Origin of the sequence: Mesorhizobium sp. B2-5-11 (assembly GCF_006440835.1) — a bacterium.
In the GTDB taxonomy this organism is placed as follows: Bacteria; Pseudomonadota; Alphaproteobacteria; order Rhizobiales; family Rhizobiaceae; genus Mesorhizobium.
Window position 1 is genome coordinate 447,489 of sequence record NZ_VFUK01000001.1, and the last position, 885,479, is coordinate 1,332,967.

Annotated in this window: 899 protein-coding genes, 16 tRNA genes, 3 pseudogenes and 1 riboswitch (2 of these 919 cut by a window edge); of the genes and pseudogenes, 544 read left to right on the plus strand and 374 right to left on the minus strand. The window is 62.8% G+C overall.

Features of this window, described 5'->3' with window-relative positions:
- From FJ490_RS02270 to FJ490_RS02320, 12 genes are all read left to right on the plus strand, one after another.
- Positions 1 to 209 carry the 3' end of a hypothetical protein gene (locus tag FJ490_RS02270; protein WP_140767637.1) on the plus strand. The gene continues 526 nt to the left of window position 1, outside the view, so the window shows 209 of its 735 coding nt (coding positions 527-735); its start codon lies beyond the left edge, outside the window; it ends in the stop codon at positions 207 to 209.
- A 12-nt stretch (positions 210 to 221) separates the two neighbouring features.
- Positions 222 to 410: a hypothetical protein gene (locus FJ490_RS02275; RefSeq protein WP_140767638.1), complete on the plus strand. Its 189-nt coding sequence runs from the start codon at positions 222 to 224 to the stop codon at positions 408 to 410.
- Positions 407 to 754 (plus strand): hypothetical protein, encoded by a 348-nt coding sequence (locus tag FJ490_RS02280; protein WP_140767639.1) that lies wholly within the window; start codon positions 407 to 409, stop codon positions 752 to 754. The genes FJ490_RS02275 and FJ490_RS02280 overlap by 4 nt, the downstream gene beginning before the upstream one ends.
- Before the next feature lie 83 nt (positions 755 to 837).
- Entirely contained in the window at positions 838 to 993 is a 156-nt protein-coding gene (locus FJ490_RS32535; RefSeq protein WP_181171852.1) for a hypothetical protein, read from the plus strand.
- A 4-nt stretch (positions 994 to 997) separates the two neighbouring features.
- Positions 998 to 4,087: a phage tail tip lysozyme gene (locus FJ490_RS02285; RefSeq protein ID WP_140767640.1), complete on the plus strand. Its 3,090-nt coding sequence runs from the start codon at positions 998 to 1,000 to the stop codon at positions 4,085 to 4,087.
- Between the two features lie 3 nt (positions 4,088 to 4,090).
- Positions 4,091 to 4,843 (plus strand): hypothetical protein, encoded by a 753-nt coding sequence (locus tag FJ490_RS02290; protein WP_140767641.1) that lies wholly within the window; start codon positions 4,091 to 4,093, stop codon positions 4,841 to 4,843.
- 2 nt (positions 4,844 to 4,845) lie between these two features.
- Positions 4,846 to 5,478, plus strand: a complete 633-nt coding sequence (locus FJ490_RS02295; protein ID WP_140767642.1) for a hypothetical protein — start codon at positions 4,846 to 4,848, stop codon at positions 5,476 to 5,478.
- 8 nt (positions 5,479 to 5,486) lie between these two features.
- Positions 5,487 to 5,894 (plus strand): hypothetical protein, encoded by a 408-nt coding sequence (locus FJ490_RS02300; RefSeq protein WP_140767643.1) that lies wholly within the window; start codon positions 5,487 to 5,489, stop codon positions 5,892 to 5,894.
- Positions 5,879 to 8,164: a hypothetical protein gene (locus tag FJ490_RS02305; protein WP_140767644.1), complete on the plus strand. Its 2,286-nt coding sequence runs from the start codon at positions 5,879 to 5,881 to the stop codon at positions 8,162 to 8,164. The genes FJ490_RS02300 and FJ490_RS02305 overlap by 16 nt, the downstream gene beginning before the upstream one ends.
- 77 nt (positions 8,165 to 8,241) lie before the next feature.
- Positions 8,242 to 10,239 carry a hypothetical protein gene (locus tag FJ490_RS02310; protein WP_140767645.1) on the plus strand — a complete coding sequence of 666 codons (1,998 nt, stop codon included), beginning with the start codon at positions 8,242 to 8,244 and terminating at the stop codon, positions 10,237 to 10,239.
- Between the two features lie 75 nt (positions 10,240 to 10,314).
- Positions 10,315 to 11,547, plus strand: coding sequence for a glycosyltransferase family 4 protein (locus tag FJ490_RS02315; protein WP_140767646.1), 1,233 nt, complete (start codon positions 10,315 to 10,317; stop codon positions 11,545 to 11,547).
- Entirely contained in the window at positions 11,544 to 13,118 is a 1,575-nt protein-coding gene (locus FJ490_RS02320; RefSeq protein WP_140767647.1) for a glycosyltransferase, read from the plus strand. The genes FJ490_RS02315 and FJ490_RS02320 overlap by 4 nt, the downstream gene beginning before the upstream one ends.
- 128 nt (positions 13,119 to 13,246) lie before the next feature.
- On the opposite strand, the gene FJ490_RS02325 is transcribed toward FJ490_RS02320, so the two are convergent.
- Complete coding sequence (locus tag FJ490_RS02325) at positions 13,247 to 13,624, minus strand: hypothetical protein (protein WP_140767648.1); 378 nt, start codon at positions 13,622 to 13,624, stop codon at positions 13,247 to 13,249.
- Between the two features lie 57 nt (positions 13,625 to 13,681).
- Between FJ490_RS02325 and FJ490_RS32540 the strand changes: the two genes are divergently transcribed.
- The 4 genes from FJ490_RS32540 (at position 13,682) to FJ490_RS02345 (ending at position 16,003) form a co-directional block, all read left to right on the plus strand.
- The gene (locus FJ490_RS32540; protein WP_181171853.1) at positions 13,682 to 14,866 is read left to right on the plus strand and encodes an N-acetylmuramidase domain-containing protein; all 1,185 of its coding nucleotides are present in this window, start codon (positions 13,682 to 13,684) and stop codon (positions 14,864 to 14,866) included.
- A complete protein-coding gene (locus FJ490_RS02335; protein WP_140583699.1) occupies positions 14,863 to 15,159 on the plus strand; it encodes a DUF6527 family protein in 297 nt (98 codons plus the stop codon). Before FJ490_RS32540 ends, FJ490_RS02335 begins: the two co-directional genes overlap by 4 nt.
- Positions 15,159 to 15,458: a hypothetical protein gene (locus tag FJ490_RS02340; RefSeq protein ID WP_140583700.1), complete on the plus strand. Its 300-nt coding sequence runs from the start codon at positions 15,159 to 15,161 to the stop codon at positions 15,456 to 15,458. Before FJ490_RS02335 ends, FJ490_RS02340 begins: the two co-directional genes overlap by 1 nt.
- 149 nt (positions 15,459 to 15,607) lie before the next feature.
- Positions 15,608 to 16,003, plus strand: a complete 396-nt coding sequence (locus tag FJ490_RS02345; protein WP_140583702.1) for a hypothetical protein — start codon at positions 15,608 to 15,610, stop codon at positions 16,001 to 16,003.
- A gap of 198 nt (positions 16,004 to 16,201) precedes the next feature.
- Here FJ490_RS02345 and FJ490_RS02350 read toward each other — a convergent pair whose 3' ends face one another.
- Genes FJ490_RS02350 through FJ490_RS02360 form a run of 3 tightly spaced genes read right to left on the minus strand, consistent with a single transcriptional unit; the run spans position 16,202 to position 17,904 of the window.
- Positions 16,202 to 16,927: an SOS response-associated peptidase gene (locus FJ490_RS02350; protein WP_140767649.1), complete on the minus strand. Its 726-nt coding sequence runs from the start codon at positions 16,925 to 16,927 to the stop codon at positions 16,202 to 16,204.
- A 9-nt stretch (positions 16,928 to 16,936) separates the two neighbouring features.
- On the minus strand, positions 16,937 to 17,317 hold the full coding sequence (locus FJ490_RS02355) for a hypothetical protein (RefSeq protein WP_140767650.1): 381 nt from the start codon (positions 17,315 to 17,317) through the stop codon (positions 16,937 to 16,939).
- Positions 17,317 to 17,904 (minus strand): hypothetical protein, encoded by a 588-nt coding sequence (locus FJ490_RS02360; protein WP_140767651.1) that lies wholly within the window; start codon positions 17,902 to 17,904, stop codon positions 17,317 to 17,319. Before FJ490_RS02360 ends, FJ490_RS02355 begins: the two co-directional genes overlap by 1 nt.
- A gap of 159 nt (positions 17,905 to 18,063) precedes the next feature.
- Between FJ490_RS02360 and FJ490_RS02365 the strand changes: the two genes are divergently transcribed.
- Positions 18,064 to 18,321 carry a hypothetical protein gene (locus FJ490_RS02365; protein ID WP_140767652.1) on the plus strand — a complete coding sequence of 86 codons (258 nt, stop codon included), beginning with the start codon at positions 18,064 to 18,066 and terminating at the stop codon, positions 18,319 to 18,321.
- Positions 18,322 to 18,532: 211 nt separating this feature from the next.
- Here the strand turns inward: FJ490_RS02365 and FJ490_RS02370 are convergent.
- Positions 18,533 to 18,609 (minus strand) — tRNA-Pro (locus FJ490_RS02370).
- Positions 18,610 to 18,806: 197 nt separating this feature from the next.
- Between FJ490_RS02370 and FJ490_RS32545 the strand changes: the two genes are divergently transcribed.
- Together FJ490_RS32545 and FJ490_RS02375 are read left to right on the plus strand one after the other, a co-directional pair.
- On the plus strand, positions 18,807 to 18,968 hold the full coding sequence (locus FJ490_RS32545) for a hypothetical protein (RefSeq protein WP_181165182.1): 162 nt from the start codon (positions 18,807 to 18,809) through the stop codon (positions 18,966 to 18,968).
- 10 nt (positions 18,969 to 18,978) lie between these two features.
- The gene (locus FJ490_RS02375; RefSeq protein WP_140494790.1) at positions 18,979 to 21,219 is read left to right on the plus strand and encodes an AGE family epimerase/isomerase; all 2,241 of its coding nucleotides are present in this window, start codon (positions 18,979 to 18,981) and stop codon (positions 21,217 to 21,219) included.
- Between the two features lie 30 nt (positions 21,220 to 21,249).
- Here the strand turns inward: FJ490_RS02375 and betB are convergent, their stop codons facing one another.
- The 5 genes from betB to betI are packed head-to-tail and all read right to left on the minus strand — an operon-like array spanning position 21,250 to position 27,546.
- Entirely contained in the window at positions 21,250 to 22,713 is a 1,464-nt protein-coding gene (betB, locus tag FJ490_RS02380) for a betaine-aldehyde dehydrogenase (protein WP_140494788.1), read from the minus strand.
- Between the two features lie 56 nt (positions 22,714 to 22,769).
- Complete coding sequence (gene betA, locus FJ490_RS02385; RefSeq protein WP_140494786.1) at positions 22,770 to 24,422, minus strand: choline dehydrogenase; 1,653 nt, start codon at positions 24,420 to 24,422, stop codon at positions 22,770 to 22,772.
- A 3-nt stretch (positions 24,423 to 24,425) separates the two neighbouring features.
- On the minus strand, positions 24,426 to 25,433 hold the full coding sequence (locus tag FJ490_RS02390) for a threonine/serine dehydratase (RefSeq protein ID WP_140494784.1): 1,008 nt from the start codon (positions 25,431 to 25,433) through the stop codon (positions 24,426 to 24,428).
- Entirely contained in the window at positions 25,430 to 26,959 is a 1,530-nt protein-coding gene (betC, locus tag FJ490_RS02395) for a choline-sulfatase (protein ID WP_140494782.1), read from the minus strand. Before betC ends, FJ490_RS02390 begins: the two co-directional genes overlap by 4 nt.
- Positions 26,956 to 27,546, minus strand: coding sequence for a transcriptional regulator BetI (betI, locus tag FJ490_RS02400; RefSeq protein ID WP_140494780.1), 591 nt, complete (start codon positions 27,544 to 27,546; stop codon positions 26,956 to 26,958). The genes betC and betI overlap by 4 nt, the downstream gene beginning before the upstream one ends.
- Before the next feature lie 188 nt (positions 27,547 to 27,734).
- On the opposite strand from betI, the gene FJ490_RS02405 reads away from it, so the two are divergent.
- Entirely contained in the window at positions 27,735 to 28,901 is a 1,167-nt protein-coding gene (locus FJ490_RS02405) for an acetyl-CoA acetyltransferase (protein ID WP_140494778.1), read from the plus strand.
- A gap of 26 nt (positions 28,902 to 28,927) precedes the next feature.
- On the plus strand, positions 28,928 to 29,932 hold the full coding sequence (locus tag FJ490_RS02410) for an asparaginase (protein ID WP_140728154.1): 1,005 nt from the start codon (positions 28,928 to 28,930) through the stop codon (positions 29,930 to 29,932).
- Between the two features lie 12 nt (positions 29,933 to 29,944).
- On the opposite strand, the gene FJ490_RS02415 is transcribed toward FJ490_RS02410, so the two are convergent.
- Entirely contained in the window at positions 29,945 to 31,321 is a 1,377-nt protein-coding gene (locus FJ490_RS02415; protein WP_140728155.1) for a TIGR03808 family TAT-translocated repetitive protein, read from the minus strand.
- A 117-nt stretch (positions 31,322 to 31,438) separates the two neighbouring features.
- Here FJ490_RS02415 and greA point away from each other — a divergent pair, with 117 nt between their 5' ends.
- Positions 31,439 to 31,915: a transcription elongation factor GreA gene (gene greA, locus FJ490_RS02420; protein WP_140559426.1), complete on the plus strand. Its 477-nt coding sequence runs from the start codon at positions 31,439 to 31,441 to the stop codon at positions 31,913 to 31,915.
- Positions 31,916 to 31,924: 9 nt separating this feature from the next.
- Here greA and FJ490_RS02425 read toward each other — a convergent pair whose 3' ends face one another.
- From FJ490_RS02425 to FJ490_RS02440, 4 genes are all read right to left on the minus strand, one after another.
- The gene (locus tag FJ490_RS02425) at positions 31,925 to 32,314 is read right to left on the minus strand and encodes a type II toxin-antitoxin system death-on-curing family toxin (RefSeq protein WP_140559427.1); all 390 of its coding nucleotides are present in this window, start codon (positions 32,312 to 32,314) and stop codon (positions 31,925 to 31,927) included.
- The gene (locus tag FJ490_RS02430; RefSeq protein ID WP_140494768.1) at positions 32,311 to 32,532 is read right to left on the minus strand and encodes an AbrB/MazE/SpoVT family DNA-binding domain-containing protein; all 222 of its coding nucleotides are present in this window, start codon (positions 32,530 to 32,532) and stop codon (positions 32,311 to 32,313) included. Before FJ490_RS02430 ends, FJ490_RS02425 begins: the two co-directional genes overlap by 4 nt.
- A gap of 111 nt (positions 32,533 to 32,643) precedes the next feature.
- Entirely contained in the window at positions 32,644 to 34,764 is a 2,121-nt protein-coding gene (gene scpA / locus FJ490_RS02435) for a methylmalonyl-CoA mutase (RefSeq protein ID WP_140559428.1), read from the minus strand.
- Entirely contained in the window at positions 34,761 to 36,203 is a 1,443-nt protein-coding gene (locus tag FJ490_RS02440; protein ID WP_140728156.1) for a methylmalonyl-CoA mutase subunit beta, read from the minus strand. The genes scpA and FJ490_RS02440 overlap by 4 nt, the downstream gene beginning before the upstream one ends.
- A gap of 282 nt (positions 36,204 to 36,485) precedes the next feature.
- Between FJ490_RS02440 and FJ490_RS02445 the strand changes: the two genes are divergently transcribed.
- Complete coding sequence (locus tag FJ490_RS02445; protein ID WP_140559430.1) at positions 36,486 to 38,024, plus strand: helicase HerA-like C-terminal domain-containing protein; 1,539 nt, start codon at positions 36,486 to 36,488, stop codon at positions 38,022 to 38,024.
- An 85-nt stretch (positions 38,025 to 38,109) separates the two neighbouring features.
- On the opposite strand, the gene FJ490_RS02450 is transcribed toward FJ490_RS02445, so the two are convergent.
- Together FJ490_RS02450 and FJ490_RS02455 are read right to left on the minus strand one after the other, a co-directional pair.
- Entirely contained in the window at positions 38,110 to 38,934 is an 825-nt protein-coding gene (locus FJ490_RS02450) for a L,D-transpeptidase (protein WP_140494760.1), read from the minus strand.
- 202 nt (positions 38,935 to 39,136) lie between these two features.
- Entirely contained in the window at positions 39,137 to 39,799 is a 663-nt protein-coding gene (locus tag FJ490_RS02455; protein ID WP_140517954.1) for a haloacid dehalogenase type II, read from the minus strand.
- Between the two features lie 154 nt (positions 39,800 to 39,953).
- Here FJ490_RS02455 and FJ490_RS02460 point away from each other — a divergent pair, with 154 nt between their 5' ends.
- The 4 genes from FJ490_RS02460 (at position 39,954) to FJ490_RS02475 (ending at position 43,163) form a co-directional block, all read left to right on the plus strand.
- Positions 39,954 to 40,832: a branched-chain amino acid aminotransferase gene (locus FJ490_RS02460; RefSeq protein WP_140517955.1), complete on the plus strand. Its 879-nt coding sequence runs from the start codon at positions 39,954 to 39,956 to the stop codon at positions 40,830 to 40,832.
- 173 nt (positions 40,833 to 41,005) lie between these two features.
- Positions 41,006 to 41,608 carry a superoxide dismutase gene (locus tag FJ490_RS02465; protein WP_140728157.1) on the plus strand — a complete coding sequence of 201 codons (603 nt, stop codon included), beginning with the start codon at positions 41,006 to 41,008 and terminating at the stop codon, positions 41,606 to 41,608.
- A 157-nt stretch (positions 41,609 to 41,765) separates the two neighbouring features.
- Complete coding sequence (locus FJ490_RS02470; protein ID WP_140728158.1) at positions 41,766 to 42,203, plus strand: cytochrome c; 438 nt, start codon at positions 41,766 to 41,768, stop codon at positions 42,201 to 42,203.
- A gap of 9 nt (positions 42,204 to 42,212) precedes the next feature.
- Positions 42,213 to 43,163 (plus strand): cytochrome c, encoded by a 951-nt coding sequence (locus FJ490_RS02475; protein ID WP_140520737.1) that lies wholly within the window; start codon positions 42,213 to 42,215, stop codon positions 43,161 to 43,163.
- Here the strand turns inward: FJ490_RS02475 and FJ490_RS02480 are convergent, their stop codons facing one another.
- The 3 genes from FJ490_RS02480 to FJ490_RS02490 all read right to left on the minus strand — a co-directional run bounded on the left by FJ490_RS02480 (position 43,164) and on the right by FJ490_RS02490 (position 46,521).
- On the minus strand, positions 43,164 to 43,553 hold the full coding sequence (locus tag FJ490_RS02480) for an SET domain-containing protein-lysine N-methyltransferase (RefSeq protein WP_140728159.1): 390 nt from the start codon (positions 43,551 to 43,553) through the stop codon (positions 43,164 to 43,166). It abuts the gene before it with no gap.
- 159 nt (positions 43,554 to 43,712) lie between these two features.
- The gene (locus FJ490_RS02485) at positions 43,713 to 44,339 is read right to left on the minus strand and encodes a LysE family translocator (RefSeq protein WP_140728160.1); all 627 of its coding nucleotides are present in this window, start codon (positions 44,337 to 44,339) and stop codon (positions 43,713 to 43,715) included.
- A gap of 67 nt (positions 44,340 to 44,406) precedes the next feature.
- A complete protein-coding gene (locus tag FJ490_RS02490; RefSeq protein WP_140728161.1) occupies positions 44,407 to 46,521 on the minus strand; it encodes a S9 family peptidase in 2,115 nt (704 codons plus the stop codon).
- Positions 46,522 to 46,637: 116 nt separating this feature from the next.
- On the opposite strand from FJ490_RS02490, the gene FJ490_RS02495 reads away from it, so the two are divergent.
- Both FJ490_RS02495 and FJ490_RS02500 read left to right on the plus strand, forming a co-directional pair.
- Positions 46,638 to 47,006, plus strand: coding sequence for an SH3 domain-containing protein (locus FJ490_RS02495; protein ID WP_140495049.1), 369 nt, complete (start codon positions 46,638 to 46,640; stop codon positions 47,004 to 47,006).
- A 429-nt stretch (positions 47,007 to 47,435) separates the two neighbouring features.
- Positions 47,436 to 47,861, plus strand: a complete 426-nt coding sequence (locus FJ490_RS02500) for a MucR family transcriptional regulator (RefSeq protein ID WP_095089970.1) — start codon at positions 47,436 to 47,438, stop codon at positions 47,859 to 47,861.
- A gap of 187 nt (positions 47,862 to 48,048) precedes the next feature.
- Here FJ490_RS02500 and FJ490_RS02505 read toward each other — a convergent pair whose 3' ends face one another.
- Together FJ490_RS02505 and FJ490_RS02510 are read right to left on the minus strand one after the other, a co-directional pair.
- Positions 48,049 to 48,477, minus strand: coding sequence for a SufE family protein (locus FJ490_RS02505; RefSeq protein WP_140495047.1), 429 nt, complete (start codon positions 48,475 to 48,477; stop codon positions 48,049 to 48,051).
- Positions 48,478 to 48,575: 98 nt separating this feature from the next.
- Positions 48,576 to 48,923, minus strand: coding sequence for a DUF5330 domain-containing protein (locus FJ490_RS02510; protein WP_140580848.1), 348 nt, complete (start codon positions 48,921 to 48,923; stop codon positions 48,576 to 48,578).
- A gap of 533 nt (positions 48,924 to 49,456) precedes the next feature.
- Between FJ490_RS02510 and FJ490_RS02515 the strand changes: the two genes are divergently transcribed.
- From FJ490_RS02515 to FJ490_RS02525, 3 genes are all read left to right on the plus strand, one after another.
- Entirely contained in the window at positions 49,457 to 51,202 is a 1,746-nt protein-coding gene (locus FJ490_RS02515; RefSeq protein ID WP_140520733.1) for a PAS domain-containing sensor histidine kinase, read from the plus strand.
- The gene (locus FJ490_RS02520) at positions 51,177 to 51,941 is read left to right on the plus strand and encodes a peptidoglycan-binding protein (protein ID WP_140520732.1); all 765 of its coding nucleotides are present in this window, start codon (positions 51,177 to 51,179) and stop codon (positions 51,939 to 51,941) included. The genes FJ490_RS02515 and FJ490_RS02520 overlap by 26 nt, the downstream gene beginning before the upstream one ends.
- A 71-nt stretch (positions 51,942 to 52,012) precedes the next feature.
- Positions 52,013 to 52,360 (plus strand): DUF1491 family protein, encoded by a 348-nt coding sequence (locus tag FJ490_RS02525; protein ID WP_140494737.1) that lies wholly within the window; start codon positions 52,013 to 52,015, stop codon positions 52,358 to 52,360.
- On the opposite strand, the gene FJ490_RS02530 is transcribed toward FJ490_RS02525, so the two are convergent.
- The 6 genes from FJ490_RS02530 to FJ490_RS02560 all read right to left on the minus strand — a co-directional run bounded on the left by FJ490_RS02530 (position 52,338) and on the right by FJ490_RS02560 (position 60,014).
- Positions 52,338 to 53,369, minus strand: a complete 1,032-nt coding sequence (locus FJ490_RS02530; protein WP_181165143.1) for a hypothetical protein — start codon at positions 53,367 to 53,369, stop codon at positions 52,338 to 52,340. The two genes, FJ490_RS02525 and FJ490_RS02530, sit on opposite strands and share 23 nt — an antisense overlap.
- A 454-nt stretch (positions 53,370 to 53,823) precedes the next feature.
- Positions 53,824 to 54,393 carry a DUF1254 domain-containing protein gene (locus FJ490_RS02540; RefSeq protein ID WP_140520729.1) on the minus strand — a complete coding sequence of 190 codons (570 nt, stop codon included), beginning with the start codon at positions 54,391 to 54,393 and terminating at the stop codon, positions 53,824 to 53,826.
- On the minus strand, positions 54,386 to 54,970 hold the full coding sequence (locus tag FJ490_RS02545; protein ID WP_140520728.1) for a DUF1214 domain-containing protein: 585 nt from the start codon (positions 54,968 to 54,970) through the stop codon (positions 54,386 to 54,388). The genes FJ490_RS02540 and FJ490_RS02545 overlap by 8 nt, the downstream gene beginning before the upstream one ends.
- Before the next feature lie 133 nt (positions 54,971 to 55,103).
- Positions 55,104 to 57,257 carry a penicillin-binding protein 1A gene (locus FJ490_RS02550; RefSeq protein WP_140517962.1) on the minus strand — a complete coding sequence of 718 codons (2,154 nt, stop codon included), beginning with the start codon at positions 57,255 to 57,257 and terminating at the stop codon, positions 55,104 to 55,106.
- Between the two features lie 206 nt (positions 57,258 to 57,463).
- The gene (locus FJ490_RS02555) at positions 57,464 to 58,396 is read right to left on the minus strand and encodes a dimethylarginine dimethylaminohydrolase family protein (RefSeq protein WP_140728164.1); all 933 of its coding nucleotides are present in this window, start codon (positions 58,394 to 58,396) and stop codon (positions 57,464 to 57,466) included.
- A gap of 28 nt (positions 58,397 to 58,424) precedes the next feature.
- A complete protein-coding gene (locus tag FJ490_RS02560) occupies positions 58,425 to 60,014 on the minus strand; it encodes an amidohydrolase (protein ID WP_181165142.1) in 1,590 nt (529 codons plus the stop codon).
- Positions 60,015 to 60,089: 75 nt separating this feature from the next.
- Between FJ490_RS02560 and FJ490_RS02565 the strand changes: the two genes are divergently transcribed.
- The 5 genes from FJ490_RS02565 to FJ490_RS02585 all read left to right on the plus strand — a co-directional run bounded on the left by FJ490_RS02565 (position 60,090) and on the right by FJ490_RS02585 (position 65,078).
- Positions 60,090 to 60,986: a LysR substrate-binding domain-containing protein gene (locus FJ490_RS02565; RefSeq protein WP_140553936.1), complete on the plus strand. Its 897-nt coding sequence runs from the start codon at positions 60,090 to 60,092 to the stop codon at positions 60,984 to 60,986.
- A gap of 156 nt (positions 60,987 to 61,142) precedes the next feature.
- The gene (locus FJ490_RS02570) at positions 61,143 to 62,237 is read left to right on the plus strand and encodes an ABC transporter ATP-binding protein (RefSeq protein ID WP_140494713.1); all 1,095 of its coding nucleotides are present in this window, start codon (positions 61,143 to 61,145) and stop codon (positions 62,235 to 62,237) included.
- Positions 62,238 to 62,305: 68 nt separating this feature from the next.
- Positions 62,306 to 63,418, plus strand: coding sequence for an ABC transporter substrate-binding protein (locus FJ490_RS02575; protein ID WP_140728166.1), 1,113 nt, complete (start codon positions 62,306 to 62,308; stop codon positions 63,416 to 63,418).
- A gap of 16 nt (positions 63,419 to 63,434) precedes the next feature.
- Positions 63,435 to 64,268 carry an ABC transporter permease gene (locus tag FJ490_RS02580; protein ID WP_140559435.1) on the plus strand — a complete coding sequence of 278 codons (834 nt, stop codon included), beginning with the start codon at positions 63,435 to 63,437 and terminating at the stop codon, positions 64,266 to 64,268.
- 3 nt (positions 64,269 to 64,271) lie between these two features.
- Positions 64,272 to 65,078 carry an ABC transporter permease gene (locus FJ490_RS02585; protein ID WP_140559436.1) on the plus strand — a complete coding sequence of 269 codons (807 nt, stop codon included), beginning with the start codon at positions 64,272 to 64,274 and terminating at the stop codon, positions 65,076 to 65,078.
- A gap of 45 nt (positions 65,079 to 65,123) precedes the next feature.
- Here the strand turns inward: FJ490_RS02585 and FJ490_RS02590 are convergent, their stop codons facing one another.
- Positions 65,124 to 65,912 (minus strand): fumarylacetoacetate hydrolase family protein, encoded by a 789-nt coding sequence (locus FJ490_RS02590; protein ID WP_140520722.1) that lies wholly within the window; start codon positions 65,910 to 65,912, stop codon positions 65,124 to 65,126.
- 256 nt (positions 65,913 to 66,168) lie between these two features.
- Between FJ490_RS02590 and FJ490_RS02595 the strand changes: the two genes are divergently transcribed.
- The 14 genes from FJ490_RS02595 (at position 66,169) to FJ490_RS02660 (ending at position 81,718) form a co-directional block, all read left to right on the plus strand.
- Positions 66,169 to 66,576 carry a DUF3168 domain-containing protein gene (locus tag FJ490_RS02595; protein WP_140494704.1) on the plus strand — a complete coding sequence of 136 codons (408 nt, stop codon included), beginning with the start codon at positions 66,169 to 66,171 and terminating at the stop codon, positions 66,574 to 66,576.
- A gap of 173 nt (positions 66,577 to 66,749) precedes the next feature.
- Positions 66,750 to 67,040 carry a hypothetical protein gene (locus FJ490_RS02600; protein WP_140494702.1) on the plus strand — a complete coding sequence of 97 codons (291 nt, stop codon included), beginning with the start codon at positions 66,750 to 66,752 and terminating at the stop codon, positions 67,038 to 67,040.
- Between the two features lie 73 nt (positions 67,041 to 67,113).
- Positions 67,114 to 67,779: a response regulator transcription factor gene (locus FJ490_RS02605; protein WP_140494700.1), complete on the plus strand. Its 666-nt coding sequence runs from the start codon at positions 67,114 to 67,116 to the stop codon at positions 67,777 to 67,779.
- Between the two features lie 28 nt (positions 67,780 to 67,807).
- Positions 67,808 to 69,196 (plus strand): ATP-binding protein, encoded by a 1,389-nt coding sequence (locus tag FJ490_RS02610; protein WP_281405698.1) that lies wholly within the window; start codon positions 67,808 to 67,810, stop codon positions 69,194 to 69,196.
- A 187-nt stretch (positions 69,197 to 69,383) separates the two neighbouring features.
- Positions 69,384 to 69,821 carry a hypothetical protein gene (locus FJ490_RS02615; RefSeq protein ID WP_140520719.1) on the plus strand — a complete coding sequence of 146 codons (438 nt, stop codon included), beginning with the start codon at positions 69,384 to 69,386 and terminating at the stop codon, positions 69,819 to 69,821.
- 126 nt (positions 69,822 to 69,947) lie between these two features.
- A complete protein-coding gene (gene ccmI / locus FJ490_RS02620) occupies positions 69,948 to 71,102 on the plus strand; it encodes a c-type cytochrome biogenesis protein CcmI (protein ID WP_140728167.1) in 1,155 nt (384 codons plus the stop codon).
- Between the two features lie 14 nt (positions 71,103 to 71,116).
- Complete coding sequence (gene ccmE / locus FJ490_RS02625) at positions 71,117 to 71,560, plus strand: cytochrome c maturation protein CcmE (RefSeq protein ID WP_140494692.1); 444 nt, start codon at positions 71,117 to 71,119, stop codon at positions 71,558 to 71,560.
- A 29-nt stretch (positions 71,561 to 71,589) separates the two neighbouring features.
- Positions 71,590 to 73,581: a heme lyase CcmF/NrfE family subunit gene (locus FJ490_RS02630; RefSeq protein WP_140494690.1), complete on the plus strand. Its 1,992-nt coding sequence runs from the start codon at positions 71,590 to 71,592 to the stop codon at positions 73,579 to 73,581.
- Complete coding sequence (locus FJ490_RS02635) at positions 73,578 to 74,045, plus strand: cytochrome c-type biogenesis protein (protein WP_140494688.1); 468 nt, start codon at positions 73,578 to 73,580, stop codon at positions 74,043 to 74,045. Before FJ490_RS02630 ends, FJ490_RS02635 begins: the two co-directional genes overlap by 4 nt.
- 136 nt (positions 74,046 to 74,181) lie before the next feature.
- Entirely contained in the window at positions 74,182 to 75,726 is a 1,545-nt protein-coding gene (locus FJ490_RS02640; RefSeq protein ID WP_140494686.1) for a Do family serine endopeptidase, read from the plus strand.
- A gap of 342 nt (positions 75,727 to 76,068) precedes the next feature.
- Positions 76,069 to 76,743, plus strand: coding sequence for a response regulator transcription factor (locus tag FJ490_RS02645; protein WP_181165141.1), 675 nt, complete (start codon positions 76,069 to 76,071; stop codon positions 76,741 to 76,743).
- Between the two features lie 8 nt (positions 76,744 to 76,751).
- On the plus strand, positions 76,752 to 78,227 hold the full coding sequence (locus FJ490_RS02650; protein WP_140728168.1) for a HAMP domain-containing sensor histidine kinase: 1,476 nt from the start codon (positions 76,752 to 76,754) through the stop codon (positions 78,225 to 78,227).
- Positions 78,227 to 81,187, plus strand: coding sequence for a bifunctional [glutamine synthetase] adenylyltransferase/[glutamine synthetase]-adenylyl-L-tyrosine phosphorylase (locus FJ490_RS02655; RefSeq protein ID WP_140728169.1), 2,961 nt, complete (start codon positions 78,227 to 78,229; stop codon positions 81,185 to 81,187). The genes FJ490_RS02650 and FJ490_RS02655 overlap by 1 nt, the downstream gene beginning before the upstream one ends.
- Before the next feature lie 51 nt (positions 81,188 to 81,238).
- The gene (locus tag FJ490_RS02660) at positions 81,239 to 81,718 is read left to right on the plus strand and encodes a DUF4179 domain-containing protein (RefSeq protein WP_140728170.1); all 480 of its coding nucleotides are present in this window, start codon (positions 81,239 to 81,241) and stop codon (positions 81,716 to 81,718) included.
- Between the two features lie 44 nt (positions 81,719 to 81,762).
- On the opposite strand, the gene FJ490_RS02665 is transcribed toward FJ490_RS02660, so the two are convergent.
- Positions 81,763 to 84,087 (minus strand): PAS domain-containing sensor histidine kinase, encoded by a 2,325-nt coding sequence (locus tag FJ490_RS02665; protein WP_140728171.1) that lies wholly within the window; start codon positions 84,085 to 84,087, stop codon positions 81,763 to 81,765.
- A 243-nt stretch (positions 84,088 to 84,330) separates the two neighbouring features.
- Between FJ490_RS02665 and FJ490_RS02670 the strand changes: the two genes are divergently transcribed.
- Positions 84,331 to 84,744, plus strand: a complete 414-nt coding sequence (locus tag FJ490_RS02670) for a hypothetical protein (RefSeq protein WP_140728172.1) — start codon at positions 84,331 to 84,333, stop codon at positions 84,742 to 84,744.
- Between the two features lie 101 nt (positions 84,745 to 84,845).
- Here FJ490_RS02670 and pepN read toward each other — a convergent pair whose 3' ends face one another.
- Positions 84,846 to 87,491: an aminopeptidase N gene (pepN, locus tag FJ490_RS02675; RefSeq protein ID WP_140728173.1), complete on the minus strand. Its 2,646-nt coding sequence runs from the start codon at positions 87,489 to 87,491 to the stop codon at positions 84,846 to 84,848.
- Between the two features lie 282 nt (positions 87,492 to 87,773).
- Here pepN and FJ490_RS02680 point away from each other — a divergent pair, with 282 nt between their 5' ends.
- Positions 87,774 to 88,676: a DMT family transporter gene (locus tag FJ490_RS02680; protein WP_224617863.1), complete on the plus strand. Its 903-nt coding sequence runs from the start codon at positions 87,774 to 87,776 to the stop codon at positions 88,674 to 88,676.
- A 9-nt stretch (positions 88,677 to 88,685) separates the two neighbouring features.
- Here the strand turns inward: FJ490_RS02680 and FJ490_RS02685 are convergent, their stop codons facing one another.
- The 3 genes from FJ490_RS02685 to FJ490_RS02695 form a co-directional block, all read right to left on the minus strand.
- Positions 88,686 to 89,489, minus strand: coding sequence for a helix-turn-helix transcriptional regulator (locus tag FJ490_RS02685; protein WP_140555832.1), 804 nt, complete (start codon positions 89,487 to 89,489; stop codon positions 88,686 to 88,688).
- A 48-nt stretch (positions 89,490 to 89,537) separates the two neighbouring features.
- Positions 89,538 to 90,410, minus strand: a complete 873-nt coding sequence (locus FJ490_RS02690; protein WP_140657993.1) for a uracil-DNA glycosylase — start codon at positions 90,408 to 90,410, stop codon at positions 89,538 to 89,540.
- A gap of 109 nt (positions 90,411 to 90,519) precedes the next feature.
- Positions 90,520 to 91,164 carry a hypothetical protein gene (locus tag FJ490_RS02695; protein WP_140657991.1) on the minus strand — a complete coding sequence of 215 codons (645 nt, stop codon included), beginning with the start codon at positions 91,162 to 91,164 and terminating at the stop codon, positions 90,520 to 90,522.
- A 220-nt stretch (positions 91,165 to 91,384) separates the two neighbouring features.
- Here FJ490_RS02695 and FJ490_RS02700 point away from each other — a divergent pair, with 220 nt between their 5' ends.
- Both FJ490_RS02700 and FJ490_RS02705 read left to right on the plus strand, forming a co-directional pair.
- Entirely contained in the window at positions 91,385 to 93,064 is a 1,680-nt protein-coding gene (locus FJ490_RS02700; protein WP_140657989.1) for an electron transfer flavoprotein-ubiquinone oxidoreductase, read from the plus strand.
- 138 nt (positions 93,065 to 93,202) lie between these two features.
- Entirely contained in the window at positions 93,203 to 93,796 is a 594-nt protein-coding gene (locus tag FJ490_RS02705; protein ID WP_140657987.1) for a DUF922 domain-containing protein, read from the plus strand.
- 13 nt (positions 93,797 to 93,809) lie between these two features.
- Here the strand turns inward: FJ490_RS02705 and FJ490_RS02710 are convergent, their stop codons facing one another.
- From FJ490_RS02710 to FJ490_RS02725, 5 genes are all read right to left on the minus strand, one after another.
- On the minus strand, positions 93,810 to 94,820 hold the full coding sequence (locus FJ490_RS02710; protein WP_224680932.1) for an endonuclease/exonuclease/phosphatase family protein: 1,011 nt from the start codon (positions 94,818 to 94,820) through the stop codon (positions 93,810 to 93,812).
- 159 nt (positions 94,821 to 94,979) lie between these two features.
- Positions 94,980 to 96,440: an AMP nucleosidase gene (locus FJ490_RS02715; RefSeq protein WP_224684496.1), complete on the minus strand. Its 1,461-nt coding sequence runs from the start codon at positions 96,438 to 96,440 to the stop codon at positions 94,980 to 94,982.
- Positions 96,441 to 96,541: 101 nt separating this feature from the next.
- Entirely contained in the window at positions 96,542 to 96,736 is a 195-nt protein-coding gene (locus FJ490_RS02720; protein WP_140494649.1) for a hypothetical protein, read from the minus strand.
- Positions 96,737 to 96,790: 54 nt separating this feature from the next.
- On the minus strand, positions 96,791 to 96,949 hold the full coding sequence (locus FJ490_RS32550) for a hypothetical protein (RefSeq protein WP_181165140.1): 159 nt from the start codon (positions 96,947 to 96,949) through the stop codon (positions 96,791 to 96,793).
- Between the two features lie 207 nt (positions 96,950 to 97,156).
- The gene (locus tag FJ490_RS02725) at positions 97,157 to 97,498 is read right to left on the minus strand and encodes a DUF2147 domain-containing protein (protein WP_140555823.1); all 342 of its coding nucleotides are present in this window, start codon (positions 97,496 to 97,498) and stop codon (positions 97,157 to 97,159) included.
- Positions 97,499 to 97,944: 446 nt separating this feature from the next.
- Here FJ490_RS02725 and FJ490_RS02730 point away from each other — a divergent pair, with 446 nt between their 5' ends.
- Together FJ490_RS02730 and FJ490_RS02735 are read left to right on the plus strand one after the other, a co-directional pair.
- Positions 97,945 to 98,211 (plus strand): sel1 repeat family protein, encoded by a 267-nt coding sequence (locus FJ490_RS02730; RefSeq protein ID WP_010915070.1) that lies wholly within the window; start codon positions 97,945 to 97,947, stop codon positions 98,209 to 98,211.
- A 398-nt stretch (positions 98,212 to 98,609) separates the two neighbouring features.
- Positions 98,610 to 99,731, plus strand: coding sequence for a branched-chain amino acid ABC transporter substrate-binding protein (locus tag FJ490_RS02735; protein WP_140494645.1), 1,122 nt, complete (start codon positions 98,610 to 98,612; stop codon positions 99,729 to 99,731).
- A 153-nt stretch (positions 99,732 to 99,884) separates the two neighbouring features.
- Here the strand turns inward: FJ490_RS02735 and FJ490_RS02740 are convergent, their stop codons facing one another.
- The 6 genes from FJ490_RS02740 to FJ490_RS02765 form a co-directional block, all read right to left on the minus strand.
- Positions 99,885 to 101,846 (minus strand): acetyl/propionyl/methylcrotonyl-CoA carboxylase subunit alpha, encoded by a 1,962-nt coding sequence (locus FJ490_RS02740; protein WP_140728174.1) that lies wholly within the window; start codon positions 101,844 to 101,846, stop codon positions 99,885 to 99,887.
- Positions 101,828 to 102,391, minus strand: coding sequence for an O-acetyl-ADP-ribose deacetylase (locus FJ490_RS02745; RefSeq protein WP_140517990.1), 564 nt, complete (start codon positions 102,389 to 102,391; stop codon positions 101,828 to 101,830). Before FJ490_RS02745 ends, FJ490_RS02740 begins: the two co-directional genes overlap by 19 nt.
- A gap of 1 nt (position 102,392) precedes the next feature.
- Positions 102,393 to 104,000, minus strand: coding sequence for a carboxyl transferase domain-containing protein (locus FJ490_RS02750; protein WP_140624518.1), 1,608 nt, complete (start codon positions 103,998 to 104,000; stop codon positions 102,393 to 102,395).
- A gap of 1 nt (position 104,001) precedes the next feature.
- Positions 104,002 to 105,165 (minus strand): isovaleryl-CoA dehydrogenase, encoded by a 1,164-nt coding sequence (locus tag FJ490_RS02755; protein ID WP_140555818.1) that lies wholly within the window; start codon positions 105,163 to 105,165, stop codon positions 104,002 to 104,004.
- 66 nt (positions 105,166 to 105,231) lie between these two features.
- Positions 105,232 to 105,882, minus strand: a complete 651-nt coding sequence (locus FJ490_RS02760) for a TetR/AcrR family transcriptional regulator (protein WP_140567723.1) — start codon at positions 105,880 to 105,882, stop codon at positions 105,232 to 105,234.
- A 69-nt stretch (positions 105,883 to 105,951) separates the two neighbouring features.
- On the minus strand, positions 105,952 to 106,236 hold the full coding sequence (locus tag FJ490_RS02765; RefSeq protein WP_140494632.1) for an acylphosphatase: 285 nt from the start codon (positions 106,234 to 106,236) through the stop codon (positions 105,952 to 105,954).
- A gap of 166 nt (positions 106,237 to 106,402) precedes the next feature.
- Here FJ490_RS02765 and FJ490_RS02770 point away from each other — a divergent pair, with 166 nt between their 5' ends.
- On the plus strand, positions 106,403 to 107,407 hold the full coding sequence (locus tag FJ490_RS02770) for a bifunctional helix-turn-helix transcriptional regulator/GNAT family N-acetyltransferase (protein ID WP_140728175.1): 1,005 nt from the start codon (positions 106,403 to 106,405) through the stop codon (positions 107,405 to 107,407).
- A gap of 36 nt (positions 107,408 to 107,443) precedes the next feature.
- Here the strand turns inward: FJ490_RS02770 and FJ490_RS02775 are convergent, their stop codons facing one another.
- The 4 genes from FJ490_RS02775 to FJ490_RS02790 form a co-directional block, all read right to left on the minus strand.
- Entirely contained in the window at positions 107,444 to 108,556 is a 1,113-nt protein-coding gene (locus FJ490_RS02775; RefSeq protein WP_140520697.1) for a pyridoxal phosphate-dependent aminotransferase, read from the minus strand.
- A 214-nt stretch (positions 108,557 to 108,770) separates the two neighbouring features.
- Positions 108,771 to 109,919, minus strand: coding sequence for a porin (locus FJ490_RS02780; protein WP_140520696.1), 1,149 nt, complete (start codon positions 109,917 to 109,919; stop codon positions 108,771 to 108,773).
- Positions 109,920 to 109,933: 14 nt separating this feature from the next.
- On the minus strand, positions 109,934 to 110,284 hold the full coding sequence (locus FJ490_RS02785; protein ID WP_348640071.1) for a GIY-YIG nuclease family protein: 351 nt from the start codon (positions 110,282 to 110,284) through the stop codon (positions 109,934 to 109,936).
- 174 nt (positions 110,285 to 110,458) lie between these two features.
- Positions 110,459 to 110,549 (minus strand) — tRNA-Ser (locus FJ490_RS02790).
- 470 nt (positions 110,550 to 111,019) lie between these two features.
- On the opposite strand from FJ490_RS02790, the gene FJ490_RS02795 reads away from it, so the two are divergent.
- Both FJ490_RS02795 and FJ490_RS02800 read left to right on the plus strand, forming a co-directional pair.
- Entirely contained in the window at positions 111,020 to 112,162 is a 1,143-nt protein-coding gene (locus FJ490_RS02795) for a porin (protein ID WP_140494624.1), read from the plus strand.
- Between the two features lie 241 nt (positions 112,163 to 112,403).
- Positions 112,404 to 113,471: a site-specific integrase gene (locus tag FJ490_RS02800; RefSeq protein ID WP_224680934.1), complete on the plus strand. Its 1,068-nt coding sequence runs from the start codon at positions 112,404 to 112,406 to the stop codon at positions 113,469 to 113,471.
- 134 nt (positions 113,472 to 113,605) lie between these two features.
- Here the strand turns inward: FJ490_RS02800 and FJ490_RS02805 are convergent, their stop codons facing one another.
- Both FJ490_RS02805 and FJ490_RS02810 read right to left on the minus strand, forming a co-directional pair.
- Positions 113,606 to 114,502, minus strand: coding sequence for an alpha/beta hydrolase (locus tag FJ490_RS02805; RefSeq protein WP_140494621.1), 897 nt, complete (start codon positions 114,500 to 114,502; stop codon positions 113,606 to 113,608).
- 175 nt (positions 114,503 to 114,677) lie between these two features.
- Entirely contained in the window at positions 114,678 to 116,723 is a 2,046-nt protein-coding gene (locus FJ490_RS02810) for a lytic transglycosylase domain-containing protein (RefSeq protein ID WP_140580881.1), read from the minus strand.
- A gap of 303 nt (positions 116,724 to 117,026) precedes the next feature.
- Here FJ490_RS02810 and dapA point away from each other — a divergent pair, with 303 nt between their 5' ends.
- From dapA to FJ490_RS02825, 3 genes are all read left to right on the plus strand, one after another.
- The gene (dapA, locus tag FJ490_RS02815) at positions 117,027 to 117,908 is read left to right on the plus strand and encodes a 4-hydroxy-tetrahydrodipicolinate synthase (RefSeq protein WP_140728336.1); all 882 of its coding nucleotides are present in this window, start codon (positions 117,027 to 117,029) and stop codon (positions 117,906 to 117,908) included.
- Positions 117,909 to 117,933: 25 nt separating this feature from the next.
- The gene (gene smpB / locus FJ490_RS02820; protein ID WP_140494616.1) at positions 117,934 to 118,413 is read left to right on the plus strand and encodes an SsrA-binding protein SmpB; all 480 of its coding nucleotides are present in this window, start codon (positions 117,934 to 117,936) and stop codon (positions 118,411 to 118,413) included.
- A gap of 83 nt (positions 118,414 to 118,496) precedes the next feature.
- A complete protein-coding gene (locus FJ490_RS02825) occupies positions 118,497 to 119,207 on the plus strand; it encodes a GH25 family lysozyme (RefSeq protein WP_140728176.1) in 711 nt (236 codons plus the stop codon).
- 14 nt (positions 119,208 to 119,221) lie between these two features.
- Here the strand turns inward: FJ490_RS02825 and FJ490_RS02830 are convergent, their stop codons facing one another.
- Positions 119,222 to 119,884: a uracil-DNA glycosylase gene (locus FJ490_RS02830; RefSeq protein WP_246672586.1), complete on the minus strand. Its 663-nt coding sequence runs from the start codon at positions 119,882 to 119,884 to the stop codon at positions 119,222 to 119,224.
- A gap of 11 nt (positions 119,885 to 119,895) precedes the next feature.
- Positions 119,896 to 120,477, minus strand: coding sequence for an NYN domain-containing protein (locus tag FJ490_RS02835; protein WP_140494612.1), 582 nt, complete (start codon positions 120,475 to 120,477; stop codon positions 119,896 to 119,898).
- Positions 120,478 to 120,809: 332 nt separating this feature from the next.
- On the opposite strand from FJ490_RS02835, the gene rpoZ reads away from it, so the two are divergent.
- From rpoZ to FJ490_RS02855, 4 genes are all read left to right on the plus strand, one after another.
- Positions 120,810 to 121,211 carry a DNA-directed RNA polymerase subunit omega gene (gene rpoZ / locus FJ490_RS02840; protein WP_140494610.1) on the plus strand — a complete coding sequence of 134 codons (402 nt, stop codon included), beginning with the start codon at positions 120,810 to 120,812 and terminating at the stop codon, positions 121,209 to 121,211.
- A gap of 128 nt (positions 121,212 to 121,339) precedes the next feature.
- Positions 121,340 to 123,568 (plus strand): bifunctional (p)ppGpp synthetase/guanosine-3',5'-bis(diphosphate) 3'-pyrophosphohydrolase, encoded by a 2,229-nt coding sequence (locus FJ490_RS02845; protein ID WP_140517800.1) that lies wholly within the window; start codon positions 121,340 to 121,342, stop codon positions 123,566 to 123,568.
- A 28-nt stretch (positions 123,569 to 123,596) separates the two neighbouring features.
- Positions 123,597 to 124,175, plus strand: a complete 579-nt coding sequence (gene pyrE, locus FJ490_RS02850; protein WP_140520690.1) for an orotate phosphoribosyltransferase — start codon at positions 123,597 to 123,599, stop codon at positions 124,173 to 124,175.
- A 10-nt stretch (positions 124,176 to 124,185) separates the two neighbouring features.
- Positions 124,186 to 124,566, plus strand: a complete 381-nt coding sequence (locus tag FJ490_RS02855) for a VOC family protein (protein WP_140559458.1) — start codon at positions 124,186 to 124,188, stop codon at positions 124,564 to 124,566.
- Positions 124,567 to 124,572: 6 nt separating this feature from the next.
- Here FJ490_RS02855 and FJ490_RS02860 read toward each other — a convergent pair whose 3' ends face one another.
- The gene (locus FJ490_RS02860; RefSeq protein ID WP_140559459.1) at positions 124,573 to 125,094 is read right to left on the minus strand and encodes a GNAT family N-acetyltransferase; all 522 of its coding nucleotides are present in this window, start codon (positions 125,092 to 125,094) and stop codon (positions 124,573 to 124,575) included.
- A 216-nt stretch (positions 125,095 to 125,310) separates the two neighbouring features.
- On the opposite strand from FJ490_RS02860, the gene FJ490_RS02865 reads away from it, so the two are divergent.
- From FJ490_RS02865 to FJ490_RS02905, 9 genes are all read left to right on the plus strand, one after another.
- Positions 125,311 to 125,910 (plus strand): DUF2062 domain-containing protein, encoded by a 600-nt coding sequence (locus tag FJ490_RS02865; protein ID WP_140494599.1) that lies wholly within the window; start codon positions 125,311 to 125,313, stop codon positions 125,908 to 125,910.
- Positions 125,907 to 126,320, plus strand: a complete 414-nt coding sequence (gene acpS, locus FJ490_RS02870; RefSeq protein WP_140494597.1) for a holo-ACP synthase — start codon at positions 125,907 to 125,909, stop codon at positions 126,318 to 126,320. Before FJ490_RS02865 ends, acpS begins: the two co-directional genes overlap by 4 nt.
- 77 nt (positions 126,321 to 126,397) lie before the next feature.
- A complete protein-coding gene (gene lepB, locus FJ490_RS02875; protein WP_140494595.1) occupies positions 126,398 to 127,147 on the plus strand; it encodes a signal peptidase I in 750 nt (249 codons plus the stop codon).
- Between the two features lie 4 nt (positions 127,148 to 127,151).
- Complete coding sequence (gene rnc / locus FJ490_RS02880; RefSeq protein WP_140494593.1) at positions 127,152 to 127,877, plus strand: ribonuclease III; 726 nt, start codon at positions 127,152 to 127,154, stop codon at positions 127,875 to 127,877.
- Complete coding sequence (gene era, locus FJ490_RS02885; protein WP_140494591.1) at positions 127,874 to 128,806, plus strand: GTPase Era; 933 nt, start codon at positions 127,874 to 127,876, stop codon at positions 128,804 to 128,806. Before rnc ends, era begins: the two co-directional genes overlap by 4 nt.
- Positions 128,807 to 128,811: 5 nt before the next feature.
- A complete protein-coding gene (locus tag FJ490_RS02890; RefSeq protein WP_140728177.1) occupies positions 128,812 to 129,702 on the plus strand; it encodes an aminoglycoside phosphotransferase family protein in 891 nt (296 codons plus the stop codon).
- A gap of 617 nt (positions 129,703 to 130,319) precedes the next feature.
- A complete protein-coding gene (locus FJ490_RS02895; protein WP_140517808.1) occupies positions 130,320 to 131,456 on the plus strand; it encodes a porin in 1,137 nt (378 codons plus the stop codon).
- 132 nt (positions 131,457 to 131,588) lie between these two features.
- The gene (gene recO / locus FJ490_RS02900) at positions 131,589 to 132,359 is read left to right on the plus strand and encodes a DNA repair protein RecO (RefSeq protein WP_140494585.1); all 771 of its coding nucleotides are present in this window, start codon (positions 131,589 to 131,591) and stop codon (positions 132,357 to 132,359) included.
- Entirely contained in the window at positions 132,356 to 132,874 is a 519-nt protein-coding gene (locus tag FJ490_RS02905; RefSeq protein ID WP_140517809.1) for a PaaI family thioesterase, read from the plus strand. Before recO ends, FJ490_RS02905 begins: the two co-directional genes overlap by 4 nt.
- A gap of 46 nt (positions 132,875 to 132,920) precedes the next feature.
- On the opposite strand, the gene FJ490_RS02910 is transcribed toward FJ490_RS02905, so the two are convergent.
- Positions 132,921 to 133,385, minus strand: coding sequence for an NUDIX domain-containing protein (locus FJ490_RS02910; RefSeq protein ID WP_140520686.1), 465 nt, complete (start codon positions 133,383 to 133,385; stop codon positions 132,921 to 132,923).
- Positions 133,386 to 133,635: 250 nt separating this feature from the next.
- Here FJ490_RS02910 and FJ490_RS02915 point away from each other — a divergent pair, with 250 nt between their 5' ends.
- The 8 genes from FJ490_RS02915 to FJ490_RS02950 all read left to right on the plus strand — a co-directional run bounded on the left by FJ490_RS02915 (position 133,636) and on the right by FJ490_RS02950 (position 141,617).
- Entirely contained in the window at positions 133,636 to 136,368 is a 2,733-nt protein-coding gene (locus FJ490_RS02915) for a DUF2339 domain-containing protein (protein ID WP_140565014.1), read from the plus strand.
- A 61-nt stretch (positions 136,369 to 136,429) separates the two neighbouring features.
- A complete protein-coding gene (locus FJ490_RS02920) occupies positions 136,430 to 136,672 on the plus strand; it encodes a type II toxin-antitoxin system VapB family antitoxin (protein WP_140494579.1) in 243 nt (80 codons plus the stop codon).
- Positions 136,672 to 137,088, plus strand: a complete 417-nt coding sequence (locus FJ490_RS02925; RefSeq protein ID WP_140494577.1) for a type II toxin-antitoxin system VapC family toxin — start codon at positions 136,672 to 136,674, stop codon at positions 137,086 to 137,088. Before FJ490_RS02920 ends, FJ490_RS02925 begins: the two co-directional genes overlap by 1 nt.
- A 157-nt stretch (positions 137,089 to 137,245) precedes the next feature.
- Positions 137,246 to 137,758 (plus strand): RNA polymerase sigma factor, encoded by a 513-nt coding sequence (locus FJ490_RS02930; protein ID WP_140728178.1) that lies wholly within the window; start codon positions 137,246 to 137,248, stop codon positions 137,756 to 137,758.
- A gap of 2 nt (positions 137,759 to 137,760) precedes the next feature.
- On the plus strand, positions 137,761 to 138,552 hold the full coding sequence (locus FJ490_RS02935; RefSeq protein WP_140517812.1) for an anti-sigma factor: 792 nt from the start codon (positions 137,761 to 137,763) through the stop codon (positions 138,550 to 138,552).
- A gap of 206 nt (positions 138,553 to 138,758) precedes the next feature.
- Positions 138,759 to 139,856, plus strand: a complete 1,098-nt coding sequence (locus FJ490_RS02940; protein WP_140657959.1) for a GNAT family N-acetyltransferase/peptidase C39 family protein — start codon at positions 138,759 to 138,761, stop codon at positions 139,854 to 139,856.
- Positions 139,857 to 139,861: 5 nt separating this feature from the next.
- Positions 139,862 to 141,325 (plus strand): RimK family protein, encoded by a 1,464-nt coding sequence (locus tag FJ490_RS02945; RefSeq protein ID WP_140494569.1) that lies wholly within the window; start codon positions 139,862 to 139,864, stop codon positions 141,323 to 141,325.
- 19 nt (positions 141,326 to 141,344) lie between these two features.
- A complete protein-coding gene (locus FJ490_RS02950; RefSeq protein WP_140728179.1) occupies positions 141,345 to 141,617 on the plus strand; it encodes a DUF3303 family protein in 273 nt (90 codons plus the stop codon).
- An 18-nt stretch (positions 141,618 to 141,635) separates the two neighbouring features.
- On the opposite strand, the gene FJ490_RS02955 is transcribed toward FJ490_RS02950, so the two are convergent.
- Positions 141,636 to 142,553: a LysR substrate-binding domain-containing protein gene (locus FJ490_RS02955; RefSeq protein WP_140520681.1), complete on the minus strand. Its 918-nt coding sequence runs from the start codon at positions 142,551 to 142,553 to the stop codon at positions 141,636 to 141,638.
- A 115-nt stretch (positions 142,554 to 142,668) separates the two neighbouring features.
- On the opposite strand from FJ490_RS02955, the gene FJ490_RS02960 reads away from it, so the two are divergent.
- Entirely contained in the window at positions 142,669 to 143,559 is an 891-nt protein-coding gene (locus FJ490_RS02960) for a fatty acid desaturase family protein (protein ID WP_140728180.1), read from the plus strand.
- A 9-nt stretch (positions 143,560 to 143,568) separates the two neighbouring features.
- Here the strand turns inward: FJ490_RS02960 and FJ490_RS02965 are convergent, their stop codons facing one another.
- From FJ490_RS02965 to FJ490_RS02975, 3 genes are all read right to left on the minus strand, one after another.
- On the minus strand, positions 143,569 to 145,707 hold the full coding sequence (locus FJ490_RS02965; protein ID WP_140728181.1) for an EAL domain-containing protein: 2,139 nt from the start codon (positions 145,705 to 145,707) through the stop codon (positions 143,569 to 143,571).
- Positions 145,708 to 145,772: 65 nt separating this feature from the next.
- Entirely contained in the window at positions 145,773 to 146,405 is a 633-nt protein-coding gene (locus FJ490_RS02970; protein WP_140624530.1) for an HD family hydrolase, read from the minus strand.
- Positions 146,405 to 147,265, minus strand: a complete 861-nt coding sequence (locus tag FJ490_RS02975; protein ID WP_140624531.1) for a folate-binding protein YgfZ — start codon at positions 147,263 to 147,265, stop codon at positions 146,405 to 146,407. The genes FJ490_RS02970 and FJ490_RS02975 overlap by 1 nt, the downstream gene beginning before the upstream one ends.
- Positions 147,266 to 147,347: 82 nt before the next feature.
- Between FJ490_RS02975 and FJ490_RS02980 the strand changes: the two genes are divergently transcribed.
- The 3 genes from FJ490_RS02980 (at position 147,348) to FJ490_RS02990 (ending at position 149,756) form a co-directional block, all read left to right on the plus strand.
- Complete coding sequence (locus FJ490_RS02980) at positions 147,348 to 148,679, plus strand: dihydroorotase (protein WP_140657955.1); 1,332 nt, start codon at positions 147,348 to 147,350, stop codon at positions 148,677 to 148,679.
- A 51-nt stretch (positions 148,680 to 148,730) separates the two neighbouring features.
- On the plus strand, positions 148,731 to 148,958 hold the full coding sequence (locus FJ490_RS02985) for a hypothetical protein (protein ID WP_140580909.1): 228 nt from the start codon (positions 148,731 to 148,733) through the stop codon (positions 148,956 to 148,958).
- 66 nt (positions 148,959 to 149,024) lie between these two features.
- Positions 149,025 to 149,756, plus strand: a complete 732-nt coding sequence (locus tag FJ490_RS02990; RefSeq protein WP_140633375.1) for a nucleotidyl transferase AbiEii/AbiGii toxin family protein — start codon at positions 149,025 to 149,027, stop codon at positions 149,754 to 149,756.
- Between the two features lie 19 nt (positions 149,757 to 149,775).
- Here FJ490_RS02990 and FJ490_RS02995 read toward each other — a convergent pair whose 3' ends face one another.
- The 4 genes from FJ490_RS02995 to FJ490_RS03010 form a co-directional block, all read right to left on the minus strand.
- Positions 149,776 to 150,570, minus strand: a complete 795-nt coding sequence (locus FJ490_RS02995) for a hypothetical protein (RefSeq protein WP_181165139.1) — start codon at positions 150,568 to 150,570, stop codon at positions 149,776 to 149,778.
- Positions 150,571 to 150,639: 69 nt separating this feature from the next.
- Positions 150,640 to 150,897 carry a hypothetical protein gene (locus FJ490_RS03000; protein ID WP_008874920.1) on the minus strand — a complete coding sequence of 86 codons (258 nt, stop codon included), beginning with the start codon at positions 150,895 to 150,897 and terminating at the stop codon, positions 150,640 to 150,642.
- Between the two features lie 387 nt (positions 150,898 to 151,284).
- Positions 151,285 to 151,659, minus strand: a complete 375-nt coding sequence (locus FJ490_RS03005) for a TIGR02301 family protein (RefSeq protein WP_140494550.1) — start codon at positions 151,657 to 151,659, stop codon at positions 151,285 to 151,287.
- A gap of 62 nt (positions 151,660 to 151,721) precedes the next feature.
- A complete protein-coding gene (locus FJ490_RS03010; RefSeq protein WP_140494548.1) occupies positions 151,722 to 152,156 on the minus strand; it encodes an NUDIX domain-containing protein in 435 nt (144 codons plus the stop codon).
- A gap of 123 nt (positions 152,157 to 152,279) precedes the next feature.
- Between FJ490_RS03010 and FJ490_RS03015 the strand changes: the two genes are divergently transcribed.
- Positions 152,280 to 153,056 carry an SOS response-associated peptidase gene (locus FJ490_RS03015; RefSeq protein ID WP_140565025.1) on the plus strand — a complete coding sequence of 259 codons (777 nt, stop codon included), beginning with the start codon at positions 152,280 to 152,282 and terminating at the stop codon, positions 153,054 to 153,056.
- Between the two features lie 65 nt (positions 153,057 to 153,121).
- On the opposite strand, the gene FJ490_RS03020 is transcribed toward FJ490_RS03015, so the two are convergent.
- Positions 153,122 to 153,277 (minus strand): hypothetical protein, encoded by a 156-nt coding sequence (locus FJ490_RS03020; RefSeq protein WP_140494544.1) that lies wholly within the window; start codon positions 153,275 to 153,277, stop codon positions 153,122 to 153,124.
- Between the two features lie 416 nt (positions 153,278 to 153,693).
- Here FJ490_RS03020 and cysS point away from each other — a divergent pair, with 416 nt between their 5' ends.
- The 8 genes from cysS (at position 153,694) to rarD (ending at position 160,762) form a co-directional block, all read left to right on the plus strand.
- Positions 153,694 to 155,142, plus strand: coding sequence for a cysteine--tRNA ligase (gene cysS / locus FJ490_RS03025; RefSeq protein WP_140728182.1), 1,449 nt, complete (start codon positions 153,694 to 153,696; stop codon positions 155,140 to 155,142).
- A gap of 91 nt (positions 155,143 to 155,233) precedes the next feature.
- Positions 155,234 to 155,638: an endonuclease domain-containing protein gene (locus tag FJ490_RS03030; protein WP_140624536.1), complete on the plus strand. Its 405-nt coding sequence runs from the start codon at positions 155,234 to 155,236 to the stop codon at positions 155,636 to 155,638.
- On the plus strand, positions 155,635 to 156,021 hold the full coding sequence (locus tag FJ490_RS03035) for a VOC family protein (RefSeq protein WP_140580914.1): 387 nt from the start codon (positions 155,635 to 155,637) through the stop codon (positions 156,019 to 156,021). Before FJ490_RS03030 ends, FJ490_RS03035 begins: the two co-directional genes overlap by 4 nt.
- 6 nt (positions 156,022 to 156,027) lie before the next feature.
- Positions 156,028 to 156,519 carry a GFA family protein gene (locus FJ490_RS03040; protein WP_140494536.1) on the plus strand — a complete coding sequence of 164 codons (492 nt, stop codon included), beginning with the start codon at positions 156,028 to 156,030 and terminating at the stop codon, positions 156,517 to 156,519.
- Entirely contained in the window at positions 156,516 to 156,992 is a 477-nt protein-coding gene (locus tag FJ490_RS03045; protein WP_140559467.1) for a GFA family protein, read from the plus strand. Before FJ490_RS03040 ends, FJ490_RS03045 begins: the two co-directional genes overlap by 4 nt.
- The gene (gene pip / locus FJ490_RS03050; RefSeq protein WP_140559468.1) at positions 156,989 to 157,948 is read left to right on the plus strand and encodes a prolyl aminopeptidase; all 960 of its coding nucleotides are present in this window, start codon (positions 156,989 to 156,991) and stop codon (positions 157,946 to 157,948) included. Before FJ490_RS03045 ends, pip begins: the two co-directional genes overlap by 4 nt.
- 187 nt (positions 157,949 to 158,135) lie before the next feature.
- Positions 158,136 to 159,752, plus strand: coding sequence for a citramalate synthase (gene cimA / locus FJ490_RS03060; protein WP_140559470.1), 1,617 nt, complete (start codon positions 158,136 to 158,138; stop codon positions 159,750 to 159,752).
- A gap of 83 nt (positions 159,753 to 159,835) precedes the next feature.
- A complete protein-coding gene (rarD, locus tag FJ490_RS03065) occupies positions 159,836 to 160,762 on the plus strand; it encodes an EamA family transporter RarD (protein WP_140494526.1) in 927 nt (308 codons plus the stop codon).
- On the opposite strand, the gene FJ490_RS03070 is transcribed toward rarD, so the two are convergent.
- Both FJ490_RS03070 and FJ490_RS03075 read right to left on the minus strand, forming a co-directional pair.
- Entirely contained in the window at positions 160,740 to 161,738 is a 999-nt protein-coding gene (locus tag FJ490_RS03070; RefSeq protein ID WP_140555777.1) for a transporter, read from the minus strand. The two genes, rarD and FJ490_RS03070, sit on opposite strands and share 23 nt — an antisense overlap.
- Positions 161,739 to 161,915: 177 nt before the next feature.
- Positions 161,916 to 162,206, minus strand: a complete 291-nt coding sequence (locus FJ490_RS03075; protein WP_140555775.1) for a muconolactone Delta-isomerase family protein — start codon at positions 162,204 to 162,206, stop codon at positions 161,916 to 161,918.
- A 121-nt stretch (positions 162,207 to 162,327) separates the two neighbouring features.
- On the opposite strand from FJ490_RS03075, the gene FJ490_RS03080 reads away from it, so the two are divergent.
- Positions 162,328 to 163,224, plus strand: coding sequence for a LysR substrate-binding domain-containing protein (locus tag FJ490_RS03080; RefSeq protein WP_140559471.1), 897 nt, complete (start codon positions 162,328 to 162,330; stop codon positions 163,222 to 163,224).
- Positions 163,225 to 163,293: 69 nt separating this feature from the next.
- Here the strand turns inward: FJ490_RS03080 and FJ490_RS03085 are convergent, their stop codons facing one another.
- A complete protein-coding gene (locus FJ490_RS03085; RefSeq protein WP_140517827.1) occupies positions 163,294 to 163,905 on the minus strand; it encodes a TIGR00730 family Rossman fold protein in 612 nt (203 codons plus the stop codon).
- Between the two features lie 128 nt (positions 163,906 to 164,033).
- On the opposite strand from FJ490_RS03085, the gene FJ490_RS03090 reads away from it, so the two are divergent.
- The 3 genes from FJ490_RS03090 to FJ490_RS03100 all read left to right on the plus strand — a co-directional run bounded on the left by FJ490_RS03090 (position 164,034) and on the right by FJ490_RS03100 (position 167,779).
- Positions 164,034 to 165,401 carry a LysM peptidoglycan-binding domain-containing protein gene (locus FJ490_RS03090; protein ID WP_140517828.1) on the plus strand — a complete coding sequence of 456 codons (1,368 nt, stop codon included), beginning with the start codon at positions 164,034 to 164,036 and terminating at the stop codon, positions 165,399 to 165,401.
- A 121-nt stretch (positions 165,402 to 165,522) separates the two neighbouring features.
- A complete protein-coding gene (locus FJ490_RS03095) occupies positions 165,523 to 165,870 on the plus strand; it encodes a metalloregulator ArsR/SmtB family transcription factor (protein ID WP_140494514.1) in 348 nt (115 codons plus the stop codon).
- A 25-nt stretch (positions 165,871 to 165,895) separates the two neighbouring features.
- Complete coding sequence (locus tag FJ490_RS03100; protein WP_140494512.1) at positions 165,896 to 167,779, plus strand: ABC transporter ATP-binding protein/permease; 1,884 nt, start codon at positions 165,896 to 165,898, stop codon at positions 167,777 to 167,779.
- Between the two features lie 31 nt (positions 167,780 to 167,810).
- Here FJ490_RS03100 and FJ490_RS03105 read toward each other — a convergent pair whose 3' ends face one another.
- A complete protein-coding gene (locus tag FJ490_RS03105) occupies positions 167,811 to 168,692 on the minus strand; it encodes an SMP-30/gluconolactonase/LRE family protein (RefSeq protein ID WP_140728183.1) in 882 nt (293 codons plus the stop codon).
- 210 nt (positions 168,693 to 168,902) lie between these two features.
- Here FJ490_RS03105 and FJ490_RS03110 point away from each other — a divergent pair, with 210 nt between their 5' ends.
- Both FJ490_RS03110 and FJ490_RS03115 read left to right on the plus strand, forming a co-directional pair.
- Entirely contained in the window at positions 168,903 to 169,601 is a 699-nt protein-coding gene (locus tag FJ490_RS03110; RefSeq protein WP_140494507.1) for a phosphatidylserine decarboxylase, read from the plus strand.
- A gap of 3 nt (positions 169,602 to 169,604) precedes the next feature.
- Positions 169,605 to 170,423, plus strand: a complete 819-nt coding sequence (locus FJ490_RS03115) for a phosphatidylcholine/phosphatidylserine synthase (RefSeq protein WP_140494505.1) — start codon at positions 169,605 to 169,607, stop codon at positions 170,421 to 170,423.
- A 119-nt stretch (positions 170,424 to 170,542) separates the two neighbouring features.
- On the opposite strand, the gene FJ490_RS03120 is transcribed toward FJ490_RS03115, so the two are convergent.
- Both FJ490_RS03120 and FJ490_RS03125 read right to left on the minus strand, forming a co-directional pair.
- Positions 170,543 to 172,765, minus strand: a complete 2,223-nt coding sequence (locus FJ490_RS03120) for an AMP-binding protein (RefSeq protein ID WP_140728184.1) — start codon at positions 172,763 to 172,765, stop codon at positions 170,543 to 170,545.
- A gap of 135 nt (positions 172,766 to 172,900) precedes the next feature.
- Positions 172,901 to 173,308: pseudogene (locus FJ490_RS03125) on the minus strand (4-oxalocrotonate tautomerase family protein).
- Positions 173,309 to 173,421: 113 nt separating this feature from the next.
- Between FJ490_RS03125 and FJ490_RS03130 the strand changes: the two are divergent.
- On the plus strand, positions 173,422 to 174,285 hold the full coding sequence (locus FJ490_RS03130) for a LysR substrate-binding domain-containing protein (protein WP_140728185.1): 864 nt from the start codon (positions 173,422 to 173,424) through the stop codon (positions 174,283 to 174,285).
- A 168-nt stretch (positions 174,286 to 174,453) separates the two neighbouring features.
- On the opposite strand, the gene FJ490_RS03135 is transcribed toward FJ490_RS03130, so the two are convergent.
- The gene (locus tag FJ490_RS03135; RefSeq protein ID WP_140728186.1) at positions 174,454 to 175,356 is read right to left on the minus strand and encodes a DMT family transporter; all 903 of its coding nucleotides are present in this window, start codon (positions 175,354 to 175,356) and stop codon (positions 174,454 to 174,456) included.
- A 55-nt stretch (positions 175,357 to 175,411) separates the two neighbouring features.
- Positions 175,412 to 176,299 carry a DMT family transporter gene (locus tag FJ490_RS03140; protein WP_140728187.1) on the minus strand — a complete coding sequence of 296 codons (888 nt, stop codon included), beginning with the start codon at positions 176,297 to 176,299 and terminating at the stop codon, positions 175,412 to 175,414.
- A 323-nt stretch (positions 176,300 to 176,622) separates the two neighbouring features.
- Here FJ490_RS03140 and FJ490_RS03145 point away from each other — a divergent pair, with 323 nt between their 5' ends.
- Entirely contained in the window at positions 176,623 to 177,204 is a 582-nt protein-coding gene (locus FJ490_RS03145) for a VOC family protein (protein WP_140494493.1), read from the plus strand.
- 27 nt (positions 177,205 to 177,231) lie between these two features.
- Positions 177,232 to 178,119: a glutathione S-transferase family protein gene (locus tag FJ490_RS03150; RefSeq protein WP_140728188.1), complete on the plus strand. Its 888-nt coding sequence runs from the start codon at positions 177,232 to 177,234 to the stop codon at positions 178,117 to 178,119.
- A 153-nt stretch (positions 178,120 to 178,272) separates the two neighbouring features.
- On the opposite strand, the gene FJ490_RS03155 is transcribed toward FJ490_RS03150, so the two are convergent.
- Positions 178,273 to 179,784, minus strand: coding sequence for a peptidase S10 (locus FJ490_RS03155; RefSeq protein ID WP_140728189.1), 1,512 nt, complete (start codon positions 179,782 to 179,784; stop codon positions 178,273 to 178,275).
- Between the two features lie 516 nt (positions 179,785 to 180,300).
- On the opposite strand from FJ490_RS03155, the gene FJ490_RS03160 reads away from it, so the two are divergent.
- Positions 180,301 to 180,807, plus strand: a complete 507-nt coding sequence (locus FJ490_RS03160) for an OsmC family protein (RefSeq protein WP_140494488.1) — start codon at positions 180,301 to 180,303, stop codon at positions 180,805 to 180,807.
- Between the two features lie 14 nt (positions 180,808 to 180,821).
- Here FJ490_RS03160 and FJ490_RS03165 read toward each other — a convergent pair whose 3' ends face one another.
- From FJ490_RS03165 to rpsF, 13 genes are all read right to left on the minus strand, one after another.
- Positions 180,822 to 181,040 (minus strand): hypothetical protein, encoded by a 219-nt coding sequence (locus FJ490_RS03165; RefSeq protein WP_140494486.1) that lies wholly within the window; start codon positions 181,038 to 181,040, stop codon positions 180,822 to 180,824.
- A gap of 147 nt (positions 181,041 to 181,187) precedes the next feature.
- A complete protein-coding gene (locus tag FJ490_RS03170; protein WP_140728190.1) occupies positions 181,188 to 181,823 on the minus strand; it encodes a hypothetical protein in 636 nt (211 codons plus the stop codon).
- Between the two features lie 82 nt (positions 181,824 to 181,905).
- Positions 181,906 to 182,661 (minus strand): SDR family NAD(P)-dependent oxidoreductase, encoded by a 756-nt coding sequence (locus tag FJ490_RS03175; RefSeq protein ID WP_140494482.1) that lies wholly within the window; start codon positions 182,659 to 182,661, stop codon positions 181,906 to 181,908.
- Between the two features lie 48 nt (positions 182,662 to 182,709).
- Complete coding sequence (purF, locus tag FJ490_RS03180; RefSeq protein ID WP_140555758.1) at positions 182,710 to 184,179, minus strand: amidophosphoribosyltransferase; 1,470 nt, start codon at positions 184,177 to 184,179, stop codon at positions 182,710 to 182,712.
- A gap of 121 nt (positions 184,180 to 184,300) precedes the next feature.
- Positions 184,301 to 184,972, minus strand: coding sequence for a CvpA family protein (locus FJ490_RS03185; RefSeq protein WP_140494478.1), 672 nt, complete (start codon positions 184,970 to 184,972; stop codon positions 184,301 to 184,303).
- 43 nt (positions 184,973 to 185,015) lie between these two features.
- Positions 185,016 to 186,419, minus strand: a complete 1,404-nt coding sequence (gene radA / locus FJ490_RS03190; protein WP_140494476.1) for a DNA repair protein RadA — start codon at positions 186,417 to 186,419, stop codon at positions 185,016 to 185,018.
- A gap of 86 nt (positions 186,420 to 186,505) precedes the next feature.
- A complete protein-coding gene (locus FJ490_RS03195) occupies positions 186,506 to 187,996 on the minus strand; it encodes a replicative DNA helicase (RefSeq protein ID WP_140494474.1) in 1,491 nt (496 codons plus the stop codon).
- 225 nt (positions 187,997 to 188,221) lie between these two features.
- A complete protein-coding gene (locus tag FJ490_RS03200; protein ID WP_140728191.1) occupies positions 188,222 to 189,193 on the minus strand; it encodes a small ribosomal subunit Rsm22 family protein in 972 nt (323 codons plus the stop codon).
- Between the two features lie 3 nt (positions 189,194 to 189,196).
- Positions 189,197 to 189,520 carry a YnfA family protein gene (locus FJ490_RS03205; RefSeq protein WP_140728192.1) on the minus strand — a complete coding sequence of 108 codons (324 nt, stop codon included), beginning with the start codon at positions 189,518 to 189,520 and terminating at the stop codon, positions 189,197 to 189,199.
- An 85-nt stretch (positions 189,521 to 189,605) separates the two neighbouring features.
- Positions 189,606 to 190,898, minus strand: coding sequence for a cyclopropane-fatty-acyl-phospholipid synthase family protein (locus FJ490_RS03210; RefSeq protein ID WP_140728193.1), 1,293 nt, complete (start codon positions 190,896 to 190,898; stop codon positions 189,606 to 189,608).
- A gap of 217 nt (positions 190,899 to 191,115) precedes the next feature.
- Entirely contained in the window at positions 191,116 to 191,700 is a 585-nt protein-coding gene (gene rplI / locus FJ490_RS03215) for a 50S ribosomal protein L9 (RefSeq protein WP_140494465.1), read from the minus strand.
- A gap of 214 nt (positions 191,701 to 191,914) precedes the next feature.
- Positions 191,915 to 192,163 (minus strand): 30S ribosomal protein S18, encoded by a 249-nt coding sequence (rpsR, locus tag FJ490_RS03220; RefSeq protein WP_006203718.1) that lies wholly within the window; start codon positions 192,161 to 192,163, stop codon positions 191,915 to 191,917.
- Entirely contained in the window at positions 192,163 to 192,657 is a 495-nt protein-coding gene (rpsF, locus tag FJ490_RS03225) for a 30S ribosomal protein S6 (RefSeq protein ID WP_140494463.1), read from the minus strand. Before rpsF ends, rpsR begins: the two co-directional genes overlap by 1 nt.
- Positions 192,658 to 193,106: 449 nt before the next feature.
- Between rpsF and FJ490_RS03230 the strand changes: the two genes are divergently transcribed.
- Positions 193,107 to 194,816 carry a pilus assembly protein gene (locus tag FJ490_RS03230; protein WP_140728194.1) on the plus strand — a complete coding sequence of 570 codons (1,710 nt, stop codon included), beginning with the start codon at positions 193,107 to 193,109 and terminating at the stop codon, positions 194,814 to 194,816.
- 45 nt (positions 194,817 to 194,861) lie between these two features.
- Here the strand turns inward: FJ490_RS03230 and FJ490_RS03235 are convergent, their stop codons facing one another.
- On the minus strand, positions 194,862 to 196,790 hold the full coding sequence (locus FJ490_RS03235) for an LTA synthase family protein (protein WP_224617543.1): 1,929 nt from the start codon (positions 196,788 to 196,790) through the stop codon (positions 194,862 to 194,864).
- Between the two features lie 276 nt (positions 196,791 to 197,066).
- Between FJ490_RS03235 and fabD the strand changes: the two genes are divergently transcribed.
- The 10 genes from fabD to FJ490_RS03285 all read left to right on the plus strand — a co-directional run bounded on the left by fabD (position 197,067) and on the right by FJ490_RS03285 (position 208,068).
- Positions 197,067 to 198,008, plus strand: coding sequence for an ACP S-malonyltransferase (fabD, locus tag FJ490_RS03240; protein ID WP_140728195.1), 942 nt, complete (start codon positions 197,067 to 197,069; stop codon positions 198,006 to 198,008).
- Positions 198,009 to 198,140: 132 nt separating this feature from the next.
- Complete coding sequence (fabG, locus tag FJ490_RS03245) at positions 198,141 to 198,878, plus strand: 3-oxoacyl-[acyl-carrier-protein] reductase (RefSeq protein WP_140494457.1); 738 nt, start codon at positions 198,141 to 198,143, stop codon at positions 198,876 to 198,878.
- Between the two features lie 269 nt (positions 198,879 to 199,147).
- Positions 199,148 to 199,384 carry an acyl carrier protein gene (locus tag FJ490_RS03250; protein ID WP_006203723.1) on the plus strand — a complete coding sequence of 79 codons (237 nt, stop codon included), beginning with the start codon at positions 199,148 to 199,150 and terminating at the stop codon, positions 199,382 to 199,384.
- Between the two features lie 34 nt (positions 199,385 to 199,418).
- The gene (gene fabF / locus FJ490_RS03255; RefSeq protein WP_140728196.1) at positions 199,419 to 200,681 is read left to right on the plus strand and encodes a beta-ketoacyl-ACP synthase II; all 1,263 of its coding nucleotides are present in this window, start codon (positions 199,419 to 199,421) and stop codon (positions 200,679 to 200,681) included.
- A gap of 102 nt (positions 200,682 to 200,783) precedes the next feature.
- Positions 200,784 to 201,992: an endolytic transglycosylase MltG gene (gene mltG, locus FJ490_RS03260; protein ID WP_140494453.1), complete on the plus strand. Its 1,209-nt coding sequence runs from the start codon at positions 200,784 to 200,786 to the stop codon at positions 201,990 to 201,992.
- 166 nt (positions 201,993 to 202,158) lie between these two features.
- Positions 202,159 to 203,049: a YicC/YloC family endoribonuclease gene (locus FJ490_RS03265; RefSeq protein WP_140584448.1), complete on the plus strand. Its 891-nt coding sequence runs from the start codon at positions 202,159 to 202,161 to the stop codon at positions 203,047 to 203,049.
- 3 nt (positions 203,050 to 203,052) lie between these two features.
- On the plus strand, positions 203,053 to 203,709 hold the full coding sequence (gene gmk, locus FJ490_RS03270) for a guanylate kinase (protein WP_140494448.1): 657 nt from the start codon (positions 203,053 to 203,055) through the stop codon (positions 203,707 to 203,709).
- Between the two features lie 233 nt (positions 203,710 to 203,942).
- The gene (locus tag FJ490_RS03275) at positions 203,943 to 205,319 is read left to right on the plus strand and encodes a c-type cytochrome (RefSeq protein ID WP_140728197.1); all 1,377 of its coding nucleotides are present in this window, start codon (positions 203,943 to 203,945) and stop codon (positions 205,317 to 205,319) included.
- Positions 205,316 to 205,819 (plus strand): (2Fe-2S)-binding protein, encoded by a 504-nt coding sequence (locus FJ490_RS03280; RefSeq protein ID WP_140494444.1) that lies wholly within the window; start codon positions 205,316 to 205,318, stop codon positions 205,817 to 205,819. The genes FJ490_RS03275 and FJ490_RS03280 overlap by 4 nt, the downstream gene beginning before the upstream one ends.
- On the plus strand, positions 205,819 to 208,068 hold the full coding sequence (locus FJ490_RS03285; protein ID WP_140728198.1) for a molybdopterin cofactor-binding domain-containing protein: 2,250 nt from the start codon (positions 205,819 to 205,821) through the stop codon (positions 208,066 to 208,068). Before FJ490_RS03280 ends, FJ490_RS03285 begins: the two co-directional genes overlap by 1 nt.
- A gap of 57 nt (positions 208,069 to 208,125) precedes the next feature.
- Here FJ490_RS03285 and rsmA read toward each other — a convergent pair whose 3' ends face one another.
- The 6 genes from rsmA to lptF all read right to left on the minus strand — a co-directional run bounded on the left by rsmA (position 208,126) and on the right by lptF (position 215,730).
- A complete protein-coding gene (gene rsmA / locus FJ490_RS03290; protein ID WP_140728199.1) occupies positions 208,126 to 208,962 on the minus strand; it encodes a 16S rRNA (adenine(1518)-N(6)/adenine(1519)-N(6))-dimethyltransferase RsmA in 837 nt (278 codons plus the stop codon).
- 10 nt (positions 208,963 to 208,972) lie between these two features.
- A complete protein-coding gene (pdxA, locus tag FJ490_RS03295; protein WP_181165137.1) occupies positions 208,973 to 209,989 on the minus strand; it encodes a 4-hydroxythreonine-4-phosphate dehydrogenase PdxA in 1,017 nt (338 codons plus the stop codon).
- 13 nt (positions 209,990 to 210,002) lie between these two features.
- Complete coding sequence (locus FJ490_RS03300) at positions 210,003 to 210,935, minus strand: peptidylprolyl isomerase (RefSeq protein ID WP_181165136.1); 933 nt, start codon at positions 210,933 to 210,935, stop codon at positions 210,003 to 210,005.
- Positions 210,936 to 211,025: 90 nt separating this feature from the next.
- Entirely contained in the window at positions 211,026 to 213,446 is a 2,421-nt protein-coding gene (locus tag FJ490_RS03305; RefSeq protein ID WP_181165135.1) for an LPS-assembly protein LptD, read from the minus strand.
- A complete protein-coding gene (gene lptG, locus FJ490_RS03310) occupies positions 213,446 to 214,531 on the minus strand; it encodes an LPS export ABC transporter permease LptG (protein ID WP_181165175.1) in 1,086 nt (361 codons plus the stop codon). Before lptG ends, FJ490_RS03305 begins: the two co-directional genes overlap by 1 nt.
- Positions 214,528 to 215,730 (minus strand): LPS export ABC transporter permease LptF, encoded by a 1,203-nt coding sequence (gene lptF, locus FJ490_RS03315; protein ID WP_140520640.1) that lies wholly within the window; start codon positions 215,728 to 215,730, stop codon positions 214,528 to 214,530. Before lptF ends, lptG begins: the two co-directional genes overlap by 4 nt.
- A 362-nt stretch (positions 215,731 to 216,092) precedes the next feature.
- On the opposite strand from lptF, the gene FJ490_RS03320 reads away from it, so the two are divergent.
- Positions 216,093 to 217,613, plus strand: a complete 1,521-nt coding sequence (locus FJ490_RS03320) for a leucyl aminopeptidase (RefSeq protein WP_140670139.1) — start codon at positions 216,093 to 216,095, stop codon at positions 217,611 to 217,613.
- Between the two features lie 9 nt (positions 217,614 to 217,622).
- Positions 217,623 to 218,072 carry a DNA polymerase III subunit chi gene (locus FJ490_RS03325; RefSeq protein ID WP_140494426.1) on the plus strand — a complete coding sequence of 150 codons (450 nt, stop codon included), beginning with the start codon at positions 217,623 to 217,625 and terminating at the stop codon, positions 218,070 to 218,072.
- Between the two features lie 93 nt (positions 218,073 to 218,165).
- On the opposite strand, the gene FJ490_RS03330 is transcribed toward FJ490_RS03325, so the two are convergent.
- Complete coding sequence (locus FJ490_RS03330) at positions 218,166 to 218,765, minus strand: YdeI/OmpD-associated family protein (RefSeq protein WP_140520638.1); 600 nt, start codon at positions 218,763 to 218,765, stop codon at positions 218,166 to 218,168.
- A 142-nt stretch (positions 218,766 to 218,907) separates the two neighbouring features.
- On the minus strand, positions 218,908 to 219,372 hold the full coding sequence (locus FJ490_RS03335; RefSeq protein ID WP_140494422.1) for a carboxymuconolactone decarboxylase family protein: 465 nt from the start codon (positions 219,370 to 219,372) through the stop codon (positions 218,908 to 218,910).
- Positions 219,373 to 219,457: 85 nt separating this feature from the next.
- Between FJ490_RS03335 and FJ490_RS03340 the strand changes: the two genes are divergently transcribed.
- The 5 genes from FJ490_RS03340 (at position 219,458) to FJ490_RS03360 (ending at position 222,460) form a co-directional block, all read left to right on the plus strand.
- Positions 219,458 to 220,117: a TetR/AcrR family transcriptional regulator gene (locus FJ490_RS03340; RefSeq protein WP_140633440.1), complete on the plus strand. Its 660-nt coding sequence runs from the start codon at positions 219,458 to 219,460 to the stop codon at positions 220,115 to 220,117.
- A gap of 37 nt (positions 220,118 to 220,154) precedes the next feature.
- A complete protein-coding gene (locus FJ490_RS03345; RefSeq protein WP_140555734.1) occupies positions 220,155 to 220,766 on the plus strand; it encodes a hypothetical protein in 612 nt (203 codons plus the stop codon).
- Complete coding sequence (locus FJ490_RS03350) at positions 220,763 to 221,611, plus strand: 23S rRNA (adenine(2030)-N(6))-methyltransferase RlmJ (RefSeq protein WP_140728201.1); 849 nt, start codon at positions 220,763 to 220,765, stop codon at positions 221,609 to 221,611. The genes FJ490_RS03345 and FJ490_RS03350 overlap by 4 nt, the downstream gene beginning before the upstream one ends.
- A gap of 35 nt (positions 221,612 to 221,646) precedes the next feature.
- A complete protein-coding gene (locus tag FJ490_RS03355; protein WP_181165134.1) occupies positions 221,647 to 221,907 on the plus strand; it encodes a DoxX family protein in 261 nt (86 codons plus the stop codon).
- A gap of 100 nt (positions 221,908 to 222,007) precedes the next feature.
- The gene (locus FJ490_RS03360; RefSeq protein WP_140494414.1) at positions 222,008 to 222,460 is read left to right on the plus strand and encodes a hypothetical protein; all 453 of its coding nucleotides are present in this window, start codon (positions 222,008 to 222,010) and stop codon (positions 222,458 to 222,460) included.
- A gap of 130 nt (positions 222,461 to 222,590) precedes the next feature.
- Here FJ490_RS03360 and FJ490_RS03365 read toward each other — a convergent pair whose 3' ends face one another.
- Complete coding sequence (locus tag FJ490_RS03365) at positions 222,591 to 222,902, minus strand: transcriptional regulator (RefSeq protein WP_140633446.1); 312 nt, start codon at positions 222,900 to 222,902, stop codon at positions 222,591 to 222,593.
- A 227-nt stretch (positions 222,903 to 223,129) separates the two neighbouring features.
- Here FJ490_RS03365 and FJ490_RS32555 point away from each other — a divergent pair, with 227 nt between their 5' ends.
- The 3 genes from FJ490_RS32555 (at position 223,130) to FJ490_RS03375 (ending at position 224,871) form a co-directional block, all read left to right on the plus strand.
- Entirely contained in the window at positions 223,130 to 223,300 is a 171-nt protein-coding gene (locus tag FJ490_RS32555) for a hypothetical protein (protein WP_181165133.1), read from the plus strand.
- Between the two features lie 142 nt (positions 223,301 to 223,442).
- The gene (locus tag FJ490_RS03370; protein ID WP_140728202.1) at positions 223,443 to 223,889 is read left to right on the plus strand and encodes a histone; all 447 of its coding nucleotides are present in this window, start codon (positions 223,443 to 223,445) and stop codon (positions 223,887 to 223,889) included.
- Between the two features lie 385 nt (positions 223,890 to 224,274).
- Positions 224,275 to 224,871: a glutathione S-transferase family protein gene (locus tag FJ490_RS03375; RefSeq protein WP_140494408.1), complete on the plus strand. Its 597-nt coding sequence runs from the start codon at positions 224,275 to 224,277 to the stop codon at positions 224,869 to 224,871.
- Between the two features lie 62 nt (positions 224,872 to 224,933).
- Here FJ490_RS03375 and FJ490_RS03380 read toward each other — a convergent pair whose 3' ends face one another.
- Positions 224,934 to 225,590: an outer membrane protein gene (locus tag FJ490_RS03380; protein ID WP_140494406.1), complete on the minus strand. Its 657-nt coding sequence runs from the start codon at positions 225,588 to 225,590 to the stop codon at positions 224,934 to 224,936.
- A 411-nt stretch (positions 225,591 to 226,001) separates the two neighbouring features.
- Here FJ490_RS03380 and FJ490_RS03385 point away from each other — a divergent pair, with 411 nt between their 5' ends.
- The 6 genes from FJ490_RS03385 (at position 226,002) to FJ490_RS03410 (ending at position 231,184) form a co-directional block, all read left to right on the plus strand.
- Positions 226,002 to 226,763, plus strand: coding sequence for an SDR family oxidoreductase (locus tag FJ490_RS03385; protein WP_140517862.1), 762 nt, complete (start codon positions 226,002 to 226,004; stop codon positions 226,761 to 226,763).
- Positions 226,760 to 228,823 carry an excinuclease ABC subunit UvrC gene (gene uvrC / locus FJ490_RS03390; RefSeq protein WP_140728203.1) on the plus strand — a complete coding sequence of 688 codons (2,064 nt, stop codon included), beginning with the start codon at positions 226,760 to 226,762 and terminating at the stop codon, positions 228,821 to 228,823. Before FJ490_RS03385 ends, uvrC begins: the two co-directional genes overlap by 4 nt.
- A gap of 171 nt (positions 228,824 to 228,994) precedes the next feature.
- A complete protein-coding gene (gene pgsA / locus FJ490_RS03395; protein WP_140494400.1) occupies positions 228,995 to 229,591 on the plus strand; it encodes a CDP-diacylglycerol--glycerol-3-phosphate 3-phosphatidyltransferase in 597 nt (198 codons plus the stop codon).
- A gap of 1 nt (position 229,592) precedes the next feature.
- Positions 229,593 to 229,847 carry a molybdopterin converting factor subunit 1 gene (moaD, locus tag FJ490_RS03400; RefSeq protein WP_140565071.1) on the plus strand — a complete coding sequence of 85 codons (255 nt, stop codon included), beginning with the start codon at positions 229,593 to 229,595 and terminating at the stop codon, positions 229,845 to 229,847.
- Position 229,848: 1 nt separating this feature from the next.
- Positions 229,849 to 230,331, plus strand: a complete 483-nt coding sequence (locus FJ490_RS03405; RefSeq protein WP_140517865.1) for a molybdenum cofactor biosynthesis protein MoaE — start codon at positions 229,849 to 229,851, stop codon at positions 230,329 to 230,331.
- 85 nt (positions 230,332 to 230,416) lie between these two features.
- The gene (locus FJ490_RS03410; protein WP_224519189.1) at positions 230,417 to 231,184 is read left to right on the plus strand and encodes a YbaY family lipoprotein; all 768 of its coding nucleotides are present in this window, start codon (positions 230,417 to 230,419) and stop codon (positions 231,182 to 231,184) included.
- Between the two features lie 26 nt (positions 231,185 to 231,210).
- Here the strand turns inward: FJ490_RS03410 and FJ490_RS03415 are convergent, their stop codons facing one another.
- Together FJ490_RS03415 and ndk are read right to left on the minus strand one after the other, a co-directional pair.
- Positions 231,211 to 231,819: a class I SAM-dependent methyltransferase gene (locus FJ490_RS03415; RefSeq protein WP_140728204.1), complete on the minus strand. Its 609-nt coding sequence runs from the start codon at positions 231,817 to 231,819 to the stop codon at positions 231,211 to 231,213.
- 131 nt (positions 231,820 to 231,950) lie between these two features.
- Complete coding sequence (ndk, locus tag FJ490_RS03420) at positions 231,951 to 232,373, minus strand: nucleoside-diphosphate kinase (RefSeq protein WP_010915217.1); 423 nt, start codon at positions 232,371 to 232,373, stop codon at positions 231,951 to 231,953.
- Between the two features lie 244 nt (positions 232,374 to 232,617).
- On the opposite strand from ndk, the gene FJ490_RS03425 reads away from it, so the two are divergent.
- Positions 232,618 to 232,866 (plus strand): DUF2934 domain-containing protein, encoded by a 249-nt coding sequence (locus tag FJ490_RS03425; protein ID WP_224519203.1) that lies wholly within the window; start codon positions 232,618 to 232,620, stop codon positions 232,864 to 232,866.
- 63 nt (positions 232,867 to 232,929) lie between these two features.
- Here the strand turns inward: FJ490_RS03425 and FJ490_RS03430 are convergent, their stop codons facing one another.
- On the minus strand, positions 232,930 to 233,622 hold the full coding sequence (locus tag FJ490_RS03430) for a glutathione S-transferase family protein (RefSeq protein WP_140494385.1): 693 nt from the start codon (positions 233,620 to 233,622) through the stop codon (positions 232,930 to 232,932).
- 65 nt (positions 233,623 to 233,687) lie between these two features.
- On the opposite strand from FJ490_RS03430, the gene FJ490_RS03435 reads away from it, so the two are divergent.
- The 4 genes from FJ490_RS03435 to FJ490_RS03450 all read left to right on the plus strand — a co-directional run bounded on the left by FJ490_RS03435 (position 233,688) and on the right by FJ490_RS03450 (position 239,306).
- Entirely contained in the window at positions 233,688 to 234,200 is a 513-nt protein-coding gene (locus FJ490_RS03435; protein WP_140494383.1) for a DinB family protein, read from the plus strand.
- A gap of 320 nt (positions 234,201 to 234,520) precedes the next feature.
- The gene (locus FJ490_RS03440) at positions 234,521 to 234,970 is read left to right on the plus strand and encodes a MucR family transcriptional regulator (protein WP_140494381.1); all 450 of its coding nucleotides are present in this window, start codon (positions 234,521 to 234,523) and stop codon (positions 234,968 to 234,970) included.
- A 136-nt stretch (positions 234,971 to 235,106) separates the two neighbouring features.
- Positions 235,107 to 236,984: an ABC-F family ATP-binding cassette domain-containing protein gene (locus tag FJ490_RS03445; RefSeq protein WP_140728205.1), complete on the plus strand. Its 1,878-nt coding sequence runs from the start codon at positions 235,107 to 235,109 to the stop codon at positions 236,982 to 236,984.
- A 213-nt stretch (positions 236,985 to 237,197) separates the two neighbouring features.
- Complete coding sequence (locus FJ490_RS03450) at positions 237,198 to 239,306, plus strand: molybdopterin oxidoreductase family protein (protein ID WP_140728206.1); 2,109 nt, start codon at positions 237,198 to 237,200, stop codon at positions 239,304 to 239,306.
- 11 nt (positions 239,307 to 239,317) lie between these two features.
- Here the strand turns inward: FJ490_RS03450 and FJ490_RS03455 are convergent, their stop codons facing one another.
- On the minus strand, positions 239,318 to 240,460 hold the full coding sequence (locus tag FJ490_RS03455) for an NAD(P)/FAD-dependent oxidoreductase (RefSeq protein ID WP_140558874.1): 1,143 nt from the start codon (positions 240,458 to 240,460) through the stop codon (positions 239,318 to 239,320).
- Between the two features lie 69 nt (positions 240,461 to 240,529).
- Positions 240,530 to 241,015 carry an Lrp/AsnC family transcriptional regulator gene (locus FJ490_RS03460; RefSeq protein WP_181165174.1) on the minus strand — a complete coding sequence of 162 codons (486 nt, stop codon included), beginning with the start codon at positions 241,013 to 241,015 and terminating at the stop codon, positions 240,530 to 240,532.
- A 96-nt stretch (positions 241,016 to 241,111) separates the two neighbouring features.
- Here FJ490_RS03460 and FJ490_RS03465 point away from each other — a divergent pair, with 96 nt between their 5' ends.
- From FJ490_RS03465 to FJ490_RS03475, 3 genes are read left to right on the plus strand one after another with little or no spacing between them, the layout of a single operon-like run.
- On the plus strand, positions 241,112 to 242,320 hold the full coding sequence (locus tag FJ490_RS03465) for a diaminopropionate ammonia-lyase (protein ID WP_140728207.1): 1,209 nt from the start codon (positions 241,112 to 241,114) through the stop codon (positions 242,318 to 242,320).
- The gene (locus FJ490_RS03470; protein WP_140728208.1) at positions 242,317 to 243,543 is read left to right on the plus strand and encodes a Zn-dependent hydrolase; all 1,227 of its coding nucleotides are present in this window, start codon (positions 242,317 to 242,319) and stop codon (positions 243,541 to 243,543) included. Before FJ490_RS03465 ends, FJ490_RS03470 begins: the two co-directional genes overlap by 4 nt.
- Positions 243,544 to 243,561: 18 nt before the next feature.
- Positions 243,562 to 244,719, plus strand: a complete 1,158-nt coding sequence (locus tag FJ490_RS03475; RefSeq protein ID WP_140728209.1) for a M20 aminoacylase family protein — start codon at positions 243,562 to 243,564, stop codon at positions 244,717 to 244,719.
- A gap of 214 nt (positions 244,720 to 244,933) precedes the next feature.
- Here the strand turns inward: FJ490_RS03475 and FJ490_RS32560 are convergent, their stop codons facing one another.
- Positions 244,934 to 245,074 (minus strand): hypothetical protein, encoded by a 141-nt coding sequence (locus FJ490_RS32560; protein ID WP_181165131.1) that lies wholly within the window; start codon positions 245,072 to 245,074, stop codon positions 244,934 to 244,936.
- 110 nt (positions 245,075 to 245,184) lie between these two features.
- On the opposite strand from FJ490_RS32560, the gene FJ490_RS32565 reads away from it, so the two are divergent.
- The 6 genes from FJ490_RS32565 to FJ490_RS03500 all read left to right on the plus strand — a co-directional run bounded on the left by FJ490_RS32565 (position 245,185) and on the right by FJ490_RS03500 (position 249,714).
- Complete coding sequence (locus FJ490_RS32565) at positions 245,185 to 245,358, plus strand: hypothetical protein (RefSeq protein WP_181165130.1); 174 nt, start codon at positions 245,185 to 245,187, stop codon at positions 245,356 to 245,358.
- Positions 245,359 to 245,427: 69 nt separating this feature from the next.
- On the plus strand, positions 245,428 to 247,521 hold the full coding sequence (locus FJ490_RS03480) for an ATP-dependent helicase (protein WP_140728210.1): 2,094 nt from the start codon (positions 245,428 to 245,430) through the stop codon (positions 247,519 to 247,521).
- An 8-nt stretch (positions 247,522 to 247,529) separates the two neighbouring features.
- Positions 247,530 to 248,303 (plus strand): 4-hydroxy-tetrahydrodipicolinate reductase, encoded by a 774-nt coding sequence (gene dapB / locus FJ490_RS03485; RefSeq protein WP_140728211.1) that lies wholly within the window; start codon positions 247,530 to 247,532, stop codon positions 248,301 to 248,303.
- A 505-nt stretch (positions 248,304 to 248,808) separates the two neighbouring features.
- Positions 248,809 to 249,012 (plus strand): DUF680 domain-containing protein, encoded by a 204-nt coding sequence (locus FJ490_RS03490; protein ID WP_140515477.1) that lies wholly within the window; start codon positions 248,809 to 248,811, stop codon positions 249,010 to 249,012.
- A gap of 44 nt (positions 249,013 to 249,056) precedes the next feature.
- Entirely contained in the window at positions 249,057 to 249,284 is a 228-nt protein-coding gene (locus FJ490_RS03495) for a DUF680 domain-containing protein (RefSeq protein ID WP_140670123.1), read from the plus strand.
- Positions 249,285 to 249,474: 190 nt separating this feature from the next.
- Complete coding sequence (locus FJ490_RS03500; protein WP_140584470.1) at positions 249,475 to 249,714, plus strand: DUF680 domain-containing protein; 240 nt, start codon at positions 249,475 to 249,477, stop codon at positions 249,712 to 249,714.
- A 47-nt stretch (positions 249,715 to 249,761) separates the two neighbouring features.
- On the opposite strand, the gene FJ490_RS03505 is transcribed toward FJ490_RS03500, so the two are convergent.
- From FJ490_RS03505 to purM, 5 genes are all read right to left on the minus strand, one after another.
- The gene (locus FJ490_RS03505) at positions 249,762 to 250,271 is read right to left on the minus strand and encodes a histidine phosphatase family protein (protein WP_140565086.1); all 510 of its coding nucleotides are present in this window, start codon (positions 250,269 to 250,271) and stop codon (positions 249,762 to 249,764) included.
- 51 nt (positions 250,272 to 250,322) lie between these two features.
- Entirely contained in the window at positions 250,323 to 250,664 is a 342-nt protein-coding gene (locus tag FJ490_RS03510; protein ID WP_140728212.1) for a type II toxin-antitoxin system HicB family antitoxin, read from the minus strand.
- On the minus strand, positions 250,661 to 250,894 hold the full coding sequence (locus FJ490_RS03515) for a type II toxin-antitoxin system HicA family toxin (RefSeq protein ID WP_246672584.1): 234 nt from the start codon (positions 250,892 to 250,894) through the stop codon (positions 250,661 to 250,663). Before FJ490_RS03515 ends, FJ490_RS03510 begins: the two co-directional genes overlap by 4 nt.
- Positions 250,895 to 250,975: 81 nt before the next feature.
- A complete protein-coding gene (gene purN, locus FJ490_RS03520; protein ID WP_140728214.1) occupies positions 250,976 to 251,689 on the minus strand; it encodes a phosphoribosylglycinamide formyltransferase in 714 nt (237 codons plus the stop codon).
- Complete coding sequence (gene purM / locus FJ490_RS03525; RefSeq protein WP_140494348.1) at positions 251,686 to 252,762, minus strand: phosphoribosylformylglycinamidine cyclo-ligase; 1,077 nt, start codon at positions 252,760 to 252,762, stop codon at positions 251,686 to 251,688. The genes purN and purM overlap by 4 nt, the downstream gene beginning before the upstream one ends.
- Before the next feature lie 172 nt (positions 252,763 to 252,934).
- Here purM and FJ490_RS03530 point away from each other — a divergent pair, with 172 nt between their 5' ends.
- Genes FJ490_RS03530 through hdaA form a run of 3 tightly spaced genes read left to right on the plus strand, consistent with a single transcriptional unit; the run spans position 252,935 to position 255,390 of the window.
- Positions 252,935 to 253,492: a CDP-alcohol phosphatidyltransferase family protein gene (locus tag FJ490_RS03530; RefSeq protein ID WP_140495033.1), complete on the plus strand. Its 558-nt coding sequence runs from the start codon at positions 252,935 to 252,937 to the stop codon at positions 253,490 to 253,492.
- On the plus strand, positions 253,464 to 254,651 hold the full coding sequence (locus tag FJ490_RS03535; protein ID WP_140494346.1) for an AI-2E family transporter: 1,188 nt from the start codon (positions 253,464 to 253,466) through the stop codon (positions 254,649 to 254,651). Before FJ490_RS03530 ends, FJ490_RS03535 begins: the two co-directional genes overlap by 29 nt.
- 34 nt (positions 254,652 to 254,685) lie before the next feature.
- Positions 254,686 to 255,390: a DnaA regulatory inactivator HdaA gene (hdaA, locus tag FJ490_RS03540; RefSeq protein WP_140728215.1), complete on the plus strand. Its 705-nt coding sequence runs from the start codon at positions 254,686 to 254,688 to the stop codon at positions 255,388 to 255,390.
- Between the two features lie 397 nt (positions 255,391 to 255,787).
- Here hdaA and FJ490_RS03545 read toward each other — a convergent pair whose 3' ends face one another.
- The 4 genes from FJ490_RS03545 to FJ490_RS03560 form a co-directional block, all read right to left on the minus strand.
- Positions 255,788 to 256,798 (minus strand): ABC transporter substrate-binding protein, encoded by a 1,011-nt coding sequence (locus FJ490_RS03545; RefSeq protein WP_140558883.1) that lies wholly within the window; start codon positions 256,796 to 256,798, stop codon positions 255,788 to 255,790.
- 27 nt (positions 256,799 to 256,825) lie between these two features.
- Complete coding sequence (locus FJ490_RS03550) at positions 256,826 to 257,614, minus strand: ABC transporter permease (RefSeq protein WP_140584473.1); 789 nt, start codon at positions 257,612 to 257,614, stop codon at positions 256,826 to 256,828.
- Positions 257,611 to 258,480, minus strand: coding sequence for an ABC transporter ATP-binding protein (locus FJ490_RS03555; protein ID WP_140494340.1), 870 nt, complete (start codon positions 258,478 to 258,480; stop codon positions 257,611 to 257,613). The genes FJ490_RS03550 and FJ490_RS03555 overlap by 4 nt, the downstream gene beginning before the upstream one ends.
- 307 nt (positions 258,481 to 258,787) lie before the next feature.
- A tRNA-Pro gene (locus tag FJ490_RS03560) sits at positions 258,788 to 258,864 on the minus strand.
- Positions 258,865 to 259,005: 141 nt separating this feature from the next.
- Between FJ490_RS03560 and FJ490_RS03565 the strand changes: the two genes are divergently transcribed.
- The 5 genes from FJ490_RS03565 (at position 259,006) to FJ490_RS03585 (ending at position 262,308) form a co-directional block, all read left to right on the plus strand.
- Entirely contained in the window at positions 259,006 to 259,311 is a 306-nt protein-coding gene (locus tag FJ490_RS03565; RefSeq protein WP_140494338.1) for an ETC complex I subunit, read from the plus strand.
- A gap of 58 nt (positions 259,312 to 259,369) precedes the next feature.
- Positions 259,370 to 259,446, plus strand: a tRNA-Arg gene (locus FJ490_RS03570).
- A 289-nt stretch (positions 259,447 to 259,735) separates the two neighbouring features.
- Positions 259,736 to 259,960: a hypothetical protein gene (locus tag FJ490_RS03575; RefSeq protein ID WP_140494336.1), complete on the plus strand. Its 225-nt coding sequence runs from the start codon at positions 259,736 to 259,738 to the stop codon at positions 259,958 to 259,960.
- Positions 259,961 to 260,145: 185 nt separating this feature from the next.
- Positions 260,146 to 260,934: a GGDEF domain-containing protein gene (locus tag FJ490_RS03580; protein WP_140494334.1), complete on the plus strand. Its 789-nt coding sequence runs from the start codon at positions 260,146 to 260,148 to the stop codon at positions 260,932 to 260,934.
- 153 nt (positions 260,935 to 261,087) lie between these two features.
- Positions 261,088 to 262,308 carry an anion transporter gene (locus FJ490_RS03585; RefSeq protein ID WP_140561862.1) on the plus strand — a complete coding sequence of 407 codons (1,221 nt, stop codon included), beginning with the start codon at positions 261,088 to 261,090 and terminating at the stop codon, positions 262,306 to 262,308.
- A gap of 103 nt (positions 262,309 to 262,411) precedes the next feature.
- Here FJ490_RS03585 and FJ490_RS03590 read toward each other — a convergent pair whose 3' ends face one another.
- The 5 genes from FJ490_RS03590 to FJ490_RS03610 form a co-directional block, all read right to left on the minus strand.
- Positions 262,412 to 262,732: a cupredoxin family copper-binding protein gene (locus FJ490_RS03590; protein ID WP_140494330.1), complete on the minus strand. Its 321-nt coding sequence runs from the start codon at positions 262,730 to 262,732 to the stop codon at positions 262,412 to 262,414.
- Complete coding sequence (locus FJ490_RS03595; RefSeq protein WP_140494328.1) at positions 262,729 to 263,253, minus strand: DUF4142 domain-containing protein; 525 nt, start codon at positions 263,251 to 263,253, stop codon at positions 262,729 to 262,731. Before FJ490_RS03595 ends, FJ490_RS03590 begins: the two co-directional genes overlap by 4 nt.
- A gap of 116 nt (positions 263,254 to 263,369) precedes the next feature.
- Positions 263,370 to 264,038, minus strand: coding sequence for an RNA polymerase sigma factor (locus FJ490_RS03600; protein ID WP_140515501.1), 669 nt, complete (start codon positions 264,036 to 264,038; stop codon positions 263,370 to 263,372).
- 90 nt (positions 264,039 to 264,128) lie between these two features.
- Entirely contained in the window at positions 264,129 to 265,217 is a 1,089-nt protein-coding gene (locus FJ490_RS03605) for an HPP family protein (protein ID WP_140515503.1), read from the minus strand.
- A 213-nt stretch (positions 265,218 to 265,430) separates the two neighbouring features.
- On the minus strand, positions 265,431 to 266,615 hold the full coding sequence (locus FJ490_RS03610) for a cystathionine beta-lyase (RefSeq protein WP_140728216.1): 1,185 nt from the start codon (positions 266,613 to 266,615) through the stop codon (positions 265,431 to 265,433).
- Positions 266,616 to 267,206: 591 nt separating this feature from the next.
- On the opposite strand from FJ490_RS03610, the gene FJ490_RS03615 reads away from it, so the two are divergent.
- The 5 genes from FJ490_RS03615 to FJ490_RS03635 all read left to right on the plus strand — a co-directional run bounded on the left by FJ490_RS03615 (position 267,207) and on the right by FJ490_RS03635 (position 272,250).
- Positions 267,207 to 268,235, plus strand: a complete 1,029-nt coding sequence (locus FJ490_RS03615; RefSeq protein ID WP_140494320.1) for an amino acid ABC transporter substrate-binding protein — start codon at positions 267,207 to 267,209, stop codon at positions 268,233 to 268,235.
- Positions 268,236 to 268,300: 65 nt separating this feature from the next.
- The gene (locus tag FJ490_RS03620) at positions 268,301 to 269,488 is read left to right on the plus strand and encodes an amino acid ABC transporter permease (protein ID WP_140494318.1); all 1,188 of its coding nucleotides are present in this window, start codon (positions 268,301 to 268,303) and stop codon (positions 269,486 to 269,488) included.
- 4 nt (positions 269,489 to 269,492) lie between these two features.
- Positions 269,493 to 270,650: an amino acid ABC transporter permease gene (locus FJ490_RS03625; protein WP_140515507.1), complete on the plus strand. Its 1,158-nt coding sequence runs from the start codon at positions 269,493 to 269,495 to the stop codon at positions 270,648 to 270,650.
- A gap of 15 nt (positions 270,651 to 270,665) precedes the next feature.
- A complete protein-coding gene (locus FJ490_RS03630; protein WP_140494315.1) occupies positions 270,666 to 271,469 on the plus strand; it encodes an amino acid ABC transporter ATP-binding protein in 804 nt (267 codons plus the stop codon).
- A 115-nt stretch (positions 271,470 to 271,584) separates the two neighbouring features.
- Entirely contained in the window at positions 271,585 to 272,250 is a 666-nt protein-coding gene (locus FJ490_RS03635) for a TIGR02117 family protein (RefSeq protein WP_140521613.1), read from the plus strand.
- Between the two features lie 30 nt (positions 272,251 to 272,280).
- Here the strand turns inward: FJ490_RS03635 and FJ490_RS03640 are convergent, their stop codons facing one another.
- Positions 272,281 to 273,504 carry an FAD-dependent monooxygenase gene (locus FJ490_RS03640; protein WP_140728217.1) on the minus strand — a complete coding sequence of 408 codons (1,224 nt, stop codon included), beginning with the start codon at positions 273,502 to 273,504 and terminating at the stop codon, positions 272,281 to 272,283.
- An 18-nt stretch (positions 273,505 to 273,522) separates the two neighbouring features.
- Positions 273,523 to 273,768: a zinc-finger domain-containing protein gene (locus tag FJ490_RS03645; RefSeq protein ID WP_140494310.1), complete on the minus strand. Its 246-nt coding sequence runs from the start codon at positions 273,766 to 273,768 to the stop codon at positions 273,523 to 273,525.
- A gap of 200 nt (positions 273,769 to 273,968) precedes the next feature.
- On the opposite strand from FJ490_RS03645, the gene FJ490_RS03650 reads away from it, so the two are divergent.
- Both FJ490_RS03650 and ppx read left to right on the plus strand, forming a co-directional pair.
- Positions 273,969 to 276,161, plus strand: a complete 2,193-nt coding sequence (locus tag FJ490_RS03650; RefSeq protein ID WP_140561874.1) for an RNA degradosome polyphosphate kinase — start codon at positions 273,969 to 273,971, stop codon at positions 276,159 to 276,161.
- Entirely contained in the window at positions 276,161 to 277,696 is a 1,536-nt protein-coding gene (ppx, locus tag FJ490_RS03655; RefSeq protein ID WP_140728218.1) for an exopolyphosphatase, read from the plus strand. Before FJ490_RS03650 ends, ppx begins: the two co-directional genes overlap by 1 nt.
- A 295-nt stretch (positions 277,697 to 277,991) precedes the next feature.
- On the opposite strand, the gene FJ490_RS03660 is transcribed toward ppx, so the two are convergent.
- From FJ490_RS03660 to FJ490_RS03675, 4 genes are all read right to left on the minus strand, one after another.
- Complete coding sequence (locus FJ490_RS03660) at positions 277,992 to 278,396, minus strand: DoxX family protein (protein WP_140728219.1); 405 nt, start codon at positions 278,394 to 278,396, stop codon at positions 277,992 to 277,994.
- A gap of 171 nt (positions 278,397 to 278,567) precedes the next feature.
- A complete protein-coding gene (locus FJ490_RS03665; protein WP_140494302.1) occupies positions 278,568 to 278,990 on the minus strand; it encodes a DoxX family protein in 423 nt (140 codons plus the stop codon).
- Positions 278,991 to 279,168: 178 nt separating this feature from the next.
- Positions 279,169 to 280,566 carry a class II fumarate hydratase gene (gene fumC, locus FJ490_RS03670; protein ID WP_140515515.1) on the minus strand — a complete coding sequence of 466 codons (1,398 nt, stop codon included), beginning with the start codon at positions 280,564 to 280,566 and terminating at the stop codon, positions 279,169 to 279,171.
- A 376-nt stretch (positions 280,567 to 280,942) separates the two neighbouring features.
- Positions 280,943 to 281,665: an NIPSNAP family protein gene (locus FJ490_RS03675; protein WP_246672597.1), complete on the minus strand. Its 723-nt coding sequence runs from the start codon at positions 281,663 to 281,665 to the stop codon at positions 280,943 to 280,945.
- Here FJ490_RS03675 and FJ490_RS33020 point away from each other — a divergent pair.
- The 9 genes from FJ490_RS33020 (at position 281,558) to FJ490_RS03710 (ending at position 286,669) form a co-directional block, all read left to right on the plus strand.
- The gene (locus tag FJ490_RS33020) at positions 281,558 to 281,848 is read left to right on the plus strand and encodes a hypothetical protein (RefSeq protein WP_224671835.1); all 291 of its coding nucleotides are present in this window, start codon (positions 281,558 to 281,560) and stop codon (positions 281,846 to 281,848) included. The two genes, FJ490_RS03675 and FJ490_RS33020, sit on opposite strands and share 108 nt — an antisense overlap.
- Complete coding sequence (locus FJ490_RS03680; RefSeq protein ID WP_140728221.1) at positions 281,845 to 282,510, plus strand: TetR/AcrR family transcriptional regulator; 666 nt, start codon at positions 281,845 to 281,847, stop codon at positions 282,508 to 282,510. The genes FJ490_RS33020 and FJ490_RS03680 overlap by 4 nt, the downstream gene beginning before the upstream one ends.
- A 113-nt stretch (positions 282,511 to 282,623) precedes the next feature.
- Positions 282,624 to 283,757: a metallophosphoesterase gene (locus FJ490_RS03685; RefSeq protein WP_140728222.1), complete on the plus strand. Its 1,134-nt coding sequence runs from the start codon at positions 282,624 to 282,626 to the stop codon at positions 283,755 to 283,757.
- 491 nt (positions 283,758 to 284,248) lie between these two features.
- On the plus strand, positions 284,249 to 284,458 hold the full coding sequence (locus FJ490_RS03690) for a cold-shock protein (protein WP_010915421.1): 210 nt from the start codon (positions 284,249 to 284,251) through the stop codon (positions 284,456 to 284,458).
- A gap of 334 nt (positions 284,459 to 284,792) precedes the next feature.
- Entirely contained in the window at positions 284,793 to 285,020 is a 228-nt protein-coding gene (locus FJ490_RS03695) for a hypothetical protein (RefSeq protein WP_140515521.1), read from the plus strand.
- A complete protein-coding gene (locus FJ490_RS03700; RefSeq protein ID WP_140728223.1) occupies positions 285,020 to 285,424 on the plus strand; it encodes a hypothetical protein in 405 nt (134 codons plus the stop codon). The genes FJ490_RS03695 and FJ490_RS03700 overlap by 1 nt, the downstream gene beginning before the upstream one ends.
- Position 285,425: 1 nt before the next feature.
- Entirely contained in the window at positions 285,426 to 285,593 is a 168-nt protein-coding gene (locus tag FJ490_RS32570; protein WP_181165129.1) for a hypothetical protein, read from the plus strand.
- Positions 285,594 to 285,647: 54 nt separating this feature from the next.
- The gene (locus tag FJ490_RS03705) at positions 285,648 to 285,980 is read left to right on the plus strand and encodes a YkgJ family cysteine cluster protein (RefSeq protein ID WP_246672582.1); all 333 of its coding nucleotides are present in this window, start codon (positions 285,648 to 285,650) and stop codon (positions 285,978 to 285,980) included.
- Between the two features lie 77 nt (positions 285,981 to 286,057).
- The gene (locus FJ490_RS03710; RefSeq protein WP_140494286.1) at positions 286,058 to 286,669 is read left to right on the plus strand and encodes a LysE family translocator; all 612 of its coding nucleotides are present in this window, start codon (positions 286,058 to 286,060) and stop codon (positions 286,667 to 286,669) included.
- A 100-nt stretch (positions 286,670 to 286,769) separates the two neighbouring features.
- Here FJ490_RS03710 and FJ490_RS03715 read toward each other — a convergent pair whose 3' ends face one another.
- From FJ490_RS03715 to FJ490_RS03730, 4 genes are all read right to left on the minus strand, one after another.
- Positions 286,770 to 287,048: a hypothetical protein gene (locus tag FJ490_RS03715; protein ID WP_140494284.1), complete on the minus strand. Its 279-nt coding sequence runs from the start codon at positions 287,046 to 287,048 to the stop codon at positions 286,770 to 286,772.
- 106 nt (positions 287,049 to 287,154) lie between these two features.
- Positions 287,155 to 287,529, minus strand: coding sequence for a nuclear transport factor 2 family protein (locus FJ490_RS03720; protein ID WP_140728224.1), 375 nt, complete (start codon positions 287,527 to 287,529; stop codon positions 287,155 to 287,157).
- A gap of 17 nt (positions 287,530 to 287,546) precedes the next feature.
- Positions 287,547 to 287,993 (minus strand): OsmC family protein, encoded by a 447-nt coding sequence (locus FJ490_RS03725; protein ID WP_140728225.1) that lies wholly within the window; start codon positions 287,991 to 287,993, stop codon positions 287,547 to 287,549.
- 36 nt (positions 287,994 to 288,029) lie between these two features.
- Positions 288,030 to 289,040, minus strand: coding sequence for an NAD(P)-dependent alcohol dehydrogenase (locus FJ490_RS03730; RefSeq protein WP_140728226.1), 1,011 nt, complete (start codon positions 289,038 to 289,040; stop codon positions 288,030 to 288,032).
- A 97-nt stretch (positions 289,041 to 289,137) separates the two neighbouring features.
- Here FJ490_RS03730 and FJ490_RS03735 point away from each other — a divergent pair, with 97 nt between their 5' ends.
- Positions 289,138 to 289,749 carry a TetR/AcrR family transcriptional regulator gene (locus FJ490_RS03735; protein WP_140494276.1) on the plus strand — a complete coding sequence of 204 codons (612 nt, stop codon included), beginning with the start codon at positions 289,138 to 289,140 and terminating at the stop codon, positions 289,747 to 289,749.
- A gap of 100 nt (positions 289,750 to 289,849) precedes the next feature.
- Here the strand turns inward: FJ490_RS03735 and groL are convergent, their stop codons facing one another.
- The 3 genes from groL to FJ490_RS03750 all read right to left on the minus strand — a co-directional run bounded on the left by groL (position 289,850) and on the right by FJ490_RS03750 (position 292,891).
- Positions 289,850 to 291,505 (minus strand): chaperonin GroEL, encoded by a 1,656-nt coding sequence (gene groL / locus FJ490_RS03740; protein WP_140494274.1) that lies wholly within the window; start codon positions 291,503 to 291,505, stop codon positions 289,850 to 289,852.
- A 69-nt stretch (positions 291,506 to 291,574) separates the two neighbouring features.
- Positions 291,575 to 291,871, minus strand: a complete 297-nt coding sequence (gene groES, locus FJ490_RS03745; protein ID WP_006203049.1) for a co-chaperone GroES — start codon at positions 291,869 to 291,871, stop codon at positions 291,575 to 291,577.
- A gap of 393 nt (positions 291,872 to 292,264) precedes the next feature.
- Positions 292,265 to 292,891: a TetR/AcrR family transcriptional regulator gene (locus tag FJ490_RS03750; protein WP_181165128.1), complete on the minus strand. Its 627-nt coding sequence runs from the start codon at positions 292,889 to 292,891 to the stop codon at positions 292,265 to 292,267.
- Positions 292,892 to 293,017: 126 nt separating this feature from the next.
- Between FJ490_RS03750 and FJ490_RS03755 the strand changes: the two genes are divergently transcribed.
- From FJ490_RS03755 to FJ490_RS03765, 3 genes are read left to right on the plus strand one after another with little or no spacing between them, the layout of a single operon-like run.
- Positions 293,018 to 294,199, plus strand: a complete 1,182-nt coding sequence (locus FJ490_RS03755) for an MFS transporter (RefSeq protein ID WP_140728227.1) — start codon at positions 293,018 to 293,020, stop codon at positions 294,197 to 294,199.
- Between the two features lie 12 nt (positions 294,200 to 294,211).
- Complete coding sequence (locus FJ490_RS03760) at positions 294,212 to 295,504, plus strand: D-arabinono-1,4-lactone oxidase (protein ID WP_140728228.1); 1,293 nt, start codon at positions 294,212 to 294,214, stop codon at positions 295,502 to 295,504.
- Positions 295,501 to 296,640 (plus strand): DSD1 family PLP-dependent enzyme, encoded by a 1,140-nt coding sequence (locus tag FJ490_RS03765; RefSeq protein WP_140560509.1) that lies wholly within the window; start codon positions 295,501 to 295,503, stop codon positions 296,638 to 296,640. Before FJ490_RS03760 ends, FJ490_RS03765 begins: the two co-directional genes overlap by 4 nt.
- Positions 296,641 to 296,780: 140 nt before the next feature.
- Here the strand turns inward: FJ490_RS03765 and FJ490_RS03770 are convergent, their stop codons facing one another.
- From FJ490_RS03770 to FJ490_RS03800, 7 genes are all read right to left on the minus strand, one after another.
- A complete protein-coding gene (locus FJ490_RS03770; RefSeq protein WP_181165127.1) occupies positions 296,781 to 297,236 on the minus strand; it encodes a DUF2442 domain-containing protein in 456 nt (151 codons plus the stop codon).
- Positions 297,229 to 297,456 (minus strand): DUF4160 domain-containing protein, encoded by a 228-nt coding sequence (locus FJ490_RS03775; RefSeq protein ID WP_140728229.1) that lies wholly within the window; start codon positions 297,454 to 297,456, stop codon positions 297,229 to 297,231. Before FJ490_RS03775 ends, FJ490_RS03770 begins: the two co-directional genes overlap by 8 nt.
- 218 nt (positions 297,457 to 297,674) lie before the next feature.
- Positions 297,675 to 298,718, minus strand: a complete 1,044-nt coding sequence (locus FJ490_RS03780) for an ABC transporter permease (protein ID WP_140494262.1) — start codon at positions 298,716 to 298,718, stop codon at positions 297,675 to 297,677.
- Complete coding sequence (locus FJ490_RS03785; RefSeq protein ID WP_140728337.1) at positions 298,715 to 299,512, minus strand: ATP-binding cassette domain-containing protein; 798 nt, start codon at positions 299,510 to 299,512, stop codon at positions 298,715 to 298,717. Before FJ490_RS03785 ends, FJ490_RS03780 begins: the two co-directional genes overlap by 4 nt.
- A gap of 85 nt (positions 299,513 to 299,597) precedes the next feature.
- Entirely contained in the window at positions 299,598 to 300,605 is a 1,008-nt protein-coding gene (locus FJ490_RS03790; protein ID WP_140565111.1) for a substrate-binding domain-containing protein, read from the minus strand.
- An 85-nt stretch (positions 300,606 to 300,690) separates the two neighbouring features.
- Positions 300,691 to 301,596: a sugar phosphate isomerase/epimerase gene (locus FJ490_RS03795; protein WP_181165126.1), complete on the minus strand. Its 906-nt coding sequence runs from the start codon at positions 301,594 to 301,596 to the stop codon at positions 300,691 to 300,693.
- A gap of 2 nt (positions 301,597 to 301,598) precedes the next feature.
- Entirely contained in the window at positions 301,599 to 302,630 is a 1,032-nt protein-coding gene (locus tag FJ490_RS03800; RefSeq protein ID WP_140631406.1) for a Gfo/Idh/MocA family oxidoreductase, read from the minus strand.
- Positions 302,631 to 302,811: 181 nt separating this feature from the next.
- Here FJ490_RS03800 and FJ490_RS03805 point away from each other — a divergent pair, with 181 nt between their 5' ends.
- The 7 genes from FJ490_RS03805 to FJ490_RS03835 all read left to right on the plus strand — a co-directional run bounded on the left by FJ490_RS03805 (position 302,812) and on the right by FJ490_RS03835 (position 310,800).
- Positions 302,812 to 303,837, plus strand: coding sequence for a LacI family DNA-binding transcriptional regulator (locus tag FJ490_RS03805; RefSeq protein WP_140494255.1), 1,026 nt, complete (start codon positions 302,812 to 302,814; stop codon positions 303,835 to 303,837).
- A gap of 62 nt (positions 303,838 to 303,899) precedes the next feature.
- A riboswitch (cobalamin riboswitch) is annotated at positions 303,900 to 304,109 on the plus strand.
- 255 nt (positions 304,110 to 304,364) lie between these two features.
- Entirely contained in the window at positions 304,365 to 305,153 is a 789-nt protein-coding gene (locus FJ490_RS03810) for an ABC transporter ATP-binding protein (RefSeq protein WP_140728230.1), read from the plus strand.
- A 45-nt stretch (positions 305,154 to 305,198) separates the two neighbouring features.
- Positions 305,199 to 306,146 (plus strand): ABC transporter substrate-binding protein, encoded by a 948-nt coding sequence (locus FJ490_RS03815; protein WP_140728231.1) that lies wholly within the window; start codon positions 305,199 to 305,201, stop codon positions 306,144 to 306,146.
- An 8-nt stretch (positions 306,147 to 306,154) separates the two neighbouring features.
- On the plus strand, positions 306,155 to 307,174 hold the full coding sequence (locus FJ490_RS03820) for an iron ABC transporter permease (protein ID WP_181165125.1): 1,020 nt from the start codon (positions 306,155 to 306,157) through the stop codon (positions 307,172 to 307,174).
- A gap of 128 nt (positions 307,175 to 307,302) precedes the next feature.
- Positions 307,303 to 307,782 carry a MarR family winged helix-turn-helix transcriptional regulator gene (locus FJ490_RS03825; protein WP_140495025.1) on the plus strand — a complete coding sequence of 160 codons (480 nt, stop codon included), beginning with the start codon at positions 307,303 to 307,305 and terminating at the stop codon, positions 307,780 to 307,782.
- Positions 307,779 to 308,957, plus strand: a complete 1,179-nt coding sequence (locus FJ490_RS03830) for an HlyD family secretion protein (protein WP_140565119.1) — start codon at positions 307,779 to 307,781, stop codon at positions 308,955 to 308,957. Before FJ490_RS03825 ends, FJ490_RS03830 begins: the two co-directional genes overlap by 4 nt.
- Before the next feature lie 310 nt (positions 308,958 to 309,267).
- Entirely contained in the window at positions 309,268 to 310,800 is a 1,533-nt protein-coding gene (locus FJ490_RS03835; protein ID WP_140728232.1) for a DHA2 family efflux MFS transporter permease subunit, read from the plus strand.
- 38 nt (positions 310,801 to 310,838) lie between these two features.
- Here FJ490_RS03835 and FJ490_RS03840 read toward each other — a convergent pair whose 3' ends face one another.
- Complete coding sequence (locus FJ490_RS03840) at positions 310,839 to 311,345, minus strand: CAP domain-containing protein (RefSeq protein ID WP_140494245.1); 507 nt, start codon at positions 311,343 to 311,345, stop codon at positions 310,839 to 310,841.
- Between the two features lie 329 nt (positions 311,346 to 311,674).
- Here FJ490_RS03840 and FJ490_RS03845 point away from each other — a divergent pair, with 329 nt between their 5' ends.
- Positions 311,675 to 312,499 carry a DUF2189 domain-containing protein gene (locus FJ490_RS03845; protein ID WP_140515546.1) on the plus strand — a complete coding sequence of 275 codons (825 nt, stop codon included), beginning with the start codon at positions 311,675 to 311,677 and terminating at the stop codon, positions 312,497 to 312,499.
- A 22-nt stretch (positions 312,500 to 312,521) separates the two neighbouring features.
- Here FJ490_RS03845 and FJ490_RS03850 read toward each other — a convergent pair whose 3' ends face one another.
- From FJ490_RS03850 to FJ490_RS03860, 3 genes are all read right to left on the minus strand, one after another.
- Positions 312,522 to 313,154, minus strand: a complete 633-nt coding sequence (locus FJ490_RS03850) for a LysE family translocator (protein ID WP_140494241.1) — start codon at positions 313,152 to 313,154, stop codon at positions 312,522 to 312,524.
- A 114-nt stretch (positions 313,155 to 313,268) separates the two neighbouring features.
- Positions 313,269 to 315,245: a TadE/TadG family type IV pilus assembly protein gene (locus FJ490_RS03855; protein WP_181165124.1), complete on the minus strand. Its 1,977-nt coding sequence runs from the start codon at positions 315,243 to 315,245 to the stop codon at positions 313,269 to 313,271.
- Positions 315,246 to 315,440: 195 nt separating this feature from the next.
- On the minus strand, positions 315,441 to 317,354 hold the full coding sequence (locus FJ490_RS03860) for a pilus assembly protein (protein WP_140521649.1): 1,914 nt from the start codon (positions 317,352 to 317,354) through the stop codon (positions 315,441 to 315,443).
- Between the two features lie 249 nt (positions 317,355 to 317,603).
- Here FJ490_RS03860 and FJ490_RS03865 point away from each other — a divergent pair, with 249 nt between their 5' ends.
- Entirely contained in the window at positions 317,604 to 318,464 is an 861-nt protein-coding gene (locus FJ490_RS03865; protein ID WP_140656312.1) for a TIGR01459 family HAD-type hydrolase, read from the plus strand.
- 6 nt (positions 318,465 to 318,470) lie between these two features.
- Entirely contained in the window at positions 318,471 to 319,451 is a 981-nt protein-coding gene (locus FJ490_RS03870) for a bifunctional riboflavin kinase/FAD synthetase (protein WP_140495019.1), read from the plus strand.
- Between the two features lie 174 nt (positions 319,452 to 319,625).
- On the opposite strand, the gene FJ490_RS03875 is transcribed toward FJ490_RS03870, so the two are convergent.
- Positions 319,626 to 320,180 carry an HdeD family acid-resistance protein gene (locus FJ490_RS03875; protein ID WP_140728233.1) on the minus strand — a complete coding sequence of 185 codons (555 nt, stop codon included), beginning with the start codon at positions 320,178 to 320,180 and terminating at the stop codon, positions 319,626 to 319,628.
- A 227-nt stretch (positions 320,181 to 320,407) separates the two neighbouring features.
- On the opposite strand from FJ490_RS03875, the gene FJ490_RS03880 reads away from it, so the two are divergent.
- The gene (locus tag FJ490_RS03880) at positions 320,408 to 321,178 is read left to right on the plus strand and encodes a MipA/OmpV family protein (protein ID WP_224519163.1); all 771 of its coding nucleotides are present in this window, start codon (positions 320,408 to 320,410) and stop codon (positions 321,176 to 321,178) included.
- Between the two features lie 12 nt (positions 321,179 to 321,190).
- Here the strand turns inward: FJ490_RS03880 and FJ490_RS03885 are convergent, their stop codons facing one another.
- Both FJ490_RS03885 and FJ490_RS03890 read right to left on the minus strand, forming a co-directional pair.
- Entirely contained in the window at positions 321,191 to 321,625 is a 435-nt protein-coding gene (locus FJ490_RS03885) for an RES family NAD+ phosphorylase (RefSeq protein ID WP_140494233.1), read from the minus strand.
- A gap of 2 nt (positions 321,626 to 321,627) precedes the next feature.
- On the minus strand, positions 321,628 to 322,071 hold the full coding sequence (locus FJ490_RS03890) for an antitoxin Xre/MbcA/ParS toxin-binding domain-containing protein (protein ID WP_140557104.1): 444 nt from the start codon (positions 322,069 to 322,071) through the stop codon (positions 321,628 to 321,630).
- Between the two features lie 296 nt (positions 322,072 to 322,367).
- On the opposite strand from FJ490_RS03890, the gene ileS reads away from it, so the two are divergent.
- Positions 322,368 to 325,331, plus strand: coding sequence for an isoleucine--tRNA ligase (gene ileS / locus FJ490_RS03895; RefSeq protein WP_140728234.1), 2,964 nt, complete (start codon positions 322,368 to 322,370; stop codon positions 325,329 to 325,331).
- A gap of 203 nt (positions 325,332 to 325,534) precedes the next feature.
- Positions 325,535 to 326,212, plus strand: a complete 678-nt coding sequence (locus FJ490_RS03900) for a hypothetical protein (protein ID WP_140728338.1) — start codon at positions 325,535 to 325,537, stop codon at positions 326,210 to 326,212.
- 42 nt (positions 326,213 to 326,254) lie between these two features.
- On the opposite strand, the gene FJ490_RS03905 is transcribed toward FJ490_RS03900, so the two are convergent.
- Complete coding sequence (locus tag FJ490_RS03905; RefSeq protein ID WP_140522168.1) at positions 326,255 to 326,704, minus strand: nucleoside deaminase; 450 nt, start codon at positions 326,702 to 326,704, stop codon at positions 326,255 to 326,257.
- A 182-nt stretch (positions 326,705 to 326,886) separates the two neighbouring features.
- On the opposite strand from FJ490_RS03905, the gene FJ490_RS03910 reads away from it, so the two are divergent.
- The 5 genes from FJ490_RS03910 to FJ490_RS03930 all read left to right on the plus strand — a co-directional run bounded on the left by FJ490_RS03910 (position 326,887) and on the right by FJ490_RS03930 (position 333,095).
- Positions 326,887 to 328,776 (plus strand): pseudouridine synthase, encoded by a 1,890-nt coding sequence (locus FJ490_RS03910; protein WP_140728235.1) that lies wholly within the window; start codon positions 326,887 to 326,889, stop codon positions 328,774 to 328,776.
- A complete protein-coding gene (gene rsmD / locus FJ490_RS03915; protein WP_140624605.1) occupies positions 328,773 to 329,327 on the plus strand; it encodes a 16S rRNA (guanine(966)-N(2))-methyltransferase RsmD in 555 nt (184 codons plus the stop codon). The genes FJ490_RS03910 and rsmD overlap by 4 nt, the downstream gene beginning before the upstream one ends.
- A gap of 140 nt (positions 329,328 to 329,467) precedes the next feature.
- Positions 329,468 to 330,850, plus strand: coding sequence for a pitrilysin family protein (locus tag FJ490_RS03920; RefSeq protein WP_140557097.1), 1,383 nt, complete (start codon positions 329,468 to 329,470; stop codon positions 330,848 to 330,850).
- Positions 330,851 to 330,852: 2 nt separating this feature from the next.
- A complete protein-coding gene (locus FJ490_RS03925; protein WP_181165171.1) occupies positions 330,853 to 332,229 on the plus strand; it encodes a pitrilysin family protein in 1,377 nt (458 codons plus the stop codon).
- Positions 332,226 to 333,095: a patatin-like phospholipase family protein gene (locus FJ490_RS03930; RefSeq protein ID WP_140494217.1), complete on the plus strand. Its 870-nt coding sequence runs from the start codon at positions 332,226 to 332,228 to the stop codon at positions 333,093 to 333,095. The genes FJ490_RS03925 and FJ490_RS03930 overlap by 4 nt, the downstream gene beginning before the upstream one ends.
- Before the next feature lie 97 nt (positions 333,096 to 333,192).
- Here the strand turns inward: FJ490_RS03930 and FJ490_RS03935 are convergent, their stop codons facing one another.
- The gene (locus tag FJ490_RS03935; RefSeq protein ID WP_140624607.1) at positions 333,193 to 333,735 is read right to left on the minus strand and encodes a dihydrofolate reductase family protein; all 543 of its coding nucleotides are present in this window, start codon (positions 333,733 to 333,735) and stop codon (positions 333,193 to 333,195) included.
- 171 nt (positions 333,736 to 333,906) lie between these two features.
- Here FJ490_RS03935 and FJ490_RS03940 point away from each other — a divergent pair, with 171 nt between their 5' ends.
- Positions 333,907 to 334,806 carry an HNH endonuclease gene (locus FJ490_RS03940; protein WP_140728236.1) on the plus strand — a complete coding sequence of 300 codons (900 nt, stop codon included), beginning with the start codon at positions 333,907 to 333,909 and terminating at the stop codon, positions 334,804 to 334,806.
- Positions 334,807 to 334,843: 37 nt separating this feature from the next.
- Here the strand turns inward: FJ490_RS03940 and efp are convergent, their stop codons facing one another.
- Positions 334,844 to 335,413 carry an elongation factor P gene (efp, locus tag FJ490_RS03945; RefSeq protein WP_140494213.1) on the minus strand — a complete coding sequence of 190 codons (570 nt, stop codon included), beginning with the start codon at positions 335,411 to 335,413 and terminating at the stop codon, positions 334,844 to 334,846.
- Positions 335,414 to 335,536: 123 nt separating this feature from the next.
- Between efp and epmA the strand changes: the two genes are divergently transcribed.
- A complete protein-coding gene (gene epmA / locus FJ490_RS03950) occupies positions 335,537 to 336,583 on the plus strand; it encodes an EF-P lysine aminoacylase EpmA (RefSeq protein WP_140624609.1) in 1,047 nt (348 codons plus the stop codon).
- Between the two features lie 26 nt (positions 336,584 to 336,609).
- Here epmA and FJ490_RS03955 read toward each other — a convergent pair whose 3' ends face one another.
- The gene (locus FJ490_RS03955) at positions 336,610 to 337,026 is read right to left on the minus strand and encodes a VOC family protein (protein ID WP_140494209.1); all 417 of its coding nucleotides are present in this window, start codon (positions 337,024 to 337,026) and stop codon (positions 336,610 to 336,612) included.
- Between the two features lie 157 nt (positions 337,027 to 337,183).
- Here FJ490_RS03955 and FJ490_RS03960 point away from each other — a divergent pair, with 157 nt between their 5' ends.
- The 6 genes from FJ490_RS03960 to lpxK all read left to right on the plus strand — a co-directional run bounded on the left by FJ490_RS03960 (position 337,184) and on the right by lpxK (position 342,788).
- On the plus strand, positions 337,184 to 338,527 hold the full coding sequence (locus tag FJ490_RS03960; protein WP_140557090.1) for a TldD/PmbA family protein: 1,344 nt from the start codon (positions 337,184 to 337,186) through the stop codon (positions 338,525 to 338,527).
- The gene (locus tag FJ490_RS03965; RefSeq protein ID WP_140728237.1) at positions 338,514 to 339,317 is read left to right on the plus strand and encodes a 3'(2'),5'-bisphosphate nucleotidase CysQ; all 804 of its coding nucleotides are present in this window, start codon (positions 338,514 to 338,516) and stop codon (positions 339,315 to 339,317) included. The genes FJ490_RS03960 and FJ490_RS03965 overlap by 14 nt, the downstream gene beginning before the upstream one ends.
- Before the next feature lie 76 nt (positions 339,318 to 339,393).
- On the plus strand, positions 339,394 to 339,639 hold the full coding sequence (locus tag FJ490_RS03970; protein WP_140494203.1) for a DUF4170 domain-containing protein: 246 nt from the start codon (positions 339,394 to 339,396) through the stop codon (positions 339,637 to 339,639).
- Between the two features lie 5 nt (positions 339,640 to 339,644).
- Positions 339,645 to 340,436, plus strand: a complete 792-nt coding sequence (locus tag FJ490_RS03975) for a lysophospholipid acyltransferase family protein (protein WP_140521674.1) — start codon at positions 339,645 to 339,647, stop codon at positions 340,434 to 340,436.
- A complete protein-coding gene (waaA, locus tag FJ490_RS03980; RefSeq protein WP_140494199.1) occupies positions 340,433 to 341,749 on the plus strand; it encodes a lipid IV(A) 3-deoxy-D-manno-octulosonic acid transferase in 1,317 nt (438 codons plus the stop codon). Before FJ490_RS03975 ends, waaA begins: the two co-directional genes overlap by 4 nt.
- Position 341,750: 1 nt before the next feature.
- A complete protein-coding gene (gene lpxK, locus FJ490_RS03985; protein WP_140685772.1) occupies positions 341,751 to 342,788 on the plus strand; it encodes a tetraacyldisaccharide 4'-kinase in 1,038 nt (345 codons plus the stop codon).
- A gap of 92 nt (positions 342,789 to 342,880) precedes the next feature.
- Here the strand turns inward: lpxK and FJ490_RS03990 are convergent, their stop codons facing one another.
- Entirely contained in the window at positions 342,881 to 343,114 is a 234-nt protein-coding gene (locus FJ490_RS03990) for a DUF2093 domain-containing protein (RefSeq protein WP_140494196.1), read from the minus strand.
- 172 nt (positions 343,115 to 343,286) lie between these two features.
- On the opposite strand from FJ490_RS03990, the gene FJ490_RS03995 reads away from it, so the two are divergent.
- Positions 343,287 to 343,829 (plus strand): hypothetical protein, encoded by a 543-nt coding sequence (locus tag FJ490_RS03995; RefSeq protein ID WP_140685771.1) that lies wholly within the window; start codon positions 343,287 to 343,289, stop codon positions 343,827 to 343,829.
- A gap of 116 nt (positions 343,830 to 343,945) precedes the next feature.
- Here FJ490_RS03995 and FJ490_RS04000 read toward each other — a convergent pair whose 3' ends face one another.
- Positions 343,946 to 344,872 carry a LysR substrate-binding domain-containing protein gene (locus FJ490_RS04000; RefSeq protein ID WP_140728239.1) on the minus strand — a complete coding sequence of 309 codons (927 nt, stop codon included), beginning with the start codon at positions 344,870 to 344,872 and terminating at the stop codon, positions 343,946 to 343,948.
- Between the two features lie 102 nt (positions 344,873 to 344,974).
- Here FJ490_RS04000 and FJ490_RS04005 point away from each other — a divergent pair, with 102 nt between their 5' ends.
- Positions 344,975 to 345,859, plus strand: coding sequence for an EamA family transporter (locus tag FJ490_RS04005; protein ID WP_140685770.1), 885 nt, complete (start codon positions 344,975 to 344,977; stop codon positions 345,857 to 345,859).
- 246 nt (positions 345,860 to 346,105) lie between these two features.
- Here the strand turns inward: FJ490_RS04005 and mutL are convergent, their stop codons facing one another.
- Positions 346,106 to 347,983: a DNA mismatch repair endonuclease MutL gene (gene mutL, locus FJ490_RS04010; RefSeq protein WP_140728240.1), complete on the minus strand. Its 1,878-nt coding sequence runs from the start codon at positions 347,981 to 347,983 to the stop codon at positions 346,106 to 346,108.
- A gap of 67 nt (positions 347,984 to 348,050) precedes the next feature.
- A complete protein-coding gene (locus tag FJ490_RS04015) occupies positions 348,051 to 348,953 on the minus strand; it encodes a LysR substrate-binding domain-containing protein (RefSeq protein ID WP_140515572.1) in 903 nt (300 codons plus the stop codon).
- Positions 348,954 to 349,045: 92 nt separating this feature from the next.
- Here FJ490_RS04015 and FJ490_RS04020 point away from each other — a divergent pair, with 92 nt between their 5' ends.
- The 5 genes from FJ490_RS04020 to FJ490_RS04040 all read left to right on the plus strand — a co-directional run bounded on the left by FJ490_RS04020 (position 349,046) and on the right by FJ490_RS04040 (position 355,612).
- Positions 349,046 to 350,593, plus strand: a complete 1,548-nt coding sequence (locus tag FJ490_RS04020) for a trimethylamine methyltransferase family protein (protein ID WP_140521684.1) — start codon at positions 349,046 to 349,048, stop codon at positions 350,591 to 350,593.
- A gap of 40 nt (positions 350,594 to 350,633) precedes the next feature.
- Complete coding sequence (locus FJ490_RS04025) at positions 350,634 to 352,283, plus strand: ABC transporter substrate-binding protein (RefSeq protein ID WP_140728241.1); 1,650 nt, start codon at positions 350,634 to 350,636, stop codon at positions 352,281 to 352,283.
- Positions 352,284 to 352,399: 116 nt separating this feature from the next.
- A complete protein-coding gene (locus FJ490_RS04030) occupies positions 352,400 to 354,382 on the plus strand; it encodes an FAD-dependent oxidoreductase (protein ID WP_140728242.1) in 1,983 nt (660 codons plus the stop codon).
- A gap of 140 nt (positions 354,383 to 354,522) precedes the next feature.
- Positions 354,523 to 355,002, plus strand: coding sequence for a DUF3828 domain-containing protein (locus FJ490_RS04035; RefSeq protein WP_140565146.1), 480 nt, complete (start codon positions 354,523 to 354,525; stop codon positions 355,000 to 355,002).
- 4 nt (positions 355,003 to 355,006) lie between these two features.
- On the plus strand, positions 355,007 to 355,612 hold the full coding sequence (locus FJ490_RS04040; RefSeq protein WP_140728243.1) for a hypothetical protein: 606 nt from the start codon (positions 355,007 to 355,009) through the stop codon (positions 355,610 to 355,612).
- Positions 355,613 to 355,621: 9 nt separating this feature from the next.
- Here FJ490_RS04040 and queF read toward each other — a convergent pair whose 3' ends face one another.
- Positions 355,622 to 356,083, minus strand: coding sequence for a preQ(1) synthase (gene queF, locus FJ490_RS04045; protein ID WP_140515582.1), 462 nt, complete (start codon positions 356,081 to 356,083; stop codon positions 355,622 to 355,624).
- 141 nt (positions 356,084 to 356,224) lie between these two features.
- Between queF and FJ490_RS04050 the strand changes: the two genes are divergently transcribed.
- A complete protein-coding gene (locus FJ490_RS04050; protein WP_140631477.1) occupies positions 356,225 to 358,270 on the plus strand; it encodes an NADH:flavin oxidoreductase in 2,046 nt (681 codons plus the stop codon).
- A gap of 126 nt (positions 358,271 to 358,396) precedes the next feature.
- On the opposite strand, the gene FJ490_RS04055 is transcribed toward FJ490_RS04050, so the two are convergent.
- Positions 358,397 to 358,804 carry a hypothetical protein gene (locus FJ490_RS04055; RefSeq protein ID WP_140521694.1) on the minus strand — a complete coding sequence of 136 codons (408 nt, stop codon included), beginning with the start codon at positions 358,802 to 358,804 and terminating at the stop codon, positions 358,397 to 358,399.
- Positions 358,805 to 358,950: 146 nt separating this feature from the next.
- On the opposite strand from FJ490_RS04055, the gene FJ490_RS04060 reads away from it, so the two are divergent.
- Positions 358,951 to 359,349, plus strand: coding sequence for a MarR family winged helix-turn-helix transcriptional regulator (locus FJ490_RS04060; protein ID WP_224655784.1), 399 nt, complete (start codon positions 358,951 to 358,953; stop codon positions 359,347 to 359,349).
- Positions 359,350 to 359,416: 67 nt separating this feature from the next.
- Here the strand turns inward: FJ490_RS04060 and FJ490_RS04065 are convergent, their stop codons facing one another.
- Both FJ490_RS04065 and FJ490_RS04070 read right to left on the minus strand, forming a co-directional pair.
- Positions 359,417 to 360,151 (minus strand): polysaccharide deacetylase family protein, encoded by a 735-nt coding sequence (locus FJ490_RS04065; protein ID WP_140557067.1) that lies wholly within the window; start codon positions 360,149 to 360,151, stop codon positions 359,417 to 359,419.
- A 72-nt stretch (positions 360,152 to 360,223) separates the two neighbouring features.
- Entirely contained in the window at positions 360,224 to 362,296 is a 2,073-nt protein-coding gene (locus FJ490_RS04070) for an EAL domain-containing protein (protein ID WP_140728244.1), read from the minus strand.
- Positions 362,297 to 362,603: 307 nt separating this feature from the next.
- On the opposite strand from FJ490_RS04070, the gene FJ490_RS04075 reads away from it, so the two are divergent.
- Positions 362,604 to 363,791: a glycine C-acetyltransferase gene (locus FJ490_RS04075; protein ID WP_140728245.1), complete on the plus strand. Its 1,188-nt coding sequence runs from the start codon at positions 362,604 to 362,606 to the stop codon at positions 363,789 to 363,791.
- Between the two features lie 52 nt (positions 363,792 to 363,843).
- Positions 363,844 to 364,878, plus strand: coding sequence for an L-threonine 3-dehydrogenase (gene tdh, locus FJ490_RS04080; protein ID WP_140728246.1), 1,035 nt, complete (start codon positions 363,844 to 363,846; stop codon positions 364,876 to 364,878).
- Between the two features lie 39 nt (positions 364,879 to 364,917).
- Here tdh and FJ490_RS04085 read toward each other — a convergent pair whose 3' ends face one another.
- The 4 genes from FJ490_RS04085 to FJ490_RS04100 all read right to left on the minus strand — a co-directional run bounded on the left by FJ490_RS04085 (position 364,918) and on the right by FJ490_RS04100 (position 367,757).
- The gene (locus FJ490_RS04085; RefSeq protein WP_181165122.1) at positions 364,918 to 365,565 is read right to left on the minus strand and encodes a CDP-alcohol phosphatidyltransferase family protein; all 648 of its coding nucleotides are present in this window, start codon (positions 365,563 to 365,565) and stop codon (positions 364,918 to 364,920) included.
- Between the two features lie 4 nt (positions 365,566 to 365,569).
- Positions 365,570 to 366,520 (minus strand): phosphatidate cytidylyltransferase, encoded by a 951-nt coding sequence (locus FJ490_RS04090; protein WP_140494172.1) that lies wholly within the window; start codon positions 366,518 to 366,520, stop codon positions 365,570 to 365,572.
- Entirely contained in the window at positions 366,517 to 367,155 is a 639-nt protein-coding gene (locus tag FJ490_RS04095; protein ID WP_140583778.1) for a lysophospholipid acyltransferase family protein, read from the minus strand. The genes FJ490_RS04090 and FJ490_RS04095 overlap by 4 nt, the downstream gene beginning before the upstream one ends.
- A gap of 158 nt (positions 367,156 to 367,313) precedes the next feature.
- The gene (locus FJ490_RS04100; protein WP_140494170.1) at positions 367,314 to 367,757 is read right to left on the minus strand and encodes a MarR family transcriptional regulator; all 444 of its coding nucleotides are present in this window, start codon (positions 367,755 to 367,757) and stop codon (positions 367,314 to 367,316) included.
- A gap of 99 nt (positions 367,758 to 367,856) precedes the next feature.
- Between FJ490_RS04100 and hmgA the strand changes: the two genes are divergently transcribed.
- From hmgA to FJ490_RS04115, 3 genes are all read left to right on the plus strand, one after another.
- On the plus strand, positions 367,857 to 369,170 hold the full coding sequence (gene hmgA, locus FJ490_RS04105; protein WP_140631486.1) for a homogentisate 1,2-dioxygenase: 1,314 nt from the start codon (positions 367,857 to 367,859) through the stop codon (positions 369,168 to 369,170).
- Between the two features lie 118 nt (positions 369,171 to 369,288).
- Positions 369,289 to 370,302 (plus strand): fumarylacetoacetate hydrolase family protein, encoded by a 1,014-nt coding sequence (locus tag FJ490_RS04110; protein WP_140670060.1) that lies wholly within the window; start codon positions 369,289 to 369,291, stop codon positions 370,300 to 370,302.
- 19 nt (positions 370,303 to 370,321) lie between these two features.
- On the plus strand, positions 370,322 to 370,858 hold the full coding sequence (locus FJ490_RS04115; protein ID WP_140494164.1) for a DinB family protein: 537 nt from the start codon (positions 370,322 to 370,324) through the stop codon (positions 370,856 to 370,858).
- Positions 370,859 to 370,867: 9 nt separating this feature from the next.
- Here FJ490_RS04115 and FJ490_RS04120 read toward each other — a convergent pair whose 3' ends face one another.
- The 3 genes from FJ490_RS04120 to hppD form a co-directional block, all read right to left on the minus strand.
- Positions 370,868 to 371,245: a type II toxin-antitoxin system VapC family toxin gene (locus FJ490_RS04120; RefSeq protein WP_140494162.1), complete on the minus strand. Its 378-nt coding sequence runs from the start codon at positions 371,243 to 371,245 to the stop codon at positions 370,868 to 370,870.
- Positions 371,242 to 371,466, minus strand: coding sequence for a type II toxin-antitoxin system prevent-host-death family antitoxin (locus tag FJ490_RS04125; RefSeq protein WP_023813589.1), 225 nt, complete (start codon positions 371,464 to 371,466; stop codon positions 371,242 to 371,244). The genes FJ490_RS04120 and FJ490_RS04125 overlap by 4 nt, the downstream gene beginning before the upstream one ends.
- A 70-nt stretch (positions 371,467 to 371,536) precedes the next feature.
- Positions 371,537 to 372,649, minus strand: a complete 1,113-nt coding sequence (gene hppD, locus FJ490_RS04130; protein ID WP_140515607.1) for a 4-hydroxyphenylpyruvate dioxygenase — start codon at positions 372,647 to 372,649, stop codon at positions 371,537 to 371,539.
- 138 nt (positions 372,650 to 372,787) lie between these two features.
- On the opposite strand from hppD, the gene FJ490_RS04135 reads away from it, so the two are divergent.
- Positions 372,788 to 373,255, plus strand: coding sequence for an Lrp/AsnC family transcriptional regulator (locus FJ490_RS04135; protein ID WP_140494158.1), 468 nt, complete (start codon positions 372,788 to 372,790; stop codon positions 373,253 to 373,255).
- Here the strand turns inward: FJ490_RS04135 and FJ490_RS04140 are convergent.
- The 4 genes from FJ490_RS04140 to aztA all read right to left on the minus strand — a co-directional run bounded on the left by FJ490_RS04140 (position 373,252) and on the right by aztA (position 376,413).
- Positions 373,252 to 373,590 (minus strand): TIGR01244 family sulfur transferase, encoded by a 339-nt coding sequence (locus FJ490_RS04140; protein WP_140494156.1) that lies wholly within the window; start codon positions 373,588 to 373,590, stop codon positions 373,252 to 373,254. The two genes, FJ490_RS04135 and FJ490_RS04140, sit on opposite strands and share 4 nt — an antisense overlap.
- Before the next feature lie 144 nt (positions 373,591 to 373,734).
- Positions 373,735 to 374,676 (minus strand): zinc ABC transporter substrate-binding protein AztC, encoded by a 942-nt coding sequence (gene aztC / locus FJ490_RS04145; RefSeq protein ID WP_140583772.1) that lies wholly within the window; start codon positions 374,674 to 374,676, stop codon positions 373,735 to 373,737.
- A gap of 28 nt (positions 374,677 to 374,704) precedes the next feature.
- Positions 374,705 to 375,580, minus strand: a complete 876-nt coding sequence (aztB, locus tag FJ490_RS04150; RefSeq protein ID WP_140656300.1) for a zinc ABC transporter permease AztB — start codon at positions 375,578 to 375,580, stop codon at positions 374,705 to 374,707.
- Entirely contained in the window at positions 375,580 to 376,413 is an 834-nt protein-coding gene (gene aztA, locus FJ490_RS04155; protein ID WP_140494152.1) for a zinc ABC transporter ATP-binding protein AztA, read from the minus strand. The genes aztB and aztA overlap by 1 nt, the downstream gene beginning before the upstream one ends.
- Positions 376,414 to 376,633: 220 nt before the next feature.
- Between aztA and FJ490_RS04160 the strand changes: the two genes are divergently transcribed.
- Positions 376,634 to 376,978, plus strand: a complete 345-nt coding sequence (locus FJ490_RS04160) for a RidA family protein (protein WP_056562755.1) — start codon at positions 376,634 to 376,636, stop codon at positions 376,976 to 376,978.
- Positions 376,979 to 377,039: 61 nt separating this feature from the next.
- Here the strand turns inward: FJ490_RS04160 and hutC are convergent, their stop codons facing one another.
- Positions 377,040 to 377,786 carry a histidine utilization repressor gene (gene hutC, locus FJ490_RS04165; protein ID WP_140557053.1) on the minus strand — a complete coding sequence of 249 codons (747 nt, stop codon included), beginning with the start codon at positions 377,784 to 377,786 and terminating at the stop codon, positions 377,040 to 377,042.
- Positions 377,787 to 377,799: 13 nt separating this feature from the next.
- Entirely contained in the window at positions 377,800 to 379,155 is a 1,356-nt protein-coding gene (locus tag FJ490_RS04170) for a formimidoylglutamate deiminase (protein ID WP_140656159.1), read from the minus strand.
- Positions 379,156 to 379,251: 96 nt separating this feature from the next.
- Here FJ490_RS04170 and hutI point away from each other — a divergent pair, with 96 nt between their 5' ends.
- The 8 genes from hutI to FJ490_RS04210 all read left to right on the plus strand — a co-directional run bounded on the left by hutI (position 379,252) and on the right by FJ490_RS04210 (position 397,109).
- Positions 379,252 to 380,484 (plus strand): imidazolonepropionase, encoded by a 1,233-nt coding sequence (gene hutI, locus FJ490_RS04175; RefSeq protein ID WP_140728247.1) that lies wholly within the window; start codon positions 379,252 to 379,254, stop codon positions 380,482 to 380,484.
- Positions 380,481 to 382,016: a histidine ammonia-lyase gene (gene hutH / locus FJ490_RS04180; protein ID WP_140728248.1), complete on the plus strand. Its 1,536-nt coding sequence runs from the start codon at positions 380,481 to 380,483 to the stop codon at positions 382,014 to 382,016. The genes hutI and hutH overlap by 4 nt, the downstream gene beginning before the upstream one ends.
- Positions 382,017 to 382,086: 70 nt before the next feature.
- Positions 382,087 to 382,902, plus strand: a complete 816-nt coding sequence (hutG, locus tag FJ490_RS04185; RefSeq protein WP_140728249.1) for an N-formylglutamate deformylase — start codon at positions 382,087 to 382,089, stop codon at positions 382,900 to 382,902.
- A 36-nt stretch (positions 382,903 to 382,938) separates the two neighbouring features.
- Complete coding sequence (gene hutU / locus FJ490_RS04190) at positions 382,939 to 384,609, plus strand: urocanate hydratase (RefSeq protein ID WP_140728250.1); 1,671 nt, start codon at positions 382,939 to 382,941, stop codon at positions 384,607 to 384,609.
- An 11-nt stretch (positions 384,610 to 384,620) separates the two neighbouring features.
- Entirely contained in the window at positions 384,621 to 385,208 is a 588-nt protein-coding gene (locus tag FJ490_RS04195) for a HutD family protein (RefSeq protein WP_140557047.1), read from the plus strand.
- 267 nt (positions 385,209 to 385,475) lie between these two features.
- Positions 385,476 to 394,052, plus strand: a complete 8,577-nt coding sequence (locus tag FJ490_RS04200) for a glucoamylase family protein (protein ID WP_140728251.1) — start codon at positions 385,476 to 385,478, stop codon at positions 394,050 to 394,052.
- 354 nt (positions 394,053 to 394,406) lie between these two features.
- A complete protein-coding gene (locus FJ490_RS04205; RefSeq protein ID WP_140494133.1) occupies positions 394,407 to 396,179 on the plus strand; it encodes a glucan ABC transporter ATP-binding protein/ permease in 1,773 nt (590 codons plus the stop codon).
- A gap of 165 nt (positions 396,180 to 396,344) precedes the next feature.
- Positions 396,345 to 397,109: a heme ABC transporter permease gene (locus tag FJ490_RS04210; protein ID WP_140521733.1), complete on the plus strand. Its 765-nt coding sequence runs from the start codon at positions 396,345 to 396,347 to the stop codon at positions 397,107 to 397,109.
- Positions 397,110 to 397,133: 24 nt separating this feature from the next.
- Here the strand turns inward: FJ490_RS04210 and FJ490_RS04215 are convergent, their stop codons facing one another.
- The gene (locus tag FJ490_RS04215; RefSeq protein WP_181165121.1) at positions 397,134 to 398,192 is read right to left on the minus strand and encodes a D-TA family PLP-dependent enzyme; all 1,059 of its coding nucleotides are present in this window, start codon (positions 398,190 to 398,192) and stop codon (positions 397,134 to 397,136) included.
- Between the two features lie 186 nt (positions 398,193 to 398,378).
- Between FJ490_RS04215 and FJ490_RS04220 the strand changes: the two genes are divergently transcribed.
- Positions 398,379 to 399,065, plus strand: a complete 687-nt coding sequence (locus tag FJ490_RS04220; protein ID WP_140560557.1) for a D-lyxose/D-mannose family sugar isomerase — start codon at positions 398,379 to 398,381, stop codon at positions 399,063 to 399,065.
- A 94-nt stretch (positions 399,066 to 399,159) separates the two neighbouring features.
- Here FJ490_RS04220 and FJ490_RS04225 read toward each other — a convergent pair whose 3' ends face one another.
- From FJ490_RS04225 to FJ490_RS04240, 4 genes are all read right to left on the minus strand, one after another.
- Positions 399,160 to 400,164, minus strand: a complete 1,005-nt coding sequence (locus tag FJ490_RS04225; RefSeq protein WP_140631515.1) for a L,D-transpeptidase — start codon at positions 400,162 to 400,164, stop codon at positions 399,160 to 399,162.
- 327 nt (positions 400,165 to 400,491) lie between these two features.
- On the minus strand, positions 400,492 to 400,959 hold the full coding sequence (locus tag FJ490_RS04230; RefSeq protein ID WP_246672577.1) for a hypothetical protein: 468 nt from the start codon (positions 400,957 to 400,959) through the stop codon (positions 400,492 to 400,494).
- Between the two features lie 148 nt (positions 400,960 to 401,107).
- Positions 401,108 to 401,181: transfer RNA gene (locus tag FJ490_RS04235), tRNA-Gln, on the minus strand.
- 123 nt (positions 401,182 to 401,304) lie between these two features.
- The gene (locus FJ490_RS04240) at positions 401,305 to 402,237 is read right to left on the minus strand and encodes a lysylphosphatidylglycerol synthase domain-containing protein (protein WP_140494126.1); all 933 of its coding nucleotides are present in this window, start codon (positions 402,235 to 402,237) and stop codon (positions 401,305 to 401,307) included.
- Positions 402,238 to 402,664: 427 nt separating this feature from the next.
- Here FJ490_RS04240 and FJ490_RS04245 point away from each other — a divergent pair, with 427 nt between their 5' ends.
- Together FJ490_RS04245 and FJ490_RS04255 are read left to right on the plus strand one after the other, a co-directional pair.
- Entirely contained in the window at positions 402,665 to 404,014 is a 1,350-nt protein-coding gene (locus FJ490_RS04245) for a Ppx/GppA phosphatase family protein (RefSeq protein ID WP_140557040.1), read from the plus strand.
- Between the two features lie 343 nt (positions 404,015 to 404,357).
- On the plus strand, positions 404,358 to 405,071 hold the full coding sequence (locus FJ490_RS04255; RefSeq protein WP_140557038.1) for an RlmE family RNA methyltransferase: 714 nt from the start codon (positions 404,358 to 404,360) through the stop codon (positions 405,069 to 405,071).
- A 56-nt stretch (positions 405,072 to 405,127) separates the two neighbouring features.
- Here FJ490_RS04255 and FJ490_RS04260 read toward each other — a convergent pair whose 3' ends face one another.
- Complete coding sequence (locus tag FJ490_RS04260; protein WP_140728253.1) at positions 405,128 to 406,549, minus strand: MFS transporter; 1,422 nt, start codon at positions 406,547 to 406,549, stop codon at positions 405,128 to 405,130.
- 209 nt (positions 406,550 to 406,758) lie between these two features.
- Between FJ490_RS04260 and FJ490_RS04265 the strand changes: the two genes are divergently transcribed.
- The 5 genes from FJ490_RS04265 (at position 406,759) to FJ490_RS04285 (ending at position 410,119) form a co-directional block, all read left to right on the plus strand.
- Positions 406,759 to 407,004, plus strand: coding sequence for a type II toxin-antitoxin system prevent-host-death family antitoxin (locus FJ490_RS04265; protein ID WP_140521745.1), 246 nt, complete (start codon positions 406,759 to 406,761; stop codon positions 407,002 to 407,004).
- Positions 407,001 to 407,450 (plus strand): PIN domain-containing protein, encoded by a 450-nt coding sequence (locus tag FJ490_RS04270; RefSeq protein ID WP_140515645.1) that lies wholly within the window; start codon positions 407,001 to 407,003, stop codon positions 407,448 to 407,450. The genes FJ490_RS04265 and FJ490_RS04270 overlap by 4 nt, the downstream gene beginning before the upstream one ends.
- 137 nt (positions 407,451 to 407,587) lie before the next feature.
- On the plus strand, positions 407,588 to 409,090 hold the full coding sequence (gene guaB, locus FJ490_RS04275) for an IMP dehydrogenase (protein ID WP_140494114.1): 1,503 nt from the start codon (positions 407,588 to 407,590) through the stop codon (positions 409,088 to 409,090).
- On the plus strand, positions 409,041 to 409,670 hold the full coding sequence (locus FJ490_RS04280) for a hypothetical protein (RefSeq protein WP_140494112.1): 630 nt from the start codon (positions 409,041 to 409,043) through the stop codon (positions 409,668 to 409,670). Before guaB ends, FJ490_RS04280 begins: the two co-directional genes overlap by 50 nt.
- Positions 409,671 to 409,699: 29 nt before the next feature.
- Positions 409,700 to 410,119 carry an MAPEG family protein gene (locus tag FJ490_RS04285; RefSeq protein ID WP_140557035.1) on the plus strand — a complete coding sequence of 140 codons (420 nt, stop codon included), beginning with the start codon at positions 409,700 to 409,702 and terminating at the stop codon, positions 410,117 to 410,119.
- A 30-nt stretch (positions 410,120 to 410,149) separates the two neighbouring features.
- On the opposite strand, the gene rnd is transcribed toward FJ490_RS04285, so the two are convergent.
- The 3 genes from rnd to FJ490_RS04300 form a co-directional block, all read right to left on the minus strand.
- Complete coding sequence (rnd, locus tag FJ490_RS04290; protein WP_140557034.1) at positions 410,150 to 411,301, minus strand: ribonuclease D; 1,152 nt, start codon at positions 411,299 to 411,301, stop codon at positions 410,150 to 410,152.
- Between the two features lie 75 nt (positions 411,302 to 411,376).
- Positions 411,377 to 412,621, minus strand: coding sequence for an MFS transporter (locus tag FJ490_RS04295; protein WP_140557032.1), 1,245 nt, complete (start codon positions 412,619 to 412,621; stop codon positions 411,377 to 411,379).
- Positions 412,622 to 412,720: 99 nt separating this feature from the next.
- Entirely contained in the window at positions 412,721 to 413,725 is a 1,005-nt protein-coding gene (locus tag FJ490_RS04300) for a DMT family transporter (RefSeq protein ID WP_318012625.1), read from the minus strand.
- Between FJ490_RS04300 and FJ490_RS04305 the strand changes: the two genes are divergently transcribed.
- Both FJ490_RS04305 and aspS read left to right on the plus strand, forming a co-directional pair.
- Entirely contained in the window at positions 413,725 to 414,591 is an 867-nt protein-coding gene (locus tag FJ490_RS04305; protein ID WP_140557030.1) for a LysR family transcriptional regulator, read from the plus strand. The two genes, FJ490_RS04300 and FJ490_RS04305, sit on opposite strands and share 1 nt — an antisense overlap.
- Before the next feature lie 179 nt (positions 414,592 to 414,770).
- Positions 414,771 to 416,561, plus strand: coding sequence for an aspartate--tRNA ligase (gene aspS / locus FJ490_RS04310; RefSeq protein ID WP_181165169.1), 1,791 nt, complete (start codon positions 414,771 to 414,773; stop codon positions 416,559 to 416,561).
- A 123-nt stretch (positions 416,562 to 416,684) separates the two neighbouring features.
- On the opposite strand, the gene FJ490_RS04315 is transcribed toward aspS, so the two are convergent.
- Positions 416,685 to 417,875: a hypothetical protein gene (locus tag FJ490_RS04315; RefSeq protein ID WP_140557026.1), complete on the minus strand. Its 1,191-nt coding sequence runs from the start codon at positions 417,873 to 417,875 to the stop codon at positions 416,685 to 416,687.
- 312 nt (positions 417,876 to 418,187) lie between these two features.
- Between FJ490_RS04315 and parC the strand changes: the two genes are divergently transcribed.
- Together parC and FJ490_RS04325 are read left to right on the plus strand one after the other, a co-directional pair.
- On the plus strand, positions 418,188 to 420,440 hold the full coding sequence (gene parC / locus FJ490_RS04320) for a DNA topoisomerase IV subunit A (protein WP_140557024.1): 2,253 nt from the start codon (positions 418,188 to 418,190) through the stop codon (positions 420,438 to 420,440).
- Positions 420,441 to 420,683: 243 nt separating this feature from the next.
- Positions 420,684 to 421,883, plus strand: coding sequence for an AI-2E family transporter (locus FJ490_RS04325; protein WP_140515657.1), 1,200 nt, complete (start codon positions 420,684 to 420,686; stop codon positions 421,881 to 421,883).
- Here the strand turns inward: FJ490_RS04325 and FJ490_RS04330 are convergent.
- The 3 genes from FJ490_RS04330 to FJ490_RS04340 form a co-directional block, all read right to left on the minus strand.
- Positions 421,871 to 422,767, minus strand: a complete 897-nt coding sequence (locus tag FJ490_RS04330) for a DMT family transporter (RefSeq protein ID WP_140521753.1) — start codon at positions 422,765 to 422,767, stop codon at positions 421,871 to 421,873. The genes FJ490_RS04325 and FJ490_RS04330 overlap by 13 nt on opposite strands.
- Positions 422,768 to 422,893: 126 nt before the next feature.
- Positions 422,894 to 423,658, minus strand: coding sequence for an arginyltransferase (locus tag FJ490_RS04335; RefSeq protein ID WP_140494092.1), 765 nt, complete (start codon positions 423,656 to 423,658; stop codon positions 422,894 to 422,896).
- Positions 423,659 to 423,796: 138 nt separating this feature from the next.
- The gene (locus FJ490_RS04340) at positions 423,797 to 424,267 is read right to left on the minus strand and encodes an RDD family protein (RefSeq protein ID WP_140521755.1); all 471 of its coding nucleotides are present in this window, start codon (positions 424,265 to 424,267) and stop codon (positions 423,797 to 423,799) included.
- A gap of 201 nt (positions 424,268 to 424,468) precedes the next feature.
- Between FJ490_RS04340 and sthA the strand changes: the two genes are divergently transcribed.
- Positions 424,469 to 425,857, plus strand: a complete 1,389-nt coding sequence (gene sthA / locus FJ490_RS04345; protein ID WP_140494088.1) for a Si-specific NAD(P)(+) transhydrogenase — start codon at positions 424,469 to 424,471, stop codon at positions 425,855 to 425,857.
- 24 nt (positions 425,858 to 425,881) lie between these two features.
- Here sthA and FJ490_RS04350 read toward each other — a convergent pair whose 3' ends face one another.
- Complete coding sequence (locus tag FJ490_RS04350; protein WP_140728254.1) at positions 425,882 to 427,072, minus strand: TCR/Tet family MFS transporter; 1,191 nt, start codon at positions 427,070 to 427,072, stop codon at positions 425,882 to 425,884.
- 80 nt (positions 427,073 to 427,152) lie between these two features.
- Between FJ490_RS04350 and FJ490_RS04355 the strand changes: the two genes are divergently transcribed.
- Positions 427,153 to 427,773: a TetR/AcrR family transcriptional regulator C-terminal domain-containing protein gene (locus FJ490_RS04355; protein ID WP_140494084.1), complete on the plus strand. Its 621-nt coding sequence runs from the start codon at positions 427,153 to 427,155 to the stop codon at positions 427,771 to 427,773.
- A 24-nt stretch (positions 427,774 to 427,797) separates the two neighbouring features.
- Here FJ490_RS04355 and FJ490_RS04360 read toward each other — a convergent pair whose 3' ends face one another.
- Positions 427,798 to 428,457, minus strand: coding sequence for an alpha/beta hydrolase (locus FJ490_RS04360; protein WP_140515667.1), 660 nt, complete (start codon positions 428,455 to 428,457; stop codon positions 427,798 to 427,800).
- A gap of 201 nt (positions 428,458 to 428,658) precedes the next feature.
- Here FJ490_RS04360 and FJ490_RS04365 point away from each other — a divergent pair, with 201 nt between their 5' ends.
- The gene (locus tag FJ490_RS04365) at positions 428,659 to 429,837 is read left to right on the plus strand and encodes an OpgC family protein (RefSeq protein ID WP_140728255.1); all 1,179 of its coding nucleotides are present in this window, start codon (positions 428,659 to 428,661) and stop codon (positions 429,835 to 429,837) included.
- Between the two features lie 15 nt (positions 429,838 to 429,852).
- Here the strand turns inward: FJ490_RS04365 and FJ490_RS04370 are convergent, their stop codons facing one another.
- Entirely contained in the window at positions 429,853 to 430,929 is a 1,077-nt protein-coding gene (locus FJ490_RS04370; protein WP_140650034.1) for a LacI family DNA-binding transcriptional regulator, read from the minus strand.
- 164 nt (positions 430,930 to 431,093) lie between these two features.
- On the opposite strand from FJ490_RS04370, the gene FJ490_RS04375 reads away from it, so the two are divergent.
- Together FJ490_RS04375 and FJ490_RS32575 are read left to right on the plus strand one after the other, a co-directional pair.
- A complete protein-coding gene (locus FJ490_RS04375) occupies positions 431,094 to 431,237 on the plus strand; it encodes a hypothetical protein (RefSeq protein WP_140494076.1) in 144 nt (47 codons plus the stop codon).
- A gap of 64 nt (positions 431,238 to 431,301) precedes the next feature.
- Entirely contained in the window at positions 431,302 to 431,451 is a 150-nt protein-coding gene (locus FJ490_RS32575) for a hypothetical protein (protein WP_181165119.1), read from the plus strand.
- A 15-nt stretch (positions 431,452 to 431,466) separates the two neighbouring features.
- Here the strand turns inward: FJ490_RS32575 and FJ490_RS04380 are convergent, their stop codons facing one another.
- A complete protein-coding gene (locus FJ490_RS04380; protein ID WP_140521759.1) occupies positions 431,467 to 431,832 on the minus strand; it encodes a DUF423 domain-containing protein in 366 nt (121 codons plus the stop codon).
- 36 nt (positions 431,833 to 431,868) lie between these two features.
- Positions 431,869 to 433,122 carry a multidrug efflux MFS transporter gene (locus tag FJ490_RS04385; RefSeq protein ID WP_140521761.1) on the minus strand — a complete coding sequence of 418 codons (1,254 nt, stop codon included), beginning with the start codon at positions 433,120 to 433,122 and terminating at the stop codon, positions 431,869 to 431,871.
- A 118-nt stretch (positions 433,123 to 433,240) separates the two neighbouring features.
- On the opposite strand from FJ490_RS04385, the gene FJ490_RS04390 reads away from it, so the two are divergent.
- Positions 433,241 to 433,906, plus strand: a complete 666-nt coding sequence (locus FJ490_RS04390) for a GntR family transcriptional regulator (protein WP_140494070.1) — start codon at positions 433,241 to 433,243, stop codon at positions 433,904 to 433,906.
- Between the two features lie 103 nt (positions 433,907 to 434,009).
- Positions 434,010 to 434,270, plus strand: a complete 261-nt coding sequence (locus FJ490_RS04395; RefSeq protein WP_140494068.1) for a DUF982 domain-containing protein — start codon at positions 434,010 to 434,012, stop codon at positions 434,268 to 434,270.
- Positions 434,271 to 434,299: 29 nt separating this feature from the next.
- Here the strand turns inward: FJ490_RS04395 and FJ490_RS04400 are convergent, their stop codons facing one another.
- Together FJ490_RS04400 and FJ490_RS04405 are read right to left on the minus strand one after the other, a co-directional pair.
- Entirely contained in the window at positions 434,300 to 434,446 is a 147-nt protein-coding gene (locus FJ490_RS04400) for a hypothetical protein (RefSeq protein WP_140494066.1), read from the minus strand.
- Between the two features lie 80 nt (positions 434,447 to 434,526).
- The gene (locus tag FJ490_RS04405; protein ID WP_140494064.1) at positions 434,527 to 435,570 is read right to left on the minus strand and encodes an aldo/keto reductase; all 1,044 of its coding nucleotides are present in this window, start codon (positions 435,568 to 435,570) and stop codon (positions 434,527 to 434,529) included.
- Between the two features lie 239 nt (positions 435,571 to 435,809).
- On the opposite strand from FJ490_RS04405, the gene ppk2 reads away from it, so the two are divergent.
- Positions 435,810 to 436,730, plus strand: a complete 921-nt coding sequence (gene ppk2, locus FJ490_RS04410) for a polyphosphate kinase 2 (protein WP_140494062.1) — start codon at positions 435,810 to 435,812, stop codon at positions 436,728 to 436,730.
- 90 nt (positions 436,731 to 436,820) lie between these two features.
- On the opposite strand, the gene FJ490_RS04415 is transcribed toward ppk2, so the two are convergent.
- The 3 genes from FJ490_RS04415 to FJ490_RS04425 form a co-directional block, all read right to left on the minus strand.
- Positions 436,821 to 437,468, minus strand: a complete 648-nt coding sequence (locus tag FJ490_RS04415) for a dihydrofolate reductase family protein (RefSeq protein ID WP_140521763.1) — start codon at positions 437,466 to 437,468, stop codon at positions 436,821 to 436,823.
- Between the two features lie 243 nt (positions 437,469 to 437,711).
- A complete protein-coding gene (hemB, locus tag FJ490_RS04420) occupies positions 437,712 to 438,743 on the minus strand; it encodes a porphobilinogen synthase (RefSeq protein ID WP_140728256.1) in 1,032 nt (343 codons plus the stop codon).
- Between the two features lie 88 nt (positions 438,744 to 438,831).
- Positions 438,832 to 439,662, minus strand: coding sequence for a DUF2066 domain-containing protein (locus FJ490_RS04425; protein WP_140728257.1), 831 nt, complete (start codon positions 439,660 to 439,662; stop codon positions 438,832 to 438,834).
- Positions 439,663 to 439,857: 195 nt separating this feature from the next.
- Between FJ490_RS04425 and FJ490_RS04430 the strand changes: the two genes are divergently transcribed.
- The 13 genes from FJ490_RS04430 to FJ490_RS04490 all read left to right on the plus strand — a co-directional run bounded on the left by FJ490_RS04430 (position 439,858) and on the right by FJ490_RS04490 (position 452,462).
- On the plus strand, positions 439,858 to 440,901 hold the full coding sequence (locus tag FJ490_RS04430) for an enoyl-CoA hydratase/isomerase family protein (RefSeq protein ID WP_140521769.1): 1,044 nt from the start codon (positions 439,858 to 439,860) through the stop codon (positions 440,899 to 440,901).
- Positions 440,898 to 441,320, plus strand: coding sequence for a DUF6163 family protein (locus tag FJ490_RS04435; protein WP_140665439.1), 423 nt, complete (start codon positions 440,898 to 440,900; stop codon positions 441,318 to 441,320). Before FJ490_RS04430 ends, FJ490_RS04435 begins: the two co-directional genes overlap by 4 nt.
- Before the next feature lie 237 nt (positions 441,321 to 441,557).
- Positions 441,558 to 442,073: a winged helix DNA-binding protein gene (locus tag FJ490_RS04440; RefSeq protein WP_013896002.1), complete on the plus strand. Its 516-nt coding sequence runs from the start codon at positions 441,558 to 441,560 to the stop codon at positions 442,071 to 442,073.
- A gap of 349 nt (positions 442,074 to 442,422) precedes the next feature.
- Entirely contained in the window at positions 442,423 to 443,676 is a 1,254-nt protein-coding gene (locus tag FJ490_RS04445; protein WP_140494050.1) for a murein L,D-transpeptidase, read from the plus strand.
- 163 nt (positions 443,677 to 443,839) lie between these two features.
- Positions 443,840 to 445,480, plus strand: coding sequence for a Na+/H+ antiporter (locus tag FJ490_RS04450; protein ID WP_140515693.1), 1,641 nt, complete (start codon positions 443,840 to 443,842; stop codon positions 445,478 to 445,480).
- A gap of 181 nt (positions 445,481 to 445,661) precedes the next feature.
- On the plus strand, positions 445,662 to 446,975 hold the full coding sequence (gene glyA / locus FJ490_RS04455; protein ID WP_140494046.1) for a serine hydroxymethyltransferase: 1,314 nt from the start codon (positions 445,662 to 445,664) through the stop codon (positions 446,973 to 446,975).
- 81 nt (positions 446,976 to 447,056) lie between these two features.
- Complete coding sequence (locus FJ490_RS04460) at positions 447,057 to 447,647, plus strand: hypothetical protein (protein ID WP_140728258.1); 591 nt, start codon at positions 447,057 to 447,059, stop codon at positions 447,645 to 447,647.
- 139 nt (positions 447,648 to 447,786) lie between these two features.
- The gene (nrdR, locus tag FJ490_RS04465; RefSeq protein WP_010915593.1) at positions 447,787 to 448,266 is read left to right on the plus strand and encodes a transcriptional regulator NrdR; all 480 of its coding nucleotides are present in this window, start codon (positions 447,787 to 447,789) and stop codon (positions 448,264 to 448,266) included.
- Entirely contained in the window at positions 448,263 to 449,393 is a 1,131-nt protein-coding gene (gene ribD / locus FJ490_RS04470; protein ID WP_181165168.1) for a bifunctional diaminohydroxyphosphoribosylaminopyrimidine deaminase/5-amino-6-(5-phosphoribosylamino)uracil reductase RibD, read from the plus strand. Before nrdR ends, ribD begins: the two co-directional genes overlap by 4 nt.
- Positions 449,394 to 449,404: 11 nt before the next feature.
- Positions 449,405 to 450,022 carry a riboflavin synthase gene (locus FJ490_RS04475; protein ID WP_140494039.1) on the plus strand — a complete coding sequence of 206 codons (618 nt, stop codon included), beginning with the start codon at positions 449,405 to 449,407 and terminating at the stop codon, positions 450,020 to 450,022.
- A gap of 237 nt (positions 450,023 to 450,259) precedes the next feature.
- Positions 450,260 to 450,754 (plus strand): 6,7-dimethyl-8-ribityllumazine synthase, encoded by a 495-nt coding sequence (gene ribH, locus FJ490_RS04480; RefSeq protein ID WP_140494037.1) that lies wholly within the window; start codon positions 450,260 to 450,262, stop codon positions 450,752 to 450,754.
- On the plus strand, positions 450,751 to 451,251 hold the full coding sequence (gene nusB, locus FJ490_RS04485) for a transcription antitermination factor NusB (protein WP_140494035.1): 501 nt from the start codon (positions 450,751 to 450,753) through the stop codon (positions 451,249 to 451,251). Before ribH ends, nusB begins: the two co-directional genes overlap by 4 nt.
- Positions 451,248 to 452,462 (plus strand): MFS transporter, encoded by a 1,215-nt coding sequence (locus tag FJ490_RS04490; protein WP_140494033.1) that lies wholly within the window; start codon positions 451,248 to 451,250, stop codon positions 452,460 to 452,462. Before nusB ends, FJ490_RS04490 begins: the two co-directional genes overlap by 4 nt.
- A gap of 14 nt (positions 452,463 to 452,476) precedes the next feature.
- Here FJ490_RS04490 and FJ490_RS04495 read toward each other — a convergent pair whose 3' ends face one another.
- Entirely contained in the window at positions 452,477 to 453,049 is a 573-nt protein-coding gene (locus FJ490_RS04495) for an NADPH-dependent FMN reductase (RefSeq protein WP_140494031.1), read from the minus strand.
- On the opposite strand from FJ490_RS04495, the gene FJ490_RS32580 reads away from it, so the two are divergent.
- The 5 genes from FJ490_RS32580 to FJ490_RS04520 all read left to right on the plus strand — a co-directional run bounded on the left by FJ490_RS32580 (position 452,966) and on the right by FJ490_RS04520 (position 457,327).
- Positions 452,966 to 453,175 (plus strand): hypothetical protein, encoded by a 210-nt coding sequence (locus FJ490_RS32580; protein ID WP_181165181.1) that lies wholly within the window; start codon positions 452,966 to 452,968, stop codon positions 453,173 to 453,175. The two genes, FJ490_RS04495 and FJ490_RS32580, sit on opposite strands and share 84 nt — an antisense overlap.
- A gap of 79 nt (positions 453,176 to 453,254) precedes the next feature.
- Positions 453,255 to 454,166, plus strand: a complete 912-nt coding sequence (locus FJ490_RS04500) for an ABC transporter substrate-binding protein (protein ID WP_140728259.1) — start codon at positions 453,255 to 453,257, stop codon at positions 454,164 to 454,166.
- 316 nt (positions 454,167 to 454,482) lie between these two features.
- Complete coding sequence (locus FJ490_RS04510) at positions 454,483 to 455,646, plus strand: ABC transporter permease (RefSeq protein ID WP_140670044.1); 1,164 nt, start codon at positions 454,483 to 454,485, stop codon at positions 455,644 to 455,646.
- Positions 455,643 to 456,581 carry an ABC transporter ATP-binding protein gene (locus FJ490_RS04515; RefSeq protein WP_140565206.1) on the plus strand — a complete coding sequence of 313 codons (939 nt, stop codon included), beginning with the start codon at positions 455,643 to 455,645 and terminating at the stop codon, positions 456,579 to 456,581. The genes FJ490_RS04510 and FJ490_RS04515 overlap by 4 nt, the downstream gene beginning before the upstream one ends.
- Entirely contained in the window at positions 456,578 to 457,327 is a 750-nt protein-coding gene (locus FJ490_RS04520) for an ABC transporter permease (protein WP_140728260.1), read from the plus strand. Before FJ490_RS04515 ends, FJ490_RS04520 begins: the two co-directional genes overlap by 4 nt.
- Positions 457,328 to 457,352: 25 nt before the next feature.
- On the opposite strand, the gene FJ490_RS04525 is transcribed toward FJ490_RS04520, so the two are convergent.
- Positions 457,353 to 457,694: a hypothetical protein gene (locus tag FJ490_RS04525; protein WP_224519177.1), complete on the minus strand. Its 342-nt coding sequence runs from the start codon at positions 457,692 to 457,694 to the stop codon at positions 457,353 to 457,355.
- Between FJ490_RS04525 and FJ490_RS04530 the strand changes: the two genes are divergently transcribed.
- The gene (locus FJ490_RS04530) at positions 457,666 to 458,166 is read left to right on the plus strand and encodes a DUF2165 domain-containing protein (protein WP_140515707.1); all 501 of its coding nucleotides are present in this window, start codon (positions 457,666 to 457,668) and stop codon (positions 458,164 to 458,166) included. The two genes, FJ490_RS04525 and FJ490_RS04530, sit on opposite strands and share 29 nt — an antisense overlap.
- Before the next feature lie 230 nt (positions 458,167 to 458,396).
- The gene (locus FJ490_RS04535) at positions 458,397 to 460,538 is read left to right on the plus strand and encodes a sodium-translocating pyrophosphatase (protein WP_140521791.1); all 2,142 of its coding nucleotides are present in this window, start codon (positions 458,397 to 458,399) and stop codon (positions 460,536 to 460,538) included.
- 243 nt (positions 460,539 to 460,781) lie between these two features.
- Here the strand turns inward: FJ490_RS04535 and FJ490_RS04540 are convergent, their stop codons facing one another.
- Complete coding sequence (locus FJ490_RS04540; RefSeq protein WP_140494015.1) at positions 460,782 to 461,297, minus strand: outer membrane protein assembly factor BamE; 516 nt, start codon at positions 461,295 to 461,297, stop codon at positions 460,782 to 460,784.
- A gap of 114 nt (positions 461,298 to 461,411) precedes the next feature.
- On the opposite strand from FJ490_RS04540, the gene FJ490_RS04545 reads away from it, so the two are divergent.
- The 7 genes from FJ490_RS04545 to FJ490_RS04575 all read left to right on the plus strand — a co-directional run bounded on the left by FJ490_RS04545 (position 461,412) and on the right by FJ490_RS04575 (position 466,267).
- Positions 461,412 to 461,960 carry a ubiquinol-cytochrome C chaperone family protein gene (locus FJ490_RS04545; RefSeq protein ID WP_140728261.1) on the plus strand — a complete coding sequence of 183 codons (549 nt, stop codon included), beginning with the start codon at positions 461,412 to 461,414 and terminating at the stop codon, positions 461,958 to 461,960.
- Positions 461,957 to 462,505, plus strand: coding sequence for a DUF177 domain-containing protein (locus tag FJ490_RS04550; protein ID WP_140515709.1), 549 nt, complete (start codon positions 461,957 to 461,959; stop codon positions 462,503 to 462,505). The genes FJ490_RS04545 and FJ490_RS04550 overlap by 4 nt, the downstream gene beginning before the upstream one ends.
- A 119-nt stretch (positions 462,506 to 462,624) precedes the next feature.
- Positions 462,625 to 463,695, plus strand: coding sequence for a phosphate acyltransferase PlsX (gene plsX, locus FJ490_RS04555; protein ID WP_140494009.1), 1,071 nt, complete (start codon positions 462,625 to 462,627; stop codon positions 463,693 to 463,695).
- 9 nt (positions 463,696 to 463,704) lie between these two features.
- The gene (locus FJ490_RS04560; protein WP_140728262.1) at positions 463,705 to 464,676 is read left to right on the plus strand and encodes a beta-ketoacyl-ACP synthase III; all 972 of its coding nucleotides are present in this window, start codon (positions 463,705 to 463,707) and stop codon (positions 464,674 to 464,676) included.
- Positions 464,677 to 464,776: 100 nt separating this feature from the next.
- On the plus strand, positions 464,777 to 465,100 hold the full coding sequence (locus FJ490_RS04565; RefSeq protein ID WP_140494007.1) for an integration host factor subunit alpha: 324 nt from the start codon (positions 464,777 to 464,779) through the stop codon (positions 465,098 to 465,100).
- Positions 465,101 to 465,324: 224 nt separating this feature from the next.
- The gene (locus FJ490_RS04570) at positions 465,325 to 465,864 is read left to right on the plus strand and encodes a MerR family transcriptional regulator (RefSeq protein ID WP_140494005.1); all 540 of its coding nucleotides are present in this window, start codon (positions 465,325 to 465,327) and stop codon (positions 465,862 to 465,864) included.
- Positions 465,865 to 465,964: 100 nt separating this feature from the next.
- On the plus strand, positions 465,965 to 466,267 hold the full coding sequence (locus FJ490_RS04575; RefSeq protein WP_140515713.1) for a hypothetical protein: 303 nt from the start codon (positions 465,965 to 465,967) through the stop codon (positions 466,265 to 466,267).
- A gap of 282 nt (positions 466,268 to 466,549) precedes the next feature.
- Here FJ490_RS04575 and FJ490_RS04580 read toward each other — a convergent pair whose 3' ends face one another.
- Both FJ490_RS04580 and FJ490_RS04585 read right to left on the minus strand, forming a co-directional pair.
- Complete coding sequence (locus FJ490_RS04580; protein WP_140521795.1) at positions 466,550 to 466,732, minus strand: hypothetical protein; 183 nt, start codon at positions 466,730 to 466,732, stop codon at positions 466,550 to 466,552.
- Between the two features lie 220 nt (positions 466,733 to 466,952).
- Positions 466,953 to 467,564: a hypothetical protein gene (locus tag FJ490_RS04585; RefSeq protein ID WP_140521797.1), complete on the minus strand. Its 612-nt coding sequence runs from the start codon at positions 467,562 to 467,564 to the stop codon at positions 466,953 to 466,955.
- Between the two features lie 285 nt (positions 467,565 to 467,849).
- Here FJ490_RS04585 and FJ490_RS04590 point away from each other — a divergent pair, with 285 nt between their 5' ends.
- Both FJ490_RS04590 and FJ490_RS04595 read left to right on the plus strand, forming a co-directional pair.
- On the plus strand, positions 467,850 to 468,134 hold the full coding sequence (locus FJ490_RS04590; protein WP_140521799.1) for a helix-turn-helix transcriptional regulator: 285 nt from the start codon (positions 467,850 to 467,852) through the stop codon (positions 468,132 to 468,134).
- A gap of 138 nt (positions 468,135 to 468,272) precedes the next feature.
- Positions 468,273 to 468,734 carry a YbaK/EbsC family protein gene (locus FJ490_RS04595; protein WP_140521801.1) on the plus strand — a complete coding sequence of 154 codons (462 nt, stop codon included), beginning with the start codon at positions 468,273 to 468,275 and terminating at the stop codon, positions 468,732 to 468,734.
- A 46-nt stretch (positions 468,735 to 468,780) separates the two neighbouring features.
- On the opposite strand, the gene FJ490_RS04600 is transcribed toward FJ490_RS04595, so the two are convergent.
- Positions 468,781 to 468,857, minus strand: a tRNA-Pro gene (locus FJ490_RS04600).
- A 389-nt stretch (positions 468,858 to 469,246) separates the two neighbouring features.
- On the opposite strand from FJ490_RS04600, the gene FJ490_RS04605 reads away from it, so the two are divergent.
- The 3 genes from FJ490_RS04605 (at position 469,247) to FJ490_RS04615 (ending at position 471,897) form a co-directional block, all read left to right on the plus strand.
- Entirely contained in the window at positions 469,247 to 470,644 is a 1,398-nt protein-coding gene (locus FJ490_RS04605; protein ID WP_140521803.1) for a cytochrome B6, read from the plus strand.
- Between the two features lie 23 nt (positions 470,645 to 470,667).
- A complete protein-coding gene (locus FJ490_RS04610) occupies positions 470,668 to 471,270 on the plus strand; it encodes a DUF4142 domain-containing protein (RefSeq protein ID WP_140521805.1) in 603 nt (200 codons plus the stop codon).
- Between the two features lie 117 nt (positions 471,271 to 471,387).
- Positions 471,388 to 471,897 carry a DUF892 family protein gene (locus FJ490_RS04615; RefSeq protein ID WP_140493990.1) on the plus strand — a complete coding sequence of 170 codons (510 nt, stop codon included), beginning with the start codon at positions 471,388 to 471,390 and terminating at the stop codon, positions 471,895 to 471,897.
- Between the two features lie 80 nt (positions 471,898 to 471,977).
- On the opposite strand, the gene FJ490_RS04620 is transcribed toward FJ490_RS04615, so the two are convergent.
- From FJ490_RS04620 to FJ490_RS04635, 4 genes are all read right to left on the minus strand, one after another.
- Positions 471,978 to 473,252 carry an O-antigen ligase family protein gene (locus FJ490_RS04620; RefSeq protein WP_140656111.1) on the minus strand — a complete coding sequence of 425 codons (1,275 nt, stop codon included), beginning with the start codon at positions 473,250 to 473,252 and terminating at the stop codon, positions 471,978 to 471,980.
- Positions 473,249 to 474,784: an undecaprenyl-phosphate glucose phosphotransferase gene (locus FJ490_RS04625; protein ID WP_140493986.1), complete on the minus strand. Its 1,536-nt coding sequence runs from the start codon at positions 474,782 to 474,784 to the stop codon at positions 473,249 to 473,251. Before FJ490_RS04625 ends, FJ490_RS04620 begins: the two co-directional genes overlap by 4 nt.
- A 93-nt stretch (positions 474,785 to 474,877) precedes the next feature.
- Positions 474,878 to 476,008: a glycosyltransferase family 4 protein gene (locus FJ490_RS04630; RefSeq protein WP_140560586.1), complete on the minus strand. Its 1,131-nt coding sequence runs from the start codon at positions 476,006 to 476,008 to the stop codon at positions 474,878 to 474,880.
- A gap of 9 nt (positions 476,009 to 476,017) precedes the next feature.
- Positions 476,018 to 476,581, minus strand: a complete 564-nt coding sequence (locus tag FJ490_RS04635) for a polysaccharide biosynthesis/export family protein (protein WP_140493982.1) — start codon at positions 476,579 to 476,581, stop codon at positions 476,018 to 476,020.
- Positions 476,582 to 476,834: 253 nt separating this feature from the next.
- Between FJ490_RS04635 and FJ490_RS04640 the strand changes: the two genes are divergently transcribed.
- Positions 476,835 to 479,084: an exopolysaccharide transport family protein gene (locus FJ490_RS04640; RefSeq protein WP_140560587.1), complete on the plus strand. Its 2,250-nt coding sequence runs from the start codon at positions 476,835 to 476,837 to the stop codon at positions 479,082 to 479,084.
- Between the two features lie 46 nt (positions 479,085 to 479,130).
- Here the strand turns inward: FJ490_RS04640 and FJ490_RS04645 are convergent, their stop codons facing one another.
- Positions 479,131 to 480,357, minus strand: a complete 1,227-nt coding sequence (locus FJ490_RS04645) for a GNAT family N-acetyltransferase (protein ID WP_140728263.1) — start codon at positions 480,355 to 480,357, stop codon at positions 479,131 to 479,133.
- 88 nt (positions 480,358 to 480,445) lie between these two features.
- Here FJ490_RS04645 and FJ490_RS04650 point away from each other — a divergent pair, with 88 nt between their 5' ends.
- Positions 480,446 to 481,504 carry a polysaccharide deacetylase family protein gene (locus FJ490_RS04650; RefSeq protein ID WP_140521815.1) on the plus strand — a complete coding sequence of 353 codons (1,059 nt, stop codon included), beginning with the start codon at positions 480,446 to 480,448 and terminating at the stop codon, positions 481,502 to 481,504.
- A gap of 17 nt (positions 481,505 to 481,521) precedes the next feature.
- On the opposite strand, the gene FJ490_RS04655 is transcribed toward FJ490_RS04650, so the two are convergent.
- On the minus strand, positions 481,522 to 481,737 hold the full coding sequence (locus FJ490_RS04655; protein ID WP_140522178.1) for a DUF2842 domain-containing protein: 216 nt from the start codon (positions 481,735 to 481,737) through the stop codon (positions 481,522 to 481,524).
- Between the two features lie 183 nt (positions 481,738 to 481,920).
- Between FJ490_RS04655 and FJ490_RS04660 the strand changes: the two genes are divergently transcribed.
- The gene (locus tag FJ490_RS04660; protein WP_140515730.1) at positions 481,921 to 483,009 is read left to right on the plus strand and encodes a COX15/CtaA family protein; all 1,089 of its coding nucleotides are present in this window, start codon (positions 481,921 to 481,923) and stop codon (positions 483,007 to 483,009) included.
- Positions 483,010 to 483,091: 82 nt separating this feature from the next.
- On the opposite strand, the gene FJ490_RS04665 is transcribed toward FJ490_RS04660, so the two are convergent.
- The 3 genes from FJ490_RS04665 to speB are packed head-to-tail and all read right to left on the minus strand — an operon-like array spanning position 483,092 to position 485,894.
- On the minus strand, positions 483,092 to 483,934 hold the full coding sequence (locus tag FJ490_RS04665; RefSeq protein ID WP_210239458.1) for an aminoglycoside phosphotransferase family protein: 843 nt from the start codon (positions 483,932 to 483,934) through the stop codon (positions 483,092 to 483,094).
- Positions 483,931 to 484,857, minus strand: coding sequence for an N-acetyl-gamma-glutamyl-phosphate reductase (gene argC, locus FJ490_RS04670; protein ID WP_140493968.1), 927 nt, complete (start codon positions 484,855 to 484,857; stop codon positions 483,931 to 483,933). The genes FJ490_RS04665 and argC overlap by 4 nt, the downstream gene beginning before the upstream one ends.
- A 29-nt stretch (positions 484,858 to 484,886) precedes the next feature.
- Positions 484,887 to 485,894 carry an agmatinase gene (speB, locus tag FJ490_RS04675; protein WP_140728264.1) on the minus strand — a complete coding sequence of 336 codons (1,008 nt, stop codon included), beginning with the start codon at positions 485,892 to 485,894 and terminating at the stop codon, positions 484,887 to 484,889.
- Between the two features lie 123 nt (positions 485,895 to 486,017).
- Between speB and FJ490_RS04680 the strand changes: the two genes are divergently transcribed.
- The 3 genes from FJ490_RS04680 (at position 486,018) to FJ490_RS04690 (ending at position 489,851) form a co-directional block, all read left to right on the plus strand.
- Positions 486,018 to 487,226, plus strand: coding sequence for an acyltransferase (locus tag FJ490_RS04680; protein WP_140493964.1), 1,209 nt, complete (start codon positions 486,018 to 486,020; stop codon positions 487,224 to 487,226).
- A 96-nt stretch (positions 487,227 to 487,322) separates the two neighbouring features.
- Entirely contained in the window at positions 487,323 to 488,381 is a 1,059-nt protein-coding gene (locus tag FJ490_RS04685; protein ID WP_140515740.1) for a glycerophosphodiester phosphodiesterase family protein, read from the plus strand.
- 81 nt (positions 488,382 to 488,462) lie between these two features.
- Complete coding sequence (locus FJ490_RS04690) at positions 488,463 to 489,851, plus strand: MFS transporter (protein ID WP_224619368.1); 1,389 nt, start codon at positions 488,463 to 488,465, stop codon at positions 489,849 to 489,851.
- 60 nt (positions 489,852 to 489,911) lie between these two features.
- On the opposite strand, the gene rpsI is transcribed toward FJ490_RS04690, so the two are convergent.
- The 4 genes from rpsI to FJ490_RS04710 all read right to left on the minus strand — a co-directional run bounded on the left by rpsI (position 489,912) and on the right by FJ490_RS04710 (position 492,291).
- A complete protein-coding gene (gene rpsI, locus FJ490_RS04695) occupies positions 489,912 to 490,394 on the minus strand; it encodes a 30S ribosomal protein S9 (RefSeq protein ID WP_140493960.1) in 483 nt (160 codons plus the stop codon).
- Between the two features lies 1 nt (position 490,395).
- Positions 490,396 to 490,860 (minus strand): 50S ribosomal protein L13, encoded by a 465-nt coding sequence (rplM, locus tag FJ490_RS04700; protein ID WP_010915638.1) that lies wholly within the window; start codon positions 490,858 to 490,860, stop codon positions 490,396 to 490,398.
- 274 nt (positions 490,861 to 491,134) lie between these two features.
- Positions 491,135 to 491,782 carry a LysE family translocator gene (locus FJ490_RS04705; RefSeq protein ID WP_140666791.1) on the minus strand — a complete coding sequence of 216 codons (648 nt, stop codon included), beginning with the start codon at positions 491,780 to 491,782 and terminating at the stop codon, positions 491,135 to 491,137.
- A 62-nt stretch (positions 491,783 to 491,844) separates the two neighbouring features.
- Positions 491,845 to 492,291 carry a PaaI family thioesterase gene (locus FJ490_RS04710; protein WP_140728265.1) on the minus strand — a complete coding sequence of 149 codons (447 nt, stop codon included), beginning with the start codon at positions 492,289 to 492,291 and terminating at the stop codon, positions 491,845 to 491,847.
- A gap of 152 nt (positions 492,292 to 492,443) precedes the next feature.
- On the opposite strand from FJ490_RS04710, the gene FJ490_RS04715 reads away from it, so the two are divergent.
- From FJ490_RS04715 to FJ490_RS04740, 6 genes are all read left to right on the plus strand, one after another.
- Positions 492,444 to 493,265 (plus strand): enoyl-CoA hydratase, encoded by an 822-nt coding sequence (locus tag FJ490_RS04715; protein ID WP_140728266.1) that lies wholly within the window; start codon positions 492,444 to 492,446, stop codon positions 493,263 to 493,265.
- Between the two features lie 11 nt (positions 493,266 to 493,276).
- Positions 493,277 to 493,699 carry a VOC family protein gene (locus FJ490_RS04720; RefSeq protein ID WP_140521831.1) on the plus strand — a complete coding sequence of 141 codons (423 nt, stop codon included), beginning with the start codon at positions 493,277 to 493,279 and terminating at the stop codon, positions 493,697 to 493,699.
- Positions 493,699 to 494,481, plus strand: a complete 783-nt coding sequence (locus FJ490_RS04725) for an AAA family ATPase (RefSeq protein ID WP_140521833.1) — start codon at positions 493,699 to 493,701, stop codon at positions 494,479 to 494,481. Before FJ490_RS04720 ends, FJ490_RS04725 begins: the two co-directional genes overlap by 1 nt.
- Positions 494,478 to 494,999 carry a CoA-binding protein gene (locus FJ490_RS04730; RefSeq protein WP_140521835.1) on the plus strand — a complete coding sequence of 174 codons (522 nt, stop codon included), beginning with the start codon at positions 494,478 to 494,480 and terminating at the stop codon, positions 494,997 to 494,999. The genes FJ490_RS04725 and FJ490_RS04730 overlap by 4 nt, the downstream gene beginning before the upstream one ends.
- Before the next feature lie 157 nt (positions 495,000 to 495,156).
- Positions 495,157 to 496,437 carry an O-acetylhomoserine aminocarboxypropyltransferase gene (locus FJ490_RS04735; protein ID WP_140728267.1) on the plus strand — a complete coding sequence of 427 codons (1,281 nt, stop codon included), beginning with the start codon at positions 495,157 to 495,159 and terminating at the stop codon, positions 496,435 to 496,437.
- An 83-nt stretch (positions 496,438 to 496,520) separates the two neighbouring features.
- Positions 496,521 to 496,871, plus strand: coding sequence for a cupin domain-containing protein (locus FJ490_RS04740; protein ID WP_181165167.1), 351 nt, complete (start codon positions 496,521 to 496,523; stop codon positions 496,869 to 496,871).
- A gap of 41 nt (positions 496,872 to 496,912) precedes the next feature.
- Here FJ490_RS04740 and FJ490_RS04745 read toward each other — a convergent pair whose 3' ends face one another.
- Entirely contained in the window at positions 496,913 to 498,163 is a 1,251-nt protein-coding gene (locus FJ490_RS04745) for a cytochrome P450 (protein ID WP_140728268.1), read from the minus strand.
- A 104-nt stretch (positions 498,164 to 498,267) separates the two neighbouring features.
- Here FJ490_RS04745 and FJ490_RS04750 point away from each other — a divergent pair, with 104 nt between their 5' ends.
- Positions 498,268 to 499,371, plus strand: coding sequence for an FAD-dependent oxidoreductase (locus FJ490_RS04750; protein ID WP_140728269.1), 1,104 nt, complete (start codon positions 498,268 to 498,270; stop codon positions 499,369 to 499,371).
- 2 nt (positions 499,372 to 499,373) lie between these two features.
- Here FJ490_RS04750 and FJ490_RS04755 read toward each other — a convergent pair whose 3' ends face one another.
- The gene (locus FJ490_RS04755; protein WP_140556961.1) at positions 499,374 to 499,964 is read right to left on the minus strand and encodes a hypothetical protein; all 591 of its coding nucleotides are present in this window, start codon (positions 499,962 to 499,964) and stop codon (positions 499,374 to 499,376) included.
- Between the two features lie 338 nt (positions 499,965 to 500,302).
- On the opposite strand from FJ490_RS04755, the gene clpP reads away from it, so the two are divergent.
- From clpP to FJ490_RS04775, 4 genes are all read left to right on the plus strand, one after another.
- Positions 500,303 to 500,932: an ATP-dependent Clp endopeptidase proteolytic subunit ClpP gene (clpP, locus tag FJ490_RS04760; RefSeq protein WP_027028064.1), complete on the plus strand. Its 630-nt coding sequence runs from the start codon at positions 500,303 to 500,305 to the stop codon at positions 500,930 to 500,932.
- 295 nt (positions 500,933 to 501,227) lie between these two features.
- Positions 501,228 to 502,502: an ATP-dependent Clp protease ATP-binding subunit ClpX gene (clpX, locus tag FJ490_RS04765; protein ID WP_140493939.1), complete on the plus strand. Its 1,275-nt coding sequence runs from the start codon at positions 501,228 to 501,230 to the stop codon at positions 502,500 to 502,502.
- A 272-nt stretch (positions 502,503 to 502,774) separates the two neighbouring features.
- Positions 502,775 to 505,186: an endopeptidase La gene (lon, locus tag FJ490_RS04770; protein ID WP_140493937.1), complete on the plus strand. Its 2,412-nt coding sequence runs from the start codon at positions 502,775 to 502,777 to the stop codon at positions 505,184 to 505,186.
- 196 nt (positions 505,187 to 505,382) lie between these two features.
- Positions 505,383 to 505,655, plus strand: a complete 273-nt coding sequence (locus FJ490_RS04775) for an HU family DNA-binding protein (protein WP_006201846.1) — start codon at positions 505,383 to 505,385, stop codon at positions 505,653 to 505,655.
- A 93-nt stretch (positions 505,656 to 505,748) separates the two neighbouring features.
- Here FJ490_RS04775 and FJ490_RS04780 read toward each other — a convergent pair whose 3' ends face one another.
- Positions 505,749 to 506,771: an aldo/keto reductase gene (locus FJ490_RS04780; protein ID WP_140515754.1), complete on the minus strand. Its 1,023-nt coding sequence runs from the start codon at positions 506,769 to 506,771 to the stop codon at positions 505,749 to 505,751.
- A 208-nt stretch (positions 506,772 to 506,979) separates the two neighbouring features.
- On the opposite strand from FJ490_RS04780, the pseudogene FJ490_RS04785 reads away from it, so the two are divergent.
- Both FJ490_RS04785 and FJ490_RS04790 read left to right on the plus strand, forming a co-directional pair.
- Positions 506,980 to 507,525: pseudogene (locus FJ490_RS04785) on the plus strand (SIS domain-containing protein).
- A gap of 4 nt (positions 507,526 to 507,529) precedes the next feature.
- Entirely contained in the window at positions 507,530 to 508,273 is a 744-nt protein-coding gene (locus tag FJ490_RS04790; protein WP_140515756.1) for a creatininase family protein, read from the plus strand.
- Positions 508,274 to 508,318: 45 nt separating this feature from the next.
- Here the strand turns inward: FJ490_RS04790 and FJ490_RS04795 are convergent, their stop codons facing one another.
- The 3 genes from FJ490_RS04795 to FJ490_RS04805 all read right to left on the minus strand — a co-directional run bounded on the left by FJ490_RS04795 (position 508,319) and on the right by FJ490_RS04805 (position 512,133).
- Positions 508,319 to 509,236: a carbohydrate ABC transporter permease gene (locus FJ490_RS04795; protein ID WP_140728270.1), complete on the minus strand. Its 918-nt coding sequence runs from the start codon at positions 509,234 to 509,236 to the stop codon at positions 508,319 to 508,321.
- 13 nt (positions 509,237 to 509,249) lie between these two features.
- Positions 509,250 to 510,371, minus strand: a complete 1,122-nt coding sequence (locus FJ490_RS04800) for a sugar ABC transporter permease (RefSeq protein WP_140521848.1) — start codon at positions 510,369 to 510,371, stop codon at positions 509,250 to 509,252.
- 97 nt (positions 510,372 to 510,468) lie between these two features.
- Positions 510,469 to 512,133 (minus strand): sugar ABC transporter substrate-binding protein, encoded by a 1,665-nt coding sequence (locus FJ490_RS04805; RefSeq protein ID WP_140728271.1) that lies wholly within the window; start codon positions 512,131 to 512,133, stop codon positions 510,469 to 510,471.
- Between the two features lie 289 nt (positions 512,134 to 512,422).
- Here FJ490_RS04805 and ugpC point away from each other — a divergent pair, with 289 nt between their 5' ends.
- Genes ugpC through rbsK form a run of 3 tightly spaced genes read left to right on the plus strand, consistent with a single transcriptional unit; the run spans position 512,423 to position 514,886 of the window.
- Positions 512,423 to 513,472 carry a sn-glycerol-3-phosphate ABC transporter ATP-binding protein UgpC gene (ugpC, locus tag FJ490_RS04810; RefSeq protein ID WP_140666775.1) on the plus strand — a complete coding sequence of 350 codons (1,050 nt, stop codon included), beginning with the start codon at positions 512,423 to 512,425 and terminating at the stop codon, positions 513,470 to 513,472.
- 27 nt (positions 513,473 to 513,499) lie between these two features.
- Positions 513,500 to 513,952, plus strand: coding sequence for an RbsD/FucU family protein (locus tag FJ490_RS04815; protein ID WP_140515764.1), 453 nt, complete (start codon positions 513,500 to 513,502; stop codon positions 513,950 to 513,952).
- A 4-nt stretch (positions 513,953 to 513,956) separates the two neighbouring features.
- A complete protein-coding gene (gene rbsK, locus FJ490_RS04820; protein ID WP_140493918.1) occupies positions 513,957 to 514,886 on the plus strand; it encodes a ribokinase in 930 nt (309 codons plus the stop codon).
- A 26-nt stretch (positions 514,887 to 514,912) separates the two neighbouring features.
- On the opposite strand, the gene FJ490_RS04825 is transcribed toward rbsK, so the two are convergent.
- Positions 514,913 to 514,988: transfer RNA gene (locus tag FJ490_RS04825), tRNA-Val, on the minus strand.
- Positions 514,989 to 515,204: 216 nt separating this feature from the next.
- Between FJ490_RS04825 and FJ490_RS04830 the strand changes: the two genes are divergently transcribed.
- A tRNA-Asp gene (locus tag FJ490_RS04830) sits at positions 515,205 to 515,281 on the plus strand.
- 46 nt (positions 515,282 to 515,327) lie between these two features.
- Here FJ490_RS04830 and FJ490_RS32585 read toward each other — a convergent pair.
- The 10 genes from FJ490_RS32585 to FJ490_RS04875 all read right to left on the minus strand — a co-directional run bounded on the left by FJ490_RS32585 (position 515,328) and on the right by FJ490_RS04875 (position 525,108).
- A complete protein-coding gene (locus FJ490_RS32585) occupies positions 515,328 to 515,477 on the minus strand; it encodes a hypothetical protein (RefSeq protein ID WP_181165118.1) in 150 nt (49 codons plus the stop codon).
- Positions 515,478 to 515,606: 129 nt separating this feature from the next.
- Positions 515,607 to 517,358, minus strand: coding sequence for a sulfatase-like hydrolase/transferase (locus FJ490_RS04835; protein ID WP_140522016.1), 1,752 nt, complete (start codon positions 517,356 to 517,358; stop codon positions 515,607 to 515,609).
- 36 nt (positions 517,359 to 517,394) lie between these two features.
- Positions 517,395 to 518,801: a class I SAM-dependent methyltransferase gene (locus FJ490_RS04840; RefSeq protein WP_140522018.1), complete on the minus strand. Its 1,407-nt coding sequence runs from the start codon at positions 518,799 to 518,801 to the stop codon at positions 517,395 to 517,397.
- On the minus strand, positions 518,798 to 518,920 hold the full coding sequence (locus FJ490_RS33495) for a hypothetical protein (protein ID WP_281406007.1): 123 nt from the start codon (positions 518,918 to 518,920) through the stop codon (positions 518,798 to 518,800). The genes FJ490_RS04840 and FJ490_RS33495 overlap by 4 nt, the downstream gene beginning before the upstream one ends.
- A gap of 936 nt (positions 518,921 to 519,856) precedes the next feature.
- Positions 519,857 to 520,060 carry a CsbD family protein gene (locus tag FJ490_RS04850; protein WP_140493912.1) on the minus strand — a complete coding sequence of 68 codons (204 nt, stop codon included), beginning with the start codon at positions 520,058 to 520,060 and terminating at the stop codon, positions 519,857 to 519,859.
- A 157-nt stretch (positions 520,061 to 520,217) separates the two neighbouring features.
- On the minus strand, positions 520,218 to 521,003 hold the full coding sequence (locus FJ490_RS04855; RefSeq protein WP_140522020.1) for an SDR family oxidoreductase: 786 nt from the start codon (positions 521,001 to 521,003) through the stop codon (positions 520,218 to 520,220).
- Positions 521,000 to 521,995: an ABC transporter permease gene (locus FJ490_RS04860; protein ID WP_140568190.1), complete on the minus strand. Its 996-nt coding sequence runs from the start codon at positions 521,993 to 521,995 to the stop codon at positions 521,000 to 521,002. The genes FJ490_RS04855 and FJ490_RS04860 overlap by 4 nt, the downstream gene beginning before the upstream one ends.
- 105 nt (positions 521,996 to 522,100) lie before the next feature.
- Entirely contained in the window at positions 522,101 to 523,141 is a 1,041-nt protein-coding gene (locus FJ490_RS04865; RefSeq protein WP_140556945.1) for a sugar ABC transporter substrate-binding protein, read from the minus strand.
- A gap of 39 nt (positions 523,142 to 523,180) precedes the next feature.
- Complete coding sequence (locus tag FJ490_RS04870; protein WP_140493903.1) at positions 523,181 to 523,945, minus strand: ATP-binding cassette domain-containing protein; 765 nt, start codon at positions 523,943 to 523,945, stop codon at positions 523,181 to 523,183.
- Positions 523,945 to 525,108 (minus strand): ROK family transcriptional regulator, encoded by a 1,164-nt coding sequence (locus tag FJ490_RS04875; protein ID WP_140728272.1) that lies wholly within the window; start codon positions 525,106 to 525,108, stop codon positions 523,945 to 523,947. Before FJ490_RS04875 ends, FJ490_RS04870 begins: the two co-directional genes overlap by 1 nt.
- A gap of 166 nt (positions 525,109 to 525,274) precedes the next feature.
- On the opposite strand from FJ490_RS04875, the gene FJ490_RS32590 reads away from it, so the two are divergent.
- Positions 525,275 to 525,424, plus strand: coding sequence for a hypothetical protein (locus FJ490_RS32590; RefSeq protein WP_181165117.1), 150 nt, complete (start codon positions 525,275 to 525,277; stop codon positions 525,422 to 525,424).
- Positions 525,425 to 525,460: 36 nt separating this feature from the next.
- On the opposite strand, the gene FJ490_RS04880 is transcribed toward FJ490_RS32590, so the two are convergent.
- Both FJ490_RS04880 and FJ490_RS04885 read right to left on the minus strand, forming a co-directional pair.
- Positions 525,461 to 526,765 (minus strand): M23 family metallopeptidase, encoded by a 1,305-nt coding sequence (locus FJ490_RS04880; protein ID WP_140728273.1) that lies wholly within the window; start codon positions 526,763 to 526,765, stop codon positions 525,461 to 525,463.
- Between the two features lie 158 nt (positions 526,766 to 526,923).
- Positions 526,924 to 527,391, minus strand: coding sequence for a peroxiredoxin (locus FJ490_RS04885; protein ID WP_140493897.1), 468 nt, complete (start codon positions 527,389 to 527,391; stop codon positions 526,924 to 526,926).
- A 95-nt stretch (positions 527,392 to 527,486) separates the two neighbouring features.
- Between FJ490_RS04885 and FJ490_RS04890 the strand changes: the two genes are divergently transcribed.
- Positions 527,487 to 530,876, plus strand: a complete 3,390-nt coding sequence (locus tag FJ490_RS04890) for a DUF3971 domain-containing protein (protein WP_140728274.1) — start codon at positions 527,487 to 527,489, stop codon at positions 530,874 to 530,876.
- Positions 530,877 to 530,883: 7 nt separating this feature from the next.
- On the opposite strand, the gene tyrS is transcribed toward FJ490_RS04890, so the two are convergent.
- Positions 530,884 to 532,137 carry a tyrosine--tRNA ligase gene (gene tyrS, locus FJ490_RS04895; protein WP_140728275.1) on the minus strand — a complete coding sequence of 418 codons (1,254 nt, stop codon included), beginning with the start codon at positions 532,135 to 532,137 and terminating at the stop codon, positions 530,884 to 530,886.
- Between the two features lie 299 nt (positions 532,138 to 532,436).
- Between tyrS and FJ490_RS04900 the strand changes: the two genes are divergently transcribed.
- The 4 genes from FJ490_RS04900 to FJ490_RS04915 are packed head-to-tail and all read left to right on the plus strand — an operon-like array spanning position 532,437 to position 536,048.
- Positions 532,437 to 533,171: a glycosyltransferase family 2 protein gene (locus FJ490_RS04900; protein WP_140515786.1), complete on the plus strand. Its 735-nt coding sequence runs from the start codon at positions 532,437 to 532,439 to the stop codon at positions 533,169 to 533,171.
- Positions 533,164 to 533,496 (plus strand): lipid-A-disaccharide synthase N-terminal domain-containing protein, encoded by a 333-nt coding sequence (locus FJ490_RS04905; RefSeq protein WP_140493889.1) that lies wholly within the window; start codon positions 533,164 to 533,166, stop codon positions 533,494 to 533,496. The genes FJ490_RS04900 and FJ490_RS04905 overlap by 8 nt, the downstream gene beginning before the upstream one ends.
- A 43-nt stretch (positions 533,497 to 533,539) precedes the next feature.
- On the plus strand, positions 533,540 to 535,189 hold the full coding sequence (locus tag FJ490_RS04910; protein WP_181165116.1) for a glycosyltransferase family 39 protein: 1,650 nt from the start codon (positions 533,540 to 533,542) through the stop codon (positions 535,187 to 535,189).
- A gap of 25 nt (positions 535,190 to 535,214) precedes the next feature.
- A complete protein-coding gene (locus tag FJ490_RS04915) occupies positions 535,215 to 536,048 on the plus strand; it encodes a phosphatase PAP2 family protein (RefSeq protein ID WP_140522030.1) in 834 nt (277 codons plus the stop codon).
- A gap of 17 nt (positions 536,049 to 536,065) precedes the next feature.
- On the opposite strand, the gene FJ490_RS04920 is transcribed toward FJ490_RS04915, so the two are convergent.
- Together FJ490_RS04920 and FJ490_RS04925 are read right to left on the minus strand one after the other, a co-directional pair.
- Positions 536,066 to 536,716, minus strand: coding sequence for an FMN-binding negative transcriptional regulator (locus tag FJ490_RS04920; protein WP_140728276.1), 651 nt, complete (start codon positions 536,714 to 536,716; stop codon positions 536,066 to 536,068).
- A gap of 16 nt (positions 536,717 to 536,732) precedes the next feature.
- Positions 536,733 to 537,407, minus strand: a complete 675-nt coding sequence (locus tag FJ490_RS04925) for an alpha/beta hydrolase (protein ID WP_140493883.1) — start codon at positions 537,405 to 537,407, stop codon at positions 536,733 to 536,735.
- Between the two features lie 241 nt (positions 537,408 to 537,648).
- Here FJ490_RS04925 and FJ490_RS04930 point away from each other — a divergent pair, with 241 nt between their 5' ends.
- The 7 genes from FJ490_RS04930 (at position 537,649) to sufA (ending at position 544,891) form a co-directional block, all read left to right on the plus strand.
- Complete coding sequence (locus tag FJ490_RS04930) at positions 537,649 to 538,812, plus strand: cysteine desulfurase family protein (RefSeq protein WP_140728277.1); 1,164 nt, start codon at positions 537,649 to 537,651, stop codon at positions 538,810 to 538,812.
- A gap of 185 nt (positions 538,813 to 538,997) precedes the next feature.
- On the plus strand, positions 538,998 to 540,515 hold the full coding sequence (gene sufB / locus FJ490_RS04935) for a Fe-S cluster assembly protein SufB (RefSeq protein WP_140728278.1): 1,518 nt from the start codon (positions 538,998 to 539,000) through the stop codon (positions 540,513 to 540,515).
- 27 nt (positions 540,516 to 540,542) lie between these two features.
- Positions 540,543 to 541,298, plus strand: a complete 756-nt coding sequence (sufC, locus tag FJ490_RS04940) for a Fe-S cluster assembly ATPase SufC (RefSeq protein WP_140556929.1) — start codon at positions 540,543 to 540,545, stop codon at positions 541,296 to 541,298.
- A 25-nt stretch (positions 541,299 to 541,323) separates the two neighbouring features.
- The gene (sufD, locus tag FJ490_RS04945; RefSeq protein WP_140728279.1) at positions 541,324 to 542,592 is read left to right on the plus strand and encodes a Fe-S cluster assembly protein SufD; all 1,269 of its coding nucleotides are present in this window, start codon (positions 541,324 to 541,326) and stop codon (positions 542,590 to 542,592) included.
- Between the two features lie 183 nt (positions 542,593 to 542,775).
- Positions 542,776 to 544,011, plus strand: coding sequence for a cysteine desulfurase (locus tag FJ490_RS04950; protein ID WP_140728280.1), 1,236 nt, complete (start codon positions 542,776 to 542,778; stop codon positions 544,009 to 544,011).
- Positions 544,012 to 544,016: 5 nt separating this feature from the next.
- Positions 544,017 to 544,409, plus strand: coding sequence for an SUF system Fe-S cluster assembly protein (locus tag FJ490_RS04955; protein WP_140547766.1), 393 nt, complete (start codon positions 544,017 to 544,019; stop codon positions 544,407 to 544,409).
- Between the two features lie 101 nt (positions 544,410 to 544,510).
- Positions 544,511 to 544,891 (plus strand): Fe-S cluster assembly scaffold SufA, encoded by a 381-nt coding sequence (gene sufA, locus FJ490_RS04960; protein WP_006206001.1) that lies wholly within the window; start codon positions 544,511 to 544,513, stop codon positions 544,889 to 544,891.
- Positions 544,892 to 545,052: 161 nt separating this feature from the next.
- Here the strand turns inward: sufA and FJ490_RS04965 are convergent, their stop codons facing one another.
- On the minus strand, positions 545,053 to 545,550 hold the full coding sequence (locus FJ490_RS04965) for a GFA family protein (protein WP_140728281.1): 498 nt from the start codon (positions 545,548 to 545,550) through the stop codon (positions 545,053 to 545,055).
- A 92-nt stretch (positions 545,551 to 545,642) separates the two neighbouring features.
- Here FJ490_RS04965 and FJ490_RS04970 point away from each other — a divergent pair, with 92 nt between their 5' ends.
- Positions 545,643 to 545,966, plus strand: coding sequence for a TfoX/Sxy family protein (locus FJ490_RS04970; RefSeq protein ID WP_140522038.1), 324 nt, complete (start codon positions 545,643 to 545,645; stop codon positions 545,964 to 545,966).
- A 199-nt stretch (positions 545,967 to 546,165) separates the two neighbouring features.
- On the opposite strand, the gene FJ490_RS04980 is transcribed toward FJ490_RS04970, so the two are convergent.
- Both FJ490_RS04980 and FJ490_RS04985 read right to left on the minus strand, forming a co-directional pair.
- Positions 546,166 to 547,083: a pseudouridine-5'-phosphate glycosidase gene (locus FJ490_RS04980; protein WP_140728282.1), complete on the minus strand. Its 918-nt coding sequence runs from the start codon at positions 547,081 to 547,083 to the stop codon at positions 546,166 to 546,168.
- A 46-nt stretch (positions 547,084 to 547,129) separates the two neighbouring features.
- On the minus strand, positions 547,130 to 548,074 hold the full coding sequence (locus FJ490_RS04985; protein WP_140560979.1) for a carbohydrate kinase family protein: 945 nt from the start codon (positions 548,072 to 548,074) through the stop codon (positions 547,130 to 547,132).
- 282 nt (positions 548,075 to 548,356) lie between these two features.
- Here FJ490_RS04985 and recA point away from each other — a divergent pair, with 282 nt between their 5' ends.
- Both recA and alaS read left to right on the plus strand, forming a co-directional pair.
- Positions 548,357 to 549,454 (plus strand): recombinase RecA, encoded by a 1,098-nt coding sequence (gene recA / locus FJ490_RS04990; protein WP_010909075.1) that lies wholly within the window; start codon positions 548,357 to 548,359, stop codon positions 549,452 to 549,454.
- A 304-nt stretch (positions 549,455 to 549,758) separates the two neighbouring features.
- The gene (gene alaS, locus FJ490_RS04995) at positions 549,759 to 552,425 is read left to right on the plus strand and encodes an alanine--tRNA ligase (RefSeq protein ID WP_140673334.1); all 2,667 of its coding nucleotides are present in this window, start codon (positions 549,759 to 549,761) and stop codon (positions 552,423 to 552,425) included.
- Between the two features lie 153 nt (positions 552,426 to 552,578).
- On the opposite strand, the gene FJ490_RS05000 is transcribed toward alaS, so the two are convergent.
- Both FJ490_RS05000 and FJ490_RS05005 read right to left on the minus strand, forming a co-directional pair.
- Positions 552,579 to 553,205, minus strand: coding sequence for a glutathione S-transferase N-terminal domain-containing protein (locus FJ490_RS05000; protein WP_140728283.1), 627 nt, complete (start codon positions 553,203 to 553,205; stop codon positions 552,579 to 552,581).
- An 87-nt stretch (positions 553,206 to 553,292) separates the two neighbouring features.
- Positions 553,293 to 554,504, minus strand: coding sequence for an NADP-dependent isocitrate dehydrogenase (locus tag FJ490_RS05005; RefSeq protein ID WP_140493857.1), 1,212 nt, complete (start codon positions 554,502 to 554,504; stop codon positions 553,293 to 553,295).
- 213 nt (positions 554,505 to 554,717) lie between these two features.
- Here FJ490_RS05005 and FJ490_RS05010 point away from each other — a divergent pair, with 213 nt between their 5' ends.
- Genes FJ490_RS05010 through FJ490_RS05020 form a run of 3 tightly spaced genes read left to right on the plus strand, consistent with a single transcriptional unit; the run spans position 554,718 to position 556,667 of the window.
- Positions 554,718 to 555,641 carry an RNA methyltransferase gene (locus FJ490_RS05010; protein ID WP_140493855.1) on the plus strand — a complete coding sequence of 308 codons (924 nt, stop codon included), beginning with the start codon at positions 554,718 to 554,720 and terminating at the stop codon, positions 555,639 to 555,641.
- Positions 555,634 to 556,422, plus strand: a complete 789-nt coding sequence (gene murI, locus FJ490_RS05015) for a glutamate racemase (RefSeq protein ID WP_140518327.1) — start codon at positions 555,634 to 555,636, stop codon at positions 556,420 to 556,422. Before FJ490_RS05010 ends, murI begins: the two co-directional genes overlap by 8 nt.
- A 59-nt stretch (positions 556,423 to 556,481) precedes the next feature.
- Complete coding sequence (locus tag FJ490_RS05020; protein WP_140493851.1) at positions 556,482 to 556,667, plus strand: DUF3008 family protein; 186 nt, start codon at positions 556,482 to 556,484, stop codon at positions 556,665 to 556,667.
- A 169-nt stretch (positions 556,668 to 556,836) separates the two neighbouring features.
- Here FJ490_RS05020 and FJ490_RS05025 read toward each other — a convergent pair whose 3' ends face one another.
- Positions 556,837 to 557,043 (minus strand): hypothetical protein, encoded by a 207-nt coding sequence (locus tag FJ490_RS05025; protein WP_140583357.1) that lies wholly within the window; start codon positions 557,041 to 557,043, stop codon positions 556,837 to 556,839.
- Positions 557,044 to 557,455: 412 nt separating this feature from the next.
- Here FJ490_RS05025 and rpsD point away from each other — a divergent pair, with 412 nt between their 5' ends.
- The 3 genes from rpsD (at position 557,456) to FJ490_RS05040 (ending at position 559,913) form a co-directional block, all read left to right on the plus strand.
- Positions 557,456 to 558,073 carry a 30S ribosomal protein S4 gene (rpsD, locus tag FJ490_RS05030; RefSeq protein ID WP_140493847.1) on the plus strand — a complete coding sequence of 206 codons (618 nt, stop codon included), beginning with the start codon at positions 557,456 to 557,458 and terminating at the stop codon, positions 558,071 to 558,073.
- A 129-nt stretch (positions 558,074 to 558,202) separates the two neighbouring features.
- Positions 558,203 to 559,096, plus strand: a complete 894-nt coding sequence (gene ttcA / locus FJ490_RS05035) for a tRNA 2-thiocytidine(32) synthetase TtcA (RefSeq protein ID WP_140728284.1) — start codon at positions 558,203 to 558,205, stop codon at positions 559,094 to 559,096.
- Complete coding sequence (locus tag FJ490_RS05040) at positions 559,086 to 559,913, plus strand: inositol monophosphatase family protein (protein WP_140522050.1); 828 nt, start codon at positions 559,086 to 559,088, stop codon at positions 559,911 to 559,913. Before ttcA ends, FJ490_RS05040 begins: the two co-directional genes overlap by 11 nt.
- Positions 559,914 to 559,960: 47 nt before the next feature.
- Here FJ490_RS05040 and FJ490_RS05045 read toward each other — a convergent pair whose 3' ends face one another.
- The 6 genes from FJ490_RS05045 to FJ490_RS05070 form a co-directional block, all read right to left on the minus strand.
- A complete protein-coding gene (locus FJ490_RS05045) occupies positions 559,961 to 561,229 on the minus strand; it encodes a multidrug effflux MFS transporter (RefSeq protein WP_140493841.1) in 1,269 nt (422 codons plus the stop codon).
- A gap of 141 nt (positions 561,230 to 561,370) precedes the next feature.
- Positions 561,371 to 561,706, minus strand: coding sequence for a Grx4 family monothiol glutaredoxin (gene grxD, locus FJ490_RS05050; protein WP_013532137.1), 336 nt, complete (start codon positions 561,704 to 561,706; stop codon positions 561,371 to 561,373).
- A 153-nt stretch (positions 561,707 to 561,859) separates the two neighbouring features.
- Positions 561,860 to 562,093 (minus strand): BolA family transcriptional regulator, encoded by a 234-nt coding sequence (locus FJ490_RS05055; RefSeq protein WP_140493839.1) that lies wholly within the window; start codon positions 562,091 to 562,093, stop codon positions 561,860 to 561,862.
- A 123-nt stretch (positions 562,094 to 562,216) separates the two neighbouring features.
- On the minus strand, positions 562,217 to 562,750 hold the full coding sequence (locus FJ490_RS05060; RefSeq protein WP_140728285.1) for a hypothetical protein: 534 nt from the start codon (positions 562,748 to 562,750) through the stop codon (positions 562,217 to 562,219).
- Between the two features lie 49 nt (positions 562,751 to 562,799).
- The gene (purL, locus tag FJ490_RS05065; protein WP_140583352.1) at positions 562,800 to 565,031 is read right to left on the minus strand and encodes a phosphoribosylformylglycinamidine synthase subunit PurL; all 2,232 of its coding nucleotides are present in this window, start codon (positions 565,029 to 565,031) and stop codon (positions 562,800 to 562,802) included.
- Between the two features lie 220 nt (positions 565,032 to 565,251).
- Entirely contained in the window at positions 565,252 to 566,658 is a 1,407-nt protein-coding gene (locus FJ490_RS05070) for a PLP-dependent aminotransferase family protein (RefSeq protein WP_140728286.1), read from the minus strand.
- Positions 566,659 to 566,752: 94 nt separating this feature from the next.
- On the opposite strand from FJ490_RS05070, the gene FJ490_RS05075 reads away from it, so the two are divergent.
- Positions 566,753 to 566,998, plus strand: coding sequence for a DUF1127 domain-containing protein (locus FJ490_RS05075; protein ID WP_140522056.1), 246 nt, complete (start codon positions 566,753 to 566,755; stop codon positions 566,996 to 566,998).
- A gap of 18 nt (positions 566,999 to 567,016) precedes the next feature.
- Here the strand turns inward: FJ490_RS05075 and FJ490_RS05080 are convergent, their stop codons facing one another.
- The 5 genes from FJ490_RS05080 to purC form a co-directional block, all read right to left on the minus strand.
- A complete protein-coding gene (locus tag FJ490_RS05080) occupies positions 567,017 to 567,673 on the minus strand; it encodes a Pr6Pr family membrane protein (RefSeq protein ID WP_140728287.1) in 657 nt (218 codons plus the stop codon).
- Between the two features lies 1 nt (position 567,674).
- Complete coding sequence (locus FJ490_RS05085) at positions 567,675 to 568,085, minus strand: hypothetical protein (protein WP_140564697.1); 411 nt, start codon at positions 568,083 to 568,085, stop codon at positions 567,675 to 567,677.
- Between the two features lie 41 nt (positions 568,086 to 568,126).
- Positions 568,127 to 568,795, minus strand: coding sequence for a phosphoribosylformylglycinamidine synthase subunit PurQ (purQ, locus tag FJ490_RS05090; protein ID WP_140564695.1), 669 nt, complete (start codon positions 568,793 to 568,795; stop codon positions 568,127 to 568,129).
- Positions 568,796 to 568,855: 60 nt separating this feature from the next.
- Entirely contained in the window at positions 568,856 to 569,095 is a 240-nt protein-coding gene (gene purS / locus FJ490_RS05095; protein WP_140517697.1) for a phosphoribosylformylglycinamidine synthase subunit PurS, read from the minus strand.
- 69 nt (positions 569,096 to 569,164) lie between these two features.
- On the minus strand, positions 569,165 to 569,959 hold the full coding sequence (gene purC, locus FJ490_RS05100) for a phosphoribosylaminoimidazolesuccinocarboxamide synthase (RefSeq protein ID WP_127282327.1): 795 nt from the start codon (positions 569,957 to 569,959) through the stop codon (positions 569,165 to 569,167).
- Positions 569,960 to 570,234: 275 nt separating this feature from the next.
- On the opposite strand from purC, the gene FJ490_RS05105 reads away from it, so the two are divergent.
- Positions 570,235 to 570,555 carry a DUF1476 domain-containing protein gene (locus FJ490_RS05105; protein ID WP_140493820.1) on the plus strand — a complete coding sequence of 107 codons (321 nt, stop codon included), beginning with the start codon at positions 570,235 to 570,237 and terminating at the stop codon, positions 570,553 to 570,555.
- A gap of 163 nt (positions 570,556 to 570,718) precedes the next feature.
- Positions 570,719 to 571,492 carry an HpcH/HpaI aldolase/citrate lyase family protein gene (locus FJ490_RS05110; RefSeq protein WP_140728288.1) on the plus strand — a complete coding sequence of 258 codons (774 nt, stop codon included), beginning with the start codon at positions 570,719 to 570,721 and terminating at the stop codon, positions 571,490 to 571,492.
- A gap of 23 nt (positions 571,493 to 571,515) precedes the next feature.
- Here FJ490_RS05110 and FJ490_RS05115 read toward each other — a convergent pair whose 3' ends face one another.
- Complete coding sequence (locus tag FJ490_RS05115) at positions 571,516 to 572,070, minus strand: alpha/beta hydrolase (protein WP_140728289.1); 555 nt, start codon at positions 572,068 to 572,070, stop codon at positions 571,516 to 571,518.
- Positions 572,071 to 572,314: 244 nt separating this feature from the next.
- On the opposite strand from FJ490_RS05115, the gene FJ490_RS05120 reads away from it, so the two are divergent.
- Entirely contained in the window at positions 572,315 to 573,127 is an 813-nt protein-coding gene (locus tag FJ490_RS05120; RefSeq protein WP_140493814.1) for a VOC family protein, read from the plus strand.
- Positions 573,128 to 573,185: 58 nt separating this feature from the next.
- Here FJ490_RS05120 and purB read toward each other — a convergent pair whose 3' ends face one another.
- Genes purB through FJ490_RS05135 form a run of 3 tightly spaced genes read right to left on the minus strand, consistent with a single transcriptional unit; the run spans position 573,186 to position 575,799 of the window.
- Complete coding sequence (gene purB, locus FJ490_RS05125) at positions 573,186 to 574,493, minus strand: adenylosuccinate lyase (RefSeq protein WP_140637909.1); 1,308 nt, start codon at positions 574,491 to 574,493, stop codon at positions 573,186 to 573,188.
- Between the two features lie 59 nt (positions 574,494 to 574,552).
- Complete coding sequence (locus tag FJ490_RS05130) at positions 574,553 to 575,077, minus strand: hypothetical protein (protein WP_246672573.1); 525 nt, start codon at positions 575,075 to 575,077, stop codon at positions 574,553 to 574,555.
- Positions 575,074 to 575,799, minus strand: a complete 726-nt coding sequence (locus FJ490_RS05135) for a DUF2259 domain-containing protein (protein ID WP_140493810.1) — start codon at positions 575,797 to 575,799, stop codon at positions 575,074 to 575,076. Before FJ490_RS05135 ends, FJ490_RS05130 begins: the two co-directional genes overlap by 4 nt.
- 138 nt (positions 575,800 to 575,937) lie before the next feature.
- Between FJ490_RS05135 and FJ490_RS05140 the strand changes: the two genes are divergently transcribed.
- Complete coding sequence (locus FJ490_RS05140) at positions 575,938 to 576,192, plus strand: DUF2171 domain-containing protein (protein WP_140493808.1); 255 nt, start codon at positions 575,938 to 575,940, stop codon at positions 576,190 to 576,192.
- A gap of 11 nt (positions 576,193 to 576,203) precedes the next feature.
- Here FJ490_RS05140 and FJ490_RS05145 read toward each other — a convergent pair whose 3' ends face one another.
- Both FJ490_RS05145 and FJ490_RS05150 read right to left on the minus strand, forming a co-directional pair.
- On the minus strand, positions 576,204 to 577,223 hold the full coding sequence (locus FJ490_RS05145) for a P1 family peptidase (RefSeq protein WP_140728290.1): 1,020 nt from the start codon (positions 577,221 to 577,223) through the stop codon (positions 576,204 to 576,206).
- Positions 577,223 to 578,296: a branched-chain amino acid ABC transporter substrate-binding protein gene (locus FJ490_RS05150; protein ID WP_140517691.1), complete on the minus strand. Its 1,074-nt coding sequence runs from the start codon at positions 578,294 to 578,296 to the stop codon at positions 577,223 to 577,225. Before FJ490_RS05150 ends, FJ490_RS05145 begins: the two co-directional genes overlap by 1 nt.
- Before the next feature lie 180 nt (positions 578,297 to 578,476).
- On the opposite strand from FJ490_RS05150, the gene FJ490_RS05155 reads away from it, so the two are divergent.
- The 7 genes from FJ490_RS05155 (at position 578,477) to FJ490_RS05185 (ending at position 584,997) form a co-directional block, all read left to right on the plus strand.
- Positions 578,477 to 579,004: a flavin reductase gene (locus FJ490_RS05155; RefSeq protein WP_140493802.1), complete on the plus strand. Its 528-nt coding sequence runs from the start codon at positions 578,477 to 578,479 to the stop codon at positions 579,002 to 579,004.
- Positions 579,001 to 579,930: a MoxR family ATPase gene (locus tag FJ490_RS05160; protein WP_140493800.1), complete on the plus strand. Its 930-nt coding sequence runs from the start codon at positions 579,001 to 579,003 to the stop codon at positions 579,928 to 579,930. Before FJ490_RS05155 ends, FJ490_RS05160 begins: the two co-directional genes overlap by 4 nt.
- 5 nt (positions 579,931 to 579,935) lie before the next feature.
- Positions 579,936 to 581,186 (plus strand): VWA domain-containing protein, encoded by a 1,251-nt coding sequence (locus tag FJ490_RS05165; RefSeq protein WP_181165115.1) that lies wholly within the window; start codon positions 579,936 to 579,938, stop codon positions 581,184 to 581,186.
- A gap of 57 nt (positions 581,187 to 581,243) precedes the next feature.
- The gene (locus tag FJ490_RS05170) at positions 581,244 to 581,582 is read left to right on the plus strand and encodes an XdhC family protein (RefSeq protein ID WP_140493798.1); all 339 of its coding nucleotides are present in this window, start codon (positions 581,244 to 581,246) and stop codon (positions 581,580 to 581,582) included.
- A 6-nt stretch (positions 581,583 to 581,588) separates the two neighbouring features.
- Positions 581,589 to 582,293, plus strand: a complete 705-nt coding sequence (locus FJ490_RS05175) for an XdhC family protein (RefSeq protein ID WP_140517689.1) — start codon at positions 581,589 to 581,591, stop codon at positions 582,291 to 582,293.
- A complete protein-coding gene (locus FJ490_RS05180; RefSeq protein ID WP_140564683.1) occupies positions 582,290 to 583,900 on the plus strand; it encodes a molybdopterin-binding/glycosyltransferase family 2 protein in 1,611 nt (536 codons plus the stop codon). The genes FJ490_RS05175 and FJ490_RS05180 overlap by 4 nt, the downstream gene beginning before the upstream one ends.
- Positions 583,901 to 584,154: 254 nt before the next feature.
- Complete coding sequence (locus FJ490_RS05185; protein ID WP_140564733.1) at positions 584,155 to 584,997, plus strand: alpha/beta fold hydrolase; 843 nt, start codon at positions 584,155 to 584,157, stop codon at positions 584,995 to 584,997.
- 16 nt (positions 584,998 to 585,013) lie between these two features.
- Here FJ490_RS05185 and FJ490_RS05190 read toward each other — a convergent pair whose 3' ends face one another.
- Entirely contained in the window at positions 585,014 to 586,051 is a 1,038-nt protein-coding gene (locus FJ490_RS05190) for a DUF1176 domain-containing protein (protein ID WP_140564682.1), read from the minus strand.
- Positions 586,052 to 586,193: 142 nt separating this feature from the next.
- On the opposite strand from FJ490_RS05190, the gene FJ490_RS05195 reads away from it, so the two are divergent.
- On the plus strand, positions 586,194 to 586,700 hold the full coding sequence (locus tag FJ490_RS05195; protein ID WP_140517685.1) for a DUF1993 family protein: 507 nt from the start codon (positions 586,194 to 586,196) through the stop codon (positions 586,698 to 586,700).
- A 58-nt stretch (positions 586,701 to 586,758) separates the two neighbouring features.
- Here the strand turns inward: FJ490_RS05195 and FJ490_RS05200 are convergent, their stop codons facing one another.
- Positions 586,759 to 586,923, minus strand: coding sequence for a hypothetical protein (locus tag FJ490_RS05200; protein ID WP_140493788.1), 165 nt, complete (start codon positions 586,921 to 586,923; stop codon positions 586,759 to 586,761).
- Positions 586,924 to 587,311: 388 nt separating this feature from the next.
- Here FJ490_RS05200 and FJ490_RS05205 point away from each other — a divergent pair, with 388 nt between their 5' ends.
- The gene (locus tag FJ490_RS05205) at positions 587,312 to 587,779 is read left to right on the plus strand and encodes a hypothetical protein (protein WP_140494990.1); all 468 of its coding nucleotides are present in this window, start codon (positions 587,312 to 587,314) and stop codon (positions 587,777 to 587,779) included.
- Between the two features lie 121 nt (positions 587,780 to 587,900).
- Positions 587,901 to 588,968: an aldo/keto reductase gene (locus FJ490_RS05210; RefSeq protein ID WP_140728291.1), complete on the plus strand. Its 1,068-nt coding sequence runs from the start codon at positions 587,901 to 587,903 to the stop codon at positions 588,966 to 588,968.
- Between the two features lie 133 nt (positions 588,969 to 589,101).
- Here the strand turns inward: FJ490_RS05210 and FJ490_RS05215 are convergent, their stop codons facing one another.
- The 9 genes from FJ490_RS05215 to FJ490_RS05255 all read right to left on the minus strand — a co-directional run bounded on the left by FJ490_RS05215 (position 589,102) and on the right by FJ490_RS05255 (position 597,582).
- Positions 589,102 to 590,130 carry a histone deacetylase family protein gene (locus FJ490_RS05215; protein ID WP_140564675.1) on the minus strand — a complete coding sequence of 343 codons (1,029 nt, stop codon included), beginning with the start codon at positions 590,128 to 590,130 and terminating at the stop codon, positions 589,102 to 589,104.
- On the minus strand, positions 590,127 to 590,633 hold the full coding sequence (locus tag FJ490_RS05220) for a GNAT family N-acetyltransferase (RefSeq protein ID WP_140517682.1): 507 nt from the start codon (positions 590,631 to 590,633) through the stop codon (positions 590,127 to 590,129). Before FJ490_RS05220 ends, FJ490_RS05215 begins: the two co-directional genes overlap by 4 nt.
- A gap of 52 nt (positions 590,634 to 590,685) precedes the next feature.
- Positions 590,686 to 591,615 carry a 3-keto-5-aminohexanoate cleavage protein gene (locus FJ490_RS05225; protein ID WP_140637925.1) on the minus strand — a complete coding sequence of 310 codons (930 nt, stop codon included), beginning with the start codon at positions 591,613 to 591,615 and terminating at the stop codon, positions 590,686 to 590,688.
- 4 nt (positions 591,616 to 591,619) lie between these two features.
- Positions 591,620 to 593,005 carry an aspartate aminotransferase family protein gene (locus FJ490_RS05230; protein ID WP_140728293.1) on the minus strand — a complete coding sequence of 462 codons (1,386 nt, stop codon included), beginning with the start codon at positions 593,003 to 593,005 and terminating at the stop codon, positions 591,620 to 591,622.
- Between the two features lies 1 nt (position 593,006).
- On the minus strand, positions 593,007 to 594,647 hold the full coding sequence (locus tag FJ490_RS05235) for a N,N-dimethylformamidase beta subunit family domain-containing protein (RefSeq protein ID WP_140728294.1): 1,641 nt from the start codon (positions 594,645 to 594,647) through the stop codon (positions 593,007 to 593,009).
- Positions 594,648 to 594,655: 8 nt separating this feature from the next.
- On the minus strand, positions 594,656 to 595,420 hold the full coding sequence (locus tag FJ490_RS05240) for an amino acid ABC transporter ATP-binding protein (RefSeq protein ID WP_140728295.1): 765 nt from the start codon (positions 595,418 to 595,420) through the stop codon (positions 594,656 to 594,658).
- A complete protein-coding gene (locus tag FJ490_RS05245) occupies positions 595,417 to 596,076 on the minus strand; it encodes an amino acid ABC transporter permease (protein ID WP_140728296.1) in 660 nt (219 codons plus the stop codon). The genes FJ490_RS05240 and FJ490_RS05245 overlap by 4 nt, the downstream gene beginning before the upstream one ends.
- Before the next feature lie 13 nt (positions 596,077 to 596,089).
- A complete protein-coding gene (locus tag FJ490_RS05250; protein WP_140728297.1) occupies positions 596,090 to 596,737 on the minus strand; it encodes an amino acid ABC transporter permease in 648 nt (215 codons plus the stop codon).
- A 62-nt stretch (positions 596,738 to 596,799) separates the two neighbouring features.
- Positions 596,800 to 597,582 carry an ABC transporter substrate-binding protein gene (locus tag FJ490_RS05255; protein ID WP_140493765.1) on the minus strand — a complete coding sequence of 261 codons (783 nt, stop codon included), beginning with the start codon at positions 597,580 to 597,582 and terminating at the stop codon, positions 596,800 to 596,802.
- 135 nt (positions 597,583 to 597,717) lie between these two features.
- On the opposite strand from FJ490_RS05255, the gene FJ490_RS05260 reads away from it, so the two are divergent.
- The 10 genes from FJ490_RS05260 to FJ490_RS05305 all read left to right on the plus strand — a co-directional run bounded on the left by FJ490_RS05260 (position 597,718) and on the right by FJ490_RS05305 (position 606,488).
- A complete protein-coding gene (locus FJ490_RS05260) occupies positions 597,718 to 598,677 on the plus strand; it encodes a LysR family transcriptional regulator (RefSeq protein ID WP_140493763.1) in 960 nt (319 codons plus the stop codon).
- 128 nt (positions 598,678 to 598,805) lie between these two features.
- The gene (locus FJ490_RS05265) at positions 598,806 to 599,054 is read left to right on the plus strand and encodes a ParB N-terminal domain-containing protein (RefSeq protein WP_006206067.1); all 249 of its coding nucleotides are present in this window, start codon (positions 598,806 to 598,808) and stop codon (positions 599,052 to 599,054) included.
- 206 nt (positions 599,055 to 599,260) lie between these two features.
- A complete protein-coding gene (locus FJ490_RS05270; RefSeq protein ID WP_140656024.1) occupies positions 599,261 to 600,217 on the plus strand; it encodes an alpha/beta hydrolase in 957 nt (318 codons plus the stop codon).
- Between the two features lie 148 nt (positions 600,218 to 600,365).
- Positions 600,366 to 600,761 carry a GFA family protein gene (locus tag FJ490_RS05275; protein WP_140564659.1) on the plus strand — a complete coding sequence of 132 codons (396 nt, stop codon included), beginning with the start codon at positions 600,366 to 600,368 and terminating at the stop codon, positions 600,759 to 600,761.
- A 244-nt stretch (positions 600,762 to 601,005) separates the two neighbouring features.
- Positions 601,006 to 601,203: a hypothetical protein gene (locus FJ490_RS05280; RefSeq protein ID WP_140686206.1), complete on the plus strand. Its 198-nt coding sequence runs from the start codon at positions 601,006 to 601,008 to the stop codon at positions 601,201 to 601,203.
- Between the two features lie 257 nt (positions 601,204 to 601,460).
- Entirely contained in the window at positions 601,461 to 602,333 is an 873-nt protein-coding gene (locus FJ490_RS05285; protein WP_140564657.1) for an undecaprenyl-diphosphate phosphatase, read from the plus strand.
- A 208-nt stretch (positions 602,334 to 602,541) separates the two neighbouring features.
- A complete protein-coding gene (locus FJ490_RS05290; protein WP_140547555.1) occupies positions 602,542 to 603,168 on the plus strand; it encodes a transglutaminase-like cysteine peptidase in 627 nt (208 codons plus the stop codon).
- A gap of 132 nt (positions 603,169 to 603,300) precedes the next feature.
- Entirely contained in the window at positions 603,301 to 604,086 is a 786-nt protein-coding gene (locus FJ490_RS05295; RefSeq protein WP_140728298.1) for a phosphodiester glycosidase family protein, read from the plus strand.
- A gap of 171 nt (positions 604,087 to 604,257) precedes the next feature.
- On the plus strand, positions 604,258 to 605,340 hold the full coding sequence (locus tag FJ490_RS05300) for a GH25 family lysozyme (protein WP_140517671.1): 1,083 nt from the start codon (positions 604,258 to 604,260) through the stop codon (positions 605,338 to 605,340).
- Between the two features lie 173 nt (positions 605,341 to 605,513).
- Positions 605,514 to 606,488: a DUF3592 domain-containing protein gene (locus FJ490_RS05305; protein ID WP_246672571.1), complete on the plus strand. Its 975-nt coding sequence runs from the start codon at positions 605,514 to 605,516 to the stop codon at positions 606,486 to 606,488.
- Between the two features lie 10 nt (positions 606,489 to 606,498).
- Here FJ490_RS05305 and FJ490_RS05310 read toward each other — a convergent pair whose 3' ends face one another.
- A complete protein-coding gene (locus FJ490_RS05310) occupies positions 606,499 to 606,837 on the minus strand; it encodes a hypothetical protein (protein WP_224519152.1) in 339 nt (112 codons plus the stop codon).
- 206 nt (positions 606,838 to 607,043) lie between these two features.
- Here FJ490_RS05310 and FJ490_RS05315 point away from each other — a divergent pair, with 206 nt between their 5' ends.
- Positions 607,044 to 607,565: a hypothetical protein gene (locus FJ490_RS05315; protein ID WP_140517670.1), complete on the plus strand. Its 522-nt coding sequence runs from the start codon at positions 607,044 to 607,046 to the stop codon at positions 607,563 to 607,565.
- Positions 607,558 to 608,184, plus strand: coding sequence for a hypothetical protein (locus tag FJ490_RS05320; RefSeq protein ID WP_140517669.1), 627 nt, complete (start codon positions 607,558 to 607,560; stop codon positions 608,182 to 608,184). The genes FJ490_RS05315 and FJ490_RS05320 overlap by 8 nt, the downstream gene beginning before the upstream one ends.
- Positions 608,185 to 608,234: 50 nt before the next feature.
- On the opposite strand, the gene FJ490_RS05325 is transcribed toward FJ490_RS05320, so the two are convergent.
- The 8 genes from FJ490_RS05325 to FJ490_RS05360 form a co-directional block, all read right to left on the minus strand.
- Complete coding sequence (locus tag FJ490_RS05325) at positions 608,235 to 608,441, minus strand: type II toxin-antitoxin system HicB family antitoxin (RefSeq protein ID WP_140517668.1); 207 nt, start codon at positions 608,439 to 608,441, stop codon at positions 608,235 to 608,237.
- 4 nt (positions 608,442 to 608,445) lie between these two features.
- The gene (locus FJ490_RS05330; protein WP_140517667.1) at positions 608,446 to 608,646 is read right to left on the minus strand and encodes a type II toxin-antitoxin system HicA family toxin; all 201 of its coding nucleotides are present in this window, start codon (positions 608,644 to 608,646) and stop codon (positions 608,446 to 608,448) included.
- A gap of 6 nt (positions 608,647 to 608,652) precedes the next feature.
- Positions 608,653 to 612,420, minus strand: coding sequence for a vitamin B12-dependent ribonucleotide reductase (locus FJ490_RS05335; protein ID WP_140728299.1), 3,768 nt, complete (start codon positions 612,418 to 612,420; stop codon positions 608,653 to 608,655).
- 665 nt (positions 612,421 to 613,085) lie between these two features.
- Complete coding sequence (locus tag FJ490_RS05340) at positions 613,086 to 613,397, minus strand: PilZ domain-containing protein (protein WP_140493741.1); 312 nt, start codon at positions 613,395 to 613,397, stop codon at positions 613,086 to 613,088.
- Between the two features lie 108 nt (positions 613,398 to 613,505).
- Positions 613,506 to 613,994, minus strand: a complete 489-nt coding sequence (locus FJ490_RS05345) for an NUDIX hydrolase (protein ID WP_140493739.1) — start codon at positions 613,992 to 613,994, stop codon at positions 613,506 to 613,508.
- A gap of 209 nt (positions 613,995 to 614,203) precedes the next feature.
- Entirely contained in the window at positions 614,204 to 614,704 is a 501-nt protein-coding gene (gene gpt, locus FJ490_RS05350; RefSeq protein ID WP_140493737.1) for a xanthine phosphoribosyltransferase, read from the minus strand.
- A gap of 113 nt (positions 614,705 to 614,817) precedes the next feature.
- Positions 614,818 to 615,651, minus strand: a complete 834-nt coding sequence (locus FJ490_RS05355) for a universal stress protein (protein WP_140493736.1) — start codon at positions 615,649 to 615,651, stop codon at positions 614,818 to 614,820.
- A gap of 81 nt (positions 615,652 to 615,732) precedes the next feature.
- The gene (locus FJ490_RS05360; protein ID WP_140517664.1) at positions 615,733 to 616,476 is read right to left on the minus strand and encodes a competence/damage-inducible protein A; all 744 of its coding nucleotides are present in this window, start codon (positions 616,474 to 616,476) and stop codon (positions 615,733 to 615,735) included.
- A 174-nt stretch (positions 616,477 to 616,650) separates the two neighbouring features.
- Between FJ490_RS05360 and wrbA the strand changes: the two genes are divergently transcribed.
- Complete coding sequence (wrbA, locus tag FJ490_RS05365) at positions 616,651 to 617,250, plus strand: NAD(P)H:quinone oxidoreductase type IV (protein ID WP_140517663.1); 600 nt, start codon at positions 616,651 to 616,653, stop codon at positions 617,248 to 617,250.
- Between the two features lie 171 nt (positions 617,251 to 617,421).
- On the plus strand, positions 617,422 to 617,718 hold the full coding sequence (locus tag FJ490_RS05370; protein ID WP_140494988.1) for a hypothetical protein: 297 nt from the start codon (positions 617,422 to 617,424) through the stop codon (positions 617,716 to 617,718).
- 108 nt (positions 617,719 to 617,826) lie between these two features.
- Here FJ490_RS05370 and FJ490_RS05375 read toward each other — a convergent pair whose 3' ends face one another.
- From FJ490_RS05375 to FJ490_RS05385, 3 genes are all read right to left on the minus strand, one after another.
- Positions 617,827 to 618,066 (minus strand): DUF2188 domain-containing protein, encoded by a 240-nt coding sequence (locus tag FJ490_RS05375; RefSeq protein ID WP_140493732.1) that lies wholly within the window; start codon positions 618,064 to 618,066, stop codon positions 617,827 to 617,829.
- Positions 618,067 to 618,096: 30 nt separating this feature from the next.
- Complete coding sequence (locus tag FJ490_RS05380; RefSeq protein ID WP_032920128.1) at positions 618,097 to 618,375, minus strand: DUF982 domain-containing protein; 279 nt, start codon at positions 618,373 to 618,375, stop codon at positions 618,097 to 618,099.
- 130 nt (positions 618,376 to 618,505) lie between these two features.
- On the minus strand, positions 618,506 to 619,609 hold the full coding sequence (locus FJ490_RS05385) for an NADH:flavin oxidoreductase/NADH oxidase (protein ID WP_140522087.1): 1,104 nt from the start codon (positions 619,607 to 619,609) through the stop codon (positions 618,506 to 618,508).
- A 153-nt stretch (positions 619,610 to 619,762) separates the two neighbouring features.
- Between FJ490_RS05385 and FJ490_RS05390 the strand changes: the two genes are divergently transcribed.
- Positions 619,763 to 620,341: an NUDIX domain-containing protein gene (locus FJ490_RS05390; protein WP_140522089.1), complete on the plus strand. Its 579-nt coding sequence runs from the start codon at positions 619,763 to 619,765 to the stop codon at positions 620,339 to 620,341.
- A 135-nt stretch (positions 620,342 to 620,476) separates the two neighbouring features.
- Positions 620,477 to 620,562, plus strand: a tRNA-Leu gene (locus FJ490_RS05395).
- A gap of 173 nt (positions 620,563 to 620,735) precedes the next feature.
- On the opposite strand, the gene FJ490_RS05400 is transcribed toward FJ490_RS05395, so the two are convergent.
- Positions 620,736 to 621,035, minus strand: coding sequence for a DUF1236 domain-containing protein (locus tag FJ490_RS05400; RefSeq protein ID WP_140493726.1), 300 nt, complete (start codon positions 621,033 to 621,035; stop codon positions 620,736 to 620,738).
- 480 nt (positions 621,036 to 621,515) lie between these two features.
- On the opposite strand from FJ490_RS05400, the gene FJ490_RS05405 reads away from it, so the two are divergent.
- Positions 621,516 to 621,752: a hypothetical protein gene (locus FJ490_RS05405; protein WP_140558506.1), complete on the plus strand. Its 237-nt coding sequence runs from the start codon at positions 621,516 to 621,518 to the stop codon at positions 621,750 to 621,752.
- 177 nt (positions 621,753 to 621,929) lie between these two features.
- Here the strand turns inward: FJ490_RS05405 and FJ490_RS05410 are convergent, their stop codons facing one another.
- Together FJ490_RS05410 and FJ490_RS05415 are read right to left on the minus strand one after the other, a co-directional pair.
- On the minus strand, positions 621,930 to 622,220 hold the full coding sequence (locus tag FJ490_RS05410; protein ID WP_140558505.1) for a hypothetical protein: 291 nt from the start codon (positions 622,218 to 622,220) through the stop codon (positions 621,930 to 621,932).
- A 659-nt stretch (positions 622,221 to 622,879) separates the two neighbouring features.
- Positions 622,880 to 623,545 carry an outer membrane protein gene (locus FJ490_RS05415; RefSeq protein WP_140631693.1) on the minus strand — a complete coding sequence of 222 codons (666 nt, stop codon included), beginning with the start codon at positions 623,543 to 623,545 and terminating at the stop codon, positions 622,880 to 622,882.
- Between the two features lie 185 nt (positions 623,546 to 623,730).
- On the opposite strand from FJ490_RS05415, the gene ade reads away from it, so the two are divergent.
- Positions 623,731 to 625,542, plus strand: a complete 1,812-nt coding sequence (gene ade / locus FJ490_RS05420; RefSeq protein WP_140728300.1) for an adenine deaminase — start codon at positions 623,731 to 623,733, stop codon at positions 625,540 to 625,542.
- 21 nt (positions 625,543 to 625,563) lie between these two features.
- On the opposite strand, the gene FJ490_RS05425 is transcribed toward ade, so the two are convergent.
- Positions 625,564 to 626,724, minus strand: coding sequence for an alpha/beta hydrolase (locus FJ490_RS05425; RefSeq protein ID WP_140631698.1), 1,161 nt, complete (start codon positions 626,722 to 626,724; stop codon positions 625,564 to 625,566).
- 142 nt (positions 626,725 to 626,866) lie between these two features.
- Complete coding sequence (locus tag FJ490_RS05430; protein WP_140493715.1) at positions 626,867 to 627,940, minus strand: alpha/beta hydrolase; 1,074 nt, start codon at positions 627,938 to 627,940, stop codon at positions 626,867 to 626,869.
- A 407-nt stretch (positions 627,941 to 628,347) separates the two neighbouring features.
- Here FJ490_RS05430 and ilvA point away from each other — a divergent pair, with 407 nt between their 5' ends.
- Positions 628,348 to 629,604: a threonine ammonia-lyase IlvA gene (gene ilvA / locus FJ490_RS05435; RefSeq protein WP_140493713.1), complete on the plus strand. Its 1,257-nt coding sequence runs from the start codon at positions 628,348 to 628,350 to the stop codon at positions 629,602 to 629,604.
- A complete protein-coding gene (locus FJ490_RS05440) occupies positions 629,601 to 630,155 on the plus strand; it encodes a DUF1697 domain-containing protein (RefSeq protein ID WP_140522097.1) in 555 nt (184 codons plus the stop codon). Before ilvA ends, FJ490_RS05440 begins: the two co-directional genes overlap by 4 nt.
- Positions 630,156 to 630,186: 31 nt before the next feature.
- Here FJ490_RS05440 and FJ490_RS05445 read toward each other — a convergent pair whose 3' ends face one another.
- Both FJ490_RS05445 and gloA read right to left on the minus strand, forming a co-directional pair.
- The gene (locus tag FJ490_RS05445) at positions 630,187 to 630,480 is read right to left on the minus strand and encodes a DUF2218 domain-containing protein (protein ID WP_140522099.1); all 294 of its coding nucleotides are present in this window, start codon (positions 630,478 to 630,480) and stop codon (positions 630,187 to 630,189) included.
- Positions 630,481 to 630,609: 129 nt separating this feature from the next.
- Positions 630,610 to 631,050, minus strand: coding sequence for a lactoylglutathione lyase (gene gloA / locus FJ490_RS05450; RefSeq protein ID WP_140558496.1), 441 nt, complete (start codon positions 631,048 to 631,050; stop codon positions 630,610 to 630,612).
- Between the two features lie 268 nt (positions 631,051 to 631,318).
- Between gloA and FJ490_RS05455 the strand changes: the two genes are divergently transcribed.
- Genes FJ490_RS05455 through FJ490_RS05465 form a run of 3 tightly spaced genes read left to right on the plus strand, consistent with a single transcriptional unit; the run spans position 631,319 to position 633,238 of the window.
- Positions 631,319 to 631,864, plus strand: a complete 546-nt coding sequence (locus FJ490_RS05455; RefSeq protein ID WP_181165163.1) for a cold-shock protein — start codon at positions 631,319 to 631,321, stop codon at positions 631,862 to 631,864.
- A gap of 22 nt (positions 631,865 to 631,886) precedes the next feature.
- Positions 631,887 to 632,450 (plus strand): DUF192 domain-containing protein, encoded by a 564-nt coding sequence (locus tag FJ490_RS05460; protein WP_140522103.1) that lies wholly within the window; start codon positions 631,887 to 631,889, stop codon positions 632,448 to 632,450.
- 20 nt (positions 632,451 to 632,470) lie between these two features.
- Complete coding sequence (locus FJ490_RS05465) at positions 632,471 to 633,238, plus strand: alpha/beta hydrolase (RefSeq protein WP_140558495.1); 768 nt, start codon at positions 632,471 to 632,473, stop codon at positions 633,236 to 633,238.
- Positions 633,239 to 633,281: 43 nt separating this feature from the next.
- Here the strand turns inward: FJ490_RS05465 and FJ490_RS05470 are convergent, their stop codons facing one another.
- Positions 633,282 to 633,887 carry a hypothetical protein gene (locus tag FJ490_RS05470; protein ID WP_140625535.1) on the minus strand — a complete coding sequence of 202 codons (606 nt, stop codon included), beginning with the start codon at positions 633,885 to 633,887 and terminating at the stop codon, positions 633,282 to 633,284.
- Positions 633,888 to 634,011: 124 nt separating this feature from the next.
- On the opposite strand from FJ490_RS05470, the gene cysE reads away from it, so the two are divergent.
- Positions 634,012 to 634,860, plus strand: a complete 849-nt coding sequence (gene cysE / locus FJ490_RS05475) for a serine O-acetyltransferase (RefSeq protein WP_140564637.1) — start codon at positions 634,012 to 634,014, stop codon at positions 634,858 to 634,860.
- Between the two features lie 148 nt (positions 634,861 to 635,008).
- The gene (locus tag FJ490_RS05480; RefSeq protein WP_019857879.1) at positions 635,009 to 635,212 is read left to right on the plus strand and encodes a DUF3126 family protein; all 204 of its coding nucleotides are present in this window, start codon (positions 635,009 to 635,011) and stop codon (positions 635,210 to 635,212) included.
- A 47-nt stretch (positions 635,213 to 635,259) separates the two neighbouring features.
- Here FJ490_RS05480 and FJ490_RS05485 read toward each other — a convergent pair whose 3' ends face one another.
- Positions 635,260 to 635,991, minus strand: coding sequence for a hypothetical protein (locus tag FJ490_RS05485; RefSeq protein ID WP_140558491.1), 732 nt, complete (start codon positions 635,989 to 635,991; stop codon positions 635,260 to 635,262).
- Between the two features lie 102 nt (positions 635,992 to 636,093).
- On the opposite strand from FJ490_RS05485, the gene FJ490_RS05490 reads away from it, so the two are divergent.
- A complete protein-coding gene (locus tag FJ490_RS05490; RefSeq protein WP_140522113.1) occupies positions 636,094 to 636,414 on the plus strand; it encodes a hypothetical protein in 321 nt (106 codons plus the stop codon).
- 42 nt (positions 636,415 to 636,456) lie between these two features.
- Positions 636,457 to 636,984, plus strand: a complete 528-nt coding sequence (locus tag FJ490_RS05495; RefSeq protein WP_140493693.1) for a gamma carbonic anhydrase family protein — start codon at positions 636,457 to 636,459, stop codon at positions 636,982 to 636,984.
- Between the two features lie 161 nt (positions 636,985 to 637,145).
- On the opposite strand, the gene FJ490_RS05500 is transcribed toward FJ490_RS05495, so the two are convergent.
- From FJ490_RS05500 to FJ490_RS05510, 3 genes are all read right to left on the minus strand, one after another.
- Positions 637,146 to 637,754 carry a transglutaminase-like cysteine peptidase gene (locus FJ490_RS05500; protein ID WP_140517647.1) on the minus strand — a complete coding sequence of 203 codons (609 nt, stop codon included), beginning with the start codon at positions 637,752 to 637,754 and terminating at the stop codon, positions 637,146 to 637,148.
- Positions 637,755 to 637,946: 192 nt separating this feature from the next.
- Positions 637,947 to 638,564, minus strand: coding sequence for a PilZ domain-containing protein (locus FJ490_RS05505; protein WP_140493689.1), 618 nt, complete (start codon positions 638,562 to 638,564; stop codon positions 637,947 to 637,949).
- A 119-nt stretch (positions 638,565 to 638,683) separates the two neighbouring features.
- Positions 638,684 to 639,316, minus strand: coding sequence for a PAS domain-containing protein (locus FJ490_RS05510; protein ID WP_140493687.1), 633 nt, complete (start codon positions 639,314 to 639,316; stop codon positions 638,684 to 638,686).
- 401 nt (positions 639,317 to 639,717) lie between these two features.
- On the opposite strand from FJ490_RS05510, the gene FJ490_RS05515 reads away from it, so the two are divergent.
- Together FJ490_RS05515 and FJ490_RS05520 are read left to right on the plus strand one after the other, a co-directional pair.
- The gene (locus FJ490_RS05515; RefSeq protein ID WP_140522115.1) at positions 639,718 to 640,476 is read left to right on the plus strand and encodes a rhomboid family intramembrane serine protease; all 759 of its coding nucleotides are present in this window, start codon (positions 639,718 to 639,720) and stop codon (positions 640,474 to 640,476) included.
- A gap of 87 nt (positions 640,477 to 640,563) precedes the next feature.
- Positions 640,564 to 640,995 carry a CBS domain-containing protein gene (locus FJ490_RS05520; RefSeq protein ID WP_140493682.1) on the plus strand — a complete coding sequence of 144 codons (432 nt, stop codon included), beginning with the start codon at positions 640,564 to 640,566 and terminating at the stop codon, positions 640,993 to 640,995.
- A 44-nt stretch (positions 640,996 to 641,039) separates the two neighbouring features.
- Here FJ490_RS05520 and FJ490_RS05525 read toward each other — a convergent pair whose 3' ends face one another.
- On the minus strand, positions 641,040 to 641,297 hold the full coding sequence (locus FJ490_RS05525) for a YjhX family toxin (protein ID WP_140561018.1): 258 nt from the start codon (positions 641,295 to 641,297) through the stop codon (positions 641,040 to 641,042).
- A 279-nt stretch (positions 641,298 to 641,576) separates the two neighbouring features.
- Between FJ490_RS05525 and gatB the strand changes: the two genes are divergently transcribed.
- Positions 641,577 to 643,076 (plus strand): Asp-tRNA(Asn)/Glu-tRNA(Gln) amidotransferase subunit GatB, encoded by a 1,500-nt coding sequence (gatB, locus tag FJ490_RS05535; RefSeq protein ID WP_140493678.1) that lies wholly within the window; start codon positions 641,577 to 641,579, stop codon positions 643,074 to 643,076.
- A gap of 4 nt (positions 643,077 to 643,080) precedes the next feature.
- A complete protein-coding gene (locus FJ490_RS05540; protein ID WP_140493676.1) occupies positions 643,081 to 643,575 on the plus strand; it encodes a GNAT family N-acetyltransferase in 495 nt (164 codons plus the stop codon).
- Positions 643,576 to 643,631: 56 nt separating this feature from the next.
- On the opposite strand, the gene panC is transcribed toward FJ490_RS05540, so the two are convergent.
- A complete protein-coding gene (gene panC, locus FJ490_RS05545; protein WP_140671711.1) occupies positions 643,632 to 644,483 on the minus strand; it encodes a pantoate--beta-alanine ligase in 852 nt (283 codons plus the stop codon).
- On the minus strand, positions 644,480 to 645,322 hold the full coding sequence (panB, locus tag FJ490_RS05550; RefSeq protein ID WP_140561022.1) for a 3-methyl-2-oxobutanoate hydroxymethyltransferase: 843 nt from the start codon (positions 645,320 to 645,322) through the stop codon (positions 644,480 to 644,482). Before panB ends, panC begins: the two co-directional genes overlap by 4 nt.
- A 230-nt stretch (positions 645,323 to 645,552) precedes the next feature.
- Between panB and FJ490_RS05555 the strand changes: the two genes are divergently transcribed.
- From FJ490_RS05555 to FJ490_RS05565, 3 genes are all read left to right on the plus strand, one after another.
- Complete coding sequence (locus FJ490_RS05555) at positions 645,553 to 645,951, plus strand: NADH:ubiquinone oxidoreductase subunit NDUFA12 (RefSeq protein WP_140493670.1); 399 nt, start codon at positions 645,553 to 645,555, stop codon at positions 645,949 to 645,951.
- Between the two features lie 114 nt (positions 645,952 to 646,065).
- Complete coding sequence (locus tag FJ490_RS05560; RefSeq protein WP_140728301.1) at positions 646,066 to 646,623, plus strand: DUF2155 domain-containing protein; 558 nt, start codon at positions 646,066 to 646,068, stop codon at positions 646,621 to 646,623.
- 74 nt (positions 646,624 to 646,697) lie between these two features.
- The gene (locus FJ490_RS05565) at positions 646,698 to 647,081 is read left to right on the plus strand and encodes a hypothetical protein (protein ID WP_140561024.1); all 384 of its coding nucleotides are present in this window, start codon (positions 646,698 to 646,700) and stop codon (positions 647,079 to 647,081) included.
- 12 nt (positions 647,082 to 647,093) lie between these two features.
- Here FJ490_RS05565 and aat read toward each other — a convergent pair whose 3' ends face one another.
- From aat to FJ490_RS05595, 6 genes are all read right to left on the minus strand, one after another.
- On the minus strand, positions 647,094 to 647,711 hold the full coding sequence (gene aat / locus FJ490_RS05570; RefSeq protein ID WP_140517639.1) for a leucyl/phenylalanyl-tRNA--protein transferase: 618 nt from the start codon (positions 647,709 to 647,711) through the stop codon (positions 647,094 to 647,096).
- A gap of 27 nt (positions 647,712 to 647,738) precedes the next feature.
- A complete protein-coding gene (gene accC, locus FJ490_RS05575) occupies positions 647,739 to 649,082 on the minus strand; it encodes an acetyl-CoA carboxylase biotin carboxylase subunit (RefSeq protein ID WP_140493663.1) in 1,344 nt (447 codons plus the stop codon).
- A gap of 10 nt (positions 649,083 to 649,092) precedes the next feature.
- A complete protein-coding gene (gene accB / locus FJ490_RS05580; RefSeq protein ID WP_140493661.1) occupies positions 649,093 to 649,554 on the minus strand; it encodes an acetyl-CoA carboxylase biotin carboxyl carrier protein in 462 nt (153 codons plus the stop codon).
- A 26-nt stretch (positions 649,555 to 649,580) separates the two neighbouring features.
- Positions 649,581 to 650,015, minus strand: a complete 435-nt coding sequence (aroQ, locus tag FJ490_RS05585) for a type II 3-dehydroquinate dehydratase (protein WP_140517638.1) — start codon at positions 650,013 to 650,015, stop codon at positions 649,581 to 649,583.
- Between the two features lie 145 nt (positions 650,016 to 650,160).
- Entirely contained in the window at positions 650,161 to 650,964 is an 804-nt protein-coding gene (locus tag FJ490_RS05590) for a DsbA family protein (RefSeq protein ID WP_140728302.1), read from the minus strand.
- Positions 650,965 to 651,026: 62 nt separating this feature from the next.
- Positions 651,027 to 652,418, minus strand: a complete 1,392-nt coding sequence (locus FJ490_RS05595; protein ID WP_140728303.1) for a M48 family metalloprotease — start codon at positions 652,416 to 652,418, stop codon at positions 651,027 to 651,029.
- Positions 652,419 to 652,564: 146 nt separating this feature from the next.
- Here FJ490_RS05595 and FJ490_RS05600 point away from each other — a divergent pair, with 146 nt between their 5' ends.
- Together FJ490_RS05600 and FJ490_RS05605 are read left to right on the plus strand one after the other, a co-directional pair.
- Positions 652,565 to 653,713: an aminotransferase class I/II-fold pyridoxal phosphate-dependent enzyme gene (locus FJ490_RS05600; RefSeq protein ID WP_140558692.1), complete on the plus strand. Its 1,149-nt coding sequence runs from the start codon at positions 652,565 to 652,567 to the stop codon at positions 653,711 to 653,713.
- A 4-nt stretch (positions 653,714 to 653,717) separates the two neighbouring features.
- The gene (locus tag FJ490_RS05605; RefSeq protein ID WP_140728304.1) at positions 653,718 to 654,647 is read left to right on the plus strand and encodes a glutaminase; all 930 of its coding nucleotides are present in this window, start codon (positions 653,718 to 653,720) and stop codon (positions 654,645 to 654,647) included.
- Between the two features lie 93 nt (positions 654,648 to 654,740).
- Here FJ490_RS05605 and FJ490_RS05610 read toward each other — a convergent pair whose 3' ends face one another.
- Positions 654,741 to 657,689: a ribonuclease E/G gene (locus tag FJ490_RS05610; protein ID WP_140584172.1), complete on the minus strand. Its 2,949-nt coding sequence runs from the start codon at positions 657,687 to 657,689 to the stop codon at positions 654,741 to 654,743.
- A gap of 650 nt (positions 657,690 to 658,339) precedes the next feature.
- Here FJ490_RS05610 and FJ490_RS05615 point away from each other — a divergent pair.
- From FJ490_RS05615 to FJ490_RS05645, 7 genes are all read left to right on the plus strand, one after another.
- Positions 658,340 to 659,590 (plus strand): N-acetylmuramoyl-L-alanine amidase, encoded by a 1,251-nt coding sequence (locus tag FJ490_RS05615; RefSeq protein ID WP_140728305.1) that lies wholly within the window; start codon positions 658,340 to 658,342, stop codon positions 659,588 to 659,590.
- Between the two features lie 213 nt (positions 659,591 to 659,803).
- Positions 659,804 to 662,260, plus strand: a complete 2,457-nt coding sequence (locus FJ490_RS05620; protein WP_140493638.1) for a penicillin-binding protein 1A — start codon at positions 659,804 to 659,806, stop codon at positions 662,258 to 662,260.
- Positions 662,261 to 662,384: 124 nt separating this feature from the next.
- A protein-coding gene (gene prfB / locus FJ490_RS05625; protein ID WP_140493636.1) for a peptide chain release factor 2 occupies positions 662,385 to 663,516 on the plus strand; the annotation gives its coding sequence in 2 pieces (ribosomal slippage) (positions 662,385 to 662,450 and positions 662,452 to 663,516; 1,131 coding nt in all).
- Positions 663,517 to 663,553: 37 nt separating this feature from the next.
- Entirely contained in the window at positions 663,554 to 663,973 is a 420-nt protein-coding gene (locus FJ490_RS05630) for a GFA family protein (RefSeq protein ID WP_140517633.1), read from the plus strand.
- 308 nt (positions 663,974 to 664,281) lie between these two features.
- Positions 664,282 to 664,653: a hypothetical protein gene (locus FJ490_RS05635; protein WP_140493631.1), complete on the plus strand. Its 372-nt coding sequence runs from the start codon at positions 664,282 to 664,284 to the stop codon at positions 664,651 to 664,653.
- 126 nt (positions 664,654 to 664,779) lie between these two features.
- Entirely contained in the window at positions 664,780 to 665,148 is a 369-nt protein-coding gene (locus FJ490_RS05640; RefSeq protein WP_140493629.1) for a GFA family protein, read from the plus strand.
- A 152-nt stretch (positions 665,149 to 665,300) separates the two neighbouring features.
- Entirely contained in the window at positions 665,301 to 665,951 is a 651-nt protein-coding gene (locus FJ490_RS05645; RefSeq protein ID WP_140493627.1) for an OmpA family protein, read from the plus strand.
- A gap of 102 nt (positions 665,952 to 666,053) precedes the next feature.
- Here FJ490_RS05645 and FJ490_RS05650 read toward each other — a convergent pair whose 3' ends face one another.
- On the minus strand, positions 666,054 to 666,638 hold the full coding sequence (locus tag FJ490_RS05650; protein WP_210239457.1) for an HXXEE domain-containing protein: 585 nt from the start codon (positions 666,636 to 666,638) through the stop codon (positions 666,054 to 666,056).
- A gap of 341 nt (positions 666,639 to 666,979) precedes the next feature.
- Between FJ490_RS05650 and FJ490_RS05655 the strand changes: the two genes are divergently transcribed.
- Complete coding sequence (locus tag FJ490_RS05655) at positions 666,980 to 667,585, plus strand: hypothetical protein (RefSeq protein WP_140522198.1); 606 nt, start codon at positions 666,980 to 666,982, stop codon at positions 667,583 to 667,585.
- A 71-nt stretch (positions 667,586 to 667,656) separates the two neighbouring features.
- On the opposite strand, the gene FJ490_RS05660 is transcribed toward FJ490_RS05655, so the two are convergent.
- Together FJ490_RS05660 and FJ490_RS05665 are read right to left on the minus strand one after the other, a co-directional pair.
- Positions 667,657 to 669,240 (minus strand): DEAD/DEAH box helicase, encoded by a 1,584-nt coding sequence (locus FJ490_RS05660; protein ID WP_181165113.1) that lies wholly within the window; start codon positions 669,238 to 669,240, stop codon positions 667,657 to 667,659.
- A gap of 203 nt (positions 669,241 to 669,443) precedes the next feature.
- Positions 669,444 to 670,217 carry an NAD kinase gene (locus FJ490_RS05665; protein ID WP_140522140.1) on the minus strand — a complete coding sequence of 258 codons (774 nt, stop codon included), beginning with the start codon at positions 670,215 to 670,217 and terminating at the stop codon, positions 669,444 to 669,446.
- Between the two features lie 318 nt (positions 670,218 to 670,535).
- On the opposite strand from FJ490_RS05665, the gene FJ490_RS05670 reads away from it, so the two are divergent.
- Positions 670,536 to 670,700: a hypothetical protein gene (locus FJ490_RS05670; RefSeq protein WP_181165112.1), complete on the plus strand. Its 165-nt coding sequence runs from the start codon at positions 670,536 to 670,538 to the stop codon at positions 670,698 to 670,700.
- Positions 670,701 to 670,718: 18 nt separating this feature from the next.
- Here FJ490_RS05670 and FJ490_RS05675 read toward each other — a convergent pair whose 3' ends face one another.
- Genes FJ490_RS05675 through FJ490_RS05695 form a run of 5 tightly spaced genes read right to left on the minus strand, consistent with a single transcriptional unit; the run spans position 670,719 to position 675,268 of the window.
- Positions 670,719 to 671,480 (minus strand): MBL fold metallo-hydrolase, encoded by a 762-nt coding sequence (locus FJ490_RS05675; protein ID WP_140522144.1) that lies wholly within the window; start codon positions 671,478 to 671,480, stop codon positions 670,719 to 670,721.
- A 2-nt stretch (positions 671,481 to 671,482) separates the two neighbouring features.
- Positions 671,483 to 672,547: an ABC transporter ATP-binding protein gene (locus tag FJ490_RS05680; RefSeq protein WP_140522146.1), complete on the minus strand. Its 1,065-nt coding sequence runs from the start codon at positions 672,545 to 672,547 to the stop codon at positions 671,483 to 671,485.
- Positions 672,544 to 673,326: an ABC transporter permease gene (locus FJ490_RS05685; protein WP_140517632.1), complete on the minus strand. Its 783-nt coding sequence runs from the start codon at positions 673,324 to 673,326 to the stop codon at positions 672,544 to 672,546. Before FJ490_RS05685 ends, FJ490_RS05680 begins: the two co-directional genes overlap by 4 nt.
- Before the next feature lies 1 nt (position 673,327).
- Entirely contained in the window at positions 673,328 to 674,167 is an 840-nt protein-coding gene (locus FJ490_RS05690; RefSeq protein WP_140728306.1) for an ABC transporter permease, read from the minus strand.
- Positions 674,168 to 674,176: 9 nt separating this feature from the next.
- Positions 674,177 to 675,268, minus strand: a complete 1,092-nt coding sequence (locus FJ490_RS05695; RefSeq protein WP_140728307.1) for a spermidine/putrescine ABC transporter substrate-binding protein — start codon at positions 675,266 to 675,268, stop codon at positions 674,177 to 674,179.
- A gap of 91 nt (positions 675,269 to 675,359) precedes the next feature.
- Between FJ490_RS05695 and FJ490_RS05700 the strand changes: the two genes are divergently transcribed.
- From FJ490_RS05700 to FJ490_RS05715, 4 genes are all read left to right on the plus strand, one after another.
- On the plus strand, positions 675,360 to 675,974 hold the full coding sequence (locus tag FJ490_RS05700; protein WP_140564614.1) for a TetR/AcrR family transcriptional regulator: 615 nt from the start codon (positions 675,360 to 675,362) through the stop codon (positions 675,972 to 675,974).
- Between the two features lie 206 nt (positions 675,975 to 676,180).
- Positions 676,181 to 676,546 (plus strand): hypothetical protein, encoded by a 366-nt coding sequence (locus FJ490_RS32595; protein WP_181166214.1) that lies wholly within the window; start codon positions 676,181 to 676,183, stop codon positions 676,544 to 676,546.
- Positions 676,547 to 676,597: 51 nt separating this feature from the next.
- Complete coding sequence (locus FJ490_RS05710) at positions 676,598 to 677,167, plus strand: DUF2569 family protein (protein WP_140728308.1); 570 nt, start codon at positions 676,598 to 676,600, stop codon at positions 677,165 to 677,167.
- Between the two features lie 209 nt (positions 677,168 to 677,376).
- A complete protein-coding gene (locus FJ490_RS05715) occupies positions 677,377 to 678,567 on the plus strand; it encodes a helix-turn-helix domain-containing protein (protein ID WP_140728309.1) in 1,191 nt (396 codons plus the stop codon).
- A gap of 44 nt (positions 678,568 to 678,611) precedes the next feature.
- Here the strand turns inward: FJ490_RS05715 and FJ490_RS32600 are convergent.
- Positions 678,612 to 678,670: transfer RNA gene (locus FJ490_RS32600), tRNA-OTHER, on the minus strand.
- A gap of 152 nt (positions 678,671 to 678,822) precedes the next feature.
- Here FJ490_RS32600 and FJ490_RS05720 point away from each other — a divergent pair.
- From FJ490_RS05720 to FJ490_RS05750, 7 genes are all read left to right on the plus strand, one after another.
- Positions 678,823 to 680,109 carry a site-specific integrase gene (locus FJ490_RS05720; RefSeq protein WP_140728310.1) on the plus strand — a complete coding sequence of 429 codons (1,287 nt, stop codon included), beginning with the start codon at positions 678,823 to 678,825 and terminating at the stop codon, positions 680,107 to 680,109.
- 172 nt (positions 680,110 to 680,281) lie between these two features.
- A complete protein-coding gene (locus tag FJ490_RS05725) occupies positions 680,282 to 680,521 on the plus strand; it encodes a hypothetical protein (RefSeq protein WP_140728311.1) in 240 nt (79 codons plus the stop codon).
- Positions 680,522 to 680,557: 36 nt separating this feature from the next.
- Positions 680,558 to 683,083: a DUF5906 domain-containing protein gene (locus FJ490_RS05730; protein ID WP_140728312.1), complete on the plus strand. Its 2,526-nt coding sequence runs from the start codon at positions 680,558 to 680,560 to the stop codon at positions 683,081 to 683,083.
- Positions 683,084 to 683,752: 669 nt separating this feature from the next.
- Positions 683,753 to 684,529 (plus strand): hypothetical protein, encoded by a 777-nt coding sequence (locus FJ490_RS05735; RefSeq protein WP_140728313.1) that lies wholly within the window; start codon positions 683,753 to 683,755, stop codon positions 684,527 to 684,529.
- A 260-nt stretch (positions 684,530 to 684,789) separates the two neighbouring features.
- A complete protein-coding gene (locus FJ490_RS05740; RefSeq protein ID WP_140728314.1) occupies positions 684,790 to 685,212 on the plus strand; it encodes a hypothetical protein in 423 nt (140 codons plus the stop codon).
- A 240-nt stretch (positions 685,213 to 685,452) separates the two neighbouring features.
- Positions 685,453 to 685,659, plus strand: a complete 207-nt coding sequence (locus FJ490_RS05745) for a hypothetical protein (RefSeq protein ID WP_140728315.1) — start codon at positions 685,453 to 685,455, stop codon at positions 685,657 to 685,659.
- Positions 685,656 to 686,147: a hypothetical protein gene (locus FJ490_RS05750; RefSeq protein WP_140728316.1), complete on the plus strand. Its 492-nt coding sequence runs from the start codon at positions 685,656 to 685,658 to the stop codon at positions 686,145 to 686,147. Before FJ490_RS05745 ends, FJ490_RS05750 begins: the two co-directional genes overlap by 4 nt.
- A gap of 120 nt (positions 686,148 to 686,267) precedes the next feature.
- On the opposite strand, the gene FJ490_RS05755 is transcribed toward FJ490_RS05750, so the two are convergent.
- Together FJ490_RS05755 and FJ490_RS32605 are read right to left on the minus strand one after the other, a co-directional pair.
- Positions 686,268 to 686,546: a hypothetical protein gene (locus tag FJ490_RS05755; protein WP_140728317.1), complete on the minus strand. Its 279-nt coding sequence runs from the start codon at positions 686,544 to 686,546 to the stop codon at positions 686,268 to 686,270.
- Between the two features lie 498 nt (positions 686,547 to 687,044).
- Complete coding sequence (locus FJ490_RS32605; protein WP_181165111.1) at positions 687,045 to 687,422, minus strand: hypothetical protein; 378 nt, start codon at positions 687,420 to 687,422, stop codon at positions 687,045 to 687,047.
- Between the two features lie 312 nt (positions 687,423 to 687,734).
- On the opposite strand from FJ490_RS32605, the gene FJ490_RS05765 reads away from it, so the two are divergent.
- A complete protein-coding gene (locus tag FJ490_RS05765) occupies positions 687,735 to 688,547 on the plus strand; it encodes a hypothetical protein (RefSeq protein ID WP_140728318.1) in 813 nt (270 codons plus the stop codon).
- Positions 688,548 to 688,622: 75 nt separating this feature from the next.
- Positions 688,623 to 689,546 carry a hypothetical protein gene (locus FJ490_RS05770; RefSeq protein ID WP_140728319.1) on the plus strand — a complete coding sequence of 308 codons (924 nt, stop codon included), beginning with the start codon at positions 688,623 to 688,625 and terminating at the stop codon, positions 689,544 to 689,546.
- 14 nt (positions 689,547 to 689,560) lie between these two features.
- Here the strand turns inward: FJ490_RS05770 and FJ490_RS05775 are convergent.
- Positions 689,561 to 689,636: transfer RNA gene (locus FJ490_RS05775), tRNA-Thr, on the minus strand.
- Between the two features lie 280 nt (positions 689,637 to 689,916).
- On the opposite strand from FJ490_RS05775, the gene FJ490_RS05780 reads away from it, so the two are divergent.
- The 4 genes from FJ490_RS05780 to FJ490_RS05795 all read left to right on the plus strand — a co-directional run bounded on the left by FJ490_RS05780 (position 689,917) and on the right by FJ490_RS05795 (position 691,621).
- Positions 689,917 to 690,087, plus strand: a complete 171-nt coding sequence (locus FJ490_RS05780; RefSeq protein ID WP_140493589.1) for a hypothetical protein — start codon at positions 689,917 to 689,919, stop codon at positions 690,085 to 690,087.
- Between the two features lie 232 nt (positions 690,088 to 690,319).
- Positions 690,320 to 690,526, plus strand: a complete 207-nt coding sequence (locus tag FJ490_RS05785) for a hypothetical protein (protein WP_140493585.1) — start codon at positions 690,320 to 690,322, stop codon at positions 690,524 to 690,526.
- A gap of 219 nt (positions 690,527 to 690,745) precedes the next feature.
- Entirely contained in the window at positions 690,746 to 691,051 is a 306-nt protein-coding gene (locus tag FJ490_RS05790) for a BA14K family protein (protein WP_140493582.1), read from the plus strand.
- Positions 691,052 to 691,261: 210 nt separating this feature from the next.
- Positions 691,262 to 691,621: a hypothetical protein gene (locus tag FJ490_RS05795; RefSeq protein ID WP_140493579.1), complete on the plus strand. Its 360-nt coding sequence runs from the start codon at positions 691,262 to 691,264 to the stop codon at positions 691,619 to 691,621.
- Here the strand turns inward: FJ490_RS05795 and bhcR are convergent, their stop codons facing one another.
- Positions 691,622 to 692,443, minus strand: a complete 822-nt coding sequence (gene bhcR, locus FJ490_RS05800) for an HTH-type transcriptional regulator BhcR (protein WP_140517623.1) — start codon at positions 692,441 to 692,443, stop codon at positions 691,622 to 691,624.
- A 214-nt stretch (positions 692,444 to 692,657) separates the two neighbouring features.
- Here bhcR and gcl point away from each other — a divergent pair, with 214 nt between their 5' ends.
- The 3 genes from gcl to FJ490_RS05820 all read left to right on the plus strand — a co-directional run bounded on the left by gcl (position 692,658) and on the right by FJ490_RS05820 (position 696,358).
- On the plus strand, positions 692,658 to 694,439 hold the full coding sequence (gcl, locus tag FJ490_RS05805; RefSeq protein ID WP_140728320.1) for a glyoxylate carboligase: 1,782 nt from the start codon (positions 692,658 to 692,660) through the stop codon (positions 694,437 to 694,439).
- A 10-nt stretch (positions 694,440 to 694,449) separates the two neighbouring features.
- Complete coding sequence (hyi, locus tag FJ490_RS05810; RefSeq protein WP_140728321.1) at positions 694,450 to 695,247, plus strand: hydroxypyruvate isomerase; 798 nt, start codon at positions 694,450 to 694,452, stop codon at positions 695,245 to 695,247.
- A 223-nt stretch (positions 695,248 to 695,470) separates the two neighbouring features.
- Entirely contained in the window at positions 695,471 to 696,358 is an 888-nt protein-coding gene (locus tag FJ490_RS05820; RefSeq protein WP_140728322.1) for a 2-hydroxy-3-oxopropionate reductase, read from the plus strand.
- A 54-nt stretch (positions 696,359 to 696,412) separates the two neighbouring features.
- Here FJ490_RS05820 and FJ490_RS05825 read toward each other — a convergent pair whose 3' ends face one another.
- Positions 696,413 to 697,258 carry an RNA methyltransferase gene (locus FJ490_RS05825; protein WP_140584196.1) on the minus strand — a complete coding sequence of 282 codons (846 nt, stop codon included), beginning with the start codon at positions 697,256 to 697,258 and terminating at the stop codon, positions 696,413 to 696,415.
- Positions 697,259 to 697,455: 197 nt separating this feature from the next.
- Between FJ490_RS05825 and FJ490_RS05830 the strand changes: the two genes are divergently transcribed.
- Both FJ490_RS05830 and FJ490_RS05835 read left to right on the plus strand, forming a co-directional pair.
- Positions 697,456 to 697,540, plus strand: a tRNA-Tyr gene (locus tag FJ490_RS05830).
- A 90-nt stretch (positions 697,541 to 697,630) separates the two neighbouring features.
- A tRNA-Gly gene (locus FJ490_RS05835) sits at positions 697,631 to 697,704 on the plus strand.
- An 83-nt stretch (positions 697,705 to 697,787) separates the two neighbouring features.
- Here FJ490_RS05835 and FJ490_RS05840 read toward each other — a convergent pair.
- Positions 697,788 to 698,246, minus strand: a complete 459-nt coding sequence (locus FJ490_RS05840; protein ID WP_140493557.1) for a YidB family protein — start codon at positions 698,244 to 698,246, stop codon at positions 697,788 to 697,790.
- 129 nt (positions 698,247 to 698,375) lie between these two features.
- Here FJ490_RS05840 and FJ490_RS05845 point away from each other — a divergent pair, with 129 nt between their 5' ends.
- Positions 698,376 to 698,633, plus strand: coding sequence for a GlsB/YeaQ/YmgE family stress response membrane protein (locus FJ490_RS05845; RefSeq protein ID WP_140493554.1), 258 nt, complete (start codon positions 698,376 to 698,378; stop codon positions 698,631 to 698,633).
- Between the two features lie 238 nt (positions 698,634 to 698,871).
- Here the strand turns inward: FJ490_RS05845 and FJ490_RS05850 are convergent, their stop codons facing one another.
- A complete protein-coding gene (locus FJ490_RS05850; protein ID WP_140493546.1) occupies positions 698,872 to 699,759 on the minus strand; it encodes a DMT family transporter in 888 nt (295 codons plus the stop codon).
- 293 nt (positions 699,760 to 700,052) lie between these two features.
- On the opposite strand from FJ490_RS05850, the gene tuf (FJ490_RS05855) reads away from it, so the two are divergent.
- From tuf (FJ490_RS05855) to FJ490_RS05910, 12 genes are all read left to right on the plus strand, one after another.
- The gene (tuf, locus tag FJ490_RS05855) at positions 700,053 to 701,228 is read left to right on the plus strand and encodes an elongation factor Tu (RefSeq protein ID WP_140515452.1); all 1,176 of its coding nucleotides are present in this window, start codon (positions 700,053 to 700,055) and stop codon (positions 701,226 to 701,228) included.
- Positions 701,229 to 701,433: 205 nt separating this feature from the next.
- Positions 701,434 to 701,916 (plus strand): group II truncated hemoglobin, encoded by a 483-nt coding sequence (locus tag FJ490_RS05860; RefSeq protein ID WP_140501616.1) that lies wholly within the window; start codon positions 701,434 to 701,436, stop codon positions 701,914 to 701,916.
- 211 nt (positions 701,917 to 702,127) lie between these two features.
- Positions 702,128 to 702,203 (plus strand) — tRNA-Trp (locus FJ490_RS05865).
- 400 nt (positions 702,204 to 702,603) lie between these two features.
- Positions 702,604 to 702,807 carry a preprotein translocase subunit SecE gene (gene secE, locus FJ490_RS05870; RefSeq protein ID WP_013531408.1) on the plus strand — a complete coding sequence of 68 codons (204 nt, stop codon included), beginning with the start codon at positions 702,604 to 702,606 and terminating at the stop codon, positions 702,805 to 702,807.
- Positions 702,808 to 702,834: 27 nt separating this feature from the next.
- Positions 702,835 to 703,362, plus strand: a complete 528-nt coding sequence (gene nusG, locus FJ490_RS05875; protein WP_140501620.1) for a transcription termination/antitermination protein NusG — start codon at positions 702,835 to 702,837, stop codon at positions 703,360 to 703,362.
- Positions 703,363 to 703,538: 176 nt separating this feature from the next.
- Positions 703,539 to 703,967: a 50S ribosomal protein L11 gene (gene rplK / locus FJ490_RS05880; protein WP_140728323.1), complete on the plus strand. Its 429-nt coding sequence runs from the start codon at positions 703,539 to 703,541 to the stop codon at positions 703,965 to 703,967.
- Between the two features lie 4 nt (positions 703,968 to 703,971).
- On the plus strand, positions 703,972 to 704,670 hold the full coding sequence (gene rplA / locus FJ490_RS05885) for a 50S ribosomal protein L1 (RefSeq protein WP_140501624.1): 699 nt from the start codon (positions 703,972 to 703,974) through the stop codon (positions 704,668 to 704,670).
- A gap of 407 nt (positions 704,671 to 705,077) precedes the next feature.
- Positions 705,078 to 705,596 (plus strand): 50S ribosomal protein L10, encoded by a 519-nt coding sequence (gene rplJ, locus FJ490_RS05890; RefSeq protein ID WP_140515456.1) that lies wholly within the window; start codon positions 705,078 to 705,080, stop codon positions 705,594 to 705,596.
- Positions 705,597 to 705,650: 54 nt separating this feature from the next.
- A complete protein-coding gene (rplL, locus tag FJ490_RS05895) occupies positions 705,651 to 706,028 on the plus strand; it encodes a 50S ribosomal protein L7/L12 (RefSeq protein WP_027146630.1) in 378 nt (125 codons plus the stop codon).
- Between the two features lie 266 nt (positions 706,029 to 706,294).
- The gene (rpoB, locus tag FJ490_RS05900; RefSeq protein WP_140501628.1) at positions 706,295 to 710,431 is read left to right on the plus strand and encodes a DNA-directed RNA polymerase subunit beta; all 4,137 of its coding nucleotides are present in this window, start codon (positions 706,295 to 706,297) and stop codon (positions 710,429 to 710,431) included.
- A 135-nt stretch (positions 710,432 to 710,566) separates the two neighbouring features.
- Positions 710,567 to 714,763, plus strand: a complete 4,197-nt coding sequence (rpoC, locus tag FJ490_RS05905; RefSeq protein ID WP_140561040.1) for a DNA-directed RNA polymerase subunit beta' — start codon at positions 710,567 to 710,569, stop codon at positions 714,761 to 714,763.
- An 85-nt stretch (positions 714,764 to 714,848) separates the two neighbouring features.
- A complete protein-coding gene (locus FJ490_RS05910) occupies positions 714,849 to 715,514 on the plus strand; it encodes an O-methyltransferase (protein ID WP_140564600.1) in 666 nt (221 codons plus the stop codon).
- A gap of 47 nt (positions 715,515 to 715,561) precedes the next feature.
- Here FJ490_RS05910 and FJ490_RS05915 read toward each other — a convergent pair whose 3' ends face one another.
- A complete protein-coding gene (locus tag FJ490_RS05915; RefSeq protein ID WP_140564598.1) occupies positions 715,562 to 716,488 on the minus strand; it encodes a Gfo/Idh/MocA family oxidoreductase in 927 nt (308 codons plus the stop codon).
- 164 nt (positions 716,489 to 716,652) lie between these two features.
- Positions 716,653 to 716,934 (minus strand): transcriptional regulator, encoded by a 282-nt coding sequence (locus FJ490_RS05920; protein ID WP_140501636.1) that lies wholly within the window; start codon positions 716,932 to 716,934, stop codon positions 716,653 to 716,655.
- A gap of 464 nt (positions 716,935 to 717,398) precedes the next feature.
- On the opposite strand from FJ490_RS05920, the gene rpsL reads away from it, so the two are divergent.
- From rpsL to FJ490_RS06120, 39 genes are all read left to right on the plus strand, one after another.
- Positions 717,399 to 717,770 carry a 30S ribosomal protein S12 gene (gene rpsL, locus FJ490_RS05925; protein WP_006333356.1) on the plus strand — a complete coding sequence of 124 codons (372 nt, stop codon included), beginning with the start codon at positions 717,399 to 717,401 and terminating at the stop codon, positions 717,768 to 717,770.
- A 63-nt stretch (positions 717,771 to 717,833) separates the two neighbouring features.
- Complete coding sequence (gene rpsG, locus FJ490_RS05930) at positions 717,834 to 718,304, plus strand: 30S ribosomal protein S7 (RefSeq protein ID WP_008875664.1); 471 nt, start codon at positions 717,834 to 717,836, stop codon at positions 718,302 to 718,304.
- Positions 718,305 to 718,333: 29 nt separating this feature from the next.
- Complete coding sequence (gene fusA, locus FJ490_RS05935) at positions 718,334 to 720,424, plus strand: elongation factor G (RefSeq protein WP_140501638.1); 2,091 nt, start codon at positions 718,334 to 718,336, stop codon at positions 720,422 to 720,424.
- Between the two features lie 65 nt (positions 720,425 to 720,489).
- Entirely contained in the window at positions 720,490 to 721,665 is a 1,176-nt protein-coding gene (gene tuf, locus FJ490_RS05940) for an elongation factor Tu (RefSeq protein ID WP_140515452.1), read from the plus strand.
- 66 nt (positions 721,666 to 721,731) lie between these two features.
- Positions 721,732 to 722,040 carry a 30S ribosomal protein S10 gene (rpsJ, locus tag FJ490_RS05945; protein ID WP_006205468.1) on the plus strand — a complete coding sequence of 103 codons (309 nt, stop codon included), beginning with the start codon at positions 721,732 to 721,734 and terminating at the stop codon, positions 722,038 to 722,040.
- 61 nt (positions 722,041 to 722,101) lie between these two features.
- Entirely contained in the window at positions 722,102 to 722,830 is a 729-nt protein-coding gene (rplC, locus tag FJ490_RS05950) for a 50S ribosomal protein L3 (protein ID WP_140501257.1), read from the plus strand.
- Positions 722,830 to 723,450, plus strand: a complete 621-nt coding sequence (gene rplD, locus FJ490_RS05955) for a 50S ribosomal protein L4 (protein ID WP_140501259.1) — start codon at positions 722,830 to 722,832, stop codon at positions 723,448 to 723,450. The genes rplC and rplD overlap by 1 nt, the downstream gene beginning before the upstream one ends.
- The gene (locus FJ490_RS05960) at positions 723,447 to 723,740 is read left to right on the plus strand and encodes a 50S ribosomal protein L23 (protein WP_006205465.1); all 294 of its coding nucleotides are present in this window, start codon (positions 723,447 to 723,449) and stop codon (positions 723,738 to 723,740) included. Before rplD ends, FJ490_RS05960 begins: the two co-directional genes overlap by 4 nt.
- 22 nt (positions 723,741 to 723,762) lie before the next feature.
- Positions 723,763 to 724,596, plus strand: coding sequence for a 50S ribosomal protein L2 (rplB, locus tag FJ490_RS05965; RefSeq protein WP_140501261.1), 834 nt, complete (start codon positions 723,763 to 723,765; stop codon positions 724,594 to 724,596).
- A gap of 16 nt (positions 724,597 to 724,612) precedes the next feature.
- Positions 724,613 to 724,891 carry a 30S ribosomal protein S19 gene (gene rpsS / locus FJ490_RS05970; RefSeq protein WP_006205463.1) on the plus strand — a complete coding sequence of 93 codons (279 nt, stop codon included), beginning with the start codon at positions 724,613 to 724,615 and terminating at the stop codon, positions 724,889 to 724,891.
- A gap of 2 nt (positions 724,892 to 724,893) precedes the next feature.
- On the plus strand, positions 724,894 to 725,283 hold the full coding sequence (gene rplV, locus FJ490_RS05975) for a 50S ribosomal protein L22 (RefSeq protein ID WP_006205462.1): 390 nt from the start codon (positions 724,894 to 724,896) through the stop codon (positions 725,281 to 725,283).
- The gene (gene rpsC, locus FJ490_RS05980; RefSeq protein WP_140501263.1) at positions 725,283 to 726,011 is read left to right on the plus strand and encodes a 30S ribosomal protein S3; all 729 of its coding nucleotides are present in this window, start codon (positions 725,283 to 725,285) and stop codon (positions 726,009 to 726,011) included. The genes rplV and rpsC overlap by 1 nt, the downstream gene beginning before the upstream one ends.
- A 27-nt stretch (positions 726,012 to 726,038) precedes the next feature.
- Entirely contained in the window at positions 726,039 to 726,452 is a 414-nt protein-coding gene (gene rplP / locus FJ490_RS05985) for a 50S ribosomal protein L16 (protein WP_027026963.1), read from the plus strand.
- Between the two features lie 13 nt (positions 726,453 to 726,465).
- Entirely contained in the window at positions 726,466 to 726,666 is a 201-nt protein-coding gene (rpmC, locus tag FJ490_RS05990; protein WP_006205459.1) for a 50S ribosomal protein L29, read from the plus strand.
- A gap of 11 nt (positions 726,667 to 726,677) precedes the next feature.
- Positions 726,678 to 726,917 carry a 30S ribosomal protein S17 gene (gene rpsQ / locus FJ490_RS05995; RefSeq protein ID WP_010909280.1) on the plus strand — a complete coding sequence of 80 codons (240 nt, stop codon included), beginning with the start codon at positions 726,678 to 726,680 and terminating at the stop codon, positions 726,915 to 726,917.
- An 85-nt stretch (positions 726,918 to 727,002) separates the two neighbouring features.
- Positions 727,003 to 727,371, plus strand: a complete 369-nt coding sequence (gene rplN / locus FJ490_RS06000) for a 50S ribosomal protein L14 (RefSeq protein ID WP_006205457.1) — start codon at positions 727,003 to 727,005, stop codon at positions 727,369 to 727,371.
- Positions 727,372 to 727,383: 12 nt separating this feature from the next.
- Entirely contained in the window at positions 727,384 to 727,698 is a 315-nt protein-coding gene (gene rplX / locus FJ490_RS06005; protein ID WP_006205456.1) for a 50S ribosomal protein L24, read from the plus strand.
- Complete coding sequence (gene rplE, locus FJ490_RS06010; protein ID WP_023717521.1) at positions 727,691 to 728,269, plus strand: 50S ribosomal protein L5; 579 nt, start codon at positions 727,691 to 727,693, stop codon at positions 728,267 to 728,269. Before rplX ends, rplE begins: the two co-directional genes overlap by 8 nt.
- Positions 728,270 to 728,296: 27 nt before the next feature.
- On the plus strand, positions 728,297 to 728,602 hold the full coding sequence (gene rpsN / locus FJ490_RS06015) for a 30S ribosomal protein S14 (protein WP_013895695.1): 306 nt from the start codon (positions 728,297 to 728,299) through the stop codon (positions 728,600 to 728,602).
- Between the two features lie 12 nt (positions 728,603 to 728,614).
- On the plus strand, positions 728,615 to 729,013 hold the full coding sequence (rpsH, locus tag FJ490_RS06020; protein WP_006205453.1) for a 30S ribosomal protein S8: 399 nt from the start codon (positions 728,615 to 728,617) through the stop codon (positions 729,011 to 729,013).
- A 91-nt stretch (positions 729,014 to 729,104) separates the two neighbouring features.
- The gene (rplF, locus tag FJ490_RS06025; RefSeq protein ID WP_140501269.1) at positions 729,105 to 729,638 is read left to right on the plus strand and encodes a 50S ribosomal protein L6; all 534 of its coding nucleotides are present in this window, start codon (positions 729,105 to 729,107) and stop codon (positions 729,636 to 729,638) included.
- A 139-nt stretch (positions 729,639 to 729,777) separates the two neighbouring features.
- Complete coding sequence (gene rplR / locus FJ490_RS06030) at positions 729,778 to 730,137, plus strand: 50S ribosomal protein L18 (RefSeq protein ID WP_140501271.1); 360 nt, start codon at positions 729,778 to 729,780, stop codon at positions 730,135 to 730,137.
- 147 nt (positions 730,138 to 730,284) lie between these two features.
- Positions 730,285 to 730,848: a 30S ribosomal protein S5 gene (gene rpsE, locus FJ490_RS06035; protein WP_006333394.1), complete on the plus strand. Its 564-nt coding sequence runs from the start codon at positions 730,285 to 730,287 to the stop codon at positions 730,846 to 730,848.
- Positions 730,849 to 730,872: 24 nt separating this feature from the next.
- Entirely contained in the window at positions 730,873 to 731,070 is a 198-nt protein-coding gene (gene rpmD / locus FJ490_RS06040) for a 50S ribosomal protein L30 (RefSeq protein ID WP_006205449.1), read from the plus strand.
- Positions 731,071 to 731,092: 22 nt separating this feature from the next.
- Positions 731,093 to 731,566, plus strand: a complete 474-nt coding sequence (rplO, locus tag FJ490_RS06045) for a 50S ribosomal protein L15 (RefSeq protein WP_140501273.1) — start codon at positions 731,093 to 731,095, stop codon at positions 731,564 to 731,566.
- Between the two features lie 190 nt (positions 731,567 to 731,756).
- Positions 731,757 to 733,097, plus strand: coding sequence for a preprotein translocase subunit SecY (gene secY / locus FJ490_RS06050; RefSeq protein WP_140501275.1), 1,341 nt, complete (start codon positions 731,757 to 731,759; stop codon positions 733,095 to 733,097).
- Positions 733,094 to 733,702 (plus strand): adenylate kinase, encoded by a 609-nt coding sequence (locus FJ490_RS06055; protein WP_140561135.1) that lies wholly within the window; start codon positions 733,094 to 733,096, stop codon positions 733,700 to 733,702. The genes secY and FJ490_RS06055 overlap by 4 nt, the downstream gene beginning before the upstream one ends.
- Positions 733,703 to 733,910: 208 nt before the next feature.
- Positions 733,911 to 734,279 (plus strand): 30S ribosomal protein S13, encoded by a 369-nt coding sequence (rpsM, locus tag FJ490_RS06060; RefSeq protein WP_006205445.1) that lies wholly within the window; start codon positions 733,911 to 733,913, stop codon positions 734,277 to 734,279.
- 156 nt (positions 734,280 to 734,435) lie between these two features.
- Positions 734,436 to 734,825 (plus strand): 30S ribosomal protein S11, encoded by a 390-nt coding sequence (rpsK, locus tag FJ490_RS06065; RefSeq protein ID WP_006205444.1) that lies wholly within the window; start codon positions 734,436 to 734,438, stop codon positions 734,823 to 734,825.
- Between the two features lie 101 nt (positions 734,826 to 734,926).
- Entirely contained in the window at positions 734,927 to 735,937 is a 1,011-nt protein-coding gene (locus FJ490_RS06070) for a DNA-directed RNA polymerase subunit alpha (protein WP_023682599.1), read from the plus strand.
- Between the two features lie 43 nt (positions 735,938 to 735,980).
- On the plus strand, positions 735,981 to 736,412 hold the full coding sequence (gene rplQ / locus FJ490_RS06075) for a 50S ribosomal protein L17 (protein ID WP_140501279.1): 432 nt from the start codon (positions 735,981 to 735,983) through the stop codon (positions 736,410 to 736,412).
- A gap of 162 nt (positions 736,413 to 736,574) precedes the next feature.
- Positions 736,575 to 738,065 carry a DegQ family serine endoprotease gene (locus FJ490_RS06080; protein WP_140729120.1) on the plus strand — a complete coding sequence of 497 codons (1,491 nt, stop codon included), beginning with the start codon at positions 736,575 to 736,577 and terminating at the stop codon, positions 738,063 to 738,065.
- Between the two features lie 45 nt (positions 738,066 to 738,110).
- The gene (locus tag FJ490_RS06085) at positions 738,111 to 739,418 is read left to right on the plus strand and encodes a replication-associated recombination protein A (protein ID WP_140501283.1); all 1,308 of its coding nucleotides are present in this window, start codon (positions 738,111 to 738,113) and stop codon (positions 739,416 to 739,418) included.
- Between the two features lie 325 nt (positions 739,419 to 739,743).
- On the plus strand, positions 739,744 to 740,574 hold the full coding sequence (locus FJ490_RS06095) for an aspartyl/asparaginyl beta-hydroxylase domain-containing protein (RefSeq protein WP_140515448.1): 831 nt from the start codon (positions 739,744 to 739,746) through the stop codon (positions 740,572 to 740,574).
- Between the two features lie 67 nt (positions 740,575 to 740,641).
- Positions 740,642 to 741,016 (plus strand): fluoride efflux transporter CrcB, encoded by a 375-nt coding sequence (gene crcB / locus FJ490_RS06100; protein WP_140729121.1) that lies wholly within the window; start codon positions 740,642 to 740,644, stop codon positions 741,014 to 741,016.
- Positions 741,017 to 741,076: 60 nt separating this feature from the next.
- Positions 741,077 to 742,057: an RluA family pseudouridine synthase gene (locus FJ490_RS06105; RefSeq protein ID WP_140515445.1), complete on the plus strand. Its 981-nt coding sequence runs from the start codon at positions 741,077 to 741,079 to the stop codon at positions 742,055 to 742,057.
- Between the two features lie 2 nt (positions 742,058 to 742,059).
- A complete protein-coding gene (locus FJ490_RS06110; RefSeq protein ID WP_140729122.1) occupies positions 742,060 to 742,983 on the plus strand; it encodes a DMT family transporter in 924 nt (307 codons plus the stop codon).
- Between the two features lies 1 nt (position 742,984).
- A complete protein-coding gene (locus FJ490_RS06115) occupies positions 742,985 to 743,776 on the plus strand; it encodes an ATP12 family chaperone protein (RefSeq protein ID WP_140564591.1) in 792 nt (263 codons plus the stop codon).
- Between the two features lie 172 nt (positions 743,777 to 743,948).
- A complete protein-coding gene (locus FJ490_RS06120) occupies positions 743,949 to 745,838 on the plus strand; it encodes an MFS transporter (RefSeq protein WP_140501296.1) in 1,890 nt (629 codons plus the stop codon).
- Positions 745,839 to 745,915: 77 nt separating this feature from the next.
- Here FJ490_RS06120 and FJ490_RS06125 read toward each other — a convergent pair whose 3' ends face one another.
- A complete protein-coding gene (locus FJ490_RS06125) occupies positions 745,916 to 746,110 on the minus strand; it encodes a DUF2735 domain-containing protein (protein WP_140501298.1) in 195 nt (64 codons plus the stop codon).
- Positions 746,111 to 746,421: 311 nt separating this feature from the next.
- On the opposite strand from FJ490_RS06125, the gene FJ490_RS06130 reads away from it, so the two are divergent.
- Positions 746,422 to 747,462 carry a glutamine synthetase beta-grasp domain-containing protein gene (locus FJ490_RS06130; RefSeq protein ID WP_140501300.1) on the plus strand — a complete coding sequence of 347 codons (1,041 nt, stop codon included), beginning with the start codon at positions 746,422 to 746,424 and terminating at the stop codon, positions 747,460 to 747,462.
- A gap of 849 nt (positions 747,463 to 748,311) precedes the next feature.
- On the opposite strand, the gene glnA is transcribed toward FJ490_RS06130, so the two are convergent.
- Positions 748,312 to 749,721, minus strand: coding sequence for a type I glutamate--ammonia ligase (gene glnA / locus FJ490_RS06135; RefSeq protein ID WP_140527990.1), 1,410 nt, complete (start codon positions 749,719 to 749,721; stop codon positions 748,312 to 748,314).
- A gap of 58 nt (positions 749,722 to 749,779) precedes the next feature.
- The gene (locus FJ490_RS06140) at positions 749,780 to 750,118 is read right to left on the minus strand and encodes a P-II family nitrogen regulator (protein ID WP_006205430.1); all 339 of its coding nucleotides are present in this window, start codon (positions 750,116 to 750,118) and stop codon (positions 749,780 to 749,782) included.
- Between the two features lie 334 nt (positions 750,119 to 750,452).
- On the opposite strand from FJ490_RS06140, the gene FJ490_RS06145 reads away from it, so the two are divergent.
- Positions 750,453 to 751,982, plus strand: coding sequence for an NAD(P)H-hydrate dehydratase (locus FJ490_RS06145; protein ID WP_140729123.1), 1,530 nt, complete (start codon positions 750,453 to 750,455; stop codon positions 751,980 to 751,982).
- Positions 751,983 to 751,999: 17 nt separating this feature from the next.
- On the opposite strand, the gene FJ490_RS06150 is transcribed toward FJ490_RS06145, so the two are convergent.
- Complete coding sequence (locus FJ490_RS06150; protein ID WP_140501306.1) at positions 752,000 to 753,532, minus strand: acyl-CoA carboxylase subunit beta; 1,533 nt, start codon at positions 753,530 to 753,532, stop codon at positions 752,000 to 752,002.
- Between the two features lie 398 nt (positions 753,533 to 753,930).
- On the opposite strand from FJ490_RS06150, the gene FJ490_RS06155 reads away from it, so the two are divergent.
- Positions 753,931 to 755,346: a DEAD/DEAH box helicase gene (locus FJ490_RS06155; RefSeq protein ID WP_140729124.1), complete on the plus strand. Its 1,416-nt coding sequence runs from the start codon at positions 753,931 to 753,933 to the stop codon at positions 755,344 to 755,346.
- A gap of 108 nt (positions 755,347 to 755,454) precedes the next feature.
- Here the strand turns inward: FJ490_RS06155 and FJ490_RS06160 are convergent, their stop codons facing one another.
- Together FJ490_RS06160 and FJ490_RS06165 are read right to left on the minus strand one after the other, a co-directional pair.
- Positions 755,455 to 756,429, minus strand: a complete 975-nt coding sequence (locus FJ490_RS06160; RefSeq protein WP_140729125.1) for an alpha/beta fold hydrolase — start codon at positions 756,427 to 756,429, stop codon at positions 755,455 to 755,457.
- A gap of 92 nt (positions 756,430 to 756,521) precedes the next feature.
- The gene (locus tag FJ490_RS06165) at positions 756,522 to 757,343 is read right to left on the minus strand and encodes an SDR family oxidoreductase (protein ID WP_140501312.1); all 822 of its coding nucleotides are present in this window, start codon (positions 757,341 to 757,343) and stop codon (positions 756,522 to 756,524) included.
- 229 nt (positions 757,344 to 757,572) lie between these two features.
- Between FJ490_RS06165 and FJ490_RS06170 the strand changes: the two genes are divergently transcribed.
- From FJ490_RS06170 to FJ490_RS06195, 6 genes are all read left to right on the plus strand, one after another.
- Positions 757,573 to 758,607 (plus strand): cysteine synthase A, encoded by a 1,035-nt coding sequence (locus tag FJ490_RS06170; RefSeq protein ID WP_140501314.1) that lies wholly within the window; start codon positions 757,573 to 757,575, stop codon positions 758,605 to 758,607.
- Complete coding sequence (locus tag FJ490_RS06175) at positions 758,607 to 759,350, plus strand: alanyl-tRNA editing protein (protein WP_140729126.1); 744 nt, start codon at positions 758,607 to 758,609, stop codon at positions 759,348 to 759,350. Before FJ490_RS06170 ends, FJ490_RS06175 begins: the two co-directional genes overlap by 1 nt.
- Positions 759,351 to 759,431: 81 nt before the next feature.
- Positions 759,432 to 760,283, plus strand: coding sequence for a 3-mercaptopyruvate sulfurtransferase (sseA, locus tag FJ490_RS06180; protein WP_140729127.1), 852 nt, complete (start codon positions 759,432 to 759,434; stop codon positions 760,281 to 760,283).
- Positions 760,284 to 760,285: 2 nt separating this feature from the next.
- The gene (locus FJ490_RS06185) at positions 760,286 to 760,849 is read left to right on the plus strand and encodes a GNAT family N-acetyltransferase (protein WP_140501320.1); all 564 of its coding nucleotides are present in this window, start codon (positions 760,286 to 760,288) and stop codon (positions 760,847 to 760,849) included.
- 96 nt (positions 760,850 to 760,945) lie between these two features.
- Entirely contained in the window at positions 760,946 to 761,503 is a 558-nt protein-coding gene (locus FJ490_RS06190) for an OmpA family protein (RefSeq protein ID WP_140729128.1), read from the plus strand.
- A 144-nt stretch (positions 761,504 to 761,647) separates the two neighbouring features.
- On the plus strand, positions 761,648 to 762,115 hold the full coding sequence (locus tag FJ490_RS06195; RefSeq protein WP_140557270.1) for a DUF1203 domain-containing protein: 468 nt from the start codon (positions 761,648 to 761,650) through the stop codon (positions 762,113 to 762,115).
- Between the two features lie 368 nt (positions 762,116 to 762,483).
- On the opposite strand, the gene ald is transcribed toward FJ490_RS06195, so the two are convergent.
- Entirely contained in the window at positions 762,484 to 763,599 is a 1,116-nt protein-coding gene (gene ald, locus FJ490_RS06200) for an alanine dehydrogenase (protein WP_140501325.1), read from the minus strand.
- Positions 763,600 to 763,757: 158 nt separating this feature from the next.
- Between ald and FJ490_RS06205 the strand changes: the two genes are divergently transcribed.
- Positions 763,758 to 764,231, plus strand: a complete 474-nt coding sequence (locus FJ490_RS06205) for an Lrp/AsnC family transcriptional regulator (RefSeq protein ID WP_140501327.1) — start codon at positions 763,758 to 763,760, stop codon at positions 764,229 to 764,231.
- A gap of 30 nt (positions 764,232 to 764,261) precedes the next feature.
- On the opposite strand, the gene FJ490_RS06210 is transcribed toward FJ490_RS06205, so the two are convergent.
- On the minus strand, positions 764,262 to 764,921 hold the full coding sequence (locus FJ490_RS06210; RefSeq protein WP_140515432.1) for a 5-formyltetrahydrofolate cyclo-ligase: 660 nt from the start codon (positions 764,919 to 764,921) through the stop codon (positions 764,262 to 764,264).
- Between the two features lie 165 nt (positions 764,922 to 765,086).
- Between FJ490_RS06210 and FJ490_RS06215 the strand changes: the two genes are divergently transcribed.
- From FJ490_RS06215 to FJ490_RS06240, 7 genes are all read left to right on the plus strand, one after another.
- A complete protein-coding gene (locus tag FJ490_RS06215; RefSeq protein ID WP_140729129.1) occupies positions 765,087 to 766,352 on the plus strand; it encodes an NAD(P)/FAD-dependent oxidoreductase in 1,266 nt (421 codons plus the stop codon).
- Positions 766,353 to 766,504: 152 nt separating this feature from the next.
- Positions 766,505 to 768,481 (plus strand): bifunctional 2',3'-cyclic-nucleotide 2'-phosphodiesterase/3'-nucleotidase, encoded by a 1,977-nt coding sequence (locus FJ490_RS06220; RefSeq protein WP_140729130.1) that lies wholly within the window; start codon positions 766,505 to 766,507, stop codon positions 768,479 to 768,481.
- 200 nt (positions 768,482 to 768,681) lie between these two features.
- Complete coding sequence (locus tag FJ490_RS33500; protein WP_263483007.1) at positions 768,682 to 768,816, plus strand: hypothetical protein; 135 nt, start codon at positions 768,682 to 768,684, stop codon at positions 768,814 to 768,816.
- 117 nt (positions 768,817 to 768,933) lie between these two features.
- Entirely contained in the window at positions 768,934 to 769,224 is a 291-nt protein-coding gene (locus FJ490_RS06225) for a Dabb family protein (protein ID WP_140501335.1), read from the plus strand.
- A gap of 48 nt (positions 769,225 to 769,272) precedes the next feature.
- Entirely contained in the window at positions 769,273 to 770,163 is an 891-nt protein-coding gene (locus tag FJ490_RS06230) for a VOC family protein (protein WP_140557263.1), read from the plus strand.
- Positions 770,160 to 771,005 (plus strand): 3-deoxy-8-phosphooctulonate synthase, encoded by an 846-nt coding sequence (gene kdsA, locus FJ490_RS06235; protein ID WP_140501337.1) that lies wholly within the window; start codon positions 770,160 to 770,162, stop codon positions 771,003 to 771,005. The genes FJ490_RS06230 and kdsA overlap by 4 nt, the downstream gene beginning before the upstream one ends.
- A gap of 173 nt (positions 771,006 to 771,178) precedes the next feature.
- Positions 771,179 to 771,544 carry a PRC-barrel domain-containing protein gene (locus FJ490_RS06240; RefSeq protein WP_140501340.1) on the plus strand — a complete coding sequence of 122 codons (366 nt, stop codon included), beginning with the start codon at positions 771,179 to 771,181 and terminating at the stop codon, positions 771,542 to 771,544.
- Between the two features lie 68 nt (positions 771,545 to 771,612).
- On the opposite strand, the gene FJ490_RS33505 is transcribed toward FJ490_RS06240, so the two are convergent.
- Entirely contained in the window at positions 771,613 to 771,735 is a 123-nt protein-coding gene (locus tag FJ490_RS33505) for a hypothetical protein (RefSeq protein WP_263483006.1), read from the minus strand.
- Between the two features lie 199 nt (positions 771,736 to 771,934).
- Between FJ490_RS33505 and eno the strand changes: the two genes are divergently transcribed.
- From eno to FJ490_RS06290, 10 genes are all read left to right on the plus strand, one after another.
- Entirely contained in the window at positions 771,935 to 773,209 is a 1,275-nt protein-coding gene (eno, locus tag FJ490_RS06245; protein ID WP_140501342.1) for a phosphopyruvate hydratase, read from the plus strand.
- A 157-nt stretch (positions 773,210 to 773,366) separates the two neighbouring features.
- Positions 773,367 to 773,690: a septum formation initiator family protein gene (locus tag FJ490_RS06250; RefSeq protein WP_140501344.1), complete on the plus strand. Its 324-nt coding sequence runs from the start codon at positions 773,367 to 773,369 to the stop codon at positions 773,688 to 773,690.
- Positions 773,691 to 773,904: 214 nt separating this feature from the next.
- Positions 773,905 to 774,942 carry a pyruvate dehydrogenase (acetyl-transferring) E1 component subunit alpha gene (pdhA, locus tag FJ490_RS06255; RefSeq protein ID WP_140501346.1) on the plus strand — a complete coding sequence of 346 codons (1,038 nt, stop codon included), beginning with the start codon at positions 773,905 to 773,907 and terminating at the stop codon, positions 774,940 to 774,942.
- Between the two features lie 15 nt (positions 774,943 to 774,957).
- Positions 774,958 to 776,349: a pyruvate dehydrogenase complex E1 component subunit beta gene (locus FJ490_RS06260; protein ID WP_140501348.1), complete on the plus strand. Its 1,392-nt coding sequence runs from the start codon at positions 774,958 to 774,960 to the stop codon at positions 776,347 to 776,349.
- 18 nt (positions 776,350 to 776,367) lie between these two features.
- A complete protein-coding gene (locus FJ490_RS06265) occupies positions 776,368 to 777,762 on the plus strand; it encodes a pyruvate dehydrogenase complex dihydrolipoamide acetyltransferase (RefSeq protein ID WP_140527989.1) in 1,395 nt (464 codons plus the stop codon).
- Positions 777,763 to 777,885: 123 nt separating this feature from the next.
- The gene (locus FJ490_RS06270) at positions 777,886 to 778,521 is read left to right on the plus strand and encodes an SGNH/GDSL hydrolase family protein (protein ID WP_140729131.1); all 636 of its coding nucleotides are present in this window, start codon (positions 777,886 to 777,888) and stop codon (positions 778,519 to 778,521) included.
- A gap of 15 nt (positions 778,522 to 778,536) precedes the next feature.
- A complete protein-coding gene (gene lpdA, locus FJ490_RS06275) occupies positions 778,537 to 779,982 on the plus strand; it encodes a dihydrolipoyl dehydrogenase (protein ID WP_140584651.1) in 1,446 nt (481 codons plus the stop codon).
- A 99-nt stretch (positions 779,983 to 780,081) separates the two neighbouring features.
- Complete coding sequence (locus FJ490_RS06280) at positions 780,082 to 780,339, plus strand: GlsB/YeaQ/YmgE family stress response membrane protein (protein WP_140498561.1); 258 nt, start codon at positions 780,082 to 780,084, stop codon at positions 780,337 to 780,339.
- Positions 780,340 to 780,474: 135 nt separating this feature from the next.
- Positions 780,475 to 781,440, plus strand: coding sequence for a lipoyl synthase (gene lipA, locus FJ490_RS06285; RefSeq protein WP_140729132.1), 966 nt, complete (start codon positions 780,475 to 780,477; stop codon positions 781,438 to 781,440).
- Between the two features lie 115 nt (positions 781,441 to 781,555).
- Positions 781,556 to 782,011, plus strand: a complete 456-nt coding sequence (locus FJ490_RS06290; protein WP_140515423.1) for a type II toxin-antitoxin system RatA family toxin — start codon at positions 781,556 to 781,558, stop codon at positions 782,009 to 782,011.
- On the opposite strand, the gene FJ490_RS06295 is transcribed toward FJ490_RS06290, so the two are convergent.
- Both FJ490_RS06295 and FJ490_RS06300 read right to left on the minus strand, forming a co-directional pair.
- Positions 781,990 to 782,496: a CinA family protein gene (locus tag FJ490_RS06295; RefSeq protein WP_140729133.1), complete on the minus strand. Its 507-nt coding sequence runs from the start codon at positions 782,494 to 782,496 to the stop codon at positions 781,990 to 781,992. The two genes, FJ490_RS06290 and FJ490_RS06295, sit on opposite strands and share 22 nt — an antisense overlap.
- Positions 782,493 to 783,722, minus strand: a complete 1,230-nt coding sequence (locus tag FJ490_RS06300) for a bifunctional 2-C-methyl-D-erythritol 4-phosphate cytidylyltransferase/2-C-methyl-D-erythritol 2,4-cyclodiphosphate synthase (protein WP_140664481.1) — start codon at positions 783,720 to 783,722, stop codon at positions 782,493 to 782,495. The genes FJ490_RS06295 and FJ490_RS06300 overlap by 4 nt, the downstream gene beginning before the upstream one ends.
- A gap of 239 nt (positions 783,723 to 783,961) precedes the next feature.
- Between FJ490_RS06300 and dusB the strand changes: the two genes are divergently transcribed.
- The 8 genes from dusB (at position 783,962) to hflX (ending at position 794,175) form a co-directional block, all read left to right on the plus strand.
- Positions 783,962 to 784,984, plus strand: a complete 1,023-nt coding sequence (dusB, locus tag FJ490_RS06305; RefSeq protein ID WP_140664479.1) for a tRNA dihydrouridine synthase DusB — start codon at positions 783,962 to 783,964, stop codon at positions 784,982 to 784,984.
- A complete protein-coding gene (locus tag FJ490_RS06310) occupies positions 784,981 to 786,123 on the plus strand; it encodes a nitrogen regulation protein NR(II) (RefSeq protein ID WP_140658221.1) in 1,143 nt (380 codons plus the stop codon). Before dusB ends, FJ490_RS06310 begins: the two co-directional genes overlap by 4 nt.
- Positions 786,120 to 787,580 carry a nitrogen regulation protein NR(I) gene (gene ntrC, locus FJ490_RS06315; RefSeq protein WP_140498568.1) on the plus strand — a complete coding sequence of 487 codons (1,461 nt, stop codon included), beginning with the start codon at positions 786,120 to 786,122 and terminating at the stop codon, positions 787,578 to 787,580. Before FJ490_RS06310 ends, ntrC begins: the two co-directional genes overlap by 4 nt.
- A 130-nt stretch (positions 787,581 to 787,710) precedes the next feature.
- Positions 787,711 to 789,996, plus strand: a complete 2,286-nt coding sequence (locus FJ490_RS06320) for a PAS domain-containing sensor histidine kinase (protein ID WP_181165348.1) — start codon at positions 787,711 to 787,713, stop codon at positions 789,994 to 789,996.
- Entirely contained in the window at positions 789,986 to 791,347 is a 1,362-nt protein-coding gene (locus FJ490_RS06325) for a sigma-54 dependent transcriptional regulator (protein ID WP_140498569.1), read from the plus strand. Before FJ490_RS06320 ends, FJ490_RS06325 begins: the two co-directional genes overlap by 11 nt.
- 184 nt (positions 791,348 to 791,531) lie before the next feature.
- The gene (locus FJ490_RS06330; RefSeq protein WP_140564573.1) at positions 791,532 to 792,395 is read left to right on the plus strand and encodes a D-amino-acid transaminase; all 864 of its coding nucleotides are present in this window, start codon (positions 791,532 to 791,534) and stop codon (positions 792,393 to 792,395) included.
- Positions 792,396 to 792,540: 145 nt separating this feature from the next.
- Positions 792,541 to 792,786 carry an RNA chaperone Hfq gene (gene hfq / locus FJ490_RS06335; RefSeq protein WP_006202172.1) on the plus strand — a complete coding sequence of 82 codons (246 nt, stop codon included), beginning with the start codon at positions 792,541 to 792,543 and terminating at the stop codon, positions 792,784 to 792,786.
- Complete coding sequence (hflX, locus tag FJ490_RS06340; protein WP_140729134.1) at positions 792,787 to 794,175, plus strand: GTPase HflX; 1,389 nt, start codon at positions 792,787 to 792,789, stop codon at positions 794,173 to 794,175.
- Between the two features lie 6 nt (positions 794,176 to 794,181).
- Here the strand turns inward: hflX and mazG are convergent, their stop codons facing one another.
- Both mazG and FJ490_RS06350 read right to left on the minus strand, forming a co-directional pair.
- Entirely contained in the window at positions 794,182 to 795,006 is an 825-nt protein-coding gene (gene mazG / locus FJ490_RS06345; RefSeq protein ID WP_140625147.1) for a nucleoside triphosphate pyrophosphohydrolase, read from the minus strand.
- Between the two features lie 89 nt (positions 795,007 to 795,095).
- Complete coding sequence (locus FJ490_RS06350) at positions 795,096 to 796,280, minus strand: amino acid aminotransferase (RefSeq protein WP_140498574.1); 1,185 nt, start codon at positions 796,278 to 796,280, stop codon at positions 795,096 to 795,098.
- Between the two features lie 205 nt (positions 796,281 to 796,485).
- On the opposite strand from FJ490_RS06350, the gene FJ490_RS06355 reads away from it, so the two are divergent.
- The 5 genes from FJ490_RS06355 to FJ490_RS06375 all read left to right on the plus strand — a co-directional run bounded on the left by FJ490_RS06355 (position 796,486) and on the right by FJ490_RS06375 (position 800,075).
- Positions 796,486 to 797,007 (plus strand): sigma-70 family RNA polymerase sigma factor, encoded by a 522-nt coding sequence (locus FJ490_RS06355; protein WP_246671044.1) that lies wholly within the window; start codon positions 796,486 to 796,488, stop codon positions 797,005 to 797,007.
- Positions 797,004 to 797,774 (plus strand): anti-sigma factor, encoded by a 771-nt coding sequence (locus FJ490_RS06360; protein WP_140664474.1) that lies wholly within the window; start codon positions 797,004 to 797,006, stop codon positions 797,772 to 797,774. Before FJ490_RS06355 ends, FJ490_RS06360 begins: the two co-directional genes overlap by 4 nt.
- A gap of 23 nt (positions 797,775 to 797,797) precedes the next feature.
- Positions 797,798 to 798,514, plus strand: coding sequence for a Bax inhibitor-1/YccA family protein (locus tag FJ490_RS06365; protein WP_140525179.1), 717 nt, complete (start codon positions 797,798 to 797,800; stop codon positions 798,512 to 798,514).
- Between the two features lie 205 nt (positions 798,515 to 798,719).
- The gene (locus tag FJ490_RS06370; RefSeq protein ID WP_140729135.1) at positions 798,720 to 799,604 is read left to right on the plus strand and encodes an aldose 1-epimerase family protein; all 885 of its coding nucleotides are present in this window, start codon (positions 798,720 to 798,722) and stop codon (positions 799,602 to 799,604) included.
- A 78-nt stretch (positions 799,605 to 799,682) separates the two neighbouring features.
- Complete coding sequence (locus FJ490_RS06375) at positions 799,683 to 800,075, plus strand: GFA family protein (RefSeq protein WP_140498579.1); 393 nt, start codon at positions 799,683 to 799,685, stop codon at positions 800,073 to 800,075.
- A gap of 48 nt (positions 800,076 to 800,123) precedes the next feature.
- On the opposite strand, the gene FJ490_RS06380 is transcribed toward FJ490_RS06375, so the two are convergent.
- Entirely contained in the window at positions 800,124 to 801,641 is a 1,518-nt protein-coding gene (locus FJ490_RS06380) for a winged helix-turn-helix domain-containing tetratricopeptide repeat protein (RefSeq protein WP_181165347.1), read from the minus strand.
- A gap of 135 nt (positions 801,642 to 801,776) precedes the next feature.
- Between FJ490_RS06380 and FJ490_RS06385 the strand changes: the two genes are divergently transcribed.
- Both FJ490_RS06385 and FJ490_RS06390 read left to right on the plus strand, forming a co-directional pair.
- Positions 801,777 to 802,037, plus strand: a complete 261-nt coding sequence (locus FJ490_RS06385) for a DUF1127 domain-containing protein (RefSeq protein WP_181165346.1) — start codon at positions 801,777 to 801,779, stop codon at positions 802,035 to 802,037.
- A gap of 358 nt (positions 802,038 to 802,395) precedes the next feature.
- Positions 802,396 to 803,163: a putative nucleotide-diphospho-sugar transferase gene (locus tag FJ490_RS06390; protein WP_210239466.1), complete on the plus strand. Its 768-nt coding sequence runs from the start codon at positions 802,396 to 802,398 to the stop codon at positions 803,161 to 803,163.
- A gap of 385 nt (positions 803,164 to 803,548) precedes the next feature.
- Here the strand turns inward: FJ490_RS06390 and FJ490_RS06395 are convergent, their stop codons facing one another.
- From FJ490_RS06395 to FJ490_RS06430, 8 genes are all read right to left on the minus strand, one after another.
- Positions 803,549 to 804,034, minus strand: a complete 486-nt coding sequence (locus FJ490_RS06395; protein ID WP_140561186.1) for a heme-binding protein — start codon at positions 804,032 to 804,034, stop codon at positions 803,549 to 803,551.
- A 280-nt stretch (positions 804,035 to 804,314) separates the two neighbouring features.
- Positions 804,315 to 805,136, minus strand: a complete 822-nt coding sequence (locus FJ490_RS06400) for an MBL fold metallo-hydrolase (protein ID WP_140632737.1) — start codon at positions 805,134 to 805,136, stop codon at positions 804,315 to 804,317.
- Positions 805,133 to 805,933 (minus strand): TatD family hydrolase, encoded by an 801-nt coding sequence (locus FJ490_RS06405; protein ID WP_140729136.1) that lies wholly within the window; start codon positions 805,931 to 805,933, stop codon positions 805,133 to 805,135. The genes FJ490_RS06400 and FJ490_RS06405 overlap by 4 nt, the downstream gene beginning before the upstream one ends.
- Positions 805,933 to 807,486: a methionine--tRNA ligase gene (metG, locus tag FJ490_RS06410; protein WP_140729137.1), complete on the minus strand. Its 1,554-nt coding sequence runs from the start codon at positions 807,484 to 807,486 to the stop codon at positions 805,933 to 805,935. The genes FJ490_RS06405 and metG overlap by 1 nt, the downstream gene beginning before the upstream one ends.
- Before the next feature lie 83 nt (positions 807,487 to 807,569).
- Positions 807,570 to 808,625, minus strand: coding sequence for a DNA polymerase III subunit delta' (locus tag FJ490_RS06415; RefSeq protein WP_140557229.1), 1,056 nt, complete (start codon positions 808,623 to 808,625; stop codon positions 807,570 to 807,572).
- Entirely contained in the window at positions 808,622 to 809,296 is a 675-nt protein-coding gene (gene tmk / locus FJ490_RS06420) for a dTMP kinase (RefSeq protein WP_140561191.1), read from the minus strand. The genes FJ490_RS06415 and tmk overlap by 4 nt, the downstream gene beginning before the upstream one ends.
- 183 nt (positions 809,297 to 809,479) lie before the next feature.
- Positions 809,480 to 810,646 (minus strand): D-alanyl-D-alanine carboxypeptidase family protein, encoded by a 1,167-nt coding sequence (locus tag FJ490_RS06425; RefSeq protein WP_140729138.1) that lies wholly within the window; start codon positions 810,644 to 810,646, stop codon positions 809,480 to 809,482.
- Between the two features lie 83 nt (positions 810,647 to 810,729).
- Positions 810,730 to 811,947 carry a septal ring lytic transglycosylase RlpA family protein gene (locus tag FJ490_RS06430; protein WP_140525188.1) on the minus strand — a complete coding sequence of 406 codons (1,218 nt, stop codon included), beginning with the start codon at positions 811,945 to 811,947 and terminating at the stop codon, positions 810,730 to 810,732.
- Positions 811,948 to 812,275: 328 nt separating this feature from the next.
- Between FJ490_RS06430 and FJ490_RS06435 the strand changes: the two genes are divergently transcribed.
- Positions 812,276 to 812,365 (plus strand) — tRNA-Ser (locus FJ490_RS06435).
- A gap of 421 nt (positions 812,366 to 812,786) precedes the next feature.
- Here FJ490_RS06435 and FJ490_RS33610 read toward each other — a convergent pair.
- Entirely contained in the window at positions 812,787 to 813,173 is a 387-nt protein-coding gene (locus tag FJ490_RS33610; RefSeq protein WP_319023018.1) for a glycosyl hydrolase 108 family protein, read from the minus strand.
- Between the two features lie 649 nt (positions 813,174 to 813,822).
- Positions 813,823 to 814,941 carry an acyltransferase gene (locus FJ490_RS06450; protein ID WP_140525191.1) on the minus strand — a complete coding sequence of 373 codons (1,119 nt, stop codon included), beginning with the start codon at positions 814,939 to 814,941 and terminating at the stop codon, positions 813,823 to 813,825.
- Between the two features lie 662 nt (positions 814,942 to 815,603).
- Here FJ490_RS06450 and FJ490_RS06455 point away from each other — a divergent pair.
- From FJ490_RS06455 to FJ490_RS06470, 4 genes are all read left to right on the plus strand, one after another.
- The gene (locus FJ490_RS06455; protein WP_140561198.1) at positions 815,604 to 817,151 is read left to right on the plus strand and encodes an FAD-dependent monooxygenase; all 1,548 of its coding nucleotides are present in this window, start codon (positions 815,604 to 815,606) and stop codon (positions 817,149 to 817,151) included.
- A 47-nt stretch (positions 817,152 to 817,198) separates the two neighbouring features.
- Positions 817,199 to 817,897, plus strand: a complete 699-nt coding sequence (locus FJ490_RS06460; RefSeq protein ID WP_140525192.1) for a DUF2161 family putative PD-(D/E)XK-type phosphodiesterase — start codon at positions 817,199 to 817,201, stop codon at positions 817,895 to 817,897.
- 45 nt (positions 817,898 to 817,942) lie between these two features.
- Positions 817,943 to 818,350: a DUF930 domain-containing protein gene (locus FJ490_RS06465; RefSeq protein ID WP_140498595.1), complete on the plus strand. Its 408-nt coding sequence runs from the start codon at positions 817,943 to 817,945 to the stop codon at positions 818,348 to 818,350.
- 197 nt (positions 818,351 to 818,547) lie between these two features.
- Positions 818,548 to 819,234 (plus strand): TerC family protein, encoded by a 687-nt coding sequence (locus FJ490_RS06470; protein WP_140498596.1) that lies wholly within the window; start codon positions 818,548 to 818,550, stop codon positions 819,232 to 819,234.
- 29 nt (positions 819,235 to 819,263) lie between these two features.
- On the opposite strand, the gene FJ490_RS06475 is transcribed toward FJ490_RS06470, so the two are convergent.
- Positions 819,264 to 819,689, minus strand: coding sequence for a hypothetical protein (locus FJ490_RS06475; protein WP_140561200.1), 426 nt, complete (start codon positions 819,687 to 819,689; stop codon positions 819,264 to 819,266).
- Positions 819,690 to 820,004: 315 nt separating this feature from the next.
- On the opposite strand from FJ490_RS06475, the gene rimO reads away from it, so the two are divergent.
- Positions 820,005 to 821,318, plus strand: coding sequence for a 30S ribosomal protein S12 methylthiotransferase RimO (gene rimO, locus FJ490_RS06480; RefSeq protein WP_140498598.1), 1,314 nt, complete (start codon positions 820,005 to 820,007; stop codon positions 821,316 to 821,318).
- Between the two features lie 99 nt (positions 821,319 to 821,417).
- Positions 821,418 to 822,524, plus strand: a complete 1,107-nt coding sequence (locus FJ490_RS06485) for an acyltransferase (RefSeq protein ID WP_140561202.1) — start codon at positions 821,418 to 821,420, stop codon at positions 822,522 to 822,524.
- 46 nt (positions 822,525 to 822,570) lie between these two features.
- Here the strand turns inward: FJ490_RS06485 and FJ490_RS06490 are convergent, their stop codons facing one another.
- The 8 genes from FJ490_RS06490 to FJ490_RS06525 form a co-directional block, all read right to left on the minus strand.
- Positions 822,571 to 823,638, minus strand: coding sequence for a BMP family ABC transporter substrate-binding protein (locus FJ490_RS06490; RefSeq protein WP_140498600.1), 1,068 nt, complete (start codon positions 823,636 to 823,638; stop codon positions 822,571 to 822,573).
- 51 nt (positions 823,639 to 823,689) lie between these two features.
- Positions 823,690 to 824,610 (minus strand): ABC transporter permease, encoded by a 921-nt coding sequence (locus FJ490_RS06495; protein ID WP_140561203.1) that lies wholly within the window; start codon positions 824,608 to 824,610, stop codon positions 823,690 to 823,692.
- A complete protein-coding gene (locus FJ490_RS06500; protein WP_140498602.1) occupies positions 824,610 to 825,740 on the minus strand; it encodes an ABC transporter permease in 1,131 nt (376 codons plus the stop codon). The genes FJ490_RS06495 and FJ490_RS06500 overlap by 1 nt, the downstream gene beginning before the upstream one ends.
- Positions 825,737 to 827,314, minus strand: a complete 1,578-nt coding sequence (locus FJ490_RS06505; protein ID WP_181165345.1) for an ABC transporter ATP-binding protein — start codon at positions 827,312 to 827,314, stop codon at positions 825,737 to 825,739. The genes FJ490_RS06500 and FJ490_RS06505 overlap by 4 nt, the downstream gene beginning before the upstream one ends.
- Positions 827,315 to 827,529: 215 nt before the next feature.
- The gene (locus FJ490_RS06510; protein ID WP_140498604.1) at positions 827,530 to 828,507 is read right to left on the minus strand and encodes a quinone oxidoreductase; all 978 of its coding nucleotides are present in this window, start codon (positions 828,505 to 828,507) and stop codon (positions 827,530 to 827,532) included.
- A gap of 27 nt (positions 828,508 to 828,534) precedes the next feature.
- Positions 828,535 to 829,353, minus strand: a complete 819-nt coding sequence (pcsA, locus tag FJ490_RS06515; RefSeq protein WP_140498605.1) for a phosphatidylcholine synthase — start codon at positions 829,351 to 829,353, stop codon at positions 828,535 to 828,537.
- Positions 829,350 to 829,964, minus strand: a complete 615-nt coding sequence (locus tag FJ490_RS06520; protein ID WP_140498606.1) for a DUF1326 domain-containing protein — start codon at positions 829,962 to 829,964, stop codon at positions 829,350 to 829,352. The genes pcsA and FJ490_RS06520 overlap by 4 nt, the downstream gene beginning before the upstream one ends.
- Positions 829,965 to 829,978: 14 nt before the next feature.
- Positions 829,979 to 830,875 carry a DUF2182 domain-containing protein gene (locus FJ490_RS06525; protein WP_181165344.1) on the minus strand — a complete coding sequence of 299 codons (897 nt, stop codon included), beginning with the start codon at positions 830,873 to 830,875 and terminating at the stop codon, positions 829,979 to 829,981.
- A gap of 112 nt (positions 830,876 to 830,987) precedes the next feature.
- Between FJ490_RS06525 and FJ490_RS06530 the strand changes: the two genes are divergently transcribed.
- A complete protein-coding gene (locus FJ490_RS06530) occupies positions 830,988 to 832,202 on the plus strand; it encodes a UbiH/UbiF family hydroxylase (protein ID WP_140498607.1) in 1,215 nt (404 codons plus the stop codon).
- Between the two features lie 159 nt (positions 832,203 to 832,361).
- Positions 832,362 to 832,685 (plus strand): heat shock protein HspQ, encoded by a 324-nt coding sequence (hspQ, locus tag FJ490_RS06535; protein WP_181165343.1) that lies wholly within the window; start codon positions 832,362 to 832,364, stop codon positions 832,683 to 832,685.
- Between the two features lie 93 nt (positions 832,686 to 832,778).
- On the opposite strand, the gene FJ490_RS06540 is transcribed toward hspQ, so the two are convergent.
- Entirely contained in the window at positions 832,779 to 833,408 is a 630-nt protein-coding gene (locus FJ490_RS06540) for an invasion associated locus B family protein (protein WP_140498608.1), read from the minus strand.
- Between the two features lie 225 nt (positions 833,409 to 833,633).
- Between FJ490_RS06540 and FJ490_RS06545 the strand changes: the two genes are divergently transcribed.
- From FJ490_RS06545 to mgtE, 5 genes are all read left to right on the plus strand, one after another.
- Positions 833,634 to 835,454 carry an extracellular solute-binding protein gene (locus FJ490_RS06545; RefSeq protein ID WP_140729139.1) on the plus strand — a complete coding sequence of 607 codons (1,821 nt, stop codon included), beginning with the start codon at positions 833,634 to 833,636 and terminating at the stop codon, positions 835,452 to 835,454.
- A gap of 61 nt (positions 835,455 to 835,515) precedes the next feature.
- Positions 835,516 to 836,196 carry a DsbA family protein gene (locus FJ490_RS06550; protein WP_140498610.1) on the plus strand — a complete coding sequence of 227 codons (681 nt, stop codon included), beginning with the start codon at positions 835,516 to 835,518 and terminating at the stop codon, positions 836,194 to 836,196.
- Positions 836,171 to 836,440, plus strand: coding sequence for a hypothetical protein (locus FJ490_RS06555; protein ID WP_140498611.1), 270 nt, complete (start codon positions 836,171 to 836,173; stop codon positions 836,438 to 836,440). The genes FJ490_RS06550 and FJ490_RS06555 overlap by 26 nt, the downstream gene beginning before the upstream one ends.
- A 372-nt stretch (positions 836,441 to 836,812) precedes the next feature.
- Complete coding sequence (locus tag FJ490_RS06560; protein ID WP_181165342.1) at positions 836,813 to 838,717, plus strand: ABC transporter ATP-binding protein/permease; 1,905 nt, start codon at positions 836,813 to 836,815, stop codon at positions 838,715 to 838,717.
- Positions 838,718 to 839,007: 290 nt separating this feature from the next.
- Positions 839,008 to 840,372: a magnesium transporter gene (mgtE, locus tag FJ490_RS06565; protein ID WP_140664443.1), complete on the plus strand. Its 1,365-nt coding sequence runs from the start codon at positions 839,008 to 839,010 to the stop codon at positions 840,370 to 840,372.
- Between the two features lie 52 nt (positions 840,373 to 840,424).
- Here the strand turns inward: mgtE and gor are convergent, their stop codons facing one another.
- The 3 genes from gor to rpiA all read right to left on the minus strand — a co-directional run bounded on the left by gor (position 840,425) and on the right by rpiA (position 843,249).
- Positions 840,425 to 841,816, minus strand: coding sequence for a glutathione-disulfide reductase (gene gor, locus FJ490_RS06570; protein WP_140729140.1), 1,392 nt, complete (start codon positions 841,814 to 841,816; stop codon positions 840,425 to 840,427).
- Positions 841,817 to 841,934: 118 nt separating this feature from the next.
- On the minus strand, positions 841,935 to 842,531 hold the full coding sequence (locus tag FJ490_RS06575; RefSeq protein ID WP_140515392.1) for a DUF2059 domain-containing protein: 597 nt from the start codon (positions 842,529 to 842,531) through the stop codon (positions 841,935 to 841,937).
- A 22-nt stretch (positions 842,532 to 842,553) separates the two neighbouring features.
- Positions 842,554 to 843,249 carry a ribose-5-phosphate isomerase RpiA gene (gene rpiA / locus FJ490_RS06580; protein ID WP_140625135.1) on the minus strand — a complete coding sequence of 232 codons (696 nt, stop codon included), beginning with the start codon at positions 843,247 to 843,249 and terminating at the stop codon, positions 842,554 to 842,556.
- 387 nt (positions 843,250 to 843,636) lie between these two features.
- On the opposite strand from rpiA, the gene FJ490_RS06585 reads away from it, so the two are divergent.
- From FJ490_RS06585 to FJ490_RS06605, 5 genes are all read left to right on the plus strand, one after another.
- Positions 843,637 to 844,320 (plus strand): phosphoglycolate phosphatase, encoded by a 684-nt coding sequence (locus FJ490_RS06585; protein WP_140729141.1) that lies wholly within the window; start codon positions 843,637 to 843,639, stop codon positions 844,318 to 844,320.
- Positions 844,321 to 844,694: 374 nt separating this feature from the next.
- A tRNA-Val gene (locus FJ490_RS06590) sits at positions 844,695 to 844,769 on the plus strand.
- A 196-nt stretch (positions 844,770 to 844,965) separates the two neighbouring features.
- A complete protein-coding gene (locus FJ490_RS32610) occupies positions 844,966 to 845,139 on the plus strand; it encodes a hypothetical protein (protein WP_181165341.1) in 174 nt (57 codons plus the stop codon).
- Between the two features lie 304 nt (positions 845,140 to 845,443).
- The gene (locus FJ490_RS06600; protein WP_140729142.1) at positions 845,444 to 845,701 is read left to right on the plus strand and encodes a PepSY domain-containing protein; all 258 of its coding nucleotides are present in this window, start codon (positions 845,444 to 845,446) and stop codon (positions 845,699 to 845,701) included.
- Positions 845,702 to 845,868: 167 nt separating this feature from the next.
- Positions 845,869 to 846,345, plus strand: coding sequence for a hypothetical protein (locus tag FJ490_RS06605; RefSeq protein ID WP_140632776.1), 477 nt, complete (start codon positions 845,869 to 845,871; stop codon positions 846,343 to 846,345).
- Positions 846,346 to 846,349: 4 nt separating this feature from the next.
- Here the strand turns inward: FJ490_RS06605 and FJ490_RS06610 are convergent, their stop codons facing one another.
- Positions 846,350 to 848,245: a murein L,D-transpeptidase gene (locus tag FJ490_RS06610; RefSeq protein WP_140729143.1), complete on the minus strand. Its 1,896-nt coding sequence runs from the start codon at positions 848,243 to 848,245 to the stop codon at positions 846,350 to 846,352.
- 209 nt (positions 848,246 to 848,454) lie between these two features.
- Positions 848,455 to 849,201, minus strand: a complete 747-nt coding sequence (locus FJ490_RS06615; protein ID WP_140729144.1) for an SDR family oxidoreductase — start codon at positions 849,199 to 849,201, stop codon at positions 848,455 to 848,457.
- Between the two features lie 98 nt (positions 849,202 to 849,299).
- On the opposite strand from FJ490_RS06615, the gene FJ490_RS06620 reads away from it, so the two are divergent.
- Entirely contained in the window at positions 849,300 to 849,914 is a 615-nt protein-coding gene (locus FJ490_RS06620; protein WP_140729171.1) for a TetR/AcrR family transcriptional regulator, read from the plus strand.
- Positions 849,915 to 849,979: 65 nt separating this feature from the next.
- The gene (locus FJ490_RS06625; protein ID WP_140729145.1) at positions 849,980 to 850,381 is read left to right on the plus strand and encodes a rhodanese-like domain-containing protein; all 402 of its coding nucleotides are present in this window, start codon (positions 849,980 to 849,982) and stop codon (positions 850,379 to 850,381) included.
- Positions 850,382 to 850,388: 7 nt separating this feature from the next.
- Here FJ490_RS06625 and FJ490_RS06630 read toward each other — a convergent pair whose 3' ends face one another.
- Complete coding sequence (locus FJ490_RS06630; RefSeq protein WP_140729146.1) at positions 850,389 to 851,300, minus strand: alpha/beta fold hydrolase; 912 nt, start codon at positions 851,298 to 851,300, stop codon at positions 850,389 to 850,391.
- A gap of 47 nt (positions 851,301 to 851,347) precedes the next feature.
- Here FJ490_RS06630 and FJ490_RS06635 point away from each other — a divergent pair, with 47 nt between their 5' ends.
- Positions 851,348 to 851,800 (plus strand): MarR family transcriptional regulator, encoded by a 453-nt coding sequence (locus tag FJ490_RS06635; protein WP_140548466.1) that lies wholly within the window; start codon positions 851,348 to 851,350, stop codon positions 851,798 to 851,800.
- A 21-nt stretch (positions 851,801 to 851,821) separates the two neighbouring features.
- Here FJ490_RS06635 and FJ490_RS06640 read toward each other — a convergent pair whose 3' ends face one another.
- Together FJ490_RS06640 and FJ490_RS06645 are read right to left on the minus strand one after the other, a co-directional pair.
- On the minus strand, positions 851,822 to 852,433 hold the full coding sequence (locus tag FJ490_RS06640; protein ID WP_140584423.1) for a pyridoxamine 5'-phosphate oxidase family protein: 612 nt from the start codon (positions 852,431 to 852,433) through the stop codon (positions 851,822 to 851,824).
- 63 nt (positions 852,434 to 852,496) lie between these two features.
- Positions 852,497 to 852,850: a DUF971 domain-containing protein gene (locus tag FJ490_RS06645; protein ID WP_140498625.1), complete on the minus strand. Its 354-nt coding sequence runs from the start codon at positions 852,848 to 852,850 to the stop codon at positions 852,497 to 852,499.
- A gap of 196 nt (positions 852,851 to 853,046) precedes the next feature.
- Here FJ490_RS06645 and moaA point away from each other — a divergent pair, with 196 nt between their 5' ends.
- The 13 genes and pseudogenes from moaA (at position 853,047) to FJ490_RS06710 (ending at position 862,189) form a co-directional block, all read left to right on the plus strand.
- Positions 853,047 to 854,042 carry a GTP 3',8-cyclase MoaA gene (gene moaA / locus FJ490_RS06650; protein ID WP_140584424.1) on the plus strand — a complete coding sequence of 332 codons (996 nt, stop codon included), beginning with the start codon at positions 853,047 to 853,049 and terminating at the stop codon, positions 854,040 to 854,042.
- A 54-nt stretch (positions 854,043 to 854,096) separates the two neighbouring features.
- Entirely contained in the window at positions 854,097 to 854,570 is a 474-nt protein-coding gene (locus tag FJ490_RS06655; RefSeq protein WP_140584425.1) for a hypothetical protein, read from the plus strand.
- A 116-nt stretch (positions 854,571 to 854,686) separates the two neighbouring features.
- Positions 854,687 to 855,046: a hypothetical protein gene (locus FJ490_RS06660; protein WP_140498628.1), complete on the plus strand. Its 360-nt coding sequence runs from the start codon at positions 854,687 to 854,689 to the stop codon at positions 855,044 to 855,046.
- Positions 855,047 to 855,165: 119 nt separating this feature from the next.
- Positions 855,166 to 856,086, plus strand: a complete 921-nt coding sequence (locus tag FJ490_RS06665; RefSeq protein ID WP_140584427.1) for a DMT family transporter — start codon at positions 855,166 to 855,168, stop codon at positions 856,084 to 856,086.
- A 50-nt stretch (positions 856,087 to 856,136) separates the two neighbouring features.
- Positions 856,137 to 856,226, plus strand: a pseudogene (locus FJ490_RS33615) (molybdenum cofactor guanylyltransferase MobA); the annotation flags it as partial.
- Between the two features lie 50 nt (positions 856,227 to 856,276).
- Positions 856,277 to 856,786: a molybdopterin-guanine dinucleotide biosynthesis protein B gene (gene mobB / locus FJ490_RS06675; protein ID WP_140498630.1), complete on the plus strand. Its 510-nt coding sequence runs from the start codon at positions 856,277 to 856,279 to the stop codon at positions 856,784 to 856,786.
- 159 nt (positions 856,787 to 856,945) lie between these two features.
- The gene (locus FJ490_RS06680) at positions 856,946 to 857,731 is read left to right on the plus strand and encodes an ABC transporter substrate-binding protein (RefSeq protein ID WP_140498631.1); all 786 of its coding nucleotides are present in this window, start codon (positions 856,946 to 856,948) and stop codon (positions 857,729 to 857,731) included.
- Between the two features lie 74 nt (positions 857,732 to 857,805).
- Positions 857,806 to 858,522, plus strand: a complete 717-nt coding sequence (locus FJ490_RS06685) for an ABC transporter permease (RefSeq protein ID WP_140498632.1) — start codon at positions 857,806 to 857,808, stop codon at positions 858,520 to 858,522.
- Positions 858,519 to 859,343: an ABC transporter permease gene (locus tag FJ490_RS06690; RefSeq protein WP_140498633.1), complete on the plus strand. Its 825-nt coding sequence runs from the start codon at positions 858,519 to 858,521 to the stop codon at positions 859,341 to 859,343. The genes FJ490_RS06685 and FJ490_RS06690 overlap by 4 nt, the downstream gene beginning before the upstream one ends.
- 110 nt (positions 859,344 to 859,453) lie before the next feature.
- Positions 859,454 to 860,323 (plus strand): NAD(P)-dependent oxidoreductase, encoded by an 870-nt coding sequence (locus tag FJ490_RS06695; RefSeq protein ID WP_140729147.1) that lies wholly within the window; start codon positions 859,454 to 859,456, stop codon positions 860,321 to 860,323.
- Between the two features lie 7 nt (positions 860,324 to 860,330).
- Complete coding sequence (locus tag FJ490_RS06700; protein ID WP_140729148.1) at positions 860,331 to 861,035, plus strand: DNA alkylation repair protein; 705 nt, start codon at positions 860,331 to 860,333, stop codon at positions 861,033 to 861,035.
- A 58-nt stretch (positions 861,036 to 861,093) separates the two neighbouring features.
- Entirely contained in the window at positions 861,094 to 861,573 is a 480-nt protein-coding gene (locus FJ490_RS06705; RefSeq protein WP_246676724.1) for a GNAT family N-acetyltransferase, read from the plus strand.
- 67 nt (positions 861,574 to 861,640) lie between these two features.
- Positions 861,641 to 862,189: a DUF3299 domain-containing protein gene (locus tag FJ490_RS06710; RefSeq protein WP_348640087.1), complete on the plus strand. Its 549-nt coding sequence runs from the start codon at positions 861,641 to 861,643 to the stop codon at positions 862,187 to 862,189.
- 46 nt (positions 862,190 to 862,235) lie between these two features.
- Here FJ490_RS06710 and FJ490_RS06715 read toward each other — a convergent pair whose 3' ends face one another.
- From FJ490_RS06715 to FJ490_RS06730, 4 genes are all read right to left on the minus strand, one after another.
- A complete protein-coding gene (locus FJ490_RS06715; protein ID WP_006205209.1) occupies positions 862,236 to 862,727 on the minus strand; it encodes an Lrp/AsnC family transcriptional regulator in 492 nt (163 codons plus the stop codon).
- Positions 862,728 to 862,835: 108 nt separating this feature from the next.
- Entirely contained in the window at positions 862,836 to 863,453 is a 618-nt protein-coding gene (locus FJ490_RS06720; protein ID WP_224518976.1) for a uracil-DNA glycosylase family protein, read from the minus strand.
- A 2-nt stretch (positions 863,454 to 863,455) separates the two neighbouring features.
- Complete coding sequence (locus FJ490_RS06725) at positions 863,456 to 864,067, minus strand: glutathione S-transferase (RefSeq protein WP_140515378.1); 612 nt, start codon at positions 864,065 to 864,067, stop codon at positions 863,456 to 863,458.
- Positions 864,068 to 864,116: 49 nt separating this feature from the next.
- Entirely contained in the window at positions 864,117 to 864,740 is a 624-nt protein-coding gene (locus FJ490_RS06730; protein ID WP_140515377.1) for a thermonuclease family protein, read from the minus strand.
- Between the two features lie 73 nt (positions 864,741 to 864,813).
- Here FJ490_RS06730 and FJ490_RS06735 point away from each other — a divergent pair, with 73 nt between their 5' ends.
- Positions 864,814 to 866,334, plus strand: a complete 1,521-nt coding sequence (locus FJ490_RS06735; RefSeq protein ID WP_140648938.1) for a HAMP domain-containing sensor histidine kinase — start codon at positions 864,814 to 864,816, stop codon at positions 866,332 to 866,334.
- 37 nt (positions 866,335 to 866,371) lie between these two features.
- On the opposite strand, the gene FJ490_RS06740 is transcribed toward FJ490_RS06735, so the two are convergent.
- Positions 866,372 to 867,370: a nicotinate-nucleotide--dimethylbenzimidazole phosphoribosyltransferase gene (locus FJ490_RS06740; RefSeq protein WP_140686442.1), complete on the minus strand. Its 999-nt coding sequence runs from the start codon at positions 867,368 to 867,370 to the stop codon at positions 866,372 to 866,374.
- Between the two features lie 160 nt (positions 867,371 to 867,530).
- On the opposite strand from FJ490_RS06740, the gene FJ490_RS06745 reads away from it, so the two are divergent.
- Positions 867,531 to 867,764, plus strand: coding sequence for a DUF1289 domain-containing protein (locus FJ490_RS06745; protein WP_140498642.1), 234 nt, complete (start codon positions 867,531 to 867,533; stop codon positions 867,762 to 867,764).
- A 13-nt stretch (positions 867,765 to 867,777) separates the two neighbouring features.
- Positions 867,778 to 868,482: a TIGR02281 family clan AA aspartic protease gene (locus FJ490_RS06750; RefSeq protein ID WP_140498643.1), complete on the plus strand. Its 705-nt coding sequence runs from the start codon at positions 867,778 to 867,780 to the stop codon at positions 868,480 to 868,482.
- Between the two features lie 17 nt (positions 868,483 to 868,499).
- On the opposite strand, the gene dusA is transcribed toward FJ490_RS06750, so the two are convergent.
- Together dusA and FJ490_RS06760 are read right to left on the minus strand one after the other, a co-directional pair.
- Complete coding sequence (gene dusA / locus FJ490_RS06755) at positions 868,500 to 869,498, minus strand: tRNA dihydrouridine(20/20a) synthase DusA (RefSeq protein WP_140729151.1); 999 nt, start codon at positions 869,496 to 869,498, stop codon at positions 868,500 to 868,502.
- A 455-nt stretch (positions 869,499 to 869,953) separates the two neighbouring features.
- Positions 869,954 to 870,256, minus strand: coding sequence for a DUF982 domain-containing protein (locus FJ490_RS06760; RefSeq protein ID WP_140729152.1), 303 nt, complete (start codon positions 870,254 to 870,256; stop codon positions 869,954 to 869,956).
- Between the two features lie 330 nt (positions 870,257 to 870,586).
- Between FJ490_RS06760 and FJ490_RS06765 the strand changes: the two genes are divergently transcribed.
- Positions 870,587 to 872,044, plus strand: coding sequence for an NCS1 family nucleobase:cation symporter-1 (locus tag FJ490_RS06765; protein ID WP_140498646.1), 1,458 nt, complete (start codon positions 870,587 to 870,589; stop codon positions 872,042 to 872,044).
- Positions 872,045 to 872,117: 73 nt separating this feature from the next.
- Here FJ490_RS06765 and FJ490_RS06770 read toward each other — a convergent pair whose 3' ends face one another.
- From FJ490_RS06770 to tpiA, 5 genes are all read right to left on the minus strand, one after another.
- Positions 872,118 to 872,669 carry a DUF1697 domain-containing protein gene (locus tag FJ490_RS06770; protein WP_140729153.1) on the minus strand — a complete coding sequence of 184 codons (552 nt, stop codon included), beginning with the start codon at positions 872,667 to 872,669 and terminating at the stop codon, positions 872,118 to 872,120.
- A 26-nt stretch (positions 872,670 to 872,695) separates the two neighbouring features.
- Entirely contained in the window at positions 872,696 to 874,333 is a 1,638-nt protein-coding gene (locus FJ490_RS06775; protein ID WP_140564533.1) for a CTP synthase, read from the minus strand.
- A gap of 212 nt (positions 874,334 to 874,545) precedes the next feature.
- Entirely contained in the window at positions 874,546 to 875,670 is a 1,125-nt protein-coding gene (locus FJ490_RS06780) for a L,D-transpeptidase (RefSeq protein WP_140560957.1), read from the minus strand.
- Positions 875,671 to 876,000: 330 nt separating this feature from the next.
- Complete coding sequence (secG, locus tag FJ490_RS06785; protein ID WP_140525224.1) at positions 876,001 to 876,477, minus strand: preprotein translocase subunit SecG; 477 nt, start codon at positions 876,475 to 876,477, stop codon at positions 876,001 to 876,003.
- A gap of 171 nt (positions 876,478 to 876,648) precedes the next feature.
- On the minus strand, positions 876,649 to 877,416 hold the full coding sequence (tpiA, locus tag FJ490_RS06790; RefSeq protein ID WP_140560956.1) for a triose-phosphate isomerase: 768 nt from the start codon (positions 877,414 to 877,416) through the stop codon (positions 876,649 to 876,651).
- A gap of 143 nt (positions 877,417 to 877,559) precedes the next feature.
- Between tpiA and FJ490_RS06795 the strand changes: the two genes are divergently transcribed.
- From FJ490_RS06795 to glp, 5 genes are read left to right on the plus strand one after another with little or no spacing between them, the layout of a single operon-like run.
- Complete coding sequence (locus FJ490_RS06795; protein WP_140498654.1) at positions 877,560 to 879,452, plus strand: SurA N-terminal domain-containing protein; 1,893 nt, start codon at positions 877,560 to 877,562, stop codon at positions 879,450 to 879,452.
- On the plus strand, positions 879,449 to 880,459 hold the full coding sequence (gene trpD, locus FJ490_RS06800; RefSeq protein ID WP_140515367.1) for an anthranilate phosphoribosyltransferase: 1,011 nt from the start codon (positions 879,449 to 879,451) through the stop codon (positions 880,457 to 880,459). The genes FJ490_RS06795 and trpD overlap by 4 nt, the downstream gene beginning before the upstream one ends.
- Before the next feature lie 4 nt (positions 880,460 to 880,463).
- Positions 880,464 to 881,276: an indole-3-glycerol phosphate synthase TrpC gene (gene trpC / locus FJ490_RS06805; protein WP_140515366.1), complete on the plus strand. Its 813-nt coding sequence runs from the start codon at positions 880,464 to 880,466 to the stop codon at positions 881,274 to 881,276.
- Between the two features lie 2 nt (positions 881,277 to 881,278).
- Positions 881,279 to 881,779 carry a cyclic pyranopterin monophosphate synthase MoaC gene (moaC, locus tag FJ490_RS06810; RefSeq protein ID WP_140729154.1) on the plus strand — a complete coding sequence of 167 codons (501 nt, stop codon included), beginning with the start codon at positions 881,279 to 881,281 and terminating at the stop codon, positions 881,777 to 881,779.
- The gene (gene glp / locus FJ490_RS06815; protein ID WP_140729155.1) at positions 881,779 to 882,984 is read left to right on the plus strand and encodes a gephyrin-like molybdotransferase Glp; all 1,206 of its coding nucleotides are present in this window, start codon (positions 881,779 to 881,781) and stop codon (positions 882,982 to 882,984) included. The genes moaC and glp overlap by 1 nt, the downstream gene beginning before the upstream one ends.
- 15 nt (positions 882,985 to 882,999) lie before the next feature.
- On the opposite strand, the gene FJ490_RS06820 is transcribed toward glp, so the two are convergent.
- A complete protein-coding gene (locus tag FJ490_RS06820; RefSeq protein ID WP_140557166.1) occupies positions 883,000 to 883,830 on the minus strand; it encodes an alpha/beta hydrolase in 831 nt (276 codons plus the stop codon).
- A 167-nt stretch (positions 883,831 to 883,997) separates the two neighbouring features.
- On the opposite strand from FJ490_RS06820, the gene FJ490_RS06825 reads away from it, so the two are divergent.
- On the plus strand, positions 883,998 to 885,479 hold the 5' portion of the coding sequence (locus FJ490_RS06825) for an AMP-binding protein (protein ID WP_140729156.1). It continues 144 nt past the right edge of the window; 1,482 of the gene's 1,626 nt are visible here — the first part of the coding sequence; it begins with the start codon at positions 883,998 to 884,000; the stop codon falls past the right edge of the window.

Here is an 885,479-nt window from a genome sequence, read left to right on the forward strand (position 1 = left end):
CCGCAACCAAGGGTGGCACCGAGATCACCACGACTGGGACGCAGTCTGGTGTCCACACCGCCACGACTGTTCCGACCGGTCCGGAACGGCTGTTCATGGGCATGGTGGCGGGCGCCGAGGAAGGCATGGGCGGCGCGAACAATGCCCAGATGCTCAACTGCACCGTGCTACCCAACACCAACTATGTCCGCGTCGCGGCGCTGGGCTGATAGGAGGTCACCATGAAAGTGTTCAATCGCGGCACCGAGGCTCAGAAGCTCTCCCATAAGGGCCAGGAATACCTTCTCGCCCCCGGCAATCACGTCGAGCTCGAACTTACCCATGCCGAGGCCAAGGCCATGCCGTCGCTCTTCGAGGCAACCGGGACGCCGATCAAGGCGCCCAAGGTCGAACCGGAGAAGAAGGCATGAGCAAGCCAGCATTGGGCGCCGGGAATGTCGATATCGAGCTCGACGGCGAGAAGGTGACGCTTCGCCCCTCATTGCAGGCGGCGCAGTCCATTTCGCGCCAGAGCGGCGGCATTTCCGGCGCCGTTCGTGCGGTCGGGCAATACGATTTCGACACCATCGTCGCCGTTGTCACGCTCGGCCTCGGTCTGACTGGCAACGAGGCCAAGGAAGTGCCGAACCGGGTTTATCGAACCGGCCTCACAGATCTGATCGGGCCGGTCTCCACCTATCTGACAATCATCGCCAATGGCGGGCGGCCGATGTCGGGAGGAGAGGGATCTGAGGACCCTCAGCAAAACGGATAAGCCTTGCCGAGTACTACGATGATCTGGCCGAGAAAGCCCTTGGCTGGCTCGGCTGGACTGAGGACCAGGCCCTCAAGTCGGACGTGAACGCCATCCTGATCGGTCTGAACGGGCGTGGCGACATGATCGATTCCATCCTGCGCGCCGTGTTCGGTGGCCGCGACGAGCCCGAGGTCGAGGATACCCAAGACGCTGAAATGACAGAAGCCAGGTTCGACGCAATGTTCGTGAGAGGGTGAGCCTGTGACCGTTGCAGAACTCGGCTATAAGATCGACAGCTCGCAAGCTGTCACGGCGAAGGCCAATCTTGAAAACATGTCGGCCGCCGCGACCAAGGCGGAGGCGGCGCAGAAGAGGCTATCGACCGCCTCCAGCGCGTCCAATGCTGCTTTGGCCAAGATCGCGTCCGGCGTCGATCAGGCGAACGCCACGCTGCTCAAGCTGGCGACACTGGCCGAAGGCGGCAATGCCTCTCTGGTTAAGCTCGTCGCGACGGCCGAGAAGACGAACACGACCCTCGCCAACATCGGTTCAGGCTCGGCCAAGGTCGTTACCGGCATTGGCCGAGTAGCCCCGGCTGCGGACAAGTCGACGAAGGCGTTGAACGACAATGCCAATGCGGCGCGACTCACCTCATCGCAGATGCTCAACCTCTCCCGCCAGGGCAACGACGTGATCACCATGTTCGCGCTCGGTGCGTCGCCAGTACAGATATTCGCCTCGCAGATCGGGCAGGTTTATGGCGCGCTGGAAGAAGGGCCGGGCGGGCTGCGAGGCTCATTAGCGGCTGTTGGGACCGCAGCCAAGTCGGCCGGACAGGCTTTGCTCGCCTTCATGGTGACGCCAGCCGGCCTTGCTGCTGGCGCCGGCGTGGCAGCCGTTGCCGGTCTCGCCACCTACATCATCTCGACGCGCAAGGAGGTGAAAGGCCTCGACGTCCTGCTGAAGGATCATGCGGCCGTTCTCAGGGGCATCGGCGACATCTATGGAACGATCGCGGACAAGGCCAAGGATGCGTTCTCGGTATCGAGCTTGAACGGGCTGCAACTGTCGTCATCGGCGACGCAGGCCGGTCTCGGCATCCAGGTTGCCAACCAGACCCAAAGCGCGATGTCGGATCTCGGGCGCTTCGTGAGCCCCGGCAAGAGCGCTGGCGGTTTCTTCAGTGTTGCCGGGGAGTTCCAGCCGTTCGCTGACGCGATTGAGCATCTGCGGAAAACCGCCAAAGATGGGACGCCCGACATCATCGGCTTCCGCAAGATGGTTGAGGACAAGTGGGCGCTTGACCCGAACAATGCCGCCTTGACGACCTCCGCCGGCAAGCTGATGGATTTGACAAAGGACGCGGATGCCGCGGCGCGCGCGCTCAAGCAGTTGCAGATTGCGCAGGAGGCTTTGGCGAAGGCTGTCGGCCCTGGTGGCCTACCTCTTCGGCGAGGCGCACTCAGCACCGAGAACATGGGCGCATATGAGCAGTACCAGGCCGCCGGCTCGGTGTCGGCCTCTCGTGCTCAGCAGGCATTCGATGCCCAGAGGCAGGGACTGTTTGCCCGATCCCCGGCGGAATTGGCGGCGGCGGCGCGAGCTCAGGCTGGCGCCCAGTACAACGACAACGAGAACCCAGCAGAGCGCGCGCGCCGGATCGACATGGCCGGCCAGCAAGCCGCCTTGGCCGCGCAGCACGCCTTGGACGAGGCACAGAAGGACCGGAAGCGCTCGCTCGACCAGACGCTTGCCTCCCAGCAACTCGATCTTGACCTGATCGGCAAGACCGCCGGCGCGGCCGAAGCGATGCGCATGCAGTTCCAGTTGACGCAGCAGCTTCGTGAAGAAGCGGCGCGCAACAATGTGCCCGTCGACCAGCAGGAACTCGACCTGATCAAGCAGAAGGCTGACGCCTATGGCGAGATGGCCGATCAGATCGCGCGCGCGCAACTTGGCAATGATCTGGCCTTTGAGCGGTCGCAGCAGTTTCTGAGCAAGGATGAGCAGACGATCGCCTCACGCCTTCGCGGCACCGGCATCGGTATGAATTCGCCGGAAGCCGGCCAGATGCGCGACATGACCAGGTTCGGCGAGGCGAAGGACATGGCGTCTGGGTTCCTCAACGGCTTCAAATCCGAGCTGCTGAACAGCGGCGGCAATATCGGCAAGGCGCTGGGGACCTCAATCCTGAACGCCCTCACGAACTCGATGGACAAGGCCTGGTCGAAGATATTCGATCAGCTTGCCACAGCCTTTGCGTCGGCGCTGACGGGACAGAAGCCGGGCGGGAGCGGTCTTGCCTCGGCCGGAACCAGCGTGGTCGGATCGATCCTTGGCGGGGCCAACGACAACTATGCCCCGGGCGCGGTTACACGCGCGCCGCTGGCCGCGGTCGGCTCTGGCGGCGTTGCCGCGCAGGCATGGAATTTCTTCAAGTCGAAGGGCCTTGCCGATCACCAGGTGGCCGGCATTCTCGGCAACATCAGCGCGGAATCGGCATTCAAGCCGACGGCGATCGGCGATGCAGGCAATGCGTTCGGGCTGTTCCAGCACAATGACCGCGCCCCGCAGCTTCTGAGCGCCATAGGCGGCAAGGGCAATCTCGGCGACGTGCAGGGTCAACTCGATTTCGCATGGAAGGAGTTGAACTCGTCCGAAAGCGGGGCGCTCACCCGTCTCAAAGCCGCCCCGGATGTCCGTTCGGCCACAGCGGCATTCGCCGGCTTCGAACGGCCTCGAGGCTTCTCGCTCGCCAACCCTGAAGGTGCAGACAACTTCTCCGCTCGCCTTTCCGGCGCTGAGCAGGCGCTCGACAAGTTCGGTGGCACCGCCGCTAAGGCGACCGGGAGTCTCGGTTCCTTGGGCGAGGGGATGGGGAAGATGGGCAGTGCACTCAGCCAGTTTCCCACGGCGCCCGCCGGCGGCGGTGGCGGCGGCTTGCTCGGATCACTGTTTGGCGGCTTGAGCTCCGTGTTCAGCGGGACCAAGGCGTTTAGCTTTCTCAGCGCCAATCCAGGCGGCTATGTCGGCCTCTATGCCGATGGCACCGAAAACGCGCCTGAGGGCTGGGCGTGGGTTGGCGAGCGCGGTCCCGAACTGAAGAAGCTCCGTTCTGGCGACGTGATCCGCAGCAACCCTGCCTCGATGCAGATGGCGGCAAACCAGAACCGCGGCCAGTCGCAGGGCAAGGTCGAGCTTCACGTCCACGTCACTGGCGCAAGCGGCGATGATCATGTCCGCACGCTGGCCAAGCAGGGCGCCCAAGAGGCGATTGGCGAGTATCACCAGGGCCAGGTGAATGGCGGTTTCGGTGACACACAGCGTCGCTACACTTCACAGAAAGGATAGGCGATGGGGTACATCAATCTCCCCACGCTCGACGTCAATTTCTTGAAGCCGGCTAGATTGTCCTTCGACACCAAGGGCGGCGGGTTGGAAGGTGGGCGCAACGGCCTCGGCGAATCGATCACGATCGAAACCAGCGGAGGGGGCGTTCTTGTCGGCTCCTACGAGAATTGTGTCGTACGGGCCCGCGAAGAGCATGAATACATCAATTGGATCGCGGCGCGCATGAACAGCTCGATCCGGTTTATGAATGTGCCGATCCTATCGGACTGGGTTGGGCCGTTCCCGGTCATGAACGGCGTCCCGCGGTCGGTCATCACTCGCATTCCACATTCGGACACGTCGCTTTTTTCCGATGGTGCTGGCTATAGCCAGGCGACGGTGTTCGGCACCATGGGTGCAACTGCGGCGCTCAATGCTGGCCAGATCACGCTGAACATCTACGGCGCCGAGCGCAATCTGCGCTGGTCCGACTGGTTTTCGATCTATCACCCGACCAAGGGATGGCGCGCTTATCGTTACTGGGAGAGTTCGGATCCTGTCCCGGTGACTGAAACCGTTGAGGGCGTGGCCTACACAGGTTCGCAATACGTGCTGTCGCTCGATCGGCCGCTGCGCGAAGCGGTGCCGGCAGGAACGCGAATCGAGTTCGCGCGGCCGCGCTGCGTCATGAAGTTCCCGTCCAGCTTCACGCTGGCTTGGGAGGCTGAGGGCTGGTGGCAGTCGACGCCCTCGATCCAGTTCGTGGAGGGCTTCTAGTCATGGCCTGGCAGGACCTGATTGGCTCCTACTCCGTCGACTATGTGCCTCAAGAGGTCGTCGATCGCATGGGATCGAGCCATATACTTGGCATCTTCTTCCGGCTCGACAGCGATCCCGGCCTGCATATCTGGGCAGGCGTCAACGACATCCCTGCCGGTTTCGACAGCCTCGACGAGGATGGCACCGTCTATCTCGGCGGTGGCAGGCTGCTCAACATCCCGACGCTCGAGGTGCTCGTCAACGGCCAGAGCTCCAGCGTGGAATTCGGGCTATCCGGCATCGATCCGGATACCGCCGCCAATGTTCTTGACACCATGCCAGACGTTCGCGGCAAGGATTTGAAGATCGGCTTCACCACGCTGGATGACTACTACCAGCCGACGACGCCGATCGTTGCGCTCTGGACCGGAACGGCGTCGCATCCAACCGAATCCATGCCGCCAGTCTCAGGGACGGACAACCCGACCACGACGCTGACGCTTGCCGTGGTTTCGGGATCAAACACCAGGTCGCGCGCCTCGCTGGTGCTTTGGTCAGGCCCGCACCAGAAGGCGATGTATCCGACCGACAAGTTCTGCGATGGCACCGCGCGTCTGGCGCGCGGCGTCGCGCCGGCATGGCCGAATTACTGAGGCACCCGATGACGCTGGAACAATATATCCGGTTGCCGCACCGCTGGCAGTGGGGGTTCACCGACTGCACGCTGTTCGCGGCGGATTGGGTCATCGAAGCGACTGGCAAAGATCCAGGCGCCGATCTGCGCTGCACCTACTTCGATGCCGACGGTGCGGAAGCCATCCTGCGGGCCGCCGGCGGCTGCGAAGCCCTCGTTGGGTCAAAGCTCGGTGCCCTGGGCTTCCAGCGCGTCCAGCAGCCACAGGACGGCGATATCGGCATCATCAGCGCCATGACCGGCTTCGACGCCGGCGGCATCGCCATCAAAGATATCCCGGCGATCAAGTTTGGCCCGCTCTGGGCGGTGATGTCGGCACGCGGGGCGATGGTGAAGCATCTAGACTGGACCGGCGTGGCATGGCGCATAGCGTGAACCCGTTCGACGATGCCTTGCGCCAGGCGCTGGCCAAGGTTTCGCGAGCGCGCACCTACAATCCCGGCATCGGCGCCTTCGAGACCGCGTCGACGCAGGAGATCATCGCTGACGGGTGGCATGGGGGATATCGTTGGCCCGTCCGCAAGGATCCGATCTTCACGCCGATCTTCACCGCCATTCTTGGCTCTGGCGGGTTCACGCTTTTCGGCACGACTGTCTCTTATGCGGCGATCGCCTCGGCTATTGCGACAACAGCCATCGTCGCCGGCGTGCAATACCTGCTGACGCCGAAGCCGCCGAAGCCAGAGGACGGCCGCGCGCCACTGACGCAGCCGATCCCTTACCGGTTCTGGGGCGTCGGGGAGGCCAGGCTTGCCGGCGCAATGATGCTTTGGGAAGCGGTCGACAACCGGATGTACTCGGTGCAGGCCATCGTCGGCCATCGCATCAATGCCTACACCGGCTACTACCTGAATGACGACAAGGTCGAGCTCGACGGCAACACCGTCATCAGTCCGGACGGCGACCGATACGCCAGTGCCGATCCTGTGCGCATCTACCGGCGACTGGGGCTGACGCCGGAAACCGCGATTGCCGAAATCGTAGATGATCTGGGCGCCGAAGGCGTCTGGACATCAGACCATCGAGGCGACGGCCAGGCGTCGGTCGGCATGACATGCCGCGCACCAGGTGCGGAAAACTTCCAGAAGCGGTATCCGTACGGCAAGCCTGCTCTGTCAGTCGTCGCCGAGCTCGCGCTGTGCTGGGATTTTCGCGATCCGGCACAGGACCCGGAAAACCCGGGGACATGGCTCTTCACCAAGAATTCTGCCCTGATTCTGGCGTGGCACGAATGCTTCAACCCGTTCGGCACCAAGCGTGATTTCCGCAAGGCGTTGCTGCCGGTTCTCGACATGTGGCAGGAAGAGGCCGACGTCTGTGATGAGGATGTGCCACGTGCCACCGGCGGCACGGAGAAGCGCTACGAGTGCGGCGGCTTCGACACCACTGACCACGACCCGAAAAGCGGCACAAATGCCATCCTCGCTTCCTGCGATGGCTGGATGTGCGAGCGCGGCGATGGCGCGCTGCTATTCGTCGCCGGCAAATTCAGGGAAAAGTATGTCGCCACGCTGACTGATGCCGATATCGTCGGCCACACCGTGCAGCACGATGTCCTGTTTGAGGAAGAGGTCAATCAGTTCATCCCGAAATTCACTTATCCGGCCACCGATTTCACGACGACCGACACGGACTTTTTCGAAGATACGCCGGCCCAGATCGAAGCCGGTCGCGTCTTGCCACAAGACGGCAACTATATCTGGGTGCAGCAATGGCGGCAGGCTCGCCGGCTCGGCAAGCGGGAGTTCGCGCGTCTGCGGGAGAAGAAGCGCGGCACGTTCGACGTCCGCTTCACCGGCATCAACGCCGTTTACGCGCCATGGGTCAGGCTGGCGACACCGCGGCGGCTGCCTTCGATGGATGGCAAGCTGATCGCCAACCGCCGGTCGGCCCTGTCGGTCTCGCGCGGCGGTTTTCAGATGACATGGATCAAGATGCCGGGTTCCGGACCGGAGATCGACGACTGGAACCCGGCGGTCGATGAAGGGGCTGCGCCACCCGTGCCGGCGAAGCCGGTTTCGGACGGCATCCCGAAGCCGATCATCGATACCGCGGCGGCAATATCCGGCAGCGGGACCGTCTACATCCGCCTCGCCTTGGTTGATCCGAACCGAAGTGATCTCACGCCGGCCCTGCGCTATCGCGTCGCCGATGTGGGCGGCGGTGTTCCTGGGGCCTGGATCGAGCAGAAATTCCCCGGGATCGCACCGGATGCCGGTCTCATCGTGCTGAACACCAATCCGGTTCCCGCCGACACATCGATCAACATCGAGGCCGTCTATATCGGGTCGAACGGCAGCTATGGCGATTACTCCGATAGCGAAACGGTGGTCTCCACCGTCGACAACACACCGCCGGCCGCCGTGTCGGGTGTGATTGCTACTGGCGGCGTCGGCCAGGTTGCCTTGACCTGGAATACCCCGAACTCCGGCAATTATGTCGCCACCAACATCCGTCGGAACACCGTCAACACTGAGGGCTCGGCAACCGTGGTCCGCACCGAATACGGGGCGCCGTCGTCGTCCGATGCCTGGACCGACACCGCGCTCGCCGCCGGCACCTATTACTACTGGCTGCGCTCGGTGAACGGCTCTGGCGTGGAAAGCACGTCCAGCGTCGCCACCGGCCCGAAAGTCGTCACCTAACCCCAGCCCGTCAAAGCCTCGTCCACGAATTTTCACCCTTGCCGTTCCGGTGGGGTCTCCAGCCCTGGAGCTTTCGCATGCCTGAACTGATGAATACGATCATGGCCGATGGGCCGTCCTCCAATCCGTCTCAGCCGGTCAAGGCGTTGTTGCGGGCATGGGGTACTTGGGTCGAGGGCATCATCACCGCCTTCCTGTCTAATGGCGGTCTCATCTATGACACCAAGGCGCACATGGACGCCGATCTCGCCCACGGCGCCAATTCGTCAGCATGGGTGGTGAGCGATGCGACGGTCGCCAATAATGGCATCTACCGCAAGCTCGGCGCCTCCGGGGCAGGATCCTGGACGCGCGTAGCTGACCTGCCATACAGCTTCATCGCGGCGACCGATGCCGGCGCCGGGACGGCCAACGCGATCGTGGCGACCACGAGCATTCCGTTGCCATCCGCGAATGGCGCGGCGCTCATCTCGTTGAACATCTTCGAGAACAATACCGGACCTGCGACCGTATCCTTCAACGGTGGCGCCGCGCTGACCATCAAGACCAATGCCGGCAATGACGTGCAGGCCAACTATCTTGTCGCCGGCATGATCGTGGCCGGCTACGTGTCCGGCTCGACATTCCGGCTCATCTCGGAAATCGGCACCGCGGCAGACCGGGCCGCCGCCGAGGCGGCTGCCGCCGCGGCCGCTGCCTCGGCAGCGAGCATCAACCTGCCAGCGATATCTGCGGCGGATGCGGACAAGGTTCTCATCATCAAGCCGGATGGCAGCGGCTATATCGCGGACAAGATCGCGGCGGCGAATGTTGTCGCAACCGCGACCGACCCACTCCGCATCACCATCGGCAATGTCACCAATCCGGCTCGATTCGGAACATGGGACAAGACTGGTGCTGTCGACGGAAGCGCCGCATTCACGGCGGCGGTGGCCTCCAATAAGTTTGTCGAACTCGGCGACGGTGACTTTAAGATTTCTACAAAGGCGGTGATTGCCAACAGTCAGCGTCGGGTCATTGGCGCGGGCAAGGCCATAACGCGACTGATAAGTTCCCACGCTTCAAACCATGTGATCGAAATTGCTGCCGGATTGAGCGACGTCATTGTCGAGGATTTGACGACGACCCGCATCGTTGCGCCTTCGGTCGGCGCGGCAGGCATCGGGGCGCTTGGGCAACTCAGCACATCATGCATTCGCAGGGTATCGAGCTTCGCAAGCTACTACGGCATGCTGTTGCTCAGCACTGGATATTCCCAGCTGCAAGATATCTTCCTGTCGAACAATACTGGCGATGGGCTGAGAATCCAGAACACTGCGGCATCGGGACCATGCCAGTGGTATATCGATGGTTTGCTCAGCCAGGCGAACGACGGTATAGGCATCAGAGTTCAATCGGTGGCCGGTCCAGCCGGTCTTCTGCTTGGCGACTGGCGCGGCGTCAGGACTTTCGCGAACAGCAGTTTCGGCATCGCCCTTCAAGGGCTCGTTGGCACGCCAGTCTATGGAATGCGCTTGCATGAGAGCTTCCTGGGGACAGACGGCAATACCGAATTGTACCTGGACACCTACGGATACGGGCACAAAATCCACGACGTCTTTATGGAGATAGCCGGGACTGGCCTTACAGGTTCAGCTCTTACAACGCCTGCATCCGGCGTCGGTTGGGGTATTTTGGGCACGGCGCATAACGATGATATCCGCGCTACGGACTGCACCATATCCGGGTGCTCGTCTGGCGGGTTCTACTCGGAAGCCACTCTAACCCGAGTTGCGACGACATTGTTCAAGTCGATGGGCACAGGCGTCAACATTGCTGATGGCGGCAAGTACCGCGAAAACGGCTGCGATTTCGTCTCCGTGACGACGCCACGAACGTTTGTCGCCAACCCCTACAACGCGCACATCGTTGGATCCGGGTCAAGCTTGGCCAGCACGACGGGAGCCAACCCGAATGCTACTCGCATCCCGGCAGGCGTCACTATCGGCGTGGCTACGGCAGGCGATCCGTTGGCCGGAGGCATGAATGTCGCAGCGGGTCTGTGGAAGAACAACACGGCATATGCGAACCCGTAAGAAACATTCAGGTTGTGTGTCCAATCTTCCCCGCGCTATAGAGCCACATCATCTTAGGGGGCGAGACGGCAGACATTGCTCAAGCACATCACGATCTTTCTGCCGATCCCGTATCGGGGCGGCTCTCTGCGTGTCACCAAAACCATTGCGCGCATGATCAGCAAAGGCAGCCAACATGCCGGAACACCGTGCCGCGTCAGAGTGGCGGTGCTGGCGGGAGAATACGATCTGGAGACCGTCTTTGCGGACCTCGTGAACGATGACATCGAGGTTCGAGAATTCTCTTGGCGAACGATATCTCGAAAAGAAGTGGCCGCCATCAAACGCAACCAAGGCGAAAGTGCTGAATTGGACTTCGATCAGTATCAAATTCCAGACGACGGAATTGATAACTGCATCGATTCTGATTGTTGGCTAATTGTTTCTGACCGTCTTGCAATGCCGCTGGCTCCTGTAAAACCGCACATCGTGTTCGCGACCGACTATATCCAGCGGTATATCCCAGGAATTTTTCCGAAGTCAGGGTGGGGAAAGATTGACCATTCGTTTCTTCAAGCCGCTCGCCTTGCCACCGCAGTGATCGCCACAACTCCCCAAACTATGCAGGATGCCATTACATATGCTGGCGTTCCGGCTTCGAAGGTACATCTAGCGCCGATGGATTTCGACCCGACTTGGATGTCAGTTGTGCACTCCGCCCAAGAACCAAAACGGCCGTACATTGTTTGGCCGACCAATCCAGCGCAGCACAAAAACCATGTCCGAGCAATTGATGCGCTGATCCGCTACTACGAGGAACTGGAAGGTGCTCTGGATGTCAAAATTCTAGGCCCAAACAGCCGATGGCTTGACCCCAAATTTGGTGTCAATGCCCAAGTGATGGCTATAGACTATGTCAGAGATCTGCGAACGAAAATCGCAGATTCGCAGGTCATCAGAAGACATGTGCAATTTCTCGGGGAGCTATCCGACGACCGCTATGCGGCTACGCTGTCCGGGGCCGCATTCCTGTGGCACCCCACGCTGATCGACAATGGAACTTTTGTCGTTGCCGAGGCCGCATGGTGCGGGTGCCCGTCTCTAGCAAGCGGCTATCCGCAGATGAGATACATCGGCGATAGGTTTGCTATCCCAATGGAGTTTTTCAATGCGTCTTCAGTACAAGGTATGGCGAACGCTTTGAAATATATGGAGAGCAAGGCCGATGAAATCAGGCTCAGGCTCCCGAGCCGAGAGTCGCTTGCAAGGCATTCCTGGCAAAACTACGCCTCCGAATATTGGGACATACTTCACAGGATATTCGCGTGAAAAGGCTTGGTGTTTTCCTTGGCTTCACTCCTAAGCAACTCGCTCCACATGAAGGGATATCAAGGCTCATCGCCTTCATTGTGAAGGGTGCGGTTCAGTCGAAAGGCATTTCAGTCACGATCGCGGGTCCGTCTTGGTTGAAGGGCGAGATCATCGCGTTGCTGGACGACGCAGGGATCGACCGCAAGAGCATTGACATCGTCACCACGGCGGGCGAGCCCTACATCGTTAAGATCTGGCGGCTATGGGCATACCTCCGAGCGTCACCTGACAAAGCACGGCCGCGGCGGTTTCGACTTAAGCGCCTGTTGAAGAAATCACTTTACCTGGTGGTATCGTGGCTCTCCACGACATCCACTGTCGTCTTCGTCCTCGGCGCCATTCTTCTGGCAGCTTTGGCTATTTCATTAGCCGTACCTGGCATTGTCGTCGCCTTTTCTTTGGCGGCGGTTTTTCTGGCAAAGCGAGGCAGTGGGCGCGTCATGCGCCATCCGCTCGCCTACCGACTATTGCGGAAGTACAGGGCCACAAAGAAGAGAGCGATAGTGGCGATGGGCATAGTCGACCGCGTCCGCGAGGCGGAGCTATCGCGATTGATACGCAAACTGAATCGGCGTAAAGACATCGATGTCTGGTATGTGCCGTCGATGTTTTGGCCGGAGGTTGCTGCGCTTAACAGCAGGGTGGTAATGGCGGCGCCCGATATTGTCTTCTACGAGCACCCAGCTCAGTACACCGGGGAGGACTTCGAGGGTTCCCTTGAGCGAATTACTGCGAGCCTGGCGGCGGCCGATCATCTGATCAGCTATAGCGACTACGTGAAGCAGCATCACATCGTAGAACAACAAGGCATCCCAGCCAGTAGGGTATCCGTGATACGCCATGGAATCATCGATACTCGCGACATCGAGGGGGACAAGGGGAGCAAAGAAGGAGCGCTCGATGTGCTTCACGGCTACCTAGATGAAAAAAAGAACATCCTGCCGGAATATTTGGACGGTTTTCGGTTCGACGATGTGCCCTTCCTGTTCTATTCCTCGCAGGTGAGGCCTCACAAAAACATCGAAGGTCTGATCGCCACGTATGAGAAGGTCCTTCGGGAGCACTATCGCCCGGTCAAGCTTGTACTCACTGCGAAGATTGCCGGGAATGAGCGCATCCGCGACTTCATTGCGGATCGTGGGTTGCAGCGAGACGTGATCTCTCTTCCTTCGGTGCCAAACAATGTGCTGGCAGCGCTGTATCGGCTAGCCGCATTGTCGGTGACGCCAACGATGTTTGAAGGTGGCTTCCCGTTCACGTTCTCTGAAGCCTACTCCGTGGGTACGCCATCCGTTATGAGCCGGATTCCTGCGGTGAGCGAAGTCATACAGGACAAGAAGCTGCTCGATCTAATGACTTTTGACCCGCGCGATCGGAAGGATATGCTGAGCAAGATATTGTGGGGGCTGGATAACAGAGACGAGTTGCTGGCTGCGCAGCGTCCGCTATTTGAAGCCCTCTCAGATCGAACCTGGTCGAAGGTGGCCGACGAGTATTTGGACCTGATGCTTTCCGTGGGTGCGAAATGAAGGGCAGCGACAAGGCCCCCGACTATGAGCAGGTCAAGGCGGCACTGGCCGCGCACCATGAGCTGATGGTTAGCATGCAAGCAGAGTCCACGGCCATGCAGATGGTTATGACCGGCTTGTTGATGGAACTAAATAAGCGGGAAGGTGGGAAGCAGGCGATCTCTGCCGCCTTCGATTTTGCCGCCGATGTCGCGGTTACGGTCGCAAGCGGCCCGCAAAAGCACATCACTCAGAAAAATGCGCTCGCTTTGAAGATGCTGGATCACTGGCGGAAGATGTTTCAGGCCTAATTCGGCCCGGCGCAGCACGTTCAGGATCAAGTCGGCGTCGTTGTGATCGCCGCTCTCCATCACCTGCCATAGGCCATCAACGCGCATGAGGCGCCCGCCGTCATAAGTGTGAATCTCGCCGGCAGACGCGGCGACCTCTTCGCGCATGCCGGCGCGTAGCTCCAGCCACGGCTTGGGCAGCGAAAACCAATCCCCTCGGGGTTCGTCGTATCTCATCCCTCTGGCCCTCCCCGGGGCCGACCATAGCCAATCATCATCCCGAAAGGAAACCCCATGGACACCTTGTTCAAGGGCGCGGCCGTGCGCCTGAAAGACATCGACATTCCGCGCATCGGCGCCGAGATCGGCGTGGGCGAGGACGAGCTGCACGCGTTCATGGATGTCGAGGCGGCCGGATCCGGCTTCGACGGCGCCGGCCGGCCCAAGATGCTGTTCGAGCCGCACGTCTTCTATCGGCTGCTTGGCAAGGGCGCGAAGCGCGACGCCGCGGTGAAGGCCGGCCTTGCTTACCCAAAATGGGGCATGAAGCCATATCCGAAGGACAGCTATCCGCGCCTGGTCAAGGCGATGGCGGTCGACGAGGCGACAGCGCTGATGGCGGCATCCTGGGGCCTGACCCAGATCCTCGGTGAAAACCACCGCGACGCCGGCTACACCTCGCCGCAGGCGCTGGTGACGGCCTTCATGGCGTCGGAAGCCAATCACCTCGAGGCGACGGTGCGGCTGCTCGTCGCCTGGAAGGTCGACGACGATCTGCGCGCGCACCGCTGGCCGGTTATCGCCCGCACCTGGAACGGGCCGGGCTACAAGCAGAACCTCTACGATACGAAGATGGCCGCCGCCTTCGCCAAATGGCAGAAGATCAGGGACACGCCGTTTGCGCCTTCGGCTGCGGCTGGTCCGGCAGTTGCAGCCCTTTCGGCGACGATCGACACGGCTGCCTCTGCCGACAAGGACACGATCGAGCGCGTGCAGCTGCAGCTAAAAGGTCTCGGCTATACCGAGGTCGGCAGCGTTGACGGCAAGGTCGGCACCATGACCGCCACCGCCATTCGCGCCTTCCGCGCCGAAAACGGCTTGCCGGCCGCCGACGTCATTGATGACGAGCTGCTGCTGGCCCTCCAGAAGGCGAAGCCGCGCCAGATCGCGCCGGAGCGCAGCAACGCTCCGGCTGACGTGGTGCGCGACAAGGTGCCGGAAGTGAAGGCCAACTGGCTGTCCAAGGTAGGAGGCTACATCTTCGGCATTCCGGCGGCGATCGGGGCGCTGGTCAAGCCGACGCTCGACAACATTCCGGCCGCCAAGGAATACATCGACCCGCTGACCTCGATCGCCAGCGACGTGCCTGGCTGGGTGTGGCTCGCCGGCGTTGCCGGCATTGCCGGCGCCCTGGTGCTGGTCGCGCGTCATGGCGAGCAGAAGGGCGTCGAGGCGTTCCAGACGGGGGCGCGGCGATGAGCGAGGTAAGGACGCAGCCGGTTGTCGCCCAACTGGTCGACACCATCATCGACGGCCCTGCCGGCAGCATCAAGTTCTATGACGCCGAGGGCCACTCGCCATCGGGCTTCCACTTCCAATGTCCTTGCGGATGCGGCGACATCGGCGCGGTGAAGTTGGCTGGCGCTGGCGCTTGGACGTTCTGGAACGGCTCCCGCGACAAACCGACCGTCAGGGAATCGGTGGCTCTCACGACGAATGGCGGGCCGCATTGGCATGGCTATCTCACCGATGGCGTCTGGGAGAGTTGCTGATGCTCGAGCTCCTCACCGTTGCACTGAAGAACTGGAAGCTGATCGCGCTCGGCGCGCTCATTGCCGCGGTGCCCGCAAGCTACCTGGTCGGGCACTGGAAGGGCGATTCCCAGGGTTATAGCCGCCGCGTCGCGGAAGTCGCGGCGGCGGATGTCAAAGCCGAACTCGAAAGGAAGGGCGACAATGCGAAGCTCGCTGGTATGTCTGACTATGATCTTTGCGTTTCTGGCCTGCGCGGGAGCGGCATGCCAGTCGACGCCTGCGACCAGCTGCGCGGGGTTCCTCAAAGCAAGCCTTAGCCCGGCCGGCACGGTGGCGCTGATCGGCGCCGACCGGCCTGGTTACGAGCGCGTGCTGGGCAACGACCGCAACGGCCAGCGCCGCGGCTGCTGGAAATAACGACAACAGTGCATCAAGGGGCTTGGGAACGTTGAGCGAGGATAACCAGATGCCGAACACTTCGGAGAAGATTGCAGACAACGTCCTTCTTCTTGCAATAGCGCGCGTATCGATGGCGCTCGCGATGCCGACGCTCGGTCTCATCGTCTTTTTCGGATCGCAATGGCTGGACGGGCGTATAGACGCCGTCACCAAGACGGCCAATCAGGCGAACGTTGCGGCCGACAAGGCCAACGATGTCGCCGCCAAAGTGAATGACCGGCTGATCGCGGTCGAGACAAAGCAGGTGCAGGACATGGCCGCCAACGAGCGTTTCCAGAACGGGACGCTGACCAGGCTGGACCGGGTGCAGGATAGCATTGTCGGCCTCTCAAACGCCGTTGCGGCGCTTACCGCCACGCTCCAGGCTGTGGCGGAGGAGCGCGCCAGGAGCAAGCCGCCGTAGCGCCCGACCATTTTCCCGACGCCAGCAATATGATCGCCCGTCTCGGCTCACGCCGGGCGGATTTATTGCGTTTTACGCGGAACAAACCGGCTGCTTGCCATGTTGCAGTCCCGGAAGCTTGGCGACGACAACTCCCCAGCTCCCGCAGCCCGTCTCGCTCCACGGCAATGGCTTCGAGACGGGCTGCTTGCGTTTTGGCTATGCCTTGATGTTCGGTGCCGGCGGCTTCACGGTCGCCTGCGGCGCCTGCTGCGGGAATTTGATCTGCGTCGCTGGCTTGTCGACCATCACGAGGGCATCGTCGGGCGCGGGGCGCTGCAACTTCTTCGCTTCCGACCAGGGCGCGGTAAGCCAGGTCTCGATCTCTTCCTGGCTCGTCAGGATCACCGGCATAGCCTTCTCGTGGATCGGCTTGACCAGCGCGTTGGGCGCGGTCGTCATGAAGCCGTAGAGCTCAAAGTCGCCCGGGCCATCCTTGACCTTGCGCACGCCATGCCAAGGCGTCCAGAGGCCTGCGAAGAAGAACAAGGGACGCTCCTCGTTCAGCGCGAACCAGTAATTCCGCTGGATACCGGTTTCGGGGTCTTTGTCGCCGGGCGTTGGGGACGGCTCGGCAAAGCTGGTTACAGGAACCACGCAGCGATGCTCGATCCCGACATATTGCTGCCAGTGGCCGTACTGGGGGTTTCGTATGTTCGTGGTGCCGTAGTCGGCAGCGCCTTTCACGCGCTCGGCAGGCGTCGGCATGCCCCAGAGAAGGTTGGCCACCTCGCGCTGCCCATCTTGAGCGTTCCGAACCACCGGGCCCGGCCTGTTCGGGTAGATGTCGAGCGACGGTTCCAGGTTGCCGAGGACGTCGCGCAGCGCGCTCGTCCACTGGCGTATGGCCTCCTGGCTGGTCGTGAGATTGTAGAGATTGCACATGTCTTGCCCCTAATTGCGCAGAATCTCGGGAACGCTCAAAGGCCCAAGGTCGAGGATGCGCTTGTATTCGCCCGTGCGGCGCCAGACACCCCGGATCTTCCCACCCTCTCGATCGCGTTTGGGATCGAACACGTCGCCGCCAAAATGGTCAAGGAAGGCCTTCGCCGCGGCGGGGTCGGCGAAGCAGTGGATGCGATAGTCCTCATATTTGCCGCTCGGCCATATCGCCTGCACCCGCCTTATCTGAGGCTTGACGCCGATGTCCTGGCAGAACTGCGTGATCATGGTCAGGTTCCGGTCCGTGCAGATGTCATCCGGCAAGGCAACCTGGTGCGGCCAATCCCGGTCGATGACCGATGGCGCCGGCGTGACGCGATTGCGTTTCGGCATCAGTGTATGGACGGCTTCTCGGTAGCTGCCTCTAGCGCATTGATTGCGTCGCGCACAGCTCGGCGCTTCGGTTCGATCGGCTCATCCGGGCGGAGATGGGAATGGGAGAGGGCGGCAAAGGCCATAGACAGGTCGCCAATAAGGTCGCGCATTGAAAGCTGGTCGACGACCTCGGCAGCAACCCGCCAAGCCAAAACCGCGTCCTCCCCGTTCAACGTGTCCTTGCCATCTTGCTCGAGATGTTCGCGAAGCATCGCCAGCGCTGTCGAACGATCGGCGAGTTGCGTCTCGGGATCGGTCAACAACTCGAGCCTTACCGATATGGGCTTGCGGCTCTCCGGCCAGCCGTCACAACAGGCCTCCAATGCTGCCCTATGAGCTTGCCCCCAAGCACTTGCGGCGCGGGACGCCGAATGGTCAGGACCATCTTCGGGCGGACCGTTGATGTCCCAACCTTCAACAACGAAGGCACCGTAAGCGGCTTCCTCGGCAGTGAAACCAGCGCGTTCTAGCGCTTCCTCTGCTGCCGCCAAGCCTCGCGAAATTTCCTCGGGCGATGCGCCCGGAACTGACAGAACGAGGTCCATGTCATCCTCCTGTGGCTATCCTGCCGATAGTGAACGAAAAGAGAACATTGGAGTCAAGCCCCTCTTGACGTGGCAGGAATATGTTCCTCATTTCAGGGTATGCCAGAGACCTACGCGCCCAAAAGACGAGACTATCCGCTGTCGAATTTGAACGACGGCATGCGCTTGGTGCGCATCCGCTGTCGCTACTGCAAGCGGACCCACTGCTACTATCCCTCGGACCTCATCCAGATATTCGGTGACGTCGATGTCGATTCCCTGATGGATAGAATGAAGTGCGAAAATGATCCAAGCCACGGTCGGCTCGATGTCGAGGCGTTCGCGCCGACGGGCAGGGAAGCCGTAGGACTGCGCATCCGTCGCCTGGTGGCTCTAAAGGTCCAGCGCGTGCCGATCTGGCGCGAAGACCCGGCGTGATGCGCTTAGAGCCAGCCCAACCATTGCAGCGCTCGGTATCCGATCTCCCCAAGGACAATGACCGGCACGAAGATCGCGGCGAGCCATAGGATCAGCTTGGTATCGCCAGGAAAGCGGGATGCCATTCCGCACCCTTTCAAAGGAAACATTGCGGAAACGTTGCAGCGCTCGGGATGCGCTTCGCCAAAAGCCACGTAAGCCTTTGTTTTTCTGGTCGGAGTGGCAGGATTTGAACCTGCGACCCCCTCGTCCCGAACGAGGTGCGCTACCAGGCTGCGCTACACTCCGTGACCAGACCGCGGGCTTATAGCCGCCGCATCTGGTTCCTGCAAGCGTCAATGGCAGCACTTCTGTCGCATTTCGCCAGCTTTCTTCGCGAGCCTGTTTCAGCGCCTCGAATAAACGCCGCTTAAAGGGCTTCCGTGGTAGGGCCCCGGCAAACGTTTGCGCGATTTGTGTTTCCAGCCGCCCGGAGATTTCCAGTCTTGACCCCCAGGATCGTTGGCGAAGCACGGCCCAACAGTTTCGGATTGCCGGAGCTTGTCGTGGTGGTGGAGAGCCCGGTATCGTCGCAGCGGCGCCGGCAGACGTTCGACGCGGTGCTGCGCCGTAGTCCGGAAGTCGGCGACTACAACCAGATCTTTTGACAAGGGCATCATGAGCCAGCGCATCGTCAGTTTCGTCATGAGCGGCGGCGTCGGCTCGCGGCTCTGGCCGCTGTCGCGCGAGGACAATCCCAAGCAGTTCCACGACCTTTCGGGCGACGGCTCGATGCTGGCAAAGACCTTGCGCCGGCTGGCGTCACGGCCCAGCGGCGATACGCCCATCTTCATGATCGCTTCCGAACGCCATGCCGAGCGCGTCCATGCCGATCTCGCCGGCATAAACCTTGCCGGCGGTGGGCCGCTGTTCGAACCTACCGGCCGCAACACCGCCGCGGCGGTGGCGCTGGCAAGCCTGCGCACGCTCGCCGAATTCGGTGACGAACTGGTGCTGGTGGTGCCGTCCGATCACGAGATTTCGACCGCGCGGCAATTCTGGCAGAGCGTCGAGGCGGGCACCGCCGCTGCCAGCGCCGGGCGGCTGGTGGTGTTCGGCCTCAAGCCGACACAGCCGGAGACCGGCTATGGCTACATCGAAGTCGCCGCCGAAAGAGCAGGCGTGTTCGATGTCTCGCGCTTCGTCGAAAAGCCGGACCTTGCCACCGCCCAGGCCTATCTCGAAGCCGGCAATTTCCACTGGAACACCGGCATCTTCCTGTTTCGCGCCGGCGCCATGCGTGATGCTTTCGCAGCTTTCGAGCCGAAGATCTGGCAGGCGACCGAAGCTGCCTACAAGGCTGCGACATCGGACCTTTCCGGCTTCTACATGCCGCTGGACCTCTACGGCGCCATTCCTTCGGTCTCGATCGACTATGCCATCATGGAGCGGGCAAAGGACATCGCCATGGTGCCGGCCAGCTTTCGCTGGAACGATCTCGGCTCCTGGCAGTCGCTGCTCGATGTCGGGCCTGCCGATAGCCAAGGCAATGTCATCGCCGGCGACGTCGTCGCCATCGATTGCGAGAATTCCTACATTCGCAGCGATGGCCGGCTGCTGTCGGCCATCGGCATGAGAGATGTCGCCATCGTCTCGACATCGGACGCTACCTTCGTCGCCCCGGTCAGCCATAGCCAGCACGTCAAGAAGATCGTCGAGCAGCTCGAAAAATCCGGCCGGTTGGAAACCCGCTTCACGCCTGCCCACGACCGGGTCATCGAAAGCGGCGCTTGGCGTCGCCGCGTCCATCACTGGCTGTTTCAGGAGACGCTTCCGCTGTGGTCGACATCAGGCGTCGACGAACGCTATGGCGGATTCCACGAGGCTCTTGGCTTCGACGCCACGCCGCTGATGAAGCCCAAGCGCATGCGCACGCAGGCCCGCCAGGTCTACGCCTTTGCGGTCGCCAAGCAACGCGGCTGGGACGGCCCGGCCGACCGGCTCATCGCCCACGGCATCGACTTCATGGCCGGAAGCGGCCGAACGGCAAGGGGCGGCTGGGTGCGTACCCTCGACATCGACGGTTCGGTCGCCGACCCGGTCGAGGACGCCTACGATCATTCCTGCGTGCTTCTGGCGCTGGCGCATGCCCACATGTCGGGCCATCCGGATGCGCTGCGGCTCGGCGAAGAGACCTTCGCCTTCCTCGATGCCCATCTCGAGGATAGCCGCATGACCGGCTTTCTCGAAACCTCGGACGGGCAGGGCGAGCGGCGCTCCAATCCGCACATGCATTTTTTGGAAGCCTTCCTCGCCTGGCACGAGGCGACAGGCGAGCGCGCTTATCTGCGCCGCGCGGCACGCATCATCGACCTGTTCCGCAACCACTTCTTCGATCCCGAAAGCTGGACGCTGGGTGAATATTTCGACGCCGGCTGGAGGCCCGTGGCGGGCGAGAAGGGTACCTGGACCGAGCCCGGCCATCATTTCGAATGGGCCGCGCTGCTTGTCGATTTCGCCGCTCTTAGCGGCCAGGCCGAACTGAGTGGCTTCGCCAGGAAACTCTATGCCTCGGCCATCGCCAATGGCCTCAACCGCGCCACAGGCCTTGCGTATGGCGCCGTCTCCCGGCAGGGTCTGCCGCTGGACCTGGTCTCGCGTAGTTGGCCACAGGCCGAAGCGGTCAAGGCGGCGATTGCGTTGGACGGTTCTGGCGGACCCGATCTCAAGCCGGAGATCGAGGAACGCGTAGGCCGGCTGTTCCGCTGGCACATCGACCCGGCGCCGCTGGGTCTGTGGATCGACCGCGTCGACGAGCGCGGCCGCTCGCGGGCATCAGATGTGCCGGCCAGCATTTTTTATCATCTCGTGTGCGCGCTCACGCAGTATCTGGATGGGACTGCCGAGAAGGGTGGCTGAGAAAGAGGCGCTGTCCCGACGACATTTTGCTCAATAAGGGCTGACCACATCCCCGGTCTCGACATAAACCGCCTTCATCTGCGAATAGAGCGCCAGCGCGGCCAGTGAATTTTCTCGCCCAATGCCGGATTGCTTGACACCGCCGAAGGGGATTTCGACCGGGGTCAGGTTGTAGGTGTTGATCCAGCACGTGCCGGCCCGCAGCTCGGCGATGACGCGGTGGGCGCGCGACAGGTCGCGCGTGAACACGCCGGCCGCGAGACCGAACTCAGTGTCGTTGGCGCGCTCGACCACCTCGTCCTCGCCGTCGAATTTCAGCACGCTCATGACAGGCCCAAAGATTTCTTCGCGCGCGATGCGCATGCTGTCGCTCACCCCGGTGAACACCGTCGGCTCGACGAAGAAGCCGCCTTCAAAACCTTGCAGCGAAGGCACGTTGCCGCCGCAGGCGAGCGTGGCGCCTTCTTGCTTGCCCGCCGCGATGTAGGAGACGACCTTCTCCTGCTGTGCCTTGCTGACCAGCGGGCCCATCTGGGTTTCGGCATCGAGTGGGTCGCCGATGCGGATCTTCTTGGTTCGCTCGACGAGCCGGTCGACGAAGCGGTCATGGATGCCCTTCTGGACGAAGACGCGCGTGCCGTTGGAGCAGATCTGCCCCGTCGAATAGAAATTGCCGAGCATGGCGCCGCCGACGGCATTCTCGAGATCGGCGTCGTCGAAGACGATCAGCGGCGACTTGCCGCCGAGTTCCATCGTCGCGTGCTTCATCTTCGAGCCGGCGAGCGACAGCACCTTGCGGCCGGTCGGCACCGAGCCGGTCACCGACACCTTGGCCACGACATCGTGGCTGACCAGGCTGGCGCCGACATCGCCATAGCCTTGCACGACGTTGAACAGCCCGTCGGGCAGGCCTGCCTCGCTGTAGATCTCGGCCAGGGCCAATGCCGACAATGGCGTGTTTTCCGATGGTTTGAACACCATGGCGTTGCCCATGGCGAGCGCGGGCGCGGATTTCCAGCCGGCGATCTGGATTGGATAGTTCCAGGCGCCTATGCCGACGCAAACGCCGAGCGCCTCGCGCCGCGTGTAGGCGAAGGCCCCGCCCAAATCGACAGCCTCGCCATTGTAAGCTGCAACCGCGCCGCCGAAATATTCCAGGCAATCCGCGGCCGATGGCGCATCCGCCACCAGCGTTTCCTGAATCGCCTTACCGGTGTCGAGCGTCTCGAGGCGGGCAAGATCGGCGTTGCGGGCGCGCAAGATGTCGGCGGCGCGGCGCAGGATGCGGCCGCGCTCCACCGGCTTCAGCCGCGCCCAAGCCGGTTGCGCGGCACGCGCAGCCTCGATGGCGAGTTCCAGCACGTTCGGCGTCGCCGAGCGCAGCAGGGCGATGGTCTCGCCGGTTGCCGGATAGATGACCGGCAGTGGCGCGCCTTGCTCGTCGTCTATGTAGCGTCCGTTGACATAGTGCGATGCCGTTGGCTGGGCGCGCATGGGCTTCTCCAAATCGTCTTAGCGGCATGCCGATCGTGCGGTTGCACGATCATGCTCTATCTGTCGGACGCCTGCCAGCGGGGATTGATCCATGGTTCCTGGTTGGAAGGCGCCAGCGGCGTGCGGCCGAGAATGTGGTCGGAAGCCTTCTCGCCAGTCATGATCGACGGCGCGTTGAGGTTGCCGTTGGTGACGCGCGGGAAGATAGAGGAATCGGCTACCCGCAGGCCCTCGACGCCGATCACGCGGCATTCCGGATCGACGACGCTCGTGACCTCGTCGGCGCGGCCCATCCGGCAGGTGCCGCAGGGATGATAGGCGCTTTCGGCGTGATCCCTGATGAAGATGTCGAGGTCGTCGTCCGATTGCACGTGGCTGCCGGGCGAAATTTCCTGGCCGCGGAAGCCGTCGAAGGCCTTCTGGCCGAAAATCTCGCGCGTCAGCCTGATGCAGTGGCGGAACTCGCTCCAGTCGTCTGGATGCGACATGTAGTTGAAGTGGATCACCGGTTTCGAATTCGGGTCCGGCGAGCGCAGTGTCACCGAGCCGCGCGATTTCGAGCGCATTGGCCCGACATGCGCCTGAAAACCATGCGACTTCGCCGCCGCCTTGCCGTCATAGCGCACCGCCGCCGGGATGAAGTGGTACTGGATATCAGGATAGTCGACCCCGGCGCGCGAGCGCACGAAGGCCGCCGCCTCGAAATGATTGGTGGCGCCAAGGCCGGTCTTGAAGAACAGCCACTGCGCCCCGATCATCGCCTTGGAAAACGGGTTGAGCACCGAATTCAGCGTGATCGGCTTTGTCGATTCCTGCTGGATATAAAGTTCCAGATGGTCCTGCAGGTTGCGGCCGACGCCGGGTCTATCGGCCACCACCGCGATGCCGTTTTCCCTGAGATGTTCCGCAGGCCCGATGCCCGACAGCATCAGGATTTTCGGCGAGTTGATCGACGATGCCGCGACGATCACCTCACGTCGCGCCTTAACGACTTGAATCTGTTTGCGAGCTTCGATTTCGACCCCGATGGCGCGTTGATTCTCGATGATCACCCGTCGCGCAAAGCCCTTGACCAGGCTTACGTTTTTGCGCCTGAGCGCCGGCCTCAGATAGGCTGATGCCGCCGACCAGCGGCGGCCGCCGAAAATGGTCTGCTCCATCGGGCCGAACCCCTCTTGCCTGGAGCCGTTATAGTCGTCGGTCAGTTCGAAGCCGGCCTGGCGGCCCGCTTCGACGAAGGCGCCATAGAGCGGATTTTTCCGCGTGCCGCGTCGCACGTGCAGCGGCCCGCCATGGCCCCGCCAGCCGTCCTCGCCGCCATCCGCATCTTCCATGCGCTTGAAATAAGGAAGCACGTCTGCAAAACCCCAGCCGGCGGCTCCCTGTTCGGCCCAGTGGTCGAAGTCGCGGGCGTGGCCGCGCACATAGACCATGCCGTTGATCGAGGACGAGCCTCCGATCACCTTGCCGCGCGGCGTCGCCAGCACGCGGCCGCCGAGATGCGGCTCGGGCTCGCTGGCAAAACCCCAGTCGTAGAGGCTCATATTGAGCGGGATCGACAGCGCCGATGGCATCTGGATCAGCGGCCCGATATCGGAGCCGCCGAATTCGATAACGATGACCGAGTGCTTGCCATCCTCTGACAGGCGATAGGCCATGGCCGAGCCGGCGGAGCCGGAGCCGATGATGACGAAATCCGCTTCAAGCATTGTTCATATGCGCCCATCGTTCATATGCGTGATGAAATCGGCGAGCGAGACATTGCCGCCGGTAGCCACCACAAGGACGGTCTTGCCGGCCACATCCACCTTGCCGCCGAGCAGTGCCGCCAGCGAGGCAGCTCCGGACGGCTCAAGCACCAGCTTCATCCGCTCGAAGGCGATTTTCATTGCCCGCCGCACCAAGGCGTCGTCGACAGTGATGCCGCGAACGCCGGCGGTTCTGACCGCCGCGAACGGCGCGTCGCCGGGCCGCCGCGACATCAGCCCGTCACAGATCGAATTCGGGGCGAGCGGCATGGTCTCGATGCTGCCATGCGCCAACGAGGCGCCCATGCCGTTGAAACCTTCGGGCTCGACGCCGATGATTTCTGTGGCCGGCGACAGATAGTGGAAAGCGAGCGAAACGCCGCCGATCAGGCCGCCGCCGCCGACCGAGCAGAACAGCACGTCCGCCTTCGCGCCCTTGGCAGAAAGCTGCTCCAGCGCCTCCAGCCCGGCACCTGCCTGGCCGGCCACGATTTCCGGATCGTCGAAGGGATGCAGCAATGTCAGCGCTTCGGTCTCGGCGATCTCGCGCGCCTTAGCGGCAGCGACTTCCTCACGCGCGCGCTCGCCGTGATCGGTAAGCACCACGCGCGCGCCGTAGCCTGCTGTGGCGTCGCGCTTGGCGGCCGGAGCGTCGATCGGCATGACGATGGTGACGGGAATGCCGAGCGCCTGGCCCGCAGCCGCCAGTCCTTGCGCGAAATTGCCGGAAGAATAAGCGACGACGCCCTTCTTGGCTTCGTCGGGCGACAGCCGCTTCAGCCGCCAATAGGCGCCCCGAACCTTGAACGATCCCGCCCATTGCAGCGATTCCGCCTTGACGAAGACGCGAGCGGCGCCGGTTTCCCTGGCGAGCGCCGCCGATTCCAGCAGCGGCGTGATCTGCGTCGCCTTGGCGGTGACCGCATAGGCTTGCTGCAGGTGGTCGAGTGAGGGGACAAGCGTAGTCATCATTCGCCTCGCGGATACCGCTTGCTCTCCTCGAGAGTGTCGAGGTTCATGTGGTTGCGCATGTAGCGCTCGGACGCTTTCTGCAGCGGCTGGAAATCCCAGGGGTAGTAGGCGCCGTTGCGCAGCGCCCGATAGACGACCCAGCGGCGCGCCTGGCTTTCGCGCACCGCAGCGTCGAAAGCGGCCATGTCCCAGCGCGCCCGCACCTTGTCCATGAACGCCGCGACCAGCGGTTCGTTGGCCGGATCGGCCGCGAGGTTTTCCCGCTCCAGCGGATCGGATTGGAGATCGAACAGTTGCGGCGCATCGAGCTCGCAATGGACGAACTTGTATCGGCCCTCGCGGATAGCCACCAGAGGCGCGTATGAACCCTCAGCCGCATATTCCATCAGCACAGGCGCGCTGCGCCGCTCACCGTCGATCAGAGGCAGCAGCGATTGGCCATCGGTCCATGGCGCGACGGCATCGATGTCGATGCCGGCGAGGTCGCAAAGCGTCGGCGTCACGTCGAGATTGGAAACCGGCGCTTCGATCAGCCCGGCCGCAACGCCCCTGCCGGCAATCATCAGCGGCACCCGCGCCGAGCCCTCGAAGAAGCTCATCTTGAACCATAGGCCGCGCTCGCCGAGCATGTCGCCATGGTCGGAGCAGAACAGGATGGTGGTGTCGTCAAGCATGCGCGTTCGCTTGAGGACGTCCAGGAGCTCGCCGAGCTTGTCGTCGACATAGGAAATATTGGCGAAATAGCCACGCCGCGAACGGCGCACCTGCTCAGGGGTGATCTGGAACGACGGATAATCGCTGGCGACATACAGCCGCTGCGAATGCGTATCCTGTTCGTCATACGCAATGAAATTGGTTTCCGGGTCGAGCGCCTGGCAATTTTCGTAGAGATCCCAGTACTGCTTGCGCGCGACATAGGGGTCGTGCGGATGTGACAGCGAAACGGTCAGGCACCAGGGCCGGCGCTCCTCATCATCCTGCTCCCGCGAAAGCTGGTAGAGCTTCTGCGTGGCGAGGAACACGACCTCGTCGTCATATTCCATCTGGTTGGTGGTTTCCGCAATGCCGGCCCCGGTCACCGAACCCAGATTGTGATACCACCAGTCGATGCGCTCGCCGGGCTTACGATAATCCGGCGTCCAACCGAAATCGGCGGGGTAGATGTCCGTGGTCAGCCGTTCCTCGAAGCCGTGCAACTGGTCCGGCCCGACGAAGTGCATCTTGCCCGACAGGCAAGTATGGTAGCCGGCGGCGCGCAGATGATGAGCGAAGGTCGGGATCGACGAGGCGAACTCGGCGGCGTTGTCATAGACTCCGGTGCGCGACGGCAACTGGCCGCTCATGAACGAGGCACGGCCCGGCGCACAGAGCGGCGAGCCGGTGTAATTGTTGCGGAAGCGCGCCGAGCGGGCGGCCAACGCCTTCAGATGCGGCGCGTGCAGGAAGTCAGCCGGCCCGTCCGGAAAGAAAGTTCCGTTGAGCTGATCGACCATGACGATCAGGAAGTTAGGGTGCTTGCGTGTCACTGCGTCTGCCGTCCGCTGAGTTTCGTTTCGAGATAGTCCTCGACCAATGCGATCGCGGTCGCGGCGTCGGGCACGCCGTCCTTGAGCGCGCGCCTGATATAGAGCCCGTCGATCATCGCCGCCGTCGCTTCGGCGACGCGGTCGGCCTCGGCTCGGGACAGGATGCCGGCCAGCCCGCTCATCAGGTTCGAATGCAGCCGCCGCGCATAAATTCTGAGCAGCCGGCGCAGCGCAGCCGATTTCTGCGCCTCGACATAGAAGGCGAGCCAGGCGGCGATCGTTTCGGCACGGAACTGGATCTCGGAGAAGTTGACGGCCACGACCGCCGAGACGCGTTCGCGTGGGGAACCGGTGGATTGAAGCGCGCGCCGCATGTCTGTGGTCAGTTCGGCCAGGATATGCCGCATCGTCGCGAACAGCAGCTCATCCTTGACGCCGAAATAGTGATGGGCCAGCGCCGACGACACGCCGGCGCGCCCGGCGATCTCCGACATCGTCACGTCAAGCGAGCCGCGCTCGCCGATCGCCGAGATCGTCGCGTCGATGAGCGCTTTGCGGCGCAGTGGCTCCATTCCGACTTTCGGCATGCTGTTCCCATTGTTTCGGTGAAGATTATTTTTTATTGACGGGTCAATCAACAAAAATTCAGCCCAAACAACAACCGATTGTCGGCTCTGGCTCATCCCGCGGACTGGAAAACGGTTCATTATTGAACAATATTGAGTGCTCAGGCCGCGATATGACGTGTTAGGATCCGCGGCAAATGGAGGTTGCCATGACCGCATGCATCGTTGGCTGGGCGCATTCGCGCTTCGGCAAGCTTGAAGGCGAAACATTGGAGAGCCTGATCGTCAAAGTGGCAACCGAGGCGCTCGACCATGCCGGCATTGGCCCGGACGACGTCGACGAGATTGTGCTCGGACATTTCAACGCCGGCTTTTCCGCACAGGATTTCACCGCCAGCCTTGTCCTCCAGGCCGACGACCGGCTGCGCTTCAAGCCGGCGACGCGCGTCGAGAACGCCTGCGCCACCGGTTCGGCCGCTGTCCGGCAAGGCGTCCGCGCCATCGATGCCAATGCCGCCCGCATCGTGCTGGTGGTCGGCGCCGAGCAGATGACGACGACGCCCGGCCCCGAGATCGGCAGGAACCTGCTGAAAGCCTCCTATTTGCCCGAGGATGGCGACACACCGGCCGGCTTTGCCGGCGTCTTCGGCAAGATCGCACAAGCCTATTTCCAGCGCTACGGCGACCAGTCGGATGCGCTTGCCATGATCGCCTCCAAGAATCACAAGAACGGCGTCGACAATCCCTATGCGCAGATGCGCAAGGATTTCGGCTACGAATTCTGCCGCCAGGAGAGCGAGAAGAACCCCTTCGTCGCTGGCCCACTGAAGCGCACCGACTGCTCGCTTGTCTCCGACGGTGCCGCCGCTCTCGTCCTCACCGACACAGCGACGGCACTGAAGATGCGCCGCGCCGTCACCTTCCGCGCCAATGAGCACGTGCAGGATTTCCTGCCGATGTCGAAGCGCGACATCCTGACCTTCGAAGGCTGCGAGCAGGCCTGGAGCCGGGCGCTCAGGAATGCCGGCGTGACGCTTGATGATCTCTCCTTCGTCGAGACGCATGACTGCTTCACCATCGCCGAATTGATCGAATATGAAGCCATGGGCCTGGCGAAGCCTGGGGAGGGCGCGAGGCTGGCGCTGGACGGCACGACCGCAAAGGACGGGCGGCTGCCGGTCAACCCGTCCGGCGGCCTGAAGGCGAAGGGTCATCCGATCGGCGCCACCGGCGTGTCGATGCATGTGCTGAGCGCCATGCAGCTCGTCGGTGAGGCCGGGGGCATCCAGGTGCCCAACGCCAAGCTTGGCGGCATCTTCAACATGGGCGGCGCGGCGGTCGCCAACTACGTTTCCATTCTCGATCGGATTCGGTAAAAGCGACCCGCATCCGCGGGGGCAACATGACAAATCCGGTTCTGATCGAAGTTCTGCGTGGCGCCATCGTCGAGAGCGCGCACCGAGGCGCGGTCGCGGTTTTCGACGCCGATGGCAAGCCGGTTCTCGAGATCGGCGACACATCGAGGCCGGTGTTTCCGCGCTCCGCGGTCAAGGCGATCCAGGCGCTGCCGCTGGTCGAAAGCGGTGCTGCCGATGTCTACGGCTTCGGTAACCGCGAACTGGCGCTGGCCTGCGCCTCTCATTCGGGCGAACCGGCCCACGTCGAACTGGCGCGGTCGATGCTCGCCAGGGCCGGGCTGGACGGGTCGGCGCTTGAATGCGGCGCGCATTGGCCGTCGAGCCACGACGCGACGATCGCACTCGCCCGCGCAGGCGGTTCCCCGAACGCCTTGCACAACAATTGCTCCGGCAAGCATTCCGGCTTTCTTTGCACCTGCGTCCATTCAGGCATCGAGCCTCAAGGCTATGTCAGGGCGGATCACGCCTTGCAGGAAATGGTGCGCGACGCCATGCAGGCGGTGACAGGAGCTCGCCACGGCGCCGACGAACGCGCAACCGATGGCTGTTCGATCCCGACCTACGCGGTGCCGCTCAGGAGTTTTGCGCTTGGCTTTGCCCGCATGGTGACCGGCAGGGGCTTCGCGCCCGGGCGCGCCAGGGCGGCAAAGCGATTGTTGTCGGCTTGCATGGCCGAGCCGTTCTTCGTCGCCGGCACAGGCCGCGCCGATCTCGCGCTGATGCAGGCGGCGCCTGGCCGAATATTTGCGAAGGGCGGCGCCGAAGGGGTCCATTGCGCGGCGCTTCCCGAGCTTGGCCTCGGCATCGCACTCAAATGCGATGATGGTGCCGGCCGGGCCGCCGAATCCATGGTGGCCGTAATCATCGCCCGACTGCTGCGCGCGGACGAGGTTTTGGCGGCGAAGCTGCTCGAAATGGCGAATGCACCCATCGAAAGCCGGATAGGCGCCACGGTCGGTGCGCTCAGGCCGACGGCGGCACTGGCCTGAGACAGACGTTTCTCAACTGACGTGATTGCGCTCGACGGTCAGATGCGGAAAGCCGGTATCGGCTGACGCGGCGAGATCGCCCGTGGCCGGATCGGCCCAGCGCTGCCCGACAATGGCGCCATTGCGTGCGCCGTCGATGACATTGTCGGAGATGATGGCGGTTCCGGCACCGTCGACCACGCTGACGACGATGCCGGTGCCCGCTTTGCGGATGATGTTGCCGGTGGCCACGACGTTGCGCAGATACGGTCCCCAGCCGATCGACATGCCGTAGAGCGGCACGTTCTCGATGACGTTGTTGGACACGGTGGTGTCGGCCTCGACGCCGATGCCAACGCCGAATCCCGGCGGGTCGGCGGGGTAGGGGCCTGATGTCGACAGGTTGCGCACGATGTTGCCCGAGCAAACACCCATGCGTCCGCCTTCGTTGAAATTGACGATCGAGATGCCGTTGGCGGCACCATCGACGATGTTGTTGCTGATAACGGCGCCCTCGAACGAGAATTCGGAATAGACCGCCGTTTCGCCGGAACGCATGCAAGTGTTGCTCGATACTTGCAGATTGCTGGCGCTGTTGGCGCGGATGGCGGAGAATGCGCAGTCCGAAACAATATTGCCGGAGACGATCACGTTGGCGGCGCGGAAGGCATTGATGCCATTGCCGTTCTGGCCAGTGCCGCCGCCGCGCGCCGCGATGCGTTCGATCCGGTTGCCGGTGACGATAGTGCCGTCCTCCGCCGCCTGCCAGCGGTGCACGAGGATGCCGCCATTGGCGCAGTCGGAGACGGTGTTGCCTGTGATCGCCAGCCCTGCGGCCTCGACCGAATAGATGCCGGCGTCCGCCGCTCCGGATATTTCCGTGCGCTCGACCCGGCCCGCCGCGTGCTCGAGCGCCAGCCCGTTCTTGCCGCTGCCGGTTATCTGGCAATTATCGACGATGAGATGCGCCACGCGGCGCAGATCGAGCAGTCCTTGCGCGTAGTCGCCCATCGAGCGGTTTGAGCCGTCGAGGACCAGGCCGCTGAGCTCGATGTGATCGGCTTGTTCGGCCATGAACAGGTGGCCGTCGCCACCATAGACGATGCGCGTTGCGCCAGGCACGCCGGTAAGGCGCACCCGGCCGGGCAGCGTCAGGTTGGACACGACATAGGTGCCGGGCTGCAGGAAAACCGGCATGTCGCGATCGCTGGCCTCGCGCAGCAGCTTGGCGAAAGCCTTGCTCTGATCGTCAAAGGTGCCGGGTTGCACGCCAAGCTCGGTGGCGTTGATCGATCCGCGCATCGAGGCTTTCTCGACGCCGGGCAAGCTCGCGGCGGCTGCCTTGCCCAGCGAAAGCCCGAACACGGCAAAACCGGCTGTCCGCACAAGCAGCTTGCGTCTGTTCAACATCGGCACAGGTCCTGGCTTTTGCCCGTCTAGTGGCAGGATTCGTGCCAGTCAGGCACCTGCGTCCCCGGCGAGGGGCAATGACTTGTGAAGTCGTGAGGGCGGGCATAAGTTCAAGCAATGAGCAGAGCCTTTACCCGCGAGGAAGACAGCGAAAACGCCATCGCAGGCGTCGGCGAACGGCCGATCAGTCAACACCGCAACCTGGTGACGGAGCGTGGCCTGGCAATGATCGACGAGAATCTGGCCGATCTGCGCGACATATTGGCCAAAGCCGAGCGGCGGGGAGACCGCGAGCGCATCGCACTGGTATCTCGCGACCTGCGCTATTGGACCGCGCGGCGCGAAAGTGCCGAGCTTTCGGTGCCCGAGCCCGGGAGCGACGTCATCCGCTTCGGCATGGGCGCCACGCTCGAAGCCCACGACGGCAAGAAGGTGCACTGGAAGATCGTCGGCGAGGACGAGGCTGACCCATCGAAAGGCAGCATTTCCCATGTATCGCCAATGGCGATTGCTTTGTTTGGCAAGAAGGTCGGCGATGTCGCCACCGTCAATGGCAAGGAATGGGAAATCGTCAAGCTGAGCGCGGGCGGCTGAACCCCAACATCAGTCCTCGGTCTTCACGAGGTGGTCGCGAAAAAATGCGGCGGCACCCGCTTCATCGATCTCGCCGGCGGCGATAGCCATCACGAATTCATAAAGCGTGCCGTTGTCCGCCGTCAGGACCTGACCGTTGACGATCAGGAAGGCGCCGGCGGCGACAATAGCCGTGCGTTTGTTGCCGTCGACAAAGGCATGATTTCTGGCAATGCCGAAGACATAGGCTGCTGCAAGATCTGCAATCGACGGAGTGCCGTAATTAGCCTTGTTCTCGGCCCGGGCCAGTGCCGATTCAAGTGCATTTTCATCCCGCAAACCTTGTGCGCCGCCATGCCGGCGCAATTGTTCGGCATGCATCGCCTCCACCGCGCGGCGCGACAGGAACTCCCAGTTCATTCGGCGAGCTTCTGAAGCGCGACCTTGTACTTGTCCATGACCTTGCGAGCAGCTTCCATCTGCCGCTCGAAACTATCGTCGACCGGTTTGAGGACGATGTCCTTGTCTGTTTCGAGAACCTGAAGCTGATCACCGGCTTTGAGATTCAGGCGGTCGAGTAGCTCCTTGGGCAGGATCACACCTTCGGAATTGCCGATCTTGCGAATGGTGGTGTTCATGCTGGATTGCTCCTGTTGCAACGTCAATTATAACTCGACCGCCGCACCGTTGCAACAGATATTATAACTTACGAATGGGAGGAAGGCCCGGACACACTCGTTGCCGATAACTCAGGACGCCAGCAGCCGGTCGATCAGCCGCTCCGCTGCTTGCGGGATCACGGTACCGGGCGGGAAGATTTCCGCCGCACCCGCTTGCAGCACGGCATCATAGTCCTGCGGAGGGATCACGCCGCCGGCAACGATCAGCATGTCGCTGTGGCCGAGCCTCTTCAGCGCATCCCTGAGTTCCGGGATCAGCGTCAGATGTCCCGCCGCCAGCGACGACGCGCCGACAATGTGCACATCCTGCTCGTGGGCGAGCTTCGCGATCTCCTCCGGCGTCTGGAACATGGCGCCGACGGTGACGTCGAAGCCGAGGTCGGCAAAGGCTGTGGCGATCACCTTCTGGCCGCGGTCATGTCCGTCCTGTCCCATTTTGGCGACCAGGATGCGCGGCTTGCCGCCGGTCTTCTTTTCGAACGCGCCGATCTTCTCCTGCAGCCGGTCGACGGCCGGATTGTCGCCGAGCGCCTGGCGGTAGACGCCGGAAATCGTCTGCACCGACGCGATGTGGCGGCCAAAGACCTTTTCCAGCGCCAGCGAAATCTCCCCGACCGTCGCATTGGCGCGCGCGGCGTGGATGGCGAATTCGAGCAGGTTCTCGCCGCTCTCGGCCGCGCGGGAGAGCGCTGCGAGCGCATTCTCGAGCACCGCGACGTCGCGCGTGCCCTTCAGCCGCTGCAGCTTCGATAACTGCCGGGCTCTTACCTCGGCATTGTCGATCTTCAAGACGTCGACTTCGATATCCGCACCGGGCCGGTGCGAGTTGACGCCGACCAGCACCTGCTCGCCTGAATCGATGCGCGCCTGGGTGCGGGCGGCGGCCTCTTCGATGCGCAGCTTGGGAATGCCCTTCTCGGTGGCCGCGGCCATGCCGCCGAGCGCCTCGACCTCCTCGATATGGGCAAGCGCACGCGCTGCCAGATCATGCGTCAGCCTCTCGAGATAAGCCGAACCGCCCCACGGATCGATGATGCGCGTGGTGCCGGATTCCTTTTGCAGGATCAGCTGCGTGTTGCGGGCGATACGGGCCGAATGATCCGTCGGCAGCGCCATGGCCTCGTCGAAGGAATTGGTGTGCAGCGATTGTGTATGGCCCTGTGTGGCGGCCATCGCCTCGATCATCGTGCGGATGATGTTGTTGTAGGGATCCTGCGCCGTCAGCGACCAGCCAGAAGTCTGGCAGTGGGTGCGCAAGGACAGCGAACGCTCGTCCTTCGGCGAAAAATTCTTCATCATCAGGCTTGACCACAGCAGCCGCGCCGCCCTGAGCTTGGCGACTTCCATGAAGAAGTTCATGCCAACAGCCCAGAAGAAGGACAGGCGCGGGGCGAAGCGGTCGATGTCGAGCCCGGCGGCGACGCCGGCGCGGGCATATTCGATTCCGTCGGCAATCGTATAGGCGAGCTCCAGGTCCGCCGTCGCGCCGGCCTCCTGCATATGGTAGCCGGAGATCGAGATCGAGTTGAATTTCGGCATGTGCCTGGATGTGTAGGAGAAGATGTCCGACACGATCCGCATCGAGGGCTTCGGCGGATAGATATAGGTGTTGCGGACCATGAACTCCTTCAGAATGTCGTTCTGAATGGTCCCTGCGAGATCCTTCTGCGCAACCCCTTGTTCCTCGGCCGCCACGATGTAGAGCGCCATGATCGGCAGCACCGCGCCGTTCATGGTCATCGACACCGTCATCTCGCCGAGCGGAATTCCGTCGAAGAGCTGGCGCATGTCGAGGATGGAATCGATGGCCACGCCCGCCATTCCGACATCGCCGGCCACCCGCGGATGATCGCTGTCATAGCCGCGGTGCGTGGCGAGATCGAAGGCGACCGACAAGCCTTTCTGGCCGGCGGCAAGATTGCGCCTGTAGAAGGCGTTGGATTCTTCCGCGGTCGAGAAACCGGCATATTGCCGGATCGTCCACGGCTGCTGGACATACATGGTCGGATAGGGTCCGCGCACGAAGGGCGGCATGCCCGGATAGGTGTCGAGATGCGGCAGCCCCTTGAGGTCGCCCTGATTGTACAGATGTTTGACGGCAAGGCCTTCCGGCGTCATCCGCTGGCCCTTGATCTCGACCGGCGCCCGCCGCGGCGGCGCCCAGCCGACCTGGCTGAAATCCGGAATCAAGAAGCGGCTCCGATCGCTTGATCGATGCGGACCGGAAACAGCGGCTCGCACATGACGATGCCTTCCGTGAAGGCAGGTCGCCGCTCCGCGGCCAGCGTCTCGACCGCGCGCTCGGTTTTCTGCGGATAGAGCGTGGCGCCGACGATGGCGCGCTCGCGGGATCGGAAGGCGGCAGCGCGCTGGGCGGCGGCGGTGCGAACGCGCTCCTGTATGCGTCCCTCCTGAAGGCTGGACAGCACGCCGCCCTCGGCCTCGATCGCCTGCAACTCGGCCCAAGCCGCTTCGCAGAGGCCAGCAGTGAGCGCTTCGACGCCACCGGAGCCGCAGGCGGGATCGGCGACCTGATCGATGTGGCTTTCATTGGCCATGATCAACTGCGCGTTACGGGCCACGCGGCGTGCGAAAGGCGCCGGCAGGCCATGCGCGACGGTGTGCGGCAGGATGGCGATCGAATCGGCTCCGCCCGCCGCCGCGGCGAAGCAGGCGATCGTCGTGCGCAGGATGTTGGTCTCCGGGTCTAATGCCGTCATCATCCGAAACGACGTCTCGGCGTGAATATTGGCCGTCGAAGTCGGGATCGAGCAGGCCTCCTGGACGCGAGCCCACAGCCTGCGCAAGGCCCTGACCTTGGCGATCGACAGGAACTGATCCTGGTCGGCGCTCAGCGCAAAACCGATATGGGGCGCTGCGTAGACGAGCGGTTGCCGCGCTTTCTCGAACATCCTGAGATAGGAGACGGCCGAAGCGAGCATGATGCCAAGCTCCTGCGCCTCTGTGGCGCCGGCATTGTGGAACACCCGCCCATCCGCCTCGAGCAGCACACCGGGCACGCCCATCGAAAAGAAATGTGCCAGCGATTGCGGCATGGATTCCTGCAGCGCCTCGATCGACATGCGCAACCGGCCGGTTCCGGCCAGGATCGCCGCCGGATCGATGCCGAAGGAGAGGTTGAGCTTTGCCGGGTCGGAGCGGCGCTTGCCAAGGAACGCCACCAGCCAGTCGGCCATGGGGCGGCTCCATGGGTGGGCGTCGATGCGGATCTGGACGCGGTTTAACGGGATGCCGTCCAGAACCGTCTCCAGCGCCTGCGCCGTTCTCGGCAGGCCGTAGCCGAAGGCGTTCGGGGCACCTTCGAAGACGAGCGACAATCCCGTCGCGCCCTGCGCGACGTCCTCCAGCGCCTGGGCTTTGGCGCGACCAATGCCGGGATCGTCGATGCGCTGGCTGACGATCCACGGCGATCCGGGGTTGGCGCGCACGATCGGCTCGGCCGCCGCCGCGCGCTCATAAAGCGGTTCCACGCGGATGCCGTCATCGGTGTGCGAGACCAGTTTTTCCTCGAAAGATGCGCCGGCGAGCGCCTTTTCAGCCAGGGCCAGCCATCGCTGCCGGTCGGCATTCGGAACTTCGTTATCCCTGGTCAAGGCTCCGGCGCTCATCCACTGTCCTCGTCACTATGCGGCCGCATCAGCCTGGAGCACTTCAGTCTACGGGTCCCGGTGCGATACCGCAATGCAATGCGCTTCCAAGACTCGAATTCGATCCCTCGAGCGTACACCAGCCTTCGAGCACGAAGCATGAACGATTGCCAAACATGGGCAAAATCCGCAAGCTCCAAAAAAGGCCATTTTCGCCGATCGCCATTGTCGCTGTGCAAGGCCCCCACTATACCTTCGGGCGAAGGGCTGGTTTTATACACAGCAGTTGCGGAGACCGGACATATGGCTGACGACACCATTTTCATCGGCGCCAGCCGCAAGCCCGACGACAGCTATCAGCGTCCCGAAAACCTGCTTTTGCACTATGGCAACCGTCACGGCCTGGTGACCGGTGCCACCGGCACCGGCAAGACGGTCACCTTGCAAATATTGGCCGAGGGATTCTCCAATGCCGGCGTGCCGGTGTTCTGCGCCGACATCAAGGGCGATCTCTCCGGCATAGCCATGATCGGCACGGCGCAGGATTTCCTGGTCAAGCGCGCCGAGCAGGTCAAGCTCGACCCCTATGACTTCCAGGAATTCCCCGTCATCTTCTGGGATCTGTTCGGCGAACAGGGCCACCCCATCCGCGCCACCATCTCCGAGATGGGCCCGCTGCTCTTGTCGCGGTTGATGAATTTGTCCGAAGCCCAGGAAGGCATCATGAACATCGCCTTCCGCATCGCCGATGAGGAAGGCCTGCTGCTGCTCGACCTCAAGGACCTGCAGGCGCTGCTCGCCAATATCGCCGGGCGCGCCGAAGAGATCAGCGCCCGCTACGGCAATGTGACGAAACCCTCGGTCGGCGCCATCCAGCGCACGCTGCTGGTGCTGGAACAGCAGGGGGCGGCGAATTTCTTCGGCGAGCCGGCATTGCGCATCGCCGACATCATGCGCACCACCCGCGACGGCCGCGGCGCCATCAGCGTGCTGGCCGCCGACAAGCTGATGATGAATCCGCGACTCTACGCGACGTTCCTGCTTTGGCTGATGTCGGAACTGTTCGAGGAGCTGCCCGAAGTGGGCGATCCCGACAAGCCGAAGCTGGTCTTCTTCTTCGACGAGGCACATCTGCTTTTCGACGACGCGCCGAAGGTGCTGATCGACCGCGTCGAGCAGGTGGTGCGTCTGATCCGCTCGAAGGGGGTCGGCGTCTATTTCGTCACGCAGAACCCTCTGGATATTCCTGAGAAGGTTCTGGCCCAGCTCGGCAACCGGGTCCAGCATGCGTTGCGCGCCTACACGCCGCGCGAGCAGCAGGCGGTAAGGACCGCGGCCGAGACGTTCCGGCCAAATCCGGATTTCGATTGCGCGACCGTGATCACGCAACTGGGCACCGGCGAAGCGCTGGTTTCAGTGCTGGAAGCCAAGGGCATCCCGTCCATGGTCCAGCGCACGCTGATCCGTCCGCCATCGTCACGACTTGGGCCCATAACCCCAGCCGAGCGGCGGAAGCTGATCCAGGAAAGCCCGGTGATCGGTCAGTACGATGAGGGTGTCGATCGCGAATCGGCTTTCGAGATGCTGCTGAAAAAGGCCAAGGACGCGGCGGATGCCGAGGCACAGCAGGCCGACGCCGGCCGTTCACGCTGGACCATTCCGGGCTTCGGCAATGATGCTCCGCCGCCGCAACCCGGCGGCAGACGCCCGCCTCAACCGCGCCCGTCCAACCGCCAGACGGTGGCGGAAGCCGCGATCAAGTCGGTGGTGCGCTCTGTCGGCTCGTCGGTCGGCCGCGCCATCGTGCGCGGGATACTCGGGAGTCTGTCGAGGGGCAGATAGGGAAGCGCGATCGCGCAACGGCCATGCAGGGATAGGCTGATGTGGAGGTGAAGGCGGCGAGTCGCCGCATTCACCCTCGCTCCCATCAGAAAATCGCGTCGCTCACCGCTTTCACCGGGCCAAGCAGCACCGATCCGTCCGGCACGCCGGCATCGATCGGGATGGCTTTGTGATTCGCGGTCGCCACCATGGGCTGGCTGGCGTCGCTGGTCACGATGACCGGGGTCTTCGAAGGCACGCGATCATATAGGTCTATAATGTCCTGGTTCATCAGGCGCACGCAGCCCGACGACACCGACTTGCCGATCGAACGCCATTCCGGCGAGCCGTGCAGCCGGTAGAGCGTGTCGACGTTGCCCTGGAAGAGATAGAGCGCACGTGCACCGAGCGGGTTTTTCAGCCCGCCCGGCATACCGCCATTGTCAGCGCTGTATTGCCTCAGTTCCGGCTGCCGGGCGATCATCTCGTCCGGCGGCGTCCATTTCGGCCACTTCTGTTTCCACTGGACGACGGCATCGCCCGACCATTCGAAGCCGGCGCGGCCGAGGCCGACGCCGTAGCGGATCGCCTGGCCGCCCGGACGAACCAGATAGAGGAAGTGGCCGGTCGTATCGACGACGATGGTTCCCGGCTTCTGGCCGGTCGGGTCGGGCACGATCTGGCGCAGGAATTGCGGATCGATCCTGTCGACGGGAATGGCCGGCACTTCGAAACCGCCATCGCTGACGGCGGCGTACATCGTCACGTAGTCGGCGAGCGGCGGCTCGACATAGGCCGGTGGCGGTGGCTCGACTGGCCCGGACCCGGTGGTGGCGCATGCGGAAACCGCGATCGAGGCGGCGCCCAGGGCTGCGGCATTGAGAAAGCCGCGACGGCTCAGGCGATAGGATTCGATTTCGGCTGGGAACATGGTTGCCTTCTTTAAGTCTGAAATCGCAACAAAGCATGAATATGCCGACCGTTGCGAGGGTGCCTGATCAACACTTGGGCGCGATAGGCGGTTCCGAATCTGGCCTCAAGGTGGACAAACAAAGGCGAAGCTGTGACCGCGTCGCCACTGTGGCGCTACGGTCACAGGAGCGAAAACCAGGATTACTTTTGGGCCGCATGCGTTAGCCACCTGTGACAAGGGCATCGAGCGACGGCAGGATCAGGGCCGGTGGAAAATCCCGATACTCCTCCGGCTGGTTGGAGCGGTTGATCCACACGGTGCGGAAGCCGAACTTGGTCGCGCCGGCAATGTCCCAGCGGTTGGACGACTGGAAGGAGACCGCACCCGGATAGAGGCGCCAGCCTGTCGTGACCATGTCGTAGACCGACGGATCGGTCTTGAAGCGCCGTACCGCATCGACGGAATAGATATCGTCCAGCACCTGATCGAGCGCCGCGGATTTAACGGCTGCCTCCAGCATTTCCGGTGAACCGTTGGACAGGATTGCCAGCTTGGCGCCGGACGCCTTCAGCGCCTTCAGCACGGCGGGCACTTCCGCATAGCAGTCCAGCCGCCAATAGGCATCCAGCAATACCGCCTTGAGGCCGGGATCGGCAGAGGGCACCTTGTGCAACGCGAAATCAAGTGCCTGCTCGGTGAGTTGCCAAAAATCGGCATAGGCGCCCATCAACGTACGCACCCAGGAATATTCGAGTTGCTTGGCGCGCCAGATCTCGGACAGCAACTGGCCGTCCGGTCCGATGGCGTCGGCGTGGCGGCGCACGGCGGCATGAACATCGAACAGTGTGCCGTAGGCGTCGAAAACATAAGCGGCGTATTGCATGGCAACAGTTTTGAGGCGAGGCGGGGCAAGGTGCAAGTCTTGATTGCAGCGCGCCGTCCGTGGCCTCAACAAAACTCCCCGATGCTGGTTGACGACGCCGGCCAAAGCGTCATCCAATGCTGCAACACGAGATTGGTCGGAACGGGACAAAGCAATGACACTGGCGGCTGCCGCACTTTCCGCGACATGGACTTTCGTCGACGGCGACTGGTACGAGGGCAATGTCGCCGTTTTGGGCCCGCGCAGCCACGCAATGTGGCTCGGCACCAGCGTGTTCGACGGCGCCCGCTGGTTCGAGGGCGTCGCTCCCGATCTTGAGCTTCATGCCGCGCGCGTGAATGCCTCGGCGATCGCGCTCGGTCTCAAGCCTTCGATGACGGCCGAGAAGATCGTCGGACTGACCTGGGACGGATTGAAGAAATTCGATGGCAAGACGGCTGTCTATATCAGGCCGATGTATTGGGCCGAGCACGGCGGCTATATGGGCGTGCCGGCCGATCCCGCCTCGACCCGTTTCTGCCTGTGCCTCTACGAATCGCCGATGATCTCGCCGACCGGCTTTTCCGTGACGGTTTCGCCGTTCCGGCGCCCGACTATCGAAACCATGCCGACCAACGCCAAGGCCGGCTGCCTCTATCCCAACAATGGCCGTGCCATCCTCGAAGCCAAGATGCGCGGCTTCGACAACGCCCTGGTGCTCGACATGCTGGGCAACGTCGCCGAGACCGGAACCTCGAACATCTTCCTGGTCAAGGACGGCCACGTCCTGACGCCGGCGCCGAACGGCACCTTCCTGTCCGGCATCACCCGCTCGCGCACGATGACGTTGCTTGGCGAGTACGGGTTCAAGACCACCGAGAAGGCGCTGTCGGTGCGTGAATTCCTCGAGGCGGATGAGATTTTTTCGACCGGCAACCATTCCAAGGTCATTCCGATCACGCGCATCGAGGACCGCAGCCTGCAGCCCGGGCCGGTGGCCAAGAAGGCGCGGGAGCTCTATTGGGATTGGGCGCATTCGACGTCGGCGGGCTGATCCGTCCAGACTTTTCGTCGCAATGCGCCCGGTTTCCGGAAACTGTGTGACAGTTCTCCGGAACCCGCTTAGAAAGAGCACCCGGCGCTTCACTTTTCGGAGTTGTCCGAACCCAATCCAGACCTATCTTAGTCCGGTATCGACACCGGATTTTCCTTGAGGGAGTATCTTCCATGGCTTTTGAATTGCCCGCTCTGCCTTACGACTATGAGGCCTTGCAGCCCTACATGTCGAAAGAGACGCTGGAATATCACCACGACAAGCACCACAAGGCCTATGTCGACAACGGCAACAAGCTTGCCGCCGAAGCCGGCCTTGGCGATCTGTCGGTAGAAGAGGTGGTCAAGCAGTCGTTCGGCAAGAATGCCGGCCTCTTCAACAATGCCGCCCAGCACTACAATCACATCCATTTCTGGAAGTGGATGAAAAAGGGCGGCGGCGGCAACAAGCTGCCGGGCGCGTTGCAGACGGCTTTCGACAGCGATCTGGGCGGCTACGACAAATTCAAGGCCGACTTCATCGCCGCCGGCACGACCCAGTTCGGTTCCGGCTGGGCCTGGGTTTCGGTCAAGGATGGCAAGCTGGCGATCTCGAAGACGCCGAACGGCGAGAATCCCCTCGTCCATGGCGCGGCGCCGATTCTCGGCGTCGATGTCTGGGAGCACTCCTATTACGTCGACTATCGCAACGCCCGGCCGAAATATCTCGAGGCCTTCGTCGACAGCCTGATCAACTGGGATCATGTTCTCGAACTCTACGAAAAAGCGAAGGCCTGATCGAGATTCAGAAAGCCCCGGCACCCCCGGGGCTTTTCTTTTTCTGTGCCGAGATCCCACAGCAAAGGTCTGCAAAATCGTCGGGGGAAGGGAATATTCCTCCCGCCACGTCCGTTAACGTCCTGTCCCGAAATGTCTTCATCACGGAGCCAATTGAATGAGAAAGCTTGTCGTCGCCATCTCTATGCTCGCGTTCGCCGGTTCGGCGGCCTTTGCCGACCCGATCCTCGACCGCCAGGCCCTGATGAAGGAGCGCGGGAAGATCGTCGGCGGCCTGTCGAAAGTGGTCAAGGGTGAGGAGCCCTTTGATGCCGCCGCCGTACTGACTGCGCTGCAGGCGCTCCAGGCGAACGCGGAAAAATTCGACGCCGACGTCCTGTTCCCGGCGGGCAGCGACACGGGCGACACCACGGCGGCGCCGAAGATCTGGCAAGACATGGCCGGCTTCAAGGCGACGGAAGACAAGTATCTTGCCGACGTCAAGGCCGCGGTCGCCGTGGCCCCAGCCGACGTGGAGTCCCTGAAGACGCAAATCGGCGTCATCGGCTCCGACTGCGGCACCTGCCACAAGGGCTACAGGGTCAAGAAAGGCTGATCGCCGGCCATGGCATGGCTGAGGAAGTTTGTCGGCGCCGCACTCGTGCTCGGCGGCGTCGGCGCGGTTGCCGCGTGGACGCTTTCTGCGCCGGTGAAGCTCGATGCGGAAACTATGGCCAAGCTCGCGCCTGGTGACGCGGCCAGAGGCAAGCGCATTTTTGATGCCGGCGGCTGCACCTCCTGCCATGCAAAACCCGGTTCGAAAGGCGATGAGCGGCTCGAACTTGTCGGCGGCCTTGAACTCAAGACCCCGTTTGGCACGTTTGTGCCGCCCAACATTTCGCAAGACCCGAAGGACGGCATCGGCGCGTGGTCGGCCGAGGATCTCGCCAATGCCATGCTGAAGGGTGTCTCGCCGTCGGGCGAGCATTTCTATCCGGCATTTCCCTATACGTCCTACGCGCGCATGAAGCCCGCCGACATTGCCGATCTCTATGCCTTCCTGAAGACGCTGCCGGCGGTTGCCGGCCGAGCGCCGGCCAATTCATTGAGTTTCCCGTTCAACATCCGTCGCGGCATCGGCTTGTGGAAACGGCTCTATCTCAGCGAGCAGCCTGTTGTGTCCCTGCCCGAAGGCGCGCCTGGTCCTGTGATTGCCGGTCGCTACCTGGTCGAGGGACCGGGTCATTGCGGCGAATGTCACACACCGCGTGACCTTGCGGGGGGGACAAAGAAGAGCGAGTGGCTGGCTGGAGCCACAGCCGCCGAAGGCAGCGGCATCGTCCCCAATATCACCTCCGGGGAGGGCGGCATCGGCGACTGGTCGCAGGCCGATATCGCCAACTATCTCGAAACCGGCTTCACGCCCGATTTCGATTCCGTTGGCGGGGCCATGGTCGACGTGCAGAGGAACATGGCCGAACTGGCGCCCGAGGACCGTGCGGCGATCGCGGCCTATCTCAAGGCGGTTCCGCCGCATCCGAACGGCTATCCGGCGCGCAAAAAACCGGCGAGCTGACTACGGGTGGCGATCGCCCAGGAAGTCGAAGCCCGCCGCGAAGAAATGATTGTAGTTGCAGGTCAGTTCCTCGCCGGCCGCGATGTCGCGCAACGCAAAGCTTTCCTCCGGCGAGGATACGTCGCAATTCGGCTCGTCGGCGTGGTTCATGTAGCGTGCATCGTCGGCCTCGAAGACGATGTAGTTCGGATCTCGCCTGTCCGGATAGGCATAGCGATCGAGATAGCTCTTCACCGGTCCTGTCTGGCTCTCATAGGTCCCGACCTCGATGAGCCGGTCGAATCTCGGATCCAGCTTCCAGATCATCGTGCCGCGGGAAATGGGATTCTTGGCAAAGACACCAATGCCCTGGATGGGGGATTTGTCGAGATAGACGTCGACGAGCAGCATGGCAGGCCCTTGTGCGATTGTGGGCTGTCATGGCCCGGGACAAAACGCGCCTTGGGTAGCGCGCGGGCATCGCAATTGCGAGCGAAAACCAGCAACACGGAATTCAAAAACCAATGATTGCCCGGCTCGCCGAGAAGGGGCGCCGGTCACCGTTTCGCGTCAGCGCTGCTGAAGCGCCAGCCGCACGCCCAGGCCGCAATAGATGCCGCCGAGAATCTTGCCCCGCCATTTCAACACCGTGGGATTTCGACGCAGGAAAGTGCCAAGCCCGCCTGCGCTCACCGCGAAAACCACTGTGCTGAAGAGGCCCAGCAGAACAAAGATGATCCCCAATACCGCCAGCTGGAGCATTACCGATCCGTTTTCGGGCCGGACGAACTGTGGCAGGAACGCGAGGAAGAAAAGCGCCGTCTTGGGGTTGAGCATCTCAGTCAGTATGGCTTGCCGAAACGCCTTGCCCGCTGAGATTGGGAACCTGCCGGCGGCGAGATCGGCCGGCGTCTTTTCCATGATCGCGCGAATGCCGAGATAAACGAGATATGCCGCACCGAGATACTTCACGGCGCTGAACAACACCGCCGATGCGGCGATGATCGCCGAGATGCCGACCATGGCCGTGAAGGTGTGAAACACGTCGCCGGCCGCGATCCCTGCGCCGGTTGCGATGCCGGCTTTGGTTCCCGAACTCGTTGCCCGCGCGACCGTCAGCAGCGTGGCGGGGCCGGGAATAAACACAAAACCGAGCACCACGGCGACATAGGTGGTCAATGTGGCCAGGTCGATCATTGCTCGCATCCTCCTCGGCGTTCGTCGCCGATCAAGTCACACCAGGGGCCGAAGGGCAATGACCGCTTCAGCCCTGCGGCCCTGTTGCCTTGCCTGTCACTTTCAAGGCGAATGAATATGTGTAGGCGATCTCCTCCAGCCGGGAAAACCGGCCGGACGCGCCGGCATGGCCCGATTCCATGTTGATCTTGAACAGGACCGGATTGTCGCCCGTCTTGCGCTCGCGCAGCCGCGCCACCCATTTGGCCGGTTCCCAATAGGTGACGCGCGGGTCGGTGAGACCGGCTAGCGCCAGGATCGGTGGATAGCCGAGCGCGGCGACATTGTCATAGGGCGAGTAGGCGGCGATCGTCCGGTAGTCGTCCGCCGACGCGATCGGATTGCCCCATTCAGGCCACTCCGGCGGGGTCAGCGGCAGGCTGGCGTCGAGCATGGTGGTGAGCACGTCGACGAAAGGCACCTCGGCAACGATGCCGCCGAAACAGTCCGGCGCCATGTTGGCGACCGCGCCCATCAGCATGCCGCCGGCGGATCCACCTTGCGCGACGATGCGGTCATGCACAGTGTAGCGTTCGGCGACCAGATGGCGTGCACAGGCGATGAAATCGGTGAAAGTGTTCATCTTGTGCGCCCGCTTGCCGTCATCGTACCAGCCATAGCCCTTGTCCTTGCCGCCGCGGACGTGGGCGATCGCAAAGACAAAGCCGCGGTCGACCAGCGAGAACCAGTTGGTGTTGAAGGCCGCCGGCACCGTGATGCCATAGGAACCGTAGCCGTAAAGCAGGCAAGGCGCGGAGCCGTCCAGCAGGGTATCGCGGCGGTACAAGAGCGAGACCGGCACCAATTCGCCATCAGCCGCGGGCGCCATCAGCCGACGCGTGACATAGCGCTCCTGGTCGTGGCCGGACGGCACCTCCTGGGTCTTGAGCAACACGCGCTCGCGGGTGCGCATGTTGTAGTCGAAGACCTGCGCCGGCGTCGTCATCGATGAATAGGTGAAGCGCATGATCTCGGTGTCGTATTCCAGGGATCCCGACAGGCCGAGCGAAAACGCCTCCTCGTCGAAGGAGATCAGGTGTTCCTCGCCGGTTGCACGGTCGCGCACGACGATGCGCGGCAGGCCCTCCTTGCGCTCCAGCCTGACCATATGGTTCTTGAAGCCGATCACCGACAGGATCAGCCGGCCGGCCTCGTGCGGAACCAGTTCCTGCCAGTTGGCGCGGATCGGATCGCTCGCCGGCGCCGTCATGATCTTGAAGTCCTTGGCCCCATCGGCGTTGGTCAGGATGAAGAAAATGTCGCCGCCTTCCTCCATCTCGTATTGAAGACCGGTCTCGCGCGCCGCCACCAGCTTCGGCTCGCCAAACGGCTCGCCCGCGCTCAGCAGCCGGTATTCCGATGTCTCGTGGTCGTTGATGGCAACCATGATCCATTCATTGGAACGCGTGCCGCCGACATTCATGAAGAAGCCGGGATCATTTTCCTCATAGATCAGCCGGTCGCTTGCCGGATCCTGCCCAAGCGCATGGAACAGCACCTTGGAGGGACGGTGGTTGGGGTCGAGCCGGGTGTAGAAAAACCCGTCATTGGCGGCGTTCCACACCCCCGAACCGCCGGTGTCTGGAACCGTGTCCGCGAGTTCCTTGCCGTCGGAGAGGTCGCGCACCCGAAGCGTATAGAATTCGGAGCCCTTGTCGTCGAACGCCCATAAAAGCTTGCCATGGTCGGCCGAATGATCGACGCCGCCAAGCCGGAAATAGGCCTTGCCTTCGGCCTCGGCATCGCCGTCGAGCAGGATATGCTGCGCGCCGCCGTCCCGCGGCATGCGGAAATAGCGCGGCTGCTCGCCGCCGAGTTTGAAGGAGGAGCCATACGCGTAGGGTCCGTCCTTCATCGGCACGGAAGAATCGTCCTCCTTGATGCGACCCTTCATCTCCTTGAACAGCCGCTTCCGCAAATCGGCCGTGTCGGCCATCAGTTTCGACTGGTAGGCGTTCTCGGCTTCGAGATGGGCGCGGATGCCCGCATCGAGCAATGCGGGGTCCCTGAACATCTCCTGCCAATTGTCGGCCCGCAGCCAGGAATAGTCGTCCGTTCGCGTGATACCGTGATGCGTGTCGAAAACCGGCCGCTTCTCGGGCGTTGGCGGGGTGACATCCGGGAATGCAGAAGTTTTGGTCATTGCGTCTCGCTTTGGAAATGTCCTGAATGGCCAATGAACACGCCGATCAGCGCGGGTTCAAGAGCCGGGTCTTATTGCTGCGCCGGGCTCCAGAAAGCGGGCCGGGAGGAGAAATAATGTATATCTATGCTCGCACCGTCGCGGCTCTCGCCGTCGTTTCCGCAACTATGGCCATCGCCGGCCAATCTCATGCGACCGTATTCGCCGCTTGGCAAGTGGCCAACGTGCCGTTCGGCGACACGCTCGACGTGCGCAAATATCCCTCGGGCACGTCCCAGAAACAGGCCGCATATCCGAACGGCACCGTTTTGCAGATGACCGGACGATGCACTGGCGGGACGAACCTGCTCGACATCGCCAATCAGCCGGCATGGAAGCAGCAGCAGGCGGTTCGCTATCGCTGGTGCGAAGTCTGGCATGATCCGGCGAAGAACGGCGGTTTTGTCACCGGGTGGGCCTATGGCAAATACATCGCCCCGTATTGAGTGATCCGAGCTGGTCGGCTGCACGACGCGTGAGGGCCGGCAATGGCCGAGGTGGGGCAACCTATGGTTTTGTGAAAGGGGGTGAGCAACCAAGATTGCCGGCGCGATCGCCAAGCAAAGCGAAGCACTCGGAGATGCTTTGTGAGTTAGCGCGAATGTAACGGTTAGCTAACGCTGCGTCACCGGTCGCTGGTTTCGCCTGCGAAATATCGAAAAATTACATCGTGCACGAAAGATTGAAGCTGATCCGAAAATATTTGATCAACATCGTTCAATATAGTGCAAGGATCGAATTGACTTACTTGCTAGGTAGGTTCATTGATGCCCCCGCGACACGAATCGCAGAAGCTCTGTCTGCACAAAATTCGTGCAATGCCTTGCCTGTAAAAAAGGGCGCACTAAACTAACTCTCGTTGGGGCCTGAAGACCATGGATATTGTCGAAACACCTTCCAGAAACAGCGACGCGCTGATCGAGCTGACCGCCGACGTGGTGGCCGCCTATGTCAGCAACAATCCCGTGCCGGTCGGCGAACTGCCGAACCTCATCTCCGATGTCCATGCTGCTCTCGGGCGTGTGGGCGGAACCGCCGAACAGCCGCCCGCCGACAAGCAGAAGCCGGCAGTGAACCCGAAGCGCTCGGTTCATGACGACTACATCGTTTGCCTTGAAGACGGCAAAAAGTTCAAGTCGCTCAAGCGTCACCTGATGACCCACTATGATCTGACGCCGGATCAGTATCGCGAAAAGTGGAACCTCGACCCGAGCTACCCGATGGTTGCCCCGAACTACGCGGCCGCCCGCTCCCAGCTCGCCAAGAAGATGGGCCTCGGCCGCAAGCGCAAGGCCCGCTAAGCATTTGCTGCCAGGTGAGTACACTTAGTATCGCGGAATGCGGCTCAAACGATAGATAGAGCCGGACGGACAGTTCAACCGGATCGATATCGGCGCCTTCGGGCGCCGTTTTACTTTGCCGGCCGGGCCGGGACAGAGCTGGTAACAGTGCGCGGTACGATGCGATCGGCTGATCGCGGAGGCGGTATCAGGCCGTCTGCTCGAGCGCGGCCTCTGCGTCGCGCCTGATGCGCTTGACCATCGAGCGAAGGCCGTTGGCGCGCTGCGGCGACAGGTGCTCGTCCAGGCCGAGCGCCTTCAGCGTCGCTTCCGCATCGATTTTCTGGATTTCGCTGGCGGTCTTGCCGGAGAACAGCGCCAGCATGATCGCCACCAGCCCGCGTACGATATGGGCGTCCGAATCGCCCCTGAAGGTGATGACCGGATCGCCGCCCGGTCCCCGTTCGGTGGTCAGCCAGACCTGGCTGACGCAGCCCGGCACCTTGTTGGCGGCGGTGCGTTCCTCATCCGGGAATGGCGGCAGCGCCTCGCCGAGTTCGATGACATAACGATAGCGGTCCTCCCATTCGTCAAGGAATGAGAAGTCGTCGCGGATCGTCTGGATCGTGGTCGTCATGACAGGGATATAGTCATCCACCGTCGCCGCGTCACGGAAAAACAAGGACACCGCGGGCGTCGAGAGGCAGACTGCCCGCGGTGCGCCGTCGAAACGGCTTAATTCTTTACCGGCAGGTTGACTGTCTCGGGCAAGACGACTTCTTCGGGAACGCTGCCGGTCATTGTGGAGATGTCGGGGCCGGCGGACTTGTCGTCCAGCATGGCGGCCGCGATCTTGGCGGTCTCCTTGGCCCTTGCGGTGATGGTGTGCATTGCCGACTTGCCGGTCTCACAGACATCGGGCTTGCGTTCGCAAATGCCGGCGATGTCGCCGACCGCGTCGCGGGCCGCGAACAAAGCCTGGATCGGGCCCACGCTTTCTTGACCCGGCTCGGAACCGACGCCCAGCGGCAGTGCCAGCAGCACCAGCGAAAACCAGAAAGCCATTCTCATCAGGAAGAACATGCTCGCCTCTTGTCGTGACCGGATCATGCATCCATGAGCATGACCTCTTTTGTGGGCGGGATATTGGCACACAGGCGCAAAGGACGGCTTGCGGGTTAGCCGAGAATTTTCTTCAAATTTGAGGCAAATTCGAAACGAAGCGTTTTGCTGTCGATTTGTCTCAGATTGGGACCATTTTTCTTATCATCCATTAGCCATACACCCCTTTGTTTCTATTGCGTTTTCCACAAAATCAGGCGGTCGGTGCACTGCCGCTGGCCACGCCGCGGGCGGTCCCTGCGGATAACCCTCCGTTTACTATGGTGGCATTTGCCCGCGTTTTTGGGCGCTCCCATCCCGATATTCGCCGTGGGCCGGGCCTTGGGTCGGCCCTGCCTTATCCATTCTTTAAAGGCTGGGTGCGAGTTTCAGAGTCAATCAAAACGATCTGCAAAAGCAGAGCTGTTCACGACGAGTGCGGGTGCGTTGAGTTGATGCCGATCAAGGCCAGATACGTTGAATTGCCTGGGGCAATGGCCGCCGGTTGTGAACGTATGGTCCATCCCTCCATTCTTGGGCTGGACGACCGCGAGCGTCAGCGTCGCTTTATCGGCGCCATGCTGGCCGCTCCGTTCTTTGCCGCCGGTGCCGCGGTCACGCTCGTCACGTCAGGCATGGGCGCAGCCGTCACCGTGGCCGCCATCTTCGCGGCCTTTGGTCTTTGCTGGTTCATCGCCTTGCTGGTGGCCGCGACCGGCAGGATGGATCTGGCCGGCCGGGCCGCGCTGGCGATCGCGGGACTTGCGCTCGCCGGTCTTGTTGCCGCTGCCGGCGGGCTGAGCTCTCCGGTCGCGATGCTTTTCGTGGCGCTGCCGTTCGAAGCCTGGTGGATCGGCGCCTCGCGCCGCGCAGCGCTGTGGGGAGCCGTCTGCGCCGTCGTCGCCATTCTGTTGCAGCCTGTGACGGCAACCGTCCTCCCGCACGCCGCGGTGCCGATCGCCGCGTGGCACTGGCTGCTGCCATTGGCCTGGGCGCTGACGCTGGTGCCGCGTATATCGGCGGTTCGCAACACGGCGGCTGCGGCCGACGTAGGGGACACCGGCGATCGTCTGGAAGACATGATCGACGCGGTGGTCCTGCGCGTCGCCCGCCATGGCGAGGTTATCGATGCCTCGGCAAAGGCGCGTACGCTGTTGAAGCTGCCCCCGCAACTGCTTTGCGGAACCGGGCTTTTCGATCGCGTGCATCTCTCGGATCGCGTCTCCTATCTCAGTGCCTTGGCCGACATGCGAGACGGGGCGCTGTCGCGCAGGCTGGAGTTGCGCGTCAGGCTGCCGCAGGACGGCAATGGACAGAATGGCAATGGCGCGGCAGACAACTATCGGCCGTTTTCGCTCGAACTGATGCGCGCTCAGGAGCAGGGCGACGTTTTCACGCTTGTGCTGCGCGAGAACGACGAGGTCGCCCGGTTGCGCGAAGACCTCGGCGCCGCCAATGACGCGGCCGCCGCCGCCGAAGTGGCGAAAGGGCGCTTCCTGGCGGTGGTGAGCCACGAACTGCGCACGCCGCTCAATGCCATCATCGGATTCTCCGACATGCTGCTGCACGAGATGTTCGGCGCCTTCAAGGATCCACGGCAGAAGGAATATGTCGGTCTGGTGCGCGATTCCGGCCAGCATCTGCTTGCCGTCGTAACCTCCATTCTCGACGTGTCGCGGATCGAATCGGGCGTCTATGCGACCGAACCGGAGCCATTCCGCTTCATGGAAGCCGTCGACATGTGTCAGCAGATGATGCGGCTCCAGGCGCAGGCCAAGAACATCGATCTCAAGGCGCAGATCGCGCCGGACGCCGGCGAAATCAACGCCGACCGGCGCGCCGTGCAGCAGATCCTCATCAATCTCGTCTCGAATGCGATCAAGTTCACGCCCGATGGCGGCGATGTCGTCGTCGGCGCCAAGCGGATCGGTTCGCGCCTGCATTTCTGGGTGCGGGACACCGGCATCGGTATCGCCGAGGAAGATTTCGCCAATCTCGGCAAGCCGTTCATGCAGATCCAGAACGACTATACCCGTCGTTTCGAGGGGACCGGCCTTGGCCTGTCGCTGGTCAAGGGACTGGTGGCGCTGCACGAAGGCACCATGTCGATCGAAAGCATGCCGGGCGAGGGCACCACGGTCACCATCAGCCTGCCGGTGAACGGGCCGAAAGGGCGGCCGGCGGACAAGGCCGGGGTGCTGACGATGCCGCTGGCCAGGGCGAAAGGGGACGGAAATGGCGCGCTCCGCAAAACAGCCTAAGGCGGCCAAGCGCCGCAGCAACGCCTTCCAGGACGGAGCCGTCGCCATCGGCGGCATGATTTCGCGCAATCCCGTCCTGGCGGGAGGGTCGACGGCATTCCTGGTGACGCTGTTCTACGTTTCGGCGAATGCGCTGTGGTACCAGCCTTTTCCGCATGCCGGCGCCTTCTTCGCGACCCGCAGCATGCAGGGCGTTCCGCACGCGGCCGCTGATGAGCCGGAGACCACCTTCAACATCGTGCGGCCAGGTACCGCGCCGGCGCCGGTCAAGGGCGATCCGGTGGTGGAGCAGGTGCAGGGCATATTGAAGGATCTCGATTTCTACGCCGGCACGGTCGACGGCATTTCCGGACCCAACACGCGCAAGGCGATCCAGGCCTATCAGCAGAAGGTTGGGCTCAACACGTCCGGCGAGATCGACGCGCTGCTGCTCGATCAGCTGGGCGCGACCCCGAAAACCGCCGCCGTGCCGAAACCGCAACCGCGTCCCGAAGTGTCGCAGGCGGTTCCAGTGTCGCTGCAGACCGATACGGCTTCCCAAGCGCCGGATCCTCGCATTGTCAAGATACAGGCCGGGCTCAAGGCCTTCGGCAATGACGACATGCAGCTCGACGGCGTCGTCGGCGCCCGTACCAAGGCGGCCATCAAGGAATTCCAGTCGCTGTTCGGCCTGCCGCAGACCGGCGAGCCCGACGAACTGGTCTATGTCAAGATGCGCGAGATCGGCCTGACCAACTGACGGCGCAAACAACGGCTCGCCCAGCGGTGTAAATACCGATAGATAGCCCGCATGCTGTCCGGACTTTTCTCATGCGCGTGACCACGGATCTGTGGGTATCGGCCCTGTTGCGTCGGGTTTTCGGCGCGGGCGGATTTGCCGCCGTGGTCAAGCGCGGCGCGACCGAAGCCGGCGCCGTGTTCGTCCTGACGCGGAGCCGGCTTGGTGAAATCGCTCTCTATGGGCCGGCGCCACAGACGAGCTACGATTCGGCCAAGCCCGACGACCGTTTCTTTAGCCTTCTCGCCACCGCCGCCGATGCTTCGGTGCTGGACGCCAGGCTGGAACGCGAGAAGAAATTCGATCCCGACATCTGGGTGGTTGAGATCGAGGCCGGCGCTGTTCCTGTCGAGGAGCTTATTTCCGTGAAGATGTCCTGAGGCCAGGGAAGGCCGCTGCATCGTCACTGTTCGACGCCTCGCGGCTGGCGCTGTTGGTGGGGGCGGCGTCGCGAACCACATCGGACAGGGTCACGGCCTTCCATTCCCGCACCTTGTCCAGCGCCGCGTCGCGGTGCAGGAGCCGGTAGCGATTGAGGAAGGTTCGGATCGCCTGCGGATGCGGAAACTCGCGGAAGTAGACGGCAACCGTGATCAGGAATGCCCGGTCCTCGCTGAGGTCGAGCGAGCGCAGCGCCGCCAGCAGCGGCATGTAATTCTGGTTCGCCGTCAGCAACCTGGCCGTCGAGAAATCGATATCGAGCGCGTCGGCGAGCGCGGTCTGGAAGAAGGCGGCGTTTCCGGTCAGCGCCGTCTCGCGCAATTTGGCATAGGTGTCGGCTCCGGTGAACGGATCGACCTGCGCCGCCTGCGCCTCCTCGCCGGTCCGCATCATGGAGCGCAGTCTGCGCCGCGCATTTTCGGCACCAACGCCCGGCGTCTGCTGCTTCGCCGCGCTGTCGGCGGCCGGCGCCTTCGAGGGAGCGGTTTGTGCCGGAGAGGCTTCCGCTTCCGGATCGCGCACCCGCACCAGCGTCGGCCTTTCCAGTGCCCTGATCAGATCGGCGATAGTCGGATTAAGGTTCTTGCGGCGCGCGATCGCGCGCGCATGCGGCAGCCCGTGCCGGCCGATCAGCGCAATGAGGTCGATGTCACTGACTGCGCGCGAGCGGATGAGCAAGGGGGCGGCGATGCCCACCGGCTCCTCGCACAGGCGCCGCACCAGCCCGGCCGGAGCATATTCGCATTCAGAGAGGGCCGCCGCCACGTAGCGGCGCGATTCGGCGGACACGTTGTCGAACAGCGGCAGCGTCAGATCTTCGAGCTGGCCAATTTCACGGCGGGATGGCCGGGTGAGCGAGCAGAACGCAGACACCGCTGCGCGGAACAGCCTTTCGGCCTTTCCTGATTCCGTCCCTGCCGCGATTTGCCTGAAGTCCGAAGATGACACGAGGGATACGCCCGATACTCTATACATGCTTGACCATGCTCGACCGGAACCGTGTCGGTTTCGCGATTGCCAAAAACAAAGATCAAGTTAGCTGGGATCCGTTAGCGCTCCGTTAACCCTCTGCCGGCCTTAATGATATTTGGAGGCGTTGCGTTGTGCTCCGGGGCAACCGAGAGGAATACGCGAACCATGGGCATGGTACTGTCTTTCGTGCCGAGAACGGCACCAACCAATCGAGCAAAGCAAACCACCGAAATACCGGCGGCGGTAATCATCTTTCCCGGCATCCGCTATGAGCGGTCCGCCGCGGGGGAAGCGCGGCCCGCCGGCCCTGACAAGCCGGGATCGCCACGCGCGCCAGTGCCGCGCCACTGAACGTTCTTGAGGCCGAGGCGCGAATCATCCCTGCGGCACCGCCCTTGATTGTTGTGATGCGGATTGTCCGGGCCGCGGTCTAAAAGTCCTGCAGCTCGCACGAACTCTGCTCCAGAAAGCGCGACACGATCGACTTCCAGCTGTCGTCCGGCACGAAGCTGCGGATGACGAATATGCCCTCGTCGATCGGCGCTTCGACGAAGATCGCTCCCTGAAGCTCCTCGGGAAGGTCCCTGCGTATGTCGATCATCTGCGCCGGCGTCAGCACCACGGCATCCAGCTTGCCCCCGGTCGCCGTGTGGTCGTTGAATGAATAGATGTTGTGGCCGTTGCGGTCATAGACAGACACCGACCAGAAGGGCACATTGCCCGGCGCCCTGATCCTCACCATTCCCTCATCGAGGTCGAACCGGCAAGCCGTCGCATAAAACAGCGGGTCGACCGATTTCACCACCGGCGCGCCGCCCGCCTCCGCATCGAGCCGGGTCATCCGGTAGAGATCCGACGTCATCGACAGCCGCGACCAGGCATCGCGTTCCGAGAATTCAGGCACCAGAAGCAGCACGACGATATGCACGATGCCGGCGCCGACGAGGCCGAGCAGGACGGCATGTAGAAGTCTGCGCGTCGCGGCATAGACACTACGCATCGCAGCCGACCTTGGTGATCTTGGGCAGCGAAACGTCCGACAGGCCGGTGCTGCTGGCGATCGGCGTGTCGTAGAATGTCAAAACGAAATACATCCTGCCGGAACCGTCGGTCAGCAGCCAATTGCCGGGCATCGGGTGATGGCCGACGGAAATGAGCACCGAATTGTCGGATTGGCGCAGCACGCCATAGGATTGAAGCGCGGCAAGCCGCGATTTGCCGGTCTCGACCACGCCGAGCGATTGGTCGGCGGCGTAGAGGGTCCAGAATCGGGCGGTCGGAAATCCGCCTTCGATCGTGTAGGTACATTCGCGCCTGAGTTCTCCGCCAGCTGCGTCCTCCTCGGCGACAAAGGACAGCCCTTCGGCGCGGCCGAGCGCGAGCACGCCCTCGCGCGCCACGCGGGCCTTGGAATAGGGGTCGGCTGCGGGTGTGCCGATATCGGGAAAGGCGGTCCACTGGCCGATCCTGATCGCCCCGACGCCGTCCTGCATTTTCAGCGCATACCAGACGCTGGCGCCGCCGCCGCCGATGGCTATGGCAAGCGAAAGCAGCGTCAGGAAGGCGTTCTTGAGCATGAAAGGCCGGGCGCATGAAGAATTGCCGCTCGGGGATATCGCGGCGCGGGGTCGTGTGGCAAGCCGCAGGACGCGGATTCGCAAGGTGTGGCTTTTCCATCTTCCCGAAGGCAGAAGGGAAGAGGCGCCGCGATCACAGCGCCGACAGCGTTTCGGGCGGAGCCGATGCACCGAGCCTGCGCGCCGTTTCGAACAGGTGGGTCATGTCCCTGAGCGTCTGTGTCGTCCGGCTGGACAGCACCGGCGGCCGTTCGGCGGCGGCATCGGCCGCTGCCTGTTCCTCGCTCTTCTTCTGCGCTTCCGCGGCCTTGGCCGCGATCTCCTCGTCGACGAAGGGCTTGTCGATGCCGGGGATAGGCTTGAGGTCGATGTTCTGATGCGCATAGACCATGAGCCGCTGCCACACCATCGCCGGCAGCGAGCCGCCTGTCATGTTCTTGGTCGGCGTGAAATCGTCGTTGCCCAGCCAGACGGCCGCCGTGTAGTTGCCGGTGAAGCCGACGAACCAGGCATCGCGGTAGGATTGCGTCGTGCCGGTCTTGCCGGCGACGACGATGTTGGGGATCTGCGCGCGCCTGGCGGTACCCATCGCCGGTACCGCGACAAGCATGGTGTTCATCGATTTCAGCGCCTGCTCGGACAGCACGCGATGCGGCGGCGGCGCATCCTTGGCGAAATCGTAGACCACCTCGCCGGTGCGGGTGACGAGCTGCGTGATGCCATGCCTGGAGCCGACGAAGCCGTTCTGCGCGAACACGCTGTAGCCCGTCGCCTGGTCCATCACGGTCATGCCCGAGGTGCCGAGCACCATGGTCTTGTGCGCTTCGAGCGGCGATTCCACGCCGAATGATTCCGCCATCGCCTTGATCGGCCCGATGCCGAGATAGTCCTTGGCAAGCCGCACGGGCACCGTGTTGATCGACTTGGCCATGGCCACGATCAGCGGGACCTTGCCCGCCGACTCGCCACCGTAATTGTGCGGCGACCAGTTGCCCCAGCTGATCGGCCCGCCTGATACGATCGAGTTCGGCGTAAAGCCGTGCTCCATAGCCGTTGCATAGACATAGGGCTTGAAGGAGGAACCGGTCTGGCGCAGCGCCTTGGTGGCGCGGTTGAACTGGCTGGCGCCATAGTCGCGGCCGCCGACGATCGCGCGCACCGCGCCATTGGTCTCGATGACCACCACGGCCCCTTCGGTGACGTTGTACTCCTTGCCGAACTGGCGCAGGTGGAACTCCACCGACTCTTCCGCCGCCTTCTGGATGTTGGCGTCGAAGGTGGTGTGCGCCACCAGCGAGTGCTGGCCGGGCTTGGCGATCTTCTTGACCTCGTCGAAGGCCCAGTCGAGGAAATAATCGGGGCTCTTCTGTTCGCCGCGGTCGACGACATCGGCCGGATGCAGTCTTGCCTGCAGCACCTGGCCCTCGGTCATGAAGCCGGAATCGACGAGATTGGACAGCACCACATTGGCGCGCGCGCGCGCCGCCGGCAGGTTGATATGCGGTGCGTATTTGGTCGGCGCCTTGAACAGGCCGGCAAGCATCGCCGCCTCGGCGAGGTTGAGGTCCTTGACGCTCTTGCCGAAATAGAAGTCCGCCGCCGCCTCGATGCCGAACGTGCCGCCGCCCATATAGGCGCGGTCGAGATAGAGCTGCAAGATTTCCTTCTTCGACAGATTGGCTTCGAGCCACAGCGACAGGAAGGCTTCCTTGATCTTGCGCTCGAAGGTGCGCTCATTGGTCAGGAACAGGTTCTTGGCGAGCTGCTGCGTGATGCTGGAGCCGCCCTGGACGACGGAGTTTGCCCGCACATTTTCGAAGATTGCGCGCGACAGGCCAAGAACGTCGATGCCGTAATGGTCGAAGAAACGCCGGTCCTCGGTGGCAAGCACCGCCTTGATGACATGATCGGGCATTTCGTCGACCGGCACGGAATCGCGCTGGATGATGCCGCGTTGGCCGATCTCGTTGCCATAACGGTCGAGGAAGGTAACGGCGAAGTCGCCCTGGGCGCGCCAGTCGCCGGCCGTGTCCTGGAAGGCGGGAATAGCCAACGCCAGCATGACGACGATGCCGCCGGCGCCAAGCGTGAAACCTTCGCTCAACAACTCGACGATGCCACGGCGCCAGCCGTTGACGCGAAAGCGCCGCGAGAAAATCGTCGCGCCCTCCCAGAACTGGCGCGCCTTGAACCCGATCTCGTAGAGAGAGGAATCGATCCATGCGTCGAGCGCCAGCAGCCGAGCGGCGATCGCACCTCTTCTCTTGCGTGGTTCAGGACTGACCATTCAAAAACCCGGACGGCTATGGCACGGCCTGAAAACCAAGCGGGCAGTTTCAGGGCGGCGCCGCCCTGACTATTCATCCATTTGCGGACGCCCACAAGGGTGGCGAGGACACACCTGCGGGGTTTGTTGATGGGGGCGGTTACAAACTGCCATTCACCCGCCTGACGCTGATCAGGCCGGCGAAGATGGGGGTTGCCGTTCCGGGCTCAGGCCGCCTCGCGCTTCAGCGCCTGCGCCATGCAGTGGATGCCGCCGCCGGTCTTGGAGATCTCGCTCATGTCGACGGCCGCCACTTCGAAGCCGCGCGCCTTGAGTTGACCGATCAGCGACTGGCTGGATGTCGGCGCGATCACCCTGTCCTTGCCCAGCGACATGAAGTTGCAACCGAGCGTCATCGTGTCCTGGAACGGCACGTCGATGATCTCGTGCCCTTTGCCCTTCAGCCAGTCGACGATCCCCGGCTCGGTGCAGGCGAGGCAGACGGCGGTGAGTTTTTCGGCGATCGGCACCACCATCAGGTCGATATGGACATAGTACTCGTCGATGAAGGCGATACGTGTTTCCCAGCCCTCCTTTTCGAACCAGGCCTGCACCTGCCGGGCGCCTTCTTCCTGCGTGCGGGCGCCGCCGCAGCCGATCAGCACCACGCCGTCCTCGATGACGTTGAAATCGCCGCCCTCGAAGGTGCCTGCGGTGACCATGTCGTAGATCGGGATGCCAAGTTTTTCATAGGTGCGAATGGCGGCATAATTCTCGCCGCGCCGCCACCAATTGGCCATGGCGGTGATGATGGCGCCGTAGGGCGTCATTACGCTGGAATCGCGGGAGTAGACCTGCATCGGCAGCTCCGGCGTCGGCTCGTGCCAGTGGATGTTGACGCCGAAATGCTCGTAGGCCGCGACCAGATCCTTGTGTTGCGCCTGCGCGATCTGCACGTTGCAGGGTGCCTCGCGCAGGTGTTTCCGCGACAGCGAACTGGTCGAGAGATGGCGCAGGAAATTGGGCGAGCCGAGCAGCACGTCGGTCAAGACGTCGGTCTCGTTGGCGAAACCCCACGATGTCAGCGGCTTGGTGCCGCCGGCCGGGTTGCGGCGCTGCAGCGAAAACGGCTCGGCGATGATGCGGTCATGAACGGTCATGCGGTTCTCCTCGTATGGGCGTTTGCGGTCATAGCTTGCTTGGTATCCACCAGTCGCGGCCGCGCGGCGTGGTGACATATTCCGGCCAGCGGAAGTTGATGGGCGGATCGTAGTCGCAGAGCGGGGCGATCCAGGTCGAACCGCCAATGCCGCCGCCGGTTCGGGTGACGAACTCGTCCATCGCCATGTCGCGCGCGGCCTTGTCTTCCAGCAGGCGAAGGGCGGATAGCGCGACGGTCTTCGCCGCGCAGATGACCATCGGGTCGATGGTCGCCGGGATGCCACTCAGCGCGTTCATCGCCCAGGCTGGAAAAACATGACCGTTTGCCGAACGCAGGGCAGGGCGGGCGACATAGAAACGCGCCGTCGGCGTGTGCCAGCTCATATCGGTGTAGTCGTCCGAGGTCGAGTTCACCTGCGACGGCGGCAGGTCGCGGCGCAGGATCGCCTCTGCCTCCTGTGGTGCAATCAGCCGCTCCAGCTCGTCGATGAAGGGGTTTTCGCTCGCCACCCCACCGACATTGACCTGGATCTCGCGGGCGATCTTCTTCGCCGCCTCGTCCCAGCGGGGCGGGCCGACGCTCGCCAACGCCTCATAGGCGATCCCGGCCATGGCATGATTGGCCAGCCCCGGCCGCGACTTCGAAACCCAGTGCCGTTCGTAGCGGCAGCCGCTGATCGCGGCGGCGGCCGAGGCGTTTCGGTCGAGCACGGCGGTGACCTGCTCGGCCATGGCGATGGTCGGAACACGGATCATGTACTGGATCTCGGCAAGGCCTGCCGGCAGATTGTCGGCGGTGGCCTGGCCCGCCGTCAGGATCGCCTCGCTGATCGACCAGCCGCCCTGGTGCGGCAGCATGGAATCGCGCAGCGCCTTGGAGGCCATGTACATCGTCATCAGCGCGTCGTTGGCGCCGGGCGCGCGAACCGCCGAATGTGCCTGCGGGATCGGGGCGCCGTCGCCGGCGGCGCGTGCCCAATTCTCGGGCTCATCGCAGATGAAGCGATAGATCATCGCGTAGGCAGCGCCGCAATGGGTGTCCCAGCGCGCAGTGTTGCAGAGCGGCAGCATGTAGAAGGGATGGAAGGAGATCATGCCGGCAAGGCCGTCATAATAGCCTTTGGCTGCATGGATCGGTTTCGAGCCGCGCACCTTCTCCGCCGGCTCGCCGGTGAAGCGCAGCGTGCCTGCAATGCCGTGGCGCTGCATGGCGGCCTTTGTGGCGAGCAGACCGCCCAGGCTGGCCATGCCCAGGCCCGAGTGCGGATCGGTATGGCCGCCGGCTTCGGAGCCGAGCCCTGGGCGGGGCCGCTTCACCGTGGCAGCGTCCTGGCAGTTGCCGGGCACGGCGTCATATTCGGCATACATGCCGATGGTCGGACCGTCCCCATTGGTCCAGTGGGCGCAGAAGGCCGTCGGCATGCCGGCGGAGCCTTCCTCGACCGAAAACCCCTCGCGCTTCAGCGAATCGACGTACCAGTCTGCCGACTGGTACTCGCGCCAGGCGGTCTCGCCGAAGTCGAAGATGGTGCGCGTCCAGGCCGACAGCAGCGGCTGGATGCCGTCGAGGCAGGCAAGAGCGGTTTCTTGCGCCGATGTCGTCACCGGTTTCTCCATGCGCCAAAGAAAGCAGTGAAGCGGCTCGCCAAAAAGTGATATGTTTTCCCGGTTCGTGCAAATTCGGTTCACCTCTTGAGAATTCCATCGACGCAGGCGCTGCGCGCCCTCGACAGTTTCGCCCGTCATGGCAGCGTCTGGCGCGCCGCTGACGAATTGCACCTCACCCGCAGCGCGGTCAGCCATCAATTGCGCTTGCTCGAACGCGACCTCGGCTTCGATCTGCTGGAGCGCATCGGCAAGGGCGTGGCGCTGACGCCGCGCGGCCAGCGCTATGCCGCGGACGTGCGCAAGGCGCTGACCGTGCTCGGCGACGCGGTGGCGCAAAACGCCGGCACCGGGGTCGGCGGCTCCTTCGCAGTCTCATGCACACCAGGCTTCGCCTCGCTGTTCTTGTGCACCCATATCGGCGAGTTCCGGCAGATGTATCCTGATGTGGCGCTGAGCATACTGACGCCCCGGCGGCTCGACGACGTCAGCAATCCGGACGCCGACGCCTTCATTGCCTTTGGCGTCGGCAACTGGCCGAACCGCGTGGTGGAACTGCTGTGCGAAATCTCGTTCACGCCGCTCTGCAGCCCGACGCTACTCAACAAAGTGGGCGGCTTTTCCAAGCCGGCCGACGTCCTGCGCGCCAACCTGCTGCATCTTGGCGATACGGAGGACTGGGCGCGCTGGCTGGCGCTGGCCAAGGTCGAGAACCCCGACACCGAGGGCGGCATCTTCTTTTCCGACATGAACCTCGTTTTCTCGGCGGCGATTGCCGGCCAGGGCATCGCCATGGGGGACGAGCTGACCAGCCGTCGGGCGCTGAGTGAAGGCCGGCTGGTCAAGCCGTTCGAGACCTCGATCCCGTCGCCGCGTTCCTATTTCCTGGTTTCCGAGCACGCCAAGGCGGGTCACCCTGTGCTGGAGGCGTTTGGGGGATGGTTGAGATCGAAGCTATCGGAAAACAGGCTGCGGACATATTGAGATCAGCCGATCTCCCTACGAGGGGTGAAATCGGCGGCTCCAGCGTCGCCGGTATTCACCATAGATGAATCAAATTTGCCGATCCGGCGAAAACTATTCGGTTGCGGTGAGCCTTCGCGCTGCCTACGATTTCCCAGCCACCAAGGAAGAGGCAGGATGCAGCAACCCGGCCGGGCCGCAGAGATCAAGGCGAACGGGATCGGCAAGAGCTTCGGCTCGTTCCGTGCGCTGGACAATCTGACGCTCAATATCGGCCGCGGCGAGTTTTTGACGCTGCTTGGCCCCTCCGGCTCCGGCAAAACCACCTTCCTGATGATCCTGGCCGGCTTCCTGCAGCCCAGCGAGGGCCGCCTGTTCAGCGACGGCGTCGATATTACCGACCGGCCGGCCGAGCAGCGCGCCGCCGGCATGGTGTTCCAGGGCTATGCGCTCTTCCCGCATATGAGCGTCGAGCAAAACATCGCCTTTCCCCTCAAGGTGCGCAAGAAATCTGCCGCCGAAATCAAGCGTAGCGTCGGCGAGATGATAGAGCGCGTCGGTCTGCTCGGCCACGAGAAGAAGCTGCCGGCGCAGCTTTCCGGCGGCCAGCAACAACGCGTGGCGCTGGCCCGCGCGCTGGTGTTCGAGCCGGGCGTGCTTTTGCTCGACGAGCCGTTCTCGGCGCTGGACAAGAGCCTGCGCGGCCAGATGCAGGCCGAGATGAAGCGCCTGCACCAGGAGACCGGCACCACCTTCGTCTTCGTCACCCACGACCAGAGCGAGGCGCTGGCGCTGTCCTCGCGTGTCGCCATCTTCAACCATGGCAAATTGTTGCAGGTCGGAGCGCCTGACGAGGTCTATGACCGGCCCGCCAACCGCTTCGTCGCCGAGTTCCTGGGCGAGATCAATATGCTGCCGCTGAAGGGCGTGCGCGTCGCCGACCATGGCGCGACCGCGCTCTGCGAAGACCGGGCAATCAAGCTGCGCGGCAACGCCGAAGCAGTGGATGGCAATGCCATCCTGGCGATCCGGCCAGAACATATGTCGATAGCGCGCGAGGCGGCGGCAGGCGAGAACGGCATAGCTGCCACCGCGATCGGATCGACCTATCTGGGCGCGGCGACCAAACTCGACCTTACGACACGCCAAGGTGCGAAGGTGACCGTCTCTGTGCCGAACGAGGTCGCGGCCGCGGCACTCAGCAAAGGCAATTCCGTCTGGCTGACCTGGCCGGCGGAAAAGGGTTTCCTCCTTCCGGACGGAGGGCAATGAGCACCGGCGCGGCCTGAATTCGCCGCACCGGATTCCGGGTTCGATCAACGAAAACAAGGGGAACTAACATGAACGATACCAAGAAACAGGCCATCGAAACGCTCTCCGAAAGGACAAGGCGCGGTGAGATCTCGCGCCGGCAATTCACGCAACTTGCAGGCCTCGTGCTTGCCGGCACGCCGCTGCTGCTGCGCTCGACCAAGTCCTTTGCCGCCGCGAAGGAACTGGTGCTGGTCAACTGGGGCGGCGACGCCATCACGGCTTACGACGCCGCCTATGGCCAGGCTTTCACCAAGAACACCGGCATCACCGTCAAGATGGATGGCTCCGGCCCGACCGAAGGGGCCATCGCGGCACAATTTAAAAGCGGTGCGCCGACCTGGGATCTTGTCGACGTCGACCCGTTCTCGGCCATCACGCTTGGCGCGCAAGGCATGCTCGAGCCGATCGACTACACAATAGTCGACAAGAAGAAGATGCGGCCGGGTTTCGGCTGGGATTACGCCGCCTCGACCTATTTCTTCTCTTATGTGATCGCCTACGATTCGCAGAAATACGGCAGCAATGCCCCGACCGGCATGGCCGATTTCTTCGACGTGAAGAAATTCCCCGGCAAGCGCTCCCTCTACAAATGGGGCGTGTCGAGCTGGGAGGCGGCTCTTCTCGCCGACGGCATCGCGCCGGCGTCGCTCTATCCGCTCGACCTCAAGCGCGCGCATGACAAGATCGCCGCGTTCAAGGAGAACGTCGTCGCCTATTGGGGCGGCGGCGCGGAAAGCCAGAGCGTGTTGCTCAACGGCGAAGCCTCGATGGCGATCGTCTGGTCGACGCGAGCCTCGCTGATCGAGCAGGATTCGGGCGGTCAGATCAAGTTCATCTGGGACCAGGGCCTGATTTCGCCCGGCGCACTGGCCGTGTTGAAGAACAACCCCGGCGGCAAGGACGCGGCGATGAAGTTCATCGCCAGCGCGCAGGACCCTGCAAAGCAGCTTGTCATGTTCGACAAGCTCGGTCAGGGCCCGGCCAACCCGGCTGCCGACGCTCTGGTTCCCGCCGACAAGAAGCGCATCAACCCGGTCGATCCCGAGAACATGAAGAAGCAGATCCCGCTCGACATGGACTGGTACGCCAAGAATTACGGGGCGGCGCTGGACGAATATACCAAGATCATCTCCGCCTGACCGGCGCTGGGCTGACATGAGAGGCGTTCTCTCGGATAGGATGGGCGCGGCGCTGTTGATGGCGCCGCTGCTCCTGTTCCTTGGCCTCGCCTATGCCTGGCCGTTCCTCGGCGTGGTGAAGTGGAGCTTCACGCTGCCGACGCCGGGGCTTGGCCAGTACGGCGCGCTGATAACCGACCCGCTGGTACAGTCGGTGTTCGTCCGCACGCTGCGCATCGCGGCGATCGTCACCGTTGTATCGGTTGCCGCTGCCTACGCCATCACCGTGGTCTGGGTGCGCGGCAGCCCGGCGCAGCGGGTGCTGGCCGAATTCTGCATCCTGGTGCCGTTCTGGATATCGGTGCTGACGCGCGCCTTCGGCTGGGTGGCGCTTCTCTCCAACCGCGGCCTGATCAACACCTGGCTGCAGTCGATCGGCTTCATTAGCGAACCGCTGACGCTGGTGCGCAACGAATTCGGCGTCATCGTCGGCATGACGCACTTCCTCATTCCTTTCGCCGTCTTTCCGCTGGCGTCTTCCATGCGCAGCCTCGACGAGCGTGTGCTGCTCGCCGCGCGCGGGCTGGGTTCCAGCCGCATGCGCACCTTCTGGACGGTGTTCGTGCCGATGACGCGCTCCGGCATCATCGGCTCCGCGCTGATCGTCTTCGTCTTCTCGCTCGGCTTCTTCGTCACGCCGGCGATCCTTGGCGGTGGCCGCAGCGTCATGATCGCCGAATTGATCTATCTCCGCATCTTCCAGAGCCCGGACTGGGGGCTGGGTGCTGCCATCAGCGTGGTGCTGGTGTTGTTCGTCGGCATCCTGATGGCGCTGCTCTTCCGCTACGTCAGACCGAAGCAATTGGTGTAGCCTATGCCGACCTATCGCCCCGGTCCCGTCTCGCTTGCCCTCGCCGTCATGGTGGCGCTGTTCCTGCTCCTGCCGCTGCTGGCCGTGATCCCGGTCTCGCTGACGCCCAGCCGGATGCTGGCGATGCCAACGGGCGAGTTGTCGCTGCGCCACTACCGCTCGCTGGTCGAGGATCCGCGCTGGCTTCAGTCCATCCTGCTCTCGATCAGGATCGGCATCGTCAGCAGTGTCATCTCGACGGTGCTGGCACTGTGCTTCAGCCTTGGCGTGTGGATGTTCCAGCCGCGCTTCACCGCGGCTCTGGTCGGCTTCGTGCTGTTGCCGATGGTGGTGCCGCCGGTGGTCTCGGCGGTGACGCTCTATTTCCTGCTCACCTCGATCTCCGGCGTCAGTTCCTTTTTCGGCTACGACACCTGGCTGGGTGTGGCCATGGCGCATTCGGTGATGACGGTGCCCTTCGCCACGGTGCTGATCCTGGTCTCCCTCAGCCAGCTTGACCGCCGTATCGACCTCGCAGCGCGTGGCCTTGGCGCCGCCGTCTGGGAGCGCGCCACGCGCATCATCATGCCCAACATCAAATTCGGCATCGTCACCGCGGCACTGCTGTCCTTCGTGCTCTCCTGGGAGGAAATCGGCGTCACGCTGTTCATCACCTCGGTCAACGCCATCACGCTGCCCAGGTTGATGTGGATGGGTCTGCGCGACAATATCGACCCGGCGATCGCGGCCCTTTCAGTGATCCTGATCGTCATCACCGTGCTGGTGCTTGCAGTGCGCAGCGTTGTGGTGCGGCTGCGTGGAGGACAATGACCGGGGGCCTGTCTGCCTCAGGGGATTGTCACAGGGGTAAAACTGCTAGCAGAAGCGCACCGAGACCCGGCCGAACCTGCCCAAATCGCCGATGACTTCGTCGCCGGCCTCGACATTTATCGGCGTCACGCAGGTGCCGGTTATCACCACTTGCCCCGGCTGGAGCGTTATGCCCAGCCCCGACAATTCGTTGACGATCCAGGTCAGCGCAACACGCGGATCGCCCAACACGGCTGCTCCTGATCCGATATGCTGCGACCTTCCAGAGACAGAAGCGGCCACCGGGTGCTTCGCGAAATCTACGTCACGCCAATCGTCTTCCGCCGCCTCGCCGATGACGAACAGATTGGCGCAGGCATTGTCGGCGATGAGCTGCGGCGCGCCGACAGCGCAGAAATCGTCATAGCGGGAGTCCGGTATTTCGATCGCCGGATGCAAACTCGCCACGGCGTCCACTACATCACCGATTTCATAAGGCGCCGGGCGAGGCGGCAACTGACGGCCGAACCGGAAGGCGAATTCGATCTCGGCGACACGCATCTTGCTTGTCGCCAGGGAAACGGAGCCACCGACCTCGACCGCCTTCTCGGCGAGGAGGCGCCCGGCCATCGGGCCGTCGACGTTGATATGCCGCTGGCCGGCCAGGCTGGTTGCCGCGATCTTCCAGCCGAAGAGCGGAGCCACTGAGCGATCCATGACGTGCGACTGGATGGCGTAGCCTTCGGCCCGCGTCTTCGGCCGCAATTCCTCGGGTATGGCGTCGAGGCGGGTGCCCTTGTCCCAATGGCCTACCAGGAGGCGCGACGCGGCCCTGGCCTTTTCTGGATCGAGCATGGTCAGCTCCTGAAATTAGGAAATGCTGCGCTGCCGGGTGTTGCTGATGCTTGCGGTGCGCAAAGGATACCCGCTATTCATCGTCGCTGACGAGATTGTCGGGAAGTCGTATTTTCGAGATCACCGACATTCATCATCGTGACAACGAATCGGCAATCGTGTTCGTTCGGTAAATGGCTATATATGGCAAAGCGTCTGGAGTGCGGAAGAGCTTCTGGCGAGCAGGGTCGATAGCGCACCGGGTGAGGGAGAAACGATGACGGCGCCCGGCGATTTGCAACAGGCACTGTTTCTGAGGCTAAAAAGCGATCCGTCCCTGTCGGCTCTGCTGGGCGGCGCCGGACTGCGCGAACAACCAACCGACAACGTCGCCTTTCCCTATGTGACATGCGGCCAGACCTGCGCCTTTGACTGGGACACCGGGGCCGAGAACCGCGACGATCAACTTATTACGCTGCATGTCTGGTCGAAGGCCCATGGCGAAGCCGAAACGCGGGCCATCATGGATGCCATCGAGGCGCGCCTTGCCGACGCGGTGCTGGAGGTCGGCGCTCGCGGCCAGACACGCCTGTCGCTCGAATTCAGCGAGGCGCGGTATGACGAGGAACTGCTTGTCCATCACGGCCTGCTGCGTTTTCGGGCGCTGACCCAGGAAAACGCCTGACGCGCGCTTTCAATATGAACGAAACGGAGTCTAGACTGGAACTTCATGGGTTTCATCGGGTTGGGCGGTGAAATCTCAATTTGTTTGTCTCGCATTGCAGGGGTGGCGAGCATGGTTTCAGCGGCGATCACCGTTCATTTCACGTTCAGCGCCGATGCGTTACAACGCTGGCCATGAGAACGCTTCGCTCCCATTTCCGAACCGCGACCCTGGCGCTCTGCGCGGGGCTGCTTGCGGTGCCGGCAAGCGTTGCGCCGGCAGCCGCGCAGGATGAATCGATTGTCGTGGCGGCGGCCGACTGCTACGCGATCGGCCAGCAGGTGGCCGAGCAGAATGGCGGGACGCTTGCCAAGGCCTCGCAGTCGACGCGAGGCGGGCAGCCGGTCTGCGTCATCGTCGTGCTCGTTCCGGGCAAGAACGGGCAGCGTCCGCGCCGCTCCGAGATCGTCGTCCCGCAGAACTGACCCCCCGTCGTTTCCCAGGCCGGCGGAATCGGCCTATAGCTGAAGCAATCGGTCAACAGGCAGTGGTCTTCGCATGCGCGTACTGGTCGTCGAGGATGACAAGGATCTCAACCGGCAGATATCGGATGCGCTGGTCGACGCCGGCTATGTCGTCGACCGGGCATATGACGGCGAGGAGGGCCATTTTCTCGGTGACACCGAGCCCTACGACGCGGTCGTGCTCGACATCGGCCTGCCGCAGATGGACGGCATCAGCGTGGTCGAGCGCTGGCGGCGCGGCGGCCGCAAGATGCCGGTGCTGATCCTGACCGCCCGCGACCGCTGGAGCGACAAGGTCTCCGGCATCGACGCCGGCGCGGACGACTATGTCACCAAGCCGTTCCACATCGAGGAGGTCCTGGCGCGGGTCAGGGCGCTGATCCGCCGCGCCGCCGGCCACGCCTCATCCGAACTGACCTGCGGGCCGCTACGCCTCGACACCAAGGCCTCGAAGGCCGATGTCGCCGGCGTGCCGTTGAAGCTGACATCGCATGAGTTCCGCCTGCTTGCCTACCTGATGCATCACATGGGCGAGGTCGTCTCGCGGACCGAACTGGTAGAGCATCTCTACGACCAGGATTTCGACCGCGATTCCAACACGATCGAGGTGTTTGTCGGACGGCTCCGCAAGAAAATGGGCATCGACATGATCGAAACCGTGCGCGGCATGGGTTATCGCATGCGTGAGCCGGAGGCGTAAGGCGGAACCGCTCCCTACCAACCCAACCGTGAGCAAGCGGCTCTCGCTGCGCTTGTGGCCGCGCTCGCTGACGTTCCGCGTCATCGCCTTTTCCACGGTCTGGGCGATCCTGACCCTCATCGTCATTTTCACCCTCATTACCACGCTGTACCGCCAGGCCAGCGAGCGCGGTTTCGACAGCCTACTTTCTGCGCATCTGTTCAACCTGATCGGCTCCATCGGCATTTCCGATACCGGCGCGCTCACCGGCGCTCCGGATCTCGGCGACCTCCGCTTCTCGGAACCGAATTCGGGCTGGTACTGGTCCGTCGAACCCGCTTCGGAAGGCGTGCACGGCAATCTCCACTCATCGTCGATGACCAGGACGATCCCGTCGCCCGATGTGGCGGACGTTCCCTTCAACGCCAATTTCCAGCGCAGCTACGCGGCGCAAGGCATCGATGGCGAGGAGTTGGTCGTGTTCGAGAGCGAATTCGTTCTCGATGCCAAGAACCGCGCCGCCCGCTTTCGCGTCATGGGCAACAAGACCGAACTGGAACAGGAGATCGCCACCTTCCAGCGCCGCCTCCTGACCTACCTTTCCCTGTTCGGCGTCGGCATGATCGCCATCAACGCCATCGCCATCCTGCTCGGCCTGCAACCGCTGCGAAGGGTCAGGGACGCGCTCGCCATGGTGCGCGAAGGCACCGCGCAAAGACTTGACGGCCAGTTTCCAGCCGAGATTGAACCGCTTGCCAACGAAACCAATGCCTTGATCGAGAACAACCGGCGTATCGTCGAGCGCTCGCGGACTCAGGTCGGCAATCTCGCCCATTCCCTGAAGACGCCGCTGGCGGTGCTGCTCAACGAGGGGCGGGCGCTTGGTGGCGCCAAGGGGCAACTGATCGCCGAACAGGCCGCTTCCATGCAGAAGCAGGTCGATCACTATCTCCAGCGCGCCCGCGTCGCGGCGCAGCGCGACAGCGTCGTCTACCGCACGCCGATAGCGCCGTTGGTGCAGCGCATGGTCAGGGTCTTGCAGAAGCTCAATCCGCAGACCAACCTGTCGTTGTCGCTGCCGCCGATCGAGATCGTCTTTGCCGGCGAGCGCGAGGACCTCGAGGAGTTGCTCGGCAATCTGCTCGAAAACGCGATGAAATGGGCGAAGAGCGCGGTTTCGGTTTCCGTCGTTCCCGTGGGCGACAAGGACGACAACATGTTCGAGATCGCCATCGAAGACGACGGACCGGGCATACCCGAGGAAAAAGCGCGCGAAGCGTTGAAACGCGGACGACGCCTGGACGAGACCAAGCCGGGCACGGGTCTCGGCTTGGCCATTGTCGCCGACCTCGTCAACGAGTATGGAGGCATACTGCTGCTCGAACGGTCCGGCATGGGCGGATTGAAGGCGGTAGTGCGATTGCGGAGCCTTCAGTGATGCCTTTCCCCGGCCGATCGACATTGACGGACTGGGCATGTTATGGCGGCGCACCGATTGGCTCCGTAGCCGGCCCAACGGCCAAATTTCCGACAAATATCAACATTATAGGCTCGCCGACTTCTCCGATGACGCGGCCCCCGGCTCATCCATGACAGGCTCCAGCTCAAGAAAACCGGTTGTTGGCATGAAGATTCGCGTCGCGCTTGTTTCCGCATTGATGGCCGTTTCCGGCTGCACCACCTTGGGCGGCAAGGCTCCCACCATCGCTGCGACGCCGGCCTCCACGCCACCCAGCAGCGGCAAAGTCGCCACGACGATCATTTCGGCGATGGGCGGCGGCCTCATCGGCGGGTCGGTCGGCAGCGGCCTTAGCGAAGCCGAGAAGCGCAGCGCGCTGGAGGCTGAATACAAGGCGCTCGAATACACCACGAGCGGCCAGAAGGTGACGTGGAAGGGCACCCAGGCGTCCCGCTATGGCGAAGTGGTTCCGGCTCAGCCCTACCGCGTCGGCTCACAGGACTGCCGCCAGTACACGCAGACCGTCTTTACCGGCGGGGCAGGCGTCACGGCGCGTGGAACGGCTTGCCGCAACGCCGATGGCAGTTGGACGCCGCTCACCTGACAGGCTAGCCGGTCCATTTCGGACCCGGCCGGTTGATGTCGATGAAGGTATGCGGCGCGCCCGCCGTCAAAGCGTCGCAGTATGCTTGTGTTGGCAGGGCAAGGCTCTGCCGTTATTGGAAGAACCATGCTGTTCTGGGTCATAGCCGCAATCCTAACGCTGGGCGCCAGCCTGGCGGTGCTGCTGCCGCTGGCCGGTGGCGCCAGGAGCGCGTCTTCGAGCGGCGAGCACGATCTGGAAGTTTATCGCGACCAACTGTCCGAACTCGACCGCGATGCCGCCCGTGGCCTGATCAAGCCTGCCGAAGCCGATGAGGCGCGCGCCGAGATCGCCCGGCGCATCCTTCGCCTCGACAATGCGGACCAGGCCGGCAGCGCATCCGTCGGACGTACATGCGTCGCGACGCGGCTTGTCGCCACCGCGGCCGTGCTGGCGGTGCCGCTGGTCAGTTGGGGCCTCTACATCAACATAGGCTCGCCCGATCTGCCCTCGCAGCCGCTCAGCGAGCGCCTGGCCAAGAATCCGGCCGACAGCTCGGTCGACGAACTTGTGGCTCGCGCCGAAGCCCATCTTGCCGCCAATCCGTCCGACGGCAGGGGATGGGACGTGCTGGCGCCGGTCTATCTGCGCATGCAGCGCTTTTCCGACGCGGTCGCCGCCTATCGCAACGCCATTCGCCTCGACGGCGACAGCGCTGTTCGCCGGGCCGGTCTCGGCGAGGCGATCGCCAGCGCGGCCGGCGGCATCGTTTCGGCGGATGCCCAGGAGGCCTTCGAGGCGGCCCTGAAACTTGACCCGGCCAATGCCAAGGCCGGCTTCTACCTGGCTATGGCCTTGGCGCAGGAGGGCCGCAGCAAGGAGGCGGCCGCGGCCTGGCAGGCGATGCTGGGCACGCTGCCGAAGGATTCGCCATGGCGCGGCGCGATCGAGCAGGCGCTGGCCAAGTCCGGTAGTTCCGGCGCCGGCAATGCAGGCGTCGCTTCGAGCGAGCCGGCAAACGGACCGACCGCGGGCGATATCGATGCCGCTTCATCGATGTCGCCGCAGGACAGGGAAGCCATGATCAACACCATGGTCGCCGGGCTCGACGAGAAGCTGCGGCAGAATCCGCGCGACCCGGAAGGATGGATGCGGCTCGTTCGTTCATACATCGTGCTGGGCAAGGCCGACCAGGCGCGCGAGGCGTTGAGCCGAGCTATTGCCGTCTTTGGAGCCGACAGTGACGAAGCCAGGAAATTCACCGCTTTTGCCGCTTCGCTCGGCCTGACGGCGACGCAATAGGGCTGGACCGGACAATGACACGCAAACAGAAACGATTGTCGGTGATCGCGGGCGGCCTGGCCTTCCTCGGCGCCGCCACCGGCCTGACATTCTATGCGCTCGGCCAGAAGGCGTCCTATTTCTACATGCCCGCCGATCTGGCCACGGCGACGGTGCAGCCGGGCCAGCGCATCAGGCTGGGCGGCCTGGTGGAAAAAGGCACGATCCAGCGCGGGCAGGGGGCGACAGTGGCGTTTTCTGTGACCGACACCCATAAATCGGTCAAGGTCACCTATACAGGCATCCTGCCTGACCTATTTCGCGAGGAGCAGGGGGTCATCACCGAAGGCACGTTCGGCCCGGATGGCGTCTTTGTGGCCGACAGCGTTCTGGCCAAGCACGACGAGCGCTACATGCCCAAGGAAGTGGCCGATGGGCTGAAGGCCAAGGGCGTTTGGCAGGAGAGCAAGAGTGAATAGGCAGGCTCGATATAGCCGGGTTGGCGATCATGGTTGAGACCGGACATTTCGCGCTGGTCCTGGCCTTCGCGCTGGCGCTGGTGCAGACGGTGGTGCCGCTGTTTGGCGCCCGCACCAACAATCAGCGCCTGATGGCGGTCGGCGCTCCCGTCGCGATCACCGGCTTTGCCCTGACGGCGCTGTCCTTCGCCGCACTGGTCAGCGCCTATGCGAGCTCCGATTTCTCGGTCGCCAGCGTCTGGGAAAATTCCCATTCGCTGCAGCCGATGATCTATAAGATCACTGGAACCTGGGGCAATCACGAAGGCTCGATGCTGCTCTGGGTGTTGATCCTGACCTTCTTCGGTGCGCTGGTCGCCGCCTTCGGCTCCAACCTGCCGGCGACGCTACGCGCCAACGTGCTTGCCGTGCAGGGTGCGATCGGCGCGACATTCTTCCTGTTTATCCTGGCAACGTCCAATCCCTTCGCCAGGCTTTCGCCGGCGCCCATCGAAGGGCGCGATCTCAATCCCATTTTGCAGGATCTCGGCCTCGCAGTGCACCCGCCACTGCTCTATCTCGGCTATGTCGGCTTTTCGATCTGTTTCTCGTTCTCGGTAGCCGCGCTCATCGACGGACGCATCGATGCGTCCTGGGCGCGATGGGTACGGCCGTGGACCCTGGTGGCCTGGATGTTCCTGACCGGCGGCATCGCCATGGGCTCGTACTGGGCTTATTACGAGCTCGGCTGGGGCGGCTTCTGGTTCTGGGATCCGGTCGAGAACGCCTCCTTCATGCCGTGGCTGGCGGGCACCGCGCTGCTCCATTCGGCCATCGTCATGGAAAAGCGTTCGGCACTGAAGATCTGGACGCTGCTGCTCGCCATCCTGACCTTTTCACTGTCGTTGCTCGGCACCTTCCTGGTGCGTTCGGGCGTCCTGACCTCGGTGCATGCCTTCGCCACCGATCCGACGCGCGGCATCTTCATCCTGTGCATACTGACGTTGTTCATCGGTGGATCATTGACGCTGTTTGCACTGCGTGCCTCGAGGCTGACGGCCGGCGGCCTCTTTCATCCGGTTTCGCGCGAAGGCGCGCTGGTGCTGAATAATTTGTTCCTGACCACGGCCACCGCCACCGTACTCGTCGGTACGCTCTATCCGTTGGCCGTCGAGGCCCTTTCGGCCGACAAGATTTCGGTCGGCGCACCGTTCTTCGACCTCACCTTCGGACCGCTCATGGTGCCGTTGCTGGCCATGGTTCCGTTCGGGCCGCTGCTGGCCTGGAAGCGCGGCGACGTCTTCGCCGTCGCGCAGCGCCTGATGGCAGCTTTCGCGGCGGCGCTTCTGGCAACGCTGGTCACCGCCCTGTTCATCAACGGCGCTTCGGTATTCGCAGCCCTTGGCGTGGGTCTTGCCGTCTGGCTGATCCTCGGCGCTCTCACCGACCTCGCTGTCAAGGCGGGGTTCGGCAATGTGGCTGCGAGGGTCATGGTCAGGCGCCTGCTCGGCCTGCCGCGCTCGGTCTTCGGCACAGCGCTTGCCCACCTCGGTCTTGGCCTGACCACGCTTGGCATCGTCGGCACGCTTTGCTTCGGCACCGAGAAGATCCTGTCGATGCATGCCGGGCAAACCGTCGAATTGTCCGGCCACACTCTGCGTTTCGTCGGGCTCCATCCGGCGCAGGGACCGAATTACAGCGAGGATCGCGGTCGCTTCCAACTGATCGGTGTCGGCGGCAGTCCGGTTGGCGAAATCAGCTCGGCCAAGCGCTTCTATCCGGTACGCCAGACGACGACGACGGAATCAGGCATCAGGACGATGGGCCTTTCGCAGCTTTATATTTCGCTCGGCGACGAGGGCAATGACGGATCGGTCGTGGTGCGCCTGTGGTGGAAACCGCTGGTGACGCTGATCTGGGGCGGCGGCCTGGTCATGATGGTTGGTGCGGCCATGTCGCTGATGGACAGGCGCCTGCGCGTCGGCGCACCCTCGCGCCGCCGCAAGCAGGCCGGCGCCATGAGCCCCGCGGGCCTGCCATGAAGGCGAAGTTGTCCATCGCGTCGCTCGTGATGGTGCTGGCGCTGTCCTTTGCCGGCACGGCGCTGGCGGTGAAGCCCGACGAGATGCTTGCCGATCCGACGCTGGAAGCGAGAGCGCGAGCGCTGTCGGAAGGGCTGCGCTGCATGGTCTGCCAGAACCAGTCGATCGACGAATCCGATGCCGATCTTGCCCGTGACCTGCGCGTTCTGGTGCGCCAGCGCCTGGTCGCTGGCGATACCGACAAGCAGGTGATGGACTATGTGGTTTCGCGCTACGGCGAGTTCGTGCTGCTGAAGCCGCGCTTCGACCTGCGCAACGCTCTGCTTTGGGGCACGCCGGTGATCCTGCTTTTGGCCGGTGGCCTGTTCGTCGTGCTCAGCGCGAGATCGCGCCGGACACTGGCGACAAAATCCCTCTCCGCCGACGAGCGGGCGGCACTGGAGGCGATCCTGCGCCGCGATTGAGTGCAGGCGGCGATCGTTCGCCAACATTACCAAAGTTTCATGCGTCGGAAATGGCGTCGTAATGTACGCCGCTCTAATTCTCTTCCTCAGGATGCCGACAAGGCGCGTCCCTTCGAAAAAGAGGATACGAGACCCCATGAATATTGCCCCCAATTCATATTCCCGCACCCGCAAGCGTCTCCTGGCTGCCGTCGCTTCCGTCGCCGTTGCCGGCGCGATCGGCGTTGGCGCATTGACCAGCGGGACCAGCCCCGTTCTGGCCGATGCCGTGCGCGTCGAGGCGCCGCAGGTCCCCAGCTTCGCCGATGTCGTCGAGCGCGTTTCGCCCGCCGTTGTCAGCGTCAAGGTCAAGGCCAAGGTCCAGCCCACCGCCGATGACGGCTCCGACGACCAGGACGGTTTCGACAATTTGCCCAACAATCCGCAGCTGCGCCGCTTTTTCAAGGAATTCCGCGGCTTTGGCGATCAGGGCGGCCAGAACGACGATGGCCACCGCCGGTTCGGGCATCGTGACCGCGGTAATGGCGAGCCGCGCCCGGTGGCTCAAGGGTCGGGCTTCTTCATCTCCGAGGATGGCTATCTCGTCACCAACAACCATGTCGTCGAAGAGGGCACCGCCTTCACCGTGGTGACCAATGATGGCAAGGAACTCGACGCCAAGCTGGTCGGTACCGACCCGCGCACCGACCTCGCGGTGCTCAAGGTCGAGGGTGGCGGCAAATTTACCTATGTCGACTTCGCCGACGACTCCAAGGTTCGGGTCGGCGATTGGGTCGTGGCCGTCGGCAACCCCTTCGGTCTCGGCGGCACCGTCACCGCCGGCATTGTCTCGGCGCGGGGCCGTGACATCGGCGCCGGTCCCTATGATGATTTCATCCAGATCGACGCCTCGGTCAACCGCGGCAATTCTGGCGGCCCGACCTTCAACCTCAGCGGTCAGGTGGTCGGCATCAACACCGCTATCTTCTCGCCTTCCGGCGGCAGCGTCGGCATCGCCTTCGACATTCCTGCCTCGACCGCCAAGCAGGTCGTCGAGGATCTGATGAAGAGCGGTGCCGTGCAGCGCGGCTGGCTCGGCGTCGAGATCCAGCCGGTCACATCAGACATCGCCGAATCGCTCGGCCTGAAGTCCAACAACGGCGCACTGGTATCCAGCGCACAGGACGACGGCCCCGGCAAGAAGAGCGGCATCACCGCCGGTGACGTGATCACCCAGGTCGACGGCAAGGATGTTGCTTCGCCGAAGGAGCTCGCCCGCCTGATTGGCGCCTATTCGCCGGGCAAGTCGGTTGACGTCACGGTCTGGCGCGACGGCAAGAGCCAGAGCGTCAAGGTGGAGCTCGGCAAGCTGCCTTCAAGCGACAAGCAGGCCTCGGCCGACGACAAGCCTGCGGCTCCGGCTAAGGCCGATACGCTCGCCGATCTCGGTCTGACCGTCACCAAATCCGAGAACGGCAAGGGTTTGGTGGTGACCGATGTCGATCCCGACAGCGATGCCGCCGACCGTGGCATCCAGCCGGGCGACATCATCACCGCGGTCAATTCGATGGAAGTCAACGGCACCGACGACGTCACCAAGGCCATGGACGAAGCGGTGAAATCCGGGCGCAAGGCCGTCCTGATGCAGATTACCCGCGACGACAACAACCGCTTCGTGGCGCTGCCCGTCGCCAAGGGCTGACAACGACTTTTCCAGTGCGGCGGTTTCAAACACCCCCGAGCCGCCGCACGGGAAGTATGGAGCCGAGCACGTTAGTCAGTCATCGTGCTCCCCTCCGGCGGCAGCGGGCTTCCCATCGCCCGCTGCCGCACTCACCCCGCGGGCCATGCGCTCAGGCTGAGCGAACAAGCGGAGCGCTTTGGTGGCAACGGCATGCCGGCAGCATGCTGGGACAGTAACACCAGAGAACCAAGACTTTATAGCGCGCGGCCTGGATCATCTTGATCGCGATGCGCTTTGGCGAAGGCTAAAATGCAGATGCCGGCTACTCAATCTTCCAGCGAAATCGCGTATAACGGTCCTATGAAGATTCTCGTCATAGAAGACGATCGCGAGGCTGCGGATTATCTGCAGAAAGCCTTTACCGAGGCCGGGCACACCGCGCATGTCGCGGGTGACGGCGAGACCGGCTTCGCGCTCGCCGATGCCGGCGACTACGACGTGATGGTCATCGACCGGATGATGCCGCGCCGCGACGGCCTTTCGGTCATCGCCGGCCTGCGCTCCAGGGGGAACGCCACGCCGGTACTGATCCTGTCGGCGCTGGGCGAGGTCGACGATCGGGTCACCGGCCTACGCGCCGGCGGCGACGATTATCTGACCAAGCCCTATGCCTTTTCCGAGCTGCTCGCCCGCGTCGAGGTGCTGAACCGCCGGGCCAGCGCCAAGGAAGCCGAAACCGTCTACCGCGTCGGCGATCTCGAACTTGACCGGCTTTCGCATTCGGTCAGGCGCGCCGGACGCGAGATCACGCTGCAGCCACGCGAGTTCCGCCTGCTTGAATATCTGATGCGCCATGCCGGTCAGGTGGTGACGCGCACCATGCTGCTCGAAAATGTCTGGGATTATCATTTCGATCCGCAGACCAACGTCATCGACGTCCATGTCTCGCGACTGCGCGGCAAGATCGAAAAAGGCTTCGACAAGCCCATCCTGCATACGATTCGCGGCGCCGGTTACATGCTTAGGGCCGGTTAGGCGGCGGCATGGCCCTTTCCGTGCCTGCCATCATGAAGACGACGGCTGCGCGGCTCTCGGCGCTCTATCTCTTGCTCTTCGCGCTCTGCGCCGTACTGCTTGTCCTCTACATGACCTCGCTTTCGGCGCGCATGCTGACCGCGCAGACGCAGGAGACCATCAACGACGAGGTGCTCGGCCTTGCCCGCGCCTACCAGCGCGGCGGCCTGCCGGTCCTGGTGCGCGTGGTGGAGCAGCGCTCGCGCCAGCCCGGCGCCAATCTCTATTTGATCGCCGACGCCAACGGCCAGATCCTGACCGGCAATGTCCAGAGCCTGGAGCCGGGGGTCATCGAAACCGAAGGCTGGACGACCGAGCCGTTCTCCTACCGTCGTTTCGGCGAAGGCGAACTCGACCGGCAGCGCAGCACACCTTCCGATCAGGCCACGCCGCAGGCCGGCGATACGGCGGTCCGATCCGAAGGCGAGAAGGGCCACAATGCGATCGCCCTGGTGCTGCGCCTGCCGAACCAGATGATCATGCTGGTCGGCCGCGATCTGGGCGAACCTGAGCGGTTCCGCGCCGTCATCCGCCGCTCCCTGATGCTGGCGCTCGGCATGATGGGGCTGGGCGGGCTGTTGATCTGGTTTTTCGTCGGCCGCGCCGCGCTGAAGCGCATCGATGGCGTTTCGGAAGCCAGCCGCCGCATCATGGGCGGCGATCTTTCGGGCCGGCTGCCGGTGACCGGCGCCGGTGACGAATTCGACCGGCTTTCCGAGAACCTCAATGCCATGCTGGCTAGGATCGCCATGCTCAACGAGGGGCTGAAGCAGGTTTCCGACAACATCGCGCATGATCTGAAGACGCCGCTGACCCGGCTGCGCAACCGCGCCGAGGCGACGCTTTCGGGCAAGCACAAGACGTCGGACTACCGCCAGGCGCTGGAAGGCACCATCGCCGAGTCCGACCAGCTCATTAAGACCTTCAACGCCATCCTGATGATCTCCCGGCTGGAGGCGGGTTATTCCTCCGAAAGCACCAGTCGCGTCGATCTGGCCGCAGCCGTGCGCGATGTGGTCGAACTCTACGAGCCGGTGGCGGAAGAGGCTGGCGTTTCGCTCGAAGCCGCGGTCGATGGCGCATTCCTTGTCGACGGCAACCGCGAGCTGATCGGCCAGGCGCTGTCCAACATCGTCGACAATGCGATCAAGTACTCGACCGATTCCACCTCCAAGCCGACTGTCCGCGTGACGCTCGAACGCACGCATGGCGAAATCAGGCTTGTCGTCGCCGACAACGGCCAGGGCATTCCGGACGATGCCGATCGCGCCCGGGCGACGGAACGGTTCGTGCGGCTCGAGAAGAGCCGTTCCCAGCCAGGTTCCGGGCTTGGCCTCAGCCTCGCAAAGGCGGTCATGACATTCCACTATGGCCGGCTTGATCTGTTGCCTAGTAATCCCGGATTATCCGTGGTCATGAGTTTTCCCGCGCGGGAGGATCATTGATGACGGCGGCTGCAAAGCGGACGGCGAAGGACTGGCTGTTGAAGCCCGCGGCAAGGCTTGCTCCTCTGGACGACAGTCGGGCCCGGCAGGAGCTGGCCGAGATCGCCACCTTGGCACGCGAAGAAGGATTGACACGGCTGGCGAAATTCCTGGCTGGAACGGGTGAGGCGCAGGACTTCCTAGCCGCTGTCTTCGACCTGTCGCCGTTCCTGCGTGACATGGCGCGTCGCCGGCCGCAGATATTGGATGGGCTTTTCGACCAGCCGGTCGAGGCCCGGCTGAAGGCGATCATCGTGGCGATCGACCGGGCATCGTTCTCCGAGACGATCTCCGAATCCAGATTGATGATGGAACTGCGGCAATGGAAGGCCGATGCGCATTTCCTGATCGCGCTGGCCGATCTGGCCGCCGAGGCCGAGACCTCGCTTACGGTGCGGCGGTTGAGCGACCTTGCCGATGCGTGCACGCGCGCCGCCGTCGATTTTCTGCTGCGCGACGCGCATGGCCAGGGCAAGCTGAAGTTGCCGGATCCCGCCAATCCCTCGAACCGGTCGGGCTGGATCCTGCTCGGCATGGGCAAGCTTGGCGCGCATGAGCTCAATTTTTCCTCCGATATCGACCTCGTGGTCTTCTTCGACCCGGAAGCGTCGGCCGTCGTCGATCCGCTCGATGCGACGGAGCTGTTTTCGCGGCTGACGCGCCGTCTGGTGCGCATCCTGCAGGACCGCACCGAACATGGCTATGTCTTCCGCACCGACCTCAGGCTGCGTCCCGATCCCGGTTCGACCCCGCTGGCGATCCCGGTCGAGGCGGCGCTGCGCTACTACGAGGCGCGCGGCCAGAACTGGGAGCGCGCTGCCATGATCAAGGCGCGTCCTGTGGCCGGCGATCTGGACGCCGGCACCGCTTTCCTCAAGGAGCTCCAACCTTACATCTGGCGCAAATACATGGACTATGCCGCGATCGCCGACGTCCACTCGATCAAACGCCAGATCCACGCCCACAAGGGGCATGGCGAAATCGCGGTCAAGGGCCACAACGTCAAGCTCGGGCGCGGCGGCATCCGCGAGATCGAGTTCTTCGTCCAGACGCAGCAGCTCATCGCCGGCGGCCGCTTCCCGGAACTGCGAGGCCGCGAGACCGTGCCGATGCTCGGCCAACTGGCCGCGCGCGGCTGGATCACCGCCGAGGCACGCGACGCACTGGCCCGGCAATATTGGTTCCTGCGCCGGGTCGAGCATGCCATCCAGATGGTGGCCGACGAGCAGACGCACACCCTGCCGGAGAATGATGAAGGGCTGGAGCGAATCGCGCGCATGCTGGGCTTTGCCGATGCGGCTGCTTTTTCCCTGGGCTTCCGCGCCTCGCTGCAGCAGGTCGAACGTCACTACGCGGCGCTGTTCGAAACCGCACCGGAGCTTTCGGCAGGCATCGGCAATCTGGTCTTCACCGGCGACGTCGACGACCCCGATACACTGCAGACATTGCACGGTCTCGGCTTCCAGCGAACGAGCGACATCTGCCGCGTGATCCGTGGCTGGCATTTCGGTCGCTACCGCGTCACCCAGTCGGCTGAGGCGCGCGAGCGACTGACGGAACTGACGCCGGCGCTGCTCAAGGCTTTCGGCCAGACGCGTCGGGCCGATGAGGCGTTGATCCGTTTCGACGAGTTCCTCGCCGGCCTGCCTGCAGGCATCCAGCTCTTCTCGCTGCTCCAGTCCAATCCGGCGTTGCTGAAGCTTATGGCGACGATCATGGGCGCCGCGCCACGACTGGCCGCGATCATCACGCGCCGGCCACATGTGTTCGATGGCCTGCTCGATCCCGCTCTTCTCACCGAATTGCCGGATCGTGGCTATCTATCGGCACGGCTTACCGCTTTCCTCGAAGGCGACCGCGCCTATGAGGACGTTCTCGATCGTTTGCGCATCTTTGCCTCCGAGCAGAAATTCCTGATCGGCGTGCGGCTGCTCGCCGGCTCGATCGATCCGGCCCGCGCAGGCCGCGCCTTTTCTGACCTGGCCGACCTCACCATTGAGGCCGCGTTGCACGCGGTTATGGCCGAATTCGAGGCGCGCCATGGCACAATCGCCGGCGGCGTGGTTTCGCTGCTCGGCATGGGTAAGCTCGGCAGCCGTGAATTGACGGCGGGGTCGGATGTCGACCTCATCCTGCTCTACGATCACGATGCGGACGCCGAGGAATCCGACGGTGAAAAACCGCTGGCGCCCTCGCATTACTACACCAGGATGACGCAGCGCCTCATCTCGGCCGTTTCCGCGCCGACCGCGGAAGGCGTGCTCTATGAACTCGACCTGCGGCTGCGGCCGTCCGGCAACAAGGGGCCGGTGGCCACCCACGTCGACGCCTTCAAGAAATACCAGCGCCAGGAGGCCTGGACCTGGGAGCACATGGCGCTGTCGCGGGCGCGCGCCATTGCCGGAGATGCCAGGCTCTGTACCGAGGTCGAAGCCGACGTTGCGGCGGTGCTCGGGCAATTGCGCGACGCAGCAAAGGTGAAAGCGGAAGCGTCCGACATGCGCGCCATGATCGAAAAGGAAAAGCCGCCGCGCGACCTCTGGGACATCAAACTCATTGCCGGCGGCCTGATCGATCTCGAATTCATCGCCCAGGTGGCCGTCGTCACGGGCAATGTCGAGTCCGGCCGCAGGGTCACGGCAACCGCGGAGGTATTGTCGCGCCTTGCGCCACAATTCGCAGCCGCCGATATCAGGGAGGAGCTTGGCGAGGCCTACCGCCTCTATCTGGCGCTGACCCAGATGATCAGGCTTTGCCTCACCGGCCAGTTCGAGCGGGACGATGTGCCGCCGGGGCTTTCGGATCTGCTTCTGGCGGTCACCGACTTGCCGGATTTCGGTGTGCTGGAAGCACATCTCAAGGAGACGTCGCGGAAGGTCAGGAAGGATTTCAACCTTCTGCTTCGTGCCGGGCGGCCGTGATCAACGGCCGTGCGGATCGCATCGGGGGTGACGATGCAACAGGAGAAGACCATGAGAAAGACAACCAAGCTCGCGTTCGCCTTCATCGCGTTGGCAGGAGCCGTCGGCACTGCGGCCTATGCCGAGAACATCAACAGCGCAAACATGCGTGAGCGCACGATGATGCGCCTCAACAAGGCGATGAAGGACAATGACGGCACCATCAGCTTCGACCAGTTCTCAAGCGTCATGGATTCGCGGTTGAAGAAGCTGGTCGCCGACAATGGTGGCAAGCTCACGGTGGAGCAGCTCGCCGCAGCGCTGGAAAAGGCCCGCTTCGAGCACATGGCCAGGCGCATCATCGCGCGTTACGACAACAAGGGCGACGGTACGCTGACGACGGACGACATCGCCAGTCGCGACAAGAAGCTCTTTGCCCTGCTCGACAAGAACAACGACGGAAAGATCAAGAAGGGCGAACTGCCAAAGGGCGGCCGCTTTGGCTTACACCGTCAGTGGGATGACGAAGGCAACGACGGCAGCATGCAATAACGCCTTCCGGCACGGGCTTCGGCGACATCGCCGGAGCCCGTTGCTTAAGCCGCGACCTTGACCACGGGCGTCGCCTTCTTCAACGGAATGCGCACCGACACGATCGTGCCGACACCTTCGGTTGAGCGGATTTTCAGGGCACCGCCTTGCAGTTCGGCCAAAGAGCGCGAGATGGCTAGGCCGAGGCCGGACCCGGCATGGCTCTTGGAGAACTGGTTCTGCACCTGTTCGAAGGGCCGTCCGAGCTTGCCGAGCGCCTCCTTCGGGATGCCGCAGCCATTATCCTCGATCGTCAGCACCAGCGCCCCTGAGGTATTGCGGGCCCTGACCGATATGTGGCCGCCTTGGCCGGTGAATTTCACTGCGTTGGACAAAAGGTTTATGACGATCTGCTTGATCGCTCGGCGGTCGGCAAACAGCGTCAGCGCGTCGGCGATGCGGGTCTCCACGGTGATCGCCTTCTGTGCGGCCTGCAGCGAGACGACCCTGACCGTCTCGCTGATCAGCGGGCCGAGATCGATCTCTTCGCGGTCGAGCGAGAATTGGCCGGCCTCGATTTTCGACATGTCGAGAATGTCGTTGATGACGCCCAGGAGATATTTGCCACTGCTGTTGATGTCGGTGGCGTATTCCTCGTAGCGCTCCGATCCCAGCGGGCCGAACAGCCCCTGTTCCATCAGCTCGGAGAAGCCGATGATGGCGTTCAAGGGCGTGCGCAGTTCATGCGACATGTTGGCCAGGAATTCGGACTTGGCCCGGTTCGCCGCTTCGGCGCGCTCGGTTTCCTTCATGTATTTGCGGTTGAGCTCGACCAGTTCGCGCGCGCGCTCCTCTTCGGCCCGGCGGGCGAGGCTGAGATCGTGTATGGTCGCCATCAGCCGGCGCTCGCTGTCGACCAGCTTTTCTTGATGCAGCTTGATCTGGGTGATGTCGGATCCGACCGAGACAATGCCGCCGTCGCGGGTTCTGAGTTCGTTGACCTGCAACCAGCGGCCGTCGGCCAGCTGCCGTTCGAACGTCGCGCCGCCCTGCGGTCCATTGCTGTTGGCAAGCCGCCGATCGGAAGCGAAAGCGAGCATGCGCTCTTCCAGCGTGGCGCGCACGGCGCCTGGCATCACGTCACGGTCCGAAAGGCCATTGTCCTTCTGGTATTTGGAATTGCACATGATCAGCCGCTCGGCGGCATCCCACAGCACGAAGGACTCGTTGATGTTCTCGATCGCCGTCCTCAGGCGCAAATCGGCTGCCTCGGAACGAAGCGCCAGGTGACGCTGCTCGGTGACGTCGACGGCGATGCCGATCAACTGGATTTCGGGTGCTTCCGGATCCATGACCTGCGCCCTTGCGCGCATCCATACCCACTGCCCGTCGGCATGCCGCATCCGGAACACCTGATCGATATGATCGATCTCGCGCGCGACGATCTTGTTGGCGAGCTGGAACAAGTCGCCATCATTGGGATGGATGATCTCGTCGACCTCGCCGAAGGACAGCATCGTGTCGCATGGCTCGTAGCCCAGCATGTCGTACATCGAGCGCGACCAATACATCTTGCCGCGCACCATGTCCCAGTCCCACAAGCCGCAGCGGCCGCGTACCAGCGCCATGTCGATGCGTTGATGCGCTTCGAGATAGATGCGGTCGGCCGCCTGCGCGCGCGCCGCCTGGCCGAAATAGGCATAGAGGATGATGATCAGCACGCCGGCCGTCAGTACGAACAGCGTCACATTCAGCGAGACTGTCTTGCGCCAGGCGTCGAAAACCGCGTCCTGCGGCACCAGCGCCGCTGCCGCGCCTTTGCGACCGTTCGTCAGGCTGACCGCTGCATACCAGTCCTGCCCGCCAATATCGACCTCCATCACTCCGGCGCGGTCGCCGAACATGAACAGAGGCTGGCCGCCCTGGGCGAGGCTATCCAGCGAACGGCCTTGCCAGGACATCGAGCGCGGCGTCACCGCGGTGATCTTGAAGGCGCTGTCGGTGATGACAAGAACGTGGCCGCGGCTCATCGCGCCCTGGCGGCTGGTCGTTTCCAACAGGTCCTGGATGGCGCCCGGCGCGGTGTCGGACGTGGTGGCCAGCGAACTCGCCAGTTGACCGGACGCCAGCATCAGGATCGCCTTGGCGTTGCGCTCGATATCGTCGCGTTCGTTCATCAGCGACAGGACGCGCAGCGCCGCGATCGCGATCAGGAAGATGACGATGAGAGCCGGTATCGATCGGCGCAGCAATGGCTCCGCCGCCAGAAGCCGCTTGTAGGCCGGTTCGGCGATGAGCCGCGTATTCCCGGCAAGGCCGTCGCCTCGCGGCGTCTCGCGACGCGCAAAAGCTATCCCTCCGGGCGCGCCCCACGCGTCCGCCTTCGCCATAAATGGCACTCCCCGATTTGCCTATGCTTGATGATCCGGTAAACGCCGCACTTCCGAATCGCCATTAAAGAATCAAAGGTGATTCGCCTTGTCCAGTGGTCCGGCGAAAAAAGATTAAAAATCGACTAAAATAGCGGCTTTTCCGCCAACCGAGCAGAGGCATGCGATGGCGATTACCGTGGAAAGGGAATAATATTAGAAATCACGCATATTCCGTGCGGGATTGCACATTGGGAGGAAAGCATGAATCGCAGAACTGCAATTGCTCTCGGCGTGTCAGCGGCAGCGGTAACGCCTTTGTTCGCCCTGGCGGCGTCGGTAAAAACGAGGACATACGGCCCGAAGGAGGGCAAGGAGATTGCGCCCGGCATCAGAGTGGTGGAGGTAGGCACGGGAAACTCAGACATTCCTGCCTACAAAAGCATCTCAATCGTCGATGTCGTGTTTCAGCCCGGCACACATGCGCCGGCGATGGTGATGGACAACGACATGGTATGCACCATCACTGCGGGCGAATTCACGATCAAGAAGGCCGACAAGGAGTTCAAGCTCAAGGAAGGCGACATATACACTTGCGCCACGGGCAAGACCGACGAGGCGACGAATACGAGCGCCGAGGTCGGCGTGCATCGCATCGCCATGTTGATACCCGCGTAGGGAGGCGGGAATCCGTTCGAGCAGCAGAAGCACAGCCTGACGGGCCGGTGGCGTTGCCTTGGCATTGCCGCCGACCACCATGGTGGCCGCTCGGGTCTGGCTCACGCCAGCGTACGCTCGACGATATCGCTTAAATCCGCCGACAGGTTTTCGGCATTGGCAATCGAAAGCAGCGCTTCCCTGGCCTTGGCCTGCCGGCCAGGTTCGAGCGAACGCCACGACCGGAGCGCCGTTGCCAACCTTGCCGCCACCTGCGGATTGCGTTTTTCGACCTCGAGCACGGTCTGCGTGAAGAATCGGTAGCCTTCGCCGTCGGCGCGGTGGAATCCGGTCTGGTTGGCACTGGAGAATGTGCCGATTAACGAGCGCACCCGGTTCGGATTGGCCATCGAGAAGGCCGGATGCGTGGTCAGGGCGCGAACCGTCTCCACCGCCTGCGGACCGGGTACGCTGGCCTGAATCTGGAACCATTTGTCCATCACAAGCGGGTCGGACGCATATGTCGCTTCGAAAGCCGCCAGTGCCTTGTTTGCCTCCGGCGAACCATGGTGGCGGTGCGCGAGCACGGTCAGTGCCGCCGCGCGGTCAGTCATATTGGTGGCCGACCGGAAGTGCTCCGCCGCAAGCCCGGCGCCATCTGACAGCAGCGAGAGATAATCGAGCATGACGTTGCGCAGCGCCCGCCGTCCGGCGGAAGCTGCGTCCGGGCTGAACGGGCCGGCGTCGGCAAGCCGCTCGTAGAGGCCGGCGAACGCGTCGCGGTTAGCCCTGGCGATTGCCAGCGCCAGCGCCTCGCGCGCAGCGAAGATGGCGTTGGGTTCGATGTTTTTGCCGATGTCGCGCGCTATGTCGGTCTCGCCCGGAAGCGAAAGCGCCAGCGCCCGGTAGGCCGGCTCCAGCGTCTCGTCGCTCGCGATCCTGCCGGCAAGCTCGGTCAGCCGCGCGGTGAAGCCAGGCTCGGCGCCGTCGAGAATCTGGCGGAAGGCCAAGATCAATGCATCCGTAAGCAGCGTGTTGAAGGTCTGCCAGCGCGAGAAGCTGTCGCTGTCGTGGCCGGCAAGGAAGAATTGGTCATCGGTCTTCTGCTCGACGGCAAGCGTTATCGGCGCCGAGAAGCCACGGTTCAGCGAAACCGCCGGACGCTCGGCGACGCCTGAGAAGCGCACCACATGCCGGCGCTTGCGGATGTGGATGATGCCGTCCTCGACGCTGGCGCCGTCGACCGTGTCATAGGCGACCGGCTCGCCACCGGCGCCAATCAGACCGAAGGCGAGCGGTATGTGCATCAGTCGTTTGCGGCTTTCCGACGGGGTCGGCGGCACCGATTGCTCGATTTCCAGAGTGAATTCCCGCTCCGCCCGGTTATAGGTCGAGCTCACCGCCAGGTTAGGGGTGCCGGCCTGATGGTACCAGAGCGCGAATTGCGACAAGTCGCGGCCGGACACCTCCTCGAACACTGTCAGGAAATCCTCGATCGTCGCCGCCGTGCCGTCGTGCCGCTCGAAATAGAGGTCCATGCCGGCGCGAAAGCTATCAGGCCCGAGGATGGTACGGATCATGCGCACCACCTCCGAGCCTTTTTCGTAGACGGTCGCCGTGTAGAAATTATTGATCTCGCGATAGCGGCGCGGCCTGACCGGATGCGCCAGCGGCCCCTGGTCCTCGGGGAATTGATGCGCGCGCAGCGTGCGTACCTCGGCGATGCGCTTGACCGCACGCGAACGTTGGTCGGCGGAGAATTCGTGGTCGCGATAAACGGTCAGCCCTTCCTTCAGGCAAAGTTGGAACCAGTCGCGGCAAGTGATTCTGTTGCCTGTCCAATTGTGGAAATACTCATGCGCGATGATCGCCTCGATATTGGCGAAATCGGCGTCCGTCGCGGTCTCCCGGTCGGCCAGCACATATTTGTCGTTGAAGACGTTGAGGCCTTTGTTCTCCATCGCCCCCATGTTGAAGTCGGACACGGCGACGATGTTGAAGACATCGAGGTCGTATTCGCGGCCGAATGCCTCCTCGTCCCATTGCATCGATCGCTTCAAGGCATCCATGGCGTAGCCGGCGAGCTTCTCCTTGCCGGGCTCGACATAGATGCCGAGCTCGACCGTGCGGCCGGACATGGTGACGAAACTGTCGGCGACCCGGCCGAGATTGCCGGCGACCAGCGCGAACAGATACGATGGCTTGGGGAAGGGATCGTGCCAAATGGCATAGTGCCAGCCATCGCCGAGATCGCCCTTGTCGACCCGGTTTCCGTTGGACAGAAGCAGCGGCGCCTCGTCGCGGCGGGCTTCGATCCGCACGGTGTAGACGGAAAGGATGTCGGGGCGGTCGAGGAAATAGGTGATGCGGCGGAAGCCCTCTGCTTCGCATTGCGTGCAATAGACGTTGCTTGAGCGGTAGAGGCCCATCAGCGCTTCATTGCCCGACGGCGCCAGCTCGGTCTCGATCGACAGCCGAAAGCGACGCGCCGCCGGGGGCCTGAGGATGGTCAGTCGGTCGGGCGTCACGGCAAAATCCGTCGGCTTGGCTTTCCTGCCGTCGATCTCGACGCGCCTGAGCGTCAGCCCGTCGCCATCCAGCACAAGCGGCGTAGAGGCCGCGACGCCATCCCGGCGCTCGACGGTCAAAATTGCCGTGACGATCGTCGCGCCTGGCGAAAGACGGAATTCAAGGTTCGTTTCCGGAATGAGATAGTCGCTGGGGCGATAGTCTTCGAGTTTGAAGACCTGGCCAGTGTCGGTGCGCATTCCTTGGTTCCTGTCTTTCCGGGCCTGTCCTGCCCGTCCAAAATTTTGAAGTCCGCGCTCTTTACACGAACCGGCGGCTCGACAAAACTGCGACAAGGTCTATTCAGACCTTCCTTTCCAGCATCGCGAGGCAGTCATGGCCGCCGTCTACGACGTCAGGCATATCGAGAGACCGGCAACGCCGGCGCGCACCTGGGCAACCACGCGGGAAGCGGCGGGAGCGTGACAGCAGGCCGCGACAACAGTGACAATACCGTAGGGCACAACACGCTCACCGGCATTATGCTGAAGATCGTCTCGGTGGCGGTCTTCGTCGGCATGTCGACCTGCATCAAGGCGGCGGGCACTGTGCCGGCGGGACAGATCGTCTTCTTCCGCTCCTTCTTCGCTATCTTTCCGATCATTGCCTTTCTGGCTTTCAAGGGAAATCTCGGCACGGCTTTCAGTACAAGCCGTCCGTTCAACCACATCGCGCGCGGCGTCGTCGGCGTCTGCGCCATGGGGCTCGGCTTCTTCGCGCTGACGCGGTTGCCGCTGCCAGAAGCAATCACGCTGAATTACGCCCAGCCACTGTTGGTGGTGGTGTTCAGCTCGATTTTCCTCGGCGAAGCCATTCGTGTCTATCGCTGGAGCGCGGTCGCCGTCGGCCTCGTCGGTGTGCTGATCATCTCCTGGCCGGAGCTGACGCTCCTGAGTTCCGGCGAGGCGCTCGATGACCAGGAGGTGCTCGGCGTCATCGCCGCATTGATAGCGGCGGCGATTTCGGCCGTCGCCATGCTGCTCGTGCGCAATCTCGTGCAAAGCGAGCGCACCGCCACGATCGTGCTTTGGTTTTCGGTCACCGCGAGCGTCATGGCGCTGCTGTCGCTGCCGTTTGGGTGGCAGGCGCTGACGCCGGGGCAGGCGGTCCTTCTTGTCGCCGCCGGCTTCTGCGGCGGCCTTGGCCAGATCCTGATGACCTCGGCTTACCGCCATGCGGAGGCATCGGTGGTGGCGCCGTTCGAATACACCTCGATGATCCTCGGCGTCTTGGTCGGCTATCTCGTCTTCGGCGATGTCGCCACGCTGAACACGCTGACCGGCGGTCTGATCGTCGTTGCCGCCGGCATCTTCATCATCTGGCGCGAACGTCAACTCGGCCTGGAACGCACCCGCACGCGCAAGGCCGCCCCGCCGCAGGGGTGATCAGCACCGTTAGGCCCGCTCTTTCGCCAATCTTACCAGCGCCGTCCGCGTCTGCTCGTCGGCCGGAAAGAAGGACTCGATCGCCAGCTCCGACAGCGTCACGTCCAGCGGCGTGCCGAACACGGTGATGGTGCTGATGAACGACAGCACCTGATCCCCATGGGCAAGCCGCAGCGGATGCACGATGCCGCTCGGCTCGACCCGCGCCGGCCGCCTACTCTTCGGGCCGGAGGGATAACCGCGCAACTCACGCTCCAGTTCGATCAGCACCGGATCGCCTGACGCGTCGTTCTGGTGCTTCAGGCGTTCCAGCAGGTGCGCCCGCCACTCCGCGAGATTGACGATGCGCGGCGCGACACCTCCAGGGTGCAGGCTGAGCCGCAGCACGTTGACTGGCGGCTTGAGCAGCGAGGGCTCGGAAACGTCGGCCAGGAACGGCCCAATGGCAGTGTTTGCCGAAACGAGGTTCCAGTGCCGGTCCACCGCGAGCGCCGGGAACGGCTCGTGCCCTCGAAGCACCGTCTCGACCGCCGCCATGGCCGGTGCCAGCGAAATGTCGGTCAGCGGCCTTTCGCTGAAGCTCGGCGCAAAGCCCGCCGCCAGCAAGAGCTGGTTGCGCTGGCGAAGCGGGATCGAAAGCTGCTCGGCCAGGTGTAGCACCATGTCGCGCGACGGCGCGGCCCGCCCGCTCTCGACGAAGCTCAGATGCCGCTGCGAGATATCGGCTTCCGTGGCGAGGTCGAGCTGGCTCATCCGGCGTCGCGTGCGCCATTCACGGATGAGGCTGCCGGCGGAGGTTTGAGGAGATATCATGAGGGCATGGTTAGGGCGACGGCAGGCGCATTTCAATTACCCGCGAGGTCATGGAGAGGTGAGCGCTCTTAGCTTCGCCTTCACCTCGAGAAAATCCCGCCAAGCCAGCTTCTTGTGCGTCGGCGTCCTCAGTAGATAGGCCGGGTGCAGCGTCGGCATCGCCGGAATAACGACGCCGGACGCTGTCGTGTGGGCGCGCCAGTTGCCGCGCAGCCGCAAGATGCCTTCGCTCGTATTCAGAAGGGTTTTGGCCGAGGGCCCGCCGAGATTGACCAGCACCTTCGGCTTGACCAGTTCGATCTGCCTTTCGATGAACGGCCGGCAGATCTCGGTTTCGTGCGGCGTCGGCGTGCGGTTTCCCGGCGGCCGCCAGGGGATGACATTGGCGATGTAGACGGATGTCCGGTCTAGCCCGATCGCGGCCAACATGCGGTCTAGCAGCCGGCCGGAGCGGCCGACGAAGGGCAGGCCTTCTATATCCTCGTCACGGCCGGGCGCCTCGCCGACCAGCATCACCGATGCATCCGGGTTGCCGTCGGCAAAGACCAGGTTCTTGGCGGTGAACTTCAGGTTGCAGCCGTCAAAAGTCGACATGTGCTGGCGAAGCTCGTCCAGCGTCGAGGCAGCCGAGGCCAATTCACGCGCCAGCGCCGCCTGCGCCTCGTCGGGTACCGCCGAAATGGGCGGGCGCGCCGGCGGAGCGTTAGGCACGGCGCTCGCATCGAGACGCGGTTGGGCGGGCCGCTCCGGTGCTCTGCTATCGCTCGGCGCGGCAGCCGGCATCCGCTCCGCCGGCTTGGGCGCGGCTTCCGCGAAGCGGTTCACCGGCGCGTCCTCCAACGCCTCGTCGACGCCCGCGCTGGCATAGAAGGCGAGCAGCTCGGCGATATCAGGTCGGCTGTTTGGGGAAGCGGCAGTCATGGCGCCACCATCGTTCGACTGGTCGCATATTGCAAGTTGGTGATTGGGGACATTGGCACAACCGGGCAATGACGGCCTGTCTGTGGCAGCGTCATACGCTCACCGCAACCTAACCCGTCGGTATGCGCGGGTCCTGCACCAGATAAAAGGTCCAGCGCGGCGTATAGTCGGTGATCAGGAATTCGAACCTGGCGGTCTTTAGCGGGTCGACCTTGCCGTTCTTGAACAGCAGACGGTCATACGGTTCAAAATCGCGGTCGAAATCGGCAAAATTGCTCGACCAGATATTGTCAGGCGTCTTGTTGCGCTGGTCGAACGAAAGCCCGTCGCCGAAGACGCTCGGCTGATTCAGGACCTCCTGAAGCTCGAACTGGAATTCGATCCAGGCCTGGCCGCTGTTGTTGAGCACGTCCAAGCGCAAATACATGATGCCGTTGGCGAACTCGCCCGCCTTGCCGAACGCCTGGATCGGCTTGGTTGCACGGATGGTCAACGTCACCGGCGTCGCTGAATTCAGCTCTTCGGTGATGACGAGCGGATCGTCCTTGGTGCCGGTGCCGGAAGCGCCGGTGATTTCGAACCCGCCAAGCTCGTCGGAGAAGGAGTAGGCACCGGTGGCCCAGACCTTCACCTCGTCTGCAAAGGCATGGACCGGCGCCAGCAGGGGGAGGGCCGAAAGGAACGCCCGGCAGGCCCTGCCGGGCGTCGATGGGAAGCGCGTTGATGAGAAGCCGCCTGGCCCAGGAATGCGCATGGTGCGAAGTATGGCCGATAAGCAAGCCGTCGAACAATTAAAAACGTACGCGTTGCGGGCAGGCCGGCGCAAAACGGGTGTCCTTCGGCACGATGCGCGACTTTTTGGCCAAATCCGCGTTGTCACAGACGCGCCGGTTTCCTGTCGCGACTTGATGCGCTATGCAGCGCATGAGCCAGCAAGATACGCGCAATAGCGACAAGCCAGTGCGGAGGGGTTGATGAGCGATATCGAACGCGAAAGCATGGAATTCGACGTGGTGATCGTCGGTGCGGGCCCGGCCGGCCTCGCCGCCGCCATCCGCCTGAAGCAAGTCAATCCCGAGCTTTCCGTGGTCGTGCTGGAAAAGGGCGGTGAGGTTGGCGCCCACATCTTGTCAGGAGCCGTCGTCGATCCAATCGGCATCGACCGGTTGCTGCCGGGCTGGCGCGACGAACAAGACCATCCATTCAAAACGCCGGTCACGGCGGACCATTTCCTGGTGCTTGGCCCCGCCGGCTCTTTCCGCCTGCCCAACATGATGATGCCGCCTCTGATGAACAATCACGGCAACTACATCGTCTCGCTTGGCAATGTCTGCCGCTGGCTGGCCGCCAAGGCCGAGGCGCTCGGCGTGGAAATCTATCCGGGGTTCGCCGCGGCCGGCCTGCTCTATAACGAGGAAGGCGCCGTCACCGGTGTTGTCACCGGCGACATGGGCGTCGAAAAGGATGGCACACACGGCCCGGGTTTCGCGCCGGGCATGGCGCTGATGGGCAAATATGTGCTGATCGGAGAGGGCGCGCGCGGCTCGCTCGCCAAGCAGTTGATCGCCAGGTTCAGGCTTTCCGAGGGCCGCGAGCCGGGCAAATACGGCATCGGCCTCAAGGAACTGTGGCAGGTCAAGCCGGAGAAGCACAGGCCGGGTCTCGTCCAGCACTCCTTCGGCTGGCCGCTCGATCTCAAGACCGGCGGCGGCTCTTTCCTCTATCATCTGGACGACAATCAGGTGGCGGTGGGCTTCGTCGTCCACCTCAATTATAAGAACCCCTGGCTGTCGCCGTTCGAGGAGTTCCAGCGCTTCAAGACCCACCCGGCGATCAGCGGTACTTTCGAGGGCGCCAGGCGGTTGGGCTATGGCGCGCGCGCGATTACCGAAGGCGGCTGGCAGTCGGTGCCGAAACTGTGCTTCCCGGGTGGCGCGTTGATGGGCTGCGCCGCCGGCCTCGTAAACGTCCCGCGCATCAAGGGCTCGCACAATGCCGTGTTGTCGGGAATGCTGGCGGCCGAGCATGTCGCCGAGGCAATCGCCGCCGGCCGCGCCAATGACGAGCTCTCCGCTTACGAAGCCGCGTGGCGGGCGACAGACATCGGCAAGGATCTGAAGAAGGTGCGCAACGTCAAGCCGCTGTGGTCGCGCTTCGGCACCATCGCCGGCGTCGCCATCGGCGGCCTGGACATGTGGCTGAACACTTTGTTCGGCTTCTCGCCCTTCGGCACGCTGAAGCATGGCAAGGCCGACTACGCCACGCTAGAGCCCGCCGCGAAGCACAAGAAAATAGACTATCCCAAGGCCGATGGCGTGCTGACCTTCGACCGCTTGTCCTCGGTGTTCCTGTCCAACACCAACCACGAGGAAAACGAGCCGGTGCATCTGCTGGTGGCGGACATGGAGCTGCAGAAGCGTTCCGAGCATGACGTCTTTGCCGGACCTTCGACGCGCTACTGCCCTGCAGGCGTCTACGAATGGGTCGACAAGGACGGCAATGCCGCTGCCGATCCGGCGGCCAAGGACGTGCGCTTCGTCATCAACGCGCAGAACTGCGTCCACTGCAAGACCTGCGACATCAAGGATCCGAACCAGAATATCGACTGGGTGCCGCCGCAAGGTGGCGAAGGCCCGGTCTATCAGAACATGTGAGCGTGCCCGGCCAAGCCGTCACGAAGAACATGCGAGCGGCGGCGGACTTGTCTGTCGCCGGCGACCGCCTGCCTCGATCAAGCCCGTTGAAGCCTTCCGCCGAGTGTGGTCTGCTCGGCTCCGACAAAGGAGGCGGACATGCGCCTGACCAGCCCCACGATGCTCGCCATGGCCTTCATGCTGCTTTGCGCATCAGCCGCGTCGGCGGGCACAAAGCTCACCGTTCACATCCGCACCTATGATGTCGTTGGAAATACCGGAGCCGCCCTTGTCGAGGCAATGGACCGGCTGGGACCCAAGCACGGCTATATGGCGCGTGCCATCGCCGAAACCGGTTACGCCGTGCATTGGGATCTCGATATTGTCCGGAAGGATGGTGCCTGCCATCTGCGGCAGGCCAACGGGACGCTGAACCTGACCTACACTTTCCCGCGGCTCTCGTCGGCAAGCCCTGTCCTGCGCGAACGTTGGGACCGTTTCATGATCGGCGTTCGCAAGCACGAGCAGACGCATGGCGGTATCGCGAGGCGTATGATGCGGGCCACCGAGGCCGCGCTTGCCGGCCTGCGGCGCCCGGACAACTGGTTCTGCACCGCCACGCATCTCGAGGCGCGGCGCCGGATCAAGGCCATCTATGTCGAATACGAAGCCAGGCAGAACGCTTTCGATGCGCGCGAGCATCGCGGCGGCGGGCCTGTCGAGCACCTTGTCGAAGCGTTGACCAAACCCTGAGAATGCCGAAGCATCAACCGCGCGGATTGTTTTCAAGGTCGCTCGCCGCGAGCGCGCTCTCATGCTCGTCATGGGGCAGCCTGTCGTCGGGGCGAAGCGAGAACTCCACGAGTACGGGAAGATGGTCGGAGCCGGTATCTTCCAGTCGCGTTGACGACAGAATGGTCACGCCGCCCTTGCTGAACGCCTGGTCGATCGGGAGGCCTGCATAGCGGCGCAGGAAGTCGGGCAGCTTCCGGTGAATCCAGGTCGACCCGGCCGACGGCATGACCGTCAGTCCGCCGAGAGCGGCGACGCGCCGCACCGCGGCGCTCCATGGCACCGCGTTGCAATCGCCGGCCATGATGGCGGTTTGGCCGAGCGATGAAAGCTGCTCCGAGAGTTCGCCGATCTGCCAATACTGTTCCCGCGGCCACGGCCAGCTGAGATGGATGGCGGCGACGTCGGCGCTCCTGCCGCCGAAATCGATGGTCGCAACGGCCATTGCGCCCCGGCGCTCGCAATGTGGCGCGGTGCCGGCGAGAAAGGGCCGCCGCGAGAGCAGCGCGACGCCGAATACGCCGTTGGGATAGGGACAGAGGATCCGGTATGGATAGGCGCTGGCGATGTAGCCAAGCTCCGTCGCCCACATCGCCGACACCTCGTCCAGGGTGATGACGTCGGGATTGGTCCGGCCGATCAGTGACAGCACTTTTTTCGGCGTCGGGTTGTCGTAGCGCAGATTCATCTGCAGCAGGCTGTAGACTACCTGGTCGGTGGGTTTGGCGACCGCCTGAACCGGCCACGGCCGGGGCAAGGCGGTCGAAGCGGTGGCAAGAGCGGCCACGGCAAAAACCAGGGCCGCGGCCGCTTGCAGGCGAAACGATGTCGCCAGCAGCGGCAGCGCGCAAAGCGCCATCAGCACGGCGAGGTGAATGCGGAAATGCGAAAAGGAATCGAGCGCCGGGTGCAACGCGCCTAAGAAGCCGGCCACCAGCGCGACCGAGAGCGTCATCATCACGATGAATACCAGTGAAGCCGCCATGTCTCGACTGCGTTTCATCGGATCAGATCTGCATGAGTTGCCAGCGATGGTCCTCGCCCGGTTATCGGCAAAAATGCGGCTCAATCAAGATAGCGAATTGCGGGCAAGATGGCGAATCGCCGGCAAGACGGCGAATAGCTCTGGCGGCGCGCAGATCGGCTACTGGAAGGCCGTTTCCGAAAAACTTCTGAGCTTGCGCGAATGCAGCCGCTCCATCGGCATTTCCGAAAGCTTTTCCATCGCCCGGATGCCGATGGTCAGGTGCTGCGCCACCTGTCGCTTGTAGAACTCGGTCGCCATGCCGGGCAGCTTCAACTCGCCATGCAGCGGCTTGTCGGAGACACACAAGAGCGTGCCGTAAGGCACGCGGAAGCGGAAGCCATTGGCCGCGATCGTTGCCGATTCCATGTCAAGTGCGATCGCCCTTGACTGCGAAAGCCGCTGCACCGGTCCGCGCTGGTCGCGCAGTTCCCAGTTGCGGTTGTCAATGGTGGCTACAGTGCCGGTGCGCATGATGCGCTTGAGATCGTACCCCGACAGGCCGGTGACTTCGGCCACCGCTTCCTGCAATGCCACCTGGATTTCGGCCAATGGCGGGATCGGCACCCAGACCGGCAGGTCGTCGTCCAGCACGTGATCCTCGCGCACATAGGCATGCGCCAGCACATAATCGCCCAGCGCCTGCGTATTGCGCAGGCCCGCGCAGTGGCCGAGCATCACCCAGGCATGTGGCCTCAGCACCGCGATGTGGTCGGTGATCGTCTTGGCGTTGGAGGGTCCGACACCGATATTGACCATGGTGATGCCGCCATGGTTTGGCTTCTTCAAGTGGTAGGCCGGCATCTGCGGCAGGCGCTGCGGCGCCACCCCTTCGCTCGGGGCGCTCTGCCCGGCTTTGGTGACCACGTTGCCCGGTTCGATGAATTCGGCATATCCGCCGCCGCCATTCTCCATCAGGTCACGGGCGCGCGCCACGAACTCGTCGATATAGAACTGATAGTTGGTGAACAGCACGAAATTCTGGAAATGCTGCGGCGTGGTCGCGGTATAGTGCGACAGGCGGTGGAGCGAATAGTCGATCCGCTGCGCGGTGAAGGGCGCCAGCGGCCTTGGTTCTCCGAACGCCACTTCGAACGTGCCGTTGGCGATCTGGTCATCTGTACCGTCGAGATCTGGCACGTCGAACAGGTCTCGGATAGGCCGCTGGATACGCTCGGCCGCCGTTCCGTCGACATGGGTGCCTTCGAGGAAGGCGAAATGCAGCGGGATCGGCGTTGTCGATTCCGAGACCGTGACCGCGACCCCGTGATTGCGCATGATCAGACGCAATTGCTCGACCAGATAGCTTTCGAACAGGCTCGGCTGGGTGATGGTGGTGGAAAAATGCCCCGGCGTCGGCATGTGGCCATAGGCTTGGCGTGAATCGATCTGGGTGAACGAGTTGGTCGTGACACCGATCTCCGGGTAGAAGGCGCGGTAGCGCTTGCTGCTGTCGCCGCCGGCGGCAAGCGCCGCGAAGGAGTCGCGCAGGAACTTGGTGTTGCGGCCATAAAGGGCTTGCAGCGCCGCGACGGCCTTTTCTGCGGTGTCGAAGCTCTGCCGGCCAAAAGGCTCGGGCATGACGACAGATTCGATGGCTTGGGGATAGATTCGCTTTTCCATGGCTCAATATAGAGATTTGGAAAGGCGGTTGGGAGGGGTGTCCCGATCGAAGGCGCAATTTATCCGCGCTGCAGGCTGACCAGCAGCACGAAACCGACGCCGGATTTCTTCAGTGCTGGCGCGTCGATCGTGGAACCGGCATCGGCACGCATCATCGGCACGGCCAGGACCGGCGCGGCAAGAAACGCCAGGATGAGCGCCGCCCGCGGCAGAAGCCGAACGGTTTTGAAGAGGTTGGCGGCGATGCGGTTCATGGTCTTTGCTTTTCTTTCGAGGTCTTGTGGTTGGTCAGGTCTTTGGTTTCTGTCTCAGGGGCGAAGGGTGGTCGGGCAGGCGAGGCGGCAGGTTCTGGAACTGGCCTCGTCCCAGGAACGGGCCGAACGGCCCGCTTCGGCGACGAGGATGGCGAAGAACATTCCAAACAGGCTCACCAGCAGGCAGACGATGGTGAAGCGGCGGGCGAGCATTGGTCGTGTCTCCTTCAACACGCAGGAGAATGCCCGGGCACGACTGAACCGGCTCTGATGCCGGCGTTCATCTGCCGTTCAAATTGGTTGATGGGTTTTGAGGCGGCGCTGGCCATAAGGAGCATGGCCGCCGGCACAGCACGCCAGGATCATGAAACGAAAACGGGGCCTGCCGGCCCCGTTTTCATGTCGCAAGGATTGGGTCGATCAGAGCTTGTGCCAGGTCTGGCTCTTGCAGATCAGCCCGCCGAGCACGCAGCCGCTCATTTTCAGCGAGGTGCCCGACAGTGTCGCCTTGCCGGAGTAGGTCTTGTCGTTTGCCGGGTCGGTTATGCTGCCGGCGTATTTGTTGTCGCCGGACGCCTTGAGCGAACCGATGGTCTTGCCGGCATATTTGCCGGACTTCAGCGTGATGGAAAATGAACCCGAGCCCCCGATGGCCGCGGTATCGCCGGCCTGCGTCTTCCAGTTTCCCTCGATCGGATCGGCCCAGGCCACACCGGTCAGGATCAAAGTGGCCGCCAGGGCCAGGCTTGCTTTTCGAAACATCTTTCCTCCCTTGGATACCCGGCAGGAGGCTCCGCCTCGCCGGTCTGCCGCTTACGCAAACGTAAGCTAATCCAGCTCCCCGCAAAACAAAAGCGGTGCCGCAGCGGAAGCTTTGGCAATTCAGATGCGCCGACGGAAGCAATGTCGGCAGGGAAATGAATGCATGCATGCGCGGCGTTTGTTTCGCGTGGTTAGCAGAGTGTTGATTCCGCCCGCGAAAATTGTCGTCAAATTTGGCGCTATCCGGCTGAATCGCTGGCTTTGTATCCTTAACGAATTTCCACGTTTACCTATTGTTTTAGCTTTGTTTTCCTCAAATTAAGCACGCCATTTAACGACGGATTCAAGCCTGAGCGGCATTCTCGAAAGCATCGAAAGAGCAGCCCGGGCAGACAAACGGAGGCAGCTCTCGGGAGCCAGACAGGGCCGGAAGAGAGGATTGAAAAATGGCACGTTTTGAAATGCTTGAAGCAGGCTTCGGCGCCATGGGGGCAACTGCCCAGGCCGACATTCTTTTCGAACTGGGGATGATGTATGCGACGGGCCGCGATTGCGAGACCGATGTCGTCGCCGCCCACAAATGGTTCAACATCGCCGCGATCAAGGGTTCGGCCCGCGCTGCGGAATTGCGTTCGGAACTGTCGGCTGCGATGTCGAAGGTCGAGATCGCCAAGGCGCTGCGCGAAGCCCGCGAATGGATGACGATGCACTGAATTTAGAGATAAGGCAGGGCGGCCTTCTGGTCCGCCAGGCAAGGACAAGGCCGCGGTAAGACGGCCACGTGACAAAACCAAGAACGCGGCACGCCCGACAGGGCCAGCGGCGCGGCGGCCATGATCCGGTTTCGGAAAGATCAGGGCCAGCAGGAAGACAGGGAAGGCGAGTTGGGTTCGAGTGCGGGGGCGCTTGAGAAACAGCTCGACAGGCAAAGCCGCGACCGGCCGGAACAAGGCCGGCGCGGCTTTTGCCTTTTTGCTCCAGAGATGCTCCGCAGGCCTAATCGAGCGCCGCCAATGCGCCTAGACAGGCCACACGAAGGATGAAATTGTCCGGCCTCTCTGGAAGAAGCGTGGCCGGGGCGGCCGCGCGTGAGTGGAGGAGTCATACCGCAATGAAAAAATTAAGTATTTTGAACGCGGCCATTTTCGGCCTGATGATGAGCGCGCCGGTCGCCTATGCCGACGACATCACCTTTTCGGTGGTCGGTCCGATGACCGGACAGCTCGCCACCATTGGCGATCAGTTCAAGCAGGGCGCGCAGGCTGCCGCCGACGCGATCAATGCTGCCGGCGGTGTCGACGGTCGCCAGATCAAGCTCGATATCGAGGATGACCAGTGCGACCCGAAGCAGGCGGTTTCGGTCGCCAACCGTATCGTCGCCAATGGCGTCAAGTTCATCGACGGCCACGCTTGCTCGGGTTCGAGCATTCCGGCTTCCGCCGTCTATGCCGAAGCCGGTGCCCTGATGATGAGCCCGGCCTCCTCGAACCCGGTGCTGACCGACGCCGCAGCGAAGGCCGGCTGGCCGACGATCATGCGCCTCTATACGCGTGACGATGCGCAGGGTGCCTTCATCGGCCCCTGGATCGCGAAGAAGTATGCCGGCAAGAACGTCGTCATCCTGCATGACAAGAGTGCCTACGGTCAGGGCGTTGCCGATGCGGTCAAGGCCACGATGAATGCCGGCGGCCTGAAGGAAGTGGACTATGAAGGCATCAATGCCGGCGAAAAGGACTATTCGGCGCTCGTCACCAAGCTCAAGGACCTCAAGGCCGACGTTGTCTATTTCGGCGGTTACCACCCGGAGGCTGGCCTGATCCTGCGCCAGTCGGCGGAACAGGGCATCAAGTTCCAGCTGATCATGCCCGATTCGATAGCCTCGCCGGAATTCTGGCAGGTTGCCGGCCCGGCCGGCGAAGGGACCATGTTCGTCTTCCCGTCGGATCCTCAGGCAAAGCCGGAAGCCAAGGCAGCCGTCGAGAAGATCAAAGCCGGCGGTTTCGTGCCGGAAGGCTTCACGCTATTCTCCTACGCCACGATCCAGGCCTTTGCGGAAGGCATCAAGCGTGCCGGCAGCGATGATCCGGCCAAGGTCGCCGAGGCGCTGAAGAACGGGCAGCCAATCAGCACGGTTGTCGGCAATGTCACCTTCGACGAGAAGGGCGACCTCAAGAACGCCAGCTACGACATCAACCAGTGGCACGACGGCAAGTATGCGCCGATCCAGCCGTAATCGCTGCCTATATCGATGAAATGGCCGGGCTCGTCCCGGCCATTTCATTTCTGCCTGTGTGTCTTGCCATGGACATATAACGGCGGTCGACATTCTACGGCGCCTCTCTCTGTCCGGCAGGACAGGGACGCTTGGCGTCCGGCAGCGAGGCTGTCAGCCTTGCATATCCTCGAACCGCACCAGCACGGTGCCGTCGGTAACCTGTGCGCCCTCGGTGGCGATCTCGGCGATCACGCCATCATGCGGCGCGGCGATGGTATGCTCCATCTTCATCGCCTCGAGGATAAGCAGCAGTTGCCCCTTCATCACAGTATCGCCCTTTGCCGCCCGCACAAGCTTGACCAGTCCCGGCATCGGCGCGCGCAAACTGCCTGACGCCGCCGCCGCATCATCGCCTCTGGCTAACGGGTCCGGCACCGCGAACGTATAGCCGACCGCGCCTTCGAATATCGTGATGTGGCCTGGCCAGCGGGCGAGGCGAGGAATGGCGCGAAGGTCATGCGAATTGGCGCTGTCATAGGGTGCATGGAGCGTCACCTGGGAACGCCGGTCTGGTCGTACCGAAACCCTTGCCAGAATATCGTCCTCGCCAAACTTCAGCCGGATCTGTCGTGCCATGCCATGGAAATGCGTGTAGCCGGCAAGCGACGACCATAAATCGTCCGATGGCGGCAGCGCGCCCGCCCCGGAGGCCGCAATGGCCGCGGCCGCGACCGTTTCGCCGCTCGGCGGCGCAATCTCGGTCAGCGCCTGCTGTTGCCGGCTTATCAGGCCGGTATCGACATCGCCCGCCGAAAAGTCCGGATCGGTCACCAGTGCGGCGAGGAAGGCGGTATTGACGATCGAACCGGCGACTTCGGTTCGCGCAAGCGCCGCGCCGAGTGCCTCCAGCGCAGCCGGCCTGTCCCTGCCATGCACCACCAGCTTGGCGATCATCGGATCATAATAGGGAGAAATGGCGTCGCCGGCCCGCACCCCGGTTTCGACACGCATGGCGGCCCCTTGGGGAACCATGTCGGGAAATTTCAGATGATGCAGCGTGCCGGTCGCAGGCAGAAACTCCCTTGCGGCATCCTCGGCATAGAGGCGCGCCTCGAAGGCGTGGCCGGCTAGCTTTATCTCGCCTTGCGTTTTCGGCAGCTTCTCGCCGGATGCGACCCGCAACTGCCATTCTACCAGATCAGTGCCGGTGACCATCTCGGTGACCGGGTGCTCGACCTGCAACCTCGTGTTCATCTCCATGAACCAGAAGCGGTCAGGCGTCAGGCCTTGCGAGGCATCGACGATGAATTCGATGGTGCCGGCACCGCAGTAGCTGATCGCCTTGGCGGCCTTCACCGCCGCCTCGGTCATCGCCTTGCGTAACGCCTCCGTCATGCCGGGGGCGGGGGCTTCCTCGATAACCTTCTGATGGCGTCGCTGCACCGAGCAGTCGCGTTCGAACAGATGGACGGCATTGCCGAAATTGTCGCCGAAAACCTGCACCTCGATGTGGCGCGGTTTGTCGATATATTTTTCCACCAGTACACGGTCGTCGCCAAAAGCGGATTTCGCCTCGCGTCGTGCGCTCGACAGCGCTTCGGAAAACTCGTCGGGGTGCTCGACCCGGCGCATGCCCTTGCCACCGCCGCCGGCCCGCGCCTTGATCAGCACGGGGTAGCCGATTTCGCGTGCCTTAGAGGCCAGGACCACGATCTCCTGTGCCTCGCCATGGTAGCCCGGCACGACGGGCACGCCGGCCTTTTCCATCAGCCGTTTGGCGGCATCCTTCAGCCCCATGGCGCGGATAGAGGCCGCCGACGGGCCGATGAAGGTGAGCCCCGCGGCCGCCACCTGGTCGACGAAATCAGGATTTTCCGACAGGAAGCCATAGCCGGGATGAACGGCTTGCGAGCCTGTCGCCAAGGCGGCCGCGACGATCTTGTCGCCGCGCAGATAGCTGTCGCTGACAGGCGAGGCACCGATATGTACCGCCTCGTCGGCCATCTCGACATGCAGGGATTTCGCATCGCCATCGGAATAGACGGCAACCGTGCGCACCCCCATCCTGCGCGCCGTGCGGATCACCCGGCATGCGATCTCGCCTCGGTTGGCGATCAGGATCTTTGTGAACATGAAACCTCCGTAGACTGCGTTCGCCTCGAGGAAGCAACGGCCTCACGGTATAGTTCGGCCATTTGTTCGTCGAAGCAGCAGAAGATGACGGTCTGCGGCGTCGTATTTCCGCTCAAGAAGCTATTTACGGCGCCGACTGCAATTGCTGCCGCCTCATCCCTCGGATAGCGGTAGATGCCCGTCGAGATCGCCGGAAAGGCGACCGAGCGGCATTCCTTCTCGGCGGCGATTTCGAGCGAACGCCGATAGCAGGAGGCGAGCAACTCCGCCTCGCCCTTGCCGCCGCCCTGCCAGACTGGACCGACCGTATGGATGACGTAGCGGGCCGGCAGCCGATAGCCCTTGGTCAACTTTGCATCGCCGGTCTTGCAGCCGTTGAGCGTGCGGCATTCGGCGAGGAGTTCCGGCCCCGCCGCCCGGTGAATGGCGCCGTCGACCCCGCCGCCGCCGAGCAGCGAGGAATTGGCCGCGTTGACAATGGCGTCGACATCCAACTTGGTGATGTCGCCCACGTTAATGCGGATCCTGTCCTGCACCTCGCCCATTTCACATCCTGAACACGCCGAAGCGCGTTTCCTCGATCTCCGCGTTGAGCGCGGCCGAGAGGCTGAGCGCCAGCACCTCGCGCGTCTTGGCCGGATCGATGATGCCGTCGTCCCATAACCTTGCGGAGGAATAGAGCGGGTGGCCTTCATGCTCGTATTTCATCAGGATCGGCTTCCTGAACTTCGCTTCTTCCTCAGCGCTCCATTCGCCGCCCTTGCGCTCGATACCCTCGCGCTTGACCATGGCCAGCACCGTCGCCGCCTGCTCGCCGCCCATCACCGAAATGCGGGCGTTCGGCCACATCCACAGGAAGCGGGGCGAGTAGGCGCGCCCGCACATGCCGTAGTTGCCGGCGCCGAACGAGCCGCCGATGATCACGGTGACCTTGGGCACGCGGGCGGTGGCGACTGCCATCACCAGCTTGGCGCCGTCCTTGGCGATGCCGCCTGCCTCATATTTGCGCCCCACCATGAAGCCGGTGATGTTCTGCAGGAACACCAGTGGAATCTTGCGTTGGCAGCACAGTTCGATGAAATGCGCGCCCTTCAGCGCGCTTTCGGAAAACAGCACGCCATTGTTGGCGATGATGCCGACCGGCATGCCGTGGAGATGGGCAAAGCCGGTGACGAGCGTGGTGCCGTAATTCTGCTTGAACTCATCGAACTCCGAACCGTCGACGAGGCGCGCGATCACCTCGCGCACGTCATAGGGCTGGCGCAGATCCGTCGGCACGATGCCGTAGATCTCATCTGCCGGATGAAGCGGCGGAATCGGTTTCTGGACGGCAAGGCTTACGGTCTTGTTCCGATTGAGGTTCTTGATGATGCGCCGGCAGATGGCCAGCGCATGCTCGTCGTCGAGCGCGTAGTGGTCGGCGACGCCGGAGAGCCGTGTATGGACGTCGGCGCCGCCGAGATCCTCGGCGCTGACGTCCTCGCCGGTGGCGGCCTTCACCAGCGGGGGACCGCCGAGGAAGATGGTCGCCTGGTTGCGCACCATGATCGTCTCGTCCGACATTGCCGGCACATAGGCGCCGCCCGCCGTGCACGAACCCATGACGCAGGCGATCTGCGGGATGCCTGAGGCGGACATGTTGGCCTGGTTGTAGAATATGCGCCCGAAATGCTCGCGGTCGGGAAACACCTCGTCCTGGTTGGGCAGGTTGGCGCCGCCGCTGTCGACCAGGTAGACGCAAGGCAGATTGTTCTGCAGCGCGATCTCCTGCGCGCGCAGATGCTTCTTCACCGTCAGCGGGTAATAGGTGCCGCCCTTCACCGTGGCGTCATTGACGACGACCATCACTTCCGTGCCTTCGACGCGCCCGATACCGGCGATGATGCCGGCGGAGGGAATGTCCTCGCCATACATCGACCATGCGGCGAACTGGCCGATCTCGAGAAAGGGCGACCCGGTGTCGAGCAATTGCGCCAGCCGCTCGCGCGGCAGCAGCTTGCCGCGCTCGACGTGTCGCTCGCGCGCCTCTTCCGAGCCACCGCGCTCGACGCTCGCGGCCTTTTCGGCGATATCGCCGACCAGCGCCCGCATGCGTTCGGCATTGGTGTGGAAGGTATCGGAGGAAGGGGAGATCTGGGTCCGGAGGACGGCCATGCTATACCCCCTCCGCCATGATCTCGCGGCCGATCAGCCATCGCCGGATTTCGCTGGTGCCGGCACCGATTTCGTAGAGCTTGGCGTCGCGTAGCAGCCGGCCGGTCGGATAGTCGTTGATGTATCCGTTGCCACCCAGAAGCTGGAGTGCGTCAAGCGTCATCTGCGTTGCTTTTTCGGCGGCAAACAGAATGCAGCCTGCGGCGTCCTTGCGGGTGGTCTGGCCGCGGTCGCAGGCGGCGGCGACCGCGTAGACATAGGCGCGCGCGGCGTTCATCGTCGTGTACATGTCGGCGAGCTTGCCTTGCACCAACTGGAATTCCCCGATCGCCTGGCCGAACTGCTTGCGCTCATGCACATAGGGCACTGCGACGTCGAGACACGCGGCCATCAGGCCGATCGGGCCACCGGCCAGCACCGTGCGCTCATAGTCGAGACCAGACATCAGCACCTCGACGCCACACCCTTCCTCGTGCAGCACGTTGTCGAACGGCACCTCCACATTATCGAAAACCAGTTCGCCGGTGTTGGAGCCGCGCATGCCGAGCTTGTCGAGCTTTTGCGCGACCGAAAATCCGGCAAAGGCCTTTTCGACGATGAAGGCGGTGATACCGCGGGCATGGCGCTCCGGATCGGTCTTGGCATAGACCACCAGCGTCTCGGCGTCCGGGCCGTTGGTGATCCACATCTTGGTGCCGTTGAGCACGTACCGGTCGTTGCGCTTTTCGGCGCGCAGCCTGAGCGAGACGACGTCGGAGCCGGCGCCGGGCTCCGACATGGCCAGCGCGCCGACGCGCTCGCCCGAGCAAAGCGGCGGCAGGAATTTCTCCTTCTGCGCCGGCGTTGCCCAGCGGTTGATCTGGTTGACGCAGAGATTGGAGTGGGCGCCGTAGGACAGGCCGACCGAGGCCGAGGCCCTTGATATCTCCTCAACGGCGATCACGTGCGCGAGATAGCCCATGCCACTGCCGCCGAACTCCGGATCGGCGGTGATGCCGAGGAGGCCGAGATTGCCGAGTTCCGCCCACAGATGCGCCGGGAATTCGTTCGAGCGGTCGATTTCCGCCGCGATCGGCGCGATCCTGTCCTGGGCGAAGCGCCGCACCAGCTCGCGCAATGCCTCGACATCCTCGTCATGCCCGAAGCTGAGCGTGTTCGTGTACATCCGGTTCCTCCTGCCGCATGACCCCCGAAAATCGACTTGGATTTTCGGAAAAGATCATGCGCGAAACTAAAATCCCACGGCGTCGTTTGCGCGTCCAAACGGATGTGCGGCGCTGTAGGTGTCGATCGTCGCGCCGACGAGCCGCATCGTCATCGAAAGATATGTCGCTGTGACTTCTGCGATCGACAGCCGCTCGCCCGGCCGGAACCAGACGATGACACCGGTCATCATCTGGATCAGCGCCATGGCGGTGAGGCCGGTGTCTTCGACGACGAACACGCCTGCCTCGGCGCCGTCACGCAGAATGGCGCGCAGTTCCTTCTCATAGGCCGTGCGCATCCGCAGTATCTGGGTCAGTCTTTCGGGCGACAGGCTGCGCAGCTCCATGTTCGAAACATGCGTCGCATGGCGGCGGGCGATGTGGAAGGCGATGTGGTTCTCGACATAGGCCGAAAGCCGGCTTGCCGGATCGGCATCGGCGGGCCGTGCGGCGTTCCAGGCTGCGATCAGCTCTTCCATATGCTCGCGCATCAGCGTGAACAGCAAATCCTCCTTGGTCGGGAAATAGCGATAAAGCGCGGCTGCCTGCACGCCTACTTCGGATGCCAGCTGGCGCATCGACATCGCCTCATAGCCGAGCCGCGCGATCAGGTTGACCGCCGCCTCGCGGGCTGCCGCCTCGGTCTTCCCGCCATCGGATCCTGTCGTGCGCGCCAAAAGAGCCTCCCTTGTTGCGAATTAATAAAACGAACGTTCAATTAATTCAAGAGGTATGCCGAAGCCGCATCAGGCATCGATCCGGAAGCCGGTAACAGGATTGCTGGATACCGCATCCTCGACGTCAACCCCGGAAACGGACGCTCCCGGCGGTCCTTTCCAAAGCCGGCCGATCATGGTCGAGACGGCTTCGCCTGTGCCGGCAATCTCAGCGGTCACCGAGCCATCCGCTTCATTGCGCACCCAGCCCGCAAGCCCAAGGCTGGCGGCCTGGCTTCGGACCCAGATCCTGTAGCCGACGCCTTGCACCTTGCCGTGGGCCCGCACACGCACTGCCTTGCGATCGTCAGCCATTGCGTCTCTCCCGAGGCTCGTCTGCTGGAATCTGGCGCAGGCGACGGGGAATGCAACAGGCCGGTCGAACGAGGATGGAGGGGGCCCGAGTCGAACTCGAATTTAATTGACTCAGTCCACTAAATTTCTAACACTGTGGCTATCATCATCCAAGGGCTGAACGCAGATGCTGGACCAACGCAGTGCTTTGGTGGCCGATATCAGGCACTTCAACCGTTTCTACACCCGCACTGTCGGCCTTCTCGACGAGACCTTGACGCAGAGCCCGTTCACGCTCACCGAGGCGCGCGTCCTGTTCGAGCTTGGTCATCGGGATCGCCCGGCGGCGGCGGAAATCGCCGGCGAGCGAGGCTTCCTTTCGGAGACATTCGACATCGATGTCGGCCCGGCCGCCTCCGACATCGCCAGGCAACTGCGTCTCGACGCGGCCTATCTGACGCGGATCCTGCGAAAATTCGCCGGCGAAGGCCTGACCGAGACCCGGACCGATCCGGTCGACCGGCGAAGGCGTATCCTGTCGCTGACGGCAAGGGGGCGGGCCGCCCTTGCCGGTCTGCAGGCCGCGGCGGACCGCGACACTTCCCGGCTTATCGAGAACCTGCCCGACCACAGCTTGGCCGAACTCGGCGACGCCTTGCGCAAGGCAGCGGAGCTGCTGGGCGATCCGGCGGCTGAAGGCCAGGCGGCGCCCCCCGTCGTGACGTTGCGTCCGCATCGCGTCGGCGACATTGGCTGGGTGGTTCAGCGTCAGGCCCAGCTCTATGCCGAGGAATATGGCTGGAGCATCGAGTTCGAAGCCTTGGTTGCCGAAATCGGAGCCGACTTCATCCGCAATTTCAAGCCAGGGCGCGATTTCTGCTGGATCGCCGAACGCGCCGGCCTCCCGCTTGGCGCGGTGTTTCTGGTTCACCAGGACGACGAGGTCGCGAAACTGCGGCTGCTGCATGTCGAGGCTGCGGCGCGCGGGTTGGGCATCGGCAAGCGCCTGGTTGCGGAATGCGTGAACCAGGCGCGCGCCTGCGGCTACATCAAGCTCGTTCTGTGGACGAATGACATTCTGGTCGCCGCCCGCGCGATTTATGAGCGCGCCGGGTTCAGACTGGTTTCACAGGAGCGCCATCACAGTTTCGGCAAGGAACTCACCGGCCAGAACTGGGAGCTCGATCTCTAACCGGCCGGCAAGTGTCGCCGCGATGGCAACGCTCGTTTAGTTTCCACGGGCGGCGGCCAGTGCGCCGGGCAGTTCCTCGGCAAAAATGTCAAGCTCGTGGTCCAGTCCGACGCTGACGCGGATGCAACGATCGAGCCCCGGCGCCATCGGCTTGCGGATGAAGACGTCGCGCGACAACAGGCCTTGCAGGATCTTCAGCGCGAAAGCGCCGTCGCGGCAGCAATCGATGGTGACGAAATTGGTCGCCGACGGCAGGGGCGTCAGCCCGTTCTGTTCGGCTATCTGCGCGATGCGCCGGCGCCCTGCCGCCACCCGCGCCACCACTGAATCCAGATAATCCTGGTCGGCGAGCGCCTCGACGCCCGCCACCTGCGCCATGCGGCTGACGCCGTAGTGGTTGCGGATCTTCTCGAAATCGCTGATCACCTGGGCCTCGGCGACCGCATAGCCGCAGCGTATGCCGGCAAGCCCGTAAGCTTTCGAAAAGGTGCGCATGCGGATGACGTTCGGCCGCGAGACGTCGATGGGCGGCAGTGCGGAGGCCGGCCCCAATTCTCCATAGGCTTCATCGAGCACGAGCATGGTGGTTTCCGGCAGCGCTTCGATGAAGCGCGTCAGCTCGGCCGCTTCCCACCAGCTCCCCATGGGGTTGTCCGGATTGGACAGATAGACCAGCGGCGCTTTCTCCCTGGCGGCCGCAGCCAGCAGCCCTTCCAAATCCTCGTGGTCGTTCGCATAGGGCACGGTGACAAGCCTTCCGCCGACACCGGCAATGTGGAAGTTGAAGGTGGGATAGGCGCCGAGCGAGGTGACCACCGCATCGCCAGGCGCAACATACATGCGCGCCACCAGACCAAGCAGGCCATCGATGCCTTCGCCGACCACGACGTTCTCGACCTTGAGATTATGATGCGCTGCCGCGGCCACCTTCAGGTCGTGATTGTCCGGATCGCAATACATCCACATGTCGCGCGCGATCTCGGCCATCCGGGCGATGACGCGCGGCGAGGGTCCGAAGCTGCTCTCATTGGCGCCGATGCGGGCGCGGAATGCACGCCCGCGCTCGCGCTCCTGCGCTTCGGGGCCGACAAACGGCACGGTCGACGGAAGCGCTGCAACGAGCGGCATAAGGGGAGGGCGCAGACGCATGGCAAAAGCTCGCGTGAGGGAAGGGGCTTCTTGCTAGCGCGGTCAGTAGGCGGGTGCAAGTTGCGCGCAATGAGCAATCGTTGCCGCCCGCCTGATCCAAACACCTGATGCATCCCAGAGCAATCATCGTCCGCTGCGGAATCGCGCAGTCGAAACTCCCAATGAAAAAACCCGGCGGTTGCCCGCCGGGTTTCTATATTCGAAGCGATAGCTGTTAGAACGAGCGCTGGAAGCGGAGCATGCCGCCGACGCTGTTCTTCTTATCGGCAGGCGTAAACGATGGGTTGACGAAGCCAGCATCGTCAAACCGGCCGGCATGGAGGTAGTCGACTTCGGCCGTGACGGTGAAGCCGGGAACGACGTCATAAGCAACGTTCGCCGCAACGCCGACGTTCTTCCAGTCGTCAGCAGACACCTGAAGGTTGAACGAGGTCTTCTCGTTGAACTTGTAGGTGCCGCCGCCCCAGACTGCCCAGTTGCCGCCCCACGCCTTGTAGAAGCCGCGACCATGGGCTTCGACAAAATTGCCGGCGTCGTCGTTGAGGTTGTCATCGGTGCCGTAGCCGCCCATGATGAACAGCGACAGTGCGTCGCTGACATTGACGTCCAAGCGAACCTTGCCGGCGACTTCCTCGTAATTGCTGTCATAAGCGACGACGCCGGTGATGGCGCCCCAACCCTGCGTATACTTCACGCCGCCGACGACATGCGGAACATAGCTGTCGATCGTGTCGGTACCGGTGCCTTCTTCGAGCGAGACCACGGCCGAGAAGCCATTGCCCGCGTCGAAGTAGTACTGGACGACGTTGGTGTCGAAATCGCCGTAAGGAACCAGCGTATCCTGGATCACGTTGCCGGCGTAGCCGACGAACGTATCGAAGGCCGATTCGTCCTTACCAACCCGGAGACCACCGAGCTGGATCCAGGCGAAGTTCAGCGAGACGTCCCGGTTGTGGGCGGCGTTGATCGGCTCGTCGAAGGCATTGTCGTCGCCGAAGTTGAAGCGGGTCTCGGTGTAGGTCTTCAACGTGCCGAGTTCGGTTTCCTGGCCGGTCCAGGTCTTCAGCGTGAAGCGCGTGTTCTTGTAGTAGGTGTTGTGGTCGTCGCCATCCTGGTGATCGGCAGCCTTCGCACCGTCGAACGAGCCGGTGTCGCCCACGCCGATGTCGTAACGGACATAGCCGCCGACGCGCAGGCAGGTCTCGGTGCCGGGGATGTAGAAGTAGCCAGCGCCGTAGACGTCGCAAATCTTGACGTATTCAGCGGGCTCCGGCTCGGCGACGACGACGGCGTCGGCGGCGCGCGCACCGGAAACTGCGATCAGGGCCGCAGCGGAGCCGAGAAGAAGGCTCTTGATGTTCATTTTCTGACCTCCAGTCAGAATCGAACGAAACAACCGTTTTGGTGGTGCGTGTTTTTGCAGCAAACAATTGGTATTGCTGCGTTTTTCCGGGAATCCCTGGGTTTTTTCACAAGGAAGGGGCATTCACCACAGACGTTTGCTGGCGAAGGCGTGCCCGGAACCGGATTTGAGATAACGCTCAATGAAGTCGCCTTGGCTTGATTCGAGAACGCCACATAGGTGACGATCTGCCATGGCAGGAACTTGGATGTGTGACTGGATTTTCCGTCATTGTGCTCGGCAAGCCGTCGCTTCAAGTCGGACGTGATGCCGACATAACGCTCACCGTCGGCAGTCTTGCTTTCCAGCAGGTATACATACCACACGACCGGCCCTCCTTTGCCAAGGCTTCGGAGGGCATCCTGCTTCGCGCTGAGGGTATTGCCAATCCTGCTTTTGCAAGCTTGCGGCCCTCCTTCGCCGAGGCTTCGGAGGGCATCCTGCTTCGCGCTGAGGTCTGGTCTGGGCTTGTCCTGCGAAGCTCGAAGAGCGAAGCAGGATGGCGGAGAGGATGGGATTCGAACCCACGAGAAGCTTTTGACCTCTACTCCCTTAGCAGGGGAGCGCCTTCGACCACTCGGCCACCTCTCCGTTGCGCCGCTGGATAAAGAAAAGCGCCGGCACAATCAACAAGCCCCAGCCAATATCTCGGAAAAAGAAGCCATTATACGGAAAAATAAGAACGCACCGGCCTGCGGCCTTCCGCGATGCGGCGGTTCTGCGGCGATTCCCTGGCTGGCGGCTCAAGGCCTCGCCATGATTCCGTCAGCCGATCGCCGGATTCGCCCGTAAACAAGGGGCTGGGGCGGGCCGAAGGTTAATGAGAGCTTTCTGAGTGAGGCCAAATCGTGTCATTTGTGCAACAACGCTGGGGGATAGCAGCCGCACAGCCCTTTCGCCGGTACGATCGTGGTTGAACCCCGTCTGCTCATGGGTAATGTCGATTTCGAAGGAGCGGCGCGGTGCGCATCTTTTTCGGTAGTGGGGATGGGGCAGGGAACGCTGTCCTTCAGCAAAGAATACCCAGACCCGTTTTTTAACTTTTGACTGGAGGTCAGAAAATGAACATCAAGAGCCTTCTTCTCGGCTCCGCTGCGGCCCTGATCGCAGTTTCCGGTGCGCGCGCCGCCGACGCCGTCGTCGTCGCCGAGCCGGAGCCCGCTGAATACGTCAAGATTTGCGACGTCTACGGCGCTGGCTACTTCTACATCCCCGGCACCGAGACCTGCCTGCGCATCGGCGGCTACATCCGTTATGACATCGGCGGCGGCGACGTCGGCACGTTCAACGGTTCGAAGACTGCGGACCACCAGGACGGCTCGGTAAATGATGCCTGGCACAAAAATGCCCGCTTCACGCTGAAGACCTGGACCGGCCAGGAAACCGAGCTCGGCACCTTGAAGACCTACACCGAGACCCGCTTCAACTTCGGCAACGACAACGCAATCGAGCCGTTCAACACCGCCCATAACAAGGACGTCTCGCTGAACTTCGCCTGGATCCAGCTCGGTGGTCTCCGCGTTGGTAAGGACGAATCGGCCTTCGATACGTTCGTCGGCTACGCCGGCAACGTGATCCAGGATACGCTGGTTCCTTACGGCGATTTCGACACCAACGTCGTCCAGTACTACTTCGACGCTGGCAACGGCTTCTCGGCCGTGGTCTCGCTCGAAGAAGGCGCGGGCGTTGTCGGCACGATCGACAGCTACGTTCCGCATGTCGTCGGCGGTCTGAAGTGGACGCAGGGCTGGGGCGCCATCAGCGGTGTCGTCGCTTATGACAGCAACTACGAAGAAGTTGCCGGCAAGGTTCGCTTGGACGTGAACGTCAACGACGCACTGTCGCTGTGGGTCATGGGCGGTTACGGCACCGATGACAACCTCAACGACGACGCCGGCAATTTTGTCGACGCCCATGGTCGCGGTTTCTACAAGCAGTGGGGCGGCAACTGGGCTGTCTGGGGCGGCGGTACCTACAAGTTCAACGAGAAGACCTCGTTCAACGCACAGGTGTCGTATGACGATTGGAAGAACCTGGGCATCGCGGCGAACATCGCCTACGACGTCGTCCCGGGCTTCACGGTCACGGCCGAAGTCGACTACCTCAATGCAGGCAGGTTCGACGACGCCGACTTCTCCAACTGGACCGGCGCCGACAAGAAGAGCAGCATCGGCGGTATCCTCCGCTTCCAGCGCTCGTTCTAAGGGCTGGTTCCATACAGGTGAAATCCAGCCCGGGCGCATCAACGCCCGGGCTGTTTTTGTTTCGTGACTGGATCAAGGCAAACAGAAGGAACAGGGGGTAACGGTAGCTGAATAGAGTCCGTGGGATGGTTTCGTGGGATCCGCTGATGGCGGATGAAATCACAACTGCGTGATTCAAATCTCTTGAAAGGACGCTCCCAAGCGGATAGGGCTGAATCTATCCCACTCGGGGGTGTGGCAAATGATGACGACCGAAGCGATTCAAGAGGGCGAGCCCTCCGATCATTTTTCGATGTTTTCTTCTCAGAACTCAAAGTTTAACTACACCTACAATAGGATACGAGAAGTAAAATCGCATAGGGTTGGAGATCTTTTTTCAGCATATCGAGATATATTGTGGGATGATGGGCGACATAAATACAATGTCAGCTCGTTCATCGGCGAGATAGACGAGATTCTGCTCGGGGAGCGTTTCAGCGCCTTTGACCAGAGTACCCTGGACAACCTTATCGGCACCTTGCGCCAGCGCGGCAACAGCAACGCAACCATCAATCGGAAGATGGCTGCCCTCAGCAAACTGCTGCGCAAGGCCTACAAGATGGGAGATATCCACAGCCTGCCCGAGTTCCGCCGCCAGAAGGAGCGGTCGGGACGGATTCGTTTCCTTGAAAGGGACGAGGAGGCCAGGCTGTTTGCTGCCATCAGGAGCCGCAGCGAGGATGCCTACCGGCTTTCCGTCTTCCTGGTCGACACTGGCTGCCGCCTTGGCGAGGCGCTCGGGCTGATCTGGAACGACATCCAGGAGCATCGCGTCTCCTTCTGGATCACCAAGTCCGGCCGCAGCCGCACCATTCCGATGACCGAGCGTGTCAAGGAAGTGATCAAGCTGCCTCCCGGCGAAGGCCGTCGGCCGAAAGGCCCGTTCACCACATTCAGCCAGGCTCAATACCGTGCCATCTGGAACGATGCGAAGGCCGAAGTCGGTCTGGCCGCCGACGATCAGGTGGTGCCGCACATTCTGCGCCATACCTGCGCCTCGCGTCTTGTTCAGGGCGGTATCGACATCAGGCGCGTGCAGATGTGGCTCGGCCACCAGACCCTGTCGATGACGATGCGCTATGCGCATCTGGCCACCAATGACCTCGACGGCTGCGTCACCGTGCTGGAAGTACCCCGGTCTGGCGGCGTCGACAGCATGAAGGCAGCGCCCGAACCGTCGCCTCGTGCTGCGGCGCGCGGTGCGTCAGACGAACCGCCTGCCGTGAAGACCCCGGCTAAGGCAATGAAGAAGGCCTCAAAGTCCCGATAAGTTCACGCTTTGAAGACGCTGTGGACAACCAATTCCGTGGATCTCCCGATCTGCGGGTTATTCGAGGCATGCTATTCCGGCTTCGGAACCTACCTTGGTCGCCCTGCTGTCGTTTGCCTCGCCGGCAACGGTTTTTAAAGGCGAGTCGGCAGCCGCTCGGCTCTGTCGAGGAAAGCGGCGATGTCGCCCGGCAAGGTTCCGGTTTCGAGAAAAGGGGCGTGACCCTGGCCTTCGACGGTGATCGTCTGCATTGCCGGATGGCGCTCCCGCATCTGCCGCTGTGTGCCCACCGACAGCAAACTCGAATTGGCGCCGCGTATGGCGAGCATGGGAAGGGCCGACAGGGCGTCGAATTGCGGCCACAGCGCCGGCAGCGGCTGCGTCAGGTCGAGATTTGCAACCGTGTCGACCAGCTTCGGGTCGAAATCCGGCAGCAGGCCCTGATCCGTTTCGCGGTAGAGCGCCAGCACCATGCGCTCCCAGTCCGCATCGGCGAGCGCTGAAAAATCCCGGCCGTGAACGCGGCGCTGGGCTGCCACTGCTTCGGCGAAGGTCTTCGGCTTCGGTTTGCGTTCGAGATACGACTGGATATGGGCAAGGCCGGCCGGCTCGATCACCGGTCCGATATCGTTCAGCACGATCGCTTTCAATATGGCCGGCCGCAGCGCACCCAGGACGTGAATGATCAGGCCGCCGCGCGAGGTGCCGACGAAGGCGGCTTCCTCGATTCCCAATGCCGCCAGTCCGGCAAGAATGTCGCCGGCTTCGACGCCGACATTGTAGCGGCTGACATCGGGATCATAATCGGACTGCCCGCGGCCGCGATAGTCAAAGGCGACGACCTTGCGTGGGCTTCCCGCTTTGCCGGCCAAATAGAGCGCGAGTTCGTGGAAGTCGCGTGCATTGCGGGTGAGCCCGGGCAGACAGACGACTGGCCAATGTCGCGAATTTGCGTCGCCATAGATCCGGGCATGGAGCTTCAGCCCATTGGGTCCCGCGTAGAAGAAATCGGAGAAACCTTCGCTCGCCATTGGAATGCTGCCCCTTGCTCTCGCCGGATGGTCCGTCTGCTACAGGCGAGGGAAGGGATGGTCAAATGGAGCAGTTACTTCTCCTCTTGCGGGCCGAAGGTGGCGAGGCCCTTCACTCAGCCAAGGCGAGTAGATCCGCGCGAGGCCAACTCCTCTCGCAAGGAAACGAAAGCCGTCAACTTCGCCCGTTCACAAGATCTCCCACAATGTCATACTTGCCGGAAATGCGCATTTTGTAGACCTCGTAGTTCTCCATCACGCGCTGTACGTAACTTCTTGTTTCCGTGTAAGGAATCCGTTCGATCCAGTCGACGACAGCGTCGATGTCCTTGCCGCGCGGATCGCCGTATTTCGCCACCCATTGGGCAGCGCGGCTGGGGCCGGCATTGTAGCCGGCGAAGGTCAGCACATAGGAGCCGTTGAAGCGGTCGAGCTGCTGGCCGAGGAAGGCTGAGCCCAGCGTCGCATTGTAGCCGGCATCGGTGGTCAGGCGTGCCTGAGAGAATTGCAGCCCGGCCTTCTTCGCCAGTTGCTTGGCGGTTGCCGGCATCAGCTGCAGCAGCCCGCGCGCGCCGGCGCTGGATATGGCGGCGATGTTGAATTCGCTTTCCTGGCGGGCGATGGCATAGGCCAGCGCCTTGCCCGAACCGGAAATATCGGCGCTATCGGGGATGACCCCCAAAGGATGCGACAGCGCGCCGACGTCGATGCCACGCGCGCCGGCGATCTTGCCGATCTTGAGCGACATGAAGTGGTTGCCCTGCTTTTCCGCCAGCACGGCCAACAGCGCCAGTTCGCCCGGGCTGGTCAACTGTCCTGCAAGGTCACGATAGAGCGTCTCGGCATAGCGGTCGTAGCCCGCCTCCTGCAACCGCTTGATGGCGGCGACGGCTTCGCGGCCGACGAAACTCTGGCGATCGGCGGCGCTCGGCGTGGGATAGGCGATGTTCAGCGCCGGGCGACCAATGCGCTCGGCGGCGAGCTGGCCGTAGAATGTCGTGCCGTAGGCCGCCGCGCGCGCAAAATAATCCTTTGCGTTACCCGGGCCACCAACTTCGGCGGCGCGGCCGAGCCAGTAATAGGCGCGCGACAATGTCATCGGTCCCTGGGCAAGGTCGGCGATGCGCGCGAAATGGGTTGCCGCAAGCCTGGGATCGTTCAGGCCGCGCAGAGCGTACCAGCCGGCATGGAATTCGGCTTCGGCGGCGTTCGCGGTGCTTTCGGCCGCATGCATGGCGACGATCTTGTAGGCAGCCTTCATGTCACCCTTGTCGACCAGCTCGCGCGACAGTACCCGGCGCTCCACCCACCAGGCATCCGGGTCGACCAGCGCTTCGCGATCCGTCGGCGCCTTCATCACGATGGCGGCGGCGTCGGCAATATTGTCTTGCTTGCGCAGATATTCGGCTTGCGCGAAGAAATAGCCGGCCGAACGCTGTGAAGGCGGTACCGCCTTGAGCAGCTTGGGGGTGTTCTTGTCGCCCTTGTCGGCCGCCGCCCAGGCGGTGGCCAGTTGCTCCGCTTGCGCCGGGCCGGCGACGCGCTGCGCCGCGCCGACCCGGTCGGCGTAGAACATGCGCTCCATGCGGAATCGGTGATCGGCGGCCGGGATCAGCCCGCCGAACTCCTTGATCAGCGCTGTCTCGTCCTTGGCCTCCAGGATCGCGGTGCGCCAGAACGGCACCAGCACCGAACGCGCCGCCTCTGCCTTGCCCAGCGCCATATAGGCGCGGGCAAGAAGCATCACGCCTTCGAATGTCTGCGGCTGGCTGCCGTCGAACGCCTGCACAACGATGTCGGGGGCGGGGTTCTCGCGATAGAGTGCGCGTTCGCTGTTCTTGCGCAGCGCGGTTGTCCCCGGCCAGTTGGGCAACATCTTCGCTGCGGCCGCGATGTCGCCGCTCGGCACCTTGTCGCCGCCATAAAGCGCGATTGCCCAGGCAAGGATGTGCTGGTCGAGCGAACGGGCGGGAAGGGCATCGCGCGCGGCGCGGGCACCGGGAATGTCGCCCGCCGCCAGTGCGTCCAGACCGCTCTTCAACTGCACGACGCTGTCAGAGAGGGCCGTATCGCGTGGACCCGCATCTTGCGAGCCTTGCATGCCGGGTATCGGGATGGCCGATGTCAACTGCACGTCGACGCTGCCGCCGATCGCCATCTCCGGCATCAGCGCGACGACCGCGCCCAGGAGCGCGAAAAGATGAGGCCGCCTAGTCGGCATCGTTCAGCCTTTACACATCACCAGCAGGCGCGAAAGCTTCGCGACCCGGACCAGACCGTAAACTTAGGTCATGAAGGGCCAGTTAACAAAAGGTTATCGAGGCCGTTCGAATTGCGTTTGCTGGCAGAATGGCAATGCTTGCCGCGCAACCATGTCGAGACTATGGTGCGCCGCCTCGCTTTCGGTTAGAAGGCGCGACATTAAGACCAGAGACGAAAATACCCATGCATATCGCCCAGAAGTGGCTACCGGTTTCGGGATAACGATATGCGTGAACAAAGAAGTCCCAAGGAGTTGGACGACATGCTGAGAGGCTCGCTGACCGCGCTCGTGACACCGTTCGAAAAGAGCGGGCGTTTCGACGAGAAAGCCTTTCGCGCCTTTGTCGACTGGCAACTTGCGGAGGGCACGACAGGCCTTGTTCCCGTTGGCACCACCGGCGAGTCGCCGACGCTGTCGCATGACGAGCATCGTCAGGTGGTCAAGGTCTGCATCGAGGCGGCCAGGGGCCGCGCTCCGGTCGTCGCCGGCGCTGGCTCCAACAACACCGCGGAAGCGATCGGCTTGGTCCAATATGCCGAACAGGCAGGCGCCGATGCTGCACTTGTCGTCACTCCCTACTACAACAAGCCGACGCAGCGCGGGCTCTATGAGCACTTCGCCGCCGTCGCCAGGGCAACCAAGCTGCCGATCATCATCTACAACATCCCGCCGCGGTCGGTCATCGACATGATGCCGGAGACGATGGGCCGGCTGGCGCACGACTTCAAGAATATCGTCGGCGTCAAGGACGCGACCGGCAAGGTCGAACGGGTTTCCGAGCAGCGTATGACCTGCGGCAAGGATTTCATCCAGCTTTCCGGCGAAGATGCATCCGCGCTCGGCTTCAACGCGCATGGCGGTGTCGGCTGTATCTCGGTGACGGCCAACGTCGCGCCGCGGCTTTGTGCCGAATTCCAGGAGGCGACGCTGTCCGGCGACAGCGCCAAGGCGCTGGAATTGCAGGATCGCTTGCTGCCGCTGCACAAGGCGATCTTTATCGAACCCGGCGTGTCCGGCTCCAAATATGCGCTTTCGAAGCTCGGCAAGGTCGAGAACGTGCTGCGTTCGCCGCTGGTCACAGTCGAACAATCGACGGCCGAAAAGATCGACGCGGCGATGAAGCACGCCGGCTTGATAAATTAGGGATGAGGCGCCACCTCTCCGCATTATGAATCAAGTCAGAAAAGCCGATCCCAACAACAAGACCGTTGCGGAAAACCGCAAGGCGCGGTTTTCCTATGAGGTGCTCGACACGATCGAGGCCGGCCTGGTGCTGACCGGCACCGAGGTCAAGTCGCTGCGCCAGGGCCAGGCCAACATCCAGGACAGCTATGCCTCGGTCGAGGGCGGCGAGATTTGGCTGATCAACTCCTATCTACCGGAATATCTGCAGGCCAACCGCTTCAACCACGAGCCGCGCCGGCGCCGCAAACTGCTGCTCAACAAGCGCGAGATGGCCAGGCTGTCGCAGAGCGTCGACCGCGAAGGCATGACCCTGGTGCCGCTGAAGATCTATTTCAACGACCAGGGCCGGGCCAAGCTGCTGCTCGCCGTAGGTCGCGGCAAGAAGCTGCATGACAAGCGCGAGACGGAAAAGCAGCGCGACTGGTCGCGTGAGAAGGGCAGGCTCTTGAAAGAGCGCGGGTGACCGCCACCAGGCGGTAGCCAAGCGGATAAGTGTTTGGCTTTCAGGGTTCTAGCCAAGGAGCCAGAATACCGGAGGGGACAGTCTTGAAGAACCGGATCATCCTCTGGGGATCGGTCAGCCTGGTTTTTGCAATGCTCATGGTCGCTGGCGGCTTCTTCTATTTCCATGCGTTTTCTCCGGATCGCGGCAAATATCCTGTCAGGGGCATCGACGTTTCGCATCATCAGGGCCGGATCGACTGGCGGCGCGTTGCCGCCGCCGACGTCGCCTTTGCAGTCATCAAGGCGACCGAGGGCGGCGATCATGTCGACGATGCCTTTGCCACCAATCTGCGCGAGGCTCGTGCTGCCGGGCTCGCTGTCGGCGCCTATCACTTTTTCACCTTCTGCCGGCCGGGCGCCGACCAGGCGAAGAATTTCATCGCCGTGGTGCCGCACGACCAGCCTTTGCTGCCGCCGGTTGTCGACATCGAGTTCGGCGGCAATTGCCCGCAGCGTCCTTCGCCCGAACAACTCGACACCGAACTCCAGGCCTTCCTCGGTCCCGTTGAAGCCGCCTTTGGCAAGAAAGCCATCATCTATCTGACCGACGATGCAGCAACGGCCTATGCAGGACAGATCGCCGCCCGTCCGCTCTGGCTTCGCTCACTGCTGCTCGAGCCGGGTCGCGACGATTGGGTCTACTGGCAGTACCACAACAGGGGCCGCGTCGAGGGCATCGTCGGTGACGTCGACCTGAACGTCCTGCAAGGAGGTCAGGAGAAACTGTCCGCATTGTTCGCGCCGGCGTTGTAAGCCAATTCCAGACCCTACGAATCCAGGAACGCCGCAATTTCCCTGAAAACGCTGACGAACATCGCTTCGGTCAGCACGCCGGTGTTGGTGTTGTAGCGCGAGCAGTGATAGCTGGAAAACAGCGTGATGCCCCCGGCCTCCTGCCGCCCGCCATGCTTGAAGGGATAGGCGGCGACGCGCTGGCCCAGTGCCCGCACGGTCGACTGGTGCGCGATCGAACCAAGTGTCAGTACGGCCCGCAAATTGGGAAACCGTGCGATCGTCGGCACAAGGAAAGTCCGGCAGGTGGCGATCTCGGCGCCCACAGGCTTGTTCTCGGGAGGCACGCAGCGGACGGCGTTGGTGATTGCCGTTCCAACGAGCTCCAACCCATCGTCAGGCCGTGCCTTGAACTCGCCGCGCGCCAAGCCGTGCGCGATCAACGTGCCGTAGAGCAGGTCGCCGGCATAGTCGCCCGTGAAAGGCCGGCCCGTGCGGTTCGCTCCGCGCAGGCCGGGCGCAAGCCCGACGATCAGCAGCCGGACCGAATCGTCGCCTTCGGGCGGCAGGAAGGTCGGAACCGGCGCGTTGAACCACGATGGCTCGCGTTGCCGCCACTCGGCAATGAAACCGTGCAGCCGCGGACAGAGCGGGCAATCGCGATCGGGTTCCGGGGAGGCGGCCAGATGTGCGGCCAACGCAGCCGCCCTCAGTACTCGTCCTCTTCCGTCTCGGCCGGTTCGGGTCGGCGCACCGGCCTTTCGGAGGGATCGCGGCCCACCTCGTTCTTCAACGTCATCAGGTCGATGAAATGGTCGGCCTGGCGACGCAGATCGTCGGAGATCATCGGCGGCTGCGAGGCCATGGTCGAGACAATCGACACCTTGCGCCCGCGCCGCTGCAGCGCCTCGACCAGCGTGCGGAAATCGCCGTCCCCGGAGAAGATGACATAGTGGTCGACGACATCGGCCAGTTCCAGCGCATCGACGGTCAATTCGATGTCCATGTTGCCCTTGATCTTGCGGCGGCCGGTCGAGTCGGTGAATTCCTTGGCCGGCTTGGTGACGACCTTGAAGCCGTTATAGTCGAGCCAGTCGATCAGCGGCCGGATCGAGGAATATTCCTGATCCTCGACCAGGGCGGTGTAATAGTAGGCGCGCAGCAGGTAGCCGCGTTTCTGGAAGCTCGACAGGAGCTTGCGATAATCGATGTCGAAACCGAGCGCGCGCGACGTGGCGTAGAGATTGGCGCCGTCGATGAACAGGGCGATCTTTTCACGGGGGTCGAACATGGAAAAATTCCTTTTCGAAATAAGCGGCCGTCAAAACGAAATGCGACTATCAGTAGGGTTCGCAATAAACCGGCTGACCTTACGCTTTTCGAAATAACGCCAGTTTTGTGGCAATCCAAGGGTTCGTTGCCGCACTGCAAGCAATTGTGATCGCCGGGTTGGTACCGGCGCACCGGAGCTCGACCGAAACCGGCTTCGGGGGAAATCCGACAAAGCAATGACAGATCGGCCGTTCTCCGGCCTCGGCATTCCATAATGCTTGTATTTCCGCGGCGTTCGGGTTATTGACCGCGCCTGTTTTCCATTAAATCCAGGCATGAAAGGGGCAATCCATGGCCCGCGTAACCGTTGAAGATTGCATCGACAAGGTCGACAACCGCTTCGAGCTGGTGCTTCTGGCCGGCCACCGTGCTCGTCAGATCAGCCAAGGCGCGCAGATCACCGTCCCGCGCGACAATGACAAAAACCCGGTCATCGCACTGCGCGAGATCGCCGACGAGACATTGTCGCCCGACGACCTCAAGGAAGACCTGATCCATTCGCTGCAGAAGCATGTCGAGGTCGACGAGCCCGAAGCCGATGGCGAGGCGATCGCCGATCAGACCGGCGCAGCCGTCACGGCCGCCGATACCGATGATGCGGAGGACAACATCGCCTTCGATCGCATGACCGAGGAAGACCTGCTGGCCGGCATCGAAGGCCTGGTGCCGCCGGAAAAGAGCGACGACTACTAAGACTGCTTTGCGGAGGCGCCTGGAACAATCTTCCGGCACTTCCGTCCCGGCAGTTTCGTGGCTATCTATGACATGCGCCGTGCAGCAGTGCGGCGCATGATTCATTTCATCGCCGAGAGATTCCGCCCATGATGCGTCAGTATGAGCTTGTCGAGCGCGTCCAGCGCTACAAGCCTGACGTCAACGAGGCGTTGCTCAACAAGGCCTATGTCTATGCCATGCAGAAGCATGGCCACCAGAAGCGCGCTTCCGGCGACCCCTATTTCTCGCATCCGCTCGAAGTCGCCGCCATCCTCACCGAGATGCACATGGACGAGGCGACGATCGCCGTTGCCCTGCTGCATGACACGATCGAGGACACCACGGCGACCAGGGCCGAGATCGACGAACTGTTCGGGCCCGAGATGGGCAAGCTGGTCGAGGGCCTGACCAAGCTGAAGAAACTCGACCTCGTCTCCAAGAAGGCCGAGCAGGCCGAGAACCTGCGCAAGCTTCTGCTGGCGATCTCGGAAGACGTGCGCGTGCTTCTGGTCAAGCTCGCGGACCGCTTGCACAACATGCGCACCCTCGACCATGTGCCGGAAGCCAAGCGCCTGCGCATCGCCGAGGAGACGATGGATATTTATGCGCCGCTGGCCGGGCGCATGGGCATGCAGGGCATGCGCGAGGAACTGGAAGAGATCGCCTTCCGCTACATCAATCCGGAAGCCTATCGCGCCGTCACCGCCAGGCTCGCCGAGATTTTCGAGCGCAACAAGGGTGTGCTGTCCGAGATCGAGAAAGCGCTGTCGGCGCTGTTCGAGAAGCATGCGATCAATGCAGGCGTCAAAAGCCGGCAGAAGAAGCCGTGGTCGGTGTTCCGCAAGATGGAGGCCAAGGCGCTCTCCTTCGAGCAATTGTCCGACATTTTCGGCTTTCGCGTCGTCGTCGACAATGTCGAGGACTGCTATCGCGCGCTTGGCGCCATCCACACCGCCTGGTCGATGGTGCCCGGCCGTTTCAAGGACTACATCTCAACACCGAAGCAGAACGATTACCGCTCGATCCACACCACCATCGTCGGGCCGTCGCGTCAGCGCGTCGAGCTTCAGATCCGCACCCGCGAGATGAACAAGATCGCCGAATATGGCGTCGCCGCCCATTCGATCTACAAGGATACCGGCGGCAAGGCGAACGGCACGGCCCATTCGATCTCGAAGGAAACCAATGCCTATGCCTGGCTGAGGCGCACGATCGAACAACTCGCCGAGGGCGACAATCCCGAGGATTTTCTCGAGAACACCAAGCTGGAACTGTTCCAGGATCAGGTGTTCTGCTTCACCCCCAAGGGCATGCTGATCGCGCTGCCGAAAGGTGCCACGCCGATCGACTTCGCCTATGCGGTTCACACCGATGTCGGCGACACCTGCGTCGGCGCCAAGGTCAACGGCCGCATCATGCCGCTGATGACGGAGCTGAAGAATGGCGACGAGGTGGAGATCATCCGCTCCAAGGCGCAGGTGCCGCCGGCCGCGTGGGAATCCGTCGTCGTCACTGGCAAGGCGCGCGCCGCCATTCGCCGCGCCACCAAGAACGCCATCCGCAAGCAGTATTCGGGTCTCGGCGCGCGCATTCTCGAACGGGCTTTCGAGCGGGCCGGCAAGAATTTCACCAAGGAAAACCTGAAGCCCGTCCTGCACCGGCTGGCGCGCAAGGACATCGAGGACGTGCTGGCGTCCGTCGGCCGCGGCGAATTGGCGTCCACCGACGTCATGAAAGCCGTCTTCCCAGATTACAAGGACGAGCGCGTCACGCCGGCGGCGCCCAAGCAGCGCGAGGAAGGCTGGTCGAAGATCCGCAACGCCGCCGGCATGCTGTTCCAGATCCCGGGCCGTGCCGCGCGCAAGGACAAGGACCAGCCGCGCGACGGCGCGGTGCCGATCCGTGGCGTGCGCGGTGACCTGCCGGTGCGTTTCGCGCCGGAAGGGGCGGTGCCTGGCGACCGCATCGTCGGCATCGTGCAGCCGGGCACCGGCATTACCATCTATCCGATCCAGTCGCCGGCGCTGCAGGCTTTCGACGACCAGCCCGAGCGCTGGATTGACGTGCGCTGGGACATCGACGAGCGCACCAAGGAACGCTTCCCCGCGCGTGTTTCCGTCACCGCCATCAATGCACCGGGATCGCTCGCCGACATCGCTCAGGTCGTTGCCTCGAACGATGCCAACATCCATACGCTGTCAATGGTGCGCACCGCGCCCGATTTCACCGAAATGCTGATCGATCTCGAAGTCTGGGATCTGAAGCATCTCAACCGGCTGCTGTCGCAGCTCAAGGACAATTCGAGCGTCAGCGATGCACGGCGTGTCAATGGCTAACTCGGCTGATCTACACGGGGATAGACGGATGAATACGGACGAAGTGCTGGATATTTTTCGCCAGGCTGGTGCTGTCCTGGAGGGGCATTTCATCCTGACGTCGGGTCTGCGCAGCCCTGTCTTCCTGCAGAAGGCGCGCGTGTTCATGCATGCCGATAAGACCGAGCGGCTGTGCAAGGCGCTGGCCGAAAAGATCCGCGCCGCCGTGCCGGGTAAAATCGACTATGTCGTCGGCCCGGCCATCGGCGGGCTGATCCCGGCCTACGAGACTTCGCGCCATCTTGGCGTGCCGGCGATCTGGGTCGAGCGGGAAGGGGGCGAGTTCCGGCTGCGCCGCTTCGAGATCGCGCTCGGCGCGCGTGTCGTCATTGTCGAGGACATCGTCACCACTGGATTGTCTATCCGCGAGACCATCGACTGCCTGCGCGAACTTGGCGCCGAGGTCACGGCGGCGGCCTGCATCATCGACCGCTCGGCGGGCAAGACCGATGTCGGCGTGCCGCTGATCGCCCTCGCCGAGTACGAGGTGCCGGCCTATCCGGCCGATCGGCTGCCGCCGGAACTCGCCGCCATACCGGCGATCAAGCCGGGCAGTCGCAATATCTGAGAGGGGCGGGATGATCATCAGTATCGATCATTTCGTGCTGACGGTGGCCTCACTCGAGGCGACCTGCGCCTTTTACCAGCGCGTTCTGGGCTTTAAGCGCATCGATACGCCGGGCCTGCCGACAGCCCTGGCTTTCGGCAACCAAAAGATCAATGTCCACGAGGTCGGCCGCACCTTCGAGCCGAAGGCGAAGTCGCCGACGCCCGGAGCCGGTGATTTCTGCCTGATCACCGATCGGCCGCTCGGCGAACTCCTCGCCAGTCTCGAAGCCGATCGTGTGGCGGTGGAACTTGGACCAGTAGAGCGGATCGGCGCACGCGGCCGCATGATGTCTGTCTATTTCCGCGATCCCGACGACAATCTGATCGAGGTCAGTGAATATCTGGAATAGCCGCCGTTAAATCCGCGCGAGATCGAGCAGCATTGCGCAGCGCCGGCTCACCGGCATGCCGTGCGCGGCTTCCTGTCTCAGCCACCCGGCGAGCCGCGCATCGATCTGCGCATCCTCCAGGACGCGGAATCCGAACTTTCGGTAGAACGGCACGTTCCAAGCAACATCGCGAAATGTCGTCAGCGTGATCGTTGCAAGGCCGCGCCGCCTGGACTCCTCGATGACGGTCTCCAGCAGGGCTCGGCCGATGCCCGAGCCTTGCCACTCAAAACGAACGTCGAATTCCAGGATATGCAATGCATCGTCCTCAACGCTGGCGCTCAAGAAGGCGATGGCGCGGTCGCGCTTGTCCGTGGCGACCCAGCATGTGCCCTCCGTGGTCAGCGCGCGGTGCCGCTCGACGCTCATATTGCCGTCTTCGGCGATCCAGGCGAGGTCCGGTATGGAACGAAACGCCAGCCCGGCGGATTGCTCGATATCGGGCAACTCTTTCGCCTCGTCGTCGCGCGCTGGTCGAATGGTGGCCATGCCGGCCGTCCTTCTTTTCCTCAGTTTCGCCTCAATGGCGATCTTGTTACCCCCTGCGGCAGACCATCGCGGCAGCGTTTCGTTGTTCCGAAGGCAGCCTGTCGCTATATCAAAGTCGTTGTTGCCTTTCTGCGCCCCGGAAGCGCAAGATAAGTTGCTGTGACCTGGCTTGGGTGGCAGGACGGCGGGTATTGGTAGATCAGGAATTGGAATAGAGTGCTTTTTCGACGCCGCGAGCCTGATGGCCTCTTGGAGCGGGTGCGTACCTATCTATGGCCGCGCCGGTCGTTTTCGCGCTCGCTGCAGTACTTCTCCAAGCGCATCCTGCGGCTGAAGGCCACGCCGCATGCGGTGGCGGCCGGCGTCGCCGCTGGCGTCTTTGCTTCGTTCTTTCCGGTGGGTTTCCATTTCGCCATTGCCGCGGTGCTGTGCTGGCTCATAGCCGGCAATCTGGTGGCGGCCGCACTTGGCGCCGTATTCTTCGGCAATCCACTGACGTTCCCGCTGCTGTGGGGCGCCTCCTGGGAGACCGGCAAGCTCATCCTGCACAGCCGCCTGCCGGCGCACGGCCCGCCAGCACATCTGGGCGAGATGCTGCACAACCTTTCCTTCGCGCAATTGTGGGCCCCGGTGCTGAAGCCGATGCTGATCGGTGCGATACCGCTTGGACTGGCCTTTGGGGTTCTGTTCTACGCCATCACGCGCTGGGGCATGAACGCCTTTCGCGAGCAGCGGCGCAAACGGCTGGCAGAGCGCGCGGCCCGCCATGAGCAATCGTCTCACCCAAACGCAAGCATCGGTTCCACCGCGCGATGATCATCGGCATCGGCAGCGATCTGATCGATATCAGACGCATTGAAAAGTCCTTGGAGCGCCATGGCCAGCGCTTTATCCAGAGAATCTACACCGAGGTCGAGCAAGCCCGCTCCGAAAACCGTCGGGCGCGGGCGGCCTCCTACGCCAAGCGCTTCGCAGCCAAGGAGGCCTGCGCCAAGGCACTGGGCACCGGCCTGGCGCAGGGCGTGTTCTGGCGCGACATGGGTGTCGTCAATCTTCCGAGCGGCGCGCCCACCATGGCACTGACCGGTGGCGCCGAGGCGCGGCTGAACGCGATTCTGCCAAAGGGCCATCGGGCGATGATCCATCTCACCATCACGGATGATTTTCCGCTTGCTCAAGCCTTTGTGATCATCGAAGCGTTGCCCGTCGAACAAGCGCCACATTGATTGCATCTGACCACCGGCATGACGTTGCCCAGCGCGCGCCGAGACTCTATACCATCCAACGCACAATCGAGGACGACATGAGCGTGGCTGAAAAACCCCAGAAGAAATCCGGCGGGCTTGGCGAAACCGTCAGCGTCATCGTCCAGGCGCTCTTGCTTGCCTTGGTCATTCGCACGCTCTTGTTCCAACCCTTTTCCATCCCGTCGGGTTCGATGCGGCCGACGCTGCTCGAGGGCGACTATCTCTTCGTCACCAAATGGTCCTACGGCTATTCCCGTTATTCGCTGCCCTTCGGCCCGGACATCTTCTCGGGCCGCATCTGGGGCTCCGAGCCGAAGCGCGGCGATGTGGCTGTGTTCAAGTTCCCGCCAGACCCGTCCGTCGACTATATCAAACGTGTGGTGGGCCTGCCTGGCGACAAGATCCAGGTGAAGGACGGCCAGCTGTTCATCAACGGCGTCGGCGTGCCGCGCGTGAAGACCGGACAGATCGACAATCCCGACATCACCGAAAAGGATTATCCGATCGACGTCTATCGCGAGACGCTGCCCAACGGCGTCAGCTACGACACGCTGGATCTGTCGCCGAACTCGATCGGCGACAACACGCGCGAGTTCGATGTTCCGCCCGGTCACTATTTCATGATGGGCGACAACAGGGACAACTCCGCCGACAGCCGATTCTCCGTCGGCTACGTTCCGGCCGAAAACCTGGTTGGCCGGGCCAACCTTGTTTTCTTCTCGATCGCCGGCAAGGCGAGCCCGCTCGAAATCTGGAAGTGGCCGTCGCTTATGCGTGCTTCGCGCCTCTTCCACTTCGTTAATTAGGGTCATGGCGGCGACAAGACGGCTGACCGCCGACGCGCTCGCCGAAGCGCTGGTGGAGCGCACGGGCCATGCCTTTGCCGACCGCCGGCGCCTGCAGCGTGCCTTGACCCATGCCAGCGCCCGCGGCGCCAATGCCGGCACCGACTATGAGCGCTTTGAGTTCCTGGGCGACCGGGTTCTCGGCCTCGTGGTGGCCGATATGCTGCTGGCCGCGTTTCCCGATGCGGCGGAAGGCGAATTGTCGCTGCGGTTCAACGCGCTGGTCAATGCCGAGGCGCTGTCGGAGATCGCCGAACATATTGGTCTGCCGGAGCTGATCCGCGCCGGATCCGACGTTCAAGGGCTCGAGGGACGCAAGCGCGTCAATCTGCGCGCCGACGCGCTGGAATCACTGATCGCCGTGCTCTACCTCGACGGAGGGCTGGAAGCGGCGCGCGCTTTCATCCACAAATATTGGCAGCCGCGCTCGCAGGCGTCGGGTGCCGGCCGACGCGACGCCAAGACCGAGTTGCAGGAATGGGCGCATCAGGCGGCAAGCGCCGTGCCCGTCTACCGCATCGATAGCCGCGAGGGGCCGGATCACGATCCGCTGTTCACCGTCAGTGTCATGGTTGGTGGGTTCCAGCCGGCTGTCGGCAGCGGCCGCTCCAAACGCGAGGCCGAGCAGGCCGCCGCCGCCGCCCTTCTGATTCGTGAAGGTGTCTGGATCGATCAGGGAGACGCGGCATGACAGCCACGGAAGACACGGTTCCGGCCGCGCCTGCGGCCGTTACGCATTCCGGCTTCGTAGCGCTGATCGGTGCGCCCAATGCCGGCAAGTCGACGCTGGTCAACCAGCTTGTCGGCGCCAAGGTGTCAATCGTCACCCACAAGGTGCAGACGACGCGTGCCATCGTCAGAGGCATCGCCACGCACGACAACGCGCAGATCGTCTTCGTCGATACGCCGGGCATCTTCAAGCCAAAGCGGCGTCTCGACACGGCAATGGTGACGACAGCCTGGGGCGGCGCCAAGGATGCCGATATCGTGCTGCTCCTGATCGATGCCGAGCGTGGCATTAGAGGTGATGCCGACGCCATTCTCGAACGCCTGAAGGATGTGCGCCAGCCGATGGCGCTGATCCTCAACAAGGTCGACCGCGTCAAGCCGGAGGCGTTGTTGGCGCTGGCGGCAGCAGCGAACGAAAGAGTGCCGTTCAAGCGCACCTTCATGGTTTCGGCGCTGACCGGCTCCGGCTGCAAGGACCTTCTCGATTACCTTGCCGAGGCGCTCCCGGTGGGGCCCTGGTATTATCCGGAAGACCAGATCTCCGATCTGCCGATGCGCCAGCTCGCCGCCGAGATCACTCGCGAGAAGCTCTATCTCAGGCTGCATCAGGAACTGCCCTATTCCTCGCACATCGAAACCGAGAAATGGGAAGAGAAGAAGGACGGCTCGGTGCGCATCGAGCAGGTCATCTATGTCGAACGCGACAGCCAGAAGAAGATCGTGCTCGGCCACAAGGGCGAGACCATCCGCGCCATCGGCCAGGCGGCGCGTATGGAAATCGCCGGCATCCTCGAGCAAAAGGTGCATCTGTTCCTGTTCGTCAAGGTGCGCGAGAACTGGGGCGACGATCCCGAACGCTACCGTGAGATGGGGCTCGAGTTTCCGCACTAGGATGGATGGATAGCAAGTCGAACATCGACGCAGCTTTGGTCAGCCGGTTGATCGCGGCGCAATCTCCTCGCTGGAGGGATCTTGCGGTTCGGCCGATTGAACCTGGCGGATGGGACAACAGAAGCTTTCGTCTCGGCGACGAGATGACCGTTCGGTTGCCCAGTGCCGCCGCCTATTTCCTGCAAGTGGAGAAGGAACATCGCTGGCTGCCGAGGCTGGCGCCGCTGTTGCCGCTGCCCATCCCTATACCGCTGGCGATGGGAGCCCCGGCCGAAGGCTATCCGTGGCATTGGTCCGTCTACAGGTGGATCGAAGGTGAGACTGCAAAGCGCGAGCGTATCGCCAACCTGTCGGAATTCGCGGCGGACCTGGCCGGCTTTCTGATTGCGCTGAAGCGGATCGACCCGGCTGGCGGACCGGGGCCGGGCCAACACAATTTCTTTCGCGGCGGGCCGCTGAACGTCTATGACGGGGAGACGAGACAAGCGATCGCGGCGCTCGACACCCGTATCGACGCCGGCGCGGCAAGCGCTGTCTGGGAAACGGCTCTTGCCGCCCCTTGGCAAGGCCCGCCCGTCTGGTTCCACGGCGATGTCAGCTGGGGCAATCTTCTGGTTGAACACGGCAGGCTAAGCGCGGTGATCGACTTCGGCACCTCCGGCGTCGGCGATCCCTCATGCGATCTGGCGATTGCCTGGACGTTGTTCGAGGGGCAAAGCCGTGAAGTGTTCCGCGCTGGCCTCGGCGTCGACGACGCGACCTGGGCGCGCGGCCGCGGCTGGGCACTATGGAAGGCGCTGATCACCGCCGCCGGCGAGATAGACGTCAACTCGGCCGAGATCGAACAATCCTGGCGCGTCATCGACGCGGTGCTGGCCGACCACAAGCGCCGGTAATAACGACCCAAACCGTTGGCTGGCGGCTATCGACCAGGGACGCCGAGGCTCCGCTTGGGTCGACTTCTCAGTTGGCCAGCGCGGATTCTTGCAGACGAGTCCGTTGACGTAGGGTTGATCTTCCCATCATGGCCCATGGCCCATGGCCCATGGCCCATGGCCCATGGCCCATGGTCCGTCGCGGCGTGCCCGTGACGCGCTGAAAAGACTCCTTCGAGGGGATAGGCTTCGGGTTCACGTGGCTGGGGAATGGTTAGGTAGAAACGACCACGGAAGTGGATTTATTTAAGCGAAATTTCTCAAACAATCGGTATCCGTGGAATATCATCATAAAATTGGAGCATACAGGGAATTATTACGGAAATATGACAATGTTCCACTTGTGCGGTTCCGTAATTTGAAGTGAATTCTCCAGTGATATTTATGCAACACGGATTTAATCTATGTCATCAATCCCGAATGTTTGTGGAATTGTCATTGAAGGCGGAAGATTGATGGGTATGTTCGCCGCGAAAAGGGGACGCGGTGCGGGCCTTTTTCGTTGTGGTGAGGCGGGAAAATATATCCGCCAACCAAAATCCGAAGCCATTTTTAACTTTGACTGGAGAGGTCAGAAAATGAACATCAAGAGCCTTCTTCTCGGCTCAGCCGCGGCACTGATCGCGGTCTCCGGCGCTCGCGCCGCCGACGCTGTCGTCGTCGCCGAGCCAGAACCCGCTGAATACGTCAGGATCTGCGACGTCTACGGCGCCGGCTACTTCTATATCCCCGGCACCGAGACCTGCCTGCGCATCGGCGGCTATCTCCGCTATGACATAGGCGTCGGGGACAGCGGCACGCTGGATGGCGTCAACAACGTTGCCGATCACATGGACGGCGATAGCCACGACACCTACTACAAGAACATGCGCTTCGCGCTGAAGACCTGGACCGGCCAGGAAACCGAGCTCGGTACGTTGAAGACCTACACCGAGACTCGCTTTCAATTTGGCAACAGCAGCGGCGACTATGAGACTGGCGGCACTGGCTGGCAGGCCGGCAACAAGGCGACGACCCTCAACTTCGCCTGGATTCAGCTCGGCGGCCTGCGCGTCGGTAAGGATGAAACGGCATACGATTCGTTTATCGGCTATGCCGGCAACGTCATCCAGGACACGATCATCCCGTACGGTATCAAGGATACCAACGTCGTGCAGTACTATTTCGACGCTGGCAGCGGCTTCTCGGCCGTGGTCTCGCTCGAAGAAGGTACCGGCGTCAACACGATCGACAGCTATGTTCCGCATGTCGTCGGCGGCTTGAAGTACAAGGGCGACTGGGGTGCGGTCACCGGCGTCGTCGCCTATGACAGCAACTACGAGGAAGTGGCCGGCAAGGTTCGCTTGGACGTCAATGTCGGCAAAGAATTGACGCTGTTCGTCATGGGCGGCTACGGCACCAACGACAACATCAACGACTTCGGCACGGGCCGCACCCAATACAAGCCGTGGGGCGGAAACTGGGCGATCTGGGGTGGCGGCACCTACAAGTTCAACGACAAGACCTCGTTCAACGCCCAGATCTCCTATGACGACTGGAAGAACCTCGGCGTCGCTGCCAACGTCGCATACACGATTGTGCCCGGTTACACGATCACGGCTGAAGTCGATTACCTCAATGCAGGAAAATTCGACGACGCCGACTTCAACAACTGGACCAAGGCCGACAAGAAGAGCAGCGTCGGCGGCATCCTCCGCTTCCAGCGCTCGTTCTAACGGATCGACTGACCCCACCAGACCCGCCCGCAGCTATGCTGCGGGCGGCTTTTTATGCACCCTTGCGAGAGCCAGCCCAGGCACCAAGCCCGTACCTTGATTTCGCCACCCGATCGGTGAAATGCTCCAGGCATGGAATGGCGCGACGAGGGAATCATTCTCGGCACCCGCAAGCATGGCGAAACCAGCGCCATCCTCGAGGTGATGACGCGTGCGCATGGCCGCCATCTCGGCCTCGTGCGTGGCGGGCGCTCGCGCAAGCAGCAGCCTGTTCTCCAGCCCGGCAACCGTGTCGACCTGCTTTGGCGGGCGCGCCTTGATGAGCACCTCGGCACGTTCCAGGCCGAAGCGATCGAGATGAATGCGGCCAGGTTGATGGAGAGTGCGGTCGCCGTGTATGGCCTGCAGACCATGGCCGCGCATCTGCGCCTGTTGCCCGAGCGCGACGCCCATGGCGGCCTCTACGAGGCGCTGTCGGTGATGATCGTGCATCTCGATGACGTCGATGCGGCCGGCGAACTGGTGGCCCGTTTCGAGCTCCTGATCCTCGACGAACTGGGTTTCGGTCTCGATCTCAGCCAGTGCGCCGCGACCGGCACGCGGCAGGATCTTGCCTATGTCTCGCCGAAATCGGGCCGAGCGGTGTCGCGGGAAGCCGGCGCGCCTTGGCGCGACAAGATGCTGGCGCTGCCGGCCTTCCTGCGTGGCTCCGGCCTGCGCGCCGATCCGGCGGCGATCCAGGATGCCTTCCGGCTCACCGGCTTCTTCTTCACCCGTCACGTCTACGAGCCGCGCGGCATCGAGCAGCCGGACGCGCGCTCCGGCTTCCTCGCCGCGCTGCGCAAGCACCACACGACAAAAGGCCTGTCGGGAGAAACCGCCGCGAGAGAAATCATCACATGAGCGAAGTGGAACTTTATCCAGGCCGGGTCTCGCCGCTCGGCCTCGGCACCATTCCGCATGCCGACATGCTTGCCTACACCGGCCTGGAACTTTTGCAGCGCATCATCGATGGCAAATATCCGGCGCCGCCGATTTCCTTCCAGCTCAGCTTCGCGCTGACCGAAGTCTCGGAAGGCCGTGCCGTGTTTCGGGGTGTGCCGAACGAGCGCCACCTGAACCCGTTGGGGGGCGTGCATGGCGGCTGGGCGGCGACACTGCTCGATTCGGCGCTTGCCTGCGCCGTGCAGACGCTGCTCGCAAAAGGCGAGGCCTATACGACGGCGGAATTCAAGGTGAACCTGACGCGGCCGATCACGCCCAGGACCGGAGAGGTGGTCTGTGAGGGCAAGGTTATTCACAAGGGTCGCACGCTGGCGGTATCCGAGGCGACGTTGAAGGATGCCGGCGGCAAGTTGCTGGCTTTCGGCACCGAGACATGCTCGATCTTCCCGGCCGCCAATCTGGCGGCACGATAAGGATCGTCCAAACACGCACTGGACGACCGGTGAGAACAGCAGGCGCCTATCCGGCTTTTTGCCGTTCCACGAAATCGTCCAGGATCGCGCGCTGGCCTTTGAGTATCTTGAGACCGGCCTCCAACTCTGAAAACCAACCGGCCCGGTCAACTTCGGGAAATGCCTTCATGGATCCCGACCTTGGCGGCCACTCCATGGTGAACATGTTGCTTCTGATGGCATCGGTGTCGACATCGGCCTCGACGCTCCACGCACTCACGATCTTGCCGCCAGGCTGCCGATAACTGCCGACAGGCTGGAAGTCGCCGTTGATGGCGACGCCGAGTTCTTCTTCCGCCTCACGTCGGGCGGCTTTCAACTCGTCCTCGCCTTCGTCGACGAGCCCTTTGGGGATCGACCATGCCCCCTCATCTTTTCTTGCCCAGAATGGTCCACCCGGATGGACGAGCAAGAACTGGAGGGCCCCGGCGTTTCGCCGGTAGATCAGCAGTCCTGCGCTTCGTTGCGGCATGCGTATTCTCATGACATCGCTTGGAGAACCCTTTGCGGCCAAGGTATCATAGGCCACCGGCTGCGGGTTTGGCAGGCAATGTTCCGGGAACCGGCCATTCGCAACCGATGCCGAGGGCCAATAGGCGCAAGCCGCTGGCTTTCGACGCCGAAACATGCTCGATCTTTCCAGCCGCCGATCCGACGCCGTTGGTCGTTTGCAGGCCACATTTGATTGTCAGTAGCAACTGGTCTGGTTTGGGGGAGCCGCCATGTTTGAAAGCCTGATCGGCCTTGTCGCCATCATCGCGCTGTTCGTCATCATTTCGCGCCAGCAGAGCCGCATCGGACTGATCGAGCGTGAGCTAGGCGCACTGCGGAGCCTCGTCCTTTCCGGCGCCGTGCCGCCTCTCGCCAAGCAGTCCGAACCGGCGGCGACCGAGGGCCAGCCGGCCGAAGCCGTTGTTGCTGCGGCCGTGGTCGTTTCGCCAACGGCCAGCGAGGCAGCCACCGGGCAGGCGCTGCCGGCTCTGGAAACCGACGCCGCGACGGACGAGGTCAAGCCGGGACCATGGACACCAGGCGAGGCGGCGCCCAAGGTAGCCGAGCCTGTCGCAGCGGTGAAAGCGCCCGGCAAACCCGATATCGAAACGGCGCTCGGCACCCGCTGGGCGGTCTGGGTCGGCGGTTTGGCACTGGCGCTGGGCGGCCTGTTTCTCATCCGCTACACGATCGAAGCCGGAATTTTCGGCCCCGGTGTGCGGCTAACCATGGCCGGGCTGCTCGGCCTTGTGCTGATTGCAGCCGGCGAATTCATTCGCCGCACCGGCTTCAGGGTGCCCGTGCAAGGCGCCGCAGGCGCCTACATCCCGGCGATCCTGACTGCGGCGGGCGCCTTCATCCTGTTCGGCGCCGTCTATGCCGCACATGGCATCTACGGATTTATCGGGCCGGCGCTCGCCTTCACGCTGCTCGGCGCCATCGGCATAGCGACGATTGCCGCCGCCCTTGTCCACGGCCAGGCGCTGGCTGGTATCGGCCTAGTCGGCGCCATGGTGACGCCGATGCTGATTGCCTCTCAGGCGCCCAATCCCTGGGCCCTGTTCGGCTATCTGGCGATCGTGCTTGCCGCCAGCGGCGTCATTGCCCGCATGCGCGATTGGAAGTTGCTGATGACGGCGGCCTTTGTCGGTACCGGCATCTGGACGATCCTATACATGACCGATGCGCCGGGCGCGAATTTATCCGTGATCCTGTTCGTGAACACCGTCACGCTGGCCGTGCTCGCCTTCGTCTGGCTCGGCCGCCGCAGCGACGAAGGCGGATCAGCCACGGCTTTCGACTGGCCGTCCGTCGCGCCGGGCCTGTTTGTTGCCCTCTCGGCGCTGGGCCTTTCGGTCGATCCGGCCTTCGTCGCTGCCGGCGATGCCTTGCCGGGAGCCGTCGTGCTCGCCGCGATGGTGGCCGTCGCGCTCTACCGCCCCCCGGCGCTGCCACTGCTCTATGCGGCGGGACTGGTGACGGTGCTGATCTATCTCGGCATCATCCCGCCGACTTCGATCGCTTCTGATTTTTCAGGCGACGTCTTGGGCATCGATGCCGTGCCCCTGGCTACATCGAACGCACTGACCTTGCGCATCGGTGTTGCGCTTGGCCTTGTCTTCATCGGCGCCGGTTTCTGGGCCGCCCGCAAATTTGCCGCCGCGACCCACTTCCGCGCTGCGTCATGGGCGGCGTGGGGCGTCATCGTGCCGTTGGTCGTCCTGCAGGCACTCTGGTTCACGTTCGGCAATCTCGACCGCGATCTTGCCTACGCCGCCGTGGCGGCGCTGCTGGTCGTGGTTTTCGCTGCCGGCGGCGAGTGGATCGCGCGCGGCGAGCAACCGCCGTTGCAGGGCAGGGCGGCCGTATCCTTCGCGCTCGGCGGAGCCGCGCTCGCAGGCCTGCTGATGCTGCATATGGCCTTCAGTTCCGGCTGGACAACCATCCTGCTTGGTGCGGCCGCAATCGTGCCGGCGCTGGCCACACGCTGGCGTTCCTATCCGGTGCTCGGCTGGATTTCGGTCGGCGCGGTCGCGGCGGTGCTTGGACGTGTCATCTTCGATCCGACCGTCGTCGGTGCCGGGTTCCTGTCGACGACCCCGGTTTTCAACTGGCTGCTGCCGGGCTATGGCGTGCCGGCGCTCGCCTTCGCTTTCGCCGCCTGGCAACTGGCCCGCACCACCGACGGCCGGCCGCGCCTGGCCATGGAAGCTTCGGCGGCGCTGTTTGCACTGCTGACGCTTGCCATGCTGGTGCGCCACGCCATGCATGGCGGTGTCCTCAACAGCGATGCGCCCACACTTGCCGAACAGGCCATCTACACGCTGATCGCGATCGGCGCCGGCGCCATACTCGTGGCCATCGACAGGCGCTCGCCAAGTTCCGTGCTACGCTACGGGTCCATGGCGGCGGGCGTGATTTCGGTCGCCTTCATCGTCGTGCAGCATTTCCTGGTGCTGAACCCGCTTTTCACCGACGAGTCGACCGGGCAGATCCCGGTCTTCAACCTGTTGTTCCTCGCTTATCTGCTGCCGGCGGTCGCGGCCGGAGGGCTTGCGCTCTATGCCCGCAACAAGCGGCCGAAATGGTATGCCGCCATGCTGGCGCTGGTGGCGGCACTGCTTGCCTTCGCCTATGCCACGTTGTCGGTGCGGCGCCTGTTCAAGGGCGAGTTCATCGGCTTGTGGAGCGGCCTTGGCCAGTTGGAAACCTACACCTATTCGGCACTCTGGCTGATCATCGGCGTGGCGCTGCTGACCGCCGGCGTCTGGCTGAAATCACAGGTGCTGCGCATCGCCTCGGCCGCATTGATCGCGGTCGCCGTACTGAAGGTGTTCCTCTTCGACATGTCGGAGCTGGAGGGTGTGCTTCGCGCACTGTCCTTCATCGGCCTTGGCGCCGTGCTGATCGGCATCGGCCTGTTTTACCAGCGGCTTTTGACCAGGGCGGCGAAAGAGACTTGAGGGTTAGCATTGTTTGAATATTCAAAATGGAATATATGAATATTCCACGGGAGATATTCAAATGCCGCTCTATATCCGCGACGATGAGGTAGATGCTCTGGCGACGAAATTGCAGCGCGAGACGAATGCGCCGAGCAAAACGGAAGCCGTGCGAACCGCGCTTTTGCACGAACTTGAACGAAGCCGCGCCCGCAAACCGCTGCGGGAGAGGATTGCCGTTCTTCAAGCGCAAGCAGCGGCGTTGGGGCCGTCCGACACCACCTTCGACATCAAGGCATTCATGGACGAGATGTGGGAAGACTGATGTTTGTCGACGCATCGGTTGTCGTTGCAATTCTCGCCAAGGAATCGGGTTGGGAGGAATTGCTGAAGCGGATCGCCGACGTCGACGGTCAGCTGTACATTTCAGCGCTTGTTCGGCTCGAAGCTACGCTTGCCCTCGGGCGAGTGAATGCCGGTGCCAAAAAGCCGACTCCCGAAATGCTGTCTGCGGCGCGCGATCTGGTCGATGCGTTCATTGTTGAGATCGACGCTCGCAATGTAGCCATCAACGAGGATATCGGGGGGCGCGCCATTGATGCCAGCATCCGGTACGGCAAAGCGGTCGGTCATCCGGCTGACCTTAATTTTGGTGATTGCTTTTCCTACGCCTGCGCCAAGGCTCTTGATGTTCCGTTGCTCTTTAAAGGCAATGACTTTCTCAAGACCGATTTGGCGTAGTTGGCCTCCTATTGATTGCGGGAATAAACCCGCCGCTTCCATCGTTACATCATTGCTTGGGTGACCGGGGCGGTGGACCGCTTCGCACTGGCTGCTTGCGTCGCGCCGCGAAGGCGCGTTCAATCTGATGAATAGGGCAATTCCGAAACCAGCGGTCATGGACGAAAAGAAGGCAGCAATCCTCGGCGAAATACCGCGCCTGCGCAGCTACGCACGCTCGTTGTTGCGCGACCGCGACGCCGCCGACGATCTCGTCCAGGACTGTCTCGAACGGGCCCTCATGCGGCTCGACAACTGGCAGACGGGAGAAAGCCCCAGGAGGTGGCTGTTTACGATCATGCATCATTTGTTCATTGACCAGATGCGCAAAGTGAACCGGCGCGGCGAAGCCGCGATGCTGTCGCTGGAAGCGGGCGAGGCGGTTGCACAGCCGGCCGAGCAGGTGGAAAGCATCGCCTCGCGCGAGATCGTCGACGCATTGCAGGCGATCAGCCCCGACCGCCGTGCCGCACTCGTCATGGTCGCGATCGAAGGCTTTTCCTATGCCGAGGCCGCCAACATCCTGGGAGTGCCGGCGGGAACGCTGATGTCGCGCATCGCGCGCGGGCGCGAGGAGTTGCGCGGACTGCTGGACGACACGGCACGCCGCCGTTCGATAAGGATCGTCTAGAAATGATCCGCCGCGATTTCTCCGAACGCGACATCCACATGGCACTCGACGGCGAGTTGCCGGCCGATGAGCGCGCCGCCTATGACGCATGGCTCGACGCCACTCCCGAGATGAAGGCGAAAAGCGCCCGTTTCATCGCCGACAGGACGGCATTGCGAGATGCCTTCGCTGGCGTGATCGACGAGCCGGTGCCGGTGCGGTTGCGCAAGGTGGTGCTTGGCGAGACGCCAGCCAGGACGCCAATGCCACGCTCGCGCTGGTGGCTTGCCGCCGCCGCTGCCGGTCTACTGGCCGCGGGCGGGCTTGGCGGCTACTTTGCCGGCAGCGACGGTATTGGCCGGGAAGATCAGGCCGAGGATCAGTTGGCCGAGCAGGCGATCGCCGCGCATGTCATCTATGCCGCCGAGAAGCGGCATGCGGTGGAAGTGCCGGCAAGCGACAAGGATCATCTGCTGACCTGGCTGTCCAACCGGGTCGGATTGAAGCTGGTTGCGCCGGACTTGACCGGCAGCGGGTTCCAACTGGTCGGTGGCAGGTTGCTGCCGGCTGGCGAGAGCAAGGCGGCAATGCTGCTCTATGAAGACGACAAGGGCGAGCGCATATCGCTCTTTGTAACGGCCGAATCGGTGGAGAACGCCAGGGGGACCTACGCTTCGGCGCAAGCCGGCCCGCAGGCCGTCTACTGGCTGGACAAGGGCTATGGCTGCGCTGTCGTCGGCTCAGTGCCGCGCGAGCAATTGGCCATCGTGGCCAAGAGCGCCTACAGCCAGCTTCTGGCCGGCCTGGCGAGTTGAACAGCATCGTTTTTTGGCGCCGCCGCCTACTCGAAAACGGTGACCTGGTTCAAAGCCTTTGTCCTCCCGGGCTGGCGCCGAATCTGTCACAATTCGGCCCTAATCGAGGTGCGATAGCGCTGGATGGGCGCTGCCGTTCTGGGCTGGTGTCTGGACGTTTCGAATAGGGCCTTCATCACAACCCAATCGAGGTTTTCCAAGCTCGCATGCCTGCCGAGATCCGCACGGCCCGCGCGACTGACGTCGATGATCTCGCCGCCATCGAGAAAGCTGTTTTCTCCAGCGACCGCATTTCCCGTCGCTCCTTCCGACAGTTCATCGAGCGCGAGACCGCCGAGACGCTGGTCGCCGAAAGAGATGGCCGCGTCGCCGGTTATGCGATTGTGCTGTTTCGCAAGGGCAGCGGCGTGGCGCGCCTTTATTCGATCGCCACCAGTCCCTTTTTTGGCGCCCTCGGCATCGGCCGCCGGTTGCTAACGGCGGCGGAGGAGGCGGCCTTCGAACACGACCGCATGATGCTGCGCCTAGAAGTGCGGGAGGATAATGCCCGCGCCATCAGCATCTACGAGCGGGCCGGCTACCGCAAGATCGGTCGCGAACCCGATTACTACGAGGACGGCGCCACGGCGCTGCGCTACGAGAAGACTTTGCGCGGCGAACTTCCGGCCGCCACCAGCGTGCCGTTCTACCAGCAGACCTGCGAATTCACTTGCGGTCCCTGCTGCCTGATGATGGCCATGGGCAATTTCGATCACGACTTCGTACCGGACCCGGTCAGGGAAATTCGTCTTTGGCGCGAAGCGACGACCGTCTTCATGATGTCGGGCCCGGGTGGCTGCGAGCCGTTCGGCCTTGCGGTCGCCGGCTATGAGAGCGGCCTTGCGGCCGAGATTTACGTGTCTTTCTACGGCGCGTTGTTCCTCCAGTCGGTGCGCAGCGCGGACAAGCGCCGGGTGATGGAACTGGCCCAGGTCGACTTTCGCCGACGCGCGGAACTTTACGGCATCCCGGTGAATTACCGTTCATTCACCATCGACGACATTCGCGCCGCGATCGCGAAAGGAAAATTGGTGCTGGTGCTGATCAGCGGCTTCCTGATGTTCGGCAAGAAGGTGCCGCACTGGGTGTTGGCCATCGGCGACGACGGCGACCATATCCTGATCCACGATCCCTGGGTTGAGGACGAGAGGCAGGAGACCATCCTTGATGCCGCCAACATTCCCGTGCCTTACGGCATCTTTATGAACATGGCGCAGTTCGGCCGCGACGGACTGCGCGCCGCCATCACTCTGGGGAAGCGCTGATAACAATGACCTGGGTTATCTTAACTGGCCGGCAGAGCGATCTCGACCAGGTGGCGACACCGCACAAGATTATCACGAACCGCGACTATCTCGCGCATCCGGCGCTGTTTCGCGGCCAGCGTCCCAAAGTCATCAACCTGTCGAACAATTACGGCTACCAGAGCCGCGGCTATTATGCCTCTCTGCTGGCGGGTTCGCGCGGCCACAAGGTCATCCCGACCGTCGAAACCATGATCGATCTGTCGGAGCGCAAGCTTTACGAACATGCGCTGCCCGAACTGGAACTGGCGCTCAACAAGTGCCGTAAGGATCTTGGCGGCGCTTTTCCGGCGAAGGTCTGCATCTTCTTCGGCATTGGCCCGTCCAAGGTGTGGGACCGATTCGCCAAGCTCCTGTTCGACTGGTTCCGCGCGCCGGCGCTCGAGGTCCACATCAAGGATAGTGCCGAATGGGCCTCGATCCGCAAGATCGGCTTTCATCCCCTGGCGCGCATGACCGAGGAGGAGGAGAGCTTCTTCCTGCAATGCCTGGACACCTATACCAATCGCGAATGGCGCGACACCAAGGGCCGCACGCCGGCGCGCTACACTTTCGCCACGCTGGTCGATCCGCATGAGGAATTGCCGCCCTCGGAAATCTCCTCGCTGCGCTACTGGGCCAGGATCGCCGAAAAGATGGGCGTCGAAATCGAGCCGATCACCAAGAGGGACCTCGCCAAGCTCGCCAATTACGACGCGCTGTTCATCCGCGAAACCACCTCGATCTCCAACCATACCTATCGTTTCGCGCGCCGCGCCCAGCAGGAAGGCATGCCGGTCATCGACGACCCGCTGTCGATGATCCGCTGCACCAACAAGGTCTATCTCAACGAGCTGATGGCCTACAACAAGGTGCCGGTTCCGCCGACCGTGATGATAGCCGGCACTTCCGACCTTGAACTCGCGGCGCAGACGCTGGGTTTTCCGCTGGTGCTGAAAATCCCGGATTCCTCCTTCTCGCGCGGCGTCAAGAAATGCGCCAATTTCGAGGAATTGAAGACACTCGCCACCGAATGGCTGGAGGATTCCGATCTTCTGATCGCGCAGAAATTCATCCCGACCGAATATGACTGGCGTGTCGGCGTGCTCGGCGGCCAACCGCTGTTTGCCGTACATTACCTAATGGCCAAGAAGCACTGGCAGATCGTCAACCACAAGGCCAGCGGCAAGCCCGACCAGGGCGGCATCAAGACCTTCACGCTGAAGGAGACGCCGCCCCATGTCGTCGAGACGGCAGTCAAGGCGGCGCGCTGCATCGGCGACGGCCTCTACGGCGTCGACCTCAAGGAGACCAAGGACGGCGTCTTCGTCATCGAGGTCAACGACAATCCCAACCTCGATCATGGCTGGGAGGACTCCGGCGAGAAGGACGAGGTCTGGGTACGGCTGACGCAATGGTTCCTGGAACGTTTGGAGCGGCCGGGCCGATAATTATCCGATTGGGGCAGAGATGCTGTTTTTGGTGACCGAGGATTTTCGCGGCTGCGACCGCAAGGAGATCTACCGCCGCTTCCGCGATTACGGTCGCCTGAACCCCGAGGAGCTTCTGGTGCACCATAGCTGGATCGCGGCGGACATGAGCCGCTGTTTCCTGCTGGTGGAGACCGACGACGTCACGCTGCTGCAGCGCAGGGTGATCGAGTGGGCGGATCTGGTGGAGTTCGAGATCGTGCCCGTGGCGGCGAACAAGGACATGGTCGAGGCATTGAGCGGGCACCTCTGACCATCGCCGCTTGCCGGCTCAGCGGAGCGCCGGCGAGCCCACCGCGCGCTGGCATTCATCGACCAGCCAGTCACGGAACGCCGCCACGACGTCCCTTCTTGCGCTCCGCTGCGGAATCGTCAGGCAATAGGGCTGGCGCAGCGCAATCGCCTTGGCGACAGGCCGGACCAGCCGGCCGTCCTCCACGGCCTCGGCGCAATAGATCCCTTGCGCCAGCGCCACGCCCAGTCCCGAAATGGCGAGGTCGAGCGCCGCGCGCGAGGAGTTTGCCGATAGGCCGCGCTGAATGCCGCGCCCAGGCGCGATGCCGGCCGCCTCGAACCAGCTGCGCCATGAGGGAAAGGATGCGCCGGTCGGTCCCCAGTCGGTGTGGATCAGGGGCAGCCCGGCGAGCGGACCGCCATCCGCCTTCAGCACGCTGGCAAGCTTTGGCGCGCAGACGGGATAGACCGCGTCCTGGACAATGTCCTCGATCGGGTGCTCACGATAGTGCGGACCGTAGGAGAGCCTGACGTCGATCAGGTCGCGGTCGAACGACACCGGGTCGTCATCGCCCCTGAGAGATATGTCGACGGCACCGTGGATGGCGATGAAGCCGGCAAGGCGCTCGGAAAGCCAGCCCATGGCCATGGACGGAGGGACCGAGACAACGAGCCGCGGGCGGAACGCATCGCCTGCAAGCTGGCGCGAGACGCTGCCGATTTCCTGGAAGGCCATGGTCAATCGAGGCAGCATCTCGACGCCAGCCTCGCTCAGGACGACACGCCGGTTGGCGCGGTGGAAGAGCTTGCGGCCAACTTGCTCCTCGACGATGCGGATGAGCTGGCTGACTGCGGCGGCCGAGACCGATAGCTCTTCCGCCGCCGCGGCGAAGCTGCCGGTGCGCGCAGCCGCCTCGAAGGCCTGAAGACCTCGCAACGATGGCAGTGCAACCATGGCGGTGACCAAAAAGATAAGCTCAGCTTATCTATATTGCAGAAATCCTCGTTGTTAGAAAGGTTTCTTGCTGGGGTATGCTGACCGAATGAATTCAATCAGCCGGAATGCCCCTATGGATCATCGTGACGTGATCGCCTCGCTGACGAATGAGGAGCGCAGCCGGCTAACCGGCAAGTCGGATGGGCCCGGCCTTGTTCAGCTCGCTTTCCACCTCGGCGCGATCCTGCTCCTCGGATCGTTGATCGCCGCCAAGGTGCCGTTCTGGCCGCTGCTGATGCTGCCGCAAGGCATACTGATCGTGTTCCTGTTCACGCTGCTGCATGAGACGGTGCATCGCACGGCTTTCGAAAGGCAATGGCTGAACGACGCAGTCGCGCGTGTCTGCAGCCTGGCGATCGCGCTGCCGGCCGACTGGTTCCGCTATTTCCATTTCGCCCATCACCGTTTCACACAGGATCCCGAACGCGATCCGGAACTGGCTTTCCCGAAGCCGGAAACCTGGCGGCAGTACCTGGTCCACGTTTCCGGACTTCCAGTGTGGTTGGGGCATTTGAAGACGCTCTACGCCAATGCTGTGGGACGTTGCCAGGACAGCTACGTGCCCTCCAAGGGGCGTCCGAAGGTACGCGCCGAGGCGCGCGCGATGATTGCCTTCTACGCCGTCGTGCTGATGCTCGCGCTGTGGTTCAAGGCGAAGGTGCTGCTCCATGTCTGGATCTTTCCCGCGCTGCTCGGCCAGCCGTTCCTGCGGCTCTACCTGTTGGCCGAGCATGGCCGCTGCCCCTTCGTCGCCAACATGCTGGAGAACACCAGGACGACGCTGACCAACTGGGCTGTGCGCAAGCTTGCCTGGAACATGCCCTTCCATGCCGAGCATCACGCCTATCCGGGCGTGCCCTTCCACCGGTTGCCGGAGTTTCACGCGCTGATCGAGCGGCATCTGAAGGTTGTCGAGCCGGGTTATATCGGCTTCCATGAAAAATACATCGAGACGCTGCGCTGATTTATGGCGTCAGCCGGTCTGGCTGCGCACCGCGCTCGATTTCAACAGGTGCTGAATCTCCGCCGCCTTTGACGGCACGCCGATCAGATAGCCTTGCGCCTCCACGCAGCCGTTTCGGCGCAGCATGTCGAGCTGTGCTTCGGTTTCCACGCCTTCGGCGGTGACGGTGATGCCCAGTTCGGCGCCCAGCCCGATGATGGTGCGCACGATCGCTGCGGTATCGAGATTGCCGATGTCGGAGATGAAGGAACGATCGATCTTGATCTTGTCGACGGGAAAGCGCCTGAGATAGCCGAGTGAGGAATAGCCGGTGCCAAAGTCGTCGAGCGCGATGCGGATGCCGAGTTCACGCAACTGTCGCAGCGTCTTCAGGACGGCTTTGCTCTCGTCCATCAGCACGGTTTCGGTGATCTCCAGTTCCAGTCGTCTGGCCGGCACGCCCGAAAAGGCCAGGGCAGAGATGACGCTGCGAGCAAAGCCGCCGCTTTTGAGCTGCACGGCGGAGACATTGACCGCAATGCGCAGGCCAGGTGGCCAGGCTGCCGCCGTCGCACAGGCCTTTCGCAGCGCCCATTCGCCAAGCGGCACGATCAGCCCGGTTTCCTCGGCGACCGGAATGAATTCGTCCGGCGCCACAGTGCCGCGCGACGGCGAATGCCAGCGCATCAGGGCCTCGGCGCCGACAATCTCGCCCGAAGCTATGGCCATGATCGGTTGGAAATCGAGATCGAATTCCCGGCTCGGCAGCGCCGTATCGAGATCGGCTTCGAGCGCCCGGCGCGCGCGCACCGTGGCATCCATGCCGGGCTCGAAGAAACGGTACAGGTTGCGCCCTTCGCTTTTTGCCCGGTAGAGCGCCATGTCGGCGTTTGTCAGCAATGTATCGGCGTCCCTGCCATCGCCGGGAGAAAGCGCGATGCCAACGCTGACGCCAACATGCATGTCCCGGCTCTTGTCATGAAATGGTTTGGCGATGGCCTCGACAATGCGTTTCGCCAGTTTTTCCGCGCTCGCCAGGCCCTCGACGTTGAATTGGACGATCACGAACTCGTCGCCGCCAAAACGGGCGACGATATCTGCGTCGTTGTCCACGCAGCGCAGCAGTCTTGCGGCCACGCCTTTCAGCAGCCGGTCGCCAGCCGGATGTCCCAGCGTATCGTTGACGACCTTGAAGCGGTCGAGGTCGAGCGAGAAGATTGCCAGCGGTCCCGCGGCCGCATCCTCCAGTGCCCGGTCGAGCCGGTCGCGAAACACCGAGCGATTGGGCAACCCGGTCAGCACGTCGTGATGCGCAAGATGGGTCATGCGCTCCTCGGCAAGCCTGCTCTCGGTCACGTCATCGAAAGTGGCGACCCAGCCGCCGCCGCTCATCGGCCGGCGGGCAACCATCAGCGTTCGTCCGTCGGCGAGCCGGCGGGGGGTCGACCGCGTCTGGCCGGCCAGCACGCGAGCCTCGGTCCTCGAAACTTCGTCCTCGACATCTATGGGCGCATAGACCCCAAGGCGCACCAGCCGTTCGAGGAGTTCGCGGTGAGTCATGCCGAGCGGCAGATCCATCTCGGTCACACCATAAAGCTCCAGGATGCGCTGATTGCGTACGATCAGCCTGCCGCCGGCGTCATACATCAGCAGGCCCTGCGACATGTTCTCGAGCGCCGCGTCGAAGCGGCGATGCTGTTCCTTGAGATCCTGTTCGGCGCGCCGCTGCTCGGTGATGTCTTCGTAGATCGAAACCCAGCCGCCCGATGCCAATGGCCGGTGCGAGATGCTGATGATGCGTCCATCAGAGAGCGCCTCCTCATAGGTCGAGGGTTTCGCTCCATCGATATAGGGCTTGCGGATGGCGTAAAGTTCTTCGGCGCTTTGCGAGGCGATGCCGACATCGACGCTGTGCCGCAGGATGTCGATGAAATGGATGCCCGGCTGCGCCACGTTGGCGTCGAGGCAGAAGATGTTGATATAGTTGCCGTTGCAGATGATCATGCGCTCGTCGGCGTCGAACATGCAAAGACCATGCGACATGTTCTCGACGGCGGCCGAAAAGCGTTCGTTTTGTTCGCGCAGTTCGTCTTCCATATCACGACGATCCACGCCTTCGGCCCCCTGTTCAGGGACGGTCGAACCATCCTTGTCGTCAACGACGGGCATGAGGCGTGCCTGCGGCTCGTGATCGAACACCGCACTGTCGGCTGTTCCGGTTAATTTAGCGTTTTCTACCCTACCGCCGTAGCAACCTTGCGCCGCGACTTCTCGATCGCGGAAAAACGCTTCAGGAAGGCATTCTGTGCCCAGGTTACCGAGCGCGGCGTGAAATCGAAGCGCTCGGCACTGAAGCCGCGTGGACGACCGAAGAACTCGGTCGCCTCCGCGGTCGAAAAGCCGGCGAGCAGCGTTGCCTCGAAATAGGCGGCGATCTGGTCCGCGCGCTTGATCTCCTTGCGCAGGCCGGCGCCTGGTTCCGGCGGTAGCGAGAAGCGCAGATGGATGGCGCGCTGCAAGCGCAGTTCACAGTCCTTATAACTGCCGCCCATCACCGATTTGAACGGCGAGATCATGTCGCCGATTACATATTCGGGCGCATCGTGCAGCAATGCCACAAGCCGGGCGTCCGCCGGCGCATCGGGCATCAGGTCGCAAAACAGCGCTTCCACCAGCAACGAATGCTGGGCGACCGAGAAGGCGTGCTCGCCGCGGGTCTGGCCGTTCCAGCGCGCGACGCGGGCGAGCCCGTGGGCGATGTCCGAAATCTCGATATCGAGGGGTGAGGGGTCGAGCAAGTCGAGCCGGCGGCCGGACAGCATGCGCTGCCAGGCGCGTGGCGGCGCACCGATGCGGTCGGCCGCCATCAGGCCTCCTCCGTGCCGGCGGCTTCCTGGGGAAAGCTGAATTTGGCGAAAGGTGGAATGGCAACCGTAACCGGCACGTCTCCGGCCAGGATCGGCTGGCCGGCGTCGAGCGCTGTCTTGACCCTGTCGATACGGGCGATGCCGAGGCCGATCGTGCCGGCATTCGAGCCGAGAGTGCCCACCGATCGCCCGTCGACGGTCAATTCGGCGCCGGCCTCAGGCAAGGCCCGTTCGGCCCTGACGATCAGCACCCGCCGCCTTGCCGTGCCACGATGCTGCATGCGCGAGACGACCTCCTGGCCGACATAGCAGCCTTTCCTGAAGCCGACGCCACCGGTCTCGTCGAGCAGCACGTCATGCGGGAAGGCGTCGCCGAGCTGGTAGTCGGTGCCGCTCTCGGCAATGCCATGCGCGATGCGCAAGGCCTGCCATGCGGCACCGTCGTCAGTCTCTTGAGCGCTGCCATAGGAGCGGGTGACGCTTTCATCGCGAAAGCGCCGGTCGGCCAGCACGGTTGAATCCTTTTGTGAGGGAGCTGACTCATTTCCCCAGGCAATGGAGACAAGCGTCTGTTCGGATTTGGCAATCTCGACCTTGGCGCGCAACTTGTACAGCATCAGCCGGCGTACGAAATCGTCAGCGATGTCGGCGCGGCATTCGAGGCGGAACGCGTTTTCGCCGGCCCGTGAGATCAGGAAGTCAAACAGGATCTTGCCTTGCGGTGTCAAAAGCGCGCCCGGTTTTGCCTCGCCGGCGCCGAGCGCGTCGAGGTCGGTGGTCAGGATGTTCTGCAGGAAGTGTTCGGCATCAGGGCCGGAGATGGAGATGAGCGCGCGGTCTTTCAGCAGGGCAAAGGGCATGGGGCGAATAAAAGCCTGATCTTGCAAAACGGTTGGCCATTACGTAAGCCGCTGACACTCCCCCCGCAAGAGATCGATCAGCATGGCCAACACCTACGACCTCATCCTGACAGGCGGCATGATGGTCAACCATGACGGCGAGGGGCAACGCGATGTCGGCGTGAAGAATGGGCGCATCGCCGCCATCGGCGATCTGCGCCAAGCCTCGGCCGGCGAGACGATCGACTGCCGGGGCCTGCATATCCTTCCGGGCGTCGTCGACAGCCAGGTGCATTTCCGCGAGCCGGGACTGGAGCACAAGGAGGATCTGGAGACTGGATCTCGGGCGGCGGTGCTCGGTGGCGTCACCGCCGTGTTCGAAATGCCCAACACCAATCCATTGACCACCAGCGAAGAAACGCTTGCCGACAAGGTCCGACGCGGCACCGGCCGTATGCACTGCGACTTCGCCTTCTGGGTCGGCGGCACCCGCGACAACGCCAACGATGTCGCCGAGCTCGAGCGCCTGCCGGGCGCGGCCGGGATAAAGGTTTTCATGGGCTCGTCCACCGGCGACCTGCTGGTCGAGGACGATGAAGGCGTCGCCTCGATCCTCAGGAACACCCGCCGCCGCGCCGCTTTCCATTCGGAAGACGAGTTCCGGCTGCGCGAACGCCTTGGCGAGCGCATCGGGGGCGATCCTTCATCGCATCCGGTCTGGCGCGACGAGATCGCCGCCTTGCGCTGCACCGAGCGGCTGGTGCGCGTCGCGCGGGCCGCCCGTGCCCGCATCCACGTCCTGCACATCTCCACGGCCGAGGAGATATTGTTCCTCGAACAGCACAAGGATGTCGCCACCTGCGAGGCGACACCGCACCATTTGACACTGTCGGCGGACGACTACAAACGGCTCGGCACGCTGATCCAGATGAACCCGCCCGTCCGTGCCCCGCGCCATCGCGACGGCGTCTGGCACGGAATCGCGCAAGGCATTGTCGACGTACTCGGTTCCGACCATGCCCCGCACACATTGGCCGAAAAAGCAAAACCATATCCGGCATCGCCCTCGGGCATGACCGGGGTGCAGACGCTGGTGCCGATCATGCTTGACCACGTCAACGCCGGCAGGCTGACCTTGCAGCGCTTCGTCGATCTTTCAAGCCACGGCCCGCAGCGCATCTTCGGCATGGCCAGGAAAGGCCGTATCGCCGCCGGCTATGATGCCGATTTTACAATTGTCGACATGAAACGGCGCGAGACCATCACCAATGCACAAGCCGGCTCGAAGGCCGGCTGGACGCCTTATGACGGCAAGGAAGTCACCGGCTGGCCGGTCGGCACTGTCATTCGAGGCCAGCGCATCATGTGGGAGGGCGAGATCGTGACGCCGGGCCAGGGCAGGGCAGTGGAGTTCTCCGAAGCGCCCTCCGCGTAGCTATTTCACATCATTGGATTTCTTAGGCACGATCTACTAAATTGAGTGGTTATGCGCACAGATATCACGCCAATGATTGTCCCCGCTGAGTTTCCGGAGCTACACGCACTCGTCTGGAGCCGCGATGCAACGCGCCCGATTCCTGCCGAGGAAGCTTTCGCCATCTACGAGCGCAACTGGCGGTTTGTCGATCAAGAGCGCCTTACAACATCTGAAAGGCTGCTTATCCAGAACCTGGCGGAAAAATTCGGCCAGGGCATTCTTTTGACCACTGGCTGAAGTTTCGTTTCCTTCCTGATTTCTCCGCAACTGGAATATTCACAAGAACATACGCGAGCGGAAATCATGAAGGAATTCAAGAAGCCCGAACACCGGATCATCGCTGAGGCTCTCGGCTTGATGGACCACCATCTCCTGACCGCGAACAAATGCTGGTTTGGGGGTGGGACGGCGATTGTCATGAAATTCGGCGAGTACCGACGATCCCTGGATGTTGATTTCCTGTGTGCCGATGCCGATGGTTATCGTGAATTGCGGACCCATGCGGTCCAACGAGGGATCAGGGCATTTTTCCCCGAACCCGTCGAAGCCGTCCGAGATTTCCAGATCGATCAGTATGGTTTGAGGACAATCGTAAGATTGCAGGGCCAACCGATCAAATTCGAAGTGATCCGCGAAGGGCGCATCCAACTTCAAGGTCATGTCGACAATGATCTAAAGGTGCCCGTCCTCGTTGCAGCGGACATGTTTGCCGAGAAGCTGCTGGCCAATGCCGATCGGTGTCAGGATCGCGCGACCGCATATCGCGATGCCATCGATCTTGGGATCTTGATTGGCATCTATGGACGCATCCCGGCGCAGGCTCGCGTCAAGGCGCAGACCGCCTACGGCCCTGATATCCAGAACAAGGTTGCCTGGGTCGCAAACAAGCTTCAGGACCAGGACGAGCTACGCAACGCTGCCGAAGTCCTGCAAATGAATCCCGACATGGCCACAAAGGCGATCTCGGCTCTTCGGGATGAAGCTATCCGCCTATGGCCCGATGCAGGCATTCGCCGAGACGATCCGCACGAATAGGCACTCGCGTGTCCGAGTTTCAATCCCCTGCGACGAAAAACGTCCATTGCCCAGCGGGCGTGATGCCGACGCGGTAGAAGATGTAGGCGCCGAACTGCTTCATGTCGTCGAAGTCACTCGCGGTGACGATCTTGAACAGCTCGACCCGTTGCCTGGCGTCGAGCTTGTCCAGGGGTAGAGCGAAGAAATACGGCCAGACATAGAGCTCTTGTGGCGTGCCGGCATCGACATGGACATAGCCGGCATTGAGCACCTCCTCCAGTATGGCAAGAATCTCCTGGCCATCCTGGTCGCCGGAGAGCCCCTTGAGGAAGGTAATGGCGTCGCCATCTATGTCGGTCAGTGACAATTGGGTCATGCCGTCGCCCTTGCCGATCAAAGGCCTCAGTCTTTCGACGTCGCCGCTCTCGCAGGCTTCGATGATCAGGTCATGCATGCGCCGCACCGGTTCAGGCAGCTTGCCGAGGTCGTAGACGACCTCCGGCGTGGGCGCGTCGGGATCGACGCGCGGCCTGTTGGTGGCACCGTCGCCGTTCGGCGGGGTGACCGGCTCGGCCTTGTCCGGAGTGGTTGGCTGGCTGGTCGAAGATGGCGTTCCGACCGGATCGGGTATCGGCACGGTGCTTCCCGGCGACGACACGTCGTCGTCCACCATCGGTTGGACCGGCGACGGGAATTCTTCGCGCTTGATCTCGCTCAGCGCATAAGCGGGGCTGCTTGTCAGACACGCAACCAAGGGAATTGCGGCACTGCACGCGGCGAAACAGATGCAAAGGACCAAGCCGCGCGGCTTGCCTGACATCGAAAAATCCACTGCCCGTTTCTCCCTGCTTCCGGGCATGATGCCCGAGCGGCATTTGCCGTCAAAGAACCGGACGTCGGTTCAGTGCCGCAGCCGTTCGGGTTCGAAGGCGCCAGCAATGACCTTTTCACGCATGCGGTCGAGCAGGGCAAGGGCCGATGTCTCGCCGTTGGCGCGCAGCATTTCGCCGAACGCGGTTTCAAGCGCCGCTTCGGCGATGATCTCGGGTTCTATGCCTGCCGAAAGACCTTCGGCCCAGGCCTCGCTGTGGCTCTCCACCGCGGTCAGGCGCTTTTCTTCCCTGACCAGCGCGTCGATGTCGTTGACACCATGTTCCATAAGCGATGTCCACCCTTGCAAGCAGCGATCCGTCGATGGATCAGGCTTGATCTGTTCCGTTTACACGCAGCCGCAAATAAGTCTTTGTAAATACGACATTTTTTTGATCGTTCTTTACAGGAGGCCGGTTGCGCTTGCGAAGCTGCATTCAATCCTGGTCAAACTTAGCCGATTAGGCGTGCCTGCGGGGTGAAAACCTTCAGTTTGAGTTAATTCCACATCCGCGCGCTAACGTTTCATTAACGCTGTTGCATAAGCGCAACAAAAGGATTGCACCATGACAGTTCTCGACACAAGCTGGATATGCCCGCAGTCGTCGCCAATGGACCGGATATCTGTTGATGAAGGCCGGATGCGCTCTTGCGAGGGCACTTTGGGCGATATGCGCTAGTTGCCGTAGCGCGAGGCGATGTCGCGCGACAGGGTCTCGCCTTCCTTCATGTAGCGGCCGATGGCTTCGGTCGCCGACGCGGTGCATTGCGTGTAGGTGCCGCCGAATGAGCGGTAGCCGCGATTGAAGCTGGCGATGAAGCGGGCGCGCCGTTGCGGATCCGGGTTCTCCGATTCGAGCAGCTTCTGCATCTCGCCGCGCCACTGGTCGCCCTTTTCGCCGCACAGATTGCGCAGGAAATGCAGCGACCCCAGAACCTCCGCCAGCCGCATCAGCCCCGGTTCGAAGGGTGCCTCGGCGCTGAACGCCGGTCGTGCCGCCACAGGGCTGACGGCAAGGCATGTCGCGAGAAGGAGAGGAAGGCAACGCATAAGTCAATCTGGCCAAACAATTTGCCGCCTGCAAGGCGATTGTGCCGGGCGAATTCCGGATTTCAGGGTCGCTCAGGGGTTTGCGACGGCCGTCCGAGCAGTTCCTCGGCGACCGCGAGCACCGAACCGGCAAGCGGCAGATCAGCCATTTCGGCCAGCGTGTAGAAGGCGGCGGTCTCGGCGTCGTCGCTGGCCACGGCCTCGCCGCCGGCATGGGCCGCACCGAATACCGTCAGCAGGTAATCGACCGGATGCCCGTCGAGCGTGCCGTCGATGAGGATTTCGCGCAGCCGTCGGTAGTTTTCGGCCTGCAATTGCGTCTCCTCCAGCAATTCGCGCCGTGCCGCCTGTTCCAGCGTCTCACCGGCTTCGACCTTGCCGCCCGGGAATGCATAGAACCCTTGCGAGGGTTGTCGCGCCCGCTTGACCAGAAGCACGGCGTCGCCGCGCACAACGGCGACCGAGACCGCGGGAATGACTTTTCGCACTTCGTCCATGGATATCCGATCGCCCTGATTTACGGCAGCCTGTTGTGGACCGGCCGACGCCGGACAGCTTTAACGGTTGCAGTGCAACTGTTCCATCGCCACTTTCGAAACCGGACATCAGGACCAATAGACATGTGCGGACGTTTTGCCTTGACCGCGACACCGGACCAGACAGCCGCTTTCCTCGGGCTGGCGGAGGTGGAGCAGTTTCCTACGCGCTACAATATAGCGCCGACGCAGCCGGTGCTGATGGCGATCTCAGGCCCGCCGCGGGCGCCGGGTTCCAACCTGCCGGACCGCCGGCCGATGCTGGTGCGCTGGGGCCTGATCCCCGCCTGGGTAAAGGATGTCGGCGAATTTCCGCTGCTGTTCAACGCACGCTCCGAAGGCGTGATCGAAAAGGCCTCGTTCAAAGCCGCCATGCGCCATCGCCGGGCGCTGGTGCCGGCATCAGGTTTTTACGAATGGCGCCAGGCGCGGCCCGGAGAGGCGGGCGGCAGGAAGGGGCAGCCTTACTGGATCAGGCCGCGGCATGGCGAGTTGGTCGCCTTTGCCGGGCTGGTTGAAACCTATGCGGAACCGGGCGGCTCGGAGTTGGACACCGGCGCCATTCTGACGGTCGAGGCCAATGCCGACATCGCGCATATCCATGACCGCATGCCCGTGGTGATCGCACCTGAAGACTTCACCCGCTGGCTCGATTGCCGCGGACTTGAGCCGCGCGACGTCGCCGACCTGTTGCGGCCGGCGCAACGCGACTTCTTCGAAGCGATTCCGGTCTCCGACCTCGTCAACAAGGTCGCCAACACCGGGCCGGAGATTCAGGAGAAGGGGGAGATCGGGCCCGAGCCCGAGAAGGTCAAGCGCCGGAAACCCGGCGCGGACGACAGTCAGATGACGCTGTTTTAGCAGGAACTCTGTTCGAGGTGCGGTTTGGCGCCTCGTTCCGACCCTTGGGCCGATCGCGCACTGCTTCAGGCAGCGCGGGGCGATACGATTTTCTGCACCGGCTTTTTCTTCTTCGCAGTGTGGAGCAGGGCGGCGACGATCGCGGCCGGGCCGATTGCGCGATAATGGTTTGCCAGCGCTGGTTGCTTGGCGCGGTTGGCTTCCTGCTTGCTTCGAGGCATGTGTCTCTTCCCAGATAACGTTTCCGTGTCTGCGTTTGGCGGCCGAATCCGACCAAATCGTGACGCAGGTTGATCTAGCCGGCGTATGTTTCATGACTGTGCCGACATGTTTAATAAAATGTTTCAGTGGCTGATTCCGTGTGATCGGGCGACGCATTTGCCAGTTCTGGCGTCGTTTTTCTCGGGATAAGCGACTTGACGGCAACACTGGCCAAGGCGATAAAGCCGCCTATGAAAACGTCTTTCGCCATTTGTGGCATTTGCATTATTGGCTAGCTTCGGGCTGGTCCGGACGTTTTCGCCTCATCTTCCCCTAGATTGGACAAACGCCCCGGCCAGCAGGCTGGAGTCCGTTTTGCGCCTCGGCGCGGAGCTGGCTTCATCCAGGCAAAAGTTCTGAACCGGAAAGGCATGAAATGTCTGACGCACCGAAGGGCCTGCGCCTCTACAACACGCTGACGCGCGCGAAGCAGGATTTCGTCCCGATCGACGCGCTGAACGTGCGCATGTATGTCTGCGGTCCGACCGTCTACGACTTCGCCCATATCGGCAATGCCAGGCCCGTAATCGTCTTCGACGTGCTGTTCCGGCTGCTGCGCCATCTCTATGGCGAGACGCACGTCACCTATGTGCGCAACATCACGGATGTCGACGACAAGATCAATGCACGCGCACTGCGCGATTTCGGCAGCGAGATATCAGCCGGCAGACTGTCGCTTAACGAGGCGATAAGGCGGGTGACGGAGAAGACCGCGGGCCAATTCCACAAGGACGTTGCGACGCTCGGCTGCCTGGAGCCAACAGTCGAGCCGCGCGCCACCGAGTTCGTCGAGCCCCGTGCCGACGGCAAGGCAGACATGATCACCTTGATTCAAAGCCTGATCAAACGCGGCCATGCCTATGTTGCCGCAGGCGAAGTGCTGTTCGACACCGCTTCGATGCCCGACTACGGCCAGTTGTCGAAGCGAAATCTCGACGAGCAGCAGGCCGGTGCTCGCGTTGCAGTCGACGCGCACAAGAAGAATCCTGGCGACTTCGTGCTGTGGAAGTTGTCGTCCCCGGAGGAGCCGGGCTGGCAGAGCCCATGGGGCAGGGGCCGGCCGGGCTGGCACATCGAATGCTCGGCCATGTCCGCCGCCTATCTGGGCGAGGTCTTCGATATTCATGGCGGCGGTCTCGACCTGATCTTCCCGCACCACGAGAACGAGATCGCCCAGTCACGCTGCGCGCACGGCACCGATGTGATGGCCAACATCTGGATGCACAACGGCTTCCTGCAGGTCGAAGGGCAGAAGATGTCGAAGAGCCTCGGCAATTTTTACTCGATCAACGAGCTGCTGGAGACCGAAACGTTCGGCGGCCGCAAATGGCCCGGCGAGGTGCTCAGGCTGGCTATGCTGATGACCCATTATCGCGAACCGATCGACTTTTCCGTGCGCAAGCTCGAGGAAGCGGAGAACACGCTGCGCAAGTGGAAACGCGCGGCCGATCTGGCGCCGGCGGTCGGGCAATTGCCGGACGAGGTCGTGCAGGCGTTGTCGGATGATCTCGCCACCTACGCCGCCTTCCAGGTTTTGACCCAGTTGGCCGGCGAGGCGGTCGACTTCAGCGGCGATGGCGAAAACGCCGCAGCGGCCTCGCTGAAGGGTGCGCTTGCCTTCCTGGGTTTCGATGTCGGGGCGGCCAAGGTCGACGAAGCCGCGCTCGCCAAGGCGATCGCCAGGCGCCTGGAATTGATCGCCGCCAGGAACTGGGCCGAAGCCGACCGCATCCGCGACGAGTTGTTGGCGCAAGGCGTGCAACTGAAGGACGGCAAGGACCCGGTCACGGGCGCGCGTGTGACAACGTGGGAGGTGAAGCGGTGAGGGCGCTGCAGAGCATCGTTTCAAAGTTGGCGGAGGCTTTGATGACGGCTATCAGCGGTTTCGCTAATCTTCAGCGTGGTGTTGTCTAGCCATGGGGCACGACCTCGTTCCCGCACGCCAGCGCAAGAACGCAAAGTCCATGCGTCGCGTCATGACCGACGCCGAATTAAAGCTATGGAATGAACTTCGCGCTCATCGGCTGATGGGGCTAAGCTTTCGCCGGCAGGTGCCGATCGGCCCCTATATCGTGGACTTTGCTTGTTCAGCTCATCGCCTCATCGTCGAAGTCGACGGCAGCCAGCATGCAGACGCTGAGCACGCGGAACGCGACGAGGCACGGACCGCCTACTTGACATCCAGCGGCTGGACCGCCCTGCGCTTCTGGAATGATGACGTGATCCGGGATATCGACAATGTCTGTCAGCACATCGTGATTGCGGCCGGCCTGGCTGGCGCGGAAATGCCGGAACCAGCAACGGAGGAGTTCGTTCCATGATCGACCATCTCGGCATCGACGTTGCTGACTTTGACGCTTCGAAGGCTTTCTATGACAAGGCGATGGCGCCGCTTGGGGCCTCGCTGCTCCATATGGTGCCGCTGGAATACACCGGCGGCGCCAAGGTCGGTGGCTACGGCCGCGATCGGCCGGTGTTCTGGCTCCAGGAAGGCAAGGAGGGCCAAAAGGCCCGCCAGCACGTTGCCTTCACCGCGCGCAGCCGCGCCGAGGTTGATGCTTTCCATGCTGCCGCTCTCGCCGCCGGCGGCAAGGACAATGGCGGGCCGGGCCTGCGCCCGCACTATCATGCGGACTACTATGGCGCCTTCGTGTTCGATCCCGACGGCAACAATGTCGAGGCCGTCTGCCATGATGCGGAGTGACCTGCCATGAGCCTCGACAACCGGCCGATCTACACCGGCGGCTGCCAGTGCGGCGCCGTGCGCTTTCGCGTCGAGGGCGCACTCGGCGATGCCTCGGTCTGCCATTGCCGCATGTGCCAGAAGGCGAGCGGCAATTTCTACCTTCCGCTGGTCTCGGTGCGCGGCGCCAAGGTGGACTGGACGCGCGGCGAGCCCAAGCGCTTCCGCTCGTCGAACGCTGCCTGGCGTGGGTTCTGCGCCGAATGCGGAACGCCGCTGACTTTCGAGGCGCCGGACGGCATGGCGCTGGCGATTGCCGCCTTCGACGCTCCGGCTGATATCGCGCCGACCATCCAATGGGGCACCGAGGCAAAGCTGCCTTACGTCGATTCCATTCCAGAATTGCCGGGCGAGGATACGATGGCGGATATGGGTTCGGCCCCCTATCTGGCAGAGCTTGTCTCCTACCAGCATCCCGACCACGACACCGAGCAATGGCCGCCGGAGAAAACATCATGAGCGAGACCATTCGAACCGGCGGCTGCCAGTGCGGCGCCGTGCGCTTCCGCATCAAAGGCAAGCTTGGACGCCCGTCCATCTGCCACTGTCGCATGTGCCAGAAACAGTTCGGTTCCTTTTTCGGCGCCCTGGTGACAGCGCCGAAGGACGGCGTCGAATGGACCCGTGAGGAGCCGAGCTATTTCCAGTCCTCGGTCAACATCGATCGCGGTTTCTGCGCCCGCTGCGGCACGCCGCTGACCTACCGCCAGCCCGGCGGCCTGGAGATCGCCATCGGCGCCTTCGACGATCGCTCCGACCTGGCGCCGCAGATCCAGGTCAATTACGCCGGGCGGCTGCCTTGGGTGGAGACGATCTTCGAACAGCCCGTCCACCAGGATCCAGACTATTACGCAAGGCAGGAGGAGATCATCTCCTTCCAGCATCCCGACCATGAAACGACGGACTGGCCGTCCAAAGGTTTGCAACTATGAGCTCTGAACTGCGCACGCTTTATCCCGAGATCGAAGCTTTCGAGAGCGGTATGCTCGACGTCGGCGACGGCCACCAGGTCTATTGGGAACGCTCCGGCACCAAAGGCGCCAAGCCGGCGGTATTCCTGCATGGCGGGCCGGGCGGCACCATCTCGCCAAAGCATCGGCGGCTGTTCGATCCCGATCTCTACGACGTCATCCTGTTCGACCAGCGCGGTTGCGGCAAGTCGACGCCGAATGCCTCGCTGGAGGCCAACACCACGTGGCACCTGGTCGCCGATATCGAGCGCCTGCGCGAAATGGCCGGCTTCGACAAATGGCTGGTCTTCGGCGGTTCCTGGGGTTCGACGCTGGCGCTCGCCTACGCCGAGACGCACCCGCAACGCGTCAGTGAGCTCGTCGTACGGGGCATCTATACGGTGACCCGCCCCGAACTCGAATGGTACTATCAGTTCGGCGTCTCCGAGATGTTTCCCGACAAGTGGGAGCGCTTCCTGGCGCCGATCCCCGAGGCCGAGCGCGGCGACCTGATGGCCGCCTATCGCAAGCGGCTGGTGGGGTCCGACAGAAACGCGCAGATCGAGGCGGCCCGCGCCTGGAGCCTGTGGGAAGGCGAGACGATCACGCTTTTGCCCGAGCCGGAGACCAGCGGACCGTTTGGTGAGGACGACTACGCCGTCGCCTTCGCCTGCATAGAGAACCACTACTTCGTCCATGCCGGTTGGCTGGAGGAGGGACAGTTGCTGCGCGATGCCTGGAAGTTGAAGGACATTCCCGGCACCATCGTCCACGGCCGCTACGACATGCCGTGCCCGGCACGCTACGCCTGGGCGCTGCACAAGGCCTGGCCGAAGGCGGATTTTCACCTGATCGAGGGTGCCGGCCATGCCTATTCCGAGCCAGGGATATTGGACCGGCTGATCCGGGCGACGGATCGGTTTGTGGGGAAAAACTGATGTCGGCGCTCACCCCCCTCTGGCCTGCCGGCCATCTCCCCCTCAAGGGGGGAGATTGGCCATCACCTGGGGTTTCGCAAATTTTCAGCGCCGCAGGTGATGGCGGGACATTCGAACTGCCGATCTCCCCCCTTGAGGGGGAGATGTCCGGCAGGCCAGAGGGGGGCGTTCAAGCGCCCACAGGACGATGAAAAAGCAACGCCTCTACCTCTTCGACACAACACTTCGCGATGGCCAGCAGACGCCCGGTATCGACTTCTCGGTCGAGGACAAGATCGCCATCGCCAAGCTGCTCGACGAATTCGGCCTCGACTATGTCGAGGGCGGTTACCCCGGCGCCAACCCGACCGACACGGCCTTCTTTAGGGAGAAGCGCACCGCGCAGGCAAAGTTCGTCGCCTTCGGCATGACCAAGCGGGCGGGGGTGTCGGCTTCCAACGATCCCGGGCTTGCCGCACTCGTCCAGTCGCGGTCGGACGCCATCTGCTTTGTCGCCAAGAGCTGGGACTATCATGTCCGTGTGGCGCTCGGCTGCACCAATGAGGAGAATCTGGAGTCCATCAAGGCCTCGGTGGAAGCCGCCATTGCCGCGGGGAAGGAGGCGATGGTCGATTGCGAGCATTTCTTCGACGGGTTCAAGGCCAATCCGGATTATGCGCTGGCGTGCGCCAAGACCGCTTATGATGCCGGCGCGCGCTGGGTGGTGCTGTGCGACACCAATGGCGGCACGCAGCCCTCGGAACTACGCGCAACCGTCGAAAGGGTCGTCGCCGCGGGCATTCCCGGCGACCATCTCGGCATCCATGCCCATGACGACACCGGTCAGGCGGTGGCGAATTCGCTGGCCGCGGTCGAAGCGGGCGTGCGCCAGATCCAGGGCACGCTGAACGGCATTGGCGAACGCTGCGGCAACGCCAATCTGATCTCCATCGTGCCGACGCTGGCGTTGAAGCCGGCCTTCGCCGACCGTTTCGAGACGGGGATTTCCGCCGAGGCGCTTACCGGCATTTCGCGCTTGTCGCGCGCCTTCGACGAACTCTTGAACCGCGCTCCGGAGGCGCAGGCGCCCTATGTCGGCGCTTCCGCCTTCGCCACCAAGGCCGGCATCCACGCTTCGGCGCTCGCCAAGGAACCTGCGACCTACGAGCATGTGCCGCCGGAAGCGGTTGGCAACCGCCGCCGCGTCATGGTTTCCGACCAGGGCGGCAAGGCCAATTTCCTGGCCGAGCTGAAGCGGCGCGGCATCGATGTGCCGAAGGACGATCACCGGCTCGACGCATTGATATCGGTGGTCAAGGAGCGTGAGGCCTCCGGCTATGCCTATGAGGGCGCCGACGCCTCCTTCGAGCTCCTGGCGCGCAAGATGCTGCACGGCTTGCCCGAGTTCTTCCACGTCACCTCGTTCCGTTGCATGATCGAACGCCGCTTCGATGCCAATGGCCAGTTGAAGACGGTGTCGGAAGCGGTGGTCAAGGTGCTGGTCGAGGGCGAGGAGAAGATGTCGGTGGCCGAGGGGCACGGCCCCGTCAATGCGCTCGACATCGCACTGCGCAAGGATCTCGGCAAATACCAGGGCGAAATCGCCGATCTGGAACTCGCCGACTTCAAGGTGCGTATCCTCAATGGCGGCACCGAGGCGATCACTCGCGTTCTGATCGAATCGCATGATGCGACAGGTGCCCGCTGGTGGACGGTCGGCGTTTCCGAAAACATCATCGACGCCTCGTTCCAGGCGCTGATGGATTCCATCATCTACAAGCTGATGAAGAACCGGGACATGGCGGGTCTGGTGGCGGCGGAGTAAGTTTGAACCATCAGCGAAAGTCCATTGATCCATCAGAACTTTGCGATGGTCTTGCCAAGGTTACTGGGCCATAGCGTTGGGCCATGGCCGCTGAAGCAATTACCCAGGACGCAGTTTCAAAAGCCCGCCGCGGCTTCCTGCTGGCGCTGGGTGCCTATTTCTTGTGGGGTTTGCTGCCTTTCTACATGAAAGCGGTTGCGCACCTGCCGCTTGCCGAGGTGATTGCCCACCGCATCGTCTGGTCGGTGCCGATCGCCGCCGCGGTTCTGGTCTGGGCCGGCCGCACGGCGGATTTCAAGGCGGCAATCCGTTCGCCCCGCACGATCGCCATGGCGGCGCTGACGGCGGCGCTGATCTCGGTCAATTGGGGCGTCTACGTCTGGGCGATCGCCGTCGACCGCACCGTAGAAACCGCCCTTGGCTATTACATCAATCCCCTGGTCAGCGTCGTGGTCGGCGCCCTGCTGCTCGGCGAGCGGCTCGATCGGCTGCAGATCGCGGCCGTGGTGCTTGCGGCGATCGCGGTCGCCGTGCTGACGATCGAGGCTGGCAAGTTGCCATGGGTATCGCTGGCGCTGGCCTTTTCCTTCGCCGCCTACGGTTTTTTCCGCAAGACGCTGCCGATCGGCCCCAGCCAGGGTTTTCTGCTCGAAGTGCTTCTGTTGTCGGTGCCGGCCTTGGGTTATATCGCCTGGCTGATCGCCACCGGACAGGACCATTTCGTTTCCGGCAACGGCGTCGATGCGGCGTTGCTGGCCGGTTGCGGGCCGGTGACCGCGGTGCCGCTGCTGCTGTTCGCATTCGGCGCCAGGCTTTTGCGTCTCTCCACCATAGGTATCATGCAATATATTGCGCCGACCATTGTGTTCCTGATCGCCGTGCTGATCTTCAAAGAGCCGTTCGACACCACCCAGGCTGTCGCCTTTGCCCTGATCTGGGCGGCGCTGGCCATGTATTCCTGGTCGATGCTGGCGACGGCGCGCCGGGCTACATCTGCCCGAGCCGCCTGACGAAGAGATAGGTCGCTCCGGCGATCAGCATCGAAACCGCAGTCACCACCCAGAAGCCTATCGGCGTGTTGACCAGCGGCAAGCCGCCGACATTCATGCCGAACAGGCCCGAGATGATCGTCATTGGCAACAGCACCGCGGTCATCACCGACAGCACGTAGAGCAGCCGGTTCGACTGCGTCGTCAGCTTGGCCATCAGCTCGTCCTGCAACAGCCTGGCGCGCGCCTGCAACTGCTCGCCATCATAGTGCAGCGTCTGCGCGCGGTGCGAAAGCCGTGCTGCCATGTCGTTGATCGAATCGGGCAGGTCGTTGCGGTGCGAATGGTCGAGATGGCGAAACAGATTGGTCAGGGTCGCCATCTGCCGGTGAATCACCACCAGGTGCCGGCGCGCATCGACGAGCGCCTGCCGCTCATTGTGCCATGCGTCGCAGACGATGCGGTCCTCGATGCCGTCGAGACTGTCGCCAAGTGCAGCGAGTTCCACCGCCATGCCGTCGAACGACTGGCCCACGACCGCCTCGATCAGCTCGGCCGGCGAGCGAAACTTGCGCGAGCCGTTCTCGATCGCCTTGCGGATATTGTCGACCGACTGCAAGGGCTGCTTGCGGGCGCCGACCAGCATGGTGTCGTTGAGGGCGAAACGGAAATGGCCAAGCCCGCCGGCTTCCGCCGAATAGTCGTGACGCAGGTCCGGCAGGTCGCCGTAGAGCCAGTCATCCTCGAGGTCGATGTGGCAGCCATGGCTGGCGGACAGGAAGGCCTCGCGCACTGGCGCCGGCAGGGCCTGTTCGGCGGCGATCTCGTGGCGTGCGCGCATGTCGGAAAGCTGGTAGCTGCGCCACGTCCATTGCGCGCCGGCGGCATCCTTGGTGCGCAGGCCGTCGGCGGTGAAATGATAGATGAAGAACAGCCCATGCTCGTCTGGCAGGTAGGGCGACAGGTCGGTGCCTTCCGGGGCGAGAGCAGTATCCATGGTGTAGTGCCGGATGCATATTTCGAGCATCGCACCGCTTGGCGGCGCGTGATTGCAACATCTAGCATGGGCGGCGGGGTTTCGTGTGACGGTTCCTTGACAGCCGATCACACTCTCTCGAGCGGCCGCGTCAGTGCGGCGGCGCCTTTCGCCGCCACCGCATTGCGACTGCCACACTTAGCGCTTCGGACCGAAACCGGGATAAGGGTTCAGCGGCACGATTGCGGCAATGTCCATCATGCCGGCCTTGACCAGCGGCAAGCTGCCGAGATGACTGCGCACGTCGGCATCGCTGGCCGCCTCGAACATCATGCCGCTCCCGGGAATGTCGCCACGGTTCCAGACCTGGCGAACCGCGCCCTGGGCGTAGAGCGTGCGCCGCTGCTCGGCCTCGCCGGGCAGCAGCGGCGCGAAATCGGCATCGGTGAATTTTTCGGTGTTGCGGGTGAGGAGGGCAAAGAACTGCATGTCGGTCTCCTGTTTGTCAGCGGTAGGTGACGGCAGGTATCGCGCTGGATGGTCAGACTGTCCAAGACTGATTAGGCTAAAGTTGAGACTTTTGAAGACTTGATGCCGCGCGGAGCAAAAAATGTTCGACTTGCGCCAGATCCGATATTTCGTCGCCGTCGCGGAAACCGGCAATGTCGGTCGCGCCGCCGAGCTGCTGCATATTTCGCAGTCGCCGCTGAGCCGGCAGATCATGCAGCTTGAACAGCAGCTTGGCGTAACCCTGTTCGAACGGGTAAAACAGCGCGTCCATCTCAATGCCGAGGGCCGCGCCTTTCTCGCCGAGGCCCGCGCGCTGCTGTCGAACGCGCGCCGGCTGGAGGAACTTGGTCGAAACCTTGCCAGCGGGTCTGTCGGGCGTCTTGCCATCGGCTATGTCGAAGGCGCCGTGCACGCCGGGCTTGTCGCCGCGATGCTGCGCCAATTCCGCCGCGACCGGCCGGATTTTCATCTCCAGTTGAGAAGCCTGCGCTCGGCGGCGCAGATCGAGGAGCTGCGGCAGCGGTCGCTGGATCTGGGCCTGGTCTATTCGCCGCCCGCCGCGGACGATCCCGATGTCGCCAGCATGCCGCTGCGCCACGAGCCGCTGGCGCTGGCGATGCCCGAAGGCGATCCGCTCGCCGAAGTGGCCGATATCCAGCCGCACCATCTCGACGGCCGCGTCTGGATCACCGTCGTGCGCCAGCCCGACGACACCAATCGCGGCCAGTTCCTGGCCGCCTGCGCCAAGGCGGGTTTCCTGCCCGATATCGCCTATGAGACGGCGGACCCGTTGACCTCGCTCGGCCTTGTCAGCGCCGGCCTCGGCCTTGCCACCGTCCAGTCGAGCCTGCGCATCGCCGCGCCGCCCGGGATCCTGTTTCGGGACCTGCCATGGTTTGAGCGCAAGGTCTCGATCCATCTCGCCTGGCGGCGCCAGGATCGGCGGGCGGTAATCGATGATCTGCGGCTGGCCGGCAGTAGGGCAGTAGGGCAGTAGGGCAGTAGGGCAGTAGGGCAGTAGGGCAGTAGGGCAGTAGGGCAGTAGGTTCTGTCTTCAGCTACAGCCTTACATCTTGTCTATCACCGACTGCACGCCCTCCGTCGGCGCATCGACCGAGGAGCCTGCCACCATGATGGCGGCGACGATTGCCTCGGGGTCATTGACGACCAGCGGCTTGACCCGCTGTGCGGTGTGAATGAAGCCTTCGGTTGCCATATGGTCGATAAGCGCCAGCATCGGATCCCAGAATCCGCCGACATTGCCGAAGACGATCGGCTTGCGGTGATGGCCAAGTTGCGCCCAGGTCATGACCTCGACGATCTCCTCGACTGTGCCGATGCCGCCCGGCAGCGCCACAAAGGCGTCGGATTTCTCGAACATCTTATGTTTGCGCTCGTGCATGTTTTCGGTGATCACGAGCTCGTCGAGCCGGTCTAGCGCGGTTTCGGTTGCTTCCCTGTTGATCAGGAAGCGGGGAATGATGCCGGTGACCTTGCCGCCGGCCTTGAGCGCGCCTTCAGCGACGGCGCCCATGATGCCTTTGGTGCCGCCGCCATAGATCAGCCTGAGGCCGGAGCGCGCAAGCGATCGCCCGAGCAGGTGACCAGCCTTGACATAGGTTTCATCACGGCCCGGAGACGAGCCGCAATACACGCAGACGGATCGAATCGTATTCATGCCGATGATTGGTGATTGGGTCTGAAAGCGCGGTCAAGCCCTAAGGGCCGAGAAGTCCGGGCTTTTTCTTGTCGGTGATGGTAAAACAGGCTAGACCGGCGTTAGGTGGCTAAGGGGCAGGGAAGTAGATGGCGATCAATCCGTTGAAGGCGTTTCTGTTCGCGGCGGGTGGGACCGTTGCGGTCGCGGGAACCGCCTATGTGTCGGGCGCGCTCGACCCATATTTCAATCGCACGCCGCCGGCGGACGTCGCGGCGCAGGCTCCGCCTGTGGCGCCGAAGCCGGCCAATCCGGGCACGGAAGCGCGGCTGCCGCAGGCTGCGGCACCGTCCGCTCCCACCTCTGAGGCAACCGCGCCTGCCGTCGCGGGTCCGATCGCCCCGACCTTCGACGTGGTGCGCGTTGAAGGCGATGGTTCGATCGTCGTCGCCGGCAATGCGGCGCCCAATTCAAAGGTCGAGATCCTCAACGGTTCGACCGTGATCGGCTCGACGGTCGCTGGTCCCGATGGCGCCTTCGTCATCGTGCTCGATGATCCGCTGAAGCCCGGTGACTATACGATTGCCTTGCGCTCCACCGCCGGCGATGTGGTGACCGCTTCGGCCCAGACGGCCGTCGTCTCCATTCCCGCCAATGCGAGCGGTCAGGTGCTGGCCATGGTCGAGGAACCGGGCAAGCCGGCCGAACTGCTGACCGTGCCCCAGCCGCAGACAACACCGGAAGCGCCTGCAGCCGCGGCTCCGGCGCCAGGCGCGTCCGCCGCCATCGAAGCAACGCCTGCTCCTGCGGCGCCGACAACGCCGCCCGCGCCATCCGTGGCCGAACCCAAGATCGTCGTCGAAGCGGTCGAGATTGACGGCAGCAAGATTTTTGTCGCCGGCCTCGCCGACCCGGGCCGCAAGGTGCGCGCCTATGCCAACGACATCCTGCTTGGCGAAGCGCAGACATCGCCGAATGGCCATTTCCTGGTTGAGGCGAGGCGCGACGTACCGGTCGGCAGTTACACCATCCGTGTCGATGGCCTCGATGCCGACGGGGTGAAGGTGGTGGCCCGCGCCGCCGTACCGTTCGAGCGCGAACCGGGCGAGGCGGTCGCCGCCGTGGCGCCTGCTGGATCCAAGGCGGCCGATGCAAAGTCTGCCGAACCGTCGGCTGCCGCTGAAGCGCCCGCCAACCCGGCGGAACCGGCTCCGGCCGATGCAGTGGCCACGCCGCCTTCCGATGTGGCCGAGACTGTTTCACCTAAGCTCGAACATGCCAACGGCGCCGTGATCATCCGCCGTCACGACACGCTGTGGCGGATTTCGCGGCGCGTTTACGGCTATGGCATGCGCTACTCGACCATCTATCTCGCCAACCAGGACCAGATCCGCAATCCCGACCGCATCTGGCCGGGACAGGTGTTCAAGGTCCCGCCACGGTCGAAGGAAGGCGAGGCCGCCGACCTCAAGGCGATGGGTGACCAGATGACGACGCATTCGGCGAAGACGGAGTAGGCAAGCGTCAGCGGGGCGGCTGCAAGCCGTTCCGAAGCCGATCCTTCGCAGCCCTCCGCCTGCAATCTCCCCATCCGGCCAGCTTGCCTCGTCATCGTTCATCGTCTATCGCCGATGAACGATGACCGAATCCCTGCCTGAACCGGACCGCGCGACGAGCGCGCCAACCTCTTGCACCACCGACAGCCACTCCATCGCGGCCCGCTTCGCCGCGCTCTCGCACCCTGCGCGCATCGAGATCCTGAAACGCCTGTCCGCCAGCGGTTTCTGCTGCTGTCGGGACGTTGTCGACCATCTCGATCTCGCCCAGTCGACCGTCTCGCAGCATCTGAAGATCCTGGTCGAGGCGGGGCTGGTGCGCTTCGCGCCTGACCGCCAGCGCTCGCGCTACGAGGTGGACCAAGCCGCGCTTGCCGGCGTGTCGGCTTCGCTGAGCGCGCTCGTCGTTTCCTGCTCGACCAGCCGCTGACCCTCTCACCCAAAAGGCAAGAAAAGTGGCCGAAAAAACCGTCTCCGCCGATTCCCCGACCTTCAAGACGCTGCTTAACCTCTGGCCCTATATGTGGCCGGCGGATCGTGCCGATCTGCGGGCGCGCGTCACCTGGGCGACAATTCTGCTGGTGGTTGCCAAGCTGACATTGGTCGCGGGACCCTATTTCTTCAAATGGGCGACCGACGCCTTGGCCGGTGACGGCAGATCGACGCCGCCGCTGCCCGCCTTCCTGCTCGCCCCAGTCATGTTGGTTGTCGCCTACAATGTGGTGCGGCTCGTGCAACTCGGCTTCAACCAGTTGCGCGACGCGCTGTTTGCCCGCGTCGGACAGTACGCGGTGCGCCAGCTTGCCTTCCGCACCTTCGTCCACATGCACCAGTTGTCCCTGCGCTTCCATCTCGAACGGCGCACCGGCGGCTTGTCGCGCATTATCGAGCGCGGCACCAAGGGCATCGAGACGATCGTGCGCTTCATCATGCTCAACACGGCGCCGACCATCCTCGAATTCGCGCTGACCACGGGCATCTTCGCCTACACCTATGGCTGGAAATACGTAGCCGTGGTGGCGGTCACCGTCTGGCTCTATGTCTGGTTCACGGTCCGCGCCAGCGACTGGCGCATTTCGATCCGCCGCGACATGAACGACAGCGACACCGACGCCAACACCAAGGCGATCGACTCTCTGCTCAATTTCGAGACGGTCAAATATTTCAACAACGAGGCCATGGAGGCCGAGCGCTTCGACCGCTCCATGGCGCGCTACGAGATGTCGGCGACGAGAATCTGGACGTCGCTCGGCTGGCTGAATTTCGGCCAGGGCGTCATCTATGGGCTGGGCACGGTCATCGTGATGTGCATGTCCGCGCTCGAAGTGCAACGTGGCACGCAGACCGTCGGTGATTTCGTCTTCATCAACGCCATGCTGATGCAGCTCTCGGTGCCGCTCAATTTCATCGGCTTCATCTACCGCGAGATTCGCCAGGGCCTCACCGATATCGAGCAGATGTTCGACCTGCTCGACGTGCCGCAGGAGATCGTCGACAAATCTGATGCCAGGCCGCTCGCGATCGAGGCCGGCAAGGTCGAATTCCGTGACGTGCATTTCTCCTACGACCCGAACCGCAAGATCCTGAAAGGCATCAGCTTCGAGGTGCCGGCCGGCAAGACCGTCGCCATCGTCGGTCCTTCGGGCGCGGGCAAGTCGACCATCTCGCGGCTGCTGTTCCGCTTCTACGACATCCAGTCGGGCCAGGTGCTGATCGACGGCCAGGATGTCAGGGAGGTGACGCAGGAGAGCCTGCGCGCGGCGATCGGCATGGTGCCTCAGGACACCGTGCTGTTCAACGACACCATCGCCTACAACATCCGCTACGGCCGCATCGGCGCCAGCGAGGAGGAGGTGCGCAAGGCGGCCGAACTCGCCCAGATCGGCCCCTTCATCGAGCGGCTGCCCGAGGGTTACCGCTCGATGGTCGGCGAGCGCGGGCTGAAGCTTTCCGGCGGCGAGAAGCAGCGCGTGGCGATTGCCCGCACCATCCTCAAGGCGCCGCCGATCCTGATGCTCGACGAGGCGACCTCGGCGCTGGACAGCCATACCGAACAGGAGATCCAGGCCGCGCTTGACCTGGTCAGCCGGGGCCGCACCACCATCGTCATCGCCCACCGGCTGTCCACGGTGATCACGGCCGACGAAATCATCGTGCTCAAGGACGGCCAGATCGCCGAACGCGGCACACATGCCGATCTGATGCGCAAGCACGGGCTTTATGCCTCGATGTGGGACCGCCAGCGCGAGGCGACCGAAGCCGAGGAGCGTCTGCGCATCGCCCGCGAAAGCGACGAACTGGGTGTGGTGGTGCGCAGGCGCACGTCGGAGCTGTCGTAGCGGCGTTGGCTATCTCCGTCGCTTTCGCCAATCAGCGTGTGACCGAAATGTAAGACGGCCATCCCGCGCCAGGCGAGGAAACAGCGACGCCCAGCACCTGACCAGTGCGGGCGTCGCTCGACATGTGGTCGAAGCCGCGCCACTCGGCTGCGGTGATGAACAGCGTCCTGCCGTCGACACCGCCCAGCATGCAGGCGAAGCAGCCGCGATCGGCGGTCACGGTCTGCAGCAGCTCACCGCCTTCGCGTACCTGCGCACAGCGCTTGTTGGGAACATCCGCGTACCAGACCGTCCCTTCGGCATCTAGGCAGATGCCATCGGGATAGCCGTCGAGATCGGCCCACACCCGCCGATTAGCCAGAGTGCCGTCGGCGGCTATGTCGAAGGCGGTCAGCCGGTTGGAGTGGGATTCGGCAATGATCAGCGTCCTGTTGTCCGGGGTCACAGCCATGCCATTGGCAAACGCGATATTCTCAGCCACTTGCCTGGCCGTCCCGTCCGGCGTGATCAGCACGATCGTGCCCGGGCCGAAATGCTGGCCGGGTGCCGGCGCCGGGCCGCCGCCATTGACATAGATATTGCCGCGCCCATCGACGACGATCTCGTTCCAGGGGCTTTTCGAGAGGTCGCGCAGATCGGCATGGGTGACGAGCCTGCCATCCACCTCCTGCCTTAGCAGCAGGCCTTCGCGGCCTGAAATCACGAGCAACCTGCCATCCGGCAGCCAGTCGATGGAGTAGGGCAGGACCGCTGGCACGGTGAGCATCACCCTGCTCTTGCCCTCGTCGCTCACGGCGACGATCTCTCCGGTACCCCAGTTGCAGAGCCACAGGCGTCCCTCATGCCAACGCGGCGATTCCCCGAAAGCGAGGCCCTTGGCGATAATCTTGGCGTTCTCGGCAACGGATGACATTGGCTAGCTCCTTGGCTGCGTGACCCACGTCACCGTTCCGAAGGCGTCGCGGGGCACTGTCCTGTCAAGGACGGGCGAGCGTATGGCTTGCCGACATGGCGGCCGACAATTCTAAAAGGCTACTGCGCGCCCTTCCCCCCATTGTCGCGTTGCGGGCAGAGGGTGTTTCGGTTATTGAGGCCGGACCTGAAACAGGGACTGCCCCATCCCATGAGCCTTGTCGATACGGTCAAGAACGCGTTCGTACCGATCCATCGCGAGGGCTATCCGTTCATCGCCGCGTTCGGCGCGGGCACGCTTTTCCTCGGCTATTTCTCCTCGATCCTGTTCTGGATCGGGCTCATCCTCACCGCCTGGTGCGCCTATTTCTTCCGCGATCCCGAGCGGGTGACGCCGGTCGACGACCGTCTGGTGGTGAGCCCCGCCGACGGCGTCATCTCGGCGGTCGGCCCGGCCGTGCCGCCGCGCGAGCTTGGCCTCGGCAATACCGAAATGACCCGGATATCGGTGTTCATGAACGTCTTTTCCTGCCACGTGAACCGCGCCCCGGTGCGCGGCAAGATTTCCCGCATCGAGCATCGGCCCGGAAAATTCCTCAATGCCGAACTCGACAAGGCAAGCACCGAGAACGAGCGCAACGGGCTGGTCATCGACAGCCCCAACGGCACCGTCGCGGCGGTGCAGATCGCCGGCCTCGTGGCGCGGCGCATCGTCTGCTGGGCCGAGACCGGCGGCTCGATCGCCATCGGCGAGCGTTTCGGCCTGATCCGCTTCGGTTCGCGCGTCGATGTCTTCCTGCCGGAGGCGGCGACCCCACGGGTGGCCGTCGGCCAGACGGCCGTCGCCGGCGAAACGGTGCTGGCGGAATTCGGCGGTATCGCCGCCACGCCTCTCGTGCGGATCTCCTGACCGGTGGGCGCGCCGTTCAAGAAATTCGAGGCGCATGCCAGCGGCGGCCCGCGCATCCGCGAAATCCCGATGCGCATGGTGCTGCCCAATCTGGTTACGGTGCTCGCCATCTGTGCCGGCTTGTCCGGCATCCGCTTCGCTTTCGAGAACCGCTTCGAGCCCGCGGTGGTCATGGTGCTGCTCGCCGCGTTCCTCGACGGCATAGACGGCCGGTTGGCGCGAATGCTGAAGGCAACGTCGAAATTCGGCGCGCAGATGGATTCGCTGGCCGACATCGTCAATTTCGGCGTCGCGCCCGCGCTGGTGCTTTACGCTTTCCTGCTCGACCGCGCGGGATCGCCGGGCTGGATTGCCGCCCTTTTGTTCACCATCGCCTGCGGCATGCGGCTCGCCCGCTTCAATGTTCTTGACGAGGAAAAGGCCGAGCGGCCGGCATGGCAGACCGAATATTTCGTTGGGGTACCGGCGCCGGCGGGCGCCGTGCTGGTGATGCTGCCGCTTTATCTGTATTTCCTGCGGCTTGGGCTGGAGCCCGGCCGCCCGGCCGCCTTCATCGCCACCGGCTTCACCGTACTGGTCGCCTTCCTGCTGGTCAGCCGTTTGCCGGTCTATTCGGGTAAGAGCGTCAAGGTGCCGGGTGACAAGGTATTGCCGGTCATCCTGGGGGTCGTGCTCTACATCCTGCTCTTGATGACCTATCCCTGGTACACGCTGACGGCCTCCGTCGCCGGTTATCTCCTCTTCCTGCCCTTCAGCGTGCGTGCCTATTCGAAGCGCGCCAGGCTGGAAGGCGAGCAGGTGCCGCCTTCGGATATAGGATAACGCTGTTATCCCTCTTTGAAGGCGGGGATGTCGCCGAAGGCGACAGAGGGTGCATTTGAAGGCCAGCGCTTTGCGCCCGGGCCTGCGATTTAGGCGAGACGACCCTTCAGGCCGTTCGCCTACGCCGCCGCACTCAGCCCCAGACGATCGATGGCCAGTCTGCGGGCCGACACGTAGTCGGTCTTGCCCGAGCCCAGCGCCGGGATCTCTTCCACCTTGACGATGTCGTTGGGCACCATCAGTTCGGCCGCCCCGGCCTTCTTGCCGAATTGGCGCAGTTCCTCGGCACTCGCATCGTCGGCGGTGGTCACCAGCACGATGCGCTCGCCGCGCCGTTTGTCGGGCACCGCCACGGCGGCATGGCGCTCTTCCGGCCACAGCGACTGCACCAGCATCTCGACCGCACCCAGCGACACCATCTCGCCGGCGATCTTGGCGAAACGCTTGGCCCGGCCGCGAATGGTGATGAAGCCCTCGCGGTCGACCGAGACGATGTCGCCGGTGTCGTGCCAACCCTCGAGCCGCTGCAATTCGCCCGGTCGGTCGGCGGTCATGTAGCCCATCATCATATTCGGGCCGTCGAGCCACAGACGGCCGGCGCCATCGATGCCGTCGACGGGTTCGAGCTTCATGCGGATGGCCGGCAGCAGCCGCCCGACGGTGCCGTCGCGGCTATGGATGGCGGTGTTGACGGCAACCACGGGCGCGGCCTCGGTCAGCCCAAAGCCTTCGATGATCTCGGCCTGGAAACGCTCCCGATAGGTGCGGCGGGTTTCCGGCTTCACCGCTTCGGCGCCGGCGACGACGAAGCGCAGGCTGGAAAAATCGCCGTCCTTGGCGGTGCGCGCGTAATTGGCGAGGAAAGTGTCGGTGCCGAACATGACCGTCGGCTTCACCTTACGGGCGATCTCGGGGATGATCTTGTAGTGGAGAGGCGAGGGGTAGAGGAACAGCTTTACGCCTGTAACCAGCGGCAGGATGGTGCCGCCCGTCAGCCCGAAGGAGTGGAACACAGGCAATACGTTGAGCAGGATATCGGCCGGCGAGATGGTGATACGGGCTTCCGCCTGCATTGCGTTGGCGTAAAGATTCTTGTGCGACAGCACCACCGCCTTCGGCGTGCCTTCCGAACCGGAGGTGAACAGGATTACCGCGGGTTTGGCTGCGTCCTGACGCTGCAGCGGCCAGCGCCACAGCAAGGCGGCGGTAAGCTTCTCCAGCGCCGTCACGCTTGCGCGTGTATTCTCCAGCCAGAGAAATTTCGCGCCGCCCTTTTCGACCGCCGCGACGATATCGCCGAGGTCGGCCTTCTCGATGAAGGCGCGGGAGGAGACGACCGTGCGGATCACCGCCGTGCGGATGGCGGCGGTGACGCTGGCCGGACCCGCGGTGTAGTTGATCATCGCGGCCACCCGACCGGCCGAGAGCAGCCCGACCAGGGACAGCACCACGCCATTGGCGTTGGGCAGGAGCAGGCCGACCGCTTCGCCGGGCGCCGTCACCGCCTCGAAACGCCTGCCCAGCACGCGCGCGCCGATGAACAGTTTTCGATAGCTGAGCGCGCCCGAGACGACGTCCTCGATGATCGGATGGGATGCGCCGACCCTGGTTGCGGCATCACGCATGGCCAAGAACAGGCCGCGATCGAGATCGGCGGCTGCGAAGCGCGCCTCGGCGAAGCGGTCGAACAGCGCGTTGGTGTTCGAGGCCTGCTCGGGAATGCGCGCCACCAGCTCGGCGATGGTCATTGGTTCCAATGCGCTGATCGACAGGCGCGGGAACCAGCGCCGGGGCACGATGCTGGCCGGCGTCAACGAGACCGGAAGGTCGCGGGCGCCGCCGACGAAGATCGGCACGATGCGGGCATCGGCCTGCATGGCGATGCGGGTGACAGCGCGAAACAGCCGGAACGACTTGACGTCGGGCTCGACCGCGTCCGGCAGGTAGACGGCAAGCCGGCCCTTGCCCTTCAGCACGCGCACCAGCCTGCGGCTGACGAAGACGTGTTCGGCGTTGAAGGCGATGGTGCGGCCAAGCTCGCGCCACGGCTCCAGCCATGGCGCCCTGGCCGAGGCTCCGTCGAGGATGTGCAGCGTGTCGTCAGGCAGCAGCGACAGCATCAGCGCCGGTTCGAAGTGCGACTGATGTGAGATGACATAGATGACTGGCGCCGCCGCATCGCGCGCGATTGCGATGCGGCTGTCGCTGATCCGGTAGGCGAGCTTGAACGGCACGTAGAGCAGCGCCTGGGCAAAGCTCAGGCCGAGGCGGAACTTTTCCACTACCCCGATCAGCAGCCAGGCCACGACCAGACCCGCAAGCAGCGCCAGTGTCAGGATCATGCCGCGTCTCTCCCAACGTTCCTTGCACCTCGGCTCTGCGGCCGCTTCGGCAAGAACCTAGACGATGTGCGGGCAAGGTCAATGCGCAAGGGCCTCTTGCCGCCTCTCACGAAGGGAAGGCAAAAGCGGCATCCTTTACGCCGCCTTCAGTCTCCCGCTGATGAAGCGGAATTCCTGCGTTTTGCCGCCAAAACCGTAGGCGGCGGCCGGCACTTCGTGGACGAAGGCGTAGCTTTCTTCGTGCACGGACCCGAGCAGGCGCCCGAAGGCGGCGAAGATCGCCTTGAGATAGGCTTCCAACTCGAGCTTGGTGTTGGTGCTGTCGACCACCTTGATGTCGAGCCAGAACGTATTGGTCCCATGCTCGGCCAGCGACGTGCCGCCGGCGAACCAGTGCTACGGATCGAGATAAGAGACGGCAACCGCCGTTATGGTCGGATCCTTGCGAAGGTGCGTGGCGGTGAGTTCGGTCGCCTCCTTGGCGATCCTGGCGGACAGCGTCGCGTCGGGCTTCCCGGTGACGCTGACGTTGATGATGGGCATTGTCCTTCTCCTTGGTTCTGGCGGCCTCAGTCAGCCGATGACGCAACTCTGTCACCAACCAGGAAACATGAAAATCGAATTGTTTTCAGAGAATACTTCGATAATATCGAATTATGAAAACGCTCGATCCCGACCTCTTGAGGACATTCCTCGCCTTCGCCGACGGCGGCTCGCTGGCGCAGGCGGCCTCTATCGTCGGCCGTTCACCGTCGGCTGTGACGGCGCAGATGCAGCGGCTGGAAGAGGCTGTCGACGAACCGCTGCTGGCACCGCAGGGCAGGGGCCGCAGCCTGACGCCGACCGGTGAGGAGCTTGTCGGCCATGCCCGGCGTATCCTTGCAGCGCATCGTGAAGCCTGGCTCGGCCTGAAGGGCGCAAAGGCCGACGGACGCATCGCGATCGGCACGACGCAGGATTTCGCCGACAGCGGCTTGCCCGATCTATTGCGTGCTTTCGCCGAAAGCCATCCGCGTGTCAGGATCGAGCTGCGCGTCGGCCGCTCCGCCGAGCTGGCGCAAGCCCTTCAGGGCGGTAGCCTGGATCTGGCGGTCGTTATGCGGCAGGCGGCGACGCCGGACGAAATCGGCATGTTGCGCGAGCCGATGATGTGGCTCTGTTCGCAAAAAGGGCTGGCTGCGCGACAGGACGAATTGCCGCTTGCGCTGCTCGATCCGCATTGCGGCTTCCGCGAAGCGGCGATCTCGGCGCTCGATTCGGCCGGCCGGCGCTATCGCATCGCGGCCAGCAGCGCGAGCTTGGCCGGCCTGCGCACGGCGGTCAAGGCCGGCATTGCGCTGACGCTGCGCACCGCGCGCTTTGCCCATTCCGGCATCGTCGAAGCACCGCGCACGTTCGACCTGCCGCCCGTGCCCGTTGCCGAATTCGCCATCCGGCTGCGCGCCGATGCCGAGAACCCGGCGCGGGATCTGGCCGCACTGCTCGGCACCGGCCTGGCTGTGCCAGGACTTTTTGGCTGACGGCCGCCTGTCGTCCCGCGCGGGCCAAAGAAAAAGCCGACCTTGCGGTCGGCTTGGAGTAGGACGGACCGAGGGGTTTGGGGGGACTCGGGGGGTGGTCCGTCGGCTCAACAATGCCTGAACGGGATGATGGTTCCGTGACTGCGCAAATTTTTTTTGGCTCGGCTTTCACAACGGCCCTGGCGCTTGTTGCGGCTTTGCCGACAGCCAGTCGCGGCCGGCATGGGCAAAGACCGCGCAAAGCACGATCGCGCCGCCGATCATGCTGGCCATGGGCGGTATCTCGGCCAGGAAAAGGAACGCAAACAGGATCGCGAACGGCACTTCGGCAGAGCCGAGCAGGCCGGATTCAGCCGCCGGGATGAGCCGCGCGCCTTCCGTCCACAGGATCGAGGAGAGCGCAAAGCTCGAGCCGAAGGCAACGAGCAGCACGGCATCCCTTGCCGAGACGGCAAGCGGGTCGGTGACGAACCAGCCGAGTATGAACAACAGCAGGGCCGAGACCGCGCCTGCCCAGACCGCCGGCGTGTCGCGGAAGGCGCGCACCATGATCATGTAGAGCGCGCTGCCGATCGTCATCAGCAGCGCCAGCCCGTCTCCGAACAGATTGCCTGTGCCGAAGCTCGACCAGACCATGACCGCGACGCCGCAAAGCGAGAGGGCGGCGGCTAACATCGTCTGCAGGCGGAAGGGCTCGCGCACCAGCAGGAAGGCAAGCAGCGCGGCAATGAAAGGCGACGTCGCGTAGATGACCGTGACATTGGCGACGAAGGTGAATTTGAAGGCGCAGATGAAGGCGATGCTGGCCAGCGCGCCTTCCACCGCCAGCAGCCAGCCGCGCCAGCCGAGCCGCAGCGTTTCGCGGTTGCCGGAGCGGTGGCGGCGCCACAGCACATAAAGGCTGATCAGGATCGAGCCGACGAAACCGCGCCAGCAGGTGATGGTCAGCGGATCGGCATGGATCGATTTGGTCAGCACGCCGGTCAATCCGAACACCGCCGCCGACGACGACACCAGGATGATGCCAAGTGTCCGTTCTGCGGTGTCGGTGGCGGCTGCTACATCGGTCATGAAAGCCAATTTACGTGGTTCTGTCCTGACATCGTAGTGTCAGCAGTCTGGCCCGTCACAGCCGTTTGCGGAAATGCTCGCCGCCGACGATCAGGAGCCCTGCGGTGATGATGAGAGCAGCGCCGAAAAACACTTCGCGACGCGGCACGTCGCCCCAGATGGCGAAGCCGAGCGCGAAGGCCCACAACAGCGAAGTGTATTCCAGCGGCGCGATGATCGAGGCCGGCGTCCGTTTCATGCCTTCGAAGAGAAGATACTGCGCCAAGCCGCCGAGCGCGCCGACGCTGGCAAGCAGAAGCAGTTCGCTCCAGCCGGGTATCTTCCACCAGAGCAGCGCGGGCACCGCCGAGAATATCAGGAAATAGAAATTGTTGAGCATGAGCTGGATCATCGAGCGCTCGGCAAGTGCTGTCTTGCGCAACAGCACGATGGCGATGCCCCACAGGAAAGCGGCGGCCAGCACCAGCAGCACCGGCACGGACAGCCCGAGATGGGCAGGGTCACAGGCGACGAAGACGCCGGCGAAGCCGATTGCCACCGCCAGCCAGCGCAGCATTGGCACTTTTTCGCCAAGCATCACCACCGAAAGCACGGTGACGATGATCGGGGCCGCGTAATAGACGGTGGTCAGTTCGGCGAGCTGCAGGCTGCGCGCGGCATTGTAATAACAAAGCCACGCCGCCAGGGTGAAGACGCTGCGCAACAGCATCGGCCACACGATCGGCGACCGCGCCGTCTCCGCATAGAGATGCCGTCCGCCGATCGCCGCGCAGGCGGTCAGTATGGTGATGCTGCGGAAGAACAGGATCTGCCAGACGCTCATGCCGGCTACCAGCAGCTTGATCGAAGCGTCCTGCGTCGAAAAAAGCAAATAGGCGGCGCCGGTCAGGAGGATACCGGCGAGAACCCTTTCGCGTGTTTCGAGAATGGCGACATCGGCCATGCGACAAGCGGCCTTGTGTGAAAACGGCTCCGGCCCCTGTCGGCTCCGCTCCCGCCAGCTATAGGGGCGAAACCTTGCATGGCGCTGCTCCAGCGCCGTGCTTGCGTTGGGGCAGGGCCGATCCCGATGCGGCTTCTGGCGCGGCGCGACTGATTGGTTTAGCATCGTCTCACAAAGCCGGCGCGTAAGGTTCGGCGAGCCAAGGGAACGGCGCGGATCAGGAAGCCAGCGCTCGCATAAGAGACGCCATTCGCATCATGCGCGGTGGGCCTGACAGCTGGCACTTACGGATATCGAAACGCCGACATCAGGGGGAGAACGCAATGCAGAAACTGCAATCGCAAGGCGTCCATCACATCACGCTGGTCGGCGCCGGTCGCCAGACATCGATCGATTTCTGGGAAGGCGTGCTGGGCATGCCTTTCATTTTCGAGCAACCCAACCTCGACAAGGCAGCCGAAAGCCATCTCTATTTCGATCCGGGCGACGGGCGGCTGATCACCATCTTTACCGACGAGACCCGCACGCCGGCAAAGCGCCGCACCCCGACGGATACCGGCTGCGTCCACCACATCGCCTTTGCCGTGTCGCGCGTGACCTTCCTGCAGGCGGTCGCCCGGCTTGACGAGCGCGCCATCAAGCACAGTGGCGTCAAGGACCGCGGTTTCATGGATTCGATCTATTTCGAGGATCCGCTTGGCCTGCTGATCGAACTTGCTTCCTACCGTTTCGAGCCGCCGGCCGGCTTTAGCCATGCCGACGTGCTGATGGAAGCGCACAAGCTCCGCGTCGCGCGTGGCGACTACAACATTGCCGAGGCGCATCTGGCCGACGCCATCCAGGCGCTGGTCGAGCGCTCGCGCGCGAGTTTGTCGGCCGACAGGACGCCGCGCAATCCGTATTGATTTTTGAATAAGCAAAGGGAGGAACACATGGCAAAGACAGCGACGAAGGGTGCGAGGAAGCCGGCAGCTAAGGGCACACCAAAGGCTATGGCAAAACCAGCAGCAAAAGCTTCAACCAAGCCGGCGCCAAAAATATCGGCAAAGCCTTCGGCCAAGGCGGCGTCAAAAGCAGCAACCGCCGGCAAAACCGCGTCCAGGACCAAGGGGAAATCGGCGAAGAACCCCGCCCTGATGATCAGCATGCTGAAGCCCAGCGTCAACAACATGACGGTTCGGGTGTTTGCCCGCGCCGCCGGGCTGGACCATGCCGAGGCCGACGCCTGGGGCAGCACGCGTTCGCCCGAATTCATGGCGCGCAACCCGGCCCATCTGACCCCGATGATCGAGGACAGGGGCCTGCCGCGCGGGGTGCTTTGGGAAAGCTGCGCCATCATGCAGTATCTCGCCAACAAGCACGGGCTGGAGAAATTCTACCCCAAGGCGCCTGCCAAGCGGGCGATGATCGACAGCGCCATGTTCTACCTGATCGGTACGCTCTATCCCTATGTGGCGCGCGCCACCTATCCGGCGCTCGGTTTCCCGCAATATGCCGGAGAGGTCGGCCACAGCGACGCTCATCCCGACAGGAAGGCCGAGGCGCAGAAGGCGGCGATCGCAGCCATCTCCGAACCGCTGGAGGTGTTCCACTCCTTCTTCAGGGACGGCAAGCCCTTCATTGGAGGCAAGAACCCGTCTATCGCCGATATCCGCCTGGCGGCGACACTCGAATTTCTCGCCGTCATCGACTATGCCCTGCCCGAATGGGCCAGCGACTACATGGCCGCGATGGAGAAGAAGCTCGGCAAGGCCTATGCAGACCCGGCCAGCGACGTGCGCGGCTACATTGCCCATGTGAAGTCACAGCCACGGGTGTGAGATCGCTTCGGCGCCGCAGGCCGGTTGAAGGCAGCCGGCGGCCAAGATGAACTGCGATGTCCTTCGCGGCTCCTTTGCCTGGAGGACAGAGGAGCGAACTGTCCCGCCAGCGTATCGCGGACTGCCCGTCACTCCGGTGCTACCAAGCGACGCTTACTGCGTCGCTTGGTAAAGCTCCGCCGCCGCTGCCTTGAGCGCCCGCCTTCCGTCCGGCCTGAAATACATCATGTGTCCTCCGTCCAGCACATCGACGCGGATGGGCTTTGCACCGGCGAGCGTCGGTACCTGGTTCACCAGATAGCGAGATGCCAGATAGGGCGTGACGAGGTCGGTGTAGCCGTTGACGATGACGACGCCGAGCGCGGGATTGAGCGAGCGCGCCCGCTGCAGATCGTTCATCACGCCGGCATAGCCCTGCCGCGATGTGCCGTAGTCCCAATTGCGGCTGATCTCGCCATTGAGCAGCCGGTAGCTGACATCGGTGTGGTAGTTCAATTCGTCGCGGGCATAGCCGACAAAAGCCGAGGTCAATGCTGGAACGCTGCGGTCGAGCACAGGATCGGGTCCGGCGGTGCGAGCGCTATCAGGAGCGATGTCGGCCGTGCCGATCATGGCGTCATAGGGGCTGAGCACCTTGCTTTTCGAGCGGGCAAACTCCCTCGCGAAAAGGCTGGTCGGTATACGCGCGAAATTCCGCTGCACGAGGTCGAGGGGCAGGCCGGTGATCTCGGCCACCCGCTGGCTCGCCAGCCGCCCGCCTTGCTCCAGCCCGCTGGCCAGCGCCGTGAGGTAGTCGCCAAGCGCATAGCGCTCGACCGCGGCCAACTGCGCCCGCAGCGCCTCGCCGGTAACGCCGTCGGCACTGAGCCGCACCGAAGCCAGCGAGGGGAGTTCGAGAGCCCAGTGCAGCGGCTCGAATTCGTCGGGTTGCACCAGCATGAATTCCAGCGCCGGCGAGATCAGCACGATGCCGCTCGGGCTAAGGCCGACATCTTCCTGCAAAGTCCTGGCCAGCAGTGCCGCGCGAAACCCGCCATAGCTTTCCCCGGCAAGGAAAAGCGGCGAGCCGCTGCGGCCGTTCTGCGCCAGATAGAGCCGGATGAAGGCGCCGATCGAGCTGGCGTCCTGGTTGACGCCCCAGAAATCGTGGGTGTTCTGCCCGGGAGCCTCGCGGCTGTAGCCGGTGCCGACCGGATCGACAAAGACGAGGTCGGTCATGTCGAGCCAGCTGTCTGGATTGTCGACGATCTTTTGCGGTGGCGGCAGGAATTCGCCATCGGCTCCGGTCGTGATGATGCGCGGACCGAGCGCACCGAGATGCAGATAGGCGGAAGCCGCCCCGGGGCCGCCATTGAAGACGAAGGTAATGGGGCGTGGTGCCGTTTTTGCCGCGTCGGCCGGTGGCCGCAGCGTATAGGCGACATAAAAGATCTCCGCCGTGACGTCGGCCTTGCCTGAAAGCAGCGACAGCGTGCCGGCCTCGGCCTGATACTCCAGCTTGCGTCCGGCAACCGTGATCGAATGGCTGGTGACCTGCGGCGGCGGCAGCAGCGACAGCACACCGCCGGTCGGTGCCGGCCTCTCCGGCGTTTCAGCCAGGACAGGCTGTGCGAAGGCAGCAAGCACCAGCAGGATGAGAGAGATCAGTTTCAACTTGAACGGCATGACGCCTCCGCGAGAACGCTTGTCGCATAGCTATGGCCGATGCGATCGAAGTCAAAGGAAAGGCTCGTCCGGCTGAAGACGGATCGCCTGCCATCAGGCAACGAATCCGGGTCAACGGTTCCGTGCAAGCCTTCTCGGCGCGCTATTGAGAGAGCATTGAATGAAAAAAACCGCCTGTACGGCGGGTCCGTGGCGCAACTCAGCACCATAACCAGAAATGTACCATAGCGGCCTTCACCCTGTCAAGAAAAAATTCCTATCAGGAGAAACCGTTGGCACACCCGACTGCCCATCGCCAGCCCTTGTTGACCCGAGTCGGTCACCAGAAAATGGGACGACGGCACTCGCACGGCTCAGACGGTCTTTGAGACCTCGTCCGTCAATGTCCATCTGGGAAAGTGGTTGCGCGCCTGTGTTCCAACGCGATGATTATGTTTGCTTTCCGGTGTGATCGGGGCAAATCTCGGTCGGTTGGCGCATGCCAGCGCCAGAAACAATCGTCGAAAGGGCAGCGAAATGGACGCCACCGCACTGAAGGCCATGCAGGCGCCGCTGAAAGAGACCTATCGCGATGATGCTTCGCGCGCGCTCATCACGCTCAGGGCCAGAGGCAGTCTCGATGACCAGTCGATCGCCTGCAAGGTCGAGACGGGCAGGGCTCTAGCGATTGCCGGTCTGCATCCGGCAACGGGCGGCTCGGGGCTCGAGCTTTGCTCGGGCGACATGCTGCTGGAGGCACTTGTGGCCTGCGCCGGCGTGACGCTCAAGGCGGTGGCGACGGCGCTCGAATTCAAGCTCGGCGCCGCCACGGTCGAGGCCGAAGGCGACCTTGATTTTCGCGGCACGCTTGGCGTTGCCAAGGATGCGCCGGTCGGTTTTCGCGCCATCAGGCTGAATTTCAGTCTCGACACCGATGAGCCGCAGGAGCGCATCGATTCCTTGCTGAAGCTGACCGAACGCTACTGCGTGGTGTTCCAGACCATCAACCAGAAGCCGGAACTGACGGTCAGCGCACGGCGCTGACGCCGCATCGCGCCTTACTGCGCTGCCGGTTCCTCCGCGTCGCCCTCATCGGTGAAGGGTGACGCGCTCGGCACGCATTGCAGCGACCAGCCGGTCGGGGCCGGCTGCTTCTGGTATTCGGTGATGGCGGCGGTGCATTGTTCGCGCTTGTCGAACGTGCTGGGCAACACGACCATGCCGCCTTGCGGGCCGGCGATTACCAGGTACCAGACCAACGCTACGCTCGAAGCCATGGGAATTTCCTTGCTCTGCCCAGCCGGGCTTGTTGTGGGAATCTATGCGATCCTATCAACTCTGCGGAAATGACGAAAGCATGACCGCGACTCAGCTTTCCGCCGCCACATCACAGCCGCGTGATGTGGCGGGCGGGCGGGGTCTGGTCAATTCGTTGCGAAACAATAGAACAAGCCGTCGCCGCCGGTGCCTTTCAGCGCCTCCTGGCCGCAGCCGCCGCGCGAAGCATGCGAAGAGTTCCAGGATTTGGCGGCAGCTGAATCGTCGAGCCCGGTGCGGTCGTGATGGCCCATCATGGCTGCCCCTTCCGTGCCGCTCATCGTCCAGTCACCGCAGGTCTGGTCGGCGATCCTGGTGCCGTCGGGTTTCGAGCCGGTCAGCATATCGTGGCGGTTCGGCGTGTCGCCGCGGCCGTTGACCATCTCGCCTTTCTCGGTGAGCGCCGTCTGCTTGGTGATGCCGTTGGCATCGCCGTGCAGCGAGGCGACGTCGTCGGCTATCTTGATGCCCTTGGCATTCACCCACGGTCCCTTGCCGATGCGGTCGCGCGCATCCTCGGTGCTGGTCGACAGGTATGCGGCCCAGGTCTTGCCGGTGACGCCGGCTGCTTCCGCCAGCGAGGCGCAATGCGCGTCGGCGCCCTTCAGGCCGCCGAGGTCGGCCCCCTTGCCCGAGCCGACGCTGGTGACGAAGAAACTCATCTTGGCATCTTGTGACAAGGCTGTGCCGGCGGCCAAGGCGGAGATAGTGGCGGTGGCGGCGATGAGAATAAGTCTGCGCATGTCGGTCCTCCGGGTTTGAGCTTCGAATGTACATTCGAGGAACGCCGCCCGGAGCCGAATTCTTCCGATAAAAAAGATGCGGCTATTCCGGCTGTCGGTAGGCGACGAAACGGTTGTGCTTGGCCTGGAAGATCAATCCTGTCTCTTTCAGGTCGGGGCTTGCCAGCGGCACGATGCGTTTGGCGATCTCGGAAGGATGCGGCAGCGTTTCCGGGTCCTCGCCGGGCACGGCCTGCGCGCGCATCGCGGTGCGGGTGGCCCCCGGATCGGCGGCATTGACGCGCAACGGCAGGCTCTGTGTCTCATGCGCCCAGGAGCGCATCATCGTCTCGACCGCCGCCTTGGAAGCCGCGTAGGGCGCCCAGAAGGCGCGCGCCGAATGTGCGGCATTGGACGACAGGATGATGGCCCGGCCGGCGTCGGAGAGCCGCAGCAGCGGGTCGACCGAGCGGATCAGCCGCCAGGTCGAGGTGACGTTGATGGTCATCACCTTCTCGAAGGTTTTGGCCTCGACATGGCCGATCGGCGAGATCACGCCGAGCACGCCCGCATTGGCGACGAGAATGTCGAGCTTGCCCCAGCGCTCATGGATGGCGCCGCCCAGGCGGTCGATGCCGGCCATGTCGGCAAGGTCGAGGGGCACCAGCGTCGCTTCGCCCTTGCCGGTTTTGGCGCGCTCGGCCTTGATCTGGTCGTCGAGTTCTTCCAGCCCGCCCACGGTGCGCGCCACGGCAATGACGTGGGCGCCGGCGGCAGCCAGTTCCCTGGCGATGAAGTAACCGATGCCGCGCGAGGCGCCGGTGACGACCGCAACGCGGCCGGAAAGGTCGAAGGTCATGCGATAGATTCCGGAAATATGGCTATGGCAACTGGCAGTGCGGCAATCCTATGCGCCGCTCGTCGCCAGCAGCGACAGCGTGCGCACATTGTCGTGGCCTTCGAAATCGAGCAGGCGGGTCGGATACTGGCCGGTGAAGCAGGCGTCGCAGAATTGCGGCTGCTCGTTGTCGCGGTTGGCCTCGCCGACGGCGCGATAGAGTCCGTCGATCGACAGGAAGCCGAGCGAATCGACGCGGATGAATTCGGCCATCTCCTCGATCGACATGCGTGATGCCAAAAGCTTCGATTTTTCCGGCGTGTCGACGCCGTAGAAGCAGGAGGCCCTGGTCGGCGGCGATGCGATGCGCATGTGCACTTCCTTGGCGCCGGCGTCTCGCACCATCTGCACGATCTTCTGGCTGGTCGTGCCGCGCACGATGGAATCGTCGACCAGCACGACGCGTTTGCCCTCGATCATGCGGCGGTTGGCGTTATGCTTCAGCTTGACGCCCATGTGGCGGATCGAATCGCCGGGCTGGATGAAGGTGCGGCCGACATAGTGGTTGCGGATGATGCCGAGCTCGAAGGGAATGCCCGCGGCTTGCGAAAAACCGATTGCCGCCGGCGTGCCGGAATCCGGCACCGGCACGACGATGTCGGCCTCGACGGGATTTTCCTGCGCGAGTTCCGCGCCGATGCGCTTGCGCACCTCGTAGACGTTGCGGCCTTCGACCGAAGAATCCGGGCGTGCGAAATAGACATATTCGAAGATGCAGAAGCGGGTTTTCTGCGGCTCGAACGGGAACAGGCTCTCGATGCCCTTGGAGGTAACGACGACCATCTCGCCTGGCTTCAGGTCGCGCACGAAACGCGCGCCGATGATGTCCAGCGCGCAGGTTTCGGAGGCCAGGATCCAGGCACCGTCGAGGTCACCCAGTACCAGCGGGCGGATGCCGAGCGGGTCACGGCAACCGATCATCTTCTTGGCCGTCATCGCCACCAGCGAAAAGGCGCCCTCGACCTGGCGCACCGCATCGATGAAGCGCGAGTTGAGATCGCGCTCCTTGCTGGTGGCGACGAGGTGCAGAAGCGTCTCGGTGTCGGAGGTCGAGGAGAAGATCGCGCCTTGCTTCTGCAGCGCGCGCTGCACGGTCATGGCGTTGGTCAGATTGCCGTTATGGGCCACGGCAAAACCGCCATCGGCCAGTTCGGCGAAGAAGGGCTGGATGTTGCGCATGCCGGCGCCGCCGGTCGTGGCGTAGCGCGTGTGGCCGATGGCGCGATTGCCTTGCAGGCTGTCGATGACGCGTTGCTTGGTGAAGGTGTCGCCGATCAGGCCGACATGGCGTTCGACATGAAACTGGGTGCCGTCGTAGGAGACGATGCCGGCCGCTTCCTGGCCGCGATGCTGCAGCGCGTGCAGGCCGAGCGTGACGATGGCCGCCGCGTCCTGCCGGCCGAAAATGCCGAACACGCCGCATTCGTCGTGGAAGTGATCGTCAGCTTCCGCGGAAAGCACGTGGTCTGCGTCTGCCATGGGGCTCAAGCTCCGCTAAAATCGCCATATAAGGCGACAGCGCCGTAAAAGCAACGCGCCCGGCGATGGTTCACGATCACCGCCAGTCTCGGGCGCCTGTTCTGCGGCGCTCGATCACTCATCAATTCGCCGGCGCCGCCGGGGCCGGATTGGCCGGTGCGTTGTCCGCGGGAGGCGTTCCGGCATCGCTGTCGTCAGGAGCCGGCGCATTGGCATCGTCCCCTCCCGCCGGGGCATCCGTGGCCGGTGCGTCCGGTGCGGCGGGCGTTTCGGCGGCCGGCTGATTCGGATTGAGCTTCTTGAGGATGGCGTTTTCCGGATCCTCGGGCAGCAGGCTTTCGAGCTTGGCGCCGATCTGCTCCAGCAGCGGCCGCGACTTGGCCTCCGTGACCCAGGCCGGTGCCTTGGCGCCGGCCAGCCAGTTGAAGAACAGCAGGGCCACGGCGACCACCAGAATGCCGCGGGCGGCGCCATAGAGGAAGCCGAGCGTGCGGTCGAGCGCGCCGATGCGGGAATCGATGATCCAGTCGGCGAGCTTCATGGTGATGACGCTGACGACGATCAAAGCGATGATGAAGACGACGCCGGCGGAGGCCGCCATGGCGATCTTTTCATTGTCGATGTAGGGTTTCAGGTAGGGCAGGACGGGCTTGTAGAAAAAGAATGCCGCCGCGGCCGCCGCCGCCCAGGACACGATGGACAGGACCTCGCGTGAAAAGCCGCGAACCATGGCGAGCATCGCCGAGACCAGGGTGAAGCCGACGAGAATTCCGTCAAGCAGCGTTATCGGCATCTTTGTCGCCCCACTCCCTGTCGCTCACCACCAGGTGAGCCCGTCATTCTTCGTCGTTGGCGCGGCTGCGCCGTGAGCCGGCTATGCGCGCCACGAGGTCGGCGAGCTCGGTGGGCTGGAAAGCGCCGGCCCCGATTCCTCCGGCAAGTTCCTCGCTGCCCAAGGGCAGAACCGCGCTTGCGAAACCCAGCTTTTCGGCCTCCTTGAGACGCTGCTGCGCATGCGCAACCGGCCTCACGGCGCCAGAAAGGCTGATTTCGCCGAAATAGACGCAATCGGCGGGAAGGGCAAGACCGGTGAGCGAGGAAACCAGTGCGGCCGCCACCGCCACATCGGCCGCGGGCTCGGAAATGCGGTAGCCGCCGGCTACGTTCAGATAGACGTCCTGTTGGCCGAAGCGCACGCCGCAATGCGCCTCGAGCACCGCCAGGATCATCGACAGCCGGGCGCCGTCCCAGCCAACGACCGCGCGGCGCGGCGTGCCGAGCGAGGAGGGCGCGACCAGCGCCTGGATTTCGACCAGCACCGGCCTTGTGCCTTCCATGCCGGCGAAAACCGCCGCTCCCGGCGATTTCGCGTGGCGCTCGCCGAGGAACAGCTCGGACGGATTGGCAACCTCGCGCAGCCCCTTGTCCGACATTTCGAAGACGCCGATCTCGTCGGTCGGCCCGAAACGGTTCTTGACGGTGCGCAGGATACGGTAGTGATGGCCGCCTTCGCCCTCGAAATAGAGCACGGCGTCGACCATGTGCTCGACGACGCGCGGGCCGGCGATCTGGCCTTCCTTGGTGACATGGCCGACGAGCACGATCGCAGCACCCGTGGATTTCGCATAGCGGATCATCGCCTGGGCGGCCGCACGCACCTGGGTGACGGTGCCGGGCGCCGAATCGGCGAGGTCGGTCCACAGCGTCTGGATCGAATCGAGGATCACCAGGTCCGGCCGCTTGCCATCGGCGATCGTGGCAAGGATATCCTCGACATTGGTCTCGGCCGCAAGCTCGACCGGTGTGGAAGCGACGCCGAGGCGCTGCGCGCGCAGCCTGATCTGGGCGACCGCCTCCTCACCCGAGACATAGACGATGCGGTGGCCCCTCGAGGCAAGGGCAGCAGCAGCCTGGGTGAGCAGCGTCGACTTGCCGATACCGGGATCGCCGCCGACCAGCAGCGCCGAGCCGCGCACGAAGCCGCCGCCCGTGGCGCGGTCGAGCTCACCGATGCCCGACACGATGCGCGGCGCGTCCTCGATATCGCCGGAAAGCGTGGTCAGCACCACCGCGCGGCCCTTGCGTGCGTTGCGCGTATTGGCCGGCCCGGAACCGATGCCGCCGGACGTACCTTCCTCGACCAGCGTGTTCCATTCGCCGCAGGCGTCGCATTTTCCGGCCCAGCGCTGATGCACCGATCCGCAGTTCTGGCAGATGAACTGGACGCGGGATTTAGCCATTAGCGAGGCCTGCTTCGGGATCGCCGATGCTGGATAGGTGGGCGGGACAGAGGGGGTTTGACGGAGCGCGACGGTGAGTCAAAAAGTTACTCAAACCTTTCCGCGATATGATGTTCCTCCGCCAGATCCGAGAAGCGGGTGAATTCGCCGTGGAAGGCGAGCGTGACCGTGCCCGTCGGTCCGTGACGCTGCTTGGCCACGATCACCTCGGCCTTGCCGCGCATCTCGTTCATCTCGTTTTCCCACTTGATGTACTCGTCGGTGCCGAGCTTCGGCTCGCGGTTCTTGAGGTAGTATTCCTCGCGGTAGACGAAGATCACGACGTCGGCGTCCTGCTCGATCGAGCCGGATTCGCGCAAGTCCGAGAGCTGCGGGCGCTTGTCGTCGCGGCTTTCAACCTGTCGCGAGAGCTGCGACAGCGCGATGATCGGCACCGCGAGCTCCTTGGCCAGTGCCTTGAGGCCGGTGGTGATCTCGGTGATTTCCTGCACGCGGTTCTGCGAGGCCCTGGCGCTGGAGCCCTGCATCAGCTGGATATAGTCGATGACGATGAGGTCGAGGCCGCGCTGGCGCTTCAGGCGCCGGGCGCGGGCCGAGAGCTGGGCGATCGAGATGCCGCCGGTCTGGTCGATGAACAGCGGAATCTTCTGCATGGTCTGCGAACAGGCGACCAGCTTTTCGAAGTCCATTTCGGTAATCTCGCCGCGGCGGATCTTCGAGGAGGAGATTTCCGTCTGTTCGGAGATGATACGGGTCGCGAGCTGTTCCGACGACATTTCGAGCGAGAAGAAGCCGACGACACCGCCATTCGCCGCCTTGAACGACCCGTCGGCCTGCTGCGCCGGCACATAGGCCTCGGCGACGTTGAAAGCGATGTTGGTGGCGAGCGACGTCTTGCCCATGCCCGGACGGCCGGCAAGGACGATCAGATCGGACGATTGCAGGCCGCCCATGCGGCGGTCGAGGTCGCGCATGCCGGTGGCCAGCCCCGACAGATGCCCGTCGCGCATGTAGGCGGCATTGGCCATATCGACCGCGGTCTTGACCGCATCGGTGAAGCTCTCGAAACCGCCGTCATAGCGGCCGGTTTCGGCCAGCTCGAACAGGCGCCGTTCGGCATCCTCGATCTGCTCGGACGGCGACATGTCGACCGGCGCGTCATATGCGATGTTGACCATGTCCTCGCCGACGGTGATCAGGGCGCGGCGCGTCGCAAGGTCATAGATGGCGCGGCCGTAATCTGCGGCGTTGACGACCGTGACGGCTTCGACCGCCAGGCGCACGACATATTGCGCCACCGTCATGTCGCCGACCTTCTCGTCGGCCGGCAGGAAGGTCTTCAGCGTGATCGGCGTCGCCACCTTGCCCATGCGAATGAGCTCGGCCGCGATCTCGAAGATCTTGCGATGCAGGGGTTCGTAGAAGTGGCTGGCCTTCAGGAAGTCGGAGACGCGATAGAAGGCATCGTTGTTGACCAGGATCGCGCCGAGCAGCGCCTGTTCCGCCTCGATGTTGTTCGGCGCCTCGCGATAGAGCGGTTGCTCCGCCACGCCGAATTTCCGCGCTGCCTCTGCCATGATGTCCCCGATTTCGATCCCGGTCTCTCGATATCAGAATCGGAAAATTGAGTGCTGACTTATCTGCAACAGTTATCACCCAAGCAGATTTGATGCCCACTGTTCACAGAAACAAAAAACCGTCCACAGGACAGTATTCCCGTGCCCTGATTCCGATTGACTCGACAAGGTGCTGATTCTACGCGACGGTTTGGAACAAAGCAAGAACGATCGTCACCCGAATCCCTACGCTGTATCGAGCACATCGCCCCAGTCCGACCGCCGTGCCGCCTTGAACAGTTCACCGTCACGCTTGCTGAAAAGCGTCTCTCCGGCACTGCCGTCCGGCCGGCAAAGCTTGAGCGCCGCCTTGCCCGAGCCGGTTTTCGGTGGCGCGATCACCCGCGCCGCGCGGACTGGCGCCGGCTGCCTCGAAGCCGCGACATAGATGAACTTCTCGTCCTCCCATGGCACTTCGGCGTCCTTGGCCAGCCGGTGCAGGCGCGAGCGGGCGACGCGCCGCGAAAAGTGGCACCAGTCGGGCGGGATGAGCGGGCAGGGGGCTTCGTGCGGGCAAGGTGCCAGCACATGCGCGCCCGCTTCCATCAGTTGCCGACGAACCGCGAGAACACGCTGCCAGCCCGCCGGCGTGCCCGGCTCCACGATCAGCAGCGTGTCTGTCGTGAGCTGCCACAGCCGATCGACCATTTTGGGCAGTGATGCCGGTGCGATCTCGTCCAGCACATAGGCGCAGGTGACCAGGTCCGCCGGCTGCAAACCGTCAAGGTCGATGGTCACGTCGCCGGCCTGCCAGGCGATCCGGGCAGCGATCGCATCGGCGGCAAGCGCCTCGCCGACCTTGCGCACCGCAGCACTGGCTTCCAGCAAAACCGCCTGTTGAAGACCGGGCCACAGGTCCGCCGTCGCCCAAAGCACCGTGCCCGGGCCGGCGCCGACATCGAGCAGGGTTTCCGGCGCGAATTCCGGCTGCGCTTCGTTCACCGCGTCGAGACTGGCGCGGACGGCGGCATAGGTCGCCGGCAGCCGCGTCGCCAGATAAGCCTTGACCGCCATATCCTGCGCCATATGCAGGCGACCGTCGCGCATCTCGGCGCGGTAACGGTCCGACAGGGTTTTCGCCGCCTGCCTGAGCACCGGTAGCGGCACATTTTCGAGGGCACGATCGACAGCCTGTCGAAGCGGGGCAGGCAGTTCCACGGCTCATGCCCCTCGTGGTGCGAGCAGGATGACAGAGGCGCCCACTATGCAGAGCGCCGCCCCCGCAAGGTCCCACCGGTCGGGACGCACGCTTTCCACCAACCAAAGCCAGGCCAGCGACGCCGCGATGTAGATGCCGCCATAGGCGGCATAGGCGCGGCCGGCCGCGCTGGTGTCGACCAGGGCCAGAACCCAGGCGAAGAGAACGAGCGAAACGAAACCTGGCAGCAGCCACAGCGGCGATTTCTCCAGCCGCCACCACGCCCACACCGAAAAACAGCCAGCGATCTCGGCGAGCGCCGCGGCTGCATAGAGGAGGTAGGTCATGAAAAAGGCCTCGCGACGATCACGAGGCCTTTTTCAGGGCACGAGCCGGGAATGGCAAGCGCCAATGCGGCAAAGCGGTCTGTTCCTATTCCGCCACCTTGCGGCGCCGGGCGGGCTTGACGGCCTCTTCGACCGGAGCCGCTTCGCGATGGCCCATGTCGCGCATTTCGAGCGCCTTTTCACATTTGACCATATAGTCGCGCGCCATCGGCAGGGTGTCGTTCTTCCTGGCAAGCTGGATCTGGAAGATGACCAGATCCTGCCAGCGGAAGGCGGCTTCCGAGGCTGCCAGATAGAATTCCCACATGCGGCAGAAGCGTTCGTCATAGATCGCCTTGGCCTTGTCGCGGTTGGCGGCGAAGCGCTGGCCCCAATGCTTCAACGTGTCGGCATAATGGAGCCGCAGGATTTCGATGTCCGTGACGACGAGGCCTGACTTCTCGATCGCCGGCATGACTTCGGAAAGCGCGGGAATGTAGCCGCCCGGGAAGATGTATTTGCGGATGAACGCGCTGGTCGCCCACGGCACGCCGGAGCGGCCGATCGTGTGCAGGAGCATGACGCCATCAGGCTTCAGCAACGTCGCGCTCTTGTCGAAGAAAGTGCGGTAGTGATTGACCCCGACATGTTCGAACATGCCGACCGAAACGATGCGGTCGAAGCGTTCGTTGAGTTCGCGGTAATCCTTCAGCTCGAAGTGAACGTGGTTTTCCAGGCCCTGGGCATGCGCCCGGTCGGTGGCGACGCCGTGCTGCTCGGTCGACAGTGTCACGCCCTGTACGTCGACGTCGAAGGCCTTGGCAAGGTAGAGGCCTAGCCCGCCCCAGCCGGAGCCGATGTCGAGCACCGTCTGCCCGGCCTTCAGCCTGAGCTTGGCGGCGATGTGGCGCTTCTTGGCTGCCTGCGCCTCGTCCAGCGTCATGTCCGGCTGCTCGAAATAGGCGCAGGAATACTGCATGTCCTCATCGAGGAAGAGCCGGTAAAGGTCACCCGACAGATCATAGTGGCGCTGCACGTTGCGGCGCGAACGCGACGCGGTGTTGATCTGCTGCAGGCGGCGGAAAGCGTGGCGCAGGCCTTCGATGGCTTTCGACCACGTCGCGTCGATGCCGCCGCTGCCCATGTTCTGGAAAGCGATGCGCATCAGGCCAAGGACGCCGCCCTCGAGGATGTCGAGTTCGCCATCCATGTAGGCTTCCGGCACGGCCAGCATCGGATCGAAGGTAATGGCGCGCTCGGCGTGCCTGGTTTTGATGTGCAGGTGCACCGGCTCGCCGCTGCCGTCACCGAACACGAATGTCGTGCCCTGTGGGCCGGTCACCTTGAGATTGCCTGTGCGCACCAGGCGGTCCAGAACGCGTTTCAACAGAATATTCATGACCCAAATGTCCCCTCTCGGTCAGACAGGCTGTCCTACTCTGCATCAATATATAGGGTTTCGAAAAGTTCCTTTTGGCACAAAAATGCCCAGGTGGTGAACCCGGGCATTGGTCCAGTCTGGCTTGAACTGCCAGTCTGATTGGAGCTGCCAGTCTGATTGAACTGATTGAGGCCGAAGCCGAATGCGGCGCGCCGGCAGGCGCGCCGCGCCGATGTCAGGCGTTCTCTTCGCCGCCCTCGAACTCGGCGTTCGGGTCGAAGAAGTTCTCCGGCCGGGCATTGTCGTTGATGTCCTCGCCATAGATGGCCTCGGCGGTGGTCAGCGTCTCGCCCTTGGCCTGCCGCTCGGCTTCGTCGGCCGTGCGGGCGATGTTGAGCGTGATCGTGACCTCGACTTCCGGATGCAGCGCGATCGCCACATTGGTCACGCCGATGGTCTTGATCGGCTGGTTGAGCTGTATCTGGTTGCGGTTGACCGAAAAGCCCTCTGCCGTCAGCAGGTCGGCGATATCGCGCGTCGACACCGAGCCGTAGAGCTGGCCGGTCTCGCCGGCCGAGCGAACGGCGATGAAGCTCTTGCCGTCGAGCTGTTCGGCGACCTGCGAGGCTTCGGACTTCCGCTCGAGGTTGCGGGCTTCGAGCTGCGCGCGCTGGCCTTCGAACTTCTTCTTGTTGGCTTCGTTGGCGCGCAGCGCCTTGCCCTGCGGCAACAGGAAATTGCGGGCAAAGCCGTCCTTGACCTTGACGGTGTCGCCCATTTGGCCGAGGCGGGAAACGCGTTCGAGAAGAATGACTTCCATGGTTTTGTTCCTTTTGGTTAGGGCGCCAATCACGGGATCGGTGCGAAATTCTTTGGAACAGGTCAGGAAGCAAAAGGGCGTTGCCGCCGGTGTCGCTGTCCTGCCTGTCGCGGCAGTTAGAGGCTTTTGGCCTCAACTCGGGATTTGATGCGCAACCCAGCGGCGCCCGTCGCCGTGGAAGAGAAGCGGGCGGCGGAGCCGCCCGCGTCAAGGATTAGCGAACCACGTAGGGCAGCAGGCCGAGGAAGCGGGCGCGCTTGATCGCCTTGGCGAGCTCGCGCTGCTTCTTCTGGCTGACGGCGGTGATGCGCGACGGCACGATCTTGCCGCGCTCGGAAATGTAGCGCTGCAGGAGGCGCACGTCCTTGTAATCGATCTTGGGCGCGTTGGCGCCCGAGAACGGGCAGGTCTTGCGGCGGCGATGGAACGGGCGCCGGGTCGGGATCTGGTTAATGTCGACCATTATTCTGCACCCCCTTCAAAGCCTTCGCGCGGACGGCGCGGACCACGATCGCCACCGGCGTCGCCGCCGAAGCTGCGTGGCGGACGATCGCCGCGATCACGGTCGCCGAACGAGCGCGGACCACGGTCGCCGCGGTCGCGGTCGCCGAAGCCGCCGCGTTCCGAGCGCTCTTCGCGCTTCTGCATCATGGCGGAGGGACCTTCCTCATGCGCATCGACCTTGATGGTCAGGAAACGCAGCACGTCCTCGGACAGGCCCATCTGGCGCTCCATTTCGTTGAGCGCTGCCGGCGGGCAGTCAAGATCCATCAGCGTGTAGTATGCCTTCCGGTTCTTGTTGACCCGGTAGGTGAGGGACTTCAGTCCCCAGTTCTCGACCCGGCCGACGGACCCGCCATTGGCGGAGATGACGCCCTTGTACTGTTCGACAAGCGCATCGACCTGCTGCTGCGAGAGGTCCTGCCGGGCAAGAAACACATGTTCGTAAAGAGCCATTATGTCTTTTCGCCTTTCTTCGTTTCTCTCCCGGTTCCCGGCGGCAAAAGCCTCTGCAACTTCTCTGACCCGCCAGGAGCGGGGAAGAAAGGAGCATGACGAGACGGTCGAGAGCGGAGACACGGGAGGCGGAAGCGCTTCTGGCTTCACGCGAAGGTTTTCGAAAACCTCCGGCCCTCCGTTCAGCCCCCAGCTGGGACCGGCAGATTGGCGGCGTCTATATAGCAATCCACGTGGAAGGCAAGAGCAGGCGGCAATCCCGGATGTCGCAGGGCCGGAAAACCGGCATGTGCGGCGATAGGACTCCGTGGTTCCCGGAAACCAGGCCTTAACCACCATGACAGGTTGTATGGGGTTGCGGCCCCGGCATCAACCGCCGATTCATCATGTCTGGCGCAAAAAGCGGCATCCCGCTGTCAGCAACGGGCTAGGCATTTCCGGGGGTAAGGATGCTTCTCAAGAAATTCTGGCGCTCGAAAAGCGGCAACTTCGCGCTTTTGCTCGGGATCGGCTTGCCGGCCATCCTGTCGGCGGTGGCCTTCGCAGCCGATGTCTCCACCATCATGCGGGCCAAGAGCAACCTGCAGAATGCGCTCGACGCGGCAAATCTCGCCTCCTCGCATCTCGGCGATCTGGACATCACCCGCACCGACGCCTTCAACCGCTATTTCCAGGCCAACGTAGCCGGACATGGCGAACTCACAAATGCGCGGGCCACGTTGACGGTCGACAGGGGCGTCAACTTCGTCAAGACGAAGGCCGTCGCCTCGGCTGACGTCGATTTGAACTTCGCCTTCCTGCTCGGTGAGAGCAGGCACATCGTGGTCGATGCCTCGGCGGTCGAATCGAACAACCAGCTCGAAGTCGTGCTGGTTCTGGACAACACCGGCTCGATGGCCGGCGCCAAAATTGCTGCCCTCAAGACAGCGACGGACAATCTGCTCAAATATCTGGAAGCGGCGCAATCACCGACGCGCAAGGTCCGCGTGGCGCTGGTACCCTTCGTCACGGCTGTCAATGTCAACGGCGACGGGTTCGACCCGTCCTGGATCGACATGGACGGCAAGTCATCCACCAATGGAATCAATTTCCCCGTCATCAACGACAAGCGTCCCAATCATATGGCGCTGTTCAGGCAGTTGATGAAAGATCCGGCCTCTGCCGCCAAATTGACGGGGTGGAAGGACGGCAAGGGGGAGGATACGGGTTGGAAAGGCTGCGTCGAGGCGCGGCCTGGTGTCCTTAATATCGCCGATACGCCGCCTGATCCACGTTACCCTGACACTCTGTTCGTGCCTTATTTCGCGCCGGACAGTCCGGGAAAGGGGACGAGACCTTCCAGCGGCTATTCAAACGATGCCTATCACTACAACAATTCCTTTATCGACGACGCCCCTGATGAGGCCAAACTTGCTCGGAATGGCGGACTGAATATTCTCGGAATAGACCTGAGCGGCTTGCTTGGAAGTGCTGCCGGGCTTTTGCGGGGTGATCTTGAAACAGTCGCCAAATATGTGGCGCCGCAGAACACCGCCATTGCCACCGCGGTCACAAACGATCCAAACGCCTTGCAATTGACGGTGGGGCCAAACCGGTCCTGTCCCTCGCCAATCGTCCCCTTGACCGAAGACTTTACAAAACTTCGCAACGAGGCCGCCAAGATGCTTGCATGGGCGGGGTCCGGCACCAATGTTTCCGAGGGCCTGGCCTGGGGCCAGCGGGTGTTGTCGCCGGGTGCGCCATACGCCGAGGGTACGCCTTGGAAGACGCCTGGGGTGAGCAAGATCGTCATGTTGCTCACCGACGGCGAGAATGTCGTCTACGGCGCCAGCAACGAGACGACCAAGTCCGACTATACGTCCTATGGTTTTCTCGCGGGCTCAGACTATGGCGCTGCCGGTCGGCTTGGATCGGACAACCAGACGACCGCCGCGCGCAATGTCGACGGATGGACCAAAAGCGTCTGCACGCAGCTGAAGAAGCAGGGCGCCGAAATCTACACGATGGTGCTGCAATCCGACACCGCCGCCAACCGCACGCTCTACAGCGCCTGCGCCTCGGATCCCAGCGACTACTATGCCGTCAACGATCCAAACAAATTGCCGAACGTGTTCCAGCAGATCGCCAACAAATTCTCGAAATTGCAACTGACGAATTGAACGCTCGACCCCGCTGGGCGGCATCCTGGAAGGATGCCGCGAATTTCAGCTCATATGGGCGACGACCTTGTCCACCGTTTCGGGGAAGAAGTCGGGCGCCGCGTGGCGTTTGCCGAACATCATGTCGTATTGCAGCAGCCGGAAGTCGCGGATCGCCGGGTCGATCTGCTTTTGCCGCGCCCAATCGGGCGTGGCTTCTCCCGCCGGCGTCAGCAGCAGATTGCGGTCGACCACGCGGTAGCGTTCGCGCATCTCGCCCAGGAAGCCGGTATAGTAGGGGTGGGTGATGCCGGCCGTTTTCAGGATGTGATAGGGCAGGAAGGCGGGGCTGACGGCGCCCATGTCCTTGGCAGGGCCTGTGCGGTTTGACCAGATGACCAGTGGCGTCTGATGATGCTCCAGCGCCGCCTCGGCGGAAGCCTCCTTGCGCGGCGCGACATTGTCCTTCATGAACCCGGTCTCCACATAGACAGGCCCAAGCGGCGGCAGATGGTCGCCGAAGAAGGCGATGACGGTGGGGCGAGAGCGTTTCTTTGCCCATTCGATCAGGCGTTCGAGACCGCGGTCCGCGTCGGCCGAGCCCTCGGTGTAACTCAGCAGCGATTCACGCGCCCATTGGCTGATCGGCGCCTGCACGGTGTGGGTCGGGTTGTAGTAGCGGTTCGGCTCGTAAGGGCCGTGGTTCTGCAGGCTGACGGCAAAGAAGAACACCGGGGCATCGCTGGCATCGGCCTCGCTGATGATCTCGTCCGTCATCGCCGCGTCGGATGCCAGCGGCCCGCGCTTTTGCATCGGCGGCAACGTCTCTTCCGATCTGAAGTCGTCGAAGCCGAAATCGGCATAGACCGCGCCGCGGTTCCAGAACCAGTTGGTGCCCGGATGGATGGCGCGCGCCCTATAGCCCTCCCTCTTCAGGAAGGTCGCCAGCGACGGCGTCGGCGTGCGCACATATTGCTGGTAGGGGATGCTGCCGGCCGGCAGGAAGGCGTTGGAGAAGCCGGTCAGTGCCTCGAACTCGATATTGGCGGTCATGCCGCCGAATTCGGGTGAGAACATGGAGCCCGAACGCAGCGCCCGCACGTTGGGGATCGGATCGGGCGTGATGGTGACCCCGGGCAGCTTGGTCGGATCCCAGAAGGATTCGCTCATGACGACGATGATGTCGGGCTTTTCCTGTGGCACCGAGGCGGTCACCTGCGGCCTGTCGATGGCCGCGATCGCCTTTTCCGAATAGCCTGGCGGCGCCGAGACATGCGCCATCGGCACGTTGAGCGCGAAGGCGAGCGCAAAGCCGTTGGAGGCGTAATTTTCCTTCTGGTCCCACATAATCGGGATGATCTGCAGCCGGTCCCGGGTCCACGAGAAGGTGGCATAGTCCATGATCGAGACGAAGAAGGCGAGCAGCGGCACCGCCAGCGTCAGCCGGGCGAGACGGCCCTTGCGGCTGAGTATCGGCACCTTTCGACGCCAGACCCGCCAGCCATAAATGAGCAGCGACAGGCCGGCGACGATGCCGACAACCATGGCAAGCGCAGTCATCGGGCGGTCACGCACCAGAAGCGGCAGCAGCGCCACGATCTGGCGGGAGTAGAGGAAATCGGTCGGGTAGAGGGGATCGCCGAGATAATGCGATTTCTGGTGACCGATGAAAGCCAGGGAGAGCGTCAGCGGCGCGACGATCATCAGGCTTTGATAGCTGCGGCCGAAAACGGCATCGAGGCCGACCAGAACCAGTGCGAACACCACGATCGTGGTCCAGCCCGGCTTGAGCGGCTGCAGGAAGAAGGAAACCGTGCCGGCGAAGTCGCCGCGCACGATCAATTCGATGGCGAACACCAGGACGGCCGCGATCAGCAGGCTGGTCAGCCCATAGCGTATGGTCGGCCACTTCCGTCCCGGCAGGTAGCCGGTGGAAGGATCGTCTTCCAGAAACTGTGGCGCGGCTTTGCCTGCGCCTTTCGAAATCCTAGCCACTTTAACTTCCCCACCCAGCGACAGACCCGTCACTCGATTGTCATGGAATTGTCACGCAAAGCTAGCGCCTGTGGCGGAAATAAGAAGAGCCAGCAAACGATTCGTGAGCGGTTTTCATCAGGAGTGATCGCCAAAAAGCCTTTTGGAACAGGCACTCGGCCGGCAAAGCTGCCAAGGGGCCGGGTCGAACCGGGCTTGACTTGGCAGGCCGCGTTGCGTCACAGGCAGGAAAATTCGTGTATCAGGCAAGCAGAACCGAGCTTTGGGAGCCCACACATGGCCGTTGCATTCACCTTTCCGGGACAAGGCAGCCAGGCTGTCGGCATGGGCAAGGACCTCGCCGATGCCTTCCCCGAGGCGCGTAGGGTTTTTAACGAAGTCGACGACGCGCTCGGCGAAAACCTGTCGAAGCTGATCTGGGAAGGGCCGGAAGAGACGCTGACGCTCACCGCCAACGCGCAGCCGGCGCTGATGGCCGTATCGCTGGCCGCGATCAGGGCCTTGGAAGCGGGCGGCTTCTCGCTGAAGGACAAGATTACCTACGTCGCTGGCCATTCGCTGGGCGAATATTCGGCGCTTGCCGCCGCCGGCTTCGTCTCGGTTGCCGATGCCGCCAGGCTGCTGCGCATCCGCGGCAATGCCATGCAAGCGGCGGTGCCCGCCGGCGAAGGCGCCATGGCGGCGATCATCGGACTGGAGCAGGCCGATGTCGAAGCCGCCTGCGCCGAGGCTGCCAAAGGATCGGTCTGCCAGATCGCCAACGACAATGGCGGTGGCCAGCTGGTGATTTCCGGCGCCAAGGCAGCGGTCGAATTGGCTGCCAAACTGTGCACGGAAAAAGGCGCCAAGCGAGCGCTGATGCTGCAGGTCTCCGCGCCCTTCCATTCGGCGCTGATGGCGCCCGCCGCCGAGATCATGCGCGAGGCGCTGGCCGGGGTAACCAAGAACGCGCCTGTCGTGCCGCTCGTCTCCAATGTCACGGTCACTCCGACCAGCGATCCCGAAATCATTGCGCGCCGTCTGTTCGAACAGGTGATCGGCCGCGTGCGCTGGCGCGAGACGGTGGAGTGGTTCGGCGCGAACGGCGTCACCACGCTCTATGAAGTCGGCGCGGGAAAAGTGCTTTCAGGGCTGGCCCGGCGCATCAACCGCGAAATCGCCACGGCATCGGTCGGTTCCGCGGCCGAGGTCGAAACCGCACTGGCGGCGCTCGGGTGAGGCGCCGCGTGTGAATTTGATGGCGCGGCTTGTATCGCTGAAGATATTCCGTTGGTGATGGCAATCGGATACCCGCGAGACGTATACAGATAAGGTTGCTCGCTGAGCTTCCGAAACCAAAGAGGAAAACACATGTTCGAACTGACCGGCCGCAAGGCACTTGTCACCGGCGCGTCGGGAGGCATCGGCGAGGCGATCGCCAGGGTGCTGCATGCGCAAGGCGCCATCGTCGGCCTGCACGGCACGCGCGTCGAGAGACTGGAGGCGCTGGCCGCCGACCTGGGCGACCGGGTGAAGCTGTTTCCGGCCGACCTGTCGAACCGCGACGAGGTCAAGGCGCTCGGCCAGAAAGCGGAGGCCGATCTCGAGGGCGTCGACATCCTGGTCAACAATGCCGGCATCACCAAGGACGGGCTGTTCGTGCGCATGTCGGACGCCGACTGGGACAGCGTGCTCGAAGTCAATCTGACGGCCGTGTTCAGGCTGACGCGTGAGCTGACCCATCCGATGATGCGCCGTCGCCACGGCCGCATCATCAACATTACCTCGGTGGTCGGCGTCACCGGCAATCCCGGCCAGACCAACTACTGCGCCTCCAAGGCCGGCATGATCGGCTTTTCCAAATCGCTGGCGCAGGAGATCGCCACCCGCAGCATAACCGTCAACTGTGTCGCCCCGGGCTTCATCGAATCGGCGATGACCGACAAGCTCAACGACAAGCAGAAGGAGGCGATCATGGCCGCTATCCCGACGCGCCGCATGGGCACCAGCGCCGAAGTGGCGTCCGCCGTCGCTTATCTTGCCTCCAACGAGGCCGGCTACGTCACCGGCCAAACCATCCATGTGAACGGCGGCATGGCGATGATCTGATCGGGTCGGCCAAAGCATGCATTTCGGGCCGGGCCCGGGCATTCGCGGTGGCTTTGAGACGGCGACAGGCAACGCCTGGGCGGGCTGTGAAAAGCGACCATTTCGGCTTGGACGCCCACGATTTTTCGTGTAATGCGGCCCGCAACCCGGCGGTTCGGGCAAAAACCGGTCTGCGGCCATTGCGTTTCCGGCGGGACCATCTTTCAGCTTGATTAGCGGCATTCCGCCCGCTAACGAAGACAGACAACCAAAAGACGAGGATGCCCCAAATGAGTGACACCGCAGAGCGCGTCAAGAAGATTGTCATCGAGCACCTGGGCGTCGATGCCGACAAGGTGACGGAGCAGGCGAGCTTCATCGATGATCTGGGCGCCGACAGTCTCGACACGGTCGAACTCGTCATGGCGTTTGAAGAAGAATTCGGCGTCGAGATCCCCGATGACGCGGCTGAAACCATCCTGACGGTGGGCGATGCCGTGAAGTACATCGACAAGGCTTCGGCCTGACGCTTTCCGCAGTCATCACCGGGGAGGACCTGCGATGAGGCGTGTCGTCGTCACGGGCCTTGGGTTGCTGTCGCCGTTCGGCATGGGCTTCGAGCACAGCTGGAAGGAACTTCTGACCGGCCGCAGCGTCGCCAAGCGCATCACCGAGTTCGAGGTGGAGGATCTTGCCTGCAAGATCGCCCATGTCGTTCCGCGTGGTGACGGCAGCAACGCCACCTTCAATCCCGAGGCGGTGCTCGAGCCGAAGGAACTGCGCAAGATCGGCGACTTCATCCTGTACGGGATCGCAGCCGCCGACGAGGCGCTGAAGGATTCCGGCTGGCAGCCGAAGACCCATGCCGAGCAGTGCGCCACCGGTGTCCTGATCGGTTCGGGCATTGGCGGCATCGAAGGCATCGCCGAGAACGCGATGATCCTGAAGGAGCGCGGCCCGCGCCGCATCAGCCCCTTCTTCATCCCCGGCCAGATCATCAATCTCGTCTCCGGCCAGGTTTCGATCCGGCATGGGCTGAAAGGTCCCAACCATGCCGTCGTCACCGCTTGCTCGACCGGCGCGCATGCGATTGGCGATGCTGCCCGGCTGATCATCTGGGGCGATGCCGACGTCATGGTCGCCGGCGGCGCGGAAGCGCCGGTGACGCGACTGTCGATCGCTGGCTTCGCTGCCTGCCGTGCGCTGTCGACCGAGCGCAACGACGCGCCGCAAACGGCTTCGCGGCCCTATGACCGCGATCGCGACGGCTTCGTCATGGGCGAGGGCGCCGGCGTCGTCGTGCTTGAGGAACTCGAGCATGCCAAGGCGCGCGGCGCGAAGATCTATGCGGAAGTGACCGGCTACGGCCTGACCGGCGACGCCTATCACATCACCGCACCGGCTGAAGATGGCGACGGCGCATTCCGTTGCATGACGGCGGCGTTGAACCGGGCAAAGCTGACGCCCGCCGATGTCGATTACATCAACGCGCACGGCACTTCGACCATGGCCGACACGATCGAGCTCGGCGCTGTCGAGCGGCTGGTCGGCAATGCCGCATCGAAGATTTCGATGTCGTCGACCAAGTCGTCGATCGGCCATCTCCTCGGCGCGGCAGGGGCTGCCGAAGCGATCTTTTCGATCCTCGCCATCCGCGACAACATCGCGCCGGCGACCATCAACCTTGACAATCCGGAGCGTGAGACCGCGATCGACCTGGTGCCGAACAAGCCGCGTGCCCGCCAGATCGACGTGGCGTTGTCCAATTCCTTCGGCTTCGGCGGCACCAACGCTTCACTGGTCTTCCAGCGCTACAATGGCTGACCGTCCGCCTGCCGGACGGCGCTTCGGCGTGTCGTCAATTTTGCCATATTCGCCCCTACTCTGCCGCAGGGGATTCGTTGAGAGATCAAACGGTAGGGCGAAATGAACACAAATCCGGCCGGCAACGGAGAGTTCGGGCAAGGGCAGGCGACATCGGGGCCGATCGTACCGAAGACAGCCGCCGAAGCCTTGCGGCCGGAGGCCGGCACGCCGCCGCCGAAGCGCTCGCGTGCTTCGCGCAGTCAGGTCGTCGTGTTCATGAACTTCGTCATCTCCTTGGTGATGCTGATGGTTCTGGCGGCGGGTATCGCGCTTTACTTCGGCAAGCAGGAATTCACCGAGCCCGGCCCATCGGCCAATGGCGACACCTTCCTGGTCAAGCCGAACACCGGCGTCCAGGATATCGCCGACCAGCTCGAGCGGCGCGGCCTGATCAGCGACGCCCGCATATTCCGTCTTGGCGTTAGGGCCTTCGGCAATGATTCGGCGCTGAAGGCCGGCGAATACGAGATCAAGCCCCGGGCGTCCATGCGCGACATCATGGAATTGCTGAAGAGCGGCAAGTCGGTCATGTACTCGCTGACCATTCCCGAAGGGCTGACAGTCGAGCAGGCGCTGGCGCGCATCGCAGGCGAGCCCGCCTTGAGCGGCGACATGCCGGCCACCGTGCCTCCAGAGGGCAGTCTCGCCACCGATACGCTGCGCTTCACGCGCGGCGCCACGCGCCAGCAGATGATCGACAAGCTGCTGGCCGACCAGAAGAAGCTGGTCGAGGAGGTCTGGCAGCGGCGCGCCGCCGACCTGCCGCTCGCCAGCATTGACGAGTTCGTCACGCTGGCCTCGATAGTCGAGAAGGAAACAGGCAAGGGCGATGAGCGCTCGCGCGTCGCCGCGGTCTTCCTGAACCGGCTGGCCAAGGGCATGCGCCTGCAATCCGATCCGACCATCATTTACGGTCTGTTCGGCGGCAAGGGCAAACCCGCCGACCGGCCGATCTATCAGTCGGACATCCAGAAGCCGACGCCCTACAACACCTATGTGATCAACGGCCTGCCGCCGACGCCGATCGCCAATCCCGGCCGCGCGGCGCTGGAGGCGGTAGCCAATCCATCAAAGACCGACGACCTCTATTTCGTTGCCGACGGCACTGGCGGACACGTCTTCGCCGCCACGCTTAACGAGCACAATGAAAACGTCGCGCGCTATCGAGCCCAGCAGAAGAAGCAGGTCGACGACGCGGCCAAGGCTGATGCCAAGGTGGAGGGGCAGACCGACGCGCCCATTGACGGCGACGCAGGGGCGGCCCAGTAGCGGCGCACGGTTTTTCCAGCTCGTCCACGCTGGTTGAAGGCAGGAGCGTTTGGATTTATCGGGGCGCCTCGTAAGCCGATTGGCAGGCGGGCATTCGGCTTTCTGAAGGTGCGCGAGGCCGGATCACGCAGTATCCGTAATACGCGCCAGGGGGTATGCAGGCACGATGAATTTGCAGAGCATGACCGGGTTTGCGCGTGCTGTCGCCGAACATGACGGCACCTCGATTGCCTGGGAGGTCAAATCCGTCAACGGCAAGAGCGTCGAGGTGCGGCTGCGGCTGCCGCAGGGCTTCGAGCGGCTGGAGCCGGCCATCAGGCAGACGCTTCAGAAACGTTTCGCGCGCGGCAATTTTCAGGCGACGCTGACCATCACGCGCGCCGCCGGAATGCAGTCCCAGCCCGTTGTCAACGAGGCCTTCCTCAAGGACCTGGCCGGGCTCGCCAAGCGGATCGAGGAACAATTTGGTGTTGCTCCTGCGACCGCCGACGGATTGTTGTCGCTGCGCGGCGTGCTCGATATTCCCGAGACCACCGAAACCGAGGATGTGCGCACGGCGCTCGACAACGCCGTCATGGCGGCACTCGAGGTGGCGCTGGAGGGGCTGGAGCGGTCCCGCCAGGGTGAGGGCGCGGCACTTCGCACGCTTCTGCTGGGCCACATCGACGCCATCGAGGCGCTGACGCTGGGCGCTGAAGCGGATCCGTCGCGCGAACCGGCGGCCATCCGCGAGCGCCTCGCCGAACAGGTGCGGCTCTTGATGGATGCTTCGGCCAACCTCGATGTCGGCCGCTTGCACCAGGAAGCCGCCTTCCTCGCCACCAAGGCCGATATTCGCGAGGAGATCGACCGCTTGAAGACGCATGTGACGTCCGGTCGTGCGTTGCTTTCCGGCGGCGGCGCCATCGGACGCAAGCTCGATTTTCTGGCACAGGAATTTAACCGCGAATCGAATACGCTGTGCTCAAAGTCGAACGCTGCCGCGGTCACCGCCATTGGACTGGAACTGAAGGCCGTGGTCGATCAGTTCCGTGAACAGGTCCAGAATCTGGAGTAGCCGATGGTCGCCAGGGATTTAGGGTCCCGCATTCGCCGCCGGGGCCTGATGCTCGTGCTGTCGTCGCCGTCGGGCGCGGGCAAGTCGACGATTGCGCGCAACCTTCTGGAAAGCGATTCCAGCCTCGAATTGTCGGTCTCCGTCACCACCAGGCCTCGCCGCGGCTCGGAGATCGAAGGCGTTCACTATCATTTCCGCACCATGCGCGAGTTCGAGCGGCTGCGCGATTCCGACGCCCTGCTCGAATGGGCGGAGGTGCATGGCAATTGCTACGCGACACCGCGCGAGCCGGCGGAACTTGCGCTGGCTCAAGGGCGCGACATGCTGTTCGACATCGATTGGCAAGGTGCCCAGCAGCTCAAGGAAAAGATGCGCGCCGACATTGTCTCGATCTTCATCCTGCCGCCGTCGATGAAGGAGTTGAAGGCAAGGCTGAAGCGCCGCGCCGAGGACCAGGAAGCGGTGATCGAGACGCGGCTGAAGAACGCGCGCAACGAGATCGAGCACTGGAAGGAGTATGATTTCGTCATCGTCAACGATGATCTCGATCGCGCCTTCGCCGAAGTGCGCGGCATCGTTGTCGCCGAGCGGCTGCGGCGCGATCGTCGGCCCGGCTTGTTCGATTTCGTCTCGGGACTTTTGGACGAGAAGACGAGCTAGCACTTTGCTTTGCCCACGAAGATGGGCCGGCGGACAAGCCGAAGGCCGGCAGCACCAAACGATGTGCCCGGGCAGGTCGCGCCTGTCCTGCAAGATGCGCTTTTCGGCGCCATAAATCAGACAATTGACGAAGAGGGCAACGCCCCTAGTTTCTCCCGCACGAACGCGTGCGCGGCGCCGGTAACGGCCGGGGCGGCAGCGTTTCAGCGTACCGCCATGAGGGAGAGCAGATCTTGAAACGCTTCTGGCTGGGCGTTCTTGCAATCGTCATTGTCTGCGGCGCCGGATTTTTCGCCTATGCCTGGAAGCCGGCAATCGATCCTGTCGAGCCGCCGCAACGATCGTCGTTCGACCCGGCGTTGATCGAGAAAGGCGCTGTGCTGGCCTCGGTCGGCAATTGCACCTCCTGCCACACCAGGCCCGGTGAAAAGTCCTATGCCGGCGGGCTCGCCGTGCCGACGCCGTTCGGCACCATCTATTCGACCAACATCACGCCAGATCCGCAGACCGGCATAGGCCGCTGGTCGCAGGCAGCCTTCAACCGCGCCATGCGCGAAGGCGTCGACCGCGAGGGCAGGCATCTCTACCCGGCCTTCCCATTCGATCATTTCACGCGTGTCTCCGATGAGGACAACCGCGCGCTCTACGCCTATCTGATGACGCGCCAGCCGGTGAACAACCCGCCGCCTCCGAACGAGTTGCCTTTCCCGCTCGATATGCGCCTGGTGCTGGCCGGCTGGAAGCTGCTGTTCTTCGACAGGGGCGCCTATCAAAACGATGCGTCGCAAAGCACGCAGTGGAACCGCGGCGCCTATCTGGTCGATGGGCTCGGTCATTGCGGCGCCTGCCACACGCCGCGCAATCGGTTCGGCGCGGAAGAGAAGGGGTCGCACATGGCCGGCGGCGAGGCCGAAGGCTGGACGGCCTTTGCGCTGGAGGGCACTTCACCGGCGCCGATACCGTGGACGCATGACAGCCTGTTTGCCTATCTCAGGCAAGGCTGGCATGCCGACCACGGCGTCGCCAATGGTCCGATGGGCGAAGTGACGGGCAATCTCGGCCGGCTTCCCGATGCCGACATCGACGCCATGGCCACTTACGTCATGTCGCTCATGGGCGAACCATCCGCCGAACGGACGGCCGCCGCGCAGGCCATCCGCGGCCGCGCCGCGGCCGACCCGGCGTCGACCGCCGGCGTGGCGCCGACATCCGCCGATACGCCGGCGGCGCGTGGAGCCGTCATCTACCAGGCGGCATGCGCCACCTGCCACGACGGCGGCCGTCCGCCGCCTTTTGGCGGTATCAATTTCCATCTGTCGAGCGCGGTCAACGCGCCAGATCCGCAGAACGTCATCAACACCGTGCTGTTCGGCCTGCCGGCGGCGGGTGGACGCCCGAGCGCCATCATGCCGGGATTCGCAGCGACGCTGAAGGACGACCAGGTGAATGACCTGCTGGCCTATCTGCGCGATGCCTTTGCCGGCAAGCCGGCCTGGCAGGATGCGGCGGCCAGGATCGCCGACACCAGGAGTGGAAAATACCGGGTCAGCGTTCGGCCCTCGGACGGCATCGAGCGCGGCCCGGACAATGTAGGAGCGAAGGACAGATGATCAATCTCAACGTCAACGGCATCTCCCACGACGTCGACGTCGATCCGGCGACGCCGCTGCTTTACGTGCTGCGCAACGATTTGAAGCTGAACGGCGCCAAGTTCGGCTGCGGCCTTGGCCAATGCGGCGCCTGCACGGTGATGGTGGACGGCAAGCCCGTCTTCTCCTGCCTGACGCCAGCGATGCTGGTGGAGGGCCGCGAGGTCAAGACCGTCGAGGGCTTGGGCACGATCGAGAACCCGGGTCCGATGCAGAAAGCGTTCATCGAGGAGCAGGCGGCGCAATGCGGCTATTGCATCGCCGGCATGATGATGCGGGCGCAGGCGCTGCTCGAGGCCAAACCCGATGCCGGTGACGCCGATATCAGGCAGGCGCTGGAACCTAACCTCTGCCGCTGTGGCACGCATATGCGCATCCTGCGGGCAGTGAGCCGCGCGCGCGACCTGATGAAATCGAAATCGGCCGGCTTGGCGCCGGCCGCGGCCGCAGGGAGGGCATGATGAACGCGCCAACCTTTCCCGACCTGACACGACGCGGCTTTCTCGCCGGGACCGGCGCGCTGGTCGTGTCCTTCACCATTCCCGTGCAGGCTCAGGAGGCCGCGCCCACGGCGCAGACGCCCGCGACGCCGGCGCCGGCCAAGAAACTGCCGGGCAGCCTTGCCGATACGCCCTCGCTCGACGCCTGGATCAGGTTGGATGCCGACGGTTCGATCACCGTCTTCACTGGCAAGGCCGAGCTCGGCCAAGGCACCAGGACGTCGCTGCGCCAGATCGCCGCCGAAGAACTGGAGGTCGAGCCGGCGGCCATCAAGCTCATCACCGCCGATACCGCGCTGACGCCGAACGAGGGCTATACCGCCGGCAGCCAGACGATCCAGAACAGCGGCACCGCCATACGCTACGCCTCGGCACAGGTGCGCCAGATCCTTATCGCTAAGGCCAGCGAAAAGCTCGGCGTTCCGGCCGACCAGCTCAAGGCGGCAAGCGGCAGGATCACCGGGTCGGACGGGAAGTCCGCGGGCTATGGCGAACTCGTGGTGGCGGATTTGCTGCATGTGGACGCATCGGCCGACACGGCGCTGAAATCGCCGGACAGCTATCACGCGATCGGCAAGCCGTTCGCCCGCGTCGATATTCCGGCAAAGGTGACGGGCGGCGAGGCCTATGTGCAGGACATGCGGCTTCCCGGCATGGTGCATGCCCGCGTCGTTCGCCCACCAAGCTATTTGGCCAAGCTCGTCAGCGTCGACGAGGCCGCCATCAAGACGATGCCGGGCGTGGTGGCGGTGATCCGCGACGGCGACTTCCTGGCCGTGGTGGCCAGGCAGGAATTCCAGGCGGTCCAGGCCATGCGCGCCATGGCCGCCAAGGCGAAGTGGCAGGAGCAGCCGGCCTTGCCGGACCAGGACAATATCCCCGCCTTCCTCGAACGCTCGGTCGCCGAGGTCGGCACCGTGACCTCGGTCGGCGCGGACACGGCAGCCGGCGCAAAGACGCTGCAGGCGCAGTTCACCCGCGCCTACCAGATGCACGGGTCGATCGGCCCCTCGGCTGCCGTTGCCCTGTCGGACAAGGGTCTCATCACGGTGTGGACGCACACTCAAGGCGTTTATCCAGACCGCAAGGCGATTGCCGAGATGCTCGGCGTCGGACCGGAAAAGGTGCGCTGCATCCACACCGAGGGATCAGGCTGCTACGGCCACAATGGCGCCGACGACGCGGCGGCCGACGCCGCGCTGATCGCGCAGGCGCTGCCCGGCACGCCGGTGCGCGTGCAGTGGATGCGTGATCAGGAGCATTTGTGGGAGCCCTATGGCCCTGGCATGCTGACGCGCGCCAGCGCAACGCTCGACGCCGGCGGCAAGATCGTCAACTGGCACTATGACCTGTGGAGCAACAGCCACGGCACGCGGCCGGGAACGGCAGGTTCGCTGATCGCCGGCCGGCTGGTGGCGAAGCATTTCCCGCCTGATCCGGCCAAGCTGCAGATTTCGCCGCTCGGCAACGGCGACCGCAACGCCATCCCGCTATACGACGTGCCGAACCAGCGGGTGAACTGGCATTTCGTCGCCGACATGCCGGTGCGCGTCTCGTCGCTGCGCGGTCTCGGCGCCTACTGCAACGTCTTCTCGATCGAAAGCTTCATGGACGAGCTGGCGCTCGCGGCCGGCGCCGACCCGGTGGAATACCGGCTGAGGCACATGAAGGACCCGCGCGCCAGGAAGGTGATCGAGGTTGCGGCGCAAAAATTCGGCTGGAGCAATGATCCTATGCCGGAGGGCCGCGGTCGGGGGTTCGCCTTCGCCAAGTACAAGAATCACGCCGCCTATCTCGCAGTCGCGCTTGAAGCGGAGGTCGATCGCGACAGCGGCGCCATCGCCATCTCGCATGTGGTCTCGGCGGTCGACTGCGGCGAAGCGGTGGCGCCGGATTCGATCATCAACCAGACCGAAGGCGGTATCTTGCAGTCGCTAAGCTGGACGCTTTACGAGGCCGTCCATTTCGACGGCACCCGCATCCTGAGCGCGGATTGGTCAGCCTATCCGATCCTGCGCTTCAGCGCCGTTCCGGACAGCGTGGAAGTGCATGTCGTCGACAATCCCGGCACGCCCTATCTCGGCGTCGCGGAAGCAGCGCAGGGCCCGACAGCCGGCGCGATCGCCAACGCCTTCCGCCATGCGGCGGGAAAACGCATCTATGACCTGCCCTACACGCGCGAGCGCGTGAAAGCGGTGTTGGGCGTGTAGTTCGAAGCATGCGCCCGACAAGGATCGGATTGCGCCGCGCTTCCACGGCCGGCGGCATTACACCGCATTGGTCAGCCGCACGAACTCCTCGACATCGAGCGTCTCGGCGCGCCGGGTCGGGTCGATCCCGGCGCGTTCGAGCAGGGCCTCGCCGCCGAGGCTCTTCACGCTCTGCCGCAGCATCTTTCGGCGCTGGCCGAAGGCGGCTTCCGTGACGCGGCCGAGTTTTTTCACGTCGGCGCATAGCGGTGTCACACGCGGCTCGAGATGGACCACGGAGGAGGTCACCTTGGGCGGCGGTGTGAACGCCTGGGGCGGCACGTCGAACGCTATCCTGGCCTGCGTGCGCCACCCCGCCAGCACGCCGAGCCTGCCATAGGCTTCGCTGCCAGGCGCGGCGACGATACGCTGGGCCACCTCACGCTGGAACATCAGGGTCATCGAGGCATAGAAGGGAGGCCAATCCGCGACGGTCAGCCAGCGGACCAGCAGTTCCGTGCCGATATTGTAGGGCAGGTTGGCCACGATCCTGACCGGACCGCCGTCTCCGGCGGTCGCGGCAAGCGTCGGGAAGTCGATCTTCAGAGCGTCGCCGGAAACGACCTCCAGCCGTCCGGGATAATGGGCCGATATCTCGGCGAGGGCCGCCAGGCAGCGTTCGTCGCGCTCGATGGCGACGACCTTGCGCGCGCCGTTGAAAAGCAGGGCCCTTGTCAACCCGCCAGGGCCGGGGCCGACCTCGATTACGGTCGTCTCCGCCAGGCTGCCGGCGGCGCGCGCTATCTTGCCGGTCAGGTTGAGGTCGAACAGAAAATTCTGGCCCAGTGCCTTCTTTGCCTGCAAACCGTGGCGCTCGATGACCTCGCGCAGCGGCGGCAGCCCATCCATGCTCATGAGTTGAGCCTCATTGCGTGACAAGTTTGGCGTCGGTGTCGGCCAGCTGCCGTGCAAGCCGCAGCGCCGCCATCAGGCTGTCGGGCCGGGCGATGCCCTTGCCGGCGATATCGAAGGCGGTGCCGTGGTCGGGCGAGGTGCGGATGAAGGGCAGGCCGAGCGTGACATTGACCGCTTCATCGAAGGCCAGCGCCTTGGCCGGTATCAGCGCCTGGTCGTGATACATGCACAGCGCCACGTCGTAGCCGGCCCGGGCCCGGGCATGGAACAAGGTATCCGCGGGCAACGGCCCGAACGCGTCGATGCCTTCGGCTCGCAGGATCTCGATCGCCGGTCGGATGATGCGCTGGTCCTCCAGGCCCATGGAGCCATCCTCGCCCGCATGCGGGTTGAGGCCGGCGATGGCGAGCCGTGGGTTGGCGATGCCAAAGCGGTCCCTGAGGTCGGCGGCGGTGACCCGCGTCGTGGCGAGGATCAGGTCTGTGGTCAGCGCCTTCGGCACTTCGGCCAGCGCGATGTGAATGGTGACGGGAACGGTGCGCAGGTCGGGGCCTGCCAGCATCATCACCGGCATCGCTTCCACGCCGCTGTGGCGCGCCGCCAGATACGCCAGATATTCGGTGTGGCCAGGAAAGCGGAAGCCGGCGTCGTAGAGCGGCTTCTTGGCGATCGGGCAGGTGACGACGGCCGCGGCGTCGCCGGCGAGGCTGGCGGCCACCGCCCGATCGATCGCTTCGATGATGCCCGCCGCATTGGCCGGGTCCGGCTGGCCGGGGCTGTCGATGAAGCGGGCAGCCAGCGCAACGACCGGCAGTGCGTGGCCAAAGACCTCGCTTGCCTGCGCTGGCGTCGTTTCCTCGATAGGCAGCGAAACGCCGAGGCGGCGCGCCCGCGAGGCGATCAGCGCGGGATCGGCGAGGAGATAGAAGGGCGGAAGGGCCGCGGCGGTACGCGCCAGAAACGCGGCAATCGCGATTTCCGGCCCGATGCCGGAAGGATCGCCGACGCTCAACGCCAGCGCGCGCATCGCCCTGTCCACCTCAGCGCTTGACGATGCGGGCTTTTGCCTTCAGCTCGTCGACATATTTCTTGCTGAGATCGTCGGCCGCCTTGTCGTTGGAGCCTTCGCTCTGGAACACCATCTGGGCGACCTTGTCGTCCGACACCTCGCGCGACGAACAGATGCCGATGAACTCGACACCGCGCTCCGTTTGGCGGGTAGGCGTGGCGCCGCCAACCTTGGTGGCCTTGATCTGCTCGGCCCAGTCCGGCGGCAGTTGCGGCGCCAGCACCCGGCCGAGATCGCGAACCGTGACGTCGATCAGGCCCTTGGCGAACTGCCGCGTCGTGTTGCAGCCATTGAAGCGGGCACGCATGGCGTCGGCTTCGCGCTTGCGCTTGCCCAGCGTCGCGCTGCGTTCGGCCGCCGGCACGACGAAGATGACCTGCTGGAGCATGTATTCAGTGGCGCTCGGCTTGGAGCCGCCCTTGTCGAGCATGCGCCTGACCGCGTCCTGCTCGGTCACGCTGCCGCCCTCGCCGGAACGGTACCGCGCGCTCAAGGCCTGATTCCAGGCCATCTGGGCGCGGATGAACTCCTTGAAATGGCCCTTGCTGACGCCGGACTTTTCCATGACGCCGTCGAGCTGGCTGAGCTGCATCTTGTTGCTCGAGGCAAAGCGCTGGTACGCGGCCTCGACCTGCGCGTCGCTGATGTGAATCCCAAGCCGTCTGGCTTCGGCCATGCGCAAGGTCTGATCGATCATTTCCTGGCCGGCGTCGCCCTTCTTGCGCTGCAGCTTGAGGAAGGCGGCGCGATGCGCGATGTCGCCGCTGGTGATCGGTATGTCGTTGACGACGTACTTGATCTCGCTGGCGAAAGCCGGCGGCGTGATGACGGTCATCGACACGGATGTCGCCACCACAAGAAGCGCCAACCCTGCTGAAAAGAGGTATTTCCTCATCGCAAACATCCCAATTCTATCCCGGTCCCGCCCAACTTCATCCTTCTTCGGGGTTTGTGAAGTCCCTGCCAGCCCTATGCGGCGAAACGATGTCGCGGGCTACTGGGTGGTATCGAAGGCGCTGCTCGACGATCCGAAATCGCCGAGGGTGCGGAACGACAGGTTGAAGCCGATGCTCTGCGTCACCTCCCTGGTGTTCAGGTCGCGCGACTGCGAGTACGTCATCAGATAGGTGAAGCAGGAATCATTGTAGGCGAAACCGACCCCGTCCTTGACCAGCAGGCTTTCCTCGAGGTCATAGGTTCCCGTCCCGAACACGCGCCAGTTCTCGGCAAGATGCGTGGACGCGCCGAGCGTGACCTCGTGGCGGTCGGTGGTGAAACCATAGAGCGGCTGAGCCTGGATGAAGGCGTATTTGGCGCTCAGCGACACCGGCAGGCCGGAATAGGCGGCCTTTACCTCGGCGCGGCGAACCTCGAAGCTCTGCTCGTCGAAACGGCCGCTGACCGAGGCGGCGAACCCGTTCGGGCTGCTGACGCCAAACAGGCCGACATAGTCCGACTTGGTGTTTTCGAGGCCCGAATAGGCGCCGACATTGACCAGGTCCGGCGCGTCGAAGGAGTTCTCGCCGCCGATCTGGTAGGACTGGCCGAAGATGGCGTTGGTGCCCCAGCCGTTGATGTAGGAACCGGAATAGCGCAGGCCCACATTGGCGCGCGAGCCGCCTTCGATGCGGTCATAGCCGGAGAACTTGTCGCGCTCGAACAAGGTGCTCGCGTCGAAAACCATGCTCTGCGCATCTTCGTTCGGGACGGCAAGGCCGCCGACATATTGTTCGTTCGGGCGCAGGAAGACCTGCGCCATCGGCTCGAACACATGACTGGAGCCGCTGGCCATCGAAAACAGCAGCGGCCAGCTCATCTCGAGTCCGGCGGTTGCCATATAGCGGGCGAAAGACGAGCGCATATCGTCCTGCTCGCCCAAATTCGTCGCCATCTGGTTGACGGCTGCGAGTGAAGCTGATGACGCGTTGACATAGTCCACGTCGCCCTGCAGCGCCAGCAAGGGTGTCAGCACCAACCCGTCATCGGTGACAAATGACCGCTTCCACTCGGCTTGGGCGGTGAGCCGGCCGGATTCGCCCTCGATGCCGCGCACACGTTGGGTGCCTGAAGGGGGGAAGTAGGGGGTGAAATAGGTCTCGTCGAGGTCATCGCGGCGGATGACGCGCGAATTGACGTTGAACGACAGCTGGCCGCCTGCGACCGATGTATCCGGAATGTAGGCATAGTCGAGCGAGGGCAGCACCCAGGGCTGCTGGCCGCTTCGCGCAGCGATGCTGCTGTCGAGCGTGTTTTCCTGGACCTCGAAATGCATGGCGCGCAGGTCGAAATAATTACGGCCGTCGAGCCCCGTCAGGTAAACCGACGACTGGTGAACGTACCCGTTGTATTTGTCGATGGCGTAGGTATTCGAGAAGTTCTTGTCGGTCTGCAGCAGCACGTCCCAGCCGAAATTCCAGCGCGAATTGATGGCGAACTGGCCTTGTGTGCCCATCATGCCGCGGAATTTGTTGGGATCGCCGGCCTTGCCCGAATCGATATTGCGGCCGGCGGCGTCGATGAAGGCGTCGGGGTCTCGTTGCTGAATCCCCGCGATCTTCAGGCTGTATTCGCCATTGTTGAAGCGCTGGCGCCACTCGGCCTCACCGAGAAAGCCCTGCTTGGTAAAGCCGGTGCCGGTGACGGTCAGGTCGTAGGTCGGCGAGAGCGCGAAATAATAGGGGACCTTCACTCCCACGCCCAGATCGCTTTTGAAGATGATGCCGGGGATCAGGAAGCCGCTCTTGCGCTTCACCGTCGGGTCGGCGATCTCGAACGCCGGCAGGTAGGCGAGCGGGAAGCCGAAGAATTCGAAATTCGCGTTCTCGAAGCGGACCGTCTTCTTCTCGCCGTTCCAGATGATCTTCCTGGCCTTCACACGCCAGGTCGGCGCCTTGTCGGGCTTGTCCTCGCACGGTTCGCAGGCAGTGTAGACGCCATTGTGGAAGGTGGTCAGCACGCCGCCCATGCGTTCGGCGCTTTCGGCGGCGAAATAGGCCTTGTCGATGGTTTCGACGCGGAGCGCGTTGACGAAACCGTCGGCGAAGTCGTCGGTGATGTCGATATGATCCGAATTGATCTTGGTGCCGTCGCTATTGATCACCTCGACATTGCCGCTTGCGACCATGCGCTTGGTGTTGCGGTTGTACTCGACCTTCTGCGCGACAAGTCGGTTGCCGCCATAGTCGATCTGCACGCCGCCGACGGCGGTCACGGTCTGATTGTCGTTGTTATAGACCAGCGTATCGGCCGCCAGCAGCATCTGCGAGCCGGACGGCACCTTGGTCGCCATGTCGCCGACATCCTGCGCGATCGCAGGCAGCGGAACCGCGCATGCAAACAGGCATGCCAAGGCGGTCGCCGCATAAAGGCGCGCCAAACCGGCCTGCCTGTTACTGGGCAAAAAGGCCTCCCTCACTAGCCGTCTTCCTTGTATAGCAGGAAAGTCACCCCGAAGAACATAGCTACCACGACCGGCACCCAGGCAGCTACGACAGTCGGCACGAACCCCGCCACGCCGAATGCCTTCACCAGCACCGAAACGACATAAAGCAGAAACCCGGCAACGACGCCACCCAGAATCATCGTTGCCGATTGCCCCATCCTCGCAAATCGCATTGAAACTGTTGCCGCAATCAGCGTCATGGCGACGAGCAGGAACGGCAACGCCACCAGCGAATCGAACTGCATGGCAAAGGCATTTGCCTTGAGACCGAAAGAACGGGCAACCTCGATTTTTCCCGGCAGATCGTAGAATGGAATGGTCTCCGGGCGCGCCAGCCGCTCCTGCACGAATTCGGGCTTCAGATTGGTCGGCACGCGATCGTTTGCCGCAGGCTGGATGGTGCCGTTCCTGAAGGTCTTGACGTCCTGCAATTCCCAGTAGCCGTCCCGCAGGTAGGCGCGCGCGGCATCCTTGCGCTCGACGATATCGCCTTGCGGGTCGAGGATGAAAAAGACAGCGTCAGCCATCTCCAGGCCCTGATTGAGGATGGCGCGCGCTCCGATGATGGTGTCTCCGGAGCTGGTTTTCTGCCGGATCCAGGGCGCGGCGTCGGCCGACACCGTATTCGACTTGCCCGAGCGCAACTGGGTTTCGATCTGTTCGGACCAGGAAAAGGCGTGCGCTGCGAGCGGGTTGATGAGACCGACCGACAGGACGCCGAACAACAGCGCTCCGATGCAGCACGGCAGAAGGAACTGCCAGGCCGAAACGCCGGCTGAGCGCGCTATGACCAGTTCATACCTGCGGTTGAGCGAGACCAGCGTCGCCATCGCCGAGAAGAGACCGACAAACGGCACGGTCTGCAGCATGATCATCGGCATCCTGAGTCCGGAAATGGCCAGCGCCGTTCCATAGGTGAAGCCGGGCAGGCCGGTCGTGCGGCCGGAAAGCTCGGTGAAATCGATCAGGAACACCAGCGCAAGCAGGCCGATGAAGAACCACACGGTGATCGTGACATAGCGGAAGAAGAAGTAGCGTCCCAGCGTCCAGCCCATCAGCTGACCCCCTGGCCCGAGGCGCTGCGCCTGGACAGGCGCAGCTTGACGGCATTCCAGGCTTCAGCCATCCGGCTGGCGAGATTCGTCAGCCAATCTGCCCAGACCACTGGCAGTTCCATCGTCCGGTTGGATGCGATGAACCAGATTGCCACCGCCGACGACACGATGGGCACGCCGTAGACCATATACGCATATTGCGGAACCTCATCGGCCTTGCTGGCGGCGAAAAAGCCCAGCCAGCGCACGAACAGCGATATCGCGATGGCCGTGATCAGCGGATTGACGCGCGCCTCGCGATGCGAGCGTGCGTCTCCGGCGACCGCGAGTGCGATCAGGGCGAAAACCATGGAATAGAGCCATTCCGAGAACCGCTGGTCGACCTCCGCCCGGTATTCGTTCGGGCGCTGCTGGTAGACCTTGTCATTGGCACTCGGGTTGAGCAGGTACTGGGTCGTCTGGTCTTTTGGCATCAGCGTCACCTCCGACGCTGCCGCCATGAAGGCCGACATGTCGAAGGCATAGGAGGTGAAGCGGATGACCGAGAGGTCGCCGGTCAGTGTCTTTCGATGGATGACGCCGTCATTCATCATCAGCACCTTTTCGCCGCCGCGTTCGATGATGCTGCCGGTCTTGGCATAGTAGACGAGGTTGACGCCTTCCTCGCGCGAATCCGCGACGAAGATGCCGCCCAGCCGGTTGTCGGGAAGCCGCTCGCCTATCTGCAGGAACAGCCCGTCATCGATCTTGCGGAATGTGCCCTCCTGGATGATCAGCGACAGAAGATCCGCGCGTGACTCCGCCACCAGCATCCGGTTCTTCTGGCGCGCATAGGGGTCGATGCCGTTGTCGACGGCGAAGGAAAAGACGCTGGCTGCGGCCGCGAGAATCATGATCGGCCGCACAATGGTCCAGCGCGAGGCGCCCGCTGCGTTGACGACGGCAAGCTCCGAATCCGAATTCATGACGCTGAGCGTCTGGGCAACCGCCACCACGAGCGCGAAGGGCACCACGATCGGAATGATCGAGGGAAGAATGAGGGCCGCAACCTCGAAGAAGGTCAGCGCCGACTGGCCGCTGTCGGTGACGAGGTCGATCTTGGCCAGCACCTGCGTCGTCCAGACAATGGCCAGCGTCCAGGCCAGCGCTGCAATAAAGACCACGAAAGCGCGGCGCATGATGTAGCGTTCAACGACCTTCATGAAGGCTTTTCTCAATTTTCTCGAACGGCATCATGCCACCGGATAAGGGTAGCCGTCCGGCGACGCCCGCACAACTGGCTGCGTCGGGCTCTGTCAGGCAGACGATCCGGTTCCCGTCCCACATCGCGCGCCACGTTGGGCCGGAGTGTCGGCGGGATTGGATAAGAAAGGGCGAACATCGATGGTTAACAACAGGTTGCGGCCAAAAAGCGGAGCCGTGCCGCGACGAATCGCCGTCGATTCATGTGCCATATGGGGAGCCCGTTTGGCAAAGTCTTGCCAAATGCCGGAAAACGACCAAATGTCGCGGATCGCTTCCAACCGCTTCGCGCGAGCCGCGCATTCCCCGAAAGCAGGACATGATGAACCAGAGACCCTCGATCGCCTTCGCAAAATTCGCCGCGCCGCAGACCGCCGCGAACAGAAGGGGGACGGTCTTCGTGCTGGCGGCGGATGATGGCGGCCTGAGCGAAACCGCCGCGGCGTATGATCCCGGCAAGACGCTGGAACGGGCCTTCCCTGTGGCCGAATTCACGGCCAAGTTCGCCAGCGTGGTGGAAGTGCTGACGCCACAGGCAAGCTCGCTCGACAGGCTGGTCGCGATCGGCGCCGGCAAGGTGTCGGGGCTCGACGAATACGCCTGGACGAAGCTTGGAGGCACCATCGCGGGGTCGCTACGCAAGGCGACGGACGTGGCGGTGGTGCTCGACGTGGTCGGCGCCTCGTCAAGCGGTGCGCAGGCGGCCAGCCTTGCCGCGGGTATTCTTCTGCGCAGCTATTCCTTCGACAAGTACAAGACCAGGAAAGACAAGGACGATGGCCAAGGCGACAAGGCCGAGCCGAAAAAGCCGGCCAAGATAACCATCCACACCGCCGATCCGGCGGGCGCGAAGAAGGCCTTCGCCGAGACCGAGGCGGTGATCGACGGCGTGCTTTTGGCGCGTGACCTCGTCAACGAGCCGGCGAACGTCCTGGGACCTGTCGAGTTTGCCGCCCGCGCCAAGGAACTGGAGGCCCTCGGCGTCAAGGTCGAGATCCTGGCCGAGAAGGAAATGAAGAAACTCGGCATGGGGTCGCTGCTCGGAGTCGCGCAGGGCTCGCCGCGCGGCGCCCGCATGGCCGTCATGCAGTGGAACGGCGGCAAGGCCAAGGACAGCCCGGTCGCCTTCATCGGCAAGGGCGTCACCTTCGACACTGGCGGCAATTCGATGAAACCGGCATCCGGCATGGAGGACATGAAGGGCGACATGGGCGGGGCCGCGGCTGTGACCGGGCTGATGCATGCGCTCGCCGGCCGCAAGGCGAAGGCCAATGTCGTCGGCATCATTGGGCTTGTGGAAAATGCCGTCGACGGCCATGCGCAGCGTCCCGGCGACATCGTTACCTCGATGTCGGGCCAGACCATCGAAGTGCTCAACACCGATGCGGAGGGGCGCCTGGTGCTGGCCGACGCGCTCTGGTACTGCAATGACCGCTTCCAGCCGAAGTTCATGGTCAATCTGGCGACGTTGACCGGCGCGATCATGGTCGCGCTCGGCCAGCACTATGCCGGCCTGTTCTCCAACAATGACGAACTGGCGGAACGCCTGGCGACAGCCGGGCAGTCGACGCAGGAGCGACTGTGGCGCATGCCGCTCGGTCCTGAATATGACAAGCTGATCGATTCCAAGAATGCCGATATGAAGAACATCGGCGGCCGCTATGGCGGCGCCATCATCGCCGCGCAGTTCTTGCAGCGCTTCGTCAAGGACACGCCCTGGGCGCATCTCGACATCGCAGGCACTGCCATGGGGGCGCTGTCGAACGAAATCAACCAGTCCTGGGGTTCCGGCTTTGGCGTGCGGCTGCTCGACCGGCTCGTGCGCGACCACTACGAGAGCTGATCGGGACCCATGGCCGATGTGCTGTTTTATCACCTGACCGAATCGACGCTGGAGGATGCGCTGCCCGGCCTACTTGAGCGCAGCGTCGATCGCGGCTGGCGCGCCGTGGTGCAGACAGGCACCGAGGAGCGGCGCGACGCGCTCGACCAGCATCTGTGGACGTTCCGTGACGATTCTTTCCTCGCGCACGCCACTGATCGCGAAGCCCATCCCGCTGAACAGCCGATCCTTTTGACCACCGGCGAAGGCAACCCGAACGCGGCGCAGATACGCTTCCTGGTGGACGGCGCTGCGCCGCCGGACCTTGGCGGCTACGAGCGCGCCGTGTTCCTGTTCGACGGCCACGATGCGGCCCAGGTCGAGGCCGCCCGCGGGCACTGGAAGACGATGAAAGACGCCGGCCACGCGGTGACGTATTGGCAGCAGACGCCCGACCGCCGCTGGGAACGCAAGGCCTGAGGGACGTCAGCGGCGGCTGATCACTGCCTTGTTGATAATGTGGATCGCGATCATCGAGCCGGAAGAAACCTGTCGCTCGTCACATGAGCAGCCTTACTTCTTCCCCTGCGGATGGATCGTCTCGCCGCGTTTGAGCATCTCGACAAAAGTCTCGATCTTCTTCCTGCGCCCGGCTTCGGTCTTCATGTTGTGGATACGGAAGGCGAGCGCGAAGCGGTTCTGCGCGCTGAGTTTTTCGAGCATTTGCCGAGCCTCTGGCTCGGCATCGATCGCGGCCTGCAGGTCATCGGGAATTTTCATGTCCTTGCCGCTGGCATAGGCACGCGCCCAGCGGCCATCGGCCTTGGCGGCTTCGACCTCGGCGAGCCCATGCCGCGTCATCCGGCCGTCGTCGATCAGCCGGGCGACATTGTCGATGTTGATCTGGCTCCAGATGCTTTTCTTCGTCCTCGGCGTGTAACGCTGCAGGAAGCTCTTGTCGTCGAGCCCCTTGCGCACCGCGTCGATCCAGCCCCAGCACAGCACGACCTCGATCGCCTCCTTTGCCGAGATCGACTTCAGTCCCGAGCCGGTCTTGTGGATTTTGATCCAGACCTCGGTTTCCCTGTCATGATGCTCGCCGAGCCAGGTATAAAAGCTCTCGGCGTCCTCGAATTCGTGCACCTTGTCGGGGTCGACCTTGACCGGCGCCATTTGCGGCCTCGTCCATGCTTTGCGATTGCACCTTTCAATGCGGCATTTCCCGCTGGATGACAATCGAAGGCGAAGATCATGGCGCTGCCCGATGACGGCGGTTCTGCGGTGGCCCGCAGGCGCGGACCACCGCAGGGTCGTTTCACTGCCCGCCCATTTCCTTCTTGAACGTGTCGAAATCGACCTGCATGCCATTGAAGATGGTGCTCCAATGGCGGGTCAGCGCCGCCATCGCCACCGCCTCCTGGATTTCCTCATCGGTAGCGCCGGCGCGCTTGGCGTTTTGCGTGTCCGACCAGATGCAGTAGTTGCACGGGATCTGCGCCGCCACTGCCAGCGAGATCAATGACTTTACCTTTGGCGGCAGCGCCGTCTTGTCGCTGAGTTCGATGGCCTTGACCTCGGCCCAGGCGCCGGGCAGACCGGCTTTGGGAAGTTGCTTCACAAAGCTCGGCACGCCGCCCATGGTCGACTGGATGTCCTTTATGGTTGCATCGTAGTCGTCGGCATAGGCAGGGGCCGCGGCGAGGACGCAGGCCACGGCGGTTAGAGCCAACGCACGATGGAGGGACGAATGCACGGATTTGGCAATGCGATGGTGTGACATGTTTTCCTCCTCTGGTCTTTGTTAGCCTTACTGTGTAAGGTGAAGTGAAAAATGAACCTTACGCTGTAAGTTGTCAAGCGCGGCCATGGACTCATCGATCAAAAAAAAGCGAGCACGCGGACGGCTGTCCCGCGAGATGATCGAGGATGCCGCTTTCGAGGTGATCGAGAAGGAGGGCCTTTCCGGTTTTTCGATGCGCAAGCTCGCCGCCGTGCTCGGCTGCGAGGCGATGAGCATTTATCATCACTTCCCCTCGCAAGCGCACCTCTATGAGGCGTTGGTCGATCGCCAGGTCAGCGGGATGGTTATCCCCGACGACAGCATGCCGTGGCGCGACAGGATTCGGATGGTCATGCATGAGTTTCGCCGTGTTGCGAGGGAGCACCCGGCCTTTGCGCCATTCCTTGTCGTCTACCGGATGAATTCGCCGCCTTGCCTTGCGATGCTGAACGGCGTCATCGGCCTGTTCGAGGCTGGCGGTTTCGGCCCGGAACTCAGCGCCAGGCTGTTTCGCACCGCCAGCTATTATCTCATGGGCGCGATCCTCGACGAGACCGCGGGCTACGCCAAGGGCCCGTCGGCGGTGACCACCGTCGACGACGAGCAACTGGCGAAGGATTTCCCCAGTGTCATGGCGGCCGGGACCTATTTCGACACCGGCGGTTTCGACAAGACATTCGAACTCGGCCTCGACATGCTATTGGACGAAATGGAGCGCCTGCGCGACAGCGCCAATGCAGCCTAATTGTCCGGCAACGTCCGATTACAAGGTGATTCCCTGAATGCGCTTTCTGTTCCTGTTGATCCTGCTCGCCGGCATCGGCGTCGGCGCCATCTATCCATGGGCGATGACTAATTTCTCCGGTCACCAGATCGGCAGCTGGCGGGTCTATGAGGGCGGCCGCTTCAGGCAGGTCACAGTGCCGCTTGCCGCGCGCGATGCGCCGGTCAGGGTGCTGGTCGACTTGACCGCGAGGGCCGAGCGCATCGTTTCGCAGCAGCGCACAGTGCTGACGCTGACAGCCGCCTCCGGCGGCCGCACGGTGCTTGCCTCGACGCTTCAGTTCAATCATTCCGACAATCCGCGTCAGGCGAGCCCGCAACTGCCCGACAAGATCTTCCGCGATGAGGCTGGCGTGATCCGGACCGTCGGCCCCGGCCCCTATGTCTTCACCGTCGGTCCCGGCGACGCCGACGACATCCCGATACGCGCGGTCGATCTTGTCTTGCGCTCCGGTGTGGGCGAGACCGACAGCCGTGCGCGACCGGTTGGCTTCGCGCTGATGGCGATCGGCTTGATCGGCTTCCTGCTGTCCTTGCGTTCTGCCGGCGGCCGGCCGCAAAATCCGAATTCACAGCCACCGCCGCCACGTTGGGGCAGGGGTTCCACATGAACTATCGCCACGCCTATCACGCCGGAAATTTTGCCGACGTCCTCAAGCACGTCGTGCTGACGCGGCTGCTTGAATATCTGAAGCAGAAGGACAAGGCGTTCCGCGTCATCGACACTCATGCAGGCATCGGCCGCTACGATCTGTCCTCGCCCGAGGCGCAGAAGACCGGCGAATGGCAAGGCGGCATCGGCCGGCTGGTCGATGCCGCGCCCGAAGCCCAGGCCGCAATGCTGCTCGCGCCCTATCTCGACGCGGTGCGTGCGTGCAACGCAGACGGTCAATTGAAAAAATATCCAGGCTCGCCGCTGGTCGCGCGGCACCTTCTGCGCAAGCAGGACCGGCTATCGGCGATCGAGCTGCACCCGAAGGATGTCGCGAAGCTGAAGACGGAATTCGCCGGCGATTTCCAGACAAGGGTGATCGAGCTCGACGGCTGGCTGGCGCTCGGCGCGCACCTGCCGCCGAAGGAAAAGCGCGGACTGGTGCTGATCGATCCGCCATTCGAGGAAGAGGGCGAGTTCGGCCGCCTCGTCGACGGGCTGGCGAAGGCGCACAAGCGCTGGCCGGGCGGCATCTATGCGCTGTGGTATCCGATCAAGGACCGCAAGGCGGTGATTGGCTTCCGCAAGGCGCTGAAGGAAACCGGCGTTCCGAAATTGCTCGACATCGAATTCGAAATCCGGCCCGCGTCGCAAGCGCCCAGCCTCGACGGCAGCGGCCTGGTCGTGGCCAACCCGCCCTTCACGCTGGAAGGTGAATTGCGCATTCTCCTGCCGGCCCTGCACAAATTGCTGGTCTTGGAAAAGCCGGCGCACTGGACGCTGAACTGGCTGGCAGGGGAGTAGCAGCGGGATGCAGGCTGCGAGCGGCGTCCTTACAGATGCGCCAAGACAAACAGTTAAAGCGGGTCTGCGGCCGGCCCGGCTCCGCTCCGCTGGAATTGGTGGCCGGCTTCTGCCTCGCCATCGGCGCCGCGGTGCCCTATGCCGCCGGCGCGCTCATCCTGTTCACGGTGGCGGCGAACCTGCTCGTCCTGCCCTTCTGGCGCCATCACGGGCCGGAAAGGCAGGCGTTGAGGTCCGCCTTCCTGGTCAACATCGCCGTTATCGGCGGGCTGCTGCTGGCGGCGCGCCCCGGCTGATGGCCGGCGGCCACGCCCTGGAAACCATTGTCAATGCAATCGCTTGACCGCCGCCCGGCGAATCCCGCACAGTGCGCGCAATCGACCTTGAGAGGCTGCCATGACTCGCTTCGCCCGCTCCGCCCTTGCCGCCCTGATCTCGCTCTGCACGCCATTTGGCACATCGCTTGGCTTCACCCAGGCGGCGCAAGCCGCCGATCTTGCCGTCTATTCTGACGAGGACAGCGGCATTTGCGGCGAGGCCTGGGTGCTGAACAAGATCACCAGCCGCTTCTCCTATCAGGTGCGACACGTCCCGCACCTGCCGGATGTCGCGATCACCGATTTCCACCGCATCCACCAGCACCGCTACTTGCCGGCCAGCGAGGAATGGCCGATCGGCCGTCGCTATTGCGGCGCCACGGTCGCCCTGTCAGATGGCCGCGACCGCGCCATCTGGTACCTGATCGAGGAAGGCCAGGGCTTTGCCTCGATCGGCGACAATGTCGAATTCTGCGTCTCGGGCTTCGACCGCTGGATGGTCTACAACGGCCGCTGCCGCATCCTGCGCTAGCGGGCGGTTTCCAGTCGATTTCGTTGGTGCCTGCGGCCTAAGCCGCGGGCCTTTTCTGCGACTCGGGTATCGGCCCTGACGAAAATATGTGCCGCGCGGCACGCGCCGACAATGTTTGCCAATCGCAGTGCTATTTCCTGCCTCGCGTCGCCTCGGCTTCACCGATGATCTTTCGAAGAAAGGCAACGTGACCGCGAAAAGCGCGCCGCCCGATCGTCGTTGCTCTGATCCGTGTCCGCGGCCGCCGCCCGACGAAAAGCTTTTCAACATCGACGTAGCCCGCTTTGGCCAGCGTGTCGAGATGCGCGCCGAGATTTCCGTCGGTGGTTTCGATCATAGCCTTCAGCTGCGTGAACTCCAGCGCCTCGCGTCTTTCCAGCGTGTTCAGGGCGGCCATGATCCTGAGCCGTGTACTCTGATGGATGATGTCGTCGGCACTCATCAATTGGCTCCAATGCTGCGGACCTTGAGCTGTCACCCTATGGCTCTGCAGCCTCGGGCAGTACTAACCATTCGCCTTTGTGAACGACATCGAACACACTTGCCAGAATACTCTGGCATGCAGAGTAATCTGTCAATTCAGTGATGAAGCCAGGCTTGACAAGGTGATCTCCAGATCGGCGCATCGCATTGCACTTGTAATCCGAAGGGACCGGTCGCCTGCAAAAGATGATCATTCTCTATAAGCCGAAGCTCATGATATTCGCGGCCGAAGATCAATGCGTGAAGCTACTTGCTGATCTTTGCAGCTTCATGGCAGGCGCGCCCACGCAGCGCATCGAGAATGTCGATGCCAAATTGCTGGCGATATCGGAAGATAACGCCATATTTTTGCGATGATGAGTGTGATCATGTGTCGATCGCAACGAAAATTTAAGCTGAGAAAATCATATCATTGCTTCGCTGGCTAGCGAGGCGCGAGTCAGATAAGCATGACACGCCGGGCCATTAACGGTCGTCGGCATAACGCAAGGGGCATCGCATGGCTAAGCAGTCATCAAAAGCGCCGGCATCCAAGGCACCGGCAAAGAAAGCACCTGTAAAAGCGGCGGCGGCGAAAGCCACGACCGCAGTCAAGAAAGCAGCACCCGCTGCCAAGCCGAAGGCGGCAGCGCCGAAGGCAAAGGCGGCACCGGCCAAGAAGCCGGCAGCCAAGGCCGCCGCGAAACCGGCGGCGAAGAAGGCAGCGCCCGCCAAGGCCAGCGCCGCATCCGCAAAGAAGGCTGCACCGGCCAAGAAGGCCGCTCCGGCAAAGAAAGCCGCTCCGGCCAGGAAGCCGGCTGCCAAGGCCGCGGCCAAGCCCGCTGCAAAGAAGGCAGCCCCTGCCAAGGCTCCGGCCAAGGCTGCCGCGGCGAAGTCTTCGGCACCGGTGAAGAAGGCGGCGCCAGCCACCAAGAAAGCAGCGCCGGCGAAGGCCGCGAAGAAATAGTCACGTTTCTTCGCGCCGGGGACCGTGTCGGCAGAAATGAGGGCAGGTGCCGTTGAGGCCTCGCGCCCTCTGCTCTGGCATTGGGGCGCAACGAGAGGGGCGGACGCCAGATATCTTTCGCAGTTCCCAGGACTTCGCCGCAGGGCGAAGTCCGGTGGGCTTTTGTTGCCCGCGCCATCACGCGGCGACGGGACGATCGTTGGTCTTGTCCGGCCTGTCGGAGTGTTGCCGTCATCACATGTGGCGCATCCTGATCAAGGCGTACAAGAGACCAGGGCATGCAGGAGTGGTCGCCGGCTGCTGGCGGCTGGTTTTTCCGCTTCTGGCTGTTGCGCGGGGAAGGGCGCCCGGTCAACAGTGACGGGCTGCCAACAGGAACCCGATCATGCCGAAGCTGCTTTACGCCTCCACGTCCCCCTATAGTTCCAAGGTACGAATGGCGGCCCTTTATGCCGGCATCGCGGTCGACCTGGCGCCTGTCAAGACCGAAGACAAGCCGGCCGAACTGATCGGCGCCAATCCGCTGGGCAAGATCCCCGTGCTGGTGCTCGACGACGGCCGCTCGATCCACGACAGCCGAGCTATCACCCAGCAGCTCAACCGGATGTCGAAGAGCGCGCTGTTTCCGCGCAATCCCGACAAGCGGCTGGAAGCGGAAGTGCTGGAAGCGTTGGCGGACGGCATCTGCGACTGTGCGCTGTCGATGGTTTATGAGCGCCGCACGCGGCCCGAGGAGATGGTCTACCAGCCCTGGCTCGATCGCCAGTGGGCGAAGATCACCGCCGCGCTCGATCTACTCAACGCCAATCCGCCGAAACTGCCGAAGAAGATCACCGCCGGCCAGATGGCGCTGCGCGCCTGCCTTGGCTACCTGGCGCTGCGTTTCGCCGGGAAATGGGAAAAAGGCCGCAACCGGCTGGTCCGCTGGGCCGCGCGCTTCGATGAGAAATTCCCGGACCTGAAGCCCTGCGTTCCCGCGTGAGCGGCCGACAATAAAAAAGCCGGGCGCGAGGCCCGGCTTCTTCGTGTCGTGGCTTGAACGACTTAGAACTTCATACCGACGCCGAAGGTGACGCGGTTGTCGGTGGCCTTGACCTTGCCGATGCCATCGAAGTCCTTGCTGCCGAAGTCGGTGTAGCGGTATTCGACGCGGCCGAACACATTGTCGGTCAGCTTGATGTCGGTACCAAGACCGGCGGTCCAGCCGATCATGGTGGCGCGGTCGCTGGCGCCGAGGACGCTGTCCTCCACCTTCAGGCTCCTGCCGGCGAGACCACCGGTGCCGTAGAGCAGGATTTCCGGGGTCACAGCGTAGCCGAGACGGGCACGCAGCGAGCCTTCGAAGCCGGCCTTGGAATCGATGCCATTATCGTCGCCCTTGACGCCGTTGTAGCCGAGTTCGGCTTCACCGCCGTAGACGAAGTTCTCCTGCTGCCACTGATAGCCGCCGAAGACGCTGCCGATGAAGCCCTTGGTATCGGTTTCAACGTCGAAATCCTTTTCCTTGGTACGGCCGCTGAAGCCATAGCCAAGATTAAGACCGGCATAGGGGCCGGCCCAGGACGCGACGGGCAGTTCGGCGACCGGGGCAGGCGCCGGCGGCTCTTCCTGGACCACATCGGCGGCATAGGCAGTTCCACCGAGGGCGAAGAGCCCGAGCGCTACGGCCAGCGGCCGTGCGAATTTGAGATTGGCTTGCATTGTTGTTTACTCCTTAAGCCACAGGACACAGGCTTGTTCTTACGATCGCCCATCAACCCGTCCGGGGGGTGAAACGGATCTGGCGTTCGTCGGTTCCAAATGTCGTGTCGAAATACGGCTGAAGCGAACCTGAACTTGGGTCATTCCCCGGCGCGAATGAGGCAGAAATTTGGCGTTGCATCTTCGCAACAGCGAAATGTCAGCAGATTGGCCGTGCTGCACCGCAGGTGGCTTGGTGCAAGGAGTCCAGCCTCCTATATTGTGTTGAGGCCGGCTCATTGCCGGCCGGCTCGAGATGCCGAACCGGCCGTTTCGCCACAATGTTGCCGCAGCTGCGAACGCCATTTAACGGGTGGCGGGCCATAATTTGCCGGCGCCCTCCTTCGCGCCGAAACCGAGGATTGACAACAGATGAGCAAAGCCACCGCGGCGCTGGTGACGGGCGGGGCAAAACGGATCGGTAGCGCGATTGTCGAGGATCTCGCCGCCCACGGTTTTGCCGTCGCCATTCACTGCAACCGCTCGCGCGATGACGCGGATGCGCTTGCCCAGCGGATCAACCGCGCCGGCGGCCACGCCGCCGTGGTCGCCGCCGATCTGACCGACATGGCCGAGGTCGGCGACCTGGTCGGCCGCGCCGAAGCCGCGCTCGGGCCGATCTCGCTGCTGGTCAACAACGCTTCGCTGTTCGAGGACGATTCGGTTCTTGATTTCGACTGGCAGGGCTGGGACCGCCACTTCGCCATTCATGTGAAGACCCCGGCGCTGTTGGCGCAGAACTTTGCCCGGGCCCTGCCGGACGGGCGGGAGGGGCTGATCGTCAACATGATCGACCAGCGTGTCTGGCGGCCGACGCCGCGCTACTTCTCCTATGCGCTGTCGAAGTCCGCCTTGTGGACGGCAACCCAGATGATGGCGCAGGCGCTCGGCCCGCGCATCCGCGTCAATGCCATCGGTCCCGGCCCGACCTTGAAGAACGCGCACCAGGACGACAGTGACTTTGCCGCGCAACTCGCCGGTCTCATTTTGAAACGCGGCCCGCAATTGCCGGAATTCGGCGCCACAATCCGCTATCTCTGGGAAGCCCGCTCGGTTACCGGGCAGATGATCGCGCTTGATGGCGGCCAGCATCTTGCATGGCGCACACCTGATGTGACAGGCATGACGGAATGAGTCCCGCAGAGCAGAAACACAAGATGCGTGGCGGCGCCGACGATCTGCCTCCCGAAATCGACGTCGAGGACGAGGCGGCGGAGGAGATCGTCGAACCGGCCGGCCCGGACGTCGCCTTCACCGCCATCGACTGGACGCCGCATGCCGGCGATGCCGACGGCATGGTCGGCGCCGAAGTGATCCAGACGCTGGTCAAGCGGCTGCCCAATGCGCCGGGCGTCTACCGCATGATGAATGCCAATGGCGACGTGCTCTATGTCGGCAAGGCTCGCAGCCTGAAGAAGCGCGTCACCAATTACGCGCAAGGCCGCTTCCACACCAACCGCATCGGCCGCATGGTGCGCGAGACCGCGACGATGGAGTTCGTCGTCACTCGCACCGAGATCGAGGCGCTGCTGTTGGAGGCCAACCTCATCAAGCGGCTGCGGCCACGTTTCAACGTGCTGATGCGCGACGACAAGTCGTTTCCCTACATCCTCTTGACCGGCGACCATGTCTCGCCCGGCATCTACAAGCATCGCGGCGCGCGTTCGCGCAAAGGTGATTATTTCGGCCCCTTCGCTTCCGCGGGCGCGGTCGGCCGCACCATCAATTCCTTGCAGCGCGCCTTCCTCCTGAGGAGTTGCACCAACTCCTTCTACGAGAACCGCACGCGGCCTTGCCTGCTCTATCAGATCAAGCGCTGCGCCGGTCCGTGCACCGGCGAGATTTCGCATAGCGACTATGCCGAGCTGGTCGCCGAGGCGAAGGATTTTCTTTCCGGCCGCAGCCAGAAGGTGAAGACCGAGATTTCGGCCGCCATGCAGCAGGCCTCGCAAGACCTCGATTTCGAGCGCGCCGCCATCTATCGAGACCGGCTGGCGGCACTCTCGCACGTGCAGAGCCACCAGGGCATCAATCCGCAGACCGTCGACGAGGCCGATGTCTTCGCAATCCATCAGGAGGGCGGCCAGGTCTGCATCCAGGTGTTCTTCTTCCGCACCGGCCAGAACTGGGGCAACCGCGCCTATTTCCCGAAGGCCGATCCGGCGCTGGAAGGCGCAGAGGTGCTGGGCTCGTTCCTGGCGCAGTTCTATGACGACAAGCCGACGCCGCGGGCCATTCTGCTGTCGCACGCCGTGGAGGACCAGGAACTGTTGGCCGAGGCGCTCTCGACCCGCGCCGGCCGCAAAGTATCGATCTCGGTGCCGCAGCGCGGCGAGAAGAAGGACCTGACCGACAACGCGTTGCAAAATGCCCGCGAGGCGCTCGGCCGTCGGCTGGCCGAAACCTCGACGCAGGCCAGGTTGCTCGCCGGCTTCGCCGAGACCTTCGGGCTCGAAAAGCCGCCGGTGCGCATCGAGGTCTACGACAATTCGCACATCATGGGCACCAACGCTGTCGGCGCCATGGTCGTCGCCGGGCCGGAAGGTTTTGTGAAGAACCAGTACCGGAAATTCAATATCCGCTCGACCGAGATCACGCCCGGCGACGATTTCGGCATGATGCGCGAAGTGATGGAGCGGCGGTTTTCACGATTGCTCAAGGAGCATGGCGATGTGACGCCCGACGATGCCGCGGCAGGCGAGGCGGACAGCGATGAGGGCGACATGTCGGGCGGCTTCCCTGCCTGGCCCGACGTCATCCTGATCGATGGCGGCCAGGGTCAGATGAGCGCCGTGCGCAAGATCCTCGCCGATCTCGGCATCGAGGACCGGGTCGTGGCCATCGGCATCGCCAAGGGCCAGGACCGCGACGCGGGCCGCGAGCGCTTCTTCGTCAAGGGCAGGGACTCGTTTTCGCTGCCGGTACGCGATCCCGTACTCTATTTTGTCCAGCGCCTGCGCGACGAGGTTCACCGTTTCGCCATCGGCTCGCACCGGGCCCGCCGCAAGAAGGAGATGGTCAAGAGCCCGCTCGACGAGATCGGCGGCATCGGCCCCAGCCGCAAACGGGCGCTGCTGATGCATTTCGGCACCGCCAAGGCGGTCGGTCGCGCGGCAATCGAGGACCTGGTAAAGGTCGACGGCATTTCCGAGCAGGTGGCCAGACTGGTTTACAACCATTTTCACGAGAACTGATGCATGTCGCCCGAAAGCGACCATCGGCTCCCGGGCGAAGCAAGGAGCGGCGCGGCGTAGCCCGCGAGATGACAAGATTGGCCTATTTTTGCTGGCCAATCGATTTTGGCCTGTTGACCCCCTACATCAGCTTCTGATTTGAGTACGCAGGCAGAAAGAGTTCCCCCGGATATGGCTCAGCGCGCGTTCAACCTCCCGAACATCCTCACCTACGCCCGCATTATCGCGGTGCCGCTGGTGGTGCTGTGCTTCTTCCTCGAGGGGCATCTGAAGTCGAGCGACTTCGCCCGCTGGTCGGCGCTGATCATTTTCCTGCTGGCGTCCATCACCGACTATTTCGACGGCTATTTCGCCCGCGCCTGGAAGCAGACCTCGAACATCGGCAAGATGCTCGACCCCATTGCCGACAAGCTGCTGGTCGCGACATGCCTGCTGCTGCTTGCCGCTGACACCGACCGCCATGCCGGCATTGCCGGCTGGTCGCTGTGGGCGGCGATCATCATCCTGTGCCGCGAAATCCTGGTTTCGGGCCTGCGCGAATATTTGGCGGCGCTCAAGGTCTCCGTGCCGGTGACGCAGCTTGCCAAATGGAAGACCACTATCCAGATGGTCGCCATCGCCTTCCTGCTCGCCGGTCCGGCCGGCGACAAGATTTTTCCGCTGACCACACAGACCGGCCTGGTGCTGTTGTGGATCGCTGCCCTGGTCACGCTTTATACCGGCTATGACTATTTCCGTGCCGGCCTCAAGCACATCATGGACGAATAGGATGACGAAGCTCATCTACTTCGCCTGGGTGCGGGAGCGAATCGGCAAGCCGGACGAAGACGTGGAATTGCCGCATGGCGTCGACACGGTTGCGGACCTGTTGCGCTGGCTGAAGTCGCGCGGCGAGGAATACGACCATGCGCTGCAACATCCCGACGTGATCCGCGTCGCTATCAACCAGGAACATGTCGAGCACGGCGAAAAGATATCTGGCGCGCGCGAGATCGCGCTGTTTCCGCCGATGACCGGGGGCTGAGATGGCCGGCGCGGTCGTACCTGTCGTGCGCGTCGAGGCGCAGGATTTTGACGTCGCCGCCGAAATCGCCAGACTGACGCAAGGCCGCGCCGACATCGGCGCTGTGGTCACCTTCTCGGGCCTGTGCCGTGACGAGCAGGGGACGCTCTCGGCCCTTGAGCTCGAGCATTATCCGGGCATGGCAGAGGCCGAAATCGCCCGCATCGCGGCCGAAGCGGTTCAGCGCTGGCCGCTGCAGGGCATCACCGCCATCCACCGTCATGGCAAGATCCGGCCAGGCGAGAACATCGTGCTGGTGGTGGCGGCCTCCGTGCATCGGCAAGCCGCGTTCGAGGCGGCGAATTTCCTCATGGATTATCTGAAGTCGCAGGCTCCCTTCTGGAAAAAGGAGCATCATGCCGACGGCTCCGAGGGCGGCTGGGTCGAGGCCAAGGAGAAAGACGAGCAGGCGGCAGGGCGCTGGAAAAGGCCACCGTCCGAATAATTTTGCATCAGCCACGCATTGACCGCAATCCTTTGGCCAATTCGTTGTTGGTCAGCCTGGGCTGTGGCCAGCCCGGGGAAGGGAGATGGTCGTGCTGGACAGGATAGCGGAGTTCTTCGTCTTCGGTTTCGTGCCTCTGGTCGTCGGTATACTGGCCGTGCCGGAACTCTCCGTGGCCGCCGAAAAAGCCCTGAAAGGCGAGGTGACCTACCGCGAGCGCATCGCTTTGCCGCCCAATGCCGTGCTCTCGGTCCAGCTTGCCGATGTCTCGTTGGCCGACGCGCCCGCCAAAATCGTCGGCGAACAGAAGCTGACGCCGGCAGGCCAGGTGCCGATCAGCTTTGCGGTCAAATTCGATCCGTCCCGGATCCAGCGGCGGATGACCTATGCGTTGCAGGCCCGCATCACCGTCGGCGACAGGCTCCTGTTCATCTCGGATGAGCGCCATCAAGTCGATCCGCTGACCGATGCGCCGCAAACAATCATGCTCAAGATGGTGACGCCAAGTCCCGAGCCCACTGCTTCCGTTCTCGATCAGCTTTGGCTTCTCGATTATGTCGACGGCGTAGCCATCACCGCATCGCAAGCGACATTCCGGGTGAGTGAAGCAGGCAAGGCCGACGGCAACGGTCCCTGCAACAGCTATTTTGCCACCGCCAACCTCGATGGCCAGAAGATCGCGATCAGCGACATCGGCTCGACCTACAAGGCCTGCGCGCCCGAGGTGATGGCGGAGGAAAAGGCGCTGTTCGAGGCTCTGGCAAAGGCGGCTTCGTATAAAGTCGATGCCGGCAAGTTGACCATCGCCGACGGGAACGGCCGCGAAATCCTGCGTTTCAGCGCCGCGAGCTGATGCCGTGAAAGGGCTGTCGGCGGAGGTCAGCCGCTCATTTTTTCGAACACGGCGCCATAGTGGTAGGGCGGCACGTCGACCAGCTCGATGAATTTGAGGCCGGCCGCCTCGACGGCCGTGATGGTCTGTTCCGGCGATATCCTCAATTCGGTCTTCGGTCCGCGGGGCTCGCCGAGCACCGTGGTTTGTTCACGCGGCTGCTGATGCCAGTTGACGACAACAAAGCGTCCGGCAGGGACGAGCGCTTCGCTAACGGCTCGCGCCAGCCGTGGCCGGTCCGGCACGCCGTGGAAGGCGTTTGCCATGAAGATGAAATCGACGGGGCGGGATATCAGGCTCGCGAGTTCATAGGCATCGCCCGCTACGAGATCGAAATTCCTCGTGCCGTTTTCATTGAGCCGGCGACGGGTGACGTCGAGCAGGTCGGTATCGATATCGATGCCGACGACATGGCGGGCGACCCTGGCGATGGGCAACGCAAACCAGCCGTCGCCACAGCAGAGGTCGGCCACCTCCATGCCCGGCTTCAGTCTCGTTGACGAAAGCACGGCACCGGGGTCGGGCCACAGCACCTCCCACCAGCCGCTCGATGGCATCTCGGTGCCCTGGAAGAAGCCGGGAATGGTGCTGGTCATGCTTCGCCGGCTCCCTGTGCCTGACCGACTTTAGCGCGGGCAAGGGTTCAACGGCAGTGCCGGATCGATCCGTTTCAATGAAAAAGGCCGGCAATCCGCCGGCCTTTTTCGGTCACAATGCCAGGGTCGGCTCAGCCGACGATCTCGGTGTCGGAGAACCAGTACTTGATCTCCTGCGCGGCGGTTTCCGGCGCGTCCGAACCGTGCACCGAATTCTCGCCGATCGACAGCGCATGCACCTTGCGGATGGTGCCTTCGGCGGCGTTGGCCGGGTTGGTGGCGCCCATCACCTCACGGTTCCTGGCAATGGCGTTCTCGCCTTCCAGCACCTGCACGATCGTCGGCGCCGACGACATGAATTCCACCAGCTCGCCGAAGAACGGACGATCCTTGTGGACGGCGTAAAAACCTTCCGCCTCACGGCGGCTCATCCAAACGCGGCGCGAAGCGATGACGCGCAGACCGGCATCTTCCAGCATCTTGGTGATGGCGCCGGTGAGATTGCGCCGCGTTGCGTCCGGCTTGATCATGGAAAAGGTGCGTTCGAGCGCCATTGGGTCGTCCTTGTCTGGTTGGATTGGGAGTGGCGGGCTCTATACAAGCCGGCCGGCCCATTGCCAAGAGGAAGTCGACAGAGGTGTCGACGGGGGAAGTCGACGCCATGCGCGTTTGCGTGCCGGGCCGATTATCGGCGATGCCGCCGCCAGCCCGAGATCGGACGGCTGCAATATTAGGCTTTGCTTGCTATAGTCGCATGTCGGCGCCGCGCTGAGGTCGGCCCGGATGGAGACCATGACCATGACAGACGATCGCCAGGAGCGCATTCGCAGCCGCGCACATCATATCTGGCAGGAAGAAGGGCAACCGGCCGGACAGCATGAGCGCCATTGGCAACAGGCGACGGCCGACATCGACCAGGAGGATGCAGGGTCATCCGCGTTGAAGAAGCCGGCAAGAAAGGCGGCCGTCGCCGGCAAGGCAAAAACCGCGCCCAAAGAGGCCAAGACCGCGGCCAAGCCCGGCAAGCCAAAAAAGGCGGCCAAATAAGACCTGGCCATAGCGGAGCCGATGGCTCATCGTTAGCCCTGCCGCAAGATCAGGCGCTACGGTTCACGCGGCCGCCGCAACCGTTCGACCCAGCCCGCCATGCAGGTCGAGGCAGCGGGCGAACCACTGCGCCACGACATCGTGGTCGTCGAGCAATGGGTAGGGCGAGGCGACGCGTGCCCATTGCAGCGCACCGAACACGATATAGTCGGCGAACAGGGGCGAATCTCCGCCGATGAATGGCTGATAGGCGAGCATCGAGCGCAGCGGCTCCAGCGAAGCCCTGAAATTGCCAAGCCCGGCGTCCCGCGCGGCCATCACCTCTTCCAGGCTCTTGCCCAGGCGCTGCTCCCGGCTCTGGCGGAAATAGGCGGCGTTCTCCGTATCCTGCATGGCATAAAGGTCCATGATCGCGGCGGTGGTCACATAGGGATGGATGGTCAGTTGCGACCAGCGCTCGATGAAGCGCGCCATGGCCTTGCCGCCTTCGCCGCCAAACAGCGACGGCCGGTCCGGATAGGTTTCGTCGAGATAAAGCGCGATGGCGAAGGAATCCGCGACGACCGTCTCGCCGTCGCGGATCACCGGCACGAGTTTCGATGCGCCGCCCTCGACGCGGGGCACTTCGAGAAAACGCGTCGGCACCGCGCTGATCTCCAGCCCCTTATGCGCCAGCGCCATCGTCGCCTTCCAGCAATGCGGGCTGAAGGGGCGGGTGGCGTCGCGTCCGACGAGATCATAAAGCAGAATGGTCATTGGCGGCGGCTTCCTTGCGGTTTAGGTATCCCGCAACGCCTCGACACAGGCCGGCGGGAGAAAAGATGAAACGGCACTTCATGATGTTTGCGGCCTATAATCAATGGGCCAATGGCCGCATCTACGATGCCGCCGCCGATCTCGACGAAGAGGAATTCAATCGCGACGTCGGCGCTTTCTTCGGCTCGATGAAGGGCACGCTCAACCATCTCCTGGCCGCCGATCGCATCTGGATGAAGCGCTTTACCGGCGAGGGCGATGCGCCGACGGCGCTGGACGCCATACTGTACCAGGCGTTGCCGGGCCTGCGCATGGCGCGCGAGGCGGAGGACCGGCGGATCGTCGACTGGGTTGGCGGTTTGAGCGACAAGGCGCTGTCGGGCCGCTTTATATACATGACGGTATCGGACATGCGCACCGTCTCGCAACGGCTGGCTCCGGCGCTCGACCACGTCTTCAACCACCAGACCCACCACCGCGGCCAGGCCCATATGATCCTGACGGTTCTGGGCCGCCCTTCCGTGCAGCTCGATCTGGCGCATTTCCAGCGCACCGAGGAAGGGCGCGCATACGCCTGATTTCGGCCGCCGGCTGCGATAGAGCAGTTTTCACCGTTTCACGGAAACTGCGAACTGAGGGCCGAAAGACGTTGGAGCGCGTTATGACCGACGACGCGTGTTTTACAGATATTGGCCTTCCAACCGGGCCGCCTAAGTCTGCCGACCCGAAAAATTAGCTTTTCTAGTTTGCACGGAGCCGATTTCCCTAAAAAATATTTGACTGCAAGTCTTGATTCGTTTTGAGATTTGCTGGTCCGTTTGGGGGACGCGGTTAAATAAATGCATCGACGAAATTCTTCTCTGGGGTAGATGATTTTGTCGCAAATAGGGTGAAAGATTTGTCAAATATCGAGGATAAGACCGTTATCGAGCTGACCGCTGACATTGTCTCGGCCTATGTCGGCAACAACCCGCTGCCGGTTTCCGGCCTGCCTGACCTGATTGCCAGCGTCAGTGCCTCGGTGCGAAAGCTCGGAGGTGCCGTTGTCGCGGAAAGCCCAAGCCTGGTTCCTGCGGTGAACCCGAAGAAGTCGGTTTTTCCCGACTACATCGTCTGCCTGGAAGACGGCAAGAAGTTCAAGTCGCTCAAGCGGCACCTCAGGACGGACTATGGGCTGAGCCCGGATGAGTATCGCACCAAATGGGGCCTGCCGCCCGACTATCCGATGGTCGCTCCGAACTACTCAGCGACACGGTCAGCGCTGGCGAAGTCGACGGGACTTGGCCGCAAGCCGGCAGCGCCGGCCCCCGTGGCCAAGGCGACAAAGCGCGGCAAAGCCAGCGCCTGAGCGCGGCCGACCGCAGCCGGAAGCCTCTGAGCTGCGATGTTGACGGCGCCATTGCGCGCGCCGTTTTCATGCCTTGCGTGGCCAACCGGCCCGCAAGGTCTTGCGAAGCGCCGGTCTCCCGTGCAAAAGCGCGGCCATGCTTATCATCAACGACCTCTCGCTGCGCATGGCGGGGCGCTTGCTTCTCGACCATGCCTCGCTGACCTTGCCGGCCGGCACCAAGGCCGGACTTGTCGGCCGCAACGGTACCGGCAAGACCACGCTGTTCAAGGCTATAACAGGCGATTTCCCTTCCGAGACGGGCTCGATCAGCCTGCCGAAGAACACGCGGATCGGCCAGGTGGCGCAAGAAGCGCCCGGAACCGAGGAGCCGCTGATCGAGATCGTGCTCAAGGCCGACCTCGAGCGCACGGCGCTGCTCGAGGAGGAAAAGACGGCGACCGATCCGCACCGTATTGCCGACATCCATATGCGGCTGGCCGATATCGACGCGCATTCGGCCGAGTCGCGCGCCGCCACCATCCTGGCCGGTCTCGGCTTCGACGACGCCGCGCAGCGCCGTCCGGCCTCCTCGTTTTCCGGCGGCTGGCGCATGCGCGTGGCACTCGCTGCCGTGCTGTTTTCCGAACCCGATCTTCTGCTGCTCGACGAGCCGACCAATTATCTCGATCTCGAAGGCACGCTGTGGCTTGAGAACTATGTTTCCAAATATCCGCACACGGTGCTGCTGATCTCGCACGATCGCGACCTGCTTAACCGCGCCGTCAATTCGATCGTCCATCTCGACCAGAAGAAGCTGACCTTCTGGCGCGGCGGCTACGATCAGTTCGAACGCCAGTACACCGAGCAGAAAGAACAGCAGGAAAAGGGCCGTATCAAGCAGGAAGCCGCCCGCAAGCATATGGAATCCTTCGTCGAGCGTTTTCGCGCAAAGGCATCCAAGGCAAGACAGGCTCAGTCCCGCATCAAGGCGCTTGAAAAGATGAAGCCGATCACGGCCATCGTGAACGACACGGTGCGGCCATTTTCTTTCCCGGAGCCGGTGAAGTCGGTGGCCTCGCCAATCGTCGCGCTGAACAATGTCAATGTCGGCTATACCCCCGGTGAGCCGATTCTGAAGAAAATGACCTTGCGCATCGATGCCGACGACCGAATCGCGCTGCTTGGCGCGAATGGCAACGGCAAATCGACCTTCGCCAAGCTTCTGTCCGGTCGCCTGAAGCAGGAGACCGGCACCATGACCGTGGCGCCCGGGCTGAAGGTGGCGATCTTTGCACAGCACCAGCTCGACGATCTCAGGCCTGAGGAAAACGCCTACGAGCATGTTCGCAGGCTGATGCCCGAAGCGCCGGAATCGAAAGTGCGCGGCCGTGTCGCCCAGTTTGGGCTCACCACCGAAAAGATGAACACGGCGGCGAAAGACCTGTCCGGCGGCGAGAAGGCGCGGCTGTTGATGGGGCTGTCGGCCTTCGAGGGGCCGAACCTGTTCATCCTTGACGAGCCGACCAATCATCTCGACATCGACAGCCGCGAATCCTTGATCCATGCGCTGAACGAGTTCCCCGGCGCCGTCATCCTAATCTCGCACGACCGCCATCTCCTGGAAGCGACGGCGGACCGGCTGTGGCTGGTCAAGGATGGCGCGGTCAATCCCTATGACGGCGACCTCGAAGATTACAAGACGCTGGTCACCGGCGTGTCCGGCGACCGGCGCGAGCGGCGCGAGGCGGAAAAAGCCTCGAAGGCCGACCGCCGCCGCGAGGCGGCCCAGCGCCGCGCCGCCTTTGAGCCGCTGGCTAAGGAAATTCGCGCCACCGAAGCGCTGATGGACCGCATACGCAAGCGCATCGACGGCATCGAGGACGAACTGGCCAATCCGGCGATCTACGAAAAGGACCCGTCGACGGCGACAAGGCTGGCGAAGGAGCGATCGCAACTCGCCCAGACGCTCGCCGGCCACGAGGAAAAGTGGCTGACCATGTCGGCCGAATACGAGGAAGGCACGGCGGAGTAGGGAGAGCGCCGCTTCCTTCTCCTCTTGTGGGAGAAGGTGGCCTCGCGAAGCGAGGTCGGATGAGGGGTGTTCCAGGGAATGCCAACGCCTCATTCCGGCACGCACCCCTCAACCGTCTCGGCACTGCGCGCCGATCCACCTTCTCCCACAAGGGAGAAGGGAAGGCGCCATCTGGCCCTACACGCCTTGCCCGAAACCCGCTAAACAAACCCCATGAACCAGCACGCCAGCCTTCGCATCGGCCATTCGGCCTGTCCGCATGATTGCCCGTCGACCTGCGCGCTCGAGGTCGAGTTGCTTGACGGCAACCGCATCGGCCGCGTCCATGGTGCCAAGTCCAACAACTATACGGCCGGCGTCGTCTGCGCCAAGGTTGCTCGTTACGCCGACCGCGTCCACCATCCCGACCGCTTGCTGAAGCCGCTGGTGCGCAAAGGCGCCAAGGGCGAGGGCGCCTGGCAGGAAATAAGTTGGGAGGCGGCGCTGGACCTCGTCGCCGAAAAGTTCATCGCGGCCGAGGAAAAATACGGCTCGGAGACGGTCTGGCCCTATTTCTATGCCGGCACGATGGGGCTGGTGCAGCGCGACGGCATCGAGCGGCTGCGGCATGCGAAGAGATATTCGGGCTTCTTCGGCTCGATCTGCACCAACCTGGCCTGGACCGGCTGGATGATGGGGGCGGGCGCGCTGCGCGGTCCCGACCCGCGCGAAATGGCCAAGTCCGATTGCGTGGTGATCTGGGGCACCAATGCCGTGGTGACCCAAGTCAACGTCATGACCCACGCCATCAAGGCACGCAAGGAGCGCGGTGCCAGGATCGTGGTCATCGACGTCTATGAGAACGCCACGATGAAGCAGGCCGATATGGGCCTTGTCCTGAAGCCTGGCACCGATGGCGCGATGGCTTGCGCGGTTATGCATGTGCTGTTCAGGGAAGGCTTGGCTGACCGCGCCTATCTCGAGAAATACACCGATGACCCGAAAGGTCTGGAAGCGCATCTGCGCACACGCTCACCCGAATGGGCGGCCGCGATCACCGGATTGACTGTGGCCGAGATAGAGAGTTTTGCCCGTCTCGTCGGCACGACCAGGAAAACCTATTTCCGCCTCGGCTACGGCTTTGCCCGCCAGCGCAACGGCGCGGTCAACATGCATGCCGCCTCCTGCATCGCCGCCGTCACCGGCGCCTGGCAATATGAGGGCGGCGGCGCCTTCCATTCCAATTCCGGCATCTTCAAGCTCAACCAGGAGGTGCTGGAGGGCACGCGCATGCGCGATCCCTCGATCCGCTTTCTCGATCATTCGCGCATCGGCCCGGTGCTGACGGGGGCGCCGGATGCGCTCTATGGCGGGCCGCCGGTGACGGCGCTGCTCATCCAGAACACCAACCCGGCCAATGTCGCGCCCGAGCAGCGACTGGTGAAGCAGGGTTTCTTGCGTGAGGATCTGTTCACCTGCGTGCACGAGCAGTTCATGACCGACACGGCCAAGCTCGCCGACGTCGTGCTGCCGGCAACGATGTTCGTCGAGCATGACGACATCTACAAGGGCGGCGGCAACCAGCACATCACGCTCGGCCCGAAGCTGATCGAGCCGCCGGAAGGGCCGCGCACCAACCATTTCGTCATCGAGCAATTGGCTGAGCGCCTCGGAGTCGCCGACAGGCCGGGCTTCGGCCTCACCGAACAGCAGCATATCGACATCATCCTGGGCAAGCGCGGGTTGGGCAGCTTTGCCAGCCTGAAGGAGCAGAAATGGGTCGACCTGCAGCCGGATTTCGAAACCGCGCATTTCACCAAGGGCTTCGGCCATGCGGACGGCAAATTCCGCTTCCGCGCCGATTGGACCGGACAAGCCGCCCCCAATAGGCCGCCGAAAAGCATGGGCCTGTTCGGCCCGGTGGAGCAGTTGCCGCAATTTCCTGATCATGTCGACCTGATCGAGATTGCCGACGAGGCGCATCCGTTCCGGCTGGCTACGTCGCCGGCACGCAACTTCCTCAACTCGACCTTTTCCGAAACGCCGGTGTCGAAGGCCAAGGAAGGCCGGCCGGAATTGCTCTTGCATCCCGACGATGCCGCCGCACACGGTTTGGCAGAGGGCGATCGTGTCGAACTCGGCAATGCGCGCGGCGAGGTGGTGCTGCATGCGAGGCTGTTCGACGGCATCAAGCGCGGCGTGGTGATCGCCGAAGGCATCTGGCCGAACAGCGCGCATGAGCGCGGCGAGGGCATCAACGTGCTGACTGGCGCCGATGCACCCGCACCCTATGGCGGCGCGGCATTCCACGACAACAAGGTGTGGCTGCGCAAGGCAAGCTGAGCGGCCTCAGCTCATACCGGCAGGGTTTCGGCCGTCCTTTTTCTGTTCTGCCGGAGACGAATGTCGTCGGCGATCGCCTGGGCTTCGATTCCGATTTCGCGCAGCAGGCCGGTGACCGAATTGTGGAAGCCGACGAGATAAAGACCGAGTTCCGAAGCGCGCGCATTGACGCCGCTGGCGCCAGGCTCGACGCCGGGCTGGAGGAATTTGGCATAGGCTGGGCGGTAGCCGGTGGCGAAGATGATCGCGTCGAAGTCGCTGTGACGACCATCGACGAAACGGGCGCCGCCCTCTGATATCTCGGCAATGTCGGGCGCGACCTTGATCGCGCCTTCGCGGATCTTGCCGATGGTGCCGACATCGATCACCGGGATGCGCGACGCCAGGGATATCTGCTCCAGCAATCCCTGCTTGGGCCGTTTGAGCCCATATTTCTCCAGCCTGCCCAACACCAGATCGAGGATGATAGGGAACGCGGCGTCATTGACGCGTCGCGGCCCCAGGCGCGTCGCCATGCTGACGACCTGGATGGGCACCCCGAGCAGTTCGCGCGGCACGATATGGACGCCGCCGCGCACGGAGATCGTCGGATGCGCGCCGCCTTCCGCCAGGTCGAGCGCGATCTCGGCGCCGGTGTTGCCCATGCCGATGACCAGCACCGACTGGCCGGCAAACGGCGTGTTGTTGCGGTAATCCGCGCTGTGCAGACTTTTGCCCTTGAAACTGCCGGCGCCGGCGAATGCCGGCATCAGCGGCTCGGCATTGTATCCCGAGGCAATCACCACATGGGAAGCGCGCACGGTGCCTGATGTCGCTTCGACGCCCCAGCTTCTGCCCTGTCGGCCGATCGCCCGCACCGCTTCTCCAAAGCGGGGCCGCAGATCGAAGCGTTGCGCATAGGCATCGAGGTATTCGACGAACAGATCACGTGGCACATAGCGCGGATAATGCCTGGGGAAGGGCACGAAGGGCAGGGATGAATAGCGCTTGGTCGTGTGCAGGTGGACGCGCTGGTAGTGGCGCCGCCAGGCGGGAGCGGGCTGCTGCTCTTTTTCAAGCAAGATGAAGTCGACCCCGGCCTGCCGCAGGCACGCGGCAACGGCCAGGCCCGCCGGCCCGGCACCGATGATCGCAACCGGGGTGGTGTCGTGCAAGCGCGCCTCCCGCCGCTAATTCGCGATGCGGAGAATGGCGAAAGCATGCCAGACATGCAACCTGATCGCTCATCCCGGCAGCGGCACCGTCAGGCCGACCTTGACGCGGTCCATGGCCACGAAGGTGCGGAATTTGCGGACATTGTTGCTGTTGAAGAACAGGCGCCGCGTCAGCGCCTCATAGGCGCTCATGTCGGCCACCGTGATGGCCAGGATGAAGTCGGCCTCGCCTGTCACATAGTAGCACTGCTGGACTTCCGGCGCCGCCAGGAATTGCCGCTTGGCCGCGTCGATCAGTTCGGTGCGTTCGCTTTCGAGTTCGACCTCGACGAAGATGGTGATGGGCTGGCCGACCGCCGCCGGTTCGATGACCGCGACATTGGCCGCGATGACGCCGGTCTGTTGCATGCGCTTGATACGGCGCTGCACCGCCGGCGCCGACAGGTTCACGGCCTCGCCGATCAGTCGCTGCGGCGTCGTGTTGTCCTTCTGCAGCACGGCGAGAATGGCGAGGTCGAAACTGTCGAGCGAGGCTGGCAAAGCGGGCAATGGCATGTCCTGAAGAAACAAACTTGCATTTCGGCACCTTGAATACAGCGCTTTTTGCGCCTGCCTTGCAATATAGTCTCGTCGTCAGCCAAGGAGGCCTTGATGTTCCTGCTCAACCGCAATGCCTTGCACGGCAGCCCACTCGATCCGGTCGACGCCGAAACGCTCGGGGTTGCGGGGGCCGACGCGGCCGAGCGTTTCCTGTCCCATCGCGACAATCATCAGGAGACGCCGCTGCATGCGCTGCCGGCGCTGGCCTCCGAACTGGGCATTGGCGCCATCCACCTCAAGGATGAGGGTTTTCGCCTCGGCCTCGGTAGCTTCAAGGCGCTTGGGGGCGCTTATGCCGTCGTTCATCTGGTGCTGGAGGAAGCCGGCCGCCGGCTTGGCAGGCCGCTCGGCATCGCCGATCTCGATCAGCCCGATGTCAGGGCGGTCGCCGCCACCATGACGATGGCTTGCGCGACCGACGGCAATCACGGCCGCTCGGTGGCACAGGGCGCGCGGCTTGTCGGCGCGAGGGCGGCGATCTTCGTCCATGCCGGCGTCAGCGACGAGCGCATCACGGCTATCGCCCGCTACGGCGCCGAGATGATCCGCGTCGACGGCAACTACGATGATTCGGTCAGGCAAGCCGCACGCGTCGCGGCGGACAAGGGCTGGACCGTCGTGTCCGATACGTCGTGGCCGGGCTATGAGCGCATTCCAGGCCTCGTCATGCAAGGCTACACCGCGATCATGCGCGAGGCGCTGCGCCAGCTCGGCGAACCGCCCACCCACATCTTCGTCCAGGCCGGGGTCGGCGGCATTGCCGCTGCCGTGGCTGGCCATCTCGCCATCGTGCTCGGTGATGCCAGGCCGGTCTTCACCGTGGTCGAGCCCGCACGTGCCGCTTGTATCTTGGGCGCCGCCAGGGCTGGCCATCCTGTCAAGATCGCGCATGGCGAAGCGACTGTCATGGCGATGCTCGAATGCTACGAGGCGTCGCCTGTCGCCTGGCGCGTGCTGGCGCGTGCCGCCGATGCCTTCATGACCGTCGACGAGGAGGATGCGGTCGCTGTGATGCGGAGGCTTGCGCGGCCGGCCGGCGGCGATCCGGCCATCGTTGCCGGCGAAAGCGGCGGGGTCGGCCTGGCCGGACTGATCCGGGCGCTGGCCGACAACAAGGCCGAACTCGGCCTCGACCGGCTCTCGCGGGTGCTGGTCGTCAACACCGAAGGCGCAACCGATCCCAGGCGTTATGCCGAACTCGTCGGCGTGGCCGCCGCGGACGTGCTTGCGGGCAAGGTACTTTCTGGAGCAACGCCATGATCTCGGTCGACGCGCGGCGGCTGCTTGGCCGTATTCGGGACCTCGGCGCCATCGGCCGCGACGGCGAGGGCCGGCTGGTGCGGCTTGCCGCCTCGGACGCCGACCGGCAGGGCCGCGACCGCTTCGTCGGCTGGTTGCGCGAGGCGGGGCTCGAAGTCGCCATCGACCGCATGGGCAATATCTTCGGCATCTGGCGGACGCCTGGGAATGCCGGGCAGGCGCCGATCCTGATAGGCTCGCATATCGATACGGTCATAGATGCCGGCATTTATGACGGCTGCTACGGCGTGCTGGCTGGGCTGGAGGCAATCGAGACACTGAAGGCGTCAGGCTTTGTCCTGTCGCGCCCGTTGGCCGTCGCCGCCTTCACCAATGAGGAAGGCGTGCGCTATTCCCCCGACATGATGGGCTCGCTGGTTCATGCCGGCGGTGTTGCGATCGACGAGGCGCTGGCGGCCGTGGGGACCGACGGCAGCGTGCTCGGGCAGGAACTGGCGCGCATCGGCTATGCCGGCGACGAGCAGCCGGGCTTCCTCAAGCCGCATACCTATCTCGAACTGCATATCGAGCAGGGCCCGGTGCTGGAGCGCGAAGGCGTGCCGATCGGCGCGGTGGAAAACCTGCAAGGCATCTCCTGGCAGCGCATCACCATCGACGGGGTCGCCAACCATGCCGGCACCACGCCGATGTCGATGCGCAGCGACGCCGGCCATGCGGCCGCCCGTGTCGTCGCCTTCCTGCACGATCGTGCCAAGGCTTCGAACACGCCGACCGTCGCCACCGTCGGCACGATGCTTTTCGAGCCCAACGCCATCAACGTCATTCCCTCGCGAGCGGTCTTCACCATCGACCTGCGCGATCCTCTCGAGCACCGGCTGCAGGCGGAGGAAGCAGCACTCGCCGCTCACCTCGAAGAACTCGCCGCCGCCGAAGGCGTGACGATCTCGGTCGAGCGGCTGGCGCGCTTCGAGCCGGTGATCTTCGACAGCCGCATCGTGGAGCTGATCGAGGCCGCTGCCATCAGTCGCGGGCTGGTTTCGAAGCGCATGACGTCCGGCGCCGGCCATGATGCGCAGATGATGGCGCGTATCGCACCTGCCGCGATGATCTTCGTGCCGAGCGCCGGCGGCATCAGCCATAATCCGCGCGAATACACCGAGGATACCGAGCTCGTCGCCGGCGCCAACATTCTGCTCGATGTCGTCACCCGACTTGCAACCTAGTTTGAGAGGGGCGGAGAAATGGCCAAAATCGATCTCGATGCCTTGAAGCAGGAGATGACCGGCTGGCGGCGCGATCTGCATGCCCATCCGGAATTCGGGTTCGAGGAAAAGCGCACCGCGGCCTTCGTCGCTGCCAAACTGCGCGAATTCGGCCTCGACGATGTGACCGAGGGCGTCGGCGGCACCGGCGTCGTCGGCACGCTGAAGCGCGGCAGCGGCAACAGGGCGATCGCGCTCAGGGCCGATATGGATGCCCTGCGCATCACCGAGCAATCGGCTGTGGCCTATGGCTCGCAGAATCCCGGAATCATGCACGCCTGCGGCCATGACGGCCACACCACCATGCTGCTCGGCGCGGCGAAGCTGCTGGCCGGGGAGGGCGGGTTCAACGGCACGGTGCGCTTCATCTTTCAGCCGGCCGAGGAGTGGGGCAGGGGCGCGCTGGCCATGCTCGACGATGGGTTGATGCGCCGCTTTCCCTTCGATGAGATTTTCGGCCTGCACAATCTGCCCGGATTGCCGATTGGCCATTTCGAAACCCGCCCCGGCCCGATGATGTCGGCCGAGGATATCTTCGAGATCGTTCTGAGAGGCCTCGGCGGCCACGCTGCCGGGCCGCAGGACGGCCGGGAGACACTGGTCGCCGCTTGCGCGCTGGTCACCAATCTGCAAACCATCGTCTCGCGCCGGCTGAGCCCGGCCGACATATCGGTGGTCTCGGTAACCGAGCTGATCACCGACGGCACCCGCAACGCGCTGCCCGGCCTTGCCCGTATCCTGGGAGACGCCCGTAGCTTTCGCCCCGAGGTCAGCGCCGAGATCGAGAAGCAGATGCGCACCATCGCCGCCGGCACCGCCGCCGCCTACAACGTCACCGCCGAGGTCGCCTACAGCAGGGAATTCGTGCCGCTGCACAACGACGCCGAATTGGTCGACGAGGCCTTTGCAGCCGCCGGAAACGTGTTCGCGCCCGAAAGCGTCGCCGTCGCCCGCGAGCCGATGACCGGCTCTGAGGATTTTGCCCGTTTCCTCGCTCACGTGCCCGGTTGCTTTGTCTTCCTCGGCAATGGCGACACGGCGCCGCTGCACAATCCGAGCTACGACTTCAACGATGACGGCCTGCTGTTCGGCACGAATTTCCACGCCGCCGTCGTCAGGCGGCGATTGGGAGCATGAACGGCCGCGGTCTTTCCGGAATTTTGCGGGAAGCCAAAGGGGTGGAATCCCCATGACGCTACGGCAAGACTCAGCTAACATCCACATCGCGGCGGACCTGATATCCGCCTGGCCGGCGCTATCAGGCACCTCCCAAGCGGCGCCGGCCGTCCTCTCCAGGCTGTGCTTTGTGCTGTCCCGCCGTGGTCCGCGGCGTTGCTGCACGCATGTCAACTCATTTGCCGGTCTTATCGGCCACAGGATTGCCGTCGGCGTGCGGGTTTTCCGCTGCCGGAGCCTTGGTTGGCGGGACGTTGTTGTCGCAGGCCGACACGGCCAGAACGATCAGCAGAAGGCCTAGGGAGAGCTTCTTCATCGCTACCTCCTCTCGTCTGACAACGAGACGACTTCCGTTTGGTTGCGACGATCAAGCCGAGGAACAAAAGCTCATGTCTCCGGTTGGATCAGGCAAAGGAGGACTGCTGGATGATCCGTCTGCTCTTGGCCTGCACCATCGCCTTCGTCACTTACCGCCTCGCGCGCAAGCTGATCGAGGACGTACCCGACACCGTCGATCCCCTGTTGCTGCCGGTCCCGAAGAATGATCGGGAGACATTGCGCAGGCAGTCTGCGGCCATGGGTGTCGATCCGGAACGCTGACCTGTCGACCCTGAGCTCGCCGCGCTGCTTCCTTGTTGCGAACAAAGCGGAAACGATGCTTGATGGGCGATGAACCTTGCCGCCCATGATTCGACATTTCGGGAACCGACCGACCAGCCCGCTTACCTCGCAAGGCTGAATGATGCCCAGCGCCAGGCCGTCGAGCATGGCGACGGCAGGATCGCCGGACCGCTGCTGGTCATTGCCGGCGCCGGCTCGGGCAAGACCAACACGCTGGCGCATCGCGTAGCCCATCTCATCGTCAAGGGCGCTGATCCGCGCCGCATCCTGCTGATGACGTTTTCACGTCGCGCCGCCTCCGAAATGGCCAGGCGCGTCGAGCGCATCGCCGGCGAGGTGCTCGGCCGTGACGCCTCGATCGTCACTGACGCGCTGACCTGGGCCGGCACCTTCCATGGCATCGGTGCACGGCTGCTGCGCGATTACGCGCAGGAGATCGGCCTCGATCCGGCTTTCACCATCCACGATCGCGAGGATTCGGCCGACCTGATGAACCTGGTGCGCCACGAGCTCGGCTTCTCGAAGACGGAAGCGCGCTTTCCCACCAAGGGCACCTGCCTTGCCATTTATTCGCGCGCCGTCAACGCGCAGGCGCCGCTCGGCGAGGTGCTGGGCTCCGCCTTTCCGTGGTGCGCCGGCTGGGCCGAACAGCTGAAGCAGCTGTTCGCCGGCTATGTCGAGGCCAAGCAGACGCAGAACGTGCTCGATTACGATGACCTGCTGCTCTACTGGGCGCAGATGACGGCCGAACCGGAGATAGCGACGCATCTGGGCGGGCGCTTCGACCATGTGCTGGTCGACGAATACCAGGATACCAACCGGCTGCAGGCCTCGATCCTCATGGCGCTCAAACCCGATGGCGCCGGGCTGACGGTGGTCGGCGACGATGCGCAATCGATCTATTCGTTCCGCGCCGCCGAGGTGCGCAATATCCTGGACTTCCCAAACCAATTCGCGCAGGCCGCCGATGTGGTGATGCTGGAGCGCAACTACCGCTCGACCGACACCATTTTGGCCGCCGCCAATGCGGTGATCGGCGAGGCCTCGGAACGCTTCACCAAAAATCTGTGGTCGGAACGCAAATCCGCCGCCAAGCCGAGGCTGGTGACTGTACGCGACGAGGTCGAACAGGCCAATTTCGTCTGCGAGGCCATCCTGGCCGAGCGCGAGGCCGGCACGGCGCTGAAATCGCAGGCGGTGCTGTTTCGCGCCTCGCACCACAGCGGGCTGCTGGAAATCGAGCTGACGCGGCGCAACATTCCCTTCGTCAAGTTCGGTGGGCTGAAATTCCTCGATGCCGCTCATGTCAAGGATGTGCTGGCGGTGCTGCGCTTTGCCGAAAACCCGCGCGACCGCGTCGCCGGATTTCGCGTGCTGCAGCTTTTGCCGGGCATCGGCCCCTCGGCCGCGGCGCAGGTCGTGGAGACGATGACATCGGCGCTGGACGAGGCGATGGGCCTTGCCGGCTGGCGGCCGCCGCAGCGCGCGGCGGATGACTGGCCGGGCTTCGTCTCGCTCTACTCCGGCCTGCGTGCCGGCGCCAAATGGCCGGCCGATCTCGAACAGGTCAGGCTCTGGTACGAGCCGCATCTCGAGCGCATCCACGAGGACGCAACCACGCGCCGGGCCGACCTTCTGCAGCTCGAGCAGATCGGATCCGGCTACGCTTCGCGCGAACGGTTCCTGACCGAGCTGACGCTCGATCCGCCGGACGCGACCAGCGACCAGGCCGGGCCGCCGCACCGCGACGAGGATTATTTGATCCTGTCGACCATCCACTCGGCCAAGGGCCAGGAGTGGAAGAACGTGTTTGTGCTCAACACCGTCGATGGCTGCATTCCGGCCGATCTCGGCGTTGGTACCAGGGAAGATATCGAGGAGGAGCGCCGGCTGCTTTACGTGGCGATGACAAGGGCCAAGGACAGCCTCAACCTGGTCATGCCGCAGCGCTTCTTTGCGCATGGCCAGGCGGCGCGCGGCGACCGCCATGTCTATGCCTCGCGCACGCGCTTCATCCCGGCCTCCCTCCTTGCGGCATTCGAACAGACGGTATGGCCGGCAGCGCAAGCAGCGCCGGGCAGGGCGCCCCGGCCGGAGATACGCGTCGACATTGGCGCGCGCATGCGCGGCATGTGGAAATAGCCGCGGCGATGGCGCCAGTCAGGATCGCAATTGCCGGTGCGCTCGGCCGCATGGGGCGCCAGATGGCGGACGCCGTGCAGGCCGACTCGCGGCTGGCGCTTACTGCCCGCTTTCATCGACCGGGCATTGCCGGCGATGGCCTGGTCAGCCGCGACGAGGCGCTCGGCCTGGCCGATGTGGTCGTCGATTTCACCACGCCGGCGGCATCGGCCGATCTGGCGAGAGCCTGCGCCGGCCGTCGCGGGCCTGCCATGGTCATTGGCTCGACCGGTTTCGATGACGCTGAATTGGCAGCCATCGCCGATGCCGCGAAAACCGTTGTCATCGTACGCTCCGGGAGCTTTTCGCTTGGGCTGAACATGCTGGTCGGATTGGTCGAGCAGGCGGCGAGAGCGCTCGGTCCCGCGGACTGGGATGCAGAGATTTTAGAGGCGCATCACCGCCACAAGATCGATGCGCCATCGGGCACCGCCCTGATGCTCGGCCAAGCCATTGCCGACGGACGCGGCGTCGAACTCAATGCGATGGCGAGGCGTGTTCGCGACGGTGTCACCGGTGCGCGGCCTGCCGGCGAGATCGGCTTCGCGATGCTGCGCGGCGGCAGCATCGTCGGCGAGCACAGCGTCAGCTTCTGCACCGGGGGCGAGATCGTCACCCTGTCGCATGCGGCCGAGGACCGCGTCATGTTCGCCCGTGGCGCCATCGCCGCAGCCCTCTGGGTGGCCGGGCGACCGCCCGGTCAATACGGTATGCGCGACGTCCTTGGCTTTGGCGCTTCCTGACGGGCCAGAACCCGCCGCTTTCCATTTCTCCAGTCGGCAAAATGACTGAAAGCTTGCGCCTGCCGCGACCGGAGGCGAAGCCTCCGCGTGGAGAATGCGGCGCGCCTCTTGGCGCGTCCTTCAGCCCGTTTGCAAGCGACAATGTCGACCCAGCCGCAAAGCAAACGCCCGGATGCGGCCACTTGCGCGGGCCTTACGTAGATAAGACCGAACCGTTCGGTTCGATTTATGTTGACGGACCGTACATCAAACGGTGAACGTACGCTCTGCGCAAACGGGTGGGCTCAATGGAGTTTTCTCAATAAACCGTTGGTTCAACAAGATAAAATTGTGGCAGCCAGCGATGTCGTTTCAATTTCAAGGGCCGTCCCACAGCTTTTTTGGCACATTTTCGTGACTGGAAACGACAACACCGCAGACCCATCTCGGGGTGGTCCGAGCGACGCGAAATCCTCCCAAGGGCACGCCACTAGACGGACAGAACAAACATACTGGAGTAACCAAAATGACCAAGATCGCTCTTACCGCCGCTGCCATCCTCGTTGCCACGGGCACCGCTTTCGCCGGCAGCGACAATTATGGTTCGGCCAACGCCAATCAGCCCGCCGCCGCTGTTGACCATTCCGTCACCGCTTCGACCTCGAAGACGAACGGAACCGTCCAGGCCCCGGCTTCGCAGGGCGCCGACCGCAACCTTTTCGGCCGCTAATCGCGACTGCCGACATCAACCAACTTGAACTCAGGAGTAAAGAAATGACCAAGATCGCTCTTACCGCCGCCGCCATTCTCATTGCCACGGGCACCGCCTTTGCCGGCAGCGACAATTATGGTTCCAACAATGTCAACCAGCCGGTTGCCAACCAGTCGACCTCCAACATCGACACCACGCATACCGGCTCGATCACCAAGTCCATAAAGGCGCAGGGCGACGCGAATGCCAACGTGCCGGCTCAGTCTGGCCAGGGCATCTGGGGCCGTTGATTCTGTAAGTCTTCGACCACAAAGAGCGGTGGGCCTGGCCCGCCGCTCTTGTTTTTTGCGCATGACCAATCCTCCAAGCTCGGCAGAAAACAATCCGAGCCCAGGAATAAAACAGGAGTGCCTGGGGTCTTGTCCTTAGCGGAACCGTCCTCCCAAGACGCCGCCTAACGGATGAATCCAGGAGATTGAAATGAACAAGATCGCCCTCGCCACCGCCGCCATCCTCGTTGCGACCGGCAGCGCCTTTGCCGGCAGCGACCATTATGGCTCCGACAATGCCAACCAGCCCGTCGCCCCGATGGGGGGCGTGGACCACCTTGTCACCGGCGCGCTCAAGGATACGGGCATGGCCGGCCACGAGACAGGCGATGCCAAGACGAAGCCCACTACCGACTGGCCCGAACCCGGCCAGGGCATCTGGGGCAACTAGCGGCCCGGGCGCGCAGTGGCCCTGGTTGCCCGCTCAACCCTGGATTTCTAGCGCAGATCCTTCAGACGCAGGCAATGCGTCAGCCGCGCGGACGACAGGTTGGACCAGTCGCCCTGGAAAACGAGGCGCGCAAAGGCTGCCGTTGGAAATTTTCCTTCGAGCCTCCTGCGCGCCTTGGCCTCTGACCCTGGCCCGGCAAGCTGTTTCGCCAGATATTGCAGACCGGGATTGTGGCCGACCACCAGCAAGCTGTCGTTCGACGGATCGGCTTGACGAATCTGGCTCAGAATATCCGTCGCCGAGGCTTCATAAAGCGCCTCGGAGAACGCGACTCGTGGATGCGCTGGCAACTCCGCGTCCACCAGCCGCCAGGTCTCACGGGTGCGCAGCGCCGGCGATACCAGCGCCTGGTCCGGCAGCCACCCGCGCGCCGCGAGTTCGCGCCCTATCAATTGGGCCGCCTTCAATCCGCGTTCGGCGAGCGGCCGGTCGAAATCGGGGAGGTTGGGATCGTCCCAACTCGACTTGGCGTGGCGCAGCACAAACAACTGTTTCACGATACTCCCGGTCGAATGGCGGATGCAGATGGAGGCAGGACAGCTGCTGGTTCAGGCAATTTGCTTTTCGGCGGCCTCGCGCAAGACTTCTTCTCCCCACTGGTTCAGGCTCTTGCCTGCGAGTTCCGCTGCCATTGCAACTTTTGAATGAACCGAGGGGTCAACGCGCAACATGAGATTGCCGGAATAAGGTCTTTGCGGCGACTTACCGATTTTCGCGCAAGTTTCGACATAGTCGTCCACGGCTTCATGGAAGGCGGCTTTTAGCCCCGCGACAGTTTCTGAATGGAAGGATACGCCGTCTCCAATACCGGCAATACGGCCGAAGAAAATCTCGTCATCGTCATCATAATCAACACGGGCCGAATAGCCCTTGTAGGTCATCGCATTCATGGCTTCACTCCGATCCTCAACAAGAATTGGCGAGCATCCCGTACTTGATATCGCTTTGCTTCCTTTGAAGGGTGTGGCCGGTGGAACGTCTCGACTTCGCTCTTAAAGACAAAACGCACGCGTGAGCCGCTTCCTTCGATCACCTGGCAACCAACGGCGACCAGCAAGGCTTCGACGGCAATCCATTCGATACTGCCCGAAACTGGATCGGTGAACATCGCTTTGAGCACGCGCCTATGCTTGCTGTTCATGCAAGCATGAGATAGGCGGGTGCGCCAAAGTTTGCAATCAAATTATGACTGCAAAAATGCCTACGGCGTGATCCGCGCCAATTGCTCGAAATCGATTTCCTCGCGCAGCGGGCTCGGCGCAATGATCATCGAGGTTGCGTTTTCGGCATCGTCGGCGAAGCGGGCAAACACGGTGCGGCCCTTTTCCATCCGAGCCTTGCCCTCGGCGACCAGCCCCAGCGCCAGCGGATAGAGCTGGTGTTCGACCTTGAGCACCCGTGCGGCCAGCATGTCGGCATTGTCGCCGACCATTACCGGCACCGCCGCCTGTGCGATGATCGGGCCGTCATCCATCTCGGACGTGACGAAATGCACCGTGCAGCCATGAATGCGCATGCCCGCCGCCAGCGCGCGCGCATGTGTGTCGAGCCCCTTGAAGGCCGGCAACAGCGCGGGGTGGATGTTGATCATGCGGCCTTGCCATTTTTGGACGAGGCCGGTCGTCAAAATGCGCATGTAGCCGGCCAGCGCCACGATCTCGGCGTTGAAGGCCGTGAGCGCGGCATCGATCGCGGCGTCATGCGCCTGCTTGCTGGCATGGTCGGCCCGGGAAATCACCTGGGTGGCGATGCCGCGCGCCCTCGCCATGCCGAGGCCGGCGGCATCCGCCTTGTCGGAGATAACGCCGACGATTTCGGCGGGGAAAGCCGGGTCGCTGGCGGCGGCGATCAGCGCCGTCATGTTGGAGCCGCGCCCCGAGATAAGAACGACAGTGCGTTTCTTCTGTGCGCTCATAGACCGATCGAACCCCGATAGATGACGCCGGCGTCGCGGCGCGGCACGATCCGGCCGATCGGCGTCACCGTCTCGCCGGCTTCCTGCAAGACGGCAGCGACCTGCGCCGCCTGGCCGGACGCCACCGCCAAGATCATGCCGATGCCGCAGTTGAAGGTGCGCATCATCTCTTCGGGCGCCACACCGCCGGTCTTGGCCAGCCATGAGAACACAGGCGGCACGTCGATGGCGTCGAGATCGAGCTCGGCCGAGAACTCCTTCGGCAGAACGCGCGGAATGTTTTCGGGGAAGCCGCCGCCGGTGATATGGGCCAGCGCCTTGATGCCGTGCGTGTTGCGGATCGCCTTCAGGATCGATTTCACATAGATCCGGGTCGGCTCGAGCAGCGCCTCGGCCAATGTGGCCTCGTCATTGAAGGGAGCCGGATCGGTCCATGCCAGGCCGCTGGTCGCAACGATGCGGCGCACCAGCGAAAAGCCGTTCGAATGCAGGCCCGACGAACCCAGCCCCAGCAGCACGTCGCCCTCGACGATGTCGTCGGTGGGCAGAAGCTGGCCGCGCTCGGCCGCGCCCACGGCAAAACCGGCAAGGTCATAGTCCTTGCCGTGATACATGCCGGGCATTTCGGCCGTCTCGCCGCCGATCAGCGCGCAGCCGGCCTGCCGGCAGCCCGCGGCGATGCCGCCGACGATCGCCGCACCCTGGTCCGGATCGAGCTTGCCGGTGGCGAAATAGTCGAGGAAGAACAGTGGTTCGGCACCCTGCACGACGATGTCGTTGACGCACATGGCGACGAGGTCGATGCCGATCGTGTCGTGCTTGCCGGCGTCGATGGCGATCTTCAGCTTGGTGCCGACGCCGTCATTTGCGGCGACCAGCACCGGGTCGGTAAAGCCGGCGGCCTTGAGGTCGAACAAGCCGCCGAAACCGCCGATCTCGCCATCGGCGCCAGGCCGGCGCGTCGCCTTGACCAGCGGTTTGATCTTCTCGACCATGAGATTGCCGGCATCGATGTCGACGCCAGCCTCGGCATAGGTGAGCCCGTTCTTACGCTTGACTGTATCGCGCTTCATATCTGGCTTGTCGCTGTTTCCTTTGCGGCTCTTCGCATGAACGGTTTCGGTCCGCAAGGAAAACGGCGCTGAAACTGCCGCTCCCCACCAGGGGAAGCTCGGCAGCTTCTCTCTTGCGCCCATCCCCCGTCTCCATCATCTATCGTTCAGACAGAAGCGACGGGACATGCGCTTGACCATCCCCAACCTGATCACAATCATGCGCCTTGTCCTGGTGCCTGCCGTGGTGCTGGCCATGCTGCAGGCGCGCTGGGATTGGGCCTTTGCCGGGTTCCTCGTTGCCGGCATCTCGGACGGCGTCGACGGCTTCATCGCCCGCCGGTTCAACCAGCATTCCAAGCTCGGCGCCTATCTCGATCCGGTGGCCGACAAGCTGCTCCTGGTTTCCGTGTTCGTCGTCCTGGGCTTCATCGGGCAATTGCCGCTGTGGCTGGTCGTCACCATGGTGTCGCGCGACGCGCTGATCATTTGCGCGGTGCTGTTGTCCACCGTGATGGCCCATCCCGTCGAGATGAAGCCGCTCCTCGTCTCCAAGGTCAACACCGCCATCCAGATTGTACTGGCGGCGCTGGTACTGGGTGAGCTTGCTTTTTCGATCCATCTCGATCCACTTCGTCCCGCCCTCATAATGCTGTCCGGGGTCTTGACCGTGGCTTCGGCCGCAGCCTATCTCGTGGCTTGGCTGAGGCATATGAGCGGCTATGGCGAAGGCTCCACCCCGGGCACCTGACAAAGAAGCTGCGGCGAGCGCGCCGGCGGCAGCCGGTGATGATCCATCCGCCGGATTCCGCCGGCAGATCTTCTTTTGGCTTGCCGGCGTCGCCGCGCTCGCGCTTTTCCTCTATGTTTTCAGCGCCATCCTCTTGCCCTTCGTGGCCGGCATGGTGCTCGCCTATTTCCTCGATCCCGTGGCCGACCGGCTGCAGCGGCTCGGCCTCAGCCGCTTCATGGCAACGGTGGTCATCCTCATCACCTTCCTTGTCGTGCTGGTGCTGGCCTTTGTCATCCTCATCCCGGTGCTGGCGACGCAGATGGCCGATTTTGCCGGCAAGTTGCCTGAGTACCTGACGCGGCTGCAGAGCCTGATCACCTCGTTCGATCCAAAATGGCTGGAACAGAAATTCGGCGTCAACGCCAATGGCCTGCGCGACGGATTGAACTCACTGCTGACATCCGGCTTCGGTCTGCTGACAACCGTGTTCACCTCGATATGGAGTTCGGGCGTGGCGCTGGTCTCGGTGATCAGCCTGTTCGTGGTGACGCCGGTGGTCGCCTTCTACATGCTGCTCGACTGGGACCGCATGGTGGCGGTGATCGACAGTTGGGTGCCGCGGGACAATGTCGCCACGGTGCGCGCCATCGCCAGGGACATCAACACGGCAACGGCCGGCTTCGTGCGCGGGCAGGGCACGCTGTGCCTGGTGCTGGGCGCCATGTATGCCACCGGCCTGACGCTGACCGGTCTCAATTTCGGCATCCTCATCGGCCTGTTCGCCGGGCTGATCTCCTTCATCCCCTATGTCGGTTCGCTGACCGGGCTGGTGCTGGCCGTCGGCGTTGCCTTCGTCCAGTTCTGGCCGGACTGGACCATGGTCGTCGCGGTCGCGGTGGTGTTCTTCATCGGCCAGTTCATCGAGGGCAATATCTTGCAGCCGCGGCTGGTCGGCAAAAGCGTCGGCTTGCATCCGGTGTGGCTGATGTTCGCGCTGTTTGCCTTCGGCGCGCTGTTTGGCTTCGTCGGCCTGCTGATTGCGGTGCCTGCATCGGCCGCGGTCGCGGTGCTGGTGCGCTTTGCCATTGCGCGTTATCTGGAATCGCCGCTCTACAAGGGTCACGGCAAGGCCGTGCCGCCATTGCCGGCCGATCGTCGCAAAGGCATCAATCCATGATCCGGCCTGGCCGGGTCGCGCGGCTGAGCCTGGCATGAGCGACCAGAGGGCCGACCCGCCGCGCCAGCTGCCGCTCGATCTCGGCCATGGCACCGGCTATTCGCGAGACGAACTCGTCGTCTCCGGCACCAACAACCAGGCAGTGGCGCTGGTCGACCGCTGGCCGGACTGGCCCTCGCCGGTGGTCGTGCTGGCCGGTCCGGCCGGTTCCGGCAAGACCCATCTGGCCTCGATCTGGCGGGCACGGGCGGATGCCGTTCAGGTCGACGGGCACCGCGTTGGCGACAGCATTGTAAATCTCGGTGCCCGGCCGGCGCTGATCGACGACGTCGATACCGGCACAGTCGACCAGCAGGGGCTGTTTCATCTGATCAATGCGGTACGCGGCAGCGGCTCGCATTTGCTTTTGACGGCGCGCCGCTTTCCCTCGGCCTGGGGCGTCACGCTGCCGGATCTGGCGTCGCGGCTGAAGGCTGCGGCAACCGTCGAGATCCACGAGCCCGACGATCTCCTGCTGGCAGGTGTCATCACCAAGCTGTTCGCCGACCGACAGGTCGAGGTCGAGCCGCATGTCGTGCAATATCTGGTGCGCCGCATCGAGCGCTCCCTGGCGACGGCCATGCGCGTGGTGGAGCGGCTGGACCGCGCCGCGCTCGAACGCAAGACGCCGATCACCCGGGCGCTGGCGGCTGAAACCGTCAGCGCCATGGACGAGGGGCAGGGCGAGTTCGAGGTTTAGGGCGCGATGGTCGGCCGGCCAGCAAACGGTGGTTTCCATGTCCCTTTAGCCGTCCCATTTCGGGAAACAGAAGCTGGCACCGATCTTGCGATACAAGCTTGCCGGCTAACCCCGGTCCTGATTGCGTTCCAAATCAGGTTGTAGGCTCGCCGGGAGTGGGGCGGTTGGGGTTCTCGCCCGGCGAGCTTACCTTCATGTGACTTCAGTCACCCTCACTATTGCTGCGCGTTCGGCTTGCCCGCGCAATGCCAAGCTAGGTGAGAGAAGAACGGGTATTCGTCAATTGACGGATACCCAAAATGGCGACGGGGCCACCGAGTCGCTGAAATGCCGGCGCTCGGTGAACTCCGTGGCTGAGGCGAACGAGCCATATGCCCGCTGCTTGACGTTGATCTCGTCAGTTGGCCTTCTTCGCCTTGTTCACATAGTCGTTCGTGTACGTCTGCGTGATATCGATCTTGGCGTTGGCCACATCGGGCGAACCGAGAGAGAAAACGTCGAGCACGGCCTGCGCGCCTTTTGGATCCATGAGCCCGGTGGTCGAATACATGGGGATCGCATTTTTCAACGCGGCCAGATAGGCGTCCTTGTCGCTGCCGATCAGATTGTCGGGGATCTGGGCCATGATCTCTTCGGCGCTGTGGGAGTGAATGTAATCCAGCGTGGCAAGCATGGCATTGGTCAATCCCTGCGTTGCTTGGGGATGCGCGGCCATCCATTCCGGCCGGGTGTAAAGCGCTCCGCCGGGATAGTCGCCTCCGAATACCGCCTCGGTATCTTTCTGGGTGCGCGTGTCCGCCAGGATGGTCAGGTCCTTATGCCTGGCCTGAAGCACGGTGACGGCCGGATCGAGCGTCACCACGGCGTCGATCTGCCCTTGCTCCATGGCGGCGACGGCGGTAGCGCCCAGCCCAACGCCGATCACGGCGGCGGATGTCGGGTCGATGCCGTTCTTCTGCAGAAGGAACTTCAGGAAGAAGTCGGTCGAGGAACCGGGAGCGGTCACGCCGACCTTTTTGCCAGCAAGGTCCTTCACTGATTTGATCTTGCCGGTCTGGTCCGGCGCCACCGCCAGCACCAGTCCCGGGAACTGGTCGTAAACGACGAAGGATTGCAGGCGCTGGTTCTTGGCGGCCAATTTCACCGTGTGATCGAAATAGCCGGACACCACATCCGCGCTGCCACCCAATACTGCGGTCAGCGATTGAGAACCGCCCTTGAAATCGACGAGGTCTGCATCGATACCGGCTTTTTCGTAAGCGCCGATCTGTTTGGCGAGCACGGTCGGCATGTAGCAGAGGCATGATGCTCCGCCGATCGAAATGGTGACCTTTTCGGCAGCCCCCACGTCTGTGGCCACCGCGAGCAATACGACGGCGGCGGCCGCCAGTTTCGAAATGATCCTCATGATCTCCTCCTTGAGCGGAATTGGGGCCTATCGGCCTGGTTTCGAGAATTCAGGCCGCCAGACAAGCAGCCTTTTTTCGATCAGCGTGACGATCCAGTCGATCAAGAGCACAAAAGCGGCGAGGACGAACATTCCGGCAAAGACGCCCGCCACGTCGAACACGCCTTCGGCCTGCTGTATCAGATAGCCTAGTCCGCCGGCCGCACCGAGATATTCGCCGACCACGGCGCCGACCACGGCAAATCCGACGGAGATATGGAGCGATGAAAACACCCAGGACAATGCCGATGGCATATAGACGTGGCGCAGCAATTGCCGTTCGTTCATGCCGAGCATTCGGGCATTGGCCAGCACCGTCGTGTTCACCTCCCTCACGCCCTGGTAGACATTGAAGAAGACGATGAAGAAAACCAGCGTCACGCCCAAGGCAACCTTGGACCAGATGCCGAGGCCAAACCAAAGCGTGAAGATCGGCGCCAGCACGACGCGGGGAAGCGCATTGGCCGCCTTTACATAGGGATCGAAGACGGCCGCAAGTCTCGGCTTGCGGGCAAACCAGAAGCCGATCGCGATCGCTGCCAGCGAGCCGATGGCGAAGGCCAGCATGGACTCCCACAGCGTGATCCACAGATGATGCCAGATCGTCCCGGTGGCAAACCACTTCCATATCTGGCCTGCCACCGCCAATGGGGTCGAGAAGAAGAAGGAAATATTGTTCGGATCGCCGATCAGGTGCGTCGTCGACGCTGCCTGCCAGAGCGCGATGACGATGACGGCCACGGTTAGCTGTGCGAAAAGCAGCGTCGTCCTTTTCATCGGATCGCTCCTTCTTCAATCTCGCCGTAAGCCTTGAGCACTTCCTTCTTCAGCATGTGCCAGATGTCTCGATGCAATTCCTGGAAGCGCGGTTCCAGCCTGATTTCCGAAATATCGCGTGGACGCGCCAGCGGGATTGGAAAGTCGCCGATGATGCGTGCCGAGGGACCGGCTGACATCACCACCACGCGATCAGCCAGCGCGATCGCTTCTTCGAGGTCGTGGGTGACGAACATCACCGCCTTGCGGTCGTCCGACCACAGCTTGAGCAAAAGGCCGCCCATGATCAGCCGCGTCTGTGCGTCGAGCGGTCCGAAGGGTTCGTCCATGAGGATGATCTTGGGGTCGCGGATCAGCACCTGCGCAAGAGCAACGCGCTTTTTCTGGCCGCCTGAAAGCATGTGAGGGTAGCGCTCGCAGAAAGCAGCCAGGCCGACGCGTCCGAGCCATGCTCGCGCGCGTTCCTTTGCTTCGGAAGAGGGCACGCCTGCCACTTCCAGCCCGATGGCCACATTGTCCAGAGCGGTCTTCCAGGGCATCAATGCATCCTGCTGGAAGAGGTAGCCAGCCTGTCTGTTGAGACCGCGAAGCGGGGCGCCGAACACACGGACGCTGCCTGCCGAAGGCTCGAGAAGCCCTGCGCCGGCATTCAGCAGCGTTGACTTGCCGCAGCCCGTCGGCCCAATGATCGCCACGAATTCCTGGTCGCCGACTTTCAGATCGGCGCGGGCGACCGCCTGGAAGCTACGCCCGGCCGCCAATGCGAAATCTATGGTCACTCCATCGAGATCGACCGCGATCCCGGTTCCGGCTGGCGGCTGTCTGAATTTTGTCTCCGTGCCGCCCGTGGCGGTTTCCGTCGTCATGCCGAATGCCGCCCTGCGCCGAGACGGGTGGGTGTCCAACTGTCGCTCATGGTTCCTCCGTGAGGGCTTTAGCGGAGACCGTCGATGTCCGATGGTCATCTGTCGCCCCACACCGTGCCGTGTTCCGGCTCACAATAGTCGATGCGGTGGAGCAGGCAACTTTGCCGTCCGCGGCTTTTTGTTGCGACCGTGACATGCAGCAGCAAAGACAACTGGCCGCGCGGAGATTGCCGACAGCCCCATTCTGCACCCGACACATTGCCATTCGCAGGCGCCAACGGCCCTCGATTGCCTTTTCTGTGAAAGGTGGTCGGAGTGGAGAGATTCGAACTCCCGACCCTCTGGTCCCAAACCAGATGCGCTACCAGGCTGCGCTACACTCCGAACGGTCTGTTGCCTATTCATTTCAGTGTTGCATGGCAAGTGCAAAAACCTGCAAGTGCAAAAACCTTGCCGCCGTCCGCATTGCGCAGTAATGACGGGCGAAGAGGCGGCCATGCTGCCTTGCACAGCAATGAGGTGGTCATGTCCGCGCGCATTTTCAGTCCAGCCAAAACCGCGATGCAGTCCGGCACGGCCAAGACCGGCCATTGGGTGCTGGAATTCGATCCCGAGATGCGCAAGAAAATCGACCCGCTGATGGGCTACACCACTTCCGGCGACATGAGGAGCCAGATCAAGCTGACCTTCGACACGCGTGAAGAGGCCGTGGCCTATGCCGAGAAGGAAGGGCTCGCCTACCGCGTCGAAGAGCCGAAAGAGCCCAAGCGCCGCCAGATTTCCTATGCGGAAAATTTCCGCTATGACCGCAGGACGCCCTGGACGCATTGACCGGCAAAGCCCGGGCGGGCGCCAGCGCAGACATCTTACCGGCTCCGAGCCGGCCAGCGGTCCCGTAGCTCAGCTGGATAGAGCACCGGCCTTCTAAGCCGATGGTCACAGGTTCGAATCCTGTCGGGATCGCCAATAATTTCAATGGCTTAGCTGCTCCGGACGTGAGAAATTTCAACGCGGGCAGGAATCCGGTCGGAACTTTTCATCCCTTCTCGTCTTCACGAATGCGCTTGCCGGCGCGACGGCGGCACGCCGCCGCCGCGGCGCCCTTTCCGTATTATTTCGTGACCTTGTCGCGCGGGAACCTTCGTAACGATCACGCGTTCGGGGCCTTGTATTCGCGGTCCCTCATAAAAGTAAGCATTCGGGCTGCGAATGGCGGGCAAAACAAGCATGGGTTGGGGAAGGAGAAAACCGCGTCATGTCGAAACGTGAAATTGGAACGTCGCCCGCCTTGGGGCGACGGATCGCCGAGCTCAAAGCCAAGATGCAAACCGCCCGGATTTCCGACCATGAGCTGAAGACCTTCCATAAGGTTGCCGCCATCATGGGAGCGGGCGAAGGCTCTCTAGGCCTGGATGCCGACGATCTGATCGCGGCATCCTTTGTTGCAGAGACGCTGGGCGAATCGGCGCCCAACGGCTGACGGCAGGACCCTCCTGTCGTAGGTCCGGATCGATCATCCGGACAAATCTTCGAGACGCAGGCCGGAGGCGGCCGCCGGTCCGGCGGCCGTAACCCTGCAACCTCTGCCGTCGAATTGGAGGGAAAGTCTTATCGTTTTGTTTGCGTTGGCGCGTCATAGTAGACGCGGCTAACGGAGTTGAAGAGATGAAGCTCGACCTGTCGCCGACGAGTTGGGGCAGGGTGATCGCCGTCACCGCCGCCGGCACGGCGTTCTTCATTGGCGTGGCGTTTTTCGTCGATTCGTTCAATTTCCCGTATCTTTCGCCCGAAGCTGTGTGGCGGGCTCAGCTGACCGACATTCTGTTGCCCCTGGTGCTGGGTGGATCGTTTCTCTTCTTCCTGATGTGGAAGATACGCCAGTTGGCCATTGCCCAGCGCGATCTCACCGTCGTTGCCGCCACCGACAGCCTGACGGCGGTGCTCAACCGCGGCGCTTTCTCCATGCTGGTCGAAGCCTATCTCGAACAGGTCCGCAAACAGGCGTCGGCCAATTCCGGTGCGCTGCTGATCATCGACGCCGATCACTTCAAATCGATCAATGACCGGCTTGGGCATGACTGCGGCGACCAGGCGCTCAAACTGATCGCGCAGACGATCAAGGATCAGCTCCGCGGCACCGACATCGTCGGCCGCATCGGCGGCGAGGAATTCGGCGTGTTTCTTCCCGGCGTCGATCCCTCGCAATCCTGGCTGGTTGCCGAAAGCATCCGCCGGCGAATTCGCGAGGTGGAATTTTCGCCGGGCGGCCGGTCCTGTCCGCTTTCCGTGAGCATTGGCGGTACCGCCTTTAACGGGCCGACCACCTATGAGGAGATATTCTCGGCAGCCGACAGGCGGCTCTATGCCGCCAAGTCAAATGGACGCGACCAGGTCAGTTTCGATCCGATGGTTTCCCAGCAAACGCCGCCAGCCGCGACAATCACGGTTCATTGAGGCGGATCCGGCCAGCCACCGGCGCCGGGGGCGCGTCGCTGGGGATTTCTGCAGCCATCACGCAGAAGGTATTTTCGCTTTGCGCGCCGCCCGCTAAAGGTGGTGGCCACAGCTCCGGCCGGGGCTGAATGCATCGGGCAGGGCCTTCTTCGCATGACATTGATGGGCGCGGCGGCACTGCTGATCCTGGTCCTGACCTATGCCGGCGTCGCCGTCGGCCGCATACCAGGCCTGCGCCTCGATCGGGCGGGGATCGCACTGCTCGGCGGGGCCGCGATGATAGCCATCGGGGCGATCAGCCTGGAGGATGCCTACCGCGCCATCAATTTCGACACCATCACGCTTTTGCTCGGCATGATGATCGTAGTGGCGCATCTGAAGGTCTCGGGCGCCTTTCGCGGCCTCGGTGCCATCGCGATCGAGCATGCGCATGCGCCGTTCATGCTTTTGGTTATGGTGACCCTGCTGACCGGCCTGCTGTCGGCCTTCCTGGTCAATGACGCCATCTGTCTTGTCATGGCGCCGATCGTCGTTCACGTCACCCGCGCCATCAAACGCAATCCGGTTCCTTACCTCATCGCGACCGCCACCGCGTCAAATTGCGGCAGTGTCGCCACCATCACCGGCAATCCGCAAAACATGGTCATCGGTGCGCTGTCGGGCATCTCCTATCCGGCCTTTTCAGCGGCTCTGGCTCCGGTTGCGCTGTTTGGTCTCGTCGCGGTCATCGCCATTGTTCGCATCGTCTACCGCACCGAATTCGCGCGCAACGGCGAATTGACGCCGCAGGTCTCGCGCGGCCGCATGCATCGCCGCCAGGTGCTGAAAGCGGTGGTAGTTTGCATCGGACTGGCCGTTGCCTTCTTCGCCGGTGTGCCTGTCGCCAAGGCGGCGCTCATCGGCGGCGCCATCCTCCTGCTCACCCGCGCCATCAAACCAGAGCGCATCTATCGCGAAATCGACGGGCCATTGCTGTTCATGTTCGCCGGCCTGTTCATCGTGGTTGCCGGCGCCGAACGAACGCTGCTGACACCGGACATCGTCGCATCGGCCAAGAACCTCGGGCTGGACGACGTCTGGCGCCTGTCGGGCTTCACCGCGGTGCTCTCCAACATAATGAGCAACGTGCCGGCCGTGCTGGCGCTGCGGCCCTTCATCCCCGGCCTGGAAAACCCCGAGCGCGCCTGGCTGGTCGTCGCCATGAGCTCGACGCTGGCCGGCAATTTCACGCTCCTGGGCTCGGTCGCCAATCTGATCGTTGCCGAACAGGCGCGCGCCGCCGGCACGTCGCTGTCGTTCGGCGCTTTCTTCAAAGTCGGCCTGCCATTGACGCTGCTAACGCTGGCGGCTGGCACGGCATGGCTGGCGCTCTGATCCCTGGCGCGACTGTTCCGTGCTGAATTGCTCCGGAGTGACGGGTGCTCCGGAGTGACGGGGCTTGGTATTTGCGGCCAAGTCCCGCCACCGGCCCAGATTTTCAGGGCGCCACTACCAATCGGCCTTTCATGTTGGGATGGAAGCGGCAGAAATAATCAACCGCTCCCGCCGTCTTGAGGGTCAGTTTTCCCTTCGCCTTCGGCGGGATCATCACCTCCCAGCCGCCCTTCACCGTGGCCGTGTGGGCGAATGCGTCCTTGTTCACCCACTCGATCGTGTCGCCGACCCTGGCCTCGACGCTTGCGGGCGAGAAGACGAGCTTGTCGATCGTCACCTCGATCGTCGCTGCCGGCGCCGGGCCGGCGGCAAGCACCAGCGCCAGCCAGGCAAGGAGCGGTCGGATCAGCACGGCCGCTTTCATTTCAACATGCCGGCGACATGTTCGGCATGCTGCTCATGCCCCTGGAAGATCTTGAGGCCGGTTTCGAGCAGGCTCTTCAGCTCGGCATTGCTGGCCGACGGAATGAGCAGGGTTTCGAGCGCTCCATTGACCTGCTTGTGGTAGGCCACCTCGTTTTCGATATAGGCCTTGTCGAAGGCAGCCCCTTTCAGCTTGGCGAGCTTGGCATGTTCCTCTTTCGCCGCCTTGGTCAGCGCCTGGCTGGTGGCATTGTCTTCCGGCTTCACCTTGAGCTTCTTGAGCAGGTCGAGCGCCTGCTTGTTCACCGCTTCGTGGTCGCGCTCCATGTCCTTGGCGAAATCGACGACTTCCTTGTTCTTGGATTTCTTGATTGCCTGCTTGGCCGCCTCGATGTCGATCATGTCGGCTGTGTAGGCGATGTGGGCGATCTGCGGGTCGGTCGGCTTGTCGGCAGCTTGCGCGAATGGGGCAGCGCCAAGCAGCAAGAGGGCGGCAAGCGCTGCGGTGTGTCTGATAAGCATGGCATCTCCTTCCGCCCGACAGCCTGGGCAGCGGGCTTCATCTGGGTTGACATTCATTGGATGAGGATGGCGCGGAAACGTTCCCGACAAATCGGCGAAAGATCTGGCTTTGAAGATCACCCCTCGAATCCGAGCCGCTTCATCACGGCCTGCGTCAGCCGTTCGCAGCGCCGGCCGGCGAAGGGGAAGGCGTCGAGCAGCACCGGCCCGATCTCGTCGTCCAGCGCCTTGCGCAGCAAAGCGCGGGCGCGGTGCAGTCTCGTCTTGACGGTCTCGGGCCGCACGCCGAGCAGGTCGGCGGTCTCCTCGATGCTCAGGCCCTCGATGACGCGGGCCACGAAAACCGCGCGATAGGCGTCGGGCAGGCTGTCGGTCGCCCGCTCGACAAGCCCGAGGATCTGCCGCTGCGCCATCGTCCGCTCCGGATCGTCGCTTGGGTTGAGGGGAAACCGGATGATCTGCGCTTCCGGGTTTTCAGGCATGGCCACGGTTCGCCGTCCTTTGCGAAGCCGCCCGAGCGCCTCGTTGATGACGATGCGCGACAGCCAGGTGGAAAGCGAAGCATCGCCGCGATAGGTGCCGAGATTGGTAAAGGCCCTGACATAGGCCTCCTGCACGATGTCCTCGGCCTCGCTGTCATTGCGCACCATGCCGCGCGCCAGTCGGTAGAGCCGCTGGTTGTTCAGCTTCATGATCTTGCGAAAGGCATCGCTGTCGCGGGCAAGCGCGCGGGCTACGAGCCGGAGCTCGTCCGTCGCTGTTGATGTTGCCGTCAGCGCAGGCATGTGTCCTCCATCGATCCTTGCACGAAAGATTGGATGCAGGTTTCGAAAAAAGGTTCCCGAAAAATCACGCCAGGCGATCCGCCTGGCTGCCTATGCTAGCACTTTGGCCGGCTCCCTGCCGGTGTTTTGCATCCGCGCCGTCGCGGCCAGCAGATCGGTTTGCGTGATCAGCCCGAGGATGTGGTTTTTATCGTCGACGATGATGACGGCGTGACTGCGCCCGTCGGTCAGCACTGGCAGCAGCGCCATGGCGTTCGAGCCGGCAGTTGCGGTTGCCGCCGGCGAGATCACGGTTCCGACCGTGCCGGCCGCCAGCGTCAGTTCCCGCAAGCCCACGGTTCCGGCCAGCCTTGCCTCGGCATCCACCACCGGCAAGGTTCGTATGTTGTGGTCAAGCAGCAATTGGCGCGCAGCGGCGGCTGGCGTGTGCTCGTCCACCGAGATGACGTCGCGCGACATGATGTCTTGGCACCGCAACGTCGCATGCTCGCGCACCATGGCCTGCAATTCGACCTGCCGCAGCAGCCGGTCGAGATCGCCCCGATCGATGTCGAAGGTCTCGTCGAGCGCTCCAAGCGCGGCGTCGATGTCCTCGGAGCGAAAACCGACACGCAATTGCGCCGGCGGATCGATGGTGCCGTGACTGTTTACCGGCGCCGGGGCCGGCACGTGCGGGTAGTTGCGCCGGGCCAGCTTGTGGAAGCCGTAGCCAAGCGCCACCAGCAGCATCGAATTGACCGCCACCGGCACGAAAGGAAAAAGGAAGCCGGCGCTGATCACGGCTGGGCCGCCGAACACCGCGGTCAATGCCGCCGCACCCCCGGGTGGATGCAGGCAGCGCGTGAACGACATTGCGGCAATCGCCAGCGCTACCGCAATACCGGTGGCGAGCACCGGCTGGTGCACGAATTGCACCACGATCACGCCGACAAGCGCCGAGATCGTGTTGCCGCCGATGATCGACCAGGGCTGCGCCAGCGGGCTGGCGGGCACCGCGAACAACAGCACCGCCGATGCTCCCATTGGCGCCACCAGCAGCGGCACATGTGGCCCGCTACCCAGTGTGAGTCCGCTGATCGCGCCAGTCAGCGCAATGCCGATCATCGCACCGACGCAGGCGATGATGCGTTCGCGCAGCGTCGCGCCGGCAAGAATGGGAACAAAGAGGCGGAACGCCATGGGCAGGCTCTTGGTGCGGTGGCTGGGGAATGATTTCCGCTGCCGCAATGAAGCGGAAGCCGGCAATTTGGAAGTCAAACAAATCCGCAAAACTGCGGATGGGGAGAATAATATTGCCGACATGGCCGGACCGGGGGGGCCGCGTGCGGCCCCGGTTTGCTCAATCGCGTCAAGGCCTTGCAGGCGTTGCTGGTATCGGTCCGAGAGGTCGCGTCAGGCCGCTGCGGCGGCGGTGAGCCCGCGAAGAATATCGGTCATGAGGTCCTCGACATCCTCGAGGCCGATCTGGAGACGAATCAACGGCCCTTCATAGGGGCCCTTGGCAACGACGCGGTCGCCGAGCCAGACCGGCACGGCAAGGCTCTCGTAACCGCCCCAGGAGTAGCCGAGACCGAAGATCCGCAATGCGTCGAGGAACGCGTGCTGCTGTTTCTGGCCGCCGCCGGCAAGCACGATGGAGAAGATGCCGCTGGAGCCGGAAAAGTCACGCTTCCACAGCGCGTGGTCGGGATGACTGGGAAGGCCAGGGTGGAGCACGCGCGCCACGCCCTTCTGGCCCTCCAGCCATGCCGCGATGGCGAGCGCGCTGCGCTGATGGTGATCGAGGCGCACCCCCATGGTGCGCAAGCCGCGCAGCACCTGGTAGACGTCTTCGGGTCCGGCGCAGCAGCCAAGCGTGCAGAAGCTTTCATACAGCTGTTTCCAGCAGGCCTCGGTGGCCGACACCGTACCCAGCAGCACGTCCGAATGGCCGGCGGGATATTTCGTCGCCGCATGGATCGAGATGTCGACGCCATGGTCGAGCGGACGGAAATAAAGCGGCGTCGCCCAGGTATTGTCCATCATGACGATGGCACCGGCGGCGTGCGCGGCCTTGGCGATGGCTGGTATGTCCTGCACCTCGAACGTGTTTGAAGCCGGCGATTCCGTGAACACCACCTTGGTGTTCGGCTTGATCAAGGCGGCGATGCCCGCGCCGACGCCGGGAGCATAATACTCGACCTCGACGCCGAGCCGCTTCAGCATCGTATCGGCGAAGTTGCGCGTCGGATGATAGACGCTGTCGACGATCAGCAGGTGGTCGCCCGCCGAAACGAAGGCAAGCAGCGGCACCGTCACCGCCGCCAGGCCCGACGGGACCACGATCGTGCCGGCCGACCCCTCCAGCGCGTCTATGGCCTGGGCCAAGGCGTCGGTGGTCGGTGTGCCGCGCGTGCCGTAGGTGTATTTCTGGTCCCGTCCAGCCATCGAGGCGGCATTGCGGAACAGCACCGTGGAGGCGTGCACGACAGGCGGATTGACGAAGCCGAAATAGTCGTGCGGGTTGTTGCCCGAATGGGCAAGCCGCGTGTTGATGCCCATTTTGCCAGTCACCGGCTCGTTGCCGTCTTTTGCCATTCGTCGTCGCCTTTTTTGGTAAGCCGCTAGCCATAGTGCGGCGACATGGACCGCGCAACAGCCGGCTTTCGCCAGGACCCCGACTTCGAATGTGCCAATTGCCGGAGCCGCCGCAGGCCGACTGCAAGCGTAATGCGCGGCCAGAAAGCCCGCCGCCGGCAGCGGCATGCGTCGCCTTGATAGCGCAAAGCGCACCTCACCATGACCCAGATCCAGCCAGAGGGCGCAGACATCGGCACGCAACCGGCCGGCAGAGCACAGTAACGCAGAGTAATCGGGCGGATGGATTTTTTGCGGACAGAGCGCAGCCTGGCGTAGGGCGAGCTTCGCCGGCTTTATTCGCGCTTCTGACTAAATTGCGGGCGCGTTTGTCTGCGATTCAGGCAATTGCGGCAAACGATTTTCAAACCCATCTGAATTCGGTCATTTTCCTTGACCTCACAGGAATTATCGCCTTCGATGCTGTTCGTGAATGGGAGGCGGCGCGTCGACTGCGATGCGGAGTTCCGGAAATGGGCCGGAACGAAAAGCTGCGTTCACGCGGGAAAAAAAGATCAGGTTTGCCTGAAAACAGAAAAGGGTCTGTGGGTCATGAAACACATTGCAATCGGCATCCTTGGAGCCGCCGCGCTTGGAGCCGTGGCTTCAACGGCTTCAGCCACCACGCTCGACACGGTCAAGCAGAAGGGCTTCATCCAATGCGGCGTGTCGACGGGCCTGGCCGGCTTCTCGGCGCCGGACGACAAGGGTGACTGGCAAGGCATCGATGCCGATTTCTGCCGCGCCGTGGCGGCCGCCGTCTTCGGTGACGGCTCCAAGGTCAAGTTCACGCCGCTCAGCGCCAAGGAGCGCTTCACCGCGCTGCAGTCGGGCGAGATCGACATCCTGTCGCGCAACACCACCTGGACCATTAACCGCGACACGGCACTTGGCCTGAACTTCATCGGCACCACCTACTATGACGGCCAGGGCTTCATGATCAACGCCAAGAAGCTGCCGGGCGTCAATTCGGCGCTTCAGCTGTCCGGCGCCGCCGTCTGCGTGCAGAGCGGCACCACCACCGAGCTCAACCTCGCCGACTACTTCAAGGCGAACAAGATGGAGTACAATCCGGTCGTTTTCGAGAAGCTCGAAGAGGTCAACGCAGCCTATGACGCCGGCCGCTGCGACGTCTACACCACAGACCAGTCGGGCCTTTACGGCATCCGCCTGACGCTGGGTGCGCCGGCCGATCACGTCGTGCTGCCGGAGATCATCTCCAAGGAGCCGCTCGGACCGGCAGTGCGCCAGGGCGACGACCAGTGGTACCATATCGTCAAGTGGACCTATTTCGCGCTGCTCGATGCCGAGGAACTCGGCATCACCAAGGCCAATGTCGACGAGATGAAGAACTCGGCCAGCCCTGAGATCAAACGCGTGCTCGGCCAGGAAGCCGACACCAAGATCGGCACCGATCTCGGCGTCTCCAACGACTGGGTCGTCAACATCGTCAAGGCGGTCGGCAATTACGGCGAAATGTTCGACCGCAATGTCGGCTCGGGCAGCCCGCTGAAGATCGCCCGCGGCATCAACGCGTTGTGGACCAAGGGCGGCCTGCAATACGCTCCACCGATCCGCTGATCGAAATGTGATCCGGAAGGCAGAACCATCTGCCTTCCGGTTTCTCTTTCACAGGGGACGGTGATATGGCATCGCAGGAAGTCCTTCGCGAGGATACAAGTCGCGGCTCCTTTATCAACGACCCGAAAGTCCGCAGTCTCTTCTTCCAGACACTGGTCGTCGTCGTTCTGTTCGGCTCTGTCTGGTGGATCGTGCAGAACGTCATCGACAATCTGCAGCGTCTTCACATCGCCTCCGGTTTCGGCTTCCTCAGGGGCCGCGCCGGATTCGACATCTCGGACACGCCGATCGCCTACACGTCCGATTCGACCTACGGTCGCGCCATCATTGTCGGCCTGATCAACACCATCATCGTCGCCGTGGCCGGCATCGTCACCGCGACCATTATCGGCTTCGTCATCGGCATCGGCCGGCTGTCGCAGAATTGGCTGATCCGCAAGATCTGCACGGTCTATGTCGAGATCTTCCGCAACATCCCGCCGCTGCTGGTCATCTTCTTCTGGTATTCGGGCGTGCTGGCCGTGTTGCCGCCGCCGCGCGAGAGCTATAACCTGCCTTTCGGTTCCTTCCTCAACCAGCGCGGTTTCTATTTCCCGCGCGCCGTCTGGGGCGAGGGCTCATGGCTGATCTTCGTGGCGCTCATCGTGGGTATCGCCATGGCCTGGTTCGTCGCCCGCAAGGCGCGCCAGCGGCAGATGGCGACGGGTCAGCAGTTTCCCGTGTTCTGGACGTCCGTCGCGCTGATCGTCGGCCTGCCGCTGCTCGCCTATGCGCTGAGCGGCTTTCCGCTGAGCTTCGATTTTCCGAAACAATCGACCTTCAACCTGACCGGCGGCTTCCAGGTCAAGCCGGAGTTCCTGTCGCTCTATCTGGCGCTGTCCTGCTACACGGCGGCCTTCATCGCCGAGATCGTGCGGGCCGGCATCAGGGGTGTCAGCAAGGGCCAGACCGAGGCCGCCGCCGCACTTGGCCTGCGCTCGGGATCGATCCTGCGGCTGGTCGTGGTGCCGCAGGCCATGCGCATCGTCATCCCGCCGTTGACCAGCCAGTATCTCAACCTGACCAAGAACTCCTCGCTGGCCATCGCCATCGGCTATCCGGACCTGACGGCGACCGCCGGCACGGTGCTCAACCAGACCGGCCAGGCGGTCGAGGGCGTGCTGATCATGATGATCGCCTATCTCATACTCAGCCTGGTGACCTCGGCCGTGATGAACGTGGTCAATGCCAGAATGGCGTTGGTGGAAAGGTAGGGCCATGCAGGAACACGACATGTCCTGGGTGCGCACCGAAATGGCCCTGGCGGAGGCGGCGCCGATCAGCGAGCGTGGCCTGTATGCCTGGGTCCGCAAGAACCTCGTCGGTTCGGTCGGCGACACCATCCTCACCATACTCGGCATCATCATCGTCGCCTGGGTCCTGCCGCAGGTCATCAACTGGGCCTTCATCAATGCCCAGTGGACCGGGCCGGACCGGACCGTCTGCGCGACCGTGGCGCAGGGCGGCATCCAGCCCGATGGCTGGAGCGGAGCCTGCTGGGCCTTCGTCAACGCCAAGTTCGGCCAGTTCATGTTCGGCACCTATCCGGTCGAGGAGCGCTGGCGGCCGATCCTGGTCGCCATGCTGTTCGCGGCGCTGCTGGTGCCGATGCTGATCCCCAGCGTGCCGCGCAAGGGCCTGAACGCCATCCTGCTTTTCCTGGTGCTGCCGATCGTCGCCTTCTTTCTTCTGGTGGGCGGCGTGTTCGGTCTGCCGCATGTCGAGACGTCGCGGTGGGGCGGACTGCTGATCACGCTCAGCCTCTCCTTCGTCGGCATCGCCGTGTCGCTGCCGCTGGGCACCGTGCTGGCGCTCGGCCGGCGCTCCAAGATGCCGATCGTCAAGATGCTGTGCATCGTCTTCATCGAAGCCGTGCGCGGCATCCCGCTGATCACAGTGCTGTTCTTCGTCAGCGTCATGCTGCCGCTTTTCCTGCCGGCCGGCGTCACCTTCGACAAATACCTGAGGGCGCTGATCGGCGTGTCGCTGTTTGCCGCCGCCTATATGGCGGAAGTGGTGCGCGGCGGCCTGCAGGCGATCCCCAAGGGCCAATACGAGGGCGCCGATTCGCTCGGCCTCGGCTATTGGCAGAAGATGGGACTGATCGTGCTGCCGCAGGCGCTGAAGCTGGTCATTCCCGGCATCGTCAACACGTTCATCGGCATGTTCAAGGACACCAGCCTGGTCCTCATCATTTCGATGTTCGACCTGCTCGGCGTCGTCAAGCAGAACTTCTCGGACGCCAACTGGGCGACGCCGCAGACCGCGAAATCCGGTCTCGTGTTCGCCGCCTTCGTGTTTTGGCTGTTCTGCTTCGGCATGTCGCGCTATTCAATGTATACGGAACGCCGGCTCGACACCGGTTACAAACGATAAAAAGGGGATTGGTTCATGGCCACCGAAAACGCCGTCAGCGCGGAAGAGATCAAGGTCAATGCCGCGAAGATGCACATCTCGACCACCGATGTCGCCATCGACATCATCGCCATGCACAAATGGTATGGCGAGTTCCATGTGCTGAAGGACATCAACCTCAAGGTGATGCGCGGCGAGCGCATCGTCATCTGCGGCCCGTCCGGCTCCGGCAAGTCCACCATGATCCGCTGCATCAACCGGCTCGAAGAACACCAGAAGGGCAAGATCTTCGTCGACGGCAAGGAATTGACCAACGATCTCAAGAAGATCGACGAGGTGCGCCGAGAGGTCGGCATGGTGTTCCAGCACTTCAACCTGTTCCCCCACCTGACCATCCTGGAGAACTGCACGCTGGCGCCGATCTGGGTGCGCAAGACGCCGAAGAAACAGGCCGAGGAGATGGCCATGCATTTCCTCAAGCGCGTCAAGATCCCCGAGCAGGCCAACAAATATCCGGGCCAGCTCTCCGGCGGTCAGCAGCAGCGCGTGGCGATCGCCCGTTCGCTGTGCATGAACCCGCGCATCATGCTGTTCGATGAGCCGACCTCGGCACTCGACCCGGAAATGATCAAGGAAGTGCTGGAGACCATGGTTAGCCTTGCCGAGGAAGGCATGACCATGCTGTGCGTCACCCACGAGATGGGCTTTGCGCGGAAAGTCGCCAACCGGGTGATCTTCATGGATCAGGGCCAGATCGTCGAGCAGAACACGCCGGCCGAGTTCTTCGATCACCCGCGCCACGAGCGCACGAAGCTGTTCCTGTCGCAGATATTGCACTGAGCGCTGCTTCGTCGAAATGGAAGGAGCCCGGCCGCGCCACGGTCGGGCTTTTTCACATTTGGCCGATCGGATCGTTTCGATTGAAACGTGATGGAATCGCAAGAACTATGCCCGGATGAGAAAACGCCTTCGTTTCCTGGCCGTGCTGGTGGCCGCGGTGGTGCTGGTCGCGGCACTCGGCACACTGGTGCCGCGACCACTCTGGCCGGCTGCCGCGGCCGGCGAGGGCGCCAGGCACATTCTGGTGCTGAGCAATCCGATCCACACCGACATCGCCATTCCCGTCGATGATGGCGTGCGCCGGCGCTTTCGCTTCCTCGCCGCTGCCGGCCAGCCTTCCGACGCGCCCGAGGTGCGCTACATCGTCTTCGGCTGGGGCGGCCGCGCCTTCTACCTGGAGACGCCGACTTGGTCGCAGCTGAAGGCGATGCCCGTATTCAAGGCCCTGACGCTTGACGCTTCAGTGATGCATGTCGAGGTCGCCGGCAATATCTCCGGACCCGATGTCGCCGGCTTCGACATCCCGGAAGACCGCTTTGCCGCGTTGCTCGACTTCATCGATGCGAGTTTTCAGCAAGGACCAGGCGGGCCGATCGTCATCGCAGGGGCCGCCTATTCCGATTTCGACCGCTTCTATGAGGCGAACGGCCATTTCAATGCGCTGGCCGGCTGCAACACCTGGACGGCCGCCGCCTTGCGAACCGCCGGCCTGCGCACGGGTTGGTGGAACCCGCTGCCGGTCTCGCTCGGGTGGTCGTTGAAGCTGTATAATGGTAGGTAGCGCAGATAACGCCAACGCCTCGTTCGAGTTCTAGGCCCGCCATCCATAAAGCCAGTCCAAATCCGCGGCGAGCTTCTCCGGCGTCCGCATTTTCAGGAAAAGGTTGCGCGCCAACGCCACCGGACCCCAGGCATGCCAGGCAAGGCGGTTGAGGGCGCCGCGACGTGCCACTCTCACGACGCGCGGCCGGCGCAGGCCTTCCCAGATTTGAAGACTTCCGGCGAGATCGGCAGGGGAGGCGGCCATGACGTCGGCAAGCGTGGCGGCATCCTCGATGGCCATCGCGGCGCCCTGTGCCGCGAACGGCGTCATGGCATGCGCCGCGTCGCCGACCAGTGCGATGCGGCCCGACCTTACCCATGGCGGCTTCTGATCGACCGTATGGACCGGCCAGGCCGCCCAAGGGCCGGCCAACTCCGCAAGCCTTGCCAGCGCCGGCGCGGTGCGGCGCATGGCGCCGGCCAGGATTGCGGGATCGGCATGGCCGGACCAGCCTTCGGCGATACGCTCGCCCCTGGTGAAAGCGACGAGATTGATGGCGCTGCCCTTGCTGACGGGATAGGCGACCATGTGAAAGCCGGGATGCAGGAAGGTGGTGACGCAGTCCGGCGCACCGATCTCTGCAAAAGCTTGCCCGGCAGGACTGTCTGCGCTGACGGTTGCCCGCCAGGCCAGTTCGCCGGAGAAGTGGCTTTTCGCAAGCCTGGTTTTCCTTCCTTGGTCGGCAAGTCCGCGCATCGACGACCAGACGCCATCGGCGCCGACCAGAAGGAAACCTTCCGCCGCGACGAGCCTGCCACCCACATCGGCTGCCGCGGTGACGCCTGAACTGCTGATCGTGACGCTGCCAAGGCGCGCACCAGTAGTGAGATGAACATCGGGCATGGCAGCCACGCGCGCCATCAGCGCGTTTTGCAGGTCCGCTCGATGCGCCACGAGGTAGGGCGCACCCCAGCGCGCCTCGCCGGCTCGTCCAAAAGGTACGCGCGCCAGTTCGCCCAAGGTTGCCGCATCCTTCAGCACCACGGCTTCCGGCCTGACGGCATTGGGAAGAAGTGCGTCGAGTACGCCGAGCTCACGCAGGATGCGTGTCGCGTTGGGCGAAAGCTGGATGCCGGCGCCCGCCGCTTCTAGGCGCTGCGCCTGTTCGAAGATCCGTACGGGATAGCCCCGCTCGGCGAAAGCCAGTGCCGCGGTCAGCCCGGCAATACCCGCCCCGGCGATGATGACTTGCCGGGACTGTGCGTCTGCCATTGGCCGGGCCGCTGGAAGTCAGGCGGCCTGGTCGATGTAGAGGCAGCCGGCCGGCAGCGTTTCCATCGCCGTCAGCTTCGGCGAATAGCGGTAGAGCGTCGAGCAGTAGGGGCAGACCTTCTCATTGTCGTCGCCCATATCGAGAAACACATGCGGATGGTCGAAAGGCGGGTTGGCGCCGGTGCACATGAATTCCTTGACTCCGATATCGATCGCCGGATGGCCCGCATCGTTCTGGAAATGGGGAATGGAACCGCCTGCCATCGTCGTCTCCTTTAGCGCAGTCTGCTCAGCGTTTGGATCATAACCGGCCTGTTTGCAAGTTCGATGAAATGAAACTGTCGCAAAAGCCTGTCAGAGGATAAGTTAAGCCGGTTAACCGGCTGGAGCATCGCGGCCAGGCGCAACAGCCTGGGCGCCGCCCGAAAGCGGCGAAGCAACCAGACGTGGGAAGAGCAGGAACCATGAACGAACTGAAGCCGGTCCAGAGCGAGTTCATCAATGCGGAAGCGGCAAGCCCGGAAGGCAATCCGGATCGTTTCGTCAATCGCGAGTTCTCCTGGTTGCAGTTCAACCGCCGCGTGCTCGAGGAATCGCAGAACACAAACCATCCGCTGCTGGAGAGGGTACGTTTCCTGTCGATCTCCGCGGCCAATCTCGATGAGTTCTTCATGGTGCGCGTCGCCGGTCTCGCCGGCCAGGTTCGCGAAGGCATCGTGTTGAGAAGCCCGGATGGGCGTACCCCCGAGCAGCAGCTCGAACAACTGCTTCGCGAGGTCGAACGGTTGCAGGAAGACCAGCAGAAAAGCCTCTCGGCGCTGACCGTGCTGCTCAATAAGGAAGGCATCGAGAGTATCACCCGCGACGCGCTGACCAAGGACGAGAAGGCCTGGCTGGAGGAGCACTTCCAGGACCAGGTGTTTCCTGTTCTCACGCCATTGTCGATCGACCCGGCGCATCCGTTCCCGTTCATCCCCAATCTCGGCTTCTCGATGGCGCTGCAGCTTCGCCATCGCAAGAACGGCGAGGAGATGAGCGCGCTCTTGCGCTTGCCGGTGGCGCTGAAGCGTTTCATCCGTTTGCCGGACCGCAAGCACCATGTCCGCTTCATCCCGCTGGAAGAGGCGGTCGGCCTTTACATCGGCAAGTTGTTCCCGGGTTACGAGGTCAAGGGCTCCGGCACGTTCCGCATCATTCGCGACAGCGACATCGAGGTCGAGGAGGAATCGGAAGATCTCGTGCGCCTGTTCGAGACCGCGCTGAAGCGCCGCCGCCGCGGCTCCGTCATTCGCATCGAGTTCGACATGCTCATGCCGGCCGAACTGCGCGAATTCGTCGCCGGCGAACTCGGCGTTTCGTCGAGCCGCATCAGCGTCCTGACCGGCCCGCTGGCGCTCAGCCAGATTTCTGAGATCGTCGCCGTTGCCCGCGACGACCTCAAATTCACGCCCTACAATCCGCGTTTCCCCGAGCGCATCCGCGAGCATGGCGGCGATTGCTTCGCCGCTATCCGCGAGAAGGACATCATCGTCCACCACCCCTACGAATCCTTCGACGTGGTGGTTCAGTTCTTGCGTCAGGCGATGGCCGACCCGGAAGTGGTGGCGATCAAGCAGACGCTTTACCGCACCTCCAACGACAGCCCGATCGTGCGTGCGCTGGTCGACGCGGCCGAGGCCGGCAAGTCGGTGACGGCGCTGGTCGAACTCAAGGCCCGCTTCGACGAGGAGGCCAACATCCGCTGGGCGCGCGACCTCGAGCGCGCCGGCGTCCAGGTCGTGTTCGGCTTCCTCGAGCTCAAGACCCACGCCAAAATGTCGCTGGTGGTGCGGCGCGAGGACGGCAAGCTGCGCAATTATGTGCATCTGGGCACCGGCAATTACCATCCGGTGACCGCGCGCATCTACACCGACCTGTCCTTCTTCACCACCGATGCAACGATCGCACGCGATGTCGCCCAGCTTTTCAACTTCATCACCGGCTATGCCGAGCCGACCGCCGAAATGCGGCTGGCGATCTCGCCCTTCACGCTGAGGAACCGTATCCTGCGGCACATTTCCGATGAGGTCGCCCACGCGCTCGAGGGACGGCCGGCACGCATCTGGATGAAGATGAACGCCCTTGTCGATCCGATCATCATCGATGCGCTCTATGACGCCAGCCGCGCGGGCGTCGAGATCGACCTCGTGGTGCGCGGCATATGCTGCCTGCGGCCGCAGGTGCCGGGCCTGTCGGAAAACATCAGGGTCAAGTCGATCGTAGGCCGTTTCCTCGAGCACAGCCGCATCTATTGCTTCGGCAATGGCCACGGCCTGCCGTCGGACGAGGCCGTCGTCTACATCTCCTCGGCCGACCTCATGCCGCGCAATCTCGACCGTCGCGTCGAGACCATGGTGCCGATCACCAACCCAACTGTGCATGAACAGGTGCTGGGCCAGATCATGCTCGGCAACATCATGGACAATCAGCAAAGTTTCGACGTATTGGCTGATGGAACCTCCCGGCGCGTCGTGCTCGAGGAGGGCGAGGAGCCGTTCAACGCACAGGAATATTTCATGACCAATCCGAGCCTGTCGGGACGGGGTGATGCGCTGAAATCGCATGCGCCGAAGCGGATCGCGCAATTCAAGCGCCGCAAGAAGAACGCCGCCGCCTGATGCTGTCCGATTCCCAGGGCCGGCTGCAGGATCGCCGACCGCTGTCCATCATCGACATCGGCTCGAATTCGATCCGCCTTGTCGTATATGAGGGGCTGGCGCGCTCGCCGACCATGCTGTTCAACGAAAAGATGCTGGCGGGCCTCGGCCGCGGCATCGTGTCGACGGGGAAGCTCGACCCCGAGGGCGTGACACGGTCGATGGAGGAGTTCCGCCGCTTCCGCGCGCTCTCCGACCAGGCCGGTGCCGAGCACATGTACGTGCTGGCGACCGCCGCCGCGCGCGAGGCCGTCAACGGCCCCGATTTCATCCACCGCGCCGAAGACGTGCTCAAGACCGAGATCCGCGTGATCAGCGGCCGCGAGGAAGCCTATTATTCCGCGCTCGGCGTCATCTGCGGCTTTCATCCGGCCAACGGTATTGCGGGCGACCTCGGTGGCGGCAGCCTTGAACTGGTCGACGTCAACGGCGAAGCGATTGGCGACGGCATAACATTGCCGCTGGGCGGCCTGCGCCTGCAGGACATGGCCAAGAATTCCCTCACGCAGGCGGCGAAAATCGTGCGCGACGAGCTGGGGCGGGCGAAGCTGCTGAAAGGCGGGCAAGGCAGGCCTTTCTATGCCGTTGGCGGCACCTGGCGAAATCTCGCCCGGCTGCACATGGAGATGACCAACTATCCGCTTGGCGTCATGCACCACTACGAGATCGGCGTCGAAAGTGCCGCCAATTTCCTGCGGCAAGTGGCGAAAGGCGAGATCGAGAAGATCAAAGGCATCGAGGGTGTTTCGAAGAATCGCCGCTCGCTCCTGCCTTACGGCGCCATCGTGCTGCAGGAAATCATGGCGGCGATGCAGCCGTCGAAGATCATCGTCTCGGCGCTCGGCGTGCGCGAAGGCTTCCTCTATTCCCTGCTCGACCAGGCCGAGCAGAAGGCCGATCCCCTGATCTCGGCATCGGAGGAACTCGCCCGGCTGCGCTCGCGCTCGGTCACCCATGCGCATGAACTCGTCGACTGGACGGCCAAGACCTTTGCCGCTTTCGGCATCGACGAGACCGAGGACGAGGCGCGCTACCGCCACGCGGCGGCATTGCTGGCCGACATCGGTTGGCGCGCGCATCCCGAATATCGCGGCAAGCAATCGCTCAACATCATCGCCCACGCCTCCTTTTTCGGCGTGGACCACCCTGGCCGCGCCTATCTAGCGATGGCCAATGCCTATCGGCACGACGGCATCTTCAACGAAGCCATCGCGCCCGAGATCAAGGCGCTGGCGACACCGCGCTATCTGGAGCGGGCGCGGGTGCTGGCGGCATCGATGCGCGTCGTCTACCTGCTGACCGCCTCGATGCCCGACGTCATGCCAAGGCTGAAATGGGAGCAGCGCGGCAATGGCGTGCTGGCGCTGGTCTTACCGGCATCTCTGGCAGATCTCTATGGCGAGCGGCCCGCCGGGCGCTTGGCGCAACTGGCGCGAATTACCGGCCGCCGCCTGGTACTGGCGGTCGAAGGCGGGCCGAGCGTTTCGGTGAAATAGGTACGGCCAACTCCATCGCGCCACTTGTTCAGCGGATTCGCGTTTGAAGACCGGCTTCACCCACTCCGTCTTGGCTTCGCCAAGCCACCTCTCCCCCCTCCGGAGGGAGAGGAAGGGCGCCAAGATTGGCGAACGAGCCCTTCCTCTACCCCGTCGATCGGGGAAGAGGGTGTCGAGCGCAGCTCGACGGAGGGGGGGCGACTTGGCTCGGGCGTCGACTTGGCTCGGGCATTGAGAGTTCAACCCGGGGCATATGTCTGGTTGGTTCCGGGCCTGCCCTTGGATTTAGGCGATATCAAACCGCAGCCCGCCCGTCGACCGACCAGGCGCCGGCGCCGGCCACGGCGAGCGCCAGAAAGCCGCCCGATATCGCGATGTCCTTCATCAGCATCTGCTGGTGCAGGAAGGCAAGCGTCGCATCATCGGCGCCCTGGCCGTAATGGCCGATGAAGCCGGCAACGATGCAGAAGGCGGCCAAAAGCAGAGCCACGATCCGGGTCTGGAAGCCGATGAGTATCAGCAGGCCGGCGATCAGCTCGAACAGGCCCGTGCCCCACGCGGCGAGCCCCGGGAGCGGCAGGCCAAGGCCGGCGAAATAGCCCGATGTGCCGGCAATGTCGGCGAGCGCATGGAAGCCTGACGGTACGAACAGCGCGGCAAGCAGCAGCCGCGAAGCCAGAAGCAGTGCGTTGCGAGGCATGGTCACCTCCGTTGTCGGTTGGCCGGTTTGGGCCTTTACCCACCCGGACCGATCGATCCTACCACCAATGCCCCGGCAAATCCGGGCGCTGAATTGAGGCTTCTGGACCGACAACGAAACAGTGGCGCGGAAAATTCCGTGCCACTGCTGTCAAAGACGGGGGAGGGAAGTTCAGCCGCGCTTGGCGTCGACCGAATAGGCGCCGGCGCCTGAGGAAGCCAGCACGAGGAAGCCGCCGGTGATCGCCAGGTTCTTCATGAAGTTGATCATCTGCATCTGGTCGGCCCAGCCGGTGTGGGCGACCAGGGCCGTGGCGACGGTGAAGATCGCCAGCACCCAGGCGGCAATCCGGGTCTGGAAGCCGACGAGAATGGCCAGACCGCCGAGCAGTTCGATGAGGCCGACGACGATGGCCGTCACGGTCGGCAAGGGCAGGCCGAGGCCGCCGAAATAGGCCGCGGTGCCGGAAAGGGCGCTGAGCTTGCCGAAACCGGAAAGCAGGAAAATGACCGCAAGCAGGATGCGGCCGAGCAGGATGGTGACAGAACTGTTGGACGCGGTGCCGGTGCCGGCGAAGGAAGTGTTGGTGGACATGGTGGCTCTCCGAATGGGGTTGATCACCCGTCAGATAGACCATGCTGACTGTTCACCAAAGCCGCCTGTCTGGCGACACATTGTTCACAGGACATACGTTTCCGTGAACCGGTGAAAGACGGAAATTCGTGTCGCTCGATGCGGTGGCGGGAGGATATTCTCCCGCCGAAAAATGCTTTTATCCCGGATGGGTCATATCTTCGGGCCGCACGAGCCGGTCGTAGTCGGCTTCGCTGACCAACCCGGTGGCCAGCGCTTCCTCGCGCAGCGTGGTGCCGTTCTTGTGCGCGGTCTTGGCGATCTTGGCGGCGCTGTCGTAGCCGATGGTGGGCGCAAGCGCCGTCACCAGCATCAGCGAGCGGTCGAGGGCCGCCTTGATGTTGTCTTCGCGCGCCTCGATGCCGACGACGCAATTGTCGGTGAAGGAGACCGAAGCGTCGGCGAGCAACTGCACCGACTGCAGGAAGTTGTAGGCCATCAGCGGGTTATAAACGTTGAGCTCGAAATGGCCCTGGCTGCCGGCGAAGGTGAGGGCTGCATTGTTACCGAACACCTGCACGCAGACCTGGGTCATCGCTTCGCACTGCGTCGGGTTGACCTTGCCCGGCATGATCGAGGAACCCGGCTCATTTTCCGGCAACGACAATTCGCCAAGGCCGGAACGCGGGCCGGAACCGAGGAAGCGGATGTCGTTGGCGATCTTGAACAGCGCTGCGGCAGCGGCGTTGATGGCGCCATGTGAGAACACCATGGAATCATGGGCTGCCAGCGCCTCGAACTTGTTCGGGGCAGTGACGAAGGCGATGCCGGTGATGGCGGCGATGCGGTCGGCCACCCGCTCGGCGAAGCCGACGGGCGCGTTGAGGCCGGTGCCGACGGCGGTGCCGCCCTGCGCCAGTTCCTGCAGGCCGGGCAACGTCAGCTCGATGCGCTTGATCGACGAAGCGACCTGCGCGGCGTAGCCCGAGAATTCCTGGCCCAGCGTAAGCGGGGTGGCGTCCTGCGTGTGGGTGCGGCCGATCTTGATGATATGGTTGAACTCTCTGCTCTTGGCGGCGAGCGCCTTGTGCAGGTGCTTCAGCGCCGGCAACAGGTCATGCACGATGCGCTCGGCGCAGGCGATGTGCATGGCGGTCGGGTAGGTGTCGTTCGACGACTGGCTCATATTGACGTGGTCGTTCGGGTGCACCGGCTTCTTGGAGCCCATGACGCCGCCCAGCATCTCGATCGCCCGGTTGGAGATCACCTCGTTGGCGTTCATGTTGGATTGCGTACCCGAGCCGGTCTGCCAGACCACCAGCGGGAAATGGTCGTTGAGCTTGCCGTCGATGACTTCTTGAGAGGCTTCGACGATCGCCTTGCCGATCGCCGGATCGAGCCGCTTCAGCTCCATATTGGCTTCCGCCGCCGCCCGCTTGACGATGCCGAGCGCGCGCACGACGGATGCCGGCTGCTTTTCCCAACCGATCTTGAAATTGCCGAGCGAACGCTGCGCCTGCGCGCCCCAATAGCGGTCGGCGGCGACCTCGATGGCACCGAACGTATCGGTTTCGGTTCTGGTCTTGGCAGCGCTCACGGCAAGTCTCCGGTCTGTCGATTTGGGCAACGGCGTATCGCGTTGCACAAAACGCATCAAGCGGAGATTGCGGGCGGTGAAGATGCAAATCGGTTGAAGACGGAGCCAATCTCCCCGCTCGTGGGGAGATGCCCGGCAGGGCGGCGGGGGCGCGAAGGAACGCTATCTGTCGTCATTCAACTGCGTTCAGGTTAGAACAAGCGCGGAAGTGCAATCGAATGAGAGATCGGCGGGACAGCGCCCCCCTCTGGCCTGCCGGCCATCTCCCCCACGAGGGGGGAGATCGGCTGTCCACTCACTCCGCCGTATACCCGCCGTCCACCGCAAAGACGCCGCCCCGCCTCTGATCAGACGCCGTCTCCGGGCGGACTGGAGATCAGCAACAAAGCCGCGAGCGCGATGTCGCCGACAGGCGCACGGTTTCGGTTGGTCTGGCCAGGTCATGTCGGACGGCGTGCGAGAAGGCCTGCCATGCAGGCGAGGCGGCAAGCGCGGTTTCATGCTGGGCGTGCGCTTCTTCGCCATCAAAACCCATCACACTGATGAAAACATTCTCACTCGCTCGCACCGGCAGGCGTGGAAAGCTGTTTTCCGCGTGCTCCGTGACGAAAGCGGCGAGCAGCCGCGCACCGGGTGACGCCGTCATCGGCGCCAGCTTGGCCTCGAAGCGGCTGGCGAACGCGGCCTCTGCGCCCGGCCGCAAATGATAAATCCGAATCACGACCATCCCTGACAGCGGCGTGCTTCTGCCTGGCTTTTCGTCGGCAGCCAAGCCCGCGCGCAATGCGCCGGAGAGATCGAAGCCAGCCCCGGTCCACGCAGGTTTGAGCAGCAGCACATCGTCGGAATCGATCATCGTGGCGTTGGCGGCATTGCGGCGCGCTGCCCATACCGGACCGTCATAGAAGGCGCTCAGGGCGCCTTTGCGCACCTCCATGTCCTCGAAGCCGCGCAGCCAGACGAACATGTCGGGGCGATCGAGATCCCGGAATTGGCCGATGATGGTCATCCCGGCCTCTTCCTGGCCTTCGATCAGCTTGCCGTCAAAGAGGTCGATAAGGGTATCGCGTTTGCCGGGTTTCAGCGTGTACTGCCGCAGTTCGACGACCGGGGAGGCGAGCGCTGCTGTCTCCGATGTGGCACTCAGGGGCAGGCTCATAAGCTCGTCTCCAAAAACAGGGTGATCATCCTGTTTTATAAAACAGACCGGTTGTCCTGTTTTGTCAATCTGCTAGCTTCTTTTTCTTCCCTCCTGGAGGGGCACGGTGGAGATTCCCGATGACAGGGCATGCCCAGAAGCGCACCAATGATCCCGAAGGCATGCGCAACAGAGTGCTCGATGCCGCGCAGGAGTCCTTTCAGGTACGCGGCTATCACGCGTCCAGTCTCGGCGATCTGATGGCGGCGGCGGGTGTCAGCGGCGGCGCGTTGCATCATCATTTCCCGACCAAGAAAGCGTTGGCGCTGGCGGTGATCGAAGAGCGTGTGGCCGCGGCGGTCGAAGAGACATGGATGGCGCCTTTGCGGGCGGCCGCTTCGGCGCGCGAAGGCGTGGGTGCAGCCTTCGAAGCCGTGGCGGCGGAACTTGAGCAACAAGGCTTCGTGCGCGGCTGTCCCCTCAACAACCTTGCACATGAACTGTCGCTCGTCGATGCCGAATTGCGCGCCGCCCTTGCCGGCATTTTTGCCGGCTGGCGCCAGGCGATCGCCGACAAGGTCCGGGCTGATCAGCAGGCGGGCAGGGAGCAGGACACCGACCCGCAGCGTTTCGCCGCCCTGGCCGTCGAGGCCTATTCCGGCGCGATGTCGATGGCCAAGACGGCGCAGGATGCCGGCATGTTGCGCGATTGCCTGGCGGGGCTGGAGCAGAATGTCGCCCAAGCTTCGCCCATGGCCGCAACGAGGCGGCGTCGCAGGATATTGCTGCCACCGGGAAACCTTTGATGCCGAGGACGGGAACGATCCCTACAACTCAGTTCCGTTCTGGGGGAGGGCAGCAGCCGTGGACCGGGCGCTGAACTTTACTGCTGACCGGTGTCCGTGCTGAACTTCAACCCATGATGAAGCGCTTCTCACCAAAATCGGTATCACGACGCCGTTTTCTGGCGCGGGCCGCCGGTCTTGCCACGGCCCTTGCGCTTCCACGCCCGGCGCTCGGCCAGACCGGGCAGCGCATTCAGCCTGTCGACGCCACCTTCCTGTTCATCGCCGATGTCCATGCCTGCCGCATGGCCAGCGGCTTGAGTCCCAATTGCCAGCAGGAAGGCAAGACCGACGCTGCCTTGCTGCGCAATGTGGCGGCTCTGAACGGCATTGGCGACAAGACATGGCCCGTCGAGATCGGCGGCGTCCCGACGGGCCTACGCTCCGCCGGCAGCCGAATCGGCACGCCGCTCGGCCTCGTCATCGGCGGCGACATGACCGACGATGGCGGTGGTCAGATCACCCAGCCGAGTGAAGGCACGCAATTGCTGCAATTCAGCCAGCGTTACCAGCAAGGCATGGGGCCTGACCGCGTGCATGTTCCAGTCTATGTCGGGCTCGGCAATCATGACCTCGACCAAAACGGCCCGCGGCATCACGTTGACTGGTACCGGCGCGAAATGCGCGACTATGTCGAAGTCAATCACCGTGCCGGCGTGTTCTTCAAGCCACCGGTTCCAGCCACCGACTACGATGTCGAGACCGACTGCTATGCGTGGGACTGGGGCGGGCTGCATCTCGTCCAGACCCACCGTTTCGCTGGCGACACCGGCCATGGCGCGGACAGCAGCCTGCCCTGGCTGAAGCAGGATCTGGCGACCTATGCGGCGGACGGCCGCCCGGTCATCCTGTTTCAGCATTATGGCTGGGATAATTTTTCGACTGAGCGATGGGATCCCGCCAAAAAGGCGTTCGACGACGACGGCAAGGGGCCGCCGCATTGGTGGAGCGATGCGGACCGTCAGGCACTGCTTGCGGCCCTGAAAGGCTACAACGTGATTGCCATCTTCCATGGCCATCAGCACGAGGTGCCGATGATCTATCAGCGCGACGGCCTTGATCTCTTCAAGCCAAAGGCGGCCTATATGGGGGGGGTCGCACTGGCGCGGGTCACCAATGATGGCATGGATGTCGTGCTGGGCGAAGCCAGCGACGATCACGGCGGGGTCACATTCACCAACGCCTTCAGCAAACCGTTCCAGACATGAAAGCCCGCAGCGGCCTTTTCGTCCCGGACGCTGACTGACGTCGACCTGGCAGTGCGCTCGGGCCTCGGCCTCCGCTACGAGATGCCGCCGATGATGACCGCCGCGATGTAGGGGCCGAAAGAAAACGCCCCTCGCACCTTTTATCGTGCGGGGGGCGTCTTTGCCGTTCGCTTTTCCTTCGATTGCTCTCGTGAATTGCTGACGACAACCATGAAACGTGCTTCGACCGAAATGGCTCCCGGCGCGTCCAGATTTTTTTAGGGCCGCTTTGTTCAGTGCCCGATTGGCGTGAACCGTCGCGGCGGGTGAGCCAAGAATTGACATGGCCGTTTAAATAGCTTACAAGACCTTTGTCGATATTTGTTGACTGACTTTTGTTATCCGCGCTTTGCAGCGCGCCTTTGACGAACTTCCCACATCAAAAATCGAGACAAACGACGTTGTGCATCCGCATGACGGCGAACGAGTATTTGCCATGGAAAGGGTTCGTCATGAGCACCGGCACAGTTAAATGGTTCAACGCCACCAAAGGTTTTGGTTTTATTCAGCCTGACGACGGCTCTGCCGACGTTTTCGTCCACATCTCGGCCGTAGAGCGCGCCGGCATGCGTGACATCGTCGAGGGCCAGAAGCTCGGCTACGAGATGGTCCGCGACAACAAGTCCGGCAAGATGTCGGCCGACCAGTTGAAGGCGGCCTGAAAAAGGATTCAGCCTTCCCGGTGACCACGGATGTACTGGCACTGGTGAATGGCGAATTCGGGCGCATGGCGGCGGAAACCTGAGTTTTCGCACGCTGCGTGCCGGAGCGTCCTGTGCATCCACTGGATGCGCGACGCTCTCATGGAAGGTCAGGCGGTGCCTGGCCTTTTTCACTTTGTGGGTCTCGCCGCCGAAAATGCGCTGCGCGTCGGCCTGAACGTGCTAAGGGACGCTCCAGCAAGTTGAATCCGCCGCCCCAATGCTTTTGTGCGTGGGTCCTGACTGAAGACCGGTCTTGCCCTATCGGCACGAGACTCCTGACAGGAGAAAGATTTTGACCGCCAATTCGAAAACAGCTGCTGATCAGGCAGTGCCCTTGTTCAGCAAGACGCAAACCCAGTCGATGTCGCTCAACCGCATCATTTCCGAACGCGATGCCCTCACCCAGGCGCGTGAAGCCAAGACCGCGCGTTTGCGCGAACTGCGCCTGGAAAAAGAGGCAGATGAAATGGCTGCGGCGGCCGCACAGGCGGCGTTGCCGAAACGGGCCGGAAGACGCTGATGGCGACGAAGCGTGTGCCGGCGACACCAATCGCCGCTGATGCGACCATCGCCGATATGGTCGAAACATTGGACAAGCCAGTCGAATATGTCCGGCGTGTGCTGGAAAAACTCGAACGCTGCAAGCGCGTCCATGGCGATGCACAGGTGCGCGTCGGCGTGCGGGGCCGCGCCGAGTGCCCGAACTATTTGATCGAATATGTCCGCCAAGACGCCAAGACCCGCGAGCCGGTGACCTATCAGGACGCCGCCTACAGCGGCAGCACGCATCGCGAACTGGCGCCGCATCACATCGCGGAGGCGAGGAACTGGTCGCCTGAGGAAATGAACATAACGGCGGTTTCGGCCCTGATCGGCCGTTTGCGCAGTCCGCGCGCACCATCGCGCTTCGCCGACGAGGACTGAGATGGCCATAAAATTCTCCGCCAAGGATCACCCGCCGGCGCCCGCCGCCGCTGCAAAGCCGGTCAAGCCGGGTGCCGCGCCGAAGGCCGATGTAGCTGTCGAGGCCGCGACCGATCTATTCAAGTCGCCGACCGAGGCGCCGTCGCGCAAGGCAGGCAAGAAGAAATAGCGCCTTGCCGCAAGACGCCGACCGCAATCTGCTGTGCAGGGACCGTTCTCGTTGGTGACCGTGGCAAGCCTTTCATCGCCCCAACGAGGCACCGTCCCGGCATTTGATTGCCAGAGCTGCGGCGCCTGTTGCTCCTACTCGGCCGAGTGGCCGCGCTTTTCCACCGAGGACGACGCGCAGCTCGACCGTATCCCGGACAAGTATGTCGCGGCCGATCTGTCGGGTATGCGTTGCGAGGGCCCGCGCTGTTCGGCTCTCTGTGGCGCAGTGGGCAAGGCAACCGCTTGCGGCATCTACGAGTTGCGCCCGGATGTCTGCCGCGCCTGCATGCCCGGCGACGAGGATTGCCTGATGGCGCGTCGGGCGCATGGGCTGCCTGTCCTCTGATCTGACGGCGCCGCGGCTTGTGCGCGGGGATTTCGCTGCTACGCTGCCCGCCGGGCAGCACAGCGGAGAACCAAATCGTGAGCATCGAATTCTTGTTGACGTCGCTGATCGTGGTGGCTTCGCCCGGCACCGGCGTCCTCTACACGCTGAGCGCCGGGCTTTCCCGCGGCGCCCGCGCCTCCATCGTCGCCGCTTTCGGCTGCACGCTCGGCATCATCCCGCATATGGCTGCCGCCATCACCGGCCTCGCCGCGCTCCTGCACACCAGCGCGGTCGCCTTCGAGACGCTGAAATATCTGGGCGTCGCCTACCTCCTTTACATGGCCTGGAACACGCTGAAGGAGAGGGGTGGTCTGAACGTCGAGGACAATGTCGCGCCGCGCTCCACCGGCAAGGTGATTGCGAGAGGCATCCTCGTCAATGTGCTCAACCCGAAGCTGTCGATCTTCTTCTTTGCCTTCCTGCCGCAGTTCGTCAGCACGACCGAGCCGCACGCGCTGTCGAAGATGCTGGAACTGAGCAGCGTCTTCATGCTTTTGACCTTCGTCATCTTCGTCGGCTATGGCATCTTCGCCGCCTCGATCCGCAGCCATGTCGCGTCGCGGCCGAGGGTGCTGACCTGGATGCGCCGCACGTTCGCCGGCGCTTTCGTCATGCTCGGCGCCAAGCTTGCGCTGGCGGACAGGTAGAATTCGTTCGCCTCGCCTTGGCACGAAATCGATGCCGAACAATGAGAAGGCGAGCCTTGGCCCGCCTTCTTTTGTTCTTCAACTCCGGACTAGCCGGCAATCATTTGTTCGCGCCGCCGAGCGCCTTCAATTTTTCGCAGAACGGGGCATACGGCTTGCTCATCGCCGCATCCTGACATTCCTTCATCATCATGGCTTGGTCGTCCTTGGACATTTTTGCCCAGGCGGCTTTCATCTCGGCGTCGGATTTCATCGTCTTCATGCTCGCATCGGTGAAGAACGGTTCCATCATCTTGGGCGAGTCGAGCGCTCCGGCAAGTGCCGTGCCGCTGAGAACGGTCAACGCGAGTGCTCCAAAGCAGGCGGTTCTGATGTTCATGACATTAGTCCTCCCTATGGTCTTTCTCGATCGTCGAATGGCGGTCGGACTCTATTCCTAGCACAAACCGATGTGTATTAGGAGTAACTCATATGGTGAAGCCGGCCTATCCCTTGACGTAGCCCATCGCCTCGACGATCCGCCCGCCCTCGACGCGCATCAGATTGACGCCGCGCAGCGAATTGCCGTCCGCCATCCAGTAGCGCCAGCGGATCGTCGCCCGCTCGCCGGCGACGAAGGTCTCCTCGATGTCGAAGCGCGTGCCGGGCTGGGTCGCGATCGCCGTCCATAGCCCGACGCAGGCCGCCTTCCCGGCATGGCGCGCACCGTCCGGTGCCGGCACGGTGTTTTCAATCACGCAGTCCTCGCCCACCAACTCGGCAAGCGCCGACGGATCGTCCAACTGGAACACATCGTTGAAGCGCCGCATGATCTCGGCTGTCCGCCGCGACTCTGGATGACTGTCCATGATGCTGCTCATCTCGTACTTCTCCTGATTCATTGTTGCGCGGCGGTACCCACGAGGGTCGCCTTGAGGTTGATCTGGGCCACGCCGGCCAGCGCGCGCGAAACGAGACAGCTCGCCTTGGCGGACTGGGCAAGGCGCTCGAACTGGTCTTCGGCGAGCCCCGCGACGTCCACCGCCGTTTCAAGGTCGATGCGGGTGATGGTCGGCCCGGCCTCGGTCGCTCCGAGGTGCACCCTGGCGATGGTGCGGATGTCCCGGGGAACATGACCTCCCTGGCCAAGGATGAAGGTCAGCGCCATCGAGAAACAGCCGGCATGCGCGGCCGCGATCAGTTCTTCCGGGTTGGTGCCGGGGCCGTTCTCGAAACGCGACGGAAAGGAATAGGCGCCTTCGAACACACCGCTTCCGAGCCGCAGCCGGCCTGAACCTTCCCTCAGCGTGCCTTGCCACTCGGCCGAAGCTTCACGAATTGTCATTGCTGTTCTCCCTTCTGGTTCGATCGATATGAAAGATCAGGCTCCGTCGATGACGACCTTCCCGAAGACGTCGCCCTGCTGGAAATAGCGGTAGGCGTCGCGGGCCTCGGCGAAGGGGAAGACCTTGTCGATGACCGGTCTCAACCGGTGCGCCGAGACGGCGTTGAGCATCGTTTCGAGGTTTGCGCGGCTGCCGACGAACAGACGGCCGATTGTGACGAGGCTGCGCTGATAGACGGCGCCCGGGATCTGCACCGTTGCGCCCTTCGCATCCTGAATGGTGAGCAGCACGATGCGCCCGTAAAGCGCGCTGGCGATCAGCGACTGCGCGAAGGTCGGCGGGCCGCCGGTTTCGACGGCAAGGTCGATACCGCCGGTCTCGCCACGCACCATCGCCCCCCATTCCGGCATGTCGGTCGAGGACACGACGAGGTCGGCCCCCATCGCCCGCAGCTTGCCGACCTTCTCGGCGCGAGAGGTGACGGCGACGACGCGGCAGCCGAGCAGCTTGGCGAACTGCAACGCGAACAGCGAGACGCCGCCCGAGCCTATGGCTAGAACCCATTGGCCGGGCTTGGGAATCTCCGCCCCGGTCAGTGCGTCCCAGGCTGTCAGGCCGGCGCAGCTCAGCGTTGCCGCCTCGCGCCAGTCGAGATGCTCGGGAAGTCGCACCGCCCATTGCTCGTCAAGCACGGCGTACTCGCCGAGCATGCCATCCAGCGTGCAGCCGAGCTGGTCGATCAGTCCGGCATTGATGCGGCCATCGATCCAGCGGGCGAAATAGCTGCCGGTGACACGGTCGCCGACGGCAAAGCGTGTGACATCATCGCCGATGGCGACGACCTCGCCGGCGCCGTCGCTGAGCGGAACGATCCCGCGGCGCGGTGTCAAGGGGTAGGTGCCATTGAGGATCATCGTATCGCGTCGGTTGAGCGAGGTGGCGCGCACCCGCACCACGATCTCCTGGGGCCTTGGCTCCGGTCGCACCTCTTCCCGCATCACCAGACATTCGGTTCCGCCCAAACCCTCAAGACGATAGCTGCGCATTTCGGCTCTCGATTATATAGACTGATCTACATATTATGTAGACCAGTTGTCATATTTCTGGCAAGGCTTATAAGGATCTCTCCTGACAGAGGTTGACATGGCGAACGATACGAGAGCCCGCATACTCGAAACGACCGGATTGCTGCTCAGGCGGCGCGGCTATCACGGCACTTCGCTCAATGACATACTGAGCGCCAGCGGCGCCCCGCGCGGCTCGCTCTATTTCCACTTTCCCGGTGGCAAGGATCAGCTGGTCGTCGAAGTGACGCGCGCCAGCGTGGCTGAGGTGACTGAGAGGCTTGGCGCCGAGCTGGCGGCGGAAAGCGATCCGGCGGTTGCCGTTCACCACATTTACCAGTCGGTCGCTCGCATGCTGGAGGACAACGAATTCTCGCTCGGCTGCCCGATCGCGCCGGTCGTGCTCGATGCGCCGAACGACGTGCCGGACTTGGAGGAAATCTGCCGCTCCGCTTTCGAGCAGTGGATCGGCCTGCTGCGCCAGGCGTTTGTCAGGGCAGGGGTGGTCGAGCGCCGCGCACGGGCGCTGGCGCTGTTGGTCGAGTCCTCGCTGGAAGGCCTGATGGTGATTGCCCGCGCCACCCGCGATCGCTCATCGATCAACGTCGTGGCCGATGAGGTGGCTACCCTGATCGAGCAGGCAGTCCTCGCCGGCAAGGCGACGCGGCAAGCGGAGAGCACTGCTGTCTGACGCTGGTTCCAACCGACTACGCTGAAGCAAAGCCTGAATGTGCAAAGAAAAGGGCGGCATCGCTGCCGCCCTTTCCGCATGCATAAAGCAGATGGCTGGATTAGAAGTCCATGCCGCCCATACCGCCCATGCCGCCGCCGCCCATGCCGCCAGGCATGCCGCCGCCAGCCGACTCCTTCTTCGGAGCCTCCGCGATCATGGCTTCGGTGGTGACCAGCAGGCCGGCGACCGAGGCCGCGTCCTGGAGAGCCGTACGCACGACCTTGACCGGATCGACGATACCCATGGCGATCATGTCGCCATATTCGCCGGTCTGGGCGTTGTAGCCGAAGGTCGCGCCCTTGTTCTCGAGGATCTTGCCAGCAACGATCGATGCTTCCGCACCGGCGTTGGCAGCGATCTGACGGGCCGGGGCCTGCAGTGCGCGGCGAACGATGTTGATGCCGGCGGCCTGGTCGGAGTTGACGCCGGTGGCCTTGAGGTTGCCCGAAGCGCGCAGCAGGGCCACGCCACCGCCGGCAACGATGCCTTCTTCTACGGCCGCGCGGGTCGCGTTGAGGGCGTCATCGACGCGGTCCTTCTTTTCCTTCACTTCCACTTCGGTCGCACCGCCGACGCGGATAACGGCAACACCGCCGGCGAGCTTGGCCAGACGCTCCTGCAGCTTCTCCTTGTCGTAGTCCGAGGTGGTCTCCTCGATCTGCTGCTTGATCTGGGCAACGCGGCCCTGGATCTCGGCCTTCTTGCCGGCGCCGTCGACGATGGTGGTGTTCTCCTTCGAGATCGACACCTTCTTGGCGCGGCCGAGCATGTTGAGGCCGACATTCTCGAGCTTGATGCCGAGGTCTTCGGAGATGACCTGGCCACCGGTGAGGATGGCGATGTCTTCCAGCATGGCCTTGCGGCGATCACCGAAGCCCGGAGCCTTGACGGCAGCGATCTTCAGGCCACCGCGCAGCTTGTTGACGACCAGCGTGGCCAAGGCCTCGCCTTCGACGTCTTCCGAGATGATGAGCAGCGGCTTGGAGGTCTGCACGACCGCTTCCAGGACCGGCAGCATGGCCTGCAGATTGGAGAGCTTCTTCTCGTGGAGCAGGATGTAGGCGTCCTCGAGATCGGCAACCATCTTATCGGGGTTGGTGACGAAGTAGGGCGAGAGATAGCCGCGGTCGAACTGCATGCCTTCGACGACTTCCAGCTCGGTCTCGGCGGTCTTGGCTTCCTCGACGGTGATGACGCCTTCGTTGCCGACCTTCTGCATCGCTTCCGCGATCATCTTGCCGACCGACTCGTCGCCATTGGCCGAGATGGTGCCGACCTGGGCGACTTCCTCGGAGGTCTTGATCTTCTTGGCGGCCTTGCCGAGAGCTGCGACCACTTCGGTCACGGCCAGGTCGATGCCGCGCTTCAGGTCCATCGGGTTCATGCCGGCGGCAACCGCCTTGTGGCCTTCCTGGACGATCGACTGCGCCAGAACGGTCGCGGTCGTGGTGCCGTCGCCGGCGATGTCGTTGGTCTTCGAAGCGACTTCGCGGACCATCTGCGCGCCCATGTTCTCGAACTTGTCCTCAAGTTCGATTTCCTTGGCGACGGTGACGCCGTCCTTGGTGATGCGCGGTGCGCCGAACGACTTGTCGATGACGACGTTGCGGCCCTTGGGGCCGAGCGTGACCTTCACCGCGTCGGCGAGGATGTTGACGCCGCGCAGCATGCGCTCACGGGCGTCGCGGGAGAATTTTACGTCTTTGGCAGCCATGTTCAACTCCTGGCAGGGGCTCGGATCGAGCCCGAAGATTTAAGATTCAGTTGATGGGAAGGCCGATATTCAGCCGATGATGCCCATAATGTCGGATTCCTTCATGATCAGAAGGTCTTCGCCATTGAGCTTGACTTCGGTGCCCGACCACTTGCCGAACAGGATGCGGTCGCCAGCCTTGACGTCCAGGGGCACGAGCTTGCCAGCTTCGTCGCGGGCGCCGGAGCCGACGGCGATGATCTCGCCTTCCTGCGGCTTTTCCTTCGCCGTGTCGGGGATGATGATCCCGCCGGCGGTCTTGGATTCGGATTCGACCCGGCGTACGACCACGCGGTCATGAAGCGGGCGGAACTTCGACTTTGCCATGTTTTCTTCCTCGATGAGAACGGTGAGAAACAGTTCCTCCGTCCGGCGAAGCCGGACAATCTACAAAGCCCGGCGGTACCGGACCTGTGGTTAGCACTCACCCAGGGCGAGTGCTAACGTGGCGGTGAAATAGGCTGCTGGCTGGCGAGAGTCAAGGCGCGCGCGAGCGGGCAGCGGCGCGAAATTTTGTTTTCCGCGAAAGCCCGCTCGCAGAACGTGCCAGTTGCCGCTGGCCTTTCATGCGAAATGCGCCGGTTCCTCCCGCAATCGACGGCAAAACAAGGCGCGGAGGGGTGCTCTGCCGCTATCGGTCAGAGATCCTGCCGCCCGATACTTCGATACGCAAGACGTGTCGATGTCACGGGAGAGGGGCGCGAAAGCCGCCGCCGAAAACTACAGAAACAATCTCAGCTGCGTATGGATGATGGACCTGTAGTCGTCGATCGTGCGGCGGCCTTCCTTCTCGTCCTGCGTCAGCGCTAGCCGCACGACGCCGCCGGCAAGCTGGAAGATCAGGAACACCACGCGCGCGAAGTCTTCGCGCCGGTCGGGCCGCAGCATCGGAGCGACGTGGTCGCAGAACATCTTGGCCTGGTGCCTTGTCTCAGCAATGTCGAGGTTCTGCAGCGCCTTGTCAGCCTGTATCGCGTTCTGCAGATCCTGGATGGCCGGGTCGTCGGCCACGCGCCGGTAATAGTCCTCGATCATGCGGTCCGCGGCAGCCGTCACGTCCTCAAGCCCACTTATTTCGGCGATGATCTCGCCGAAGCGTGCGCGGCTTTCCTCCGAGAAGCGCTCATAGAGCATCGCCAGGATCGCCGATTTGTTGGGGAAATAATGGTAGACGGTGGCGATCGGTCCGCCCGCCAGTGCGCCCACTTCCTTCATCGTCACCGCGTCGATGCCTTTTTCGCCGATCAGCCGCATGGTCGTCGAAAGGATCGCGTCGATGCGTTCGCGGCTCCGCTCCTGCTTGGGCCTGCGCCTCGGCGCCGTCGCCATCCGCCTTGCTTCCGCCATGCGCCCAATCTCTCGCGAGAGCTTCAAAATTCCCGGTTGACAAGAAACATGATCAAGTATCAGTTTCGTAATGCTGACAAGTTGTCAGCTTTTTTATCGCACTGCAAGGACGTTGGGAGGCGCCTCGTGACTGCGACGCAAGCCGTACAAGCGGAAAATGGCGATTGGCTGGTCGGCAACCCGACCGGCGTCGAGCTCGGCTCCGCATTATGGATCGGCTCGGTCGGGCTGCTGATCCTCGGGCTTCAGCCCGTGCTGCTTGGCGCGCTCTACACCGAGGGCCATGTCAGCGGCGATGAACTGGCGCTGGTCGCCACGGCGGAGATGATCGCGATCGCCATCGGTTCAGCCGTGGTGACGATGCTGCTTTCCGCGCGCAACATGCGCTGGAAAAGCGCCGTCCTTTTGATCCTGCTGGCCCTGGCGAATGTATGGACCGCCCATGCCGCAAGCGCCAATGCGTTGATCGCGGCCCGCGCCATCGCCGGGCTGGCTGAAGGTGGTCTGGTCGCGATCGCCACCGAACTGATCGCCCGTTCGCGACGGGCGGAGCGCATCGGCGGCTATTTCGTGACGCTGCAGACCCTGGCGCAATGTGCGCTCGCTCTGCTTTTGGCACTCTATGTCATTCCCAAGGCAGGGTCGTCCGGCGGCTTCATCGTGCTTGCCGTCGTCTGCGTCGTTTCGCTGGCGGCCGCTTTCACCGTACCCGGTGACTACGCCGACCTGCCGAAAGAGGAGAACCTGGCCAATGTGCTGACGGTTCCGTCGATCACCGCGCTATTGTCGGTCTTCTGCTACTTCATATTCTTCGGCGCGATCTGGGCCTTCCTGGAACCGCTCGGTGCGCAATATGGGATTGATAGCTGGACCGTCGGTCTGATCGTCTCGGCCAGCCTGGCGACGCAGGTCCTGGGCGCGATGACGGCGACCGTGTTCGAGGCGCGCATCGATTACCGCATTGCCATTACGGCCATCGGTGCCGTCGCGCTGGTCTCCTCCCTTGTTCTTGCCAGCGCACCTGGCCTGACGACATTCTGGATCGCCGCCTTGGTCATGGGCTTCATCCTGTTGTTCATCGTACCCTATCAGATCCGGCTGGCGATCACGGCCGACGAGACGCGTACCGCCGTGCTGCTGGTGCCGGCCGCACAGCTCTTCGGCCTGGCGATCGGGCCGGTGGCGGCGTCGCTGCTCATCAATGGCAAGGATTTCCGGCCCGTGCCGGAATTCGCCGCGGCAAGCGCGTTTGCCAGCGTGGCCCTGCTTGGCCTGTTCGTGGCCACTATGCGCCGTCGGCGCGTCTGACGGGACGGCTAGATGTCGACGATCACCGCGCGGAACTGGAGCAACTGGTCGGGCTTCGTGCGCGCCGAGCCGAAGCTGGTCGCCACTCCAACCGACGCCGGCGAGCTTGCCGATCTGGTGCGCACGGCACCTGGGCCGCTGCGCGTGGCGGGTGCTGGCCACTCCTTCACGCCGCTGGTGGCATCGCAAGGCTCGATCGTTTCCCTGGAGAAGATCGAGGGGCTGGTCTCGCACGATGTACAAAGCCATCGCGCGCGGGTGCGGGCAGGGACGCGGCTCGGCCCGCTGATGCACATACTGCAAGGCCTGGGCCAGGGCCTGCCCAATATGGGCGACATCGACCGTCAGGCGATCGGCGGCGCGCTGGGCACCGCCACCCATGGTTCCGGGCTGACGCTGGGCGCTTACCACACCCGGTTGGAGACGGTGCAGATCGTGGACGGGCGGGGCGAGTTGCGCGAATTCGATCGGACCCGCGACCAGGACATGATCCATGCGATGGGCGTTGCGCTCGGCGCCTTCGGCATCTTGACCGAAGTCACGCTGAACAACATCGCGACCTACCGGCTGCGCCGCCGCAAATGGGTGCTGCCGATCGCCGACATGCTGCGCGATTTCGAGACGATGATGGCCGCGCACCGGTCGGCCGAATTCTACTACATTCCGTTTTCCGGCTACGCGCAGTTCATCGCCAGCGACCTCAGCGACGCGAACCCGACCACTAGGCCGACCGACGACGACGAGGCCGGCCTGGCGACACTACGCAAGCTGAGCCGGGGGCTGCGCCGGCTGCCGTGGCTGCGCCGCTCTTTGATCCGCGGCGCCGTGAAGAAGGTGCCGGCCGAGGATTATGTGCAGGACTGGCTCAACGTCTATGCCAGCGACCGCCAGACCAAGTTCAACGAGATGGAGTATCATCTGCCTTTCGAGGAGGGGCCGAAGGTGATCACGCCGATCATCGAGCTGACCGAGAAGCACTTTCCGGAAGTCTATTTTCCGATGGAGGTGCGCTCGGTGGCACCCGACATGTTCTGGCTTTCGCCCTTCTACAAGCGTCTGACCTGCTCGATCGCCATTCACCACGATGCCGCCAACGACCCTGAGCCCTTCATGCGGGCGGCCGAGCCGATCTTTCGCAGGCATGGCGGCCGGCCGCATTGGGGCAAGATGCACAGCCTGAAGGCGGCGGATTTCAAAAAGCTCTATCCGCGCTGGGATGATGCGATGGCTGTTCGGCGAGACATCGATCCCGAGAACCGTTTCGTCTCGCCCTACATGGCCGGCCTGTTCGGCATCGGTCGATGAGCGGCTATTTCACCACGCTGTCGGATGCGTTGAGGGCGGCCGGCGTCTTTCAGCCTTGTCTCGTGCTCGACCGCGACCGGCTGGACCGCAACATCGACCTGGTGAAGCAGAGACTGGCGCCCGGCCTTGCCATGCGGCTGGTCGACAAGTCGCTTGCTTGCCTGCCGCTGCTTTCGCACATCGCCGAGGCGCTCGGCACCCATCGCTTCATGACGTTTCATCCGCCGATCACAAGGGCCGTGCTCGACGCTTTTCCCGATGCCGACATGCTCTATGGCAAGCCGATGCCGGTCGGCGCGGCAAGGCAAGCGATTTCAAGCGGCACCGCCGACTGGTCGCGCGTCTGCTGGCTGATCGACAGCGAAGAGAGACTGGCGGAATACGGCGCTCTGGCCGCCGAACTCGACGTCGGGTTGCGCATCGCTTTCGAGATCGATGTCGGGCTGCATCGGGGCGGGTTCGCGGAACCGCGCGCGCTGTCGAAGGCATTGAACGCGCTGCCCGCCCGGCTGCGCTGCGAAGGCGTCATGGCCTACGAGGCGCACGCGCCGCACATTCCCGGTCTGTTCGGCGGTCCCCAAAAGGCGCTGGCAGAGGCGTCGCAGCGGGCCGCGGCATTCATCGCGGCTCTCGGCGAGGACCAGCACCGAACGCTGAACATCGGCGGCTCGAAGACCGCGTTGCTTCATCGTGGCGGCATGGCCAACGAAGTGTCGATCGGGTCGGCCTTCGTGCTGCCCGGGGATTTCGATACGCCCGGCCTCGACGGCTTCCAGCCCGCGGCCTTCATCGCCACGCCTATCCTCAAGGTGGTCGAGCCGATGCTTCCAGGCCCGCCGGCGGTCACCCGCCTGCTGCAGACGATCGGCCGGTTTCCGCGCAAGGGCTGCTATCTCTATGGCGGCAAATGGATGGCCGAACCGGTGTTTCCCGAAGGCATGGAGACCAATGGCCTGCTTGGCCTTTCCTCGAACCAGCAGTTCATGGGCCTGCCCGGCGATGCCACCACCAGGTCAGGCGACTACGCCTTCCTGCGTCCGACGCAAAGCGAGGCGGTGCTGCAGCAGTTCGGATCGATCGCGGTCTTTTCGGGCGACAGGCTCGTGGACCGCTGGCCCGCGCTGCCAATGGGGTAGGGCATGGTGCCTCGTTATGATGAGGCCAAACCAGACGCTTCGATGTAACAGACCGACCGTCAACCCAAAGCCACGATGCGCTGGCGGCCAGCAGCCGCATGCTTGGAACAGTCAGCGAGCCTATCCGCCTCCAGACGGGGTCATCGTTGACCGGCCTTCTCGGCGAGATATCGAGTAGCCAACGCGATTGAATTGGGGATCGGTGTCGATCCTCTATAGTTGGCAATTTGGCGCCTGGAGATTTCCAACTGGAGCGCCATCCCCTCAAGCGAGAATTTCAGCAGATCGTCCATGATATGGCGGAATTCCCGGTTCTCCATACCAATTGAGGGCAGGGTATCGATCCATTCGGCTGACAACTCGATTCCCCCGTCCCACTCGATTGCATTGCCGTCTTCGTTAACCCGCATGGTTCCAAACAGCTCGTCATCGTCGCGAAGCGGAATGAAGTGTCGATGGCTATTCAACACTGGATTCAGGTCAACCGTATTGGAGCGGCCGTCTCGCCAGGTGATGCGCACGCGGCGGCCATCAATCATGGTGACCGAGGCGATCCTGGGGAGCGGATTGCCGACTGTTACGATATCGTCAACCATTGAGGCGGGTCCATTCATTGCGCAACTCCTCTTCATGCGAGTTAGCCCAAGCGATTACGGCATCGAGGTCTTTGCGACGCATTTGGCCACGCAACACGTTCCATGAGCCAATCCTGATCAGGACTTCATACTTACCCTTCAACGCGTGAAAGTGAGGCGGGTTATGGTCATCCGCAAAGACCTGAATCTTGATGCCGTCGAGAACCTTCAAAGTGGGCATGTGGCTGTTCCAGCGCGCCAAACTTAATGCAGAGGGTGCACTAAATCAAGCGAAAGTGCACTGGGTGCACCAAAGCGTCGCATTTCATCAGTTTGATCGATATTGCGCGTGACGTAAATCGACGACCCCGGCCCTGCGTTCTCGTCCGCGCGGCCGCCGTTGTCGCTACCGGATTGAGCTCGGACGGTCGCGCCGAACGGCCGGCCTTGGGTAGCGTTTCAGCGGTAGCGCGCCTGGTTCCAGCGGTGGCCGAGCAGCGACAGGATGATGATCAGCCCGTTGAAGAACTGCACATAGAAGCCGCTGAGGCCGGCGGCGACGACGCCGGTCTGGATGAACGCCACCGTCAGCGCGCCGATGGCGCCGCCAAGCACGGTACCGATGCCGCCCCAGGTCGGCGTGCCGCCGACGAACACCGAAGCCAGCACCGGCAACAGATAGCCGTCGCCGGCGGTTGGCCACCAGGTGAAGTTGATCATCGTCGAGAAGGTGCCGCCGATCGCGGCCCCGATGCCGACAAAGACGAACACCTTGACCTTCACCCGCTTGACGTCGATGCCCATCTGCTGGGCGCTGTCGGGATTGTCGCCGACCACCTTCACCTGCGCGCCGAAGCGGTGGCGGTTGTAGAGCAGCGCGGCGAAGACGACGAAGGCGAGCGCCCACAGGATCTGCACCGGAATGCCGTAAACCTGGCTGGAAAAGATCGTATAGGTCCAGCTTTGCCCGAGCGTCGGCAGCGCGGTCGACTTGCCTTCGTTGATGATCTGGATCAGCCCGCGCAGCAGGAAGTTCATGCCGAGCGTGGCGATCAGCGACGACAGGCTGCCATAGACGACCAGCACGCCGACCAGGAAGCCGAGCAGCATGCCGGTGGCGAGTGCTGCGACGATGCCGAGGAAGGGATCGTAGCCGGCCTGAACGACCAGCGCGAAAACCCAGGAGGCAAAACCCATCGTCGCCGGAAACGACAGGTCGATCTCGCCGGCGGTGACGACAAAGACCAGCGGCACGACCACGAACAGCGCGACCGGCAGCGTGGTCAGCACGGAGCTGTAAAGAAACCAGGTGGTGAACACGGTCGGATTGGCGATGGTGAAGGCGACCATCATCACCGCGAACACGCCGAGCGTGCCCAGCGCCGCGCGATTGTCGAGAACGAAGCCGCGCAGCAAATGATCCGACGGATGCTTCCATGCCGCTTCGCCCATTTCGGCATGGGGCGAGGTGGCTTGGCGATTGGGTTCCGCGATGTTGCTCATGGCCTTGTGTCCTCCGCGCGCTGGGCTTCGCCCAAGCCGGGCAGTCCGCCGGGATGCGCGAGGTCTTCCATGAAATTGACGAGCATGTCGGCCGACTTGATGTCGCGCTTGTCGGCCTGCAGCGCCACAGTGCCACGATCGAGCACGACGAAACGGTCGGCGATGTCGAAGACATGGTGGATGTTGTGGCCGATGAACAGGATCGAGCGCCCGCTCGCCCGCACCTGGCGCACGAAGTGGAAGACCTTGGCGGTCTCGGTCAGCGACAGAGCCGTTGTCGGCTCGTCGAGGATGATCAGGTCGGCCTGCTTGTAGATGGCGCGCGCGATCGCCACGCCCTGGCGCTCGCCGCCGGAAAGCTGGCCGACGACGGACTGCGGCGTGAACACTTTCGAAGTGAAGCCGATCTCGCGCATAAGCCGGCTCGCCTCCCTGATTTCGGTGCCGACTTTCAGCCAGCCGAGGAAGCCGGTGAGTTCGCGTCCCATGAAGATATTGCGCACGATGGTCTGCTGCACGGCCAGCGCCCGGTCCTGGAACACGGTCTCGATGCCGGCGTCGCGCGAGCGCGCCGCGTTCCAGCCGGTGACCGGCTTGCCGCGAACGAGGATCTCCCCGCTGGTCGGCTTGACCGCGCCGGCGAGGATCTTGATCAGCGTCGACTTGCCGGCGCCATTGTCGCCGATCAGTCCGACCACCTCGCCGCGGTCGACGCTGAGATTGACCCCGCCAAGCGCATAGACCTGGCCGTAGGATTTCGTGATGTGGCGCAGTTCGATGATGCGTTCGGCCATCGGGTCCTCGCTTGCTTGTCGCATGCCGGCCCTCGCCGGCGGTCCCGCCGGCCGGGCCTGAGCCCCCGGCCGGCGGCTTGGGAGATCAGCGCAGTGCCTGCTTGGCCAGTTCGGCGACGATCTTGTAATTCTCAGGCGTGACGAAGCCGGCGCCGGTATCGACATTCATCGGTGCCAGCCCCAGCACCACTTGTTGGCAGAGGCTGAGGATCGGCAGATAGCCCTGCATGAACGGCTGCTGGTCGGCGGTCAGTTGCACCCAGCCGCCCTTGAAGGCTTCCACGATCTGCGGGCTGGTGTCGAAGCCGAAATTGAAGATGTCGCCCGGCTTCCGGCCCGCCGCCGTCATATAGGTCTGGACGTTGCCGAGCATCTGTCCGCCGGGGTAGCCGACGGCCTTCACGCCGGGGTTGTTGAGCAAGGCGGCGGTGATCACCGGGATCGCCAGATTCGGATCGGCTGCCCACTCGGTTGCGGAATTGATTTGAACGACATCGATGCCGGCCTCTTTCAAGGCGGAGACGGTTCCTCGCTCGCGGGCGCCGCGGCTCTCGTTCTCGAACGGGCCGATCATGATTGCCTTGTCACCGGCCTTGAGCTTGGCCAGCTTGAAGGCTTCCGCGCCGAGCGCGCGGCCCTGCTGTTCCTGCTGCGCGCCGACATAGCCGCCGCCGAAGGCCGTCACCACCGTCGGCACCGGCACGTTCTGGTACATCATCTTGATGCCGTCCTTATGCGCTTGTTCGGCCAGCGGCATGATGGCGGCGTCGCCGGGGTGGCCCATCATGGCAATACCGTTGGGCTTGACGGCGACCGCCTCGCGCAGCTGCTGGACCATTTTTTCGATGTCCCAGCCTGAGAAGATGTAATCCACTTTCGGTCCGAGATCGGCCGCAGCCTGCTTGGCGCCATTGTAGACAATGGTGCCGAAAGCGTCGCCCTCGGCGCCGCCGACGAAGAAACGGATGTGGACGTCCTTGCACCATTGCGCGTCGAGCGCCTGTGCCGGCAAGGTGGAGATGGCGGCGGCGAGCGCCGTGGCGGTCGCCACCACGGTCGTGCGCAGAAGTGTCGTTCTCTTGGCGATGCTCATGCACGTTCCTCCCTTTTGTCCTCGCGAGCGAGGGTTTCCACATCTGCTTCGGCAATCCCGTCCGGCTCCTCCCGCCGGCCAATCCTCACGTCGGGTTCGGCAGGTAGCTCAGGCCTCCCCTGCATTGCTGGAGGTATTCCAGCGCGCGGACCTGGCCTGTCATTTCAAGATCGTCGCGATAGACCGGGTCGTGCCAACCTTCGATGTCGATGGCGCCCTTGTATCCGGCCAGCCGCAATTCGCTGATCACCCGCGTCCAGTCGCTGTCGCCGAAGCCGGGCGTGCGCATCTGCACGAAGGGCAGGCGGCCGAAGACGCCGTGCTCGCGTATGACATCCCAGCGCACCGTCGCGTCCTTGCCGTGGACATGGAAGATGCGATGCGCCCATTTGCGGATCTGCGGGATCGGGTCGATCAGATAGACCAACTGATGGCAGGGCTCCCATTCCAGACCCAGATTCTCATCCGGCAATTCGTTGAACATCAGTTCCCAGGCGTCTGGATTATGGGCGATGTTCCAGTCGCCGGCGGCCCAGTTGCCATCCATGGCGCAATTCTCGAAGGCGATGCGCACGCCCTTGTCGGCCGCGCGTTTGGCCAATTCGCCCCAGACTTCGCGGTAGCGCGGCAGGCTGTCGGTCAGCGGCTTGCCGCGGATGCGGCCGGTAAAACCGCTGACCAGATTGGTGCCGAACAGATGCGCGCTGTCGATCACCGTTTCCCAGGCCTTGAGCACGCCGCGGTCGGTGTCGCCGCTCTCGAGTGGATTGCCGAACACGCCGATCGAGCTGACGCTGACATCGGCATCGCCGATCGCGTCGCGGATCTCGCCGGCGAGCCGCCCCAGGTCCTTGCCGCCCAGCGTCTGCCAGAAGAAGGGCTGGACGCTCTCGAAACCGAGCGGCAGGATCTGCCTGACATAGGCGGCCAGGTCTTCGAGATTGGCCCGCACCATGGTGCCGATCCTGATGTCGAGAAGCGGGTCCGCCATGGTCATCCTTCCTGCCTGGGGATTTCGATCCGGCGTCCGGTCTCGGCGCTTTCGATCGCCGCGAAAACCATGGCCAGGCTCTTGATATTGTCGGCGCCGCGCGTCTCCGGCTCGGTGCCGGTTTCCACGGCGCGGACGAAATCTTCCATGACGCCGAGATGCCCGCCGATGCGGTCGGCAGGGTCGAGCGGCGGCACCGCTACCGGCACGACCTTGTCGAGCAGGCCTTCGCGTTCCGGCAGCACGGCTTCGGCCTTCAACTCGTCATGACCATCCCAGGTCAGGCTGCCGCGTTCGCCGACGATGCGCCAACTGCCTTCCCAACTGGTGCGGAAACCGTCGGCGCACCAACTGCCGCGATAGGTGAACATCTTGCCCTGGCCGAGCTCGAAGGTGGCGCTTGCCGACGATCCCTGCCGGTACCAGGAATTGGCCGGCTCCCATTCCCGGCAATACACTTCGGTCGGCTCGCCATCGACCATGTAGCGGGCGGCGTCGAATGTATGGATCGCCATGTCGAGCAGCAGCACATGGCGCATGCCTTCGCGGAAACCGCCGAAATGCGGCGCAATGAAAAAATCGGCATGGATGCTGGTCGCAGCGCCGATGGCGCCGGAGCCGAGGAAGCGCCGGATGCGCCGGACGTTGGCGACGTAGCGGCGGTTCTGCACCACGGCATGGATGCGCCGGGCGCGCCGCGCATCGTCGATGATGGCGCGCGCATTGTCCGGGCTGTCGGCCAGCGGCTTTTCCGTCAACAGATGACAGCCATGGGCAAAGGCCGAATTCGCCACGGCGCGACGGGCGGCAGGCACGACCACGTCGAACACCGCATCGGGTCTGGTCTGGGAGAGAACGACGTCGAGATCGGTCCCGATCGCGACCCCGGCGAGGTCGTATTCGCGTGCCCGCTGGCGCGCCCTGTCGGCGTCGAGGTCGACGAGACCGACGATCTTGACGGCAGGGGATTGGCTGATGGCCTCGAGCCAGGTTTTGCTCATGGCTCCGCACCCGACCAGGACGACGTGCATCATCCAGCGCTCCTCCGGCCAACCCCTCCTGGCTGGCACCCACGGCAGTCCGTAAATGACTTCCGTAAACGTTTACGATGACACACCCGATGGCATATATTGTCAATCGGATTTGTACCGTCGGCTCTGAAACGCCTTGGCCGCACGACCGGCTGGTGCTAGCCAGAAGCAGGAGGGGGAGGTCTTGGCGTCCAGCATTCACGATCTTGCGCGGCACCTGAACATTTCGATCGGTACGGTCTCGCGCGCGCTTAACGGGCGCGCCGACGTGAACGCCGAGACACGCCAGCGCGTGCTCGAGGCGGCCCGGAAGCTCAATTATTCACCGAACCACTCGGGCAGGAACCTACGCCGCGGCACCACCCATGCCGTGGCTTTCATGCTGCAGCCGCATCCGGGCGACCAGCAGTATGGCGAGCCGTTCTTCATTCCGTTCCTCACCGGACTGCAAGCGACATTGGCCGAGTGCGGGCTGGACCTGATCATCGTCATGGGCGCGCCGGCGGATTATCAGCAGGAGCGGCTGCGCCGCGTCGTCGAGACGCGTCGTGCCGATGCCGTCGTACTGGCCTGGACGCGGCGCGAGGACGATCGCATCGACTATCTGAGCAAGGCCGGCTTTCCCTTCGCGACGCTCGGCCGAAGCCGGTCCGGCGACGACAGCTATCCCTCTCTGGATCTGGATTTCGAGAAGGCGGGCGCCGATGCGGTCGACCGGCTGGTTGCGCGTGGCCACCGCCGCATCGCCGCCATCCGGCCGTCGCTTGACCTGAATTTCGGTTATCTGTTTCTGGAGGGTTATTGCAAGGCGCTGCGGCGGCACGGCATCGAAGTCGATCCCGGCCTGATTGTGGACGGTTTTATCAACGAAGCCGGTGGCTACGCGGTGACACCGCAAGTCATGCGGTCGAAGGATCCGCCGACCGCGATTATCTTCAACAACGACTCGATGGCGCTCGGCGGCTGCAAAGCGCTCGCCGAAATGGGGATCAAGCCCGGGCAGGATGTCGCGGTGATCGTCATCGTCGACACGCCGCTCTGCCGTTATTTCTCGCCGGCGCTGACCGGCTTTCGTCCGAGCCTTGACCCGATGGGGCGGCGGCTCGGCGAAATCCTGCTCGCCTCGCTCCCGGCTTTCGCCGGCGCGAAAGGGCCAGAGATCATTCGCGAGGTCTGGCCGCTGGAACTGGTGGCGCGCGATAGTGATTGACCACAAGTTTGTATCGTTATAACGGAACATGCATCGACCTTGCCTCGACGCTGCCTGCATCCTAGGCTGCGACTCGTGATGGTCCCCGCGCCGCAAGGCGAGGGGTGAAAAGGGAACATGGTGAGGCCCGATTTTCGGGTCGAAGCCATGGCTGCCCCCGCAACTGTAAGCGGCGAGCAAAATCCGAGAAGCCACTGGCCGGCAAGGCTGGGAAGGCAGGATGGCGCAACGACCCGCGAGCCAGGAGACCTGCCATCTGCATGAGTTGACCGGACGGGGTGTGCCGGGAGGAGACGCAGGTTTCGGTCTTGTCGACCGGTTCAAGCCAGCTTCCTTCCGTCGCCATTTTGAAAGTGACGGAAGTTGGACGGCTCCATCGATCGCATACATCGCATTGCCATGCATCGCATCGTCGTGTGCACGCTTTGCCGCGATATCGCCACCGAGGTGAATTCAGGCCAGCGTCCGGCAGGACTGGCAAGCAAGACGCTGGCCCGTATTCCGGCAGGCCCTGCAAGGAATTGCCCATGACCGCGCCGCTTCTCGATGCCCGCGACCTGGCCGCAGCGGCGGATGGCCTGCATCTGGTGCATCCGGTCAGCCTTTCGGTGGCGGCGGGCGACCGTCTCGCCATCATCGGTCCCAACGGCGCCGGCAAGACGACATTGCTGCGCATGCTGTCGGGCATGCTGCGGCCGAGTTCGGGCGAAGTGAAGCTCACCGGGCGCCTGCTGGACAGGATTTCGACCGCCGAGCGGGCGCTGCACATCGCCGTCGTCGGCCAGACCGATCAACCGGATCCACGGCTGGCGGTGATCGATTATGTCGAGCTCGGCCGGGTTCCGCATACCGGCCGCAGGCACAGGAGCGAGGAACGCGACATTGTCGTCGAGGCGCTGCGCCGGACCGGGCTGTTGCCGCTGCTTGGCCGCACCATCGGCTCGCTGTCGGGCGGCGAGCGCCAGCGCGCCCAGCTTGCCCGCGCCATCGCACAGGAGCCGAAGATCCTGTTCCTCGACGAGCCGACCAACCATCTCGACCCGCGGGCGCGCAGCGAGTTGCTCGAACTGGTTGCAGGCCTCGGCATGACCGTGATCGCGGTGCTGCACGATCTGGCGCTGGTGACGCCTTTCGCCACCAGGGTCGCGGTGATGAGCCATGGCCGGTTGCATGTGCTGGCGCCGCCACGCGAAGCACTCACTCAGCAGCTGATCCGCGAGATCTTCGGTGTCGACGTCTTTAGGTTGCGCCACCCGACGGAGGACCGCGAGCTGACGGTGTTCGAGGTTCCGAACCGTGCCGCGCCATCTTCGTGAGCGAAGCCATTTCCGGCAGATCCTGTTCAACAAGGAGCAACATCCGTGAAACGCCTTGCCGTGTCTCTTGCCTTCTCCCTGCTCGGCTCTACGGCCTTCGCCTTTCCGGTGACGGTCGACAGCTGCGGCAAGCCGCTGACCTTCGACGCGCCTCCAAAGCGCGCTGTCATTCACGATCTCAACATGGCCGAGATGGCCTTCGCCCTGAAGCTGCAGCCGTCGATCGTCGGCCTGACCGGCATCACCGGATGGTACAAGGTCGGCCCCGAATTCAAGGCCGAGCAAGGCTCGATCCCGGAACTGGCGCCCAAATATCCGACGCTGGAAAACCTGGTCGCTGTCGAGCCCGACTTCTTCTTCGCCGGTTGGTACTACGGCATGAAGCCGGGCGGCGAGGTGACGCCCGATACGCTGGCGCAACACGGCATCAAGACCCTGGTGCTGACGGAAAGCTGCGTCCATCTCGACAAGAACCGCCCCGCCGCTTCGATGGACCTGCTCTATGGCGATGTCGAGAAGCTGGGCAAGATCTTCGGCAAGGAGGCCGAAGCGGATAAGCTCGTCTCCGGCTGGAAGGCGCAGCTCGCCGAAATCACGGCCAAGGTCGGCGCCCGCAGGGGAACGCGCGTGTTCCTCTATGATTCCGGCGAGGACAAGCCGTTCACATCAGGCAAGTTCGCCATTCCCAACGCCATGATTTCCGCGGCCGGCGGCGACAACATCATGGCCGACATGGACACCAGCTGGGGCAACACGGATTGGGAGACGGTGGCCTCGCGCAATCCGCAATTCCTCATCCTGCTCGACTATCAGGATGGCGGCGGCTACCGGAAGCTGCTCGATTTCCTGAAAGCGCATCCGGCAATGAAGGAGACGGACGCGGTCAGGAACGAACGCTTCGCGGCGCTTCGCTATGCCGAACTGACACCCGGGCCGGCCAATATCGACGCGATCGGCAAGATTGCCAGGGCGATGCATCCGGAAGCGTTTTAACCGGGAACATGACTTTGCGGCACAAGGCATTCCTATTGGCCATGACGGCGGCGGCGTTGGCAATCGCCGCGTTCGCGCTGCTGTCGATCGCCTATGGCTCGACGATGATTCCGTTGGGCGACGTCGTTGCAGCACTTGGCCATGCGATCGGATTGAAGGGGCATGACGTGTCCGGCCCGGTCGGCAGGATCGTCGTCGACCTCAGATTGCCGCGCATAATCCTGGCCATCTGTGTCGGCGGCGGCCTGGGCGTGGTCGGCGCGCTGTTACAGACGGTGACGCGCAACGATCTTGCCGATCCGTTCCTGTTCGGCCTCTCGTCGGGAGCCGCCGCCGGCGCTGTCTCCGTCATCACCGTCTTCGGCGACAGTTTCGGGATCTGGACGCTACCGATCGCTGCGTTCACCGGCGGTATTCTGGCGGCTTGCGTTGTGCTTTTGCTGGTTGCGCGGGTGAGGGGACAAGGCCCCGAACGGCTGATCCTCGCCGGACTTGCGGTCTCCTTCATGTTCACCGCATTGACCAATTACCTGGTCTTTGCCGGTGACCAGCGCGCCGCCCATTCGGTGCTGTTCTGGACGATGGGCGGGCTCGGCCTTGCGCGGTGGGACAATATCTGGCTGGGTGCGCTTGGGGCCGGCACGATTGCGGCGTACGGGCTGTGGAATCATCGCCGGCTGGACGCTTTCCTGGCCGGCGAAAATGCCGCCGAAAGTCTTGGCGTGCCGGTGGCGCGAATGCGACGGACGACGTTTCTGGTCGCCGCTTTTTCGACCGCGATCCTGGTTTCGGTCGCTGGCGTCATCGGCTTCGTCGGCCTCATGATCCCGCATCTGTCGCGGCCGCTGGCCGGCGCGCTGCATCTGCGCCTGATCGTAAGTTGCGCGCTGTTCGGGGCGGTGCTGTTGCTGGCAAGCGACCTTCTGGCGCGCACATTGCTGCCGCCGCAGGAACTGCCGATCGGCATCATCACCAGCTCGCTCGGCGCCTTCTTCGTTGTCACCATGCTGATCCGCAACCGCTTGTAATGGGTGTCGCGGCGGCCGAAATCATCGGACGCAGCCATGATTGTGCTGCACGGCTGCCATGCACGTTTGCCGGCTTCTGGAACAATGCCGGACTTGAATGATAAGCACGCTTATTATATATGCCACTCATGGTTTCCGAAGGCGTAGACAGATTGGGATTTTTGATCCACGACGTGCAGCGGCTGATGCGAAAGCGCTTCGAAGCGCGCGCCAGCGGCCTTGGCCTGTCCTCGGCGCAATGGCGCCTGATGGTTCGCGTCGCCAAGGAAGCGGGCGTTTCGCAGGCGCGGCTTGCCGAACTGCTTGAAATCGAGCCGATCAGCGTCTCGCGGCTGGTTGACCGGATGGAGGAGGGCGGCTGGATCGAGCGCCGCTCCGACGCCGCCGACCGCCGCGTGCGCATGATCTTCCCAACTCCCAAGGCAAGTGCCGCGTATGCGGAGGTCAAGAGCCTCGCCGGCGAAGTCTATGAGGAGTCGCTGACCGGCGTTTCGCCGGACGATCGCCGCGTCCTGATCAGGGCATTGGATGCGATGGCACAGAATCTCGCGGATGGCGATTCACCGTCCTGCGACAAGGTCAAGAATACGGAAGGCGCAGCAGCATGAACGCGGTAGCCAAGGTCGACGAAAACGCCGCCAAAGTGGAAATGGAAGCGCCGCAGCAGCCGGCCGCGGCCCCTGTTACAATGACACCTCCGGCAGAGCCGGCGCCGGTGCCAAAGAAGAAGCGCCGTCTCGGCCGCTTCTTGTTGATGTTCGCACTGCCGGCGGCGTTGGTCATTGGTGGCGGCTATGTCTGGGTCACTGGAGGGCGCTACCAGGAGACGGAGAACGCCAACCTGCAGCAGGCCAAGGTATCGATCGCCTCGGATACGGCGGGCCGCATCGTTCAGGTCGCCATCTCGGACAATCAGAGGGTGAAGCAAGGCGATCTTCTCTTCGCCATTGACCCCGAGCCTTACCGGATCGCACTTGCGCAGGCCGACGCGGCGGTGGCAGCGGCGCGGCTCAACGTCGAGCAGCTGCGTGCCGCCTACAGCCAGGCCATGGCGCAGGAGAAATCCGCCAGCAGCGAAGTTGCCTATGCCCAGTCGCAATACGACCGTGCCGCCGATCTCGCCCAGAAAGGCATCAATGCCAAGTCTTCGCTCGATGAGGCCAGGAACGATCTCGATAAGGCAAAGCAGCAGCTTGCCGTCGCCGAACAGGGTATCGTCAGCGCCAAGGCGGCGCTTGGCGGCAATCCCGATATCGAGACCGACAAACATCCGACCGTGATGTCGGCGCTCGCCGCGCGCGACAAGGCTGCCTACGACCTAGCGCAGACCACCGTGAAGGCGCCCGCCGATGGCGTCGTCTACCAGGCTGCTTCCTTCAAGGTCGGCCAGTATGTCGGCTCCGGCACGCCGCTGTTTTCGCTGGTCGAGACCGGCGATACCTGGATCGACGCCAATTTCAAGGAAACGCAGCTGACCAATATGAAGCCGGGCCAGAAGGCCGAAATCGTGGTCGACACCTATCCGGGCAGGACCTTCGAAGCGACCGTCAAGGCCATCGGCGCCGGCACCGGCGCGGACTTCTCGCTGCTGCCCGCCCAGAACGCTACCGGCAACTGGGTCAAGGTCACCCAGCGTATTCCGGTCCGTCTGGAGCTGAGCGATCCCGACGCCAAGATGATGCTGCGCACAGGCATGAGCGCGGCCGTTACCGTCGACACGGGCGTGGCGCGCGGCCTGCCTGGCATTTTCGGCCACGCCACGGCTGGCGAGGTCGCGAAGTAAATCAGCGGAAGCCCGCGGGGATCATGCGGGTGGACGCACTGAGCAGGGGGATTGGTCTGATGGGAGGAGTTAAAGGGTCAGCCTTCGGGGCAAACCGCATCGCGGCTTGATCGAAAGCTGAAATCTTCGACACGGACCCGTCGGTCCTCATGTTTCCGGGCGGCAGGCATCCGCTCAATCGAGACTTTCGGTCGATGTAACCCCCACATCGATAATCGCGTCCCACCGCGATGAGGGTCTCTCAACGGAAGGCTTTGCCGCCCGGAAACCCTGTGTACACGTTTTTGTTACCGGCTGGAAGTTCCGCATCATGAGCACGCCAGAACCTTTCAAAGAACTGCCGCATCGTGGCCTGATCACGGTTGCGCTCATGCTGGCGACGATCATGCAGGCGCTCGACACCACGATCGCCAACGTCGCGCTACCGACCATGACCGGCGATCTCGGCGCCTCGCCCGACAACATCAACTGGGTGCTGACCTCCTACATCGTGGCGGCGGCGATCATGACGCCGGTCACCGGCTGGCTTGCGGACCGTTTCGGCCGTAAGGAACTGTTCCTGACGGCGGTGGTCGGCTTCACCATCTTCTCGATGCTGTGCGGCCTGGCCTGGAGCCTTGAAACCATTGTGTTGTTCCGGCTCATGCAAGGCGTGTTCGGCGCCGCGATCGTGCCCCTGTCGCAGACCTTCCTGCTCGACATCAACCCGAAGGAACGCCACGGCCAGGCAATGGCCATCTGGGGCGCCGGCATTATGCTGGGGCCGATTCTGGGTCCCACGCTTGGTGGCTGGCTGACCGAGAATTTCAGCTGGCGCTGGGTGTTCTTTATCAACCTGCCGGTCGGCATCGTCGCCTTCCTCGGCATGGCCGCTTATCTGCCGGCCATTGCGCGGCGGGTGCGAAGCTTCGATTTCTTCGGCTTCGCCATGATATCGCTCGGCGTCGGCGCGCTGCAGCTGCTGCTCGATCGTGGCGGCGAGGTCGACTGGTTCTCGTCGGTCGAGATATGGATCGAGCTTGGCCTTTCGATAACCGGCTTCTGGGTGTTCATCATCCATACGATGACCGCGGAACATCCCTTCATCGACCCCAAGATCTTCCTCGACCGCAATTTCGTGACCGGGCTGGCGTTCATCTTCGTCATGGGCGTGCTCATCCTGGCGAGCATGTCGCTGCTGCCGCCGATGCTGTCGACCATCTTCGGCTATCCGACCATCACCATCGGCATCGTGATCGGGCCGCGCGGCGTGGGGACGATGATCTCGATGCTCGTCGTCGGCCGGCTCATGAGCAAGGTCGACGCCAGAATCCTCGTCGTCATCGGCTTCCTCCTGACCGCGCAGTCGCTCTACACGATGGCCGGCTTCTCGCCTCAGATGGACAACTGGCTGATCATCACTTCCGGCATCATCCAGGGCCTGGGAATGGGAATGGTATTCGTGCCGCTGTCGACGGTGGCCTTCGCCACGCTTGACGTGCGCTTCCGCACCGATGCCACGGCTTTGTTCAGCCTTGTGCGCAACCTCGGCTCGTCCATCGGCGTATCGGTCGTGACGGTGCTCATGGTGCGCAATACACAGATAAATCACGCCGAGCTTTCCACCTTTATCAATCCGTTCAACCCCAATCTGTGGGCGGTTTCGCCGGCGGCGGCCGGCGGCGACCAGATGGCATTGTCCCAGGTCGACAGGATGGTGAACATCCAGGCGATGATGATCTCCTACGTCAACGACTTCAAAATCCTGATGATAATGACGCTGGCCGCCATTCCGTTCGTGATCCTGCTGCGCAAGCCGAAGACGGCGCCGGCTGGCGGCGCGCCGGCGGCACATATGGATTGATATTCGCCGACGGCTGTCCGCTGCCGGCGATGGCTTTGCTACCTTCCGAGCACCAGGGCCCAGTAGCGGAGGCCGGGGTCGCGGCCGTCGCGGACATAGGCAAGCCCGAAACGGCTGAAGTCCGGGTCGAGTATGTTGCGCCGGTGGCCGGTCGAATGCATCCAGATATCGAACAGTTTCTGCTGGTCGAAGCGGCCTTCGGCGATGTTCTCGGCCGCAGCGCCGTGCACGCTATTGTCCTTCATGCGCGAGGCGAAATCCTTGCCCCAGCCGGTGGTGTGACTCATGCGCGTCCGCGACGCCATGTAGCCGGCCTGCTGCAACGCTGCCTGTTCGAGCTGGGTGTCCGCGGTCAGCGGAGTCCGCCCGGCCGCAGCGCGCAAGTTGGCCAGGGTGGCCGTGGCGGAGGAAGAGACACCTGCGCCCTCACCGGTGGGCACGGAAACGGTGGTGCAGGCGGCAAGCCCGGCAATGGCCGCAAGGCCGATCAGCAAGGAGCGCCTTGTCCGGCGCGGTTCTGGAGGGAGGTCGATGACAGTGTTCATTCCTGCCTGCATAGTCGCGATCATGGCTTTTGACGGGCAAGCCGAAAAAACTGTCGAGGAAATTGATGCCTTGGCCTTCGCTGATCGCACCGCGCAGTCTTGAAGCGTTGCGTTCGGCCATCCAGCTCCGAATGGCCCATCATCCGAGAAATCCGATGCCGAAGATCGCGCGGCTTCTGCCGGGCAGCGATGACAATCCCGTGATGGCCTGTCCGGAACCATCGATTTGGCGACAGCCCCTGGCAAATCGGGTATGCTGTTACATCTACTAGTGGCAGCTACGGGCGGCCATCACGGTGGTGACCGCCCCCGACAACGGGAGGAAGCTTATGGCCAGCTTTCATGTCATGGCGGACGCGCGCGGAATGCATGTGCAGCCCACGGTGCGCCACATCACCACATCGGACCTCTGGGATGCGCTGCGGCTCGGCGCTGAGGATTTCTGGGCAAAACCGTCTCACTACGTTTTCCTGTGCCTGATCTATCCCATCGTCGGCCTGATCCTGACGCAGTGGACGTCTGGCTCCAACGCCATTCAGCTCGTCTATCCCTTGATGTCGGGTTTCGCCCTTGTCGGCCCTTTCGCCGCGCTCGGCCTCTACGAGATCAGCCGCCGGCGCGAGCTCGGCATGAACACCAACTGGCGACATGCCCTCGATGTCCGCCACTCGCCGGCGGTGCCTTCGATCGCGGTCATCGGCATCATGCTGTTCGTGCTGTTCCTGTTGTGGCTGTTCACCGCGCAGTCGATCTACACCAGCCTGTTCGGCGACCAGCCGCCGGCTTCGATCGGCGCCTTTGTCCGCGACGTGCTGACGACCAGCAAGGGCTGGACGTTGATCCTTCTCGGCAACGCCGCCGGCTTCGTTTTCGCCGTGATCGTGTTGGCCACCACTGTCGTCGCCTTCCCGCTGCTGCTCGACCGTGACGTCGGCGCCGTTTCGGCCATAGAAACCTCGGCGCGGGCGGTGATGGCAAATCCGCTGCAGATGGCTCTTTGGGGCCTGACGGTCGCGGTGCTGCTGGTGATCGGTTCGATCCCGCTGTTTGCCGGGCTCGCGGTCGTTATGCCTATCCTTGGCCATGCCACCTGGCACCTCTACCGCAAGGTGGTGGAACCGGAGCGGACCCAGCAGACAAGGCGGCCGATGTAGACCAACGCCGGGACCGCCGCCCTCAGCGCTGTGCGTCGGTCGCCATCTTCAGCGCCAGCGCCGTCAGCACCCCTCCCATCATCCAGCGCTGGATGACCAGCCACAAAGGCCGCCCGGCGAGAAACGCGGCGATCGAGCCGGCCGTCACCGCGATGATGGCATTCACGGTCAGGCTGATCGAAATCTGCGTCGCGCCGAGCACAAGAAGCTGAGACAGGACATGGCCTTTGCCAATGCTGATGAATTGCGGCAGCAGCGACAAATAGAGCACCGCCACCTTCGGATTGAGCAGATTGGTCATCAGGCCCATGGCGAACAGCTTGCGCGGCCCGTCTTTCGGCAGGTCGCGCACCTGGAATGGCGAGCGTCCGCCCGGCTTCACGGCCTGCCAGGCCAGCCACAGGAGATAGAGCACGCCGGCAAAGCGCAGCGCGTCATAGGCGAAGGGCACGGCCAGCAGCAGCGCCGTGATTCCGAATGCCGCCGACAGCACATAGAAGAGAAAACCGACGGCGACCCCGCCAAGCGAGATCAACCCGGCCTTCGGCCCTTGCGACAGGGAGCGCGAGATCAGGTAGATCATGTTTGGACCCGGCGTCAGCACCATGCCCAGGCAGACCAGCGCGAAGGCGAGGTGGTTGGCGGTATCGGGCATTGTTCGTCCCCAGGCGTGCCGCGATGGATGCGGTCCAGCGTGCAGCCATTATGTGCCCGTTGCGGCAGGCGCCCACAAGGGCTTGGCGGCGTCGGGCGTTGCGCCAGAGTTCGGTTAACCGACCACGCGCAGGTTCGACAATTCGTTGCCGATTTCCTTGAAATCGTTCGACAGGCTGGCGCCCGTCGCATTCCAGAACAGCTTGGCGGGTTTGCTCGGATCCGCCGGGTCCTTGCGGAAGCGCGAGTCCGACGAGCATGATTTCAGCGCATCGATGGCGTTCTTGTCGGTGGTCTTGGTCGTGGACAGGTCGAGAGCCACCGTCATCACCATGATGTCGGCCGCCTTGGCGTTGTTGCAAAGCGTCGTCATCTGCTCGTTGAGCGCGCTGGTGTAATTGCCGTTCGAATAGTCGAACTGGCCGATGGCGCTGGATGTACCCATGAACAGGCGCCCGACCGAGGTGCCGGCATAGCCGGGCTTGAGATAGCCGTAGGACGCGTAGGTCGACTTCGAATCGGCGGGGTCGGAATAACTGAGCGAGGAAGGCGTGTAATAGGTGTTGGCGCCGTCGGTCAGCACGATCACCACCTTGTCGTTGCCTTTTTCTGTTTCCGGGCGCCCCTGCGTGAACGGCTCGCCGCTCGAGACCACCCGCCAGCCCCAGCCCATGCCCTCGGGAACATTGGTGCCGCCATCCGGCTGCATCAGGTCGATCGCGGCTTTGATCGTAGCGAGCCCATCGGCGACGCTGACGTCGGTCAGCGGCGTGATCGGGTTGGTAGTGCAACTGTAGTTCGGGCCGTTGCCTGCGGGCAATACTGGTGCATCGATCGGCCGCGGCTGGAAATACTTGGTCATGTTGCGCAGCCGGGCTTGGCCGCTGCTGCTCGAAGGATCGTCGTTCCACCAGCTGTTGATGGCGCCGTAGGTCTTTGGCGCGGCTTCGTTGGGATCCTGCGTGATCTTCCAGTGATTGCCGGGTTCATCCGGGGCGAACATCGGCACGAACATCGTCGCCGGATCGCCCACGCCTATTCCGGTGTTGGCCGAGCCGCCGGACGGCGGGGCGTCGTTGACATTGTAGGGGTAGGGCCGGGCTTCGACACAGCCTTGCCAACTGGCGAATGGGCCGTAGGAATCGACATAGTCGTATGCGTCGTAACTGCGCTTGCAGGTATTGTTCCAGTTGTATTCAGCACAAACAACGTGCTTGCTGTTTTTAACACGCTCATGGCTGGTGACGACCTTCATGTCGCGGTAGAGCGAAAACCGGGTCAGCATCTGGCCTTCCTCGTCGCCCCAGCCGGTGCCGCGCTTGTACCAGATGCCGTTGGTCTGCTGGGCGTATTTGTTGGCGGCGTTCAGCGTCGACCAGTCGAAATTCTCGTTCGACACCGGCGACAGGCCCTCGGTGTCCATCCAGGACGCATTGCCGTTGCCAGGACCGACATTGACCGAGGCGGCAAAGGGTACGAGGCCGAACTGCACCGGCTTGTCGACCTGCTTGATCATCGCGGCCTGTTGGGCAAGCGTGTCGACCAACTGCTTCGCCGCGGTCTTGAGGAGATCGATGCGCTTCTGCCCCGAGCCGGTTCCGGGCGTGACCATCGATCCGGAATTGTCGAGGACCAGCGCCACTTCGAGCGTGTTCTTCAGCCGCACCTCCGAGCATGCGGTGAAGCCGATATTGGTGGCGCCGGTGCCGCCGAGCAGTATCTTCGCCGTTGGCAGGAAGTAAGGATTATAGGTCAAGGTGCCGCAAAGCTTCATTGTTCCGCCGCCAGCGGCGTTGCTGGGCAAAGTGAGGTTGAGCGTCGTGTTGGCGGCATCCACATCGTTCAGATTGGCGTTGAAGAAGTCGAGCGCATAGGCCCTCAGCTGGTCGTCGGTGGCGCCTTCCGTCACGCGGCGTGCCGTGGCGAAGTTGGCGGCGTCGAGCGCGTTCAACACCGTCTGCTTTTGGCGGTTCATTTCCGTGAAGTCGACCGCGAGCGCCAGCCCGCCCATCAGCGGGACCATCGCGAAGGCCGTCATGAGAGCATAGTTGCCGCGCCTGTCGCGGCGGAACTGACGCCAGATTTCATGCATGTCTTGCAGCGGCCCCCGCCGGCGGATTCTCGATCGACGCCAGCTTTCCACAAAACGCTGAAGGACGGGTTTGGGAAACCGCTCGATTGCTTGGTTCGCGCTTCACCAAGCACTAACCAATCTGGAGCGGCCCCCCGGTGCCTCCAAAAAACGACACCCCGCCGGATGCAGGGCGTCGACGTGGAATTCGTCGGATCAGCTGACGATGCGCAGGTTGGACAGCTCGTTGCCGATCGCCTTGAAATCGTCGGACAGCGTTGCGCCCGTCGAATTCCAGAACAGCTTCATCGGCTTGCTCGGATCGGTCTTGTCCTTGCTGAAGCGGGAATCCGAAGAACAGGCCTTCAGCGCATCCATCTGCGTTTTCTCCGCTGTCTTGGTGGCGTCCAGATCAAGCGCGATGGTCATGACCATGATCCCGGCGGCCTTGGCGTTGTTACACAGCGCAGTGAAATGCTCGTTCATCGCTTTGGTGTAGTTGGCGTTGCTGTAATCGTCCTTGGTGACATCCGTTCCGAGGAACATGCGGCCGTAGCTGTAGCCGTTGCTGTAGGGGACGACGTAACCGAGAGCCGAATAGATCGCCTTGCTGCCAGCCAGGTCGTTACCGCCAGAACTCCAATTGGTTCCAGAGTAGGTCTGCGCCGTCACCGAGGTCGGCGTGTAGTAGGTGTTGGCGCCGTCGGTCAGCACGATCAGTACCTTGTCGTTGCCTCTTTCCGTTTCGGGCCGGCCCTCGGTGAAGGGTGCCGTGCTGGAAAGGGTCCGCCAGCCCCAGGCCATGCCTTCCGGCACGTTGGTGGCGCCGTCGTCGGCCATGGCATCGATGGCGTTTTTGATCAAAGTTGCGCCGGCTGTCGTGGAAACATCGGTTAGTGGCGTAATTGCCGTCGTGCTGCAGCTTGTATTCGGCCCGGCGTCCATGCCGTAGGCCGGCGTGACCTTGTTCACCCAGTCGAAATATTTTGGCATGTAGCGCTGGCGTGCGGCGTCGGACGCGCCTGAACTCACTGGGGCGTCGACATCCCAATTGTTATTGGCTGGCCTTGAAGAGCTATCGACGCGGTCGGTTTCGTCGGGCGCGAACATCGGCACGAAAAGCGTTGCAGGCAGTGTTGTCGATGCAGCTGTGTCCTGGATATTGTATGGATATGGGCGCGACTCGACGCAGCCACCCCAACTCGCGACCGGCGCATAGGTGAAGGTCGCGTTCGATGCACAAGTACCGTCCCAATTCTTGAGACTGCACGCTGAAATGCGTTTCATCTGTTTGTAGATCGAGAACCGGGTCAGCGGCTGGTCTTTCTGGCTCGCGTCCCAGCCGGTGCCTTTCGCGTACCAGATGCCGGCAATCTTCTGCGCGTATTTGGTGGACGAAAAGGACGAACTCATGGTCGTCCAGTCGAAATTCTCATGATGGATAGGCGATATGCCGGTCGTGTCCATCCACGCCGCCGAAGCGTTGCCCGCACCGACATTCACCGAGGCGGCAAAGGGAACGAGGCTGAACTGGACCGGCTTGGTGACCTGTCTCATCTGCTGGGCCTGGCCGGCCAACTGGTCGACCAACTGCTTGGCGGCGCTCTTGAGAAGGTCGAACCGCACCTTGTTCGAGCCTTTGCCGAGCTCCTTCATTGAACCGGAATTATCAAGCACCAGCGACACTTCCAGCGTGTTCTTCAGGCGCACTTCGGAGCAGGTGCTGAAGCCGATATCGGTGCTGCCGGCGCTGCCGCCCAGCAGTAGTTTAGCCGTCGGCTCGAAATAGGGCTTGTAGACCAAGGTCGCGCAGAGCTTCAGCGTCCCGCCGCCTGTGTTGTTGTTGGGCAGCGTCACGGCCAGCGTGGTGTTGGCCGGATCGATATGCGCGAGATTGGCTTCGAAGAAATTCTTGGCATAGGCCACGGCGTCGGCGTCGCTGGCGCCGGCAACGATCTGCTGGGCCGTGGCGAAGCCGGCCGCGTCCAAGGCATTCAAGGCGTTTTGCCTTTGGCCCACCATTTCCGTATAGTCGACGGCGATAGCCACGGCGCCCATCAGCGGCACCATGGCGAGCACGGTCATCAGCGCATAATTGCCACGCCGGTCGCGTCCGAATCTTCGGATCATTGTCACAGCTGCCCCGCCAAATCGATAGTCAGTGGGGACGGTGTCATAAATCGTTAAATTTCAGGTTTCTGGAATATGTCCAAGGTCAGGCTGCATTTTCAAAGCTCGTTAACCAACCAGTGAACGGTGGTGGATGTCGGTACAGGCGGGCGAAAGCTGGTGACAGGCTGGGCCGGTTCGGATAATTCCAACCGGCTGCGGCGAACCGTCGGCTGCGGCACCGCAACGATCATGACTGAAGGATACGGCATGGCGGCCTCGCCTGACATCATCGGTTCGCTCGAAGACGTGTCGAAGAACTATTCGGCCATTCTCTGCGATGTCTGGGGCGTGGTGCACAATGGCGAAACGCATTTTCCCGCGGCTGCGTCGGCGCTGGCGGCTGCCCGTACGGCCGGCATTCCCGTCGTCCTGATCACCAATTCGCCGCGCCGCAGCGCCGACGTCGTGGCCCAGATGAACGTCATCGGCGTTCCCCCATGGGCCTACGACCGCGTGGTCACCTCGGGCGACGTGACCCGCGACCTGATCGTGGAAGGCCCGCGAAAGATCTTCCATGTCGGCGCCGAGCGAGACTTGACCCTCTATGACGGGCTCGACGTCGATCTCGTCGAGGAGTTCGAGGCATCCGGCGTCGTCTGCACCGGCCTGTTCGATGACGAAGTGGAGAAGCCCGAAGATTATGCGGAGCTGCTGCGGCGGCTGCGCGCCAGGAACCTGCCTTTCATCTGCGCCAACCCGGATATCATGGTCGAGCGCGGCGAACGCATCATCTGGTGCGCCGGCGCCCTGGCGCGCGACTACGCACAGCTCGGCGGCCGCACGCTGATCGCCGGAAAACCTTATGCGCCGGTCTATGATGTGGCGATGAAGGAGGTGGCGGAGATCCTTGGCCGGCCGGTCGAGCGCCGCCAGGTGCTGGCCATCGGCGACGGCATGCTGACCGATATCAAGGGCGCGGCCGACAACGGTTTCGACGTTCTCTATGTCTCAGGCGGCATTCATGCCCGCGACTATGGCGATGCATCGCAACCGGATCCCGCAAGGCTCGCCGCGTTTCTTGACAGGCACGGCTATCATCCAGTGGCCGTCATTCCCAGGCTGCGGTAGATGGCGATGGACGCTTTCCAGCACCTTTCGGCAACCGCTCCGCTGCCCGCCGATTTGCGCGGCGGCGTTGTCGCGATCGGCAATTTCGACGGTGTCCATCGCGGTCATCAGGCGGTGCTCGAACGGGCATTGGCGGAGGCGCGGCGGCGTGGCGTGCCGGCGCTGGTGCTGACTTTCGAACCGCACCCGCGAAAGATATTCAGGCCCGAGATACCGCTGTTCGTGCTGACGCCGCCGCCGATGAAGGCGCGGCTCCTGTCGCTGCTGGGCTTTGCCGCGCTCGTCGAACAGCCTTTCACGCGCGACTTCGCCTCGCTATCGGCGGAAGCCTTCGTGACCGACGTGCTTGAGAGAACGCTTGGCATCACCCATGCCGTGACCGGCTTCGATTTCCATTTCGGCAAGGACCGCCAGGGCGGGCCGGCCTATCTGATGGCGGCTGGCGAGCGCCATGGCTTCGGCGTCACGCTGGTCGATGCATTTCGGGACGAAAGCGCCGAGGTGGTTTCATCGAGCCGCATCCGCGCCTTGCTTTGCGAAGGCGCGGTGGCCGAGGCCGCCGGCCTGCTCGGCTATCGCTTCACGGTGGAGAGCGAAGTCGTGGGCGGCCAGAAACTGGGGCGAACGCTCGGCTTTCCGACCGCCAACATGAGGCTTCCCGCCGAGGCCACCCTCAGGGAAGGCATCTATGCCGTTCGCTTTCGCCGCGCCGACGGAAGGCTGCATGATGGCGTTGCCAGCTTTGGCCGCCGTCCGACCGTCGACGATGATGGCGCGCCGCTTCTGGAAACCTTCGTCTTCGATTTTTCCGGTGACCTCTATGGCGAGATCTGCCAGGTGTCGTTCTTCGGTTACCTGCGCAGCGAGGTCAAGTTCGACGGGCTTGATGCGCTGGTCGCGCAGATGAAGCGCGACGAGGCCGAGGCGAGAGCACTGCTGGCCGGCGTCAAGCCGCTTTCGCAACTCGACGCGGCCATGGCTTTTTGAAGCATGGTCCCGAAAAGTGGAGTGCGGTTTTCGGGCAAGATCATGCTTTAACAAAATGAGCATGGTCCCGAAAAGTGGAGTGCGGTTTTCGGGCAAGATCATGCTTTAACAAAATGAGCATGATCCCGAAAAGTGTCGCCCGGTTTTCGGGTTAGATCATGCTCGAATCAGACGTTACTTTTTCAGCGCCAGACCGACGGCGATGAAGGTCCAACCCTGGAAGATCAGGTCGATTGCCAGGAACAGGCCGAGCACCCATACGCTGTTGACCGGCCAGCCCATAGCTATGATCAACCCGGCGATCACGCTGATGGCGCCGGCCGCGACGATCCAGCCCCAGCCGCGCTCAGGCCGGTGGCTGTAGCCGACCCAGGCGCGCAGCACGCCGGAAGCGACAAGCGCGACGGCCAGCAGGAAGGTCAGCACCGCCGAGGCCAGCAGCGGGTTGTCGAAGGCGAAAAAGCCCGCGACCGCGTAGAGCAATCCGCTGAGCAGCCAGTAGAAGAAGCGGCCCCACGTCTTGACCGCGAAGGCATGCATGATCTCGATGATGCCGGCCACCAGCATCAGCCACCCCACGACATAGACGGAAGCCACCGTGGCGATGAAGAGGTTGCCAAAGGCAATGCCGCCGAGGATCAGCAGCAACACGCCCAGACCAACAAACCACCTCCACTTTCCTCGCGTCTGTCCGATCGCGTTCTTCAGTGCATCGCCGTGCAAGGTCATGTCGCCACCTCCATCGAGGACCGCCAGCAGGGAATGAAGTTACCCTTGGTGCCGACCCGCGTCCAGCCGACGGCGGCCGGATGGTGAGCAATGCGAGCCGGACGTCTCGACCTTAAATCAAATTTTACCAAAGCCTCTTCAAAGCTGTGACCGAAAGACAGTCGTATCGTGTTAATGGGGTAGTCATGAGTCCGGTCGGGAAAATTTCTGCAGCCTTGGCTACCGTCATGCTGGCTACCTCGGGTGCGGCCGATGCCGGCGAGGGCGCCTTCGGCTGGCTGTCCGGCGATTGGTATCTGACGGTCGGCGCCACCGGCATGGTGGCGCCCAATTTCGAGGGCGGCAAGAAGTACCTGCTCAGCGCCTCGCCGATCATCTCCTTGGGCAAGGCTGGCCCGGCGGCCCGCTTCACCTCACGCAACGACAACATTTCGCTGGCGCTGGTCGATGACGGCGGCGTTCGCGCCGGCCTGACCGGCAAGTTCCTGTTCTCGCGCGACGATGGCGATGCCGACGAGTTGAAGGGCCTCGATCCGGTCCGCTGGGGCGGCGAGGTGGGCGGCTTCTTCGAATTCTATCCGACGGACTGGATACGTGCGCGTGCCGAGCTGCGGCACGGCATCCGCGCCCATAACGGCTTCGTCGCCGACATCGCCGCCGACGCCTTCTACGATGTGACGCCAACCGTCAGGATCTCTGGCGGGCCGCGCGTCTCGTTCGCCTCCGCCAAATATTTCGACGCCTATTACGGCGTCGACGCGCAGGAAGCCGTGGCCTCGGGGTTGAACCAGTATAATCCCGGCGGCGGCCTGAAATCGGTCGGCCTTGGCGGTGCGGTGACGTGGAAGGTGACCGACCCGATGACCGCCAGCCTGTTCGGGGAATATTCACGCCTCGAAGGCCCGGCCGCCGATTCCAGCCTGGTCAAGGAGCGCGGCGACCGCAACCAGTTCATGATCGGCGTATCGACGACCTATCGCTTCGATTTCAAGATGTAGCCGGTATCGGCCTTATTCCAGCAATCGCGTATCGATCTGATGACTTGTGGTGCCGACGATGGCGATGCCTTCGCGTTCCAGCAAGGCGGGATTGAGAATATAGTTTCTGGCGAAGGGAACGATCACGCAAGGAACTTCCATGACTGGATGGCTGGCGGCACTGACAAAATCGCTGCCAATCTCGCGTGTCTTGGCCGGATTGTCTTTCCAGCCCTCGGGCAAATCGGGGACGGCAATGGAGACGCCGTCAGGCACTTCGATTTCCAGGAGCTGGAACGTGGGCGGCAAATCTTCCACGTCGACATGAACGAGAATTTCAAGAAGCGCCGTGGCGGGATGATCCGCGCAGTACACAATGGCGGTGCCCTTGATGTTCCAACGGCCGGAGCTAAGCATGCCGCCCCGGCCGGACAGGTCGGCGAAGTTGGAGATACGCCATAGACGCATCGTCAGGCGAAAATGCCATAATCGATGCGATGCAGTTCCTCTTCCACCAGGGAAGCACCGGTTTCCGACTGCAGGAGCGTGATAGGCGCTTCGTTGAGCACCCGGCTGCGTTTGCGCAACCAACGTTGCGCTTTTTCGTGGTCTCCGAAAACACGATCCGCCATTGTGGAAATGCGCTCGATGCGCATGACGCGATCGGACTCGGCAATACTCAGTTTCTCATTGCGTTCTTTCCTGCGCGCCAAAGTGCGCCGCGATCCTACGATCTTGTAGATTTCGTCATTGCTGAACCCACGGTGGCGGAGTTCTTCCACCTTGGTGAAGCTGACCAGGAATTGCCCCGTTGCGGCATCCCGGACCAAGCCATCCTGCGCAAGCTCGACCTTCTCCTTACGGGCGGCCCGTCTGGCAGCCGGCACGTGGACCTTGCGATGCGGATTGGACATGACGCGCCTCCGGTGCCATTTGCCCAAACATATATGCGCAATTGGCACAAGCGGCAAGGCGAGTGCCTTGGAGTTCGGGCTTTCCAAGCTGGCCCACCTCGTTTAAAAGCGCGGCCATGACAGTGGTCTCGCGTTCCGTCGCGATTACGATACGAATTACCAGCCCGGTGTTCCGGACGGCCTGAGAGCTGTCGGAGCCGCCGGGAATCTTGCGCGCGACCCCTCGCGCTTTTTCCAGATCATGATAGTTCAGGCCCGAGCTCCCTTGCCGCCGGGCAATCCACAATGGCAGACCAATGACCGATACAGCTGAAACGATCGACTATTCCAAGACGCTTTACCTGCCGCAGACGGATTTCCCGATGCGTGCCGGTTTGCCCGAGAAGGAGCCGGTGCTGGTCAAGCGCTGGCAGGAGATGGATCTCTACCGCAAGCTGCGCGAGGCCTCCGCCGGTCGCCCGAAATACGTGCTGCATGACGGCCCGCCTTATGCCAACGGCAACATCCATATCGGCCATGCGCTGAACAAGATTCTCAAGGACGTCATCAACCGCTCCTTCCAGATGCGCGGCCGCGACGCCAATTACGTGCCCGGCTGGGACTGCCACGGCCTGCCGATCGAATGGAAGATCGAGGAGCAGTACCGCGCCAAGGGCAAGAACAAGGATGAGGTGCCGGTCAACGAGTTCCGCAAGGAATGCCGGGATTTCGCCGCTCACTGGATCGGCGTTCAGGGGGCGGAATTCCAGCGCCTTGGCGTCATCGGCGACTTCAAGAACCCGTATACGACCATGGCCTTCCACGCCGAGGCGCGTATCGCCGGCGAACTGTTGAAATTCGCCATGTCGGGCCAGCTCTATCGCGGCTCCAAGCCGGTGATGTGGAGTGTCGTCGAGCGCACCGCGCTCGCCGAGGCCGAGATCGAATACCAGGACTACGAGTCGGATACGATCTGGGCGAAGTTCCCGGTCGCCAGTCTGGTGCGCCCCGTGGCTGACGGAGAGGCCGCACTGACCGAGGGCGCTCTCGATCTGCTGCAGGCCCATGTCGTCATCTGGACGACGACGCCTTGGACGATCCCCGGCAACCGTGCCGTCAACTATTCGCCGCGCATCGACTACGGTCTCTACGAGGTCACGGCAGCCGAGAACGCCTTCGGCCCGCAGCCGGGCGAAAAGCTGATCTTTGCCGATACGCTGGCCGAAGAGGCTTCGGTCAAGGCCAAAGTCACCTTGAATCGTCTTCGCAGCGTGTCGGCGCAAGAGCTTGGAAGTCTTACGCTTTCGCATCCCTTCAAGGGTCTTGGCGGCGGTTACGAGTTTCCGGTGCCCATGCTTGCCGGCGACCATGTCACCGATGATGCGGGCACCGGGTTCGTTCACACGGCGCCGGGCCATGGTCGCGAGGATTTCGACGCCTGGATGGACGCGGCCCCGGACCTGCGCGCGCGCGGCGTCGACACCGCGATCCCGTTCACCGTCGACGATGCCGGCTTTTTCACCAAGGACGCGCCGGGCTTCGGTCCGGATCGTGAGGGTGGCGCGGCGCGCGTTCTTGACGACAACGGCAAGAAGGGCAATGCCAACCAAGCGGTCATCGATGAGCTGATCAAGCGCAACGCGTTGTTCGCGCGCGGTCGGCTGAAACACTCCTATCCGCATTCCTGGCGGTCGAAGAAACCGGTCATCTTCCGCAACACGCCGCAATGGTTCGTCCACATGGACAAGGACCTCGGCGACGGCACGACGCTGCGCAGCCGTGCGCTGAAGGCGATCGACGACACCCGTTTCGTGCCAGGGGCGGGGCAGAACCGCATCCGCGCCATGATCGAGGAACGGCCCGACTGGGTTCTGTCGCGCCAGCGCGCCTGGGGCGTGCCGATCGCGGTCTTCGCCGACGCCGACGGCAATGTGCTCCAGGACGAGGCGGTCAACCAGCGCATCATGGACGCTTTCGAGAAAGAAGGCGCCGATGCCTGGTTCGCCGCCGGTGCCAAGGACCGTTTCCTCGGCAATTACGATGCCTCCAGATGGAAGCAGGTGACGGACATCCTCGACGTCTGGTTCGATTCAGGCTCGACCCACGTTTTCACGCTGGAGGATCGTCCCGATCTCAAATGGCCGGCCGACGTCTATCTCGAAGGCTCCGACCAGCATCGCGGCTGGTTCCACTCCTCACTGCTCGAAAGCTGCGGCACCAGGGGCAGGGCGCCCTACGATACCGTCGTCACGCATGGCTTCACCATGGACGAGGACGGCCGCAAGATGTCGAAGTCGCTCGGCAACACCGTCGTCCCGCAGGACGTGATCAAGCAGTCCGGCGCTGATATCCTGCGGCTCTGGGTGGTGACGACCGACTATTGGGAAGACCAACGGCTCGGCAAGAACGTGCTGCAGACCAACATCGACGCCTACCGCAAGCTGCGCAACACCATCCGCTGGATGCTGGGCACGCTCGCCCATGACGATGGCGAGGAGGTGCCGCTGGAAGGGATGCCGGAGCTGGAACGGCTGATGCTGCATCGCCTCGCCGAACTCGATGAGGTGGTGCGCCAGGGCTACGATGCCTTCGAGTTCAAGCGCATCACCCGTGCGCTCCTCGATTTCATGGTGGTCGAGTTGTCGGCCTTCTATTTCGATATTCGCAAGGACGCGCTCTACTGCGATGCGCCGTCGAGCGCGAAGCGCAAGGCCTCGGTGCAGGTGGTGCGCCACCTTTTCGACTGCCTGGTGAGATGGCTGGCGCCGATGCTGCCCTTCACCATGGAAGAGGCCTGGCTCGACCGCCATCCCGATGCCGTCTCGGTGCATCTCGATCAGTTCCCGGCGATCCCGGAAAACTGGAAGAACGAGGCGCTGGCGGAGAAATGGCGTAAGGTGCGGCAGGTGCGCCGCGTCGTCACCGGTGCGCTGGAAATCGCGCGTGCCCAGAAGGTGATCGGCTCGTCGCTGGAAGCGGTTCCCGTCGTCACCATCGACGATGCGGCGCTCGAGGCGGCGATATCGGATGTCGACATGGCCGAAATGGCGATCACCAGCGATCTCATCATCGCCCATGGCGAGGTGCAACAAGGCGCCTTCACGCTCGAAGACGTCAAGGGCGTCGCCGTGGTGATCGAAAAAGCCGAGGACCGCGGCCTGGTCAAATGCGCGCGGTCGTGGCGTTACACCGCCGATGTCGGGCAGGATCCTGCCTTTCCCGATGTCTCGGCGCGCGACGCCGCCGTGCTGCATGAGCTTAGGGCGCTCGGCCGGCTTTGAAGGCCAGGCATATCGGTGCACAAATGCCACGCCGGTCGGTGCAAATCCGTCCGCGCGTTGCCCTTAACGAGTGGTTGAGGTAAACACGCGAAACTCCGGAAGACAAATTGTCGCCGGATTTTCGGCGCAAGTGCTTGGACGATGGGGACCGGACCTTGGGACCGGCGGCGATCGAGAGGCTGTCTAGAGTGGGACTTTTTGGCATGACCGAGAGATTTAACGCGCGCCTCGCGCTGTTGGCGCCGCTTGTCGCATCGGGGCTCGCTCTGTCCGGCTGTGTCGGTTCTCCGACCTACGGCACCGACAAGACCGCCGGCGAACAATTGGCCGGCGATCTCACGGGCGCTTTTTCGTTCGCGCCGAAGCGCAAGGAACACATCGATTACAAGCCGCGTCCCACCCTGGTGAAGCCCGCGCCTGGTCAGAAGGAAACGCTGCCGGCGCCACAGGATAGCATCGAGACCGCAAGCGCCGAATGGCCAGAATCGCCCGAGCAGCGCCGTGCCCGCCTGCGCGCCGACGCCACCGCACACCAGGATGATCCGTCCTACCAGTCGCAGATCGTCGACGACGTGCAGACGGATCCCGCCTCGGTGAAGAAGGCAATGGAAGAATCCGGCTCGAGTCACCCGCCGCGTTGGACGCCTGCCGATTCCGACAAGGGCCGCGCCGCCGATATCCAGCGCCGCCTTGCCGAAAGCAAGCAGGGCGATCCGAATACCCGCAAATATCTGAGCGAACCGCCCCTTGCCTATCGCGTCGCATCCGGCACGGCGCCGCAAAACGAACTCGGCGAAGACGAGTACAAAAAGGAACGCCGCCTGAAGAGAGAGGCGGAAGGCAAGAAGGGTGGCTGGTTCGACTGGCTGCCGTCCCTGTAAAAGCGGGGCGCATTTGCTTTGCTGACGGGTGTCGCACCCCGTTCAGTCGCGGCGTTCCCGAAAGAAATCCTTCAGCAGCAGGGCCGATTCGGCCTCCGCGATGCCCGCATAGATGTCGGGCGTGTGATGGCAGGTCGGCGAAGCGAAGAAGCGCACGCCGTTGACCACCGCGCCGCCCTTTTCGTCCGCGGCGCCAAAGTAGAGCCGGCGCAACCTGGCGAAGGAGATGGCGCCGGCGCACATGGCGCAAGGCTCCAGCGTCACATAGAGATCGTGTCCGGTGAGCCGCTCGCTCGACAGCCTTCGGCAGGCTTCGCGGATGGCCAGCATCTCGGCATGGGCCGTCGGATCGGCAAGCTCCCGGGTGCGGTTGCCGGCACTGGCCACGACCGTGCCGGCGCTGGCGATGACGGCGCCGACCGGCACTTCGCCGCGCGAGGCTGCCGCTTGCGCCTCCTCCAGCGCCAGCGCCATGAAATCGGGCCGCTTCACGCGGGTTTCCATTCCGATTATCTCCTCGCCACTCGACGGTGATCCTGTTATTGAGCGCATAACCTCGAAAATCGGGTACGGTTTTCGGAAATGATCATGCGCCAAATCAAAAATGCTACAGCGTTCGTTGCGCGCCCGAAAGGATGCGCCACGCTGTAGCAGCGCAAACGGACAAAGGCCACATGGACGACAACGACAAGAAATCTCCGCGCCAGAAGGGTCCGGGCAAAAGCGGTCCGAAACCGGCGGGCGCGCGTGGGCGCGATGCCGGCAAAGGCGGGAAGCCAGCCTTCGGCGCCAAGAAACCGTTTGCCAAGCGTGGCGACGGCGGCAAGCCCTTCGAAAAGCACGAAGGGCCGCGCAAACCCTACGCGCCGCGCGGCGAGCGGCCGATGGCCGCCGATGGCGAACGGCCCCAGAAGCGTGAGTACAAGCCGCGCGAAGGCGGCGAAGGCGGGCGCCCGGAGCGGCCCTTCAACAAGGATCCGCGTCCGCAAGGCAAGTCTTATGAAAACCACGAAGGCCCGCGCAAGCCCTATACACCGCGCGGCGGGCGGCCAATGGCGGCTGAAGGTGCGGCGGGTGAAAGACGCTTCGATCGTCCTAAGCGTGATTTTGCCGATCGGCCCAAGCCCGACTTCTCTGACCGTCCGAAGCGCGATTTCGCAGACCGTCCGAAGCGCGATTTCGCTGCCGACCGGCCGCAAGGCGGTTTCAAGTCCCGTCCCCGTCCTGCGGAGGCGCCCGAGGAAGCCGGCGAGCGGATCGCCAAGCGGCTGGCTCGCGCCGGGCTTGCCTCGCGCCGCGACGCCGAGGAGTTGATCGCGGCCGGCCGCGTCAAGGTCAACGGCCGGGTTCTGTCTTCGCCGGCCTTCAATGTGATGCCGGGCGACATCATCCATCTCGACGGCATGGAGATCCCGCCGATCGAGCGCACTCGGCTGTTCCTGTTCCACAAGCCTGCCGGTGTCGTGACCACCAACCGCGACCCCGAGGGCCGCAAGACCGTCTTCGATGTGCTGCCGGCTGAATTGCCCCGGCTGATGACCATCGGCCGGCTCGACATCAACACCGAAGGCCTGCTGTTGCTGACCAATGATGGCGGCCTGTCTCGCGTGCTCGAACTGCCGGCCACCGGCTGGCTGCGCCGTTACCGGGTGCGCGTCCATGGCAAGGTCGAGGAAAGTGCGCTTGCGGGTTTGCGCGAAGGCATTGCCGTGGACGGCGTCTTCTATGGCGCCATCGAGGCGAGCCTCGATCGCGAGCAAGGCTCGAACGCCTGGCTGACCATCGGCTTGCGCGAGGGCAAAAACCGCGAGGTCAAGAACATTCTCGGCGCGCTCGGCCTCGACGTGACGCGGCTGATCCGCATCTCCTACGGCCCGTTCCAGCTCGACGAGCTCCCCGAAGGCCATGTGCTGGAGATCAAGGGCAAGGTGTTGCGCGATCAGCTCGGCGAACGCCTGATAGAGGAATCCGGTGCCAATTTCGATGCCGAGATAACAAAGCCGTTTTCCAACCTGCCGGTGCGGCGGGTCGAGCCGCGGCGCGAGGAGGCCGAGCGGCCGAGATTTTCGCGCGAGGGTGACCACCGGCCGATCGGCGAGGGCGGCCTGATCAAGAACCGCAAGCGCCGCGAAGGCAGCCGTGACGAGGCGCTGGGCAAACTGTCGACCAGCCCCGACAGAGGCGCGAGGCCGGAAAAAAGCTTTGGCGACCGCGGCCCGAGACCCGAACGCGGTAGCTTCGGCGACAAGCCGCGCGGTGGTTTTGGCGGCAAACCGGGCGGCAAGAAATCCGAGCGCGAGCAGCGGCCGATCGAGCCGCCCGGCCAGCGCAAGGCCAATGTCTGGATGGCGCCGGGCGCGCGCCCAATCGGCAAGGGCAGGGCGGAAGCGGACGCTGCCAAAGCCGCTGAGGCCAAGGCCCGCAAGGCGTCTTTCAAGCCGGCCTATGGCAAGCCCGGCGGCAAGCCGGGCGGCCCCAAGCCGTTCGGCAAGCCGCGTGGCGAACGTCCGGGTGGCGGCGGCGAGCGGCCGCGCGGCGGTTCCAAGGGTCCAAGGGCGAAATGAGGATCGTCGGCGGCGAGTTTCGCGGGCGCCCGCTGGCGACGCCCCGCGGCAGCGCCATCCGCCCCACCACCGACCGCACCCGCGAGGCTGTTTTCAATGTGCTGGCGCATCGCTTTGCCGATCGGCTGCAGGGCGCGCGCGTGCTCGACCTGTTCGCAGGCACAGGCGCGCTCGGGCTCGAGGCGCTATCGCGCGGCGCGTCCTATGGCGTCTTCATCGAGGAGTCGGCCGAAGGCCGCGGCCTGATCCGCGACAATGTCGAGGCCTTCGGCCTGACCGGCCGCACCAAGATATTCCGGCGCGACGCGACGGCTCTGGGCGAGGCCGGCACGCTGGCGCCGTTCGACCTCGTTTTCGCCGATCCACCTTACGGCAAGGGTCTTGGCGAACGCGCGCTGAGGTCGGCCAAGCAAGGCGGCTGGCTGCGTCCCGGCGCGCTGTGCGTGGTCGAGGAGGCAGCGGCGGCGCCTTTCGAGCCGGGACCGGGATTTTCAGTTGTCGACGAGCGCCACTATGGCGAGACGCTGATCCGGCTTGTCGAGGCCGCCTGAGTTAAGCTTCATTTGCGGGCGAAGATGGAATGCGAGCCCTCTTCCCAGGGGAGCAGGTCGTGCCATGCCAGTAATCAACAATTCACTTTCACAACATCGGCTCGCCGCCTATCGTCCGTCATGAGAAACCGGAGCCATTGATGACATTTCAGGCTGAATGGCTGCGCAAGACGCTCTTGGCCACATCGCTGGCTTTGGTCATTGCCGGACTGGCCCCGGCGACCTTCGCCGCCGACAAGCGGCCGGCCGAGTTCAAGGTAACGGATTTTCTGCTCGACAATGGCATGGAAGTGGTCGTCATTCCCGACCATCGCTCACCGATCGTCACCCATATGGTGTGGTATAAGGTGGGCAGCGCCGACGAGCCGCCAGGCAAATCCGGCATCGCCCATTTCTTCGAGCATCTGATGTTCAAGGCGACGGCCAATCACGCCGCCGGCGAGTTCGACCGCGCCGTCTCCGACATAGGCGGCTCCAACAATGCCTTCACCTCCTACGACTACACCGCCTTCCACGAGACGGTGGCGCCGTCGGCGCTCGAGCTGATGATGAGCTTCGAGGCCGACCGCATGCGCAACCTCATCCTCACCGACGATGTCATCAAGACCGAGCGCGACGTCATCCTGGAGGAGCGCCGTTCGCGCATCGACAACAGTCCCGAGGCGGTGCTCGAAGAGGAACTCGACGCCACGCTGTGGCAGAACCAGCCCTACCGAATTCCGGTCATTGGCTGGATGCAGGAGATGGAGCAGTTGAACCGCACCGACGCCATCGCCTTCTACAACAAATACTACCAGCCCAACAACGCGGTGCTGATCGTGGCCGGTGACGTCGAGCCCGACACGGTCAAGGCTCTGGCCGAGAAAACCTACGGCAAGATCGCGCGCGGGCCCGACCTGCCGCCGCGCGTCCGCCCGGTCGAGCCGGAGCAGAACACCAGGCGCACGGTGACGCTGTCCGACGCCCGCGTCAGCGTGCCGAATTTCTCCACCCAATGGGTGGTGCCGTCCTACCACACGGCCAAGCCCGGCGAAGCCGAGGCGCTCGACCTGCTGGCGGAAATACTGGGCGGCGGCAACCGCAGCCGGCTGTATCAGGCGCTGGTGGTCAGGCAAGGCATCGCTTCCAACGCCGGGGCCTATTTCCAGGGCACCATGCTGGACGACACCAACTTCACCGTCTATGGCACGCCGCGCGGCGACGCCAGGCTCGTCGATGTCGAGGCGGCCGTCGACGCGGAGGTCGTGCGCATCGCCAGGGAAGGCGTCACCGTCAAGGAGCTGGACAAGGCCAAGGACCGCTATGTCCGCTCGATGGTTTTCGCCCGCGACAAACAGGATTCGATGGCCAATATCTATGGCGCCGAGCTTGCCACCGGCGGCAATGTGCAGGACATCGAGCAATGGCCGGAGCGCATCCGCAACATCACTCCCGGCGAGATCAAGGCCGTCGCCGCGCGCTATCTGGTGCTGGCCCGGTCGACGACCGGCTATCTCTTGCCGCAGCAACAGGCGGGGAATTGATGATGAAGAGCGAGCAACACGGCTCTTTCCCGTCTCCCAAACGGGGAGAAGGGAGGGCACGCGCAGCGCTTGTCACTTTGCTCCTTTCCATCTTCTTCCTGGTCCTGCCGGCGCTTGCCGCCCGCGCCATGGACATCCAGCAGGTCACCTCCCCCAAGGGCGTCACCGCCTGGCTGGTCGAAGACTATTCGGTGCCGATGGTGGCCATCCGTTTCGTCTTTGGGGGCGGCTCGACGCAGGATCCGCCGGGCAAGGAAGGGCTGGCCAATCTGATGACCGGTCTGTTCGACGAAGGCGCAGGCCCTCTGGACAGCGACGCCTTCCAGGTGAAGCTCGACGACGCCGGCGCCGAGATGAGCTTCGAGGAGACCCGCGACGGCATCTACGGTTCCATGCGCATGTTGGCCGAGCAGCGCGACGAGGCGTTCGACCTGCTGCGGCTGGCGGTCAACGAGCCGCGTTTCGACCAGGCGCCGATCGATCGCATCGGCGCTCAGATCCTGTCCGGCATCATCGCCGGAGAGAACGACCCCGACACGATCGCGCAGGACAGATGGGCGCGCGCGCTCTATGGCGATCATCCTTATTCGCGCTCCGATCAGGGCACCAGGCAGAGCATCGCCGCCATCACACGGGACGATCTGAAGGCGCTGCACAAGGCGGTCTTCGCGCGGAGCGGGCTGCATGTCGCGGTGGTCGGCGCCATCGACCCGGAAATGCTGAAGAAGAAACTGGACATGGTGTTCGGCAACCTGCCGCAGAACCAGGCGCTCGCTCCGGTTGCCGACGTCGAGCCGAATCTGGCGCGGCATATCGAGGTCGACTACGACCTGCCACAGACCTCGCTTCAGCTTGCCTGGCCCGGCGTGAAGCGCAAGGCGGCGGATTTCTTCCCCGCGGTTCTGATGAACGAGATCCTCGGCGGCGGCACTTTCACCTCGCGCCTGTTCCAGGAGGTGCGCGAGAAGCGCGGGCTGGCCTACAGCGTCAATTCCTCGCTGATCAACCAGGATCATGCCGACGCGCTGATCGTCACCACCGGCACGCGATCGGACCGGGCCGCCGAAACCCTCGGCATCGTGCGGGACGTGGTCAAGCGGCTTGCCGAAGACGGCCCGACCGACGCGGAACTGGCGGCAACCAAGAAATACATGATCGGCGCCTACGCCATCAACAACCTGGACTCCTCCAGCGCCATCGCCGCGACCCTGGTCGAGCTGCAGCTCGACGACCTCGGCGTCGATTACATTCAGCGCCGCACCGGCCTCATCAACGCAGTGACACTCGACCAGGTCAAGGCCGCGGCGAAGAAGCTTTTGTCGGCCGAGCCGACCATCATGGTCGTCGGACCGCCCTTGGCCGGAGCCAACAAGGGATGAGCCTCACCTTCGGCATCGCCTTTGGCGGCGGCGGCGCGCGCGGTCTGGCGCACATCCATGTCATCGAGGCGCTGGACGAACTGGGCATCAGGCCGGTCGCAATCGCCGGCTCGTCGATCGGCGCCATCATGGGCGCCGGCATGGCCTCCGGCATGACCGGCAAGGACATCCATGATTATGCCCGCTCGATCCTCGGCCGTCGCGCCGAGGTGGCGAGCCGCATGTGGCGGGCGCGGCCCGGCACGATCGCCGAGGCCATGCAGGCCGGCATCCGCGTCAGCCAGTTCAATGTCGAACGCATCCTCAAGGCATTCCTGCCCGAAGCCATTCCCGAAACCTTCGCCGAGCTGAAAATCCCGCTGAAGGTGACGGCGACGGACTATTTCGGCCACAAGCTGGCCGTGTTCGCCGAAGGCGACCTGCATTCGGCGCTCGCGGCGTCAGCGGCCATTCCTGCCGTGTTCCGCCCGGTGATGCGCGACGGCCGGCTGCTGATCGACGGCGGCATCTACAACCCCGTGCCCTTCGACCTTATCGAGGATGATGCCGACATCATCATCGGCGTCGACGTGGTCGGCGCGCCGGAAGAGGCCGACCACAGGCGGCCGACCTCCGTCGACCTGATGTTCGGCGCCACTCAATTGATGATGCAGTCGATCATCGCCAACAAGCTGAAGCAGTGCCAGCCCGACATCCTGATCCGCCCGGCGGTGTCCAAATACCGCGTGCTCGACTTCCTCAAGATCGAGGTCCTGATGACCGAGACGGCGGATATCAAGGACCAGCTGAAGCGCGAGGTGGAGAGGGTTGTGGAGGCTAGGGAAAGTGCTGCTGTCGAGCAAAGACGGGGAAAGCAGACCGGGTGACGCGAGGTCCACACGTTGCCTCACGTCACCGCTATAGTTTTGATCCCGAAAGCCAGGCGCCCTCCAGTCCTCTCTGGAAGAAGGGCACTCTAACCGATTACGATTTCGCCAGCACCGGCGCATACTCCAGCGCCACCACCCCATTGCTGAATGGCTTGGCGGAAATCAACTCAAGCGACACCGGATCGCCGGCCGGAAACAGCTTTTTGCCTTGGCCAACGGTGCCGGGGTAGCTCAGCAGCCTGACGCGGTCGACCAGACCATGGCGCAACAGTTCCTGTGCGACGCTGAGGCTGCCATGCACATAGATGTTGCCGCCGCTACCTAGCTTCAGTGTCCTGACCGCCTCCGGCAGCGGCCCCCTGAGCAGCTCGGCCGGTTTCCAGTCGAGCACCTTCAAACTGCTGGACGCGACGTATTTCGGCAGCGCGTTGAACCGGTCGGCGAAGTCTCCGGTTTCGCTCGGCCACGAGCCGGCGAAAATCTCGTAGGTTGTGCGTCCCAAAAGCATGGCGCCGCTGTCAGCCAGCTCGTCCTCCTTGAACCTGTTCATCTCGTCGTTCCAGGTCACGCCAGGCAGTTTCTCGACTTCGGCGATGCCATCGACGCTGATGAATTCGGTGACGATAAGCTTTCTCATTGGCGTTCTCCTTCTTCACCCAAAGGACGAACTGCGCGAGCCATTTGCGACAGCTCTGTAAAAATCCGGGGAAGTTTATCGGAGAGGGGAGTTTCTCAAGGTAGAGTAAGCTCCCAAGATCGAGTTTTGGTGCTACATCTCCACGGGTATCCCCCAAGCTGCAGGAAGATAATGGGATTCGGGGTCTTCATTCACCGGTCAGATTCGATCTACGATGACAGTCCCGCTGAGCGATATCAGTTTCCTAGCCAGTATCTGCGTCGTGTGGAAGCATGCGTCGGTGACTGGATCATCTACTACGAACCTAGCAAAGTAGACGATACCCGTGGCTATTTCGCCGTAGCCAAGGTCCAGCAGGTTCTCCCAGATCCAGTAGCGCTTGGTATGTATCTGGCTCTGATTGAGCCGGGAACCTACCTCGATTTGGCCACTCCTGTTCCCTTCAATGGGACGGATGGTCTCGTTGAACGCGGCCTGCTTAACGACCAAGGAAGGATTTCTGCTCGCGCCCAATCGGCCGTCCGACCAATCAGTCCAAGCGACTTCAATCGCATTATCGATCTGGGCTTTGACGACCATGAGCCGTTGCTGCCACGTGTGGATCAGATCGGCATTTCATCCGGGTTTCAGGACGAAAAGGCTCCATTCCAGTTCGAGGAGGGCCGTAGTCGTGTAAGCTATATCGGATCGCGAATTGTGCGGGATCGCATTTTTCGTCGCGTTGTCTTGCGCGCCTATGACGAGCGTTGCGCGATCTCAGGTCTCAAGTTGATAAATGGCGGCGGCCGGGCGGAAGTTTCTGCCGCCCACATTCGACCGGTTGAAAAGAACGGACCCGACATCGTCAACAATGGCATCGCGCTATCCGGCACAGCGCATTGGATGTTCGATCGCGGATTGATCAGCCTGTCCGATGATCTGGAAATACTGGTATCAAGGCAGGTTAACGACCTGGAGAGTGTGCAGGGATTCATAAACAGGAGCCGCCGCGCGCTTCCACCCCGTCGGCAGGTCGAGCGCCCACATCCTCGCTTCCTGCAATGGCATCGCGAACACTGTTTCAAACAGTGAGGCGGCGCTGGCTTCCGGGTAGACGTAAGAGTTCGCCTCAGTCCTTCGCGCGCTCCACATAGGACCCATCGGCCGTCATCACCACCACGCGGGTGCCTGGCGCGATATGCGGCGGCACGGCGGTGCGCACGCCGTTGGAGAGCAGGGCGGGCTTGTAGGAAGAGGACGCCGTCTGGCCCTTGGTCGTGGGCTCGGTCTCGACCACTTCGAAGGTGGCCCGCTGCGGCAGCACCAGGGAGATGGCGATGCCGTTGAACTGGGAGACCTGAACCGGCATGCCTTCCTGCAAATAGGGGGCGGCATCGCCGACGACGGCTTCCGACACCGCCACCTGGTCGTAGGTCTCGGGGTTCATGAAGTGATAGCCTTCGCCGTCGGCGTAGAGGAAGGTGTGCTCGCGCTCCTCGACATAGGCGCGCTCCACCTGTTCGGTGGTGCGGTAGCGTTCCGAAACCTTCACCCCGTCGCCGATGCGGCGCATGTCGAGCTGCGTCACGGGCGTGCCCTTGCCTGGGTGGATGTTTTCGGCAAAGAGGATCACATAAAGCTTGCCGTCCTTGTCGACGACATTGCCTTTGCGGAGCGAACTGGCGATGACTTTCACCACGGTTTTTTATCCTGCGAGAGTTGACGGGCGTTTGCCGGCTTGCGCGGCGCTGGATGGGGGCCTAGCGCATCTCGGCGCGAACCGCCAGCCCCCAACGCGAACCAGCGCGCCTTCAAACCGCCCATGACCGCCGCTTCGCCCTGGTGGACGCCGCATGTGCATGCCGATCGCCGTTCGCGCCTGATGCTGCGCAACGGCCTTGCCGCCGCCTTGCGCGACTGGTTCGCCCGTCGCGATTTCATCGAGGTGCAGGCATCGGCCCTGCAGATATCGCCCGGCAACGAGGCGCATCTGGCGGCCTTCGCAACCGAGGCGGTCGCGCCGGACGGGCAGCGCAAGCCGCTCTATCTGCACACGTCGCCGGAATTCGCCTGCAAGAAGCTGCTCGCTGCCGGCGAGACCAGGATCTTCAGCTTCGGCCCGGTCTATCGCAACCGCGAGCGTGGCCCTTTGCACCATCCCGAATTCACCATGCTCGAATGGTACAGGGTCGGCGAAGCCTATGAGAGCCTGATGCGGGATTGCGCGGATCTGCTGGCGCTGGCCGCGACAAGGGCAGGGGCCACGCGCTTCAGCTTTCGCGGCCGCGACTGCGATCCTTTCGCGGAGCCGGAGCGGCTGACGGTGGCGGACGCCTTCGCGCGCCATGCCGGGATCGATCTGCTTGCGACGGTCAGCGCCGACGGCATCACCGACCGCGATTCGCTCCATCAGGCCCTGATCGGTGCCGGCCTGCGTACCGCGCCCGACGACGGCTGGGCCGACCTGTTCAGCCGGGTGATGGTGGAGAAGATCGAGCCCAATCTCGGTATCGGCCGCGCGACCATCCTTTGCGAGTACCCGGTCGCCGAGGCGGCTCTGGCGCGACCGAGCCCACGCGACCCCCGCGTCGCCGAGCGCTTCGAGCTCTATTGCTGCGGCGTCGAACTTGCCAACGGCTTCGGCGAGTTGACGGACGCCGAGGAGCAGCGCCGGCGCTTCATCATGGAAATGGACGAGAAAGAGCGCGTCTATGGCGAGCGCTATCCGCTGGACGAGGATTTTCTCGCGGCACTCGCGGTCATGCCACAGGCCAGCGGCATCGCGCTCGGCTTCGACAGGCTGGCGATGCTGGCCACGGGCGCGCAAAAAATCGAGGATGTGATCTGGACGCCTGTTGCCGGGTCCTGAGTCCGCGCGCCACGGCTTGCACCATGTCAATGCGCGAAAATCTGCTCCAGCGAACGAAAGCCCTTGAATTCCAGCGCGTTGCCCGAGGGATCGCGGATGAACAGCGTCGCCTGTTCGCCGGGCTCTCCCTTGAAGCGGATCATCGGCCGCTCCAGCCAGTCTATGTCGGCGCGTGCTTCCAGCCGCGCGGCAAGCCGCTGCCAGTCATCCATCAAAAGCACGGCGCCGAAATGCGGGATCGGCACCGCCATGCCGTCGACCTTGCCGTCGCTGGCAGCCGGCGCGGCCGGTGGCCGCAGATGCGCCGACATCTGGTGGCCGAACAGGTCGAAATCGACCCAGGTCTCCGAAGAGCGGCCGATGGCGCAACCCAGCACCTCGCCATAGAAAGCGCGTGTTTCATCGAGATCACGGACCGGGAAGGCAAGATGGAAAGGCGTCATTGGAAATGCTCCGTGCTGGCGATGCGGTGCCGCGCTTCGCGATGGGCGGCTGAACCGATGCATTTTGATTGAAGCTTGTGCCATTGCACAAGCCGGACCGGAACAATAGATGGGGGACGGCGGCTCTCGGGCCAGCCGCAACAGCAGGATCACGCGCATGAGCGATATATCGGACGCATCAAGATTGACCGACCGCGTCGCGGCCCTGGTCGAGGCTGCCAAAAAAGCTGGCGCCGATGCCGCGGATGCCGTCGCGGTGCGTGGCCGCTCGACCGGTGTGTCGGTGCGGCTGGGCAAGGTCGAAAACACCGAGGCCTCGGAAGGCGACGACGTTTCGCTGCGTGTCTTTGTCGGCCAGCGGGTGGCAAGTGTTTCCGCTACTGCCGCGTCCGACCCGAAGGCGCTTGCCGAACGTGCCGTCGCCATGGCCATGGTCTCTCCCGAAGATCCCAACCAGGGCCTCGCGGATCCGGCGCTGCTGGCCAGGCAGACGCGCGATCTCGACCTGTTCGATGCAACAGAAGTATCGGCCGACCAGTTGAAGGAAGCGGCACTGGCCGCGGAAGCGGCGGCTCTGGCCGTCAAAGGCGTGACCAATTCGGCGGGCAGCAATGCCAGCGCCGGGCTCGGAGGGCTGGTATTGGCCACCTCGCACGGCTTCCTCGGCCATTATGTCGCCTCGCGCTTCTCGCGCTCCACGAGCGTCATCGCCGGCGAGGGTACCGGCATGGAGCGCGATTATGAATTCTCCTCGCGCCAGCATTTTGCCGACCTGGATGCGCCGGAAGACATAGGCCGCAAGGCCGGGGAACGCGCCGTGCGCCGGCTCGGCGCGCGCAAGGCCGCGACCGGACCGGTCGACGTGGTGTTCGATCCGCGCGTGGCGCGCGGCATTGCCGGCCATCTCGCGGGCGCCATCAACGGCGCTGCCGTCGCGCGCAAGACGTCGTTCCTGCGCGACATGATGGGCAAAAAGGTGGCTGCATCGGCCATTACCGTCACCGACGAGCCGCTGAGGCGGCGCGGCCAGGCCTCGCGTCCGTTCGACGGCGAAGGCGTCGAAGGCGACAAGCTTTTCATGGTCGAGAACGGCGTGCTCAACCACTGGTTCCTGTCCACCTCGGCGGCGCGGGAACTGGGTCTCGTCACCAATGGACGCGGTTCGCGCAGCGGTTCCTCTGTCTCGCCGTCTTCGACCAATCTTGCCATCGAGCCGGGTGAGCGCTCGCCAGAAGAACTGATTGCGTCACTCAAGACCGGCTTCTACGTCACCGAGGTGTTCGGGCAAGGTGTCGACATGGTGACCGGCGAATACAGCCGCGGCGCTTCGGGGTTCTGGATCGACAACGGCCAGCTTGCCTATCCCGTGGCCGAAGTCACGATCGCCTCCAACCTGAAGACGATGTTCCTCAACATGGTGCCGGCAAGCGACCTCGATCGCAATTTCGGCACCGCTGCCCCCACGCTGCTGATCGAAGGCATGACCCTTGCCGGAGCATGATCTGACCACGACCGGCGCCACGGAGGATCTGCCGCTGCTGCGCGATGCTGCCCGCGAGGCGGGTGCCATCGCGATGCGCTACTTCGGCAACAGTCCGCAAGTCTGGATGAAAGGCGGCACGTCGCCGGTCAGCGAGGCCGATCACGCCGCCGATGCGTATTTGCGCCAGACCCTGCTTGCGGCGCGACCGGATTATGGCTGGCTCTCCGAGGAGACGGTCGACGATCCAGTGCGGCTTTCGGCGCGCCGAACCTTTGTCGTCGATCCGATCGACGGCACCCGCGGCTTCCTGGAAGGCCAGCGCACCTGGTGTGTCAGCGTCGCCGTCGTGGAGCATGGCCGTTCGCTTGCCGGCGTGCTCGAGTGTTCGGCGCTTAACGAGACTTACTGGGCGCTGCCTGGTCAGGGCGCCTTCCGTAACGGCAGGCGCATCGCGGTGCGCCAGCCCGGCGACAAGGCCGAAATTTCCGGATTGAAGCAGTTGCTCGACAGGATACCGGCCGGCTGGCAGGAACGGCTGAAGCGGGCGCCCTACAGCCCTTCGCTTGCCTATCGCCTGGCAATGATCGCCAACGGCACGCTCGATGCCACTTTCGTAAAGCCGAACGCGCACGACTGGGATATCGCCGCCGCCGACCTTATCCTGCGCGAGGCGGGCGGCCAGTTGCTCGACCCGCATGGCCGCGCGCCGCTCTATGCCGGCGAGGTGACCCGCCACGGCGCGCTCGCCGCCGGCAGCGGTGAACTGCTGGCGGTGCTCGTGGGCGTCATTGCCGGACTGGATGATTGAAAGCATTATCGAAGGTTCCAAAGTCGGCGGCTTTGGTCTAGACCTGTCACAAACTCACAATATGTGAAGGACCGAAATGGCCGCGGAAGACGGAAAGAAACAGCTTTTGCACCTGGTGTTCGGCGGCGAACTGAAGAAGCTTGGCGGCACCGAATTCCGCGATCTTGACGCGCTCGACATCGTCGGCATCTATCCCGACTATCAATCCGCCCATACGGCATGGAAAGCCAAGGCGCAGGCCAGCGTGGACAATGCCCATATGCGTTATTTCGTCGTGCACCTGCATCGGCTCCTGGACCCCGACCACAAGGCTGTCGGTTGACTTCGATGGATAATGATCTGGCGAAAGCGCCGCCCGGCCAGGCTACGCCGACGGGCAGGGGCCGCAGCCGCGCCACCAAGGCCTTCTGGCGCAGGATCCGCAAGCCGCTGGCGCAGTCGCGATTCGTCAAGAACATCATCGTCGGCCTGCTGGCGCAGTTCGTTCGGCTGGTGCGCCTGACCAACCGCGTCGTCGACGGATCGGCGAAATTGACCGGCGGTGCCTATGCCCAATTCGAGCCCGGCATCATTGCGCTCTGGCACGGCCAGCATCTGTTGACGCCGGCCTACTACCCCAAGGGCAGGCCGCTCGTCGCCATGGTGTCGCGCAGTGCCGATGCCGAACTCAACGCCCTGATGATCGAGAGATTCGGCATCGAGGCCGTACGCGGCTCCGGCGGGCGCGATAATGCCAAACATCTCGACAAGGGCGGCGCCAAGGCGCTGATCGCCCTGAAAAAGTCGCTCGTCGCCGGCAAGAACGTCGCCATGATCGCTGACATCCCCCATGGCACGCCGCGCGATGCGGGGCTTGGCATCGTGCTCCTGGCGCGGCTCTCCGGCCGGCCGATCCTGCCGGCGGCCATTGCCACCAGCCGCCGCAAGGTGCTGGAGAAGAGCTGGGACAAGACGACCATCAACCTGCCGTTCGGCCGCTCGTCCATCATCATCGGTACACCGGTTTTCGTGCCGGCCAATGCCGATGACGCCGAGATGGAGCGCAAGCGCCTCGAAGTGACGGCCTCGCTCAATGCCGCGACCGCCGAGGCCTACCGTCTCGTGGATGCCCCGCGATGAGCGGTCGCTGGGCGCGTACCATGCTGACGGCATATCGTTTGGCGGGCGCTGTCGCCTATCCGCTGGTCGGACCCTATGTTGCCTGGCGCACCTCGCGCGGCAAGGAAGACCGCAACCGCCGCCGCGAACGCTACGGCGTCGCCGGCCGGCCTCGCCCCGATGGGCCTGTTATCTGGATCCACGCCGCGAGCGTCGGCGAAACCATAGCTGTCGTTCCCCTGGTCGAGAGCATACTCGACTACGGCGTCAATATCGTGCTGACGACCGGCACCGTAACGTCGGCCAAGGTCGCCGACGAGAGATTGGGCGACCGCATCATCCACCAGTATGTGCCGCTCGACCTCAAGCCGGCGGTCAGCCGTTTCCTCGACCACTGGAAGCCGGATCTGGCGATCATCGCCGAATCGGAGATCTGGCCGATGACGATTCTCGAGCTTGGCGCCCGCCACGTGCCGCAGGTTCTGGTCAATGGCAGGCTGTCCGACCGCTCCTTCACGTCCTGGAAGAAGCGCCCCAACATCGCCGAGGCGCTGTTCGAGAACCTTGCCCATGTCGTTGCCCAGTCCGATGTCGACGGCGAGCGTTTCCGCGCGCTCGGCGCCCGGCCGGTAACCGTTTCCGGCAATCTCAAGGTCGACACCAACCCGCCGCCCGTCGACGAACGGGCGCTGGCCACCTTGCAGCGGCAGATTGGCGGCCGTCCGACCTGGGCGGCGATCTCGACCCATGACGGCGAGGAAGTTGTTGCCGCCGAGGTTCATGCGATGCTGCACAAGCGTCACCACGGCCTGCTGACGATCGTCGTCCCGCGCCATCCCGACCGCGCCGGGGCCCTGGCCGAGCAGATTTCCGGCATGGGCCTCAAGGTCGCGCGGCGCAGCAAGGCCGACAGGATCGGGCCCGACGTTGACATCTTGCTCGGCGATACGATCGGCGAGATGGGGCTCTATCTCAGGATGACCGAGATCGCCTTTGTCGGCCGTTCGCTCACCTCCGAAGGCGGCCAGAACCCGCTCGAGCCAGCGATGCTCGAGACGGCGGTCCTTGCCGGACGCAACGTGCAGAATTTCCGCGAGGCCTACCAGCGCCTGCTCGACAGCGGCGGCGCCAAGCTGGTGCGCGACCGCGACATGCTGGCCGGTGCGGTCAACTTCCTGCTCACCAACGAAGTCGCACGCCATGAGATGATGGCGGCCGGCGCCGCGACCGTCGATGAGATGCGCGGCGCGCTGGCGCGCACGCTGAAGTCGCTTGAGCCCTACATCCAGCCACTGGTCGTCAAGGCGCGCCTGAAGGGCGCGAACGGGCGCTAAAATGGCCTCCGAAGCACCGCCATTCTGGTGGGAGGAGCCGGACTGGCGCGTTTTCGCGCTGTCGCCGCTGTCGGCAGCCTATGCATTTGTCGCCGGACGTGGCATGCGGCGGGCCAGGCGCGAGAAGATCGAAGCGCCGGTTCTGTGCATCGGCAATTTCACCGTCGGCGGAACGGGCAAGACGCCGGTGGCGATCGCCATGGCCGAACACGCCAGGCGCATGCGGCTCAAACCCGGTTTCCTCTCGCGCGGCCATGGCGGCTCCTTCGCCGAGCCGCATGTCGTCGACATCAAACACGACAGCGCCAGGCATGTCGGTGATGAGCCGCTGCTGCTGGCCGAACACGCGCCCGTGGCAGTGACGCCGCACCGCGCCGCCGGCGCCCGACTGCTCATGGAAAATCATGGCTGCGATTTCCTGATCATGGATGACGGTTTCCAGAGCGCGCGCATCCATATCGACTATGCGCTGGTCGTCGTCGATGCGCGGTACGGCATTGGCAACGGCCGTGTCATCCCGGGCGGGCCGCTCAGGGCCAGGGTCGTCGATCAGCTGGTCTTCACCAGCGGGTTGCTGAAGATGGGTGACGGCACCGCCGCCGACGCGGTGGTGCGCCAGGCGGCGCGCGCCGGCCGGCCGATCTTCGAGGCTCACACCGAGCCGAGCGGCAAGGAACGCCTCGCCGGCAAACGCTATCTTGCCTTCGCCGGCATCGGCCACCCCGAGAAATTCTTCGACACGGTAGAGGAGGCCGGCGGCGAGGTGGCTTTGAAGCGGCCGTTTCCGGATCATCATTTCTACGCCGAGGATGAGCTTGCCGAACTGGCGGCCACCGCGCGCGCCGAAGGGCTCGGCCTCATCACCACGGCCAAGGATGCCGCCCGGCTGCGCCACGGCGCTTCGAAGGACTTTCTCGATCGTCTCGACGTGCTGGAAATCGACGCGGTCTTCGAGCTCGACCACGTTCCCGAACGTATCATCGAGGAGACGCTCGATGCCTGGCGCCAGCGTAAGCTTAAGCTTAAGCTTAAGGGCTAAGGCGTTCAGCCTTCGATGGAATCGCCGACCCGCTCTGCTTCTTGGTTTTTACGCAACGGCGGATAGAAACCGCTGCGCATTCCGGGATTTGCTCAGCTTCGCTTGCGCAATTCCGGATGCGCCTCGATCTCGCGGCGCAATGAGGCCGCGGCGTTGATGTAGGGCTCCTGCCTCTCGACGCTCCAGTACTTCAGCTCATCGAGCGGAATGCTTTCGCCGGTCACGGCGCAGCGCACGAACGCGCCGGGGCTCGTCACCTGGAAGTCGCCGTCGAGATAGCGGATACGGGCTTCCTTGCCGCCGGGGCCTTCGAAACGGTTCATCATGCTTTGGTGCCGAGCTTCATGCCGAGTTCATCGCCACAAATTGCCGGCAAGGTCAAGCATGGGACAAGCTCGAGGCAATGCTGATATCCTATTTGATGAGCCGAAGAGTACCATTGGTGGGGACATCATGGACATTTCTTCCGCTCGGCCGGCTTCCTTGCTCAAGGAGGCGATGACGCCGCAGGCGGTGCCGTCGGCGAAACCCGATGCGCTCAAGGCAGCGCTGGTCAAGGTGGCCTTGCGACCGCCGCTACCGGTCTTGCGCCCGCAACCGGCCTTGGAAGCGTTGGCGGCCCTGCCGCCCGCGTCGGCCGAGACGTCGCAGCAATTGGCCGCACCGCAGATCGTGCGGGCCTATCAGGCGGCGATGGAGCCGGACATGGACACCGCCGGAAAGGCCGTTTCCGAGATTTCGGCGCGTAAGCAGGCGTCGCCAGGCGACGAGGCTCAGCGCGGCGTGCCAGTGGCGGTCACAAGAGCCGAAGACGGTGGGGCTGCACGGCCCGCGCCGCTCTCGTGGCCGGCGTTCGTCTCGCCCCGGGTATCCGTCGTGCAAAAGGCGTCAGCCGACAATGTGGTGCCGGGGTGCATGAGCGGCCAACCAAAGGGAGCCGCACCGGGGAATCGCGAACAAGGCGCGGTCGGCATCGGCCCCATCGCAACGGGCCTGCTGGTTGCCGCGCTCATTGCATTTGTCTGGTTGGCCATTCGCTAAAGCAAGTGTGTACGGTTTTCCCGGGAAAAGCGCGTAGCGCTTTCCCTATGGAATTGCGCAAAACAAAGACATAGAGCGGTTCGCCGTTTCCGTGAAACGGTGAACTGCTCTGAAACCTACGTGTCGGCTTCGATGAAGTGTTCGATCTTTTCCGCCGACACACCGGCCTGCGCCGCGATGCGGCGCGACAGGTCGGCGGCAGCGGCGCGGGGCCTTCCGGCGGGACGATCGAGCCAGTAGGAAACGGGATTGAGCACAACACGATCGTCGACGGCCACTACGCGCCCCGACCGTATCTGGTGTTCGGTGAGCGGCGGGCGCGCCAGGGCGATGCCCAGGCCGTGTGCGGCGGCATCGAGCACCAGATTGTAGTCTTCGAAGCGGCGGTCCTGCGGGCGCGGCCGGTAATCCATGTCCTGCGCGGCGAACCAGGCGCGCCAGCCGGATGCGTCGGAATCGTTGATCAGCGGGAATTTGAGCAGCCGGGCCGGGTCGCCGCAGCCGATCTCCGGCGCGAGGCTCGGCGAGGCGATCGGAAACAGATACTCCTCGAACAACTGCATCGAAACGCGGCCCGGGATGCGGCCGCGTCCGCAGCGCACCGACAGATCGATGCCTTCGTCGGCGAGATCGGCCTGGCGGTTGTCGACATCCAGCACGATGCGCAGGCGGGTGGGATCATTCTCAAGCGCCGCCATGCGTGGCATCAGCCACAAGCCGCTCACCGAAGGGATCGAAGCCAGCCGCACCACTGCGGTGCCGCGCGGTTCAACCCAACGGTCCGAATTGACCGAGATCAACGCGAAGGCTTCTGTGGTCCTGAGATGCAGGCGATTGCCTTCGTTCGTCAGCGTCACGCCGCGCGCCGCGCGTTCGAAAACCTTCAGGCCAAGCCAGTCCTCCAGCTTGGCAATCTGCCGGCTGACAGCGCCATGGGTAAGGTGGAGCCTCTGCGCGGCTGCCGAAAAACTCCCCGTGCGTGCCGCTGCATCGAAGGCGCGCAGTGTCTCGAGCGGCAAGATGCCGTCTAAGCTGTGATCCATAGTCACAGCTGATCCTCGATTTGGTCGTTTGTCAATTGGCCCGAAAATGGGTTTTGTCCCCATCGAGAGGCGAAAGAACGGGAGGACGATGTGACGAGGGCAATGACGAGCACGTTGAATCCAGCACAGCGGATGGACACCACCGCGGCCGTAGCGGTGGCGCTGACGGTGATTGGCTGGGCCTCCGCCTTTCCGGCGATCCGGGCCGGCCTCGCCGCGTTCGGGCCGCTCGAACTCGGCGCCCTGCGCTTTGCCATCGCCGCGGTACCTGCGGCGATCTTCCTTGCTGTCAGGCGGCCGACGCTGCCGCGGATAGGCGAGTTGTGGCGCCTTGCCTTTGGCGGCGCCGTTTTCGTCGCGCTCTACACCGCCATGCTCAATTTCGGCGAACTGACGGTTTCGGCCGGTGCTGCCGGATTCATCATCAATGTCAGCCCGATCTTCACCGCCATCATGGCGATGGCGCTGCTCGGCGAACGATTCTCGACGATGGCCTGGGTCGGTACTGCCATTTCCTTCAGCGGCATCGGCATTATCGCCATGGCCGACGGACAGGGCCTGCATTTCGACACGGGTGCGCTCCTGGTGCTGGGATCGGCGCTCTGTTCGGCCGTCAACACCATCGTCCAGAAGCCGCTGTTCGCCCGCCACCATCCACTGACCATTGCGGCCTCGAATATGGTGCTCGGCGCGCTCTGCCTGGCGCCCTTCCTGCCGGTAGCTTTTTCGCAGGCGGCGGTCGCCGATATGGCGGGGCTGGGCGCGGTCATCTATCTCGGCGTCGTGCCGAGCCTGATCGCCTATGCCGCCTGGGCGACGGCGCTTTCGCGCTTGCCTGCGGCGCGTGCCTCGAACTTCCTTTATCTGGTCTCTCCCATGTCCGCCCTGATCGGCTTCTTCTGGCTGGGCGAAGTCCCGATGCTGCTCGGCCTGCTTGGCGGCGCGCTGGCGCTAGGGGGCGTCATCGTGGTGAATTTGAAGAGGTGAACCAGGGAGTTGGGGTCACTTCTTGATTCGAAAAGAGCCGCTTGGAAGCGGCTCTTTTCGGACCCCCGCCCGGACCTTCGGTCCGACCTCCCCACAAGGGGGAGGTAGGGAACTCCGCTTTTCCGCGTCCTCATAAAAGTGCTTTCCTGTAGATGGGCAGGGCGCTTCCTCACCCTCCCCCTTGTGGGGAGGGTCGCTGCGAAGCAGCGGGGTGGGGGCTGCACCGGCAAACCTCGCAGGCAGCCTTCACCGCCGCCCGAACAGCCTTTCGATGTCCGCCAGCTTGAGTTCGATATAGGTCGGGCGGCCGTGGTTGCAGGTGCCGGAGCCGGGCGTGGCCTCCATCTGGCGCAGCAGCGCGTTCATCTCCTCGGCCTTGAGCAGGCGGCCGGAACGCACCGAACCATGGCAGGCCATGGTCGCCGCGATTTTGTCCAGCCTTTCCTTCAGCGTGTCGACGGTGTCGTTGTCGGCGATCTCGTCGGCGAGGTCGCGCACCAATTGCTGGACGTTGGTCTCGCCCAGCATCGACGGTGTCTCGCGCACGGCCACGGCGCCCGGCCCGAAACGCTCGATGCCGAGCCCGAAGCGGGCGAGCGTTTCGGAATGCGTGGCGAGCCGTTCGGCATCCTCTTCAGGCAGGTCGACGATCTCCGGCAGAAGCAGCATCTGCGACGGCACGGCGCGCGCGTGCAGCGCGTTCTTCAACGCCTCGTAGACCAGCCGCTCATGCGCGGCATGCTGGTCGACGATGACAAGTGAGTCCCTCGTCTGGGCGACGATATAGTTCTCATGCACCTGCGCCCGTGCCGCACCGAGCACCGTGTCAAGCAGCGTCTCCGCCGCTTCGCCCTGTCCCGCCCGGGCGTCGGCGCTGGCGATCGGGCCGGCATCGAACGCCGCCTGCTCGTTTTCGCCGAACCCGCCGTTTCGTTCGAATCCTGAACCCTGGAACTCCATGTCGAGTGGCCGTTGCGGCGAGCGTGCGTGGTCGAAACCGGCAGAGCCCGAGGCGCGGTAGGCCGCTTCGTAGCTGCGGTGACCATTGGCCGGGCCGCCATGGGCATATGACGCCGCTCCCGGCCGGAACGCCGCCATCATGCCGGCGGCACCGGAAGTGGCGGCGCGGATGCCGGCTTCGGCAAGCGCCTGACGGATGGCGCCGACGATCAGCCCGCGCACCAGGCCGGGGTCGCGGAAGCGGACATCGGCCTTGGCTGGGTGGACATTGACGTCGACGATCGCCGGGTCGAGTGTCAGGAAAAGCACCGTGACCGCATGGCGGTCGCGTGGCAGGACGTCGGCGAAGGCGCCTCTGATAGCGCCGGCGATCAGCTTGTCGCGCACTGGCCGGCCATTGACATAGGCATATTGCTGCAGCGCGTTTGCGCGGGTGAAGGACGGGATCGATACATGGCCGGTCAGATGCACGCCTTCGCGCATCGCATCGATGGCAATGGAATTGTCGGGAAACTCGGCCCCCATCACCTGGGCGATGCGGCGCAGGCGTCCGTCCGCGCTGTCCTCGGTCGCCGGCAATTCAAGCGTCGAGCGGTCGGAACCGCTGAGCGTGAAGCGAACGGTCGGAAAGGCGATCGCGATGCGCTTGACCACGTCGCTGGTCGCCGAGCTTTCGGCGCGCTCGCCTTTCATGAATTTCAGCCTTGCCGGGGTGGCGAAGAAAAGGTCGCGCACCTCCACGGTGGTGCCGCGATTGGCCGCCGCCGGCCTGACGGGCGAGATCCTGCCGCCCTCGATGCCGATCTCGGCGGCGCTGTCGCTTGCCGCCGTGCGCGAGCGGATCGACAGCCGCGACACCGAGCCGATCGACGGCAGCGCCTCGCCGCGAAAACCGAGCGAGCGGATGTCGTGGATGTCTTCGGCAAGCTTGGAGGTGCAATGGCGTGCGGCTGCCAGCGAAAGCTCCTGTTCGGGGATGCCGAAGCCGTCATCGGTGACACGGATCAGGTTCAACCCGCCGCCTGACGTGACGACCTCGACTTTTCCCGCACCGGCATCAAGCGCGTTCTCGACCAGTTCCTTCACCACGCTTGCTGGACGCTCGATGACTTCGCCGGCGGCGATCTGGTTGATCATCGTTTCGGAAAGCTGGCGTATGGGCATGATGACAGTATAGGCGGATTCGTGCCGAGCGGGCGAGGGTGAAGTACGGTGAAAACAGTGAACGACCTCACGCTTGCGCTGCCAGCCAATCCCGTACCTTGCGGGCATTCTCGCTAAGCTCCCGGTTCCTCGGCCAGATGACATAGAACGCCTTGCCGGTCCTGAGCACATGGTCCGTCACCGGCACCAACAGTCCCGTCGCGAGCATCCGCTCGGCAAGGTGGCGCCAGCCGAGCGCGATGCCTTGCCCTTCCATGACGCCCTGGATTACCAGCCCGTAGTCGTTGATGCGCAGGCCGCGCGCGGTATCGCCGAGACGGGCGCCAGCCGATTCGAACCACTCATTCCAGCTCGCCGCCTCCCGATAGGGCTCCTCGAGATGGATGAGACGGTGCGTGGCCAGTTCCGCGACCGATTTGGGCAGGCCGAACTTCGCCGCGTAGCTGGTGCCGGCGACGGGAAAGATCTCTTCGTCGGCAAGCGGCAGCGAATGATAGTCCTGCCAGTCCCTCGGTTCGCCGCCGCGCACGGCAAGCGGGATCCCCTCTGCGATGATGTCGAGGTCGCGGTCGGCGGTCTGGATGCGCAGATCAATGCCCGGCAGTTCGTCGCGGAACTGCTGCAGCCGCGGCATCATCCAGAAGGAGCCGAACGCAGTCGAGGCGGCAAGCGTCACGTGGCCTCCGGTCGCCTGCAGGCGCAGATCCTCCGCCGACTTTCGGATGTGGGACAGGCCCAGCGAAACGTCGGCGTGGAAACGCTCGCCGGCCTCCGTCAGGCTGACCTGCCGGTGACGGCGCTGGAACAGCTTGGCGCCGAGCTGTTCCTCCAGCCCGCGCACCGCGTAGGAAACGGCGGCCTGGGTCATGCCGAGCTCGCGCCCGGCGGCGGTGAAGCTCGACAGGCGGCCCGCCGCCTCGAAGACGATCAGGCTGCCGGCCGAGGGAAGGAGGTGGCGCAGGTTTCGCATAAGCAGAGCTTATACAAGAGATCAGGATTTTCCAGCGTCACATTCCTGTTTTGTGCGTCTAGGCTGCGAGGTATAAGAGGAATGGAGTTGCCATGAACGCACCGGCCGCTGTGACCGAACACGCCAATCGTCGAGCCGGCGGCCGCCTGGGGCGCAAGGCGCTGCGGGGAGCTCCGGTAACGTCGTTTCCGACACTGGTCCGCCAAATCCCCGTCTATCAGATGGTGCCGGACGAGGCAGTGGAACTCATACACCAGGAATCGCTCGCCATCCTGGAGGACGTCGGATGCGAGTTCCGCGACCATGAGGCCATCGAAATGTGGAAGGCCGCCGGCGCGGACGTCTCCGAGACGAGAGTGCGGATCGACCGCGCCTTGCTAATGGAGCTCGTCTCGAAGGTGCCGTCGGAGTTCACGCTCAACGCGCGCAACCCCGAGCGCACGGTGCGCGTGGGCGGGAAGAATTCCATCTTCGTGCCGATGTATGGCGCGCCTTATGTGCGTGACCTCGACAATGTCAGGCGCTACGGCACGCTCGCCGACCTCAACAATTTCCACAAGCTCGCCTACATGGCGCCGGCCCTGCATTCCTCGAGCTCGATCATCTGCGAGCCGATGGAAATAGCGGTGCCCAAGCGTCACCTCCACATCATCCATTCGGCGCTGAAGCATTCCGACAAGCCGTTCATGGGCATCGTGACTTCCAAGGATCGGGCGGAAGACACGATGGCGATGGCGGGCATCGTGTTCGGTGAGGATTACGTGCGCGACAACCCTGTGCTGGTGTCGATCACCAACTGCAATTCACCGCTGGTATGGGATGCCACCATGCTGGATGCGATGAAGGTCTATGCCCGTCACAATCAGCCGCTGATCCTGGCGCCCTTCGCGCTGTGCGGCGCCTCGACCTCGGCCTCGGCCGTGGGCGCGGTGGCGCAGGTCAATGCCGAGGCGCTTGCCGGTGTAGCGTTCACCCAGCTCCTGCGTCCGGGCTCGCCTCAAATCTACGGCCAGTTCATGGTCACGGTCGACATGAAGACCGGCGCTCCGATGGGCGGCACGCCGGAGGCCGCGCAGATGATGTACCTGATGGGCGCGCTGGCACGGAAATACGGCCTGCCGTGGCGCACGTCCGGCTTCCATGTCGGCTCGAAGCTGAACGATGCCCAGGCCGGCTACGAGGCGAACATGCTTATGCATGCCGCCATCCTTGCCGGCGCCAACTACATCTGGCACTCGGCCGGATGGCTCGAGGCGGGTCTCACCTGCGGCTATTCGAAATTCGCGACCGACTGCGAACAGCTCGTCGGCTGGTACAAATATGCCGGCGGGCTGCCGTTCGACGATTTCAAGGAAGCGATGGCCGCCATCCGCGAGGTGGGGCCGCAGGGCCATTTCCTCGGCACACAGCACACGCTCGAGCATTTCGAGCGAGCCTTCTTCATGCCCAGCATCATGGATTTCAACTCCTACGAACAGTGGAAGGCCGAAGGGGCGAAGGACCATGACACGCGCGGCCGCGAGAAAGCGCGCAACATGCTGGCCGATTATGAGGAGCCGAAGCTCGATGAGGGCATCGCAGACGGTCTCAGGGATTTTATCGCGCTGCGCGAGGAGAAACTGCCGGACAGCGTTAGCTGACAGGACGAAGATCTGACGGGAACCACAAGGGAGGAAAAAAATGACGCTTTTCAAAAGCAATGGTGATCGTGTTCCAAGCGCCATAGAGGCGATGGCAAAGGAGGCGCGTGCGGGTCGGATCGACCGACGCGAATTCCTGGCGCTGGCAAGCGCCTTCGGGGCATCGACGGCTCTGGCCTATGGCATGATCGGTCTTGCCGCGCCGACGAACGCCTTGGCCGAGGAGCCGAAGAAGGGCGGAACGCTGCATGTCTCGATGTCGGTGAAGGCGCAGAAGGATCCGCGCACCTATGACTGGGTTGAGCTTGCCAACATCTCGCGCACCTGGCTGGAGCCGCTTGTGCGCTATACCAGGCAGTTCACCTTCGAGCCGGTGCTGCTCGAAAGCTGGGACATCAACGACGACGCCACCGAATATACGCTGCACGTGCGCAAGGGCATCACCTGGAACAATGGCGATACCTTCAACGCCGATGATGTGGTGCACAATGTGACGCGCTGGTGCGAGAAGGGCGTCGCCGGCAACTCCATGGCCGCGCGTGTCGGCGCGCTGATCGACGCCAAGACCGGCAAGGCGAGGGACGGCGCGATCACCAAGGTCGACGACAACACGGTCAAGCTGAAGCTCTCCGAGCCCGACATTTCGCTGATCCCGAACTTCACCGACTATCCGGCGCTCGTCGTCCACCGCAATTTCGATGCCGATGGCGCCGATCCGATCAAGAAGCCGATCGGCACCGGACCCTTCGAGCTGGTCTCTTACGATGTCGGCCAGAAAGCCGTCGTCAAGCGCCGCGAGAACGGCAAATGGTGGGGCGGCGAAGCTCCGCTCGACGGCGTCGAATTCATCGACTACGGCACCGATTTCAACGCCACGGTGAATGCCTTCGATTCCGGCGAAATCGACCTCAATTTCGAGTCGCCTGCCGATTTTATCGACATCCTCGACAAGATGGGGCTGGAGAAATCGGAGGTGGCGACCGCGACCACCCTGGTTGCGCGCACCAACGTCACGCACAAACCCTACGATGACAAGCGTGTTCGCAACGCGCTCCAGATGGCGGTCGACAACAACGCGGTGCTGCAGCTCGGCTACAGCGGTCGCGGCACGGTCGGCGAAAACCACCATGTCAGCCCCATCCATCCGGAATATTATCCGCTGCCCAAGAAGGAGCGTGATGCCGCCGGCGCCAAGAAGCTGATGGCGGAGGCGGGTCAGGCCGACTTCGAGCATGAGCTGATCACCATCGAGGACGATTGGCAGAAGAACACCGGCGATGCCATCGCGGGCCAGCTGCGCGAGGCCGGAATCAAGGTGAAACGGACGGTGCTGCCGGGCTCGACGTTCTGGAACGACTGGACGAAATATCCCTATTCGATGACGATCTGGTACATGCGCCCACTCGGCGTCCAGGTGCTGGCGCTCGGCTATCGCACCGGCGAGGCCTGGAATGAATCGGCGTATTCGAATCCCGATTTCGACGCCAAGCTCAAGCAGGCGCTATCGCTGATCGACGTCGCCAAGCGCAAGGAGGTGATGAAGGATGTCGAGCAGATCCTGCAGGATTCCGGCGTCATCATCCAGCCGTTCTGGCAGAAGCTCTACAGTCATACGAGCAAGAAGGTGAAGAACTACGGCGTCCACCAGACTTTTGAAATGGACCTCCAGAACGTCTGGCTGGACGCCTAGCTGCAATGGTTGGCGAATGCCGGCACCCCTTTCAGGTGCCGGCTGTCCGGCAAATCGATTATGGCTGCGGGCGCTGGCGCTCGGGTGCTGCCGCTAGGGCTTTTGAGGAGCGGTACATGTCTGGGCAGGTCTTCAACCGGTTGTTCACGCCGATTGCTCTGCGCGGCAAGACCTTACGCAACAGGATCGTGTTCGGAGCCCATACCGCGAACATGGCGGTAGAGGGACTGCCGACAGAACGGCATGTCGGCTATTATGCCGAACGCGCTATCGGCGGCGCGGGCATGATCGTCGTCGAGCCGATGCCGGTGCACCGGGCCGCGGTTCTTACCCGCGGCAACTTCCGTCCTTCCGACGACAGCGTGATCCCCCATTTCCGCAAAGTGACGGAAGCGATCCGCGGCAATGGCGCCGTCGCCATCCAGCAGCTCTATCATGTCGGTCAGCACGCGGACGCGGACAACTCGTTCCATGCCGGCTGGTCCCCTTCCGGACTGCCGAGTTATCACGACTCTGACGGTTCGCATCGAATGTCCGAAGCCGAGATCGAAGAAACGATCGACGGTTTCGTGCAGGCGGCGCGCCGTTGCCGCGAGGCCGGTTTCGACGGCGTCGAGGTCTGGGCGGCGTATCATTCGATACTGGACCAGTTCTGGACGCCCTGGTCGAATCGCCGCGACGACCGGTGGGGCGGCAGCCTTCAAAATCGCACCCGGATGAGCCGTGAGGTGATGAGCAGAATTCGCCGGGAATGCGGCGATGATTTCATCATCGGCCTTGCGGTCAACGACGAACCGGAAGTGGAGGTGGCGCTGAAGCGCGAAGCATTGGCCGAGATAATCGACCTCCACGACCGCGATTCTTTGATGGATTATGTGACTTGTGGAACGGGCTCCTACTTCGATTTCTACAAAATCATCCCGACCTTTGTTTATCCGGAAAAGCTCGGCGCCGACCTGGCGTCCGTGCTCAAATCCACCGTGCGCCACGCGTTGGTCACCGCCGAGAGTCACATCCGTACGCCGCAGAATGCCGAAAGTGTGCTGAGCGAAGGCCACGCTGATCTGGTTTCCATCGTGCGGGGGCAGATCGCCGATCCGCACCTGGCCGCAAAGGCCGCCGCCGGACGGCCGGAAGACATTCGCGGGTGCCTGTCCTGCAACCAGATGTGTTGGGGCCGACGCAGCCGCGACTACTGGATCAGCTGCGTCATCAATCCCTCGGCGGGGCGGGAATGGGAATGGGGCGGAGATCGCTTCGCCCCGGCTAGCCAACCCAAGCGCGTACTGGTCGTCGGCGGCGGTCCCGCCGGCCTCGAAGCGGCGCGTGTAGCAGCCGAACGCGGTCACCGTGTCACGCTGGCCGAGGCTTCCGACCGTCTTGGGGGGCAGTTCCGCCTTGCGGGGCTGCAACCGCGCCGCGCCCAGATTCTGGATCTGATCGACTGGTACCAGCGCCAGCTCAGCCAGCTTCAGGTCGACGTCCGGTACGGACAATATGTCGAGGCGGAGGATGTCGAGCGCGAAGGCGCGGACCACGTCATCATCGCAACCGGCTCGATGCCGTCAGACGGCGCTTTCCAACGGGCATTGCCGCAGTGGGAAAGCATCCCGGGCGGCGGGCTGGTTCTCTCGGCCGAAGCCGTGATGGCCCGTGAGGCGAGACCAGGCAAAAATGTTATCTTGCTCGACGATGGCGGCAATTGGAAAGGGTGCGGCACCGCCTGGAAACTCGCCGAGGACGGTCACAATGTGACGCTTGTGACACCTGACGCCCTGGTTGGCAAAGAGCTTCAGCGAATGGCCGTCGACGCGCCGCTGCGCCGCGCACTCGTCAGGCTGCGGGTGCGGTTTCTGACCGAGAGCGCCATCGTTCATTGGGACGGCAAGGCGGCCAGGGTCGCTTCCCTGCTCGACGGAACCGAGCAGGACGTCGAAGCCGATGCGCTGGTCTTCGCCACGACGAGTATGGCAGCCGACATGCTTTCCATCGAACTCGACAGGCGCAAAATTGCCCACACGTCGATTGGTGATTGCACCGCCTCAAGGCAGGCGGCTTTTGCCATCCATGATGGCCGCAAGGTGGCGCTTGGTCTCTGATCGCAGTCTTGGCACGCACGACTGTCGGATGACCTGCATCGGCCGCGACGCGGCCGCGGGCTTCATGAGCCGCAAAAAAGCCGATATGCAGGATGCGTGCTACTGGATTGCGCCAAGCCATCAAAAGCCGGAGATTCTGCATGAGACTGACAGTGCTCCTTGCCGCCCTTGCGACGGCCTTTCCCGCTGTCGCCCTGGCCGGTCCGGCGTCGGACGCCGTGAAGTTCTTCTATGTTCCGGATGTCAAGTTCGAGGCCGACGCAAAATACCGGGATCGCTTCACCGAGCCGGTGACGAGACTGTTCGACCTCAACGATCAGGCAACGAGGAAGAATCCGGACCAGGTCGCCTGCATCGATTTCGATCCGGGCCTCGATGCGCAGGATTTCGACCAGAAGACCGTCTCCAAGACCCTGAAAGTATCCGAGATGGTGGATGGCGATACTGCCCAGGTGGTGGCGAGCTTCAGTCTCTTTCCGGAAGGAGACGATGCACAACGCGAAATGCATTGGTCGCTGAAGAAGATCGACGGCAAGTGGAGGATATCGGACATCGCATCGAAGACCAGTGATTGGACGCTGAGCCAGCTCGAATGCCTGGCGGGCCAAGATCCGGAGTAATCCGATGGCCCGCCGCCGGTTCCTGGCACTGTCGGCCGTGTGCATTATGGCGGCGGACTTGAGTGGCGGCGCCGCGCAGGGGCTACTCGGCACGCCGCCGGCGAATGCTCCGGCTGCCCCCGCGCCCGATGACCACGGGTCGCCGCCAGCGCCTGCACCTCGCGGAGCCGCCGAGCCGGCAACGCCACCGGCTGCCTCGCCAAGCGTACCTGCCGCCCCAATTCAGCCGGGCTCGCCGACAGCGGTGGTGCGGCCATTCTACGACCAGGTCGGCTTGGAGGTCGATCCGTCGCAGCGCCGCCATTTCGTCGATCCGGCGAAAACGGTGCTCGACAAGAGCGATGCGCTGCGCAAATCCGGGCAGGGCGAGTGCCTCGACCCCAACATGGCGCTCGACAATGCCGACTATGATAAGGCCGAGATCGACAAGAGCCTGAAGACGCTCGAGGCGATCAATGGTGACCAGGCCAAGGTCATCGTCGCCTTCGTCGTCGCCGGCAACCCGCACCGCCTTGAGTGGAAGTTCAAAAGGGTCGACGGCGAATGGAAGATATCGGACCTGCTATCGGTGACCGGTGAATGGGCGCTCAGCCAGTACCAATGCGAATGATGGTTCGAGCTAGCCTCGCCCGCGATAGGGCGCCACTCCGGTCTCGGGCAGCCAGGCGCCTTCCGGCGGCGCGCCCGTCTGCCAGAACACGTCGATCGGAATGCCGCCGCGTGGATACCAATAGCCGCCGATGCGCAACCATAGCGGGCTCGTTGCCGCCACGATGCGGCGGCCGATCATGACGGTGCAATCCTCATGGAAAGCACCATGATTGCGGAACGAGGTCATGAACAGCTTGAGCGACTTCGATTCCACCAGAGCCGCGTCGGGTGCGTAGTCGATGACGATATGGGCGAAATCAGGCTGGCCGGTGACCGGGCACAGCGAGGTGAATTCCGGGCAGGTGAAGCGCACGATGGCCGGCGGGCCGTCGCCGCGCGAAAACGGCACGGTTTCCAGGACCGCCGCTTCCGGGCTCTGTGGCGTCTCGACATGCGCGCCGAGCTGGGTGAGGGTTTTGGTATCGATCATGGACGGCTCCTTGCCTGCCTGTCGCCGGAAGCACGCTTCCATGGCGGTCGGCGCGAACGAAGATTGGAATAAACGCCGCAATCCATTCAGGGGCGGCGCATCTGGCCGCTCAATAACACAATTTGAAACCGCAGGAAGACGATGACCAGCAACGATCCGCTTCTCCAGCCCTATCAGCTCAAGCATCTGACGTTGAAGAACCGGGTGATGTCGACCAGCCACGAGCCTGCCTATTCGGAAGACGGCATGCCCAAGGCGCGGTACCGGCTCTACCACACGGAGAAGGCCAAGGGCGGCATGGCGCTGACAATGACCGCCGGCTCGGCCATCGTTTCACGCGACAGCCCGGCCGCCTTCGGCAATTTGCATCTCTATGATGACGGGATCGTGCCATGGCTCGCGGAACTGACCGACGCCTGCCACGAGCATGACTGCAAGGTGATGATCCAGATCACTCATCTCGGCCGTCGAACCGGCTGGAACAAAGCCGACTGGCTGCCCGTGCTGTCGGCTTCGCCGGTGCGGGAGCCGGCACATCGCGCCTTTCCCAAGACCATCGAGGATTGGGATATAGAGCGCATCGTTTCCGACTATGCTTCCGCCGCCCAGCGCTGCCAGGCCGCCGGTCTCGACGGCATCGAATTCGAGGCTTACGGCCATCTGATGGACGGCTTCTGGTCTCCGTCCACCAACCATCGCGACGACGAGTTCGGCGGCTCGCTCGACAACCGGCTGCGGTTCACCGACATGGTTCTCGACGCCGTGCGGGCGGCCGTCGGCGAAAAATTCGTCGTCGGCATACGCATGGTCGCCGACGAGGATTTTTCGCAAGGCCTGTCGAAAGAGGAGGGCGTCGAGATCGCCAGGCGGCTGGCCTCATCAGGCAAGGTCGATTTCCTCAACATCATCCGCGGCTCGATCGAGACCGACGCGGCACTGACGAAGGTCATTCCGGTGACCGGCATGCGCTCATCGCCGCATCTCGACTTCGCCGGCGAGGTGAGGGCGGCGACGAAATTCCCGACCTTCCACGCGGCGCGAATTTCCGACGTCGCAACCGCGCGCCACGCCATCGCCGCCGGCAAGCTCGACATGGTCGGCATGACCCGCGCCCACATCGCCGATCCGCACATCGTCCGCAAAGTGATGGAAGGGCGCGAGCACGAAATCCGCCCGTGTGTCGGAGCCACCTACTGCCTCGACCGCATCTACGAAGGCGGCGAGGCGCTCTGCGTCCACAATGCGGCGACCGGCCGCGAGGCGGACATTCCGCATATCATCACCAAGGCCGAGGGACCAAAGCGAAAAGTCGTCGTCATCGGCGCTGGTGCAGGCGGACTGGAAATAGCGCGCGTGGCCGCGGAGCGCGGCCATCAGGTGACGGTGCTGGAGGCATCGGGCCAGGCCGGCGGGCAGGTCAGGCTGGCGACGCAGAACCCGCGCCGCAAGGAATTGATCGGCATCGTCGACTGGCGGCTGGCCGAACTCGACCGGCTCGGCGTCGAGATCCGCTACGACAGTTGGGCCGAGAAGGACGACGTTCTGGCGTTGTCGCCCGATGTCGTGGTGATCGCCACCGGCGGACTGCCGCAGAATCCGCCGCTGACGGCGGGCGACACTCTTGTCACATCGAGCTGGGACATCATGGCTGGCAGCGTCAAGCCGGCTGAAAACGTGCTGCTCTATGACGACAATGGCGGCCATCAGGGAATGGGCGCTGCGGAACTCGTCGCGGCCGCCGGTTCGAAGCTGGAACTGGTTTCGCCGGAGCGATTCTTCGCGCCGGAAATGGGCGGCATGAACCACGTACCCTACATGCGCGCCTTCCAGGAGAAGGGGGTCACCATCACTATCAACACAAGGCTGCGCTCGGTGCGCCGCGAGGGCAATCAACTGGTTGCCGAGCTTGCCTCCGATTTCGCCGACGGCTGGCGCGGCGAGCGGCGGGTCGACCAGGTGGTGGTCGAGCATGGCACGGCGCCGCTAGACGACCTTTATCTCTCGCTGAAGCCATTGGCGACGAACGGCGGCGCCATAGACTATGAGCGGCTGGTGAGTGGCGGCGACATTTTTCCCGAGCGCAATCCGCAAGGATCTTTCGTGCTGTTCCGCATCGGCGATGCCGTCGCCTCGCGCAACATCCACGCCGCCATCTATGACGGCATCCGGTTCGGGCTAAGGATTTGAAAGGCTGCTGTCGCTAACAATTTCGAGGAGGCGCAACGGAACCTCCGCAAGGAGAGCCATCTGCTGCCTTGGTTCGTTGCGCGCCGCGTACGCCGCCTGCTTGCGCCGGCACCGTACGATTCGTGATCAGAACATTCTGGCGGTGGCCATGCAGAGCACGGTGAGAACCAGCAGCCAGGCGGCGATTCGCTCGCCTTGGGCCATCTTCGCGCGCAGGGCAGGTTCGGTGGCCGCGTCGGCGCCAGCAAGCTGCGTGCTGGTGCGGCGGACCATGGTGCTGAGCACTCCAGCCGCGGCGAAAGCGGCAACGATGCCGAGGGCCAGCACCATTTCCATCGAGCCGAAATAGGCACCATGGAAAAAATACCAGAGCAGCGCACCGGTGAGAAACACCATGCCGGCCGCTCCCATTTGCGGTCCAATGAAGCGTTCAGCCCGGATCTCGGGGTCGCGCGCCAGCGTGATGGTGGTGCCGGCCCAGAACACCCCCGCCATGACGTGAAGACCGATGGTGATGATGTAGACATATTGCATACCAGCTCTCCTCTCTTGCCCGCCGTCGCCTAAATAGTTAGATATCTAACTGTTAGATGTCAATGTATAAATGAGTGCCAGTTCCATCCGTGGAAAACACCGTCTAGTGTCTTGCCATGACGCCCTTTGAACGCCCGCCGGTCGGCATGAATCTCGGCCGCACCGCCAAGCTTGTTGCACAGGCCTTCGACACCGCGTTGGTTGAAGCGGGCGGCACGTTGCCCGTCTGGCTTACTCTGCTGTCGGTCAAATCGAGCGAGCTAGCCAACCAGCGCGAGCTCGCCGGAATGATCGGCATACAGGGAGCGACGCTCACCCATCATCTAAACGCGATGGAGGCGCAAGGATTGCTGACGCGCCGCCGCGATCCCGTCAACCGCCGGGTCCATCTGGTCGAATTGACAGAGGCCGGAGAAGCGATGTTCGAGACACTGCGCAAGGCGGCGCTTGCCTTCGACAAGCGGCTGCGCGTGGGCCTGTCAGACGACAGGCTGGCGGAGTTTGCGCAAGTGCTGGCGACCTTGCGGGCCAACGTGGAAAGCTGACGATGTCCAAGGCGCGCCGCGTGAATCTCTTCGACACTACGCGCTGTAGGAAAGCCGGATCACCGCCTCAGTCGTCATAACTCTGGATTGTCCCAAAGGCATAGCCGCGCTGCTTCAGCGCGGTAATCAGCATGGCCAGTTTCGTCTTGCCGTCGAAGCCGTCCTGGAACATCTCGTCATGCATGAGCAGGATCATCTTTCCGTGCTTGACGAAGCGGCCATAGCCGAACAGGTGATCGATCTCGCTGACCAGGTGGTCGACGCTCTGCACCGGCTTGCCTGTGTCGTCATGCACCCACTCATGGTCCCAGCCATAGAGATAGAAGCCGGAAGCGGCGACGAATTCGTAGTCCGGCTCCTCCCGGCCTTCCTGCGCAAGGCCGAGCGAGGTGTCGTTCTTCGACATTGAGGGCAGTCTGAACACGTCGCGCCCAGGCAGCCTCGCATGAACCGCCGGAGCGAGCCCGAGCACGGCGTTGGCCCGCAGCATGTCTGCCACCACGCCTTCCGTATCGGCATAGAAATGTTGGTAGCGGTTGTTGGCGTGGCTGTAGCTGTGATTTCCGACCGTCACCAGCGGCAGAGCTTTTGCGCGTCTGACTAATGCCTTGTTGCCCGCGCTCGCCTGCGCATGCATGCCGACCATGAACAACGTCGCCGGCACCTGCTGCGCTTCCAGCACGTCGAGGATGTTGCTGGTGCCGTTCAGCGGTCCGTCATCGAAAGTCAGATAGATGGTGCGATCCACTGCATAAGCGGGAAATGCGGCGAGCATGGTCAGCAAAGCAAGCAGAAGCGGCATCGGGACTACCCGTTTGCGATCGTCACAGGGCGCCATCTCGGTGATGAGTTGTCAAGCGCGGGTGAGGGCTGCCTACGCCAGGCTTCCCTGCAGCACCGTTAGCCTGGCCTTCTTCGGCATGCGGGCGCTCAGCCAGTCACGGGCTTTGTCCTGCGGCATCGGGAAGGCGATGGAGTAGCCCTGCACCTGGTCGCATCCGATGGCCATCAGTGAATCGAGTTCGGCTTCGGTCTCGGCGCCCTCCGCGACGATCGAGATACCAAGGCCGCGCGCGAGCTCGGTGATGGCGCGCACGATCTTGGAGTTGTCACCGTTCTCATGGATGTTCTGGACGAAGCGGCGATCGATCTTCAGCCGGTCGATCTCGTTGGGATTGACGTGGCTGAGCGACGCGTAGCCAGTGCCGAAATCGTCGAGCTCAAGATGGACGCCGGCGGCCCTGATATGGCGTAGCTTTGCCGCGATGCCTGTCTTCTCGTCATCGAGAATGACGGATTCGACGATTTCCAGCGACAGTTTCTGCGGCGGCAGGCCGGCCTTCTCAAGCGTCTCGAACAGGAAAGCATCGAAGTCGTGCTCGCGCAATTCGGTTCCGGATACGTTGACCGCAAGTCGTCCGAAAGCAATGCCGTCGCGGTTCCATTCGGCGGCTTCGTTGATCGCCTTTTTGATGACGATGCGGCCGATATCAGGCATGAAACCGCATTTCTCGGCGACGGGAATGAATTCGCCAGGCGAGATCATGCCGCGCTCGGCATGGTTCCAGCGCACCAGCGCCTCGATGCCACTGATCGTGCCGTCGCTCAGTGAAACCTGCGGCTGGAAATAGACCTGGAATGCCTGCTGTGAAATGGCAACCTTGATGTCGTGCTCGAGTTGCTTGCGATAATCGAGTTCGCGACGCAATTCCTCGGAGAAGAACGAGAAATTGCCGCCGCCCATCTTCTTGGCGGAGTAAAGCGCCAGATCGGCGTGAACCAGCAGGTCCTGGGCGTTGTCGGCGTCGATCGGATAGACGGCGATGCCGCCGCTGGCGCCCGGTAGAATGGTCGTGCCCTGGAAGACGATCGGCTCGTTGATGTGCGCAAGAATGCGCCGTGCCAGCATGTTGATGTCTTCGCTGCCGCCGGCGCCGTTGAGGATCATCACGAACTCGTCGCCACCGAGGCGCACGCACAGATCCGACGCCCGACAGGAATCGCGCATGCGCTGGGCCGTGATGACCAGCACATAGTCGCCGGCGGCGTGGCCGAGCGTGTCGTTGATCTGCTTGAACCGGTCGAGATCAAGCTGCACCACCGCAAGACGTTCGCGCCGACGATGCGCGCTCTTGATCAGCGTGTCGAAATGGTCGGTCAGGAATGTGCGGTTGTGCAGACCTGTCAGCCCGTCATGAACGGCGATGAAGGCCATCGAATTGCGCGCATCGACGAGTTCGCGCGTCTTGCGCAGGATCGCGTTTGACATGGGCCGGAAGATGAACAGCGCCACCAGAACGATGACGCCGATCGTGGCGTAAAACAGCGTGCGGTGCAGATCGAGCATCTTTTCGGATCGTTCGTCGGCGAAAGCGCTGATGCGCTGGCCCAGCGCCGAATAGCCCGACAATGTTGCGTTGGCGACCGAGGCGTCGAGGGTGACGCGTTCGTAACCGCCCTTGTAGCCGCCATTGTCGCCGAGTGCGAGTTGGGACGAGAAGGCCGACACCAGGCGTTCGCCATTGGCGACCAGCCCGACGGAAAAATAGTCGAGATGGAAAGGCTTGCCGAAAAGGACATTCTCGATCGTCTTCGGATCGAGCCTGGCCGGCGACTTTGGATCGGCGGCCGTCTGCTTGAGCAGCAGGTCATAGTTGGTTTCGAACTCCGCCGTCGCCTGCTTGAGCGCGTTGACGAGCGCCGGCTGCTTGTCGCGCGAAGCAGCACCGGTCGCACCGGCGAGGAAGACGATGCGCTGCGACAGCGTCTTTTGCGTGCTGACGATATCGAGCAGCGTATGGTTGTGCCGTTGGGTGGCCATCACCTGCTGCAGCAGGATGAAGGAAGCCACCACCATGGCGGCGATGATCAGCAGCGCCAGCCAATAACCAGCCTTGATCAGCAGTATGAGCTTGCCTGAAACGGTTTGCACCGGCTGCTGCGACATCTTGGGGGGCGGCCCTCTCGCCAACGGATTCCTGTATGAGCATCATTGAACTGCAAACATTAACAGGACTGGAAATCGACAGCTGGCCGACAAGGGGAAAGGCTTAAAGGTCGCGAAATGGTTATCGGCCTCTTTCGCGGCCGGTCCGCATTTGAACATTCGCCGGCCCCATGTGATCCGGATCGTCCCTCGAGCCATGCCTGCGGCATCCGTTCGACATTACCCAGCCACCTGATCCGGTCGCTTTTGCGGTGGATTTTTTGTGCGTGCGGGACGACAGTCGGCCCACGTCAAACGAGGCACGATCATGACCGCAGCATTTCTCTCCCATATCGACGGCGAACTTGAGGGGCTCAGATCGGCCGGACTGTACAAGTCCGAGCGGGTAATTTCCTCCACGCAGTCGGCTGAGATCGAGGTCGGCGGCGAGAAGGTGCTGAATTTCTGCGCCAACAACTATCTCGGCCTCGCCGACAACCCCGACCTGCGCGAGGCGGCAAAGCACGCGCTCGACCGCTACGGCTACGGCATGGCTTCGGTGCGTTTCATCTGCGGCACGCAGGAGGAGCACAAGCAGTTGGAAGCGACGATATCGTCCTTCCTCGGGATGGACGACACTATCCTCTACGGCTCCTGCTTCGATGCCAATGGTGGACTGTTCGAGACGCTTCTGGGCGAGGAGGACGCCATCATCTCCGATGCGCTGAACCACGCCTCCATCATCGACGGGGTCAGGCTGTCCAAGACCAAGCGCTTCCGCTACGCCAACAACGATATGGCGGATCTCGAGGCGCGGCTGAAGGAGGCGAAGGATTGCCGGTTCCGGCTGATCGCCACCGACGGCGTGTTCTCGATGGATGGCATCATCGCCAATCTCGCGGGTGTGTGCGATCTGGCCGAAAAATACGATGCCATGGTCATGGTCGACGACAGTCACGCGGTCGGCTTCGTCGGCAGGAACGGCCGCGGCTCGGCTGAGCATTGCGGCGTCGAGGGCAGGGTCGACATCATCACCGGTACGCTCGGCAAGGCGCTGGGCGGCGCTTCCGGCGGCTACACGTCCGGCAAGAAACAGGTGGTCGACTGGCTGCGCCAGCGCTCGCGGCCCTATCTGTTTTCCAACACGCTGATGCCGGCGATCGCCGGCGCCTCGATCAGAGTGTTCGACATGATCCGCAATGGCGATGCCCTGCGCGAGCGCCTATATGCCAATGCGGAACGGTTTCGGACACAGATGGGGAAGCTCGGCTTCACGCTGGCAGGCGCCGGCCATCCGATCATCCCGGTCATGCTGGGCGATGCGAGCTTGGCGCAGGAGATGGCGGCGCGCATGCTGCAACGCGGCATCTATGTCATCGGCTTCTCCTTCCCGGTGGTGCCCAAGGGCCAGGCGCGCATCCGCACGCAGATGTCTGCTGCGCATTCCAGCGCCGACATTGATCGGGCGGTCGAGGCTTTCGGTGCGGTTGGCAAGGAACTAGGTGTGATTTCCTGAGCGACCGGCGCCGCAAACCGCTTCCGGATCAAGAGATTCAAGGGACAAAAGAATGTCGAACATGATGAAGGCGCTGGTGAAGGCCAAGGCCGAGCCGGGCATCTGGATGGAAGAGGTGCCGGTGCCGGAAATCGGCCCCAACGACGTCCTGATCAAGGTGAAGAAGACTGCGATCTGCGGCACCGACGTCCACATCTACAATTGGGACCAGTGGGCGCAGAAGACGGTGCCCGTGCCGATGGTGACCGGCCATGAATTCGTCGGCACCGTCGCGGATTTCGGCGCCGCGGTCACCGAATACAAGGTCGGCCAACGCGTGTCGGGCGAAGGCCACATCGTCTGCGGACATTGCCGCAACTGCCGCGCGGGCAGGGGGCATCTGTGCCGCAACACGCTCGGCGTCGGCGTCAATCGCCCGGGCGCCTTCGGCGAGTACCTGGCGATCCCACAGCACAATGTCGTGCCGATCCCGGACGATGTGCCGGACGAGATCGCCGCGATCTTCGATCCCCTGGGCAATGCGGTTCACACCGCATTGTCATTTGATCTGGTCGGCGAGGACGTGCTGGTCACCGGCGCCGGACCGATCGGCATCATGGGCGCGCTGGTGGCGCAATGCGTCGGCGCCAGGAAGGTCGTTATCACGGATATCAATCCGGTTCGGCTGGATCTTGCGCGCAAGCTTGGCGTCCAGCACGTCGTCGACGCCTCCAAGGAAAAACTGAGCGACGTGATGCCGGCGCTCGGCATGACGGAGGGTTTTGATGTCGGCCTGGAAATGTCGGGGGCAGCCCCCGCCTTCCGCGACATGATCGACACCATGAACAATGGCGGCAAGATCGCCATCCTCGGCATTGCGCCGACCGGGTTCGAGATCGACTGGAACAAGGTCATCTTCAAGATGCTGCATCTCAAGGGCATCTATGGCCGCGAGATGTTCGAGACCTGGTACAAGATGATCGCGCTGGTCCAGGGCCCGCTCGACGTCTCAGGCCTGATCACGCACCGCATCGACATCGATGATTTCCAGGTTGGATTCGACGCGATGCGCAGCGGCAGTTCGGGCAAGGTGGTGATGGACTGGTGATCGATGCGCCGGGAGTCTCAGGCTTCGAGGCTGGCGATGCTAGGGTCGCCTGGTTTTCAGCCATCGCACCTGTCGCCATGCGCGCCGCAACGCAGTTGCGGCGGCGCCGATGGCAATGGCGGCGAGCGCAAGCGTCAAGACTTCGTTGTGGCCATTCCAAAGGAATTCTCCGGTAGATAGCAGTGCCGCGACGGTTGCGACTGCCATGCGATGTGGCTTGGCCATCGGTCCGGTGAAATCGCTCGGCGTCTCGTTGGCCCGCCCCAATTCCCGCACATAGGCGGTGAGAACCGAAAAACAGGCCGCTGCCCAGCCAAGGCCAGGCATGCCGATGCCGTAACCTATGCCGGCCATGATGGCGATATCGGCGAGCCTGTCCGGGAACTCGTTCCAGAACGGCCCGTCGGCCGACGCCTTGCCGCCCTCGACGGCGACCATGCCATCGAACAGATTGCACAGCAGCCGCAGTTGGCAAAACAGCGCCGCGCCCAGCAACAGCAGCGAACGAGAAGTGCCGCCGCTCTGCCCGCCAAGCCAGAAAGCCGTGCCTGCCAGCGCGCCGGCGAGGATACTGGCCTGCGAAATCTGGTTGGGGGTCACGGAGAGTGCGGCGAGACGTCTGGCCGTCGCTTGTGCCCAGCGCGTGTCGCGGCTTGCAAGTGGTCTGCGATCGCCCGTGTTCATCACTGCCTCATCCCGGTGACCAGAAATAACGAGTGAGATGGAAGAAGATCGGAGCGGAGAAAACCACCGAATCCAGCCGATCTATCAGGCCGCCATGGCCGTCGATCAGATGGCCCCAATCCTTCACGCCGCGGTCACGTTTGATGGCGGACATCACAAGGCCGCCGAAAAAACCCATCAGCGTGATCAGGAAGGCCATCGCGCCCGCCTGAAGCGGAGAGAACGGCGTGATCCACCACAGGCCAGCGCCGATGAGGCTGGCGCTTGCAACGCCGCCGAGGAAACCTTCAAGCGTCTTGGACGGCGAAAGCTTTGGTGCGATCTTCGTATGCCCGATCGCCTTTCCCCAGATGTATTGCAGTACGTCGCTCAATTGCACGACGATGACAAGGAAGGCTATCAGAAGCACATTGCGACCCTCGTAGCCGGGAATATGCAACGTCAGAAGAGCCGGGACGTGGGAGGCGCAGAAAACGCAGATCATCAACGCCCATTGCACCTCGGCAATTCGAACGAGGAAGTGCTGGGTGTCGCCCCGTGTGGCTGAGATGATTGGCATCAACAGGAAGGCGTAGACCGGGATGAAAACAGAAAAGATCCCGTAGTCCTCGATCCAGAGCAGCACATACTGTACCGGCAGCACGACGAAAAACGCCGTGGCCAGCGCCCAGTGGTCGGCACGCCGGGTGTTGGTCAGCGTCACGAATTCGCGAAGTGCGGCGAAGGAACAGAAGCCGAAGAGAAGCAGGACGCCGATCCGCCCGGCGATGAATGCTATGGCGATGAGGATCGCCATTACCCACCAGGCATTGATACGGGCGTTGAGGTTCTCGATGGCTGGGTTGGAGCCTTCCGGCGACAGCCGTCGCTCCAGGATATGCCCCACGAAAGAGGCCACGAGCAGGATCCCGCAGACGCCGAGCACGAGAACCATCATATCGAATTGGGTTGAGCTCATTCCGCTGCCTTTTTCGGTGCCAGCGCCAGCAGCGCCCCACGTGCCCGCTCGAGGAACATATCCTTGCTCTCGCCGTCAGCCAGGTGCATTGCCTCGCCGAACGTCACCGTGCAGATCAGCGGGATAGGCACGAATTCCCCTTTCGGCATCACCCGGTTGAGATTGGCGATCCATACCGGCACCAACTCGAAATCCGGGTGCGATGCCGCCAAATGGAACAGCCCGGACTTGAATGGCTGCAAGGACGCGTCGGATTGGTTGCGCGTGCCTTCCGGGAAGAGAATGAGCGAAGAGCCTTCTCTCATCGCCTCCCCCATGCTCTCGACGGGATCCATCGTGCGTCCATTGCGATTGCGCTCGATCAGGACGGCATTGAAAACGTCGCGGCCGATGAAGGCTCGGACTTTTGATTTCAGCCAGTAGTCGGCACCCGCTACGGGACGCACCCGCCGACGCAGGCGCGGCGGCAGAACAGCCCAGATCAGGATGAAATCGCCATGGCTGGAATGATTGGCAAAGAAGATCGAGCGACGCCGAGGCAATCTGCCTTCATGCCAAAACGGCCGCACAGCGGTGATGACTCTGGCAAACAGCAAGACGACCACGGCCACCGGCCTCGCGAGCAGCGACTTCATCCTTCCCCCCAATTCGCCCGTCGATGATCACTGGCTGACATACAGCGCTGAAAATCCGCCACCGAGCAAGCAGCGATCGAAAATGACCGCCAGACAGTCTCTGCTTCAAGGCGCTGTCGCGTCGAGCCACCGTCTCATATTCTATCTGCCGATAGCCGCTATCTCAGACCCAACGCGCTTTCCAATGACGCAACGCCTTTGACGATGGAGGCTTGCTGGTCGGCGCTCAGCTGGGCCAGCAGCTCCCGTTCGAAAGCCTTCGCCAGTGGCACCATCTCGCTATAGGCCGCAAGTCCGGCTCTGGTCAGCGCCAGGTGCTCGACGCGGCGATCGTTCTCGTCAGTGGTTCGGATGAGCCAGCGGCGACGCTCAAGCTCCGCCACGGCACGCGAAACCTTTGTCTTGTGCATCGCCGACTGCGCGCCGAGTTCCGTCGCGGTCATTGTGCCGCGCTGGCCAAGCCCCGAAAGCGTACGCCATTCCGGCCGTGTGAGGCCGTGACGCTCCTTGTAGATCCGAGAGAATTCGCGGCTCAGCGCATCGGCCAGCCGATACAGCCGGTAGGGCAGAAAGCTTTCGAGTTCCAGGATTTCGGATTCCATGACCAGCCATCGAGAAATGCCCGCGCACGGCATTGATAGTTACATTTTGGATGGTTACAAATGAAACCAATTTGGTCAAGCATTCGCGAGGAGGAAGCGATGGCCTTTTCCTACATGCCGGGTTTCGGTAACGATTTCGAAACCGAAAGCCTGCCGGGTTCGCTGCCGCAGGGGCGTAATTCACCGCAGCGGCCGGCCTACGGCCTCTATGCCGAGCAGCTCTCCGGTTCGCCCTTCACCGCGCCGCGCGGCACCAATGAGCGCTCCTGGCTTTACCGCATCAGGCCGAGCGTCAGACATACCGGGCGCTTCAAGTCGGTGAGCTATCCCTTCTGGAAAAGTGCGCCCAATGTCGGCGATCATGAGCTGGCGCTCGGCCAGTATCGCTGGAGCCCGGTGCCGATGCCGAAGGAGCCGACCGACTTCATCGCCGGCATGCGCTCGATCACCACCGCCGGCGACGTGCTTGGGCAGACCGGCATGGCGGCGCATGTCTATGTCGCCAACAGGTCGATGGTCGACGACCATTTCTTCAACGCCGACGGCGAGTTGCTGGTGGTGCCGCAGGTAGGCGCCTTGCGCTTCGTCACCGAGATGGGGGTCATCGAGCTCAGGCCCGGCGAGATCGCGGTCCTGCCGCGCGGCCTCGTGTTCAAGGTCGAACTGGTCGATGCCGAAGTGCGCGGCTATGTCTGCGAGAACTACGGCGCCAAGCTGACGATGCCCGACCGCGGCCCGATCGGCGCCAACTGCCTGGCCAATCCGCGCGATTTCAAGACGCCCTGCGCCTGGTTTGAGGAGAAGGAGACGCCCTGTCGGCTGATCGTCAAATGGTGCGGACATTTTCATGTCACGGAAATCGGCCATTCGCCCCTCGATGTGGTGGCGTGGCACGGCAACTATGCACCCTATAAATATGATCTGGCGGCGTTTTCGCCGGTTGGTGCGATCCTCTTTGACCACCCCGATCCGTCGATTTTCACGGTGCTGACGGCGCCGAGCGGCGAGGAGGGCACCGCCAACATCGATTTCGTCATCTTTCCGCCGCGCTGGCTGGTGGCGGAGGATACGTTCCGCCCGCCCTGGTATCACCGCAACATCATGAGCGAGTTCATGGGGCTGATTCACGGCCAGTACGACGCCAAGGAAGAAGGGTTCGTTCCAGGCGGCATCAGTCTGCACAATCTGATGCTGGCCCATGGCCCGGATGCACCTGGCTTCGAAAAGGCCTCGCGCGCGGATCTGAAACCGGTCAAGCTCGACAACACCATGGCCTTCATGTTCGAGACCCGGTTCTCGCAGATGCTGACCCGCTACGCTGCCGAACTCGACACCAGGCAGGACAATTACATCGACTGCTGGGCCGATCTGAAGAAGCGCTTCAATGGCACGCCCGAGGGCGATTGGTCCTGAAGGATCGCTGCCGCCGGAAAACTGCCTTCAGGAAAGTTGAGCCGGCGGCTTGACGATTGCCCATAACAGCCTTGTTGTGGGCCAAGCGGCGCAAGGCCGCGTCAGGAGAGGAAACCGCATGAAGCTTGCCACATTGAAGAACGGGACGCGCGACGGAAAGCTCGTCGTCGTCTCGCGCGATCTTACACGCTTCACCGATGCCTCCTTCCTGGTGCCGACGCTGCAGGCGGCGCTCGACGATTGGCGGCGGATTTCGCCGCATCTGGCCGCAATGGCGGAGTCGCTCGAGAGCAATGCGGTGCCGTCGGCGCGCTTTCACGAACATAATGCCCATTCGCCGCTGCCGCGCGCCTATCAATGGGCTGACGGTTCGGCCTATGTGAACCATGTCGAGCTGGTGCGAAAAGCACGCGGCGCCGAAATGCCGGCAAGCTTCTGGACCGACCCGCTGATCTATCAGGGCGGCTCCGACAGCTTCATCCCGCCGCGAGACCCGATCCGCACGGCCGACGAGGCCTTTGGCATCGACATGGAGGCGGAAGTCGCGGTCGTTGTCGATGATGTGCCGATGGGCGCTGGCCTTGAAAAAGCGTGGGAGGCGATTCGCCTGGTGATGCTGGTCAACGACGTGACGCTGCGTGCCATTACCGGACCGGAACTCGCCAAGGGGTTCGGCTTCTTTCAATCCAAGCCGTCCTCGGCCTTCTCGCCGGTCGCGGTGACGCCGGACGAGTTGGGCGAGGCCTGGGATGGCGGCAAGGTCAGCCTGCCGCTGCTTGCCGACCTCAACGGCAAACCTTTCGGCCGGGCGAATGCCGGCGTCGACATGACGTTCGATTTCCCCGCGCTCATCGTGCACGCGGCGAAAACACGGCCGCTGGCGGCCGGCACCATCATCGGCTCCGGCACCGTCTCCAACAAGCTCGGCGGTGAGCCTGGCAAGCCTGTCTCGGCCGGCGGCGCTGGCTATTCCTGCATCGCTGAACTGCGCATGATCGAGACCATCGAGAGCGGCGAGCCGAAGACGCCGTTTCTGCGTTTCGGCGACACGGTGCGCATAGAGATGAAGGACAAGGCCGGGCATTCGATCTTCGGCGCCATCGAGCAGACGGTCGAGAAATATGAAGGGTGAGGGCGCAAGAAGTTGAAGGATGAACCTGCTTGATCATCTGCGCCGAATGGCCCGCAACAACCGCTGGTCGAACGACCGGCTCTACCGCGCCGTGCTTATGCTGGGGCCTGGTGAATTCGAAGCCAATCGCATCAGCTTCTTCCCGTCGATAAGGGCGACGCTCAACCACATCCTTGCGGTCGATCTTCTCTATCTCGATTTTCTGGAGCAGGGCGGTATCGGCGCCGCGGTGTACGATGATTTCGTGCCGTTCGATAACGCAGCCGATTTGTCAGTGGCCCAGATCAAGTTCGACCGCAGGCTGATCACCTTCTGCGATGCCTTGTTGGAAGCCGACCTCGACCGCCATGTCATCACTGACCGGCGTGGAGACGGCATGATCCCGGAAAAGATCGGCGATATCCTCGCCCATGTTTTCCTGCATGACATCCACCATCGCGGCCAGGTGCACGCGATGCTGTCCGGCACGTCGGTCGCGCCGCCGCAACTCGACGAGTTCCTGCTCGATTATGATTTGAAGCTGAGGCAGGAGGAGGTTGGACGGCTGGGTTTGTGAGACCACTGCTTATGTCAGGGCGACGTCGTAGCGGGCGAAATGCGGGTCGGATGTCATGATGGTTAGTTTGTCCATTTGCGCCTGCGCAATCAGTAGTCTGTCGAATGGATCGCCATGGTGGTGGGGTAGGCCAGCGACAGCGTTCGCATGCTGGAAGGTGACGGCGAGCGGCTGAAATTGCATCCTTGGAAGCAGTGTTGGCAGATCATCCGGCGCATCGAGTTTTCTGATTGAGCGCTTGATGGCAATTTCCCAGACGCTTGCCGCGCTGGCGAACACCACCGCTTCCGAAGCCAGGATGGCGCGGTAGTGCTTGCTGAGACGTCGATCGTCCGAAATCGACCAAAGGATGATATGTGTATCGGCGAGAAACGGGCCGATCATCATTTGACGTACTCGTCCCATTCGGGGCCGAGTTCGTCAAAATCGTCCGCAATCCAGATCTTGCCTTTCAACGCGCCGATACGCGGCAAGGGTTCCGCCGCTGCCGGAGGCACGATACGCGCAGCCACCTTGCCGTGGCGCGTGAGTACAATCTCTTCACCGGCTTCCGCGCGGCTGACGAGTTCCGACAATTTGGCCTTGGCCTCGGCGATGGAAACATTCATGGCTCGATCCTTTGTGACCATAATTTAGGTCATAATTTATCGAACCGCAAGTCACCTGGTCGGGATCGATCTACTCCGCGGCCTGCACCTTGATCACGCCGCGCTTGATCTGGTCCTGCTCGATCGATTCGAACAGTGCGCGGAAATTGCCTTCGCCAAAGCCTTCGTCGCCTTTGCGCTGGATGAATTCGAAGAAGATCGGTCCGATCACGGTCTTGGAGAAGATCTGCAAGAGGATCTTCGTCGTGCCGCCGTCGACCACGCCTTCACCGTCGATCAAAATGCCATGCTTCTTCATGCGCTCGATCGGCTCGTCATGGCCGTTCACGCGTGCATGCGACATCTCGTAATAGGTCTCCGGCGGGCCGGGCATGAATTTCAGCCCATTGGCGGCAAGCTTGTCGGTGGCCTCGTAGATCGCGTCGGTGCCCACCGCTATGTGCTGGATGCCCTCGCCATTGTACTTCTTCAGATATTCGGCGATCTGGCTGGTGTCGTCCTTGGACTCGTTGAGCGGAATGCGGATCTTGCCGCAGGGCGAGGTGATCGCCCGGCTGACCAGCCCGGTGATCTTGCCGTCGATGTCGAAGAAATGGATCTGCTTGAAGCCAAACAGGTCGCGGTAGAAATCCCACCATTTGTCCATGTTGCCGCGGTAGACATTATGCGTGAGGTGGTCGAGGAAATAGAAGCCGACGCCTTCCGGCCTGGGGTCGCGTTTGCCCAGCCATTCGAATTCGGCATCATAGGCCGAACCCCTCTCGCCATAGGTTTCGATGAAGTAGAGCAGCGAGCCGCCGATGCCAACGATCGCCGGCACGTCAAGCGTCTTGTCGGCGCCTTCGTAAGGCGTGGCTCCTTTCGATACCGCGTGTTCGAAGGCATGCTTGGCGTCCACGACCCGCCACGCCATCGAGGAGGCGCATGGGCCATGCTTGTCGACGAACTTCATCGCATGCGAGCTGGGCTCGGCGTTGACGACATAGTTGATGTCGCCTTGCCGCCAGACGGTGATGTCCTTCGTGCGATGCCTGGCCACGGCTACGTAGCCCATGCGGGTGAACAACTCGGCCAGCTTCCGCGGCTCCGGATGCGCGAATTCGACGAACTCGAAACCGTCGGTGCCGGCGGGGTTGGTCTTGCTGATCTTGGCGGGCGGGGCGTCGTGCGGGAAGGGACCCATGATAATCCTCCGGAAGCTGGCTTGGCCTGGATGGGCCATCTCAACTCATCATAGCGCGGGCAGGTCGCACGGTGCTTGCATTCAAACGCTTGAAATGTTTATCTGATGCATGAAATGTGCATGGTTTTTGGAAGTATCATGAATGATACGCGTCTTGATCAGTTTGATCGCAAGATATTGGCGCTGTTGCAGTGTGACGCACGGCTCACCAACAACGACCTTTCGGAGCGGGTGAACCTCTCGGCCTCGCAATGCTCGCGCCGCCGCCAGCGGCTTGAGGAGGACGGCTATATCAAGGGCTATCGCGCCGTGCTTGACCGCGACCGGCTGGGCTTTTCGCTGGTCAACGTCATCTCGGTGACCTTGGCCACTCACAACCGCGACAATGCGCGGCGCTTCGGCGAACTGGTGGCGCGGCTGCCCGAAGTGCAGGAGGCGCACGCGCTGACCGGCGAAATGGATTATATCCTGAAGGTGGTTACGCCCGACCTGAAATCATTGTCGGAGTTCGTCAATGGCGTGCTCTTGCCCCACGAATCCGTGCAGCACGTCAAGACGGCGATTGTGCTCGAGACGCTCAAGGAGACGGGCGCGCTGCCAATCTAACCCTTCGACTGCTGAATCAGCCCATAGAGATTGGTGCAGCGGGCGCCGGAACGGCAGTAGGCGAACACCGGGCCTTCCAGCTCGTCGAGCGCTTGTCCCTGGTCCTCGACATTCTCCGCGGTGATCTGGCCGCTGATGACGGGAATGTAGCGGAAGGCAAGCCCGGCAGCCTCGACTGCGGCCTTGAGCGTGTCGGCCGAAGGCTGGCCGGGCTGCTCGTCGTCCGGCCGGTTGCAGATCACGCTCTTGAAGCCTGCTGCCTTGATGGCGGCGACGTCCTCGGGCTGGATCTGGCCCGAGACCGAATAGTCCTCGCTGATCTCGCGGTATTCCATTGTGGTGTCCTCGCAATCTGGTTGGGCAGTCTTGCCACTCCCCGCCACGGCCGGCAATCCACGCCGAGGGATTTCTCTGCCAAATAGCGAGTGCTGACCGGAAAATCCAACCGGGCCGCGAGGGCCCGGTTGGGTCGGAGCGGCTCAACTGCCGAGGATCGCGCCTTTGATCTGCGTGATGTTGTTGTGCATCATGTCGACATAGGTCGAGGCCGGGCCGTCGGGCTGCGACAGCGCGTCGGAATAGAGCGTGCCGCCGACCTTGATGCCGGTCTCGCTGGCGATCTGCTCGATCAGGCGCGGATTGGTGATGTTCTCGACGAAGATCGCCGCCGCTTTGTCCTGCTTGACCTGCTCGACCAGCTTGGCGACGTCGGCGGCCGACGGTTCGGAGTCCGTCGAGACGCCCTCCGGCGCTAGGAAGGTCAGGCCGTATTCGTGCTCGAAATAGCCGAACGCGTCATGCGAGGTGATGACAACGCGTTTTGCCTCGGGGATGGACTGGATCGCCGCCTTCACTTCACCTTCGAGCGCGTCGAGCTTCTTTGTGTAAGCCGCGGCGTTGGTCTGGTAGCTGACGCAGCCATCATTGTCGGCCGCGCAGAACGCTTCGGCAATGTTCTTCACATAGATCTTGGCGTTGGCGATCGACTGGAAGGCATGTGGGTCGGCGACCGTCTTGCCGCCGCCTGTACCCGCGCCCTCCGCCGCGTCCGCATCGGCGAATTCCGGTTTGAAGTCGATCGCCGCCACGCCCTTGGTCAGGGTGACGATCGAGGCCTTGGTGGCGCTGGCATCGACCAGCCGCTGTAGAAAGCCCTCGAAATGCAGGCCGTTGACCAGCACCAGATCGGCGCCCGCCATGGCTACCGCATCAGCCGGGCTCGGCTCGTAGACATGCGCATCGCCGTCGGGTCCCACGATGGTGGTGATGTTGACGCGGTCGCCGCCAACATTCCTGGCGAAATCGGCAATGACGGTAAAACTTGCGACCACTTTCAAGGGCGCCGCAAAGGCCGACGACGCGTCGAGAGCAGTTAATGTTATAACGCTCATCGTAAGGGCGGCGCGGATCGATTTCAACATGGGCGGTCTCCTTGGAGGCTGGGGTGGATCAGGCCGTCCGATGACGGTGATGGACGATGCGGGCGCGCAGCGCGCCGCGCGTGCCGAACAGGATCGAGGCGAAATAGACGACGCCTGCCGACAGGATGATCGCCGGGCCTGAGGGCAGCGAGGCGTGGTAGGACAGAAGCAGTCCGGCGATGCAGGAGGCAAAGCCGATCAGCACGGCCAGCACGCACATCGGTTCGACGCGCACGGTCCAGAAACGGGCCGCGGCGGCCGGCAGCATCATCAGTCCGACCGACAGAAGCGTGCCCAGCGCCTGGAAGCCGCTAACGAGGTTGAGCACGACGAGGCCGAGGAAAATGAAATGCACCGGACTGCCCCACCGGCTGACCGAGCGCAGGAACAGCGGGTCGAGGCATTCGGCGACCAAGGCCCGCCAGAAGACGGCGAGACTGGCAAGCGTCACCAGCACGATGCCGCCGATCAGCGTCAGCGCTTCATCGTTGAGCGCCAGCACCGTACCGAACAGCACATGCATGAGGTCGACGCTGGAGCCACGGACCGAAACCATCAGCACGCCGACGGCGAGCGAAATCAGGTAGAAGGCGGCCATCGAGGCGTCTTCGCGCTGGATGGTGAATCGCGAGACGGCGCCCGCGCCGAGTGCAACGACGATGCCGGCGATCAGGCCGCCAATGGTCATCGGCAGGATTTCCAGCCCGTAAAGCAGGAAGCCGGCGGCGGCGCCCGGCAGGATCGCGTGCGCCATGGCGTCGCCCGAGAGGCTCATGCGCCGCAACATCAGGAACACACCGACCGGACAGGCGCCGAGCGACAGCATCAGCGAGCCGAACAGCGCCCGCTGCATGAAGGCGAAATCGGCGAAAGGCGCGATGAAGAGTTCGTAGAAGACGTTCATCATGCAGCCCTTGGTCCGGCGCCATGATGGTGGTGACGATCCTGTGCATGGGCAGGCTCATCATGATTGTGATCATGTCCGTCATGGTCATGATCGGGTCCGCCCGGCTCGCACCATGGCGCGTTCTCTTCCCACGCTTCATGGAAGCGCCTGGCCCGCAGGAGATTCTCAGGCCGCAGCGTCTCCTTCGTCTCGCCCCAGGCGACAGGCTGGCGGGCCAGCAGCAGCGTTTCGGGAAAATTCTGCCGGACAAGGTCGAGGTCGTGGACGACGACCATGATTGTGCGTTCCTCGCCATGCCAGCGCTTGATCAGCGCAATAAGATCGCCCATCGTCTTTGCATCGACGGCGTTGAACGGCTCGTCGAGCAGGATTAGATCCGCATCCTGCAACAGCACGCGGGCAAACAAGGTGCGCTGCAACTGGCCGCCCGACAGCGTGTCGATCGGGCGGGTCTCGAAGCCGCCAAGGCCGACCGCCATCAACGCCTCGCTGACGGATTGGCGATCCTCCTTGGTATGGCGGCCGAGCAGCCCGCGTTTCGGCCACAGGCCGAGCGAGACCAGATCGACGACCCGGGCCGGAAAGCTGCGGTCGAGTTCCGACTGCTGCGGCAGATAGGCGGCGCGCACGCCAGGCGCCCGCGTCACAGCGCCGGCCATCGGCTTCAGCACGCCGACGATACCCTTCATCAACGTCGACTTGCCCGAACCATTGGCGCCAACGACGGCGGTCAGCGAGCCTTTGCGTATGATGCCGTCCAGATGATGGATCGCCGGATGGCTGTTATAGCCAAGCGTCAAGTCACGGAATGTCAGGCAGGTTTCGGTCATTTGACGGTCCGTGGGGCGGTAGTGCGGCTGCCGGGCAGCGCCGATTGGATATGTGATGTTATTACATTAGTCAACAAGCCAATCGAGCGGAATTGTGGCTGCCGGCTCAACTTGCCGTGACTCTCCGGCGCCGCTGGTCCAAGGGGATTTGGAACGCTCGGCCTTGCCCGAAGCCGGTGCCAACTTTAAAGAGGCGCGATCACAAAGGAAGGAAACTCCCATGAGCATTCGTCGCATCGATGTTGGCCCACGCATGAGCCAGATCGTCATTCACGGCAATACCGTCTATCTGGCCGGCCAGGTTGGGGAGCCGGGCGGTAATGTCGCCTCGCAGACCCGCGATATTCTGGCGACGATCGACGAATTGTTGGCCAAGGCCGGCACCGACAAGACCAAGATCGTCCAGGCGATCATCTGGCTGGCCGACATGGGTACTTTCGCCGAGATGAACTCGGAATGGGACAAGTGGGTGCCCCAGGGCCACACGCCCGCTCGCGCCACCGGCGAAGCCAAGCTCGCCGGTCCGGAATATCTGGTCGAGATCATTATCACCGCGGCTATCTGAGGCGCTGCGCTTTCCCTTCTCCCCTTCCTTGCGAGGCAAAAAGGGGAGAAGGGAAGAGATGCTATCCGTGTGACGGCGTGAATCTTGCCACCAACGTGTGGCTCTCGGCTGCATAGGTGAAGCGCACATGGGTGACCGGGTGCTCGGCACTCCATGTCCGGCGCTCGACCACAAGACAGGCCGCACCAAGGCCGATGTCGAGGGCATCGGCAACACGCTCGTCGGCGGCAACAGCACGAATGCGATGCTCGGCCTCGCTCCACGGCACACGGCCGATCAGCCACGGGCCCGGTGCAATGTCGAGGAACTCTTCCTCGCCGGCTTCCGTGACGGCGGAGAGATTGATCAGCCGCTCTTCGAGCGCGAACGGCCGCTCTCCGGCGAAATGCAGGCATTCCAGCGATAGTACCCAACCCGAGGCAGAAAGCCCGAGCAGCGACCGGTCTTGCGCGCTGCTGCGCCGCTTCAGGCGCGCCAGCCGCTCATAGCGATAGGGCAGGCCGAGCGCTTCGACCTCGATCCTGATGTCGTGGATTTCCAGCACCGCCGCTTGCGATTGCGGCTGACGCACGAAGCTGCCTGAGCGCCGGCGGCGTTCGATCAGTCCTGACTTGGCAAGCTGCGACAGCGCCTTGTTCACCGTCATGCGCGAGCAATCATATTCGGCCGTCAGCTCGTGCTCGAACGGGATGCGATGCCCCGGCGCCCAGGCGCCGGACAGGATTTTCTCGCTTATGTCCGACAGGATGCGCTGATGCAGCGACACCGTCTCGCCGCCCTCCGTCTCCGCTGTCGCCACCATGCTCATGGGCTGTCCCTGATCAGCCTGCCGAAAGCGCGGTCATGACATTGCGGAAACACGCCGCGATGGCGTCGCGCCTGGCGTGCCTGCCGCCGCTGACTTGCTTTTGGCCGTGCACCCAGACGCAATCGACCTTGGTGCCGTTGGCGAAGATCCAGGCGTCGAGGATCGCGTCTCCGGTCTTGCCGGCAAGCGAAGCCTGGCTGTGGTCGAGCGATACGAGGTCGGCGGATGCGCCAATGGCGATCCGCGAGGCGCCGGCGCCAAGGGCGACGCTGCCGCCGTCAAGCGCTGCGTCGAACAGCGCGCGGCCGGTCGAGCCGCCGGCGACCGCCAGCACGTTGCGGGCGCGGTGGGCAAGACGCTGCGAATATTCGAGTTGCCGAAGTTCGTCCGGCAGCCCGATCAGCACGTTGGAATCGGAGCCGACGCCGAAGCGGCCGCCATGTTGCGCGAACAGCGGCGCCGCAAAAATGCCATCGCCGAGATTGGCTTCGGTGATCGGGCACAGCCCCGCGATCGCGCCGCTTTTTGCCATCGCCATGGTCTCGGCATCGGTCATATGGGTGGCATGGATCAGGCACCAGCGCCGGTCGACATTGGCATGGCCAAGCAGAAACTCGACTGGACGCGCGCCCGACCAGGCGATGCAGTCCTCGACCTCCTTCACTTGTTCCGCGACGTGGATGTGGATCGGTCCCTCCGGCGTCATCGCAGCGACTTGTCGCAACTCCTCGACCGTCGCCGCACGCAAACTATGGGGGGCGACGCCGATGACCGCTTGATTCAAGGTGCGAACGCATTCGCGACTTTTCTCAACCAGGCGTGAGAACCGGTTAACATCATTGAGAAATCTGCGCTGACCTTCGTTGGGAGCCGCGCCGCCGAAAGAAGAGTGTGCATAGAAGACCGGCAGCAGCGTCAAGCCTATGCCGGTTTCTGCGGCGGCGGCCGCGATGCGCTCGGCCATTTCGGCAATGTTGGCGTAGGGCTTTCCGTCGCGGTCGTGATGCAGATAATGAAATTCGCCCACACGCGAAAAGCCGGCCTCCAGCATCTCGACATAGAGCTGGGCGGCTACCGCCTCGACCTGGTCGGGCGTCATCGACAGCGCGAAACGGTACATCACCTCGCGCCAACTCCAGAAACTGTCGGCCGACGGGCCGCGCAACTCGGCAAGTCCGGCCATGCCGCGCTGGAACGCGTGGCTATGCAGGTTGGGCATGCCCGGCAGGACGATGGCGTGGCGCTCGTCGCCGGTGTTCGGCGCAACCCCGGCGTCGATTGCCGCAACGCGGCCTCCGCCCAGGGCGATGCGCACATTGCTTCGCCAGCCTTCCGGCAGAAGCGCCTGTTCCGCAAAGATCGCCGTCACGTTGTTCTCCGAATCCTGGCTTATGATGACAATAGCACTTGCGGTGCTTTTTAATATGTATATACATAACCGCCATCCTTTCAAAGGGAAAATATGATGGCTGGAGAAAGCAGGAGCCGGGCGGCGGCGGTTCGCATATGGCGCAATGCGCGCCTGGCGACTTTTGCCGAAGGGGCAGGGCAGGGCGTCGTCGAAAAGGGCGCCGTCGCCGCGCGTGACGGCATCATCGTCTATGCCGGCGCCGAAGCCGATATTCCGGCGGCGTTCGAGCAGCGTGCCGAGATCGTCGATTGCGAGGGCCGCTGGATCACGCCCGGCCTGATCGACTGCCACACCCATCTCGTCCATGCCGGCGACCGCGCCAACGAGTTCGAGATGCGGCTGGCCGGCGCCACCTATGAGGAGGTCGCCAGGGCCGGCGGCGGCATCGTCTCGTCGGTTAGGGCCTTGCGTGCCGCGGGTGAGGACGAACTGGTCGCTCAGACACTGCCGCGTCTCGATGCGCTGATCGCCGAGGGCGCCACCACCGTCGAGGTCAAGTCCGGCTATGGCCTTGACCTGGAAAACGAGAAAAAGTCGCTGCGCGCGGCGCGCCGCCTGGGCGCCGAGCGCCCGGTGACGATCCGCACGACCTTTCTCGGCGCCCATGCCTTGCCGCCGGAAGCCAAGGGCGACAAGGACGCCTTCATCGATCTCATCACCGCCACGATCCTGCCGGCCATTGCTGCCGACGGGCTTGCCGACGCCGTCGATGGTTTCTGCGAAGGCATCGCGTTTTCGGTCGAGCAGATGGCACGGGTCTTCGAAGCCGCAAAGGCGCTTGGCCTGCCGGTAAAGCTCCATGCCGACCAATTGTCGAACCTGCATGGCGCCGAACTCGCCGCGCGCTATGGCGCGTTGTCGGCCGATCATCTCGAATACACCGATGAGGCAGGCGCGGCGGCAATGGCTGCATCGGGCAGCGTGGCGGCGATCCTGCCCGGCGCCTACTATTTTATTCGCGAAACGAAGAAACCTCCGATCGAATTATTCCGCAGGCATGACGTCAGGATGGCCGTCGCCACCGACAACAATCCCGGCACCTCGCCGCTGACGTCGTTGCTGCTGACCATGAACATGGCGGCGACCTTGTTCGGCATGACGGTCGATGAATGCCTCGCGGGCGTGACCCGCGAAGCCGCCCGCGCACTGGGTCTGCTCGGACAGACCGGCACGCTGGAGGCGGGGAAATCCGCCGATCTAGCGATCTGGAGCATCGAGCGCCCTGCCGAACTCGTCTACCGCATGGGCTTCAACCCCTTGCACGCGCGCATCTGGAGAGGACAATGACCGAACTCGTACTGAAACCCGGCAACGTGACCCTGGCCGACTGGCGCGCCATCTATCGCGGCGCCGTGCCCAGGCTCGACGATGCCTGCCGGCCAAGGATCAAGGCGAGTGCGGAGGCTGTCGCACGCATCGTCGCCAAGGGCGAGCCGGTCTATGGCATCAACACCGGTTTCGGCAAACTGGCCAGCGTCCGCATTCCTGCCCAGGATCTCGAAACGCTCCAGCGCAACATCGTGCTCTCGCACGCCGCCGGCGTCGGCGAGCCGATGCCGGTCGCTGTTTGCAGGCTGATGATGGCCCTGAAGCTTGCCAGCCTGGCGCAAGGCGCCTCCGGTGTGCGGTCGCGTACCATCGAGCTGCTGGAAGCGATGCTGGCCAACGATGTCATCCCGGTGGTGCCGGCGCAAGGTTCGGTCGGCGCCTCCGGCGACCTCGCGCCCCTGGCGCACATGACGGCCGTGATGGTCGGCGTCGGCGAATGCTTCACCCCGCATGGCCGCTTCCCGGCCAAGGTCGCCTTCGTGTCGCATGGGCTGGAGCCTGTCATCCTTGGCGCCAAGGAAGGGCTGGCGCTGCTTAACGGCACGCAATTCTCGACCGCCTACGCGCTGGCGGCCCTGTTCGAGGCCGAGGTTCTCTACCAGTCGGCACTGGTCGCGGGTGCATTGTCCACCGACGCCGCGAGGGGCTCGGACGCCCCCTTCGATCCGCGCATCCATCTCTTGAGAAGGCATCGCGGCCAGATCGAGACGGCGGATGCGCTGCGCAGTCTGATGGCCGGCAGCGCCATCCGCGAATCCCACCGCGTCGGCGACGAACGCGTACAGGATCCCTATTGCCTGCGCTGCCAGCCGCAGGTGATGGGGGCGGCCCTCGACGTGTTGCGCAAGGCGGCCGACACGCTCGGCACGGAAGCCAATGGCGTCACCGACAATCCCTTGATCTTCGCCGAGGACGGCACGGCCTTGTCGGGCGGCAATTTCCATGCCGAGCCGGTGGCTTTCGCCGCCGACATGATTGCACTCGCCGTCTGCGAGATCGGCTCGCTGTCGGAGCGCCGCATCGCCATGCTGGTCGACCCTGCGCTGTCGGGCATGCCCGCCTTTTTGACGCCGAAGCCCGGCCTGAACTCCGGTTTCATGATCCCGCAGGTGACGGCGGCGGCACTGGTTTCCGAAAACAAGCAGAAGGCCTATCCAGCAAGCGTCGATTCGATCCCGACCTCGGCCAACCAGGAGGATCACGTCTCGATGGCCGCACATGGTGCGCGCCGGCTGATCGGCATGGTCGAGAACGCCACGGCCGTCATCGGCATCGAGTTGCTGGCCGCGACCCAGGGCTGCGATTTCCACGCGCCGCTCGCTTCCAGCACCGCACTCGAAGCGGTGCGCAAATTGGTCAGGGCGGAGGTGCCGCATCTCGACAACGACCGGCATTTCCATCCCGACATGGAGAAAGCCATCGCCATGGTGCGCAGCGGTGCAGCGGTGAAGGCGGCGAGCGCGGTGGCGCTGCCGGGAATTGCCTCATGAGAGTGCTTGGCATGGTAGGTTGCGTTCCTTCTCATCCCAGCCGTAGAGCTCCAACTTGCGGAGATCTCGCATGACACCTCCTTGGCTGACGGTAAATCAAGGCACCGCACCGCTGCTGGTTTCCATGCCGCACACCGGCATCGATCTCGCCGGTCTCGACAACCGGCTGGTCTCGAGCTGGCTTGGCCAGCGCGACTGCGACTGGTGGATCGACAAGCTCTATGATTTTGCCGCAGGTCTTGGCGCCACCGTCGTGCACACCGCCATCTCGCGCACCGTCATCGACGTCAATCGCGATCCGTCCGGGGCCTCGCTCTACCCTGGTCAGGCGACGACCGGGCTGTGCCCGACCGAAACCTTCGACGGCGATCCGCTCTACCGTACAGGCGAGGAACCGGGGCCGTCGGAAATCGACGAGCGCCGCCGAAAATTCTTCATGCCCTATCATGCCGCGCTCCAGGCCGAGATCGACCGGCTGCGCGGATTGCATGGCAAAATCGTCCTCTATGACTGCCACTCGATCCGCTCTGTGCTGCCGCGCCTGTTCGATGGCACGCTGCCGGTCTTCAATCTCGGCACCAATGACGGCAAGAGCACGGATCCGGCGCTGCAGGAAAAGGTCGCCGGGACCCTGGCCGAGACCGGCGAGACCTTCGTGGTCAACGGCCGCTTCAAGGGCGGTTGGATCACCCGCCATTTCGGCCAGCCGCAAAACGGCGTCCATGCGCTGCAGATGGAACTGTCCAACCGCGGCTACATGCGCGAGCCCGAAGGCAAGGGCGCGCCCGACAACTGGCCGGTGCCTTACGACGCCGCCTTCGCCGCGCCAATCCGCGCCACGCTGACATCCATCCTCGAGACCGCGATTTCGTGGGTCGAGAGCTGACGCCTCGCCGCACTCATCTGAAAGGGAAGTGACGACATGACCGATCCTCGCCACAACATCCGCGAAGTGCGCAGCCCCCGCGGCGACAAGCTCAATGCCAGGTATTGGACGACCGAAGCGCCGCTGCGCATGCTGATGAACAATCTCGATCCCGATGTCGCCGAAAATCCCAACGAACTGGTCGTCTATGGCGGCATCGGCCGGGCGGCGCGCACCTGGAACGATTTCGACCGCATCGCCGCTTCGCTGAAGACGCTTGGCGAGGACGAGACGCTGCTGGTGCAGTCCGGCAAGCCGGTCGGCGTCTTCCGCACCCATCCGGACGCGCCGCGCGTTTTGATCGCCAACTCCAATTTGGTGCCGCATTGGGCGACCTGGGAGAAATTCAACGAGCTCGATAGGAAAGGCCTGATGATGTACGGCCAGATGACGGCCGGCTCGTGGATCTATATCGGCACGCAAGGCATCGTGCAGGGCACCTACGAGACCTTCGTCGAAGCCGGACGCCAGCACTATGGCGGCGATCTCAGGGGCAAATGGATCCTGACTGGCGGCCTCGGCGGCATGGGCGGCGCGCAGCCTCTCGCCGCCGTCATGGCCGGCGCCTGCTGCCTGGCCGTCGAATGCGATCCCGACCGCATCGATTTCCGGCTGCGCACCCGCTATGTCGACGAGCGGGCGGACACGCTTGACGAGGCGCTGGAGAAGATCGAGCGCTGGACCAGGGCGGGCGAGCCGAAATCGGTCGGCCTGGTCGGCAACACCGCCGATATCGTGCCGGAACTGGTGCGGCGCGGCGTGCGCCCCGACATGGTCACCGACCAGACTTCGGCGCACGATCCGTTGAACGGCTATCTGCCCAAGGGCTGGACGCTCGCCGAGTGGCGCGAGAAGCGCACGTCCGACCCGAAAGCAGTCGAGAAAGCCGCCCGCGCCTCGATGCGCGAGCATGTCGAGGCGATGGTGGCCTTCTGGAACGCCGGCGTGCCGACGCTCGACTACGGCAACAACATCCGCCAGGTCGCCAAGGAAGAAGGCTTCGAGAACGCCTTTGCCTTTCCCGGTTTCGTGCCGGCCTATATCCGCCCGCTGTTCTGCCGCGGCATCGGCCCGTTCCGCTGGGCGGCCCTTTCCGGCGACCCGCAGGACATCTATAAGACCGATGCCAAGGTGCGCGAACTGACGCCCGGCAACACCCATTTGCACAACTGGCTGGACATGGCGCGCGAGCGCATCGCCTTCCAGGGCTTGCCGGCGCGCATCTGCTGGGTCGGCCTCGGCGACCGCCACCGGCTGGGCCTCGCCTTCAACGAGATGGTCGCCAAAGGCGAACTCAAGGCGCCTGTCGTCATCGGCCGCGACCATCTCGATTCCGGCTCGGTCGCCTCGCCGAACCGCGAGACAGAGGCGATGAAGGACGGCTCGGATGCTGTTTCCGACTGGCCGCTGCTCAACGCTCTGCTCAACACGGCATCGGGCGCTACCTGGGTGTCGCTGCACCATGGCGGCGGTGTCGGCATGGGCTTTTCCCAGCATGCAGGCATGGTCATCGTCGCGGACGGCACGCCTGAGGCAGCCAGGCGCCTGGAGCGGGTGCTATGGAATGATCCGGCGACCGGCGTCATGAGGCACGCCGACGCCGGCTACGACATCGCCATCGATTGCGCCAGGGAGCATCAGCTCAATTTGCCCGGCATTCTGGGATAGTAGGCCGACCGATGCGCGTCCTGCGGGCAGCCGAATACAAATCGATGCCGTGGAAGAACGGCGGCGGCGTGACGACGGAAATCGCCGTCTCGCCGGCCGATGCCGGGCTCGACACCTTCGATTGGCGTGTCTCGATGGCCCGCGTCGAAGGCAGCGGGCCGTTCTCCAGCTTTGCCGGCATTGACCGCACCCTGTCGGTATTGGAAGGCGAGGGGATCGTTCTTGATGTCGCCGGCCAGCCGCCGGCGCGCCTGACCGCCGCTTCAGCCCCGCTTTCCTTTCCGGCCGACCGGCCGACCAGTGCCGAACTGATCGCCGGCCCGATCACCGATCTCAACGTAATGACCCGTCGCGGCCGCATGAGGCATTCCGTCGAACGCCTCGTAATCTCGAACCCTTTGGAAATCGGAACTGAAAGCCGCGCGACCCTCGTCCTGTGTCTGGGTGGGGAGTTCGTGGTTGCCGCCGCTGAGCCTGTTCGCCTTGGCCACCTCGACGCGCTCCTGACTGCCTCAGCCACAACTGGCCTGCGCATCCAGCCGATCGACGACACGACAGTATTCGTGGTCCGGATCGATGGCATTCGAGCCAACGATTAACGCTTGTTTCCAAACATGATCGCGATGCCGGCGAAATATAGGGTAAGCTCCAGCCGGGATCACGAAAAAGCCTGAATCCTTTCCGTCGATCGGTCTCGGCGGGAGTGAGAGGCGTTCGTCTTTGAAACGGTCGAAAAGACGATGCCTTGTCGTGGTGCGGAAACAATTTTCGGCAAAAGCTGGGCATGCAACCAATTGCATTTGAATCGGTTTTAGGGCCATTGCCGTGGCGGTGACGCCGCTGAGTGCCCGCTTACGGAATTTTCAATGAATATTCAGACGAATCCAGCACAAATCGAAAAGACCAGCGCGAGCTTCCCGCCCATCACGGAAGAACCGATAAGATCCATTTTCCTGCCGGAGGAACGCCTTCGGCTGCTCGGTGAAAGCCTGGCCAAGGGCGATCTCGCGGATCTGTTCGGCCTGACGCCATTCGATTTCCAGGCCCGCATCCGCGACAGCGCCAAGAAGATCCTCGAAGTCTACCGTTCGACCAACGCCGCGCAGGCGAGGGGCGAGACCATCACGCCCGCGGCGCAATGGCTGCTCGACAACAACTATCTGGTCGAGGAAACCATTTTCCAGGTCAAGCGCGACCTGCCGCGCCGCTTCTATCGTCAACTGCCGACGCTGAAGCTGCCGGACGGCGGCGGCGTGCCGCGCGCGCTGGCGCTGGCCTGGACTTATGTGGCGCATTCCGACAGTTCCGTCTCCGCGACCATGTTCAAGGCCATCGTCCAGGGCTTCCAGTCGGTCGAGCCACTGAAGATCGGCGAACTCTGGGCGCTGCCGTCGCTGTTGCGCTTCGTTCTGATCGAAAATCTTCGCCGCCTTGCGGTCAGGGTCAACCGCACCCGGCAGATGCGCCAGATCGCCAATGATGTCGCCGACAAGGTGCTGGCGACCGACGATACCCGCGACCGGCAAGCGATCCTGGCCAATTTCAGCGCGCACGCCCAGGACACCACCTTTGCCACGCAACTGCTCTACCGCTTGCGCGACGGCTCGCAGAATGCAGGCAAGGCGCTGGAGTGGCTGGAAGGCGAACTCGAGAAGACCGGCTCGGACGCTGAGGAAATCATCATTTCCGAGCATCATACGCTGTCCAGCGGCAATGTGACGACCGGCAACATCATACGCGGCCTGCGTCTCATCAACGATATCGACTGGACGGTGTGGTTCGAGGGCGTCAGCCGTATCGACACGGTGCTGCGCGAGCGCACCGACTTCGCCGCGCTCGATTTCTTCTCGCGTGACCAGTACCGGACCGCGATCGAAGAGCTGGCCCGCCGCTCGAATCTGTCGGAATATCGCGTCGCCGAAAAGGCGATCGAACTGGCCGGCCAGATCACCAACGAAATTGCATCCGCCGCCGACGGCGCAGATGGCCTTGCGGCTCCTTTAGCGCACACGGATGTCGGTTTTTTCCTTGTCGGGCCACGCCGGCTGGAGCTGGAAAAGGCGATCGGCTACCGACCGACCGTCAGTCAGACCGTCAAGCGCACCTTTGCCAAGACCGGATGGCTGGGCATCGTCCTGCCGGTCTTTGCGCTGACCGTGCTGCTTCTGGTGGTTTCCGGCAATGCCCTTGCCAATCTCGGCCTGTCTGTGCCTTCGATCGTCTTGATGCTGGCGCTATTTGCCGTGCCGGCCAGCGAAGGCGCGCTCGCTTTCTTCAATACCGTTGTCTCGCTGTTCCTCAAGCCGACGCGCCTTATCGGCTATGACTACAGGCACGGCGTGCCGTCCGAGGCACGCACGCTGGTGGTGGTGCCGTCGCTGATCGGCTCGCGCGACGACGTCGAGGAAAACATCCGCAACATCGAAGTGCACTACCTCGCCAATCTGGCGGACGAGATCCACTTCGCCCTGCTGTCGGACTGGCCCGACAGCAAGACCGAGATCGACGCGGCCGACACCGAGATTCTCGAATTCGCCCGTGACGAGATCGCCCGCCTCAACGCCCGCTATCCCGCCGAAGGCGCGCCGCGCTTCTATCTCCTGCACCGGCGCCGGCTCTATAATGCCGCGCAGGGATGCTGGATGGGCTGGGAGCGCAAGCGCGGCAAGCTGCACGAGCTTGACCTGCTGCTGCGCGGCGACAGCGACACCACCTTCCTGCCGCTCGATGTGCCGCTGCCGGAAAAAGTCGTTCACGTAATGACGCTCGACGCCGACACGCGCACCACCCGCGATGCGGTCGCTACGCTTGTCGGCAAGCTCTGCCACCCGCTCAACCGCCCGCATTTCGATGCCACCAGGCGCGTCGTCACCTCGGGCTACACGATCCTGCAGCCACGCATCACCGCTTCGCTGACCAGTGGCGACGAGGCGTCGTTCTTCCAACGGGTCTTCTCGGCCAATCGCGGCCTCGATCCTTATGTCTTTGCGGTGTCCGACCTGTACCAGGACGTCTTCGGCGACGGTTCCTTCACCGGCAAGGGCCTCTACCACGTCGATGCCTTCGAGGCCGCGTTGCAGGGCCGCATCGAGGAAAACACCATCCTCAGCCACGATCTGCTCGAAGGCGCGCTGGCGCGTTCGGCGCTCGTCACCGACGTCGAATTGGTCGAGGATTACCCGACCCGCTATTCGGTCGATGCCTCGCGCCACCATCGCTGGGCGCGCGGCGATTGGCAGCTCCTGGGCTTCATCCTCGATCCGCGCTCCGGCGTCCCGGCACTGTCGCGCTGGAAGATGGTCGACAATCTGCGCCGCTCCCTGACGCCGATCTTCTGGGTGATGGCGGCGATCGCCGGCTGGACGCTGCTGCCCTTCACGCAGGCAGCACAATGGCAGGCATTGCTGATCCTCAGCCTGTTCATGGCGCCCACTTTCGACGTCGTCAACGCCATACTGCCCAAGAGCGGTGACCAGACGCCGCGCGGCCATTTCTCCGCACTGGCGCGCGACGTCGCCTTCGGCACCGCCATGGTGGCCTTGAAGATCGTGCTGATGGCGCATAACGCCTGGATGATGGGCGACGCCATCGTGCGCACGCTCTACCGGCTGTTCGTCTCCCGGCAGAACCTGCTGGAATGGCGCACCGCCTCGCAGGCGCACAAGGCCGGCGACAACGATCTCGGCTCCTACTACGGCATGATGTACGGCGCCGTGATCATCGGCTTCGTCGGCCTCGCCATTCCGGTGCTGGCCGATTCCACCGGCGCCTTCGTCGCCTTTTTCTTCGCTCTGTTCTGGATCGGCTCCCCGGCGATCGCCAGCTGGATCAGCCGTTCGGCCGAGACCGAGGACCGGCTGCGCATATCGCAGGCCGACATCCATGCGCTGCGCACGGTGGCGCGCCGCACCTGGCACTATTTCGAAACCTTCGTCACGGCCGAGCATCATCATCTGCCGCCGGACAATTTCCAGGAGAGCCCGGCGCCAGTGGTCGCGCCGCGCACCTCGCCGACCAACATCGGCGTCTATCTCCTGTCGGTCGTCTCGGCCCGCGATTTCGGTTGGATCAGCCTGTCCGATGCCATCACCCGCATCGATGCCACCATGACGACCATCGAGAGCATGCCGCGCAACCGCGGCCATCTCTTCAACTGGTACGACACCACCACACTGAAGCCGCTCTATCCGCTCTACATCTCGGCTGTCGACAGCGGCAATCTCGCCGGCCATCTGGTGGCGGTGGCGGCGGCCTGCGCCGAATGGGCCGAGGCGCCGTCCGTTCATCTCCAGGGCGATTTCGAGGGCATCCTCGACACAGTGACCATCCTCGGCGAGAGCCTGGATGAGCTGCCCGACGACCGCCGTCAGCTGCGTCCCTTGCGCCAGCGTCTGGCCGACCGCCTCGACGGCATGCGGCGCGCCGTCGACACCATCAAGGCGCAGCCGGAAATGGCCTCGATCCGCACCATCAATTTGGCTGTGCTGGCCGGCGAGATCCGCAAGCTCGCCACCGCCATCCACACCGAGGCGGCATCGCCACAGAGCGATGTCATCGTCGACTGGGCGGCCAGGCTCGAAGCCACCTGCGAGGCGCATGTCCACGACGCCCACAGCGACGACAACGCCGTAGAGGCGCTGCGTGCCAAGCTGCTCACCCTGTGCGAGCGCACGCGCCGCTTCGCCTTCGAGATGGAGTTCTCGTTCCTGATGCGGCCGGAGCGCAAGCTGCTGTCGATCGGCTACCGGGTCGAGGAGCACCAGCTCGACGAGAGCTGCTACGATCTTCTGGCCTCCGAGGCGCGGCTGACCAGCCTGTTCGCCATCGCAAAGGGCGACCTGCCGACTGAGCACTGGTTCCGGCTTGGCCGGCCGATCGTCGAGATCGGCTTCCAGGGCGCGCTGATGTCCTGGTCCGGCTCGATGTTCGAGTATCTGATGCCGCCGCTGGTGATGAAGGAACCGCAAGGTTCGATTCTCAACCAGACCAGCAAGCTGATCATCAAGCGCCAGATCCAGTATGGCCGTCAGAAGAATGTGCCCTGGGGCATTTCGGAAGCGGCCTACAATGCCCGCGACCGCGAGCTGACCTACCAGTACACCAATTTCGGCGTGCCCGGTCTCGGGCTGAAGCGCGGCCTTGGCCAGAACACGGTGATCGCGCCTTACGCCACCGTGCTGGCCGCGCAGTTCAACCCGCGCGAAGCGGTGCAGAACCTAGCGCGACTGCGGGAGCTCGGCGCGCTTGGCCGCCATGGTTACTACGACGCGGTCGATTTCACGCCGCAGCGCGTGCCGGAAGGCACCGATCACGTCGTCGTGCAGAACTACATGGCCCACCATTCCGGTATGTCGATCGCGGCGGTCGCCGATGCCATTTTCGAGGGTCGCCTGCGCGACCGTTTTCACAGCGATCCGGTCATCGAGTCGGCCGAACTTCTGCTCCAGGAGAGGGCGCCGCGCGACATCCCGACTGCGACCGTCAGAACCGAGGCGGACGAACGGGCGAAGGACGAGACCGAAACCGAGAGTCCCGACACCCGCATCGTGCTCGATCCTGTGCGGGCACTGCGTTCGACCAACGTGATGTCGAACGGCCGCTATTCGGTGATGGTCACCGCGACAGGCTCCGGCTACAGCCGGTGGGGCGATCTGTCCGTCACGCGCTGGCAGCCGGATCCGACCGAGGACCGGCTCGGCTCCTACATCTTCTTGCGCGACGCAGGCAGTGGCGACTGGTGGTCGGCGACGGCGGAGCCCAAGCGCGCGGCCGAGGAGCGCACCCAGACGCTGTTCTCCGACGACAAGGCGAGCTTCGTCAAACTGGTCGGCACGCTGCGCTCCGAGGTCGAATGCATCGTCATCTCGGAAGGCAATGGCGAAGGCCGCCGCGTGACGCTGTTCAACGAGGGACCGACCGACCGTCACATCGAAGTGACCTCCTTCGCCGAGCTGGTGCTGGGCCTGGAGGTATCCGACAATGCCCATCCCGCCTTCTCGAAAATGTTCGTGGAGACCGAAATTGCCCCCAATAATGGGGCGATCTTCGCCACGCGGCGCAAGCGCGAGACCAGCGAGCCAGACGTGACGATGGTGCATTTCGTCACCGACCCGTCCGGTCCGGCGCGCGACGCCGAAGCCGAGACCGACAGGCGCGCCTTCATCGGCCGCGGCCGCACCATCGTCGACGCTGCGGCGTTCGATCCAGGCGCTCGGCTTGGCGGCCATTCCGGCTTCACCCTCGATCCCGTCGCCTCGCTGCGCCGCCAGGTGCGCGTGCCCGCCAACAAGAAGATATCGCTGACCTTCTGGACCGTCGTCGGTTCCAACCGCGCGGAGCTGGAGGAGGCCATTGCCCGGCTCGACCACCCGGAGAGCTTTGCCCGACAGGCAATGCTTGCCTGGACGCGCAGCCAGGTGCAGACCCGGCATCTCGGCCTCAGCCTGGCCGACGCCGCCAACGTACAGAAGCTGGCGCGCTATCTGATCTATCCCGATCCATTCCTGCGCCTGCCGGCCGAATCCATCGCTTCGGGACTGGGCAAGCAGTCGAGCCTGTGGCCGACCAGCATCTCCGGCGATTTCCCGATCTTCCTGGTCAGGATCGGCGACGTCGCCGATCTCGAAATCGTCGCCCAGGCGCTCCGTTTCCAGGAGTACATGCGCACCCGTGGCATGATGATCGATTTCGTCGTCGTCAACGAACAGGCGTCCTCCTATGTGCAGGACCTGCAGCGAGCAGTCGAATCCCTGTGCGAGAACAGCCGCTTGCGCGGCAAGGAGCTCGGACCGCGCCAGCACATATTCGCCGTGCGCCGCGACCTGATGGACGAGACCACCTACAAGACGCTGCTTGCGGTTGCCCGCGTGGTTCTGCACACGCGCAACGGCACCATCTTCGATCAGATCGAGCGGGCCGAAGTGGCCGCCTTGCAGGCGCGCGATGCCCAGCAGCCGGCGGCATTGCCCGAATTGGGGCCTATGACGCATTCCTTTGGCTCGCAGGCCCTGGCGGCGGACGGGCACGGGCTCAGCCAATGGAACGGGTTCGGTGGTTTCGAGGGCGACGGGCGGCATTATGTCGTGCGCCTGGCCGGCCGCAGCACCACGCCCCAACCCTGGATCAATGTTATTTCCAATGCCTCGTTCGGCTTCCACGTCTCCGCCGAAGGCGCTGCCTTCACCTGGAGCCGCAACAGCCGCGATTACCAACTGACGCCGTGGTCGAACGATCCGGTTTCGAACCGGCCCGGTGAGGGCATCTATATCTATGATCACGCCAGTGGCCGGGCATTCTCGCCGCTCGCCGCCGTGGTGCGCGATCCGTCGATGACTTACGAGACGTGGCACGGCCAAGGGTTCTCCACCTTCCGGTCGAAGCGCGGCTCATTGTCGATGGACCTTACCCATGTCGTCGACCCTGTCGACCCGGTGAAGATTTCCCGCCTGCGCATCCAGAATACCGGCCCGGCGCCGGCCAGGCTGCGCGTCTATGCCTATGCCGAATGGGTGCTGGGCGGACATCGCTCGCGCACGGCGGCGACCATCGTTCCGTCGCGCGATGCCGCCACCGGCGCCTTGCTGGCACAGAACCCCTACGGGCTCGATTTCGGGGAGCGCGTCGCCTTCCTCGCCGCCGATGACGGCGTGCATTCGGTGACAGCAGACCGGACTGAATTCCTGGGCCGGCACGGCACCAGCGAGTTTCCGCAGGCGGTGCTGAGCGGCGCGGGACTGTCAGGCCGCGTGGAGGCCGGCGACGATCCCTGCGCTGCAATCGCCCGCGACATCGATGTTCCGGCCGGCGGCGACGTCACGCTGTTCTGGCTGCTCGGGGACGCCGGCTCGGCCGCGGAAGCGAGCGCCCTGGTGCGCAAGCATCGGGGCAGGGATTTCGACCAGCATCTGGCCGACAACGAGCGCGAGTGGCGCGGCTTCCTCGACACCATTCAGGTCGAAACGCCGGACAAGGCGCTCGACGCCATGGTCAACCACTGGCTGCCCTACCAGAGCCTCGCCTGCCGCATCCGCGCCCGCTCTGCCTTCTATCAGGCCAGTGGCGCCTTCGGCTTCCGCGACCAGTTGCAGGACACGCTGGCTCTGCTGGCGCACGATCCCAAACTGGCGCGAGACCAGATCCTCAACGCGGCGCGTCGGCAGTTCCCTGAAGGCGACGTGCAGCATTGGTGGCTGCCGCGCACCGGGGCGGGTGTGCGTACGCTGATCTCCGACGACGTGGTCTGGCTGGCCCATGCCACCGCGCGCTACCTGCTGGTGACGGGTGACGCCACCATCCTGAAGGAGCAACTGCCCTTCATCGATGGACAGCCGCTCGGCGAGGGCGAGCACGATGCTTTCTTCACGCCCGAAATTTCGAAAAAGACGGCGTCCCTTTACGAGCATTGCGCGCGTGCGCTCGATCTTGCCATTGCGCGCAGCAGTCCCGCCGGGCTGCCGCTGATCCTCGGCGGCGACTGGAATGACGGCATGAACCGCGTCGGCGAGCAAGGCAAGGGCGAGAGCGTCTGGCTCGGATGGTTCCTGCTGCGGACGCTGGGCGACTTCGCCGCCGTGGCCAAGACGGAGGGTGATGCCAAGCACGCGCAGGCCTGGGCAAAGCATGCCGACGCGCTGAAACGCGCGCTGGAGAGCACGGCGTGGGACGGCGAATGGTATCGGCGCGGCAGTTTTGACGATGGCACGCCGCTCGGTTCGCGCTCATCCCAGGAGTGCAGGATCGACTCCATCGCCCAGTCCTGGAGCGTGCTCTCGGGCGAGGGCGATCCGGCGCGTTCGACGACGGCGATGCAGCAGGCGACCAAGCTGCTCGTCGACGACGAACTCAAGATCCTCAAGCTGTTCACGCCGCCCTTTTCGAAGACGAAGAAGGATCCGGGCTACATCAAGAGCTACCCGCCGGGCGTTCGCGAGAATGGCGGCCAGTACACCCATGCCGCCACCTGGTTCGTCATCGCGCTGGCCGAAATGGGGCTGAACGACGAGGCCTATCGCTGCTTCTCGATGCTGAACCCGGTCAACCACGCATTGGACGAGGCCTCGGCCGAGCGTTACCGCGTCGAGCCCTACGTGGTTGCGGCCGATATCTACGCCGGCGACGGCAATGCCAGCGACAACAAGGGCGGCCGCGGTGGCTGGACGTGGTACACGGGCTCGGCGGGCTGGCTGTACCGGGCGGCGGTCGAAGGCATTCTCGGCATCGAGCGGCGTGGAAAGCAGATCACGTTTAGGCCGAAACTGCCCAGCCATTGGGATGGCTACGCCGCCACGCTCAAAATGCTGGGGGCCGAAGTCACGGTGCGTGTCGTCCGCGACAAAAAGACCAAGTCGATCTCGCTTGAAGTTGATGGTTCGAAGACGAAATCCGCGTCTTTCCAACCGAAGGCTGGTAGCAAGGTCGAAGTTGTCGTGAAGATACCCTCGTAAAATCAACAGCTTCAACCCTGTCCCGCGCATCCTCCGGAATGCGCGGGATAGTCTTTTGTCTATTTGCAGATCTCCGCTTGGGCAGCAGGCGGATCCGGTCGGGCCATGCCGGGCAAGATCGCCGTGATTAAAAATGTGGCAGCGCTCAGCGGCTGCCATGATTTTGCCGCAAGGCTGACATTTCACCTTTTATCTCAACCCGTTAGGTGATCACGTGAGATTTCGCATCGTCGTCATCTTTTGTTCGCTAAACGGGAACGGAAGGGATAGACGGGCATTGTTTTGCGACGCGTTAACCGATACGTGTCAAGAAATGGTGCGGTGCACAATAAATGTTTTGGCGGAGTAGCTGAAGTGTCCCTTCTGCAAATCTACTGGCGAGCGCTCGGTTATTTGGCAGCTGATAGGAAACGCGTAGCGCTGATCTGCTCAGCCAATGTCGCGCTGGCCATCATCGCCATCCTGGAGCCGATCATGTTCGGTCGCGTGATCGACGCGATTTCCGCACACGGCTCCGTCTTTTCGACCCTCGCCCTCTGGGCCGGCCTGGGCGCCTTTAACATTATCGCGTTCGTTCTTGTGGCGCGCGGCGCCGACCGCTTCGCCCACGCCCGGCGCAGCGAAGTGCTCTGCGACTCCTTCGAGCGCGTCATCACCATGCCGCTCGCCTGGCATCATCAGCGCGGCACGTCCAATTCCCTGCACACGCTGCTGCGTGCCGTGGAGACCTTGTTTAGTCTCTGGCTCGAATTCATGCGCCAGCATCTGTCCACGGCCGTCGCGTTGTTCCTGCTGATCCCGACCGCGCTCAGCATGGACGTGCGCATGTCGATGGTGCTGCTGGCTCTCGGCGTGCTCTATGTCGGCATCGGCCGGCTGGTGATGAAGCGGACCAAGGCAGGCCAGGCCGCCGTGGAGCGCCACTATCACACCGTATTCGCCCATGTGACGGACTCGGTCAGCAACGTCGCCGTTTTGCAGAGCTACAACCGCCTCGGCCATGAGGCCGATACGCTGCGCCGCTACGTCAAGAACCTGCTCGATGCGCAGAACCCTGTGCTCGACTGGTGGGCCATGGCCAATGCGCTGCATCGTCTGTCGTCGACGATTTCGATGATGGTGGTGCTTTTGATCGGCGCCTATCTGGTCACCCACGGCCAGCTGCGCATCGGCGACGTCATCGCCTTCACCGGTTTTGCAACGCTGCTGATCGCACGTCTCGACCAGATGTCGGCATTCGCCAACCAGATTTCGGAAGCCCGCGCCAAGCTCGAGGATTTCTACCATCTCGAGGACTCGGCGGCCGACGCCGCCGAACCGGACGGGCTGCGCGATCTCACTAACGTCACCGGCCATGTCCGCTTCGAGAATGTCGGCTTCGAATTCGCCAATTCGGGGCAGGGCATCCACGACGTCTCCTTCGAGGTCCAGGCGGGCCAGACCGTAGCCATCGTTGGGCCGACCGGCGCCGGCAAGACCACGCTCATCAATCTGTTGCAGCGCGTCTTCTCGCCGTCCACCGGCCGTATCCTGATCGACGGCATCGACACCCGCACCGTGACCCGCAAGTCGCTGCGCCATTCGATCGCCACCGTGTTCCAGGATGCAGGCCTGCTCAACCGCTCGATCGAGGACAACATCCGCGTCGGCCGCTCCGATGCGACCAACGACGAGATCCATGCCGCCGCCAACGCGGCTGCCGCACAGGACTTCATCCTGGCCAAGAGCAATGGCTACGACACGGTAGTCGGCGAACGCGGCGGCCAGTTGTCTGGCGGCGAGCGCCAGCGCATCGCCATTGCCCGCGCCGTGTTGAAGGATGCTCCGATCCTGGTGCTGGATGAGGCGACCAGCGCCCTCGACGTCGAGACGGAAGACCGCGTCAAGGAAGCGATCGACGAATTGCGCCGCGACCGCACCACCTTCATCATCGCCCACCGCCTGACTACCGTCCGCGACGCCGATCTGGTCGTGTTCATGGACAAGGGCAGGGTGGTCGAAATGGGTGGCTTCGCCGAGCTGTCGCTGCGCAACGGCCGTTTCGCCAGCCTGCTGCGCGCCGGCGGCCTGCTCAACGACGAAGAGGTCCGCCGCCTCAGCCGCTCGATACAGGGCGAGGCCGCCTGAGCGGGTTCTTTTACCTCCCCCCGTGGGAGGTCGGACCGAAGGTCCGGTCGGGGAGCGCCGCCGTCCTCACCCCGCTGCTTCGCAGCAACCCCCCAAGGGGAGGTGACAAGGCCTGCGACACTCCCTCGATTGCCCCAGACGCATAGCCGGGCTATTTAAAGCGGCATGAGCGACAGCACTTCACGCCTGAGCGGCTGGACCGATCTTGCCAACCCGACACGGTTCGTGGCGCTTGCCGACCGGGTGGTGCCGTGGCTGGCGACGATTGCGGCGCTGACCCTTGCCGCCGGCCTCTATATGAGCTTCACCGCGCCCGAGGACTTCCAGCAAGGCATCACCGTCCGCATCATGTACATCCATGTGCCTTTCGCCTGGTTGGCCATGATGTGCTACACGCTGATGGCGCTCTCGGCGCTCGGCACATTGGTCTGGCGCCATCCGCTGGCCGATGTCGCACTGAAATCGGCGGCCCCCATAGGTGCCGTCTTCACCGCGCTGGCGCTGGTCACCGGTTCGATCTGGGGCAAGCCGATGTGGGGCACCTGGTGGGTGTGGGACGCGCGGCTGACTTCGGTTTTCGTGCTGTTCCTGATGTATCTCGGCATCATCGCGCTGACCCGCGCGCTCGATGATGCCGGCCGCGCCGCCTGGGCCGCCGCCATCATCACGCTGGTCGGCTTCATCAACATCCCGATCATAAAATTCTCGGTCGATTGGTGGAACACGCTGCATCAGCCGGCCTCGGTGTTCCGCATGGGCGGATCGACCATCGACCCCTCGATGCTATGGCCGCTGCTGGTGATGGCCATCGGCTTCACGGTGCTGTTCTTCGCGCTGCACCTGATGGCGATGCGTACCGAAATCCACCGGCGGCGGGTGATTGCGATGCGCAGGGTCGCGGCCCGGCAGGCTGAGCGTCAGCCGGCTTGAATCACCCGCGCCTGGCCAAAGAAGTCATCCCATCCGCCCACGTGCGGCCACCGGCAGGGTTTCCAGCACCGTCTCGCCGTCGATCAAATTGACCTCATTGAACAGGTTGGTGACGACGCAGCAATGGTCGGGCACCACGCGCACGCGCTCGCCGATGCGAAGCTTGCCATCGCCTGAGAGCGTGACCGTGCCGTGTTCCTCGCTCAGGCTGGTCACCCGTGCTCCCGCAACGCCGAGCAACTCGCCGAAATCGGCGAGCCCCAGCGTGTCGCTCGACAGCGCCTTGCTGCCGGCGTCGAGAATGGCACGCGTCCGGGTCGGATGGCTGACCACGGTCGACAGCACGCTCAGCGCGCAATCGTCGAGGCTGCCGACGCCCTTGGCGACCTGGTAGCGGTCGAGATAGATGTAGGTGCCGGGGCGGTATTCCGTGACGACGCTGTCTTCGCCCGAGCGCCACATGTCGGGCGTGCCGCCGCTGGAGATGCGCGCGCAGGCGAGACCGCAGGCGGCCAGCGCCTGCCTGGCGCCGGCGAGCCAGGCCTCGGCCTCCCCCGCACGGCCCGCGGCCGGATAGGTCATCAACCCGCCGAAGGTGAGGCCCTTTGCCGTCTCGATCTGTCTTGCCAGGCCAACCGCTTCACCGGGCGTCTGCACGCCGCAGCGCCCCATGCCAGTGTCGCATTCGACCAGCACCGGCAGGGGATGGCCGGCATCGGTGAAGGTGGCGGTCAAGCCTTCGATCGTCTCCATGCTGTCCGCCGTCACCGACAGGGTGACGCGCCCATGCAGCGCCTTCAGCCGCTCCAGCTTGGCGCGGCCAAGGATGTTGTAGGGGAGAAAAATGTCGGTCAGCCCGGCATCGGCCATCACCTCGGCCTCGCCGATCTTCTGGCAGGTGATGCCGACCGCGCCCGCCGCCACCTGCTTCTTCGCCCAATAGGGCAGCTTATGCGTCTTGATGTGCGGCCTGAGCTTCAACCCGTGGCGGTCGGCATGCGCCTGCGCGCGGGCAATATTGGCTTCGGCGCGCGCGGCGTCGATCAGGATCGATGGCGTATCGAGGTCGTGAATGGTCGGCATTATCTGTCACCCTGTGGAATCCGCAGGGGTTATGGCCCTGAAAGTGCCTTGTGTCACCCGGCCAGCCGAGCGGATCCGTGATTCCATGCGGCCACGCCGCAAGCCGGGATCGGGCAATACGGATCGACACCGCATCGGCGTTCGGCTATGCGATTTGTCGGAAAAGTCGACACGAGGACCACGATCATGAAACGCTCCGCCATCAACGACATCATCCGCGAAGCCGACGCTTTCATCCGCTCGTTCGGTTACATCATGCCGCCCTTCGCCTATTGGTCGCCGGAAGAGATGAAGGCGCGCCAGGTCGATTCCTCTGCGATCTTCACCTCACGGCTCGGCTGGGACATCACCGACTACGGCCAGGAAAAGTTCAAGGAGCTCGGCCTGTTCCTGTTCACCGTGCGCAACGGCCGCTACGAGGACATGAAGAAGGGCATGGGCATGCTCTATGCCGAGAAGATCATGATCTCGCGCAAGGACCAGTTGTCGCCGATGCACCGCCACAACATCAAGGCCGAGGACATCATCAACCGTGGCGGCGGCAAGCTGGTGCTGGAACTGTTCATGCACGATCGCGACGGCGGCATCGATCCCAAGGCCGAGGTGTCGGTGCCTGTCGACGGCACCATCCACCGGTTGCCGGCGGGCGGGCTGCTGAAGCTCGATCCGGGCCAGAGCGTCACGCTGCTGCCCGGCGTCTGGCATGCCTTCTGGGCCGAAGGCAAGGACGTACTGATCGGCGAGGTGTCGACCGTCAATGACGATCTCACCGACAATGTATTTCGCGAGCCGATCGGTCGCTTCTCCAACATCGACGAGGACGTCGCCCCGCTGCACCTGCTGGTGTCCGACTATGAGAAGTGGCTGGGGTAACTTCGCAGTAAACTGAGGCGCCGGCCGGCTAACGGCCAAGGCCGGCAGCGCCTCAATGGCAGCAGCCAAGTGAAAGTGAGTCCCCCGGTTGCCTCTACGGCGATCCCTGGTCGATCGATCCCACCGCTTCGCCGGTGAAGATGACCTTCGTGCCCTCGTGCACTTCGGAGGCGAGATCTTCGGCGTCCCAATTGGTCAGCCTGATGCAGCCATGCGAGAAGGTTTTCCCGATCTTGCTCGGGTCCGGAGTCCCGTGAATGCCGTAACTTTCGATGGACAAATCAATCCACACCGATCCCACCGGATTGTTTGGCCCGGCGGCGATCGTGAAGGGGCGCTTGGTCCTGACCCCCTTGAAGGCGAAGTCGGGATCGTAGTGATAGGTCGGGTTGTGCACCACGCGTTTGACCTCTGCCTGGCCGCTCGGCGCCGGCTTCTCCTGGCTGCCGATCGAGGCGGGGTACACCGCAAGCACTTTGCCGGACGGGTCGAGCACGCGAAGCTGGCGCGCGCCCTTGTCGACCTCGACCTCAGCAACACCCGCGGGCGGATCGCCTCGGGTGACGGCAGGCACCAGCACCTTTTGCCCGGCCTTCCTGAAGCCGACGCCAGGGTTGAGCCGTTGAAGCAACTGTTGGCTGACGTGGAAGCGCTCCGCTATTTTTTCCGCCGCGTTGTGGTAGCCGAGCCTGCGCAGGCGGGCCATTTTCTCCATGCGCGCCGGAATTCGCCTGGTAAACGGTCCGCGCACATCCTTGCGCGTCAGCTCGTACGTCTCGAGCGCCGGGCTCGGGGAGGTCGCGACCAGCTTGTCCCAGGTCTGGCGGGTGAGCTTACCATCGGCGGGCAGCCCGTTGGCCGCCTGAAACGCCCGGACCGCCTTGGCGAAGTTCTCTGCTGCGCGGCCGTCGATCAGGCCCGGCGAGAAGCGCGCGCGATCCAGAAGGATCTGTGCCTTCAGCACGGTCGCACTGACGCCTTTTGCTTCGCTGTCGTCGAATTGCGTGTTGTTGACGGTTGCGACGTCCAGCTTTGCCGCCGCCGATACGTCACATGCCATGGCGAGCACGACAGCCGCGACGAGAAGGAGCCTGGTCATCGACGTCACACTCCTGCATGAGCACCTGCTTCTATGACGTTGCAGGGCCGATCTGGTTCCATTCCCCCTGCATTTGAGCCGCGATCACCGACCGCCAGTATGAGGAATACGGATCGGGACGTCCGGCAGTCGCGCGGATGCATGTGATGATAGACTTAACGGGAAGAACTCGGCGCCGGCTGCACGCTCGTCCTGCACACAGGCATGACGAGCTGATTGGTACATCCGTCTTGGCCAACCTTGCTTGCAGCGCCGGCAACGCCTCGCTCTCGCCGCGCCGTGTCAGGCATTCCAGCAGCCCGTGCAGCGCCTATGACAAAGCCGGGCTCACCCGCATCGGTGCCGAACGCCCTTAACTGCCAGGCCTGCCCTTGTTTTGTTTGCGCGCATAGACGACGCATGCGTCGACGGCGCTGACACACAGCCCATCGCGGCGACGATGCGCACCTGTGTGTTGCAATAACCGCCCGGAGCGACATTCACCGAACCGCCGACGGAAGGGATAGGGCCCACCGCGAAGGTGGGAAGCACGACATTGACATTGCCCCGCTGCACCGCGCGCTCGTAACTCCAGATTTGCCCCGATGCTCCTTCGTCGGCGGTGGCGGTGGGGAACCCCGCGCACATTCGCAGATCCGCTTCGCTGAGACCGACCATTTCCTTTTGGGCGGCCGCCGTCGTGGGATCCTCTTTCGCAAGCTTGGACGTATCGTCGGGAACGACGCAGGACCAGAGCGCGACCGTGCCGGTGAGAAGAAACAGAATAGCCGGTAGTCGAATCCCGCGAGACGCCAAAACCGCTCTCCGATCTGCTGGATTGTTCGCCCGCCCTTCACCGAGGTAAGAGGCCGTCCCGATATTTCAACCCGCGATCGGGCTGCCTGTTCGATCGCGAGACGGCGGATCAGGCTGGTTGGTCTGGTGCGGACGGTGGGAGTGAAGCTGGCTGGGGAACCTGGATTCGAACCAGGACTAACGGAGTCAGAGTCCGTGGGTCTACCGTTAACCTATTCCCCAGCAGGCGAGGTCATAAACCGCGCGGGCCGAGCGGGCGAACCGCTGTGAGCGCTGCCTTGTAGCCGCCAGCAGAAAATAGTCAAGCCTGCCGGTGTTTCAATTGTGATGTTTCGGCGCGGCTTTTCAATTGCCTGTCCGCCCGAACTGCGAGCGCTCGAAATAGAGCACGATGCCCAGGCCCAGAAACAGCGGGACGATGAGATAAAACAGCCGGAATACCAGCAGGGCCGCCAGCACGCCCACGGGGTCCATGTCGGAGAGCCCGGCCAGGAACACCACCTCGAACACGCCCAGCCCACCCGGCGCGTGCGAGATCTGCGCGATCGAGAAGGAGACGAGGAACACGCCGAGCACCACGAAATAGCCGGGGTTATGGGTCCCGGGGAGGGCAAAGAAGATGATCGCGGCTGCCGCCAGGAGTTCGATCGGGCCGATCAGTAATTGTCGCGCCACGATCGGCAGGGCCGGATAGTGAATCTGAAAGCTGCCGATCTTCAGCGGCCGCAGATGCAGCCAGCTGCCGAAGATATAGGCGGCGACGACGGCAAGCATGACGATGCCCGCAGCCCGCGACAGGCCGTGATGTGCTATGCCGGAGAAGCGGTCGATGATCTGCGGTTCGAGCACCAGAACGAGGCCGGAGGCAAGTACCGTCGACAGCACGAAGGTAATCCAGCAGATCGCCACCAGCACGCCGACGTCCTGTCCGCTCAATCCCCTCGTGCCATAGGCGCGATAACGGATGACGGCGCCCGAAAACACCGAGCCGCCGATATTATGCGACAGCGCGTAGGTGGTGAAGGAGCACAGCGTGACGAACAGCCACGACACGCGTTTGCCGATATGCAGGAGCGCGATGTGGTCGTAGCCGGCGAGCGAGGCATAGGCGACAACCGAGCTCAGCCCCGCGAGGATCCAGCCGCGGGCCGGGATCGCCGCAATACCGTCCCAGACATCATCCAGCGAAATGCCGCGCAATTCGTGCCAGAGCAGCAGGAGCGAGAAAATCACCGCCCCGACGCCGACGACCGGCCAGAAATAGCGTCTCCAGTTCATTGCCTGACTGCCATGCGTTGCGGGCCCGTTGCCTTCGCTGTCATTGCGGGAAAGCGGTCGGCGATTCCGATCGCTTTGCCCCCTCTATTTCAGAGATGCCTCATCGAAGCCGGCTATTCAACCGCCGGCCCTTGCCGCCATGGCAAGCCGCAATCGTTATCGTCGTCGAGAGGCGGAAAATCGACAGCCGAGCGGGAATATCGGCCCGGCCATGCGACCGTCCCCACACGCATTTGTGCCGAAAGTCGCTGTTTACCCCCACTTTGCGTAAGACGCGGCAGCGGGCGGTTTGCGGACAGCCCGGCAAAATTCGTGCCACGCGGCACTTGGTGATCCGGGCCGGCGCTGTTAGTCTGGCGGCAACTTGAAACAAAGAAGCGCCTGCTGCGTCCGTTCGCCGGTTCGCGCGGCGCCGGAAGGAACGACAGTGGAAGACCGCGACACCGGCGCCGGCGCGCCGGAGGTGGGCGCGTCCAGCGCTTCCCCGAGGCCGGCAGGCCCGGGGACCGCCAAATGGCAGCAACGCCGCCCGACGGAGCCACGCTCCGCCGACGGGCAGGCGAGCGACGCGAACCACCACCAAAAGGGCAAGGCCAAGAAAAGGCGCAAACGCCGGCGCGGGCGCAAGGTTTTTGCGCGCGACGATATCCGTCCCGCGGCGAATGGGGCGCCGGCGCCACGCGCCGCCGCGGCTGGCGCGGCGCCTGCAGGCATAGCCACACCGCCCATCGCGGTGGCTCGGCCCGAACCGGGGGCCCGTCGCCCGACGATGCCGGAATTGCCGGTATTTGCCGCGCTCGATCTCGGCACCAACAATTGCCGGCTGCTGGTCGCCGTGCCGGCGCGTCATGGCCAGTTTCGTGTCATCGACGCCTTTTCGCGCATCGTGCGACTGGGCGAGGGGCTCACGGCCAGCGGCCGCCTCGGCCAACCGGCGATGGACCGCGCGGTCGAGGCCCTGAAGGTCTGCGGCGAGAAACTGCGCAACCGCAAGATCAGGAAGGCGCGGCTGATCGCCACCGAGGCCTGCCGCTCGGCGGCGAACGGCGTCGAGTTCCTGGAGCGCGTCGAGCGCGAGGCTGGCCTCAAGCTCGAAATCATCGACCGACAGACCGAAGCGCGGCTGGCGGTGTCCGGCTGCGGTTCGCTGGTCGAGCGCGACACGCAGGGCGTCGTGCTGTTCGACATCGGCGGCGGCTCCTCCGAGATCGCGCTGATCGATCTCACCGGCCGCCGCTCGCCGCGGCTCGCCAACCATATCGTGTCGTGGACGTCGCTGCCGGTCGGCGTCGTCTCGCTGGCCGAGCGTTTCGGCGGCCGCACGGTGACGCGCGAGATTTTTGGCGCCATGGTCGACGACGTCGCCGCCCGGCTCGCCGCCTTCGATGGCCGCGATCGGCTTAGCCACCTCAAGGCCAGCCCGAAATTTCATCTGCTGGGCACTTCCGGAACGGTGACGACGCTGGCTGGCGTCCATCTCGATCTCGAGCGCTACGACCGCCGCCGCGTCGACGGCCTGTGGATGGACAGGGACAGCGTCGACCGCATGGTGGAAAAACTTGTCGGCTGGGATTTCCAGCAGCGTGTCGCCAATCCCTGCATCGGCGCCGACCGCGCCGACCTGGTGCTGGCCGGCTGCGCCATCCTGGAAGCGATCCGTGCCGTGTGGCCGTCGGAGCGGCTGCGCGTCGCCGACCGCGGCCTGCGCGAGGGCATATTGAGCGAGCTGATGGCCGATGACGGCGTCTGGCGCAACGATGGGCGCGGCAGAGCATGATCCCTAACCGCAGGACCGCGTCAGCGAAAAGTGGCGACCGGTTTTCGCGGACAAACGGCTCCGTTTGTCCAGAAGTCACGCTCGGGCAAGCTGGCGCAAGCGTTGCTCCGGTGAGCAGTCGACCCCCACTCCGTCGAGCTTCGCTCGACACCTCTCCCCCGATCGACGGGGGAGAGGAATGGCGCGAGCTAGCCAATCTTGGCGCCCTTCCTCTCCCTCCGGAGGGGGGAGAGGTGGCGCTGCGAAGCAGCGACGGAGTGGGGGAAGCCGTTTGCCAAACGCGCTGCCGCCGAAAAACGGCCACAACCCGGCAAGCGAGAAAACTTGGACAAGAAGTCAACCAATGACCAAGAAACCGGAAAAGCCGGGCTCGGCCGGCATTCGCGTGCTGAAGACGCGGATCAAGAAGAAAAGCGGGCTGAAGGAATCGTCGCGCCGCTGGCTGCAGCGCCACATCAACGATCCCTACGTCCAGCGCTCCAAGGCTGACGGCTACCGCTCGCGCGCGGCCTACAAGCTGATCGAGATCGACGACAAGCACCATCTGCTGAAACCCGGCATGAAGGTGATCGACCTCGGTGCGGCCCCCGGCGGCTGGTGCCAGGTCGCGGCCGCGCGGACCAAATCGACCGCGGAAAATCCGCATGTCGTAGGCATCGACTATCTCGAGATGGATGCGGTGCCCGGCGCGCCGGTGCTGTTGATGGATTTCCTCGATCCCGAGGCGCCGCGGAAGCTGGCCGAGGCGCTTGGCGGCGATCCCGATGTCGTGCTGTCCGACATGGCAGCGCCCACCACCGGCCACAAGCGGACCGACCACATCCGTACCATGCATCTGTGCGAGGTGGCCGCCGACTTCGCGCTGTCGGTGCTGAAGCCGGGCGGACATTTCCTGGCCAAGACGTTCCAGGGCGGCGCCGAAAACGAGCTGCTCTCGATGCTGAAGAAGAATTTCCGCTCCGTCCACCACGTCAAGCCGCCTGCGTCGCGCGATGAATCGGTGGAGCTGTATTTGCTCGCGAAGGACTTCAAAGGGCGTGAGTCCGATCGGGGATAGCGCCTCCCTTCTGCCCTTGCCCGTCCTTTGGACCCCGCAAGGGGAGAAGGGCTGCATCACTCCCCCGGCGACCTCACCGGTTCCAGGGGCTTGGGCATGGTCAATCGGCCGTGGCCGGAGACGGCGTTGCCTGCATCGGGCGCCAGCCGCATGAACGACAGCGATGCGGCGGCGGAAATTGCCGCGACGATGAAGAAGGCGGTATGGAAGTCCGGCAATGTCAACGGGCCGCCGTGGATACTCGTCGATATCTCCAGGATGCCGCCGGCAACCGCCACGCCCAGCGCGATCGACAGTTGCTGGAACACGGCGGCGATCGGCGTTGCCTTGCTCGTGTCCTCGGCTGAAACCTCGGCGTAGGCGAGGGCGTTGATGCCGGTAAAGAACATCGAGCGGATAAAGCCGCCCACCAGCAGCATGGCCAGCATCAGGAGATAGGGCGTATCGGGCGTTAACAGGCCGTTGACGGCGATCGACGCGGCGGCCACCAGCGAGCCGACGATCAGCACGCGACGAAAGCCGACGACGCGGAAGATCAGCGCTGTGACGAATTTCATGCCGATGGCGCCGATCGCGGAGACGAAGGTAATCATGCCGGACTGGAACGGCGTCAGCCCGAAACCGATCTGGAACATCAGCGGCAGCAGGAACGGCACGGCGCCGATGCCGATGCGGAAAAGTCCGCCGCCAAGCACGGAGGAGCGGAATACCTGGTTGCGGAACAAGTCGAGCGCCAGCAGGGGGTTCCTGGCACGGCGCGCATGCATGAGGTAGAGAGCGCCCGACACCAGCCCGACGCCCACGGTGATGAAGCCGGTCGCCGGCGGCAGATAGGGCAAGCTGATCACTGACAGGCCGAACACGACGCCGGACGCCGCCAGCCCGCTCAGCACGAAGCCGACGAAATCGAGCGGCGGCGTCTCCATCGATTCGGTTTCCGGCAGGAAGCGGGTGGCCAGCCAGATGCCGATCAGGCCGATCGGCACATTGATCAGGAAGATCCAGTGCCAGGTGAAGTAGGTGGTGATGAAGCCGCCGATCGGCGGTCCGACCAGCGGGCCCACCAATGCCGGCACGGTCAGCCAGGACATCGCCGCGACAAGTTCGCTCTTGGGCGTGGCGCGCACCAGCACCAGGCGCCCGACCGGCGTCATCATGGCGCCGCCTATGCCTTGCAGGAAGCGCGACACCACGAAGGCCGGCAGCGAGCCCGAAACGGCGCAGGCGACCGAACCGACGAAGAACACCGCGATCGCGGCGCGGAAAACGTTCTTGGCGCCGAAGCGATCCGCCATCCAGCCGCTGATGGGAATGAAGATCGCCAGCGACACAAGATAGGAGGTCAACGCCAGCTTGAGCGCGATCGGGCTGGTGTGGATGTCGAGGGCGATCGCCGGCAGCGATGTGGCGATGACGGTCGAATCCATGTTTTCCATGAAAAGAGCGACCGCCAATATGAGCGGAATGGTTCGGTTCAAAGGAACGCGTCCGGGCTTGATTCCAGATGTTGCCGACCGGGAGTTTGCCGGCAGGCAGGGCGGTTATCACGGCTGGACACCAATGTCGTGTTAAATTGCTGTCACTTTTATGCGACCGCAACCTCCGGTGGCGGCTGCGATACACGATTGCTTGCAAAAAGCGGACACTATCCCTATTGTAGTGAAAATAACTACAGGACATTATGATCATGGAAGAGGCCGTTTCGGCAGCCGATGCCAATCGCAGATTTTCTCGCATCCTGCGTGAGGTACGCGAGGGCCAGAGCTACGTCGTGACAAGCCATGGTCGGCCGGTGGCACGGATCGTGCCTGCGGAGAGGCACGAGGGTGTGGCCTCCCGCTCGCGCGCGGCATTGCTGTCGCGACTCGAACGGCAGCCAGTTGCCGATGCAGGACGCTGGACCCGCGATGAGCTCTACGAGGATGACCTGTGAGGGTCGCGCTCGACACCAACATTCTTGCCTACGCAGAGGGCGTTAACAACGTAGACAAACGCGACCACGTTCTCGAACTGCTGCGCAAGGTTCCACAAGACGCTGCCATTGTTCCGGTCCAGGTGCTGGGTGAACTGTTCAATGTCCTCGTCCGCAAAGCCGGAAGGTCGCGCCAGGAGGCTCGGGATGCGCTGCTTAGCTGGCGCGACGCGTTCCCGGTTGCTGGGACGACGCCGGAGGTGATGACGATGGCTGTCGATCTTGCGGCGGACCATCGCTTCGGCATCTGGGATGCCGTCATTCTTTCGGCTGCATCCCAAACGGGTTGCCGGCTGCTTCTGTCGGAAGACCTGCAGGACGGCTTCACCTGGGGCGGTGTAACCGTCGTCAACCCCTTTGCATCGCCGCGTCACGCTTTGCTGGATGCTTTCCTTGGTTCGCAATAGAAGCTGAAGCGTCCGCAACGATCGGCTTTTCTTCCGTGCCGGGACGTGGTACCAGCCACCGCCAATCCTGAAAGGGAAGAAGAGAGTCGCGCTGTCCATCCCGGTCCAGCGCTTTTCCCGCATTCAAAGGGCTGGCCATGGCAAAAATCATCGAAACGTCCACCGGCGCGCTGGCGCTGACCTTTGACGACGTGCTTTTGCAGCCCGGCCATTCCGAAGTCATGCCCGGCCAGACCGACATCCGCACCCGGATTGCCGGCGACATCGACCTCAACGTGCCGATCCTGTCGGCGGCCATGGATACCGTCACGGAGGCAAGGCTTGCCATCGCCATGGCGCAGGCCGGCGGCATCGGCGTCATCCACCGCAATTTCTCGCCGGCCGAGCAGGCCGAGCAGGTGCGGCAGGTGAAGAAATTCGAATCCGGCATGGTGGTCAACCCGGTCACCATCGGTCCCGACGCGACGCTGGCCGACGCGTTGTCGCTGATGCGCACCTACTCGATCTCGGGTATTCCGGTGGTCGAGAATGGCGGCTCCGGCGGCCACAAGAGCGGCCGGCTGGTCGGCATCCTGACCAATCGCGACGTGCGCTTCGCCTCCGATCCGGCGCAGAAGGTCTACGAATTGATGACCCGTGAGAACCTGATCACGGTCAAGGAGAATGTCGACCAGGACGAGGCCAAGCGGCTTCTGCATCAGCACCGCATCGAAAAGCTCGTCGTCGTCGACAAGCAGGGCAATTGCGTGGGGCTGATCACCGTCAAGGACATCGAGAAATCGCAGCTCAACCCGCACGCCACCAAGGACGCGCAGGGGCGTCTGCGCGCCGCGGCCGCCACCAGCGTCGGCGACGACGGTTTCGAGCGCGCCGAGCGCCTGATCGAGGCGGGCGTCGACCTTCTGGTCATCGACACCGCGCATGGCCATTCGCAGCGTGTCCTCGATGCCGTCACGCGGGCGAAAAAACTCTCCAATTCGGTGCGCATCCTGGCCGGCAACGTCGCCACCGCCGAGGGCACCCAGGCGCTGATCGATGCCGGCGCCGATGCCGTCAAGGTCGGCATCGGCCCCGGCTCCATCTGCACCACCCGCATCGTCGCCGGCGTCGGCGTGCCGCAGCTGTCGGCCATCATGTCGGCGGTGGAAACTGCGCACAAATCGGGCGCCTCGGTGATCGCCGATGGCGGCATCAAATATTCCGGCGATCTGGCCAAGGCGCTTGCCGCCGGCGCCAGTGCCGCCATGATCGGCTCGCTGCTTGCCGGCACCGACGAAAGCCCGGGCGAGGTCTATCTGCACCAGGGCCGCTCCTTCAAGGCCTATCGCGGCATGGGTTCGGTCGGCGCCATGGCGCGCGGCTCGGCCGACCGATACTTCCAGGCGGAGGTTCGCGACACGCTGAAACTGGTGCCGGAAGGCATCGAGGGGCAGGTCCCCTACAAAGGACCTGTGTCTGGCGTGCTGCACCAGCTTGCAGGCGGCCTGAAAGCCGCTATGGGTTATGTTGGTGGCCGCGACCTTGCCGATTTCCGCGAACGCGCCACCTTTGTGCGCATATCCAACGCCGGACTTCGTGAAAGCCACGCCCATGACGTCACGATCACCCGCGAAAGCCCCAACTATCCCGGCGGAGCCTGATCGGCCCGACCAGTACACGTTCTGGCGCAATCTGGCCGCGACCATCTTGCGGCTATCGCGCCACGCTGCCGCCCTTTGCACCGCATCGGTGGCGGTTTTCATCGCCATGACGCTCATGGAGTTCTTCTATTTCCGCCAGTTGAGTGGCGGTTTGCCGTCGCTCGACATGCGCGTTTTTGGCTTCACGCCGGATGAAGGCATGGCCTGGCTGACGGCGCTCGGCCGGCGCGGCGGCGAGATCATCCTGGTCTGGCACTATCTGACCTTCGATCTTCTGTTCCCCGCGCTGTTGTCGGTGACGCTGGTCAGCCTGATCCTGGCAACGGGAAGGCGGTTGAGGAATTTCCGCGTGCTTCCGGGCCAGATGCAATCGATCTTCGCACTGATCCTGGTGCTGCCCTACACGATCGCCAACTACGCCCAGAACATCGCCGTGGCCCGCCTTCTGTCGGATTTCCTGTCGGCCAATCCCGATTCCCTGGGTCTCGCCTCGGCGCTGATCGTCACCAAATTCGCGCTGCTCGCAATTCCGGTGATCGTCATCGCCGTCTTCTGGCTGGCAGGTCAGAAACAGAATTGATCTGACCCGGCACCGGGCGGGGAGGGTTCATGAACCAGACATCGATTTTCTGGCCTATTCTGGCGCACGTGTTGCTGGTCTACATCGTCTATAGCGCCATGGCCCGGCGCAGGTATGTCGCCATCCAATCGGGCGAAGCCAAAGTCAGCCAGTACAAGGCGCGCTCCACCGAGCCGGCCTCCTGCGTGACGGTTGCCAGCAACCTCAGCAACCAGTTCGAACTGCCGGTGCTTTTTTATGTGCTGTGCCTGATGCTGCACCTGACCAACGGCGTCAACTATCTGACCTTGGCCCTGATGTGGATCTTTGTCGCGACCCGCTATTTTCATGCCTGGGTTCACCTGACCAGCAACAATCTGCTCCTGCGCAGCCGGTCTTTCTCCCTGGGGGCAGTGATTCTTTTGCTGGGCTGGATCTGGTTCGCGCTGCACCTGCTCCGGGTGGTTTGAGCAGTACTCCCCTTCGTTGGGGCGCTCCGCCTACAAATCGAACACCGCTATTTTGCGCTTGTCGAACTTGATGCCGATCTCGCCGCGCACCAGCTTCAGCGCCGCCTCGCCGAACACGGCGCGGCGCCAGCCCTGCAGCGCCGGCACGTCGGCGGCTTCGCCTTCGGCGGCGATGCGGTCGATGTCGTCGCTGGAAGCCAGGACCTTCGATGCGACGCCTTGCTTTTCGGCCACGATCCTGAGCAGCACCTTCAACAGTTCCGCCGCGGCGCTCGAGCCTTCGGGCGGCTGAAAACTCTTCGGCAGCTTCGGCAATTGCTCCTTGGGCAGAGCTAGTGCGGTGTTGACCGCGCCAAGCAGCGCCGTCGCAGTCGAGGAGCGCTCCCAGCCCTTCGGTATCGTGCGCAGCTTGGCCAGCGCGGCCGCGTCGCGCGGCGCCTGCTGCGCCACCTCGTAGATGGCGTCGTCCTTGAGCACGCGGCCGCGGGGTACGTCGCGTTCGCGCGCCTCGCGCTCGCGCCATGCCGCCACGGCCTGCACGATCGCCAGCTCCTGCGGCTTGCGCAGCCGCATCTTCAGCCGCTTCCAGGCATCCTCGGGGTGCGGATCGTAGGTTTCGCGCGAGGTCAGGACGTCCATCTCCTCGTTCAGCCAGTGGGCGCGGTTCTCCCGCTCCAGTTCGGCGCTGAGATACTGGTAGACCTCGATAAGATGGGTGACGTCGGCAAGCGCATAGTCGAGCTGCTTTTCGGACAGCGGCCGGTGGCGCCAGTCGGTGAAGCGCGAGGACTTGTCGAGCCGCGCGCCGGTGACGCGCTGCACGAGCTGATCGTAGGAAACGCTGTCGCCGAACCCGCAGACCATCGCCGCAACCTGGGTATCGAACACCGGATGGGGAACGAGATCGCCCAGATGGACGATGATTTCGATGTCCTGCCGCGCGGCATGGAAGACTTTGACGACAGATTCATTGGCCATCAGCCTGAAAAACGGCTTCAGGTCGATGTCTGGCGACAGCGGATCGATCAGCGCCGTTATTCCGGGCGCCGCCATCTGGATCAGGCACAGGATCGGCCAGAAGGTCGTTTCCCGGATGAATTCGGTGTCGACGGTGACGAAATCCGATTTTTCGAAAGCGGCGAGAACGGTCTCGAGTTCTTTTTGGGTGGTGATGACGTGCATCAAATCGCTTTTGGCAGGAGTAGGGTCTTCCTAGATTTCAGCCGGGAAGGCTTTCGTCAAGCGTTGGCGCTCGCATCACGGCCCGTCCGGCCCGTCCGGATCGCCGTTTCTTCTCGCCAGCCGGGCGAAAACCGTCGAGGTGCGCAACAGCGCGGTGAAGCGGCTGCGCTTGCCAGCCGGCACGCCCGATCGTGCCCGCATCCGATAGAGGATGACGGCGATGAAGATTGCATAGACCAGCGCGCTGAACACGAACAGCGCGCTTGGGCCAAAATACTGCATCGCCGTCGATGCGGCGAAAGGGCCGCCAATGGCGCCGAAGGAATAAAACAGCATCAAGGCGGCGTTGATCAGAACGAACTCGCCCGCGCCGGCGCGGTCGTTGGAGTGCGCCGCCGACAGCGAGTAGAGCGGCATGGCGAAACAGCCGAAGATGAAGATGATGAGGAAGTTGAGAAACGGGTCGGCTCCCGCCACGAACGCAAGCGCCAGCGCTGCCAGCATGGCGCAGCATGTCGTCGCCAGCAGCACCGAGCGCCGGTCCCAGCGATCGGAGAGATAGCCTAGCGGGTATTGGATGAGTGCGCCGCCGAAGATACCGACGCTGACGAAGGTGACGACATCGGCGACAGACATGCCGATCTGCTCGGCATAGACCGGCGACAGCGTGCGGAACGCGCTGTTGGTGACGCCGACGGCGATGCAGCCGAAACAGCCGAGCGGCGAGATGCGCCAGACCCGCGCCAGGTCGAGCTTGACGTCTTCCGGCGGCGTCGGGTTGGAGCGATCGCCCAGCGATACCGGCACCAGCGACAGCGTGATCATCATCGATATGATGGCGAATATGGCGAAGCCGCCCGCTCCGAAGATCGGGATGAGGAACTGCGCGCCGGTGACCGAGCCGATGTCGACCATGCGGTAGATGGCAAGCACGCGGGCGCGGTCCTTGTTGCTGACCCCGGAGTTGAGCCAGGCCTCCATCACCGTGAACAGGCCGGCGAAGCAGAAACCGCCGGCAAAACGCACCGCGCACCACATCACCGGGTCGATGACCAGAACCAGGAGCAATGTGCCGGCCGAGGCGGCCGCGGCCAGCGCCGAGAAGGTCCTGACATGGCCGACCGCCTTCAGGATGCGGGTGACGGCCAGGCAGCCGAGCAGGAAGCCGGCGAAATAGAACGTGCCCATCAGGCCGATGTCGGAAGCCGAAAAACCTTCCTGCGCGCCGCGCAGCGCGATCAGCGTGCTTTGCAGCCCATTGCCGCCGAGCAGGATGCCTGCGGCGATGAGGAGCGGGATCAGCGGACGGATGGAGGACATTAAGAGGCGATCACATGTCTGTGATCCCTTCTTGAACCATCGCTTCCGTCAATACCAGCGGCAATTCCCCGCGCCAACAGGATGTGTCCGCCTTTCCGTTCAAGGAAGTCGGCGCCTGCCTCCTCGACGTCCCACGGCGAACCGCCCGGCTGCTCCCGACGCGATGGCTATTCCCGCGAGGACAGCGATGAGCCCGACAATTAGGTTTGCATTGATTTGCTCACCGAGAAAGACGGCGCCGAAGATCGATGCCGTCACGGGGTTCACGGCAACTGAAACGGCAACCAGCGTTGGCGGCGCACGTTCAAGCGCGAACGCCCAGAGGAAGAAGATCAGGGCGCCGCAAATTACGGCCAGGTATCCGCTGGCAACCCATTGCGACGCCTCAAGCGCGGCAAGTCGCGTCAGGCCTCCAGTCAAAGTCGACAGCGCCAACAGGCAGGCCGTGCCGACGGCCATGCCAAACGCGGCGAATGATGTCGGCGCGCAGCGGGTGAGAAAAGGTCGCGACCAGACATTGTAGAGCGCCATGCAGAATGCCGCCGCGATCATCAGGAGGTCTCCGCGCCAGGCGCCCTGGGGAGCTGTCGTCAGGCTGCTGCCAAGCGCGACAGCCACTCCGGCCATCGCGACCAGGACGCCGACGATCTTGCGCGTCGTCGGCGGTTCGATCCCTAGAACCGCGCCTGCGAGCATTGTGAGCACAGGCAGCGTCGAAAGCGCCAGAGCTCCTCGCGCCGCCGTCGTGTAGACAAGGGCTCCGTTGAAGAGCACCGGGAATAGGCCGAAGAACAGCAGGCCCAATGCGGCGGCGCCCGGCCAATCGCTTTTCGCAGGCCACTTGTCCCGCCGCAGAAGCGCTACGGCGGCGAGCACTAGAAAACCACCCCCGAACCGGATCGCGCCGATGGTGAGCGGATCCAGCGAACGCGCGAGATAGCGCGTTGCACCGACAGCGGTGCCGCCAAAGGCGCTGGAGAGAATCGCCGCGAGCACGCCTCCAGTTTCCATCGCTTCCCCTCTGCCAGTTCGGAGTCCAGCGGTATCGGGCAAACCGGGTAAAAGGAATCGAATAAATGCAATGAGCTTGATAAGCTTGCGCAATGAGCAGTCGGAGTCTCGATCCGGAATTGTTGCGGACTTTCGTCGTCGTTGCCGAGCGGCTCTCTTTCACGCGAGCCGCCGAGCAGCTCAATCGAACGCAAGCCACCGTCAGCTTGCAGGTGAAGCGCCTTGAAGAGCGCCTTGACATTTCGCTGTTCCGTCGATCGACGGCCCATGTCGAGCTTACGGCCGCCGGCGAGGGGTTTCTGATCGACGCACGCCGCATTCTTGCACTTAACGAGCAGGCGATTGCCCGTGTCTCCAACCAACGGGTAGCGGGACGCATCCGGATAGGCGTCATGGAGGACTACGGCACCAAGATCCTGCCACGCCTCCTCGCCGATATCGCCGTGCGATTTCCGCTCATGCAGGTCGAAATGGAGATCGGCCTCACGGCGCGGCTGCTGAAACGGCTCGGCTCATCATTTGACGCGGTCATCGCCATGCATCCGGAAGGTGTGGCCGAGGGCGATCTGATATGCCGCGAAAGAGCGATATGGGCGGCGGCGAGGACCCACTCTGTCGAAGAACTCGATCCGCTGCCCGTCGCGTTGTCGGACCCCGATTGCTTGTTTCGCGCATGGGCGATTGACGCGCTCGACAGAGCGGGCCGGCCGTGGCGACTGGCCTATGTCAGCCCGAGCCTTGCCGCGACGGAGGCGATCGTCGAGCAGGGCCTTGCGGTTACCGTGGTCAAGGGCAGCATGCTCGCGCCCGGCCTGCGCGATGTCCATCCTGGCCCTTATGTGCCGCCGCTGCCCGGGGCGGAGATCCGCCTTCATCGGGCCACAACGTCTTCCGCAAGCGCCGCATTGGTCGTCGATCACCTCGCGCATCGCCTGCGGCTGTCAAGCCTTGGTTCATAGGGCGACCTGCGCGCCGGCGAATGCTCCGAAAGAACCCGTCAACCCGGGTTCGTTGCCCTGGCCCTCCGCCCACTCGCCTTGACAAACCGGGCCTCCCATGCGCTTTTCGCGCAAATTTTTCAGGCCGGGCCGCGATGCTTCGGCCGGCAACCCAACATCCCGGACTTTTGCCCATGACAATGCACCGTTACCGCAGCCATACCTGTGCCCAGTTGAGAAAGAGCGACGTCGGCGCTTCCGTTCGCCTGTCGGGCTGGGTGCATCGCGTGCGCGACCATGGCGGCCTGCTGTTCATCGACCTGCGCGACCACTATGGCCTGACCCAAATCGTCGCCGATCCCGATTCGCCGGCCTTCAAGATCGCCGAAACAGTGCGCGGCGAATGGGTGATCCGCGTCGACGGCGAGGTCAAGGCGCGCCTGCCTGAAACCACCAATGCCAACCTGCCGACCGGCGAGATCGAGATTTTCGCGCGCGAAATCGAAGTGCTTTCGGCGGCCAAGGAATTGCCGCTGCCGGTCTTCGGCGAGCCGGACTATCCCGAGGACATCAGGCTGAAATACCGCTTCCTCGACCTGCGCCGCGAGACGCTGCACAGGAACATCGTGGCGCGCACGAAGATCATCGCCGAGATGCGCAAGCGCATGGGCGAGGTCGGCTTCACCGAATTCTCGACGCCGATCCTCACCGCATCGTCGCCCGAAGGCGCGCGCGACTTCCTGGTGCCGTCGCGCATTCACCCCGGCACTTTCTATGCGCTGCCGCAGGCGCCGCAGCAATACAAGCAGCTGATCATGGTCTCGGGTTTCGATCGTTATTTCCAGATCGCGCCCTGCTTCCGCGACGAGGATCCGCGCGCCGACCGCCTGCCCGGCGAATTCTACCAGCTCGACCTCGAAATGAGCTTTGTCGAGCAGGATGACGTGCTTTCCACCATGGCGCCGGTGATGACATCGGTCTTCGAGGCCTTTGCCAACGGCAAGCCCGTCACGAAGGACTGGCCGCGCATTCCCTATGATGTTGCGATGCGCAAATACGGTACCGACAAGCCGGATCTGCGCAACCCGATCGAGATGCAGGCGGTCTCTGACCATTTTCGTGATTCCGGCTTCAAGGTCTTCGCCAACATCCTGGCCAACGATCCCAAGGCCGAGGTCTGGGCCATTCCGGCCAAGACCGGGGGCAGCCGTGCCTTCTGCGACCGCATGAACAGCTGGGCGCAAGGCGAGGGGCAGCCCGGATTGGGCTACATCTTCTGGCGCAAGGAAGGCGAGAAACTCGAAGGCGCGGGTCCGCTTGCCAAGAACATCGGCGAGGAGCGCACCGAGGCGATCCGTCTTCAACTGGCCCTTGCCGATGGCGATGCCGCCTTCTTCGTCGCCGGCGATCCCAAGAAATTCGTCTCCTTCGCGGGTGCTGCGCGCACCCGCGCCGGCGAGGAACTGAACCTGGTCGACCGCGACCGTTTCGAGCTGTGCTGGATCGTCGACTTTCCGTTCTTCGAGTGGAACGAGGACGAGAAGAAGATCGATTTCGCCCACAATCCGTTTTCGATGCCGCAGGGCGGCATCGACGCCCTCAACAACCAGGAGCCGCTCGGCATCAAGGCATTCCAGTACGACGCCGTGTGCAACGGCTTCGAGATTGCCTCGGGCGGCATCCGCAACCATTTGCCCGAAACCATGGTCAGGGCCTTCGAGATGGTCGGACTGGATCGCCAGACCGTCGAGGAGCGCTTTGGCGGCCTTTACCGTGCGTTTCAGTACGGCGCCCCGCCGCACGGCGGAGCGGCATTCGGCATCGACCGCGTCGTGATGTTGCTGGTGGGCGCCAAGAACCTGCGCGAGATCACCATGTTCCCGATGAACCAGCAGGCTTACGACCTGTTAATGAATGCGCCGTCGGAAGCCACGCCGCAGCAGCTTCGCGACTTGTCGCTGCGTGTCGCACCGATCAAGAAAGAGGCATGATGGCGCTTCGGACGGTGCTTTAAAGAAGCCTCCGAAGTGACTCGTTCGATTGAGAATCGCAGACAAAAGCCCGGCATCGCTGCCGGGCTTTTCGTATCTTGAAGCAAGTCGAGGTCGCTTCGATCAGTCTTCGTTGGCCTTGACGGTGACGCCGAGCGTCTTCGGCAGGTCGGTCGGATTGGACATGGCGCCCGCCATGATCAGTGCGAACGGCACCGACGCCGGCGGCTTAGCCGAGATTTCGAGGCTCTTCGGATCGTCGAGATATTTGCCGACCGCCGCCGTTACCTGCGCCGTCAGCTCGGGATTGTTGAGCTGCGCCATGCCGAACGGCACGATCGCCTTGGCCTGGTTGGCGATATCCTTGCCCGACATGCCTTGCTGCTTGCCGACATAGTCCAGCACCTTGCCCGTCAGCGAATCGTCGTCGAAACGGATCGAGGCGCTGTTGAAGGAAAGCTGCTGCAACAGGCCGAGCATGGCCATGCCTTGCGCCGAGTTGTCGGCCCCTTCGGGCTGCGCGGCCATCTTCTTCTGCATTTCCTGCAGCGACTTGATGAAGTCGAGCGTGTAGCCGCCGAGATCGAAGGTCATGCCGAGCGTGCCGGCATTCTCGACCGAAATGTTGTATTTCGACAGCTCCATCTTGCCGTCAGTGGGCTGCCAGGTGCCGGCCATCTCGAAATTGCCCGCAATGTTCTGGTAGCCGAGTGCGTTGATGACTTCCTTCGACTTGGGATCCTCGACCAGCGTCAGGTCGGCATTGAACTTCTCGGTGGTGCCGGTGAATTTCATCGCTTGGCCGTCGGCCGGCGGCGTGATTTCGATGGCAAGCCCGTCCATCGAGAAAGCGGTCTTGTCGGCGATCTTGACCCTCATGTTCGAGAGTTCGGCGGACTTGTACATCATCAGCGAGCCCAGCGGGCCGCTGGCGCCGCTGGCCGGAACCATCATGTCGTGGATGACGAGGGGGCTTAAATTGAGGGTGACGCCGTCCTTGCTATGTTCGAATGCCGAGGTCGACACGGTTGCGATATCATAGCCGCCATTGGCTTCGGTCACGCCCTCGAGTTTGACGTCGCCGATCGCAAGGGCTTCTTTTTCCGCGCCCGGTTTGATGGATACGCCCTGCAACACCATGCTGGCGTTGTCGCCGGTCACGCCGGTCCAGGAGATGTTGACGCCCTGCGCGGCAAGTGCCGCCTTCAGCCGGTCGGCGACCGCGGTGTCCTGGGCGAGCGCCGCGTTCAGCGGCAATGTGAGCAAGAAGGTCGAAAAGGCGAATTTCCTGAGAGTCGAGCGTTTGATTGTCATCGCGAATGCCCCTGCGAGTGTCCTGAAAATTATTTTTCAATTTTTGGCGCCATCACCCTTCAGTGACGAACTGGACGGGAAAAAGGCGCATCCCGCCACAATGGTCAAAAATCGCGGCGAAAGGCAAACTCGATCCGAACATGCTGGAGACCGGGCCGCCGAGCGTCGTCGCGCTTCGCAATAGAGACGGCATGTAACGGATTGATGTTGGCTGGCGGGCTTGCCTGCGACTTCGTATTGCAGGGCAGGGCATGCACCCACTTCAAGGCTTGCCCTCTTGCCGCGAATCACCCGCTCGGCTAGTTCCAGCCCATGGGAAAAAGGCTTTTGCCGCCTGACAATGGTGGCGGCGATCACATCGAACCGGTCGATCTGAAGAAGGCGCTCGAAGAGCGCTATCTTGCCTATGCGCTGTCGACCATCATGCACCGGGCGCTGCCCGATGTCCGCGACGGGCTGAAGCCGGTCCATCGCCGCATCATGCACGCCATGCGCCTGCTGCGCCTGAACCCCGACCAGGGCTTCGCCAAATGCGCTCGTATCGTCGGCGAGGTGATGGGCAAGTTCCACCCGCATGGCGACCAGTCGATCTACGATGCGCTGGTGCGGCTGGCGCAGGATTTCTCGATGCGCTACCCCTTGGTCGACGGCCAGGGCAATTTCGGCAACATTGACGGCGATAACGCCGCCGCCATGCGCTACACCGAAGCGCGCATGACCGATGTGGCGACCGAGCTGCTCGCGGGCATCACCGAGGATGCCGTCGACTACCGGCCGACCTACAATGAGGAGGACGAGGAGCCGGTGGTGCTCCCGGGCGCCTTCCCCAATCTGCTGGCCAATGGCTCGTCCGGCATCGCTGTCGGCATGGCGACATCGATCCCGCCGCACAACGCGGCCGAACTTTGCGACGCCGCCCTTCACCTGATCGAGCATCGGGACGCGCCGGTGGCCAAGCTGATGGATTTCGTCCAGGGCCCGGATTTCCCGACCGGCGGCATCATCGTCGATAGCCGAGCCTCCATCCTCGAATCCTATGAAACCGGCCGTGGCGGCTTTCGCGTGCGGGCAAAATGGAGCCAGGAAGACCAGGGCAGGGGCACCTGGAGCATCGTCGTCACCGAAATCCCCTATGGCGTGCAGAAGGCGCGCCTGATCGAGAAGATCGCCGAGCTCCTGATGGCGCGCAAATTGCCGCTGCTCGAGGACATCAGGGACGAGAGCGCCGAGGACATCCGCGTCGTGCTGGTGCCCAAGAGCCGTTCCGTCGATCCCGGCATCCTGATGGAATCGCTGTTCAAGCTCACCGAGCTTGAAAGCCGTTTCCCGCTCAACATGAACGTGCTGTCGCGCGGCAAGGTGCCCAATGTCCTGTCGCTGAAGGGCGTGCTGCAGGAATGGCTCGAGCATCGCCGCGACGTGCTGATCCGCCGCTCGAAACATCGCCTCGGCGAGATCGAAAGACGGCTGGAGATCCTTGCCGGCTACCTGATCGCCTATCTCAATATCGACGAGGTGATCAAGATCATCCGCGAGGAGGATGAGCCCAAGCAGGTCATGATGGCCCGCTGGTCGCTCACCGACACCCAGGCCGAAGCCATTCTCAACATGCGCCTGCGCGCCCTGCGCAAGCTGGAAGAATTCGAGATCCGCAAGGAATTCGACGGCCTCACTGCCGAAAAGAAGCAGATCGAGGCGCTGCTTGCGTCCGAAGCCAAGCAATGGGGGACGATCAAGTGGGAGGTTGCGAGCCTGCGGGACAAATTCGGCCCCGAGACCGAGCTCGGTAAGCGCCGCACCCAGTTCGCCGATGCGCCCGAGCATGACCTGACCGACATCGCACATGCCATGATCGAGCGCGAGCCGGTCACCGTGGTGGTCTCGGAAAAGGGCTGGCTGCGTGCGATGAAGGGTCATCTGACCGATCATTCGCAGCTTGCGTTCAAGGAAGGCGACAGCCTGAAACTCGCCTTCCATGCGCAGACGACCGACAAGATCCTGGTGTTCACCACCGGCGGCAAATTTTACACCATCGGCGCCGATCGGCTGCCAGGCGGGCGCGGCCATGGCGAGCCGATCCGCATCATCGTCGACATGGACAATGACCAGGACATCGTCACCGCCTTCGTTCACGATCCGAAGCGCAAGCTGCTGCTGGTCTCGCATGACGCCAACGGTTTCATCGTGCCGGAGGAAGAGGTCGTCGCCAACACCCGCAAGGGCAAGCAGGTGATGAACGTCAAGGCGCCCGACGAAGCCAAGCGCTGCGTGCCGGTCGGCGGCGATCATCTGGCTATCGTCGGCGAGAACCGAAAGATGCTGGTGTTTCCGCTGTCCGACATTCCGGAAATGAGCCGCGGCAAGGGCGTGCGGCTGCAGAAATACAAGGATGGCGGGCTTCTCGATCTCAAGCCGTTTACGCTGGAGACCGGCCTTTCCTGGCAGGATTCGGCCGACCGCACCTTTACAAGGTCGCGCGAGGAATTGGCCGAATGGATCGGCGCCCGCGCGTCGGCTGGCCGCATGGTGCCGAAGGGTTTCCCGAGGACCGGGAAATTTGGGTAATCTCCCCCCTCGAGGGGGAGATGCCGCCGAAGGCGACAGAGGGGGTCGGTTCGACTGGACGCAACCTCATTGCTTTGAACAAAGAATGCTAGCGCCTTACGCGCGGCTACCCCCTCTGGCCTGCCGGCCATCTCCCCCTCGAGGGGGGAGATCCGCAGCTTCACCATCACCTTTTGAACTATCGTCACGATTGCTGCACTATATCAGAGCATAAGCAGCGGGATGGCCGGGAGAGACGAGCGTTTGAAGGAAGCGAAGATCCAGAAACCGGGGCAGCGCCTGTTCGGCCTGTCGACGCCGCTCAGAGCCGCCGTCATCCCCCCGCTCTCGGCGGCGCGCTGGCTGCTGGTGCTGATCGTTGCCGCCGGCGTCTATTTCTTCCACGGCTTCCTGTTCCCGGTGCTGGCCGCGCTGGTCATCGCCTTCGCGAGCTGGCCGCTCTACCGGCGGCTTTTGGCCGGTGTCGGCGGCAACCGCACCATCGCCGCCACCTTCGCCATATTGTTCATCCTTGCCTTCCTGGTCATACCGATCGCGCTCGCGGGCACCTACGCCATCAACGAGGTGCGCGAATGGGTCGGCTGGGCGATCGAGACCAACCGGCACGGCGCCCCGACACCGCACTGGATCGCCACGCTGCCTATCGTAGGAGAATGGCTGAACCAGCAATGGACGACCAATCTCGGCCATCCCGGCGGCATCGGCGAACTGATCCAACTGGTCAGCGGCGCCAATATCGGCAGCATCTATCGCGGCGTCCTTGCCGCTGGCGGCAGCGCCTTCGGCCTGCTTTTGACGCTTTTGTTCATGATGATCGCGCTGTTCTTCGCCTATCGCGACGGTGAGCATTTCGCGGGCCAGGTCGATCGCCTGGGCGAGCGCATCCTGCCGACGAGGTGGGAGCGCATCTCGCGGGTCGTGCCGGCGACCATTTCCTCGACCGTGACCGGCATGACCGTCATCGCCATCGGCGAGGGATTGGTGCTCGGCATCGCCTACTGGCTGGCCGGCGTGCCGTCGCCCGTGACGCTTGGCGCGCTCACCGGGGTCATGGCGCTGATTCCCGGCGGGGCACCGCTGTCCTTCACGCTGGTTTCGATCTATCTCGCTGCCAGCGGCTCACCGGTGGCCGGCCTGGCTTTGTTCATCTGGGGGACGGTCGAACTGTTCATCGTCGACAAGACCTTGCGACCGAAGCTCGTCGGCGGGCCGATAAAACTGCCCTTCCTGCCGACCTTTTTCGGCCTGATCGGCGGCGTCAAGACGATGGGCTTTCTCGGCCTGTTCATCGGCCCGGTGCTGATGGCACTGCTGGTGGCGATCTGGCGCGAATGGCTGCGCGAGGTGGAAATGATGGACGAGATGCCTGCTTCCCCTGAACAGGAAGGCTCGCCGTCGCTGATCGAGATCGACGGCGAGGCGAAGAAGATTCAGGCCGGATGACGCACCGCAAGGGCGGCGCGGCGCCTGCGTCCGTCATGCAACTGCCACACCGAATGGACCACCAATGTGACGATCAGGATCGCGCCGCCGATCAGGCTGTTGCGTGACGGCGTTTCGGAAAAGATCAGCCATACCCACACCGGTGCCAGCACGGTCTCCAGAAGGTAGAACATCGCCACTTCCGGTCCGGAGATGTATTTGGGGCCGGCCGCCAGGCAGAAGAACGAAATCGGCATGATCACGGCGCCATTAAAGATGATCCACCAGGGCGCGCTCACATGGATGCCTTCACCTGACACCATGAAGGCCGCCAGCACGAGCGACGGAACCACCCCGACGAGCGCCGTGAAGCCCATGTCCTTGCCGCTGGCCCGCGAAATGGTGATGGCCACGGAAATGAAGAAGGCCGAACACAGCGCCATGAAATTGCCGAACAGGTGTCCGGTGCCGACAGATCCGCCGACGATTACCAGCACGCCGAGGATCATGACCAGCATCGCCGCGAGCGTCACCGCCCGCGGCTTTTCCTGGAGAAACAACCAGGACAAGAGCGCAGCGAACACCGTGTTGAAGGCCAGGATGAACACCAGGTCGGCGGTCGAGGTGTAGAAGACGGCGGTGACGAACGTGATCGAGGTCAGCCCGTAGCATATCGCGGCCGCAAGTCCCGACCAGCCTGGAATGAGCTCGGGCGCGTTTCGGCTCAGCGCCCGCCAGACAGCCCAGATGATCATTGCGGCGATGAAGGTGGCGGCCCCGCGCAAGAGCAGGATCGTCCATGCGCCGCCATCGGCGAGGCGGATCAGCGGAATGTCGAGGGTCAGCGTCAGGCCGCCAATGGCGGTTATCAGAAGGCCCTTCTGGTGGTCGCTGTGGGACGTCATTTGCAAACTTTCGTAATGAAATACAGATGGGACAGCCGATCGGCGCAATGACGCACTCTCCCGCCAAGCGGCTGAAAGACCAGCATCCCCTGCGTTGAAACAGTCAAACGTGGATCTTGGAAAAACTCAGCGTGAGACCGCTTCGTTGGTGTAGCGCTCCCAGCCCTTCGGGCCGAGATGCTCCTGCGGCATGAAGCGCATCTTATAATTCATCTTGCGCGAGCCGTTGACCCAGTATCCCAGGTAGACATGGGGCAGCCCCATCGCCCTGGCGCGAGCGATGTGATCGAGGATCATGAACGTGCCGAGAGACCGCTCCTCGAAGTCGGGATTGAAGTAGGAATACACCATCGACAGGCCGTCGGCCATCTTGTCGGTGAGCGCCACCGCGATCAGCTCGCCCTGTCCCTTGCCGGTGATGAAAGTATCGGGCCCGCGCCGGCGATATTCGATGACCTTGGTGTCGACATGGGTGTCCTCGACCATCATGGCGTAGTCCAGAACCGTCATGTCCGACATGCCGCCGCGGCGGTGGCGGGCATCGAGATAGCTGCGGAACAGCGAATATTGTTCGGTCGAGGGCTCGGCATTGTGCATGGCGCCGACGAGATCGGAATTGTGCTGCAGCACGCGCTTCATGTTGCGGCTGGCGACGAATTCCTGCGCCAGGATGCGCACGGAGACGCAGGCGCGGCAGGTTTCGCAGGCCGGCCTGTAGGCGATGTTCTGGGAGCGGCGGAACCCGCCTTGGGTCAGGAGATCATTCATCTCTGACGCCTTGTCGCCGACCAGATGCGTGAACACCTTGCGCTCGAACTGGCCGTCGAGATAGGGGCACGGCGACGGCGCGGTCAGGAAGAACTGCGGCGACTGGGTCGGGTGCTGCGTCATCGAGTCTCGGAAACACTCCTTCGAATCGCTCTACCTTTGGCGCGGAAAGCGAAAAATTCAACAGGATTGTGAAGGCGTGGCCATGCGGACGCCTTCACATTTGTGCCGACGCCGCGGCGATGCCTGCGAAAATGCGCCTCAGCGGCCGGTGCGGCTGACCACCGTGCCGAGCAGCAGGTCGTGCAGCGTGCGCTTGCGATCGGAAAACAGCGTCACCAGCAGCACCAGCGGCGACAGGATGACGTTGCCGGCCCAGAACAGCACCGAATGGACCACTGCCGTGAGCCCGTCGATCGGCCTGCCGTCGAGCCGATCGAGCCGGATGCCCATCATCTTCATGCCCGTGGTCGCCTGGTTGGCGCTGCCAAGCGTGTTCCAGATGTAGAGAATCGCGACGGCCGGGACCAGGACGCCGAACAGCATCCAGCCAAGGCCGAGGGTCAAAAGCCCGAGGAAGAACACTAATATGGCGACAGGGATGATGAGCAGCGCGACAATGACATAGTCGATCATGACCGCCAGGACACGCCGCGTGCGTACGCCTTCATAGGCCCTCACGTCGTCGAGCCTGGTATTGATGATTTCACCGTCGAGAACGCGAGCGTTCATGTAATTTCCTCGTAACAGGGGCCTGCTTAGCCTGCGCCCCACCTGCTGGGAAAATGGTAAAGGCTGATGGCGGAATCAAGATCGAGCCTTTCCCGGTGCGCAAGGCGGGGGAAGCGGCCGGCGGGCCGGTTGAATTCGCGCCTGACATGGCGTTAGCTTGTTGCGGCGCACCAAAAGCGCCAAGGGGCAGGGACGGGCAGGATGGATTACGACATGCTGGTCATTGGCAGCGGCCCTTCCGGCCGTCGTGCCGCTGTACAATCGGCCAAACTCGGCAAATCGGTACTGGTCGTCGACAGGGGGCGGCGCCTGGGCGGCGTTTCCGTGCACACGGGCACCATTCCGTCGAAGACGCTGCGCGAAACCGTGCTCAATCTCTCGGGCTGGCGTGAGCGCGGCTTCTATGGGCGCGGCTATCGGGTTAAGCAGGACATCTCGGTCGGAGACTTGGTCGAGCGCCTGCACAAGACGCTCGACCACGAGGTCGAGGTGCTGCAGCACCAGTTCATGCGCAACACGGTCAAGAGCTCCCGCGCCGCGGTGAAATTTCTCGGGCCCAACAGGGTCAGCCTGACATCGGACAATGGCGACTACAGCGAGGTCGGCTTCGCCAATGCGCTGATCGCCGTCGGCACCAGGCCGCACCGGCCGGGCGACGTGCCGTTCGACAAGAGCCGCGTGTTCGACAGTGACGAAATGCTCGAGCTCGACCGCTTGCCGCGCACGCTGACGGTCATCGGCGCCGGGGTCATCGGCGTCGAATACGCGACGATCTTTTCGGCACTCGACGTGCCGGTGACGCTGGTCGAGCCGCGCAACACGATCCTCGATTTCGTCGACCGCGAGATCGTCGACGACTTCATCCACCAGATGCGCGACCGCGGCATGACCATCCGGCTGGGAAGCGCCGTGAAGGAGATTGCCTCCAGGCCCGACCATGCAGAGGTCACGCTGGCCGACGGGCGCACCATACGTTCCGAGATCGTGCTCTACGCCGCGGGCCGCACCGGCAATGTCGGTAGCCTCGGCCTCGATGCGGTCGGCATCGAGGCTGACTCCAGGGGACGCATCAAGGTCGATCCGCACACCTTCCAGACCAGCGTGCCCAACATTTACGCCGCCGGCGACGTGATCGGCTTTCCGAGCCTGGCCTCCACCTCGATGGAGCAGGGCCGGGTAGCCGCGTGCCATGCTTTCGGCGTGACATTGCCGCCGCCGCCGGAAACCTTTCCTTATGGCATTTACGCGGTGCCCGAGATCTCCACCGTCGGCCAATCCGAGGAACAGGTGCGCGAGAGCGGCGCCGCCTACGAGGTTGGCGTGGCCCGTTTCCGCGAGACCTCGCGGGGCCACATCATGGGCGTCAACACCGGCTTCCTGAAGCTTCTGTTCTCGATCGAGACACGCCGCTTGCTCGGCGCGCATATCGTCGGCGAGGGCGCCACCGAACTGATTCACATCGGCCAGGCGGTGATCAATCTGGGTGGCACGGTCGACTTCTTTGTCAACAATACATTCAACTATCCCACGCTGGCCGAGGCCTATAAGATCGCCGGGCTGGACGCCTGGAACAGGATGGGGCAGGGATAACCCTGTCGCCGGCCACTATTATCCTCACTCCGCCGCCTCCCGTTTGGCCGTGGGCAATCCGGTTGCGAGCAGCAGGGGCAGGCAGAGGACATAGAGGGTCGCGCCCGCGACCCACACCATGCCTGGGAAGACCATTCGAGTGCGAAAATAGAGCATGGCGATCACGAGTGGTCCGAACACCGAGACCAGGCTCGTCATGCTGGTGAGCACACCTTGCAATCGCCCCTGGTGATCTGCCGCGACACGTGACGTCAGCAACGATTGCAGCGCCGGGGCTCCGATGCCGCCGAGACAGAAAAGCGGCAACAGCGCGAACGCCATCCAGCCTTGCCAGGCCAGCGCGATCGACACATAGGCCGTGCTGTCGGCAAGGATGGCGACCATGAGCGCTCGCCTTTCGCCCCAGCGCTCGGCGATCGGTCCGGCGACGAAACCCTGGGCTCCGGCATGGAAGAGGCCGAACAATGCCAGCGAGATGCCCACAGTGAAAAGGCTCCAGCGGAATTTGTCCTGCACGTAGAGAACCCAGACGGTGCCGCCGACTTCGCCGACAAGGCCGAGCACGGCAAAGGCGCCGAGCAGCGGCAGGAGGGCCGGAAAAGTCAGGGCCCAACGCAGCGGCGCCAGCGGGTTGAACGACAGCGGCTCGCCTGTGCCGCCGACCCGCTCCGGCTCCGGCAGCAGAAGGAAGGCCAGCACCAGATTGATGCCGGTGAACCCTGTCGCCGCCAGGAACGGCGCGCGCAGCCAGACATCGCCGAGCAGGCCGCCGAGCGCCGGACCGGCGATGAACCCGACGCCAAAAGCGGCGCTCAGATGGCCGAAGGCGCGGGCGCGCCGCTCTTCGCTGCTGATGTCGACCATATAGGCGGAGGCCACCGCCATGCTGGCGCCCGTTAGGCCGGCGATCAGTCGGCCGACGAACAGCAGCGGCAGCGACGGCGCGAAGGTCATGAACAGATAATCCAGCATCGACCCGGCAAGCGACAGAAGCAGCACCGGCCGGCGGCCGTAGCGGTCGGACAACGCGCCGAGCAGGGGCGAAAACAGCACCTGCATTGCGGCATAGGCGGCGAGGAACGCGCCGAAAATCCAGCCAATGTCCTCGACATGGCCAACCCCGCGCAACAGCCCCGGCAGCACCGGCATGATCAGCCCGATGCCGGCCGCGTCCAGCGCCATTGCCGTCAGCACGACGAGATAGGCCCTTTTCATCGAGATGCTTCTTTCCTAAAGTTTATCGGTGATAAGGTAGCGTTTATCACCGATAAATTGGCTGGGCAAGCGAGGTGCATATGAAGCTGGACAAGGCGCTGATCGTGGCGCAGGCGCTCGAGCTGTTGAACGACGTCGGCATCGATGCGCTCTCGACCCGGCTGCTGGCGCAGCGGCTCAAGGTCCAGCAGCCGGCACTCTACTGGCATTTCAGGAACAAGCGCGCCCTGCTCGACGCAATGAACGAGGAGATCCTGCGGCGCGGCCATGGACATCAGGTACCGCTGCCGGGCGAGAGCTGGCAGGAATTCGTACGCAACAACGCCCGCAGCTTCCGCGGCGCCTTGATGGCCTATCGCGACGGTGCGCGCGTCCATGCCGGTACCGAGGCCGATCCGGGCGATCTCGAACATGTCGAACGGTTGCTCACTTTTCTGCGCGAGGCCGGCATGCCTTCCGTCATGGCCATGCGGTTGCTGATGATCGTCGGGCGCTACACGGTGGGCTGCGTCCTCGAGGAACAGGCAGAATATCCGGCCGGCCCGGGTCGAGGTGCGGCGCTCGATGCCAAGGCAAGCGGTTACCCGCTGCTCAGCCAGGCCCTGGCCGATTATCGTGCGGGCGGTCACGAGGCGCTGTTCGAAAGCGGCCTCGACTTGCTGATTGCCGGGGCGCAGGCCGGCATCGCTGAAGGAGGCTGAGCGCGGCGATCCGCGTCTTGCCCGTCAGGCGGCAGGAGCGGGCGGGGCAAGCCATTGCCGCACGATCGCGGCATCGGGGTCGCCGATTTCATGGCCCGAAGCGACGATACGCGCGTCGACCTCGGCGCCGCGCTGGCTGAGCAGCGTTACCAGGGCCGGCGCGAAGGGTCCGTAGGTCAGGTCGGCGGCGCCGGCGACAATCAGCGCCTTGATGCCGGTCAGATCGGTTGCCGGCGTCTCGTCCAGCACCGGCATCGGCCGCAGCAGTGCCGCCCGTCCGACAAGGCCGGGATGGAGCAGCATCAGGCTGGAAACCAGATTGGCGCCGTTGGAATAGCCGAGGAAAGCCGCGCGCTTCGGATCGATCCGGTGCCGCTTCATGGCCTCGGCCATGAAGCGTGCGAAAGCGGCCGTCTCGCGGCGGATGCTGGCCTGCTCGAAGCTGGTCGGCGTGATCCGCTCGAACCAGCGGAAGCCGTCGTCCTGGACGATGCGGCCACGCACGGCGACCAGGCAGGCATGCGGTGCGATCTGCCTCGCCAGCGGCACCAGGGTCGTCTCGTCGACACCTGATCCATGCAGCAGGAACAGGCATTCGTCGCTGGCCCCGCCGGATCCGAAGAAGCGATAGGGAAAGGCCAGATCCAGCCGCGGCAGGCTGTTTTCGACGCTTGTATCGCTCATGCCGTATCCTTTTGATTACATTTCGTTTCACTCAATTTGCCGGCTTCAAAACGCAATATTTTCATGCTCCGCGAAAGTTGATTGAACCGGGCGCATTTCAGTCCGTTTCTGCGCCGATATACTCCATCGCGGAGGAATCGAAGCGGTGCGCCGGGGGTCGCATTGCTGGGCATGAACAACCAGCTTTGAGGCCTTTTGTCGATGACCACCCCAGTTCCAACCGAGCGCGATACGCGCATCGATGTGCTGCGTGCGCTCGCGCTGCTGACGATCTTCGTCGACCATGTGCCGGGCACGGCTTTCGACACCCTGACCTACAAGAATTTCGGCTTTTCGGATGCGGCCGAGGCTTTCGTGCTGATATCGGGCATTTCGGTCGCGCTTGCCTATGGCACGAAGTTCCGCCCGGGAGGCCGGCTGCTCGCGACGCTGAAAATGTGGCGGCGGGCAGGCGTGCTCTATATCGCCCATATCGTCACCACGATGGCGGTAATGGCATTGTTCTGTGCCGCGGCGGTGTTCGGCCGGCGGCCGGAACTGCTGAAGCTGATCAACATCGAACCGCTGATGAAGGACACGCCCGAGGTGCTGGTCGGCATCGTCACGCTCGGCCACCAACTCGGCTACAACAACATCCTGCCGGTCTACGCGGTGCTGCTTTTGCTGGCGCCGGCCTTCTTGCTGTTCATCAGCCACAGGCCGCTTGCAGCGCTGACCGTGTCCGGCCTGCTGTGGCTTGTTGCCGGCATCTGGCAGATCGCCCCGCCGAACTATCCCGAGCCCGGCCTCTGGTTCCTCAATCCGCTGTCCTGGCAGTTCCTGTTCAACATCGGCCTTGCCGCCATGCTGCATGTCAGGCGCGGCGGCGTCATTCCAGCCAACCGCTGGCTGATCGGTGCCGCCGCGGCCTATGTGCTGGCCGCGTTGGCATGGGTGCATAGTCCGCTTTGGGGCCAGGTGACCTGGTTCGACCTGCCGGTGGTGCTGACCGGCTTCGACAAGACATTCCTGTCGCTCCCGCGGCTGCTGCACATCCTGGCGGTCAGCTATCTGGTGGTGGCACTGCCTGCGGTCTCGAACCTGTTCCGCACCGGCCCCGACCATCCGCTGGCGATACTCGGCAAGCGTTCGCTGCCGGTGTTCATCGCCGGCACGCTGATCGCCATGGTTGCCCAGGTGATGAAACTGATCAATCCCGGCGGCCTCGCCTATGACAGCCTGCTGCTCGCCGCCGGCATCGCCATGCAGTTCGCGCTCGCTTTCTACCTCGAATGGTTGTCGACCATCGGGGGTTCGGGGAAAGCCAGGACGACGCAAAAGGACGCCAAGCCCGTCCAGGCGTCGTTCGGTATCTCGGCCGTGGCTAGAGCCAACCGCTGAGGTCGGCGAGCCGGTTCAGCGGCGCGGTGGAGCCGAGGAGGCGCGCACGATCAGTTCGACCGGCAGCAATTGCCGACTGACCTTGCCGTCGTTTTCCAGGATCGCCTTGACCGCAAGCCGGCCCATCTCGGCGATCGGCTGTGCGACGGTGGTCAGTGGCGGCTCGGATAGCGCTGCTTCGGGAACGCCGTCGAAACCGATGACCGAAACATCATCGGGGACATTCAGCCCGCGCGCGCTCAGCCATTCAAGCGTTGCCAAGGCCATCCTGTCCGACATCGCCAGGATGGCCGTGGGTGGTTCGCCGGAAGCAAAGATCGTTTCCAGCCCCGCCTTTGTGGTGGCGGCATCGTTGGCGGTTTCGTAGACGGGCACTTTGGATGTATCGATGCCAACCCGCGAAAGCTCCCGGAAGTAGCCGGTGAGGCGATCGCGTGTCCCCGCATAGGCCGCGGCGCGAAGCTCCTCGGGCGAAATGATGCCTGTCCTGCCGTCGGCGAAAGGCAGCGCCAGCACGGCAAAGCGGCGATGCCCGAGTTCCGTCAGATGGCGCGCCGCCAGGCTGGCGCCGGCGATGTTGTCGACGCCGATCGCCGCGACGGACCCGTCTTCCGAATCCAGATCCAGCGCCACGAACGGCAGTTTGCGCTCACGCGCCAATTCGACAAGGCGCGAGCCGCCTTCGATACAGAAGACGATGAAGCCGTCGACAAGGGCGCTCTGGATATTCCAGGCAAGCTGTTCGGTGTTGGCCGCCGAGACCAATGAGATCCCGGCCCCGGTCGCATCGCAGGCCTGCGAGATACCCGCCATCATCACGCGCGCGAAGGGATCCTCGAAGAAATAGGAGAGGGGCTCCGCGGTGGCCACGCCAATGGCGTTGACCTTGCCGGCCCGCAGCAGGCGGCCCTTGGGGTCGGGGCCGGCATAGCCCATCGCCTCGGCTGTCGCGCGAACGCGTTCGCGGACCTCTTCGCGCACGATCTCGGGGCGGCTGAAAACATTGGAGGCAGTGCCATGCGAAACACCGGCGGCCTTGGCGATGTCGGCCAGCCGGACGGGTCGTCGATTGCCTGCGGTGAGTGACGCCATTTGCGCGTGCCTCCTGACATGCATTTAGCACGTTCCCGATTTGCATCTAGCATTTTCGTTGGATCGATTCAAATTTTGCTTGACCGGCGGCTTCCATAGGCCTATCTTTGAATCGATCCAACTAAGATCTGCCTGCTGGATTAAACCTAGATGGGAGGTGCGCCATGCATCCTGTTAACTATCTGTTCGAAGACATCTACCGCAACGACTGGAGCATCGGGTCGGCCGCCAACAAGTCCAAGCGCCGCGGCGGAACAAGCCCGTGGATTCGCGATCTGCGCTTCCTGGTGGCGCGCAAGCGGAGCTGACTGGCGTGAATTTTTTGCGTCGGCCTATTGGATCGATTCAATTCAAATCAAGAGGAGAAGAGCCATGCATCCCATGAAGCATCTGTTCGACGACATTTATCGCAATTATTGGGGTATCGGCACGGCCGCGGAGCGGCCAGAGGCGCCGCGCCGCGCGACGCTCTCGGCGCGCAACCGCGATCTTTGGATCCGACTTGAACGTCGCCGGGATTGAAACCGGCCGCGCATCTCAGGGTCGCCGACGCACCACGGCGGAGACAGCTATGGTCAGCCAGCCTGCGATGAGCAGGGTGCCTCCGATCGGCGCCGACATCGGAAACAGCCTCGATCCGAGAAAATCGCGGGCGAGAAGATCGCCCGTGAAAAGCACGAGCCCGACGAGCAGCACCAGGCTGGCTAACCGCAGCGGGCGATTCGCGTCGAGGAGACCGACGGCGAGAAACACCGGTGCGTGCATCAGCAGGAACGATGCCGCCGTACCGGTGAAGGCGCCGCCGAGATGTGCGGCGGCCGCCGACAGCGCCACGCCGGCCGCGCCCACGATGCCGGCGGCGAGCACAAGCAGACGGCTGCCGGTCGTTTCGGTCAGGTTCATGTCGACGCTCCTTCGGTTGATCGGCTGGGCAGTTCGTCAGGGCTTTCCCGCTTCCATCAACATATTCCGCGTCCGCCGCGCCTGGACAATCCAGTTGTAGACCGCGCCGAGCGCCATCAGCACCGACGTGCCGAGAAACACCGCCCGCATGCCGAAATGGCCGCCGACGAAACCGCCGGCAAGCGGTCCGGCGACCTGGCCGACATATTGGGCCGAGATCGAAAGACCGAGCACGTTGCCGCCGACGCCGTCGGGAATGTTGTGGCGGATGACGCTGGTGATGCAAGGCAGCAAACCGCCGAGCGCCAGGCCCATCAGGAAGCGCAGCCCGATCAGTTGCCAGCCGTCGGTGACGAAGGCCTGCGGAATGAGCAGCAGCGCCGACACGGCCAGCGCGCCGACGACGACGTTCCAGTGACCGACGCGGTCGGCGAGCCTGCCAAGCCATGACGCCGACAGGATTGCGCCAAGGGCGGCCGCCGACATCACCACGCCGGCAACGAGCGTCACCCGGCTCTGGTCCTCGATCAGCTGCTGCACATAGACGGTGATGATCGGCTCGATCGACATGGTGGCGAAGGCCAGCAGCATGCCGGTCGTCAGCATGGCCACGACCGGACGCTTGTCGGCAATTTGCGACCAGCCGCTCTTCGGCTTTGCCGCCGTCGCGGCTTTGCTTGCTTGCGGGCGCTGGTTCTCCTTGATCAGGAATGTCGTCGCCAGAAAGGCAAGGAAGATGACGCCGCCGGACAACAGAAAGGTCGCGCGGATGCCGATTACCGGCGGCAGCGCGCCGCCGAGCAAGGGGCCGACCAGCGAACCTGCCGTGATGCCAGCGGACAAGACACCGAGCGCCCAGCCGGAGCGGTCCTTCGGCGTCTGCATGGCCACCAATATGGTCGAGCCGGAGGAATAGCCGCCGGCAAAGCCGATCAGCAGGCGCAGCAGCACCAATTGCCAGACCGTCTCGACCATTCCGGTCAGCGACATGCAGATCGCCATGCCGAAGGAGGCGCGCACCAGCATCAGCTTGCGGCCGTAGCGGTCGCCGAGCCGTCCCCATAACGGCGCAACGAGCGCCGCCGCGAAGAAGGTCGCCCCATAGGCGATGCCCGACCATTGCACGATCGCCGCATGGCCCTCGACGCCCAGTTGCTCGACATAGAGCGGCAGGAACGGCAAGAGCAGGGTCATGGCGATGAGCGTGCTGAACGAACCCGCGAAGCAGACGGCGAGATTGCGCCGCCAGTGGATATTGTAGCCGCCCTGTTCCGTATCGTTCTGCGTCATGCCGTGCCTGCGTGTGTCAGGGATTGTTGTGGATACCATTTTGGGATACCAAGTCGGTATCCGTCATGGACCCACAGCCCGACCGCTGTCAATGCGGGCACGTGAAAAGGCAACAACGATGTCGCAGATGCACAACGTCGAACGGCAGCTCCGCGAGATGATCCTTGGACTTGAGATCGGCCCGGGTGAGAAACTCACCGAGCGCTGGATCGAAAGCCGCTTCGGCGCCTCGCGCACGCCGGTCAGGGCTGCGCTGCTGCGGCTCGAAACCGAAGGGCTGGTCGGCAGGGACGGGCGCGGCTGGACGGTCTCGCCCATCAACCTAGCCGAACTCGAGCAGATCGCGGTCTACCGCGAAGCGGTCGAGGTCGCGGCCTTGCGGCTGACATGCGGGCTTGCCGACAGAAGTGCCGTCGATGTCATCGAGGCTATGCTCGTCTCCTGCGACGACGACACTCCGCGCGAGGAATGGCATCGCGTCGGCATGGATTTCCACATCGAGCTGGCGCGACTGTCCGGCAATGAATTCCTGTTTCGGGCCGTCCGCGACGCGATGACCAGGCTTTCGCGCGCCCGTTGGCTGGAGGTACGCGATGGAGCGGCCCTTGGCCGCGCCTGGGCCGAACATCATGCCATCCTGGCCGCCGTGCGGAGCGGCGATGCACAGGAAGCCGCGCGCTTGCTCTCGCAGCATATCGTGGGCAGTCGCGACCGTCTGTTGACGTCGCTGGCCAATGATCGCCGCGGCCTTCGCGCCAGGGGATTTGCCGTCGTGGCGGCATAATGCGGCCTGCAGGGCAGGCCACTCGCCGCCGAAAAAAGGACCACCGGCCCCGAGCCCCACTTTCGGCCTCGCTTCGCGGACGCCGATGGCGTAGGACCGGGCGATGGAAAACAACCGATTTGAAGTACCCGTGACCGTCAAATCAGTCACGGCGGGAAGTACACAGCTCTTACGCTCGGCCCGCGAGGCTTCCGACTATCTCATGAACAGCTGGCCCGGCAAGCGCACCCCCAAGCATCGCGCGGCGCTGCAGGCCTGCCACGATGCGCTGGCCGGCGACAAGCCGGCCATGAACGCAAGGCGCGCCTTTATCGCGGCGGCGCGTGAAGTGGACGTCTTCGTCAGCGACAAGGCGCCGGCCTGATCCAGGCCGGATTGCCGCCGCGCGCGCCGTCATTCCTCTGTTTCAATCTCGGCGTCAGTCTCGGGTTTCTGACGCTCCCGCGCCGCAGCCTTGGCCGCCAGCTTTTCGGCCTTCTTGGCCGCCTTCTGGCGATCGCGTTCTTTGCGTTCCTGATCGTAATTTGGTGCTCGTGCCATAGCGGCTCCTTTTTTGCTGTTCTTGTGGGCTGACTACGCGTCGTTCGCCTTCCGACGTCTCGGAGCCGGCACCAGGGTTCCTATAAGCTGCTTCGGTCGATCACAAGGTCGGCGGCGCCGAAACGCTCCTTTGCCGTCAGCTGCTGATGCCAATAGGGATAGAGCAGGGGCGGGCGGCTGACCGCGTCGAGGCGATCACGTTCCTCGCCGGCCAGCGTCAGGCTGGCCGCCGCGATATTGTCCCTGAACTGGGCCTCGTTGCGCCCGCCGATCACAAGCGAGCTGATAGCCGGCCGGCCAAGCAGCCAGGCAAGCGCCACCTGTGCGGCGGACACACCGCGGGCCTTACCGATTTCGACCAGCACATCGACGATCCGCCACAGCCGGTCCTCGTCGCGGATTGGCGGTTCGGACCAGCCGGCGACCTGGCGCGCGGTCGGGTTGTCACGGTGATACTTGCCCGACAGCAGGCCTCCCGCCAGTGGGCTCCACACCAGCACGCCCAATCCCTGGTCGACCGAGATCGGCAGCAGCTCGTATTCGGCTTCGCGTGCTTCGAGCGTGTAGTGGATCTGCTGGGTGACGAAGCGCGGCTGATGGCGGGTGTCACTGATGGAGAGCGCCTTCATCACCTGCCAGCCGGAATAGTTGGAGCAGCCGATATAGCGGATCTTCCCCTGGCCGACCAGCGTGTCGAGCGCGGCGATGGTCTCTTCGAGTGGCGTCACGCCGTCCCATTCGTGCAGGAAATAGATATCGATGACGTCGGTCTTGAGCCGCTTAAGGCTTTTCTCGCATTCGCGGATCAAATGATGGCGCGACAGGCCTTCGTCATTGGGGCCGTCGCCGATGCGCATGCGCGCCTTGGAGGCGATCAGCACGTCGTTCCTGCGCTTGCCGCCGAGTGCCTCGCCGATGATCTCCTCCGACAGGCCGTCCGAATAGACATTGGCCGTGTCGATGAGATTGATGCCGGCATCAATGCACAAATCGATCATGCGCTTCGCCTCGGCGAGATCGCTGTTGCCCACAGCCGCGAACGGGCCGGCGCCGCCAAAGGTCATGGTGCCCATCGTCAGCGCCGAAACCTTCAGGCCGGAACGGCCGAGAGTGCGGTATTCCATGTCAGTCCTCGCGATTGAGAAGAATGGCCCGATCAGGTTGCTGGATTTGTAGGACAATCCGTGCGGCTTGTCGCCCTCCGGCCCCAGCACACCGATGAGCGGCCGTGGCGTGCCCCTGCAATAAAACCGTCATTGCCGGCCTATACTCAGTCGATCAGGGCGTTGCGCGCCGCCGTCAGGACGCGACCAGTGCGCCCGGTCGTTGCCGGAGGCGGCAGCTTGCAGATGGAGGAACACCGATGAATGAATCCATACCCAAGTCCGGCGCCCGGGACTGGCTGGAAGCCGAACTCGCCGACACGCTCGACGAGGACTATGAACTGGAGATGTCGGAACCGGCGCTGTCGCTGGAGATCGCCAGGATCTACAAGAACGCGCATCCGCCTTCTATCGACCGCATGCAGTATTTTCGCGACCTGATCGGGCTGCAATCCGAGCTGATCAAGCTGCAATCCTGGGTCGCCTACCACAAGAAGAAGCTTGTGGTGATCTTCGAAGGCCGCGATTCGGCTGGCAAGGGCGGCGTCATCAAGCGCATCACCCAGCGGCTCAACCCGCGGATCTGCCGCGTCGTGGCGCTTCCGGCACCGACCGAGCGAGAGACGTCGCAATGGTATTTCCAGCGTTATGTGCCGCACCTGCCGGCCGGCGGCGAGATCGTTCTGTTCGACCGCTCCTGGTACAACCGTTCCGGCGTCGAGCGGGTGATGGGTTTCGCTGGGCCCGATCAGGTGGAGGAATTCTTCCGTGACGTGCCGGAGTTCGAGCGCATGCTGGTCCGTTCGGGCATCACGCTGGTCAAATACTGGTTCTCGATCACCGACGAGGAACAACAGATGCGCTTCCTGATGCGCATCCACGATCCGATGAAGCAGTGGAAGCTGTCGCCGATGGACCTGCAGTCGCGGGTGCGCTGGGAACAGTACACCAAGGCCAAGGAAGAGACCTTCGCCCGTACCAACATTCCGGAGGCGCCCTGGTTCATCGTCGAGGGCAACGACAAGAAGCGCGCCCGGCTGAACTGCATCGACCACCTCTTGCAGCAGGTTCCCTATGAAGAGGTGCCGCACGAGGAGATCACGCTGCCCGAGCGGGTCTTCAATCCCGAATACGAGCGCCAGGTGCTGCCGCGCGAGCTCTACGTGCCCGAGAAGTATTGAACGAGAGTTTGTCCTTCTCCCCGTATAGTGACGGGGAGAAAGGATCTGCACCAAGGGTTGCCAATTCCCACTGTCGCAGACAACTAATTCCTAAGTCCGCTTGATGACGACATGCGTGGCAAGCGGCGTCGCTACTTGTTCGCTGCACGCGTAGCCGAGCTTCGGCATATCAATCCCGGCGAAGAGGTGCTCGCCGGAGCCGAGCAGCACCGGCGAGATCGCCAGATGCATCTCGTCGATGAGCCTCTCCTGGAGGTACTGCCGGATGGTGGCGACGCCGCCGCCGACCCGCACATCGCTGCCATTGGCCGCTGCCCTTGCCTGCTCGAGCGCCGAATGGATGCCATCCGTAATGAAGTAAAAGGTCGTGCCGCCCTCCATGACGATCGGCTCGCGCGCATGGTGGGTCAGCACGAAGACCGGCACATGATAGGGCGGGTTGTCGCCCCACCAGCCCTTCCAGTTTTCGTCAGGCCATTCGCCGCGGATCGGCCCGAACATGTTGCGGCCGAGGATCCAGGCGCCGACATTCTCGAAGCTGCGCGCCGCGAACGCCTCGTTGATATCGGTTGTGCCGCCATCGTCTCCGAGCACCATCTTGCGGAAGGTGCGGGTACCGATCATCCATTTGTGCAGGGCTTCCCCACCGACGCCGAGCGGGTTTTTCAAATCCTGGTCGGGACCGGCGCCGTAACCGTCGAGCGACAAGGTGAATGCGTTGACGCGAAGTCTGGACATGGAAAGCCTCCTCAGACCAGTTGTATTTTGCAAGCAGTTACTTTCTAGCAAACCGATTGCAAATTGCAAGTAGTATTTTCCGCGATCGAAAAGATGCATATCCGTACTTCGCCTATGCGATGTCCAGAGTGTTGCCTGATGGTTGGTGCGGATGCCAAAATGGCGGTTGCCGAGACAGCCGCTATACCGGCTCATTTGCCGGTGGGTCCATGAAGAGCATATGGTTTGAAGGCGCTGGGGAAACTATGCTCTCAGCATCTCCGCCACCTCAGGGGCGAAATAGGTCAAAATGCCGTCGCAGCCGGCGCGTTTGAAGGCAAGAAGCGATTCCAGCATGACCTTTTCGCCGTCGATCCAGCCATTGGCGCCCGCCGCCTTGATCATCGAATATTCGCCCGACACCTGGTAGGCGAAGGTCGGCATCGCAAATTCGTCCTTCAGCCTGCGGATGATATCGAGATAGGGCAGGCCGGGCTTGACCATCAGCATGTCGGCGCCTTCGGCCAGGTCCTGCTCGGCCTCGCGCACCGCTTCGTCTGAATTGGCGTGGTCGATGTAATAGGTCTTCTTGTCGCCCTTGAGCAGGCCGGCCGTGCCGACCGCCTCGCGGTACGGCCCGTAGAAGGCGGAGGCGAATTTCGTTGCATATGACATGATCGCCACGTCCTGGAAACCGTTTGCGTCGAGCGCGTCGCGGATGGCGCCGATGCGGCCGTCCATCATGTCGGACGGCGCGATGATGTCGGCGCCGGCCGCTGCTTGTATGACGGCCGCCGCGGTTACCTGTTCCACCGTCTCGTCATTGACGATGAGGCCGTCGCGCAGGATGCCGTCATGACCATGGCTGGTGAACGGGTCGAGCGCGGCGTCGGTGATGACGCCGATCTCAGGCACCGCGTCCTTGATCGCGCGCGTGGCGCGGTTGATGACGTTGTCGGGGTCGAGGATATGCGAGCCGGTCTGGTCGCGCAGCGAAATGTCCACATTGGGAAAGGTGGCGAGCGCGGGGATGCCGAGCTTCGCCGCGCGTTCGGCCTCCTTGACGGCAAGATCGATCGACAGGCGGAAGACGCCCGGCATGGCGGCGATCGGCTCGCGCACTTGTCTGCCGTCGACGACGAAGATCGGCCAGATCAGGTCGTCGACGGAAAGCCTGTTCTCCTGCACCAGGCGCCGCGACCAGTCGGCCTTGCGCATGCGTCGCAAGCGGCGGCTGCCGGTGATGTCGTCGACGCTGCGCGCGCCGGCAGGTTTTGCGGGGGTGAATCTGTTCATCGCCAAAACTCTCGTTTGGCCGGCTTTTATCACGCACCCGTGGTGCTGACCAATGCGACACGTTTGTGCCAGCAATCCGATCGGGTCTCTATTCGGGTTGCCCATTGCCCGAAAGGATCTGCGCCGCACCGCGCATGCCGACGCGGAACGCCTCGTCGAAGCCGACGCCGCGCACTTGCCAGGCATAGGTCTTGCCGGCCTTCGCCAGCCGCCAGTCGGCGATCCAGCCCAACTCCTTACCGCTCCAGACGATGCTGCCGGAAAGCGCTTGGTCGGCGCCGGCCATTTTCGCAACCGTGTCCAGCTTCGCCATGTCGGCGTCGCGCATGATCCTGTCGTCCAGCCCCGCCTTCGACAGCAGCGCTGCCGTGGGGAAGGTTACCTGCATGGCGATCGGCGCGGCGGCATTGCCGAACGACTCGCGCATCAGCACGCCGCGCTCGTCATCGGCATCGAGCGCGAAATGCTTGACGCCGCGCTCGGTCGACAAGAACACCGCCAGCCGTGGCCTTTCGGTCAGCCATGGCCTGCTGCCGAGCGAAGCCAGCACCGGATCGATCATCGCCGGGCTGTACTGGCAGTAGAGATTGTGAGGCCGATCGTACGTGCCCTGATCGTCATGGTTGGGAATGCCTTCCATGCGATCGCGGTAGCGAAAGGCCGCCACGAAGCTGCCGGCCTTGTCGCGCAGCGCCGCCATCTCCGGTTTCGCCGGCAGGCGCTGGTCGCCGGAAACCCGGACCAGAACCGCGTCGAGGCAACGTTTGAAGCCGGCCTGGCGGTTCTTCTCGTACCGACCGTTGACGATGGTCTGCGACTGGTAAAGATCGGCGAGGCTTGCCGCCAGGGTCGGTTGCAAAGCCAGGCAAATGACGATCAGCCCGATCGTCATCGGCACGAGGCGCGCAAATCCAGCCATGAGCAACACCCCATTGGAAACCCGCTACAGCTGCGCAGTCGCCGTGCGGTTCCCGGCGTTGCGGCGACAACGGCTCTTTTAGCACTAGGCTCCGGCACGAGCCAAGACGCGCTGCCGGCATGCCGGCATTGACGCGGCCATGGGCCACGCTTTAGCACTTCAGTCCCGGCGGAGCGGGGGAGGGATTCTTTCACGATGGATTTTGGCGGAGGCGACGAGATCCGCTTTGAACATCTGGGCCGGGCCGGCATCGTCACGTTGACGCGGCCGCGGGCACTCAATGCGGTCACGCACGGCATGGTCAATGCACTCGCCAAGGCATTGCACGCTTGGGAGCGGGACTGGAGCGTCGATGTCGTCGTCGTCAAGGCCGAGGGTAGGGCGTTTTCGGCCGGCGGCGACATTCTCCACATCTATGAGGCCGGCCGGGCCGGTAAGCCGCCTGTCGAGTTCTTCGCCGACGAGTATCGGCTGAACGCCCAGATCGCGCGTTTCAAAAAACCCTATGTGGCGCTGATCGACGGCATCGTCATGGGCGGCGGCGTCGGCATCTCCTTTCATGGATCGCACCGGGTGATGACGGAAAATGCGCAGTTCGCCATGCCGGAGGTGGGTATCGGCTTTTTCCCGGATGTCGGCGCCAGCCATCTGCTGCCCGATCTTGGCGGTTCCTTCGGCATGTACCTGGCGCTGACCGGCAATCGTATCCGCTATGGCGACGCGTTGTGGTCCGGGCTGGCCACGCATACGATCAAGGCGCAGGACCAGGCTGGCTTTCTCGACCAACTCGCCGCCACCGGCGATCCCGAATCGGTGCTGCGCGGCTTCTTCATCCCGGCGAAGCGCGAGACGGACAGGCAGGTGCTGGAGGCGATCGCCCATCACTTCGCGCAGGCGTCGCTTGCCGATATCATCGGCAGCCTGGAGCAGGCGGCAGGGAGCGATGAGTTTGCGGCAAGGACGCTGGCGACGATCCTGACGCGCTCGCCGACCAGCCTTCGTGTCGCCTGGCGCCAGATCACTGCCGGCCTGACGCTGCCGATGGATCAATGCATGAAGATGGAGTTCCGCATCCTCAACCGGATGCTCGCGGGCCACGATTTCTACGAAGGCATACGCGCCACCATCATCGAAAAGGGTTCCAAGCCGCAATGGCTGCCGGCAACCCTCGATGCGGTCGACGACGCGGATGTCGATGCCTATTTTTCCTCGCTCGGTGAACGGGAACTCGCGCTATGAGTGAGGTGACGTCCAGACGCGTCGTGCTTCAGCCTTCAGGGGTGGAGGTTATCTTCGCCTGGTTCCAGCGAATCATATCAGGATACTGCCTGCTGTTCGGTATCCTGTACTGGATCAGGCTTATCGGCTTCTATCCCGGCTCGCTGTGGCGCTTCGACCTGATGCCGGTCCACTGGCAGGTGACAGCGGTGATGCTCGCCGTGTTTTTTCCCTTTGCCGCAGCCGGCCTATGGATGCTGGCTTCCTGGGGGCCGGTGATTTGGTTCATCTGCGCCGCGACGGAGATCGTCATGTATGCCGGCTTTCCCGAACTCTTCGGCCACCGCCCGCTCATCGTCGTCTCGCATGCGGGGGTGGCGCTGCTCTATGTCGTTTTCCGCCTCGTCATCTATCTGCAGAAGCGGTCGCCCCGGACCTGAAGCCGGCACGCGCCGCCGGCGATCCGGCGGATCGGATTTCGCCCTGAAATCATTGGCTAAATCTTTAGGTTAATTATCCTTGCTCGAGTGACCGTTCGTTAAGCGTCTTGCGAAACCTATTACCGGTAAGCTCTTGTTAGCCTTGGCGTTTAAGTCGAATTTTATGAGTATTCGATAGTGTCGCGATCAAGGTGAAAAACAAAAAATCACCAGGGCGACAAACGAGAGGCAAAGACAATGATCAATTCGCGTCCGGCGGCAAAGACCGCCAACGTTTCCGACGATCGCCGCGAGGCAATCCGTTCCCTTTACATGGAATCGCTCCAACTGGTCGAGCGCCTGCACCGCCGTCTGCTCGACGTGATCAAGGACGAGTTCGACCGCAATGGCCGTTCCGACATCAACGCCATCCAGGCGCTGCTGCTCTTCAACATCGGCAATTCGGAGCTGACTGCCGGCGAGTTGCGCTCGCGGGGCTACTATCTCGGCTCGAACGTCTCCTACAATCTCAAGAAGCTTGTCGATCTCGGCTTCATCAACCACCAGCGCTCGCGCATCGACCGTCGTTCGGTCCGCGTCTCGCTGACGCCGAAGGGCAACGAGGTGGCGGACGTGGTCGCCGGTCTCTATGAGCGCCATGTCGGCTCGATCGAGCAGGTCGGCGGCATCAACACCGACGAATTCAAGCAGATGAACCGCGCCCTCCAGCGCCTCGACCGCTTCTGGAACGACACCATCGCTTACCGGATGTAAGCCACATCCCCAATCAGAAGCCGCGCCACAGAAGCGCGGCCGCAACAGCGACCTCCAGTCAGGGCCGGTGCCGAAAAGCATCGGTCTTTTCTTTTCGTTGCGCTGGCCGAAGCAAATTGCGGGCCAAGGCCACGTTGCCGCCATATTCCAATGGAACCGAAGATGGCAGTGATGCTGTGGTGAAGACCATGAGTTCACCCGCAGCCGCGTAGCCTTGCGCGTTTTCACACCGAGGTGATGCGGACCATGGTTGGCTAATTGTTAAGATTGCCAATTTTAGAGTGCGGGCGAGATCGCCCGATGATCAACGCAGCAAGTGTTCGAACTGCTACAAATGTCTGGAACGTCCATGAGAACCAGCCGCCGTTTCTTCCTTTCCGGAGCCTCCGCGCTCGCAGCCGCCGTTGTTGCCGGCCGCGCCAGCGCGCAGGATGTGATCGGGGACATCCTGAAGTCCTCGGCGCGCGGCAACTGGGACGATCAGTTCGACGCCCGCGCCAGCGCAGGCGGCAAGGTGGCCTCGACGCTGCCGATCTTCAGCCCGCAGACCGTCGCCTTCACCGAGCAGGCTGTGGCGCAGTACCAGAACATTGTCGGGCAGGGCGGCTGGGTCGAGGTTCCCGCGACCAAGAAACTGCAGCTCGGCGTCGACGATCCCGATGTCGTGCCGCTGCGCAAGCGCCTGATGGTCGCCGGCGACCTGTCGCAGAGCGCCGGCATCTCGACGGCCTTCGATTCCTATGTCGACTCGGCGGTCAAGCGCTTCCAATTGCGCCACGGCCTGCCGGCCGACGGAGCGCTGGGCAAATATACCTACGCGGCGATGAACGTTTCGGCGCAGATCCGGCTCGGCCAGTTGCAAACCAATCTCCAGCGATTGAAGGAGAAGGCGGGCACGCTTGGCAGCCGTTATGTGCTGGTCGATATTCCGGCAGCGCAGGTCGAGGCGGTCGAGAACGATCGCGTCGTGCTTCGCCATACCGCGATCGTCGGCAAGATCGATCGCCAGACACCGATCGTCAATTCCAAGATCAACGAGATCATCGTCAATCCATATTGGAACGCGCCGGTGTCGATCGTGCGCAAGGACATCATCCCATTGATGCGCAAGGACCCCGATTATCTCAAGAACAGCCATATTCGCCTGTTTGCGCCAGATGGCAGCGAAGTCGATCCGATGAATGTGGACTGGTCGACCGACGACGCGGCCAAGTACCGTTTCCGCCAGGATCCCGGTTCGGACAACGCCATGGCGTCGGTGAAGATCAATTTCCCGAGCCCGGACGGCGTCTACATGCACGATACGCCGCAGCAGAGCCTGTTCGGCAAGATGATGCGCTTCGATTCCTCGGGTTGCGTACGCGTGCAGAACGTGCGCGACCTCGTCACTTGGATCCTGCGCGACACGCCCGGCTGGGACCGTCAGCATTTCGAGGCTGCGATCAAGACCGGCGAAAACACGCCGGTCCAGGTCACCAACCCGGTGCCGGTGCATTTCCTCTATCTCTCGGCCTGGTCGACGGGCCCCGGCGTCGTCCAGTTCCGCGACGACATATATGGCCTCGACGGAAACAACGAGCTGCAGATCACTTCGTCGCTCTAAGCAATTGATTATTCAGGGAAAAGGCCGCTCTTGAGCGGCCTTTTCTGTCGTCGCCGCCAGGCCGTTCACACCGCCGCTGACCTCCAACTCTGCGTAGGCGCGCTCCGGCTGGACGAAGCGCGGGCGATTGCGCATGGTCGGCAAAACTGCCGGAAATCGGACCATGCAAGTTGCCGTCTTCATCCTCGTAGTGCTCGTCCTGGTGGCGCTTTCCGGTGCATTGGTGCGGCTGGTGCGGCTGCCGCTGCCGGTGCTGCAGATCGCCATGGGTGCTGCGCTGGCCTGGCCGGCGCGCGGGCTGCATGTCGAGATCGATCCGGAACTGTTCCTGCTCGTATTCATTCCGCCGCTTCTGTTCGCCGATGCCTTTGCTGCGCCCAAGCGCGAGCTTGTCGCCTTGCGTGGCCCCATCCTCGACCTTGCCATCGGACTGGTCTTCTTCACCATCGTCGGATTTGGCTACGCCTTGCATTGGCTGGTGCCCAGCATCCCGCTCGTCGTCGCTTTCGCGCTCGCCGCGGTGCTGTCGCCGACTGACGCGGTGGCGGTGTCTTCCATAGTCGACAGGAACATCGTTCCGGCGCGGCTGATGCATATATTGGAAGGCGAGTCGCTGCTCAACGACGCCTCGGGCCTAGTCATGTTCCGCTTTGCCGTGGCGGCGGCATTGACCGGCAGCTTTTCCTTCGCCGCGGCCTCGCTGAGCTTTCTCTATGCCGTGGCTGCCGGCATCCTCGCCGGCATGGCGGCGCTGTTCGTTGCCGCCAAGGCGCTGCAACTGCTCAACCGCATCGGCGGCGTGCCGGCGGAGGCGCAGGTTCTGGTCATGATCCTGGTGCCTTTCGTCTCCTATCTCGGCGCCGAGCATATCGGCGCCTCGGGCATCCTGGCGGCGGTCACCGCCGGCCTGTTGACCGGAGTTTCCGGCATGTTCCGCTTTCTCGGTGTCTCGGCGCGCATGCAGACGATGTCGCTGTGGTCGACGCTGTCCTTCGTCTTCAACGGCGCGCTCTTCATCCTGCTTGGCCTGCAATTTCCCGATATCATCCGTAAGGTGCCGCCGGAGTTGTCCAGCCGGCACTGGATCATCGAGCCGGTGCTGACAGTCCTGCTGCTGACCCTTTGCCTGATCGGCCTGCGTTTCCTGTGGATATGGATCGGCGACATGGCGGGCGCCATGGCGGCGCGGCTCGGCAAGCGAAAGGCCGAGCCGTTCGGCCTGCGCGTGCGGCTCGCCGGATCGGTCGCCGGCGTGCGCGGAGCGATCACGTTGGCCGGTATCCTGTCGCTGCCGCTCACCTTGCAGGACGGCTCGCCGTTCCCGGCCCGCGACGTGGTGATCTTCCTCGCCGCCGGGGTCATCATCTGCTCGCTGGCCATCGCCAGCCTCGCGCTGCCGAAGATCGCTCGCGGGCTGGTCGAACCGGGCGAGGACCCGGCAGCGGCCGAGGAGCGCCGGGCGCGGGTCGGCGCAGCCAATGCGGCGATCGCCAGGATCGAGAGCATCGCCAATGAGGCAGGCGAGGGCGGGGCCGTCGAGGCACGGCTCGCCGTTGCCGACAGCATCGTCGCCGGCTACCGGCGCCGCATCGCCGCCTCCGACGAGGCCGACGAAGCGCGTGCCGAGGCGCGTGAGGCGAGCCGTCTGGAGCTTGAACTCAGGGCGGCCGGCATAGAAGCCGAGCGCGCCGCGCTACGCGCCATGTTTCTCAGCCGCGAGATCAATGACCATACGATGCGGGCGCTGTTTTCCGAGATCACCTTGACCGAGGCTCTTCTGAAGCAGCGGCGCGACAGGAAATAACGGTTCGCCGCTCTGCTTGCCGCAATCGGGCCAGCAAATTTCGCGCCGCAAACGTGGCGAGGCGAAAACAACTGTGTTAATGGCGCGGCGAACCCAATCCTGTCACACAAAAATGTGCAGGGGTTTGGGACAACGGCATGCGCAAGACAAAACCGACCTCCGGACCTAAGGAATTCAGGCCATGGCAACAGCAGCGGCAGCGTCGAACAAATTCGAATCCTTCTTCGAAACCACGCTGGAAGATGCCGATCCGGAAATTTTCGGCGCGATCCGCAACGAACTCGGACGCCAGCGCCACGAGATCGAACTGATCGCGTCTGAGAACATCGTCTCGCGCGCCGTGCTCGAAGCGCAGGGTTCGATCATGACCAACAAATACGCCGAGGGTTATCCGGGCAAGCGCTACTATGGCGGCTGCCAGTTCGTGGATGTCGCCGAGGAGCTGGCGATCGAGCGCGCGAAAAAACTATTCGGCTGCAACTTCGCCAATGTGCAGCCCAATTCCGGCAGCCAGATGAACCAGGCGGTGTTCCTGGCTCTCTTGCAGCCGGGGGACACCTTCATGGGCCTCGACCTCAATTCCGGCGGGCATTTGACGCACGGCTCGCCAGTCAACATGAGCGGCAAATGGTTCAAGGTCGTGTCCTACGGCGTGCGTAAGGACGACCACCTGCTCGACATGGACGCCATCGAGAAGACGGCGCATGAGACGAAGCCGAAGCTGATCCTGGCCGGCGGCACCGCCTATTCGCGCATCTGGGACTGGAAGCGCTTTCGCGAGATCGCCGATGCGGTCGGCGCCTACCTCATGGTTGATATGGCCCACATCGCCGGCCTCGTCGCCGGCGGCGTGCATCCCTCGCCGCTGCCGCATGCCCATGTGGTGACGACCACCACGCACAAGTCGCTGCGCGGCCCGCGCGGCGGCATGATCCTGTGCAACGACGAGGAGATCGCCAAGAAGATGAACTCGGCGGTGTTCCCCGGCCTGCAGGGCGGACCACTGATGCATGTCATCGCCGCCAAGGCGGTTGCCTTCGGCGAGGCGCTGAAGCCGAGCTTCAAGCTCTATGCCGAGAGCGTCGCCGCCAACGCCAAGGCGCTGGCGTCCAGCCTACAGGAGACTGGCCTCGACATCGTGTCGGGCGGCACCGACAACCACCTGATGCTGGTCGACCTGCGCCCCAAGAATGCCACCGGCAAGCGCGCCGAAGCAGCGCTTGGGCGCGCCAACATCACTTGCAACAAGAACGGCATCCCCTTCGACCCGGAAAAGCCCTTCGTCACCTCCGGCGTGCGGCTCGGCACGCCCGCCGGCACAACGCGCGGCTTCGGCCAGGCCGAGTTCCGCGAAATAGGCAAGCTGATCGCCGAGGTGCTGGATGGCCTCAAGGCCGCCAATTCCGATGAGGGCAATGCCTCGGTCGAGGCCGCGGTCAAGGCCAAGGTCGTGGCGCTGACCGATCGATTCCCGCTCTACCCTTATCTCGGTTGACCTCGCGCCACGCGTCATCTCTTATCCGCCAGCGGCGCGCCGACCCCCGATCGGTCGACGCGCCGAACTGGAGACCAGACGATGCGTAATTTCCGCCCCGCCATCCTTGGCGCCCATGGCTTGCTGGCCGTTTTCCTGACATTGCCCGGCGCTGCCCTTGCGCAGACCCAACCCGCCCCAGAAATGCCCGCCACCGCTACGTTCGGCAGATGGACAACCATCGTCGATACGCTCGACACCGGGCAGGATGCGCGCAAGACCTGCGCCGCTTCGACTGCCTTTTTCGATGCCAGCGGCAATTCGGGCACGCTGACGCTGTCGATCTCGAACGGCGACGCCATGCCGCCGGACGCCTACCCGGCCATCATGCTTATTGTCGACAACCGGAACCTGCCCACTGGCAAGAAGATCGCCGCGACTTTTGGTGATCCTGGCGTCAAGGTTTCCGCCACCGTCTATTCGAACGATGCCGTGAACGGCCGTCCCAGCTGGACGGTCGACAACCAGCCCAAGACCAGTCTCGCGCTCTTGCGAGCCATGCGCAAAGTCACCTCGCTCGATGTCGCTTTCGGCAAAGAGGCTTTCGCCAGCATTCCGATGGACGGCTTCACTAAAGCCTACCGCAACCTCGGCACATCATGCGGCTTTCCGACCAAGGACGTTGCACCCTAGCCAAGCGCGCGAAGGCGGGTGCTGGCAATCTGCCTCGCGGCTCGCTATCTCTGACGCGAAAGGGTCTGCGTGCCTTGCCATCGTGGCAAAAGGCTCTAAGCCTTTTCGCCTCACCAGATTCGTGAACCCAAGGCTCTCAATGCGCTGTCCCTATTGCCAGTCCGAAGATACGCAGGTGAAGGATTCGCGCCCCGCCGAGGATGGCGCGGCGATCCGCAGGCGTCGCGTCTGCCCCGATTGCGGCGGCCGTTTCACCACCTTCGAGCGCGTGCAGTTGCGCGACCTCGTCGTGGTCAAGAAGTCGGGGCGAAAAGTGCCTTTCGACCGCGACAAGCTCTTGCGCTCCGTCGAGATCGCGGTGCGCAAGCGCAATGTCGATCCCGAGCGCATTGATCGTGCCGTGACCGGCATCGTGCGCCAGCTGGAAAGCTCCGGCGAGACCGAAGTGGCCTCGGGCGAGGTTGGGCGGCTGGTCATGGAAGCGCTGAAGTCGCTCGACGACGTCGCCTACGTCCGCTTCGCCTCGGTCTACCGCAATTTCCGCGAGGCCAAGGATTTCCATGAGCTGCTGGGGGAATTGAAAGGCGACGAGGACAAGAGCGAAGAGGACGCTGGCTGAGCATGGCGGAACACAGCGAGGCCGGACAGGCAGCCCTTGACCGCCGTTTCATGGCAGCCGCACTCAGACTGTCGCGCAGGAATGCGGGCCGGACCTCAACCAATCCTTCCGTTGGTACACTCATCGTGCGCGACGATGGCTTGGGCCCGATGATTGTCGGCACCGGCGTCACCGCTGTCGGCGGCCGCCCGCATGCCGAGACCGAGGCGCTCGCCGAAGCGGGCGAACTGGCGCGCGGCGCCACCGCCTACGTCACGCTGGAGCCTTGCGCGCATCACGGACGCACGCCGCCTTGCGCCAACGCTCTGGTCAATGCCGGCATCGCGCGCGTCGTTGGCGCCGCCAGCGACCCCGATCCGCGCGTGTCAGGCCAAGGCTACGCGATCCTGCGCACCGCGGGCGTCGATGTTGTGGAGAATGTCCTGGCGGCGGAGGCCGCCGAGCAGATGGCCGGCTATCTCATTCGATCGCTTAGGAAACGGCCGGAAGTGACTCTCAAGCTAGCGCTTTCCAGCGACGGCAAGATCGGCATGGAAGGTGTTGGGCAGGTGTCGATCACAGGCGACATTGCGCGCCGTGAAGTCTATCTAATGCGCGCCGAAGCCGATGCCATCCTGATCGGCATTGGCACGGCGCTGGAGGACGACCCGGCGCTGACGGTGCGCTTGCCGGGATTGGAGAACCGGTCGCCGGCGCGCATTGTGCTCGACAGGCAGATCAGGCTGCCTGAGACTTCGAAACTGGTGTCCGGTGTCGACAGGGTGCCGCTCTACGTCGCGGCTTGCCTGGAAGCCGATCCTCTGCGGCGGGCAACGCTCGAACGCGCCGGCGTGCGTTTCATCGGCACCGAGACGCATGAAGGCGGCGTGGCGCTGCCGGAACTGCTCGAGGATCTTGCTGCGCTCGGTATGGCCAGCGTGCTGGTCGAAGGTGGAGCCAAGGTGGCCAGCGCCTTCCTGTCGGAGGGCCTGGTCGACCGCATCGTGCTGTTCCGAGGACCGGAGGCGATTGGCAAGGGGGGCATTGCATCGCCCATCGATGCCAACCATGTCCCGGCGGGATTTCGCAAACTGCGCGAGATGCGGTTCGGCGAGGACAGCTACGCCGAGTGGATAAGAGACTTTTAGGATCAACACCGATGTTTACCGGCATTGTTACCGACATAGGCACCGTCGCGGCCGTCAAGCCGCTGCGGGAAGGCGTGGGATTGCGTATCGACACCGCCTATGATCCCGAAACCATCGCCATCGGCGCCTCGATATCATGCGGCGGCGTTTGCCTTACCGTGACGGCCTTGCCCGACAGCGGCTCGAACGCGCGCTGGTTCGAAGTCGAGGCCTGGGAGGAGGCGCTCCGGCTGACGACGGCGATGGGCTGGAAGTCAGGCACGCGCATCAATCTTGAGCGGGCGCTGAAGATCGGCGACGAGCTTGGAGGCCATATCGTGTCGGGCCATGTCGACGGCACCGCCGAGATCGTCGAGCGCAAGGACGAGGGCGATGCGGTGCGCTTCACGCTGGAAGCGTCGCGCGAGCTGGCGAAGTTCATCGCGCCGAAAGGCTCCGTCGCGCTCGACGGCACCTCGCTCACCGTCAACAAGGTGGAAGGCACCCGCTTCGACGTGCTTCTGATCCACCATTCGCTGACCGTCACCACCTGGGGTGAGCGCCAGGTCGGCGACCGCGTCAATCTCGAGATCGATACCATGGCCCGCTATGCGGCGCGCCTGGCGGAAGCGGCGAAAGAGGGGCTTTGAGCATCGCCGAGCTGTTCATGAGGAACTAGCGGTGATGGAAAACAGGAATTCCAAAGTGCAAGCGCGGCTGGGGTGGCCGATGTAGATGCTGGCCGAGTAGTGGCCCACGCCATTGTTGCCTGGGCTCAAAGCCTCGCTACAGACTGTCCGATCTCGGTACCCCGTCCCAATGAGGCAATCTTGTGCTTGCGATCAATCCGGCTTCGGCCTAAGTCACCGGCGATCCCGGAGACATTTATGGCTGGCACATCCCAACACGGCAAAGCGTTCATTCGCCCGAAGAAGAAGGCCCACCTTCTCGTTATCGAGGCACGCTTCCACGACGATCTTGCCGACGCGCTGCTCGAAGGCGCGACGAGCGCGCTTGACGAAGCGGGTGCGACCTACGACGTCGTCACCGTTCCAGGTTCGCTCGAAATTCCCGCCGTCATTACCTTCGCGCTGGACGGCGCGGCGGAAGGCGGCATGAACTATGACGGCTTCGTCGCGCTTGGCACCGTCGTCCGCGGGGACACCTATCACTTCGATATCGTCGCCAATGAATCCAGCCGCGCACTGATGGACCTGTCCGTGCAGGACTCGGTCTGTATCGGCAACGGCATCCTGACCACGGAAAACGACGCACAGGCCTGGACGCGAGCCAAGCGTTCGGAGGGCGACAAGGGTGGCTTTGCCGCGCGCGCGGCGCTGACCATGATCGCGCTCAAGGAACGACTGGGAGCGCGATCGTGAGCGACCCCGCTTCGCCCGGACAGCCCACGGTGCGCCACGCCAACAAGCGCGGCGCGGCGCGGCTTGCCGCCGTGCAGGCCCTCTATCAGATGGATGTCGCCGGCAGCGGCGTCTTCGAGATCACTGCCGAATACGAAGCGTTTCGCCTTGGCAAGGAAGTCGATGGCGCGCTTTACCGCGAGGCGGATGCCCAATGGTTCCGCGCCATCCTCACCGGTGTCGTCGAGGACCAGAAAACCATCGATCCGGTTATCCGCCAGGCGCTGACCGATGACTGGCCGCTGTCGCGCCTCGATTCGACACTGCGCGCAATCCTGCGCGCCGGTGTCTACGAACTGATGAAGCGCGAAGACGTGCCGGTGGCGGTGATCGTTTCCGAATACGTCGATATCGCCAAGGCTTTCTACGAGGAAGACGAGCCGAAGCTGGTCAACGCCGTGCTCGATCGCGTCTCCCGTCGGGTGCGTGGCGAGGGACGCGGCAAGGACGCTTCATGACGGCGGTCGCCATCGAGGCGGCCAGGGAGGCGCGGCGCACCGCGTTGATCCTCGCCGCCTCGCAGGCGATCATCGGTTCGGCAGCGCCCATCGCCATCTCCATGGGCGCGCTTGCCGGTCAATATCTGCTCGGCCCGGACAAGTCGCTGGCGACGGCGCCGATCACCGGCTTCAATCTCGGCGTGGCACTCGGTGCGCTGCCGGCGGCGGCCATCATCCGCGCCATGGGCCAGCGCGGCGGCTTCATGACCGGTACGATCGTCACCGCGCTTGGCGGTCTGGTCGCGACGCTGGCACTCTTCCATGGCAGTTTTTGGCTGTTTGCCTTCGGCCTGACGGTGATCGGTGTCGGTGGCGCCTTCGTCCAGCAGTTCCGCTTTGCCGCCGCCGACAATGCGCCGCCGCAGTTCAAGGCGCGCGCCATCTCCTTCGTGCTGGCGGGCGGCATCATCACCGCCATTCTCGGACCGCAGATCGTCATCTTCACCCGCGAGTTGTTCGCACCGGTGATGTTTGCCGGTTCGTTCGCATCCATCCTGGTGCTAGCCGCCGTCGGCGCGGCGATCCTGTCATTGCTGCGCCTGCCGGCGAGGGCCGCCGCCGGCGGAACGGAAATTGCCGGCAGCGATGCCCGGCCCTTGGCCGAGATCGTCACGCAGCCGCGTTTCGTCGCGGCACTCTTCTGCGCGGTCGGCAGCTATGCCCTGATGAGCTTCGTCATGACCGGCGCGCCGCTCGCCATGGTCGGCTGCGGCCTGTCGGAGGACGATGCGACGCTCGGCATTTCGTGGCATGTCATGGCAATGTTCGGGCCGAGCTTCTTCACCGGATCGCTGATCCATCGCTTCGGTGCTGAACGCATTGTCGCGGTCGGCCTCCTGCTGCTGATCGGCTGTGCGGTCGTCGCGCTGTCCGGCTTGGCGCTATGGCAATTCTGGACGGCGCTGATCCTGCTCGGCCTCGGCTGGAATTTCGGCTTCATCGGCGCCACGGCCATGGTCGCGGCAAGCTACCGGCCTTCCGAAAAGGGCAAGGTGCAGGGGTTCCACGACTTCGTCCTGTTCGGCTCCGTGGCCTGCGCCTCGCTGATGTCGGGCATGGTCTACAATGCCTGGGGCTGGACCATGCTGAACTGGATGATCTTTCCCGTCACCGTGCTATGCTTCGTCGCGCTCGGCGCGCTGAGGATTGCGAGCTTGCGTCTGGCTTGACGCCCAATTTGAATCTATGCGTCCGGCGGCAGAACCTGAAGCACTCGCGCTATGAACATGTGAAACTCAGCCATGTAGTTGCGCAGGAAGTCCTCAGTGGATTCGACCGTCACCTCGCCGTCGTCGGTGATCAGCCCCGGCGTGAACTGTATGTAGGCTTCAGGCGCGTTCATCTGGGGCGAATTGCAGAAACTCAGAACGCTTCGAAGGCTTTGTTGGGCGACGGCGGTCGCGATGGCGCCCGGCGATGTTCCGATGACAGCCGACGGTTTGCGCGCGAACGAATTCTTGCCGTAGGGCCGACTGGCCCAGTCGATTGCGTTCTTCAATCCACCAGGGATCGAGCGGTTGTACTCCGGGGTGACGAACAATACGGCCTGGACGGAGGCGATCGCCTTTTTGAAATCCCGGGCTGCCGGTGGGAAGTCGGCGTCATAGTCGTAGCTGTACAGTGGCAGATCCTTGAAGGCGATTTCGGTCATGTCGAGTTCGGGAGGGGCAAGTTGAACGAGCGCCTTCGCGAGCTTGCGGTTGATGGATTCCCGGGCAAGACTGCCGATGAGGTAACCGACTTTGTGTATGGCCATGACACGCTCTCCGTGTTTGCCACCCGCACCCTCACCGCATTATCCGCCAGATGGCAGCAGATCGCCAGCGTCGCGTCGCAATTGGCCTTCCGAACAAAAATATTGCGTCTGTACCACTTGTTATGAAACCGTGTGCCCCGACGAGACGTTGGAGCCGTGCTCATATGCGGCACCGAATTCCGGTTCACAGCAAGGGATTTTCACAATGTTTTCAATCAAGATTCTGGCTGGCGCGGCGCTCGCGCTCGGCATCACGGCGGCATCGGCGAATGCTCAGGTGGTTGTTTCCTCAAAGATCGACACCGAGGGCGGCGTGCTAGGCAATATCATCCAGCTCGTCCTCAACGCCAACAACATCAAGACCACTGACCGCATCCAGCTCGGCGGCACGCCGGTGGTGCGCAAGGCGATCACCGCCGGCGAGATCGACATCTATCCCGAATACACCGGCAATGCCGCCTTCTTCTTCGAGAAGACCGACGACCCGGTTTGGAAGGACGCCGCCAAGGCCTATGAGACGGCCAAGAAGCTCGATTACGACGCCAACAAGATCGTCTGGCTGTCGCCGTCGCCGGCCAACAACACCTGGGCGATCGCACTGCGCAAGGAGGTGGCCGAAACCAACAAGCTCGCCACCCTGTCCGATTTCGGCAAATATGTCGCCGGCGGCGGCAAGGTGGTGCTCGCGGCCTCGGCCGAGTTCGTCAATTCAGCCGCGGCCCTGCCGGCGTTCCAGACCACCTACGGCTTCACGTTGAAGCCTGACCAGTTGATCACGCTCTCCGGCGGCGACACGGCCGCGACCATCGCGGCGGCAGCCAACCAGACCAATGGCGCCAACGCCGCCATGGTCTACGGCACTGACGGCGGCATCGCGCCCTCCGGGCTGGTCGTGCTCGACGACGACAAAGGCGTGCAGCCGGTCTACCAGCCGGCGCCGATCATCCGCGAGGCGGTGCTGAAGGAGCATCCCGAGATCGAGACGTTGTTGAAGCCGGTCTTCGCCAAGCTCGACCTCGTCACGCTGCAGGAACTCAACGGCCGCGTCCAGGTCGGCGGTGAGCCGGTCAAGGGTGTGGCGGAAGACTTTTTGAAAAAGAACGGGTTCTTGAAGTAGACAGCGCTTAGCTGACCGTGATGCTGGTGCGAGGCGCCCCCCTCTGGAAGCTGCCGATCTCCCCCCTTGCGGGGGAGATGTCCGGCAGGACAGAGGGGGGTGCTGTCCCGCCGACCTCTCAACTCGTCACAGCTGCGCGCTCGGACAGGACCGTTTTCGAACAAGCCGACGCTCGAAAGTTGGCGATCCTTCACACCCCCCTCTGGCCTGCCGGCCATCTCCCCCGCAAGGGGGGAGATCGGAAATCGCGTCGGCTTTCGCCAGTCGCCAGCCAACTGTGTACCTCGTGGCAGATTTCCCTCTTTGAGGGGCGGCCATGACCCTCCGCTTCGACAAGCTCGGCGTGGTCATCGCTGCGATCGCTGCCTATGCGGCTTTCGTAGCACCCTTCGCCACGTTCCGCGCCAATCGCATCGTGCCCGGCCAGGCGCGCTCGATCGTAGAGGCACTTCCGGCAATGGCCGGCCCGCTGCTTTTGGCCATCGTTGTCGCAGCCGCGCTTGTCGCGCTGCTGAAAACGCCGCTCGTCCTGCGCCTTGCCGCCAGCGTGATCACGCTGGCGGCTCTCGCGCTGTTGATCGGCGTCACCGGGACATTCCTGACCCCGGCAGGCAATACCTTCGCGCGCGTTTCGCCGGCCTCCGGGTTTTGGCTGCTGATCTTTGCCTTTACCCTCCTGCTGGCCGACGTGCTGACGAGAATGAACCTGTCTCCCTGGTCACGTGTCGGCGTGCTTGTCGTTGCCGCGCTCGCCATCGGGCTGCTGCTGATATCGGGATCCTGGGACAGCCTTTCGATCCTCAAGGAATATTTCAACCGTGCCGACAGTTTCTGGGCCGAGGGCGCCAAACATGTCACGCTGGCGCTCGGTTCGCTGGCGGCGGCGGTGATACTGGGCCTGCCGCTCGGCATCCTGTGCCATCGCGTCGAGCGCCTGCGCGCCGGCGTGCTCAACGTGCTCAACATCGTCCAGACCATTCCCTCGATCGCGCTGTTCGGCCTGCTGATCGCGCCGCTCGGCTGGGTGGCGGCGCATGTGCCGGGAGCGGCCGCGCTCGGTATCCGCGGCATCGGAACGGCACCTGCGTTCGTGGCGCTGTTCCTCTATTCGCTGCTGCCGGTCGTCGCCAATACCGTGGTCGGCCTTGCCGGTGTGCCGCGCGGCGCCAATGACGCGGCGCGCGGCATGGGCATGACGGATCGCCAACGCCTGTTCGGCGTCGAGTTTCCGCTGGCCTTCCCAGTGATCCTCACCGGCATCCGCATCGTGCTTGTGCAGAACATCGGCCTCGCCACCATCGCTGCCCTGATCGGCGGCGGCGGCTTCGGCGTGTTCGTGTTCCAGGGCGTCGGCCAGACCGCGATGGACCTGGTGCTGCTTGGCGCCGTGCCGACGGTCGCGCTCGCCTTCGCTGCTGCCATCATTCTCGACGCGGTGATCGAAATGACCTCAACCAAGCGCAGGGCGGACCCCGCATGATCGAGATCGAAGGCATTACCAAGCGCTACGATGCGATCACGGTGGTCGATGAAGTCTCGATGATCATAGAGCCCCGCACCCTTTGCGTCATCGTCGGCACCTCGGGCTCCGGCAAGACGACGCTGCTTCGCATGATCAACCGGCTGGTCGAGCCGACTTCCGGCGTCATCAAGCTCGACGGCGCCGACAACCGCTCGGTGCCCGGCTACGAGCTGCGGCGCAGCATCGGTTACGCCATCCAGGGCCACGGCCTGTTCCCGCACCGAACGGTGGCGCAGAACATAGCCACCGTGCCGGTGCTGCTTGGCTGGGATAAGGATCGCATCAAGGCGCGCGTCGACGAACTGATGACGCTCTATCAGCTCGACCCGCAGGCCTACGGCCCGCGCTACCCGCACGAGCTCTCCGGCGGCCAGCAGCAGCGCGTCGGCGTCGCCCGCGCGCTCGCGGCCGAACCCAACGTGCTGTTGATGGACGAGCCGTTCGGCGCGCTTGACCCCATAATCCGCACCAAGGCGCAGGAAGACCTTCTTGCGATCCAGAGGCGCTTCGGCACCACCATCATCCTCGTCACCCACGACATGGAAGAGGCCGTGCATATGGGCGACAAGATCGCCGTCATGGATGCCGGCAAGCTGGTACAATATGCCAGGCCGGCGGAGATACTGGCGAGGCCGGCCAGCGGCTTCGTCGAGACCCTGGTGGGCGCCAGCGAAAAACCGTTCCGGCTGCTGTCGCTCGGCCGCGTGCGCGACGCAGTCGAAAAGGGCGCGGCGGAAGGTGAGGCGATTCCTGGCGACGCCAGCCAGCGCGACGCGCTGGCCGAACTTCTCTGGTCCGGCCGCCCGGCGCTGCCGGTCAAGGATGCCGACGGCAAGCCGCTCGGTCGCGTTACCGTCGACGGCTTGGTGAAGCGTGCGGCGAGGCCGGCATGAAAGCCTGGCTGCCGTTGCTGCTCAGGCTTGCGCTGGTGGTGCTGCTGGTCGCTTTCGTCACCAGTCCCGGCTGGTTCGAGCTGCTGCTCAAGCCGCTGACCGAGAACGGCGCGCCGGTGATCTACAATCAGGGCAGCTTGCTGACGCTGATGCTGCTGCACCTGCGCACCGTGCTGATCGCCACGCTCGCCGCCACCATCGTGGCGGTCGCGCTCGCCATCCTGGTCACCAGGCCTGCCGGCGCCGAATTCCTGCCGCTGTCACGCAGCCTGGTCAATATCGGTCAGACTTTCCCGCCGGTGGCGGTGCTGGCGCTTGCCGTGCCGGCGGTCGGGTTCGGCGAGAAGCCGACGCTGATCGCATTGTTCCTCTATGGTCTGCTGCCGATCTTCGAGAACGCGCTGACCGGCCTGACGACGTTGCCCGGCAATGTCATGGAAGCGGCGCGCGGTGCCGGCATGACCGGTTGGCAAAGGCTGCTGAAGGTCGAATTGCCGCTCAGCGCGCCGGTCATCCTCGGCGGCATAAGGCTGTCGGTGGTTATCAGCCTGGCCACCGCCACCATCGGCTCGACGGTTGCAGCGAAGACATTGGGCGAGGTGATCATTGCCGGGCTCTTGTCCAACAATCTCGCTTTCATCTTGCAGGGCGGCCTGATCGTCGCCGCCTTGGCCGTGCTGATCTATGATGGGTTGTCGGCGGTCGAACGCTATGCCGCGCGGCGCATGGGGCGTCAGGCCGAGTAGGCTTCTGTCCCGGTGCTCCGATCTTTCAACGTCCACTTGAACGGGCAGGGTGGTCGAGCGTCAGTTCGAGTTCGATGCCTTGCTCTTTGCAGATCCAGCGGCGGCAGATGACGGCAAAGTCGTGTTGTGTGCCGGCTTTCACGAGCGAGACAAGATCACCCACGGCGCAATCGCTGCCGAGCTGGAGCGCCTCGATGGGTTCGGCGATGACTTGCTTGCCGGCATAATGTCTTGCGCTGGCCGTGAGCGTAATCAACACCCGCCTGCCAGTTGCGCGATCTTCGGGACTCGGCGATTGATTGGGCCGATGCCCCGATCCTTCAGCAGGAGTTCTTGCCATGACCTTGCGCTTCTCCAAGATCGTCATGTGTCTCTGTCTGGCGGCTTTCGCCTTTCTTGTCGCTTTCGGCAACGTCACCGATTACGGCTCAAACTTCGCCTTTGTCCAGCACGTGCTGAGCATGGACACGACCTTTCCCGGCAACGCGCTGATGTATCGCTCGATCACCGACCCCTCGCTATGGACGACGGGCTACTGGCTCATCATCGCCGGCGAGGCGCTGACCTGTCTGCTCTACCTGATCGCGGCCTGGAACCTGTGGCAAGCGCGCAATGCCAGCGGAGAGGTTTTCAACGATGCCAAGAAATTCGCCGTTATCGCCGCGACGATGGGATTCCTGATCTGGTATCTTGGATTTATGGTGGTGGGCGGCGAGTGGTTCGCCATGTGGCAATCGAGCATCTGGAACGGCCAGCAGAAGGCATTCATGTTCTACATGACCATGCTGGCGGTGCTGATCTTCGTCATCCAGCCAGACGGTGATCTGCGCCAAACCTGAGTGCTGATCCGTGATTTCAATCGATATAAAGCAGCAGCGGCATGGCGACATCTGCCGCCGTCTGGCTCTTTTGGGCGAAAGCCGGGCAAAAACCGAACAATATCTTGACGTTCGCGGCCCTGTTTCGCATACACCGCTGCGAAGAGGGGGATTCCGCGCACGGGATTCCGTCTTTGTCTCAACGGCCCAGGGAGGGGTTCTTTTGGGCCAGCAATCGAGGAAAACCCGGCATGACCATAATTTCCGCCGTCATCGCCTGCGGCCTGCTTTCTGTCCTTTACGCCATCTGGGCGACACGTTCGGTCCTCGCGTCGGACCAGGGCAATGCACGCATGCAGGAAATCTCCGCCGCCATCCGTGAGGGCGCGCAAGCCTATCTGGCGCGCCAGTACACCACCATCGCCATCGTCGGCGTGGTCGTGCTGCTGCTCGCCTGGTGGCTGCTGTCCATCACCGCCGCGATCGGCTTCCTGATCGGGGCCGTGCTTTCGGGCGCGGCCGGCTTCATCGGCATGCATGTTTCGGTGCGGGCCAATGTTCGCACGGCACAGGCCGCTTCCAACAGCCTTGCCGCCGGCCTCGACATCGCATTCAAGTCGGGCGCCATCACCGGCATGCTTGTTGCCGGCCTTGCCCTGCTTGGCGTGTCGATCTACTACCTGATCCTCACCCATTTCATGGGGCTTCAGCCCAATGACCGTATCGTTATCGATTCGCTGGTTTCGCTCGGCTTCGGCGCCTCGCTGATCTCGATCTTCGCCCGTCTCGGCGGCGGCATCTTCACCAAGGGTGCCGATGTCGGCGGCGATCTGGTCGGCAAGGTCGAAGCTGGTATTCCCGAGGATGATCCGCGCAACCCCGCCACCATTGCCGACAATGTCGGCGACAATGTCGGCGACTGCGCCGGTATGGCGGCCGACCTGTTCGAGACCTATGCGGTGACAGTCGTCGCCACCATGGTGCTGGGCGCCATCTTCTTTGGCGGCACCGCGGTTCTGAGTGCCGCGATGCTCTATCCGCTCGCTATCTGCGGCGCCTGCATCCTGACCTCGATCGTCGGTACTTTCTTCGTCAAGCTCGGCTCCAACGGCTCGATCATGGGCGCGCTCTACAAGGGGCTGATCGTCACTGGCCTGTTGTCCATCGTGGGCTTGGGCGTCGCCACCTCGGCCACGCTTGGCTGGGGCGAGGTCGGCACTGTCGCCGGCATGGTCATCACCGGCAAGAACCTGTTCATCTGCGGCCTGATCGGCCTCGTGGTGACCGGTCTCATCGTCGTGATCACCGAGTACTACACCGGCACCAACAAGCGTCCGGTCAACTCGATCGCCCAGGCGTCGGTGACCGGGCACGGCACCAACGTCATCCAGGGCCTTGCGGTCTCTCTGGAATCGACGGCACTGCCGGCCATCGTCATCGTCGGCGGCATCATCTCGACCTATCAGCTCGCCGGCCTTTACGGCACGGCGATCGCCGTCACCACCATGCTCGGCCTTGCCGGCATGATCGTCGCGCTCGATGCCTTTGGCCCGGTCACCGACAATGCCGGCGGCATCGCCGAAATGGCCGGCCTGCCCAAGGAAGTGCGCCACTCCACCGACGCGCTCGACGCGGTCGGCAACACCACCAAGGCGGTGACCAAGGGCTATGCCATCGGTTCGGCGGGCCTCGGCGCACTGGTGCTGTTCGCGGCCTATTCGAACGACCTGAAATTCTTTGCCGCCAATGGCGACAAATATCCCTACTTCCAGGGCATGGGCGAGGTCTCCTTCGATCTTTCCAACCCCTACGTCGTCGCCGGCCTGATCTTCGGCGGCTTGATCCCGTATCTGTTCGGTGGCATCGCCATGACGGCCGTCGGCCGCGCGGCGGGCGCCATCGTCGAGGAGGTGCGCAAGCAGTTCCGTGACGACCCGGGCATCATGGCCGGCACGTCCAAGCCGAACTATGCGCGCGCGGTAGATCTTCTGACCAAGGCGGCGATCCGGGAAATGATCATCCCGTCGCTGCTGCCGGTGTTGGCGCCGCTCGTCGTCTATTTCGGCGTGCTGCTGATCTCGGGCTCGAAAGCGTCGGCCTTTGCGGCTCTCGGCGCCTCTCTGCTCGGCGTCATCGTCAACGGCTTGTTCGTCGCCATCTCGATGACTTCGGGCGGCGGCGCCTGGGACAACGCCAAGAAGTCGTTCGAGGACGGATTCACCGACAAGGACGGCATCAAGCACCTGAAGGGTTCCGAGGCGCACAAGGCCTCGGTGACCGGCGATACGGTCGGCGATCCCTACAAGGACACGGCCGGCCCGGCGGTCAACCCGGCGATCAAGATCACCAATATCGTGGCGCTCCTGCTGCTGGCGGTGCTGGCGCACGGCTGAGCGGCAAAGCTCGACATTGAAAACCCGCGGGGAGCAATCCCCGCGGGTTTTTATTTGACGGCGGTTTTGGAAGGCGGAAAACGAATTTCAACGGCTGCGTCCGCGTCCTGCCGTCGCTGTCTGCCCATCGCCGACGAGCCAGCCTCTCCCGCCCCATGATAACAAAAACCCGTGGGATCGCTCCCACGGGTTTTTGGTCGCCTGAGATGGTGCTGCCATCCCCAAGGGGAGGCGGGTCTGAGATCAGGGAGTGCCGCCGCCGGGAATGCCGGGCGCCAGCTTGCTGGCGCCGTTGATGATCTGGCTGAGGAAGTTCTGGTCCTTGCCGCCAGTCGGCGTGGTGCGCGATATGAAATCGAAGATCTTGCCGTCCTTCAGGCCGTAATTGGCGATCTGGGTGACCCGCCCATCGGCCCCGAAATAGACCGCCAGCACATGCTGATCGATCAGCCGGGGCTTGTCGAAGGCGACATAGCGCTTGCGAGTCTGCGAGATGTAGTAAAAGGCTTCATTGTCGAAGGTCGCCGTCGTCGAGGGCGTGCCGAGCGCGAGCAGCACCTGCTCGCGGCTTGAGCCGACCGGCACCGAATCGATCGCCTGCTGATCGATGACATACCCCTGCGTCAGCGTTTCGCTGGGGTTCAGATCACCGATCATCTTGGAACTGTTGCAGGCCGAAAGCGCCGCAATGATGGCCAGCAGCGAGATCGCGCCAGCGGGCCTGGAAGAGAAGGTCGACTTGAAATTCAGCGCGCGCAACAACAATTCTCCACTATATCGCCGCAACTTGCGCTGGGCCGCAAAACCGGTAAACCAGCTTGCTTGCCGATGCAACAAGGCCAATTCAACAAACGGTCCCCGGAGACCATCCCCATGTTCCAGCGCCTTTTTGGTCGCGAACGCCACGCCAACCGCGCCATCACCGACGCGCTTTACGCACAAATCGTGGCGGCCGCGCGGCAGACCGTATTTTATTCCCACTGGAATGTGCCGGACACGCCGCTTGGGCGTTTCGAAATGCTGTCGCTGCACATGTTCCTGGTCCAGCACCGGCTGCGTGGGGAAGACGGCGTGGCGCAGGAGATCGCGCAGGTGCTGATCGACGAGTTTTTCCTCGAAGTCGACCATTCGCTGCGGGAACTCGGCATTGGCGATGTCGGAGTGCCCAAGCGCATGAAAAAGCTGGCGAAGATGTTTTATGGCCGCACCGCCGCCTATGACGACGCATTGGAGCGCAATGATCATGATGGGCTCACCGCCGCCCTTGCACGCAATGTCCGGCCCGACGCCGCGGCCTGGGCGGAAGCGTCACGACTGTCCGACTATGTCGCCGATGCCCGCAACCGGCTGGCCACGCAGCCGTGCCGGGCGATCGTCTCCGGCACGGTGACCTTTCCGCTCGCCCAGGAGGCAGATCGATGAAGCACGCCGATCCGCAAAGTCCGGTATCGTTTTTTGCCAACGTCGCCCGCCTGCCGCAGAAGGGCTTGCCGGTGGTCATCGAGGCCGACGCCACCCAGCGCGCGACACTCGCCGAAGAGCACAGCTTGCTCTCGGTCGAAGCCTACCGTGCCGAATTCCTGGTGACGCCGTGGAAACGCAATGGCGTGAAGGTCAGCGGCCGGGTCGAGGCCGACATCACCCAGGCCTGTATCGTCACGCTCGATCCGGTCGGGGCGCATATCGACGAATCATTCGAGGCTCTGTTCCTGCCCGAGGATTCCAAGCTTGGACGACAGGGATTCGAAGGCGGCGGCGAGATCCTGCTCGACGCGGATGGACCTGACAGTCCCGAAACATTTTCAGGCGACACGATCGATGTCGGGGCACTCGCCGAGCAGTTCTTCGGACTGGCCATCGATCCTTATCCGCGCAAGCCGGGTGCGTCGCTTGATGCCGGCCGCGAGGCCGAACCGGTGGAGAATGAATTTCAGCAGAAACTGCGGTCGCTGTTGGGAAAATCCTGAAAACCTCACCCGCGACGGAAAAGTCGGTTGTGCGAATGTCCAAAACCGCTATTTTCGCCGAACCTTCGCGATCACTAAAACGATCCGCCGCCTAAGCAAAACCGTGAGATGAATACCGCGTGATCAGGATTTCCATCGATGCCATGGGCGGCGATCACGGACCAGCCGTGGTCATTCCGGCGCTCATGACGGTCGCGACCCGCCGTCCCGACGTCCGCTTCGTCATCTACGGGCGGGAGGAGGCCGTACGACCCGAACTGGCCAAATTTCCCAAGCTGGCCGGTGTGAGCGAATTCTTCCACTGCGAGGTGGCCGTCAGGATGGACGACAAGCCGAGCCAGGCGCTGCGCCATGGCCGCTGGAAATCGTCGATGTGGAAGGCTGTCGAGGCGGTCAAGTCGGGTACGGCGGACGCGTGCGTCTCGGCCGGCAACACCGGCGCGCTGATGGCGATGTCGAAATTCTGCCTGCGCACCATGGCCACCATCGACCGCCCGGCGATCGCGGCACTTTGGCCGACGCTGCGCGGCGAAAGCGTGGTCCTCGACGTCGGCGCCACCATTGGCGCGGATGCGCACCAGCTCATTGATTTTGCCATCCTTGGAACCGGCATGGCCCGATCGGTCTTCGGCGTCTCGCGGCCCAGTGTCGGCCTACTCAATGTCGGCGTCGAGGAGATCAAGGGCCAGGAAGAGGTCAAGGAGGCTGGGCGCATGCTGCGTGAAGCCAATATGGCCTCGATGAACTATCACGGTTTCGTCGAGGGCGACGATATCGGCAAGGGCGTGGTCGACGTCGTCGTCACCGAAGGCTTCGCCGGCAACATCGCCCTGAAGACGGCGGAAGGCACGGTGCGCCAGATTGGCGGCTACCTGCGGGCGGCGATGAGCCGTACACTGATGGCCAGGATCGGCTATATCTTCGCCAAGGGCGCGTTCGATCGCCTGCGCGAGAAGATGGATGTGGGCCGCTCCAATGGCGGCGTTTTCCTCGGGCTGAACGGCATTGTGGTGAAAAGCCACGGCGGCGCTGATTCGGATGGTTTCGCCGCCGCCATCGAACTCGGCTACGACATGGTGCGCAACAATCTGCTCGACCGCATCGAGGCCGACCTGGACTTGTTCCATGCGCGCAATCCGCATGCCCAGACATCTAGGAAATCCGACGTCGTCAGCGACGCAAAGGAATAGGAAAGAACTTTGATCAGATCAGTCGTGCGCGGCATGGGCGCTGCGCTGCCCCGCCGCATCATGAAGAATGCCGACTTTGAAGGCATGGTCGAAACCTCGGACGAGTGGATCGCCCAGCGCACCGGCATCCGCCAGCGCCATATCGCGGCCGACGACGAGACCACCGCTTCGCTGGGTGAGGCGGCGGCGCGCGCAGCGCTCGCCGATGCCGGCCTGACGCCCGGAGACATCGACCTGGTCGTGCTGGCGACCTCGACGCCCAACAATACTTTTCCGGCCACGGCCGTCGAGATCCAGAACCGGCTCGGCATGCATCACGGCTTTGCCTTCGACCTGCAGGCGGTATGCTCGGGCTTCGTCTATGCGGTAACCACGGCCGACCTCTATATTCGCGGCGGCTTGGCCAAGCGCGTGCTGGTGATCGGCTCGGAGACCTTCTCGCGCATCCTCGACTGGACCGATCGCTCGACCTGCGTACTGTTCGGCGATGGCGCCGGCGCCCTGGTTCTTGAAGCCGGCGAAGGGGGCGGCAGTATTGCCGACCGCGGTGTGCTAGCGATGAGCCTGCGCTCCGACGGCGCGCACAAGGACAAGCTCTTTGTCGACGGCGGGCCTTCGACGACAGGAACGGTCGGCTATCTCAGGATGGAAGGCCGCGAGGTCTTCAAGCATGCGGTGGGCATGATCACCGACGTCATCGAGGCGACGTTTTCGCAGGCCGGCATCACCGCCGACGACCTGGACTGGTTCGTGCCGCATCAGGCCAATAAACGGATCATTGACGCTTCCGCCAGGAAGCTCGGGATAGCTGAGGAAAAGGTGGTGGTGACGGTCAATCTGCACGGTAACACCTCGGCTGCTTCCGTGCCGCTGGCGCTTTCCGTGGCTGTTGCCGATGGCCGCATCAAAAAGGGCGACCTTGTGCTTCTGGAAGCGATGGGCGGCGGCTTCACCTGGGGCGCGGTTCTGCTTCGCTGGTAAGTGCCGAACGGTCCGGTTCGGTCCTTGACCTTGCCGGATCAATTACTTAGGCTCTGCCGCTGTTGTGTCGATTTTATGTTTGAGCTGATGGGACGGTCGCATGGGGGGAAAGACACTTACGCGCGCCGACCTTGCCGAAGCCGTTTACCGCAAGGTAGGTTTGTCGCGCACTGAATCGGCCGAACTCGTCGAGGCGGTGCTGGACGAGATCTGCGAGGCGATCGTCCGTGGCGAGACGGTGAAACTGTCGTCTTTCGCGACGTTCCACGTCCGCTCCAAGAACGAGCGCATCGGGCGCAATCCCAAGACCGGCGAAGAGGTGCCGATCCTGCCGCGCCGGGTGATGACCTTCAAGTCGTCGAACGTGCTGAAGAACCGCATCTTGCGCTCCCACCAGAGCGGCAAGGCAAAGGGCGGCAAGTAGGCTCGCTGCAAATGCACGGTTGAAAACAGGCCTTGCGATGATGCCGGGCTTGAATATTGCCTCACAAACCGCTGAAATGAGACCCGATTCGGCAACATGGCCGGATTGGTGTTCCGCGTGATCGTTACGCGCAGCCGGAATGAGCTCCCCTCCTGTCGAGGGAATCTCGTTCGAACGCCGGTTCCCATGTCCCGGGATCATGCTCCAGTGTGAGGATTTCGCCCATGGACAAGAGCCCTGACGCCTTTCGCACCATCAGCGAGGTCGCCGAAGACCTCGATCTGCCGCAGCACGTGCTGCGCTTCTGGGAAACGCGTTTCAACCAGATCAAGCCGATGAAACGCGGCGGCGGCCGCCGCTACTACCGGCCGCAGGATGTCGAACTGATCAAGGGCATTCGCCATATGCTCTACGACCAGGGCTACACCATCAAGGGCGTGCAGAAGCTGTTGCGCGAAAATGGCAACCATTTCCTGGTTGCCATCGGCAATGGCGATATGGCCGCCGTCGAGGCGATCTCGCAACGAAAGCAGGCCGACCAGGTGCCGTTGACGGCGGCAGCGCAGCCGCGCGGCGGAGATGACGAACTGGTTGGCCAGCCGAGGGTCAAGCCCAGCCGCCGTTTCTTCGGTCTTGGCAAGAGCGACGAGGAAGGCCCGGTCCAGCCGGACGCTTCGAAACTGTCGCGGGACAATCGCGCGCTGTTGCAGGAAGCGTTGTTCGACCTCCTCGAATGCAAGCGCCTCCTCGACCAAGTGCGCTGACGGGCAACCGGCCGGCGCCTGAAGAACGGGAACCCGCCTTTGGGTGATGCGTTACGTTTTCTTGAGCAAGACAAGGCTTGAGCAGACAAGGAAACGCATCATGGCATTATTCTCGACCCTCTCGGACGTCGATCTCGACAGGCGGGTCGCTGCACTCTCCAGGGAATTGGCGGCCCTGAAGAAGGCTGCGTCCAGGCGGGGCGGCGCCTATTACGAAGACGGTCGCGACGCGGCGCTTGACACGTATTCCGACCTTGCGGAACGTCTGCACGATGCGTTGCCGGCGATCCGCGAGCGGGGCAGGGCGATCGAGAAATCCGCCCGCGAGCATCCGGCGACGGCCGCGGCGATCGGCTTTGTGGTGCTTGGTCTGGTCGCCAGTCTGCTGTTCAGCCGGCGCTGACCTTTATTTATTCCTCGGTTCCGCTGGATCGGTGCGCGGGCGATTCATGTTGCCCGAAAGTGCACCCGGTTTAGGACAGCGGCACCTGTGGGTGCCACGAAAAAAGGGCCATAGCCCCAGCTTGTCGGTCTGCAGCACGAACAGGGGTTTTTTCGTCAGAGCAGGCGCTCGTTGTAGCGCTGCGAGATCGCGCTGATACGGCGCGTATCCGGAGGAAACCAGGAGAAGACCGGCTTCGAACAAGAAGCCAAAGCCGGTCTTCTCATTGGCAGTCGGTTAAGCTCAGGCCTTCTTGCCCATAACCTTGTGGTGGTGATGATGGTAGTGGTGGCTGCGATGGTGCTTGCGATGATGACGATGATGCTTGTGCATCGGCGCGGCATCAGCGCTGGTCGCGCCGAGGATTGGCATGGTGAATGCAAGTGCAACTGCAAGCCCGAGGGCCGAGAGGAGGGACTTCTTCATGGATATCTTCCTTTTTTCGCAGGCAATCTGAATCAGGCCAACAGCCTGTTCGCCGCGAGCGGGATTACGCTCCCGATTTTTTTCGTCAGTATTTCCCGAATATAGAATTTTGTTTCTGGAATGTGTCTGGCGGCGCAGGCTGTGGGCTCCGCCGACAGGCTGAGCCCACAGCGCCGATGAGCGGGAGAAATTTCGATACGGGGCCGCAGACGCAACCGGCTTACATGGGCGGGACCACGCCATTGTTGCCGACCACGACGCGGTTGGCACTCAGCGTGCCGTCGGCGCCGCGCGTCGCGGTGACCACGACGGGCGCGCCGGGCTTGAGATCGCCCGGCGTGGCCGGCGCGAAGGTGACGACCGGCGTCTTGTCGGGGATTGAGATCTTCTTTGTCTGGCCGTTGTCATAGGTCAGCGTCACCGCGCGGCCATTCACGTCGGTCACGTCGGCGACGGTGCCGTTGGTCATGCGGCTGTTGGGCTTGAGGTCCCAGGCGCGGTCGCCTTCGCCCGTGCCTTTCAAGGCTGCGGGAAACACCACGACCTCAAGCGCGCCGCTGCCGCCATCGGCCTTCGACAGGGATGCTATGCCGAGGAAATCGCCGAGCTTGATGTCCTTTACCGACGCGCCCGCGACGCCCGATATCTTCCATCCGGCAGCGAGCTTGATCTTATCCATGCCACCCTGGCGGTTTTTCACCGTCAGCTGGGATTGGTCGGAACTGGCCACGACGCCGCGCACCCGCACCGTGTCTGCCGCCGGCGCGCTGGTTGCAGCAAGGCCAAGGCTGGAAAGCGTGCCGAGCACGATCATGATTGTCCGCAATTTCATCGCATCGATCCTTTCAGGAAAATGACAGCCGCGCCGGCAACGTCTTGGGTTTCGCGCCGGCGCAATTGAACCAACGAACGGGGTCGTAAAAATCATCGAGGGACGAGGTGATCAGGTGTTCAAAAGAACTTGATCGAGAGCGGTTGCGAGCGGCGTCCGCCAGGCATGGTTCACGATGCTGTGACGGCCAGTTTGTGACTTGGCAAATCACCCGCAAGCGGGCATGTTCTCGCCGTCTCAGGCAACACCATTTTCATCAAACTCTTTCAGCCAACGGAGTTGCCAATGCCATACAGTGCAAAGCGCGAACCCCTCCCGGAACTGGTTGCCAGCGAAGCCGGGCAAGGCCATAGCGCCCTCAGAACGATTCGGGAAACCAAGGGATACAGTGTCGAGGAGCTTTCCCTGACAACCGGTCTGTCGGTCGACGAAATCGAGGATATCGAGAACGGCAGGACGGCCGATCCGTCGCAACTGCGCCGTATTGCGTCGGCGCTTCGGCTTCCTCAGGAGGCGCTGCTCGGCACGGCCGTGCAGGCGCGGGCCGCGCAAGACCGCCCCGCGCTGTAGCGCCAGTGCCATGCATGTTCGAAAACCCGCCGGGGACCTTGGCGGGTTTTCTGTTTGCCGTGACTGAAGGCTTCGGCACGTGTTTATGGACGCGCCGGCCTAGCTTGCTGCTTCGTCATTTCGATCCGCGGGGTTTCGATGAGCTTGGAATCCGTTCGTGCCTTCTTTGCCAGCAAGGCGCCTGACATCGACGTGATCGTGACTGACGCGAGTTCGGCAACCGTAGCATTGGCTGCGCAGGCGCACGGCGTGTTGCCGGCACAGATCGCAAAGACGATCTGCCTTCGCGTCGGCGAACGCACCATGCTGGTCGTGACCAGCGGCACCGCCAGGCTGGACAATCGCAAGTTCAAGGATCGGTTCGGCAGCAAGCCGCGCATGCTGGAGGCCGCTGAGGTTATCGAGGCAACCAGCCATCCGGTCGGCGGTGTCTGCCCGTTCGGCCTGCCGGCGCCGCTGCCGGTCTATTGCGACGTGTCGCTGCGCGGTTTCGAAGAGGTGGTGCCCGCCGCCGGCGCCACCAACGCGGCGGTGCGCATCGCACCGCAACGCATGGCTGATCTCACCGGCGCCGAATGGGTCGATGTGTGCCAGGGGTAGATGGCGATAGATGAGACGGACTTTGGGGGTAAGTCCTTGTTTAAAATGGTCGGAGTGGCCGGATTCGAACCGACGACCCCTTGACCCCCAGTCAAGTGCGCTACCGGGCTGCGCTACACTCCGGACCGCGCAAAGCCATATATATTCGAGGCTTGGCGCGCAAGCGCTAAAACCGCCTCCGGAAGCAGAACCAACCATCGCCGATAAATCGCGTCAAACCTGACCGGAAGTCCCACGGGCGTTCGCGGGTCGCTCCGTGGACCATGCCATGAGCAAGGCTTCCTTCAGGGTAAATGCCTCCACCTGTCGGGGCTCTCTTGGCCGGGAATTGCTTTCCAAACGTGGCGTCGCCGTTCGAGGCGGGGAAGATGTCGCCCTGCATTCAGAGATGACGGGCCCGGCGATGGCTCAATCCGGTGGCGGAAATAAATTCCCTTTCGCCAACTCCCGCCTTGGAACAAACCGCCCCCGGTCCGGTTTGGCAACCGTCCGGGGAACTTAGGAGGGACGAAATGACCGGCAAACTCCATATCGGCCTTCCGTGCGCGATCATCGTCGCGGCGGCCAGCATCAGTGCGTTCTCGGATCCGCTGCCTCCTGACATCACCTATCGGCCATTGCCGAGCCAGCCCTTTTCCGCGGTGAAAGCCGATGACGAGGCGCAGAAGCCTGGCGTGATGGAGCGTCAGAAGAAGCTTTTGGAGCAACGTTATGATCTGGCTGACCGTCCGATACCGGGCGTGATGATGACCAACGGCAAGAAGCCGGTCCAGGGTGGCGTCAGGGTCAAGCTGGCGGGTGGCTCGACCTGGGACAGGCTAAGCTCGATGAGCCCCGGCGATATTCGTGACCAGGGTCTTCTGCCGGCTGGCTTCCTGCCGCTACCTCATGTCAAGCAGGCTGCCGGAGGCCAAGTGTTTCCCGAGAAGGAAATCCGCGAGATCGGCCGCCAGGAAGGCCGTGATCTGCGCCGCTTCGACGTCGATTTCGATCTTCCCGATCACCTGACGCCCGAATTCCCGCCACCGATTTTCCTGACCACCCACCCTGAACTCGGCGATGTCTCGCGCGGCGAACTGCTTACCATCCGCAATTACTACGAGATCATGAACGGCATCATCACCCCAGTACAGATGGAAGGTTTGCGGCTTCTGCTGACGCCATTCCCGCAGGAAGAGTTCAATCAGACCGAGGACCGCAAGGTCGCTGGCCAGAGCATGGGTGTCGCCTGCCTTGATTGCCATTCCAATTTCAACACTAACGCCGCCTTCCATCAGACACCCGACATCAGGCCGCAGGCGGCGCGCTTCCGTCTCGACACCACCAGTCTGCGCGGCCTCTTCAACCAGCAGATACATGGATCGAAGCGCTCATTGCGGTCCGTGGAGGATTTCACCGAATTCGAGCAGCGCACCGCGTATTTCAATGGCGATCATGTCAGTGCCACCCGCAAGGGCGTCAACCTGCCTGACCGCCCGAACCAGGTGGCGATGATGGCACAGATGCAAAACATCATCGATTTCCCGCCGGCGCCTAAGCTCGATCCGTTTGGCCGCCTCGATCCGGCACTGGCGTCAGCAGAGGAATTGAAAGGGGAAGCGGTGTTCATGGGCAAGGGCCGCTGCTCCCAATGCCACAATCCCCAGACGTCCTTCATGGACAACAACATGCACGATCTGAAGCTCGATCGTTTCTACAAGCCAGGACAGACCGTCAACGACATGGTCGAGCTTCCCGACGGTCCGATCAAGACGTTCACGCTGCGCGGCATCAAGGACACGCCGCCCTATTTGCATGACGGCCGCCTGATGACGCTCGCCGACACGGTCGAGTTCTTCAATCTGGTGCTGGGCACCAAACTCGACCAATCGGAAAAGGACGCGCTGGTCGCCTATCTGCTCGTGCTCTGAGAAAGCTTCCCGAGGAGGTTCGCATGCGTCTACTCGCAACTGTCGTGGGGCTTGCGCTTCTGCCTGCCGCCACCGCCTTCGCCCAGTTCGGCAATCCGGCTGGCATGGCGCCGGACACGATGAAGGAATCTCCCGGCAAGCCAATGCCTCACCAAACCAACTATCAGGACCGGCTGTTCGCGCAGCTTACCGCTGCTGGCGGTCTGGCCGAGGTCCGCTTCGGCGAGCTTGCCGGAAAATCCGAAAATGCCGCGGTGAAAGACTTTGCCCGCAGGATGGTTGACGACCACCAGAGGGCGAACGACAGGCTGAAGTCGCTCGCCGAAGCGGCCAAGATGCCGCTTCCGCCTGGGCTGGATGCCGAGCACGAGGAGATGCGTACCAGGCTGGAAAAGCTTACAGGCGTCGAATTCGATCTGGCTTACATCAGCGGCCAGATCGTCGAGCATCAGAAGACTGTGCAACTCCTTGAATGGGAGATCGGCTCCGGCCAGGATCCGGATGTCCAGCATTTCGCCTCGGATATCCTGCCGGCCGTACTTGAGCATCTGCGAATGGCGCGGGATATCCGCAGCAAGCTGGTGAACCCGGCATTGGCCGATGCCTCGGGCCAGAGCAAGAAGTGACCGTCGCGTCGGCGGCCAATCCGCGCGTCGACAGCCCTCTGGCCGAGCCTGCCATAGCCCGGGCGGAGCCATCCTCTCCGCTCGCGGTTTGGGCGAGCAACCCAAAGGGAGAGCTTCATGACACAATCGCGCGACTGGTTGATACAGTGGCTGAGAGACGCTCACGCCATGGAGGAGCAGGCCGAGACGATGCTCTCCGGGCAACTGTCACGCCTCGAAAGCTATCCGGAACTCGGCGACCGCATCCGTCAGCATCTCGACGAGACGCGGCAGCAGGCCTCGCGCCTCAAAAGCTGTCTTGACCGGATCGGAGAGGGATCCTCCGCGATGAAAGACGCAGGCGGCAAGCTCACCGCCATGGCCCAGTCGATCAGCGGCGTGTTTGCCGGCGACGAGGTGATGAAGGGCTCGCTCGCCAGCTATACTTTCGAGCATATGGAGATTGCCTCCTACACGATGCTCATCGCCGCGGCCAACGCCGAAGGGGAGGCCGAGGTGGCGCGTGTGTCTGAGCAGAATCTGCGCGAAGAGGAGGCGATGGCGGATTGGCTCAAGAGCCATCTCGCCGAGACGACGCAGATGTTCCTGTCTCGCGCCGCGGCCGACAGCGATGCCGCAAAACGATAATCGGGCCTGTCATCGCGTCGAATTTCGCCGGCCATGATCGTGCGACAGCGGCAGCGCGCGCTGCCTGTCGGCGGCGGCGACTATCGAGCCGATAGCGCTCCGCGGTCACGTGAAGCTTTCGGCATCGCCAGCCGTAATTGCCGCTGATGACGGTGTTCCAGCGCGATCGCGCCCCAGACCAATCCGAGCAGCAGATAGACGTGGCGCCAATGGTCGATGTCGATGAAGGTGCCGAGCCCGACATTGCCGATGAAGGCGACATAGGCGCACAGGAGATAGGGCTGCCATGGCCGGTCGCGCAGCAGGATGCGGAATCCGGCACATATCGTCCAGAGGACAAGCGTCAGGAACGATACGAAGCCGAGCCAGCCATAATCCATCAGCATCTTCAGCCAGATGTCGTGGGTGTCCTCGCCGAAGATGGTGCCGAACACCAGAGGCCCGATGCCGAACGGGTGCTCCATCGCCATTTGGAAGCCGATTGCATAGCGGGCGAAGCGGCCGAGGCGGGCGGTGTCGTAGCTCTGTTCGAGATGGGCACGGTTGGAGAACATTTCCGCCACGCCCGGCAGCTGCAGGATGACGATCATGGCGATCGTCAGCAGCGACAATGCCGCGATGGTCATCACCACCACGCGCAGCCGGAACATGCCGCTGTTGCTCTGCAGGAACAGGCAGCCGGTAAGCAGAACGGCAGAGACGGCAAACATGCCCCAGGCGCCGCGCGAGAAGGAGAAGAAGATGCCTGATGTGATGATGAGCAGCGGCACCGCCAGCAGCGGCATGCGCGAGACCGGCCCGGTCAGCAGCAGATAGAGCAGATAGATGCCGGGCAGAACCAGGAACGGCCCGAACACGTTCGGGTCCTGGAAGGCGCCTGCGGCGCGGTCGTATTTGGTGAACATCTCCGCGCCCGGGAAGGCATGGAAATACCCTGCTATGCCGAGCAGCGAAGTCATCACCGCGGATACGACATAGGCAATGAAGATCAGCCGGTAGAGGCTCGGCTGCGTGGCGGTGACCGATGCGAAGAAGACCGCGCTGAAGGCGAGAAACAGCGACACTGCAAGGTAGAGCGGCGTGTTGGCGAGGTCTGACATCTGCGTCATGGCGATCATGCCGCCGATATTCATCGTCACCAGAAGCACCAGCAGCGGCGCGGCCGCGTGCGAAATCCTCAAACCGAAAAGCGCCCAGATGGCGATCAGGCCGGCCATGTAGATCTCGTAAGGAGCCGGCTCGCTGATGACGAAGCCGGAAAGCAGGATGCCGAGCCCGACCGCGCCCGAGGAAATCAGCGCGATCAGCTTCGCATTGACCGCCGCGCGCGGCAGGTCATGGGTGACCGCGCTCAATAGGCGTTTTCCGTGTTGAGCAGCCGAATCGGCGTCAGGAACAGGATCCGCAGGTCGAACAGCATCGACCAGTTCTCGATATAATAGAGGTCGTATTCCGTCCGCATGCGGATCTTCTCGTTGGTGTCCATCTCGCCGCGCCAGCCATTGATCTGCGCCCAGCCGGTAACGCCGGGCTTGACCTTGTGGCGCGCGAAATAGCCGTCGACCACTTCGTTGTAGAGCAGGTTGTGCGACTGCGCGGCAATCGCGTGCGGCCGCGGGCCGACCAGCGACAGCGAACCCAGCAGCGAATTGAAGAACTGCGGCAGCTCGTCGATCGAGGTCTTGCGGATGAAGCGGCCGACGCGGGTAACGCGCGGGTCGTTCTTGGTGACCGTCTGTCTGGCGGTCGGGTCCGACCGGTCGGCATACATCGAGCGGAATTTGTAGACTTCGATCACCTCATTGTTGAAACCATGCCGCTTCTGGCGAAACAGCACCGGTCCCTTGCTGTCGAGCTTGATGGCGATAGCGGTCGCCAGCATCACCGGTGAGAACACGACGATGCCGATCAGGCTGAAAACGATGTCGAAGGCGCGCTTGGCCACCGAATCCCAGTCGTTGATCGGCTTGTCGAAGATGTCGAGCATCGGCACCGAGCCGATGTAGGAATAGGCGCGTGGACGAAACTGCAGCGCGTTCGAATGCGCCGACAGCCGGATGTCGACCGGCAGCACCCACAGTTTCTTCAGCAATTGCAGCACGCGCGACTCGGCGGTCAGCGGCAGCGACACGATCAGCATGTCGATGCGGGCGATGCGGGCGAATTCGATCAGCTCCGAGATTGTGCCGAGCTTGGGATAGCCGGCGACGATAGGCGGCGAGCGTTTGTCGCTGCGATCGTCGAAAATGCCGCAAATGCGGATGTCGTTGTAGGGCTGCCTCTCGACCGAGCGGATCAGGACCTCCGCTGCCTTGCCGCCGCCGACGATGACGGCGCGCCGCTCCATGTGGCCGTCGCGCGCCCAGCGCCGGATCAGCTTCGACATCACCAGCCGCAGGCCGAAGATGAGAATAAAACCGACGGCGAACCAGGTGCCGAACAGCAATCGTGAATAGTTTTCAGATATCTTCATCACGAATGCCGTCAGCGCCATGAGGGCGAACGTGCCGGCCCAGACCAGCAGCAAACGTCCAAAATTGGCGATCGGCCGCATGAGCGAGACGATCTGGTAGCAATCGGTGACGTCGAGCAGCACCACTGCAAGGAACGACGCGGCGGCGATCGTCAGCGGATATTGCCAGGCGAAATAGTTGAAGAAGCCGACAAAGTAGAAATAGACGCCGAGGCCGGAAAGGAACAGCACTGCGAACTCGACCATCCGCAGGACGCCGCTGACCATGATCGGCGACATCGTATCGCGCCGGTATTGCGAGGCGACCTGACGGGCGACATCATTCATGCCGCCCGGCATGCCGCCATCGGTCGGGGTGTCGAGTTTGCGCACAGCCTCTGCCGAAAAGCGGTGCACGGGATCGATCTCGTTCATGGGATTTCCGCAAGCTTCCCCCAGGCAATAGCAAAAGAGAGCTAAGAAACCCTTGAAACAACGCGTGGCTTTGGAAGGGCTTGGGCCGGTGGTTTATTTGGCCAGCGCCGCGAAATACGCTTTCTCGATCTCGGCAGCCATGACATCGGCTCCGAAGCGTGCCTCCAGATCGGCGCGATCGGGCATCAGTTTTCGATAGGCGGCGGGATCGGCCAGCGCTTCGGCGATCTTGTCGGCAAGCTGCAACGGATCAGGTCTGATCAGGGCAGGGGAATCGGCGCCGAAGATCTCCGGTATGCCGCCAACGGCCGTGGCGATCATCGGTTTTCCCGCCGCCAGCGTCTCGAGCACGACATACGGCAATGCTTCGGCGCGCGAAGGAACGACGACCAGCGCGCCCAGCGCAAAGGCATCCCTGGCCGGCATCGGCGGCAGGAAACGCACATTGCCGTCAAGCCCGAGCCGCCTCACTTGCGCGCGGTACCGAGGCAGGTTGTCGCCGTCGCCCACCATGACCGCGCCCAGCGGGCGTCCGAGCCGTGTCCCCGCAAGGGCCAGCGCGTCGATGAAGATGTCGGGTCCCTTGAGGTCACGCATCATGCCGATGTAGAGCAGGTCCACCATTCCGGGCTTCTCCGGAACGGGGTCGAACTCAGCCGCGCGCAGGCCATTGTAGATCAGCGCGTTCGGAATGGGCGCCTCGCCGACCTTCCTGCGATAGGTGCGTCGCTCATAGTCCGAGACGAACAGCAGACAGTCGGTGAAGTGAGCCATGGATCGCTCGAGCGCGAAGAACAGCTTTCCCGTGAACGTGCTCTCGTCATAGTGGAGAGAACCGCCATGCGGCGAATAAAGGCGGGCTACGCGAGACCTTGATACCCGCAACAGTGAGCCGAACAGACGGGCATAGGCGCCACCCTTGGCGCCGTGCCCGTGCAGCACGTCCGGCCGCAATTCCTTGATGATTCCGTAGGTGCGCGAGGCCGAGGCGAGATCGCCCAGTCCGACATGGCGCTGCATCGGCGTGCGATGGATGCCGAGCGCCAGCATGGCCTTCATCCGCTCGAACAGGCGCTCCTCGTATTCCCCGCCTGTGGTCGAATCGCACACGATGCCGACCGAATGGCCGGCGGCGACCTGAGCTTCCGCGAGGTCCCGCACATGCCGAAAGATCCCGCCGACAGGTGAACGAAAGCAATGGACGATCCTGAGTTTGTCCGCCACGTGTGTTCGTCAGAACAGACGTTCACGCACATAGACAGTATCTCCGGGCAGCAGCGGGTCTGACGTGACAACCCGGCCGGTCATCACCTTGCCGTTGATATCTCGGGTGATGTCGACGCTTTCCTGGTTGGCGCGCGGCGTGAAGCCGCCGGCAATGGCGACGGCTTTCTGAACGGTGAGGCCGGGCACATAGGAATACTGGCCGGCGGCGCCCACTTCGCCCATGACGAAGATAGGCCTGTAGCGGTCGATCTCGACGGAAACATCGGGATCGCGCAGATAGCCTTGGCGCAGTTTGTCGGCGATTTCCTTTTCCATCTGCTGGGCGGTGTGGCCGCGGGCCGGCACGGCGCCGACCAGCGGGAAGGAGAGATATCCGGACTGGTCGACACTATAGGTGTTGGTCAGCCCGTCCTGCTCGAACACGGTGACGCGGACGCGGTCACCGGCGCCCAGGCGATAGGGTTGATCGAGCACCTCGTGGAAGGCGGCCGGCGTCGGCCGGTAGCTGGAGCAGCCAGCAAGCATCGACACGGCAAGCAGCGCGCGAAAGAGGGAAGCAGTGCTTTTCATGACAGGACACATACCTTCGACTGGCCGCTGCGGCGTCGCAGCAAACATCTGAGAGCGCGTCCGTTATCGTCCTGTTAGGGTTAATGGCCGGTAAAGGGCGCGATCGATACGGCATCGATCGGCAGGAGTTTTATAACTTTGACGGTTTTGCTTGGCGCCTGCCAGTAAGTCCTGACGGAAGCTTCCTGTGATCTTAACGGCTGAGTTACCATAGTTGTTTACGGTGCATGCGATCCGTATCGGAGTAGGATGCATGTCCGTTCAGTCCACGGCCGCAGACGTTGACGTCGATCTCAGGCAGCTCTTCGCCAGCCTGGCGAGGAACTGGCTGCGAATATTGGTCGTCTCCCTGGTGGTTACCGGGTTGGCGTTTGCGCTCGCTTCGCTGGCAACCAAGCACTACAAGGCCCAGACGCAGGTTCAGATCGATACGCGTGAATCCGTCTACACGCGCCCGGCCGGCAGCAATGACAGCGACAAGCCTATCCTCGATGAGCAAGGCGTCGCCACCCAGGTCCAGATCATTTCGTCCAACGAAATCCTCAAGCAGGTAGCGCAGAAGCTTGATCTGTCGCGATTGCACGAATTCGACGAAACTGTCGATATGTCGCCTCTCAACCGCCTGCTGATCCTGGTGGGGTTGAAGAACGATCCCATGGATATTCCGGTCGACGAACGCGTCCTGAAGAAGATGCGCGAGAAGCTCAACGTCTATGGCGTCGAAAAGACGCGTATCATCGCCATCGAGTTCTCCTCGGAAGATCCCAAGCTCGCGGCTGCTATCCCCGATGCCATTGCTGCCGCCTACATTGCCGGGCAGGGCGCGGCCAAGCTCGAATCCAACACCGCCGCGGCGGACTTCCTGGCTCCCGAGATCGCCGATCTGCAGAAGCAGGTCAGGGATGCCGAGGCCAAGGTCGCCGCCTATCGCGCCCAGTCGGACCTTCTGGTGGGCGGCAACAATTCTGTGCTCGCCACCCAACAACTGGCCGAACTGTCGACCGAATTGTCGCGGGTGCGGGCCAACCGCGCCGCCGCCGAAGGCACCGCCGACAGCGTGCGCAAGGCGCTGCAGAATGGCGGCTCGCTGGATTCGCTGCCCGAGGTGCTGTCATCCGATCTGATCCAGCGCTTGCGCGAACGGCAGGTCGAACTGCGCGCCAACATCGCCGACCTGTCGACGACGCTGCTCGACAATCATCCGCGCATCCGCGCGGCAAAATCGCAGCTAGCCGATCTCGACGCGCAGATCCGCAGTGAAGCTCAAAAGGTGATGAAGGGCCTGGCGATGCAGGCCGATGCCGCCAAGTCACGTGAGAGCCAGCTCGTCGCCGACGTCAACACGCTGAAGGCGGCTTCCGCGGAGGCAGGCGAACAGCAGGTCGGTCTCGATGCGCTGCAGCGTGACGCTGCCGCCAAGCGCCAGCAGCTCGAACTTTACCTGACCAACTACCGCGAGGCGGCTTCGCGCCAGGATCGCAATTACGTGCCGGTCGACGCGCGTGTCATCTCGAAGGCCGTAGTGCCTTCCGAGGCCTACTTCCCCAAGATCGGGCCGATCGTCGGTGCTGCTTTTGCCGCCTCGCTTTTGCTCATGTCGGTGTTCACGCTGCTGCGCGAACTCTTTTCCGGCCGCGCCATGCGCCCGGCCAGCGGCGCTCGCTTCGAGCCGATCGACGAGGTGGCGATGCCGGTCGCGGCCAGGGAAACGACGATCATTCCAGAGTCCGGGCCTGAGCACCACGCTGAGAAAGCGGTGGAACCGGAGATGATGGTGGAACCGGATCTGCCCTCGCCGGCGGAATCTGTCATAGAGGTCGAACCCGCCGCCGGCGCACCGGTCGCCGAAACCGTCCCTGTTGCCGAGGCCGTCCCGGTCGCCAAAACCAGGCCACGTTCGGTGCTGGGCGAGATCGACGTTGAAAAAGCGGCGGAAAAGCTGATCGCAAGCGGCGCCGCGCGCGCCATCTTCGTGTCGCCCGAAGGTGACGAGGCGGCCGCGTCCGCGATCCTGGTGGCGCGTGAGGTCTCCGACGCCGGCCTGCGCGTGCTGCTGCTCGACCTCACGGCTTCCGGCGCCGCCTCGCGACCGATGCTCGACAGCGGACTGTTCCCGGGCATCACCAATCTGCTCGCGTCGCAGGCGCAGTTCAGCGAAGTCATCCACCCCGACCTCTATTCCGACTGCCATGTCATTCCTGTCGGCACCGCCGATCCGGTTCGCGCCATGCGCGCCGCCGACCGGCTGCCGATCATCATGCAATCGCTGACCACCGCCTATGACCTGGTGGTGGTCGAATGCGGTCCCGCCGACGCCCAAGGCATCAGCCGTCTGGGTGGCGATGCGACCGAGGTGTTCCTCTCCATGCTGGAGCCGGATGATGAGGTGACGCAGGCCGCCGTCAAGCTTATCGAGAATGGCTATCCGGAGTTGACGCTGGTGACCCCGCTCGGCCACGAACCGCCGGGCACCCCGGTGCCAGGAAGGCGCTCGGCGGCTTGAGTCCGATGAGCGGCGCTTGTGGTCATCACGTTGGAAGGTGGGCGGGTTAGCTACCGTCCTCGGCGGGCGCCGGCGCCTGGCCAGCGGCCTTGCGACGCAGCAGCTTGGTCAGCTTCCAGATCGTCGGACTGTTCTTGACGACGGCTTTCAGCCTGGCGCTTTGCCGCAGCCCCAGCGCCAGTGCGCGGCCTTTCGACGTCAGCGGAACCAGCACCTCGAAGTGCTGCGTTTCGATATCGCACCATAAACGCTTGTACGGCTCGTCGCCGACCGAGAAATCATAGACGTCGAAACCCGCCTCGCAGGCTTCCTGGATATTGTCGAAGAACAGGAAGTCGCCGGGGCTGGTGTGGGCGAGGTCATCCTCGGCGATCGCGCCGAACTCGCAGATCAGCCGTTTGCCCGAGCGGCTCGATCCGGTCACGGCGCGAAGCTTGCCGGCGACCTCGAGCCCGTGCAGCACGAAGGAGGGCTTATCCTCGGCAAGCGCCTCGGTGAACAGAGCACGGAAGAACGCGCGCACTTGATTGTCGCCGAAGACGTTGGCGATGCCCATCCTGCGGAAGCGGGATTCCTTCATCTCGAAAAAGCCGTCGAGCAGCCGGCCGACCTCGTCCACGGTCCGCGCCTCGATGCGCCGATGGCTGCCGATGGCCTCGAACTTGCGCGTCTGCGAGCGGTGCTTCTTGCGTTTGCGCTTTCCGTTTGCGCGAGAGAGCAGTGCATCGAAACCGCCGACCAGGTCGACGGCGAGCGACAGGTTCGGGCTGTCGAAATAATCGAACGAGGCGAGTGGGTTGGCTACGCCATCGAGGTCGGGCAGCAGGCGTTCGAAGGCGACGAGATCGATGTCGGGGCGAGCCTCGGCTATGGCCGCCAGGGTCGAACGAATAGCCGCACTGTCCGCCCTGGCAAGCCATTGCGGGTCGGCGGCGACGAAATTGCCATTGGCGTGGCGGCCACCCATGAAGCGGGCAACACGGAATGGCCCATGGCCGACGACCTCCAGCGCCAGTGCGAAAACCGGTCTGCCTTCGCAATTCAGCATCGCCACGACCGGGTCCGGCTCGACCTGCGCGGCCCAGTTGCGGATCCAAACCGCGCTCTGCGCCGGCGCGAACACGGCGGAGCGGCAGAACGCGGCATAGGCCGCGAGCCCATCGGCGGAAGCGGTGGAAACCGACAGCCCAGCCGGCTCTATCGGCGGCACACCGGGCGGGGCTTCGATTGCCGCCAGGCGATTGCCGTCAAATGACGCGGCCGCGTCAACCATACCTCAATCCTTAGGGCGTATTGCTGCCGATTTGGGGGCGCTCAGGCGTATCCGTGCTTGGTTCAGCCTAGGCGCAAAAGGTGAAGGAATGATCGACGGCGGGGAGGCAATCCGAAAGCTGGCGCTCAACGTCGCCCGCTATACCGGCCTCGCACCGCTGGCCAAACCGCTGGTCGGCGGTATTGGCGCCATCCTCATGCTGCACCGCGTTACGGCAAAGCCCGAAAAGCCCGACAGCGTCAACCGTCATCTCAACATTGCGCCCGGCTTCCTCGACGCCATGATCGCCGGCCTGAAGGCGGATGGCTACGCCTTCGTCTCGATGGACGAGGCGGTGGAGCGTATCGCGGCGCGCGGCAAGGGCGGCCAGTTCGCCGCCATCACCGCCGACGACGCCTATCGCGACAACATGACCGAGGCCTTGCCGGTGCTGGAAAAGCACGGCGCGCCGATCACCATCTATGTGGCTCCGGGGCTTATCAACGGCACTGCGGATCTGTGGTGGGACGTGGTCGAGGATCTCGTCAACGCGGGCGATCGCCTGACCCTGACGACGTCCGAAGGGAAAACGACGATCGACTGCACCAGCCCGGCCAAAAAGCTCCAGGCCATCGCACGGCTGCACACCTATCTCACCAGCGAGGTTCGCGAGGAGGACCTGCGCGCCGTGCTGCGCGAACTGGCGCATGCGAACGGCGTCGACGCCGGCCGGCCGCGCGTCGACACGCTGATGACTTGGTCGGAGATCCGCGCGATCGCAGCGCATCCGCTCGTAACGATCGGTGCTCATACGATCAACCACAGCAATCTGAAGCGGCTTTCAGAAGCCGACGCGCGGCACGAAATCGTCGGGGTGAAGTCCATCCTGCGAGCCGAGCTGGGCGAGGAGCCGCGCCATTTCGCCTATCCCTACGGCTATGCCAGCGCCGTCGGCTGCCGCGAAGTGGGCTTTGTCCGCGATGCCGGCTACACCTCGGCCGTGACCACCCGTCATGGCGTGCTGCGCGCCGAACACGCCGGCTTCCTGCACGCATTGCCGCGCATCTCGGTCAACGGCCGTTATCAGAACCTCGCCCACATCCGCACCATGCTGTCTGGCGTGACGACGCCGCTCGCCAATGCCGGAAAGATGGTGGTCACCATCTGAGGCCGGCCGGCAACGGTTCAGCGCTTGGGCCGAGGCTCCAGCATCAGCCATTTGATGATGCCCATCGCCGGCAGCACCCAGAGCAGGCCGCTTAGCAGGAAGAACAGGAAATGCGTCCACGGGCCCGCCTCGGACAGCCGGGCGACCGCGAAGATCGATGCGACCAGCGCATAGATGATGACAAGCGCCACCAGCAGGAACATTCCGATCAGCTTTTTCAGGCGCACGGGCATGGTTGGCCTCCAGGAGCCGGGGTAAAGTGCGGCCCAGCTCAATGTGTCGGCTTCGCCATAGGCCTTGACGCGAAGCTGTGCAACCCGACAGACGCGGCGCGACGGCGTGCCGCGCCGCCCGGTCTTGCATGCGGGAATGCGATGGTCCACCAATCCGCGACTTCAACCTGCCGGGATAAATCCATGGCCGCCATTACTGCCGCGCCTTACGAGGCGCGTGACCGCGATCTGCACAACCGCGCGCTGGTGCGCGGCTGGCTCTACGTCGTGCTTCTGGTGCTGTTCGCGCTGGTGCTGGTCGGCGGCGCCACAAGGCTCACCGAGTCCGGCCTGTCGATCACCGAGTGGCAGCCGATCCACGGCGTCATCCCGCCGCTCAACGACGCCGAATGGCAAGAGGAATTCCAGCGTTATCAGCAGATCCCGCAATATGCCGAGCTCAACAAGGGCATGAGCATCGAGGCATTCAAGTCGATCTTCTGGTGGGAGTGGGCGCATCGTCTCCTGGCGCGCAGCGTCGGCCTGGTCTTCGCCTTGCCGCTGCTGTTCTTCTGGGCGGCGCGCCGCATCGAGCGCGGACTGGGGCCGAAGCTGGTCGGCATCCTGCTTCTCGGCGGTCTGCAGGGCGCCATCGGCTGGTGGATGGTTGCCTCCGGTCTGGTCGACCGCGTCTCGGTCAGCCAGTACCGGCTCGCCACCCATTTGACGCTTGCCGCGCTGATCTTCACGGCGACCATGGTCGTCGCGCGCGGCTTGGCGCCGCATTCGGAACCTGCGGCCGATCGTTCGACCCAGAAACTGGCTGGTTTCATAGTGCTTCTGGCGCTGATCCAGATCTATCTCGGCGGTCTGGTCGCCGGGCTCCACGCTGGCCTGAGCTACAACACCTGGCCGCTGATGGACGGCAAGATCATTCCCGGCGATCTGCTGATCCTGGAGCCGGCATGGCGCAATTTCTTCGAAAGCCCCAAGACGGTGCAGTTCGTGCACCGGATCGGCGCCTACACGGTGTTCGTCGTCGCCCTGTGGCACATGATCGCCACGCGTCGCCGTCTGCCCGGTTCAACGCATGCTCGTCGCGCGACGCTGTTGTTTGCCCTGGTGCTGGTGCAGGCCTCCGTCGGCATCGGCACGCTGTTGATGCATGTGCCGCTGCACATGGCGCTGACCCACCAGGGATTCGCGTTGATCGTGCTGGGGTTCGCCGCCGCGCATTGGCGCGGCACCAAGGGCGCATATCCCTTGCCCCACGAGATCGCCCTCGGACGCTGAGTCTCTCCGGTCACATCCAGAACGTTCGACTGCGCCATCGTCTTGTCGCCGTCGAATTCCGCCTGACGCAAGGCGGCACGGATCAGAAGCCGAGCCGTACCGTTCGGATCGCTGCTGCGACCGACAGTTCGCGGTTCTCCTCGATCGCGTTGTCGTCCTCATGGTGCCAGGAAGCCGACAGGCAGCCATAGGCGATGGCGTGATCCAGTATTGCCGCCGGCGTCTGGCTCAGCGTTCGCGCAAAAACTTCAGCCATCCCGGCAATCCGTGGGGGATCGAGACAAAGGTCGTCGCGATCAAGAGGATTGTAGAACATGTTCGCGGCATCGAATCCCGGGTCGCCGAGAACGCCCTTCGGATCTATCGCCAGCCAGCCGCGTGCTCCGTGCATGATGTTGTCGTGATGGAGGTCGCCATGCAGCGGCCTGATATCATGCGGACCACCCAGCAGCCGGTCGGCGATTTCCGCCGCTTCGACATAAAGGCTGTTCCGGCCAACGACACGGTCGGCCTCCGCTTTCTTGAACAGGCTGGAAAATCGTTCCCGAAGCGGCTGCAGGTCGGGCGGAGCGGGGTGATCCGATGGCGAAAACAGCTTTGCCATCACCTCCGCCGCGATTTCCGTGGCGGCCAAATCTCCCTGCTCGGCAAGAACATGCGACAGCATGGTCTCCCCGGCATATTCGAGCAACATGGAATGCCCGTCGCGGCCCAGCAGCCGCACGGCGCCTTCGCCGCGCCGCCAGGCAAGGAAATGCTCGCCGCGCAACTCGTCTGCGACGTCATCGAATGGCTTCAGCGCCTTGACGATCGCCGGCGAGCCGTCCTCGCGCCGCACCTTCCAGATGCGGCTCGAAAAGGTCTCGGCGATGAGCTCGGGCGCGCTGATCTTCCAACGGTCCGGAAATGCCGGTGCCGCCATCAGAGGCCGAGCATCAGGTCCATGTTCTGTACGGCAGCCCCCGATGCCCCTTTGCCGAGATTGTCGTAAACGGCGAGCAGCAGGGCCTGCGCGCGCTTGTCATTGGCAAAGACGTAGAGCTTCATTCGGTTGGTGCCATTGTAGATTTCCGGATCGATCTCCGGAATGCGCTCCACATGCGCATAGGGCGCCACTTCGACCACGCCGCCCTTGATGGCGGCGAAATGGTCGGCGATGGCTGCATGGAGTTCCGCACCGGTCGGCACATGGTCGAGGCCACCGAGCTGCAGCGGCACCACCGTGATCATGCCTTGCGCGAAATTGCCCACCGCTGGCTGCATGATCGGATCGTGCGACAGTTTCGCATAGGCCCTGAGCTCCGGCACGTGCTTGTGCTGGAGGGTGAGCCCGTAGGGCAGGAATTCAGAGGCGTCCTCGCCCTTGGCGACATAGTCCTCGATCATCGGGCGGCCGCCGCCCGAATAACCCGAGATGCCGTTGACTGTGACCGGGAAATCCGCAGGCAGCAGGCCGGCGGCGACCAGCGGCCGCAGCGTCGCGATCGGTCCCTGCGGCCAGCAGCCGGGATTGGCGACGCGTTTCGCCGCCCCGATCTTCTTCGCCTGCTCCTTGTCCATCTCGGCAAAGCCATATTCCCAGCCTTGCGCTACGCGATGCGCGGTCGAAGCATCGATGACCCTGGTGGTCTCGTTGGAGATCAGCGACACGCTCTCCTTCGCCGCATCGTCCGGCAGGCACAGGATCGCAACGTCGGCGGCATTGAGGAATTCGGCTCGCGCCGCCGTTTCCTTGCGGCGCTCGGCGGGAATTGAAATGATCTCCAGGTCGCCGCGCTCGGCAAGCAGCGCCCGGATTTGGAGACCGGTGGTGCCGTGCTCGCCGTCGATGAAGATTTTCGGTTTCATTGGCTGATCAAATTCCCTGATATCGAAAACTATATGCCGTTGCCTTGGTTCACCGCGGCACCGTTGTGGCTGCCGTTGTTCAGCTCTTCGAGCCGTGCTTTCCGCTCGGCCAGCAGGCCGAGATACTGCATGGCGATCATCGAGCCGGCAATCGCCGTTATATCGGCGTGATCGTAGGCCGGCGCAACCTCCACGACATCGGCCCCGACAATATCGATCTGGTTGAGCTGGCGCAGCGTCGACAGGATCTTTGCAGAGGACGGCCCGCCGGCGACCGGCGTGCCGGTGCCGGGTGCATAGGCGGGATCAAGGCAGTCGATATCAAAGGTGAGATAGGTCTTCTTGCCGCCCGTCCTGTCGACGATGGCGTAGGCGATGTCGGATGCACGCATCTCCTCGATCTCGTGACCGTAGAGGATCTTGATGCCGAACGTGTCGGGCGCTTGGGTGCGGATGCCGATCTGGATCGAGCGGTCGGGATCGATAATGCCTTCCTTGACCGCGCGGCCGACGAAGGATCCATGGTCGATGCGTTTGCCGTCATCCTCCCAGGTATCCTGGTGCGCATCGAACTGCACCAGAGCGAGCGGGCCATGGATTGCGGCATGTGCCTTGAGCAGGGGCCAGGTGACGAAATGGTCGCCGCCCAGCGACAGCAGGAAGGCACCTGACTTCAGGATCTTGGCCGCCTCGCGTTCGATCGTCCCCGGCGTCTTCTGGTGGTTGCCGGTATCAAGCAGACAATCGCCATAGTCGACCACCGCGAGGTGCTCGAACAGATCGCGCGAAAAGGGATATTGCGGATCGTTGTCGAGGATTGCCGAGGCGCGGCGGATCGCCTGCGGCCCGAAACGCGCGCCGGGCCGATTGGTGACGGCGGCATCAAAAGGGATGCCCCAAACCACAGCGTCCGCGCCCTTCACATCCTTCGTGTATTTGCGTCGCATGAACGACAGCGCGCCGGCATAGGTCGGCTCCAGCGAAGCGCCCGTCTTCGAGCGGGCTGTGAAGGCATGGTCGATGTTCTTGTTCGCCATTACGGATCCTTGGTTTTCATCGGGGTGCAACAACTACAGAACCGGCACGCAACATGCCAGTCACAGCTTGGGGAAACGAAACGGCGCGGGCGCGGTGCCGCCGCGAGACAGGATTGTATCATCATGACGCAGACCGCGTTTCTTGATTCTCCCCATGGCGCGGCGTCGATCCAGTCCGGCACGGTGGCGGGTGAGCGGTTCCTGGTTCTCGATTCGTGGCGCGGCATCTGCGCCCTGCTGGTGGCGCTGTTCCACTTCCCGACCGCTTCGACGATCTCGCAAAGCGCCTTTGTCGGTTCGTCCTATCTGTTTGTCGACTTCTTCTTCGTTCTCTCCGGTTTCGTCATCGCCAGCTCCTATGGCTGGCGGCTGAACCAGCCGCGGGAGGTCGCACGCTTTGCGCTGGTGCGCTTCGGCCGCATCTATCCGCTGCACTTTCTCATGCTCGCCGCTTTTGCCGGATTCGAGCTGCTGCGGCTGATGCTGCCTCAGGTGCATGGCGCCGGTGCCGCTCCCTTCACCGGCGGCTTCAGCCTCGAGAGCCTGCTTAGCAATCTGCTGCTGCTCCAGGGGGTCGGCTTCGATGACCAATTGACTTGGAATGCGCCAAGCTGGAGCATTTCGGCGGAGTTCTTCGCCTACCTGTTGTTCGCGGGAGTGGTCTTCACCGCCGGGGCACGCGCCTGGGTGTGGTTCGTCGCCGCCGCCATCACCGCGCCTCTGTTTCTGCTTGGCTTCTCGACCCACCATATGGATGTGTCCTTCGATTTCGGCTTCATACGCTGCCTGTACGGCTTCTCGCTCGGCGCCTTGCTTGCCTCGTTCCAGCATGATTCCATTGCAGGCGCGCGACAGGCGCTTGCCCGGACCGGCCCGTTGCTGAGCTGGACCCTTGCCGAAATCGTCATGGCGGCTGTCATTGTGCTTTTCGTCGCACTGGCGGGCGACAATGATGCCGGGATCGCAGCACCGCTGGTGTTTGCACTGGCATTGTTTCTCTTTGCTCATGAGGGGGGCTGGATCAGTGTCTTTCTGAGAACCCCACTCATTCTGACGCTCGGCGCGCTGTCCTACTCGATCTACATGGTCCACATCTTCGTCCAGGCGCGCATGATCAATGTCGCCGGCCTGGTCGAGCGCAAGCTCGGCCTCGGTCTTGTCGGCGACATCGTCTTGCGCGGAGAGCCGGCGACCGGCTTCGGCGCCGGCTGGGCGGGGGACGTTGCGATCCTCGTCATGCTCCTTGCCACGATAGGTGTCTCCTGGATTACCTGGCGTTTCGTCGAGATGCCTGCGATGGCCTGGTTCCGCCGACTGTCGAAACGCATCTGAGGCGACATATCGCTGGCAACCGCTAGCCGGCTTCGTTCACCTAGACGTCACGGGCATCGCCTATTCCCGGTTCGATCCGGAATGGAGCGATTCTCGATGCGGACCTTCTGGCCGAGCCTTCTGTTTTCCGTCACGCTGGCGGCTTCCGCCAGCCAGTCAATGGCGGGCGAAACCCGTGCGAGGCAGATCCTCGACCGCTTCGAACATGCCAATCAGTGGCGCGACCACGTCATGGTGGTCGCGCATCGCGCCGGCAGCATGCAGGCCGGCAAGACGCTCTATGCGGAAAATTCGCTCGCCGCCGTCGAAGGCTCGATCGCGATCGGCGCCGAGATCGTCGAGGTCGACATCCGGCGCTCGAAGGACGGCGAGTTTGTAGTCATGCATGACAGCTGGCTTGATCGCACCACGACCTGCAAGGGTGAGGTGGTTAAGTACACGCTGGCCGAACTGAAGAGTTGCCGGCTGGTGATCGAAGGCACGGGCGCCGTAACCGACGAGACAGTCTCGACGCTGCGCGAGATGCTGCTGGCGACCCGGGACCAGATCCTCATCAATCTCGACAACAAGCTCGAGGTTGGGGACCTGTCGGGTATGGTCGCGGTGGCGCGAGATCTCGGCATGGCCGACCAGGTCATCGTCAAGGAAAACCTGTGGAACCAGACCAGGATCGCTACGGTGAAGGCTGCCATGGAAGCGGTCGGCGGCGGCTTCCAGTTCATGCCGATCATCGCCGACGACGCAGTGCATGACGCCGGTTTCGCCGCGACGGTCGACCATGCTTTTGCGCCGCGCGCGATCGAGCTGATCAACTGGCGCGCCGGCGCGGAGACGTTGACCGAGACTGGCGGGCCGCTGTTCAGCACGCGCATGCGCGCGGCCGCGGTGAGGGGCGACTGGCACATCTGGGCCGACACCTACGCCATCGTCAACAAGCCGGGCGGCTTCCTTGCCGGCGGCCGGGGCGATGAACTGGCGGTTCAGGCCAGCCTGCCGCGTGAAGCCTGGGGCTTCTGGGCCGATCGCGGCGCCACCATCATCCAGACCGATGAGCCAAAGGCGGCGATAGGCTGGCTGGCGGCAAATGGGTTTCGCGTGCCCTATGCGGAGACGGGCGAACGCGTCGAACCTGCCGCGACCGCCAGCATCAATTGATTTGCCGCGGCTGAAGTTCCGGCCTTGTTGTCGCAGGCCGGCGCCTGCTGACGCAACGGTGTCAGGGGAAACCCGTTATCCATGGGCATGCCCGATACCATCGTTCTCAAGCGCCCTGCCGCCTATGCCGCCACCGTTGCTGCGACCAGCCTCGGCTTCGTCGTCGTGCAGCTTGATGTCTCCATCGTCAACATCGCGCTGAACAGGATCGGTACTGGGCTGTCGATGGGGGTCGGCGGCCTGCAATGGGTCGTCGACGCCTACACGCTTGCCTTCGCCTCGCTGCTGCTCGCCGGCGGCGCCCTCGGCGACAGGGTCGGCGCTCGCCGCGTTTTCGTTGGCGGCATGGCGCTGTTCAGCATTGCTTCGCTGGCTTGCGGCCTGGCTCAGAGTGCCTGGTTGCTGATTGCGGCGCGCGCTGCACAAGGCGCGGGTGCCGCCTTGCTGATGCCGTGTTCGCTGGCACTCCTCAATCGCGCCTACGCGTCCGACAAGGCGCGCCGGGCACGCGCCGTTGGGCTGTGGACGGCGGCGGGCGGCATCGCGCTGTCGGCAGGGCCGGTGCTCGGCGGCTTCATGGTCGCGTCGCTTGGCTGGGCCAGCATCTTTCTGGTCAACCTGCCCATTGGCGCTCTCGCCATCTGGATGGCTTATCGGTTTCTGCAGGAAACGCCGCTCAAGGCCGAGCGGCCGCCGATCGACTGGGTGGGGCAGGGACTTGTCGTGCTGGCGCTGTTTTCGCTGACCGGCGCCTTTATCGAAACCGGTTCATCGGGCTGGACTTCGATGCCGGTCATCGGCGGACTGGTATTGGCGGCGGTGGCCGCAAGCCTGTTCCTGCTGGTCGAGAGCCGGACGAGGGCGCCGATGTTTCCGCTCGGTCTCTTTGCCAGCCGCGTGCCGGCTGTGACGAGCCTTGTCGGACTGGCCGTCAACCTGACGCTCTATGGCACGATCTTCATGCTCAGCCTGTATTTCCAGCAGGAAAGGCATTTTTCTCCCGAGATGACAGGGCTCGCCTTCCTGCCGTTCATGGCGGCGGTCACCCTGTCGAACATTGCCGCCGGGCGCATTGCCGCAAACCATGGCCCACGATTGCCCATGGCGGTTGGCCTGTTCGTCGGAGCAGCCGGTTTCGGACTGATGGCGCTGATCCAGGCCGAAACATCCTACCTGTCGCTGCTGTGGCGCCTGCTGTTCCTGCCGGTCGGCATCGGCCTTGCCGTACCGGCCATGACCACCGCGCTCTTGTCTTCCGTTCCGGCGGAGATGTCGGGAACGGCATCGGGCGTACTCAACACCGTGCGCCAGTCGGGTGGCGCGATCGGGGTGGCGCTGTTCGGGTCCGCCTTGGCGCTGGGCACGATCGATGGCATGCAACTGGCATTCCTGGCCTCGGCGCTCGCGGTGGCCGGCTCGGCACTTTGCGCGTTCCTGTTCATCCGCGACGCCGACCATTCCGCTCAATAGTGATGCGCAACGCAAAAAGGCCGCCCGGAGGCGGCCTTTCGATTGTGAAGCTGCCTGCGCCTAGCGCTTCGAGAACTGGAACGAACGACGGGCCTTCGCCTTGCCGTACTTCTTGCGCTCGACGACGCGGCTGTCGCGGGTCAGGAAGCCGCCCTTTTTGAGCACGGCACGCAGCGCCGGCTCATAATAGGTCAGCGCCTTGGAGATGCCGTGACGCACAGCGCCGGCCTGGCCCGAAAGGCCGCCGCCGATGACGGTGGCGACGATGTCGTACTGGCCCGAGCGGTTGGCGGCGATGATCGGCTGGTTGAGGATCATCTGCAGGACCGGACGCGCGAAATAGGTCGCGAATTCCTTGTCGTTGACGACGATCTTGCCCGAACCTGGCTTCACCCAAACACGCGCGATGGCGTTCTTGCGCTTGCCGGTGGCATAGGCGCGGCCCGACTTGTCGAGCTTCTGGACATGGACGGGTGCCGCGGCCTGCGTATTGGTGTTGCCGGTAGCGGCGCCCAGTTCTGCGAGCGAGGAAAGCTCAGCCATCTTATGCGACCTTCTTGTTCTTGGAATTCAGCTTGGCCACGTCGAGCACTTCTGGCTGCTGGGCGACATGCGGATGCTCGGCACCTGCATAGACGCGCAGGTTCTTCATCTGGCGACGGCCGAGCGGGCCACGCGGCACCATGCGCTCGACGGCCTTCTCGACGACACGCTCGGGGAAACGGCCTTCAAGCAGTTGGCGCGCGGTGCGCTCCTTGATGCCGCCGGGGTGCCCGGTGTGCCAGTAATAGACCTTGTCGGTGAACTTCTTGCCGGTGAACACCACCTTGTCGGCATTGATGACGATGACATTGTCGCCGTCGTCGACATGCGGGGTGAAGGTCGGCTTGTGCTTGCCGCGAAGATGATTGGCGATAACGGTGGCGAGCCGGCCGACGACGAGACCTTCGGCGTCGATCAGGATCCACTTTTTCACCACATCCGCAGGCTTCTGCGAAAAGGTTGTCATGTTTTCTGCTTTCGGTTCGGACCTTCCCCAATCCACAAACGATAAGGAAGGCGTTTCTTGTTGCTTGGATTGGCGAAAAGCGCTTGCCCGCCGCCAATAACAAAACGGCGGCCTTTGCGGGCCGCTGCTTCGTGAGGGCTTATAGGGGAGAAGGGTAGCCCTCGTCAAGCATCATTGGGAGTCAACGAAAACGAAAAACCGTTAAATTTCAACGGCTAAACTATGTGGTATTATTTTACAACACGACCTACCGCCAAAACGGCTGGTATTTCGCTCACCGCCGGCCACTCGTCACTGCAAGCAGGAGTCTGATGCCAACGCCGACCATAATGGCTCCGGCTAGCCTTCCCTGCCACACGACGAAGCTGCTTCGGCGCGACAGCCAGCCGCCGACCGCGCCGGAGGTCAGCGCGATGGCGCCGAGGACAACCATTCCCATCATCTTCATGGTCGTGCCGAGAATGACGAACTGCAACGCCGCTGGACCGGCCCAAGGGTGAACGAATTGCGGCAGCATCGCTAACATGAAGGCAAGCGTCGTCGGATTGGTGAGATTGCAGATCATGCCCTGCCGGAAAGCGGCAGCAGTGCCACCGGTGTTGGCAAAGGCAGAGGTACGACTTTCATCCTGCCGGCGCGCCAACAGGAATTTGACCCCGATGGCGATCAGATAGATGGCGCCGACGATTTGGAGAAAGCTGTAAAGAGGCGGCGAGGATGTGATCAGCGTGGCAAGTCCCATCGCAAGTAATGGAATTTGTACGACGCCGGCCGATACGCAGCCTGTCGCGGCCGCCAGCGCGTGGCGCCAGCCCTGTCCGACGCCGCGACTGATCACAAGCATCATATCGGGCCCGACGCCGGAAAGCTGGTAGGCAAGCACGGCGCCGAGAAAGGCAAGGTATGTGGTCAGATCGGGCATGCCGCAAAACGGACGTGTCGATCGGGAGTTCCGGCCAGGATGCCGGATCGGCCTTCTCCGTGTCAGCGTTTCGGCGGGATCGAATAGGTTCCGGTGGCGTGCGCCACTGTCTGCCCCTCCGGGCCGGCGACGATGTCGATGTCGAAGACCATCAGGTTCTTTCCGAGCTTCAGGATGCGGCAATGGCCATCGATCGGTCCTGCCTCGGCCTTGCGGACGAAATTGATGTTGAGATTGATGGTGACCGAGAGCGCATTGGGCCCGGCATGGCTGAGCACGCAGACATAGCCGCCAATGTCGGCCAGCGTGAACAAGGCGGGGCCGGACACCGTACCGCCGGGACGCAAATGCCGTTCGCCGGCATTAAGCCGCACGGTGCAGCCGCCGGGAAACACGTCGGTTGCCTCAAAGGCCGGGCCCTTTTCGTTAAGCTGCGGAAACACGGTCTCCATCAGCGCATTGACCTGGGCTGCTGTCAGCACCGGCTCGAGCTTGGTCTGGGCGGGCATCTCGGTCCTCATTCTGCGCCAAGCCTGTATGGGCGAAGCGGCGCGTTTCTGGCAACACCTTCATCCTACTGGCGCAAGCGATACGGTGTTGATGAAACCCCAGCCGATATTAGATACGCTGCCAGCGGAATGGAATCGCGGAGACCTTAGCCATGGCCGAAATCCTTGCCATCAAGCCTGTCGCAGTTGAAGGGCCGGTTGCGGCTAGCCGCGACGAGGGCGTGCTGCGCCTGACGCTTGCCAATCCCCCCGCGAACGCGCTTTCCCTGGCGGTGATGGCGGCGCTGACGGAGGAACTGGACCGCGCCACGGCCGACAAGGCCGTTCGCGTCATAGTGCTGTCGGCGGCCGGAAAGGTATTCTGCGCCGGCCACGATCTGAAGGAGATGACAGCGCGCCGCGCCGACACCGATCGCGGCAAGGCCTTCTTCGAAGAGACGTTTGCCGCCTGCGCCACGCTGATGCAGGCGATCGTGCGCCACCCCAAGCCGGTGATCGCCGAGGTCGATGGCCTGGCCACCGCCGCCGGCCTGCAGCTTGTCGCCAGTTGTGACCTCGCCATCGCCTCGCATGAGGCGACGTTCTGCACGCCGGGCGTCAATATCGGCCTGTTCTGCTCGACGCCGATGGTGGCGCTGTCTCGCAACGTCTCGCGCAAGCACGCCATGGAAATGCTCCTGACCGGCGAAACCATCGATGCCGCGACCGCCAAGGAGTTCGGCCTGGTCAACCGCATAGTGCCGCGCGAGTACCTGAATCAGATTGTCAACAAATACGCGCAAACCATTGCTTCAAAATCACCTTCGGTGCTGAAGACCGGCAAGGAAGCGTTTTATGCGCAGGCCGAGATGGGGCTGGCGGATGCCTATGCCTATACCGGCCGGGTCATGGTCGAGAACATGCTGGCGCGTGACGCCCAGGAGGGCATCGGCGCCTTCATCGGCAAACGCAAGCCGGAATGGATCGACGAATAGGGACGAAAGTCATGGAGCCGCGCATCTCCATCATCACCATCGCCACCGACGATCTCGATCGTGCGGTGCGCTTCTACGAGACGATGGGCCTGAAGCGTCATGCCGGCATCACCGATGGCGTCGCCTTCTTCCAGATGGGTGGTGTTATACTCGGCCTGTTCCCGCGCGTCAGCGCCGAGGAGGATTCCGGCATCACCTTCGCCAAGGCGCCTTCCGCCGTCTATCTCGCCTACAACACCCGCTCCGATGCCGAAGTCGACGCGGTGCTTGCGATGGCTGAAGAGGCCGGCGGCCGCATCGTCAAGCCGGCAGGCCGTGCCTTCTGGGGCGGCTGGTACGGCTATTTCGCCGATGCCGACGGACATGTCTGGGAAGTGGCGCACAACCCGGCCTTTCCGATCGCGGAAGACGGTACGATCTCGCTGCCCGATTGATGGCTCACCGCAGGCAGTTGACGCGGCTCAAGGCGCCCTATCTCAAGCGCATTCTGCTCGATTCCGAGCGGGTGACCGATTGGGAAAAATACCCGTGGAACCTGCCGCTGTTTCGCGGTCACGCCTTCGAACTCGAATTCACCACACCAATTACCATCATCGTCGGTGAGAACGGCACCGGCAAATCGACATTGCTCGAGGCGATCGGCGCGCTCGCCGGTTACGACGAAGCCGGAGGCGGCAAGGGCTACCGGCCTGTCGACCATTCCGGCGCCATCGACAGGAGTGGTGCCGCGCTGGCAGATACCTTCCGTGGCCATTGGTTGCCAAAAGTCACCGCCGGCTGGTTCTTTCGCGCCGAATCCTTCTACTCGGTGGCTCGCTATCTTGACCAGGTGGCCCTGGAAGATCCGTTCAAGCCACCTCCGCCCGACTTTCTGTCCTGGTCGCATGGCGAAGGGTTCATCCGCTTCTTCGAGGAACGTTGCCGCAGGCAAGGCATCTACATCCTCGACGAGCCCGAAAGTGCGCTGTCTCCATCGCGCCAGATCGAACTTCTCAAGATGCTGCGGCGCATGGATCGGTCGGGCACTGCGCAAGTGATCATGGCGACGCATTCGCCGCTGCTGATGGCCTGTCCAGGCGCGCGGCTGTTCCGCATCAGCCGGTTCGGGCTAGATTCGACCGATTTTCGTGATACGGACCACTTCCGCATGATGCGCGATTTCAGCAGTGATCCTGATGGCTTTCTCGCCGAGGCGTTGTATGAGGACGAGCCATGAATCACGATAGCTATGACAACGCCTACATCGCCGGCATCCTCAATTCGGTGAAGACCATCGCCATGGTCGGCGCGTCCGCCAACGACGTTCGTCCAAGCTATTTCGTGTTGAAATACCTGCTGGCCAAGGGGTTTGAGGTGTTCCCCATCAATCCGGGCCATGCTGGCAAGGAGATACTCGGCCGTACGGTCTATGGCAGCCTTGCCGAGATTGCCCAGCCCATCGACATGGTCGACATCTTTCGCGCCTCGGCGGCGGTGGCCGGCGTTGTCGACCAGGTACTGAAGCTCGATCCCCTGCCGAAAGTGATCTGGATGCAACTCGGCGTGCGCCACGACGAAGCCGCCGCACGCGCCGAAGCCGCCGGCGTTAAGGTGGTGATGAACCGCTGCCCCAAGATCGAATATGGCAAGCTGTCCGGCGAGATCGGCTGGACCGGGGTCAATTCCGGTGTGCTGTCGTCGAAGAAGCCGCTGATGCGGTCGGGATTCCAGAGTTTCGGCGTGCGGCAAAAATAGACAAGGGGAAGGCGCAAAATTATTCCGGCAGGAGCCGTATTTTCCTGCTGCCTGGTCGAAGATGACACGCCGAAGGGTATTTTCTTCTTTGCATTCGTGGTTGAGCTTGGCCAAGAATGGCCGGCGAATTTCAGAAGTTTTTTCGAGGGAGGTTTCAGTGACCCGCACGCCCGGTTTCAACACGCTCGCCGTCCATGCCGGCGCCAAGCCCGATCCGGCCACCGGCGCACGCGCCACGCCGATCTACCAGACGACCTCCTTTGTTTTCGACGACGCCAATCATGCTGCCTCGCTGTTCGGGCTGAAGGCCTTCGGCAACATCTACACCCGCATCATGAACCCGACGCAGGCGGTGCTCGAAGAACGCATAGCGGCGCTCGAGGGCGGCACGGCCGCCCTTGCGGTGGCGTCCGGCCACGCCGCCCAGGTAATCGTGTTCCACAATCTGTTGCAGCCGGGCGACAATTTCGTTGCCGCCAACAAGCTCTATGGCGGTTCGATCAACCAGTTCGGCCATGCCTTCAAGAACTTTGGCTGGGAGGTGCGCTGGGCCGAAGCGAACGATCCGTCAACCTTCGAGAGCCAGATCGATGACAAGACCAAGGCGATCTTCATCGAGAGTCTGGCCAATCCCGGCGGCACCTTCGTCGACATCGAGAAGATCGGCGACATCGCGCGTAAGCATGGCCTGCCGCTGATCGTCGACAACACCCTGGCCTCGCCCTACCTGATCCGGCCGATCGAGCACGGCGCCGACATTGTCGTCCATTCGCTGACCAAGTTCATTGGCGGTCACGGCAACTCGATCGGCGGCGCCATCGTCGATGGCGGCACGTTCGACTGGTCGAAATCAGGGAAGTACCCGATGCTGTCGGAACCGCGCCCCGAATATGGCGGCCTGGTGCTGCACGAAACCTTCGGCAATTTCGCCTTCGCCATCGCCGCGCGCGTGCTTGGCCTGCGCGATCTCGGCCCGGCGATTTCGCCGTTCAACGCCTTTCTCATTTTGACAGGCCTCGAAACCTTGCCGCTGCGCATGCAGCGCCATTGCGACAATGCGATCACCGTCGCGGGCTGGCTGTCCAACCATCCCAAGGTGGCCTGGGTCAACTATCCCGGCCTTCCCAGCGACAAGAACAACGCCCTGCAAAAGAAATACTCGCCGCAAGGCGCCGGCGCGGTCTTCACCTTCGGCCTCAAGGGCGGTTACGAGGCCGGCGTCAAATTCGTTGAAGCGTTGGAGTTGTTCTCGCACTTGGCCAATGTCGGTGACACCAAGTCGTTGGTCATCCATCCGGCGTCGACCACGCACCGACAGCTGTCCGACGAGCAGAAGGTCAAGGCGGGTGCGAGACCGGACACGGTGCGGCTGTCCATCGGCATCGAGGACGTCACCGACATCGTCGCCGACCTCGAACAGGCACTCGCCAAAGTTTGATCTATCCTCCCCCTCGTGGGAGGGTCGGCGCAAAACGCCGGGGTAAGGCGAGCCGGCCCGAGGCCGGTTCTTCATGGAGGCAAATCCTGTCCGAGCATTACCTGACGATATCGACGGATTCTGTCGACGCCGAAGAAGGCGCGCCGGCGCCCGATCGCCTGATCTCGGGCGATCCGAAATTCCGCACCTGGAACGTCGAGGAGCGCGAAGGCGGTCTTTATGCCGGTATCTGGGAATCGACTCCGGGCAAGTGGCGCATCGTCTACGACGAATGGGAATTCTGTCACATCCTTTCCGGCGTTTCGGTGATCGAAGAGGAGGGTGGCGAAGCGCGCACCGTCAGGGCCGGCGACAGCTTCGTGCTGCGACCTGGCTTTAAGGGAAGCTGGGAAGTGCTTGAAACCACCCGCAAGGAGTATGTGATCAGGCTGTGATCCTTTACTGCGCGCAGCTCACAGCTCAGGCCTGCGCTCCTTCAGAAGCCGACGGTGAGCGCTTCCAGCCCGTGGAAGTGATACGTGTCGCGGAAGCTTGGGCTTTCGGCAAGACGAAGCTTTGGGTGCCGCTCGAACAATGTTTTCAGCGACACCTGCAATTCGAGCCTGGCCAGGGGCGCGCCGATGCAGAAATGGATGCCGGCGCCGAACGACACGTTCTTCTGGTCGACACGACCCGGCCGGAAGGCCCGCGGCTCGGCAAAGGCATGAGGGTCATGGTTGGCCATGCCAAGCAGCAGACCGATCGTCTGGCCGGGCGGCACGACGATCCCGGGAGCGATTTCGATCTCCTGGTAGGCGTAGCGGGTGAACATGTGCAACGGCGCGTCGAAGCGCAGGCATTCTTCGACAGCGGCCGCTGTTGCCTCGGCTGAGGTGAAGAAACGGCGCGGGTCGCCGCCTTGCGCCAAGATCGAGCGCACCGCATTGCCGGTCTGGTGCACGGTCGCTTCGTGGCCGGCATTGAGCAGCAGGATCGCCGAGGACACCATTTCGTCTTCCGACAATTTTTGGCCGCCCTCCTGCGCCGAGATCAGCAGCGACAGCAGGTCGTCACCGGGATTTTTGCGCCGTTTGGCGATGGTGCCGCGCAGGAAATCGGCGAAATCCTGAGCCGCGCGATTGGCCGTCTCCTCGGTCTCGCGAGTGCGGCCATGCACGTACATGGCGACCATTCGATGTGACCAGTCGAGCAGTTGCGGTCCCATTTCGACCGGCACGCCGAGCATCTCGGCGATGATGGTGATGGGCAGGGGAGAAGCGAAGGCGGGCAGCAGGTCGACTTGCTTGCCCGGCTCGAAACGATCGATCAGTTCGTTGGCGAGTGCCTCCACGCGCGGCCGCAGCCGCTCGACCTGGCGCGACACGAAGGCGCGGTTGACCAGTGTTCGAAGCCGCGTGTGTACCGGCGGCTCCAGTTCCAGCATGGAATTGGCTTCGATGCCGTCGAATGCCTTGAGATGTGTTCTATCCCGGCCGATGCCACGACTGTCGGGAATGCCCGCCGGGTTCTGGCGGCCGAAGCGGCGGTCGCGCAACAGCTTGTTGACGTCGTCGAAGCCGCCAAAGCACCAGAATCCGAATTCTTCCCAGAAAAAGGCATTCGATGCATCGTGCAGGAACGCATAGGCCTCGTACGGATCCTGGAAGAAAGCGCGCTCGTGCGGGTCAAGCCTCAGGTGACGGGTCGCTGGATCAAAGGCGAGGTAGGATGGCGTCGATTTGGTCATGCCAGACCAATAGCGCGGCTTGCCAGCCTGGTTCCAGACCGTATGTTGGCGGCCGCAATCCAATGCGTTGAGCCAGCCGCAACGGCTGCGGAAAGTCTGATTTGATGAATGTGATCGTTGTCGGCGCGGGCATCGCCGGTCTCTCCACCGCATGGTCGCTGGTCAAGGCTGGCCATAGCGTTTCCATCGTCGAGCAGGGGCCGATCCCCAATCCGTTGGCGGCATCCGGCGACCATCACCGCATCATTCGCCGTGCCTACCGGGCCGGGACCGGCTACGGCCGGCTGATCAGCGAGGCCTATGAAGCCTGGGACGAAATGTGGGCCGACCTCGGCGAGAACCATCTCGATTCCAGGGGCTTCCTCTGCGTCTCGCGCGAGCCGGGCGACGAAGCCGAGGAATACCGGGAAGGGCTGGAGGAGGGAAACTATCCGTTCGACCTGCTGGAACCTGATGCCGCGGTCGAACGCTGGCCTTTCCTGGAGCCGGGCTCGTTCCGCTACGCCTATTTTTCGCCGGAAGGAGGCGCGCTGCATTGCCGCAAGATCGCGTCCGGCCTGGCCAAGTGGCTGCGCGCCAACGGCGCCAACGTCTACGGGAACAGCAAGGTGACGGCAGTTGACGCCGAGGCAGGGCATATCGTGCTCGCGTCCGGCGAGACGATGCAGGCCGACCGCATCGTCGTCGCTGCGGGCGCCTGGGTGCTGAAACTGTTCCCCGAACTCGGCGGCGAACTGAAGACGTACCGAACCGCGCTCGCCTATGTCGAACCGCCGGCGGACCTCAAGGCCGTCTGGGAAGTTGCGCCCGTGGTCCTCGATGTAGGTGGCAAGACCGACGGTTACATGATCCCGCTGACCCGAGGTGCCGGCATGAAGTTCGGTTCAGGCCTGCACAGGGTGCCGACCAGCGACGCCGACTGGAACCGGCAGCCGGTGCCGGGCGAGGGCGAGGCGATTCGCAACCTGTTTTCGCCGCCGATCGCCCGCATCGAGGAGTATGTGGTGACCGAAGTGGTCACCTGCGCCTATACATTCACGGACGATGAGAAATTCCTGGCGCATGAGACGGGCAAATGCCTGATCGTCTCGGCCTGCTCGGGCCATGGCTACAAGTTCGGCGCGGCGGTCGGCCGGCGCGTGGCGGCGGCTGTCGATGATGGCGATATTGCCGGCCTGAAACGTTGGTTGCGAGCCGAAATCGCCTGAATTCAGTCCTGGCAATGCCTGGGAATATGCACGCGCCGCCAGCCGGATGAGCCTTCGCGCACCAGCACGCGCCGCGCGACGGTCTGGTAGGCGGCGGGAATGCCGATGACGCGCCGCTGCTCCGGTCGCACCAGCACCTCCTCGGCGATCCTGTCATATTGCGCCGGGATGACGGTGCGCCTCGTGCGCTCCGGCCGGATCACCACCGTTTCGGCGACGCGTTCATAGCGCGCCTTGTGCCGTACCTTGCACAGCACCTTGCGGCCGTGGATGACGCGCCATTCCCAGGAATAGCCGCCATCGTCGACCTTGACTGTGTGGTAGACGGTGCGGGTGATTGCGGGCACCACCTCATAGGTCACCTGTGCCGGAACCGTCATCACCACGCGCTCGCGCGTGCCGTAGATCGGCGCTTCATAATCGACCTGCTGGCTGGGCGGACTGATCATCACGTCCTCGTACACGGTGTCATAGACATCAGGCGTTTGGACCGGCTCATAGCATTCGACGGCGCGGCCGCCGGCCGCCGTCTGCGAAATCGAGCCGAGCATGGTCAGCCCGGCCATGGCGAAGCATGCGGTTTTCCTGGACATAACGTTCCCCCTGTTGAACCGTGGACACAAGTTCAACGTTGAATTGTAGGGGAAGCGGTCCGCGAGAAAAGCAGTTTCGGCGCATTTCGTTAAGTGATGCGGTTAAGAAACTGCTACCTGTCTTCGGCCGCAGGTGCCGTCGCGAGCCGGCGGAAGCGCCCGCCGCTGCGAATCTCGCCTGGAAAGCTTGATTCGACTTACCCAGATGGCTAGGAGGGGTCGGCCTTGCACAAGGATGAGCCGGCATCCTATTTACACAATAACGATCCAGAACCGATTCTGCCCGAGTTGCCAGCATGTCCGGCGCCGGAATCCCACCGCGAGACAAGAGATAACGAATGAAGAACCCCGTCGAAACCTACATGAACCTCGTTCCGATGGTGGTCGAACAGACCAATCGCGGCGAGCGGGCCTACGACATTTTCTCGCGCCTCCTCAAGGAGCGCATCATTTTCATCACCGGTCCGGTCGAGGACGGCATGGCGACGCTGGTCTGCGCGCAGCTTCTGTTCCTGGAAGCCGAGAATCCGAAGAAGGAAATCAACCTCTACATCAATTCGCCCGGTGGCGTCGTCACCTCGGGCATGGCCATCTACGACACCATGCAATTCATCAAGCCGGCCGTGTCGACGCTGTGCATCGGCCAGGCGGCCTCCATGGGCTCGCTGCTCCTGACCGCCGGCCACAAGGACATGCGCTTCGCCACGCCGAACGCCCGCATCATGGTTCACCAGCCGTCCGGCGGCTTCCAGGGCCAGGCGTCCGACATCGAGCGTCATGCCCAGGACATCATTAAACTGAAGCGCCGCCTCAACGAGGTGTACGTCAAGCACACCGGCAAGAGCTACGACGAGATTGAAAAGACGCTCGACCGTGACCATTTCATGACCGCGGACGAGGCCAAGGACTTCGGCCTGATCGACAAGGTCATTTCGTCGCGCGAAGCGGCCGAAGGGGCGCTGGCATAACGGCATATTGGCAGTTGGATGGCGGCATCACGCGCTTTTGGCGCGTCTTGCGGCATTTCGGCCACAATTGGCTGTTCCCTCGACGATCGGGATTGCCTACGTTAAGGCTATGTTGATTTTCGACGGCTTAGCTTTGTGTGGGGTTGCTGCGAATCATTGCCACGTTTTCTGATTTGTGTTTCGTACGGAATACGTTGCGGGAGCCGGGATACTGGCGGCGGCGGATTCCCGCGATAAATAGAGTATGCGCCCTTTCAGCCAGACCATCGGCGGGCGGCCATGAAAGGACATGAAAATGAGCAAAGTCGGCAACAACAGCGGCGATTCCAAGAACACGCTTTATTGCTCGTTTTGCGGCAAAAGCCAGCATGAGGTGCGCAAGCTGATCGCCGGCCCGACGGTCTTCATCTGCGACGAATGCGTCGAGCTGTGCATGGACATCATCCGCGAGGAGAACAAGACCTCGATGGTGAAGTCGCGCGAGGGTGTGCCGACCCCGCAGGAGATCCTCAAGGTTCTCGACGACTACGTTATCGGCCAGCCCTACGCCAAGCGCGTGCTCTCGGTGGCCGTCCACAATCACTATAAGCGCCTCGCCCATGCCGGCAAGAACAACGATGTCGAACTGGCCAAGTCCAACATCCTGTTGATCGGCCCAACCGGTTGCGGCAAGACGCTGCTGGCGCAGACGCTCGCCCGCATCATCGACGTGCCCTTCACCATGGCCGATGCCACGACGCTGACCGAGGCCGGCTATGTCGGCGAGGACGTCGAGAACATCATCCTGAAGCTGTTGCAGTCGGCCGACTACAATGTCGAACGCGCCCAGCGCGGCATCGTCTACATCGACGAGATCGACAAGATCTCGCGCAAGTCCGATAACCCCTCCATCACCCGCGACGTGTCGGGCGAGGGCGTGCAGCAGGCGCTGTTGAAGATCATGGAAGGCACTGTCGCCTCGGTACCGCCACAGGGCGGCAGGAAACATCCACAACAGGAGTTCCTGCAGGTCGACACCGCCAACATCCTGTTTATCTGCGGCGGCGCCTTCGCCGGGTTGGACAAAATCATATCGGATCGTGGCCGCAAGACCTCGATCGGCTTCGGCGCCACCGTGGCATCGCCCGAGGATCGCCGCACCGGCGATGTCTTCCGCCTTGTGGAGCCAGAGGATCTCTTGAAGTTCGGCCTCATTCCCGAGTTTGTCGGCCGTCTGCCGGTCCTGGCGACGCTGGAAGACCTCGACGAGCCGGCGCTGATCCAGATCCTGACCGAACCGAAGAACGCACTGGTCAAGCAATACCAGCGGCTGTTCGAGATGGAGAATGTCGACCTGACCTTCCACGAGAACGCATTGTCTGCGATCGCCAAGCGCGCCATCGAGCGCAAGACCGGCGCGCGTGGCCTGCGCTCCATCATGGAAGCGATCCTGCTCGACACCATGTTCGAACTGCCGGCGCTCGAAGGCGTGCGCGAAGTGGTGATTTCGGAAGAAGTGGTGACCGGCAGTGCCCGGCCGCTCTACATCTATTCCGAACAGAAGGAAAAGAAGGGCAATGTCAGCGCCTGACATGCCACTTGAACCCATATTTTTGTGGAACGGCGCCCTCGGGGCGCCGTTTTGCCATGAGAGGCATGCGACCTTCGCGAGGGAATGGAACGCCGGCGATGTTAACTCTTGATCTTTGGCCCTCCTGCATCCACCTAACACGAGAAGGCCGAGGTGCCCGATTTCTGTGCTGTAAAACTCCCGTCACAACGGTGGTAGGCGGAACGATCCCCGGTCGTTAATATAAGATTCGCGGTTGGCCGATTGGCGGCCGCGACATGAAAGGTTGGACAATGGCCAAAATAACCAAGGCTCCCAGCGACGGCGTCTTCGCAGTCCTCCCACTGCGCGACATCGTGGTGTTCCCGCACATGATCGTTCCGCTCTTTGTCGGGCGTGAAAAGTCGATCAAGGCGCTGGAAGAGGTGATGGGTCAGGAAAAGCAGATCCTGCTCGCCACCCAGATGAATGCCGCCGATGACGATCCGGAGCCCGATGCCATCTTTGATATCGGCACGCTCGCCAACGTGCTGCAATTGCTGAAGCTGCCCGACGGCACCGTCAAGGTGCTGGTCGAAGGCGCCTCGCGCGCGAAAATCACCGCCTTCACCGACCGTCCCGACTTCCATGAGGCCCGCGCCACCGCGCTGGTCGAGCCGGAAGAGGAAGAGGTTGAGGTCGAGGCGCTGGCTCGTTCGGTCGTCACCGACTTCGAGAACTACGTCAAGCTCAACAAGAAGATCTCGCCCGAGGTGGTTGGTGCCGCCAGCCAGATCGACGACTATTCCAAGCTCGCCGACACGGTCGCTTCGCACCTCGCCATCAAGATCCCCGAAAAGCAGGAGATGCTGGCCACGCTCTCGGTCAAGGAGCGGCTGGAAAAGGCGATGGGCTTCATGGAGGCCGAAATCTCCGTCCTGCAGGTGGAGAAGCGCATCCGCTCGCGCGTCAAGCGCCAGATGGAGAAGACGCAGCGCGAATACTACCTCAACGAGCAGATGAAGGCGATCCAGAAGGAGCTCGGCGAAGGCGAGGATGGCCGCGACGAGGCCGCCGAGATCGAGGCCCGCATCAAGAAGACCAAGCTCTCCAAGGAGGCTCGCGAAAAGGCGGAAGCCGAATTGAAGAAGCTGAGGACGATGTCGCCTATGTCGGCGGAATCCACCGTGGTGCGTAATTATCTCGACTGGATCCTGTCGATTCCGTGGGGCAAGAACTCCAAGGTCAAGCAGGACCTGGCGTTCGCGCAGAACGTGCTCGACACCGACCATTTCGGTCTCGACAAGGTCAAGGACCGTATCGTCGAGTATCTCGCCGTGCAAAGCCGCCAGAAGAAGCTCAAGGGGCCCATCCTGTGCCTCGTCGGCCCTCCCGGCGTCGGCAAGACCTCGCTCGGCAAGTCGATCGCCAAGGCGACCGGCCGCGAGTTCATCCGCATGGCGCTGGGCGGCGTGCGTGACGAGGCCGAGATCCGCGGCCACCGGCGCACCTATATCGGCTCGATGCCCGGCAAGGTCATCCAGTCGATGAAGAAGGCGAAGAAATCCAATCCGCTCTTCCTGCTCGACGAGATCGACAAGATGGGCCAGGATTTCCGCGGCGATCCGTCGTCGGCTTTGCTGGAGGTGCTCGACCCCGAGCAGAACTCGACGTTCATGGACCACTATCTGGAGGTCGAGTACGACCTGTCGAGTGTGATGTTCGTGACGACGGCGAACACGCTGAACATCCCTGCGCCCTTGATGGACCGCATGGAAATCATCCGTATCGCCGGCTACACCGAGGACGAGAAGATCGAGATCGCCAAGCGGCATTTGCTGCCGAAGGTGGTGCGCGATCACGCGCTGCAGCCGAAGGAGTTCTCCGTCAGTGAGGACGCGATCCGCGCCATCATCCAGACCTACACCCGTGAAGCGGGCGTCAGGAGCCTGGAGCGCGAGCTGATGAAGCTCGGGCGCAAGGCGGTGACCGAGATCCTGAAGACGAAGAAGAAGACTGTGAACATCACGGCGGACAATCTCGCCGATTATCTCGGTGTTCCGCGCTTCCGCTTCGGTCAGGTCGAGGCAGACGACCAGGTCGGCGTCATCACCGGACTTGCCTGGACGGAAGTCGGCGGCGAGCTGCTGACGGTCGAAGGCGTCATGATGCCCGGCAAGGGCCGCATGACGGTGACCGGCAATCTGCGCGACGTGATGAAGGAATCGATTTCGGCGGCGGCCTCCTATGTCCGCTCGCGCGCTCTCGATTTCGGCATCGAGCCGCCGCTGTTCGACAAGCGCGACATCCACGTCCACGTGCCGGAGGGTGCCACGCCCAAGGATGGGCCGTCGGCCGGTGTGGCGATGGCGACCGCGATCGTCTCCGTGCTGACCGGCATTCCGGTCAGGGCCGATGTCGCCATGACCGGCGAGATCACGCTGCGCGGCAGGGTGCTGCCGATCGGCGGTCTGAAGGAGAAGTTGCTTGCCGCACTGCGCGGCGGCATCAAGAAAGTGCTGATCCCGGAAGACAACGCCAAGGATCTGGCGGATATTCCTGACAACGTGAAGAACGGTATGGAAATCATCCCGGTCTCGCGGGTCGGCGAGGCGTTGCGCCACGCGTTGGTGCGTATGCCGGAGCCAATCGAATGGGTCGAACCGGTCAATCCTCCTGCCGCGACGGACACTGCGGATGACGCCGGAAAGTCGCTTGCGCATTAGTTCTTGCTAAAGTTGCGGCGCACAAACAGAAAGCCGGGCCTCGCGCCCGGCTTTTTCATGTGAAAAACCCCGGAATTCCGGGCTTTTTTCCATTCTTTCCCGGCTTTTCGACTTGGTTGCGCGAGCGCTTCTTTCTAAAGTCCGTTTCCTGCCGGATGAGTCGTGAGTTCCGGTGTTCTCATGGAAGGGAATTTTTATGAACAAGAACGAACTGGTGTCCGCTGTTGCCGACGCCGCGAGCATTTCGAAGGGTGACGCGCAGTCGGCTGTCGATGCGGTATTCTCCGTCATCACCGGCGAACTGAAGAAGGGCGGCGATGTCCGGCTTGTCGGCTTTGGCAATTTCACCGTGTCAAAGCGCGCAGCCTCGACCGGCCGCAACCCTCAGACCGGCGCCGAAGTAAAGATCCCGGCGCGCACCGTGCCGAAGTTCTCGGCCGGCAAGGGTCTCAAGGACGCCGTCAATTAAGCGCCTTTTTTAAATTTCAAAATATCAGAAAAGCCGGGCAAGCCCCGGCTTTTCTTTTGCGCTCCTACTGGTCGATAGGTTCGTGATTGCGAGCTACCCGGTCGGCGCGTCCGCCCGCATCAGGCCGTCCTTCTTCAGGTCGGCCCAGAGTGCCGCCGGCAGTCTCGCATCGAGCAGTGACCGATTGCTTTCGACCTCGCTTGGCCGCTGGCCACCGGGGATCACCGACACGACGGACGGATGCAGCAACGGGAACTGCAGCGCTGCTTCGATCAAGCGCACGTCATGCCGTCGGCAGACCGCCTCGATGCGCGCCACCCGGTCGAGCACGTCCCGCGGCGCTTCGGTGTAGTTGTAGAAGGCACCCGGCTTCGGCCCCGTGGCCAGGATTCCGGAATTGTAGGGGCCGCCCAAAACGATGCCGATGCCGCGCTTCTGGCAGAGCGGCAGGAAGGATGTCAGCGCCTCCTGCTCGAGCAGCGTATAGCGGCCGGCGAGCAGGAACAGATCGAAATCACCGCGCTCGGCCAATGTCTGGGCAACCTGCCATTCGTTGATGCCGCCACCGAAGGCCTTGATGACGCCCTGGTCGCGCAAGGCAAGCAGCCCGTAATAGCCGGAGCGCATAAACTCCTCTATGCGCTGGTCGGACGCTTCCTTGCTGCCATGGGTGAAGATGTCGACGTCGTGCACGAACAGAATGTCGATGCGGTCGACGCCGAGCCGTTCCAGGGACGCTTCGAAGGAGCGCATCACGCCGTCATAGCTGTAGTCGTAGACCTCCTTGCGCGACGGCGTGTCGAAGAACTTGCCGATGCCGGTGCGCTCTTGCGGCGGACAGGCGCGCATGATGCGGCCGACCTTGCTCGACAGCACGTAGTCGTCGCGCTTCTTGCCGCGCAGGAAGGGGTTGAGCCGCGTCTCCGACAAGCCAAGCCCATAGAGCGGCGCGGTGTCGTAATAGCGGCAGCCGGTCGCCCATGCAGCCTCCAGCGTCGCATTGGCGTCCTCGTCGGAGACCGCGCGGTAGAGGTTGCCGAGCGGCGCCGTGCCGAAGCCGAGTTCGGTGAAGCTGATGCCGCCATTGCCGATGCGGTCGAAATGCCGTGTCTTCATATCCTGCCGTTTGCCTCATTGATTTGTCTGACATGACACTATCACGCTCGTGGCACAGCAAAAGCGCGCAGGGGCGTTGGACACGGATTTTGGCGGTGATAGCATGAATAAAAACAAGCTGTTCGGGGAGAGACGTGACCGGGAATTTCCACTCTTCTTCGACCTCGGATCGTTGGACGGCACCGTCGTGAGCGATGGGGGCTCGCAGATGTTCAGGACCGCTCTGGACGAGCTCGGCACTGTGCTGGCGCGCGTCGACGACGGCCGGATCGATGCCGCCTGCGAGATACTTGCAGGAGCACGCCAGATCGTCGTCTATGGCTGCGGCCGCGAGGCCTTGCAGGTCAAGGGCTTCGCCATGCGCCTCCATCATCTGGGCCTCCCGGTGTCGGTGGTCGGCGACATGGCCACGCCGCCCGTGGGGCAGGGCGATATCTTCCTGGTCAGTTCCGGGCCTGGAGAAACCGCGACCGTGCTAACCCTGATGCAGGTGGCGCGCTAGGCCGGCGCGACGGTTCTGCTTCTGACCGCTCAGCCCGGCGGCAGTGCAGCGCGCTTGGCCGACTTCACGCTGCTCGTGCCGGCGCAGACCATGGCCGACGACCAGGGTCCGCAAAAAACATCGGTCCTGCCGATGGGATCGGTGTTCGAAGGCGCGCTGTTCCTGCTGTTCGAGGTCATGGTGCTGAAACTCAGGGGTCTGACCGCGGCCTCGCCGGAGGCGATGCGGGCCCGTCACACCAATATGGAGTAGTGCGATGCGCTACGAGTTGATGCTGCCGCACCAGATCCGCAAGGCGATCGCCCAGAACTGGCCGATCGCCCTGCCGCTCGGCGTGCTCGAATACCATGGCGAGCACATGGCGGTCGGCATGGACACGCTGGCGGTCGTCAAGACGCTGGAGCTGTTTGAGAAGGAGCGGGAGATCGTCATCCTGCCGCCCTTCTACTACGGCGCGGCGAGCTACGCCGTGGCGCCGCCGGAGGGCACAGGCTCGGTGCAGGTTGGCGGCAATCAACTGGCGCCCTTCGCGGAGGAACTGTTCTACAGCCTGCTGCGCATCGGTTTTCGCAACATCCACGCCATAATCCACCACCAGACCGAGAATTTCGCCGCCGGCATGCCGACCGATCTCGCCTTCAAGGCCGCCGGACGTCAGGCGATCTTCCGCTTCCTTGAGAAGGAACGAGGTGAAGGCTGGTGGGGCTCCGAGGCGATGGCCGCCTACTATGCCGAGCATGCCGAGGGCAGCAATTTTTTCAACTGGGTGCAGGTGCATCCGCTGATGCCGGCCGAGATGAACGGCAAGTACCCGTTCGATCATGCCGGCATCGGCGAGACCTCGCTGATGCTGGCGCTATGCCCTGAGGCTGTCGATGCCGGCCATTTCGCCGACAATACGAGCTGGTATACGGCCAGCGCTCCGGATGCCTCGGCTGCGCTCGGAGCAGAGGGCGTTGCCATGATCATGGATCACCTGCGCACGATCCTGAGGGGCTAGCGCGGTTCTCCTTCTCCCTTGTGGAGAAGGTAAGGACGGCGCCGCCTATTTCACCGCTCCCGCGGTCATACCCATGATCAGGTAGCGCTCCAGCGCGATGCCGATGACGGCCAAGGGCGCGATTGCCGCCGTGGCAAGCGCTGCCATCGACCACCAGTTGATGCCTTGCGAACCGGTCTGGCTCGCCACCATGACCGGAATTGTCTTGGCGTCGGTCGAGGTCAAAAGGGCGGCGAAGAAATACTCGTTCCAGCACAGCACCATCGCCAGGATGAAAGCCGCGACCATGCCGGGCAGGGCGATCGGCATGACGATGCGAAAGAACGCGCCCCAGATCGACAACCCGTCGACGAGGGCCGCTTCCTCGAGCTCGACCGGGATGGAATTGAACTGGTCGCGCATGATCCAGATGACGATCGGCAGCACCATCAGCGTGTAGAGCAGGATCAGCCCGATGCGCGTGTCGAGCAGTCCGACTTCGCGGTAAAGCACCAGGAACGGCAGTGCGAGCACGACCGGCGGCAGGATGAGCTGCGACAGGAAGAAGAAGGAAATGTCCTCGTTCTTGAACCAGGCGAAGTGATAGCGGTAGCGCGTGAGGCCGTAGGCGGCGAGGCTGCCGATGACGATGGCGAGGCTCGACGCGCCGACCGAAGTGATGACCGAATTCATGAAGCGCTTGAAGAATTCGTCGCGGACGGTCGACGTCTGGAAGATCGAATCCGGCGACAGGCCAAGCGATCGCCAGCCCTTCCAGTCCGGCTGGAAGTCGACGAAGGGGATCAGATGCCCCTGGGTCACGTCTACCGCCGACTTGAACGAGGTCGTGATCGTCCAGTAGATCGGAAAGAGGCAGATGAAGGCCCAGAACACAAGCGCGCCATAGATGAAGACGCGGCTGGTGATGAAGCTCGCCGGTGAGCGGATTTCGGAGACGGTATAGTCGGTGGGATGAACGCTCATGATCCCTGCCGCACTAGTTCACATTGCGCACGAAGCGGTTGGCGACCTTCAGCAGCCAGGTCACGAACACCACGATGATGACGAGATAGGCCATCGCCAGCATCGTGCCGTAGCCGACATTGGAACGGTCCCGGTACTCGCGATAAATAAAGCTCGACACGGAATCGGTGGCGCCGCCGGGACCACCCGAAGTGACCGTGATGATGATGTCTGCCAGTTTCAGCTTGAAGATGATGCGCAACACGACGGCGGTCACCGACACCGGCAGCATCAGCGGGAAGGTGACCTGCCAGAAGGTTTGCCAGGCCGTGGCGCCGTCGACGCGCGCGGCCTCCAGCACCTCGCGCGACATCGCCTGCAGGCCGGCAAGCAGCATGATCATCATGAAGGGGATGAAGGTCCAGGCGTCGAGCATCATGATCGAGATACGGGCGGTGATCGGGTTGGAGAAGAAAGCGGGGTTGTCCCAGCCGAGGTGGCGGGCCAGCGTCGCCGCCGGCCCGAACCGGTACTCCATCAGCGATTTGCCAATCATCCACGAGACCGCGACCGGCGACAGCATCAGCGGCATCAGGAAGACGACGCGGAAGAATTTGCGCGCCCGGATCTGCGCGTTGAGCAGCAGCGCCAGGCCGAAGGCGATGACATATTCGACCAGCACCGCCAGCACATAGAGCACCATGTTGAACAGCGCGTTGCGATAATAGGGATCGCCGAGCATCTGCCAGAAATTGTCGAGCCCGTTGAACTTGCGGCCCGAGAACGAACTCAGGTTCCAGTCGGTCAGCGCGATGTAGAAGCCGAACAGGGTCGGGAAGATCACCATGGCGATGGTGAACAGCAGCGCCGGCAGCAGGAACAGCGCCCGCTGGCCGTCTTCGCCGCGCGTCAGCACCTGGCCGACGCCGAGTGCCACGCCCCACAGCACATAGGCGTAGACCACGGGCCGCCATGTCTCGAAGCCGATCGTGTCGACCTCGCTCTTGTAGAGGATTTGCACCAGGATCGTTGCCAGAAGGCCGAGCGTCGCGACGGCCATCAGGGCCCAACCAAGCCGTTTGCGGCCGGGCGGGATCAGATCGGTCGGTACGGAATTTGCCGGCCACGCATTCGTGGTCGAAGTCTGGTCAGCCACGCCTCTTGCCTCTTTTGCGCAAATGACCGGCCGAAGCCGGCCAAGATACGGCCCGGCGACGACGTTCCGCCGGGCCGTGATCCATCATAACGCCTGCCTACAGGCCGAGCGAGGCCTTGTAGAGCTTGATCTGGTTGTCGCGGCCGATCTGGTCGGTCAGCTTCTCCCAGGCCGCGGCAATGGCGTCTGCGCCTTCCTGTGCCTTCATCTTGCCGGCGAAGGTGTTTGCCAGAATGTCCTCGGCGGCTGAATAATATTGGAAGATGCCGGGAATGCGTGGCTCGATCGCCGCGTTCGGGTGGTTGTAGCTGTCCGATTCCGACTTGAGATAGGAGGTGATGAAGGCTTCGTCATAGCCCGCCGCCACCCATTCCGGAATGTCGAAATGCGAGTTGCGGTAGGGCTGGAAGCCCGACGGGTACATCGCCGTCCAGATCGACAGGTCCTTGCCGCCGAGATGGGCGGCGGCGGACCATGCCGCCTTCTTCTTCTTCTCGTCGCTATCGACGCGGGCCATGACGTATACGCCCCAGCCGAGATAGGCGCAGTTCGGCGCATAGTTCGGTCCGCTGGCGAGTTTGTCCCACTGCCCGGTCTTGGAGTTGTAGACATCGTCGGAGCCGGGCAGGATCGAGAAGCCGGTGACGTCGCCCACGACGGAGGAGTCGTTGGTCTTGACGTTCGAGCCGACATCGCCCCACCAGGTGACCATCGAGCCGGTGCCGGCCAGGAACTGCTGGAAGGCGGTGGTGTTTGGATCGGCGTTGATCTGGTCGGCAGGCTCCGAAGGCAGCGCGTCGATCACGTCCTGTATAGCGCGCACCCAGGCCGGATTGTTGATGCGCGGCTTCATCGTGTCGGCGTCGAACAGCCAGGCCTTGTCGTCGGGGTGCTTGGCGTAGGCGGTGGCGCGGCTGCCAAGGAAATAGAAGCCGAATCCGCCCCAGGGTTTCGGCGCGTCGAGATAGCCGTAGACGTCCTGACCCTTGACCTGCTTGCCCTTGAGGAACTTGGTGACAGCCTGGACCTGCTGCCAGGTCTTCGGCACGCCCCATTCACCGCCGCCGCCGCCGTCCTTCCAGGCCTTGGCGAGGTCGGCATCGGAAAACACATCGGTGCGGTAATTGAAATTATGCGCGTCGCCGTCGACGGTCACGCGGTACTGCTTGCCGTTCCAGGTGCCGACAGGCGGCTTCAGATAGTTGACGAGGTCGTCGAAATCGATCTGGGTCTTGACCCAGTCGGGCATCTCGGACGTGAGGCCCTTGCCGCAGACGTCGCCCTCGAACGGCGCGCCCATCTCGATGATGTCGAAGTCGACCGTGCCGGTGGCGATCGACTGCTGCAGACGGGCATTGTAGTCGGCCTGCGCCAGATCGATCCAGTTGATCTTGGCGCCGGTATAGGTTTCCCAGGGCTTCAGGAAGCCGCGGAACAGCACATTGTGCAGGTTCTGGTTGTTGAGACCCATGAAGGTAAGCTCGACGCCGGCGAATTCGCCTTCCTTGACATTGGCCTTGGTCGCCTCGAGGCAGAGCTCGCCGACCTTCTGGAAGTCGGCGTCGGTCGGCTGACCCTTGCCCACGCCGGGGATCTGCAGGATTTTCGAGCGCAGCTCGCTGGCGGCGGAGGCCGGGCGCGTGAGGGCGCCGAGCCCGGCGCCGGATGTGGCAGCGATCGCGGCCATCGAGGCCGCGCCCTTCAATATGTCGCGTCGGGTTGCCCCCGCGCGGACCAGCGTTTCGTAGAGACCTGTTTTCATCGATGTTCCTCCCAGAATATCTGTTGTGAATGCGGCCAAATTTCTCAGGCGCTGGAGCGCCAAACGATTCTCCCGGTTCGGAAACGAACGATGCAGGACCCCACCTGCTCGATTGAAGTTCCGTTTTTTTGGTTCGGGCGACCGGTATTCGGACCAGCGCCCGTCACTATTCTCGCAACCAAACGCCGTGTCAACGAGACCGGGTTTTTGTCGGGAAGAGACCGGCTTGCCCTGGCAGGTCGCGTTGGTTAGCTTCTGCGCATACGGCAATGGAGCCGATGGGGGAGATATGGCTCAAGTCGCGATCAGCAAAGTGGCCAAGGCGTTTGGAACCGTCAAGGTTCTGCACGAAGTCAGCGTCGATATATCTGACGGCCAATTCGTGGTGCTGGTCGGTCCTTCGGGTTGCGGCAAGTCCACGCTGCTGAGAATGGTGGCGGGGCTGGAGACCGTCTCCGGCGGCACGATCGCCATCGGCGACCGTGTGGTCAACCACTTGCCGCCGGCCAAGCGCGACATCGCCATGGTGTTCCAGAACTATGCGCTCTATCCGCACAAGACAGTCGAGCAGAACATGGCCTTTGCGCTCAAGCTGCGCAAAACCGATCCGGCCGTGGTTGCCGAGCGGGTCAAGCGCGCCGCCGACATCCTCGACCTCAACCCTTATCTGAAACGCTATCCCCGGCAGCTTTCCGGCGGCCAGCGCCAGCGCGTCGCCATGGGCCGCGCCATCGTGCGCAACCCGCAGGTGTTCCTGTTTGACGAGCCGCTCTCAAATCTCGACGCCAAGCTGCGTGTGCAGATGCGCACCGAGATCAAGGAACTGCACCAGCGGCTGAAGACCACCACCATCTATGTCACGCATGACCAGATCGAAGCCATGACCATGGCCGACAAGATCGTGGTGATGCGCGACGGCCGCATTGAACAGGTCGGCGCACCGCTAGAACTGTTCGACCGGCCTGCCAACTTGTTTGTCGCCGGCTTCATTGGCTCTCCGTCGATGAACCTGCTCAAGGGCGTCGCGCGCAAGGGCGGTGTCGACATCGCCGGCGCTCTGTTCCCGGTCGCGCCCGGCAGCGCTGCGGAGGAAGGGCGCGCCGTCGTCTATGGCGTGCGGCCGGAGCATCTCGAGATTCATGCCGATGGCGTGCCTGCCAAGATTTCGGTGGTCGAGCCGACTGGCTCGGAAACCCTGGTCTTCCTGCGTTTCGGGGACGGCGAGATGGTGGCGCTGTTCCGCGAACGCCACGACTTCAAGCCCGGCGATACGCTCAAGCTCAGGCCGCGGCTCGACCACATCCATCTGTTCGATGCCGAGACCGGCAGGCGTCTCTGATCTCAAACTCATTTCACGAGGAATATCATGCTCAAAGGGATCAATCCGCTCCTCAATGCCGACGTGCTCCAGGCATTGCGGGCGATGGGACACGGCGACGACCTGATTATCGCCGACACCAACTTCCCCTCCGATTCGGTGGCGCGCCAGACGGCGCTCGGGCGGCTGCTGCGCATCGACGCGCCGGCGGCGCAAGTCGTGAAGGCGGTGCTGTCGCTCTACCCGCTGGATACATTCGTCGACGATTCAGCCGCGCGCATGGAGATCGTCGGCAAGCCGGACGAGATCCCGCCCGTTCAGCAGGAAGTGCAAAAGGAGATCGACGCCGCCGAGGGCAAGCCATGGCCGATGCTGCCGGTCGAGCGCTACGCTTTCTACGAGCGCGCCAAGCAGGCTTACTGCGTCATCCAGACCGGCGAGCGCCGGTTCTACGGCTGTTTTGCCTTCCGCAAGGGCGTGGTCCCGCCGGATGCGGAGTAGCGGCATGCTGGCCGGCAAGCCGATCGTCATCCTCGGAGTCTTTGTCGCCGACACGGCCTATCGCGCCGCGCGGCAGCCGCGCATGGGCGAGACGATCCTCGGAACGTCCTTCACCCTCGGTCCCGGCGGCAAGGGTTCGAACCAGGCGGTTGCGGCCGGTAAGCTCGGCGCCGATGCAACCTTCCTCACGCGCCTCGGCGTCGATGCCTTCGCCGACATGGCCAAGCGCACCTGGAAGGACGCCGGCGTGAAGAATGCCGTGATCGACACGCCCGACAGCTATACGGGCGCTGCCTATATTTTCGTCGAGGAGGGCACCGGCAACAACGCCATCATCGTCAGCCCCGGCGCGGCGATGCTGATCTCGCCCGACGACATCGAGGCCAATGCCGCCCTGATTCGTGGTGCCGGCGTCTTCGTGACGCAACTCGAACAGCCCATCGAGGCGGCGCTGCGGGCGTTGGAGATCGCGCGCGGGGCAGGGGTGACGACCATCCTCAACCCGGCTCCAGCGGCCAGGCTCCCCGACCGCATCTATTCGCTCTGCGACTACCTCACGCCCAACGAGACGGAGACGGAGGAGTTGACCGGCATGAAGGTCGCCTCTGTCGATGACGCCCGCGCAGCCGCCGGCAAGCTGCTCGAAAAGGGCGCCGGCGCCGTCATCGTCACGTTGGGAGAGAAAGGCGCATTGCTGCACACGAGGGATCGGTCCGAACATGTCGCCGCCGTCAGCGCCGGCCCGGTGGTCGAGACCACGGGAGCCGGCGATGCCTTCAATGGCGGCCTGGCCGCCGCGCTGTCGCGTGGGATGGAGCCCCTGCAAGCCGTGCGCTTTGCCTGCGCCGTTGCGGGCATTTCGGTGACGAGGCCAGGCACCGCGCCGTCCATGCCGGACTTGCACGAGGTCGAGGCGCTGCTGGCAAGGGGCTGAGGCGTTTTGAATGAAAGGCGCCTGAATGGTGGGCGATGACGGGCTCGAACCGCCGACATCTTCGGTGTAAACGAAGCGCTCTACCAACTGAGCTAATCGCCCGCTCCGGGCCGGACCTTTAAGCGGTCGGGACCAGCTTCGCAAGGCCAAATGAGTGTGGGACGCCGTGGTTGCGGGCCGTATTTGCGAACAAAACGCCGGCTGTCAAAAAACCTTCTCCAGTTTGATGTTATGATGGTTTCGTGCGCTTGACACCCGGTGGCGAACCCCTTATCCAGCGCCCAACGACGAACACGGCTGACACGTGCTCGTCAATGCGCGGGTGTAGCTCAGTTGGTTAGAGTGCCGGCCTGTCACGCCGGAGGTCGCGGGTTCGAGCCCCGTCACTCGCGCCATTAGTTTCAAGGGGTTAGCTACCGCCCCTTGAAAAAGTTTCAACTCTCATTTTCCGGAGAGTTTCAACTTTTCGTATTCATTCCGTTCCTGGCCGAGCAGTTTCCTGCCCCTACGTCGGGCTGCGCAGACGGCTACCAGATTGACCGGCATGTACGTCTTCTGGAGCGCCTTGTTCTGGTCGATTGAATTGGCCATCTTGGCCGAGATCGCCTCGATCGAAGCGCCGCTGGCGCGGCGTTGGCCTCGACCGCACCGGAACGCCCAACGTCCATGAACCGGGCGGGCCGAGGGGGGACGCATCGCGATATTCAAGCGGTTCAACCGCTACGGCACCGGTATAGTCTCGGTTTGTGTGAAGACTGCATGTCCGGCCGTGAACACTACGGTATTGGCTAGCAGCGGAGAAATGCCCCCATCGTGCGGATAGACAAAGAATTTTTGCGGGCGCACGCGGATGCTTTCACAGGATCCTGTTAGGCAGGGCAACAAACTCAGACCATCGTGAGGTCGGTTAGGCTGGTGCCCGATCGCGTCCATTATTGTGGGATAGACGTCGATCAACTGCGATTCTCCGTCAGATACCGCAAAATCAGAGTCCGATTGAGAGGGCTTAATCATGAGGGTTGCCATCGACCTGCTTTCAAATGCTGCGGTGGTGCCTCCAAATGCGGTGATGCCGGAGTGATACGGCGGACTCATCTCTGAGCCACCGAGTCCATTCAAAAAGCCTGCCCACCCGGACCCGTGGTCAGATTGTATGACGATAATGGCGTCGTCATAGCGGTCCAGTCGCTTGAGCTCTTGCAAGAACTCCACAACAAGCTTCATGGCGCAACTGGCCTGAGACCTATAGGCAGCCTGGACCCCGACCGCCGCACGTTCGGGATCGACCATGCAATTTGCATCGAGCACGTAGGGGCCATGAGGAAGGATCGCTTGGAACAATGTGTATCTACCGCGTGCGGCAAACCGCTGTTCATTCGCGATCAGATATTTCATCCCCACAACAGCCTGAAATGGATGGACGCCTTGTTCTACGGTCTTCGGGATGTAGCTTTCCGCTTTGCGCTCAAATACTGCGCTAATCCGCTCGCCGGCCGAGTGTCCCCACCCCAAGGCCTCATTTGTCAAGAAATTTGGAAACAATTTTGCAAACAATAATCCAGAAAATTCGACAATTTGCGGGTGTTTGAGCGAGTATTGGTACTTGGTGATCTGCTCTGGCGTGAAAAATACATCTGCAACATTTGTCTGCAATATCTCCGGAAGCCCCACAACATCAACTGCGTAACCATCCGTCCGAAGATCTTTCAGCAATCCTTGATCGAAGGCCGCCCTCCAGGCGGGAAAGCTTCCATTCCGAAATATGGTGCCGGTCAGATAGCTCGCAACCGACGACAACGTATAAGGATAATTTGAAATATTCCGGCGCATAAACGTAAACCCGCGAAAAATGCTCCGGTCATTCATCTCTTCGATCGCGGCAAGTGCAAAATCTGACTGCATCTCATCGAGATGAAAGTGATATATATTTGGAAGGTCCGAGCGGCCATTTATAGACAAGCCGGATTTAGGAGAGTTTTCGGTTTCAGCCGGTGGCACCGGCAGGCCCGCAGCGACAGTGGCCAATCCGGCAATTAACGCGATCGACAGGATGGCAAAAACCCGAACCAGCGTGCCTAGAGTCGTAACTGCACCCACCGCCAACAGCGCGACCAAGATAGCAACTTCTACCGCAGTGATGGAGATGGGCTCCGGGCTTGTGAATGCTGCGCCATCTAAGCGACTCAGCTGAACGGGGGCAAAAACGTCGGCGAGTAATACGAAGGCCCCTAGAAGCAAATACGCCTTTTTTATGAAATCCCGAATTCCGAACAAGGTTAGAGCGCATACAAATATCAAGATAAATGCGCCGCCATAAAAGAAAATAGTGGGGAGCCAAATATCATACCCCAATTCCTTGGCGTTTTTCGCATAAAGCTCCAACGGAAAAAAAACGAAAAGGACTAATATTGGAAACAGTAAGGCAAGAAATGCCGTCGAAATTCTAACAATGCGATTGGCGTTAATACTCATTCGAAAATATCCGATAAAGTACCATCTCTTTTTATTTCATCGCCTATCGAATTGATAAAGTGTACGGCCGGTGGCCGACACTGTTTGTTTCTTCGCAATGCGGGAAACGGACGTAAGTGCGCATTCGAACGAAGAAGGGCTATAATCGGGGAAGATATCCTCTCGAAGAGCAAGCATCTGTCGAATTGTTGGATCATCCTTGGGGACGAACTCGATTATGCCGGTGGGAGCAACGTCAACAATCCATTTGACGGCCTGGTGCAAAGGCACGTTTCTGCCAATGGCAAGATGGTGCTCAAAAGCGAGAGCAAGAACCGCATCAGCTCTGAATCTCGACGAGAAACCCTTTCGTTCCTTCTGAGCCCATCCTTGATCAGGGCTGGGGTTCGCAGCATCCAGCCACAACGGAAGAAAGTTCATTTTAGCTGACGCGGCCCGCAAAAATCCGATGTCGACTGCGGTCTGATCGAAATCGAAGCCAACTACCGCTTTCGCGCCACCCTCCAAAGCGGCGACCGAAAAGTCGCCAGTATTGCAGCCCAGATCGATTGCGGTGGCGACTTGGCCGGATGCCGCGAAATCGTGGATCATTTGCCGCTTTGTCGAGGCCTCTTGACTGGAGTAGGTGTTCATACTCGCGTATGCGCCCCACACAGTCTTGCCGGTGTCGGCCGGCTCTAGACGTGCGATCCACCGGCGCAATTGGGATAAAATGCCGTGATACCCCGCCCGCGGTAGCTTTCTGCTTCGGCTAACCCTTTTGACAGCGTTGCTGGGATCATTCACGGAGCTCTGTTCAAGGCGACTTTGCAGCGTGACGTGGGTCAACATGTTCCACGAAAATCGCTCAGAAAATGTCAGCAAGCGAGCAAAATCGCGGGTGGAAATGCCCTCCAGCGCACCCCTGAACCATGAATTGTGGGCGATTCCCTTCACAGCTCGGAGAAGCAGCGGATTAAGAAACTGCTCGCAGAATTGTCTGTGACCCGTCCAATACTCCCCGTCCCGATATGGCCTAACAGAGAGGATATCGATGAAGATGGGCTTGGAGCCAACGAACTGCACATTGTAGGCGCTTGCGTCAGAAAGGACAAAATTCTCGGTCAATAGTTGTATTTGCAGGTCAAGATGATGCAGGGCTGCTGCCTTCAACGCACCGAAAGACCATTCGTAGGGATAGCTCACGAATGGTATCGCTCCGTGTTCCAACACGTAAGCTGGTTTTCCTACGACCTCGGGCCAATCTGCGGGGGCGACCTCACTGGTCCGGACTATTTTATCCAGCTCGGCGTAACGTAGCAGGATGCCCGCATCCCGGGCGGCCTCATAGCTCGCTTTGCCCTGGTCGGTCACTGTGCGGAAAACCCGGCCATCGGAAACAAAGACCGACCCGGAAGGATCTCGGAACGATCCATCCTCAAAAACTAGTCCTGAACCTTTCATTTCCGGTCTGTACGATTCTTACCGAAAATGCGCGCCAACAGCAGTTTGAGGCGATTGTAATAGATGGTTAACACGGTGGTGCCCGCCGCGACACCTGCAATCAAGCCCTGCAGCAGCATGCTCCCGGTGCCCGGGTCGAGATATGCGTGAGCCGACACCGTCAGACTCAATAAATATAGCATCCCAAGTGAAGCTGTCAGTCTCATCTTGTACAAAGGCCCATACTCCCCATCGGCTCTGCGCGCGGTTGCTGTTTAATGCGCCTTTAATGCGATCCAACGCGTTTGACCAGACATTTGTCACAAATCTTTCACACTTCGAGAAACTTGTGGTGACGGAAATGGCCGCGACAGCATGTCGCTAGTGAGCCACTCTGTCGCTGTGCGGCGCCAAACATTTCGGATTTTTGCGATCGAACATGTCTCCGCCAAAATGGTCAACGAACGCCTTCGTCGCGGCGGGTCGGCGAAGTGAAGGCGATAGTCCTCATATTTGCCGCTCTACCATATCGACGGCACGTGCCCGTTGGATGAGTGATGGCGCCGGGGGTTAACACGATTACGTTTGGCATCAGTGGGAGGTCGGCTTCTCGGTTGCTGCCGCTTGGGCGTCGATTGCGTCGCTCCTTGACCTGCAACATCATGGCGTGGGGCTGCTTGAATAACGATGTACTTGGCGCCGTGCCGAGCCAAGGTGGCCGGCGCCCTTTTTTGGGGGCGGGTGGGGTAAACCCGACTTGCAGGACGCCGGCCAGGCGGGTTGGGGTCCGCCAAGAAGTATAATGCCAGAAAACCTTCTGGTTCGATATTCCGCGATAACGGAACATCTGCGCGACATGCGCGAGTTCCAGCCGATCTCAAGGGGCTTGTGGTTCGGCTGTTCATCCCTAGCGTAGATAGCGCATATCGGCTTTCTGGCCGCAGATATTGAAGGTGTAGACGTTGTGCTTCTTGTGCGCCGCGCGCCATCATGCGGACGGCCGGGAGAGGCGGGGAGCCCGTCGACCGTAGGCATAACGGCTCTCGGGAAGACGCCTTTTATGGCAGCTCTGCTATCTACCAGCCCTGCCGACTATACCAGTCGTCGACGTCTCGGCGTACGCGATCCTTCTCGATGCCGTAGCGTTCCTGGATAATGCCCTCAAGCTGATCGCGTTTGCCGGCGATGCGGTCGAGATCATCATCAGTGAGCTTCCCCCACTGCTCCTTGACTTTACCCTTGACCTGCTTCCAGTTTCCTTCGACGCGGTTCCAATCCATTGTGGCTATCTCCTGAATCACACATGGAAGAACGGGTGTATCGCCATGAGGTTCCGGTGGGCCAAATCCCCGTCGATTACCGCCAGCGGGAACGCTGCGGTTGCGCTTGGCATCAGTGATGATGTGCGCCGGCTTTCTTGTTCCCCTCACGCGTTGTTCACGGCGGCGCCAGCCTGAAGTCGCTCCCCTCCGGCAGCAATTGCCCGCCATCGACGACAATCGTGGTGCCGGTGATGTAGCTGGCATCGTCGGAGGCCAGGAACAGGAAGGCATTGGCGACGTCGCGCGGGCTGCCCAGCCGGCCGAGCGGAATGGCGTCTTCCATGTTCTTGATGAAGGCAGCACCCCGGTGAAGCTCCATTCCCTCGGTGAGAATGTTGCCGGGTTCGACGCCGTTGACGGTTATGCCGTAGCCGGCGAATTCGAGCGCCGCCGAACGGATCAGCCCGTTTATGCCTGCCTTGGTCGCGGAATAGTGGCCGTGGCCGGGACTGGTGACGTGCGGTCCGGTGATCGAGGAGGTGAACAGCATGCGCCCGCGGCGCTGCGCCTTCATCGGCACCAGTGCGGCGCGAGCGGCATTGAAACTGCCGCGCAGATTGACCGCCATGACGCGATCCCAGTCGTCCGGGCTGGTGTTCTCCAGCAATTGCCAGGGATAAATGCCGGCGTTCTGGACGATGATGTCGAGGCGGCCATGGTGCGCGAGCGCCAGCGCGACGGCGGCCTCGACATCGGCCAAAAGCGAGATGTCCGTGCCGATGAAGGCGGCGTCAAGTTCACTGGCGGTCGCTCGCCCCACCTCGATCTCGGTGTCGGCAAGCACAAGCCTGGCGCCTTCTTCGGCGAAACGTTGGGCGATGCCCTTGCCGATGCCGCGCGCGGCGCCGACGATCAGCGCTACTTTGCCCGACAGTCTTCCGGTCTCTGGCCGTACGGTCATGCGAGCCTCTGGCGAATGGTTTGCTTGAAGGCGTCGAGCAGGACCGCCGCCAGCACCAGCAAGCCGTGAATGACCTGGGTGAAGTTGGCGGGCAGGCCCATCAGATTGATCGCCGTGTTGATGGCCGACAAAAGCAGCACGCCGGCATAGACGCCGGGTAAGGTGCCGACGCCGCCTTTCAGGCTGACGCCGCCGATGACGACGGCGGCGAAGGCGTTGAACAGCAGGCCAACGCCGAGATTGGCGGTGGCGCCCGATGTGCGGATGGCGAGCAGCCAGCCGGCAAGGCCGGCTATGGCGCCGGCAAGCACGAAGGCGATGATCAGGTTGCGGTTGACGCGGATGCCGGCGCGGAAGGTCGCCGTCTCGTTGCCGCCGATCATCACCAGATGCCTGCCGAAAGGCGTCTTGGCCATGATCAGCGAGAAGACGACGAAGCAGGCGATCGCGATCCAGGCGGTGAGCGGCAGGCCGATCAGCCGCTGGATGCCGAACCAGCGGATGGCAGGCGCCAGATCCTGCGCCGAACGGCCGCCGGAAATGACCAGCACCAGGCCGCGCACCCAGATGTAGGAGGCCAGCGTGATGATGAAGGCGCTCATCTTGACCTTGACGACCAGGACACCGTTGAAGGCGCCGATGACGCCGCCGACGGCAAGCGCCAGCAGCAGCGAGACCGGCACCATCAGCCAGTCCGGATGCAACTGTACGCCGAAGCCGATGCCCGAAGAGCAGAACAGGATGCCGACCACCATGGCGCTGAGCGCAGCCACCGATTCGACCGACAGGTCCATGTGCCCGGCGATGATGACCAGCGCCAGGCCGATCGACATCACGCCTAGCACGCTGGAGGCTTCGATGATGTTGGCGAAAATACCGAGCTGGAAATAGTTGGGAATGAAAAGGGAGAACACCACCAGCACGAAGACCAGCATGAACCAGACGAGATTATCGAGGACGAACTCGAGGATTTGACGGGTGCGGGGGCTCATGGGCTGATCCGGTTTGGGTTCGAATGCCGCGGCGGCTCTATGCCGGGCAATTCTGCCGGGCAGGGCGGCTCCGGGCGGGTGGCCCGGAGCCGTTCTGGGGAAGGTTTATTCGACGGACTTCACGGTGTCCTTCGGCGGCTTCTGGTTGCCCCAGAAGGCCGGGTTGTCGACGTTCTCCTTGGTGATCGCGGCACCCGGGATCTTGATGTTCGGGCCCCAGGCCTCCTTGGTCACCACCGATTTCAGGCCAAGCACGTCATAGTCGCCGGGCTTGATCTCCTGCTTGTTGACGACCTTGTCCATGAACATGGCGACCGCCGCGGCCTGCGCGTAGAGCGGCTGTTCGACTTCGACGTTGAGCCAGCCCTTGCGGATCAGGTCGAGGCCGACCGGCGCGCCGTTCGAACTCATCAGCATGACGTCGCCCGGCTTCTTGCCGGCGGCCTCGAGCGAGGCGACGGCGGCGACCGAAAGATGCGCGGCGTGGCTGAAGATCAAGTCGATGTCGGGGTTGGCAAGCATCTGGTCGGCGACGATGGTGCCGGCGTTGCTGGCCTCCCATTGCATGGCCGGCAGCGAGATGATCTTGACGTCCGGGAACGCCTTCATCTTCTCTTCAAAGCCTTTCTGGATGTCGAGCGTGTAGGGATCGCCGGGGTCGCCGAGCACCTGCAGGATCTTGCCCTTCACAGCGCCGTTCTTGGCCTTCAGCAGCGCTTCGGCCTGTTCGGCGGCGACGTGGCCGATCTCGACAGTGCCGGCTACCGAGGTGAAGTCGGACGGAGTGGAGGTGATCTGGCGATCGAATTCCACGACAGGTATGCCGGCCGCGCGCGCGGCCTCGATCGACGGCTTCAGCGCGTTGAAGTCGACGGCGGCCAGGATGATCGCCTTCGGTTTCAGCGCGATGACGTCGTTCATCTGCGATTGCTGGGCGTCGGTCTTGTTGTCGGCGTTCAGCGTCTTCATCTCGTAGCCGACCTGTTTCAGGAACAGTTCCAGCGCGCTCACCGAGCCGGTCTGGAACTCATCGAGCAAGGTCGGCACCATGTAGTAGACGGTACCCTTGGACTGGGCGAATGCCGGCGTGAGCGTGGCAACTGCCAGTGCCAGGATACCGAGGACAGAAAGAAGTATTCGTTTCATGTCGTTGGCTCCTCTAGTGCCGGACCCCTCTTTTGTCCCTCAGCCCGCCGGTCCGGCACCGGCAAGCGTCTCCCCGGTGATCATGTTGATCACCGCATCGGGACTTGTTTTGTTGCGTGCGACATCGCCGGCCACGACGCCTTGCCGGATCACTACGATCCGGTCTGCGACCTGGAAGGCCTGCTGCATGATGTGGGTGATGATGACGACGCCGATGCCCTGGTTCGCCACCTGGCGGATCATGTCGAGGCCGCGCCGCGTCTGTTCGACGCCAAGCGCTGCAAACGGCTCGTCGAGCAGCACCAGCTTGCCGCCCCAGTGCACGAAGCGGTTGAGCTCGATGGCTTGCCGCTGGCCGCCCGAAAGATGCTCGACATTGGTGCGCAAAGACGGAATGCGGGTGCCGGCGCTGGCAAGCGCCTTGCCGACCACGGCCTCCATCGCCCGCTCGTCGAGCACTGGAATGCCGAGCACCTTGCGCGTGATCTCACGGCCCATGAAGAAATTGGCCACCACGTCGACATTCGTGCACAGCGACAGGTCCTGATAGACGGTCTCGATTCCCGCCGCCTTGGCCTCGGCAGGGGATTTGGCAAGGAACTCCTTGCCTTCGAACAGCATGCGGCCGGAGGTGGGCTCCAGGCCGCCGGCGATGATCTTGACCAGCGTCGACTTCCCGGCGCCGTTATCGCCCAGCAACGCGACCACCTCGCCCTTGCCGATCGAGAAGCTGATGCCCTTCAGCGCCTGGATCGCGCCATAGTTCTTGGTGACGTTGTCGAGCACCAGCAGGGGTTCGCTCATCAGGCAACCTCCCCGGCTGTCAGAATATCGCGGCCGCGTTCGCGCTCGGCGGTGAACATCTGGCCGAAGCGTGGCGACAACACGCCAGAGACGGCCAATGCGGCCGCGCCGCGCAGCACGGCTTGCTGGCCGCCGCCGGCGACGACGATGCGTGGCGTCTTGCGGTCCTTGCGGGCCGAAACCGAATTGTGCAGAGGCGCAGCCGATCTCGCCAGGCGTTCGAGCAGGTCCGGCGCCGCCAGCCCGCCGAGCACGACCGTCTCGGGGTCGAAAAGGTTCTCGATGATGGCAATGGCGTTGCGGAAGATCGGGCCGACCTCGGCGACCCAATCGGCATCGCTGCCCTTCCAGCGCCCTCGCGCTTCGAGCGAGACATAACGTTCGAGGCAACCGCGATTGCCGCACGGGCAAAGCTCGCCATTGGGAACGACGGGAATATGGCCGATCTCGCCGGCATTGCCCCAGGCGCCGCGCAGCACGCTGCCGTCATGCATCATGGCGCTGCCAAGTCCGACGCCGAAATAGAGATAGTAATATTCGGAATGCTGGGCGCCGATGCCGTAGAGGCGCTCGCCCACGGCGGCCGCAGCCATGTCGCCGTCGAAAAAGGCCGGCAATCCCGTCGCCGCCGTCAGCCGCTCGCGCAGCGCCACGTCCTTCCAGCCGGCCATTGTGGTCGGCCCGATGAAGCTCATCGTGTCCACGCCGAACGGGCCGGGAAGCGCCATGCCGATGCCGATGACGCGGCCCGCGGCGCGCGTTCCGGTCAGGTCGCGGACCATGGCGCGGACCTGGTCGAACGCATGATCGGGCGTCGCGTTGGGGGCCTCGCGGTGCAAGCTGTCAATCACGTCACCGCTGAGATTGATCAGCGCCGCGTCGATCCCCAGCGGCGTCAGGTGGATGCCGACGGCATAGCCGCCCTCGGGATTGATGCGCAGCGTCGCCGGTGGCAGGCCACGGCCCTTCGGCTCCTCGCGTACGGACAGGACGTAACCCTGCTCCTCCAGTTCGCGAACGATGGTCGATACGGTTTGAACGGTGAGGCCGACATGCCTGGCGATATCGCCCCTGGCGATGGGGCCGTACCGGCGGATCGATTCGAGCACGATGCGTCGGTTGTACGGCCGCCCGAACTCCTGATTGGTCCCTCGCAATGCCATGCCTTGCGTCCCCGGTTGAGGCAAGGTTGGCACCAAATATTTATTCAGTCAAATGGAATTCAAAAATGCGCCGCATTTGAGGGCGCGCCCGCTACGGCGGAAAAGCCGGCCGGTGTCCGGCTGATCACCGCGCCCTAGATAGCGGGACATGGATAAGATTTATGTCTTGCTGATCTTCGCCGCGGCCATTGCCATCATCTGCCTGGGCGGCAGATGGAACACATCTGATACCGACCACTATATGGGCTTCGACAATTTGCGGTCGCCCCGAAAGGGAAAAGCCCTGAACGGCGACAAGGATGCGAAAAAGCAATGAGGACGGCGCGGGATGGCGGCGGCCTGGGCCCGTGCGTTAGAGATACTGCGCGACCTTCTTGCCGACCGTGAGGAAACGCAAAGGATCGATCGCTTCGCCATTGTGGCGGACTTCGTAATGCAGATGCGGGCCGGTCGAGCGACCGCTGCTGCCGGTCTTGCCGATGACAGCGCCGGCATCCACTTTTTCGCCCACGGTCACGTCGATTTCGCTGAGATGTCCATAGCGCGTGGCAAATCCATTGCCGTGATCGACTTCGACCATGCGGCCATAGCCGCCATTCCAGCCCGCCTTGGTGATCACGCCTGGCGCGGTGACCTTGGCCGCCATGCCGATCGGCGCCCTGAAGTCCATTCCCGAATGCAGGGCGGCCGTGCCGAGGATCGGGTCGGTGCGCACGCCGAACGGGCTGGTAACGGAATGACCGGGTGCGGGATTCGCGAGCGGCAGCCGGCGTGCTTCCTTCTTGAGTTGGTCGAGCGTGTCCAGCGCCTCGTCCAGTTCCTTGACCTTGCTGTCGAAAAACATCGAGCTGTCGAGCGGGATCAGCGGTCCGCCGACATCGCTTTCGTTCTTGCCGAAATCACTGTCGACCGGCAGTCCGGCCGCCTCGAGCGCCTGGGTTATGGCGTCGGCATTCTTGTAGGCGTTATCAGCAAGTATGCTGATGCGCGTGAGCTGGTCGTTCTCGATGGATTTCAACGACTTGTTGATCGAAATGAACAGTTTGTCGGCACGATCGGCGGCTGAATCGTTCGGCAGCGGATCGGAGCGGGTCGCCCACAGGGAGAACGGCCTGGTGTCGGCGGTGCCAGTGGCGGCGCCGAGGCTGGCCAGCGCGTAGCTTTGAGCAGGCTGGGCGATGCTGCCGGTCACTTCGGCGTGTTTGTCAGGCTTTGCCGGCACTGCCGGATCTTCGGCCGTCGCTGCGCCGACTTCATTTTCGGCGCGGTCGAGCAGCGGGCCGAGGCGGCCGTGGCGCTGGCTGAGCTGCGTCTGGCGCTCCAAAAGCTCGCTCACCTTGGTTTCCATCAATTGCTGGTCAAGCAACTGCCGGCTGGTGATGCGGTCGACCTGGGCGCGAAGCGCCGAGATGCGGTCTTCGTAAGCCTGCTGCATGCGGGCCTGGCGCGCGGTGGTGGCGCCGATCAGGTCGTCGCGCAGCACGAGATAGGAGGTGGCCAGCAGGTAACCGATGGCGATCGCCGCCAGCGCCGAACAGAGAAATACAACCAGCCAGGGCCGGATCGTGAAGTGCCTGATCTCGCTGCCGCGAGCGATGATGACTGTATGCGGTTCCTTGCGCCTGCCAAAGATCGCGGACTGACCGGTTGCGTTCACGGGACCAAGCTTTCGTTTACGACACCACGACAGCCCGACTACACATTATTAAGGTTAACAAAGCTTTGCCGAAGCAAGACGCCGGCAAGAATTGCCCGCAAAGCGAGCATGGGGTTGCTTCGCGTCGCTTTCTGAAAACAAGGGCGCGGAGGCGCCCCTCAAATCGCCCGCACAGCTTCCAGCACCTCCTCGGCATGGCCCTTGACGCGCACCTTGCGCCAGATCCTGGCGATGCGCCCGTCGCGGCCGATCAGGAACGTCGCGCGCTCGACACCCATGTATTTGCGGCCATACATCGACTTTTCGACCCAAAGGTGGTAGGCCTCGATCACCTTGCGCTCCTCGTCGGAGGCAAGGTCGATGGTAAGATCGTATTTCGACTTGAACTTGTCGTGCTTCCTGGCGCTGTCGGGCGACAGGCCGATGACGACGGCGCCGGCCTTCTCGAACTCCGGCTTCAGCTGCGAAAAGCTGATCGCTTCGGCGGTGCAGCCGGTGGTGTCGTCCTGTGGGTAGAAGTAGAGGACGACAGGTCTGCCGGCAAAGCCGGCCAGGCTGAGCGAACCACCGCCGTCCCGCGGCAACTCGAATTGCGGCGCGGGATCGCCCACATTGAGGTCAGCCATATCCATGCCCTTGTTTGAGGTTACGCGCGAAGCCACACCGATATAGTGTCGAGCGGGGATTCGTCCACGAGCGAGTTCGTAGAACGGAAAATTGCGTGGATCAGGAGCAACCGCAGCACGAGAAGATCAGGTTCAGGCGGGATGAAATCACCGACCTGGGCGCCTTGCCATCGGCTTGCCGCGTTCCGCCGCTCGGCCAGGCGGCGATCGGCCGCGGCTTTCGTATCCTATCGCGGCTGTTTGCCGGCGCCGTTGCGCTGGTGCTGCTGGCGGCGGTGGCTGTCTATCTCATCGGTGTCTCCGGAATAGGGGCCGACCGGCTGCGCGTCGAGGCGGAGGCCGCCATCGAGAAGCTTGCGGGCGTCGATGTCGATGTTGCGGTCGGGCCCGCCCGCATCACCCTCGACAGTTCGAGCTTCGTCGCGCTCCAGGTGAGCGACGTCAGCCTGAAGGCCAGCGACGGTAAACCCATGGCCGATGCGGGCAGGGTGCGTTTCGGCATCCGCCTGCTGCCGCTGCTTCGAGGCGAGGTGCGGCTGACCAGCGCCAGGATTTCCGATGCGCGCATCGTTACCGCGGCGATGCCGTCGGGCGGCGACTGGACGGCCGAGCTGCGCAATCGGGACGGGCTGATCGATCCCGAAAAACTGTCCGATGCGCTCTTTGCCAACATCAATCACGCTCTCGATGCGGTGCGCGAGGAATCGCTGCACCGTATCGATCTTCACAATGTGGCATTCGTTTTGCCCGACACCGAGGCGGTCAGGTTGATCACAGTCGCCGACGCGGTCGTCCTGCAGTCGGGGACAGGCGGCATGGAGTTCTCCTCGCAGGCAAATGTCGACGGCAAGGCGGTGACCGTCGCCGCATCCGCCAGCCGCGATGCCGAGACCCGGCGCGTGATATCGCTGGATGCCACCGTCGGCATCGCCGAAGACGGCGGCGAGAGCGGCGCCACGGCGTCCGGCGGCAAGTTGGGGGCGCTCAGCGTGACGCTCAAAGGGTCGCAAGGAGCCGGCGACACCGCGTCGCGGCTGACGGCTGCCCTGTCGTCCAGGGGATCGGTGCTTGATCTCGGCACGCGTGGCCTGCTGTCGGCCGATGTCGATCTCGGCGCCACGCTCGTCCGCGGCAGCAACAAGATCCAGGTGGACAGGCTGTTGCTGAAGACCGGCCGCTCGACCTTCGATTTCGCCGGCTCGATCGGGCCCAGGCCCGCGACCGGCGCCGCTGGAGAGGAGCCGGCCTACCGATACGATCTGACCAGTGACGGCTCGACGCTGGCGCCTTCGGAATCGCCGGAGCCTGCGCTCACCTTCCTTGCCCGCATCGCCGGCGTCTATCAGACCAAAAGCCATAAATTGGTAGCCGATCAGATCGCAGTCCGGTCGGCCGCTTCCAGCGAGGTCCTTGGAACTGCGGCCGTGCAGTTCGTTGACGGCAAGGCTCCCGGCATCAATCTGGCGCTCAACGTGCACGACATGCCGGTCTCGCACGTCAAGCAGCTTTGGCCATGGTTTTCGGCGCGCAACGCGCGGCTCTGGGTATTGGACAATCTGTTCGGCGGCCGCGTCGTCGACGCCAATCTTCAATTCCAGGTGGTGCCTGATCGCCTCGGCAATGGCGTGCCGCTTTCCGCCGACGAGGTGTTCGGCCGCTTCCAGATCGAAGGATCGCGTTTCGACACGGCTGGCCGCATCCCGCCGATACGCGATGCCGTCGGCGTCGTCGCCTTCCACGGCAATGACGTCGATATCTCCCTGTCTTCCGGTACTGTCTTCATGCCCAGCGGCCGCACGGTGGCGGCCAGCAACGGCACGCTGACGGTCAAGGCGGCCAACCGCCCGCCGGTCGTCGGCGCGCTCGACATCGACGTTGCCGGCGAAGCGTCCGCGGTCGCTGAACTTGTCTCCTACGAGCCGATCAATGCCATGCGCCATGTCGGCTTCCTGCCCGAAGACCTGTCCGGCAGCGTCACCGGCCATGTCAGGGCCGATATTCCGCTGCAATCCGGCGTCGACAGCTCGAAGCTCGATTGGCTGGTATCGCTCGACTACAGCGGGCTTTCACTGGCCAAGCCGTTCGAAGGCCAGAGCGTCACGGATGCCGACGGTTCCGTCACGGTCGACCCTGAAAAGGCTGTGATTTCCGCCAAGGCATCCCTGAACGGCATTCCGGCCGAACTCGACCTGATTGAGCCGCTGGAGAATGGCGGACCGGCACGCAGCCGCAAGGTGGCCCTGGTGCTCGACGACAAGATCCGCGCCGCCGCCATGCCGGGGCTGGCCCCGTTGCTGGGCGGAACCGTGAAAGTCGCGATCGACAAAAGCGGCGACGGCAACCAGAACGTCTCGGCCGACCTGACCAATGCCAGGCTCGACATCCCCTGGGCCGGATGGAGCAAGGGGGCAGGGGTCCCCGCAAGTGCTACATTCGTCATGACCACGTCCGGCGATACCACGACGCTGTCCGACTTCGACCTCGGCGGCAAGACATTTTCCGTCGACGGCAACATCGTGCTGGTCAACGGGGCCCTGTCGTCGGCAAAGTTCAGCAAAGTCGCGCTGAACCGGGGCGACGACGTGGCGGTATCCGTCAAGCGATCGGGCAGGGGCTATGCAGTCAACATCAGCGGCAACGCCCTGGATGCCCGCTCGCTGATCAAGCAGTTCACCTCCGACGTCGACACCGCGACCAAGACGACGGGCGCCGACGCGATTTCCGTCAGCGCCGACGTCGATCGGCTGACCGGTTTCCACGACGAGCAACTGTCCAACCTCAAGCTCGACTACAGCGCGGCCGGTTCGAAGGTGAACGGGCTGAAGGTCAGCGCCACTGCAAGTTCGGGAGCCGCCATAGCCATCAGCAACACGAGCAGCGCCGGCCGACGCTCGCTCAACGTACAGTCGGCGGACGCCGGTGCGATACTGAGATTCCTCAACATCTACGAGCACATGGAAGGTGGGGCGATTGCCCTGGCCTTGTCGGGAGCGGGCGACGGGCCGATGAAGGGCAAGGTGGACACGACGAACTTCTTCGTCGTCAACGAACCGAAGCTCGCGTCCATCGTCTCGACCACCCCGGCAGGCGACAGCCGCAGCCTCAATCAGGCGGTCAAGGGCAAGCTCGACACCTCGCGGGTACAGTTCGAACGCGGCTACGCCGAGATAGAGAAGGGCAGCGGCTATCTCAGGCTGGCCAATGGCGTGCTGCGCGGTCCCCGCATCGGCACGACGTTCCAGGGCACGCTCTATGACCAGAACAACAACATGGACATGACCGGCACCTTCATGCCGGTCTACGGCCTCAACCGCATCTTCGGCGAACTGCCCATCGTCGGCGCGCTTTTGGGCAATGGCCGCGACCGCGGCCTGATCGGCGTGACCTACCGGCTCAAGGGCAACGCCAACAAGCCGCTGCTCGACATCAACCCGCTCTCGGTGATCGCGCCGGGGATATTCAGGTCGATCTTCGAGTACCGGTGAAGGGGCCTCAAACCGGCCGCACCAGAATGTGTTTTTTCCTGCCGAGTGAAAGCTTTACTACGTTTTCCGGACTCAAATCCTGAAGCGTCACCGTGCGGCGGTCATCGCTGACCGGCTGGTCGTTGAGCCGCACCGCACCGCCTTGCACATGCCGCCGCGCTTCGCCGTTGGACGCCGCCAGCCCGGCGGTCACCAGCAGCGCCAGGATGCCGACGCCGGCTTCGAGCTTGGCGTTTTCAACCTCGACGCTCGGCAGCGTCTCGGCGAGGGCACCTTCCTCGAAGGTCTTGCGTGCGGTTTCGCTGGCCTGTTCGGCGGCGCCGCGACCATGGAGCAACGCGGTGATCTCCGTGGCGAGGATCTTTTTCGCCTCGTTGATCTCGGACCCACCGAGCTTCTCCAGGCGCGCCACCTCGTCCAACGGCAGCGTCGTGTAGAGCTTCAGGAAACGGCCGACATCGGCGTCCTCGGTGTTGCGCCAATACTGCCAGAATTCGTAAGGCGAGAGCATCTCGGCATCGAGCCAGACCGCGCCCGTGGCGGACTTGCCCATCTTGGCGCCCGACGAGGTGGTGAGCAGCGGCGTCGTCAGCGCATAAAGCTGCGCGTCCTCCATGCGGCGACCGAGATCGATGCCGTTGATGATGTTGCCCCACTGGTCGGAGCCGCCCATCTGCAGACGGCAGCCGAGGCGCTTGTAGAGCTCGACGAAGTCGTAGGCCTGCAGGAGCATGTAGTTGAATTCGAGGAAGGACAACGACTGCTCGCGGTCGAGCCGCAGCTTGACGGAATCGAACGCCAGCATGCGGTTGACCGAAAAGTGACGGCCGACGTCGCGCAGGAAATTGACGTAGTTGATCTCCATCAGCCAGTCGGCGTTGTTGACCATGATCGCGTCATTCGGGCCGCTGCCGAATTTGAGATACGGCATGAAATTGCGGCGGATGCCGGCGAGATTGTCGTCGATGTCGCTCGGGGTCAGAAGCTTGCGCGCCTCGTCCTTGAAGGAAGGGTCGCCGATCATCGAGGTGCCGCCGCCCATCAAGGCGATCGGCCGATGGCCGGTCTGCTGCAGCCAGTGCAACATCATGATCTGGATCAGCGAGCCGGCGTGCAGGCTCTTGGCGGTCGCGTCGAAGCCGATATAGGCCGTCACCGTCTCCTTGGCGAAGAGATCGTCCAGCCCGGCATCATCCGAAGTCTGGTGGATGAAGCCGCGCTCGCTCATCGTGCGCAGGAAATCGGATTTGAAGGCAGGCATTTTTTCTTTCCCGAAGCGTCCGCCCGTCCGGCGCGGGCGTATGTGAAAGCGCGCGTTTAGCACCCAAGCGCGATCAGCAAAAGTGGATTCCGGTATTGCGCCCGATCGCGCTTCGACCAGGGGCTTGGCAATCACTTGTTGTTGAAACGCCGCAAGCCGCCTCTCGGCGCGGATGCTTGCTTCATTGTTTGTGCTGGCGTAATGAGGCGCGCGCCAAAAGGTCCTTGCAGCCCACGACCTCAAGCGGCACCGCACGGCATCCACCCAATGCCATATCCGACGACAGAGCCCCACGCGACATGCCGGACGCATTGATATCCATCGTCATTCCTTGCAGGAACGAGGCGGCAAACCTGCCGCTGCTGATCGATGAGATCGAGGCGGCGATGACCGGGCGCGACTTCGAACTGATCATCGTCAACGACGGCTCGACCGACGAAACCGCAGCCGTTCTCGCCAGGCAGGCCGCACTTCGCCCGTTTCCAGTCAGGGAATTGCGGCACGAGAAATCCGCCGGCCAGAGCCTCTCGGTACGCTCCGGCGCCTGGGCGGCGCGCGGAAGCATCGTCGCCACGATCGACGGCGATGGCCAGAACGATCCTCAGTACATTCCCATGCTGGTCGACGCCTTGCGGCGGGCCGGGCCCGGCTACGGTGCCGCGCAAGGGCAACGCCTGAAGCGCCGCGACAGCAAGGTCAAGCAACTGGCATCGCGGTTCGCCAACTGGCTGAGAAACGCCATCCTGCATGACGAGACGCGCGACACAGGCTGCGGCCTGAAGGCGGTCCACACCGAGATCCTGCGCAAGCTGCCGTTCTTCGACGGCACCCATCGTTTCGTTCCGGCGCTGGTCATCCAGGAAGGATACCATGTCGTGCATTGCGACGTCGTCGACCGCTCCCGCCGCCACGGCAAGTCGAACTACGGAATTTTCGACCGTGGCCTGCAGGGCGTGCTCGATCTCTGCGGCGTCTGGTGGCTGCGCCGCAGGCGTCGCCGGATGCCAAAAGTAGAGGAAATCACGCATGGTTAACGTGCTTCAGGAACTGGTGACCTGGATCCACCGGGTCTTCATCGAACAGTTCAACGCGTGGATCCTGCTCGGCTTCGTCGCCCAGTTCTTTTTCACCATGCGCTTCGTCGTGCAGTGGCTCGCATCGGAAAAGGCCAAGCGAAGCGTCGTGCCGATCGCCTTCTGGTTTTTCTCGCTGTTCGGCGGAGGTCTGTTGCTGATTTATGCGATCAAGCGGCAGGACCCGGTGTTCATCGCCGGCCAGGGCATGGGCTTGTTCATCTACATCAGAAATCTCTGGCTGATCGCCAATGAACGCAAGGCGGCGATGACGAAGGTCGATTGAGCGGCTTTGCGCATCAGGGAAGAATGGTCGGAGAGGCTGGAATATGGCGCTGAACAGGAACTACATCCTTCTTTTCCTGTTCAGCCTGGTGATGACGGTGTCGGGACTTGCGTCCATGCCGCCGCTGGATCGTGACGAGCCGCGCTTCGTCCAGGCCACCAAGCAGATGGTCGAGAGCGGCGATTATGTCGACATCCGCTTTCAGGACGCTTCGCGCTACCAGAAGCCGATCGGCATCTATTGGCTGCAATCCGCGGCCGTGGCTCTAAGCGGCAAGGGCGCCGCCGCACCAATATGGGTCTACCGCCTGGTGTCGACGCTGGGCATCGCCCTGGCCGTTCTCGGCATCGCCTGGACGGGCACCAGGCTTTTCGGAGCCAGTGCCGGCATCGCCGCCGGCCTGGTGATGGCGGCGATCTTCGCCACCGCCTTCGAGGGCCGCGACGCCAAGACCGATGCGATGCTGCTGGCCTGCTGCGTGGCGGCGCAGGGCGCGCTGGCGCAGATTTACCTGGCATCGCGCCGCAACGAGCCCGTCGCCGGCCATCTGTGGTGGATATTCTGGCTGGCGCAAGGGGCCGCGATCCTCATCAAGGGGCCGATCGCCCCACTGCTGTCGGCGCTCACCATCGCTGTCTTGTTTGCATTCGAACGCGACGGGCGCTGGCTGTCGAAGCTCAAGGTGGGGCGCGGCCTGCTGCTCGTCGTGCTGATCGTGTTGCCCTGGCTCGCCCTGATCACCTGGAAAAGCCACGGCGCCTTCCTCCAGCAGGCCGTCGGCAAGGATATGCTCGGCAAGGTCGCCCAGGGCGAGGAATCGCACGGCCTGCCGCCCGGCTTCTACATGTTGACCTATTCGCTGTTCATGTGGCCGTTCGGCCTGATCGCCGTCGGCGCCGGCCTGCAAGCCCTCAACCGGCTGCGCGACGATGTCAGGCTGCGCTTCTGCCTCGCCTGGTACATCCCCTTCTGGCTGGTATTCGAACTGATTCCGACCAAGCTGCCGCACTACGTGCTGCCGGCCTATCCCGGCATGGCGCTGCTGATCGGCTGGCTTTTGACATTGCAGCCGCAGGAAGCCAATGCGCCGCTCCGGCGCTGGCAGCAATGGTTGTGGTGGTCGACTGCCTTCGGCCTGGTCGTGGTCAGCCTCGGCCTGGCCGCGGTCTGTGTAGGCGCCCCGATCTATCTCACCCACACTTTCTCGTGGTGGAGCATTCCGGCGGCCGCATCAACGCTCGGCGCCGGCTACCTGGCCTTCTCGCGACAGCTGCAAGTGCCGCTTGCCCGTATCGGCGCCGTCGCCGCCTGTGCGGGCATCGCCTACGGGTTGCTGTTTGGTGTCATCGCCCCGTCCTTGAAGCCGATATGGCTGAGCCCGGCGATCGACCAGGCTGTGCGCGTCTACAAGCCTTGCGACACCTCGGTGCTGGCATCGGCGCGGTATCACGAGCCGAGTCTTGTGTTCCTGGTGGGTACGAAAACGGTGCTGACCGACATCGATGGCGTGGCAAAGCATCTGCTTGCCGACCCCGCCTGCGCGCTGGGACTGGCGCCGGTCGAGGATGAGCAGAAACTCAATGGATCGCTGGCGGGGCAAGGCAAGGCGGCGAGCCGTCTTACGACGATCGACGGGCTCAACTTTTCATCGGGAGACAAAATGTCGCTCGGCCTCTACCGTATCGCCCAATGAGTTCGACAATGGGATCCGGTTTTCAATGCTGGTGAAACCGCGCCCTTCCGTATCCGTTGCGCCCGCTGCGGTGGTGCGTCGGTCCGTTGGCAATTTCCGCGACACGCTGCGGATCGTGAGAGGGCGCTTCGCCGCTCGTTCCGCCTCGTATCCCAAGGTCCTATGGCCGCTCTGGATCTCGGCCTGGATTTTGCTCACGGCAGCGGCGTTCGTCGGCCTCGACACGCCGGCGGGACTGCTGCACGGCCGGTGGTCGGCGGGCTTCGGCCGGCTCGCCGAGTTCCTGACACAGTTCGGCCTGGGCGGCTGGTATCTCATCCCGCCGGCACTCTTGCTCATAGGGGCCAATCTGACGGACTGGCGAAGCCTGTCGCGGCGGTCATTGATGCTCGTCTACAACTGGACCTGCCTGGCGTTCCTTGCACTGAGCGCCGTCGGTCTGTCCGGCCTGCTGGTCAATGTCCTGAAATATGCGGTCGGCCGGGCGCGTCCGCTCTATTTTCAGGATCTCGGCGTGCTCTCGCTGCGTCCCTTCGCCTTCGATGCGCGCTTTGCCGGTTTCCCGTCCGGTCACGCCACGACCATGGGGGCCGTGTTCGGCATCCTGCTGCTTTTGTTCCCGCGGCGCTGGTACATCGCCTTGCCGATCACGGCCTGCATCGCCTCGACGCGGGTCTTCGTCGGCGCGCATTATCCGAGTGATACCGTCGCCGGCTTTGGTCTTGGCTTTGCCTTCGCGCTGGTTTGCGGACTGGTCTTTGCCCGGCTCGGCTTCATCTTCAGCCCGACACGATCGGGATTGCCGGTGCGCAAGCAGACGTTTCGGCTGATCGGTCGAACAAGCCGAACGGCCGTCTGATCCATCGAGCCTGGGATTTAGTCGCCGTTCAGTCCGCCATAGGACCTTACCAGGTTCACCATGTCGGACGAATTTGCCGTCTCGCTTTCAAGCCCGTGCGCAACGCCTGCGCGATCCGCGACGGGACGGTTCTGGCTGACCTTCCATTTGCCATGGATTTCGGCGATCTCGATCTCCAGCCCGATGATGCCCTTGATCTGCGACTGGATGAACGGGACAGGCGCATCCGTTACCGCCCATGGCGCCTCACGCGTGCCTTCCTGCGATGCCGTCAGGTCGGCGATCTGCCGCGCCAGCCAGTCCTGATCGTCGATCACCTTCGCGATGCCGCGCACCTGCACGATGGCATAGTTCCAGGTCGGCACCACCTTGCCGGTCTCGCGCTTGGTCTCGTACCAGGACGGCGTCACATAGGCGTCGGTACCCTGGAAGACGATCAGCACGGGCGATGCCGGGTTGTCGGCGATGAGGCGCCATTGAGGATTGGCTTTGGCCAGATGTGCGCGCAGCCTGCCATTTGGCCCGACATCGGCGTCGATCAGGAACGGAATGGCGTCGGCGACCGGCCCCTCGGGTCCGCTGGAAACCAAGAGGCCGAGCGGATGTGCCCGGATCAGCCCGTGCAGCACCTCCGGCCGTGTTTCCTGGAAATGAGGAGGCTGGTACATCGCGATCATCCGTCCTTTAGCGCAGCCGCTTCGGGCGCGGATCCGACAATTCGCCGGCCAGCCGGCGATCGAGATAATCCGCGCATTCCTCGATCAGCAGTTCGGCATCGTTGGCGAAGAAATGATTGGCGCCGGGCAATGTCTTCTGCGTGATGGTGATGCCCTTTTGCGTGTGCAGCTTGTCGACCAGGCCTTGCACGTCCTTCGGCGGCGCCACCTTGTCAGCGTCGCCATGGATGATGAGCCCCGAGGAGGGGCAGGGCGCCAGGAAGGAAAAGTCGTAGGTGTTGGGTTGCGGCGCGACCGAGATGAAGCCTTCGATCTCGGGCCGGCGCATCAAAAGCTGCATGCCGATCCACGAGCCGAACGAATAGCCGGCAACCCAGCAACTCTTGGAATCCGGATGCAGCGACTGCACCCAGTCGAGTGCGGCGGCCGCATCCGACAATTCGCCGGTGCCGTGATCGAATTCGCCCTGGCTGCGGCCGATGCCGCGGAAATTGAAGCGCAGCGTGGTGAAGTCGCGCTTCTGGAACATGTAGAAGAGGTCGTAGACGATTTTGTTGTTCATCGTCCCGCCGAATTGCGGGTGCGGATGCAAGACAATGGCAATCGGCGCGCTCTTTTCCTTCGAGGGCTGGTAGCGACCCTCCAGACGGCCGGCCGGACCGGTGAAAATGACCTCAGGCATGAAATACTCCAACTTGGGTAATAAGAATGCGCGGCGCCCGGAGAACCTTCCTCTGGCCTTGACGCAGGGCGAGCGTCTTCATAGAAGCTAGTTTAGAATTGTTCAAAACTGGGTGGCCGGAACGCAATCGCCCGGCCGCCCGCGCCGCAAGCCGGGTAAATAGGACGGCTTGCCTTGGAATTTCAAGGAAATAACGCGATATCTCGGTGGAATGGCTTCTGAGGGGACCAACTGGAAGAAAATGGCCGGAATGCGCGCCTATCTCGACTACAATGCCAGTGCGCCGCTGCTTGCAGCGGCACGCGAGGCTATGGTCGCGGCGCTCGATGTGGCCGCCAACCCATCATCGGTCCATGCCGAAGGGCGTGCGGCGCGTCGCCTGATCGAAACTGCAAGGCGTGATGTGGCGGAATTGGTGAAGGCCAAGGCTGGGCATGTCGTGTTCACGTCAGGCGCCACGGAAGCCGCCTCGACGCTGCTGACGCCCGATTGGCGGATGGGGCGCGGGATCATCCGCATGAGCCATCTCTATATCTGCGAAGCCGACCACCCCTGCCTGTTGAACGGCGGGTCCTTCCCGGCCTCGCAGGTGACGCGGATCGGCGTCGACGCCAATGGAATTGTCGACCTCGAAGCAATGGCAAACGCGCTTGCCGCGCACGATAAGGCCGCCGGCCTGCCGCTGGTGGCAATCCATGCCGCCAATAATGAGACTGGTGTCATCCAGCCGGTCGATCGTATCGCCGAAATCGTAAAGTCGGTCGGCGGTGTCCTCGTCGTAGACGCGGTTCAGGCGGCAGGGCGCATTTCAATCGACATTTCGGCGGGTTACGCCGACTATCTGATACTGTCGTCGCACAAGATCGGCGGCCCCAAGGGCGTCGGCGCCATCGTCGCCGCTGCCGATCTGATGATGCCGAAGCCGCTCATCAACGGCGGTGGCCAGGAAAAGGGCCATCGCGGCGGCACCGAGAACCTGCCCGGCATTGCGGGATTTGGCGCGGCGGCGCGGGAGGCTCTCATCGGATTGGAGGCCATCGACGCCCTGCGTCGGCGCCGCGACGAGATCGAGGCCATCGTTAAAATGTTGATACCGGACGTGGAAATCTTCGGAACCGGCGCACCGAGGCTTGCCAACACGACATTCTTCGCTATTCCCGGCGCCAAGGCCGAAACGGTACAGATCGCCTTCGACCTGGCCGGTGTGGCGCTGTCGGCGGGTTCCGCCTGCTCGTCGGGTAAAGTCGGTCCGAGCCATGTGCTGAAGGCCATGGGTCAAGGTGACAGTCCGGGTGCGTTGCGCTTGTCGATCGGCGCGGCGACCGGCGCGCAGGACATCGAGGCGTTCCGCCTGGCGTTGGCAGAAATCGCCGCACGTCGGGTGGGCAAGGAGAAGGCCGCGTAGCGGTTGGACGAATTTGGGCCTTTCGGCCTGGTAGAGCCGTGCGTTTCATGCTGGCCGGGTGAATTTCCGGCCGAGGCGCACTATATGAAACTTACGCCGCCGCGGGTGCTCCTTGGGTGCTTATCCGGCGGTGCCATAGTTTGAAAACTGTCGGGCCTTGACCCCGGCGTGGATGGAGAACGCATATGCCTGCTGTGCAGGACACGATCGATCGGGTCCGAAAGATCGACGTCGACCAATACAAATACGGGTTCCAGACCGAAATCGCTGTCGACAAGGCCCCCAAGGGCCTGAGCGAAGACATCATCCGTTTCATTTCGGCGAAGAAGGACGAACCGTCCTGGATGCTGGAATGGCGTCTGGAAGCCTATCGGCGCTGGCTGACGCTGGAAGAGCCGACCTGGGCGCGCGTCAACTATCCCAAGATCGATTTCCAGGACATCTATTACTACGCGGCGCCGAAGAGCACGCCCGGACCGAGCTCGCTCAGCGACGTCGATCCGGAGATCTTGAAGGTCTACGAGAAACTCGGCATTCCGCTGAAGGAGCAGGAGATCCTGGCCGGCGTGCAGAAGACCGATGCGTCCGAACTCGAGGAAGCCAGCGACAATGTCTACAAGTCCGGCCGCGTCGCCGTCGACGCCGTGTTCGATTCGGTATCCGTCGTCACCACGTTCAAGAAGGAACTGGCGCAGGCGGGCGTCATCTTCTGCTCGATCTCGGAAGCCATCCGCGAGCATTCGGAACTGGTGAAGAAATATCTCGGCTCGGTCGTGCCGACGTCGGATAATTTTTATGCGACGCTGAATTCGGCCGTCTTCACCGACGGCTCGTTTGTCTTCGTGCCCAAGGGCGTTCGCTGCCCGATGGAACTGTCGACCTATTTCCGCATGAATGAGAAGAACACCGGCCAGTTCGAGCGCACGCTGATCATCGCCGAGGAGGGGGCCTACGTCTCCTATCTCGAAGGCTGCACGGCGCCGCAGCGCGACGAGAACCAGCTCCATGCGGCGGTCGTCGAACTGGTGGCGCTAGACGATGCCGAGATCAAATATTCGACGGTGCAGAACTGGTACCCCGGCGACGCCGAGGGCAAGGGCGGCATCTATAACTTCGTTACCAAGCGCGGCGATTGCCGTGGCCACCGCTCGAAGATCTCGTGGACGCAGGTCGAGACCGGCTCGGCGATCACGTGGAAATACCCGAGCTGCATCCTGCGCGGCGACGATTCCAGCGGCGAGTTCTATTCGATCGCCGTGTCGAACGGCTACCAACAGGTCGACAGCGGCACCAAGATGATCCATCTCGGCAAGAACACGTCGAGCCGCATCATCTCCAAGGGCATCGCCGCCGGTTTTTCGCAGAACACTTATCGCGGCCAGGTTTCGGCGCATCGCAAGGCGACCAATGCGCGCAACTTCACCAATTGCGACTCGCTGCTGATCGGCGACCAGTGCGGCGCCCACACGGTTCCCTACATGGAAGCCAAGAACGCGACGGCTCAGTTCGAGCATGAGGCGACGACGTCGAAGATTTCCGAGGACCAGAAGTTCTACGTCATGCAGCGCGGCATTCCGGAGGAGGAAGCGATCGCGCTGATCGTGAATGGCTTCGTCAAGGACGTCATCCAGCAGCTGCCGATGGAATTCGCCGTCGAGGCACAGAAGCTGATCGGGATTTCGCTCGAGGGCTCGGTCGGCTGACCGGACAGATATTCAGGAAACAAAAGAATGCTTGAGATCAAGAACCTGCATGCCCGCATCGTCGATGACGGCACCGAAATCATCCGCGGCCTGAACCTCTCGGTGAGAGCCGGCGAGGTGGCGGCCATCATGGGGCCGAATGGCTCGGGCAAGTCGACGCTGTCCTACATTCTCGCCGGCCGCGAGGACTACGAGGTCACCGAGGGCGATATCCTCTACAACGGCCAATCGATCCTCGAAATGGATCCGGCCGAGCGCGCGACGTCGGGGATTTTCCTGGCCTTCCAGTATCCGATGGAGATACCGGGCGTGGCGACTATGGAGTTCCTGAAGGTTGCCATGAACGAGCAGCGCAAGGCGCGCGGCGAGGAGCCGCTGAAGATCCCCGAATTCCTGAAGCGGGTGAAGGAAGCCGCCGGCTCGCTCAACATGGACATGAACATGCTGAAGCGGCCGCTCAATGTCGGCTTCTCCGGCGGTGAGAAGAAGCGCGCCGAGATCCTGCAGATGAAGCTCTTGGAGCCAAAGCTCTGCGTGCTTGACGAGACCGATTCCGGGCTCGACATCGATGCGCTCAAGATCGTTTCCGATGGCGTCAACGCGTTGCGCTCGCCCGAGCGCGCCATTGTCGTCATCACGCACTATCAGCGGCTGCTCGAACACATCGTGCCCGACACCGTGCACGTGCTCTACAAGGGCCAGGTCATCAAGTCCGGCGACAAGTCGCTGGCGCTCGACCTCGAGGCCAATGGCTATGCCGGCGTGATCGGTGAAGCCGCGTGAGATGCCAGAAGGCAAGGTCAAACTGATGAACATGCACACACAACCCCAGCGGACACCGGCCGAAACAGCGTTGATCGACGCTTTCGGCGAACGGTTGTCGCTGCTGCCGGGCGACGGCGCGGTGATGTTGAAGCGCGACGACGCCATCGAGGCGGTGAAGCACGGACTGCCGACCCGGCGTATCGAATCCTGGCACTACACCGACCTGCGCCGGCTGCTGAATGCGGTGCCGGACTTCGACCCGACGGCCGTGGTCAAAGCCATCGCGCCAGTCGTTGAAGGTTCCACCGTGTTGCCGCTTCTCAACGGCGTGTCGAGCGCCAAAACGCCCGCAATCGAAGGCGTCAGCGTCCAGTGCCTGTCGGAGAAACTGACCGACGGCAGCATCGCGCCTGGGCTCGATCCCTACGGCAGCGACGATGCCATCGGGGCGTTGAACACGGCTTTCGTCGCCGATGGCTATTTCGTCGACATCGCCGATGGCACCCAAGTGGAAAAGCCGATCGAATTGCAGAACCTGCAGGCCGGCGGCCAGACGCATGTACGCCTGGCCGTTCGCGTCGGCGCCGGCGCCAAGGCTGTGATCGTCGAGCGCCAGGCCGGCGAGGGCGCGGCCCTTGTCAGCTCGGTCAGCCAGCTCGTGCTCGGCGAAGGCGCCGAGGTGACGTGGCTGATCATCCAGGAGCAGCCGGACACGGCGACGCATCTGGCGCAGTTCAAGGCTCATATCGGCAAGAATGCGAAGCTGACGCTGTTCGTCATGAACGCCGGCGGCAAGCTCGTGCGCCAGGAGGTCGTTGTGAAGACGACGGGCGAGGGCGCCGACTTCCAATTGCGCGGCATCAACCTGCTGGCCGGCGACGCCCACACGGACACCACCATGGTGCTCGATCATGCGGTGCCGCACACCACGTCGGCGGAAGTGATCCGCAACGTCGTGACCGGCAAGGCGCGTGGCGTCTTCCAGGGCCGCATCAACGTCCATCAATACGCGCAGAAGACCAACGCCAAAATGGCTTGCAACACGCTGCTTCTGTCGGACGACGGCGAGTTCTCGACCAAGCCGGAACTCGAAATCTTCGCCGACGACGTGGTCTGCGGTCATGGCGCCACCGTCACCGAGATCGACCACAACCATCTGTTTTACCTGATGGCGCGCGGCATCGACGAGAAGAGCGCCCGTGGTCTGCTGGTGAAGGCCTTCATCGCCGAGGTGATCGAGGAACTGGACGACGAGGTGATCGTCGAGGCCCTGGAGACCATGCTCGACGGCTGGTTTGCGGCGCATGGATGAGTGGATAGGGCTCGCTCCGGCGAACACTCCTGATCCGGCCGCTTCGCGGCCACCTTCTCCCACAAGGGGAGAAGGAAGAGCGCCTGACCTTCTCCCCTTGTGGGAGAAGGTGGATCGGCGCGAAGCGCCGAGACGGATGAGGGGTGTTGGACGGAATGAGGCAGTGCCTCAAGAGAGCTTATGATGGACCAGAAAGTCGAAACCTACGACGTCGAGGCGATCCGCCGCGATTTCCCGATTCTGTCACGCGAAGTCTACGGCAAACCTCTCGTCTATCTCGACAATGGCGCCTCGGCGCAGAAGCCGCAGGCGGTGCTCGACGCGGTCCAGCACGCCTATGCCCAGGAATACGCCAACGTCCATCGCGGCCTGCACTTCCTGTCCAATGCAGCGACCGACTCCTATGAGAAGGCGCGGGAGACGGTTCGCCGCTTCCTCAATGCGCCGAGCACCGACAATATCGTCTTCACCTCGAACACGACATCGGCGATCAACACGGTCGCCTATGGCTATGGCATGCCCAATATCGGCGAGGGCGACGAGATCGTGCTGTCGATCATGGAGCACCACTCCAACATCGTGCCATGGCATTTCATCCGCGAGCGGCAGGGCGCCAAACTGGTGTGGGTGCCGGTCGACGATCTCGGCGTCTTCCACATCGAGGAATTCGAGAAGCGACTGACCGGCCGCACAAAGCTGGTCGCCATCACGCAGATGTCGAACGCGCTGGGCACGGTGACGCCGATCAAGGAGATCGTGCGCATCGCGCATTCGCGCGGCATTCCCGTGCTCGTCGACGGCAGCCAGAGCGCCGTCCATATGCCCATCGACGTGCAGGACCTCGACTGCGATTTCTTCGTCTTCACCGGCCACAAGGTCTACGGTCCCTCCGGCATCGGTGTGCTCTACGGCAAGAAGGACATCTTGCAGCGCATGCGTCCGTTCATGGGTGGCGGCGAGATGATCGAGGAGGTGACCGAAGACATCGTCACCTACAACGACCCGCCGCACCGCTTCGAGGCCGGTACGCCGCCGATCGTCCAGGCGATCGGGCTCGGCGCCGCGCTCGATTACATGGAAAAGATCGGCCGCGAGCGCATCGCCGCGCACGAGGCCGATTTGAAGGACTATGCGCACGAGCGGCTGCGCGCCATCAACTCGCTGCGCATCTTCGGCGACGCGCCCGGCAAGGGCGCCATCATCTCGTTCGAGCTGCAAGGCATTCATGCCCATGACGTGTCGATGGTGATCGACCGGCAAGGCGTGGCTGTGCGCGCGGGCACCCATTGCGCCCAGCCCCTGTTGAAACGCTTCGGCGTAACCTCCACATGCAGGGCGTCGTTCGGCATGTATAATACGCGAGCCGAAGTCGATGCTTTGGCTGATGCGTTGGAAAAAGCGCGCAAGTTTTTCGGGTGACGATAATGGAAGATGCCAGCACAGCTACCGACGCTGTTCCCGACGCGGCCGCTAAGGCGGTGGTTTCCGCCTCCGCAATTCCCGCCGACGAACTGGCGCGGCTGACCGACGACATCGTCTCGGCGCTGAAGACGGTCTACGACCCGGAAATCCCGGCCGATATTTACGAGCTTGGCCTCGTCTACAAGATCGACATCGAGGACGACCGTTCGGTCAAGATCGACATGACGCTGACCGCGCCCGGCTGCCCGGTGGCCGGCGAGATGCCGGGCTGGGTTGAGAACGCCGTCGGCGCCGTCGAAGGCGTGTCGGGCGTCGAGGTCAACATGACATTCGACCCGCCCTGGTCGCCCGATCGCATGTCGGAAGAGGCGCAGGTGGCGGTGGGCTGGTACTGACGTCGAGTCCGGCACACTTGCGCCAGTGGCAAAACTTCACCATTTTAGGTGAGGAATCATTCGGCAGGCCTTGAACCTGCATGGAATGGAGAAGGAAAAAGATGGGACGCTTTGCCGTCATCACGATGACCGAAAAGGCCGCCGACCGGGTGCGCGAGATCGTTGCCACGCGTGAGAATGCGCATGGCATTCGCCTCGGTATCAAGAAGGGCGGTTGCGCCGGCATGGAATACACGGTCGACCTGGTGACCGAACCCAATACCAAGGACGACCACATCGAGCGCGACGGCGCCCATGTCTATGTCGCGCCGGAAGCAGCACTTTTCCTGTTCGGCACCGAGATGGATTTCGAGCAGACGACGCTGCGCACCGGCTTCACCTTCCGCAACCCGAACCAGAGCTCGGCCTGCGGCTGCGGCGAATCCGTCGAACTGAAGCCGGCCGACCTCAAGGCGCTGGCAGAAGCACGCGCCTCCGCCTGACCTTCCTTCGTCCCGTTTACGGGGAGAAGGTGTCCCCCAGGGCCGGATGAGGGGCAGCGATAGCCCCGCTGCCGGCGTTCGTCATTCGAAAAGCCGCGCAATTGGCTTCCCGCCTGCTGCGCAGACCACTCCTCACCTCCCTTAGAACGCAGCGAAGACACTCACTCCACCCACGTCCCGGTCCGCTTATGCCAGTCGGCGATCGATTCCTCGGGATAGACGTCGAACACCTTGTCGCTCGGCCCGACATCGGGCTCGACCCAGTTGGCCTTGTATTTCAGCATCAGATGCACCTTGCTTGGCGGTTTCGGCAGGCCGCTGTCGATCGCCGAGGCGAAGGGATGGACGAGTTCCGGCCAGGTCGGGTCGTAGAGCCACAGCGCCGATCCGCATTTGCGGCAGAAATTGCGCTCTCCGGTCGAGATCTCGCAATGCGGATGTTCGTCGTCCTCGATCTCGGCCCGATAGACGCCGAGGCTCCTCTTGCCGCGGATGGTCATCGTCCCGTAGTCGGCGCCGAGATTGATGGCAAAACCGCCGCCGCCCTGCTGCTTGCGGCAGATCGAGCAGTAGCACAGCATGAACGGCACGGGCGTGTGGCTTTCCACCTCGAAACGAACGGCATTGCAGCGGCAGGAGCCTTTGAGCAGGACAGGCATGACGGGAAACTCCGGTCGATCCCCTTTCAACCTGTCAGCATGGTTTTGGTTGCGGCGATGACAAGGCCGGATCGCGGTGACATGATCCGCGCATGGACAATGAACGCATAGAAGAACTCTTCCAGAGCCTGGGCCCGGTCAGCATCCGCAAACTGTTCGGCGGCAAGGGCATCTATGCCGACGGCGTCATCGTCGCCATCGTGTTGCGCGGCGAATTGATGCTGAAAGCGGACGAGCAAAGCGCGCCCGACTTCGAGGCCGCCGGCTGCACGCAGTGGACCTACACCGGGTCCCGGCACGGCAAGCTGGTGGCGATGCCCTATTGGAGCATTCCCGACAGTGCCTTCGACGACCCCGACGAGATGGCGGTCTGGGCGCGGCGGGCCTATGAGGCGGGGCGAAGGGCGGGGAAGTGAAGCGCAGCCGTCGAGTTCCTTCACACCCCCCTCTGGCCTGCCGGCCATCTCCCCCGCAAGGGGGGAGATTGCCAGTTTCACTGGCGGCCTGTTTCTTCAACGTTGAAAATTGGCGAAAGCCGGTGTGACGTCTGATCTCCTCCTTGCGGGGGAGATGTCCGGCAGGACAGAGGGGGGGTGCCGTCCCGCCCACATCGGCCTACAGCGCCCTGGCAATCCGCGCCGCCAGCCGAGCATTGTTTTCCACCAGCGCGATGTTGGTCTTCAGGCTCCGGCCGCCGGTGAGTTCGAGGATTTTGGAGAGCAGGAATGGCGTCACCGCCTTGCCGGTGACGTTGAGCGCCTCGGCGGCCTTCTGGGCGGCCTCGATGTAGCCGGCCATCTCGCCGGCCGGGATTTCGTGATCCTCCGGCACCGGATTGGCGATCAGCATGCCGCCGCTCAGGCCCAGCGCCTGTCGCGTCTTGTAGAAATGCGCGATCTCTTCCGGCGCGTGCAAGGTCAGCGGCGCGCGGAACGGCGACTGCCGCGACCAGAAGGCCGGCATGGTCTCGCAGCCATGGCCGATCACGGGCACGCCGCGGGTCTCCAGCACCTCCAGCGTCTTTTCGATGTCGAGGATGGCCTTGGCCCCAGCCGAGACGACGATGACGGGCGTGCGCGCCAGCTCATCGAGGTCGGCGGAAATGTCGAAGCTTTTTTCGGCGCCCTTGTGCACGCCGCCGATGCCGCCGGTGGCGAACACCTTTATCCCAACCATATGCGCGGCGATCATTGTGGCGGCAACCGTGGTGCCGCCGGTGCGCCCTTGCGCGACGGCGAAGCCGAGATCGGCGCGAGAGAGCTTCATGGCGTCGCCGGTCATGGCGAGCGATTCGCGTTCTCCGTCGGAGAGGCCGATCTTGATGCGGCCCGCCACCACGGCGATCGTCGCCGGCACCGCGCCGCCGTTCGCAATGATCCTTTCCACGTCGGCCGCCATGGCGCCATTGTCGGGGTAGGGCATGCCATGGGTTATGATGGTGCTTTCCAGCGCAACCACGGGCTTCCCGGCGGCCAAGGCTTGCGCCACCGGCGCGTGGACATCGATGAAGGGGCGGGCGGTGTCTGGGGTCATCTGGATCTCCAATCCGAAGTGCGGCGCATCCTTTCGGATGCCGGTCTCATGCCATTTCCTGCTCTTCGGGCACAAGAGCCAGCGCTTGCGCGAAAGTCGCCGTGGTGAAATCGGGAACGGCGCCCGCGCTTTCAATAGCCAGCGTCGCGGCGGCGACGCCCTCGCGCAACGCCGCGCGCAAGGGCATGCCGCGCAGCAGGGCGGCGACCGTCGCGCCGGCAAGCGCATCGCCGGCGCCGGTGACGTCCACGACCTTTCTTGGAGGGGGCGGGACGACGGCAAAGCTGCCGTCGCGGTCGAAGCCCAGCACCGGGCCGCCGCCCGCCGTGACCACCGCGCTGTCGAGGCCGGCGCTTCTCAGCCCGTCGAGGATAGTTTTTTGAGAGGCGGCATCGTCAAGTCCGGCAAGCGCCACCGCCTCGCGCCTGTTCATGAAGGCGACGGCCAGGCCGCCGAGCACCGGTGTCAAGCGCACGACCTTGGCCGGTGAAATGGCAATGGCGAACACGGGCTTGCCGGCGGCAAGCGACACCAGCCGCTCCAGAGCCGCCGATGGCAGGTTGGCGTCGCACAGGACGGCATCGGCGGCGGCGATCTCCTCCCGCACCCTGGAGCGGCGGATCTGCTTTGCAAATGCCAGCTCATAAAGCGCCATGTCGGCAAAGCCGACGAGCAGTTCGCCCTCGCGGTCGATCAGCGCCGTATAGCTCGGCGTCGTGCGGTCGAGGAACACCGCGGACAGGTCGGCAATGCCTGCTTCGGCGATGGCGCGCGAAACCGTGTCGGCGGCGGCATCGCCGCCGCGCACCGACAGCAACGAGCCCGAGACGCCTCGCCGCACCGTGCTGCGCAATGCGTTGAAGACGCCGCCGCCAACGTCCTCGCGCATCGTGCCCGGGTTGGAGGCAGCCGGCACGTAAGCGCCGGACACCTGGCCGCGCCTGTCGATATGGGCGCCGCCCACCGCCAGGACTCTTGGAGATCTCACCATGCGCCGATATGACCTTTGTTGGCGGTCACGCACAAGCGCCATGCTGTGCGACGGAGCTTCGCAGGCAACAACCAGCGATTCGTGAGGCCGGCACGGCGAACCAGCCTGGCCTAATATTCGGGTCATGCTGGAGCCGAATCGTGAGACAAAAAAAGAACAAATCAGGATGTTGCTTATTTTTCAAATGCTTGATCCCTCTTGCCAAATGAGAACAAAAAAGGTACAAATAACCAAGGATTACGGATTGTCCGGCCTTCATTGACGACTACGGGGTGATGTATCATGGCTCAGAACAGCTTGCGGCTTGTAGAGGATAAGGCAGTGGACAAATCAAAGGCTCTGGATGCGGCGCTGTCGCAAATCGAGCGGGCTTTCGGCAAGGGCTCGATCATGCGGCTCGGCGCGAACGAGCAGGTCGTCGAGATCGAAACCGTGCCGACCGGCTCGCTCGGCCTCGACATCGCGCTTGGCGTCGGCGGCCTGCCGCGCGGCCGCATCATCGAGATCTACGGGCCGGAAAGCTCGGGTAAGACGACGCTGGCGCTGCACACGGTGGCGGAAGCCCAGAAGAAGGGCGGCATCTGCGCCTTCGTCGATGCCGAGCATGCGCTCGATCCGGTCTATGCCCGCAAGCTCGGCGTCGATCTCGAAAACCTCCTGATCTCGCAGCCTGACACTGGCGAGCAGGCGCTTGAGATCTGCGATACGCTGGTGCGCTCCGGCGCCATCGATGTGCTGGTGGTCGATTCGGTCGCGGCGCTGACGCCGCGCGCCGAAATCGAGGGCGAGATGGGCGATTCGCTGCCCGGCCTGCAGGCCCGCCTGATGAGCCAGGCGCTGCGCAAGCTGACCGCCTCGATCTCGCGCTCCAACACCATGGTCATCTTCATCAACCAGATCCGCATGAAGATCGGCGTCATGTTCGGCTCGCCCGAAACCACCACCGGCGGCAATGCGCTGAAATTTTACGCCTCGGTGCGTCTCGATATCCGCCGCATCGGCTCGGTCAAGGACCGCGACGAGGTCGTCGGCAACCAGACCCGCGTCAAGGTGGTCAAGAACAAGCTGGCGCCGCCCTTCAAGGTGGTCGAGTTCGACATCATGTACGGCGAAGGCGTGTCGAAGACAGGCGAGCTGGTCGATCTCGGCGTCAAGGCCGGCGTGGTCGAGAAGTCGGGCGCCTGGTTCTCCTACAATTCGCAGCGTCTCGGCCAGGGCCGCGAGAACGCGAAGCTGTTCCTGCGCGACAATCCCGATACGGCGCGCGAGATCGAACTTGCGCTCAGGCAGAACGCCGGACTGATCGCCGAGAAATTCCTTGAGAATGGCGGCTCCGAAGGTGGCGATGATGGGTTCGAGGATGAAGCCGGCGCGATGTAAGCGTTCGCCGGCGCAATTCAAGCGTTCGCCGGCGCGATCTAGCGTTCGGTTTATGGCCCGAGTTCGGCCATAATCCCGGTTCATCAATTTGAGCTTATGTAATCGAGTTCTGTAGTATTGCGTTTCGAACCGCCGGCCCCGTGCCGGCGGTTTGCGTTTTGGGTGGCTGGTGAACCGCGAATTGGCCGGCTTGCGTGTTTCTGGACAGGGTGCCAAGCGGCGGCTAAAAGGCCAGCTCCATCTTCTAAAGCAGAGCCCATTTTCCGCCGGTCCGGCCGGCGGCTCTCTCGAAAAGGCAGCATTCATGAGTGGCGTGAACGAGATCCGGTCGACATTTCTCGACTATTTCCGCAAGGAGGGTCACGAGGTCGTGGCGTCGAGCCCGCTTGTACCGCGCAACGATCCGACGCTGATGTTCACCAATGCCGGCATGGTGCAGTTCAAGAACGTCTTCACCGGCCTGGAGAAGCGGCCCTATTCGCGTGCCACGACCGCCCAGAAAAGCGTTCGCGCCGGCGGCAAGCACAACGACCTCGACAATGTCGGCTACACCGCGCGCCACCTGACCTTCTTCGAGATGCTCGGCAATTTCTCCTTCGGCGACTATTTCAAGGAGCGCGCCATCGAGTTGGCCTGGAACCTCATTACCAGGGAGTTCGGGCTTAAGAAGGACAAGCTGCTCGTCACCGTCTACCACACCGACGACGAGGCGGCCGGCTTCTGGAAGAAGATCGCCGGCTTTTCCGATGATCGCATCATCCGCATCCCAACCTCCGACAATTTCTGGGCGATGGGCGACACCGGGCCGTGCGGGCCATGCTCGGAAATTTTCATCGATCGCGGCGAGCACATCTGGGGCGGTCCGCCCGGCACCCCGGAGGAGGATGGCGACCGGTTCCTGGAATTCTGGAACCTGGTGTTCATGCAGTACGAGCAAGTGACGAAGGACGAGCGCATTGACCTGCCGCGCCCGTCGATCGACACCGGCATGGGGCTGGAGCGCATGGCCTCCATCCTGCAAGGCGTGGAAAGCGTGTTTGAGACCGACCTGTTCCGCCATCTGATCGATGCGGCGTCGTCCGCGCTCGGCCGCGGTCCCGACGCCGAGACCGTCGCATCCTATCGCGTCATAGCCGATCACCTGCGCTCGTCCTCGTTCCTGGTCGCAGACGGCGTGCTGCCATCGAACGAAGGCCGCGGCTATGTGCTGCGCCGCATCATGCGCCGCGCCATGCGGCATGCGCAATTGCTCGGTGCGAACGAGCCGCTGGTGTGGCAGCTGGTGCCGGCGCTGGTTCGCGAGATGGGTCAGGCCTATCCGGAACTGGTGCGCGGCGAACAGCTGATCACCGAGACGCTGAAGCTTGAGGAGACCAGGTTCCGCAAGACACTGGTGCGTGGCCTCGGTTTGCTGTCGGAGGCGACGGAAAAGCTCGGCGCCGGCGACATGCTGGACGGCGAGACGGCCTTCAAGCTTTACGACACCTATGGCTTCCCGCTCGACCTGACGCAGGATGCGCTGCGCCAGCGCAACATCTCGGTCGATCTTGCCGGCTTCACCAGTGCGATGGAGCAGCAGAAGGCAGAGGCGCGTAAGCACTGGGCGGGCTCCGGCGAGGCGGCGACCGAAGCGGTCTGGTTCCCGGTGCGCGAAAAAGTCGGTGCCACCGAATTCCTCGGCTACGAGACCGAGCAGGCGGAAGGCATCATCCAGGCGGTTGTCCGCGACGGCAAGACCGTCGACAGCGCCGGCAAGGGCGAAGCGGTAGCCGTGGTCGTCAACCAGACGCCGTTCTATGCCGAATCCGGCGGCCAGATGGGCGACACCGGAACCATTTCAGGCGAAGGCTTCTCGATCGAGATTTCCGATACGCAGAAGAAGGCCGACGGGCTGTTCGTGCATCTCGGCAAGGTGGTCAGCGGCACTGCCAGGACGGGTGCCGCCGTCGAGCTGAAGGTTGACCATGCGAGGCGCTCCAGGCTCCGCGCGAACCATTCCGCGACGCATCTGATCCATGAGGCGCTGCGCGAGGTGCTGGGCACCCATGTCGCGCAGAAGGGCTCGCTGGTCGCGCCCGAGCGCCTGCGCTTCGACATCTCGCACAACAAGCCCATTTCGCCCTCGGAACTCGAGGAGGTCGAGCGCATGGCCAACGAGATCGTGGTGCAGAACAGCCCGGTGACCACGCGCCTGATGTCGGTCGACGATGCCATCGCCGAAGGCGCCATGGCGCTGTTCGGCGAGAAATACGGCGACGAGGTGCGCGTCGTGTCGATGGGCACGGGCCTGCATGGCGCCAAGGCCAACCGTCCTTATTCGGTCGAGCTTTGCGGCGGCACGCATGTCAGGGCAACCGGTGACATCGGCCTGGTGCGCGTCGTGTCCGACAGCGCCGTCGCCTCAGGCGTGCGCCGTATCGAGGCGCTGACGGGCGAGGCCGCGCGCAAGCATCTCGATGAACAGGACCGGCGGCTGAAGGCGGCCGCCGCAACACTGAAAATCTCGCCGGCCGACGTGCCGGCGCGTGTTGAAGCCCTGCTCGAAGAGCGCAAGAAGCTCGAGAAGGAGCTCACCGAAGCGCGCAAGAAGCTGGCGCTGGGCGGCGGGTCGCCCGCTGACGCGCCGGCCGCCAACGAGACCGTCGCGGGCGTCGGCTTCCTCGGCAAGTCGGTTTCCGGTGTCTCGCCGAAGGATCTGAAGCCGCTCGCCGATGCCGGCAAAAGCTCGCTCGGCTCCGGCGTGGTCGTGTTTGTCGGTGCGGGCGAGGACAACAAGGCGAGCGTCGTGGTCGCTGTCACCGATGATCTCGTCGGCCGTTTCAGCGCCGTCGACCTGGTGCGCGTCGCCTCCGCAGTACTCGGCGGGCAGGGCGGCGGCGGCCGGCCCGACATGGCGCAGGCCGGTGGCCCCGATGCCTCGAAGGCCGACGACGCGATTGCTGCGGTGAGGGCGGCGCTGGAGGCGGCGTGATTCATTGCAGAATTGGCAGGCAACGCTCCAGGCCGGTTGCTTCCCTTCGAGGTTCGCGCCGCCCGCTCATGAGGGGCGACGCTGACATCAATGATCGGTTGTCCGCGAAATCATTGACCTGAATCGAATGTCGCTGTGCTGCGCTGTCGCAGATCAGCTGGCCTTTTCAGTCCTGGCAAAGCTTGTCTGTTTAGCAATACAATCCCACCAGTCCTGTATGTCGGCAAAGCGAGCCAGCAGTTTGCGCCCTTCCGCCACCCTGACGAAATAGCCGATGATCGGTGCCGCATGCAGGTCGGCGAGCGTCAGTTGATTGCCGAGCAACCACGGCCCCGGGGATCTCAATGATGAGAGCGCCTGAAGGACCGTTCCTGCTTGTCGTAATCCGCTGACAATCAGCGCTTCGTCAGGCGACGCCTTCTCCAGCCGCTCCACGGCGACGTCCCAGACCATGGCCCGATAGCCATAAGCGTCGAGCATGCCGATGATCTGGTTCATCCGCGCGCGGCCGCGCGGATCCTTCGGCTGCAAAGGCGGCCCGTCGAACGCCTCGTCGACATAGCGCGCAATCGCGCTGGCCTCGAACAGGCGAAAACCGTCATGCTCGAAGGCCGGGATGCGGCCGAACGGGTGGTGCTCGAAATACCAGCCGGGGATGCCCTCGGCGGCAAAGACATCGACCGGCACAAGCTCGTAGTCGACGCCCTTCTCCTCCAGCGCCATGCGCGCTATGCGCACGTAAACGCTGTAGTCGGCGCCGTAGAGGACCGGTTTGGCCATGTTGCCAGTCCTTTGCTTTCGATTTTCGTTGGCCCAAAAAAGCGAAGGCTCCTTCCGGAGCCTTCGGCATGTTGAACCCGCGGGTGCTTACGCCATCGCCTTCTGCAAATTCTCGTCGATCTTGTCCAGGAAACCAGTGGTCGAAAGCCAGGGCTGGTCGGGGCCGATCAGCAGCGACAGGTCCTTGGTCATGAAGCCGGATTCGACGGTCTGGATGCAGACCTTTTCGAGTGTCTCCGCGAAGCGTTTCAATTCAGCATTGTCGTCGAGCTTGGCGCGATGGGCGAGGCCCCGGGTCCAGGCGAAGATCGAGGCGATCGAATTGGTCGAGGTTTCCTCGCCCTTCTGGTGCTGGCGATAGTGGCGCGTCACGGTGCCGTGCGCGGCTTCCGCTTCCACCGTCTTGCCGTCCGGCGTCATCAGCACCGACGTCATCAGGCCGAGCGAGCCGAACCCCTGCGCCACCGTGTCGGACTGTACGTCGCCGTCATAGTTCTTGCAGGCCCAGACATAGCCACCCGACCATTTCAGGCTGGAGGCCACCATGTCGTCGATCAGGCGGTGCTCGTACCACAGCTTCTTGGACTTGAACTCGGCCTCGAACTCAGCCTCGTAGACCTCCTGGAAAATATCCTTGAAGCGGCCGTCATAGGCCTTGAGGATGGTGTTCTTGGTCGAGAGATAGACCGGGTAGTTGCGCAGCAGGCCGTAGTTCAGCGAAGCGCGGGCGAATTCGCGGATCGATTCGTCTAGGTTGTACATGGCCATGGCGACGCCGGCGCCGGGCGCGTCGAACACGTCGTGCTCGATCACCTGGCCATCCTCGCCGACGAACTTGATCGTCAGCTTGCCCTTGCCGGGAAAACGGAAATCGGTGGCGCGGTACTGGTCGCCATAGGCGTGGCGGCCGACGATGATCGGCTTGGTCCAGCCGGGCACCAGCCGCGGCACGTTCTTCATGATGATCGGCTCGCGGAAGATGGTGCCGCCGAGAATGTTGCGGATGGTGCCGTTCGGCGACTTCCACATCTTCTTCAGCTTGAATTCCTCGACGCGCTGCTCGTCGGGCGTGATGGTCGCGCATTTCACGCCGACGCCGTATTTTTTGATGGCGTTGGCCGAATCGACGGTCACCTGGTCGTTGGTGGCGTCGCGATGCTCGATGCCGAGGTCGTAATATTCAAGCTTGAGGTCGAGATAAGGGTGGATCAGCTTGTCCTTGATGAACTGCCAGATGATGCGGGTCATCTCGTCGCCGTCGAGTTCGACGACCGGGTTCGCCACCTTGATCTTCGCCATGGAAAGAATGCCTCGTTGCTGGGAAATGGGACGGCCTTGCCCGCGTGGCGTTCGGCCGGGGATGCGCCCCTATATCAAAGCGTTTTTGGCCGCGCAAACGACGATCGGTCACGAAAGCGAAGCGATCGCCCCGCCATTTGCGAATGGTTCATTTTCGCGGCCGAATATGGCAGGGGACGCTGAAATGCCGCAAACAGCAGTTCATTGACAATCATGCCCGTCACCAAAGATTCCGATACCGCTTCAGTCGCCAGCCCCGCCATCATCCTCGTGGAGCCGCAGCTCGGCGAGAATATCGGCATGGTTGCGCGCGCCATGGCCAATTTCGGCCTGGTCGAACTTCGCCTCGTCAACCCGCGCGACGGCTGGCCGAACGAGAAGGCGCGGGCGGCGGCCAGCCGCGCCGACCATGTCATCGATGCCGTCAAGGTTTTCGACGATCTCGCCACGGCGATGGCCGACCTGAATTTCGTTTTCGCGACCACCGCAAGGCAACGCGACGGCTTCAAGCCCGTGCGCGGGCCGGTCGAGGCGGGCAGGGTGCTCCGGGCTCGCCATGGCATGGGTCAGCGAACCGGCATCCTGTTCGGCCGCGAGCGTTTCGGCCTCTATAATGACGAGGTTGGCCTCGCCGACGAGATCGTCACTTTTCCGGTCGATCCCGATTTCTCCTCGCTTAACATCGCCCAGGCCGCGCTTCTCATGTCCTACGAGTGGATGAAATCCGGCCTCGAGGACGAGACCAAGACCAACTTTACGGGTCCGGACATGAAGCCGGCCAGCAAGGAAGAACTGCACGGATTGTTCGCCTATCTCGAAGGCGCACTCGAAGCGCGCGGCTATTTCCGGCCGGCGCCGAAGAAGCCGAAGATGGTTGACAATCTGCGCGCCGTATTGACCCGGGCGGGATTTGCCGAGCCGGAGCTCAAGGTGCTGCGCGGCATCATCTCGTCGCTGGACAGGTTCTCGCCGGCGATGCCGCGCGGCGACGGCTCTCCGGGAGATGATCCAAGGCGGCTTCCGGCAGCGGCGCGCGCCGGCGGTCCCGGCCGCAAGACCAATGCGGATCGTCAGGTGGCCGATGACGACGACAACGCCGCGCCGCCGCTCGGCGGCAAGGGAACCGACAATGACTGATCAGCCGATCCTGATGTTCGATTCCGGCATTGGCGGGCTGACTGTGCTGCGCGAGGCGCGCGTGCTGATGCCCGACCGCCGCTTCGTCTACATCGCCGACGATGCCGCCTTCCCCTTTGGCGCCTGGGAGGAACCGGCGCTGCGGGTCCATATTCTCGACCTGTTCGGCAAATTGCTCGACCGGTTCGCCCCGGCCATCTCGGTCATCGCCTGCAACACCGCCTCGACGCTGGTGATCGATGCGTTGCGCGAGAGATTTCCCGGCCATCCCTTTGTCGGCACCGTGCCTGCGATCAAGCCGGCGGCGGAGCGTACCCGCTCCGGCCTCGTCTCCGTGCTGGCGACGCCGGGCACGGTGAAACGGCAATACACGCGCGACCTGATCAGCAAATGGGCGCAGAAGTGCCATGTCCGGCTGGTCGGTAGCGACCGCCTGGCGGGGCTGGCCGAAGCCTATATGCGCGAAGGGTTCGTCGACGAGGAAGCCGTGCGCGCCGAGATCTCCCCGTGTTTCATCGAGCGCGACGGCATGCGCACCGACATCGCCGTGCTCGCCTGTACGCACTATCCTTTTCTGGTCAACCGCATGCGCAAGACCGCACCCTGGCCGGTCGACTGGATCGATCCTGCCGAAGCGATCGCCCGGCGGGCGATGTCGCTGCTGTCGCCGGTCAATGGGCCGTTGCCGCATGGTGAGCCGGACATCGCGGTCTTCACGTCCGGCAAGGCGGATTTTGCCATCAGCCGTTTGATGCAGGGCTTTGGACTGGCGGTCGCCTGATTTCCGGAACATTGGCGAGGCCGTTTCGTTTTCTCCCAGGCAATGAAGGGAGAAAAACCATGCCTGCCACCTCGAAAGCCCAGCAGAAGGCCGCCGGCGCCGCATTGTCGGCCAAGCGCGGCGAGACCAAGAAGAGCGAGCTCAAAGGCGCTTCCAAAGGGATGTACGAATCCATGAGCGAAAAGCAGCTCGAGGAATTCGCCGAAACCAAGCGCAAGGATCTGCCGGAGAAAAAGAAGCACTGAGGGAAGCGCCATTTGGCAACGCCCTTTGTGAAGGGCTCGTCCAATGGCAAGAAATAGGCCCGCGACGGGGTCGCAGGCCTTGGTGTTATTGTCTGGTCAATGGCCGACGTAATCAGCGCCAGTGGCGGCTGTTAGCGCCAGTGGCAGCTGTTAGCGCCGGTGGCAGCTGTTAGCGCCAGTGGCAGCGTCGCACTTTTTGGCGAATGACATGGCGGTTACCATGGCGCCAGACGACGCGCTTCTTGACCACGATCCGGCATACCTGATGAGGCCGGTGACCTTGCCAATGCCTGGCCATCGCCGGCTCCGGCGTGATGACGGCCATCGATCCGGCCAACACCGTCGCACCAGTCAGGCTTAGAAAGAACTTCTTCATCCGAATTCGGGCTCCTCTGCTCAAGTCCCTTCCTGGAGCGGTTCAGCTTCAGGGAATCGCCGCCCCGCTCCGATTTTTTACACAATCCCGGGTAGAAACCGCTAGCGCTTTCCGGGAATTGTTCTAATAGCGCGGGCGGCGCCAGTTGGAACCTTGACATCGGTTAAATCTCTGTTTAACAGCGCTCCCAACACCGGGCCGCAACGCCCGGTGGTTTGTTTTGCATGCGCAAGACCCCGACGGAAGCCAGTCTGTTTTCCAAGGTCTTGTTTGAACTGACGTGTCCCGTGGGTTTTTCGCCGCGTTGCGTGGAAAAACCCTGTCAGGTCTCGAAAACGGAGGCCAAAGGAGGGCGCGTTTCCTTCACCCGGACCATGAGGCTCCGGGTTATGTTGTTTTGAAAGGGAATGCGATGAGCAAGCGCGAATCCGCGAAGTACAAGATCGACCGCCGTCTCGGCGAAAACATCTGGGGCCGCCCGAAGTCCCCGGTCAACAAGCGTGAATACGGCCCCGGCCAGCACGGCCAGCGCCGCAAGGGCAAGCTTTCCGATTTCGGCCTGCAGCTGCGCGCCAAGCAGAAGCTGAAAGGCCACTATGGCGACGTTTCGGAAAAGCAGTTCCGCAAGGTCTATGAAGAGGCCGATCGCCGCAAGGGCGACACCTCGGAGAACCTGATCGGCCTGCTCGAGTCGCGTCTGGACGCGGTCGTCTATCGCGCCAAGTTCGTTCCGACCATTTTCGCCGCCCGCCAGTTCGTCAACCACGGCCACGTCAACGTCAACGGCAAGCGCGTCAACATCGGCTCGTACCGCTGCAAGCCGGGCGACGTCGTCGAAGTGCGTGAAAAGTCGAAGCAGCTGGTGATCGTCCTGGAATCGGTCGGCCTCGCCGAGCGCGACGTGCCGGACTACATCGAAGCCGATCACAACAAGATGACCGCGACCTTCTCGCGCATCCCGGGCCTGGCGGACGTTCCGTTCGCCGTCCAGATGGAACCGAACCTCGTCGTCGAATTCTATTCGCGTTAAGCGAAGGCTTTTTGCGAGACCGGAAGGGGCCGCCCATCGAGGCGGCCTTTTCTTTGTCGGCCATGTCCGCTAATCCGGGCGGCAACGAAGCTCCGAACGTTCGTTGCTCCAGGATTTGGAACCGACGCCATGAACATGCTGCCAGACGCTCAATCGCTTGAGCAGGCCGCCGACATCGAAGGCGGTTTTCACCCGCTGTTCGCCGATGTGCCGTCTTCGGTCGAGTTCAACAAATTGCGCAAGCGGCTGCTGCGGCTGACCCGCCAGGCGATCGAGGATTTTTCGATGGTCAGGCCAGGCGAGCGCTGGCTGGTGGCCCTGTCGGGCGGCAAGGATTCCTACGGCCTGCTTGCCATGCTGCTGGACCTCAAATGGCGCGGCCTGCTGCCGGTGGAGCTGCTGGCCTGCAATCTCGACCAGGGCCAGCCGAACTTTCCCAAGCACATCCTGCCCGATTACCTCAATGCCCACGGCATTGCACACCGCATCGAATACCAGGACACCTACTCCGTCGTCACCGACAAGCTGCCGCAGGGCAGCACCTATTGCTCGCTCTGTTCACGCCTGCGGCGTGGTCATCTCTATCGCGTAGCCCGAGAGGAGGGGTGCTCGGCGCTGGTGCTCGGCCATCATCGCGAGGACATTCTCGAAACCTTCTTCATGAACCTGTTCCACGGCGGCCGTCTCGCCGCCATGCCGCCAAAGCTGCTCAACGACGAGGGCGACGTCATGGTGCTGCGGCCGCTGAGCTATTGCGCCGAAATCGATCTGGAAAAGCTCGCCGCGGCGATGCGGTTCCCGATCATCCCTTGCGATCTCTGCGGCACCCAGGAAGGTCTCCAGCGCAACGCCATGAAGGCCATGCTCGACGATATCGAAAAGCGCATGCCCGGGCGCAAGGACACGATGCTGCGTGCGTTGTCCAACACCAGGCCGTCGCATCTGCTCGACAGGAAACTGTTCGATTTCGCCGCACTCGATGAAACGCTCTCCAGCAGGCAAGACATTTCCGATGACATTTGACGATACCGCGATCGACTGGCTGGCCAGCACCCTGGCCGAAGCAGCCGAAGCCGAAATCATGCCGCGCTTTCGCCGGTTGGGCGGCGGCGACGTCCGCCAGAAGACGTCGGCCGCCGACCTGGTGACGGAAGCCGACGTCAGTGCCGAGCGGCTGATCACCGCCAAGCTGCGTGAGCGCTACCCAACGGCCATGATTGTCGGCGAGGAAGCCTGTTCCGACAATCCGGCGCTGCTCGACGGTCTTGGCGATGCCGATCTGGCTTTCACCATCGACCCGGTGGACGGCACTTTCAATTTCGCTTCCGGCGTGCCGTTGTTCGGCGTCATGCTGGGTGTCGTGGTCCGGGGTGAGACCGTCGCAGGCATCATCCACGATCCGGTCGGCAAGGACTGGCTGATCGGCGCCAGGGGCGCCGGCAGCCATATCAGGCACGCGCATGGCAACCTGGAAAAAGTGCGTGTCGCGGCGCCCGTGCCGATCTCGGGAATGACCGGCTCCGTCTCCTGGCAGTACATGGCCGAACCAGAGCGGTCGCGGCTGGCGCGCAACCAGACGAAAATCCTGTCGCAATTCGCCTATCGCTGCGCCGCGCATGAATATCGCCTGCTGGCCAGCGGCCATGCCCATTTCGTCGTCTACAACAAGCTGATGCCGTGGGACCATCTGCCCGGTGTCCTGATTCATGCCGAGGCCGGCGGCCACGCCGCGCGTTTCGACGCCAGTGCCTACCTACCGTCGCATGTCGGCGGCGGCCTGCTTGTCGCACCCGACCGGGAAAGCTGGCGCGAGTTGCGCAGCGAACTCTGGGCGCAATAGCCGGCTGCCAATTCGATTACCCAGCCGAGCGCCGCAAAGGCGACAATTCAATGCAGATCGGCAATGTGCCCCGAGACGGGTTGATTCTGCGGCTGGAACATCTTGCCGCGTTCGGCGATGAAGATCATCAGCAGGGCTGCGACCGAGACGCTGCAGAAGCCGGCGGCCAATGGCGTCACCGTGCCGTTGAAAGCCTGGCCGATCAGCGTGCCGAGAATGCCGCCGAGAAACGTCTGCATGAAGCCCAGAATGGACGAGGCCGTGCCGGCCAGCTGACCAAGCGGCTCCATAGCCAAGGCATTGAAATTCGCGCCGAGCGCACCGAAAGGGAGCATGGCGCAGGCAAAGAAGGTGACGAACAGCCAGAGCGGCATCTTCATTTCCAGCGAAACGACCAGCCAGGCCAGGCTGATGACCAGAAACAACAGCAGCGCGCTCTGCGACAGGCGGCGCATGCCGATGCGGCCGACAAGACGCGAGTTCAGATAGTTGGAGAAGGCGAGCACGCCGGCAACGCCGGCAAAGATGACCGGAAACAATTCGCCGACATTGAATATGTCGACATAAATCTGCTGCGCCGAGGCGATGAAGCCGAACATGGCGCCGAAGATGAACGTACTGGCGAAGGCATAGCAGATCGCGACGCGGTTGGTCAGCACGATGCGGAACCCGCCGACAATGGCATTGACGGTCAATGGCCGGCGATATTCCGGATGTAGCGTCTCGGGCAGGCGCAGCAGCGACCAGGCCGAGACGACAAGCGCGCCGACGGCCATGGTGACGAAGATCAAATGCCAGGTCGCGAACAGCATGATGAACTGGCCGATGCCGGGAGCAATCACCGGGATCGCCATGAACACCATGAAGATCAGCGACATCACCTCGGCCATGCGCCGGCCATCGAACGTGTCGCGCACGATCGAGACGGCGATGACGCGGGTCGCGGCCGCACCGATGCCTTGCACGGCCCGGCAAAGTAGAAGCGTTTCAAAGCTTGGCGATATGGCGGCCGCGGCGGCCGCCGCCACATAAATGATCAGGCCGGCGACAAGCGGCGCACGGCGCCCGAATCGGTCCGAGAGCGGTCCGAAAAACAGCTGTCCGCCGCCAAAACCCAGAATATAGGCGGTGATGACATATTGCCGGTGGTTTTCGTTCTCGACGCCAAGCGAGGCGCCGATCTGCTGCAGCGCCGGCAGCATGATGTCGATGGCCAACGAATTGAGCGCCATCAGCGCTGCGCACAGCGCGATGAACTCCCAGCGCGGAATGGGCAATTTGCTTGCCGATTGCGGTGCTGACGTCTGCTGGTCCACGGCAAGTCCGATCTCTCAAACGAAAACGCGCCGGTGGCCCGGCGCATTGGCTCGTCCTGGTCCGGGTCCCGGACGCAAAATTGCCGAGGCGGGGCTGCCCCGGTGCTCAGGGCATGTCGACGGCGACATGCCCAACCGAAATCAGGCGGCGCCTTTGACGCTCACGCCCTTCTCGACAAGGAATGTCTGCAACTCGCCCGCCTGGAACATTTCGCGCACGATGTCGCAGCCACCGACGAATTCGCCCTTGACGTAGAGCTGAGGGATCGTCGGCCAGTTGGAGTATTCCTTGATGCCCTGGCGCAGCTCGGCCGAATCCAGCACGTTCACGCCTTTGTAGTCGGCGCCGATATAGTCGAGGATCTGGACAACCTGGCCGGAAAATCCGCATTGCGGGAAACCGGGCGTGCCCTTCATGAAAAGCACGACGTCGTTGCCCTTCACCTCGTTGTCGATGTAGTCGTTGATGCCGCTCATGGAATATCCTTTCCCGCCTGTGGGAGTCAGGCTCGAAGCTTTTCCATCAGATAAACCCATAGGTTGCCCGAAACAAGACTTTAGCCGCGTGGTGGCCTGAATGGCGCAAAAGATGCGGCGTTTTGGGCCAAGCGACTTTGGCGCTGGAAGCCCCTAGTCCGGCACGCTGGTCTGCAGCGCCAGCGCGTGCAGCACGCCGCCCATATTGCCCTTCAGCGCGTCATAGACCATCTGGTGCTGCTGCACGCGGCTTTTTCCGCGAAAGCTCTCGGCGACCACTTCGGCCGCATAGTGATCGCCGTCGCCGGCAAGGTCACGGATGGTCACCCTGGCGTCCGGGATCCCCTCCTTGATCAGTTTTTCAATGTCGCGGGCATCCATTGCCATGGCAAATTCCTGTTTTTAGGGCGGGCTGCGGCGTGGCTGCCCGTGCGATGAGAGTCGGGGTGAACCTAAAGCCTTTCCGGCCGGGATTGAAGCCGTTCCGTCCAGCCCCAGCGCGATTGTGGCTCACGACGCGTTCTCGCTCTGACCGCCGGCGTCGTCTGCGGGCTCGTCCTCGGGCGTCGAGAAGGTCCGCCCAAGGCTGAAGGTCAGCACATAGAGGGGAAGGTTGATCGCCAGGTTGGCAATCGGCAGGTAGGCGGTCATCCGCCAGACGGGCGAGAAGAACGGCTGGCCGTAGCCATCGCAGGCCAGCGAGGAGCCATACTCCCACAGTGCCCCCAATGCGGCCGCGACGGCGAAAAGTTTTATGCAGGTGAAGATGTGCCTTGTCCGTGCCCGGTCCGGCAGAAGCCGGCTCCAAAGCACCAGGCAGACAAGCGGAACTGCATAGAAAAGGTTTTGCAGGCCAAGCATCGGAAGCGTGTCGTTGGCCGCGGCGAGGAACTCCGCGCGTGTATCCAACCGGGCGCAGACCTCGCTCGATGTCGTCGACAGCAGGAAAAAGACGAACGGGCCGAGAAACCAGAAGAAGAACAGCGATGGCCAGAAGACGACTGTAAGCAGTGCCCGGACGGCCAGTTTCCTGTGGTTGAGCATGATCTTTTCCGAAAAAAATCGGTTCCCACTTTTCGGGATCACGCTCTGCTCAAATGGCCTGATCCATGAAGCGCGGGAACCAGCCTTCGTGCGCGGCGGTCAATTCGCCGAGCGGGATCGCCCGTGCCTCGCCGAGTTTCAGCGTGTCGCCGCCGGTCGAGCCGATCCAGGGCGCGAAAATGGCGAGTTCGCTTTGCTGTTTGCGGATCGCGTCCCAGTCCTTACTGTCTGGATCGATTGACAGCGTCAGGAGATAGCGGCCCTGGTCCTCGCCGAACCAGACCGGAATAGGATCGGTGCCGGCCAGTCCGGGGACGGTCGCGCCGATGCCTGATGCCATCGCCATCTCGGCCAGCGCGACCGCAATGCCGCCGTCGGAAACGTCGTGAGCCGCGGTGACGATGCCGGACGCGATGAGGGCGCGCACATGGTCGCCGACACGCTTTTCATGGTCGAGGTCGACCGGCGGCGGCGGGCCGTCGCTGCGGCCGTGGATGTCGCGCAAGTAGACCGATTGGCCGAGATGCGTGCCCCATGAGGCCGGCGCGCCGACCAGCAGGATCATCTGGCCTTGCGCAGCGAAGCCGGCCCGCACCATCTTCGACCAGTCGGCGATCAGCCCAACGCCGCCGATGGTCGGCGTCGGCAGGATGCCCTGGCCATTGGTTTCGTTGTAGAGCGAGACATTGCCCGAAACGATCGGGAAGCCGAGCGCGCGGCAGGCATCGCCAATGCCCTTCACCGCGCCGACCAACTGACCCATGATCTCCGGCCGTTCCGGATTGCCGAAATTGAGATTGTCGGTGGCGGCCAGCGGCAGCGCGCCGGTGGCGGTCAGGTTGCGCCAGCATTCGGCCACCGCCTGCTTGCCGCCCTCATAGGGATCGGCCTCGCAATAGCGCGGCGTCACGTCCGACGAGAAAGCCAGCGCTTTGGTCGGATGGCCTTCGACCCGCACCACGCCGGCATCGCCACCGGGAAGCTGCAGCGAATTGCCCTGGATCAGCGTGTCGTACTGTTCCCACACCCAGCGGCGCGACGACAGGTCAGGGCCGCCGAGCAGCTTCAGCAGTGCGTCGGCGACATCGGCCTGCGGAATGTCATTGGCCGCAAGCGGCGCCGGCTTCTTCGGCTCGATCCACGGACGGTCATATTCCGGTGCCTTGTCGCCGAGATCCTTGATCGGCAGGTCCGCAACCTGATCACCCTGATGCAGGACGCGAAAGCGCAGATCGTCGGTCGTCTTGCCGACAATGGCGAAGTCGAGCCCCCATTTGTGGAAGATCGCCTCGGCCTCCTTTTCCTTTTCGGGGCGCAGCACCATCAGCATGCGCTCCTGGCTTTCCGACAGCATCATCTCGTAGGCGCTCATGCGCTCCTCGCGCACCGGAACCTTGTCGAGCTCGAGCTCGATGCCGAGATCCCCCTTGGCGCCCATCTCGACCGCCGAGCAGGTAAGGCCGGCAGCACCCATGTCCTGGATAGCGATGACCGCACCGGACGCCATCAGTTCGAGACATGCTTCAAGCAGGCACTTTTCGGTGAAGGGATCGCCGACCTGCACGGTCGGGCGCTTCTCGTCGATCTTGTCGTCGAATTCGGCTGAGGCCATGGTGGCGCCGCCGACGCCGTCGCGACCGGTCTTGGCGCCGAGATAGACGACCGGCAGGCCGACGCCCTTGGCCTCCGACAGGAAAATCGCGTCCGTCTTGGCAAGACCCGCGGCAAAAGCGTTGACCAGGATATTGCCGTTGTAGCGGGCGTCGAAATTGACCTCGCCGCCGACCGTCGGCACGCCGAAGGAGTTGCCGTAGCCGCCGACGCCGGAAACCACTCCCGCCACCAGGTGCTTGGTCTTGGGATGATCGGGAGCACCGAAGCGCAAGGCGTTCATCGCCGCGATAGGCCGCGCGCCCATGGTGAAGACGTCGCGCAATATGCCGCCGACGCCTGTCGCCGCCCCTTGGTAGGGCTCGATAAAGGAGGGGTGGTTGTGGCTCTCCATCTTGAAGACGACGCAGTCGCCGTCGCCGATATCGACCACGCCGGCATTCTCGCCCGGTCCCTGGATGACCCGCGGGCCGGTCGTCGGCAGCGTGCGCAGCCATTTCTTCGAGGATTTATACGAGCAATGCTCGTTCCACATCGCCGAGAAGATGCCAAGTTCGGTGAAGCTCGGCTCACGCCCGACGAGGTCGAGGATGCGCTGGTATTCGTCTGGCTTCAGCCCGTGCGCGGCAATGAGCTCGGGCGTGATCGGCACGGAATTGGAAATGGTCATGGGCGGCGGTTTTTATCCGTGGGAGCTTGGGATTTTGAGTCTCCTCTTATCGCAAGCTTTGCGGCCGATACACCCATGGACCGACGAAAAGTGGCTGAATCCGGAGAAAGCCGCGGCGCCTTGAACGCGCGTTCCACCGGACCGGACTCAACCGACGCGCCTCGGTCTTGCCTGGAGGCATGCCGTCGTCCTGAACGTCGACGCTCCAAGGCGATGCGGATCAGGAAAAACTGTCGTAGCCTGCACGGCCCTCATCGAGGAGCCGCCGGATTGCCGCAACGCCGTCCGCGATGTCCTTGCGCTGCCTCGGCTGCGAAATGCCGAAGCGCACAGCGTGGAAGACCTGCTCGGAACGGCCCGCCTTGAACTCGTCTTCGTCGTCGATCAGCACGCCGTGCTCGAGGCAGGCGTTCTTGAACGTGCCGGAAAGCCAGGGGTCGGGCAAGGTCAGCCAGACAAAGGGTATATTGTCCCGCGACTTGAATTCGAAGCCGGCCAAAGTCTCGCGCACGATGGCGGTGCGGGCGTTGATTTCGGCGATGGCCCGTTTGCGTATGTCCGCGGCCTGGCCCGACAGCACCAGCCGGGCATTCACCTCGGCCAGCAGGAAAGGCATGCCTCCGGTCATCATCTTATGGGCAACGCGGATGCGATGGCGATAAGCGGGCGGGCAGGAAAGCCAGCCGCCGCGAACGCCAGCCGCTACCGATTTCGACAGGCCGCCTGCGACGATGGTGCGCTCGGGTGCATAGTCGGCCAGCATTGGCGTCGGATCTTCGGTCAGGCCGCCGTAAAGATCGTCCTCGATAATGACGACATTGTATTCACGCGCGATCCGCGCGATTGCCTCACGTCGCGCTGCCGGCAGGATCGCCAGCGTCGGATTCTGCACCGTAGGCATCAGAAAGATCATCTTCGGGTGCTTTTGCGCGCAGACGCGCTCGAAATCGTCGGGGTCGAGACCCTGATGGTCCGATGCCACCAGCGCCGTGCGACGACCGATCAGGCCGGCGCTGCGCGAAATCTGCGAATAGGTCAGGTGCTCGAAGGCGACGTAATCGCCGGGCGTGGTCAGTGCGGCGATCGCCGCCATGACAGCGGCATGGGTGCCGAGCGTCGGCACGATCGTATCGGCGCTCGGTCGAAACGAGTTGCGCGACAGCCAACTGGCGCCGGCCTCGAACCAGCGCTCGGGAAAATCCCGCGTGTAGCTCGAAATCTCATGCGCATGATCCGAAGCCGTGCGCGACAGCACTTCGGTGACGATGGCGCCCTGGCCGACATCGGGCGCCGCGGTGCTGTCGAAGCGCAGCTTGCCGCGCGGCGCATCGATGTCGCGCGTGCCTTGCGCGTCCGGCGCTATGAAGTCGGGCTTCGCGTTCTGCCGGCCGAGGACATAGGTGCCGCGCCCGACCTCGCCGCTGACTAGCCCGCGCTCGCGCAACAATTGATAGGCCCTGCCGACCGTGCCGACGGTTGCGCCGATGTCATAGGCGAGATCCCGCTGCGGTGGCAGCTTTGCCCCGGCGTCGATCACGCCGCGGTCGATATCTGACTCAATGCTGTCAGCAAGGCGCTGATAAAGCGGGCCGGAGCTGGCGGTGAGGTCGGGAAGCCAATTTGTCATGGTGACAATTTTGTATATTGCGTCGAACGATGAGTCAATTCACATGCATTGTGTGGAATAAAAGAGTGCAATTTGCAGCTTTGGTAGAGCGAAGATGGATACAATCGAGACAATCAGCCAGACAGCCGCAGGATTGTTCGCCGCGCGACCTGTGGGCCGCGGCGGCTTTGTCAGCCGCATCGTGCGTATGGTCAAATCGCTGGGGCGCTGGATCGACGGCCTGCTGGAGCGCAGGCGCAGCCGGCTCGCCTTGCTGGACATGACCGACGACCAGTTGAAGGACATCGGCATTTCCCGCTGCGACGCCCATCGCGAAGGGATCAGGCCATTCTGGGAATGAACAGGCGCGATGCAATGTTCAATCCTGCTTGCGTGGCTGCACAACTGGCGCCCTGATCCGCGACAGGCCGCGGTCCGCAAGCACGGCGCCAACGCATAGCGCCAGGAAAAGGGCGGTGATGGCCAGCGAGGCGATGGCGACGCTGGCGATGCCGTTCCTGGCGGCATCGAGGAACGGGTAGGGCACTTCGCCTGTTATGGACGCCCGCGCCAGCGCATAGGCCAGATAGGCGAGCGGATAAAGCATCCACCAGGAAACGTCTTGCCATCGCGTCTTGCCGTCGGCACCGGCGGCCAGCCACCACAGCACGAACAGTGCAGGCGTCACATAGTGCAGCAGCACGTCGCACAGCAGGAACAGGCCCTGCGGCTGCCAGAGGCGTGCCAGCACGGTGGCGTAGACGATGAAGACCACGGTGATGGCGACGGCGACGCCTGCCCGCATCCGCGCTCCGGCAAAGGCCGGAAACCAGGCATGGCCGGCGGGCGACAGCAGCGACGCATGGACGAGCACCGCACCGATATTGGTCAGGATGGTAAAGAAGCTGAAGTAGAAGACGACCGAACCGATCAGGCCGCGGCCGGCTTCCATCGAGGCCGGAACGGTGATCGAGAACTGCAGGAAAAGACCGGCCAGCCCTGCGACCAGACCCGCGACCTGCAGCAGCCGGCCCATCTTACGCGGCGGCGGCGCAGGCCGGATTGCCGGCCTGCCAGCGGGCGATGTCGGAGCCGATGCGCGCGCCGAGCGGCTCGGCCATCAGCGGACCGAACACGTCTACACGGCTCGAATTGCCTTGCGCCTGCACCACCAGCAGCGGCTTGCCGCCATAATGCTTGGCCGGCACCAGCAGGAAGCGCGGCGTGCCGCTGAACGAATTCAGCTCATTGGCCATCTGGTAGGATTTGAAGGCCGGGTCCTTGCTGGCGATCCAGCATTTATGGGCGGAGATCGCCACCTGTTCCATGGCCAGCAGCGCCGCGCTCTTGCCGGAAGGCGGCGGAGCGCTCTTCGGACCCGACTGGCAGGATGCCAGCGCAAGGCCGGCGGCAGCCAGGAGAGCAAAGCGAGTAATCGTCAGTCTCATCGTCAGGCCGCCCCCAGGTTCTGAAAGAATTTCGGAAGATATCAGGCGGCGATGCCGAGCGCGCCTTCGAACAACGCCCGCCCGTCATTGCCGCCATGTGCCGCTTCGATCAGGTTCTCGGGATGAGGCATCAGGCCCAGCACATTGCCCCGGCTGCTGATGATGCCGGCGATGTCGTTGATCGAGCCGTTGGGATTGGTGCCGTCCGCATAGCGGAACACCACCTGGCCTTCGCCTTCCAGGCGTGCAAGCGTCTCGGCATCGGCGAAGTAGTTGCCGTCGTGATGCGCCACCGGCGAGCGGATGATCTGGCCCGGCTGGTAGCGGCGGGTGAACATGGTGTTGGCGTTGGCGATCTCGAGCTTCACCTGCCGGCAGACGAATTTGAGCGAGGAGTTGCGCATGAGCGCTCCCGGCAGCAGGCCGGCCTCGACCAGGATCTGGAAACCGTTGCAGACGCCGATGACCATGACGCCCTTGGCCGCCTTTTCAGCGACCGCCCGCATCACCGGCATGCGCGCCGCGATCGCGCCGCAGCGCAGATAGTCGCCGAAGGAGAAGCCGCCGGGAATGGCGATCAGGTCGACATCCGGGATTTCGGTGTCGGTTTGCCAGACCGTGGCTGGCGCTTTGCCGGAAATCTTGGTCAGCGCCGCGATCATATCGCGGTCGCGGTTAAGGCCAGGCAGGAGGACGACGGCTGATTTCATTTTGGTTCGTAAGGCCTCTGGGTTTCGGCAAGTTGGGGCATCCGTGCCTCCGGCACAACCTCAGGTAAGCGTCACACTATAGTTCTCAATCACCGTGTTCGCCAGCAGTCTGTCGCACATGGCCTTGAGATCGGCCTCGGCCTTGGCCTTGTCGGTCCCGGCGAGCTCGACGTCGAACACCTTGCCTTGCCGCACCGAGCCGATGCCGTCAAAACCTAGCCCCGACAGCGCATGCTCGATCGCCTTGCCTTGCGGGTCCAGCACGCCGTTTTTGAGGGTTACGGTGATACGGGCTTTCATCGATGCTCCTGAATGATCGGTATCGGTCTGCGCCGGACCTGCCGTTTCCGGCAAGCCCGTTGCTGGCAATTAGTGCTTCATGCCCTTCGGCGGCTCGCTCGACGCGACGAGCACCGGTCCGGTTGGACGCGGCGGCTCGTTCTCGTTCATGATACCGAGACGGCGGGCGACTTCCTGGTAGGCCTCCACGAGGCCGCCCATGTCGCGGCGGAAACGGTCCTTGTCGAGCTTGTCCTGCGTCGCCACGTCCCACAGCCGGCAGGAATCGGGCGAGATCTCGTCGGCTACGACGATGCGCATCATGTCGCCCTCGAACAGGCGTCCGCATTCGATCTTGAAATCGACGAGCTGGATGCCGACGCCCATGAACAGGCCGGACAGGAAGTCGTTGACGCGAATGGCCAGCGCCATGACGTCGTCGATTTCCTGCGGGCTCGCCCAGCCGAAGGCCGTGATGTGCTCTTCAGAGACCATCGGGTCGTCGAGCGCATCGGCCTTGTAATAGAATTCGATGATCGAGCGGGGCAGGACCGTGCCTTCCTCGATGCCAAGGCGCTTGGACAGCGAACCGGCGGCGACATTGCGCACCACCACTTCGAGCGGGATGATCTCGACCTCCTTGATCAGCTGCTCGCGCATGTTGAGCCGGCGGATGAAGTGGGTCGGAATGCCCATCCGGTTGAGATGATTGAAGATGTGCTCGGAAATGCGATTGTTAAGCACGCCCTTGCCATCGACGACTTCGTGTTTTTTCTTGTTGAACGCGGTTGCGTCATCCTTGAAGAACTGGATCAGCGTCCCGGGCTCAGGGCCTTCATAAAGTATCTTGGCCTTGCCTTCATAAATGCGGCGGCGATTTTTCATTTGATTTTTCTCTGGATTTGCGGGCAGGCGGCAAGCGACCAGTTCCTGTCCGTCTGCCTAAATTAGTGTGGCGACGGTGGCGTTCAATGCCGGTGTCTATCGTAATCGCCTTGTTTGCTCAATCGGCAAATCCTTTCAATCAACTGCTTTCGGGACCGAAATGCCGCAGCGCAGCAAGCCACGAAGCGTATTGACCGGCCGCCAGCCTTTTGGTTTGTGCTTCGCCATCACATATTCATCAATGCCAGCGAATCGATTTCCATCGGAGGGACGCCATGAGCAACATGAAGGATCGCGAAGAGGGTTTTGAGCGCAAATTCGTGTTCGACGAGGAGCTTCGGTTCAAGGCGTCGGCGCGCCGCAACAAGGCTCTCGGCCTGTGGGCCGCGGAAAAGCTCGGGAAATCCGGCGCCGAGGCCGATGCCTACGCCAAGGAAGTGGTTGTTTCCGATATCGAGGAAGCCGGCGATCACGACGTCTTCCGCAAGATCCGCAAGGATTTCGACGCTGCCGGCGTCAGCCAGTCGGACCATCAGATCCGCCGCACCATGGACGAATTGATGGCGCAGGCCATCGAGCAGATCAAGAACACCTGATCCGGCCGAAGCAGGTTCCGCAAAAATGTCCCACAATTTTGCGACGGAACCTGCGGCAAAAGAATGACTGGACCAATCGACCGCCCGGCCCAGCCGGGCGGTTTTTCTTTGCGTTTCCCGTCGTTTCCGGCTGAAACTGCGATCCTTAGCGAGGAAACAGCCGATGTCCCTGAAATCCCGCCTTGCGGCCGATGAAACGCTGGTCACCGCATGGTCAGGCGTGCCGGACGCGCTGACCGTCGAAATCCTTGCCAGGCAGGGCTTCGATGCGGTCACGCTCGACATGCAGCATGGCGGCCATCATGAAGACAGCGTGTTGCGCGGCCTGGCGCCCGTGCTTGCCACCGGCAAGCCGGCATTGGTGCGTATTCCCGTCGGCCGTTTCGACATGGCCAGCCGGGCGCTCGATTTCGGCGCCGAGGCGGTGATCGCGCCGATGGTCAACTCGGTGGCGGATGCAAAACTGTTCGCTGGGGCGATGAAATACCCGCCGGTGGGCGAGCGCTCCTGGGGCCCCACCTATGCCTTCCCACGCCATGGCAAGGGTGATCATGCCGAATGGCTGCGCGACAGCAACCAGCGCACCATGGCCTTCGCCATGGTCGAGACGCGGGCGGCGCTCGATGCGCTGGACGGCATCCTCGATACACCCGGTATCGACGGCATTTTCCTGGGGCCATCGGACTTCTCGATTGCCTGGTCGAACGGCACGACCGTCAATTCGACGCTCGAAAGCATGATGGAAACGGTGGGTTCGATCGCCGAGCGTACCCGCAAGGCCGGCAAACATGCGGCGATCTACGTCATCGAACCGGCCATCGCCGGCCGCGTCGTGGCGATGGGCTACCGCCTGCTGGCCACAGGGTCCGAGCACGCGCTGATTTCACTAGGGGCGAAGACGCTGTTGAAAGGCATCAAGGATTCGATCGGCGGCTGAGAGCCGCGATCCGGTCGGGGTCGTCAGGCCTTCAGTTCGGTGAGAAATTTGGCGAAGGTCATCGAACCTTCGGGCCATGGGCCGAAGCCTGAATCGGCGTTGAGGTGACCGGCTTCACCGGCATCGATGAACAGAGATCCCCAGGCGCCGGCAATGTCCTCGGCGACGTGGAAGGCGCAGAACGGATCGTTGCGGCTGGCAATCACCATGGACGGGAAGGGCAACGGCTCGCGCGAGTAGGGGCCGAACGTCATCAGGTGCCTTGGCCGTACCTCCGGATTGGCGACATCGGGCGGCGCCACGAAGAATGCGCCGGCGACCGGCTTGCGAAACTGCGGGATGGCTTGCACCGCCGCGGCAACGCCAAGGGAATGCGCGACGAGGACGACGGGCTTCTCGGCTTCGTTGACCGCTTTAGCCACGCTCGCCGTCCAGTCCTCGCGCACGGGCTTCGACCATTCCGCCTGCTCGACGCGCCGCGCGGTCGACAGCTTTGACTGCCAGCGGGTCTGCCAGTGCTCGGGTCCGGAGTTAGTGTAGCCCGGGATGATGAGAATATCTGCGTCTTTGACTTTCATGGCGCTGAGATAGCGAGCGTGATTGCCTCATGCAACCGCCGATGGGTGCGCTCCTGCTTGCAATGGTGAACACCATGTTCGCTTTTCGCTGTCTTGTGTGAACGATCACGATCGCCGATTTGTCCTCTGGAAAGAAACAGCCGTGAAGGACCGCATTTGGTGCTGAGACGATGTATAATGATCGCCGGCGCCGGGCTCCTGACCTCGGGGTTTATGCCAAAGCGTCGCCGCAACGGAGACAATCATGAGCGAACTGCCCTTTGCCGCCACCACGCCGGTGAGCGTTGCCCGGGTCGGGCTGAAGGCGCGCGACGCCGAAAGCCTAGCGGCCTACTATCGCGCTGTTGTCGGCTTGCAGGAATTGAGCCGCGCCGATGGCGCGATCACCCTGGGCGCCGCCAACCGTCCGCTGTTGGTGCTGGAGCCGGACGCCTCGGCCAAGCCTGACGATCCGCGCAGCGCCGGCCTGTTCCACACGGCTTTCCTGCTGCCCAGCCGTGCCGATCTCGGCCGCTGGATCAACCACGCCATATCAGACAAGATCGCCATAGAGGGCGCTTCGGACCATCTGGTCAGCGAAGCGCTGTACCTCACCGATCCCGAGGGCAACGGGATCGAGATCTATGCCGATCGCCGTCCGCAGGACTGGACGTGGAACGGCGACAAGATCGCGATGGCGACCGAACGGCTGAACATTCCTTCGGTCGTCGCCGAAGTGCCGGCGGGCGACGCGGGCTGGCAGGGAGCGCCTGAAAACAGCATTGTCGGCCACGTCCACCTGCGCGTCGGCCGGCCGGAAGAGGCGGAAGCCTGGTGGAACCAGGAATTCGGCTTCGACACGGTGGCGAAGTATGGCGGCCAGGCTGTGTTCCTGTCGTCAGGCCACTACCATCATCATATCGGCGCCAATGCGTGGCAGAGCGCCGGCGCCGGCCGCCGCGATCCGACCCGGTCAGGCCTTGCCTGGGTCGAGATGCGGTCCGACAACGTGGCCAGTGAAACGACCCGCGAAGATCCGTGGGGCACGGTGATCAGGACCGTTCCCGGCAAAGCGTGATCGGCAGTTACGTCCTGCGGTACCTTCTCCTCGTAGCGACGGGGAGAAGGAAAGCCCCTCAGGCCTCTCCGAACACCCGCCGGAAGATCGTGTCGACATGCTTGGTGTGGTAGCCCAGGTCGAATTTCTCGCGGATCTCGGCTTCCGGCAAGGCGGCGGTGACGTCCTTGTCGGCCAGCAGTTCTTCAAGAAAATCAGCGCCTTGCTCCCACACCTTCATGGCATTGCGCTGCACCAGCCGGTACGCATCCTCACGAGAGACACCGGCTTGCGTTAATGCTAGGAGCACGCGCTGTGAATGCACCAGGCCGCGGAACTTGTTCATGTTCTTCAGCATGTTGTCGGGATAGACGAGCAGTTTGTCGATGACGCTGGTCAGCCGCGCCAGCGCGAAATCCAGCGTCACCGTCGCATCCGGGCCGATCATGCGCTCGACGGAGGAATGCGAAATGTCGCGCTCGTGCCAGAGCGCCACATTCTCCATCGCCGGCAGCGCGAAGGAGCGCACCATGCGGGCAAGGCCGGTTAGGTTCTCGGTCAACACCGGGTTGCGCTTGTGCGGCATCGCCGACGAGCCTTTCTGGCCAGGCGAAAAATACTCTTCGGCTTCCAGCACCTCGGTGCGCTGCAGATGCCGGATCTCGATCGCCAGCCGCTCCACCGACGATGCGATGACGCCGAGCGTGGCAAAGAACATGGCATGGCGGTCGCGCGGGATCACCTGCGTCGATACCGGCTCCGGCTTCAACCCGAGCTTTGCCGCGACATGCTCTTCGACATAAGGCTCGATATTGGCGAAGGTGCCGACCGCTCCCGAAATGGCGCAGGTGGCTATGTCCTCGCGAGCATGCACGAGCCGCTCGCGGCAGCGCGAAAATTCGGCATAGGCTTGCGCCAGCTTGACGCCGAAGGTGGTCGGCTCGGCATGGATGCCGTGGCTGCGGCCGATGGTGACGGTATCCTTGTGCTCGAAGGCGCGGCGCTTCAGCGCCGCAAGCAGCGCGTCGATGTCGGCCAGCAGCATGTCGCTGGCACGCGTGAGCTGCACCGCGAAACACGTGTCGAGAACGTCCGAGGATGTCATGCCCTGATGGATGAAGCGGGCGTCGGGTCCGACGAATTCGGCGAGATGGGTGAGAAAAGCGATGACGTCGTGCTTGGTGACGCGCTCGATCTCGTCGATCGCATCGACGTCGAACTTCGCGGCATTGCCTTTTTCCCAGATGGTCTTCGCCGCCTGTTTCGGGATGACGCCGAGTTCGGCCAGCGCGTCGCAGGCATGAGCCTCGATCTCGAACCAGATGCGGAACCGGGTTTCGGGCGACCATATGGCCACCATTTCCGGCCGGGAGTAGCGAGGGATCATCGGTCAGTCCTGACGTGTCGAGAAATTTGCCCGCGTCCTAACAGAGGCGGACAAAATGCTCAACGCCGCCGCCGCGCAAACCAGAGGCTGGCGGCAAACAAGGCGAGGAACCCGATCGGGAAATAGAGCCTGATGCCCAGCACCACGAACTGGTAGAGCGCCACCGCCATCGTGAAGACGAACTGGAGCCCCCAGGTGAGGGTGAAGGTAGGTGCATGCCATGCGGCATAGTAGGACCGGTATTGCAAGGCATACAGCCCGGCGGTCAGGCCGATCGTCGCGGCGGCGAGACCCACGAATGCCGCCGCGAAGGCGACTTCCCAGCTCCTTCCGCGCGAGACCAGCCGTGCCGCGAACAGGCCAACAGGAAAGGCCAGAGCGCCGCCGCCTGCAAACAGCAGCGTCACGGTGCGGATTTTATCTGGCGTCAGCCAACTTTCCAGCAACAGGTTGAGGAGCGCGCTGGCGCCCATCGTGGCGGCCCAAAGCAGCGCGCCGAGCAGCGCCGTGCCCGGCGTTGGTATGGCGCCGCGGAGGCGGCCCAGGGCGCGATGACGCCTGGCGGGGTGGACGAGCGGTGTCACAGGCGGCCGGTTACCGCGATCCAGCGATAGTCCGGGCCTTCGAAGCCATATTGGCGCACCGCGATCAGCACCGCATAGGCGCTGGGATTGTCCATCGAAAATGTCTGCACGGCTCCGATGCGGTAGCCGTTCGGGCAACCCCGGCTCTTGGGGATCGATTTGTCCTCGTGCAACAGCTTCGTCGTACCGCCGGCTTGCGCCTCGACGCGCAGCAGCCGAAAGCCATTGATCTCACCCTGGCTCTCGCAGCCCTTAGTCTCGTTCATGCCGATCTCGTCCAGCCGGAACTCGAGCGGCTGGTCGACTGGCGAGAAGATCGGACGCGGATTGACCGCCATCCGATGCGGGTCGGCGGACATCTCCGTTACCGGGTTGAAGCCTGCGGTGATGCCCTTGTTCGCGGCCAACTCCGCCTGGCTGACGACCGCTTCGCCCTTCTCGCGGGCCTGAATACGAGCCGCCGTCAACGTGGCGTTCTCGTCGTCGAGCCGGACGCGAATAGGCGTTCCCTGGAGAAAGCTGTCGTTGCTGGTGTCGATATAATAGCGATTGGCGTAGGGAAATCCCGATCCATCCTGCACGCCATATTCTTCGAACGCGAAGATGCCGCCGTCCTTGGTGAAGCCCAGGATTTCAAGCTCGGCGACATCCCCGGCCCGGGCGGCGACGACTGCGCAAAACTGCGCAAGCAGGCAAACGGCAAACAGAAGAAGGTTTTGCATGAGGTTTTCCGCCGGCCAACGATATCGCCATTCCCTATCACGACAAGATACCGGCGTCGCGCTGCCCGATAAAGCAAGCGCCATGCATCCAATCGCGGCCTCGTCTGTTATTGTCGGCAGTCCCAATGGAGAACCACCATGACCGACACCAGCAAAATTCGTGAGCATATGGAAGTGATCGGTGCCGATGGCGTTCATGTCGGCACGGTCGACAAAGTCGAGGGGCAGCGGATCAAGCTGACCAAGTCCGACAGCGGTATGGGCACGCATAAGGGGCACCATCATTTCATTCCCCTGAGCCTTGTCGCGGAGGTAGAGGGAAAGAAGGTCTGGCTGTCGGCGAATTCCGACGTCGCGGTCACTTTCGAGGAAGAAAAGTCCGACCCCACCTGATCGCGTATAAGTCAGCGCGAAGACCAGACCGGAAACAGATCGCCCTCGGCGGGCGTCGCGGCGAAAACGCCGCGCGTGATGGCGCGCGCCATCGTGGCGCCTGCCGCGGCATAAAGGTCGATTGCCGCGTCGGCTTCGAGCCGGATACCGCTCCTGCCGGTCGCCAGCGCGAAGACCAGATCGCCATCGGCCGGCGTGTGCGTCGGCCATATGGCCCGCACGAAACCGTCATGCGCTGACATGGCCAGGCGCTTTGCGGCGGCCTTGGTGAGAACGGCATCGGTGGCGATAACGGCGATGGTGGTGTTGCCGCCGGCATCCGCCTTGCCCGTGAACGTCTTGTCGCGAAACTTCAAGAGGATGCTTTTGGCGTCGTCCGGCATTGGCGAGGGATAGCCAAGCCCGCCGAATTCATCGCCGATCTCGAACGGAGCCGCCCAGAAATGGCGGCTTCGGCTGATGGTCACCGAGCCGATCGGATTGACCGCCGCCAGCGCGCCGATGGTGATGCCATTGTCAAGCAGCGTCGAAGCCGAGCCAAGCCCGCTCTTGAGACCGGAGGTCAGCGCGCCGGTGCCGGCGCCGGTCGTGCCGATCTGGAAATCCGAACCGGCGGCCTGCACCGTCTCGTAGCCGAGGTCGCGGTATGGCGGATAGCGGCCCCAGTCCTTGTCGCCGCCATTGCGCAGGTCGAACAGGATCGCCGCCGGCACGATCGGCACGCGAAAGCCGCCGACCTCGAAGCCGATGCCACGCTCGCGCAGTGCTGCCTGTACGCCGGACGCTGCGTCGAGGCCGAAAGCCGACCCGCCCGACAGCACCACGGCATGGACCGTCTCAACCGAATTGTGGGGTTCGAGCAGGTCCGTCTCGCGCGTGCCCGGCGCACCGCCCAGGATCTGGACGCCGGCTACGGCCGGTTCGTCGCAAAGGACCGTCGTCACGCCGGATTTCAGTCGGGCATCGGAGGCATTGCCGACGCTGAGACCGGCGATATCGGTGATCAGGTTGCGCGGGCCGGTGCGAAACATCAGTTGCTTTCCAACGGTACGAAGCGGGCGCCATCGAACCGGAAGACGCGGTACGGATTCCGGCTGAGGTCGCCCTTCGCATCAAAGCGCACCGGCCCGATCGCCGTGGTGAAATCATGCCCGATGAGCGCTTCCGCAAGCGGCCTGCCGGAGCTTGCGGCTTCCGCCATCGCCGCCTTGGCGGTTTCTACCGCCGCATAGGCCGGCAGCGTGTAGCCGTCCGGCACGATCTTCTGCGAGGCAAACACCTCGAGCACCTTGGGATTGGCGACATCGGCCCATTCCGGGGGAGCGATCATCAGCGTTCCCGTGGCATAGGGCACTGCGCCGGGCGGAGTGCGCAGGTTCTCGCCGCCGGCGAATACGATGCCGGCGTCGAGTTGCGCGGCGTCGCGACCCATGATGGCGATGTCGTCGCCGTCGCCACCGGCAAAGACATGGGTTGCGCCGGCCTTCTTCAGCCGGCCAATCAGACCGATCTGGTTGTCGAGCTGCGGCCGGAACGTATCGACGAACACCGGCTTCAGCGCCGCCTGTTCGGCCGCCGCCCGCAACGTCTCGGCGATCTCACGGCCGTAGATGGTGCCGTCATCGATGACGGCGAACAGTTCGTTCTGCCAAAGCCGGGTAAGGGTGTTGGCGACGGCATTGCGCTCGTCGTCGCCCCTCGGTCCGAGCCGGTAGACCGGCCAGCCGGTCTTGGGACGACGGTCAGTCAGGCTTTCGGTTCGCACGCCAACGGTGATGACGGCGATGCCTGCGTCCTTCAAGATCGGCATCGCCGCCTCGATCGCTTCCGTACAGAGAAATCCCACGACGACATTGACCTTGGCGGTCGCGAATTCCCGGGCTGCCGCGGCACCCCCATCGGCCGTGCAGGCATCGTCGATGGTCTTGAGCTCGATGCCGTTCGCCTGGGCCGCCACTTCGGCGCCGGCTTCGATCTGCCTGCCAAGGATCGCCGAGGATCCGGAGAGCGGCGCGGCAACACCGACGAGCAGCGTCTGGGCGTTGGCGGCGCCGGTCAGCAGCAGCCAGGCCAGCGCGGCAGATATCGTTGCCCCGGGTCGCATCCTGTCGAAGACTTCCTCCAAGCGAGCCCGGATGGTCCCGGCGCCACTCCCGCCAAGACCTAAAGGCTGCCCGGTCTTGGCGCAACACGCGAATTTCGGGATATGGGCCAAGCACTTCGCTTGTGGCATGTCATATCTAGCCATATATAGCGGTAGGGTTCAGGCTATGGAAAATCTCCGGTGTTGAAGAAGAACGACATAGGACCGCAGGCCTATCGCGACGCGATGAGCCATTTTGCCGGTCACGTCCATGTGGTGACCACCGACGGGCCGGCCGGCAAGCGCGGCGCGACGGTCATCGCCGCCTGTTCGGTTTCCGATACGCCGCCGACCATTTTGGTCTGCCTGAACCGTGAAAATCCCAAGAACGAGCCGTTCGTGAAAAACGGCAGGTTTGCCTTGAACACGCTTGCCTCGCACCAGGAGCCGCTGTCGATCGGCTTTTCCGGCATCACCGGCCTGCCGGTCGAGGAACGTTTCGCGCTCGGCGAGTGGGATGTGATCTCCACCGGCGCGCCGACCTTGAAGGGCGCGCTCGCCGTATTCGACTGCGAACTGATCGACACTAAGGACCTGGCCACCCATCGTGTGCTTTTTGGCAAGGTGACAGGCCTGCGCATGGGCGATAATTTGCGGCCGCTGATCTATCACGCCCGCGGCTACCACGTTTTGGAAAGCGGGGCAGAGGCGTCCACGGAGAAGGAATGACCGAGCTAAAACCGCGCCCCGTGCCGCGGACGATCGACGAGACGCTCGATCTCTTGACCGGCGCGGACTATGTGGCGGACCGGTCGTTGGCCACCGTGCTTTTCCTGTCGCTGCGCATGAAGCGGCCGCTGTTCCTCGAGGGCGAGGCCGGCGTCGGCAAAACCGAGATCGCCAAGGTGTTGGCAGAGGCGCTCGGCCGCCGGCTGATCCGTCTGCAATGCTATGAGGGTCTCGACGTCTCGTCCGCCGTCTATGAGTGGAATTATGCCGCGCAGATGATCGAGATCCGCATGGAGGAGGCGGCCGGCAAGGTTGACCGCTCCGACATGGAGCGCAACGTTTTCTCGGAAAAATACCTGATACGCCGTCCGGTGCTCGATGCGCTGACCGGCAAGGCCGGCGCCGCCCCGGTTTTCCTGATTGACGAGCTCGACCGTACCGACGAGGCGTTCGAGGCGTTCCTGCTCGAGATCCTTTCCGATTTCCAGGTGACGGTGCCCGAACTCGGCACGATCAGGGCGGAGGAGCCGCCGATCGTCATCATCACCACCAACCGCACCCGCGAAATCCATGACGCGCTGAAGCGGCGCTGCCTCTATCACTGGGTCGATTATCCCAGCGCCGAGCGGGAGTTGGAGATTGTGCGCCGCAAGGTGCCGCAGGCGAACAGCCGGCTTTCGGCCGAGGTGGTCTCCTTCATTCAGAAGCTCCGCCAGATCGAATTGTTCAAGATGCCGGGCGTTGCCGAGACCATCGACTGGGCCGGCGCGTTGACCGAACTCGACAAGGTCGCGCTCGACCCGGAAACCGTCTCCGACACGATCGGCGTGCTGCTGAAATACCAGGACGACATTGCCCGCATCGGCGAGGGCGAAGGCCGGCGTATCCTCGACGAGGTGAAGGCCGAGCTTTCGGCGGCGGAGTAGGGCTCATGGCCATGCCTCGCGCGGAACCCAGGGAGGCGACTGTCGACGGTCACATCGCGGACAACATCGTCTATTTCGCCCGTGTCTTGCGCAAATCAGGCATGCGCGTCGGTCCGGCCTCGGTCAAGGATGCCATCGAGGCGGTACTTGCCACCGGCATCGGCGCGCGCGACGATTTCTACTGGACGCTGCATGCCGTGCTGGTGTCGCGGCATGAGGACCATGCCATCTTTGACGAGGCCTTCCGGCTATTCTGGAAGTCGCGTGAGCTGATCGAAAAGATGCTGGCGATGCTTTCGCCGGTGGCGCCCGATACCAGGGAGAAGCAGAAGCCACGCGCGGCCGAAAGCCGTGTCAGCCAGGCCATGTTCGCAGGCCACAGCAGGAACCAGCCGGCGCAGGAAATCCCCGAGATCGAGGTCGACGCGCGCTTTACTTTCTCCGGCAACGAGGTGCTGAGGGCCAAGGATTTCGCTCAGATGAATGCCGCCGAGATGGCCGACGCCAGGAAAGCGATCGCCGAACTGCGGTTGCCCTTCGATATGGTGCGGACGCGCCGTTTCAAGGCCGATTCGCACGGTCGCCGCATCGATCCGCGTGCCATGATGCGCTCGGCCGCACGCACTGGGGGCGAACTGATCCTGCCGAAATTCCGCTCGCTCCGCGAAGTGTATCCGCCGTTGGTCGTGCTTGCCGACATTTCCGGTTCGATGAGCCAGTACACGCGCATCTTCCTGCATTTCCTGCATGCTCTGACGGAAAAGCGCCGGCGCGTGCACACTTTCGTTTTCGGCACCAGGCTCACCAATCTGAGCCGACAGATGCGCCATCGCGATCCCGACGCCGCCCTGGCCGACTGTTCCACCGCGGTCAAGGACTGGTCGGGCGGCACGCGCATCGGCGACACGCTGGCCGAGTTCAACCTGATATGGTCGCGGCGCGTGCTAGGACAGGGCGCGGTGGTGCTTTTGATCACCGACGGGCTGGAGCGAGACGAGGTCGACGGCCTGTCGGAGGAAATGGAGCGTCTGCACAAATCCTGCCGGCGGCTGATCTGGCTGAACCCCTTGCTGCGCTTCGACGGTTTCCAGGCGCGCGCCCGCGGCGTCAGGGCGATGCTGCCGCATGTCGATGAATTCCGTGCCGTGCACAATCTCGACGCGCTTGCCGATCTCTGCGCTTCGCTGGACCGGAAGCCTGGATATGCCGTCGATCCGCGGCGATGGATGGAGGGTGGCGCGAGGCGCGCCGCGTAGCCATATGCTGCTGAAGACACATATTTCCGGGAAAAACAGACCCTGAGAGAAGCAACGATGAGCGACAGCATTTATCTCGACGAGGCCCGTGACCCGCTGATCATCGCGGAAGGCTGGATGAAGGACGGCAAGGATGTCGCCATCGCGACCGTTGTCGAGACCTGGGGTTCCGCGCCACGCCCGGCCGGCAGCCATCTGGTCATCGACGCCGACGGCAATTTCCACGGCTCGGTTTCGGGCGGCTGTGTCGAAGGCGCCGTGGTGACGGATGCCATGGACGTCATCGGCACCGGCAAGCCCAGAATGCTGGAATTCGGCGTCGCCGACGAGACCGCCTGGCAGGTGGGCCTTTCCTGCGGCGGCCGCATCAAAGTGTATGTGGAAAGGCTAGGCTGATCTTCGATGGATCCCTATGCGCTGAAAACACTCAACGCCGAGCGCCGCGCGCGCCGCGCCGCGATCCTGGTCACCGATCTTGGTGACGGCCGCGACCGTGTCGTGCGCGAGGGCGATCCGGTCGCCGGCGATCTCGGTGCCGCGATCAGCAAGGCGTTCCGCACCGGGAATTCCGGCTCGGTCGAAGCGGAAGGGCGGACCTTTTTTCTCAACGCGCATCTGCCGCATCCTCGCCTGGTGGTGATCGGTGCCGTGCATATCAGCCAGGCGCTGGCGCCAATGGCCAGGATCGCCGGCTATCCAGTCGAGATCATCGATCCGCGCACGGCTTTTGCCACGTCGGACCGCTTTCCCGATGTCGCTTTGCACGCCGAATGGCCTGAGGAGGTCCTGCAACGACAGCCACTCGACAGCTACACGGCAGTCGCTGCCATCACCCACGATCCCAAGATCGACGATTTCGCGCTGAAGGCGGCGCTCGACGCCAGGTGCTTCTATGTCGGGGCACTCGGCAGCAGGAAAACCCATGCCAAGCGTGTCGAGCGCCTGTTGGCGCTGGGCGCCAGTTCCGAGCAGATCGGTCGCATCCAGGCGCCGATCGGTCTCGATATCGGCGCGGCCAGCCCCGCCGAGATCGCCGTCGCCGTGCTGGCGCAGGTCATTCACGCGTTTCGCTCGCGCGGCCTTGAAGCCAGGGAAGCCGCAGCGTGAAATTCGGCCCGGTTCCTATCGAACAGGCCGAAGGCGCCGTGCTTGCGCACGCGACGACGGTCGGCGAGCGACGTTTCCGCAAAGCGCATCGGCTGAGTGCAGAGGATGTCGGGGTGCTGAAAGCGGCGGGCATCAGCGAAGTCGTCGCGGCCGTGCTTTCTCCCGGCGATCTGGGCGAAGACGCCGCCGCCGAACGGATCGCGACCGGTATGCGCCACCGCAATGTCGCGGCCAAGCCTGCCGCGACGGGGCGGGTCAACCTCCATGCCGAAGCCGCTGGCGTCTTCACCGTCAACAGCGCGATGATCGACGCCATCAATGCCGTCGATCCAACCATCACCATCGCCACGCTTGGCCAGCATGCGCCGGTCGAAAAGGGCCAGATGGTGGCAACCGTGAAGATCATTCCCTTCGCCGTCGGGTCGGCGCTGGTCGATGCCGTACTGGAAATCTGCGCCGGCGGCGAGATCTTTGCCGTCAATGCCTATCGGCCCATTCGTGTCGGTGTCATCCAGACCGTCTTGCCGGGCGTCAAGCCGAGCGTGCTCGATAAGACGTTGCGCGTCACCGAGGCACGGCTGGCGCGTTCGGGCGGGCGGCTGACGGCCGAGCGCCGCACGCCGCACGAGGTTGCGCCGGTTGCCGAGGCGGCCGCCTCGCTGGCGCGCGATAACGACATGGTCGTGATCTTCGGCGCTTCGGCCATGAGCGATTTCGCCGACGTCGTTCCGGCCGCGATCGAGGAAGCGGGCGGTACTGTCATCCGCGCCGGCATGCCGGTCGACCCCGGCAATCTACTGGTGCTCGGCAGGCTCGCCGGCAAGCAGATCATCGGCGCGCCGGGCTGCGCCCGCAGCCCCAAGGAGAACGGCTTCGACTGGGTGCTCGACCGGCTGATCGCCGGCCTCGACGTAACGGCGACCGACATCGCCGGCATGGGCGTCGGCGGCCTGCTGATGGAAATCCCGACACGCCCGCAGCCGCGCGAACCGCTGCCGGCCGTAAGCCGGCTCAAGGTCGGGATCGTGCTTTTGGCGGCAGGCCGTTCGAGCCGCATGGGCGGGCCGAACAAACTTATGGCGCTTTTCGACGGCCAACCGTTGGTCCGCCGTACAGCAGAGCGTGCGCTCGCCTCGAAAGCTTCGGGCACGATCGTCGTTACCGGCCACCAGCGTGAGCGGGTGCGCGGCGCGTTATCGGGCCTGGACGTGACTTTCGCCGACAATCCCGATTTTGCCGATGGGCTCTCCACCTCCCTGAAAGCCGGTATGGCCTATCTGCCGGGAGATGCCGCCGGTGCGATGATCGTTCTCGGAGACATGCCGGGTGTCTCGACCGGCGATCTCGACCGGCTGATCGATGCGTTTCGCGGGGCGGGAGGCAATTTGGTCGTCCGCGCCTCGCACCTTGGCAAACGCGGCAACCCGGTACTTCTGCCGCGCTCGCTGTTCCCGGCTGTCGCCCATCTCGAAGGTGATACCGGCGCACGCCATCTGGTCGAGGCCGGAGGACTTGACGTCGTCGATGTAGAGATCGGCGAGGGCGCGTCCGTCGATGTCGACACTCGCGAGGCGCTGGAAGGCGCCGGCGGCGTGCTGCAGGATTGACAAACCCGGGCCGAATTACGCAAGCCTGCGGTATGGCTTCCGGTTTCATTTCGTTAATGTCAACGCTTCTACCCCCCTCTGGCCTGCCGGCCATCTCCCCCTCAAAGGGGGAGATTGGACATCATTTCGGCTTTCGCCAATCTCGACGGCCGGCAGAAGGGCGCCCCCGCCGAAACTGCCAATCTCCCCCCTTGAGGGGGAGATGGCCGGCAGGCCAGAGGGGGGTGCTCACGCTCTCTGCCTTTCTGATTTCGATATTTTTCCTGTTTTCTGCTGCCCAGGCCTCTGCTCTCCAACTAAAACCCTTCAAGGACGATCTGTTCGCCTATCCCGCGACGCTCTCGTCAGACGGCGCCTACACGGTGATCGACTACCGCGAGATGCGCGACATCAACCAGCGCGACGAGGTGCCGGAAAAGCGCGTGCATGCACAGTATACCGATACCGGTGTGCGCAAGGTGCAGCAGGATTTGCTGTTGAAAACCGATGCCGGCGACGTCCGGCACATCGCCGTAGGCAAGACGCAAGGGGCTTCCGTCATCGTGCTCTACCTGCACGGGCAGGGCGGCAGCCGCAAGCAAGGTGTCGATGACTTCACTTTCGGCGGCAATTTCAACCGCATCAAAAACCTGATGGCAGGCAATGGCGGCCTTTATCTCAGCCCTGACTTCCCCGATTTCGGCGACAAGGGCGCGGCACAGGTCGCGGCGCTGATCGATCACTATGCGCAACAGTCGCCGGGCGCGAAGATCGTCGTCGCCTGCGGCTCGATGGGCGGCGCATTGTGCTGGAAGCTTGCCGCCCGCACGGACACGGGCAGGCAAATCGGTGGGCTTTTGCTGCTTGGCTCGCTGTGGGACGAGAGTTTCTTCTCCAGCCCTGCCTTCAGGCGCCACGTGCCGGTTTTCTTCGGTCAGGGCAGCCATGACGTGGTCTTTCCCGTGGCAAACCAGGAAGCCTTCTTCCGGTCCATCATCGCCAAGTCGAAAGCCTATCCGACCCGCTTCGTGCGCTTCGAGACGGGCACGCACGGCACCCCCATCCGCATGGTCGACTGGCGCGGCGCGTTGAACTGGATGCTGTCGAAGGCGCCCTGATCGGACGCCGCACGGCTCAAGGAGCGGTGTTGTAGTCGACAACCGTCTGCGGGTTCTCCTCGCCGTCGTAGGAAGCGTCGACGTCGTACTGGACGAGCGAAAAATCGCCGTTGCGGAACAGATAGGTGCCTGCTGACGAGGCATCGCCGGCGCCGCGCCACTTGTTGAAGGTGGTGATCGTGTGGGCGTCCTGGTCGTAGCTGGAATTGGTCGCCCAGCCAGTGGTCCGGAAGCCGAGGATGTGCATGGATTCGACCCTGCCTTCGCTGTCGTTGTTCACGTAGCGGATGTCCATCTCCGGTTCGGTGAACTGCAATTGCCTGACGCCGTTCGCCTCGTCGGTCATGTAGTAGATCGAGCTTTCATTGTAGGCGGCCGCCGAGCAGGAAAAATGGAACAGGCGCGTTTCCTTGTCGGGATCGCCGGCCGCCGCATCCTTGTCCCTGTATTTGATGGAAAAAATCTCCGGCTCCTTGGCCGCGAGATCCTTGTCGCATTGGTCGCTATAGCTGGCCAGGAAAGCCTTCTTGGCCTGCTCCAGCGCTGCATCCCTCTTCGGAGGTGGCGGGCCGTCGCCACAGCTAGCGGGCACAGCCTGCTCGAAATCCGCGCTCGACGGCTTCAGCGCTCCGCTGTCGATGAAGATCGGCTGGAATGGCGGCGCCTGAATCTGGGCATTGACCTGGCGCAGCGTGTAGCAGCCGGCAAAGACCTTCGCCTCGCCCTTCTTGTCGGTTGCCTGGATGGCGACCGGAACGCTGTAGTAGATGCTGCCTGCCGCGCCCTCGTTGGATACGGCGCCGGTCCTGACATCCACCTTGTCGGTACCGTCATAGCCCTTGACGAAGCTGTCGAAGTCCTTGGCCGGCTTGGTATCGCCATAGTAACCCCAGGCACGTGCGAATTCATGCCGGTTGATGGCACTGTAGAGCGAGCGGACAACTGCCTCGGCGCTCGACCTGTCATCGACGTAGGGCGCCTCGTCGGCAGGTGCCGACTGGGCGATCGAGGCAAGGGAGAACAAGGCAGTCGCTGCGAGAAAAGCGTGTCTCATCGGGAATCTCCACGCGGTAACGGAGATTCTACCACGGTGATTGCGGCGACGTGGTGACGCCTTGCGGGTATCGCTTGAAGAATCGCCCGGGAAGGCGCTAGTTCGCGCTCGCGGCGCTTCAACTGCCCCGGGAGATAATTGCGTGACCCTATCCATGTATGAAGTATCGGTGGCTGTGTTTTCGGCCCGGTTGAAAGCGCTGTCCAGCGTGCTGTCTACGGCCGAACAAAACGCCGGCGAGCGCAAGATCGACCCGCAGGTGTTCCTGACGGCGCGGCTGGCGCCCGACATGTTCGCCTTGACCAGGCAGGTGCAGATCGCCACCGACCATGCCAAGGGAGCCCCATCGCGGCTCGCCGGCCGGGAGGTTCCCAAATACGAGGACAACGAGGCGAGCTTTGCCGAATTGCATGCGCGCATCGCTAAGACGCTTGACCATCTGGCGACGTTCTCCGCGGCCGATCTGGAAGGTTCGGACGAGCGGATTGTCGAGGTCAGGCTCGGCGGGCGCGAGGTCTCGATGGCCGGTTTGCAGTATCTCCTGCACCTGGCCATGCCCAACTTCTATTTCCACCTCACCACCGCCTACGACATTCTTCGCCATAATGGCGTGCCGCTGGGCAAGGCAACGTTCCTGGGCTCGCGTTGACGGATCACGTCGTCAAGACGTTGCCCGTCCGGAGCCGGAATATCCCTGGCTGGCCGAACTAGCGAACGGACATTTCGCGGGCGATGCGCGGGAAATCGGCGGGCTTGATGCCGATGTCGGCGCGGTCCGCATTGCTCATGGAATGCAGCAGCGCGAGCGCGGCACGATAACGCAGATGTTCCTGCGGCCGTGGCCGCGCGAACATTTCAGTGAAGAACCCCATAATCCAGGCCCCTGTTGGACCTCCCAGCGTCCGAATATAGGGGATTCGTGACGATTGTGCAGTGCAGCATTTGCATGCCTGCCATGTTCTGCAAAATTTTTCTGCCATGATCCTGCATCGCCTGAAACTTTCGCAGATCGCGAATCGTATCCCTCTCGCTGGCAGATGGCCGGTTTTTCCTCGCCGCTTCCGCGAATTGCGGACTGCCGAAAGTGCGGCCTGGCTTTTTGTGAGTGACGGGGCTGCGGTCCAGTCTCGTCAACGCTTTCAATTGTTAAAATCGGCGGCATGCATTTTTAACGAGCGGACCCTAAGGTGGATGTCTCGGACACACCGTGAGACTGGGGAGGCTGACATCGTTACCAGCGCCAAGCGGGATTTCGCTTCGTTGCTCGATGATCTCTTCGTTGCCTCCGACAAGGACGGGGGAGGCGAAGAGGCCGCCACTCGCCCGTCGATTCCGTTTGACTATCTTTCCGTCGCCGACGAGCTCCATTCCGGCCGCATCAAGGTTTCTGGCAGCGGATTTGCCACGGAATATCGCGAGGCAGGCGCGGATCTCGCCGCAGAATTCGCGGCTCTGCTCGATCATGCGAAGCTGGCACTTGCGGGTGAAGAGACGAGGCCCGAAGAAAAACTGCCGCCGATCGATCCCGAATCGATTGCCGTGGAATTGGGATTGGACACGCCTAAGGCTGTAGCCGATTTTGGCCGCATGCGCCGCAGCTTCGCCTTTTCGAACCATCCTGATCGCGTCGCGCCGCACCTGCGCCAGCGCGCCATGATCCGCATGCAGGTGGCTAACATGCTGATCGATGAGGCCAAGCGGCGCGCCCTGGCAGGGGCTCGCCGCTAGCGCAGTCTGGTTCACGCAAAAGTCGGTTTGCCGAGGCTTGGAGAGCGCCTCTGCTTTCTTGTAGGATGAAAATTCCTTCCCCGCGCAGCCGCGCAAGCTTTTCCCGCCGGAGCACACTTCCATGCACAAACGCCGTCTCGGTCGGACCGATCTTCTTGTCACCCAGATCTGCCTCGGTTCGATGACTTGGGGCCAGCAGAACACCGAAGCCGACGGCCACGCCCAGATGGACCTGGCCTTTTCGCGCGGGGTGAATTTCATCGACACTGCCGAGCTCTACCCGATCCCGCCCAAGGCGGAGACGCAAGGGCGGACCGAGAAGATCATCGGCAGCTGGATGAAGGCAAAGGGCAACCGCGACAAGGTGATACTCGCCTCCAAGGTCGTCGGTCGCACCGCAAACAGCTGGTTTCGCGGCGACAGGCCGTCGCAGCTGGTGCGCGCCGATATCTTCGATGCCGTCGACAAGTCCCTGGCCAGGCTCGGCACGGATTATGTCGATCTCTACCAGATCCACTGGCCGGAGCGGGACATACCCTGGGGCGCCAATCCGACGCGCGTCGGGGCCGTGGCGCGCCGCGCTGATTCCGTCGGGGCGCCGACCGGAGAAACGCCGATCGCGGAGACGCTTGCCGTCTTCGATGACCTGGTGAAGGCCGGAAAGATCCGCCATTTCGGCCTGTCCAACGAGAGTTCCTGGGGCGTCATGCGCTTCATTGCAGAGGCTGACAAAGCTATTGGTCCACGGGTCGCCTCGATCCAGAACGCCTATAATCTGGTCAACCGGACCTTCGAGGTGAACCTCGCCGAAGTCTGCGATCGCGAAGAGGTCTCGCTGCTTGCCTATTCGCCGCTCGCGCAGGGCTATCTCTCGGGCAAATACGATCACGGCGCGCGCCCGCAGGGGTCGCGCTCGCAGCTCTTCAACCGCGGCCAGCGTTACGAGACGCCCGATGCCGCCGAGGCGCAGCTTGAATACAACGAGCTGGCGCGCTCCTTCGGCCTGGAGCCGGCGCTGTTCGCCAACGCCTATGTATCGAGCCGGCCCTTTGTCACCTCGAACATCATTGGTGCCACGACCATTTCGCAGCTCGAAATGGCTCTGTCTTCAGTGGAGGTCGTCTGGACCGAAGAGATGCAGAAGGCGATCGACGCCATTCACCAGCGGGTCGGCAATCCCTGTCCTTGATCGACTCGGAAGTTGAATTGTCGGGGAATAACAGCGGGATGGAGACGATGGTGGATTTTCCGATCGAAACATTGCGTGGAAAATTTCCCGCTCTCGCTCTGACCGATAGAGATCGCAGGCGCAGCTCGACCTGTCAGCGTGCCTTGGTGCCGAACCCGGTCAGGAAAGCGGTGAGGTTGTCACAGAGTTCGTCGCAGAGATAGCCGCCTTCCTGGACGATTGCCGTCGGCAGGCCGAGCTTGGCGATGGCTTCGCCGATGCGCGAGAAACCTGGCGTCGTCACCGAAAGCCCGCCGAACGGATCACCCTCGAACGCGTCGAGCCCGAGCGCCACGACCAGCGCGTCGGGCGCGAAGGCGCGGATGCGCTGGAACGCCACCTCAAGCGCTTCCAGAAACGCCGCGTCGGCGGATTTGCGTGGCAAGGGCAGGTTGAAATTATAGCCGAGACCGGGGCCTTCGCCGCGCTCGTCGGCATGTCCCCAGAAGAACGGATAGAAGCGCACCGGGTCGGCATGCAGCGACACGGTGAGCACGTCGGGCCGCGCATAGAAGATGCCTTGCGTGCCGTTGCCGTGATGCAGATCGACATCGAGGATCGCAACCCGTGCCGCTTGGCGGCGCAGTACCTGTGCTGCGACGGCCGAATTGTTGATGAAGCAGAAGCCGCCGGCGACGTCGGCGAACGCATGGTGACCGGGGGGGCGGCAAAGCGCATAGGTGGCCGGCGCGCCCGCCATCACCGCTTCCGCCGCCTCGACCGCGCTCCAGGCGCTCCACAGCGCGCTTTGCCAGGTCTCGCCAGAGATCGGGCAGGCCGTGTCGGCCATGTGGTACCCAGCCTGGCCGACCGCGGAGGCCGGATAGGAGCCGTTGCGCGCGATCGGGTGAATGTTGGGGATCACTTCAGCCGAGGCACCCTCAATGCGTTGCCAACGCGTGTAGATATGCTCCAGGAAATCGAGATATTCGGGCGTGTGCACCGCCGCGACCGGACCAAGTCCGTGATTGCGCGGCCGCTCGATCGTGCAGCCGGCCGATTTTGCGCCTGCTAACAATCTCTCGACGCGCTCCGGCTTTTCGGGATTGGGCTGCGGGGCGCCGCTGGAAAGGAAAGCCTTGGGGTCGTGGCGCTTCTGCTCCTGCGCGTAGAAGGCTTTCATTCTTTTTCCTCCGGCGCGTCGGCAAAGGCGAAGAAAGCGTCGCCGATGATCTTCTGCGTCTGCTCGTAGCTCGACCAGGCGATGCCCAGCCTTTCATAAAAGGCCTTTGCGCTCTCATTGTCGGTATCGACGGACAATCTGAGATAAGCGCCGCCTTGCTTGCGGCACTCGGTCGCGACGCGCCGCAGCAGGCGCTCGCCGATCCTGCGACCGCGAAACCGGTCCTCGACATAGAGGTCCTGCACATAGACGCCGGGCCGCCCCATCCAGGTCGAGAAGATCGGGAAATAGAGGCACAGTCCGGCGAATTCGCCATCGACTTCGGCGATCAGGGTCGAGAAGGCAGGTCTTTCGCCAAAGCCCCAGGTCCTGAGATCGTCTGGCGTTGAGACGATTTCTTCGGGCGCGCCGATATGGGTGCCGAGCTTCAGAATTGCGGCATGGATGGTTTCGACGTCTTCGATTCGTCCGGGGCGGAGGAGGATTTTTTCCGGACTTGTCATGGCAAGCAGGGAGCCAAGGTGTGACGGAGCACTATCATCTCAGCCAGTCGCATTAAAACGCTACCCTGTCGCCACCCTTCAGCGCCAGCATGTCGCGTGCTTCGGCCGGGGTGGCAACCTCCAGCGACAGTCCATCGAGAATGCCACGGATACGGCGCACCTGATCGGCATTGGATTTCGCCAGCTGGCGGCCGTCGTAGAGACTGTCTTCGAGCCCGACACGGACATTGCCGCCCATGGCCGCGGCGATAGAGATCAGCGGCATCTGGTGGCGGCCCGCGGCCAGCACCGAGAACTGGTAGCTGTCGCCGAACAGCTTGTCGGCGATGCGCTTCATGTGGATGAGATTGTCCGGATCGGCGCCAATGCCGCCAAGAATACCCAGCACGAACTGGATGAACAGCGGCCCCGACACCAGCCCCCGGTCGCGGAAATGCGCCAGCGAATAGAGATGGCCGACATCGTAGCACTCGAATTCGAAACGCGTGCCGCAGCCCTTGCCCAGTCTCTCGAGAACGCCCTCCATATCGGCGAAGGTATTCTTGAAGATCGTGTCGCGTGTGGCTTCCAGCAGCTTCGGTTCCCATTCGTGTTGCCATTCCCTTGGCTTGTCGAGCATCGGGAACAGCGCGAAATTCATCGAGCCCATGTTGAGCGAACACATTTCGGGCTCGGCCCGCAAAGGTGCCGCCAGCCGCTGGTCCAGCGTCATCAGGGAGGAGCCGCCGGTTGTGATGTTGATCACCGCCGACGTCGCCTGCTTGATGCGCGGCAGGAACTGCATGAACACGTCCGGATCGGCCGTAGGCCGTCCGTCTTTTGGGTCGCGGGCATGCAAGTGCAGGATCGAGGCGCCGGCCTCGGCCGCGGCGATGGCATCCGCCGCGATCTGGTCCGGCGTTACCGGCAGATAAGGCGACATGGACGGTGTATGCACCGAGCCGGTGACGGCGCAGGTGATGATGACCTTTCTCGGCGCCATTGTTTTATCCCCGGCCTTCGACCGGAAGGTCGAGTTCGGCAGCCAGGACTTCGAGCGAGTCGCCGATGATGGAGATGATCTCGCCGGCCTGCTCGCTGGTGACGATCATCGGTGGTGCGACCATGAAATTGTCGCCGTCGACACCGCCATTGACCTTGCGGCCGTAGATGATCAGCCCGCGCTCATAGGCGAGGTCGAGCAGGCGCTGCGTCGCCTTCCTGCTCTGGTCGATCGGCCGCAGCGTTTCGGGATCGGCAAGCATCTCGGCGCCGGTGAGCAGGCCCTTGCCGCGCACGTCGGCGATGAACGGGAAGCGCTTGGCTAGCTCTCGCAATCCCTCCATCAGCACATCGCCCATGGCGGCGGCATTGGCGATCAGGTCGAGGCGGTCCATTTCGCCGAGCACGGCCAGCCCTGCGGCGCAGGCGAGCGGATTGCCGGCATAGGTATGGCCGTGCTGGAAGCCGCCGGAGGCGAGCAGCGGCTGCACCAGCTGCATCGGCGCCGCCAGCGCGCCGAGCGGCGCGTAACCCGATCCCAGGCCTTTTGATAGCGCGACGATGTCCGGCTTGCAGTTCCAATGGTCGCCGCCGAGGAATTTTCCCGTGCGGCCGGCGCCGCTCATCACTTCGTCATGGATGAGCAGGATGCCGTAGCGGTCGCAGATTTCGCGGATGCGCCCATAATAACTGTCCGGCGCGACAAGCGCCGCTGTCGCCGCGCCGCCGATCGGTTCCATGATGAAGGCGACCACGCTCTCCGGCCCCTCGGCCAGGATCTTCTCCTCCAGCATGTCGGCATAGCGGAGACCGCGCTGTTCCATCGAGAGATTGTCGCGGTCGCGCCAGGCCGCCGGTGCCGGCACGGTCGGCATCACCCGCATCATTGGCGTGAAGGTCTCGGCCAGCGCGTCGTCGCCGGTGATCGACAGTGAACCCAGCGTGCCGCCGTGATAGGAGGGGAAGCGCGTGATCACCTTCCAGCGGCTGGCCTGGCCGGTGGCCACCGCCCACTGCCGCGCCAGCTTGATGCAGGATTCGGTCGCTTCCGAGCCGCCTGAGACGAAGAAGATGCGATCCATGCCTTCGGGCAGCTTGCCGGCCAGCTCACGCGCCAGCTCTTCTGCCGGTTCGTTCTCGAAATGCAGCCGGTAGGCGAAGGTGGCGCGGTCCATCTGCCGCTTCATGGCGTCGAGCACATTGCGGTTGGAATGACCGATATTGGCGACCATCGGGCCGCTTGATCCGTCGATGAAGCGGCGGCCGTCCTGCGTCCACATATAGATGCCCTCGGCACGGTCGATCAGCGGCCGGCGCAGGCTGGAGAGATAGAACAGATGCGATTGGCGCCGGGCTTCGGTGTCCGGGGCGGCGGTCTGGGCTTTCGACATGTCAGGACTTTCCGAGATAACGATCGAGGACATTTTGGGTAACGCGTTCCACCATCGGGTCCTGCCTCAGCAGGCCGGCGACCCATTCGCAGCTTCCGGCGTGGAAGACCTCGCCCTTGCCGCGCGGGAAATTGACGATCATGCCGTTGCCGCGTTTGACTTTTTCCAGATTGGCGTCGCTCCGATCGCCGAACAGCGTCTCGGCGCTGAAGCGACCATCCTCGTCGGTGAGAAACTGATCCTCGATCGGGATATCGGCGCTTTCCTCGACCTGGCTGGCCATGCCGACGGCGAGAACCTGCAAGCCGTCCGGTGCGCCGCTGGTCGCGGTCGGGTAGGGAAGGCCGCCGCGGATTTCGAAATCCAGCCCGTCGACCTCATAGCCATAGACATGGCTGTCGGCGCCAAGCAGGTCGCCATAGTAGATGCCGGTTCCGGCAAAGGCCCAGTGCTCGGGCCGATACACGGGAAAGCCGCGCACGCCGCGTGGCGCGCAGCCGCCCCATCCGGCATAGAGGCCGCGTGTGGCGTTGAGCCCGAAGGTCGCCGAACCCGGCCGGCCGATCTCGGGCGCCTCCCAGGAATTGGTGGCGCGGGTGACGTCGCCGCCGCGATAGGCGGGGTCCTCGGCTCGGGCGCGGTATTTGTAGCAGACCTGCCGCCGGCCTTCATCCTCCAGCCGCGTCTGCCACATGAAGTTGCCGGCGAAGCGCGCCGCATGGCCGCCACGTTCGACGTAGCTGTCGACCGCATCGCGCATTTCCCAGGTCCAGTACTCGTCATGGCCGACAAAGACGGCGCAGTCGTAGCCATCGAGAATGTCGGGCGAGAAATGCAGATCGTGCTGGCTGGCGAGATCGACGGCGTAGCCCGCCCGTTCGGCGAAGCGGAAGAAGTGGCTGTCATAGCTCGCCCAGCCCGACGATGCGTATTTCTTCGAATGGCCGGTGGCGAGCGCCCATTCCATGTGTGGATAGCGCGGCACTGTCTTCGGCGGCACCGCGACTTCCAACGGCACACGCGGCGCCTCCTTGGGCAGCACGACGAAGCCGCGGCACCAGGGGCGCTGCGTCGAGACGATCGGAGAATATTCGTTACGGTCCGGCCCGGTGATGCCCTGGTAGTGATTGGAGCCGCCCCAGGTGTTGTAGGCGAGCCAGGTGCCTGTCGCCGCCACCTGCAGCACACGGCCTGGCTTCTCGCCGGGCAGGGGCGCGACGATGAAAAGATGATGGGATTGGATCGGCTTGCCGTCGCGGCCTTCAGCAGTCAGCGTCACCCGGTAAGCGCCGGACGGCCAGTCGCTGCCGACGCTGAATTCGAACGAGGCTTCCCAGCCGCAGCCTTCGGCCGAGCACTGGTCTGGACTTTCCTGCCAACGCGCCGCAATGCCGGACTTCTCGAACACCTTTGTCTCGGTGCCGCCGTCGCGGACGATCGTCATGCTGAAGGACGGAGCCGTCGAACTGACATGCAGCGTCACTGTCTCGCCGGCGCGGTAGGAAAAGCGGTCGCTGTAGCACCAGATTTCGCCGCGCTCGCCATCCATGCCCGGCCACTCATAATAGTGGCCGCGCACTGCGTGCCGGCGCTGCTCCGGCGTCAGTCCGAAATCGGGGAATTCAGTGGTCAATCTGGTCATCGTCGTACTCAGGCGGAAAGGTATTTCTTGAGGAAGGTGCGGGTGCGTTCTTTTTGCGGGGCGCGGAAGATGTCGCCCGGCGGGCCTTCTTCCACCACCACGCCGCCATCCATGAACAGCACCCTGTCGGCCACTTCGCCGGCAAAGCGCATTTCGTGCGTTACGATGAGCATGGTCATGTGCTCGGCGGCAAGCTGCTTCATCACCGCGTTGACCTCGTCGACCAGCTCCGGATCGAGCGCCGAGGTGGCCTCGTCGAACAGCATCACCTTGGGCTGCATGGCCAGCGCGCGGGCAATCGCGACGCGCTGCTTCTGCCCGCCCGAAAGACGCGAGGGATAGGCGCCGATCTTGTCGGAGAGCCCGACCTTGGACAAAAGACCAAGCGCCAGCGCACGAGCTTCGGCTTTCGGCATGCTTTTCAGGATCACCGGCCCCATCGTGATGTTCTCGATCACGGTCAAATGCGGGAACAGGTTAAAGTGCTGGAACACCATGCCCATCTGCTGGCGCACCTCGTTGATGTGCCTTTCGAACGCCTGGCCATGCAGCTTCTGGTTGACCTGCAGGCCGTCCAGCCAGACCTCACCGCTGTTCAAACCATCGAGATGGTTGATGGAACGCAGCAGCGTGCTCTTGCCGGAGCCGCTCGGGCCGATGATTGCGACGATCTGCCCACGTTCGACCGATAGGTCGATACCTCTGAGGACCTCGACGGCGCCAAACGATTTGCGTGCGCCGCGGACCTCGACCATCGGCCGCTGCGTGCTCATCGGGAAACCTCCACATGTCTTTCGAACCTATGCAGGGCCGCTTCGAGCGCGAGGTTGAGAATGTAGTAGAGCGCGGCGGCAGTGATGTAGAATTCGAAAGGGCGAAACGTTTCGCTGATCGCCAGTTGCGCCGAGTGAACCAGCTCGGCAATGCCGATGACCGAGACGATGGAGGATTCCTTCAACAGCGCGATCAAATTGCTGCCGATCGGCGGCGCCGTGTTGCGGATGGCCTGCGGTATCACGACATGGCGCAGCGTCTGCCACTTGCCGAAGCCGATGCTGCGTGCACCTTCCGTCTGGCCGACATCGACGGCCACGATGCCCGCGCGGATGACATCGGCATTGTAGACGGCAAAATGCAGTCCAAGGCCGACAATGCCGGCCACGAGGGCAGGGATGTCGATGCCGACCTGCACCAGGCCAAAATAGATCAGGAAGAGCTGCAACAGCAGCGGCGTGCCCATGAACACCCACATGAAGGCGCGCACGGGGTAGGTCAGGATTGCCGGCGCGTAGAGTACGACAACCGCAAAGAAGATGCCGCCGGCGAAGCTGAGCGCTCCAGCCGAGACCGTCAGCACTGATGTCCACCAGGCGCCGGTCAGCAGAAGATCCCAGTAGGGCGCGACGACGGTGAAATCCAGGCCTTGCATTGTTTTCCGCCCCTCAGATGATTGCGAAGCGCTTGTCGAGCATGTCGACGATACGGGCGACGGCATAGACCATGACCATGTAGAGCAGGGCCGCGACGTCGAAGATCTCGAACGGCTTGTAGGTGGAGCCGATGAAGCGCTGGGCGGTGTAGGTCAATTCCACGACCGAGATGGTGGACACCAGGGCCGAGCCTTTCAACAGCGCGACCGTGTTGACGCCAAGCGGGCGGATCATCAGCCGGGCGGCTTGCGGCAGCACGACCTTGCGCAAGGTCTGGAACCGGCCGAATCCGATTGTGCGGGCCGCCTCCGTCTGGCCCCGGTCGACCGCCACCACCGCGCCTCGGATTGACTCCGCCATATAGGCGCCGATGTTGAGGCCGAGGCCGATCACGCCGGCCGCGAACGGATCCAGATTGATGCCGATCTGCGGACCGCCGAAATAGAGCACGAAGAGCTGGATCAGGCACGGTGTGCCACGGAACAGGCTCACATAGAGCGTGCCGATGGCCCGCAGGACCGCCGATCTCGACATTCTTGCGGTCGCGGCCAGTGCTGCCACGGCCAGCCCCAGAACCAGGGCCAGCGCTGTCAGTTCCAGCGTCACCAAGGCGGCTTCCACGAAGAACGGGAAGACGCGCTGCATCAAGGAGAAATCCATGGAATGGCCCGGCGCAGTGGCTTTCGGCTTCAGGCGGCCTGGACCGCCGAAGCCTGGCGAAGTTAGCGGATGTCGCTGCCGACCCAGTGCATCGATATCTTCTCGTAGGTACCATCGGCCATCATGCCGTCCAGCGCCTTCTGCATGGCGGCCTTGAGCTCGGGATTGTCCTTGCGGATGGCGATGCCGATGGCGACGCTGCCGCCTTCGATACCCGGCGTGTCGAGCTTGCGTACCTTCTCGCCGGTCTCCTTGACGGCGACCATGACCGGAATGTTGTCGACGACGATGGCGTCGACGCGGCCCGCCTTCAGCTCAAGCAGCAATTCCGGCAGCCCCTTATAGGTGCGGATGTCCCAGCCGCCCTGTTGGCGCGCCCATTTCTCATGTGTTTCGCCGAGCGTCACGCCAAGGGTCTTGCCCTTGAGTTCGTCGAGGCTCTGCACCTTGGAATCCTGGTTGACGAAAACCGCACGGCCGGCGTGATAGTAGGGGCCGACGAAATCGACCACCTTCTCACGCTCCGGCGTGATCGTCATCGAGCCGACCACGGTGTCGTATTTGTTGGCGAGCAGGCCGGCGATGATGCCGTCCCAGGCGGTCGTGATGATGGTGCCCTTGACGCCGATACGCTCGGCGATGGCCTTGCCGATATCGGCGTCGAAGCCGACGACCTCGTTCTGGTCGTTGACGAAGTTGAAGGGGGGATACTGCCCGCTCATGGAAATCTTCAATTCGCCCGCCGCCTTGACCTTCTCGAGGTCATCGGCCCTGGCCGAGACGTTAGCGAAGGAAGACGCAAACAGCAGCGCCGCGACGGCAATGCCGGAAAATACCTTGTTCATTTGAAACCTGTCCTCTGGATGGAGCGCAAAGGCTTGTTCTTGGGAGGCGTTGGGGCGCACTCCTGACGGCAATGATTGCCTTTGCGGTAGCATTGCGCAAATAGATAATGGAAATAGGGAGCATAGATATCAGGAATGGCATTGCCGCGCCCCGAACGGCTGGTCTGGGATCTGGACTGGAACCTTTTGCGGACATTCGTCGTCATCGCGGAGGTGAAGAGCATAACGCGTGCCGCCGAGAGGCTGAACCTCAAGCAGCCAAGCGTCAGCAATGCGCTGCGGCGGCTGGAAGACCGGGTCGGCCGGCGGCTGGTCGAACGCGATGCGACGCGCTTCGAGCTCACCGAGGTTGGACGGCTTCTCTACGAGCAGAGCATCGAGGTGTTCGGCACCATATCGCAGCTGCCGCTCTTGATGCGCGGCATCAGCGACGATGTCACCGGCCACGTCATGATCGCGACCGCCAGCCATGTGGTCTCGCCGCTGTTCGATCGGGCGCTGTCGGAATTCCACCGCAACTATCCGCGCGCCAGCATCACCATTTCGGTCGCGGCAAGCACCGAAGTGGCCAAGCAGGTGAGGGAGCGCCGTGCTTCGTTTGGCGTCTGCCTGGTCAGCCAGCGCGATCCGGCGCTGCAATACGACATGGTCTATCGCGAGTTCTTCGGCTTCTTTTGCGGGCCGCGGCACAGGCTCTATGGGCAAACCGGACTGACGCTCGCCGATCTCCGCGACGAGCCGTCAGTATCGTTCCAGACCGACCATATTTCGGATGCGCTGCGGCCGGTCGCACTGTTGCGTAGCGAAGCACGGCTGAACGCCGATGTCGTGGGCGTTTCGTCGAGCCTGGAGGAGGTGCGGCGCATGATCGTCGCCGGGCTCGGCATCGGCCCGCTGCCGCTGCATGTGGCGCGGCGCGATGTGGCCGACGGCGCGCTGTGGCGGCTGCCGCCCTATGATGCGCCGCCGGCCATCGATATCTTCCTGCTGGTCAATCCGGACAAGGCGATGAACCGCGCCGAGAAGGCGTTGCTATCAGGGCTGCAGGCGCTGATTGCCGAGACGCCGCTCGAGGACCGTATCTACAAAGGCTGATACGCAATATCGACTGCGCGGCGGCAGACAAACCCGGTTGCCTCCGCCCTATTCGTCGCCACGCCCTTGGCCCTCGTCAACAAAGCGACTATCTCAAGACAAGGCGGCGTTCCGCCCGGGGGGTCGACATGCTCAGAGTGCAGAAGGTCAAGGTCGACGACATCTACGTGCCGACGGCGCGTAAGAAGACGCTGCATCCCGAGACGGTCCGTCATCTCGCCGAGGACATTCTGGAAAATGGCATGAAGATGCCGATCCAGGTCCGTCACGACGGCAAGCGTCATATCCTGGTAGAAGGCCTGCATCGGCTGGAAGCGGCCAAGTGGCTCGGCGAGACCGAGATCGATGCCTATCTGGTGCAAGCCAAGCGCCACTGACGCGTCCTCGATTTCGCCGTTGGTCCTCATCCACGGGAAAGCCCCGGAATTTCTCCTTGATGATGTCGGTTTGCATTTCGCTGGTTCGTCCTTGGGACGGAAGCCGGTCAGACCAATATTCTCGATCGGTTTTCGCGCGGGTTGGGGCCGATGCACCAGCCAGCTCAAGAACGCACCGACACACGGGCAGACTGGAGGAGATTGATATGTCCAAAGCCCTGCTTTTCGCCATTCTTGCTTCGGCCACGGCGCTTCTCGCCTGTCCGGGCATCGCCAACGCAAACGAGGTAAAATCTGCCATGACGACCGAAGCGAAGACACCGCCGAAGCCTGAAAAATCCGGCCTGCTGCCGATCAACGGCCTGAATTACTATTATGCCGTCTACGGCAAGGGTGAGCCGCTGCTTCTGCTGCATGGCGGTCTCGGCACAGCGGACATGTTCGCCCCCATCCTGCCGAAGCTTGCCGAGCATCGCACTGTCATCACCGTCGACCTGCAAGGCCATGGCCGCACCGCGCTTGGCGACCGGCCGTTCACGCTGGAGGCGATGGGCGACGACATGGCTGATATCGTCAAACGGCTTGGTTACGGCGAGGTCGACGTCATGGGTTATTCGCTGGGCGGCGGTGTCGCCTTCCGGATGGCCGTCCAGCACCCCGAAACGGTGCGCCGGCTTGTGCTGGTCTCGACCGGCTATGCCGCCGACGGTTTCTATGACGAGATGCGCCCGCAGCAGGCGCAAGTGAGCGCGGCAGCGGCCGATTTCATGAAGGACACGCCGATGTACAAATCCTACGTCGCCGTGGCGCCGCATCCCGAGGAGTTCCCGAAGCTGCTCGATACGCTCGGCAACTTCATGCGCCAGAACTACGACTACTCGGCCGATGTTCCCAAGCTGAAGATGCCGGTCATGCTGGCCTACGGCGACAGCGACATGTACAAGCCCGAGCACGAGATCAAGTTCTACCAGATGCTCGGCGGCGGTTTGAAGGACGCCGGCTGGATGCGTGAAAACCTGTCACGGAACCGCTTGGCGATCCTGCCCAACCGCACCCACTACGACGTCTTCTTCGCTCCAGAGCTGACGGCCGCCGCGCTGCCGTTCCTCAACGGCGAGACCAAGGTGAAGAGCTGGGACGAGGTGGTCGGCGAAACCGAATAGCTTGCCGGCATTGGCTGCCGGCGGTCTCCCTTGAGGCGGCCGGCAGTTTTATCGCTGCAGTCGATGGGATCGTATCAATGCTTTTGAATTGACCCGATATCCGGCCTCGATAGTCTCGCATCAAATCTTCTCGGGAATGGATACGGCAATGGCTAACTATCAGGGCGGATGCCTGTGCGGGGCGGTGCGTTATCGCGCCGACGTCGAGCCCGTCAACGAACGCATCTGCCATTGTCGGCTTTGTCAAAAGGCGATCGGCGCCGCCTTCAATGCGCGTGTGCTGTTTCGCATCGACGATGTGACGGTCGAAGGGCCGTTGGCGACCGCGAACAGCTCGCCGGATATTAAACGCGGGTTTTGCCCAAGCTGCGGTACGACGATGTTTTCGCGGCGCGATGCCGCCGGCATTATAGGCGTCACCACCGGGTCACTCGACGATCCGTCCGTCTTCAAGCCGCAGATGCACATCTGGACCGCCTCCAAGCAGCCCTGGGTGGTGCTCGATGACGGCTTGCCGCAGCACGAAGGCGCGCCGCCTGCCTGAGGCCTCCGGCCTCCCTTCCCGCCTTATGAAAGAAGGTGGATCGGCGCTTGAGCGCCGAAACCGATGAGCTGTGCCGGATGAAGCGGGCCAACAGAAGGGTGAAATTACGTGACCGTGACAAAAATTAATCGAAACAGTCACGAAATAACCGAAACAGTCACGCGAAAGCCGGCAAAGCGTCATTGGCGAGCCATCATTGTCTCCCTATTTAACCGGTGCGGGCCGGCATTCGAGGAGACGACGGATGAACGACAGCATCAGTACCCTGGACGAGCTTTTGAGCGATCCGATGGTCCTGCTTGTGATGGAGCGCGATCGTGTGCGCCCGGAACAGGTGCGCATGCTGCTCGAACGGGCGCGTCCGCCTTCCGTCGAGGAGCCGGTTGTGCCGCCGGCGCACGTGATCGCCAGGGCGTGCCAGAAACTCTGGCTGTGCCCCTGATCGCATCGTGATTTCCTCCAGTTTTTGCAGGCCGACCCGCCGGGCCGGTCTGGCCACTGCCTGGTGCTGCCAACGCGCCGAGGCGGCGCGGTGTTGATATTCGAACGCGCCTTCCGCACTCGCTGACGCCCATTCCCGGGTGCCAGTTCACAAATCCGTAAATTGATTTTCCGTCCCATGGCGGTATGGCTTGCCCAGGGGCCGATCGCCCCAGTCGTTCCCCGCGCAACTCCGATCTCTCTGACATGGAATTCGACATGGCCGACAGCTGCATGCAAGGCATGGACATGGGCTTTGTCGGCCTGGGCTACGCCAAGGTCGCATTTCTCGGCTTGGTGCAAGGCATCACCGAACTGCTGCCGATTTCCTCGACCGCCCACATGCGCGTCGTCCCGGCGATGCTGGGCTGGCAGGATCCCGGCTCCGCTTTCTCCGCCGCCATGCAGCTTGCGGCCCTCGCCGCGGTGATCAGCTACTTCTGGAACGATGTCAGGGACATCCTGTCCGGTTCGGTCAGTGCCTTGAAACGGCGCGATTTCGCCGACCGACATTTCCGGCTGGCGCTCTGGATCGTGCTGGCGACGATCCCGATCGCCATCGCCGGCGTGGCTCTGTCTGGCCTTCTCAACGCCTGCAATTCGCCGCTGCGCGGCCTCGGGGTCATCGGCTGGGCCTGCATCGTCATGGCACTCCTGCTGGCGCTGGCCGAACTCCGTGCCCGCCATGCGCGCACCATGGGCCAGGCATCCATGGCCGATGCGCTGCTCGTCGGCATCGCCCAAATCGGCGCATTGATCCCGGGCGTCTCGCGGTCCGGTTCGACCTTGACGGCAGCACTGGGGCTCGGCTTCAAGCGGGAAGAAGCGGCGCGCTTTTCATTCCTGCTGGGGCTGCCGGCCATCGCACTCGCCGGTCTCAAGGAGCTCTGGGAACTGCACAAGGCCCATCTCGATGCCCATGGCTGGTCGATCCTCGCGGTCGGCCTGGTCGTCGCCTCGCTATCCGCCTTCTTCGCCATATGGGGCCTGATGCGCGTGCTGGAACGCTTCTCAGCCTGGCCTTTCGTCATTTATCGCGGAGGGCTCGGCATCGCCTTGCTGCTAGGCCTGGCGATGGGATGGCTTGCCTGAAGCAATCCCGGAAAGCGCGCAGCGGTTTTCCGCCGGCGTCAAACAAGGGACTAAAAGGCAACTCCAGGAATGTGCGAGCCGGTGTTGCTTCGGCGCAACCCCGGTCGGGCATGCGTCGATCGCCAAAGATGTGATCGGCCGCCTTCATTGACTCCAGGCAAAATCCATCTTTAACGTTCTGTTAACAAAAATAGATGGGTGGGGCCGTATGGCATCCTCGGTGGGTTGGCGCCGCAAGGCGAGGGGTTTGGGGTTTGCGTTGGCGCTGACGGCTTTTTGTTCGGCCGCGGGTTTGGCGAATGCGGGACCGCTTTCCATGACCATCGGCGGGCAAACCTCCCAGCCGATCGGGCACTATGATTTTTGCAAGGTCCATTCTGCCGAATGCTCCATCCGCTCGCCCGCCAACGCTCCGGAGAGCATGACCGGCCAGCTGTTGCGGGAAATTTCCGCCGTAAATCTCTCGGTCAACACCCGCGTCAAGCCGATGAGCGACATGGACAACTACGGCAAGGATGAGTGGTGGGCCTACCCCGATAACGGGTTTGGCGACTGCGAAGACTACGCGCTTGAAAAGCAGCGCGAACTCCAGGCCGCCGGCATTGCCATTGCCAATCTGCTGATGACGGTGGTGCGCAAGCCCGACGGCGAAGGCCACGCAGTGCTTACGGTGCGCACCGACAAGGGCGATTTCATCCTCGACAATCTCAGCGACAAGGTTCGCCTCTGGAACCAGACAGGCTATCGCTATCTGAAGAGACAGGCGAGCGACAACAGCGGTCGCTGGGTTTCCATCCTTGGCGGCGACGAGCGGCTCGTCAGCTCTGTTCAATGATGTCGCCGATGTCTTGCGTCGGCAGCCGCACTTCGACCTTGGCCGTTTGATCCATTCCCGCTTGGGACCGTTCTTGCGTCGTGCCGGCGAATGCTGGCGGCGGCTCGTTGGAACCGGCAATCCGGTGCGCGCATGGATCTTTTGACTGTCCTCCAATCCGCGCCATTACTGCTCGCGCTGATCAAGACCGCGCTGCCGTCGGCGGCGGCGATCGGCATGGGAGTCGGCCAATGGTTCGCCTCGTTGCCGCCGTGCCGCGATTTCGTCTTCGAGGTCACCAGCTACCTGGTCTGCGAGGTCGATCCCAGGCAATATCGGATCGAATTGTTCTGGAAGGATCCGGCCGGCAAGCCCTATCAATCGCTGCACAATCTCGACGATGCCCAGCGGCGGGCCGGGCGCACGATGCTGTTCGCCATCAATACCGGAATGTACCATCCAAACCTCGCGCCGGTCGGCCTGTATGTCGAGCGCGGGCAGGAACTGGCCTCGGCGAAGGTCGGGTCGGGAAGCGGCAATTTTTCGCTCCAGCCCAATGGTATTTTCTACATCAGCGACGGCAAGGCCGCGGTCCGCGCGACAAGGGATTTCTTAGAGAAGCGTCCGCCCACCGATTATGCCACGCAGTCCGGGCCGATGCTGGTGATCAACGGCAAGTTGCACCAGAAATTCCGGGCCGACAGCACCTCGCGCAAGACGCGCGACGGTGTCGGGGTGCGAAAGGACGGCGTCGTCGTCTTCGCCATTTCGAATGGCACGGTGACATTCCATGCATTCGCACGCCTGTTTCGCGACGGGCTCGGCTGCGACAATGCGCTGTTCCTCGACGGGTCGATATCGAGCCTGCTCGCGCCGGCCATCGGCCGCAATGACGACTACTGGAACCTGGGGCCGATGATCGGCGTCTTCAGGCGATAGGATCGGCAGGCCTAGATTGCGCTTGTCACCGCGCACGGCCGACACTCGGAACCGTGCCCAACATGCTTAAAAACTTGATTCAATCTTTATTGGTAATTTCTCGTTCATAACTAGACCTGGTTTGTCCGTCGGCCGTTGCCTTCGGTCTGTTGTGTTTGAGTACAGGTCCAGATGCGGTTACCAGGCGCCGTCAGTTTCGTGATCGCAACGCTGTGCCTTGCCGGCTGCTCGTCGACATCCGGCATGGACGCGCTGGACATCCAGAAGCCGTCGAACGAGATCACCAACTCGGTGGTGCGACCAAGCGCGCCGATCGCATCCGCCCCAGTGACCAAGGCCGAACGGAGAATGGCAGCCGAACGCAGGATGGCGGAAGCCATGCCGGTGGACGAGAATGTCCGACCTTACGGCCTGGCGGAGGAAGAGACGGTGGCGTTTCCGGCGCCCGACCTGCCGGACAGCGTCGAGCCGCCGGTCGTCGAGCCGGCGGCGCTTGTATCACCGCCGAAGCTCTTGTCACGGGCGGCACCGCCGATGCTGGCCGGGCCTGTCACGCGCTACGGCTTTCGCGATGCCAAGCCGATCAATTTCGGCCGCTCTTCGCCGCGACACCTTGCCGTGCATGGCGTCGACGTGTCGCGCTGGCAAGGCAACGTCAACTGGGAGAAGCTGCGCGCCCAGGGCGCCAATTTCGCCTATATTAAAGCGACCGACGGCGGCGACCATCTCGATCCGATGTTCACCAGGAATTGGCGCAACGCCGACGCCGCAGGGCTGAAGCGCGGCGCCTATCACTTCTTCTACTGGTGCCGCACCGCCGGCGAGCAGGCCGACTGGTTCATCCGCAACGTGCCCAGGGTCGAGGGCGCCTTGCCGCCGGTGATCGATGTCGAATGGAATGGCGAATCCAGCTGCAAGCGGCGGCCGTCGCGCGAAAAGGTGCTGGAGAAGATGCAGGTGTTCATGGACAAGCTTGAACGCCATTACGGCCAGCGGCCCATCATCTACACCGCGCCCGATTTCTACCGCGACAATCTTCGCGGCGAATTCCTCGATTATTCGTTCTGGCTGCGCGCCGTGGCGCAGCACCCCTCAAAGGTCTATCCCGGCCGCAAATGGCTGTTCTGGCAATATTCCGGCTCCGGCCTATCGCATGGCGTCACCGGCCGCATCGACCTCAACGTCTTCCACGGCGACGAGCGCCAATGGCGCGCCTGGGCCGGCGGCCGGCAGATGGTGGCCGACGCGGATTGAAACAAGCCATCAGGCTTGGCGTGCTTCGCTCTCCCAGGTCTCCGCCGGTTTGGCCAGCAAATGGGAGACGATGATGAGCATCCGCGGAGGCTTCGGCCGTTTCAGCGAATAAGCAAGACATTGCCGTCGTCATGATGTCTATGTGCGGGCTCCTGAACTCCGGGGGAGATGAGTTGGAACTCAAATTTCTGTTGGTCGGCTTTGCCTGCGCGGTCGCCGGCGGGCTGTCGATCGTCACTTTCCTGAAATGGCGAGAGGTCAAAGCGGTCAGCCGCTGGTTGCCGGCGCCGGGAAAGATCATCTCCTCGCGCGTCGAAGCGCGCGAGGTCCGAAGCTCCGGCTCCGGGTCTGACAGCAGCGATTCCACCGAGATCCGCAATTTTCCGGCGATCACCTTCGAGTACAAGGTGGATAAGAAGACATTTCAGAGTTCGCACTACAGCGTGCAGGAAAATCTGGGGAATTTCGAAGTCGCCGAAACCCTTGCGCGATTTCCCCGCGGCGCAGCCGTGACCGTCTTCTATAACCCTGTCGATCCGGCCAAGGCCGTGATCGAGCGCACCATGCCGGAGGGCGCCTTCAAATTCATGGTGCAGCTTTCCGCCGGGCTGGTGGTCGGCGCCCTGGTGTTGGTGTTTTCCGTCGGCGGTGTCCTGGAGGCGATCGGCCCGTATTTGCCCAAGCCGCAGTATGTCGGTGCGGCGGCTCTGTTGCTGTTCATGGGCCTGTTTGTCCTGCGCATGGGCTTCGTCCAGAAATCGATGGCCGAGCAGGCGGCAAAATGGCCGGTCGCCGTCGGCCGCATCGACGCGTCGGGCCTGCAGGCGATCAAAACCCGCGAGCGGACCGGGAGCTATCGGCCCTGGCGTACTGTTTTCAAATCCCGCATCGTCTACAGCTATGGCGTCTCCGGCCAGCGATACAGTGCCGATCGCGTCGCTTTCGGCGCCAGCGTGACGGCTTCGTTGCCAGGCCTCGTCGGGGCTCAGGCGCGGTGCTATGTCGAGGGCACCAAGGTGGACGTGCACTATGACCCCGCCAACCCTGCTTCGGCGGTGCTCGAATGCAGGGTGCTCGGATTGTGGGTGCTGTGGGTCTGTTCGGTTGGCTTTCTCGGCAGCGCTGCTTTTCTGGTCGGGCTGGTCTGACGCGAACGCCTCAGCAATGCACAAGAAGTCCGCTGTCGAAGCCAGGCCAGGTGAACCGCATCGTGGCGCCATGCCTCTCGATATGGATGACACGAGTGAAGGGCTCCTCCAGTGACGGGTACGATCCGTAGCACCGGCTAGCATGTACCACCCAGCCGGTCGGCGACTTGCGAAATGACGCGTGCTCGCAGCCGAACTCGGGCAGCGACAGGGCCGCTCGGTCTACGGAGTAGACGGTCTGGCGTTGGATGTCGGCGGCCGCGTGGCAGTTCAGTCGGTCGCTGGACCAAGTCCCGACATAGGGCGACGCCGCCAGCGCAGCACCAGTCGCGAATGCGGACATTGCCATCGTAATCACCAAACGTCGCATCACCACCCCTCGATCAGTGCGCTCGACCATACAGGCTGTTGGGTTGCGAGAGATAAGTTTTCGTCCAAGGAGCCGACAATGCAGCCGTTCCGGATTTCGCTTATGCTTTTGCGTGGATGATGCGACTGTGCGGGACGGTATGCGGCCAGCATTTTGCTTTCACAACGCTTTCCCAGGGACATTTGATGATCACCCGTAAACTGGCCTTCGTCTTCGCGGGTCTGCTCAGTTCGATGCAGGTGGCGAACGCCGGGGAATGCTTGCTGAGCCATGCCACCTATCGGGAGCAGCGCTCCGGTGCGGTCATGCAATTCCGGCCGCTCGCCAATGAGCCGGCGGCACTGACGGCGCAGGTGTTTTCGCTGGCCGTGCCCAAGACCGATATCCGCCTCCCGGCCGATATCACCTGGACCAACGGCAGGAATTCGTTGCCGCTCGGCACCATCCGCCATCCCTGCACCGACGATGACCGCGAAGCGGGGCTGCAGGACGGCAGCGGCCTGTGCAGGATATGGGAGGGCCAAGTCTATGCCTTGACCGGAGGCGGCGCCGAGCAGTTGAACTCGCGCGAAGCGACGCCGGCGCCGAAAGGGCTGCTGCTGCCGGATTTCGGCGTGGCTTTCACCGATTGGGTCGACTTCGCCAACGCCAACCCCGGTGGCTCGGCGTGGGATGTCTTCACTTTGACAGGATGCAGCGATGAATAGCGCCATGATATCGATCGTCTGGGGCAGCGCCCTGTTTGCGTCCGTGGCAATATCGGCCGTGGCACGAGCGGATGAACCGGCGCCGTCGCGCCCGCCCATCGACAAATGCGCCTGGGAAAGGCTGACCGACAAAACCGTCGGGCTCGCCGCCTGGGTGCAGCGCTGCGATTTCGGTTTCCGCCAGATCCACTTTGAGTTCGCAGGCGAGGCGCTCGCCGTCAAATACAGCGATGGCGGCGCGGCCGATCCTCTGGTTGAGGTATTCGACATCAAGCCCGGCGAAACTGCCGAAGCCGCGTTGCAGCGGCTGTTCCTGGAAAAGACCGACAACGCCGTCGGCGCACGCTGCGTGCTCGCCCCCTACACGGAAGGAACCGTGCCCGCCGGTGTCAAACGCTATACATTCAGCCCCGACGCCGCCTACGCGAAAGAGCTGAAGGCACTTGCCGACCCCAACGAGGTCCCCGAACCGCCCTGCGGCGACTGGGGCGAGATGCCCGATGGCATCCAGTATTTCGAGATACCGGCGGGTGCGGCGCAAAAGCTGCTGTTTGTCCGGATTGGCCAGGACGAGCCGCTGTTTGATGAGCAGACGCTGCGAGTGTTGCCGGCGGAATAGGTGCTGAGGTCAGAGGCTGATCTGGATTGGAAGGATCGCAGCGGCGCCTTCTATGCCTCTACATATTCTGCCAGGCTGACACTTTCGGGCACATCCAACCCATCGGCACGCAAGCCCTCGATATGAAAGCGTATTGCGTCGCGAATCTCGGTTTCCACCTCAGGCACCGTCGCGCCGGTCGCGATACAGCCGGGCAGGTCCGGCACATAAGCAGAAAAATTATCTCCTGCTTTTTCAATCACCACAGCGTAACGCATGTCGTCACTCCTTTAACCCGGACTGCTTGAGGATGCTGTTCAATGTCCCTGGTGCAACCTCTTCAGACGACTTGCCGGCCACGGTGACGCGGCCGGCTTTTATCTTGTGCTTATATTGGCGATGGCTGCCCTTGGTTGCAACCAGATACCAGCCATCGGTCTCCAGCAAGCGAATGACTTCGCGGACTGTAAGCCGAGGCGGCATCAGCTCTCAGCTGCACCCACTCGTGCTTCCACACGTATCGCACTTCTCGCAGGTGCCGTTCCGCACCATGGTGAAGTTGTGGCATTCCGAGCATTCGTTGCCGGTGTAGCCCTGCATCAGCGATTGCTGGCGCCGGGTGGCGGCGAGCGCCTTGGCTTCCGCGGCCTCGTGCGCGGCGGCGTCGGAGAATAGCCCCTCGGCGCCGGAAGCCTCGGCTTCCTCCTCGGCGATGTCCTCGACCAGCTCCCTGGCGCGTTCCTCATAGTCACGCTTATAGGCGATGGCCTCGTCGCTCGCCGGCTTCAGCGCCAGCACGTTGGAGCCGGAGAAGGCCGTCGGCGCCACGCGGGCAGGGGCCGTGGCCGGGGCAGAACCGCCGAATCCCTTGGGCTCGGCACCCGACACCAGCTTGACCGGCGAGGCACCGCGGTAGAGGCCCTTGGAGAAGGGCGTGGCCTTGCCTTCGGTGATGCCGCGGCCGAGTGCCGTCTTGTCGAAATCCGATTGGTCGACATGGGCGAGGTCGTGGCGGTTGAGATAAGAGACCGCAAGTTCGCGGAACACGTAGTCGAGGATCGACGTCGCGTTCTTGATCGCGTCATTGCCCTGCACCATGCCGGCCGGCTCGAACTTGGTGAAGGTGAAGGCTTCGACAAATTCCTCCAGCGGCACGCCATATTGCAGGCCGAGCGAGATGGCGATGGCAAAATTGTTCATCATCGCCCGGAAGGCAGCGCCTTCCTTGTGCATGTCGATGAAGATCTCGCCGAGACGACCGTCGTCGAACTCGCCGGTGCGCAGGTAGACCTTGTGGCCGCCGACGACCGCCTTCTGCGTATACCCCTTGCGGCGGTTCGGGAGTTTCTCGCGGTCGCGGTAGAGACGCTCGACGACGCGCTCGACGATCTTTTCGGTGACCTGCACCGCACGCTGCGCGGCGGGCGCGGCGACCAGCTGTTCGATCGCCTCGTCCTCGTCCTCCTCGCCATCGGCGAGCAGCGAGGCATTGAGCGGCTGCGAGAGCTTCGAGCCGTCGCGGTAGAGCGCGTTGGCCTTCAGCGCCAGCTTCCACGACAGCATGTAGGCGTTCTTGGCGTCCTCCACCGTGGCGTCGTTCGGCATGTTGATGGTCTTGGAGATGGCGCCGGAAATGAAGGGCTGTGCCGCCGCCATCATCTGGATGTGGCTGTTGATCGACAGCGAGCGCTTGCCGATCTTGCCGCAGGGGCTGGCGCAGTCGAACACGGGAAGGTGTTCGGCTTTGAGGAAGGGCGCTCCCTCAAGCGTCATCGCACCGCAGACATGGATGTTGGCGGCTTCGATGTCCTTCCTGGAGAAGCCCAGCGCCGGCAGCATCTCGAACGAGAAGTCGTTGAGCTGCTCGTCGGTGAAGCCAAAGGTCTCCTTCACCCAGTCGGCGCCCAGCGTCCACTGGTTGAAGACGAACTTGATGTCGAAGGCCGACTTCAGCGCGGCATTCAGCGCCGCGATCTTGTCGTCGGTGAAGCCCTTGGCCTTGAGCGAGCCGGGGTTGATGCCGGGAGCCTGGTTGAGATTGCCGTGGCCGACGGCGTAGGCCTCGATCTCAGCGATCTGGCTTTCCGAATAGCCCAGCGTGCGTAGCGCTTCCGGCACGGCGCGGTTGATGATCTTGAAATAGCCGCCGCCGGCAAGCTTCTTGAACTTCACCAGCGCGAAGTCGGGTTCGATGCCTGTTGTGTCGCAATCCATGACCAGTCCGATCGTGCCGGTCGGCGCGATGACGGTCGCCTGCGCGTTGCGATAGCCGTGCTCCTCGCCGAGTTCGATGGCGCGGTCCCAGGCAGCCTTGGCGTGCGTCGCCAACTCCTGCTGCTTGAGGTCGGAAGCGACCAGCGGCACCGGGTTGACGGCCAGCTTCTCGTAGCCGTCCTTGTCGCCATAGGCGGCGCGGCGATGATTGCGCATGACGCGCAGCATGTTCTGCGCATTGCGGTCGTAATCGGGGAAGGCGCCGAGCTCGGACGCCATCTCGGCCGAGGTGGCGTAGGCGGTGCCGGTCATGACTGCGGTGAGCGCGGCGCAGATGGCGCGGCCCTCATCGGAATCGTAGGGAATGCCCGAGGTCATCAACAGGCCGCCAATATTGGCATAGCCGAGGCCCAGCGTGCGGTAGTCGTAGGAGAGCTTGGCGATCTCCTTCGACGGGAACTGCGCCATCATGACCGAGATTTCCAGCACGATGGTCCATAGCCGCACCGTATGCTCATAGGCAGCGATGTCGATCGTGCCGTCGGCATTGCGGTAGGGCAGCAGATTGATCGAGGCGAGATTGCAGGCCGTGTCGTCGAGGAACATGTATTCCGAGCACGGGTTGGAGGCCCGGATCGCACCGGCGGAGGCGCAGGTGTGCCAGTCGTTCATCGTCGTGTTGAAGTGCAGGCCCGGATCGGCGGATGCCCAGGCGGCGTAGCCGATCTTTTCCCAGAGATCCCTTGCCTTCAGCGTCTTCAGCACCTTGCCGTCCTTGCGGGCGGTGAGATGCCAGTCGGCATCATCCTCGACGGCGCGCAGGAAATTGTCCTTCAGCGACACCGAATTGTTGGAGTTCTGGCCCGACACGGTGAGGTAGGCGTCGGAATCCCAGTCGGTGTCGTAGGTCTTGAACGACATCGAGGTGTAGCCCTGCTTGGCGAACTGGATGACGCGGTAGATATAGTTCTCCGGCACCCCGTCCTTTTTGGCCGCCTTGATCTCGCGCTTCAGCGCCGTGTTGATGGCGGGGTCGAAGCAGTCGTCGTCATGGCCTTCGCAGTTGACGCAGGCCTTCATGATCGCTTCGAGATGCTTCTTGACGATCTTGGAGCCGGTCACCAGCGAGGCGACCTTCTGCTCTTCATTGACCTTCCAGTCGATGAATTCCTCGATGTCGGGGTGATCGGCGTCGACGATGACCATCTTGGCGGCGCGGCGCGTCGTGCCCCCCGACTTGATGGCGCCCGCGGCGCGGTCGCCGATCTTGAGGAAGCTCATCAGGCCGGACGAACGGCCGCCGCCGGACAGCTTTTCGCCCTCGCCGCGCAGCAGCGAGAAATTGGAGCCGGTGCCCGAGCCGTATTTGAACAGGCGCGCCTCGCGCACCCACAGATCCATGATGCCGCCCTCATTGACGAGGTCGTCCTGCACGCCCTGGATGAAGCAGGCATGCGGCTGCGGGTGCTCGTAGGAGGATTTCGACTTCGTCAGCTTGCCGGTGAACGGGTCGACATAGAAGTGGCCCTGGCTCGGGCCGTCTATGCCATAGGCCCAGTGCAGGCCGGTGTTGAACCATTGCGGCGAGTTCGGCGCCACGCGCTGGGTGGCAAGCATGTAGGCAAGCTCGTCGCGGAAGGCGCGCGCGTCTTCCTCCGACTTGAAATAGCCGCCCTTCCAGCCCCAATAGGTCCAGGTGCCCGCCAACCGGTCGAAGACCTGGCGGGCGTCGATCTCGGACCCGTAGCGCTCGGCTTCCGGCAGCTTGGCAAGTTCGGCCTCGTCGGCGACGGAGCGCCACAGGAAGGAGGGAACATCGTTCTCCTCGACCTTCTTCAGCCGCGCGGGGACGCCGGCCTTGCGGAAATATTTCTGCGCCAGGATGTCGGCGGCGACCTGGGAGAATTGCGCCGGCACGTCGATATTGTCCAAGCGGAACACCACCGAGCCATCCGGATTCTTGATCTCGGAGAGCGCCTTGCGGAATTCGATCTCCGCGTAGGCCGATTGTCCCTGTCTGGTGAAACGACGCTCGATGCGCATTGGTCCGGTCCCTTTTGTCTATATATAGCGCTTTCGTCAGGAGATTTCTGCTCCCAATGCGAAACGCGCATGTCCGCCGTCTGCCGGCGTTCGAAAACGGCCGGCTCTCCATTTTCGCGGTCTTCGTCCGCCTTGCTGGTCAAACTTCTTGCGAAGCGCCTGTCCAACTCACCGACGAACCCGCGGGTCCCTCAAAACTGATTTTTTCCGATTCCCTCACTCGAGGGAAATTCACATTATCTAGCGTCGAACCTGCCTGCAAACACTAAATATAGTGTTAACAGACAATTTATTCCAGTCCGACAATTCTCCCTTTTATCGCCCACGCCCCCGCAATCCCAACGCTTCCGCCAGCCTCGTAAACAGGCGGAAATGTGGGGAAAAACGCACATAATCCGGGAAAAAGACCGGGCTCAGAACTTTCCGGTCGCGCTCTCAACAGGAGCGCATGGCCTATAAAAGGCGACTCGTTTTGCGCCGTCAAGGATTCGTTTGCGTAGCTTTTGTGACCTCAACATCTTGTGTGTCACACATGTGGATAACGGGGATAGAATGGAGCTGCCGCGGTAGCCCCCGGCCGAGGGGACAAAGACGCGCTTGTCAGGCTTCGCGACGGCTCCGGGGCGTGATGCAGGCAGACCATCTGGCGCATCCGGCGTCGCGGATCAGCCGTAATGCGTCCTGGGCTTCGGCTCGGTTCCGGTGAAGTGCACCCCGATCCGGCCGTTGCGGCGCCAGCGGACCTCGCATCGATAGCCGATGCCGTCGACGGGCACATAGAGAAGGAAATGATCCGGAATCGTCGCTTCGGGCGGAACCTTGAGTTCGGCGCCACCTTCATTTTGATTGCGCAGCGTGCAGCCAACTTCCGAATTCGAGATGCCCGTGATGATCGTGCCGCCCTTGAGCACGCGCTGGCGATGCTCGCGCTTGTGCTCATCGGATCGCTCTGGATTGGGATTTGCGGGATTTGTCATCGGTAAAACGCCAGGATCGGATCAGATCCTATTACGTCTTCATTAGAAAAGCATTCACGCCGCAGGCGCCCCCGTCCGAGCTGCTTGGTGGCGCGGCCGGTCCCGGGTTCAGGCAAACCGACGCGGGTCGGCGCAGAAATAGGCGATGATCTGGCAAAGATCCGGTTCGTTGACCATGCGCACCGCTTCGCTCGAACTGACCCATTTGCGGGTGCGGGAGCGTTTTTCCTTCCAATGGTCGGCGACCTTGTCGACATGCAGCGGGAACACCAATACCTCGCACGGCACTTCCTCGCCGGAGGCCAGGGCCTTGGCGTAGAAGTAGCGGCCGGCCTCGAGATGCGAGATCGTCCCGCGCAGTCCGGCTTCCTCGACAGCCTCGCGCGCCGCGGCTTCGCAAAGCGGCTCCCTGGCTTCAGGCCAGCCCTTCGGAAGCACCCAGCGGCCGGTATCGCGGCTGGTAATCAGCATGATCTCGACGCTGTTTCCGGTTTCGCGCCAGGGCAGGGCGGCTACCTGCAGACGGCACGGCGCGGTGCCGAAGAGTCGCCGGACCCTTTCGGCCAGATGGTTGTGCGTCGTTGGCCTCGTCAGCATCGGAGAAGCTAGCCCCAGCCTCCAGAATCGTTTGCCGTCTCACGAATCTTACGGCCAATTGTCGGCAATAAAAGTAAAAACTTTCATCAGGATGGCCGATTTTCGCCAATAGACGCCGATTTCCGCGCGCCAGCCAGCCTCGCGAGACCCTTTGCCTAGTGGATGAGACTTCCCTGCGGCTCGATTTGCAGCAGGTTGCTTGCCGCGAATCAGCCGGCGTGATCGTCGGCGATCGGCTTCTGGTAGGTGAAGCCCATGTCCCAGGGAAAATAGATCCAGGTATCCTGACTGACCTCGGTGACGAAAGTATCGACCAGCGGCCGCCCCTTCGGTTTGGCGTAGACGGTGGCGAAATGCGCCTTCGGCATCATGGCGCGCACGATGCCAGCCGTCTTGCCGGTGTCGGTCAGGTCGTCGATAATCAGCACGCCCGCGCCGTCGTCGGCAAGCAGGGCCGGCGTGACCTCCTTCAGCACCTGCAGCTGACCCTGGCTGCTGTAGTCATGATAGGAGGCGACGCAGACCGTCTCGATAACGCGTATGCCAAGCTCCCGCGAGATGATCGCCGCCGGCACGAGGCCGCCGCGCGTGATGCAGACGATCGCTTTCCATTGCGCCTTGTTGGTGCCGGCAAGCCGCCAGGCGAGCGCGCGCGCATCGCGGTGGAACTGGTCCCAGGAGACGGGAAAGGCTTTTTCGGGAAGGGACATCTTTCGCGCACTCCGCAGCACGCGCGGTCGCGCGCAGAAAACAGGGGAATGCGCGCGGAAGTAACTGGAAAACCTCGCGCTTGGCAAGAGCGGCCGCAAACGACACTGTGAACTTACCGCGACAGGAAAGCCGCCACCGGCGCGGTGCGCAGCACGGAGCGCGTCACTCCGCCGAACAGGAGCTGGCGCAGCCACGAGTGGCTGTAGGCGCCAAGCACCAGCAAATCGGCGCCGGTCTCCGCGATCCTGGTCTGGATCACCTCGTCGACCGAGGTGCCGCCCGATCTCTGCACCGAGACACTCACGCTGGCGCCATGACGCGACAAGGCGGAAGCGATTTCCGCTCCGGCGGCCTCGGGGCGTTCATCGAGCGTGTCCGGCGGATCGATGACCAGAATGTCGGTTTTGTCGGCCTCGATGATGAAGGGCAGCGCATCGAAGGCGGCGCGTGCGGCCTCCTTGCTGCCGTTCCAGGCAAGCAGCACACGCTTGAAGGTGGTGATCAGTGGACCCAGGTGCGGCACTACCAGCACCGGCCGTCCGGCGTCGTAGACCAGTGTGTCGACGTCGGCGCTCGCATCGCCGCCCGTCTCGCGCTGCGCGGCGATGATCAGGTCGGCGGCACGCACGCTTGAAATGCCGGTCAGGGCGCTGTCGCCGGAAAAACTCTCCAGGCTGTGCCATTCGAAGGACAGGCCGGAATTCTCGATATGCCTGAGAAACGCGGCCCGCAGCTTTTCGGCCCGTTCGCGGTTCATGTCGGCCGAAACCTGCAGGAACTCGGTGTCGGGAAAGCCGGTGGCCGACGTGTAGGGCACCGGAAGCGCTTCGGCGTGGATGCCGATCAGATGGCTCTGGAAGCGGCCGGCAAGCGGAATGGCGAAGTCGAGCACGCGCTCCGCGTCCTGCTCGTTCTGCAGAATGGCGACGATGGTCTTGAAGCGCATGGTGATCCCCTCATTTTGCGAGCGATCCGCCCGCGGCAAGGAAACGTCGCCGCGTTGTGCTTGGTTCCGGCCTGGACCGGATCAGCTCGCGCTGCTGGCAAAGCCGGCCACCATCGCCTCGACATCGGCGCGCGCAGCGTCCAGGGCCTGCTGGCTGCGGGCACGGACCACCAGTTCGGTCCAGAACTTGCCGTCGCCGTATTTCGGATAGGAGCCGATGATCGTGTCCGGATGCGCTTTCTGGATCTCGCCCAGCGGCCCGCCGACGAGACCTTCGCCGAACGGGCAATGCACCGCTGCCGACAGCATTTTCGTGCCGGCTTTCAGCGTCGGCACGACATTGTCGAGCATGGCCTGGAAGATCGAGGGCACGCCCGCCATCACGTGGACATTTCCGATGCGGAATCCGGGCGCGACCGACACCGGATTGTCGATATGGTCGGCGCCGCGCGGCATTCGGGCCATGCGCTTGCGGGCCTCGGTGTATTCGATGCCGCGAGCGGCATAGCTTGCTTCCAGCAGGGCATAGGCCTTGGCATCGTATTCGCACGGCACGCCGAAGGCCTTGGCAATCGAATCGGCTGTGATGTCGTCATGGGTCGGGCCGATGCCGCCGGTTGTGAACACATAGGTATAGCGAGCCCGCACCGCATTTACCGCGGCGACAATCTCGTCTTCCTCATCGGGAACGATGCGCACCTCCTTCAGGTCGATGCCGATGGCCGTCATGATGTCAGCCAGATGGCCGATATTCCTGTCCTTGGTGCGGCCGGACAGGATCTCATCGCCGATGACGAGCATGGCGGCGGTAACGATTTCGGACATCGATGGCTCCGGCAAAAACGGGTCGCCTGAAATAGCGCGGCACGCGGCCAGCGGCAATGCCATCCGACCGGTGAACAAACTGTGCCCGCATACGCGGTATTCCCCGAATATTGGCGCCCTAAGTACCCTGGCGTGGCTGGGGCGGGCGAGGATCATCACGTCAAGGAGACGCAAATGGCCAAAGTACTTGTTCTCTACTATTCGAGCTGGGGTCACATGGAGCAGATGGCCAAGGCCGCAGCCGAAGGCGCTCGCGAAGCCGGTGCCGAGGTGACCATCAAGCGCGTCGCCGAACTCGTGCCCGAAGCGGTCGCCAAGGCCGCCCACTACAAGCTCGACCAGGAAGCGGCGATCGCCAGCCCGCTGGAACTGAGCGACTATGACGCGATCATCGTCGGCGCCTCGACGCGTTACGGAATGATGTGCGCGCAACTGAAGAACTTCTTCGACCAGACCGGCCCGCTATGGGTCAAGGGCGCGCTGATCAACAAGATCGGCTCGGTGATGTCTTCGACCGCGACCCAGCACGGCGGCGCGGAACTGGCGCTGATCAGCACCCAGGCCATGCTTCAGCACCACGGCATGATCATCGTTCCCCTGTCCTATGCCTATCAGGCTCAGATGGGCAACGATGTCGTGCGTGGGGGGGCGCCCTACGGCATGACCACCACAAGCGACAGCGACGGTTCGCGCCAGCCTTCGGCGCAGGAACTCGAAGGCGCGAAGTTCCAGGGCGGGCGCGTCGCCGAAATCGCCGCGAAGCTGCACGGCTGATCGTTGTGCCGCCGGTGCCTGCCGGCGTTGCTCCTGCTGGCGATGCTTGTGGTCCACGCCGTGGATCGTCGCTTCACCGACGCTTCACAACGAATTCAAGGAACCATTCGGCTGATGACTGGTTTGCCCCGTGTCGCACCCAAGGCGACGAAGACAAAACGGAGTGATCCAATGTACAAAAAACTTTTCGCGGCATTCGTTCTGACGGCCGGTCTTGCCACATCGGCGATGGCGCAGTCGACTGACGGCAGGTATTACAACCATGACAGTTGGTGGAACAATTGGTCGCTGTTCGGCAATGAGGATTCATCAGCCATCGACCAGAGCACCACCGGGAGCATCAACGCATACGGCTCCGGGTTGAGCACCCAAGGCAATACCGGTGGGATGGGCCCATGTGCTCACAACACTCCAGGTCCGGACGCCAATGCTCAAGGCAACGTCAATGACCAGTACTGCGGCAAATAATCAGCCGTAAGCTCCCTGCTGACCGTAGGACGTTTTCTCTCCCGACGTCCGCGGTCGGCGCTCCGGGGCGGCCGGCCTTTGGGGCGATCGGGGCTTTGGGCTGAAAGATCAGTCGGAAACCTCGGTCTGCGGCCGGTCGCGTCCATCAGCCAGTTCCTCATGCCATTTGCCGTCGGCATCCTCGTACTGGATGCCGTCCGTCGACCCCGCGACCTGCTGCTCGGCTGAAGCGATCTCGGCGGCCCGCAACGCGTCCTGATGCGTGGGAAACGTCTCCGAGAAGGTCGCTCCGACCTTGTAGGCCCAGCCGCCGTCATGCTCGACTATCTTGTAAGTCAGCTTCGCCATCAAAAACCTCCGGTTTAAAGGTCCGTCCGCTCAATGCAGGCGGTCGTCGGACAGCTTGTCGTCTGGCACCAGCACTTCCGATTCCCTGGCGGCTTCGATAAGGGCCCGGCGCGCATCCGCTGTCGAACGATAACCTTCCAGCACTTTGAGGCAAGTGTCGAGAGCATCACGATGACGGGGGCCGCGATTGAGCGGCCAAACCGTCATCAGGCACTCCGCCGCCTCTTGGGTACTGCGGATGTGGCGATATTTGCCGACATGGCCGAGTTCGACCACGACCGGTGTTTCAAAAGGCTTGTTGTCCATCATGGCCGCAACGCAAAGCAGTCAATTTGGTTGCAACCGTGTCCTCAGCCTGCGCCCAAACGTCCCAGACCTCCTTGGAAGCTCCATTGCGCGGTCGTTCGACGACGCGTTCCGCCCTTCTCGGAAGGGTCGCTCAGCCCGCCGCCTTCATCCAGTGCTGCATCGTCGTCACCGAGCGCGCGAGCTGCGGCGCGGGATGGATCGTCTCGCTGAACGTGGCGGCCGCTCGCCACCCCCAGCGCGGGTCGGCGAGGAAGGCGCGCGCCAGCGCAACCATGTCGGCGCGGCCTTCGGCGATGATCGCCTCTGCCTGCTTGGGATCGTCGATCAGACCGACCGCGCGGGTAGGGATGCCGGCGCCCCTGCGCACGGCTTCCGCCAGATGCACCTGATAGCCGGGGCCGGAGGGCAGTTTCTGCAAGGGCGAATTGCCGCCGCTCGAGCAACAGAGATAAGCGACGCCTTCGGCCTTCAGCGCTTTCGCCACTTCGATCGCATCCTCGACGTCGAAACCGCCATCGACCCAATCCTTGACCGACAGCCGGGCGCCCAGCATCAGGTTTGGCGCTGCCTTTTTTACCGCCTTGGCGATCTCGACGACAAGACGCATGCGGTTTTCCAGCGAGCCGCCCCAGCGGTCCGTGCGTTGGTTGGAGAGCGGCGACAGGAACTGGAAGATCAGATAGCCGTGCGCCGCGTGCAGCTCGATGAAGTCGAAGCCCGCGCGTTCGGCCCGCCTCGCCGCCTCGGCGAACCGCTCGATGAGCTGGAGGATCTCCTCTTCCTCCAGCGCTCGCGGCACGTTCCAGCCGGTATCGTAGGCGATTGCCGAGGCCGAGACGGTCTGCCAAGGATCCTCGTTCGGCTGCAGCGGTCCGCCCCCCTCCCAAGGCTTGCGGTTCGAGGCCTTGCGGCCGGCATGGGCAAGCTGAGTGCCGAATTTGGTGCCGGGTGCGGCCACGCGCCTTGCTGCGTCCAGGGCGCGGCGCGCAGCGGCTTCATTGTCTTCGGAATAGAGGCCGAGGCAGCCATGGCTGATGCGGCCACGCCGCTCGACATCGGTCATCTCGACCGTGACCATGCCGGCGCCGGACATTGCCAGGTTCATCCAGTGGTGGAGATGCCAGTCGCTCGCCGAGCCGTCCTCGGCCGAATACTGGCACATCGGCGCGACGGCGATGCGGTTGGGAAAGCTCAAGCCATCGAGCGTGATCGGCTGGAAAAGCGATGTGGTCATGAACGAAACTCCGGGAATAGGATGCGCTATTTAGGCGATCGATCGCCGCCATGCCACACACGAGAGAGTGAAATGCTTACTGGACCAACCGCTGCCCCGATTGCGTGAACGCCGATTCGCGGCTACGCCTCCCGGGCAACGTGGAGGCAGCCGATGGAAGATCGTATCCGCATCCGTTCTGAAGAAATCCTATCCGACGACTGGGCGATTCTGAAGAAGACCGTCCTCGACTACCGTCGCCGCGACGGACAATGGGAGACACAAATCCGCCAGACTTACGATCGCGGCGATGGCGCGGTGATCCTGCCCTATGATCCCCAGCGTTCAACCGTGCTCCTGGTGCGCCAGTTCCGCTATCCCGCCTATGTCACCGGCCACCGCGAACCGCTGGTCGAGGCCTGCGCGGGACTGCTCGACGAAAACGATCCGGAGACCTGCATCCGCAAGGAGGCGGAGGAAGAGCTCGGCTATCGGCTGAACCATGTGGAGCGGCTGTTTTCGCCCTATATGAGCCCGGGCAGCGTCACCGAGCGGCTCTGGTTCTTCACCGCCCTCTATTCGCCCGCCGACCGCATTTCGGCCGGTGGCGGCGCAGCGGACGAAGGCGAGGACATCGAGGTGCTGGAAATGCCGCTCGACGAGGCTCTGGCCGGCATTGCCGATGGCCGCATCATCGACGCCAAGACCATCATCCTGATCCAGCATCTGAAGCTCCATCCGATCGCTGTTTGACCGATACCGGTCGCCCCTGCGGGACGAAGAATCGGTGCGGGGCGAATGAAAACGAACGTGTTTTGCACAACGCTTTTTTGGGACTGCATGGGCCCCGATTGACGAGATCGCCTAGGTAGTTGAAACGAAAGGCGCGCGGACGTGGCGGAATTGGTAGACGCAAGGGACTTAAAATCCCTCGATCTCTGATCGTACGGGTTCGATTCCCGTCGTCCGCACCACCTTAACTCTACTTCAATGCTCTGCAGAGCCTAGCCGCCACCAACGGGTGCCACCCGGGTCTCTTAGCGGCGGCTCGGCGACCGTGCGCCGAGGCGCGCCGTCGGCTATGGGCCCTCGGCGAACGTTGCCACGATCCGCCGACCTGAAACGACGGATCGTGGCGTTCAAGCGCTCACTGGATAATCTTTACGATCTTGCGTGTGCCGGGATCCACGACGACGGTGTGATTGTCCACGACGACGTAGCGATATTTGACGTTGGGAATTTCATGAAGCTCGACCGTGTCGGGCAGGGCGGTCCCGACGTTGAGCTCGACGCCGGGAATCTTGACTGAGGCCAGAGGCTGTTTCTTTACGTATTCTTGTATGACGGTTTCGTCCTGCGGCTGAATGACCACATCCTGTGCGGCGGCGGCACCGATGCCGGCAAGCAGCAGGAATCCCGCTACGACGGTTGTAAGATCGGTTCTCATTGTTGCTTCCTTTCTCTCTCGTTGGGCTTGACGCGAAGCGCGGTGGCGCCCGAAGGATTGCCAGGGTTGGCAAGGGCTCCCAATGCTGGCCATCGATCAGGGGAACCATCGTTCGATGGCCTGTCAGGCAATCGCTCTTAGACGCGTGAGTTCCAAACAACCGCGGGTTTGGGCCTTTTGCGCGCCACGATCTGACTTTGGTCGCATGTTCAATAGGACCCAAGCCCTAGCAGTGGAACCGCCGGTAGGAAGCGTGCGTTGCGTTTGCTAATGATCTTCAACTGGAGGCCGATCATGGCAGCCGGGCCCGCTGTGGTAAATTCTGGCGGCAGCGCTGCCGTGGCCATTGTTCTGGCAGGCGGAAAAAATATTCGGCGTCAAGATTGACGCTCCCAAAGCCAAAGTGCCGTCCGCATCGGCGAATCCGGCAGCTCCGTCGAATGGTGGCTGATGTCAATCCGACGCTTCGTGAGGCAAAGCATGACCCCTGGTTCCATCAAAACTGATGGCCGTGACCGTGTCACAATCCCCGACAACGACAATCACATGGCTGGCGTCGACACCAAGCCGCTCTTGAAAAGTATCCAGAGCGACGATTTTGCTGACGCGCTTTGCGCGAGAGCTGAGCGCTTCGCGACCAAGGTGGTCGTGGCAATGGCGATTTGTTTGACATCGACACTGGTCGCCGGCGCTTATTTTTTACTGGCGCCCTCTTGAGGGACCAGAAGCTCAAGCTGGAGAGCACGACCGGCCTCTCATACCCGGGCTGCGATTAAGCACTCATTTTCAACAGGGAAGACCCGCCTGGCTTCCTCCACTTCCCTTGTTGTCGGTCCGCCGCTCGCGGGCACGGCCCGGCAGGGTTGGCGATCAGCCGGGCCGGATTGCACAATATTAGTCGTTGCTGTCGTAGATCACCACTGGGTGACGCCGGTGGTGACGGCGTTCAGTTGAGCCCGTTATGACGACGGTGTCGCGGCGATGATGCCGGCGACCTTGGTCATAGAAAGCCACCGTGCCATGGCGCCGATGATGGAGGCGATGGCCCTGATCGTTGATCACTGCCACGTGACGGTGATGATGGCGATGGGTTTTGATGACGACGTCGGCTTCTGCCGCCGAAGCGACAACCGGCATTGCAACGAAAACGAGCGCCATGGCACTTGTCAGAAAAATCGCTTTCATAAGTGTTTCTCCATTCCAGATCCCTCGGGGTAGTTTCACGACAGCTCAAGCCGCACGAGATCTCGATTTGAGCTTTCTGCCTGCGAACTGAGCAGGGGGTTGAGGGTGCAAATGATTGTAACCCTGCTCTCGTGGGCACATGAAGGACCATTGCTGCACCCGTTCAACAAATGAAAGGAATGCGAGTACGTTCCTTGCAGGAGAGCTGATCGGACCTCTGCTGTAGGTATTCGGACCAAGGTCTTGCTGATGTTCTTGGACCTTCGTCCGCACTTGCGGGTTCGATGGCTCTTTTCTCGATGCAATTCTTTGAGTGTTCACTGCGCGATCGGGCGCGGGTACTGCGATGGCGGACGCGCGCCTGCGTGCGAGGGCAGGATCATAAACGGCACGCGGCATCAAGTGCTGCGCCGGTGACGTTCAGACAAGCGGGCATGGTGATACTGGTGCGATCACGCAATTCCGCGCGCCGCAGGCAATGATACGGTGTCTGCGCGGCGGATCTGATCCGTCGAGGCCGGCGTCTACCAGGCCCAACCCATCCCCCCGCCCACTGGGGACGCCGGCCCCTCAGTCCTTGGAATTGCCGTAGAATTGCCGTCGCGGACCATGCGAGATCGAGCATGATCCTGCCCGGTGACCGGGCGCGGCGATGGGGCTCAGAACTTGTAGCTCAGATTGATGCCGACCGTATTCAGCTTCACATTCTGGTCGCGATCGAGAAAATCGTCCGGCGCATCGAAATGCTCCTTGCTGAAATCATAGTAGCGATACTGCGCCGCGACGACGAACCTGTCGGTCAGCGCATAGTCGACGCCGGCCCCAACCGTCCAGCCTATGCTGGTTCGCGTGTTGTCGAACGAGGTACCGGCATCTTGGGAGGTTTCGATGCCGGCAAAGGCGACGCCGCCGATGCCGTAGATCAGGAACCGATCCATCGCATAGCCGGCCTTGGCATTGATGGAACCGAACCACTTGACATCCGTGCCGAGCAGATTTCCCGCACCCAGTTCTTCGGCGCCCTTTGCCGAGGAATAGTTAAGCTCTGCTTCGGCGCCGAGCACAGCCTGGTCGAATTGCCACAGACCGGCGACATGGCCACCGACGAAACCGCCGTCGAGGTCTGGCGAGGCGGCAAACGGCTCGCCCTCGGTTCCCGAGACATCGGAACTGCCCCAGCCATAACCGCCTTGCAGGCCGGCATAGTAGCCGGTCCAGTCGAAACCGGGCGCGGTCATCGGCACATCGGCCACAGGTTCGGCTGCGAAAGCCGGTGCGGCCAGAGCGGCAAGAAAACCGACAGTTGCAAGCATTAGGCGACGCATCGAACTGCCCGAACGAAGAGCTGGAAGATCCTGGCAGGCACGGTAACCCGATTTGCGGCAAAACGGAATCGCATTTCTGTGCGGCCGATTTACGCTCTCCGTCGGTCTTGGAACAATCGGGAGAAAGTGTGAGGCTGGTCAAAACCGTGGCGGCTTGGCACAGTCGGGCAAACAGGAGTCGCTTCATGGCGAACACGCCGTCGGGCAGCAAACCCAGACCATGGACTGAAATGGCAACGCATCTGGTCGATGTCGCCATGGGCAGGAAACCCGCCGATCTCGTCATCCGCAACGGGCGCTGGGTCAATGTTCACTCCGGCGAGATCGTAGCCGGCACCGACATCGCTATTGCCGGCGGCCGCTTCGCCTATTGCGGTCCGAACGCCGGCCATGCCATCGGGCAGGGCACCAAGGTGGTCGATGCCGGCGGGCGCTATCTGGTGCCCGGCCTTTGCGACGCGCACATGCATGTCGAGAGCGGCATGGTGACGGTGACCGAATTCTGCCGCGCGGTGATCCCGCACGGCACGACTTCGATGTTTATCGATCCGCACGAGATCGCCAATGTGCTCGGCCTGCCCGGCGTGCGGCTGATGCATGACGAGGCCGTCGCCATGCCGATCAACGTGCATGTCCAGATGCCGTCCTGCGTGCCCTCGGCCCCCGGGCTCGAACATGCCGGCGCCGAACTGACGGTCGCCGACGTCGCCGAGGCGATGGGCTGGGAAAATATCATCGGGCTGGGCGAGGTGATGAATTTCCCTGGCGTAGCCGCCAACGATCCTGTGATGTCGGGCGAGATCGCCGCGACCGTGAAAGCCGGCAAGACCGTCGGCGGGCACTATGCCTCGCGCGATCTCGGCCTGCCGTTCCATGGCTATGTCGCCGGCGGCCCGGAGGACGACCATGAGGGCACGCGCGCCGAAGATGCCATCGCCCGCGTGCGCCAGGGTATGAAGGCGATGCTTCGGCTGGGCTCGGCCTGGTACGACGTCGCCTCGCAGATCAAGGCGGTTACCGAGGGCGGCATCGATCCGCGCAATTTCATGCTGTGCACCGACGACAGCCATTCCGGCACCTTGGTTCACCAGGGGCATATGGACCGCGTGGTCCGCCACGCCATCAGCCAGGGCTTGAAACCGGTGACCGCGATCCAGATGGCGACGCTCAACACCGCTCAGCATTTCCGGCTGGAGCGCGAGATCGGATCGATCGCGCCGGGGCGGCTGGCTGACCTTTTAATCGTCTCGGATCTCGCCGAAATGACCATCGACGAGGTCTATGCGCGTGGCGTCAGGCTGGCCAAGGCCGGCAAGCTCGACATCGACATTCCGGTCTACGACTATCCCAAGGCGGCGAAGAACACCGTCAAGCTCGGCAAGAAGCTGAAGGCCCACGATTTCGACATCACGGCACCCAAGGGCGCGAACGAAGTCCGGGTCCGGGTCATCGGGGTCATCGAAAATCAGGCACCGACGCGGGCGCTGGAAGCGGATCTCGCCGTCGAGGACGGGCTGGTCGCCATGGATCGCCGCAACGACGTCTGCCAGATCGCGCTGGTCGAGCGTCACAAGGGTACCGGCGGCGTCACCAATGCCTTTGTCTCCGGCTTCGGCTACATCGGCGATTGCGCGATGGCGTCGAGCGTGGCGCATGATGCCCACCACATCATCGTCGTTGGCACCAACAAGCGGGATATGGCGCTTGCGGTCAACCGGCTGGGCGAGGTCGGTGGCGGCGTCGTGCTGTTTTCCAAGGGTAAGGAACTGGCACTGGTCGAAATGCCGATCGCCGGGCTGATGTCGGACGAGCGGGCCGAAATCGTCGCGGCCAAGGCCGACAAACTGACCGAGGCCATGCGCCAGATGGGCTGCTCGCTGAACAACGCCTACATGCAGCACTCGCTGCTGGCGCTGGTCGTCATTCCGGAGCTCAGGATTTCCGATGTCGGCCTGATCGACGTGACGACCTTCCAGAAGGTCGACCTCTTCGTATAAGAGCAGTTGCGGTCGCTTCGCTCATCCGCCGGTGGCGATCGTCAGCACCTTGAACGGCGTGGTGATGACGATCTCGGCAACCGAGCCGACGGCCTTGCCGAGGCCTTGGCCGAGATTATTGAGCTGCACTGGAGGTTCGTCCGACGCCAGGCCGGCCGGGGCCCGCAGCCGGTCGCCGAGCAACTGAACCAGGATCGGATTGTCGGCGAATTTGGCGTGGTTCAGCCGGTCGCCACCCTTGGTCTGGCTGAGATCGACCACAGACACGCCATAGCTGGCGAGATCGGCCGCGTCGCCATAGTCGCCGACGCGGGGCTTGTCGCCCGAGATCAGGGAAGACAGTTTGAGCGCCCGGTCGTCCGCTGAAAGCAGGATGGCGAACGGTTTGTCCGGCTTGCCGTAGCGGATCATCTGTTTCTTGAACACGTCGACGTCGATGTCGGGCGAGGCCAGGACGACATAACCGAGCTTGCCGTCGAGATCGCGGTCGCCGGTGATGGCAAGCTGGCGCAGCGCCTCCATGGTCACCCATGTTCCCATCGAATGGGCAACGATGTCGATACTCTTGGCCCGCGTCTTGGCCAGCATCCTGAGCGTTGCCTCGAGGTCGTCACGCGCCGCGTTGGCGCTCTCCTTGTCATAGATGTAGCCCGTCGTCTTGCCGCTCGAGGCCCAGGAGAACAGCACCGGCGTGCCCGGATATTTCGTGTCGTGCGCGATCTGCGTCAGCCGGTAGATGCCGTCGTCGAAACCATTGTTGAACCCGTGCACGAAAACCAGCGCACGGTCGCCGCGCATGGCGATGTCGGCACCGACCGCCTTGGCGAATTGCGGCGCATCCGCGTAGAACGCGACATCCCTGGCGGTGAAATCCTTGGCTGGATTGCTGTTGGCAGACCCCCGGACACGCTCGATCATGCCGACCTTGTGACTTTTCGGCACGGTGACGTCGACCCGGGCGAAGCTGGTGGTCAAGGAGCGATCGCCGTCGAACACCTGCCGCGGGTCCTTGGTCGCCTTCTGGCGGGTGGTGGCGACGAATATCTCGTGGGTGGCCGCGATGTCGGACGCGGGTACGGCAACCGTCGTCCTGTTCAGCAGATCGTGCGTGTTTCGGCCGGCGCAGCCTGCGACCAGCAGCGTGAACGCAATGACGACGAAACTCTTCGAATGCACCGTCACACGCCGGCTCCCGCAAAGGAGGACGTCAAACGCGTGACGTCGCTGGATATTTCGATAAGGCCAGAGGCCGGCGCGGTCCAGTTCAAAGTTGGTCGACTCTGTCGCAAGGCCGAGCGGGCCACGCGAACCCGCGGCGATGCATCTATTGGCCGAGCAGGCTGATGCGGTCGGTCACGTCGCGGTCGCTGGCAAATCCATCGTCTTCGCGCAGCCGTTGGCCGATCATCTTCACCAGCGCGGGATTGTCGGCGAATTTCGTATGGTTGAAACTGTCCGCTCCCTTGATCTTGGAGAGGTCGACGACCGTTACGCCGTAGGATGCAAGGTCGGCGGCGTCCTTGTAGTCGCCGACGCGCGGCCGCGCGCCGGCAATCAGACCGGAGAGCCGGAGCGCGCGGTCATCATCGGACAACAACAGGATGAACGGCTTGTTGGGTTTGCCATAGCGGCGCATCTGGCTCTTGAACACGTCGACATCGATGTCGGGCGATGCGAGCACGACGTCGCCGAGCTTGCCGCCGAGATCACGGTCGCCGGTGATGGCGAGCTGGCGCAGCGTCTCCATGGTCACCCAGGTTCCCATTGAATGGGCGACGATGTCGATGCGCCGCGCGCCGGTCTGCGCCAGCATGCGCAACGTCACCTCGAGCTGGTCGCGCGCGGCGCTGGCGCTTTCCTTGTCGTAGACATAGTCGGTGGTCTTGGCGCCGGATGCCCAGGAAAACAGCACGGGTGTGCCGGGATAGCCGGAATCGTGGACGATCTGGGTCAGGCGGTAAACGGCGTCGTCAAAGCCGGTGTTGTAGCCATGGACGAAGACCATGACGCGGTCGCCGCGCGCCGCGATGTCAGCACTTAGCGCATTGGCGAATTTCGGCTGGGTGTCGTAGCCGACGACCTCGGAGGCCATGAAATACTTGGCCGGATCGTTCGACTTGCCGCGCGAGCGGCGTTCGATCTGCCCGGTCTGGTGGATGCCGGGCACGGTGACGTTGACGCGGGCGTAGTTCAGCGTGGCCGATCGCTCGCCGTCGAAGACCTTGTTCGGATCGTCGGATTTCTTGCGCGTGGTGGCGATGAAGATGCTGTGATTGCCGGCGATCTCGGTCACCGGCGCTGCCACGATGGCGCTGCCGAGCAGTTCCTGGGTCTGCTGTCCCGCGCAGCCCGCGACAAGCAAGGCTAGGCCAATGGCAAAAATCGTCTTCAACGGCACGTCTGAAATTCCACTCCGGCCCGAAAAGGCCAATCGCCTCCGCAAGTCTCCCCCGACAGCGCAAGTGCGGCGGAAGTAAGTCGTGCCCAGCCGAAAAGCGGTCGGCGTCTCGCGACCGCCGCCGCAGTGTTGCACGAAAGCCAGACTGCATCAGGGCGGGCCCTTTCGGGGCTTGGCACCCGCATGAATTTCAAGAATTACATTAACAATCGCCTCCAACTAACGGCAAATGCGTCACTAAATGCCGACCGCTTGGGAACATGAGTGACGGGGCAATGGTTTCACGGGGTCGCCTGTGCAATAGACGGAATCGGGTTGCTTGGCGGCAAGGCTCGCGACAAAAGGGCGTTCCGCAGCCAATCGATGATAGACGTTTTCAAACGACATGCGTTCAAGGTGGCTTTCCGATGACCAGCTTCTCTTCCCGTGTTGCCACCGCTGCTTCCGCGATCCGCCGGATCTTTCCGGAAACGCCGCTGCAGGAGAACGACTATCTGTCGAAGAAGACCGGCGCGCGGGTGCTTTTGAAGCGCGAGGACCTGAGCCCGGTGCGCTCCTACAAGATCCGCGGCGCCTTCAACTTCTTCCGCAAGGCACTTGGCGAAGGCAATCAGGCCGAACTGTTCGTCTGCGCTTCCGCCGGCAATCATGCGCAGGGTTTCGCCTTCGTCTGCCGTCATTTCGGTAAAAAGGGCGTTGTATTCATGCCGGTGACGACGCCGCAGCAGAAGATCGACAAGACGCGGCTGTTCGGCGGCGACTTCGTCGAGATCAGGCTCGTCGGCGATTTCTTCGACGATTGCTATCGCGCCGCCATCGAATTCACCGAAAGCGCCGGCGCTCATATGGTGCCGCCCTTCGACCACAAGGACATCATCGAGGGACAGGCGACGGTCGCCTATGAGATCGCCCACCAGATGCCCGGCGCGGGCATGCCCGACATCGTCATGCTGCCGGTCGGCGGCGGAGGTCTGGCCGCAGGGGTGACGCACTACTTCGCCGATCAGGGGCGTGAGGCGCGCTTCGTCTTTTGCGAACCGGCAGGGGCGCCAAGCCTGCGCGAGAGCCTTGCGGCGGGAAAACGGCTCAAACTCGCCAAGGTCGATAATTTCGTCGACGGCGCGGCGGTCGCCGAGATCGGCCGTGAGCCCCTGCGTCACCTCAAGGACTTCGCCGCCGACACGGTGCGGTTGATCCCGGAAAACCGGCTCTGCGCGACCATGATCGAGATGCTCAATGTCGAGGGCGTGGTGCTGGAGCCGGCCGGCGCGCTGGCTATCGATGCGCTGAAGGATTTTTCCAGGAAGGAAATCCGCGGCAAGACCATCGTGGCGGTGGTTTCGGGCGGCAATTTCGATTTCGAACGGCTGCCGGACGTCAAGGAACGGGCACTGCGCTTCGAGGGCCTGAAGAAATACTTCATCATCCGCTTTCCGCAGCGGCCGGGCGCGCTGCGCGACTTCCTTGAAATGCTGGGGCCGGACGACGACATCGCCCGGTTCGAATATCTGAAGAAGTCGGCACGCAATTTCGGCTCGGTTCTGATCGGCATCGAAACCAAGGATCGCCGCAATTTCGACCTGCTGAAAGCGAATTTCGAGGCCGAAGGCGTCCAGTATCAGGATATCACCGACAACGAGACATTGGCCGGGTTCATCATATGAGCGGAAACGTCTTCATCGCCCTGTTTTCAGGCATCAATGTCGGCGGCAACCGCATCGTCAGGATGGCCGAGTTGCGGGCGTTCTTGGAGGATCTCGGGTTTTGCGATGTCGCTACCTACGTGCAGAGCGGCAACGCGGTGTTCCGGGCGAAGGAGGGAGACGCCGCCACGCTGACCAAACAGATCGAAGCGGCTTTCGAGGAGAAATGGGGTTTTCATTCGCGCATCATGGTGCGCGATCTCGGCTGGGTCGAACGGCTGGTCAGGGAAAATCCCTATCCGGAGATTGCCGAGGAGCCGACAAAGCTGCACGCGTATGCGCTGGAGCGCGCGCCTACCGCCGAGGAGGCGGCACGGCTGGCCGAAAGATGTACGGGTCCGGAGCGGTTCGAGATCAAGGGCGACGTGCTTTACCTGCATGCACCCGACGGACTGGGCAAATCGGTGTTTGCCAATCTCATTCCACGCGTACTGAAGGTACCGGGCACTGCGCGCAACTGGCGCTCGGTGCTGGCGCTGCTGGAGATGGCCGGCAAGCCCGGCGGCGGCTGATTAATGCCTGCCGTAATGCGTAGACAAGAGCCTACGCCGCCTCGGCGCGTTTCCAGTCGAACGTCAGCTCCTCGCGAAACGCAAAGCGTTTGATGTGGTCGGCGACGACGCTTTCGAGGCGTTCGATAGAGCCGGGGTCGTCGCTCGATACGGTGATGTGCAGCGCAGCTCCATCGGCATCCATGATGGTGCGGCCGAGCGAAAGGTCGATGGCGCCATGATTGGGATCGAATTCCACGGGGAATTTGTGCGCCCAATGTTTGCACAATTGCTGCAGATAACGGCTTGCATGTGCGGTGGTGACATCGGCATGGCTGATCGTCATGAAGGGATCTCCGAGGGTGAAACGCACGAAACGGTGCCCGCTTTCGAGGCGGGCGCTATCGCCGCATAGATAGGCGCAAGCTCGCCCGCCGCCATAGGCCGGCTGCCGACCGCTCGAAAAGGTGATCGATCACCAGCTTCCGGTGTTCGGCATCGACGCCCACGGTTCGGCCTTTGCCTTCGCCGGACCTTTCTGCAGAAGTTCGATCGAGATTCCGTCCGGCGACTTGACGAAAGCCATGTTGCCGTCGCGCGGCGGCCGGTGGATGGTGACACCGCTGTCCATCAGCCGCTGGCAGGTGGCGTATATGTCGTCGACTTCATAGGCGAGGTGGCCGAAATTGCGGCCGCCCTTGTAGTCTTCCGGGTCCCAATTGTAGGTGAGCTCGACCAGCGGTGCTTTCTCGTCGATGCCGCTTTGCTCGTCTTCCGGCGCGGCCAGGAAGATCAGCGTATAGCGGCCCTGCTCGTTCTCGTAGCGGCGCACTTCCTTCAGGCCGAGCTTGTTGCAGTAGAAATCGAGCGAAGCATCGATGTCGGCGACGCGAACCATGGTGTGCAGATAGCGCATGTGATTTCCTCGACTTGTTGGGTTGCGGCGCAACATAGGGGTGGGCCGTCCAAAGGGCAAATCCCAGGCGGCTGCCGGCGCCGCCAAAGAACAAATCCGGTATTCGCATAATGAACCGTGAAAAAAGGCACGTCAGGTCTTGCACTCACCGGAAGCCGCAGTGTTAATCTGGTGTCAAGAATCAGTTGCGGTGTTCTTGAAAAAAGGGGGCATTCTTATGGGGGAAAAAGCCTCTTTGACGGGGCGGTCCGAAACCCTTGGCGACGCCATGAAGCGCGACGAAGGCGGCGATGCCGTCGATCTGACCGAAATATCCGGCGCCATCAAGTGGTTCGATGTAGCCAAGGGCTATGGCTTCATCCTCCCGGATGACGGCGTTTCAGGCGACATCCTCCTCCATGTGACATGCCTTAGACGGGATGGTTTCCAGACTGCTCTGGAGGGAGCGCGCGTTGTCTGCCTCGTCAAGCAGGGCGAGCGCGGATTGCAGGCTTTCCGGGTTCTCTCGATGGATGTCACCACAGCGGTCCATCCCGCGGAAATGCAGGAACAGCGCACCCATGTCTCGGTGACACCCGAAAGCGGGCTGGAACGTGCCTTGGTGAAGTGGTTCAACCGCACCAAGGGGTTTGGTTTCCTGACCCGGGGCGAGGGCACCGAGGACATCTTCGTCCATATGGAAACCTTGCGTCGCTACGGCATCACCGAGCTTCGGCCGGGGCAGGTCGTGCTTGTCCGCTTCGGGCGCGGCGACAAAGGCCTTATGGCTGCCGAAATCCACCCCGATATGGGAACCTTGCCGGTCGCGCATTAGGGCGGTTGCCGAGGATTTTCGCATGACACATAGGAACTGGCTGACGGCGGGCGCAATGTGCGTCCTGGCTGCCGTCATCGTCGCCGCGGGCGCCTATTTCTATTTGCCTGCACCGACGGCGGCCGACAGCCGGGTGATGACCCTGCCGGTGGACCCGACGCCGCTGGTCGTGGCGACGAAAGGCGGAGATCGCTCCTTTTCCATCGAAATCGCCGACACCGATGCTGAACGCGAGGCCGGCTTGATGTATCGCCAGGACATGGCGGACGATCACGGCATGTTGTTCGTCTTCGACATGCAGCAGCAGGTCAACTTCTGGATGCAGAACACGCCGATGCCGCTTGACCTGGTTTTTATCGGCCAGGATGGCAAGATCCGGGCGGTCAAGCACGGCGAGCCGCAATCCCAGGCGCTGATTTCGCCCGGCGTGCCGGTGCGCTTCGTGCTTGAGCTCAAGGCGGGCACCGCCGCCAGGAACGGTATCGATTATGGCGACCTGGTGCGCCATCCGGCCGTTGGCACCATATCAGGCCCCGAGGTGCCGCCATCGGACAATGGCGATGCGCCGAACGGCGGTGGCGGTTGAGGACGCGGGCAGTATAGCCGATGCAGTTTTTTTCCCATGACGGGTTCGATATCGCCTTCCTCGACCGCCAGCCGGAATCGGGCCGGGGCGATCCTGTGCTGATGATCCATGGCTTTGCCTCCAGCCATTACGTCAACTGGGTTTCGCCCGGCTGGTTCAAGACGCTGAACGATGACGGCTACCGCGCCATTGCGCTGGACAATCGCGGCCACGGCTCGTCATCGAAAAGCTACGAAGAGGCAGATTACACCCCGGCCCGGATGGCCTCGGACGCGGCTGCTTTGCTCGATCATCTCGGCATCGGGCGCGCCCATGTCATGGGCTATTCGATGGGCGCGAGGATAGCGGCATTCCTGGCGCTGTCGGATCCCGACAAGGTGGCGACGCTGGTCTTCGGCGGTCTCGGCATCGGCATGATCGACGGCGTCGGCGATTGGGATCCGATCGCGGCAGCCCTTCTTGCCGACGATCCGGCCAAGACCACTCATCCCCGCGGCCGTTCGTTTCGCGCCTTCGCCGACCAGACTCGCAGCGACCGCCGGGCGCTCGCGGCCTGCATCGCCACCTCCCGCGAGTTGCTGAGCGAGGATGAAATTGCCCGGATCGCCCAGCCGACGCTGATCGCCGTCGGCACCACCGACGACATTGGCGGCTCGCCCGACGAACTTGCCGCACTGATGCCCAACGCCAAGGCTTTCCACATCGAAGGCCGTGACCATATGCTGGCCGTCGGCGACAAGACCTTCAAGCGGCGTGTGCTGGAATTCTACGCCGAAAATCCGCTTTGACCCGGCGCAAGAGCCCGATAAAACCTGATGCACAAGCCAGATGTCACGCTGGTTTTTGCAGCGCTTCGAGCGACCGGGTGAGATTCAGCCTGGCCTGCTGCTCGAAGCGCCGACGGAATTCCTCGCTGTGGAAGATGTGCGGGCGTGTCAGGAAGCTGTTCAGCACCGCGCCGCGTCCGGCCCGCCAGATCGGCTCCTCCACCCATTGATATTCGGCGCGGATCGCGCGCTCATAGGCATCGAATGCATCCGGCGCTGCGCCGAGGATCGACAGGTCCATGTCCAGGAAAAGAGCGGCGTCACGCACCGCGGCCGTGTCTTCGAAGCCCGGCAACTGGTGTGTTGCGGTGGCAAGGATCATGGCGCTGATGCGGCAGAGGCGCTGGGCGTCGATGCGGCCCGCGAGCTTTTTTTCCGCGAGTGCTGCGCTTTGCGCCTCGTTGTCCTTAGCCCGGCTGTCATAGACGGCGTCGTGGAACCAGATCGCCGCCTCGACGGCCTCGGGATCGTCGAGCAGCTTCTGGTACTCGCCGGCGAGCGCCAGCATCGCCTCGATATGGGTAAGGTTGTGGTAATGGCGGTCCTGTCTCTCATAGAGAGCGGAAAGCTCGCGTTTGAGGGCATTGTCGAGCAAGAGTTCATTTTCCATGCCGGCTTGAATTCCCGCTAACCAAATCCATTTGACAGAGCACTAAGGAAAATTGAGTTCAATCGTGCTATGATCTGGCTTATATGTGCGGCCCGACATTAGGCAAGGCGGCAGGACGACGTCGATGAACAGCATCAGCATTTCCCGACACAGCGCGTTGCAGCCGGTCGATCCGATCTGGCGCTCGATCCGTGACGAAGCGATGGACGCGGTCAATCGCGACCCGCTGCTCGCCGCCTTCCTCTATTCGACCATCCTCAATCAGGAGAGCCTGGAGGAGGCGGTCATCCACCGGCTGGCCGAGCGGTTGGCGCACCAGGACATAGGTTCCGATCTCATCCGCCAGACCTTCAAGTCGATGCTGGCCGACGACAAGGATTGGCCGACCATCGTGCGTGTCGATATCCAGGCCTATTACGACCGCGATCCGGCCTGCGACCGCTTCATCATGCCGGTGCTCTACTTCAAGGGATTTCACGCCATCCAGACCCACAGGCTGGCGCATTGGCTGTGGAACCAGGGGCGCAAGGATTTCGCGCTCTATCTGCAAAGCCGTTCGTCCTCGGTTTTCCAGACCGATATCAATCCGGCGGCCCGCATCGGCAAGGGCATCTTCATCGACCACGCCACCGGCCTGGTCGTCGGCGAGACAGCGGTCATCGAGGACGACGTGTCGATCCTGCACGGTGTCACGCTCGGCGGCACCGGCAAGGCCGGCGGAGACCGTCACCCCAAGATTCGTCGTGGCGTCTTGATCGGTGCCGGCGCCAAGATTCTCGGCAACATCGAAATCGGCCATTGCTCCAAGATCGCCGCCGGTTCGGTGGTGCTGTCGCCGGTGCCGCATAACAAGACGGTCGCAGGCGTGCCGGCTCGCGTCGTCGGCGAGACCGGCTGCGACCAGCCGTCGCGCCAGATGGACCAGCTTCTACCGTCGCAGACGATGGACCAGGTCGTCAGCTTCGACATCTAATTTTACTGAGGGGCGTCGGGGAGTTTCGCACTGCTCGCGTCGACGAGTCCGATTGCCGTGCAATACGGCGAGCTTGCCTTTACATGGCCATCGTCAACGTGTCAGAAGCGCCGTTCAAACGAGCAAGCCCGATGATCGGAGAAGACTGTTGAAGCCTGACGAAATCAGAAAGCTGGACGCCTATTTCAAGCGCGTCTTCCAGAACCCCAAGCTCGAGGTCAAGGCACGGCCGCGCAAGGAGGATTCGGCCGAAGTCTACGTCGGCGACGAATTCCTCGGCATCGTCTTCAAAGACGAGGATGACGGCGACTACAATTTCTCGATGGCGATCCTCGACATCGATCTGGGCTGATCCCACGCCCATGGCGATGCCGGACGCAAACGCGGCCGGCCTTTCCGTCACTGTCCCGCCTTCAGGACACGCCCGGCCTCGGCGGTGATTGCCGCGTCAAGCGCCTGCCAATCCCCCAGAAATTCCTTCGGGAAGCGATAGGTGAGGCTGAGATCCTCGCCGACATGGATGTCGCGCTCGCAAGGCGCCAGCGATTGTTCGGCTGCCGGCCCACTCAGGCAGCGGGCCACGAACGGGTCCTTGCCGGGCCGGTTGCCGACAACGAGCACCTCGTTGAGGTAACCTGATTTCGCGTTGAAACCGTAAATCGTCGTGCCGCCCGGACCTGCCGTGCCGGGCTGCACGATCAACGCGCTGTAGATCGGCCCGAAACGTCCGCTCATGTCGCGAGACATCATCTGCTGTTCGAAGGACAGGAAGACGATGCTTTTGGCTGGCCCCGTGTGATTGAAATCGCCGCGGGCAGCTTCGCTGTAGCCATCCATCTGGGGATAGCGCAGGTAGAGGTCGAGCCGCGAGGCGATGCCGTCGCGCCGCGCCTGTTCGAAACGGATAAAGTTGGCAGGCACGGCGATGACATTGTTGCCGATCACCACCTTGCGCATCGTCGCATCATCCGTGTAGCCGGCCATGGCGATCGAATGGCCGAACCATTTGCCGCCCAGGCTGATTGCGACCGACAGCAGGGCGAGTGCTGCGAAGGCGTAGAACACCCGCTTCATCAGCGTGGAATCGACCACGGTGAATTGGGGGTCGTCGGCGATCGCTGCCTGCTTCATCTCTGTCCCCGGATTCCTGTCCCGTGACGGCACGCATCGCACGGCACGGCTCTTGCAGTCCTTCCAGCGACTGTGCGATTTCATGGTAAACGGAAGGTAAAGATGGGCCCGGTTGAGCTAACTGCGTTCGCTTTTCTTGTCGGGTTGACGGCTTGCGGGCTGGTCGGATCGGCGATGGAGTTGGTTGCCGGGCGCAAGGTCGCGTTCACCGAGCCTTATGTGTCCTCCGCGCACGTACTGCGTTCGCTCGCCGCCACGGCGTGCGCCGGGCCGTTCATGCTGGTCAACGATGCCTTGGACGCCCGCCGCGAGGGTCGCATTTCGTCGGTGGCGCTGATTTCCTGTGGCTGCACGGCGGTCGCCTGGACGCTGGCGCTCGGCATCGTTCTTGTGGCCGTTGCGTGTTGGGAGGTGTCAACCTAGGGTCGTTCGACTTCCAGGCTTGAGACGAATCGGAGACCAGAAATGCCGCTTTATGCGATCGATGGCACCGAACCGAACTTCGCGGATGCGGGCTCAAACTGGATCGCGCCCGATGCGACGCTGATCGGCGACATCAGCATCGGCCGCAATGCCGGCTTCTGGTTCGGCGTCGTCATCCGCGGCGACAATGAACCTGTCGTGATCGGCGCCGACACCAACGTGCAGGAGCACACGGTCATGCACACCGATCCCGGCTTCCCGCTGACCATTGGCGAAGGCTGCACGATCGGCCACCGCGCCATGCTGCATGGCTGCACCATTGGCGACAACAGCCTGATCGGCATGGGCGCAATCGTGCTCAACGGCGCCAGGATCGGCAAGAATTCGCTGGTCGGCGCCGGCGCGCTGGTCACCGAAGGCAAGGAATTCCCGGACAATTCGCTGATCGTCGGCTCGCCGGCCAAGGCGATCAGGGTCCTGGACGAGGCTGCGATTGCAAGGTTGCGGGCCTCGGCCGCGCACTATGTCGCCAACGGCAGGCGCTTCAAGGCGGGTTTGGAGAAGGTCTAGGCCTCCGCCAGAAATGGCGGAGCCGGCCCGGGGACGGGGCCGGCTCCTTAGACCCGGTCGTTGGGACGGGGAGGGTGGGGACTCGACCGGGTTTCTCCTTAGACGCATCGCGTTGATGCGTAGCGCCTGGTCTCTGGTTCACGCGTGCCGGATCGACGCCGTCAGCGGACGCTGGCGACCGCGTCGGCGCGGCCGTCGTTGATCGTCACCCAGACGCCGGAATTGGTATCCGACTGTCGCTTGAGGTAGGTGTAGTCGGTGTCCGTCCAGGACAGGACCTTGGTTTCCAGATTGTCGAGGATGAATTCGCCGAGGCTGGTGCGCACGGTCAGCACCGCGTGGCCGTCACCGTTTGGCTGGCGCGCGACCGTCATCAACAGGTTGCCGGCCGGAACGCCGGCGTCCATCAGCTCGCGGCGCTTTTCCAGCGCGTAGTCCTCGCAATCGCCATAGCCATTGTCGGGATAGGCCCAATATTCCTCGACGCCGTTGTTTTCCATGTCGGTGCGCGGCTTGACGCGGGTATTGACCGAGTTGTTGATGCTGAGGATCGTCGCCCACAGCTTGCGGGTCAGTTCGACCGGCGCCCCCTTGGGTGTCCGCTCGCTGCATTCGCCCGGTATGCGCTGGCAGAATTCATAGTGTCCGACAGGCTGTGTGGTGCGGCCGCCGGTGTGCATATAGGCCGGTCCCGCGGCATATGCTGATCCCCAAGCGGAAAGCTGCATCGCCATTGCCATCAGCAACAGCTTGCCTCTCGTTTTCTTCATTGTTTTTGTCTCCCCGTTCGAGGGAGACATTGCCACAGGTGGATTTATTCGACGCAAAAGCGCGCAGTAGATATTGAGTAAAACGTCCCTAGAATAGGTATCAAATTTGAAACTTTTGAGTGGTCAATCGTTGTCGTAAAATACAAAAACCGGCCGCGCGGCCGGTTTTGATCTGGACGCTGTTGGGCCTTGTCAGGCGCGCGGCGTGTTGAATTCCGAATCGAGCGTCTCAGGCCGCTGGATAACGGCGAATTCGATGGCGACGCCATCCTCGAAATGCCGCACGATCTGTCCGCGCATGGTGCCGAGCATGACCTGGACGCCGATCGCTGGCTTGACATCGATCTCGATCGCGGCGCCGGAGAGCGACAGGTCGATGATGCGGCACTGGTACTGACGCCCGTCGGTGAGCTGCAGGATGCTGGTCGGGTTGCGGGGGGCGACGCGCTCGTGGCGGCGGTCTTCCGGCAGATCTAGCTCGTGCTTGTTGGCGAGCCACGTCAATTGCGCGGCGAGCTTGTCCTTCTTGCGGTCCGACGCAATCACCGTCATTGCGAAACCGTCCTGCAAGGTGCGGGTGACGACGCCTTCTATGCGGCCGATATGGTCGACATAGGCGATGACCTTTTCACCGGGCATGCCGATGCGGTCCGTGCGAAACGCGACGTTACCCGGCGACATATCGACGACCTGGCAAGGATGTTCGGTGCGGTCTTCCAGCATGAAGCGCCCGTATATCTTGACCCGGACGCGCTGAAAGTTACGTCTCTCAGCTTGGGACGGCGCGTAGTCGACCGCCGCTGACCTCATGACTGCCTACACCCCGTTTGGCATCCCCGCGCGCCGATGCCAGGGACTTCATCCCAGAACTACAGCAAAGCGGGTTAACAAAGGGGAAAAACGGGCAGGCGGGGCTGTAGGATCGTCAACTATTCCTCGCGCCCGCCATCGAAGACGACGAGGTGGCGGATGCGGCGCGCTCGGCCGAGCGCGGAGATGGTTTCGGGCGCCTCCAGTTCGGCGGGAACAAGCGAGGGAACGTCGATCGCCGGCCGGCTCGCCAGCAACTCTTTTTCGGGATCGATGACACGGATCGAATCGATCAACGCGTCCGTGAGCGGGTCGGCGCCCAGCCAGAACGGCTTCTCCACAGCGCTGATCACGCCAAGGCAACGCGGGTTTTCGACGCCGCCATCCAGCGGCAAGGCAAGCAGTTCGAACTTGTTGGAACGGCCGTTGCGGCTGAAGCCCTCGAACATGATCAGCACGACGGATTTCTGGTCGAACACGCCATGGATCAGCTTCGAGACCAGCCGCTGGTCCTTCTCGCGCCACAGCGAGGGAAAGGAGAACCCCTTGAGTTCGCGGCCATAGGAGGCGCAGAGCCTTGTGCCGGCCAGCCGGAACACCGCTTGCCCACGCGTGTCCCTTTCCAGGATGAAGGTGTCGGCCAGCAGCGACTTGATATCGGCCGGCTCCACTTCCGAGCGCTTCGGGGCTGGGCGTCCATCACGCAAGCGGTTCCAATACTGGAACAGCGTGATCGATCCGTTCTGGTTCATGCTAAGCAGCTCCGCGCATTCTGTCGTCTGATGTCCCATCGGTGAACAGAAGGGCGCCCTCCGATGACCTACATGCGTTGCGGAGCAGGAAGCGTGCCAGCGTCGTTAACACTTGTTCACGGGTCGGGGCCGTTAAGGTTAACAAGTGGTTTACGTTGCGCCCGGTCGAGCCGCGTGGCACACAAAAACCACTCCAGAAGCGGTCGTTTCGCGACGATCGGCAGCACTTCAGTCAAGAGTTCGGGGGAACAGGGGACTCGACAGCCGTTCAAGGGAAACCTTGGACGGCTTTCTTTTGATTCGGCACTTTTGATTCGCGCTCGGCGATTCGCCCTTTGTGGTCCGGCGGGCAGTGGTCTAGATGCTCGCAACAACGAATCCTGGACCGAGTGCTAGTGCGCATGAGTGAACCTGTAAGCCCACCGGAAATAGAACAGGCGGATCGCGAGCCCGAGCCGCGTCGCGAGCCGATCTTCAACCTGCCGCCGATCGTGCTGGCGGTGATCGCCATTTGCGTGGCCATCTACCTGTTGCAGCAATACGTGCTGAGTGATGCTCAGCAAATGACACTGCTTTACGATGGGGCCTTCATCCCTGTCCTCTACACCGGCCAATACGGCTTCGACTGGTTCCTGTTCACGCGGCCCTTCACCTATGCCTTCATGCATGGTGGATTTGCGCATATCGCCATCAATATGGTCTGGCTCGCTGCCTTTGGCTCGCCGTTGGCCAATCGGCTCGGAGCGTTCTGGTTCGCGTTGTTCTTCGCCGCGACGGGACTGGCTTCAGTGGCGCTTTTCTGGGCCATGCATCCATATGGCGAAGCGCCGCTGGTCGGGGCTTCCGGTGCGATATCGGGCATGATGGGAGCGGCGGCACGCTTTGGCTTCCGTACGGATCGTTCGGCGGGCAAAGCCGCTTTCGCCGGCCCCGTGCTGCCGATCGCAATGGTGCTGCGCTCGCGTGGCGTGATGATCTTCCTTGCCGTTTGGATGATGATCAATCTTGTCACCGGCCTTGTCGGCTTCGCCCCCGGCGTCGACAGCCAGATCGCCTGGGAGGCTCATATTGGCGGCTTTGTCGCCGGCTTCTTCGGCTTGCGCTGGTTCGACAGGCGTTGGCAGCCGCTCGATTGGGAGACGACCGACCACCGCACTTGAAATGCAACCGATCGCGGCGCACGATGTTCACTCTTACGTGAAAGCCGGTCAGGGCAGGAACCGGTTGGCAAAGTAGAGGAGGACGCCATGACGGTTAAGGCCATTCTCGAGCAAAAAGGCCACGACGTGTTGACGCTCGGGCCGAACGAAAAACTGAGCGAAGCCATCCGCATCCTTGCCGAACACAGGATCGGGGCGTTGGTCATCACCAATGGAGACCGCAAGATCGTCGGCATCCTGTCCGAGCGCGACATCGTGCGCGTCGTCGCCAGGGAAGGCGCTGCCGCGCTCGACATAGCCGTTCGTTCCGCGATGACGCCGAAAGTGAAGATCTGCAACGAGAATCACACCGTCAACGAGGTGATGGAGATCATGACCCGGGGCCGCTTCCGCCACCTTCCGGTGGAAAAGGACGGCATGCTCGACGGCATCGTTTCGATCGGCGACGTGGTCAAGCGTCGTATCGAGGATGTCGAGCGCGAGGCTGAGGAAATCCGCGCCTATATTGCTACCGCCTGAGCGGCAAGCAACCGCCGGCCGCGCAAACGGCCGGCGGGCGATAGTTACCTGTTGTCGAGTTCGGAGCGGACGAGTTGGAGCCCGCGCCGCGTGATGCGGTAGGGGCCGCCGCCCGACGACGAAACCGCCTTCTTGCGCTTCAGCTTCCGAAACAGGTCGAGATCGACGTCGGGGTAGTGCCAGCCGTCGCGGGTCAGGCATTTGACGGAGGCGATCCGTTTCTTCTCACTTTTTTCGATCTCAATGCGTCCGCCCTGCGCGAGCAGGTGCAGAACGCGTTGTTCAATACGCGAAATATCCATGGGAGAGTTTCCGGGAAAACAACAAAAGCCGCCGCCGCGAAGCTTCGCGGCGCGGGGTTTCAGGTTTTCTGCCCTGCCTCGCTATGAGGTCAGGGCCTTACCGGGACTGAGCGTAAGTGGACATCCACTCTCCATTGGGATGGATGGCCTATAGGCGAAAGCGGCGGAAAAGGCCAGCGGGCGGCTTTACGCTTGTCTCGGGAGGCGGTTTGCACTAGCGAAGTTGCAAATCAGGATGTGCAAAACGCACGTTTCCATCGTTCTACTACGCAGGCCACCATGAGCATCATCGATACCCGCACGCCCGACGCGAAACGCCTGATCCCCGGCGCCACCGGCGACTGGGAAATCATCATCGGGCTCGAGGTCCATGCGCAGGTGACATCGGAAGCAAAACTGTTTTCCGGCGCTTCGACGTCGTTCGGTGCCGCCCCCAACGCCAATGTCAGCCTGGTCGATGCCGCAATGCCCGGCATGCTGCCCGTCATCAACGAGGAATGCGTCAAGCAGGCGATCCGGACCGGCCTCGGGCTAAAGGCGCAGATCAACCACAAGTCCGTCTTCGACCGGAAGAACTACTTCTACCCGGACCTGCCGCAGGGCTACCAGATTTCGCAGTTCAAGCAGCCGATCGTCGGCGAGGGCACGGTGATCGTCTCCGTAGGGCCCGACCGCCAGGGCGAGTTCGAGGACATCGAGGTCGGCATCGAGCGCCTGCATCTGGAGCAGGATGCCGGCAAATCGATGCACGACCAGCATCCGACCATGTCCTATGTCGATCTCAACCGCTCCGGCGTGGCGCTGATGGAAATCGTGTCGAAACCGGACATGCGTTCGGCCGACGAAGCCAAGGCCTATGTTACCAAGCTGCGCACCATCGTTCGCTATCTCGGCACCTGCGACGGCAACATGGACGAAGGCTCCATGCGCGCCGACGTCAATGTTTCGGTGCGCCGGCCGGGCGGCGAATTCGGCACGCGCTGCGAGATCAAGAACGTCAATTCGATCCGCTTCATCGGCCAGGCGATCGATTTCGAGGCGCGCCGGCAGATCGCCATCATCGAGGATGGCGGCACGATCGACCAGGAAACGCGGCTGTTCGACGCCGTCAAGGGCGAAACCCGTTCGATGCGCACCAAGGAAGAGGCGCACGACTACCGCTATTTTCCCGATCCCGATCTGTTGCCGCTGGAGTTCGACCAGGCCTATGTCGAAGCGCTGGCCAAGGAGTTGCCGGAACTGCCCGACGACAAGAAGGCGCGATTGATCTCCTCGCTCGGCCTCTCGACTTACGATGCTTCGATCCTGGTGTCGGAAAAGCCGATCGCCGACTATTTCGAGAAGGTGGCCGCCGGCCGCGACGGCAAGCTCGCGGCCAATTGGGTCATCAACGACCTGCTCGGACAATTGAACAAAGCTGGCAAGGACATTGAAAACGCTCCGGTTTCGCCAGACCAGCTCGGCGCTATCATCGACCTGATCAAGGATGGCACCATCTCCGGCAAGATTGCCAAGGACCTGTTCGAGATCGTCTGGAACGAGGGCGGCGACCCGCGCCAACTGGTCGAGAGCCGCGGCATGAAACAGGTTACCGACACCGGCGCTATCGAAAAAGCGGTGGACGAGGTGATCGCCGCCAACCCGGACAAGGTCGAGCAGGCGCGCGCCAAGCCGACCATGGCCGGCTGGTTCGTCGGCCAGGTGATGAAGGCGACCGGCGGCAAGGCCAACCCGCAGGCCGTCAATGACCTGGTCAAGGCCAAGCTGGGCATCGAGTAACGCCATGTTCGTGCGCACCGCCGGGGATCGCGACCTCGCCGCCATCCGGGCGCTGCTGGTCGAGACCTGGCATGCGACTTACGACGCCATCTACGGCGCCGAACGGGTGACAGAAATCACCGATGCGTGGCATTCGATCGCCTCGCTCACGGCGCGGCTGGCGAAGCCAAACAGCGAGTTCCTCGTCGCCGACGATGGCCAGCGCATTGGCGGCATGGCATTTGCCGAAGCGCTCGATGGCGGCGGCGTGGTCATGCTGAAGCAGCTTTACGTGCAGCCCGGCCTGCAGGGCCGGGGCATCGGCGGCATGCTTCTCGACGAGATCATCGAAAGCTTCCCTGAGGCCCGCGCCATCCGGCTGGAAGTGGAAGAGAAGAACACGCGCGCAATTGCCTTCTACCAGGCGAACGGCTTCGTCCAGACCGGCCGCACCGACAATTGCGGTTCGGCCCAATCCGCTATCCCGGCGCTCGTCTATGAAAGGCCGCTTGCCGCATAGCGGCGGACCTTTCGGGTGCGCAATCCGGCGGTCGAATTCAGCGATCGAGCCGCAGCCTAACTGGTGGAGACGTCCACATTGTCGATCAGCCTGGTCTTGCCCAGCCAGGCGGCGGCGAGCAGGCGGCCCTCGTGCCTGCGGCGCCACGGCGTCAGCGTCCGGCTCTCGCGAGCTTCGACATAATCGATCTTGTGGAAGCCGGCCGCGAGTAGGGCGCGGCTGGCTTCGCCTGTCGCGCCGTTCTGGTCGGCGCCGGCCGCCAGCGCCGCGGCTGCCTTGCGCAGGATCACGTTGAGCCGGCGGGCGATCTGGAGTTCGGCCTCGCCGAGATAGGCGTTACGCGATGACATGGCGAGGCCATGCGCGTCGCGGATCGTCGGCGCGCCGATGATTTCGACGGGCAGGTCGAGGTCGCGGCAGAGCTGCCTGACGACGCACAATTGCTGATAATCCTTTTCGCCAAAGACCGCGACGTCGGGCGACGCCTGCTGGAACAGCTTCGCCACGACGGTGGCGACGCCTTCGAAAAAAGTCGGTCGAAAATCCGATTCGAGCCCGGCGGAGGGACCGCCGACCGAGATTTTGGTGGCAAAGCCGGCAGGATACATCTCACCAACCCCAGGCGTGTAGGCAAGATCGGCTCCGGCCAAAGCCAGCTGGTCGAGATCGCGGGCGAGCTGACGTGGATATTTGTCGAGATCCTCGCTCGGCGCGAACTGCGTCGGGTTGACAAAGATCGAGACGATGCAGCGCTCGGCTCTTTCAAGCGCGATCCTGACCAGCGATAGGTGCCCTTCGTGCAAGGCGCCCATTGTCGGCACCATGGCGACGCGAAGGCCGTCGCGCCGCCAGTCGCGGATCCGCGCGCGAAGGCCGGCGACCGTGTCGACGACGAGGGGCCGGCTCATCGGTTGTCCTTGCCCAAGGTGGCCGAAAACACATTTTCGGAACCGGGGAATGTCCGGTCTCGTACCTCGCTGGCGTAACGTGCGGCCGCCTGCGAGACCACGCTGCGCAAATCGGCGTACTCCCTGACGAATTTCGGCACGCGGTCGACGGTGAGCCCGACCATGTCGTCTATGACCAGGATCTGGCCGTCGCAAACGCCACTCGCGCCGATGCCGATAGTCGGAATGGCGATGCGGCGGGTGATTTCGGCCGCGACCGCTTCGACCGTGCCCTCGATGACCATCGAAAAGGCGCCGGCTTCTTCGACGGCGCGCGCATCGGCAAACAGCGCTGCCGCATTCTCGTCGGTCCGGCCCTTGATCCTGTAGCCGCCATCCTTCTCGACGGATTGCGGCAGCAGGCCGATATGGCCCATGACCGCGATGCCGGCATCGACGACCGCGGCGATCTGCCGGGCCATACCGACGCCGCCCTCGAGTTTCACAGCCTGGCAGCCGGTTTCGCCAACGATACGCCGCGCCGAGGCAACCGCTTGGGCAGCCGAATCCTCATAGCTGCCGGCTGGCATGTCGACGACGACGCAAGCCCTGGCCGAGCCGCGCATCACCGCTTGCCCATGCGCGATCATCATCTCCAGCGAGGCGCCCAGCGTCGTTTTGTGGCCATGCAGGACCATTGCGACGCTGTCGCCGACGAGGAGCAGATCGACATGCTCGTCGAGCAGGCGGGCGATGGGGTAGGTATAGGCGGTGAGACAGACGATCGGCACGTCACGCTTTCGGCGGCGAATGGCGTCGGCACCGATGCGAATGTCGGCGGTCGGCGATTTCCTGGCCAATCGTCACCTCCCTCGGCCAACGGTCGGCCGGATACCCGCACGGGGCGCGCGCAGAGCTTTAGAAAGGCTGAGGGTGCTTGGCAAGCACCATACGGCGCCGGCAATGCATCACAGGCTTGTGTCGCCTTACCGGCGCGCCATTTGCGCCCTCTTGGCGGCAAGCCCCTTGCCTTCACGAAGGGCTGACGCCATAAGCAGGAAACGGACGCCATCGGCGCGAGGGTTTGAAGATGAAGACTTTCCTTACGCAGTTTTTCACCTGGTGGAACGGCCAGACGCTTGGCACGCGCCTGCACACTTGGCGGCACGGCAGGAAGGTCGGGCAGGACGAGGTGGGCAACGTCTACTACGAAGGCGGTGTCGATTCCGAAGGACGCACGCGCCGCTGGGTCATCTATCGCGATTATTCCGAGGCTTCTTCTATCCCGCCCGGCTGGCACGGCTGGATTCATCACCGCGTCGACGTCGCGCCGCCGAGCGACGATTACAAGCCGCGCGACTGGCAGAAACCGCATCAACCGAACCTGACCGGCTCGCCCTCAGCCTATCGTCCGAAGGGCTCGGTGCTGACCAACCAGCACCGCCCGCAGGTCACCGGCGACTACGACGCCTGGACGCCCGGATCATAAGCGGGCGTCGATCCTTTATCGCCACAATTGGTGTTTAGCTGCTTGCTGATCAGAAAACGGCGACTAGCCTTTGTGATAGAGAATCACCCGGGCGCTAACCACCGGTATCCCTGCATGAGCATTTCCACCCTGACATCGATGGGCGCACTGATGGTAGCCGCCGGGCTCACCGTTGGCACCGCGGCACTTGCCGCTTCGCCAACGCCGCCCGCAGCCGCGCCGGCGCCGGGGGCGGACCGAATCACCAACCCGGTCGCCGAATTCGCCGGCATCGACAAGATCACCGGCCGCATCATCACCTTCGACGTCTATATCGACGAGACGGTGCAGTTCGGTGCTTTGCAGGTGACGCCGCGCGTCTGCTACTCCCGGCCGCAGAATGAGGAACCGAAGACCGATTCCTTTGTCGAAGTCGACGAGATCACGCTCGACCGCAAGATCCGCCGCATCTTCACCGGTTGGATGTTTGCCGAAAGCCCTGGTCTCAATGCCGTGGAGCATGCCGTCTATGACGTCTGGCTGAAAGCCTGCAAGCAGAAGTCGGATGTGCCAGCGCCCGATTCGGCCAAGACCGAGGCGGCCAAGCCCGATACGGCCCAGCCGAATGCCACGGCCGCTCCGGCTGCGACCGAGCCGGAAGCAACGGAACCGCCTACGACCAGCACCAACTGATCCTTCGGAACCGCCCTGACGGCAACGCGTTGGGGCCCTGACGGCCATACGATGCGCGCCGGGAGGATTTTCCAATGTCTGCCAGAAAGCGGATCACCGCCAGCATCAAGGAACTGCTTGAGCTCGAAAAGGGCTTCTGGACAGGCGATTCGGCATTTTTCGCGGCCAATGCCGACACCGAGTGCCTCGTGGCATTTCCGCAGATGGCCCAGACCATGAGCAATGCCGATCTCGCCGAAACCGCCGCCGATCCCAAGCGATGGCGTGATCTCGAGATCGATCTCAAGGGCGTGGTCGAACCAGGCAGCGACATCGTCATCCTGGCCTATGAGGCGCATGCCGTGAGGGGCAATGGCGAAGCCTACGCGGCGCTGGTCAGCACCGGCTATGTCCATCGCGTCAACGGCTGGAAGATGATGTTCCATTCGCAGGCTCCGCTGGAAACGAAGGTCCGCTGACGGGCTGGATCATCAGGGGAAAAACACCGCTTCACCCTTCAGCGCGTCGGCCAGCATCTTCTCGTATTTGCCGCGCGGCACGTCGATTGCGCCGAAGCGCTTGAGGTGTTCGGTGGTGAACTGCGTGTCGAGCAGCGCGAAACCGCGCGCCTGCAGGCGTTCGACGAGATGCACAAGGCAGATCTTCGAAGCATCCGTTTCCCGGGAAAACATGCTTTCGCCGAAGAACACCCTCCCCAGGGAGACACCGTAGAGGCCGCCGACCAGCCGCTCCTCGCGCCAGGCCTCGACAGAATGGCAATGGCCGATGCGATGCAACTGCACATAGGCCTCGCGGATCGGCGCGTTGATCCAGGTGGAACGGCGCTCCTCGCGCCTTTCGGCGCAGCCATCGATCGTCGCCTCGAAATCGAAGTCGAAACGGATGTCGAAGAGGTTTCGCCGAAGCGCCTTCTTCAGGCTTTTCGGCGTGTGGAAGCGGTCGAGCGGGATGATGCCGCGCGTTTCCGGCCGCACCCAGAACACTTCCGGGTCGGCGGCGCTTTCGGCCATCGGGAAGACGCCCGAGGCGTAGGCCTTGAGCAGAAGGTCGGTCGGGATACGATAGCCTGGCGCGTAGGGGCGAGTCATCGCTTCATTATAGCGGCAAGTCCGGGGCTATTCGCCTTTGGCCAGATATTTTTCCAGCCAGTGGATGTCATAGTCGCCATTGGCGATGTCGGCGTTGCCGACGAGGTCGCGAAACAGAGGCAACGTCGTCTTGATTCCGTCGACGACGAATTCGTCCAGTGCCCGGCGCAGCCGCATCATGCACTCGACGCGGTTTCGCCCGTGCACGATCAGCTTGCCGATCAGGCTGTCGTAGTAGGGCGGGATCTTGTAGCCGGAATAGACACCGGAATCGACGCGGATGCCGAGACCGCCTGGCGTGTGGAAATGGGTGATCGTGCCGGGCGAGGGCGTGAAGGTGCGCGGATCCTCGGCATTGATGCGGCACTCGATGGCATGGCCCTGGAAGCGGATGTCTTCCTGCTTGACCGAAAGACCGCCGCCCGAGGCGACACGAATCTGCTCATGCACCAGGTCGATGCCGGTGATCGCCTCCGTCACCGGATGCTCGACCTGCAGGCGCGTGTTCATCTCGATGAAATAGAACTCGCCATTCTCGTAGAGGAACTCGATCGTGCCGGCGCCGGAATAGCCGAGGTCGGCGATGGCGTTGGCGCAGATATCGCCGATGCGCGAGCGTTCCTCGGCGTTGAGGGCGGGTGAGTTGGCCTCTTCCCAGACTTTCTGGTGGCGGCGCTGCAAGGAGCAGTCGCGCTCGCCGAAATGCACGCCCCGGCCAAAGCCGTCGCCGAACACCTGAACCTCGATATGACGCGGCTTTTGCAGGTACTTTTCAATATAGACGGCGTCATCGCCGAAGGCCGCGCCCGCTTCCGAGCGGGCCGTCTGCAAGGCGACTTCGAGGTCGGCCTCGGTATGCGCCACTTTCATGCCGCGTCCGCCGCCGCCGGCCGACGCCTTGATGATCACGGGATAGCCGATCTCTGCAGCGATGCGCTTGGCCTCCTTTTCCTCGGTCACCGCACCATCGGAGCCGGGAACCACCGGAATGCCGAGGCGCTTGGCGGTGCGCTTGGCTTCGATCTTGTCGCCCATGATGCGGATATGGTCACCGGTCGGACCGATAAAGGTAATGTTATGCGCGGCCAATATGTCGGAAAACTTGGCGTTCTCCGACAGGAAACCGTAGCCGGGATGCACGGCGTCGGCGCCGGTGATCTCGCAGGCGGCGACGATCTGGTGGATATTGAGGTAGCTGTCGCGCGATGGCGGTGGCCCGATGCATACGCTCTCGTCGGCGAGCCGAACATGCATGGCGTCGGCGTCGGCGGTCGAGTGCACCACCACCGTCTGGATGCCAAGCTCCTTGCAGGCACGCAGCACCCGAAGCGCGATTTCGCCGCGATTGGCGATGAGAATCTTCTGGAACATTAGGGCCGCTCTACTCGATCACGACGAGCGGCATGCCGTATTCGACCGGCTGTGCGTCCTCGAACAGGATCGCCGTCACCGTGCCGGCGCGCGGCGAGGGGATCTGGTTCATCGTCTTCATCGCTTCGATGATCAGCAGCGTCTGCCCTTCCTTGACGTTCTGGCCGATCTCGATGAACGGCTTGGCATCCGGCGAGGGCGCCAGGTAGGCGGTGCCGACCATGGGGGAGGCCACGGCGTTTTTCGACACGTCGGCCGCGGCCGGAACGGCTGCGGTGGCAGGTTGGGCCGCCGGCGCCGGCGCAAAGGCCGGCTGCGGCGCGGCTATCGCGTGAACGGCCGGTGCCTGCCGCGATACGCGCACCTTCAGGTCACCCAGCTCGACTTCGATCTCGGTGAGATTGGTGTCGTTCAGTATGCCCGCCAGGTCGCGGATCAGCTGCTGGTCAACACCGGTCTTCTTTATCGACATTTTCGAGCCTTCTGTTTGTTGGCCGGTCATAGGCGTGCGGCCAGCGCCTGAAGCGCCAGCGTGTAGCCGAGCGGCCCAAAGCCACAGATCATGCCGACAGCGACCGGCGCGACCATGGAGACGTGGCGGAATGATTCCCGCGCATGGATATTGGAAAGATGGACCTCGGCGACCGGCAGCGGCGCCACGGAACGAATGGCGTCGTGAATCGCGATCGAGGTGTGGCTATAGGCGCCGGGATTGATGACGATGCCGGCGGCCTTGTCGCCGGCTTCCTGGATCCAGTCGACGAGGTCGCCCTCGTGGTTCGACTGGCGGAAATCGATTTCGAGCCCGAGCGCCGCGCCGGCCTCTCTACAGTCCTCCGCGATGGCGGCAAGCGTCTTGCCGCCATAGATGCCTGGCTCGCGCTTGCCGAGCGCGTTGAGATTGGGACCGTTCAGGACGAAAACCGTTTTCAAAAAATGCCGACCTTTTCCGGCACCGGCGTCAAACCGGCGCTGGGCCCTCTATAATGGGCATAGACGCCCGCGGAAAGAGCGCAAGTGCGTTCTTTCACTGTCCACAACAGGCGGAAATGCGCCCGTGAAGAAAACCCGCGGCCGATCAAAGCGCGGCTTTCGCCGCCTCGATCTTCTCCGCCAGGACTTCCTGTCCGAGCGCCCCGAACACGACCTCGTTGCCGACGACATAGGACGGCGTTCCGGTGATCGCCAGCTTGTTGGCGAGATCGTAGGTCTTGGAGAAGGCTTCGGTGATGGACGGGTCCTTCATCTTTTCACGCAGCGTCGCTTCGTCGGCGCCGAGCGAAAGCGCGACCTTGATCGCCGCCGCCTCGGTGGCGCGTCCCTGGCCGCCGAGCAGCGCATTGTGGAACTCACCGTACTTCTGCGGCATCATCAGGTGGAAGGCCATCGAGACGACGCTGGCCTTCTGCGAATCCGGGCCGAGGATCGGGAACTCCTTGAGCACGAAACGCAGGTCCGGATCGGCCTTGGTCAGCGCCTGCATGTCTTCGATGGCGCGTTTGCAGAAGCCGCAATTGTAATCGTAGAACTCGACGATCGTGACCTTGCCTTTCGGGTTTCCGACCACGCCGTCGAAGGAGGAGTTGAAGATCTGCTCCTTGGCGCCCTTGATGACGCCGAGATGGGCAATGCGCTGCTCTTCTTTCTGCTTGGCCTCGAGCGCATCCTGGACTTCCAGCAGCACTTCCGGATTCTTCAGGAGATAATCGCGGATGATGCCTTCGACCTCGGTGCGGTCGATCTTGGTACCGGCCGCTGCCGTCTGAAGCGGTTGCGCCGCACCGGCTTCCGCGATTTGCGGGCTGCCGGCCACGAAACCGAACGCCAGCATGGCAAGGGCTATCGCAACTCCCGTGGTGCCCAGCAGCAGTGCCTTTTTCATCGTTCCGTTCCTTTGCCTGTTTTCCGGTCTGGCTGCGTCGCAGCGCACGGCCGGAAGGTTCACTATACCTTGCCCGACGGCTTGTAGTTTATGATGTCCTGGGCGCGTATCCATCGCGGCTCGCCGCGTTTGAGTTGCTGCTGCGCTCGCATGGCGAAGATCTTCGCATCCTTGTAGTTACCGGAATAGAAATGACCCTCGGCCGTGGCGAGCTCGGCGCCCGGTATGTCTCCCAATTCGCCATAGGCCTGCGCCAGATAGCGGTATCCCACGGAATTTTCCTTGTCGCGTCGCAAGCCGTTGTTGATCTGCACCACGGCCTTTTTCAGAGCGTCTGGGGTGCCCGTCGCCATCAACGCCTGGCCGAGCGAAACCGGCAGCAATCCAGATCGCGCCTTGTCGAGGCTGACTGCCTTGGCGTAGGCATCGGCAGCTTCCTTGGGCTTGTTCGCCTTCATCAATATATCGCCGCGCAATTCCTGGAAATAGGCGTTGCCGGGCTGGGCTTTGATCAAGGCGTTGGTCTTGACGAGTGCGGTGGCGATGTTGCCGAAAAGATAGGCCGATTGGGCCTCGCCATACTGCGCGGCAAGGCTGCCCTGCATCTTTCGCATCAGCCGCGACGCGGCGGCCTGGCCTTCCATGTAGACAGCGATCTTCACCCGCATCATGTCGTGGCGCAATTGCAGGGCCGGCGCATCGACCTTGTCGAGATAGGGGCTCTGCTTGACCAGCACTTCGAGGTTGGAGATTCGATCGCGCGGCATCGGATGGCTGATCCGGTAGGGATCGACCTGCGCGCCCGAGAGCGACAAGGCCGTCTGGAAGCGCTGAAACGTCTTCAGCATGCCCATGCCGGACTGGCCGGTGGCGTTGAGATAGGTGATCGCCGAGCGGTCGGCCGTCATCTCCTCGGTGCGCTGATAGGCGAGAATGCTGCGCTGCGCCATCTCGCCGCCGCCAGCCGCCACGCCCACGCCGGCGCCGGCAAGTCCGCGGCTGTTGGTGGTCGCCCCGGCGACCATGGCGCCGGCGCCCAGCAAGGTTGCGATGATGGCCATCGTCTTGGCGCGCTCGAGTTGGTCACGCAGTTTCTGCTGGTGGCCGCCGGCGATATGGCCGGCCTCGTGGGCGATGACGCCGATGATCTCGTTGGGCGTTTCGGCTTCCATCAAGGCGCCCGTGTTGATGAACAGCCTGCGTCCGGTGACGAAGGCATTGAAGCTCTGGTCGTTGACCAGGACGATGTCGATGCCGTCATTCGCCAGACCGGCGGCCTTGAAGATCGGGCGGGCGTAGTCGCGCACCAGCGCCTCGATCTCGGCATCGCGCACCACCGGCACGTTCTGGGCCAAGGCGCTGGTGGAACCAGACACCGCGACGGCGACGCCAAGCGAAAGCGTCGCAACGACGCGCGCTACCCGGGCAACCATCGATTTGGGTCGGCTCAACATGACGTGTCCACTGGTAGACGAGCGGGCGAAAGATGAAAAGTCGGCACCGGAAAAACTTCCTCAACTTGTGATCCTCACACCAATCGGGCATTTGTGCGGCGCATGCGCCAGGACGTGGTGCGCTCAATCGTCGGATCGAGGTCAAAATGGTCGTTTCGCTCTCACGCCGTGGCAATGTCGAACCCTTCCACGCCATGGATGTGCTGGCCGAGGCGAACCGGCTGAGAGCGACGGGCGCGCCGGTCATTTCCATGGCCGTCGGCCAGCCGTCCGATCCGGCTCCGGCCCGCGTTCGTGCCGCGGCGGCCAGGGCTTTGCAGGACGGGCGTATTGGCTATACCGATGCGCTGGGCCTGGCTGGATTGCGCAAGGCGATCGCGGAACATTATGGGGATCACTACGGGCTTGATGTCGCGCCCGACCGGATCGCGGTCACCACGGGATCCTCGGCCGCCTTCAATCTCGCCTTCCTGGCAATGTTCGATCCCGGTGACCGCGTCGCCATCGCAGCGCCGGGCTACCCCGCCTATCGCAACATCATGGCGGCGCTGGGCATCGAAGTGATCGAGATAGAGCTCGGCGACGCGGCCTATCTTCATGCCGCCCACCTGGAGACCGCGCATCGCGAAAAACCGCTGAAGGGCGTGCTGTTCGCAAGTCCCGCCAACCCGACCGGCGCGGTCATTCCGGCCGATGATCTCGCGGACCTGGTCCGGACGGCGGAGGCGCTCGGCATTGCCGTCATCTCCGACGAGATCTACCACCGGCTGGCCTATGCGGCGCCCGACACCACGGCACTCGCCTTTGGCACCGGTGTCACGGCGATCAACTCCTTCTCGAAATACTATTGCATGACCGGCTGGCGCATCGGCTGGATGGTGCTGCCGGAAGCGCTGGTGCGGCCCATCGAGCGCATTGCGCAGAGCCTCTACATCTCGCCGCCGGAACTGTCGCAGGTCGCCGCAATCGAGGCCTTTGCCGCTACCGAGGAGCTGGAAGCGGTCAAGGGTCGCTATGCCTGGAACCGCGAGCTCCTGATGAAGCGTCTGCCGGAGCTCGGCTTTCCGCTGGCCGCACCGATGGATGGCGCCTTCTATGCCTTTTGCGACGTCACCCGGCACAGCAATGACAGCATGGCTTTCGCCCGCAAGATGCTGGCCGAGGCGCATGTCGCGGCCACGCCCGGCCGTGATTTCGACACCCAGGCCGGGCACCGCACCATGCGTTTCTCCTATGCCGGCAGCCATGACGACATGGTCGAGGCATTGGCGCGCATCGAACGCTGGCTGAGGTAGATCCATGCCGGAACTCGAGCAGGCCCTGGCCGAAGTCGCGGTCGAAATGGCCGAACGCACCGATCGCGGCGAGGTCGCCACCTATATCCCGCAACTCGGCAAGGTTGATCCCAAGAAATTCGGCATCGCAGCCGTCACCAATGACGGCCGTGTGCTGATGGCGGGCGACGCCGACCAGCCCTTTTCGATCCAGAGCATCTCGAAGGTATTCACCTTGACGCTGGCGCTGGGCAATGTCGGCGATGCGCTGTGGAAAAGGGTCGGGCGCGAACCCTCGGGCAATCCGTTCAACTCGATCGTGCAGCTCGAGCATGAGAACGGCATTCCGCGCAATCCCTTCATCAATGCGGGCGCTATCGTCATTTCCGACATCCTGCTTGCCGGTCATCAGCCGCGCGAGGCGATCGGCGAGATCCTGCGCTTCATCCAGTTCCTCGCTGACGACGAGACCATCATCATCGACCGCGAGGTTGCGGCGTCGGAGCGCGCCACCGGCTATCGCAACTTCGCGCTCGCCAATTACATGAAATCCTTCGGGAATCTTCATCATGCGCCGGAGCTGGCGCTCGGCGTCTATTTCCATCATTGCGCCATCGCCATGAGCTGCCGGCAGCTGGCGATGGCCGGCCGGTTCCTCGCCAATGGCGGCAAAAATCCGGCGACCGGACATTCCGTGGTATCAGTCGAGCGGGCACGCCGCATCGGCGCCATGATGCTGACCTGCGGCCACTATGACGGCTCCGGTGATTTTGCCTTCCGCGTCGGCATTCCGGGCAAGAGCGGCGTCGGCGGCGGCATATTGGGCATCGTGCCCGGCGCCGCCTCGCTCGCCGTCTGGTCACCCGGCCTCAACGCCAACGGCAATTCCAAGCTGGGCTCGATCGCCCTGGAAAAGCTTGCCAGGATGATGAACTGGTCGATCTTCGCGCCGTAACGTTCCGGCAAACCGAATATGAAAATCCCGCGCCGTCTTTCGACCGGCGCGGGATTTTTTTTATTCAGGAAGTCAGTTCAAAGGGCTGAAATCTCAGAAGAAACCTTTCCGCTGCCACCAGCCGGCGCGCTTCGGCTTCTCTTCGGTCTTGGTTTCCGGCTCTTCGGCGACGGTCGAGGAAACCACCGGCACGATCGGCGCATCGATGGCCGCCGGCTTGCGTCGTGACGGACGGGCCTTCGGTGTTTCCTCGGCGGTCGCTGCCGCCGCCTCGTCCGATGCCGTGGCTGGCGTCTCGGCGGGTGCCGGAACGGCCAGTTCAGCGATCGGCTCCTCGGCGACAGCCTCGGCGGCTGCCTTCTTCGGCTTGGCTGCGCGCCGCGGCTTCTTGGGCTTCTCGGCGGTCGTCGCCTCGTCGCTCACTGGAGCCACCGGCTCTTCCGCAGCCACGACGGTTACCGGCTCGATCGCAGGCTCGCTTTCGGAAGCATCGACCCCGGAAGGTTCGGTCGCTTCATCGGCGCTTGCCTCGGCCTCGCCTTCGCCGTCCTCGCGCCGGTTGCGTTTGCCGCCGCGCTTGCCGCGGCGACGCTTCTTGCCCTGGCCCTCGTCGGATGCTTCCGCCGTTTCGGCAGTTCCGGCCGCGGGGACCGGAGCCTCGTCGCCGGCTTCCGCCTCGTCACGGCTCACCGGGCTTTCCGATGTGGACAACTCGTCGGCCTGCGCCGACACGGAAGCACCGTCGGTGTGGCCATGTTCTCGATCGCGATCCTTGCCGCCGCGGCGTCTGCGACGCTTGCGGCGCTTGCGGTCGCGGCCTTCGCCCTCTTCGCCGGGCCTCTGCTGGTGCTGACCTTGCTGCGGCTGACGCGGCTGTTCGGCCTGGGCCGGTGCTTCGTCTTCCTCCTCGACGATGGTCTCATCCTCGGGCTCTTCCGGTTCGACATAGGCCGGCAGGGTGCGTGCCTCGACGAAGCCTTCAGGCTTTTCGGCCAGCGCGCCGCGGAAGATCGCATAATGCTGCGAACCGACCGTGTCGTCGGCCTCGAGCGTGATAGTCAGGCCGAAGCGGCTTTCCAGTTCCACCAGCGTGCCGCGCTTGTGGTTGAGCACATAGAGCGCGGTCGCCGCGGGCGTGCGAACCGTGATGTGGCTGCGCGAATCCTTGAGCAGGAACTCCTCGATCGCCCTGACCACCATCAGCGCGACAGACGAATCGGAGCGCACATGGCCGGTGCCGCCGCAATGCGGGCAAGGCTTCATGGTCGATTCCAACACGCTGGCGCGGATGCGCTGGCGCGACATCTCCATCAGGCCGAAATGCGAGATGCGGCCGACCTGGATGCGCGCGCGGTCGTTCTTGAGATGATCCTTCAACCGCTTCTCGACGGCACGGTTGTTGCGGTTCTCCTCCATGTCGATGAAGTCGATGACGATCAGGCCGGCAAGGTCGCGCAGCCTGAGCTGGCGGGCGACTTCCTCCGCCGCTTCCAGATTGGTGTGGAGCGCGGTGTCCTCGATCGAGTGCTCCTTGGTCGAGCGGCCCGAATTGACGTCGATGGCGACCAGCGCCTCGGTCTGGTTGATGATGATGTAGCCGCCGCTCTTGAGCGTCACTTGCGGCTGCAGCATGCGGTCAAGCTGCGCCTCGATGCCGTTGCGCACGAAGATCGGCGTCGTATCGCGGAACGGCTGAACCACCTTCGCGTGGCTCGGCATCAGCATGCGCATGAAGTCCTTGGCCTCGCGGTAGCCCTCTTCGCCGGAGACGAGGATCTCGTCGATGTCCTTGTTATAGAGGTCGCGCACCGAACGCTTGATCAGGCTGCCTTCCTCGTAGACGAGGGCAGGGGCCGTGGACTGGAGCGTGAGATTGCGCACGTTCTCCCAAAGCCGCATCAGATATTCGTAATCGCGCTTGATCTCGGCCTTGGTGCGGCTCTCGCCTGCGGTGCGCAGGATGACGCCCATGCCTTGCGGCACTTCGAGATCGGCGACCACTTCCTTGAGGCGCTTGCGGTCCACAGCACTGGTGATCTTGCGCGAAATTCCGCCGCCGCGCGCCGTGTTCGGCATCAGCACGGAATAGCGGCCGGCAAGCGACAGATAGGTGGTGAGCGCTGCGCCCTTGTTGCCGCGCTCTTCCTTGACAACCTGCACCAGCAGGATCTGGCGGCGCTTGATCACTTCCTGGATCTTGTACTGGCGGCGCATCGGCTTACGGCGGTTGCGCGCTTCCTCCAGGGCATCCTCGGCGCCGACCGATTCGACCTCGTGATCGTCCGGATGCGAAGACTGAACCTCTTCCAGCATGCCGCGATCATCGTCGCTGGATTCACTGCCCTGTTCCGTCAGCGGGACGGGTTCGGAAATCACGTCGGCGTCGACGGAGGCGGCGATCGACGTCGGGCCGCCCTCGCGGGTCTCGCCTTCGTCCTGTCCGGACGATTCGTCGCTCTGCTCGGGGGAGGCTTCGCCATGATTGGATGCATCCGCGGCCTGTTCCGGGATATCGGCCGCATGTTCGATGGTTTCCGAACCGTGGGAAGTGTTCTCCGAGACGGCGTCGTTGCCATTGTCGGCGTCGCCTGCCTCGCCGGCCGTTTCGGTTGCCTCGTCGGCATCGGCCCCGCTCGCATCGCGCTTGTGTTCTGCGCGGTCGCGGCCCTTGCCGCCGCGCCGGCGCCCGCGCCGGCCGCGATCGCGGCTCTGGCGGTCGTCGCCTTCGCCGTCCTCATCGTCCTCGTCCTCGGCTTCCTGCGCTTCGGCGCGCAGCAGCGCCTGACGGTCGGCGACGGGGATCTGGTAGTAGTCGGGGTGTATTTCACTGAAGGCGAGGAAACCGTGACGGTTGCCGCCATATTCGACAAAGGCTGCCTGAAGGGAGGGTTCGACGCGCGTTACGCGGGCGAGATAGATGTTTCCTTTGAGCTGCTTCTTGTCCTGTGATTCAAAGTCGAATTCTTCGATACGATTACCGCGTACGACGACAACGCGTGTTTCCTCCGGGTGGGAGGCGTCTATCAGCATTTTGTTGGGCATTATTTCGTTTCCCCCCGGCAGCCGTCAGCCGCAGCTTGCGGCGCAAGGGCCGCTGCTGTGTGTCTGGATGAATGTGGGTGCCGGATGTCTGAATGTCCGCCGGACGGTGCCTGCGCGCCATGGCGGTGCCGCCCGCAGCCATATTGGCGCGGTTTGATGCGGACCTTTCCATGATTGCGCTTGAAGCCATCGTCACCAGCAGAACCTTTTGAACCAAAGCCCGGAAACCGGACCAGCTTGTTTGCTCATACAGAGCCGGCGCGGGACAAACCCGGCCGTTTTCCTCACGCAGGCGATTCCCCCGCCACGGGCGCACACCTGCGAAATTCGTCGCGATCACCTGAACCCTTCTCGCATGGAGCGAAAGGAGCCGCCTTTCGTCTCACCTGTAGCGGGAAGCTGCGGAGGAGGGCGGTTCCAGGATTGCAGTGATCCACTATCGCTTTTATGATTTGGCGGGTTGGAAGGCAACCCCGATTTCCGACGCCGGCAAAAGCGGTTCCGCCACGTAAGCACGGGTCCGGGCCTCGCGTGAAAAGGCTTGGTTAACCTTCTCTGGATACCAATCGTTAATCGAGTTCGCGGCCTAACCGGCACTTCGACTACATGACCGGGCGCCTTGGCGCCAAACCGGGAGCGACTGCAAAGAGATGGGACTGGCAGGCTTCACAGACAAGGGCAGTCGTGCCGGCGGCCGTTTGCTCACGATCTTCTGCCTCCTGCTGTCGATGACCATCTCGTTGGTCGCCAACGCCGCCGATGCCCCGCTCACGGCAACCGGTTACAAGATGGCGGGCGATGCCACCAAGATGCGCATCGTCATGGATTTCGACCGTGAGCCCGACGTCAAATGGTTCCTTTTGCGCGGGCCCAATCGTCTGGTCATCGATCTGGCGAATACGAAGTTAGCCATCGATGCCAAGGATTTGAAGCCTCGCGGGCTGGTCAAGGGCGTGCGCCTGGGTGAGTTGGAGGCAGGCGTGTCGCGGCTGGTTCTCACCGGCAAGGGGCCGTTCGCGGTCGACAAGCTCGATGTTCTCAAGAACGAGGACGGCGCGGGCTACCGCATCGCCATCGACATGTCGGCGGCCTCCGAACGCGAGTTCGACACTGCCCTTGCCAATCAGGCGCTGACCACCGGTTCCACGGTTTCGACCGACAAGGGCGGGCGGGTCGGCACCGGGCCGGTCTCCAATCCGGGCCATCGCTTCACCGTCGTCATCGATCCGGGCCATGGCGGCGTCGATGGCGGTGCCGAGGGCCTGAACGGCACCGTCGAAAAGAACGTCACGCTGGCTTTCGCCACGGAACTGCGCGACAAGCTCGCCGCCGTCGGCAGATACGATGTCTTCATGACGCGCGACACCGACGAATATTTGCGGCTGGACGACCGCGTGCGCATCGCTCGCCAGCATGAGGCCGACCTGCTCATCTCCATTCATGCCGACACCATCAGCCTCAAGGGCATCCGTGGCGCGACCGTCTATACCGTTTCCGACAAGGCTTCGGATCCGGAAGCGCAGGCGCTTGCCGATCGTGAAAATCTCTCGGACCAGTTCGCCGGCATGGTGATCAAGGACGACAACAAGGAAGTCACCGATATCCTGATCGACCTGATCCGCCGCGAGACCCACACCTTTTCGATGAGTTTCGCCCACACGCTGGTCGGCCAGTTGTCGACCAGCGTCGGCCTCATCAACAATCCGCAGCGTTCCGCGGGATTCAAGGTGCTGAAAGCGCCTGACGTCCCCTCCGTGCTGGTCGAACTAGGCTATCTCTCGAATGCCAAGGACGAGGCGCAACTGCTCGACGCCGACTGGCGCGGCAAGGCGGCGCAAAGCATCACCAACGCCGTCGCGCTGTTCGCTTCCGCGCGTGCCAGAACGGGAACCGGGGGCTGAAATGCCTGACGACGCCTGCAACCACAGGCAGCGTTGCGCGGCGACAACACCCGACGCTTTTATTTCCGACTCACGGCCGCGAAATCCGGCCTTGCCGTATTTTGCCCACATGGTAGCGACATGGGTTTTCGATTACGGGTTGGGACCGGCTCGAATGCTTGCGCGGAAGGCGGCTTCGTTTAGGAAATTCCCGAACCAAGGACTGGAGCGGGCATGATTCGTCTCATTGGCTATTTCTTCGGTATCGGCACGACGCTGGCCCTGCTGGTCGCGGCGGGGGTTGCCATCTATATCGGGCATTTGTCCAAGGATCTGCCCGACTATGAGGTGCTGGCCAAGTACGAGCCGCCGGTGACCACCCGAATCCATGCCTCGGACGGCGCGCTGATGGCCGAGTACGCGCGCGAACGGCGCCTGTATTTGCCGATCCAGGCCATCCCCGACCGCGTCAAGGCGGCCTTCCTGTCGGCCGAGGACAAGAATTTCTACAACCACCCCGGCATTGACGTGACCGGCCTGGGCCGCGCTATCATCGTCAACCTGCAGAATTTCGGCTCGGGCAGGCGTCAGGTTGGCGCCTCGACGATCACCCAGCAGGTGGCGAAGAATTTTCTGCTGACCTCGGACCAGACCTACGAGCGCAAGATCAAGGAAATGATCCTCGCCTTCCGCATCGAGCAGGCCTATTCCAAGGACCGCATTCTCGAACTCTACCTCAACGAAATCTTCTTCGGTTTCGGCGCCTATGGCGTGGCGGGTGCCGCGCTCACTTATTTCGACAAGTCGGTGAACGAGCTGACCGTGGCCGAGGCCGCCTATCTGGCCTCGCTACCCAAGGGGCCGAACAATTATCACCCCTTCAAGCATGCCGACCGCGCGCTTGAGCGCCGCAACTGGGTCATCGACCAGATGGTCGAGAACGGCTACGTTACGCGCGAGGAAGGCGACAAGGCCAAGGCGGAGCCCCTCGGCGTCACACCGCGCCGCAACGGCACCTATCTGTTCGCCGGCGAATACTTCACCGAGGAGGTGCGCCGCCAGATCATCGCCCGCTACGGCGAGAACGCGCTCTATGAAGGCGGCCTGTCCGTCCGCACCACGCTCGACCCGAAGATCCAGCTCATCGCCCGCAAGGCGATGCAGAACGGCTTGATCAAATACGACACGCTGCGCGGCTACCGCGGGCCGCTAAAGACGATCGACGTGTCCGGCGACTGGGGTGTGCCGCTGGGCAATGTGAAGGGACTGGAAGACGTTCCCGAATGGAAGCTCGCAGTCGTGCTCGACAGTTCGGCATCCGGCCTGTCGATTGGCTTGCAGCCGGCACGCCAGGCGTCGGGCGACATCGTCAAGGAGCGCGTCGAAGGCACCGTCAGCAAGGAAGACATGGGCTTTGCCATGCGCCATGTGGTCGGCGGCAAGACGGTCAGGGCCAAGTCGCCGGCCGATGTGCTGAAGCCGGGCGACGTCGTCTTCGTCCAGAAGAACGAAGGCTCCGACGACGCCTACAGCCTGCGCCAGGTCCCCGAAGTGGAAGGCGGCCTGATCGCCATGGATCCACACACCGGCCGCGTGCTGGCCATGGTCGGCGGCTTCTCCTACGCGCAGTCGGAGTTCAACCGCGCCACCCAGGCCATGCGCCAGCCCGGCTCTTCGTTCAAGCCGATCGTCTATTCCGCGGCGCTCGACAATGGCTATACGCCGGCGTCGGTGATCATGGACGGGCCGATTACCATCCAGAGCGGCAACACGACCTGGACGCCGAAGAACTACGACGGCACGGTCGCCGGTCCGGCGACCCTGCGCTCCGGCATCGAAAAGTCGCGCAATCTGATGACTGTGCGCCTCGCCAACGACATGGGCATGAAGCTGGTCGTCGAATACGCCGAGCGCTTCGGCGTCTATGACCATCTGGCGCCGTATTTGCCGATGGCGCTGGGCTCCGGCGAGACGACGGTGATGCGCATGGTTTCGGCCTATTCGATCATGGCCAATGGCGGCAAGTCGATCAAGCCGACATTGATCGACCGTATCCAGGACCGCTACGGCAAGACCGTCTTCAAGCAGGACGAACGCGGCTGCGAAGGCTGCAACGCGGCCGAATGGCAGAACCAGCCCGAACCTGAGCTTGTCGATAATTCCGAACAGGTTCTCGATCCGATGACCGCCTACCAGATCACCTCGATGATGGAAGGCGTCGTCCAGCGCGGCACCGGCGCCACCATCGCCGAGCTCGGACGCCACATCGCCGGCAAGACCGGCACCACCAACGACGAAAAGGACGCCTGGTTCATCGGTTACACGCCAAACCTCGTCGTCGGCCTCTATATGGGCTACGACACGCCGCGCGGCCTTGGCCATGGCGCCACCGGCGGCGGCCTCGCCGCTCCTATCTTCAAGGATTTCATGCGCGTGGCGCTGGATGGCACGCCCAATGTCGACTTCAAGGTTCCCGAAGGCATGAATCTGGTCGCCATCAACCGCAAGACCGGCATGCGGGCCAATTCGGGCGATCCCGGCACCATCATCGAGGCCTTCAAGCCGGGCACCGGGCCAGCCGACAGCTATTGGGTGATCGGCATGGGCGCCGACGGGTCCAATGCCTCCGGCGGCGCGCTGTCGCCTCAGGCCAACCAGGCCATCCAGTCGGGCGGCGGCGGCCTCTACTGACGGGTATGCATGCAGGATTGGGCCGGCCCTGGGCCGGTCCAATTTGCTTTACAGGCGGCGGCGCCGTCCCTATGTATCGCGCCGACCAGGCGTCACTTTCAGCAACAGGATAAAACACCAGGCCATGCGCGCGGAAACGCAGAATATTGTCGACGAGATCAGGCAGGCGATTACCCTGCTGAGGAGGCATCTTTGACTGGGATCAGGCCATAAAGCGGCTTGAATATCTCAACGTCCGCGCCGAGGACGCCAGCCTCTGGAACGAACCGCTGGAAGCGCAGAAGCTGATGCGCGAGCGCCAGGGCCTCGAGGAAGGCATCGCGGCGGTCAGGGGCCTGACCCAGGCGCTGGAAGACAATATCGGCCTGATCGAACTCGGCGAGGAAGAGGGCGACGAGAGCGTCGTTGCCGAGGCTGAGGCAGCGATCCGCTCGATGCAAGGCGAGGCGAAGGCCCGCCAGGTCGAGACGCTGCTGTCGGGCGAAGCCGACGCCAACGACACCTATCTCGAAATCCACGCAGGCGCCGGCGGCACCGAAAGCCAGGATTGGGCCTCGATGTTGCTGCGCATGTACACGCGCTGGGCCGAGCGCCGCCGCTTCAAGGTAGAGGTGCTGGAAGTGCATGACGGCGAAGAAGCCGGCATCAAGTCCGCGACGCTGCTGATCAAGGGCCACAATGCCTATGGCTGGCTGAAGACGGAGTCCGGCGTCCACCGGCTGGTGCGCATTTCACCTTATGACAGCAACGCGCGCCGGCACACGTCCTTTGCCAGCGTCTGGGTCTATCCCGTCATCGACGATACGATCGAGATCGACGTTTCCGAATCCGACGTGCGCATCGACACCTATCGTTCGTCCGGTTCAGGCGGCCAGCACGTCAACACCACCGATTCGGCGGTGCGCATTACCCATCTCGCCACCGGTATAGCGGTCGCCTGCCAGGCCGAACGTTCGCAGCACAAAAATCGGGCAAAGGCCTGGGAGATGCTGCGCTCGCGGCTTTACGAGGAAGAGCTGAAGAAGCGCGAAGCCGTCGCCAACGCCACCGAAGCATCGAAGAGCGACATTGGCTGGGGTCACCAGATCCGCTCCTACGTGCTGCAGCCCTATCAGCTGGTGAAGGATCTGCGTACTGGCGTCGAAAGCACCAGCCCGTCGAGCGTGCTCGATGGCGACCTCGATGACTTCATGGAAGCCTCGCTGTCGCAACGCATCGAGGGTGGTGCTGGGGAAGCGGTGGCGGACCTGGATTAGGGCCGGCGCCTACAGTGCCACACATTTGGATTGGATGATGGCTCGCAAGCTTGTTGGAAAGTGCTTCTGCGGCGCGGTGCACTATGCGGTCGCTGACGAGTTCCTGTACGCGGCGAATTGCCATTGCTCGAACTGCCGGCGCACGACAGGTTCGGCTTTCAAGCCCTTCGCGGGCATCGAACGCGCCAAGTTTGTCCTGACCAAGGGCCACGACATGTTGCTGGTCTTCGGCGACGACAACGGCCATGACGCGCACTGCAAGCGGTGCGGTTCGCTGCTCTATTCGGTCGTGCGCCAGGGCGCCTTCGTCCATGTCGCGATGGGAACGCTCGTCGACAACCCGAGCATCCGCCCGACCGAGCATATCTTCGTCGGTTCCAAGGCGCCGTGGTACACGATCAGCGACGGCCTGCCGCAGTATGACGAACACGTGATCACAGGACCTGCTGGCGAATAGGCCGGAACTTCTCTCGCTGAATCTCGTTATCTGCGATCCCGTCTGCTGGGCATGGTTGTGCCTGCCTATCCAATCGAGAGACGGCGCCTGTTTTCTGTTGCCGATGCGCGGCATTCAGCCTGCGACATCGGCATGCAGTGGTTTCTTGCGCCGACTCACAAATCGGCCCACCATCCATGGTCGAGGGGAGACAAAAGCATCTATGGCCGGGCGCGGCAGAAATGCCTGCTGACGATCCGGCCGCTGGGAAGACACGTTTCAGGAACGGGCAAGCGAAACGCTTGATGCTCGTCGAAAGGAGCGCTTCCATGTCTGCTGCCCCATCAAAATCGGCTCGGGCCGCGGTGGGCCGACTCATGCTCTGCCTGCTTGCAATCGCAGCGATTGCGTTGCCGATGGCGCCTGCCTTCGCCCACGACGCCAAGCCTACAGCGGCGAAGCCGCTGGGTTGGAGCTATCCATTCGCATGCTGCGCTAACTACGATTGCCGCACGGCCCATACTGGCGAGGTTTTGGAAAAACCCGAGGGTTATGTGATCGCCGGCACGGGGGAAGTTGTCCCGATGACCGACAAGCGTGTGAAGGACAGCCCGGACGGCGAATTCCACTGGTGCGCGCATCAAGCGGGTCTAGACGCCGGTAAGACGATCTGCCTGTTCGTGCCGCCGCGCTCCTACTAGGCCCGGGAAGCGCAGCGGCGACCGGCCCGGACCGCGATGGGCGGGGGCCTGCTGACGGACGGTTGCCAGGACCGCTCCTTTGTGTTGCGTTGCCTGCGGGCGGCGGACAAGGGAGAGGTGACGTCCATGACCATCAAGGGAAGCTGCCACTGCAAGGCGACGATATTCGAGGTTTCGCAAGCGCCGCAGACGCTGACGCAGTGCACTTGTTCGTTCTGCTCGAAACGCGGCTCGCTTTGGGCCTACTACACTCCTGCGCAGTTCAAGCTCCTCACGCCGCAGAAGAATGTTTCCTTCTATCAGTGGGGATCGAAGACCGTTAAGCACGGTTTTTGCGACACCTGCGGCTGCGGGACCTTCACCGAAACACCGGACTGGTCGAGCGGAGAGCCGGATTTCGACAATCCCAAGATCAGCGTCAACTCGCGGTTGTTCGACGATTTCGACCTGGACAAGGTCGAAGTGGTGGCCATCGACGGCAAGAATCTCTGGTAGATTCCTGGACGCCCAATCGGGAAAATCGTGCCCCGGGGAAAAGCCGTTGCCGGTGTTTTCCCGTTCCGCTTTTCGCCGCATTTCATGGTACAAGTCGCGCGAAGGGCTGATTTGGCGCCATCGCAAGGCGTGACTTGGAGAGGGACAATCCTATGAAGAAGACCGTGCTCGTCGTCGTGGCGACGGCTGTGCTGGTGAGCGCCTGCACCACCACCGATCCGTATACCGGCGACCAGAAAATTTCCAACACGGCGGCCGGTGCCGGCCTCGGCGCCTTGGCCGGCGCCAGCCTTGGCCTGCTTGCGGGCGGCAATGATCGTCGCAACGCGCTGATCGGTGCCGGCATCGGGGCGCTGGCCGGCGGCGCCATCGGCGCCACCATGGACCAGAACGAAGCCGAACTGCGCCGGCAGTTGGAGGGCACAGGCGTCAGCGTCACCCGCTCCGGCGACCAGATCATCCTTAATATGCCGTCCGATATCACCTTCAACGTCGATCAGGATGCGGTGAAGCCCGGCTTTTACCAGGTGCTGAATTCGGTCGCGCTGGTGCTGAAGAAGTTCAAGCAGACCACGGTCGACGTGTTCGGCCATACCGATTCGACCGGCGGCGACCAGCATAATTTCGATCTGTCGCAGCGCCGCGCGCTGGCGGTCGCCAACTACCTGGCTGGCCAGGGCGTCGATTCGCGCCGCTTCGCCGTTACGGGATTCGGCAAGACCCGTCCGGTAGCGTCCAATGCCACCGCCGAGGGTCGCGCTCAAAACCGTCGCGTCGAGATCCAGCTTTCGCCGCTCACCTGAGCAGCATCGATCAGAATGCAAAAACGGCCTCGCAAGGGGCCGTTTTTGTTTGCAAAATGCGACCGACGGCCAGGCCTGCGGCCCCCGGGTTCTTCCATGATGTTACGGTGAGGTCGGCTTATCGACCGTCGCTCGTTGGGTCAGGCGCTGCCGCCGGACGACATGGGCAACGATCAGTCCATGAATGAGCAGCCCGACCGTAAGTCCAAGGATATGGAAGCCCGTTCCCGAACCGGAAAGCGTCAGGATCGACCAGATGGATGCGGGTACGAACAAGACAACTGCGGTGATGAGCCCGGGGTTGTAGCTGCGCATCCTGATGGCCTGCGCGACGTGAACCAAAGCGTTGATCAGGGTGGTGTAGGCGGCGATCAGCCCTATCCCGGCATTGACCGTGACAGCGAGGGTGAAAACCAGGGAATAGATGCCCCATACACCCGGTACGTTGATCACAAAGACATCGAAGCGGGTAAGCAGCGGCGCCCCACCGCCGAGCATCTTGTTGACGAAAAGCCGGAACCGGTCCTCGGCATGCTCCTCGTATTGGTGGAGCATGTAAATCGGGATCAGCAGGAAGACGGCGAGCTCGGCTGTCTCCAATCGAGCAGCCAGCCCGATCGCCACCACGCACAGAGTGAGGCCGGCGAGCACGCCACCATAGACCCAATCTTCCACCAGACGCTTCATCACGCCATCTTCGGCGAGGCCGTGCGTCCTTGCAACACACGACGATATCAGACCTTGGCGACAATGCGTATGAATGCCGGTGTGTCGTCGCCGAAGCCAACGGTGGCGTCGCTCGGCGATGACGGCAACAGCTTCACCGGCCGCGACCCGCCGCTCTCAGATTGAGATTGGCGCGCCAGAGAATTAGCCAGTCCTAAATAACCGCTTTCCCGCAGCCATGGAAAGGAATAGCATCGTCGCTGTTCCGGAGGGGATGAGGCGGTACACCTGGCCGCGCAATAAGCATTTCTTTTTCAGCCTCGGTCTTGCACGGCCAGATCAAAAAAATCTGGGAGGAATGCATGACAAGAACAGCTAGCCTCGGGCGCTGCGGCGTCCTCGTTTTAACAGGTCTTGTAAGCGCATGGTTGGGCGTCGCGGCGGCTCGGGCCGAGGATGCCAACAAAGCTGACATCGGCGCCTTGAAAAAGTCGCTCGCCAAATATGAGGACTACACTGCGGCCGTCCGCGACCTTTATCTGTCGACGGTCGGCTGCGTCTACTATAGCGGAGAAAAGATATCCGGAGCGATGTACTACCCGAAAGGCGCCATGGGCATCCATTTCGTCAACGTCCCAAGTGTCGGCCAAAAACTCGACCCGATGCGCCCCAATGTGCTGATCTACGAGCCGACGAAAAACGGTCTGCGCCTGGTCGGGGCGGAATGGCTTGTGCCGCTGACGCCGGACGTCAAAGAGCCACCGAAGCTGTTTGGCCAAACCTTCATGGGTCCGATGGAGGGACACTATCCGCTCATCCCGAGGGAGTTCGTCCACTACGATCTTCACGCCTGGCTGGGTGATAATCCCAACGGCATGTTCAGTCCGACGAACCCGAACGTGAAATGCAACAAGGCCGAGTTTCCGATGTTGGAGAAACCGACCAAGATGATGCCCGGGCCGATGTAACGGCGACCCCAGCCAGGAGCTTGCCGGGAGGGCAAGCCGGATGGCCGTCTTGTCTTGGAACCACTCGTCGGTCAGCCCTTGGCGACGATGCGCATGAAGGCGGGCATGTCGTCGCCGAAGCCAACGGTGGCGTCGTTTTCGTCTTCTCGGTTGCGGGCAGGGCGACGGTCATCGCGCTGGGGCCTGGTGTCGCCACGTTCCGGTGCACGTCGCTCGCTGCGCGCCGCGGAGCTCTTGCGCTCGGAATTTTCCGAGCGGATAGCGTCCTTGCGCGTGCGCCGCTCACCAGTGTCGGCGACCGTTTCCTCGGCCGCGACCGGCTGTTCCTCGCGCACGGTTTCCGGTGCCGCGTCTTCGCCATGCTTGGCCTGGCGTCCGCCTCTCTTGCGCTCGCCCCTGTCCTTGCGGTCGTCGTCCTTGCGGCCGGCACGACGCGGTGCACCGCGGCCACGGCGCGGAGCTTCGTCCTCGCCTTCGCTGGCCACCACCGTCGACAGGTCACCGTCATGCCACTCGATCTTGGTGCCGATCAGCCGTTCGATGGCGTCGATATACTTGGTGTCGGACTTGGTCGCGATGGTGAAGGATTTTCCGGAGCGCCCGGCGCGGCCGGTACGGCCGATTCGGTGGACGTAATCCTCGGCGTGGATCGGCACGTCATAGTTGAAGACGTGGCTGACATCGGGAATATCGAGGCCGCGCGCCGCCACGTCGGAGGCGACCAGATACCGAAGCTTGCCGTCCCGGAAATTTGCCAGCATCTGCATGCGTGCGCGCTGGTCCATGTCGCCATGCAGCGCGCCGGCGTCGAAATCATATTTCAGCAGCGAGCGGAACAGCTCCGACACCTCGATCTTGCGATTGCAGAAGATGATGGCGTTCTTCAGCTCCGCATCCTCGGCTTTGATCAGGTTGCGCAGCGTCTCGCGCTTGTCCCAGGGTTTGGAACCGGACTTCACCAGCCGCTGGATGATGTTGGTCGCGGCGGAGGCGGCCTTTGAAACCTCGACGCGCACCGGCGCGTGCAGGAACTTTTCGGTCAGCTTGGTGATCTCGGGCGGCATCGTCGCCGAGAAGAACAGCGTCTGCCGGGTGAAGGGGATCATCTCGCAGATACGCTCGATATCGGGAATGAAGCCCATGTCGAGCATGCGATCGGCTTCGTCGATGACGAGGATCTCGACGCCGTTGAGCAAGAGCTTGCCGCGCTCGCGGTGGTCGAGCATGCGGCCGGGCGTCGCGATGAGCACGTCGGCGCCACGCTCCAGTTTCTTGTCCTGTTCGTCGAACGACACGCCGCCGATCAGCAGTGCGATGTTGAGCTTGTGGTTCTTGCCGTATTTGATGAAGTTTTCCTCGACCTGCGCCGCAAGCTCGCGGGTCGGCTCCAGGATCAGCGTGCGGGGCATGCGGGCGCGGGCGCGGCCCTTTTCCAGTCGTGTCAGCATCGGCAGCACGAAGGAGGCGGTCTTGCCGGTACCGGTCTGTGCTATGCCAAGCACATCCTTGCCCAGAAGCGCGTGCGGAATGGCGCCGGCCTGGATCGGCGTCGGCTTGAGGTAGCCGGCGTCGGTGACTGCGGAAAGGACCTTCGGCGATAGGCCGAGGTCCGCGAAAGTCAACGCTTCTTGAGCGGTCTGGGTGTCTGAGGACAAGTTCTGGCTGTCTTTGGCTGTTCGGGGAAGCGCAACGGCATCCGTCGCGGCAGGCGCCGCGCGCCCGCAAGATCATCACTGCAACTAGGCGCAAGCCCGCGATTTGTCAACACAAACGGCCGGCAATGGCTCGATTGTGAAGTCGTAACCTTAATTACTATGTCTGATCCGGCCGCTTATCCGCGCGCCGGCTCAATATCGGCTCAATAACGGAACTGTTCCGCCAGTATGCGTTCGTTCCAGGAGTGATTGGGATCGAACAGCAAAGTTGCGGTCGCCGTCGCAGATTCCCTCACCGTCACGGAAGCTACGGCCTTGACCTCCGTATGGTCGGCGGCGGCGTTCACCGGCCGCTTTTCCGCCTCTAGTATATCGAAGCGCACGGTTGCCTTGTTGGAAAGCAAAGCGCCGCGCCAGCGGCGGGGGCGAAACGGGCTGACGGGGGTAAGCGCCAGCAGCGGCGCGTCGAGCGGCAGGATGGGCCCATGCGCCGAAAGGTTGTAGGCGGTGGAGCCGGCCGGCGTGGCGATCATCACGCCGTCGCAATTCAGTTCCTCGAGCCGTACCTGGTCATCTATGGTGATGCGGATCTTGGCCGTCTGATAGGACTGGCGCCATAACGCCACTTCGTTGATGGCCAGCGCCGAGACGGTTTCGCCATCCGAGGTAACGGCCTGCATCTCCAGCGGACGGATCGTTTCGGCGACCGCGGCCGCGATGCGCTCGGCGAGACCTCCGGAACGGTATTCGTTCATCAGGAAGCCGATTGTGCCACGGTTCATGCCGTAGACCTTTTTGCCGGTCCCCATCGTATCGCGCAAAGTTTGCAGCAGGAAACCGTCGCCGCCCAGGGCCACGACGACCTCGGCTTCCGCGACCGAATGCTGGCCATAGCGCGCCGACAGGCTTTCCAGCGCCGCTTTGGCGTCAGGCGTGCCGGACGAGACGAAGGCGATGCTGTTGGCGGCTTTGCTCATGGCTCCCCGACGGTGACCGGTTGGCGGCTGGGCCGGGGTAGCATGGGCGGGCCTGTGTGCAAAGAGAGCCCGCAGACGTGCGGTTCGAACCGGCAGTCGCGAATCATATCAGGGAACGAGCCAATGTGATGGTTAAGGCCGGGCTTAAACTCTCGTAAAGCCGCATCGATCATGTTAGCCGGCATGGTGGCGTGGGGGCGCCCACAGCGATCTTATGCCTTTCAGGATACGAAAGACGCTGTGGCACTTTTGATCGTGCGTGAATCCTTCGAGAGTCGAGCCCGATTCCGGGGACACGCGCCAGCCGGGACCAACATATTGCTGGTAACACGCCTGATCATCATCTCCGTCGTGCTGGGAAGCTTCGCGCTTGTCTTCGCCGAACTGGTGCGCCGCTCGGAAGAAACAAGCCTCAGGCCCTTGCCCACGGCCTCGCGCTGCGGCAACGCCGCCGGTATGCCTTGTCCGCAAAGGGCGCTGTAGGTCAAAACAAGCTGACTGCTAGGAGCCTGGTTGCAGATGGCAGCCGGCCTGGCGTTTCTGTGCCAGATACTCGTCGATCAGCTGGCGATAGCGCACCTTGCCGAAACTCGGGAAATGGCCGCCATGCACGACCGAGACGTCGAGGCCGCGCATGCCAAACATCGTCCCCAAATAATCACCGATATCGGAATGGTAGACGTCGTCGATCAGCGGGCCGTCATAGATGATGTCGCCGGAAAGCAGGATGCCGGTCTTCTTTTCGTACAGCGCGATGCCGCCTGGCGAATGGCCGGGCGTGTGGATCACCTCGAAGGCGCGATCGCCGAGGTCGACGATGTCGCCATGTTCGAGCAGGCGGTCCGCCGGGGCGGGCATGATGCGATAGCGCGCCGTGTCCCAACCTTCCGGCTGGCGATCGAACATCTCTTCATTGGCGTAGCGGTCAGCCACCGTCCATTCGTTGCGCGGATCGGCGAGGATTTCAGCCTCGGCCGCATGCACGCAACGTTCGGGAAATTCATGGTGGCAGCCTATATGATCGAAATGCGTGTGGCTGGCGACGCAGGTGAGCTTGCGCTCGCTGACCAGCGGCACATGGCGCCTGAGGCTGAAATGGCCAAGCCCGGTATCGAACAGCAGGTCGCGGTCGCGGCCGCGCACATGCCACATATTGCAGCGGAAGAACGGTTTGATCCATGGCTCGTGGATTAGCGTGACACCGTCGCCCATGCCGATGGTTTCGTACCAGTCAGGTGCGTCGACGACCGCAAGCATGCCCATGTTCAATCCGTCAGCAGGATGATCTTGTCTGTATCGCAGGAAACCGAGACCGTGTCGCCCGGCTGCACGACGGACGTCGCGGGCAGTTTGGCGATGAATTGCAGCGTGGCGTCTTCAGCGGAGACCGCGAGCACGCGCTTGAAGCTGCCCTGGAAAACGACATCGCTGACCTGCGCCTTGCCCAGCTTTGTGGCGCCTGAGGTCGCGCCCAGGGCAAGGTGCTCCGGCCGGATGGCCAAGGCAACCGCCGATCCCACCGGCAACGCTCCGGACGCCGAGACCGGCCCGACCTGTGTCGCGACAGTGCTTGTCCTGTCCATCATCTCCGCCACCGTTCCGCGAAGAATGGTGCTCTCGCCCATGAAAGTCGCCGAAAAGCGTGTCTTTGGGCGCGCATAGACGCGTTCGGGCGGCCCTTCGTCCTCGATGCGGCCGTCACTCATCACCACGCAGTGGTCGGCCAGCGCCATCGCTTCTTCCTGGTCGTGGGTGACATGGATGAAGGCGGTGCCGACGCGCTTTTGGATCGCTTTCAATTCGTCCTGCATCTGCCGGCGCAGTTTGAGGTCGAGCGCGCCGAGCGGCTCGTCGAGCAGCAGCACGGCGGGCTCGATCACCAGTGCGCGCGCCAGCGCTACGCGCTGCCGCTGGCCGCCGGAGAGCTGGTGCGGCTTCTTGTCGAAGGCGGCATCCAGCCCGACCAGCGCCAGCGTCTCACGCGCCCGCGCGGCGCGTGTCGCGCCATCGACGCCTTGCATGCGCAGGCCAAAACCGACATTGCCGCCGACGCTCATATGCGGAAACAGCGCATAATCCTGGAACACCGTCGTTGTCGGGCGCTTTGCCGGCGGAACGGCGGTGCAGTCCTCGCCTCGGATGAACACCTTGCCTTCGCTCGGTGTGACGAAGCCGCCCAAAATCGACAAAAGCGTCGTCTTGCCGGAGCCCGACGGTCCGAGCAGGATGGTGTAGCTACCGGGCTCTATCCGCAGCGATACGTCTTTCAGCACCGCCAGCTGGCCGAAACGGTGCGAGACCCCGCGGATGTCGACCAGGGGCGCGCTCATGCCGGCTTCCTCCGCAGCAATGTCAATTCGAACAGCACCACCAGCACGATGGAAACGGCGAACACCAGCGAGCCGACTGCGTTGGTCTTGGGGTTGAGGCCAGAGCGCAGCAGATTCCAGATTTCGACCGGCAGCGTGGTTTCGAAGCGTGTCAGCAGGAAGGAGATCACGAATTCGTCCCAGGAAAAGGTCATCGACAGGAAGAAGCCGGCGAAGATGGCCGGCGCCATGACAGGCACAGTAATCAAGAGCAGCACTTTCCATTCCGGCGCGCCGAGATCGCGCGCGGCGCGCTCGATGTTGATCTGGTGGTCGCCCATCTGGCTGTAGACGATGGCGAAGCAGAGCGGCAGGTTGATCACGACATGGCCGATGCCGGCGGCCATCAGCGATTTCGGCACGCCGGCCCAGTTGAACAGCACCAGCAGCCCCATGCCGATGATGAGATAGCTGACGGTAAGCGGTAGCGTGATCAACCCTCGCAGCAGGGCCGAACCCGGCAGCACGAAGCGCGCGAACGCCCAGGCGCTGAGGAAGCCGAGCGTGACGGCCGCGAGCGACGAAAGGACGGCCACCAGCAGCGAGTTCACCAGCGCCGAGGTCAGCCGCGTATCGGACAGGACGGCCTGGTACCAGCGCAGCGACGGGCCGGTGAAGGGCGGGATGGGGAAGGAGGTTGCCTGCAGCGAGAACAGCACGAGCACGATCACCGGCAGGAAAATGAAGGCATAGATGGCGATCGCGTAGAGACAGGAAGCGGTTCGGACGATCAGGCGCATCTCAGGCCCGCTCGATCTTCAGCCAGCGGGCGCAGGCGAGATAGGCGATGGTCACGACCGCCATCAGGATAATCGACAGGGCGGAGGCCAGCGGAAAATCGCCGCGCCGGCCGATCTGCATCATCACCAGCTGCGGCATGACCAGCTCGTTGTTGCCGCCGAGGATCTGCGGCGTGATGTAGTCGCCGATGCACAGCACGAAGGTCAGGAAGGCGCCGACCATGATGCCGGGCAAGGTCAGCGGCAGGATGACATGCAGGAAGGTGCGCACCGGCCCGGCGCCGAGATCAGCGGCGGCCTTGCGGTAGCTCGGACTGAGCTGCTTCAAATTGGCGAAGATCGTCAGCGTCAAAAGCATGACGAAGAAATGCACGAAGCCGGTCACGGTGGCGAAGCGCGTATTGGCGAGCTGCAGCGGTTCGCTGGTCAAGCCGATGCCGGTCAGCGTCCGGTTGATGACGCCGTTCTGCGCCAGCACCAGAAGCCAGGAATAGGAGCGCACGACATAGGACGTCCAGAACGGCAGCACGGCCAGCATCAGCGCCTGCCGCTGCCAGCGTTCCGGCACCTGTTCGGCCAGGATCCACGCGAAAGGATAGGCGAGCAGCACCGAGACCACGGTGACGATCGCCGTCACCTCCAGCGAATTCACCATCGCTTGCCAATAGGCAGGATTGGTGAAGAACTGGCTGTAATTGGCTGATGTGAAGCCGCCGCCCTCATGCGACGTCAGGCTGGAAAGCCCCATGGCAATGAAAGGCAACACGAAGAACAGCAAGGTCCAGCCGAGCGCCGGCGTAACCAGCGCCCAGGGCAGGGCCTTGTTTGCGGTGCTGCTCACGACGCCCGTCTACTGCGCCTGCAGCATCTCGGTCCACATGTCCTGCATCTTCTTGTCGAGGTCGGCGTTCGGCGCCGGATAGGCCTGGGCGCGGGCAAGGAATTCGGGCTGCTCGTCGAAGCGCAGGATCTTCTTCTGGTCGTCGGTGAGTTCCGCCTTGCTGTTCGCCGGCATGCCCCAATAGCAGGACGAGGTGGCAAGCCGCGCCTGGCCTTCCGGGCTCATGATGTACTGGATGAATTTCAGCGCCACGTCCTTGTTCTTGGAGTCCTTGAACATGGCCAGCGACTGCGACCACAGCACCGCTCCCTCCTTGGGGATCGAGAAGTCCAGCGCCGGGTTCTCCTTGGCCAGGCCCGCCGTCACCCATTCGCCGCCGCCGACCAGAATATCGACTTCACCGGTGGCGAGCGCTGTCTGGCTGGCGGTCACCTCGCCGACCAGCTTGGCGTTGGCCTTCATCTTGAGCAGTTCGGCCTTGAGGGCGGGAAGATCGGCCTCGGTGAGTTCAGCCGTTTTCTTGCCGATGGCGAGTGCCGCCATGCCGATGACCGGCAGGTAATAATCGTAGATGGCGACCTTGCCCTTGTACTTGTCGCTTGTCAGCGACGCCAAGGATTGCATGTCGGCCGGGTCGACCTTGGTCTTGTTGAAGCCGATCGTGTTGTAGCCGAACTTTTCGGTGATGCCGTAGCGCTTGCCGCCGACCACGGTAGAGTTGTCCATCTTCACCTGCGGAAAGAGGTCGCCCAACGGCAGCTTGTCCTCCGGCAGCGGCTCGAACAGGCCTTTTTCCACGCCGCGCGGCACGTCGATGCTGTCGATCACCATCACGTCCCAGTCGCCGGGTTGCGACTGTTCGACGATGGCGAGCCCCGCGCCGGTGCCCTCGAATTCCTTGACGTTGACCTTGACGTTGTTGGCCTCTTCGAAGGGCTGCAGCAGCGCCGGGTCGGCATGATCGCACCAGATCAGGGCGTTGAGATCGGCGGCCTGGCTGGCGCCGGCTGCTGAGAGCACCAGCGCCGTGGCGCCGCAAGCGGCGCCCAGATGTCTCTTCAGGATTGAAAGCGGATTGTTGGCTGCGGATCGTGCGGACATCGAGTGTTCTCCCTTGCCTTTGTGGCTTCTTGCAAAAAGTTGAACCAATTCTAAAATTGAGTCAATTCTGTTTTTGTGGCAGACAGCCGGTATGAATGGATTGAGGGCAAGGCAAAAGGCCGACCGGCACCGCCGCATCATCGAGGCGGCGGCCGAGCTTTTCCGCGAGGCCGGCTATGAAGGCGCCAAGATCGAGGTGATCGCGGCCCAGGCCGAAGTGTCGATCGGGACGATTTACAATTACTACCAGAATAAGGGCGACATCCTCGGCGCCATCGTCTCCATGGAGGTCAACGAGGTGCTGAATGCCGGGCGAGGCGTGGTCGACAGCCCACCGGCCAATGTCGGCGATGCGCTGGACACGCTGATCGGCATCTATATCGAGCACTCCTTGCACTATCTCAGCAAGGAGATGTGGCGCCAGGCGATGGCGATCTCGACGCAACTGCCCGACAGCCCGTTCGGCCAAGCCTACACGGCGCTCGACCGCGCTCTGACGCAACAGATCCGTGCCCTGATCGCAAGGCTGCAGGAGATCGGCCTGGTGCGGCGCGACATCGACGGGCAGGCGGTGGGTGAGCTGGTCTTCAACAACATGAACATGATGTTCATCGAGTTCGTGAAGCGCGACGAGGCAAGGATAGCGGAACTGCGCGCGGCGATCCGACGGCAGAACCGGATCCTGGTGGCGGCGATCGGGGTGTGAGGATGGAAGCGACCGCGGCATGAAACCAGCTTCCGCTGCCAGTGTGACTGACGATGAGTGGCCAACGGCGGCGCCCGTCTACACCGCCGGGCCCCGCGCACGGTATGGCCTAGCGGCTTGACGTTGGGGGGGATTGACAGCGTAGCCGCTGGACCTAGCGATCCCTTCGAAGCATCGACTGAAGGGAAAGCAGACGCGCGGCCGCAGTGGCGCAGGTAAAATCAGTGATCGGTCGGATCGATCTTTGTCAGGCGCTCTCGCGCTTCGGTCACGCGCCGCTGCGCGGACCTTATCCTGCTGCAGAGCGCGAGATTGATGCCGACGCCACAGTCTCCGTCCAGCATTTCTTCCGCTCGTTTGAGGGCGAGTTCCGCTCGGCCAATTCGCTGCCTGGCTCTGGCCAGTTCTATGTCCAAGAGTTCGATCATTGTTCCGCTACAGAGTTTGCGGTCCCTTCGATCGTTAACCGTCTCCGGCCGGGTTTGGTTCCGGGTTGCGGCTCGAGACTTAGGACAGCAGGAGAAAGTCGCCGCTTCGGCACCGACCACATTGCACGCGAAGTCGCCTCTTGAGTTGAATTTGAAATCTGATACAACTTATAGGAGTGCGAAGGGGAGAGGTTAATGGGGACGTTTTCAATCTGGCATTGGACGATCGTGCTGCTGATGGTCGGCGTGCCTGTTTTCTTTGCGGTTCGCTCAGCCGTGAAGCCGTCACAGGGCCCGGCGGCTCTTGTAGGATTCGGTGGCTGGCTTATGCTGCTTGCGATCGGTCAGGTTTTGTCGCCGCTGCGCACGCTCGCCGACTTGGCCAATTCGGCCGAGGGTTACCGGCAACTCATGCCCCTGCCAAATGGACTGGTTGCGGTGTATAGCGAGGTTGCCCTCAATCTGGCATTTCTGGCGCTTCAACTGGTTGTGCTCATTTCGATGCTGCGGCGAAGCCGACGCTTTCCACAATTGTTTCTGGTTCAGTGGATTGCGATACCGGTTGTGTTCGTCCTGGACACGATCTTGATCTCATCAACTCTGGGCGTCCCGGTGAGCCAGATCCTTGCTGGAGATGCGCTGGCGACACCCGTCCTGTCGTTCATCCTCACCGGGGCTTGGGTCGCCTACGTCTACAAGTCCGTCAGGGTGAAGAACACGTTCGGCGGCGAAGTGGCAGCCGGCCAGGTCGCGACGGCCTCCTAGCGAAAGTCCGCTGGGTTTCGCCTCTTCGCATGAGCAGTCCTCCTGCGACAGGCTTCGGAGGACACTCCTTCGTTTTGCGAGATCTGGTGTTCTTATAACGGGCTGGGTGGCCTGCCACCCGAAGCTTGAAGAGTGAGCGACCCGAGACATAGGTGACGTTTTGTACCGGACACATGGGTAACACTTTTGGCTTTTGGCCGGAGGTGTTGATGCCGTGGAGAGAGTGTTCGGTGATGGAGGAACGTCTACGCTTCGTGGCCCGTCTTCTGGACGGGGAAGGCATGAGCGATGTGTGCCGGGAGTTCGGCATCTCGCGCAAGACGGGCTACAAGATCTTCAATCGCTACAAGGATGAGGGCCTTGAGGCACTGACGGACCGCTCTCGGCGGCCGGTGCGCTATGCCAACCAACTGCCGGTCCAGATCGAGCGGATGATTGTGGAAAACAAGCAAGAGAAGCCGCACTGGGGCGCCAGGAAGATCAGGGAGTTGCTGATCAGGAAACTGGCCGGCGACGTGCGCATTCCGGCCAAGAGCACAGTTCATGCCGTGCTCGACCGCCACGGCCTTGTGAGCCAGGCCCGCAAGAGGAACCGGGCGAACAAGGCCGCGGGCACGCAACTGTCACAGGCGATGCAGCCCAACGATCTCTGGTGCGCCGATTTCAAGGGCGAGTTCAAGCTCGGCAACGGCCGCTACTGTTACCCCCTGACCGTCACCGACCAGGCTTCACGCTATCTGCTGGCCTGCGAAGCCCTTGAAGCGACAAAGGAGATTCCCGTCCTTGAGGCTTTCGTCCGGCTCTTCAAGGAACGTGGCCTGCCGGAAGCGATTAGAAGCGACAATGGCCTTCCTTTCGCAAGCCCCAACGGCCTCTACAATCTATCGAGGCTGTCGGTGTTCTGGCTGAGGCTCGGCATCGCCATCGAGCGCATCAGACCCGGCAACCCGCACGAGAACGCTCGCCATGGGCGCATGCACCGCACGCTCAAGGCCGAAACGACCCGGCCGCCGGGCATGAACACCCTCCAGCAGCAGGCCAGGTTCGATGCTTTCATGAGCGAATTCAATGACGAGAGGCCGCACGAGGCCATCGGCATGAAGGTGCCAGCCGAGCTCTACAGAGGCTCTTCAAGAGCCTATCAAGGCCTCCCCGGGCTGGAATATCCCTTCCATGACAAGGACATCCTCGTCACCGCCTGCGGCCGCATCTGCATGCACAGGAAGAAAATCAACATCTCCACCGTGCTCGCCGGCCAGAGGCTCGGAATCAGCGAAGTCGACGACGGCATTTGGCTCGTCTCCTTCATGCACTATGATCTGGGGTATATCGACTTGGAACAGAGGACCTTGCAGACCATCGACAACCCGTTCGGCACGAGGTTGTCACCCATGTCTTAGGTACATTCTGTTACCTATGTCTCCGGGCCGTACAGAGCGAAGGGTGGTGCCCCCGGCAGGAATCGAACCCGCGACCTTCGGTTTACAAATTTTGTGCCAGCACACCCCGGCGGATAACGTGGCCTAACGTTTTCGGCCATAAAATGTAGGAAAATCAAAGCATAGATGCTTATTGAGCATCGGTTTGCATATCGGCTCATAACGTAATATCACATACCCCGGATTACCCCTGACGTTACCCCGGAGCCGAAACCGATGCTTGGACCGATCCCTGGACAATTCAAAAAAGCCGCTGCGTTCATCAGCGCATTGAAGCCAACCGCAACGCGGCAAGAGATACCCGACAGCGCCCAAGCCGGGCTCTATCTGGTGATGCAACCGCAACCGAGCGGTGCGCTATCTTGGGCCGTACGAACGAAGATCGACGGCAAGCCGGCGAAAGTAACCATCGGACGCTATGACGAAGTAGGCAGCGCCGACGAACGCCTTGGAACCCTCATTTCACCAACGCAGGCGCTCAACGTCACACAGGCACGGGCAGCGGCCGAAAAGGTGATTGCCGATGCGAAGCGCGGCAACGATCCCCGGCAACGGAAGATTGACAAGACCAGTGTCAGCGCGTGGTTTGACGAATTCATCAAGACCGCTCGCGCAACCGGCTTCAAGGGTAGGGCGGTCAAGGCATCGACCGCAGACGAATACGAACGCATCATCACAACCAACATCAAGCCGCAATGGAAGCACGTCACCGACATTCGCACGGTCGATTACCGGGACGTTGAAAAGCTCTTGGCGAAGCTCACACCCGGCGCACGTCGCAACGCGTTCGCGGTGCTTTCCGCTTTCTTCCGTTGGAAGCCGGTTGCGCGCGCCATGGGCCGCAACATCATCGAGTTGGCAGAAGCACCAGCCAAGCCGCAAGGCCGTGACCGCGTTCTAGCGACCGACGAAATCAAAACCATTTGGAACGCTGCGGAAAAGTGCGGCTATCCTTTCGGGCCGATGGCGCAACTGCTCTTGCTGACCGGGCAGCGCCGCGACGAAATCGCCGAATTGAAATGGCGCGAGCTTTCCGACGACCTGGACGCGATCACGCTTGAAGCGTCCCGCACCAAGAATTCGCGACCGCATGTTGTGCCGCTCGCGCCACTCGCGCAAACGATCATCAAAGCATTGCCACGGGTCGCAGATGCAGACGGCAATCCGTCCGAATACGTTTTCACCACAACCGGAGCCACGCCATTTAGCGGCTTTAGCAACGGCAAAAAAGCGCTCGACAAGCATTGCGGCGAACCGGCCTTGCCAGATTGGCATCTGCATGATTTGCGGCGCACATGCGCAACGGAACTCGCAAAGCTTGGAATCAAGCAGGAAGTGACCGAAGCGATCCTAAACCACAAGACCGGCAAAGTTTCCGGCGTAGCCGCGATCTACAATCGCTATGATTATCAAGACGAGAAAGCCGAAGCTTTAAAGCAATGGGCAATTCGCGTTGCCACCATCACCGCGAACAACGTGACGTTGCTTCCGAAACGTGCATAACTCGAAAAATCGTTAGGACATGCTCTTGACCGTGAGCTTGCGTTAGCTCACGGTTCCCAATGCCGCCTGATTTGGGCGGCGCAATGGTCGGATGACCTAAGCCGCTTGGCCCGGCGCTCGCGTGGTGGATGCCCGCAAATCCTGACAACCCAGCGATTTGAGGCATGTCCCCATGAACACGAACCCCATTGATACACTTATCCTCGCACCCACGGTGCGCCTCATCTGCGGCGGCATTTCCGATATGACGCTTTGGCGTTGGCTGAATGGCGAAACCGATCCCCGGACGGGGAAGACGACGCCACCAGTTGCCGATTTCCCGAAGCCTGCCCGCATCATCAATCGGCGGCGGTACTGGTCGCGCGGTGAGGTCGAGCGCTTCGCGGCCGGCCGACGTGTCGATGCGGCCTGATTTTCCCCGACAAAATACCCCGAATGAGACAATCGATTGCCGCTCGATACCAAGCATTTGATATCGCATCATTATTTCTGCCTTGTTTGGCCCCGAGCAGCGAAATCTAAGACCGCTGCTCCAAAGAAAAAAAAGCCCGGCGCGTTGCGGCACCGGGCATCAGTATTTCAAGACGATTGCGGAAAGTTAAGTTACATGAACGCCTTAGCACCGAATAACCCGGTTGCGCAAGATTATTCGTTGGCATCTTCACACACCGCAACGCTCACTGGGCAACCGGACGGCAGCAACGCGATTGTCGATATTCGATTTATCCATGATACCGACAAGGCGCGACCAGCGATCCCGACGCGCGGAACCTTGCAGCAGCTTTGGACCACCATTCTAAACTACCAATCGCAAGGTTTTGGCGTTTTCATCAACTGCAACGAAATGGACGGCAATGGCTTGACGCTCGCCAACGTCCAATCGATCCGCGTTCACGTGATCGACCTCGACAACCTAAGCGCCGTCCAGAACTACGAACGCGCCTCGCAATTCAATCCGCCACCGTCGTTCGCGGTTCAATCTTCACCGGGACGTTTCCATGTCTATTGGACGGTTCAACCCTACGTCGGCAACGAGCGGGCCACGTCGATTAACCGCCGTCTTCGGGCGCTATTCGACGGCGACAAAGCCGTTGTCGATCCCTCACGCGTCTTACGCCTTGCCGGGACGCTGCACGTTAAGAACCCATCGCAGCCTCACTTAGTCACGTGTTGGGCGCTCGGCGGCTATGGGAAGCGCCTCGATCCGGCAATGTTGGAAATCGCCCTGGCATCGGTCAACGTGATCGACGGCGGGCAGGGCGGCCGGCATGAGCTAGGCGAGCCGTCGCTTGCCGCTCCATCGCTCGCGCATGTGCGCCACGCCTTGGATTTGGTCGATCCCAATGACTTGGAACGCAACGCGTGGATTTCGACGCTTGCCGCTGCGAAGCAAGCCGCGTGGACGCATGGGACGGCCGACGAAATCGACGCCATGTTGATGGCGTGGTGTAGCCGATACAAAGATGACGATCCGGGCGATGATCGTAAGCAGATTGCCAGCATCCGCGACACCGAACTTGGTTGGCCGTCGCTTGTCCGTCGCATCCCGGTATTGCGGGCCGAAACGCTGTTCGGCGGCGCGACCTACCGTCTGCCGTTCGGCGCGTCCTCGACGCCGCTACAGCCGCAGCAACGGCCCGCGCCATCATCGACGCAATTTGGCGAGTTTCTGACACCCCAAGAGCAACAGATATGGTTTCGGGATTGCGTCTTGATCGGTCCCGAAAACCGCATCATTGGACCGCGCGGCATTAGGTACGATGTCGGCAGCTTCAACGCTTCATATGGCGGCAAGAAATTCATTATCGACGCAACGGGAAAAGCGACCGACGAAGCATGGAAGGCCGCAACGCGCTCGACAGTCTGGACCGTGCCGAAAGTCGATGGCACGTGCTTTCGTCCCGATCTGCCGACAGGCGAGATTACCGGCGACGGGTTGGGGCGATCCTATCTCAACACCTACGTTCCCGCGCGCATCGAAACCCTTGCGGGCGATCCGACGCCATTCTTGCGTCATTTGGCGTTGGTTCTGCCGAACCCGGACGATCAACGCATTTTGCTCGAATTCCTCGCGCATAATGCTCGCTATCCCGGCCACAAAATACCGTGGGCTCCGTTGATCCAATCCGTTGAAGGCGTCGGAAAGAACGTTTTCAAGCAAGTGATCCGCCACGCCATCGACAAGCAATATTTCTACCAGCCGAAGGCGAAGCAGTTGAATGACAGCGGCAGCAAATTCAACGGTTGGATGGATGGCCGACTGTTTTTCTTGGTCGATGAAATCAAGACCGACGACAAGCGCGATATGGTCGAAACCCTCAAACCGTTCATCACCGAAACGGAACTTGAAATAGAAGGCAAAGGGGTCAACCAACGGATGGCCGACACACCGTCCAATTGGATGTTCTTTTCCAACCACAAAGACGCAATTCCGATCACTGCCAATGGCCGACGTTTTGCAATCTTCTACAGCCCAATCCAGACGCTTGACGATCTGCGCTCGCGCGGAATGGACGATGCCTATTTCAACGACCTTTACGCGTGGCTTGGTGATCATCAGAACGGCCATCACAAGACCGGCTTGAAGATCGTCGCCAATTATCTGTTGACCTACCCAATTGAGCGCGGCGCGCTACCGACTCGAGCGCCGGCTACCGGCAGCACCGCAGAAGCGTTGATCGAAAGTCGAGGCTGGTTAGAGCAGTTGATTGCCGAAGCTGTGGAAGACGGCTTGCCGGGCTTCCGTGGCGGCTGGATCAGCACGGCGGCAGTCGCGGCTTTGTTGTTGAAACGTGGAAACAAACCCGTCGCAGCTAGAACGCTCGGCACGGCCTTAAGCGAACTCAAATATCACAATCGCGGCCAAGCTGGACGGGCCTATTTTCAAGATGACCCGAACAAGCGCGGCTATTTGTGGAACTCCGATCCGGGCGCAAATATCGGCAATTATGGTCGAGCCCAAGGGTACGAATAATTATGCAATTTGCGGCCGGTTTGATCGGCAATTTCAAAGCGTCAATCGAAGCGCCGCCAACCCACTGAAATTCCTCCAAAATCTTTGGTCGCTTTGATTGCTCAAAAATCCCCTATACCCGGCTCTGCCACGCGCGGACGGCGCAGTAATTACTATAATTGCCGGTATTTTATGTATCTCTCTTTCTCTCAATATAGAAATATCAAAGCGATTAAACCGGGTAGCTCTCAACCCATTGAAAAACCCGCGAAAATGGCCGCTCTAATATCGGTTCGGATTGGAGCGCGATTAGAGCGTCAAAGCGCCAGTCGCTAATTTGCCGTCTCGGCCCGCCAAATTGCAGCAAATTACCCGTACGCGAACCCGGCCGCTATTTCACGCCTCAACACCGCGAATAACACGTTGAATTCGTTGCGGATTGATCGTCGTGAGCATTTAATCATTGATTTGCTGCTCAATTGCTGCGGTCGTTTGCGATGGTCGGTACGAAGAACATCGTCGAATAGTCCACACAATAATCGCGATGTTGGCAATTTTATATTTGATTGGCATGTCAATGGATCGGTCAATGCGAAATATATACGCTATTAAGCTCGAGGACATGTTGACATATACGCTTTATAAGGGAAAGTTTACTGCGAATCAGCAAGCTAAGAGGAACCCGACATTATGAAAGCCACACTCGCCAACACTGACCGAGCAACAGTCTTTAACGTCGCCCATGAGGATGGTCGCAGCGCCACGGCGGCTTTCGCGTCCAGCCTGTCTGCATCGACAAGCCCGGTATCTTCACAGGCTGCTCGCGTCGTTGCTGCCGTGGGATCGTATAATGACCGCATTGCCGGCAACGTGGCGCGGTTCCAACCGGACGCTCGCAGCGCCGCGAACCGCAAAGACGCCGCCGATATCATGGCATCGCCCGTGCAGGCATTGATCGAAGCCGGCATTGCCGAAGGTCGCGCCGCCGCTGCCGCCGCTGCGAATGCTGCCGCCGTCGATCCGGGCAACGCCGCGCTACGCGTACAAGTTCGGGACCGCTTCACCGCTATGGATGCCGCTGGTCAGGCAGCCTTCGCACAGCGCGCCTCGCTAGAAGAACTCGCGGCGCTCATGGAAGCCGGTCGGTCCTATTTCGAGGCTACGCCCGATCCGGTCTGGCAGATTGTCGAAGATCAGTATGTCATCAAGCGTCACATCGTCCGATCTGGCTTACAGGCTGAATTCCAGCGCCGGCCCGATTTGAACGACCCGTTGGCTTTTGGAGCGGATGAAGGCGCTGCCATGGACGCCGCCCGCCAATCGTTGAACGCTCTGCGGGATCGATCTGGCACGGTCGATGAGGTTCGCAGCGCAGTGCAATCCATCATCGACGTTGTGGCGGTGGCGACCGATCTTTCGCGGGATCAGGCTTACCGGCTTCTGACAACGGGCAAGATCGCGGAATGATCAGCCTTGCTCGTACCGTAGCATTGCCGACGAAAGCGACGATGAGCGCGGCAGAGATACAGACCGCGCTCAACGCCGACCGGCGATTGATTGAAAAGTGGCGCATTCGCTACGGGTTCCCGCGACCGTCGCAACGGGACGGGAAAACCACGCTTACACCCACAGCCGAAATAGCCGCATTTCTCAATGAGCGCGGCTGTCGGGTGTCTTGGTGCTAACCGCTATTTACCGAATAGGACCGAATGGGAAACGGAATTGTGATGGACGACAGGGACAAACGCACCGGACGGTTCCTGCCGGGGAATAAGCTCGGCGGGCGGCGCGGCGCGATCTCTCATCGCCGTCGGGCTTTGGAGCATCTTAGCAGTCACGGCGATGCGATCATAACGACCGCCATTTCCGCCGCGCTTGGTGGCGATACGCAACTGCTTTCGCTGTTGGTGAAGATGCTCATTCCCACCGGTGGCATACCCGCCGAAATTCCAAGCGGTGATCCAATCGAAGCGTATTCCGAAGGCGAGATCAACAGCACCGAATTGCGTCAAATCATGACTTCGGTCGAGAAGGCGAGGCAACTGGACGCCACTCACAAGGGGGACGCCCGCAAGGAACCGCAGCGAACTACAGTCCTCGTTGATGAAGACGCTGCGGAAATCTATCGCCGGATGATTGAGACACCATGACAACGCACCAAGAGACAGTCGCGATACCGTCTTGCGAGCTTCTGGACGAGACGTTTTCCGCATCGATATTCGGATGGGATATGCAGCGGCTGTACTACATGCAGTCGTTCAACTCATTTCCGATCCCTTTCCGGTGTGGACAGATGTTGGTCATACGGACCAACGACATTGCACGGTGGGCGCTGAATCGCCGCTATGCCGTAACCCGGTACACGATATAACCCACAAGGAACTCGGCAAATGAGACTGGAAACAGCGTCAATTCACTACTTGGACGATGCAACACTGTTCATTGAAATCAAGGACGGTCAGATAGTCCAATTCTCGAACCTAAACGGCAAGTCGGTGCCCATGCCGAACTCATGCAGGATCGCATTGGTGTTTGACCCGTTTGGGGAGATCGAAGCGGGCGAGTCAATCACAATAGACAAGGGCAATTCGCAATGATCACGCAGCTAATCTTTGTCGAAAGCGCGAAGTTGTATATTGCGCTGGCGACGAACGGAAAGATTTTCCAGATACAGAAAAGCACCAATCCGCAAATCAATCCCCACGCGATCCGAGTTGACGAACTGGACGCCACGACCGAACGCACAAACGTCCACGTTGCCGACCGCAACGTTTATGGGGACCGGTCCAAGCTCTATTTGGACGCGGCTGATATCGTCACATTTGCAGCGTGGTTGCATTCCGAACTGCCGAACGCATCGACCAAGGCATTTGGCAAGGCGATGTTCGGCTACTTCCCCGGATCGCAGTACTTCAAGGAAGTGCTTACCGCAGCCGGGCAGCTAGTGTGCGCACCGGAGCTTAAGCGACCGCCGCAGGGCGATGAGCATTTTTACATCGACAAGGCCAAAGCCATCGATCCGGACGGATGGGCCGAGTTGGTCGCAGAATATGCGGCGTCAATTGCGCCCAAGTCGGTTCAATGACCGGAACATCAAACCCGAACAGAAGCCTGGGCTGTTTGTGCCATGGGAAAAGCCCGCCTAAGCGGGCTTAACCTTAGTTGTTCAGACCGGATTGGCGGGCAGCATGTCGGCGGGCGTGTACTACTTCACCTCTGTATCCTTGAGGTCCAATGCTTCGCCGTTTAAGAGCTTCATGTTCTCCTCTTTCGTCAGTCCTTCGGAGAGCATTTTGATCGTTTTGCGTTCAACGGAGGGATTATTGCACCCCTTCCGACAAATGCCCAGGTTGTCAAAGAATGCGTAGCAAATCTTCGGTTCCGGGCACGAAATAAAGCAGCCCCCGCCTACATCGCAATTATTCGCAAAAGCTGAGGTAAAAGCGCCGAGCACAAACGCAAAGCTCAAAAGGAGAGCCTTCATGACATCCTCCTGAAAAAATACGTGCGGAGTAATGTTTACCACGCTGTGGCTATAGGCGCAATTGCGGCGACGTCGGTCGGTAGTTTGCCCTGCTACGATGAGCGAACCGGCGATCCCTCACAAAGCATCGTTGATGGCAGCATACACGCCCGCCTGGACGTAGCGCTGCGCGATCTGCGCGAATGGCATATCCTACGTGCATGGTGCAAAAACTGCTCACATCATGTCGACGTTAAATCTGAAGCGCTTATCAAGCGCTATGGCAAAGATGCGCTGTTCAGCACTATTGAGCTGCTTTGCTTTGCAGGAACTGCGACCGTGGCGGGCCGGTCAGGCTGGAATTCACAGTTTGCGAAGAGCTAGGCGAGACGAGAGAGCAGCAAACATTCAGACAGGCGCTAGCTCGAATCGAACGCACGCGGATTTCGCAACCAATACAAGGTGCAGCGGTGCAATTGGCACCGCCTTGCGCGGGTGGGGTAACCGCAGGGGTAGCGGCTATGCCAACCAGATGCCAATCAACGAGAGTACAAAGCTCAGCAGAGCAATCCAAAAGGCGAAACGGGTATCGAAAAAAAGCGTGTCTCGAATACCGGCAAAGAGCGCCCAATCCGGGTGATCAATTATCTCGCGAGTGATATGCGATGGTGGGCCGAAGGGATATTTCTTCCCGTCGGAATATTCGTCAAACAGCTTCCCGAAAAACCCCGCTACCTCGAGCTGAACCGCTGCGACGATCCCGGCGAAGGTGGACGCCGTCAGAAACAATTTCGAGGTTCGAGGATCGCCACTCCAGGCACTCAAAATCGCGAGACCAGTCGCAACGACTGTTAGAGCTAGCATCAAAATTAGGGCCGCTTTGCTGGTCCGTTTCATCGTCCCTCCGAATCGCCCAAAAACGCTTGCGTATGGCTACTGCGCCAACTTACCTTGGGCTCTGATTTGCTGCTAGTCCGGTCGTGTGTGCAGCCGTTCTGTTGCGTTCGATGCCCTTACGGTCAAGGGCGATACGGTTCAACGAGCGTTCCGAGGGTAGGCAGAAAAATGATTGGCGTAGTTCGACGTCCTCTCCGTATTCTGACAAAAATATTCGCGGACTCTGCTTATCGGCGTGAGATAACTCAACGATCATCGGGGCTCCTTTTATGGTCGCAATTGGCGGTAATCGGACGATCGCGCGCGGTACGGATGACCATCCTAATACCCCTTATAGGGACGGTTATTATATTTAATCAGAATTTTCATAGCGTATTTCAATTTAGTACAAAATTCATACGTGATATTGGGGGCGATGCCGGCTCAACCAGTAACGGAACCGGGTTCTATGCGAATAACATTTATTTTTTATATTTTGGTCTGTGCTCATTGGGATTTGGATCGTTTATATTCAACGTGTTGTGCCCAAGCGCGGTAAAGAATGAGCCAAACATAGACGCGTATTTATCTGCAACCAATTTGCGTGAAAATAGCGTCGTAGCGAAGTCAAATTTACAATTCGTGTTGAACGCATATTGCGATCATGTGGGATATTTTGATGAAAAAAGCACCTCTCTGAATCCAGAGTATCCTCCAGAAGTTGAGGAAGATTTCAGCCAGCTAATACACGAGATGTTTGACGCAACGATGAATCTTCCTGAACAGAAAGAATGGGCAGGTGTCAGAGAGACAAATGCCGACCCGTCAGAAACCGAAAATGAGTTTCTTTTGTCGATGTATACAAGCTCAGGGTATCCGAACATAAATCAGATAGCATACAATGTATGGAGTAGCCCGAAGGCAATATGGGCCTTTACCATGCCGTTCAAAAATCTGTCGTCGGTTCACGCGAAGGATATAGCTTTCGTGCTGTATAAAACTCTCAATTATAGCCGTTTTAGAGCGCGCCTGTACGTTTTCATGCTCTACACGATTGGTTTCTCGTTGTTGCTTATTCCGACCATGGTAACATTTGTGCGGCTCGCATGGCATTCGTTAATGTCGATGTCGGGATATGTGTATTGAGGCCCACTTCACTTATAATCAGTGCAGCCCCGACCTCGCAATAATGCTAGGGCGAGCCGCAATCAGGCTGCGGAAATGCCGGTGGAATCAACATGGAGTTGGAGCGGACGGATGCCCTCTAAGGGGAATACAGATATCCCACCCCTAGACGAAGCGCCGCCGAAGCTAACCATCAGGGACTACGTGGAGGCATTAGCGGAGTTCGATGCTGCCGTCTGTGAAGCTCTTGCTGTAGGGCAAGCTGGCGGCCCGCGCGAGGCCGTTCCATACTTTGGCTACGGAACCCACATTTTCACGCGATTGTGCGCGCACGCGATAGGCATCATTAGGGCCGCCCCAAGATCGCGATGGGTGCAGTCAGACAGCGAGTTTTGGGATTTTTCAGCAATCGCGGGCCACGTGAGGGCGCTGATAGAGGGGCGTATGCTCTTTGCCTATATTGTCGACATCCCCGAAAATTTCGACGAGTGGGGCGCGAAGCTGGACGTAATGAATCTCTACGACTGTTGTCGTCGTCAGCGCCTGTTCGCGGGCCTTGGGCACAAGGATCAACGGGACGGCTTCAAGGAGCAGGCAGCGGAAATTCGTTCGCGCCTCACAAACAATCCTTGGTTTACCAAGCTTGATGACAAGCTTCAGAAAAAACTCTTGGAAGGGAACGACCTCACTATCTGGACGCGCAACGAACAGCTTGAACATGTCGGCATTGAGCCGAAGTACTTCTATTGGATGTGGGACACCCTGTCTCAACACACCCACGTGCTTACATTCTCATTTTATCGGCTAGAGGCAAATGGCAGGGGAACGAGTATTATGAACGAGGTCGATCTTGGATATCTCACCATGTTCTTACAGGTAGCAACTTCAATGCTGACACCCTGTATCGACAAAATGGTGGAGATGTTCCCTGACAAGGTCGATGCTCGCAAAGGGCTGGATTCGAAATTCTCGCCCGGCCCTAGGCGCAACCTCCCAAGGCACAAGAAACGTGGCATCTGAGAGGGAGTAGGATTTGGTGCCGCCTGAGGGACTCGAACCCCCGACCAATAGTTTACAAAACTACTGCTCTACCATCTGAGCTAAGGCGGCACATTTACCCGTACGTATACCCCTGAAACCCGGATTTGAAAAACGTTAGGGCTTTCCAAATCCTTAGCTGATTGATCCAGCGAATTACAAAACCGCTGCTCTACCAGCTGAGCTACAAGGGCATGCGGCACCGGTTAGCCATATTTGCGGCGCCAGTAAAGACAAATGTCGGTTTTGAGGCGCTCATGAACGCTGCCGGGCAACAGGCACGGCATCCTGAAAACGGCCAATTCGCTTCCTATATCTACGGCAGGTGCAATCGCTTGGGCGAGGCTGTCGCATGATCAGATTTGTCATCATCCTGCCGATCGTCGTCATAGCCTGGATGCTTCTGGTGAAGCTTATCAGGAGCGTCAAGAACGCCAATATCGACTGGACCGGCGTCACCACCATCATCGGCTTCATCGCGCTCGCCTTCTGGCTGCGCCATGTCACGGGCATGGGGTGGTGAATAGTAGTCAGTAGTCAGTAGTCAGTAGTCAGTAGTCAGTAGTCAGTAGTCAGCCTGCTGCTCATAGCCTACTACTCACTACTCACTACTCACTACTCACTACTCACGATTCATCCCGTCTCCGGCCTTGCCGAAAAAAATCTCCTCCACCTTTCGAACCTTTTCCCGCGCCGCGCCGACTGATGGTCAGAGGCGAATGGGTCGCCTCGATCAAAAGATCCAGGAGATCATCATGTTCCAGCGCACTCTCGTTTCAGGCCTCGTTGCCATTTTCGTCGCCACCGGCGCGCTCGCCGGCACCGTCGGCACGTCGTCGGCCCACGGCATGCACGGCCACCATCATCACCACAACCATCACAAGAAGCACTTCAAGAAGTTTTGGTGGAAGCACCATAACCATCATTACCACAAGCACGGCAAGGTGATCATCTTTCTTTGATGGAGGGACCCAATTCTCCCGAAAGGGCGGCTTCGGCCGTCCTTTTTCGTTGGGCGAAATGGGACCGGTCATCAATGTCTAGCCAGGCCCTTGCAGGCCGCCGTCAGCACGACCTCCTCGGTTCACGTTCAAAAAAGATTCGAACCTTTTTCTTGTGCCGAACGACAGATGATCAAGAGGCGGATGGGTCGCCTCTCCAAACGAAGCAAGGAGATCATCATGTTCAAGCGCGCACTCGTTTCCAGCCTCATCGCCACCACCGTCGCCGCCACCGCTTTGGTCGGCACCGTTCAGCCTTCGGCGGCTCATTCGCATCACCACCACCATGGCCTCGGCATCGGCATCGCCGCCGGCGTCGGCGGTTTTGTCCTGGGCAGCCTGCTTGCCCAGCCCCGCGCTGTCTATGTGGATGAGGACGGCGGCTCGTGGCATGTCCGCCGCTGCTTCGATCGCTATTCGAGCTACGATCCGGACTCCGACACCTACATCGGTTACGACGGCTATCGCCATTACTGCCGTCTCTGAGAGGAGGAGCACCGTTCAGCACCAGAAGAGGGGCTCAGGCGAGCCTCTTTTCTATTGCTTGGACAGCGGCACGCCTGTTGGATAGCCGACTTTCAATGAGATGCCTGAAAGTCCTCGGTTTTGTCGATGCGATCGGCAATGTACAGGCATTTCCCGAAGGCCTAATCTGCTTTGGCGATGATCTGCGGGCGATATGGGGGAGGGTGATCCTTGGACGAGCAGGACCCGAAAGAGGAACAGGTCGAAATCATTTTCCGCAACGGCACGGTCACGGCCGTCGGCATCCTGCTGGCGTTTTCCCTGGGCTTCATCACGCATTGGGCCGCCAATCCGATCCCGTGGCAGACCTATCATCTCGTCGCCGTGCTGCCGATCCTGGCCGGCATCGCCTTGCAGATGCGGGCATTGTCGCTTCTGCTCGACACAAAGTGCCTGCGGCTGAGCGCCTATGAACGCGCCAACCGCATCTTCATCACCGGCCTCGTCTTCACCGCCTGCGGTGTCGGCATGGCGATCCTGCTCGATTTCTTCGATCTTGCGAGCAGAAGCGCGCTGCCCGGAGCAGGTTGATCATCCGGTTTGCACGCCGCCGATCATCTTTGTGACCTCGGCCGCGGCGCTGTGCACCAGCGGGCCGATCTCGGCCAGCCTCTCAGGCGTCACCCGAACGGTCGGCCCCGACACCGAGACACCGCCGATCGGCTCGCCGAATTCGTTGAAGATGGCTGATGCCACGCAGCGCATGCCTGGGTGCCGTTCCTCGTCGTCGACCGACCAGCCGCGCAGCTTGATCGTCGCGAGATCATGCGCGAGGGCAGGGATGTCGGACAGCGTCCTGTCGGTAAAGCGCTGCAGGCCGGCCTTGCGCAGGATGGCTCCGACGCGCTCCGGCTCGAGATGGGCCAGCACCGCCTTGCCGATGCCGGATGCGTGAAAAGGGCTCCGCGTGCCCGGTCGGAAGAAGGCGCGGATCGCCTGGTGGGTCTCGACCTGACTGACGAACACCACGCAATCGTCCTCGGCGACGCCGAGATTGGCGGTCTCGCCGGTTTTCTCCATCAGCTCCTGCATGACGATGCGCGCGCGGTCGACCAGCTTGCGGCGGCGCAGGAACGCCGCGCCCATCCGGTAGGTCTCGACGCCGATCGACCAAAGCTGGTCCGAACTGTCGAACTCGACCATGCCGTGGTTTTCGAGCGTCGTCAGCATGCGGTAGGCGGTAGAGGCAGCCAGGCCGCTTTGCGCGGATATCTCGCTCAGCGACAGGCCGCTGCCTTCGGCAACGATGGCCAGGATGCGCAAGGCCCGGTCCAACGACTGCACCGAAGCCGCTTCCGACGGGCCGTTGAAGGCGCGCGGCCGGCCGCGCTGGCGTTTTTCAGCGGTTTCCATTTACGCCATCATGCCCGATTTTCCCGAACGGACAATGAAAAAGTTTTTCACGCGTTCTGCATTGCCACTATTTGGAAAACAAAAAGAGAAAGGAAATCAAATGACAACGGCAGCTTCCTAGAAATGAAAAAATATTCTGAAAAAATTGAAAAATAGCGGGCTTGCTGACATTCTCGGTTATCCAACAATCACAACCCTGTGGAGGGTCGGAACAATGGCCAGGATGCGCGCTGTCGATGCTGCGGTTCTCGTTCTCGAAAAGGAAGGCATCGCCTGCGCCTTCGGCGTGCCGGGCGCGGCGATCAATCCGCTCTACTCGGCCCTGAAGGCGAGGGGCACGATCCGCCATGTGCTGGCCCGTCATGTCGAGGGCGCGTCGCACATGGCCGAAGGTTTTACCAGGGCCAAGGCAGGCAATATCGGGCTCTGCATCGGCACCTCAGGCCCGGCCGGCACCGACATGATCACCGGGCTCTATTCGGCATCAGCCGATTCCATCCCGATCCTCTGCATCACCGGCCAGGCGCCGCGGGCGCGGCTGAACAAGGAGGATTTCCAGGCCGTCGACATCGCCGCCATCGCGTCGCCCGTCGCCAAATGGGCGGTCACGGTCATGGAGCCTTATCTCGTGCCGATGGCGCTTCAGAAGGCATTCCACCTGATGAGGTCTTCGCGCCCGGGACCGGTGCTGATCGACCTGCCGGTCGACGTCCAATTGGCCGAGATCGAGTTCGACATCGACGCCTATGAGCCGCTCGCGCCGTTCAAGCCGGCGATGACGCGCGCCCAGGCCGAAAAGGCTCTGGCGATGCTCAACGCCGCCGAAAAGCCGCTGATCGTCGCCGGCGGCGGCATCATCAATGCCGATGCGTCGGACCTGTTGATCGAGTTCGCCGAAATCACCGGCGTGCCCGTCATCCCGACGCTAATGGGCTGGGGCGCGATCCCCGACGACCATCGGCTGATGGCCGGCATGTGCGGCCTGCAGACCTCGCACCGCTACGGCAACGCAACGATGCTCGAGGCCGACTTCGTGTTCGGCATCGGCAACCGCTGGGCAAACCGCCACACCGGTTCGGTCGATGTCTACACCAAGGGAAAAAAGTTCATCCATGTCGACATCGAGCCGACGCAGATCGGCCGCGTGTTCGCACCAGATCTCGGCGTCGTCTCGGATGCGGGTGCCGCACTGAAGATACTGCTCGACGTCGCTACCGAATGGAAAACGGCCGGAAGACTGCGCGACTGGTCGGGCTGGGCGAAGGAATGCCAAGGCCGCAAGAAGACCATGAAGCGCAAGACGCATTTCGACCAGGTGCCGCTCAAGCCGCAGCGCGTCTATGAGGAGATGAACAAGGCGTTCGGGCGCGACGTCACCTACGTCACCACGATCGGCCTGTCGCAGATCGCCGGCGCGCAGTTCCTGCATGTCTACAAGCCCCGCAACTGGATCAATTGCGGCCAGGCCGGCCCGCTCGGCTGGACACTGCCGGCAGCCCTTGGCGTGCGCGCCGCCGATCCCGACCGCACCATCGTGGCGCTGTCGGGCGACTATGACTTCCAGTTCATGATCGAAGAACTGGCGGTCGGCGCGCAGCACAGGCTGCCCTACATCCACGTCGTCGTGAACAATGCCTATCTCGGCCTGATCCGCCAGGCGCAGCGCGGCTTCTCGATGGATTACGAGGTCAGCCTTGCTTTCGAGAACATCAACCGGTCGGACGATCCCGAGGCCGGCTACGGTGTCGACCACGTCGCTGTTGCCGAGGCAATGGGCTGCAAGGCGGTCAGGGTGCGCAAACCGGAAGAATTCGCCGGTGCCTTCAAGCAGGCGCAGCGGCTGATGAAGGAGCATCAGGTTCCCGTAGTGCTCGAATTCATCCTCGAACGCGTCACCAACATCTCGATGGGCACCGAGATCGACAAGGTCACCGAATTCGAGGACCTTGCCGAACACCAAGAAGACGCCCCGACGGCGATCGTGATGCTGGACTAGGAGAAAAAGAATGCCGCGTTTTTCCGCCAATCTTTCGATGCTCTTTGGCGAGCACGATTTTCTCGACCGCTTCGATGCCGCCGCCCGCGCCGGCTTCAAAGGCGTCGAATATGTAGGCCCCTATGACCATGCCCCCGAGATGGTGGCCGCGCGGCTGAAGAAGAACGGCCTGACACAGGTGCTGTTCAACCTGCCGGCCGGCGACTGGGGCAAGGGCGAGCGCGGTATCGCAGTGCTGCCGGACCGTGTGCCGGAATTCCGCCAGGGCATCGCCAAGGCGATCGCCTATGCGCAGGCGCTCGGCTGCTCACAGGTCAATTGCCTGGCCGGCATCGCGCCCGCCGGTGTCGACCGCAAGGTGCTCGAGGATGTCTTTGCCGAGAACCTCGCCTTCGCGGCGGAGAAACTGGAGCAGGCCGGTATCAAATTGCTGATCGAGCCGATCAACACGCGCGACATTCCAGGCTTCTTCCTCAATTATTCCGACCAGGCGCTGGCGCTGATCGACCGCGTCGGCTCGAAGAACCTGTTCCTGCAATACGACATCTACCACATGCAGATCATGGAGGGGGATCTCGCCCGTACCATGGAGGCAAACCTCGGCCGCATCGCGCATATCCAGCTTGCGGACAATCCCGGCCGTCACGAGCCGGGGACGGGCGAGATCAACTATCCCTTCCTGTACGAGCATATCGACCGCATTGGTTATTCCGGCTGGGTCGGCGCGGAATACAAGCCGAAGGCCGGAACTGAGCAAGGGTTGGGGTGGTTCCGGGAACTGGCCGGGCAGGGAAGCGCGGCGGCTTAGCTGTCGAAATCGAACTCGCGTTCCTTCACGCCCTCCTCTGGCCTGTCGGCCATCTCCCCCACCAAGGGCGGAGGTTGGATGTCACCGGCGGCTTCGCTAAATTTTGAACCGGGAAAGTTGGGGCCAGCGCCGAAACTGCCAATCTCCCCACCTGTGGGGGAGATGGCCGGCAGGCCAGAGGGGGGCGTGAAGGAACGCAACCTCAACAAGACGGAGAACCACAATGGAAACCATCGGCTTCATCGGCCTTGGCATCATGGGCGCGCCGATGGCGGGACATTTGCTGGACGCCGGCTACACGGTGATCGCCAGCGACCACCGCTCCAGGCCACAGGCCGAACTGGTGGCCAAGGGACTGAAAACTGTCACCGGCCATGCCGCCGTGGCGAAGGCCGCCGATATCATCATCACCATGGTGCCCGACACACCGGAGGTGGCCGAGGTGCTGTTCGGCGACAACGGCGTCGCATCAGGTCTTTCCAAAGGCAAATTGGCCATCGACATGAGCTCGATCTCACCGATCGAGACCAAGGTCTTCGCCAAAAAAATCAACGAACTGGGCTGCGACTATCTCGATGCGCCGGTCTCGGGCGGCGAGGTGGGAGCCAAGGCCGCATCGCTCACCATCATGGTCGGCGGCGAGGAGAGGGCGTTCGAGCGCGCCAGGCCCGTTTTCGAGAAGATGGGCAAGAACATCACCCTGGTCGGACCGAACGGCGTCGGCCAGACCACCAAGGTCGCCAACCAGATCGTCGTCGCGCTGACCATTGAAGCCGTCGCCGAAGCGCTTGTTTTTGCTTCGAAAGCCGGCGCCGACCCCGCCAAGGTCAGGCAGGCGCTGATGGGCGGGTTGGCCGCCTCGCGCATCCTCGAAGTGCATGGCGAACGCATGGTCAGGCGCACCTTCGCGCCGGGTTTCCGCATCGAACTGCACCAGAAGGATCTCAACCTCGCCCTGGAAGGCGCAAGGGCGCTCGGCGTCTCCCTGCCCAACACGTCGACCACCCAGCAACTGTTCAATTCCTGCACCGCCAATGGCGGCGCCAGGGAGGATCACTCGGCCCTGGTCAGGGCGCTGGAGCGGATGGCCGGGCATGAGGTAGGGCAGTAGGGCAGTAGGAGCCGCCCGTTCCGGCCGATTTGGAAACCCTACTGCCGTACTGCCCTACTGCCTCAAGAATTTCCGTGCCGCATAAAGGCTTACCGCCGCCGCGTTCGACACGTTGAGCGAGCGGATGGCGCCGGGCATGTCGAGGCGAGCCAGTGTCGTCACCGTCTCGCGCGTCTTCTGGCGCAGGCCCTTGCCTTCCGCGCCCAGCACCAGGGCAAGCTTGTCGCCGGCAAAGCTCGTTTCGAGTTCGGCCGGGCCGTCCGAATCGAGACCGATTGTCTGGAAGCCGGCCTCGTGCAGTTGCGCGAGCGCGTCGGCCAGGTTCTTCACCTCGATCTGGTCGATATGTTCGAGCGCGCCCGAGGCTGATTTCGCCAGCACGCCCGATTCCTGCGGGCTGTGGCGCGCCGTGGTGATCAGCGCGCCGGCATCGAAGGCGACCGCCGAGCGTAGGATGGCGCCGACATTGTGCGGATCGGTGATCTGGTCGAGCACCAGCACCAGCTTTGTATTGCCGAGAGCGTCGAGGCGCTTGGGCTTCAGCGGCTCGGCCTCGATCAACGCGCCTTGGTGCACGGCATCCGAACCCGTGATCTTGTCGATGTCCCTGGGTTCGACCAACTCCGCCTTGAAGGGCAGGGCCGCGAGGTCGGCCAGTCCCAGCCGCTCGGCGGCATTGCGCGTCACCAGCATTTTCCGGATCTTGCGGCGCGGATTGTCGAGCGCCGCGCGCACCGTATGCAGGCCATAGAGCCGCACCAGCCCGTCGGCTGCGTTCTCGCCCGGCGGCATGGGCTGGCGCGGCCGGAATGCCGGCGCGCCGCCGCTCTTTTCGTCGCGGTGTGCACGACGCAGCTTGGCGTAGTGGGTGTCTTTCGGGGTGCCGGTCTTGTTGCTCATGGCCGGCTTCTATAGCGGTCTCCGGCGGCCAGGGATATGGCCCGTCGCCGCAGCCGGCGAACAACATCGAAAAACCCTTGCCACGCGGTTGACACCCACTGGCCTTGCCGCCATAAGGCGCTTCGCTGATTTCGGAGAAGTGATACTCGGGTCCGGATCGGCAAGAATGCCTCGTTGCATGGCTCCGGCGGCAGACTGGAGAGGTGCCCGAGTGGTTAAAGGGGACGGACTGTAAATCCGTTGGCTTAGCCTACGTTGGTTCGAATCCAACCCTCTCCACCACTGCCGGCCCGGAAGCCCTGAAACGTGAAAGTGTCGGAGGCGAAAAGCGCATGGCGCTTTTCCGTGGAATCCGGTACTTCAGTGCACGGCGCGGGTATAGCTCAGTGGTAGAGCAGCAGCCTTCCAAGCTGAATATGCGGGTTCGATTCCCGCTACCCGCTCCAGATCTCCAACCCACGCCATCGGCAAGCTGAAACACTGCGCGGCCAGGTCGCGCAGCGCTCCAGAGGATGGCTGTCCGCTCGCTTCAGCTGTTGAAGGCCGACGCGACCTGGTGTTGCTGCGGCACCTGGCCGTTCGGCGTCAGCTTGTCGACGATGCCAGGCAAGGCCGTGCTCAATTGCTTGAGCAGTTCCTGCTCGTCGAGTCCCGTCCGTTGCGCGATCTCGCGGATGACCTGCGGTCCGATCGCGTTGCCCAGGTCGTTGGCGTTGATCGGCTGGTTCTGGCCGGTGCCGACCCAGGAATCAGCGACGTTGCCGTGGCCGGAGTTCTTCAATTTGTCGAGCAGGCCGCCCAGTCCGCCAAGCAGGCCGCCATCGCCGGCCGTGGTTTCACTGGGCTCGGCCGGTACGGGAGCTTGGGGTTGCTCCGGCTGTTCGGCACTCCTGCCGCTCAGCATCTTTCCGACCAGCAGCGCGCCGAGCGCGATCATCAGGGGTTTGGTGATGTTGCCGCCCGGAACGGCATTGTCAAACAGTCCCATCGTGGATCTCCTTGTCAACCAAGCCCGTCCCATCGTCACAATGACGCAATCGGGCGGAATTTCAAGCTGGCTTGAGCTTTTGACAATCATATGAAAATGATGGACGCGGCAGGGGATTGGAGAGGAAAAATGTCAATCATCAGCTGGATTATTCTGGGAGTCATCGCCGGCTTTCTTGGCAGCAAGATCGTCAACAAGAGCGGCCAGGGCATGATCATGGATATCGTGCTCGGCATTGTCGGCGCCATTGTCGGCGGCCTGATCTTCAGCGCTTTCGGCGCGTCGGGCGTGACCGGTCTCAACATCTACAGCCTGATCGTCGCGGTGGTGGGCGCCGTGGTCGTGTTGTGGGCTTACCACCAGTTCGCCGGCAAGCGGACTATTTAGCACCAGTCCCATTCCGAAGGTTCGGGATGGGATTTTATCCGTTCGCTTGTCCATGACCTTTCCCGAAACCGGATCCCGCCTTTCGGGTCATGCGCCGTCGTCTGTCCATCATCGGCGGTGTTTGCCACCGCGGAGCGCCGTCTGGCGCGTCCTATCCGACCCTCTTGAGGATCTCGCGGGCAGCGTGTTGAGCTTTGCGGCGAGACCCCGGCGATGATCGGCCGCAACTGGAGCCGACTTAGGCCACGACAGTCAGCCGGCGCCTGCGCTGGTCGAGCGAGACGATGGCCAGTCCGCTACCCACAACCAGAAGGATGCCGCAGATCGCCAGTGCGTTGGGGAATTGTCCGAACACCAGCAGGCCCGAAATCATCGCCCAGACGGTGAAGCAGTAGTAGAACGGCGCCACCGCGCTGGTCGGCCCGACGCGATAGGCCATGAAGATGAAGAAATGGCCGAAGATCAGGAAGAACCCGGCTCCGGCCATGAGCAGCAAATGATGTGCTCCGGGCATGATCCAGCGCTCTGAAACCAGGTGTGCCGCACCGGCGCCGATCAGCACCACGACGACGGCGGAAATCGCCACGATCATTCCCGGCACCTCGGCCGGAACCCGCCTGCCGGTGAGATCGCGCGCGGCCGACAATGCCGCGTTGCCGAGCGCCAGCAAGGCGTAGACCGAGATGCCCTGCATGGTCGGTTGCGCCACCATCAGCGCGCCGATGAAGCCGAGACCGATCAGCGCCATGCGCTGGCCGCCGATGCGCTCGCCGAACAGGATAGAGGAGCCGACCAGCATCAACAGCGGCGTGACCTGTCCGAGCGCGGTGGAATCGGCAATCTGCATGTTGGCGAGCGCCACCACGTAACAAAGGATGGCGGCCAGTTCGAGCAGGTTGCGGTGCAGCACGCGCTTGTCGAAGATCAGCGGGATCTGTTTGCCATAACCAAGCGCAAACAGCAGCGGAAAGCCCCAGAGCGCTGCCGCCGCGCCGCGCAGGAACAGCACTTCATAGGACGGCAGGCCCGCCGTAGCGAGCTTCATCATCGTATCGTTGACGAGATACGACCCGGTCGAGACGATCATGAACAGGGGGCCGCGAACGGCTGTCGGGATGAAATGCATCGGTGCAGGAAATCAGAGCGGGAACACCGCCGCAATGGGCCATGAAGCGCCGACAAATCCGACAGCGACCGACGAGCGGGGCGCGGGAGGCCGGCGCGATTGCGCAGGGGTTTAGGCCATTCCATTTCACGCGACACGTTCCTATATCAGCGCCATATCCCCGCAATCGGATCACGGGTTCGGGCCGAGTGAGAAGGCGCCCGGGCAAAAGACGCTTGTGTTTTTTGGCCTTTGTCGCTAATCGCCCCGCATTCGACTGAACTGAAGGTCCAGGCCGTCCAAGGAAAGAGACTATGGCAAAAGGTAAATTCGAGCGCACCAAGCCGCATGTGAACATCGGCACGATTGGCCACGTTGATCATGGCAAGACGTCTTTGACGGCAGCGATCACCAAGTATTTTGGCGAATACAAGCGCTATGACCAGATTGACGCGGCGCCGGAAGAGAAGGCGCGCGGCATCACGATTTCGACGGCTCACGTTGAGTACGAGACGGAGAACCGCCACTACGCCCATGTCGACTGCCCCGGCCACGCCGACTATGTGAAGAACATGATCACCGGTGCCGCGCAGATGGACGGCGCGATCCTGGTTGTGTCGGCCGCCGACGGCCCGATGCCGCAGACCCGCGAGCACATCCTTTTGGCCCGCCAGGTCGGCGTGCCGTCGATCGTGGTGTTTTTGAACAAGGTCGACCAGGTCGACGATGCCGAGCTGCTTGAGCTGGTCGAGCTCGAGGTTCGCGAATTGCTGACCAAGAACGAGTTCCCCGGCGACGACATTCCGATCGTCAAGGGTTCGGCGCTGGCGGCTCTGGAAGATTCGGACAAGAAGATCGGCGAGGACGCGATCCGCGAGCTGATGGCTCAGGTCGACGCCTACATCCCGACGCCGGTTCGTCCGCTCGACAAGCCGTTCCTGATGCCGATCGAGGACGTGTTCTCGATCTCGGGCCGCGGCACGGTCGTGACCGGTCGCGTCGAGCGCGGCGTGGTCAAGGTCGGCGAGGAGCTGGAGATCATCGGCATCCGTCCGACCACCAAGACGACCTGCACGGGCGTCGAGATGTTCCGCAAGCTGCTCGACCAGGGCCAGGCGGGCGACAACATCGGCGCGCTGCTGCGCGGTGTCGACCGTGAAGGTGTCGAGCGCGGCCAGGTTCTGGCCAAGCCCGGTTCGGTGAAGCCGCACAAGAAGTTCGTGGCCGAAGCCTACATCCTGACCAAGGACGAGGGTGGCCGTCACACGCCGTTCTTCACCAACTACCGTCCGCAGTTCTACTTCCGCACCACCGACGTGACCGGCATCGTGTCGCTGCCGGCCGGCACCGAGATGGTGATGCCTGGCGACAACATCACGGTCGACGTCGAGCTGATCGTGCCGATCGCCATGGAAGAGAAGCTGCGCTTCGCCATCCGTGAAGGCGGCCGCACCGTCGGTGCCGGCATCGTCGTCACCATCAAAGAGTAATCGACACCGGCATCAGCCGGATCGAGAAGGAAGGGCGGTCCTCGGGCCGCCCTTTTTGTCGGCGACCGAAGATCAGCGCTGGCATGGCGGGGCCGACACGCGGTCGAACGGTAGCCGTGTCATCGAACTGGCCATCGAGCCAGGTTGAGGCTTGCTCGATTTTTCCGCTATCGTCGCTGCAGGCGGCGCTGGGCGGAGGTCAAGTATGAGCCAGGATGTTCCGACTCTGTACGAATGGGCCGGCGGCAGCGAAGCGCTCAACCGGCTGACGCAGACGTTCTATGACAAGGTGGCGCGGGATCCGGTCGTCGGGCCGGTGTTCAAGCATATGTCGCCCGACCATCCCGCCCATGTCGCGGCCTTTATCGGCGAGGTTTTCGGCGGGCCGAAAACCTACAGCGAAAAATTCGGCGGCCACCGCGAGATGGTGATGCATCATCTCGGCAAGCATTTGACGGAGGAGCAGCGCCGCCGCTGGATCAACCTGCTGGCCGATGCCGCGGATGCCGTCGGGCTGCCTGACGATCCGGAGTTCCGTTCCGCCTTCATGGGCTATATCGAGTGGGGATCGCGGCTCGCCAGGATGAATTCCAATCTCGGCGAAACGTGCGACCCGGAGACCGAGCCGATGCCGGCCTGGGGCTGGGGCGTGCCCGGCGGGCCTTACCGGGTCCCGGACACCAAATAGCGTCCAACGGATACACGGGCCGGCCGGCAAGATCTCCGCGAACAGCATGCCGGCGCACTTGAGCATGAAACCGGAGATCGATGGCGGCGGGCTGGTCGTCGACCATCCCGATTTCCGGGAAAGGGGATGAAGGCGCGTTTGCTTGCAAACCGCTCTTTACAGAGCGCGCGGAAGCTTTTAGGAAGCCCCTGCTGCGCCGAGGCGCACGTGTACGGGCATAGCTCAGTTGGTAGAGCGGCGGTCTCCAAAACCGCAGGTCGTAGGTTCGAGCCCTGCTGCCCGTGCCATTTCGAGAAATGGCACGCCAAAACAAAAACTCAGCCATTTCCTAAACGGCCATCAGAAACGATATTTCTGCGGGCTGCCCTTTGAAAATCGGCGACCGGCTTGCCATATTAGGCTGATTGAGGCATAAGGGCGCCATAGCCGGGACGGAACGACTGGATGGTTCCGAGGCGGCGTTTGGTCATAAAGCGGACACTTGCCACTTGCGTGGATCAAGAATCGGTTTTATGTAGACGAAACAGACACGCGACGCGTGGAGCTGGGAAGCCGGCTTTACGCGTCTGATTTGCATGGGCGAAATGATTGCGCTGATTCGGCGCGAAAATGGACCCAGGCGGCACGTCCCGGCCAGCGGGATCATCCAGGAGACCCGGCCAACGGGTCTTGAAGACAGAGCGGCATATGGCTTCGAAAACCACAAATCCTTTCGTCTTTCTCCAGCAGGTTCGCGCGGAGACCGCCAAGGTGACTTGGCCGTCGCGACGCGAAACGATGATCTCGACGGTGATGGTTCTGGCTTTCGCTGTGATCGCGATGATCTTTTTCTTCACCGCCGATCAGCTCATGGGCCTCGCGGTCGAACAGATTCTGGGCATTGGACGCTAAGTCCGGCGATTACGGAGAAGTCGTGAAATGACTACGCGCTGGTACATCGTCCACGCCTATTCGAACTTTGAGAAGAAGGTCGCCGAGGACATCGAGAACAAGGCCAAGCAGAAGGGCCTGTCCGCCGATATCGAGCAGATCGTCGTGCCGACCGAGAAGGTCGTCGAGGTTCGTCGCGGCCGCAAGGTCGACGCCGAGCGCAAGTTCTTTCCGGGCTATGTGCTCCTGAAGGCCAACTTGACCGACGCCGTGTTCTCTCTGGTCAAGAACACGCCGAAGGTCACCGGGTTTTTGGGCGACTCCAAGCCGGTGCCGATCACCGAGGCCGAGGCGCAGCGCATCCTGAACCAGGTGCAGGAAGGCGTCGAGCGGCCGAAGCCCTCGGTTACTTTCGAGATCGGCGAGGCGATCCGCGTCTCGGATGGCCCCTTCGCGTCCTTCAACGGCTTCGTCCAGGAAGTGGACGAGGAGCGGGCGCGGCTCAAGGTGGAAGTTTCGATCTTCGGGCGCGCCGTGCCTGTCGATCTGGAATTCGGACAAGTCGAAAAAGGCTGATCCGAAATCCCTGGCGCCGTTCCGGTGGTCAGGGGAGGCGGCGCGGCAACGCGCAGGCCTGAGAACGGTGGGAGGCGAATGCGGCTTTAGCCGGCCGCAGGAACCGCACCACCAGACTGCAACAGCCGGTGTTTTCCCAGATCGAGGGGCCGGCATAGACAAAGGCAGGAATAGAGATGGCTAAGAAAATTGCAGGCCAGCTCAAGCTCCAGGTTGCCGCGGGCTCGGCTACGCCGTCGCCCCCGATCGGCCCGGCGCTTGGTCAGCGCGGCATCAACATCATGGAGTTCTGCAAGGCGTTCAACGCGCAGACCCAGGAAATGGAAAAGGGATCGCCGATTCCGGTCGTCATCACCTACTATCAGGACAAGTCGTTCACCTTCGTCATGAAGACGCCGCCGGTGAGCTACTTCCTGAAGAAGGCCGCTAACCTGAAGTCGGGCTCCAAGGAGCCGGGCAAGGTCAAGGCCGGCACGATCGGCCGCGACAAGGTCCGCGCCATCGCCGAGCAGAAGATTAAGGATCTGAACGCAAACGACGTCGAGGCGGCCATGCGCATGGTCGAGGGCTCCGCCCGCTCGATGGGTCTGGAAGTGGTGGGCTGAGATCATGGCAAAGATTGCAAAGCGTGTATCGAAGACCCGCGAAGGCATCGATCCCAACAAGGCTTATACCTTGGGTGACGCGCTGAAGCTGCTCAAGGATCGCTCGACGGTTAAGTTTGACGAGACGATCGAAGTCGCGATGAATCTCGGCGTTGATCCTCGCCATGCCGACCAGATGGTCCGCGGCGTGGTCAACCTGCCGAACGGCACCGGCCGCTCGGTCCGCGTCGCCGTGTTCGCCCGTGGCGACAAGGCCGAGGAAGCCAAGGCCGCCGGCGCCGACATCGTCGGCGCGGAGGACCTGGTCGACATCGTCCAGAAGGGCACGATCGATTTCGATCGCTGCATCGCCACGCCGGACATGATGCCGCTCGTCGGCCGTCTGGGCAAAGTGCTCGGCCCGCGCGGCATGATGCCGAACCCGAAGGTCGGTACCGTCACCACCGACGTCGCGGCCGCCGTCAAGGCATCGAAGGGCGGCGCTGTGGAGTTCCGCGTCGAGAAGGCCGGCATCGTTCACGCCGGCGTCGGCAAGGTCTCGTTCGACGTCAAGGCGCTGGAAGAAAACGTCCGCGCCTTCGCCGATGCGGTGACCAAGGCAAAGCCGGCTGGCGCCAAGGGCAACTACGTCAAGAAGGTGTCCGTCACCTCGACGATGGGCCCGGGCCTCAAGCTCGACGTCTCGACGCTCGCGGCGTCCTGATTAACCGTTTGGATCGGCCGCTGAACGGGCCGATCCGTAAGTGAATTCCGGGCCTGGATCGTTCTGGGCCCGGTACCGGGAGCCGAAAGGTTTCCGGACATCCTGTCCGAGATTGCAGGCGGCCCGGCCTTGATTGAAAAGGGCGGCCTTAATTCATGTGGGCCTGCATGAGACGGGTGAAGACCTGACAACGGAGCAAGCGCTCCAATGAAAGGTTCGAACCGTGTTTGCCTTTTGTCTGCGCATCGTCCGGCTTGCCGGCGATGTGGCGAAAGGGGGCAGGATCCTCGAGCGCTGTTCGGGAGATCCGTTACTGGATGGCCCGGCCGGCAAAAGGCAACCCGACGCCTGTCCTCGTGAATGGGAATGTTCCCGTTAGCAGGATGGGGGTCAACTGGAGATAGGCAGTGGACAGAGCGGAAAAACGCGAACTCGTCACGGGCCTGAACGATGCGTTCTCGAACGCGGGTTCAGTGGTCGTGGCCCACTATGCCGGTATCACCGTCGCGCAAATGAACGACCTCCGGTCGAAAATGCGCGCTGCCGGTGGCACCGTTAAAGTCGCGAAGAACCGTCTCGCCAAAATCGCTCTTCAGGGCACGGACTCCGCATCGATCATCGATCTGTTCAAGGGACAGACGCTGGTCGCCTATTCGGAGGATCCGATTGCGGCGCCGAAGGTCGCGTCCGATTTCGCCAAGGGGAATGACAAGCTCGTCATTCTCGGCGGCGCAATGGGCACCACCTCGCTCAACGCCGACGGTGTGAAGGCACTCGCCACACTTCCGTCGCTCGACGAGCTGCGCGCCAGGCTGGTTGGCATGATCGCCACGCCGGCAACCCGGATCGCCCAGATCGTCAATGCGCCCGCGGCTTCGGTCGCGCGTGTCATCGGCGCTTACGCCCGGAAGGACGAGGCGGCATGAGGCCGTTCCTCGCTATCACAAACACACGTTCGAACCTTATGAAGGAATACAACAATGGCTGATCTCGCAAAGATCGTAGACGACCTTTCGAAGCTGACCGTCCTTGAGGCGGCTGAGCTGTCGAAGCTTCTGGAAGAAAAGTGGGGCGTTTCGGCTGCTGCTCCCGTGGCTGTTGCCGCTGCCGGCGGCGCTGCCGCTGCCGCCGCTCCGGTCGAGGAAAAGACGGAATTCGACGTCGTCCTCACCGATGCCGGCGCCCAGAAGATCAACGTCATCAAGGAAGTCCGCGCCATCACCGGCCTTGGCCTCAAGGAAGCCAAGGACCTGGTCGAAGCGGCTCCGAAGCCGGTCAAGGAAGCCGTTTCCAAGGCCGACGCCGACAAGTTCAAGGCCCAGCTGGAAGCAGCCGGCGCCAAGGTCGAGCTGAAGTAAGCGTAACAATCGGCGGACGGCCTCGCGCCGTCCGCCACTCCCTCGGGCGACCTGGGGAGGCTGCCTAGCGCGAGATGCACGAAAACCTCTTTCCTGAGGGCCGGAAACCGGCTCTCAGGAAACGGGTTTTCTCCCGTTTTAGCCGGCCGCCGCCAAGTAGTTTGGTAATGGGGCCGGAGAACAGACAGAGAGCCGCTGCCCAGGCGGTTCGGATGCAAGGCGAGCCGCGGCGAGGCTCGCCCCGAGTTTAGAGCTAAGGAGCGACGATGGCCCAGACCCAGACTTTCAATGGCCGCAGACGCGTACGCAAGTTCTTCGGAAAGATCCCGGAAGTTGCGGAGATGCCGAACCTCATCGAGGTTCAGAAGGCGTCCTATGACCAGTTCCTGATGGTGGACGAGCCCAAGGGCGGACGTCCGGACGAGGGACTGCAGGCTGTTTTCAAGTCGGTCTTCCCGATCTCCGATTTTTCCGGCTCCTCGATGCTGGAGTTCGTGAAGTACGAGTTCGAAGGACCGAAATTCGACGTTGACGAATGCCGTCAGCGCGACCTCACCTATGCCGCACCGCTGAAGGTGACGCTGCGCCTGATCGTGTTCGATATCGACGAGGATACCGGCGCGAAGTCGATCAAGGACATCAAGGAGCAGGACGTCTACATGGGCGACATGCCGCTCATGACCTCGAACGGCACCTTCATCGTCAACGGCACCGAGCGCGTCATCGTCTCGCAGATGCACCGCTCGCCGGGCGTCTTCTTCGACCATGACAAGGGCAAGTCGCACTCGTCGGGCAAGCTCCTGTTTGCCGCGCGCGTCATCCCCTATCGCGGTTCGTGGCTCGACATCGAGTTCGATTCCAAGGACGTCGTGCACGCCCGCATCGACCGTCGCCGCAAGATTCCGGTGACGTCGCTGCTGATGGCGCTCGGAATGGACGGCGAAGAGATCCTGTCGACCTTCTACAACAAGATCACCTACAAGCGCGCCGGCGATCACTGGCGCATTCCGTTCAACGTCGATCGTTTCCGCGGCCTGAAGGCCGTCGGCGACCTGGTCGACGCCGACACGGGTGAGGTCGTTGTCGAGGCCGGCAAGAAGATCACCGCCCGCCAGGCCCGCCAGCTCGGCGAAAAGGGCCTGAAGGCGATCAAGGCGACCGACGAGGACCTGCTCGGCAACTATCTCGCCGAGGACATCGTCAATTACGCCACCGGCGAGATCTTCCTCGAGGCCGGCGACGAGATCGATGACAAGACGCTGAAGGTGCTGCTTGGCACCGGCGAGGACGAGATCCAGATACTCGACATCGATCACGTCAATGTCGGCGCCTACATCCGCAACACGCTCGCCGTCGACAAGAACGAGAGCCGCCAGGACGCGCTGTTCGACATCTATCGTGTCATGCGCCCCGGCGAGCCGCCGACGCTCGAAACCGCTGAAGCCATGTTCAACTCGCTGTTCTTCGACAGCGAGCGCTACGACCTGTCCGCCGTTGGCCGCGTCAAGATGAACATGCGCCTCGAACTCAAGGCCGAGGACACCGTGCGTGTATTGCGCAAGGACGACATCCTGGCCGTGGTCAAGACGCTGGTCGAACTGCGTGACGGCAAGGGCGAGATCGACGACATCGACAATCTCGGCAATCGCCGCGTGCGTTCGGTCGGCGAGCTGATGGAAAACCAGTACCGCGTCGGCCTGCTGCGCATGGAGCGCGCGATCAAGGAGCGTATGTCCTCGATCGAGATCGACACGGTCATGCCGCAGGACCTGATCAACGCCAAGCCGGCGGCTGCCGCCGTGCGCGAGTTCTTCGGTTCCTCGCAGCTGTCGCAGTTCATGGACCAGACCAATCCGCTGTCGGAGATCACCCACAAGCGCCGTCTCTCCGCGCTTGGACCGGGTGGTCTGACCCGCGAGCGCGCCGGCTTCGAGGTGCGCGACGTGCACCCGACGCATTACGGCCGCATCTGCCCGATCGAGACGCCGGAAGGCCCGAATATCGGCCTGATCAACTCGCTCGCCACCTTCGCGCGCGTCAACAAGTACGGCTTCATCGAGAGCCCGTACCGCAAGATCGTCGACGGCAAGCTGACCAATGACGTCGTCTATCTGTCGGCGATGGAAGAGGCCAAGCACCATGTCGCGCAGGCCAATGCCGAGCTCGACAAGGATGGTCGCTTTGTCGACGAATTCGTCATTTGCCGCAGTGCCGGCGAAGTGATGATGGCGCCGCGCGAAAACGTCGACCTGATGGACGTTTCGCCCAAGCAGATGGTGTCGGTGGCCGCGGCCCTGATTCCGTTCCTTGAGAACGACGACGCCAACCGCGCGCTGATGGGCTCGAACATGCAGCGCCAGGCCGTGCCGCTGGTGCGCGCCGAGGCGCCGTTCGTCGGCACCGGCATGGAGCCGATCGTCGCTCGTGACTCGGGCGCCGCCATCGGCGCCCGCCGCGGCGGCATCGTCGACCAGGTGGACGCGACGCGTATCGTCATCCGCGCAACGGAAGACCTCGATCCGGGCAAGTCCGGCGTCGACATCTACCGGCTGATGAAGTTCCAGCGTTCGAACCAGAACACCTGCATCAACCAGCGTCCGCTGGTGCGCATGGGCGACCGGGTCAACAAGGGCGACATCATCGCGGACGGTCCTTCGACCGAGCTCGGCGATCTGGCTCTCGGCCGCAACGTGCTGGTCGCGTTCATGCCGTGGAACGGCTACAACTACGAGGACTCGATCCTCCTGTCCGAGCGCATCGTCGCCGACGACGTCTTCACCTCGATCCACATCGAGGAGTTCGAGGTCATGGCGCGCGACACCAAGCTCGGACCGGAGGAAATCACGCGCGACATTCCGAACGTCTCGGAAGAAGCGCTGAAGAACCTCGATGAAGCCGGCATCGTCTATATCGGTGCCGAAGTTCAGCCGGGCGATATCCTGGTCGGCAAGATCACGCCGAAGGGCGAAAGCCCGATGACGCCGGAAGAAAAGCTTCTGCGCGCCATCTTCGGCGAAAAGGCATCCGATGTGCGCGACACCTCGATGCGCATGCCTCCGGGCACCTTCGGCACCGTCGTCGAGGTGCGCGTGTTCAATCGCCACGGTGTGGAGAAGGACGAGCGCGCCATGGCGATCGAGCGCGAGGAGATCGAACGCCTCGCCAAGGACCGTGACGACGAGCAGGCGATCCTGGATCGCAACGTCTACGCGCGCCTTTCCGACGTGCTCGTCGGCAAGGAAGCGATCGCCGGACCGAAGGGCTTCAAGAAGGGCTCGACGCTGTCGAAGGACACGCTCGACGAGTATCCGCGTTCGCAGTGGTGGCAGTTCGCCGTGGAGAACGAAAAGCTCCAGAGCGAACTGGAAGCCCTGCGCGGCCAGTACGACGATTCCAAGAAGGCACTCGAACAGCGCTTCATGGACAAGGTCGAGAAGGTGCAGCGCGGCGACGAAATGCCTCCGGGCGTCATGAAGATGGTCAAGGTCTTCGTGGCGGTGAAGCGCAAGATGCAGCCGGGTGACAAGATGGCCGGCCGTCACGGCAACAAGGGTGTCGTGTCGCGCATCGTTCCGGTCGAGGACATGCCTTTCCTCGAGGACGGCACGCATGCCGATATCGTGCTCAACCCACTGGGTGTGCCGAGCCGCATGAATGTCGGCCAGATCCTGGAAACGCATCTGGGCTGGGCTTGCGCCGGAATGGGCAGGAAGATCGGCGAGATGATCGACGCCTACAAGTCTGCCGGCGACATCAAGCCGCTGCGCAAGACGCTGGAGAGCTTCATGCCCGCCAACGACCGCAACGAGCCGGTCCGCGAGTATGACGACGAGAGCATCGTTCGCCTGAGCGAGCAGATGCGCCGCGGCGTCTCGATCGCAACCCCGGTGTTCGACGGCGCGCACGAGGCCGACATCAACGTCATGCTGGAGCAGGCGGGCCTGCACACCAGCGGTCAGTCGCAGCTCTATGACGGACGCACCGGCGAGCCGTTCGATCGCAAGGTGACGATGGGCTACATCTACATGCTCAAGCTTCACCACCTCGTGGATGACAAGATCCACGCGCGTTCGATCGGTCCGTACTCGCTCGTCACCCAGCAGCCGCTGGGCGGCAAGGCGCAGTTCGGCGGCCAGCGCTTCGGCGAAATGGAGGTCTGGGCGCTGGAAGCCTACGGCGCCGCCTATACGCTGCAGGAAATGCTGACGGTGAAGTCGGACGACGTCGCTGGCCGCACCAAGGTCTACGAGGCGATCGTCCGCGGTGACGACACCTTCGAGGCCGGCATTCCCGAGAGCTTCAACGTTCTCGTCAAGGAGATGCGGTCGCTCGGCCTCAACGTCGAATTGGAGAACACCAAGCTCGACGAAGCCCCGGTTCGGCTGCCCGACGCAGCGGAATAAACAAGACACCCGGTCGCGGGAGAGGCTCCCGCGACCGGGTGCACCAAATTCTTCGGCCGGTGGGCCGACCACTCAGCGGGCATTTGCCCCGCATCAGATGCAAGGGGTTTTCGAGGACCCCGAAAGGAGAACGGCATGAACCAAGAGGTCATGAATCTCTTCAATCCCCAGGCGCCGGCGCAGGTGTTCGATTCCATCCGGATATCGCTCGCCAGCCCTGAGAAGATTCTGTCCTGGTCGTTCGGCGAGATCAAGAAGCCGGAGACCATCAACTACCGCACCTTCAAGCCGGAGCGTGACGGTCTGTTCTGCGCGCGCATTTTTGGCCCGATCAAGGACTACGAGTGCCTGTGCGGCAAGTACAAGCGCATGAAGTACAAGGGCGTCATCTGCGAAAAGTGCGGTGTCGAAGTCACGCTGTCGCGCGTTCGCCGCGAGCGCATGGGCCATATCGAGCTGGCGGCACCCGTCGCCCATATCTGGTTCCTGAAGTCGCTGCCCTCGCGCATCGGCACGCTGCTCGACATGACCCTGAAGGACATCGAGCGCGTCCTCTACTTCGAGAACTACATCGTCACCGAACCCGGCCTCACCGCGCTGAAGGAGCACCAGCTGCTCAGCGAGGAAGAGTACATGATCGCCGTCGACGAATATGGCGAGGATAGCTTCACCGCCATGATCGGCGCCGAGGCCATTCATGACCTTCTGGCCGGCATGGACCTGGAGAAGATCGCCGGCGACCTGCGTTCGGAGCTGGCTTCGACCACGTCCGAGCTGAAGCAGAAGAAGTATCTGAAGCGGCTCAAGGTCGTCGAGAACTTCATGGAGTCCGGCAACCGTCCGGAATGGATGATCATGAAGGTGGTTCCGGTGATTCCGCCGGACCTGCGCCCGCTCGTCCCGCTGGACGGCGGACGTTTCGCGACGTCGGACCTCAACGATCTCTATCGACGCGTCATCAACCGCAACAACCGTCTGAAGCGGCTGATCGAGTTGCGTGCCCCCGGCATCATCGTGCGCAATGAAAAGCGCATGCTGCAGGAAGCCGTCGACGCGCTGTTCGACAACGGCCGCCGTGGCCGCGTCATCACCGGCGCCAACAAGCGTCCGCTGAAGTCGCTCTCGGATATGCTCAAGGGCAAGCAGGGCCGGTTCCGCCAGAACCTGCTCGGCAAGCGCGTCGACTATTCCGGCCGTTCGGTCATCGTCACCGGTCCGGAGCTCAAGCTGCACCAGTGCGGCCTGCCCAAGAAGATGGCGCTCGAACTGTTCAAGCCCTTCATCTACGCCCGCCTCGACGCCAAGGGTTACTCCTCGACCGTCAAGCAGGCCAAGAAGCTGGTCGAGAAGGAGCGTCCGGAAGTCTGGGATATCCTCGACGAGGTCATCCGCGAGCATCCGGTGCTCTTGAACCGCGCGCCGACGCTGCACCGCCTCGGCATCCAGGCGTTCGAGCCGATCCTGATCGAAGGCAAGGCGATCCAGCTGCATCCGCTGGTCTGCACGGCCTTCAACGCCGACTTCGACGGCGACCAGATGGCGGTCCACGTGCCGCTGTCGCTGGAAGCACAGTTGGAAGCCCGTGTGCTGATGATGTCGACCAACAACATCCTGCACCCGGCTTCGGGCGCGCCGATCATCGTGCCGTCGCAGGACATGGTTCTGGGTCTCTACTACCTCTCGATCGTCAACCAGAACGAGCCGGGCGAGGGCATGGTGTTTGCCGACATGGGCGAACTCCAGCACGCGCTCGAGACCAAGGCGGTGACCCTGCACGCCAAGATCAAGGGCCGCTTCCGCTCGGTCGACGCCGAAGGCAAGGTCGTGTCGAAGATCTACGACACCACGCCTGGCCGCATGATCATCGGCGAGCTTCTGCCGAAGAACGTCAACGTGCCTTACGAGACCGCCAACCAGGAGATGACCAAGAAGAACATCTCCAAGATGATCGACACCGTCTACCGCCATTGCGGTCAGAAGGAGACGGTCATTTTCTGCGATCGCATCATGGCGCTCGGTTTCGCCCATGCCTGCCGTGCCGGCATTTCGTTCGGCAAGGACGACATGCTGATCCCGGATACCAAGATCAAGCTGGTGTCGGACACCGAGGCCTTGGCCAAGGAATACGAGCAGCAGTACAATGACGGCCTGATCACGCAGGGCGAGAAGTACAACAAGGTCGTCGACGCCTGGGCCAAGTGCTCGGAAAAGGTCGCCGACGAAATGATGGCCCGCATCAAGGCGGTCGAGTTCGAGGACAATGGTCGTCAGAAGCCGATGAACTCGATCTACATGATGTCGCACTCCGGTGCGCGCGGCTCGCCCACCCAGATGCGCCAGCTCGCCGGCATGCGCGGCCTGATGGCCAAGCCGTCGGGTGAAATCATCGAGACGCCGATCATCTCGAACTTCAAGGAAGGCCTGACCGTGCTCGAGTACTTCAACTCGACCCACGGCGCCCGCAAGGGTCTGGCGGACACCGCCCTGAAGACGGCGAACTCGGGCTATCTCACCCGTCGTCTGGTCGACGTGGCGCAGGACTGCATCGTCAACTCCGTGGACTGCGGCACCGACAAGGGCCTCACCATGCAGCCGATCGTCGATGCCGGTCAGGTCGTCGCTTCGGTCGGCCAGCGCGTGCTGGGCCGCACCGCGCTCGACGACATCAACCATCCGGTGACCGGCGAATTGCTGGTCAAGGCCGGAACGCTGATGGACGAGCGCGACGTGGAGCAGATCGAGAAGGCCGGCGTGCAGTCGGTCCGCATCCGCTCGGCGCTGACTTGCGAAGTCAGGGTCGGCGTCTGCGCGGTCTGCTACGGACGCGATCTGGCCCGGGGCACCCCGGTCAACCAGGGCGAGGCCGTCGGCGTTATCGCGGCGCAGTCGATCGGCGAGCCGGGCACCCAGCTCACCATGCGTACCTTCCACATGGGCGGTACGGCGCAGGTGGTGGATAGCTCGTTCCTTGAAGCCTCCTATGAGGGCAAGGTCGAGATCCGCAACCGCAACGTGGTGCGCAACTCGGACGGCCAGCAGATGGTCATGGGCCGCAACATGGCGGTGCTGATCCTCGACGAGGCCGGCAAGGAGCGCGCCACGCACCGCGTCACCTATGGTTCGCGCATCTTCGTGGACGATGGCGACAAGGTGAAGCGCGGCCAGCGCATCGCCGAATGGGATCCTTACACCCGCCCGATCCTCACCGAAATCGAGGGCAAGGTGGCGTTCGAGGATCTGGTCGACGGCATTTCCGTCCAGGAAACGGCCGACGAGTCGACCGGCATCACCAAGCGCGAGGTCATCGACTGGCGTTCGACGCCGCGCGGCAACGACCTGAAGCCGGCGATCGTCGTTCAGGACGCCAAGGGCAAGGTCGGCAAGCTGTCGAAGGGCGGCGATGCCCGCTTCCTGCTCTCGGTCGAGGCCATTCTCTCGGTCGAGCCGGGTGCTCAGGTTCGCCCTGGCGACGTCCTGGCGCGTATCCCGATGGAAAGCGCCAAGACCAAGGACATCACCGGCGGTCTGCCGCGTGTTGCCGAGCTGTTCGAGGCCCGTCGTCCGAAGGATCACGCCATCATCGCAGAGATCGATGGTACGATCCGCTTCGGCCGCGACTACAAGAACAAGCGCCGCATCATCATCGAGCCGCATGACTCGACGCTTGAGCCTGTCGAATACCTGATCCCGAAGGGCAAGCCGTTCCATCTCCAGGACGGCGACGTCATCGAGAAGGGCGACTACATCCTCGACGGCAATCCGGCGCCGCACGACATCCTGGCGATCAAGGGCGTGGAGGCGCTTGCGTCCTACCTCGTCAACGAGATCCAGGAGGTCTACCGTCTGCAGGGCGTGTCGATCAACGACAAGCACATCGAGGTGATCGTTCGCCAGATGCTGCAGAAGGTCGAGATCACCACGCAGGGCGACTCGACCTATATTCCGGGCGACCACGTCGACGTGATCGAACTGGAAGAGGTCAACGAGCGCCTGGTCGAGGACGGCAAGAAGCCGGCCGAAGGCCAGCCGGTGCTGCTCGGCATCACCAAGGCCTCGCTGCAGACGCCGTCCTTCATCTCGGCCGCCTCCTTCCAGGAGACGACCAGGGTGCTGACGGAAGCCGCGGTTGCCGGCAAGACCGACATGCTGCAGGGCTTGAAGGAAAACGTCATCGTCGGCCGGCTGATCCCGGCCGGTACCGGCGGCACGATGAGCCAGATCCGCCGCATCGCCACCTCGCGCGACGAACTGATCATCGACGAGCGCCGCAAGGCCTCCGGTGTCGAAGTCGCCGAGCCGATGCTGGCCGACATGACAACCGCCGCGCAGTAGGCGCGGCGGCAAGAAATCTCAGGCAACAAGGCCGCCGGGGCAACCCGGCGGCCTTTTCGTTTCAACGAACAATCGAGGAAGGCAGATGAGCACGAAAACCTGGACGGCTGTCGATAACTACATCGTTTCCTTGCTCTTCGAGGCGGATCCCGTTCTCGACGCGGTCCTGGCGGCCAACCGCGACGGTGGCTTGCCGGCGATCGACGTCTCGGCGGCGCAAGGAAAGCTGCTCTCGCTGCTGGTGCGCATTCGCGGCGCGAAAAAGGTGCTCGAGATTGGTACGCTGGGCGGTTATTCCACCATCTGGATGGCGCGGGGATTGCCGGCCGGCGGCAAGATCGTGACGCTCGAACTCGATCCGCACCACGCCAAGGTCGCGCGTTCGAATTTCGAGCGGGCAGGGGTTTCCCGACGGGTCGATCTGCGGGTCGGGCCGGCGCTGCAGTCTCTCACTGCTCTGGGCGCCGAAAACGCCGGGCCGTTCGACCTCGTTTTCATCGACGCCGACAAGCCTAACAACCCCAACTATCTCTCCTGGGCCATGCGGCTCTCGCGCTCGGGAACGGTCATCGTCTGCGACAACGTCATCCGTGACGGCGCGGTGCTCGTTGAGGATGGTCGCGACGCCAATGTCGAAGGTGCACGCGCTGCATTCTCTTTCATCGGTGCCGACAAGCGCCTGGACGGCACCGCGATCCAGACTGTCGGCGCCAAGGGCTATGACGGGTTTGCCATAGCGATTGTCGATTGAGTTGTTGCGATGGCGGTCGGATCCGAGATCCGGGCGACAGTCGCTGTTCAGTCGAAGAACGCTTCGACCACATTGCGCTTGCCGAGCATGAAGGCGTCGGCGACATGCTGGAGCGGCGCCAGGTCGACATCGGAGATACCGGCGCGCACGATCTCGGCGAAACGCCTGTAGAGTTCAGGATATTCCGCTTCCGGTTCTTCATGGACGACGCGGCCGTCGATGGCGAGTTTCGAGCCACCGCCCGAGAGCACCATCTTGCCGGTATCGGTATCGGCAAGAATGTCCCAGCTCTGCGGTCCGGTCTGGAGCCAATCGAGATCCATCGTCACCGCCGAACCATTCGCCGCACGGAAGGCGACCTGGGCTGCGATCGGCGCGTCGCGGTTCTCCGGGAAATCGAGCGCGGCCGAGGTGATGTACATGGCGGGCAGGATGTAGGTCGCGATCGACAGCGCGTTGATGCCTGGATCGAAGACGCCGAAGCCGCCAGGTTGCCAGATCCAGTCCTGGTTCGGGTGCCAGCGGCGCACGTCTTCCTTCCAGACGATCGCCGCTGATCTGATCTTCGTCGATGCCAAGAATGTCCGTGCCGCTTCCACCGCCGGAGCATAGCGCGAATGCCAACTGGCGAACAGCGACACGCCCTGTTTCGCCGCCAGCGCCTTCAGGTCCTCGACCTCGCTGACCGTGGCGCCGGGCGGCTTTTCCAGGAACACGTGCTTCTTCGCGTCGAGTGCGATGCGCGCGGCATGGTAGCGGAATTGCGGCGGCATACAGAGTGAGACGGCGTCGAGTTCGGGAACGGCGCCAAGCATCGTCTCGATATCGGGAAAATTCTGGATGTCTTCAACCTTGCCATGCCGGCTGGCAGCGGCGAGCAGCCGGTAGTCCCGGTCCTTGGCGAGCGCCGGAAGGTGCTGGTCGCGGACGATCTTGCCGACACCGACAATACCTATCTTGATGGGCTGGGACACGGCCGCTCCGTCTGTGGATGATGGTGAGCGCTTCTTATCAGAACACTTGCCCCGGACAAGCCGAAGCCGAAAGGTCAACTCCGTCTTTGCCGGAGCTGCAGCGTGGGCCTTTCACTCGTTGGAAGGCTTCAGCGGCGATTCGAACGGCAAGGGCCGGCACGCTTTCAGATCGGCACGTCAAAGGTCACGATCGACACTTCGCCTTCGAGCGCGCCCTGGAAGGCCGAAAGATGCGGCTCCTCGTCGGGCTCGCCCTCCATGTCGCCGATCTGGTCGAGCTCGGCTTCGGCGTAACCCTCCGCCGCCAGCGATTCGAGCGCACGGCGCACCGCCGAATCGTCATCAGGCGCAACCAGCATGACGTGCACGCCTTCCGGCTTGCCGCCTTTTCTCTTCCACACCCGGCCGGTGATGATGGTGACCGGGCGTTCCTCGTTGTCGTTCACGGGCCGATTCCTTCGCGGCGAGGGGCTTTGACTGTTCATGCGGCTTTTTCGCATGAAGCCGCGCCGCGCAACAGCCAAAACCCGGTCACTTTCTTCCTCGCCCTTGCAAAATGACGAAAGAAAATTACCTGCGGTTTACGCATGGCTGCCAAGCCCCGGCTTCAATGCAATATTTGCCGCTCCGGGGTTGACGGTACGCGGGCTTGCGAGTAGAAGCCGCCCAGTCAGAACCGATGTGAGGCTCTCCCTTCCGAAGCGACACGCTTTGGAGTTTGCCTCAAACAGGGTTCGTTTTACGAGCGAAAAGACATTTCCGGCGTGCATGAAGCGGTATCCGCTTCCTCTGCGATTTGTTCGGGCAAGACCGCAAGGCGCGGTTTGTGGCCCGAATTTGCGTATGGAAATGACGCTTTGAGCGAGCCTTGACCGGCACGAGACACGGAATTGAGAGACAAGAGGGTTTAATGCCTACCGTCAACCAGCTGATCCGCAAGCCGCGCATTGCGCCGGTGAAGCGCAACAAGGTCCCGGCCATGCAGCAGAACCCGCAGAAGCGGGGCGTCTGCACGCGCGTCTACACAACGACGCCGAAGAAGCCGAACTCGGCGCTGCGCAAGGTGGCCAAGATCCGCCTGACCAATGGTTTCGAGGTGATCGGTTACATCCCCGGCGAAGGTCACAACCTTCAGGAGCATTCCGTGGTCATGATCCGCGGCGGCCGCGTCAAGGACCTTCCGGGTGTCCGTTACCACATCATCCGCGGTGTGCTCGACACGCAGGGTGTGAAGAACCGCAAGCAGCGCCGTTCGAAATACGGTGCCAAGCGTCCGAAGTAAGGTTTTCCGGCTTCGGCGCTTTTTTGATTGCGCCGGGCTATGAGAGATTGAGAGACAAAAGCCATGTCCCGTCGTCACAGTGCAGAAAAGCGTGAGATCAATCCGGACCCCAAGTTCGGCGATCTGATCGTCACCAAGTTCATGAACGCCGTCATGTATGACGGCAAGAAGTCGGTTGCCGAGACCATCGTCTACGGCGCGCTCGACCAGGTCCAGTCGAAGACCAAGCAGGAGCCGGTCACCGTCTTCCATCAGGCGCTCGACAATGTCGCGCCGCATGTGGAAGTGCGTTCGCGTCGCGTCGGCGGCGCCACCTACCAGGTTCCGGTCGACGTGCGCCCCGAGCGCCGTCAGGCGCTGGCCATTCGTTGGCTGATCGCCGCGGCCCGCAACCGCAACGAGACCACCATGGTCGACCGCCTTTCCGGCGAGCTGATGGACGCGGCCAACAACCGCGGCACCGCAGTGAAGAAGCGTGAAGACACCCACAAGATGGCTGAAGCCAACCGCGCCTTCGCGCACTACCGCTGGTAAAGCGCGAAAGAGACTGAGAGGCAGTTACGATGGCTCGCGAATATAAAATCGAAGACTACCGCAATTTCGGTATCATGGCGCATATCGACGCCGGCAAGACGACGACCACCGAGCGCGTCCTCTATTACACGGGCAAGTCGCACAAGATCGGCGAAGTGCACGACGGCGCCGCGACCATGGACTGGATGGAGCAGGAGCAGGAGCGCGGCATCACGATTACGTCGGCCGCGACCACGACCTTCTGGAAGGGCCGTGACGGCAAGATGCACCGCTTCAACATCATCGACACGCCCGGACACGTCGACTTCACCATCGAGGTCGAGCGTTCGCTGCGCGTGCTTGACGGCGCCATCGCGCTGCTCGACGCCAATGCCGGTGTGGAGCCGCAGACGGAAACCGTCTGGCGCCAGGCCGACAAGTACCGCGTGCCGCGTATGATCTTCTGCAACAAGATGGACAAGACCGGCGCCGACTTCTACCGCTCGGTCGAGATGATCGGCTCGCGCCTCGGTGCGCAGGCTGTCGTCATGCAGCTGCCGATCGGCGCCGAGACCGAATTCAAGGGCGTCGTCGACCTGGTCGAGATGAACGCGCTGGTCTGGCGCGACGAGACGCTGGGCGCTGCCTGGGACGTCGTCGAGATCCCGGCCGACCTCAAGGCCCGCGCCGAGGAATACCGCGAGAAGATGATCGAGGCCGCCGTCGAGATGGACGAGACGGCTCTTGAGAACTACCTCGAAGGCAAGATGCCGTCGAATGACGAGATCCGCGCGCTGATCCGCAAGGGCACCATCGCGGTCAAGTTCTTCCCGATGTTCTGCGGCTCGGCATTCAAGAACAAGGGCGTGCAGCCTCTGCTCGACGCCGTCGTGGAATACCTGCCGTCGCCGGCCGATGTGCCCGCGATCAAGGGTGTCGATGCCAAGACCGACGCCGAGATCGAGCGTCACGCCGACGACAACGAGCCGCTGTCGATGCTGGCGTTCAAGATCATGAACGACCCGTTCGTCGGTTCGCTGACCTTTGCCCGTATCTATTCGGGCAAGCTCACCAAGGGCATCTCGGTCGACAACACCGTGAAGGGCAAGAAAGAGCGCATCGGCCGCATGCTGCAGATGCATGCGAATTCCCGTGCCGACGTTGAAGAGGCCTATGCCGGCGACATCGTCGCTCTCGCAGGTCTCAAGGACACGACCACCGGCGATACGCTGTGCGATCCGCTTCATCCGGTCATCCTCGAGCGTATGGAATTCCCCGATCCGGTCATCCAGATCGCGATCGAGCCGAAGACCAAGAACGACCAGGAAAAGATGGGCCTCGCGCTGCATCGCCTGGCTGCCGAGGATCCGTCCTTCCGCGTCAAGACCGACGAGGAAAGCGGCCAGACCATCATTTCCGGCATGGGCGAGCTGCACCTCGACATCATCGTCGACCGCATGCGCCGCGAGTTCAAGGTCGAGGCCAATGTTGGTGCGCCGCAGGTGGCTTATCGCGAGACGATCACCCGCAGGCACGAGCAGGACTACACGCACAAGAAGCAGACCGGTGGTACCGGGCAGTTCGCCCGCGTGAAGATCGTGTTCGAGCCGAACCCCGATGGCGAGGATTTCGTGTTCGAATCCAAGATCGTCGGCGGCGCTGTGCCGAAGGAATACATCCCGGGTGTCGAGAAGGGCCTGCTGAGCAAGATGGGTTCCGGCCCGTTTGCCGGGTTCCCGATGATCGGCGTCAAGGCTACCTTGATCGACGGCGCTTTCCACGACGTCGACTCTTCGGTGCTCGCATTCGAAATCGCTTCCCGCGCTTGCTTTATGGAAGCTTCGCCGAAGCTCGGCGTGCAGCTGCTCGAGCCGATCATGAAGGTCGAGGTCGTGACGCCGGAAGATTATGTCGGCGGTGTCATCGGCGACCTCAACGGCCGTCGTGGCCAGATCCAGGGCCAGGAAGCCCGCGGCGTGGCAGTCGTCATCAACGCGATGGTGCCGCTCGCCAACATGTTCAAGTACGTCGACAATCTGCGCTCGATGAGCCAGGGCCGTGCGGCCTACACGATGCAGTTCGACCATTACGAGCCGGTCCCGACCGCGGTCGCCCAGGAAGTCCAGAAGAAATACGCGTAACCCGGCAGGGTGCTGCGGCAACTTAATTAAGAGCCCGTACGGGCGAGCAGGAATGGAGACATCACATGGCAAAAGGTAAATTCGAGCGCACCAAGCCGCATGTGAACATCGGCACGATTGGCCACGTTGATCATGGCAAGACGTCTTTGACGGCAGCGATCACCAAGTATTTTGGCGAATACAAGCGCTATGACCAGATTGACGCGGCGCCGGAAGAGAAGGCGCGCGGCATCACGATTTCGACGGCTCACGTTGAGTACGAGACGGAGAACCGCCACTACGCCCATGTCGACTGCCCCGGCCACGCCGACTATGTGAAGAACATGATCACCGGTGCCGCGCAGATGGACGGCGCGATCCTGGTTGTGTCGGCCGCCGACGGCCCGATGCCGCAGACCCGCGAGCACATCCTTTTGGCCCGCCAGGTCGGCGTGCCGTCGATCGTGGTGTTTTTGAACAAGGTCGACCAGGTCGACGATGCCGAGCTGCTTGAGCTGGTCGAGCTCGAGGTTCGCGAATTGCTGACCAAGAACGAGTTCCCCGGCGACGACATTCCGATCGTCAAGGGTTCGGCGCTGGCGGCTCTGGAAGATTCGGACAAGAAGATCGGCGAGGACGCGATCCGCGAGCTGATGGCTCAGGTCGACGCCTACATCCCGACGCCGGTTCGTCCGCTCGACAAGCCGTTCCTGATGCCGATCGAGGACGTGTTCTCGATCTCGGGCCGCGGCACGGTCGTGACCGGTCGCGTCGAGCGCGGCGTGGTCAAGGTCGGCGAGGAGCTGGAGATCATCGGCATCCGTCCGACCACCAAGACGACCTGCACGGGCGTCGAGATGTTCCGCAAGCTGCTCGACCAGGGCCAGGCGGGCGACAACATCGGCGCGCTGCTGCGCGGTGTCGACCGTGAAGGTGTCGAGCGCGGCCAGGTTCTGGCCAAGCCCGGTTCGGTGAAGCCGCACAAGAAGTTCGTGGCCGAAGCCTACATCCTGACCAAGGACGAGGGTGGCCGTCACACGCCGTTCTTCACCAACTACCGTCCGCAGTTCTACTTCCGCACCACCGACGTGACCGGCATCGTGTCGCTGCCGGCCGGCACCGAGATGGTGATGCCTGGCGACAACATCACGGTCGACGTCGAGCTGATCGTGCCGATCGCCATGGAAGAGAAGCTGCGCTTCGCCATCCGTGAAGGCGGCCGCACCGTCGGTGCCGGCATCGTCGTCACCATCAAAGAGTAATTTGGACTTAAACCGATCTGTCGCGGGCGCGGGTGCCCGCGCCGCGCCAGAACAAGGAAGTGACGCATGAACGGACAGAATATCCGCATCCGCCTGAAGGCGTTTGATCACCGGGTGCTCGACGCCTCGACGCGCGAAATCGTGTCGACGGCCAAGCGCACCGGTGCCAACGTCCGCGGCCCCATTCCGCTGCCGACGCGGATCGAAAAGTTCACGGTCAACCGGTCGCCTCACGTCGACAAGAAGAGCCGCGAGCAGTTCGAGATGCGCACGCACAAGCGTCTGCTCGATATCGTCGATCCGACCCCGCAGACCGTCGATGCTTTGATGAAGCTCGATCTGGCCGCCGGTGTCGACGTCGAGATCAAGCTCTAAGGGAATGAGAGCGCGGTAAGGGGCGGTGCCCCTGGCCCGGAACTCTAAAGGAATTGAACCGATGCGTTCAGGTGTGATTGCAAAGAAGGTGGGAATGACCCGCATCTACAACGATGCCGGGGAACATGTTCCCGTCACCGTTCTCCAGATGGAGAACTGCCAGGTCGTGGCGCAGCGCACGCAGGAGAAGAATGGCTACACCGCCGTTCAGCTCGGCGTTGGCCTTGCCAAGGTGAAGAACACGTCGAAGGCGATGCGCGGCCATTTCGCGACCGCTTCCGTCGAGCCGAAGGCCAAGCTTGCCGAGTTCCGCGTCTCCGCCGACAACATGATCGATGTCGGCGCCGAGATCACCGTCGAGCATTTCGTCGCCGGCCAGAAGGTCGACGTCACCGGCACGACGATCGGCAAGGGTTTCCAGGGCGTCATCAAGCGCCACCACATGGGTGGTGGCCGCGCGACCCACGGTAACTCGGTCTCGCACCGCACGCACGGCTCGACCGGCCAGCGCCAGGACCCCGGCAAGGTGTTCAAGGGCAAGAAGATGGCCGGCCACATGGGCGACACGCGCGTCACCACACAGAACGTCGAGATCGTCTCGACCGATGCCGACCGCGGCCTGATCCTGATCCGCGGCGCGGTTCCCGGGTCGAAGGGTGCGTGGATCCTGGTTCGCGACGCCGCCAAGGTGGCGCTTCCGGCCAATGCGCCGAAGCCCGCCGCGATCCGCCCAGTTGCTGCCGGTATGGGCACGAAGAATGAGGCTCCGGCCACAGAGGGAGCGGAATAATGGATCTCAAGATCACAACGCTGGGCGGCAAGGACGCCGGCAAGGTGAAACTCTCCGAGGAGATTTTCGGCCTTGATCCGCGCGAGGACATTTTGCAGCGCGTCGTGCGCTGGCAGCTCGCCAAGAAGCAGCAGGGCACGCACAAGGCCAAGGGCCGCGCCGAGATCGCGCGCACCGGCGCCAAGATGTACAAACAGAAGGGTACGGGCCGCGCCCGTCACCATTCGGCACGCGCTCCGCAGTTCCGCGGCGGCGGCAAGGCTCACGGCCCGGTCGTTCGCAGCCACGAGCACGAGCTGCCGAAGAAGGTCCGCGCGCTCGGCCTCAAGCATGCTCTCTCGGCCAAGGCCAAGAGCGCGTCGATCATCGTCATCGACGAGCTGAAGCTGACCGAGGCAAAGACCAAGGCGCTGATCGCGAATTTCGCGACGCTGGGCCTGACGAACGCCCTGGTGATTGGTGGCGCCGAGCTCGACCGGAACTTCAAGCTGGCCGCGACCAACATCCCGAACATCGACGTGCTGCCCATCCAGGGCATCAACGTCTACGACATTCTGCGCCGCGGCACGCTGGTCCTTTCGAAGGCCGCCGTCGAGGCTCTCGAGGAGCGCTTTAAATGACCGACCTTCGTCACTACGACGTAATCGTCAGCCCGGCGATCACCGAAAAGTCGACCATGGCTTCCGAGCAGAACCAGGTCGTTTTCAACGTCGCCAAGAAGGCGTCGAAGCCGGAAATCAAGGCCGCCGTCGAAGCGCTGTTCGGCGTCAAGGTGATGGCCGTGAACACGCTTGTCCGCAAGGGCAAGATCAAGCGCTTCCGCGGCACGATCGGCCGCCAGAGCGACGTCAAGAAGGCGGTAGTGACGCTGGCCGACGGCCAGTCGATCGACGTCGCGACGGGTCTCTGAGCAAGGCCGCGAGGACAGGACAATGGCACTTAAAAAATTCAACCCGATAACGCCGAGCACCCGTCAGCTGGTCATCGTCGACCGCTCGGGCCTCTACAAGGGCAAGCCCGTCAAGGGTCTGACCGAGGGCCTGACCAAGTCGGGCGGCCGTAACAATTACGGCCGCATCACTGCACGCTTCATCGGCGGCGGTCACAAGCGTTCGTACCGCATCATCGATTTCAAGCGCCGCAAGTTCGACGTCGTCGGCACGGTCGAGCGCATTGAATACGATCCGAACCGCACCGCCTTCATCGCGCTGATCAAGTATGACGATGGCGAGCTGTCCTACATCATCGCTCCGCAGCGCCTTGCCGCCGGCGACAAGATCGTGGCTGGCGAAGCGGTCGACGTGAAGCCGGGCAATGCGATGCCGCTGGCCTCGATGCCGGTCGGCACGATCGTCCACAACATCGAGCTGAAGCCGGGCAAGGGCGCCCAGGTCGCCCGTTCGGCTGGCGGTTACGCCCAGCTCGTCGGCCGCGACCAGGGCATGGCGATCCTGCGCCTCAACTCGGGCGAGCAGCGTGTCGTTCACGGCTCCTGCATGGCTACCGTCGGTGCCGTGTCCAACCCGGACCACGGCAACATCAACGACGGCAAGGCCGGCCGCACGGTTTGGCGTGGCAAGCGCCCGCACAATCGCGGCGTGACCATGAACCCGGTCGACCACCCGCATGGCGGTGGTGAAGGCCGCACCTCCGGTGGCCGCCATCCGGTCTCGCCGTGGGGCAAGCCGACCAAGGGCAAGAAGACGCGGTCCAACAAGGCGACCGACAAGTTCATCCTGCGCTCGCGCCATCAGCGCAAGAGCTAAGAAGAGGTAACGCCAAGTGACTCGTTCTATTTGGAAAGGCCCCTTCATCGACGGCTACCTTCTCAAGAAGGTGGACAAGGTTCGTGAAGGTGGTCGCAATGAGGTGATCAAGATGTGGAGCCGTCGCTCCACCATCCTGCCGCAGTTCGTCGGCTTCACCTTCGGTGTCTACAACGGCCAGAAGCATGTTCCCGTCTCGGTGAACGAGGACATGGTCGGTCACAAGTTCGGTGAATTCGCTCCGACGCGGACCTATTACGGTCACGGCGCGGATAAGAAGGCGAAGAGGAAATAATCATGGGCAAGGCCAAAGCTCCGCGCAGGCTTGCTGACAACGAAGCGCGCGCCGTACTGCGCACGATCCGTATCAGCCCGCAGAAGCTGAACCTGGTTGCCGCGCTGATCCGCGGCAAGAAGGTCGCGACAGCGCTTTCCGACCTGGAATTCTCGGCCAAGCGGATTTCCGGCACGGTCAAGAAGACGCTGGAATCGGCGATCGCCAACGCGGAAAACAACCACGACCTCGACGTCGATGCGCTGATCGTGGCGGAAGCCTATGTCGGCAAGTCGATCGTCATGAAGCGGTTCCATGCCCGGGGCCGTGGTCGCGCCAGCCGCATCGAGAAGCCGTTCTCGCACCTCACGATCGTCGTTCGTGAAGTCGAAGAAAAAGGGGAGGCCGCATAATGGGCCAGAAAGTCAATCCGATCGGTCTTCGCCTCGGCATCAACCGCACCTGGGATTCGCGCTGGTTCGCGAACACCGGCGAGTACGGCAAGCTGCTGCATGAGGACATCAAGATCCGCAAGTACCTCGAGAAGGAGCTCAAGCAGGCTGCCATCTCGAAGGTCGTGATCGAGCGTCCGCACAAAAAGTGCCGCGTCACCATCCATGCCGCGCGCCCGGGTCTGATCATCGGCAAGAAGGGCGCCGACATCGAGAAGCTTCGCAAGAAGCTGATGGAGATGACCAAGTCCGAGACGCACCTCAACATCGTGGAAGTGCGCAAGCCGGAAATCGACGCGACCCTGGTCGCCCAGTCGATCGCCCAGCAGCTCGAGCGCCGCATCGCGTTCCGCCGCGCCATGAAGCGTGCCGTGCAGTCGGCGATGCGCCTCGGTGCCGAAGGCATCCGCATCAACTGCTCGGGCCGTCTCGGCGGCGCCGAAATCGCGCGCATGGAATGGTACCGCGAAGGCCGCGTGCCGCTGCACACGCTGCGCGCCGATGTCGACTACGGCACGGCCGAGGCGAATACGGCGTACGGCATCTGCGGCGTCAAGGTGTGGGTGTTCAAGGGCGAGATCCTCGAGCACGACCCGATGGCTTCGGAGCGCCGCGCGACCGAGGGCGATCATGCGCATGGCGGTGGTGGTGGTGATCGCGAACGCGGTCGTCGTCGCGAAAACGCCTGAGACATTTAGGAATTTGGAGTTAGAACGATGCTGCAGCCAAAGCGCACAAAGTTCCGCAAGCAGTTCAAGGGCCGTATCCACGGTACCGCCAAGGGCGGGACCAACCTGGATTTCGGTGGTTTCGGGCTGAAGGCGCTTGAGCCGAACCGCGTCACCGCGCGCGAGATCGAAGCGGCCCGCCGCGCGATCACCCGCGAGATGAAGCGCGCCGGCCGTGTCTGGATCCGTATTTTCCCGGATCTGCCGGTCACCTCGAAGCCGACCGAAGTCCGCATGGGCAAGGGCAAGGGCGCGGTCGACTACTGGGCGGCGCGCGTCAAGCCGGGCCGGATCATGTTCGAGATCGACGGCGTCAACGAAGAAACCGCCCGTGAGGCACTGCGTCTCGGCGCGGCCAAGCTCTCGGTCAGGACGCGCTTCGTACAGCGCATCGCAGAATAAGGACGGGCTGATCATGAAAGCCGAAGACATCCGGACCAAGACCCAGGACCAGCTGACCGACGACCTGGCCAGCCTGAAGAAAGAGCAGTTCAACCTGCGCTTCCAGAAGGCGACCGGCCAGCTCGAAAAGACCGCGCGCGTGAGGCAGGTCCGCAAGGACATTGCGCGTATCAAGACCATCGCTGCGGAAAAGTCCGCGGCTAAGAAGGCTTAAGGACGAAAACCATGCCAAAGCGCATTCTGCAGGGCACCGTCGTCAGCGACAAGAACGAGAAGACGGTTGTCGTCAAGGTCGAACGGCGCTTCACGCATCCCGTGATGAAGAAGACCGTGCGCATGACCAAGAAGTACAAGGCGCACGACGAGAACAACGCCCACAAGGTTGGCGATCAGGTGTTCATCCAGGAATCGAAGCCGATTTCCAAGGACAAGCGCTGGATCGTCGTGTCTTCGGACCAAGCCTGATCTCTGGGCGTAAACAAACGAATTTTGGACAGACCGGGGAGGGGTGAAGAACCCGTCCCGTTAGAAAAGAAGAAGGCGGCCAGTCATGATTCAGATGCAAACAAACCTCGACGTCGCGGATAATTCCGGCGCCCGTCGTGTCATGTGCATCAAGGTGCTGGGCGGCTCGAAGCGGAAATACGCTTCCGTAGGCGACATCATCGTGGTGTCGATCAAGGAAGCCATCCCGCGCGGCCGCGTGAAGAAGGGCGATGTGATGAAAGCGGTCGTGGTTCGCACGGCCAAGGACATCCGCCGCCCGGACGGCAGCGTGATCCGTTTCGACAAGAACGCGGCCGTTCTCGTCGACAACAAGAAAGAGCCGATCGGCACGCGTATCTTCGGACCGGTTCCGCGCGAACTCCGCGCCAAGAACCACATGAAGATCATCTCGCTCGCGCCTGAAGTGCTGTAAGGAGCCGGACCAATGCAGAAGATTAGAAAAGGCGACAAGGTCGTCGTGCTGGCTGGCAAGGACAAGGGCCGTTCGGGCGAAGTCCTGTCGGTTCAGCCGAAGGACGACACCGCGCTGGTGCGCGGCGTCAACATGATCCGTCGTCACCAGAAGCAGTCCCAGTCCCAAGAGGGCGGGATCATCACCAAGGAAGCGCCGATCCAGCTGTCGAACATCGCGCTGGCCGACCCCAAGGATGGCAAGCCGACCCGCGTCGGCTTCATCTTCCAGAAGGACGGCAAGAAGGTGCGCGTCGCCAAGCGCTCGGGAGAAGTCATCAATGGCTAAGGCTCAAACCAAGCAGGCGACTGCCCAGAACACGCCGCGCCTCAAGCAGGTCTACAACGAGACCATCCGCAAGGCCTTGCAGGAGCAGTTCGGCTACGACAACGAGATGCAGGTTCCGCGCATCGACAAGATCGTGCTGAACATGGGCGTTGGCGAAGCGACCGGCGATTCGAAGAAGCCTTCGATCGCGGCCGAGGATCTGGCGATGATCGCCGGCCAGAAGGCCGTCGTCACCCGCGCCCGCAATTCGATCGCAGGCTTCAAGGTCCGCGAGAAGATGCCGATCGGCGCCAAGGTCACGCTGCGCAAGGAACGCATGTACGAGTTCCTCGACCGCCTCGTGAACATCGCGCTGCCGCGCGTCCGCGACTTCCGCGGACTGAATCCGAAGAGCTTCGATGGCCGTGGCAACTACGCCATGGGCATCAAGGAACACATCGTGTTCCCGGAGATCAACTACGACAAGGTTGATCAGATCTGGGGCATGGACGTCATCGTTTGTACGACTGCGAAGACGGACGACGAAGCCAGGGCACTGCTCAAGGCCTTCAACTTCCCCTTCCGCCAGTAACGGCAGCGAGAAAAGGAAAAATCTGAAATGGCAAAGACCAGCTCAGTCGAGAAGAACAACAGGCGCCGCAAGCTTGCCGACCAGTACGGTCCCAAGCGCGCTGCCCTGAAGGCGATCATCATGGACCAGTCCAAGCCGATGGAGGAGCGCTTCCGCGCTCAGCTCAAGCTTGCCGCCATGCCGCGCAACTCGGCCAAGATCCGCATCCGCAACCGCTGCGAAGTCACCGGCCGTCCGCGTGCCTACTATCGCAAGCTCAAAGTATCGCGCATCGCGCTTCGTGATCTCGGCAATAACGGCCAGATCCCGGGCCTGGTCAAGTCGAGCTGGTAAGGAGGACATAATATGTCATTGAGCGATCCTCTCGGCGATATGCTGACCCGCATCCGCAACGCCTATGGCCGCAAGAAGTCGAGCGTGTCGACGCCGGCCTCGCGTCTGCGCACCCGCGTCCTCGACGTGCTGAAGGCTGAAGGCTATATCCGCGACTACAGCCAGACCGACTTCGACAACGGCAAGTCCGAAATCGAGATCGAGCTGAAGTATTTCGATGGAGCGCCGGTCGTGCGCGAAATCGCCCGCGTCTCGAAGCCGGGCCGCCGCGTTTACGTTTCGGCCAAGTCGATCCCGCATGTCGCCAACGGCCTCGGTATCGCCATCCTTTCGACGCCGAAGGGCGTGATGGCCGACCACGAAGCGCGCGAACAGAACGTCGGTGGCGAGATCCTCTGCCAGATCTTCTGATCCGGCAGCGTGATCCCGAAAAATGGAATCCGGTCTTCGGATCGTTCCGAAGACAGAGACCTGAAACAAGAGAAGTGACGAGGACAACAAAATGTCTCGTATTGGAAAGAAACCCGTTTCGCTGCCGCAGGGCGTGACCGCGACCGTCAACGGCCAGACCGTGACGGCGAAGGGCCCCAAGGGCGAGCTGAAGTTCGTGGTCAACGACGAAGTGCTGGTCAAGATGGAAGGCAGCGAGATAGCTGTCGAGCCGCGCGACCAGTCCAAGACCGCCCGCTCCAAGTGGGGCATGTCGCGCACGCAGATCGTCAACATCCTGCAGGGCGTCAAGGACGGCTTCGAGAAGAAGCTCGAGATCACCGGCGTCGGCTATCGCGCCGCCTTGCAGGGCAAGAACCTGCAGCTGGCGCTCGGCTTCAGCCACGACGTCGTCTACGAGACGCCGCAAGGCATCACCATCACCGTGCCGAAGCCGACCGAAATCACCGTGGCCGGCATCGACAAGCAGCAGGTCGGCCAGGTGGCTGCGGAAATCCGCGAATACCGTGGTCCCGAGCCCTACAAGGGCAAGGGCGTCCGCTACGCAGGCGAGAAGATCGTCCGCAAGGAAGGCAAGAAGAAGTAGTGGGTTTGGCCCCGGGAAGGTGCAGACTTTTCGGAAGGGGCCAAGCCAGGAAGTGTAACGCCGCGGGGAGCGGTCGCGGGAGGCGCTTTCGCCTACCGCACAGGGCGGCCCCCGTTTTCTGAAGGCAAGGAAGACCATCATGGGTACCAAGGAAGCCACTCAGCGCCGCGCGCAGCGCGTCCGCCGCCAGATCAAGAAGGTCGCCGGCGAGCGTCCGCGCCTGTCGGTTCACCGCACGTCGAAGAACATCTACGTCCAGGTCATCGACGACGCCAAGGGCCACACCATCGCTGCCGCCTCGACCCTCGAGAAGGACCTCAAGGGTTCGCTCAAGACCGGTGCAGATACCGCTGCCGCTGCCGCGATTGGCAAGCTGATCGCCGAGCGTGCCGCCAAGGCGGGAGTCAAGGAAGTCGTCTTCGACCGCGGCCCGTACATCTATCACGGCCGCGTCAAGGCGCTGGCCGAGGCGGCTCGTGAAGGCGGCTTGAGCTTCTAAGCCTGATCCGGACCGAAAGTCGGCAGAAAGTTGCAGACTTTTCGAAACGGATCATGCAAGGGAGTGATGATTTTCACCGTCGGCGACCCGCAATGAGGCGTCGGCATTCAGCAACCCGTGCTTCCGGAAAAGAACAAGGAACAGGATATGGCACAGGAACGTAGGGATGGCGGCCGCGGCCGCGATCGTGAAGAACGCGATGACGGCATGGTCGACAAGCTCGTCCACATCAACCGTGTCGCCAAGGTCGTCAAGGGCGGCCGCCGCTTCGGTTTTGCAGCACTCGTCGTCGTCGGCGACCAGAAGGGCCGCGTCGGCTTCGGTCACGGCAAGGCGCGCGAAGTGCCGGAAGCCATCCGCAAGGCAACCGAATCGGCCAAGCGCGACATGATCTTCGTGCCGCTGCGCTCGGGCCGCACGCTGCACCACGATGTCGAGGGACGCTGGGGCGCCGGCCGTGTTCTCCTGCGCGCCGCCAAGCAAGGTACCGGCATCATCGCCGGCGGCCCGATGCGTGCCGTCTTCGAGACGCTCGGCATGCATGACGTGGTCGCCAAGTCGATGGGTTCGTCGAACCCTTACAACATGGTTCGCGCCACTTTCGACGCGCTGAAGAGCCAGATGCATCCCAAGGATGTGGCTGCCGCGCGCGGCATCAAGTATTCGACCCTTCAGGCCCGCCGCGGCACCGCCGTCGCGGCTGAAGAATAGTCGATCTGACCAGGGATTTTGACCATGGCCAAGAAAGCAACCAAGACCATCACCGTTGAGCAGATCGGTTCGCCGATCCGCCGCCCGAAGGAACAGCGCGCGACGCTGGTCGGCCTCGGCCTCAACAAGATGCACAAGCAGCGCACGCTGGAAGATACGCCTTCCGTGCGCGGCATGATCGCTGCCGTCCAGCATCTCGTCCGCGTCGTGGACGAGGGCTGAGCACAGGCGCAGGAGAAGCAAGATGAAACTCAACGATCTGCGTGACAAGGACGGCGCGACGCATTCGAAGAAGCGTCTCGGCCGCGGCATCGGCTCCGGTTCCGGCAAGACTGCCGGTCGCGGCGTCAAGGGCCAGAAGGCGCGCTCCGGCGTCGCCGTCAACGGCTTCGAGGGTGGCCAGATGCCGCTCTATCGGCGCCTGCCGAAGCGTGGCTTCAACAACATCTTCGCCAAGAGCTTCACCGTCGTCTCGCTGGCCCGTATCCAGGCCGCTGTAGACGCCAAGAAGCTCGATGCGAAGGCGACCGTGACGGCCGAGGCGCTGGTAGCCGCCGGCGTCATCCGTCGCGTGAAGGACGGCGTGCGCGTGCTGTCGGACGGCGATCTCAAGGCGAAGCTCGCCTTTGACGTCGCCGGGGCCTCCAAGGCCGCGATCGAGAAGATCGAAAAGGCCGGCGGTTCGGTCAAGCTGCCGCAAGAGGCGGCCGCCGAGTAACAGCAATTTGAAGCGCGCTCGGCAAGGCCGATCCGGTTTTGCTTTCGATCACGCTTCGACCTGTTCAATATGGCGGCCGCGTCAACGCGGCCGCTTGCATGTTTACAGTCCGGAGCTTATCTCGTGAGCTTCGGTGACACGCGCCGCCTGACCTTAGGGCCATCAAGCGTGACCAAGCGGAGAATCGGGCATGGCTTCGGCTGCTGAACAACTAGCCTCGAATCTGAATTTCTCAGCCTTCGCCAAAGCGGAGGACCTGAAGAAACGAATCTGGTTCACCGTCGGCGCGCTGCTCGTCTACCGCCTCGGCACCTACATCCCGCTTCCCGGCATCAATCCCGATGCCTTCGCGCAGGCCTTCTCTTCGCAGAGCAAGGGCGTGCTGGGCATGTTCAACATGTTCGCCGGCGGCGCCGTGCAACGCATGGCGATCTTCGCGCTCGGCATCATGCCTTACATTTCCGCTTCCATCATCATGCAGCTGATGACCTCGGTCATCCCGTCGCTGGAAGCGCTAAAGAAGGAAGGCGAGCAGGGCCGCAAGGTCATCAACCAGTACACGCGCTACGGCACGGTGCTCCTGGCGCTGGTGCAGGCCTATGGTATTTCGGTCGGGCTTGAAGGCGGCAACGGCATCGTCAGCGATCCCGGCATGTTCTTCCGCATCTCGACCGTCGTCACGCTGGTCGGCGGCACCATGTTCCTGATGTGGCTCGGCGAGCAGATCACCGCGCGCGGCATCGGCAACGGCATTTCGCTGATCATCTTCTCCGGCATCGTCGCCGGCCTGCCGCATGCCATTTCCGGCACGCTGGAACTCGGCCGCACCGGAGCGCTGTCGACCGGCCTGATCCTGGCGATCATCGTGCTGGCCATCGTCGTCATCGCGCTCATCGTCTTCTTCGAGCGCGCCCAGCGGCGTCTGCTGATCCAGTATCCGAAGCGTCAGGTCGGCAATCGCATGTTCCAGGGCGACACTTCTCACCTGCCGCTCAAGCTCAACACGTCGGGCGTCATCCCGCCGATCTTCGCCTCGTCGCTGCTCTTGCTGCCGGCCACCGTCGCCGGCTTCTCGCAGACCACGAACATGCCGGCCTGGGCCAGCACCATCCTGGCCTCGCTCGGCCATGGCCAGCCGCTCTATATGTTGTTCTACGCGGCGATGATCGTGTTCTTCGCCTTCTTCTACACCGCGATCGTCTTTAACCCGAAGGACACCGCCGACCAGCTCAAGAAGCACTCCGGCTTCATCCCCGGCTACCGTCCGGGCGAGCGCACCGCCGACTATATCGACTACGTTCTTACCCGCATCACTGTCGTCGGTGCCATCTATCTGGTGCTGGTCTGTCTGCTGCCGGAGTTCCTGATCTCGGCGACTGGCGTACCATTCTACCTTGGTGGCACATCGCTTCTGATCGTGGTCAGTGTCACGCTCGACACGGTTGCGCAGATTCAGGGCCACCTGATCGCGCACCAATATGAAGGCCTGATCAAGAAGTCGAAGCTGCGCGGGGGGAAGAAAGCCAGATGAGGTTGATTTTGCTTGGGCCGCCAGGAGCGGGCAAGGGGACACAAGCACAAAGACTGGTAGAGAGACACGGCATCCCCCAGCTTTCCACGGGCGACATGCTGCGCGCCGCGGTCCAGGCCGGTACCGAAGTCGGCAAGCGCGCCAAGGCGGTCATGGATGCCGGCGAGTTGGTCTCGGATGCCATCGTCAACGCCATCGTGGCCGAGCGCATCGACCAGCCCGATTGCGCCAATGGTTTCATCCTCGACGGCTACCCGCGTACGCTGGTGCAGGCTGATGCGGTTGAATCGATGCTTGACGAACGTGGCATCGCGCTCGACACCGTCATCGAGCTTGTCGTCGATGACAAGGCGCTGGTCGGCCGCATCGTCAAGCGCGCCGATGAGGCCAAGGCAGCCGGTCAGCCGGTGCGCAAGGACGACAATCCGGCGGTGTTCGAGGAGCGCCTGCGGGAATATTACAAGAAGACCGCTCCGCTGATCGGCTATTATTATGCCAAGCGCCGGCTGAAGAGCGTGGACGGCATGGCTGGTATCGATGCCGTGACGTCGGAGATCGAAGCCGTGCTCGCGGCGACGGTGAAACAGGCCGCCGCGGCCAAATAGCGATTGTGCTTGACTGAAGCGGTCCGCTGGGGTATGGCGGCCCGTCTTCCTGTCAGGCATGGAGTTTGCTTGCCCGCAAGGGCGGGGCAGCCGTTTTTGACCAGGAAACTCCCGCAAGGGCCGGCCTCCACCGGACGCGGGGCAACGCAGACAGCGCCGGGCCTACCTTGTTTTGAAGGTGGCCGGCCCATATGGAGATGAGAAGAACATGGCTCGTATAGCCGGCGTCAACATTCCGACCAACAAGCGCGTTGTCATCGCGCTTCAGTACATTCACGGCATCGGCAAGAAGTTCGCCCAGGAAATCGTCGACAAGGTCGGCATCCCGGCCGAGCGCCGCGTCAACCAACTGACCGACGCGGAAGTGCTGCAGATCCGCGAGACGATCGACCGCGACTATCAGGTCGAGGGCGACCTGCGCCGCGAAGTGTCGATGAACATCAAGCGGCTCATGGACCTCGGCTGCTACCGCGGCCTGCGTCACCGTCGCTCGCTGCCGGTTCGCGGCCAGCGCACGCACACCAATGCACGCACCCGCAAGGGCCCGGCCAAGTCGATCGCCGGCAAGAAGAAGTAATTTAGGGCAGTAAGGGAGTAGGGGAGTAAGGCAGTAGGGAATGCCCGGCAATCGGGTCGCACTTTCCCTACTCCCTTACTGCCCTATTCCCCACTCCCTTACCAAGGTGGAGCCGCTGGCATTACGGCGGTGTAGAGATCAACTGAAAGGAATACCATGGCCAAGGAAGCCGCTCGTGTTCGCCGTCGCGAACGCAAGAACATCTCGTCGGGCGTTGCCCACGTCAATTCGACCTTCAACAACACCATGATCACCATTACCGACGCGCAGGGCAATTCGATCGCCTGGTCGTCGGCCGGAGCCCAGGGCTTCAAGGGTTCGCGCAAGTCGACCCCCTTCGCCGCCCAGATGGCTGCCGAGGATGTTGCCAAGAAGGCCCAGGAACACGGCATGCGCATGCTCGAGGTCGAGGTCTGCGGACCCGGCTCCGGCCGTGAATCGGCGCTGCGCGCCCTGCAGGCGGCTGGTTTCACCATCACCTCGATCCGTGATGTGACCCCGATCCCGCACAATGGCTGCCGTCCGCGCAAGAAGCGTCGCGTCTAAGGAATTACCGAACGCCGCGTGAACGCCAGAAGCGTTCCTCCGCGGTTTTCCAGGTCGCCCGCCACGATTGGATGGTGGCGGGTCAACGGAAGGAAAGCATCATGATCCAGAAAAATTGGCAGGAACTGATCAAGCCGAACAAGATCGAGTTCTCGTCGAAGAAGAAGACGCTGACCACGCTGGTGGCCGAGCCGCTCGAACGCGGCTTCGGCCTCACCCTCGGCAATGCGTTGCGCCGCGTGCTTCTGTCTTCGCTGCGCGGGGCGGCCGTCACCGCCGTACAGATCGACGGCGTCCTGCATGAATTCTCGTCCATCGCCGGCGTGCGCGAGGACGTGACCGACATCGTCCTCAACATCAAGGAAATCGCCATCCGCATGGAAGGCGACGGCCCCAAGCGCATGGTTGTGCGCAAGCAGGGCCCGGGTGCGGTTCTCGCCGGCGACATCCAGACGGTGGGCGACGTCGAGATCCTCAATCCGGATCACGTCATCTGCACGCTGGACGAGGGCGCTGAAATCCGTATGGAATTCACTGTCGATACCGGCAAGGGTTACGTGCCGGCCGACCGCAACCGCGCCGAGGATGCGCCGATCGGCCTGATCCCGGTCGACAGCCTCTATTCGCCGGTCAAGAAGGTCTCCTACAAGGTCGAGAACACCCGTGAGGGCCAGGTTCTCGACTACGACAAGCTGACCATGACCATCGAGACCGACGGTTCGATCTCGGGCGAGGACGCGGTGGCTTTCGCCGCCCGCATCCTGCAGGACCAGCTTGGCCTGTTCGTCAATTTCGACGAGCCGCAGAAGGAAGTCGCCACCGAAGCCGTCACCGAGCTTGCCTTCAACCCGGCGCTGCTCAAGAAGGTCGACGAACTCGAGCTTTCGGTGCGTTCGGCCAACTGCCTGAAGAACGACAACATCGTCTACATCGGCGATCTCATCCAGAAGACCGAAGCCGAGATGCTGCGTACCCCGAACTTCGGCCGCAAGTCGCTGAACGAGATCAAGGAAGTCCTGGCGGCGATGGGCCTGCACCTCGGTATGGAAGTGCCGGACTGGCCGCCGGAAAACATCGAAGACCTCGCCAAGCGTTACGAAGATCAATATTGAGGCTCCGAGGAGCTTCTCGAACCCGGAATGAAGGAGAAGAGCCATGCGCCATGGATTTAAAGGCCGCCGGTTCGCCCGCAGCATAAGCCATCGCAAGTCGATGTTTGCCAACCTTGCCGTGTCGCTGCTCGAACACGAGCAGATCGTCACCACCTTGCCCAAGGCGAAGGACCTGCGTCCGATCGTCGAGAAGCTGGTGACGCTCGGCAAGCGCGGCGACCTGCACGCCCGCCGCCAGGTGATCGCGCAGATCGGCAATGAAGGCGTCGTCAAGCGCCTGTTCGACACCATCGCGCCGCGCTACGCCACCCGCAACGGCGGCTATCTGCGCATCATGAAGGCGGGCTTCCGCCACGGTGACAATGCCGCGATGGCGGTCATCGAATTCGTAGACCGCGACACGGAGGCCAAGGGCGCCGGCGACCGCGCCCGCCTCGAAGCCGAAGGCACCGATGCGGAAGCCGCAGCCGCTTAAGGCTTCGCTTTTCAAATGATTTAAAGGGGCCTGCGGGCCCCTTTTTCATATTCTGGCCGCCTCGGCTGCTCCTGCGTCAAAATAATTCGATTTAATCGCCTTAGCCTTTCATTTTGCACATTCGTCGGGACAATGCGCCCCAACTCGCACGGAGGATTCGCAATGCGCGCTAAAAGACTGTCCCTGGTTCTGCTCTGCGCCTTTATGGCGTTCGCAACCACGCCGACAGTCCGGCAGGCATTGGCCGAGGATGCCCCCAAAGCCGATCCGGGCCTCTCCGACGTGCTCACCGACCTGCTGCACGGCGTCGAGGGCGAAAACGCCACCTCGGGCCCCGACAAGCGCGTGCCGTTCGGCCGTGAGGAAGTGCAGTTGTCGTTCGCGTCATTGGTCAAGCAGACGGCGCCGGCCGTGGTCAATGTCTATGCCTCGCAAACGGCCAAGGTCGTTTCGCCCTTCGAAGGCGATCCGTTCTTCGAAGAATTCTTCGGTCGCGCGCAGCCGCGCGCGCAGTCCTCGCTGGGCTCGGGCGTGCTTGTCGATCCGAGTGGCGTCATCGTCACCAATTTCCACGTCATCAAGAATGCCGACGAGGTGAAGGTCGCGACCGCCGACGGGCGCGAATTCACCAGCAAGGTGATGCTCAAGGACGAGACGCTCGATCTTGCCGTGCTCAAGATCGAATCCGACAAGCCATTCCCGGTCATCGCCATCGGCGATTCCGATGCGCTCGAAGTCGGTGACCTGGTGCTGGCCATCGGCAATCCTTTCGGCGTCGGGCAGACCACCACCAGCGGCATCGTTTCCGCACTTGCCCGCAGCCATATAGGCGTTTCGGATTCGGGTTATTTCATCCAGACGGACGCTGCCATCAATCCCGGCAATTCCGGCGGCGCGCTGATCAACATGGGCGGCCAGCTGGTCGGCATCAACACCGCCATCTTCAGCCGCAGCGGCGGCTCGATCGGCATCGGCTTTGCCATTCCTGCCAATATGGTGCGCGCTTTCGCCGATGCCGCCAAGGCCGGTCTCGATTTCTTCGAGCGGCCTTACATCGGGGCCGAGTTCGAAGCGGTGACGCCGCAGATCGCTGAATCGCTCGGCATGGAAAAGCCTGCCGGCGCGCTGGTCTCGTCCGTTGACGCGTCCGGACCGGCCGGCAAGGCCGGATTGAAGCCTGGCGATGTCGTCCTGCAGATCAACGGCAGGCCGGTCGAGAGCATCGAGGCACTGGACTATCGCATGGCGACGCTGTCGATCGGTACAAAGGCCAATTTCGCGGTGCTGACCAAAGGCCAGCAGGCGGCGATGGACATCGCGCTGGAACGCGCGCCCGAGGGTGCAAAACCCTCGGAGGTGACGCTGCATGGCCGCAGCCCCTTCTCGGGCGCCAAGGTTGCGGAATTATCGCCGCGGCTGGCTCAGAAGCTCGGCCTGCGCACCGACATCAAGGGCGTCACCGTGGTCGACATCAATCGCGATTCGCCGGCCGCCGATTTCGGCTTCCAGCCGGGCGACATCGTGCGCGAGGTCAACGGCACGACAATCGATACGGCGGCGACGCTGGCGCAGGCTTCCCAGCAGGATACGCGCTGGTGGCGCTTTACCGTCGAGCGCGGCGGGCAGATACTGCGCCAGGTGTTGCGTTACTGAGCTCGATCGCTGAAGAGATCGCGCTCCAAACCCAAAAAGAAGTGCATGGCCGATCTGTTCAGTGTCGATGAACCGGAAAAGGCGCCGCCAGGCCGGCCGCTGGCAGACAGGCTGCGCCCGAAAAACCTTGGCGAGGTCGTCGGCCAGGAGCATCTGACCGGCCCCGATGGCGCACTGACCCGGCTGATTAATTCCGGTTCGCTCGGCTCCATGATTTTCTGGGGGCCGCCCGGCACCGGCAAGACCACGGTGGCGCGCCTGCTTGCCGGTGAAACCAGCCTCGCCTTCGAGCAGATTTCGGCGGTTTTCTCCGGCGTAGCCGAGCTGAAGAAAGTGTTCGAGGCGGCCAAGCTGCGCCGCGCCAATGGCCGCCAGACCCTGCTGTTCGTCGACGAGATCCACCGCTTCAACCGCGCCCAGCAGGACGGCTTCCTTCCAGTCATGGAAGACGGCACCGTCGTGCTCGTCGGCGCCACCACCGAAAATCCGTCCTTCGAGCTCAATGCAGCTCTGCTGTCGCGTGCGCGCGTGCTGGTTTTCCATTCGCTTGGCGAGGAAAGCATCGCAAAGCTTCTGGCCAGGGCCGAAGAGACGGAGGGCAGGGCGCTGCCGCTCGATGATGAGGCGCGAACGATGCTCATCCGCATGAGCGACGGCGATGGCCGGGCCTCGCTGACGCTGGCGGAAGAAGTTTGGCGCGCCGCCAAATCAGGCGAAGTGTTCGGTCCCGAAGGCTTGCAGCGCATCATCCAGCGTCGGGCGCCGATCTACGACAAAGGCCAGGACGGTCATTACAATTTGATCTCGGCGCTGCACAAATCCGTGCGCGGCTCCGATCCCGATGCCGCGCTCTACTACCTCGCGCGCATGTTCGACGCCGGCGAGGATCCGCTCTATCTCGGCCGCCGGCTGGTGCGCATGGCGATGGAGGACATCGGGCTGGCCGATCCGCAGGCATTGGTCATCGCCAACGCGGCCAAGGACGCCTACGATTATCTGGGTTCGCCCGAGGGCGAACTCGCCTTCGCCGAGGCCACCGTCTATCTCGCCACGGCGCCGAAATCCAACGCGGTCTACACCGCCTTCAAAGCGGCCACGCGCGCTGCCAAGGAGCACGGTTCGCTGCTGCCGCCCAAGCACATCCTCAACGCGCCGACAAAGTTGATGAAAGACGAAGATTACGGGGCTGGCTACCGCTATGATCATGACGAACCGGACGCGTTTTCCGGCCAGGACTATTTTCCGGAAAAGATGGGTCGCCAGACCTTCTACGACCCACCCGAACGCGGTTTCGAGCGCGATATCAGGAAACGGCTCGACTACTGGGCGAAGCTGCGCAAAGAGCGGGAATAGCAGGCTTGCGGCGGCCGGTGGCGGTTGCGGTCCGAAACGAGGCTTCGCCTTGGGGCATTTCCACGTCGGTTCTTCTGCACGCGCTGCTCGCGGCCACGATTATATCGATGCCGATGCCGAAGCTTCCGAGCCGGCCGGAGGAAGAACGGGTTATCCTGACCCCGCGACAGTTCGAGGTCTCGACAAGGCAGTCAGCCGGCGACGATGCCGTGGCCGTTGTGCGGCAACCCAAAAGACCTTATCAAGGCGCACGGCCGGGCGGTGGTCGTTGTCGTGATTTTGGCACTATTCATTCGCAACAGGATCGCGCTCGGCGCGTGGAAAAATGACAAAAACCCTTCGCAAGACCCTTCGCAAATTCGCCATTGCCATCCCGCTCCTTGCCCTTGGCTTCTATTTCATTCCGATCCTCACGACGATTTTCGTGGTTTGCGGCCTGATCGACGTGCTGCGCAACGACCGCAAGAATCTGTCCTTGTTCAGCGGCTATTTCCTGGGCAATGGCCTCTTCACCTGGCTGCTTTCGCCATTCAACCTGCTGGTCGACCTCCTGTGCTACAGAAATCCGGGCGTGTGGAAGCTGGAACAGTTCCCGGAGGATTATCAGCGCGAAGTCAACGAGGTCTTGGATGTCTTCAAGGCGCGCAAGGCCGAAATCATCGCCGACATCGACGCCAATTTCGGCGCCGGCCGGCGCGGCATGTATGTCTACCAATGGTATGGCAAGCACAGGATAGACAACGTCGCCGAGTTCAACAAGGATTTCAAATACATCAAGACGATTGCCGTCTCGGTCTTCAGCAAGCGCGAATCGACCTCCTGGCACTTCGGACCGTTGCGGCTCAGCCTCCGCATCCTCTACAACCTCATTCCGATGAAGTCAGAGATCTTCGTCGAGTGCGGCAACGTCAAGAACTACTGGTACGACAATCCGCTGTTCATTTTCGACGACACGCTGCTGCATCGCTCGGTCAACGAGTATGACGGTCGTCGCTACTGCGTATTCATGGACATTATCAGGCCGTCCCCGGTCCCCAGGCTCATCGCCGGCCTTCTCGCCATCGTCTCGGTGAGTGTCGAGAGGATCAATTCGATGTTCTACAAGAACTGGAAGATGATCGGCTCGACCAAGCCGAAAAAGGCCGAAACCACCTGAGCTGGCAAGTTTTCGAACGTAGCCGGCGCGCCGGATAGGTATGAATAGTCGGGGACAGTATACGGCGATGTTCAATCTGCTTCTCGTGGCCGCCGGCGGCGGCATTGGCGCCGGCGTTCGCCATCTGACCAATATGGGCTCGCTGCGCCTTGTCGGCCCCAACTATCCCTGGGGCACGATGGCGATCAACATCGTCGGTTCGTTCGCGATGGGCCTGTTCATCGCCGCCCTGGCGCGCCGCGGCGGGTCTAACGAAATCAGGCTGTTTGTTGCCACCGGCATCTTAGGCGGCTTCACGACGTTTTCCGCCTTTTCGCTCGATTTCGCGACCTTGTGGGAGCGGGGAGCCACCTTGCCGGCGTTTGGATATGCGCTGGCCAGCGTGATTGGCGCCATCATTGCCCTGTTTTTGGGTCTTTGGCTCGCAAGAAGCCTGCCTTAATGCTATTGCCGCGCCGAGAGCAGGCCTGGGCCTGCCAGGAAACGGGTAAGCGAAAACAATATGGCAGGCGTTGAACAGATCACGGTGGAGGCCGGCGAGGCGGGCATGCGGCTCGACCGCTGGTTCAAGACCCATTTCCCGGGCCTTGGCTTTGGTCATCTGCAGAAGCTGCTTCGGTCCGGGCAGATCCGCGTCGACGGCGGCCGCGTCAAGGCCGACACCCGTGTCGAGCCTGGCCAGACGGTGCGCATTCCACCGCTGGAAGTGGACAAGAAGGGCGACAGCCCGCTGACCGGCCATTCGATCCGCAACCAGGGCGATGCCGAAGTCCTGGCAAAGATGCTGATCCATGAGGATCCGAAGGTTTTCGTCTTCAACAAGCCGGCTGGCCTTGCGGTGCAGGGCGGCTCGGGCGTCACCCGTAACGTCGACGACATGTTGGAAGCCTGGCGCAACCAGAAGGGCGAGAAGCCGCGGCTGGTGCACCGGCTCGATCGCGACACGTCTGGCGTGCTGGTCGTCGCCCGCACCAGGCTGGCGGCGATGAAGCTCTCCGAGGCGTTTCGCGCCCGCGAGACCAAGAAGACCTACTGGGCTTTGGTCAAAGGCGTGCCGCCCAAGCGCGAGGATAAGATATCGACCTGGCTGATCAAGGAAGCCACGCCGGATGGCGATCGGGTGCGCATTGCCAAGCACGGCGAAAAGGGCGCCGACCATGCCGTATCCTACTATCGCATCATCGAGCAGGCGGCGCAGGCGCTGACCTGGCTGGAGATGGAGCCCTATACCGGCCGCACCCATCAGTTGCGCGTTCATGCCGCCCATATCGGTTGTCCCATCATCGGCGATCCCAAATATTTCGAGGCCGACACCAATTGGGATTTTCCGGGCGGGATGCAGAACCGCCTGCATCTGCACGCGCGCCGCATCGTCATCCCGCATCCGGACCAGGGTTTCATCGACGTCACCGCACCTATGCCGCCGCATATGCGCCAGAGCTGGAACCTGATCGGCTTCGACGACGCCAGTGCGGAGGATTGACCATGAGCGGCGCTGCCGATGCGCTCGACCGTCGCGATACGGTCGACATGGCGGCCGCCGCCATAATGGTCGGCCTGACGTTCTCCTGGGGCCTGAATTATGTCGCTGCCAAGATCTCCTATGCCGGCTATGATCCGGTTTTCCTGTCGATCGCGCGCTCGGTTATCGGCGGGCTCTGCGTCTTCCTCTGGTGCCGCTGGCGCGGCGTTGCGCTTTTCAGGAGGGACGGGACATTGCTCGCGGGCATTGCAGTGGGCGTGCTCTTCGGTATCGAGTTCCTCTGCCTTTATGTCGGGCTGGAGCACACCACGGTCGCCCGCAACACGCTGCTCGTCAACACCATGCCGTTCTGGATGCTGTTGGGGGGCCATTTCCTGCTCGGCGAGCCGATCAGCCTGCGCAAATCCCTTGGCCTTCTGCTTGCCTTTGCCGGCCTCGCCGCAGTCTTCTCCGACAAGCTCGGCGGCGGCGGGGACATGCTGTTCGGCGATCTGCTGAGCCTTGGCTCCGGATTCGTCTGGGCCTTGACCAATATCCTCATCAAGCGCTCGAAGCTGGTTGAGACTAGCGCCGAAAAGCTGCTGCTCTATCAACTCTCCGGCGCTGCGATCGTCGGCGTCCTGGTGTTGCCGCTGGCCGGCCCCTCCGTGCGCGATCCTGCGCTGTTGCCGACGTTAGCCCTGCTTTTCCAGGCGCTCTATATCGTCGCCTTCACCTATGTTTTGTGGTTCTGGCTGCTGCGGCGCTATCCCGCTTCGAGCCTGTCGAGTTTCACGTTCCTGTCGCCGGTCTTCGGCGTGCTGTGCGGCGCCCTGTTCTTGAACGAGCCGCTGACCATACGCATTTTTCTGGCACTTGGTCTCATTGCCGCCGGTCTGGTCATCGTCAACAGGCCGCCGCGCCAGCAGACGGCCGAAGGAGGCTGACATGCGCGATATCCTCAGCGATCTCGAGGCGGGGAAACTGCTCTCCGACCCCGATCCGGTGCGCCGCGCCCAAATCCAGATGAAGAAGCCGCTGCCGAAGCGTTTTTACAAGACCGTTTCGGTCGCGCGCGTCGATGCTGGCTTTGCCGTCCATCTCGACGGCAAGCCGGTGCGCACGCCGGGCAAGGCGCTGCTGACGCTGCCGACCGAGAAGGCGGCATCGCTGGTCGCCGATGAATTCGCCGCCCAGGGCGAGACCATCGATCCGGTGTCGATGCCGGTGATGCGTCTCGTCAACACCGCGCTCGACGGCGTCGCCAGCGATCCGCAGGCGGTGGTGGAGGACATACTGCGCTTTGCCTCGTCGGATCTGCTCTGTTATCGCGCCGACGCACCACAAGGCTTGGTCGAGCGGCAGAACGAGCTGTGGGATCCTGTCCTCGACTGGGCGCAGGCAGCACTCGGCGCTCGCTTCAACCTTGCCGAGGGCATCATTCACGTCGAGCAACCGCGCGAAACTATTGCTGTGCTGGGTGTGCATCTTGCCCAGCGCACCGAGCCGCTGCGCCTGGCAGCGATCCACGTCATGACCTCGCTGACCGGTTCGGCGCTGCTGGCGTTGGCCGTGGAGTTCGGCGAACTCGGCGGTGAGGCGGCCTGGACTGCCGGCCATGTCGACGAGGATTGGCAGATCGAGCATTGGGGACAGGATGCGGAAGCTGTCGCGCGCCGGTCCGCCCGCAAGCGCGACATGATGGCTGCCGTCGGTCTGATCGAGGCGCTCGAAGGCTGACCGGCCACCGCACCGCACCTAATACCAAAGTCATAATCCCAAAGTCATCTGCCGTTGGCAGGCGCTTTCTGTCATTTTTCCCGTGATTGCTGCCGCGAGTCTGCGTTCGGAGAGAAATGCGAACGCAGGGGCGCTGCATCGAGCACAAGGGTCTCACGGGAGGAGCATCTCAATGGCTATCGCATCGACCGCCAGCGGAAAGAGCCGCGGCATGACGCGAGAAGAGAAGAAAGTCATCTTCGCTTCTTCGCTCGGCACCGTTTTCGAATGGTACGATTTTTATCTCTACGGATCGCTCGCGGCCTTTATTGGTTCGACCTTTTTCAGCCCGACCATTCCGGAAGCGACGCGCAATATTTTCGCGCTGCTGGCTTTCGCCGCCGGCTTCCTCGTCCGTCCGTTCGGCGCTTTGCTGTTCGGCCGCATCGGCGACCTTGTCGGCCGTAAATATACCTTCCTCGTCACCATGACGATCATGGGCCTGTCGACCTTCCTGGTGGGCTTGCTGCCTGGCTATGCGAGCCTCGGCATCGCGGCTCCGGTGATCCTGATCATCCTGCGCATGCTCCAGGGCTTGGCACTGGGCGGCGAATATGGCGGCGCGGCCACCTATGTCGCCGAGCATGCGCCGGACGACCGGCGCGGCTACTATACGTCGTGGATCCAGACGACCGCCACACTCGGCCTGTTCCTGTCGCTGATCGTCATCCTGATCGTCCAGGGCTCCATGAGCAAGGAAACCTATGCCGCCTGGGGCTGGCGCGTTCCTTTCATCGTGTCGTTCCTGTTGCTCGGCATTTCCATCTGGATCCGGCTGTCGCTTTCCGAATCCCCCACCTTCCAGCGCATGAAGGAAGAGGGCAAGGGTTCCAAGGCACCGCTCTCGGAAGCCTTCGGCCAGTGGAAGAACGCCAAGATCGCGCTGCTGGCACTGCTCGGCCTTACGGCTGGCCAGGCCGTGGTCTGGTATAACGGCCAGTTCTACGCCCTGTTCTTCCTCCAGAACGTGTTGAAGCTGGACGCACAGTCGGTCAACATCATGATCGCCATCGCGCTTGCGCTGGGCTCCATCTTCTTCGTCGTGTTCGGCTGGCTGTCCGACAAGATCGGCCGCAAGCCGATCATCATGGCCGGGCTCGCACTCGCGATCGTCTGCACCTTCCCGCTGTTCAAGGCATTGACCTGGGCCGCCAATCCGGCCCTTGCCGAGGCACAGCAGAGCACCCGCGCGACGGTGACCGCGGCACCCGGCGACTGCAGATTCCAGTTCAATCCGGTGGGTACCGCGAAGTTCACGACGTCTTGCGACATCGCGACCTCGTTCCTGACCAAGAACTCGGTGCCCTATGACGTCGTTTCCACGGCGGCACCGGGTACGGCTGCTTCGGTCAAGATCGGCAATGAGACGGTCGCATCCTACGATGCTGTCGCCGCGGGCGACCAGGCCAAGGCCAAGGAGGCCGCCTTCGTCAAGGCCGTCAACATGTCGTTGCAGGACGGCGGATATCCGCTGAAGCGTGCTGCGATCAAGATACCGGACCAGAAGCTCGACGCGTTTGTCGCTGCCAATCCCGAACTGAAGCTCGACGCCGCCGTCATCCGCGCCGGCGAGAAGGCGACGGTTCCTACCGATCAGGCGATCAAGGACAAGCTTTTGACCGCCGACGAGGCTGCCGGTGCGCCTGAGGTCACCGTCTACAACATACCCGGCGGCGGTGCCTTCGCCATGTTCGCCGACCCTGCGGCCGTGAACTGGCCGATGACGATCGCCATCCTGTTCGTCCTCGTCCTGTTCGTGACCATGGTCTACGGTCCGATCGCGGCCATCCTGGTCGAGATGTTCCCGACCCGCATCCGCTACACCGGCATGTCGCTGCCCTACCATATCGGCAATGGCTGGTTCGGCGGGTTGCTGCCGGCGACGGTGTTCGCGCTCAGTGCCTACAGGGGCGACATCTATTATGGCCTCTGGTATCCCGTGATAATCGCGGCGATGTCGCTCGTCATCGGCATGATCTTCGTCAAGGATACGCTGGGCACGAACCTGGAGACCAAGCAGTAACGGGTCGGATCCACATGCATGAGAAAACCCGGCGCGAGCGATCGCGCCGGGTTTTCATATCGAGGCTGAAGATGCGTTCAGCTCTTCGGCTGCTGGTTTTCTTCCTCGACAGCGGCCTCGTGATACCAGCCATCGAAATCGGCATGCGTGTTACGCAGCGAGGCAAGCTCTGCCGCGAACTTGGCCTTCGCGCCTAAATTTGAGGCAGATACGCGGCCTGCAAGCGGGAACATCAGGATCTTTGCCGACGGACGGGCGAGGGTGACTTCCATTGGCGGTCTCCTTTCTTCTCCGAGGGTCAGTTGATTCAGCTTTTCCTCAAAATAGGTTCTGCGATTCATTTAGGCAATATGCTTATGAAAAGATCAGTTATTGCCTATTATTTGCGCAATCTCTGCGTCTGATCGATCCCGGCGCATTGCTGGGGCGGTGCAGTGAATTCACGGGAATCTTACGACCATTTTGTCGCACCGGTCGATGCCAGAGTGGCATATGAATTGCTTTTTACCACTCGGCAGGTCGGCTTGCTCCGGCCATGCGTCGACACCGCGTGCGGTGGTCAAGCACAACGAGAGGCTCTAGAATGACCAAATACAAGCTCGAGTATATCTGGCTCGACGGATACACCCCGGCCCCCAATCTTCGCGGCAAGACCCAGATCAAGGATTATGCCGAGTTCCCGAAGCTCGACCAGCTGCCGCTGTGGGGCTTCGACGGCTCGTCCACCATGCAGGCCGAGGGCCGAAGCTCCGATTGCGTGTTGAAGCCGGTCGCGCTTTATCCCGATCCGGCCCGCACCAACGGCGTTCTCGTCATGTGCGAAGTCATGATGCCCGATGGCGTCACGCCGCACGTGTCCAACAGCCGCGCGACCATTCTCGACGACGAGGATGCCTGGTTCGGTTTCGAGCAGGAGTACTTCTTCTACAAGGATGGCCGTCCGCTCGGTTTCCCCGAGAGCGGTTATCCCGCCCCGCAGGGCCCGTACTACACCGGCGTCGGCTATTCGAACGTCGGCAGCATCGCGCGCCAGATCGTCGAAGAGCATCTCGACCTCTGCCTTGCCGCGGGTATCAACCATGAAGGCATCAACGCCGAAGTGGCCAAAGGCCAGTGGGAATTCCAGATTTTCGGCAAGGGCTCCAAGAAGGCCGCCGATCAGATGTGGATGGCCCGCTACCTGCTCCAGCGCCTCACCGAAAAGTACGGCATAGATATCGAGTTCCACTGCAAGCCGCTCGGCGACACCGATTGGAACGGCTCGGGCATGCATTGCAACTTCTCGACCAAATATATGCGCGAAGTCGGCGGCAAGGGTTATTTCGAGGCCCTGATGGCGCAGTTCGAAAAGAACCTGATGGACCATATCGCCGTGTACGGCCCGGACAACGACAAGCGTCTGACCGGCAAGCACGAGACGGCCCCCTGGAACAAGTTCAGCTATGGTATCGCCGACCGCGGCGCCTCGATCCGCGTGCCGCACTCGTTCGTCAAGAATGACTACAAGGGTTATCTGGAAGACCGCCGCCCGAACTCGCAGGGCGACCCCTACCAGATCGCTTCCCAGGTCCTGAAGACGATCTCGCAGGTTTCGACCGGCGCATCGGTTTCGGCCGCTGCTTGATATTTCACGTCGGGCCTCAAGATCCCCGACAACCATGACGCGAGCCCCGGCGGGAGTTGCCGGGGCTTTTTCGTGTGACGATGGCGGGCACTATCGCATGCCGCTGTTTCCGTTCGCCGCTCCTCGTCTTCCTGGCTCCTGGCCTGGCAAAGCAAATTCCCCCAAAAAAAGTCAGGTTAAAAAGGGCGGCTCAAACCCATCCCGACAAGGCGGCTTTGGGCTGACGAAAGCATACCTTGGCGCCGGGCCGCAGGCTTCGAAATCCTCGAAAAAGCCCGGAAATCCGGCCATTCCGGCAAGAATGCCTGTCGACCGATCCTTTCATAAGCCCCTGTTCATACACCAAAATCGACCGTCTCGACGCCCGGCAGGCGACATTGACAGGCTGCGGCGCAACATGCGTATTCGCAGGCATTGGGGGATACGCCAAGCGGTGCTGTTCGAAGGGGCGGGGTTTCTTGAACGACAGCATTGGCGGGGGCGCCGGACGAGCGGGCATTGCAGCCTGAGGCAGTGTGCCGCTCGCTCCTGGCTTATCCTTTACTTGCAAAAAGCGCATGCCGGATCGCCTGGCAGCCCAGCTTGGCTGGCTCAAGCCGGTCTGTGCCTCAGCGCAATCGACACGTGTGACGTGACCAGCCGACGGAACCTCAGCAGCCGGTGCGCCTTTCCAGTCGCTGGATCGGGCAGCATCCGATCGAACGCGTCGGTGTCCGCGGATTTGGCTGAATGGAAGCCTCGATATGAGCAAACAAAGAGGCCGGAAGAGGTTCATCTTCCGGCCTCGCATTTGCAGGCTGAATTGAAGCCGCTGGATCCGGGTTATGCCGGGTCCAGGGAGATCAAAAATCAGACCGAATAGTACATGTCGTATTCGACGGGATGCGGTGTCATTTCGAAGCGCATCACCTCGGCCATCTTCAACTCGATGTAGCTGTCGATCTGGTCGTCGTCGAAGACGCCGCCGGCCTTCAGGAATCCGCGGTCCTTGTCGAGGCTCTGGAGCGCCTCACGCAGCGAGCCGCAGACGGTCGGGATCTTCTTCAGCTCCTTCGGCGGCAAATCGTAGAGATCCTTGTCCATCGGCTGGCCGGGATGAATCTTGTTCTTGATCCCGTCGAGGCCGGCCATCAGCATGGCGGCAAAGGCGAGATAGGGGTTCGCGCCCGGATCGGGGAAGCGGACCTCGACGCGCTTCGACTTTGGCGACGAGCCGAACGGGATGCGGCAGGATGCCGAGCGGTTGCGCGCCGAATAGGCGAGCAGCACCGGCGCCTCGTAGCCCGGCACCAGGCGCTTGTAGGAATTGGTCAGCGGGTTGGTGAAGGCGTTGATGGCCTTGGCGTGCTTGATGATGCCGCCGATATAGAACAGGCAGCTTTCCGAGAGGCCGGCATACTCGTTGCCGGCGAAGGTCGGCTTGCCTCCTTTCCAGATCGACTGGTGGACATGCATGCCCGAGCCGTTGTCGCCGAAGATCGGCTTCGGCATGAAGGTGGCGGTCTTGCCATAGGCATTGGCGACCTGATGCACGACATATTTGTAGATCAGCATCTTGTCGGCGTTGCGGACCAGCGTGTCGAACTTGATGCCGAGTTCGTGCTGGGCCGCAGCCACCTCGTGGTGATGCTTCTCGACCCGCACGCCCATCTCGGCGAGCACGGTCAGCATCTCGGAGCGCATGTCCTGCGCCGAATCGATCGGCGGCACCGGGAAATAACCGCCTTTGACGCGCGGACGGTGGCCGAGATTGCCGGTTTCGTAGTCGGTGTCGTCATTGGACGGCAGTTCGGTGGAATCGAGCCTGAAGCCGGTGTTATAGGGATCGGCTTTGTACTTGACGTCGTCGAAGACGAAGAACTCGGCTTCCGGGCCGACATAGATGGTGTCGCCGATGCCTTCCGACTTCATGTAGGCCTCGGCCTTCTTGGCAGTGCCGCGCGGGTCGCGGTTATAGGATTCGCCCGAAACCGGATCGAGGATGTCGCACAGGATGACCATGGTCGACTGAGCGAAAAACGGATCCATATGGACCGTTTCAGGATCGGGCATCAGCACCATGTCGGACTCGTTGATTGCCTTCCAGCCGGCGATCGAAGAACCATCGAACATCACGCCATCGGCGAACATGTCTTCCTCGACCTCGATGACATCCATCGTCACGTGCTGCAGCTTGCCCTTCGGGTCAGTGAAGCGCAGGTCAACGAACTTCACATCGTTGTCCTTGATCTGCTTCATGATGTCTTTGGCTGTCGTCATGTCATGTATCCCTGTGTGACGTTTTTTAATGATGACGTTTCGAAATATGGGCGAGGCGTCAGACGGCATCCATGCCGGTTTCGCCGGTGCGGATGCGCACGACTTCCTCGATGTTGGAGACGAAGATCTTGCCGTCGCCGATGCGTCCTGTCTGGGCCGCCTTGCGGATCGCTTCGATGGCGCCTTCGACCGCATCGTCGCCGAGCACGACTTCGATCTTCACCTTGGGCAGGAAGTCGACGACATATTCGGCGCCGCGATAGAGTTCGGTATGCCCTTTCTGGCGTCCAAAACCCTTGGCCTCGGTCACGGTGATGCCTTGCAGTCCGGCCTCCTGAAGCGCTTCCTTCACTTCGTCCAGCTTGAATGGCTTGATGATCGCTTCGATCTTTTTCATGTAAAAAATGGCCTCCACTGCCAAAAAAACGGGTTGTGAGCCCCCGCTTGCGCCTCCATCAAGCACGAATTGTGCCAATTGGCGGGATTTCAAGCGGTGTCATTCGATTCCAGAACCATGCCGCACGAAGATGCAAATTCGCATCGTTCGCTGCATCCAGCGCGCGACGGATGGCTGCAACCTACGCGGCGTCGGTGTTTATGTCTGCCCGATATTTAGGCGTATTGCTTATTTGGTGGGCATTGCTCAGCTTGGCTGGGACCGCGCCAACTCCTCTGCGTTTGCGTCGAGCCGAAAACTGGACAATGCTTGATCGAATGCGGATCGGCAATCCATGAGCAACGAACTTCTTTCTCCCGAGGAGATGAGTGAGGCGGATCGGTTGACGATTGCCGCCGGCGCAATCGACGGCATCGGCCTGATGCGCCGTGCAGGAGAAGCCGTCGCGGCCGAAATTTTCAGCCGCTATCCGGCGGCGAAGCGGGTCTATGTGCTTTGCGGTCCCGGCAACAATGGCGGCGATGGCTATGTCGTGGCCCGCTGCCTGGCAGCCGCTGGCGTCGACACGATGGTGTGGGCGTCGGGCACGCCGAAGCCGGGCAGCGATGCCGCGCTCGCCGCCGGCGAATGCCCGGTCAAACCTCGGCCGCTGGCGAATTTCGCGGCCGAAGCCGGCGCTGTCGTCGTCGACGCCCTTTACGGAGCAGGGCTGTCCAAACCGCTGTCCGGTGAAGCGGCGAGAACGGTTGGCATTGTGGCAAGCCTGGCCTTGCCGGTCGTCGCGGTCGATCTGCCATCAGGCGTTTCCGGAGGCAGCGGCCAAGTGCTCGGCCAGGCTTTTCGCGCTGGGGTCACCGTCACCTTCGCACGCAAAAAGCCTGGCCATCTTCTGCTCCCCGGGCGCAAGCTGTGCGGGGAGGTCGTGCTGGCCGATATCGGCATCACCGACGGTGTCATTGCGCGGATTCGACCCCAGACGTTCGAGAACACGCCGGCGCTTTGGCTCGACGTTTTTCCGATTCCGGGTGTCGATACGCACAAGTACAAGCGCGGCCATGTCGGCGTCTTTTCCGGTGGCCCGAATGCCACCGGCGCGGCGCGGCTTGCGGCGCTTGCCGCGGCCCGTATCGGGGCAGGAGCGGTGACGGTCCTATCCCCGGCGAACGCCATGCAGGTGAATGCCGCGCATCTGACCTCGATCATGCTGCGCAAAGCAAATGACAGCGCCGACATCGACGCCTTCATCGGCGAACGCCGGCCCTCCGCCTTTGTGCTCGGACCTGGCTTCGGTGTCGGTGAAAGAACGCGGAATTTTGCTCTCACGCTGCTTGCCGCTGGCCAGCAGCGGAACGTTTCCGCCTCGGTCGATGGCCTCGTGTTCGACGCCGACGCGATCACCTCGTTTCGCGAGAAGCCGGATGCCCTGTTCGAAGCCTCGCGCCAGCCGGGCGCGCCGTCGCTGGTGATGACGCCGCATGAAGGCGAGTTCGCCAGGCTGTTTGCTGACATCGCGGGTGGCGCCGTTTCGTCCAAGTTGGGCAGGGCTCGTATGGCCGCCACCCGTGCCAATGCCGTGATCGTCTATAAGGGCGCCGACACCGTAATCGCTGCTCCCGATGGCAGGGCTGCGATAAACTCCAATGGTGCGCCGTGGTTGGCAACCGCCGGCTCGGGCGATGTGTTATCGGGCCTCGTGGCCGGCTTCCTGGCGCAAGGCATGCCGGCCTTCGAGGCGGCGTGCGCGGCGGTGTGGATCCATGCCGAGGCCGGCAGCCGGTTCGGGCCGGGGCTGATCGCCGAGGACTTGCCGCTGGCGCTGGTGCTGGCGTTGCACGAACTGGTGGCGGCTCGCGGCGCGCGCTGACCGGCTCGACATTCAGCTCACAGCGGAATGTTGTCGTGCTTTTTCCAGGGGTTCTGCATGTCCTTGTTGCGCAGCATCCGCAGCGCGCGGGCAATGCGGCGGCGGGTCGAATGCGGCATGATCACCTCATCGACATAGCCGCGCTCGGCGGCGACAAAGGGTGACAGGAAGCGGTCTTCGTAAGTCTTTGTATGGGCAGCGATCTTTTCGGCGTCGCCGATGTCCTTGCGATAGATGATCTCGACCGCGCCCCTGGCGCCCATCACGGCGATCTGCGCCGTCGGCCAGGCATAGTTCATATCGCCACGCAGGTGTTTCGAAGCCATCACGTCATAGGCGCCGCCATAGGCCTTCCTGGTGATGACGGTGATCTTCGGCACGGTCGCCTCGGCATAGGCGAAGAGCAGTTTGGCGCCGTGCTTGATCAGCCCGCCATATTCCTGCGCCGTTCCCGGCAGGAAGCCCGGAACGTCGACGAAGGTGACGATCGGGATTGAAAAGCAATCGCAGAAGCGCACGAAGCGCGCTGCCTTGCGGCTGGCGTCGGAATCGAGCACGCCGGCCAGCACCATGGGCTGGTTGGCGACGAAGCCGACCGTGCGGCCTTCGATGCGTCCGAAGCCGGTGACGATGTTCTTGGCGAAACTTTGCTGGATCTCGAAGAAATCACCCTCGTCGGCGACTTTCAGGATCAGCTCCTTGATATCGTAAGGCTTGTTGGCGTTGTCGGGGATCAGCCGATCGAGCGACAGATCGTGATCGGTGACCGACTGGTAGCATTCGATCTCGGGAATCTCCGATGTGTTCGAGGCCGGCAGCAAATCGACCAGCCGGCGCATCTGCAGCAGTGCTTCGACGTCGTTGTCATAGGCGCCGTCGGCGATCGAGGATTTCGTCGTGTGAACGGAAGCGCCGCCGAGGCTCTCGGCGGTCACCGTCTCGTTGGTGACGGTCTTCACCACGTCCGGTCCGGTGACGAACATGTAGGAGGTGTCGCGCACCATGAAGATGAAGTCGGTCATGGCCGGCGAATAGACGTCGCCGCCAGCGCAAGGCCCCATGATCACGGAAATCTGCGGAATGACGCCCGACGCCAGCACATTGCGCTGAAAGATCTCGGCGTAGCCGCCGAGTGCAGCCACGCCTTCCTGGATGCGGGCACCGCCGGCATCGTAGAGGCCGATGATCGGCGCGCGGTTGCGCAGCGCCATCTCCTGCACCTTGATGACCTTTTCGGCATGCGCTTCCGACAGCGAGCCGCCGAACACGGTAAAATCCTTGGCGAAAAGGTAGACGGGACGGCCGTTGACGGTGCCCCAGCCGGTGACAACGCCATCGCCGGCGATCTTGGTCTTTTCCATGCCGAAGTCGGTCGAACGGTGCTCGACATACATGTCGAACTCCTCGAACGAACCCTCGTCGAGAAACACCTCGATGCGTTCGCGGGCGGTGAGCTTGCCCTTCTTGTGCTGCGCGTCGATGCGAGCCTGACCGCCGCCCATGCGGGCGATCTCGCGACGACGCTCGAGTTCCTTCAGCACGTCCTTCATTCTCGATCTCCTGCGCGGGCTGCTTTGTGGTAATGATGCCCGCAGGTGAGCGCAAGCGTCGCTTTTTCGAGGCGTTTTGTTGCGCTGCAACATGATGCCCTTGCATTTCAGAGCGAACTCAGCCATATGCACGGCATAGGCGCTTGGGCCGGACCGATCCGGCCTTCTCCTCGAATGAGACTGGTTGCGTCTGTTTTCCCTCTTTCCTGCTGATCGGCCCCGATTGGTTAGCAAGGTGGCGAAAAAGCCCCGTGGCATGATGCCTGCGGGCACGACAGCGCAGCCGCGCGGACGAACACGTCCGCCGCCTTGTCGTTCCATGACAATTGATTCGACGGCAGGTTGCGCCCTGCCGCCATTGATGTTTGCGGCCAGAGGCCGCGTGAAAGAAGAATATTTTGACCAACGAAAACACTTTGCCCGGCAACGACACTGGAGAACTCTCCGGTTTCGCAGCACTGGGAATCACGGGTGCGCTGCTCAAGGCCACCCATGCCGCCGGCTTCACCGATCCGAAGCCGATCCAGGCTCAGGCGATCCCGCCGCAGATGGAAGGCCGTGACATTTTCGGCATCGCCCAGACTGGCTCCGGCAAAACCGCGGCCTTCGCGCTGCCGATCCTGTCGAAGATCATTGCGCTCGGCACCAAGCGCCGGCCGAAGACGGCACGCGCGCTGATCCTGGCGCCGACTCGTGAGCTCGCCGTGCAGATCGAGGACACCATCAAGATCCTCGCCAAGGGCGCGCATGTCTCGACCGCGCTCGTGCTGGGCGGCGTCTCGCGCTTCAGCCAGGTGAAGAAGGTTGCGCCCGGTGTCGACATCCTGATCGCCACGCCCGGCCGGTTGACCGATCTGGTGCGCGAAGGCGACCTCATGCTTGCCGACACCAAATGGCTGGTGCTCGACGAGGGCGACCGCATGCTCGACATGGGCTTCATCAATGACGTCAAGCGCATCGCCAAGGCGACCGCGCCGGACCGTCAGACGGTGCTGTTCTCCGCGACTATGCCCAATGAAATCGCCGAACTGGCGAAAGGCCTGCTGAAGAACCCGATCCGTGTCGAAGTCGCGCCGCAAAGCACGGCGGCGGCCGAGATCGTGCAGAGCGTCGTCCTTGCCCGCACCAAGCAGAAGCGCCAAGTGCTGTCGACGATGCTCGCCGACGAGGCGATGAAATCCGTCATCATCTTTTCGCGCACCAAGCACGGTGCCGACAGGGTGACCAAGGATCTCGATCGCGACGGCTTCAAGGCCGCTGTTATCCACGGCAACAAGTCGCAGAATGCGCGGCAGAAGGCACTGAACGATTTCCGCGAGGGTTCGGTGCGCATTCTGGTCGCCACCGACATCGCCGCGCGCGGCATCGACGTGCCCGGCATCAGCCATGTCGTGAATTTCGACCTGCCCGATGAGGCGGAGAGCTACGTCCATCGCATCGGCCGCACCGGCCGCAACGGCCGGGACGGCATTGCGATTACGCTCTGCGATCCGTCCGAGAACAGCAAGCTGCGCCAGGTCGAGCGCATCATCCGCGCCAAGCTGCCCATTGCCGCCGACCATCTCGGCAGTCCCGATCCGCAGCGCAACCCGGCTGAGAAGAACGAGCGCTACGAGCCTGCCAATGACCGCAACGAGCGCAATGGCCGTCGCGACGGCAGGCGGCCGGGCGGCCAGAACAACGGCTCCGGCAAGAAGCGCTTCGGTGACAAGCCGGCCTTCGCCGGCGACCGCAAACCGGAAGGCGCCAAGCCCTTCAAGGGCAACAATAAACGCCGCTTCGGCGGCAAGCGGCCCGCGGCGCGGGCCGCGTAGGCAGGCCGCTTCGTATTGGCCGGGCATTTGCGTGCCCGGCTGGTCACCAGTGAGATAAAGGGCGACCGCGGTGAGGCTGCGGTCGCCCTTTCCGTATGGAAGCTCGGGCTACTTCGCGACCGCCTCGATCCAGACGGCAATTCTTTGTGCAAGGAAGGTCGTGGTCGATGGCGACAGGGCGTCGCCGGCGATGACGTGGTTGTCGGGATCGCCGGTATCGTCGACCGGAACCAGCTCGTGCGGCGCGCCCCAACGCCCGGCGATTTCACGCGTGCGGTCAGGCCGCACCACGCTGTCCGAATCCGAAAAGATGAAGAGGGCAGGGACCACCGCTTTCTCCACCGGCGCGCCATAGGCAAGTTCCGTCAGCGCCTGCATCGGCAGCGTCGCGGCAAGGGGATATCTGGTGGTCCAGAATTTCTCGTGCAGCGCGTTGCGCGGCATGAAGCTGCGCTCCTTGCCGGCGACGAGTTCGGCTATTTGTTTGCCCCATCGCATGGTCAGGATCCCGGCGCCCGACGCCTTGACGCCGAAATTCGGCGAGATGAACGCGATCGCCGCCACGCCGTCCGAAGCGCCCGGCTGTGTTGCCGCCCAGGCCGCCAGCGAGCCGCCGGTCGAGGTAGAGATGACGATCACCTTGTCGCCGATGGCCCGGCCGATCGCGAGCGCCTCCTCATAGTCGTTGATCCAGGCATTGAGGCTGCCTTGCGTCATGGCCGCGCCATCCTGCCCGTGGCCGGTGAGGCGGGTGAAGAACAGATTGGCGTCGAGTTGGTCGGCAACCTCGTCGGGCAGCGGGCGGAGCTCGCCCTTCGACGCCGAAAAGCCGTGGATATAGACGATGGACAGCCGTGTCCTGGCATGCACCATCGGATTGGCCCAGATGATCCCTTTCTCCAGCCCGTCACGGATGCCGGATATCGCCGCTTCCGTCCTGGCCACGTAGGCCTGCGGATCGTCGCCGATTGCGGATGGATCGAAGCGGATCGTGGTGTCGACGGGAACCCGCGGGCCGAGCACGAAGGCCAGTGCGAGGATGGCGACTAACCCCAGCACAGCAAGCACGATTCGTCGCCCCATCGCAGACTCCAAACGCAACAACAACAAACCTACGGCGGTGGCGGGGAACAGGCAACGACCGGCCGGCGATGAAGCCGCCGATCCGCTGGCTTCTATTCGCTCGGCGGCTTGCGGTCGTAATTCAGCGGCCGTGCCTTCCAGCTCGTCATGAGGCTGATCACGCCTCGGTACACCGGTCTCGGCAACAGGCTGAGCAGCTTCAGGGGCCAGCTCGTCCGGCGCGGGAACGTGACCTCGAAGCCGCCGGATTTGATACCCCGCACCATGCGCCGCGTCGCTCGGCTGACGGGCATCAGTCCCGGCATGGGCAGCATGTTCTTCTCGGTCAGCGGTGTGTCTATGAAGCCCGGGTTCATGACCTGGACGCGCACGTTCATCTTGTCGAAATCGTATTTCAGCGATTCGGCCAGGATGTTGATCGCCGCTTTGGTGCCGCCATAGGCGGCGGTCGTCGGCCAGCCGAAATAAGCGGTGACCGAGCCGACCAGCACGATATGGCCGCGCGCCCGCACGCGCATGCGTTCGACGACCGGCACCAGCCCGTTGATGATGCCGAAATAGTTGACCTCGAAAGACCGCCGAAAATCGCTGACGACGAGAGCCTCGCCAGGCGTGGAAATGTAGTTGCCCGCGTTTAAGACGGCGAGCACGATGGGGCCAAGCTCGTTCTCGATTGCAGCGACGGTTCTTGCCATGCGCGGCTCGTCGGTCACGTCGCAGGGAAAAGCCTTGACCTTGCCTGGCATCTGCGCGGTCTCGACAATCAGCGTGTCGATGGGATCGCCATCGGGTGCCGTTACGGCCACCGCATAGCCCTGGGACGCAAGGTCCCTGGCCAGCGAACGGCCGATGCCGCTGCTGCCTCCCGTGACCCAGGCGACGCCATGCTTCGGGTCGGCCCGATAGAGTGTCATGCTGCGCCCCCGTCGAATTGTTCTTGGCTTTTGCTCTAACCGCGAAGAAATCGAATGAAAAGAGCGGTTTTCGACGCCGGCCGCAAATGAACAACGCGGATAGGCCCGGCACCAAGGTGACGCCGGCGCAAATGCAGTACGGAAAATGCGACTGGACCAGGCAAATTCTTGCCTTGAAACCGAAGCTTCGGGTTTCTAGGGTTTCGCGCAGCTACACAAGGACTCCCGAATGCCCCGCTCCGTGATCGACGCTATCGGCAACACGCCATTGATCCGCCTCAACAGGGCTTCGGAAGAAACCGGCTGCGAGATCCTGGGCAAGGCCGAATTCATGAATCCCGGACAGTCGGTCAAGGACCGCGCCGGCCTGTTCATCATCCGCGATGCCGAAGAGCGTGGGCTGCTCAGGCCGGGCGGCGTCATTGTCGAGGGCACGGCCGGCAATACGGGCATCGGGCTGACGCTGGTTGCCAAGGCGCTCGGCTACCGCACCGTCATCGTCATTCCCGAGACACAAAGCCAGGAGAAGAAGGACACGATCAAGCTGCTCGGCGCCGAGTTGATCGAGGTTCCGGCCGTGCCGTACAAGAACCCCAACAACTACGTGAAATTATCGGGGCGGCTGGCTGAACAAATGGCGCGGTCGGAGCCGAACGGCGCTATCTGGGCCAACCAGTTCGACAATGTCGCCAACCGCGACGGGCACATCCGCACCACGGCGCAGGAGATCTGGAGCCAGACCGGCGGCAAGGTAGACGGCTTCGTCTCGGCGGTTGGCTCCGGCGGAACGCTGGCGGGCGTCGCTTTCGGACTGAAGGCGAAAAGCAAGGACGTCAAGATTGCTCTCGCAGATCCGCTGGGCGCCGCTCTCTACAGTTTCTACACCAGCGGTGAGCTGAAATCCGAGGGCAGCTCGATCACCGAAGGCATCGGGCAGGGGCGCATCACAGCCAACCTCGATGGGTTCACGCCCGACTTTTCGTTCCAGATTCGTGATGAGGATGCGTTGCCGATCGTCTTCGACCTGGTCCAGGAGGAAGGCCTTTGCGTCGGCGGTTCGACCGGCATCAACATAGCGGGCGCGATCCGACTGGCGCGTGAACTCGGCCCCGGCCATACCATCGTGACCATTCTTTGCGACTACGGCACACGCTACCAATCGAAACTGTTCAATCCCGAATTCCTGCGCGAAAAGAAGCTGCCGGTGCCCGGCTGGATGGAAGAGAAATCAGATATTTCCGTGCCGTTTGAAAAGGTCGTGTGATGGCGCACAAGACCGAAGCGCTGTTTCGCGACGACGCCTATCTCAGGACGGCCGATGCCGTGGTGGTCGCCGTCAACGAGCGCGGCGGCATCGTTCTGGACCGCACCATCTTCTATGCCACCTCGGGCGGGCAGCCGGGCGATAACGGCTATCTCCAGCGCGCCGATGGCAGCCGCATCGTCCTGGCCGCTACCATCACCGGGGAAACAAAGGACGAGATCATCCACGTGCCGGCGCCGGAACAAGCCGCGCCTGCGGTCGGCGAGCGCCTGAAGCTCGCAATCGACTGGGAGCGACGTCATCTCTTGATGCGCATGCATGCCGCTTGCCATTTGCTCACCGTCGTCTGCCCGTTTCCGATCACCGGCGCGGCGGTTTCGGAAGACGACAGCCGTGTCGATTTCGACATTCCCGACGCCAGCTTCAGCAAGGAAGACGTGACGGCTGGCCTGATGGGCCTGGTGCGGGCCGATCATCCGATCTTTACCAGGCTGATCAGCGACGAGGAACTGGCCGCCAATCCGGGTCTGGTGAAGTCCAAGAATGTCCGTCCGCCGCTAGGTACCGGCAAAATCCGGCTGGTCTGCATCGGCGAGAATGCTTCGGTGGACAGTCAGCCCTGTGGTGGCACCCATGTCAAAAGCACCGGCGAGATCGGCGAAATCCATATCGGCAAGATTGAGAAGAAGGGGCGTGAAAACCGGCGCTTCCGCATCCGGTTTGGACCGATGCCCCAAACATGATCTCGAAAGCTACGATGTTTTCGGACAAGATCATGCGGCAAGGCAAGACAACGTCTGGTCAATGGCGGCAGGAGAACCACAATGGCTGAAGACAGTCCTTTCACCGTCGACGCGGACTGGTTGCAGGAGCGTTTGGGCCAGCCTGGCCTGACGATTGTCGATGCATCCTGGTATCTTCCGGCGCAAAACCGCGACGCGCGCGCCGAGTATGACGCTGGGCACATTCCGGGCGCCCGCTTCCTGGATCAGGACGCGGTCTCCGATCCGGACGCCGCGCTGCCGCATACGCTGCCGTCGCCGCAGCATTTCGCGCAGTATGTCGGCGCGATGGGCGTTTCGGCAGATGACACGATCATCGTCTATGACGGCCCGGGCTTTTTCTCGGCACCTCGGGCTTGGTGGATGTTCCGGGTGATGGGCGTCTTCCAGACCTATATCCTTGGCGGCGGTTTCGATGGCTGGAAAGCGGCAGGTCGGCCGGTGACGGCTGAACCGACCAAAATCGCGCCAAGCGTGTTCCACGCCGATTTCGACGCCGGCCGGGTCGCCAGCCTTGCCGAGATGCGCCGCATCGTCGAAACCCGGGAAAGCCAGATTGCCGATGCACGCGGGGCAGGACGCTTCACCGGCGCGGAGCCGGAGCCGCGTGCGGGCGTCCGTTCCGGCCATATGCCGGGCGCGCGCAACTTGCCTTATTCGGCGCTGTCGGAAAACGGCGTGCTTCTGCCGAAGGAGCGGTTGCGCAAGGTGGTCGAGGACGCCGGCCTCGATCTGTCGAAGCCAATCGTCACTTCCTGCGGCTCCGGCGTTACGGCGGCGGTGATCACGCTTGCGTTGGAAACGCTTGGCCATACCGACAACAGGCTTTACGACGGCTCATGGACCGAATGGGGCGGTCTCTCCGACACACCAGTCGTGACAGGCAAGGAATGACGATGGAAAACGGCGAGCTGAAGGACATCGAAGTCACGGTGACGTTCCTCGAGATGCATGCGCCACCGGCCGTGTCGCCGCCCATGCCCTACAACCGCCAGGTCGCACTCCTGAAAACTAAGGACATTCCGCTGCATTTCTACCGGTACCTGATGGATCGGGTGGGGCGTAAATGGCACTGGGTCAATGTGCTGAGGCTGGATGACGACGAGCTTTCGGCCGGCATCCACCGCGAGGATCGCGACATCAGGGTGCTCTATCTCGATGGCGCGCCCGCCGGTTTTTTCGACCTCAAGCCGCATCTGCCGGAAGAAGTCGAGCTTGCCTATTTCGGCATGATGGAACACGCCACCGGGCAAGGCATCGGCCGCTGGTTCCTGGGATCGGCGATCGCCGCGGCTTGGTCGTATGGACCGAAGCGGGTGACGGTGCAGACCTGCACGCTCGACCATCCTGCTGCCTTGCCGCTCTACCAGAAGCTCGGCTTCGCGCCGGTGGCGCAGAAGAAGGAGACCGTTCACCCTCTGCCCTTCGCCGAGCGCTCGGCCAGCGTCATGCGGCCATAGCGACGCCCTCACAAAAGCTGAACCTCTCGTTCATCCGCGCTTCAGCCTGTCTCTGCCATCTTGCCCGCACATAATACGGGCCGAAGGAGAAAAGACATGCTGACCCGCCGTACCCTTGCCGCCGCGCTGATCGCGGCAATCGCAATGCCCGGTCTCGCCGCCGCGCAGGCGACAACGCCTTCGGCCGCAACCATCGAACGAAAGCTCGAGGCGGCACCCCGCGTGAAGCTGCGCCCGAACGAGCGCGTCACCATCCGTGAGTTCAAGCGCCGGCCGGACCTGCGCCGCATGGCCCGGTCGATCGATATCCACTCGATCAATTTCGCTTTCGGCTCGGCCGCGATCTCCAGCTCGCAATACGACAAGATCGACACTATCGCCGATGCGTTGCAGCGTATCCTGCGCCGCAACCCCGGGGCGCGCGTCCTCATCGAGGGCCATACCGACGCCGTCGGCTCCTTCCAATCGAACCGGATCCTGTCGGAACAGCGCGCCGCCTCGCTGAAGCGCACGCTGGTGCGCGAGTTCGGCGTGCCGGCCTATGCTTTGGAGACGGTCGGTTATGGCGAGGAATTCCTGCTGGTGCAGACGCAGAACGAAAACTGGCGGAACCGGCGGGTCACCCTCCGTCGCTTTGACGACTTCATTCGCTGAGGGAGTTCCGACAATCCGGTGAAGTTCGCCTTGCCTTGGTCGGCTGGAACAAGCCGACCAAAGGGCCAATGATTGTCAAGAATCGGGTGGGAGGCGGGGGCTGATGCGCATAATTTCCGATCAATGACATCGGAGATTTTCGCCATGACCATCCAGTTCAAAGCCTTGCCGACACAAGATGTACGAGCGCTTCAGCGCGGCGGGCCCGATGCCTATGGAAACACGCCCGAGCGTAAGGTCTCCGACGGCGACGGCATGCCATGCCGGCATTGCCTGAAGAACATCGCCGACGGAGACGACTATCTCATCCTGGCCTACCGGCCATTCCCCAAACTTCAGCCCTATGCCGAGACCGGACCGATCTTCCTTCACGCGCAGGAATGCGAGCGCGCCGCGGAATCTCAGGCACTTCCCGAAATTCTCGAAAGCCCGGACTATATCGTGCGCGGCTACGGCAGGGATGACCGCATCGTCTATGGCAGCGGTGGCGTCATTGCGACCGATGCGATCGCCGCGCGCGCCGAGGCTCTCTTGGAACGCGACGAGATTGCCTACGTGCATGTCCGCTCGGCGCGCAACAATTGCTTCCAGTGCCGGATCGAACGTGTCTGACGTGGCGGTGCGATAGCGGAGCGCTGTCGTACTCCTGTCATACCATTGCGGTACACGGGTAGCCGTCGATCGATTTGTCGACCGCGGATGAACCGGCGGCAAATCTCGACATCGAGGAAGCGGGGCCTTGGCTCCGCTTTTTTGTTTGCCTGAACCTTCCACAGAAATTTTCTGCGCAAAGAAGCATATGGGCTTCGACTATTTGCCTGGAGGGCTCAGTTAAACTTGCAATTGGCGCCGAGACGCAGGTTGCAGCGCATGTTTCAGGCCCGAGCCTGGTGCAGGCCTGACAGCCGCCAATCTGGAAAGAAAAAACCCGCCGGGAATGACCGGCGGGCTGACGGGAGGCAGGTATCCTCTCAGGAGAATCAGGCCGCGAGAACCGCCTTCGGCTCGACCAGTTCGTAGCCGAGCGCTTCGGCGACCGCACGGTTGGTGATCTTGCCTCTGTGGACGTTGAGTCCATTACGCAGATGATGGTCGTCGACCAGCGCCTTCAGGCCCTTGTCGGCGAGCTGAAGGCCATAGTGCAGCGTCGCGTTGTTGAGTGCATGTGCTGAGGTGACCGGCACGGCGCCCGGCATGTTGGCGACGCAATAGTGGATGACGCCGTCGACCTCGTAGGTCGGCTCGGCATGTGTGGTCGCGTGCGAGGTCTCGAAGCAGCCGCCCTGGTCGATGGCAACGTCGACCAGCACCGACCCCTTCTTCATGCCCGAAAGCATTTCGCGCGAGACCAGCTTCGGCGCCGCAGCACCCGGGATCAGCACGGCGCCGACAACGATGTCGGCGGAAAAGCACTCTTCTTCCAGAGCCTCCACGGTCGAGTAGCGGGTATGGACGCGGCCGGCAAAGAGGTCATCGAGCTGGCGCAGGCGCGGGATCGAGCGGTCGATGATGGTGACGTCGGCGCCCAGGCCAGCCGCCATCCTGGCTGCGTGCAGGCCGACGACGCCGCCGCCGAGCACGGTGACCTTGCCGGGCAGCACGCCGGGCACGCCGCCGAGCAGCACGCCGCGGCCGCCATTGGCCTTCTGCAGCGCCGTGGCGCCGGCCTGGATCGACAGGCGGCCGGCGACTTCCGACATCGGCGCCAGCAACGGCAGGCCGCCCCGGTCGTCGGTCACCGTTTCATAGGCGATGGCGGTAACGCCCGAAGCGAGCAGGCCCTTGGTCTGTTCCGGATCCGGAGCAAGGTGAAGATAGGTGTAGAGGATCTGGCCATCGCGCAGTTGGGCCCATTCGTTAGGCTGCGGCTCCTTGACCTTGACGATCATATCCGACTTGGCGAACACATCGGCCGCCGTCTTGGCGATGGTGGCGCCGGCAGCGCGATAGGCGTTGTCGTCGGCTCCGATGCCGGCCCCGGCGCCGGTCTCGACCAGCACCTCATGTCCGTGGGCGACATATTCGCGGACCGAGCCGGGCGTAAGTCCGACGCGATATTCATGATTCTTGATTTCCCGGGGGCAGCCGACGCGCATTTTCTTTTCTCCTGACACGGCCCTTCGGGGCTCGTTCCCTGTATTGACGCAGTCAACCACGAATCGTTGCGTAAGTGTTTGCGAATGCACTTGCAGGAGGGTTCGCTATTCGATAATTGTTGCGTAGGATGCGCAAAAATTCGCAGGAATCACGAAGAATGCCACTCGACAGGATTGATATCGCCATTCTGGAGACCTTGCAGAAGGATGGCAGGATGCCGAACGCCGCCCTTGCCGAAAGGGTCGGCCTGTCGCAGTCGGCCTGTTCGCGCCGGCTCGACAATCTGGAGAAATCCGGAACCATCCGCGGCTATCATGCCCGGCTTTCCAATGCAGCACTTGGTCACCAGATGACGGCGATCGTGCACATATCGCTGTCGGGCCAGTTCGAGAAGACGCTGTCGGATTTCGAAGCTGCGATCAAGCGCTGCCCGAACGTGCTGTCCTGCCACCTGATGTCGGGCGAGTACGACTACATTCTCAGAATCGCTGCCAAGGACCTTGCCGACTACGAACGCATCCACAAGGAATGGCTGTCGGCGATGCCGCATGTGACGAAGATCAATTCGTCTTTTGCCCTGCGCGAAATCGTCGACCGGACGGCGATGGGCCTGAAGCCCGAAATGGCCTGAGCATTCTCAGCCTTCCATGCCTTCAGCCGTCTACGCCTTGGCAGCCTCCGTCACGATCCGGTCCATCGGGATATCGTGCGGCTGCGGGTAGATGGTGGCGATGCGCTGCAATTCGTAGCCGACGCCGATGACCAGCGGCTTGAACGGCATCGCCGCCAGCGTTCGGTCATAGAACCCGCCGCCATAGCCCAGGCGATAATTGCCGGAATCGATGCCGACGATCGGCGAGATGACGATGTCGGGCAAGACCGGTTCGCCCTCGGCCGGAATCGGAATGTTCCACACGCCCTTCTCCAGCCGGTCGCCCGGAACATAGGCCCGGAAGATCAGCGGCTGTGCCTTTTCGATGACGACGGGCAGCGCGGTGCGCCCGCCTCGTTCATTGATGGCGGCCATCCATGGCCGCAGGTCCGGCTCGCCGCGAAACGGCCAATAGAGGCTGACCATGCGGCCGTCGATATCGCCGATCGCCGCGTCGAGGGCTCCGGCGATGCTCTGCGACATCGCCGTTCGCGCATCGGCGGAAACCGCGAGACGCGCCGCGATCAGGCGTTCCCGTTCGGCCTTGCGCCATCGTCTGACGTCGGTCCAATCGGATATCGGCGCGTGAAACGCGGGATCGAGTTCGTGCATGAAGCATGGCGGCGAGGAATATTGCGCCGGACCCTGGTCGTCGTGATCGTTGGCCATGCTTCACCTCATCGCTGTTTTCCATAACGCTATACCCGGCGGCGGGATGCGACATGTGCATTCACGACATGGAACGACGAGTCTCGGGCACGGCCTTCGTGTTGTTGCATTGCACAAAAGCTCCTACATCAAAGGCATGCGATATTGCTGGTCAGGGTGAATGCGATGGATCAAGCCAATCACCATGTCGTCGTCGTAGGGGCGGGGTTCGGCGGCCTCGAATTCACCCGCGCTCTCGCCGGTGCGCCCGTGCGCATCACCATGATCGACAAACGCAATCACCATCTTTTCCAGCCGCTGCTCTACCAGGTCGCAACGACGGCGCTGGCGACCTCGGAGGTCGCCTGGCCGATCCGCCACCTGCTGCGCAAGCGCAAGGACGTGACGACGCTGCTCGCCAATGTCACCGGCATCGACCGAGCCGGAAAGCGCGTGCTGCTCGATGACGGCAGCACCGTCGCCTACGACACGCTGGTGCTCGCCACCGGCGCCCGACATGCCTATTTCGGCCACGACGAATGGGAGCCGTTCGCGCCAGGGTTGAAGACGCTGGAGGACGCCACCACCATCCGACGGCGCATTCTGCTCGCCTTCGAGCAGGCCGAGCGGGAAACCGATCCTGCCAGGCGCCAGGCGCTGCTGACGATCGCGATCGTCGGCGGTGGTCCGACCGGTGTCGAACTTGCCGGCACCATTGCCGAACTGGCGCACGACACACTGCGCGGCGAATTCCGCAACATCGACACGCGCGAGACGCGTGTGGTGCTGATCGAGGCTGGCGACCGCATATTGGCCAATTTCGCACCGAAACTGTCCGAATATGCCGGAAAGGCGTTGAAGCGGCTCGGCGTGACGATCGAACTCGGCCGGGCGGTCACGCGCTGCGACGCCGAGGGCGTCGTCTTCGGCGACACGCATCTGCCGGCGAGGACCATATTGTGGGCGGCGGGCGTTGCCGCTTCGCCGGCAGCCGAATGGCTGGGCGCCGCCGCCGACCGGGCGGGAAGGGTGCTGGTTGAACCCGATCTCACCGTGCCGGGCAGCCCCGAGATTTTCGTCATCGGCGACGCCGCTCTCGTGCTGCGGCCCGATGGACGGCCCGTTCCCGGCGTGGCGCCTTCCGCCAAGCAGGAGGGCCGCCATGTTGCCGCGACCATCAAGGCCAGGCTTGCCGGCGATACGAGCGTAAGGCCGTTCCACTACAAGCATGCCGGGGACCTGGCCACGATCGGCAAGCGCGCCGCGGCGATCGATTTCGGCTGGATCAGGCTGACCGGCTGGCCGGCCTGGTGGCTGTGGGGACTGGCGCACATCTATTTCCTGATCGGCTTCCGCAACCGGCTCGCGGTGTCGCTGAGCTGGCTATGGATCTACGTCACGGGCCAACGCAGCGCCCGCCTGATCACGCAGGGCGACGACGACAAGGGCTGATCTTCCGCGCTTGCGCCCGTTCATCCGCGCGTCATCTGTTGCTGATCGACTGACAACTCCGATGCGCGCAACTTCTTGAATGGACTCGAATAGGTTTCAGCGCGAAGTTCGCTTTCGGCCAGGGTCTTTCGTGTCGTCGAAAAGGAGAAAACATGTCGCCGGTCCATTCCGTCTCCCGCCGCGGTCTCCTCGCGGGCGCCGCCGCCACAGGCGCGCTGATTGCGCTTCACCCTTTCTCCGCCCGCGCCCAGGCCAACCAGGCGCATCTCCGGATCATGGAGACCACCGACATCCATGTGAATGTGCTGCCCTATGACTATTACGCCGACAAAGCGAATGACACGATGGGACTGTCGCGCACGGCCTCCCTGATCGACACGGTGCGCAAGCAAGCCGTTAATTCGATGCTGATCGACAATGGCGACCTGCTGCAGGGCAATCCGATGGGCGACTACATCGCCTATGAAAAGGGCATGAAGGACGGTGACCTGCATCCGATCATGAAAGGCATGAACCTGCTCGGCTACGAGTGCTCGACGTTGGGCAACCACGAATTCAACTACGGCCTGTCCTTCATGGACAAGGTTCTGGCCGGCGCCAATTTCCCCTTCGTCTGCGCCAACCTGATCCGCGGCACCGAGCTTGCCGCGAACCCGCGCGACGACAAGCTCTACCTCAAGCCCTACGTCATCCTCGACAAGAAGATCAGGGACGGTTCAGGCACCGAGCAACCGATCAGGATTGGCATCATCGGCTTCGTGCCGCCGCAGATCATGGTCTGGGATCTCAAGAACCTCGAAGGTAATGTCAGAACGCGCGACATTGTCGAGGCTGCCAAGGCCTGGGTGCCGCAGATGAAGGAAGAGGGCGCCGACATTATCATCGCGCTCTCGCATTCTGGCATCGACATCAAGCAGGGCGATATGATGGAGAACGCATCGTTCTTTGTCGCCGGCGTCGAAGGCATCGACGCGGTGTTCACGGGTCACCAGCATCTGGTGTTCCCTGGCAAGAAGGATTTTCAGGCGCTCGAAGGCGTCGATGCGCAAAAGGGTACGCTGCAGGGCAAGCCGGCCGTCATGGGCGGCTTCTGGGGCTCGCATATGGGCCTGATCGACCTGATGCTGGAGCGCGACGGATCGAAATGGAAGATCGTTTCCGCCACCTCGGAAGCGCGGCCGATCTTCGAACGTGTCGACAACAAGAACAAGCCGACTGTCGCGGACGACAACCGCATCATCGCCGCGCTCGAGCAGGACCACCAGGCAACGCTCGCCTATGTGCGTCGTCCCGTCGGCAAGACCGCAGCGCCGCTCTATTCCTATTTCGCGCTGGTCGCCGACGATCCGTCGGTTCAGGTCGTCAGCCAGGCGCAGACCTGGTACCTCCAGGACATCCTGAAAAACACACAATGGAAGGACGTGCCGCTGCTGTCGGCGGCAGCCCCCTTCAAGGCCGGCGGGCGCAATGGCGCCGACTACTACACCGATGTGCCGGCAGGCGACATCGCGATCAAGAACGTCGCCGACCTCTACCTTTATCCCAACACCGTGCGGGCCGTTGAGATCACCGGAGCGCAGGTCAAGGAATGGCTGGAAATGTCGGCCGGCATCTTCAACCGGATCGAACCTGGCAAGGCCGACCAGGCGCTCATCAACACCGACTTTCCGTCCTACAATTTCGACGTTATCGACGGCGTAACCTACAGAATAGATCTGTCGCAGCCGCCGAAATACGATGCCAAGGGCGGGCTGGCCAATGCTAGTGCCAATCGCATCGTCGGCCTGATGTTCGACGGCAAACCGATTGATCCCAATCAGAAATTTGTCGTTGCAACGAATAACTACCGGGCCGGCGGCGGCGGCAATTTTCCTGACATCGACGCTTCCAAAATTATCTACGAAGCGCCAGACACCAACCGCGACGTCATCGTCCGCTACATCGTCAAGCAGGGCACCATCAACCCGTCGGCGGACGGCAACTGGTCGTTCGCGCCGCTGCCCGGAACCAGCGTCGTGTTCGAGACAGGGCCCAAGGCGAAGGACCTCATCGCCGAAGTGAAGTCATTGAAGATCGAGCCGGCGGGCGCCGGCGAGGCAGGATTTGCGAAATACCGCATCCTTCTCTGACCGCCATTCGCAATTGGGACGCGGGCCATTTCTGGATCATGTCCGGCCAGTCGCCGGCGACGAGATCGAAGGCGCGCCGGCATAGATTTGGCAGTTCCAGGTGCCGAGAGCTCACATACCGGACGAGGGTCGACACGGATCCCATCTTTGCCTGGCGGAAACGTCTATGAGCACAGCCGGGCTTATGCGATAGATTAGCCATGCGTTATGTCATCGTCATCGCCGCCGTTGCGTTCTTCCTGATCTGGGACGGTCTCTACAACCAGGGCCGGTACCTCGATATGACGGTGAGGAATGTCTCTCACGTGGTGCGTTACGTCACCGGCAAGGTCTAGTCCCGTTCAGGTCTCATGCATCCCGGGCGCGTCGCAAGGACGCGCGGCACCCTGAACGGTTGACCTGACGGTTTCGTCGTCACAAAAGACCCCGGATTTTTGATCGAGGAGGCGGGGTTGATCCGGCATATCGTTTTCTTCAGCGCGCGGCGTGGCGAGGATGTGGAGGCAGTGCGCTCTGGGCTGCTGGCGCTCGGCGGCATTCCCCATTCCAGCCTGTTCGAGGTGACGCTGAACACCAAGGTCGATCCGCTGTCGGATGAGATCGACGTGGTCGTCTACGCCGAGTTTACCGATGCCGCCGCATTGGCCGCCTACAAGGCGCATCCGCTCTATGCGCAGACCACCAGCAGGGTCAAGCCATTGCGCGAACTGCGTTATTCCGCCGATGTGGTGGCCGGAAGCTGATTCGGGCGCCCTTGAACCCTTTTGCGCAATGATGCACACCGCGCTGGCATGATCCAAACACCACCCACAGGCACTCATCCGCTCGATCACCTCGTGCTGCCGACCTCGAGCCTCGATGTGGCGCGGGCGCGGCTGACGGCCCTCGGCTTCATCGTCGCGCCGACAGGCATCCATCCATTCGGCACGGAAAATTGCTGCGTCTTCCTCGCGGACGGCACCTATCTGGAACCGCTGGCTGTAGGCGATGATCAGGCCGCGATGAAGGCCGCCGGCCAGGGCAATGTCTTCGTCGCGCGCGACCGGCTCTATCGTGACCGCAATGGCAATGAAGGTTTTTCCGCCGTGGTCCTGACCACGGACGACGCCGATGCGGACCATGCACGCTTTGTCGATGCGAGCCTGTCGGGCGGGGACATGCTGGGCTTTTCGCGGGCGTTCACCGACGCTGCCGGCAAAAGCGACATGGCGTCATTCAAACTGGCCTTCGCGTCGACCGGGGGTTCAACCGATGCGTTCCTGTTCGCCTGCCAGCGCGTCAACGCGCCGGAAGTGGACCGCACGGCGCTGCAGGCTCATGCCAACGGTGCCACGGGAATTGTCGAGATCGTGGCGATCAGCGACGAGCCCGCCGAGCAGCGCCGGCTGATTTCCGTGGCAGTAAACGATCCGACGGCTGACGCGCGCGCCTCCATTTTTCGTCTACCTAACGCTATCTTGACTGTACTCGACCCGGCCTCTTTCACGGCACGCTTTGGCGTGCCCGCCGGTAAGCCGACGCAACTCCGCTTCGCGGCAGTCGTCTTTTCGGTTCGGCGTGCCGCCGTCGCGGCAGGTCTGCTTGCAGCCAATTCCATCAGATACGATATGTCGGGCAGTGATATCGTCGTGCAGCCGACATCCGGGCAGGGCGCGGCCTTCATCTTTCGGGAGATACAATGAGCAACGCCTTGGCGCCCAATTCATCGGTAACCGTCGGCAATGTCGTCTTCGACAACGCAGCGCCGCTGTCGCTGATCGCCGGCCCTTGCCAGTTCGAATCACGCCAGCATGCCTTCGACATGGCCGGCGCGCTGAAGGAATTGACAGGCAGGTTGGGCATCGGCCTCGTCTATAAGACCAGCTACGACAAAGCCAACCGCACCTCCCTGTCGGCAACGCGCGGTGCCGGCATGGAGGCGGCGCTCCCGGTCTTCGACGAGTTGCGCAAGGAATTCTCCTTGCCGGTACTGACCGACGTCCACACCGAGGAACAGTGCGCCATCGTTGCGCCGCATGTCGACGTGCTGCAGATCCCGGCCTTCCTGTCGCGCCAGACCGACATGCTGGTTGCCGCCGCAAGGACGGGCAAGGTGATCAACGTCAAGAAGGGACAGTTCCTCGCGCCCTGGGACATGAAGAACGTGGTGGCCAAGGTCACTGGCTCCGGCAACGCCAATGTCTTGACCACCGAGCGCGGCGCCTCGTTCGGCTACAACACGCTCGTCTCCGACATGCGGGCCCTGCCCATTATGGCCGACATTGGCGCGCCTGTGATTTTCGACGCCACCCATTCGGTCCAGCAGCCGGGCGGGCAGGGCGGTTCGTCCGGCGGCGAACGCCGCTTTGTCGAGACCTTGGCCCGCGCGGCTGTCGCCGTCGGCGTTGCCGGCGTCTTCATCGAGACCCACCAGGATCCGGATAATTCGACCTCGTCCGACGGACCGAACATGGTGCCGCTGAAGGACATGCCGGCACTTCTGGAAAGGTTGATGGCGTTCGATCGGGTAGCGAAGGCCCGCTGACCCCGGCGCAGCTGAAGGTCGTCGCCGCGGAGGGCATATATCGGCCTGCCACGTCAGTAAGAAGTCACCTTTATACAGGTGGAAAAAGTCGAACAGACCGGCGGAAAAGTCGGGAACCTTCGATCTCGCCCCTCATTGTGAAAGTCCAGAGCAACGACAATGAGGAGCACATCATGACAACCCAGGCAGGACACACAGAGGCTATCGCTGCTTCGCGGGTCATCGGCACATCCGTCTATAACACCGAAGGCACGAAGATCGGCAGCATCGAGGACGTCATGCTCGACAAGCTGTCCAACGGCATCATGTTCGCTGTGATCGGTTTTGGCGGCTTTCTCGGCATGGGTGAAAAATATCACGCCATCCCGTGGGCGAGTTTGGATTACGATGAGGATCGGGGCGGCTATGTCGTGCCATTCTCGAAGGACCAGCTGAAAGCCGCGCCCGCCTATTCGATCAACGAGCTGACGGGCGCCGATGGCGAGGCCGCACGTGACGCCTCCTACAATTACTACAAGGTCGAGCCTTACTGGCATTGACCGGCCAGCCTGACGTGAAAAGGCCCCCGCAAACCAGCGGGGGCCTTTTACATGATCGCCTGCCGTGCTTACTCCGCGCTGCGGAGGGTCGACAGTTGCACCGCGCCCTGTGGAGGCTGCTGGTTGTCGCAGGACGTCAGGAACGCCGCCGCGATCAGGAACAAACTCACGATACCGCTTAACTCGGACATGGCGAAACTCCTCCTGTTTCGCCCCGCGCAGCCGCCATCATAGACCGGCGGCCATCCTATGGCGCATGACTTATGATGACAGGAATTTGCGCTTCGTGAATCGCGCCGGCGGCAATAATTGGCGGTGGCCCGATTGCCTTTTGCGCCGCTTTGGCTAAGACGGGCGCGACGTTTCGTCAGATCAATCGGGGACATCGCAATGACCGCCATCATCGACATTGTCGGGCGTGAAATCCTGGACAGCCGTGGAAATCCGACCGTCGAGGTCGATGTCGTGCTCGAAGACGGTTCGATGGGCCGCGCGGCCGTGCCGTCTGGAGCTTCCACCGGCGCGCATGAAGCCGTCGAACTGCGCGACGGCGGCGCCCGCTATCTCGGCAAGGGCGTGCTGCGGGCCGTCGAGGCGGTCAACGGCGAACTGTTCGAGGCAATCGGCGGCATGGAAGCCGAAAACCAGATCCACATCGACCAGACCATGATCGAACTCGACGGCACGCCCAACAAGAGCCGGCTCGGCGCCAACGCTATTCTCGGCGTGTCGCTGGCGGTGGCCAAGGCCGCGGCCGAAGCCGCCGGCCTGCCGCTCTATCGTTATGTCGGCGGCACCAAGGCGCATCTGCTGCCGGTACCCATGATGAACATCATCAATGGCGGCGCCCATGCCGACAACCCGATCGATTTCCAGGAATTCATGATCCTGCCGGTCGGTGCGCCAACGCTGCGCGAAGGCGTGCGCTGGGGTTCTGAGGTCTTCCACACGCTGAGGAAGAAGCTGAAGGACGCCGGCCACAACACCAATGTCGGCGACGAAGGCGGCTTTGCCCCGAACCTGAAGAGCGCGCCGGTGGCGCTCGATTTCATCATGGAGTCGATCGAGCAGGCCGGCTTCAAGCCGGGCGAGGAGATTGCGCTCGGCCTCGATTGCGCTGCGACGGAATTCTTCAAGGACGGCAACTACGTCTATGAAGGCGAGAAGAAGACACGCGATCCGAAGGCGCAGGCGAAATACCTGGCCAAGCTCGCCGCCGATTATCCGATCATTTCGATCGAGGACGGCCTTGCCGAGGATGACTGGGAAGGCTGGAAATATCTGACCGACCTGATCGGCAAGAAGACGCAGCTCGTCGGCGATGATCTCTTCGTCACCAATACGGCGCGCCTGCGCGATGGCATCCGCATGGGGGTCGCCAATTCGATCCTGGTCAAGGTCAACCAGATCGGATCGCTGACCGAGACGCTCGATGCCGTCGAGACCGCGCACAAGGCCGGCTACACCGCCGTCATGTCGCATCGCTCGGGCGAGACCGAGGATTCGACCATCGCCGACCTCGCCGTCGCCACCAATTGCGGGCAGATCAAGACCGGATCGCTGTCGCGTTCCGACCGCATGGCCAAATACAACCAGCTCATCCGCATCGAGGAAGAACTCGGCAAGCAGGCGCGCTACGCCGGCAAGTCGATGTTGAAGGGCTGAGCCGGAGCATCTGACACAGGGATGGCGGTGAGGGGCGGGAATTCCCGCCCTTTTTCGTTGGAGCGCCTGTGGACGCGTCATCCGTAACCGTCCGTTAAGCACAATGGAGCGAAAAAGACCGTGGTCGCCCGAGTTCGCGACTGCGAGGGAACGGACGATGTGGACGCGTCAGCACAAACAGAGAAACACCGGCCGGCTGATTATCCCCTCGCTCTGCGCGGTGTTCCTGGCCTATTTCGGCTTTCATGCCTATCACGGCGAGTTCGGCATCAATTCGAAATACCAGCTGGAGGCCGAGACTGTTGCCCTGCAGGCCCAGCTCGATGCGATCAAGGCGCGCAGGATGGAGCTGGAACGGCGCGTCAAGCTGATGCACGACGGCACGCTGGAGAAGGACATGCTCGACGAGCAGGCGCGTAAGGCGCTGAATTTGTCCCAGGCCGACGAAATCACCATCATGTTGCCGGTCTCGGCAAAGTAACCAATATCAGGTTAATCACCAATATTTTCAATGATTCTAATTGCTTAGTCGCATGCCAGCTATGCAATTTCGACATGGCGGAACACGTTCTCACGTGTTAGCCTCCCCAAAATCAGTGGGGAGAGCTGATCTCCCCTGAGCAGATTTCATCTTGCTCGAGCAGATTTCATCTTGCTCGAAATGTCCGCGAAGAGACGCCAACAGGGAGTGATGCATGGCAACCGCAGCCAGGAAAGCGCCTGCCAAATCGAAATCCGACGGCAAATCGGGCCTTTCCGCGCCCAAACCAGTGGAATTCACCAAGGACGAGGAGCTTGCCGCCTACCGGCACATGCTGCTTATTCGCCGTTTCGAGGAAAAGGCCGGCCAGCTTTACGGGATGGGCTTCATCGGCGGCTTCTGCCATCTCTACATCGGCCAGGAAGCGGTCGTCACCGGTATGAAGATGGCGCTGATCGACGGTGACCAGATGATCACGGCCTACCGCGACCACGGTCATATGTTGGCGATGGAACTGTCGCCGCGTGGCGTCATGGCCGAACTGACCGGCCGCCGAGGCGGCCTGTCGAAGGGCAAGGGCGGCTCCATGCACATGTTCTCCAAGGAGAAGCATTTCTACGGTGGCCACGGCATCGTCGGCGCCCAGGTGTCGCTCGGCACGGGCCTGGCCTTTGCCAACCGCTATCGCAGCAACAACAATGTCACGCTGACCTATTTCGGCGACGGGGCCGCCAACCAGGGCCAGGTCTACGAAAGCTTCAACATGGCTTCGCTGTGGAAGCTGCCGGTGATCTACATCATCGAGAACAACCGCTATGCCATGGGCACCTCGGTATCGCGCTCCTCGGCGGAGACCGACTTCTCGAATCGCGGCGCCTCGTTCAAGATTCCCGGCATCCAGGTCGACGGCATGGACGTGCGTGCTGTCAAGGCCGCCGGCGATCTCGCCACCGAATGGTGCCGTGCCGGCAATGGGCCGCTGATCCTCGAAATGCAGACCTACCGCTATCGGGGCCATTCGATGTCCGACCCGGCGAAATACCGCTCCAAGGAAGAAGTGCAGAAGATGCGCTCCGAGCATGACCCGATCGAGCAGGTCAAAGCGCGGCTGATCCAGAAGAAGTGGGCAAGCGAGGACGAATTGAAGACCATCGACAAGGAGGTTCGTGACGTCGTCGCCGATGCCGCCGAGTTTGCCCAGCACGACGCCGAGCCGGATCCGTCCGAGCTCTGGACCGACATCGTATTGTAACGGGAGGGCAAGGACATGCCGATCGAAATTCTCATGCCGGCCCTTTCGCCGACCATGGAAGAGGGCAATCTTTCCAAGTGGTTGAAGAACGAGGGCGACAAGGTCGTCGCCGGCGACGTCATCGCCGAGATCGAAACCGACAAGGCGACGATGGAAGTCGAAGCTGTCGATGAGGGCACGCTTGCCAAGATCGTGGTTCCCGCAGGCACCGAAGGCGTCAAGGTCAACGCGGTGATCGCCGTGCTGGCTGTCGATGGCGAAGACGTCGACAAGGCCGGCGAAGGCATCGGTGAAGAACCCGCCAAGACTGAGGCAAAGGCGCCGACACCGGCACCCGCTGCGGCCAAGAGCGAGGCAGCGGCGCCTGTGGCGGCCGCGCCGAAGACGGAAGTCGCCGCCGATCCTGACATACCCGCCGGGACCGAGATGGTCTCGACCACGGTGCGCGAAGCGCTGCGCGATGCGATGGCGGAGGAAATGCGCCGCGACGGCGATGTCTTCGTCATGGGCGAGGAAGTTGCCGAGTACCAGGGCGCCTACAAGATCACCCAAGGCCTGCTGCAGGAGTTCGGACCGCGTCGCGTCGTCGACACGCCGATCACCGAGCACGGCTTTGCCGGCGTCGGGGTCGGTGCGGCGATGGCTGGGCTGAAGCCGATCGTCGAATTCATGACCTTCAACTTCGCCATGCAGGCGATCGACCAGATCGTCAACTCGGCCGCCAAGACGCTCTACATGTCCGGCGGACAGATGGGCGCGCCGATCGTCTTCCGCGGGCCGAACGGCGCGGCGGCTCGCGTCGCCGCCCAGCATTCTCAGTGCTACGCCGCCTGGTACAGCCACATACCAGGCCTGAAGGTGGTGATGCCTTATACCGCCGCCGACGCCAAGGGACTGCTCAAGGCGGCGATCCGCGATCCGAACCCGGTCATCTTCCTCGAAAACGAAATCCTCTACGGCCAGTCCTTCGACGTGCCGAAGCTGGACGACTTCGTGCTGCCGATCGGCAAGGCGCGCATCCACAAATCAGGCAAGGACGTCACCATCGTCTCCTTCGGCATTGGCATGACCTATGCGGTCAAGGCCGAAGCGGAACTGCGCGGCATGGGCATCGACGCGGAGATTATCGATCTCAGGACCATCCGTCCGCTCGACTTCGACACCATCATCGCCTCGGTGAAGAAGACCAACCGGCTGGTCGTGGTGGAAGAAGGCTTCCCGCAGAACTCGGTCGGCGACCATGTCGCCAACCAGGTGTCGCAGCGAGCCTTCGATTTCCTCGACGCGCCGGTCATCACCATTGCCGGCAAGGACGTGCCGATGCCCTATGCGGCCAATCTCGAAAAGCTGGCTTTGCCGAATGTCGGCGAGGTCATCGAGGCCGTCAAAGCCGTCTCATATCGCTGAACCGGGCGGGAGGACACAATGCCAATCAACATCACCATGCCGGCCCTCTCGCCCACCATGGAAGAGGGCAATCTGTCGAAGTGGCTCGTGAAGGAGGGCGACAAGGTTTCGCCCGGCGATGTCATTGCCGAGATCGAGACCGACAAGGCGACGATGGAAGTCGAAGCCGTCGATGAGGGCACGGTGGCGAAACTGGTCGTTCCCGCCGGCACCGAAGGCGTCAAGGTCAATGCGCTGATCGCCGTGCTTGCCGCCGAGGGTGAGGAGGCAAGTGCCGCCGCGAAAAGCGGTGGCGATGCCGCACCGGCGAAAGCGGAGCCTCCCAAGGCTGAGACATCGAAGACCGAGACTCCCACCTCTCCGTCCGATGGGGGAGGTCGCGCCGCGGATGAACCCACCGCCGCGCCCCCCACCCCGGCCGGAAGGCCTGCCGACCCTCCCCACAAGGGGGAGGGTGAAGGGCGCACCTTTGCTTCGCCGCTCGCGCGCCGTATTGCCAAAGAGGCGGGCGTCGATGTGTCTGCCGTGACCGGCACCGGCCCGCATGGCCGGGTGGTGAGGGCCGATGTCGATGCCGCCATAGCCGGCGGCGGCGCCAAGGCGGCACCCGCTGCCAAAGCTCCGGCTGGCGCGCCGGCCGCTGCTCCCGCGCCGGTAAAGGCGATGTCGGACGATCAGGTGCTGAAGCTGTTCGAGGAAGGCTCCTATGAACTCGTCCCGCACGACAATATGCGCAAAACCATCGCGCGGCGGCTGGTCGAGGCCAAGACCACCATCCCGCATTTCTACCTGACGCTCGACTGCGAGCTCGATGCGCTGCTTTCGCTGCGCACGCAGCTCAATGCGGCCGCACCGGTAAAGAAGACCGACAAGGGCGAGGCGCCCGCCTACAAGCTGTCGGTCAACGACATGGTGATCAAGGCGATGGCCATGGCCCTGAAAGCGGTGCCGGATGCCAATGCCTCGTGGACCGAAAGCGCCATGGTCAAGCACAGGCATGCCGATGTCGGCGTCGCCGTGTCGATCCCCGGCGGTCTGATCACGCCGATTATCCGCAAGGCGGACGAAAAGACGCTGTCGGTGATCTCCAACGAGATGAAGGACCTGGCCAGCCGCGCGCGCAGCCGCAAGCTGAAGCCGGAGGAATATCAAGGCGGCACCACGGCGGTGTCGAACCTTGGCATGTTCGGCATCAAGGATTTCGCCGCCGTCATCAACCCGCCGCATGCGACGATCCTGGCGGTGGGTGCCGGCGAGGAGCGGGCGGTGGTCAAGAACGGCGAGATCAGAATCGCCACCGTGATGTCGGTGACGCTGTCGACCGACCATCGCGCCGTCGACGGAGCGCTTGGCGCCGAACTGCTGGTCGCCTTCAAGAAGCTGATCGAGAACCCGATGGGCATGCTGGTGTAGGAAGAACAAGGCGGTGCGGAAATTCTTCACCGGCCTCTTCGCCGGCGGCTTGGAGGCGCAGGAATTCGCCGTCGTCACCAACGCCGAGGAAGAATACTCCCTCGCAAGGGCGGGTTGAGCAAGATGAAGACGGTTCTTTGCTACGGCGACTCACTGACCTGGGGCTACAATGCCGAGGGTGGCCGTCATGCGCTCGAGGATCGCTGGCCAAGCGTGCTGCAGACCGGACTAGGTGACGGCGTGCATGTCATTGCCGAGGGGCTGAATGGCCGCACAACGGCGTTCGACGATCACCTGGCAGGCGCCGACCGCAATGGCGCAAGAACGCTGCCGACGGTGCTGGCCACGCATGCGCCGATCGACGTCATCGTCATCATGCTCGGCGCCAACGACATGAAGCCCTGGATCCACGGCAATCCCGTTGCGGCCAAACAAGGCATCCAGCGCCTGATCGACATCGTGCGCGGCCACGACTATCCGTTCGACTGGCCGCCGCCGCAGATCCTCATTGTCTCGCCGCCTCTCGTCAGTCGCACCGAAGATGCCGAGTTCAAGGCGATGTTTGCCGGCGGTGACGATGCCTCCAAAGAGCTTGCGCCGCAATATTCCGCGCTTGCCGATGAGGCTGGCTGCGGCTTCTTCGATGCCGGCACTGTGGCCAAGACCACGCCGCTCGACGGCGTCCATCTCGATGCCGAAAATACGCGAAAGATCGGCGAGGCGTTGACGCCGCTCGTGCGCGTCATGCTGGAATTGTGATTGAAGGAGAAAACCGTGGCTGAGAACTACGACGTCATCATCATCGGCTCCGGTCCCGGCGGCTATGTCACGGCAGTGCGTTCCGCGCAGCTCGGTTTCAAGACGGCGATCGTCGAGCGCGAGCATCTCGGCGGCATCTGCCTGAACTGGGGCTGCATTCCGACCAAGGCGTTGCTGCGTTCGGCTGAGATCATGCACTATTCGGATCATCTGAAGGACTATGGACTGAAGCTCGACGGCAAGGTCAGCGTCGACACGTCGGCCGTCGTCGACCGCTCGCGCAAGGTTTCGCTGCGGCTCAATGGCGGCGTCGCCTTCCTGATGAAGAAGAACAAGGTCGACGTCATCTGGGGCGAGGCCAAGCTGACAAAACCGGGCGAGATCGTCGTCTCCAAGACGGCCAAGAAGCCGATGGAGCCGCAGCCGCCGGTGCCGAAAGGCGTCAAGGGCGAGGGCACCTACACCGCCAAGCACATCATACTGGCGACCGGCGCCCGGCCGCGGGCGCTGCCGGGCATCGAGCCGGACGGCAAGCTGATCTGGACCTATTTCGAGGCCATGGTGCCCAAGGAAATGCCGAAGTCGCTGCTGGTGATGGGTTCGGGCGCCATCGGCATCGAATTCGCCTCGTTCTACCGCACCATGGGCGCCGACGTGACCGTCGTCGAGCTGCTGCCGGCCGTGATGCCGGTCGAGGACGCCGAGGTGTCGAAATTCGCCCAGAAGCAGTTCGAGAAGCAGGGCATGAAAATCATTCTCGAAGCCAAGGTAACCAAGGTCGAGAAAAGCGCCAATTCAATCACCGCGCATGTCGAGATGAAGGACGGCAAGGTGGAGAAGATCACGGCCGATCGCATGATCTCGGCCGTCGGCGTGCAAGGCAATATCGAGGGCCTCGGCCTGGAAACGCTTGGCGTGAAGACGGAGCGCGGCTGCGTCGTCGTCGACGGCTACGGTAAGACCAATGTGTCCGGCATCTACGCCATCGGCGATGTCGCCGGCCCGCCGATGCTCGCCCACAAGGCCGAGCATGAAGGCGTCGTCTGCGTCGAGAAGATCGCCAATTTCCCCGGCGTGCACGCCACCGATAAGCTGAAGATCCCTGGCTGCACCTATTGCAATCCGCAGGTCGCCTCGGTCGGCCTGACAGAAGCGAAAGCCAAGGCCGAGGGCAAGGATGTCAGGGTCGGCCGCTTCCAGTTCGCCGCCAATGGCAAGGCCATCGCGCTCGGCGAGGACCAGGGCTTCATCAAGACCATCTTCGACAAGAACACCGGCCAACTGCTTGGCGCCCACATGGTGGGCGCCGAAGTGACCGAACTGATCCAGGGTTTTGTCGTTGCGATGAACCTCGAGACGACCGAGGAAGAACTGATGCACACGATCTTCCCGCACCCGACGCTGTCGGAGATGATGAAGGAAAGCGTGCTCGACGCCTATGGCCGTGCGTTGAACGCATGATAGATTGGCCGCACGAGACTCAGACGCGAAAGCCGCAGGAGCTCGACGGCAAGTTAGTTCGTTTCCGGATGCGTTTTTTCTCAAGCAAGGAGAGGGCATATGGACGTGAATGGCGTGGGCTGGATCGCAGCCATCATCATCGGCGGCCTGGCGGGCTGGTTTGCCGAAATGGTCATGAAGAGCAATACCGGCGTCTTGATGAACATCATCTTAGGTATTGCCGGCGCAGTGGTGCTGAACGCGATCCTGCGAGCCTTGAACATCGGCGTATTTGGCGTCGGCTGGACCGCCTACCTGATCACCGGTTTCATCGGCGCCTGCCTGCTGATCTGGGCCGGGCGTCTGGTGCGCCGTTAGTCGGTATCGTTTCCGCCATGCGAAAACGGTTGTGGCGGCATGTACCGCCGCAGCCTTTTTCTTTGTGCTGAAAAGTCCTAGATGACGTGTAAGTGACGATCGCCGGCGGCGATCGCAAAGAAAACCAGGGTTCCGATGGTCACCGTCCTCGACACGATCGCCAATGCGCCGCGGCTGCGGCATCCGGAGAAGGCGCACAAGCCCGACCAGGACGTGCTGCGCAAGCCTGACTGGATCCGCGTCAAGGCGCCTGTGTCGAAAGGCTATGCCGAAACCCGCGAGATCGTGAAATCGCACAAGCTGGTGACGGTCTGCGAGGAGGCCGGCTGCCCGAACATCGGCGAGTGCTGGGACAAGAAGCACGCCACCTTCATGATCATGGGCGAGATCTGCACACGTGCCTGCGCCTTCTGCAACGTTGCCACCGGCATCCCGACCGCGCTCGACCCGGACGAGCCGGCACGGGTCGCCCACGCGGTCAAGCAGATGGGCCTCAGCCACGTCGTCATCACCTCTGTCGACCGCGACGACCTCGCTGATGGCGGCGCGCAGCATTTCGCCGACGTCATCCGTGCGATCCGCGCAGCGACGCCCTCGACCACGATCGAGATCCTGACGCCTGATTTCCTACGCAAGGACGGCGCCCTGGAGATCGTCGTGGCCGCCAAGCCGGACGTGTTCAATCACAATTTGGAAACCGTGCCGTCGAACTACCTGACGGTCCGGCCAGGCGCCCGCTATTTCCATTCGATCAGGCTGTTGCAGCGGGTAAAGGAGCTCGACCCTTCGATCTTTACCAAGTCCGGCATCATGGTTGGACTGGGCGAGGAGCGGAACGAAATCCTGCAGCTGATGGACGATCTGCGTTCAGCCAATGTCGACTTCATGACCATCGGCCAGTATCTGCAGCCATCGAAAAAGCACCACCCGGTGATCCGCTTCGTCACCCCGGAGGAGTTCAAGTCCTTCGAGACGATCGGGAAGACCAAGGGCTTCCTGCTGGTGGCGTCGAGCCCGCTGACCCGCTCCTCGCACCATGCCGGCGACGACTTCGCCAGGCTGCGCGCCGCGCGCGAAGCGCAGCTCGAGAAATCGCTCTGATGCATGTCGCCCAAAAGTGACCTCGGGTTTTGGGAGAACGACATGCACGAAAACAAAGACTCTAAAGCGCGTCGCATGAGTCTGTGTCGACGCGACGCGCTTTAGAGCCGGGTTCATGCCGAAATTCGAAGCCACCCGCCGCGTTTCCCACACGCCGGAACAGATGTTCGCCTTGGTCGCCGACATCGAAGCTTATCCGCAATTCCTGCCGCTTTGCGAGGCACTGACGGTGCGCTCGCGCAAGGAGCGTGACGGGCGCACTATCCTCGTCGCCGATATGAGCATCGGCTACAAGGCGATCCGCGAGACCTTCACGACGCAGGTGCTGCTAAAGCCCGACGAGCGTGCGATCGACGTCAAGTACATCGACGGTCCGTTCAAATATCTGACCAATGTCTGGCGATTCGACCCTGCCGACGGCGGCTGCGCGGTCTGCTTCTTCATCGACTACGAGTTCAAGAGCCGCATTCTGGGCGCCCTGATGGGCACGATGTTCGACCGTGCCTTCCGCATGTTCTCCGAAGCCTTCGAAAAGCGTGCTGATGTCATCTACGGTGCAAGACCGGCGTGAGCATGCCCAAGCGCGTGCAATCCCAGCTTGAGTGCATGGCTGACGGTCTCCTGGCGAATGAAATCACGGCCTTCATCGGCGAACAGCACGCGCTCGGCCGTCACCGGCCGGCCGCTTAGGCCAATCCCGAACCAGACCAGGCCGACCGGTTTTTCCGGCGAGCCGCCGCCCGGTCCGGCAATGCCGGTAACGGCGAGGCTGAGCCCGGCGCGGGAGCGCGCCAGCGCGCCGGTTGCCATTTCGATCGCTGTCTCGCGTGAAACCGCGCCATGAGCCTCCAGCGTGGCGGCGGAAACCCCGAGCATGTCCATCTTGGCTTCATTGGAATAGGTGATGAAGCCGCGATCGACCACGGCGGAAGAGCCGGCGATATCGGTCAGCGCGGCGATGATCATGCCGCCGGTGCAGCTTTCCGCCGTCGCAAGCATAATGCCGCGCTTCTGGCAGGCTTGCAGCAATGCATTTGCCAGTTCGCTGTTGCTCATTCCGGCACCTCGCCGGGAAACACCACGCTCGCCGTGGCGATCGCCGCAATGCCTTCCTCGCGGCCGACGAAACCGAGCTTCTCGTTGGTTGTCGCCTTGATGGAGATACGGTCGGCAGAGATGGCCAGCACCTGCGACAGGGCAGCCGTCATCGCCTCGCGATGTGGGCCGACGCGTGGCGCCTCGCAGATCAGCGTGATGTCGGCATTGGCGATGCGGCCGCCGCGCGCGCGCACCAGCTTTGCCGCATGTTCCACGAATATCCGGGAGGCAGTACCCTTCCACTGCGGGTCGGAGGGTGGGAAATGCGTGCCGATATCGCCGGCGCCGCAGGTCGCCAGCAGCGCATCGGTAAGGGCATGGAGCCCGACATCGGCGTCGGAATGGCCGGACAGTTTCTTGTCATGCGGGATGGCGATGCCGCACAGCGTGACGTGGTCGCCGGGCTCGAACGCGTGGACGTCGTAGCCATTGCCGGTTCTGATATCGGGAAAGCGCATGCGCTCGCTGGAAAGTCGTTGGTCCGCCATGGCGATGTCCCGTGCCCAGGTGAGTTTGACGTTGTCCGGCGAGCCGGGAACGAGTTTGACCGGCATCTGCATCCACTCGGCGATCGCGGCGTCGTCGGTAAAGTCGGTTTTGCCGCTGTTATAGGCTTCCTCATGCATGGCCATAATCGCCAGGAATGGGAAACCCTGCGGCGTTTGCGCTGCGTGAAGCCCGCTCCGGGAAACCGTTTCGGCGACCATCCCGGCGGTGGATTCGCGTTTCAGCGTGTCGGCGACGGGCAACGCCGGGAGCGCGCCCTCGCGCTCGCCGATGGCTGCGATCGTGCGGTCGATCAGGTCCGCGTCGACGAAGGGGCGCGCCGCGTCGTGGATGAGAACCTTGTCCGGTGCGTGGCTTCTCAACGCCTGCAGTCCGAGTCGAACCGAGTCTTGCCTGGTGGGGCCACCCGCAATTGCCGTGACGCGATTGGAGTGTGCGCCGACGGCATGTCGAAAAAGTTCGTGATCCTCGGCGTGTATTGCCACGACGAGCGGGCCGATACGCGGATGCGCCAGGAAAATATCGATGACGTGGGCGATGACGGCGCGACCGCCGATCTGCTGATATTGCTTCGGGCCATCGGCCTGTCCGGCACGCGCGCCGCGGCCGGCCGCAACAATAACCACCGCGACCTTGCCGTTGGCCTCCAAAGCCTGATTTTCGCTCGCGTCAGTCATGCCGATTGGCTTAGCGCACGATCCCCAAAAGTGTAATCGGTTTTCGGAGAGATTGTAGGCCGAACAGGAAGCCCTAAAACGTCCATTGCGTGTTCGTGCAAGGCGCGGCGCTTTGCTCGGGACTGCAGCCGAGCTCGGCATTTCCCAATTGCGCCGTAATGTGGCGTCATTCCGCGTTGCACATTGCGGCCGATATGGCTAGAGAATGTGCAGCAAATGAACATGCTTGGTTTTTGTGCATGCTTGACCTGACCAAATTGACCGCACCTCTCGACGTCGGCGGCGTGAGTATCCGCAATCGCGTGTTCCTCGCGCCGATGTCGGGAATTACCGACGAGCCGTTCCGGCGACGCGCCCATGCGCATGGCGCCGGCCTGGTCGTATCCGAAATGGTGGCAAGCGGCGAGCTCGCCAAAGGCAGGGCCGGATGCGACCTGCGCATACGTCATTCGGGCCTGCCCGTCCATATGGTGCAGCTTGCCGGCCGCGAGGCGGCACACATGGCCGAAGGCGCGCGCATCGCCGCCGGCGAGGGCGCCGACGTCATCGACATCAATATGGGTTGCCCCGCCAAGAAGGTGACCGGTGGCTATGCCGGCTCGGCACTGATGCAGGACCTCGATCATGCACTGTCGCTGGTCGACGCCGTGGTGGGAGCGGTCGGCGTGCCGGTGACGCTGAAGATGCGGCTCGGCTGGGACGAGAATGCGCTCAACGCGCCCGACCTGGCGCGCCGTGCCGAGCAGGCGGGCGTCAAGATGGTGACGGTGCACGGCCGTACGCGCTGCCAGTTCTATCAGGGCAATGCTGATTGGCGTGCCATAGCCCGCGTCAAGGCTGCCGTGTCGATCCCGGTCGTCGCCAATGGCGATGTGTCTTCGCCTGCGCAAGCAGCCGCTGTTCTGGAGCAATCCGGCGCCGATGCGGTGATGGTGGGCCGCGCCCACTACGGCGCGCCCTGGGTCGCCGGAACCATCGCGGCCGCGGCGGCAGGCGAGCTTGCCCGGCTACCGGAAAGCGCTGCGGAACTGACCGACTACATCATTGCCCACTACGAGGACATGCTGGCGCTCTACGGCGTCGAAAGCGGCCTGCGCCAGGCGCGCAAGCACCTCGGCTGGTATCTGGACCGCCATGCCGGCGCCCTTGCCGGCGAAAGGCGCAAGGCCATTCTCACGTCTTTCGACCCCGCGCGGACGATTATCTTGCTTCGCGACGTGTTTTCGGCCGCCGAGCAAGCACCCAGGCGGAGCGCCGCATGAACGCCTCCGTCGGCCAGGGCCCGGAAATGGCGGATGCCGCCCAGATCGTGCTCAACACCATCCGCCGTCCGGTCATCATGATCAGCCCGGAGGGGTTCATCACCTTCGCCAATGCCGATGCGGAGGACTTCTTCCGCTCGAGCGCGACGATGCTCGCCCGCAACACGCTGTCAAAGCTCATTCCCTTCGGCAGCCCGTTGCTGACGCTGGTCGACCAGGTGCGCGAGCGCCGGGCCCCCGTCAACGAGTACCGGGTCGACGTGTCGTCTCCGCGTCTCGGCATCGAGAAGGTGGTCGATCTCTATGTCGCCCCGGTGCCGGAGTTTCCAGGCTCCGTCGTGGTGATGTTCCAGGAACGGTCGATGGCCGACAAGATCGACCGGCAGATGACGCACCGCGGCGCGGCGCGCTCGGTGACCGGTCTGGCGGCGATGCTGGCTCACGAGATCAAGAACCCGCTCTCCGGCATCAGGGGCGCTGCCCAGCTGCTTGAACTGTCCGCTTCAGACGAAGATCGCGCGCTGACGCGGCTGATCACCGACGAGACCGATCGCATCGTGTCGCTGGTCGATCGCATGGAGGTGTTTTCCGACGAGCGGCCGATCGACCGCTATCCCGTCAACATCCATGTCGTGCTCGACCATGTGAAGGCGATCGCCAAGAACGGTTTTGCGAAAAAAATCAAGATATTGGAGGACTATGATCCTTCATTGCCTCCGGTCTTCGCCAACCGCGACCAACTCATCCAGGTGTTCCTAAACCTGGTCAAGAACGCCGCCGAGGCGATCGGCGGCGATCCCCAAGGTGAAATCGTCCTGTCGACGGCCTTCCGGCCGGGCATTCGCGTTTCGGTTCCAGGCACTCAGGATCGCGTGTCGCTGCCGCTCGAGTTCTGCGTGCGCGACAACGGTTCCGGCGTCTCGGAGGATATCCTGCCGATCCTGTTCGATCCCTTCATCACCACCAAGCCGAACGGCTCGGGACTGGGCCTCGCGCTGGTGGCCAAGATCGTCGGCGAGCATGGCGGCATCATCGAATGCGAATCGACGCCGCGCGCGACAATGTTCCGCATCCTGATGCCGGCCTGGAAGGAAACGGCGCTCGGCACCGATGAAGACGCTGAAGGAGACCGCAAATGACCGTTCGCGGCAATATTCTCGTCGCCGACGACGATGCGGCGATCCGTACGGTCCTCAACCAGGCCCTTTCGCGTGTCGGCCATGAGGTGCGCGTGACCTCCAATGCCTCGACGCTGTGGCGCTGGGTGGCGGCGGGCGAGGGCGATCTCGTCATCACCGACGTGGTGATGCCGGACGAGAACGCATTCGACATGCTGCCGCGCATCAAGAAAGCTCGGCCGGAGCTGCCCGTCATCGTCATGAGCGCCCAGAATACGTTCATGACGGCGATCCGTGCCTCCGAGACCGGCGCCTACGAATATCTGCCGAAGCCGTTCGATCTCACCGAGCTCCTCAACATCGTCAACCGGGCGCTGTCGGAGCCGCGGCGCCCCAAGATCGACGCGCGGCCAGAAGAGCAGCCCGAGACGATGCCGCTGGTCGGCCGCTCGGCCGCCATGCAGGACATCTATCGCATGCTGGCGCGCATGATGCAGACCGACCTGACGGTGATGATTTCGGGCGAATCGGGCACCGGCAAGGAGCTGGTGGCGCGTGCGCTGCACGAATATGGCCGCCGCCGTGGCGGCCCTTTCGTTGCCATCAACATGGCGGCCATCCCGCGCGACCTGATCGAATCGGAACTGTTCGGCCATGAGAAGGGCGCCTTCACCGGTGCGCAGAACCGCTCAACCGGCCGCTTCGAACAGGCCGAAGGTGGCACGCTGTTCCTTGACGAGATCGGCGACATGCCGATGGAAGCGCAGACGCGCCTGCTGCGCGTGCTTCAGCAGGGCGAATACACGACCGTCGGCGGCCGCACGCCGATCAAGACCGACGTGCGCATCGTCGCCGCCACCAACAAGGATTTGCGCACGCTGATCAACCAGGGGCTCTTCCGCGAGGATCTTTTCTATCGCCTCAATGTCGTGCCCCTCAGGCTCCCGGCACTGCGCGAGCGCTCCGAGGACGTGCCGGACCTCGTCCGGCACTTCTTCAAGCTCGGCGAGATGGAGGGTCTCCAGACCAAGCGTATCTCGTCGGGCGGCATCGAATTGATGAAGCGCTATCCCTGGCCGGGCAATGTGCGCGAACTGGAAAACCTGGTCCGCAGGCTCGCCGCGCTCTATTCACAGGACGAGATTTCCTCCGAGATCATCGAGGCGGAACTCAAGACCGGCGAGCGTCCCGTGGTGCCGGGCGGCGGCAACCTCATTCCCGACGACCTGTCCATCGGCCAGGCGGTCGAGCATTTCCTGCAGCGCTATTTCACCTCGTTTGCCGGCGAATTGCCGCCTGCCGGCCTCTACCAGCGCATTCTCTCGGAGGTCGAATATCCGCTGGTGCTGGCCTCGATGACCGCGACGCGCGGCAACCAGATCAAAGCCGCGGAACTGCTGGGGCTGAACCGCAACACGCTGCGCAAGAAGATTCGCGAACTCGGCGTCAACGTCTACAAATCGTCACGCCAGGCCTGAGCCGGGATAGAGCCGAAGCGCTTTTTCCGGGGGACTGTCCGCGAAAGATTTCCGTCCAGGCCACACTTGTTGCATAATCGCCACAATGCGTTGCATAGATCCGACGCAATCACTGGCTCTAGACGGCGACATGGCTTCGCAGGCTCCGACACCGAACGAACCGCTTTTCAACGACCCCGGCACGCGTGACGGGCGCCGGCTGCTGGCGCTGCCCGGCGTGGTGGCGGTCGTCGGTGCGCTGGTCATGGCGGCCATTTCGTTCGCGATCCTGGTCGGCGCGACGCCGATTGCGCCCGACGCCAGGACAACCTGGGCGTTGATCGCGCTCAACGCCATCTTCGTCCTGTTGCTGATCGCACTGATCGGCCGGGAGGTGCATCGCATCGTCATGGCGCGCCGGCATGGCAAGGCAGCCTCGCGGCTGCATGTGCGCATCGTGGCCATGTTCGCGCTCGTCGCCGCCATCCCCGCCATCATGGTGGCGATCATTGCGTCGATCACGCTCGATATCGGTCTCGACCGCTGGTTTGAGATTCGCACCAAGACGATCGTCAATTCGTCGCTTTCCATCGCCGATGCCTATGTGCAGGAAAACGCGCGCAACCTGCAGGGCACGACGCTGTCGATGGCCTATGACCTCGACGCGTCGCGCACGCTTTACGGCCTCGACCGAACTGGCTTCCTCGATCTGATGAGCAAGGAGGCGGTGGGCCGCTCGCTGGCGCATGCCGCGCTGATCAAGCCCGACGGCTCCTTCGTGATGAGCGCCAAGACCGATGCCGACTTCGCCATGCCGGAACCGCCGGAGGGAGCGGTCGCCAGCGCCACCGACGGCAAGCCGGTTCTGATCGAGCCGCGCACGCGCAACATCATGGGCGCCATCGTCAAGCTGCGTGAGATCGAGGGGCTCTACCTCTACACGATCCGGCTGGTCGATCCCGAGGTGATAAAGGCGCGCCAGATCGTCAGATCGAACACCGACGAATATCGCAATCTCGAAGACAACAGGCGCACTTCGCAGGTGGCTTTCGCGTTGCCTTATCTGTCGTTGACTTTGATTATCATCCTGTCGGCAATCTGGACCGGCATTGCCGTGGCCGACCGGCTGGTGCGGCCGATTCGTCAGCTCATCGGCGCTGCCGACGAGGTCGCGACCGGCAATCTCGACGTCGCCGTGCCGGTGCGCCCGTCCGACGGCGACGTTGCCTCGCTCGGCAATACTTTCAACAAGATGCTGCAGGAATTGAAATCGCAGCGCAACGAGATCCTGTCGGCCAAGGATCTGATCGACGAGCGACGGCGCTTTTCGGAAGCGGTGCTGGCCGGTGTCACCGCCGGCGTCATCGGCGTTGACCCCTATGGCATTATCACCATCGTGAACCGCTCGGCCGAGTCCATGCTGGCCATTTCGGCCAGTGCGGCGCTCGGGCAGAACCTTTCCGCCATTCTCCCGCATGTCGGCCGCGTCTTCGAGATCGGCCGCCAATCGGGCAAGCCCGTCTATCGCGAGCAGGTGACGTTTTTCCGCGCCGGCACGGAGCGGACTTTCAACGTGCAGATCACCATCGAGGCCGGCGATAACGGCACGGAGGAGAAATCCTACGTCGTCACGGTCGATGACATCACCGATCTGGTCCAGGCGCAGCGCTCCTCTGCCTGGGCCGATGTGGCGCGCCGCATCGCCCATGAGATCAAGAACCCGCTGACGCCGATCCAGCTTTCAGCCGAGCGCATCAAGCGCCGCTACGGCAAGGTCATCACTGAGGACCGCGAGGTGTTCGACCAGTGCACCGACACCATCATCCGGCAGGTCGAGGATATTGGTCGCATGGTCGACGAATTCTCCGCTTTCGCGCGCATGCCGAAGCCCGAGATGAAGTCCATAGACCTGCGTGAATCCCTGCGCGAGGCCTCCTTCCTGGTCGAGGTGAGCCGTTCCGACATCACGTTCGAGCGCATATTCGGCAACGAACCGCTCAAGGGTACTTTCGACAGCCGCTTGTTGGCGCAGGCTTTCGGCAACGTGATCAAGAACGCTGCCGAAGCGATCGACGGGCTGGAACAGAAGGACGGTTCGCACGGCATAATCCGGATTCAAGCCGGACGTCAGAATGGCGCGATTCGCATCGACGTCATCGACAATGGCAAAGGCCTGCCGCGGGAGAATCGTCAGCGGCTGTTGGAGCCCTACATGACCACGCGTGAGAAGGGCACGGGCCTCGGTCTCGCCATCGTCAAGAAGATCGTGGAGGACCATGGCGGCAGGCTGGAGCTCCACGATGCGCCTGCGGATTTCCATGGCGGGCGCGGCGCGATGATCAGCATCATCCTGCCACCTGCGGCCGTGGCGCCAGCGCGCGGCGAAAGCAGGATGGAACACGAAAGAGAAACTGAAAAGGTCGGTAATGGCGTCTGATATTCTGATCGTCGATGACGAGGAAGACATCCGTGAGCTCGTCGCAGGCATACTGAGCGACGAAGGTCACGAAACCCGCACGGCATCCGATGCCGACACCGCGCTGGCAGCCATCGCCGACCGAGCGCCGCGGCTGATTTTCCTCGACATCTGGTTGCAGGGTTCGCGCCTGGACGGCCTGGCTTTGCTGGACGAGATCAAGACCATGCACCCCAACCTGCCGGTGGTGATGATTTCGGGCCATGGCAACATCGAAACCGCGGTCTCCGCCATCAGACGCGGCGCTTATGACTTCATCGAGAAGCCCTTCAAGGCGGACAGGCTGATTCTGATTGCCGAGCGTGCGCTGGAAACCTCCAAGCTGAGGCGCGAGGTTTCCGATCTCAAGCTGCGCAGCGGCGAGACCTTCGACCTGATCGGCATGTCGTCGGCGATGAGCCAGTTGCGCCAGACCATCGAGCGCGTCGCGCCGACCAACAGCCGCGTCATGATCATTGGCCCCTCCGGATCTGGCAAGGAGCTGGCCGCGCGCGCCATCCACACGCTGTCGGCGCGCAAGAGCGCGCCTTTCGTGACGCTGAGCGCCGCCAACATCACGCCCGAACGCATGGAGATCGAACTGTTCGGCACCGAATCGAACGGCGTCGAGCGAAAGGTCGGCGCCCTGGAGGAAGCCCATCGCGGCATCCTCTACATCGATGAGGTGGCCGACATGCCGCGCGAGACGCAGAACAAGATCCTGCGTGTGCTGGTCGAACAGCAGTTCGAGCGCGTCGGTGGCACCAAACGGGTCAAGGTCGATGTCCGCATCATCTCCTCGACGTCGCAGAACCTGGAGGCGATGATCGCCGATGGCCGTTTCCGCGAGGATCTTTACCATCGCCTTGCGGTGGTACCGGTGACGGTGCCGGGACTTGCCGAGCGGCGCGAGGACATTCCTTATCTCGTTGACAATTTCATGAAGCAGATCGCCCGTCAGGCCGGCATCAAGCCGCGCCGTATCGGCGATGACGCCATGGCGGTGCTGCAGGCGCACAATTGGCCAGGCAATGTTCGCCAATTGCGCAACAATGTCGAACGGCTGATGATCCTGGCGCGCGGCGACAATGTCGATGCGCCGATCACCGCCGACCTGTTGCCGTCCGAAATCGGCGATGTCATGCCCCGCACGCCGAACCAGTCGGACCAGCACATCATGGCGCTGCCGCTGCGCGAGGCGCGCGAACAATTCGAGAAGGACTATCTGATCGCCCAGATCAACCGGTTCGGCGGCAACATCTCGAAAACGGCCGAGTTCATCGGCATGGAGCGTTCCGCGCTGCACCGCAAGCTGAAGTCGCTCGGCGTCTGACCTGATATCTTGAGCGGTTCGACGTTTGATGCATTGCCGGCCCGGTTCGATACCTTGCTCAAGCAGTTCCGGCCGGAAAATCGTTACACGCTTTCTGGAGTTGCTTCAGTGGCCCACGCGATTATCCATCACTGTTGAGGCGGAATCGCCTAAACAAGCCGAAGCAGATCCCCCGAGGTGACAAATGCCGCGTACTGCCTATGTGAACGGGCGCTACACCGCTCATGCCGATGCCGCTGTGCATATCGAAGACCGTGGCTACCAGTTCGCCGACGGCGTTTACGAGGTCTGCGAAGTGGCGCGCGGCTTCATCGTGGACATGCCGCGTCACCTCGCCCGGCTGAACCGTTCGCTGAGCGAGCTGTCGATCGGCTGGCCGGTCACCCCAGGCGTCCTGCCGCTCATCATGCGCGAAGTGGTCAATCGCAACCATGTCGTCAACGGCCTGGTTTACGTCCAGGTCACACGCGGCGTCGCCAGCCGCGACTTCGCCTTCCCCTCGGCTGATACCAGGCCGTCGCTGGTGATCACCGCCAGGAAGCTGGATCCCGCTGCTGGAGCCAAGCGGGCCGAGACCGGTATCGCCGTCATCACCGTGCCCGAGAATCGCTGGGATCGCGTCGACATCAAGAGCACCGGCCTGCTAGCCAATGTGTTAGCCAAGCAGAAGGCCAAGGAAGCTGGCGCGCAGGAAGCCTGGTTCGTGGATACGGACGGCAACGTCAAGGAAGGCGGGTCGTCGAATGCCTGGATCGTCACCAGGGACGGCGTTCTGGTCACCAGGCCCGCCGAGCACGGTATTCTGCGCGGCATAACCCGCACCACCATGTTTGAAGTGGCGGCCAAGCTCGGACTCAAGATCGAGGAACGCGGTTTTTCCGTCGCCGAGGCCAAGGCGGCGAGGGAGGCTTTCATCAGTTCCGCGACCACGATCGCCATGCCGGTCGTGGCCATAGACGGCGACCCGATCGCCAACGGCCACCCCGGCTCGATAACACTTTCGTTGCGGCAAGCCTTTTTTGACATTGCGGAAAAAAGTCCAGCCTGATAACCGCACAGGTGGAATGAACATCAATATATCTCGTTCTGCTTGTCGTTACTGACGACAAGACGGTGTTTGCGCGCTTGACATGTGCTGGTTAATTTGGCGCATTGGCCTGCAAACCGAAGGGGATCGGCGAAAGACAAGAACAATGGCGGAACGATCGCAAAACCTTCAGGACCTGTTCCTGAACTCTGTTCGCAAGAGCAAGAACCCGCTCACCATCTTTCTCATCAACGGCGTGAAGCTGACCGGCGTCGTCACTTCATTCGACAATTTCTGCGTCCTGCTGCGCCGCGACGGCCACTCCCAGCTCGTCTACAAGCACGCCATTTCCACGATCATGCCGAGCCAGCCGGTTCAGATGTTCGATGGCGAGGAAAGCCAGGGCGCCTGATTGGCACGTGAGAAGGACCCGGACCGCAGCGTTCGCGGAAAATCAGCACATCAGCCGGGGACGGAGGCCGAGGGTCCGACCCGGGCAGTTGTCATCGTGCCGGTGCTTACCCGCCAGCCGCGCGGCGAGGACGACACCAACCGTCCGCGGCTGACGCGCTCAGCCGAGGCCCGTCACGACGAGGCGGTCGGTCTTGCCCGCGCCATCGATCTCGATCTGATCCACACGGCCGTGGTTACCGTCAACGATCCACGTCCGGCGACCTTGCTCGGCAGCGGCAAGGTCGAGGAGTTGGCGGAGATCGTCAAGGAAGGGCATGCGGAGGTGGTCATCGTCGATCATCCGCTGACGCCGGTGCAGCAGCGCAACCTCGAGAAGGAATTCAACGCCAAGGTGCTGGACCGCACCGGGCTGATCCTCGAGATCTTTGGCGAGCGCGCCCGCACCAAGGAAGGCACGCTGCAGGTCGAGCTTGCCCATCTCAACTACCAGAAGGGCCGGCTGGTGCGCAGTTGGACCCACCTCGAGCGCCAGCGCGGCGGCGCCGGCTTCCTCGGCGGCCCCGGCGAAACCCAGATCGAATCGGACCGGCGCGTCCTGCAGGACAAGATCGTCAAGCTGAAGCACGAGTTGGAGACGGTGCGCCGCACCCGCGACCTGCATCGTGCCAAGCGCAAGAAGGTGCCGTTTCCGGTGGTGGCCATCGTCGGCTACACCAATGCCGGAAAATCGACGCTGTTCAACAAGCTGACCGGGGCAGGGGTGCTGGCGCAGGACATGCTGTTCGCCACGCTCGATCCGACGCTGCGCCGCGTGCGGATGCCGCACGGCACGCCGATCATCCTCTCGGACACGGTCGGCTTCATCTCGGACCTGCCGACGCATCTCATCGCGGCTTTCCGCGCCACGCTTGAAGAGGTGGTCGAGGCGGATCTCATCATCCATTTGCGCGACATCTCCGATCCTGACACATCCGCCCAGGCCGAGGACGTCGAGCGCATCCTGGCCGATCTCGGCGTCGACGCCGGCGATACCAAGCGGGTCATCGAGGTCTGGAACAAGGTCGACCTGCTCGATGAAGGCAATCGCGCACGGCTGCTTGCCGAGAGTACGGATGCCAAGGCGCCTCCCGTCGCCATATCGGCTGTCACGGGCGAAGGCATCGACGCGCTGAACGCGATCATCGAGACACGCATGTCCGGCGAGCTTGAAGATCTGACGGTGACGATCGGGCCGGCGCAGTTCGGCCTTGTCGACTGGCTTTACCGCAATGGCGATGTCGTTTCGCGAACCGACAATGACGACGGCAGCGCCACCATCTCCCTCAAGGCCACGCAAAGTGCCCGCGAAGAGATCGAAAGCAGATTGCGTCGCAAGAATAACGGCTAACGCCAGTTATTTCGCGCTCTTCGCTTCCTGCCAGAGCGCTTCCATTTCGTCCAGATCAGCCTTTTCCAGCGAGCTGCCGGAATTCTCCAGGGCCTGCTCGACATAGTGGAAGCGCGAACGGAATTTCTCGTTGGTGCCGCTTAGCGCTGCTTCCGAATCGAGCTTCAGGTGACGGCCGAGATTCACGACGGCAAACAGCATATCGCCGAATTCATCCTTGATCTCCGCGGTTTGGCCTTTGGCCAGCGCCTCGCGCAATTCGCGGATCTCTTCCTCGATCTTGTCGAGGATGGGGGCTGCCTCGCTCCAGTCGAAACCGACGCGGGCGGCCTTCTCCTGAAGCTTCAATGCCCGCGTCAGTGCGGGCAGGGCGACCGGCACGCTGTCCAGAAACCCCTTGCCGTTGTCTTCCGGGTCGAGTCCGCGCGCGAGACGGGCGCTACGCTTCTCGGTCTTCTCTTGTGCCTTGATCTTCTCCCACATGCCCTTGGCCATGCCGGCACTGCGGGCCTGTTCGTCGCCGAAGACGTGTGGATGGCGGCGGATCATCTTCGTGGTGATGGCCTGGACCACGTCGCCGAAAGCGAACTCGCCGGCTTCCTCAGCCATCCGCGCGTGGTACACGACCTGCAAAAGGAGATCGCCGAGTTCGTCGCGCAGATCGTCGAGATCGCCGCGCGCGATGGCGTCGGCCACCTCATAGGCCTCCTCGATCGTGTAAGGCGCGATGGTCGAGAAATCCTGTTCGATATCCCAGGGACAGCCGGTCTTTGGCGCACGCAGCGCCGCCATGATTTCGATCAGGCGCGAAATGTCTTTCGATGGCTTCATGCGGCGGATGCTATCGCGCGGTCCGCCGCGCGGCCAATGCTGTCGGCGGGCGAAGCGGGCTTGTCCACAACTGCGCCGGACAAGTCCAGTCAGTCGAGCACGGAAACGATCGCCTTGGCGAGCTTGTCCATGCCGTCTTCCGGCAGGCCGGCGACATTGATGCGGCTGTCGCCGACCATGTAGACGCCATATTCCGCGCGCAGCCGTTCGACCTGCGCTTCCGTGAGCCCAAGCCGGGAAAACATGCCGCGATGGCTGGCGACGAAATCGAAGCGGTCGGAATTGGACTGCCGGCGCAGCGCCTCAGCGAATTGCACCCGAAGTCTCAGCATGCGCAGGCGCATCTCCTCGAGCTCGGCTTCCCAGTCCGCGCGCAAGACCGCGTCCTCGAGCACGATGCGCACTGCCGCTGCGCCGTGGTCCGGCGGCATCGAATACATGGCACGAGCCGCCGACAGCATCTGGCCCAGCGCCACGTCGGCCTGCGCGCTGTCCCTGGCCAGGATCATCGCCGCGCCGACACGGTCGCGGTAGACGGCGAAGTTCTTCGAGCAGCTGGACGCGACGACCATTTCCGGAACTTTTTCGGCCAGCAGCCGCAGTCCGCCGGCATCGGCCTCGAGGCCATCGCCAAAGCCCTGATAGGCAATGTCGACAAACGGCAGCAGGCCGCGCTCGACGACGAGATCGGTGACAGCGGCCCACTGCGCGATGTCCAGATTGGCGCCGGTCGGGTTGTGGCAGCAGCCATGCAGCAGCACCACGTCGCCGCCCTTCGCCGTGCGCAGTGCTGCCAGCATGTCGTCGAAGCGAACGGCGCCCGATGTCGCGTCGAAATAGGGATATTCACGGATTTGCAGCCCGGCGGCGCGCATCACTGGCATGTGGTTCGGCCAGGTGGGATCGGACAACCAGACCGTCGCATCGGCGCGGGTTCGCTTCAAAAGCTCGGCCACCAGCCGCAACGCGCCGGAGCCGCCCGGCGCCTGCGCGGCACGGATCCGCGTCATGTCTGCGTCCGCACCGAAGGCGAGCCTGGCCATCACGGTATTGAACCCGGTGTCGCCGGCGAGGCCGAGATAAGTCTTGGTGTCCTGACCCTGCAGCAGCCGCTTCTCCGCCTCGCGCACGGCCCGCATGACCGGCGTCTTGCCGTCGCGATCCTTGTAGACGCCGACACCGAGGTCGACCTTGTCGGGTCGAGGATCGGCACGATAGAGGCCGATTAGGGCAAGGATCTTGTCGGCGGCAGCCGGCTGAAGGTTTTCAAACATCTGCATGGTTCCGTTGGCGCGGCGGAGTGATACGCAAATCGAACCCCTTGCACCAGCGGTTTTAACTCGCGCCAGCCTGAATCGCATGGCCTGGCATCGCTGCGAGCTACCTCCGCGGCTGCATATCTGCGGCGTTTCGCGAAAAAATCTGCAGGGCCGGGATTAAAACCCCCACATGTTCCGTAAACAGGGCATGAAACGCTCGATGCCACGCTTCGATATCGTCGGACAACTCGGTTCGCTCAGGCGTTACGCGCGCTCGCTGACGCGCGACGGTGCCGATGCCGAGGATCTCGTGCATGACGCTCTTGTGCGCGCCTATGAGCGGCGCGGCACCTTCCGCTCGGGCGGAAATTTGCGCGCCTGGCTGCTGTCCATCGTCCACAACACGTTCGTCGACCGCATGCGCTCGCGACGCTCTGAAGCAGCGCGCATCGAACAGGCTGGATACCTTGCGGATGGCAGCGCGCCGGCGCCGCAGGAGCATTCGGTGCGCCTGGGCCAGGTGCGCGATGCTTTTTTCAGCCTGCCCGAAGAACAGCGCTCGGCCCTGCATCTCGTCGCCATTGAGGGCCTTTCCTATAGCCAGGCGGCCGATGCCAGCGGCGTGCCACTCGGAACACTGATGTCGCGCATCGGTAGGGCGCGCGCCGCGCTTCGGAAGATGGAGGAGGGGGCTCCGACGAAGGCGAAAAATCACCTCAGGATTGTTGGAGGCCCGTCATGACAGGAACTATCGACCCCGTGACGGACGCTGATCTCGACGCCTATGTCGACGATCAGCTCGACGTCTCGCGCCGTATCGAAGTCGAGGCCTTCCTCTCCGCCCGGCCGGAAGAGGCCGCGCGTGTGATGTCGGATCTCAGGATGCGGGACGAACTGCGCGTGGCGCTGGCCGGATCAGGCATGGCGAGGCCGGTGACGACCGATGCCGCGCGGCGCCTGGAGAGGGGACTTGCCCGGGGCCGCATCTTCGGCGTCTTGCAACGTGCCGCGGCGGTGGCCGCTTTCGTCGCTGCCGGCTGGCTGGCTAACGGCATCGTCGGGCCGATGTCTGTGACCAGGGTCGTCGCCTCGCCGCAGCCGCCCGCCTATGTCGACGAGGCGGTGCGCGCGCACAGGACGACCCTTGTGCGCGAAAGCATGTCTTCGCAGGCCGAGGCGCCAAACTACAATGCCGGCGAAATCCGCGCGGCGACGGCCATCGTCATGCCGTCCTTGCCCAAGGACTGGAAGGTCCGCGACGTGCAGGTCTATCCATCGCGCTTCGGCCCCAGCGTCGAGATGGCGGTCGAGACCAAGGAGATGGGCCTGGTGTCGCTGTTCGCGATACGGCCGGGAACCTTCGACGTGGTCAAGCCGACCGTCGCGCCCTCGGGCGACATTTCCTCGGCCTATTTCCAGATCGGCGAGGTCGCTTATGCGGTGGTCGCGCAAAGCCAGGTCCGCGACCTCGACCGCGCCGCCGAGACGCTTGCGAGAACGCTTTACTGATCCGTTCACAAAGGAGAATGCAAATGAACACGCCCAACCTGGGATACCGCGTCGGCACCGGCGCCCAAAGCGGCGCCCTCTACGACGAGGGCCTGCGCCAGCACATGCTGCGCGTCTACAACTATATGGGCCTCGGCCTCGTGGTCACCGGCCTCATCGCGTTCATGGTGTCGTCGACGCCCGCGCTCTACGTGCCAATCTTTTCCAGCCCGCTGAAATGGGTGGTGATGCTGGCGCCGCTCGCCTTCGTCCTGCTGTTCTCGTTCAAGATGCAGACGATGTCGGCGGCAAGCGCGCAGGCGATGTTCTGGGCCTTCTGTGCGGTCATGGGTCTGTCGCTGGCCTCGGTCTTCCTGGTTTTCACCGGAACCAGCATCGCACGCACCTTCTTCATCGCCGCCACCATGTTCGGCGCCACCAGCCTCTACGGCTACACGACCCGGCGTGACCTGACCCAGTTCTCGTCCTTTCTGATCATGGGCCTGATCGGCGTGGTGATTGCCAGCATCGTCAACATCTTTCTCGGCTCGACCGCTTTGCAGTTCGCCATCTCGGTGATCGGCATCGCCGTGTTCATCGGCCTGACTGCCTGGGACACGCAGTCGATCAAGGAACAGTATGCGGAGAACTTCGACGCGGAGTCGCGGCAGAAGCTGGCCGTTTTCGGCGCCTTCTCGCTCTACCTCAACTTCGTCAACATCTTCCAGCTGTTGCTGAACTTCACCGGCGAGCGGGAATAGTCCGAACTGTAGCAGGCAACACCCTGCATCTTGCCGTGGCCGGAGGGAAATCTCCGGCCACTCTTCATTTGAGACGGCGCCTTGCCCGCTTGTGCCATCGCAGGTTCATCGTGACTGTGTGAAACGCAATGCAAACCGCCGCCTTGAGTTCACGCCTGGCCATTTGCTAGCCTGCCGGCCAAGCAAAGACAAACCGCGAGAACATATGGCACAGGACAGCCAGACACTTCATGGCGACGACATCTCGGCCGTTATAGTCGGGCAGGGGGCCGAACTGGTCTCGCTGCGGGATGCGGATGGGCTGGAGCTTGTGTGGCAGGCCGGACCGGCCTGGCGCCGTCATTCCCCGGTGTTGTTTCCGATCGTCGGCCGGCTGAAGGGCGACCAACTGCGCCATCGCGGCCAGACCTATCCGATGACGCAGCACGGCTTCGCCCGCGATAAGTCGTTTGCCTGGGCGGAGAGGGGTTCTCGGTCCTGCATGCTGGTGCTCACCGACGACGCGGAGACCCGAACGCACTACCCCTTCGCCTTCCGTCTGGCGGTAACCTACACTCTCGACGGCCGGCAGCTTGGCGTCACGTTCGAGATCACCAACACCGGCGACGAGCCGCTACCGGCGTCGATCGGGGCGCACCCGGCATTCAACTGGCCGCTGCTGCCGGACCTGCCCAAGGAGGCCTACCGCCTGACCTTTGCAAAGCCCGAGCATGCGCCGATCCGCCGTCTCAAGGACGGGTTACTGCAGGCGGCAAGGCAGCCGACGCCCATCGAGGGCAACATTCTCGCTTTGTCGGATCGGCTGTTTGACGAGGATGCCTTGATCCTGGACCAGCCTTCCAGCACCGCTGTGCGTTACGGTGCCGATCGTGGTCCGGCGATCGAGATGCATTGGAACGGATTCCGGGAATTGGGCGTCTGGTCAAAGCCGGGCGGCGCGCCATTCCTCTGCATCGAACCCTGGCACGGCCTCGCCAGCCCGGTGGATTTCGATGGCGAATTCGCCGACAAGCCAGGAGTGATGCTGATCGAGCCGGCCGGAAGGTGCGTGCTCGGCTATCGGATCGAACTTCAACCGCAGACGCATTAGCTGAAAGGCTGGCGTCGCGTTCATGAATGGTGGAGTTGTTCGTAAACATCCAACTCGCTTGATTTGGAGGAATGCAGCATGGACCGATTCACCGGCGGTTGCCTGTGCGGCAACGTCCGAATTGTGGCGACTGGACGCCCATACCGGGTGGGCCTTTGTCACTGTCTCGACTGCCGCAAGCATCATGGGGCGCTTTTTCACGCTTCCGCGATTTTCCCTCAGGATGCGGTGACGATCGATGGCGAAACCCGTGACTACGCCGGGCGGTTCTTCTGTCCCCGTTGCGGCTCGACCATTTTTGGTCGCACCGCCGACGAAATCGAAGTGAACCTGGGATCCCTGGATGCCCCGGACCAACTGACGCCAACGTACGAAAGCTGGATCGTCCGTCGCGAAACCTGGTTGCCGCCGTTTCCGCTCACGAGACGATATGAGCGCGATCGTGACGCCACGGGTCGGTTCGAAGAGTAGGCGGCACGAACGGCGGGAAGGCGCCATGACCAAGGGACCGGCGGCGCTTCAATCCGGAAGGCCGGCCTTGCGGAAGCCATCGACGAAATGGTCGAGCATCGCCGGATCGCGGAAGGGCTCCGTCCAGACCCAATGGCTGGTGGTGAAATGCGGATTGCCGACGAGGAACAGTTCGACTTCCGCGCGCGCCTCGTCGAGCCGGCCGAGCTGCGCGAGGCTGGCCGCCAGGAAGCGGCGTGAGCTGGTGCGGTAAGTCTCGTCCCGGCGCAGTGTCTTGACGGCGGCTTCGTAGTCGCGCGCCGCATATTGCGCCGCGCCGAGCGTCAGATAGTACCAGCTTGCCGGAAACGGGTTGAGCCGGAACGCCTTGCGGATCTGTTCGAGTCCTTCCTCGACCCGCCCGGCCAGCACGGAGATGTCAGACAAAGTCGCCCAGGCATCGGCCTCGTTGGGGTCGAGCTCGAACGTTCTGGCGAACTCGGCATCCGCCTCGGCGAAGTTGCGTTCATAGGCAAGCAGGTTGCCGAGCACCCATCGGCAGCCGGCGTCGTTGGGATCGATCGCCACCGCCTTGCGCGCCAGCTCCAGGGCAATGTGGCGGTTGGGTTCCACCGGTTCGCCCCAATGCACCCATCCCATCCAGTGGTTCATGGCAAGCCAGCGATAGGCTTCGGCATAGTCGGGATCGAGCGCGACCGCGCGCGTCAGCATCAGATGCGCCTCCCGCGCCGTCTGCGGCGAATCGTCGATTAGCTTGCGCGCCCGCACGCACAGATCGTAGGCCTCGAGATTCTTGGGTCGATTGCGCGGCGGCGGCGCGCGCAGCCGGCCAAGCAGCGCCTCCACGATCTTGGCCGTCACCTCGTCCTGAACGGCAAAGATATCGTCCAGCCGGCGATCGAAGCGTTCCGCCCACAGGTGGTCGCCGCTCGCCGCGTCGACCAGCTGGGCGTTGATGCGCACGCGCCCCGCGGCACGTCTTGCGCTGCCCTCCAGGAGGTAACGCACGCCAAGCTCCCGGGCGATCTCGCGCACGTCCATGGCCTTTCCCTTGTAGGCGAACGTCGAGTTGCCCGCGATGACGAACAGACCCGAGGCTCTGGACAGGTCGGTGATCAGGTCTTCGGTCAATCCGTCGGCGAAGGGCTCCTGTTCGGGGTCGTTGCTGAGATTGACGAAGGGCAGCACGGCTATCGACGGCTTGTCGGGCAGCGGCAAAGCTTTTCGCTTCGCGCCATCAAGGGGTTCGACCATCCCCGTGAAGCGGTAGCCGACGCGCGGAACAGTGGTGATCCATTCACCGCCGTCGGCGGACGGACCAAGCAGCTTGCGCAACTGCGCGATCTGGACGGTGAGATTGCCTTCCTCGACGGCAGTACCCGGCCACGCCGCGTCCATCAGCTTGGCCTTATCGAGAATTTCGCCAGGCCGTCCGACGAGCGCCGCCAGCAGCTTCAGCCCGCGGTAGCCGACGGCAACAGGATCATCGTTCCGAAGCAGCGTTCCCGCATCCGGATCAAGCACGAACGGACCGAAGGCAAAGCGCGATCCCTGCATAAGGCGCATCTATAGCCCGTTTGGAACTTTTGAGAACTATTTGGGAGGGCTTAATTACGGCGCTGTTCGCATCCGGCACAATTCAACCTCTTTCAGGTCGAGGTCCCAAGTCGAGGACCCACCCTCAAACCATAGGAGGTTGCCATGAACGATACCCTTGCATCGACGCGGTGTCAGACGGTGCGGCCGAGAATGCCCGTAGTGCTGGCGGAAGCGTCGCGTCGGCACTTGGCGACCCTGCGAAGCATTGTCGCGGCCTGGCACGATCGGACCTGGCGCGAGCGGATACGCTTTCGCTGGGAGCTTGAGCGAATGTCGAAGGACAATCCCCATCTGATCGACGACATCGGATTGACGAGACAACAGGTCGAGGCGGAGCTGGCAAAGCCTTTTTGGCAACGGTAGGCCGAATGCTGCAACCAGAGCGAGCGGAGCTCATTGAAAGTTCTGGGGTAGGGAGGTTGCCTCGAGAAGCCGGGGGCAAACCAGCAGCGCGTCGCCAGATCCAAAGCACGAACTCGCCGAGGTCATCGACCAGGTGTATCCTTACGGCTGCATCATGGCCGGCGAAATGATCTGGTTGAGCGCAAGGACAGGAGTTCCAGACCGTGGCCTCGGCCCAGCTGGCGCCCCTCGTCAACAAAATGGTTGTGGCCCAATGTTTTCTGCGCCGCTACCGATGACTTTATCGCATTGCGAGGCTATTCGGACTTATTGCTATATGCTTGGCGTCTAAATATTCATATCCTAATAAGGCTTCGCGTTGCTCACCCACATTCTTGATTTGTTCCGGGCCACCAAACACAGGCACCGGGAAATGCTCGCTCCCTTCCCGATAAACCCACAGCCGTCCGGCAACCCGGACAAGGCCGGTGAAATCGTGGCGTTCTTTACGATCAACTCCTTCTATGAGACAGAAGCCGCTCGCATGACCGCGTCAGCGTGGCGTCTTGGCCTTTCTGTCCAAGCCCGGCCATTCGCCGACGCTGGATCCTGGGTGCGCAACGCGAGCCTGAAGCCGACATTCCTTGTCAATATGCGTAGGAGGCTTCAGGGACCGCTGCTGTATGTGGACGTCGACACGGTCTTCCATCATGATCCCTGGCCGGAGCTCGCCGGTTTTGATTGCGACATCGCGGTCTATCGCGAAAGTGGCCGGCTGATGGCTGGAACCATCCTCATCAACGATACGCCGGCTGCTCGCGAGATCCTCGCCTTGTGGAAGAAGCGCAGCGATGAAAACCCGGAAGTCTGGGATCAGGTCGTGCTGCAGGAAATCCTCGACGAAGATCAGGCCTCGGCAAGCCCGCGCTATCGCGAAGGCCAGCTCCCGGCGCCGTTCTGCTGGGTGTTCGACCGCCTTGAGAATGGGAAGCCCGATAAGGTGTATATCGAGCAGCTCCAGGCGAGCCGGGAAATCTATGAGCGGCACGCTCGCGGCAAAGCACGCAGAGGTCTCAACCGTCGGCAGGACCGAGTCCGGACCATTGAGCGCATTCTTGACGAACACAGAGAGCGGCTACGCAGGTAGCCGACGACAGCCATTGCTGCAGCTTCGATGCCCTCGCGGGCGGCGACGAAGCGGCTGCCATGTGGCCCGTGATCTGCAAAGCGTTCATTCCAATTCACCAGTTTAGCAGAACGGGCACCAAAAACCGTGTCAGGAGAGTTGAGGTGGGGAGATTGGCTGCGCACAAGCAGGAGCGACATTCCTACCTTGCCGAAAGTCGCATAAGATAGATTATGGAACTAAGCTTCCAGCTCGGGTCTCAGGATCGGCCGTCGGTTGCCGGTCGAATGCGATCTTACGTCCGCCGGTTCCGGTGTGGAGACAGGGTTCACAGACTGAACCCCGTTCAACAGAGCAGCCCGCCTTGGACGGGCTGCGTTGGCATCTTAGGCAGGTCTAGGCAGGTCTACTCGGCGGCGCCGATCGCCTTGAGCCCGGCGGCGGCGCATTTGGCGTCGATATCGCCCGAAGGAGCACCGCCGACGCCAATGCCGGCCACCAAGGCATCGCCGAACTTGACCGGCAAGCCGCCAGCCTGGATCACCATGCGACGATCCATGTCACGCATGCCGTCATTTGCCGGCTTGGAGGCTATGAATTCGGCGAGCCCCGCAGTGTCGCGACCCAAGGCTGCCGCGGTGAAGGCCTTGCCTTCGGCGCTGGATGCGGTGTGTGCGCCGGAATTATCGGCCTTGAGCAGCACTTGCGTCGCGCCGCTCCGCGCCACGATGGCGACGCTGACATTGCTGCCTTCGGCAGCGCAGGCCTCCAGCGCGGCTTGTGCTGCCTTGGTTGCCCGCTCAAGCGGCAAGTAAGGGACGGTTGGCAATTCCTGCGCTGTGGCAGCGATAGGAGCAAGAAGCGTCACTGTAAGTACGAGTTCGCGAATCATCGGGCCTCTCCTTTCCAACTAACGGGCAAAGGTTAGCGCCTCTTGCTCTCAATGTATATTTTAGGAAGCCATCACATAGACTGCCTGTCAGGCCTGCAATGCAGATCGACGAGCATCCACCGGCCTGACAATGCAATCCTCTTTTGGCATTTTGCAATCTTGAAGCGACAGCGAACTGGCGACGGCCGTGTGGCGATCCCAGGTGCAAGATCTCGACATCGGACCTGTATCGGCGGCTCGCTGCCAGGCGATCAGTGCCATCAGCTATGAAGAGAATATTCTATCCGTCTGATCTATAAGGAATTTCAAGCGCCATGCCATCAAATGCCGGCTCGACATTTGCCGGAGTCTCAGCCATCACGGTAGCGTAGTCCAGCGGCCCATGCATATGGGTCAGCACAGCCTGTTTCGGGGCCAGCCGCTCGATCCACTCAAGCGCCTCGCCAAGCGACAGATGGCTCGGGTGCGTCCTGTACTGCAGCGCGTCGATGATCAGGACATCGAGATTACGCAGCCGTTCGGCAGTGGCAGCCGGAAAATCGCTGATGTCGGGGCAATAGGCTAGTCCGCCGATACGGAAGCCGAGCGATATGATGTCGCCATGGACCTGCGGCAGCGGCTCGAGGGTGAGGGCACCGCCCTCGCCTTCGATCACGACGGGCTTTGCGTGATCGATGATATGGGCGTCGACGATCGGCGGATAGGAACTGCCTGGCGGCGTCTCGAAACAGTAGCCGAAGGCCTGGCGCAGCCGCAGCATCGTTGGCTGATCGGCATGGATATCGATCCGCTGCCGCTGGTCGAGCACGAAGCCGCGCAGGTCGTCGATGCCGTGGATGTGGTCGGCATGTGGATGGGTGTAGACGACGGCATCGATGCGTTTGACCGAGGCCATCAGCATCTGCTGGCGGAAATCCGGTCCTGTGTCGATGACGACGGTGGTGCGGGCGCCGCTCTCGGCAATCCGCTCGACAAGGGCTGCCGTGCGCATGCGCCGATTTTTCGGATTTTGCGGATCGCAATTGCCCCAGTCGCCGGTGATGCGCGGCGTGCCCGGTGACGAGCCGCAGCCGAGAATGGTGAGGCGCAGCCGGTCTGTCATCGTTCAGGCGCTTTGCTCTGCGGGGGCGGCATCTTGCCGAACAGCCGGAAGAAATTATCGGTCGTCAAAGCTGCGATTTCACCTTCGCTGACGCCGATCGTCTCGGCCAGAACCCTGGCCGTGTGCGCGACATAAGCGGGTTCGTTGCGCTTGCCGCGAAATGGGATCGGCGCGAGATATGGCGCATCGGTCTCCACCAGCAGCCGGTCGTGCGGCAGGTCGGCGGCTATGGCGCGTATTTCGGCCGAATTCTTGAAGGTCAGGATGCCGGAAAACGAAACATAGCCGCCCAGCGAGACGCCGACCTCGGCCAGCCTGCGTCCCGACGAAAAACAGTGCAGGACGAACGGGAAGGCGCCCTTCCCCGTTTCTTCCTCAAGGATATGAGCCATGTCGTCGTCGGCGTCGCGCGAATGGATGACCAGCGGCAGGCCCGTCTCGCGAGCAGCGGCGATGTGGTTGCGCAAACCCTGCGCCTGCGCATCGCGGGGCGCTTTGTCATAGAAATAGTCGAGCCCGGCTTCGCCGATCGCCACCACCTTGGGATGGGCGGACAGGCGCACGAGATCCGCCGTCGTCACGTCAAGCTCTTCGGCCGCATTGTGCGGATGGGTTCCGACGGAGCAGTATACTTCGTCGAAAGCGTCTGCGATTTCAAGTATTTGCTGAAATCGCTTCACGCGCGTCGAAATCGTCACCATGCGGCCGATCCCGGCGGCCAGGGAGCGAGCGACGATGGACGCCCGCTCCTCTGAGAAGTCCGGAAAATCCAGATGGCAGTGGCTGTCGACGAGCATCAGCCGTTCGCTTCCGGCTGATCGACATAACGCGGAAATACGCCTTCTGGCACAGGCAACGCTCTGCCCGGCACAAGCGCATGGTCGGCGTGGAGATGCACGAAATCGCGCTCGTCTGCCGGCACCGCCAGCAGGTCAAGCAGCTTCGCGGCCGATCCTGGAGTGAAGGGCTGGCACAGAATCGCCACGCGCCGGACCACTTCGGCCGTAGTCCACAATACCGTTTGCATGCGCTCGGGGTTGGTCTTCTTCAGCGCCCAGGGTTCCTGTCCGGCGAAATACCGGTCGGCTTCGGCCACCACGCCGAAGATCGATGCCAGCGCCAGATGGATGCCTTGCTCGGCCATTGCCTTGCGCGCGGCGGCAAGAGCGGCCGCCGCCTGATCGAGGATTGCCTTGTCCGCATCCGTCAGCTCGCCGCGCGTCGGCACCACGCCGCCGCAGTTCTTGGCGATCATCGACAGCGAGCGCTGCGCCAGATTGCCGATGCCGTTGGCAAGGTCGGCATTGGTGCGGTTGACGATCGCTTCGTGGCTGTAGCTGCCGTCCTGGCCGAACGGCACCTCGCGCAGGAAGAAATAGCGCACCTGGTCGAGCCCGTAGTGCTCGATCATGGTGAAGGGGTCGATGACGTTGCCGACCGATTTCGACATCTTCTCGCCGCGGTTGAACAGAAAGCCGTGGCCAAAGACGCGCTTCGGCAGCGGAATGCCTGCCGACATCAGGAAGGCCGGCCAGTAGACGGCGTGGAAACGCACGATGTCCTTGCCGATGATGTGCGCATCGGCCGGCCAGAATTTCCAATTATCTGCTTTTTCATCGGGATAGCCGACGCCGGTAATGTAGTTTGTCAGCGCGTCGACCCAGACATACATCACGTGCTTCTCGTCGCCGGGCACCGGCACGCCCCAGTCGAACGTCGTGCGCGAGATCGACAGGTCTTTCAGTCCCGATCTGACGAAGCTCATCACTTCGTTGCGCCGCTCGGCCGGGCCGATGAAATCCGGCTGGCCCTCGTAGAGCGCCAGCAGTTTGTCCTGATAGGCCGAAAGCCGGAAGAAATAGCTTTCCTCCTCGACCCATTCGACCGGCGTTCCTTGCGGGCCATAGCGGATATTGTCGGGACGAACCTCGGTTTCCTCCTCGCCGTAATAAGCTTCGTCACGCACCGAGTACCAGCCGGCATAGCCGCCCTTGTAGATGTCTCCATTGGCAGCCATCGCCTTCCAGATCGCCTGAGAGGCCGCGTAGTGCCGCTCTTCGGTGGTGCGGATGAAATCGTCGTTGGAGGCGTTGAGCGCGGTCGCCATGCGCTTGAACTCAGCCGAATTGCGGTCGGCCAGTTCGCGCGCAGAAATGTCTTCCTTCTTCGCCGTCTGCAGCATCTTGATGCCGTGTTCGTCGGTGCCGGTGAGAAAGAAGACCTGCTTGCCGTCGAGCCGCTGAAAGCGGGCCAGCGCATCGGTGGCGATCAATTCGTAGGCATGGCCGATATGCGGCTTGCCATTGGGGTAAGAGATCGCGGTCGTGATGTAGAATGTATCGCGTGACATGAATGAACCGTCATGAATGTCTGAATGGAAGGCGTGGCGGTGGATATCGCATCGGGGTGGCGATTGCCATCCCGAGGGAACCATCACATTCGCATTGCAGACTTCAGGCGGTCGATCATGGTCAAGGCGTGCTGCTTCTTGTCGAGATTGTAGGTATCAGTCTCAGATATAGCGTCCAGCGCCTCATGCCAAGTGTCCGACAGCGTTTTGGCTCGTGCGAGATCGCCGGCCAGCGCCGCCCGGCTCGCCGCATCGGACAACAGATCGAGCGCGCGGCGGTTGAAGATATCGAACTGGATCGCCTGGTCGCGCCCGGCCACGACTTCGGCAAGGCGATAGGCGCCGGCGATGTCGCTCTTGCCGGCGCTCACCAGGGCGTCCAGCGTTTCGGCGATCTCCAACCCGCCATACTGCGTCAGGAGGATCGCATTGCGGGCGCTGCCCCCTGCCCGCGCGGCAAGGGCTGTCCGCGCGGCCGGATCGTCCGGCGGAGGCGGCTCGGCAGTTTCCAGCACCGCCATCAGCTCGTCGGCATCGAGCGGCGACAGCCGAACCAATTGGCAGCGCGAACGGATCGTCGGCAACAGGCTGCCCGGTGCATGGACGATGAGGATGAACAGCGTTCGCGCCGGCGGCTCCTCAAGATTCTTCAGCAAGGCATTGGCTGCATTGGTGTTCATGTCGTCGGCCGGGTCCACGATCACCACCCGGTAGCTGCCGTCATGCGAAGTCATCGACAGGAAGCGATTGACCTTGCGGATCTCGTCGACGGTGACGACCGTCTTGAAGCTCTTCGTCTTGTCGTTCAGCGGCCGCGTCAGGTGCAGCACGCCGGGATGCGCGCCGGTGGCGATCTGGCGAAACAGCGAGGACGCCGGATCGGGAACGGCGAGCGTCTCCGGCGCCTGCTCGAAGGCCGGATGCTTCAGGAGATGATGCGCCAGATGGAACGCGAGCGTCGCCTTGCCGATGCCGAGCGGTCCGGTGAAGATCAGCGCGTGCGGCAGCTTTCCAGCGCGATAGGCGGCGGCGAGCATGGCGGCGGCCTGCCCGTGCCCGACCAGGCGTGGCGTTTCGGACGGTTCAGGGACGCCGTCCAGCGTGTCATGCTGTTCCGGCGCGATGCGTTCGAAGATCATGCGGGTGCGGTCTGTCTGTTGCGCATGGGCGCCCTCGCCTCCAGCGCCGCGAACACCGTGGCGGTGACGACATTTTCTACCGCATCGGGAGCGGCGGATGCGTCGATCACAACGCAGCGCTCCGGCTCGGCCGCGGCGATCGCCAGGAACGCCTCGCGGCGCGCCTGGTGGATGGCAAGCGTTTCCTTTTCGAAGCGATCGGGGCCGGCGCCGGCGCCGCGACGCACTGTTGCGCGTCTCAGGCCTTCCGTGGGATCGATGTCGAAGATCAGCGTCATGTCGGGCATCATGCCATTGATGGCGACCTGCTCCAGCGTCTCCATGAACACCGGGTCGAGGCCGCCGGTGACGCCCTGGTAGACGCGCGAGGAATCCAGGAAGCGGTCGCATAGGACAATGGAGCCGCGCTCGACCGCCGGGCGGATGACCTGCTCGACATGGTCGGAGCGCGCCGCCGCGAAAAGCAGCGCTTCCATTTTCGGCCCGAACGGCTCGGCGGCGCCCGAAAGCAGCACATGCCGGACCGCTTCCGCGCCCGGCGAGCCGCCCGGTTCCCGGGTGACGAGAACGTCGTATTTCTTGGCGCGCATCTTTCCCGCCAGCCGCTCGATCTGCGTCGACTTGCCTGCTCCTTCGCCGCCTTCGAAGGTGATGAAAAATCCGCGTGCCAACCGAAAGGCCTTTATCCCTTATTTGAATGGATTCTAGCGCTCTAGATAGTCCGCGTTCGGGGAAACGTCCATGCCGCCGGCGTTATCGCATGCCGCTCAAAAGTGACCTCGGCTGGAGAGAACGACATGCATAAACAAAGACGCCAAAGCGCATAGCGTGAATCCGGTTCAGCGCGACGCGCTTTAGCGGAGCCAGCCGACGGCCAGTTCCTTGACGGCGTCGAGGGCGCGTTGCGGCAGCGTGCCGATGCCGATCGATTCGGCGGCGAAAAGCGGCGTCTCCTGGCTCAGTGTGTCGCCGATCCAGACCCGCAGCACGCCTACCGGCTGCCCCTCCTCCACAGGTGCGGCAACCGGTCCGTCATAGACGATGCTCGCCGTCAGTTTGTCGCGGTTGGCTACCGGCAGGAAGATGGCGATCGGCCCTTTCGCCTTCAGCGTCACGCCGGCCTTAATGCCGCCGAAAACCTGAGCTTGGCCCACCACCTCGTCCTTGGCGAAGATTTGCGTCTTCTCGAAGGAACGGGCACCCCATTCGAGCAGCTTGCGCGCTTCCTCGGCGCGTTCCTTGTCGCTGGCGAGCCCGCTCATCGCCGCGATCACCCGCGCGCCATTGTGGCTGACCGAGCCGACTATGCCGAAACCGGACACCTCACTGCTGCCGACCGCCAGGCCGTCGGCGCCGATGTCCATCGCCAGCAGCGGGTTGCGATTCCTCTGCGAAATCCTGTTCCAGGTAAAATCCTTCAGGCCGTAGTAGCGATAGAGGTCCGGATAGTCGCGCCACAGATGCAAAGCCAGCATTGCCAGTTCGCGCACGCTCGTCTGCTGGCCGTCCGCCGGCAGCCCGGTCGAATTGACGAAAGTCGATTTGGCCAGGCCGATCTGGCGGGCGCGTTCGGTCATCTGCGCGGCGAAATTGTCCTCGGACCCGGCCAAGCCTTCGGCCAGCACGATACAGCCGTCATTGGCCGCCTGCACCGTCACGCCCTGGATCAGGTCCTCGACCCGGACCGCCGATTTGAGCTTGGCAAACATCGTCGACGTTCCCGAAGGGGCGCCGCCCTTGCGCCAGGCGTTTTCACTCACCACGAACGTGTCGTCGAGGGTCAGGCGCCCGGACTTGATGGCGTTGAACACCACTTCCATCGTCATCAGCTTGGCCATCGAGGCCGGCTGTATCGGCTTGTCGGCGTCCTTGGAAAACAACACCGTTCCGGTCTCGGCGTCGATCATGAAGGCCTGGGCTGCCTTGGTCTCGAAAAGCTGCGCGCTGGCGGGCGCGATGCAAAACAGCAGCAGGGCCAATCCCAGAAATCCGGCCAAAGGCGGAAAGACGCGCAACTGCATGAAATCTCGACCCGTTTGCCGGTTCTGGCGCAGCCAAGCTATCAGGGTTTTTTCCGCAGGATCAACCGTGCGGGAAAAATAGATCAGTTGCGCACGGCCAGGGCGTCCGGCGCACCATGCGACCAGGCCGCCTGCAGCAGATCGTCGACGCCGCCATGGCCGTCCGGATAGAGGTTTACCGCATACCAGTCCTTGCCGTCGAATTCGGAACGCTGGATCTCTATCCTGCCGAAGGGCTCGAGCGCGGCGGCCACGCGTTTTGCCTCGGTGGCGTCATCGAAAGTGCCGGCCGCGACATAGGCCGGCGACGGCGCCTGGGGATTGGCGCTCTTCCATGAGCGCAGGATGTCGGCGGGCGACATGCCGTCGTCGTCAAGTGCGGCAAAGACATCGGCGCTCCGCACGCGCTCGTCGGCATAGGAGAGCGAGGCCACCGAAAACGGCGATTGCGGCGGCAGGCCGATATCCGGACGCTCCGGCACGATCGGACCGAAGTCGGGCAGCGCCAGGTCACCCAACGCCGGCGATTGTGCCGGCACCTGCCCTTGCGGAACCATATCGGAATTCGTCAGCTGACCCGGAAACGGCACGGCGGCAGCACCCACCGGCAGGCTGGGCGACGGTCCGTTCATGGCCACCATGACGCCGGTCGGCAGGCCGTCCGACGGGTCGGGTATCCTGTTGCCTGGATGGTAGGAGGCCATCAGATACTGGTCGTCATTGCCGTCGAGCGGCGCGCGGCCAACATATTCCACCTTCACCTCGGCCGTGCCGACATTGGCATAGTCGAGCATCTGGGCGGCGCGTTCCGAGACATCGATGATGCGGCCCTGGTGGTAGGGACCGCGATCATTGACGCGCACGATGACCGAACTGCCGGTCTTGAGATTGGTGACGCGGGCGTAGCTCGGCAGAGGCATGGTCGGGTGCGCCGCCGTCAGATGGCTCATGTCGTAGACTTCGCCGTTGGCGGTCAGCCGTCCATGAAAGGCGTCGCCGTACCACGACGCCAGGCCGACCTTGGCATAGTGCTTGTCTTCCTTCGGATAGTACCACTTGCCGCGAACCTGGTAGGGTTTTCCGAGCTGGTCGCGGCCGCCGCCACGCCGCATGAAGGCGACGCGAGGGCTGGCCTTCACGCCATATTCGGTTTCGGCGAAATATTCCTTGGAACGGGTCTTCTTGTGGACCATCCCTTTTGGTTCAGGCTGCGACGCGCAGGCGGCAAGCAAGGCTGCCGACATGGTGAATAGCGCGAAAGCGCAAGCACGGCGTAGACGCGGGCGCGCCGTAGTTTGCATTTCCTGATGTCCCCTACAGTCTCGACCAAAAACGCCGCGGCTTGAACGTCGCAGGAGCCAAAGCTTACCTGACCAAGACCAACGACGCCTCGAACCCCTGTCCTTTGTGCGCAGGAATTGTTTATCACGCTATTAATCGATTGTGGCCGGAACCGGGCAAGATTGTGACGCCACCCTGCCCGGCGTCGGCTGCCGGGAAACATGCGGTCCGCGCATGCCGGTTGACAGATCTTTGCCGGGCACACTAGAGCATCAGCAAGATGGCTCTCTTCATTCGCCGCCAGGCTCGAATATCTGATCGAGTGACGCTGGGCGAAGAGATGTCGCTGGAGGGATGGCCGAGCGGTTTAAGGCACCGGTCTTGAAAACCGGCGTGGGCGCAAGTTCACCGTGGGTTCGAATCCCACTCCCTCCGCCAGATTTCTTTCTATCGGCTTAAAAAAGCTGTGCTTTTCGACTTTGCCTTATTCGGTTCCTAACTTGGTTCCTAACCTTTCGAAACGATGAAGCTAAAGGCTCAACGAACGATTGCGGCGATGATGATCCCGAGCAGCCCCACCCTGTCTTGCTCTTGGGCACTGCTGGGGCCGTGGATGGTGCAGGAGAGACCGGCGTAACAACCTGTGGCTGGTTGCCCTGCTGGGTCACTACGACCACGCTGGGAGGCGCAGGCGCAGCAGGAGGCGCGGCAGGCTGGATGACGATGGGTGCTGGCGCTTTGCTCATCAGCAGAGCTTGGGAGCGGACAGAGGCCACGCGGCTTGTCCAGCCCTTACCGAACTCGCCCCATGTCGGCAGGCGCTTCAGGAAGGCCATGCGGGCATCGCACAGCGCATCGATCACACCCCTGCCGGCTTGGCCTTTACTGCCGCGATCGTGGCTGGGCCTATGCGCCCATCCTGCGCAACGCCGACAGCGCCTTGCAGGTATTTGGCCGCGCGGCCGGGACCGGAATTAACCGCGAAATCGAAGACGGCATAGTCCACCCCATCGGGCAGCTCGGCGCCGGCAACGGCATCCCAGTAGAAGCGGCGAAAGACGGTGGCGACCTGCGCATCGGTGATATGGCGCAGATCATCCTTGGTCGCTTTGGCTTGGACGTAGCGGCGGAAGTTAGCCAGGGTGACGCCCTTCATAGTGGCGCCGCCCGGATCGGCCGGATTGTCCGACCAGAGTCCTTCTGATTTCAAGACGAGCGCAAGCGCCCGCGCGAAGTTGCGGTCCATGAGTTTGTCCTTTCCGCCCTAGCGGGCAGGTTGTGCTTTCTAGGTTTTGAGTATGTCCCGCGCCCGAAGGTCCAGAGGGACGAAGTACGCGGGCCTGGGTGCTGACCGAAGCAACTTTCCGTTCGGCCGACTGCTTCCGGTACATTTGCTCTAATCAGAACAATGTACTACAAAGCCGCCGGGCTTAGGGGAGAAACTGTGAATAGCTTGTTTTGGTGGACGGGCGCGCTCGTGTGGGCGTCCGCAACGGTCGCTGCAATAGGCGGCTTAGCGATAGCATATCTGATGTTTGCTGGTGGAGACGATATAGAGAGGCCACAGAAAAGGGCTGATCCGCGCCGTCCTTTCGATACCCTGGATTGATGCGCGGCCCATGCGGTGTTTCATCGTCGAGTTGATGCGCGACGGCAAAGCGGCGGAGCGGATCGAGGTTCGCGCCAAGAACGTTGTCGAGGCCGCAAAGAGCCGTGGACCAATAACGATATCGTGTCGGGAAGAACCTCAGACCGGCGAATGGATAAGGGTAACGCACCCTGACGGAATCACGACGACTTGGTTTGAGGCAGATCGTTAAAAGGTGCTGCGCACGCCGAGTTAGGTCGGTTTCGGAACCCGACAGGCCTGCCGCTCAGAGATGCGGCCGATAAATTTACTCCGCAGGAGCGGGGATCGTCTGCGGTACAGTGCGCGCTGTCGTCAGCAGACGCCCCAACGTGATCCCGCCCTGCTCCAGCCACTTCTCCGAGAAATACGCGAAAGGGAGCGTCAGAGTTACGACCACCGTCCCCACCAGCAGCCCGGTTTCAAGTGCGTGTGTCGGGTAGATGCCAAGCGGGTCGACCAGTGACCAGACGATGAGCAGGAAAAGAACGTTGATCAAGTAAAAGCTGTAGCTGATCTTGCCGAGGAACCGGCAGACCGGATTGGCGAGGATCGTGGTCGCTGTCAAACTCTGGTCGCCGTAATAGACCGACCCGACGAGCGCGGCGCACAAGATGACTTGCCCAAGCGTGCTGGCATCAGGGTTGAAGGGAACGAACATTCGAACGATCACGAACGCAGCGATTATCAGCCAAAGCGCCAGCGATGACACGCCGGAAAAGAACGGCTGGAAGCGCCTGTCCGCGATCAGCATGCCAATGGCAAAGGATGATATCCACGCGGACATGTGTGGAGCCCCCATGACGAAAACCGGCTGCGCCATGGCAAACACGCTCAAGCTAAACAGAACCAAAGCCGACACCGATCCGAAGCGCTTCTGGAAGAAGAAAAACGCCAGGACGAACGGCACCGCGAGCATTTCGGCTTGGATGGTTGTGGACGGGCCGTGCCACGTAATCTGAACCAGCAAAGCATTCAGCGTTGCCAGCCATAGATTAGGCGAGGGAACGCCGGCCCAGCCCATTTGCGCAAAAAACTGAGACAGCAAGTAATATGCCGCCAAGCAGCCAAACAGAGCGGGGTAGAGCCGGCAGACCCGGCGCACAACGAACTTCGAGACGATTGCGAATGGTGCCCCCGTCGACTTCTCCAGCGATAGGGAGAGGACGAAGCCGCTCAAGACAAAGAACAAAAGAACGGCGTTGTTCCCGTTGAATATGGAAAGCATGATCTTGGTCAGAACGTCCCTGAGTGTGGTCATGCCCTGTATAGGCTGGATCAGGGTCGTTCCAACCAGCACCTCATGATGCAGGATAGAATGATAGAAAACCACGCTAACGGCTGCTATGCCTCGCAACCCATCGAGTGACGCGTTCCTATCTGCCATTTTGCTCCCCGAATCTTGGAAGTATGGACACGCCGCACTGGGAAGCGGTCAAGTAAAAACGCCACTACTCTTACGAGTTTGTGTAGGCTATGTTGTTTTTCAGCAACCCGGCTGACACGCTTATCAGTCCGGCTGATGGCGTGCCACCAGTAGGCGCACCGACAGCCACGTCGCCCGGTACCTGTGTGGGAGCTTGCCGTATCCGATGTGCCAGGTTCAAAAGCAGGCGGCTCTGCCGGCGTCTCAAAGATGAACGCATCCGCCGTCAGGAAGCCCTTAGGGTTGTACCACGGGAATGGCGCCCTGGAATACCATTCCATTCAAGCCGACCGACAGCGAAATTGCCACGAGACGAGCGAATCGGACAACGCATCGGGCGGCGTTTCATCGGTTCTAGCCTGAGCGGCCATGATTCCGTTCGGCGTCGGCCGCAACCCCGTCTGTTGCGGATAGCTCACCGCAACGCTATAGAGCCGCTGTCGGAAAAGGCAGACTTGGTTTGGTAAGCCCAAGTCCTTTCGGTAACGAAAGCTCTGGTCTTTGGCCTCCTGCAGGAGATCCCCACGACGAACATCGGACGCTTCTCTCGCGTCCAATCGTTCGTCCGTGTGGTTCTCAAATCCGAGGAACGCTCCGGTCGAACATCGACAAAGGAGCAGTTCATGCACAACCGCCATCTCGATTCCCATGATGTAGTAATCGCTGGTGCAGGCCCTGTCGGTCTGTTCCTCGCCTGTGAGTTGCGCCTCGCCGGCCTCTCGGTGCTGGTGCTGGAGCAAGCCGAAGACCCGCACTCGCCGTTGAAGCGGCTTCCGTTCGGGCTGCGCGGCCTCTCGGTGCCCACCATCGAAGCCCTCCACCGTCGCGGTCTGCTGGACGACATCGCCTCTCCAAGGGATGGAACGGGCAACGGTGGCGCTGCGACTGGTGCGCACTGGCTGAATCAACCGCGCCGTCCGGGTGGCCATTTCGCAGGTATCCAGTTCTTCCACGATGCCATCGACGCCGCGAAATGGCCCTACCGCCTGCCAGGTTCGGCCACCGCCGCAATCGCGGTCGAAATGGCGCATCTCGAATCAGTCTTGGCCGCGCGCGCAATCGCAATGGGGGTCGAGATCAGGCGCGGCTTCGGTGTCGAGGACTTCGATCAGACGGATGAAGGCGTGACCGTTCGCGCCGGCGGTGAGATTTTTCGGGGATTTTGGCTCGTCGGCTGTGACGGCGGGCGCAGCACGGTGCGCAAGGCCGGCGGCTTCGCGTTCGTCGGTACCGATCCGGAATTCACAGGCTATTCCGTTCAGATCGAAATGGCCGACCCGGACAGGCTCACGCCCGGCCGCCACTACACGCCGACCGGCATGTATACGTATCAAAGACCCGGTACTGTCGCGATGGTCGAGTTCGATGGTGGGGCTTTCCACCGAACCCAGCCAATCACCTGCGACCACGTGCAGGCGGTTTTGCGCCGAGTATCCGGCGCGGACCTCACGCTGACGGCTCTCAAACTCGCCGCCACCTGGACGGATCGCGCCCACCAGGCAACGACCTACCGCAAGGGACGAGTGCTGCTTGCCGGCGACGCCGCGCATATCCATTCTCCCTTGGGCGGCCAAGGTCTCAACCTCGGGCTCGGCGACGCGATGAACCTTGGCTGGAAGCTGGCCGCCACCATCCGCGGCGACGCGCCGGACGGTCTGCTCGACAGTTATTTCAGCGAACGCCATCCGGTCGGGGCGCAAATCCTCGACTGGTCGCGCGCCCAGGTCGCGCTCATGCGGCCAAGCCCGGCAACGCGCGCGCTCGAAACCATCATCCGCGACCTGATCGACACGCGCGACGGCGCGACATACTTCGCCGAACGGATATGGGGTATTTCTCTTCGCTACGATCCTGGCGGCGGCCACGGGCTGGTCGGGCGCAGTGTTCCCGATTTCGAGCTGATCGGAGGAAGAAAAATCGGCGAGTTCCTCCGCACGGGCAAGGGCCTGTTCCTTGACTTTGACGCTTGCCCATCGCTTGAAGCGCTTGCAGGCCGCTGGGGCGACCGGATCACCTACGTCGCCGGAAAGGCCAGGGATCAGCTTGGCTTGAGCGCCGTGCTCGTGCGCCCCGACGGCTTCGTGGCCTGGGCTGGCGAGGATGACCCCAACCCGGAGGAAGCCGCTCAAGCCGCATCACGATGGTTCGGCGAACCCCGGAAAGGCATGTAGACCTGCTCCCGAGGCTTTTCGTGCCGAATCGGCTAAGCCTTGGGCCTATGAACGAAACCTCACTCTACGCGCCGGTGAAGCGGTTTCTCGAAAGCCTGGATTTTGCCGTGAAGGGCGAGATCGGCGGCTGCGACATTGTCGCGCTGCGTGAGGGGGAGCCGCCCGTCGTCGTCATTTGCGAGTTGAAGCTGGCGTTCAATCTCGAACTGGTGCTGCAAGGCGTCGACCGCGCGACCGCCTGCGACGAGGTGTGGCTGGCCGCGCGCATGTCGGCCAGGGGCAAGGGACGCGAGAGCGACGCCCGGTTCCGCAATCTTTGCCGCCGGCTTGGCTTCGGCCTGCTCGGCGTGACGGCGAGCGACCGGGTCGAGGTGCTCCTGAGTCCGGTCACCGTCGCGCCGCGCAAGAACCCACGGCGCCGCTCGCGGCTGGTCGACGAGCACCGCCGGCGCCGCGGCGATCCTGTCGCGGGCGGGGGATCGCGCAATCCCATCATGACAGCGTACCGCCAAAGCGCCCTCGCCTGCGCCGCGGCATTGGCCGACGGGCCCAAGCGCCCGCGCGATCTCAAGGCGCTGACGCCGCTTGCGCCGAAAATCCTGCTGCACAATGTCTATGGCTGGTTCGCGCGCGTCGACCGCGGCGTATACGATCTGACCGACGCCGGCCGTGCCTCGCTGATGCGTTGGCCGCAGCCATCGCACGATGAATCCCGACACGGGATTTTGAACGCGCCGAGTGCCTGAGCGCGGGACAACGCCCGGCCCTTTGGTTGATTTTTCAGACAAAATATGCTGCTTGTCCCGCCCATGAAGACACTCTGCACGACGGTCATGGCGTTCTTGACCCTGGCTTTTCCGGCCAACGCCATGGACAGCGCCTTGCGCGCAGGCCTCCTGAAACTCGACCCGCAAACCCGCCTCGAACAGCGCTGTGATGCTGAAGTCCTCGACCGGATCACCCATGACGACCGCAAGTACAAGGCGGATCGGGTGGTCGCTTACGCCTTTGCCACGCCGGTCATGAGCGACGACGCCATTAAGAGCCCAGGAGCCGCCTTCCGCAGCAAGGGGCAATGGTACCGGCTGAAATTCAAGTGCGAGACGGCGCCGGACCATATGGAGGTTTTACAGCTCCGCTACCGCATCGGCGACGAGATTCCAGAGACCGACTGGGCAAAATACAATCTCTACGATTAGGCGCTACGACTAGGTTTTCATTGCCGTTTCGGCTCGCCTGCCCGTGATTGTCGAATCCCCTCAATGGCGCCGCTGCAACGAAAGCGGTTTTGCGGCGTTGCCCGAAGCGATGTCTTGACGGCAAGGAACCATGTCTTTAGGGCGGGCTGGGCGATCGACAACGAACACTCGGCGAACAGGCAAGGGCTTCCAGGTCGATGGAAATATTTACTGCCGCAGGCTTATCGGCTCTTTTTCAGGTTATCGCGATCGATCTTGCGCTGGCTGGGGACAACGCCATCGTCATCGGCCTTGCGGCGGCCGGCTTGCCGGCCAGTCAGCGCAAACGGGCCATTCTGGTCGGCATCATCGCGGCCACCGTCCTTCGCATTTTCTTCGCCCTGATCACGCAATGGCTGCTGACAATTGGCCCCATGCTCCTCATCGCCGGCGGCCTGCTGCTGCTTTGGGTGTGCTGGAAGATGTGGCGGGAGCTGGGTGTCAGCCACGAGCAGGAGCGCGACGCGACCGAAGCGCTGTCGAATGGCGATTTCGACAAGGATGGGACCATCGCCGGCAAGTCGCCGCGCAAGACCTTCTCGCAGGCCGCGTGGCAGATCGTCATTGCCGACGTCTCGATGTCGCTCGACAATGTCCTGGCCGTCGCGGGTGCGGCCATGAACCATCCGACGGTGCTGATCATCGGCCTCGCTCTGTCGATTGCGCTGATGGGCTTCGCCGCGTCCTTCGTCGCGCGCCTGCTGCACAAATACCGCTGGATCGCCTATATCGGCCTACTGATCATCCTTTACGTCGCCGTGAAGATGCTTCTCGACGGCGCCGTGCAGCAGTTTCCCGACCAATTCGCTTTCCTGGCGCCATGGTTCGGGTCGAGCGGCCACTGATCTGGAACCCTCGCGCCCGCCGATGTTGGTCAGTTTGAAATTGCAGCGTAGTGGTTCATTCTAATTGGGATTGAACCGGTGCCCATCGGCGCGAAGAAGCACGTCCACCTATATCGCTGGTAAGGATCAAACTTCATATGGGGAATGATCGTTCGATAAAACGTCATTAGACGCTCGCAGATGTGGTATCGATCATCGGGCGCAGCCTGGACACGTTCTCTCGGGATAAACCACTCTGCTTCTTGTGGCTCATTCAAGTAGGTAGGGTGCAGCCTGACAAAATAGCCGTCTTTGGTCATCCTGACATCGTTGGAATCGATGGGGCGGCAATCCTTGTTTCCGCAGCAGTCATAGTGAAGAACGGGATCGGTCTTGCCCGTATACCAACCGTGTGCGTCCGCATCGCCGGGCAGCACAAGCCACGCCAATGCAATATGTCCTAGCAACTGTCTCATGGGACTAGCCCCTCACCATTCTGCCTATAGCATATTAGTGAGTCCTAATCATAGCGCTGAAAGTCGCGTTGACTGGCTGCCATTACCCGGCAATTCGCTTTTTGTAAGAGCCGCGAACCAACGGCTTTCGGCTTCTTCGCTTCGATCCGCACAACGAGATCGCCGATGTCGCAGAGCTTGCCTGTTTGCCTGTTCGGGCGAGCCGTGCTATTGCGCCGCCCGAATTGAGCTCCCGCCAGAGCCGTGCAAACCGTTATATGTCGAGACTTCGAGCCGGATCAGCGTTTCCGGTTCATGTCCATTGGAACCTTGCCCATGTCCGCCCCGCGCGTCAGCTTCGTCAGTCTCGGATGCCCCAAAGCCCTGGTGGATTCCGAACGCATTATCACGCGCCTGCGCGCCGAGGGCTATGAGATCGCGCGCAAGCATGACGGTGCCGATCTCGTCGTGGTCAACACTTGCGGCTTCCTCGATTCCGCCCGTGATGAATCGCTCAACGCCATTGGTTCGGCGCTTTCGGAGAACGGCAGGGTCATCGTCACCGGCTGCCTGGGCGCCGAGCCCGATGTCATTCGCGAGAAGCATCCCAACGTTCTCGCCATCACCGGTCCGCAGGCCTATGAGAGCGTCATGGCGGCCGTGCACGAGGCTGCGCCGCCGAGCCATGATCCCTATATCGATCTGCTGCCGCCTCAAGGCGTCAAGCTCACGCCGCGCCACTATGCCTATCTCAAGATTTCGGAAGGCTGCAACAATCGCTGCACCTTCTGCATCATCCCGGCGCTGCGCGGCGACCTTGTCTCGCGGCCGGCGGCCGATGTGCTGCGTGAAGCCGAGAAACTGGCCAAGGCCGGCGTTAAGGAACTCCTCGTCATCTCGCAGGACACCAGTGCCTACGGCATCGACATCAAATACCAGGCCAGCATGTTCGGTGATCGTGAAGTGCGGGCGAAGTTCCTCGACCTGTCCGAGGAATTGGGCAAGCTCGGCATCTGGGTGCGCATGCACTATGTCTACCCCTACCCGCACGTGGCCGACGTCATCCCGCTGATGGCCGAGGGAAAAATCCTTCCCTACCTCGACATCCCCTTCCAGCATGCGTCGCCGCAGGTGTTGAAGAACATGCGCCGGCCGGCACATGGCGAAAAGACGCTCGAGCGCATTCGCGGCTGGCGCGATGTGTGTCCCGACCTCGCCATCCGCTCGACCTTCATCGTCGGATTTCCCGGCGAAACCGACGAAGATTTCGAGATGCTGCTCGACTGGCTGGATGAAGCGAAGATCGATCGCGCCGGCTGCTTCAAATATGAACCTGTACGGGGCGCGCGCTCCAACGAACTCGGCCTTGAGCAGGTGCCGCAGGAAATCAAGGAGGCGCGCTGGCATCGCTTCATGCAGCGCCAGCAGAAGATCTCGGCGACGCAATTGGCCAAGAAGGTCGGCAAGCGCCTGCCGGTGCTGATCGACGAAGCGCATGGCACATCGGCCAAGGGCCGCACCAAATACGATGCGCCTGAGATCGATGGCTCCGTCCATATCCAGTCGCGCCGCCCGCTGCGCGCCGGCGACATCGTCACCGTCAAGGTCGATCGCGCCGACGCCTATGATCTCTACGGTTCGGCCGTCTGAGGACCACGATTTACCACATTTCGCGATAGTTCCGGCCATTTACCCTGTTTGGCCGCCGCCTGCCTTATGGTTTCCGGACCGTAAACGCAGGAACTCAGGATGGACCCCAGACCTGTCCGCCAGGATTATATCGCGACGCTGGACCTGTTGAGGCTGGCGGCGGCGCTGGCCGTCGTGCTGTTTCACTATTTCTTTCGCGGCGCGGCAGCAGACGGCTTTCTCACGGCGGGCTATCCTCATGCCGCGCCACTCGCTCTGTACGGCTATCTCGGCGTCAATCTTTTCTTTCTGATCAGCGGTTTCGTCATCGCATGGTCGGCGGATGGCCGCGGCTGGGAAGAATTCGCCGTCGCGCGTTTCGTGCGTTTATATCCGGGCTTTCTGCTCTGCATGACGATAAGCTTCGCGGTTATCGCCTTTTCCGGCACGCCGCTGCTCCCAGCCTCCTTCAGCCAGTATCTCGCCAATCTCACAATGTTCGCGCCGGCCGTCGGCCAACCTTTCATGGACGGCGTCTACTGGTCGGTCGTGCTTGAAGTGGTTTTCTACGGCTGGGTGACGCTGGCTCTGATTGCCGGCGTTTTCCAGCGATGGAAATTGGGGCTGATCCTCGGCTGGCTGGCGATCTCGGCCATCAACGAACTCTTCCTCGGCAGCGGCGCGGCGCGGCTTCTGTTTCTCACCGAGTTCGGGCCGTTCTTCGCCGCCGGCATGCTGGTCCATCATCTCCACGCACACGGTCGCTCAGTGCCGGCCTTGCTGCTGCTGGCGGCCGCCTTCGTGCTCTCCAGCTATACGCTGTCGGTGACGCAACAGTGGATGATCGGGCATTACGGCATTGCGGTCTCGTCCGCCCATCTCGTGGCCGCCAACGTGGTGATGCACGCAGCGCTGATCGGCGCTGTCCTGCTGCGCGACCGGATCAGACCGTCGCCGCTCACGCTGGCTCTCGGCGGGCTGACTTACCCGCTTTATCTTCTTCACCAGAATGCCGGCTATCTCTTCATCAACGCCTTGACGCCGCTGGCCGGCAAATGGGTTGCAGCGTGGACCTGCGTGGCGCTCATGGTTTTGGTGTCGTGGGCGATCTGGCGCTATTTCGAGCGGCCGGTGCAGCGTTGGCTCAGGATCCGGCTCAGTCTCGTGGTGGACGCCGGCCTGGTGCGGTTTCGCCATGTCTCGGTGGCCGCGCAAGCCGCCGAATGAGAAAGGGCGCCGCGCGGCGCCCTTCCCTGACGAACGTACGTAGAGCTTATTGCGGCAGCTTGTCGTCGACGCCCTTGACGTAGAAATTCATGCCGAGCAGCGTGCCGTCATCGGCGACCTCGCCGTCCTTCAGCCATGGCGAGCCGTCCTGCTTGGCGATCGGTCCGGTGAAGGGATTCCAGCCGCCGGCAATTTTCTTTTCGGTCGCCTCGGCCATTGCCTTCACGTCATCGGGCATATTGGTGTAAGGCGCAAGCTTCACCGCGCCGTCCTTGATGCCGAGCCAGACATTGTCGGGCTTCCAGGTGCCGTCGATCGCTGCCTGAACCCGGCTGATGTAATAAGGTCCCCATTCGTCGGTCAGCGAGGTCAACTGCGCGTTCGGCGCGAACTTGATCATGTCGGAGGACTGGCCGAAGCCGTGCAGCTTGCGCTCCTCGGCCACCTGCAGGGCCGCGGTCGAATCCGTGTGCTGGACGATGATATCGGCTCCCTGGTCGAACAGGGCCTTGGCCGCATCGGCTTCCTTGCCCGGATCGAACCAGGAATTCACCCAGACGATCTTGGCCTTGAAATTCGGATTGATCGACTGCGCGCCGAGCATGAAGGAGTTGATGCCCATCACCACTTCCGGGATCGGGAAGGAGACGATGTAGCCGGCGACGCCGGACTTCGATTCCTTGGCCGCGATCTGACCGAGCACATAGCGGCCTTCATAGAAGCGCGCATTGTAGATGCCGAGATTGTCCGCCGTCTTGTAGCCGGTGGCGTGCTCGAACATCACCTTGGGGAACTTCTTGGCGACCTTCACTTCGGCGTCCATGAAGCCGAAGGACGTGCCGAAGATGATCTTGCAGCCTTCGCGCGCCAGCCGCTCGAAAGCACGGTCGGCATCGGGGCCTTCGGAGACGTTTTCAAGATAGGCGGTCTCGACCTTGTCGCCGAGCGCCTTTTCGACTTCGAGGCGGCCCTGGTCGTGCTGGTAGGAATAGCCGAAGTCGCCGATAGGGCCGGTATAGACCCAGCATGCCTTCAGCTTGTCGGCGGCCTCCGCGGACGCGACCAGCGAAAATGCCGCTGTCGTCGTCATCAGGGCAATAAGCAGTTTTTTCATCGTGTTACCTCTCTGAGTTAAGCCTTGGAGCTTCCCGTCTTGTTATTGTTGTCAACGATCCGGAACGAATGGCTGCCCCAAGGAAGCCGGTGTGTTCATCATCGTCAGACGCTTGTTGCGCGAGATTAGAACGAGAACCACGACCGTCGCCAGATAGGGCAACGAAGAAAGCAGTTGCGAAGGCACCGGAATGCCAAAAGCCTGTGCATGAAGCTGGCCGATCCACACCGCGCCGAAGATATAGGCGCCCGCCAGCACCCGCCACGGCCGCCAGGACGCGAACACCACCAACGCAAGCGCGATCCAGCCGCGGCCCGCGCTCATGTTCTCGACCCACTGCGGCGTGTAGACCAGCGACAGATGGCCGCCGGCAAGACCGGCGCAGGCGCCGCCGAAGATTACCGAGAGATAACGGTAGCGGATGACCTTGATGCCGAGCGCATGCGCCGAGGCGTGGCTGTCGCCGATCGAGCGCAGCGTCAGCCCGGTGCGCGTCCGGAACAGGAACCACATCACCGCCGCCGTCAGCGCTATCGAGATGTAGAACAGCGGATCCTGGCCGAACAGCAGTCTGCCCACCACCGGGATGGAGCTGAGCCCGGGAATATCGAGATTGGGCAACCTGACGCCGGGCTGGCCGACGAAACTGGTTCCCATCATGCCGGAGAGGCCGAGGCCGAGCAGTGTCAGCGACAGGCCGGTCGCCACCTGGTTGGTGGCCAGCGACAGCGTCATGACGGCAAACAGCAGCGAGAACAGCGCGCCCATGGCGATGGCCGCCAAGAGCCCGATCCAGGGCGAGCCGGTCAGATAGCCTGCGCCGAAACCGCCGACGGCGCCCATGATCATCATCCCTTCGACGCCAAGGTTGAGCACGCCGGAGCGTTCGACCACCAGTTCCCCGATCGCCGCAATGAGCAGCGGCGTCGCCGCCGTGGCGATGGTCAGGAGGATGTTGACGGTGATGTCCATCAGCGGGCTTCCTTCAACTTTGGCGCGGCCTCGAGCTTCGCGGCACTCTCCGATTTGGTCAGCGCCAGACCGATCAACCGGATGCGGTAATGGATGAGCGTGTCGCAGCCGAGCACGAAGAACAGCAGCATGCCCTGGAACACGCGCGCCACCTTGTCGGAGATGCCGAGCGCGCTTTGCACCGCCTCGCCGCCGAGATAGGTCAGGGCCAGCACCAGGCCCGCCGCGACGATGCCGAGGGGATTGAGCCGGCCAAGGAACGCCACGATGATGGCGGTGAAGCCGTAGCCGGGCGAAATGACGGGCTGAAGTTGCCCGATGGCGCCGGAAACTTCCGATATCCCGGCAAGCCCGGCCAAGGCGCCCGACAACAGGAAGGCGAAGAAGACCATGCGGTTGAGGCCGAAGCCGGCGAAGCGCCCTGCCCTCGGGCTGGAGCCGAGCACGCGAACCTCGAAACCCTTGAGCATGCGGCTCATCATCAGCCACACCAGCACCGCCGCGACCAGCGCGAACACGAAGCCCCAATTGGCGCGGCCGGCATCCGGCATCAGTTCCGGCAGGATGGCGGAATCGCCGAATTGGATGGTCTGCGGGAAGCCATGGCCCTGCGGGTCGCGCCAGGGTCCGCGCACCAGCCAGTCGAGGAAGAGCTGTGCGACGTAAACCAGCATCAGGCTGGTCAGGATCTCGTTGGTGCTGAAGCGGGTTTTCAGAAATGCGGGGATAGCCGCGTAGGCGGCACCGCCGACCATGCCCAGCAGAAGCATCAGCGGCAGCACCAATGGGCCCTCGAACCCAGGAAACAGCACCGGAACGGCCGAGCCGAAGATGGCGCCGAAGATGAACTGGCCTTCGGCGCCGATGTTCCAGATGTTGGCCTTGTAGCAGACCGACAGGCCGACCGCGATCAGGATCAGCGGCGCCGCCTTGATCGCCAGCTCGTGCAACTGCCAGACCTGGCTGACCGGCTCGATGAAATAGATGTTGAACGCGCTGAACGGATTGACCCCGAGCAGCGCGAACATGATGCCGCCCGCGATGATCGTCAGCGCGAAGGCGATGAATGGCGACAGCATGGAAAACAGCGCCGAGCGCTGCGGCCGTTTGACGAGTTCGAGGCGCATCATGCCGTCTCCAGCGTGTGTTCGGCGTGGCCTGGTTCGGCGCCGCCCATCAGCAGGCCGATTTTTTCGAAGGTCGCCTCGGCGATCGCCAGCGGCCTGGACAGTTCGCCATTGTGCATCACCGCGATCGCATCCGATATCTCGAACAGCTCGTCGAGATCCTGGCTGATGACCAACACCGCCGATCCGCTGCGGGACAGTTCGATGAGTGCCTGGCGGATATGGGCGGCTGCGCCTGCATCGACACCCCAGGTCGGCTGGTTGACCACCATGACGTCAGGCCTGCGGTCGAGTTCGCGGCCGACGATGAATTTCTGCAGATTGCCGCCGGACAGCGCTGCCGCCTCCGGATCGGGCGCGCTCTTGCGCACGTCCATCGCCTCGATGATGCGCTGGGCGGCGGCATAGACGGTGCCGCTCTTGACCATTCCGCCCGTCCCGACGAAGGTCTTGCCGTCGGTGGCATGGCGCGACAGGAGCAGGTTTTCCGAAAGCCGCATGCGCGGGGCGGCACCATGGCCGAGGCGCTCCTCCGGCACGAAGGCTGCACCCAGCAGCCGGCGCCCGGTGATGCTGAGGCTGCCCGCATCCTTGCCGCGAATGCGCACCGAGGCGGCATCCGGCTGCAGGACTTCACCGGAAACGGATTCGAAGAACTCGCCCTGGCCGTTGCCCGCGACACCGGCGATGCCGATCACCTCGCCGGCGCGGACGGTGAGATTGATATTCTTGAGCGGGATCGAAAACGGCGTCGCCGGCTTGCGGCTGAGGCCGCGGATTTCGAGCAGGGACTGTGCCGTTTCGATGCCCGCGACCGGCGCGCGCACCACGGCCTGCACTTCGTTGCCGACCATCATGCGGGCCAAGGACGCGGCGGTCTCCTCGCGCGGATTGCAGTGGCCGACCACCTTGCCGTGCCGCAGCACGGTGGCGCGGTCGCAGATGCGTTTGACCTCCTCCAGCCGGTGCGAGATGTACAGGATCGATTTGCCTTCCGAGCGCAGACGTTCGAGCGTCTCGAACAGCTTGTCGGCCTCCTGCGGCGTCAGCACCGAGGTCGGCTCGTCCAGGATGATGAGTTGCGGCGTCTGCAGCAGGCAGCGGATGATCTCGATGCGCTGGCGCTCGCCCACCGACAGGTCCCCTACCAGCGATTCAGGATCGAGCGGCAGGCCGTAGCTGTAGGAAAGCGCCCTCGCCTTGGCCGCGATGCTGCTGATCGGCGAACCGTCATCCAGGGAAAGCGCGATGTTCTCGGCCGCCGTCAGCGCCTCGAACAGCGAGAAGTGCTGGAACACCATGCCGATGCCGAGCTTTTTCGCGACGCCCGGGCTGGTAATTCTGACGGCCTGGCCATTCCAGAATATTTCGCCGGAATTGGGCTCCAGCGAGCCGAACAGCATCTTGACCAGCGTCGATTTGCCGGCGCCGTTCTCGCCGAGCAGCGCGTGGATCTCACCCTTGGCGATGTCGAGGTCGACATGATCGCACGCCGTCAGCGTGCCGAAAATCTTGGTCAGGCCGCGAACCTCAAGCAGATTCGCTCCGTTATGATTTGCACTCACAGTGCCTCCCATCCGGGTTCCCGGATATGTTCTGTGTTCCCGCAAGCATCGTATGCGCGGCCAGCTCTCATGCGAAAGCAGCACTCGACTTGAAAGAGCTTCAAGAATTTCAGCGGAAACTCAAGGGCAAAGATCAGTCTTCTTCGCGCAACCACGCGGCGGGCCGGCTTTTCGTGCAAACCTTGCCCGCACCTGTGTGAGAGAGCTGAAAACCAGGGCAGTATCCGTCAGGGAACCAGTATGGTCGTGCCTGTCGTGCGGCGCCCTTCAAGATCCGCGTGCGCCTTGCCCGCATCCTTGAGTGCATAACGCTGGTTGATCTTGATCTCGACGGCGCCGCTGAGCACGACCTCGAACAAGGCCGCGGCCGAGGCGTCCAGATCCTCGCGTTTTGCATTGTAGACGAACAACGTCGGCCTTGTGGCGAACAAGGATCCTTTCTGCGCCAGCAGCGACATCGAGAATGGCGGGATCGGTCCCGACGACTGGCCGAAGCTGACGAACATGCCGAGCGGCTTCAGGCAGTCGAGCGAGGCCGGGAATGTGTCATTGCCGACGGAATCGTAGACGACATCGCATTTTTTGCCGCCGGTGATGGCCGCGACGCCGGCAACGAAATCCTGCTCCTTGTAGTTGATGACATGGTCGAAGCCGTGTGCCTTGGCGAGTTCGATCTTGTCGTTCGAACTTGCCGTGCCGATAACGGTCGCGCCCAGATGCTTCGCCCATTGGCCGAGAATGAGCCCCACGCCGCCGGCTGCCGCATGGAACAGGATGGTGTCGCCTGCCTTGACCTTGAAGGTCCGGCGCAAGAGATATTCGGCGGTCATGCCTTTCAGCATCATTGCTGCCGCCTGCTCGTCGCTGATGCCGTCCGGCACCTTGACGACCTTGCTGGCATCGATGACGCGCTCCTGCGCATAGGCGCCTGTGGTGACGGCATAGGCGATCCGGTCGCCGGGCTTCAGCCAGTCAACGCCCTCGCCCACAGTCAGGACCAAACCGGCGGCCTCGCTGCCGGGAATAAGCGGAAACCCGCCGGGCGGCGGATAGAGACCGGAGCGATGATAGACGTCGATGAAATTGAGGCCGATTGCCGTGTGCCTGACCAGGATCTGCCCTGATCCCGGTTGGCCGGGATCGGTGTCCTCATAGGTCAGGACTTCCGGACCGCCATGGGCGTGGATGCGGACTGCTTTGGGCATGGTGGGCTTCCTTGAGAAATTTGCCGATCAGGCTTTTTTGGCACCGAGATTTGGAAAGAACTGCATGATGCCGCCGATACAGGCGAGATAGAGCCCGGTAACGGTAATGCCAATCTTTATGAAGGTGCTGACCTGCGCGCCCAGCACGCCGATCTGGTCATAGAAGGCGGCGAGTGCCGCTTGCGCAAGCGCAAGCGCGCCGAAAGCGCACCACAAAAGAGTCATTGCGAGATTGATGCGCCGCAGCCGCACCACCCTAACCGGATGGATGAAGTTGATCGGAACGAATGTCAGGATGCCCGCCACCACGACCACCGCGAACGAGACCCATTGTCCCGGCTCGATGACGAAGAGCGTGAACACCACCATGTTCCAGACAACGGGGAATCCCTTGAAGAAATTCTCCTTCGTCTTCATGCCGGTGTCTGCATAGTAGATCGCGCTGGACACCACGATGATGGCCGCCGACAGGAACGACAGGCCCTCGCCCATGAAGCCGCGCTGATAGAGCGCGAAGGCCGGGATCAGAACATAGGTGACATAGTCGATGATGTTGTCGAGGAGCTCGCCCGACCATGTTGGCAGGATTTCCTTGACCTCGAGCTTGCGCGCGATCGGCCCGTCTATGCCGTCGACGAACAGCGCCAGCCCCAGCCACCAGAACATGGCCGTCCAGCGCTCCTCGCTCGCCGCCACCAGCGACAGGAAGGCCAGGAACGAACCCGAGGCGGTCAGGAGATGCACCGAAAAAGCGCGCGCCTGCGGCCAGGTGACTTTCTTCTTCGGCCGCGGAATCCGGTCGGCGATTTTCTTGGCGGCTTTCCTGGCCGTTGTGTTCTTGCTCACGGGCCCTGCCAGTCCAGCTTGCAGATTTCGGCTGAACGGCCGCCGAAATTCCAGTTGCGACCAAAGGCTCGCATCTTGCTCTTGTCGGACTTGGCCACGATGATCTCCGGCGCGATCCAATATTCCGAATTGCTGATCACCGTGTCCTTGTCGCGGTCCTTGCCGACAATTGGCGTGACCGCCCCATCGATGATCTTCGGTATCTGGAAGATACGCGTCTTGTCGCGTGTCTCATAGGTAATCGGCACTTGTTCGACACCGAGGAATTTGCCGACGAGGATCGAAAGCAGCGACGTCGTCCCGCCCGCCTTGCCGGTGAAGATCTTCGTCAACGCCTTGACCGCATAGATCGAGGCTCTGACGTCGATGAACAGGCCGGCGGTCCAGTTGCCGCGGCTCATATAGCCGGGGATTTCCATGATCAGCCCGAGATTAAGCCCTGACAGGTCGACCTCTCCGAAATGACCGGCATCGATACGGAAACCCGCCCAGGTCTGGCAATAGCCTTCGGTCGGAGGATGGCTGCCCAGCGACAGCACGCAAGGGCAAAAAACCGTGCAATTGCAGGAGAGTACGAGCTCCCCCTTCATTGCCCAGCTCGGATCCGTCATCGAGTTTCCCCCACTCATAGCGAGACTACTAGCAGCGCGGCTGCCCAGACAAGCAGTATCGCACCGGCCAGCCGGGTTGGAAGCCTGCCCGCGGCTTGTTTTTCGATCAGGGTGAACAGGCCGATCAGCGCCATCCAGAAGACGTTCATCACGCCCACGGCGAACATCACCAGCATCAGTGCCCAGCAACAGCCAAGGCACCAGATGCCTTGCGCGACGCCGAGCCGGAAAATGGCTGCAGGCCGCGCGCTCCAGTTGGCAAACAGGATCGCGAAGGGGTTCCTGCATTTCTTCAGGCAGCCCTCCTTCAGGCCACTGAACTGGTAGAGGCCGGCGACCAGCAAGGCGACAGCGCCGGCAATGCCCAGAACCGGATCGAACATCTGGCCTGACGAGGCGAACGCATCGATGGCGAGCGTCAGCGCCGCAAACCCAGCCGACGCGGCCAGCCATGTCGAGAGATAGCCGGCGACCAGCACCAGCGGATGGACGACCGGCTCATGCCTGATCCTGGCCGTATCGGCGATCTCGCAATAGGTTCGGATCATCGGCGCCGCCGAGGGCAGCATCGTCGCGGTCGCCATCAGGAACCACATTGCCGTCAGCGCACCGGCGCGCGGGCCGATATCTCCGTCCAGGGGCGCGGCCGAGAGGCAGAGGGCGAAGAACCGGGCCACGGAATCGGGCAACGGCAGCTGCGGCAGGGTTTTCAACAAGGCGTCGCCGGGCGCGCCGATACCCGCGGCGCGTCCCTCCGCGGCGCGGACCGCCATTGCGGCCAGGGACAGCCAGGCAAGCAGGATGCCGGCGCCGACAACGAGGTTCACCGTCAAACGCGGGTTGCGTGCGATATCGGCCGTCGCACGGCCTGCGCTGTCGAGATGGCTGAAGTCGTCCTGGCGGCCGGTCATGACCTTCGAATGGGCCGAATCGCCCCGTTGATCAAGCCGTATGACCTGACCTATATGCTCATCGAGTGGCGGGGCGCGTGCGCTGCCCCGCATCGCAAGCCGGAAGTCGATCTTGGAGCATCAGAAAACAGCACGGATACTCATCGCCGGCACGGGGCCGGCAGGGCTGATCGCCGCGCTCGGTTTCGCCGATGCCGGCTTTCCGGTGACGCTCGTCGGGCCGGAGGCATCCGCCCGCGATGGCCGCACGACGGCACTGATGAACCCTGCCTTGAAGGTGCTTGAGCGGCTGGGCGTCCTCGCCGACATCAAGCCGCAGGCCGCGCCCCTCAAGGTGATGCGCATCGTCGACGCGACCAACCGGTTGATCCGCAGTCCGGTCGTCACCTTCCGCGCCAGCGAGATCGACGAGGATCAGTTCGGGCTCAACCTGCCCAATAGCGTCCTCATTCCCGCGCTCGCCGGCAGGGTTGCCGCGCATTCCGGGATCGCGTGGCTGACATCCATGGTCGATGCCTGGCATCTCGGCGCCGATAAGGCTCGCGCGGCCCTTGCCGACGGCAGCGTGATCGAAGCATCCCTGGCGGTTGCCGCCGACGGACGCCTGTCGCCGGCGCGCCAGGCGGCGGGCATCTCGACCGCCGCCCGGACTTATCCCCAGGCAGCGCTGGTGCTCAACTTCTCCCACGGCCGCGATCATGCCTTCACCTCGACCGAGTTCCATACCGAAACCGGTCCGTTCACGCAGGTTCCGCTGCCCGGCAACCGCTCGAGCCTGGTCTGGGTGGTCAAGCCGGAAACCGCCACGGAACTTGCCGCGCTGGACGATGCGACGTTGTCGCTGCGGGTCGAACAGCGGATGCAGTCCATGCTGGGCCGGGTGACGGTCGAGCCAGGCCGGCAGGTCTATCCGCTTGCAACGGCGACGCCGCTGCGTTTTGCGCGCGACCGGGTGGCGCTTGTCGGCGAAGCCGCCCACGTATTTCCGCCGATCGGCGCGCAAGGGCTCAATCTTGGCATCAGGGATATCGACGATCTTATTGGAATCGCGAATGAAAATTATGAAGACCCAGGGGCCGCGAAAGCCCTCGCCATCTATGACTTCAAGCGCCGGCCCGATATTCTGGCGCGCAGCAGCGCGGTCAATCTACTGAACATGTCGCTGCTTTCCGACCTGCTGCCGGCGCAGATGGCGCGCGGTGCCGGGCTCGGCGTGCTTGGTGGTTTTGCACCGCTTCGCGCTTTCTTCATGCGCGAAGGGCTCCGTCCCGGCAGCGGGTTTGCGGCGCTTGGCGGTGGCTTGGGAAAGCAAGCGCGCCAGCAGTGAGCTTGCGAACACATTTGCTGCCGGCAGGCATCGATGGCCGGCAACTCGCCCACAATCTTTGCTCCGTATCACACGCAGCTTGAGGACGCTCAAAGCTTCGGGATTGAATTGATTCGGAGTCTGCGCCAAATAAAGCTAAGGAATTCAGTGGTGAGTACGATGAGAACAGCCAAATTCGCGATCGGACAGGTGGTTCGCCATCGGCTGTTTCCGTTCCGGGGCATCATTTTCGATGTCGATCCGCAATTCGCCAATACGGAGGAATGGTACGAGGCGATCCCCGTCGACGTGCGCCCGCGCAAGGACCAGCCGTTCTACCATCTGCTCGCCGAGAATTCGGAAACCGAGTACATCGCCTATGTGTCCGAGCAGAATCTGCTCGAGGACCAATCGGGAGAACCGGTCCGCCACCCGCAGATCAAGGAAATGTTCGACAAAAAGCCGGACGGACGCTACGAACCGAAACGGCAGTCCAGGCATTGATCACCTCAGGCACTGATCAGTGAGTCAGGTGCAGAAGCAAAAAAAGCGGGGCATGACCCCGCTTTTTTGTGGCTTTGAGAATGCCCGAACCGATCAGTTCGCGGTCTTCGCCTTGTCCTGCTCTTCCTTGAGCTTCTTGGCGAAGTCCTGGTTGTTCTTGGCGACGAAATCCTGGAGCTTCTTCTGCCGGTCCTCGATGTCCGACTGCTGCAGCGGCGGGCCGTCATAGGCGCCGCTGAAGCCCTGCAGCGCGACCTTGATCGGATTGGGCTGGTTCTGGAAATTGATCGAGGTCAAGGTGAGCGCCTGGCCCTTCTTGAAGGAGGCGACGAGCTGGTCGGTCAGCGGCACTTCCGCCACGCAGCGGTCGGGGAAGCAGACCACATATTCAAGCTTCTGCGTTTTGCCGGTATCGATCTGGAGGCCAATGCCGGCACCAACCAGACGACCGGTCGGAACCGTCACCTGGAAGACCTTGCGGTTCACCTTGCCTTTCAGCTCGATCAGGCTCACGCCGGTGACCAACTGGCCGTTGCCGGCGGTGGTGATGTTCTGCACGTTGCAGATGTCGACGTCTTCCTGCTTTGTGCAAGCCTTGAACCAGCCCTGCGGGATCTGTTGTTGCTGCTGTGCGGAAGCAACGGGAATTGCCGCGCCCAGAAAGCCGATCACGCCAGCGGCCATGACCGACAGGCGGTACGCATTGCTGTTCAGGCTCGTCATGTCGTGCACTTCCTCTCAAATGATCCCGGGGACCCGCTTCTTCGCGCCGTGTGGTCCAGCTACCTGTTGCCGAAATGAGGCAACAGAATGACTTCGGACGGCGTGTTACACTGCAAGCGGTGCCGAATCCAGCCCGCAATCTGCGATTCTTGGCAACGAACATTGGCGGTGCCCCATGCTAGTGTGCGCACCGAATCATCAAGCCGACCCGGTAAGGAGACGGTCATGGGCCGCGTTCTCGTTTGGCTGATCACCGCGACATCATTTTTCGCCCTTTCGCCCCTGCCGGCGGCGTCGGAACCCAGATATGCAATTGCCATGCAGGGTGAGCCGGCCCTGCCGCCCGACTATGCGCATTTCGACTACGTCAATCCCGACGCGCCGAAGGGCGGCAGCATTACCTATTGCGTCGTCGGCAGTTTCGACAATCTCAACCCCTTCATCCTGAAGAGCCTGCGCACCACGGCGCGCGGCATGATGGACACGATCTTCGGCAATCTGGTCTTCGAGCCGCTGATGCAGCGCAATGCCGACGAGGCCTTCACGCTCTATGGCTTGCTTGCCGAGTCGGCCGACATGGATTCCGAGCGCAAGAGCATCGAATTCCATCTCAACCCGAATGCCAAATGGTCGGACGGCCAGCCGGTGACGCCGGAGGACGTGCTGTTCACCTACGATGCCTATACGCAGAAAGGCCGTCCGCCCTACAGCGACCGCATGGCCAGGATTGCCAAGCTTGAGAAGACCGGCGACCACAGCGTGCGGTTCACCTTCAACGACAAGGCCGATCGCGAATTTCCGCTGATCATCGCGCTGACGCCGATCATCCCCAAGCACGCCTTCGACATCGAGACTTTCGACAGGACGACGCTGAAGCCGTTGATCGGCAGCGGCCCCTACAGGATCGCACAGGTGACGCCCGGCCAGCGCATCGTTTTCAAGCGCAACCCGGACTATTGGGGCAAGGATATTCCGGCCAAGCGCGGCTTCGACAATTACGACCAGATCACCATCGAATATTTCCTCAACGCCAATGCCAAGCTCGAGGCGTTCAAGAAAGGCCTTTGCGCCATCGACGACGACAGCGATCCGGTGAAGCGCGAACGCGATCTGGATTTTCCCGCTTTCCATAGGGGAGAGGTGGTTGCCGAAACTTTCGACACCGGTATTCCACCCGTCGTGACCGGTTTCCTGTTCAACACGAGGCTGCCGAAATTCTCGAACCCCGTGGTGCGTCAGGCGCTCGGCATGCTCTACGACTTCGAATGGGCCAACAAGAACCTGTTTGGCGGCAAATACGCGCGAACGATGAGCTACTGGCAGAATTCCGAGCTTTCGGCGCTCGGCCATCCGGCCGACGACAGGGAAAAAGCGTTGCTGGCGCCCTACCCCGGCCGCGTGCCGGCCGACGTCATGGACGGAACGTGGCGGCCGCCGGTGACCGATGGCTCGGGCCAGGACCGAAAGGTGCTGAAAGCGGCTTTCGATCTCCTGAAAAGCATCGGCTACCACCTGCAGGGCGGCACGATGCTCGAGCCCGAGGGCAAGCCCTTCGGCTTCGAGATCCTGACCGCCTCGCAGGACGAGGAGCGTCTCGCCGGCATCTACCAGCGCACGCTGGAAAAGATCGGCATCGATGTCTCCATCCGCAGCCTCGACGGCGACCAGATACAGTCGCGCAAGCAGCGTTTCGATTTCGAGGTGCTGATCGGCTCGAGCGGCTTCAACAATTCGCTCTCGCCCGGCATCGAGCAGATCGGGCGTTGGTCATCCTCCGCCGCCAAGGCTGAAGGTTCGTTCAACCTCGCCGGCGTCGCCGATCCCGCGGTGGACGCTGCGATCGAGGCCATGTTGCGCGCCCGCACCAAGGAGGATTACGTCGCCGCCGTGCGCGTTCTCGACCGGTTGCTGATCTCCGGCAACTACATGGTGCCGATGCAGCACAACACGCAGCAATGGATCGCTTACTGGAATTATCTGGACCATCCGCGAAAGACGCCCATATTCGGTTACCAGTTGCCGACCTGGTGGCGAAAGCCGAACTGAGCATAGGCCCAGGAGTGGAAGCCCGGTAAGTGCACGGCGCCCGAACGTTCAGGAGATCGAGATGAGCCAAGCGAATACGATCACCATAGACGTGGTGTCCGACGTCGTGTGCCCATGGTGCTTCATCGGCCAGAAGCGGCTGGATAAGGCGGTCGCCGCCGCCGGCGAGGTGGATGTGCATATACGCTGGCGGCCGTTCCAGCTCGATCCGACCATTCCGCCGGAAGGCAAGGATCGCCGCGAGTATATGCTGGCCAAGTTCGGCAGCGACGAACACATTCGCCAGATCCACGCCCGTATCGAGCCGCTCGGTGAAGCCGAAGGCATTTCCTTCGCTTTCGGCGCCATCAAGGTCGCGCCCAACACGCTTGATGCCCATCGCGTCATTCGCTGGGCCGGTGCGGCCGGCGAAGACGTGCAGAACCGGCTGGTGCGCCGCCTGTTCCAGCTGAACTTCGAGGAGGGCGCCAACATCGGCGATCACGCCGTGCTGGTCGAGGCGGCGCGCGAGACCGGAATGGACGCATCCGTTGTCGAGACGCTCTTGCCGACCGATGCCGATGTCGAGGCGGTTCGCACCGAGATCGCCACCGCGTCGCGCATGGGCATATCAGGCGTGCCATGCTTCCTGCTGGAGGGCAAATACGCGGTGATGGGCGCGCAGGACGTCGACACGCTCGCCGACGCCATCCGCCAGGTAGCCGCCGCCAAGGCGCGTGGCGAACTGGAAAAAGTCGACTGAACCCGATCTTCAACGCAGGATTTTCAAGCAGCCCTCCCCGGGCGTGAGGCAACGCCTGGCCCCGGTGGGTTCCGCGATCATCGGCTTTGCCGGCGTCGCGGCCTGCCTTGATGCCGCCGGTCCGGTCGATCGCTGGCTTGCCCAGCGTCTCAGGTCATTTCCGGACTTCCGACGGGGACATGCCGGCGAGGAATCAGGCGTCCAGGGCGACGTGTTTTCCGGAATTTTGATTAGCCTGCAATGAAAAGCCGGCTTGCCGGGCAGCCCAAGCGGGTCACAAATTCGTGCGAACGCCTTCCCTAGGGGAAGGTAGAAACGTCGCGCTCTGATGCCGCGTAATTACCTGACATCACTAGCTTAAACCGGCTTTTCGTCGGCTTTGGCGCGACGCTCGGAAAGCCCAACCTGTTGCCCTGCAGCCACGGCATCCACCTCAATCCCGCTGCCCCCCTATAAAAATTAATGGAAAATGATCAATTGGTGTTACCATCCGTAACAATACAAAAAAGGTTTGGGCGGGATTGTGATTCGGGTCGACAGACCACCGCAACTGTCAGGAACAGATGGACTACACAGCGATGCCGCAAGGCGGTCGCTTCTGACCCCGGTTTCCTCGATGCGCAGCTTCTGGGGCCTGATGCGGGCCTACTGGGTCTCGGACCGGTGGAAGGAGGCCTGGACGCTGACGCTGGTGATCGCGCTGCTCACCGCTCTGTCCAGCAAGGCCGGCGTCTGGTTCGCAGAAGCATCCGGGGAACTGGTCAACTCGATCGCCTTCTTCCACGACGCCGCCAACACCACCCCTCTCCAGACGCTTTTGGCCAATGCCGGTATTTTGGTGCTGCTGGTCGTGCTCAAGGACGCCGGCTTCACGGGCATCCGCAATCTCGTCTCAGCAACCTTGCACCGCAAATGGCGCGGTTGGCTCGACAGCCGTTTCAACGAGGCGCTGCTGGACGGCAACCACACCCATTTCCACGCCCAGCATGCCTCGACCGGCAATGGCGCGCCGGCCCCCGACAACATCGATCAGCGCGTCCAGGAATCGATCAAGGACATGACGGGCGGCGCCATCGGGCTGGCCATGGGTGTGCTGGGTGTCGCCACCTCGCTCTATTTCGTCGGCCAGAAGCTGCTCGAGACCTCCGTCGAGGTAAAGGGGCTCGAATTCCTCGGCAGCTATGGCAGCGCCATCCTCGCCCTCCTTGCCGTCGCCATCTATGTGCCGCTCAACACTTGGATCGCGGTAAAGCTCGGTGGCATGCTCGAGCGTCTCAATGTCAGGATGCAGCAGGCCGAAGGCAGTTACCGTGGCGAGCTGACGACATTCCTGCGCCGCAGCTTCCATGTCGCGGCCTCGCGGGGCGAAAGCGTTCAGAGGACCATGCATGGCCGCCTCTATGGCGATATTGACGGCACATGGACGCGGCTCAACATCGTCAACACCGTCTACATGTCGTTCGAGCTGATCTACAATTTCATCGGCGCCCGCATTGTCGCCTATGGGCCGGGCCTTGTGCCGTTCATCCACAACGGCTTCGACCTGAAGGGTTACATAACCGGCTCCGAACTGGTCAATTCGCTGATCGGCCAATGTTCGTGGTTCATCCATGTCATGCCCGCCATCGCCACCCTGCGCGCCAACAGCCAGCGTGTCACCGAGTTGGCCAATGCGATCGAGAACGTTCAGCACCCCCAGGAATTCTACAGCCAGAGCGGCCGTTCCGACTTCCGCTACGCCAGCCAGAACCCGGTTTTTGGCTTGACCATCCAGAAGCTCGAACTGGCGCATCAGGGTGAGGACGCAACGCCTTTCCTCGTAGCGGCGAACCTGCGCTTCCGGCGCGGCGAATGGACCTTCCTGAAAGGCGAATCCGGCTGCGGCAAGACCTCGCTGATCAAGGCCATCAACGGCCTGTGGCCCTACGGCCGCGGCACCATCGTCTTCCCCGAAGGGGTGAAGAGTTTCTATGCAGCCCAGGAGGTCAAGCTGCAGCAGGTGACCCTGAAGCAGCTGGTCTGCCTGCCGGGCTCCGAGCACGACCATGGCGACGCGCAGGTCGCGTCCGCGCTGCACAAGGCGGGTCTGGGCGACTTCATCGAGAATATGGGCGACGAAAGCCGCGAAGGCAAAAGCTGGGATCAGGTCCTGTCCGGCGGTCAGAAACAGAAGCTGGTGGTGGCCCGCATCGTGCTCCATCAACCCGGGCTACTATTCCTGGACGAGGCGACCGGCGCACTCGATCCGGAGGGCAAGGTTGCCTTCCACCAGGCGATCAAGGACAACTGCCCCGATGTAACGGTGATCAGCGTCATGCATGAAGCGGTGGCGCCGCGATCGGTCACCGGCGCCGAGTTCTACCACTCGATCGTCGCGATCGCGGACGGCGTCGCCACCAAGAAGCCGCTGGTGCCGAGCCTGCCTCCCGAGCTCACCACCATTCTCGCACAGCCGGGGCCGGTGCCAAGGCCGGTCGACGACAAATGGCTGCGTTTTCCGCGCCGGCTGAAGCAGAAGTAGCCGGACTCGCCGCGGCATAGGCCGTCCAGCCATTTTACTGTTTCGGCGCGATACGCTTCAGCGATCACAGTCTCGCGACTGGGGCATGTTGCCCGCATTTTCCTCGATCACCTCGATTGACAGGGCAAGGCGAGCTCCTATGTTGCACCCGCTCGCAGACATCAAACTCGAACCCGCGAGCGGAAAGGTCACCGCGCCATGCCTGGCGACAGTCACAGTCGAACGCAACCGCCGTCCGCCCTGACGTGACCTCGACGGTTCACGTCTTGCCGGACGGCAAGGAGTGAACCATGAACGATTTTTCCCCCGTAGCGGACGACGAGGCCGTCGCCATCGCCCGCATCCTTGCAAACGACCATGTCGCAGACGTGGTCGAAGCGCTCAACCGCGAGTCGCGCGAAACGGCGACCGAGCTGCTTTGCGAAGTGCCGTTCGAACGGCTGGTCGAGATCTTCGACCAGCCGGAGCTCGAGGGCGCGCCCGAGCTGGCGGAGGCCTTGCCTCGCGCCAAGGCGGGCAAGCTGCTTACCGCCATGTCGGTCGATCGCGCTGCCGACATCCTGCGCGATCTTGACGAACCCGCCCGTTCCGAGCTGCTCGGCGTGCTGGCGCCCCCGCTGCGCGCAACCCTGCTCTCGATTCTCGGTTACCCCGAAGGCAGTGCCGCTTCGATCATGACGACGGAGTTCGTCAGCGTGCCCTCGGACTGGACCGTCGGCCGCACGCTCGACTACATCCGAAAGGTCGAGCGGACGCGCGAAACCGTCTACGCCATCTACATCGTCGATCCCGAGACGCATCTGCTCATGCGCTCGACCGGTCTGCGCCGGCTCATCACCGGCGAGCCTGACGATTCGATCCTGTCGGTGGCGCCGGACCGCGTGCCGGTGACCGTCACGCCTTTGACCGATCGCGAAACCCTGGCGCAGACGATCTCCAAATACGATTTGCTCGCCGTTCCCGTCGTCGATCACGGCAAGATCCTCGGCATCGTCACCATCGACGACATCATCGACACGATGATCGAGGAGACGACGGAGGACGTGCATCGCTTCGGCGGCATGGAGGCTCTGGACGAGCCCTACATGAAGATGAGCTTCCTCGCCATGATCCAGAAGCGTGCCGGCTGGCTGTGCGCGCTGTTCATCAGCGAGATGCTGACGGCCAACGCGATGCAAAGCTACGAGAGCGAGCTGGAAAAAGCGATCGTGCTGACGCTCTTCATTCCGCTGATCATGAGTTCCGGCGGCAATTCCGGCTCGCAGGCGACCTCGCTGGTCATACGCGCGCTGGCATTGCGCGAGATCGGCCTGCGCGACTGGTGGCGGGTGGCGTTGCGCGAATTGCCCACCGGCCTCCTGCTCGGGGCGATACTCGGCGTCGTCGGCATCTGCCGCATCGCGCTCTGGCAGTATTTCGACTTCTACGACTACGGCCCGCACTGGCCGTTGATCGCCGCGACGGTCGGAGCGGCATTGGTCGGCATCGTCACCTTCGGCTCGCTGTCGGGTTCGATGTTGCCGTTCGCCTTGAAACGCGTCGGCTTCGACCCGGCCAGCGCGTCGGCGCCGTTTGTCGCCACGCTGGTCGATGTCACCGGGCTTGTCATCTATTTCTCGGTGGCGCAGGTGATCCTGCGCGGCACGTTGCTGTAGCAGCTCTCCTAGCTGCGTCGCGGCAAGTACCTTGCCGCGGCGCGTTTGTCCGTCAGTCTACGCGCTCGCCATCCTTCACTCGGTAAGTCGGCTTGTACATGGTCACAAGCTCTTCCGCGGCCGTCGGATGCACGGCCATGGTGCGGTCGAAATCATCCTTGACCAGCCCGGCCTTCAGCGGAATGGCGAGAAGCTGCGCCATCTCGCCGGCATCCGGCCCCAATATGTGCGCGCCGAGTACCTTCTTAGACGCGCCATCGACCACCAGCTTCATCAGCATCTTTTCGTCGCGGCCGGACAAGGTGTGCCGCATCGGACGGAATGCCGCGCGATAGATCTCGATGTCGGGGAAGCGCTTGACCGCCTCGTCTTCCGACAGGCCGACCGTGCCGATCTCCGGCTGCGAGAACACGGCGGTGGCGATCGTGTCGTGGTCGGGCGCGGTCGGGTTGCCCTTGAAGGCGGTCTCGACGAAGCACATCGCCTCGTGGATCGCCACCGGCGTCAGTTGCACGCGATTGGTGACGTCGCCGATCGCCCAGATGTTTTCGACGTTGGTGCGGGAGTACGCGTCGACCTGGATCGCGCCGGTCGCGGTCATCTCGATGCCGATGCCTTCCAGTCCCATATTCTCGGTGTTGGGGATGCGGCCGATGGCGAGCATCACCTGGTCGACCGTCAGCGTCTGGCCGCCGGTGAGCAACGCGTCGAGCCGGCCGTCCGGCCGTTTGCGGATCCATTCCGAGACGGCATGGCAAAGGATCTTGATCCCCTTCTTCTCCATCGTTTCGTGCAGCATGCGCCGCAGGTCCATATCGAAGCGACTGAGGATCTCCTTGCCGCGATAGACCAGCGTGGTGTCGACGCCCAGGCCATGGAAGATGTTGGCGAATTCGACCGCGATATAGCCGCCGCCTTCGATCATGATCGACTTGGGCAACTGCTCGAGGTCGAAGGCCTCGTTGGAGAAGATGCAGTGTTCGTGGCCGGGCAGTGCCGGGTGCGGCGCCGGACGGCCGCCGGTGGCGATCAGGATCTGGTCGGCGGTGACGGTACGGTCCTCGTCCAGAAGATGCACCACATGCGGGTCGACGATCATGGCGCGCGTGTGAAAGGCCTCGCCGCCGGCGCCCTCGACGTTCCTCTTGTAGATCGCCTCCAGACGGCTGATCTCGCGGTCCTTGTTGGCGACCAGCGTGGGCCAGTCGAAACTGGCTTCCGGCACCGTCCAGCCATAGCCGGCGGCATCGGCGAAATGCTCGGGAAATTGCGAAGCATAGACATAGAGCTTCTTCGGTACGCAGCCTCTGATGACGCAGGTGCCGCCGAAGCGATATTCCTCGGCGATGCCGACGCGCTTGCCGAGCGCTGCGGCGACGCGCGCCGCCCTCACCCCGCCCGAACCGCCGCCGATAACGAAAAGATCGTAGTCGTAACCGGCCATTGCGCGGCTCCTTGAGCTTCGGAAAATGTGAGTGACAGGTAGGCCGCAAACCATCAAAAGAAAAGCCCGGACGAGCCGGGCTTCACAGATGGCCGCAGGGCCGTTTGGAATGGCAGGATCAGTTCTGCGTGTCGTCGGCAGGGGCCGATCCATCGGCAGGCGCGGCGCCATCGGCGGGCGCGGCCGCATTAGCAGGCGCTGCCGGCGCTTTCGCCTTGGCCGCCGCGGCCAGCGTTTCACCGACCTGCTGGGCGAGGTCACGAGCAAGCCCGTTCTGCCAGATATCGGCGGCCTTCACCAGGTCGCGCGTCACGGCCGGGCCGCTCTCGAGGAGCTTCTTGCCGGAGTCCGAATTGTAGAAGGTCGCGATGTCGTTGAGTTCCTGTTCGGAAAACACCTTCGCATAGGCAAGGGCCGCTTCCTTCTCCAGGTCGGCCCGGCGCGAGGCCAGCGCCAGCGCCTTCTCGCTGATCGTCTTGGCGATCAGCTCCTGCATGTCGGGGTTCTTCTGGATGAGCTGCGATTCGAGGGCGGCGGCGGCCTGCGGCAGGATGTTGTCGAACGGGTCGGTCGCATGGATCGCGGTGACCGCGGCGCGCGCCGCCTTCAGGTGCGCTTCCGTGACGTCCTGCGAGAACGCCGGCGAAGAGAAGGCGAAGACGGCCGATGCCGCCAGAAGGACGGACAAGCGGCGAACCCGGTTATGCAACATCATGGTCGATAGAACTCCCTGTTTTTCAGGCGGCATGGACGGTTTGGATGCCATCGCCCCCGGCGATGATGGCCGCTGACGCCAGCCCGATGAAAAGACCGTGCTCGACCACGCCGGGAATGGCGTGGAGAGCATTCGATAGCGCTCTTGTATCCGGAATGCGGCCAAAAGATGCATCGAGGATAAAGTGGCCGCCGTCTGTAACAAAAGCCTGGCCGCCCGTCATCCTCAATGTAACCGGACCGGAAAGGCCGAGCCTTGCAGCCGCCTTCCCGATCGCGATTTCGGTTGCGCGCAGGCCGAACGGGTTGACCTCGATGGGCAACGGAAAACGGCCGAGCGTCTCGACCATCTTGGAGCGATCGGCAATGACGATCATGCGAGCGGACGCCGCCGCGACGATCTTCTCGCGCAGCAATGCGCCGCCGCCGCCCTTGATGAGCGTTAGTGCGGGGTTGACTTCGTCGGCGCCGTCCACGGTGAGATCGAGTTCCGGCGTCTCCTCCAGTGTCGACAGCGGCACCCCAAGCTCGCGGCACAGCGAGGCGGTGCGCTCGGACGTCGGCACGCCGATGATGGTCAGGCCCGTGGCCACCTTGTCGGCAAGCAGCCGCACGAACTCGTCGGCGGTGGTGCCGGTGCCGATGCCGAGCCGCATGCCGTCGGTGACATGGGCAAGGGCCGCCCGCGCGGCTTCGACCTTCAACTGTCTTGCATCCATGCCGCTTTTACCGCCCCGGAACCTGGTGTTTGCGGCTCCTACCATTTTTGCCGGTCCGGTCAAAGCCCTTGCAGCGGTGTAGGTTGATGACGTTCGGCCTCCCGTCAATGGTGTGCCCGCGCGGCCAGCCAGCGATGAGCGGGTAACGTTAATAGGAATTTTTTCTTATATGCCATTGACTGGGTGAAGGCAGTTATGCTACATATTTGCCTATGGTGCAGATTTGCGCCGGGACCCGCCGCACTGGCGGGTTTTTTCATGGCTGGCGGTTCGTCGCGAATGCCCGGTCCGGGGAGCTTGCTTGCCTGAACGAGCCTGCCCGGCGCTTGCCTTGACGCGCCGCAGCCTTTATCGCCTGCCCATTGCATAAACTGCCCAGGATGGATCATGACCCGCCCGATCATCGTGTTTGACCTCGACGGTACGCTGATCGACACAGCACCGGATTTGCTCGACAGCCTGAACCACAGCCTTGCCGCCAGCGCGCTCGCGGCCGTCGACGAAGCCGGCTTCAGGCGCTTCGTCGGCCATGGCGGCCGCGTGATGATCGAACGGGCGCACGCCGCGCAGCAACGGTCGCTCGATGTCGCCGAACACGACCGGCTGCTGAAACTGTTCCTCGACCACTACACCCTCAACATTCCCGGCAAGTCCCGCCCCTACCCCGGCGTCCTCGGTGCGATCGCGCGCTTCGAGAAGGCCGGCTACCTCCTGGCCGTCTGCACCAACAAATACGAGGCCAACTCGCTGGCGCTGATCGAGGCGCTCGGCCTGACCAAACACTTCGCGGCGATTGCCGGACAGGATACCTTCGCCTTCCGCAAACCCGACCCGCGTCACCTCACCGAAACCATCAAGCGCGCCGGCGGCGACCCGCACCGAGCTTTGATGGTCGGCGATTCGCAGACCGACATCGACACCGCGAAAGCCGCCGGCATCCCAGTGGTGGCCGTCGACTTCGGCTACACCGACCGCCACGTGCGCGAATTCGAGCCCTCGGCGGTAATCTCGCATTTCGACGCGCTGACGCTGGACCTGGCTGAGCGGCTGATCGCCGCGGCGCAACATTGAACGGATAGCGGGCGGCCGGGACAGGTTCAATGACAGTTTCCTGTTTGCGGCGGATGCCTCTAATGATCGAAGTCGGCGCCGCCCCTCATCGCCCTGCCGAGCATTTCTCCCCGCACAGAGACGGGGAGAAGGGTCTGGCCGGAACGCTGGCGCCTCCATTGCAACGTTAAAAATTGGCGAAAACGGCGACACAGCCCCCTCTCCCCGTCTATACGGGGAGAGGATGCCGGCAGGCAGGTGAGGGGCGGCGCCGGCGCTTGAAAGAGTATGACGAAACCTGAAGCGATTGCCCCTGTGAGAACGCCGGACACCGCCTTGACTTCCCGCACCGCCCTCCCTTATATCGCGGCTCGCTTGGCCTTCGGGCAACGAGCGGGCGATTAGCTCAGCGGGAGAGCACACCCTTCACACGGGTGGGGTCGCAGGTTCAATCCCTGCATCGCCCACCATCCAACTAAACTGATTTGTTGGATGACTAGGCCCCTCCACTTTGTCCAAAAAAGCTACTGGCGCGTAGGCCAAACAGCTTGGCGCCTCGCCCTTATTGATTTTGGGTTTCCGTCACCATCTGTCGGTTTGTTTGTATGCAAATCAGTTGGGCGACGCTATGGTAGCTTCCTCAACGTCAGATTCTCGGGGGAGAACATGGCAGAACACGCCGTTGAAATCGTCAGGGAAAAGTCGTGGTCGGTTCGCGTGACCGTCAATGGCGTCACCACCACCGTCCCATTCTCAGCCGAAAGTTATGCGCGCTCATACGCCGACGGTCAGGCGTTCCGGCTGGGTGTGCAGGTGGCAGAGCTTAAGCGGTCAGCCTGACGCGTGGGGGTTGAGAAGCCCTCCGAAAAATTGCAGGTAGGCGACGAAAGCCGGATCATGTGGGGCGACGGCGAGCGGGCTCGGCCCGTGCGGGCGAGCAGGTATTCGAGAATCGCGATCGATTCGACCATGATCATTCGCCGTCTTGTAGCGCCGGGACAAAGCCGGCGGGGTTGATTGCAAGAAAATCGGGAATTGCTCGAGGGCAGTCACAAAGCCGATGCATAGCCTGGCCATCCATCCCGCCTGGGGAACAAACCTCCCCATCACTGAGTTTCCCCCTGTCGAAACTTGAGGGAAAACCATGACCAGATTTCTCGTGGCGACAAGCGTCGCCGTTCTTCTCGGCTCCGGCCCGGTTCTGGCGGCCGACGAAAAACCGCTGCCGCCGCCCAATGCCAAGAAATTGTCTGACATCATCGCCAAGGTCGAGCAGCGCGATGGCTTCCGCTATGTCAAGGAGGTCGACTGGGATGATGGCGCCTATACCATCACCTACTACACCGCCGACAAGGCGAAGGTCGAAATCACCTATGATCCGGTGACGGCCGAGCCCAGATAGCTTGGTCAGGAGAAACCTGCGGGGGGCGAGCAACCTGTTCTGCGATCCCCCCCGCAATGATCACCGGTCCCAATCTGAAAATGCCGAGCCTGCGGCGTGAGATGTGCCCGCCCTTGCGCCAATGCACCTTTGATGGCTGATTACAGCGAAGCTTCACGGGGGTATGCATGGCGACGGCCAGGCATCTGTTGAAACGAATCTTGATGGTGCTTGCCGGCTATCTCGTCGCCGCGCTGGTCGGTCTGATCGCCGTTGTCGCGATCTATGCCGTGCTGAGCTCCCTGCCCAATGCGCCCCGGTATTTCGACCTCATGGGCGTCTCGCCGATCGCGGCGCTGGTGGTGCCGCCGCTCGGCATGTTCATCTATTTCCTGACGATCGTGCTGACCGGGGTGCAGACATTGGTGTTCGCATTGATCGCCGAATGCTTCTCGTTGCGCGGCTTCTGGCTGCACATGCTCTTCGGCGGTGCGGCGGCGGTCGGCGGCTTTGCCCTGATCTGGCCGAGCGCGCTCGAGGACATGGCCTCGGAGCGCTGGGCCGATATAGGCATCATCGCCGCTGCCGGCCTGGTCGCCGGGCTTGTCTACTGGCTGATCGCAGGGCGCGACGCCGGTTTCCGGCGACCGCTCTCGGCCCGCTGAATTCTCAGCTCGACGGCGAGCGTGCTGCTTCGGTGGCGTCTAGGGCTTGCTTCAACCGCGTGTCCCGGTCGTAGACGTCGTTGAAGTATTCGACCTTGCCGGACATGTCGGGCCATGCGGTGAAATAGGCGACATAGACCGGAATCGTGCGCGTCACGCTCTCGGTCGAATGGCCGTGCTTCAGCTTCTCGGCGACCTCGTCGACCGAGGTGCCCAGCACCGCAGCCGCCATGCCCCGCGGATCCTGCAGCCGCACGCAACCATGGCTGAGCGCGCGCATGTCGCGCTGGAAGAACGACTTCTGCGGTGTGTCATGCATGTAGATGGCGTGCTTGTTGGGGAACAGGATCTTCAATTCGCCCAGCGCATTGGCCTCGCTCGGCAGTTGGCGCACGCTGTAGGGGATGTTCGCGCCATAGCCGCCCCAGTTGACCGCCGAGGACGGAATGCGCTTGCCGCGCGAATCGGTCACCTCATAGCCGGCCCGGTCGAGATAACCCGGATCGCTGCGCAATCTCGGCAGCATTTCGTTGACGATGATCGACTGCGGCACCCCCCAATAGGGATGGAAGTCGACCTGCTTGATCTGGTCGTAGAAGAAGGCGGTCTGGTTGGTGGTCCTGCCGATGACCGCGCGGGTTTTCAGCTTTTCCTCGCCATTGTCGATGTAGCTCGCGGTGAAGGCCGGCTGGTTGATGAAGACACGCGGGCTGCCGAGGTCCGATGGCAGCCAGCGCAGTTCTTCCAGCGCCACCTGTACCTTGAGCAGCCGGTCGGCCTTGGATGTTCCGGCCAGCGACGCGACGGTGCGCGGTCCGATGACGCCGTCGCCCTTCATGCCTGCTTTTTGCTGCACGGCCTTGATGATCGGGACCAGCTCAGGGAGGTAGACGTCGCTGGTGGCGAGCCGCGACAGCACTTCGCCGTAGGCGCCGCCCATCTCGTCGTCGAGATTGCGCGCGATCAGGCTCAGCAGCTTGGGAAGCTCGGGACTGGTTTCGCCCGGCTTCAGCAACAGCTTGGGATCGACGACGATCTCGTTTTCGGCGCTCGCTTGCAGCGACTCCAGCTCGACGCGCAGCGCCTGGTACTCCGGGTTCTGCGGATGCCGCGATTCGAGATAGGTGCGCACTTCCTGGGTATGCGCCAGCGTCTTCAAAACGCCTTCCATGTCGAGCGGCTTGGCGGGAAAGTCATAGTAGCCGGTCATGCGGTTGGGTTCGACGCGGCCGCTTTGGGCATCATGGACATAGCGAAGCACGCGAGCCGACAGCGCCATTTCGAAGCGCACGAACTCCTTCAAACGTGCAGCGGCGTCACCAGTCGACGCAGCGGCGGTCGGCACGTCGACCGTGTAGTCGGACGGTGCCAGGCCGTAGCTCGCCGCCTCGCCAAGCACCCGCACCGCGTCCTGTGCGCGGCTGTTGGCGTTGGCTCCGGTCACCCAGATGAAATCCGGATTGGCCGAATAATAGGCGATCAGCGCCTTGGCGATATCCGGCTCCGCATAGAGCTCGTAGTCGCTCAGTCCGGCGATTGCCTCGCGAAAGGCGTTGCCGGTGGCTGAGGGCACGAAGGCGGCGTCCTGCGGCGTCGCCGGCTGCGGCGCTGCCGTAAGCGCCGAGAAGTCGACGCGCACGAGCTTGTCGGCTTTGTAGGTGTAGTAGGAAGGGCTGCTGATCTTCACGCTGCCGCCGCCACCACCGCCGGCGGATACGTTGGGGTTCGGCTTGCGCCTTGGTGGCGGAGGAGGAAACTCACCTCGCGGCTCGTGCCTTACGCCGCCGCCGAAAAGCATGTCGAAAAGCCCCTGCGCGCCTGCTTGCGGCGTTCCCAGGGCCAGCGTCGCCACGAGCGCTGCAAGCGGCAACGCGGTAGCTTTGTTTCCCGGCAATTTCATGTCACCCGCTCCAGCCGCAACCGGCTCCGTTCCGCACGCTCGTGCGTCTTGCCCACCGCATGGCGGATGTAAGACGCGACTATACCGATTCATACCGATTTCGTTAAGCTTTCATAAATTTTGGGGCGGCTGTGGCAGAACGGTTTCACAACATCGTGACGGCCGGAGCGGACACAATCCGCTCCGGCCGTCGAAGCGGGCGGGCGACGTCAGGCGTTGGCGCCGCCATCGATGGTCAGCGCGGCGCCGGTCACGAAGCGCCCCTCGGGACCGGCCAGCCAGGCGACCATGCCTGCGACCTCATCGGCGTCGCCGAAACGCGGTGTGGCCATTTTTTCCCGCTGATGCTCGGCATGCGGGCCGCTTGCCGGATTCATGTCGGTGTCCGTCGAGCCCGGATGGACGATATTGGCGGTAATGCCGCGCGCACCGAGGTCGCGTGCCAGGGCTTTGGTCAGTCCGACCAGCGCCGCCTTGCTCGAGGAATAGGCACTGAGGCTTGTGTCGGTCACACGCTCCGCCAGATTGCTGCCGATGGAGATGATCCTGCCGCCCTCGCCCATATGCGCCACCGCGGCCTTGGAGGCGACGAACGGCGCTCTCAGGTTGACCTCCATGGTTTCATCGAAGTCGGCGAGCGACAGGGTGTCGATGGGTGCGGCGCGCCAGATGCCCGCGCTGTTGACCAATATGTCGAGCCGTCCGAAGGCAGAAGCAACATCGTCGACCGCCCTCGCGACCGCCGCGGCGTCGCGGTTGTCGGCCTTGATGGCGATGGCGCGTCCGCCATTGGCCTCGATCTCGCCGACCACCGCACGGGCCTGCTCCTCGCCATTGACATAGGTCAGTGCCACGCTGGCGCCGTCTGCCGCCAGCTTGCGAGCGATCGCTGCGCCGATGCCGCGGCTGCCGCCGGTGACGAGCGCGGCCTTGCCGCTCAGACGGTTCGATGACATTGCATTCTCCTTTTTGTAACGATCGATACAGAAATAACTGTCAGGCTTGTCCGGCCCCGTCAACTAAATTATGTATCGATCAGCACAGAAAGAGCATGATGCCGGAACGAGGCCGCCCCCGCACCTTCGACAGAACCGCCGCCCTGCGGCGCGCGATGGAGGTGTTCTGGGCCAAGGGCTATGAAGGCACGTCGATAAGCGACCTGACCCGGGCGATGGGCCTCAATTCGCCAAGCCTTTACGCGGCTTTCGGTAGCAAGGAAGCGCTCTTCCTCGAAGCGGCCGAATTCTACACGCGGGCCGAGGGCACCGACATCTGGATAACACTGGACGAGGCGCCATCGGCATGCGAGGCGATCGAGGGTTTCCTGCGTCAGACCGCCAGGGCCTATTCGCAGACCGACCGCCCGCAAGGGTGCCTGATCACGCTTGGCGCGTTGCATCAGGACAGCTCGCGCGGCGCCATCTGCGACGACCTGCGCCGTCGTCGCGCCGAAAACCATGCGGCCTTGCAGAGACGGCTGGAGCGTGGCGTGGCCGAAGGCGAATTGCCGGGGACTTTCGACTGCGTGGCTGCCGCGACCTTCTTCGCGACGGTTCAACACGGCATGTCGATCCAGGCGCGCGACGGTGCTTCGCACGCAGCCCTGATGGCGACGGTCGCCGGGGCGATGGCGGCCTGGAAGACGATGGCCGGTGTCGACGCGGCGTGACAAACGCCGGCGGTTATGCTCGAAATTCTGCCTGCCAGAAAACCTGTGGCCGGGAGGATCGGACGGTGAAAAAGGGTTATCGCGAACTGCTGGACGAGGCGAATGCCGAGATCGAAGTGCTTTCGCCCGAGGAAGCGGCAGCCCTGATCGAGGACGAAGGCACCATCTTTGTCGACCTGCGAGATCCTCGCGAGATTGAACGCGACGGCAGGATTCCCGGCGCCAAACATGTCACCCGTGGCATGCTGGAATTCTGGATCGATCCCGAGAGCCCTTACCACAAGCCGTTCTTCGCGTCGGGAAAGAGCTTCGTCTTCTTCTGCGCCGGCGGCTGGCGTTCGGCGCTCGCCACCAAGACCGCGCAGGACATGGGGCTGTGGCCCGTCAAGCATATCCTTGGCGGCTACACCGCCTGGAAGGCGGCCGGACTGCCGGTGGAACCCGGCGAGAAGAAGAAACAGCCCTGATTGCGGTTCAATGGAGCAGCGACGGCTCCCAGTGCGCGGCCACGAAGCTGACGGCGCGTTCCACCACGCCCTTGTCCGCCAGGATGCGGCGATGACCGAGCCCTTCGGCCCAGTGGAGCAACACATGGTCACCTGCGCCGGCATAACGCCAGGCATGATCGGCCGAGACTTCGCGATCGTCGGGTGCGTGGATGACCAACGTCGGCACCGGCGCCTGGGCAAGCTGGCGATCGCCGGTGAATTCGTGCAGTGGCCGACCGGAAAGATGTTCGACACGGTCCGCCATGGCGGCCTGCGAGCGCGGGCCGACATTGAGCATGCGACTGAAGTCGGCGAAGATGGCCGGCAATGAACTGGGCGCGGCGATCAGCACCAGGCGCCCGGCCGCCAGCGGCGCAATGTTCCTGATCGATCCGGCGATTGCATTGGCGGCGACGGCGCCGCCGAAGGAATGACCGACCAACGCCGCGAACGGGCCGAACCATTCGCCCGCGATTCGCACCGCATCCACGGCATTGACCATGTTCAACCGCCGGCCATGCGATTGGCCGTGGCCGGGAAGGTCGAGCGAGACGACCCTGTAGCCGGCGGCGCGGTAGCCCTCGATCAGCATGCGCATATATTCGGTGCGCGAGCGCCACCCATGAACGACGAGAACCGTTCCGGCGGACGCCCTGCCCGGCTCCGGACGGAATTCATGCACCATGACGCAGCCGGATCCGGCTTTCAGCCGGTGATGCCGCGCTTCAGCCATGAAATCTGCCGCGCGGTCGACGGCACGGCGTTCGCCCTCGCTCAGCACCCTGGCGTTCGGCGTACGGCAGAACAGCTCGAATGCGGCGCGCCCAGTGAGGCGGGGGGCGACATGTTCGGCGGCCCCGAATACACCCCGGATGACCTTCAGTCCGAATGATGCCATAGTGGGAATCCGTCCATACGTTCAAGCATGAACATAATAGTTCAAAGATGAACAATAAACAAGAGCTGCCTTGGGACAACCCGCGGTTTCGCAACTGGGTCGCGGTTGCGCGCGCCTGCCATGTGCTGGAGCGCACGCTTGCCGTGAAGCTGGCGCCGCTCGATCTGAAGCCCGCGCAGCTCGATGTGTTGATGAATCTCTACCGCCATCCCGGCATGTCGCAGCACGATCTCGCCCGCAAGCTGCTCGTCGGCCGCTCCAACATCACCATGCTGTTGCCGCAGCTTGAGGCTCGCGGCCTGCTGCGCCGCGAAGGCGACGAGAAGGACAAGCGCATCCTGCGGCTGGCCCTCACCGAAGCCGGCGAGGCGCTGCTGATGCAGGCGCTGAAGGTGCACATGGCGCTGATCGAGAAAGCGATGAGCCAGTCGACGCCGGAGCAGTGCGACATGATCGGCGAGCAGATGCGCAAGATCTACGAGGTGTTGAAGGACGCCTGACCGCCATTGCGGTCCGGCGGATCACCACATCGTCTTTTTTGCCCGCTCCGGCCATTCCTTGTCATAGGTTTCGCCGTCGATGTTCCTGCGGCTGGTGATCTCCAGGATCTTTCCTGGCGTCGGCAGGGACTTCGGATCGACATGCCTTTCCGGGTTCCACAGTTCCGACCGCACGATGGCGCGGGCGCATTGGAAATAGACCGTATCGACATCGATGACGCTCACCGAGCGTGCCGGCCTGCCGTCGACCGTGAACGACGCGCAGAGCGCGGCATCCGTGGTGATGCGCGCGCGGCCGTTGATGCGCAGCGTCGTGCCGGAGCCCGGCACCAGGAACAGCAGCCCGACGCGAGGATCGCGAATAATGTTCTTCAGCGAATCGGCGCGGTTGTTGCCGCGCCGGTCCGGCATCATCAGGGTTTTCGGATCGACAATGCGCACGAAGCCGGCGAGATCGCCGCGCGGCGAGCAATCCAGCCCTTCCGGCCCGCTGGTCGCCAGCGCGACGAAGGGCGAGGCCTCGATGAAGGCGGCGTATTCGGGAATGACGTGGTCGAGTTCCTTGACCACCGAGGCTTCGCCGGGCAGGCCATAGAGCGTTTCAAGCTGTTCGACTGTGGTTATGATGGACATTGTCTCGTCTTCCGATCCGCCGCCCCTACTCCCGCTCCATGACATCTTGACGACGCCCGCCGGCTAACGGTCGCGGCTGAGACCCTTTTGCGCAAGCTCGGCAAGGTAGGCGTTCCAGCGCGCGTCCTTCTCGTGGCCTAGCGTGTGCAGGTAATTCCAGGTGAAGATCCCGGTGTCGTGGAAATCGTCGAAGGTGATGCGCACCGCGTAGTTGCCGACCGGTTCAATTTTGAGGATGGCGACATCGCGTTTGCCGGGAACGGTCACCCGCTGGTCCGGCGAATGGCCCTGCACCTCGGCCGACGGCGAGGCGACGCGCAGCAGCTCGGCCGGCAGCTCGAATGGCTGGTGGCCGGGAAAGGTCACGGAGAGCAGTTTGCGGTCTTTGGAGACCCGCAGTTCCTTCGGCGCCGTCATGGTGTTTTCCGTTTTGAACCACCCTTCCCTACGCCGCTTCGCCGGATTGGAAAAGCCCGTACCAGGCAGCCGACATCCGGTGTCGGTCGGGGAATGTTACCAAAGATCGAGAGCGGCTATCTTGAACGACAGGCCGGATCGTATCACATAGTGATATATAACGCCGTCGTTCACAGCCACGGGAAACGCTTCACGCATGGACATGATCGATCCTTTCGGCCGCACGATCAGCTACCTGCGCGTGTCGGTCACCGACCGCTGCGATTTCCGCTGCACCTATTGCATGGCCGAGGACATGGCTTTCCTGCCCAAGAAGGACCTGCTGTCGCTCGAGGAACTCGATCGGCTGTGCAGCGTCTTCATCGCAAAAGGGGTGCGCAAATTGCGCCTCACCGGCGGCGAGCCGCTGGTACGCAAGAACATCATGCATTTGGTGCGCCAGCTGTCGCGTCATCTCGAAAGCGGCGCGCTGGAAGAACTGACGCTGACCACCAACGGCTCGCAGCTTTCGCGTTTTGCTGCCGAGCTCGCCGATTGCGGCGTCAGGCGGATCAATGTTTCGCTCGACACGCTCGATGCCGACAAGTTCCATGCAATCACCCGCTGGGGCCATCTCGGCAAGGTCATGGCCGGCATCGATGCGGCGCAGGCGGCGGGACTGAAGATAAAACTCAACGCCGTGGCGCTGAAGGATTTCAACGACGTCGAATTGCCTGAGATGATGCGCTGGGCGCATGGCCGCGGCATGGACCTGACCGTCATCGAAACCATGCCGATGGGCGAGATCGATGCCGATCGCACCGACCAGTACCTGCCGCTGTCGCTGCTGCGCGCCTCGCTGGAGCGCCAGTTCACGTTGACAGACGTCCCGTTCAAGACCGGCGGTCCGGCCCGCTATGTCCATGTCGCGGAAACCGGTGGCCGGCTCGGCTTCATCACGCCGATGACCCATAATTTTTGCGAGAGCTGCAACCGCGTCCGGCTGACCTGCACCGGCACGCTCTATATGTGCCTGGGCCAGGACGATGCCGCCGATCTCAGGGAACCGTTGCGCGCGTCCGAAGGCAACGAGCTGGTCAGCGCGGCGATCGACGAGGCGATCGGGCGCAAGCCGAAAGGGCATGATTTCATCATCGACCGCCGCACCAGCCGCCCCTCCGTGTCGCGGCATATGAGCGTCACCGGCGGCTGATCTTTCCACGGATCTGGTGCAGGATCGCTTCCGGCTGACTGCTGGAGGAATGGAATGAAGTGCGCGCGCTCGGTACTGGCATTCGTTGTGGCGATCGCGGCAATCCCGTCGGCTGCCGCTCCTTTCACCTACACCAACGAGCGATTCGGCACGGTCTGCACCTTTCCCGACGATGTTTTCACCGACCGCCAGCCCGAACCGGACAATGGCGACGGCCAGCAATGGCTCGCGGCCGACGGCGCCAGACTGATCTGTTCCGGCATCCTGAATATCGACAACGACACGCCGAAGCACTTCGTCGCGACCGAGAAAGCCAGCACGGAGGCGGGTTACAAGGTCACCTACAGCAGGACGGGAAAGAACTGGGCCGTGCTTTCGGGACTGAAGGCCGGGAACATCTTTTATGAGCGCCGCCTGTTCGGCAAGGACGGCGTCATCCGCACCGTCTGGATCGAATATCCGCCGGCCGTGAAGTCGAAATACGACCCGCTGGTCGGCGCCATCGCCGCCAGCCTCCAGGGACCGTGACTATCGCGGTCACGCCGCAAATAAACCTGTCGGCAAATGCCTGCCTGATTTACCCCAGCCGTTTTCGCGCCTAGCCTTCCATCCGGTAGCGGCTTTCGCTCCGTGGGGAAAACATTATGCGCAAATTCATCTTTTCTGTTGCCTTGCTCGGCCTCGCCGCCATGCCGGCGGCGGCGCAATCCATCGGCGGCACTTACGATGTCGCCGGCACCAATTTCGATGGTTCGGCCTATGGCGGCGAAGCAACCATCACGCTGACAAGCGGCACGACCTGCACGATCCATTGGGAAACCGGCGGCTCGTCCTCGGACGGCATCTGCATGCGCAACGACAACGCCTTCTCGGCCGGCTATGTCCTGGGCAAGGAGATCGGCCTTGTCGTCTACAAGATGGATGACGACGGCTCGCTGCACGGCCTGTGGACGATCGCCGGCAAAGACGGCAGCGGCACCGAGGTGCTAACGCCGAAGAAGTAAGGCCGGTCATCCGCGGTTGAAATTCTGGGCCGCGATCAAGGCCGTGGCCCAGCCCTTTGTCGTTGCTGTTTCGGTCCCGGCTGCTACAGGCTTTTTTCAAAGCAGAACCGGTAGAGATCTTGCCCCTTTCTCCCAATCTTCGCGGTGCGTTGTTCATGGTGGTGGCGATGGCCGGCTTCACCCTCAATGACGCCATCACCAAATATTCGTCGCAGTCGATGAACATGGCGCAGGTCATGCTGATCAGAGGCGCATTTGCCTCGCTCTTCGTCGGCCTGCTTGCCTGGCAGCGCGGCGCGCTGGTCCGGCCGCGCTCGATGCTGCAGCCACTGGTGGCGCTGCGCGTCCTTGCCGAGGCCGGCGCGACGGTGACCTTCCTGGTCGCGCTTGCCCATTTGCCGATCGCCAGCGTCTCGGCCGTCCTGCAGGCACTGCCGCTGGCCGTGACGATGGGCGCGGCCCTTGTCTTCGGCGAGGCGGTCGGCTGGCGCCGCTGGCTGGCGATCGCTGCCGGATTTGCCGGCGTGCTGGTCGTGGTGCGCCCGGGCTTCGACGGGTTCAGCATGTTTTCGCTGGTGGCGCTGGCCAGCGTCGCCTGCTGTGCGGTACGCGACCTCGCCACCAAGCGGATTCCGCAGGCTATCCCCACGCTGCTCGTCTCAACCGCAACGGCGTTGGCCATGACCGTGGTCGGCGCGCTGCTGCTGTCGCCGATGGGCGGCTGGACACCGATGACGGGCAAAGCCACTGCACTGCTGGCGCTCGCAGCAGTGCTGGTGCTCATCGGCTACCAATTCATCATCATGGCGATGCGCTCGGGCGAGATTTCCTTCATAGCGCCGTTCCGCTATACGGCGCTGCTCTGGTCCATTGTGCTCGGCCTGCTGGTCTTCGGCGATGTCCCCGATATGACGATGATCATCGGCGCCAGCACAATCGTGGGCTCCGGCCTTTACGCGCTTTATCGTGAGCGGGTCGTCGGCCGGCGCAGGATCGTCGCGGAAAGCACTGGTCCTGCCATGGCCCCGGACGGCATATAAGAGGCTCGGGGAGAATCCCGTGATTTTCGCGACGGCGCACGGGCTCGATGATGGTGATGGATATTGCGGGATTGATGCTGGCCGGCGTTCAATCCAGACGCAGGGGCGGCGGCGACAAGACCTTGCTGCGGCTCGAAAGCGCCCCCCGGCGATCTTGCCAAGGCGGCGCGGTTGCTGCAGAGCATCTGAGATGAACAAGCGCCTCTTCGGCATCACCGGCTGGAAGAACTCCGGCAAGACGACCCTGACTGAGAAACTGGTCGCGGAACTCGTTGGGCGCGGCTGGACGGTTTCGACCGTAAAGCACGCCCATCATGATTTCGACATCGACAAGCCGGGCGCGGACAGCTTTCGCCACCGCCAGGCAGGAGCCATGGAAGTCGCCATCGTCTCCGCCAATCGCTGGGCACTGATGCACGAATTGCGCGGCGAGGATGAGCCGGCGCTGGAAGCGATCCTGTCGCGGCTTGCGCCGTCCGACATCGTGCTGGTCGAAGGCTACAAGCGCGAAGCCCACCGCAAGATCGAAACCCGGCGCCTGGAGGCGAAGGACCGGACGCCGCTTTCGGCGGGTGACCCCGGGATCGTTGCCATTGCGGCCGACTTCGTCATCGAGGACAAAAGCCTGCCGGTGTTCGACCTCGACGACGTGAAATCGATAGCCGACTTCGTCGAGCGCGCGACCGGCCTCGTTGCTTGAGAAGTAACGTAACGGCAGAAGGACATTGCCGATTTTCGTGGTTTTGCAGTTGCTTTTTTCTTGGAAAGAGTGGGAGTATCGGGCCAGCGGGCGGTCAAAAGCACCGCCCCCACAGAGCCGTTTCGGAACGACGGCCGGGACCATAAAGAGAGGATCATTATGCGTATTGCACTGCGTATCGCGCTCGCCGCTTCGGCCGCGCTGCTGACGCTCGGCGTAGCCCAGGCCCAGGAAAAGACCCTGAGGATCGGCACCGAGGGCGCTTATCCGCCCTTCAACAACCTGACTTCCGATGGCAAGCTCGTCGGTTTCGACATCGACATCGCCCAGGCGCTCTGCGATGAGATGAAGGTCAAGTGCACCTTCGTTGCCCAGGATTGGGACGGCATCATCCCGGCGCTGCAGGCGGGCAAGTTCGACGCCATCGTGGCATCGATGTCGATCACGCCGGAGCGTGCCGAGAAGGTAGACTTCACTCACAAATACTACAACACGCCCTCGGCGCTGGCCGTCCCGAAGGATTCGACGCTGAAGGGCGTGACCAAGGAGGACCTCGCCGGCAAGAGTATCGGCGTGGCCACCACGACGACCCATTTCAACTATGCCTCGAAGACTTACACCGACAGCACGATCAAGGGTTATCCGAGCAGCCCCGAGGAACAGGCGGATCTGGCCAACGGCCGCCTCGACGCCATCGAGGATGATATCGTGGTGCTGCAGCAGTGGCTGGATTCGCCTGACGGTGCCTGCTGCAAGATCCTCGGCCAGCCCTCGCCGCAGCCGGTCGAGATTTTCGGACCTGGCGCCGGCATTGCCGTGCGCAAGGGCGAGACCGATCTGGTCAACAAGCTGAATTCCGCCATCGACGCCATCAGGGCCAACGGAAAATACAAGGAAATCAACGACAAGTACTTCAAGTTCGACGTCTACGGCGCCGAGTCCTGATAATCACCTCCAAGGGCGGCAGGGTCTCCCTGCCGCCTTACCCGATCTGGGAGCTCTGGAGATAACACCACTCGATGCCAGCCCAAAGCATATGGACACTTCTCAGTTGGGGACCCAATGGCTGGCTTGACGATATCGCCTATGGCGCGGTGGTCACCATCGCGCTGGCGCTCGCCACGCTTCCGATCGGCCTGACGATCGGCTTTTTCATTGCCTGGGCAAAGCAATCCGAAGAGCCTTCGCTGCGGCTGGCCGCGAACATTTACACCACCATGTTTCGGGGCCTTCCGGAGCTGGTGACGCTCTTCCTGTTCTTCTTCGGCATGCCCATCCTGCTGCAATACATCATCCGCTTCTTCAGGCCCGAGGCGACGATCGATGTCGACAGCTTCATCGCCGGCATGATCGTGCTCTCGCTGATCTTCTCTTCCTATGCCAGCGAGGTATTCCTTTCGGCCTTTCGCGCCATTCCGAAGGGCCAGTATGAGGGCGGCTATGCGATCGGTCTGTCGAAGTGGCTGACCATGCGCAAGGTGATCCTGCCTCAATTGCTGCGCATCGCCTTCCCCGGTCTCGAGAATTGCTGGCTCAGCCTGCTCAAGGACACAGCCCTGGTCTCGGTCGTCAACCTCGCCGAGACCTTGCGCAATGCGGGCGTCGCGGCGCGCGTCACCAAACATTCGTTCCTGTTCTACAGCGTCGCGGCGCTGGTCTTTCTCATCCTGGCAATCCTGTCTTCGATCGCCACCGGCTTCATCTTGCGGTCGCTCGGGCAGAAGGAAGCGCGATGAGCGTCACCGACACCATTGCCGTCGATCGGCCGCCGCCGCCGGCGCGCGGCTGGCCGCGTGCCCGTATCGTGGGATACGCACTCGTCGGCCTCTGGATCCTCTTCGGCTTCGGTATACTGGCCTATCTGGTCTCCGCGTGGAACGGCGAGTTCTTCGCACGATATGCGCCGGCCTATCTGCAGGGACTTGGAACCACCCTGTCGCTGGTGGCGGTGTCGATGGTGGCCGGCGCCATCCTGTCGCTGCCCGTCACCTATGGCCGCATGTCGAACAACCGGTTGCTGTCGTGGCCCGCCTATTGCTACGTCTATTTCTTCCGCGGCACGCCGCTGCTGGTTCAGGTCTATCTGGTCTATTACGGGGTCGGTTCTTTCCGCGTGCAGCTCGAATCGGTCGGGCTATGGTGGTTCTTCCGCGACGCCTTCAACTGCGGCGTGTTCGCCTTTGCGCTCAACACGGCCGCCTATCAGGCCGAAATCCTGCGCGGCGCCATAGAGAGCGTTCCAAGGGGCCAGTGGGAAGGCGCCGCTTCGCTCGGCCTGCACAAGCTGCAGACGCTGCGCAAGGTCATTCTGCCCCAGGCGATCATCGTGGCCTTGCGACCCTACGGCAATGAACTCGTTCTGATGATCAAGGCCTCCGCGATCGTCGCCATCATCACCGTCTACGACCTGATGGGCAATGCGAAACTCGCCTACGCCAAGTCCTTCGACTTCCAGGCCTATGTCTGGGTGGCGATCGTATATCTGGTGATGGTCGAGATCCTGCGCCACGGCGTCGAATGGATCGAGCGCCGGATTACCATTCACCTGAAACGGTAAGCTTACCTGATCTGTGCCAGTCGATGGCTCGGCGCGCGCCTTGACGAATCCGCCGCATGGCCTAGACCTTCCGCAACTGCAATCTTTGCTCCCGTCGGAAGGAACAAGCCATGGCATCGGTGGCATTTCTCGGTCTTGGCGTCATGGGCTATCCCATGGCCGCGCATCTGAAGAACAAGGGCGGCCACGACGTCACCGTCTACAACCGCACCGGGGCAAAGGCCGAGCAATGGGTCGCCCAGCATGGCGGCGCTCTCGCCCTGACGCCGGCGCAGGCTGCCGAAGGCAAGGACTTTGTTTTCTCGTGCGTGGGCAATGATAACGATCTACGTTCGGTGACGACGGCAAAGGACGGTGCCTTTCAGGCCATGAAAAAGGGCGCCGTCTACATCGACAACACCACGGCATCGGCCGAGGTCGCGCGCGAATTGGCCGAGACCGCACAGGAGCGCGGCTTCTCGTTCCTCGACGCGCCGGTCTCCGGCGGCCAGGCCGGCGCCGAAAACGGCATTCTGACCGTCATGGTCGGCGGCGACCAGGCAGCCTTCGACAAAGCCAGGCCCGTCATCGACGCCTATGCCCGGATGGTCGGGCTTATGGGACCGGCAGGCGCCGGCCAGCTCACCAAGATGATCAACCAAATCTGCATCGCCGGGCTGGTGCAGGGACTGTCCGAAGGCATCCATTTCGGCAGGAAGGCCGGGCTCGACATCGAGAAGGTCATCGATGTGATCTCCAAGGGCGCAGCGGGCTCGTGGCAGATGGAGAACCGGCACAAGACGATGAATGCAGGCAAATACGACTTCGGCTTCGCGGTCGACTGGATGCGCAAGGATCTCGGCATCTGCCTTGATGAAGCCGACCGCAACGGGGCCAGACTGCCCGTGACGGCGCTCGTCGACCAGTTCTATAAGGACGTCCAGGCGATGGGCGGCAGGCGCTGGGACACATCCTCACTGCTGGCGAGGCTGGAAAAGTAGAACGCAGATGTCCCTGCCCGGCCCGAGCTGGAGCGCGGACGAGATCGTCGCTCACCTGCGCTCGATCGGCACGCAGGAAAACCGCGCCGGCATGGCTCGGTTCGGCATAAACACCGCGACGGCTCTTGGTGTAGCCAATTCGGATTTGCGGCCGCTGGCGCGCAAGCTGAAGCGCAATCACGAGCGGGCGCTTGCCCTGTGGGACAGCGGTGTTCGCGAGGCGCGGCTGATGGCGGCGTTCACCGGGGAGCCGAAAAAGATCACGGCCGAGCAGTGCCGCCGCTGGGCCGGCGATCTCGATTCCTGGGAGATCGTAGACAGCGTTTCGGATCTCTTTGCCGAAACGCCGTTCCGGCGTGAGTTGATCGAGGAGTTTGCTGCCGACGAACGCGAGTTCGTGCGCCGCGCCGGCTTTGCCATGGTGGCCTGGAGCGCGGTGCATCTGAAGCAGGAGCCGGACGCGACGTTTCTCGCCTATCTGCCGTTGATCGAGGCGCATGCCGGCGATCCGCGCAATTTCGTCAGGAAGGCGGTCAGCTGGGCGCTGCGGCAGATCGGCAAACGCTCGGCCGCACTGCATGCCTCTGCCCTTGCGCTTGCGCAAAAGTTGGCCGGATCATCCGACAAGACGGCGCGCTGGATCGGCCGGGACGCCGTGAAGGAGTTAACGGATGCCACAACGCTGGAACGGCTCACCGCCAGAAAAAGCTGATCTTGCCGATATCCGGTTCACGGAGGTGACGCCGGCAACACGCGGCAACTTTGAGATATTGTTCGAGCAGCCGGGTGCGCCAAAATATTGCTGGTGCATGGCGTGGCGGCAGTCCGTCCGCGAGCACATCCCGAATGATGAGAAAAAGCGCCAGATGATGGCACTTATCGATGCCGGCAGGCCGGTCGGCATCCTCGCCCAGATCGACGGCAAGACCGTTGCCTGGTGTTCGGTCGCGCCGCGCGAAACCTACCGAAGGCTTTCAAAGCGGCAGGACGACAGGGAGACGGGGGTATGGTCAATCGTCTGCTTTTATGTGTCAAGGGCTTTGCGCGGCCGCGGTTTTGTTTCCGCATTGCTCGATGCGGCCATTGACCACGCGTTCGCCAAGGGGGCGCATATCATTGAGGCCTATCCGGTGGGCGAGGCATCGCCGAGCTACCGTTTCATGGGGTTTCGCGACATGTTTGCGGCGCGCGGCTTTCACGACGCCGGCATGACCGGTTCTCGCCGGCATGTAATGCGGCTCGAGCGTTGACGTCGCCGGTGGCGGTGTCTTTACTCGAACGCAAAGGAAACGTCCCATGATCAAACGTCTGGTAGCCATGGCAGCGTTCGCGGGCGCGATGTCGGCTTTTACAGCCGCCCTCGCTTCGGCCGAGACCACACACATATTCTGGAAGGATTTGCGCCCGGCGACCCAGGCGGTTGCCGAAGAAGCTGGCCTGCCGATGATCGCGGCAAAATTGCCCGATCGCGGCGAGACGTTATCCCTCGGCCTGCAGGACAAGACCATACAAATAGCCGGCTATGCGTTGCCGGTCGATCGCGAAGGCGATCTTGTCTATCAATTCCTACTGGTGCCGTGGACCGGGGCGTGCAGTCACATGCCGACGCCGCCGCCCAACCAGATCGTCCTGGTCACCCCGGCTCATCCCTACAGGATGTCGCAGGCCTACCAGCCGGTTTCCGTAACCGGCGCGCTGAAACCGGGCATGGAGAAGAGCCAGCTTTTCATCCTGGACGGCGTCTCGGTCATCCAGTCGGGCTATACCGTGCGCAAGGCAGGCGTGACCGGCGTCGACACCGTGCCGGACACAATAACCCTACCGGTCAACTCGCCTTGGACTTTCCTCAACAAAAAGAAGAACTAAGCAAGGCGAGCTTGCGTGACCTTGCATGCATCAAGGCCACGCGCGCTCAGGCCGCGTTCGCACCCGATTCCTTGTCCAGCACCATGTAATCGAGCGGGATTTCGGTCGTGTATTTGATCTGCTCCATGGCGAAGGAGGACGAGACGTCGCGAATCTCGATCTTGGCGATCAGCCGCTTATAGAAAGCATCATAGGCTGCAATGTCGGGCACCACGACACGCAGGAGGTAGTCGACATCGCCGCTCATGCGGTAGAACTCGACCACCTCGGGGAATTCCTGGATGACTTCGGAAAAGCGCCGCAGCCATTCATGGCTGTGCGAATTGGTGCGGATCGAGACGAAGACGGTGACCCGCACATTGACCTTTTCATGATCGAGAATGGCGACACGCCGCTTGATGACGCCCTCTTCCTCGAGCTTCTGGATGCGCCGCCAGCAAGGGGTCGTCGACAGTCCCACTTTCTTGGCGACATCTGCGACCGCGAGCGTCGCGTCCTCCTGCAGGAGGCGGAGAATTTTTCGGTCAAGGCGGTCCATTGAAAGCTCCTGAAGGAATGGATTGGCCATAATCGGCGGTATTATAGGCTTCCACAAGAAAAAAATTCTGCTGATTGGCGGAAAAGCCGGTGGTTTCTTGCTGAATGTCTAACCGAGGCGATAGCGGATTTCCGACCTGAGGAAAGGCAGCAAATCCATTTCAAACCAGGGATTCCGCTTCAGCCAGCCGGTGTTGCGCCAGGACGGATGCGGCAGCGGCAGCACCTTCTGGCCAGCGGATTTCTCCCAGATGGAGCGCCAGTCCCTCACCGTTTCCGTCAGGGACGGGCGCCGCGCGGCACCCATGTGCCAGGACTGCGCGTAGATGCCGATCGTCAGCACCAAGTCGATCTGCGGCATGAGCCCCATCAACGGCGCGCGCCAGGCCGGCGCGCATTCACGCCTTGGCGGCAAGTCGCTGCCCTTGGCGTCCTGGCCGGGGAAACAGAAGCCCATCGGCACGATAGCGAACTTCTCGGTGTCGTAGAACTCCTCGCTGGTGACGCCGAGCCAGTCTCGCAGCCGGTCGCCCGAAGCATCGGTGAACGGCATGCCCGACAGATGCACCTTGGTTCCCGGCGCCTGGCTGGCAATCAGGATGCGGGCATTCGACGAGGGTCGCAGCACCGGGCGCGGTTCGTGCGGCAGTGGCCGGCCGATCGGATTGTCGACGCAGATGCGGCAGGCGCGAACCGTCGCGGCGAAGCTTTCGAGTTCCGCAGTCATCCTCAGGCCGCGGCACTCGGCCGGCTCGAAACCATCCGATACCAGCGCAACACATTGCTGCACTCGTCCGGCACCTTGATGCGCGCCGGTTTCATAAAATCGATGGCGATCATCCCGGTGATATCGGCGATCGAATAGGCGTCGCCGGCGGCGAATTCGCGGGTTCCCAGTTCGCCGTCGAGAAGTCGCAGAAATTCGATTGCCTTCGGCTTGTTGGCCTCGCCCCACTCGGGAATCTGCGGGATCTCCCATTCCTTCATGGCCGGATGGGTGTGGCGGAAAGCTTGCGCGACGCAGGTCAGCAGGTTGAATTCCATCCGCCTTTGCCACATCTCGACCTGCGCCTTGCCGAGCGCCCCGCGACCGAACAGTGCGGGCTCGGGATTGAGTTCCTCGAAATAGCGGCAGATGGCGACGGACTCGGTGATGACGGTGCCATCGTCAAGCTCCAGCACCGGCAATCGCCGCAGTGGATTGCGCGAGCTGACCGCCTGTTGCCTGTGTTCCAGCGCGCCCATGTCGACGGACACCAGCGGAACCGCGATTCCCTTCTCGGCCAGAAAAATGCGAACCCGTCTTGGGTTGGGCGCTCGGCCGCCGTCGAAGAGCTTCATTCGATCCTCCAGTTCTTGCCGGTGATGGCAGGGTTCAGCTTCCGCCGGCTTACCAGAAGCGGAAGATCTCTCGCACGGCATCGCCGATGGAGGCGAACGTGCCATGTTTTCTCTCGACGGACTCGCCATGGTGGCTGTCGCGCCAATCTTGCGGCTGGTCGAACGTACCTGCCCAGATACCGGCCTTTGCCGCGCGCGCGATCGCTTCCTCGCTCTCGTAATCGCCGAAAGCGACCGCCCAGCCCGCCTCGACCTGTGCGCGGTTGAGATCGGTGTCCCCGGCCCTGCAATCGCCGAGCAGCCGGCCGTAACGATCGCGCTGCCAGCCGCTGCAGATGACGGGCCTGCCGGCGATCAGGCGCACCAGAGATTGGCGCGCAAGCGTGCCACAGGAATAGTCGGCGCCTTTCTTGCGGCAGGTCTGAGTGTATTCCGGCGCGTCGATGCCGCGCATGCGAATGCGTTCGGCGCCGAGCGTGATCGAGTCGCCATCATTGATGATGGCGACGCCCTGTGTCTTTCGCGTCTCCACGCGATCGAGGCGCGCCGCAAGCACGATCAGCAACCCCAGAATAATGACGGTCAGCCCGTAGTCCAGCAATTTGCGCCATGGGCTTCGCGGACGCGGCGCAGCGTACCGCCGGCGCGGTCCTTGCGACCAGGAACGGCTCATATGGCAAACGGTTGGTTAATCATTCGAACGTAGCTTAACACCTTGAAATGCCGCCCGCATAATTGAAGTCTTCATGCCTTTGCAACGCTCGAACACAGCGGACAAATTCATTGTGGACCGCAGGAAACGCCATCGCAACAGCGATGTCGCGCGCGCGGTGCGCAAGACGCGCGACCGTCTTTCGCAACAGGCCGGCAATCCGGATTTCGATCGCGAACTATTGAAACTCCATGCGCGCGCGATGACCAGCGGGGCCATTGCCATTCCGCTGCTTGTCCTGGCGATCGCCGCGCTTGGCCGGCTGGCCGGCATCGGCAATGAGATCATTCTCTGGGCGCTGTTCACCCTGACCTGCTACACGATGTTGGCTTTCATGGCGCGCCGCGTCGAACGCGTGGAAGCGTCCGATCTTAACCCGTTGCAAACCCAGAGAGAATTCCTGTTCGCACATTTCCTGTGTGGCCTCGGCTGGGGCTGGTTCGTCTGGCTCGGCTGCGGTGCCTGCGCGGTCGACCAGTTTCAGGTGGTCAAGGCCGTGGTGCTGCTGCTTGCCATGGCCGGAACCGCTATCATGGCCTCATCCCTGCGCGGGGCGTTGCTGGCGACTTTCGCTGTTCCGGTGACGCTTTACGCCTACGCCGAAATAAGGCTGTGGATGCCTGTCGGGGCGATCATGGCCGTACTGCTCGTTCTTTCGCTGCCTTTCTTTGCCTATATCGCGCGGAACCTCAACCGCTCCTCCCTGATGCTTTTGTCGTTCCGCTCCGAAAAGGACGCACTGATCGCCGAAGTCGAGACCGCGAAATCGATGTCGGACGAGGCGCGGCGGCGCGCGGAAGATGCCAATCTGGCCAAATCGCGCTTTCTTGCCTCGATGAGCCATGAATTGCGCACGCCGCTCAACGCAATTCTCGGTTTTTCCGAAGTGATGTCGAACGAAGTGCTGGGGCCGATGAGCAATCCCACTTATCGCGACTATGCCCATGACGTGCACGAATCCGGCCAGCATCTTCTCGACCTCATCAACGAGATCCTCGACCTGTCGCGCATCGAGGCCGGCCGGTACCAGCTCAATGAAGAGCCGGTGATGCTGCTCGGCATTGTCGAGGATTGCTGCCACATGATGGAGTTGAAGGCGCGCAACAAGGATATCCGCGTCATTCAGGATTTCGAACATGCCTTGCCGCGCCTGTTCGCCGACGAGCGCGCGGTGCGCCAGATCACCCTCAACCTCTTGTCCAACGCGATCAAGTTCACCGCTACCGGCGGCGAAATCCGCGTGCGCGTCGGCTGGACGGCCGGCGGCGGACAATACATCTCGGTCAGGGACAACGGCCCCGGCATACCGGAAGACGAGATCCCGGTAGTGCTTTCGGCCTTCGGCCAAGGTTCGATCGCCATCAAGAGCGCCGAACAGGGCACCGGACTTGGTCTGCCGATCGTGCAGGGCCTGCTCGCCATGCATGGCGGCGAATTCCAACTTCATTCCAAGCTGCGCGAAGGCACAGAGGCGATTGCCATCTTCCCGCTGAGCCGGGTAATGGAGGAACTCCCGGCCCTGCCGACCGCGGCGGTCGCGGCGCGTCGGCGTTGACGCGCCTCATGCGTGGAATGAGCGACGAATGCTCGGCCTAGCCGCGAACGGCCGCGGCCATGCCCGAACTGGTCAGTGCCGCTGCCTTGATTAGGCCGGCGGCAAGTGCCGCGCCTACTCCCTCGCCGTGGCCGACGCCGAGGTCAAGCAAGGGGCGAAGGCCAAGGCGCTCGGCGGCCTGCGCATGCGCGGGCTCCGGCGACAGGCCGGCGAGAAGGCAATGATCCAGCGCGGCAGGATTGGCGGCATGCAGGACCGCTGCGGCTGCCGTTGCCGCAACTCCGTCGAGCAGCACGGGGATCTTTTGCATCCGTGCCGCAAGGATGGCGCCGGCTATCGCCGCGAACTCACGGCCACCGAGCCGGCGCAGCACCTCCAACGGTTCATCGAGATGGCCGGCGTGGAAAGCCAGCGCCGCATCGACCACCTCCGCCTTGCGCGCCTGCATCGCCGCATCGGCGCCAGAGCCCGGGCCGACCCAATCGGTGCCCTTGCCGCCCAACACGGCCGCGAACAGGGCCGCGGCGACGGTGGAATTGCCGACGCCCAGATCGCCGAGGCAAAGCAGGTCGGCGCCGCCGGCGATCGCCTCCATGCCAAAGGCCATGGTCGCGGCGCAACCCCGCTCGTCGAGTGCGGCATCCTGCGTGATGTCGGCTGTCGGAATATGCAAGGCGAGATCGAAAACCTTCAGCCCGAGGTCGTTGGCGACGCAGACCTGGTTGATCGCTGCACCGCCGGCCGCACACAGTTCGACGGCGTTTGCGGTCGCCGCCACGGCTCTCGGCGAGACGCCGTGCCTGACAACACCATGGTTGCCGGCAAAGACCGCGACCAGAGGCCGCGTCACTGCCGGCGGCGCACGGCCACTCCATGCTGCCAGCCAGGCAGCGATATCCTCGATGCGACCAAGCGAGTTCCTTGGCTTGTCCGCCTTGGCGAACAGCGTTCGCACACGGGCCTCGGCTGTCGTGTCGGCCGCCGGCAGGTTGGCCAGCAGGTTACGGAAATCGTCGAAGGGCTGTGCTCTGGTCATGTCGTGGAAATCGTCCTTGCAGATGGCAGCGGCATAGCCGCCCTCGTGCGCCGGCACAACCTCCCGCGCCTGATGTAAAAGCGGCCGCGAGCGACGCATTCCCGAGGGCTTGCAAAGGCCATGCCGTTGCACCATGTGGAAGTCAGCCAAGGAAACATTCATGACGGCCATCGAATCCCCATGCATTCTGGTCTGTTCGATCGATATGAAGACCGGTTTCTGTTTCGGGTGCGGCCGCACCCGGGACGAGATCGGCGCCTGGATCGACATGACGGCGCAGGCGCGCCGTAACGTCATGGCCCAACTGCCTGCAAGGCTGGAGACGGTCGAGCGCCGGCCGCGCCGCGAAACCCGCCGCACCCGTATGGCACGGGAACGCGACGCGCTCTCGTGAACGGATTGCCGACATGAACCGCCTGTTCTGGATCCTGATGCTCGTCATCGGCGTCGGCGCGGTGCTGCTGATGTTCAACGATTCCGCCGGCAATACGCTCGGCGTCGAGAACGATGATTTCGGCCGGTTGATCTGGCTGGGCGCCTTCGGCGCGCTCATCGGCGCCGGCCTTCTAAGGTCGGGCCGCCCGCTCAGCGCCATGGCGCGCAATCTCGGCGCGTGGGCGGCGATCGCGCTCGCGCTGATCGCCGGCTATCAATATCGCTACGAATTGCAGGATTTCGCCAACCGGGTAACCGCTGGCCTTGTTCCCGGCAGCCCGCTGGCGCTGGGCATCGAGGACGGCCATGCCACCGTGACGCTCGACAAGGCCGACAATGGCCATTTCGAGGCGCGCATCCTGATCAACGGCGCGCCAGTGCGCACGGTGGTCGACACAGGAGCGACCAGCACCGTGTTGACGTCGCAGGACGCCCAGGCAGCCGGGATCAATCCCGCCGCTCTCGATTTCACCATACCGGTCTCGACCGCCAACGGCACGGCGCGCGCCGCGGCTGTGAAAACCAACGAACTGGCCATCGGCGGCATCGTGCGAAAGAATATGCCGGTGATGGTCGCGGCACCCGGTATGCTTGGCCAGAGCCTGCTCGGCATGAACTTCATCAGTTCGCTGTCCGGCTTCGACGTGCGCGGCGACCGGATGACCCTCCGGGATTGACGTTCGGCGAAAGCGGTTCAGGCGGCCTTGTCGACCGCCCCGCTGAGGTCGACCGCAGCGAACGCCGTCTTCAGCACCTGCGGCCCAGCGCCGGGGCGCGTTGCATCCGTGGAGAGGATCTGGCGGTAGCGGCGCGCACCGGGCAATCCATGGAACAACCCGACCATATGGCGGGTGACGTGGCCGAGCCGCCCGCCCTGTTCGACATGGCGTCCGGCGTAGCCGGCCATGACATCGATCAGCGCGGCGAAATCGAAGGGACCGGTCCGCTCTCCATAAAACATGGCATCGACGCCGGTCAGAATGCCTGGAGTATGGTAGGCGGCGCGGCCGAGCATGGCGCCGTCGAGGTGCTGGAGATGCGTCTGCGCCTCTTCAAGCGATTGAATACCGCCATTGATGCCGATGAATTCGCTCGGTTTTCTCGCCTTCAACCGATAGACGCGGCCATAGTCGAGCGGCGGGATGTCGCGGTTTTCCTTGGGGCTCAGCCCCTCCAGCCATGCCTTGCGCGCATGCACCCAAAGGGCGTCGGCGCCGGCCGCGAAAACACCGTCTGCAAGCGCATCCAGCGCCGGCTCGGGATCCTGCTCGTCGACGCCGATGCGGCATTTGACGGTTACGGGAATGGTCACCGCCGCCTTCATCGCCGCGACACAGTCGGCGACGAGGTCAGGCACCTTCATCAGGCAGGCGCCGAACGTACCGGACTGGACGCGGTCCGACGGGCAGCCGACATTGAGGTTGATTTCCTCATAGCCGAAAGCCTGGCCGATGCGCGCCGCCTCGGCCAGCTTCCCCGGATCGGAGCCGCCGAGCTGCAGCGCGACCGGATGTTCCGCATCGTCGAAACCGAGCAGGCGCTCGCGCGCGCCCTGGATGACCGCGTCCGCCACCACCATCTCGGTGTAGAGCAACGCACGGCGAGTCAGCTGGCGATGGAAGAACCGGCAATGGCGGTCCGTCCAATCCATCATCGGGGCGATTGCCACCTTATGCTCTTGGTATCTCGACATTTTTTGCGTCAATTGGTTGGTTGATGCGGGCAGTATGGCCACCAATCCTCATATCGGCGACATATGCGAAGTAGGCAAGCCCCTCACTCGAGCAGCAAGTCTGAAGGCGGTCCTTCTGCGCCTGCCAAATCCTATGGCCTGAAGTGCTGTCTTCTCGTTTTTTCGAGTGCTGGGCGAAATCGCTCCAAGAAATCGGAAGCTTGCACCCCCTTGCTACACCGCAGGAGAGCGGCACGCCGTTTTGCGACCTGGTCGATAGTCTTTCAACTGCGGCGAACAAGACGGGGGACCGCCTTGCCAGGATTGGCTGCTTTCCGAAGTTGCCGACCACAAGCAGATGGTGGCCATCCTGGGCCGCGCCGCATTAGGCGTTCGCCGACGCCATGGCAAACGGACAAACAGTCGATCGGCGCCGGGGGTCGGCGCCGATTTTCGACTACAGCCGGTTCAGAACGTTACCGCCGCAGCGCGTACACGCGCCCAACTGGCTCGCTGCCCACCGACAAGGCCATCTCGTCATCCAGAAGCCGCGTGATCCGGGCGAAGCCCGTGAACGCCTTCCTGGCTTCTTCAGCCGACATCTGCCCCGACAGGGCGGCCGCGCAGCAGTTCAGCGCGCATTGATAGACAGGGCCACGTCGCCCGGTCGGCCATTTACGCAAAAAAACCATGGCCTCGGCAACACTGTCGATTTCCTCGATAGGGTGTCCCTGCCCGCGTGAGATCCGCACGGGCGAAAAAAAATGCAAATAATTCATCGTATCCTCCCGCTCGGTCGCGACGTGTTCGACCGAACCCCATCAAACGCGCCATCATCCACTTGGTTCCATAAAAAACGTGCGCTTGGCAAAAAAAGGGCAGGTTTGCCCGCCGCGACTGCGATGTCGTCGCTGCCGGCGCTTGAAAGCGCCGCGAATCGGACTCGCCGATCAGAGCGGCAAGTATCGTGCCGCGCGATAAGAGCGATCCCCATTGAATATCTTTAAGGCCAAAGTCGGCAAATCAGCCGATTGCCCCTTCCCTCGCGTCAGGCGTAACCTTGACGGTCAACGCGTGAGGGCGCGTGCTGCAAGAAGGGGACAATTGCAATGACGATACAAGGCGCATCGCCGGATCTATATAACGAAGATCTCGCACCGGCCAAGATACGAAACTGGGGACCATTCTCGATCTTCAACGTCTGGACGTCGGACGTGCACAGCCTCTGGGGTTACTATCTCGCCGCCAGCCTTTTCCTGTTCTGCGGCGGTTTCGTCAACTTCATCATCGCCATCGGCATCGGCTCGCTCGTCATCTACGCGCTGATGAACATGGTGGGCTATGCCGGCGTGAAGACCGGCGTGCCTTACCCAGTGCTCGCCCGCGCCTCGTTCGGCATCTGGGGCGCCAACATACCGGCGCTGGTGCGCGCCATCGTCGCCTGCTTCTGGTACGGCGCACAGACGGCGGCCGCTTCCGGCGCCATTGTCGCGCTGCTGATCCGCTCGCAATGGTTCGCCGATTTCAACGCCAACACCCATTTCCTCGGCCACTCCGGGCTGGAAGTGATCTGCTTCGTGGTCATCTGGGCGCTGCAGCTGCTGATTATCCAGAACGGCATGGAGACGGTGCGCCGCTTCCAGGATTGGGCCGGGCCAGCCGTGTGGGTGATGATGCTGATCCTGGCCGTCTATCTCTGTGTCAAAGCCGGGACCTTCGCCTTCACCAGTGACATTCCGATGGAGGTGCTGCTCGAAAAGACCAAGGATGCGGGCGTGCCAGGTACGCCGGGATCGTGGACGTCGCTGTTCGCCGTCGCCGCGATCTGGGTGACCTATTTTTCGGCCCTCTATCTCAACTTCTGCGATTTCGCCCGCTATGCACCGGACAAGGCATCGCTGCGCAAGGGCAATATCTGGGGCCTGCCGATCAATCTCATCCTGTTCTCGCTGGTCGCTGGCGTCACCACCATTGCCGCTTACGACGTCTATCACGAGGTGCTGCTGCACCCCGACCAGATATCGGCGAAATTCGGCAGCTGGTTCTTGGCCGCGCTCGCCGCCTTGACCTTCGCGGTGGCGACGCTCGGCATCAATGTCGTGGCCAACTTCGTCTCGCCGGCCTTCGACTTCTCCAACGTCTTCCCGCGCCAGATCGACTTCAAGAAGGGCGGCTACATCGCGGCACTGATCGCGCTCGTGCTCTATCCCTTCGCGCCTTGGGAAGGCAGCGCTGCGTCCTTCGTCAACATCATCGGCGCGACAATGGGGCCGATCTTCGGCGTCATGATGGTCGACTACTACCTGATCCGGAAGGGCGAGGTCGACGTCGAAGCGCTTTATCGCGAGGATGGCGAGTTCCGCTTCCAGGGCGGCTGGCATGTCAATGCCTTTATCGCTGCCGGCATTGGCGCCGTCTTCTCCTCGATCCTGCCGAACTTCACCAATTGGCTGCCATCCTGGTGGGGCGTCTATGGCTGGTTCTTCGGCGTCGGGATTGCCGGCATCATCTACTACGTGCTGCGCACCGCGGCCGTGGGTGCCGGCGCCAAGACAGCGAAGGCCTGAAATGGGCAGTAGGCAGGAAAGGTAGGGAAAGCAGACGGCTTCCCCCTACTGCCTACTGCCTACTGCCTACTGCCTACCGCCTACTGCCTGCTTCTACCATCTCGGCGAGCCGGCGCACCGTGTTCCAGTTGCGCGACGTGCCGACGCCCAGGCGTTTGTGATTGGCGGCCGCGAGCAGCCGTGAACTCGGTCGTTCCCGCGAAAAGACGACCCAGATGTCGCCGCCGCGTGACATCACCTTCTCATCGGCGGCGGCATGGGTCTCGAGCGCCGCCGCCGCATCGTCGGGCACGGGCTTGCGCATTATCCGGACGGCCACCTGGTCACCGGTCTCGGCGGATTCAGCCGGAAACGGATTGCCGGCCGCGAGCCTCAGCCAATCTTCGGCACCGCGCACGATGATATCGACATGGCGGCCGAAAGCTTTTTTGAAGGCGGCTTCCAGACGCTGCTCGAGACCGGCGACGTCCGTCGCCGGCGCCTCGAAGACAAGATTGCCCGTCGCCACGAGCGTACGGACATTCTTCAGCCCGAGGCCTTCCGCCATCGCCTTCAGGTCGGACATCACGACCCGGCGCCCTTCTCCCAGGACGATGCTGTAGAGAAGGGCGACGTAGGTCTGCATCGGATGCCGAACCCCGCCTGGCGCGCCTATACCAGGCGCGATTGTTCGACCGCCGCCTCGATGAAGCTGGCGAACAGCGGATGCGGGTCGAGCGGCCGGCTCTTCAGCTCGGGGTGGTATTGCACGCCGATGAACCAGGGATGGTCGGGGTATTCGACCGTTTCGGGCAGCACGCCGTCGGGCGACATGCCGGCAAACACCAGGCCGCAATCCTCCAGCCGCTGCTTATAGTCGATATTGACCTCGTAGCGGTGGCGGTGACGCTCGGAAATCTGCGTGTCGCCATAGATGTCGGCGATCTTGGAACCCTTGGCGAGCTCGGCCTGATAGGCGCCGAGCCGCATCGTGCCGCCGAGATCGCCGGTTGTCCGGCGCTTCTCCAGCATGTTGCCCTTCAGCCACTCCGTCATCAGGCCGACGACCGGCTCCTGGGTCGGGCCGAATTCGGTCGAGGAGGCCTCATCGACCCCGGCCAGCGACCGCGCCGCCTCGATACAGGCCATCTGCATGCCGAAGCAGATGCCGAAATACGGCACCTTGCGCTCACGCGCGAATTTCGCAGCCAGGATCTTGCCTTCCGAGCCGCGCTCGCCGAAACCGCCGGGCACCAGGATGCCATGCACCTTTTCCAGCCAGGGCGCCGGATCCTCCTTCTCGAAGATTTCCGATTCGATCCAGTCGAGCTTGACCTTGACGTGGTTGGCCAGACCGCCATGCGACAGCGCCTCGATCAGCGATTTGTAGGCGTCCTTGAGGCCGGTATATTTGCCGACGATGGCGATGGTCACCTCGCCTTCCGGATTGTGGATGCGGTTGGACACGGCCTGCCACGGCTCCATGCGCGGCTTCGGCGCGGGGTCGATGCCGAACGCGGCCAGCACTTCCGAATCGAGCCCTTCCTTGTGGTAAGCCATCGGCACGTCGTAGATGTGCGGCACGTCGAGCGCCTGGATGACCGCGCTCTCCCTGACATTGCAGAACAGCGACAGTTTTCTACGCTCTTCCTTGGGAATGGCCCGGTCGGCGCGGACGAGCAGGATGTCGGGCGCGATGCCGATACCGCGCAGCTCCTTAACCGAATGCTGGGTCGGCTTGGTCTTCAATTCGCCCGCGGTCGGGATATAGGGCATCAGCGTCAGATGCACATAGACGGCGTTGTTGCGCGGCAGGTCGTTGCCGAGCTGGCGGATCGCCTCCAGGAAAGGCATCGCCTCGATGTCGCCCACGGTGCCGCCGATTTCGCACAGCACGAAATCATAGTCGTCATTGCCGTCGAGGACGAAATTCTTGATCTCGTCGGTGACGTGCGGGATGACCTGCACGGTGGCGCCGAGGTAGTCGCCGCGCCGCTCGCGCTCGATGATGTTCTTGTAGATGCGGCCGGTGGTGATGTTGTCCTGCTGGTTGGCGGAACGGCCAGTGAACCGCTCGTAATGGCCAAGATCGAGATCGGTCTCGGCGCCGTCATCGGTGACGAACACCTCGCCATGCTGATACGGCGACATCGTGCCCGGATCGACATTGAGGTAGGGATCGAGTTTTTTGATGCGTGCGCGATAGCCCCGCGCCTGCAAGAGAGCCCCTAGGGCCGCTGCGGCAATGCCTTTTCCAAGTGAGGAAACCACGCCGCCTGTGATGAATACATATCGCGCCATGGGAGTCATCGCTTAACGCGGCCGGATTGATTCCGCCAGAGAAAAAACCGCCGCTAAGGCTTTTTCCCAAGAAGGCGCTCGAACCGTGATCCGAAAATGGGATCCGGTTTTCGGATAGGCCCATGTCGAACGGGCTGGCCCGTTCCACTGGAACGCGACCAAGAGCGAGGCAAAACAAAAGGGCCGGCTGAACCGGCCCTTTTGGCAAGCTGCTGCAAACGTCAGATGATGACGACCTTGGTGCCGACCTTGACGCGGCTGTAGAGGTCCATGACGTGCTCGTTCATCATGCGGAAACAGCCATTGGAAGCGCTGGTTCCGATCGACTGCGGCGCGATGGTGCCGTGGATGCGCAAATGCGTGTCCTTCTTGCCGTCATAGAGGTAGATGGCGCGGGCGCCGAGCGGATTCTGGCCGCCGCCGGGCATGCCGTCCTTGTACTGGGCATAATGCTTGGGCTCGCGCTTCTGCATGTCCAGCGTCGGGATCCAGCGTGGCCACTCCTGCTTGTCGCCGACCGCCACGGTGCCCTTGAACTGCAATCCTTCGCGGCCGACCGCGATGGCGTAGCGGCGGGCGGTGGACGATGATTCCACCAGATAGAGCCGGCGGGCACTGGTATCGATGACGATCGTGCCGGCCTCGTAACCGGTGAATTCCACGTCCTGTGGCACGAACTCCGGCTTTACCTTGAACGGCTTCTTGGCGTTTTTCCTGGCGAGCGCCGAATCCAGCGCACGGGTCTCAGGCAGATAGTTGATCGAGGACGATGCCATCTGGCCGCCAAACAGTCCGGCGAACAGGCCGCCGCCGGTGCGCTGCTTCTGGCCAGGCAGCTCGCTGCGCAATTCGCCATTGTTGCCGGTCAGCGCAACGTTCATCACCTCGGCCGATTCCGGTTCGGCCGAAGGAATCGGCTCGATCGGCGTCAACGGCTCGATGATCTTCGTGACATTCTTGGCCGGCTTGGCCGCGGCCACTTCGGTCGCCGGGGCAGTCTTGCCTCTCTTGGCCAGGAACGCCTGCCGTTCCGCCTCGGCCTTCGCTTTCGCCGCTTCGCGCATCGCCATCTTCCTGGCTTCCAGCGCCTTGGCCTTGGCGGCTTCCTTGTCGGCAACGATCTTGGCCTCGATCTTTTTGATCTGGGCGAGATCGTCCGGTGTCGGATTTTTCTTCTTCTTGAGAAGCCTCAACTGCGCCGCATCGCTCTTGGCTGCGACGTTGATGGCGTCGGTCTTGCCGACCGACTGATTGGCGGCCAAATTGGCTGGCACGCCGGCGAAAGCCGGGGAGCTCATGCCGAGTGCGGCGCAAAGTCCCAGGAAGATGAAGCTGCGAAGCTGCATGGCGAAGATCCGATCGTTCAATATTTGTTGCCCACGGCGTCGCCCGGCGTCCCCCAAGGACACCGAAAATGCCGCGCGCAATCTATAGTCGAATAAGCGCGGGCGCCTCAAGCGCGAGGCCGCTGCACTTCCCGTCGAATCTTCGTGATGCCGCCGCATTTGCCGCGACTGTGGTCAAACGACAACAGATCGGCTGAGTGTAAGAGATCAGAGCGGGCCGAGGGCCCGGCAGCGAGAGCCGGAACCGAGCGCAGTTCGGTTGTAACGACGCAGAATGCCGGCGTTCGCACGCCGGCGCTCCCTGTCAGATAGCCCTTGAACGAACCCGGATTACTGGTTCGGCACCTGCGGGGCCGCGGGCGCGGTGCTGGCGCCGTTGGTCGCCGGCGACGTCGAGCCGGCGGCGGGCGGCGCGGCCGGAGCGTTGGCCGGGGGCGTTGTCGCGGCTCCGTTGCCGGAAGGCGGCGTCGGCGCCGCGTTGCCTGAAGGCGGCGTCGGGGTGGTCGTGCCAGGCAATTGGTTGAGTACGCCCTTGCCGGCGCCGTCCGATGTTGCGGGAACGCGGTCGAGAATGTCGATCGGCTTCTCGCCGTAGCGGGCAATGATCGACAAGGTCAGCGACGTCACGAAGAAAGCGGCCGCCAGAATCGCCGTCGCCCGAGTCAGCGCATTGGCGGCGCCGCGCGCCGTCATGAAGCCAGATCCGCCACCAATGCCAAGGCCGCCGCCTTCGGAGCGCTGCAGCAGCACAACGCCGACAAGGGCCAGAACGACCATGAGATGGATGACGATCAGTACGGTTTGCATAGTTTATCCTGGCAATGCCCTGCCCGGCCGCGGACACGACCGGGGAATTGGAGGCGGCTCAATACAATGCTTTCACGGCATTTCCAAGCCCGTGGCCGGAATATGGGAAGCAAGGCGTCCTTTACAACGATTTCCCGTGCGCCGCGCCCGCTTCGGCGCCGCGCGAAGTCATCAGGAGATGCTGCGATAGGCTTCCGCGATGCCCAGGAAGTCGGCCGCTTTCAGGCTGGCCCCGCCAACCAGCGCGCCGTCGACATTCCTGACCCCAAGCAGTTCCACTGCATTGGACGGCTTGACCGAACCGCCATAGAGAATGCGCATCTTGCCCGCGGCGGTGCCGAGTTTCTCCGACAGTTTTTCGCGAATATGCGCATGCGCCTCGGCTACATCGGCGACGGTCGGGGTCAGGCCGGTGCCGATCGCCCACACCGGCTCATAGGCAACGATCGTGTTGGACGCGGTAGCGCTTGCCGGCACCGAACCGGCAACTTGGCGTGACAGCACGTCCAGCGTCGCGCCCGCTTCGCGCTCCTGCCGCGTCTCGCCGATGCAGACAATGGCCACAAGCCCGGCGCGCCAGGCTGCGGAGGCCTTGGCCTGAACTGTGGCATCATCCTCGCCGCGCTGTTCGCGGCATTCGGAATGGCCGACGATGACGTGGGTCGCGCCCGCATCCTTCAGCATCTCCGCGGAGATGCACCCGGTATAGGCGCCGCTCTCCTTGGCGTGGCAATCCTCACCGCCGGCATGAACCGGCGTACGCGACAGAATCTCGGCGGCATGGGCGAGCAAGGTCGCGGGAACGCAGACCAGCGCCTCGGTGTCTGCGTCGAGCCCGCTCATGAAACCGTTGCCGATCATCCTGAGTTCATTGAGCGAGGCGCTGGTACCGTTCATTTTCCAGTTGCCTGCGACGAGCGGGCGAATTCCTGGCGTCATCGTTTGCTTCTCCGGGTGACATTCGGCTGGCGTTCTCACTACCAAAATCAAGCCACAAAGCAATCGACAGTGGACCGGAAGGGCGCTATTGCGCTTGTTTCAGACTCGGCGCATCCGAAAATGCGCATAAATCGGAAGTAACGATGCTTGGTATATTGAGAAGCGCGGCGGGCACCTGGGTCGCGAAGTTACTGCTTTCGCTGCTGGTGGTCAGTTTTGCGGTCTGGGGCGTATCGGGACGGCTGATGGGTGGCCTTGCCGGCCACGACTCCGTCATCACGGCCGGCGGCACCAAGGTGTCGATCAACGAATACCGCCTCGCCTATGACCGCCAGCTCGCCGTCATGTCGCAGCAGTTCGGTCAGCGCCTCACCCACGAACAGGCAAAGGCGCTCGGCGTCGACAACCAGGTGTTGGCGCAGCTTGTTTCGGGCGCGGTCCTCGACGAACAGGCTCGCAAGCTCGGCCTTGGCCTGTCCAAGGACCGGCTGGCGGAACTCACCCGCGAGGATCCGGCGTTCAAGGGCCCCGGCGGACAGTTCGACCGGAGAGCCTTCGAATACAGGCTGCGTGAGGTTGGCATGCGCCCGGAGGATTATTTGAAGAATCGTGCCCAGGTCGCGGTGCGCCAGCAGATCGTCGAGGCGGTTTCGGACGGCCTCAAGGCGCCTGACACCTTCTTCAAGGCGGTGGCCCTGTACCGTGGCGAGGATCGTACGGTCGACTATCTGACCTTGCCGAAGGCGCTGGTCGAACCCATCGAGGCGCCGAGCGACAGCGCGCTGCAGGCCTATTTCGAGGCCAACAAGAAGACCTATGCCGCGCCCGAATACCGCAAGTTTTCCTATGTCAGGCTCGAGCCGCAGGACATCATGGATACGAGCTCGGTGACCGACGCCCAGGTCAGCGACGACTACAACAAGAACAAGGCGCGCTACACCACTCCCGAGATGCGCACCATAGAGCAGCTTGTGTTCAAGACGCCGGACGAGGCCAAGGCCGCGCTCGATTCGTTGAAGTCCGGCGCAACCTTCGACAAGCTCGTCACTGCGGAAGGCAAGACCCCGGCCGACACGCTGCTCGGAACGCTCGCCAAGGACAAGATCGCCGACAAGGCGGTCGCCGACGCTGCTTTTGCGCTCAACGTCAATGAGGTCAGCCCTGTCGTGCAGGGTGCCTTTGGTCCCGTGCTGCTGCGCGTCACCGAGATCAAGCCCGAAGTCGTGAAGCCGCTGGCCGAAGTGTCGGACCAGATCCGCAAGGACCTGGCGCTGGGCGAGGCAAACCGCATCCTTCTGGACGTGCATGATAATTACGAGGACAGTCGCGCCGCCGGCAGTTCGCTGGCCGACGCCGCCGCCAAGCTGAAGCTGAAGGTCGTCACTGTCGACGCGATCGATCGCAGTGGCCTGCGGCCCGATGGCTCCATCGTCAAGGATCTGCCGGAATCGCCGGCCCTGATCAAGGCTGCCTTCGATGCCGAACCGAATACTGAAAACGAGGCGCTGACCACGGCCGATAACGGCTTCATTTTCTATGAAGTGGCTTCGATCACGCCGGCCCGCGACCGCACGCTGGACGAAGTTCGCCAGAAGGTCGTTGCCGACTGGACCGCGGCCGAGACGGCCAAGCGGCTGACCGCCAAGGCGCAGGAGCTGGAAAAGCGGCTCAAGGCCGGCGCAACGCTCGACGTCATTGCCGGCGAGCTCAAGCTGGAAAAGCAGACCAAGCGTGGCCTGAAGCGCGAAGCCGACGACGCCGATTTCGGCAAGGAAGGTGCAGCGGTGATGTTCGGCGTCGGCGAAGGCGGCACCGGCTTGATCCCCTCTCCCACCAGCGACGCGCAAATCCTGTTCAAGGTCGCCGAGGTGTTCGAACCCGCCGGGGCCGATGCCAGTTCGGTGCCCGAGGACGCGCGCAAGTCCTTCACCTCCGGCATGTCGGACGATCTGCTCGACCAGTTGGTGGCGCAGTTGCAGACGCAGTACGGCGTCCGCGTCGACCAGGCTGCCGTTGCCCAAGCCTCGACAAGATGAGCGCGCTGAAAACCCATATCGCCAAGGTCGCGACCGGCACCGCCCTGTCCTTCGACGAGGCGCGCGAGGCCTTCGACATCATCATGTCGGGCGATGCTACGCCCGGCCAGATCGGCGGCTTCCTGATGGCGTTGCGTGTGCGCGGCGAGACGGTGGACGAGATTTCGGGCGCCGTCGCCACCATGCGCGCCAAGATGCTTCGCGTCGACGCACCTGTCGGCGCCATCGACATCGTTGGCACCGGCGGCGACAATTCGCACTCCGTCAACATCTCGACGGCATCCGCTTTCGTCATCGCCGCCAGCGGGGTTCCGGTCGCCAAGCATGGCAATCGCGGGTTGTCTTCGCTGACCGGTGCGGCCGACGTCCTGACCGCGCTCGGCGTCAAGATCGACCTCACGCCGCAGGCCATCGGCCGCTGCATCCACGAGGCTGGTGTCGGCTTCATGTTCGCGCCGGCACATCACCCGGCGATGAAGCATGTCGGCCCGACCCGCGTGGAGCTCGGCACCAGGACCATCTTCAACTTGCTCGGTCCGCTCTCCAACCCGGCCGACGTGCGCCGGCAGATGGTCGGCGTATTCATGCCGGAATGGATCATACCGGTGGCCCAGACGCTGAAGGCGCTGGGCACCGAGCATGCCTGGGTCGTTCATGGTGACGGCTACGACGAGATCACCACCACGGGTGAAACGCATGTCGCCGAACTGATCGGCGGCGAGATCCGCACCTTCACCTTGACGCCCGAAGCGGTTGGCCTGACCCGTCACACCAAGGAAGAACTGCGCGGCGGCGACGCTGCCTACAACGCCGAGGCGTTGCGCGCTATGCTGGGTGGCGCCGTGGGCGCTTTTCGCGACACCGTGCTGATGAACGCCGGCGGCGGCTTGGTGGTGGCGGGCAAGGCGACGACGCTCGCCGACGGCATGGCGACGGCGGTGCAAGCCATCGACAGCGGCCGGGCGCTGCAGGTGCTCGACCGGCTGGTCGAGATTTCGAACGGTTAGACAGATGTCGGACATCCTGCGCAAGATCGAGGCCTACAAGCGCGACGAGATCGCGACGGCCAAGGCGCGCGTGCCGCTGGCCGAGATCAAGGCGCGGGCGAAAGACACTGACGCGCCGCGCGGCTTTCTCACGGCGCTTGAGGCGAAGCGCAGATCCGGCGGCTTCGCTCTGATTGCCGAGATCAAGAAGGCAAGCCCGTCCAAGGGCTTGATCCGCGCCGACTTCGATCCGCCAGCGCTCGCGCGGGCCTATGCAAAGGGCGGCGCCGCCTGTCTTTCGGTGCTGACCGACGCACCGTCTTTCCAGGGCGCGCCGGAATTTCTCACCAAGGCAAGAGCCGCCGTCACCCTGCCCGCGCTGCGCAAGGATTTTCTGTTCGATCCTTATCAGGTCCATGAAGCTCGCGCCTGGGGGGCGGACGCCATCCTGATCATCATGGCCAGCGTAGATGATGATTTGGCGAGCGAGCTTGAAGCGACGGCATTCGAACTCGGCATGGATGCGCTGATCGAGGTCCACGACGAGGCCGAGACGGAGCGCGCACTGAAGCTGTCGTCGCAATTAATCGGCATCAACAACCGTAATCTGCGGACATTCGAGACCCGTCTCGAAACCTCGGAACGACTGCGGGCGATGATTCCGGGCGGTTACTTGCTGGTCAGCGAAAGCGGCATCTTCTCTCATGACGACTGCCTCAGATTGCAGAAGAGCGACATCGGCACCTTCCTGGTCGGCGAAAGTTTGATGCGCCAGCAGGATGTGACCGCGGCAACGCGCGCGCTGCTCACCGGCAAGGCAGCGGCCGAGGCCGTCTGACGATGACGGCCGCCCTCACCCATCTCGGCCCGCAGGGCCAGGCCAACATGGTCGATGTTGGCGGCAAGGACGAAACGACGCGCACCGCTGTCGCCGAGGGTTTCGTCTCGATGCGGCCCGAGACGCTGAAGATGATCCTGGCCGGCAATGCCAAGAAAGGCGATGTGCTGGGCACCGCGCGCATAGCCGGCATCATGGCAGCGAAGAAGACGCATGAGCTGGTCCCGCTCTGCCATCCGCTGCTCTTGACCAAGGTCTCCGTCGACATTGAGCCCGATCCTGCCCTGCCCGGACTGAAGATCATTGCGCTGGCGCGCGTCACCGGCAAGACCGGCGTCGAGATGGAAGCGCTCACCGCGGCTTCGGTTGCCTGCCTGACCATTTACGACATGGCCAAGGCGGTCGACCGTGCCATGGTCATCACCGGCATCCGGTTGGTCGAAAAGACCGGCGGCAAGTCGGGCGACTACAAAGCCGCTGGCGAAGATGGGGCGGTCGCCTGATGGCGCTGCTTCCGGTCGCAGCAGCGCTCGAACGCCTGCTGGAGGGTGCTGCGCCGCTTGCGAGCGAAAGCGTTTCGCTCCTCGAGGCCGTGGATCGCGTTCTCGCGGAACCGGTGGTGGCGTTGCGCACCCAACCGCCCTTCAACGCCTCTGCCATGGACGGATACGCGGTCCGCGCTGTCGATGTCGCGTCCGTGCCGTCCCGGCTTTCGGTGATGGGCGTGGCGGCGGCCGGGCGCGGCTTTGACGGCGCCGTCGGCAAGGCGCAGGCCGTGCGCATCTTCACCGGTGCTCCGCTGCCGCAAGGCGCAGACACCATCGTCATCCAGGAAAACGTTCGTGACCTCGGCGGCGGCAGCATCGAGGTGGTCGAACCGACGGCCGAGGGGCGCAACATCCGCCGCTTCGGGCTCGATTTCTCCGAGGGCGACATCCTGCTGGAAAAAGGCCGCGTGCTCGATCCGGCAGCACTGTCGCTTGTCGCCTCGGCCAACCATCCCCGGGTGGGCGTCGTAAAGCGGCCGCTGGTTGCCATCATCGCCACCGGCGACGAGCTGCTGCCGCCCGGCAGCGAACTCGGCCCCGACCAGATCATTTCGTCAAACGCCTATGGCGTCGCCGCCGCCGCGCAATCGGTCGGCGCGCATGCGCTTGATCTCGGCATTGCCGCTGATCGCGAGGAAGCCATCGCGGCGCTGGTCAGGAAAGCGGTCGCGGCCGGCGCTGATGTCATCGTCACGCTTGGCGGCGCCTCGGTCGGCGACCACGATCTGATCCATGACGTGCTGACCGGCGAAGGCATGACGCTGGGTTTCTGGAAGATCGCCATGCGTCCCGGCAAGCCGCTGATGTTCGGCCGCCTCGGCGACATCAGGTGCATCGGCCTGCCCGGCAATCCGGTGGCGAGCCTCGTCTGCTCGCAACTGTTCCTGAAACCGCTCCTGGCACGCCTCGGCGGCCGCGATTTCCGGCAAGATATTCGTCAGGCAAGGCTGGGCGCCGCCATGCAGGCCAATGATCTGCGCCAGGACTATGTGCGGGCGGTGGTCAGGCAAGAGGCCGGCATGCTGGTGGCAACCCCTTTCAGCATCCAGGATTCCTCGATGCTGAGGATACTGGCCGAGGCCAACGGACTGATCGTGCGCGAACCGTCTGCGTCCGCCGCGGCTGTAGGAAATGCCTGCAGCGTTATAATGCTGAGGTGAAGTTTCGCCGTTTTTCTACTCCGCAAGCAAAGTTCGTGTCAGCGGATGGACCGGATCAGCCAGGCCTTCGACAATGTCGTAATGATGTCGGTCCGGCTCGACCACCGCGCTCGTGACGGCACCAAGCCCTGTCCAGATATTGGCCAGCAAGGCGTTCTGGCGCAAGAACTCGGACCGCTCGCCGCCTCCGGCCCAGCACGTGACGCGAGCGCCATCCATGGGCCGCAGCAGCGCCGGGCTTTCCGTCAGCGCCTCGGCTTCATCGATTTTCAGCGCCGCGTTCATGCCGGTGCGCATAAGCGGACGCAGGTCATGCAGGCCCGAAATCGAAACAACGTGGCGTACGCGCCTTGCCACGCCGGCCGCCAAGGGCGTTGATGTCGTCGCCATGCGGCTGGCGAGATGGCCGCCGGCCGAATGCCCGGTCAGCATAAGCGGTCCCCCGACCATCGCCGCCGCCTTGCCGATCGCCGCGCCGATCTCGTGGGAGATGCCGGCGATGCGTATGGCGGGGCAGAGCGTATAGGACGGCATCGCCACGGCAAAGCCGCTGTCAACCGAGCCCTTGGCGAGATGCGACCAGCTATCCTTGTCGGACTCCAGCCAGTAGCCGCCATGGATGAACACGACGAGCCCCTTGGGTGCCCCGGCGGGAAGGAAGAGATCGAGCCGGTTGCGCGGCCTGTCGCCATAGGCGATGTCGAGCTGAGTCCTGCCCTTTGCCGCAAGCGCATCGCGAAATGCCTGCGCCGGTTCGACCCATGCAGCTGGCCAGCGATCGCTGCCGGCGATGTTGGCGCCGTTGGCGTAGGCATTGTCCCAATCGGCAATGCGATGTTCGAGCATCGGCACCCTCCCCCGGACGGCATCGTTTCAGCCGATAGCAATGGCGATCGACAGCGGCAACGTCAATGCTCCGGGGGCAAAACATTTTAGGCTTGAAACAAATTTCGACTGGTGCGATCCTGTGCCTTGTTCAGCGATGGGCGTGAGGCAGACAGGGGCAGCCGAAAATGCTTGGGCCATCAGCGCATATCGACACGTTCACGCGCGATAACCTGCCGCCGCCGGATCAATGGCCGGACTTCCTGCTCGACGGCTTCGACTATCCCGAACGGCTCAATGCCGGCGTCGAACTGACCGACAGGCTGGTCGAGAAAGGGTTGGGCGACCACACCGCGCTGATCGGCAACGGCCGCCGCCGCACCTACAAGGAATTATCCGACTGGACGAACAGGCTGGCGCATGCGCTGGTCGAGAATTACGGCGTCAAGCCAGGCAATCGGGTGCTGATCCGCTCGGCCAACAACCCCGCAATGGTGGCCTGCTGGCTGGCCGCCACCAAGGTCGGCGCCGTCGTGGTCAACACGATGCCGATGCTGCGCGCCGGCGAACTCGCCAAGATCGTCGACAAGGCCGAAATCACGACAGCGCTGTGCGACACCAGGCTGATGGACGAGATGACCGCCTGCGCCAAGGACAGCGCGTTCCTCAAGCAGGTCATCGGCTTCGACGGCACCGCCAACCACGACGCCGAACTCGATCGCACCGCCCTCGACAAGCCCGTGACGTTTACCGCGGTGCAGACCGGGCGTGACGACGTCGCCCTGCTCGGCTTCACCTCAGGCACGACAGGCGTGCCGAAGGCGACGATGCATTTTCACCGCGACCTCCTGATCATCGCCGACGCCTACGCCCGCGAGATCCTGCAGGTGACGCCTGACGACATCTTCGTCGGCTCGCCGCCCCTGGCCTTCACCTTTGGCCTTGGCGGTCTCGCCATCTTCCCGCTGCGTTTCGGCGCCGCGGCGACGCTGCTGGAACAGGCAACGCCGCCCAACATGGTCCACATCATCGAAACCTACAAAGCGACGATCTCCTTCACCGCGCCCACCGCCTATCGCGCAATGCTCAAGGCCATGGACGAAGGGGCCGATTTATCGTCGCTGCGCGTCGCCGTTTCGGCCGGCGAGACCTTGCCCGCGCCGGTCTTCGAGGAATGGACTGAGAAAACCGGAAAGCCGATCCTTGACGGCATCGGCGCCACGGAAATGCTGCATATTTTCATCTCCAACCGCTTCGATGACATGAAGCCTGCCTCCACCGGCAAGGCCGTTGGCGGCTATCAGGCGCGCGTCGTCGACGACGAAATGCGCGAAGTGCCGCGCGGCACCGCGGGCAGGCTCGCGGTGCGGGGACCGACCGGCTGCCGCTACATGGCCGATGCCAGGCAGAGCGACTATGTCCGCGACGGGTGGAACCTCACCGGCGACACGTTCTGGCAGGACGAGGACGGTTTCTTCCACTTCGCCGCGCGCTCCGACGACATGATTGTCAGTGCCGGCTACAACATCGCCGGCCCTGAGGTCGAAGCGGCGCTGCTGGCGCATGCCGATGTCGCCGAATGCGCGGTGATTGGCGCCGAGGATGCCGAGCGCGGTCAGATCGTCGAGGCTCATGTCGTGCTCGTGCAAGGCGTGGCGCCAGACGCAATG

What these genes read in the sequence shown, in the direction of transcription:
- FJ490_RS02275 (WP_140767638.1), top strand. Translation starts at nt 222, where the DNA reads ATGAAAGTGTTCAATCGCGGCACCGAGGCTCAGAAGCTCTCCCATAAG.
- FJ490_RS02280 (WP_140767639.1), top strand. Translation starts at nt 407, where the DNA reads ATGAGCAAGCCAGCATTGGGCGCCGGGAATGTCGATATCGAGCTCGAC.
- FJ490_RS02290 (WP_140767641.1), top strand. Translation starts at nt 4,091, where the DNA reads ATGGGGTACATCAATCTCCCCACGCTCGACGTCAATTTCTTGAAGCCG.
- FJ490_RS02295 (WP_140767642.1), top strand. Translation starts at nt 4,846, where the DNA reads ATGGCCTGGCAGGACCTGATTGGCTCCTACTCCGTCGACTATGTGCCT.
- FJ490_RS02300 (WP_140767643.1), top strand. Translation starts at nt 5,487, where the DNA reads ATGACGCTGGAACAATATATCCGGTTGCCGCACCGCTGGCAGTGGGGG.
- FJ490_RS02305 (WP_140767644.1), top strand. Translation starts at nt 5,879, where the DNA reads ATGGCGCATAGCGTGAACCCGTTCGACGATGCCTTGCGCCAGGCGCTG.
- FJ490_RS02310 (WP_140767645.1), top strand. Translation starts at nt 8,242, where the DNA reads ATGCCTGAACTGATGAATACGATCATGGCCGATGGGCCGTCCTCCAAT.
- FJ490_RS02325 (WP_140767648.1), bottom strand. Translation starts at nt 13,624, where the DNA reads ATGAGATACGACGAACCCCGAGGGGATTGGTTTTCGCTGCCCAAGCCG.
- FJ490_RS32540 (WP_181171853.1), top strand. Translation starts at nt 13,682, where the DNA reads ATGGACACCTTGTTCAAGGGCGCGGCCGTGCGCCTGAAAGACATCGAC.
- FJ490_RS02335 (WP_140583699.1), top strand. Translation starts at nt 14,863, where the DNA reads ATGAGCGAGGTAAGGACGCAGCCGGTTGTCGCCCAACTGGTCGACACC.
- FJ490_RS02340 (WP_140583700.1), top strand. Translation starts at nt 15,159, where the DNA reads ATGCTCGAGCTCCTCACCGTTGCACTGAAGAACTGGAAGCTGATCGCG.
- FJ490_RS02345 (WP_140583702.1), top strand. Translation starts at nt 15,608, where the DNA reads ATGCCGAACACTTCGGAGAAGATTGCAGACAACGTCCTTCTTCTTGCA.
- FJ490_RS02350 (WP_140767649.1), bottom strand. Translation starts at nt 16,927, where the DNA reads ATGTGCAATCTCTACAATCTCACGACCAGCCAGGAGGCCATACGCCAG.
- FJ490_RS02355 (WP_140767650.1), bottom strand. Translation starts at nt 17,317, where the DNA reads ATGCCGAAACGCAATCGCGTCACGCCGGCGCCATCGGTCATCGACCGG.
- FJ490_RS02360 (WP_140767651.1), bottom strand. Translation starts at nt 17,904, where the DNA reads ATGGACCTCGTTCTGTCAGTTCCGGGCGCATCGCCCGAGGAAATTTCG.
- FJ490_RS02365 (WP_140767652.1), top strand. Translation starts at nt 18,064, where the DNA reads ATGCGCTTGGTGCGCATCCGCTGTCGCTACTGCAAGCGGACCCACTGC.
- FJ490_RS02375 (WP_140494790.1), top strand. Translation starts at nt 18,979, where the DNA reads ATGAGCCAGCGCATCGTCAGTTTCGTCATGAGCGGCGGCGTCGGCTCG.
- betB (WP_140494788.1), bottom strand. Translation starts at nt 22,713, where the DNA reads ATGCGCGCCCAGCCAACGGCATCGCACTATGTCAACGGACGCTACATA.
- betA (WP_140494786.1), bottom strand. Translation starts at nt 24,422, where the DNA reads ATGCTTGAAGCGGATTTCGTCATCATCGGCTCCGGCTCCGCCGGCTCG.
- FJ490_RS02390 (WP_140494784.1), bottom strand. Translation starts at nt 25,433, where the DNA reads ATGATGACTACGCTTGTCCCCTCACTCGACCACCTGCAGCAAGCCTAT.
- betI (WP_140494780.1), bottom strand. Translation starts at nt 27,546, where the DNA reads ATGCCGAAAGTCGGAATGGAGCCACTGCGCCGCAAAGCGCTCATCGAC.
- FJ490_RS02405 (WP_140494778.1), top strand. Translation starts at nt 27,735, where the DNA reads ATGACCGCATGCATCGTTGGCTGGGCGCATTCGCGCTTCGGCAAGCTT.
- FJ490_RS02410 (WP_140728154.1), top strand. Translation starts at nt 28,928, where the DNA reads ATGACAAATCCGGTTCTGATCGAAGTTCTGCGTGGCGCCATCGTCGAG.
- FJ490_RS02415 (WP_140728155.1), bottom strand. Translation starts at nt 31,321, where the DNA reads ATGTTGAACAGACGCAAGCTGCTTGTGCGGACAGCCGGTTTTGCCGTG.
- greA (WP_140559426.1), top strand. Translation starts at nt 31,439, where the DNA reads ATGAGCAGAGCCTTTACCCGCGAGGAAGACAGCGAAAACGCCATCGCA.
- FJ490_RS02425 (WP_140559427.1), bottom strand. Translation starts at nt 32,314, where the DNA reads ATGAACTGGGAGTTCCTGTCGCGCCGCGCGGTGGAGGCGATGCATGCC.
- FJ490_RS02430 (WP_140494768.1), bottom strand. Translation starts at nt 32,532, where the DNA reads ATGAACACCACCATTCGCAAGATCGGCAATTCCGAAGGTGTGATCCTG.
- FJ490_RS02440 (WP_140728156.1), bottom strand. Translation starts at nt 36,203, where the DNA reads ATGAGCGCCGGAGCCTTGACCAGGGATAACGAAGTTCCGAATGCCGAC.
- FJ490_RS02445 (WP_140559430.1), top strand. Translation starts at nt 36,486, where the DNA reads ATGGCTGACGACACCATTTTCATCGGCGCCAGCCGCAAGCCCGACGAC.
- FJ490_RS02450 (WP_140494760.1), bottom strand. Translation starts at nt 38,934, where the DNA reads ATGTTCCCAGCCGAAATCGAATCCTATCGCCTGAGCCGTCGCGGCTTT.
- FJ490_RS02455 (WP_140517954.1), bottom strand. Translation starts at nt 39,799, where the DNA reads ATGCAATACGCCGCTTATGTTTTCGACGCCTACGGCACACTGTTCGAT.
- FJ490_RS02460 (WP_140517955.1), top strand. Translation starts at nt 39,954, where the DNA reads ATGACACTGGCGGCTGCCGCACTTTCCGCGACATGGACTTTCGTCGAC.
- FJ490_RS02465 (WP_140728157.1), top strand. Translation starts at nt 41,006, where the DNA reads ATGGCTTTTGAATTGCCCGCTCTGCCTTACGACTATGAGGCCTTGCAG.
- FJ490_RS02470 (WP_140728158.1), top strand. Translation starts at nt 41,766, where the DNA reads ATGAGAAAGCTTGTCGTCGCCATCTCTATGCTCGCGTTCGCCGGTTCG.
- FJ490_RS02475 (WP_140520737.1), top strand. Translation starts at nt 42,213, where the DNA reads ATGGCATGGCTGAGGAAGTTTGTCGGCGCCGCACTCGTGCTCGGCGGC.
- FJ490_RS02480 (WP_140728159.1), bottom strand. Translation starts at nt 43,553, where the DNA reads ATGCTGCTCGTCGACGTCTATCTCGACAAATCCCCCATCCAGGGCATT.
- FJ490_RS02485 (WP_140728160.1), bottom strand. Translation starts at nt 44,339, where the DNA reads ATGATCGACCTGGCCACATTGACCACCTATGTCGCCGTGGTGCTCGGT.
- FJ490_RS02490 (WP_140728161.1), bottom strand. Translation starts at nt 46,521, where the DNA reads ATGACCAAAACTTCTGCATTCCCGGATGTCACCCCGCCAACGCCCGAG.
- FJ490_RS02495 (WP_140495049.1), top strand. Translation starts at nt 46,638, where the DNA reads ATGTATATCTATGCTCGCACCGTCGCGGCTCTCGCCGTCGTTTCCGCA.
- FJ490_RS02500 (WP_095089970.1), top strand. Translation starts at nt 47,436, where the DNA reads ATGGATATTGTCGAAACACCTTCCAGAAACAGCGACGCGCTGATCGAG.
- FJ490_RS02505 (WP_140495047.1), bottom strand. Translation starts at nt 48,477, where the DNA reads ATGACGACCACGATCCAGACGATCCGCGACGACTTCTCATTCCTTGAC.
- FJ490_RS02510 (WP_140580848.1), bottom strand. Translation starts at nt 48,923, where the DNA reads ATGTTCTTCCTGATGAGAATGGCTTTCTGGTTTTCGCTGGTGCTGCTG.
- FJ490_RS02515 (WP_140520733.1), top strand. Translation starts at nt 49,457, where the DNA reads ATGGTCCATCCCTCCATTCTTGGGCTGGACGACCGCGAGCGTCAGCGT.
- FJ490_RS02520 (WP_140520732.1), top strand. Translation starts at nt 51,177, where the DNA reads ATGGCGCGCTCCGCAAAACAGCCTAAGGCGGCCAAGCGCCGCAGCAAC.
- FJ490_RS02525 (WP_140494737.1), top strand. Translation starts at nt 52,013, where the DNA reads ATGCGCGTGACCACGGATCTGTGGGTATCGGCCCTGTTGCGTCGGGTT.
- FJ490_RS02540 (WP_140520729.1), bottom strand. Translation starts at nt 54,393, where the DNA reads ATGCGTAGTGTCTATGCCGCGACGCGCAGACTTCTACATGCCGTCCTG.
- FJ490_RS02545 (WP_140520728.1), bottom strand. Translation starts at nt 54,970, where the DNA reads ATGCTCAAGAACGCCTTCCTGACGCTGCTTTCGCTTGCCATAGCCATC.
- FJ490_RS02550 (WP_140517962.1), bottom strand. Translation starts at nt 57,257, where the DNA reads ATGGTCAGTCCTGAACCACGCAAGAGAAGAGGTGCGATCGCCGCTCGG.
- FJ490_RS02555 (WP_140728164.1), bottom strand. Translation starts at nt 58,396, where the DNA reads ATGACCGTTCATGACCGCATCATCGCCGAGCCGTTTTCGCTGCAGCGC.
- FJ490_RS02560 (WP_181165142.1), bottom strand. Translation starts at nt 60,014, where the DNA reads ATGGAGAAACCGGTGACGACATCGGCGCAAGAAACCGCTCTTGCCTGC.
- FJ490_RS02570 (WP_140494713.1), top strand. Translation starts at nt 61,143, where the DNA reads ATGCAGCAACCCGGCCGGGCCGCAGAGATCAAGGCGAACGGGATCGGC.
- FJ490_RS02575 (WP_140728166.1), top strand. Translation starts at nt 62,306, where the DNA reads ATGAACGATACCAAGAAACAGGCCATCGAAACGCTCTCCGAAAGGACA.
- FJ490_RS02580 (WP_140559435.1), top strand. Translation starts at nt 63,435, where the DNA reads ATGAGAGGCGTTCTCTCGGATAGGATGGGCGCGGCGCTGTTGATGGCG.
- FJ490_RS02585 (WP_140559436.1), top strand. Translation starts at nt 64,272, where the DNA reads ATGCCGACCTATCGCCCCGGTCCCGTCTCGCTTGCCCTCGCCGTCATG.
- FJ490_RS02590 (WP_140520722.1), bottom strand. Translation starts at nt 65,912, where the DNA reads ATGCTCGATCCAGAAAAGGCCAGGGCCGCGTCGCGCCTCCTGGTAGGC.
- FJ490_RS02595 (WP_140494704.1), top strand. Translation starts at nt 66,169, where the DNA reads ATGACGGCGCCCGGCGATTTGCAACAGGCACTGTTTCTGAGGCTAAAA.
- FJ490_RS02600 (WP_140494702.1), top strand. Translation starts at nt 66,750, where the DNA reads ATGAGAACGCTTCGCTCCCATTTCCGAACCGCGACCCTGGCGCTCTGC.
- FJ490_RS02605 (WP_140494700.1), top strand. Translation starts at nt 67,114, where the DNA reads ATGCGCGTACTGGTCGTCGAGGATGACAAGGATCTCAACCGGCAGATA.
- FJ490_RS02615 (WP_140520719.1), top strand. Translation starts at nt 69,384, where the DNA reads ATGAAGATTCGCGTCGCGCTTGTTTCCGCATTGATGGCCGTTTCCGGC.
- ccmI (WP_140728167.1), top strand. Translation starts at nt 69,948, where the DNA reads ATGCTGTTCTGGGTCATAGCCGCAATCCTAACGCTGGGCGCCAGCCTG.
- ccmE (WP_140494692.1), top strand. Translation starts at nt 71,117, where the DNA reads ATGACACGCAAACAGAAACGATTGTCGGTGATCGCGGGCGGCCTGGCC.
- FJ490_RS02630 (WP_140494690.1), top strand. Translation starts at nt 71,590, where the DNA reads ATGGTTGAGACCGGACATTTCGCGCTGGTCCTGGCCTTCGCGCTGGCG.
- FJ490_RS02635 (WP_140494688.1), top strand. Translation starts at nt 73,578, where the DNA reads ATGAAGGCGAAGTTGTCCATCGCGTCGCTCGTGATGGTGCTGGCGCTG.
- FJ490_RS02640 (WP_140494686.1), top strand. Translation starts at nt 74,182, where the DNA reads ATGAATATTGCCCCCAATTCATATTCCCGCACCCGCAAGCGTCTCCTG.
- FJ490_RS02645 (WP_181165141.1), top strand. Translation starts at nt 76,069, where the DNA reads ATGAAGATTCTCGTCATAGAAGACGATCGCGAGGCTGCGGATTATCTG.
- FJ490_RS02650 (WP_140728168.1), top strand. Translation starts at nt 76,752, where the DNA reads ATGGCCCTTTCCGTGCCTGCCATCATGAAGACGACGGCTGCGCGGCTC.
- FJ490_RS02655 (WP_140728169.1), top strand. Translation starts at nt 78,227, where the DNA reads ATGACGGCGGCTGCAAAGCGGACGGCGAAGGACTGGCTGTTGAAGCCC.
- FJ490_RS02660 (WP_140728170.1), top strand. Translation starts at nt 81,239, where the DNA reads ATGAGAAAGACAACCAAGCTCGCGTTCGCCTTCATCGCGTTGGCAGGA.
- FJ490_RS02665 (WP_140728171.1), bottom strand. Translation starts at nt 84,087, where the DNA reads ATGGCGAAGGCGGACGCGTGGGGCGCGCCCGGAGGGATAGCTTTTGCG.
- FJ490_RS02670 (WP_140728172.1), top strand. Translation starts at nt 84,331, where the DNA reads ATGAATCGCAGAACTGCAATTGCTCTCGGCGTGTCAGCGGCAGCGGTA.
- pepN (WP_140728173.1), bottom strand. Translation starts at nt 87,491, where the DNA reads ATGCGCACCGACACTGGCCAGGTCTTCAAACTCGAAGACTATCGCCCC.
- FJ490_RS02680 (WP_224617863.1), top strand. Translation starts at nt 87,774, where the DNA reads ATGCTGAAGATCGTCTCGGTGGCGGTCTTCGTCGGCATGTCGACCTGC.
- FJ490_RS02685 (WP_140555832.1), bottom strand. Translation starts at nt 89,489, where the DNA reads ATGATATCTCCTCAAACCTCCGCCGGCAGCCTCATCCGTGAATGGCGC.
- FJ490_RS02690 (WP_140657993.1), bottom strand. Translation starts at nt 90,410, where the DNA reads ATGACTGCCGCTTCCCCAAACAGCCGACCTGATATCGCCGAGCTGCTC.
- FJ490_RS02695 (WP_140657991.1), bottom strand. Translation starts at nt 91,164, where the DNA reads ATGCGCATTCCTGGGCCAGGCGGCTTCTCATCAACGCGCTTCCCATCG.
- FJ490_RS02700 (WP_140657989.1), top strand. Translation starts at nt 91,385, where the DNA reads ATGAGCGATATCGAACGCGAAAGCATGGAATTCGACGTGGTGATCGTC.
- FJ490_RS02705 (WP_140657987.1), top strand. Translation starts at nt 93,203, where the DNA reads ATGCGCCTGACCAGCCCCACGATGCTCGCCATGGCCTTCATGCTGCTT.
- FJ490_RS02710 (WP_224680932.1), bottom strand. Translation starts at nt 94,820, where the DNA reads ATGGCGGCTTCACTGGTATTCATCGTGATGATGACGCTCTCGGTCGCG.
- FJ490_RS02715 (WP_224684496.1), bottom strand. Translation starts at nt 96,440, where the DNA reads ATGCCCGAGCCTTTTGGCCGGCAGAGCTTCGACACCGCAGAAAAGGCC.
- FJ490_RS02720 (WP_140494649.1), bottom strand. Translation starts at nt 96,736, where the DNA reads ATGAACCGCATCGCCGCCAACCTCTTCAAAACCGTTCGGCTTCTGCCG.
- FJ490_RS32550 (WP_181165140.1), bottom strand. Translation starts at nt 96,949, where the DNA reads ATGCTCGCCCGCCGCTTCACCATCGTCTGCCTGCTGGTGAGCCTGTTT.
- FJ490_RS02725 (WP_140555823.1), bottom strand. Translation starts at nt 97,498, where the DNA reads ATGTTTCGAAAAGCAAGCCTGGCCCTGGCGGCCACTTTGATCCTGACC.
- FJ490_RS02730 (WP_010915070.1), top strand. Translation starts at nt 97,945, where the DNA reads ATGGCACGTTTTGAAATGCTTGAAGCAGGCTTCGGCGCCATGGGGGCA.
- FJ490_RS02735 (WP_140494645.1), top strand. Translation starts at nt 98,610, where the DNA reads ATGAAAAAATTAAGTATTTTGAACGCGGCCATTTTCGGCCTGATGATG.
- FJ490_RS02740 (WP_140728174.1), bottom strand. Translation starts at nt 101,846, where the DNA reads ATGTTCACAAAGATCCTGATCGCCAACCGAGGCGAGATCGCATGCCGG.
- FJ490_RS02745 (WP_140517990.1), bottom strand. Translation starts at nt 102,391, where the DNA reads ATGGGCGAGGTGCAGGACAGGATCCGCATTAACGTGGGCGACATCACC.
- FJ490_RS02750 (WP_140624518.1), bottom strand. Translation starts at nt 104,000, where the DNA reads ATGGCCGTCCTCCGGACCCAGATCTCCCCTTCCTCCGATACCTTCCAC.
- FJ490_RS02755 (WP_140555818.1), bottom strand. Translation starts at nt 105,165, where the DNA reads ATGTACACGAACACGCTCAGCTTCGGGCATGACGAGGATGTCGAGGCA.
- FJ490_RS02765 (WP_140494632.1), bottom strand. Translation starts at nt 106,236, where the DNA reads ATGGCTGACGATCGCAAGGCAGTGCGTGTGCGGGCCCACGGCAAGGTG.
- FJ490_RS02770 (WP_140728175.1), top strand. Translation starts at nt 106,403, where the DNA reads ATGCTGGACCAACGCAGTGCTTTGGTGGCCGATATCAGGCACTTCAAC.
- FJ490_RS02775 (WP_140520697.1), bottom strand. Translation starts at nt 108,556, where the DNA reads ATGCGTCTGCGCCCTCCCCTTATGCCGCTCGTTGCAGCGCTTCCGTCG.
- FJ490_RS02780 (WP_140520696.1), bottom strand. Translation starts at nt 109,919, where the DNA reads ATGAACATCAAGAGCCTTCTTCTCGGCTCCGCTGCGGCCCTGATCGCA.
- FJ490_RS02795 (WP_140494624.1), top strand. Translation starts at nt 111,020, where the DNA reads ATGAACATCAAGAGCCTTCTTCTCGGCTCCGCTGCGGCCCTGATCGCA.
- FJ490_RS02800 (WP_224680934.1), top strand. Translation starts at nt 112,404, where the DNA reads ATGATGACGACCGAAGCGATTCAAGAGGGCGAGCCCTCCGATCATTTT.
- FJ490_RS02805 (WP_140494621.1), bottom strand. Translation starts at nt 114,502, where the DNA reads ATGGCGAGCGAAGGTTTCTCCGATTTCTTCTACGCGGGACCCAATGGG.
- FJ490_RS02810 (WP_140580881.1), bottom strand. Translation starts at nt 116,723, where the DNA reads ATGCCGACTAGGCGGCCTCATCTTTTCGCGCTCCTGGGCGCGGTCGTC.
- dapA (WP_140728336.1), top strand. Translation starts at nt 117,027, where the DNA reads ATGCTGAGAGGCTCGCTGACCGCGCTCGTGACACCGTTCGAAAAGAGC.
- smpB (WP_140494616.1), top strand. Translation starts at nt 117,934, where the DNA reads ATGAATCAAGTCAGAAAAGCCGATCCCAACAACAAGACCGTTGCGGAA.
- FJ490_RS02835 (WP_140494612.1), bottom strand. Translation starts at nt 120,477, where the DNA reads ATGTTCGACCCCCGTGAAAAGATCGCCCTGTTCATCGACGGCGCCAAT.
- rpoZ (WP_140494610.1), top strand. Translation starts at nt 120,810, where the DNA reads ATGGCCCGCGTAACCGTTGAAGATTGCATCGACAAGGTCGACAACCGC.
- FJ490_RS02845 (WP_140517800.1), top strand. Translation starts at nt 121,340, where the DNA reads ATGATGCGTCAGTATGAGCTTGTCGAGCGCGTCCAGCGCTACAAGCCT.
- pyrE (WP_140520690.1), top strand. Translation starts at nt 123,597, where the DNA reads ATGAATACGGACGAAGTGCTGGATATTTTTCGCCAGGCTGGTGCTGTC.
- FJ490_RS02855 (WP_140559458.1), top strand. Translation starts at nt 124,186, where the DNA reads ATGATCATCAGTATCGATCATTTCGTGCTGACGGTGGCCTCACTCGAG.
- FJ490_RS02860 (WP_140559459.1), bottom strand. Translation starts at nt 125,094, where the DNA reads ATGGCCACCATTCGACCAGCGCGCGACGACGAGGCGAAAGAGTTGCCC.
- acpS (WP_140494597.1), top strand. Translation starts at nt 125,907, where the DNA reads ATGATCATCGGCATCGGCAGCGATCTGATCGATATCAGACGCATTGAA.
- lepB (WP_140494595.1), top strand. Translation starts at nt 126,398, where the DNA reads ATGAGCGTGGCTGAAAAACCCCAGAAGAAATCCGGCGGGCTTGGCGAA.
- rnc (WP_140494593.1), top strand. Translation starts at nt 127,152, where the DNA reads ATGGCGGCGACAAGACGGCTGACCGCCGACGCGCTCGCCGAAGCGCTG.
- era (WP_140494591.1), top strand. Translation starts at nt 127,874, where the DNA reads ATGACAGCCACGGAAGACACGGTTCCGGCCGCGCCTGCGGCCGTTACG.
- FJ490_RS02890 (WP_140728177.1), top strand. Translation starts at nt 128,812, where the DNA reads ATGGATAGCAAGTCGAACATCGACGCAGCTTTGGTCAGCCGGTTGATC.
- FJ490_RS02895 (WP_140517808.1), top strand. Translation starts at nt 130,320, where the DNA reads ATGAACATCAAGAGCCTTCTTCTCGGCTCAGCCGCGGCACTGATCGCG.
- recO (WP_140494585.1), top strand. Translation starts at nt 131,589, where the DNA reads ATGGAATGGCGCGACGAGGGAATCATTCTCGGCACCCGCAAGCATGGC.
- FJ490_RS02905 (WP_140517809.1), top strand. Translation starts at nt 132,356, where the DNA reads ATGAGCGAAGTGGAACTTTATCCAGGCCGGGTCTCGCCGCTCGGCCTC.
- FJ490_RS02910 (WP_140520686.1), bottom strand. Translation starts at nt 133,385, where the DNA reads ATGCCGCAACGAAGCGCAGGACTGCTGATCTACCGGCGAAACGCCGGG.
- FJ490_RS02915 (WP_140565014.1), top strand. Translation starts at nt 133,636, where the DNA reads ATGTTTGAAAGCCTGATCGGCCTTGTCGCCATCATCGCGCTGTTCGTC.
- FJ490_RS02920 (WP_140494579.1), top strand. Translation starts at nt 136,430, where the DNA reads ATGCCGCTCTATATCCGCGACGATGAGGTAGATGCTCTGGCGACGAAA.
- FJ490_RS02925 (WP_140494577.1), top strand. Translation starts at nt 136,672, where the DNA reads ATGTTTGTCGACGCATCGGTTGTCGTTGCAATTCTCGCCAAGGAATCG.
- FJ490_RS02930 (WP_140728178.1), top strand. Translation starts at nt 137,246, where the DNA reads ATGGACGAAAAGAAGGCAGCAATCCTCGGCGAAATACCGCGCCTGCGC.
- FJ490_RS02935 (WP_140517812.1), top strand. Translation starts at nt 137,761, where the DNA reads ATGATCCGCCGCGATTTCTCCGAACGCGACATCCACATGGCACTCGAC.
- FJ490_RS02940 (WP_140657959.1), top strand. Translation starts at nt 138,759, where the DNA reads ATGCCTGCCGAGATCCGCACGGCCCGCGCGACTGACGTCGATGATCTC.
- FJ490_RS02945 (WP_140494569.1), top strand. Translation starts at nt 139,862, where the DNA reads ATGACCTGGGTTATCTTAACTGGCCGGCAGAGCGATCTCGACCAGGTG.
- FJ490_RS02950 (WP_140728179.1), top strand. Translation starts at nt 141,345, where the DNA reads ATGCTGTTTTTGGTGACCGAGGATTTTCGCGGCTGCGACCGCAAGGAG.
- FJ490_RS02955 (WP_140520681.1), bottom strand. Translation starts at nt 142,553, where the DNA reads ATGGTTGCACTGCCATCGTTGCGAGGTCTTCAGGCCTTCGAGGCGGCT.
- FJ490_RS02960 (WP_140728180.1), top strand. Translation starts at nt 142,669, where the DNA reads ATGGATCATCGTGACGTGATCGCCTCGCTGACGAATGAGGAGCGCAGC.
- FJ490_RS02965 (WP_140728181.1), bottom strand. Translation starts at nt 145,707, where the DNA reads ATGCCCGTCGTTGACGACAAGGATGGTTCGACCGTCCCTGAACAGGGG.
- FJ490_RS02970 (WP_140624530.1), bottom strand. Translation starts at nt 146,405, where the DNA reads ATGGCGGCCGACCGCATCGGTGCGCCGCCACGCGCCTGGCAGCGCATG.
- FJ490_RS02975 (WP_140624531.1), bottom strand. Translation starts at nt 147,265, where the DNA reads ATGCCCTTTGCCCTGCTGAAAGACCGCGCGCTCATCTCCATCTCCGGC.
- FJ490_RS02980 (WP_140657955.1), top strand. Translation starts at nt 147,348, where the DNA reads ATGGCCAACACCTACGACCTCATCCTGACAGGCGGCATGATGGTCAAC.
- FJ490_RS02985 (WP_140580909.1), top strand. Translation starts at nt 148,731, where the DNA reads ATGCGCACAGATATCACGCCAATGATTGTCCCCGCTGAGTTTCCGGAG.
- FJ490_RS02990 (WP_140633375.1), top strand. Translation starts at nt 149,025, where the DNA reads ATGAAGGAATTCAAGAAGCCCGAACACCGGATCATCGCTGAGGCTCTC.
- FJ490_RS03000 (WP_008874920.1), bottom strand. Translation starts at nt 150,897, where the DNA reads ATGGAACATGGTGTCAACGACATCGACGCGCTGGTCAGGGAAGAAAAG.
- FJ490_RS03005 (WP_140494550.1), bottom strand. Translation starts at nt 151,659, where the DNA reads ATGCGTTGCCTTCCTCTCCTTCTCGCGACATGCCTTGCCGTCAGCCCT.
- FJ490_RS03010 (WP_140494548.1), bottom strand. Translation starts at nt 152,156, where the DNA reads ATGGACGAAGTGCGAAAAGTCATTCCCGCGGTCTCGGTCGCCGTTGTG.
- FJ490_RS03015 (WP_140565025.1), top strand. Translation starts at nt 152,280, where the DNA reads ATGTGCGGACGTTTTGCCTTGACCGCGACACCGGACCAGACAGCCGCT.
- FJ490_RS03020 (WP_140494544.1), bottom strand. Translation starts at nt 153,277, where the DNA reads ATGCCTCGAAGCAAGCAGGAAGCCAACCGCGCCAAGCAACCAGCGCTG.
- cysS (WP_140728182.1), top strand. Translation starts at nt 153,694, where the DNA reads ATGTCTGACGCACCGAAGGGCCTGCGCCTCTACAACACGCTGACGCGC.
- FJ490_RS03030 (WP_140624536.1), top strand. Translation starts at nt 155,234, where the DNA reads ATGGGGCACGACCTCGTTCCCGCACGCCAGCGCAAGAACGCAAAGTCC.
- FJ490_RS03035 (WP_140580914.1), top strand. Translation starts at nt 155,635, where the DNA reads ATGATCGACCATCTCGGCATCGACGTTGCTGACTTTGACGCTTCGAAG.
- FJ490_RS03040 (WP_140494536.1), top strand. Translation starts at nt 156,028, where the DNA reads ATGAGCCTCGACAACCGGCCGATCTACACCGGCGGCTGCCAGTGCGGC.
- FJ490_RS03045 (WP_140559467.1), top strand. Translation starts at nt 156,516, where the DNA reads ATGAGCGAGACCATTCGAACCGGCGGCTGCCAGTGCGGCGCCGTGCGC.
- pip (WP_140559468.1), top strand. Translation starts at nt 156,989, where the DNA reads ATGAGCTCTGAACTGCGCACGCTTTATCCCGAGATCGAAGCTTTCGAG.
- cimA (WP_140559470.1), top strand. Translation starts at nt 158,136, where the DNA reads ATGAAAAAGCAACGCCTCTACCTCTTCGACACAACACTTCGCGATGGC.
- rarD (WP_140494526.1), top strand. Translation starts at nt 159,836, where the DNA reads ATGGCCGCTGAAGCAATTACCCAGGACGCAGTTTCAAAAGCCCGCCGC.
- FJ490_RS03070 (WP_140555777.1), bottom strand. Translation starts at nt 161,738, where the DNA reads ATGGATACTGCTCTCGCCCCGGAAGGCACCGACCTGTCGCCCTACCTG.
- FJ490_RS03075 (WP_140555775.1), bottom strand. Translation starts at nt 162,206, where the DNA reads ATGCAGTTCTTTGCCCTCCTCACCCGCAACACCGAAAAATTCACCGAT.
- FJ490_RS03080 (WP_140559471.1), top strand. Translation starts at nt 162,328, where the DNA reads ATGTTCGACTTGCGCCAGATCCGATATTTCGTCGCCGTCGCGGAAACC.
- FJ490_RS03085 (WP_140517827.1), bottom strand. Translation starts at nt 163,905, where the DNA reads ATGAATACGATTCGATCCGTCTGCGTGTATTGCGGCTCGTCTCCGGGC.
- FJ490_RS03090 (WP_140517828.1), top strand. Translation starts at nt 164,034, where the DNA reads ATGGCGATCAATCCGTTGAAGGCGTTTCTGTTCGCGGCGGGTGGGACC.
- FJ490_RS03095 (WP_140494514.1), top strand. Translation starts at nt 165,523, where the DNA reads ATGACCGAATCCCTGCCTGAACCGGACCGCGCGACGAGCGCGCCAACC.
- FJ490_RS03105 (WP_140728183.1), bottom strand. Translation starts at nt 168,692, where the DNA reads ATGTCATCCGTTGCCGAGAACGCCAAGATTATCGCCAAGGGCCTCGCT.
- FJ490_RS03110 (WP_140494507.1), top strand. Translation starts at nt 168,903, where the DNA reads ATGAGCCTTGTCGATACGGTCAAGAACGCGTTCGTACCGATCCATCGC.
- FJ490_RS03120 (WP_140728184.1), bottom strand. Translation starts at nt 172,765, where the DNA reads ATGATCCTGACACTGGCGCTGCTTGCGGGTCTGGTCGTGGCCTGGCTG.
- FJ490_RS03130 (WP_140728185.1), top strand. Translation starts at nt 173,422, where the DNA reads ATGAAAACGCTCGATCCCGACCTCTTGAGGACATTCCTCGCCTTCGCC.
- FJ490_RS03135 (WP_140728186.1), bottom strand. Translation starts at nt 175,356, where the DNA reads ATGACCGATGTAGCAGCCGCCACCGACACCGCAGAACGGACACTTGGC.
- FJ490_RS03140 (WP_140728187.1), bottom strand. Translation starts at nt 176,299, where the DNA reads ATGGCCGATGTCGCCATTCTCGAAACACGCGAAAGGGTTCTCGCCGGT.
- FJ490_RS03145 (WP_140494493.1), top strand. Translation starts at nt 176,623, where the DNA reads ATGCAGAAACTGCAATCGCAAGGCGTCCATCACATCACGCTGGTCGGC.
- FJ490_RS03150 (WP_140728188.1), top strand. Translation starts at nt 177,232, where the DNA reads ATGGCAAAGACAGCGACGAAGGGTGCGAGGAAGCCGGCAGCTAAGGGC.
- FJ490_RS03155 (WP_140728189.1), bottom strand. Translation starts at nt 179,784, where the DNA reads ATGCCGTTCAAGTTGAAACTGATCTCTCTCATCCTGCTGGTGCTTGCT.
- FJ490_RS03160 (WP_140494488.1), top strand. Translation starts at nt 180,301, where the DNA reads ATGGACGCCACCGCACTGAAGGCCATGCAGGCGCCGCTGAAAGAGACC.
- FJ490_RS03165 (WP_140494486.1), bottom strand. Translation starts at nt 181,040, where the DNA reads ATGGCTTCGAGCGTAGCGTTGGTCTGGTACCTGGTAATCGCCGGCCCG.
- FJ490_RS03170 (WP_140728190.1), bottom strand. Translation starts at nt 181,823, where the DNA reads ATGCGCAGACTTATTCTCATCGCCGCCACCGCCACTATCTCCGCCTTG.
- FJ490_RS03175 (WP_140494482.1), bottom strand. Translation starts at nt 182,661, where the DNA reads ATGACCTTCGACCTTTCCGGCCGCGTTGCGGTCGTCACCGGCGCCTCG.
- purF (WP_140555758.1), bottom strand. Translation starts at nt 184,179, where the DNA reads ATGGCAGACGCAGACCACGTGCTTTCCGCGGAAGCTGACGATCACTTC.
- FJ490_RS03185 (WP_140494478.1), bottom strand. Translation starts at nt 184,972, where the DNA reads ATGCCGATAACGCTGCTTGACGGAATTCTCGTCGGCTTCACCCTGGTC.
- radA (WP_140494476.1), bottom strand. Translation starts at nt 186,419, where the DNA reads ATGGCTAAATCCCGCGTCCAGTTCATCTGCCAGAACTGCGGATCGGTG.
- FJ490_RS03195 (WP_140494474.1), bottom strand. Translation starts at nt 187,996, where the DNA reads ATGGCAGAGGCAGCGCGGAAATTCGGCGTGGCGGAGCAACCGCTCTAT.
- FJ490_RS03205 (WP_140728192.1), bottom strand. Translation starts at nt 189,520, where the DNA reads ATGACCTACCTCCTCTATGCAGCCGCGGCGCTCGCCGAGATCGCTGGC.
- FJ490_RS03210 (WP_140728193.1), bottom strand. Translation starts at nt 190,898, where the DNA reads ATGAATATTCTGTTGAAACGCGTTCTGGACCGCCTGGTGCGCACAGGC.
- rplI (WP_140494465.1), bottom strand. Translation starts at nt 191,700, where the DNA reads ATGGAAGTCATTCTTCTCGAACGCGTTTCCCGCCTCGGCCAAATGGGC.
- rpsR (WP_006203718.1), bottom strand. Translation starts at nt 192,163, where the DNA reads ATGGTCGACATTAACCAGATCCCGACCCGGCGCCCGTTCCATCGCCGC.
- rpsF (WP_140494463.1), bottom strand. Translation starts at nt 192,657, where the DNA reads ATGGCTCTTTACGAACATGTGTTTCTTGCCCGGCAGGACCTCTCGCAG.
- FJ490_RS03230 (WP_140728194.1), top strand. Translation starts at nt 193,107, where the DNA reads ATGCTTCTCAAGAAATTCTGGCGCTCGAAAAGCGGCAACTTCGCGCTT.
- fabD (WP_140728195.1), top strand. Translation starts at nt 197,067, where the DNA reads ATGGCCGTTGCATTCACCTTTCCGGGACAAGGCAGCCAGGCTGTCGGC.
- fabG (WP_140494457.1), top strand. Translation starts at nt 198,141, where the DNA reads ATGTTCGAACTGACCGGCCGCAAGGCACTTGTCACCGGCGCGTCGGGA.
- FJ490_RS03250 (WP_006203723.1), top strand. Translation starts at nt 199,148, where the DNA reads ATGAGTGACACCGCAGAGCGCGTCAAGAAGATTGTCATCGAGCACCTG.
- fabF (WP_140728196.1), top strand. Translation starts at nt 199,419, where the DNA reads ATGAGGCGTGTCGTCGTCACGGGCCTTGGGTTGCTGTCGCCGTTCGGC.
- mltG (WP_140494453.1), top strand. Translation starts at nt 200,784, where the DNA reads ATGAACACAAATCCGGCCGGCAACGGAGAGTTCGGGCAAGGGCAGGCG.
- FJ490_RS03265 (WP_140584448.1), top strand. Translation starts at nt 202,159, where the DNA reads ATGAATTTGCAGAGCATGACCGGGTTTGCGCGTGCTGTCGCCGAACAT.
- gmk (WP_140494448.1), top strand. Translation starts at nt 203,053, where the DNA reads ATGGTCGCCAGGGATTTAGGGTCCCGCATTCGCCGCCGGGGCCTGATG.
- FJ490_RS03280 (WP_140494444.1), top strand. Translation starts at nt 205,316, where the DNA reads ATGATCAATCTCAACGTCAACGGCATCTCCCACGACGTCGACGTCGAT.
- FJ490_RS03285 (WP_140728198.1), top strand. Translation starts at nt 205,819, where the DNA reads ATGAACGCGCCAACCTTTCCCGACCTGACACGACGCGGCTTTCTCGCC.
- rsmA (WP_140728199.1), bottom strand. Translation starts at nt 208,962, where the DNA reads ATGAGCATGGATGGGCTGCCGCCGCTGCGCGAGGTCATCGAGCGCCAC.
- pdxA (WP_181165137.1), bottom strand. Translation starts at nt 209,989, where the DNA reads ATGCGCGCGCTGGCGTTGAGCGTCGGCGATCCTTCCGGCATCGGGCCG.
- FJ490_RS03300 (WP_181165136.1), bottom strand. Translation starts at nt 210,935, where the DNA reads ATGTTTGCGATGAGGAAATACCTCTTTTCAGCAGGGTTGGCGCTTCTT.
- lptF (WP_140520640.1), bottom strand. Translation starts at nt 215,730, where the DNA reads ATGAAGGTCGTTGAACGCTACATCATGCGCCGCGCTTTCGTGGTCTTT.
- FJ490_RS03320 (WP_140670139.1), top strand. Translation starts at nt 216,093, where the DNA reads ATGAACCAGAGACCCTCGATCGCCTTCGCAAAATTCGCCGCGCCGCAG.
- FJ490_RS03325 (WP_140494426.1), top strand. Translation starts at nt 217,623, where the DNA reads ATGGCCGATGTGCTGTTTTATCACCTGACCGAATCGACGCTGGAGGAT.
- FJ490_RS03330 (WP_140520638.1), bottom strand. Translation starts at nt 218,765, where the DNA reads ATGGCGCCGGTCAAGGTCGACCCCGACAAGGTGCACGAATTCGAGGAC.
- FJ490_RS03335 (WP_140494422.1), bottom strand. Translation starts at nt 219,372, where the DNA reads ATGTCACACCATCGCATTGCCAAATCCGTGCATTCGTCCCTCCATCGT.
- FJ490_RS03340 (WP_140633440.1), top strand. Translation starts at nt 219,458, where the DNA reads ATGGACTCATCGATCAAAAAAAAGCGAGCACGCGGACGGCTGTCCCGC.
- FJ490_RS03345 (WP_140555734.1), top strand. Translation starts at nt 220,155, where the DNA reads ATGCGCTTTCTGTTCCTGTTGATCCTGCTCGCCGGCATCGGCGTCGGC.
- FJ490_RS03350 (WP_140728201.1), top strand. Translation starts at nt 220,763, where the DNA reads ATGAACTATCGCCACGCCTATCACGCCGGAAATTTTGCCGACGTCCTC.
- FJ490_RS03355 (WP_181165134.1), top strand. Translation starts at nt 221,647, where the DNA reads ATGCGCCAAGACAAACAGTTAAAGCGGGTCTGCGGCCGGCCCGGCTCC.
- FJ490_RS03360 (WP_140494414.1), top strand. Translation starts at nt 222,008, where the DNA reads ATGACTCGCTTCGCCCGCTCCGCCCTTGCCGCCCTGATCTCGCTCTGC.
- FJ490_RS03365 (WP_140633446.1), bottom strand. Translation starts at nt 222,902, where the DNA reads ATGAGTGCCGACGACATCATCCATCAGAGTACACGGCTCAGGATCATG.
- FJ490_RS32555 (WP_181165133.1), top strand. Translation starts at nt 223,130, where the DNA reads ATGATCATTCTCTATAAGCCGAAGCTCATGATATTCGCGGCCGAAGAT.
- FJ490_RS03370 (WP_140728202.1), top strand. Translation starts at nt 223,443, where the DNA reads ATGGCTAAGCAGTCATCAAAAGCGCCGGCATCCAAGGCACCGGCAAAG.
- FJ490_RS03375 (WP_140494408.1), top strand. Translation starts at nt 224,275, where the DNA reads ATGCCGAAGCTGCTTTACGCCTCCACGTCCCCCTATAGTTCCAAGGTA.
- FJ490_RS03380 (WP_140494406.1), bottom strand. Translation starts at nt 225,590, where the DNA reads ATGCAAGCCAATCTCAAATTCGCACGGCCGCTGGCCGTAGCGCTCGGG.
- FJ490_RS03385 (WP_140517862.1), top strand. Translation starts at nt 226,002, where the DNA reads ATGAGCAAAGCCACCGCGGCGCTGGTGACGGGCGGGGCAAAACGGATC.
- uvrC (WP_140728203.1), top strand. Translation starts at nt 226,760, where the DNA reads ATGAGTCCCGCAGAGCAGAAACACAAGATGCGTGGCGGCGCCGACGAT.
- pgsA (WP_140494400.1), top strand. Translation starts at nt 228,995, where the DNA reads ATGGCTCAGCGCGCGTTCAACCTCCCGAACATCCTCACCTACGCCCGC.
- moaD (WP_140565071.1), top strand. Translation starts at nt 229,593, where the DNA reads ATGACGAAGCTCATCTACTTCGCCTGGGTGCGGGAGCGAATCGGCAAG.
- FJ490_RS03405 (WP_140517865.1), top strand. Translation starts at nt 229,849, where the DNA reads ATGGCCGGCGCGGTCGTACCTGTCGTGCGCGTCGAGGCGCAGGATTTT.
- FJ490_RS03410 (WP_224519189.1), top strand. Translation starts at nt 230,417, where the DNA reads ATGGTCGTGCTGGACAGGATAGCGGAGTTCTTCGTCTTCGGTTTCGTG.
- FJ490_RS03415 (WP_140728204.1), bottom strand. Translation starts at nt 231,819, where the DNA reads ATGACCAGCACCATTCCCGGCTTCTTCCAGGGCACCGAGATGCCATCG.
- ndk (WP_010915217.1), bottom strand. Translation starts at nt 232,373, where the DNA reads ATGGCGCTCGAACGCACCTTTTCCATGATCAAGCCGGACGCAACGCGG.
- FJ490_RS03425 (WP_224519203.1), top strand. Translation starts at nt 232,618, where the DNA reads ATGACAGACGATCGCCAGGAGCGCATTCGCAGCCGCGCACATCATATC.
- FJ490_RS03430 (WP_140494385.1), bottom strand. Translation starts at nt 233,622, where the DNA reads ATGACCATTCTGCTTTATGATCTCGTCGGACGCGACGCCACCCGCCCC.
- FJ490_RS03435 (WP_140494383.1), top strand. Translation starts at nt 233,688, where the DNA reads ATGAAACGGCACTTCATGATGTTTGCGGCCTATAATCAATGGGCCAAT.
- FJ490_RS03445 (WP_140728205.1), top strand. Translation starts at nt 235,107, where the DNA reads ATGCTTATCATCAACGACCTCTCGCTGCGCATGGCGGGGCGCTTGCTT.
- FJ490_RS03450 (WP_140728206.1), top strand. Translation starts at nt 237,198, where the DNA reads ATGAACCAGCACGCCAGCCTTCGCATCGGCCATTCGGCCTGTCCGCAT.
- FJ490_RS03460 (WP_181165174.1), bottom strand. Translation starts at nt 241,015, where the DNA reads ATGCCATTGCCCGCTTTGCCAGCCTCGCTCGACAGTTTCGACCTCGCC.
- FJ490_RS03465 (WP_140728207.1), top strand. Translation starts at nt 241,112, where the DNA reads ATGTTCCTGCTCAACCGCAATGCCTTGCACGGCAGCCCACTCGATCCG.
- FJ490_RS03470 (WP_140728208.1), top strand. Translation starts at nt 242,317, where the DNA reads ATGATCTCGGTCGACGCGCGGCGGCTGCTTGGCCGTATTCGGGACCTC.
- FJ490_RS03475 (WP_140728209.1), top strand. Translation starts at nt 243,562, where the DNA reads ATGGCCAAAATCGATCTCGATGCCTTGAAGCAGGAGATGACCGGCTGG.
- FJ490_RS32560 (WP_181165131.1), bottom strand. Translation starts at nt 245,074, where the DNA reads ATGAAGAAGCTCTCCCTAGGCCTTCTGCTGATCGTTCTGGCCGTGTCG.
- FJ490_RS32565 (WP_181165130.1), top strand. Translation starts at nt 245,185, where the DNA reads ATGATCCGTCTGCTCTTGGCCTGCACCATCGCCTTCGTCACTTACCGC.
- FJ490_RS03480 (WP_140728210.1), top strand. Translation starts at nt 245,428, where the DNA reads ATGAACCTTGCCGCCCATGATTCGACATTTCGGGAACCGACCGACCAG.
- dapB (WP_140728211.1), top strand. Translation starts at nt 247,530, where the DNA reads ATGGCGCCAGTCAGGATCGCAATTGCCGGTGCGCTCGGCCGCATGGGG.
- FJ490_RS03490 (WP_140515477.1), top strand. Translation starts at nt 248,809, where the DNA reads ATGACCAAGATCGCTCTTACCGCCGCTGCCATCCTCGTTGCCACGGGC.
- FJ490_RS03495 (WP_140670123.1), top strand. Translation starts at nt 249,057, where the DNA reads ATGACCAAGATCGCTCTTACCGCCGCCGCCATTCTCATTGCCACGGGC.
- FJ490_RS03500 (WP_140584470.1), top strand. Translation starts at nt 249,475, where the DNA reads ATGAACAAGATCGCCCTCGCCACCGCCGCCATCCTCGTTGCGACCGGC.
- FJ490_RS03510 (WP_140728212.1), bottom strand. Translation starts at nt 250,664, where the DNA reads ATGAATGCGATGACCTACAAGGGCTATTCGGCCCGTGTTGATTATGAT.
- purN (WP_140728214.1), bottom strand. Translation starts at nt 251,689, where the DNA reads ATGAGCGCACAGAAGAAACGCACTGTCGTTCTTATCTCGGGGCGCGGC.
- purM (WP_140494348.1), bottom strand. Translation starts at nt 252,762, where the DNA reads ATGAAGCGCGATACAGTCAAGCGTAAGAACGGGCTCACCTATGCCGAG.
- FJ490_RS03535 (WP_140494346.1), top strand. Translation starts at nt 253,464, where the DNA reads ATGGCGAAGGCTCCACCCCGGGCACCTGACAAAGAAGCTGCGGCGAGC.
- hdaA (WP_140728215.1), top strand. Translation starts at nt 254,686, where the DNA reads ATGAGCGACCAGAGGGCCGACCCGCCGCGCCAGCTGCCGCTCGATCTC.
- FJ490_RS03545 (WP_140558883.1), bottom strand. Translation starts at nt 256,798, where the DNA reads ATGAGGATCATTTCGAAACTGGCGGCCGCCGCCGTCGTATTGCTCGCG.
- FJ490_RS03550 (WP_140584473.1), bottom strand. Translation starts at nt 257,614, where the DNA reads ATGAAAAGGACGACGCTGCTTTTCGCACAGCTAACCGTGGCCGTCATC.
- FJ490_RS03555 (WP_140494340.1), bottom strand. Translation starts at nt 258,480, where the DNA reads ATGACGACGGAAACCGCCACGGGCGGCACGGAGACAAAATTCAGACAG.
- FJ490_RS03565 (WP_140494338.1), top strand. Translation starts at nt 259,006, where the DNA reads ATGTCCGCGCGCATTTTCAGTCCAGCCAAAACCGCGATGCAGTCCGGC.
- FJ490_RS03575 (WP_140494336.1), top strand. Translation starts at nt 259,736, where the DNA reads ATGTCGAAACGTGAAATTGGAACGTCGCCCGCCTTGGGGCGACGGATC.
- FJ490_RS03580 (WP_140494334.1), top strand. Translation starts at nt 260,146, where the DNA reads ATGAAGCTCGACCTGTCGCCGACGAGTTGGGGCAGGGTGATCGCCGTC.
- FJ490_RS03585 (WP_140561862.1), top strand. Translation starts at nt 261,088, where the DNA reads ATGACATTGATGGGCGCGGCGGCACTGCTGATCCTGGTCCTGACCTAT.
- FJ490_RS03590 (WP_140494330.1), bottom strand. Translation starts at nt 262,732, where the DNA reads ATGAAAGCGGCCGTGCTGATCCGACCGCTCCTTGCCTGGCTGGCGCTG.
- FJ490_RS03595 (WP_140494328.1), bottom strand. Translation starts at nt 263,253, where the DNA reads ATGCTTATCAGACACACCGCAGCGCTTGCCGCCCTCTTGCTGCTTGGC.
- FJ490_RS03600 (WP_140515501.1), bottom strand. Translation starts at nt 264,038, where the DNA reads ATGCCTGCGCTGACGGCAACATCAACAGCGACGGACGAGCTCCGGCTC.
- FJ490_RS03605 (WP_140515503.1), bottom strand. Translation starts at nt 265,217, where the DNA reads ATGGCGTTCCGCCTCTTTGTTCCCATTCTTGCCGGCGCGACGCTGCGC.
- FJ490_RS03610 (WP_140728216.1), bottom strand. Translation starts at nt 266,615, where the DNA reads ATGGCAAAAGACGGCAACGAGCCGGTGACTGGCAAAATGGGCATCAAC.
- FJ490_RS03615 (WP_140494320.1), top strand. Translation starts at nt 267,207, where the DNA reads ATGAAACACATTGCAATCGGCATCCTTGGAGCCGCCGCGCTTGGAGCC.
- FJ490_RS03620 (WP_140494318.1), top strand. Translation starts at nt 268,301, where the DNA reads ATGGCATCGCAGGAAGTCCTTCGCGAGGATACAAGTCGCGGCTCCTTT.
- FJ490_RS03625 (WP_140515507.1), top strand. Translation starts at nt 269,493, where the DNA reads ATGCAGGAACACGACATGTCCTGGGTGCGCACCGAAATGGCCCTGGCG.
- FJ490_RS03630 (WP_140494315.1), top strand. Translation starts at nt 270,666, where the DNA reads ATGGCCACCGAAAACGCCGTCAGCGCGGAAGAGATCAAGGTCAATGCC.
- FJ490_RS03635 (WP_140521613.1), top strand. Translation starts at nt 271,585, where the DNA reads ATGAGAAAACGCCTTCGTTTCCTGGCCGTGCTGGTGGCCGCGGTGGTG.
- FJ490_RS03640 (WP_140728217.1), bottom strand. Translation starts at nt 273,504, where the DNA reads ATGGCAGACGCACAGTCCCGGCAAGTCATCATCGCCGGGGCGGGTATT.
- FJ490_RS03645 (WP_140494310.1), bottom strand. Translation starts at nt 273,768, where the DNA reads ATGGCAGGCGGTTCCATTCCCCATTTCCAGAACGATGCGGGCCATCCG.
- FJ490_RS03650 (WP_140561874.1), top strand. Translation starts at nt 273,969, where the DNA reads ATGAACGAACTGAAGCCGGTCCAGAGCGAGTTCATCAATGCGGAAGCG.
- ppx (WP_140728218.1), top strand. Translation starts at nt 276,161, where the DNA reads ATGCTGTCCGATTCCCAGGGCCGGCTGCAGGATCGCCGACCGCTGTCC.
- FJ490_RS03660 (WP_140728219.1), bottom strand. Translation starts at nt 278,396, where the DNA reads ATGCCTCGCAACGCACTGCTTCTGGCTTCGCGGCTGCTGCTTGCCGCG.
- FJ490_RS03665 (WP_140494302.1), bottom strand. Translation starts at nt 278,990, where the DNA reads ATGTCCACCAACACTTCCTTCGCCGGCACCGGCACCGCGTCCAACAGT.
- FJ490_RS03680 (WP_140728221.1), top strand. Translation starts at nt 281,845, where the DNA reads ATGACAGGGCATGCCCAGAAGCGCACCAATGATCCCGAAGGCATGCGC.
- FJ490_RS03685 (WP_140728222.1), top strand. Translation starts at nt 282,624, where the DNA reads ATGATGAAGCGCTTCTCACCAAAATCGGTATCACGACGCCGTTTTCTG.
- FJ490_RS03690 (WP_010915421.1), top strand. Translation starts at nt 284,249, where the DNA reads ATGAGCACCGGCACAGTTAAATGGTTCAACGCCACCAAAGGTTTTGGT.
- FJ490_RS03700 (WP_140728223.1), top strand. Translation starts at nt 285,020, where the DNA reads ATGGCGACGAAGCGTGTGCCGGCGACACCAATCGCCGCTGATGCGACC.
- FJ490_RS32570 (WP_181165129.1), top strand. Translation starts at nt 285,426, where the DNA reads ATGGCCATAAAATTCTCCGCCAAGGATCACCCGCCGGCGCCCGCCGCC.
- FJ490_RS03715 (WP_140494284.1), bottom strand. Translation starts at nt 287,048, where the DNA reads ATGAACATCAGAACCGCCTGCTTTGGAGCACTCGCGTTGACCGTTCTC.
- FJ490_RS03720 (WP_140728224.1), bottom strand. Translation starts at nt 287,529, where the DNA reads ATGAGCAGCATCATGGACAGTCATCCAGAGTCGCGGCGGACAGCCGAG.
- FJ490_RS03725 (WP_140728225.1), bottom strand. Translation starts at nt 287,993, where the DNA reads ATGACAATTCGTGAAGCTTCGGCCGAGTGGCAAGGCACGCTGAGGGAA.
- FJ490_RS03730 (WP_140728226.1), bottom strand. Translation starts at nt 289,040, where the DNA reads ATGCGCAGCTATCGTCTTGAGGGTTTGGGCGGAACCGAATGTCTGGTG.
- FJ490_RS03735 (WP_140494276.1), top strand. Translation starts at nt 289,138, where the DNA reads ATGGCGAACGATACGAGAGCCCGCATACTCGAAACGACCGGATTGCTG.
- groL (WP_140494274.1), bottom strand. Translation starts at nt 291,505, where the DNA reads ATGGCTGCCAAAGACGTAAAATTCTCCCGCGACGCCCGTGAGCGCATG.
- groES (WP_006203049.1), bottom strand. Translation starts at nt 291,871, where the DNA reads ATGGCAAAGTCGAAGTTCCGCCCGCTTCATGACCGCGTGGTCGTACGC.
- FJ490_RS03750 (WP_181165128.1), bottom strand. Translation starts at nt 292,891, where the DNA reads ATGGCGGAAGCAAGGCGGATGGCGACGGCGCCGAGGCGCAGGCCCAAG.
- FJ490_RS03760 (WP_140728228.1), top strand. Translation starts at nt 294,212, where the DNA reads ATGTCGACGATCACCGCGCGGAACTGGAGCAACTGGTCGGGCTTCGTG.
- FJ490_RS03765 (WP_140560509.1), top strand. Translation starts at nt 295,501, where the DNA reads ATGAGCGGCTATTTCACCACGCTGTCGGATGCGTTGAGGGCGGCCGGC.
- FJ490_RS03770 (WP_181165127.1), bottom strand. Translation starts at nt 297,236, where the DNA reads ATGGTTGACGATATCGTAACAGTCGGCAATCCGCTCCCCAGGATCGCC.
- FJ490_RS03775 (WP_140728229.1), bottom strand. Translation starts at nt 297,456, where the DNA reads ATGCCCACTTTGAAGGTTCTCGACGGCATCAAGATTCAGGTCTTTGCG.
- FJ490_RS03780 (WP_140494262.1), bottom strand. Translation starts at nt 298,718, where the DNA reads ATGAGCAACATCGCGGAACCCAATCGCCAAGCCACCTCGCCCCATGCC.
- FJ490_RS03785 (WP_140728337.1), bottom strand. Translation starts at nt 299,512, where the DNA reads ATGGCCGAACGCATCATCGAACTGCGCCACATCACGAAATCCTACGGC.
- FJ490_RS03790 (WP_140565111.1), bottom strand. Translation starts at nt 300,605, where the DNA reads ATGAGCATCGCCAAGAGAACGACACTTCTGCGCACGACCGTGGTGGCG.
- FJ490_RS03795 (WP_181165126.1), bottom strand. Translation starts at nt 301,596, where the DNA reads ATGGCGGACCCGCTTCTCGACATCAGGATCGGCACCATGGTGCGGGCC.
- FJ490_RS03800 (WP_140631406.1), bottom strand. Translation starts at nt 302,630, where the DNA reads ATGATGCACGTCGTCCTGGTCGGGTGCGGAGCCATGAGCAAAACCTGG.
- FJ490_RS03810 (WP_140728230.1), top strand. Translation starts at nt 304,365, where the DNA reads ATGACCGCGCCGCTTCTCGATGCCCGCGACCTGGCCGCAGCGGCGGAT.
- FJ490_RS03820 (WP_181165125.1), top strand. Translation starts at nt 306,155, where the DNA reads ATGACTTTGCGGCACAAGGCATTCCTATTGGCCATGACGGCGGCGGCG.
- FJ490_RS03825 (WP_140495025.1), top strand. Translation starts at nt 307,303, where the DNA reads ATGGTTTCCGAAGGCGTAGACAGATTGGGATTTTTGATCCACGACGTG.
- FJ490_RS03830 (WP_140565119.1), top strand. Translation starts at nt 307,779, where the DNA reads ATGAACGCGGTAGCCAAGGTCGACGAAAACGCCGCCAAAGTGGAAATG.
- FJ490_RS03835 (WP_140728232.1), top strand. Translation starts at nt 309,268, where the DNA reads ATGAGCACGCCAGAACCTTTCAAAGAACTGCCGCATCGTGGCCTGATC.
- FJ490_RS03840 (WP_140494245.1), bottom strand. Translation starts at nt 311,345, where the DNA reads ATGAACACTGTCATCGACCTCCCTCCAGAACCGCGCCGGACAAGGCGC.
- FJ490_RS03845 (WP_140515546.1), top strand. Translation starts at nt 311,675, where the DNA reads ATGGCCAGCTTTCATGTCATGGCGGACGCGCGCGGAATGCATGTGCAG.
- FJ490_RS03850 (WP_140494241.1), bottom strand. Translation starts at nt 313,154, where the DNA reads ATGCCCGATACCGCCAACCACCTCGCCTTCGCGCTGGTCTGCCTGGGC.
- FJ490_RS03855 (WP_181165124.1), bottom strand. Translation starts at nt 315,245, where the DNA reads ATGCATGAAATCTGGCGTCAGTTCCGCCGCGACAGGCGCGGCAACTAT.
- FJ490_RS03860 (WP_140521649.1), bottom strand. Translation starts at nt 317,354, where the DNA reads ATGATCCGAAGATTCGGACGCGACCGGCGTGGCAATTATGCGCTGATG.
- FJ490_RS03865 (WP_140656312.1), top strand. Translation starts at nt 317,604, where the DNA reads ATGGCGGCCTCGCCTGACATCATCGGTTCGCTCGAAGACGTGTCGAAG.
- FJ490_RS03870 (WP_140495019.1), top strand. Translation starts at nt 318,471, where the DNA reads ATGGACGCTTTCCAGCACCTTTCGGCAACCGCTCCGCTGCCCGCCGAT.
- FJ490_RS03875 (WP_140728233.1), bottom strand. Translation starts at nt 320,180, where the DNA reads ATGACCTTGCACGGCGATGCACTGAAGAACGCGATCGGACAGACGCGA.
- FJ490_RS03880 (WP_224519163.1), top strand. Translation starts at nt 320,408, where the DNA reads ATGCTGGCTACCTCGGGTGCGGCCGATGCCGGCGAGGGCGCCTTCGGC.
- FJ490_RS03885 (WP_140494233.1), bottom strand. Translation starts at nt 321,625, where the DNA reads ATGCGTCTATGGCGTATCTCCAACTTCGCCGACCTGTCCGGCCGGGGC.
- FJ490_RS03890 (WP_140557104.1), bottom strand. Translation starts at nt 322,071, where the DNA reads ATGTCCAATCCGCATCGCAAGGTCCACGTGCCGGCTGCCAGACGGGCC.
- ileS (WP_140728234.1), top strand. Translation starts at nt 322,368, where the DNA reads ATGACCGATACAGCTGAAACGATCGACTATTCCAAGACGCTTTACCTG.
- FJ490_RS03900 (WP_140728338.1), top strand. Translation starts at nt 325,535, where the DNA reads ATGACCGAGAGATTTAACGCGCGCCTCGCGCTGTTGGCGCCGCTTGTC.
- FJ490_RS03910 (WP_140728235.1), top strand. Translation starts at nt 326,887, where the DNA reads ATGGACGACAACGACAAGAAATCTCCGCGCCAGAAGGGTCCGGGCAAA.
- rsmD (WP_140624605.1), top strand. Translation starts at nt 328,773, where the DNA reads ATGAGGATCGTCGGCGGCGAGTTTCGCGGGCGCCCGCTGGCGACGCCC.
- FJ490_RS03920 (WP_140557097.1), top strand. Translation starts at nt 329,468, where the DNA reads ATGACATTTCAGGCTGAATGGCTGCGCAAGACGCTCTTGGCCACATCG.
- FJ490_RS03925 (WP_181165171.1), top strand. Translation starts at nt 330,853, where the DNA reads ATGAAGAGCGAGCAACACGGCTCTTTCCCGTCTCCCAAACGGGGAGAA.
- FJ490_RS03930 (WP_140494217.1), top strand. Translation starts at nt 332,226, where the DNA reads ATGAGCCTCACCTTCGGCATCGCCTTTGGCGGCGGCGGCGCGCGCGGT.
- FJ490_RS03935 (WP_140624607.1), bottom strand. Translation starts at nt 333,735, where the DNA reads ATGAGAAAGCTTATCGTCACCGAATTCATCAGCGTCGATGGCATCGCC.
- FJ490_RS03940 (WP_140728236.1), top strand. Translation starts at nt 333,907, where the DNA reads ATGGGATTCGGGGTCTTCATTCACCGGTCAGATTCGATCTACGATGAC.
- epmA (WP_140624609.1), top strand. Translation starts at nt 335,537, where the DNA reads ATGACCGCCGCTTCGCCCTGGTGGACGCCGCATGTGCATGCCGATCGC.
- FJ490_RS03955 (WP_140494209.1), bottom strand. Translation starts at nt 337,026, where the DNA reads ATGACGCCTTTCCATCTTGCCTTCCCGGTCCGTGATCTCGATGAAACA.
- FJ490_RS03960 (WP_140557090.1), top strand. Translation starts at nt 337,184, where the DNA reads ATGAGCGATATATCGGACGCATCAAGATTGACCGACCGCGTCGCGGCC.
- FJ490_RS03970 (WP_140494203.1), top strand. Translation starts at nt 339,394, where the DNA reads ATGGCCGCGGAAGACGGAAAGAAACAGCTTTTGCACCTGGTGTTCGGC.
- FJ490_RS03975 (WP_140521674.1), top strand. Translation starts at nt 339,645, where the DNA reads ATGGATAATGATCTGGCGAAAGCGCCGCCCGGCCAGGCTACGCCGACG.
- waaA (WP_140494199.1), top strand. Translation starts at nt 340,433, where the DNA reads ATGAGCGGTCGCTGGGCGCGTACCATGCTGACGGCATATCGTTTGGCG.
- lpxK (WP_140685772.1), top strand. Translation starts at nt 341,751, where the DNA reads ATGGCCTCCGAAGCACCGCCATTCTGGTGGGAGGAGCCGGACTGGCGC.
- FJ490_RS03990 (WP_140494196.1), bottom strand. Translation starts at nt 343,114, where the DNA reads ATGATGAACCGTTTCGAAGGCCCCGGCGGCAAGGAAGCCCGTATCCGC.
- FJ490_RS03995 (WP_140685771.1), top strand. Translation starts at nt 343,287, where the DNA reads ATGACGCCGCAGGCGGTGCCGTCGGCGAAACCCGATGCGCTCAAGGCA.
- FJ490_RS04000 (WP_140728239.1), bottom strand. Translation starts at nt 344,872, where the DNA reads ATGGATCACAGCTTAGACGGCATCTTGCCGCTCGAGACACTGCGCGCC.
- FJ490_RS04005 (WP_140685770.1), top strand. Translation starts at nt 344,975, where the DNA reads ATGACGAGCACGTTGAATCCAGCACAGCGGATGGACACCACCGCGGCC.
- mutL (WP_140728240.1), bottom strand. Translation starts at nt 347,983, where the DNA reads ATGCCCATACGCCAGCTTTCCGAAACGATGATCAACCAGATCGCCGCC.
- FJ490_RS04015 (WP_140515572.1), bottom strand. Translation starts at nt 348,953, where the DNA reads ATGCGAAACCTGCGCCACCTCCTTCCCTCGGCCGGCAGCCTGATCGTC.
- FJ490_RS04020 (WP_140521684.1), top strand. Translation starts at nt 349,046, where the DNA reads ATGAACGCACCGGCCGCTGTGACCGAACACGCCAATCGTCGAGCCGGC.
- FJ490_RS04025 (WP_140728241.1), top strand. Translation starts at nt 350,634, where the DNA reads ATGACGCTTTTCAAAAGCAATGGTGATCGTGTTCCAAGCGCCATAGAG.
- FJ490_RS04030 (WP_140728242.1), top strand. Translation starts at nt 352,400, where the DNA reads ATGTCTGGGCAGGTCTTCAACCGGTTGTTCACGCCGATTGCTCTGCGC.
- FJ490_RS04035 (WP_140565146.1), top strand. Translation starts at nt 354,523, where the DNA reads ATGAGACTGACAGTGCTCCTTGCCGCCCTTGCGACGGCCTTTCCCGCT.
- FJ490_RS04040 (WP_140728243.1), top strand. Translation starts at nt 355,007, where the DNA reads ATGGCCCGCCGCCGGTTCCTGGCACTGTCGGCCGTGTGCATTATGGCG.
- queF (WP_140515582.1), bottom strand. Translation starts at nt 356,083, where the DNA reads ATGATCGATACCAAAACCCTCACCCAGCTCGGCGCGCATGTCGAGACG.
- FJ490_RS04050 (WP_140631477.1), top strand. Translation starts at nt 356,225, where the DNA reads ATGACCAGCAACGATCCGCTTCTCCAGCCCTATCAGCTCAAGCATCTG.
- FJ490_RS04055 (WP_140521694.1), bottom strand. Translation starts at nt 358,804, where the DNA reads ATGCAATATGTCTACATCATCACCATCGGTCTTCACGTCATGGCGGGG.
- FJ490_RS04060 (WP_224655784.1), top strand. Translation starts at nt 358,951, where the DNA reads ATGAATCTCGGCCGCACCGCCAAGCTTGTTGCACAGGCCTTCGACACC.
- FJ490_RS04065 (WP_140557067.1), bottom strand. Translation starts at nt 360,151, where the DNA reads ATGCCGCTTCTGCTTGCTTTGCTGACCATGCTCGCCGCATTTCCCGCT.
- FJ490_RS04070 (WP_140728244.1), bottom strand. Translation starts at nt 362,296, where the DNA reads ATGTCGCAGCAGCCGGTGCAAACCGTTTCAGGCAAGCTCATACTGCTG.
- FJ490_RS04075 (WP_140728245.1), top strand. Translation starts at nt 362,604, where the DNA reads ATGACCGCAGCATTTCTCTCCCATATCGACGGCGAACTTGAGGGGCTC.
- tdh (WP_140728246.1), top strand. Translation starts at nt 363,844, where the DNA reads ATGTCGAACATGATGAAGGCGCTGGTGAAGGCCAAGGCCGAGCCGGGC.
- FJ490_RS04090 (WP_140494172.1), bottom strand. Translation starts at nt 366,520, where the DNA reads ATGAGCTCAACCCAATTCGATATGATGGTTCTCGTGCTCGGCGTCTGC.
- FJ490_RS04095 (WP_140583778.1), bottom strand. Translation starts at nt 367,155, where the DNA reads ATGAAGTCGCTGCTCGCGAGGCCGGTGGCCGTGGTCGTCTTGCTGTTT.
- FJ490_RS04100 (WP_140494170.1), bottom strand. Translation starts at nt 367,757, where the DNA reads ATGGAATCCGAAATCCTGGAACTCGAAAGCTTTCTGCCCTACCGGCTG.
- hmgA (WP_140631486.1), top strand. Translation starts at nt 367,857, where the DNA reads ATGGCCTTTTCCTACATGCCGGGTTTCGGTAACGATTTCGAAACCGAA.
- FJ490_RS04110 (WP_140670060.1), top strand. Translation starts at nt 369,289, where the DNA reads ATGAAGCTTGCCACATTGAAGAACGGGACGCGCGACGGAAAGCTCGTC.
- FJ490_RS04115 (WP_140494164.1), top strand. Translation starts at nt 370,322, where the DNA reads ATGAACCTGCTTGATCATCTGCGCCGAATGGCCCGCAACAACCGCTGG.
- FJ490_RS04120 (WP_140494162.1), bottom strand. Translation starts at nt 371,245, where the DNA reads ATGATGATCGGCCCGTTTCTCGCCGATACACATATCATCCTTTGGTCG.
- FJ490_RS04125 (WP_023813589.1), bottom strand. Translation starts at nt 371,466, where the DNA reads ATGAATGTTTCCATCGCCGAGGCCAAGGCCAAATTGTCGGAACTCGTC.
- hppD (WP_140515607.1), bottom strand. Translation starts at nt 372,649, where the DNA reads ATGGGTCCCTTCCCGCACGACGCCCCGCCCGCCAAGATCAGCAAGACC.
- FJ490_RS04135 (WP_140494158.1), top strand. Translation starts at nt 372,788, where the DNA reads ATGAATGATACGCGTCTTGATCAGTTTGATCGCAAGATATTGGCGCTG.
- FJ490_RS04140 (WP_140494156.1), bottom strand. Translation starts at nt 373,590, where the DNA reads ATGGAATACCGCGAGATCAGCGAGGACTATTCGGTCTCGGGCCAGATC.
- aztC (WP_140583772.1), bottom strand. Translation starts at nt 374,676, where the DNA reads ATGTTGAAATCGATCCGCGCCGCCCTTACGATGAGCGTTATAACATTA.
- aztB (WP_140656300.1), bottom strand. Translation starts at nt 375,580, where the DNA reads ATGAACGTCTTCTACGAACTCTTCATCGCGCCTTTCGCCGATTTCGCC.
- aztA (WP_140494152.1), bottom strand. Translation starts at nt 376,413, where the DNA reads ATGACCGAAACCTGCCTGACATTCCGTGACTTGACGCTTGGCTATAAC.
- FJ490_RS04160 (WP_056562755.1), top strand. Translation starts at nt 376,634, where the DNA reads ATGAGCATTCGTCGCATCGATGTTGGCCCACGCATGAGCCAGATCGTC.
- hutC (WP_140557053.1), bottom strand. Translation starts at nt 377,786, where the DNA reads ATGAGCATGGTGGCGACAGCGGAGACGGAGGGCGGCGAGACGGTGTCG.
- hutI (WP_140728247.1), top strand. Translation starts at nt 379,252, where the DNA reads ATGGCTGGAGAAAGCAGGAGCCGGGCGGCGGCGGTTCGCATATGGCGC.
- hutH (WP_140728248.1), top strand. Translation starts at nt 380,481, where the DNA reads ATGACCGAACTCGTACTGAAACCCGGCAACGTGACCCTGGCCGACTGG.
- hutG (WP_140728249.1), top strand. Translation starts at nt 382,087, where the DNA reads ATGACACCTCCTTGGCTGACGGTAAATCAAGGCACCGCACCGCTGCTG.
- hutU (WP_140728250.1), top strand. Translation starts at nt 382,939, where the DNA reads ATGACCGATCCTCGCCACAACATCCGCGAAGTGCGCAGCCCCCGCGGC.
- FJ490_RS04195 (WP_140557047.1), top strand. Translation starts at nt 384,621, where the DNA reads ATGCGCGTCCTGCGGGCAGCCGAATACAAATCGATGCCGTGGAAGAAC.
- FJ490_RS04200 (WP_140728251.1), top strand. Translation starts at nt 385,476, where the DNA reads ATGAATATTCAGACGAATCCAGCACAAATCGAAAAGACCAGCGCGAGC.
- FJ490_RS04210 (WP_140521733.1), top strand. Translation starts at nt 396,345, where the DNA reads ATGAGCGACAGCACTTCACGCCTGAGCGGCTGGACCGATCTTGCCAAC.
- FJ490_RS04215 (WP_181165121.1), bottom strand. Translation starts at nt 398,192, where the DNA reads ATGCCGACCATTCACGACCTCGATACGCCATCGATCCTGATCGACGCC.
- FJ490_RS04220 (WP_140560557.1), top strand. Translation starts at nt 398,379, where the DNA reads ATGAAACGCTCCGCCATCAACGACATCATCCGCGAAGCCGACGCTTTC.
- FJ490_RS04225 (WP_140631515.1), bottom strand. Translation starts at nt 400,164, where the DNA reads ATGACCAGGCTCCTTCTCGTCGCGGCTGTCGTGCTCGCCATGGCATGT.
- FJ490_RS04240 (WP_140494126.1), bottom strand. Translation starts at nt 402,237, where the DNA reads ATGAACTGGAGACGCTATTTCTGGCCGGTCGTCGGCGTCGGGGCGGTG.
- FJ490_RS04255 (WP_140557038.1), top strand. Translation starts at nt 404,358, where the DNA reads ATGACCAAGAAACCGGAAAAGCCGGGCTCGGCCGGCATTCGCGTGCTG.
- FJ490_RS04265 (WP_140521745.1), top strand. Translation starts at nt 406,759, where the DNA reads ATGGAAGAGGCCGTTTCGGCAGCCGATGCCAATCGCAGATTTTCTCGC.
- guaB (WP_140494114.1), top strand. Translation starts at nt 407,588, where the DNA reads ATGGCAAAAATCATCGAAACGTCCACCGGCGCGCTGGCGCTGACCTTT.
- FJ490_RS04280 (WP_140494112.1), top strand. Translation starts at nt 409,041, where the DNA reads ATGACGTCACGATCACCCGCGAAAGCCCCAACTATCCCGGCGGAGCCT.
- FJ490_RS04285 (WP_140557035.1), top strand. Translation starts at nt 409,700, where the DNA reads ATGAACCAGACATCGATTTTCTGGCCTATTCTGGCGCACGTGTTGCTG.
- rnd (WP_140557034.1), bottom strand. Translation starts at nt 411,301, where the DNA reads ATGCACGTCATCACCACCCAAAAAGAACTCGAGACCGTTCTCGCCGCT.
- FJ490_RS04295 (WP_140557032.1), bottom strand. Translation starts at nt 412,621, where the DNA reads ATGTCCTCCATCCGTCCGCTGATCCCGCTCCTCATCGCCGCAGGCATC.
- FJ490_RS04305 (WP_140557030.1), top strand. Translation starts at nt 413,725, where the DNA reads ATGAGCAGTCGGAGTCTCGATCCGGAATTGTTGCGGACTTTCGTCGTC.
- aspS (WP_181165169.1), top strand. Translation starts at nt 414,771, where the DNA reads ATGCACCGTTACCGCAGCCATACCTGTGCCCAGTTGAGAAAGAGCGAC.
- FJ490_RS04315 (WP_140557026.1), bottom strand. Translation starts at nt 417,875, where the DNA reads ATGACAATCAAACGCTCGACTCTCAGGAAATTCGCCTTTTCGACCTTC.
- parC (WP_140557024.1), top strand. Translation starts at nt 418,188, where the DNA reads ATGGGAAAAAGGCTTTTGCCGCCTGACAATGGTGGCGGCGATCACATC.
- FJ490_RS04330 (WP_140521753.1), bottom strand. Translation starts at nt 422,767, where the DNA reads ATGACGTCCCACAGCGACCACCAGAAGGGCCTTCTGATAACCGCCATT.
- FJ490_RS04335 (WP_140494092.1), bottom strand. Translation starts at nt 423,658, where the DNA reads ATGACGCAGCACCCGACCCAGTCGCCGCAGTTCTTCCTGACCGCGCCG.
- FJ490_RS04340 (WP_140521755.1), bottom strand. Translation starts at nt 424,267, where the DNA reads ATGAACGCTCGCGTTCTCGACGGTGAAATCATCAATACCAGGCTCGAC.
- sthA (WP_140494088.1), top strand. Translation starts at nt 424,469, where the DNA reads ATGGATTACGACATGCTGGTCATTGGCAGCGGCCCTTCCGGCCGTCGT.
- FJ490_RS04350 (WP_140728254.1), bottom strand. Translation starts at nt 427,072, where the DNA reads ATGAAAAGGGCCTATCTCGTCGTGCTGACGGCAATGGCGCTGGACGCG.
- FJ490_RS04355 (WP_140494084.1), top strand. Translation starts at nt 427,153, where the DNA reads ATGAAGCTGGACAAGGCGCTGATCGTGGCGCAGGCGCTCGAGCTGTTG.
- FJ490_RS04360 (WP_140515667.1), bottom strand. Translation starts at nt 428,457, where the DNA reads ATGAGCGATACAAGCGTCGAAAACAGCCTGCCGCGGCTGGATCTGGCC.
- FJ490_RS04365 (WP_140728255.1), top strand. Translation starts at nt 428,659, where the DNA reads ATGACCACCCCAGTTCCAACCGAGCGCGATACGCGCATCGATGTGCTG.
- FJ490_RS04370 (WP_140650034.1), bottom strand. Translation starts at nt 430,929, where the DNA reads ATGGCGTCACTCACCGCAGGCAATCGACGACCCGTCCGGCTGGCCGAC.
- FJ490_RS04375 (WP_140494076.1), top strand. Translation starts at nt 431,094, where the DNA reads ATGCATCCTGTTAACTATCTGTTCGAAGACATCTACCGCAACGACTGG.
- FJ490_RS32575 (WP_181165119.1), top strand. Translation starts at nt 431,302, where the DNA reads ATGCATCCCATGAAGCATCTGTTCGACGACATTTATCGCAATTATTGG.
- FJ490_RS04380 (WP_140521759.1), bottom strand. Translation starts at nt 431,832, where the DNA reads ATGAACCTGACCGAAACGACCGGCAGCCGTCTGCTTGTGCTCGCCGCC.
- FJ490_RS04385 (WP_140521761.1), bottom strand. Translation starts at nt 433,122, where the DNA reads ATGACGCAGAACGATACGGAACAGGGCGGCTACAATATCCACTGGCGG.
- FJ490_RS04390 (WP_140494070.1), top strand. Translation starts at nt 433,241, where the DNA reads ATGTCGCAGATGCACAACGTCGAACGGCAGCTCCGCGAGATGATCCTT.
- FJ490_RS04395 (WP_140494068.1), top strand. Translation starts at nt 434,010, where the DNA reads ATGGAAAACAACCGATTTGAAGTACCCGTGACCGTCAAATCAGTCACG.
- FJ490_RS04400 (WP_140494066.1), bottom strand. Translation starts at nt 434,446, where the DNA reads ATGGCACGAGCACCAAATTACGATCAGGAACGCAAAGAACGCGATCGC.
- FJ490_RS04405 (WP_140494064.1), bottom strand. Translation starts at nt 435,570, where the DNA reads ATGGAATACCGCACTCTCGGCCGTTCCGGCCTGAAGGTTTCGGCGCTG.
- ppk2 (WP_140494062.1), top strand. Translation starts at nt 435,810, where the DNA reads ATGAATGAATCCATACCCAAGTCCGGCGCCCGGGACTGGCTGGAAGCC.
- FJ490_RS04415 (WP_140521763.1), bottom strand. Translation starts at nt 437,468, where the DNA reads ATGTCCAGACTTCGCGTCAACGCATTCACCTTGTCGCTCGACGGTTAC.
- hemB (WP_140728256.1), bottom strand. Translation starts at nt 438,743, where the DNA reads ATGAACAGATTCACCCCCGCAAAACCTGCCGGCGCGCGCAGCGTCGAC.
- FJ490_RS04425 (WP_140728257.1), bottom strand. Translation starts at nt 439,662, where the DNA reads ATGGCTGGATTTGCGCGCCTCGTGCCGATGACGATCGGGCTGATCGTC.
- FJ490_RS04430 (WP_140521769.1), top strand. Translation starts at nt 439,858, where the DNA reads ATGGATTTTGGCGGAGGCGACGAGATCCGCTTTGAACATCTGGGCCGG.
- FJ490_RS04435 (WP_140665439.1), top strand. Translation starts at nt 440,898, where the DNA reads ATGAGTGAGGTGACGTCCAGACGCGTCGTGCTTCAGCCTTCAGGGGTG.
- FJ490_RS04440 (WP_013896002.1), top strand. Translation starts at nt 441,558, where the DNA reads ATGATCAATTCGCGTCCGGCGGCAAAGACCGCCAACGTTTCCGACGAT.
- FJ490_RS04445 (WP_140494050.1), top strand. Translation starts at nt 442,423, where the DNA reads ATGAGAACCAGCCGCCGTTTCTTCCTTTCCGGAGCCTCCGCGCTCGCA.
- FJ490_RS04450 (WP_140515693.1), top strand. Translation starts at nt 443,840, where the DNA reads ATGCAAGTTGCCGTCTTCATCCTCGTAGTGCTCGTCCTGGTGGCGCTT.
- glyA (WP_140494046.1), top strand. Translation starts at nt 445,662, where the DNA reads ATGGCAACAGCAGCGGCAGCGTCGAACAAATTCGAATCCTTCTTCGAA.
- FJ490_RS04460 (WP_140728258.1), top strand. Translation starts at nt 447,057, where the DNA reads ATGCGTAATTTCCGCCCCGCCATCCTTGGCGCCCATGGCTTGCTGGCC.
- nrdR (WP_010915593.1), top strand. Translation starts at nt 447,787, where the DNA reads ATGCGCTGTCCCTATTGCCAGTCCGAAGATACGCAGGTGAAGGATTCG.
- FJ490_RS04475 (WP_140494039.1), top strand. Translation starts at nt 449,405, where the DNA reads ATGTTTACCGGCATTGTTACCGACATAGGCACCGTCGCGGCCGTCAAG.
- ribH (WP_140494037.1), top strand. Translation starts at nt 450,260, where the DNA reads ATGGCTGGCACATCCCAACACGGCAAAGCGTTCATTCGCCCGAAGAAG.
- FJ490_RS04490 (WP_140494033.1), top strand. Translation starts at nt 451,248, where the DNA reads ATGACGGCGGTCGCCATCGAGGCGGCCAGGGAGGCGCGGCGCACCGCG.
- FJ490_RS04495 (WP_140494031.1), bottom strand. Translation starts at nt 453,049, where the DNA reads ATGGCCATACACAAAGTCGGTTACCTCATCGGCAGTCTTGCCCGGGAA.
- FJ490_RS04500 (WP_140728259.1), top strand. Translation starts at nt 453,255, where the DNA reads ATGTTTTCAATCAAGATTCTGGCTGGCGCGGCGCTCGCGCTCGGCATC.
- FJ490_RS04510 (WP_140670044.1), top strand. Translation starts at nt 454,483, where the DNA reads ATGACCCTCCGCTTCGACAAGCTCGGCGTGGTCATCGCTGCGATCGCT.
- FJ490_RS04515 (WP_140565206.1), top strand. Translation starts at nt 455,643, where the DNA reads ATGATCGAGATCGAAGGCATTACCAAGCGCTACGATGCGATCACGGTG.
- FJ490_RS04520 (WP_140728260.1), top strand. Translation starts at nt 456,578, where the DNA reads ATGAAAGCCTGGCTGCCGTTGCTGCTCAGGCTTGCGCTGGTGGTGCTG.
- FJ490_RS04530 (WP_140515707.1), top strand. Translation starts at nt 457,666, where the DNA reads ATGACCTTGCGCTTCTCCAAGATCGTCATGTGTCTCTGTCTGGCGGCT.
- FJ490_RS04525 (WP_224519177.1), bottom strand. Translation starts at nt 457,694, where the DNA reads ATGACGATCTTGGAGAAGCGCAAGGTCATGGCAAGAACTCCTGCTGAA.
- FJ490_RS04535 (WP_140521791.1), top strand. Translation starts at nt 458,397, where the DNA reads ATGACCATAATTTCCGCCGTCATCGCCTGCGGCCTGCTTTCTGTCCTT.
- FJ490_RS04545 (WP_140728261.1), top strand. Translation starts at nt 461,412, where the DNA reads ATGTTCCAGCGCCTTTTTGGTCGCGAACGCCACGCCAACCGCGCCATC.
- FJ490_RS04550 (WP_140515709.1), top strand. Translation starts at nt 461,957, where the DNA reads ATGAAGCACGCCGATCCGCAAAGTCCGGTATCGTTTTTTGCCAACGTC.
- FJ490_RS04565 (WP_140494007.1), top strand. Translation starts at nt 464,777, where the DNA reads ATGGGGGGAAAGACACTTACGCGCGCCGACCTTGCCGAAGCCGTTTAC.
- FJ490_RS04570 (WP_140494005.1), top strand. Translation starts at nt 465,325, where the DNA reads ATGGACAAGAGCCCTGACGCCTTTCGCACCATCAGCGAGGTCGCCGAA.
- FJ490_RS04575 (WP_140515713.1), top strand. Translation starts at nt 465,965, where the DNA reads ATGGCATTATTCTCGACCCTCTCGGACGTCGATCTCGACAGGCGGGTC.
- FJ490_RS04580 (WP_140521795.1), bottom strand. Translation starts at nt 466,732, where the DNA reads ATGAAGAAGTCCCTCCTCTCGGCCCTCGGGCTTGCAGTTGCACTTGCA.
- FJ490_RS04585 (WP_140521797.1), bottom strand. Translation starts at nt 467,564, where the DNA reads ATGAAATTGCGGACAATCATGATCGTGCTCGGCACGCTTTCCAGCCTT.
- FJ490_RS04590 (WP_140521799.1), top strand. Translation starts at nt 467,850, where the DNA reads ATGCCATACAGTGCAAAGCGCGAACCCCTCCCGGAACTGGTTGCCAGC.
- FJ490_RS04595 (WP_140521801.1), top strand. Translation starts at nt 468,273, where the DNA reads ATGAGCTTGGAATCCGTTCGTGCCTTCTTTGCCAGCAAGGCGCCTGAC.
- FJ490_RS04605 (WP_140521803.1), top strand. Translation starts at nt 469,247, where the DNA reads ATGACCGGCAAACTCCATATCGGCCTTCCGTGCGCGATCATCGTCGCG.
- FJ490_RS04610 (WP_140521805.1), top strand. Translation starts at nt 470,668, where the DNA reads ATGCGTCTACTCGCAACTGTCGTGGGGCTTGCGCTTCTGCCTGCCGCC.
- FJ490_RS04615 (WP_140493990.1), top strand. Translation starts at nt 471,388, where the DNA reads ATGACACAATCGCGCGACTGGTTGATACAGTGGCTGAGAGACGCTCAC.
- FJ490_RS04625 (WP_140493986.1), bottom strand. Translation starts at nt 474,784, where the DNA reads ATGAACGAGATCGATCCCGTGCACCGCTTTTCGGCAGAGGCTGTGCGC.
- FJ490_RS04635 (WP_140493982.1), bottom strand. Translation starts at nt 476,581, where the DNA reads ATGAAAAGCACTGCTTCCCTCTTTCGCGCGCTGCTTGCCGTGTCGATG.
- FJ490_RS04640 (WP_140560587.1), top strand. Translation starts at nt 476,835, where the DNA reads ATGTCCGTTCAGTCCACGGCCGCAGACGTTGACGTCGATCTCAGGCAG.
- FJ490_RS04645 (WP_140728263.1), bottom strand. Translation starts at nt 480,357, where the DNA reads ATGGTTGACGCGGCCGCGTCATTTGACGGCAATCGCCTGGCGGCAATC.
- FJ490_RS04650 (WP_140521815.1), top strand. Translation starts at nt 480,446, where the DNA reads ATGATCGACGGCGGGGAGGCAATCCGAAAGCTGGCGCTCAACGTCGCC.
- FJ490_RS04655 (WP_140522178.1), bottom strand. Translation starts at nt 481,737, where the DNA reads ATGCCCGTGCGCCTGAAAAAGCTGATCGGAATGTTCCTGCTGGTGGCG.
- FJ490_RS04660 (WP_140515730.1), top strand. Translation starts at nt 481,921, where the DNA reads ATGGCCGCCATTACTGCCGCGCCTTACGAGGCGCGTGACCGCGATCTG.
- argC (WP_140493968.1), bottom strand. Translation starts at nt 484,857, where the DNA reads ATGAAACCGAAAATCTTCATCGACGGCGAGCACGGCACCACCGGTCTC.
- speB (WP_140728264.1), bottom strand. Translation starts at nt 485,894, where the DNA reads ATGGCGAACAAGAACATCGACCATGCCTTCACAGCCCGCTCGAAGACG.
- FJ490_RS04680 (WP_140493964.1), top strand. Translation starts at nt 486,018, where the DNA reads ATGACGCAGACCGCGTTTCTTGATTCTCCCCATGGCGCGGCGTCGATC.
- FJ490_RS04685 (WP_140515740.1), top strand. Translation starts at nt 487,323, where the DNA reads ATGCGGACCTTCTGGCCGAGCCTTCTGTTTTCCGTCACGCTGGCGGCT.
- FJ490_RS04690 (WP_224619368.1), top strand. Translation starts at nt 488,463, where the DNA reads ATGGGCATGCCCGATACCATCGTTCTCAAGCGCCCTGCCGCCTATGCC.
- rpsI (WP_140493960.1), bottom strand. Translation starts at nt 490,394, where the DNA reads ATGGCTGAGCTTTCCTCGCTCGCAGAACTGGGCGCCGCTACCGGCAAC.
- rplM (WP_010915638.1), bottom strand. Translation starts at nt 490,860, where the DNA reads ATGACAACCTTTTCGCAGAAGCCTGCGGATGTGGTGAAAAAGTGGATC.
- FJ490_RS04705 (WP_140666791.1), bottom strand. Translation starts at nt 491,782, where the DNA reads ATGCCCGATCTGACCACATACCTTGCCTTTCTCGGCGCCGTGCTTGCC.
- FJ490_RS04710 (WP_140728265.1), bottom strand. Translation starts at nt 492,291, where the DNA reads ATGCCCGCCCAGACCAAGCTCGAGCCGGTGCTGACAGCAGCCCAGGTC.
- FJ490_RS04715 (WP_140728266.1), top strand. Translation starts at nt 492,444, where the DNA reads ATGGCCGAAATCCTTGCCATCAAGCCTGTCGCAGTTGAAGGGCCGGTT.
- FJ490_RS04720 (WP_140521831.1), top strand. Translation starts at nt 493,277, where the DNA reads ATGGAGCCGCGCATCTCCATCATCACCATCGCCACCGACGATCTCGAT.
- FJ490_RS04725 (WP_140521833.1), top strand. Translation starts at nt 493,699, where the DNA reads ATGGCTCACCGCAGGCAGTTGACGCGGCTCAAGGCGCCCTATCTCAAG.
- FJ490_RS04730 (WP_140521835.1), top strand. Translation starts at nt 494,478, where the DNA reads ATGAATCACGATAGCTATGACAACGCCTACATCGCCGGCATCCTCAAT.
- FJ490_RS04745 (WP_140728268.1), bottom strand. Translation starts at nt 498,163, where the DNA reads ATGACCAAATCGACGCCATCCTACCTCGCCTTTGATCCAGCGACCCGT.
- FJ490_RS04750 (WP_140728269.1), top strand. Translation starts at nt 498,268, where the DNA reads ATGAATGTGATCGTTGTCGGCGCGGGCATCGCCGGTCTCTCCACCGCA.
- FJ490_RS04755 (WP_140556961.1), bottom strand. Translation starts at nt 499,964, where the DNA reads ATGTCCAGGAAAACCGCATGCTTCGCCATGGCCGGGCTGACCATGCTC.
- clpP (WP_027028064.1), top strand. Translation starts at nt 500,303, where the DNA reads ATGAAGAACCCCGTCGAAACCTACATGAACCTCGTTCCGATGGTGGTC.
- clpX (WP_140493939.1), top strand. Translation starts at nt 501,228, where the DNA reads ATGAGCAAAGTCGGCAACAACAGCGGCGATTCCAAGAACACGCTTTAT.
- lon (WP_140493937.1), top strand. Translation starts at nt 502,775, where the DNA reads ATGGCCAAAATAACCAAGGCTCCCAGCGACGGCGTCTTCGCAGTCCTC.
- FJ490_RS04775 (WP_006201846.1), top strand. Translation starts at nt 505,383, where the DNA reads ATGAACAAGAACGAACTGGTGTCCGCTGTTGCCGACGCCGCGAGCATT.
- FJ490_RS04780 (WP_140515754.1), bottom strand. Translation starts at nt 506,771, where the DNA reads ATGAAGACACGGCATTTCGACCGCATCGGCAATGGCGGCATCAGCTTC.
- FJ490_RS04790 (WP_140515756.1), top strand. Translation starts at nt 507,530, where the DNA reads ATGCGCTACGAGTTGATGCTGCCGCACCAGATCCGCAAGGCGATCGCC.
- FJ490_RS04795 (WP_140728270.1), bottom strand. Translation starts at nt 509,236, where the DNA reads ATGAGCGTTCATCCCACCGACTATACCGTCTCCGAAATCCGCTCACCG.
- FJ490_RS04805 (WP_140728271.1), bottom strand. Translation starts at nt 512,133, where the DNA reads ATGAAAACAGGTCTCTACGAAACGCTGGTCCGCGCGGGGGCAACCCGA.
- ugpC (WP_140666775.1), top strand. Translation starts at nt 512,423, where the DNA reads ATGGCTCAAGTCGCGATCAGCAAAGTGGCCAAGGCGTTTGGAACCGTC.
- FJ490_RS04815 (WP_140515764.1), top strand. Translation starts at nt 513,500, where the DNA reads ATGCTCAAAGGGATCAATCCGCTCCTCAATGCCGACGTGCTCCAGGCA.
- rbsK (WP_140493918.1), top strand. Translation starts at nt 513,957, where the DNA reads ATGCTGGCCGGCAAGCCGATCGTCATCCTCGGAGTCTTTGTCGCCGAC.
- FJ490_RS32585 (WP_181165118.1), bottom strand. Translation starts at nt 515,477, where the DNA reads ATGGCCAATTCAATCGACCAGAACAAGGCGCTCCAGAAGACGTACATG.
- FJ490_RS04835 (WP_140522016.1), bottom strand. Translation starts at nt 517,358, where the DNA reads ATGAGTATTAACGCCAATCGCATTGTTAGAATTTCGACGGCATTTCTT.
- FJ490_RS04840 (WP_140522018.1), bottom strand. Translation starts at nt 518,801, where the DNA reads ATGAAAGGTTCAGGACTAGTTTTTGAGGATGGATCGTTCCGAGATCCT.
- FJ490_RS33495 (WP_281406007.1), bottom strand. Translation starts at nt 518,920, where the DNA reads ATGCTGCTGCAGGGCTTGATTGCAGGTGTCGCGGCGGGCACCACCGTG.
- FJ490_RS04850 (WP_140493912.1), bottom strand. Translation starts at nt 520,060, where the DNA reads ATGGATTGGAACCGCGTCGAAGGAAACTGGAAGCAGGTCAAGGGTAAA.
- FJ490_RS04855 (WP_140522020.1), bottom strand. Translation starts at nt 521,003, where the DNA reads ATGACCGTACGGCCAGAGACCGGAAGACTGTCGGGCAAAGTAGCGCTG.
- FJ490_RS04860 (WP_140568190.1), bottom strand. Translation starts at nt 521,995, where the DNA reads ATGAGCCCCCGCACCCGTCAAATCCTCGAGTTCGTCCTCGATAATCTC.
- FJ490_RS04865 (WP_140556945.1), bottom strand. Translation starts at nt 523,141, where the DNA reads ATGAAACGAATACTTCTTTCTGTCCTCGGTATCCTGGCACTGGCAGTT.
- FJ490_RS04870 (WP_140493903.1), bottom strand. Translation starts at nt 523,945, where the DNA reads ATGAGCGAACCCCTGCTGGTGCTCGACAACGTCACCAAGAACTATGGC.
- FJ490_RS04875 (WP_140728272.1), bottom strand. Translation starts at nt 525,108, where the DNA reads ATGGCATTGCGAGGGACCAATCAGGAGTTCGGGCGGCCGTACAACCGA.
- FJ490_RS04885 (WP_140493897.1), bottom strand. Translation starts at nt 527,391, where the DNA reads ATGGCTGACCTCAATGTGGGCGATCCCGCGCCGCAATTCGAGTTGCCG.
- tyrS (WP_140728275.1), bottom strand. Translation starts at nt 532,137, where the DNA reads ATGCCTGCCTTCAAATCCGATTTCCTGCGCACGATGAGCGAGCGCGGC.
- FJ490_RS04900 (WP_140515786.1), top strand. Translation starts at nt 532,437, where the DNA reads ATGCCGGACGCATTGATATCCATCGTCATTCCTTGCAGGAACGAGGCG.
- FJ490_RS04905 (WP_140493889.1), top strand. Translation starts at nt 533,164, where the DNA reads ATGGTTAACGTGCTTCAGGAACTGGTGACCTGGATCCACCGGGTCTTC.
- FJ490_RS04910 (WP_181165116.1), top strand. Translation starts at nt 533,540, where the DNA reads ATGGCGCTGAACAGGAACTACATCCTTCTTTTCCTGTTCAGCCTGGTG.
- FJ490_RS04915 (WP_140522030.1), top strand. Translation starts at nt 535,215, where the DNA reads ATGCTGGTGAAACCGCGCCCTTCCGTATCCGTTGCGCCCGCTGCGGTG.
- FJ490_RS04920 (WP_140728276.1), bottom strand. Translation starts at nt 536,716, where the DNA reads ATGTACCAGCCTCCTCATTTCCAGGAAACACGGCCGGAGGTGCTGCAC.
- FJ490_RS04925 (WP_140493883.1), bottom strand. Translation starts at nt 537,407, where the DNA reads ATGCCTGAGGTCATTTTCACCGGTCCGGCCGGCCGTCTGGAGGGTCGC.
- FJ490_RS04930 (WP_140728277.1), top strand. Translation starts at nt 537,649, where the DNA reads ATGGCCGGAATGCGCGCCTATCTCGACTACAATGCCAGTGCGCCGCTG.
- sufB (WP_140728278.1), top strand. Translation starts at nt 538,998, where the DNA reads ATGCCTGCTGTGCAGGACACGATCGATCGGGTCCGAAAGATCGACGTC.
- sufC (WP_140556929.1), top strand. Translation starts at nt 540,543, where the DNA reads ATGCTTGAGATCAAGAACCTGCATGCCCGCATCGTCGATGACGGCACC.
- sufD (WP_140728279.1), top strand. Translation starts at nt 541,324, where the DNA reads ATGAACATGCACACACAACCCCAGCGGACACCGGCCGAAACAGCGTTG.
- FJ490_RS04950 (WP_140728280.1), top strand. Translation starts at nt 542,776, where the DNA reads ATGGACCAGAAAGTCGAAACCTACGACGTCGAGGCGATCCGCCGCGAT.
- FJ490_RS04955 (WP_140547766.1), top strand. Translation starts at nt 544,017, where the DNA reads ATGGAAGATGCCAGCACAGCTACCGACGCTGTTCCCGACGCGGCCGCT.
- sufA (WP_006206001.1), top strand. Translation starts at nt 544,511, where the DNA reads ATGGGACGCTTTGCCGTCATCACGATGACCGAAAAGGCCGCCGACCGG.
- FJ490_RS04965 (WP_140728281.1), bottom strand. Translation starts at nt 545,550, where the DNA reads ATGCCTGTCCTGCTCAAAGGCTCCTGCCGCTGCAATGCCGTTCGTTTC.
- FJ490_RS04970 (WP_140522038.1), top strand. Translation starts at nt 545,643, where the DNA reads ATGGACAATGAACGCATAGAAGAACTCTTCCAGAGCCTGGGCCCGGTC.
- FJ490_RS04980 (WP_140728282.1), bottom strand. Translation starts at nt 547,083, where the DNA reads ATGACCCCAGACACCGCCCGCCCCTTCATCGATGTCCACGCGCCGGTG.
- FJ490_RS04985 (WP_140560979.1), bottom strand. Translation starts at nt 548,074, where the DNA reads ATGGTGAGATCTCCAAGAGTCCTGGCGGTGGGCGGCGCCCATATCGAC.
- recA (WP_010909075.1), top strand. Translation starts at nt 548,357, where the DNA reads ATGGCTCAGAACAGCTTGCGGCTTGTAGAGGATAAGGCAGTGGACAAA.
- alaS (WP_140673334.1), top strand. Translation starts at nt 549,759, where the DNA reads ATGAGTGGCGTGAACGAGATCCGGTCGACATTTCTCGACTATTTCCGC.
- FJ490_RS05000 (WP_140728283.1), bottom strand. Translation starts at nt 553,205, where the DNA reads ATGGCCAAACCGGTCCTCTACGGCGCCGACTACAGCGTTTACGTGCGC.
- FJ490_RS05005 (WP_140493857.1), bottom strand. Translation starts at nt 554,504, where the DNA reads ATGGCGAAGATCAAGGTGGCGAACCCGGTCGTCGAACTCGACGGCGAC.
- FJ490_RS05010 (WP_140493855.1), top strand. Translation starts at nt 554,718, where the DNA reads ATGCCCGTCACCAAAGATTCCGATACCGCTTCAGTCGCCAGCCCCGCC.
- murI (WP_140518327.1), top strand. Translation starts at nt 555,634, where the DNA reads ATGACTGATCAGCCGATCCTGATGTTCGATTCCGGCATTGGCGGGCTG.
- FJ490_RS05020 (WP_140493851.1), top strand. Translation starts at nt 556,482, where the DNA reads ATGCCTGCCACCTCGAAAGCCCAGCAGAAGGCCGCCGGCGCCGCATTG.
- FJ490_RS05025 (WP_140583357.1), bottom strand. Translation starts at nt 557,043, where the DNA reads ATGAAGAAGTTCTTTCTAAGCCTGACTGGTGCGACGGTGTTGGCCGGA.
- rpsD (WP_140493847.1), top strand. Translation starts at nt 557,456, where the DNA reads ATGAGCAAGCGCGAATCCGCGAAGTACAAGATCGACCGCCGTCTCGGC.
- ttcA (WP_140728284.1), top strand. Translation starts at nt 558,203, where the DNA reads ATGAACATGCTGCCAGACGCTCAATCGCTTGAGCAGGCCGCCGACATC.
- FJ490_RS05040 (WP_140522050.1), top strand. Translation starts at nt 559,086, where the DNA reads ATGACATTTGACGATACCGCGATCGACTGGCTGGCCAGCACCCTGGCC.
- grxD (WP_013532137.1), bottom strand. Translation starts at nt 561,706, where the DNA reads ATGAGCGGCATCAACGACTACATCGACAACGAGGTGAAGGGCAACGAC.
- FJ490_RS05055 (WP_140493839.1), bottom strand. Translation starts at nt 562,093, where the DNA reads ATGGCAATGGATGCCCGCGACATTGAAAAACTGATCAAGGAGGGGATC.
- FJ490_RS05060 (WP_140728285.1), bottom strand. Translation starts at nt 562,750, where the DNA reads ATGCTCAACCACAGGAAACTGGCCGTCCGGGCACTGCTTACAGTCGTC.
- purL (WP_140583352.1), bottom strand. Translation starts at nt 565,031, where the DNA reads ATGACCATTTCCAATTCCGTGCCGATCACGCCCGAGCTCATTGCCGCG.
- FJ490_RS05070 (WP_140728286.1), bottom strand. Translation starts at nt 566,658, where the DNA reads ATGACAAATTGGCTTCCCGACCTCACCGCCAGCTCCGGCCCGCTTTAT.
- FJ490_RS05075 (WP_140522056.1), top strand. Translation starts at nt 566,753, where the DNA reads ATGGATACAATCGAGACAATCAGCCAGACAGCCGCAGGATTGTTCGCC.
- FJ490_RS05080 (WP_140728287.1), bottom strand. Translation starts at nt 567,673, where the DNA reads ATGGGCCGGCTGCTGCAGGTCGCGGGTCTGGTCGCAGGGCTGGCCGGT.
- FJ490_RS05085 (WP_140564697.1), bottom strand. Translation starts at nt 568,085, where the DNA reads ATGAGACTGACGATTACTCGCTTTGCTCTCCTGGCTGCCGCCGGCCTT.
- purQ (WP_140564695.1), bottom strand. Translation starts at nt 568,795, where the DNA reads ATGAAATCAGCCGTCGTCCTCCTGCCTGGCCTTAACCGCGACCGCGAT.
- purS (WP_140517697.1), bottom strand. Translation starts at nt 569,095, where the DNA reads ATGAAAGCCCGTATCACCGTAACCCTCAAAAACGGCGTGCTGGACCCG.
- purC (WP_127282327.1), bottom strand. Translation starts at nt 569,959, where the DNA reads ATGAAAAATCGCCGCCGCATTTATGAAGGCAAGGCCAAGATACTTTAT.
- FJ490_RS05105 (WP_140493820.1), top strand. Translation starts at nt 570,235, where the DNA reads ATGAGCAACATGAAGGATCGCGAAGAGGGTTTTGAGCGCAAATTCGTG.
- FJ490_RS05110 (WP_140728288.1), top strand. Translation starts at nt 570,719, where the DNA reads ATGTCCCTGAAATCCCGCCTTGCGGCCGATGAAACGCTGGTCACCGCA.
- FJ490_RS05115 (WP_140728289.1), bottom strand. Translation starts at nt 572,070, where the DNA reads ATGAAAGTCAAAGACGCAGATATTCTCATCATCCCGGGCTACACTAAC.
- FJ490_RS05120 (WP_140493814.1), top strand. Translation starts at nt 572,315, where the DNA reads ATGAGCGAACTGCCCTTTGCCGCCACCACGCCGGTGAGCGTTGCCCGG.
- purB (WP_140637909.1), bottom strand. Translation starts at nt 574,493, where the DNA reads ATGATCCCTCGCTACTCCCGGCCGGAAATGGTGGCCATATGGTCGCCC.
- FJ490_RS05135 (WP_140493810.1), bottom strand. Translation starts at nt 575,799, where the DNA reads ATGCAAAACCTTCTTCTGTTTGCCGTTTGCCTGCTTGCGCAGTTTTGC.
- FJ490_RS05140 (WP_140493808.1), top strand. Translation starts at nt 575,938, where the DNA reads ATGACCGACACCAGCAAAATTCGTGAGCATATGGAAGTGATCGGTGCC.
- FJ490_RS05145 (WP_140728290.1), bottom strand. Translation starts at nt 577,223, where the DNA reads ATGTTTCGCACCGGCCCGCGCAACCTGATCACCGATATCGCCGGTCTC.
- FJ490_RS05150 (WP_140517691.1), bottom strand. Translation starts at nt 578,296, where the DNA reads ATGCGACCCGGGGCAACGATATCTGCCGCGCTGGCCTGGCTGCTGCTG.
- FJ490_RS05160 (WP_140493800.1), top strand. Translation starts at nt 579,001, where the DNA reads ATGACCGAGCTAAAACCGCGCCCCGTGCCGCGGACGATCGACGAGACG.
- FJ490_RS05165 (WP_181165115.1), top strand. Translation starts at nt 579,936, where the DNA reads ATGGCCATGCCTCGCGCGGAACCCAGGGAGGCGACTGTCGACGGTCAC.
- FJ490_RS05170 (WP_140493798.1), top strand. Translation starts at nt 581,244, where the DNA reads ATGAGCGACAGCATTTATCTCGACGAGGCCCGTGACCCGCTGATCATC.
- FJ490_RS05175 (WP_140517689.1), top strand. Translation starts at nt 581,589, where the DNA reads ATGGATCCCTATGCGCTGAAAACACTCAACGCCGAGCGCCGCGCGCGC.
- FJ490_RS05190 (WP_140564682.1), bottom strand. Translation starts at nt 586,051, where the DNA reads ATGAGACACGCTTTTCTCGCAGCGACTGCCTTGTTCTCCCTTGCCTCG.
- FJ490_RS05200 (WP_140493788.1), bottom strand. Translation starts at nt 586,923, where the DNA reads ATGGGGTTCTTCACTGAAATGTTCGCGCGGCCACGGCCGCAGGAACAT.
- FJ490_RS05210 (WP_140728291.1), top strand. Translation starts at nt 587,901, where the DNA reads ATGCACAAACGCCGTCTCGGTCGGACCGATCTTCTTGTCACCCAGATC.
- FJ490_RS05215 (WP_140564675.1), bottom strand. Translation starts at nt 590,130, where the DNA reads ATGAAAGCCTTCTACGCGCAGGAGCAGAAGCGCCACGACCCCAAGGCT.
- FJ490_RS05220 (WP_140517682.1), bottom strand. Translation starts at nt 590,633, where the DNA reads ATGACAAGTCCGGAAAAAATCCTCCTCCGCCCCGGACGAATCGAAGAC.
- FJ490_RS05225 (WP_140637925.1), bottom strand. Translation starts at nt 591,615, where the DNA reads ATGGCGCCGAGAAAGGTCATCATCACCTGCGCCGTCACCGGCTCGGTG.
- FJ490_RS05230 (WP_140728293.1), bottom strand. Translation starts at nt 593,005, where the DNA reads ATGTCGAAAGCCCAGACCGCCGCCCCGGACACCGAAGCCCGGCGCCAA.
- FJ490_RS05235 (WP_140728294.1), bottom strand. Translation starts at nt 594,647, where the DNA reads ATGACCAGATTGACCACTGAATTCCCCGATTTCGGACTGACGCCGGAG.
- FJ490_RS05240 (WP_140728295.1), bottom strand. Translation starts at nt 595,420, where the DNA reads ATGAGCACGCAGCGGCCGATGGTCGAGGTCCGCGGCGCACGCAAATCG.
- FJ490_RS05245 (WP_140728296.1), bottom strand. Translation starts at nt 596,076, where the DNA reads ATGCAAGGCCTGGATTTCACCGTCGTCGCGCCCTACTGGGATCTTCTG.
- FJ490_RS05250 (WP_140728297.1), bottom strand. Translation starts at nt 596,737, where the DNA reads ATGGATTTCTCCTTGATGCAGCGCGTCTTCCCGTTCTTCGTGGAAGCC.
- FJ490_RS05255 (WP_140493765.1), bottom strand. Translation starts at nt 597,582, where the DNA reads ATGAACAAGGTATTTTCCGGCATTGCCGTCGCGGCGCTGCTGTTTGCG.
- FJ490_RS05260 (WP_140493763.1), top strand. Translation starts at nt 597,718, where the DNA reads ATGGCATTGCCGCGCCCCGAACGGCTGGTCTGGGATCTGGACTGGAAC.
- FJ490_RS05265 (WP_006206067.1), top strand. Translation starts at nt 598,806, where the DNA reads ATGCTCAGAGTGCAGAAGGTCAAGGTCGACGACATCTACGTGCCGACG.
- FJ490_RS05270 (WP_140656024.1), top strand. Translation starts at nt 599,261, where the DNA reads ATGTCCAAAGCCCTGCTTTTCGCCATTCTTGCTTCGGCCACGGCGCTT.
- FJ490_RS05275 (WP_140564659.1), top strand. Translation starts at nt 600,366, where the DNA reads ATGGCTAACTATCAGGGCGGATGCCTGTGCGGGGCGGTGCGTTATCGC.
- FJ490_RS05280 (WP_140686206.1), top strand. Translation starts at nt 601,006, where the DNA reads ATGAACGACAGCATCAGTACCCTGGACGAGCTTTTGAGCGATCCGATG.
- FJ490_RS05285 (WP_140564657.1), top strand. Translation starts at nt 601,461, where the DNA reads ATGGCCGACAGCTGCATGCAAGGCATGGACATGGGCTTTGTCGGCCTG.
- FJ490_RS05290 (WP_140547555.1), top strand. Translation starts at nt 602,542, where the DNA reads ATGGCATCCTCGGTGGGTTGGCGCCGCAAGGCGAGGGGTTTGGGGTTT.
- FJ490_RS05295 (WP_140728298.1), top strand. Translation starts at nt 603,301, where the DNA reads ATGGATCTTTTGACTGTCCTCCAATCCGCGCCATTACTGCTCGCGCTG.
- FJ490_RS05300 (WP_140517671.1), top strand. Translation starts at nt 604,258, where the DNA reads ATGCGGTTACCAGGCGCCGTCAGTTTCGTGATCGCAACGCTGTGCCTT.
- FJ490_RS05310 (WP_224519152.1), bottom strand. Translation starts at nt 606,837, where the DNA reads ATGGCAATGTCCGCATTCGCGACTGGTGCTGCGCTGGCGGCGTCGCCC.
- FJ490_RS05315 (WP_140517670.1), top strand. Translation starts at nt 607,044, where the DNA reads ATGATCACCCGTAAACTGGCCTTCGTCTTCGCGGGTCTGCTCAGTTCG.
- FJ490_RS05320 (WP_140517669.1), top strand. Translation starts at nt 607,558, where the DNA reads ATGAATAGCGCCATGATATCGATCGTCTGGGGCAGCGCCCTGTTTGCG.
- FJ490_RS05325 (WP_140517668.1), bottom strand. Translation starts at nt 608,441, where the DNA reads ATGCGTTACGCTGTGGTGATTGAAAAAGCAGGAGATAATTTTTCTGCT.
- FJ490_RS05330 (WP_140517667.1), bottom strand. Translation starts at nt 608,646, where the DNA reads ATGCCGCCTCGGCTTACAGTCCGCGAAGTCATTCGCTTGCTGGAGACC.
- FJ490_RS05335 (WP_140728299.1), bottom strand. Translation starts at nt 612,420, where the DNA reads ATGCGCATCGAGCGTCGTTTCACCAGACAGGGACAATCGGCCTACGCG.
- FJ490_RS05340 (WP_140493741.1), bottom strand. Translation starts at nt 613,397, where the DNA reads ATGACAAATCCCGCAAATCCCAATCCAGAGCGATCCGATGAGCACAAG.
- FJ490_RS05345 (WP_140493739.1), bottom strand. Translation starts at nt 613,994, where the DNA reads ATGCTGACGAGGCCAACGACGCACAACCATCTGGCCGAAAGGGTCCGG.
- gpt (WP_140493737.1), bottom strand. Translation starts at nt 614,704, where the DNA reads ATGTCCCTTCCCGAAAAAGCCTTTCCCGTCTCCTGGGACCAGTTCCAC.
- FJ490_RS05355 (WP_140493736.1), bottom strand. Translation starts at nt 615,651, where the DNA reads ATGCGCTTCAAGACCATCGTCGCCATTCTGCAGAACGAGCAGGACGCG.
- FJ490_RS05360 (WP_140517664.1), bottom strand. Translation starts at nt 616,476, where the DNA reads ATGTCCGAAATCGTTACCGCCGCCATGCTCGTCATCGGCGATGAGATC.
- wrbA (WP_140517663.1), top strand. Translation starts at nt 616,651, where the DNA reads ATGGCCAAAGTACTTGTTCTCTACTATTCGAGCTGGGGTCACATGGAG.
- FJ490_RS05370 (WP_140494988.1), top strand. Translation starts at nt 617,422, where the DNA reads ATGTACAAAAAACTTTTCGCGGCATTCGTTCTGACGGCCGGTCTTGCC.
- FJ490_RS05375 (WP_140493732.1), bottom strand. Translation starts at nt 618,066, where the DNA reads ATGGCGAAGCTGACTTACAAGATAGTCGAGCATGACGGCGGCTGGGCC.
- FJ490_RS05380 (WP_032920128.1), bottom strand. Translation starts at nt 618,375, where the DNA reads ATGATGGACAACAAGCCTTTTGAAACACCGGTCGTGGTCGAACTCGGC.
- FJ490_RS05385 (WP_140522087.1), bottom strand. Translation starts at nt 619,609, where the DNA reads ATGACCACATCGCTTTTCCAGCCGATCACGCTCGATGGCTTGAGCTTT.
- FJ490_RS05390 (WP_140522089.1), top strand. Translation starts at nt 619,763, where the DNA reads ATGGAAGATCGTATCCGCATCCGTTCTGAAGAAATCCTATCCGACGAC.
- FJ490_RS05400 (WP_140493726.1), bottom strand. Translation starts at nt 621,035, where the DNA reads ATGAGAACCGATCTTACAACCGTCGTAGCGGGATTCCTGCTGCTTGCC.
- FJ490_RS05405 (WP_140558506.1), top strand. Translation starts at nt 621,516, where the DNA reads ATGACCCCTGGTTCCATCAAAACTGATGGCCGTGACCGTGTCACAATC.
- FJ490_RS05410 (WP_140558505.1), bottom strand. Translation starts at nt 622,220, where the DNA reads ATGAAAGCGATTTTTCTGACAAGTGCCATGGCGCTCGTTTTCGTTGCA.
- FJ490_RS05415 (WP_140631693.1), bottom strand. Translation starts at nt 623,545, where the DNA reads ATGCGTCGCCTAATGCTTGCAACTGTCGGTTTTCTTGCCGCTCTGGCC.
- ade (WP_140728300.1), top strand. Translation starts at nt 623,731, where the DNA reads ATGGCGAACACGCCGTCGGGCAGCAAACCCAGACCATGGACTGAAATG.
- ilvA (WP_140493713.1), top strand. Translation starts at nt 628,348, where the DNA reads ATGACCAGCTTCTCTTCCCGTGTTGCCACCGCTGCTTCCGCGATCCGC.
- FJ490_RS05440 (WP_140522097.1), top strand. Translation starts at nt 629,601, where the DNA reads ATGAGCGGAAACGTCTTCATCGCCCTGTTTTCAGGCATCAATGTCGGC.
- FJ490_RS05445 (WP_140522099.1), bottom strand. Translation starts at nt 630,480, where the DNA reads ATGACGATCAGCCATGCCGATGTCACCACCGCACATGCAAGCCGTTAT.
- gloA (WP_140558496.1), bottom strand. Translation starts at nt 631,050, where the DNA reads ATGCGCTATCTGCACACCATGGTTCGCGTCGCCGACATCGATGCTTCG.
- FJ490_RS05455 (WP_181165163.1), top strand. Translation starts at nt 631,319, where the DNA reads ATGAAGCGCGACGAAGGCGGCGATGCCGTCGATCTGACCGAAATATCC.
- FJ490_RS05460 (WP_140522103.1), top strand. Translation starts at nt 631,887, where the DNA reads ATGACACATAGGAACTGGCTGACGGCGGGCGCAATGTGCGTCCTGGCT.
- FJ490_RS05465 (WP_140558495.1), top strand. Translation starts at nt 632,471, where the DNA reads ATGCAGTTTTTTTCCCATGACGGGTTCGATATCGCCTTCCTCGACCGC.
- FJ490_RS05470 (WP_140625535.1), bottom strand. Translation starts at nt 633,887, where the DNA reads ATGGAAAATGAACTCTTGCTCGACAATGCCCTCAAACGCGAGCTTTCC.
- cysE (WP_140564637.1), top strand. Translation starts at nt 634,012, where the DNA reads ATGAACAGCATCAGCATTTCCCGACACAGCGCGTTGCAGCCGGTCGAT.
- FJ490_RS05485 (WP_140558491.1), bottom strand. Translation starts at nt 635,991, where the DNA reads ATGAAGCAGGCAGCGATCGCCGACGACCCCCAATTCACCGTGGTCGAT.
- FJ490_RS05490 (WP_140522113.1), top strand. Translation starts at nt 636,094, where the DNA reads ATGGGCCCGGTTGAGCTAACTGCGTTCGCTTTTCTTGTCGGGTTGACG.
- FJ490_RS05495 (WP_140493693.1), top strand. Translation starts at nt 636,457, where the DNA reads ATGCCGCTTTATGCGATCGATGGCACCGAACCGAACTTCGCGGATGCG.
- FJ490_RS05500 (WP_140517647.1), bottom strand. Translation starts at nt 637,754, where the DNA reads ATGAAGAAAACGAGAGGCAAGCTGTTGCTGATGGCAATGGCGATGCAG.
- FJ490_RS05505 (WP_140493689.1), bottom strand. Translation starts at nt 638,564, where the DNA reads ATGAGGTCAGCGGCGGTCGACTACGCGCCGTCCCAAGCTGAGAGACGT.
- FJ490_RS05510 (WP_140493687.1), bottom strand. Translation starts at nt 639,316, where the DNA reads ATGAACCAGAACGGATCGATCACGCTGTTCCAGTATTGGAACCGCTTG.
- FJ490_RS05515 (WP_140522115.1), top strand. Translation starts at nt 639,718, where the DNA reads ATGAGTGAACCTGTAAGCCCACCGGAAATAGAACAGGCGGATCGCGAG.
- FJ490_RS05520 (WP_140493682.1), top strand. Translation starts at nt 640,564, where the DNA reads ATGACGGTTAAGGCCATTCTCGAGCAAAAAGGCCACGACGTGTTGACG.
- FJ490_RS05525 (WP_140561018.1), bottom strand. Translation starts at nt 641,297, where the DNA reads ATGGATATTTCGCGTATTGAACAACGCGTTCTGCACCTGCTCGCGCAG.
- gatB (WP_140493678.1), top strand. Translation starts at nt 641,577, where the DNA reads ATGAGCATCATCGATACCCGCACGCCCGACGCGAAACGCCTGATCCCC.
- FJ490_RS05540 (WP_140493676.1), top strand. Translation starts at nt 643,081, where the DNA reads ATGTTCGTGCGCACCGCCGGGGATCGCGACCTCGCCGCCATCCGGGCG.
- panC (WP_140671711.1), bottom strand. Translation starts at nt 644,483, where the DNA reads ATGAGCCGGCCCCTCGTCGTCGACACGGTCGCCGGCCTTCGCGCGCGG.
- FJ490_RS05555 (WP_140493670.1), top strand. Translation starts at nt 645,553, where the DNA reads ATGAAGACTTTCCTTACGCAGTTTTTCACCTGGTGGAACGGCCAGACG.
- FJ490_RS05560 (WP_140728301.1), top strand. Translation starts at nt 646,066, where the DNA reads ATGAGCATTTCCACCCTGACATCGATGGGCGCACTGATGGTAGCCGCC.
- FJ490_RS05565 (WP_140561024.1), top strand. Translation starts at nt 646,698, where the DNA reads ATGTCTGCCAGAAAGCGGATCACCGCCAGCATCAAGGAACTGCTTGAG.
- aat (WP_140517639.1), bottom strand. Translation starts at nt 647,711, where the DNA reads ATGACTCGCCCCTACGCGCCAGGCTATCGTATCCCGACCGACCTTCTG.
- accC (WP_140493663.1), bottom strand. Translation starts at nt 649,082, where the DNA reads ATGTTCCAGAAGATTCTCATCGCCAATCGCGGCGAAATCGCGCTTCGG.
- accB (WP_140493661.1), bottom strand. Translation starts at nt 649,554, where the DNA reads ATGTCGATAAAGAAGACCGGTGTTGACCAGCAGCTGATCCGCGACCTG.
- FJ490_RS05590 (WP_140728302.1), bottom strand. Translation starts at nt 650,964, where the DNA reads ATGAAAAAGGCACTGCTGCTGGGCACCACGGGAGTTGCGATAGCCCTT.
- FJ490_RS05595 (WP_140728303.1), bottom strand. Translation starts at nt 652,418, where the DNA reads ATGTTGAGCCGACCCAAATCGATGGTTGCCCGGGTAGCGCGCGTCGTT.
- FJ490_RS05600 (WP_140558692.1), top strand. Translation starts at nt 652,565, where the DNA reads ATGGTCGTTTCGCTCTCACGCCGTGGCAATGTCGAACCCTTCCACGCC.
- FJ490_RS05605 (WP_140728304.1), top strand. Translation starts at nt 653,718, where the DNA reads ATGCCGGAACTCGAGCAGGCCCTGGCCGAAGTCGCGGTCGAAATGGCC.
- FJ490_RS05610 (WP_140584172.1), bottom strand. Translation starts at nt 657,689, where the DNA reads ATGCCCAACAAAATGCTGATAGACGCCTCCCACCCGGAGGAAACACGC.
- FJ490_RS05615 (WP_140728305.1), top strand. Translation starts at nt 658,340, where the DNA reads ATGGGACTGGCAGGCTTCACAGACAAGGGCAGTCGTGCCGGCGGCCGT.
- FJ490_RS05620 (WP_140493638.1), top strand. Translation starts at nt 659,804, where the DNA reads ATGATTCGTCTCATTGGCTATTTCTTCGGTATCGGCACGACGCTGGCC.
- FJ490_RS05630 (WP_140517633.1), top strand. Translation starts at nt 663,554, where the DNA reads ATGGCTCGCAAGCTTGTTGGAAAGTGCTTCTGCGGCGCGGTGCACTAT.
- FJ490_RS05635 (WP_140493631.1), top strand. Translation starts at nt 664,282, where the DNA reads ATGTCTGCTGCCCCATCAAAATCGGCTCGGGCCGCGGTGGGCCGACTC.
- FJ490_RS05640 (WP_140493629.1), top strand. Translation starts at nt 664,780, where the DNA reads ATGACCATCAAGGGAAGCTGCCACTGCAAGGCGACGATATTCGAGGTT.
- FJ490_RS05645 (WP_140493627.1), top strand. Translation starts at nt 665,301, where the DNA reads ATGAAGAAGACCGTGCTCGTCGTCGTGGCGACGGCTGTGCTGGTGAGC.
- FJ490_RS05650 (WP_210239457.1), bottom strand. Translation starts at nt 666,638, where the DNA reads ATGAAGCGTCTGGTGGAAGATTGGGTCTATGGTGGCGTGCTCGCCGGC.
- FJ490_RS05655 (WP_140522198.1), top strand. Translation starts at nt 666,980, where the DNA reads ATGACAAGAACAGCTAGCCTCGGGCGCTGCGGCGTCCTCGTTTTAACA.
- FJ490_RS05665 (WP_140522140.1), bottom strand. Translation starts at nt 670,217, where the DNA reads ATGAGCAAAGCCGCCAACAGCATCGCCTTCGTCTCGTCCGGCACGCCT.
- FJ490_RS05675 (WP_140522144.1), bottom strand. Translation starts at nt 671,480, where the DNA reads ATGGGCATGCTTGCGGTCGTCGACGCACCTGACTGGTACGAAACCATC.
- FJ490_RS05680 (WP_140522146.1), bottom strand. Translation starts at nt 672,547, where the DNA reads ATGAGCGCGCCCCTGGTCGACATCCGCGGGGTCTCGCACCGTTTCGGC.
- FJ490_RS05685 (WP_140517632.1), bottom strand. Translation starts at nt 673,326, where the DNA reads ATGCGCCTGATCGTCCGAACCGCTTCCTGTCTCTACGCGATCGCCATC.
- FJ490_RS05695 (WP_140728307.1), bottom strand. Translation starts at nt 675,268, where the DNA reads ATGTCCGCACGATCCGCAGCCAACAATCCGCTTTCAATCCTGAAGAGA.
- FJ490_RS05700 (WP_140564614.1), top strand. Translation starts at nt 675,360, where the DNA reads ATGAATGGATTGAGGGCAAGGCAAAAGGCCGACCGGCACCGCCGCATC.
- FJ490_RS05710 (WP_140728308.1), top strand. Translation starts at nt 676,598, where the DNA reads ATGGGGACGTTTTCAATCTGGCATTGGACGATCGTGCTGCTGATGGTC.
- FJ490_RS05715 (WP_140728309.1), top strand. Translation starts at nt 677,377, where the DNA reads ATGCCGTGGAGAGAGTGTTCGGTGATGGAGGAACGTCTACGCTTCGTG.
- FJ490_RS05720 (WP_140728310.1), top strand. Translation starts at nt 678,823, where the DNA reads ATGCTTGGACCGATCCCTGGACAATTCAAAAAAGCCGCTGCGTTCATC.
- FJ490_RS05725 (WP_140728311.1), top strand. Translation starts at nt 680,282, where the DNA reads ATGAACACGAACCCCATTGATACACTTATCCTCGCACCCACGGTGCGC.
- FJ490_RS05735 (WP_140728313.1), top strand. Translation starts at nt 683,753, where the DNA reads ATGAAAGCCACACTCGCCAACACTGACCGAGCAACAGTCTTTAACGTC.
- FJ490_RS05740 (WP_140728314.1), top strand. Translation starts at nt 684,790, where the DNA reads ATGGACGACAGGGACAAACGCACCGGACGGTTCCTGCCGGGGAATAAG.
- FJ490_RS05745 (WP_140728315.1), top strand. Translation starts at nt 685,453, where the DNA reads ATGAGACTGGAAACAGCGTCAATTCACTACTTGGACGATGCAACACTG.
- FJ490_RS05750 (WP_140728316.1), top strand. Translation starts at nt 685,656, where the DNA reads ATGATCACGCAGCTAATCTTTGTCGAAAGCGCGAAGTTGTATATTGCG.
- FJ490_RS05755 (WP_140728317.1), bottom strand. Translation starts at nt 686,546, where the DNA reads ATGAAGGCTCTCCTTTTGAGCTTTGCGTTTGTGCTCGGCGCTTTTACC.
- FJ490_RS32605 (WP_181165111.1), bottom strand. Translation starts at nt 687,422, where the DNA reads ATGAAACGGACCAGCAAAGCGGCCCTAATTTTGATGCTAGCTCTAACA.
- FJ490_RS05765 (WP_140728318.1), top strand. Translation starts at nt 687,735, where the DNA reads ATGACCATCCTAATACCCCTTATAGGGACGGTTATTATATTTAATCAG.
- FJ490_RS05770 (WP_140728319.1), top strand. Translation starts at nt 688,623, where the DNA reads ATGCCGGTGGAATCAACATGGAGTTGGAGCGGACGGATGCCCTCTAAG.
- FJ490_RS05780 (WP_140493589.1), top strand. Translation starts at nt 689,917, where the DNA reads ATGATCAGATTTGTCATCATCCTGCCGATCGTCGTCATAGCCTGGATG.
- FJ490_RS05785 (WP_140493585.1), top strand. Translation starts at nt 690,320, where the DNA reads ATGTTCCAGCGCACTCTCGTTTCAGGCCTCGTTGCCATTTTCGTCGCC.
- FJ490_RS05790 (WP_140493582.1), top strand. Translation starts at nt 690,746, where the DNA reads ATGTTCAAGCGCGCACTCGTTTCCAGCCTCATCGCCACCACCGTCGCC.
- bhcR (WP_140517623.1), bottom strand. Translation starts at nt 692,443, where the DNA reads ATGGAAACCGCTGAAAAACGCCAGCGCGGCCGGCCGCGCGCCTTCAAC.
- gcl (WP_140728320.1), top strand. Translation starts at nt 692,658, where the DNA reads ATGGCCAGGATGCGCGCTGTCGATGCTGCGGTTCTCGTTCTCGAAAAG.
- hyi (WP_140728321.1), top strand. Translation starts at nt 694,450, where the DNA reads ATGCCGCGTTTTTCCGCCAATCTTTCGATGCTCTTTGGCGAGCACGAT.
- FJ490_RS05820 (WP_140728322.1), top strand. Translation starts at nt 695,471, where the DNA reads ATGGAAACCATCGGCTTCATCGGCCTTGGCATCATGGGCGCGCCGATG.
- FJ490_RS05825 (WP_140584196.1), bottom strand. Translation starts at nt 697,258, where the DNA reads ATGAGCAACAAGACCGGCACCCCGAAAGACACCCACTACGCCAAGCTG.
- FJ490_RS05840 (WP_140493557.1), bottom strand. Translation starts at nt 698,246, where the DNA reads ATGGGACTGTTTGACAATGCCGTTCCGGGCGGCAACATCACCAAACCC.
- FJ490_RS05845 (WP_140493554.1), top strand. Translation starts at nt 698,376, where the DNA reads ATGTCAATCATCAGCTGGATTATTCTGGGAGTCATCGCCGGCTTTCTT.
- FJ490_RS05850 (WP_140493546.1), bottom strand. Translation starts at nt 699,759, where the DNA reads ATGCATTTCATCCCGACAGCCGTTCGCGGCCCCCTGTTCATGATCGTC.
- tuf (WP_140515452.1), top strand. Translation starts at nt 700,053, where the DNA reads ATGGCAAAAGGTAAATTCGAGCGCACCAAGCCGCATGTGAACATCGGC.
- FJ490_RS05860 (WP_140501616.1), top strand. Translation starts at nt 701,434, where the DNA reads ATGAGCCAGGATGTTCCGACTCTGTACGAATGGGCCGGCGGCAGCGAA.
- secE (WP_013531408.1), top strand. Translation starts at nt 702,604, where the DNA reads ATGGCTTCGAAAACCACAAATCCTTTCGTCTTTCTCCAGCAGGTTCGC.
- nusG (WP_140501620.1), top strand. Translation starts at nt 702,835, where the DNA reads ATGACTACGCGCTGGTACATCGTCCACGCCTATTCGAACTTTGAGAAG.
- rplK (WP_140728323.1), top strand. Translation starts at nt 703,539, where the DNA reads ATGGCTAAGAAAATTGCAGGCCAGCTCAAGCTCCAGGTTGCCGCGGGC.
- rplA (WP_140501624.1), top strand. Translation starts at nt 703,972, where the DNA reads ATGGCAAAGATTGCAAAGCGTGTATCGAAGACCCGCGAAGGCATCGAT.
- rplL (WP_027146630.1), top strand. Translation starts at nt 705,651, where the DNA reads ATGGCTGATCTCGCAAAGATCGTAGACGACCTTTCGAAGCTGACCGTC.
- rpoB (WP_140501628.1), top strand. Translation starts at nt 706,295, where the DNA reads ATGGCCCAGACCCAGACTTTCAATGGCCGCAGACGCGTACGCAAGTTC.
- rpoC (WP_140561040.1), top strand. Translation starts at nt 710,567, where the DNA reads ATGAACCAAGAGGTCATGAATCTCTTCAATCCCCAGGCGCCGGCGCAG.
- FJ490_RS05910 (WP_140564600.1), top strand. Translation starts at nt 714,849, where the DNA reads ATGAGCACGAAAACCTGGACGGCTGTCGATAACTACATCGTTTCCTTG.
- rpsL (WP_006333356.1), top strand. Translation starts at nt 717,399, where the DNA reads ATGCCTACCGTCAACCAGCTGATCCGCAAGCCGCGCATTGCGCCGGTG.
- rpsG (WP_008875664.1), top strand. Translation starts at nt 717,834, where the DNA reads ATGTCCCGTCGTCACAGTGCAGAAAAGCGTGAGATCAATCCGGACCCC.
- fusA (WP_140501638.1), top strand. Translation starts at nt 718,334, where the DNA reads ATGGCTCGCGAATATAAAATCGAAGACTACCGCAATTTCGGTATCATG.
- tuf (WP_140515452.1), top strand. Translation starts at nt 720,490, where the DNA reads ATGGCAAAAGGTAAATTCGAGCGCACCAAGCCGCATGTGAACATCGGC.
- rpsJ (WP_006205468.1), top strand. Translation starts at nt 721,732, where the DNA reads ATGAACGGACAGAATATCCGCATCCGCCTGAAGGCGTTTGATCACCGG.
- rplC (WP_140501257.1), top strand. Translation starts at nt 722,102, where the DNA reads ATGCGTTCAGGTGTGATTGCAAAGAAGGTGGGAATGACCCGCATCTAC.
- rplD (WP_140501259.1), top strand. Translation starts at nt 722,830, where the DNA reads ATGGATCTCAAGATCACAACGCTGGGCGGCAAGGACGCCGGCAAGGTG.
- FJ490_RS05960 (WP_006205465.1), top strand. Translation starts at nt 723,447, where the DNA reads ATGACCGACCTTCGTCACTACGACGTAATCGTCAGCCCGGCGATCACC.
- rplB (WP_140501261.1), top strand. Translation starts at nt 723,763, where the DNA reads ATGGCACTTAAAAAATTCAACCCGATAACGCCGAGCACCCGTCAGCTG.
- rplV (WP_006205462.1), top strand. Translation starts at nt 724,894, where the DNA reads ATGGGCAAGGCCAAAGCTCCGCGCAGGCTTGCTGACAACGAAGCGCGC.
- rpsC (WP_140501263.1), top strand. Translation starts at nt 725,283, where the DNA reads ATGGGCCAGAAAGTCAATCCGATCGGTCTTCGCCTCGGCATCAACCGC.
- rplP (WP_027026963.1), top strand. Translation starts at nt 726,039, where the DNA reads ATGCTGCAGCCAAAGCGCACAAAGTTCCGCAAGCAGTTCAAGGGCCGT.
- rpmC (WP_006205459.1), top strand. Translation starts at nt 726,466, where the DNA reads ATGAAAGCCGAAGACATCCGGACCAAGACCCAGGACCAGCTGACCGAC.
- rpsQ (WP_010909280.1), top strand. Translation starts at nt 726,678, where the DNA reads ATGCCAAAGCGCATTCTGCAGGGCACCGTCGTCAGCGACAAGAACGAG.
- rplN (WP_006205457.1), top strand. Translation starts at nt 727,003, where the DNA reads ATGATTCAGATGCAAACAAACCTCGACGTCGCGGATAATTCCGGCGCC.
- rplX (WP_006205456.1), top strand. Translation starts at nt 727,384, where the DNA reads ATGCAGAAGATTAGAAAAGGCGACAAGGTCGTCGTGCTGGCTGGCAAG.
- rplE (WP_023717521.1), top strand. Translation starts at nt 727,691, where the DNA reads ATGGCTAAGGCTCAAACCAAGCAGGCGACTGCCCAGAACACGCCGCGC.
- rpsN (WP_013895695.1), top strand. Translation starts at nt 728,297, where the DNA reads ATGGCAAAGACCAGCTCAGTCGAGAAGAACAACAGGCGCCGCAAGCTT.
- rpsH (WP_006205453.1), top strand. Translation starts at nt 728,615, where the DNA reads ATGTCATTGAGCGATCCTCTCGGCGATATGCTGACCCGCATCCGCAAC.
- rplF (WP_140501269.1), top strand. Translation starts at nt 729,105, where the DNA reads ATGTCTCGTATTGGAAAGAAACCCGTTTCGCTGCCGCAGGGCGTGACC.
- rplR (WP_140501271.1), top strand. Translation starts at nt 729,778, where the DNA reads ATGGGTACCAAGGAAGCCACTCAGCGCCGCGCGCAGCGCGTCCGCCGC.
- rpsE (WP_006333394.1), top strand. Translation starts at nt 730,285, where the DNA reads ATGGCACAGGAACGTAGGGATGGCGGCCGCGGCCGCGATCGTGAAGAA.
- rpmD (WP_006205449.1), top strand. Translation starts at nt 730,873, where the DNA reads ATGGCCAAGAAAGCAACCAAGACCATCACCGTTGAGCAGATCGGTTCG.
- rplO (WP_140501273.1), top strand. Translation starts at nt 731,093, where the DNA reads ATGAAACTCAACGATCTGCGTGACAAGGACGGCGCGACGCATTCGAAG.
- secY (WP_140501275.1), top strand. Translation starts at nt 731,757, where the DNA reads ATGGCTTCGGCTGCTGAACAACTAGCCTCGAATCTGAATTTCTCAGCC.
- FJ490_RS06055 (WP_140561135.1), top strand. Translation starts at nt 733,094, where the DNA reads ATGAGGTTGATTTTGCTTGGGCCGCCAGGAGCGGGCAAGGGGACACAA.
- rpsM (WP_006205445.1), top strand. Translation starts at nt 733,911, where the DNA reads ATGGCTCGTATAGCCGGCGTCAACATTCCGACCAACAAGCGCGTTGTC.
- rpsK (WP_006205444.1), top strand. Translation starts at nt 734,436, where the DNA reads ATGGCCAAGGAAGCCGCTCGTGTTCGCCGTCGCGAACGCAAGAACATC.
- FJ490_RS06070 (WP_023682599.1), top strand. Translation starts at nt 734,927, where the DNA reads ATGATCCAGAAAAATTGGCAGGAACTGATCAAGCCGAACAAGATCGAG.
- rplQ (WP_140501279.1), top strand. Translation starts at nt 735,981, where the DNA reads ATGCGCCATGGATTTAAAGGCCGCCGGTTCGCCCGCAGCATAAGCCAT.
- FJ490_RS06080 (WP_140729120.1), top strand. Translation starts at nt 736,575, where the DNA reads ATGCGCGCTAAAAGACTGTCCCTGGTTCTGCTCTGCGCCTTTATGGCG.
- FJ490_RS06085 (WP_140501283.1), top strand. Translation starts at nt 738,111, where the DNA reads ATGGCCGATCTGTTCAGTGTCGATGAACCGGAAAAGGCGCCGCCAGGC.
- FJ490_RS06095 (WP_140515448.1), top strand. Translation starts at nt 739,744, where the DNA reads ATGACAAAAACCCTTCGCAAGACCCTTCGCAAATTCGCCATTGCCATC.
- crcB (WP_140729121.1), top strand. Translation starts at nt 740,642, where the DNA reads ATGTTCAATCTGCTTCTCGTGGCCGCCGGCGGCGGCATTGGCGCCGGC.
- FJ490_RS06105 (WP_140515445.1), top strand. Translation starts at nt 741,077, where the DNA reads ATGGCAGGCGTTGAACAGATCACGGTGGAGGCCGGCGAGGCGGGCATG.
- FJ490_RS06110 (WP_140729122.1), top strand. Translation starts at nt 742,060, where the DNA reads ATGAGCGGCGCTGCCGATGCGCTCGACCGTCGCGATACGGTCGACATG.
- FJ490_RS06115 (WP_140564591.1), top strand. Translation starts at nt 742,985, where the DNA reads ATGCGCGATATCCTCAGCGATCTCGAGGCGGGGAAACTGCTCTCCGAC.
- FJ490_RS06120 (WP_140501296.1), top strand. Translation starts at nt 743,949, where the DNA reads ATGGCTATCGCATCGACCGCCAGCGGAAAGAGCCGCGGCATGACGCGA.
- FJ490_RS06125 (WP_140501298.1), bottom strand. Translation starts at nt 746,110, where the DNA reads ATGGAAGTCACCCTCGCCCGTCCGTCGGCAAAGATCCTGATGTTCCCG.
- FJ490_RS06130 (WP_140501300.1), top strand. Translation starts at nt 746,422, where the DNA reads ATGACCAAATACAAGCTCGAGTATATCTGGCTCGACGGATACACCCCG.
- glnA (WP_140527990.1), bottom strand. Translation starts at nt 749,721, where the DNA reads ATGACGACAGCCAAAGACATCATGAAGCAGATCAAGGACAACGATGTG.
- FJ490_RS06140 (WP_006205430.1), bottom strand. Translation starts at nt 750,118, where the DNA reads ATGAAAAAGATCGAAGCGATCATCAAGCCATTCAAGCTGGACGAAGTG.
- FJ490_RS06145 (WP_140729123.1), top strand. Translation starts at nt 750,453, where the DNA reads ATGAGCAACGAACTTCTTTCTCCCGAGGAGATGAGTGAGGCGGATCGG.
- FJ490_RS06150 (WP_140501306.1), bottom strand. Translation starts at nt 753,532, where the DNA reads ATGAAGGACGTGCTGAAGGAACTCGAGCGTCGTCGCGAGATCGCCCGC.
- FJ490_RS06160 (WP_140729125.1), bottom strand. Translation starts at nt 756,429, where the DNA reads ATGGGGCGACGAATCGTGCTTGCTGTGCTGGGGTTAGTCGCCATCCTC.
- FJ490_RS06165 (WP_140501312.1), bottom strand. Translation starts at nt 757,343, where the DNA reads ATGACACTCTATCGGGCCGACCCGAAGCATGGCGTCGCCTGGGTCACG.
- FJ490_RS06170 (WP_140501314.1), top strand. Translation starts at nt 757,573, where the DNA reads ATGCCCCGCTCCGTGATCGACGCTATCGGCAACACGCCATTGATCCGC.
- FJ490_RS06175 (WP_140729126.1), top strand. Translation starts at nt 758,607, where the DNA reads ATGGCGCACAAGACCGAAGCGCTGTTTCGCGACGACGCCTATCTCAGG.
- sseA (WP_140729127.1), top strand. Translation starts at nt 759,432, where the DNA reads ATGGCTGAAGACAGTCCTTTCACCGTCGACGCGGACTGGTTGCAGGAG.
- FJ490_RS06185 (WP_140501320.1), top strand. Translation starts at nt 760,286, where the DNA reads ATGGAAAACGGCGAGCTGAAGGACATCGAAGTCACGGTGACGTTCCTC.
- FJ490_RS06190 (WP_140729128.1), top strand. Translation starts at nt 760,946, where the DNA reads ATGCTGACCCGCCGTACCCTTGCCGCCGCGCTGATCGCGGCAATCGCA.
- FJ490_RS06195 (WP_140557270.1), top strand. Translation starts at nt 761,648, where the DNA reads ATGACCATCCAGTTCAAAGCCTTGCCGACACAAGATGTACGAGCGCTT.
- ald (WP_140501325.1), bottom strand. Translation starts at nt 763,599, where the DNA reads ATGCGCGTCGGCTGCCCCCGGGAAATCAAGAATCATGAATATCGCGTC.
- FJ490_RS06205 (WP_140501327.1), top strand. Translation starts at nt 763,758, where the DNA reads ATGCCACTCGACAGGATTGATATCGCCATTCTGGAGACCTTGCAGAAG.
- FJ490_RS06210 (WP_140515432.1), bottom strand. Translation starts at nt 764,921, where the DNA reads ATGGCCAACGATCACGACGACCAGGGTCCGGCGCAATATTCCTCGCCG.
- FJ490_RS06215 (WP_140729129.1), top strand. Translation starts at nt 765,087, where the DNA reads ATGGATCAAGCCAATCACCATGTCGTCGTCGTAGGGGCGGGGTTCGGC.
- FJ490_RS06220 (WP_140729130.1), top strand. Translation starts at nt 766,505, where the DNA reads ATGTCGCCGGTCCATTCCGTCTCCCGCCGCGGTCTCCTCGCGGGCGCC.
- FJ490_RS33500 (WP_263483007.1), top strand. Translation starts at nt 768,682, where the DNA reads ATGCGTTATGTCATCGTCATCGCCGCCGTTGCGTTCTTCCTGATCTGG.
- FJ490_RS06230 (WP_140557263.1), top strand. Translation starts at nt 769,273, where the DNA reads ATGATCCAAACACCACCCACAGGCACTCATCCGCTCGATCACCTCGTG.
- kdsA (WP_140501337.1), top strand. Translation starts at nt 770,160, where the DNA reads ATGAGCAACGCCTTGGCGCCCAATTCATCGGTAACCGTCGGCAATGTC.
- FJ490_RS06240 (WP_140501340.1), top strand. Translation starts at nt 771,179, where the DNA reads ATGACAACCCAGGCAGGACACACAGAGGCTATCGCTGCTTCGCGGGTC.
- FJ490_RS33505 (WP_263483006.1), bottom strand. Translation starts at nt 771,735, where the DNA reads ATGTCCGAGTTAAGCGGTATCGTGAGTTTGTTCCTGATCGCGGCGGCG.
- eno (WP_140501342.1), top strand. Translation starts at nt 771,935, where the DNA reads ATGACCGCCATCATCGACATTGTCGGGCGTGAAATCCTGGACAGCCGT.
- FJ490_RS06250 (WP_140501344.1), top strand. Translation starts at nt 773,367, where the DNA reads ATGTGGACGCGTCAGCACAAACAGAGAAACACCGGCCGGCTGATTATC.
- pdhA (WP_140501346.1), top strand. Translation starts at nt 773,905, where the DNA reads ATGGCAACCGCAGCCAGGAAAGCGCCTGCCAAATCGAAATCCGACGGC.
- FJ490_RS06260 (WP_140501348.1), top strand. Translation starts at nt 774,958, where the DNA reads ATGCCGATCGAAATTCTCATGCCGGCCCTTTCGCCGACCATGGAAGAG.
- FJ490_RS06265 (WP_140527989.1), top strand. Translation starts at nt 776,368, where the DNA reads ATGCCAATCAACATCACCATGCCGGCCCTCTCGCCCACCATGGAAGAG.
- FJ490_RS06270 (WP_140729131.1), top strand. Translation starts at nt 777,886, where the DNA reads ATGAAGACGGTTCTTTGCTACGGCGACTCACTGACCTGGGGCTACAAT.
- FJ490_RS06280 (WP_140498561.1), top strand. Translation starts at nt 780,082, where the DNA reads ATGGACGTGAATGGCGTGGGCTGGATCGCAGCCATCATCATCGGCGGC.
- lipA (WP_140729132.1), top strand. Translation starts at nt 780,475, where the DNA reads ATGGTCACCGTCCTCGACACGATCGCCAATGCGCCGCGGCTGCGGCAT.
- FJ490_RS06290 (WP_140515423.1), top strand. Translation starts at nt 781,556, where the DNA reads ATGCCGAAATTCGAAGCCACCCGCCGCGTTTCCCACACGCCGGAACAG.
- FJ490_RS06295 (WP_140729133.1), bottom strand. Translation starts at nt 782,496, where the DNA reads ATGAGCAACAGCGAACTGGCAAATGCATTGCTGCAAGCCTGCCAGAAG.
- FJ490_RS06300 (WP_140664481.1), bottom strand. Translation starts at nt 783,722, where the DNA reads ATGACTGACGCGAGCGAAAATCAGGCTTTGGAGGCCAACGGCAAGGTC.
- dusB (WP_140664479.1), top strand. Translation starts at nt 783,962, where the DNA reads ATGCTTGACCTGACCAAATTGACCGCACCTCTCGACGTCGGCGGCGTG.
- FJ490_RS06310 (WP_140658221.1), top strand. Translation starts at nt 784,981, where the DNA reads ATGAACGCCTCCGTCGGCCAGGGCCCGGAAATGGCGGATGCCGCCCAG.
- ntrC (WP_140498568.1), top strand. Translation starts at nt 786,120, where the DNA reads ATGACCGTTCGCGGCAATATTCTCGTCGCCGACGACGATGCGGCGATC.
- FJ490_RS06320 (WP_181165348.1), top strand. Translation starts at nt 787,711, where the DNA reads ATGGCTTCGCAGGCTCCGACACCGAACGAACCGCTTTTCAACGACCCC.
- FJ490_RS06325 (WP_140498569.1), top strand. Translation starts at nt 789,986, where the DNA reads ATGGCGTCTGATATTCTGATCGTCGATGACGAGGAAGACATCCGTGAG.
- FJ490_RS06330 (WP_140564573.1), top strand. Translation starts at nt 791,532, where the DNA reads ATGCCGCGTACTGCCTATGTGAACGGGCGCTACACCGCTCATGCCGAT.
- hfq (WP_006202172.1), top strand. Translation starts at nt 792,541, where the DNA reads ATGGCGGAACGATCGCAAAACCTTCAGGACCTGTTCCTGAACTCTGTT.
- mazG (WP_140625147.1), bottom strand. Translation starts at nt 795,006, where the DNA reads ATGAAGCCATCGAAAGACATTTCGCGCCTGATCGAAATCATGGCGGCG.
- FJ490_RS06350 (WP_140498574.1), bottom strand. Translation starts at nt 796,280, where the DNA reads ATGTTTGAAAACCTTCAGCCGGCTGCCGCCGACAAGATCCTTGCCCTA.
- FJ490_RS06355 (WP_246671044.1), top strand. Translation starts at nt 796,486, where the DNA reads ATGCCACGCTTCGATATCGTCGGACAACTCGGTTCGCTCAGGCGTTAC.
- FJ490_RS06360 (WP_140664474.1), top strand. Translation starts at nt 797,004, where the DNA reads ATGACAGGAACTATCGACCCCGTGACGGACGCTGATCTCGACGCCTAT.
- FJ490_RS06365 (WP_140525179.1), top strand. Translation starts at nt 797,798, where the DNA reads ATGAACACGCCCAACCTGGGATACCGCGTCGGCACCGGCGCCCAAAGC.
- FJ490_RS06370 (WP_140729135.1), top strand. Translation starts at nt 798,720, where the DNA reads ATGGCACAGGACAGCCAGACACTTCATGGCGACGACATCTCGGCCGTT.
- FJ490_RS06375 (WP_140498579.1), top strand. Translation starts at nt 799,683, where the DNA reads ATGGACCGATTCACCGGCGGTTGCCTGTGCGGCAACGTCCGAATTGTG.
- FJ490_RS06380 (WP_181165347.1), bottom strand. Translation starts at nt 801,641, where the DNA reads ATGCGCCTTATGCAGGGATCGCGCTTTGCCTTCGGTCCGTTCGTGCTT.
- FJ490_RS06385 (WP_181165346.1), top strand. Translation starts at nt 801,777, where the DNA reads ATGAACGATACCCTTGCATCGACGCGGTGTCAGACGGTGCGGCCGAGA.
- FJ490_RS06395 (WP_140561186.1), bottom strand. Translation starts at nt 804,034, where the DNA reads ATGATTCGCGAACTCGTACTTACAGTGACGCTTCTTGCTCCTATCGCT.
- FJ490_RS06400 (WP_140632737.1), bottom strand. Translation starts at nt 805,136, where the DNA reads ATGACAGACCGGCTGCGCCTCACCATTCTCGGCTGCGGCTCGTCACCG.
- FJ490_RS06405 (WP_140729136.1), bottom strand. Translation starts at nt 805,933, where the DNA reads ATGCTCGTCGACAGCCACTGCCATCTGGATTTTCCGGACTTCTCAGAG.
- metG (WP_140729137.1), bottom strand. Translation starts at nt 807,486, where the DNA reads ATGTCACGCGATACATTCTACATCACGACCGCGATCTCTTACCCCAAT.
- FJ490_RS06415 (WP_140557229.1), bottom strand. Translation starts at nt 808,625, where the DNA reads ATGATCTTCGAACGCATCGCGCCGGAACAGCATGACACGCTGGACGGC.
- FJ490_RS06425 (WP_140729138.1), bottom strand. Translation starts at nt 810,646, where the DNA reads ATGCAGTTGCGCGTCTTTCCGCCTTTGGCCGGATTTCTGGGATTGGCC.
- FJ490_RS06430 (WP_140525188.1), bottom strand. Translation starts at nt 811,947, where the DNA reads ATGCAAACTACGGCGCGCCCGCGTCTACGCCGTGCTTGCGCTTTCGCG.
- FJ490_RS33610 (WP_319023018.1), bottom strand. Translation starts at nt 813,173, where the DNA reads ATGGACCGCAACTTCGCGCGGGCGCTTGCGCTCGTCTTGAAATCAGAA.
- FJ490_RS06450 (WP_140525191.1), bottom strand. Translation starts at nt 814,941, where the DNA reads ATGGCAGATAGGAACGCGTCACTCGATGGGTTGCGAGGCATAGCAGCC.
- FJ490_RS06455 (WP_140561198.1), top strand. Translation starts at nt 815,604, where the DNA reads ATGCACAACCGCCATCTCGATTCCCATGATGTAGTAATCGCTGGTGCA.
- FJ490_RS06460 (WP_140525192.1), top strand. Translation starts at nt 817,199, where the DNA reads ATGAACGAAACCTCACTCTACGCGCCGGTGAAGCGGTTTCTCGAAAGC.
- FJ490_RS06465 (WP_140498595.1), top strand. Translation starts at nt 817,943, where the DNA reads ATGCTGCTTGTCCCGCCCATGAAGACACTCTGCACGACGGTCATGGCG.
- FJ490_RS06470 (WP_140498596.1), top strand. Translation starts at nt 818,548, where the DNA reads ATGGAAATATTTACTGCCGCAGGCTTATCGGCTCTTTTTCAGGTTATC.
- FJ490_RS06475 (WP_140561200.1), bottom strand. Translation starts at nt 819,689, where the DNA reads ATGAGACAGTTGCTAGGACATATTGCATTGGCGTGGCTTGTGCTGCCC.
- rimO (WP_140498598.1), top strand. Translation starts at nt 820,005, where the DNA reads ATGTCCGCCCCGCGCGTCAGCTTCGTCAGTCTCGGATGCCCCAAAGCC.
- FJ490_RS06485 (WP_140561202.1), top strand. Translation starts at nt 821,418, where the DNA reads ATGGACCCCAGACCTGTCCGCCAGGATTATATCGCGACGCTGGACCTG.
- FJ490_RS06490 (WP_140498600.1), bottom strand. Translation starts at nt 823,638, where the DNA reads ATGAAAAAACTGCTTATTGCCCTGATGACGACGACAGCGGCATTTTCG.
- FJ490_RS06495 (WP_140561203.1), bottom strand. Translation starts at nt 824,610, where the DNA reads ATGGACATCACCGTCAACATCCTCCTGACCATCGCCACGGCGGCGACG.
- FJ490_RS06500 (WP_140498602.1), bottom strand. Translation starts at nt 825,740, where the DNA reads ATGATGCGCCTCGAACTCGTCAAACGGCCGCAGCGCTCGGCGCTGTTT.
- FJ490_RS06505 (WP_181165345.1), bottom strand. Translation starts at nt 827,314, where the DNA reads ATGGGAGGCACTGTGAGTGCAAATCATAACGGAGCGAATCTGCTTGAG.
- FJ490_RS06510 (WP_140498604.1), bottom strand. Translation starts at nt 828,507, where the DNA reads ATGCCCAAAGCAGTCCGCATCCACGCCCATGGCGGTCCGGAAGTCCTG.
- FJ490_RS06520 (WP_140498606.1), bottom strand. Translation starts at nt 829,964, where the DNA reads ATGACGGATCCGAGCTGGGCAATGAAGGGGGAGCTCGTACTCTCCTGC.
- FJ490_RS06525 (WP_181165344.1), bottom strand. Translation starts at nt 830,875, where the DNA reads ATGACCGGCCGCCAGGACGACTTCAGCCATCTCGACAGCGCAGGCCGT.
- hspQ (WP_181165343.1), top strand. Translation starts at nt 832,362, where the DNA reads ATGAGAACAGCCAAATTCGCGATCGGACAGGTGGTTCGCCATCGGCTG.
- FJ490_RS06540 (WP_140498608.1), bottom strand. Translation starts at nt 833,408, where the DNA reads ATGACGAGCCTGAACAGCAATGCGTACCGCCTGTCGGTCATGGCCGCT.
- FJ490_RS06545 (WP_140729139.1), top strand. Translation starts at nt 833,634, where the DNA reads ATGGGCCGCGTTCTCGTTTGGCTGATCACCGCGACATCATTTTTCGCC.
- FJ490_RS06550 (WP_140498610.1), top strand. Translation starts at nt 835,516, where the DNA reads ATGAGCCAAGCGAATACGATCACCATAGACGTGGTGTCCGACGTCGTG.
- FJ490_RS06560 (WP_181165342.1), top strand. Translation starts at nt 836,813, where the DNA reads ATGCGCAGCTTCTGGGGCCTGATGCGGGCCTACTGGGTCTCGGACCGG.
- mgtE (WP_140664443.1), top strand. Translation starts at nt 839,008, where the DNA reads ATGAACGATTTTTCCCCCGTAGCGGACGACGAGGCCGTCGCCATCGCC.
- gor (WP_140729140.1), bottom strand. Translation starts at nt 841,816, where the DNA reads ATGGCCGGTTACGACTACGATCTTTTCGTTATCGGCGGCGGTTCGGGC.
- FJ490_RS06575 (WP_140515392.1), bottom strand. Translation starts at nt 842,531, where the DNA reads ATGATGTTGCATAACCGGGTTCGCCGCTTGTCCGTCCTTCTGGCGGCA.
- rpiA (WP_140625135.1), bottom strand. Translation starts at nt 843,249, where the DNA reads ATGGATGCAAGACAGTTGAAGGTCGAAGCCGCGCGGGCGGCCCTTGCC.
- FJ490_RS06585 (WP_140729141.1), top strand. Translation starts at nt 843,637, where the DNA reads ATGACCCGCCCGATCATCGTGTTTGACCTCGACGGTACGCTGATCGAC.
- FJ490_RS32610 (WP_181165341.1), top strand. Translation starts at nt 844,966, where the DNA reads ATGGCAGAACACGCCGTTGAAATCGTCAGGGAAAAGTCGTGGTCGGTT.
- FJ490_RS06600 (WP_140729142.1), top strand. Translation starts at nt 845,444, where the DNA reads ATGACCAGATTTCTCGTGGCGACAAGCGTCGCCGTTCTTCTCGGCTCC.
- FJ490_RS06605 (WP_140632776.1), top strand. Translation starts at nt 845,869, where the DNA reads ATGGCGACGGCCAGGCATCTGTTGAAACGAATCTTGATGGTGCTTGCC.
- FJ490_RS06610 (WP_140729143.1), bottom strand. Translation starts at nt 848,245, where the DNA reads ATGAAATTGCCGGGAAACAAAGCTACCGCGTTGCCGCTTGCAGCGCTC.
- FJ490_RS06615 (WP_140729144.1), bottom strand. Translation starts at nt 849,201, where the DNA reads ATGTCATCGAACCGTCTGAGCGGCAAGGCCGCGCTCGTCACCGGCGGC.
- FJ490_RS06620 (WP_140729171.1), top strand. Translation starts at nt 849,300, where the DNA reads ATGCCGGAACGAGGCCGCCCCCGCACCTTCGACAGAACCGCCGCCCTG.
- FJ490_RS06630 (WP_140729146.1), bottom strand. Translation starts at nt 851,300, where the DNA reads ATGGCATCATTCGGACTGAAGGTCATCCGGGGTGTATTCGGGGCCGCC.
- FJ490_RS06635 (WP_140548466.1), top strand. Translation starts at nt 851,348, where the DNA reads ATGAACAATAAACAAGAGCTGCCTTGGGACAACCCGCGGTTTCGCAAC.
- FJ490_RS06640 (WP_140584423.1), bottom strand. Translation starts at nt 852,433, where the DNA reads ATGTCCATCATAACCACAGTCGAACAGCTTGAAACGCTCTATGGCCTG.
- FJ490_RS06645 (WP_140498625.1), bottom strand. Translation starts at nt 852,850, where the DNA reads ATGACGGCGCCGAAGGAACTGCGGGTCTCCAAAGACCGCAAACTGCTC.
- moaA (WP_140584424.1), top strand. Translation starts at nt 853,047, where the DNA reads ATGGACATGATCGATCCTTTCGGCCGCACGATCAGCTACCTGCGCGTG.
- FJ490_RS06655 (WP_140584425.1), top strand. Translation starts at nt 854,097, where the DNA reads ATGAAGTGCGCGCGCTCGGTACTGGCATTCGTTGTGGCGATCGCGGCA.
- FJ490_RS06660 (WP_140498628.1), top strand. Translation starts at nt 854,687, where the DNA reads ATGCGCAAATTCATCTTTTCTGTTGCCTTGCTCGGCCTCGCCGCCATG.
- mobB (WP_140498630.1), top strand. Translation starts at nt 856,277, where the DNA reads ATGAACAAGCGCCTCTTCGGCATCACCGGCTGGAAGAACTCCGGCAAG.
- FJ490_RS06680 (WP_140498631.1), top strand. Translation starts at nt 856,946, where the DNA reads ATGCGTATTGCACTGCGTATCGCGCTCGCCGCTTCGGCCGCGCTGCTG.
- FJ490_RS06685 (WP_140498632.1), top strand. Translation starts at nt 857,806, where the DNA reads ATGCCAGCCCAAAGCATATGGACACTTCTCAGTTGGGGACCCAATGGC.
- FJ490_RS06690 (WP_140498633.1), top strand. Translation starts at nt 858,519, where the DNA reads ATGAGCGTCACCGACACCATTGCCGTCGATCGGCCGCCGCCGCCGGCG.
- FJ490_RS06695 (WP_140729147.1), top strand. Translation starts at nt 859,454, where the DNA reads ATGGCATCGGTGGCATTTCTCGGTCTTGGCGTCATGGGCTATCCCATG.
- FJ490_RS06700 (WP_140729148.1), top strand. Translation starts at nt 860,331, where the DNA reads ATGTCCCTGCCCGGCCCGAGCTGGAGCGCGGACGAGATCGTCGCTCAC.
- FJ490_RS06710 (WP_348640087.1), top strand. Translation starts at nt 861,641, where the DNA reads ATGGCAGCGTTCGCGGGCGCGATGTCGGCTTTTACAGCCGCCCTCGCT.
- FJ490_RS06715 (WP_006205209.1), bottom strand. Translation starts at nt 862,727, where the DNA reads ATGGACCGCCTTGACCGAAAAATTCTCCGCCTCCTGCAGGAGGACGCG.
- FJ490_RS06720 (WP_224518976.1), bottom strand. Translation starts at nt 863,453, where the DNA reads ATGACTGCGGAACTCGAAAGCTTCGCCGCGACGGTTCGCGCCTGCCGC.
- FJ490_RS06725 (WP_140515378.1), bottom strand. Translation starts at nt 864,067, where the DNA reads ATGAAGCTCTTCGACGGCGGCCGAGCGCCCAACCCAAGACGGGTTCGC.
- FJ490_RS06730 (WP_140515377.1), bottom strand. Translation starts at nt 864,740, where the DNA reads ATGAGCCGTTCCTGGTCGCAAGGACCGCGCCGGCGGTACGCTGCGCCG.
- FJ490_RS06735 (WP_140648938.1), top strand. Translation starts at nt 864,814, where the DNA reads ATGCCTTTGCAACGCTCGAACACAGCGGACAAATTCATTGTGGACCGC.
- FJ490_RS06740 (WP_140686442.1), bottom strand. Translation starts at nt 867,370, where the DNA reads ATGACCAGAGCACAGCCCTTCGACGATTTCCGTAACCTGCTGGCCAAC.
- FJ490_RS06745 (WP_140498642.1), top strand. Translation starts at nt 867,531, where the DNA reads ATGACGGCCATCGAATCCCCATGCATTCTGGTCTGTTCGATCGATATG.
- FJ490_RS06750 (WP_140498643.1), top strand. Translation starts at nt 867,778, where the DNA reads ATGAACCGCCTGTTCTGGATCCTGATGCTCGTCATCGGCGTCGGCGCG.
- dusA (WP_140729151.1), bottom strand. Translation starts at nt 869,498, where the DNA reads ATGTCGAGATACCAAGAGCATAAGGTGGCAATCGCCCCGATGATGGAT.
- FJ490_RS06760 (WP_140729152.1), bottom strand. Translation starts at nt 870,256, where the DNA reads ATGAATTATTTGCATTTTTTTTCGCCCGTGCGGATCTCACGCGGGCAG.
- FJ490_RS06765 (WP_140498646.1), top strand. Translation starts at nt 870,587, where the DNA reads ATGACGATACAAGGCGCATCGCCGGATCTATATAACGAAGATCTCGCA.
- FJ490_RS06770 (WP_140729153.1), bottom strand. Translation starts at nt 872,669, where the DNA reads ATGCAGACCTACGTCGCCCTTCTCTACAGCATCGTCCTGGGAGAAGGG.
- FJ490_RS06775 (WP_140564533.1), bottom strand. Translation starts at nt 874,333, where the DNA reads ATGACTCCCATGGCGCGATATGTATTCATCACAGGCGGCGTGGTTTCC.
- FJ490_RS06780 (WP_140560957.1), bottom strand. Translation starts at nt 875,670, where the DNA reads ATGCAGCTTCGCAGCTTCATCTTCCTGGGACTTTGCGCCGCACTCGGC.
- secG (WP_140525224.1), bottom strand. Translation starts at nt 876,477, where the DNA reads ATGCAAACCGTACTGATCGTCATCCATCTCATGGTCGTTCTGGCCCTT.
- tpiA (WP_140560956.1), bottom strand. Translation starts at nt 877,416, where the DNA reads ATGACGCCAGGAATTCGCCCGCTCGTCGCAGGCAACTGGAAAATGAAC.
- FJ490_RS06795 (WP_140498654.1), top strand. Translation starts at nt 877,560, where the DNA reads ATGCTTGGTATATTGAGAAGCGCGGCGGGCACCTGGGTCGCGAAGTTA.
- trpD (WP_140515367.1), top strand. Translation starts at nt 879,449, where the DNA reads ATGAGCGCGCTGAAAACCCATATCGCCAAGGTCGCGACCGGCACCGCC.
- trpC (WP_140515366.1), top strand. Translation starts at nt 880,464, where the DNA reads ATGTCGGACATCCTGCGCAAGATCGAGGCCTACAAGCGCGACGAGATC.
- moaC (WP_140729154.1), top strand. Translation starts at nt 881,279, where the DNA reads ATGACGGCCGCCCTCACCCATCTCGGCCCGCAGGGCCAGGCCAACATG.
- glp (WP_140729155.1), top strand. Translation starts at nt 881,779, where the DNA reads ATGGCGCTGCTTCCGGTCGCAGCAGCGCTCGAACGCCTGCTGGAGGGT.
- FJ490_RS06820 (WP_140557166.1), bottom strand. Translation starts at nt 883,830, where the DNA reads ATGCTCGAACATCGCATTGCCGATTGGGACAATGCCTACGCCAACGGC.